This is a genomic window from Pseudomonas paraeruginosa PA7 (assembly GCF_000017205.1).
Taxonomy (GTDB): domain Bacteria; phylum Pseudomonadota; class Gammaproteobacteria; order Pseudomonadales; family Pseudomonadaceae; genus Pseudomonas; species Pseudomonas paraeruginosa.
Window position 1 is genome coordinate 5683866 of record NC_009656.1, and the last position, 904474, is coordinate 6588339.

Annotated in this window: 794 protein-coding genes, 7 tRNA genes, 3 rRNA genes, 1 other RNA gene, 14 pseudogenes and 1 riboswitch (1 of these 820 running past the window's edge); of the genes and pseudogenes, 359 read left to right on the top strand and 460 right to left on the bottom strand. The window is 66.6% G+C overall.

The genetic code is table 11. The features are described from left to right. Positions 1 to 449, top strand: the 3' portion of a protein-coding gene (locus tag PSPA7_RS26340) for a glycine cleavage system protein H (RefSeq protein ID WP_012077524.1). The gene continues 19 nt to the left of window position 1, outside the view; 449 of the gene's 468 nt are visible here — the last part of the coding sequence; its start codon lies off the left edge, out of view; its stop codon occupies positions 447 to 449. Positions 450 to 605: 156 nt separating this feature from the next. After that, positions 606 to 737: pseudogene (locus PSPA7_RS33080) on the top strand (GrpB family protein); the annotation flags it as partial. Between the two features lie 206 nt (positions 738 to 943). Here the strand turns inward: PSPA7_RS33080 and PSPA7_RS26350 are convergent. Further along, positions 944 to 1477 (bottom strand): hypothetical protein, encoded by a 534-nt coding sequence (locus PSPA7_RS26350; RefSeq protein WP_033997439.1) that lies wholly within the window; start codon positions 1475 to 1477, stop codon positions 944 to 946. Between the two features lie 2 nt (positions 1478 to 1479). Further along, a complete protein-coding gene (locus PSPA7_RS26355; RefSeq protein WP_079262256.1) occupies positions 1480 to 1848 on the bottom strand; it encodes a hypothetical protein in 369 nt (122 codons plus the stop codon). Between the two features lie 274 nt (positions 1849 to 2122). Between PSPA7_RS26355 and PSPA7_RS26360 the strand changes: the two are divergent. From PSPA7_RS26360 to PSPA7_RS26370, 3 genes and pseudogenes are all read left to right on the top strand, one after another. Next, a pseudogene (locus tag PSPA7_RS26360) lies at positions 2123 to 2753 on the top strand (carbon-nitrogen hydrolase family protein). Between the two features lie 58 nt (positions 2754 to 2811). Then, entirely contained in the window at positions 2812 to 3048 is a 237-nt protein-coding gene (locus PSPA7_RS26365) for a type II toxin-antitoxin system ParD family antitoxin (RefSeq protein WP_033997442.1), read from the top strand. Beyond that, a complete protein-coding gene (locus PSPA7_RS26370) occupies positions 3045 to 3380 on the top strand; it encodes a type II toxin-antitoxin system RelE/ParE family toxin (RefSeq protein ID WP_003157405.1) in 336 nt (111 codons plus the stop codon). The genes PSPA7_RS26365 and PSPA7_RS26370 overlap by 4 nt, the downstream gene beginning before the upstream one ends. 81 nt (positions 3381 to 3461) lie before the next feature. On the opposite strand, the gene PSPA7_RS26375 is transcribed toward PSPA7_RS26370, so the two are convergent. The 8 genes and pseudogenes from PSPA7_RS26375 to PSPA7_RS32765 form a co-directional block, all read right to left on the bottom strand. Further along, positions 3462 to 3557, bottom strand: a tRNA-Sec gene (locus PSPA7_RS26375). 208 nt (positions 3558 to 3765) lie between these two features. Further along, positions 3766 to 5691, bottom strand: a complete 1926-nt coding sequence (gene selB / locus PSPA7_RS26380; RefSeq protein ID WP_012077529.1) for a selenocysteine-specific translation elongation factor — start codon at positions 5689 to 5691, stop codon at positions 3766 to 3768. Further along, complete coding sequence (gene selA, locus PSPA7_RS26385) at positions 5688 to 7094, bottom strand: L-seryl-tRNA(Sec) selenium transferase (RefSeq protein WP_012077530.1); 1407 nt, start codon at positions 7092 to 7094, stop codon at positions 5688 to 5690. The genes selB and selA overlap by 4 nt, the downstream gene beginning before the upstream one ends. Positions 7095 to 7173: 79 nt before the next feature. After that, positions 7174 to 8103 (bottom strand): formate dehydrogenase accessory protein FdhE, encoded by a 930-nt coding sequence (gene fdhE / locus PSPA7_RS26390; protein ID WP_012077531.1) that lies wholly within the window; start codon positions 8101 to 8103, stop codon positions 7174 to 7176. 132 nt (positions 8104 to 8235) lie between these two features. Continuing rightward, positions 8236 to 8862, bottom strand: a complete 627-nt coding sequence (locus tag PSPA7_RS26395; protein WP_003155443.1) for a formate dehydrogenase subunit gamma — start codon at positions 8860 to 8862, stop codon at positions 8236 to 8238. A gap of 71 nt (positions 8863 to 8933) precedes the next feature. Then, a complete protein-coding gene (gene fdxH, locus PSPA7_RS26400) occupies positions 8934 to 9863 on the bottom strand; it encodes a formate dehydrogenase subunit beta (protein WP_003155442.1) in 930 nt (309 codons plus the stop codon). 8 nt (positions 9864 to 9871) lie between these two features. Continuing rightward, on the bottom strand, positions 9872 to 12952 hold the full coding sequence (gene fdnG, locus PSPA7_RS26405; RefSeq protein ID WP_079262212.1) for a formate dehydrogenase-N subunit alpha: 3081 nt from the start codon (positions 12950 to 12952) through the stop codon (positions 9872 to 9874). Between the two features lie 306 nt (positions 12953 to 13258). Next, a pseudogene (locus PSPA7_RS32765) lies at positions 13259 to 13336 on the bottom strand (hypothetical protein); the annotation flags it as partial. Between the two features lie 299 nt (positions 13337 to 13635). Between PSPA7_RS32765 and PSPA7_RS26415 the strand changes: the two are divergent. The 4 genes and pseudogenes from PSPA7_RS26415 (at position 13636) to PSPA7_RS26430 (ending at position 17440) form a co-directional block, all read left to right on the top strand. Beyond that, complete coding sequence (locus tag PSPA7_RS26415) at positions 13636 to 15681, top strand: NADPH-dependent 2,4-dienoyl-CoA reductase (RefSeq protein ID WP_012077534.1); 2046 nt, start codon at positions 13636 to 13638, stop codon at positions 15679 to 15681. A gap of 207 nt (positions 15682 to 15888) precedes the next feature. Next, positions 15889 to 16338 (top strand): DMT family transporter, encoded by a 450-nt coding sequence (locus tag PSPA7_RS26420; protein WP_012077535.1) that lies wholly within the window; start codon positions 15889 to 15891, stop codon positions 16336 to 16338. Between the two features lie 189 nt (positions 16339 to 16527). After that, positions 16528 to 16931 (top strand): annotated as a pseudogene (locus tag PSPA7_RS26425) (hypothetical protein); the annotation flags it as partial. 116 nt (positions 16932 to 17047) lie between these two features. Continuing rightward, positions 17048 to 17440, top strand: coding sequence for a YkgJ family cysteine cluster protein (locus tag PSPA7_RS26430; protein ID WP_012077537.1), 393 nt, complete (start codon positions 17048 to 17050; stop codon positions 17438 to 17440). A 2-nt stretch (positions 17441 to 17442) separates the two neighbouring features. Here the strand turns inward: PSPA7_RS26430 and PSPA7_RS26435 are convergent, their stop codons facing one another. The 3 genes from PSPA7_RS26435 to PSPA7_RS26445 are packed head-to-tail and all read right to left on the bottom strand — an operon-like array spanning position 17443 to position 20209. Beyond that, a complete protein-coding gene (locus tag PSPA7_RS26435; protein ID WP_012077538.1) occupies positions 17443 to 18879 on the bottom strand; it encodes an ArnT family glycosyltransferase in 1437 nt (478 codons plus the stop codon). Next, positions 18876 to 19850 (bottom strand): glycosyltransferase family 2 protein, encoded by a 975-nt coding sequence (locus PSPA7_RS26440; protein WP_012077539.1) that lies wholly within the window; start codon positions 19848 to 19850, stop codon positions 18876 to 18878. Before PSPA7_RS26440 ends, PSPA7_RS26435 begins: the two co-directional genes overlap by 4 nt. Next, a complete protein-coding gene (locus tag PSPA7_RS26445) occupies positions 19847 to 20209 on the bottom strand; it encodes a GtrA family protein (protein WP_012077540.1) in 363 nt (120 codons plus the stop codon). The genes PSPA7_RS26440 and PSPA7_RS26445 overlap by 4 nt, the downstream gene beginning before the upstream one ends. Positions 20210 to 20433: 224 nt before the next feature. On the opposite strand from PSPA7_RS26445, the gene PSPA7_RS26450 reads away from it, so the two are divergent. After that, a complete protein-coding gene (locus PSPA7_RS26450) occupies positions 20434 to 21795 on the top strand; it encodes an MATE family efflux transporter (protein ID WP_012077541.1) in 1362 nt (453 codons plus the stop codon). Here the strand turns inward: PSPA7_RS26450 and PSPA7_RS26455 are convergent. From PSPA7_RS26455 to PSPA7_RS26485, 7 genes are all read right to left on the bottom strand, one after another. Next, positions 21729 to 22139: a Mur ligase family protein gene (locus tag PSPA7_RS26455; protein ID WP_049792054.1), complete on the bottom strand. Its 411-nt coding sequence runs from the start codon at positions 22137 to 22139 to the stop codon at positions 21729 to 21731. The genes PSPA7_RS26450 and PSPA7_RS26455 overlap by 67 nt on opposite strands. Then, the gene (locus PSPA7_RS26460) at positions 22127 to 23794 is read right to left on the bottom strand and encodes a Na/Pi cotransporter family protein (protein ID WP_012077542.1); all 1668 of its coding nucleotides are present in this window, start codon (positions 23792 to 23794) and stop codon (positions 22127 to 22129) included. The genes PSPA7_RS26455 and PSPA7_RS26460 overlap by 13 nt, the downstream gene beginning before the upstream one ends. A gap of 41 nt (positions 23795 to 23835) precedes the next feature. Continuing rightward, positions 23836 to 24045 (bottom strand): hypothetical protein, encoded by a 210-nt coding sequence (locus tag PSPA7_RS26465; protein ID WP_012077543.1) that lies wholly within the window; start codon positions 24043 to 24045, stop codon positions 23836 to 23838. Positions 24046 to 24095: 50 nt separating this feature from the next. After that, the gene (locus PSPA7_RS26470) at positions 24096 to 24872 is read right to left on the bottom strand and encodes a PA4824 family protein (RefSeq protein ID WP_012077544.1); all 777 of its coding nucleotides are present in this window, start codon (positions 24870 to 24872) and stop codon (positions 24096 to 24098) included. 64 nt (positions 24873 to 24936) lie between these two features. After that, positions 24937 to 27648, bottom strand: coding sequence for a magnesium-translocating P-type ATPase (gene mgtA / locus PSPA7_RS26475; protein ID WP_003151512.1), 2712 nt, complete (start codon positions 27646 to 27648; stop codon positions 24937 to 24939). Between the two features lie 230 nt (positions 27649 to 27878). Beyond that, a complete protein-coding gene (locus PSPA7_RS26480; RefSeq protein ID WP_012077545.1) occupies positions 27879 to 28097 on the bottom strand; it encodes a hypothetical protein in 219 nt (72 codons plus the stop codon). A gap of 330 nt (positions 28098 to 28427) precedes the next feature. Next, complete coding sequence (locus tag PSPA7_RS26485) at positions 28428 to 29267, bottom strand: arylamine N-acetyltransferase family protein (protein WP_003151515.1); 840 nt, start codon at positions 29265 to 29267, stop codon at positions 28428 to 28430. Positions 29268 to 29391: 124 nt separating this feature from the next. Between PSPA7_RS26485 and PSPA7_RS26490 the strand changes: the two genes are divergently transcribed. Beyond that, positions 29392 to 29847, top strand: coding sequence for a DUF2214 family protein (locus PSPA7_RS26490; RefSeq protein ID WP_012077546.1), 456 nt, complete (start codon positions 29392 to 29394; stop codon positions 29845 to 29847). Between the two features lie 4 nt (positions 29848 to 29851). Here the strand turns inward: PSPA7_RS26490 and PSPA7_RS33085 are convergent. Beyond that, a pseudogene (locus PSPA7_RS33085) lies at positions 29852 to 29956 on the bottom strand (hypothetical protein); the annotation flags it as partial. A gap of 241 nt (positions 29957 to 30197) precedes the next feature. Here PSPA7_RS33085 and PSPA7_RS26500 point away from each other — a divergent pair. Together PSPA7_RS26500 and PSPA7_RS26505 are read left to right on the top strand one after the other, a co-directional pair. Further along, on the top strand, positions 30198 to 30737 hold the full coding sequence (locus PSPA7_RS26500; RefSeq protein WP_012077548.1) for a PaaI family thioesterase: 540 nt from the start codon (positions 30198 to 30200) through the stop codon (positions 30735 to 30737). A 68-nt stretch (positions 30738 to 30805) separates the two neighbouring features. Next, the gene (locus tag PSPA7_RS26505; RefSeq protein ID WP_012077549.1) at positions 30806 to 31378 is read left to right on the top strand and encodes a TetR/AcrR family transcriptional regulator; all 573 of its coding nucleotides are present in this window, start codon (positions 30806 to 30808) and stop codon (positions 31376 to 31378) included. Positions 31379 to 31490: 112 nt separating this feature from the next. On the opposite strand, the gene PSPA7_RS26510 is transcribed toward PSPA7_RS26505, so the two are convergent. Next, complete coding sequence (locus PSPA7_RS26510) at positions 31491 to 32288, bottom strand: SDR family NAD(P)-dependent oxidoreductase (protein WP_012077550.1); 798 nt, start codon at positions 32286 to 32288, stop codon at positions 31491 to 31493. A gap of 220 nt (positions 32289 to 32508) precedes the next feature. Here PSPA7_RS26510 and trhA point away from each other — a divergent pair, with 220 nt between their 5' ends. Then, positions 32509 to 33126 (top strand): PAQR family membrane homeostasis protein TrhA, encoded by a 618-nt coding sequence (trhA, locus tag PSPA7_RS26515; protein WP_003151528.1) that lies wholly within the window; start codon positions 32509 to 32511, stop codon positions 33124 to 33126. A 44-nt stretch (positions 33127 to 33170) separates the two neighbouring features. Here trhA and cntI read toward each other — a convergent pair whose 3' ends face one another. The 4 genes from cntI to cntO are packed head-to-tail and all read right to left on the bottom strand — an operon-like array spanning position 33171 to position 38248. Next, positions 33171 to 34025: a pseudopaline transport inner membrane protein CntI gene (gene cntI / locus PSPA7_RS26520; RefSeq protein WP_012077551.1), complete on the bottom strand. Its 855-nt coding sequence runs from the start codon at positions 34023 to 34025 to the stop codon at positions 33171 to 33173. Further along, complete coding sequence (locus PSPA7_RS26525) at positions 34007 to 35308, bottom strand: opine metallophore biosynthesis dehydrogenase (RefSeq protein WP_012077552.1); 1302 nt, start codon at positions 35306 to 35308, stop codon at positions 34007 to 34009. Before PSPA7_RS26525 ends, cntI begins: the two co-directional genes overlap by 19 nt. Next, positions 35305 to 36096 (bottom strand): pseudopaline biosynthesis protein CntL, encoded by a 792-nt coding sequence (gene cntL / locus PSPA7_RS26530; RefSeq protein ID WP_012077553.1) that lies wholly within the window; start codon positions 36094 to 36096, stop codon positions 35305 to 35307. The genes PSPA7_RS26525 and cntL overlap by 4 nt, the downstream gene beginning before the upstream one ends. Before the next feature lie 28 nt (positions 36097 to 36124). Next, the gene (cntO, locus tag PSPA7_RS26535) at positions 36125 to 38248 is read right to left on the bottom strand and encodes a pseudopaline transport outer membrane protein CntO (protein ID WP_041025423.1); all 2124 of its coding nucleotides are present in this window, start codon (positions 38246 to 38248) and stop codon (positions 36125 to 36127) included. Between the two features lie 140 nt (positions 38249 to 38388). Here cntO and PSPA7_RS26540 point away from each other — a divergent pair, with 140 nt between their 5' ends. Continuing rightward, positions 38389 to 39543: an acetyltransferase domain-containing protein gene (locus PSPA7_RS26540; RefSeq protein ID WP_003157492.1), complete on the top strand. Its 1155-nt coding sequence runs from the start codon at positions 38389 to 38391 to the stop codon at positions 39541 to 39543. A gap of 141 nt (positions 39544 to 39684) precedes the next feature. Here PSPA7_RS26540 and PSPA7_RS32565 read toward each other — a convergent pair whose 3' ends face one another. From PSPA7_RS32565 to PSPA7_RS26560, 5 genes are all read right to left on the bottom strand, one after another. Further along, a complete protein-coding gene (locus PSPA7_RS32565; RefSeq protein ID WP_003157493.1) occupies positions 39685 to 39855 on the bottom strand; it encodes a hypothetical protein in 171 nt (56 codons plus the stop codon). A 222-nt stretch (positions 39856 to 40077) separates the two neighbouring features. Then, the gene (gene speA, locus PSPA7_RS26545) at positions 40078 to 41988 is read right to left on the bottom strand and encodes an arginine decarboxylase (protein ID WP_012077555.1); all 1911 of its coding nucleotides are present in this window, start codon (positions 41986 to 41988) and stop codon (positions 40078 to 40080) included. A gap of 248 nt (positions 41989 to 42236) precedes the next feature. Further along, positions 42237 to 42608, bottom strand: a complete 372-nt coding sequence (locus PSPA7_RS26550; protein WP_003157496.1) for a translation initiation factor Sui1 — start codon at positions 42606 to 42608, stop codon at positions 42237 to 42239. A 204-nt stretch (positions 42609 to 42812) separates the two neighbouring features. Continuing rightward, positions 42813 to 43349 (bottom strand): NUDIX hydrolase, encoded by a 537-nt coding sequence (locus PSPA7_RS26555; RefSeq protein ID WP_012077556.1) that lies wholly within the window; start codon positions 43347 to 43349, stop codon positions 42813 to 42815. Positions 43350 to 43352: 3 nt separating this feature from the next. Then, positions 43353 to 44423, bottom strand: a complete 1071-nt coding sequence (locus PSPA7_RS26560) for a DUF2333 family protein (protein WP_003157498.1) — start codon at positions 44421 to 44423, stop codon at positions 43353 to 43355. A gap of 351 nt (positions 44424 to 44774) precedes the next feature. Here PSPA7_RS26560 and gcbA point away from each other — a divergent pair, with 351 nt between their 5' ends. From gcbA to ureC, 26 genes are all read left to right on the top strand, one after another. Continuing rightward, entirely contained in the window at positions 44775 to 46403 is a 1629-nt protein-coding gene (gene gcbA, locus PSPA7_RS26565; RefSeq protein WP_012077557.1) for a diguanylate cyclase GcbA, read from the top strand. A gap of 77 nt (positions 46404 to 46480) precedes the next feature. Continuing rightward, on the top strand, positions 46481 to 48454 hold the full coding sequence (gene ctpL / locus PSPA7_RS33120) for a methyl-accepting chemotaxis protein CtpL (protein ID WP_012077558.1): 1974 nt from the start codon (positions 46481 to 46483) through the stop codon (positions 48452 to 48454). Positions 48455 to 48613: 159 nt separating this feature from the next. After that, a complete protein-coding gene (locus PSPA7_RS26575) occupies positions 48614 to 50389 on the top strand; it encodes a protein-disulfide reductase DsbD (RefSeq protein ID WP_012077559.1) in 1776 nt (591 codons plus the stop codon). A gap of 143 nt (positions 50390 to 50532) precedes the next feature. Beyond that, positions 50533 to 50976, top strand: coding sequence for a type II 3-dehydroquinate dehydratase (gene aroQ / locus PSPA7_RS26580; protein WP_003095385.1), 444 nt, complete (start codon positions 50533 to 50535; stop codon positions 50974 to 50976). 23 nt (positions 50977 to 50999) lie between these two features. After that, complete coding sequence (accB, locus tag PSPA7_RS26585; protein WP_003110495.1) at positions 51000 to 51470, top strand: acetyl-CoA carboxylase biotin carboxyl carrier protein; 471 nt, start codon at positions 51000 to 51002, stop codon at positions 51468 to 51470. A 17-nt stretch (positions 51471 to 51487) separates the two neighbouring features. Beyond that, positions 51488 to 52837, top strand: a complete 1350-nt coding sequence (gene accC, locus PSPA7_RS26590) for an acetyl-CoA carboxylase biotin carboxylase subunit (RefSeq protein ID WP_003095391.1) — start codon at positions 51488 to 51490, stop codon at positions 52835 to 52837. Positions 52838 to 52947: 110 nt separating this feature from the next. After that, on the top strand, positions 52948 to 53814 hold the full coding sequence (locus PSPA7_RS26595; RefSeq protein ID WP_012077560.1) for an EI24 domain-containing protein: 867 nt from the start codon (positions 52948 to 52950) through the stop codon (positions 53812 to 53814). A gap of 80 nt (positions 53815 to 53894) precedes the next feature. After that, positions 53895 to 54779 carry a 50S ribosomal protein L11 methyltransferase gene (gene prmA, locus PSPA7_RS26600; RefSeq protein ID WP_012077561.1) on the top strand — a complete coding sequence of 295 codons (885 nt, stop codon included), beginning with the start codon at positions 53895 to 53897 and terminating at the stop codon, positions 54777 to 54779. 95 nt (positions 54780 to 54874) lie between these two features. After that, positions 54875 to 56140: a DUF3426 domain-containing protein gene (locus PSPA7_RS26605; protein ID WP_012077562.1), complete on the top strand. Its 1266-nt coding sequence runs from the start codon at positions 54875 to 54877 to the stop codon at positions 56138 to 56140. Between the two features lie 203 nt (positions 56141 to 56343). Next, complete coding sequence (gene dusB, locus PSPA7_RS26610; RefSeq protein ID WP_003155438.1) at positions 56344 to 57342, top strand: tRNA dihydrouridine synthase DusB; 999 nt, start codon at positions 56344 to 56346, stop codon at positions 57340 to 57342. After that, positions 57339 to 57662, top strand: a complete 324-nt coding sequence (fis, locus tag PSPA7_RS26615) for a DNA-binding transcriptional regulator Fis (protein ID WP_003121116.1) — start codon at positions 57339 to 57341, stop codon at positions 57660 to 57662. The genes dusB and fis overlap by 4 nt, the downstream gene beginning before the upstream one ends. A 78-nt stretch (positions 57663 to 57740) precedes the next feature. Then, positions 57741 to 59348, top strand: coding sequence for a bifunctional phosphoribosylaminoimidazolecarboxamide formyltransferase/IMP cyclohydrolase (gene purH / locus PSPA7_RS26620; protein ID WP_012077563.1), 1608 nt, complete (start codon positions 57741 to 57743; stop codon positions 59346 to 59348). A 103-nt stretch (positions 59349 to 59451) separates the two neighbouring features. Then, entirely contained in the window at positions 59452 to 60741 is a 1290-nt protein-coding gene (gene purD, locus PSPA7_RS26625) for a phosphoribosylamine--glycine ligase (RefSeq protein WP_003155437.1), read from the top strand. Between the two features lie 92 nt (positions 60742 to 60833). After that, positions 60834 to 63662, top strand: a complete 2829-nt coding sequence (retS, locus tag PSPA7_RS26630; RefSeq protein ID WP_033997462.1) for a hybrid sensor histidine kinase/response regulator RetS — start codon at positions 60834 to 60836, stop codon at positions 63660 to 63662. A gap of 244 nt (positions 63663 to 63906) precedes the next feature. After that, complete coding sequence (gene tspR / locus PSPA7_RS26635) at positions 63907 to 64500, top strand: type III secretion system genes modulator TspR (RefSeq protein WP_003095417.1); 594 nt, start codon at positions 63907 to 63909, stop codon at positions 64498 to 64500. 426 nt (positions 64501 to 64926) lie between these two features. Further along, a complete protein-coding gene (gene urtA / locus PSPA7_RS26640; protein ID WP_012077565.1) occupies positions 64927 to 66192 on the top strand; it encodes an urea ABC transporter substrate-binding protein in 1266 nt (421 codons plus the stop codon). A gap of 146 nt (positions 66193 to 66338) precedes the next feature. After that, complete coding sequence (gene urtB / locus PSPA7_RS26645; protein ID WP_012077567.1) at positions 66339 to 67928, top strand: urea ABC transporter permease subunit UrtB; 1590 nt, start codon at positions 66339 to 66341, stop codon at positions 67926 to 67928. Next, on the top strand, positions 67925 to 69004 hold the full coding sequence (gene urtC / locus PSPA7_RS26650) for an urea ABC transporter permease subunit UrtC (RefSeq protein ID WP_012077568.1): 1080 nt from the start codon (positions 67925 to 67927) through the stop codon (positions 69002 to 69004). Before urtB ends, urtC begins: the two co-directional genes overlap by 4 nt. Next, a complete protein-coding gene (gene urtD / locus PSPA7_RS26655; RefSeq protein WP_012077569.1) occupies positions 69001 to 69858 on the top strand; it encodes an urea ABC transporter ATP-binding protein UrtD in 858 nt (285 codons plus the stop codon). Before urtC ends, urtD begins: the two co-directional genes overlap by 4 nt. A 136-nt stretch (positions 69859 to 69994) precedes the next feature. Next, positions 69995 to 70693, top strand: a complete 699-nt coding sequence (gene urtE, locus PSPA7_RS26660; RefSeq protein WP_012077570.1) for an urea ABC transporter ATP-binding subunit UrtE — start codon at positions 69995 to 69997, stop codon at positions 70691 to 70693. A gap of 83 nt (positions 70694 to 70776) precedes the next feature. Beyond that, positions 70777 to 71229 carry a GNAT family N-acetyltransferase gene (locus tag PSPA7_RS26665; RefSeq protein WP_012077571.1) on the top strand — a complete coding sequence of 151 codons (453 nt, stop codon included), beginning with the start codon at positions 70777 to 70779 and terminating at the stop codon, positions 71227 to 71229. Positions 71230 to 71237: 8 nt separating this feature from the next. Beyond that, positions 71238 to 72080 (top strand): urease accessory protein UreD, encoded by an 843-nt coding sequence (locus PSPA7_RS26670; RefSeq protein ID WP_003116109.1) that lies wholly within the window; start codon positions 71238 to 71240, stop codon positions 72078 to 72080. Between the two features lies 1 nt (position 72081). After that, entirely contained in the window at positions 72082 to 72384 is a 303-nt protein-coding gene (locus PSPA7_RS26675) for an urease subunit gamma (protein WP_003095443.1), read from the top strand. Positions 72385 to 72392: 8 nt separating this feature from the next. Further along, a complete protein-coding gene (locus PSPA7_RS26680; RefSeq protein ID WP_003157482.1) occupies positions 72393 to 72911 on the top strand; it encodes an L-methionine sulfoximine N-acetyltransferase in 519 nt (172 codons plus the stop codon). Between the two features lie 16 nt (positions 72912 to 72927). Next, a complete protein-coding gene (locus PSPA7_RS26685) occupies positions 72928 to 73233 on the top strand; it encodes an urease subunit beta (RefSeq protein WP_003157481.1) in 306 nt (101 codons plus the stop codon). A 68-nt stretch (positions 73234 to 73301) separates the two neighbouring features. Continuing rightward, positions 73302 to 75002: an urease subunit alpha gene (gene ureC, locus PSPA7_RS26690; protein ID WP_012077572.1), complete on the top strand. Its 1701-nt coding sequence runs from the start codon at positions 73302 to 73304 to the stop codon at positions 75000 to 75002. Positions 75003 to 75033: 31 nt separating this feature from the next. On the opposite strand, the gene PSPA7_RS26695 is transcribed toward ureC, so the two are convergent. Beyond that, positions 75034 to 75300: a DksA/TraR family C4-type zinc finger protein gene (locus PSPA7_RS26695; RefSeq protein ID WP_003095462.1), complete on the bottom strand. Its 267-nt coding sequence runs from the start codon at positions 75298 to 75300 to the stop codon at positions 75034 to 75036. Positions 75301 to 75430: 130 nt separating this feature from the next. Here PSPA7_RS26695 and PSPA7_RS26700 point away from each other — a divergent pair, with 130 nt between their 5' ends. Further along, a complete protein-coding gene (locus tag PSPA7_RS26700) occupies positions 75431 to 76045 on the top strand; it encodes a hypothetical protein (RefSeq protein WP_012077573.1) in 615 nt (204 codons plus the stop codon). Between the two features lie 99 nt (positions 76046 to 76144). Beyond that, positions 76145 to 76891, top strand: coding sequence for a hypothetical protein (locus PSPA7_RS26705; protein ID WP_012077575.1), 747 nt, complete (start codon positions 76145 to 76147; stop codon positions 76889 to 76891). A gap of 6 nt (positions 76892 to 76897) precedes the next feature. Here PSPA7_RS26705 and PSPA7_RS26710 read toward each other — a convergent pair whose 3' ends face one another. Then, a complete protein-coding gene (locus PSPA7_RS26710) occupies positions 76898 to 77761 on the bottom strand; it encodes an oxaloacetate decarboxylase (RefSeq protein WP_024915259.1) in 864 nt (287 codons plus the stop codon). Between the two features lie 206 nt (positions 77762 to 77967). Here PSPA7_RS26710 and PSPA7_RS26715 point away from each other — a divergent pair, with 206 nt between their 5' ends. Beyond that, positions 77968 to 79233, top strand: a complete 1266-nt coding sequence (locus PSPA7_RS26715) for an Hsp70 family protein (RefSeq protein ID WP_012077577.1) — start codon at positions 77968 to 77970, stop codon at positions 79231 to 79233. Positions 79234 to 79392: 159 nt separating this feature from the next. Here PSPA7_RS26715 and PSPA7_RS33095 read toward each other — a convergent pair whose 3' ends face one another. Both PSPA7_RS33095 and PSPA7_RS33100 read right to left on the bottom strand, forming a co-directional pair. Further along, positions 79393 to 79662, bottom strand: a complete 270-nt coding sequence (locus PSPA7_RS33095; protein ID WP_374119463.1) for a PsiF family protein — start codon at positions 79660 to 79662, stop codon at positions 79393 to 79395. After that, positions 79657 to 79809, bottom strand: a pseudogene (locus PSPA7_RS33100) (PsiF family protein); the annotation flags it as partial. The pseudogene PSPA7_RS33100 and the gene PSPA7_RS33095, both read right to left, overlap by 6 nt. A 154-nt stretch (positions 79810 to 79963) precedes the next feature. On the opposite strand from PSPA7_RS33100, the gene PSPA7_RS26725 reads away from it, so the two are divergent. Beyond that, positions 79964 to 80503, top strand: a complete 540-nt coding sequence (locus PSPA7_RS26725) for an MOSC domain-containing protein (RefSeq protein WP_012077578.1) — start codon at positions 79964 to 79966, stop codon at positions 80501 to 80503. An 88-nt stretch (positions 80504 to 80591) separates the two neighbouring features. Continuing rightward, a complete protein-coding gene (osmE, locus tag PSPA7_RS26730) occupies positions 80592 to 80936 on the top strand; it encodes an osmotically-inducible lipoprotein OsmE (protein WP_003153500.1) in 345 nt (114 codons plus the stop codon). A 39-nt stretch (positions 80937 to 80975) separates the two neighbouring features. Here the strand turns inward: osmE and PSPA7_RS26735 are convergent, their stop codons facing one another. After that, complete coding sequence (locus PSPA7_RS26735) at positions 80976 to 81383, bottom strand: Rho termination factor N-terminal domain-containing protein (RefSeq protein ID WP_012077579.1); 408 nt, start codon at positions 81381 to 81383, stop codon at positions 80976 to 80978. Between the two features lie 147 nt (positions 81384 to 81530). Here PSPA7_RS26735 and PSPA7_RS26740 point away from each other — a divergent pair, with 147 nt between their 5' ends. Then, positions 81531 to 82343: a MerR family transcriptional regulator gene (locus tag PSPA7_RS26740; protein WP_012077580.1), complete on the top strand. Its 813-nt coding sequence runs from the start codon at positions 81531 to 81533 to the stop codon at positions 82341 to 82343. Between the two features lies 1 nt (position 82344). Here the strand turns inward: PSPA7_RS26740 and PSPA7_RS26745 are convergent, their stop codons facing one another. Then, positions 82345 to 84414 carry an AsmA family protein gene (locus PSPA7_RS26745; protein WP_012077581.1) on the bottom strand — a complete coding sequence of 690 codons (2070 nt, stop codon included), beginning with the start codon at positions 84412 to 84414 and terminating at the stop codon, positions 82345 to 82347. Positions 84415 to 84711: 297 nt separating this feature from the next. Here PSPA7_RS26745 and PSPA7_RS26750 point away from each other — a divergent pair, with 297 nt between their 5' ends. Then, a complete protein-coding gene (locus tag PSPA7_RS26750; RefSeq protein WP_012077582.1) occupies positions 84712 to 85245 on the top strand; it encodes a ferritin-like domain-containing protein in 534 nt (177 codons plus the stop codon). A gap of 278 nt (positions 85246 to 85523) precedes the next feature. After that, positions 85524 to 85865 carry a hypothetical protein gene (locus tag PSPA7_RS26755; protein ID WP_012077583.1) on the top strand — a complete coding sequence of 114 codons (342 nt, stop codon included), beginning with the start codon at positions 85524 to 85526 and terminating at the stop codon, positions 85863 to 85865. A gap of 71 nt (positions 85866 to 85936) precedes the next feature. Here the strand turns inward: PSPA7_RS26755 and PSPA7_RS26760 are convergent, their stop codons facing one another. From PSPA7_RS26760 to PSPA7_RS26770, 3 genes are read right to left on the bottom strand one after another with little or no spacing between them, the layout of a single operon-like run. Then, positions 85937 to 86704: a molybdopterin-binding protein gene (locus tag PSPA7_RS26760; protein WP_012077584.1), complete on the bottom strand. Its 768-nt coding sequence runs from the start codon at positions 86702 to 86704 to the stop codon at positions 85937 to 85939. Then, positions 86701 to 87315 carry a cytochrome b/b6 domain-containing protein gene (locus PSPA7_RS26765; RefSeq protein WP_012077585.1) on the bottom strand — a complete coding sequence of 205 codons (615 nt, stop codon included), beginning with the start codon at positions 87313 to 87315 and terminating at the stop codon, positions 86701 to 86703. The genes PSPA7_RS26760 and PSPA7_RS26765 overlap by 4 nt, the downstream gene beginning before the upstream one ends. A gap of 53 nt (positions 87316 to 87368) precedes the next feature. Next, a complete protein-coding gene (locus PSPA7_RS26770; protein WP_012077586.1) occupies positions 87369 to 87992 on the bottom strand; it encodes a DUF5666 domain-containing protein in 624 nt (207 codons plus the stop codon). A gap of 139 nt (positions 87993 to 88131) precedes the next feature. Here PSPA7_RS26770 and PSPA7_RS26775 point away from each other — a divergent pair, with 139 nt between their 5' ends. Together PSPA7_RS26775 and PSPA7_RS26780 are read left to right on the top strand one after the other, a co-directional pair. Next, entirely contained in the window at positions 88132 to 88821 is a 690-nt protein-coding gene (locus PSPA7_RS26775; protein ID WP_012077587.1) for a heavy metal response regulator transcription factor, read from the top strand. Further along, complete coding sequence (locus PSPA7_RS26780) at positions 88800 to 90191, top strand: heavy metal sensor histidine kinase (protein WP_012077588.1); 1392 nt, start codon at positions 88800 to 88802, stop codon at positions 90189 to 90191. Before PSPA7_RS26775 ends, PSPA7_RS26780 begins: the two co-directional genes overlap by 22 nt. On the opposite strand, the gene PSPA7_RS26785 is transcribed toward PSPA7_RS26780, so the two are convergent. The 3 genes from PSPA7_RS26785 to PSPA7_RS26795 all read right to left on the bottom strand — a co-directional run bounded on the left by PSPA7_RS26785 (position 90182) and on the right by PSPA7_RS26795 (position 93927). Then, complete coding sequence (locus PSPA7_RS26785; protein ID WP_012077589.1) at positions 90182 to 91498, bottom strand: MFS transporter; 1317 nt, start codon at positions 91496 to 91498, stop codon at positions 90182 to 90184. The two genes, PSPA7_RS26780 and PSPA7_RS26785, sit on opposite strands and share 10 nt — an antisense overlap. A gap of 219 nt (positions 91499 to 91717) precedes the next feature. After that, complete coding sequence (gene desB, locus PSPA7_RS26790) at positions 91718 to 92830, bottom strand: fatty acid desaturase DesB (protein WP_074197195.1); 1113 nt, start codon at positions 92828 to 92830, stop codon at positions 91718 to 91720. After that, the gene (locus PSPA7_RS26795) at positions 92827 to 93927 is read right to left on the bottom strand and encodes a ferredoxin reductase (RefSeq protein ID WP_041025424.1); all 1101 of its coding nucleotides are present in this window, start codon (positions 93925 to 93927) and stop codon (positions 92827 to 92829) included. The genes desB and PSPA7_RS26795 overlap by 4 nt, the downstream gene beginning before the upstream one ends. 158 nt (positions 93928 to 94085) lie before the next feature. On the opposite strand from PSPA7_RS26795, the gene desT reads away from it, so the two are divergent. The 5 genes from desT to PSPA7_RS26820 all read left to right on the top strand — a co-directional run bounded on the left by desT (position 94086) and on the right by PSPA7_RS26820 (position 97343). Continuing rightward, on the top strand, positions 94086 to 94715 hold the full coding sequence (gene desT / locus PSPA7_RS26800; protein ID WP_012077593.1) for a TetR family transcriptional regulator DesT: 630 nt from the start codon (positions 94086 to 94088) through the stop codon (positions 94713 to 94715). A gap of 229 nt (positions 94716 to 94944) precedes the next feature. Then, positions 94945 to 95448, top strand: coding sequence for an urease accessory protein UreE (ureE, locus tag PSPA7_RS26805; RefSeq protein WP_012077594.1), 504 nt, complete (start codon positions 94945 to 94947; stop codon positions 95446 to 95448). Next, the gene (locus PSPA7_RS26810; RefSeq protein ID WP_003157213.1) at positions 95445 to 96116 is read left to right on the top strand and encodes an urease accessory protein UreF; all 672 of its coding nucleotides are present in this window, start codon (positions 95445 to 95447) and stop codon (positions 96114 to 96116) included. The genes ureE and PSPA7_RS26810 overlap by 4 nt, the downstream gene beginning before the upstream one ends. A gap of 10 nt (positions 96117 to 96126) precedes the next feature. Next, complete coding sequence (gene ureG, locus PSPA7_RS26815) at positions 96127 to 96741, top strand: urease accessory protein UreG (protein WP_003157212.1); 615 nt, start codon at positions 96127 to 96129, stop codon at positions 96739 to 96741. Between the two features lie 29 nt (positions 96742 to 96770). Continuing rightward, on the top strand, positions 96771 to 97343 hold the full coding sequence (locus PSPA7_RS26820; protein ID WP_012077595.1) for a HupE/UreJ family protein: 573 nt from the start codon (positions 96771 to 96773) through the stop codon (positions 97341 to 97343). Positions 97344 to 97358: 15 nt separating this feature from the next. On the opposite strand, the gene PSPA7_RS26825 is transcribed toward PSPA7_RS26820, so the two are convergent. Both PSPA7_RS26825 and PSPA7_RS26830 read right to left on the bottom strand, forming a co-directional pair. Further along, a complete protein-coding gene (locus tag PSPA7_RS26825) occupies positions 97359 to 98381 on the bottom strand; it encodes a FecR domain-containing protein (RefSeq protein WP_012077596.1) in 1023 nt (340 codons plus the stop codon). Next, positions 98374 to 98910: a sigma-70 family RNA polymerase sigma factor gene (locus PSPA7_RS26830; RefSeq protein WP_012077597.1), complete on the bottom strand. Its 537-nt coding sequence runs from the start codon at positions 98908 to 98910 to the stop codon at positions 98374 to 98376. Before PSPA7_RS26830 ends, PSPA7_RS26825 begins: the two co-directional genes overlap by 8 nt. A gap of 198 nt (positions 98911 to 99108) precedes the next feature. Between PSPA7_RS26830 and PSPA7_RS26835 the strand changes: the two genes are divergently transcribed. Beyond that, positions 99109 to 102048, top strand: a complete 2940-nt coding sequence (locus PSPA7_RS26835) for a TonB-dependent receptor (RefSeq protein WP_281517823.1) — start codon at positions 99109 to 99111, stop codon at positions 102046 to 102048. 164 nt (positions 102049 to 102212) lie between these two features. Here PSPA7_RS26835 and PSPA7_RS26840 read toward each other — a convergent pair whose 3' ends face one another. The 4 genes from PSPA7_RS26840 to mdlC form a co-directional block, all read right to left on the bottom strand. Then, the gene (locus PSPA7_RS26840) at positions 102213 to 103466 is read right to left on the bottom strand and encodes an OprD family porin (RefSeq protein WP_012077599.1); all 1254 of its coding nucleotides are present in this window, start codon (positions 103464 to 103466) and stop codon (positions 102213 to 102215) included. A 107-nt stretch (positions 103467 to 103573) separates the two neighbouring features. Then, the gene (locus tag PSPA7_RS26845) at positions 103574 to 105043 is read right to left on the bottom strand and encodes an aldehyde dehydrogenase family protein (protein WP_012077600.1); all 1470 of its coding nucleotides are present in this window, start codon (positions 105041 to 105043) and stop codon (positions 103574 to 103576) included. A 22-nt stretch (positions 105044 to 105065) separates the two neighbouring features. Further along, on the bottom strand, positions 105066 to 106406 hold the full coding sequence (locus tag PSPA7_RS26850; RefSeq protein WP_012077601.1) for an MFS transporter: 1341 nt from the start codon (positions 106404 to 106406) through the stop codon (positions 105066 to 105068). Positions 106407 to 106491: 85 nt separating this feature from the next. After that, on the bottom strand, positions 106492 to 108078 hold the full coding sequence (gene mdlC, locus PSPA7_RS26855; protein WP_033997518.1) for a benzoylformate decarboxylase: 1587 nt from the start codon (positions 108076 to 108078) through the stop codon (positions 106492 to 106494). A 100-nt stretch (positions 108079 to 108178) separates the two neighbouring features. On the opposite strand from mdlC, the gene PSPA7_RS26860 reads away from it, so the two are divergent. Then, on the top strand, positions 108179 to 109075 hold the full coding sequence (locus PSPA7_RS26860) for a LysR family transcriptional regulator (protein WP_012077603.1): 897 nt from the start codon (positions 108179 to 108181) through the stop codon (positions 109073 to 109075). A gap of 14 nt (positions 109076 to 109089) precedes the next feature. Here PSPA7_RS26860 and PSPA7_RS26865 read toward each other — a convergent pair whose 3' ends face one another. Further along, positions 109090 to 110421, bottom strand: coding sequence for an MFS transporter (locus PSPA7_RS26865; RefSeq protein WP_033997488.1), 1332 nt, complete (start codon positions 110419 to 110421; stop codon positions 109090 to 109092). A gap of 378 nt (positions 110422 to 110799) precedes the next feature. Between PSPA7_RS26865 and PSPA7_RS26870 the strand changes: the two genes are divergently transcribed. Together PSPA7_RS26870 and PSPA7_RS26875 are read left to right on the top strand one after the other, a co-directional pair. Next, positions 110800 to 111855, top strand: coding sequence for a Rieske 2Fe-2S domain-containing protein (locus PSPA7_RS26870; RefSeq protein WP_012077606.1), 1056 nt, complete (start codon positions 110800 to 110802; stop codon positions 111853 to 111855). Between the two features lie 14 nt (positions 111856 to 111869). Continuing rightward, the gene (locus PSPA7_RS26875; RefSeq protein WP_012077607.1) at positions 111870 to 112823 is read left to right on the top strand and encodes a PDR/VanB family oxidoreductase; all 954 of its coding nucleotides are present in this window, start codon (positions 111870 to 111872) and stop codon (positions 112821 to 112823) included. Here the strand turns inward: PSPA7_RS26875 and PSPA7_RS26880 are convergent. From PSPA7_RS26880 to PSPA7_RS26910, 7 genes are all read right to left on the bottom strand, one after another. Continuing rightward, positions 112820 to 113533, bottom strand: coding sequence for a GntR family transcriptional regulator (locus PSPA7_RS26880; RefSeq protein WP_012077608.1), 714 nt, complete (start codon positions 113531 to 113533; stop codon positions 112820 to 112822). The two genes, PSPA7_RS26875 and PSPA7_RS26880, sit on opposite strands and share 4 nt — an antisense overlap. A 62-nt stretch (positions 113534 to 113595) precedes the next feature. Next, positions 113596 to 114357: an SDR family oxidoreductase gene (locus PSPA7_RS26885; protein ID WP_003150750.1), complete on the bottom strand. Its 762-nt coding sequence runs from the start codon at positions 114355 to 114357 to the stop codon at positions 113596 to 113598. A gap of 391 nt (positions 114358 to 114748) precedes the next feature. Next, the gene (locus PSPA7_RS26890; protein WP_012077611.1) at positions 114749 to 115465 is read right to left on the bottom strand and encodes an ABC transporter ATP-binding protein; all 717 of its coding nucleotides are present in this window, start codon (positions 115463 to 115465) and stop codon (positions 114749 to 114751) included. After that, positions 115462 to 116334, bottom strand: a complete 873-nt coding sequence (locus PSPA7_RS26895) for an ATP-binding cassette domain-containing protein (protein WP_012077612.1) — start codon at positions 116332 to 116334, stop codon at positions 115462 to 115464. The genes PSPA7_RS26890 and PSPA7_RS26895 overlap by 4 nt, the downstream gene beginning before the upstream one ends. Next, complete coding sequence (livM, locus tag PSPA7_RS26900) at positions 116331 to 117608, bottom strand: high-affinity branched-chain amino acid ABC transporter permease LivM (protein WP_012077613.1); 1278 nt, start codon at positions 117606 to 117608, stop codon at positions 116331 to 116333. Before livM ends, PSPA7_RS26895 begins: the two co-directional genes overlap by 4 nt. 10 nt (positions 117609 to 117618) lie before the next feature. Further along, positions 117619 to 118533 carry an ABC transporter permease subunit gene (locus PSPA7_RS26905; RefSeq protein WP_012077614.1) on the bottom strand — a complete coding sequence of 305 codons (915 nt, stop codon included), beginning with the start codon at positions 118531 to 118533 and terminating at the stop codon, positions 117619 to 117621. 234 nt (positions 118534 to 118767) lie between these two features. Continuing rightward, positions 118768 to 119892: a branched-chain amino acid ABC transporter substrate-binding protein gene (locus PSPA7_RS26910; RefSeq protein ID WP_041025425.1), complete on the bottom strand. Its 1125-nt coding sequence runs from the start codon at positions 119890 to 119892 to the stop codon at positions 118768 to 118770. A gap of 618 nt (positions 119893 to 120510) precedes the next feature. On the opposite strand from PSPA7_RS26910, the gene PSPA7_RS26915 reads away from it, so the two are divergent. Next, positions 120511 to 121440: a LysR substrate-binding domain-containing protein gene (locus tag PSPA7_RS26915; protein ID WP_003156792.1), complete on the top strand. Its 930-nt coding sequence runs from the start codon at positions 120511 to 120513 to the stop codon at positions 121438 to 121440. Here PSPA7_RS26915 and PSPA7_RS26920 read toward each other — a convergent pair. From PSPA7_RS26920 to PSPA7_RS26930, 3 genes are read right to left on the bottom strand one after another with little or no spacing between them, the layout of a single operon-like run. Beyond that, positions 121404 to 121739 carry an immunity protein Imm33 domain-containing protein gene (locus PSPA7_RS26920; protein ID WP_012077617.1) on the bottom strand — a complete coding sequence of 112 codons (336 nt, stop codon included), beginning with the start codon at positions 121737 to 121739 and terminating at the stop codon, positions 121404 to 121406. The genes PSPA7_RS26915 and PSPA7_RS26920 overlap by 37 nt on opposite strands. Then, positions 121739 to 122434: an NUDIX domain-containing protein gene (locus PSPA7_RS26925; RefSeq protein ID WP_003156794.1), complete on the bottom strand. Its 696-nt coding sequence runs from the start codon at positions 122432 to 122434 to the stop codon at positions 121739 to 121741. Before PSPA7_RS26925 ends, PSPA7_RS26920 begins: the two co-directional genes overlap by 1 nt. Before the next feature lie 12 nt (positions 122435 to 122446). Continuing rightward, entirely contained in the window at positions 122447 to 123049 is a 603-nt protein-coding gene (locus PSPA7_RS26930) for an adenylyltransferase/cytidyltransferase family protein (protein WP_012077618.1), read from the bottom strand. 109 nt (positions 123050 to 123158) lie between these two features. On the opposite strand from PSPA7_RS26930, the gene PSPA7_RS26935 reads away from it, so the two are divergent. The 4 genes from PSPA7_RS26935 to choE all read left to right on the top strand — a co-directional run bounded on the left by PSPA7_RS26935 (position 123159) and on the right by choE (position 126934). Next, on the top strand, positions 123159 to 123818 hold the full coding sequence (locus tag PSPA7_RS26935; protein ID WP_003156796.1) for a nicotinamidase: 660 nt from the start codon (positions 123159 to 123161) through the stop codon (positions 123816 to 123818). Between the two features lie 2 nt (positions 123819 to 123820). After that, the gene (gene pncB / locus PSPA7_RS26940; protein ID WP_003156797.1) at positions 123821 to 125020 is read left to right on the top strand and encodes a nicotinate phosphoribosyltransferase; all 1200 of its coding nucleotides are present in this window, start codon (positions 123821 to 123823) and stop codon (positions 125018 to 125020) included. Between the two features lie 28 nt (positions 125021 to 125048). Further along, a complete protein-coding gene (nadE, locus tag PSPA7_RS26945; protein ID WP_012077619.1) occupies positions 125049 to 125876 on the top strand; it encodes an NAD(+) synthase in 828 nt (275 codons plus the stop codon). Positions 125877 to 126010: 134 nt separating this feature from the next. Further along, positions 126011 to 126934, top strand: coding sequence for a cholinesterase ChoE (choE, locus tag PSPA7_RS26950; protein ID WP_003156800.1), 924 nt, complete (start codon positions 126011 to 126013; stop codon positions 126932 to 126934). Between the two features lie 67 nt (positions 126935 to 127001). Here choE and azu read toward each other — a convergent pair whose 3' ends face one another. Beyond that, positions 127002 to 127448, bottom strand: coding sequence for an azurin (gene azu / locus PSPA7_RS26955; RefSeq protein WP_012077620.1), 447 nt, complete (start codon positions 127446 to 127448; stop codon positions 127002 to 127004). 274 nt (positions 127449 to 127722) lie between these two features. Here azu and PSPA7_RS26960 point away from each other — a divergent pair, with 274 nt between their 5' ends. Next, positions 127723 to 128310 (top strand): cytokinin riboside 5'-monophosphate phosphoribohydrolase, encoded by a 588-nt coding sequence (locus PSPA7_RS26960; protein WP_012077621.1) that lies wholly within the window; start codon positions 127723 to 127725, stop codon positions 128308 to 128310. 12 nt (positions 128311 to 128322) lie between these two features. On the opposite strand, the gene PSPA7_RS26965 is transcribed toward PSPA7_RS26960, so the two are convergent. From PSPA7_RS26965 to PSPA7_RS26985, 5 genes are all read right to left on the bottom strand, one after another. After that, entirely contained in the window at positions 128323 to 129018 is a 696-nt protein-coding gene (locus PSPA7_RS26965; protein WP_012077622.1) for a peptidoglycan DD-metalloendopeptidase family protein, read from the bottom strand. A gap of 194 nt (positions 129019 to 129212) precedes the next feature. Beyond that, positions 129213 to 130064 carry a mechanosensitive ion channel family protein gene (locus PSPA7_RS26970; protein ID WP_012077623.1) on the bottom strand — a complete coding sequence of 284 codons (852 nt, stop codon included), beginning with the start codon at positions 130062 to 130064 and terminating at the stop codon, positions 129213 to 129215. A 249-nt stretch (positions 130065 to 130313) separates the two neighbouring features. Then, positions 130314 to 131249: a transglutaminase family protein gene (locus PSPA7_RS26975; RefSeq protein ID WP_012077624.1), complete on the bottom strand. Its 936-nt coding sequence runs from the start codon at positions 131247 to 131249 to the stop codon at positions 130314 to 130316. After that, positions 131249 to 133747, bottom strand: a complete 2499-nt coding sequence (locus tag PSPA7_RS26980; RefSeq protein WP_012077625.1) for a circularly permuted type 2 ATP-grasp protein — start codon at positions 133745 to 133747, stop codon at positions 131249 to 131251. Before PSPA7_RS26980 ends, PSPA7_RS26975 begins: the two co-directional genes overlap by 1 nt. A 252-nt stretch (positions 133748 to 133999) precedes the next feature. Continuing rightward, positions 134000 to 136243 (bottom strand): YgiQ family radical SAM protein, encoded by a 2244-nt coding sequence (locus PSPA7_RS26985; RefSeq protein WP_003157450.1) that lies wholly within the window; start codon positions 136241 to 136243, stop codon positions 134000 to 134002. Between the two features lie 208 nt (positions 136244 to 136451). On the opposite strand from PSPA7_RS26985, the gene PSPA7_RS26990 reads away from it, so the two are divergent. Next, positions 136452 to 138341, top strand: coding sequence for a diguanylate cyclase (locus PSPA7_RS26990; protein ID WP_012077627.1), 1890 nt, complete (start codon positions 136452 to 136454; stop codon positions 138339 to 138341). Here the strand turns inward: PSPA7_RS26990 and alr (PSPA7_RS26995) are convergent, their stop codons facing one another. The 8 genes from alr (PSPA7_RS26995) to rnr all read right to left on the bottom strand — a co-directional run bounded on the left by alr (PSPA7_RS26995) (position 138342) and on the right by rnr (position 146741). Then, positions 138342 to 139418 (bottom strand): alanine racemase, encoded by a 1077-nt coding sequence (gene alr / locus PSPA7_RS26995; protein ID WP_012077628.1) that lies wholly within the window; start codon positions 139416 to 139418, stop codon positions 138342 to 138344. A 68-nt stretch (positions 139419 to 139486) separates the two neighbouring features. Continuing rightward, positions 139487 to 140881, bottom strand: a complete 1395-nt coding sequence (gene dnaB / locus PSPA7_RS27000) for a replicative DNA helicase (protein ID WP_003100012.1) — start codon at positions 140879 to 140881, stop codon at positions 139487 to 139489. Positions 140882 to 141009: 128 nt separating this feature from the next. Further along, entirely contained in the window at positions 141010 to 141456 is a 447-nt protein-coding gene (gene rplI, locus PSPA7_RS27005) for a 50S ribosomal protein L9 (RefSeq protein ID WP_003095627.1), read from the bottom strand. Positions 141457 to 141477: 21 nt separating this feature from the next. Continuing rightward, positions 141478 to 142347, bottom strand: a complete 870-nt coding sequence (locus tag PSPA7_RS27010) for a hypothetical protein (RefSeq protein WP_003156453.1) — start codon at positions 142345 to 142347, stop codon at positions 141478 to 141480. A gap of 36 nt (positions 142348 to 142383) precedes the next feature. After that, positions 142384 to 142614 (bottom strand): 30S ribosomal protein S18, encoded by a 231-nt coding sequence (gene rpsR / locus PSPA7_RS27015; RefSeq protein ID WP_003095634.1) that lies wholly within the window; start codon positions 142612 to 142614, stop codon positions 142384 to 142386. 29 nt (positions 142615 to 142643) lie between these two features. After that, a complete protein-coding gene (rpsF, locus tag PSPA7_RS27020) occupies positions 142644 to 143063 on the bottom strand; it encodes a 30S ribosomal protein S6 (protein ID WP_003095636.1) in 420 nt (139 codons plus the stop codon). 214 nt (positions 143064 to 143277) lie between these two features. Further along, positions 143278 to 144024, bottom strand: a complete 747-nt coding sequence (rlmB, locus tag PSPA7_RS27025) for a 23S rRNA (guanosine(2251)-2'-O)-methyltransferase RlmB (RefSeq protein ID WP_003156454.1) — start codon at positions 144022 to 144024, stop codon at positions 143278 to 143280. Next, the gene (gene rnr, locus PSPA7_RS27030) at positions 144021 to 146741 is read right to left on the bottom strand and encodes a ribonuclease R (protein ID WP_012077629.1); all 2721 of its coding nucleotides are present in this window, start codon (positions 146739 to 146741) and stop codon (positions 144021 to 144023) included. The genes rlmB and rnr overlap by 4 nt, the downstream gene beginning before the upstream one ends. 204 nt (positions 146742 to 146945) lie before the next feature. Here rnr and PSPA7_RS27035 point away from each other — a divergent pair. Both PSPA7_RS27035 and PSPA7_RS27040 read left to right on the top strand, forming a co-directional pair. Beyond that, positions 146946 to 147032, top strand: a tRNA-Leu gene (locus tag PSPA7_RS27035). A 129-nt stretch (positions 147033 to 147161) separates the two neighbouring features. Further along, positions 147162 to 147248: transfer RNA gene (locus PSPA7_RS27040), tRNA-Leu, on the top strand. Between the two features lie 153 nt (positions 147249 to 147401). Here PSPA7_RS27040 and PSPA7_RS27045 read toward each other — a convergent pair. The 12 genes from PSPA7_RS27045 to PSPA7_RS27100 all read right to left on the bottom strand — a co-directional run bounded on the left by PSPA7_RS27045 (position 147402) and on the right by PSPA7_RS27100 (position 160406). After that, the gene (locus tag PSPA7_RS27045) at positions 147402 to 148694 is read right to left on the bottom strand and encodes an adenylosuccinate synthase (RefSeq protein ID WP_012077630.1); all 1293 of its coding nucleotides are present in this window, start codon (positions 148692 to 148694) and stop codon (positions 147402 to 147404) included. A 52-nt stretch (positions 148695 to 148746) separates the two neighbouring features. After that, positions 148747 to 149931, bottom strand: a complete 1185-nt coding sequence (locus tag PSPA7_RS27050) for an ATP phosphoribosyltransferase regulatory subunit (RefSeq protein WP_012077631.1) — start codon at positions 149929 to 149931, stop codon at positions 148747 to 148749. 34 nt (positions 149932 to 149965) lie between these two features. Continuing rightward, the gene (locus tag PSPA7_RS27055; RefSeq protein ID WP_003156457.1) at positions 149966 to 150151 is read right to left on the bottom strand and encodes a DUF2065 domain-containing protein; all 186 of its coding nucleotides are present in this window, start codon (positions 150149 to 150151) and stop codon (positions 149966 to 149968) included. Between the two features lie 95 nt (positions 150152 to 150246). Continuing rightward, on the bottom strand, positions 150247 to 151116 hold the full coding sequence (gene hflC, locus PSPA7_RS27060; protein WP_012077632.1) for a protease modulator HflC: 870 nt from the start codon (positions 151114 to 151116) through the stop codon (positions 150247 to 150249). Then, the gene (gene hflK / locus PSPA7_RS27065; RefSeq protein ID WP_012077633.1) at positions 151116 to 152315 is read right to left on the bottom strand and encodes an FtsH protease activity modulator HflK; all 1200 of its coding nucleotides are present in this window, start codon (positions 152313 to 152315) and stop codon (positions 151116 to 151118) included. Before hflK ends, hflC begins: the two co-directional genes overlap by 1 nt. Positions 152316 to 152409: 94 nt before the next feature. Continuing rightward, positions 152410 to 153711 (bottom strand): ribosome rescue GTPase HflX, encoded by a 1302-nt coding sequence (gene hflX / locus PSPA7_RS27070; RefSeq protein ID WP_012077634.1) that lies wholly within the window; start codon positions 153709 to 153711, stop codon positions 152410 to 152412. Between the two features lie 12 nt (positions 153712 to 153723). After that, the gene (hfq, locus tag PSPA7_RS27075; RefSeq protein WP_003095657.1) at positions 153724 to 153972 is read right to left on the bottom strand and encodes an RNA chaperone Hfq; all 249 of its coding nucleotides are present in this window, start codon (positions 153970 to 153972) and stop codon (positions 153724 to 153726) included. A 105-nt stretch (positions 153973 to 154077) separates the two neighbouring features. Next, positions 154078 to 155049 carry a tRNA (adenosine(37)-N6)-dimethylallyltransferase MiaA gene (gene miaA, locus PSPA7_RS27080; RefSeq protein ID WP_012077635.1) on the bottom strand — a complete coding sequence of 324 codons (972 nt, stop codon included), beginning with the start codon at positions 155047 to 155049 and terminating at the stop codon, positions 154078 to 154080. A 56-nt stretch (positions 155050 to 155105) separates the two neighbouring features. Beyond that, complete coding sequence (mutL, locus tag PSPA7_RS27085) at positions 155106 to 157007, bottom strand: DNA mismatch repair endonuclease MutL (RefSeq protein ID WP_012077636.1); 1902 nt, start codon at positions 157005 to 157007, stop codon at positions 155106 to 155108. Next, on the bottom strand, positions 157007 to 158434 hold the full coding sequence (gene amiB, locus PSPA7_RS27090; RefSeq protein ID WP_003123571.1) for an N-acetylmuramoyl-L-alanine amidase AmiB: 1428 nt from the start codon (positions 158432 to 158434) through the stop codon (positions 157007 to 157009). The genes mutL and amiB overlap by 1 nt, the downstream gene beginning before the upstream one ends. 8 nt (positions 158435 to 158442) lie before the next feature. After that, positions 158443 to 158910 carry a tRNA (adenosine(37)-N6)-threonylcarbamoyltransferase complex ATPase subunit type 1 TsaE gene (tsaE, locus tag PSPA7_RS27095; protein WP_012077638.1) on the bottom strand — a complete coding sequence of 156 codons (468 nt, stop codon included), beginning with the start codon at positions 158908 to 158910 and terminating at the stop codon, positions 158443 to 158445. Further along, positions 158898 to 160406 carry a bifunctional ADP-dependent NAD(P)H-hydrate dehydratase/NAD(P)H-hydrate epimerase gene (locus tag PSPA7_RS27100; RefSeq protein ID WP_012077639.1) on the bottom strand — a complete coding sequence of 503 codons (1509 nt, stop codon included), beginning with the start codon at positions 160404 to 160406 and terminating at the stop codon, positions 158898 to 158900. Before PSPA7_RS27100 ends, tsaE begins: the two co-directional genes overlap by 13 nt. An 82-nt stretch (positions 160407 to 160488) precedes the next feature. Here PSPA7_RS27100 and queG point away from each other — a divergent pair, with 82 nt between their 5' ends. Beyond that, positions 160489 to 161574 (top strand): tRNA epoxyqueuosine(34) reductase QueG, encoded by a 1086-nt coding sequence (queG, locus tag PSPA7_RS27105; protein WP_012077640.1) that lies wholly within the window; start codon positions 160489 to 160491, stop codon positions 161572 to 161574. 33 nt (positions 161575 to 161607) lie between these two features. On the opposite strand, the gene orn is transcribed toward queG, so the two are convergent. Beyond that, entirely contained in the window at positions 161608 to 162150 is a 543-nt protein-coding gene (orn, locus tag PSPA7_RS27110; RefSeq protein ID WP_003157127.1) for an oligoribonuclease, read from the bottom strand. 112 nt (positions 162151 to 162262) lie between these two features. On the opposite strand from orn, the gene rsgA reads away from it, so the two are divergent. Then, positions 162263 to 163282, top strand: coding sequence for a small ribosomal subunit biogenesis GTPase RsgA (rsgA, locus tag PSPA7_RS27115; protein ID WP_033997502.1), 1020 nt, complete (start codon positions 162263 to 162265; stop codon positions 163280 to 163282). A 4-nt stretch (positions 163283 to 163286) separates the two neighbouring features. On the opposite strand, the gene motB is transcribed toward rsgA, so the two are convergent. Together motB and motA are read right to left on the bottom strand one after the other, a co-directional pair. Further along, on the bottom strand, positions 163287 to 164315 hold the full coding sequence (gene motB / locus PSPA7_RS27120; RefSeq protein ID WP_012077641.1) for a flagellar motor protein MotB: 1029 nt from the start codon (positions 164313 to 164315) through the stop codon (positions 163287 to 163289). 19 nt (positions 164316 to 164334) lie between these two features. Further along, complete coding sequence (motA, locus tag PSPA7_RS27125) at positions 164335 to 165186, bottom strand: flagellar motor stator protein MotA (protein WP_012077642.1); 852 nt, start codon at positions 165184 to 165186, stop codon at positions 164335 to 164337. A 140-nt stretch (positions 165187 to 165326) separates the two neighbouring features. Between motA and PSPA7_RS27130 the strand changes: the two genes are divergently transcribed. The 5 genes from PSPA7_RS27130 (at position 165327) to fimX (ending at position 172880) form a co-directional block, all read left to right on the top strand. Continuing rightward, positions 165327 to 166838, top strand: a complete 1512-nt coding sequence (locus PSPA7_RS27130; protein WP_012077643.1) for an HDOD domain-containing protein — start codon at positions 165327 to 165329, stop codon at positions 166836 to 166838. 73 nt (positions 166839 to 166911) lie between these two features. After that, positions 166912 to 167727 carry a thiosulfate sulfurtransferase gene (gene rhdA, locus PSPA7_RS27135; protein WP_012077644.1) on the top strand — a complete coding sequence of 272 codons (816 nt, stop codon included), beginning with the start codon at positions 166912 to 166914 and terminating at the stop codon, positions 167725 to 167727. A 3-nt stretch (positions 167728 to 167730) separates the two neighbouring features. After that, on the top strand, positions 167731 to 168600 hold the full coding sequence (asd, locus tag PSPA7_RS27140) for an archaetidylserine decarboxylase (RefSeq protein ID WP_012077645.1): 870 nt from the start codon (positions 167731 to 167733) through the stop codon (positions 168598 to 168600). 316 nt (positions 168601 to 168916) lie between these two features. Next, positions 168917 to 170740: a cyclic-di-GMP receptor FimW gene (gene fimW / locus PSPA7_RS27145; RefSeq protein WP_012077646.1), complete on the top strand. Its 1824-nt coding sequence runs from the start codon at positions 168917 to 168919 to the stop codon at positions 170738 to 170740. Positions 170741 to 170804: 64 nt separating this feature from the next. Beyond that, a complete protein-coding gene (gene fimX, locus PSPA7_RS27150) occupies positions 170805 to 172880 on the top strand; it encodes a cyclic di-GMP-binding protein FimX (protein WP_012077647.1) in 2076 nt (691 codons plus the stop codon). Positions 172881 to 172967: 87 nt separating this feature from the next. On the opposite strand, the gene serB is transcribed toward fimX, so the two are convergent. Beyond that, positions 172968 to 174182: a phosphoserine phosphatase SerB gene (gene serB / locus PSPA7_RS27155; RefSeq protein ID WP_012077648.1), complete on the bottom strand. Its 1215-nt coding sequence runs from the start codon at positions 174180 to 174182 to the stop codon at positions 172968 to 172970. Positions 174183 to 174401: 219 nt separating this feature from the next. Here serB and PSPA7_RS27160 point away from each other — a divergent pair, with 219 nt between their 5' ends. Together PSPA7_RS27160 and PSPA7_RS27165 are read left to right on the top strand one after the other, a co-directional pair. Next, positions 174402 to 175943, top strand: coding sequence for an AhpA/YtjB family protein (locus PSPA7_RS27160; protein ID WP_012077649.1), 1542 nt, complete (start codon positions 174402 to 174404; stop codon positions 175941 to 175943). Then, entirely contained in the window at positions 175940 to 176479 is a 540-nt protein-coding gene (locus tag PSPA7_RS27165) for a metal-dependent hydrolase (RefSeq protein ID WP_012077650.1), read from the top strand. The genes PSPA7_RS27160 and PSPA7_RS27165 overlap by 4 nt, the downstream gene beginning before the upstream one ends. A gap of 54 nt (positions 176480 to 176533) precedes the next feature. On the opposite strand, the gene PSPA7_RS27170 is transcribed toward PSPA7_RS27165, so the two are convergent. From PSPA7_RS27170 to PSPA7_RS27210, 9 genes are all read right to left on the bottom strand, one after another. Further along, positions 176534 to 177244: a PqiC family protein gene (locus PSPA7_RS27170; protein ID WP_003151477.1), complete on the bottom strand. Its 711-nt coding sequence runs from the start codon at positions 177242 to 177244 to the stop codon at positions 176534 to 176536. A gap of 291 nt (positions 177245 to 177535) precedes the next feature. Further along, positions 177536 to 179800 carry a DNA topoisomerase IV subunit A gene (gene parC, locus PSPA7_RS27175; RefSeq protein WP_012077651.1) on the bottom strand — a complete coding sequence of 755 codons (2265 nt, stop codon included), beginning with the start codon at positions 179798 to 179800 and terminating at the stop codon, positions 177536 to 177538. 7 nt (positions 179801 to 179807) lie between these two features. Further along, a complete protein-coding gene (locus tag PSPA7_RS27180) occupies positions 179808 to 180332 on the bottom strand; it encodes a retropepsin-like aspartic protease family protein (protein WP_003151479.1) in 525 nt (174 codons plus the stop codon). Further along, positions 180329 to 181339, bottom strand: a complete 1011-nt coding sequence (locus PSPA7_RS27185) for an esterase-like activity of phytase family protein (protein WP_012077653.1) — start codon at positions 181337 to 181339, stop codon at positions 180329 to 180331. Before PSPA7_RS27185 ends, PSPA7_RS27180 begins: the two co-directional genes overlap by 4 nt. Beyond that, positions 181339 to 183228, bottom strand: coding sequence for a DNA topoisomerase IV subunit B (gene parE, locus PSPA7_RS27190; RefSeq protein WP_012077654.1), 1890 nt, complete (start codon positions 183226 to 183228; stop codon positions 181339 to 181341). Before parE ends, PSPA7_RS27185 begins: the two co-directional genes overlap by 1 nt. 11 nt (positions 183229 to 183239) lie before the next feature. Next, positions 183240 to 183860: a YqiA/YcfP family alpha/beta fold hydrolase gene (locus tag PSPA7_RS27195; RefSeq protein WP_012077655.1), complete on the bottom strand. Its 621-nt coding sequence runs from the start codon at positions 183858 to 183860 to the stop codon at positions 183240 to 183242. A gap of 104 nt (positions 183861 to 183964) precedes the next feature. Next, the gene (cpdA, locus tag PSPA7_RS27200; protein WP_003151486.1) at positions 183965 to 184783 is read right to left on the bottom strand and encodes a 3',5'-cyclic-AMP phosphodiesterase; all 819 of its coding nucleotides are present in this window, start codon (positions 184781 to 184783) and stop codon (positions 183965 to 183967) included. Positions 184784 to 184937: 154 nt separating this feature from the next. Next, on the bottom strand, positions 184938 to 185396 hold the full coding sequence (locus PSPA7_RS27205) for a DUF1249 domain-containing protein (RefSeq protein WP_012077656.1): 459 nt from the start codon (positions 185394 to 185396) through the stop codon (positions 184938 to 184940). Continuing rightward, complete coding sequence (locus tag PSPA7_RS27210; protein WP_003095694.1) at positions 185387 to 186004, bottom strand: NUDIX domain-containing protein; 618 nt, start codon at positions 186002 to 186004, stop codon at positions 185387 to 185389. Before PSPA7_RS27210 ends, PSPA7_RS27205 begins: the two co-directional genes overlap by 10 nt. A gap of 242 nt (positions 186005 to 186246) precedes the next feature. Here PSPA7_RS27210 and PSPA7_RS27215 point away from each other — a divergent pair, with 242 nt between their 5' ends. Then, positions 186247 to 186993, top strand: coding sequence for an RsiV family protein (locus tag PSPA7_RS27215; RefSeq protein WP_003151488.1), 747 nt, complete (start codon positions 186247 to 186249; stop codon positions 186991 to 186993). Between the two features lie 73 nt (positions 186994 to 187066). Here PSPA7_RS27215 and thiC read toward each other — a convergent pair whose 3' ends face one another. Continuing rightward, positions 187067 to 188950: a phosphomethylpyrimidine synthase ThiC gene (thiC, locus tag PSPA7_RS27220; RefSeq protein WP_012077657.1), complete on the bottom strand. Its 1884-nt coding sequence runs from the start codon at positions 188948 to 188950 to the stop codon at positions 187067 to 187069. Positions 188951 to 189039: 89 nt separating this feature from the next. Continuing rightward, positions 189040 to 189176, bottom strand: a riboswitch (TPP riboswitch). A gap of 217 nt (positions 189177 to 189393) precedes the next feature. Here thiC and opmH point away from each other — a divergent pair. Then, on the top strand, positions 189394 to 190839 hold the full coding sequence (gene opmH / locus PSPA7_RS27225) for an efflux transporter outer membrane subunit OpmH (RefSeq protein WP_012077659.1): 1446 nt from the start codon (positions 189394 to 189396) through the stop codon (positions 190837 to 190839). A gap of 410 nt (positions 190840 to 191249) precedes the next feature. On the opposite strand, the gene PSPA7_RS32255 is transcribed toward opmH, so the two are convergent. Then, entirely contained in the window at positions 191250 to 191435 is a 186-nt protein-coding gene (locus PSPA7_RS32255) for a hypothetical protein (RefSeq protein WP_126593888.1), read from the bottom strand. 142 nt (positions 191436 to 191577) lie between these two features. Here PSPA7_RS32255 and PSPA7_RS27230 point away from each other — a divergent pair, with 142 nt between their 5' ends. Continuing rightward, on the top strand, positions 191578 to 194553 hold the full coding sequence (locus PSPA7_RS27230) for a two-partner secretion domain-containing protein (RefSeq protein WP_012077661.1): 2976 nt from the start codon (positions 191578 to 191580) through the stop codon (positions 194551 to 194553). 49 nt (positions 194554 to 194602) lie between these two features. Here the strand turns inward: PSPA7_RS27230 and PSPA7_RS27235 are convergent, their stop codons facing one another. From PSPA7_RS27235 to PSPA7_RS27290, 12 genes are all read right to left on the bottom strand, one after another. Next, positions 194603 to 195319: an NAD(P)H-dependent oxidoreductase gene (locus tag PSPA7_RS27235; RefSeq protein WP_012077662.1), complete on the bottom strand. Its 717-nt coding sequence runs from the start codon at positions 195317 to 195319 to the stop codon at positions 194603 to 194605. A gap of 50 nt (positions 195320 to 195369) precedes the next feature. Further along, positions 195370 to 196551, bottom strand: coding sequence for an arginine--pyruvate transaminase AruH (aruH, locus tag PSPA7_RS27240; protein WP_012077663.1), 1182 nt, complete (start codon positions 196549 to 196551; stop codon positions 195370 to 195372). Positions 196552 to 196573: 22 nt separating this feature from the next. Further along, complete coding sequence (locus tag PSPA7_RS27245; protein WP_079262214.1) at positions 196574 to 198253, bottom strand: 5-guanidino-2-oxopentanoate decarboxylase; 1680 nt, start codon at positions 198251 to 198253, stop codon at positions 196574 to 196576. A gap of 42 nt (positions 198254 to 198295) precedes the next feature. Continuing rightward, positions 198296 to 200386, bottom strand: coding sequence for an acetate--CoA ligase family protein (locus PSPA7_RS27250; protein WP_012077665.1), 2091 nt, complete (start codon positions 200384 to 200386; stop codon positions 198296 to 198298). A gap of 65 nt (positions 200387 to 200451) precedes the next feature. Next, positions 200452 to 201612 (bottom strand): acyl-CoA dehydrogenase family protein, encoded by a 1161-nt coding sequence (locus PSPA7_RS27255; protein WP_012077666.1) that lies wholly within the window; start codon positions 201610 to 201612, stop codon positions 200452 to 200454. A gap of 20 nt (positions 201613 to 201632) precedes the next feature. Next, complete coding sequence (locus tag PSPA7_RS27260) at positions 201633 to 202424, bottom strand: enoyl-CoA hydratase/isomerase family protein (RefSeq protein WP_012077667.1); 792 nt, start codon at positions 202422 to 202424, stop codon at positions 201633 to 201635. 258 nt (positions 202425 to 202682) lie between these two features. Beyond that, complete coding sequence (locus tag PSPA7_RS27265; protein ID WP_012077668.1) at positions 202683 to 204095, bottom strand: amino acid permease; 1413 nt, start codon at positions 204093 to 204095, stop codon at positions 202683 to 202685. A gap of 183 nt (positions 204096 to 204278) precedes the next feature. Continuing rightward, the gene (locus tag PSPA7_RS27270) at positions 204279 to 206531 is read right to left on the bottom strand and encodes an ATP-binding protein (RefSeq protein WP_012077669.1); all 2253 of its coding nucleotides are present in this window, start codon (positions 206529 to 206531) and stop codon (positions 204279 to 204281) included. Continuing rightward, positions 206528 to 207304: a substrate-binding periplasmic protein gene (locus PSPA7_RS27275; protein WP_012077670.1), complete on the bottom strand. Its 777-nt coding sequence runs from the start codon at positions 207302 to 207304 to the stop codon at positions 206528 to 206530. The genes PSPA7_RS27270 and PSPA7_RS27275 overlap by 4 nt, the downstream gene beginning before the upstream one ends. Positions 207305 to 207307: 3 nt before the next feature. Continuing rightward, the gene (aruR, locus tag PSPA7_RS27280) at positions 207308 to 208042 is read right to left on the bottom strand and encodes a two-component system response regulator AruR (RefSeq protein ID WP_079262215.1); all 735 of its coding nucleotides are present in this window, start codon (positions 208040 to 208042) and stop codon (positions 207308 to 207310) included. A 117-nt stretch (positions 208043 to 208159) separates the two neighbouring features. Beyond that, the gene (locus PSPA7_RS27285; protein WP_012077672.1) at positions 208160 to 208807 is read right to left on the bottom strand and encodes a TetR family transcriptional regulator C-terminal domain-containing protein; all 648 of its coding nucleotides are present in this window, start codon (positions 208805 to 208807) and stop codon (positions 208160 to 208162) included. Positions 208808 to 208883: 76 nt separating this feature from the next. Further along, positions 208884 to 209975: an ABC transporter substrate-binding protein gene (locus PSPA7_RS27290; protein ID WP_012077673.1), complete on the bottom strand. Its 1092-nt coding sequence runs from the start codon at positions 209973 to 209975 to the stop codon at positions 208884 to 208886. 176 nt (positions 209976 to 210151) lie between these two features. On the opposite strand from PSPA7_RS27290, the gene PSPA7_RS27295 reads away from it, so the two are divergent. Together PSPA7_RS27295 and PSPA7_RS27300 are read left to right on the top strand one after the other, a co-directional pair. Continuing rightward, positions 210152 to 212098: an oxidoreductase gene (locus PSPA7_RS27295; protein ID WP_012077675.1), complete on the top strand. Its 1947-nt coding sequence runs from the start codon at positions 210152 to 210154 to the stop codon at positions 212096 to 212098. A gap of 77 nt (positions 212099 to 212175) precedes the next feature. After that, a complete protein-coding gene (locus PSPA7_RS27300; protein ID WP_003155522.1) occupies positions 212176 to 212775 on the top strand; it encodes a helix-turn-helix domain-containing protein in 600 nt (199 codons plus the stop codon). Positions 212776 to 212827: 52 nt separating this feature from the next. On the opposite strand, the gene waaA is transcribed toward PSPA7_RS27300, so the two are convergent. Further along, a complete protein-coding gene (waaA, locus tag PSPA7_RS27305) occupies positions 212828 to 214105 on the bottom strand; it encodes a lipid IV(A) 3-deoxy-D-manno-octulosonic acid transferase (RefSeq protein WP_012077676.1) in 1278 nt (425 codons plus the stop codon). Between the two features lie 36 nt (positions 214106 to 214141). Next, positions 214142 to 215026: a LysR family transcriptional regulator gene (locus tag PSPA7_RS27310; protein WP_012077677.1), complete on the bottom strand. Its 885-nt coding sequence runs from the start codon at positions 215024 to 215026 to the stop codon at positions 214142 to 214144. 84 nt (positions 215027 to 215110) lie between these two features. Between PSPA7_RS27310 and PSPA7_RS27315 the strand changes: the two genes are divergently transcribed. The 4 genes from PSPA7_RS27315 (at position 215111) to PSPA7_RS27330 (ending at position 218575) form a co-directional block, all read left to right on the top strand. After that, the gene (locus tag PSPA7_RS27315) at positions 215111 to 215443 is read left to right on the top strand and encodes a DMT family transporter (RefSeq protein WP_012077678.1); all 333 of its coding nucleotides are present in this window, start codon (positions 215111 to 215113) and stop codon (positions 215441 to 215443) included. 60 nt (positions 215444 to 215503) lie between these two features. Continuing rightward, positions 215504 to 216679 carry an NAD(P)/FAD-dependent oxidoreductase gene (locus PSPA7_RS27320; RefSeq protein ID WP_012077679.1) on the top strand — a complete coding sequence of 392 codons (1176 nt, stop codon included), beginning with the start codon at positions 215504 to 215506 and terminating at the stop codon, positions 216677 to 216679. After that, entirely contained in the window at positions 216676 to 217488 is an 813-nt protein-coding gene (locus PSPA7_RS27325; protein ID WP_012077680.1) for an aldo/keto reductase, read from the top strand. Before PSPA7_RS27320 ends, PSPA7_RS27325 begins: the two co-directional genes overlap by 4 nt. Positions 217489 to 217657: 169 nt before the next feature. Next, positions 217658 to 218575, top strand: a complete 918-nt coding sequence (locus PSPA7_RS27330) for a hypothetical protein (RefSeq protein WP_012077681.1) — start codon at positions 217658 to 217660, stop codon at positions 218573 to 218575. Between the two features lie 27 nt (positions 218576 to 218602). Here PSPA7_RS27330 and PSPA7_RS27335 read toward each other — a convergent pair whose 3' ends face one another. The 4 genes from PSPA7_RS27335 to msbA all read right to left on the bottom strand — a co-directional run bounded on the left by PSPA7_RS27335 (position 218603) and on the right by msbA (position 224556). After that, the gene (locus PSPA7_RS27335) at positions 218603 to 219811 is read right to left on the bottom strand and encodes an acyl-CoA dehydrogenase family protein (RefSeq protein ID WP_012077682.1); all 1209 of its coding nucleotides are present in this window, start codon (positions 219809 to 219811) and stop codon (positions 218603 to 218605) included. A 48-nt stretch (positions 219812 to 219859) separates the two neighbouring features. Beyond that, positions 219860 to 221149 (bottom strand): acyl-CoA dehydrogenase family protein, encoded by a 1290-nt coding sequence (locus PSPA7_RS27340; RefSeq protein WP_012077683.1) that lies wholly within the window; start codon positions 221147 to 221149, stop codon positions 219860 to 219862. Positions 221150 to 221276: 127 nt separating this feature from the next. After that, positions 221277 to 222701: a bifunctional D-glycero-beta-D-manno-heptose-7-phosphate kinase/D-glycero-beta-D-manno-heptose 1-phosphate adenylyltransferase HldE gene (gene hldE, locus PSPA7_RS27345; RefSeq protein ID WP_003156834.1), complete on the bottom strand. Its 1425-nt coding sequence runs from the start codon at positions 222699 to 222701 to the stop codon at positions 221277 to 221279. Positions 222702 to 222744: 43 nt separating this feature from the next. Beyond that, positions 222745 to 224556 (bottom strand): lipid A export permease/ATP-binding protein MsbA, encoded by a 1812-nt coding sequence (gene msbA, locus PSPA7_RS27350; protein WP_012077684.1) that lies wholly within the window; start codon positions 224554 to 224556, stop codon positions 222745 to 222747. A gap of 107 nt (positions 224557 to 224663) precedes the next feature. On the opposite strand from msbA, the gene PSPA7_RS27355 reads away from it, so the two are divergent. After that, positions 224664 to 225314 (top strand): BUD32 family EKC/KEOPS complex subunit, encoded by a 651-nt coding sequence (locus PSPA7_RS27355; protein WP_012077685.1) that lies wholly within the window; start codon positions 224664 to 224666, stop codon positions 225312 to 225314. A 7-nt stretch (positions 225315 to 225321) separates the two neighbouring features. After that, on the top strand, positions 225322 to 226515 hold the full coding sequence (locus tag PSPA7_RS27360) for an O-antigen ligase family protein (RefSeq protein ID WP_012077686.1): 1194 nt from the start codon (positions 225322 to 225324) through the stop codon (positions 226513 to 226515). Positions 226516 to 226539: 24 nt separating this feature from the next. On the opposite strand, the gene wapR is transcribed toward PSPA7_RS27360, so the two are convergent. The 15 genes from wapR to glnE all read right to left on the bottom strand — a co-directional run bounded on the left by wapR (position 226540) and on the right by glnE (position 244886). Further along, positions 226540 to 227424, bottom strand: a complete 885-nt coding sequence (wapR, locus tag PSPA7_RS27365) for an alpha-1,3-rhamnosyltransferase (RefSeq protein ID WP_003157001.1) — start codon at positions 227422 to 227424, stop codon at positions 226540 to 226542. Positions 227425 to 227586: 162 nt separating this feature from the next. Further along, entirely contained in the window at positions 227587 to 228543 is a 957-nt protein-coding gene (locus PSPA7_RS27370) for a glycosyltransferase family protein (RefSeq protein WP_041025535.1), read from the bottom strand. A 72-nt stretch (positions 228544 to 228615) separates the two neighbouring features. After that, positions 228616 to 230037 (bottom strand): PIG-L deacetylase family protein, encoded by a 1422-nt coding sequence (locus PSPA7_RS27375; protein ID WP_012077688.1) that lies wholly within the window; start codon positions 230035 to 230037, stop codon positions 228616 to 228618. A gap of 3 nt (positions 230038 to 230040) precedes the next feature. Beyond that, positions 230041 to 230937: an antimicrobial resistance protein Mig-14 gene (locus PSPA7_RS27380; protein ID WP_012077689.1), complete on the bottom strand. Its 897-nt coding sequence runs from the start codon at positions 230935 to 230937 to the stop codon at positions 230041 to 230043. Then, entirely contained in the window at positions 230931 to 232067 is a 1137-nt protein-coding gene (locus PSPA7_RS27385; protein ID WP_003157005.1) for a glycosyltransferase, read from the bottom strand. Before PSPA7_RS27385 ends, PSPA7_RS27380 begins: the two co-directional genes overlap by 7 nt. Continuing rightward, positions 232051 to 233808 carry a carbamoyltransferase family protein gene (locus PSPA7_RS27390; RefSeq protein WP_003157006.1) on the bottom strand — a complete coding sequence of 586 codons (1758 nt, stop codon included), beginning with the start codon at positions 233806 to 233808 and terminating at the stop codon, positions 232051 to 232053. The genes PSPA7_RS27385 and PSPA7_RS27390 overlap by 17 nt, the downstream gene beginning before the upstream one ends. A gap of 104 nt (positions 233809 to 233912) precedes the next feature. Beyond that, positions 233913 to 235391 carry a lipopolysaccharide kinase InaA family protein gene (locus PSPA7_RS27395; RefSeq protein ID WP_012077690.1) on the bottom strand — a complete coding sequence of 493 codons (1479 nt, stop codon included), beginning with the start codon at positions 235389 to 235391 and terminating at the stop codon, positions 233913 to 233915. Continuing rightward, a complete protein-coding gene (locus tag PSPA7_RS27400) occupies positions 235388 to 236146 on the bottom strand; it encodes a lipopolysaccharide kinase InaA family protein (protein ID WP_012077691.1) in 759 nt (252 codons plus the stop codon). Before PSPA7_RS27400 ends, PSPA7_RS27395 begins: the two co-directional genes overlap by 4 nt. Beyond that, on the bottom strand, positions 236143 to 236877 hold the full coding sequence (locus tag PSPA7_RS27405; protein WP_003156990.1) for a lipopolysaccharide kinase InaA family protein: 735 nt from the start codon (positions 236875 to 236877) through the stop codon (positions 236143 to 236145). The genes PSPA7_RS27400 and PSPA7_RS27405 overlap by 4 nt, the downstream gene beginning before the upstream one ends. Then, positions 236877 to 237683: a lipopolysaccharide core heptose(I) kinase RfaP gene (gene rfaP, locus PSPA7_RS27410; protein ID WP_012077692.1), complete on the bottom strand. Its 807-nt coding sequence runs from the start codon at positions 237681 to 237683 to the stop codon at positions 236877 to 236879. The genes PSPA7_RS27405 and rfaP overlap by 1 nt, the downstream gene beginning before the upstream one ends. Beyond that, positions 237680 to 238801, bottom strand: coding sequence for a glycosyltransferase family 4 protein (locus tag PSPA7_RS27415; RefSeq protein WP_012077693.1), 1122 nt, complete (start codon positions 238799 to 238801; stop codon positions 237680 to 237682). The genes rfaP and PSPA7_RS27415 overlap by 4 nt, the downstream gene beginning before the upstream one ends. After that, complete coding sequence (gene waaC, locus PSPA7_RS27420) at positions 238798 to 239865, bottom strand: lipopolysaccharide heptosyltransferase I (protein ID WP_012077694.1); 1068 nt, start codon at positions 239863 to 239865, stop codon at positions 238798 to 238800. The genes PSPA7_RS27415 and waaC overlap by 4 nt, the downstream gene beginning before the upstream one ends. Further along, a complete protein-coding gene (gene waaF, locus PSPA7_RS27425) occupies positions 239862 to 240899 on the bottom strand; it encodes a lipopolysaccharide heptosyltransferase II (RefSeq protein ID WP_012077695.1) in 1038 nt (345 codons plus the stop codon). Before waaF ends, waaC begins: the two co-directional genes overlap by 4 nt. Before the next feature lie 59 nt (positions 240900 to 240958). Continuing rightward, complete coding sequence (gene ilvE, locus PSPA7_RS27430; protein WP_003156995.1) at positions 240959 to 241882, bottom strand: branched-chain-amino-acid transaminase; 924 nt, start codon at positions 241880 to 241882, stop codon at positions 240959 to 240961. Positions 241883 to 241937: 55 nt separating this feature from the next. Beyond that, positions 241938 to 244886, bottom strand: coding sequence for a bifunctional [glutamate--ammonia ligase]-adenylyl-L-tyrosine phosphorylase/[glutamate--ammonia-ligase] adenylyltransferase (gene glnE, locus PSPA7_RS27435; RefSeq protein WP_012077696.1), 2949 nt, complete (start codon positions 244884 to 244886; stop codon positions 241938 to 241940). Positions 244887 to 245167: 281 nt separating this feature from the next. On the opposite strand from glnE, the gene aceE reads away from it, so the two are divergent. From aceE to msrA, 4 genes are all read left to right on the top strand, one after another. Beyond that, a complete protein-coding gene (aceE, locus tag PSPA7_RS27440; RefSeq protein ID WP_033999948.1) occupies positions 245168 to 247816 on the top strand; it encodes a pyruvate dehydrogenase (acetyl-transferring), homodimeric type in 2649 nt (882 codons plus the stop codon). A gap of 144 nt (positions 247817 to 247960) precedes the next feature. Further along, on the top strand, positions 247961 to 249604 hold the full coding sequence (gene aceF / locus PSPA7_RS27445) for a dihydrolipoyllysine-residue acetyltransferase (protein WP_012077699.1): 1644 nt from the start codon (positions 247961 to 247963) through the stop codon (positions 249602 to 249604). 426 nt (positions 249605 to 250030) lie between these two features. Further along, complete coding sequence (gene dipA / locus PSPA7_RS27450; protein WP_003156619.1) at positions 250031 to 252730, top strand: phosphodiesterase DipA; 2700 nt, start codon at positions 250031 to 250033, stop codon at positions 252728 to 252730. Between the two features lie 90 nt (positions 252731 to 252820). After that, positions 252821 to 253468 carry a peptide-methionine (S)-S-oxide reductase MsrA gene (gene msrA / locus PSPA7_RS27455; protein WP_003156617.1) on the top strand — a complete coding sequence of 216 codons (648 nt, stop codon included), beginning with the start codon at positions 252821 to 252823 and terminating at the stop codon, positions 253466 to 253468. A gap of 3 nt (positions 253469 to 253471) precedes the next feature. Here msrA and PSPA7_RS27460 read toward each other — a convergent pair whose 3' ends face one another. Beyond that, on the bottom strand, positions 253472 to 254308 hold the full coding sequence (locus PSPA7_RS27460; RefSeq protein ID WP_012077701.1) for a 23S rRNA (adenine(2030)-N(6))-methyltransferase RlmJ: 837 nt from the start codon (positions 254306 to 254308) through the stop codon (positions 253472 to 253474). Positions 254309 to 254587: 279 nt separating this feature from the next. Here PSPA7_RS27460 and PSPA7_RS27465 point away from each other — a divergent pair, with 279 nt between their 5' ends. From PSPA7_RS27465 to uspO, 8 genes are all read left to right on the top strand, one after another. Continuing rightward, positions 254588 to 256390 carry an acyl-CoA dehydrogenase gene (locus PSPA7_RS27465; RefSeq protein ID WP_012077702.1) on the top strand — a complete coding sequence of 601 codons (1803 nt, stop codon included), beginning with the start codon at positions 254588 to 254590 and terminating at the stop codon, positions 256388 to 256390. A gap of 290 nt (positions 256391 to 256680) precedes the next feature. Further along, entirely contained in the window at positions 256681 to 258423 is a 1743-nt protein-coding gene (locus PSPA7_RS27470) for a potassium/proton antiporter (protein ID WP_012077703.1), read from the top strand. A gap of 91 nt (positions 258424 to 258514) precedes the next feature. Beyond that, positions 258515 to 261871, top strand: a complete 3357-nt coding sequence (gene mscK, locus PSPA7_RS27475) for a mechanosensitive channel MscK (protein WP_012077704.1) — start codon at positions 258515 to 258517, stop codon at positions 261869 to 261871. A 66-nt stretch (positions 261872 to 261937) separates the two neighbouring features. Further along, a complete protein-coding gene (selO, locus tag PSPA7_RS27480; protein ID WP_012077705.1) occupies positions 261938 to 263398 on the top strand; it encodes a protein adenylyltransferase SelO in 1461 nt (486 codons plus the stop codon). A 132-nt stretch (positions 263399 to 263530) separates the two neighbouring features. Then, complete coding sequence (locus tag PSPA7_RS27485; RefSeq protein ID WP_012077706.1) at positions 263531 to 264505, top strand: sulfite exporter TauE/SafE family protein; 975 nt, start codon at positions 263531 to 263533, stop codon at positions 264503 to 264505. A gap of 136 nt (positions 264506 to 264641) precedes the next feature. Beyond that, positions 264642 to 265919: a bifunctional O-acetylhomoserine aminocarboxypropyltransferase/cysteine synthase gene (locus tag PSPA7_RS27490; RefSeq protein ID WP_012077707.1), complete on the top strand. Its 1278-nt coding sequence runs from the start codon at positions 264642 to 264644 to the stop codon at positions 265917 to 265919. 92 nt (positions 265920 to 266011) lie between these two features. After that, positions 266012 to 266464: a YiiD C-terminal domain-containing protein gene (locus tag PSPA7_RS27495; RefSeq protein WP_003156614.1), complete on the top strand. Its 453-nt coding sequence runs from the start codon at positions 266012 to 266014 to the stop codon at positions 266462 to 266464. A gap of 112 nt (positions 266465 to 266576) precedes the next feature. Next, positions 266577 to 267392, top strand: a complete 816-nt coding sequence (gene uspO, locus PSPA7_RS27500; RefSeq protein ID WP_012077708.1) for a universal stress protein UspO — start codon at positions 266577 to 266579, stop codon at positions 267390 to 267392. A gap of 21 nt (positions 267393 to 267413) precedes the next feature. Here the strand turns inward: uspO and PSPA7_RS27505 are convergent, their stop codons facing one another. Together PSPA7_RS27505 and PSPA7_RS27510 are read right to left on the bottom strand one after the other, a co-directional pair. Next, positions 267414 to 268181, bottom strand: coding sequence for a ParA family protein (locus PSPA7_RS27505; protein WP_012077709.1), 768 nt, complete (start codon positions 268179 to 268181; stop codon positions 267414 to 267416). A 90-nt stretch (positions 268182 to 268271) separates the two neighbouring features. Further along, positions 268272 to 269177 (bottom strand): LysR family transcriptional regulator, encoded by a 906-nt coding sequence (locus PSPA7_RS27510; RefSeq protein ID WP_012077710.1) that lies wholly within the window; start codon positions 269175 to 269177, stop codon positions 268272 to 268274. 172 nt (positions 269178 to 269349) lie between these two features. On the opposite strand from PSPA7_RS27510, the gene PSPA7_RS27515 reads away from it, so the two are divergent. Beyond that, entirely contained in the window at positions 269350 to 270666 is a 1317-nt protein-coding gene (locus tag PSPA7_RS27515; protein ID WP_012077711.1) for an MFS transporter, read from the top strand. 28 nt (positions 270667 to 270694) lie between these two features. Here the strand turns inward: PSPA7_RS27515 and PSPA7_RS27520 are convergent, their stop codons facing one another. After that, complete coding sequence (locus PSPA7_RS27520; protein WP_012077712.1) at positions 270695 to 271624, bottom strand: oxidoreductase; 930 nt, start codon at positions 271622 to 271624, stop codon at positions 270695 to 270697. 111 nt (positions 271625 to 271735) lie between these two features. On the opposite strand from PSPA7_RS27520, the gene PSPA7_RS27525 reads away from it, so the two are divergent. Together PSPA7_RS27525 and PSPA7_RS27530 are read left to right on the top strand one after the other, a co-directional pair. After that, positions 271736 to 272761, top strand: coding sequence for an AraC family transcriptional regulator (locus tag PSPA7_RS27525; RefSeq protein ID WP_012077713.1), 1026 nt, complete (start codon positions 271736 to 271738; stop codon positions 272759 to 272761). A gap of 181 nt (positions 272762 to 272942) precedes the next feature. Next, complete coding sequence (locus PSPA7_RS27530; protein ID WP_012077714.1) at positions 272943 to 273422, top strand: PA5033 family protein; 480 nt, start codon at positions 272943 to 272945, stop codon at positions 273420 to 273422. A gap of 120 nt (positions 273423 to 273542) precedes the next feature. On the opposite strand, the gene hemE is transcribed toward PSPA7_RS27530, so the two are convergent. From hemE to pilM, 11 genes are all read right to left on the bottom strand, one after another. After that, entirely contained in the window at positions 273543 to 274610 is a 1068-nt protein-coding gene (hemE, locus tag PSPA7_RS27535) for a uroporphyrinogen decarboxylase (protein ID WP_012077715.1), read from the bottom strand. 176 nt (positions 274611 to 274786) lie between these two features. After that, the gene (locus PSPA7_RS27540) at positions 274787 to 276220 is read right to left on the bottom strand and encodes a glutamate synthase small subunit GltD family protein (protein WP_012077716.1); all 1434 of its coding nucleotides are present in this window, start codon (positions 276218 to 276220) and stop codon (positions 274787 to 274789) included. Positions 276221 to 276248: 28 nt separating this feature from the next. Next, on the bottom strand, positions 276249 to 280694 hold the full coding sequence (gltB, locus tag PSPA7_RS27545) for a glutamate synthase large subunit (RefSeq protein WP_012077717.1): 4446 nt from the start codon (positions 280692 to 280694) through the stop codon (positions 276249 to 276251). Between the two features lie 225 nt (positions 280695 to 280919). Continuing rightward, positions 280920 to 282566: an AAA family ATPase gene (locus PSPA7_RS27550; RefSeq protein ID WP_012077718.1), complete on the bottom strand. Its 1647-nt coding sequence runs from the start codon at positions 282564 to 282566 to the stop codon at positions 280920 to 280922. Positions 282567 to 282572: 6 nt separating this feature from the next. Beyond that, positions 282573 to 283679, bottom strand: a complete 1107-nt coding sequence (gene aroB / locus PSPA7_RS27555) for a 3-dehydroquinate synthase (RefSeq protein ID WP_012077719.1) — start codon at positions 283677 to 283679, stop codon at positions 282573 to 282575. Between the two features lie 49 nt (positions 283680 to 283728). Next, positions 283729 to 284247 (bottom strand): shikimate kinase AroK, encoded by a 519-nt coding sequence (gene aroK / locus PSPA7_RS27560; RefSeq protein WP_003148769.1) that lies wholly within the window; start codon positions 284245 to 284247, stop codon positions 283729 to 283731. 11 nt (positions 284248 to 284258) lie between these two features. Next, the gene (gene pilQ / locus PSPA7_RS27565; RefSeq protein ID WP_012077720.1) at positions 284259 to 286403 is read right to left on the bottom strand and encodes a type 4a pilus secretin PilQ; all 2145 of its coding nucleotides are present in this window, start codon (positions 286401 to 286403) and stop codon (positions 284259 to 284261) included. Positions 286404 to 286456: 53 nt separating this feature from the next. Next, a complete protein-coding gene (pilP, locus tag PSPA7_RS27570) occupies positions 286457 to 286978 on the bottom strand; it encodes a type 4a pilus biogenesis lipoprotein PilP (RefSeq protein ID WP_012077721.1) in 522 nt (173 codons plus the stop codon). Continuing rightward, on the bottom strand, positions 286975 to 287598 hold the full coding sequence (gene pilO, locus PSPA7_RS27575; protein WP_003148775.1) for a type 4a pilus biogenesis protein PilO: 624 nt from the start codon (positions 287596 to 287598) through the stop codon (positions 286975 to 286977). Before pilO ends, pilP begins: the two co-directional genes overlap by 4 nt. Beyond that, complete coding sequence (gene pilN, locus PSPA7_RS27580) at positions 287595 to 288191, bottom strand: type 4a pilus biogenesis protein PilN (protein WP_003148777.1); 597 nt, start codon at positions 288189 to 288191, stop codon at positions 287595 to 287597. Before pilN ends, pilO begins: the two co-directional genes overlap by 4 nt. Beyond that, positions 288191 to 289255, bottom strand: coding sequence for a type IV pilus assembly protein PilM (gene pilM / locus PSPA7_RS27585; protein WP_003110888.1), 1065 nt, complete (start codon positions 289253 to 289255; stop codon positions 288191 to 288193). Before pilM ends, pilN begins: the two co-directional genes overlap by 1 nt. A 184-nt stretch (positions 289256 to 289439) precedes the next feature. Here pilM and PSPA7_RS27590 point away from each other — a divergent pair, with 184 nt between their 5' ends. Beyond that, positions 289440 to 291911 carry a penicillin-binding protein 1A gene (locus PSPA7_RS27590; RefSeq protein WP_012077723.1) on the top strand — a complete coding sequence of 824 codons (2472 nt, stop codon included), beginning with the start codon at positions 289440 to 289442 and terminating at the stop codon, positions 291909 to 291911. A gap of 104 nt (positions 291912 to 292015) precedes the next feature. Here PSPA7_RS27590 and PSPA7_RS27595 read toward each other — a convergent pair whose 3' ends face one another. The 4 genes from PSPA7_RS27595 to rpmE all read right to left on the bottom strand — a co-directional run bounded on the left by PSPA7_RS27595 (position 292016) and on the right by rpmE (position 295865). Then, positions 292016 to 293284: a malic enzyme gene (locus tag PSPA7_RS27595; RefSeq protein ID WP_012077724.1), complete on the bottom strand. Its 1269-nt coding sequence runs from the start codon at positions 293282 to 293284 to the stop codon at positions 292016 to 292018. 102 nt (positions 293285 to 293386) lie between these two features. Then, the gene (locus tag PSPA7_RS27600) at positions 293387 to 294826 is read right to left on the bottom strand and encodes a M48 family metalloprotease (protein ID WP_012077725.1); all 1440 of its coding nucleotides are present in this window, start codon (positions 294824 to 294826) and stop codon (positions 293387 to 293389) included. Beyond that, positions 294823 to 295575, bottom strand: coding sequence for a thermonuclease family protein (locus tag PSPA7_RS27605; RefSeq protein WP_439795064.1), 753 nt, complete (start codon positions 295573 to 295575; stop codon positions 294823 to 294825). Before PSPA7_RS27605 ends, PSPA7_RS27600 begins: the two co-directional genes overlap by 4 nt. Positions 295576 to 295649: 74 nt before the next feature. After that, a complete protein-coding gene (rpmE, locus tag PSPA7_RS27610; RefSeq protein WP_003148783.1) occupies positions 295650 to 295865 on the bottom strand; it encodes a 50S ribosomal protein L31 in 216 nt (71 codons plus the stop codon). Positions 295866 to 296040: 175 nt separating this feature from the next. Here rpmE and PSPA7_RS27615 point away from each other — a divergent pair, with 175 nt between their 5' ends. The 10 genes from PSPA7_RS27615 to PSPA7_RS27660 all read left to right on the top strand — a co-directional run bounded on the left by PSPA7_RS27615 (position 296041) and on the right by PSPA7_RS27660 (position 309241). Beyond that, the gene (locus tag PSPA7_RS27615; RefSeq protein ID WP_012077726.1) at positions 296041 to 298260 is read left to right on the top strand and encodes a primosomal protein N'; all 2220 of its coding nucleotides are present in this window, start codon (positions 296041 to 296043) and stop codon (positions 298258 to 298260) included. 249 nt (positions 298261 to 298509) lie between these two features. Then, positions 298510 to 300273 (top strand): arginine--tRNA ligase, encoded by a 1764-nt coding sequence (argS, locus tag PSPA7_RS27620; RefSeq protein ID WP_003156914.1) that lies wholly within the window; start codon positions 298510 to 298512, stop codon positions 300271 to 300273. Positions 300274 to 300307: 34 nt separating this feature from the next. Continuing rightward, positions 300308 to 301000, top strand: coding sequence for an SPOR domain-containing protein (locus tag PSPA7_RS27625; protein WP_012077727.1), 693 nt, complete (start codon positions 300308 to 300310; stop codon positions 300998 to 301000). A gap of 120 nt (positions 301001 to 301120) precedes the next feature. Beyond that, positions 301121 to 301654 carry an ATP-dependent protease subunit HslV gene (hslV, locus tag PSPA7_RS27630; RefSeq protein ID WP_003095852.1) on the top strand — a complete coding sequence of 178 codons (534 nt, stop codon included), beginning with the start codon at positions 301121 to 301123 and terminating at the stop codon, positions 301652 to 301654. 28 nt (positions 301655 to 301682) lie between these two features. Then, positions 301683 to 303026 (top strand): ATP-dependent protease ATPase subunit HslU, encoded by a 1344-nt coding sequence (gene hslU, locus PSPA7_RS27635; RefSeq protein ID WP_012077729.1) that lies wholly within the window; start codon positions 301683 to 301685, stop codon positions 303024 to 303026. Positions 303027 to 303123: 97 nt separating this feature from the next. Next, positions 303124 to 303495, top strand: coding sequence for a gamma-butyrobetaine hydroxylase family protein (locus PSPA7_RS27640; RefSeq protein ID WP_012077730.1), 372 nt, complete (start codon positions 303124 to 303126; stop codon positions 303493 to 303495). 414 nt (positions 303496 to 303909) lie between these two features. Beyond that, positions 303910 to 305589 (top strand): class II poly(R)-hydroxyalkanoic acid synthase, encoded by a 1680-nt coding sequence (gene phaC, locus PSPA7_RS27645; RefSeq protein WP_012077732.1) that lies wholly within the window; start codon positions 303910 to 303912, stop codon positions 305587 to 305589. A gap of 146 nt (positions 305590 to 305735) precedes the next feature. Next, the gene (gene phaZ / locus PSPA7_RS27650) at positions 305736 to 306593 is read left to right on the top strand and encodes a poly(3-hydroxyalkanoate) depolymerase (RefSeq protein WP_003158070.1); all 858 of its coding nucleotides are present in this window, start codon (positions 305736 to 305738) and stop codon (positions 306591 to 306593) included. 306 nt (positions 306594 to 306899) lie between these two features. Beyond that, the gene (phaC, locus tag PSPA7_RS27655; RefSeq protein WP_041025428.1) at positions 306900 to 308582 is read left to right on the top strand and encodes a class II poly(R)-hydroxyalkanoic acid synthase; all 1683 of its coding nucleotides are present in this window, start codon (positions 306900 to 306902) and stop codon (positions 308580 to 308582) included. 41 nt (positions 308583 to 308623) lie between these two features. Further along, positions 308624 to 309241: a TetR/AcrR family transcriptional regulator gene (locus PSPA7_RS27660; RefSeq protein ID WP_012077735.1), complete on the top strand. Its 618-nt coding sequence runs from the start codon at positions 308624 to 308626 to the stop codon at positions 309239 to 309241. A gap of 43 nt (positions 309242 to 309284) precedes the next feature. On the opposite strand, the gene PSPA7_RS27665 is transcribed toward PSPA7_RS27660, so the two are convergent. From PSPA7_RS27665 to PSPA7_RS27675, 3 genes are all read right to left on the bottom strand, one after another. Further along, positions 309285 to 310253 carry a phasin family protein gene (locus PSPA7_RS27665; RefSeq protein WP_012077736.1) on the bottom strand — a complete coding sequence of 323 codons (969 nt, stop codon included), beginning with the start codon at positions 310251 to 310253 and terminating at the stop codon, positions 309285 to 309287. Positions 310254 to 310263: 10 nt separating this feature from the next. Continuing rightward, positions 310264 to 310680, bottom strand: coding sequence for a phasin family protein (locus PSPA7_RS27670; protein ID WP_003155126.1), 417 nt, complete (start codon positions 310678 to 310680; stop codon positions 310264 to 310266). Between the two features lie 142 nt (positions 310681 to 310822). Continuing rightward, positions 310823 to 311098: a polyhydroxyalkanoic acid system family protein gene (locus PSPA7_RS27675; RefSeq protein ID WP_003095874.1), complete on the bottom strand. Its 276-nt coding sequence runs from the start codon at positions 311096 to 311098 to the stop codon at positions 310823 to 310825. Positions 311099 to 311233: 135 nt separating this feature from the next. Here PSPA7_RS27675 and ubiE point away from each other — a divergent pair, with 135 nt between their 5' ends. The 11 genes from ubiE to PSPA7_RS27730 all read left to right on the top strand — a co-directional run bounded on the left by ubiE (position 311234) and on the right by PSPA7_RS27730 (position 320000). Beyond that, entirely contained in the window at positions 311234 to 312004 is a 771-nt protein-coding gene (gene ubiE / locus PSPA7_RS27680) for a bifunctional demethylmenaquinone methyltransferase/2-methoxy-6-polyprenyl-1,4-benzoquinol methylase UbiE (RefSeq protein WP_003155129.1), read from the top strand. A 14-nt stretch (positions 312005 to 312018) separates the two neighbouring features. Continuing rightward, positions 312019 to 312645, top strand: a complete 627-nt coding sequence (locus PSPA7_RS27685) for a ubiquinone biosynthesis accessory factor UbiJ (protein WP_012077737.1) — start codon at positions 312019 to 312021, stop codon at positions 312643 to 312645. Next, entirely contained in the window at positions 312642 to 314243 is a 1602-nt protein-coding gene (ubiB, locus tag PSPA7_RS27690) for a ubiquinone biosynthesis regulatory protein kinase UbiB (RefSeq protein WP_003155133.1), read from the top strand. The genes PSPA7_RS27685 and ubiB overlap by 4 nt, the downstream gene beginning before the upstream one ends. An 82-nt stretch (positions 314244 to 314325) precedes the next feature. Further along, positions 314326 to 314730, top strand: coding sequence for a phosphoribosyl-AMP cyclohydrolase (gene hisI, locus PSPA7_RS27695; protein WP_003155134.1), 405 nt, complete (start codon positions 314326 to 314328; stop codon positions 314728 to 314730). Beyond that, on the top strand, positions 314723 to 315058 hold the full coding sequence (locus PSPA7_RS27700) for a phosphoribosyl-ATP diphosphatase (protein ID WP_003155136.1): 336 nt from the start codon (positions 314723 to 314725) through the stop codon (positions 315056 to 315058). The genes hisI and PSPA7_RS27700 overlap by 8 nt, the downstream gene beginning before the upstream one ends. A 25-nt stretch (positions 315059 to 315083) precedes the next feature. After that, positions 315084 to 315332: a twin-arginine translocase TatA/TatE family subunit gene (locus PSPA7_RS27705; protein ID WP_003155137.1), complete on the top strand. Its 249-nt coding sequence runs from the start codon at positions 315084 to 315086 to the stop codon at positions 315330 to 315332. Between the two features lie 13 nt (positions 315333 to 315345). Then, positions 315346 to 315771: a Sec-independent protein translocase protein TatB gene (gene tatB / locus PSPA7_RS27710; protein ID WP_012077738.1), complete on the top strand. Its 426-nt coding sequence runs from the start codon at positions 315346 to 315348 to the stop codon at positions 315769 to 315771. Continuing rightward, positions 315768 to 316571, top strand: a complete 804-nt coding sequence (tatC, locus tag PSPA7_RS27715; RefSeq protein WP_012077739.1) for a twin-arginine translocase subunit TatC — start codon at positions 315768 to 315770, stop codon at positions 316569 to 316571. Before tatB ends, tatC begins: the two co-directional genes overlap by 4 nt. Beyond that, positions 316568 to 317275, top strand: coding sequence for a 16S rRNA (uracil(1498)-N(3))-methyltransferase (locus PSPA7_RS27720; protein ID WP_003153863.1), 708 nt, complete (start codon positions 316568 to 316570; stop codon positions 317273 to 317275). The genes tatC and PSPA7_RS27720 overlap by 4 nt, the downstream gene beginning before the upstream one ends. Positions 317276 to 317485: 210 nt before the next feature. Then, on the top strand, positions 317486 to 319429 hold the full coding sequence (gene mcpK, locus PSPA7_RS27725; RefSeq protein WP_012077740.1) for a methyl-accepting chemotaxis protein McpK: 1944 nt from the start codon (positions 317486 to 317488) through the stop codon (positions 319427 to 319429). Positions 319430 to 319538: 109 nt separating this feature from the next. Beyond that, entirely contained in the window at positions 319539 to 320000 is a 462-nt protein-coding gene (locus tag PSPA7_RS27730; RefSeq protein ID WP_003153864.1) for a UPF0158 family protein, read from the top strand. Between the two features lie 7 nt (positions 320001 to 320007). On the opposite strand, the gene PSPA7_RS27735 is transcribed toward PSPA7_RS27730, so the two are convergent. The 7 genes from PSPA7_RS27735 to pip all read right to left on the bottom strand — a co-directional run bounded on the left by PSPA7_RS27735 (position 320008) and on the right by pip (position 328820). After that, the gene (locus PSPA7_RS27735) at positions 320008 to 320742 is read right to left on the bottom strand and encodes an amino acid ABC transporter ATP-binding protein (RefSeq protein ID WP_012077741.1); all 735 of its coding nucleotides are present in this window, start codon (positions 320740 to 320742) and stop codon (positions 320008 to 320010) included. Next, complete coding sequence (locus PSPA7_RS27740; RefSeq protein ID WP_003153865.1) at positions 320735 to 321697, bottom strand: amino acid ABC transporter permease; 963 nt, start codon at positions 321695 to 321697, stop codon at positions 320735 to 320737. The genes PSPA7_RS27735 and PSPA7_RS27740 overlap by 8 nt, the downstream gene beginning before the upstream one ends. A gap of 65 nt (positions 321698 to 321762) precedes the next feature. Then, entirely contained in the window at positions 321763 to 322563 is an 801-nt protein-coding gene (locus tag PSPA7_RS27745) for a transporter substrate-binding domain-containing protein (RefSeq protein ID WP_012077742.1), read from the bottom strand. A gap of 240 nt (positions 322564 to 322803) precedes the next feature. Continuing rightward, the gene (mdoH, locus tag PSPA7_RS27750; RefSeq protein ID WP_012077743.1) at positions 322804 to 325386 is read right to left on the bottom strand and encodes a glucans biosynthesis glucosyltransferase MdoH; all 2583 of its coding nucleotides are present in this window, start codon (positions 325384 to 325386) and stop codon (positions 322804 to 322806) included. Next, positions 325379 to 326956 carry a glucan biosynthesis protein G gene (locus PSPA7_RS27755; RefSeq protein ID WP_012077744.1) on the bottom strand — a complete coding sequence of 526 codons (1578 nt, stop codon included), beginning with the start codon at positions 326954 to 326956 and terminating at the stop codon, positions 325379 to 325381. Before PSPA7_RS27755 ends, mdoH begins: the two co-directional genes overlap by 8 nt. 458 nt (positions 326957 to 327414) lie before the next feature. Then, positions 327415 to 327852, bottom strand: coding sequence for a D-aminoacyl-tRNA deacylase (gene dtd, locus PSPA7_RS27760; RefSeq protein WP_012077745.1), 438 nt, complete (start codon positions 327850 to 327852; stop codon positions 327415 to 327417). Next, positions 327849 to 328820 (bottom strand): prolyl aminopeptidase, encoded by a 972-nt coding sequence (gene pip / locus PSPA7_RS27765; RefSeq protein ID WP_012077746.1) that lies wholly within the window; start codon positions 328818 to 328820, stop codon positions 327849 to 327851. Before pip ends, dtd begins: the two co-directional genes overlap by 4 nt. 182 nt (positions 328821 to 329002) lie before the next feature. On the opposite strand from pip, the gene PSPA7_RS27770 reads away from it, so the two are divergent. After that, positions 329003 to 329479: an NUDIX domain-containing protein gene (locus tag PSPA7_RS27770; RefSeq protein ID WP_012077747.1), complete on the top strand. Its 477-nt coding sequence runs from the start codon at positions 329003 to 329005 to the stop codon at positions 329477 to 329479. A gap of 4 nt (positions 329480 to 329483) precedes the next feature. Here PSPA7_RS27770 and PSPA7_RS27775 read toward each other — a convergent pair whose 3' ends face one another. Genes PSPA7_RS27775 through PSPA7_RS27785 form a run of 3 tightly spaced genes read right to left on the bottom strand, consistent with a single transcriptional unit; the run spans position 329484 to position 332051 of the window. Further along, positions 329484 to 330383 (bottom strand): transporter substrate-binding domain-containing protein, encoded by a 900-nt coding sequence (locus PSPA7_RS27775; RefSeq protein ID WP_012077748.1) that lies wholly within the window; start codon positions 330381 to 330383, stop codon positions 329484 to 329486. 42 nt (positions 330384 to 330425) lie between these two features. After that, on the bottom strand, positions 330426 to 330776 hold the full coding sequence (locus tag PSPA7_RS27780; RefSeq protein WP_003153869.1) for a RidA family protein: 351 nt from the start codon (positions 330774 to 330776) through the stop codon (positions 330426 to 330428). 24 nt (positions 330777 to 330800) lie between these two features. Then, positions 330801 to 332051 carry a D-amino acid dehydrogenase gene (locus PSPA7_RS27785; protein WP_012077749.1) on the bottom strand — a complete coding sequence of 417 codons (1251 nt, stop codon included), beginning with the start codon at positions 332049 to 332051 and terminating at the stop codon, positions 330801 to 330803. A 64-nt stretch (positions 332052 to 332115) separates the two neighbouring features. Here PSPA7_RS27785 and PSPA7_RS27790 point away from each other — a divergent pair, with 64 nt between their 5' ends. Then, positions 332116 to 333081: a LysR family transcriptional regulator gene (locus PSPA7_RS27790; RefSeq protein ID WP_079262216.1), complete on the top strand. Its 966-nt coding sequence runs from the start codon at positions 332116 to 332118 to the stop codon at positions 333079 to 333081. On the opposite strand, the gene hutG is transcribed toward PSPA7_RS27790, so the two are convergent. From hutG to hutC, 14 genes are all read right to left on the bottom strand, one after another. Further along, the gene (hutG, locus tag PSPA7_RS27795; protein WP_012077751.1) at positions 333072 to 333872 is read right to left on the bottom strand and encodes an N-formylglutamate deformylase; all 801 of its coding nucleotides are present in this window, start codon (positions 333870 to 333872) and stop codon (positions 333072 to 333074) included. The two genes, PSPA7_RS27790 and hutG, sit on opposite strands and share 10 nt — an antisense overlap. Then, entirely contained in the window at positions 333865 to 335073 is a 1209-nt protein-coding gene (gene hutI / locus PSPA7_RS27800) for an imidazolonepropionase (RefSeq protein ID WP_012077752.1), read from the bottom strand. Before hutI ends, hutG begins: the two co-directional genes overlap by 8 nt. Then, a complete protein-coding gene (locus tag PSPA7_RS27805) occupies positions 335070 to 336602 on the bottom strand; it encodes an HAL/PAL/TAL family ammonia-lyase (RefSeq protein WP_012077753.1) in 1533 nt (510 codons plus the stop codon). Before PSPA7_RS27805 ends, hutI begins: the two co-directional genes overlap by 4 nt. Next, entirely contained in the window at positions 336599 to 337429 is an 831-nt protein-coding gene (locus PSPA7_RS27810; protein ID WP_012077754.1) for a quaternary amine ABC transporter ATP-binding protein, read from the bottom strand. The genes PSPA7_RS27805 and PSPA7_RS27810 overlap by 4 nt, the downstream gene beginning before the upstream one ends. Beyond that, on the bottom strand, positions 337426 to 338277 hold the full coding sequence (locus PSPA7_RS27815) for an ABC transporter permease (protein WP_012077755.1): 852 nt from the start codon (positions 338275 to 338277) through the stop codon (positions 337426 to 337428). The genes PSPA7_RS27810 and PSPA7_RS27815 overlap by 4 nt, the downstream gene beginning before the upstream one ends. Positions 338278 to 338301: 24 nt before the next feature. Further along, positions 338302 to 339270 (bottom strand): ABC transporter substrate-binding protein, encoded by a 969-nt coding sequence (locus PSPA7_RS27820; RefSeq protein ID WP_012077756.1) that lies wholly within the window; start codon positions 339268 to 339270, stop codon positions 338302 to 338304. 207 nt (positions 339271 to 339477) lie between these two features. After that, positions 339478 to 341007 carry a histidine ammonia-lyase gene (hutH, locus tag PSPA7_RS27825; RefSeq protein ID WP_041025429.1) on the bottom strand — a complete coding sequence of 510 codons (1530 nt, stop codon included), beginning with the start codon at positions 341005 to 341007 and terminating at the stop codon, positions 339478 to 339480. Positions 341008 to 341106: 99 nt separating this feature from the next. Beyond that, entirely contained in the window at positions 341107 to 342543 is a 1437-nt protein-coding gene (locus PSPA7_RS27830) for a purine-cytosine permease family protein (RefSeq protein ID WP_003151657.1), read from the bottom strand. Between the two features lie 140 nt (positions 342544 to 342683). Further along, complete coding sequence (gene hutU, locus PSPA7_RS27835; protein ID WP_012077758.1) at positions 342684 to 344363, bottom strand: urocanate hydratase; 1680 nt, start codon at positions 344361 to 344363, stop codon at positions 342684 to 342686. A gap of 323 nt (positions 344364 to 344686) precedes the next feature. Continuing rightward, positions 344687 to 345709, bottom strand: coding sequence for a phosphate/phosphite/phosphonate ABC transporter substrate-binding protein (locus PSPA7_RS27840; RefSeq protein ID WP_012077759.1), 1023 nt, complete (start codon positions 345707 to 345709; stop codon positions 344687 to 344689). Positions 345710 to 345721: 12 nt separating this feature from the next. Then, positions 345722 to 345904 carry a fatty acid desaturase domain-containing protein gene (locus PSPA7_RS33105; RefSeq protein WP_012077760.1) on the bottom strand — a complete coding sequence of 61 codons (183 nt, stop codon included), beginning with the start codon at positions 345902 to 345904 and terminating at the stop codon, positions 345722 to 345724. Positions 345905 to 345992: 88 nt separating this feature from the next. After that, complete coding sequence (locus PSPA7_RS27850) at positions 345993 to 347015, bottom strand: ABC transporter substrate-binding protein (RefSeq protein ID WP_041025430.1); 1023 nt, start codon at positions 347013 to 347015, stop codon at positions 345993 to 345995. Between the two features lie 141 nt (positions 347016 to 347156). After that, complete coding sequence (locus tag PSPA7_RS27855; protein ID WP_012077762.1) at positions 347157 to 347747, bottom strand: HutD/Ves family protein; 591 nt, start codon at positions 347745 to 347747, stop codon at positions 347157 to 347159. Continuing rightward, complete coding sequence (hutC, locus tag PSPA7_RS27860; protein ID WP_012077763.1) at positions 347744 to 348496, bottom strand: histidine utilization transcriptional repressor HutC; 753 nt, start codon at positions 348494 to 348496, stop codon at positions 347744 to 347746. Before hutC ends, PSPA7_RS27855 begins: the two co-directional genes overlap by 4 nt. Positions 348497 to 348596: 100 nt before the next feature. On the opposite strand from hutC, the gene PSPA7_RS27865 reads away from it, so the two are divergent. Then, a complete protein-coding gene (locus PSPA7_RS27865) occupies positions 348597 to 349958 on the top strand; it encodes a formimidoylglutamate deiminase (RefSeq protein WP_041025431.1) in 1362 nt (453 codons plus the stop codon). A gap of 146 nt (positions 349959 to 350104) precedes the next feature. Here the strand turns inward: PSPA7_RS27865 and PSPA7_RS27870 are convergent, their stop codons facing one another. From PSPA7_RS27870 to PSPA7_RS27910, 9 genes are all read right to left on the bottom strand, one after another. Then, entirely contained in the window at positions 350105 to 350674 is a 570-nt protein-coding gene (locus PSPA7_RS27870) for a lipocalin family protein (protein WP_033999910.1), read from the bottom strand. Continuing rightward, positions 350671 to 350928, bottom strand: a complete 258-nt coding sequence (gene bamE, locus PSPA7_RS27875; RefSeq protein WP_003151642.1) for an outer membrane protein assembly factor BamE domain-containing protein — start codon at positions 350926 to 350928, stop codon at positions 350671 to 350673. Before bamE ends, PSPA7_RS27870 begins: the two co-directional genes overlap by 4 nt. A gap of 71 nt (positions 350929 to 350999) precedes the next feature. Next, the gene (locus PSPA7_RS27880; RefSeq protein ID WP_003151639.1) at positions 351000 to 351602 is read right to left on the bottom strand and encodes a DUF924 family protein; all 603 of its coding nucleotides are present in this window, start codon (positions 351600 to 351602) and stop codon (positions 351000 to 351002) included. A gap of 4 nt (positions 351603 to 351606) precedes the next feature. Continuing rightward, on the bottom strand, positions 351607 to 352617 hold the full coding sequence (locus PSPA7_RS27885) for a class 1 fructose-bisphosphatase (RefSeq protein ID WP_012077766.1): 1011 nt from the start codon (positions 352615 to 352617) through the stop codon (positions 351607 to 351609). Between the two features lie 139 nt (positions 352618 to 352756). Further along, on the bottom strand, positions 352757 to 353287 hold the full coding sequence (gene gloA / locus PSPA7_RS27890; RefSeq protein ID WP_012077767.1) for a lactoylglutathione lyase: 531 nt from the start codon (positions 353285 to 353287) through the stop codon (positions 352757 to 352759). 155 nt (positions 353288 to 353442) lie between these two features. Then, positions 353443 to 355383 (bottom strand): esterase EstA, encoded by a 1941-nt coding sequence (gene estA / locus PSPA7_RS27895; RefSeq protein WP_012077768.1) that lies wholly within the window; start codon positions 355381 to 355383, stop codon positions 353443 to 353445. A 101-nt stretch (positions 355384 to 355484) separates the two neighbouring features. Next, positions 355485 to 356879: a DUF3999 domain-containing protein gene (locus PSPA7_RS27900; protein WP_012077769.1), complete on the bottom strand. Its 1395-nt coding sequence runs from the start codon at positions 356877 to 356879 to the stop codon at positions 355485 to 355487. Then, a complete protein-coding gene (locus tag PSPA7_RS27905) occupies positions 356876 to 360478 on the bottom strand; it encodes a DUF2339 domain-containing protein (RefSeq protein ID WP_012077770.1) in 3603 nt (1200 codons plus the stop codon). Before PSPA7_RS27905 ends, PSPA7_RS27900 begins: the two co-directional genes overlap by 4 nt. Before the next feature lie 139 nt (positions 360479 to 360617). Further along, the gene (locus tag PSPA7_RS27910) at positions 360618 to 361202 is read right to left on the bottom strand and encodes an SAM-dependent methyltransferase (protein WP_012077771.1); all 585 of its coding nucleotides are present in this window, start codon (positions 361200 to 361202) and stop codon (positions 360618 to 360620) included. Between the two features lie 83 nt (positions 361203 to 361285). Between PSPA7_RS27910 and PSPA7_RS27915 the strand changes: the two genes are divergently transcribed. Next, entirely contained in the window at positions 361286 to 361711 is a 426-nt protein-coding gene (locus PSPA7_RS27915; protein ID WP_003157575.1) for a helix-turn-helix domain-containing protein, read from the top strand. Positions 361712 to 361794: 83 nt separating this feature from the next. Here PSPA7_RS27915 and typA read toward each other — a convergent pair whose 3' ends face one another. Both typA and thiI read right to left on the bottom strand, forming a co-directional pair. After that, a complete protein-coding gene (gene typA, locus PSPA7_RS27920; protein WP_003154709.1) occupies positions 361795 to 363612 on the bottom strand; it encodes a translational GTPase TypA in 1818 nt (605 codons plus the stop codon). Between the two features lie 217 nt (positions 363613 to 363829). Beyond that, a complete protein-coding gene (thiI, locus tag PSPA7_RS27925; protein WP_012077772.1) occupies positions 363830 to 365284 on the bottom strand; it encodes a tRNA uracil 4-sulfurtransferase ThiI in 1455 nt (484 codons plus the stop codon). Between the two features lie 336 nt (positions 365285 to 365620). Here thiI and glnA point away from each other — a divergent pair, with 336 nt between their 5' ends. Then, entirely contained in the window at positions 365621 to 367030 is a 1410-nt protein-coding gene (gene glnA / locus PSPA7_RS27930; protein ID WP_003096016.1) for a glutamate--ammonia ligase, read from the top strand. A 116-nt stretch (positions 367031 to 367146) separates the two neighbouring features. After that, entirely contained in the window at positions 367147 to 367272 is a 126-nt protein-coding gene (locus tag PSPA7_RS32860) for a hypothetical protein (RefSeq protein ID WP_012077774.1), read from the top strand. Here PSPA7_RS32860 and PSPA7_RS27935 read toward each other — a convergent pair. Then, positions 367269 to 369476: a mechanosensitive ion channel family protein gene (locus PSPA7_RS27935; protein ID WP_012077775.1), complete on the bottom strand. Its 2208-nt coding sequence runs from the start codon at positions 369474 to 369476 to the stop codon at positions 367269 to 367271. The two genes, PSPA7_RS32860 and PSPA7_RS27935, sit on opposite strands and share 4 nt — an antisense overlap. A 284-nt stretch (positions 369477 to 369760) precedes the next feature. On the opposite strand from PSPA7_RS27935, the gene PSPA7_RS27940 reads away from it, so the two are divergent. From PSPA7_RS27940 to ntrC, 4 genes are all read left to right on the top strand, one after another. After that, a complete protein-coding gene (locus PSPA7_RS27940) occupies positions 369761 to 370282 on the top strand; it encodes a DUF4124 domain-containing protein (RefSeq protein ID WP_012077776.1) in 522 nt (173 codons plus the stop codon). Further along, positions 370279 to 370851, top strand: coding sequence for a DUF4124 domain-containing protein (locus PSPA7_RS27945; protein WP_012077777.1), 573 nt, complete (start codon positions 370279 to 370281; stop codon positions 370849 to 370851). Before PSPA7_RS27940 ends, PSPA7_RS27945 begins: the two co-directional genes overlap by 4 nt. A 270-nt stretch (positions 370852 to 371121) precedes the next feature. Continuing rightward, entirely contained in the window at positions 371122 to 372198 is a 1077-nt protein-coding gene (ntrB, locus tag PSPA7_RS27950) for a two-component system sensor histidine kinase NtrB (protein WP_003155555.1), read from the top strand. 2 nt (positions 372199 to 372200) lie between these two features. After that, the gene (ntrC, locus tag PSPA7_RS27955; RefSeq protein ID WP_012077778.1) at positions 372201 to 373631 is read left to right on the top strand and encodes a two-component system response regulator NtrC; all 1431 of its coding nucleotides are present in this window, start codon (positions 372201 to 372203) and stop codon (positions 373629 to 373631) included. A 645-nt stretch (positions 373632 to 374276) separates the two neighbouring features. Here ntrC and PSPA7_RS27960 read toward each other — a convergent pair. Beyond that, complete coding sequence (locus PSPA7_RS27960) at positions 374277 to 374744, bottom strand: hypothetical protein (RefSeq protein WP_012077779.1); 468 nt, start codon at positions 374742 to 374744, stop codon at positions 374277 to 374279. On the opposite strand from PSPA7_RS27960, the gene trmL reads away from it, so the two are divergent. Next, positions 374743 to 375204 (top strand): tRNA (uridine(34)/cytosine(34)/5-carboxymethylaminomethyluridine(34)-2'-O)-methyltransferase TrmL, encoded by a 462-nt coding sequence (gene trmL / locus PSPA7_RS27965; protein ID WP_003155552.1) that lies wholly within the window; start codon positions 374743 to 374745, stop codon positions 375202 to 375204. The genes PSPA7_RS27960 and trmL overlap by 2 nt on opposite strands. A gap of 62 nt (positions 375205 to 375266) precedes the next feature. Here the strand turns inward: trmL and secB are convergent, their stop codons facing one another. From secB to PSPA7_RS27980, 3 genes are read right to left on the bottom strand one after another with little or no spacing between them, the layout of a single operon-like run. Further along, a complete protein-coding gene (gene secB, locus PSPA7_RS27970; protein ID WP_003096050.1) occupies positions 375267 to 375758 on the bottom strand; it encodes a protein-export chaperone SecB in 492 nt (163 codons plus the stop codon). A gap of 36 nt (positions 375759 to 375794) precedes the next feature. Then, positions 375795 to 376049 (bottom strand): glutaredoxin 3, encoded by a 255-nt coding sequence (grxC, locus tag PSPA7_RS27975; protein ID WP_003155550.1) that lies wholly within the window; start codon positions 376047 to 376049, stop codon positions 375795 to 375797. Position 376050: 1 nt separating this feature from the next. Beyond that, positions 376051 to 376470, bottom strand: coding sequence for a rhodanese-like domain-containing protein (locus tag PSPA7_RS27980; protein WP_003096058.1), 420 nt, complete (start codon positions 376468 to 376470; stop codon positions 376051 to 376053). A 325-nt stretch (positions 376471 to 376795) separates the two neighbouring features. Here PSPA7_RS27980 and gpmI point away from each other — a divergent pair, with 325 nt between their 5' ends. The 6 genes and pseudogenes from gpmI (at position 376796) to PSPA7_RS28010 (ending at position 384478) form a co-directional block, all read left to right on the top strand. Beyond that, on the top strand, positions 376796 to 378343 hold the full coding sequence (gpmI, locus tag PSPA7_RS27985; RefSeq protein WP_003155548.1) for a 2,3-bisphosphoglycerate-independent phosphoglycerate mutase: 1548 nt from the start codon (positions 376796 to 376798) through the stop codon (positions 378341 to 378343). A 216-nt stretch (positions 378344 to 378559) separates the two neighbouring features. Beyond that, a complete protein-coding gene (locus tag PSPA7_RS27990; protein WP_012077780.1) occupies positions 378560 to 379378 on the top strand; it encodes a CPBP family intramembrane glutamic endopeptidase in 819 nt (272 codons plus the stop codon). Between the two features lie 149 nt (positions 379379 to 379527). Beyond that, positions 379528 to 380814, top strand: a pseudogene (locus PSPA7_RS27995) (murein hydrolase activator EnvC family protein). Between the two features lie 28 nt (positions 380815 to 380842). Next, on the top strand, positions 380843 to 382153 hold the full coding sequence (gene cptA / locus PSPA7_RS28000; protein ID WP_012077782.1) for a proteolytic complex protein CptA: 1311 nt from the start codon (positions 380843 to 380845) through the stop codon (positions 382151 to 382153). Next, on the top strand, positions 382153 to 382929 hold the full coding sequence (locus PSPA7_RS28005) for a divergent polysaccharide deacetylase family protein (RefSeq protein WP_012077783.1): 777 nt from the start codon (positions 382153 to 382155) through the stop codon (positions 382927 to 382929). Before cptA ends, PSPA7_RS28005 begins: the two co-directional genes overlap by 1 nt. A 67-nt stretch (positions 382930 to 382996) precedes the next feature. Next, positions 382997 to 384478: a hypothetical protein gene (locus tag PSPA7_RS28010; protein WP_034079726.1), complete on the top strand. Its 1482-nt coding sequence runs from the start codon at positions 382997 to 382999 to the stop codon at positions 384476 to 384478. 39 nt (positions 384479 to 384517) lie between these two features. Here PSPA7_RS28010 and PSPA7_RS28015 read toward each other — a convergent pair whose 3' ends face one another. From PSPA7_RS28015 to hisB, 8 genes are all read right to left on the bottom strand, one after another. Next, positions 384518 to 385273 carry a substrate-binding periplasmic protein gene (locus tag PSPA7_RS28015; protein ID WP_003096075.1) on the bottom strand — a complete coding sequence of 252 codons (756 nt, stop codon included), beginning with the start codon at positions 385271 to 385273 and terminating at the stop codon, positions 384518 to 384520. Between the two features lie 150 nt (positions 385274 to 385423). Continuing rightward, positions 385424 to 386176 (bottom strand): substrate-binding periplasmic protein, encoded by a 753-nt coding sequence (locus tag PSPA7_RS28020; RefSeq protein ID WP_012077785.1) that lies wholly within the window; start codon positions 386174 to 386176, stop codon positions 385424 to 385426. 89 nt (positions 386177 to 386265) lie between these two features. Further along, on the bottom strand, positions 386266 to 387012 hold the full coding sequence (locus tag PSPA7_RS28025; RefSeq protein WP_003150583.1) for a substrate-binding periplasmic protein: 747 nt from the start codon (positions 387010 to 387012) through the stop codon (positions 386266 to 386268). A gap of 171 nt (positions 387013 to 387183) precedes the next feature. Next, a complete protein-coding gene (hisF, locus tag PSPA7_RS28030; protein ID WP_012077786.1) occupies positions 387184 to 387954 on the bottom strand; it encodes an imidazole glycerol phosphate synthase subunit HisF in 771 nt (256 codons plus the stop codon). A 10-nt stretch (positions 387955 to 387964) separates the two neighbouring features. Then, positions 387965 to 388702: a 1-(5-phosphoribosyl)-5-[(5-phosphoribosylamino)methylideneamino]imidazole-4-carboxamide isomerase gene (gene hisA, locus PSPA7_RS28035; protein WP_003106336.1), complete on the bottom strand. Its 738-nt coding sequence runs from the start codon at positions 388700 to 388702 to the stop codon at positions 387965 to 387967. A gap of 48 nt (positions 388703 to 388750) precedes the next feature. Further along, the gene (locus PSPA7_RS28040) at positions 388751 to 389011 is read right to left on the bottom strand and encodes a DUF2164 domain-containing protein (protein ID WP_003150581.1); all 261 of its coding nucleotides are present in this window, start codon (positions 389009 to 389011) and stop codon (positions 388751 to 388753) included. Between the two features lie 3 nt (positions 389012 to 389014). Continuing rightward, a complete protein-coding gene (gene hisH, locus PSPA7_RS28045; protein ID WP_012077787.1) occupies positions 389015 to 389653 on the bottom strand; it encodes an imidazole glycerol phosphate synthase subunit HisH in 639 nt (212 codons plus the stop codon). Further along, positions 389653 to 390246 (bottom strand): imidazoleglycerol-phosphate dehydratase HisB, encoded by a 594-nt coding sequence (gene hisB / locus PSPA7_RS28050; RefSeq protein WP_003096088.1) that lies wholly within the window; start codon positions 390244 to 390246, stop codon positions 389653 to 389655. Before hisB ends, hisH begins: the two co-directional genes overlap by 1 nt. Before the next feature lie 160 nt (positions 390247 to 390406). On the opposite strand from hisB, the gene PSPA7_RS28055 reads away from it, so the two are divergent. The 8 genes from PSPA7_RS28055 (at position 390407) to PSPA7_RS28090 (ending at position 397216) form a co-directional block, all read left to right on the top strand. Next, positions 390407 to 390805, top strand: a complete 399-nt coding sequence (locus PSPA7_RS28055) for an acetyl-CoA sensor PanZ family protein (RefSeq protein WP_012077788.1) — start codon at positions 390407 to 390409, stop codon at positions 390803 to 390805. A gap of 36 nt (positions 390806 to 390841) precedes the next feature. After that, positions 390842 to 391078 (top strand): hypothetical protein, encoded by a 237-nt coding sequence (locus PSPA7_RS28060; protein WP_012077789.1) that lies wholly within the window; start codon positions 390842 to 390844, stop codon positions 391076 to 391078. Then, a complete protein-coding gene (locus PSPA7_RS28065; RefSeq protein ID WP_012077790.1) occupies positions 391075 to 392181 on the top strand; it encodes an NAD(P)/FAD-dependent oxidoreductase in 1107 nt (368 codons plus the stop codon). The genes PSPA7_RS28060 and PSPA7_RS28065 overlap by 4 nt, the downstream gene beginning before the upstream one ends. A gap of 105 nt (positions 392182 to 392286) precedes the next feature. Further along, complete coding sequence (locus tag PSPA7_RS28070; RefSeq protein WP_012077791.1) at positions 392287 to 394539, top strand: AsmA family protein; 2253 nt, start codon at positions 392287 to 392289, stop codon at positions 394537 to 394539. Continuing rightward, positions 394536 to 395603: an A/G-specific adenine glycosylase gene (mutY, locus tag PSPA7_RS28075; RefSeq protein WP_003152859.1), complete on the top strand. Its 1068-nt coding sequence runs from the start codon at positions 394536 to 394538 to the stop codon at positions 395601 to 395603. The genes PSPA7_RS28070 and mutY overlap by 4 nt, the downstream gene beginning before the upstream one ends. 42 nt (positions 395604 to 395645) lie before the next feature. After that, positions 395646 to 395918 (top strand): oxidative damage protection protein, encoded by a 273-nt coding sequence (locus tag PSPA7_RS28080; RefSeq protein WP_003096100.1) that lies wholly within the window; start codon positions 395646 to 395648, stop codon positions 395916 to 395918. Between the two features lie 26 nt (positions 395919 to 395944). Then, positions 395945 to 397027 carry an oxidoreductase gene (locus PSPA7_RS28085; RefSeq protein WP_012077792.1) on the top strand — a complete coding sequence of 361 codons (1083 nt, stop codon included), beginning with the start codon at positions 395945 to 395947 and terminating at the stop codon, positions 397025 to 397027. Positions 397028 to 397140: 113 nt separating this feature from the next. Next, positions 397141 to 397216 (top strand) — tRNA-Phe (locus PSPA7_RS28090). Between the two features lie 56 nt (positions 397217 to 397272). Here the strand turns inward: PSPA7_RS28090 and PSPA7_RS28095 are convergent. Beyond that, positions 397273 to 398010 (bottom strand): SDR family NAD(P)-dependent oxidoreductase, encoded by a 738-nt coding sequence (locus tag PSPA7_RS28095; protein WP_003152844.1) that lies wholly within the window; start codon positions 398008 to 398010, stop codon positions 397273 to 397275. Between the two features lie 158 nt (positions 398011 to 398168). Between PSPA7_RS28095 and PSPA7_RS28100 the strand changes: the two genes are divergently transcribed. From PSPA7_RS28100 to fabY, 25 genes and pseudogenes are all read left to right on the top strand, one after another. After that, positions 398169 to 398858, top strand: a complete 690-nt coding sequence (locus PSPA7_RS28100) for a DUF502 domain-containing protein (protein WP_012077793.1) — start codon at positions 398169 to 398171, stop codon at positions 398856 to 398858. Positions 398859 to 399106: 248 nt separating this feature from the next. After that, positions 399107 to 399880: an ABC transporter ATP-binding protein gene (locus PSPA7_RS28105; protein WP_012077794.1), complete on the top strand. Its 774-nt coding sequence runs from the start codon at positions 399107 to 399109 to the stop codon at positions 399878 to 399880. Positions 399881 to 399894: 14 nt separating this feature from the next. After that, positions 399895 to 400647: an ABC transporter substrate-binding protein gene (locus PSPA7_RS28110; RefSeq protein ID WP_003096156.1), complete on the top strand. Its 753-nt coding sequence runs from the start codon at positions 399895 to 399897 to the stop codon at positions 400645 to 400647. A 61-nt stretch (positions 400648 to 400708) separates the two neighbouring features. After that, positions 400709 to 401404: an ABC transporter permease gene (locus PSPA7_RS28115; protein WP_003110597.1), complete on the top strand. Its 696-nt coding sequence runs from the start codon at positions 400709 to 400711 to the stop codon at positions 401402 to 401404. Beyond that, the gene (locus tag PSPA7_RS28120; RefSeq protein WP_003152840.1) at positions 401401 to 402093 is read left to right on the top strand and encodes an ABC transporter permease; all 693 of its coding nucleotides are present in this window, start codon (positions 401401 to 401403) and stop codon (positions 402091 to 402093) included. Before PSPA7_RS28115 ends, PSPA7_RS28120 begins: the two co-directional genes overlap by 4 nt. Before the next feature lie 68 nt (positions 402094 to 402161). Then, positions 402162 to 403382: a methyltransferase gene (locus PSPA7_RS28125; protein WP_012077795.1), complete on the top strand. Its 1221-nt coding sequence runs from the start codon at positions 402162 to 402164 to the stop codon at positions 403380 to 403382. A gap of 400 nt (positions 403383 to 403782) precedes the next feature. Further along, entirely contained in the window at positions 403783 to 404253 is a 471-nt protein-coding gene (locus tag PSPA7_RS28130; protein ID WP_003152836.1) for a MarR family winged helix-turn-helix transcriptional regulator, read from the top strand. Between the two features lie 3 nt (positions 404254 to 404256). Continuing rightward, on the top strand, positions 404257 to 405729 hold the full coding sequence (locus PSPA7_RS28135) for an efflux transporter outer membrane subunit (protein ID WP_012077796.1): 1473 nt from the start codon (positions 404257 to 404259) through the stop codon (positions 405727 to 405729). A 14-nt stretch (positions 405730 to 405743) separates the two neighbouring features. Beyond that, complete coding sequence (locus PSPA7_RS28140; protein WP_033999894.1) at positions 405744 to 406928, top strand: HlyD family secretion protein; 1185 nt, start codon at positions 405744 to 405746, stop codon at positions 406926 to 406928. A 10-nt stretch (positions 406929 to 406938) separates the two neighbouring features. Further along, the gene (locus PSPA7_RS28145; protein ID WP_012077798.1) at positions 406939 to 408468 is read left to right on the top strand and encodes a DHA2 family efflux MFS transporter permease subunit; all 1530 of its coding nucleotides are present in this window, start codon (positions 406939 to 406941) and stop codon (positions 408466 to 408468) included. A gap of 73 nt (positions 408469 to 408541) precedes the next feature. Next, positions 408542 to 408617: transfer RNA gene (locus PSPA7_RS28150), tRNA-Thr, on the top strand. A 234-nt stretch (positions 408618 to 408851) separates the two neighbouring features. Continuing rightward, positions 408852 to 409910 carry a dTDP-glucose 4,6-dehydratase gene (gene rfbB, locus PSPA7_RS28155; protein ID WP_012077799.1) on the top strand — a complete coding sequence of 353 codons (1059 nt, stop codon included), beginning with the start codon at positions 408852 to 408854 and terminating at the stop codon, positions 409908 to 409910. Continuing rightward, positions 409907 to 410815 (top strand): dTDP-4-dehydrorhamnose reductase, encoded by a 909-nt coding sequence (rfbD, locus tag PSPA7_RS28160; protein ID WP_012077800.1) that lies wholly within the window; start codon positions 409907 to 409909, stop codon positions 410813 to 410815. The genes rfbB and rfbD overlap by 4 nt, the downstream gene beginning before the upstream one ends. Then, positions 410812 to 411693, top strand: a complete 882-nt coding sequence (gene rfbA / locus PSPA7_RS28165) for a glucose-1-phosphate thymidylyltransferase RfbA (RefSeq protein ID WP_003153915.1) — start codon at positions 410812 to 410814, stop codon at positions 411691 to 411693. Before rfbD ends, rfbA begins: the two co-directional genes overlap by 4 nt. Then, positions 411693 to 412238, top strand: coding sequence for a dTDP-4-dehydrorhamnose 3,5-epimerase (gene rfbC, locus PSPA7_RS28170; protein WP_003153917.1), 546 nt, complete (start codon positions 411693 to 411695; stop codon positions 412236 to 412238). Before rfbA ends, rfbC begins: the two co-directional genes overlap by 1 nt. A 61-nt stretch (positions 412239 to 412299) precedes the next feature. Further along, positions 412300 to 414139, top strand: a pseudogene (dctB, locus tag PSPA7_RS28175) (two-component system sensor histidine kinase DctB). Continuing rightward, positions 414136 to 415524 (top strand): two-component system response regulator DctD, encoded by a 1389-nt coding sequence (gene dctD, locus PSPA7_RS28180; protein WP_012077802.1) that lies wholly within the window; start codon positions 414136 to 414138, stop codon positions 415522 to 415524. Before dctB ends, dctD begins: the two are co-directional and overlap by 4 nt. Before the next feature lie 240 nt (positions 415525 to 415764). Continuing rightward, complete coding sequence (gene dctP, locus PSPA7_RS28185; RefSeq protein WP_012077803.1) at positions 415765 to 416760, top strand: C4-dicarboxylate TRAP substrate-binding protein DctP; 996 nt, start codon at positions 415765 to 415767, stop codon at positions 416758 to 416760. An 18-nt stretch (positions 416761 to 416778) separates the two neighbouring features. Further along, positions 416779 to 417411: a C4-dicarboxylate TRAP transporter small permease protein DctQ gene (gene dctQ / locus PSPA7_RS28190; RefSeq protein ID WP_003105527.1), complete on the top strand. Its 633-nt coding sequence runs from the start codon at positions 416779 to 416781 to the stop codon at positions 417409 to 417411. Continuing rightward, positions 417408 to 418691: a C4-dicarboxylate TRAP transporter large permease protein DctM gene (gene dctM, locus PSPA7_RS28195; RefSeq protein ID WP_012077804.1), complete on the top strand. Its 1284-nt coding sequence runs from the start codon at positions 417408 to 417410 to the stop codon at positions 418689 to 418691. The genes dctQ and dctM overlap by 4 nt, the downstream gene beginning before the upstream one ends. 785 nt (positions 418692 to 419476) lie before the next feature. Continuing rightward, the gene (gene arcD, locus PSPA7_RS28200; RefSeq protein WP_012077806.1) at positions 419477 to 420925 is read left to right on the top strand and encodes an arginine-ornithine antiporter; all 1449 of its coding nucleotides are present in this window, start codon (positions 419477 to 419479) and stop codon (positions 420923 to 420925) included. Positions 420926 to 420946: 21 nt separating this feature from the next. Then, entirely contained in the window at positions 420947 to 422203 is a 1257-nt protein-coding gene (gene arcA / locus PSPA7_RS28205) for an arginine deiminase (RefSeq protein WP_003156390.1), read from the top strand. Positions 422204 to 422282: 79 nt separating this feature from the next. Continuing rightward, complete coding sequence (locus tag PSPA7_RS28210; protein WP_012077807.1) at positions 422283 to 423293, top strand: ornithine carbamoyltransferase; 1011 nt, start codon at positions 422283 to 422285, stop codon at positions 423291 to 423293. A 61-nt stretch (positions 423294 to 423354) separates the two neighbouring features. Beyond that, positions 423355 to 424287, top strand: coding sequence for a carbamate kinase (arcC, locus tag PSPA7_RS28215; RefSeq protein ID WP_012077808.1), 933 nt, complete (start codon positions 423355 to 423357; stop codon positions 424285 to 424287). Positions 424288 to 424743: 456 nt separating this feature from the next. Further along, the gene (fabY, locus tag PSPA7_RS28220) at positions 424744 to 426648 is read left to right on the top strand and encodes a beta-ketoacyl-ACP synthase FabY (RefSeq protein WP_012077809.1); all 1905 of its coding nucleotides are present in this window, start codon (positions 424744 to 424746) and stop codon (positions 426646 to 426648) included. Positions 426649 to 426694: 46 nt separating this feature from the next. Here the strand turns inward: fabY and cysQ are convergent, their stop codons facing one another. Both cysQ and nudE read right to left on the bottom strand, forming a co-directional pair. Continuing rightward, positions 426695 to 427516, bottom strand: a complete 822-nt coding sequence (cysQ, locus tag PSPA7_RS28225) for a 3'(2'),5'-bisphosphate nucleotidase CysQ (RefSeq protein ID WP_041025432.1) — start codon at positions 427514 to 427516, stop codon at positions 426695 to 426697. Next, positions 427513 to 428079, bottom strand: coding sequence for an ADP compounds hydrolase NudE (nudE, locus tag PSPA7_RS28230; protein WP_003096206.1), 567 nt, complete (start codon positions 428077 to 428079; stop codon positions 427513 to 427515). Before nudE ends, cysQ begins: the two co-directional genes overlap by 4 nt. Before the next feature lie 125 nt (positions 428080 to 428204). On the opposite strand from nudE, the gene yrfG reads away from it, so the two are divergent. Continuing rightward, positions 428205 to 428870: a GMP/IMP nucleotidase gene (gene yrfG / locus PSPA7_RS28235; protein ID WP_012077811.1), complete on the top strand. Its 666-nt coding sequence runs from the start codon at positions 428205 to 428207 to the stop codon at positions 428868 to 428870. A gap of 79 nt (positions 428871 to 428949) precedes the next feature. Here the strand turns inward: yrfG and lysM are convergent, their stop codons facing one another. Then, positions 428950 to 429387 carry a peptidoglycan-binding protein LysM gene (gene lysM / locus PSPA7_RS28240; protein WP_003156384.1) on the bottom strand — a complete coding sequence of 146 codons (438 nt, stop codon included), beginning with the start codon at positions 429385 to 429387 and terminating at the stop codon, positions 428950 to 428952. Between the two features lie 174 nt (positions 429388 to 429561). Here lysM and PSPA7_RS28245 point away from each other — a divergent pair, with 174 nt between their 5' ends. The 6 genes from PSPA7_RS28245 (at position 429562) to PSPA7_RS31690 (ending at position 436376) form a co-directional block, all read left to right on the top strand. After that, a complete protein-coding gene (locus PSPA7_RS28245) occupies positions 429562 to 430482 on the top strand; it encodes a LysR family transcriptional regulator (RefSeq protein ID WP_003156381.1) in 921 nt (306 codons plus the stop codon). Between the two features lie 58 nt (positions 430483 to 430540). Further along, complete coding sequence (fdhD, locus tag PSPA7_RS28250) at positions 430541 to 431380, top strand: formate dehydrogenase accessory sulfurtransferase FdhD (protein ID WP_012077812.1); 840 nt, start codon at positions 430541 to 430543, stop codon at positions 431378 to 431380. 7 nt (positions 431381 to 431387) lie between these two features. After that, positions 431388 to 433709: an FdhF/YdeP family oxidoreductase gene (locus PSPA7_RS28255; protein WP_012077813.1), complete on the top strand. Its 2322-nt coding sequence runs from the start codon at positions 431388 to 431390 to the stop codon at positions 433707 to 433709. Between the two features lie 309 nt (positions 433710 to 434018). Then, on the top strand, positions 434019 to 434534 hold the full coding sequence (locus PSPA7_RS28260; RefSeq protein ID WP_012077814.1) for a YMGG-like glycine zipper-containing protein: 516 nt from the start codon (positions 434019 to 434021) through the stop codon (positions 434532 to 434534). A 98-nt stretch (positions 434535 to 434632) separates the two neighbouring features. After that, positions 434633 to 435040: a YMGG-like glycine zipper-containing protein gene (locus PSPA7_RS28265; protein WP_012077815.1), complete on the top strand. Its 408-nt coding sequence runs from the start codon at positions 434633 to 434635 to the stop codon at positions 435038 to 435040. Between the two features lie 116 nt (positions 435041 to 435156). Next, positions 435157 to 436376 (top strand): IS3-like element ISPa57 family transposase gene (locus PSPA7_RS31690; RefSeq protein ID WP_086008397.1). Its coding sequence is split into 2 segments (ribosomal slippage): positions 435157 to 435505 and positions 435505 to 436376, totalling 1221 coding nucleotides; the frame shifts between segments, so codons are not numbered across the junction. Between the two features lie 58 nt (positions 436377 to 436434). Here the strand turns inward: PSPA7_RS31690 and PSPA7_RS28280 are convergent. Further along, positions 436435 to 436656, bottom strand: coding sequence for a carbon storage regulator (locus PSPA7_RS28280; protein WP_003157066.1), 222 nt, complete (start codon positions 436654 to 436656; stop codon positions 436435 to 436437). A gap of 224 nt (positions 436657 to 436880) precedes the next feature. On the opposite strand from PSPA7_RS28280, the gene PSPA7_RS28285 reads away from it, so the two are divergent. Next, on the top strand, positions 436881 to 437438 hold the full coding sequence (locus PSPA7_RS28285; RefSeq protein WP_003157065.1) for a chorismate mutase: 558 nt from the start codon (positions 436881 to 436883) through the stop codon (positions 437436 to 437438). Here the strand turns inward: PSPA7_RS28285 and PSPA7_RS28290 are convergent. The 4 genes from PSPA7_RS28290 to PSPA7_RS28305 are packed head-to-tail and all read right to left on the bottom strand — an operon-like array spanning position 437420 to position 442103. Beyond that, positions 437420 to 437863 carry an acyl-CoA thioesterase gene (locus PSPA7_RS28290; protein WP_012077817.1) on the bottom strand — a complete coding sequence of 148 codons (444 nt, stop codon included), beginning with the start codon at positions 437861 to 437863 and terminating at the stop codon, positions 437420 to 437422. The two genes, PSPA7_RS28285 and PSPA7_RS28290, sit on opposite strands and share 19 nt — an antisense overlap. 22 nt (positions 437864 to 437885) lie before the next feature. Further along, positions 437886 to 439049, bottom strand: coding sequence for an iron-containing alcohol dehydrogenase (locus tag PSPA7_RS28295; protein ID WP_012077818.1), 1164 nt, complete (start codon positions 439047 to 439049; stop codon positions 437886 to 437888). Between the two features lie 26 nt (positions 439050 to 439075). Next, positions 439076 to 440866: an acyl-CoA dehydrogenase C-terminal domain-containing protein gene (locus PSPA7_RS28300; RefSeq protein ID WP_012077819.1), complete on the bottom strand. Its 1791-nt coding sequence runs from the start codon at positions 440864 to 440866 to the stop codon at positions 439076 to 439078. A 1-nt stretch (position 440867) separates the two neighbouring features. Next, complete coding sequence (locus tag PSPA7_RS28305) at positions 440868 to 442103, bottom strand: 3-hydroxyacyl-CoA dehydrogenase (protein WP_012077820.1); 1236 nt, start codon at positions 442101 to 442103, stop codon at positions 440868 to 440870. A gap of 142 nt (positions 442104 to 442245) precedes the next feature. Between PSPA7_RS28305 and PSPA7_RS28310 the strand changes: the two genes are divergently transcribed. Then, positions 442246 to 443154 (top strand): LysR family transcriptional regulator, encoded by a 909-nt coding sequence (locus PSPA7_RS28310; RefSeq protein WP_012077821.1) that lies wholly within the window; start codon positions 442246 to 442248, stop codon positions 443152 to 443154. A 16-nt stretch (positions 443155 to 443170) separates the two neighbouring features. On the opposite strand, the gene PSPA7_RS28315 is transcribed toward PSPA7_RS28310, so the two are convergent. Beyond that, a complete protein-coding gene (locus PSPA7_RS28315) occupies positions 443171 to 443773 on the bottom strand; it encodes a nitroreductase family protein (RefSeq protein ID WP_012077822.1) in 603 nt (200 codons plus the stop codon). Between the two features lie 311 nt (positions 443774 to 444084). Here PSPA7_RS28315 and PSPA7_RS28320 point away from each other — a divergent pair, with 311 nt between their 5' ends. After that, positions 444085 to 444435 (top strand): fimbrial protein, encoded by a 351-nt coding sequence (locus PSPA7_RS28320; RefSeq protein WP_012077823.1) that lies wholly within the window; start codon positions 444085 to 444087, stop codon positions 444433 to 444435. A gap of 56 nt (positions 444436 to 444491) precedes the next feature. Here the strand turns inward: PSPA7_RS28320 and PSPA7_RS28325 are convergent, their stop codons facing one another. Continuing rightward, complete coding sequence (locus tag PSPA7_RS28325) at positions 444492 to 446033, bottom strand: phosphoenolpyruvate carboxykinase (RefSeq protein ID WP_012077824.1); 1542 nt, start codon at positions 446031 to 446033, stop codon at positions 444492 to 444494. 115 nt (positions 446034 to 446148) lie between these two features. Beyond that, positions 446149 to 447042: an Hsp33 family molecular chaperone HslO gene (gene hslO / locus PSPA7_RS28330; RefSeq protein ID WP_012077826.1), complete on the bottom strand. Its 894-nt coding sequence runs from the start codon at positions 447040 to 447042 to the stop codon at positions 446149 to 446151. Between the two features lie 112 nt (positions 447043 to 447154). Here hslO and PSPA7_RS28335 point away from each other — a divergent pair, with 112 nt between their 5' ends. After that, positions 447155 to 447958, top strand: coding sequence for a phosphatase PAP2 family protein (locus PSPA7_RS28335; protein ID WP_012077827.1), 804 nt, complete (start codon positions 447155 to 447157; stop codon positions 447956 to 447958). 46 nt (positions 447959 to 448004) lie between these two features. Here PSPA7_RS28335 and PSPA7_RS28340 read toward each other — a convergent pair whose 3' ends face one another. Then, entirely contained in the window at positions 448005 to 448400 is a 396-nt protein-coding gene (locus PSPA7_RS28340; RefSeq protein WP_003151002.1) for an Hsp15 family ribosome-associated heat shock protein, read from the bottom strand. 140 nt (positions 448401 to 448540) lie between these two features. On the opposite strand from PSPA7_RS28340, the gene rimB reads away from it, so the two are divergent. From rimB to PSPA7_RS28355, 3 genes are all read left to right on the top strand, one after another. Continuing rightward, positions 448541 to 449041, top strand: a complete 501-nt coding sequence (gene rimB / locus PSPA7_RS28345; protein ID WP_003151001.1) for a retropepsin-like aspartic endopeptidase RimB — start codon at positions 448541 to 448543, stop codon at positions 449039 to 449041. A gap of 131 nt (positions 449042 to 449172) precedes the next feature. Next, entirely contained in the window at positions 449173 to 450078 is a 906-nt protein-coding gene (gene rimK, locus PSPA7_RS28350; protein WP_003096254.1) for a 30S ribosomal protein S6--L-glutamate ligase, read from the top strand. Positions 450079 to 450353: 275 nt separating this feature from the next. Beyond that, positions 450354 to 451277, top strand: a complete 924-nt coding sequence (locus PSPA7_RS28355; protein ID WP_003150999.1) for an LD-carboxypeptidase — start codon at positions 450354 to 450356, stop codon at positions 451275 to 451277. 79 nt (positions 451278 to 451356) lie between these two features. On the opposite strand, the gene amgS is transcribed toward PSPA7_RS28355, so the two are convergent. Beyond that, the gene (gene amgS, locus PSPA7_RS28360; RefSeq protein WP_003150998.1) at positions 451357 to 452676 is read right to left on the bottom strand and encodes a two-component system sensor histidine kinase AmgS; all 1320 of its coding nucleotides are present in this window, start codon (positions 452674 to 452676) and stop codon (positions 451357 to 451359) included. Positions 452677 to 452770: 94 nt separating this feature from the next. Then, a complete protein-coding gene (amgR, locus tag PSPA7_RS28365) occupies positions 452771 to 453514 on the bottom strand; it encodes a two-component system response regulator AmgR (RefSeq protein WP_003096259.1) in 744 nt (247 codons plus the stop codon). 188 nt (positions 453515 to 453702) lie between these two features. On the opposite strand from amgR, the gene PSPA7_RS28370 reads away from it, so the two are divergent. From PSPA7_RS28370 to gshA, 3 genes are all read left to right on the top strand, one after another. Further along, positions 453703 to 456042 carry a Tex family protein gene (locus tag PSPA7_RS28370; protein ID WP_012077828.1) on the top strand — a complete coding sequence of 780 codons (2340 nt, stop codon included), beginning with the start codon at positions 453703 to 453705 and terminating at the stop codon, positions 456040 to 456042. A 38-nt stretch (positions 456043 to 456080) separates the two neighbouring features. After that, the gene (locus PSPA7_RS28375) at positions 456081 to 456443 is read left to right on the top strand and encodes a PaaI family thioesterase (protein ID WP_371106862.1); all 363 of its coding nucleotides are present in this window, start codon (positions 456081 to 456083) and stop codon (positions 456441 to 456443) included. Positions 456444 to 456649: 206 nt separating this feature from the next. After that, positions 456650 to 458233, top strand: a complete 1584-nt coding sequence (gene gshA, locus PSPA7_RS28380) for a glutamate--cysteine ligase (RefSeq protein WP_012077830.1) — start codon at positions 456650 to 456652, stop codon at positions 458231 to 458233. A 39-nt stretch (positions 458234 to 458272) separates the two neighbouring features. Here gshA and argA read toward each other — a convergent pair whose 3' ends face one another. Continuing rightward, entirely contained in the window at positions 458273 to 459571 is a 1299-nt protein-coding gene (argA, locus tag PSPA7_RS28385; protein WP_012077831.1) for an amino-acid N-acetyltransferase, read from the bottom strand. Between the two features lie 336 nt (positions 459572 to 459907). Between argA and PSPA7_RS28390 the strand changes: the two genes are divergently transcribed. Then, positions 459908 to 460606: a MarC family NAAT transporter gene (locus PSPA7_RS28390; RefSeq protein WP_012077832.1), complete on the top strand. Its 699-nt coding sequence runs from the start codon at positions 459908 to 459910 to the stop codon at positions 460604 to 460606. On the opposite strand, the gene argE (PSPA7_RS28395) is transcribed toward PSPA7_RS28390, so the two are convergent. The 3 genes from argE (PSPA7_RS28395) to PSPA7_RS28405 form a co-directional block, all read right to left on the bottom strand. Continuing rightward, positions 460582 to 461733, bottom strand: coding sequence for an acetylornithine deacetylase (gene argE, locus PSPA7_RS28395; RefSeq protein ID WP_012077833.1), 1152 nt, complete (start codon positions 461731 to 461733; stop codon positions 460582 to 460584). The two genes, PSPA7_RS28390 and argE (PSPA7_RS28395), sit on opposite strands and share 25 nt — an antisense overlap. 80 nt (positions 461734 to 461813) lie before the next feature. Continuing rightward, a complete protein-coding gene (locus PSPA7_RS28400; RefSeq protein ID WP_012077834.1) occupies positions 461814 to 463082 on the bottom strand; it encodes an inorganic phosphate transporter in 1269 nt (422 codons plus the stop codon). 46 nt (positions 463083 to 463128) lie between these two features. Beyond that, entirely contained in the window at positions 463129 to 463806 is a 678-nt protein-coding gene (locus PSPA7_RS28405) for a TIGR00153 family protein (protein ID WP_003151324.1), read from the bottom strand. A 113-nt stretch (positions 463807 to 463919) separates the two neighbouring features. Between PSPA7_RS28405 and PSPA7_RS28410 the strand changes: the two genes are divergently transcribed. From PSPA7_RS28410 to PSPA7_RS28425, 4 genes are all read left to right on the top strand, one after another. After that, positions 463920 to 465284, top strand: a complete 1365-nt coding sequence (locus PSPA7_RS28410) for a CYTH domain-containing protein (RefSeq protein WP_012077835.1) — start codon at positions 463920 to 463922, stop codon at positions 465282 to 465284. A 37-nt stretch (positions 465285 to 465321) separates the two neighbouring features. Continuing rightward, positions 465322 to 467106 carry a type IV pilus assembly ATPase TfpB gene (gene tfpB, locus PSPA7_RS28415; RefSeq protein WP_012077836.1) on the top strand — a complete coding sequence of 595 codons (1785 nt, stop codon included), beginning with the start codon at positions 465322 to 465324 and terminating at the stop codon, positions 467104 to 467106. 206 nt (positions 467107 to 467312) lie between these two features. Further along, positions 467313 to 467783 carry an NfeD family protein gene (locus PSPA7_RS28420; RefSeq protein ID WP_012077837.1) on the top strand — a complete coding sequence of 157 codons (471 nt, stop codon included), beginning with the start codon at positions 467313 to 467315 and terminating at the stop codon, positions 467781 to 467783. A 109-nt stretch (positions 467784 to 467892) separates the two neighbouring features. Then, a complete protein-coding gene (locus PSPA7_RS28425; protein WP_012077838.1) occupies positions 467893 to 468222 on the top strand; it encodes a DUF2388 domain-containing protein in 330 nt (109 codons plus the stop codon). A 32-nt stretch (positions 468223 to 468254) separates the two neighbouring features. Here the strand turns inward: PSPA7_RS28425 and gcvP are convergent, their stop codons facing one another. The 5 genes from gcvP to PSPA7_RS28450 form a co-directional block, all read right to left on the bottom strand. Then, positions 468255 to 471131, bottom strand: a complete 2877-nt coding sequence (gene gcvP, locus PSPA7_RS28430; RefSeq protein WP_041025433.1) for an aminomethyl-transferring glycine dehydrogenase — start codon at positions 471129 to 471131, stop codon at positions 468255 to 468257. A gap of 174 nt (positions 471132 to 471305) precedes the next feature. After that, positions 471306 to 471695, bottom strand: coding sequence for a glycine cleavage system protein GcvH (gene gcvH, locus PSPA7_RS28435; RefSeq protein WP_034079797.1), 390 nt, complete (start codon positions 471693 to 471695; stop codon positions 471306 to 471308). Between the two features lie 46 nt (positions 471696 to 471741). Further along, complete coding sequence (gene gcvT / locus PSPA7_RS28440; protein WP_004368437.1) at positions 471742 to 472824, bottom strand: glycine cleavage system aminomethyltransferase GcvT; 1083 nt, start codon at positions 472822 to 472824, stop codon at positions 471742 to 471744. Between the two features lie 141 nt (positions 472825 to 472965). After that, positions 472966 to 474594, bottom strand: a complete 1629-nt coding sequence (locus PSPA7_RS28445) for an ABC transporter permease (RefSeq protein ID WP_012077841.1) — start codon at positions 474592 to 474594, stop codon at positions 472966 to 472968. A gap of 67 nt (positions 474595 to 474661) precedes the next feature. Beyond that, positions 474662 to 475660 carry an extracellular solute-binding protein gene (locus PSPA7_RS28450; protein ID WP_012077842.1) on the bottom strand — a complete coding sequence of 333 codons (999 nt, stop codon included), beginning with the start codon at positions 475658 to 475660 and terminating at the stop codon, positions 474662 to 474664. Between the two features lie 493 nt (positions 475661 to 476153). On the opposite strand from PSPA7_RS28450, the gene PSPA7_RS28460 reads away from it, so the two are divergent. Then, positions 476154 to 476975: a hypothetical protein gene (locus PSPA7_RS28460; protein WP_012077843.1), complete on the top strand. Its 822-nt coding sequence runs from the start codon at positions 476154 to 476156 to the stop codon at positions 476973 to 476975. Positions 476976 to 477000: 25 nt separating this feature from the next. Here PSPA7_RS28460 and PSPA7_RS28465 read toward each other — a convergent pair whose 3' ends face one another. The 5 genes from PSPA7_RS28465 to PSPA7_RS28485 are packed head-to-tail and all read right to left on the bottom strand — an operon-like array spanning position 477001 to position 481822. Continuing rightward, positions 477001 to 478218, bottom strand: coding sequence for a 2-octaprenyl-3-methyl-6-methoxy-1,4-benzoquinol hydroxylase (locus tag PSPA7_RS28465; protein ID WP_033997578.1), 1218 nt, complete (start codon positions 478216 to 478218; stop codon positions 477001 to 477003). A gap of 26 nt (positions 478219 to 478244) precedes the next feature. Continuing rightward, positions 478245 to 478727 carry a hotdog fold domain-containing protein gene (locus PSPA7_RS28470; protein ID WP_012077845.1) on the bottom strand — a complete coding sequence of 161 codons (483 nt, stop codon included), beginning with the start codon at positions 478725 to 478727 and terminating at the stop codon, positions 478245 to 478247. A 4-nt stretch (positions 478728 to 478731) separates the two neighbouring features. Beyond that, positions 478732 to 479916 (bottom strand): 2-octaprenyl-6-methoxyphenyl hydroxylase, encoded by a 1185-nt coding sequence (ubiH, locus tag PSPA7_RS28475; RefSeq protein ID WP_012077846.1) that lies wholly within the window; start codon positions 479914 to 479916, stop codon positions 478732 to 478734. Between the two features lie 7 nt (positions 479917 to 479923). After that, on the bottom strand, positions 479924 to 481258 hold the full coding sequence (pepP, locus tag PSPA7_RS28480; RefSeq protein ID WP_003158101.1) for a Xaa-Pro aminopeptidase: 1335 nt from the start codon (positions 481256 to 481258) through the stop codon (positions 479924 to 479926). A 9-nt stretch (positions 481259 to 481267) separates the two neighbouring features. Beyond that, on the bottom strand, positions 481268 to 481822 hold the full coding sequence (locus PSPA7_RS28485; protein WP_012077847.1) for a YecA/YgfB family protein: 555 nt from the start codon (positions 481820 to 481822) through the stop codon (positions 481268 to 481270). Between the two features lie 187 nt (positions 481823 to 482009). Here PSPA7_RS28485 and PSPA7_RS28490 point away from each other — a divergent pair, with 187 nt between their 5' ends. The 5 genes from PSPA7_RS28490 (at position 482010) to PSPA7_RS28505 (ending at position 484188) form a co-directional block, all read left to right on the top strand. Next, positions 482010 to 482219 carry a TIGR02449 family protein gene (locus tag PSPA7_RS28490; protein WP_003096314.1) on the top strand — a complete coding sequence of 70 codons (210 nt, stop codon included), beginning with the start codon at positions 482010 to 482012 and terminating at the stop codon, positions 482217 to 482219. Beyond that, positions 482216 to 482530, top strand: a complete 315-nt coding sequence (locus PSPA7_RS28495; RefSeq protein ID WP_003150162.1) for a cell division protein ZapA — start codon at positions 482216 to 482218, stop codon at positions 482528 to 482530. The genes PSPA7_RS28490 and PSPA7_RS28495 overlap by 4 nt, the downstream gene beginning before the upstream one ends. 33 nt (positions 482531 to 482563) lie before the next feature. Then, positions 482564 to 482742, top strand: a non-coding RNA gene (gene ssrS / locus PSPA7_RS31705) — 6S RNA. 9 nt (positions 482743 to 482751) lie between these two features. Continuing rightward, the gene (locus PSPA7_RS28500; RefSeq protein ID WP_003150164.1) at positions 482752 to 483363 is read left to right on the top strand and encodes a 5-formyltetrahydrofolate cyclo-ligase; all 612 of its coding nucleotides are present in this window, start codon (positions 482752 to 482754) and stop codon (positions 483361 to 483363) included. 366 nt (positions 483364 to 483729) lie between these two features. Then, positions 483730 to 484188 carry an EVE domain-containing protein gene (locus tag PSPA7_RS28505; protein ID WP_012077848.1) on the top strand — a complete coding sequence of 153 codons (459 nt, stop codon included), beginning with the start codon at positions 483730 to 483732 and terminating at the stop codon, positions 484186 to 484188. A 9-nt stretch (positions 484189 to 484197) separates the two neighbouring features. On the opposite strand, the gene PSPA7_RS28510 is transcribed toward PSPA7_RS28505, so the two are convergent. From PSPA7_RS28510 to PSPA7_RS28525, 4 genes are all read right to left on the bottom strand, one after another. Beyond that, the gene (locus PSPA7_RS28510; RefSeq protein WP_003150166.1) at positions 484198 to 485322 is read right to left on the bottom strand and encodes an ABC transporter permease; all 1125 of its coding nucleotides are present in this window, start codon (positions 485320 to 485322) and stop codon (positions 484198 to 484200) included. 3 nt (positions 485323 to 485325) lie between these two features. Next, positions 485326 to 488076 (bottom strand): ribosome-associated ATPase/putative transporter RbbA, encoded by a 2751-nt coding sequence (rbbA, locus tag PSPA7_RS28515; protein ID WP_012077849.1) that lies wholly within the window; start codon positions 488074 to 488076, stop codon positions 485326 to 485328. Next, positions 488073 to 489146, bottom strand: coding sequence for an HlyD family secretion protein (locus tag PSPA7_RS28520; RefSeq protein WP_034079783.1), 1074 nt, complete (start codon positions 489144 to 489146; stop codon positions 488073 to 488075). The genes rbbA and PSPA7_RS28520 overlap by 4 nt, the downstream gene beginning before the upstream one ends. A 206-nt stretch (positions 489147 to 489352) precedes the next feature. After that, on the bottom strand, positions 489353 to 489772 hold the full coding sequence (locus PSPA7_RS28525) for a flagellar basal body-associated protein FliL (RefSeq protein WP_003150170.1): 420 nt from the start codon (positions 489770 to 489772) through the stop codon (positions 489353 to 489355). Between the two features lie 153 nt (positions 489773 to 489925). Between PSPA7_RS28525 and PSPA7_RS28530 the strand changes: the two genes are divergently transcribed. Both PSPA7_RS28530 and glpT read left to right on the top strand, forming a co-directional pair. After that, on the top strand, positions 489926 to 490903 hold the full coding sequence (locus PSPA7_RS28530) for an NADPH:quinone oxidoreductase family protein (protein ID WP_012077851.1): 978 nt from the start codon (positions 489926 to 489928) through the stop codon (positions 490901 to 490903). A 249-nt stretch (positions 490904 to 491152) separates the two neighbouring features. Next, positions 491153 to 492499, top strand: a complete 1347-nt coding sequence (gene glpT / locus PSPA7_RS28535) for a glycerol-3-phosphate transporter (RefSeq protein ID WP_012077852.1) — start codon at positions 491153 to 491155, stop codon at positions 492497 to 492499. A gap of 35 nt (positions 492500 to 492534) precedes the next feature. Here the strand turns inward: glpT and PSPA7_RS28540 are convergent, their stop codons facing one another. The 5 genes from PSPA7_RS28540 to trxA form a co-directional block, all read right to left on the bottom strand. Beyond that, positions 492535 to 493503: a CDP-6-deoxy-delta-3,4-glucoseen reductase gene (locus tag PSPA7_RS28540; protein ID WP_003150174.1), complete on the bottom strand. Its 969-nt coding sequence runs from the start codon at positions 493501 to 493503 to the stop codon at positions 492535 to 492537. Then, a complete protein-coding gene (ubiD, locus tag PSPA7_RS28545; RefSeq protein WP_003150175.1) occupies positions 493503 to 494969 on the bottom strand; it encodes a 4-hydroxy-3-polyprenylbenzoate decarboxylase in 1467 nt (488 codons plus the stop codon). The genes PSPA7_RS28540 and ubiD overlap by 1 nt, the downstream gene beginning before the upstream one ends. A gap of 78 nt (positions 494970 to 495047) precedes the next feature. Then, positions 495048 to 497036, bottom strand: coding sequence for an acyltransferase family protein (locus PSPA7_RS28550; protein ID WP_012077853.1), 1989 nt, complete (start codon positions 497034 to 497036; stop codon positions 495048 to 495050). A 70-nt stretch (positions 497037 to 497106) separates the two neighbouring features. After that, positions 497107 to 498366: a transcription termination factor Rho gene (gene rho / locus PSPA7_RS28555; protein ID WP_003096334.1), complete on the bottom strand. Its 1260-nt coding sequence runs from the start codon at positions 498364 to 498366 to the stop codon at positions 497107 to 497109. A gap of 242 nt (positions 498367 to 498608) precedes the next feature. Beyond that, complete coding sequence (gene trxA, locus PSPA7_RS28560; protein WP_003150179.1) at positions 498609 to 498935, bottom strand: thioredoxin TrxA; 327 nt, start codon at positions 498933 to 498935, stop codon at positions 498609 to 498611. 199 nt (positions 498936 to 499134) lie between these two features. Between trxA and ppx the strand changes: the two genes are divergently transcribed. Further along, positions 499135 to 500640: an exopolyphosphatase gene (gene ppx / locus PSPA7_RS28565; RefSeq protein WP_003150181.1), complete on the top strand. Its 1506-nt coding sequence runs from the start codon at positions 499135 to 499137 to the stop codon at positions 500638 to 500640. On the opposite strand, the gene ppk1 is transcribed toward ppx, so the two are convergent. Together ppk1 and hemB are read right to left on the bottom strand one after the other, a co-directional pair. Next, positions 500627 to 502837 (bottom strand): polyphosphate kinase 1, encoded by a 2211-nt coding sequence (gene ppk1 / locus PSPA7_RS28570; protein ID WP_012077855.1) that lies wholly within the window; start codon positions 502835 to 502837, stop codon positions 500627 to 500629. The two genes, ppx and ppk1, sit on opposite strands and share 14 nt — an antisense overlap. Positions 502838 to 502854: 17 nt before the next feature. Then, positions 502855 to 503868 (bottom strand): porphobilinogen synthase, encoded by a 1014-nt coding sequence (hemB, locus tag PSPA7_RS28575; protein WP_012077856.1) that lies wholly within the window; start codon positions 503866 to 503868, stop codon positions 502855 to 502857. Between the two features lie 243 nt (positions 503869 to 504111). Between hemB and PSPA7_RS28580 the strand changes: the two genes are divergently transcribed. The 3 genes from PSPA7_RS28580 to PSPA7_RS28590 all read left to right on the top strand — a co-directional run bounded on the left by PSPA7_RS28580 (position 504112) and on the right by PSPA7_RS28590 (position 506106). Further along, entirely contained in the window at positions 504112 to 504702 is a 591-nt protein-coding gene (locus PSPA7_RS28580; protein ID WP_012077858.1) for a DedA family protein, read from the top strand. A 167-nt stretch (positions 504703 to 504869) separates the two neighbouring features. After that, on the top strand, positions 504870 to 505538 hold the full coding sequence (gene elbB, locus PSPA7_RS28585; protein ID WP_012077859.1) for an isoprenoid biosynthesis glyoxalase ElbB: 669 nt from the start codon (positions 504870 to 504872) through the stop codon (positions 505536 to 505538). 94 nt (positions 505539 to 505632) lie between these two features. Beyond that, entirely contained in the window at positions 505633 to 506106 is a 474-nt protein-coding gene (locus PSPA7_RS28590) for a thioesterase family protein (protein ID WP_012077860.1), read from the top strand. Here the strand turns inward: PSPA7_RS28590 and PSPA7_RS28595 are convergent. The 6 genes from PSPA7_RS28595 to PSPA7_RS28620 all read right to left on the bottom strand — a co-directional run bounded on the left by PSPA7_RS28595 (position 506091) and on the right by PSPA7_RS28620 (position 512747). Then, positions 506091 to 506573: a YaiI/YqxD family protein gene (locus PSPA7_RS28595; RefSeq protein ID WP_003150187.1), complete on the bottom strand. Its 483-nt coding sequence runs from the start codon at positions 506571 to 506573 to the stop codon at positions 506091 to 506093. The genes PSPA7_RS28590 and PSPA7_RS28595 overlap by 16 nt on opposite strands. Before the next feature lie 66 nt (positions 506574 to 506639). After that, on the bottom strand, positions 506640 to 508541 hold the full coding sequence (locus tag PSPA7_RS28600) for a cytochrome c/FTR1 family iron permease (RefSeq protein ID WP_041025539.1): 1902 nt from the start codon (positions 508539 to 508541) through the stop codon (positions 506640 to 506642). A 106-nt stretch (positions 508542 to 508647) separates the two neighbouring features. Then, entirely contained in the window at positions 508648 to 509277 is a 630-nt protein-coding gene (locus PSPA7_RS28605) for a LysE family transporter (RefSeq protein ID WP_003150189.1), read from the bottom strand. A 210-nt stretch (positions 509278 to 509487) separates the two neighbouring features. Continuing rightward, complete coding sequence (locus PSPA7_RS28610) at positions 509488 to 510246, bottom strand: TerC family protein (protein WP_012077862.1); 759 nt, start codon at positions 510244 to 510246, stop codon at positions 509488 to 509490. 6 nt (positions 510247 to 510252) lie between these two features. Next, on the bottom strand, positions 510253 to 510831 hold the full coding sequence (locus PSPA7_RS28615; protein WP_012077863.1) for a mechanosensitive ion channel family protein: 579 nt from the start codon (positions 510829 to 510831) through the stop codon (positions 510253 to 510255). Beyond that, the gene (locus tag PSPA7_RS28620; protein ID WP_012077864.1) at positions 510831 to 512747 is read right to left on the bottom strand and encodes an ATP-binding cassette domain-containing protein; all 1917 of its coding nucleotides are present in this window, start codon (positions 512745 to 512747) and stop codon (positions 510831 to 510833) included. The genes PSPA7_RS28615 and PSPA7_RS28620 overlap by 1 nt, the downstream gene beginning before the upstream one ends. Positions 512748 to 512792: 45 nt before the next feature. On the opposite strand from PSPA7_RS28620, the gene PSPA7_RS28625 reads away from it, so the two are divergent. Next, positions 512793 to 513272 carry a TIGR02444 family protein gene (locus tag PSPA7_RS28625; protein ID WP_012077865.1) on the top strand — a complete coding sequence of 160 codons (480 nt, stop codon included), beginning with the start codon at positions 512793 to 512795 and terminating at the stop codon, positions 513270 to 513272. On the opposite strand, the gene PSPA7_RS28630 is transcribed toward PSPA7_RS28625, so the two are convergent. Continuing rightward, entirely contained in the window at positions 513269 to 514375 is a 1107-nt protein-coding gene (locus tag PSPA7_RS28630) for an AlgP family protein (protein ID WP_012077866.1), read from the bottom strand. The two genes, PSPA7_RS28625 and PSPA7_RS28630, sit on opposite strands and share 4 nt — an antisense overlap. Before the next feature lie 125 nt (positions 514376 to 514500). On the opposite strand from PSPA7_RS28630, the gene PSPA7_RS28635 reads away from it, so the two are divergent. Further along, positions 514501 to 515130, top strand: coding sequence for an FKBP-type peptidyl-prolyl cis-trans isomerase (locus PSPA7_RS28635; RefSeq protein ID WP_012077867.1), 630 nt, complete (start codon positions 514501 to 514503; stop codon positions 515128 to 515130). Between the two features lie 59 nt (positions 515131 to 515189). Here the strand turns inward: PSPA7_RS28635 and PSPA7_RS28640 are convergent, their stop codons facing one another. From PSPA7_RS28640 to algZ, 8 genes are all read right to left on the bottom strand, one after another. Next, positions 515190 to 515672, bottom strand: coding sequence for an Rsd/AlgQ family anti-sigma factor (locus PSPA7_RS28640; RefSeq protein ID WP_003154610.1), 483 nt, complete (start codon positions 515670 to 515672; stop codon positions 515190 to 515192). Positions 515673 to 515934: 262 nt separating this feature from the next. Next, positions 515935 to 516426 (bottom strand): disulfide bond formation protein B, encoded by a 492-nt coding sequence (locus tag PSPA7_RS28645; RefSeq protein WP_012077868.1) that lies wholly within the window; start codon positions 516424 to 516426, stop codon positions 515935 to 515937. Positions 516427 to 516603: 177 nt separating this feature from the next. Further along, positions 516604 to 517842 carry a heme biosynthesis protein HemY gene (locus PSPA7_RS28650; protein WP_003154606.1) on the bottom strand — a complete coding sequence of 413 codons (1239 nt, stop codon included), beginning with the start codon at positions 517840 to 517842 and terminating at the stop codon, positions 516604 to 516606. After that, a complete protein-coding gene (locus tag PSPA7_RS28655) occupies positions 517839 to 518966 on the bottom strand; it encodes a uroporphyrinogen-III C-methyltransferase (RefSeq protein WP_003154603.1) in 1128 nt (375 codons plus the stop codon). Before PSPA7_RS28655 ends, PSPA7_RS28650 begins: the two co-directional genes overlap by 4 nt. A gap of 26 nt (positions 518967 to 518992) precedes the next feature. Then, complete coding sequence (locus tag PSPA7_RS28660) at positions 518993 to 519748, bottom strand: uroporphyrinogen-III synthase (protein ID WP_003154602.1); 756 nt, start codon at positions 519746 to 519748, stop codon at positions 518993 to 518995. Next, a complete protein-coding gene (gene hemC / locus PSPA7_RS28665; RefSeq protein WP_012077869.1) occupies positions 519745 to 520686 on the bottom strand; it encodes a hydroxymethylbilane synthase in 942 nt (313 codons plus the stop codon). The genes PSPA7_RS28660 and hemC overlap by 4 nt, the downstream gene beginning before the upstream one ends. A gap of 108 nt (positions 520687 to 520794) precedes the next feature. Continuing rightward, on the bottom strand, positions 520795 to 521541 hold the full coding sequence (gene algR / locus PSPA7_RS28670; RefSeq protein WP_003157680.1) for an alginate biosynthesis regulator AlgR: 747 nt from the start codon (positions 521539 to 521541) through the stop codon (positions 520795 to 520797). Between the two features lie 4 nt (positions 521542 to 521545). Next, positions 521546 to 522622 (bottom strand): alginate biosynthesis two-component system sensor histidine kinase AlgZ, encoded by a 1077-nt coding sequence (algZ, locus tag PSPA7_RS28675; protein ID WP_012077870.1) that lies wholly within the window; start codon positions 522620 to 522622, stop codon positions 521546 to 521548. Between the two features lie 224 nt (positions 522623 to 522846). On the opposite strand from algZ, the gene argH reads away from it, so the two are divergent. Beyond that, on the top strand, positions 522847 to 524241 hold the full coding sequence (argH, locus tag PSPA7_RS28680; protein WP_012077871.1) for an argininosuccinate lyase: 1395 nt from the start codon (positions 522847 to 522849) through the stop codon (positions 524239 to 524241). A gap of 39 nt (positions 524242 to 524280) precedes the next feature. Here argH and PSPA7_RS28685 read toward each other — a convergent pair whose 3' ends face one another. Beyond that, positions 524281 to 525261, bottom strand: coding sequence for a magnesium transporter CorA family protein (locus tag PSPA7_RS28685; protein ID WP_012077872.1), 981 nt, complete (start codon positions 525259 to 525261; stop codon positions 524281 to 524283). A 101-nt stretch (positions 525262 to 525362) separates the two neighbouring features. Here PSPA7_RS28685 and PSPA7_RS28690 point away from each other — a divergent pair, with 101 nt between their 5' ends. The 5 genes from PSPA7_RS28690 (at position 525363) to PSPA7_RS28710 (ending at position 530518) form a co-directional block, all read left to right on the top strand. Beyond that, a complete protein-coding gene (locus PSPA7_RS28690) occupies positions 525363 to 525638 on the top strand; it encodes a hypothetical protein (RefSeq protein WP_012077873.1) in 276 nt (91 codons plus the stop codon). A gap of 131 nt (positions 525639 to 525769) precedes the next feature. Next, the gene (locus tag PSPA7_RS28695; RefSeq protein WP_003157674.1) at positions 525770 to 526537 is read left to right on the top strand and encodes a substrate-binding periplasmic protein; all 768 of its coding nucleotides are present in this window, start codon (positions 525770 to 525772) and stop codon (positions 526535 to 526537) included. Between the two features lie 42 nt (positions 526538 to 526579). Next, on the top strand, positions 526580 to 526816 hold the full coding sequence (locus tag PSPA7_RS28700) for a TIGR02647 family protein (protein WP_012077874.1): 237 nt from the start codon (positions 526580 to 526582) through the stop codon (positions 526814 to 526816). Between the two features lie 109 nt (positions 526817 to 526925). Continuing rightward, positions 526926 to 529760 carry a class I adenylate cyclase gene (locus PSPA7_RS28705; RefSeq protein ID WP_012077875.1) on the top strand — a complete coding sequence of 945 codons (2835 nt, stop codon included), beginning with the start codon at positions 526926 to 526928 and terminating at the stop codon, positions 529758 to 529760. A 41-nt stretch (positions 529761 to 529801) separates the two neighbouring features. Continuing rightward, the gene (locus tag PSPA7_RS28710; RefSeq protein WP_012077876.1) at positions 529802 to 530518 is read left to right on the top strand and encodes a glycine-rich domain-containing protein; all 717 of its coding nucleotides are present in this window, start codon (positions 529802 to 529804) and stop codon (positions 530516 to 530518) included. A gap of 43 nt (positions 530519 to 530561) precedes the next feature. Here the strand turns inward: PSPA7_RS28710 and rnk are convergent, their stop codons facing one another. The 3 genes from rnk to cyaY form a co-directional block, all read right to left on the bottom strand. Further along, complete coding sequence (gene rnk, locus PSPA7_RS28715; protein WP_012077877.1) at positions 530562 to 530966, bottom strand: nucleoside diphosphate kinase regulator; 405 nt, start codon at positions 530964 to 530966, stop codon at positions 530562 to 530564. Between the two features lie 135 nt (positions 530967 to 531101). Continuing rightward, on the bottom strand, positions 531102 to 531308 hold the full coding sequence (locus PSPA7_RS31710) for a DUF1289 domain-containing protein (protein WP_023443218.1): 207 nt from the start codon (positions 531306 to 531308) through the stop codon (positions 531102 to 531104). Then, the gene (gene cyaY, locus PSPA7_RS28720; RefSeq protein ID WP_041025434.1) at positions 531286 to 531621 is read right to left on the bottom strand and encodes an iron donor protein CyaY; all 336 of its coding nucleotides are present in this window, start codon (positions 531619 to 531621) and stop codon (positions 531286 to 531288) included. Before cyaY ends, PSPA7_RS31710 begins: the two co-directional genes overlap by 23 nt. 253 nt (positions 531622 to 531874) lie before the next feature. Here cyaY and lptM point away from each other — a divergent pair, with 253 nt between their 5' ends. The 6 genes from lptM to PSPA7_RS28750 are packed head-to-tail and all read left to right on the top strand — an operon-like array spanning position 531875 to position 536471. Further along, positions 531875 to 532015: an LPS translocon maturation chaperone LptM gene (gene lptM, locus PSPA7_RS28725; RefSeq protein WP_003096430.1), complete on the top strand. Its 141-nt coding sequence runs from the start codon at positions 531875 to 531877 to the stop codon at positions 532013 to 532015. Between the two features lie 10 nt (positions 532016 to 532025). Beyond that, a complete protein-coding gene (lysA, locus tag PSPA7_RS28730) occupies positions 532026 to 533273 on the top strand; it encodes a diaminopimelate decarboxylase (protein ID WP_012077879.1) in 1248 nt (415 codons plus the stop codon). A gap of 9 nt (positions 533274 to 533282) precedes the next feature. Next, positions 533283 to 534113 carry a diaminopimelate epimerase gene (gene dapF / locus PSPA7_RS28735; protein WP_003098223.1) on the top strand — a complete coding sequence of 277 codons (831 nt, stop codon included), beginning with the start codon at positions 533283 to 533285 and terminating at the stop codon, positions 534111 to 534113. A gap of 30 nt (positions 534114 to 534143) precedes the next feature. Further along, positions 534144 to 534845 (top strand): DUF484 family protein, encoded by a 702-nt coding sequence (locus PSPA7_RS28740; protein WP_012077880.1) that lies wholly within the window; start codon positions 534144 to 534146, stop codon positions 534843 to 534845. 19 nt (positions 534846 to 534864) lie between these two features. After that, positions 534865 to 535776 (top strand): tyrosine recombinase XerC, encoded by a 912-nt coding sequence (gene xerC, locus PSPA7_RS28745; RefSeq protein WP_003156043.1) that lies wholly within the window; start codon positions 534865 to 534867, stop codon positions 535774 to 535776. After that, the gene (locus tag PSPA7_RS28750) at positions 535773 to 536471 is read left to right on the top strand and encodes an HAD family hydrolase (RefSeq protein WP_012077881.1); all 699 of its coding nucleotides are present in this window, start codon (positions 535773 to 535775) and stop codon (positions 536469 to 536471) included. The genes xerC and PSPA7_RS28750 overlap by 4 nt, the downstream gene beginning before the upstream one ends. A 77-nt stretch (positions 536472 to 536548) precedes the next feature. Here the strand turns inward: PSPA7_RS28750 and PSPA7_RS28755 are convergent, their stop codons facing one another. Continuing rightward, positions 536549 to 537718: an MFS transporter gene (locus PSPA7_RS28755; protein ID WP_012077882.1), complete on the bottom strand. Its 1170-nt coding sequence runs from the start codon at positions 537716 to 537718 to the stop codon at positions 536549 to 536551. A gap of 139 nt (positions 537719 to 537857) precedes the next feature. Between PSPA7_RS28755 and PSPA7_RS28760 the strand changes: the two genes are divergently transcribed. Beyond that, entirely contained in the window at positions 537858 to 539243 is a 1386-nt protein-coding gene (locus tag PSPA7_RS28760; protein ID WP_012077883.1) for an aminotransferase-like domain-containing protein, read from the top strand. Between the two features lie 63 nt (positions 539244 to 539306). Here PSPA7_RS28760 and sutA read toward each other — a convergent pair whose 3' ends face one another. The 4 genes from sutA to glnK form a co-directional block, all read right to left on the bottom strand. Continuing rightward, positions 539307 to 539624, bottom strand: coding sequence for a transcriptional regulator SutA (gene sutA / locus PSPA7_RS28765; protein ID WP_003156037.1), 318 nt, complete (start codon positions 539622 to 539624; stop codon positions 539307 to 539309). 77 nt (positions 539625 to 539701) lie between these two features. Beyond that, positions 539702 to 540127, bottom strand: coding sequence for a secondary thiamine-phosphate synthase enzyme YjbQ (locus tag PSPA7_RS28770; protein WP_003156034.1), 426 nt, complete (start codon positions 540125 to 540127; stop codon positions 539702 to 539704). A gap of 228 nt (positions 540128 to 540355) precedes the next feature. After that, complete coding sequence (locus PSPA7_RS28775) at positions 540356 to 541684, bottom strand: ammonium transporter (RefSeq protein ID WP_012077884.1); 1329 nt, start codon at positions 541682 to 541684, stop codon at positions 540356 to 540358. A gap of 40 nt (positions 541685 to 541724) precedes the next feature. Then, positions 541725 to 542063: a P-II family nitrogen regulator gene (gene glnK, locus PSPA7_RS28780; RefSeq protein WP_003096476.1), complete on the bottom strand. Its 339-nt coding sequence runs from the start codon at positions 542061 to 542063 to the stop codon at positions 541725 to 541727. Positions 542064 to 542502: 439 nt separating this feature from the next. Here glnK and PSPA7_RS28785 point away from each other — a divergent pair, with 439 nt between their 5' ends. Together PSPA7_RS28785 and PSPA7_RS28790 are read left to right on the top strand one after the other, a co-directional pair. Beyond that, positions 542503 to 542763 (top strand): accessory factor UbiK family protein, encoded by a 261-nt coding sequence (locus PSPA7_RS28785; protein ID WP_012077885.1) that lies wholly within the window; start codon positions 542503 to 542505, stop codon positions 542761 to 542763. A 43-nt stretch (positions 542764 to 542806) separates the two neighbouring features. Beyond that, a pseudogene (locus PSPA7_RS28790) lies at positions 542807 to 543877 on the top strand (YifB family Mg chelatase-like AAA ATPase); the annotation flags it as partial. Between the two features lie 399 nt (positions 543878 to 544276). Here the strand turns inward: PSPA7_RS28790 and PSPA7_RS28795 are convergent. The 3 genes from PSPA7_RS28795 to PSPA7_RS28810 form a co-directional block, all read right to left on the bottom strand. Continuing rightward, positions 544277 to 544534, bottom strand: a complete 258-nt coding sequence (locus PSPA7_RS28795) for a hypothetical protein (RefSeq protein WP_019485048.1) — start codon at positions 544532 to 544534, stop codon at positions 544277 to 544279. 305 nt (positions 544535 to 544839) lie between these two features. Beyond that, positions 544840 to 545996 (bottom strand): IS3 family transposase gene (locus PSPA7_RS28800; RefSeq protein ID WP_370858740.1). Its coding sequence is split into 2 segments (ribosomal slippage): positions 544840 to 545733 and positions 545736 to 545996, totalling 1155 coding nucleotides; the frame shifts between segments, so codons are not numbered across the junction. Positions 545997 to 546026: 30 nt separating this feature from the next. Beyond that, positions 546027 to 547180 (bottom strand): IS3 family transposase gene (locus PSPA7_RS28810; protein ID WP_086008398.1). Its coding sequence is split into 2 segments (ribosomal slippage): positions 546027 to 546925 and positions 546925 to 547180, totalling 1155 coding nucleotides; the frame shifts between segments, so codons are not numbered across the junction. 173 nt (positions 547181 to 547353) lie between these two features. Between PSPA7_RS28810 and PSPA7_RS28820 the strand changes: the two genes are divergently transcribed. Continuing rightward, positions 547354 to 548580, top strand: a complete 1227-nt coding sequence (locus PSPA7_RS28820; protein ID WP_010794468.1) for an IS256-like element ISPa1328 family transposase — start codon at positions 547354 to 547356, stop codon at positions 548578 to 548580. 37 nt (positions 548581 to 548617) lie between these two features. Here PSPA7_RS28820 and PSPA7_RS28825 read toward each other — a convergent pair whose 3' ends face one another. The 11 genes from PSPA7_RS28825 to PSPA7_RS28875 all read right to left on the bottom strand — a co-directional run bounded on the left by PSPA7_RS28825 (position 548618) and on the right by PSPA7_RS28875 (position 565869). After that, positions 548618 to 551659 (bottom strand): DEAD/DEAH box helicase, encoded by a 3042-nt coding sequence (locus PSPA7_RS28825; RefSeq protein ID WP_021263740.1) that lies wholly within the window; start codon positions 551657 to 551659, stop codon positions 548618 to 548620. After that, a complete protein-coding gene (locus PSPA7_RS28830) occupies positions 551660 to 553672 on the bottom strand; it encodes an EH signature domain-containing protein (protein ID WP_023096322.1) in 2013 nt (670 codons plus the stop codon). Next, positions 553669 to 554433, bottom strand: coding sequence for an OmpA/MotB family protein (locus PSPA7_RS28835; protein WP_012077892.1), 765 nt, complete (start codon positions 554431 to 554433; stop codon positions 553669 to 553671). Before PSPA7_RS28835 ends, PSPA7_RS28830 begins: the two co-directional genes overlap by 4 nt. Beyond that, positions 554433 to 556559 carry an anti-phage ZorAB system protein ZorA gene (gene zorA, locus PSPA7_RS28840; RefSeq protein ID WP_012077893.1) on the bottom strand — a complete coding sequence of 709 codons (2127 nt, stop codon included), beginning with the start codon at positions 556557 to 556559 and terminating at the stop codon, positions 554433 to 554435. The genes PSPA7_RS28835 and zorA overlap by 1 nt, the downstream gene beginning before the upstream one ends. Before the next feature lie 52 nt (positions 556560 to 556611). Beyond that, complete coding sequence (locus PSPA7_RS28845) at positions 556612 to 557688, bottom strand: endonuclease NucS domain-containing protein (protein ID WP_012077894.1); 1077 nt, start codon at positions 557686 to 557688, stop codon at positions 556612 to 556614. A gap of 17 nt (positions 557689 to 557705) precedes the next feature. Further along, a complete protein-coding gene (locus PSPA7_RS28850) occupies positions 557706 to 559349 on the bottom strand; it encodes a restriction endonuclease subunit S (RefSeq protein ID WP_012077895.1) in 1644 nt (547 codons plus the stop codon). Further along, positions 559346 to 560815 carry a type I restriction-modification system subunit M gene (locus PSPA7_RS28855; protein WP_012077896.1) on the bottom strand — a complete coding sequence of 490 codons (1470 nt, stop codon included), beginning with the start codon at positions 560813 to 560815 and terminating at the stop codon, positions 559346 to 559348. The genes PSPA7_RS28850 and PSPA7_RS28855 overlap by 4 nt, the downstream gene beginning before the upstream one ends. Positions 560816 to 560817: 2 nt before the next feature. Further along, positions 560818 to 562137: an HNH endonuclease gene (locus tag PSPA7_RS28860; RefSeq protein ID WP_223865783.1), complete on the bottom strand. Its 1320-nt coding sequence runs from the start codon at positions 562135 to 562137 to the stop codon at positions 560818 to 560820. Positions 562138 to 562175: 38 nt separating this feature from the next. Continuing rightward, complete coding sequence (gene hsdR, locus PSPA7_RS28865) at positions 562176 to 564542, bottom strand: EcoAI/FtnUII family type I restriction enzme subunit R (RefSeq protein WP_012077898.1); 2367 nt, start codon at positions 564540 to 564542, stop codon at positions 562176 to 562178. 392 nt (positions 564543 to 564934) lie between these two features. Further along, positions 564935 to 565582: a hypothetical protein gene (locus tag PSPA7_RS28870; protein WP_012077900.1), complete on the bottom strand. Its 648-nt coding sequence runs from the start codon at positions 565580 to 565582 to the stop codon at positions 564935 to 564937. 65 nt (positions 565583 to 565647) lie between these two features. After that, on the bottom strand, positions 565648 to 565869 hold the full coding sequence (locus PSPA7_RS28875; RefSeq protein ID WP_223696373.1) for a hypothetical protein: 222 nt from the start codon (positions 565867 to 565869) through the stop codon (positions 565648 to 565650). A 196-nt stretch (positions 565870 to 566065) separates the two neighbouring features. On the opposite strand from PSPA7_RS28875, the gene PSPA7_RS32780 reads away from it, so the two are divergent. From PSPA7_RS32780 to PSPA7_RS32570, 8 genes and pseudogenes are all read left to right on the top strand, one after another. Next, positions 566066 to 566908: a plasmid pRiA4b ORF-3 family protein gene (locus PSPA7_RS32780; RefSeq protein WP_012077902.1), complete on the top strand. Its 843-nt coding sequence runs from the start codon at positions 566066 to 566068 to the stop codon at positions 566906 to 566908. A 741-nt stretch (positions 566909 to 567649) separates the two neighbouring features. After that, entirely contained in the window at positions 567650 to 568666 is a 1017-nt protein-coding gene (locus tag PSPA7_RS28885) for a helix-turn-helix transcriptional regulator (RefSeq protein WP_012077903.1), read from the top strand. A 58-nt stretch (positions 568667 to 568724) separates the two neighbouring features. Further along, positions 568725 to 570437 (top strand): dynamin family protein, encoded by a 1713-nt coding sequence (locus tag PSPA7_RS28890; RefSeq protein WP_012077904.1) that lies wholly within the window; start codon positions 568725 to 568727, stop codon positions 570435 to 570437. Positions 570438 to 570450: 13 nt separating this feature from the next. Further along, a complete protein-coding gene (locus PSPA7_RS28895) occupies positions 570451 to 572694 on the top strand; it encodes a dynamin family protein (protein ID WP_012077905.1) in 2244 nt (747 codons plus the stop codon). Continuing rightward, on the top strand, positions 572691 to 574781 hold the full coding sequence (locus PSPA7_RS28900; RefSeq protein ID WP_012077906.1) for a dynamin family protein: 2091 nt from the start codon (positions 572691 to 572693) through the stop codon (positions 574779 to 574781). The genes PSPA7_RS28895 and PSPA7_RS28900 overlap by 4 nt, the downstream gene beginning before the upstream one ends. A 737-nt stretch (positions 574782 to 575518) precedes the next feature. Further along, a pseudogene (locus PSPA7_RS28905) lies at positions 575519 to 575755 on the top strand (YfjT/YkfB family phage-associated protein); the annotation flags it as partial. Further along, positions 575691 to 576506 carry a UvrD-helicase domain-containing protein gene (locus PSPA7_RS32280; RefSeq protein ID WP_160328552.1) on the top strand — a complete coding sequence of 272 codons (816 nt, stop codon included), beginning with the start codon at positions 575691 to 575693 and terminating at the stop codon, positions 576504 to 576506. The pseudogene PSPA7_RS28905 and the gene PSPA7_RS32280, both read left to right, overlap by 65 nt. Before the next feature lie 73 nt (positions 576507 to 576579). Beyond that, positions 576580 to 577122: a hypothetical protein gene (locus PSPA7_RS32570; RefSeq protein ID WP_153565776.1), complete on the top strand. Its 543-nt coding sequence runs from the start codon at positions 576580 to 576582 to the stop codon at positions 577120 to 577122. 463 nt (positions 577123 to 577585) lie between these two features. Here the strand turns inward: PSPA7_RS32570 and PSPA7_RS31735 are convergent, their stop codons facing one another. From PSPA7_RS31735 to PSPA7_RS28920, 4 genes are all read right to left on the bottom strand, one after another. Next, complete coding sequence (locus PSPA7_RS31735; RefSeq protein WP_169311248.1) at positions 577586 to 578740, bottom strand: tyrosine-type recombinase/integrase; 1155 nt, start codon at positions 578738 to 578740, stop codon at positions 577586 to 577588. A gap of 215 nt (positions 578741 to 578955) precedes the next feature. Next, positions 578956 to 579465: a hypothetical protein gene (locus tag PSPA7_RS32285; RefSeq protein WP_124083333.1), complete on the bottom strand. Its 510-nt coding sequence runs from the start codon at positions 579463 to 579465 to the stop codon at positions 578956 to 578958. Then, positions 579449 to 581413, bottom strand: coding sequence for a site-specific integrase (locus PSPA7_RS31740; protein ID WP_010794470.1), 1965 nt, complete (start codon positions 581411 to 581413; stop codon positions 579449 to 579451). The genes PSPA7_RS32285 and PSPA7_RS31740 overlap by 17 nt, the downstream gene beginning before the upstream one ends. Then, positions 581413 to 583509: a hypothetical protein gene (locus PSPA7_RS28920; RefSeq protein WP_012077911.1), complete on the bottom strand. Its 2097-nt coding sequence runs from the start codon at positions 583507 to 583509 to the stop codon at positions 581413 to 581415. Before PSPA7_RS28920 ends, PSPA7_RS31740 begins: the two co-directional genes overlap by 1 nt. Before the next feature lie 85 nt (positions 583510 to 583594). Between PSPA7_RS28920 and PSPA7_RS28925 the strand changes: the two are divergent. Together PSPA7_RS28925 and betT are read left to right on the top strand one after the other, a co-directional pair. Next, positions 583595 to 584059, top strand: a pseudogene (locus PSPA7_RS28925) (magnesium chelatase subunit ChlI family protein); the annotation flags it as partial. Positions 584060 to 584184: 125 nt separating this feature from the next. Beyond that, complete coding sequence (betT, locus tag PSPA7_RS28930; RefSeq protein WP_012077913.1) at positions 584185 to 586170, top strand: choline BCCT transporter BetT; 1986 nt, start codon at positions 584185 to 584187, stop codon at positions 586168 to 586170. 43 nt (positions 586171 to 586213) lie between these two features. Here betT and PSPA7_RS28935 read toward each other — a convergent pair whose 3' ends face one another. Further along, positions 586214 to 587263 (bottom strand): HAD family hydrolase, encoded by a 1050-nt coding sequence (locus PSPA7_RS28935; protein WP_003152384.1) that lies wholly within the window; start codon positions 587261 to 587263, stop codon positions 586214 to 586216. A 412-nt stretch (positions 587264 to 587675) separates the two neighbouring features. Between PSPA7_RS28935 and PSPA7_RS32290 the strand changes: the two genes are divergently transcribed. After that, the gene (locus PSPA7_RS32290; protein ID WP_374214370.1) at positions 587676 to 588623 is read left to right on the top strand and encodes a fimbrial protein; all 948 of its coding nucleotides are present in this window, start codon (positions 587676 to 587678) and stop codon (positions 588621 to 588623) included. Here PSPA7_RS32290 and PSPA7_RS28945 read toward each other — a convergent pair. Next, a complete protein-coding gene (locus PSPA7_RS28945; protein WP_012077914.1) occupies positions 588571 to 589551 on the bottom strand; it encodes a LysR substrate-binding domain-containing protein in 981 nt (326 codons plus the stop codon). The genes PSPA7_RS32290 and PSPA7_RS28945 overlap by 53 nt on opposite strands. A 146-nt stretch (positions 589552 to 589697) precedes the next feature. Between PSPA7_RS28945 and PSPA7_RS28950 the strand changes: the two genes are divergently transcribed. Further along, on the top strand, positions 589698 to 591086 hold the full coding sequence (locus PSPA7_RS28950) for a NorM family multidrug efflux MATE transporter (RefSeq protein WP_012077916.1): 1389 nt from the start codon (positions 589698 to 589700) through the stop codon (positions 591084 to 591086). Here the strand turns inward: PSPA7_RS28950 and PSPA7_RS28955 are convergent. Beyond that, positions 591076 to 592749 carry a putative bifunctional diguanylate cyclase/phosphodiesterase gene (locus tag PSPA7_RS28955; protein ID WP_033997355.1) on the bottom strand — a complete coding sequence of 558 codons (1674 nt, stop codon included), beginning with the start codon at positions 592747 to 592749 and terminating at the stop codon, positions 591076 to 591078. The genes PSPA7_RS28950 and PSPA7_RS28955 overlap by 11 nt on opposite strands. Positions 592750 to 592936: 187 nt before the next feature. Between PSPA7_RS28955 and rep the strand changes: the two genes are divergently transcribed. The 3 genes from rep (at position 592937) to PSPA7_RS28970 (ending at position 597534) form a co-directional block, all read left to right on the top strand. Next, the gene (gene rep, locus PSPA7_RS28960) at positions 592937 to 594946 is read left to right on the top strand and encodes a DNA helicase Rep (protein WP_003155692.1); all 2010 of its coding nucleotides are present in this window, start codon (positions 592937 to 592939) and stop codon (positions 594944 to 594946) included. A 133-nt stretch (positions 594947 to 595079) separates the two neighbouring features. Then, the gene (locus tag PSPA7_RS28965) at positions 595080 to 596798 is read left to right on the top strand and encodes a thiamine pyrophosphate-dependent enzyme (protein WP_003155690.1); all 1719 of its coding nucleotides are present in this window, start codon (positions 595080 to 595082) and stop codon (positions 596796 to 596798) included. A gap of 163 nt (positions 596799 to 596961) precedes the next feature. Next, entirely contained in the window at positions 596962 to 597534 is a 573-nt protein-coding gene (locus tag PSPA7_RS28970; RefSeq protein WP_012077919.1) for a xanthine phosphoribosyltransferase, read from the top strand. Between the two features lie 7 nt (positions 597535 to 597541). Here PSPA7_RS28970 and PSPA7_RS28975 read toward each other — a convergent pair whose 3' ends face one another. From PSPA7_RS28975 to PSPA7_RS29015, 9 genes are all read right to left on the bottom strand, one after another. Further along, positions 597542 to 599401, bottom strand: a complete 1860-nt coding sequence (locus PSPA7_RS28975; protein ID WP_079262258.1) for an acetyl-CoA hydrolase/transferase C-terminal domain-containing protein — start codon at positions 599399 to 599401, stop codon at positions 597542 to 597544. Positions 599402 to 599609: 208 nt separating this feature from the next. Further along, on the bottom strand, positions 599610 to 600038 hold the full coding sequence (locus PSPA7_RS28980; RefSeq protein WP_003096511.1) for a c-type cytochrome: 429 nt from the start codon (positions 600036 to 600038) through the stop codon (positions 599610 to 599612). A 203-nt stretch (positions 600039 to 600241) separates the two neighbouring features. After that, the gene (locus PSPA7_RS28985; RefSeq protein ID WP_003155686.1) at positions 600242 to 600790 is read right to left on the bottom strand and encodes a cupin domain-containing protein; all 549 of its coding nucleotides are present in this window, start codon (positions 600788 to 600790) and stop codon (positions 600242 to 600244) included. Between the two features lie 150 nt (positions 600791 to 600940). Beyond that, on the bottom strand, positions 600941 to 602014 hold the full coding sequence (gene alr / locus PSPA7_RS28990) for an alanine racemase (RefSeq protein WP_041025435.1): 1074 nt from the start codon (positions 602012 to 602014) through the stop codon (positions 600941 to 600943). Between the two features lie 90 nt (positions 602015 to 602104). Beyond that, positions 602105 to 602458 carry a RidA family protein gene (locus PSPA7_RS28995; protein ID WP_003098273.1) on the bottom strand — a complete coding sequence of 118 codons (354 nt, stop codon included), beginning with the start codon at positions 602456 to 602458 and terminating at the stop codon, positions 602105 to 602107. Beyond that, positions 602433 to 603731, bottom strand: coding sequence for a D-amino acid dehydrogenase (gene dadA / locus PSPA7_RS29000; protein ID WP_012077922.1), 1299 nt, complete (start codon positions 603729 to 603731; stop codon positions 602433 to 602435). The genes PSPA7_RS28995 and dadA overlap by 26 nt, the downstream gene beginning before the upstream one ends. A gap of 356 nt (positions 603732 to 604087) precedes the next feature. Continuing rightward, a complete protein-coding gene (locus PSPA7_RS29005; protein ID WP_003096521.1) occupies positions 604088 to 604432 on the bottom strand; it encodes a YdbL family probable chaperone protein in 345 nt (114 codons plus the stop codon). Between the two features lie 12 nt (positions 604433 to 604444). Continuing rightward, positions 604445 to 604636, bottom strand: coding sequence for a YnbE family lipoprotein (locus PSPA7_RS29010; RefSeq protein WP_003096523.1), 192 nt, complete (start codon positions 604634 to 604636; stop codon positions 604445 to 604447). A gap of 19 nt (positions 604637 to 604655) precedes the next feature. Further along, a complete protein-coding gene (locus tag PSPA7_RS29015; protein WP_041025436.1) occupies positions 604656 to 607223 on the bottom strand; it encodes an intermembrane phospholipid transport YdbH family protein in 2568 nt (855 codons plus the stop codon). A gap of 153 nt (positions 607224 to 607376) precedes the next feature. Here PSPA7_RS29015 and dadR point away from each other — a divergent pair, with 153 nt between their 5' ends. From dadR to PSPA7_RS29030, 3 genes are all read left to right on the top strand, one after another. Next, entirely contained in the window at positions 607377 to 607865 is a 489-nt protein-coding gene (dadR, locus tag PSPA7_RS29020) for a transcriptional regulator DadR (protein WP_003096535.1), read from the top strand. 177 nt (positions 607866 to 608042) lie between these two features. Beyond that, entirely contained in the window at positions 608043 to 609362 is a 1320-nt protein-coding gene (locus PSPA7_RS29025) for an NAD(P)/FAD-dependent oxidoreductase (RefSeq protein ID WP_012077925.1), read from the top strand. Between the two features lie 115 nt (positions 609363 to 609477). After that, on the top strand, positions 609478 to 611037 hold the full coding sequence (locus PSPA7_RS29030; RefSeq protein ID WP_041025437.1) for a phospholipase D family protein: 1560 nt from the start codon (positions 609478 to 609480) through the stop codon (positions 611035 to 611037). 3 nt (positions 611038 to 611040) lie between these two features. Here PSPA7_RS29030 and PSPA7_RS29035 read toward each other — a convergent pair whose 3' ends face one another. Together PSPA7_RS29035 and PSPA7_RS29040 are read right to left on the bottom strand one after the other, a co-directional pair. Then, the gene (locus tag PSPA7_RS29035; RefSeq protein WP_012077927.1) at positions 611041 to 612204 is read right to left on the bottom strand and encodes an MFS transporter; all 1164 of its coding nucleotides are present in this window, start codon (positions 612202 to 612204) and stop codon (positions 611041 to 611043) included. Between the two features lie 146 nt (positions 612205 to 612350). Continuing rightward, complete coding sequence (locus tag PSPA7_RS29040) at positions 612351 to 613844, bottom strand: aldehyde dehydrogenase (RefSeq protein ID WP_012077928.1); 1494 nt, start codon at positions 613842 to 613844, stop codon at positions 612351 to 612353. A 228-nt stretch (positions 613845 to 614072) separates the two neighbouring features. Here PSPA7_RS29040 and aptA point away from each other — a divergent pair, with 228 nt between their 5' ends. Together aptA and PSPA7_RS29050 are read left to right on the top strand one after the other, a co-directional pair. Continuing rightward, positions 614073 to 615407 (top strand): omega-aminotransferase AptA, encoded by a 1335-nt coding sequence (gene aptA / locus PSPA7_RS29045; RefSeq protein ID WP_012077930.1) that lies wholly within the window; start codon positions 614073 to 614075, stop codon positions 615405 to 615407. Between the two features lie 78 nt (positions 615408 to 615485). Beyond that, entirely contained in the window at positions 615486 to 615848 is a 363-nt protein-coding gene (locus PSPA7_RS29050) for a cupin domain-containing protein (protein ID WP_012077931.1), read from the top strand. Between the two features lie 144 nt (positions 615849 to 615992). On the opposite strand, the gene rpmG is transcribed toward PSPA7_RS29050, so the two are convergent. Together rpmG and rpmB are read right to left on the bottom strand one after the other, a co-directional pair. Beyond that, a complete protein-coding gene (gene rpmG / locus PSPA7_RS29055) occupies positions 615993 to 616148 on the bottom strand; it encodes a 50S ribosomal protein L33 (RefSeq protein ID WP_003096555.1) in 156 nt (51 codons plus the stop codon). Positions 616149 to 616159: 11 nt separating this feature from the next. Next, positions 616160 to 616396 (bottom strand): 50S ribosomal protein L28, encoded by a 237-nt coding sequence (rpmB, locus tag PSPA7_RS29060; protein WP_003096556.1) that lies wholly within the window; start codon positions 616394 to 616396, stop codon positions 616160 to 616162. Positions 616397 to 616751: 355 nt separating this feature from the next. On the opposite strand from rpmB, the gene PSPA7_RS29065 reads away from it, so the two are divergent. Both PSPA7_RS29065 and PSPA7_RS32575 read left to right on the top strand, forming a co-directional pair. Continuing rightward, positions 616752 to 618332 (top strand): ABC transporter substrate-binding protein, encoded by a 1581-nt coding sequence (locus PSPA7_RS29065; RefSeq protein WP_012077932.1) that lies wholly within the window; start codon positions 616752 to 616754, stop codon positions 618330 to 618332. A 25-nt stretch (positions 618333 to 618357) separates the two neighbouring features. Further along, complete coding sequence (locus PSPA7_RS32575; RefSeq protein ID WP_003156474.1) at positions 618358 to 618621, top strand: hypothetical protein; 264 nt, start codon at positions 618358 to 618360, stop codon at positions 618619 to 618621. Between the two features lie 47 nt (positions 618622 to 618668). Here the strand turns inward: PSPA7_RS32575 and radC are convergent, their stop codons facing one another. Continuing rightward, complete coding sequence (gene radC, locus PSPA7_RS29070) at positions 618669 to 619343, bottom strand: RadC family protein (protein WP_012077933.1); 675 nt, start codon at positions 619341 to 619343, stop codon at positions 618669 to 618671. Positions 619344 to 619482: 139 nt separating this feature from the next. Between radC and coaBC the strand changes: the two genes are divergently transcribed. The 4 genes from coaBC to argB are packed head-to-tail and all read left to right on the top strand — an operon-like array spanning position 619483 to position 624719. Continuing rightward, on the top strand, positions 619483 to 620691 hold the full coding sequence (coaBC, locus tag PSPA7_RS29075) for a bifunctional phosphopantothenoylcysteine decarboxylase/phosphopantothenate--cysteine ligase CoaBC (RefSeq protein WP_012077934.1): 1209 nt from the start codon (positions 619483 to 619485) through the stop codon (positions 620689 to 620691). Positions 620692 to 620698: 7 nt separating this feature from the next. After that, a complete protein-coding gene (gene dut / locus PSPA7_RS29080; RefSeq protein ID WP_003156469.1) occupies positions 620699 to 621154 on the top strand; it encodes a dUTP diphosphatase in 456 nt (151 codons plus the stop codon). A gap of 36 nt (positions 621155 to 621190) precedes the next feature. Next, positions 621191 to 623797 carry a phosphomannomutase/phosphoglucomutase gene (locus PSPA7_RS29085; protein WP_012077935.1) on the top strand — a complete coding sequence of 869 codons (2607 nt, stop codon included), beginning with the start codon at positions 621191 to 621193 and terminating at the stop codon, positions 623795 to 623797. Positions 623798 to 623813: 16 nt separating this feature from the next. Then, the gene (argB, locus tag PSPA7_RS29090) at positions 623814 to 624719 is read left to right on the top strand and encodes an acetylglutamate kinase (RefSeq protein WP_003157944.1); all 906 of its coding nucleotides are present in this window, start codon (positions 623814 to 623816) and stop codon (positions 624717 to 624719) included. Between the two features lie 46 nt (positions 624720 to 624765). Here argB and sphR read toward each other — a convergent pair whose 3' ends face one another. Next, positions 624766 to 625836, bottom strand: coding sequence for an AraC family transcriptional regulator SphR (gene sphR / locus PSPA7_RS29095; protein WP_003157943.1), 1071 nt, complete (start codon positions 625834 to 625836; stop codon positions 624766 to 624768). A 225-nt stretch (positions 625837 to 626061) separates the two neighbouring features. Here sphR and PSPA7_RS29100 point away from each other — a divergent pair, with 225 nt between their 5' ends. Next, positions 626062 to 627012 (top strand): SphA family protein, encoded by a 951-nt coding sequence (locus tag PSPA7_RS29100; RefSeq protein ID WP_012077936.1) that lies wholly within the window; start codon positions 626062 to 626064, stop codon positions 627010 to 627012. Between the two features lie 72 nt (positions 627013 to 627084). Here the strand turns inward: PSPA7_RS29100 and PSPA7_RS29105 are convergent, their stop codons facing one another. The 3 genes from PSPA7_RS29105 to PSPA7_RS29115 form a co-directional block, all read right to left on the bottom strand. Continuing rightward, the gene (locus PSPA7_RS29105) at positions 627085 to 628293 is read right to left on the bottom strand and encodes a DSD1 family PLP-dependent enzyme (RefSeq protein ID WP_074197295.1); all 1209 of its coding nucleotides are present in this window, start codon (positions 628291 to 628293) and stop codon (positions 627085 to 627087) included. Positions 628294 to 628375: 82 nt separating this feature from the next. Continuing rightward, positions 628376 to 629704 (bottom strand): D-arabinono-1,4-lactone oxidase, encoded by a 1329-nt coding sequence (locus PSPA7_RS29110; RefSeq protein ID WP_074197294.1) that lies wholly within the window; start codon positions 629702 to 629704, stop codon positions 628376 to 628378. A 77-nt stretch (positions 629705 to 629781) separates the two neighbouring features. Next, positions 629782 to 630165, bottom strand: coding sequence for a c-type cytochrome (locus PSPA7_RS29115; RefSeq protein WP_012077939.1), 384 nt, complete (start codon positions 630163 to 630165; stop codon positions 629782 to 629784). Between the two features lie 172 nt (positions 630166 to 630337). Here PSPA7_RS29115 and PSPA7_RS29120 point away from each other — a divergent pair, with 172 nt between their 5' ends. After that, positions 630338 to 630802 (top strand): acyl-CoA thioesterase, encoded by a 465-nt coding sequence (locus PSPA7_RS29120; RefSeq protein WP_012077940.1) that lies wholly within the window; start codon positions 630338 to 630340, stop codon positions 630800 to 630802. Here the strand turns inward: PSPA7_RS29120 and PSPA7_RS29125 are convergent. Together PSPA7_RS29125 and pyrE are read right to left on the bottom strand one after the other, a co-directional pair. Next, entirely contained in the window at positions 630782 to 631399 is a 618-nt protein-coding gene (locus PSPA7_RS29125) for a hypothetical protein (protein ID WP_003150729.1), read from the bottom strand. The genes PSPA7_RS29120 and PSPA7_RS29125 overlap by 21 nt on opposite strands. Positions 631400 to 631419: 20 nt before the next feature. Then, positions 631420 to 632061 carry an orotate phosphoribosyltransferase gene (gene pyrE, locus PSPA7_RS29130; protein WP_012077941.1) on the bottom strand — a complete coding sequence of 214 codons (642 nt, stop codon included), beginning with the start codon at positions 632059 to 632061 and terminating at the stop codon, positions 631420 to 631422. A gap of 80 nt (positions 632062 to 632141) precedes the next feature. Between pyrE and crc the strand changes: the two genes are divergently transcribed. Further along, positions 632142 to 632921 (top strand): catabolite repression control protein Crc, encoded by a 780-nt coding sequence (gene crc / locus PSPA7_RS29135; protein ID WP_003150731.1) that lies wholly within the window; start codon positions 632142 to 632144, stop codon positions 632919 to 632921. Positions 632922 to 632981: 60 nt separating this feature from the next. On the opposite strand, the gene PSPA7_RS29140 is transcribed toward crc, so the two are convergent. Beyond that, complete coding sequence (locus tag PSPA7_RS29140) at positions 632982 to 633353, bottom strand: DUF4870 domain-containing protein (protein ID WP_003150732.1); 372 nt, start codon at positions 633351 to 633353, stop codon at positions 632982 to 632984. Between the two features lie 44 nt (positions 633354 to 633397). Then, a complete protein-coding gene (gene rph, locus PSPA7_RS29145) occupies positions 633398 to 634117 on the bottom strand; it encodes a ribonuclease PH (protein WP_012077942.1) in 720 nt (239 codons plus the stop codon). A 182-nt stretch (positions 634118 to 634299) separates the two neighbouring features. Between rph and PSPA7_RS29150 the strand changes: the two genes are divergently transcribed. The 6 genes from PSPA7_RS29150 to PSPA7_RS29175 all read left to right on the top strand — a co-directional run bounded on the left by PSPA7_RS29150 (position 634300) and on the right by PSPA7_RS29175 (position 639585). Next, positions 634300 to 635163: a YicC/YloC family endoribonuclease gene (locus PSPA7_RS29150; RefSeq protein ID WP_003150734.1), complete on the top strand. Its 864-nt coding sequence runs from the start codon at positions 634300 to 634302 to the stop codon at positions 635161 to 635163. 58 nt (positions 635164 to 635221) lie between these two features. Beyond that, entirely contained in the window at positions 635222 to 635833 is a 612-nt protein-coding gene (gene gmk / locus PSPA7_RS29155; RefSeq protein WP_003150735.1) for a guanylate kinase, read from the top strand. 88 nt (positions 635834 to 635921) lie between these two features. Next, positions 635922 to 636188, top strand: a complete 267-nt coding sequence (gene rpoZ, locus PSPA7_RS29160) for a DNA-directed RNA polymerase subunit omega (protein ID WP_003096602.1) — start codon at positions 635922 to 635924, stop codon at positions 636186 to 636188. A 65-nt stretch (positions 636189 to 636253) separates the two neighbouring features. Next, positions 636254 to 638359 carry a bifunctional GTP diphosphokinase/guanosine-3',5'-bis pyrophosphate 3'-pyrophosphohydrolase gene (gene spoT, locus PSPA7_RS29165; RefSeq protein WP_003096603.1) on the top strand — a complete coding sequence of 702 codons (2106 nt, stop codon included), beginning with the start codon at positions 636254 to 636256 and terminating at the stop codon, positions 638357 to 638359. Between the two features lie 61 nt (positions 638360 to 638420). Beyond that, positions 638421 to 638801 (top strand): deaminase RidA, encoded by a 381-nt coding sequence (gene ridA / locus PSPA7_RS29170; RefSeq protein WP_003150736.1) that lies wholly within the window; start codon positions 638421 to 638423, stop codon positions 638799 to 638801. A 55-nt stretch (positions 638802 to 638856) separates the two neighbouring features. After that, entirely contained in the window at positions 638857 to 639585 is a 729-nt protein-coding gene (locus tag PSPA7_RS29175) for a hypothetical protein (protein ID WP_012077943.1), read from the top strand. Positions 639586 to 639591: 6 nt separating this feature from the next. Here the strand turns inward: PSPA7_RS29175 and PSPA7_RS29180 are convergent, their stop codons facing one another. The 3 genes from PSPA7_RS29180 to PSPA7_RS29190 all read right to left on the bottom strand — a co-directional run bounded on the left by PSPA7_RS29180 (position 639592) and on the right by PSPA7_RS29190 (position 641929). Beyond that, positions 639592 to 640212 (bottom strand): LysE family translocator, encoded by a 621-nt coding sequence (locus PSPA7_RS29180; RefSeq protein WP_012077944.1) that lies wholly within the window; start codon positions 640210 to 640212, stop codon positions 639592 to 639594. A gap of 65 nt (positions 640213 to 640277) precedes the next feature. Beyond that, on the bottom strand, positions 640278 to 641078 hold the full coding sequence (locus tag PSPA7_RS29185) for an AraC family transcriptional regulator (RefSeq protein ID WP_012077945.1): 801 nt from the start codon (positions 641076 to 641078) through the stop codon (positions 640278 to 640280). Next, positions 641078 to 641929 carry an NAD-dependent epimerase/dehydratase family protein gene (locus tag PSPA7_RS29190; RefSeq protein WP_012077946.1) on the bottom strand — a complete coding sequence of 284 codons (852 nt, stop codon included), beginning with the start codon at positions 641927 to 641929 and terminating at the stop codon, positions 641078 to 641080. Before PSPA7_RS29190 ends, PSPA7_RS29185 begins: the two co-directional genes overlap by 1 nt. A 137-nt stretch (positions 641930 to 642066) precedes the next feature. On the opposite strand from PSPA7_RS29190, the gene oxyR reads away from it, so the two are divergent. From oxyR to PSPA7_RS29205, 3 genes are all read left to right on the top strand, one after another. Next, positions 642067 to 642999, top strand: a complete 933-nt coding sequence (gene oxyR / locus PSPA7_RS29195; RefSeq protein WP_012077948.1) for an oxidative stress transcriptional regulator OxyR — start codon at positions 642067 to 642069, stop codon at positions 642997 to 642999. Further along, on the top strand, positions 642996 to 645071 hold the full coding sequence (gene recG, locus PSPA7_RS29200; protein WP_012077949.1) for an ATP-dependent DNA helicase RecG: 2076 nt from the start codon (positions 642996 to 642998) through the stop codon (positions 645069 to 645071). The genes oxyR and recG overlap by 4 nt, the downstream gene beginning before the upstream one ends. 89 nt (positions 645072 to 645160) lie before the next feature. Continuing rightward, complete coding sequence (locus PSPA7_RS29205; protein WP_012077950.1) at positions 645161 to 646570, top strand: HDOD domain-containing protein; 1410 nt, start codon at positions 645161 to 645163, stop codon at positions 646568 to 646570. 72 nt (positions 646571 to 646642) lie between these two features. Here PSPA7_RS29205 and PSPA7_RS29210 read toward each other — a convergent pair whose 3' ends face one another. The 9 genes from PSPA7_RS29210 to glcD all read right to left on the bottom strand — a co-directional run bounded on the left by PSPA7_RS29210 (position 646643) and on the right by glcD (position 653730). Beyond that, a complete protein-coding gene (locus tag PSPA7_RS29210; RefSeq protein WP_003153182.1) occupies positions 646643 to 647035 on the bottom strand; it encodes a hypothetical protein in 393 nt (130 codons plus the stop codon). A 134-nt stretch (positions 647036 to 647169) separates the two neighbouring features. Then, positions 647170 to 647442, bottom strand: a complete 273-nt coding sequence (locus tag PSPA7_RS29215; protein ID WP_012077951.1) for an HU family DNA-binding protein — start codon at positions 647440 to 647442, stop codon at positions 647170 to 647172. A 201-nt stretch (positions 647443 to 647643) separates the two neighbouring features. Further along, a complete protein-coding gene (alkT, locus tag PSPA7_RS29220; RefSeq protein ID WP_003153180.1) occupies positions 647644 to 648798 on the bottom strand; it encodes a rubredoxin-NAD(+) reductase AlkT in 1155 nt (384 codons plus the stop codon). 51 nt (positions 648799 to 648849) lie between these two features. After that, the gene (locus PSPA7_RS29225; protein ID WP_003098329.1) at positions 648850 to 649017 is read right to left on the bottom strand and encodes a rubredoxin; all 168 of its coding nucleotides are present in this window, start codon (positions 649015 to 649017) and stop codon (positions 648850 to 648852) included. Positions 649018 to 649201: 184 nt separating this feature from the next. Then, positions 649202 to 649369, bottom strand: a complete 168-nt coding sequence (locus PSPA7_RS29230) for a rubredoxin (protein ID WP_003098330.1) — start codon at positions 649367 to 649369, stop codon at positions 649202 to 649204. A 140-nt stretch (positions 649370 to 649509) separates the two neighbouring features. Next, complete coding sequence (locus PSPA7_RS29235) at positions 649510 to 649911, bottom strand: heme-binding protein (RefSeq protein WP_012077952.1); 402 nt, start codon at positions 649909 to 649911, stop codon at positions 649510 to 649512. Positions 649912 to 649915: 4 nt separating this feature from the next. Then, positions 649916 to 651142, bottom strand: a complete 1227-nt coding sequence (gene glcF / locus PSPA7_RS29240) for a glycolate oxidase subunit GlcF (RefSeq protein WP_012077953.1) — start codon at positions 651140 to 651142, stop codon at positions 649916 to 649918. A 9-nt stretch (positions 651143 to 651151) separates the two neighbouring features. Then, positions 651152 to 652231, bottom strand: a complete 1080-nt coding sequence (glcE, locus tag PSPA7_RS29245; protein ID WP_012077954.1) for a glycolate oxidase subunit GlcE — start codon at positions 652229 to 652231, stop codon at positions 651152 to 651154. Beyond that, positions 652231 to 653730, bottom strand: coding sequence for a glycolate oxidase subunit GlcD (gene glcD / locus PSPA7_RS29250; RefSeq protein WP_012077955.1), 1500 nt, complete (start codon positions 653728 to 653730; stop codon positions 652231 to 652233). Before glcD ends, glcE begins: the two co-directional genes overlap by 1 nt. 205 nt (positions 653731 to 653935) lie before the next feature. Between glcD and glcC the strand changes: the two genes are divergently transcribed. The 3 genes from glcC to ubiA all read left to right on the top strand — a co-directional run bounded on the left by glcC (position 653936) and on the right by ubiA (position 656224). Then, positions 653936 to 654691, top strand: a complete 756-nt coding sequence (glcC, locus tag PSPA7_RS29255) for a transcriptional regulator GlcC (protein WP_003154433.1) — start codon at positions 653936 to 653938, stop codon at positions 654689 to 654691. 79 nt (positions 654692 to 654770) lie between these two features. After that, on the top strand, positions 654771 to 655307 hold the full coding sequence (locus tag PSPA7_RS29260) for a chorismate lyase (RefSeq protein WP_012077956.1): 537 nt from the start codon (positions 654771 to 654773) through the stop codon (positions 655305 to 655307). 26 nt (positions 655308 to 655333) lie between these two features. Next, the gene (gene ubiA / locus PSPA7_RS29265) at positions 655334 to 656224 is read left to right on the top strand and encodes a 4-hydroxybenzoate octaprenyltransferase (RefSeq protein ID WP_012077957.1); all 891 of its coding nucleotides are present in this window, start codon (positions 655334 to 655336) and stop codon (positions 656222 to 656224) included. A gap of 23 nt (positions 656225 to 656247) precedes the next feature. Here ubiA and PSPA7_RS29270 read toward each other — a convergent pair whose 3' ends face one another. Continuing rightward, positions 656248 to 656631: a COG4315 family predicted lipoprotein gene (locus PSPA7_RS29270; protein WP_003096652.1), complete on the bottom strand. Its 384-nt coding sequence runs from the start codon at positions 656629 to 656631 to the stop codon at positions 656248 to 656250. Positions 656632 to 656806: 175 nt separating this feature from the next. Here PSPA7_RS29270 and phoB point away from each other — a divergent pair, with 175 nt between their 5' ends. The 3 genes from phoB (at position 656807) to PSPA7_RS29285 (ending at position 660346) form a co-directional block, all read left to right on the top strand. Next, positions 656807 to 657496: a phosphate regulon transcriptional regulator PhoB gene (gene phoB, locus PSPA7_RS29275; protein ID WP_003096653.1), complete on the top strand. Its 690-nt coding sequence runs from the start codon at positions 656807 to 656809 to the stop codon at positions 657494 to 657496. 75 nt (positions 657497 to 657571) lie between these two features. Then, positions 657572 to 658903, top strand: coding sequence for a phosphate regulon sensor histidine kinase PhoR (gene phoR, locus PSPA7_RS29280; protein WP_041025438.1), 1332 nt, complete (start codon positions 657572 to 657574; stop codon positions 658901 to 658903). A gap of 102 nt (positions 658904 to 659005) precedes the next feature. Next, positions 659006 to 660346, top strand: coding sequence for a hemolysin family protein (locus PSPA7_RS29285; RefSeq protein WP_012077961.1), 1341 nt, complete (start codon positions 659006 to 659008; stop codon positions 660344 to 660346). Positions 660347 to 660379: 33 nt separating this feature from the next. On the opposite strand, the gene PSPA7_RS29290 is transcribed toward PSPA7_RS29285, so the two are convergent. The 13 genes from PSPA7_RS29290 to PSPA7_RS29350 form a co-directional block, all read right to left on the bottom strand. Further along, positions 660380 to 661279: a peptidoglycan DD-metalloendopeptidase family protein gene (locus PSPA7_RS29290; protein ID WP_012077962.1), complete on the bottom strand. Its 900-nt coding sequence runs from the start codon at positions 661277 to 661279 to the stop codon at positions 660380 to 660382. Positions 661280 to 661394: 115 nt separating this feature from the next. After that, a complete protein-coding gene (locus PSPA7_RS29295) occupies positions 661395 to 662297 on the bottom strand; it encodes a response regulator (RefSeq protein WP_012077963.1) in 903 nt (300 codons plus the stop codon). Positions 662298 to 662414: 117 nt separating this feature from the next. Further along, positions 662415 to 663143 carry a phosphate signaling complex protein PhoU gene (phoU, locus tag PSPA7_RS29300; RefSeq protein ID WP_003156748.1) on the bottom strand — a complete coding sequence of 243 codons (729 nt, stop codon included), beginning with the start codon at positions 663141 to 663143 and terminating at the stop codon, positions 662415 to 662417. 94 nt (positions 663144 to 663237) lie between these two features. Next, positions 663238 to 664071 carry a phosphate ABC transporter ATP-binding protein PstB gene (pstB, locus tag PSPA7_RS29305; RefSeq protein WP_012077964.1) on the bottom strand — a complete coding sequence of 278 codons (834 nt, stop codon included), beginning with the start codon at positions 664069 to 664071 and terminating at the stop codon, positions 663238 to 663240. 15 nt (positions 664072 to 664086) lie between these two features. Beyond that, positions 664087 to 665763 (bottom strand): phosphate ABC transporter permease PstA, encoded by a 1677-nt coding sequence (pstA, locus tag PSPA7_RS29310; protein WP_012077965.1) that lies wholly within the window; start codon positions 665761 to 665763, stop codon positions 664087 to 664089. A 19-nt stretch (positions 665764 to 665782) separates the two neighbouring features. Further along, entirely contained in the window at positions 665783 to 667816 is a 2034-nt protein-coding gene (locus PSPA7_RS29315) for an ABC transporter permease subunit (RefSeq protein ID WP_079262259.1), read from the bottom strand. A 419-nt stretch (positions 667817 to 668235) separates the two neighbouring features. Continuing rightward, entirely contained in the window at positions 668236 to 669207 is a 972-nt protein-coding gene (pstS, locus tag PSPA7_RS29320; RefSeq protein WP_012077967.1) for a phosphate ABC transporter substrate-binding protein PstS, read from the bottom strand. Between the two features lie 404 nt (positions 669208 to 669611). After that, positions 669612 to 669727, bottom strand: a 5S ribosomal RNA gene (gene rrf / locus PSPA7_RS29325). A 143-nt stretch (positions 669728 to 669870) separates the two neighbouring features. Further along, a 23S ribosomal RNA gene (locus PSPA7_RS29330) occupies positions 669871 to 672761 on the bottom strand. 224 nt (positions 672762 to 672985) lie between these two features. Beyond that, a tRNA-Ala gene (locus tag PSPA7_RS29335) sits at positions 672986 to 673061 on the bottom strand. Positions 673062 to 673089: 28 nt separating this feature from the next. Beyond that, positions 673090 to 673166, bottom strand: a tRNA-Ile gene (locus PSPA7_RS29340). A gap of 64 nt (positions 673167 to 673230) precedes the next feature. Continuing rightward, positions 673231 to 674766 (bottom strand): 16S ribosomal RNA (locus PSPA7_RS29345). The 16S, 23S and 5S rRNA genes sit together here with 2 tRNA genes alongside, the layout of an rRNA operon. 550 nt (positions 674767 to 675316) lie before the next feature. Continuing rightward, on the bottom strand, positions 675317 to 676633 hold the full coding sequence (locus PSPA7_RS29350; protein ID WP_003149666.1) for an MFS transporter: 1317 nt from the start codon (positions 676631 to 676633) through the stop codon (positions 675317 to 675319). Between the two features lie 287 nt (positions 676634 to 676920). On the opposite strand from PSPA7_RS29350, the gene PSPA7_RS29355 reads away from it, so the two are divergent. Next, positions 676921 to 677325 carry an acyl-CoA thioesterase gene (locus PSPA7_RS29355; protein ID WP_003096677.1) on the top strand — a complete coding sequence of 135 codons (405 nt, stop codon included), beginning with the start codon at positions 676921 to 676923 and terminating at the stop codon, positions 677323 to 677325. 45 nt (positions 677326 to 677370) lie between these two features. On the opposite strand, the gene betA is transcribed toward PSPA7_RS29355, so the two are convergent. The 3 genes from betA to betI form a co-directional block, all read right to left on the bottom strand. Further along, a complete protein-coding gene (gene betA / locus PSPA7_RS29360; protein WP_012077968.1) occupies positions 677371 to 679056 on the bottom strand; it encodes a choline dehydrogenase in 1686 nt (561 codons plus the stop codon). A gap of 135 nt (positions 679057 to 679191) precedes the next feature. Then, positions 679192 to 680664, bottom strand: coding sequence for a betaine-aldehyde dehydrogenase (betB, locus tag PSPA7_RS29365; protein WP_012077969.1), 1473 nt, complete (start codon positions 680662 to 680664; stop codon positions 679192 to 679194). Between the two features lie 60 nt (positions 680665 to 680724). Beyond that, positions 680725 to 681318: a transcriptional regulator BetI gene (gene betI / locus PSPA7_RS29370; protein WP_003096684.1), complete on the bottom strand. Its 594-nt coding sequence runs from the start codon at positions 681316 to 681318 to the stop codon at positions 680725 to 680727. 332 nt (positions 681319 to 681650) lie between these two features. On the opposite strand from betI, the gene PSPA7_RS29375 reads away from it, so the two are divergent. Further along, a complete protein-coding gene (locus tag PSPA7_RS29375) occupies positions 681651 to 683201 on the top strand; it encodes a BCCT family transporter (protein WP_041025439.1) in 1551 nt (516 codons plus the stop codon). A 209-nt stretch (positions 683202 to 683410) separates the two neighbouring features. On the opposite strand, the gene choV is transcribed toward PSPA7_RS29375, so the two are convergent. Genes choV through PSPA7_RS29390 form a run of 3 tightly spaced genes read right to left on the bottom strand, consistent with a single transcriptional unit; the run spans position 683411 to position 686412 of the window. Further along, positions 683411 to 684589, bottom strand: coding sequence for a choline ABC transporter ATP-binding protein (gene choV / locus PSPA7_RS29380; RefSeq protein WP_003149671.1), 1179 nt, complete (start codon positions 684587 to 684589; stop codon positions 683411 to 683413). A 3-nt stretch (positions 684590 to 684592) separates the two neighbouring features. Then, complete coding sequence (gene choW, locus PSPA7_RS29385) at positions 684593 to 685432, bottom strand: choline ABC transporter permease subunit (RefSeq protein WP_012077971.1); 840 nt, start codon at positions 685430 to 685432, stop codon at positions 684593 to 684595. Between the two features lie 41 nt (positions 685433 to 685473). Next, positions 685474 to 686412, bottom strand: coding sequence for a choline ABC transporter substrate-binding protein (locus PSPA7_RS29390; protein WP_012077972.1), 939 nt, complete (start codon positions 686410 to 686412; stop codon positions 685474 to 685476). Between the two features lie 463 nt (positions 686413 to 686875). Here PSPA7_RS29390 and PSPA7_RS29395 point away from each other — a divergent pair, with 463 nt between their 5' ends. Beyond that, positions 686876 to 688252, top strand: coding sequence for an L-serine ammonia-lyase (locus PSPA7_RS29395; RefSeq protein WP_033998040.1), 1377 nt, complete (start codon positions 686876 to 686878; stop codon positions 688250 to 688252). Positions 688253 to 688666: 414 nt separating this feature from the next. Beyond that, a complete protein-coding gene (gene gbdR, locus PSPA7_RS29400) occupies positions 688667 to 689770 on the top strand; it encodes a choline metabolism transcriptional regulator GbdR (protein ID WP_012077975.1) in 1104 nt (367 codons plus the stop codon). Between the two features lie 52 nt (positions 689771 to 689822). Here the strand turns inward: gbdR and PSPA7_RS29405 are convergent, their stop codons facing one another. After that, positions 689823 to 690071 carry a hypothetical protein gene (locus PSPA7_RS29405; RefSeq protein ID WP_003149675.1) on the bottom strand — a complete coding sequence of 83 codons (249 nt, stop codon included), beginning with the start codon at positions 690069 to 690071 and terminating at the stop codon, positions 689823 to 689825. 272 nt (positions 690072 to 690343) lie between these two features. Then, positions 690344 to 691234: a LysR family transcriptional regulator gene (locus PSPA7_RS29410; protein WP_003149677.1), complete on the bottom strand. Its 891-nt coding sequence runs from the start codon at positions 691232 to 691234 to the stop codon at positions 690344 to 690346. Between the two features lie 107 nt (positions 691235 to 691341). Between PSPA7_RS29410 and PSPA7_RS29415 the strand changes: the two genes are divergently transcribed. Beyond that, positions 691342 to 692409, top strand: coding sequence for a YeiH family protein (locus PSPA7_RS29415; RefSeq protein WP_012077976.1), 1068 nt, complete (start codon positions 691342 to 691344; stop codon positions 692407 to 692409). Here PSPA7_RS29415 and PSPA7_RS29420 read toward each other — a convergent pair. The 5 genes from PSPA7_RS29420 to PSPA7_RS29440 all read right to left on the bottom strand — a co-directional run bounded on the left by PSPA7_RS29420 (position 692353) and on the right by PSPA7_RS29440 (position 696794). After that, on the bottom strand, positions 692353 to 693348 hold the full coding sequence (locus PSPA7_RS29420; RefSeq protein ID WP_012077977.1) for an acylcarnitine hydrolase: 996 nt from the start codon (positions 693346 to 693348) through the stop codon (positions 692353 to 692355). The two genes, PSPA7_RS29415 and PSPA7_RS29420, sit on opposite strands and share 57 nt — an antisense overlap. A gap of 5 nt (positions 693349 to 693353) precedes the next feature. Then, complete coding sequence (locus tag PSPA7_RS29425; RefSeq protein WP_012077978.1) at positions 693354 to 693833, bottom strand: thioesterase family protein; 480 nt, start codon at positions 693831 to 693833, stop codon at positions 693354 to 693356. 50 nt (positions 693834 to 693883) lie between these two features. Then, the gene (locus PSPA7_RS29430) at positions 693884 to 694849 is read right to left on the bottom strand and encodes an L-carnitine dehydrogenase (RefSeq protein ID WP_012077979.1); all 966 of its coding nucleotides are present in this window, start codon (positions 694847 to 694849) and stop codon (positions 693884 to 693886) included. 49 nt (positions 694850 to 694898) lie between these two features. Then, positions 694899 to 695783 carry a 3-dehydrocarnitine:acetyl-CoA trimethylamine transferase CdhC gene (gene cdhC, locus PSPA7_RS29435; protein ID WP_003153458.1) on the bottom strand — a complete coding sequence of 295 codons (885 nt, stop codon included), beginning with the start codon at positions 695781 to 695783 and terminating at the stop codon, positions 694899 to 694901. A 72-nt stretch (positions 695784 to 695855) separates the two neighbouring features. Then, positions 695856 to 696794: a choline ABC transporter substrate-binding protein gene (locus PSPA7_RS29440; protein ID WP_012077980.1), complete on the bottom strand. Its 939-nt coding sequence runs from the start codon at positions 696792 to 696794 to the stop codon at positions 695856 to 695858. Positions 696795 to 697004: 210 nt separating this feature from the next. Between PSPA7_RS29440 and cdhR the strand changes: the two genes are divergently transcribed. After that, positions 697005 to 698015: an HTH-type transcriptional regulator CdhR gene (gene cdhR, locus PSPA7_RS29445; protein ID WP_012077981.1), complete on the top strand. Its 1011-nt coding sequence runs from the start codon at positions 697005 to 697007 to the stop codon at positions 698013 to 698015. Here cdhR and argE (PSPA7_RS29450) read toward each other — a convergent pair. From argE (PSPA7_RS29450) to cls, 5 genes are all read right to left on the bottom strand, one after another. Beyond that, complete coding sequence (gene argE, locus PSPA7_RS29450) at positions 697945 to 699099, bottom strand: acetylornithine deacetylase (RefSeq protein ID WP_012077982.1); 1155 nt, start codon at positions 699097 to 699099, stop codon at positions 697945 to 697947. The genes cdhR and argE (PSPA7_RS29450) overlap by 71 nt on opposite strands. A 59-nt stretch (positions 699100 to 699158) precedes the next feature. Continuing rightward, positions 699159 to 699833 carry a DUF1028 domain-containing protein gene (locus PSPA7_RS29455; protein WP_003153462.1) on the bottom strand — a complete coding sequence of 225 codons (675 nt, stop codon included), beginning with the start codon at positions 699831 to 699833 and terminating at the stop codon, positions 699159 to 699161. Between the two features lie 13 nt (positions 699834 to 699846). Then, positions 699847 to 700269 (bottom strand): RidA family protein, encoded by a 423-nt coding sequence (locus PSPA7_RS29460; RefSeq protein WP_003096732.1) that lies wholly within the window; start codon positions 700267 to 700269, stop codon positions 699847 to 699849. Beyond that, positions 700269 to 701621 carry a flavin-containing monooxygenase gene (locus tag PSPA7_RS29465; protein WP_003153465.1) on the bottom strand — a complete coding sequence of 451 codons (1353 nt, stop codon included), beginning with the start codon at positions 701619 to 701621 and terminating at the stop codon, positions 700269 to 700271. The genes PSPA7_RS29460 and PSPA7_RS29465 overlap by 1 nt, the downstream gene beginning before the upstream one ends. Positions 701622 to 701835: 214 nt before the next feature. Continuing rightward, positions 701836 to 703308, bottom strand: a complete 1473-nt coding sequence (gene cls / locus PSPA7_RS29470; protein WP_074197382.1) for a cardiolipin synthase — start codon at positions 703306 to 703308, stop codon at positions 701836 to 701838. Positions 703309 to 703461: 153 nt separating this feature from the next. On the opposite strand from cls, the gene PSPA7_RS29475 reads away from it, so the two are divergent. From PSPA7_RS29475 to PSPA7_RS29535, 13 genes are all read left to right on the top strand, one after another. Then, positions 703462 to 703932: a nuclear transport factor 2 family protein gene (locus PSPA7_RS29475; protein ID WP_003096740.1), complete on the top strand. Its 471-nt coding sequence runs from the start codon at positions 703462 to 703464 to the stop codon at positions 703930 to 703932. A 221-nt stretch (positions 703933 to 704153) separates the two neighbouring features. Further along, the gene (locus PSPA7_RS29480) at positions 704154 to 705131 is read left to right on the top strand and encodes a dipeptidase (protein WP_041025440.1); all 978 of its coding nucleotides are present in this window, start codon (positions 704154 to 704156) and stop codon (positions 705129 to 705131) included. Positions 705132 to 705257: 126 nt separating this feature from the next. Then, a complete protein-coding gene (locus PSPA7_RS29485; protein WP_003107282.1) occupies positions 705258 to 705788 on the top strand; it encodes a DUF5943 domain-containing protein in 531 nt (176 codons plus the stop codon). Between the two features lie 15 nt (positions 705789 to 705803). Next, positions 705804 to 707864, top strand: coding sequence for a dimethylglycine demethylation protein DgcA (gene dgcA / locus PSPA7_RS29490; RefSeq protein ID WP_012077986.1), 2061 nt, complete (start codon positions 705804 to 705806; stop codon positions 707862 to 707864). Positions 707865 to 707967: 103 nt separating this feature from the next. Then, positions 707968 to 709944, top strand: coding sequence for a dimethylglycine demethylation protein DgcB (gene dgcB / locus PSPA7_RS29495; RefSeq protein ID WP_012077987.1), 1977 nt, complete (start codon positions 707968 to 707970; stop codon positions 709942 to 709944). 118 nt (positions 709945 to 710062) lie between these two features. Then, positions 710063 to 711295 (top strand): electron transfer flavoprotein subunit alpha, encoded by a 1233-nt coding sequence (gene etfA, locus PSPA7_RS29500; RefSeq protein ID WP_012077988.1) that lies wholly within the window; start codon positions 710063 to 710065, stop codon positions 711293 to 711295. Positions 711296 to 711330: 35 nt separating this feature from the next. After that, a complete protein-coding gene (gene etfB / locus PSPA7_RS29505; RefSeq protein ID WP_012077989.1) occupies positions 711331 to 712104 on the top strand; it encodes an electron transfer flavoprotein subunit beta in 774 nt (257 codons plus the stop codon). A gap of 124 nt (positions 712105 to 712228) precedes the next feature. After that, a complete protein-coding gene (locus PSPA7_RS29510) occupies positions 712229 to 712798 on the top strand; it encodes a hypothetical protein (RefSeq protein ID WP_003151861.1) in 570 nt (189 codons plus the stop codon). Positions 712799 to 712805: 7 nt separating this feature from the next. After that, positions 712806 to 713012: a helix-turn-helix domain-containing protein gene (locus PSPA7_RS29515; RefSeq protein ID WP_003096753.1), complete on the top strand. Its 207-nt coding sequence runs from the start codon at positions 712806 to 712808 to the stop codon at positions 713010 to 713012. Positions 713013 to 713043: 31 nt separating this feature from the next. Then, complete coding sequence (locus tag PSPA7_RS29520) at positions 713044 to 713448, top strand: Aq_678 family protein (protein ID WP_034082434.1); 405 nt, start codon at positions 713044 to 713046, stop codon at positions 713446 to 713448. Between the two features lie 26 nt (positions 713449 to 713474). Next, positions 713475 to 713708 carry a hypothetical protein gene (locus tag PSPA7_RS29525; protein ID WP_012077991.1) on the top strand — a complete coding sequence of 78 codons (234 nt, stop codon included), beginning with the start codon at positions 713475 to 713477 and terminating at the stop codon, positions 713706 to 713708. A gap of 95 nt (positions 713709 to 713803) precedes the next feature. Continuing rightward, positions 713804 to 714037: a hypothetical protein gene (locus tag PSPA7_RS29530; protein ID WP_003105710.1), complete on the top strand. Its 234-nt coding sequence runs from the start codon at positions 713804 to 713806 to the stop codon at positions 714035 to 714037. Continuing rightward, the gene (locus tag PSPA7_RS29535; RefSeq protein ID WP_003151858.1) at positions 714034 to 714324 is read left to right on the top strand and encodes a cell division protein ZapA; all 291 of its coding nucleotides are present in this window, start codon (positions 714034 to 714036) and stop codon (positions 714322 to 714324) included. The genes PSPA7_RS29530 and PSPA7_RS29535 overlap by 4 nt, the downstream gene beginning before the upstream one ends. On the opposite strand, the gene PSPA7_RS29540 is transcribed toward PSPA7_RS29535, so the two are convergent. The 3 genes from PSPA7_RS29540 to gbca all read right to left on the bottom strand — a co-directional run bounded on the left by PSPA7_RS29540 (position 714321) and on the right by gbca (position 716688). Continuing rightward, complete coding sequence (locus PSPA7_RS29540; RefSeq protein WP_012077993.1) at positions 714321 to 714497, bottom strand: hypothetical protein; 177 nt, start codon at positions 714495 to 714497, stop codon at positions 714321 to 714323. The two genes, PSPA7_RS29535 and PSPA7_RS29540, sit on opposite strands and share 4 nt — an antisense overlap. A 4-nt stretch (positions 714498 to 714501) precedes the next feature. Then, on the bottom strand, positions 714502 to 715062 hold the full coding sequence (locus PSPA7_RS29545) for an HdeD family acid-resistance protein (protein WP_012077994.1): 561 nt from the start codon (positions 715060 to 715062) through the stop codon (positions 714502 to 714504). A 336-nt stretch (positions 715063 to 715398) separates the two neighbouring features. Beyond that, the gene (gbca, locus tag PSPA7_RS29550; protein WP_012077995.1) at positions 715399 to 716688 is read right to left on the bottom strand and encodes a glycine betaine monooxygenase oxygenase subunit; all 1290 of its coding nucleotides are present in this window, start codon (positions 716686 to 716688) and stop codon (positions 715399 to 715401) included. 423 nt (positions 716689 to 717111) lie between these two features. On the opposite strand from gbca, the gene gbcB reads away from it, so the two are divergent. After that, on the top strand, positions 717112 to 718212 hold the full coding sequence (gbcB, locus tag PSPA7_RS29555) for a glycine betaine monooxygenase reductase subunit (RefSeq protein WP_003096769.1): 1101 nt from the start codon (positions 717112 to 717114) through the stop codon (positions 718210 to 718212). Here the strand turns inward: gbcB and PSPA7_RS29560 are convergent. The 3 genes from PSPA7_RS29560 to PSPA7_RS29570 all read right to left on the bottom strand — a co-directional run bounded on the left by PSPA7_RS29560 (position 718206) and on the right by PSPA7_RS29570 (position 723802). Next, positions 718206 to 720635 carry a hypothetical protein gene (locus tag PSPA7_RS29560; protein ID WP_012077997.1) on the bottom strand — a complete coding sequence of 810 codons (2430 nt, stop codon included), beginning with the start codon at positions 720633 to 720635 and terminating at the stop codon, positions 718206 to 718208. The two genes, gbcB and PSPA7_RS29560, sit on opposite strands and share 7 nt — an antisense overlap. Before the next feature lie 1401 nt (positions 720636 to 722036). After that, positions 722037 to 723077 (bottom strand): threonine aldolase family protein, encoded by a 1041-nt coding sequence (locus PSPA7_RS29565; protein ID WP_003157629.1) that lies wholly within the window; start codon positions 723075 to 723077, stop codon positions 722037 to 722039. A gap of 83 nt (positions 723078 to 723160) precedes the next feature. Next, on the bottom strand, positions 723161 to 723802 hold the full coding sequence (locus tag PSPA7_RS29570; protein ID WP_003157630.1) for a hypothetical protein: 642 nt from the start codon (positions 723800 to 723802) through the stop codon (positions 723161 to 723163). Between the two features lie 215 nt (positions 723803 to 724017). Between PSPA7_RS29570 and glyA the strand changes: the two genes are divergently transcribed. The 8 genes from glyA (at position 724018) to PSPA7_RS29610 (ending at position 734114) form a co-directional block, all read left to right on the top strand. After that, on the top strand, positions 724018 to 725271 hold the full coding sequence (gene glyA, locus PSPA7_RS29575) for a serine hydroxymethyltransferase (RefSeq protein WP_012077998.1): 1254 nt from the start codon (positions 724018 to 724020) through the stop codon (positions 725269 to 725271). 85 nt (positions 725272 to 725356) lie between these two features. Continuing rightward, a complete protein-coding gene (locus PSPA7_RS29580) occupies positions 725357 to 726607 on the top strand; it encodes a sarcosine oxidase subunit beta (protein ID WP_012077999.1) in 1251 nt (416 codons plus the stop codon). Between the two features lie 93 nt (positions 726608 to 726700). After that, positions 726701 to 727021: a sarcosine oxidase subunit delta gene (locus tag PSPA7_RS29585; protein ID WP_012078000.1), complete on the top strand. Its 321-nt coding sequence runs from the start codon at positions 726701 to 726703 to the stop codon at positions 727019 to 727021. Then, positions 727018 to 730035: a sarcosine oxidase subunit alpha gene (locus PSPA7_RS29590; protein WP_012078001.1), complete on the top strand. Its 3018-nt coding sequence runs from the start codon at positions 727018 to 727020 to the stop codon at positions 730033 to 730035. Before PSPA7_RS29585 ends, PSPA7_RS29590 begins: the two co-directional genes overlap by 4 nt. A gap of 93 nt (positions 730036 to 730128) precedes the next feature. Further along, on the top strand, positions 730129 to 730764 hold the full coding sequence (soxG, locus tag PSPA7_RS29595) for a sarcosine oxidase subunit gamma (protein WP_003096784.1): 636 nt from the start codon (positions 730129 to 730131) through the stop codon (positions 730762 to 730764). Between the two features lie 49 nt (positions 730765 to 730813). After that, positions 730814 to 731671: a formyltetrahydrofolate deformylase gene (locus PSPA7_RS29600; RefSeq protein ID WP_003157890.1), complete on the top strand. Its 858-nt coding sequence runs from the start codon at positions 730814 to 730816 to the stop codon at positions 731669 to 731671. A gap of 203 nt (positions 731672 to 731874) precedes the next feature. After that, entirely contained in the window at positions 731875 to 733074 is a 1200-nt protein-coding gene (gene fdhA, locus PSPA7_RS29605) for a formaldehyde dehydrogenase, glutathione-independent (RefSeq protein WP_012078002.1), read from the top strand. 83 nt (positions 733075 to 733157) lie between these two features. After that, positions 733158 to 734114 (top strand): D-hexose-6-phosphate mutarotase, encoded by a 957-nt coding sequence (locus PSPA7_RS29610; RefSeq protein WP_079262217.1) that lies wholly within the window; start codon positions 733158 to 733160, stop codon positions 734112 to 734114. Between the two features lie 68 nt (positions 734115 to 734182). On the opposite strand, the gene PSPA7_RS29615 is transcribed toward PSPA7_RS29610, so the two are convergent. From PSPA7_RS29615 to purE, 4 genes are all read right to left on the bottom strand, one after another. Next, a complete protein-coding gene (locus PSPA7_RS29615; protein WP_003150606.1) occupies positions 734183 to 734731 on the bottom strand; it encodes a DUF3299 domain-containing protein in 549 nt (182 codons plus the stop codon). A 61-nt stretch (positions 734732 to 734792) separates the two neighbouring features. Continuing rightward, positions 734793 to 735038: a GlsB/YeaQ/YmgE family stress response membrane protein gene (locus PSPA7_RS29620; protein ID WP_003150607.1), complete on the bottom strand. Its 246-nt coding sequence runs from the start codon at positions 735036 to 735038 to the stop codon at positions 734793 to 734795. A 114-nt stretch (positions 735039 to 735152) separates the two neighbouring features. Next, a complete protein-coding gene (locus tag PSPA7_RS29625; RefSeq protein WP_012078004.1) occupies positions 735153 to 736235 on the bottom strand; it encodes a 5-(carboxyamino)imidazole ribonucleotide synthase in 1083 nt (360 codons plus the stop codon). 30 nt (positions 736236 to 736265) lie between these two features. Continuing rightward, complete coding sequence (purE, locus tag PSPA7_RS29630; RefSeq protein ID WP_003106314.1) at positions 736266 to 736757, bottom strand: 5-(carboxyamino)imidazole ribonucleotide mutase; 492 nt, start codon at positions 736755 to 736757, stop codon at positions 736266 to 736268. A 347-nt stretch (positions 736758 to 737104) separates the two neighbouring features. Here purE and adhP point away from each other — a divergent pair, with 347 nt between their 5' ends. Further along, a complete protein-coding gene (adhP, locus tag PSPA7_RS29635) occupies positions 737105 to 738133 on the top strand; it encodes an alcohol dehydrogenase AdhP (RefSeq protein WP_003150609.1) in 1029 nt (342 codons plus the stop codon). A 36-nt stretch (positions 738134 to 738169) separates the two neighbouring features. Here adhP and PSPA7_RS29640 read toward each other — a convergent pair whose 3' ends face one another. After that, positions 738170 to 739078 (bottom strand): LysR substrate-binding domain-containing protein, encoded by a 909-nt coding sequence (locus PSPA7_RS29640; RefSeq protein ID WP_003096819.1) that lies wholly within the window; start codon positions 739076 to 739078, stop codon positions 738170 to 738172. Positions 739079 to 739253: 175 nt separating this feature from the next. Here PSPA7_RS29640 and aspA point away from each other — a divergent pair, with 175 nt between their 5' ends. Then, positions 739254 to 740678, top strand: coding sequence for an aspartate ammonia-lyase (gene aspA / locus PSPA7_RS29645; RefSeq protein ID WP_003150612.1), 1425 nt, complete (start codon positions 739254 to 739256; stop codon positions 740676 to 740678). Positions 740679 to 741041: 363 nt separating this feature from the next. Here aspA and PSPA7_RS29650 read toward each other — a convergent pair whose 3' ends face one another. Continuing rightward, positions 741042 to 742256, bottom strand: a complete 1215-nt coding sequence (locus PSPA7_RS29650) for a YeeE/YedE family protein (RefSeq protein ID WP_012078005.1) — start codon at positions 742254 to 742256, stop codon at positions 741042 to 741044. Positions 742257 to 742292: 36 nt separating this feature from the next. Next, positions 742293 to 743768 (bottom strand): MocR-like pyridoxine biosynthesis transcription factor PdxR, encoded by a 1476-nt coding sequence (gene pdxR, locus PSPA7_RS29655; protein ID WP_012078006.1) that lies wholly within the window; start codon positions 743766 to 743768, stop codon positions 742293 to 742295. Between the two features lie 127 nt (positions 743769 to 743895). On the opposite strand from pdxR, the gene PSPA7_RS29660 reads away from it, so the two are divergent. After that, positions 743896 to 744345, top strand: a complete 450-nt coding sequence (locus PSPA7_RS29660; protein WP_003154068.1) for a GNAT family N-acetyltransferase — start codon at positions 743896 to 743898, stop codon at positions 744343 to 744345. An 8-nt stretch (positions 744346 to 744353) separates the two neighbouring features. After that, the gene (locus PSPA7_RS29665) at positions 744354 to 745028 is read left to right on the top strand and encodes a GNAT family N-acetyltransferase (protein WP_012078007.1); all 675 of its coding nucleotides are present in this window, start codon (positions 744354 to 744356) and stop codon (positions 745026 to 745028) included. A gap of 25 nt (positions 745029 to 745053) precedes the next feature. On the opposite strand, the gene mtr is transcribed toward PSPA7_RS29665, so the two are convergent. The 3 genes from mtr to PSPA7_RS29680 form a co-directional block, all read right to left on the bottom strand. Then, a complete protein-coding gene (mtr, locus tag PSPA7_RS29670; protein ID WP_034080676.1) occupies positions 745054 to 746304 on the bottom strand; it encodes a tryptophan permease in 1251 nt (416 codons plus the stop codon). Between the two features lie 207 nt (positions 746305 to 746511). Further along, positions 746512 to 748335, bottom strand: coding sequence for a sodium-extruding oxaloacetate decarboxylase subunit alpha (gene oadA, locus PSPA7_RS29675; RefSeq protein ID WP_003105555.1), 1824 nt, complete (start codon positions 748333 to 748335; stop codon positions 746512 to 746514). A gap of 15 nt (positions 748336 to 748350) precedes the next feature. Beyond that, a complete protein-coding gene (locus PSPA7_RS29680; protein WP_012078009.1) occupies positions 748351 to 749766 on the bottom strand; it encodes an acetyl-CoA carboxylase biotin carboxylase subunit in 1416 nt (471 codons plus the stop codon). Positions 749767 to 749979: 213 nt separating this feature from the next. Here PSPA7_RS29680 and pycR point away from each other — a divergent pair, with 213 nt between their 5' ends. Further along, positions 749980 to 750915, top strand: coding sequence for a LysR family transcriptional regulator PycR (gene pycR / locus PSPA7_RS29685; RefSeq protein WP_033996991.1), 936 nt, complete (start codon positions 749980 to 749982; stop codon positions 750913 to 750915). On the opposite strand, the gene PSPA7_RS29690 is transcribed toward pycR, so the two are convergent. After that, a complete protein-coding gene (locus PSPA7_RS29690; RefSeq protein WP_003105559.1) occupies positions 750869 to 751084 on the bottom strand; it encodes a PA3496 family putative envelope integrity protein in 216 nt (71 codons plus the stop codon). The two genes, pycR and PSPA7_RS29690, sit on opposite strands and share 47 nt — an antisense overlap. Positions 751085 to 751190: 106 nt before the next feature. Continuing rightward, on the bottom strand, positions 751191 to 752072 hold the full coding sequence (hexR, locus tag PSPA7_RS29695) for a transcriptional regulator HexR (RefSeq protein ID WP_003154080.1): 882 nt from the start codon (positions 752070 to 752072) through the stop codon (positions 751191 to 751193). Between the two features lie 85 nt (positions 752073 to 752157). On the opposite strand from hexR, the gene zwf reads away from it, so the two are divergent. Together zwf and trhP are read left to right on the top strand one after the other, a co-directional pair. Continuing rightward, positions 752158 to 753624, top strand: a complete 1467-nt coding sequence (gene zwf / locus PSPA7_RS29700; RefSeq protein WP_003154081.1) for a glucose-6-phosphate dehydrogenase — start codon at positions 752158 to 752160, stop codon at positions 753622 to 753624. An 80-nt stretch (positions 753625 to 753704) separates the two neighbouring features. Continuing rightward, positions 753705 to 755099, top strand: a complete 1395-nt coding sequence (gene trhP, locus PSPA7_RS29705) for a prephenate-dependent tRNA uridine(34) hydroxylase TrhP (protein WP_012078011.1) — start codon at positions 753705 to 753707, stop codon at positions 755097 to 755099. Here the strand turns inward: trhP and PSPA7_RS29710 are convergent. Genes PSPA7_RS29710 through PSPA7_RS29720 form a run of 3 tightly spaced genes read right to left on the bottom strand, consistent with a single transcriptional unit; the run spans position 755093 to position 760930 of the window. Beyond that, positions 755093 to 755818: a DUF3142 domain-containing protein gene (locus PSPA7_RS29710; RefSeq protein WP_034080678.1), complete on the bottom strand. Its 726-nt coding sequence runs from the start codon at positions 755816 to 755818 to the stop codon at positions 755093 to 755095. The genes trhP and PSPA7_RS29710 overlap by 7 nt on opposite strands. Continuing rightward, complete coding sequence (locus tag PSPA7_RS29715) at positions 755815 to 758016, bottom strand: PA5441 family protein (protein WP_012078013.1); 2202 nt, start codon at positions 758014 to 758016, stop codon at positions 755815 to 755817. Before PSPA7_RS29715 ends, PSPA7_RS29710 begins: the two co-directional genes overlap by 4 nt. Positions 758017 to 758074: 58 nt before the next feature. Next, positions 758075 to 760930, bottom strand: coding sequence for a putative bifunctional diguanylate cyclase/phosphodiesterase (locus PSPA7_RS29720; RefSeq protein WP_012078014.1), 2856 nt, complete (start codon positions 760928 to 760930; stop codon positions 758075 to 758077). Positions 760931 to 761107: 177 nt separating this feature from the next. Between PSPA7_RS29720 and uvrD the strand changes: the two genes are divergently transcribed. The 4 genes from uvrD to PSPA7_RS29740 all read left to right on the top strand — a co-directional run bounded on the left by uvrD (position 761108) and on the right by PSPA7_RS29740 (position 765932). Further along, positions 761108 to 763294, top strand: a complete 2187-nt coding sequence (uvrD, locus tag PSPA7_RS29725) for a DNA helicase II (protein WP_012078015.1) — start codon at positions 761108 to 761110, stop codon at positions 763292 to 763294. 37 nt (positions 763295 to 763331) lie between these two features. After that, entirely contained in the window at positions 763332 to 763760 is a 429-nt protein-coding gene (locus PSPA7_RS29730; protein ID WP_003152537.1) for an EamA family transporter, read from the top strand. 97 nt (positions 763761 to 763857) lie between these two features. Continuing rightward, positions 763858 to 765351, top strand: coding sequence for a succinyl-CoA:acetate CoA-transferase ScpC (gene scpC / locus PSPA7_RS29735; protein WP_012078016.1), 1494 nt, complete (start codon positions 763858 to 763860; stop codon positions 765349 to 765351). Between the two features lie 377 nt (positions 765352 to 765728). Beyond that, positions 765729 to 765932, top strand: coding sequence for a DUF1127 domain-containing protein (locus PSPA7_RS29740; protein WP_003096877.1), 204 nt, complete (start codon positions 765729 to 765731; stop codon positions 765930 to 765932). A 55-nt stretch (positions 765933 to 765987) separates the two neighbouring features. Here PSPA7_RS29740 and wbpZ read toward each other — a convergent pair whose 3' ends face one another. From wbpZ to PSPA7_RS29790, 10 genes are all read right to left on the bottom strand, one after another. Further along, the gene (gene wbpZ, locus PSPA7_RS29745) at positions 765988 to 767133 is read right to left on the bottom strand and encodes a D-rhamnosyltransferase WbpZ (protein ID WP_003152539.1); all 1146 of its coding nucleotides are present in this window, start codon (positions 767131 to 767133) and stop codon (positions 765988 to 765990) included. Then, positions 767134 to 768261: a glycosyltransferase family 4 protein gene (locus PSPA7_RS29750; protein WP_012078017.1), complete on the bottom strand. Its 1128-nt coding sequence runs from the start codon at positions 768259 to 768261 to the stop codon at positions 767134 to 767136. Beyond that, entirely contained in the window at positions 768245 to 769627 is a 1383-nt protein-coding gene (locus PSPA7_RS29755) for a glycosyltransferase family 4 protein (protein ID WP_012078018.1), read from the bottom strand. The genes PSPA7_RS29750 and PSPA7_RS29755 overlap by 17 nt, the downstream gene beginning before the upstream one ends. Next, on the bottom strand, positions 769624 to 770889 hold the full coding sequence (locus PSPA7_RS29760; RefSeq protein WP_012078019.1) for an ABC transporter ATP-binding protein: 1266 nt from the start codon (positions 770887 to 770889) through the stop codon (positions 769624 to 769626). The genes PSPA7_RS29755 and PSPA7_RS29760 overlap by 4 nt, the downstream gene beginning before the upstream one ends. Further along, positions 770889 to 771686, bottom strand: coding sequence for an ABC transporter permease (locus PSPA7_RS29765; RefSeq protein WP_012078020.1), 798 nt, complete (start codon positions 771684 to 771686; stop codon positions 770889 to 770891). The genes PSPA7_RS29760 and PSPA7_RS29765 overlap by 1 nt, the downstream gene beginning before the upstream one ends. Continuing rightward, complete coding sequence (locus PSPA7_RS29770) at positions 771686 to 773125, bottom strand: mannose-1-phosphate guanylyltransferase/mannose-6-phosphate isomerase (protein WP_012078021.1); 1440 nt, start codon at positions 773123 to 773125, stop codon at positions 771686 to 771688. Before PSPA7_RS29770 ends, PSPA7_RS29765 begins: the two co-directional genes overlap by 1 nt. 3 nt (positions 773126 to 773128) lie before the next feature. Next, a complete protein-coding gene (gmd, locus tag PSPA7_RS29775; protein ID WP_012078022.1) occupies positions 773129 to 774100 on the bottom strand; it encodes a GDP-mannose 4,6-dehydratase in 972 nt (323 codons plus the stop codon). Then, on the bottom strand, positions 774097 to 775008 hold the full coding sequence (locus tag PSPA7_RS29780) for a GDP-mannose 4,6-dehydratase (RefSeq protein ID WP_012078023.1): 912 nt from the start codon (positions 775006 to 775008) through the stop codon (positions 774097 to 774099). Before PSPA7_RS29780 ends, gmd begins: the two co-directional genes overlap by 4 nt. Before the next feature lie 178 nt (positions 775009 to 775186). Next, on the bottom strand, positions 775187 to 775606 hold the full coding sequence (locus tag PSPA7_RS29785; RefSeq protein WP_003152549.1) for a divergent PAP2 family protein: 420 nt from the start codon (positions 775604 to 775606) through the stop codon (positions 775187 to 775189). A gap of 1 nt (position 775607) precedes the next feature. Continuing rightward, a complete protein-coding gene (locus PSPA7_RS29790) occupies positions 775608 to 776393 on the bottom strand; it encodes a decaprenyl-phosphate phosphoribosyltransferase (RefSeq protein ID WP_003152550.1) in 786 nt (261 codons plus the stop codon). Positions 776394 to 776527: 134 nt separating this feature from the next. On the opposite strand from PSPA7_RS29790, the gene PSPA7_RS29795 reads away from it, so the two are divergent. The 5 genes from PSPA7_RS29795 to PSPA7_RS29815 are packed head-to-tail and all read left to right on the top strand — an operon-like array spanning position 776528 to position 781808. Beyond that, entirely contained in the window at positions 776528 to 776929 is a 402-nt protein-coding gene (locus PSPA7_RS29795) for a GtrA family protein (RefSeq protein WP_003152552.1), read from the top strand. Further along, positions 776929 to 778230, top strand: a complete 1302-nt coding sequence (locus tag PSPA7_RS29800) for an FAD-binding protein (RefSeq protein WP_012078025.1) — start codon at positions 776929 to 776931, stop codon at positions 778228 to 778230. The genes PSPA7_RS29795 and PSPA7_RS29800 overlap by 1 nt, the downstream gene beginning before the upstream one ends. Positions 778231 to 778234: 4 nt before the next feature. After that, entirely contained in the window at positions 778235 to 778972 is a 738-nt protein-coding gene (locus PSPA7_RS29805; protein WP_012078026.1) for an SDR family oxidoreductase, read from the top strand. A gap of 40 nt (positions 778973 to 779012) precedes the next feature. After that, a complete protein-coding gene (locus PSPA7_RS29810) occupies positions 779013 to 780692 on the top strand; it encodes a glycosyltransferase family 39 protein (protein WP_012078027.1) in 1680 nt (559 codons plus the stop codon). A gap of 57 nt (positions 780693 to 780749) precedes the next feature. Next, positions 780750 to 781808: an acyltransferase family protein gene (locus tag PSPA7_RS29815; protein ID WP_012078028.1), complete on the top strand. Its 1059-nt coding sequence runs from the start codon at positions 780750 to 780752 to the stop codon at positions 781806 to 781808. On the opposite strand, the gene PSPA7_RS29820 is transcribed toward PSPA7_RS29815, so the two are convergent. Genes PSPA7_RS29820 through PSPA7_RS29850 form a run of 7 tightly spaced genes read right to left on the bottom strand, consistent with a single transcriptional unit; the run spans position 781752 to position 790649 of the window. Further along, positions 781752 to 783380 carry a DUF8728 domain-containing protein gene (locus PSPA7_RS29820; RefSeq protein WP_041025441.1) on the bottom strand — a complete coding sequence of 543 codons (1629 nt, stop codon included), beginning with the start codon at positions 783378 to 783380 and terminating at the stop codon, positions 781752 to 781754. The two genes, PSPA7_RS29815 and PSPA7_RS29820, sit on opposite strands and share 57 nt — an antisense overlap. Continuing rightward, complete coding sequence (locus PSPA7_RS29825) at positions 783377 to 784783, bottom strand: glycosyltransferase family protein (RefSeq protein WP_138009466.1); 1407 nt, start codon at positions 784781 to 784783, stop codon at positions 783377 to 783379. Before PSPA7_RS29825 ends, PSPA7_RS29820 begins: the two co-directional genes overlap by 4 nt. Before the next feature lie 41 nt (positions 784784 to 784824). Beyond that, the gene (locus PSPA7_RS29830; RefSeq protein ID WP_003152561.1) at positions 784825 to 785655 is read right to left on the bottom strand and encodes a class I SAM-dependent methyltransferase; all 831 of its coding nucleotides are present in this window, start codon (positions 785653 to 785655) and stop codon (positions 784825 to 784827) included. A gap of 8 nt (positions 785656 to 785663) precedes the next feature. Then, a complete protein-coding gene (locus tag PSPA7_RS29835) occupies positions 785664 to 786821 on the bottom strand; it encodes an acyltransferase family protein (RefSeq protein ID WP_003152563.1) in 1158 nt (385 codons plus the stop codon). Continuing rightward, positions 786818 to 787708, bottom strand: coding sequence for a class I SAM-dependent methyltransferase (locus tag PSPA7_RS29840; protein WP_049792059.1), 891 nt, complete (start codon positions 787706 to 787708; stop codon positions 786818 to 786820). Before PSPA7_RS29840 ends, PSPA7_RS29835 begins: the two co-directional genes overlap by 4 nt. Next, the gene (locus PSPA7_RS29845) at positions 787705 to 789195 is read right to left on the bottom strand and encodes a glycosyltransferase (RefSeq protein ID WP_033996968.1); all 1491 of its coding nucleotides are present in this window, start codon (positions 789193 to 789195) and stop codon (positions 787705 to 787707) included. Before PSPA7_RS29845 ends, PSPA7_RS29840 begins: the two co-directional genes overlap by 4 nt. Then, positions 789195 to 790649, bottom strand: coding sequence for a glycosyltransferase family protein (locus PSPA7_RS29850; RefSeq protein ID WP_003152569.1), 1455 nt, complete (start codon positions 790647 to 790649; stop codon positions 789195 to 789197). Before PSPA7_RS29850 ends, PSPA7_RS29845 begins: the two co-directional genes overlap by 1 nt. A gap of 348 nt (positions 790650 to 790997) precedes the next feature. Here PSPA7_RS29850 and PSPA7_RS30495 point away from each other — a divergent pair, with 348 nt between their 5' ends. The 5 genes from PSPA7_RS30495 (at position 790998) to PSPA7_RS29870 (ending at position 794339) form a co-directional block, all read left to right on the top strand. Next, entirely contained in the window at positions 790998 to 791189 is a 192-nt protein-coding gene (locus PSPA7_RS30495) for a DUF1127 domain-containing protein (protein ID WP_012078032.1), read from the top strand. Between the two features lie 95 nt (positions 791190 to 791284). Beyond that, a complete protein-coding gene (locus PSPA7_RS29855) occupies positions 791285 to 791602 on the top strand; it encodes a DUF2388 domain-containing protein (RefSeq protein ID WP_003096907.1) in 318 nt (105 codons plus the stop codon). Between the two features lie 124 nt (positions 791603 to 791726). Continuing rightward, positions 791727 to 792020 carry a DUF2388 domain-containing protein gene (locus tag PSPA7_RS29860; RefSeq protein WP_034000262.1) on the top strand — a complete coding sequence of 98 codons (294 nt, stop codon included), beginning with the start codon at positions 791727 to 791729 and terminating at the stop codon, positions 792018 to 792020. Positions 792021 to 792063: 43 nt separating this feature from the next. Beyond that, positions 792064 to 792384 carry a DUF2388 domain-containing protein gene (locus tag PSPA7_RS29865; RefSeq protein WP_003152574.1) on the top strand — a complete coding sequence of 107 codons (321 nt, stop codon included), beginning with the start codon at positions 792064 to 792066 and terminating at the stop codon, positions 792382 to 792384. Next, entirely contained in the window at positions 792381 to 794339 is a 1959-nt protein-coding gene (locus PSPA7_RS29870) for a DUF7844 domain-containing protein (RefSeq protein ID WP_012078035.1), read from the top strand. The genes PSPA7_RS29865 and PSPA7_RS29870 overlap by 4 nt, the downstream gene beginning before the upstream one ends. A gap of 106 nt (positions 794340 to 794445) precedes the next feature. Here the strand turns inward: PSPA7_RS29870 and PSPA7_RS29875 are convergent, their stop codons facing one another. Then, positions 794446 to 794865 carry a GFA family protein gene (locus PSPA7_RS29875; RefSeq protein ID WP_012078036.1) on the bottom strand — a complete coding sequence of 140 codons (420 nt, stop codon included), beginning with the start codon at positions 794863 to 794865 and terminating at the stop codon, positions 794446 to 794448. Between the two features lie 68 nt (positions 794866 to 794933). On the opposite strand from PSPA7_RS29875, the gene PSPA7_RS29880 reads away from it, so the two are divergent. The 4 genes from PSPA7_RS29880 to PSPA7_RS29895 all read left to right on the top strand — a co-directional run bounded on the left by PSPA7_RS29880 (position 794934) and on the right by PSPA7_RS29895 (position 798601). Continuing rightward, entirely contained in the window at positions 794934 to 795878 is a 945-nt protein-coding gene (locus PSPA7_RS29880; RefSeq protein WP_074197252.1) for an AEC family transporter, read from the top strand. Then, entirely contained in the window at positions 795875 to 796237 is a 363-nt protein-coding gene (locus PSPA7_RS29885; RefSeq protein WP_012078038.1) for a DUF2388 domain-containing protein, read from the top strand. The genes PSPA7_RS29880 and PSPA7_RS29885 overlap by 4 nt, the downstream gene beginning before the upstream one ends. 274 nt (positions 796238 to 796511) lie before the next feature. Continuing rightward, positions 796512 to 797816: a CitMHS family transporter gene (locus PSPA7_RS29890; RefSeq protein ID WP_012078039.1), complete on the top strand. Its 1305-nt coding sequence runs from the start codon at positions 796512 to 796514 to the stop codon at positions 797814 to 797816. A gap of 20 nt (positions 797817 to 797836) precedes the next feature. Continuing rightward, on the top strand, positions 797837 to 798601 hold the full coding sequence (locus PSPA7_RS29895; RefSeq protein WP_003151049.1) for a TerC family protein: 765 nt from the start codon (positions 797837 to 797839) through the stop codon (positions 798599 to 798601). A gap of 5 nt (positions 798602 to 798606) precedes the next feature. On the opposite strand, the pseudogene PSPA7_RS31775 reads toward PSPA7_RS29895, so the two are convergent. From PSPA7_RS31775 to PSPA7_RS29905, 3 genes and pseudogenes are all read right to left on the bottom strand, one after another. Next, positions 798607 to 798863 (bottom strand): annotated as a pseudogene (locus tag PSPA7_RS31775) (hypothetical protein). Further along, entirely contained in the window at positions 798860 to 799999 is a 1140-nt protein-coding gene (locus PSPA7_RS29900) for an RNA ligase RtcB family protein (RefSeq protein WP_012078040.1), read from the bottom strand. Before PSPA7_RS29900 ends, PSPA7_RS31775 begins: the two are co-directional and overlap by 4 nt. Before the next feature lie 365 nt (positions 800000 to 800364). Then, on the bottom strand, positions 800365 to 801165 hold the full coding sequence (locus PSPA7_RS29905) for a transporter substrate-binding domain-containing protein (protein ID WP_074197253.1): 801 nt from the start codon (positions 801163 to 801165) through the stop codon (positions 800365 to 800367). A gap of 375 nt (positions 801166 to 801540) precedes the next feature. Between PSPA7_RS29905 and PSPA7_RS29910 the strand changes: the two genes are divergently transcribed. Both PSPA7_RS29910 and PSPA7_RS29915 read left to right on the top strand, forming a co-directional pair. Beyond that, positions 801541 to 803289, top strand: coding sequence for a Na/Pi cotransporter family protein (locus PSPA7_RS29910; protein ID WP_003151046.1), 1749 nt, complete (start codon positions 801541 to 801543; stop codon positions 803287 to 803289). A 68-nt stretch (positions 803290 to 803357) separates the two neighbouring features. Further along, complete coding sequence (locus tag PSPA7_RS29915) at positions 803358 to 804731, top strand: M16 family metallopeptidase (protein WP_012078042.1); 1374 nt, start codon at positions 803358 to 803360, stop codon at positions 804729 to 804731. 5 nt (positions 804732 to 804736) lie between these two features. Here the strand turns inward: PSPA7_RS29915 and PSPA7_RS29920 are convergent, their stop codons facing one another. The 3 genes from PSPA7_RS29920 to PSPA7_RS31790 form a co-directional block, all read right to left on the bottom strand. Next, positions 804737 to 805297 (bottom strand): GNAT family N-acetyltransferase, encoded by a 561-nt coding sequence (locus PSPA7_RS29920; protein WP_003096934.1) that lies wholly within the window; start codon positions 805295 to 805297, stop codon positions 804737 to 804739. A gap of 138 nt (positions 805298 to 805435) precedes the next feature. Continuing rightward, complete coding sequence (locus PSPA7_RS29925) at positions 805436 to 806725, bottom strand: MFS transporter (protein WP_003151041.1); 1290 nt, start codon at positions 806723 to 806725, stop codon at positions 805436 to 805438. 211 nt (positions 806726 to 806936) lie between these two features. After that, positions 806937 to 807857: a fimbrial protein gene (locus tag PSPA7_RS31790; protein WP_012078043.1), complete on the bottom strand. Its 921-nt coding sequence runs from the start codon at positions 807855 to 807857 to the stop codon at positions 806937 to 806939. Positions 807858 to 808163: 306 nt separating this feature from the next. Between PSPA7_RS31790 and PSPA7_RS29935 the strand changes: the two genes are divergently transcribed. Next, the gene (locus PSPA7_RS29935; protein WP_034000261.1) at positions 808164 to 809204 is read left to right on the top strand and encodes a DUF5924 family protein; all 1041 of its coding nucleotides are present in this window, start codon (positions 808164 to 808166) and stop codon (positions 809202 to 809204) included. 18 nt (positions 809205 to 809222) lie between these two features. On the opposite strand, the gene PSPA7_RS29940 is transcribed toward PSPA7_RS29935, so the two are convergent. The 4 genes from PSPA7_RS29940 to PSPA7_RS29960 form a co-directional block, all read right to left on the bottom strand. Next, positions 809223 to 810452, bottom strand: coding sequence for a spore maturation protein (locus PSPA7_RS29940; RefSeq protein WP_003156901.1), 1230 nt, complete (start codon positions 810450 to 810452; stop codon positions 809223 to 809225). Positions 810453 to 810555: 103 nt separating this feature from the next. Continuing rightward, positions 810556 to 811890: a glutamate/aspartate:proton symporter GltP gene (gene gltP, locus PSPA7_RS29945; RefSeq protein ID WP_003156903.1), complete on the bottom strand. Its 1335-nt coding sequence runs from the start codon at positions 811888 to 811890 to the stop codon at positions 810556 to 810558. A gap of 711 nt (positions 811891 to 812601) precedes the next feature. After that, positions 812602 to 813069: an inhibitor of vertebrate lysozyme family protein gene (locus PSPA7_RS29955; RefSeq protein ID WP_003156905.1), complete on the bottom strand. Its 468-nt coding sequence runs from the start codon at positions 813067 to 813069 to the stop codon at positions 812602 to 812604. A gap of 21 nt (positions 813070 to 813090) precedes the next feature. Continuing rightward, complete coding sequence (locus PSPA7_RS29960; protein ID WP_003096961.1) at positions 813091 to 813252, bottom strand: DUF1328 domain-containing protein; 162 nt, start codon at positions 813250 to 813252, stop codon at positions 813091 to 813093. Between the two features lie 452 nt (positions 813253 to 813704). Between PSPA7_RS29960 and algB the strand changes: the two genes are divergently transcribed. Both algB and PSPA7_RS29970 read left to right on the top strand, forming a co-directional pair. After that, positions 813705 to 815054, top strand: a complete 1350-nt coding sequence (gene algB / locus PSPA7_RS29965) for a sigma-54-dependent response regulator transcription factor AlgB (RefSeq protein ID WP_003156906.1) — start codon at positions 813705 to 813707, stop codon at positions 815052 to 815054. Continuing rightward, entirely contained in the window at positions 815051 to 816838 is a 1788-nt protein-coding gene (locus PSPA7_RS29970) for a KinB sensor domain-containing domain (RefSeq protein ID WP_012078047.1), read from the top strand. Before algB ends, PSPA7_RS29970 begins: the two co-directional genes overlap by 4 nt. 31 nt (positions 816839 to 816869) lie before the next feature. Here PSPA7_RS29970 and ampDh2 read toward each other — a convergent pair whose 3' ends face one another. From ampDh2 to PSPA7_RS30005, 7 genes are all read right to left on the bottom strand, one after another. Then, positions 816870 to 817649 carry an N-acetylmuramoyl-L-alanine amidase AmpDh2 gene (ampDh2, locus tag PSPA7_RS29975; protein ID WP_012078048.1) on the bottom strand — a complete coding sequence of 260 codons (780 nt, stop codon included), beginning with the start codon at positions 817647 to 817649 and terminating at the stop codon, positions 816870 to 816872. 28 nt (positions 817650 to 817677) lie between these two features. Further along, complete coding sequence (locus PSPA7_RS29980) at positions 817678 to 818271, bottom strand: MarC family protein (RefSeq protein ID WP_012078049.1); 594 nt, start codon at positions 818269 to 818271, stop codon at positions 817678 to 817680. Positions 818272 to 818370: 99 nt separating this feature from the next. Beyond that, entirely contained in the window at positions 818371 to 820377 is a 2007-nt protein-coding gene (locus tag PSPA7_RS29985; protein ID WP_012078050.1) for a GGDEF domain-containing protein, read from the bottom strand. Continuing rightward, entirely contained in the window at positions 820374 to 821252 is an 879-nt protein-coding gene (locus PSPA7_RS29990) for an endonuclease/exonuclease/phosphatase family protein (protein ID WP_003155459.1), read from the bottom strand. The genes PSPA7_RS29985 and PSPA7_RS29990 overlap by 4 nt, the downstream gene beginning before the upstream one ends. A 15-nt stretch (positions 821253 to 821267) precedes the next feature. Beyond that, a complete protein-coding gene (gene dsbA / locus PSPA7_RS29995) occupies positions 821268 to 821903 on the bottom strand; it encodes a thiol:disulfide interchange protein DsbA (protein WP_012078052.1) in 636 nt (211 codons plus the stop codon). 155 nt (positions 821904 to 822058) lie between these two features. Beyond that, entirely contained in the window at positions 822059 to 822664 is a 606-nt protein-coding gene (locus PSPA7_RS30000) for a c-type cytochrome (RefSeq protein WP_003102831.1), read from the bottom strand. A 45-nt stretch (positions 822665 to 822709) separates the two neighbouring features. Beyond that, positions 822710 to 823003, bottom strand: coding sequence for a c-type cytochrome (locus PSPA7_RS30005; protein WP_012078053.1), 294 nt, complete (start codon positions 823001 to 823003; stop codon positions 822710 to 822712). 184 nt (positions 823004 to 823187) lie between these two features. Between PSPA7_RS30005 and yihA the strand changes: the two genes are divergently transcribed. Continuing rightward, positions 823188 to 823835: a ribosome biogenesis GTP-binding protein YihA/YsxC gene (yihA, locus tag PSPA7_RS30010; protein WP_012078054.1), complete on the top strand. Its 648-nt coding sequence runs from the start codon at positions 823188 to 823190 to the stop codon at positions 823833 to 823835. Positions 823836 to 824098: 263 nt separating this feature from the next. Here yihA and polA read toward each other — a convergent pair whose 3' ends face one another. Continuing rightward, the gene (gene polA / locus PSPA7_RS30015; RefSeq protein WP_034000256.1) at positions 824099 to 826840 is read right to left on the bottom strand and encodes a DNA polymerase I; all 2742 of its coding nucleotides are present in this window, start codon (positions 826838 to 826840) and stop codon (positions 824099 to 824101) included. Positions 826841 to 826917: 77 nt separating this feature from the next. Here polA and PSPA7_RS30020 point away from each other — a divergent pair, with 77 nt between their 5' ends. Then, complete coding sequence (locus PSPA7_RS30020; RefSeq protein ID WP_003155462.1) at positions 826918 to 827208, top strand: DUF2782 domain-containing protein; 291 nt, start codon at positions 826918 to 826920, stop codon at positions 827206 to 827208. A gap of 33 nt (positions 827209 to 827241) precedes the next feature. After that, on the top strand, positions 827242 to 828192 hold the full coding sequence (locus PSPA7_RS30025) for a homoserine kinase (RefSeq protein WP_012078058.1): 951 nt from the start codon (positions 827242 to 827244) through the stop codon (positions 828190 to 828192). Positions 828193 to 828916: 724 nt separating this feature from the next. Here the strand turns inward: PSPA7_RS30025 and PSPA7_RS30030 are convergent. The 3 genes from PSPA7_RS30030 to PSPA7_RS30040 all read right to left on the bottom strand — a co-directional run bounded on the left by PSPA7_RS30030 (position 828917) and on the right by PSPA7_RS30040 (position 832860). Continuing rightward, on the bottom strand, positions 828917 to 829606 hold the full coding sequence (locus PSPA7_RS30030) for a TSCPD domain-containing protein (protein WP_012078059.1): 690 nt from the start codon (positions 829604 to 829606) through the stop codon (positions 828917 to 828919). Positions 829607 to 829622: 16 nt separating this feature from the next. Beyond that, entirely contained in the window at positions 829623 to 831827 is a 2205-nt protein-coding gene (locus PSPA7_RS30035; protein WP_079262219.1) for an adenosylcobalamin-dependent ribonucleoside-diphosphate reductase, read from the bottom strand. Between the two features lie 109 nt (positions 831828 to 831936). Continuing rightward, positions 831937 to 832860, bottom strand: a complete 924-nt coding sequence (locus PSPA7_RS30040) for a zinc ABC transporter substrate-binding protein ZnuA (RefSeq protein WP_012078061.1) — start codon at positions 832858 to 832860, stop codon at positions 831937 to 831939. 70 nt (positions 832861 to 832930) lie between these two features. Here PSPA7_RS30040 and zur point away from each other — a divergent pair, with 70 nt between their 5' ends. The 12 genes and pseudogenes from zur to PSPA7_RS30100 all read left to right on the top strand — a co-directional run bounded on the left by zur (position 832931) and on the right by PSPA7_RS30100 (position 843792). Beyond that, on the top strand, positions 832931 to 833434 hold the full coding sequence (zur, locus tag PSPA7_RS30045; protein ID WP_012078062.1) for a zinc uptake transcriptional repressor Zur: 504 nt from the start codon (positions 832931 to 832933) through the stop codon (positions 833432 to 833434). Continuing rightward, the gene (gene znuC, locus PSPA7_RS30050) at positions 833434 to 834243 is read left to right on the top strand and encodes a zinc ABC transporter ATP-binding protein ZnuC (protein ID WP_012078063.1); all 810 of its coding nucleotides are present in this window, start codon (positions 833434 to 833436) and stop codon (positions 834241 to 834243) included. Before zur ends, znuC begins: the two co-directional genes overlap by 1 nt. Next, a complete protein-coding gene (gene znuB, locus PSPA7_RS30055) occupies positions 834236 to 835024 on the top strand; it encodes a zinc ABC transporter permease subunit ZnuB (protein ID WP_003155417.1) in 789 nt (262 codons plus the stop codon). Before znuC ends, znuB begins: the two co-directional genes overlap by 8 nt. 41 nt (positions 835025 to 835065) lie before the next feature. Continuing rightward, positions 835066 to 835853 (top strand): annotated as a pseudogene (locus tag PSPA7_RS30060) (PA5502 family lipoprotein). A 194-nt stretch (positions 835854 to 836047) separates the two neighbouring features. Then, a complete protein-coding gene (locus tag PSPA7_RS30065) occupies positions 836048 to 837055 on the top strand; it encodes a methionine ABC transporter ATP-binding protein (RefSeq protein ID WP_012078065.1) in 1008 nt (335 codons plus the stop codon). Continuing rightward, a complete protein-coding gene (locus tag PSPA7_RS30070; RefSeq protein ID WP_003097004.1) occupies positions 837055 to 837732 on the top strand; it encodes a methionine ABC transporter permease in 678 nt (225 codons plus the stop codon). Before PSPA7_RS30065 ends, PSPA7_RS30070 begins: the two co-directional genes overlap by 1 nt. 76 nt (positions 837733 to 837808) lie before the next feature. Further along, a complete protein-coding gene (locus PSPA7_RS30075; RefSeq protein WP_003155419.1) occupies positions 837809 to 838591 on the top strand; it encodes a MetQ/NlpA family ABC transporter substrate-binding protein in 783 nt (260 codons plus the stop codon). Between the two features lie 170 nt (positions 838592 to 838761). Beyond that, complete coding sequence (qapR, locus tag PSPA7_RS30080) at positions 838762 to 839619, top strand: transcriptional repressor QapR (protein WP_012078066.1); 858 nt, start codon at positions 838762 to 838764, stop codon at positions 839617 to 839619. Between the two features lie 4 nt (positions 839620 to 839623). Further along, positions 839624 to 840277: a cysteine hydrolase family protein gene (locus PSPA7_RS30085; protein WP_003155422.1), complete on the top strand. Its 654-nt coding sequence runs from the start codon at positions 839624 to 839626 to the stop codon at positions 840275 to 840277. After that, positions 840274 to 841605, top strand: coding sequence for a glutamine synthetase family protein (locus PSPA7_RS30090; RefSeq protein ID WP_012078067.1), 1332 nt, complete (start codon positions 840274 to 840276; stop codon positions 841603 to 841605). Before PSPA7_RS30085 ends, PSPA7_RS30090 begins: the two co-directional genes overlap by 4 nt. A 67-nt stretch (positions 841606 to 841672) precedes the next feature. Then, complete coding sequence (locus PSPA7_RS30095; protein WP_079262260.1) at positions 841673 to 842341, top strand: N-formylglutamate amidohydrolase; 669 nt, start codon at positions 841673 to 841675, stop codon at positions 842339 to 842341. Positions 842342 to 842442: 101 nt separating this feature from the next. Continuing rightward, positions 842443 to 843792, top strand: coding sequence for an APC family permease (locus PSPA7_RS30100; protein ID WP_012078069.1), 1350 nt, complete (start codon positions 842443 to 842445; stop codon positions 843790 to 843792). A 68-nt stretch (positions 843793 to 843860) separates the two neighbouring features. Here PSPA7_RS30100 and PSPA7_RS30105 read toward each other — a convergent pair whose 3' ends face one another. The 3 genes from PSPA7_RS30105 to mifS form a co-directional block, all read right to left on the bottom strand. Continuing rightward, positions 843861 to 844931, bottom strand: coding sequence for a YadA family autotransporter adhesin (locus PSPA7_RS30105; RefSeq protein WP_012078070.1), 1071 nt, complete (start codon positions 844929 to 844931; stop codon positions 843861 to 843863). 312 nt (positions 844932 to 845243) lie between these two features. Continuing rightward, the gene (mifR, locus tag PSPA7_RS30110) at positions 845244 to 846587 is read right to left on the bottom strand and encodes a two-component system response regulator MifR (protein ID WP_003155426.1); all 1344 of its coding nucleotides are present in this window, start codon (positions 846585 to 846587) and stop codon (positions 845244 to 845246) included. Next, complete coding sequence (gene mifS, locus PSPA7_RS30115; protein WP_033997680.1) at positions 846584 to 848350, bottom strand: two-component system sensor histidine kinase MifS; 1767 nt, start codon at positions 848348 to 848350, stop codon at positions 846584 to 846586. The genes mifR and mifS overlap by 4 nt, the downstream gene beginning before the upstream one ends. Before the next feature lie 81 nt (positions 848351 to 848431). On the opposite strand from mifS, the gene PSPA7_RS30120 reads away from it, so the two are divergent. Beyond that, positions 848432 to 849310: an alpha/beta fold hydrolase gene (locus tag PSPA7_RS30120; protein ID WP_012078072.1), complete on the top strand. Its 879-nt coding sequence runs from the start codon at positions 848432 to 848434 to the stop codon at positions 849308 to 849310. 71 nt (positions 849311 to 849381) lie between these two features. After that, a complete protein-coding gene (blaOXA, locus tag PSPA7_RS30125; protein WP_012078073.1) occupies positions 849382 to 850170 on the top strand; it encodes an OXA-50-var family class D beta-lactamase in 789 nt (262 codons plus the stop codon). A 4-nt stretch (positions 850171 to 850174) separates the two neighbouring features. Here the strand turns inward: blaOXA and PSPA7_RS30130 are convergent, their stop codons facing one another. After that, a complete protein-coding gene (locus PSPA7_RS30130; protein WP_023443396.1) occupies positions 850175 to 850675 on the bottom strand; it encodes a DUF3301 domain-containing protein in 501 nt (166 codons plus the stop codon). Between the two features lie 32 nt (positions 850676 to 850707). Here PSPA7_RS30130 and pdxY point away from each other — a divergent pair, with 32 nt between their 5' ends. Next, complete coding sequence (gene pdxY, locus PSPA7_RS30135) at positions 850708 to 851574, top strand: pyridoxal kinase PdxY (protein ID WP_012078075.1); 867 nt, start codon at positions 850708 to 850710, stop codon at positions 851572 to 851574. A gap of 157 nt (positions 851575 to 851731) precedes the next feature. Here pdxY and ybaL read toward each other — a convergent pair whose 3' ends face one another. Both ybaL and PSPA7_RS30145 read right to left on the bottom strand, forming a co-directional pair. Beyond that, positions 851732 to 853438, bottom strand: coding sequence for a YbaL family putative K(+) efflux transporter (ybaL, locus tag PSPA7_RS30140; protein ID WP_012078076.1), 1707 nt, complete (start codon positions 853436 to 853438; stop codon positions 851732 to 851734). Positions 853439 to 853805: 367 nt separating this feature from the next. Further along, entirely contained in the window at positions 853806 to 854288 is a 483-nt protein-coding gene (locus PSPA7_RS30145) for an acyl-CoA thioesterase (protein ID WP_012078077.1), read from the bottom strand. A gap of 160 nt (positions 854289 to 854448) precedes the next feature. Here PSPA7_RS30145 and PSPA7_RS30150 point away from each other — a divergent pair, with 160 nt between their 5' ends. Next, positions 854449 to 855192, top strand: a complete 744-nt coding sequence (locus PSPA7_RS30150) for a hypothetical protein (protein WP_012078078.1) — start codon at positions 854449 to 854451, stop codon at positions 855190 to 855192. A 46-nt stretch (positions 855193 to 855238) separates the two neighbouring features. Here PSPA7_RS30150 and PSPA7_RS30155 read toward each other — a convergent pair whose 3' ends face one another. The 3 genes from PSPA7_RS30155 to PSPA7_RS30165 form a co-directional block, all read right to left on the bottom strand. Continuing rightward, the gene (locus PSPA7_RS30155) at positions 855239 to 855997 is read right to left on the bottom strand and encodes an SDR family NAD(P)-dependent oxidoreductase (RefSeq protein ID WP_003097046.1); all 759 of its coding nucleotides are present in this window, start codon (positions 855995 to 855997) and stop codon (positions 855239 to 855241) included. A 91-nt stretch (positions 855998 to 856088) separates the two neighbouring features. Then, on the bottom strand, positions 856089 to 857456 hold the full coding sequence (locus tag PSPA7_RS30160) for a glutamine synthetase family protein (protein ID WP_012078079.1): 1368 nt from the start codon (positions 857454 to 857456) through the stop codon (positions 856089 to 856091). A 1-nt stretch (position 857457) separates the two neighbouring features. Then, positions 857458 to 858852: an aspartate aminotransferase family protein gene (locus PSPA7_RS30165; protein WP_012078080.1), complete on the bottom strand. Its 1395-nt coding sequence runs from the start codon at positions 858850 to 858852 to the stop codon at positions 857458 to 857460. A 115-nt stretch (positions 858853 to 858967) separates the two neighbouring features. Between PSPA7_RS30165 and PSPA7_RS30170 the strand changes: the two genes are divergently transcribed. After that, positions 858968 to 859750, top strand: a complete 783-nt coding sequence (locus tag PSPA7_RS30170; RefSeq protein ID WP_012078081.1) for an SDR family NAD(P)-dependent oxidoreductase — start codon at positions 858968 to 858970, stop codon at positions 859748 to 859750. A gap of 66 nt (positions 859751 to 859816) precedes the next feature. After that, on the top strand, positions 859817 to 860497 hold the full coding sequence (locus tag PSPA7_RS30175; RefSeq protein ID WP_003153988.1) for a GntR family transcriptional regulator: 681 nt from the start codon (positions 859817 to 859819) through the stop codon (positions 860495 to 860497). Between the two features lie 20 nt (positions 860498 to 860517). Here PSPA7_RS30175 and PSPA7_RS30180 read toward each other — a convergent pair whose 3' ends face one another. The 3 genes from PSPA7_RS30180 to PSPA7_RS30190 form a co-directional block, all read right to left on the bottom strand. Next, on the bottom strand, positions 860518 to 860730 hold the full coding sequence (locus PSPA7_RS30180; RefSeq protein ID WP_003097061.1) for a YgdI/YgdR family lipoprotein: 213 nt from the start codon (positions 860728 to 860730) through the stop codon (positions 860518 to 860520). Between the two features lie 216 nt (positions 860731 to 860946). Continuing rightward, the gene (locus tag PSPA7_RS30185) at positions 860947 to 861348 is read right to left on the bottom strand and encodes an SMI1/KNR4 family protein (RefSeq protein WP_003153986.1); all 402 of its coding nucleotides are present in this window, start codon (positions 861346 to 861348) and stop codon (positions 860947 to 860949) included. A 197-nt stretch (positions 861349 to 861545) separates the two neighbouring features. Then, entirely contained in the window at positions 861546 to 862391 is an 846-nt protein-coding gene (locus tag PSPA7_RS30190) for a Tim44 domain-containing protein (RefSeq protein WP_012078082.1), read from the bottom strand. Between the two features lie 350 nt (positions 862392 to 862741). Here PSPA7_RS30190 and PSPA7_RS30195 point away from each other — a divergent pair, with 350 nt between their 5' ends. After that, entirely contained in the window at positions 862742 to 864499 is a 1758-nt protein-coding gene (locus PSPA7_RS30195; RefSeq protein WP_012078083.1) for a cation:proton antiporter, read from the top strand. Between the two features lie 344 nt (positions 864500 to 864843). Next, positions 864844 to 866151, top strand: coding sequence for an MFS transporter (locus PSPA7_RS30200; protein WP_003157487.1), 1308 nt, complete (start codon positions 864844 to 864846; stop codon positions 866149 to 866151). Positions 866152 to 866519: 368 nt separating this feature from the next. Here the strand turns inward: PSPA7_RS30200 and tonB1 are convergent, their stop codons facing one another. Both tonB1 and PSPA7_RS30210 read right to left on the bottom strand, forming a co-directional pair. Further along, complete coding sequence (gene tonB1 / locus PSPA7_RS30205) at positions 866520 to 867545, bottom strand: energy transducer TonB1 (RefSeq protein WP_033997689.1); 1026 nt, start codon at positions 867543 to 867545, stop codon at positions 866520 to 866522. Between the two features lie 92 nt (positions 867546 to 867637). Then, positions 867638 to 868606 carry a CobW family GTP-binding protein gene (locus tag PSPA7_RS30210; protein WP_012078086.1) on the bottom strand — a complete coding sequence of 323 codons (969 nt, stop codon included), beginning with the start codon at positions 868604 to 868606 and terminating at the stop codon, positions 867638 to 867640. Between the two features lie 104 nt (positions 868607 to 868710). Here PSPA7_RS30210 and PSPA7_RS30215 point away from each other — a divergent pair, with 104 nt between their 5' ends. Continuing rightward, a complete protein-coding gene (locus PSPA7_RS30215) occupies positions 868711 to 869079 on the top strand; it encodes a hypothetical protein (protein WP_012078087.1) in 369 nt (122 codons plus the stop codon). Between the two features lie 149 nt (positions 869080 to 869228). On the opposite strand, the gene PSPA7_RS30220 is transcribed toward PSPA7_RS30215, so the two are convergent. From PSPA7_RS30220 to dksA, 3 genes are read right to left on the bottom strand one after another with little or no spacing between them, the layout of a single operon-like run. Beyond that, the gene (locus tag PSPA7_RS30220) at positions 869229 to 869870 is read right to left on the bottom strand and encodes a DUF1826 domain-containing protein (protein ID WP_003151577.1); all 642 of its coding nucleotides are present in this window, start codon (positions 869868 to 869870) and stop codon (positions 869229 to 869231) included. After that, positions 869867 to 871069: a zinc metallochaperone GTPase ZigA gene (gene zigA, locus PSPA7_RS30225; RefSeq protein WP_012078088.1), complete on the bottom strand. Its 1203-nt coding sequence runs from the start codon at positions 871067 to 871069 to the stop codon at positions 869867 to 869869. Before zigA ends, PSPA7_RS30220 begins: the two co-directional genes overlap by 4 nt. Before the next feature lie 14 nt (positions 871070 to 871083). Further along, on the bottom strand, positions 871084 to 871488 hold the full coding sequence (gene dksA, locus PSPA7_RS30230) for an RNA polymerase-binding protein DksA (RefSeq protein ID WP_003151580.1): 405 nt from the start codon (positions 871486 to 871488) through the stop codon (positions 871084 to 871086). Between the two features lie 115 nt (positions 871489 to 871603). Between dksA and PSPA7_RS30235 the strand changes: the two genes are divergently transcribed. Next, positions 871604 to 872026 (top strand): hypothetical protein, encoded by a 423-nt coding sequence (locus PSPA7_RS30235; RefSeq protein WP_012078089.1) that lies wholly within the window; start codon positions 871604 to 871606, stop codon positions 872024 to 872026. On the opposite strand, the gene PSPA7_RS30240 is transcribed toward PSPA7_RS30235, so the two are convergent. Next, entirely contained in the window at positions 872004 to 873197 is a 1194-nt protein-coding gene (locus PSPA7_RS30240) for an N-acetylmuramoyl-L-alanine amidase (RefSeq protein ID WP_012078090.1), read from the bottom strand. The genes PSPA7_RS30235 and PSPA7_RS30240 overlap by 23 nt on opposite strands. 99 nt (positions 873198 to 873296) lie before the next feature. Between PSPA7_RS30240 and folE2 the strand changes: the two genes are divergently transcribed. From folE2 to PSPA7_RS30255, 3 genes are read left to right on the top strand one after another with little or no spacing between them, the layout of a single operon-like run. Then, the gene (folE2, locus tag PSPA7_RS30245; protein ID WP_003151584.1) at positions 873297 to 874193 is read left to right on the top strand and encodes a GTP cyclohydrolase FolE2; all 897 of its coding nucleotides are present in this window, start codon (positions 873297 to 873299) and stop codon (positions 874191 to 874193) included. Then, positions 874190 to 874750, top strand: coding sequence for a gamma carbonic anhydrase family protein (locus tag PSPA7_RS30250; RefSeq protein ID WP_003151585.1), 561 nt, complete (start codon positions 874190 to 874192; stop codon positions 874748 to 874750). The genes folE2 and PSPA7_RS30250 overlap by 4 nt, the downstream gene beginning before the upstream one ends. 2 nt (positions 874751 to 874752) lie before the next feature. Next, complete coding sequence (locus PSPA7_RS30255) at positions 874753 to 876090, top strand: dihydroorotase (RefSeq protein WP_012078091.1); 1338 nt, start codon at positions 874753 to 874755, stop codon at positions 876088 to 876090. A gap of 61 nt (positions 876091 to 876151) precedes the next feature. On the opposite strand, the gene PSPA7_RS30260 is transcribed toward PSPA7_RS30255, so the two are convergent. The 5 genes from PSPA7_RS30260 to cfaB all read right to left on the bottom strand — a co-directional run bounded on the left by PSPA7_RS30260 (position 876152) and on the right by cfaB (position 882298). After that, entirely contained in the window at positions 876152 to 877396 is a 1245-nt protein-coding gene (locus PSPA7_RS30260) for a serine hydrolase domain-containing protein (protein ID WP_003151587.1), read from the bottom strand. A 100-nt stretch (positions 877397 to 877496) separates the two neighbouring features. Next, the gene (locus tag PSPA7_RS30265) at positions 877497 to 877895 is read right to left on the bottom strand and encodes a DUF1850 domain-containing protein (RefSeq protein WP_003151589.1); all 399 of its coding nucleotides are present in this window, start codon (positions 877893 to 877895) and stop codon (positions 877497 to 877499) included. Further along, on the bottom strand, positions 877892 to 879916 hold the full coding sequence (locus PSPA7_RS30270; RefSeq protein ID WP_012078092.1) for a TRAP transporter permease: 2025 nt from the start codon (positions 879914 to 879916) through the stop codon (positions 877892 to 877894). Before PSPA7_RS30270 ends, PSPA7_RS30265 begins: the two co-directional genes overlap by 4 nt. 75 nt (positions 879917 to 879991) lie before the next feature. Next, positions 879992 to 880951, bottom strand: coding sequence for a TAXI family TRAP transporter solute-binding subunit (locus tag PSPA7_RS30275; protein ID WP_003151593.1), 960 nt, complete (start codon positions 880949 to 880951; stop codon positions 879992 to 879994). A 162-nt stretch (positions 880952 to 881113) separates the two neighbouring features. Beyond that, entirely contained in the window at positions 881114 to 882298 is a 1185-nt protein-coding gene (cfaB, locus tag PSPA7_RS30280) for a C17 cyclopropane fatty acid synthase CfaB (protein ID WP_003151594.1), read from the bottom strand. A 238-nt stretch (positions 882299 to 882536) separates the two neighbouring features. Between cfaB and PSPA7_RS30285 the strand changes: the two genes are divergently transcribed. After that, positions 882537 to 883160 carry an HAD-IB family phosphatase gene (locus PSPA7_RS30285; RefSeq protein ID WP_003151596.1) on the top strand — a complete coding sequence of 208 codons (624 nt, stop codon included), beginning with the start codon at positions 882537 to 882539 and terminating at the stop codon, positions 883158 to 883160. 64 nt (positions 883161 to 883224) lie between these two features. On the opposite strand, the gene glmS is transcribed toward PSPA7_RS30285, so the two are convergent. From glmS to rpmH, 22 genes and pseudogenes are all read right to left on the bottom strand, one after another. Beyond that, positions 883225 to 885060 (bottom strand): glutamine--fructose-6-phosphate transaminase (isomerizing), encoded by a 1836-nt coding sequence (gene glmS, locus PSPA7_RS30290; RefSeq protein ID WP_012078093.1) that lies wholly within the window; start codon positions 885058 to 885060, stop codon positions 883225 to 883227. Positions 885061 to 885075: 15 nt separating this feature from the next. Next, positions 885076 to 885849 (bottom strand): DeoR/GlpR family DNA-binding transcription regulator, encoded by a 774-nt coding sequence (locus PSPA7_RS30295; RefSeq protein ID WP_003458389.1) that lies wholly within the window; start codon positions 885847 to 885849, stop codon positions 885076 to 885078. Positions 885850 to 885916: 67 nt separating this feature from the next. After that, a pseudogene (locus PSPA7_RS30300) lies at positions 885917 to 886426 on the bottom strand (M23 family metallopeptidase). Between the two features lie 13 nt (positions 886427 to 886439). After that, positions 886440 to 887804: a bifunctional UDP-N-acetylglucosamine diphosphorylase/glucosamine-1-phosphate N-acetyltransferase GlmU gene (gene glmU / locus PSPA7_RS30305; protein ID WP_012078096.1), complete on the bottom strand. Its 1365-nt coding sequence runs from the start codon at positions 887802 to 887804 to the stop codon at positions 886440 to 886442. 120 nt (positions 887805 to 887924) lie between these two features. Then, complete coding sequence (locus PSPA7_RS30310) at positions 887925 to 888350, bottom strand: F0F1 ATP synthase subunit epsilon (protein WP_003097128.1); 426 nt, start codon at positions 888348 to 888350, stop codon at positions 887925 to 887927. A 41-nt stretch (positions 888351 to 888391) separates the two neighbouring features. Then, the gene (gene atpD, locus PSPA7_RS30315) at positions 888392 to 889768 is read right to left on the bottom strand and encodes a F0F1 ATP synthase subunit beta (protein ID WP_003097130.1); all 1377 of its coding nucleotides are present in this window, start codon (positions 889766 to 889768) and stop codon (positions 888392 to 888394) included. Positions 889769 to 889798: 30 nt separating this feature from the next. Beyond that, entirely contained in the window at positions 889799 to 890659 is an 861-nt protein-coding gene (atpG, locus tag PSPA7_RS30320) for a F0F1 ATP synthase subunit gamma (RefSeq protein ID WP_003097132.1), read from the bottom strand. A gap of 50 nt (positions 890660 to 890709) precedes the next feature. Then, entirely contained in the window at positions 890710 to 892254 is a 1545-nt protein-coding gene (atpA, locus tag PSPA7_RS30325; RefSeq protein ID WP_003097134.1) for a F0F1 ATP synthase subunit alpha, read from the bottom strand. An 18-nt stretch (positions 892255 to 892272) separates the two neighbouring features. Further along, complete coding sequence (locus tag PSPA7_RS30330) at positions 892273 to 892809, bottom strand: F0F1 ATP synthase subunit delta (protein ID WP_003097135.1); 537 nt, start codon at positions 892807 to 892809, stop codon at positions 892273 to 892275. A gap of 12 nt (positions 892810 to 892821) precedes the next feature. Continuing rightward, entirely contained in the window at positions 892822 to 893292 is a 471-nt protein-coding gene (locus PSPA7_RS30335; RefSeq protein WP_012078097.1) for a F0F1 ATP synthase subunit B, read from the bottom strand. A 57-nt stretch (positions 893293 to 893349) separates the two neighbouring features. After that, the gene (gene atpE, locus PSPA7_RS30340; protein WP_003097235.1) at positions 893350 to 893607 is read right to left on the bottom strand and encodes a F0F1 ATP synthase subunit C; all 258 of its coding nucleotides are present in this window, start codon (positions 893605 to 893607) and stop codon (positions 893350 to 893352) included. Between the two features lie 49 nt (positions 893608 to 893656). After that, positions 893657 to 894526 (bottom strand): F0F1 ATP synthase subunit A, encoded by an 870-nt coding sequence (gene atpB, locus PSPA7_RS30345; protein ID WP_003100237.1) that lies wholly within the window; start codon positions 894524 to 894526, stop codon positions 893657 to 893659. 16 nt (positions 894527 to 894542) lie between these two features. Next, complete coding sequence (locus tag PSPA7_RS30350) at positions 894543 to 894923, bottom strand: F0F1 ATP synthase subunit I (RefSeq protein ID WP_012078098.1); 381 nt, start codon at positions 894921 to 894923, stop codon at positions 894543 to 894545. A gap of 163 nt (positions 894924 to 895086) precedes the next feature. Beyond that, positions 895087 to 895959, bottom strand: a complete 873-nt coding sequence (locus PSPA7_RS30355; protein ID WP_012078099.1) for a ParB/RepB/Spo0J family partition protein — start codon at positions 895957 to 895959, stop codon at positions 895087 to 895089. Between the two features lie 9 nt (positions 895960 to 895968). After that, positions 895969 to 896757, bottom strand: coding sequence for a chromosome partitioning protein Soj (gene soj, locus PSPA7_RS30360; RefSeq protein ID WP_003151614.1), 789 nt, complete (start codon positions 896755 to 896757; stop codon positions 895969 to 895971). Positions 896758 to 896776: 19 nt separating this feature from the next. After that, positions 896777 to 897421 carry a 16S rRNA (guanine(527)-N(7))-methyltransferase RsmG gene (gene rsmG, locus PSPA7_RS30365; RefSeq protein ID WP_012078100.1) on the bottom strand — a complete coding sequence of 215 codons (645 nt, stop codon included), beginning with the start codon at positions 897419 to 897421 and terminating at the stop codon, positions 896777 to 896779. Then, positions 897421 to 899313, bottom strand: a complete 1893-nt coding sequence (gene mnmG / locus PSPA7_RS30370) for a tRNA uridine-5-carboxymethylaminomethyl(34) synthesis enzyme MnmG (protein ID WP_041025442.1) — start codon at positions 899311 to 899313, stop codon at positions 897421 to 897423. Before mnmG ends, rsmG begins: the two co-directional genes overlap by 1 nt. 498 nt (positions 899314 to 899811) lie before the next feature. Beyond that, on the bottom strand, positions 899812 to 900411 hold the full coding sequence (locus PSPA7_RS32300; RefSeq protein ID WP_138009467.1) for a hypothetical protein: 600 nt from the start codon (positions 900409 to 900411) through the stop codon (positions 899812 to 899814). Between the two features lie 48 nt (positions 900412 to 900459). Continuing rightward, positions 900460 to 901827 carry a tRNA uridine-5-carboxymethylaminomethyl(34) synthesis GTPase MnmE gene (mnmE, locus tag PSPA7_RS30375; protein WP_003151621.1) on the bottom strand — a complete coding sequence of 456 codons (1368 nt, stop codon included), beginning with the start codon at positions 901825 to 901827 and terminating at the stop codon, positions 900460 to 900462. Between the two features lie 69 nt (positions 901828 to 901896). Continuing rightward, a complete protein-coding gene (gene yidC / locus PSPA7_RS30380; protein WP_003151622.1) occupies positions 901897 to 903633 on the bottom strand; it encodes a membrane protein insertase YidC in 1737 nt (578 codons plus the stop codon). 240 nt (positions 903634 to 903873) lie between these two features. Beyond that, the gene (gene rnpA, locus PSPA7_RS30385) at positions 903874 to 904281 is read right to left on the bottom strand and encodes a ribonuclease P protein component (protein ID WP_003151623.1); all 408 of its coding nucleotides are present in this window, start codon (positions 904279 to 904281) and stop codon (positions 903874 to 903876) included. 14 nt (positions 904282 to 904295) lie between these two features. Beyond that, positions 904296 to 904430, bottom strand: a complete 135-nt coding sequence (gene rpmH, locus PSPA7_RS30390; RefSeq protein ID WP_003100258.1) for a 50S ribosomal protein L34 — start codon at positions 904428 to 904430, stop codon at positions 904296 to 904298. Positions 904431 to 904474 lie beyond the last annotated feature (44 nt).

Consider the following 904474-nt stretch of genomic DNA (forward strand, 5'->3'; position numbering starts at 1 on the left):
GCCTGGAATTCCCCGACGGGCTGTTCTACGCCCCGGACTACAACCTGTGGCTGCGCGAGGAGACCGACGGCAACCTGACCCTCGGCCTGAGCGCCTACGGCTGCGCGCTGTACGGCGAGATCTTCGCCTTCACCCCCAAGCGCGACGGCTGGCACATCGAGCGCGACCGCAGCTTCGGCGTGGTCGAATTCGCCAAGGCCGCCTCCTCGGCCCGCAGCCCGCTGGCCGGGACGCTGGTGGCGAGCAACGCGGCGGTGGTCAAGCGCCCGGCGCTGATCAACCGGGATTGCTACGGCGAGGGCTGGATGGTGCGGCTGCAACCGGACGACTGGGCTTCGGCGAAGGGCACGTTTCTCCAGGGAGAGGCGGCGCGGGAGGCATTCGCGGAGCGGATGCGGCTGGATGGGTTCGATCCGCAGCATCCGGGGGTGCAGGCGCTGGATTTCTGAGATTCCCCGGGCTTACTCGCACTCTGCATGATCGGCGGATAACGTCGCTGGCGTTATTCGCCCCACCCCAGGTTCCCATCATCTCCAATCTCCCGAATCTCTCCGGAGCCCGCCATGCCCCCACCCCAACCGCCCCGCTTCGACGGCCAACGCTGGAGCAACGCCGACGACGCCCGCCTCTATGCCGAAACCAAGCATGCCTTGGCCCGCCGCCACCCGACCGACCGCGAGGCCTACACCCGTGGCAAGGACGAAGTCGTCGCACGGATTCTCGGCCGGGCGCTGGCGCCAAACGACACCGTCGCTAACGGTGGTCGCGAAGGAAGCACGATTCAGGGCGCGAGGGGCTGATATCGCCTTGATGAATCTTTCCGACAATACCCCCGGCGATTTCCCCGCGGCTCACGCCCGGGGAGAACCTCCACCGTTGTGCTCCATCCCGAGCTTCATGCCGAATTCATGGCTGCCGGCCCGGTCGCGAACCGGCAGCCCGCTCACTCGCGGAATTGCAGTCCGATACGGGCTCGGCAGGCGCGTCTCTCCAGACTGCCTTCCTTGAAAGCGCCGCAGGCGCGATCCTTCAAAGGCAGCGCCTGCTCGACCACGCTCACCCGCACCCTGTTCGCGGGTTGCCGCCGCTCGGCGGGTCGCGGCGCCTGGCGCAGGCTGAGCAGGTTGTCGGCCCCGCGTGGCTGGTAATTGCCATCGTTGTATACGGTCTGGCGCATGGCGGGAGCGGCGCTTTCCTCGATGGCCTGCGGCAGGGTGCTGGTGTTGCGCCGCGCCACCTCCTCGACGATCCTGTCCCCGTCCTTTCTCACGGCCGGGTCTTCGTCCCGCAGCGCCGGCCGGTTGCCATCCTCGGCCACCAGCGGGCTGGCGCCCGCCCGGAACAACGCCCCCGCCGCCAGCAGCGCCGCCAGGGTGATGCCGCCACCAATCGCCGCGAATACCAGCCAGCCGGCGCCCACCCCTTGCCGGGAAGCGCGCCCGAGACGTGCCGGCGCGTCGCTGCGATCCGCCCGCATGCTCAGTAGAGCCCGGTGGCGCTGCCCGGCTCGAACAACGGCACCTGGTTGGCCAGGATCATGTTGTAGCTGAGCATGAACGGCACCCCGCCGTCGCCTTCGACGATCTGGCTGACCCAGCCGATGGGGTTGTTGAACAGCGATTCGTCGGGGCTGAGCACGCCGACGGCGGCGCTGTCCGGGTCGCCGTCCCAGGTCACGTCGCTCCAGTGCCAGCCGAGGCCACGCACATACTGCGCCCCGAGCAGCGCGCCGAGGGCGAAGACCGCCTCGTCGTCGAGGCTGCGCCCCTGCTCCCTCGCATCGCGCACGTAGTCGGTGACGGCGGCGACGATCTGCGCCGGCGTCTCGTCCGCGGCGACGCCGAGCAAGGCGAGCCCCTGTGTCTGCAAGTCCGCCAGTTGCTGTTGCAGGTCCGTTGAAAGCGGATTGATCTCGGCCATCCCTGTTCTCCCGAGGCAAGCGTGCGCACCCGTCCGTCGGGCGCGCCATGAAGCGCGTTATCTTACGGCTTCGCGCCGGCAAAAGCGCCCATCCCATGGCACCTGGCGGAACCGCCGAGCCAAACGCAGCGCAGTCGCCTCTTCCCGGTCACGCCGCCTTGGGCTCTACTGGCGACTCTACGCCCCTGCCCGAGACAGCCCCATGTCACTGATTGCCGCCGCCCAGAGCCGCGCCCACCCCGCCGACCTGCCGCGCAACCTGGTCGACCACCTGCGCCTGCTGGTGTTTCCCGAACTGTCGCTCACCGGCTACGAACCCACCGCTGCCGCTGCGCTCGCCGAAGCACGCCAAGCCGCTGATCGCCGCCCTGGTCCTCGGCGCCGACGGCAGCCTCGGCGTCTATGCCAAGCAGCACCTGCACCCGGGCGAAGAGCGCCATTTTTCAGCCGGCGAAGGCGGCCCACTGCTGGAGATCGACGGCCTGCCGGTGGCGCTCGCGGTATGTGCCGACTTCAGCCAGCCCAGCCACCCGGCCCACGCCGCCCGTGCCGGCGCTCGCCTCTACATCGCCAGCGCGCTGATCGGAGAAAACGGCTACCCGGCCGACTCGGCCCTGCTCGCCGGTCATGCCCGCGAGCACGGAATGGGCGTGCTGCTGGCCAACCATGGCGGGCCGACGGGTGGCTGGAAGGCGGCGGGCAGGAGTGCGTTCTGGAATGAGCGGGGGGACCTGCTCGGGGAGGTGCCAAGGACGGGGGATGCGCTACTTCTGCTGGAACGGGCCGAGAGAGGCCGGCTCGATCGTGGCTACGAGAGATCCTCTGATGGCTGAACACGGGAAAGTGCTAATATTTTCTGGCAAATTTTGCCATTCCAGAGAGACTGGTCCCATGAGCACGATGAACATTTCCCTGCCGGATACGCTCAAGAGCTTCGTCGATGAGCAGGTCAGCCAGCGTGGTTACGGCACCAGCAGCGAGTACGTGCGCGAGCTGATTCGCAAGGATCAGGACCGTCAGCGTCTGCGGGGCCTGCTGATCGCCGGCGCCGAGTCGATGCCTGCGGCGCCTGCCGACGATGACTATTTCGAATCGCTCCGCACACGGGTGCATAAGGCCCGTGGATGAAGGCCAAGCCAGTCATTCCGCGAGTACTCGCCAATCAGGATGTTGAAGCGGCCGTCGATTACTACCTGAGCGAAGACGCCGAACAGGCCGCTCCGGGTTTTGTCGGCGCCCTGGAAAAGGCATACGCCCATATCGCCCGTCACCCTGGCAGCGGCTCGTCCCGCTATGCCCATGAGCTGGATTTGCCGGGACTGCTTTGCTGGCCACTCAAGCGCTATCCCCACCTGGTGTTCTACGTCGAACGCGACGACCACATCGACGTATGGCGTGTCCTGCACGGCATGAACGACATCCCTTCCTGGATGCAGGCTGGTGAGGGCGTATCGCACTGAAAGTCTTTCGACACCGGCATCGAGCCGCCGTCCCGGACTGAGCCGGAAGCCTGGAGCCACGCCGGCTGTGGACAGGGGATATGGCGGAAGGCAGTGGGAGTCGAACCCACCCAGGAACGGCTGCCGTCCCCCACCGGATTTGAAGTCCGGCCACGCCACCGGGCGTGATTGCCTTCCTCTTTGATTTGCAAGAAGTTTTCTTCGAGGCGGGAGCTTATCAGGCCTGCGTCCGAAGAAGAAATGCCAGACGTCATGGAAGCCGCCTGCGGCGTCGGGCGAGCAGAGCGTAGCCCACCCGGCGTGCGCTTCACAGGCATTTCGGGGAAAGCCCGCCGTCGCGCTGCCCGCCGGCAAGCCAGGGACAGCGCGACGGCGGGCCCTCGCATCAGGACGTGGACCCACCGAGCAACTGTTCGGCCAGCGCCGAGCCCTCACGTAGGCGGCGGTCATTGCCGATGCGGCGGGTCAGGCCGATGCGGTCGAAATGCTCGAGGATCTGGATGCTGCGCTTGCGGCCGATACCCAGGCGGTCGCGGAACTCCGCCGGACGGATCAGCCCGGACGGGTCGCGCACCTGCAGAGCGATCCCGGCCAACTGGCGCAGGGTGGCCTCCGGGTAAAACAGGTCGCGCACCACCTGCTGCACCTGGCCCAGGCGCGCCAGCTTGCGCAACAGGTGGCGCATGGCGGCTTCGTCCTGGCCCAGCTCGCGAGCCAGGTCGCGGACCCAGGGCGGGTCGTAGCGGCCGGCTTCGAGCAATGGCCAGAGGCGCGCGCGCAACTGTTCCTCGCTGTCGCTCAGGCGTACCTCGTGGCCGGGCAGGTGCAGCCAGGGGCCGCTGCTGTGCACGTCGCCGCCGGCCAGGGCGGCCTCCAGCAGGGCGATGAACACCGGCCGCTCGAGCTGCGGCAGGGCATAGCGGCGCAGGCGGTCGCGGTCTGGGCCGAGTTCGTCCGGCAATTCCTCATGGAAGCGCCGCAGGCCGGCGAGCAGTCGCTCGACCAGGGCGAACCAGCGCTCGCCGGCGAACAGCCGCGGGCCGAGGCGGGTCTGTACCTCGACCATCTCCTCCGGCAGCCGCCAGTGCTCGCGCGGGCGGTTGAACAGTTGCACCAGGCGTTGCGGATCGAGGCCGTTCTCGGCGGCGCCGAGCAGGGTCGGCAGCGCCTCCTCCAGGCTGTCCTGGCGCAGCGCCTGGAGTTGCGCCAGACGCGCCGGGGTTCGCCGGTTGCGCGCCGGCGCGGCGCTGTCGAGCACCCGTCCGCCGCCGAGGGTGCGCTGCGCCGACTGGTCGCGCAGCACCAGGCGATCGCCGTGCAGGGCCTGGATCGGCGCGTTCAGCACCAGTTGGGCGAAGGCGCGATGGCCAGGTTCCAGTTGCTCGCCCTCGAGCAGGGCCAGGCGCCCGGTGACGTCCTGGGTCCCCAGGTGCAGGTGCACCGGGGTCCAGTGGGTGAAGTCGCGGAGTTCGTCGGGGAGCAGGCGAAAGTCGATGTCGACCCGCGTGGTCGGCGCGTGCAGCGCTGCCTGCAGCAGCCAGTCGCCGCGCTGGACCTGCTCCAGCGCGAGGCGCTCGCCGGCGATGTTCAGGGCCACGCGCTGGCCGGCCCAGGCCTGTTGCGCGGGCCGGTTCTGCGCGTGCAGGCCGCGCACCCGCACCGGCCGCCCGGCGTTGCCGAGGAGCAGTTCATCGCCCACCGCGACCTGTCCGGAGAAGGCCGTGCCGGTGACCACGATGCCGCTGCCGGCGACGCTGAAGGCCCGGTCCACCGCCAGCCGGAAATACCCTTCGCGGCCGCGCTCGCGGACTTCGCCGGCAAGCCCGCGCAGAGCCTCGCGCAACGCCGCCACGCCCTCACCGCTGCTGCTGGAGAGCGGAAAGATCGGCGAGCGCGCCAGCGGTCCGGAGGCCAGCAGGTGCTCGACCTGGATCTGCACCTGCTGCACCCGCTGCGGCTCGACCCGGTCGATCTTGGTCAGCGCCACCAGTGCCCGGCGGATACCGAGCAGCTCGACAATCGACAGATGCTCGCGGGTCTGCGGCATCAGGCCGTCGTCGGCGGCCACCACCAGCAGCACGCAATCGATGCCGCTGGCGCCGGCCAGCATGTTGTGGACGAAGCGCTCGTGGCCGGGCACGTCGATGAAACCGGTGGGGCTGCCATCGCCGAGGTCGGCGTACAAATAGCCGAGGTCGATGGTGATGCCGCGCTGGCGCTCGGCCGGACGGCGGTCGCCTTCGATCCCGGTGAGGGCGCGCAGCAGCGAGGTCTTGCCGTGGTCGATATGCCCGGCGGTGCCGACGATCACGACAGTTCGCCCCGCAGCCGCGGCAACTGGGCGCGGAACGCAGGCTCGTCGTCGAGCTGGCGCAGGTCGAGCCAGAGGGCGTCGTCGTCGAGCCGGCCGATCACCGGCAGCGGCAGGCCGCGCAGGGCTTCCTCGAGGTTGCGCAGGGTGCGTCCGCGCAGGCGCCTGGGCTGCCTCGGACGCAGGCACAGCGCGGCGCTGGCCAGCCGCGCCACCGGCTGCGCGCCGCTGCCGATCATGCCCAGGGCGTCGACCACGGCGACCTCCCAGTCCTCGCCGAGCGCTTCGGCCAGCGCCGGCGCCAGCCGCTCGGCCTGGGCGCGGATCTCGACCGCCGGACGGCTGAGCAGGCGCAGGGTGGTCAGGCGTTCGGCGAGGCGATCGGGATCGCGGTACAGGCCGAGCACCGCCTCGAGGGCGGCGAGGGTCAGCTTGTCGACGCGCAGGGCGCGCTTGAGCGGGTTCTTCTTGATCCGTCCGACCAGTTCGCGGTTGCCGAGGATCAGCCCGGCCTGGGGCCCGCCGAGCAATTTGTCGCCGCTGAAGGTGACGATGTCGGCGCCGTCGGCCAGGGCTTCCTGCACCGTCGGTTCCTTGGGCAGGCCCCAGCGGGTCAGGTCCACCAGGGTGCCGCTGCCGAGATCTTCCAGCAGCGGCAGGCCGTGGCCATGGGCGATGGCCGCCAGTTGCGCGGTGGGCACGCTGGCGGTGAAGCCCTGGACGCTGTAGTTGCTGGTGTGTACGCGCATCAGCAGGCCGCTGCGCGGGCCGATGGCGGCTTCGTAGTCCCGGGCGTGGGTGCGGTTGGTGGTGCCCACCTCGTGCAGGCGCACGCCGGCGCGGGTCATGATGTCGGGAATGCGGAAGGCGCCGCCGATCTCGATCAGCTCGCCGCGCGAGATGATCCCTTCCTTGCGCGCCCCCAGGCTGTTCAGCGCCAGCAGCACCGCCGCGGCGTTGTTGTTGACCACGGTGACCGCCTCGGCGCCGGTGAGCTCGCGGATCAGTCCGGTGATCAGGTCGTCGCGGTCGCCACGCTTGCCGCTGGCCAGGTCGAACTCCAGGTTCAGCGGGTAGCGCGCGGCGAGGGTGATCGCCTCGATGGCCTCTTCCGGCAACAGGGCCCGGCCGAGGTTGGTATGCAACACCGTGCCGGTCAGGTTGAACACCCGCCGCACGCGGCTGGCATGCTGCGCGGCGAGGCGTTCACCGGCACGGCCGGCGAGCACCGCCTCGCTCAGCTCGATCGCGGCGAGGGCGCCCTGGCGAGCCGGCTCGCGCAGTTCGTCGAGCAGGTCGCGGAGGGTCGCCAGCAGCGCCTCGCGGCCGTAGCGCTGGTGCAGGGGAGCGGCCGCCGCGCTACGCAGCAGGCGGTCGACCGAAGGCAAGCGAACGGAACTCATGGAGAAACCTTATCCACAGGGAAGGGGCCACCGACACGCCCATCATAGACGCGTCGGCGCGGGCCCGCAGCGCCTTCGGCTATTCGCCGCCGGGGGCCAGCAGAAGGTTGGGCGAACGCCGCAGGTAGCCATCCTCGGCCAGGCGCATGTCCAGCGCCAGGCTGGCCAGGTCGTCGGCGAGAGCATCGGCGTGACGGTCGAATTCCAGGTAGAACTGCTTCAGGTAGCCCTGGCAACCGGGGCAGGTCTCGGCGCGCAGCACGGCCTTTTCCGCCGGCTGCCCGTCATGCTCCAGGGACAGGTAGGCCAGGTGCTTGCTTTCCTCGCAGTGGCTGCACTTGATCCGCACGTAGTGCCATTCGCAGGCGCACAGCGAGCAGCTCAGGTAGCGCAGGCCGGTTTCCTTGCCGCCCTGGCGGATCATCCCGGCCATCGGTGGCGAGCCGCAGGCGGGGCACAGGGTCCGGCTCTCGGTCTCGACCACCGCGCCCTCCTCCAGCCCCAGCAGCCAGTGGCTCCAGGCTACCTGCAGGGCGGCGCCGAGGAACGGCACCAGGGCCGCCGGCAGGAGGTCGAACTGACCGCTGAGCAGGGCGATGGCCCAGGCCTTGCGCTGGCCTTCGTCGGCTTCGCGCAATTGTTCGAGTGCCGCGCCGACGGCGGCGTTGGCCGGCGCCGGGTAGCCCGCGAGCAGGGCATCCAGCCAGGGCAGCCAGGCGCCTTCGCGCACCAGCAGGTCATAGGCCAGCGGCGGCATGCCGTGCTCGCGACTCTTGCGCAGGCGCTCGGGATCGAGCGGGGCCAGCGCCGGCGGGTTGTCCAGCAGCGCCTGCTGGAGCTGGCAGAGACCGGCGACCAGGCGCAGGTAGTCGCCCATCGGGTGCCCATCGGCCAGTTGCAGCAGGCGCTCGCCACGGCGGGCGAACAGGTCGCGCGACGGCTGGTGCAGGTGCGGGGGAATGTTGGCGGCGGCTTCGATCTGCCCCGGTTGAAGAATGGTGCGTGACACGGGAACTCCTCGGGTCTGCGCCGGCGGGCCGATGGGCCACGCCGCAACGATCGGGCGCCCGGAGGGGCGCGGAATGAATGCAAAGGCCCCATCGCTGGGGCCTCCGGTCGGGCGATGGCGACACTATACGCGTCAGTGCTCCTCGCCCTTGCCGACTTCCTTCAGCCAGCCGTTGTGGTGCTTGCGCGCCCAGGCGCGGCTGACCTTGCCGTAGAGCATCGCGCCCATCGAGCCCTTGACCCAGATGCCGGCATAGATGTGCACGATGATGCTGGCGATCAGGACGAAGGCGGCGAAGGCGTGCAGCAGCGCCGACAGGCGGATCGCCTCGATGCCGAACCAGGCGCTGAAGTACTGGCGCCAGATCACGATGCCGGTGACCAGCAGGGTCAGCATGCTCAGCAGCAGCACCCAGAACAGCAGTTTCTGCCCGGCGTTGTAGCGGCCGACTTCCGGGAGGTTCTCCTCGCGGTTGCTGACCACGTCGCGCCACTGCCTGAGCCACTGGATATCGCTCTTCTGCACCCGGTTGTGATGGGCGAAGCGCACCACCAGGCCGAGAAAGAAGACGAACATCGCCAGCCCCAGGAAGGGGTGCAGGATACGCGTCCAGGGCCCGCCGCCGAACAGGTTGGTCAGCCAGAACAGCGCCGGGTGGAACAACGCCAGACCGGACAGCCCGGCCATGAAGAACAGGATCGCCACGGCCCAGTGGTTGCTGCGCTCGTTGGCGTTGTAGCGCTGGATTTCATTTTTCATTTCCGACTCCTCGAGAGCGCCGCCGCTGCCGCCGGGTCGCGGAGGACCGGCGGCAGCGCCCGCGCGCAGGCTCAACGACGCTCGTGCGGGTCAAAGGTGTGTACCGACGGATCGACCTGGTGCACCGGTGCCTCGGCTTGCCCGTGGTCTTCCTCGTCGTCCGCGCGGTTGGGGCCGACGCGCACGTAGTGGAAGAACCCGGCGAGCACCGTGGCACCCATGGCCAGCAGCGCCAGCGGCTTGGTCACGCCCTTCCACAGGCTGACCATCGGACTGACGCTCGGCTGCTCGGCGAGGCCGGCGTAGAGCGACGGCTTGTCGGCATGGTGCAGCACGTACATCACGTGGGTGCCGCCCACCCCTTCCGGGTCGTACAGGCCGGCGTTCTCGTAGCCGCGACTCTTCAGGTCGACGATGCGCTCGGCGGCGTGCTCCTTCATGTCCTCCTTGCTGCCGAAGACGATGGCGCCGGTCGGGCAGGTCTTCACGCAGGCCGGCTCCATGCCCACCGAGACGCGGTCGGAACACAGGCTGCACTTGTAGGCCTTGTGGTCCTTCTGCGAGATCCGTGGGATGTCGAACGGGCAACCGGTGATGCAGTAGCCGCAGCCGATGCACTTGTCCTGGTTGAAGTCGACGATGCCGTTGGCGTACTTCACGATCGCCCCCGGGCTCGGGCAGGCCTTCAGGCAGCCCGGCTCGGCGCAGTGCATGCAGCCGTCCTTGCGGATCAGCCACTCGAGGTTGCCGGCCTCGTTCTCGTGCTCGGTGAAGCGCATCACCGTCCACGAGTCGGCCGTCAGGTCCTGCGGGTTGTCGTAGGTGCCGTGGTTGTGGCCGACCTCGTCGCGCAGCTCGTTCCATTCCGAGCAGGCGACCTGGCAGGCCTTGCAGCCGATGCACTTGGACACGTCGATCAGTTTCGCCACTTCCTGCTGGTTCCGCACCGAGGGCATCGGCGTGGTGGTTGCGGAGCGGGCGTGGATGTCCTGACTACTCATGTTTCACCTCACGCCTTTTCCACGTTGACCAGGAACGACTTGAACTCCGGCGTCTGGGTGTTCCCGTCGCCCACGAAGGGGGTCAGGGTGTTGGCCAGGAAGCCGTTGCGCGCCATGCCGGCGAAGCCCCAGTGGATCGGGATGCCGACGTGGTGCACGGTCTTGCCGTCCACCTGCAGCGGGCGGATGCGCTTGGTCACCACCGCCACCGCCTTGATGTAGCCGCGGTTGGAGGAGACCTTGACCTTGTCGCCGGCATTGATGCCCAGCTCCTTGGCCAGCGCCTCGCCGATCTCGACGAACTGCTCGGGCTGGGTGATCGCGTTCAGCCGGCAGTGCTTGGTCCAGTAGTGGAAGTGCTCGGTGAGCCGGTAGGTGGTCGCCGCGTAGGGGAACTCGTCGGCCGTGCCGAACAGCTCCATGTCGTTCTTGAACACCCGCGCCGCCGGGTTGCTGATCGCCTTGCGGTTGTCGCGGTGCAGGGGGTTCACCCCGATCGGCGTCTCGAACGGCTCGTAGTGCTCGGGGAACGGGCCTTCGGCCATCTTGTCGACGGCGAACAGGCGGGCCACCCCTTCGGGGTTCATGATGAACGGGTTCATCCCGGCTTCCGGCGGTACGTCGGCCTTGTAGTCGGGCACGTCGGTGCCGCCCCAGGACTTGCCGTTCCACCACACCAGGCGCTTCTTCTCCGGGTCCCACGGCTTGCCGCTGAGGTCGGCCGAGGCGCGGTTGTAGAGGATCCGCCGGTTCGCCGGCCAGGCCCAGGCCCAGCCGAGGGTCTGGCCCATGCCGTAGGGGTCGCTGTTGTCGCGGCGCCCCATCTGGTTGCCCTGCTGGGTCCAGGAGCCGGCGAAGATCCAGCAGCCGCTCGCCGTGCTGCCGTCGTCGCGCAGCAGGGCGAAGCCCGGCAACTGCTCGCCGGCCTTGGCCAGGATCATGCCGTTGGCCGGGTCGACCAGGTCGCTCAGGGCCTTGCCGTTGAATTCCCGGGCCAGTTCGTCCGGGCCCGGCTCGTCGGGCTTGAGGTAGGACCAGTCGAGGCCGAGGATCGGGTCGGGGAAGGCCCCGCCGTCCTTGCGGTACATCTCGCGCAGGCGGTGGAACAGCCCGGCCATGATGGCGATGTCCGGCCGCGCCTGGCCCGGCGGCTCGGCACCCTTCCAGTGCCACTGCAACCAGCGACCGCTGTTGACGATCGAGCCATCCTCCTCGGCGAAGCAGGAGGTGGGCAGGCGGAACACGGTGGTCTTGATGCTGGCGGTGTCGACGTCGTTGTACTCGCCGACGTTGCGCCAGAACTCCGAGGTCTCGGTCACCAGCGGGTCCATCACCACCATCCACTTCAGGCGCGCCAGCGCGGCGCCGACCTTGGCCTTGTTGGGGAACGAGGCGATGGGGTTGAAACCCTGACAGAAGTAACCGTTGACCTTGCCCTGGTACATCATGTCGAAGTAGCGCAGCACGTCGTAGCCGGCGCCCGGCATGTCGAGCTTGGGCAGCCAGTCGTAGCACCAGTTGTTTTCCCTGGTCGCCGACTTGCCGAACCAGGCCTTCATCAGGCTGACGTGGAACTTGCCGTAGTTCTGCCAGTAGGACAGCTGTCCCGGGCGCAGCGGCTTGGCCGTGCGCTTGGCGATGTAGGCGTCGTAGTCCTGCTCGGCGTCCATCGCCAGGGTCAGGTAGCCCGGCAGCGAGTTGGACAGCAGGCCGAGGTCAGTCAGGCCCTGGATGTTGGAGTGGCCGCGCAGGGCGTTCATGCCGCCGCCGGGCATGCCGATGTTGCCCAGCAGCAACTGGACCATCGCGCCGGTGCGGATCATCTGCGCGCCCACCGAGTGCTGGGTCCAGCCCAGGGCGTACATGATGGTCATGACCTTGCCCGGCTTGGAGGTCTCGGCGATTTCCGCCCAGACCTTGAGCATCATGTCCTTCGGCGTACCGCAGATGTTGCTCACCACGTCCGGGGTGTAGCGGCTGTAGTGCTGCTTGAGCAGGTTGAACACGCAGCGCGGGTGGGTCAGGGTCGGGTCGACCTTGGCATAGCCGTCCTCACCGATCTCGTAGCCCCAGGAGGACTTGTCCGGATAGGTCCGCTTCTCGGCGTCGTAGCCGTTGAACAGGCCGTCCTCGAAGCTGAAGCCTTCCTTCACGATGAACGAGACGTCGGTGTAGTTGCGCACGTATTCATGCTGGATCTTGTCGTTTTCCAGCAGGTAGTTGATCAGGCCGCCGAGGAAGGCGATGTCGGTGCCGGTCCGGATCGGCGCGTAGTAGTCGGCGACCGAGGCGGAACGGGTGAAACGCGGATCGACCACCAGCAGCCGCGCCTTGTTGTGCGCCTTGGCTTCGGTGACCCATTTGAATCCGCACGGGTGGGCTTCGGCGGCGTTGCCGCCCATGATCAGCACCAGATCGGCATTCTTGATGTCGGTCCAGTGGTTGGTCATGGCTCCACGGCCAAACGTCGGGGCAAGACTTGCCACCGTCGGGCCGTGTCAGACACGCGCCTGGTTGTCGAATCCCAGGATGCCGAGGGAACGCATCACCTTGTGGGTGATGTAGCCGGCCTCGTTGGACGAGGCGGACGCGGCGAGGAAGCCGGTGGTCAACCAGCGGTTGACGGTCTGGCCCTGCTCGTTCTTCTCGACGAAGTTGGCGTCGCGGTCTTCCTTCATCAGCTTGGCGATGCGCTCGAGGGCTTCGTCCCACTCGATGCGCTTCCACTCGCTGGAGCCGGCCTCGCGGACTTCCGGATATTTCAGGCGGTTCGGGCTGTGGATGTAGTCCAGCAGGCCGGCGCCTTTCGGGCAGAGAGTGCCGCGATTGACCGGATGGTCGGCGTCGCCCTCGATATGGATGATGTTCTGCGCGACGTTCTTGGCGCCGTCGCCCTGGCTGTACATGATCAGGCCGCAGCCGACCGAACAGTAGGTACAGGTGTTGCGGGTCTCGACCGTGTGCGCCAGCTTGAAGTGGCGGACCTGGTCGGCGAAGGCCTCGGTGGGGGCCATTCCGAGCGCCGCAAGGCTCGATCCTCCAAGGCCTATACCGCAGACCTTGAAGAATTGCCGACGGTTCATATCCATCGTGCATCTCCTGCATCAGGCAAAGGACACCCGGGACATGGCCGGATGTCTCTGGTTGAAAGATAGCCAGCCTGGCGGCGTATGCCAGCCGGGCACGACTATGGGGCAGCGAACCCTACACGAACGCTGGGTTTTTCTGCCTTGACCAGAGTCATTACACGGCGGGGCAAACCTTGTCCAGCAAGGAATCCCGAATTGGGACGGGTCCGAAGGACGCGACGCGCGGGAGACGCAAGCGATATCACTGCGCCATTATACTAATGGCTAGTGCCGGGCTGCCGTCGCAGGGGCGGCCCGAGCATGGGGTCAGAGCCCGATATTCCTAAGACGATTCGCGTGCTGCCGGTAGACCTGGGTCGGGTTGCTCTCGAACAGGCTGACCCTCTTGTTCATTCTCGACACTCCACTGGCATTGCACGGTCAGCTTGGCAAGAGCGCCACAGCGACGCCGAACGGCAGGTTGCCAGCACGTACCGAGGCGTCGAGCCGATCTTGAGTCGAGGGGCGTGCGTCCCCCATTACGCGGCGTAACAGCGGCCGCCGGGCGACGGCTCGGCATATCGCCCGCAAGCCTTCCGATATCTGCCTTGACCGAATTGCCCGTGGGTCGTGGCAACCCGGCCGCATCCGCGTCGGCCGCATCTTTTTTATGGTGAAAAGGCCCAGGCCACCGGACCCATGCCATGCGCACCCCTTACCCGCCGCTGTCCCCCGCTCCCTACCCGCACCTGCTGGCGCCGCTCGACCTGGGTTTCACCCGCCTGCGCAACCGCGTGGTGATGGGCTCGATGCACACCGGGCTGGAGGATCGCCTGTGGGACTTCGGCAAGCTCGCCGCCTACTACCGCGAGCGCGCCCGCGGCGGTGTCGGGCTGATCGTCAGCGGCGGCTTCGCGCCCTGCCGCGAAGGCTGGCTGCTACCCTTCGGCAGCAGCCTGACCAGCGCCCTGGAGGTGCCGGCCCACCGCCGCCTGACCCAGGCGGTACACGCAGAAGGCGGCAAGATCCTGCTGCAGATCCTCCACGCCGGGCGCTACGGCTACCACCCGATGGCGGTCTCGGCCTCGCCGATCAAGTCGCCGATCAGTTGGTTCACCCCCCGCGAACTCACCGAGCGCGGCATCCGCAGGACCATCCGCGCCTTCGTCCGCTGCGCCCGGCTGGCCAAGGCCGCCGCCTACGACGGGGTGGAGGTGATGGGCAGCGAGGGCTACCTGCTCAACCAGTTCCTCTGCCCGCGTACCAACCGCCGCGACGACTCCTGGGGCGGCCCGCTGGAAAACCGCATGCGCCTGGCGCTGGAAATCGTCCGCGGCATCCGCCGGATCGTTGGCGAGCGCTTCATCCTCAGCTACCGCCTGTCGCTGCTCGACCTGGTCGAGGGCGGCAATACCTGGGAGGAGGTCCGGCGCATCGCCCTGGCCCTCGAGGAGGCCGGCATCACCCTGCTCAACACCGGCATCGGCTGGCACGAGTCGCGCGTGCCGACCATCGTCACCTCGGTACCGCGCGCAGCCTTCGCCGAGGTCAGCGCGCGGCTGCGCCACGAACTGAAGGTGCCGGTGATCGCCAGCAACCGGATCAATACCCCGGAGGTCGCCGAGGCGCTGCTCGCCGAAGGCAAGGCCGACCTGGTGTCGATGGCTCGCCCGTTGCTGGCCGACCCGCAGTTCGTGGCCAAGGCCGGCGCCGGCCGGGCTGGGGAAATCAACACCTGCATCGCCTGCAACCAGGCCTGCCTCGACCATGCCTTCGCCAACCGCCGCGCCACCTGCCTGGTCAATCCGCGCGCGGCCTTCGAGACCGAACTGCGCTACCGCAAGGCGCGCACGCAGAAGCGCGTCGCGGTGATCGGCGCCGGCCCCGCCGGGCTCTCCGCCGCCTGCGTGGCGGCCGAGCGCGGGCATCGGGTCAGCCTGTTCGAGGCTACCGGGGAGATCGGCGGGCAGTTCAACCTGGCCAGGCGGATCCCCGGCAAGGAGGAGTTCGACGAGACCCTGCGCTACTTCCGCGTGCGCCTGGAGCGCCTCGGCATCGACCTGCGCCTGGGCCACCGGGTGCGCCAGGGCGAGCTGGATGGCCAGTTCGACGAGGTGGTGGTGGCCACCGGCATCCAGCCACGCCGGCCGCGCATCGACGGCATCGGCGGGCCATCCGTGCTCAGCTACGTGGACGTGCTGCGTGGCGCGCCGGTGGGTGAACGGGTCGCCATCGTCGGCGCCGGCGGCATCGGCTTCGACGTCGCCGCCTTCCTCGTCGCCACGCCCAGCGACGGCCAGCCGCGGGCGCTCGGCGAATGGCTCGCGGAGTGGGGCGTGGACCTCGACAACAGCCAGCCCGGCGGCCTCCGCGAACCCGCTCCGACGCGGCCGGTGCGCCAGGTCTGGCTGCTCCAGCGCAAGCCCGGCGCGCCCGGCGCGCAGCTCGGCAAGACCAGCGGCTGGGTACACCGCGCGCACCTCAGGCACAACGCCGTACGCATGCTCGGCGGGGTGGAGTACCTGAAGATCGACGAACGCGGCCTGTTGATCCGCGTCGACGGCGAGGAACGCTGGCTGGAGGTGGACAACGTGGTGATCTGCGCCGGCCAGGAGCCGCTGCGCGAGTTGCAGATCAGCCAGGCGGCGGAAAGCCTGCGCTTCCACCTGATCGGCGGGGCGCGGGTGGCAGGGGAACTGGATGCCAAGCGGGCGATTCGCGAGGGGGCCATGCTGGCGGCGCGCTTGTAGGCGGCTGATGGCGGTGACGCTATTGCGGCCGAGGGGCGGATAGCCGCGCGCGGTCAGCCGCCGGACGGGACCCGATGGGCGCGCGCTGCTCCCGCGTTTTCCTCCGCCGCCCGCGCCTGGTGCATACTGTGCGCCCCCCCGTACCACTCCGGCCCGTCCCCCGCCCCGCGCGGGGCGCGCTCGCCGTCATCGTTCCAGGAGCCTTCCATGCCCACTCCACCCTGGTGGCTGTTCGTCCTGCCCCTGCTCGCCGGCGCCTGCCTGCCGCTGCAGGCGGGGATCAACGGCCAGTTGGCCAAGCAGGTATCCAGCGTGCTCGCCGCGGCGCTGATCTCGTTCTTCGTCGGCACCCTCGGGCTGCTCGCCCTGACCCTCTCGCAGCGCGAGTTCCCCGGCCTGGCGGCGCTGCGCGGGCTGAGCTGGTGGCACTGGTGCGGCGGCTTCCTCGGCATGTTCTTCATCTTCATCGCCGCCTTCGCCGCGCCGCGCATCGGCGCGCTGATGTTCATGGTGCTGGTGCTCGCCGGCCAGCTGGGCATGGCCATGAGCCTCGACCACTTCGGCTGGGCCGGCTTTCGCGAGGCGCCGGTCAGCGCGCTGAAGCTGGGCGGGCTGGCGCTGATCGGCGCCGGCATCTGGATGATCCGCAAGGGCTGAGCTGGCTTGTTACGCTTGCGCCGGCAGACCTATAGTGGGCGCCGGCGTTCTCCACGCCTCCCGTCCGCGGAAAGGGCTGCGCCCAGGCGATCCACCCCACGCATCGCGCATGCGACTCCCAGGCCTGATGGCGGACAAGGCCGCACAGGAGATCGCATGACCCTTTCCCGTCCCCTCGGCGACGGCCGGATCAACCTCGAACAGCAACGCAAGCGCGCCAAGGAGCTGTTGCGCCAGTGGCGCCGCGAGCCGGCCAGCCGTACCTGGCCCCCGGGACAGGAGCCGCGCCTGGAGCTGGTCGAGATCGATCGGGTGCCGGGCGTCGAGCACTTCGTCGGCATCGGCCAGCTGGCGCCGGAACTGCTCGCCTGGCTGTGGACCCATCGCCGTCCGCTGGACGCCGAGGCCCTGGCGCTGGCCCGCGCGGCCTGGGACGCCTATCGCGCCCCGTCGCCGCAGCGCTGGGTGCGGCACTGCGTCGACAACTGCGCGAGCTGCCGGCCCTGCGCGACGGCCTGTCGCTGAGCGAGCGCCTGATCCTGGAAATCGTCCGCGACGGCGACCAGCCGAGCGCCGGCCAGGTATTCGCCGAACGGGACCGCCCGGTCTGGCGGGACGCGCCCCGACACTGACGCTCATCGCCCGGACGAGCGCAACGGGCGCGCAGCCACTATCATTGCGCGCCCTTTTTTCCCGCCTCCGACCGCCGATGAAGAAGATCCCGCTCGCCGCCGCCGACCCCGACCGCCTGGACACCTGGGTGAAATACCGCGAGGGCCTGTGCGGCGGCTGCAACGCGACCTGTTGCACGCTGCCGGTGGAGGTGCGTATCGACGACCTGATCCGCATGCGGCTGGTCGACGAGTTCGAACGCGAGGAACCGGCCAAGCGCATCGCCAGGCGCCTGGAAAAGGACGGGGTGATCGAGCACTTCAACCACAAGCGCGAGATCTTCACCCTCACCCGCATGGCCAACGGCGACTGCCTGTACCTCGATCGCCAGACCCGCCTGTGCACCATCTACGCGCGCCGCCCGGACACCTGCCGCAATCACCCGCGCATCGGCCCGCGCCCCGGCCACTGCGCCTATCGGCCGAAGTAGCTTCAGCCTGGCGGCACCACGCCCCGGCAGAGCTGGTACTGCCCCACCGGCGGCCGGCAGTGCAGGCGCTGGCGCAGGTCCTCCGGCAAGGCGGCGAACGAGCGCGAGCGGATCGCCAGCAGCGCGTCGCGGCGCAGCCAGCCGGCCAGTTCGTCGTCCGCCGCCCGTTGTGCTCTTCCGCCGCTGTAGAACGACGCCGAATACGGTCGCTTCGGCCAGAACACCAGCGGCCGCTCGCGCCAGCCGGTATCGCTGGCCAGCAGCGCGGCGGTGGACTTCTGCTCGGCGCGCCCGCCCAGCAGCAGGGAGCCGAGGAACAGCGCGAACAGCAGCGGCGTCAGCGCCAGGCAGGCCAGCCAGCCACGACGCAGCCAGGCGCTGCGCGCCAGCGGCGCGCGCAGCAGGTCGGCGGCGAGCAGCGCCAGGGCCGGCAGGCCGGGCAGCACGTAGGTCCAGAGGACATTGCCGGCGAAAGTGAAGAACAGGCACGGCATCAGTCCCCAGAACAGCCAGTAGCGGCGCCGCGACAGGCGTTGCCCGTCGATCTCCGCGCGCTGGCGCCAGCCCAGCCAGAGCAGCAGCGGCAGCCACAGGCTCCAGGGAAACGCCGCGGCCAACAGGAACAGCCAGACGCTGCCGTAGGGATAGGCGTGCGCATTGCCGTAGCGGTCGCCGTCCCAGCCGGCGGTGACGAAACGCTGCCAGTGCTCGCCGAGCAGGAAGTAATCGAGGAAGCCCGGCGTCTTCAGCTCGGCGAGGAGGTACCAGGGCAACGCCACCAGCAGCATCAGCAGGCTCCCGCGAATCCACGGCAGCCCCTGCCACAGGGCCCGCCAGCGCCATTCCAGCAAGGCCCACAGGCCGATCGGCAGGCCGGCCAGGATCAGCGTCAGCGGACCTTTCGCCAGCAGTCCCAGGCCGAGGCCGAGGAACATCAGCCAGCCCTCGCGACGGCGGATCCCCGCCGCGCCATGCAGGCCCAGCCAGAAACCGCGCATGGCCAGGACCAGCGCCAGGGCCAGGGCCATGTCGGTCATCACCGCACCGGAGGCGACGAAGAACAGCGCCGAGCTGCCCAGCAACACACAGGCGATGCCCGCCAGGCGCCGGTCGTCGCGCGCCAGCCAGTCCCATACCAGCCATAGCACCAGCATGCCGAGCAGCCAGTGCGGCAGGCGGCTGGCGAATTCGTTGGCGCCGAACAGCGCCTGGCCGCCGGCGCTGAGCCAGAAAGCCAGTGGCGGCTTGCCCCAGAACGGCACGCCGACGTCGTACCAGGGGGTGATCCAGTCGCCCAGTTCGGCCATCTTCCGCGCCACCTCGCCGTAGCGGGCCTCGGTGGTGTCCATCAGCGGATAGCTGCCCAGGCTCAGCAGGCGGATGACGAGCGCCAGGCCGAGCAGGCTCCAGGCCAGCGGCCAGCCGCGCAGCGCCCTCACGAATGCGCCCCGCCGACCTGCGCCGGCAGGTAGCGGTCGATCAGGTACAGCGGGCGGCGCCGCGCTTCCATGGTCATCCGCCCGAGGTACTCGCTGCACACGCCGATGGCCAGCAGTTGCAGGCCGCCGATCAGGAACAGCGCGGCGATCACCGGCCAGTGCTCGTGGATCTCCGGCTGGCCGAAGATCCCGGCGAGCAGAGTCGCCAGCGCCGCCAGCAGGCTGAGCAGGCCGAGGTAGCCGGCGACCTTCAGCGGCGCGGTGGAAAAGCCGGTGATGCCTTCCAGGGCGAAGTTCCACAGCCGCCAGTAGCGCCACTTGCTGTGGCCGGCGGCGCGGGCGGCGCGGCTGTAGACGATGTCGACCTGGCGGAAGCCGACCCAGGCGAACAGTCCCTTCATGAAGCGGTTGCCCTCCGGCAGCTCGCAGAGGGCGTCGACCACCCGCCGGTCGAGCAGGCGGAAGTCGCCGACGTCACGCGGGATCGGCACCTCGCTGAGGCGGTTGATCACTCGGTAGAAGGCGCTCGCCGAGGCGCGCTTCAACCAGCTTTCGCCGGCCCGGCTGCGGCGTCGCATGTTGACCATTTCGGCGCCGCCGATCCAGGCGTCGAGCATCTGCGGGATCAGTTCCGGCGGATCCTGCAGGTCGGCGTCGATGACGATCACCGCGGCGCCACGCGACAGCTTGAGGCCGGCGCTCATCGCCTGCTCCTTGCCGAAATTGCGGGTGAAGCGCGCCACCCCCACCCGCCGGTCGGCGCCCTGTAGCTGGGCGAGGATCGCCGCGCTGCGGTCGCTGCTGCCATCGTCGACATAGAGCACCTCGTAGTCGTCGCCGAGGCTCGCCAGGGCGGCGCTGAGGCGCTGGTGGAACGCCGGCAGCACCGCCTCCTCGTTGTACACCGGCACCACCACGCTGAGCAGGCAGGGGGCCTCGAGCTTCGTCGTCAGGGAAGGTTCGATCATCATGAGAAGGTCCAGAGTCGGTGGAGGTGATAGGTCGCCAGCAGCAGCGCGCCGGTGGCGGCGAGCTGCGCCAGGCGGTAGTCGAGCCCGGCGAGATCGCCGAGCAGCCACACCAGGGCGGCGCTGCCGAGCACCGAGAACAGGCTGACCAGGAGGAAGCGCGGCAGCGAGCGGAGTAGCGGGCCGCGCTGGCGGAAGGTCCGCCAGCGGTGCCCGAGGTAGGCCGCCAGCGCTCCACAGGCGGCGCCCGCGCTGGCAGCCGGGGCGGCGCCGACGGCGAAGCCTTCGACCAGCAGGGTCAGCACCAGGTAGTGGATGGCGGTGGCACAGGCACCGACCGAGACGAAACGTCCCAGGAGCATGCGCAGCTTCCTCTCGAAACAGCGAACGCCGGCATTCTAGGGAGTCGCGCGAAGCCCCGCGGTTAGCGCTGCGCAAGGTTCCTGACAGGATTTCGCAGGGTTTGCCGCATTGCCCGCGCAAGCCGCTCCGGACAAGGCCGGCGGGTCTGTTACCGGATATGAAAGGCGCTTGCCGCACGCGACCGCGCGCATCGCTATACTGCCCGGCCGATCCGGAGGACCCCATGAGCCTGTTGCGCGACGCCTGGCGGCACGCCCCCACCCACCACAAGGTCTGGGCGCTGGCCGGGCCGATGATCCTGTCGAACGTTTCCGTCCCCCTGGTGCACCTGGTGGACAGCACGGTGGTCGGCCACCTGCCGCACGCCTACCAGCTCGGCGCGGTAGCCGTGGGCGGCAGCCTGTATACCCTGATGGTCGGCGTGCTCGGCTTCCTGCGCATGGGTACCACCGGTTTCGCCGCCCAGGCCGCCGGCCGCGACGACGGCGGGGCGCTGCGCCTGATCCTCGCCCAGGGCCTGGGCATGGCGCTGCTCCTGGCCCTGCTGCTCGGCGCGCTGGCGCTGCCGCTGAGCGGCTGGGCGCTGCAACTGATGCAGCCTTCCGCCGAGCTGACCGGCGAGGCCCGGGCCTTCTTCCATACCCGCCTGCTCGGCCTGCCGGCGGCGCTGGCCAGCTACGCGCTGGTCGGCTGGTTCCTCGGCACGCAGAACGCGCGGGCGCCGCTGGCGATCCTGCTGGGCACCAACCTGACCAACATCGTGCTGGTGCTCTGGTTCGTCCATGGCCTCGACTGGGGCGTGCAGGGCGCGGCGCGCGCCTCGGTACTGGCGGAATGGAGCGGCGCCCTGCTCGGCCTGGCCCTGGCCCGCCGCGACCTGGCCCGCCGTCCCGGACAGGCGCAGTGGCAACGGCTGCGCCACTGGTTGTCCTGGCTGCCGCTGCTGATGGTCAATCGCGATATCTTCATCCGCAGCCTGGCCCTGCAACTGGTGTTCTTCCTCCTCACCGTGCAGGGCGCCCGGCTCGGCGATGCCACGGTGGCGGCCAACGCCCTGCTGCTCAATGGCCTGCTGCTCACCTCCTACGCCCTCGACGGACTCGCCCATGCGGTGGAGGCACTGTGCGGCCACGCCATCGGCGCGCGCGACCGCGCCGCCCTGCGCCGCGCGCTGGTGGTGGCCGGCGGCTGGTCGCTGCTGGCGAGCCTGGCCTTCGCCGCCCTGTTCGCCCTGTTCGGCCACCTGTTCGTCGACCTGCAGAGCGACATCGCCGGGGTCCGCCAGGTCGCCTACGCCTACCTGCCGTACCTGGCCTGCCTGCCGCTGCTGGGGATGTGGAGCTACCTGCTCGACGGCCTGTTCATCGGCGCCACCCGCGCCCACGAGATGCGCAACGCGATGCTCGTCGCGGTGGCCGCCAGCCTGCCGCTCGGCTGGCTGCTACAAGGGCTGGGCAACCACGGCCTGTGGCTGGCGTTTCTCACCTTCATGCTGCTGCGCGGGCTGGTCCTGGCCGCCTACGGCTGGCGCCTGACCCGCCGCGACGGCTGGTTCGCCGCCCAGCGCGCCGGCAGCGGACTGTAGGCGAGCATCAGCGGGATACCGGCGGCGTGGGCGGCATGCACCATTTCGTTGGCCAGGCGTCCGCCGGGAAACACCAGTACCAGGTCCGGAGCGAAGTCGCCCAGGACCGCCTCGGCGTGACCGCGCAAGACTTCCTCGCCGCCACTGCGCTCCGGATAGTCGTAGGCGCGCGCCTGCGCTCCGCGCTCGCGGCACCAGTGCGCGGCGGCGTCCAGCAGCCCGCTGCCGGCATGCAGCAGATGACCGAGCAGCGCCACCGGCTGCAGCTCGTGGCAGCGCTCGAGCGCCAGGCGCAGGCGCCCGGCCTCCTTGAAGTGACGTCCCGCGCAGATCAGGAGGCGCATGCCGAACCCTCCTCCGGCCGGATCCCGCCGAACGCTTCGGTCATCGGGTCGATGCCGCTGCGTTCGAGCAGCGGGTAGGCCAGCGCGGTGATGTGATGATGGATGCGCCGGTAGTCGCGGAGCATGCGCTGGAACACATCGCCGGACTCAACCCAGGCGCCACGGTCGTCACGCAGGCGGCGAAAGCGCTCGCGGCTGGCATCGGCCTCCAGCCGTTGCAGCAGTTTCTTGCGCGCTACCAGGCGCAGCGCGGCTTCCAGGTCTTCGCGAAGGAACGCGCTGATCGCCAGGTGCAGGCTCTCGTCGAGCGCCGCCCGCAGCGGCAGCAACTGGCCCAGCTCGAACTCGCCGGCGGCCCGGCTGCGCCCGGCCCAGCGCATCGCCAGGGGCATCAGGCTGTTGGCGACGAGGTCGCCGATGTGCTCGATGTTGATCGCGAACAGGAGGATTTCCTGGGCGCGATCGGCGTCGCCTTCGCTCAGGCCGTCCTGGCCGATGTCCGCCAGGTAGGCGCGGATCGCCGCGCTCAACTGGTCGAGGGCCTGGTCCTGGCGCCGCACCTCCGCCGCCACCTTCGCCTCCGGCCGTTGCAGCAGGCCGCTGGCGGCGCGCAGCATCAGGCTGGCCATGTCGGCCAGGCGCAAGACCTCGCGGGTAGCGTTGGCCAGGCCGATGTTGGCGACCGCCAGGCCGGCCTCGTCGAGGTAGTGCGGCATTCCTGGATCGGCTGGCTGCGCCTCCTCCGGCAGCAGGCGCGCCAGCAGCGCCGCCAGCGGCCCGGTGAAGCCGATCGCGAGCAAGGCCAGGGCCAGGTTGAAGGCGCTGTGGAACCAGACCACCGCGCCGCCGCCGAGGCCGGCGGCCAGGTGCCCCAGTGGACCCAGCCAGGGCAGCGCCAACAGGCAACCGAGCAGGCGCACCAGCAGGTTGCCCAGCGGCAGGCGCCGCGCCACCCGGCTGCCGGCGACGCCCAGCGCCGGCAGCGCGCCGCCGAGGTTGGCGCCAAGCACCAGGGCCAGGGCGATGGGTGGCGAGACCAGCCCGGCATGGGCCAGGGAGGCCACCAGCAGCACCACCGCGACGCTGGAATGACAGGCCCAGGTCAGCAGCGCGGCGAGCAGCAGGGCGATCAGCGGATCGCCTTCCAGGCCACGGACCACCGCGGCGAAAGCCGGCGACGCTTCGATCTGCTGCAAGGACTGGCCGAGCAGCGCCAGGGCCAGGAGCATCAGGCCGAGGCCGATCAGGCACTGGCCGAGGCTTTCCAGGCGCGGGCCATCGCCCAGGCGGAACAGCAGCAGGCCGAGCAGCAGGACCAGCGGCGCCAGCAGCGAGGTGTCGAAACTCAGCAGTTGCACCACCAGGGTGGTGCCGACGTTGGCGCCGAGCATCACCGCCAGCGCCGGCGCCAGGCCCAGCGTACCGCTGGCGGTGAAGGATGCGGCCATCAGGCTGGTGGCGGTGCTGCTCTGCAGCAGGCCGGTGATGCCGAGCCCGGCGAACAGGGCCAGCCAGCGGTTGCCCAGGTGGCGGCCGAGCCAGTTGCGCAGGGCGGTGCCGAAGCCGCGCAGCACGCCACTGGAGACCATGTGCGTACCCCACAGCAGCAGAGCCACGGCGCCGGCCAGGTTGATCAGGAGGATGGTTCCCTGCATGGCGGAACTCCGGTTCGGAATGGATCGTGGATGGAACGGGCTCATTCGCCCAGCGCCAGCCTGAGCGAGGCGCGATTGAGCGCGCTCGAGCAGTCCAGCAGGCACTTCACCTCGAGCTGGCTCAGCCGGCCGCTGGCGTAGGCGCGCACGCTGATCACCATCAGCAGGTGCGCGGCCTTCGCCAGGAACCGCACCGCCAGGCCGCATAGGACGCGACGCGGCATCCCCAGGGTTTTGCGCACAGCGTTCATGGCAGGCACCTCGGTGGCAGCGAGCGCCCCGGACGGAGCGCTCCCCGGGTTCAGAAACGCAAGGTCGCCCCCGACACCAGCCAGCGTTCGCGCTCGCCGCGCAGGTGAGCGCCGAGCAGCAGGTCGAGGTCCAGCCGCTGGCCCAGGTGCCAGCGCGGCCCGGCCTGCCAGCCGCTGTCGCCGGCCGACTCGCCGAAGCGCTCGGCGATCAGGGTCAACGGTTCGCCGAGCGCGTACTCCAGGCCGACGCCCCAGTTCCAGCGGTGCTGGCGGGCGCCCTCGGCGTAGGCATGGCCGAGGCCGGCCGAGGCATTCAGGCGCAGGGCGGTGGTCGGCTGGTAGCTCAACGGCAGGCTGAAGCCGGCGCCCTCGAAGGCGTGCCGGCGATCCAGGTAGACATCCGCCGTCAGTGCCAGGGCCAGCGCCAGGCCGAGTTCCTCGCGGGCCAGCAGCGGCGTCTTCAGTTCGGGACTCAGGCGACGCTGCCGCTGGCCGGCGTCGCCCTCGCCCACCAGCGCCGCGCCGAGTTGCAGCGACGGCAGGGCGGAGAAGGTGCAGGCCGGCGCCAGCACCGACTGGTAGCGGTTGGCGTGGCGGCGCTCACGCTGGTGCCAGGTGTCCAGGTTGCATTCGCCGACGGGATTGATCTCGCCATCGTCGACCCGGTAGGCGCCGCCCGCGGCGCGGGCTTCGGACAACAGGGCCAGCAGCAGGACCGCGGCGAGCGCGCCGGCGAGGAAGCCCAGGCGCCAGCGCAGGGCCCGCCGCAGCGGAGCCGGCAGCGGTTCGAACAGGGGCGCCCGTGGGCGCCGTGGGTGCAAGGTCATGAGGCGACTCTCCATACGTGGGTCAGGGGATGGCCGAGAGGCCGGGCGAAGCCCGGCCGATCGCTTAGAACCACTGGCCGAAGCGGCGGATGTAGAGCGTCTTCATGGTCTGCGCGGTGACGCAGTAGCAGAGCAGCGTACCCACCAGCCAGGGGAAGTATTCCCACGGCAGCGGTTGCAGGCCGACCATCGCGCCCAGCGGCGAGAACGGCACGTAGATGCCCAGCGCCATCACCAGGCCGGTCATCAGCATCACCGGCAGCGCCGCGGTGCTCTGGATGAAGGGGATCTTCTGGGTGCGCAGCATGTGCACCACCAGGGTCTGCGAGAGCAGGCCCTCGATGAACCAGCCGGACTGGAACAGCGACTGCATTTCCGGACTGTTGGCGGCGAACACGAACCACATCAGCGCGTAGGTGGTGATGTCGAAGATCGACGAGGTCGGACCGATCCAGACCATGAAGCGGCCGATGTTCTTCGCGTCCCACTTGCGCGGCCTGGCGAGGAATTCCTTGTCCATCTTGTCCCACGGCAGCGACAGCTGGGAGATGTCGTACATCAGGTTCTGCAGCAGCAGGTGGATCGCCAGCATCGGCAGGAAGGGAATGAAGGCGCTGGCGACCAGTACCGAGAACACGTTGCCGAAGTTGGAACTGGCGGTCATGTTCAGGTACTTCATGATGTTGCCGAAGGTCTCGCGGCCCTTGATGACGCCTTCCTCCAGTACCATCAGGCTCTTTTCCAGGAGGATGATGTCGGCCGATTCCTTGGCGATGTCGGTGCCGCTGTCCACCGAGATGCCGACGTCGGCGTCGCGCAGCGCCGGGGCATCGTTGATGCCGTCGCCGAGGAAGCCGACGGTGTGGCCGTTGGCCTGCAGCGCCTTGAGCACCCGCGACTTCTGCAGCGGCGTCAGCTTGGCGAACACCGTGCGCTCCTCGGCCAGGCGTTGCAGGCTGGCGTCGTCCAGCAGGTCGATATCGCGGCCGAGCAGCGGCTCACCTACTTCCAGGCCGACCTCGCGGCAGATCTTCGCGCTGACCACCGGGTTGTCGCCGGTCAGCACCTTCACCGCCACGCCGTTCTCGCGCAGCGCGGCGATGGCCGGGCCGGCGGTCTCCTTCGGCGGATCGAGGAAGGTCAGCAGGCCGGCGATCACCAGCTCGCGCTCGTCGCCGGCGCCGTACTGGGCCTGGGATTGCGTGCGCGACAGGCTGCGGGTACCCAGCAGCAGCACGCGGAAGCCGTCGCGGTTGTATTCCTCGGCCAGCGCCAGCAAGGCGCGGCGGCGTTCGTCGTCGAGCGGCAGGTCGACGCCATCCTGGTGCACCCGGGTGGCGATCTCGAGCATCTCCTCGACCGCCCCCTTGCACACCAGCAGGTGCTCGCCGCCGTTGCCCTCGAGGATCACCGAGAGACGCCGGCGGACGAAGTCGAACGGCAGCTCGTCGACCTTGCGCCAGGCGTCCTGCGGGGTGAAGCGCGGATTCTGCTCGACGAAGTTCACCACCGCGCGGTCCATCAGGTTCTTCATCCCGGACTGGTGGAAGCTGTTCAGCCAGGCCAGTTGCAGGACCCGGTCGCAGCGCCGGCCGGCGACGTCGACATGGTGCTCGAGGATGATCCGGTCCTGGGTCAGGGTGCCGGTCTTGTCGGTGCAGAGCACGTCCATCGCGCCGAAGTTCTGGATCGCGTTGAGGCGCTTGACCACCACCTTGCGCCGCGACATCGCCACCGCGCCCTTGGCCAGGTTGGCGCTGACGATCATCGGCAGCATCTCCGGAGTCAGGCCCACGGCCACCGCCAGGGCGAACATGAACGCCTCGGCCCAGTCGCCCTTGGTGAAACCGTTGATCAGCAGCACGATCGGCACCATCACCAGCATGAAGCGGATCAGCAGCCAGCTGACGCTGTTCACCCCGCGGTCGAAGGCGGTCTGCGCCCGCGAACCGACGATGGAGCGGGCCAGCGAGCCGAAGTAGGTGCGCGCGCCGGTGGCGACCACCACCGCGGTGGCCGTGCCGCTGACCACGTTGGTGCCCATGAAGCAGATGTTCGGTAGCTCGAGCAGGTCCTGCTGGTCGGCGGCCATGCGGTTGGCGGACTTCTCGCGGACCGCGCCGAGGGTGTCGTACTTCTCCACCGGCAACGCCTCGCCGGTGAGCACGGCCTGGCTGATGAACAGGTCGCGCGACTCGATCAGGCGAATATCGGCGGGGATCATGTCGCCGGCGGACAGGCGCACGATGTCGCCGACCACCAGCTCGCCCATGGGGATTTCCCGCAGCTCGCCACGCATGCCGCGCTCGTCGCGGCGCAGCACGGTGGCGGTGGTCCGCACCATGGCCTTGAGCGCCTCGGCGGCCTTGCCCGAACGGTACTCCTGCCAGAAGCGCATCAGGCCGCTGACCAGGACCATGCAGAGGACGATGATGACGCCGGTGAGATCGGTTTCCTCACCGTCCTGCAGCGGCAGCCAGAAGTCGGTGAAGAAGCTGATCGCGGAGAGCGTCATCAGCACGTAGATGAAGGGGTTGTTGAACGCTTGCAGCAGTTGCACCAGCACGTGCGGCGGGCGGTCATGGGCCACTTCGTTGGGGCCGTCGGCATGCAGCCGGGCGGCGGCCTCGGCCTGGTCGAGGCCGTCCTGGCGGCCGCGGACGTTGGAGAGGGTGGTTTCCAGGCTGTTCTGCGCCTCGCGGGCGGCGCGCATGGACAGTCGGTCGTTGCGGCGCTCGGTATCGAGCTGGGTATTGCGTTGGGTCGCTACGCTCATGACTCGGGTCTCCTGTCGCGAGCAGCGCGACGGCGACACGAGTCGGTTGCCGGTCAGGTGACGGGCAACGGCGTGCCGGGTCGCGATGTTCGCGATCGGTGGAAATAAGGTTCGGCTGGTCCGGATGAGGCCCACTGCGCGCGGCCGCTCAGGCGGCACGCAGCAGGCCGACTTGGTGGTTCGTCCATGGCAGGCTCCTTGTGCGAAAGGTTCGGAGGATGGGGAAAGCGTCAGCCGCGTAGCGGGCGGCGGGCGCTCCCGGGGGTCTCGTCGACCTGCGTCTCCAGGCGGCGGCATTCCAGGCGACCGCCGGCCGGGCTGACACGCCAGGCGAGGGTCGCGGGAAGACCATGGGCTGGAGGAACGGCGCCGGGGGACTGGGCGGCGCGCACGCGCATCCTCGCCACGAAGGCGGATACGCCGGGGGAAACCGAATTATCGAAGTTCATGACTCACCTGTGCCCGACGAGCCGGACACGGGTGAGAAGCAGTGGGTCAGCCCAGGATGCCGCTCAACCGACCGACCCGTTGCGGGTTCCGTCGTACATTGGTTTGGGTCCTCGCACCAGCCGGCGTTTGCATGGCCGGGCGACGACTACTGGGAATACTGTCCATGGCTCTCTTCGTAGGGGGAAAGAAAGTGCCCGGTTCTGCGGGCGGGGCTTTTATAGACCTCTCGTCAGGCGAGGTCAACCGAAAAAGCCGTTTCGTTCAGGCTTCTGTTGAACATCGGAAAATTCCTGCAAGAGACCGGCTGAAATCGCCGGCCCAGCCCTTCCTCAGGCAGCGATCAGCCCGGCCAGTCGCCGCGCCAACGCCGGTACGTCGCGCAGCGGATCGAGGCGCAGGCGGAAACGGGTCTGCAGGATGTCCAGCAGTTCGTCGACGTCGCTTACCTGGCGCTGCAGCGTCTCGCCATCGCCGGCGCGCTGGCCGAACAGCCCGTCGGCCAGGGTCAGGCGCAGGTCGCCCTCGCTTATGGCGGCCTTCAGGCCCTGGCGGAACACACTATGCGGATGGGTCGAGGTGTACCAGTTGCGCGGGATGTAATCGAGCCACAGCTGCGCGCGCAGGTCGAAGCGGTACAGCGGCAGCCAGCCGTGGCGGCCACGTACGGCGCTTTCGTAAAGGCCGGCGTGCGGATCGAGCAGGCGCACGCAGTGGGCCTGGCCGGGATCGCCCTGGTCGCCCGGCAATGGCAGCGCCCGCGGCGGGTTGGCCGAGCCGAAGCCGACGTCGACCAGGAATTCGCCCTCGGCCAGGTAGACACGCAGCATCAGGTGCGATTGCTGGGTCAGCGGCGCGTCCTCCGGCAGGCCCCAGCGCACCCGCGCCACCAGCAGCTCGAGACGATAGTCGAGGGCCAGCAACAGGCGCGCGAACAGCGAGTTGAGTTCGAAGCAGTAGCCGCCGCGGCTGCCCTCGACGACCTTGGCGAAGACCCGGTCGGCATCGATCTCGATCGGCCGCTCGAGCAGCACGTCGAGGTTCTCGAAGGCGACCCGGCGCAGGTGCGCATCGATCAGCCGGTCGAGGTTCGCCAGGCTCGGCGGACCGGGATCGTCGACAGCGAGGTGGTTCAGGTAGGCGCGGGTCTGGTCGGACGTCAGCGGGGTCATGGCGGGCTCCGGGAAAGTGGCCAGGTCGATTCTAGACGCATTCCCGGGCGACGCCGGAAGCATCGCCGGGCGCGACGCCACGGGTTCTGCTTGACTGTGCCCATCCCACCCGAGGAACGCCGCCATGGCCCAGGCAATCGCCGCCTACCTGCACTATCTGTCGATCTTCCTGCTGTTCGCCCTGCTGGTCCTGCAGCATCGCCTGCTGCGCCTGCCGCTGGATCTGGAGCGCGCCCGCAGCCTGGCCGCCATCGACCGCGGCTACGGCCTCTGCGCGCTGGCGGTGCTGGCCAGCGGCCTGGCGCGGGTGCTGTGGTACGGCAAGGGCGTCGACTATTACCTGCACAACGGCGTGTTCCACGCCAAGGTCGGGCTGTTCGTCCTCGCCGCCCTGGTCTCGCTGCTGCCGACCGTGACCTTCCTCGGCTGGCGCGGCGCCTTGAAGGCCGGCGAAGTGCCGGTCGTGGCACCGGCCCAGGGCCGCCGGGTGGTACTGGCGGTACGCCTGCAACTGCTGTTGCTGCTGGTCATCCCGCTGCTGGCCTCGCTGATGGCGCGCGGCATCGGCCTGCGTGGCTGAGGCTTCAGCGCTGCATGGCCCGTTCGCGCACGTCCAGCGCCGCCTGGCGCAACGCCTCGGAGCGGGTCGGGTACGGACGGCAGGTCAGCGCCAGGCCCGGTTGGCCGGCCCGGCTGGCGGCGTTGTAGCCGCCGGGCCCGGCACCGATCACGATCACGATCACGTCATAGCGTTGCATCATCCTGCTCCTCGGCTCTGCCGCCGCGCGCCCTCCCCGAAGCGCCGCCACAGCGGTGTGCGGGAGGCCGGGAGAGACCACGACGGCGATTGTATTTCGCTCGTCATGCAAAGCTTATATGATGACCGTAATTTTTCTGCACGCCCTTCCCAGAGACGACAGGAGCGACACCATGGACCAGCCCAACCGCGAAGACCGCCTGCATGCCTGGCTCGCCATCGAGCGCGACACCCGTGCCCGCCTGGGCGCCAGCGGCACCCTGAGCCTGCGGCAGGTCGCCGCGCTCACCCCGCGCGAATTCTTCGACCGCATCGGCAACGGCGAACTGCCCTGCCCACCCTATGGCGAACTGATCGACTTCGTGCCCATCGAGTGGGCCGATGGCTACTTCCTCTTCCAGGGCACCCCGGACCGCCGCCACTACAACCCGCTGGGCAGCGTGCACGGTGGCTACGCCGCATCGCTGCTGGATTCCTGCATGGGCTGCGCGGTGCATACCCGGCTCCAGGCCGGACAGGGCTATACCACCACCGATCTGCGCGTCAGCTACCTGCGCGCGCTGACCGACAAGGTCGGCCCGGTGCGCGCCGAGGGCCGGGTAGTGCACGTGGGACGCTCGACGGCGGTGGCCGAGGGTCGCCTCTACGACGTCGACGACCGCCTCTACGCCGTCGGCTCGACCACCTGCCTGATCCTGCAGATGCCCGCCTGAACGCCTGCGTGGCCAGGGATGGCCCCGGGCGGTAAGATGACGGGCAGCATCCCAAGGTAGCGAAAGCCATGCGTTATCCCGAAGACCACAAGCAGAAGACCCGCCAGCGCATCGTCGAGGAAGCCGCCCGCCTGTTCCGCCAGGACGGCGTCGGCGCCACCGGCCTGCAACCGCTGATGAAGGCCCTGGGCCTGACCCATGGCGGCTTCTACGCGCACTTCAAGTCCAAGGACGACCTGGTGGAAACCGCCCTGCAGCACGCCGCCGCCCAGCTCAAGGAGGCGACCGCCCCGCTGGCCGACAGCGAGCGGCCGCTGGCGGCGCTGATCGGGCTGTACCTGTCGCCGCGCCATCGCGACGACCCCGGTGCCGGCTGTCCCTTGCCGACCCTGTCGGCGGAACTCGGCCAGCGCGGTACGCCGAGCCCGACCAGCGATGCGATAGTCCGCGATCGGCTGGAACTGATCGAGTCCGCCCTGCCGGGAGAAGACGCCGGCGAGCGCAGCGTGCTGCTGCTCGCGGCGCTGGTAGGTGCGCTGCAGCTGTCGCGCAGCGTACAGGACGAGGCGCTGTCGCAACGCATCCTCGCGGCGACCCGCAGGAAGCTGCTGGAACAGGTGGAAAGCGGCAACGGCGGATAGCGCCGCCGGTATCATTCGCCCTCTCGATGCAAGCGGCAGCAACCGGGCTTGCCCACGCCCGGCCGTTCTCCCCTCTCGTCAAAGTGCGACAGGCCGCTGCGGCACCTGCCACTCAGCCCAGGTAGCGCTCCGCCGGCCGCCGCCGCGACAGGTTCGGCCCGAGCTTCGCCCGCGCGCTCATCAGCGCCTGCCAGTCCGCCGCGTCCGGCAGCGACGGGATGGTCACCGCTTCGCCCCGGTCGAAGCCGACCAGCGCCGCGTCCACCAGGTCCCCGACCTCCATCACCATCTCCGCGGGAATGCCGGCGGTTCCGCTCCCGCTGCGCTCCCAGATCTCCGTGCGGGTGACGCCGGGCAACACCGCCTGGACGTACACCCCGCTACCGGCTAGCTCATGCTGCAGGGACTGGCTCAGGCCCAGCACGTAGGCCTTGGTGGCGCTGTAGACGGCGTTGAACAGCTCCGGCGCCAGCGCCACCACCGAGCCGAGGTTGACGATCGCGCCGCCGCCACGGCGGGCGAAACCGTCCGCGGCGCCAGCCGCCAGGCGGGTCAGGGCGACCACGTTGAGGGCGATCATCCGTTCCACCCGGGCCATGTCGGCATCCGCCAGCGAACCGTTCATCGCCACCCCGGCGTTATTCACCAGCAGGCGGATCGAGGCATCCTCACGCAGGCGTCGCTCCACGCGCAGCACCTCGTCGCGTTCGGTGAGGTCCGCCCGCAGGATCTCCACCCTGACCCCATGCGTCGCGCGCAGGCGCTCGGCGAGATCTTCCAGGCGCAGCTGGTCGCGCGCCACCAGCAGCAGGTCGTGGCCGCGACGCGCCAGGCGTTCGGCATAGGTCGCGCCGATCCCGGAGGAGGCGCCGGTGATCAGGGCGACGCCCTGGCCGATCTTCTCGTTCATCAAGTTAGTCTCCGTTGGGGCGATATGCCGCGACAGGCTGGCGCGGAAGTATGACAAATATAATATTATGATCGACATATTTTTCGTCAAGCGTTCCCGTCTCGGTCAGGCCCGGGGAACCTTCATACAGCCGTCACGGAAAATGCCAATAAAAGGTCGGGACACTCCGGCCCCCACTTGCCCTAAGATGGTTTCGCTCATCGCGGGAGGATCATGCGTCATGTATCACGGTGAAAGACTCAACGCCTGGACCCACCTGGTCGGTGCGGTCGCCGCCTGCTCCGGCGCCGTCTGGCTGACGGTCCTGGCAAGCCTCAACGGCAGTCCGTGGAAGATCGTCGGCGTCAGCGTCTACGGCGTCACCCTGACCCTGCTCTACAGCATTTCCACCGCCTACCACAGCGTGCGCGGGCGGGCGAAGGTGGTGATGCGCAAGCTCGACCACCTGTCGATCTACCTGCTGATCGCCGGCACCTATACCCCGTTCTGCCTGGTCACCCTGCGCGGCCCCTGGGGCTGGACCCTGTTCGGCATCGTCTGGGGCCTGGCGCTGCTCGGCATGCTCCAGGAGATCAAGCCGCGCTCCGAGGCGCGGGTATTGTCGGTGGTGATCTACGCGGTGATGGGCTGGATCGTGCTGATCGCGGTGAAACCGCTGCTCGCCGCCCTCGGCAGCGCCGGCTTCACCTGGCTGGCGGCCGGCGGCGTGCTCTACACCGTGGGCATCGTCTTCTACGCCTACGATCACCGCTTCCGCCACTGGCACGGTATCTGGCACCTGTTCGTGATCGCCGGCAGCCTGCTGCATTTCGTGGCGATCTGGCGCTACGTGCTCTAGATCGCGCCCAACACGTTCCCGTGCGCGGCAGGCGCCCCCGGCAATCAGCCCTTCTTCACCCGCGACAGGGCGATACAGGCCACCACGATCAGCACGCCGCCGGCGATGGTCAGCCCGTCCGGCACTTCACTCCAGAACAGCCAGCCCCAGCCGGCGTTGAAGACGATGCCGATGTAGCGAGTCACCGCGACGATAGTTGCGCTTTCATGGCTGAAAGCGCGGGTGAGGAACACCTGGCCGAGCAGCGAGACCACCCCGATGGCCAGCAGCAGTCCCCACTCGCGCAACGTCGCCGGCACCACGAAGTCGTTCCACATCAGCGGGATCGCCACCAGGGTCGCCACTGCCAGGAAGTAGAAGACGATTTCGTAGGTATGGTGGCGGGCGCTCAGTTGCCGGATCGCCACCGAGGCGCCGGCGGCGAACACCGCGCTGAGCAAGCCGATCGCCGCGTACACCGAATAGCTGGAATAGCTGAACGGCTTGACGATCATCAATGCGCCGAGCACCACTACCAGCAGCAGTCCATAGACTGCCGGCGGAATCCGCTCGCCGAGGAACAGCGCGGAGAACAGGATGACGAAGAACGGCGACATATGCGCCAGGATGCTCGCATCCGCCAGCGGGATGTGGGCGATGGCGTAGAAATAGCAGACCAGGTAGAGCGCCCCCATCACCCCGCGCACCAGCAGCATTGGCACACCCTGGCGCGACAGGCTCACGCCGGCCTGGCGCATCAGCAGGTAGATCAGCAGTGTGCCGATGGCACTGCGGAAGAACACGATCTCGGCGGCCGGCAGGGTGGCGCTGGCTTCCTTGACCAACGCGTTCATCACGCTGAAGGTGAAGGAGGCCAGCACCGCCAGCAACACCCCACTCTTCAGCAGGTCGAGCACCATTGGCGGTAGATGGCGTCCGCCGCCGGACGGCTGTCGATCGGATACAGGCTTGGATGGCACTGGCTCGCTCCTTGGCAATCGATGAATCGGGACACGGCGTTCTCGTAGCTCGCCAGCAGGCTGCGCGCCTGCGGCATGGCCAGGTCGAAGTGGGCGGCCAGCGCGACGATCAGCGCCAGCTTGCGGTAGTCCTCCAGCGGCACCCGCGGGAGCCGCCAGAGTCCCGCTTCGTCGCGGTAGACGCGGCGGAACGGCACGGCGGAAAAGTCGAAGTGGCGACCCTGCTCGTCGGCCGGCGAAAAAGGATCGACCAGCAATGCCGCGTAGCGCACGAACAGCAGGTATTCCTGGCGCTGCGCGTCGGACTCGACGAAGCCATCGATGGCCGCGCGCGGCAGCATCGTCTCGTGCACCGGGTAGTTGTCGTCGTTGAGGAACCGCAGCAGGTTCAGCGGCTCGGCGCCCATCCGCCGCAACAGTTCGCTCAGTTCGCACCAAAGGCGCCGCATGGCGCCGATGGCCGCCGGGGTGATCGGGCCTTCCGGATAGAGCTTGTACATGAAGCCCGGCGGTCCCTGCCGGGAGAACACCCGTTCGAGGGCGAACTCGCCGAGGAACAACGGGCTGTGTACATAGGTGGTGATGTTGCGGCCCTCCGCCGCTTCCGGGGACGCCAGGGGCACCACCTCCACCCCGCTACCGCCCAGGACCCGCCGCCAGGTCTCCCGGGCCGGGCAGCGCTGCCGGCTGGAGCCCAGGTAGACCCTGCGCTTGAGCGCCTTGGTCAGGGCCCGCAGCGGCTGTGTCTCGTCGATCACCTTGGTCGCCGCGTAATAGCTGGACAGGCTCAGCACGGTCGCCTGGCACCCCGCCGGCAGGGCGCTGCGCACCAACAGGTTGGCGCCGATGAAGGCCGACATCAGCACCAGCGCGCGGACCCGCCCGAGTCGCTCCCAAGGCAGTTGCCGGACCACCTCCAGGTAGCTGTCGGCCGGCACGCAGAACACCAGGGTCTGCCATTCGTCCTGCAGTTCGTCGGGCCGCTGGTAGAAGGCGTCCAGCGCCACGTTGCCGGACAGCCCGCGGAGTTGCCCCTGCCCTTCCAGTTGCAGGCAGGCGCCGCGCGCCAGGGCCGCGGCGATCCGCTGGCTGCGCTGGCCGGGATGGTTCAGCGCGGCCAGGCGGCCGACGCCATGCCGGCGCAGGTCCAGCGCGACCTGGATCGCCACCGCGCCCAGACCGACCAACAGGACATTACCCAGGCTCCCATCATCGGCGTTCATCGACCGGACTTCTCCAGGATCAGGGTGTCGTACAGCGGCTGGCTGACCCGCTCCGCGCAAACCCGCCAGCCCTCGAGCTCGGCCGGTTCCACCGGGTAGTTGAACAGACCCTTGATGCCGCTGCCGTGACGCAACAGTACCTTGGCGTCGGCGCGCATGACCTGGCGGATCTGCGCCAGTACCGCGCTTTTCTGCTGCACCAGCGAAGCGATCAGGAAATGCGTGGCATCGCGGGAAAACGCCAGTTCCGCCGGCGGCAGCGAGGAAAACTGCATGCGGGCCTCCAGCCCCTGGCAGCGCGCGATCTCGCGGGCACACCCCAGGGCCTCCTCGTCGATGTCCAGGCAGCACAAATGCGCGCCGACCTCGCGCGCCAGCACCAGGGCCGACGTCGGCAGGGCCCCCGAGCCGACGAACAGGACCCGTGCATCGGCATCTATCCCGGCGCTGTCGAGTTCGCCGCGGATGGATTCCAGCAGGCCGCCCAGGTAGCGGCCCATCTCGCCGGGTTCATGCAGCGCGCCCTGGCAAAGGTGCTTCTCCAGTTCGCACAGGGCCTGCACCGCCGCGTCGCGCAGGCGCAGGCCGAGCGCCTGCAATGCAGGATCGTCCGAATCGGCCTGCCACTGCGCCCGGCTGCAATCCTCCCCGATCAGTCCGCTGAGGCGGTCGAGCTTGCGCCTGAGGATCTCGTAGCAGCCACAGCATTCGCGGGCATAGCCGGTGAGCAGGCGGATCTCGCACTCCAGTTCGCGGAGGGTTTCCAGCAACGGTGGGCGTCCTTGCATGGCGAGGCTTCCTGGCAGCGGAAAAGGGTCAGTAGTTCAGGGTCAGGCTCATGGACAGGTTGCGCGGCTCGCCGGGGGCGACCCAGACGTTGTTGTAGGAACGTTCGTAGTAGCGGCGATCGAAGATGTTGTTGAAGTTCACCCCGAGGGTGGCATTGCTCGCCAGCGGATAGTGCGCGAGCAGGTCGACGGTGGTGTAGGCCGGCAGTTCGAAGCCGCCGTTGCTGTCCCCGGCGCGCTCGCCGACGTAGTTGACCGCCGCGCCGGCGTCGGCACCGCGCAGCCAGCCGTCGGGGAATTCGTAGACGCCCATCAGGCTGCCGCTGTGCTTCGGCACGTTGAGCAGGCGGCTGCCGCGGGCGAGGTTCTCGTCCTTGGTCACCTCGGCGTCGATGTAGGCGTAGGCGCCGATCAGCCGCACCTGGTCGGTGAGCTGGCCGCTGAACTGCAGATCGAAACCCTGGCTGCGCGCCTCGCCGGCGGTCTGCTGGTAGCCGGGGTTGTCCGGATCGGCGGTGAGCACGTTCTTCTTTTTCAGGTGGAACGCGGCAAGGGTCATGCCCAGCCGGCCGTCGAGCAGGTCGAGCTTCACTCCCGCCTCGTAGCCGCGGCCCTCCTCCGGGTCGAAGGCCTTGCCGGCCACATCGGTGCCGCCGTTGGGCTTGAACGACTTCGAGGCGTTGGCGAACAGGCCGATTTCCGCGGTCGCCTGGTACAGCACGCCGATGCGCGGGGTGGTGGCACGCTGGGTCTGCTGCGAGCTGGTGTCGCGGAAGTTGCCGTTGTTGAGGCGGGTAGCGTTCATGTCCTGGCGGTAGCGGTCGAAGCGCACGCCGAGCAGGCCGCGCCACTTCTCGCTGAACTCGATCTGGTCCTGCAGGTTGAGGGCCATCGCGTCGACCTCCTCGTGGTTGCGGTCGTCGCGGCCGAACGGCGGCTTCGGCTGGCCGTAGACCGGCCGGCGGATGTCGATGGCATAGGGGTTGCGCGAGGGGATGCTGCGCAGGATCAGCTCGTCGTTGTGGTAGCGCTCGTACTCCAGGCCCATCAGCAACTGGTGGCGGATCGAGCCGGTATGGAGGTCGCCGAGCAGGTCGAGCTGGGTGATGCTGTCGTGCCACTCGAAGTCGCGGTAGCGGTACTCGCGGCGCAGGGTATAGCCGTCGGCGGCGAGGCTGGAGTTCTCCGAGGCGTAGCCGTCCAGGTGGCCATGCTTGTAGTGGCTGGCCAGGCGCAGGCTCCATTGCTCGTTGAAGTGGTGGCGCAGGGTGGCCTGGAGGGTTTCGTTGTCGTTGTCGATCTTGCCATCGTCCGGTTCGCCGAAGAAGCGCGAGCGCGGCAGGCTGCCCAGGTGGTTGTGCGGCGCCACCGTGCCACGGTCGAAGACCTGGCGATTGCGCACCACCTCGGCCTCCACCAGCAGCGAGGTATCCGGATTCAACTGCCAGCTGAACGACGGCGCCACCAGCACGCGCTGACCTTCGGCATGGTCGCGGAAGCCCTTGCTGTCCTCCACCGCCAGGTTCATCCGGTAGAGCAGGTCGCCCTCGTCGTCCAGCGGCGTGTTCAGGTCCAGGGTCGAGCGATAGCGGTCCCAGCTGCCGGCGCTGGCATGGAAACGGGCGAAGCGCTCGGCCTGTGGCTTCTTGGTCACCAGGTTCACCGTGCCGCCGGGGTCGCCGCGTCCGTAGAGGCTGGAGGCCGGTCCCTTGAGGATTTCGACGCGCTCGATGGTGGCGCTGTCCGGCGCGTTCATGTAGCCACGGTTGGCACTGAAACCGTCGCGGTAGAACTCCGAGGTGGTGAAGCCACGGACGTTGTACTCGAACATCGTCAGGCCGCCGAAGTTGTTCTGCCGCGACACCCCGCCCGCGAAGTCCAGCGCCCGTTCGATGCGGCTGCTGTCGAGGTCGTCGAGCACCTGGCGCGGCACTACACTGATGGCCTGCGGGATGTCCTCGATACGGGTGTCGGTACGCGTGGCGCTGGCCGAGCGATTGGCCCGGTAGCCCTGCACCGGGCCCTCCGCGCGCTCTGCCTCGGCGGTGACCGTGAGGACTTCCAGCTCCGCGGGGCTTTCGGTTTCCGCCCAGAGCGCCGGACTGCTGCAACCGAGGCCGACACCGAGGACAAGCGACACACTGACTCTCATGGGAAATCGCACCAGAAAAGAAATGATATACTATAACGCTATCAGCTAGATTATCCTGTCGCAATACAATGACCGCTTCCAACCCGCCGCTCTTCAACGGCTTGTGACGCCCATCCACCCTTGCCGCAGCCAGCCCCGCCATGCCCAACGCCTTTTCGCCCTCCGGCCGCCTGCACAGCATCGACGCCCTGCGCGGCCTGGTAATGCTGTTCATGCTGCTCGACCATGTCCGCGAGACTTTCTTCCTGCATCGCCAGGTCGGTGACCCCATGGACGTCGCCAGCACCGAGCCGGCGTTGTTCCTCAGCCGCACCCTGGCGCACCTGTGCGCGCCGGTATTCGTCTTCCTCACTGGCCTGTCGGCATTCCTCTACGGCGAGAAACACCAGGGACGCCAGGCGGTCTCGGCATTCCTGTTCAAGCGCGGATTGTTCCTGGTCGCGCTGGAACTGACGCTGGTGAACTTCGCCTGGACCTTCCAGTTGCCGCCGACGGTGATCTACCTCCAGGTAATCTGGGCGATCGGCCTGAGCATGCTCGCCCTGGCCGCCCTGCTCTGGCTGCCGCGCCCGATGCTGGCTGGGCTCGGCGTGCTGCTGGTGGCCGGGCACAACCTGCTCGACCCCATCCACTTCGCGCCCGGCTCTTCCTGGCACCTGCCCTGGGCGGTGCTCCACGACCGTGGCTGGATCGAAGCCGGCGACGCCCTGCGCCTGCGCACTTCCTATCCCCTGCTGCCATGGATCGGGGTGATCGCCCTGGGCTACGCCGCCGGCCCCTGGTTCGCCAGCGCCACGCCTGCCGCCAGCCGGCGCCGCTACCTGCTGGCGAGCGGCGCCGGCCTGCTGCTCGGCTTCCTCCTGCTGCGCCTGCTCAACGGCTACGGGGAACAGCCCTGGACTCTCGGGGAAACGGCCGTCACCACCCTGATGGGCTTCTTCAACATCACCAAGTATCCGCCGTCGCTGCTCTTCCTCGCCCTCACCCTGGGCACCGGCCTGCTGCTCCTGGCCCGGTTCGAGCGTCTGGACCGGCAAGGGCCCGGCAAGGTGCTGACGGTCTTCGGCGCGGCGCCGATGTTCTTCTACCTGCTGCATCTCTACGTGCTGAAGCTGCTCTATCTGCTGGCGCTGGGCATCTGGGGCGCCAACCAGGGCGCCTACTTCGGCTTTTCCTCGGTGGCGGCGCTCTGGCTCTGCAGCGTCCTGCTGGCAGGGGCGCTGTACCCGGCGGTGCGCTGGTTCGCCGGCGTGAAGGCGCGACGGCGGGATATCGCCTGGTTGAAGTACTTCTGAGGCGCGAGGCAGCCAGGAGGATTTCGGAGAGCCCCGTGCGGAAAGCTGCCCACACCCCTCTCCCGCAAGCGGGAGAGGGGTGGAGCGGAGTCACCGGGAAATCCCCCTCAGCGCGCTTCGCGCCAAGGCGGCCGCAGCGCCTCAGGCGTACTGGATCAGGCTCCAGACAACCGCTTTGCCGTTGTGCGGCGGCATGGTGTTGCCGCGGGCGATCGGCGCGGTGGTCGACGGTGTATCGCCGGAGCGCCAAACGCCGCTTTCCGGGCATTTCTCGCCGGTCTTTGCCTTGGTGCCGAGTGGAACTTTGCTCATGTTCGCTTTCCTTGTAGGGACGCCAGGACGATCTGGCTCCCGGATACTGAGCAAATTCCCGGCGGCATGCCGCTGGGCGAAGCAGGAAATGGAGGGTTACGGAGGTTTCCCACACAACCAGCAGAATCCTACTAGCCCCACCTGGAACGAAATGGCCGGCGGGAGCATCGCGCGCCCGCCGGCCACCGTTTCGTTCGCTCCCGTCGCGGACGGGCTACCCGCTCAGGACAGGTAGGCCGAACGGGTAAGCCCGAGGCGCAACGCATCCAGGTACTGGTTGCGCTCGCGGGCGGTGAGCTTGGCCCCGGCGACCTTGTCGCGATAGAGGGTCATCAGCTCCTCCGGTGACAGGTGCACGTAACGCAGCATGTCCTCGATGGTGTCGTGGGTCTCGATGCCGGCGTGGTAGACGCCGCCGTCGGCGCGCTGGTAGACGTTCACCGAGTCGGTGTCGCCGAACAGGTTGTGCATGTCGCCGAGGATCTCCTGGTAGGCGCCGACCAGGAACACCCCGATCAGGTAGTCCTCGCCCTCCTTCACCTCGTGCACCGGCAGGCTGGTCTCGATGCTCTGCTCGTCGACGTACTGGGTGATCTTGCCGTCGGAGTCGCAGGTCAGGTCCTGCAGTACCGCGCGCCGATCCGGCTCCTCGCCCAGACGATGCAGGGGCAGGATCGGCAGCACCTGGCCGATGGCCCAGGTGTCCGGCAGGCTCTGGAATACCGAGAAGTTGCAGATGTACTTGTCGGCGAGCTTGTCGTTGAGTTCGTCGAGCACCTGCCGGTGGGAGCGCTGGCGGGCCTTGAGCTGGTTATGCAGGCGCCGGCAGATAGCGAAGTAGCACTGCTCGGCGAGCGCCTTCTGGGCCAGGCTGATCTTGCCGTCGGCATACTGCGCGGCGGCGTCGCCGATGTAGTGTGTGGCGCGCCAGTAGGTCTCGGTGACCATCTCGGCATCGGTCGGGCCGAGCAGTTCGGCCAGCCAGCGGACGATCTCCGGCTGCTCGTCGAGCCCGGCGATCTTCGGCACATCGTCGATATGCCGCTCGACGTCGGTAACCTGGGTGATCAGCACCGCGTGGTGCGCGGTCAGCGCGCGGCCACTCTCGGAGAAGATGTGCGGATGCGGCAGGCCCTGGGCATCGCAGAACTCCTTGAGCATGCCCACCACCACGCCGGCATAGTCGTCGATGTCGTAGTTGATCGAACTGGCATTGCGCGAGTGGGTGCCGTCGTAGTCCACGCCGAGGCCGCCGCCGACATCGATGTGGTCGACCGGCAGGCCGAGCGCGCGCAGCTCGCCATAATAGCGGATGGCTTCCTTGAAGCCGTGCTGGTAGTCGGCCAGGTTGGCGATCTGCGAGCCCATGTGGAAGTGCAGCAGGCGCACGCCCTGGTCGAGACCGGCCTTGCGGAAGCGCTCGACCACCGACAGCAATTGCGCGGCGGAGAGGCCGAACTTGGCCTTCTCGCCACCGGTATCGGCCCACTTCGACGAAGCCAGCGAGGACAGCCGCACGCGCAGGCCGACCTGGGGCTGCACGCCGACGGTGGCGGCCTCCTCGATCACCAGCTGCACCTCGGACTCCTTCTCGATCACGATGAACACGTTGTGCCCGAGCTTCTGCCCCATCAGCGCCAGCCTGATGAACTCGCGGTCCTTGTAGCCGTTGCAGACGATGGTGCCGCCCTTCGGCGCCAGCGCCAGTACCGCCATCAGCTCCGGCTTGGAACCGGCTTCCAGGCCGATGGAGACGTTCTCGGTGGCGATGATGTTCTCCACCACCGCTTCCTGCTGGTTGACCTTGATCGGATACAGCGCGGTGTAGCGGCTCTGGTACTCCAGGCGCTGGATGTTCGCGTCGAAGGCGCCGGTGAGCTTGCGCACGCGGTCCTGCAGGATATCCGGGAAGCGCACCAGCAGCGGCAGGCTCAGGCCCGCCTCGCGCAACTGGCCGACCAGCTCGTAGAGATCGATGGGCGTCGAATCGGCCCCCTGCGGACGCACTTCGACGTTGCCGCCATCGTTGATGGCGAAATAACCCGCCCCCCAGTGGCGGATGCCGTATACGCCGCGGCTGTCGGCCACGGTCCAGTTGCTGCCATCGTCTTTGCGAGTCCGTCGGGCGGCCATGCGCGGTGATCTCCTCAATGTCGGGGTCGGCGGGCGCCGGGATCTCCGGACGGCCCTGGGCCGGCGCGCCTGTGGTGGAGGCTAGCCGGGGGATGTGACGTTGCCGTGTTGACCGCCACACTGGGCGGTAGTTTAGGAAAGCCGAGGAAATCCGCTCGGGCGGGTATCCGCGGTCTCCCATCTAGGGAAAGGGCTGGCGCGGCATCGACGATGCCGGACCTGCCCGCTCTCTGCAGGGGAGAACGCGGTCAGCCGCCGGATTTCTTCGCCTTGAAGCCGCGCTTGAGGAGTTCGTCGATCAGCAGGTCGACATGCTCGCCCTGGATTTCCACCACGCCGTCCTTGAGGCTGCCGCCGGTGCCGCAGCGTCGCTTCAGCGCGCTGGCCAGTTCCTTCAGCGCGTCGCCGGCGAGCGGCAGGCCACTGATGGTGGTCACCGTCTTGCCGCCGCGGCCCTTGGTCTCGCGGCGCACGCGCGCGATCCCGTCGCCGACAGGCGCTACGGCCTGCCCGCAGATGCAGGCGTCTTTGGGCTGCTGGCAGTCCGGGCAATGCCGGCCGCCATCCGTGGAATACACCAGCCCGCCGAGGGCGGACAGGGACGAAGCTTTCTTGACCACCGGGCGTTTCCCCCAGAATGGCCTCGACGGGCCAGGTCAACAACGATGGCCGGCGGGAGCCGACCGCGACGCCCCACTCAGGCAGGGGCTGCGCAGGGGCGGTATGGGGACCGCCCCGAAAAGGTCGCGCAATTTAGCAGCATTGCGGGCAAATGCTAAGAGCGAAAATGCGCCATTGATCGGTGAAATGGCGACATCGCCGGCTCAGGCATCCAGGTACAGGCGCAACGCGCGCAGGGAGTCGGGGCAGTACGGCAGGCTGCGCGCCTCTTCCAGCGCCCGTTCGGGGCGGATGAAACGGGCTTCGGAGATTTCCTCGGGTTGCAGGCGCAAGGGTGCGTCGGAAACCGCGGAATAGACCACGCACCAGAGGCGGTTGCCCGGTTCGTCGAAGAGGAAGCGGCCGTGCTCGCGCAGGGGCACGTCGCGGATGCCCAGTTCTTCCTCCAGTTCGCGCGCGGCGGACTCTGCGTAGGCCTCGCCGGCCTGCACCATGCCGCCGGCGGCGAGATCCCAGTGGCCGGGATAGACCGCCTTGCTCAGGGTCCGGCGCTGCACGCACAGCTCGCCGGCGGAGTTGAACAGCAGGATGAAGGTGCCGCGGCCGATCAGTCCGCGCGTGCGCAGTTCGGCGCGCGGCAGGCTGCCGAGCGGGCGGTCCTGCTCGTCGACCCAGGCGATGAGTTCGGCGTCGGAGGCGGCCCGGTGGGCCACCTCCTCGGCACTGATCGGCGCGGCCATCGGTCAGCCCTGGGAGAGCAGCTGGCGCAGGTCGATCACCGCGGCGTTGGCGCGGGAAATGTAGTTGGCCATCACCAGCGAGTGGTTGGCCAGGATGCCGTAGCCGCTGCCATTCAGCACCATCGGGCTCCACAGCGGCTCCTGCGCCGCCTCCAGTTCGCGGATGATCTGCCGCACGCTGACCGTGGCGTTCTTCTTCGCCAGCACGTCGGCGAAGTCGACCTCGATGGCGCGCAGCAGGTGCGACAGCGCCCAGGCCTGGCCACGGGCCTCGTAGAAGACGTTGTCGATCTGCAGCCAGGGAGTTTCCTGGACCACCTCCTCGACCTTCGGCGCCTCGCCCGGCTGTACCTCGTCGGGGTTCTTGATGTTGGTGTTCAGCTTGACCCGGCCGACGCTCGCCGACAGTCGCTGGGAGAGAGAGCCCAGGCGGGTGGCGACGTCGCCCAGCCAGTTGTTCAGGTTGTCGGCGCGCGCGTAGAACTGCGCGTTCGGCTGGTTCGGGTCGGACAGCCGGGCCAGGTAGCGGTCCAGCGACTTGATGCCTTCCTGGTACTCCGACTCGGACGCCGGCAGCGCCCAGCTCTTGTTGTCGAAGTTGAAGCGCGGCTCGGCGCGGGCCAGGTCGGCGTCCTCGGTGGACTGCGACTGCGAGCGGGCGAAGTCCTTGCGCAGGGCGCGGCTGATGTCGCGGACCTGGACCAGCACGCCGTATTCCCAGCTGGGCATGTTGTCCATCCAGATGCCCGGCGGGAAGATGTCGTTGGAGATGTAGCCGCCCGGCTTGGTCAGCAGGGTGTCGACCACTTCCTTGAGGGTCTCCACCGTGGTGTAGCCGGTGACCATCTGCCGGCCGGCGCGCTCGGCGGCGGCCTGGGCGTCCTGCTGCACGGGGAACAGGTCGGGTTCCTGGCTCCAGTACCAGCCGACCAGCATCGCCACCAGCAGGTAGACGCCCAGCAGGCCTCCTACCACGCGCACCAGCCAGGGGCCGCCGAAGTAGGTACGTACATCATCCACGGAATTGTCCACGCGATCGCGCATGGTCCCACGACGCTTCTTCCAGTCCAGCATGGCAAGGGTCCTTAAAACAGCTCGATAGATGGGGGATTGGACCATGGCGAACGCGTTCCGTGCCAAGCGCCAACCCTTCCAGGACGCCGAAACCTCGGCGTCGTCGGCTTTCAGCGTAGTGGAAGCCGGTTTTGTGCCGGAATGCTCAGTGAGAATTTTCCGAAACAGGCATAAGCATGCCGTAGTCCGTCGCACAAAGGCACCCACCAACAGGTGGGGATGACATTTGGAAAAGAAAAGGCTCCTCTCGTCAGCCGCCCAACGGCCGCTGGCTTTCATGGCGATAGGTGATAGCATAGAGCTATCATTCGCAGCGACGCTCTGCCGCGAAGACCACGAAAGAAGCGCGTCATGATGACCGAGCACGATGACCCGACCCTGGACCGCCTGAAGCACCACTTCGCCCAGCGAGTGATCCATCAGGCCCGGCAGGTTCTGGAGGTCTGGCAACGCCTGACCCGCGCGGAGTGGAACAGCGACGGGATGGAAGAACTTTCCGATGCCACCCTGCGCCTGCGGCGCTACGCCGAACGCTTCGAGCAGGCCGAGCATGCCCAGCTGGCCGGCGCCATCGACCGTACTCTGGACATGGTGGAAGCCAACCGCGGCCGACTCTCCAGCGAGTCGATCAGCGAACTCAACCAATTGATGCAGCGTCTGTCGCGCACCGGCCTGCGACATGGCGACCAGCTCGAGCACACCGTCCTGCCGCCGCTGCGCAAGCCGGTCTACCTGGCCCTGAAGGATCGCGAGCGCGCCGGACGCCTGGCCCAGCAACTGGAGTTCTTCGGCCTGCAGGCACTGACCTGCGAGACCGCCGAAGGCTTCCGCGGCAGCATGCGCGAGCGCTACCCGGCGGCGATCGTCATGGAAGTCGACTTCGCCGGCCCCGCCATGGGCCTGCAACTGGCCAGCGAAGCCCAGGCCGGTCTCGAACACAAGCTGCCGGTGCTGTTCTTCAGCGACAGCGAGACCGACACCCCCACCCGCCTGGCCGCGGCCCGCGCCGGCGGCCAGGAGTTCTTCACCGGAACCCTGGACGCCTCCAGCGTGCTGGAAAAGATCGAGACCCTCAGCCGCCTGAGCTTCTACGAGCCGTACCGGGTGCTGATCGTCGACGACTCCCGGGCCCAGGCGCTGCACACCGAGATGATCCTCAACAGCGCCGGGATCATCACCCGCGCGCTCACCGAGCCGCTGTCGGTGATGGCCGAGCTGAGCGAGTTCCAGCCCGACCTGATCATCCTCGACATGTACATGCCCGAATGCCTGGGCACCGAACTGGCCAAGGTGATCCGCCAGCACGAGCGCCACGTCAGCGTGCCGATCATCTACCTGTCCGCCGAGGACGACCTGGACAAGCAACTGGACGCCATGAGCGAAGGCGGCGACGACTTCCTCACCAAGCCGATCCGCCCGCGCCACCTGATCGCCACCGTGCGCACCCGCGCCAGCCGCGCGCGCAGCCTCAAGGCGCGGATGGTGCGCGACAGCCTGACCGGCCTGTACAACCACACCCATACCCTGCAACTGCTCGAGGATGCCCGCCTGCGCGCGCGCCGCGATGGCCGTCCGCTGAGCTTCGCGATGCTCGACATCGACCACTTCAAGCAGGTCAACGACCGTTTCGGCCATCCCATGGGCGACCGGGTGATCAAGGGCCTGGCGCTGTTCCTCAAGCAACGCCTGCGCAAGACCGACCACATCGGCCGTTACGGCGGCGAGGAGTTCGCCGTGGTCCTCCCGGACACCGACCTGGACGCCGCGCGCCTGGTGCTCGACGAGATTCGCCAGCGCTTCGCCGAGATCCACTACCCGGCGCAACCGGCCGACCTGCGCTGCACCTTCAGTTGCGGCATCGCCGAGCTGACCCCGGACCTCGATATCAAGAGCATGGCCAAGCAGGCCGACGAGGCGCTGTACCGGGCCAAGCACGGCGGGCGCAACCGGATCGAGGTGTACCGTTCCCGAGCCGGCTAATGGCTCTTTGTCATTACGCGGTAACCGAACGGAAATAACCTGCGGTCTCGCCGTTCCGTTGTCGGACGAGACCCGTCATGCGCCTCAAGCAACTCACCAACCTCAACACTCTGCTCCTGCTCACCGTCTGCCTCGCCCTGGGAATCACCCTGTGGTGGTCGCAGCGCGCCATGGAGCGTCCGTTCCAGCTGCTCGATCGCTACCTGGAGCTGTCGCAGCGCTTCGACGAACAGGTCGCGCGCAACATCCGCCAATACCTCGGCAGCGGCGACGCCGTGCGCCAGCAGGCGGCGCTGCAAGCTCTGGATCACCTCGAAGAGGCCCTGCCGCAGCTGCCTCCGGAACTGGCGCGGACCCTCGCGCCGAGCCTCGCGGACCTGCGCGGGTTCAGCGCCGGCGAGCTGCTCGCCGCCGGCAAGCTCGCCGGCGACCCGCAGGGCCTGTTGCTGCAGGCCGAGCGCGACCTGGCCGGCAACCTGGAGCAATGGTCCGCTTACCTGGAGGCCGCGGCGGATCAACCCCGGGCCGGCGCCTATCGCCCGCCGCTGCTGCTCGCCAGCCTGCACCTGACCCGCCTCAGCCTGGCCCGCGCCAAGCTGGTGGAAAGCGCCAACCCGGCGCTGGCCGGCGACGTCGAGCGCGAGCTGGCCAGCCTGCGCGGGCAGGCCGGGCGGATCGACGCCCTGCCGCTGCTCGGCGTGCTCGACGAGCAGCGCTCGGCCAGCGACGACTTCGCCGCCATGATGGGGCTGGCCGGCGACACCGAGGCCGGCGCCGGCAATGCCGAAGACCGCGGCGTGACCCTGCGACGCGAACTCGCCAGCCTGCTGCAGCGCTATCCGGACGAGCTGCGCCGCACCCGCGACCTGATCGAACGGCGCCAGCAACTGTCCGCCGACACCGGTTCCAGGCTCGATGCGGTGCGCCAGGCCCTGGCCACCCTGGAACCGCAGGTGCGCGGCGAGCGCCAGCGCCTGCAAGGCCAGGTGCGCCTGATCCAGGGTGGGATGATCGTGCTGATCCTGCTCATCGCCCTCGCCATCGACAGCCTGCAACGGCGCCTGGCACGGGTGCTCGGGCAACTGGTGCCGGCGCTCTCGGCCTGGGCCGACGGCGACTTCTCGCGGCCCATCGCCCTGCGTACCCGCACCGAAGACCTGCGCAACCTGGAAGACTCGCTGAACCGCCTGCGCAGCTTCCTTGCCGAGCTGGTCGGCGCGATCCACCGCCGCGCCGAACAGGTCGCCGGCAGCAGCCAGACCCTGGCCGAGGTCAGCAGCGGCCTGCACGCCGGAGTCGAGCGCCAGGCCGGCGATACCGGGCAGATCCGCGACGCCCTCGGCGACATGGAGGCGGCGATCCAGCAGGTTGCCGGCGATGCCAGCCAGACCGCCGACGCCAGCCGCAGCGCCGGCCAGGCGGTGGAACACGGCCAGCGGGTGATCGGCCAGAGCCTGGGCGGCCTGCGCGAGCTGGTCGACGAGGTGCAGGGCAACGCCCAGTCGATCGAACGCCTGGCCGAGGAGTCGGCGACCATCGGCAGCGTGCTGACGGTGATCCGCTCGATCGCCGAACAGACCAACCTGCTCGCCCTCAATGCCGCCATCGAGGCCGCCCGCGCCGGCGACCAGGGCCGCGGCTTCGCCGTGGTCGCCGAGGAAGTCCGCTCGCTGGCCCAGCGCACCGCCGGCGCCACCGAGGAGATCCAGCAGCTCATCGGCCGCCTGCAGCAGGCCGCGCGGCAGTCGGTGGAGGCCATGCGCAGCCAGGTCGAGCACGCCGAACGCACCGCCGAACAGGCTGGCGCGGCGGAGGGCGCGCTGGACGAAGTGGTCGCCGCGATCCACACCATCGGCGTGATGGCCGAACGCATCGCCGAAGGCTCGACCCAGCAGAGCCAGGCGGTCGGCGAGATTCGCTCGCACAGCGAACGCATCCACGCCCTGGGCGGGGAAAACCTGCGCCTGATCGGCCACAGCCGCGAACAGGGCGAGCAACTGCGGCAACTGGGCGGCGACCTGCGCACCACGGTGCAGGCCTTCCGCCTGTGAGCCTGCGGCGACGTGCCGCAAGGCGCCGGCGGAACCGCTTCCCGGCGAACCGGTCGGATTCGGTTCAGCGGAACCGGGGCAGGACCTGATCAGCCGCACGGGGCTCGATCGGGCCCGGCTTTCCGCTATCATTCCGGCTTTTGATCCGACGAGATATCCATGCGCCGCCTGCTGACCCTGATCCTCCTGCTGGTCGCCCTGCCCGCCGGCGCGGGCCTGTTCGATAGCCGCCCCTCCGCAACCCTTGGCGGCAGTGTCGATGGCGGCGACTTCCTCAAGGTCGACCAGGCTTTCAAGCCCAGCGTCGAGCGCAGCGACGCGCAGCACGTGCTGCTGCGCTTCGTCAACGCCGAGGGCTACTACCTCTACCGCCACCGCTTCCAGTTCAAGGTCGAGCCAGCCCAGGTCAGCCTCGGCCAGGTGCGGTTGCCGGCGGGCAAGCAGCACCACGACGAGTACTTCGGCGATACCGAGGTCTACTACGACATCGTCGACCTGGAGATTCCCCTGAGCAACCCGGCCCGGCAGCCCTATACCCTGGTGGTGACCTACCAGGGCTGCGCCGACAAGGGTCTCTGCTATCCCCCGGAAACCAGGCGCTTCGATATCGACGGCGGCGCCGCGACGCCAGCCCCGGACGACGCGGCCAGCAAGGGCCCGCTCGAGCACAAGGGCAAGCGCAGCCTGCTGTTCTTCTTCCTCGCCGGCCTGACCCTGACCTTCACCCCCTGCGTGCTGCCGATGCTGCCGATCCTCTCCGGAGTGGTCCTGCGCGGCCGCCCGGGCGGCGGTCGCGGCTTCGTCCTGTCGCTCGCCTACGTGCTGCCGATGGCGCTCTGCTTCGCCCTGCTCGGCGCGCTGATGGGCATGTTCGGCGCCAGCCTCAACCTCCAGGCGCAGTTGCAGTCGCCCTGGGTGCTGGTGCCGTTCGCGGCGTTCTTCGCGCTGTTCGCCGTGGCCATGTTCGGCTTCTTCGAGCTGCGCCTGCCCGGCTTCATCCGCGAGCCGCTCGACCGCCTGGCCGGCGATGCGCGCGGCGGCTCGATCCTCGGCGCCGCGACCCTCGGCGTGCTTTCCAGCCTGCTGGTCTCGCCCTGCGTCTCCGCCCCGCTGGCCGCCTCGCTGCTCTATATCAGCGCCAGCGGCGATGCCTGGGGGGGCGGTCTGCAACTGTTCGCCCTCGGCCTGGGCATGGGTACGCCGCTGGTGGTGTTCGGCGCCGGCGGCGGCGCCCTGCTGCCCAAGAGCGGAGCCTGGATGAACGGCGTGCGCAACGCCTTCGGCGTGCTGTTGCTGGCGGTCGCCGTGTGGCTGCTGGAGCGGGTGGTGTCCGGCCCGGTGGCGCTGATGCTCTGGGGCATGCTCGCCGGCGGCGCCGGCCTGGCCCTGGGCGCCCTCGAATTCACCCCGAAAAGCGCCGGACGCCGCCTGCTGCAACTGCTCGGCCTGATGTTCCTGACCTACGCGGTGGCCGCCTGGGTCGGCGCCCTGCAGGGCGAGTCGGATCCGATCCACCCGCTGGGTCGCTCGGTGCCGTCGATCCACGCCGGGCCGCCGAGCACGCCCGGCGAGTGGCGAAACCTGACCACCCCGGCGCAGCTGGACGCCGCCCTGGCCGAGGCGCGCCAGGCCGGCAAGCCGGTGCTGCTGGACTGGTACGCGGACTGGTGCATCAGTTGCAAGGTCATCGAGCGCCAGGTCCTCACCGATCCCGCGGTGCAGGCACAACTGCCGGCCTATCGCCTGCTGCGCTTCGACATCACCGAAAGCAACCCGGCCCAGCGCAGCCTGCTGGACCGCTACAACCTGTTCGGGCCGCCGGCGATCCTGTTCTTCGCCCCCGGCGGTGACGAATGGAGCGACTTGCGCGTCATCGGAGAGATCGAGGCCGCCGGGCTCGCCGAACGGCTGCGCCGGGCCGCTACCCGGCAGTGACATGCGCTGACACACTTCTGCCGCAATTACCGGTCAACATGCGGCGATCTACTGCAATCTAACAGTGACTGGACAGTCATAAGGAAATTCCGGCATAGTGCCCGCTTGCCGTTTGCAGCCTGTACAGGACAATCAACAAGACAATGGCGACCCTCCTCGTATTGCACGGGCCGAACCTGAACCTGCTGGGTACCCGCGAGCCCGGCACCTACGGTTCGACCACCCTCGGGCAGATCAACCAGGACCTCGAGCGCCGCGCCCGCGAAGCCGGCCATCACCTGCTGCATCTGCAAAGCAACGCCGAATACGAACTGATCGACCGGATCCACGCCGCGCGCGACGAAGGCGTGGACTTCATCATCATCAATCCGGCGGCATTCACCCATACCAGCGTCGCGTTACGTGACGCGCTGCTTGCGGTGAGCATCCCATTCATCGAAGTGCACCTGTCGAACGTGCACAAACGTGAACCTTTCCGGCATCACTCCTACTTCTCCGACGTGGCGGTAGGGGTGATCTGCGGTCTCGGCGCCACAGGCTACCGCCTGGCCCTGGAATCCGCCCTTGAACAACTTCAACGCCCCTGACCTCACTGGGAGTGCTAGCGCTAATGGACATTCGTAAAGTCAAGAAACTGATCGAGCTGCTGGAAGAGTCCGGTATCGACGAGCTGGAAATCCGCGAAGGCGAAGAGTCGGTACGCATCAGCCGTCACAGCAAGACCGCCGCCCAGCCGGTGTACGCACAGGCGCCGGCCTTCGCCGCACCGGTCGCCGCGCCGGCACCGGCAGCCGCCGCTCCGGCCGCCGCGGCCGCGGAAAGCGCCCCGGCCGCGCCGAAGCTGAACGGCAACGTGGTTCGCTCGCCGATGGTTGGCACCTTCTACCGCGCCGCCTCGCCGACCTCGGCCAACTTCGTCGAAGTCGGCCAGAGCGTGAAGAAAGGCGACATCCTGTGCATCGTCGAAGCCATGAAGATGATGAACCACATCGAAGCCGAAGTAAGCGGCACCATCGAGTCGATCCTGGTGGAGAACGGCCAGCCGGTTGAGTTCGACCAGCCGCTGTTCACCATCGTCTAAGCCGCGGGGAACCTGCGATGTTGGAAAAAGTGCTGATCGCCAACCGCGGCGAAATCGCCTTGCGCATCCTTCGCGCATGCAAGGAGCTGGGGATCAAGACGGTGGCGGTACACTCCACCGCCGACCGCGAGCTGATGCACCTGTCGCTCGCCGACGAGTCGGTGTGCATCGGCCCGGCCCCGGCCACCCAGTCGTACCTGCAGATCCCGGCGATCATCGCCGCGGCCGAGGTCACCGGCGCCACCGCGATCCACCCCGGCTACGGCTTCCTCGCCGAGAACGCCGACTTCGCCGAGCAGATCGAACGCTCCGGCTTCACCTTCGTCGGCCCGACCGCCGAGGTGATCCGCCTGATGGGCGACAAGGTCTCGGCCAAGGACGCCATGAAGCGCGCCGGCGTACCCACCGTGCCGGGCTCCGACGGCCCGCTGCCGGAAGATGAAGAGACCGCCCTGGCGATCGCCCGCGAGGTCGGCTACCCGGTGATCATCAAGGCCGCCGGCGGCGGCGGCGGGCGCGGCATGCGCGTGGTCTACGACGAATCCGAGCTGATCAAGTCGGCCAAGCTGACCCGCACCGAGGCCGGCGCGGCGTTCGGCAACCCGATGGTCTACCTGGAGAAGTTCCTGACCAACCCGCGCCACGTGGAAGTCCAGGTGCTTTCCGACGGCCAGGGCAACGCCATCCACCTCGGCGACCGCGACTGTTCCCTGCAGCGCCGCCACCAGAAGGTGATCGAAGAGGCGCCGGCCCCCGGCATCGACGAGAAGGCCCGCCAGGAAGTCTTCGCCCGCTGCGTCCAGGCCTGCATCGAGATCGGCTACCGCGGCGCCGGCACCTTCGAGTTCCTCTACGAGAACGGCCGCTTCTACTTCATCGAGATGAACACTCGCGTGCAGGTGGAGCACCCGGTATCGGAGATGGTCACCGGTGTCGACATCGTCAAGGAGATGCTGCGCATCGCCTCCGGCGAGAAGCTCTCGATCCGCCAGGAGGACGTTGTCATCCGCGGCCATGCGCTGGAATGCCGGATCAACGCCGAAGATCCGAAGACCTTCATGCCCAGCCCGGGCAAGGTCAAGCACTTCCATGCCCCGGGCGGCAACGGCGTGCGCGTCGACTCGCACCTCTACAGCGGCTACAGCGTGCCGCCGAACTACGACTCGCTGGTCGGCAAGGTCATCACCTACGGTGCCGACCGCGACGAGGCGCTGGCGCGGATGCGCAATGCCCTGGACGAACTGATCGTCGACGGCATCAAGACCAACACCGAACTGCACAAGGACCTGGTGCGCGACGCCGCCTTCTGCAAGGGCGGGGTGAACATCCATTACCTGGAGAAGAAACTGGGTATGGACAAGCACTGATCCGTCAGTCGCTGCGCACAAGGGCTGCCTCCGGGCGGCCCTTGTCGTTTCCGCCTGCCGGCCGCCCCAACGGTGCTATCCTCGTGGCCCCTCCACCACCGGACTCCTGCATGGAACGCATCCGCCGCTGGTACCGCCAAACGCTGGCCGCCGCGACCGAGGCCGCGACCTGCTTCGCCCTGGGTTTCAGGGAAAGCCTGCAACCCGCCGCCCTCTTCCGCTCCGCGGGCCTGTGCATACTCGTCAGCTTGCTGTGCACCTGGCTGTTCGTGCATTTCTTCGAGCCGATCATCCGCTTCTGCGGCTGGGCCGCGCTGTACACGGCGTTCAGCGTGGCCAACTTCGCCCTGATCCCCAGCGGCTCGCTGATCGAGGCCGGCAGCGGCGGCCCGTACTTCGACCCGCTGGCGGCCTTCAACGGCCTGGCGGGACTGGCGCAACTGGCGTTCTATTTCGTCGGCTATGCCGCGCTGTTCTTCGTCGCCCTGTATGCCGCCAGCATCGTCTTCGGCATCCGCCTGGGCCTGCGCATCGGCCTGCTCGGACAACTGAAGGAGCAGGTCCGCCAACGCTACCCGCGACTGGCACCTGCCTCCGGCGAAAGGATCTCGCTGTGGCGTGCCGCCGGCTTCCGCCTGGCGCCCTGGCTGGGCGTTTCCGGATCGATCCTGGTCGGCCTGCTGGTTCCGCTCTACAACGGTGTACTCCTGCTACTGGCGCTGGCCTACCTGAACATCCGCTTCCTGCTGCCCGCCACGCTGGCCGGGCTGGCCGATGCCGGCGAGCAGCTCGCCGTGCTTCGTGCTCGCCGCGGCAGCCTGTTGCTGTTCGGCCTGCTGATACTGCTCCTGGCGCTGGTGCCGCTGCTCAACCTGCTGCTGCCGGCGGTGCTCGGCGGCGGTACCTGCCACCTGGCCAATCGCGGCCTGGCGCAACTGCGCGGCGAGGCCACGGCAGAGAGTGGCAGCGCCGGCTAGCCTCAAGTAAGCTTGCGCGGTGGAAAACGGGTCGCCCCTGGGCGGCCCGTTTCGTTTACAGCCGCAACAGAGGTCGCCCCATGCCCTGGTTACAAGTTCGCCTGGCCATCACCCCGGAACAGGCCGAAACCTACGAAGACGCCCTACTCGAAGTCGGTGCCGTCTCCGTGACCTTCATGGACGCCGAAGACCAGCCGATCTTCGAGCCGGACCTGGGCACCACCCCGCTGTGGTCGCGCACCCACCTGCTGGCGCTGTTCGAAGCGGACACCGACGAGACCGCCCTGCTCGCCCACCTCGCCTTGCTTACCGGCGGCGAACTGCCCGAGCACCATATCGAGGAAATCGCCGACCAGGACTGGGAACGCAGCTGGATGGACAACTTCCAGCCGATGCGTTTCGGCCGCCGCCTGTGGATCGTGCCGAGCTGGCACGCCGCCCCGGAGCCGGACGCGGTCAACCTGCTGCTCGATCCGGGCCTGGCCTTCGGCACCGGCACCCACCCGACCACCGCGCTGTGCCTGGAATGGCTCGACGGCCAGGAACTGGCCGGCCGGCAGGTGCTCGACTTCGGCTGCGGCTCGGGAATCCTCGCCATCGCCGCGCTGCTGCTCGGCGCCGAACGGGCGGTCGGCACCGACATCGACCCGCAGGCCCTGGAAGCCTCGCGCGACAATGCCTCGCGCAACGGCATCGAGCCCGCGCGGTTCCCTGTCTACCTGCCGGCGGACCTGCCGCGGCAGCAGGCCGACGTGCTGGTCGCCAATATCCTCGCCGGCCCGCTGGTTTCCCTCGCCCCGCAACTGACCGGCCTGGTCCGTCCCGGCGGCCTGCTGGCACTGTCCGGCATCCTCGCCGAGCAGGCCGAGGAGGTACGCGAGGCCTACTCCGCACACTTCGATCTCGACCCGACTGCCGAACGCGAGGGCTGGCTCCGCATCAGCGGCCGCCGCCGCGCCGATTGATGGCGCGCCGCCAGCCACCACTGATCCCGCCCCACTGCCTTCGTGCAAGAAGCTTGGGGTAGACTAGTCGCCGGATTTTCCCTACGGATCGCCGCATGAGCGAAAGCGTCATCACCCAATGTCCCCATTGCAGCACCAGTTTCCGCGTCAGCGACGCGCAACTGGGCGCCGCCAATGGCGCGGTCCGCTGCGGCACCTGCCTGAAAGTCTTCAACGCCCTGCAGCACCAGGTGGGCGGAGCGCCGCGCGCCAGTGCGCCAGCGCCATCTCCGGCGCAGCCCGCGGTGGCGCCACCCGCCCCGTCCGCCACCACGCCGACGCCAGCCCCGGCTTCGCGCCCGCGCGACGAAACCCTGTGGATCCATGACGACCTCGACCTGGACAGCCTCAACCTCGACGAGGAACTGGCCAAGCTCGACGAATTCGAGCTGGACCAGGAGTTCTCCAGCATCGAGAAAGCCCCGCGCCCGGCGGAAAGCCTGCTGGCGCGACGGGACGACGAGCGCGACCCACATGACGAGCGCTGGGCCGAGGCGTTGCTCGCCGAAGCCGAGCCGCGCCAGGCCACGCGCGGCAATCCGCGCCAGGAACCGAGCCTGGGCGAGCCACTGGCGGAGGAGCGCGTCTCCTTCGTGCCCTTGCGCCGCGCCGAGGATCCGCCGGAACTCCGTCTCGGCCCGGATGACGAAGATGACGAGCCGAGCCTCGGCAAGCGCCGCAACGGCCTGAGCGCGGTCGATGAAGACGACGAGGAAAGCGCCGAGGAACAACCTGCTCCGTTCCCGGGCGCCGCCCGCAAGGCGGACGAGGCGCCGGTCGAGAGTCTCGACCAGTTGCGCGACGAACCGCTGCAACTGGCCTGGGAAAAGCCCAGGCGCCAGTGGCCGCGCCGCCTCGGCTGGTTGCTGCTGATCCTGCTGGCGCTCGGCGGCCTCGCCGCGCAGTACGTCGCCTACCACTTCGACGAACTGGCGCGGCAGGACGCGTACCGTCCCTGGTTCGCCCAGTTCTGTCCGGAAATCGGCTGCACCCTTCCCTCCAAGGTCGACGTGGAGCAGATCAGGAGCAGCAACCTGGTGGTCCGCAGCCACCCCGAGTTCAGCGGCGCGCTGGTGGTCGACGCGATCATCTACAACCGCGCCAGCTTCTCGCAGCCCTTCCCTCTGCTGGAACTGCGCTTCGCCGATCTCAACGGCCACCTGATCGCCAACCGCCGCTTCAAGCCCGGCGAGTACCTGGGCGGCGAGCTGGCCGGCCGCACGGAGATGCCGCCGCAGGTCCCGATCCACGTGTCGCTGGACATCCTCGATCCAGGACCGAAGGCGGTGAACTACAGCCTGAGCTTTCATTCTCCGGAGTGACCGGAAACGCGCTTGCGGTCGCCGACGGAGCGCGCCGGCCAACCGCTCGCGAAGGGCGCCGGACGCAAGTGCCGCTCGTCTTCCAACTGTAAGAACTAAGGAAGCGGCTGTTCAGAATTTATCCAAAACAGCCTTTATCCGGTCATCCAGAGCGGGTATCATGCCCTCCCTTTTTTCGCAGCACCGCAAGACAGGGAAGCCCCATGTCGGTGGTACGCATCGGCCCATATACACTGCCCAACAGACTGATCCTCGCGCCGATGGCCGGGGTGACCGATCGTCCGTTCCGTCAGCTTTGCCGTCGCCTTGGCGCCGGGATGGTGGTATCGGAGATGGTGACCAGCGACGTCCGCCTGTGGAACAGCCGCAAGTCGCGCCTGCGCCTGATCCACGATGGCGAGGACGAGCCGCGCTCGGTGCAGATCGCCGGCGGCGATCCGGCGATGCTGGCCGAGGCGGCGCAACGCAATGTGGAACTCGGTGCGCAGATCATCGACATCAACATGGGCTGCCCGGCGAAGAAGGTATGCAACAAGGCAGCGGGGTCCGCCCTGCTGCGGGACGAGGCGCTGGTCGCCGAAATCCTCGATGCCGTGGTCAGGGCGGTCGACGTACCGGTCACCCTGAAGATCCGGACCGGCTGGGACCGGGACAACCGTAACGGCGTCACCGTCGCGAGGCTCGCCGAACAGGCGGGGATCCAGGCTCTTGCGGTGCATGGCCGGACCCGCGCCGACCTGTACACCGGGGAGGCGGAGTACGAGACCATCGCGGCGATCAAGCAGGCCGTGTCGATACCGGTGTTCGCCAATGGCGACATCGATTCGCCGGAGAAGGCCAGGAAAGTCATCGAGCAGACCGGGGTGGACGCCCTGCTGATCGGTCGGGCCGCCCAGGGGAGACCGTGGATTTTCCGCGAGATCGACCATTACCTGCGGACCGGCGAACACCTGCCGGCGGCGCCGCTTCCCGAAGTGGAGAGTATCCTGCTCGAACACCTCGCGGAGCTGCACCTTTTTTATGGGGAAGAAATGGGTGTGCGGATCGCCCGCAAGCATGTGGGGTGGTATCTCGCGACTCTGCCGGGCGCAAGGGAATTCCGCGCCCAGTTCAATCGTTTGCAGGACACGGATGCGCAGTGCGCCAGCGTCAGGCAGTTCTTCGCCGAGCGCCAGAACAACGGAACAGGGGTGGCCGCATGACAACGATGACGACCGAGACTTTAGTGAGTGGAACAACGCCCGTGAGCGACAACGCCAACCTGAAACAGCACCTCACCACGCCGACGCAAGAAGGGCAGACCCTGCGCGACAGCGTGGAGAAGGCATTGCACAACTATTTCGCCCACCTCGAGGGGCAGCCGGTCACGGACGTGTACAACATGGTGCTCTGCGAAGTCGAAGCGCCGCTGCTGGAAACCGTCATGAACCACGTCAAGGGGAACCAGACCAAGGCCTCCGAGCTGCTCGGCCTGAACCGCGGGACCCTGCGCAAGAAACTCAAGCAATACGACCTTCTTTAAGAGCGGCGGCGGGCTCCGGCCAAGGGCGCGCGCCCGGCCGGCACCCGCGGCCGCAAGCCAGCCCTCAGGACCCTTGCAATGACCGACCAAACCACCCGCCTGCCCATCCGCCGCGCGCTGATCAGCGTTTCCGACAAGACCGGCGTCGTCGACTTCGCCCGTGAGCTGGTCGCCCTCGGCGTGGAAATCCTCTCCACCGGCGGCACCTACAAGCTGCTCCGGGACAACGGCATCGCCGCCGTGGAAGTGGCCGACTACACCGGCTTCCCGGAAATGATGGACGGTCGGGTGAAGACCCTGCACCCGAAGGTGCATGGCGGCATCCTCGGTCGCCGCGACCTCGACGGCGCGGTCATGGAGCAGCACGGCATCAAGCCGATCGACCTGGTGGCGGTCAACCTGTATCCCTTCGAGGCCACGGTGGCCAGGCCCGACTGCGACCTGCCGAGCGCCATCGAGAACATCGACATCGGCGGGCCGACCATGGTCCGTTCGGCGGCGAAGAACCACAAGGACGTCGCCATCGTGGTCAACGCCGGCGACTACGCCGCCGTGGTCGAGGCCCTCAAGGCCGGCGGCCTGACCTACGCCCAGCGTTTCGACCTGGCCCTCAAGGCGTTCGAGCACACCTCCGCCTACGACGGCATGATCGCCAACTACCTGGGCACCATCGACCAGACCCGCGACACCCTCGGCACCGCCGACCGCGGCGCCTTCCCGCGCACCTTCAACAGCCAGTTCGTCAAGGCCCAGGAAATGCGCTACGGCGAGAACCCGCACCAGAGCGCGGCCTTCTACGTCGAGGCGAAGAAGGGCGAGGCCAGCGTCTCCACCGCCATCCAGTTGCAGGGCAAGGAACTGTCGTTCAACAACGTCGCCGACACCGACGCCGCCCTGGAATGCGTGAAGAGCTTCCTCAAGCCGGCCTGCGTGATCGTCAAGCATGCCAACCCCTGCGGCGTCGCCGTGGTGCCGGAAGACGAAGGCGGCATCCGCAAGGCCTACGACCTCGCCTACGCCACCGATAGCGAATCGGCGTTCGGCGGCATCATCGCCTTCAACCGCGAGCTGGACGGCGAAACCGCCAGGGCCATCGTCGAGCGCCAGTTCGTCGAGGTGATCATCGCGCCGAAGATTTCCGCCGCCGCTCGCGAGGTGGTCGCCGCCAAGGCCAACGTACGCCTGCTCGAATGCGGCGAATGGCCAGCCGAGCGCGCCCCGGGCTGGGACTTCAAGCGGGTCAACGGCGGCCTGCTGGTACAGAGTCGCGACATCGGCATGATCAAGGCCGAGGACCTGAAGATCGTCACTCGCCGCGCCCCTACCGAGCAGGAGATCCACGACCTGATCTTCGCCTGGAAGGTGGCCAAGTTCGTCAAGTCCAACGCCATCGTCTACGCCAGGAACCGCCAGACCGTCGGCGTCGGCGCCGGCCAGATGAGCAGGGTCAACTCCGCTCGCATCGCCGCGATCAAGGCCGAGCACGCCGGCCTGGAAGTGAAAGGCGCGGTGATGGCTTCCGACGCCTTCTTCCCGTTCCGCGACGGCATCGACAACGCGGCCAAGGCCGGCATCACCGCGGTGATCCAGCCGGGCGGCTCGATGCGCGACAACGAAGTGATCGCGGCGGCCGACGAGGCGGATATCGCGATGGTGTTCACTGGCATGCGCCATTTCCGCCATTGAGTATCACGGCGGCTGAGCGCGACGCGGTCAGCCGCCCTACCCACGAATTTCACGCAGGGCGGATAACGCGGCGCGTTATCCGCCGTTGCGCCAGGAGAATCCCATGAACGTACTCATCATCGGCAGCGGCGGTCGCGAACATGCCCTGGCCTGGAAGGTCGCCCAGGACCCGCGCGTGGCCAAGGTCTTCGTCGCCCCGGGCAACGCCGGCACCGCCACCGAGGCCAAGTGCGAGAACGTCGCCATCGACGTGCTGGCCCTGGAGCAACTGGCCGACTTCGCCGCGAAGAACGTCCAGCTGACCATCGTCGGTCCCGAGGCGCCGCTGGTGGCGGGCGTGGTCGACCTGTTCCGCGAGCGCGGCCTGGATATCTTCGGCCCGACCGCCGGCGCCGCCCAGCTGGAAGGTTCCAAGGCCTTCACCAAGGACTTCCTCGCCCGCCACCGGATCCCCACCGCCGCCTATCGCAACTTCACCGAGGTCGAGCCGGCCCTGGCCTACCTGCGCGAGCAGGGCGCGCCCATCGTCATCAAGGCCGATGGCCTGGCCGCGGGCAAGGGCGTGATCGTCGCCATGAGCCTGGACGAAGCTGAAGCCGCCGTGCGCGACATGCTCGCCGGCAATGCCTTCGGCGACGCCGGTTCGCGCGTGGTGATCGAAGAGTTCCTCGACGGCGAGGAAGCCAGCTTCATCGTCATGGTCGACGGCAAGAACGTGCTGCCGATGGCCACCAGCCAGGACCACAAGCGTGTCGGCGACGGCGACAGCGGGCCGAACACCGGCGGCATGGGCGCCTACTCGCCGGCACCGGTGGTCACCGCCGAGGTCCACCAGCGGGTGCTGGACGAAGTGATCTATCCGACCGTGCGCGGCATGGCCGAGGAAGGCAACGTCTATACCGGCTTCCTTTATGCCGGCCTGATGATCGACAGGAACGGCGCGCCCAAGGTCATCGAATTCAACTGCCGCTTCGGCGATCCGGAAACCCAGCCGATCATGGTCCGCCTGGAGTCCTCCCTGGTCCTGCTGGTCGAGGCCGCCCTGGCCAAGGCGCTGGACAAGGTCGAGGCGACCTGGGACCCGCGTCCGACCGTAGGCGTGGTACTGGCCGCCGGCGGCTATCCGGGCGACTACGCCAAAGGCGAGGTCATCGAAGGCCTGGCCGAGGCCGCCGCGCTGGACGGCAAGGTGTTCCACGCCGGCACCGCGCTGAAGGATGGCCAGGTGGTCACCTCCGGCGGCCGCGTGCTCTGTGCCACCGCCATCGGCGAGAGCGTGTCCGCCGCCCAGCAGCAGGCCTATCGCCTGGCCGGGAAGATCCGCTGGAACGGCTGCTTCTACCGCAAGGACATCGGCTACCGTGCCATCGCCCGCGAGCGCGGCGAGTCCTGACCGGACCCGAGGCCGCGGCGCTTGCGCGGCCTATGCCGTTGCCACGGCCACTTGGCTATAATCCGGCCATTCACCTTCGAAGGGACTTCGCCGTGGTACGGCTTCGGATCGCCATAGGACTACTCGTCAGCTGCCTGCTGCTTCTGCTCGGTCCGATCTCGCCGGCGGTCGCGGACGACTCCGGCGTTTCCAGCGTTCCCCTGCAAACCACCGCCACTACCCCCAGCGCCAACCAGAACTGGCGCGTGCTGCGCGACGAGAGCGCGCAGTTGCGGATCGCCGACGTGTTGCAGCGCAAGGAACAGTTCCGTCCGCTGGCCAAGCGCTCCTTCATCTTCCCCGCCAGCACCCAGGCGGTCTGGCTGCAGGTGCAACTGCCCGAACAGAAGGCGCCGAGCTGGCTGTGGATCTTCGCCCCGCGCGTGCAGTACCTGGACTACTACCTGGTGCAGGACGGCCAGCTGGTCCGCGACCAGCACACCGGCGAGTCGCGACCGTTCCAGGAACGCCCGCTGCCGTCGCGCTCCTACCTGTTCTCGCTGCCGGTCGACGGCAAGCCGATGACCCTGTACGTGCGGATGACCTCCAACCATCCGCTGATGGCCTGGTTCGACCAGATCGACGAAGCCGGCCTGGTCGGCCTGGAGAAGCCGGCCTACGCCTTCGGCATGCTGCTCGGCGGCATGCTCCTGCTGCTGATGTACAACCTGATCCGCTTCGCCTACTCGCGCAGCGCCAGCAGCCTGTGGCTGGCGGCTGTGCACGCGGCGCTGGCGGTCTGCGCCGCGGCCAACCTGGGGCTGGTGGCGTTCTGGCTGCCGGGACTCAGGTTCAACCAGTCGCTGACCGCCGACCTCGGTGCCCTCGGCGCCGCGGTGAGCCTGCTGTGGTTCGCCTGCAGCTTCTTCCGCGGCACCGCGGAAAGCCGCCTGAACCGTCTGCTGCAAGGCGAGGCGCTGCTGATCCTGGCGGTCGGCGCGATCATCGCCTTCACCCAGCAACTCTGGTTCAGCTGGCTGATCTACCTGCTGGTGATCCTCAGTTCGCTCAGCGTCCCACTGGTCGCGGCCTGGCACTGGTATCGCGGCTACCAGCCGGCGCGCCTGATCGTCGCCGGGATGATCGTGTTCAACGCCGGCTTCATGGTGTTCCTGCCGGTACTGTTCGGTACCAGGCAACTCGATCCGGGCTGGCTGGTGCTCGGCGTGTTCAGCTTCGCCACCCTCGCCGGGCTGGTCCTGAGCGTCTCGCTCACCGAACGCCAGCGGCTGATCCAGCAGCTCAACCTGCAACAGCGCACCAGCGAGGCGGCGCACACCGCGGAATTGCAGACCAAGGCCGAGTTCCTGGCCAAGATCAGCCACGAGATCCGCACGCCCATGAACGGCGTGCTGGGGATGACCGAACTGCTCCTCGGCACGCCGTTGTCGGCCAAGCAGCGCGACTACGTGCAGACCATCCACAGCGCCGGCAACGAGTTGCTCACGCTGATCAACGAGATCCTCGACATCTCCAAGCTGGAGTCCGGGCAGATCGAGCTGGACGAAGTGCAGTTCGACCTCAACGCGCTGATCGAGGACTGCCTGGATATCTTCCGGGTCAAGGCCGAGCAGCAGCGCATCGAGCTGATCAGCTTCACCCAGCCGCAGGTGCCGCGGGTCATCGGCGGCGATCCGACGCGCCTGCGCCAGGTGGTCCTGAGCCTGCTGGACAACGCGTTCAAGCAGACCGAGGAAGGCGAGATCCTGCTGGTGGTGGCCCTCGACGAGCAGAGCGGGGCGCCGCGCCTGCGCATCGCCGTGCAGGACAGCGGCCACCCGTTCGACGCCAAGGAACGCGAGGCGCTGCTCACCGCCGAGCTGCACAGCGGCGACTTCCTTTCCGCCAGCAAGCTCGGCAGTCACCTCGGCCTGATCATCGCCCGCCAGCTGGTGCGGCTGATGGGTGGGGAGTTCGGCATCCAGTCCGGCAGCAGCCAGGGCACCACCCTGTCGCTGACCCTGCCGCTCGATCCGCAGCAACTGGAGAACCCCACCGCCGACCTCGACGGCCCGTTGCAGGGCGCGCGGCTGCTGGTGGTGGACGACAACGAGACCTGCCGCAAGGTGCTCCTGCAGCAGTGCAGCGGCTGGGGCCTGAACGTCAGCGCGGTGTCCTCGGGCAAGGAGGCGCTGGCCCAGTTGCGCACCAAGGCGCACCTGCGCGAGTACTTCGACGTGGTCCTGCTCGACCAGGACATGCCCGGCATGACCGGCATGCAACTGGCGGCGAAGATCAAGGAAGACCCCAACCTCAACCACGACATCCTGCTGATCATGCTCACCGGGATCAGCAACGCGCCAAGCAAGATCATCGCCCGCAACGCCGGGATCAAGCGCATCCTGGCCAAGCCGGTGGCCGGCTATACGCTCAAGGCGACCCTCGCCGACGAACTCGCCCAGCGCGGCGTCAGCGGCGTCACCAACTACCTCCACCCGGCCAAGGAAGCGCAGGCGCCGAGCCTGCCGAGCGACTTCCGGATCCTCGTCGCCGAGGACAACAGCATCTCCACCAAGGTCATCCGCGGCATGCTGAACAAGCTCAACCTGCAGCCGGACACCGCCAGCAACGGCCAGGAGGCGCTCGCCGCGATGAAGGCCACCCAGTACGACCTGGTGCTGATGGACTGCGAGATGCCGGTGCTCGACGGCTTCTCCGCCACCGAGCAGCTACGCGCCTGGGAAGCCCACGAACAGCGCCCGCATACCCCGGTGGTGGCGCTCACCGCACACATCCTCAGCGAGCACAAGGAGCGCGCGCGACTGGTCGGCATGGACGGGCACATGGCCAAGCCGGTGGAACTGTCGCAACTGCGCGAGCTGATCGCCTACTGGGTCGGCGAACGCGACCGCCGCCGCCAGGGCGACGCCCTGCCCTCCTGAGGGCAGCGACGTACTCCGGCGCTGCACCCGGCCTCCGCCACGGCGGATAACCGCACGCGGTCATTCGCCCTGTACCCAGGCGGCGCCCGACTCCCGTAGGGCGCATGACGCCGACGGCGTTGTCCGCCGACACGCGGGCTCGTTGTCACCTGCCACGCGAACCGGCATATTGCCAACCCGCCGGACATCGCGCCGGCCCGTCGCACGCTATGCTCATGCCCAACCCCGGACCGGAAGCGCCTCCATGCATTTGCTGTTCAGCGTCTACCTGAAGATGCTGGTGCTCTATAGCCCCTTCTTCGTGCTGTCCTGCTTCATCAGCCTCAGCCGCGGCTTCGGCCCGCGCGACCGCAAGCGCATGGCCTGGCGCGTGGCCTTGGCGGCGCTGATCGCCAGCGTCGCGCTGTACCTGTTCGGCCGCTACATCTTCATCCTCTTCGGCATCACCGCCGACGCCTTCCGCATCGGCGCCGGCAGCGTGCTGTTCATCTCCGCCCTGGGCATGGCCCAGGGTCGCGCGGCGGTGCAGAGCGACAACGTGCAGCAGGACGTGACCATCGTCCCGCTGACCATTCCCCTCACCGTCGGCCCCGGCACCATCGGCGCGCTGCTGGTGATGGGCGTCGGCCAGGGCTGGGAGGCCAAGCTGATCTCCCTGGTGGCGATCTTCCTCGCCTGCCTGACCCTCGGCACCACGCTGTACCTTTCCGACCGCATCGAGCGCCTGCTCGGCGACCAGGGGCTACAGATCGTCAGCCGTCTGATGGGTCTGTTCGTCTGCGCGCTGGCGGCACAGATCATCGTCACCGGCCTGAAGGGCTCGCTGTTCCCCGGCTGAGCGCACCAGCCTGAGGCGGACGCCCTGGATGCCGTACCCGGATGCACCGCGATGGTGCCCGAGCGGAACGGCGGCGATCCCCAGGACGCGCCGCCGGCCGTAGGGAGGGACGTCAGCGCGAGGCCTTCCCATCCGGCACCCACGAGCGCTTCTTCGTGGATATCCGGCGAAAACCTGTTGAAAACGCAGCCTGCCCCGGCATGGCCAGGTCTCCTCGGCATGTTCCACCGGCGCCTCGCGACGCCGTTTCGCCGCCCGATGCCGGCCAGCGCCAAGAAGAGGCACAGCCTTTGCTCTGGAGCCTCAGCGAAGAGATCCAGGCCGCAGTGCGCACCCCGCCGTCCCCAGGGACGGATGCCCCGACGACAAGCACGACGCCTCCTGAAAACTGCCGCCCCGACCGCTGGTGAATGGAGAACAACACCAATGAAACGTCGCAGTCTGCTCAAGGCCTTCACGCTGTCCGCGTCCATCGCTTCCATGGGCCTGTCCTGGTCGATCCAGGCCGCCGAAACCATCAAGGTCGGCATCCTCCACTCGTTGTCCGGGACCATGGCGATCTCCGAGACCTCGCTGAAGGACATGGCCCTGATGACCATCGACGAGATCAACGCCAAGGGCGGGGTCAACGGCAAGAAGCTCGAAGCGGTGGTGGTCGACCCGGCGTCGAACTGGCCGCTGTTCGCCGAGAAGGCCCGCCAGTTGCTGACCCAGGACAAGGTCGCGGTGGTCTTCGGTTGCTGGACCTCGGTGTCACGCAAATCCGTATTGCCGGTGTTCGAGGAACTCAACGGGCTGCTGTTCTACCCGGTGCAGTACGAGGGCGAGGAACTTTCGCCGAACGTCTTCTATACCGGCGCGGCGCCGAACCAGCAGGCGATCCCGGCGGTGGAGTACCTGATGAGCGAGGACGGCGGCGGCGCCAGGCGCTTCTTCCTGCTCGGCACCGACTATGTCTACCCACGCACCACCAACAAGATCCTGCGCGCCTTCCTGCACAGCAAGGGCGTGGCCGACAAGGACATCCAGGAGGTCTACACGCCGTTCGGCCACAGCGACTACCAGACCATCGTCGCCGACATCAAGAAGTTCGCCGCCGGCGGCAAGACCGCGGTGGTCTCCACCGTCAACGGCGACTCCAACGTGCCGTTCTACAAGGAACTGGCCAACCAGGGCCTGGAAGCCACCGAGGTGCCGGTGGTGGCCTTCTCCGTGGGCGAGGAAGAACTGCGCGGCATCGACACCAAGCCGCTGGTCGGCAACCTGGCGGCGTGGAACTACTTCGAGTCGGTGAGCAATCCGGTCAACGAGAAGTTCGTCGCCGACTGGAAAGCCTACGCCAAGGCGAAGAACCTGCCGAACTACGCCACCGCGGTGACCAACGACCCGATGGAGGCCACCTACGTCGGCATCCACATGTGGGCGCAGGCGGTACAGAAGGCTGGCAGCACCGAGGTCGACAAGGTCCGCGCGGCCATGGCCGGGCAGAGCTTCAAGGCGCCGTCGGGCTACACCCTGGTGATGGACAAGAGCAACCACCACCTGCACAAGCCGGTGATGATCGGCGAGATCCAGGACGACGGTCAGTTCGAGGTGGTCTGGAAGACCCCCGAGCCGCTCCGCGCGCAACCCTGGAGCCCGTTCATTCCGGGCAACGAGAAGAAGCCGGACTACGCGGCGAAGAGCGACTGAGTTCTGCCGTGAAAAACCCTGTCCCCCTGGCCAGGCGCTGCCCTGCACGGAACGGGGACGCCCCGGTCACGCGCCGGACAGCCCCCTCTCCCTTCAGGGCGAGGGGCACCGACCGGCCACACCGCACGTCGTCCAGGAACTCCAGCATGCCCCTTGCCCACCTCACCCGCCTGCTCCAGACCTGTGCCCTGGCCCTGGCCAGCCTCCTCGCCGCGCCGGCGCAGGCCGGCCCGGCCCAGGACTTCGCCGCCGCCGACAACGGCGCCCGCGCCCGCCTCCTCGAACACTGGGCGGCGACGCCCGACGCGGAACGCCTGGCCTTTCTCGAAGCGCTGCGCCACAACCGCGTGGCGCTGGACAGCCACCAGCAGCCCTTCCTCCTCGGCGCCAACCAGCGTTTCCAGGCCGCCGAGGGCGATGCCCCGCCGGACGGCGAGCCGAAGCCGCTGCGCCTGAACAACCGCCTGCGCGGCCTGCTCAACACCGCCCTGGCCAGCCACCAGTTGGTGGCCAACGACGTGCCGCAGCGTCTGGCCGCCGCGCAGCAGTTGCAAAAGACCGCCAGGGCCGCGCAGCGGCCGCTGCTCGAAGCGCGCCTGCGGATCGAGAGCGACGCCGGCGTGAAGGAGGCCCTCGGCCTGGCCCTGGCCAACCTGCAATTGAACGATCCCGACCCGGCCTTGCGCCTTTCCGCCGTGCGCCTGCTCGGCGAGTCCGGCGACCCGCTGGCGCGGACCCGTCTGGAAAACCTGCTCGACCCGGCCGTCGAGCCCGAGGAAGGCGTGCGCGTCGCCGCCGCCACCAGCCTGGCCCAGGTCAAGCGCCGGCTGCTGGTCGGCGACCTGCTCGGCCAGGCCTTCAGCGGCCTGTCGCTGGGCTCGATCCTGCTGCTCGCGGCGCTCGGCCTGGCGATCACCTACGGCCTGCTCGGGGTGATCAACATGGCCCATGGCGAAATGCTCATGCTCGGCGCCTACTCCACCTACGTCGTGCAACTGCTGCTCCAGCGCCTGGCGCCGGAATGGCTGGCGCTCTACCCGCTGCTGGCGCTGCCGGTGGCATTCTGCGTCAGCGCCGCCATCGGCATGGCCCTGGAACGCACGGTGATCCGCCATCTCTACGGCCGACCGCTGGAAACCCTGCTCGCCACCTGGGGCATCAGCCTGGTGCTGATCCAGCTGGTGCGAGTGCTGTTCGGCGCGCAGAACGTCGAGGTGGCCAACCCGGCCTGGCTGTCCGGCGGCATCCAGGTGCTGCCGAACCTGGTGCTGCCGTGGAACCGCATCGTCATCATCGGCTTCGCCCTGTTCGTCCTGCTCCTCACCTGGCTGCTGCTGAACCGCACGCGGCTCGGCCTGAACGTCCGCGCGGTGACCCAGAACCGCAACATGGCGGCCTGCTGCGGGGTGCCCACCGGGCGCGTGGACATGCTCGCCTTCGGTCTCGGCTCGGGCATCGCCGGGCTCGGCGGGGTGGCCCTGTCGCAGGTCGGCAACGTCGGCCCGGACCTCGGCCAGGGCTACATCATCGACTCCTTCCTGGTGGTGGTGCTCGGCGGTGTCGGCCAACTCGCCGGCAGCGTCCTCGCCGCCTTCGGCCTGGGCGTGGCGAACAAGGTCCTCGAACCGCAGATCGGCGCGGTACTGGGCAAGATCCTGATCCTCGCGCTGATCATCCTGTTCATTCAGAAACGCCCGCAGGGGTTGTTCGCCCTGAAAGGGAGGGTCATCGATTGAACCAGCCACTCACCGTCAGCCTCGCCCGCAAGGCCGGCGTCCGCGTCACCGGCATCGCGCTCGGCGCGGCCTTCGCCGTGCTGCTGGCGATGCCGCTGCTGCACCTGCTGCCGGCGGACAGCGCGCTGCATGTCTCCGCCTACAGCCTGACCCTGACCGGCAAGATCCTCTGCTACGCCATCGTCGCGCTGGCCCTCGACCTGGTCTGGGGCTACGCCGGCCTGCTGTCCCTCGGCCACGGGCTGTTCTTCGCCCTCGGCGGCTACGCCATGGGCATGTACCTGATGCGCCAGGCCGCCGGCGACAGCCTTCCGGCATTCATGAGCTTCCTTTCCTGGAACGAACTGCCCTGGTACTGGGCCGGCACCCAGCACTTCCTCTGGGCGCTGTGCCTGGTGGTGCTGGTGCCCGGCGCGCTGGCCTTCGTCTTCGGCTACTTCGCCTTCCGTTCGCGGATCCGCGGCGTGTACTTCTCGATCATGACCCAGGCCCTGACCTTCGCCGGCATGCTGCTGTTCTTCCGCAACGAGACCGGTTTCGGCGGCAACAACGGCTTCACCGATTTCCGCAGCATCCTCGGCTTCCCGATCACCGCGCCGGGCACCCGCGCCGCGCTGTTCCTCGCCACCGTCGCGCTGCTCGCGGCCAGCCTGCTGCTCGGCTGGCGCCTGGCGCGAAGCAAGTTCGGCCGGGTCCTCACCGCGCTGCGCGACGCCGAGAACCGCCTGATGTTCTGCGGCTACGACCCGCGCGGCTACAAGCTCTTCGTCTGGACCCTGAGCGCGGTGCTCTGCGGCCTCGCCGGCGCGCTGTTCGTGCCGCAGGTGGGGATCGTCAACCCCAGCGAGATGTCGCCGACCAACTCCATCGAGGCCGCCGTCTGGGTCGCCCTCGGCGGGCGCGGCACCCTGCTCGGGCCGCTGCTCGGCGCCGGCGTGGTGAACGGCGCGAAGAGCTGGTTCACCGTGGCCTTCCCGGAATACTGGCTGTTCTTCCTCGGCGCGCTGTTCATCTTCGTCACCCTGTACCTGCCGCGCGGCCTGCTCGGCCTGCTGCGCAAGGAGAAGGAGCAATGAGAGCCACACCGCACCTGATGCTCGAACCGGCCTTCCACCCCGGTCTTGATACCGCCGGCAGCGGCCGCGACGCCATCGGCCTGGGCGCCGCCACCAGCGGCCGGCTGGACGCGCGCCACGGCACCATCCTCAGCCTGGAAGACATCAACGTCAGCTTCGACGGCTTCAAGGCCCTGCGCGACCTGACCCTGTACATCGGCGTCGGCGAGTTGCGCTGCATCATCGGCCCCAACGGCGCCGGCAAGACCACCCTGATGGACGTGATCACCGGCAAGACCCGTCCGCAGAGCGGCACCGCGTATTTCGGCGACACCCTCGACCTGACCCGCATGAGCGAGGTGCAGATCGCCCAGGCCGGGATCGGCCGCAAGTTCCAGAAGCCCACGGTGTTCGAGGCCCTGAGCGTGTTCGAGAACCTCGAACTGGCGCAGAAGGCCGACAAGTCGGTGTGGGCCAGCCTGCGCGCGCGGCTCGACGGCGCGCAGAAGGAACGCATCGAGGAGGTGCTCGCCACCATCCGCCTGCTGGAGTCGCGGCGGCGCCCGGCGGGGTTGCTGTCCCATGGCCAGAAGCAGTTCCTCGAGATCGGCATGCTGCTGGTGCAGGAACCGCAGTTGCTGCTGCTCGACGAACCGGTCGCGGGCATGACCGACGCCGAGACCGAATTCACCGCCGAGCTGTTCAAGTCCCTGGCGCGCAAGCACTCGCTGATGGTGGTGGAGCACGACATGGGTTTCGTCGGCAGCATCGCCGACCATGTCACCGTGCTGCACCAGGGCCACGTGCTGGCCGAAGGCTCGCTGGCGGAGGTACAGGCCGACGAACAGGTGATCGAGGTCTACCTCGGTCGCTGACGCCAGCCATCCGCTCGGCGGGTAGCGCCTGCCAAGTGGCGCCCGTCGCGTAGGGCGAATGACCGCTCGCGGTTATCCGCCGAGCCAGGTTGGGAATCGCAGTGAAGAACCATCACGGGACAAATGGAAGAGAACCATGCTGCAAGTCGACAAGCTCCACCAGTACTACGGCGGTAGCCATATCCTCCGCGGCCTGAGCTTCGAGGCGAAGGTCGGCGAGGTGACCTGCCTGCTCGGCCGCAACGGGGTGGGCAAGACCACCCTGTTGCGCTGCCTGATGGGCCTGGTCCCGGCCCGCGAGGGCCAGGTCGCCTGGGAAGGTCGTTCGCTCAGCGGTCTCAGGCCGCACCAGCGGGTCCGCGCCGGGATCGCCTACGTGCCGCAGGGACGGGAAATCTTCCCCCGGCTGACGGTGGAAGAGAACCTGCTGATGGGGCTGTCCTGCTTCAGCGCCAGGGACGCCCGGGCCGTGCCGGACTTCATCTACGAGCTGTTCCCGGTCCTGCGCGAAATGAAGCGACGGCGCGGTGGCGACCTCTCCGGCGGCCAGCAGCAGCAACTGGCGATCGGCCGCGCCCTGGCCAGCCAGCCGCGCCTGCTGATCCTCGACGAACCCACCGAAGGCATCCAGCCTTCGGTGATCAAGGAGATCGGCACGGTGGTCCGCAGCCTGGCGGCGCGCGGCGACATGGCGATCCTGCTGGTCGAGCAGTTCTACGACTTCGCCGCCGAACTGGCCGACCAATACCTGGTGATGGCGCGCGGCGAGATCGTCCAGCAGGGCCGCGGTCGCGACATGGAGAACGAGGGCGTGCGCGGGCTGGTGGCGATTTGAACGGGCTGGGACACACTGCCGCTGGCGCAACCGGGGCCTGCGCTGGCAATCTCTATGCCCTCGTCTTTCCGCAGGAGGTCGAAATGACCGTCACTCTGCGCCCGGCCGTCCAGGCCGACGCGGGCTTCGCCGCGCTCTGCGTCGCCGCCGCCTATGCCCCATGGATCGCGGTGATCGGCCGCAAGCCCTGGCCGATGACCCAGGACTACCACCAGGTGATCGCCAGCGACCGGGTCTTCATCGCCGAGCACGGCGGCCAGCCGGTCGGCCTGCTGGTGACCCGGGAAACCGCCGATGGCTTCCTCGTCGACAACCTCGCCGTGCTTCCCGAGTGCAAGGGCCGGGGCATCGGCCGGCAGTTGCTGGAGCACGCCGAGCGCGACGCGGCGAGCCTCGGCTACCGCTCGCTGTACCTCTACACCAACGAGCGGATGACGGAAAACATCGCGCTCTACGCCAGGGCCGGCTACCTCGAATACGAACGCCGCCAGGAAGAGGGATTCCGCCGCGTGTTCATGCGCAAGGCCCTGGCCTGACCCGACCGATGACCGCCGCCCTCCCCGACCTGAGCTTCCACCCCGCCTGGCACGCCCAACTGGAGCTGGCCTACGCCCGCGCCGGCGACGCCACCCGCCCGGTGACGCGGCGCCACGCCGGACCGCTGCGGGTGCAGAAGCACCTCTACGCCGAAGGCCCGGAAGTCTGCCAGCACATCCTCGTGCATCCGCCCGGCGGCATCGCCGGCGGCGACAGCCTGGCCTTCGACGTGCGCCTCGGCGAACGCGCCTGGGCCCAGCTCACCAGCCCCGGCGCGGCCAAGTGGTACCGCGCCGCCTGCCCGTCGCGGCAGACCCTGGAGATCCACCTGGAGCCCGGCGCCACCCTGGAATGGCTGCCGCAGGAAAGCATCGTCTTCGCCGGCGCCCAGGCCGAACTGGAAACCCGTATCCAGCTGCGCGGCGACGCCCGCCTGTTCTACTGGGACATGGTCGCGCTCGGCCGCCCGGCCAGCGGCGAGCGCTTCGCCAGCGGCCACTTCGTCGCGGCCCTGGACATCCGTCGCGACGACCGCCTGCTCTGGCACGAGCGCCAGCGCATCGACGGCGGCGACCGCCTGCTCGACTCGCCGATCGGCCTCGCCGGGCATCCGGTGCTGGCGACCCTGGTCGCCAGCGGCGAGATCGACACCGACCTGCTGCAACGCTGCCGCGCGCTCCCCTGCGCCGGCCGCGGCAACCTCAGCCAGTTGCCCGGCGGCCTGCTGGTGGCGCGCTGCCTGGCCGACGAGGCGCTGCACGCGCGAGCCTGGCTGATCGAACTCTGGCGCCTGCTGCGGCCGGCGCTGCTCGGCCGCGAGGCCGTTCCCCCACGCATCTGGAGTACCTGAGATGGACTTGTCCCCCCGCGAGAAAGACAAGCTGCTGATCTTCACCGCCGGCCTGCTCGCCGAGCGCCGGCTGGCGCGTGGTCTCAAGCTGAACTACCCGGAGGCGGTGGCGCTGATCTCCGCCGCCCTGCTGGAAGGCGCGCGCGACGGCCGCAGCGTCGCCGAGCTGATGCACTACGGCACCACCCTGCTGAGCCGCGAACAGGTGATGGAGGGCGTGCCGGAGATGATCCCGGACATCCAGGTGGAGGCCACCTTCCCCGACGGCACCAAGCTGGTGACCGTCCACCAGCCCATCGCCTGAGGCCGGCCATGAGCGCTTCGATCCGCGACGCCGGCGTCGCCGACCTGCCCGGCATCCTCGCCATCTACAACGACGCCGTGGGCAATACCACGGCGATCTGGAACGAAACCCCGGTGGACCTGGCCAACCGCCAGGCCTGGTTCGACGCCCGTGCCCGCCAGGGCTACCCGATCCTGGTGGCGAGCGACGCCGCCGGCGAAGTGCTCGGCTACGCCTCCTACGGCGACTGGCGGCCCTTCGAGGGCTTCCGCGGTACCGTCGAGCACTCCGTCTACGTGCGCGACGACCAGCGCGGCAAAGGCCTCGGCGTGCAACTGCTGCAGGCGCTGATCGAACGTGCGCGGGCCCAGGGCCTGCACGTCATGGTGGCCGCCATCGAAAGCGGCAATGCCGCCTCGATCGGCCTGCACCGGCGCCTCGGCTTCGAGATCAGCGGGCAGATGCCGCAGGTGGGCCAGAAGTTCGGCCGCTGGCTCGACCTGACCTTCATGCAACTGAACCTCGACCCGACGCGCAGCGCGCCCTGAGCCCCAAGGAGCCCCCATGATCCCCGGTGAATACGACATCCAGCCCGGCGATATCGAACTCAACGCCGGCCGCCGCACCCTCGCCCTGAGCGTGGCGAACACCGGCGACCGGCCGATCCAGGTCGGCTCGCACTACCACTTCTTCGAGGTCAACGACGCCCTCGCCTTCGACCGTCCGGCCACCCGTGGCATGCGCCTGAACATCGCCGCCGGCACCGCGGTGCGCTTCGAACCGGGGCAGAGCCGCGAGGTGGAGCTGGTGGAGCTGGCCGGCGAGCGGCGGGTCTACGGCTTCGCCGGGCGGGTGATGGGCGACCTCTAGGCCCCGTTCCCGACTGGCCAGGTCCGAGGAAAGACAGCGAACACCGACGATCGCCAAAGGAGCGTTCGATGAAAATCAGCAGACAAGCCTACGCCGACATGTTCGGCCCCACCGTCGGCGACCGCGTGCGCCTGGCCGACACCGACCTGTGGCTCGAGGTGGAACGGGACTTCACCGTCTATGGCGAGGAAGTGAAGTTCGGCGGCGGCAAGGTCATCCGCGACGGCATGGGCCAGAGCCAGCTGGGCGCGGCGCAGGTGGTCGACACGGTGATCACCAATGCGCTGATCCTCGACCACTGGGGCGTGGTCAAGGCCGACGTCGGTCTCAAGGACGGGCGCATCCAGGCCATCGGCAAGGCCGGCAACCCGGACATCCAGCCCGGGGTGAACATCGCCATCGGCGCCGGCACCGAGGTGATCGCCGGCGAGGGCATGATCCTCACCGCCGGCGGCATCGACACGCACATCCACTTCATCTGCCCGCAGCAGATCGAAGAGGCGCTGATGAGCGGGGTCACCACCATGATCGGCGGCGGCACCGGCCCCGCCGCCGGGACCAACGCCACCACCTGCACCTCCGGCCCCTGGCACATGGCGCGGATGCTCCAGGCCGCCGACGCCTTCCCGATGAACATCGGCTTCACCGGCAAGGGCAACGCCAGCCTGCCGCTGCCGCTGGAGGAGCAGGTGCTCGCCGGCGCCATCGGCCTTAAGCTGCACGAGGACTGGGGCAGCACCCCGGCGGCGATCGACAACTGCCTGGAAGTCGCCGAGCGCCACGACATCCAGGTGGCGATCCACACCGACACCCTCAACGAATCCGGCTTCGTCGAGACCACCCTCGGCGCCTTCAAGGGCCGCACCATCCACACCTACCACACCGAGGGCGCCGGCGGCGGCCACGCGCCGGACATCATCAAGGCCTGCGGCTTCGCCAACGTGCTGCCCAGCTCGACCAACCCGACACGGCCGTTCACCCGCAATACCATCGACGAGCACCTGGACATGCTGATGGTCTGCCACCACCTCGACCCGGCCATCGCCGAGGACGTGGCCTTCGCCGAGTCGCGCATCCGCCGCGAGACCATCGCCGCCGAGGACATCCTCCACGACCTCGGCGCGTTCAGCATGATCAGCTCCGACAGCCAGGCCATGGGCCGGGTCGGCGAAGTGATCACGCGCACCTGGCAGACCGCCGACAAGATGAAGCGCCAGCGCGGCCGCCTCGACGGCGACGGTGCGCGCAACGACAACTTCCGCGCCAGGCGCTACATCGCCAAGTACACCATCAACCCGGCGATCACCCACGGCATCAGCCATGAAGTGGGCTCCGTCGAAGCCGGCAAGTGGGCCGACCTGGTGCTCTGGCGCCCGGCCTTCTTCGGCGTCAAGCCGAGCCTGATCCTCAAGGGTGGGGCCATCGCCGCCAGCCTGATGGGCGACATCAACGGCTCGATCCCCACGCCGCAGCCGGTGCACTACCGGCCGATGTTCGCCAGCTACGCCGGCAGCCGCCACGCCACCAGCCTGACCTTCGTCAGCCAGGCTGCCTTCGCCGCCGGCGTACCGGAGCAACTCGGCCTGCGCAAGGCCATCGGCGTGGTCAGGGGCTGTCGCGGCGTGCAGAAGACCGACCTGATCCACAACGGCTACCTGCCGACCATCGAGGTCGACGCACAGAACTACCAGGTACGCGCCGACGGCCAGTTGCTCTGGTGCGAACCGGCCGACGTGCTGCCGATGGCGCAGCGTTATTTCCTGTTCTGAAGGGTAGAGAGGGAGGCGAGAGACACAGCCTTCAGCGCAACTGGCTGTCCTTGCTGCCGCGGCGGTTGTAGCCGCTGAACTTCGCCTGTTCCCTGTCGTGCTCGGCCTGGCAGTTGACGCACAGGCGCACGCCGGGGATCGCCCGGCGCCGCGCCTCGGGGATCGCCGCGTCGCACTCTTCGCAATGGGTCAGGCTCTCGCCGCGGGGCAACTGGCTGCGCGCGCGGGCGATGGCGTCCTCGATCGTGCTGTCGATCTGTTCCTGCACCGCACCGTCGTTCGCCCACCCGCTGGCCATGACTGACTCCTCTGGCTGAAACCCTGGAACTTCCAGATATGGGCGTTCGCCCGCGGCTTTGCAAGGGCGGCGCGACCATCGGCCTGGCGTGGCGTGGCACAATCGCCGGCCAAGCCTGAAGGTACGCCGCATGATGGGACCGTTCCGCCGCCTCGCCCGCCTGATCGACCAGGGCCGCCAGCTCGACGCCGCGCTCGCCAGCGATCCGTTCGCCCTGCCGGCGCCGGAGACGCGCCATAGCGTCCAGCAACTGCACGGCCTGTATCCGCGCCGTCATCCCGGTCTCTACGCACCGGTATTCGGCAGCCTGGCGCTGCTGCTCGGCGCCGCGCCGCTGGGCCTGGCCGCGCTGCGCCTGGCATTGCCGGAGACTCCTTTGCGGCCGCTGGGCTGGCTTTCCGCCCTGCCGCTGCTGGCGGCCTGGCTGTGGCTGGTCGCCCTGCTCTCCCGCGGCGCCAGCCTCGGCCCGCGCCTGGCGCGCGATGCCAGCTTGCTGCTGGTCGGCGCCGGGCTCCTGCTGCGCCTGGCCAGCGGCGAGACGTCGGGCCTGGTGGCGCTCGGCGGCGGCGCCTGTGCCTGGCTGCTGTTCAACAGCCGGGCGATGCAGCGCTACATGGAACTGGCCTACGCCCAACGCCTGTACCGCGCCCAGGCGGCCAACCGCCCCGGCTCGGCGCAGCGGCGCCTGGCCAACCAGGCCGCCTACCGCGAACGCAAGCGGCGCGAGCGCTCCGGACGAGCCTGAGGCAGACTGTCGCCTGCGACCTTCTGCGCATTGGCTGGCCGGCGTGCCGGCGCGTAGGGTAGCGCCTTCTCCATCCTCGGCCTCAAGGACGACCCGGACATGAAGATCGACTCAGCCTCCAGCTCTCCGAGCCTGGCCCAGCGGCAGATGATGACCCGCACTCCCGACCAGGCTTTCCAGCGCGACTTCCAGGCCGCCTACGCGCGCCTCGCGGTCGCCGCCGAAGGCAGCGCGGAGCAGGCCGGGGCGCTGGCCGACACCCTCGGCGCCACCCAGCAGGAATACAGCCGGCTGCGCGGCGTCAGCCTGGAAGACCAGTTGCGCTTCGCCCATGTGCTCAACCGCGCCTGTGAAAACGGCGCGCAACTGGACGCCCGTGGCTTCCTCGCCCGCCTGGGCACCGACGACCTGCAGGCGCTGCAGCGCAACCTGGGCCTGGCCGAGCCGATCCGGGTCGAGGCGCTGAGCGAGGAAGGCGCGCGCAACCTGCTGTTGCCCGAAGGCTACAGCGTCGACCTGGACGGCGACGGCATCACCGAGGTGGGCGCCGCGAAGATCCGCCACTTCCCGCCGCGCGATGCACCGCAGGCCTTCCTCGACCAGTGGCTGGCGCTCACCGCCGGCATGGACGGCGCCGCCTATTCGAACGCCCGCGACGGGTTGCAATGGGCCTTCGACATCCGCGCCATGGCCGGCCAGCCCCTGGCCACCGACCAGTTGGCCAGCTACCGCACGGCGGTGGGCGACTACCTGGGCATGCTCGCCGAGCACCGCCACGCCCTGGTTCCCGGCCAGTACGAGCGCGACCTGCCGCTGTACCAGGCGCTGCGCCAGCGCCTGGCCTGAGGTCGCCTACTCCTTGACTTCCATGTAGTCGCGGGCCCAGGCCTGGTACTCCTCGGGGAAGGTGTACTTCTTCGACAGCTCCGAGGCGGTCAGGTCCGAGGCGACCGCGCCGCGCTCCTCGCGCAGGCAGTCGTAGGTCGCCTTGATCGCGGCGAAATAGGCGGCGTGGCCGTTGACCACGATGCGCACGCCGAGCCGCGCCAGGCGGGCGTCGTCACGCAGTTGCGGATTGCCGTAGGTGACCAGCATCAGCGGGATGTGCAGGTGCTCGGCGATCGCCTCGAGGTGGGCGAAGTCGCGCACGCCGACCAGGCAGATGCCGTCGGCGCCGGCTTCCTGGTAGGCCAGGGTGCGCTGGATCACCGCGTCGACGTCGATCAGTTCGGCATTGGTCCGGGCGATGATGGTCAACGCCGGGTCGACCCTCGCCTCCAGGGCCGCACGGATCTTGCCGACGCCTTCCTCGACGCAGATCAGGTCGGTGGACTTGCGCCCGAACTGGGCCGGCAGCAGGGTGTCCTCGATGGTCAGCGCGGCGATCCCGGCGCGCTCCAGCTCGACCACCGTGCGCATTACGTTCAGCGCGTTGCCGTAGCCGTGGTCGGCGTCGGCGATCACCGGCAGGCGCGCCACCCGGCCGATGCGGGTGGCCTGCTCGACGAACTCGCTGAGGGTGATCAGGGCGAAGTCCGGCGCCGCCAGGACCTGCAGGGAAGCCACCGAACCGCCGAGGATGCCGCACTCGAAGCCGAGGTCGGCGGCGATGCGCGCCGACATGGGGTCGAACACGGAAGCGGTGTGGTAGCAACGGGAGGAGTCCAACAGCGCGCGAAACATCGCACGCAACTCATGGTGTGAGGCTCTATGCATGACGAAATCCAGGACAACACGGCAAGACGGAGTGGGAAAGCAGCGCCAACATAGCACCATGCGCAGGCCCCTTGGCAAATCCGTATACAAAGGTCGGGGCCGCCCGCACGGGCGTGCCAGGAGGTTTTCGCCGATCGCCGGCGGTGAAATCCGCGACGCTCTCGCATACACTGCGCGGCCGTTTTTTTCCCGGACCGTTTCGCGCCATGAACCCGAGCACCGCCGCCCGCGCCCTGGGCATCGATTTTGGCACCTCCAACTCCACCGTCGGCTGGTGGCGGCCGGGTGTCGAACCGCTGATCGAGCTGGAGGACGGCAAGATCACCCTGCCCTCGGTGGTGTTCTTCAACGTCGAGGAACGCCGCCCGGTCTACGGCCGCCAGGCGCTCGGCGAGTACCTGGAGGGCTACGAGGGACGGCTGATGCGCTCGCTGAAGAGCCTGCTGGGCTCCAAGCTGCTGAAGAGCGAGACCACCGTGCTCGGCAGCGCCCTGCCGTTCAAGGACCTGCTCGGCCTGTTCATCGGCCAGCTCAAGGCGCGCGGCGAAGCCGCCGCCGGGCAGGCCTTCGACGCGGTGGTGCTGGGGCGCCCGGTGTTCTTCGTCGACGACGACGCGGACGCCGACCGCGAGGCCCAGGACACCCTGGTGCAAGTGGCCAACAAGCTCGGCTTCAAGGAGGTTTCCTTCCAGTACGAGCCGATCGCCGCGGCCTTCGACTACGAGCGCGGCATCCAGCGCGAGGAACTGGTGCTGATCGTCGACATCGGCGGCGGCACCTCGGACTTTTCCCTGGTGCGCCTGGCGCCGGAGCGGCGCAACCTGGCCGAGCGCCAGGACGACATCCTGGCCACCGGCGGCGTGCACATCGGCGGTACCGACTTCGACAAGCAGCTCAGCCTGGAAGGCGTGATGCCGCTGTTCGGCTACGGCAGCCGGATGAAGAGCGACGCCTTCATGCCCACCAGCTACCACCTGAACCTGGCCACCTGGCACACCATCAACGCGGTGTACGCGCAGAAGTCGCAATTGGCGCTGAAGAACATGCGCTACGACATCGTCGACAGCACCGGCATCGACCGCCTCTTCAGGCTCATCGAAGAACGCGCCGGGCACTGGCTGGCGATGCAGGTGGAAGACAGCAAGATCCGCCTGACCGAAACCGAGCGCCTGCACCTCTCGCTGGAGCGCATCGAGGCCGGGCTCGGCGTGGAGCTGACCCGTGGGCTGTTCGAGAACGCCGTCGACGGACTGCTGGAGCGCGTGCGCAACAGCGTCGCGCAACTGCTGGCCTCGGCCGGGGTCGTCCCGGACCGGGTCGACACGGTGTTCTTCACCGGCGGTTCGAGCGGCATTCCGGCGCTGCGCCGGAGCGTCTCGGCGATGCTGCCCAACGCCCGTCATGTCGAGGGCAACCTGTTCGGCAGCATCGGCAGCGGCCTGGCCATCGAGGCGAAGAAGCGCTACGGCTGAGCCGCCCTGGCCGCGCCCCTGCCCTAGGGTCACACCGGGCCCGCCATGGCGGATAACCGCGAGCGGTTATTCACGCCAAGACCACGCAACATCAGTCCGTAGGGCGGATAACGCCACTGGCGTTATCCGCCGCCACACCGAGCCCGACGAGGGCGGGGCTCACTTCTTCAGGCAGGTGCTCATGAACGCCTTGCGTTCGTCACCCTTGAGCGCCTTGGCGGTGGCGTCGGCGTTGCAGGTCTTCATCTTCTCCTGCTGGGTCGCCGCCTTGGCGCCGCCGCCAGCCTTCAGGCAACTGCTCATGAACGCCTTGCGCTCGTCGCCCTTGAGCGACTTAGCGCTGGCGTCAGCGTTGCAGCTCTTCATCTTCTCCTGCTGCGCGGTGGCCTTGCCGCCGGCAGGCGCGCCGGCCTTCAGGCAGCCGCTCATGAACGCCTTGCGCTCATCGCCCTTGAGCGCCTTGCTGGTGGCTTCGGCGTTGCAGGCGGTCATCTTTTCCTGCTGCGCGGTGGCAGCGAAACCATGGGCCGAGACGGCCATGGCCAATACGAACATCGGGATACGCAGGATATTCATCGAACTCTCCTTGAAGGGCTGCACGTTCGCATGCAGGTGCGCTGAAGTCTAGCGACTGCGGCGGGCTTTGCAGGGGCTGGGAACGCGTCCTGTGCGCTTGCGACAAGCGTCATGTTTCGCAGCTAGACTGACGCCTCGCACGAGGAGGAGTTCCATGCAGCAGGTCATCGCGGTGAGTCTTTGCGCCACCCACGCGTTCAGCAAGCAGGGGCGTCCCGCCATCCGTCTGCTGAAGGGCCTCGGCGTCGAGGGCGACGCCCACAGCGGCGTCACCGTGAAGCATCGCTCGCGGGTGCGGCAGGACCCGACCCAACCCAACCTGCGCCAGGTCCACCTGATCCACGCGGAATTGCACGACGAGTTGCGCGCCGGCGGCTTCGCCATCGCCCCCGGAACGCTGGGCGAGAACATCACCACCCGCGGCATCGATCTGCTCGCCCTGCCCACCGGTACCCGCCTGCGCCTGGGGGAAAGCGCCGTAGTCGAGCTGACCGGCCTGCGCAACCCCTGCGCGCAACTGGACAACTACCAGCCCGGCCTGACCGCCGCCGTGCTCGGCCGCGACGAACAGGGCAACCTGCTGCGCAAGGCCGGGGTGATGGCGACCGTCCTGGAGGGCGGCGAGGTGCGCCCCGGCGACGCCATCCACGTCGAACTGCCGCCCCCGCCGCACCGGCCGCTGGACAGGGTCTGAGGCGATGCGCGGCAATTCCCGGCGAACTCTGCGCGAGGGACCGCGCTCCAATGTTGGCAAGCACCGCTCAACCACAAGGAGTCACAGCATGTACAAGCAGTCACTGGCGGCACTGTTCGTGATGGCAACCCTGGCCGGCTGCGCGTCGACCAAGGTCCAGAACCCGGTCAACTACATCACCTTCCGCGACGAACCGCTGGTCAAGAACGTCGAGAAGGGCATGAGCCAGCAGGAAGTCCTGCGCATCGGCGGCACGCCGTCGGGCACCCAGAAGCGCCTGATGAAGCCGGGCAGCTGCAACAGCTACATCCTCAACCGGGACGGCCAGCAGCAACCCTTCTACGTGAGCTTCGACGGCAGCGGCAAGGTCGACGGCTCTGGCTTCATGACCTGCTCCGAGCTGGACCGCCACGAACGCGACGCGCGCCCCTGACACGACGCCCCGCTTCCCCGGGAAGCGGGGCGCCTGCCTTCAGGCCCTCGACAGGGCCTCGATCAGTTCGGCCTTGCGCATCCGCGAGCGACCACGGATGTCGCGCTTGCGCGCCAGCTGCATCAGCTCGTCGCGGGTCATCTCGCTCACCGCGGTGCTGCCCTGGCGTTTGCCACGGCTCGCCGAACCGCGATTGGCCGGGTGTCCGGAGCGAGTCTGCGCCGCGCGGTGAGCCGAGTCCTTGCGTTCGGCGCGCTTGGCCGTCTCGCTCTTGGCGCGGCCGGAGCCACCCTTGCGCTCGCCACCGCCGGACTGCTTGTTGACCGTCGCCCAGGCGCGCGCCTCGGCCTCCGACTCGCTGACGCCCTTGGCCTTGTAGCTGTCCTCGATATGCTCGGCCTTGCGCTTCTGCTTGTCGCTGTACTTGCTCTTGTCGCCACGGGGCATGGGAAGTCTCCCTTTGCGATGGGTTCATCGCTTGGGACCGGGACGCGACGGCCGACGTTCAGTCAAAATGACCCGACGGCGCAAACCCCTTGACCTTGCCCCGGGGACAATCCTTAGTCTGCCGCTATCCCGCTGCAGGAACCGGCAATGCACACCATCGGCCAACTGGCGCGAATCTTCGAAGTCTCTACCAGGACCCTGCGCCACCACGATGCGCTCGGCCTGTTCGTCCCCGCGCGAATCGGTGCCGACAACGGCTATCGCTACTACCGGCCGGAACAGATCGGGCAGCTCTCGCGCACCCTCGCCGTGCGCCGGCTCGACGTACCGCTGGAAGCCATCGACCGGTCGAAACGCGGCGGCGCGCTGGACGATCCCGAGCGGCTGCGGCACTCCCTGCTGCGGCAGCAGGACAACCTGCGCGAGGAACTCAGCGCCCGCCAGCGTCTGCTGGCGGAACTCGACCGCACCCTGGCGACATTCGCCCATTGGAGGATCCGCAGCATGCACTCACGAATCGTCGAACGTCCCGCCTTCAGCGTGGTGGGCATGGAATACATCGGCAACGCCCAGGACGACAGCATCGGCCAGCTCTGGGAGCGTTTCATCCCGCGCGAGCACGAGATCGCCGGCAAGCACGATCCCGACGTCTCCTACGGCATCTGCGCGCAGCGGCCCAACGGCGAGTTCCACTATGTCGCCGGCTTCGAGGTGCAGGAAGGCTGGCCGGTGCCCGACGGCATGGTGCGCTTCGTGGTGCCGGCGCAGAAGTACGCGGTGTTCACCCACAAGGGCACGGCGCCGCAGATCGCCGAGAGCTTCCAGGCGATCTACAGCCACCTGCTCGCCGAGCGTGGCCTGGAACCCAAGGCGGGGGTCGACTTCGAACACTACGACCAGCGTTTCCGCGGACCGCTGGATCCGAATTCGCAAGTCGACCTGTATATCCCCATCTACTGACTCAACGCTTGCCGGCCGGCGCCTTGGCCGGCTGGCGCATGCGCTGCAGCAACGCGGTGCACTGGTTGTCGTCGCTCTTGCTCGGCGCCACCAACGCCAGCAGGCTGGCCGCCGGCCCCACCGCCACGCCGAGCGCGATCATTCCCGCGCCGCGTGCCACCAGCGGCCCGGCGTGGACCCCGGCGTCGGGCCTGGCGAAGGTGCCGCGCACGTAAAGCGGCGAGCGCAGCGAGAAGATCCGTAGGCCCTTGCTGTGCGGAGTGACATCGAGGTCGAGCTGCTCGTTGGCGAAATTCACCGTGCCATCGACGTTGACCAGCGCGTTCTCGGTATCGAAGACGAACAGCCGGCTGTTCATCAGGCCCTTCTGCAGGCCGAAGTCGGCGGCAGCGCAGTTGATCTTCACCTCGTCGTCGCCGAACAGCCTGGTCACCAGGTAGTTGCCGACGTTGAGGCCGGCGATTTCGGTGAGGCCCTTGCTGATCGCGCCGTCGTTGATCAGCATCTTCAATTCGCCATCGGCGCCGCCGAGGATCTTCGCCACCGAGTTGCCGCTGCCGCTGAGACTGGCGTCGCCGTTCAGCTCGCCGAAGCTGGTCTGCATCGGCGCGAAGCCGGGGAACAGCTGTTTCAGCTTGAAGCCGCGCGCGCTCATCCTCACCCGGCTTTGCATCGGCTGCTTGCCGCCATCCAGGCGGATGTCCGACTCCAGCCTGCCGCCGGCCACGCCGAAGCGCAGCGGCTCCAGGCGCAGCAGGCCGTCGTTGAGCACCAGGTGGGTGTAGAGGTCGCTGATCGGCAGCTTGTCGCTGTGGACGATGCGCTTGCCGGTGAATTCCACGTCGGCGTCCATGTCGCGCCAGCGCTCGGTGCGGAACTCTTCCACCGGCAGCACCCTGTCGCCCGGCTGGCGGGCGGTCTGCCCGCGCTTCTGCTTCTCGGCATTGCTGTCGGCGCCGATCAGCGGGCCGAGGTCGGCGAAGCGCAGTTGCTCGGAGGTCAGCTTGCCGGACAGCTTCGGCCTCGGCTGGCGAGCGACGAAGGTCAGGCTGCCGTGCAGGTCGCTGGCGCCGACCTTGCCGTTGAAGTTCTCGTAGCGGAACAGCGCGCCGCCCTCCTCCTTGAGCCGCGCCAGCAGATGGCCGTCGGTGGAGTAGGCCGGGGTGTCCGGCAGGGTGATGCCGGTCAGCGGATACAGGTTGGCCATGCTGGTGCCGGACAGTTTCAGGCGCAGGTCGAGGGCGCCGAGGTTGAGCGGATCGGTCAGGGTACCGACCACCGCGGCACGGGTGCTGCCGGCACTGACCTCGGCCTGTAGCGGGAAGGGCTTGCTCGCGTCCTGCAACGCCAGCATCCCGCCGACCTTGCCCGCGCCGGACAGCGCCTGGCCCTTGTAGGTGCCCTTGACCTTCCAGCCGAACACGTAGTCCTGGGCGTTCGCCGCATCGCCACGGGCCAGCGCCTTGCCGGCCAGCTGACCGAACGGCACCGGCTTGCCGAGCGGGTCGACCAGCACTTCCAGGCGGGTCTTCAATCGCTGGTCGTCGAGGCTGACGCTACCCTTGTCAAAGCCGATCTCACGGATGTCCAGTTGCCAGGCGGACGGCTCGTCGCTGTCGCTGGCGGGCAGGTCGAAATCCCAGTTGGCGCGGCCGTCGGCCAGACGCAGGAGGTCGGCGCGTGGCTGGGTCAGCTTGATCTGCGGAATGCGGATGGTCTGCCAGAGCAATGGCAGCGGCGCCAGGCGGAATTCGATGCGCTCCAGGCTGGCGAACTCGCTCGCCCTGGTCTTGCCCGCCGTCCAGTCCGGGTTGCCGAGGGTGATGTCCTCGGCGCTGAAGCGCGGCCAGGGAACCCAGGCGCGCCAGCCTTCCTCGCCCTCCTCGCGACGCCAGGCCACGGCCAGATTGCCGTTGATGGCGAACGGGCGGTTCAGCGCCGCCGAGACCTTTTCGTTGAGGGTGGGCTTGATCAGGTTCCAGTCGAAGGTGGCGATGAACACCACCAACGCCGCCAGCAGCAGGAGCAGGCTGGCGAGGGTCCAGGTCAGGATCTTTCGGCCGCGCGTCATGCACAACTCCTTTTCGCCGCGTCGGTTGTCGGGCAGGCGCGGCAGCGCGCCTCGCTCAGCCCGTCAGTGTGCAGGCTGGCCCATGGACTCGCCAGCGCGAATGCGCCGGCCCGTTCCGTTAGGACCGGCGAAACGCCGGCATTGCTCCCCGACGCGCACATTTCAGGCAAAAGGCCAGTTCGGCGCAGGGACGATAAAACTTTTTCGACCGCGCGGGACTCACACCCTAGGTAAGCAGAAAAAGCCGACCGCAGAGCCGGCCCTCTTTTCACCGGATCAGCCTCAAGGAGAAAACCGATGACCATCGTTCAACTGACGGACGTCCAGACCCTTCGCGACCGTGCCCGCAAGAACATCCAGGAAGGCGCGGTGACCGAAGGCTATTCGGCCGATCGCCAGACCGTCCTGCGCCTGCTCAACGAAGCGCTCGCCACCGAGCTGGTCTGCTTCCTGCGCTACAAGCGCCATTACTTCATGGCCACCGGCCTGAAGGCCAGCATCGCCGCCGCCGAGTTTCTCGAGCACGCCAACCAGGAAATGCAGCACGCCGACCAGTTGGCCGAGCGCATCATGCAGCTGGGCGGCGAGCCGGACTTCAATCCGCGCGGCCTGGAGGAGCGTTCCCACGCCGAATACGTGGAAGGCAAGACCCTGAAGGACATGGTCACCGAGAACCTGATCGCCGAGCGCATCGCCATCGACAGCTATCGCGAGATCATCACCTACCTCGGCAACGACGATCCCACTACCCGGCGCATCTTCGAAGAAATCCTGGCCCAGGAAGAAGAGCACGCGGACGACATGGCCGACATCCTCGACGACCTTGCCTGACAGCCCGTTCCAGGGCCCACCCGAGAGCCGACGCGCACCGCGTCGGCTTTCTTTTGCGGCAAATAGATTCAATTAATAGATGAAATAGAGAAAAGCTTCAGCTGCATCGAGGCTCGCCTGAAAAATCGCAATATAGCCACGAAACCCTTATATAGAGCGGTTGGAACAACAATCATCGGGATCGATAGGCATTATCATCGAGCTTCGTTTTCCAATCGATTTATCCGAACTGAAAATGACTCCAACGAAACGCACACCACCCACTTGGAGTCACCCCCATGAAAGGTTCCCTGATCCTCGGCCTCACCCTCGCCGCCCTGACCACCAATGCCGCCTTCGCCGCCGACGGCGCCAGCCGCACCGTCGACCGCCTGCACCAGGACATGACCAGCGTCGAGCTGCGCATCGCTGGCAACGGCAGCGAGCGGACCATCGACCGCCTGCACAAGGACATGAGCCAGGCCGAAGCCCGCCTGGCCGACAACGGCAGCGAACAGACCATCGATCGCCTGCACAAGGACATGAGCCAGGCCGAAGCGCGCCTGGCCGACAACGGCAGCGAACGGACCGTCGACCGCCTGCATCGCAGCATGAGCCGTTTCGACCTGCGCACCGCCTGATCGCCCGCGACGCCGCAAGGCGCGAGAAAAGCCCGGCTCGATGCCGGGCTTTCTTATGGCCCGCTCCCCACTCACACCCCGCTGAACCAGTTGTAGCCCTGGTCCTCCCAGTAGCCGCCGGGATTGCTGTTGCTGACGAAGATTTCCACCACGTGCTTGGCGTTCTTGAAGCCGAGCTTGGTGGGAATCCGCAGGCGCAGCGGGTAGCCGTTCTCCTCCGGCAGCGCCTGCCCGGACATCTCCAGCGCCAGCAGGGTCTGCGGATGCAGCGCGCTGGGCATGTCGAGGCTGGAGTAGTAGCGGTCGGCGCACTTGAAGCCGACGTACTTCGCCGAGGTGTCGGCGCCGACCAGCTCCAGGAAGGTGCGCAGCGGCACTCCGCTCCACTGGCCGATCGCGCTCCAGCCCTCGATGCAGATCAGTTGCGTGACCTGGCTGGCCTGCGGCAGCCGGCGCAGTCGTTCCAGGCTCCAGGGGCGCTTGTCGCGGACCCGCCCGGAAACCTGCAGGCGGTATTCCGGCAGGTCGATCTCCGGCACGTTGTAGGCCGGGTAGAACGCGTTGAAGGGGAACGGCGAGACCACCTGCGACGGATCGAAGGTCGGCGCCAGCCGCGTACGGCTGAACAGCCAGGCCTGGACCCGGTCGTTCCAGCGCGACATGGCCCAGAGTACCTTGTCGACCGAATCGCCGTCCTGCAGCCGGCACCCCGAGAGCATCGCCAGGGCGCCCAGGGACAGGCCACCGCGCAACAGCAGGCGGCGTTGCAGGTCGACCATTTGCCGCTCGCTGGACGGGTCGATCGCGATCCTCGCGTGCTTCTTCTCCGGCCCCTTCATCCTTCGCTCCTCCGTCCGCGCCGCCACTCGCGGCCAATGATCATCGGCACCAGGGTGCGCGGCACCAGCAGCACCAGCAGCAGGTGCACGACGACGAACCCGACGACCCCGGCCATGGCCAGGAAATGCACCCAGCGCGCCCCCTGGAAGCCACCGAACAACACGGTCAGCCCATGCAGCTGCACCGGTTTCCAGATCGCCAGCCCGGACAGCACCAGCAGCGCACCGAGCGCCAGGGCTAGCCAGTACAGCAGGCGCTGTACCGCGTTGTAGCGGCCCGGCTCATGGAGCAGGCGCAAGCCGACGGCAAGGCGCAGGTCGCGCCAGACGCCAGCCGCGCTCAAAGGCAGGAAGTCGCGACGAAAATGCCCGCTGGACAGTCCGTAGGCGAGGTAGCACAGGCCGTTGCCGAGCAGCAGCCACATGGCGGCGAAATGCCAGGCGATGGAACCGCCGAGCCAGCCGCCGAGGGTGGCCCAGGCGGGAAAACGGAAATCCAGCAGCGGCGAAGCGTTGTAGATGCCCCAGCCGCTGCCGATCAGGCAGGCCATGGCATAGGCATTGAGCCAGTGGCAGAGCCTCACCGGCCAGGCGTGCAACGCACGGTTCATGGTCTTTCTCCCAGGAAACCCGGCCGGGACGGACGCGCCGTCCCGGCGAAACCTCACATCGGCGGGGTCACGCCGTCCTTGCCGACCGAGATGGCCAGGGCGGTGAGGCTGCCGTCGGCGCCCTTCTGCGGGAACAGCACGACCTTGGCCCCAGGCTCGAGCAGGCTGCGCTCGCCCGGTTCGAGACTGACGATCGGTACGTCGTCCGGCACCACCACGGTCTTCTCGCCATCGCCGTATTTCACGGTCATGCGCCGGCCCTGGCTGACCACCAGGTTGCCGACCGTACCGTTGGTCATGGTCGAGGCGCTGCCATCGGCGTTCTCCCAGGGCCGGTGGCCTTCGCCGCTGCCACGCAGGCTGGGGGCGAACACGTGCACCTCGAGGGCCTTGAGGGTGCCGTCGGGCTGCGGCACGGCGGCGGTACCTATGAAGCTGCCGGGTTGGATGTCCTCCGGTTTCGCCAGCGACACGGCGCGGATCGCGGTCTTGTCGGTGAGTTTCACCGTCAGTTGCTGGCCGTTGCGCGCCTTCACTTGCAGGTGCTCGGCGGCAGCCTGCTGGATGGTGCCGCGCAGCGGCTGCGCCATGCCCGCCGGCGGTTGCGCGGCGAAGCTGGCGGCGCTGGCCAGGAGCAGGCCGAAGAGCAGCGCGGGGGAAGCCTTGAGTCGAAGCATCGGTCGATCCTCGGTGGGGAATTGAGCCTCGATGGTCGCCCCGGCGGCGGTACCCGGAGATGACCTGCGCATGACAAAAATGTCACCGAATCCGCGCCGCGCGCTGGCTAGAATGGCGGCGAACGAAGGGGGACGAGACATGCGCATCCTGGTGGTCGAAGACGACGCGAAGACCGGCGAATACCTGAAGAAGGGCCTCGGCGAGTCGGGCTATGCGGTCGACTGGTCGCGGCACGGCGCCGACGGCCTCTACCTGGCGCTGGAGAACCGCTACGACCTGGTGGTCCTCGACGTGATGCTGCCCGGCCTGGACGGCTGGCAGATCATGGAGGTGCTGCGCAAGAAGCACGACGTGCCGGTGCTCTTCCTCACCGCCCGCGACCAGTTGCAGGACCGCATCCGTGGCCTCGAGCTGGGTGCCGACGACTACCTGGTGAAACCCTTCTCCTTCACCGAACTGCTGCTGCGCATCCGCACCCTGCTGCGCCGCGGCGTGGTACGCGAGGCCGAGCAGGTGCAGCTCGCCGACCTGCACCTGGACGTGCTGCGGCGCAAGGTCAGCCGCCAGGGCCAGCTGATCGCCCTGACCAACAAGGAGTTCGCCCTCCTGCACCTGCTGATGCGCCGCGAGGGCGAGGTGCTGTCGCGCACCCTGATCGCCTCGGAGGTCTGGGACATGAATTTCGACAGCGATACCAACGTCGTCGACGTGGCGATCAAGCGCCTGCGCGCCAAGGTCGACAATCCCTTCCCGAACAAGCTGATCCATACCGTGCGCGGCATCGGCTACGTCTGCGAGGAGCGCCCGTGCCCGCCCGCCGCTCCCTGACCCTCTACGCGGCGCTGCTGTTCGCCGCGGTGGCGGCGCTGGTGGTCAGCGCGGTCGGCTTCTACCTGTACCGCTCGGTGGAAGAGGCGATGCTGCGCCGCAGCGACGTGATGGTCGCCGGCCGGGTCGAGCACTTCCGCAACCTGCTGCGCGACAACCTCACCCTGGCCGAGCTGAAGGCGCGCCCGCGGCTGTTCGAGAACATGCTCGGCAACGAGCAGGACATCCTGCTCCTCGGCCAGCCCGGCGAGGCGCCGATCGTCGCGGTCAACCCGCGCCACGAACGCCTGCCATCGCTACGGCTGGTCGCCGCCGGCCAAGCGTTGAACCCGTCCGCCGTGCACGCCGCGCTGACCCACGACGGCATCCCGATGCGCGTGCTCGCCGCCGAGGTCCTGGTCGGCGGCCGCGAGCCGTTGCAGATCACCGCCGCGCACCTGCTGCTGGGCGAGACGCGGATGCTCGCCCAGTACCGCGAGCGGGTCATCGCCGCCGTGCTGCTGGCGTTCCTCGGCACCGCCCTGCTCGGCTGGCTGGTCCTGCGCCACGGCCTGCGCCCGCTGCGCACGCTGGCGGCGAAGGCGGCGGAGATCCATCCGACCAGCCTGGACACCCGCCTCGACGTCGCCGCCGCGCCCGCCGAGTTGCAGCAGGTGGCGCAGTCGTTCAACGCCATGCTCGAACGCCTCGACGACGGCTACCAGCGCCTGCAGCAGTTCTCCGCCGACCTCGCCCACGAGATCCGCACGCCCATCGGCTCGCTGCTGGGCCACGGCCAGGTGGCTCTGCGCCAGCCGCGCAGCAACGAGGAGTACCAGGCGCTGATCGCCTCCAACCAGGAAGAGCTGGAGCGCATCTCGCGGATGGTCGAGAGCATCCTCTTCCTCGCCCGCGCCGACGACGTGCGGGCGGCGGTGCAACGCAGCCGCCTGGACCTGGGTGAAGAGCTGCGCCGCCAGGCGGAGTATTTCGAAGGGCTGGCCGAGGAGCGTGGGCTGAGCCTCGACGTCCGGGTCAACGGCCATTTGCGCGCCGACCCGCAACTGTTCCGCCGGGCGCTGAGCAACCTGCTGGCCAACGCGATCCGCTACGCCAGCGCCGACAGCCTGATCGAAGTGCGCGGCCTGCGCCGGCCGGGGGAATTCCTGCTGAGCGTGGAGAACGCTTGCGACATGCTGCCGGCCGAACCGCTGTCGCGCCTGTTCGACCGTTTCTACCGTGGCGACGCCGCGCGCAGCGACGCCCAGTCCAGCGGACTCGGCCTGGCCATCGTCCAGGCGATCATGCGCCTGCACGGCGGCCGCGCCGAAGCGAGCGCACCGGCGCCGGGACGCATCCGCTTCGACCTGGCGTTCCCGGCTCAGGACTGAGCGGGCTTCTCGCCGGCGTCCGGCTCGCCGTCGGAGCGGCCGATGTTCGCCGGTGCCTCCACCACCAGTTCCTCCGGCACCTCCTCGACGCGCGGGTCGAGGGTCGCGGCCATCGGGCTGACCGTGTCCGGCATCGCCACGTGCTGCAACGGCGCCTCGTCGACCCGGTGGACCCCGGTGACGCGCTTGGGCTGCACCCAGAACACCAGCACCACCGCGTAGCCGGACACCAGCATGTAGAACAGCCCAGGGCCGAAGTGGCGCATCAGCGCGCCGGCCACCAGCGGGCCGATGCAGGCGCCGACCCCGTAGGTGGTCAGCAGCATCGCCGACAGCGCGACCCGGCGCGGCTGCTCGACGTGGTCGTTGGCCAGCGCCACCGCCAGCGGATAGAGGGTGAACAGCAGCATGCCGGTGACGAAGCCGTTGGCCAGCAGCAGCCCGTACGGCAGTTCCACCAGGCCCCACATGGGAATCGAGGCCAGGCACAGCAGTACCGCGTTGCCGCGGATCAGCCAGCTGCGGTCGAGGCGGTCGGAAAGCCAGCCCAGCGGCCATTGCGCGCAGAAGCCGGCGACGATGCACATGCCGACGAAGAAACTCGATTGCGAGGCGTCCAGGCCGTTGCGGTTGGCGTAGACCGGCGCCAGGCCGTAGAAGGCGCCGACCATCAGGCCGGCGATGAAGATCGTGCCCAGCGCCTGCGGCACGCGCTGCCAGAAGAAACGCACTTCCAGCGGCGCGGCGACCAGCTTGGCCGGGTGCACGCGACGGGTCATGGCCAGCGGGATCAGGCACGAGGCGAAGCAGATGGCGACCAGCAGAAGCGGCTTGTAGTCGAGGGTCGGGCTCAGCGCCAGCAGGCCCTGGCCGAGCACCAGGCCGAGGTCGACGGCGACCATGTAGCCGGCGAACACCTTGCCGCGCTGGTGACTCTCGGCCTGCTCGTTGAGCCAGCTTTCGATCACCATGTACTGGTTCATCATCACCGCGCCGGTGATGAAGCGCAGCAGCAGCCAGACCTCCAGCTGGTCGACCAGGGCATGCAACAGCACGGTCACGGTGGCGATCCCGGCGCAGGCCACGTAGGAGCGGATATGACCGAAGCTGGCGATCAGCTTGTGTCCGAATTTTCCACCGCAGACCAGGCCGAAGTAGTAGGACGCCATCAGCCCGCCGACCCACAGGTCGCCTGCGCCTTCCTGGGTCAGGCGCAGGCCGATGTAGGTGGTGAACAGGCCGGAGCCGGCCAGCATGAGCAGGGTGGCGGTGTAGAGCGCGGGAAAGGTGACGAGCGGGCTGAACATGACGGTTCCTGAACGGACGGGCCCCACGGCCGGCATCCGCCGAGCATTGATAGGTTCGGGAAGAATCGACGCTGCTGGCCGATCGCGGGCGCAGGCCGCCTTGCGTTCGGCGAGACTCCGACGCCGCGCGGCGGCGGCAAGCCACGTCGCGACGCACAGGGCGGCATTATCCCCGCTCCGGAGCGGCCCCGCCACGGGCGCCGTGGGCGTTCCGTCGGTTCAGCCGCGTCCGGCCGCGAGCGACTCGCGCGGTGGCAACCGATATACCCAGATGCGCCGCAAGACAGTGAGGAATTGCCGTCCCAGGCGTCCGCTGTTGTAGGTCTGCCCGTAGCGCCGGGCGATTTCGCGGACCTCGCGGGACAGCGCGGCGTAGCGACGCGCCGGCAGGTCCGGGTAGAGGTGGTGCTCGATCTGGTGGCTGAGGTTGCCGGTCAGGATGTGGAACAGCGGCCCGCCCTCCAGGTTGCTGGAGCCGCGCAGCTGGCGCAGGTACCAGTGGCCACGGGTCTCTCCCTCCAGCACCGAGGGCGGGAAGACCACCGCCTTCTCGGTGAAGTGGCCGCAGAAGATCACCGTGAAGGTCCACAGGTTGCGCAGCACGTTGGCCAGCAGGTTGCCGACGAACACCGCGCCGAAGCCGCCGGCGAACAGGCCGAGAAGCGGGAACAGCAGGTAGTCCCTGGTCCACTGGCGACCCAGCTTGGCACGCAGGCGGCGTAGCAGCGGCAAGAGTTCGGCCTTGTCCAGGCGCCCCTTGGCGTACTGGTCCAGGCGCAGATGCTGGATCGCCACCGCGTACTGGAACAGCAGCGCCTGCAACGTCACCCACAGCGGTTGCCAGCGGTAGAACGGCTTCCAGCGCTGTTCCGGGAACAGCCGCACGATCCCGTAGCCGACGTCGTCGTCCTTGCCCAGCACGTTGGTGTAGGTGTGGTGGATATGGTTGTGGGTGTGCCGCCAGAAGTCGGACGGCCCGGCGATGTCCCACTCGTAGGCGCGGCCGGCGAATTCCGGATCGTTCATCCAGTCGTACTGGCCGTGCATGACGTTGTGGCCCAGCTCCATGTTCTCGAGGATCTTGCCCAGGCCGAGGAGCAGGCTGCCGAGCAGCCAGGTCGGCGGCAGCCAGCCGAACATCAGCAGCGCCCTGCCGCTCCAGCAGCAGAAGCGCACCGCCGCACGGACCCGGCGGATGTAGCGCGCGTCGTCCGCGCCGAGATCGGCCAGGGTACGCTGGCGCAGGGCGTCGAGTTCGGCGCCGAAGGCCGCCAGTTGTTCCGGGGTCAGTTCGCGGTCGTCGCGCATCGCAGGGCTCGCAGGTCGGTTCACAGGTCCAGCGCCAGGTCGCCGTGGGCGGCGCTGACGCAGAGGCGGATAGGCTGGCCGGGCTCGCTGCACAGCGCGCCGCTGCGCAGGTCACGCACGCAGCCGCTGAGCAGGACGCAGGTGCAACTGGCACAGATGCCCTGGCGGCAACCGTGGGCCGGGCGCAGGCCGTGGGCCTCGGCCTGTTCCAGCAGGCTGGCGGCGCTATCGCCGGAGACTTCCCGCTGCGACCGGGCGAAGCGCAGGCGCACTTCGCGCGGCGCCTCCCCGCTGCGCCAGCGCGGGACGCTGAAGGATTCCGTCTGCAAGCCGGCGAAGCGTGCCCCCAGTTGCTCGCCCACCGCCTCGACGAAGTCTGCCGGCCCGCAGGCCAGGGCCTGGCTGCGCGCCAGGTCGGCCGGCCAGCCCTCAAGATGGTCGGCCTGGAAATGTCCCGCGAGGCAGCCGGCGGCCGGCGAACCGCGGGTCAGGCTCCAGCGCAACTCCAGGTTCGGGTGACGCGCCGCCAGCGCCTCCAGCTCGCCGAGCCAGGCGCGCTGGCCGGGATGACGGACGTAGTGCAGCCACAGCACGGGACCGCGATAGCCGTTCTCCAGCGCCTCGCGGAGCAGGCCGAGCAGGGGCGTCAGGCCGCTGCCAGCGGCCAGCAGGCAGACCGCCTCGGCCTGCATCGGCCAATGCAGATCGCCTTGCGCGGGCTGCAACTCGACACGCTGGCCGACTTCCAGGTGCTCGCACAACCAGGGCGAGAGCGCCCCGTCCGGGTGACGCCTGACGGCGATTTCCAGGCGCTCGCCGACCACCCGGGTCAGGCTGTAGCTGCGCCCGACCCGCACCCCGTCGCGCTCCGCCAGCAGCTGGATGTGCTGGCCCGGCCGCGCCGGCGGCCAGCCGGGGGCGGTACGCAGGGTCAGGGCGAGCATGTCGTCGGCCACCCAGTAGCGCGCCTCGACCCGCGCATAGTGGCGGTTCAGCGACGCCAGCGGATGGGCGTGACGCAGCAGGCCGTCGACATCGGCCTCGCGCAGCCAGCCATGGGCGGCGAGACGGCGCAGGGGGGCGAGCAAGGGGGTCAGGAGAGCGAGGGGAAGCAAGGCCATCGAGAATATTTCAGTGAACGATCGTTCACAAAACTTTGCCCGTTCCGCGCAATCGAGTCAACAAGCGTTCACTGATGTATCCTTCGACCGCTGCCGTCCCCGGTTCGACCGGGTCGCAGAGCTTTTGCTACAGTCGCCGGTCCGCCAAAGGAAGCCGTATGTCCTCACCCCGCGCCGAACAGAAACAGCAGACCCGCCACGCGCTGATGAGCGCCGCGCGCCACCTTATGGAAAGCGGGCGCGGTTTCGGCAGCCTCAGCCTGCGCGAAGTGACGCGCGCCGCCGGGATCGTCCCGGCCGGCTTCTACCGGCACTTCAGCGACATGGACCAGCTCGGCCTGGCGCTGGTCGCCGAGGTCGACGAGACCTTCCGCGCCACCCTGCGCGCGGTGCGCCACAACGAGTTCGAACTGGGCGGGCTGATCGACGCTTCGGTGCGTATCTTCCTCGACGCGGTCGGCGCCAACCGTTCCCAGTTCCTCTTCCTCGCCCGCGAGCAGTACGGCGGCTCGCTGCCGATCCGCCAGGCCATCGCCAGCCTGCGCCAGCGCATCACCGACGACCTGGCCGCCGACCTGGCGCTGCTGAACAAGATGCCGCACCTCGACGGCGCGGCCCTCGACGTGTTCGCCGACCTGGTGGTGAAGACCGTCTTCGCCACCCTTCCGGAGCTGATCGACCCACCCGCCGCCGATCTGCCGCCGCACCTGATGCCGGCCGCGAAGATCACCCACCAGCTGCGTTTCATCATGATCGGCGGCAAGCACTGGCACGGTCTACCCGGCTGACCCCGCACCTCCCCAGCGGACCTCCGGCTCGGCGTTTGTCCGCGGACTAGACGCGCGCGCACCTTTCCGGTGCGGCAAAAAAGTCGTTGCGCACCAACCTGGCGCGCTGCAATATTTTGTTACATCCCTATGGCCCCGTTTTCCCGGTACAGGCGTCCCGCATCGACCTGGCAAGGCCCTTGCTGGTGCTTGTTGTGATCCCTTTCCTGTCGCATTGCGGAAACTGCCCATGCTGGTCATCCACCAACGCCTGCCCGCCCGCTCGCCCCGCTGGGACGAAGAACTCCACCTGACCTACGAGGCGCGCAGCAAGAGCCGCCTGCGCTGCTTCGCGGCGAGCGGCGAGGAGGTCGGCCTGTTCCTCGAGCGCGGCCTGCCGCCGCTGGCCGACGGCGATTGCCTGGAAGCCCGCGACGGCCGCGTGGTGCGCGTGTTCGCCCGGGCCGAGGAACTGCTTCACGTGACCTGCGCCAGCCCGCTGGAGCTGACCCGCGCCGCCTATCACCTGGGCAACCGCCACGTCGCGCTGCAGGTCGGCGAGGGCTGGCTGCGCCTGCTCGACGACTACGTGCTCAAGGCCATGCTCGAACAGCTCGGCGCCTCGGTGAACGCCATTCAGGCACCGTTCCAGCCGGAGCATGGCGCCTACGGCGGCGGCCATCATCATTCGCACCACGGCGAGGCGGAATTCAACTACGCCCCGCGCCTGCACCAGTTCGGCGTGCGCCGGTGAACAGCATCTGGGCGCGCCTGCGCCTGGCCAGCTCGCAGTTGCCGATCGGCGGCTACAGCTATTCCCAGGGCCTGGAGGCGGCCCTCGACAATGGCTGGGTGCGCGACGCCGAGAGCGCGCGGACCTGGCTGGTCGACCAGTTGCAACTGAACCTGGCGCGCTTCGAGGCACCGCTGCTGGCCGGCCTCCTGCGTGCCGCGCTGGCCGGTGACTGGGCCGCCTGCGATGCGGCCAGCGAACGCCATCGGGCCAGCCGCGAGACCCGCGAGCTGGCCCAGGAAAGCCGGCAGATGGGCTTTTCCCTGCAACAGTTGCTGGAAGCCCTGCCCGAACTCGACGACGCCGGCCGCGCCTGGCTGGCGCGCCAGGATCCACCCAATCTCGCCGCCGCCTGGGCGATGGCCGCGCGCGCCTGGCGCCTGGACGCCGAGGAGGCGCTCAGCGCCTGGTTCTGGAACTGGCTGGAGAACCAATTGGCGGTGCTGATGAAAACCCTGCCGCTCGGCCAGCTGGCCGCGCAGAAACTTGCTTCCAGCCTGCTGCCGGACCTCGACCGCGCCTGCGCCGAGGCCCTGCGGCGGCCTGCCGTCGAGGGCAGCGCCGCGTTCGGCCTGGCGCTGGCCAGCATGACCCACGAAACCCAGTACAGCCGTCTGTTCCGTTCCTAGGAGAAACCCCATGACATCCCAACCCCTGCGTGTCGGCATCGGCGGTCCGGTGGGCTCCGGCAAGACCGCCCTGACCCTGGCCCTGTGCCGCGAACTGCGCGAGCGCTACAACCTCGCGGTGGTCACCAACGACATCTACACCCAGGAGGACGCGCAGTTCCTGGTGCGCAACGAGGCCCTCGCCCCCGAGCGGATCATCGGCGTGGAGACCGGCGGCTGCCCGCACACGGCGATCCGCGAGGACGCCTCGATCAACCTGGAGGCGGTGGACCAGCTCAACCGGCGCTTCCCCGGCCTGGAGCTGATCCTGGTGGAGTCCGGCGGCGACAACCTGTCGGCCACCTTCAGCCCCGAACTGTCCGACCTGACCCTCTACGTGATCGACGTTTCCGCCGGCGACAAGATCCCGCGCAAAGGCGGCCCCGGTATCTGCAAGTCGGACCTGCTGGTGATCAACAAGATCGACCTGGCGCCCCTGGTCGGCGCCTCCCTCGAGGTGATGGACGAGGACGCCCGGCGCATGCGCGGCGACAAGCCGTTCGTGTTCAGCAACCAGAAGACCGGCCAGGGCCTGGCCGAAATCATCGCCTTCATCGAGCGCCAGGGCCTGCTGACCGCCGCCTGACGCCGCCTCGCCACGACAAGGAACCGCCCATGAAACTGCCCAAGCTGCTCGCCACCCTCGCCCTGCTCGCCGCGCCAGCGCTGGCCTTCGCCCACCCTGGCCACGGCGAACACGGCCTGGTCGCCGGCCTCGCCCATCCGCTCACCGGCCTCGACCACCTGCTGGCGATGTTCGCCGTCGGCCTCTGGGCCGCCCAGCAACAGGGGGCCGCGCGCCTCGCCCTGCCCTGCACTTTCGTCGGCACCATGCTGGTCGGCGGCCTGCTCGGCTTCGAGGGCCTGCAACTGCCGTTCATGGAAACCGGCATCGCCGCCTCGGTGCTCGCCCTCGGCCTCTGCGTGGCGCTCGCCGTGCGCCCGCCGCTGCCGCTGGCAATGGCCGCCACCGCGCTGTTCGCCCTGGCCCACGGGGTCGCCCACGGCCTGGAGCTGCCGGACCTTTCCAGCCCCTGGCTGTACGCGCTCGGTTTCGTCGCCGCCACCGCCGCGCTGCACGCCGCCGGCTACGCGCTGGTGCGTCTGCTGCCGCAGGCGGCGGCGCCGCTGGTGCGTCTCGCCGGGCTGGCCTCGGCCGGCGCCGGGGTCTGGTTGCTGGCCGGCTGAACCGGCGCTCCCGCCTCAGCGCCTGATCAGCACCCGTCGGCCTTGGTGCACGAGGCGCAGGCCATGGGTCTGCGCCAGCATCGCCAGGGCCAGCGGCAGGTCGTCGACGGGAAAGGTGCCGGAGACCCGAAGCGGGCCCAGCGACGGCTCGCACTCGATGCTCTCGCTCCCGTAGCGCATCAGTTCTCCCGCCCACTGCCGCAACGGCATCTCGTCGGCCACCAGCAGGCCCTGGCGCCAGGCCAGCGCCGCCTCGCCGGCGGACTCGACGGCGCCGATCCGCTGGCGATCGAAGCGCACCCGCTGACCGGCCTCGATCACCCGGCCATCCGCCGCGCTCGCTGCGTCCTCGGGACGTACCTGGACCGCGCCTTCGTACACCGCCAGCACTGTCTCCGTGCCCTCGCGCCGTACGCTGAAGGCAGTACCCAGCGCGCGCATCAGGCCCTGTTCGGTGCGCACCAGGAACGGCCGCGGCGGCTCGCGCCGGTCCGCCGCGGTGCGGAGGTAGATCTCCCCGCGATACAGGCGCAGCAGGCGCTGGCCAGCGTCGTAGCGCAGGTCCAGCGCGCTGTCGGTATTCATCTCGACCTGGCTGCCGTCCTCCAGCGTCAGGTGGCGCCGCTCGCCGACGGCGGTGAGGTGGTCGGCGCCGAAGCCGTCGCGCCAGAACTGGGCGCGCCAGCCCCACCAGGCCAGCGGCGCACCGCCGATGAACAGGGCCAGGCCGCGCAACACGGCGCGCCGGCCGCTCCCGCCCGGCCGCTCCAGGGTGCGCCGTGCCAGTGCCGGCGGCAGGCTGCCGATATTCGCCAGCAGCCGCTCGGCGCGCCGCCAGGCACGCTGATGCTCGGCACTGCGCAGGCGCCAGGACTCCAGCTCGGCCTGTTGCGCCGGGGCCAGCGGTCCCTCCTGCATCAGCAGCAGCCAGGAGGCCGCCTCCCCGAGCACCTGCGGGGCGATCGCCTCGGCGGCCGGCGGGCCGGCGAAGCCCGTTTCGTCGAGTCGCTGCGCGCGTGCGGCGGTGGCGTCAGTCATCGGGCATCAAGCTCAGGCAGGTCAGGAAGCCCTGGTGGATGTATTTCTTCACCGTCGGCAGCGCCACGTCCAGCGCCTCGGCGATGTCCTTCTGCCTCATGCCGTCCAGGGTCGCCATCAGGAATGCCTGTTTCACCCGCGGGCGCAGGGTGTCGAGCAGCGCGTCGATCTCGTGCAGGGTCTCGACGATCACGCTCTGCTGCTCCGGCGACGGCTGCAACGGCTCGGGCAGCGTGGCCAGGGCCTCGAGCCAGGCGAGTTCCAGCGACTGGCGGCGTCGCCAGCTGACCAGCACGCAGGTGGCGATGCGCGTCAGGTAGGCGCGTGGCTGGCGGATCGCCTCGCGCTGCGCGGCGTCGTGGCTGGCGAGGATGCGCAGGAAGGTGTCCTGGGCCAGGTCGTCCGCCACCTCGCGGCCCCAGGAACGTAGCCGGTAGGCCAGCCAGCCGCGCAGCCAGGCGTGGTTTTCGAGGTACAGCGTGGCGACGCTGCCGCGGTCAGCGGAAAGACAGGGGCTCGGTGCATTCATCGATGAGGAGTCGGATCGGGCTGGGCTCAAGTGCAAATGAAAACTATTATCACTAATTTGCCACGCACCACAATGCCAATCCCGCGAGGGGTTGGCGGATGCGAAAAGTTTCTCCGGGAATATCCCTTTTTCGATCTCGTGCGACAGAGGGGGTGAGAGCCCGCGAATGACGGGCAGCCATCCAGCGAGCGAAGAAGCATGTCCCGAACACCTCGTTTCCCCCGCCCGTCGCGTCCCCGGACGCGCCTCTCCCCGATCACCCTGGCCCTGCGTTGCGCGTTATGCGCCCTGGCCGCGGCCGGCACCGGCCTGGCGGGCGCAGCCCCGGCGCAGGACACCAGCCAGGTGGCGCCCAGCGGTACCCGCCTGGACGACCCGACAGCACGCCACTACCGGATTCCGGCCGGTCCCCTGGGCGCCTCCCTCGGCGCCTTCGCCAGCCGTTCCGGGCTGTTGCTGTCGTTCGATCCCGAGCTGACCCGCGGCCGCAACGCGCCGGCGCTGGACGGACGCTACACGGTCCTCGAAGGCTTGCAGCGAGTGCTGTCGCAGACCGACCTGCAGGTCATGGCGGGCTCGACCGGCGCCTACCTGCTGGTCGCGCCACGCAGGTCCGGGGAGGCGCCGGCCGAACTGTCGCCGGTGGTGGTCTCGGCCGCCGAGCTGGCCGACCCGCAGAAGGACACCTACAGTGCGCCGCGCTCCTCGGTGCACCTCTCCAGCGAAGACATCGACCGCTTCGGCCGGGTCTCGGTGGGCGACCTGCTCAAGGGCGTGCCCGGCGTCCAGGTCGGCGACAGCCGCAACGGCGGCGCGCTGGACGTGAACATCCGCGGCATCCAGGGACAGAGCCGGGTGGCGGTGCGGGTCGACGGCGCGGAACAGGCGCTGGACGTCTACCGCGGCTACGCCGGCACCCAGCAACGCAGCTACATCGATCCCGACCTGATCAGCAGCGTGACCATCAACAAGGGACCTTCGAACAAATCGGGGGCGATCGGCGGCACGGTGGACATGCAGACCCTCGGCGTCGACGACATCCTGGTGGACGGCAAGGACATCGGCGTGCGCTTCACCGGCGACGTCTGGAACAACGGCGTCGCGCCGCAGCGCCGCAGCGCCAGCTCGAAGGACGAGGACCTCGGTGCCACGCCGCACGACGACCGCGGCAGCCTGTTCGGTTCGCAGGCGCAATCCGGCAGCGCCGCGTTCGCCTACCGCAACGAACGCCTGGACCTGGTCGCCGCCTACGCCCACCGCAACCAGGGCAACTATTTCTCCGGCAGGAAGGGCCAGGACCGCTACCGCGTCTACGACCACCGCGGCAGAGAGGAAAACAGCGTGGCGACGGTCTACGAGGCCGGCGAGGAAGTGCTCAACTCCTCGTCGGAGACAGAATCGTACCTGCTCAAGGCGACCTGGCGGATCGCCGACGAGCACCGCCTCGACCTCGGCTATCGCCGCTACGACGGACGCAACGGGGAGATCATGCCGTCGGACATCTTCCGCCTCGGCACCGCGGGCATCTACCAGTACCCGCTGAGCGAAGTGAAGATCGACACCTACACCGCGCGCTACCACTACCTGCCCGAGGGCAATCCCCTGCTGGACCTGAACGCCGGCCTGTGGCTGACCGAGGCGAAGACCGACACCCTGACCTCGGTGCTGGCGCCGCGCTCGCAGGCCTATCGCCCCGACCGCAACTGGACCCGCCAGGACAACCGGCGCATCGGCGGCGACCTGAACAACGTCGCGCGCCTGGCGACCGACTATGGCGACTTCAAGCTCGACCTGGGCGGCTCGTTCCAGTTCGAGGACCTCCAGCCGCAGAAAAGCGTGGTCACCACCCTTCACGATATCAACGCCCAGCGCACCCTGCGCGACGGTTCGCGGCAGGAGTACAGCCTCAACGGCAAGCTGGAGTACAAGCCGGTCGAGCGCCTGACCCTGTGGGGCGGCGGCCGCTACAGCCACTTCCGCAGCAAGGACAACGGCATCTCCGCCACGGCGCGGCGCGAGGATCGCGACGTGCGCTTCATCACGGTGAGCAGGCCCGACTACTACGGCTCGATGATGTGGTTTCCCGACCAGAACGGCGAGTACACCGATGCCACCGACCCACGCCTGCACAACGGCATCGTCACCGACAACACCAACAATCCGTTCGAAGGCATTCCCTTCGACGAGATCGGCCCGGCCGAGGTGACGGTCCATCCCTCGGCGGTCACCAACGTGGTCACCGGCTACGACTACGCCGGCAAGCGCAGCAGCAGCGGCGGCGGCTTCGCGCCGGCCTTCGGGATCAACTTCGAGCTGGCCCCGGACACCTTCGTCTACGCCAGCTACACCCAGGGCCTGCGCCTGCCGTCGCTGTTCGAGACCAGCCGCGGCACCCTGCAGGTCGAGCCGGGCAAGGACCTCAAGCCCGAGCGTTCGCGCAGCTGGGAGATCGGCGTCAGCGCATTGCGCGAAGGCCTGCTGGCAGAACGCGACTCGGCGGCGCTCAAGCTGGCTTACTTCAACAACACCATCAGGAACTACATCACCCGCTACTACGACCCGAGCCCCGGCCTGATGGGCCTGATGACCTTCAGCAATACCGACAGCTACCGTACCAGCGGCCTGGAACTGCAGTCGCACTACGACGCGGGTCGGCTGTTCAGCGACCTGTCGGCGACCTACTACCTGAAGACCGAGACCTGCGACGCGGCATTCGCCGCCAGGCTGCGCGCCAGCGCGAACCAGTACCGGCACACCGAGAATACGCCGGACTGCACGCCAGGCAGCTTCATGGGTTCCTACACCAACACGCAGAACCCGCCACGCTTCTCGGCCAACCTGCTCGCCGGCCTGCGCTTCTTCGACGAGACCCTGACCCTGGGCGGGCGCATGACCTATACCTCGGGCCCCACCGCGACGGTGGACAAGCCCTGGCAGACCGGCGCCACCACCCCGCAGATCGAGTACCGCTCGGTGCAGCTGTTCGACCTGTTCCTCAACTACAAGCTGTTCGAGCACACCGAGCTGAACGCCTCGCTGCAGAACCTCACCGACCGCTACTACCTGGACCCGCTGGCGCAGAGCTTCATGCCCGCGCCGGGGCGCACCCTGCGGGTGGGGATGCGGGCGAAGTTCTGAGTCCCGCCCTCCCCCTCAGGAGTTGTCGGAGGAGCGCCGCGACAGCGTGCGCCAGCGCCGCTCCGGTAGGGCGAATAACCGCCCAGCGGTTATCCGCCGAAGCACCGGGCCACCCGCTGCCCTGCCCTCCGGGGCCGTCCGGAGGAGCGACGCGACAGCCTGCGTCACCACGACAACGGATAGCTCACCACCACCCGCGTCTGGTCGAAGTCGCTGTTGAAGCTGCGCCGGTTGCTGGCGTGGTTGAGCCGCACGTTGAGGCGCGCCAGCGGGCCGCTCTGCACGGTGTAGCCGAGCTCGACATCGCGTTCCCATTCCTTGCCACCGCTACCGACCCTGGTGGTGGCATTCGAGCCATGGCCGTAGCGGACCATGCCGATCAGGCCGGGCCAACCGAGGCCGACGAAGTCGTAGTCGTAGCGAACCTGCCAGGAGCGTTCGTCGGCATTGGTGAAGTTGCCGTTGAACATGTCGTTGCCCATGCTCCGCCCGCTGCTGCCGTAGACCGACTGCCAGCCACTGTCGCCGCCGACCTTCTGCAGGCCGAGGTAGAAGGTGTGCAGGCCGATACCGGCGGAAAACAGACCGTAGAGGGTGTGGCTGTCGATCTCGCCGGCGCGCGCGGCGCCGTCGTCGCGGTCGACGAACAGGCCGAGGTTGGCGCCCAGGGTCCAGTCGCCGACGCGCTGTTTGTGCAGCAGGTTGGCGTAGCTCTGCCGGTAGATGTCTTCCAGTTGCCCATGCCACAGCCCGACCTGGGTACGTTCCCGGTTGAAGCGGTACTCGGCGCCGGCGTAGTTGAAACCGTCCGAGTTCTGCGTCGGCGCGCTCCAGGCCGACAGGTCCTGCATGTCCGCCGAATTGCGCAGGCTCACCGCGTCGAAGCGTCCGGCCTGCAGGGCCAGGCCCGGCAGCTCGCGGGAAACCACGGCGAAGCCGCGGAATGTCTGCGGCAGCAGGCGGCCGTCGTCGTAGCGCAGCAGCGGAATGTCCGGGAGCATCTCGCCGATCTTCAGCTCGCTGGCCGAGACCCGCAGCTTGGCGGCCAGGCCGACGCGGCCGTAGTTGTCCGCCGCGCGGCCGTCGTCGTGCAACGGCAGCAGTTCGGAGTTGCTGGTGCCGCGTCCGCTGTTCAGCTTCACGCCGAACAGGCCGATGGCGTCCAGGCCGACGCCGACGGTGCCGGGCGTGTAGCCGGAGCTGAACTTGAGGATGAAGCCTTGCGCCCATTCGTCCACCAGGCTCTTGCCGGCGTCGTGGTCGCGGAAATCGCGATTGAAGTAGTAGTTGCGCAGGACCAGGTCGGTCTTCGCATCCTCCAGGAAGCCGCCCTCGGCGGCTTGCGCGGCAAGACAGGCGAGCATGGGCAGGACCGCCCCTGCGCTGCGCGGGACTGCGGTTTTACGACGGATTTTCATTGTTATTGTGCTCCGTTTTTCAGGGACGACCGGGCCCCGGCAGCCTCTGCGGGCCACCTGGCGGCGACGGTCGGGTCAGCGGCGGGGCGCGAGCCCCGCCGCCAGGGTCAGAACGGGTACTGGCGCGGCGCGTGCTGCACGCTGATCCAGTGGTCGGTGGTGAACTCCTCGATGGCCCAGTCGCCGTTGAAGCGACCGAGCCCGGAGTTCTTCTCGCCGCCGAACGGCGCGTTGGCCTCGTCGTTCACCGGGATGTCGTTGACGTGGGTCATCCCCGCGCGAACCTGGCGGGCGAAGCGCACCGCGCGCTCCAGGTCGCGACTGAACACCGCGCTGGACAGCCCGTATTCGCTGGCATTGGCCAGCTCCAGCGCATGCGCCTCGTCGCGCGCGCGGAGCAGGCCGACCAACGGGCCGAAGATCTCGTCACGGGCGATCTCCATGTCGGCGGTGACCTCGCCGTACACATGCGGTGCCAGCAATTGGCCGTCGACGCCCCCCTCGTACAGCGGCTTGGCGCCTTCCTGGCGGGCCAGGCGGATCTTTTCCAGCAGGCCTTCGAGCTGGCGCGCGTTGACGATCGGCCCGACCGCGGTATCGGCGCGCTGCGGATCGCCGACCCGGAGGCCCTTGACCCGCTCGACGAAGCGCGCAGCGAAGGCGTCGTAGAGACTGTCCTCGACGATGATGCGGTTGATCGCCATGCAGATCTGCCCCTGGTGCAGGAACTTGCCGAACACCGCGGCGTTCACCGCCTGCTCCAGGTCGGCGTCGCCGAGCACCACGAACGGGCTGTTGCCGCCCAGCTCCAGCGCCACGTGCTTGAGATGCGCGCCGCCGCTGGCGATGCGGCCGATGTTGCGGCCCACCGGGGTCGAGCCGGTGAAGGTCACCAGGCCCGGCACCGGGTGCTCGACGAAGGCGTCGCCGATCTCGCTGCCGGGACCGACCACCACGCTGAACAGCCCGGCCGGCAGCCCGGCTTCCTCGAAGATCCGCGCCAGCAGCAGGCCGCCACAGACCGGCGTGTCGCTGGCCGGCTTGACCACCACCGCGTTGCCCAGCGCCAGGGCCGGGGCGATGGAACGCTGGGTCAGGTGCAGCGGGAAGTTCCACGGACTGATCACGCCGACCACGCCGATCGCGCTGCGGTAGACCCGGCTTTCCTTGCCCGCCACGTCGGAGTCGACGATGCGCCCGTGCACCCGCGCCGGGAACGATGCCGACTCCAGGCTGATGGCACGCGCCGCGCCCCATTCGATCTCGGCCTTCAGGCGGGTGCTGCCGGACTCGCGGATGATCCAGTCGACGATCTCCTCACGGCGCCGGTCGAACACCTCCACCACCTTGTACAGCACCGCCGCGCGTGCCGAGGGCCCGAGCGCGGCCCAGGCCGGCTGGACCTCGGCGGCCTTGGCGTAGGCGGCATCGAGGTCGTCGCGGTCGGCCTGCTCGATTTCCAGCAGCAGGCTGGCGTCGTACGGGTTGCTCACCTTCAACCGCCGGCCGGCCCGGCCATGGCGCCATTCGCCGGCCAAGGGCTGAAGACCGAGGTCGGTATAACGGGAATCGCTCATCGCTCTTCTCCTCTTTCGAAAATCACAGGGGTTTCTTCGCCGCCGCATCGACAGGCGCTTGCGCCGTCACGCGCGGCCGCAGGTGGATGCAGGCGATCGCCAGCGCGCCGACCACGCCGGGCACGGCGAAAGCCAGGAAGTTCTGCTGGAACGGCAGTTCCAGTGCCAGCAGGCTGCCACCGAGCAGTGGCCCGGCGATGGCGCCGAGGCGGCCGACCCCGGCGGCCCAGCCGACCCCGGTGGAGCGCACCCAGGCCGGGTAGAACTGCGCGGCGTAGGCGTGGATCACCGCCAGGGTGCCGATGGTGGTGGCGCCGGCCACCACCAGCAGGGTATTGAGCAACCAGGGTCCGGGGCGCAGGCCGAGGGCCGCGAGCGACGCCGCGGCCAGGGCGAAGAACAGCACCAGGGTGCGGCCGGCGCCGAGACGGTCGGCCAGCCAGCCGCCGAACAGCGCGCCGAGGGTGGCACCGATGTTGAGGGTGACCAGGAACGCCAGGCTCGAGCCCAGGGCATAGCCGCCGCCGGCCATCAGTTTCGGCAGCCAGGTGTTGAGCCCGTAGCTCATCAGCATGCACATGGCGAATGCCAGCCACAGCAGCAGGGTGCCGAGCGCCTGGCGGCCGTCGAACAACTGGGCGACCCGTCCGCGCGCGCGCTCCGGCGCGGCGCCGACCGGCAGTTGGGTACCGGGCCGGTAGGCGGGATCGACCCTGAGCAGCAGCGCGTCCAGTTCGGCGCGCCGCCCCTTGAGTTCGAGGAACGCCGCCGACTCCGGCAGCCAGCGCAGCATCAGCGGCACCGCCAGCACCGGCAGCACCGCCACGTAGAACACCGACTGCCAGCCCCAGGCCGGAATCATCACGATCGCCAGCAGCGCCGAAAGCACCGCGCCGACCGAGTAGAACGCCGACATCACCGTGACCAGGGTACTGCGCCGGCCGGCCGGGGCGAACTCGCTGATCAGGTTGATCGCGCTGGGCACCAGCGCGCCGAGCGCCAGGCCGGTGAAGAAGCGACCGGCGCCCAACTCCAGCGGGTCGCGGGCGTGGCCGGTTAGGAAGGCGGCGAGGCTCGCCAGCAGGGTGGTGGCGATCACCAGGCGGCGCCGGCCGAAGCGGTCGGCCAGCGGCGCCAGCAGGGTACCGCCGAAGAGCATGCCGAACAGCGCGCAACTGCCCAGGGTGCCGGCCTGCACCGGGCTGAGTTGCCACTCCTGCATCAGCCGCGGCACCACCGAGCCGTAGATGACCATGTCGTAGCCGTCGAACAGCATGATGAAACACCCCCAGCCGAGGATCAGCCAGTGAGTACGGTTAAAGCGGGCAGCATCGATCACCGCCGCAGCGGATTGCCTGTTCATACCAACCTCTCTTGTTCTTGTTATCGGCGCACGCGGGCGTCTGGTCGGCACCGCCCACTCTGGCACGGGGCGGTGCCGTGGAACATCAGGGTTCGATGGTTTGCGTCGGCACCTCGATCAAAACCGGGCGATCAGCGGCCAGGGCTTGCTTCAAGGCGCTTTCCAGTTCTTCGCGGGTGGCCGCGTGGAGCGCCTCCACGCCATAGCCGCGGGCGATCGCGCAGAAGTCCAGTCCCGGCACGTCGAGCCCCGGTGCATCGGGCACCTCGAGCACCCCGGCGAACCAGCGCAGGGCGCCGTAGGTGCCGTTCTTGAGGATGATGAAGACCGCCGGCACACGGTATTGCGCGGCGCTCCAGAGTGCGGTGATGCCGTAGTTGGCCGAACCGTCGCCGATGATCCCGATCACCTGCCGCCGCGGCTGCGCCAGTTGCGCGCCGACCGCCGCCGGCAGGCCGAAGCCGAGGCCGCCGGCGGCCGGGAAGAAGTAGCTGCCCGGCTCGCGCATCTCCACTCGCTGCCAGAAAGCGGTCACGGTGGAGGTGGATTCCTTGACGAAGATGGCGTCGCGCGGGGCCAGCGCATCGATCACGTCGAACACCGTCTCCGGACGCAGCGGTCCGCCCTCCTCGGCCAGCGCCGGCGGGCGCGGCAGCGCCTCGGGCAGCGGCCGCGCACTGGGACGGACCTGTTCGAGCAGGGCCTCGAGGCTCAGGCCGATGTCGCCGACCAGCGCGTCGCCCATCGGTGCCCGCGCGGCCTCGCCAGGATCGCAGGTGATCTGCACCAGCTCGGCGCCGGCCGGCAGGTAGTCGCCGGGGGCGAACTGGTGGTAGCGGAATACCGGCGCGCCGACGACCAGGATCAGGTCATGGCCGTCGAGCAGCCGGCTGATCCCGGCGATGGCCGCCGGCAGTACGCCACGGAAGCACGGGTGGCGGGTGGGGAACGGGCAGCGCGAAGCCGAGGGCGCGACCCAGGCCGGCATCCGCAGCTTTTCCGCCAGTTGCACGGCCAGGCCATTGGCGTTCGCCCCGTCGACGTCCGGGCCGAGCACCAGCACCGGGTTGCGCGAGCGCGACAGACGCTCGCCAAGCTCGGCCAGCAACGCCGGGGCCGGCAGCGCGGCGCCACTGACCTGGCGCGCGGCCAGGTGCTCGACGCCGGCCGGCGCCGGCTGCGCCCAGTCGTCGTAGGGAATCGACAGGTACACCGGCGCACGCGGCGGCAGGCTGGCGATCTGGATCGCCTGGCTGAGCGCGCGCGGCACGTCCTGGGCACAGGCCGGTTCGTGGCTCCACTTCACCAGCGGCTTGGGCAGTTGGCCGGCCTCGACGTTGGCGAGCATCGCCTCGACCCCGATCATCGAGCGCACCTGCTGTCCGGCGCTGATCACCAGCGGGCTGTGCGAATACCAGGCGTTGGTCAGCGCGCCCATGCCGTTGCCGGTGCCGGCCGCCGCGTGCAGGTTGACGAACGCCGGGCGGCCGCTGGCCAGCGCGAAGCCGTCGGCCATGCCGACCACCGCGCCCTCGTGCAGGCCGAGGATGTAGCGGAAGTCCTCGGGGAAGTCCCTGAGGAACGGCAGTTCGTTCGAGCCGGGATTGCCGAAGACGGTGGTCAGGCCGTGGCGGCGGAGGATCTCGTAGGAGGCGGAATGGACGGTTTTCATGCAGGCCTTCAAGGTCGTTTCCTGGATTTGCGCTACTGTTGCAGCCGCTCGATAATCAATCAAATCGATACTCTTTCTATAAAAAATAGAAGTGATCTATATGAGCCCGATCGACCTCAACCTGGTCCGCACTTTCGTCACGCTCTACGAGGCCGGCAGCGTGACCCTCGCCGCCGAGCGCCTGTTCGTCACCCAGCCGTCGGTGAGCTACGCCCTGGCGCGCCTGCGCGAACTGTTCGACGACGCACTGTTCACCCGCACCCGCGACGGCATCCAGCCGACCTTCGTCGCCGAGCAGCTGTACGGCACCTTCCGCGAGTCGCTGACGCGCATCGAGGGGGCGGTGCAGAGCATGCGCCACTTCGATCCGGCGACCACCGAGCGCCGCTTCCGCATCGCCCTCACCGACCTCGGCGAAGTCGGCTTCCTGTCGCTGATCCTCGAACGCCTGACCCGCGACGCACCGTTCGCCGAGGTGGAGGTGCTGCCGTTGCAGGTGGACGAGGTCGGCGCCTGGCTGAGCAGCGCCAAGGTCGACGCCGCGATCTGCCGCCAGCCGGTGCCCGGCGCGCGCAGCCAGCGGGTCCTGCACGAACGCTACGTGTGCCTGCTCAGCGACCGCCACCCGCGGATCGGCGACTGCCTGAGCCTGGAGCAGTACCTGGCCGAACGGCACATCGTGGTGACCCGCACCTCCGGCCACGGCATCGCCGAGGACGTGCTCAAGGCCATGCAGGTGCAGCGCCGCATCAGCCTGCGGGTACCGCACTTCTCGGTGCTGCCGAAGATCATCCCGGGCACCGAGCTGCTGACCATCCTGCCGGCGCAGATCGCCCACCGCTTCGTCGCCGAGGGCGGCATGCGCATGCTCGACCTGCCCTTCGACCTGCCGCCGTTCGACGTCTCCCTGCACTGGCACGAGAGCAGCGAACGCTCGGCGGCGCTGAACTGGTTCCGCACCACCATCGCCGAGGCGATCATCGCCGCCCAGCGCTGACGCCACGACGCACCTCATGTCGTCTCCCCGAGTGCCGCCGGCCGCCGGCGCCGGGCGTCGAGCAACGGCAGCAGCGCGGCGGCGCCGACGAACACCGCGGCGAACACGCCGTAGAGGGCCAGCGGCCGCCAGCCGCCATCGAGGAGCACACCGGCCGCCAGCGGCGAGAGGATCGCCCCGCCGCGACCGACGCCGATCGCCCAGCCGACCCCGGTGGCGCGCACCGAGGCCCCGTAGCGGGTCGGCGCCAGGGCATAGAGGCCGGCCACGCAGGCGTTGGCGCAAAGACCGATCAGCAGCCCCAGCGCCAGGGCTGCGCCAGGCAGCCCGGCGCTCAGCGAGAACGCCGCCAGCAGGCCCGCAGTGAGCAGCATGAACAGCGCCAGCACCCGTTCCAGGCGGAAGCGCGCGGCGAGCCCGCCGAGCAGCGCGGCGCCGAAGATCCCGCCGATGCTCAGCAGGGTGCCGCCGGTGATGCCCTGGGCGCTGGACAGGCCGGCGGCGACCAGCAGCTTCGGGGTCCAGCTCATGACGAAGTAGAAGCCGAACATCACCAGGAAGAACAGCGCCCAGAGCAGCAGGGTGGTACGCCCCTGCGCCACGCCGAACAGGCCGGCCAGGCGGCTGCCGCGCCGCGCCTGGCGCTCGCTCGCGGGCGCCAGTTCGGCGAGCTCGGCACGGCCCAGGCGCCGCGCCAGCGCATTGACCCGCTGCAGCGCGCGGCGTGGCCGGCGGGCGAGGAGGAAGTCCAGCGACTCCGGCAGGCACAGGCAGACCAGCGGGATCACCGCCAGGGTCAGGCCGCCGCCGAAGGCGAACACCGAGCGCCAGCCCCAGGCGTCGATCAGCCCCACCGCGAGCAGCCCGCCGAGGGTCGCGCCCAGGGCATAGCCGGTGGATTGCAGGCTGACCGCCAGGCCGCGCCAGCGGCGCGAGGCGTACTCGCTGGCGATCACGTTGCTGCTGGCGAGGATGCCGCCGATGCCCAGTCCGGTCAGCCCGCGCAACGACGCCAGTTGCCAGGCCGCCTGGCTCAGCGCCGAGGCGAGCATGCCCAGGCCCGACAGCGCCAGGCAGGCGAGGATCAGCGGGCGGCGCCCCCAGCGGTCGGCCCAGGGCGCGATGAACAGCGAGCCGGCGGCCATGCCGAAGAGGCCGGCGCTGAGCAGCAGGCCGAGTTCGGTGCCGCCGAGGCTCCATTCGCTGGCCACCGACGAGGCGGTGAAAGCCATCACCAGCACGTCGAAGCCATCGATCAGGTTGAGCACGACGCAGACAGCCACCGCCAGCCACTGGAAGGGCCGCATCGGTTCGTCGTCGAGGACGCGGCGCAGGTCCTGGTTCATGGACGGCCCTCCCCGATCGGAGAGGAGGGAAGGCACGGCAGGCGGAAGCCAGACGCGGGAATGCAGGAATCCATCATCGGGAAAGCCCTTTTCTTGTTGTTGTACGCACGGCAAGCGCAGGCACCCTGGCACCGTTGCGGCGATCGGGCAATACAATTGGATCCATTGACAAGGCAAAAAGCAGGATCACCAGCACCTATCCAGCCTTCTGCACTGGCTAGGAGGGGCTCTGAAACGCGAAGAAGCACCCGTTCTTTCACGTAAAACTTTTATGTTCGGCTATCGAACAGATTATTTTTTGTACAGAAGCAATTGACTTGGAATAATTCACTCGCAAATCATTGGATCCAATACAAGAACAACCAAGAGGATCCGACGATGTTTCCGAAGAACGCCTGGTACGTGGCCTGCACCCCCGACGAACTGGTCGGAAAACCGCTCGGCCGGCGCATCTGCGACGAGCCGATGGTCTTCTACCGCGGCGAGGAGGGCCGGGTGGTGGCCCTCGAGGACTTCTGCCCGCACCGGGGCGCGCCGCTATCGCTGGGCTTCGTCGAGGACGGCGTGCTGGTCTGCGGCTACCACGGCCTGGCGATGGGCGAGGATGGCCGCACCCGTTCGATGCCGGGCCAGCGAGTCCGCGGTTTTCCCTGCATCCGCCACTTCCCGGTGGTGGAGCGGCACGGCTTCGTCTGGGTCTGGCCGGGCGACGCCGGGCATGCCGACGCCACGCTGATCCCTCGCCTGGAATGGGCGGAGAGTCCCGACTGGGCCTATGGCGGCGGGCTGTACCACATCCACTGCGACTACCGCCTGATGATCGACAACCTGATGGACCTGACCCACGAGACCTACGTGCATGCATCCAGCATCGGCCAGAAGGAAATCGACGAGGCCGCGCCGAGCACCCGGGTGGAGGGCGACGAGGTGATCACCTCCCGCCACATGGAGAACGTCATGGCCCCGCCGTTCTGGCGCATGGCCCTGCGCGGCAACGGCCTGGCCGACGACGTGCCGGTGGACCGCTGGCAGATCTGCCGCTTCACGCCACCCAGCCACGTGCTGATCGAGGTCGGCGTGGCCCACGCCGGCCACGGCGGCTACCGGGCGCCGGCACAGCGCAAGGCGGCGAGCATCGTGGTCGACTTCATCACCCCGGAGAGCGCTACCTCGATCTGGTACTTCTGGGGCATGGCGCGCAACTTCCAGGCCCACGACCAGGCGCTTACCGCGAGCATCCGCGAAGGCCAGGGGAAAATCTTCGGCGAAGACCTGGAAATGCTCGAAAGCCAGCAGCGCAACCTGCTGCGCCACCCACGCCGCGACCTGCTGAAACTGAACATCGACGCCGGTGGCGTGCAGGCCCGGCGCATCATCGAGCGACTGCTGGCGGATGAACGCCAGGCCGCCGCCCCTGACCGTGCCCAGGCCTGACGGGAGCCTTCGCCATGATCGAGGTCATCGTCGGCGCCATCCGCCTGGAGGCGCAGGATATCCACAGCTTCGAACTGTTCCGGGCCGACGGGGCGACACTGCCATCCTTCGAGCCGGGCGCGCACATCGACCTGCACCTGCCCAACGGCCTGGTCCGCCAGTACTCCCTCTGCGGGCCGGCCGAGCGGCCGCGCCACTACCGCATCGCCGTGCTGCGCTGCCGCGACTCGCGCGGCGGCTCGGCCGCGGTGCACGCCGAACTGCGGGTCGGCCAGCGGCTGCGCATCGGCGAGCCGCGCAACCTGTTCCCGCTGTCCACCGAGCCCGCACCGCGCCTGCTGTTTGCCGGCGGCATCGGCATCACTCCGCTGCTGGCGATGGCCGAACGCCTGGCCGGCGACGGTGCCGATTTCCAGCTGCACTACTGCGCGCATTCCGCCGAGCGGGCGGCCTTCGTCGACTACCTCGGCCACTGCGCCTTCGCCGACCGCGTGCACTGCCATTTCGACCATGGCGACAGCGCCCGCCGCGCCGACCCGCGCGTCCTGCTCGCGGCCAGTCCGCGCGACACCCAGCTGTACCTCTGCGGTCCGGCGGGCTTCATGCGCTGGATCGAAAGCGCCGCCCGCGACCTGGGCTGGGAGGAACACCGGCTGCACCGCGAACACTTCACCGCCGCGCCACAGGAGGCCGCCGCCGACACGCCCTTCGAGCTAGAGCTGGCAAGCAGTGGCGCGCTGATCCGGGTGGCGGCCGGGCAGACCGCGCTGGCGGCACTGCGCGAAGCCGGGGTGGAACTGCCGGCCTCCTGCGAGCAAGGCATCTGCGGCACCTGCCTGACCCGTGTGCTGGACGGCGAGCCAGACCACCGCGACCTCTACCTCAGCGATGAGGAGCAGGCCGCCAACGACTGCTTCACGCCCTGCTGCTCGCGTGCGCGCAGCCCACGGCTGCTGCTGGATCTCTAGTTCGCAGAGGTGTCGCCGTGGAGCACGGTGACGCCCTGTCGCGCCGGATCGAAGTAGTCGGCGTAACGCAGGGTGGCATTGGCGTGTTCGCGCATGATCGCCTCGGCGCGCGCGCCCTGGCCGTTGACCAGGGCGTCGACCGCGGCGTGGTGTTGCAGATGGGCGAAGTTGAAGCGGCGGAACTCCTGCTCGAGGTTGTCGCGGTCCACCGCCAGCGCGCTCACCGAGGCGAATGGCAGGTGGTCGTTGCGTGCCAGCGCCGCGGCGATCGCCGGGTTGCCGCTGGCCTCGACGACGGTGCGATGGAAGCGCATGTTCATCGCGTGATAGCGCTCCAGTTCCTCCAGCAGCACGTGGCCCTTGGCGAACAGTCGGTCGCCCTCGGCCAGGCATTCTTCCAGGATCGCCCGCGTCTCGGCGGACAAGCCGCGCTCGGCCGCCTGGCGCGCCGCCAGTCCTTCCAGCACGCCGCGCACCTCGACCGCGCCGGCGATGTCCTCACGGGTCATCGCGCGTACCGTGTAGCCGCGCCCGCTCTTGCACAACAACCCCTCCTGCTCCAGCGTGCGCAGGGCGATGCGCACCGGCATGCGCGACACCTGCAGGCGTTCGGCGGTGGGGATCTCGACGATGCGCTCGCCGGCGGCGAGCTCGCCGGAAGCGATCAGCTTGCGCAGCTCGGCCAGTACCCTTTGGCCCGGTTTGCTCATGGATTCAGCTACTCGATCGGGACGACCGGGGCATGATAGCGCGCCCCGGCCACCCTCGCCGGTCAGCTTTCGCGGTGGATGGCGAAGCCGGCCCAGGACTGGCTCACCGGCATGATCTCCAGGCTGTTGATGTTCAGGTGGGCGGGCTGGTTCATGATCCAGAAGATGGTCTCGGCGATGTCCTCCGGCTGGATCGGCCGCGCCCCGGCGTAGGTCTTGTCGTAACGCGCCTGGTCGCCGCCGAAGCGGACCAGGGAGAACTCGCTTTCGCACAGCCCCGGCTCCAGGTTGGTCACGCGCACCCCGGTGCCCTGCAGGTCGCAGCGCAGGTTCAGCGAGAACTGCTCGACGAAGGCCTTGGTGCCGCCGTATACGTGGCTGCCCGGGTAGGGCCAGCGGCCGGCCACCGAGCCGAGGTTGACGATGCTCGCCCCGGCGCCGTGGGCGATCAGCCGTGGCAGCAGCAGGCGGGTGCTGTAGAGCAGGCCCTTGATGTTGGTATCGACCATGGTGTCCCAGTCGTCCAGGTCGCAGGACTGCGCCGGGTCGGTGCCCAGCGCCAGGCCGGCGTTGTTGATCAGGCCGCGCAGGCGGGCGAACTCTTCCGGCAGGCTGTCCACGGCCGCGTGCATCGCCGCGCGGTCGCGTACGTCCAGGGTCAGCGGCAGCACCCGGGTCTGCGCCGACAGCTCGGCGGCCAGCGCCTGCAGGCGTTCCTCGCGACGGCCGGTGAGCACCAGCGACCAGCCGGCCTCGGCGAAACGACGGGCGCAGGCTTCGCCGAAGCCTGAGGTGGCGCCGGTGATGAACAGGGTGGACGACATGGGGCATCTCCTCGTACGGGGTGGAAAAACGGTATCCGGGGATTCTAGAGGCTCGCGGCGCGCCATTGCCCATACAGTTGCAGGCGACTTCACCCGCCCCTGGCCAGGAGCTGAACAGCGCGGCGCAACTCGCGCCGGACCTGCGCTACAGCGAATGACCAGCGACCTGTCCACAGGACATTGCACGGTTTTCCTGAACAACTGTGGCAGCGCGCTGGCGATGGGCCTGGGGACAAGTCGTCCCGACGAAGCGCTGGACAGTTTCTGATCGATAGCCCGCAAGGCTCGCCAGACCGGGCTCCTGGCGATTCTTGCCCACCTTGTCCACAGGGCCTCGCACAGAAATCCTGAACAACCCCGGGCGGCGTTATCCACAGCCCGGGCGTCCGCCTCAATGCCCGCCGAGATAGGCGTTGCGCACCTCCTGGTTGCCCAGCAGCTCCTCGCCGCTGCCGCTCATGCGGATCTCCCCGGTGACCATCACGTAGGCGCGGTCGGAGAGCTTCAGCGCATGGTTGGCGTTCTGCTCGACGAGGAAGAGGGTCATGCCGCTGCTGGCCAGCTCGCGCAGGGTCTGGAAGATCTGCTTGACCACAATCGGCGCCAGGCCCAGGGACGGCTCGTCGAGCAGCAGCAGCTTCGGCCGGCTCATCAGCGCGCGGGCGATGGCGAGCATCTGCTGCTCGCCGCCGGACATGGTCATGGCGCGCTGGTTGCGCCGCTCTTTCAGGCGCGGGAACAGCTCGAACATGCGCTGCATGTCCGCCTCGGCGTGGTCCATGCCGATGGGGATGGTGCCCATCAGCAGGTTTTCCTCGACGCTCATGTCGGGGAACACCCGGCGTCCTTCCGGCGCTTGCGCGATGCCATTGGCCGCCACGTAGTGCGCCGACTTCTGGCGGATGTCCTGGCCGCGGTAGAGGATCTGCCCGGCCGCCGCGCGCGGCTGGCCGAAGATCGACATCAACAGCGTCGACTTGCCCGCGCCGTTGGCGCCGATCAGGCTCACCGTCTCGCCCTCGTCGACTCGCAGCGAAACCTTCCTCAGCGCCTGGATCGGCCCGTAGAACACGTCCACTTCACGGAATTCCAGCAACGCCGCGCTCATGACAGCTCCTCTTCGTCGGCACCGAGATAGGCGGCGATCACCTTCTCGTCATGGCGGATCTGTTCGGGGTCGCCACGGGCGATCACGTCGCCGTGGTCGAGCACGATGATGTGGTCGGAGATGTTCATCACCATGCCCATGTCATGCTCGATCAGCAGCACGGTGATCCCGTGGTGGTCGCGCAGGTAGCGGACGATGTTGCTCAGGGCGTGGGTCTCGGCCGGGTTGAGGCCGGCGGCCGGTTCGTCCAGGCAGATGATTTCCGGCCGTGTGCACATGGCCCGGGCGATCTCCAGGCGCCGCTGCTGGCCGTAGGACATTTCGCCGGCCAGGCGGTTGGCGCAGTCCACCAGGTCGACCACTTCCAGCCAGTAGAACGCGTGGTCCAGCGCCTCGCTCTCGGCGCGGCGATAGCCGGGAGTGTCGAGGATGCCGGCGAGCAGGTTGCGGTTGACGAACATGTGCTGCGCCACCAGCAGGTTCTCCACCACCGACATGTCCTTGAACAGGCGGATGTTCTGGAAGGTCCGCGCCAGCCCGGCGCGGTTCACCAGGTGGGTGCCGCCGAACATCTTGTAGTAGAGACGGCTGCCCAGTTGCGGCGGCTTGACGAAGTCGTCCAGCTGGAACGGCTCGCCGAGCACCTGGATGACGTCCGTGGTGCGCCCCTGGGTGTTGAGCAGGATGTTGCCGCCGGTGGCCTTGTAGAAGCCGGTGAGGCAGTTGAACACGGTGGTCTTGCCGGCGCCGTTGGGGCCGATCAGCGCGGTGATCGAACCGCGCTCGACGTCGAGGTTGACGTCGTTGAGCGCCTTGATGCCGCCGAAGTGCATCATCAGGTGCTCGACGCTGAGGATTTTGTCGCTCATGGCGCCACCCCCTTGCGCGGGGCGAAGCCCACCCGGCTGATGCGGATCAGCCCGCGCGGCCGCCAGATCATCATCACCACCATGAGGATCCCGAGCAGCAGCACGCGGATGTCGGCGAAGCTGCGCAGCAGCTCCGGCGCCACGGTGAGGACGAAGGCGGCGATCACCACCCCGACCGTCGAGCCCATGCCGCCGAGCACGACGATGGCGAGGATCAGCGCCGACTCGAAGAAGTTGAACGAGGACGGGTTGACGAAGCCCTGGTAGCTGGCGAAGAACACCCCGGCCAGCCCCGCGGTGGAAGCGCCGAGCATGAACGCCGAGAGTTTCACCAGCACATGGTTGAGGCCCATCGCGCGGCAGGCGATCTCGTCCTCGCGCAGCGCCTCCCAGGCGCGCCCGACCGGCATCCGGGTCAGCCGGTGCTTGATGTAGAGCACCAGCAGCACGACCAGGAACAGCACCACGTAGATGAACAGGAACTTCATGTTGGGGTTGTAGGCGATGCCGAGGAACTCGTGGATCGGCACCCCGCCGTCCTTGGCCCGGCGGCCGAACTCCAGGCCGAGGAAGGTCGGCGCCGGCGCCGGCATGCCGTTCGGCCCGCCGGTGAAGGACAGCCAGTTGTTCAGCACCAGGCGGATGATCTCGCCGAAGCCCAGGGTGACGATCGCCAGGTAGTCGCCGTGCATGCGCAGCACCGGGAAGCCGAGGATCGCCCCGGCCACCGCTGCGCCCAGCGCGGCCAGCGGCAGCACGCTCCAGAAGCCCAGGCCGAGGTACTGGTAGCCCAGCGCCAGGCCATAGGCGCCAATGGCGTAGAAGGCCACGTAGCCGAGGTCGAGCAGCCCGGCGAGGCCGACCACGATGTTCAGGCCCAGGCCCAGCAGCACGTAGATCAGGCCGAGGATGACCACCGCCAGCAGGTACTTGCTGGCGAAGAACGGGAAGATCACCGCGGCCACCAGGATCAGCGGCACGATCCAGCGCAGCCGGGTCTTGTAGCCCGGCGGCAGGACGTGGACGCCGCTGCCGGCCCCCTCGAAGCGCTCCAGCACGGCGCGCCCGCCGCGGGTCTGCAGGTAGAGGCTGAGCAGGAAGCGCCCGCCCATGACGATCGCGATGATCCAGGCGACCCGCTCGAAATGCAGGTTGAAGCCGTAGCCGTCGAGGACCACGCCGACGATGGGGCCGAACACCACCAGGGCGATCAGCCCGGAGAGCACGGCATCGAGGACGCACTGCTTGAGATCGATGGAAGTCTCGTTGCTCATCGTCGTCCCCTTACACCTTGGCGATCTGCGGGCGGCCGAGCAGGCCCTGGGGACGGAAGATCAGGATCAGCACCAGCAACGAGAAGGCGAACACGTCCTTGTAGTCGGTGTTGACCATCCCCGAGAACTGCGCCTCGGCCACTCCCAGCACCAGGCCGCCGAGCATCGCCCCGGGCAGCGAGCCGATGCCGCCGAGCACCGCCGCGGTGAACGCCTTGATGCCGATGATGAAGCCGGCGTAGAAGTCGAAGGTGCCGTAGTTCATGGTGATCAGCATCCCGGCCAGGGCGGCCATCGCCGCGCCGATGACGAACACGTAGGAGATCACCCGGTCGGTGTTGATCCCCAGGATCGAGGCCATCTTGCGGTCCTGCTGGGTCGCCCGGCACATGCGCCCGAGCCTGGTGCAGCGGATCACGTAGGTGAGTACCGCCATGCCGATCAGCGAGGCGACCAGGATGAACAACTTGGTGTAGGTGAGCTGGACGAAGCCGTCGCCGACGTGGAACTTCAGGGCCCCGTCGAGCAGGGTCGGGATCCCCTGCTGGCGCGGGCCCTGGGCCACCTGCACGTAGTTCTGCAGGATCAGCGACATGCCGATCGCCGAGATCAGCGGCGCCAGGCGCGTGGAGTTGCGCAGCGGCTTGTAGGCGATGCGTTCGATCACCCAGCCGTAGGTGCAGGTCACCAGCACGGTGAACAGCAGGGTGCCGAGGATCAGCAGCGGGAAGTTCTGCAGGCCGAAGAAGGCCAGCAGGGCAAGGGCGATGGCCGAGAGGTAGGCGGAGATCATGTACACCTCGCCATGGGCGAAGTTGATCATGCCGATGATGCCGTAGACCATGGTGTAGCCGATGGCGATGAGGCCGTAGACCGAGCCGAGGGTCAGCCCGTTGATCATTTGCTGGAGGAAGATGCCGTCCATTTTTCAGTCTCTTCAGGGCGAATCGCGACGGCCTTTGTAAGGCGCGCCGGCGCTCACCGGTGAAAGCGGACGGGTGCTACTGAAACGGCCCCGGATCGCGGGGCTCCAGACCGACCACACGCAGACGTCTTCGGCGAATCCGCACTACGGCGGCAAGCACGGGCGAGCACTTCAGCAGCTCCCGGACTTACCCATGCGCCGGGCTTGTGCCCGGCGCATGGCGGTCGAGCGCGATCAGGGCAACTGGTGATACTTGCCCTTGTCGTCCCACTCGTAGACCACGTAGTCGGAGACTTTCAGGTCGCCCTTCTTGTCCCACTCCTTCTTGCCCATCACGGTCTGCACCGGATGCGACTTCAGCCACTCGGCGGCCTTGGCCGGATCGTTGGCGCCGGCACCCTTGAAGGCCGCCGCCAGGGACTGGATCGAGGCATAGGAGTAGAGGGTGTAGCCTTCCGGCTCGAAACCGCCGGCACGGAACTTCTCCACCACCGCCTTGCCGTCGGGGATCAGCCGCGGGTCGGCGCCGAAGGTCATCAGCACGCCCTTGACGTACTGCGGACCGCCGGCGGTGGTCGCCAGTTCGTCGGTGACCACGCCGTCGTCGGACATGAACCTGGCGGTCAGTCCCTGTTCACGCATCTGCCGTACCAGCGGACCGGCTTCCGGATGCAGGCCGCCGAAGTAGACGACCTCGGCACCGGAGGCGCGGATCTTGGTGACCAGCGCGTTGAAGTCCTTCTCGCCGCGGGTCAGGCCCTCGTAGAGAACCTCTTTCACGCCGAGCTTGTTCAGTTGCGCCCTGGTGGCGTCCGCCAGGCCCTGGCCATAGGTGTCCTTGTCGTGGATCACCGCGACCTTCTTGGCCTTGAGCACCTTGACGATATAGTCGCCGGCGACCACGCCCTGCTGGTCGTCGCGGCCGCACATGCGGAACATCCCGGAGAGTCCGCGCTCGGTGACCTGCGGGTTGGTGGAACCGGGGGTGATGGCGATGATCCCGGCCTCGTCGTAGACCTCGGATGCGGGGATGGTCGAAGAAGAGCAGAAATGGCCGACCACGGCGATGGCCTTGTCCTGGTCGACCAGGCGGTTGGCGACGGCCACGGCCTGCTTCGGTTCGCAGGCGTCGTCGGCCTTGACCAGCTTGATCTTCTCGCCGTTGATCCCACCCGCCGCGTTGATGTCTTCCGCCGCCTGGGACGCGCCGCGCCAGTATTGCTCGCCGAAGGAGGCGTTGGCGCCGGTATGCGGTCCGGCCACGCCGATCACCACGTCGGCCAGCGCATGCGTGGAAAGACCCATCACGGAAGATACCGCTAGAGCCAGGATGCCTTTTCTGAACAGCTTCTTGGACATGGGGTGTTGCTCCTGAAAATGATGTTGGCGCTCGTAACTACGATGTTGTTGTTGTGTTTCGCTCAACAGGCAGAGCAAGCGGCGTGCCATTCGTTTTTTTCCTGAGTGGCCGGCCACAAGAACTTTAGCCCTCCTTTCCGTTTTTATCTTTGTTATTGGAAATCAGTCATTTAATTGCTTCCGCGGCATTTCTTCCTGGAAGCTGGAGCCCAGGCATCGCGCCACCTGTGCCGCCCCTAGGAATAACTCTACAACGATATTAACGCGGTTAGGAACTGCACAGCACTGGTGCATCCGGCGCACTAATCGAGGTCCTCTTTTTTCATTAACATGCAGGCCAGAGCGGTTTTTCAAATTAATATGAACATGAACTTCCAGGCATTCTGTACCCGATGGAAAGAGTCGGTCCGGATACGACGCGAACATATCCGTGCGCGACAGCTTTTTTTTTCAAAGGCCCTGTGATGGATTGGCCATGGGCGGGCGACGGCTCTATCGCGAGTCTCGCCGGGCAGTAATAAGCGCCGCTGGCGCCTCTCGCAAGCGACCTTTCCTCCCCTGGTCATTCCGTTTATTCATATAGCGCCCCGTCCGCACCCGCCGCGCCAGGAACCCGCCATGCTGAACAAACGCCGCCTGCCGTCGATGACCGCCCTGCAATGCTTCGAAGCGGTGGCCAGGCACCTGAGCTTCACCCGCGCCGCCGAGGAGCTGAGCCTGACCCAGAGCGCCATGAGCAAGCAGGTCGCCCAGCTCGAGGAGCAGTTGCAGCACGCCCTGTTCCGCCGGGTGCGCAAGCGCCTGCAACTGACCCCGGCCGGCGAGCTGTACCTGGCCGAGGTACGGCGCATCCTGCAGCAGGTCGAACTGTCCACCCGCTTCCTGCTCTCCTACGGCGGCGAGACCGAAGTGCTGCGGGTGGCGACCCCGCCGACCTTCGGCGCGCGCTGGCTGATCCCGCAACTGAACGGCTGGCGCCACCGCCACCCGAACATACACCTCGACCTGCGCCAGGAACTGGAGCCCGACGACCTGCGCCAGGGCCATTGCGACCTGGCGTTCTTCTTCGGTCCCGGCACCCTGCCCGGAGCCGAATGCATCCGCCTGTTCGGCGAGGAACTGGTGGCGGTCTGCGCGCCCGCCCTGCTGCCAGCCGGCGGGCTGGACGAGCCGACCCAACTGGCCGGGCTGGTGCTGCTGCAGAACGCCAGTCGCGCGGAAGCCTGGCACGACTGGTTCGCCAGCCTCGGACGGAACTGCCAGGGCTGCTACCACGGGCCGCGCTTCGACACCTTCTACATGTGCATCCGCGCCGCCCAGGCCGGCTGCGGGGTGGCTCTGCTGCCACGCTTCCTGGTCGAGGAGGAACTCGCCGAAGGCAAGCTGGCGATCGCCTGGCCGCACGCCCTGCCCAGCCAGGAGGCCTACTACCTGGCCTATCCCGAGCATGCCGCGGAAGTGCCCAAGGTGCGCCATTTCGTCGAATGGATGCGGGAGCGCCTGGGCCTGCCTCAGGCCGACGCCGGCTCCAGCCAGACATCTTCGTAGCCGTCCCCGTCGATGAGGAAGCGCGCGCCCGGCGGCAGGTACAGGTAATCGAGCACTTCTGGCAGCAGCTCGGCGAGATGGGCGGCATGCACTGGCTGGTAGAAGTCCTCGGCTTCGGAGTACTCGCCGGCATGGATGAACCAACTGACATTGCCACCTTCCGGCAGCTCGATACGGCTGCCGTGCAGCGGCGAATCTCCCAACGTTCGCAGGGCCAGCGCCAGCATCGGCTCTGGCGCCCGCGGTTCCAGGCCATGGCGACGGCAGACTTCCAGCTGGCGGTCGGAAGGAACCCCCATCAGGACGCCAGCAGGCTGCGGTCGAAAACGAAGGCGCCGCCCGGCTTCGGGGTGAAATGCAGGACGTGTTGCGGGCGCCCCATGGGTGGACGCTGGCGCTCGCCGGTGTCCTCGACCCAGCCAGCTTCCTTCATCCGCTCCAGGCGGCCGCGCAGGCTGGAATGCTGGACTTCCTGGCCGATGGCGCACTCGAAGGCCTTCAGCGCCTCGGCCACGGTGAAGCGCGGCGCCAGCAGGAACAGCGGCAGGGCACTGTATACCGATTTGCTCGCCAGGCGCTCGCAGGCCTGCTGCACCAGTTGGAGATGGTCGAACGGCAGGGCGAAGCGTTCGCTGCGCACCTCGCGCAGCGGCACGAAGTCGAGGTCGTCGTCCTCCACCCGGGTGTCCGGGCCGACCAGCACCAGGTAGAACACGCTCAGCGACCAGCCGCGCGGGTCGCGCACGGCGTTGCCGACCGTGGCCACCTGCTCGATGTAGGCCGGCTCCAGCCGCGCCTTGTCGCGCAGGGCGCGCACCGCCGCGTCGTCGAGGCTGTGGTCGGCGCTGCGACCGTTCACCAGCACGCCGGGCAGTGCCCACTGCCCGGCGAAAGGCGCCTGGGCACGGCGGATCAGCAACAGCTCCAGTCCGTGCCCGGGGTTGAGGCGCAACGCCACGATATCCACGCTGGCCAATACTTCCGCTGAACTCATCCTCACTCCTCCTCACACCGCCCGGCGCGCGACGCCATAGCAGTGCAATTCATCCTTCACCTCCGGCAGGCACCAGGCCTCCGGGATTTCCAGTCCTTCGCGCAGACGCTGGCGGATCATCGAGCTGTGCAGCGCCAGCCGCTCCTCCGCCACCAGCCGGCCGAAGCGCCAGCACAATTCGGCGGCGCGTTCGAAGCGCGGCAGCTCCGCCTCGTTATCGGCGCCGATCAGCAGGGCGATCCGCGGCGACGCCAAGCCACTGCGCGCGGCCAGGGCCTCCAGCAGATCGATGCTGTAGACCGCCGGACGATCGGGCATCAATCCTGCTTCGATCGGCTCGCAGTACACCCGCCGCGGATCGATGCGCCGGGCCAGCCGCGCCAGCCAGCGGCAACGCTGCTCGAAGTCGCTCATGCGCTTGCCGAAGGCGTGCCGGTGGCTCGGCACCAGGGCGACCCGCTCGGCGCAGAGCAACGCCCGGCGGATCACCGACTCATGGCCGGGGTGCGGCGGGTCGAACGCCCCACCGTAGACCGCGAGGGCGAAGTCGGGGGCGCGTCCGCCGCTCATCCCGGCAGGCAGTCGGCGAATCCGGGAACTTATTTCATCACGCATAGAAAATACCTTCCACTGCGAAATTTTGTAGTACAAGTGCTTGACGACTTATTTCACGTGATGAATTATGTACCCACATTCAGCCCCAACCCGTCAAGCGGAGGCTTCCATGAATCGTCCCAGCAAGATCGCCAGCTTCGATGTCGACGCCCAGAAAGGCTTCACCCCGCTGTGCCCGGACGAACTGCCGGTGCCCGGCGGCGACGCCATCGGCGCCGCCCTCAACCTGTTGGCCAGCCGTGCCGCGCTGCGCCTGGGCAGCAAGGACGCGCACAGCCCGAAGGCTGCCTGGGTAGTGGAAAGCGCCGCGCAGATGCTGCGGCCGCTGGCCTATCCGGACGCAGACCTGACCTGGGTCGCCCACTGCGTGCCGGGTACGCCGGGCTTCGAGCTGCTCGACGAGCTGCCGCGGCCGATCGACTACGACTTCTTCGTCTGGAAGGGCGTGGAGCCGGACCTGCATCCCTACGGCGCCTGCTACCACGATCTGGCGGAACGGCGCAGCACCGGGGTCATCGAATACCTGAGGCAGAATGGCGTGAGCCATGTGCTGGTGGGCGGCCTGGCGCTGGACTACTGCGTGAAGAACACCGCCCTGCAACTGCGCCGCGCCGGTTTCGAGGTGCTGCTCTACCTGCCCGCCTGCCGGGCCATCGCCGAGGACACCGCGCAGCGGGCCTGCGACGAGATGCGCGACGCCGGGGTGATCCTCTGCGCCGACCTGGAACGACTGGATAGCGCCCTCGCCGGCGCCGACAAGGAGAAGTGAACATGGCCGAAAGCGTCTTCGCCGAGCGCATCGTGCAGAACCTGCTCGATACCGATTTCTACAAGCTGACCATGATGCAGGCGGTGCTGCACAACTACCCCAACGCCGAAGTGGAGTGGGAATTCCGCTGCCGCAACGCCGAGGACCTGCGTCCGTACCTGGCGGAGATCCGCTACCAGATCGAGCGCCTCGCCGAGGTCGAGGTGACCGCCGACCAACTCGCCTTCCTCGAGCGTATCCCGTTCATGAAGCCGGATTTCATCCGCTTCCTCAGCCTGTTCCGCTTCAACCTGCGCTACGTGCACACCGCCATCGAGGACGGCCAGCTGGCGATCCGCCTGCGCGGCCCATGGCTGCACGTGATCCTCTTCGAAGTGCCGCTGCTGGCCATCGTCAGCGAGGTGCGCAACCGCTATCGCTACCGCGAGGTGGTCCTGGAGCAGGTCGGCGAGCAGCTTTATCGCAAGCTCGACTGGCTCTCCGCCCAGGCCAGCAGCGAGGAACTGGCGGAGTTCCAGCTTGCCGACTTCGGCACCCGCCGGCGCTTCTCCTACCGTACCCAGGAGGAGGTCGTGCATATCCTCAAGCGCGACTTTCCCGGCCGCTTCGTCGGCACCAGCAACGTGCACCTGGCCCGCGAGTACGATCTCAAGCCGATCGGCACCATGGCCCACGAATGGCTGATGGCCCACCAGCAGCTCGGTCCGCGGCTGGTCGACAGCCAGGAAGCCGCGCTGGACTGCTGGGTCCGCGAATACCGCGGGCAGCTCGGCATCGCCCTGACCGACTGCATCACCATGGACGCCTTCCTCGCCGACTTCGACCTGTACTTCGCCAAGCTCTTCGACGGCCTGCGCCACGATTCGGGCGACCCGCTGGCCTGGGCGGAGAAGGCCATCGCCCACTACCGCCGGCTGGGTATCGACCCGCTGAGCAAGACCCTGGTGTTCTCCGACGGGCTGGACCTGCCCAAGGCGTTGCAGCTGTTCCGCGCGCTACGTGGCAAGATCAACGTCAGCTTCGGCATCGGCACCAACCTGACCTGCGATATTCCCGGGATCGAGCCGATGAACATCGTCCTGAAGATGACGGCCTGCAACGGCCACCCGGTGGCGAAGATCTCCGACGCCCCGGGCAAGACCCAATGCCGCGACGAGAACTTCGTCGCCTACCTCCGCCACGTCTTCAACGTGCCGGGGTAACCTCTTCGAACCTAAAGGGAGCACGAACATGCAACAGATCCAACGCGACATCGCCCAGGCCCTGCAGGTCCAGCCGCCGTTCCGGACGGAGGCCGACGTGCAGGCGCAGATCGCCCGGCGCATCGCCTTCATCCAGCAGTGCCTGAAGGACTCCGGGCTGAAGACCCTGGTGCTGGGGATCAGCGGCGGCGTCGACTCGCTCACCGCCGGCCTGCTGGCCCAGCGCGCCGTCGAGCAACTGCGTGAGCAGAGCGGCGACCAGGCCTACCGTTTCATCGCCGTGCGCCTGCCCTACCAGGTGCAGCAGGACGAGGCCGACGCCCAGGCTTCGCTGGCGACCATCCGCGCCGACGAAGAGCAGACCGTCAACATCGGTCCTTCGGTAAAGGCCCTGGCGGAACAGCTGGAAGCCCTGGAAGGCCTCGAGCCGGCGAAGAGCGACTTCGTCATCGGCAATATCAAGGCGCGCATCCGCATGGTCGCCCAGTACGCCATCGCCGGCGCCCGTGGCGGCCTGGTGATCGGCACCGACCATGCCGCCGAGGCGGTCATGGGGTTCTTCACCAAGTTCGGCGACGGCGCCTGCGACCTGGCTCCGCTCAGCGGCCTGGCCAAGCATCAGGTGCGCGCCCTCGCCCGCGCCCTCGGCGCGCCGGAGAACCTGGTGGAGAAGATCCCCACCGCCGACCTCGAGGACCTGCGCCCCGGCCATCCGGACGAGGCCTCGCACGGCGTCACCTATGCCGAGATCGACGCTTTCCTGCACGGCCAGCCGCTGCGCGAGGAGGCCGCGCGGGTGATCATCGATACCTACCACAAGACCCAGCACAAGCGCGAGCTGCCGAAGGCGCCCTGAACCTCTCGGCCCGCGCGGCAACGCCCGTCGTCGACGGGCCTTGTCGCGGGCGGGAATGCGCCTGTCGCAAACAGGTCTTCAAGTCCTCGCGACGGCGCGCTAGAAGGAGACTGTAATCCCCGCGAAGGCCCGCCATGCGCCCCAGAATTCCTGCCCTGCTCCTCGGCCTCGTGCTGGCCGGCCAGGCCCACGGACACACCTCCCCGTTGCTCGACCCGGTGCGGCAGATCCACGCCTTCGGCGACAGCTATTCGGATAACGGCGAAAGCCAGCGGCTGACTCGCGAGATGCTCGCCAAGGGCGTCGCCGGCGCCCAGGCGTTACCCGGCGAAGTCTACTGGCAGGGCCGCTGGAGCAACGGCCCGACCGCCGTCGAGGTGCTCGCCCGCCAGCTCGGCGCGCAGTTGGCCGACCATGCGGTGGGCGGCGCCAAGAGCGGAGCGGACAACTACTACGGCTGGATGAGCGCCTACCGCCATACCGGCCTCGCCGGCCAGGTCGACGCCTACCTCGCCACCCTGGAGGGCAAGCCGGCCGACGGCCAGGCGCTGCATTTCATCTTCATTTCCGCCAACGACTTCTTCGAGCACGAGGATTTCGCCGGCGAGCAGCCCCTGGAACAACTGGCCGGCAGCAGCGTGGCGAACATCCGCGCCGCCGTGCAGCGCCTTGGCGACGCCGGCGCACGGCGCTTCCTGGTGGTCAGTTCGACAGACCTGAGCGTGGTTCCGGCGGTGGTCGCCGGCAACCGGGTGGAACGGGCGCAGCGCTACCTGCAGGCGGTCAACGCCAGTCTGCCGATCCAGCTCGCCGCCCTGCGCAAGACCCGCGGCCTGGAGCTGAGCTGGTTCGACCACCAGACCTTCAGCAGCCACCTGCGGCGCAACGCGGCGCGCTACGGCCTGGTGGAGCTGGACGCGCCCTGCCAGCCGACCCTGCCACGGGTCCGCCCGGCCTGCGCCAATCCCGACCAGTACTACTTCTGGGACGAATGGCACCCGACACGGCGCGTACACCAACTGGCCGGCGAGGCGATGGCGGCGCGCTACGCCCGCTGAGCCTGGCGCGAGGCCCATGAAAAAGCCCGGCAGCGGCCGGGCTTTTTCGTGCGGCGATCGCGCGCGATCACTTCAGGGTCAGGGTGCCCTTCATCAGCGCGGAGTGGCCCGGGAAGGTGCAGAAGAACATGTACTGTTCGCCTTCCTTCAGCTTGGAGACGTCGAAGGTCACGGAGTCTTTCTCGCCCGAGCCGATCAGCTTGGTGTGGGCGATGATGCGGCCGTCGTCGGGCTTCAGGTAGTCCTTGTCCAGGCCGGAGGCCATGCCGTCGGTGACCACGCCCTGCATGTCGGCGGCGGTGCTCAGTACCCAGTTGTGGCCCATGACGTTCTTCGGCAGGTTGCCGGGGTGGGACAGGTTGACGGTGAACTGCTTGCAGCTCTTGTCGATGGTGATCGCGTTGGTGTTGAACTGCATCTGGTCGTTACCCTGGATGTCCACCGAGCACTCGGCAGCCAGCAGCGGCGCACTGAGCAGGGACAGCAGGGATACCGCAGCGAGTTTACGTAGCATGGAGCAGCCTCCTAGGCAGGTTGGGCGATGAATCCTGAAAGAGCAGACTGCCCGATCGGGCGCCGAGTTCCACTGATTCAGGTCAAACCCGAACCGGACGTGGCGGGGCATCGAGCGGGATCTGCCCGGCGTTTACTACGGGGAACCCCAGTTTTAGCACAGAAGTGCCGCTTCGCGCCTGCGACGCAACGTCCGGCAACGCTTCGGACGGCTTGGTCGAAGCGAGCCGAGCCGCTACCCTGTGCGCCTTTTTCACCCCCGACAGGAGTCGAACATGACCTTGCGTTCCGTCTGCGTATTCTGTGGCGCCAGCCCCGGCGCCTCCCCGGTCTACCAGGAAGCTGCCGTGGCCCTCGGCAGGCACCTGGCCGAGCGCGGCCTGACCCTGGTCTACGGCGGCGGCGCGGTCGGCCTGATGGGCACCGTGGCGGACGCCGCATTGGCCGCCGGCGGCGAGGTGATCGGGATCATCCCGCAGAGCCTGCAGGAAGCCGAGATCGGCCACAAGGGCCTGACCCGCCTGGAAGTGGTGGACGGCATGCACGCGCGCAAGGCGCGCATGGCCGAGCTGGCCGATGCCTTCGTCGCCCTGCCCGGCGGGCTCGGCACCCTGGAAGAGCTGTTCGAGGTCTGGACCTGGGGCCAGCTGGGCTACCACGCCAAGCCGCTGGGCCTGCTCGAAGTCAACGGCTTCTACGACCCGCTGCTGGCCTTCCTCGACCACCTGGTCGACGAACGCTTCGTCCGCGCCGAACACCGCGGCATGCTGCAGCGCGGCGCCAGCCCGGAGGCGCTGCTCGACGCCCTCGCCGCCTGGACGCCGAGCGTGGCGCCGAAGTGGGTCGACCGCACCCCGCTGTAATCCACTCCCCGCTCAGGACGGCGGCAGCAGGCTCAGCGGGTCGAGCGGCCGGCCGTTCTGGCGGATCTCGAAGTACAACTGCACCCGGTCGGCATCCGAGGAGCCGGCCTCGGCGATCTTCTGGCCCTTGCTGACCATCTGTCCCTCCTTCACCAGCAAGCGGCTGTTGTGCGCGTAGGTGCTGGTGTACGAGGTACCGTGCTGGATGATCACCAGGTTGCCGTAGCCGCGCATGTTGTTCACCGCGAACACCACCTTGCCGGCCAGCGAGGCCTGCACCGGCTGGCCCAGGGTGCCGGCGATGCGGATGCCCTTGTTGAGCTTGTCGGAACTGGAGAAGCGGCGGATCACCGGCCCCTTCATCGGCCACTGCCAGCCGCGCAGGGTCACCGACGGCGGCGGAGGCGGCGGCTTGCGCGCACGGGCGCTCGACGAGGAGCGGCGGCTGGCGACGTAGGTCGACTTGCGCCCGTCGAAGCGCACCACCTGGCCGACCTTCACCGCGTAGGGCGGGCGGATGCCGTTGGCGCGCGCCAGGTCCTTGTAGTTCCAGCCATGGCGGGTGGCGATCGAGTAGAGGGTATCGCCGCGCTTGACGCGGTATTCGCCGCGCACGACCTTCGGCACCGACGCTCCCGGAGCGGAAGCCTTGGAGCTGCACGCGGATACCGCCAGCAGGACGGCGATCAAGAGCAATCTGAAAAACACACGGAATCCTTTTTCCGATGGAACCCGGCCGGCGGCGGCGACGGTTGCAGGCCCGCACTATACCCGTTCGCCGGCCAGCCCGTTGGACCCGTCGCCGTCCCGTTCGCTCCCGCCCGACCTCGCCCGGCGGCGGCCACCAAACGAAGACGCCCCGCGAAGCGGGGCGTCTTCTCGACTCGATCCGCGACCGCGCGTCAGGCCCCGCCAGCCTGCTGCACGATCACCGTCTGCGCCGGCATCGGCGCCGGGAAGTCCGCGCCAAGGGCGTCCTTGATCACCTTGTTGGTGTCGAAGTAGACCTGCCAGTAATGGTCGTTGTGGCAGTACGGACGCACCGCCAGCACCGGTCCGACCAGGTTGAACTCGAGGATCTCCACGTCCACCGGCGGCTCGCCGAGCACGTTGGGAATCGCCGCGACACGCTGCCTGAGCAGGGCGATGGCCGCCTGGTAGTCGGCGGCGCCGGAGAGCTGCGCCTTCAGTTCGACCCGGCGGAACGGGTTGTGGGTGAAGTTCTGGATGTTGTCGCTGAAGATCTTGTTGTTGCCGACCATGGTCAGCACGTTGTCCGGGGTGTTGATCGCGGTGGTGAACAGGCCGATCTCCTTGACCGTGCCGGTCACCCCGCCGGCGGTGATGAAATCGCCGACCTTGAACGGCCGCAGGACGATGATGAAGCCGCCGGCCGCCAGGTTCGCCAGCAATCCCGACCAGGCCATGCCGATGGCCAGGCCGACCGCCGCGATCAACGCCGCCAGGCTGGTGGTCTGGATGCCGAAGAAACCGAGGATGCCCACCACCAGGAGGATGTTCAGGGTCACCGTGATGAACGAGCCGACGTAGCGCAGCACGGTCGGGTCGACCTTCTGTCGCTCCAGGGACTTCTGCACCATGCCGACGGCGAAGCCGATCAGCCAGCGGCCGATCACCCAGAAGGCGATGGCCGCGAGAATCTTGATGCCGAAGGCGAAGGCGTACTGGGACACCGTCGCCCAGAGCGCGTTGATCTTCTCGGTACCTACGTTGACGATCGTCGTGTCATCCATATCGCTCACCCTGCGCAAGGAAGGAGTCTGGCTCCGTACGAGAACCGCCCCTGACCCGGAACCGCCTGTTCCGGCCCCTGGCCCGACAACGTCCGTAGCGGATCCTGGAAAAGCTAGCACGCCGCCGCGAATTTGCCGGAGCACCGCTTCGTTGTCCCCAAACGGCGTGGGCGAGGCTGTGGACAAGCTGGGAGAAAAACGCCGCGGCCCCCGATTGGCTGGGCCTGGCGAGGACTGCTCGGTTCTTGATCAGCGGCCGCCTTCCGCCACCGGCAACACGGTCACCCGCACCTCCGGATCGTGGCTGCCGCCGCCGAGGATCACCCCGCGCAAGGGCGACACATCGGAGAAGTCGCGGCCCCAGGCCAGGGTGATGTGCTCCCGGTCGGGGAGGATGTTGTTGGTCGGGTCGAAGTCCACCCAGCCGTTGCGCGGGCAGTACAGCGAAACCCAGGCGTGCGAGGCATCGGCGCCGATCAGGCGCGGCTGCCCGGGCGGCGGCCGGGTCAGCAGGTAGCCGCTGACGTAGCGCGCCGCCAGGCCACGCGAACGCAGGCAGGCGAGCATCAGGTGGGCGAAGTCCTGGCAGACTCCGCGGCGGCGCTCCAGCACCTCGCTCAAGGGCGTCGCCACCTGGGTCGCCTGGGCGTCGAAGGCGAACTCGCGGAAGATCTTCTCCATCAGCGCCGCCGTCGCCACCAGCAGCGGCCGGCCAGGCGGGAAGCAGGCGGCGGCGAACTCGGCGAACGGCCCCTGGCGGCGGACATAGGGCGAATCGACCCGGTAACGGCAGGCATCCAGTTCGGCGGCATCCAGCGGCCGCCCGGAAAATGCCAGTCCGGCGGCGACCGCGTCCCAGGCCGGCGACGCCGCCAGTTGCGCCGGCGCGTGGGCGAACACCTCGACCTGCAGGCGCGCGCTGACCCGCAACTCCTCGTGCGGCCGCTCGAAGGCCAGCCGGCTCAGCGGATTGCCGAACGCATCCTCGCCATCCTCGCGCCGGCTCGGCCCCGGCTCGACCAGCAAGGCGCGCTCATGGCAGCGCTGCCAGGCGCAGTCGCGCGGCCACAGGTGCGCCAGTTGCCACGACAGCGACACCGGCGCCGCGTAGCGGTAGTGGGTGTCGTGCAGCACCTGGTAGCGGGCGCCACGGAACGGAACGGAGCGAAGGGCGGGAGCGGACATCAGGTGGATACCGTTCTCTGGCTGACGTCGTCGACATGGGCGAAATGGCGCAAGCCTAGCCGATCCGAGACCTGCCCGGCGCTGCCGGCGATCTCGCGCAGCAGCCGCGCCAGCCCGGCGAGCACCTCGTCGAGCCCGGCCGCGCCGAACAGCGGGCTTTCCAGGGTCGCCAGGTCGAAGCCGCGCAGGCGTTCGCCGAGGGCCTTCAGTTCGCGCTCGCGCGGCGCGCCGAACTCCTGGTGCAGGTGTTCCAGGGAGCGCTCCAGGGCCTGTAGCTGGAAGCGCAGCGAGTGCGGGTTCTGCTCGTGCAGCAGGAGCAGGTCGAGCACCGGGATCAATTGTGGCGAGGCCAGGTAGCGCGAGCGGTAGGTGATGCCGCTGTTGCCCAGTTCCAGCAATCCGTCCAGCGCGCCCGGGTCCCAGGCGGTGCCGGCGTCGAGGAAGGCGGCGATGCTCTCGGCGAAGAAGCGCACGCGTTCGATGCGCCGGCCGATCATCAGGAAACGCCAGCCATCATCGCGGGTCATGTCGTCGAGGGCGAAGCCGGACAGCGCGGCCAGGGACATCAGCAGCCGGTCGAGGAAATCCAGCGCCTCGCCGAGATCGGTGCGCGCCGGGTCGAGCGCCAGAGCATCGCGCTGCAGCGCCAGCAGCGCCAGCCAGTTCTCCCCCGACAGGCGCCCGCGCACCTGCGCCGCCGCCCCGTGCAGGCGGCGCAGGTTGGCGCACAGGCTGGCCGCCCAGTGCTCGTCGAGCAATGCCCGCAGCAGGCGCCGTTCCAGCGCCGCGGGCGCATCGGGCAGCAGACCGATGTCGGCGGCCAGGGCCAGGGCGCTGCGCAGCGCCTCGTCGTCGCCGTCGGCATCCACGTAGCGCGACAGCACCACCCGCAGTAGCCGTGCGTGGTCGTCGCAGCGCTCGGCATAGCGACCGAACCAGAACAGGTTTTCCACTACCCGCGACGGCAGGTACGGGTCTTCGCGTACCAGGTCGCGCACACCGAGCGAACGTGGCCGCAAGGGCTCGCCACCGACCGGGCGCTCGGCGAGCACCCAGGTGTCCTTGCTGGCGCCGCCGCGCTGCATCGACACCACTTCGGCATCCGCCGCGGAAGCCACCCGGGTCAGCCCGCCGGGCATCACCCAGTAGCGCCCGTCGCTGGCGGCGACGGCGAACACGCGCATACCGATCGCCCGCGCCTGCAGAGCGCCGTCGGCGCCGTCGTCGCGCCACACCGGCGCCAGGGACAGCTGCGCCAGGCGCTGCGCCACGTAGGCCTGCGGCTGCTCGCGCAGGCGCTCGTCGAGCGCGGCCAGGCCGGCGGCATCGAGGGCGTGGCCGAACAGCGGCTCGAACCGCTGGCCGGGAAAGGCCGGCTTGATCACCAGCCCAGGCAGTTCCGCGCTTATCGCGTCCAGCGCCTGCGGCTCGCCGCACCAGCGGGTAGCGACCGACGGCAGCGCCAACTCCTCGCCGAGCAAGCGGCGGCTCGCCGCCGGCAGGAAACCGAGCAGGCCGGGCGATTCCAGCACCCCGCTGCCCAGCGCATTGGCCATCAGCACCCGTCCCTGGCGCACCGCCTCGAGCAGGCCTGGAATACCCAGGGCGGAATCGTTGCGCAGCTCCAGCGGATCGCAGAAGTCGTCGTCGAGGCGGCGCAGTACCGCGTGCACGCGCTTGAGGCCACCGAGGGTCTTCAGGTAGAGGGTGGCGTCGCGCACCGTCAGGTCGTGCCCCTCGACCAGCGGGAACCCGAGCTGGCGCGCCAGGTACAGGTGTTCGAAATAGGTTTCGTTGAAGCGCCCAGGGGTCAGCAGCACCACCAGCGGCGTCTCGCCGTCGCTGGCGGCCTGGCTGGCGAGGGTTTCCTGCAGGGTGCGGAAGTACCCGGCCAGGTACTGCACGCGCAGGTCGCGGTACAGTTCCGGCAGGGCCCGCGAGACGATCTGCCGGTTCTCCAGCGCATAGCCGGCGCCGGACGGCGCCTGGGTACGGTCGGCGAGCACCTGCCAGCGGCCATCGGCATCGCGCACCAGATCGACGGCATAGCTGTGCAGGAAGATCCCGCCGGGCGGCTGGATGCCTACTGCCGGCCAGAGGAAGTTCGGATGGCCGTAGACCAGCTCGCTGGGCAGCAGCCCCTCGGCGAGCAGGCGCTGCTCGCCGTACAGGTCGGCCAGCAACGCGTTGAGCAGCCGTGCCCGTTGCGCCACGCCGGCGGCGAGCGGCTGCCACTCGGCGGCCGACAGCAGGTTCGGCAGCAGGTCTAGCTCCCAGGGCCGGTCGGTGCCCTTGGGATCGGCGTAGACGTTATAGGTGACCCCGTTTTCCTGGATCTGCCGCTCGACCAGCGCCTGGCGCTGGCGCAACTGCGCCGGGCCGCTGCGCTCCAGTTGGCGGAACAGGCGCTGCCAGTGTGGACGCACGCCGCCCTGGCGATCGAGCAGTTCGTGGTAGGCCGTGTCGCGTGACGGAGGGTGGGCGGGCAGCTCGGGCATCGCGGGCTCGCGGGGCTGGGTTTGCGGTCACTGTAGCGGACTCGGCGGCACGCCGCCGGAGCAAAGCGACGAGGCGTCGCCAGGGGCGGTAGCACAGCCTCCGCAAAGGACCGGGGCAGTTCCCGTGGCGCAAGACTTGTGCCAGAGCCAGCGGCCGCGCCCGGCACGCGCTCCGGCCCCGGTTGCGCACCGGCAGGGTGCGCTCATGCGGGTCGCGCGCCCCTCTACGGGGCGCCCCGCCGCCACGCCGAATCAGCGCGGGATGTTCGGCTGGCGCGGTTTCTTCCTGCCCTTGGCGAAGGCCGCCGCCTTGTTCTGCTGGCCCTTGCTCCACGGTTTGCCGCCGTCGCTGGCGCGTGGCGGCAGGCCGGTGTGCTGGGTCAGCAGCTTGCCGGTCTTCTTGCTGCCGGCCGGCGTGGAATTCTTCCGCCGCGCGCTCTGGTACTCGCCGGTGTCCGGCTGGTAGGTCGGCACCAGGTGCTGCTTGCCGTTGCCGATCAGGTCGGCGCGGCCCATGCGCTCCAGCGCCTCGCGCAACAGCGGCCAGCCCTTCGGATCGTGGTAGCGCAGGAAGGCCTTGTGCAGGCGGCGCTGCTGGTCGCTCTTGACGATGGTCACGCCATCGCTCTTGTAGGTGACCTTGCGCAGCGGGTTCTTGCCCGAATGGTACATCGCGGTGGCGGTGGCCATCGGCGACGGATAGAACGCCTGTACCTGGTCGGCGCGGAAACCGTTGCGCTTGAGCCAGAGCGCCAGGTTCATCATGTCCTCGTCGGTGGTCCCCGGATGCGCGGCGATGAAGTACGGGATCAGGTACTGCTCCTTGCCCGCCTCCTTCGAGAACTTCTCGAACATCTGCTTGAAGCGATCGTAGGTGCCGATCCCCGGCTTCATCATCTTGTCCAGCGGACCGCGCTCGGTGTGCTCCGGGGCGATCTTCAGGTAGCCGCCGACATGGTGGGTGACCAGTTCGCGGACGTACTCCGGCGACTCCACCGCGAGGTCGTAGCGCAGGCCGGAGGCGATCAGGATCTTCTTCACCCCCGGCAGCGCGCGGGCCTTGCGGTACAGCTCGATCAGCGAGCTGTGGTCGGTGTCGAGGTTCTCGCAGATGCCGGGGAACACGCAGGACGGCTTGCGGCAATGCTTCTCGATGTCCGCACTCTTGCAGGCGATGCGGTACATGTTAGCGGTCGGCCCGCCGAGGTCGGAGACCACCCCGGTGAAGCCGGGCACCTTGTCGCGCATCTCCTCGATCTCGCGGATGATCGACTCGTGCGAACGGTTCTGGATGATCCGTCCCTCGTGCTCGGTGATCGAGCAGAAGGTGCAGCCGCCGAAGCAGCCGCGCATGATGTTCACCGAGAAGCGGATCATCTCGTAGGCGGGGATCTTCGCCTTGCCGTAGGCCGGGTGCGGCACGCGCGCGTAGGGCATGCCGAACACGTAGTCCATTTCCTCGGTGCTCATCGGGATGGGCGGCGGGTTGAACCAGACGTCCACCTCGCCGTGCTTCTGCACCAGGGCGCGGGCGTTGCCCGGGTTGGTTTCCAGGTGCAGCACGCGGTTGGCGTGGGCATAGAGCACCGGGTCGTTGCGTACCTTCTCGAACGACGGCAGGCGGATCACGGTCTTCTCCCGGGTCAGCCTGGGATTCGGCAGCAACTGCACGACCTTGGCTTCCTGCGGGTCCTCCACCGCGCCCTTTTCCTGCTCGATGGCGCAGGCGGCGGTGTCCTGGGTGTTCACGTAGGGATTGATGATCTTGTCGACCTTGCCCGGCCGGTCGATCCGCGTGGAATCGAGCTCGAACCAGCCTTCCGGGGTATCGCGACGGACGAAGGCGGTACCGCGCACGTCGCTGATCGCGCTTACCGGCTCGCCCTGGGCCAGGCGCTGGGCGATCTCCACCACGGCGCGCTCGGCATTGCCGTAGAGCAGGATGTCGGCGGTGGCGTCCATCAGGATCGAGCGGCGCACCTTGTCCTGCCAGTAGTCGTAGTGGGCGATCCGCCGCAACGACGCCTCGATGCCGCCGAGGATCACCGGCACATGGCTGTAGGCTTCCTTGCAACGCTGGCTGTAGACCAGGCTGGCGCGGTCCGGGCGCTTGCCGGCCAGGCCGCCGGGGGTATAGGCGTCGTCGGAGCGGATCTTCTTGTCCGCGGTGTAGCGGTTGATCATCGAGTCCATGTTGCCGGCCGCGACCCCGAAGAACAGGTTCGGCTCGCCGAGCTTCATGAAGTCGTCCTTCGACTGCCAGTCCGGCTGGGCAATGATGCCGACGCGGAAACCCTGGGCTTCCAGCAGGCGGCCGATGATGGCCATGCCGAAGGACGGGTGGTCGACGTAGGCGTCGCCGGTGACGATGATGATGTCGCAGGAATCCCAGCCGAGCTGATCCATCTCTTCCCGGCTCATCGGCAGGAAGGGCGCCGGACCGAAACACTCGGCCCAGTACTTGGGATAGTCGAACAACGGCTTGGCGGCTTGCATCACGGGCACCGGGTATCTCTAGGAATGGGGAGCGCAAAAACGCGGGCGCGGAATATAGCACAAAAAATGAGCAATTCCGACGTTTTCACTAGGTATTGCCTGTCGTCGGGCGGCTCGTGGAAATGCCATCATTTAGCCATCTAACTTCTATACTGCGATCACTGTCATCTCACCCGGCCTCGACGACAGGCCCCCCGGGAGAGTCATCGTGCGCCACCCCCTTGCCCTGATCGCGGTCCTCTTCCTGTTGCTGGCGGGCGCCACGTCCGGCGCCGCGTCCGGACCGCCCGGCGGCGCCTGGCTGAACGGCTCGCTGGCACTGCTCGAGGACCCCGACGGCAGCCTGCAGGTGGACGACCTCGAACAGCCGGAGCGGGCCGAGCGCTTCGTCGCCGCCCAGGGGCGAACCAGCGTGGGCCTCAGCCGCAGCGTGTGGTGGCTGCGCCTGGACCTGCCGCCGCGCGAGGCGGTGCCCGGAGGCTGGTGGCTGGAAGTCGCCAGCTCCAGCCTGCTGGACCTGCGCCTGTACCTGCCCGACGGCCAGGGCGGCTACCGCGAGCGGCGCAGCGGCGACGCCGTGCCCTTCGCCGAGGGCCGCGACCATGCCTATCGCCACCCCCTGTTTCGCCTGCCCGCCGACGATGGCCCGCTGCGCGTCTACCTGCGCAGCCACGACCCCGGTGGCAATGCCTTTCCGTTGCGGCTCTGGAGCCACGACGAGCTGCTGGAATACCGCAGCCAGGGCAACCTGCTGTTCGGCATGGCCTACGGGCTGATCCTCGCCCTGCTGTTGTACAACCTGTTCCTTTTCAGCAGCCTGCGCGACCGCGCCTGTTTCTGGTACGTGCTGACCGGGGCCAGCGCGCTACTGCTGACCCTGAGCATCAGCGGCCACGGCTTCGAATACTTCTGGCCCGAACATGCGCTGCCCTGGTGGCTGAACCGTCTGACGCTGCTGGCGTTCTGGGGCATCTGCGTGATCCGCTTCAGCCAGAACCTGCTGCAGAGCCGCCAGCACGCCCGCCGGGCCCATCATCTGCTGAACGCCTGCTGCCTGCTGTTCCTCGTCTGCCTGGCACTCAACGCCGGCGGCTGGCGCTGGCAGGCCGGCGGGATGCTGGCGGCGACCCTGCTGGCGAACCTGCCGATCGCCATCGGCCTGGCCCTGCAACGCTGGCGCCAGGGCTCTGCCACCGCACGCCTGTACCTGCTCGGCTTCGGCCTGGTGCTGGGCAGCGTCAGCCTGGAGGTGATGCGCGCCACCGCACTCGTCCAGCCGACCTCGGCCAACGCCATGGTGTTCCCGCTGGCGCTGACCCTGGAGGCCTTGCTGTTCTCCCTCGCGCTCGCCTCGCGGATCCAGGACCTGAAGCAGGAAAGGGCCCAGGCCCTGGAGCAGGCCGACCAGGAGAAGAACGCCCGCCTGGCCCTGCTGCACAGCGCCCAGCGCGACCTGGCGCGCGCCGTGGAGGTGCGCACCAACGAGCTGAGCGAAGCCAACCGCCTGCTGCAGATGCGTGAAGCGCAACTGCAGTATGCCGCCCTGCACGACCCGCTGACCGGCCTCGGCAACCGCCGCCAACTGCTGGAGTTCGCCGAGCGCGCACTGGAAGACGCCCGTCGCCACGGCGACAGCATGGCGCTGCTGCTGATCGACCTGGACCACTTCAAGCCGATCAACGATACCCACGGCCACGACGCCGGTGATTTCGTCCTGCAGAGCGTGGCCCAGCGCCTGCGCCAGTGCGTGCGCGCCGATGACTGCGTGGCGCGCCTGGGCGGCGACGAATTCGCCGTGTTCATCGGCGGCTCGAACGCCGAACAGCACGCCCGCGAAATCGCCGAGCGGCTGTTGCGCGAGCTGGCGAAACCGGTGGAGTTCGCCAAGCAGTGGCTGGTGATCACACCGAGCATCGGCGTCGCCCTGTTTCCCGGCGACGCCCTGCAGTTCGGCAAACTCTACAAGGCCGCCGACCAGGCGCTGTACCGGGTCAAGGGCGCCGGCCGGGCCGGCTACGCGATGGCCGCCGACGCGCAGCGCGAGACGGCGCCGGCACTGCCCTGGCCGTCCGCCCTGGCGCCGGACCGGAGTTCCTGATCAATGGGCGTAGCGCCGCGGCACCCGCGCGGTGACCTTGCTCAGCAGCTCATAGCCGATGCTGCCGCAGGCGCACGCCACCTCGTCCACCGCCAGTTGCGCGCCCCATAGCTCCACCGGATCGCCGACGCGGACGTCCGGCAGGCCGCCGAGATCGACCGTCAGCATGTCCATCGATACCCGGCCGGCCAACCGCGTGCGTCGTCCGCCGACCAGCACCGGGGTGCCGGCTGGTGCGTTGCGCGGGTAGCCGTCGGCGTAGCCGCAGCTGACCGTGCCGATCCGAGTCGGGCGTTCGGCGACCCAGCCGGCGCCGTAGCCGACGCTCTCGCCCGCCGCCACCTCGCGCACCGAGATCAGACGCGCGGTCAGGCTCATCGCCGGCTTCAAGCCCAGCTCGGCGGCGCTCAGGTCGGCGAAGGGGGTCGCGCCGTAGAGCATGATCCCCGGCCTCAGCCAGTCCATGTGCGCGGCCGGGATGGTCAGCACCGCCGCCGAATTGGCCAGGCTGCGCTGGTCGAAATCCAGGTCGAGCAGGCCGAGGAAGCACTCCACCTGCTGCTCGGTGAGCGGATGGTTGCGCTCGTCGGCGCAGGCGAAGTGGCTGATCAGGTTCAGCTCGCGCACGCCGGGATGGTTGCGCAGGCGCGCATGCCACGCGCGCAGCGCGGCGGGGTCGAAGCCCAGGCGGTGCATGCCGGAGTCGAGCTTGAGCCAGACGTTGAGCGGTGTATCCAGTCCGGCGGCGAGGAACGCTTCGCCCTGCTCGAGCCCCTGGATCACCAGGTCCAGCCGCAACTGGCCGGCGAGGGCGTATTCGCTCGCCTCGAAACAGCCTTCCAGCAGCAGGATCCGCGCGTCGGCGTGCAGGGCGCGGACCTCGGCAGCCTCCTCCAGGCAAGCCACGGCGAAACCGTCGGCCTCGTCGTGCAGCGCCGTCACCACTTCACGCGCACCGTGGCCATAGGCGTTCGCCTTGACCACCGCGAACGCCTGGCGCTGCGGCGCGCAGCGCTTGGCCAGGTTGTAGTTGTGGCGGATCGCGGAAAGGTCGACGGTGGCAACGAGGGGACGCATGGTCTCGGGTCCTGCAAATGAAACGGGCGCCTATGGTAAGGCGCCCGCCGGGCAAGACCCAAGCCGGGTCATTCGTCTTCGAAGTTGTACATGCCGGCGGCGAGGTTCTCGAAGCGCGTGTACTTGCCGATGAAGGCCAGCCGCACGGTGCCGATCGGGCCGTTACGCTGCTTGCCGATGATGATTTCGGCGACGCCCTTGAACTCGGTCTCCGGGTGATACACCTCGTCGCGGTAGACGAACATGATCACGTCGGCGTCCTGCTCGATCGCACCGGATTCGCGCAGGTCGGAGTTCACCGGGCGTTTGTTGGGCCGCTGCTCCAGGGAGCGGTTGAGCTGCGACAGGGCGATCACCGGGCAATTGAATTCCTTCGCCAGGGCCTTCAGCGAGCGGGAAATCTCGGAAATCTCGTTGGTCCGGTTGTCGCCGCTGGAGCCGGGGATCTGCATCAGTTGCAGGTAGTCGATCATGATCAGCGCCAGGTCGCCGTGCTCGCGCACCAGGCGACGGGTCCGCGCGCGCATTTCCGAGGGGCTGATGCCGGCGGTGTCGTCGATGAACAGCTTCTTGTCGTTGAGCAGGTTGATCGCCGAGGTCAGGCGCGGCCAATCCTCGTCGTCGAGCTTGCCGGAACGCACCTTGGTCTGATCGATACGCCCGAGCGACGAGAGCATACGCATCACGATCGAGTCGGAGGGCATCTCCAGGGAGTACACCAGCACGGCCTTGTCGGTGCGCATCACCGCGTTCTCGACCAGGTTCATGGCGAAGGTGGTCTTGCCCATCGACGGACGCCCGGCGACGATGATCAGGTCGGCCGGCTGCAGGCCGCTGGTCTTCTCGTCGAGGTCGGTGAAACCGGTGGACACCCCGGTCAGCGCCTCGGTGGTGTTGAACAGGTAGTCGATGCGGTCGATGGTCTTGACCAGGATATCGCTGATCCCTACCGGCCCGCCGGTCTTCGGTCGCGCTTCGGCGATCTCGAAGATCTTCCGCTCGGCCTCGTCGAGGATCTCGTTGGCGCCGCGACCTTCCGGGTGGAAGGCGCTGTCGGCGATCTCGTTGCTGATGCCGATCAGTTGGCGCAGGGTGGCGCGCTCGCGGATGATCTGCGCGTAGGCCTTGATGTTGGCGACCGACGGAATGTTCTTCGCCAGTTCGCCGAGATAGGCCAGGCCGCCGACCTGGGCCAGTTGTCCTTCCTTCTCCAACTGCTCGGAGAGGGTCACCACGTCGATCGGCTGGTTGGCCTCGGCCAGCTTGTAGATGGCGCGGAAGATCAGGCGATGGTCATGGCGGTAGAAATCGCCGTCGGACACCGAGTCCGACACACGTTCCCAGGCGTTGTTGTCCAGCATCAGGCCACCCAGCACGGCCTGCTCGGCCTCGATCGAGTGCGGCGGCACCTTCAGGGCTGTGGTTTCCAGGTCGTATTGCTCGGGGCTGGTGATCTCGTTCATAGACTCGACGCAAGAAAAAGGAACAGCGGAAAAAACAACGGGCACGGTGCCGTTGCCGGTACCGTGCCCGATGTTAGCGGACTGCCGCGGACACGCATATGCCCGCCCAGCCCTACCGATCGGATCGCTTACTCAGCGACGATGATCAGCTTCAGAGTGGTTTCCACGTCGGTGTGCAGGTGCACGGCGACGTCGAACTCACCGGTGTTGCGCAGCGCGCCGTTGGGCAGGCGAACTTCGGCTTTTTCCAGCGGGTAACCGGCAGCGGAAACGGCTTCGGCGATGTCGCGGGTGCCGATCGAACCGAACAGCTTGCCTTCGTCGCCAGCGTGGGCGCCGAGGGTTACCACCAGCTCGGAGAGCTGGGCAGCACGGGCTTCGGCAGCGGCCTTCTTCTCGGCGGCAGCCTTTTCCAGCTCGGCGCGGCGGGCTTCGAACGCAGCGACGTTCTCGGCGGTGGCGACGGTGGCCTTGCCCTGCGGCAGCAGGAAGTTACGGGCGTAGCCGCCCTTGATGTTCACCTTGTCGCCCAGGTTGCCCAGGTTGGCGACTTTTTCCAGCAGGATGACTTCCATTTGAGTCTTACCTCTTAACTTTTAACCTTCACCGTTCGTGGAGCCCTGGCGCCGGGCCAGGCGTCCACGAAAATCAAACAGACTGTCGACAACCGCCAAAAGACAGATCAGGTTCCCCAGCAGCAATACAGCCAGGTACAGGCCCACCAGCCAGCCACCCGCCAGGCGCTTCAGGGCGATCAGGCCATGCCCGAGCGCCACGCCGGCGATGATCAGCGGCACGCTGCACAACGGACCGAGCGCCGCGGCCTGCACTTCCAGCGCCGGGACCACGACGGCCCCCAGCAGCAGGATCACGGCAACCGCCGGCGCCAGCCGCAGACTCCGGAATTCGCGGCCGAAGCCACCCGGGTTGTACAGCGAGGCCTGCCAGTACCGCGCCAGCATCAGGCAGAGCAGGCAGGTCACCTGCAGCGAGGACGCCATGACCCCGGTCAGGGTCGGCACCAGCGCCACCTGCAACTTTTCCAGCTCTTCGCCCGACAGCTGGGACTCCCCGCGAAGCTGGGTCAGGACCTTGGAGACTTCCGTCGCCAGGACGCCGATCAGCTCGCTGGAGGTATGCCCCAGCACCAGCGCGAATACCACGCCAACTGCAACACTGCCCAGCAGCACATGGCTCCAGGACATGCTGGCGCGCAGGATCTGCGCCAGCGTCAGGGTTCCGAGCAGGACCAGAAGGATGCTCGGATCGCCCAGGTACCACCAGAACATCGCCGGTAGCACCGCCCAGGCCAGGACGCCGAAGGCGTCGCCGAATCCGCGCCGCAGCAGCACCAGGCTACCGGCGGCGGCACTCAGCCAGAACAACAGTGGAACAACCGCGGAGCCTGCCACGGCGAGCGTGGCCTGCATGCGGCCGCGCATGGTGAACTCAGCCAGTGCGCGCATGCGATCTATCCCTTACCAGCGTCCGACTGCCCGATCTCAACGGCCGTGGCTGTCGGTGTAAGGAAGCAGGGCCAGGTAGCGGGCGCGCTTGATAGCGGTCGCCAGCTGACGCTGGTACTTGGCCTTGGTGCCGGTGATACGGCTCGGAACGATCTTGCCGGTTTCGGAAACGTAGGCCTTCAGGGTGTTGAGATCCTTGTAATCGATCTCTTTCACGCCTTCGGCGGTGAAGCGGCAGAACTTACGACGACGGAAGAAACGTGCCATGTGATTGGCTCCTCAATACTGGTCCGGAATTACTCGTCAGCGTTATCGCTATCGCTGTTGTCGTCGCCATCGGCGCCTTCAGCGTTATCGTTCGGACGCTCACGACGCTCGCGACGCTCGTTGCGGCTTTCTTCAGCCTTGAGCATCTCGGACTGCTCGGTGACAGCTTCGTCGCGACGCATGACCAGGTTACGGATCACGGCGTCGTTGTAACGGAAGTTGTCTTCCAGCTCAGCCAGGGCCTTGGCGCTGCACTCGACGTTCATCAGAACGTAGTGGGCCTTGTGCACGTTGTTGATGGCGTAGGCCAGCTGACGGCGGCCCCAGTCTTCCAGGCGGTGGATCTTGCCGCCGTCTTCTTCGATGGCCTTGGTGTAACGCTCGACCATGCCACCGACTTGTTCGCTCTGGTCCGGGTGAACCAGGAACACGATTTCGTAATGACGCATAAATGCTCCTTACGGGTTGCAGCCTGCCGCGGAACGGTCAGGCAAGGAGTGAATGTTTTCTTGGCTTGCCTGGCGGAGAGGCGAACGAACGCCTGCCCACGCGGCAAGGGGCGACATTCTAGAGAAGGGCAACCGGCGAAGCAAGGAAGATTGGCGAATATTTGTACAGCACCGGGAATGCAGCGGGACCGTCGCGCGACGGCCCCGTCCTCGCTCAATCCAGCGGGGTGCGCTGGCGAAGGATCTCGAACAGGCAGACGCCGGTGGCGACCGAGACATTCAGGCTGCTGACGCTGCCGGCCATCGGCAACCTGGCGAGGAAGTCGCAATGCTCGCGGGTCAGGCGGCGCATGCCCTTGCCTTCCGCGCCCATCACCAGCACGGTCGGTCCCTTGAGGTCGAGCTGGTAGAGGGTCTTGTCCGCCTCGCCGGCGGTGCCGACCACCCACAGGCCGCGCTGCTGGAGCTTTTCCAGGGTGCGCGCAAGGTTGGTCACCGCCACCAGCGGGATCACCTCGGCGGCGCCGCAAGCGACCTTGCGCACGGTGGCGTTGAGGGTCGCCGACTTATCCTTCGGCACGATCACCGCCAGCACTCCCGCCGCATCGGCGGTGCGCAGGCAGGCGCCGAGGTTGTGCGGGTCGGTGACGCCGTCCAGGGCCAGCAACAGCGGCGCGCCTTCGGCCCGCTCGAGCAGTTCCTCGAGCATGTTCTCGCCCCAGACCTGGCTCGGACTGACCTCCGCGACCACCCCCTGGTGGACGCCTTCCGCCCACTCGTCGAGTTCACGCCGGTCGCGCTGCCCTACCGGGATACGGAACCCGGCGGCCAACTCGGTGAGCACCTGGACCCGCGGATCGTGGCGGCCCTCGGCCAGCCACAGCTGCTTGACCCGCTTCGGGTGGTGACGCAACAACGCTTCCACGGCGTGCACGCCGTAGACCTTTTCCCACTGACTCATGACTTGGCCTTACGTTTGCGTGCCCCGGTCGCTGCCGGAGCGCTATCGGCCTTCGGCTTGGAAGGCCCCTTGCGATGCTTGGTCGGTTTCCCCGGCTTGGCGGCAGCAGGCTTGCCGCCCCTGGCCTTGCCCTTGGCGTTCTTGCCGGCCGGGGCGGCCTTGCCCTTCTTCCCACCCTTGTCCTTGCCGCCGCTGTCGCCGACACGCGCCTCGGCGAGCAGAGCCTTCTTCACTTCGCGACTCTTGCGTACGTCGGTGTTGCCGAGCATCTCCGCGGCCTGGGCCAGCAGTTCCGGCGCCACCGGCGGCAGCGCCTGCACCTTGCCGGCCTTGCGTCGCGGCACCACCGCGGCGTCAGGACTGGCCAGCGCAGGCTCCAGGTCGACCTCGGGCACGGAGGCACCCTTGCGCCCCTTCGGCGCCTTGCCGGCATTCGCCGACTTGTCGCCATTGCGCTTCTTGCGTCCGATCGGCGCGCTCAGCACGTTCCCGGCCAGCTCGAAATCGATCTTCCGTTCGTCCAGGTCGACCCGCGCCACTACCACTTCCGTGGTGTCGCCGAGACGGAAGCTGCGCCCGGTGCGTTCACCGCTGAGGCGATGGTGCACGGCGTCGAAATGATAGTAGTCGCCGGGCAACGCGGTCACATGCACCAGACCTTCGACGAAGATATCGGTCAGCTCGACGAACAGGCCGAAACCGGTGACGGCGGTGATTACGCCAGGGAAGGTCTCGCCGACCCGCTCGCGCATGTATTCGCATTTCAGCCAGTTGGTCACGTCGCGGGTCGCCTCGTCGGCACGCCGCTCGGTCATCGAGCACTGCTCGCCCAACTGGTCCAGGCGCAATTCGTCGTACGGATAGATGCGCGCCTTGGGCATGCTTGCCGCACCGGCCCGCTGCACGTGCGGAGTCTCCACCTTGGAGCGGATCACGCTGCGGATCGCGCGGTGCACCAGCAGGTCGGGGTAGCGCCGGATCGGCGAGGTGAAGTGGGTGTAGGCGTCATAGTTGAGGCCGAAGTGGCCATTGTTGTCCGGGCTGTACATCGCCTGGCTGAGCGAACGCAGCATGACCGTCTGGATCAGGCGGAAGTCGGCGCGGTCGCGGATCTTCTCCAGCAATTCCTGGTAGTCGCCCGGGGTCGGCGCGGCCTTGCCGCGACCCAGGCTGAGCCCCAGCTCACCGAGGAACTGGCGCAGGTTGTTGAGTTTCTCCTGGGGCGGGCCGTCGTGCACCCGGTACAGCGACGGAATGCCGTGCTTCTGCAGGAAGCGCGCGGTCGCCACGTTGGCGCAGAGCATGCATTCCTCGATCAGACGGTGCGCGTCGTTGCGCTGGGTCGGGCGGATTTCCGAGATCTTCCGGTCGGCGCCGAAGACGATGCGGGTCTCCTGGGTCTCGAAATCGATCGCGCCGCGCACGTGACGACCGGCCAGCAGGGCCTTGTACAGCGCGTAGAGTTGCTGCAGATGCGGCACCACCCCGGGCAACTGCTGGCGCAGGTTCTCGGCCTCGACGCTGTCGGGACGCTCGAGCAACTGGCTGACCTTGGTGTAGGTCAGGCGCGCATGGGAGTGGATCACCGCTTCGTAGAACTGGTAGCCGGTGAGCTTGCCGGCCTTGGACAGGGTCATCTCGCAGACCATGGCCAGGCGGTCGACCAGCGGATTCAGCGAGCAGAGGCCGTTGGACAGCACTTCCGGCAGCATCGGGATCACCCGCTCGGGGAAGTACACCGAGTTGCCGCGCCTGGCCGCCTCCTCGTCCAGCGCCGAGCCGACCTTCACATAATGCGAGACGTCGGCGATCGCCACGAACAGGCGCCAGCCGCCGCCACGCCTGGACTCGGCGTACACGGCGTCGTCGAAGTCGCGGGCGTCCTCGCCATCGATGGTGACGAACGGCACCTGACGCAGGTCGATGCGCTTCTGCTTGTCCTTCTCCGCCACTTCCGGCTTGAGCCTGGCCGCTTCCTTCTCCACCGCGGCCGGCCACACGTGCGGAATGTCGTAGCTGCGCAGGGCGACCTCGATTTCCATGCCCGGCGCCATGTAGTCGCCGAGCACCTCGACAATCTCGCCCTGAGCCTGGCGATGGATGCTCGGCCACTGCTCGATGCGCACCTGGACGAACTGGTTGTGCCTGGCCTTGCCAGTCTTGCCCGGCGGGATCAGGACTTCCTGCTGGATCTTCGGATTGTCCGCGACCACCACGCCGATGCCGCTTTCCTCGAAGTAGCGGCCGACCACGATCTCGTGGGCACGCTCGATCACCTCGACCAACTGGCCTTCGCGGCGGCCGCGGCGATCGTGGCCGGACACCCGGGCCAGGGCACGGTCGCCGTCGAACACCAGACGCATCTGGGTCGGGCTGAGGAACAGGTCGTCGCTGCCATCGTCGGGAATGAGGAAGCCGAAGCCGTCACGGTGCCCGCTGATGCGGCCGCGGATCAGGTCCAGCTTGTCCACCGGCGCATAGGCACCGCGACGTGTATAGATAAGCTGCCCGTCGCGTTCCATGGCACGCAGGCGTCGACGCAGGGCTTCTTCCGGCTCCTCGCCGGCGAGCCCGAACTCGTCGAGTAGCTGGGAACGGGTCGCCGGGGCGCCTCGCTCGGCCAGATGAGCCAGGATCAGTTCCCGGCTGGGAATGGGGTTTTCGTACTTTTCCGCTTCGCGAGCGGCCTCGGGATCGAGGTTTTGCCAATCGGCCATTAGAGGTAGGTCACCTTTTCTTCTTTAGCGTTCGCTGCCATTGCTCTATTGAAGCGCGAAAACGCTTCGTCGGTCAGCTTCGGCAGCAGAATAATTTTTATCGCATCAGGGGTTTACAAGCACAATGCGTACTCGTATAGTTCGCGCCCACAACGTTGCTGAGACGTTGTAACACGGAAACGATGAGCGATCATCGACTCCAGTGCCCAGGTGGCGGAATTGGTAGACGCACTAGGTTCAGGTCCTAGCGGTGGCAACACCGTGGAAGTTCGAGTCTTCTCCTGGGCACCATATTTCAGACAAAGCCAGACATTAGACTGCCTTTGTTTCAGCAGTTCAGCCACTACCAGGCATTGAAACTGCAGCAAGGTTTGCAACATCCAAGTCGATGAGCGATCATCGCACAATGCTGAAAAGCATGCCCAGGTGGCGGAATTGGTAGACGCACTAGGTTCAGGTCCTAGCGGTGGCAACACCGTGGAAGTTCGAGTCTTCTCCTGGGCACCATCTTCAAGACAAACAGCCGAGCATCGCTCGGCTTTTTGTTGTCCGCGCTTTCCCCCTTCGAAGCACACCTCTCCTCCACTCGCCGCTGCGCCGCCCCGGAAATGAAAACGGGCTGCATGCGCAGCCCGTTCCGTCATCGTCCCGCTATCCGCCTCAGGCGAACGGATGGCGCAGGATGATGGTTTCGTTGCGGTCCGGACCGGTGGAGATGATATCGATCGGCGCACCCACCAGCTCTTCCACGCGCTTGATGTAGGCGCGGGCGTTGGCCGGCAACTCTTCCAGGGTCTTCGCTCCCACGGTCGACTCGCTCCAGCCGGGCATTTCCTCGTAGACCGGCTGCAGGCCGATGTAGCTGTCGGCATCGGTCGGCGCTTCCAGCACGTCGCCATCGGCATTCCTGTAGCCGACGCACAGCCGCACCACGTCCAGGCCATCGAGCACGTCGAGCTTGGTCAGGCACAGGCCGGAAATGCTGTTGATCTCGATGGCGCGACGCAGGATCACGGCGTCGAACCAGCCGCAGCGGCGAGCGCGACCGGTGGTGGCGCCGAACTCGTGGCCGCGCTTGGCCAGATAGGCGCCGACGTCGTCGAACAGCTCGGTCGGGAACGGACCGGAACCGACACGGGTGGTGTAGGCCTTGGTGATTCCCAGCACGTAGTCCAGGTACAGCGGGCCGAAGCCGGAACCGGTGGCGGTGCCGCCGGCGGTGGTGTTGGAGCTGGTCACATAGGGATAGGTGCCGTGGTCGATGTCCAGCAGCGATCCCTGGGCGCCTTCGAACATGATGTCCTTGCCGTGCTTGCGCAGGTCGTGCAGGGTCGCGGCGACATCGGCCATCATCGGCTTGAGCAGCTCGGCATATTCCATCGCCTCGTCCAGAGTCTTCTGGAAGTCGATGGCCGGCTCCTTGTAATAGTGCTGAAGGACGAAGTTGTGGTAGTCCAGCAGCTCGCCCAGCTTGGCGGCGAAGCGCTCGCGATGGAACAGGTCGCCGACGCGCAGGCCACGGCGCGCCACCTTGTCCTCGTAGGCCGGGCCGATGCCGCGACCGGTGGTGCCGATCTTGGCTTCGCCGCGGGCCTTCTCGCGCGCCTGATCGAGAGCGACGTGGTAGGACAGGATCAACGGGCAGGACGGACTGATGCGCAGGCGTTCGCGCACCGGCACGCCCTTCTCTTCCAGCTTGGTGATTTCGCGCAGCAGCGCATCGGGCGCCAGCACCACGCCATTGCCGATCAGGCACTGCACGCCTTCGCGCAGGATGCCCGATGGAATCAGGTGCAGGACGGTTTTCTCGCCATCGATCACCAGGGTGTGGCCAGCGTTGTGACCACCCTGGTAGCGAACTACGGCAGCCGCCTGCTCGGTGAGCAGGTCGACGATCTTGCCCTTGCCCTCATCACCCCACTGGGTGCCCAGGACTACGACATTCTTACCCATAACACTTGTCCCCATCGTGGAAGTTCGATGCCGGCCGCGGCCGGCGGAAATCTCAGGACGCCAGCGGCGCCACCTGCCAATTGCCATCGCGCAGCGCCAGCTGCCGGTCGCAGCCCGCCTCGCGCGCAGAAGCCGCATCCTGCCCGGGCAGTGCCTGGACGACACGCTGCCCGTCGCGGCGCAGTCGCTGCACCGCCTGCCAGAGGCCGGCCCCTTCGGCCGGCGCCCAGATACCCGACACTGCCTGGTCCAGCCGGGCCTGGCCGAGAGTGACCAGGTTTTTCAAATCGGTGGAAAAACCGGTTGCCGGTCGGGCACGCCCGAAGTCGGCACCGATATCGTCATAGCGACCGCCCTGGGCGATGGACTGGCCAACGCCGGGCACGAAGGCCGCGAACACTACCCCGGTGTGATAGTGATAGCCGCGCAGTTCGCCGAGGTCGAAATACAGCGGCAAGCCCGGGAAGCGTGCGGCCAGCGAGTCGGCGATCTCGATCAGCTCGTTCAGTGCCACCTGCACCTCGGTTGGCGCCGCAGCCAGGCGCACACGCCCCTGCTCGAGCGCGTCGCGCCCACCACACAGTTCGGCCAGCGCGCGCAGCATGTCGCGCAGCTCGCCCGGCAGGCTCGCGGTCAAGGCCTCGACCTCGTCCACCGCCTTGCGCTGCAAGGCGTCGAACAGCTGCTGCTCGACCTCGCCGGAAAGCCCGGCCGCGCGGGCCAGGCCACGGTAGATGCCGACGTGGCCGAGATCCATGTGTACATCCGGCACTTCCGCCATCTCGAGCATGTCCAGCATCAGGCTGATCACCTCGACATCGCTGGCCGGACTGGCGTCGCCGTACAGTTCGGCGCCCAACTGGATCGGGCTGCGCGAGGTGGACAGCGCGCGCGGTTGCGCATGCAGCACGCTGCCGGCATAGCACAGCCGGCTCGGCCCCTCGCGACGCAGGCTGTGCGCGTCCATCCGCGCCACCTGCGGCGTGATGTCGGCGCGGAACCCCATGAGCCGGCCGGACGCCGGGTCGGTCACTTTGAAGGTGCGCAGGTCGAGGTCCTGTCCCGCGCCCGTGAGCAGTGACTCCAGGTATTCGATATGCGGGGTCACGACGAACTCGTAACCCCAGCGGTGGAACAGATCCAGCACCTGACGGCGGGCTGCTTCGATGCGCGCCGCCTCCGGGGGCAGCACCTCTTCGATCCCATCTGGCAGCAGCCAGCGGTCTACCGTTGCCATTTCGCCTCTCCCCTTTCAGCCGGGCGGCACATCATCAGTGAATCCAGTAAAGAAGCAGGGTGCCGAGCAGCATGCTGCCCAGCCCCACGAGACGCAGATGACGGTCGCTCAACCGGCCGATGCCGGAGACCGCCTCGCGCCACTGCCGCGGACACAGGAACGGCAGGATGCCTTCCAGCACCAGTACCAGACAAAACGCGATGCCGAATTCCTGCCACATGATTCTCGCGGACGCAAAAAAGCCGGGATTTCCCGGCTGGCTCATCATAACACGATTTCTCCGACGGGCGCTGCCGCCCGCCGGAGAACCGCGGATTACTTGTTGGCCTTGTTCAGGTAGCGGAAGAACTCGCTGCTCGGATCGAGCACCAGCACGTCGCGCTTCTCGGCGAAGCTCTCGCGATAGGCCTTCAGGCTCCGGTAGAACGCGTAGAACTCCGGATCCTGGTTGTAGGCCTTGGCGTAGATCGCGGCAGCCTTGGAGTCCCCGTCACCGCGGGTCTCTTCCGACTCGCGATAGGCCTCGGCGACGATCACCCGGCGCTGGCGGTCGGCGTCGGCGCGAATGCCTTCGGCCAGTTCGCGACCCTTGGCACGGTGCTCGCGGGCCTCGCGCTCACGCTCGGTGCTCATCCGCTCGAAGACGCTGCGGTTGACTTCCTTCGGCAGGTCGATGGCCTTGACCCGCACGTCGATCACCTCGATACCCAGCTCCTTCTGCGCCATGCGATTCAGCGACGCGGTGATGTCGCCCATCAGCGCATCGCGCTCGCCGGACACCACTTCGTGCAGGGTACGCTTGCCGAACTGGTCGCGCAGGCCCGCCTCCAGGCGCCGCGACAGACGCTCGTCGGCGATCTGCTTGAGACCCGAGGTCGCGGTGTAGAAGCGCTCGGCGTCCGCCACCCGCCACTTGGCATAGGCATCAACCATCACCGCCTTCTTCTCCAGGGTCAGGAAGCGCTGGGTCGGGGCGTCCAGGGTCAGCAGGCGGGCATCGAACTTGCGCACCTGGTTGACGTACGGGATCTTGAAATGCAGGCCCGGCTTGACGTCGGACTCGACCACCCGGCCGAAGCGCAGCATGACCGCGCGCTCGGTCTGCTGGACCACGTAGACGCTGTTCCACAGCACGATGGCGGCGACGACACCGACGATCAGAGCGATCAAAGACTTGTTGCCCATCAGCGGCTCTCCCTCGTACGCGCGTCTTGCTGGCGCAGGTCGTTGACGATCCGCGAACCCAGGTCCGAAGCGCTGGCGCTGCCACCACCGGTGGAGGCGCCGGCACCCGCTGCGGGAGCGGCGTTACGACCATCGATCATCTTGTCCAGCGGCAGGTAGAGCAGGTTGTTCTGCCCCTGCTGGCCGGTCACCAGCACCTTGCTGGTCTGGCTGAAGACTTCCTGCATGGTATCCAGGTACAGGCGCTCGCGCGTCACTTCCGGCGCCTTGCGGTACTCGACCAGCAGCTTGGAGAAGCGGTCCGCCTCACCCTGGGCGCGGGAGATCACTTCGTCGCGGTAGCCGTTGGCCTCCTCGATGATGCGCTGCGCCTGGCCGCGCGCTTCCGGCACCACGCCGTTGGCATAGGCCTCGGCCTGGTTCTTCTCGCGCTGCTCGTCCTCGCGGGCGCGGATCACGTCGTCGAACGCTTCCTGCACCTCGCGCGGAGCCTGGGCGCTCTGGATGTTCACCTGGGTCACGGTGATACCGGTCTTGTAGGTATCCAGGAAGCGCTGCAGGCGCTCGCGCACCTCGGTCGCCATCTGCTCGCGGCCTTCGGTGAGGATCCGGTCCATGGTGGTGGAGCCGGCGACATGCCGCAGCGCGCTCTCGGTCGCCTGCTGCAGGCTGACCTCGGGCTGGTCGACGTTGAGCACGAAGTCCTGCAGGTTGCTGATCTTGTACTGCACGGTCAGCGGCACCTCGACGATGTTCTCGTCCTCGGTGAGCATCTGCCCCTGCTTGCTGTACGCACGCTCGCGGGTGACGTTCTCCTGGAAGCGCTTGTCGATCGGCGGGAAGTAGAAGTTCAGGCCGGGACCGACCGTCTCGTAGTACTTGCCGAAGCGCAGGATGACCGCCTGCTCCTGCTCGTCCACCACATAGATGGCGTTGTACAGCCAGAGCACGGCGAGGATCGCCAGGCCGATGCCGAACAGGCCCAGGCCACCGCCCTTGCCGCCGGAACCGGAGCCGGAGCCGTTGCCACTGCGTTTTTTTCCACCGAACAGCCCGTTCAGGCTGTCCTGAAGCTTGCGGAAAGCCTCATCCAGGTCGGGCGGCCCCTTGCGGTCACCACCGCCGCCACCACCGCGGCGGCCTCCCCACGGGTCTCGATCGTTGTTGTTCGAGTTGTCACCCGGCTCGTTCCAAGCCATAGCGCTCTCCATCTAGTAACGCGAAACGCGCCTGCGGCGCGGCCACCCATGCTACCGAATGCCCTGCCCGCTGCCAAAAGCAGCGATACGGGCTTTATTGCAAAGTGTGTTGCGCAACGAACTCCGCCGGCTGCCAACCTGCGCGGCTCGCCAGGCGATTCAACTCGGCCCGCGGCAGGCGCACCTGCAGCAGGGTACAACCTTCCTCATCGTGCGCCTCGGACTGCACCGCGCCCAGCTCGAACAGCTGGGCGCGCAGGCGCCCGAGCCGCTGGGGCAGGCGCAAGGTACCGACGAACAGGTCCTCGCCGAGCAGCTCGGCGATGGCCTGACGCAGCAGGTCGAGGCCTTCGCCGGTCTGCGCCGACAGCCAGACGCGCACCGGCTTGCCGGCATCGTCGCGCTGGATGTGCGGTTCGACCGAGGGTAGCAGGTCGACCTTGTTATAGACCTCGAGCATCGGCAGTTCGTTGGCGCCGATCTCGCCGAGCACCGCCAGCACCTGCTCGATCTGCGCGTCCCGCTCGGGCTCGTGGGCATCGATCACGTGCAGGAGGAGGTCGGCATTGCTCGATTCCTCCAGCGTAGCGCGGAAGGCCTCCACCAGCTTGTGCGGCAGGTGGCGGATGAAACCCACCGTGTCGGCCAGCACCACCGGCCCGAGGTCGTCCAGCTGCAGGCGACGCAGGGTCGGGTCGAGGGTGGCGAACAACTGGTTGGCGGCGTACACCTCGGACGAGGTGAGCGCATTGAACAGGGTCGACTTGCCGGCGTTGGTATAGCCGACCAGCGATACCGCCGGGATGTCCGCACGCTTGCGCCCACGGCGGGCCTGCTCGCGCTGGCTGCGGACCTTCTCCAGGCGCTGCTTGATCTGGCGGATGCGCACGCGCAACAGGCGCCGGTCGGTCTCCAGCTGGGTTTCACCCGGTCCGCGCAGGCCGATACCGCCCTTCTGCCGTTCGAGGTGGGTCCAGCCGCGGACCAGCCGCGTGCTCATGTGCTCCAGCTGCGCCAGTTCCACCTGCAACTTGCCTTCGTGGGTCCGCGCGCGCTGGGCGAAGATATCGAGGATCAGCCCGGTCCGGTCGAGCACGCGACATTCGAACGCACGCTCGAGATTGCGCTCCTGGCTGGGCGTCAGGGTGTGGTTGAAAATCACCAGCTCGACGTTCTCGGCCTTGACCAGGTCGTGCAGTTCCTCGACCTTGCCACTGCCGATGAGATACTTGGCGCTCGGCTGATGGCGGGACACGCTGACGAATGCCACCGTTTCCGCGCCGGCCGAACGCACCAGTTCCTGGAACTCCTGCGGATCTTCGCGCGCCTCGGGGTTCTGCCCTTCCAGATGCACCAGAACAGCCTGTTCCCCACCACCTGGGCGCTCAAAGAACAAAGCGGACTCCCGTCAAGCGTTGCCCGGCTCGGCCGGCTGGTCGCCGCTCGGCAGACGCACCGGACGGCTCGGTACCACGGTGGAGATCGCGTGTTTGTAAACCATCTGGCTGACGGTGTTCTTCAGCAGGATGACAAACTGGTCGAACGACTCGATCTGGCCCTGCAGCTTGATGCCGTTGACCAGATAGATGGAAACCGGAACGCGTTCTTTCCGCAGGGTATTGAGGTAAGGGTCTTGTAGCGAATGCCCTTTTGACATGTGCCGCACTCCTTTAAGGATCGTAGTTTGAGTAGTCGAATAGGGTGACTTGGCGCCGTCCAAACCTCCGGACTCGCTCCGGAAACAGACGGACAAATTAAGGTCTCAGGCCAATATGGAGACCGTTTTCAGGTATTTCAAGGCACGCGGCAGATTGTCACCTGCTAGGCTGTCCATCCAGTGTAGATGGCTCCAGCTTCGCAGCCAGGTGAACTGGCGCTTGGCCAACTGGCGGGTTGCGATGATGCCGCGCTCGGTCATTTCAGCGTAGGACAGCTTGCCGTCCAGGTAATCCCACACCTGACGGTAACCCACGGCTCTAATAGACGGTAATCCTGCATGCAAGTCACTTCTGGCATGCAGTGCTTCGACCTCGGCGATGAAACCCTGTTCCAGCATCTGGCGAAAACGCTGCGCAATCCGCGCGTGCAACACCTGGCGCTGCTCGGGAGCAATCGCCAGCTGGGCGACAGTATACGGCAATTGATTCCTGCCTGACGCGTCAAAATCCGCCTTTTCAGCGCTTTGCCGGCGACGCAGTTCGCTCATCGACACGCCGCCGACGCGATAGACCTCCAGCGCCCGCATCAGCCGTTGCGGATCGTTGGGATGGATTCGCGCGGCCGACTCCGGGTCGACCTCGGCGAGTTGCCGATGCAGCGCCTCCCAGCCTTCGGCCCGGGCCTCGGCCTCGAGCGCGGCGCGCACCTCGGGATCGGCACCGGGCATGTCGGCCAGGCCTTCGAGCAACGCCTTGTAATAGAGCATGGTGCCCCCCACCAGCAGGGGAATCCTGCCGCGCGCGGTGGCCTCGGCCATCGCCGCCAGGGCGTCGGCGCGGAATTCGGCGGCCGAATAGCTCTCGGCCGGGTCGCGGATATCGATCAGGCGGTGCGGATAGCGCGCCAGCAACTCCCGGGAAGGCTTGGCCGTACCGATATCCATGCCGCGGTAGATCAGCGCCGAGTCGACGCTGATCAGCTCGCAGGGCAGCGCATCGGCCAGCGCCATCGCCAGGTCGGTCTTGCCGGCGGCGGTCGGCCCCATGAGGAAGATGGCGGGAGGCAGGGAAGGCATCGGAAAGCTCTTGGACAAAGCGCATAGCTTCGGGCTTTGCGCCCGAAGCCGCAAGCTCAGCGGCCGCGCAGGAAGAGCTTGTCCAGTTCGTCCAGGCCCAGTTGGGTCCAGGTCGGACGCCCATGGTTGCACTGGCCGCTGCGCTCGGTGATTTCCATGTCGCGCAGCAGGGCGTTCATTTCCGGCAACGTCAGGCGCCGATTGGCACGGACCGCTCCGTGGCAGGCCATGGTCCCGAGCAGTTCGTTCAGATGCGCCTGGATACGGTCGCTGGTGCCGTACTCCAGCAGGTCGGCGATGACGTCGCGTACCAGTTGGGTCGCCTCCGCCTGCTTGAGCAGCGCCGGGATCTGTCGGATCGCCAGGGTTTCCGGGCCCAATCGCTGCAACTCGAAGCCCAGGCGCTGGAACCAGCCGGAGTGCTCCTCGGCGCAATCCGCCTCGCGCTCGCTGACCGCGATCGACTCCGGCACCAGCAGCGGCTGACCACGCAAGCCTTCGCTGGCCATCGCCACCTTGAGGCGCTCGTAGGTGATCCGCTCGTGGGCCGCGTGCATGTCCACCAGCACCAGGCCGTGGGCGTTCTCGGCGAGGATGTAGATGCCCTTGAGTTGCGCCAGGGCGTAACCCAGCGGGGGGATGTCCTGGGCGCTTTCGGGCAGCGCGGCCGGCGCCTCGCCGGCGGGCAGCGGCGCGAAGTAGGCCTTGTAGGCGCCGCCGGCCTCGGCCAGCGAGGGCGGCGCCTCCGGCCGGGTGTAGGCGGAATAGCCGGAGGAAGCGCCGGACGAGGATGCACCGCCGCTCCAACCCACCCGCGCCGCCGGGCTCTCCAGCACACTTTCGGCCAGGCGCATCTCGCCCTGCGGGCCGAATTCGCCGGCGGCGGCACCGGTCGGACGCGGCTCGGTCAGGCTGGTCGCCCCGGGCGGCGCGAGCTGGTCGTCGGGGCGAACCTCGCCCAGCGCGCGATGCAGGGTGCCATAGAGGAAGTCATGGACCATCCGGCTGTCGCGGAAGCGCACTTCGTGCTTGGTCGGATGCACGTTGACGTCGACCACCGCCGGATCGACCTCGAAGAACAGCACGAAGGTCGGGTGCCGGCCGTTGTACAGCACGTCGCGATAGGCCTGGCGCACCGCGTGGGCGACCAGCTTGTCGCGCACCATGCGCCCGTTCACATAGAAATACTGCAGATCCGGTTGGCTGCGGGAGAAGGTCGGCAAGCCGACCCAGCCCCACAGGTGCAGGCCATTGCGCTCGACCTCGATCGGCAACGCCTGCTCGAGGAACGCCTGGCCGCACACCGCGCCGACCCGGCGCGCGCGGGCCAGCTCGTCGCGCGCCTCGTGCAGGGCGAAGATGGTCTTGCCGTTGTGGCGCAGGTGGAAAGCCACGTCGAAACGGGCCAGCGCCAGGCGCTTGATGACTTCCTGCAGATGGTCGAACTCGGTCTTCTCCGCACGCAGGAACTTGCGCCGCGCCGGGGTGTTGAAGAACAGGTCGCGAACCTCGACGCTGGTTCCCACCGGGTGCGCCGCCGGCTGCACTCGCGGCTGCATGTCACGGCCCTCGGTCTCCACCTGCCAGGCTTCGCCGGCGTCGGCGGTGCGCGAGGTCATGGTCAGGCGCGCCACCGAGCTGATCGAGGCCAGCGCCTCGCCGCGGAAGCCGAGGCTCATCACCCGCTCCAGGTCTTCCAGCTCGCGGATCTTGCTGGTGGCGTGGCGAGCCAGGGCCAGCGGCAGGTCATCGGCGGGGATGCCGCGACCGTCGTCGCGCACCCGCAGCAGCTTGACGCCACCCTGCTCGACTTCCACGTCGATACGCCGGGCGCCGGCATCGAGGCTGTTCTCCAGCAGTTCCTTGGCCACCGAGGCGGGACGCTCGACCACCTCACCGGCGGCGATCTGGTTCGCCAGCCGCGGACTGAGCAGCTGGATACGCGGCGCTTCGCTCATCACTGGGCCGCCAGGGCGGTGCTCGGGATGGACAGGGCCTGGCCGACTTTCAGGTTGTCGCTGGACAGGCTGTTGCTGCTGCGCAGCGCGGCCATGCTCACTTCATAGCGCTGGGCGATCATCGCCAGGGTCTCTCCGGGCCGCACCACGTGCTCGCGCGGCCCCATCGACAGCTTGCCCTGGGCGCGCAACGAGGCGATGTAGGTGCCGGGCGGCGGGCTCTGCTGGAAGTACTGGCGGATGCCGCTGGTGATCGAACGCGCCAGGGCCTGCTGGTGACTGGCGCTGGCCAGCTTGCGCGACTCGTTGACGTTCGAGATGAAGCCGGTTTCCACCAGGATCGAGGGAATGTCCGGCGATTTCAGCACCATGAATCCGGCCTGCTCCACCCGCCGCTTGTGCAGCGAGGTGATGCGTCCGACATTGGTCAGCACCTTGTGCCCGACATCCAGGCTCGACGACAGGGTCGCGGTCATCGACAAGTCGAGCAGCACGCCGGCGAGCATCTGGTCCTTGTCGCCGAGGCTGACGCTGCCGTCGCCGCCGATCAGGTCGGAACGGTTTTCGCTGTCGGCCAGCCAGCGCGCGGTTTCCGAGGTGGCGCCGCGGTCGGACAGGGCGAACACCGAGGCGCCGAAGGCGCTGCGGCTCGGCGCGGCGTCGGCATGGATCGAGACGAACAGGTCGGCGCCCTTCTTGCGGGCGATCTCGGTGCGCTTGCGCAGCGGGATGAAGTAGTCGCCGGTGCGGGTCAGTTCGGCACGGTAGCCGCGCACCTGGTTGATCTGTCGCTGCAACTCGCGGGCGATCGACAGGGTGATGTTCTTCTCGTGCAGGCCGCCCGGGCCGAGGGCGCCGGGGTCCTCGCCGCCGTGCCCGGCGTCGATGGCGATGACGATGTCGCGGGTGCCACCCTTGGTCGGCAGCGGCAGCTTGGCCACCGGTTGGGTCGGTGTCACCGGGGTGACCGGCACGCTCGGGGTCGGTGTCGCCGGCACGTCCGGGGTCAGGTCGGCGCCCTGGTCATAGAGATCGACCACCAGGCGGTTGCCATACTGCTGGTTGGGTGGCAGGACGAAGCTCTTCGGGGTGACCTGGGCGGACAGGTCGAGGACCATGCGCAGGTCGTTCGGCGTGCGCTGGGCCGAGCGCACCGCGGTGATCGGGGTGTTGCCGAGCTTGAGGCCGTTGAGCTGGGTCGCCAGTTGGGCGCCGCTGACGTCGATGACGATACGGTTGGGCGCGGCCAGGGTGAACAGGCTGTGCTGCACCGGGCCGGAGAGATCGAAGACCAGACGGGTGTTATCCGGAGCGCGCCAGATCCGCACGCTCTTGATTTGCGCGGCGGCCAGAACCTCGCCGACCTGACAGGCCAGCAGAATCATCACCCCAGTCAACAACGTCCGCAGACGCAAGCCCCAACCCATCGTTTTTCTCATGCTCCCATGGTCAGGGTGGCACACCAGGCTTCGCCCCGCGCACCATGCGGTACCAGGCGCAGTGTCCGTCCACCCGCTTGGGCAGTAATGGTAATGTCCAGATCAGCGGTTGGCAAAACGCCCGCGCCGCGCTCGGGCCACTCGATCAGGCAGAGCGCGCTGCCATCGAAATAGTCGCGGATGCCGAAGAACTCCAGTTCCTCCGGATCGGCGAGCCGGTACAGGTCGAAATGGTAGGCGCGCAGCTCGCCGATTTCGTAGGGCTCGACCAGGGTGAAGGTCGGGCTTTTCACCGAGCCGGCATGGCCGAGGCCGCGCAGGATGCCGCGCGAGAGGGTGGTCTTGCCGGCGCCGAGGTCGCCGTGCAGGTAGATGACCCCCTGCCCGCCGCTGGCCCGGGCGATGCGCCCGCCCAGTTCGACCATCGCGTCTTCCCCTTCGGCGGACAGGATCACTTCAGACACGGACTGCACTCCTCGAGCAACTGACGAACGGTAGGTACGAGATCGGTCGCCACCAGCCCGCGACCCTGGGCGCCCAGCCGCTCACCGGCGGCTGCGTGTAGCCAGACCGCCAGGCAGGCCGCGTCGAACGCCGCCATGCCCTGGGCCAGCAAGGCACCGATGACACCCGACAGTACGTCGCCCAGGCCGGCTCCGGCCATCGCCGGGTGCCCCCGGGAACAGACGGCGAGACGACCGCCGGGCGAGGCGACCAGGCTGCCGGCGCCCTTGAGTACCACCACCGCCTGATAGCGACGCGCCAATTCCAGCGCCGCAGCCGGGCGATCCGCCTGCACCTGCGCGGTCGTGCGGCGCAACAGGCGCGCGGCCTCGCCGGGATGCGGCGTCAGGATCCACGCCTGCGGCCCTGCTCCGACCGGTTCCAGGGCCAACAGGTTCAACGCGTCGGCATCCCAGACCTGCGGCAATGGCCGCCCCCGGGCGGCGCTCAGCAGGCTGCGCCCCCAGGCCCTCTGGCCGAGCCCGGGACCGAGCACCAGCACGCTGGCGCGTTCGGCGAGAGCCAGCAACTGGCTCGCCGAAGCCACGCCATGGGCCATGACCTCGGGGCAACGGCCCAGCAGCGCCGGTACGTGTTCGACGCGGGTCGCCGCCGAGACCAGGCCGGCGCCGCAGCGCAGGGCGCTTTCCGCGGCCAGCAGCACCGCTCCGCCCATCCCGGCGTCGCCGCCGGCCACCAGCAGATGGCCGAAGAGCCCCTTGTGGGCGGTCCGCGGCCGCGCCGCCAACCTTGGCAGGTCGCGGTGCGCCAGGCGCCGCGCCAGGGGCGGGAGCGTCGCGACCGCGGCGGCGTCGCCGCCCAGGTCGTCGAATACCAGTTCACCGACCCGTTCCGGCGCCTCGCCGGTGAACAGCCCGAGCTTCAGCGCGACGAAAGTCACCGTCAGGTCCGCCCGGATCGCCTCCCCCAATACCGCGCCGGTGTCGGCGCTCAGGCCGGAAGGGATGTCCACCGCCAGGACCGGCAGGCCGGCGGCGTTGGCCAGGCGGATCGCCTGGGCGAAAGGTTCGCGGACCGCGCCGGCCAGGCCGGTGCCGAGCATGGCGTCGACCAGCACGCCCTCGAGTTCGGCGCATTCGCTCCACGGTTGCACCGCGACGCCGGCATCCAGGGCCGTGGCATGGGCCTGCGCGGCATCGCCGGAGAGACGATCCGCCGCCGCGACCGCCAGCACCCGCACGCGCCAGCCGGCGCGCTGCGCCAGCGCCGCGACCAGGTAGCCGTCGCCGGCATTGTTGCCATGCCCGGCGAGCACGGTCAGCGCCCCGGCCTCCGGCCAGCGCCGGCGCAATGCGCGCCAGGCGGCATGGGCCGCGCGCTGCATGAGTTCGAAGCCCGGTGTCCCGGCGGCGATCAGGCGCGCATCGAGGTCGCGCACCTGGGCGGCGGAATAGAGGGCGAGTGGCAGGTCGTCGTGCTGGAAGGTCATGGTCATCGGATCGATTCGGCGTCGGACGCGCAGTCTGGCAGAATTATACCTGTACCCATTCGCTTTCCCTCGTCTTCATCGAATCGCCATGACTCCCCAGCCGCTGGCCGACCGCCTTTCCCCGCCGGACCCGCTCCGCCTCGCCCAGTCCATCAAGGACTGGGGCCGCGAGCTGGGCTTCCAGCAGGTCGGCATCGGCGATGTCGACCTGGGCGAGCACGAAGGGCACCTGCAGCGCTGGCTGGAAGCGGGCTACCACGGCGAAATGGACTACATGGCGGCGCACGGCAGCAAGCGCTCGCGTCCGGCCGAGCTGGTCCCCGGCACCCTGCGGGTGATTTCCCTGCGCATGGACTACCTGCCCGGCGACACACGCATGGCGCAGGTCCTGGCGGCCCCGGAAAAAGCCTACGTATCGCGCTACGCACTCGGCCGCGACTACCACAAGCTGATCCGCAAGCGCCTGCAGCAACTGGCCGAGCGCATCCAGGGCGAGATCGGCCCGTTCGGTTTCCGCGCCTTCGTCGACAGCGCGCCGGTGCTGGAAAAGGCCATCGCCGAGCAGGCCGGGCTCGGTTGGATCGGCAAGAACACCCTGGTGCTCAACCGCAAGGCCGGTAGCTACTTCTTCCTCGGCGAGCTGTTCGTCGACGTGCCGCTACCGGTCGATCCGGCGATGGCCAGCGAACACTGCGGGCGCTGCTCCGCGTGCCTGGACATCTGCCCGACCGCCGCCTTCGTCGGCCCCTACCGGCTGGACGCGCGGCGCTGCATTTCCTACCTCACCATCGAGTACAAGGGTGCGATCCCGCTGGAGCTGCGGCCGCTGATCGGCAACCGGGTATTCGGCTGCGACGACTGCCAGATCGTCTGCCCGTGGAACCGCTTCGCCCGTCCCACCGGGCAGGGCGACTTCCAGCCGCGCCACAGCCTGGACAATGCCGGTCTTGCCGAACTGTTCCTCTGGAGCGAAGAGGAGTTCCTCGGCCGCACCGAGGGTTCTCCGCTGCGCCGCGCCGGCTACGAGCGCTGGCTGCGCAACCTGGCGGTGGGGCTGGGCAACGCGCCCTCGACCATCCCGGTGCTGGAAGCGCTGAAGGCGCGCCGCGAGCATCCTTCGGAACTGGTCCGCGAGCACGTGGAATGGGCGCTGAGGCGCCACGGGGAAACCTAGCCCGGCCGGCGCCTGCCGCCCGGACAGGGCGGATCAGAGCTTGATGAAGTGGTCGCGGTAGTGGCGCAGTTCGGCGATCGACTCGCGGATATCGTCCAGCGCCAGGTGGGTGTTGCCCTTCTTGAAGCTTTCGCGGACCTGCGGCGCCCAGCGCGCGGCCAGTTCCTTGAGGGTCGAGACGTCGAGGTTGCGGTAGTGGAAATAGCCTTCCAGCCTGGGCATGTGCCTATAGAGGAAGCGGCGGTCCTGGCAGATGCTGTTGCCGCAGATCGGCGAACTGCGCTTGGGCACCCACTGCTCGAGGAAGGCCAGGGTCTGCGCCTCGGCCTCGGCCATGCTCACGGTGCTTTCCCGGACCCGCTGGGTGAGCCCGGACTGGCCGTGCTGGCGGGTATTCCACTCGTCCATGCCGGCGAGGACTTCCTCCGGCTGGTGGATGGCGATCACCGGGCCTTCGGCCAGGGTGTTGAGGTCACTGTCGGTGACGATGGTGGCCATCTCGATGATGACGTCCCGGTCCGGATCGAGGCCGGTCATCTCCAGGTCGATCCAGATAAGGTTCTGCGGGTTCTGCATGGGGGAGTCGCTCCAGTCGCTATGCCGTGCATTCTAGCGTGGAACGCCGCCGCGCGAATGGTGGCGTCGCGCCCATGCTAAACTCGCCGCCGATTTTTCTTGCGGACGCATCATGGCCAGACGCCACTTGACCCGCCGGCAGAGCTGGCGCATCGAAAAGATCCAGGAAGAACGCGCGGCCCGGGCGGCGCGCCGCGAGTCGCGCGCGGTCGAGGAGCTGGAAGGTGGCGACCTGGGGCCGGAGCAGACCGGCCAGGTGATCGCCCACTTCGGGGTGCAGGTCGAGGTCGAGTCGACCGACGGCCAGGTCTCGCGCTGCCACCTGCGGGCCAACCTGCCGGCGCTGGTGACGGGCGACCAGGTGGTCTGGCGCGCCGGCAACCAGGGCATCGGCGTGATCGTCGCGCAACTGCCGCGGCGCTCGGAGCTGTGCCGACCGGACATGCGCGGCCTGCTCAAGCCGGTGGCGGCCAATGTCGACCGGATAGTCATCGTCTTCGCCCCACGCCCCGAGCCCCACGCCAACCTGATCGATCGCTACCTGATCGCTGCCGAACATGCCGGCATCCAGCCGCTGCTGCTCCTGAACAAGGCCGACCTGGTCGACGAGAGCAATGCAGAAGACATCGATGCGTTGCTGAATGTCTACCGCACCCTGGGTTATCCGCTGATCGAAGTCTCGGCCTTCAACGGCCTGGCCATGGACGAACTGCGCGGCGCTCTCGACGGCCACGTCAGCGTCTTCGTCGGACAGTCCGGGGTCGGCAAGTCGTCGCTGGTGAATGCCTTGCTGCCGGGCGTCGACACCCGCGTCGGCGATCTCTCCACGGTGACCGGCAAGGGTACCCACACCACCACCACCGCGCGCCTGTTCCATTTTCCCGGCGGCGGCGACCTGATCGACTCGCCCGGCATCCGTGAGTTCGGCCTGGGCCACGTGTCGCGCGACGATGTCGAGGCCGGCTTCATCGAATTCCGCGAATTGCTCGGGCATTGCCGCTTCCGCGACTGCAAGCACGACCGTGAACCGGGATGCGCCCTGCTCCAGGCCCTGGAAGACGGCCGCATCATGCCGCAACGGATGGCCAGCTACCGGCACATTCTGGCGAGCATGCCGGAAGCGGACTACTGAAGATTCAATTGCCCCTGATCTGATCCAGCTTCAGGCTGCCGCCATCGTCGAACAGGTTGAGCTTCTTCTGCACCTCGTCCGCCGGCAGCGGCGGCTGGGCGCCCGTCGCCGGCGCGCCGGCCGGAGGCGCCGGCTGCTCGGCTGGAGCCGCCGCGGGTGCGCCGGTTTCGCCTTCGATGGCCTTCTGTGCCTTGCGGGTCAGGACCACGATATCGATCCGCCGGTTGACCGGGTTCAACGGGTCCTTGTCGTCGAACAGTCGCGCCGAGGCGTAGCCGACCACCTGGGATATCTGCGTCTCTGGATAACCACCGGCTACCAGCGCGCGGCGCGCGGCGTTGGCGCGGTTGGCCGACAGCTCCCAGTTGCCGAAGTCGCCGTTGCCGGCGTAGGGCTTGGCATCGGTGTGGCCGCTGATGCTGATCTTGTTCGGCACCTGGCGGATGGTCTCGGCCATCGCCAGCAGGATGTCCTCGAAATACGGCTGCAGGCGCGCGCTGCCGAGATCGAACATCGGCCGGTTGGCGGCGTCGACGATCTGGATGCGCAGGCCGTCGCGGGTGATCTCGAAGTGGATCTGGTCCTTGAAGTCCTTGAGCATCGGATTTTCGTCGACCTTGTTCTGCAACTCCTGCAGCAACAGCGCCAGGCGCTCGCGCTCCACCTGCTCGGCCAGGCTCTCGGCCTGGTCGGCGTTGACCTGGTGGTCCTGCTCGGGACTGATCCGGCTTTCGTTGGAGTCGGGCTGGGCCTGGACCTGCGGGTTGAGGGTCTTGTCCGGCGCCGGCGTCGGCGTGCCACCGAGGTCGATGACGTAGGGACTGGCGCTTTCGCTGAAGCCGATGGGGTCCTGGAAGTAGCCGGAGATCGCCTTCTTCTGCTCCGGCGTGGCCGACGACAGCAGCCAGAGCACCAGGAAGAACGCCATCATCGCCGTGGCGAAGTCGGCGAAGGCGATCTTCCACGAGCCGCCGTGGTGGCCGGCGGCATAGCGCTTGACGCGCTTGACGATGATCGGCTGGTTGTTGTCCATCTATCGACTATGCCTCCACTCAGCGGCCGCGCACGGCCTGCTCGAGTTCGGCGAAGGTCGGCCGATGGCCGGGCAGCAGTACCTTGCGGCCGAACTCGACGGCCAGCGACGGCGGCATGCCGGATGCGGAGGCGACCAGGCAGGCCTTGATCGCCTCGAACAGGTTCAGCTCCTCCTTGGCGTCGTGCTCGAGGGCGCCGGCCAGCGGGCCGACGAAGCCATAGGCGGCGAGGATGCCGAGGAAGGTCCCGACCAGCGCGGCGGCGACATGGTGGCCGATCTCCGCCTGGCTGCCCTCGCCGAGCAGCGCCATGGTGATCACGATGCCCAGCACCGCGGCGACGATGCCGAAGCCCGGCAGGGCGTCGGCGACCTTGGTCACCGCATGGGACGGGTGCTCGAGGTCCTCCTTGAGGCTCGACAGCTCCATGTCGAACAGGCCTTCCAGCTCGTGCGGCGCCATGTTCCCGGAGGACATGATGCGCAGGTAGTCGCAGACGTAGGCGGTCATCCGCTCGTCCTTGAGCACCCCCGGGTACTTGCTGAAGATCGGGCTGGCGGAGGGGTCCTCGATATCCGCCTCGATCGCCATCATGCCCTCGCGCCGGCTCTTGTTGAGGATCTCGTAGAGCATGCCCAGCACTTCCAGGTAGAAGGTCTGGGTGAAGCGATGGCCGAACATCTTCGGCGCTTTCTTCAGCACCACCATGAAGGTGTTGCCGGGGTTGGCCTGGAGGAAGGCCCCGAGGGCCGCGCCACCGATGATCAGGACCTCGAAGGGCTGGATGATGGCGCCGATCTTGCCACCGGAGAGCAGATAGCCTCCGAGGACGCTGGCGAAAACGACGATGATGCCGATGATTTTTGACATGAGGACCGGACGTACGAAATGAACAGGATAAGGAGGGGGACTGCTAGGCTCCCTCTTGTTATCGGTAGCTAGCCGCAAGACTATAGTCCGAATACTCGAAAAGCCAGTTCGCCGCCTCGCCGAGACCGAGCCCGACACCCATGACAGACCGCCTCGCCGCCTGGCTCGAAGAACTCGACCGGCAACCCCTGCCGATCCCCGCCAGCCAGTACGCCAGCCTGCATGCCGCGCTGAGCGACAGCCGCCGTTCGCTGCGCGATATCGCCGACCAGTTGCAGGGCAGCCCGACCCTGGCGCTGTCCATCCTGCGCGAGGCCAACCGCGCCGAAAGCGCCCGCGACAATCCGGCGGAAAGCCTGGAGGTCGCCCTCAGTCGCCTGGGACTGGCGCGCGCGAGCCAACTTCTGAAGACCCTGCCGAGCATCCAGGATGCCGACATGCCCCGCGTCCTCGCACAGATGCTGCTGATCAGCCAGCACGCCATGCAACAGGCCAGCGGCCTGTTCGGCGCGCGCCTGGCCCGACTCTGGCAGGAAATCCACTGGGGCAGCCTGCTGACCATGGCGCCGGTCTGGGCCCTGGCCAACGCCCGACCGCAACTGCTGGAGCAGTGGCAGCAGCGCGTGCTGGTACAGGGCGAACCGACCTTGCGGGTGGAGCGCGAACTGCTCGGCATGCGCCTGCTGCCGATCTGCCTGGCGCTGGCCGAGCGCTGGCGGTTGCCGCAGTGGGTGATCCAGGGCTATCGCCTGCTGGCCTGCGACCGGCGCCTGCTGGTCCGGGCCCTGCGCATCGCCCGCGACCACCAGTCGCCCCTGCTCCAGCAACAGCAACTCGATGCCCAGCCCGATCTCGCCCGCTGGCTGACCCAGCCGGCCAACTGCACTCTCCTCGCCAACGGCCTGGCCATCGCCGCGCACCAGAGCTGGGACGGGCCGCACATGCTGCGCTGGCAGCGCCTGACCGGCCTTTACCTGGGCCAGCCGCTGACCGAAGTCCAGCAGCAGGTGCACATGCTCGCCGCGCAGAGCGCGCGCCTGCACGCCCGGCCGCCGCTGTGGCATCCGGCGGTGGCCTTGATCTGGCCCTGGCAGACGCGCCGCTGGCGGGCCGAGGCGGCACCGCCGCCGCCGCCCTCGGCGGAAGCCCTGGCCGAATGGCGCAGGCACTGCGCCGAGCTGCTGCGCGAACCGAGTCCCTTCAGCAACATGGTGCAGTTCACCGCCTGCGCCCGCGATGCGCTGCGCGCCTGCGGCCTGCAACGGGTGATGCTGCTGGTCGCCGACCGTACCCAGATGCATCTGCAGGCGCAGCAGACCTCCGGCCTCGAACCCGGCCAGGAGAAATTGCAACTGGAGATTGCCGGCAGCCCGCTGCTGCAGAAGCTGTTCCAGCAACCGGCCCTGCTGCGCATCGGCCCGAACAACCAGGATCAATTGCTGCCGGCCCTCCCCGAGCCGCTGCGCCAGCGGTTCCCCGGTCCACACCTGCTGCTGCGCTCGCTGGGCAACGGTACGCGGGTGGTGATGCTGCTCCTCGCCGACCTCGCCGGCCAGCCATTCAGCGACCTTCACGCCCAGGCCTTCGCCAAGACCGCCCAATGCACCGAGCGCGCGGTCCAGCAGTTCGGCCGCCAGCGTCGGACGGAATGAACGGCCAGCCCGGCGCACTGGACAGGCACGCTTTCCGTTAAACTGCTGCCCTTTCCAACCCGGGGGTACTCGCATGTCCGTCTTCTCCGACCTGCCATTGGTGATCGAGCCCAGCGATCTCGAGGCGCGCCTGGGCGCGCCCGAGCTGATCCTGGTCGACCTGACCAGTGCCACCCGCTACGCCGAAGGGCACATCCCCGGCGCGCGTTTCGTCGATCCCAAACGCACCCAGTGGGGACAACCCCCGGCACCCGGCCTGCTGCCGGCCAAGGCCGACCTGGAAGCCCTGTTCGGCGAACTGGGCCACCGCCCGCAGGCGACCTACGTGGTCTACGACGACGAAGGCGGCGGCTGGGCCGGCCGTTTCATCTGGCTGCTCGACGTGATCGGCCACCACCGCTACCACTATCTCAACGGTGGCCTGCCGGCCTGGCTCGCCGAGACCCGGGCGCTCGACCGCGAGGTCCCGGCGCCTGCCGGCGGCCCGCTGCCGCTGACGTTGCACGACGAGCCCACCGCCACCCGCGAATACCTGCAAAGCCGCCTCGGCGCCGCCGACCTGGCGGTATGGGATGCTCGCAACCCCAGCGAATACGCCGGCACCAAGGTGCTCGCAGCAAAGGCCGGGCACGTGCCCGGCGCGATCAATTTCGAATGGACCGCCGGCATGGACCCGGCTCGCGCCCTGCGCATCCGCACGGATATCGCCGAGGTCCTGGAGGACCTCGGCATCACGCCGGACAAGGAAGTGATCACCCACTGCCAGACCCATCATCGCTCCGGCTTCACCTATCTGGTCGCCAAGGCCCTGGGCTACCCGCGGGTCAAAGGCTACGCCGGCTCCTGGTCGGAATGGGGCAACCACCCCGATACCCCTGTAGAGGTTTGAGGAATGTCGTTCAAAGATCGCCTGTTCATCTGCTGCCAATACCTGCTGCCGCACCATCTGCTGTCCCGGTTGGTCGGCTTCGCCGCCGACTGCCGTGCGACCTGGTTCAAGGACCGCCTGATCGCCTGGTTCGCCCGGCGCTACCAGGTCGACATGCGCGAGGCGCAGGTCGAGGACCTGCAGGCCTATGAACACTTCAACGCGTTCTTCACCCGCGCCCTGAAGGACGGCGCCCGCCCGCCGGCCCAGGAGCCCGGCGCGGTGCTCTGCCCGGCGGATGGAGCGATCAGCCAGCTCGGCCCGATCGAGCACGGGCGGATCTTCCAGGCCAAGGGCCACAGCTACAGCCTGGCCGAACTGCTCGGCGGCGATGCCGAACTGGCCGCGCCGTTCATGGGCGGCGACTTCGCCACCGTCTACCTGTCGCCGCGCGACTACCACCGCGTGCACATGCCGCTGGCCGGCACTCTGCGCGAGATGGTCTACGTGCCCGGGCGGCTGTTCTCGGTGAACCGGACCACCGCGGAAAACGTCCCCGAGCTGTTCGCCCGCAACGAACGGGTGGTCTGCCTGTTCGACACCGAGCGCGGACCGATGGCCGTGGTGCTGGTCGGCGCGATGATCGTTGCCTCCATCGAGACCGTCTGGGCCGGCCTGGTCACGCCGCCGAAGCGCGAGCTGAAGACCTTCCGCTACGACGAGGCCGCACGCGCGCCGATCCACCTGGAGAAAGGCGCCGAACTGGGCCGCTTCAAGCTCGGCTCCACCGCCATCGTCCTGTTCGGCCCGCAACAGGTCGCCTTCGCGCAAGGCCTCGGCGCAGCCACCCCGGTGCGCATGGGCGAATGCCTGGCGCTGCCGAAACAGGCCTGAGCCCCCGGGACCGGGCCCGGCAGGGTTCCGTCCCGCATCTTCCCCGCCGGGCGTTACCGGCGGGACCGCGTCGTCCGAGAAGCTGCGAGTCCGTTTCTATACTGCTAGAGTTCGGAAAAGTCCTAGGCGGGACCGGTTCGCCGGCCCGATGTCCAGGAAAGCGGACTGCCGCACAGTTCCTCGCCTGGCCACGACGTTGAATCAGCTCCCCGTGTTAAGAAAGCAGGGGCGCAGCCGCGGCGATCGGATGTCCGGCACCTCTCCGGGGCGTCGTGCCCTGCGGAGCCTTTCAAGTAGCGGAGCCGTCTAACCCCCCATGGAAAACCAGAGCCCCCACCTCTCGTTGCGCGTCCCCACTCCGACGCAGCAGAACCTGAGCTTCTGCGACGCCACCCCGAAGGACATCAGGTACTGGCTGGCGCACCTGCCCAAGGCCAACCTCGGGGAAACCGCGCGCCAGCTCTACCAGGGCCTGATCGAACTCAACCAGTTGGTGCTGCCCGCCGAGGCACGCCTGCAACTGCTCGAACTGTTCCGTCCGGAAGTTCATTTCGTCTGCTCCCACCTGGAGCGGCACTTCCTCAACCAGGCCATCGTCCTCGACGAGCGCCCACGCAAGATCGCCAATCTCTGCCAGGCGCTGCAGAACCACCTGGCCATCGGCTACAAGCTGATCGTCGTGCAGGAAGCGCCGCGCAACAACCGCGAGCGCGCGCAACTGCTGGCGGTCGGTATCCAGCGGGCAATCCGCAGCCTGTGCGGGCCGCTGGTCCGCGCCAACCAGCTGTACTGCCCGGTGCCCGAAGGGCTGTGGCTGGAATTGCACCAGCTCTACCAACTGGCCAGCCAGCGCGGCGTGCACCGCCTCGCCGTGCGCGACGAACTGGCCAAGCACACCCGCGGCCTGAGCGTCGAACAGGCCTACCTGATTCCGCTGCTGCTGGGCTGCGCGCGCTGCAACCAGATGCGCCAGAACAATATCGCCCGGCTCGCCGAAGTCCTCGAGCCGTGGAGCCAGTTGCTATCGATACAGGCTGCGGCGCTACCCGGCTCGCTGTTCGTCGCCGTGCCGCAGATCGACGGCCCGCCACGCTACCGCTCGCTGTACCCGGAGAACCCGCAGGCCAACGCACTGGGCATCGACCCCCAACCCCTGGTCGACCTGATCCGCGAATACCTGCTGCTGCCCGAGGCCGAACGCGCGAAGGCGCGCCTGCCGTTGATCGAAGGGGTCACCGTGGACCTCCTCCAGCATCTTTCCTCGGCCTGGGGCGACATCGCCGAGCGCACCTTCCAGCGTACCCAGGGACAGGGCCAGCTGACCCTGTGCATCGGCATGAGCGCCCTGCACTACTTCCTCGCCGGACGCCGGCCGTTCAACGAGGTCCTGCAGATCCAGGAGGCGCCCGAGGCGCCTCGCTTCAAGGCCGAGGTCCAGGACGCCTGGGCCGGCGCCTTCGATGCGCAGAAGGTCACCGACTGGCAGCCCGGCATGCCGCTGGAGGAAATCGAATATCGCCCGCACCAGTCGCCCCGCGGTGGGCAACCCGGGCACCCGCAGGCCCACGCACAGGCCGACGCCACCGAGGACTACCCGACCTACGCCCTGCCCATCGTCAACCACAGTCCCGGCGGTTATTGCCTGAGCTGGCCGAAGGAGGTGCCCGCCCAACTGCAGGCCGGCGAACTGGTCGGCCTCCAGGACCTCCCCGGCCAGGCCTGGAGCATCGCGGTGGTGCGCTGGATCCGCCAGGTGCGCAACGGCGGCACGCAGATGGGCATCGAGATGATCGCCCCGGCGGCCCAGCCCTGCGGCCTGCAACTGCTGCGCAAGACCGAGCAGAGCAGCCACTACCTGCGCGCCCTGCTGCTGCCCGCGATCGCCGCGATCTCGCGGCCGGCGACGGTGATCACCCCGCGCCTGCCGTTCCAGGAAGGCAGCCGGGTACAGATCAATCTGCACGGCGAGGAGCGCCGCGCACTGCTCAACCGCCGACAGACCTCGACCGGCAGCTTCAGCCAGTTCGAATACCGCTCGGCGGAACCGGTGAACACCCCGAGCGATAAGCCGGTCACAGCGCCGGTGGCCCAGCCGCACGCGGGGGAGGAAGATTTTGACTCGCTCTGGAAGTCTCTGTAGATTGCCCCGACACCTCCATTCGTCGTCTTTTCGCGCCCGCCCGGACGCGGACTGAGCCCTTTCCATGGCCATCGAAAAGAAAACCATCCGCCTGCTGATTCTGGAAGACTCGCAGAACGAAGCCGAACGCCTGGTCAGTCTGTTCCGCAATGCCGGCCACGCGACCCGCGTACATCGACTGACATCCCCCGAGGACCTCGCCGAAACCCTCCAGCAGAGCTGGGATCTGCTGATCGCCGCACCGGACAGCGAATGCCTCGACCCCGGCGAGGCGCTCGCCACCCTGCGCCGCCAGTCGCGCGACATCCCGTTCATCCAGCTGGTCGCCGACAACGGCTCCGACGCCATCACCGAGGCGCTGATGCTCGGCGCCCAGGACGCCCTGCCGCAAGGCGAGGACGAGCGCCTGGTGCTGGTCGCCAACCGCGAACTCGCCGGCCTCGCCGAGCGCCGCGCGCGACGGGCCGCCGAACTCGCCCTGCGCGAAGCGGAGAAACGCTGCCAGCTGCTGCTCGACAGCTCGGTCGACGCCATCACCTACGTCCACGACGGCATGCACATCTACGCCAACCGCTCCTACATGGCGCTGTTCGGCTACGAGGACGCCGAGGAGCTGGAGGGCCTGCCGGTGATCGACCTGATCGCCTCCTGCGACCAGGGCGCCTTCAAGGACTTCCTCAAGGGCTACCAGAACGACCAGCGCCAGACCGAGCTGGTCTGCACCGGGGTCAAGCTCGACGGCCAGGAGTTCAAGGCGCGCATCAGCCTGTCCGCCGCCACCTACGACGGCGAACCCTGCATCCAGGTGGTGATCCGCAGCGAAGTCGACAACGCCGAACTGGAAGAGAAGCTCCGCGAAGTCAGCAGCCAGGATCCGGTCACCGGGCTCTACAACCGCAGCCATTTCCTCGACCTGCTGGACGGTGCCGTGCAGCAGGCCGTCACCGCGCGCAAGCCGTCGACCCTGGCCTACATCCACCTCAACGGCTACCCCTCGCTGCAGGCCGACCACGGTCTTTCCGGCATCGACCTGCTGCTCGGCCAACTGGCCGGCCTGATGCGCGAGCAGTTCGGCGAGGAAGCCGACCTGGCGCGCTTCGGCGACTCGATCTTCGCCGCCCTGTTCAAGGGCAGGACGCCCGAGCAGGCGCAACCGGCCCTGCAACGGCTGCTGAAGAAGGTCGAGAACCACCTGTTCGAGCTGAACGGCCGCAGCGCCCAGGCGACCCTCAGCATCGGCGTCGCCGGTTTCGACGAGAAGACCGCCAAGGCCCAGGACCTGATGAACCGCGCGCACCGCTGCGCCGACGAGGCGGCGCGCAAGGGCGGTTCGCAGATCAAGCAGTACAACCCGGCGGAAGAACTCGCCGCCGCCGCCCAACGCGGCGACGTCATCGCGATTCTCCAGCAGGCGCTGGACACCAACAGCTTCCGCCTGCTGTTCCAGCCGATCATCAGCCTGCGCGGCGACAGCCACGAGAACTACGAGGTGCTCCTGCGCCTGCTCAATCCACAGGGCCAGGAAGTGCCACCGGCGGAATTCCTGCATGCCGCCAAGGAAGCCGGGCTGGCGGAGAAGATCGACCGTTGGGTGATCCTCAACTCGATCAAGCTGCTCGCCGAGCATCGCGCCAAGGGGCACCAGACCAAGCTGTTCGTCCATCTCTCCAGCGCCAGTCTGCAAGACCCCGGCCTGCTGCCCTGGCTCGGGGTGGCGCTGAAGGCCGCGCGCCTGCCGCCGGAGTCGCTGGTGTTCCAGATCAGCGAGGCCGACGCCACCAGCTACCTGAAGCAGGCCAAGCAGCTGACCCAGGGCCTGGCCACCCTGCAGTGCCAGGCGGCGATCAGCCAGTTCGGCTGCTCGCTGAACCCGTTCAACGCGCTGAAGCACCTGACGGTGCAGTTCATCAAGATCGACGGCTCGTTCGTCCAGGACCTCAACCAGGCGGAGAACCAGGACATCCTCAAGGGCCTGATCGCCGACCTGCACGAACAGGAAAAGCTCAGCATCGTACCCTTCGTCGAAAGCGCCAGCGTCCTCGCCACCCTGTGGCAGGCCGGCGCCACCTATATCCAGGGCTACTACCTGCAGGGGCCGAGCCAGGCGATGGACTACGACTTCTCCTCGGGAGACGAATGAAGAACGGGCGCCCAAGGCGCCCGTTGCTTTTTCCGCTCTACCGACCTGGCTCGTGGCTGCCGGGCCGCCAAGAGGTGCCCGCCGGCCTCAGGCCCGCCCTTCGCGGTCGCGGTAGCCGAGCAGGTAGAGGATGCCGTCCAGGCCCAGGGTGGAGATCGCCTGCTTCGCCGACTGCTTGACCAGCGGCTTGGCGCGGAAGGCCACGCCCAGGCCGGCCAGGCCGAGCATCGGCAGGTCGTTGGCGCCGTCGCCCACGGCGATGGTCTGCTCCAGGCTCAGCCCCTCCTTCGCCGCCAGTTCGCGCAGCAGGTTGGCCTTGCGCTGGGCGTCGACGATCGGCTCGACCGCCACCCCGGTGACCTTGCCGTCGACGATTTGCAGCTCGTTGGCGAACACGTAGTCGATGCCCAGCTGCGCCTGCAACTGGCGGGCGAAATAGGTGAAGCCGCCGGACAGGATCGCGGTCTTGTAGCCCAGGCGCTTGAGCTCGGCGAACAGCGTCTGCGCCCCCTCGGTCAGGCGCAGCGAGGCGCCGATCTCCGCCAGCACGTCCTCCGACAGCCCCTGCAGCAGTGCCAGGCGCTCCTTGAAGCTGGCGCGGAAGTCCAGCTCGCCGCGCATCGCCCGCTCGGTGATCGCCGCGACCTTCTCGCCGACACCCGCGGCCTTGGCCAGCTCATCGATGACTTCCGCCTCGATCAGCGTCGAGTCCATGTCGAACACCGCCAGCCGGCGGTTGCGCCGGAACACGCTGTCCTGCTGGAAGGCGATGTCGACGTTCAGCTCCTGGGCGACGCTGAGGAACTCCGCGCGCAGGGCCGCCGGATCGGCCGGTTCGCCACGCACGGAAAACTCGATGCAGCCCTTGCCCTGGTCGGCGGGAGTGTCCAGCGGCATGCGGCCGGAGAGGCGATCGATATGGTCGATGTTCAGCGCATATTTGGCGGTGATCGAACTGACCCGCTGCAACTGCTCGGCGGTCACCCGCCGGGTCAGCAGGGTCACGATGTGCCGCGCCTTGCCCTGGCCCTCGACCCACTGCCGGTAGTCCTCTTCCGAGACCGGGGTGAAACGCACCTGCTGGTCCAGCTTGTAGGCGGTGAACAGCACGTCCTTGAGAACCGAGGAGCCGGCCTCGGTATCCGGGATCTCCACCAGGATGCCGAACGACAGGGTGTCGTGGATCACCGCCTGGCCGATGTCGAGGATATTCACCCCACCCTGGGCCAGCACGCCGGTGATGGTCGCGGTGAGGCCGGGGCGATCTTCCCCGGTGATGTTGATCAGGACAATTTCGCGCAAGGCGTACGCTCCGCCAGGTAAAAGACGCCATTCTACCCGCTTTCCCACACAGCCGAGAGCAACCGGCGTCGGCATTTGCCGCCACCATCGGTCGGAACCGCCGGGAAAACCCGCGAAACCGCCGCGCGGCGGCCTGGAAAGCGCGTCAACGGCCCTTTGCCCCCAAGGGGGCGCTGGTTATACTGCGCGATACCTCTATTTCAGAAGACCGAGCCCCCTGTGACCCGGCCCACGTCCGTCAAGCCCGACAATTTCTTTCTCCTGCTGTATCGCGCCTTGCGCCAGCGCCGTGTCCCGATCGCCCTGCGGCTCGCCAGCCACAGCCTGATTCTGGTGGCCCTGGCCCTGCTCATTTATGCCTGGGTCATGGGCATGCAGTTCCGCCAGGCCATGCAGCAGCAGGCCGACGCCCTGGGCCAGAGCCTGATCACCCAGACCGCCGCCTCCGCCACCGAGCTGCTGGTCTCCAACGACATCCTCAGTCTCAACGTGCTGCTCAACAACCTGGTGAAGAACCCGCTGGTGGCCCACGCGGCGATCTACAGCGTCGACCAACGCATCCTCGCCGAGGCCGGCAGCCGTCCGAAGCAGAGCCTGCTGGGTGCCACCGAAGGACTCTACTCGACACCGATCACCTTCCAGGAAGTGATCGCCGGGCACCTGCGCATCAGCCTGGACATGCAGCAGTTCCAGCAACCGATGATGATCAGCCTGCAGAGCATGGGACTGATCAGCCTGATCCTGCTGATCCTCGCGCTGTATTTCAGCCTGCGCCTGGGCCGGCAGATTTCCACGCCCTTGTTGCAATTGCGGGTCTGGCTGCGCGATCCGGACAACCCGGCGCCCGGCGCCGAGCTGCAGAACGAGCTGGGCGATCTGGCCCGCGACCTGGAAGAGCGCCTGGTGCCGGAAAAACCACCGGCGCCGGAGCCGGAAGAAGCGCCGCTGCCGCAGAACTTCGACGACATCCTGCTGGAGGACGACGAGGCCGACCTGCGCAGCCGCAAGGTCGAGGCCTCGGCCTTCGAGGAAGACGACATCCCGCTGGGCGACGGCCTGCTCGACGACAGCAAGCCGGTGGAGTTCACCTCTATCGACGAAGACCCGCTGGACCAGGACGCCTTCGATGAAACCGACGACGCAAGCGCCGGACAGCCCGCCGCGACGCCGAGCGCCCCGCGCGAGCCGCAGCGTAGCGCCGTGCTGGCGATCCAGCTCGGCGCCCAGGAACAGTTGCGCCGCCTGCCGCGCAGCCGCCTGGTGGACCTGCTGCAACGTTATCGCGATTGCCTGGAGCAGGCCGCCCGCCAGTACAAGGGCAGCCTGCACACCCTCAGCGACGGCGGCAGCCTGATCCTCTTCCACAGCCGCGACAACCGCGCCGACTACCTGACCAACGCGCTCTGCTGCGGCGAGCTGATGCGCGCCCTCGGCCATGCCCTGCAGATCGAGGTCGCCGACAGCGGCATCACCCTGCAACTGCAGTTGGGCCTGAGCCTCGGCGAGGATCTCAGCGAACTGAGCCAGGCCGACCTGCTGCTCAACGAGACCGTGCAGAACGCCCTCGCCCTCAACCAGCACAGCCGCAACCTGCTGCTGGTGGAGCGCAGCATCGCCGACGACGCCGTGCTCCGCGAACGAGCGCGTATCCGCGCCATCGCCAGCCCTGAAGGCGCCTGCTGCGTGGAGCGCCTGCTCGAGCCCTACCCGTCGATGCTCGAGCGCCAGCTGGCGCGCATGCACGACCGCGTCCGTCCGTGACCACCCTGATCACCCACCCGCTGCCGGTCCTGGCAGTGGGGCTGGCGCTCGGCAGCCGGGCGATTCCAGCGCGCCTGTTGCTGGCCGGCATGCTCGCCGCCTGCCTGCCGGACTTCGACGTGGTCGCCTTCAAGCTCGGCATCGCCTACCACGACGCCTTCGGCCACCGCGGCTTCAGTCACTCGCTGCTGTTCGCCGCGCTCCTCGGCATGTTCGCCGCTCTTGCCTGCCGGCCGCTGCACAGCGGCCCGCTGAAGGCCGGCCTGTGGGTAGCCCTGGCCACCGCCTCGCACAGCCTGCTGGACGCGATGACCAACGGCGGCCTGGGCGTCGCCTGGTTCTGGCCGTGGAGCGATAGTCGCTACTTCATGCCCTTCCATCCGATCGCCGTGTCGCCCATCGGCCTGTCGCGCTTCCTCAGCGAACGCGGATTGCTGGTACTGCAATCGGAGGCGCGCTGGGTCTGGCTGCCATGCCTGGGCGTGGCGCTCGCCGGGGCAGGCCTGCGTGCCTTGTTGCGACGCCGCCCGGACTGACGAAACGAAAAAGCCCCGCTTCGGCGGGGCTCTTTTCTGGTCGGCTATCGACAATCAGAACCGATAGACCTCGGCATCGGTGCGAATCGGCACCACCAGCGGCATTTTCGGACCTTCCTCTTCCTTGGCCTTCGGCTTGGCCGCCGGCTTGCGCGCGGTCGCCGGCGGCGGCGCCTCGGCGGCCACGGCGATCGGCTTGACGTCCTTGGCCAACTGCGCCGCCAGGCGCTTGAGCAGGTCGCTCTGGGCACGGATCTGGTCGCCGATGCTGCCCTGGTGCTGCTCCTCCTCATGGAACACCCGGCTGTCCTTCAGGTCGCCCTTCTGGTCCAGCAGGCGCCAGCGCGCCTCGATCACCGCTGGCTGCTTGGGGCCGGAGTCGAGCCGGCTGATGGTCAGCATCACCTGCACCTGCGGGGTGAAGCCGGGCTTCTCCGGGAACAGCGCCAGGCGGCTGCTGCCCAGCTCGCTGGACATCTGCCGCAGCAGTTGCTGGCTGACATTGGTCTCCAGGTTGCCCGCCCAGCGCGCCTCGGTGGACAGGCTGAGAATGCCGTCGGCCTGGCGCTGCACCATCACATCGCGCTTGAGATAGTCAGCCAGTTGTACCGGGCCGAGCAGGACAGCCGCACCGCCATCCTTTTTCGGAACCGCGGCGGCACCGACGTCCAGCTGGTAGAGCTGGGCCGGCGGATTGACCGCACAACCCGCCAGCCCGAGCAGGCTGACGAGGGAAAGACATGCGAAGACGCGCCACGCGCTCATCGAGAACCACCGTATTTCGCCGAAGTTCGGCACTACTGATGCAAGACTTGAATTCTACTGGCCACCCGCCATCGGAAACGGCGACCGAAGGGGCGTATCATCCCTTAACCAGCGCCATAGCTCCAGAGGCAGAGCGTATTCCGAAACCGGTTTCGGACCACCTGCCTCAGGGGAAAACCTGGCGAAACCGGCCAGGAGGATGACATTTTCCCGCCGAGGCGGCCTCGGAAGAGGCCGCTTTCACCGTCCCTTGCGGGCATGCGGGAAATCGGAAGCCGGTAACGGCTCGTTTCAATCCTGCGACGGAATGTCCACCAGCAGGCTGTCGACACGCTGGAATCCACGCGGCAGCTTGTTACCCCTGCGGCCGCGCTCCCCCTTGTAGTGCTCCAGGTCATCGCCCTTGAGCGAAAGGGTACGCTTTCCGGCCTGCAGGACCAACGTCGCCCCGGCTGGCAGAACTGCCAGGTCGGTGAGGTACTCCTCGCGGCTGGCCACCCGTTCGCCAGGGATGCCGATGATCTTGTTGCCCTTGCCCTTGCCTAGCTGGGGCAGGTCCGAGACCTTGAACAATAGCAGACGCCCCTCCGTCGTCACGGCCGCCAGCCAATCCTGTTCCACGTCGCGCACCGGACGCGGGGCCACCACGGCGGCGCCGTTGGGCAGGCTGAGCAGGGCCTTGCCGGCCTTGTTCTTGGCCTGCAGGTCCTCGCCCTTGACCACGAAGCCATAGCCGGCGTCGGAGGCGATCACGTACAGCGCATCGTCGTCCGGCAGCAGCACGCATTCGAAGCTGGCCCCCGGCGGCGGCGTCAGGCGTCCGCTGAGCGGCTCGCCCTGACCACGCGCGGACGGCAGGCTGTGGGCCGGCAGCGAGTAGCTGCGCCCGGTGGAGTCGATGAATACCGCATACTGGTTCGAGCGTCCCGGCGCGGCGGCCTTGAAACCGTCGCCGGCCTTGTAGGAGAGACCGGCAGCGTCGATGTCGTGGCCCTTGGCGCAACGCACCCAGCCTTTTTCCGAGAGCACCACGGTCACCGGTTCGGTGGGCATCAGCTCGGTTTCCGACAGCGCGCGGGCCTCGGCGCGGGCGACGATCGGCGAACGGCGGTCGTCGCCGTAGGTCTCGGCGTCCTTGATCAGTTCCTCGCGCACCAGCTTCTTCAGCTTGGCCTCGCTGCCGAGCAGGGTCTGCAGGCGCTTCTGCTCCTTCAGCAACTCTTCCTGCTCGCCGCGGATCTTCATCTCTTCCAGGCGCGCCAACTGGCGCAGGCGGGTGTCGAGGATGTAGTCGGCCTGCACCTCGCTGAGTTCGAAGCGCTCCATCAGCACCGCCTTGGGCTGGTCCTCGGTGCGGATGATGTGGATCACCTCGTCGAGGTTGAGGAAGGCGATCAGCAAGCCATCCAGCAGATGCAGGCGGCGCTCGACCTTGTCCAGGCGGAACTGCAAGCGTCGACGCACGGTGCCGATGCGGTACTGCAGCCACTCCGAGAGCAACTGGCGCAGGTCCTTGACCTGCGGCTTGCCGTCGAGACCGATGATGTTCAGGTTGACCCGGTAGGTGGTCTCCAGGTCGGTGGTGGCGAACAGGTGGGTCATCAGCTCCTCGACATCGACCCGGTTCGAACGCGGGATGATGACGATGCGGGTCGGGTTCTCGTGATCCGACTCGTCGCGCAGGTCGGCCACCATCGGCAGCTTCTTCGCCTGCATCTGCCCGGCGATCTGTTCCAGCACCTTGGAACCGGACACCTGGTGCGGCAGGGCATGGATGACGATGTCGCCGTCCTCGACGCGGTACACTGCGCGCATGCGCACCGAACCGCGGCCGGTCTCGTAGACCTTCTGCAGGTCGGCGCGCGGGGTGATGATCTCGGCTTCGGTGGGGAAGTCCGGGCCCGGCACGTGTTCGCACAACTCGGCGACCGTCGCGCCCGGCTGGTCGAGCAGGCGCACGCAGGCCGACGCGACTTCCCGCAGGTTGTGCGGCGGCACGTCGGTGGCCATGCCCACGGCGATCCCGGTGGTGCCGTTGAGCAGCAGGTTGGGCAGGCGCGCCGGCAGCACGGCCGGCTCGTCGAGGGTGCCGTCGAAGTTCGGCACCCAGTCCACCGTGCCCTGTCCCAGTTCGCTGAGCAGTACCTCGGAGTAGCGCGACAGGCGCGCCTCGGTGTAGCGCATCGCGGCGAACGACTTCGGATCGTCCGGCGCGCCCCAGTTGCCCTGGCCGTCCACCAGCGGATAGCGGTAGGAGAACGGCTGCGCCATCAGCACCATGGCCTCGTAGCAGGCCAAATCGCCATGCGGGTGGAACTTGCCGAGCACGTCGCCGACGGTGCGCGCCGACTTCTTGTGCTTGGAGTCGGCGTCCAGACCCAGTTCGCTCATGGCGTAGACGATGCGCCGCTGCACCGGCTTCAGCCCGTCGCCGATGTGCGGCAGGGCGCGGTCCATGATCACGTACATGGAGTAGTTCAGATAGGCCTGTTCGGTGAACTCGGCCAACGACCGGCGTTCGACCCCTTCCAGGCTCAGATCGAGGGATTCGCTCATGCGTGCCTCACGGAGAAATGTTTTGGCGCAGCACCAGGGTGCCGTCGCGCTGGGTGAATTCGAGTTGTTTCAGGGCGCTCATGCCGAGCAGCACCTCATCGCCGTCCATGCCCGGCACGATCAGCGCCGCGACCCCGGACAGGCGGATATCGCCGAGTTGCAGCCGGTCCAGCCGTGTGCGCCAGCCCGTCGCGCGGCCGTTGGCCGTGCTCAGGGTGATCGGCGCGCCGCGCTCGAGCGCGAGTCGTTCCGCCAGGGCTTGTGGCACCGCCACCTGGGTCGCCCCGGTATCGAGCAGGAAGGTCACGGCCTCGCCGTTGACCTGCCCGTTCAACAGGTAATGGCCCTGGCGGCTGCTGGCCAGGCGCAGCTCGACGTAACCGTCGCCATGGATCGACTGCGGCGCCTGGTTCGGGTTGCGCTGGCGGTCTTCCCAGAGCCCGAAATAGCGCGTCGCCAACGCCAGCCCGGCGATCCAGGCCAGCACCAGCATGATCCGTCCCAGCCGCTGGCCGGGCGCGCCTTGCCTCACTTGTCGCCCAACCAGCCGCCGGCGGGCGCGGCGAAGCGCAGGACGAACGGCCGCACATCGCCATCGGCGCGCGCGTGGTCGCCATTGTCGATGCCCAGCCAGGCGCCCTTGTCATCCAGGGCCAGGGCTTCGGCCACCCCGTAGGGCAGTTCGTAGCGACGCTCGGGCGCCAGCACTGCCGAGGCGAACGACCAGCAGCGCTCGACCCTGGCCTGGGCCGGGTCGCGACGGCAGATCTGGTGCGCCAGGCGCTCCAGGGTGAACAGCTTGCCCTGATAGAAGGCCAGGTCGGAAAAATCCTTCGGCAACTTGCGCTCACTGCCCAGTTCCGGCGGCGGGTCGATCCTGCCGCCCTCGGCGAGCAGCACGCAGCTCCCCTCGCAGCGCCAGGCGCTGTTGTTCCGGTGGGCCACCAGCAGGCCACGGCGCTCGCGCTCGGCAGCCAGCCACAGGCGCTTGCCGTCAGGGTCGATGGCGATGCCTTCGAACAGGGCGTTGAAGTTCATCAGCATGCCGCTGGCGCGCGCCTGGGTCAGCAGGCCAGGCGGCAGGCGCAGCCAGTTCGGCGCGCCGCTGACCGGCAGTTGCAGGACCGCGGCGTGCGCCTCGCTGACCAGGTAGCGGTTGCCGGCAGCGTCGCAGGCGATGCCCTCGAAGTCGAGGTTGCCGCCGCGCACCAGGCCGCTGAGCCAGACCCGCGTGCTCATGCCCCAGGGCAGGCCGCTGCCCGGCGGCGTCGGGGCGATGAAGTGCTCGGCCTCGGCCTGCCAGGGCTGGTTGGAGCCCTCGGGCGACGGCTGCAGGCGATACAGGCGATCGTCGTCGCGGTCGGAGACGGTCCACAGCGCATTGCCGCACCAGGCCAACCCGGACAGGTTGCCGCCGCGCATGCCCTCCACGGCGTGCTCGGAAATGAAGCTCAGCGCCGCCGGCACCGGCGGCGCTACCGGCTCGGCCGCCTGGGCCAGGCCGCCACACAGGCCGAGGACAGCCAGAAAGCGGCGCATCAGACCAGCACCTCGGCCAGGTTGCCCTTGCTTTCCAGCCACGACTTGCGGTCGCCGGCGCGCTTCTTGGCCAGCAGCATGTCCATGATCTCCAGGGTACCGGTGGCGTCCTCCAGGGTGAGCTGGACCAGCCGCCGGGTATTCGGATCCATGGTGGTCTCGCGCAGTTGCAACGGATTCATTTCGCCAAGGCCCTTGAAGCGGGTGACCTGCGGCTTGCCGCGCTTCTTCTCGGCGGCCAGGCGCTCGAGGATGCCGTCGCGCTCGGCTTCGTCGAGGGCGTAGTAGATGTCCTTGCCCAGGTCGATGCGGTACAGCGGCGGCATCGCCACGTAGACATGGCCGGCTTCCACCAACGGGCGGAAATGGCGGACGAACAGCGCGCAGAGCAGCGTGGCGATGTGCAGGCCGTCGGAGTCGGCATCGGCGAGGATGCAGATCTTGCCGTAGCGCAGCTGGGCCAGGTCGCTGGCACCCGGATCGACGCCGATGGCCACCGCGATGTCGTGGACCTCCTGGCTGGCGAGCACTTCGCCGCCATCGACTTCCCAGGTGTTCAGGATCTTCCCGCGCAGCGGCATGATCGCCTGGAACTCCTTGTCCCGCGCCTGCTTCGCCGAGCCGCCGGCGGAGTCGCCCTCGACCAGGAACAGTTCCGCGCGCATCGGTTCCTGTCCGGCGCAGTCGGCCAGTTTGCCGGGCAGCGCCGGCCCCTGGGTGATCTTCTTGCGCTCGACCTTCTTGCCCGCCTTGAGGCGCCGGCCGGCGTTGCTGATCGCCAGTTCCGCCAATTGCAGGCCGATCTCGGCGTGCTCGTTGAGCCACAGGCTGAAGGCATCCTTCACCACGCCCGAGACGAACGCCGCCGCCTCGCGGGACGACAGGCGTTCCTTGGTCTGCCCGGAGAACTGCGGCTCCTGCATCTTCATCGAGAGCACGAAGGCGATCCGTTCCCAGACGTCCTCGGGCGCCAGCTTGACCCCGCGCGGCAGCAGGTTGCGGAACTCGCAGAACTCGCGCATGGCGTCGAGCAGGCCCTGGCGCAGGCCGTTCACGTGGGTGCCGCCCTGGGCCGTGGGAATCAGGTTGACGTAGCTTTCCTGCACCGACTCGCCGCCCTCGGGCAGCCACAGCAGGGCCCAGCTCACCGCCTCCTTGGAACCCTCGAGGTTGCCGCAGAAGGGTTCGTCGGGCAGGCGCGGCAGTTCGGCGACCGCGTCGGTCAGGTAGGAGCGCAGGCCGTCCTCGAAGTGCCACTCGACGCGCTCGCCGGTGTTCTTGTCCTCGAACACCACGCTCAGGCCCGGGCACAGCACCGCCTTGGCCTTGAGCACATGCTTGAGGCGGCTGACCGAGAACTTCGCCGAATCGAAATACTTGGGATCCGGCCAGAAATGCACGCTGGTACCGGTATTGCGCCTGCCGACCGTGCCGATGACTTCCAGGTCGGTGTCCTTGAAGCCGTCGGCGAAGGTCATGCGGTATTCGTTGGCGTCACGCTTGACGCGCACCTCGACCCGGGTCGAGAGCGCGTTCACCACCGAGATGCCGACCCCGTGCAGGCCGCCGGAGAACTGGTAGTTCTTGTTCGAGAACTTGCCGCCGGCGTGCAGCTTGGTAAGGATCAGCTCGACGCCCGGCACGCCCTCTTCCGGATGGATGTCCACCGGCATGCCGCGGCCATCGTCGATGACCTCCAGCGAGTTGTCCTGGTGCAGGATCACCTGCACGCTCTTGGCGTGGCCGGCCAGGGCTTCGTCGACGCTGTTGTCGATGACTTCCTGGGCCAGGTGGTTGGGACGGGTGGTGTCGGTGTACATCCCCGGGCGCTTGCGCACCGGGTCGAGGCCGGAGAGGACTTCGATGGCGTCTGCGTTGTAGGTAGCCATGGGGTCTCTATTCAGTCAAAAGTCGAAAAATCGGTATCGCGCCACAGCGCCGACGGATAGCCGGCGAACGCCAGCAGCGCCGGCAGGTGCCGGGCGAAGCCCTGGAAGCCGTGGTCGCCGCCGGCCTGGATGCGCAGCGCGCAGGCCCGGTAGAAAGCCTGCGCGGCGCGGTAGTCAAGGGTTTCGTCAGCGGTCTGCAGCCACACCTGGTAGCGCTCGGGGTGTTGCAATTGCGTGACCTCCAGCTCGGCCAGGGCCGCCACGTGGTCCTCGGTGAGCTCCCAGGTCTCGCCGCTGTAGTGATTGGTCTGCGGCCCCAGGTAACCGTCGAAGGAGCGGTGCGGGAGGACCGCCGGGTTGACCAGGATCGCCGCCAGGCCGTGGCGCTCCGCCAGGTGGGTCGCATAGTAGCCACCCAGGGAGCTGCCGACCAGCACCGGCCTGCCGAGTTCGGCGATGGCCCGCTCCAACTGGGCGATCGCCTGCCGCGGATGATGGTGCAGGCCCGGAACGCGCAGGCCGCCGGCCAGGCCCAGGTGACCGAAGACCGCCTGCAACTGGCGCGCCTTGTGCGACTCGGGCGAACTGTTGAAGCCGTGGATATACAGCAGGGATGGACGGGGCGCGGTCATCGGGAACGGGCTAATGGGCTTCGACTCGGAAGGGGAAAGCCGAACGGTACCAGCTTCCAGGCGTCATCTTCCAGCCTGTGCGCCGATCGGCAGCGGCGCGCCCGTCAGTAGCCGGCGGTGTCGTAGTCCACCTCGAAAGCGATGTCGTCGACCCGCGAGATCCCGGTTTCCAGGCGCCCGTCGGCATGCAGACGCAGCCAGCGATAGCCCGGCGCCTGGCGGTCGAGGGTGAAGTCACTGCTACCCGGGGCGAACTGCACGCAGGTGGACGGCGAGGCCAACAGGCGCAGGGGGCCGCGCTGGCGGTCGAACTCCTGGTGGATGTGCCCCCACAGCAGGCAACGCACCTGCGGATAGGGCGCCAGCAGGTCGAACAGCGCCTGCGGGTTGCGCAGGCCGATGGGATCCATCCAGTCGCTGCCGATCGGCACCGGATGGTGGTGGAAGGAGACCAGCAGGAAACGTTCTCCGGCGCTGTCGATGGCGCGCCGCAGCAGCTCCAGCTGGTCCTCCTCGAGATAGCCCGGCACCGCGCCGGGAATGCTCGAATCGAGCAGCACCACGCGCCAGTTGCCGACATCGACGACCTGTTCCAGCAGGTCGCTGCCCGCGGTGGCCTGCTGCATCGGCTCGCGTTCGTCGTGGTTGCCGGCGAACCAGCGCAACGGCGCGGCGAGCGGCGCGCTCAAGCGACGGAAGCGTGCGTAGGAGTCGAGACTGCCGTCCTGGGAGACGTCGCCGGTGGCGAGGATCAGGTCGATGCTCGGCTGCTCCCGGGCGACCCGCTCGACCACCTTCTCCAGGCTGTAGGCGGTATCCATGCCGAGCAGGCGCGCGCCGTCCTCGGCGAACAGGTGGCTGTCCGAGAGCTGCACCAGCAGTACGGAGGCGTCGGTATCGGGAGTGTTCGAATGGCGTGACAAGGGGCCGTCTCCTGAAGGCGAGGCGTCCGCGGTGAATGGGGGTGATTATGGTGACCGGCGAAAGAGGCGGCAAACCCGGAAAGCGGAACAGATCACAGTTGCGAGGACTACTTTTGGCTTGATGTCATTCAACTGGCCTTTTGCCTTCAGCCGCTCAACGCTGGGCCACCGGCTCCATTTCGTGGCCGCAGGCCAGGCAGTGGGCGAGCCATTCGCCAAGGAACAGGTTGAGCTGGTTCTTCTCGTCCGGCTGGTGCATCGCCTGGTTCGGGTAGGGATAGATCGCCATTAGCCGGCGCGCCTGCTCGGCACCGATCACCTCGGCCATCCGCGCATCGTGGTAGACCCGTACCTCCAGGCGCGGCGCCGGCAGCCAGGGCAGCCCCAGCTCCTGGCGCACCTGCAGGGTGGTGGTGTACGGGCAGGCCTCGGTCACCTCCAGCGCCAGCACGCCGATCAGCCGCTCCCCCTCGCTCAGCGCCACGCGGCGCGAGGCCCGGGTCTCGCGCATGTCCGGGAGCAGGCGCATGAGCCGCGCGTAGTTGGCCTCGCAGGTCGCCTGCAGGCCGGCCAGGTCGACCCGGTAGCGCTCGCGCAGCAGGCTCAGGCCCATAGCCCACGCACCTCGGCCCGGTTCAGGGCCAGCCACTGCAGGGCGATGATGCTCGCCGCGTTGTTGATCCGCCCGTCGCGCACGGCCTGCAGCGCGTCCTCCAGCGGCCAGACGTGGACGCGGATGTCCTCGCCCTCTTCCGGCAGGCCATGCACCCCGCCGACGCCCTCGCTGTCGCAGCGGCCGACGAACAGGTGCACCACCTCGTCGGTGCCACCCGGCGACGGCAGGTACTGGGTGATCGGCCAGAGCGCGCCGAGGGTCAGCCCGGCCTCCTCCATCGCCTCGCGATGGGCGACCTCCTCCGGTTGCTCGTCCTTGTCGATCAGGCCGGCGACCAGCTCCAGCAGCCAGGGATTGGCGAGCTTCTGCATCGCCCCGACGCGGAACTGCTCGATCAGCACCACGCAGTCACGCTGCGGATCGTAGGGCAGCACGCAGACCGCGTCGTGGCGGACAAACAGTTCCCGGCTGATTTCCCGGCCCATGCTGCCGTCGAACTGGCGATGGCGCAGGCGCAGGCGATCCAGGCGATAGAAGCCACGGAAGCATTCCTCGCGCTGGACGAGCTCGACGTCACCGGGGGCGGGTTTGAAGGTTTCGGACATCCTCGACTCACTTCACTCGGGTCTGTGGGTTTCGCGCCATCCTATCGCGGCCCGGCGCAGGGCGCAGCCACTTTCAGGACAGCTCGGGAAAACTTCGCGGCGCTCGCCGCACGGGCGTGTTTCCCGGGCGCGGCTAGGCCATACTTGGGGTTTGCGCGGGCCGAACTCAAGCGCGGCGCCAGGGTCGAAACGGACTGGCCGACGCCTCGGACCCGCCCTTTCATCGCCGCAAAAGGAATCCCATGCGCCTTCTGAAATTCGCCGCCCTCGGCAGCCTGGTCGTTCTGCTGAGCGCCTGCCAGAGCTTCTTCAAGCCCGGCCTCGACGATCCGCTGCCCAGCGAACGCCTCGCCAGCGAGCACCTGAAGCCCGGTTGCCAGGGCGAACAGTGCCCGTTGGTAAACATCGATACCCTGAAGTTCCCCGACGAGCCGCAACTGGATCCGATCATCGAGCGCGCCCTGCTGGAAATGACCCGGGAGAACAACGAAACGCCGCTGCCGGCATCGCTGGCGGCCTACGAGCGGCAGTTCCTGGACAGCGCCGAACCGGGCTGGAGCAGCTACCTGCAAGCCAAGGTGCGCGAACAACATGACGGTCTGGTGATCATCGAGCTTTCCAGCTACCTGTTCACCGGCGGCGCCCACGGCATGCCGGGGCGTGGCTTCATCAACTACGACCGCCGCCAGCACAAGGTGCTGGGCCTGCAGGACATGCTGGTTCCCGGCCAGGAAGAAGCCTTCTGGAAGCAGGCCGAGCTGGCCCACAAGGCCTGGCTGCTGGCCAACAAGCTCGACCAGGACGCCGACTTCCAGAAGACCTGGCCGTTCCAGCGCACCCCGCACGTGGCACTGACCTTCGGCGCGGTGACGCTGAAGTACGACGCCTATTCCATCGCGCCGTATTCCTACGCCCACCCCGAACTGAAGATCCCGTATCCGCGCCTGAACGGCATCGTCAAGCCGAACCTGTTCCCCGGCCGCGGCTGAACGCTTCCGGGCGTCAACGAAAAAGCCCCTCGCCGCGCACGGCGAGGGGCCTGGTGGGCCTGCGCGACGCGGCCTACACCTGCTTGTAGATCACCGAACCTTCATCCTTGAAGCGCGCCGCCTGCTCCTGGAAGCCGGCCTCGATGGCCTTGCTCTCGTCGGACAGGCCGTTCTCCTTGGCGTAGTCGCGGACTTCCTGGGTGATCTTCATCGAGCAGAACTTCGGTCCGCACATGGAGCAGAAGTGCGCGACCTTGGCCGAGTCCTTCGGCAGCGTCTCGTCATGGAACGCCCGCGCGGTGTCCGGGTCCAGGCCGAGGTTGAACTGGTCTTCCCAGCGGAACTCGAAGCGCGCCTTGGACAGCGCATTGTCGCGGATCTGCGCGCCCGGGTGGCCCTTGGCGAGGTCGGCGGCGTGGGCGGCGATCTTGTAGGTGATGATCCCGGTCTTCACGTCATCCTTGTTCGGCAGGCCCAGGTGCTCCTTGGGCGTGACGTAGCAGAGCATGGCGCAGCCGAACCAGCCGATCATCGCCGCGCCGATGCCCGAGGTGATGTGGTCGTAGCCGGGAGCGATGTCGGTGGTCAGCGGACCGAGGGTGTAGAACGGCGCCTCGTCGCAGCACTCCAGCTGCTTGTCCATGTTTTCCTTGATCAGTTGCATCGGCACGTGGCCGGGGCCTTCGATCATCACCTGCACGTCGTGCTTCCAGGCGATCTTGGTCAGCTCGCCGAGGGTCTCCAGCTCACCGAACTGGGCGGCGTCGTTGGCGTCGGCCACCGAGCCCGGGCGCAGGCCATCGCCCAGCGAGAAGCTGACGTCGTAGGCCTTCATGATTTCGCAGATCTCTTCGAAATGCGTGTAGAGGAAGTTTTCCTTGTGGTGCGCCAGGCACCACTTGGCCATGATCGAGCCGCCGCGGGAAACGATGCCGGTGACCCGCTTGGCGGTCAGCGGCACATAGCGCAGCAGCACGCCGGCGTGGATGGTGAAGTAGTCGACGCCCTGCTCGGCCTGTTCGATCAGGGTGTCGCGGAAGATTTCCCAGGTCAGGTCCTCGGCGACGCCATTGACCTTTTCCAGCGCCTGGTAGATCGGTACGGTGCCGATCGGTACCGGGCTGTTGCGCAGGATCCACTCGCGGGTTTCATGGATGTGCTTGCCGGTGGACAGGTCCATCACCGTGTCAGCGCCCCAGCGGATGCCCCAGGTGAGCTTCTCCACTTCTTCCTCGATCGACGAGCCCAGCGCGCTGTTGCCGATGTTGCCGTTGATCTTCACCAGAAAATTGCGGCCGATGATCATCGGCTCAAGCTCGGTGTGGTTGATGTTCGCCGGAATGATCGCGCGGCCGCGGGCGACTTCCTCGCGGACGAACTCGGGGGTGATTTCCTTCGGGATATTGGCGCCGAAGCTGTGCCCCGGGTGCTGCTGGTCGAGCAGGCCGGCGGCCCGGGCTTCCTGCAGCTTCATGTTCTCGCGGATGGCGATGTATTCCATCTCCGGGGTGATGATGCCTTTCTTCGCGTAATGCATCTGCGAGACGTTGGCGCCCGGCTTGGCCCGGCGCGGCGTGCGCACGTGGGCGAAGCGCAGCGCATCGAGGCTGGCGTCGGCCAGGCGCGCCTGGCCGAACTCGGAAGTCAGGCCGGGGAGGATCTCGGTGTCGCCGCGCTCGTCGATCCAGCGCGAACGCACGTCAGGCAGGCCCTTACGCAGGTCGATGCGGACCTCCGGGTCGGTATACGGACCGGAGGTGTCATAGACGAACACCGGCGGGTTCTTTTCGCCGCCGAAGGCGGTGGGGGTGTCGGCGAGGGAGATTTCCCGCACCGGGACGCGTATGTCCGGGCGCGAGCCGGTCAGGTAGACCTTGCGCGAGTTCGGGAAAGGCTGCGTCGACTGGCGGTCGAGCTGCTCAAGGCGGGTGATGTTGTTCTTCTGCGTTGCGCTCATCGATGGCTCTCCTGGGTGATTGTCGGGAGAACCTGGCACGCGGGGCCACCGGGACTGGTGGCGAGAAGGACGCGCCGGCAAGGCAGGCATGGCGCGGACATCTTGTTCCCTACGCGGGTTGCTGCGGTCCGCGCGAGGCGGAACCGGACGCTAGCCCGATCAGGTTCAACGGGATCCGGAACTATCCGATCTCAGCCCCTCGTATAGGGCACCCCGACAAGAACCCTGGCAGTCTAATCAAGACCGGTGGGATTCGCCAACGGAAAACGCCCGCGCCGACCGGCAGTCGTCGACGCACTCGCCAGGGTGGCCGCAGATACCCCCACGATCGCCGGAACATCGCTCCGGACTGGCTCTTCGATCAGTTGCCGCACGGCTGCCTTGACCGCCACCGATGGCGACCTTAGCCTTGCCCCACCTCGCATCTTTTCCAGGACGAACGAATGCTGCGCAGACTCTCCCTGGCGGCCGCCGTGGCCGCTGCGACCGGTGTCGCCTGGGCCGCCCAGCCGACCCCGCTGCCGACCAAGACCGACCTGATCAGCGTCTACAAGGAAGCCGTCGACAACAACGCCGACCTCGCCGCCGCCCAGGCCGACTACCTGGCGCGCAAGGAAGTGGTGCCCCAGGCCCGCGCCGGCCTGCTGCCGCAACTCGGTGCCGGCGGCCGCATCGGTGACTCGCGGATCGCTCTCGACGAGCCCGCAGCAACGGTCAAGCGCAGCAGCCATGTAGTCCAGGCCAGCCTCAGCCAGCCGCTGTTCCGCGCCGACCGCTGGTTCCAGTGGCAAGCCGCCAAGGAAACCAGCGACCAGGCCCGGCTGGAATTCTCCGCGACCCAGCAGGACCTGATCCTGCGCAGCGCCGAGACCTACTTCACGGTGCTCCGCGCCCAGGACAACCTGGCCACCAGCAAGGCCGAGGAAGCCGCCTTCAAGCGCCAACTGGACCAGGCCAACGAGCGCTTCGACGTGGGCCTTTCCGACAAGACCGACGTGCTCGAGGCCCAGGCCAGCTACGACACCGCCCGCGCCAACCGGCTGATCGCCGAACAGCGAGTGGACGATGCCTTCCAGGCCCTGGTGACCCTGACCAACCGCGACTACAGCGCCATCGAGGGCATGCGCCACACCCTGCCGGTGGTGCCGCCGGCGCCGAACGACGCCAAGGCCTGGGTCGATACCGCAGTGCAGCAGAACCTGCGCCTGCTGGCCAGCAACTACGCGGTCAACGCCGCCGAGGAAACCCTCCGCCAGCGCAAGGCCGGGCACCTGCCGACCCTCGACGCCGTGGCCCAGTACCAGAAGGGCGACAACGACGCCCTCGGCTTCGCCAACAGCGCGGCCAACCCGCTGGTGCACTACGGCAAGGATGTCGAGGAGCGTACTATCGGCCTGGAGCTGAACATCCCGATCTATACCGGTGGGCTGACTTCCTCCCAGGTCCGCGAGTCCTACCAGCGCCTCAACCAGAGCGAGCAGTCCCGCGAAGGCCAGCGCCGCCAGGTGGTGCAGGACACCCGCAACCTGCACCGCGCGGTGAATACCGACGTCGAGCAGGTCCAGGCGCGGCGCCAGGCGATCATCTCCAACCAGAGTTCGCTGGAAGCCACCGAGATCGGCTACCAGGTCGGCACCCGCAACATCGTCGACGTGCTCAACGCCCAGCGCCAGCTGTACGCCGCCGTGCGCGACTACAACAACAGCCGCTACGACTACATCCTCGATACCCTGCGCCTGAAGCAGGCGGCCGGCACCCTCAGCCCGGCCGACCTGGAGGCGCTCAGCGCCTATCTGAAGCAGGACTACGATCCGGACAAGGACTTCCTCCCGCCAGACCTGGCCAAGGCCGCCGCCGAGCAGTTGCAGGCCCAGCCGCGGGTCCGCTGACCTCCCTTCCCCCCAGCGCCGCCTCCGACCATCCGGGCCGGAGGCGGATGCATCCAGCAGCCAGCCGGCATTCCCGCCTCCATTTCACCGCGATACGTTCCGCCATCGACGAGCGCTCGGACAACCTGGCGAATGGACCAGGACACTCGCCGTCCCGATAAAGCCAATCCATACAATCAATCTTGCTCAAAACAAATTAAAACAACTAAAAAAATCCGAATATCCAATAAGAAACTTCAGAAATAATTATCCCCCTGCCAGTCCGACACTCCACGCATGAAAGAATATGCTCGATAGCCCAGCCGGGCTCATCTCCCGACGGCGTATTTACGGCTGACCGCCAGCGCCGCGGGGGCCGCCGGCAGCCAAAAGCCATTCTCCGCATCGAATAGAACGAATACGAAAGGACTTCAGAAAGTATTAGCGACCCCTTTAGGAAAATCCGACAAACAGGCAAGTAATCTCCCTTTCACCTGCGCACGCATTGTTATCCAACGCGCACCTGCCAAATACTCCCAAGATATAAATCTTCCAGAAAAGCCAAAAAACAAAATGAATACCGGAGCCTGATTTTCAGTTCCTGCGTATTTGCTCATTCAAAAATTTCCAGAAAGAACTTCGTTCAGGGATCCCCTGTTCGGGTAACCGGCACGAAACGCTGGCAATGACTGTCGGCATCGCCGGAACTCAACCGTCCCGCTGCGGGCAACGGGACCTAACCATATGTAAGGAGCCAACATGAACAAGACCTACGCGCTGGTCTGGAACCAGGCCACGGGATGCTGGAACGTCGCCAGCGAAGGCACCCGCCGGCGCGGCAAGAGCGGCCGCGGCACCCTGCTGGCGGTCGCCGGCGCCTCGCTGCTGAGCCTGCTCGGCCTGCCCGAGGCCTTCGCCCTGCCCAGCGATGGCAAGGTCATCCATGGCGAGGCCGGCCTTCACACCTCCACCGACGGCAAGCACCTGGCCATCGACCAGCAGAGCCAGAAACTGATCACTCAGTGGAACGGCTTCGATATCGCCGGCGATGAAAGCGTCCGCTTCAACCAGCCCAACAGCACCGCCGTCGCCCTCAACCGTGTGGTCGGCACCAACGGCAGCCAGATCCTCGGCAAGCTCGACGCCAACGGCAAGGTGTTCCTGGTCAACCCCAACGGGGTGGTGTTCGGCAAGACCGCCCAGGTCAACGTCGGCGGCCTGGTCGCCAGCACCCTGGACATCTCCGACAAGGACTTCCTCGACGGCAACTACCGCTTCAGCGGCAAGTCCACCGCCCAGGTGAGCAACGCCGGCCGCCTCAACGCCAGCGAAGGCGGCAGCGTCGCCCTGCTCGGCGCGCGGGTCGACAACAGCGGCGTGATCCAGGCCCGCCTGGGCAGCGTCGCCCTCGGCGCCGGCGAGGACGTCAGGCTCAACTTCGACGGCAACGGCCTGCTCAACCTGCAGGTGAACGCCGGCGCGGTCGACGCCCTGGCGCACAACGGCGGCCTGCTCAAGGCCGACGGCGGCCAGGTGCTGATGACCGCGCGCAGCGCCGACAGCCTGCTCAAGACCGTGGTCAGCAACCAGGGCGTGATCGAGGCGAAAACCCTGCAGAATCGAGACGGCCGCATCGTCCTCGACGCCGGCAACGGCACCCTCCAGGTCGCCGGCCGCCAGGACGCCAGCGCCAGCGGCCAGGGCAATGGCGGAGTGGTGGAAAACCGCGGCGCCAAGGTTGAAGTGCACCAGTACGCCAAGGTCGATACCCGTTCCAAGCAAGGCCAGACCGGTACCTGGAAGATCGCCGCGAACAACCTGGAAGTCGCCAGCAGCGTGCTGCGCGACGCCGCAACGCTGAAGGCCAGCACCCTGGCGGACAACCTGGAAACCACCAGCATCGAACTGGCCAGCACCCAGGGCGACCTCAAGGTCGACGCACCGCTGTCCTGGAACAGCGGCAACAAGCTGGGCCTGAGCGCCGAGCGCGGCAACGTCGAGGTGAACGGCAACCTGCGCGCCAGCGGCGACCAGGCCGAACTGGCGCTGAACGCGCGCGACCAGGTACGCCTGAACGCCGACCTGTCCCTCACCGGGCGCAACGCCAGGCTGGAGCTGAACAGCGGCAAAGGCCACAAGCTCGCCGACGGCGTGCGCGTGACCCTTTCCGGCGCCGGTGCCGGCTACCGTGCCAACGGCGAGGATTACCGGGTGATCCAGAACCTCGCGCAGCTGCGCGAGGTCGAAAACGACCTGAATGGCCGCTATGTCCTCGGCACCCGTATCGACGGCGGCCAGACCCGCTTCGAAACCCTCGGCAGCCGTTCGAACCGCGCCTTCTCCGGCACCTTCGACGGCCTGGGCAACAGCATCGCCAACCTGGCGCTATACAGCAACGGCAACTGGGTGGGGTTGTTCAACCTGAACACCGGGCGCCTCGCCAACCTCACCCTCGAAAGCATCGGCGCCAGCGTGGCACATCCCGCCAACATGGAGGCAGGCAGCCTGGCCGCGCTCAACCTGGGGCACATCGACAATGTACGGATTCGCAACGGCCAGGTCAGCGGCGCCGCACAGCGCAACCTACTCGGTGGCCTCGTCGCGCGGAACTACGGCAGCATTGCCAACAGCACCTTCCAGGGACGCATCAACGGCAGCCGCAACACCTACGCGATGGGTGGGCTGGCCGGCTACAACGGCAGCCAGGCCCTGATCGCAGCCAGCTCGGCCGACATGGTGCTGGGCGGCCAACCGGCAGAAGCGAGCGCCGGCGCGCTGGTGGGCGTCAACGCCGGTGGCCGTCTCCTCGACAGCCATGCGCGCGGCAGCATCGACCTGGCCGGCGACCGGCTGAACATCGGCGGACTGGTCGGCCACAACCAGGGCGGCTTGCTGCGCGACCTCGAATCCTCAGTGAACGTTACCGCGCGCGGACGCGACGGCCTGCTGGGCGGGCTGGTCGGTCTGAACGAACAAGGCACTCTGGAACACGGCTCGGCCAGCGGCAATGTCAGCGGCTACGGCAGCCAGGCGATCGGTGGCCTGGTCGGCAGGAACCTGAAGGGTACCCTGCGCAACAGTTCCGCCAGCGGCAAGGTGAACGACCTGATCAGCACCCAGGTGGGCGGGCTGGTCGGACACAACCGCGACGGCAACCTCGACTCGGTATCGGCCTCCGGCAACGTCAGCGGCGGTGTGCGAGCCATGATCGGCGGACTGGTCGGGCTCAACCAGGGCGGCAGGCTCAGCGCCATCTCGGCCACCGGCAACGTCAGCGGCCTTGGTGCGGGCAACGTCGGCGGACTGATCGGAGAAAGCCAGGACGCCCTGATCGTCGGCGCCCTGGCGCAGGGCAAGGTCTCGGGTGGCGCGCAGAGTTCGACGGGCGGGCTGATCGGTCGCCACGCCAGCGGCCGGGTGGAGCAGGCGACAGCCCACGGCGATGTCGCGACCGGCCCCGGCGGCATTGCCGGCGGGCTGATCGGCTGGAGTGGCGGAGAGGTCGTCGCCACCTCCGCCTCCGGCGACGTTTCCAGCGACCACGGCATGGTCCTCGGCGGGCTGGTGGGCTGGAACCAGGGCTCTGTGAGTCACTCGTCCGCCAGCGGCAAGGTCGATACCGACGTCAGCATCCATGGCGGCCTGATCGGCCTGAACCTCGGCCAGCAGCACGCCAACAGCACCGAGGGCGAAGCGGCGAAGACCCGCCTGCTGGGCTACAACGCACAACGCTGAAGCCCCTGTAACGAGCGCCCCGCCATGGACCTCCATGGCGGGGCGTTTTTCATGTCGATGGAACAGGCAGCAACGGACGGAGCCGCTCGTCGAACTGCTCCAGGCGCGGAAAGACCAGCGGAACATCGTCCTCCAGGCGCGCCAGGCGGGCGCGATAGGCGGCCAGGAACGCCCCGCGCGCCTCGTCGCTGATGTAAGGCACGTGCCAGGCGACGAAGGGCGCCAGCACCTGCATGCCGACATAGGCCAGGGTGCCGCGCAGGAGCGGCCGCAGCATGTCCTCCAGCGGCCCGTGGATGGCGCCCTCGCCGAACATGTGCTGGCGCCCGCCCAGGGTCAGGCTGACCAGCGCCTTCTTGCCGGCCAGGCCACCCTGGTCGTAGAAGCGCTTGCCGCCGTAGCAGACCCCGGAGACCAGCACGCGGTCGAACCAGCCCTTGAGGATCGCCGGCACCGAGAACCAGTAGAGCGGGAAGTTGAGGATCAGCAGGTCGGCCCACAGCAGCTTGTCCAGCTCGGCCTGGATGTCGGCGGCCAGGCTCTGGCGCTTGACGCTCTCGCGCTGCTCCAGGGCGTACACCAGGTAGTCGGGATCGGCGCGTTCGGCGAAGTCGGCGGCACTGGCCACCGGGTTCCAGTTCATCGCGTAGAGGTCCGAGACCTGCACCGCGTGGCCCTGGCCTGCCAGGGTCTCGCATGCCTGGTCACAGAGCGCGCGGGTGAAGGATTGCGGTTCGTTGTGGGCGTGGACGATCAGTACGTTCATCGTGGTTTCCGAATCGTGGTGATCGGCCGCATCGCTCGCGGCCGAGGGTTTCAGGCCTGGCCGAGCGACTCGGCGGCGCACAGCGCGATGCGCCGGCAGGCTTCGCGCAGCGGTTCGGCACCAAGCACCAGGCCGAGACGGATATGCCCGGCGGCGCTCGGGCCGAAGGCTTCGCCGGCGAGCACCGAGACGCCATGGCGGTCCAGCAGGCGGTCGGCGAAGGCCTGGGCGGAAAGTCCGGTGGGGCGGATATCGACCATCACGAACATGCCGCCGTCCGGGCACAACGGACGCAGGCCGGGGCTGTCGGCCAGGCATTCGAGCACCAGGTCGCGGCGGCGGCGGTAGGCCTCGCGCATCACCTCCAACTCCGGCAGCGGCGCTTCCAGCGCGGTGCAGGCGGCATCCTGGATGAACGCCGGCGAGCCATAGAGCATGCACAGGGCGAGGTTCTCCAGGTGCGCGCAGAGCGCCGCGGGGCCGACCACCCAGCCGACCCGCCAACCGGTCATCGCATGGGACTTCGACAGGCTGTTCAGGGTCGCGGTGCGCTCGGCCATCCCCGGCAGGCTGGCCGGACTGACGTGCTCGCCGTCGAACAGCAGTTCGCTGTAGACCTCGTCGGAGATCATCCACAGGTCATGAGCCCTGCACAGCTCGGCCAGGGCTTCCCAGGTGGCCCGCGGCAGGCTGGCGCCGGACGGGTTGTGCGGGCTGTTCAGCGCCATCGCGCGCGTGCGCGGGGTGATCAGTGCGGCGACCTCCCCGGCCTGCACGCGGAAGCCATTCTCGGAGCGCACCGGCACCGGCACCACCCGCGCGCCACAGGCGCCGAACACCGCTTCGTAGGTGACGTACATCGGCTCGGCGACTATCACCTCGTCGCCCGGATCCAGCAGGCACTGCACCACCGCGTACAGCGCGCACTGGGCGCCGGCCAGCACCACCACCTGCTCCGCGTCCACCGCCTGGCCGCTACGCCGACGGTGGCGCTCGGCGATGCGCTGGCGCAGGGCGCGCTTGCCGCGCACCTCGGCGTAGTGGGTGTGGCCGGCCAGCAGGCTGTCGATGGCCGACCGGACGATGGGCGCCGGGGTGTCGAAGTCGGGGTCGCCGACCGACAGCAGGAGGATGTCCTCGCCCTGCTCGACCCGCGCCAGCGCGCGATAGTGGATGTTCCAGGCAGCGGCGCCGTCGCCGGCGATACGTTGGGTGAGGTCGGAATAGCGCATGGATGCTCTCCTTGTCCGGCGGTCAGCGCGCGCAGGCGTGCCGCAGTTCGATCAGGGTCACGCCAGGATGCTCGAAGCCGGCCCGCAGGTCCCGCTCCAGTTCGTCCAGGTCCTGCGGCTGGCGCACCGCGCAGCCGTAGGCGCGGCCCAGCAGGGCGAAATCGGGGTTGCGCGGCAGCACGCCGATCGGCTCGATGTCCAGGCCGAGCATATCGTCGCGGATCTGGCCGAGCGCGTCGTTGTTCCACAGTAGCACCACCAGCGGACTGTCCAGTTCCTCGCTGGCGGTGGCCAGTTCCTGCGCGGTGTAGAGGAAGCCGCCATCGCCGACCAGCACCAGGCCCGGGCGCTGCGGGGCGCCGAGCTTGGCGCCGATGCCGGCCGGCAGGCCGTAGCCGAGGGTGCCGTAGCCGGTGGGATGCAGCCAGCTGCGCGGCGCTCGGCTGGCGAACGCGTAGTTGCCGGTATAGGCCAGCTGGGTCATGTCGGTGCTGACGAAAGCATCGGCCGGCAGCGCAGCGGCGATCCGGTCGAGGATCGCCTGGTGCAGCGCCTGTAGCGGCGCGTGTGCCGCGCGGATCTCCGTGCGCAGGCGCGCCACCCTCGCGGCGGCCGGCGCGCCGTCGCGGGCCTCCTGCGGCAGGCGCGCCAGCAGCGCCTCCAGGGTCTGCCGGGCGTCGCCCTTGAGCGCCACGGCAGAGGGATAGAAGTCGTTGAACTTGCGCGGGTCGATATCGACGCGGATCAGTTCGCCGGACAGCGGCAGGCGTTCGCGCCAGAAGTCGGTGTCGGCCATCTCGGTGCCCACCGCCAGCACCAGGTCGGCCTCGGCGATCATCTCCCAGCCCGGCGCCACGCACAGGCTGGCCCCCGCGTTGAGCGGAGCGTCCGGGGGCAGCAGGCCCTTGCCGGCGACGCTGGTGAACAGCGGCGCGGCCAGGCGCTCGCTCAGCGCGGCAAGCGCCTCGGCGGCCGCCAGCGCGCCGCCGCCGGCGATGAGCATCGGTCGCCGGGCCGCAGCCAGGCGCTCCGCCGCCGCCCGCAATGCCTCGGTGCACGGCACGCCACGACCAGGGCGGCGCGCCACGGCAGCGCTCCAGTCATGGGCCACCGGCGCGGCGAGCACGTCGAGCGGGATCGAGATATGCACCGGGCGCGGACGCTCGCTGTCGAACACCGCGTAGGCCCGGGCGATCAGTTCGGGCAGCTGTTCCGGGCTCAAGGCCAGGGCGGAGAACGCAGTGATCGGCGCGGTCATGGCACGCTGGTCCTGGGTCTCGTGCAGGCAGCCCCAGCCCTTGCCCAGGCTGGCGCTGTGGTTGACGCTGGAGATCACCAGCAGCGGCACCGAGTCGGCGTAGGCCTGGCCGATGGCGGTGGCGACGTTGGTCACGCCCGGCCCGGTGATGACGAAGCACACTCCCGGCTTGCCGCTGACCCGCGCATAGCCGTCGGCCATGAAGCCGGCGCCCTGCTCGTGGCGGGTCAGCACGTGGCGGATGCCGCTGCCCGGAAGTCCGCGGTACAGCTCGAGGGTATGCACGCCGGGAATGCCGAAAACGGTATCCACGCCGTAGTTGGCCAGCAAGCGGACCAGGGCCTGGCCGGCGGTGAGGGTCTTCTGGGGTTGCATGGGCAATATCCTCGTCCAGTTCGGCGACCATCGGAGTCGCCGTTCGCGCCGCAGCGCTCTTGCTCCCACTCCCACAAGCGGGAGGGGGAGCCGTCGTGTCCCCCCGGGCCTTCAGCCATTGGCCAGCCGGATCAACGCATCCACCGCCAGCGCTCCCTCGGCATCCGCCAGCAACGGGTTGACGTCCAGCTCCAGCAGGCGCTCGGCATGTTCGCAGGCGAATTCGGCGACCGCACGGATCGCCGCCACCAGGGACTCCATGCATACCGCCGGGCGACCGCGGAAGCCGCTGAGCAACGGCGCGCTGCGCAGGCTCAGCAGGGCATCGCGGATCGCCGCGTCGGTGGTCGGCAGGAGCAGGCTGCGACTGTCGCGCAGCAGCTCCACGAGTATCCCGCCGGCACCGATCACCAATGCCAGGCCGAAGCCCTCCTCGCGCTTGACCCCGACGATCAGCTCGGCCAGCGGCGCGCCAGCCATGCGCTCCAGCAACACGCGCTCGAAGACCAGTTGCGGCGCGTGCCGGGCCAGGCTTTCGCGCATGTCGAACAATGCCGCCTCCAACGCCGCCTCGTTGCGCAGGCCGAGCGCCACGCCGCCGGCCTCGGTCTTGTGCGGCAGTGCGGCGCTGACCGCCTTGAGCACCAGCGGGAAGCCGAGGTCGAGGGCCGCTTCGCGGGCCTGGCCGGGGGTGCTCAGCACCCCCTGGGGCAGCGGCAGGCCGAAGGGTTTCAACGCCTGCTTGGATTGCCACTCGTCGAGCAGGTAGCCATCGCTCGCCAGCGGCCCTGGGCAGATCGGCACCAACGCCGCCTCACCGCGCTCCAGCAGCGCCACACGGCGCTGGCGGTAGCGGGCGATCCGTCCCCAGGCGGCGAGACCATCCTCGACGCCCTGCAGCGCAGCGACGCCCTCGCCGTGCAACAGTTCGCGGGCCCGGGCCGGCAGCAGTTCCGGGAACGCCGAGGCGATGAAGCCGATCTTGCCGTGGCGCTTCAGCGCGGCGCAGTAGCGTTGCAGAAGCAGGTCGCACTGCGGCCGCTCGCCGGTTTCCTCGCCCGGATAGTCGAGCACCAGCAGGGCGGCGTCGGCAGGGCTGCGCAAAGCGCTGTCGAGCATTTCCTCCAGGGCCGCGGCATCGCCCCAGATGGCGGTGGTGAAGTCCAGCGGGTTGGCGATGTTGGCGTAGTCGGGCAGCACCCCGGCCAGTTCGTCGCGCTGTCCGGCATCGAAAGACGGCAATGCCAGGCCGTTGCGCTCGGCGTAATCGGCGATCAACCCGGCGTCGCCGCCGGAGCAGGCCAGCGCGACCAGGCTCGGCCCGCCAGGCAGGTGGCCGCAGGCGGCGGCCTTGAGGGTTTCGACGAAGCTCACCGGGCCGCTCACGCGGATTACCCCGAGGCGCTCGAACAGGCTGTCGTAGAGCGCGTCGGAACCGGCCAGGGAACTGGTGTGGCTGAGCGCGAGGGCTGCACCGATCTCCGACACCCCGGTCTTCAGGGCGATCACCGGCACGCCTTTCTGCAACGCCTTATAGGCCGCGCGGGCGAACCCCGGGACGTTCTTCAGCCCTTCCAGATGCAGGCCGATGGCAGTCACCCGCGGCTCGTCGAGCAGCACATCCATCAGCTCGGCGATGCCCAGCTGCGCCTGGTTGCCCACCGATGCCATATAGGCCACCGGCAGCGAACGGTCGCTCATCGACAGGTTGTAGGCGAAGTTGCCGCTCTGCGTCAGCACCGCGACGCCCCGCTCCACCTGCCGACCGCCATGTGCCACCGGCCATAGCGCGGCGCCGTGCAGGTAGTCGAGCAGGCCGTAGCAGTTCGGGCCGAGCAGCGCCATTTCGCCGGCGGCGGCCAGCAGCCGACATTGCACGGCCAGACCCTGTTCGCCGGTTTCGGCGAAGCCGGAGGCATAGCAGATCGCCCCGCCGGCACCTTTGGCGGCGAGCGCGGCGACCGCGTCGAGGGTCAGTTCGCGGTTGGTGGCGACGAACGCCGCGTCCGGGCCGCACGGCAGGTCGGCGACGCTGGCCACGCAGGGTACGCCTTCGAGTTCGGCGTGCTGCGGATTGACCAGCCACAACTGGCCGGCGAAACCGCTTTCGGCACAGCGTTTCAGGGCACGCGCCATGCCACGGCCGCCGATGAAGGCGAGATGCCTGGGTGCCAGCAGGCGCTTGAGGTTTTCACGATTCATGTCGGTTCTCGATTCGGAACATGGCAGCCTTCCCCTCTCCCCTGGAGGAGACGGGAGCCAGGACTTCAACGCAGCAACGGCCGTAGCAGTTCGCGGGAAACGATGTGCCGCTGGATTTCCGAAGTGCCCTCCCAGATCCGCTCGATCCGCGCGTTGCGCCAGATGCGCTCGACCGGTCCTTCATCCATCAGGCCCATGCCGCCGAAGATCTGCACCGCTTCGTCGGCGACCTTGCCGAGGGTCTCGCTGGCGAACAGCTTGGCCATGCCGGCCTCGCCGTCGGTCATGGTGCCCTGGTCCATCTTCCAGGCGGTGTGCAGGGTCATCAGCTCGGCGGCACGGATCTGCGTGGCCATGTCGGCGAGCTTGAAGGAAACGCCCTGGTAGCTGCCGATCGGCTGGCCGAACTGCTTGCGCTCGGCCGCCCAGCGCAGCGACAGGTCGAGCGCGCGCTGGGCCTGGCCGACGCAGTTGGCGGCGACCATCACCCGTCCGGCGGTGAGCCAGGCGTTGGCCACTTCCCAGCCCTTGCCGACCTCGCCGAGTACCTTGGAGGCCGGCACCCGGCAATCGTCGAAGAAGATCTCGTAGGTGTGGTAGCCACGGTTGCTCACGCATTTCGGTCCGCGCCGCACGGTCATCCCGGGCGTGCCCTTGTCCACCAGGAAGGCGGTCACCGCGTTGCGCTTGCGACCGTTGTGCTCGTAGCTGTCGGTGACGGCGAAGACGATGGCGAAGTCGGCGTGCCCGGCGTGGCTGATGAAGTGCTTGCTGCCGTTGATCACGAAGGCGTCGCCGTCGCGCACCGCACGGGTCTTGATCGAATTGGCGTCGGAGCCGGCGCCCGGCTCGGTGAGGGCGAAGCAGTCGGTCTTTTCGCCCTGCACGCAGGGCAACAGGTAGTCGCCGAGCTGTTCCCCGGTGCAGGCCATGAGGATCTTCGAGGGCCGCGCGACGAATACGTGGAGGGCCCAGGAGACCTTCGACAGCTCGCGTTCGACCAGCGCCTGGGACAGGTAGTCGAGGCCGCCGCCGCCCACTTCTTCGGGCATGTTGAAGGCATAGAAACCGGCGGCGAGGGCCTTGCCGCGAATCTGCGCGGCCAGCTCCGGCGACACCGCGTCGGCGCGGTCGACATCGTCCTCGTGGGGCAGCAGTTCCTTCTCGACGAAGCTGCGCACCGCCTCGACCAGCATGTCCTGTTCCTGGGTCAGCCTGAAATCCATGGGAATCACCTGCTCGGCGCCTAGCGCCCGCTGAATTGAGGGGAACGTTTCTCGGCCACGGCGCGCAGCGCCTCGGCGGCATCCTCGCTGCGCCCGCAGAGCAGCCCGGCGGCCTGCTCGGCCCGCAACTGCTCGGCCAGCGAGCGCCCGGCGCCGTCGCGCAGCAGGCGCTTGGTCTGGGCGAAGGCGAAGGTCGGGCCGCTGGCGAGACGCGCGGCGAAGGCGCCGACCGTCTCAACCAGGCGCTCGTCGGCGACCACCTCGCCGACCAGTCCGGCGCCCAGGGCGCGCTCCGCGCTCCAGGCTTCGTCGAGGAACAGCAGGCGCTTGGCCGCCTCGCTGCCGAGCAGCCGTGGCAGATGCCAACTGGCGCCGGCGTCCGGGCAGTAGGCCATGCCGGTGTAGCCGGCCTTGAAGCGCGCCGAGGCGGCGGCGATGCGGAAATCGCAGCACAGCGCCAGGTCCATGCCAGCGCCCACGGCGCTGCCGTTGACGGCGGCGACGGTGGGTTTGTCGAGGGCGTGCAGGCGACCCATCAGGGTGTGGGCGGCCTCGGTCCAGCCATAGCTTTCCAGCTCGCCACGGGCCTCGGCCGCCGCCCATTCGGCGAGATCGGCCCCGGCGCAGAAACTGCGTCCGCTGCCGCTGAGGACCACAGCGCGCACTGCCGGGTCGCGCTCACAGGCATCGAGTCGGAGGTGCAGGGCCTCCAGGGTGGGGATATCCAGTGCATTGCGCTGTTGCGGACGGTTCAGGACGAGCCAGGCGATCCCGGCTTCGACCCGCGTCTGCAATGGGGAAAGGTCAGTCATGCGGCCCTCGTTCTTATTGTTGGTTGATGGCGATCACGGCTTTCAGGCAATACTAAACACTCGTTCAACAAGACCACAATCCACCCATTCGGGTGTATGTAACGGCCCTGCGGCAGGCGCAAAGCCACACGCCATGCGATCCGCCGAAAAGCGGCGGAGGCCCGCGCGAGCCGGCTGTTACAACTTCGAACAAACCAACCAGGCGAAAACGAAAACGCCCGCCGGATGCGGCGGGCGTCGGGACCTGCGAATGGCCGTTCAGCCGGCCCGTCCCAGGGCGGGGTCGCCCAGTCCCTGCGGCTGCCGGCGACGAACCACGTAATAGGCCAGGTAGCAGGCGGCGATGAAGCCGAAGCCCCAGTACAAGGATGGCCGCTGGGTGGGATCGAGGGCGAGGAAGACGAACAGCGAGCAGCACACGGCGATACAGGCCAACGGCACCAGCGGGAACAGCGGCGCGGCATATTTCAGCTCGGCGACCGTGCCGCCGCCGGCCATGTGCTCGCGGCGGAAGCGGTATTGGGCGTAGGCGATGACGATCCAGGTGACGGTGCCGGACATCCCGCTCACCGCCATCAGCACCATGAACAGGGTGTCGGCGGCGACCACGCTGGTCAGCAACGAGAGCAGGGCGAAGCACAAGGTGATCAGCAGCGCGTAGAGCGGTACGCCGCGCGCGCTGAGCTTCGACAGGCCGCGCGGGGCCATGCCGTTCCTGGACATCGCCCAGAGGATCCGCGTCGAGGCGTACAGGCCGGAGTTACCTACCGAGAGGATGGCGGTGAGGATGACGAAGTTCATCAGGTCCGCCGCGTAGGGAATCCCGACCATGTCGAAGACCTGCACGAACGGGCTTTCCACCAGCCCGGCCTGTTGCCAGGGAATGATGGCGGAAAGCACGACGATGGCCAGCACATAGAAGATCAGTACGCGGAACACCACGTTGCGCACCGCCCGCGGGATGCTCTTCTCCGGTCGCTCGGTCTCGCCGGCGGCGACGCCCATGATCTCGCAACCCTGGAAGGCATAGACCACCGTCATCATCACCGCGAACACCGCCGACAGCCCGTTGGGGAACAGCCGCTCGCCGACCAGGTTGGAGAACATCGGCGCCGGCGCACCGCTCTTCAGTTCGATACCGCCGAAGATCACCAGCCCCCCGACCACGATGAACACCAGGATCGCCGCCACCTTGATCCCGGCGAACCAGTACTCGGCCTCGCCGAAGGCGCGGGTCGCCAGGGCATTGAGGGAGAACAGCACGACCACGAAGAAACCCGACCATAGCCACACGGGCACCTCCGGAAACCAGCGGGTCATGAGCATCCCGGCCGCGGTGAATTCCAGGCCTACCGTGGAGGCCCAGCTCATCCAGTAGACCCAGCCGATCATGAAGCCGGTCGCCGGGCCGATGAAGCGCGTCGCGTGGGCCTGGAACGAACCGGAGACCGGCATCTGCACCGACAGCTCGCCGAGGCAGACCATCACCAGGTACATCAGCACCCCGGCCACCAGGTAGGCCAGCACCGCGCCGGCCGGGCCGCCCTGGTTGATGGTCACGCCGGAGCCCATGAACAGCCCGGTGCCGATCACCCCGCCGAGGGACAGCATGAAGATGTGGCGGCTCGCCAAGGCCCGGGTGAGTTGCAGTCTTTCCTTGCCTTCAGCCATGGCGCACCTCCGGATGAGAGTACGCGCAGGGGTCTTCGAGATGGCTCATTATTCTTGTCTCCACTCTGTCAGAGGCCGTGTCTTGCGCACGGATGAGCGGATTATTGGCGGCGGATGTAAGACGCCGTTGAACGCGCGGATCGAAGATGTAAAAAGCTGTAAGGAAGTTGTTCGCCGCGCCGCTCAACCGGCCGCTGCGTCGGCTTCGCCGAGGAAGCCGGCGCGGCGCAGGGCCTCGGCGCCGTCGCGGCGCAGGCGGCCCAGGCGTGCGCCCCAGGCCCGCGGGTCGACCCCGGCCGCGCCCAGGGCCTCGCGCTCCAGCTCGCCCAGGCCGGCGCCGAGCGCCACCAGGCCCATGGAGTGGCAGCTTCCGGACAGGCGATGGGCGATGTTCACCGCCTCGGCCAGGTCCGCCTGGTCCAGGGCTTCGGCCAGCAGCGGCAACTGCTCGTCCAGGCTTCCCAGCAGGTTGCCCAGCAGTCCGGCGAGCTTGTGCCGCCCCAGCAGGCGGCGGTGGGTCTCGAGCATTTGCCGGTCCAGCGCGGCGTCCGCCGCAAGCGCAGGCACGCTGGTGCCGACCTCGCCCAGCGCGCGGCGCAGCTCGTCCATCCGCAGGGGCTTGCCGAGCACGCCCTGCATGCCCGCGGCGAAGTACCGACGCACCATGTCCGGCTGGATGCTGGCGGTGAAGGCGAAGATCGGTGTGACGCGGTTCAGGCCGTCGAGTTGTCGGCGAATCCCGGCGCAAAGCTCGAGGCCAGCCATCCCCGGCAGGTGCATGTCCAGCAGGATCAGGTCGAAGCGCCGCTGCCGGCACAGCGCCAGGGCCGGCCCCGCGTCCTCGGCCAGCATCACCCGGTGGCCGTCCCGCTCGAGCAGGCCCTGGGCCACCTCGCGGTTGAGCGCCACGTCCTCCACCAGCAGCACCTCCAGCGCGGACACCGATGCCGCCGGCGGCGTCGCGCCGGGCAAGCTCGCCAGCGCCAGCTCGATCTCGAACCAGAAGGTGCTGCCCTGGCCGACCTGACTCTCCACGCCGATCCGCCCGCCCAGCGCTTCCACCAGCCGCTTGCTGATCGCCAGGCCCAGGCCGGTTCCGCCGTAACGGCGGGTCACGGCGTCGCCGCCCTGGGTGAAGCGCTCGAAGATGCGCTCGTGCATTTCCTCGGGAATGCCGATTCCATCGTCCGCGACGCTCAGCCGCAGTCGCTCGCCTCCTGCGTTGCGCGCCAGCCGCTCGACGCGAACGCGCACCTCGCCGGCCTCGGTGAACTTCACCGCGTTGCCCAGCAGGTTGGTCAACACCTGGCGCAGGAACTGCTCGGCGCCGCGATGGCCGTCATGAACCTGCGGGTCCAGCCACAGGTCCAGCCGCGTGGCGTTCTCCCGCGCCCGCGGTTCGAGCAGGGTGAGGACGTCCTCGAGCAGGCTCCGCAGGGAGAAATCCACCGCTTCCGGCGCATCCGGCGCTTCCTCCAGCCGGGCGAAGTGGAGGACCTCGTTGAGGATCGCCAACAGTCCCTCCCCCGCTGTCGCCAGTGCCCGCAGGCGCTGGCGGTCACGCTCGCCGAGCGATGCCTCGCGCAGCAGCTCGGCCATACCCAGGATGCCGTTCAGCGGGGTACGGATCTCATGGCTCATGGTCGCGAGGAAACGGCTCTTGGCGCGGTCGGCGGCTTCCGCCTGGTCCTTCGCCCGGCGCAGGCTGGCGGTGCGTCGCTCGACCTGTCGGCGCAACTCGTCGCGGTCAGCATCGCGCCGGCGGCGATCGGTGCGCAGGGCCTGGCGCATGTCTTCCAGGGCGGCGGCGACGGCGTCGATCTCGTCGCGTTCGCGGTCCGCCTTGTCCAGTCGCAGCGGTTGTTGCAGGTCGCCTTCGGCGATATGCCCGGCGAACTCGGACATGCGCCACAGGTGCCGGGTGACCAGGCTGTGGAACAGCCAACTGAGAGCCACCGCCAGGCCGCAAAGGAAACTGCCCATCCACAAGAGGCTGGCCAGGCCGCCGGAGGCCAGCCGGCGATAGACCGCCGCCAGGTCGATGGCGATCTCCAGCTCGCCCAGTTGCCGACGCTCGCCCCCCGGCGGCTGGTAGCTCAAGGGAAAGCGCTCGACCCGCAGCATGCCGCGTGGACGCTGGTCGCCCTGCAACAGGTTGAAGTCGGCGCTTTGCAGGCTGACACGGGCGATGTCGGGGAAATCCCCGAGGCCGCGCAACTGCACGTTCAACTGCTCCTGGTTGAGATCCCACAGGCTGCGCTCGAAGCTGGCCAGGTAGCCGCTGCGGATCAGTTCCAGGCGCGCCTCGATCTCGCGCATTTCACGGCGGTATTCGAAGAACAGCTGCACGGCGCCGGCGAGGACGGTGAAACACAGGCTGAACAGCAGCACCCGCCACAACAGGCGCCGCGCCAACACTCCGCCGCGGCCGCTCACCAGGCCTCCGCGCGGTTGCCGGCGAGGCGCCGATAATCGCGCACGCTGTCGTCCAGCCAACGCTGGATGCTGCCGTCGTCGCGATAGCCACGCAGGGCCCGGTCGATCTCGTCCATCTTCGCCGCCAGCGGCGAGTGCCGCGAGACCGCCACCCGCAGGTAGTCCACCGTCAGCGGTTCAGGCAGCGCACGGATGTTCTCGCCGCCGGCCAGGCGCTCGGCGAACAGCGTGCCGGTGCGGCGTTCGTGGGCGATGTAGTCGATGCGCTGGCGCACCAGCTTGCCGAAGTTCTGTCGGCTGTCGGAGACCCATTCGACGTTGCCGTGGCGGCCGACGAAGCGGTCGAAATCCGCCCCGTAGCTTTCGCCGAACAACAACCCGCCGCGATAGCCGGCGAGGTCGCCGAGGGAACGGATGCGCACCGGCCGCTGGCGGTTGTAGAAGATCGCCACGTCCTCGCGCAACACCGGCTCGGCGGAAAACGCCAGGTCGCGATCGCGCGCGGGCGTGCGGTAGGCCAGTACCAGGTCGACCCGTCCGGCGGCGGCGTCCAGCAGGCAGCGCCGCCAGTTGCCCAGTACCACCACCTCGACCCGGTAGCCCAGCGCGCCGAACAGCCGCTTCACCAGCTCCGGCGCCAACCCCCGTACCTGCTGGCCGTCGCTCCAGGAGATCGGCGGGTATACCGGATAGTCGCAATAGCGGATGGTCTCCGCAGCCTGTGCCATGCCGCCCAGCAGCCATCCGCAGAGTGCCAGCCAGCGGGCCTGCATGGCTCAGGCGTCGCTGGCCGCGGCGGTGAACAGGTAGCCGGCGCCGTGGATGGTGATGATCAGTTGCGGTTCGGCCGGGTCGTCGCGCAGCTTGCGGCGCAGGCGGCCGACCAGCACGTCGATGGATCGATCGCTGGGCAGCCACTCGCGGTTGCGGATCTGGTCCATCAACTGGTCGCGGCTCAGGGTATGCCCGCTGTTGCGCAGGAAGGCGCCGAGCAATTGGAATTCGCCGTGGGTGAGCAGCGTCTCGTTGCCCGCGTGGTCGATCAGGCGGCGCCGGTCGGTGTCCAGCAGCCAGTCGCCGAACTGCCTGAGGGCCTGCCGGGCGGGGCCGGCGCTGGCCTGGGCATGGCGCACCCGGCGGATCAGGTTCTTCGCCCGCGATACCAGTTCGCGCGGGTTCAGCGGCTTGATCACATAGTCGTCGGCACCGCACTCCAGGCCGACGATGCGATCGATCTCGTCGTTGCGCCCGGTGATCAGGATGATCCCCACCTCGGAGCGCACCCGCAGCTCGCGGGTCAGGGTCAGGCCGTCCTTGCCGGGCAGGCGGATGTCCAGCAGCACCAGTTCGACCGGCTGGCCGAGATGGGCGCACTCGGCAAGGCAGGCTTCCGCCTGCTCGGCGTTGCCGGCGCAGAGGACGTCATAGCCCTCCTCGCCGAGATAGGCCTGGAGAAGCTCACGAATCACCGGGTCGTCGTCGACCACCAATACGCGCGGAACCATCGCCATCACCTTGCGCCTCCGGCGGGCCGGGGCGTTTCTTGTTCTGGGTTGTCGGACGGTGGGCGGAAGGGGCCGGGGCGCCTTCCGCTGCCAGCAGCAGCCTATCCACTACTGAACGGACGATCAACAAGCTTCCGTCGCACGCCGGAAGCGGCGATGGGCGCCCGCCTCCAGGCCATCCACCCAGGCCTCGCAGATCTGCACGCCCTGCCGCGGCGTGAAGGTCGCGGGATTCAGCCCAGACTCCAGCCACAGCCCGTCGAGCAGGGCGCTGAGGCTGATGGCCGCCAGTTCCGCGTCGAAGTCCGCCCAGCCATCCTCCTCCGCCAGTTGCCGCAGCACGCCGACCAGCAGCGCCCGGTACTCGCCATAGGAGTGGTCGTGGACCCGCCCGATCGCTTCGATGCTGCCCACCGCGCCCCAGAACGCCAGCCAGGCGTCGAGCAATTGCGGATCGAGCAACTCGGCGGAGAAGGATGCCTCGAAGAACGCCGAGAGCCGCGGGCGGGCGCCGCCCGGTGCGGCGTCGATGGCACCGCGGAGCAGGCGCATGACGCGTCCGGTGACCGCCAGGTAGGCCTCGGCCACCAGCGCGTCCTTGCCATCGTAGTGGTGATTGATCAGGCCCACCGATACCCCGGCCTCGGCGCAGATCTTGCGCACCGAGGCGCCCTGGAAGCCATGCCGCTTCAGGCAGGCCAGGGTCGCCTCGATCAGCAGCGCCTTGCGCTGCTCTGGCTCCAGACGGGAAAAGCGCACTTCCTGGTTCATCCTTTCGCGGCTCCTGCTCGTCGCCCGCGACCACCGGCGGGCAGCCCCGATGATCGCAGGTTACGTGGCGCCCGTCTCACTGGCTGGCCCAGGCGTTGAAACGCTCCTCCAGCTCTTCGCCGTGCTCGACCCAGAATTCGTCGTCCATCGCCAGGCCCTGCTCCAGGTTCGCTGGCGCGGTCGGCACCCAGCTCGCCAGGCGCGCAGGCAGGCGCTGGGCGGCCTGGCGATTGGTCGGCCCGTAGGGAATGTTCTCGACGTAGCGCACCTGGGCCTCCGGGGAATTGGCGAAGGCGATGAAGCGGCGCGCCTCGGCGACCCGTTTCGAGCCCTTGACCACCGCCCAGTAATCCATGCCGTACAGGCTGCCCGGCCACACCAGCGCCAGGTTACGCCCCGCGCGGTGGGCGTCGGCGATGCGCCCGGTGTAGGTGGAGGTCATCACCACGTCGCCTGCGGCCAGCCACTGTGTCGGCTGCGCTCCCGCCTCCCACCACTGGATGTAGGGCTTGAGCTGGCCCAGCTTGGCGAAGGCACGCTCGACCCCGGCGCGGGTCGCCAGCGTCGGGTAGACCTGCTCGCGCGGTACGCCGTCGGCGAGCAGGGCGAATTCCAGGTTGTAGATCGCCCGCTTGCGCAGGCCACGCTTGCCGGGGAAACGCTGCACGTCCCAGAAGTCGGCCCAGGAGGCCGGCGGCTGTTTCAGCCGGTCGGCGTCGTAGCCGATCGCCACGCCCCAGACCAGGGCGGCCGAGCCGCAATCCTGGGCGGCATTGGCGATCAAGCGCTCCTCGCCGCCGATGGCCGCCCAGTCCAGGCGCTCGAACAGGCCGTCGTCGCAACCGCGCGCCAGGTCCGGCCCCTCGACCTGGACCAGGTCCCAGTCGGCGTGGCCGGTGTCGGCCATCACCTTGATCCGGGCCATTTCGCCGTTGTACTCGCTTTGCACCAGGGGAATCCCGGTCTGCTGCGTGAACGGCTGGAAGAACGCCACCTCCTGGGCCTTCTGTCCGGCGCCGCCGTAGCCGACCACCACCAGCCCGTCGGCGGCGCGTAGCGGCGCCACGGCAGCGAGCGACAGCAGGACGGCGCCGAGCAGGACGCGGCAACCGCCGATGGAATGCGAACGAACGCTGGCGGCAGGGCGCAACGCAGGGGAACGGTTCATATGTGCGTCTCCTCTTTGTTCTTGTTGTGGAGTGGATCGCAGCGAGCCACCGGGAGGCAGCCACGGAACAGAAACTAGCCAGTCGATTTTAAAAAAACAAGTTGATTTTTTACTGATGGTAAATTCATATCCTGTTTCTGAAGCGCGCCGCCATAACGACAAGAAGGACGCCAGCCGTGAATTTCCCGCACCTGTTCAGTCCCCTGGAAATCCGGGGCAAACGCCTGAAGAACCGCATCATGTCGAGCGGCCACGACACCTCGATGCCCACCGACAACCGGGTCAACGACCAACTGGTCGCCTACCACCAGGCCCGCGCCCGCGGCGGCGCCGGGCTGATCGTGATGCAGGTGGCGGGCGTGCACGACAGCGCGCGCTACACCTCGCACGTACTGATGGCCACCGACGACGCCTGCATTCCCGGCTACCGGCGGGTCGCCGAGGCCTGCCACGCCGAAGGCTGCCTGGTGCTGTCGCAGGTCTTCCATCCAGGGCGCGAGATCATGGAGTCCGCCGACGGCCTGCTGGCGGTGGCCTATTCCGCCTCGGCCTCGCCCAACGAACGCTTCCGGGTGATGCCCCGCGAACTCGACCAGCCGCTGATCGACGAGATCGTCGCCGGCTACGCCGCCGCCGCGCGCCGCCTGCACCAGGCGGGACTGGACGGGGTGGAGGTGGTTGCCAGCCATGGCTATCTGCCGGCGCAATTCATCAACCCGCGGGTGAACCGCCGCACGGACGGCTACAACGGCGACCTCGACGCCCGCCTGCGTTTCCTCCGCGAGGTGCTGGCGGCGGTACGCGCGGCCACCGCCGAGGACTTCATCGTCGGCCTGCGCCTGTCCGCCGACGAGCGCGACCCCGAGGGTCTCAGCGAAAGCGAGTCGCTGCAGGCGGCCGAGGCGGTCCAGGGCGAGCTGGACTACCTGCACATCGTCGCCGGTACCTCGGCATCCCTCGGCGGCGCCATCCACATCGTGCCGCCGATGGCCATCGAGCCGGCCTACCTGGCCCGCGAAGCCGGTACCTTCAAGGCGCGCCTGGCGATCCCGCTGTTCGTCACCGGGCGCATCAACCAGCCGCAGGAGGCCGAGGCGATCCTCGCCCGGGGCCAGGCCGACGTCTGCGGCATGACCCGCGCGCTGATCTGCGACCCGCAGATGCCGAACAAGGCCGGGGCCGGGCGCAGCGACGACGTGCGCGCCTGCATCGCCTGCAACCAGGCCTGCATCGGACATTTCCACCGTGGCTATCCGATCTCCTGCATCCAGCACCCGGAAACCGGCCGCGAGCTGACCTACGCAACGCCCAATCCGGCCGCGCGGCGCAAGCGCGTGCTGGTCGCCGGCGGCGGTCCGGCCGGGATGAAGGCGGCGGCGGTGGCGGCACAGCGCGGCCATGAGGTAGTGCTCTGCGAGGCCGGTGCTCAACTCGGCGGCCAGGTCAACCTGGCGCAACTGCTGCCGCGTCGTGCCGAATTCGGCGGAGCTTCCACCAACCTGCAGCGGGAGATGCAACTGGCCGGCGTAGAGGTGCGCCGCAACACCCCGGTCGACCGCGCGCTGGTGGAACGCGAGCGGCCGGACCTGGTGATCGTCGCCACCGGCGCCGAACCCTATTGGCCGCCTTTCGAGCGTGGCGGCGAGCTGCAGGTGGTGGATGCCTGGCAGGTCCTGCGCGGCGAGGTACGGGCCGGTCGCTCGGTGCTGGTCACCGACTGGCGGGGCGACTGGATCGGTCCCGGTATCGCGGAAAAGCTGGTACGCGAGGGCCACCAGGTGCGCCTGGCGGTGAATGGCACCCATTGCGGCGAGAGCCTGCCGCTGTACGTGCGCGACCAGTTGGCCGGCGAGCTGCACCGCCTGGGTATCCCGGTCACGCCCTATGCCCGCCTGTACGGCTGCGACGACGCCACGGTGTACATGCAGCACAGCGCCAGTGGCGCGGCGATGCTGTTCGAGGAGGTCGATACCCTGGTGCTGTGCCACGGCCACCAGCCGGTGGATAGCCTGGCCGATAGCCTGGCAGGCCTGGCGGAGGTGGTGCGAATCGGCGATTGCCTGGCGCCACGCACCGCCGAGGAAGCGATCTACGAGGGGCTCAGGGCCGCCTGGAGCATCTGAGCGGCTTCGCCGGAGCGCCCTCGACGGGTCCCGGCCCAGCCCCTAGAATGCCGCAAACGCAGCCAGGACCCCGCCGCATGCCCCGCCCGTCAACGCCGGACGCCACCGACACGCCGCGCAGCGAAACGCATTTCCTCGGCACCCGCATCCGCGGCCTGCGCAAGCGCCGCGGCCTGACCCTCGCCGCACTGGCGGCGCAGAGCGAGCTCACCGCCGGCTACATCAGCCAGTTGGAACGCAACCTGGCGTACCCGTCGATTCCGGCGCTGTTCAACATCGCCCGCAGCCTGGGCGTGACCATCCAGTGGTTCTTCGCCAGCGAGGCCGCGGTGGACCCGGCGGACGCCGGCTACGTGGTACGGCGCAACACGCGCATGAGCGTGCATTACGAAGACGGCATCATCGACGAACTGCTCAGCCCGCAGCCCAGCCGCCAGTTGGAGATCCTCCATTCGCGCTTCCCGCCGGGCACCTACAGCCAGCAGAGCTACAGCCACGAAGGCGAAGAGGCCGGCTACATCCTCAGCGGGGTCTTTGAACTCTGGGTCGGCGAGCGCCACTTCCAACTGCGCGAGGGCGACAGTTTCAGCTACGCCAGCCAGGAACCGCACCGCTACGGCAATCCGGGCGAGAGCGATGCCGTGGTGCTCTGGGTGATCACTCCGCCGACGTTTTGAAACGCCCTGGCGGGACGCTATGCGATACGCGCAAGGCCGTACGGGGCGAACGCTAACCGGCGCGCCCGAGCAACCGCGCCAGCCCTGCCAGCAGCCGCTCCAGGGCGCCCTGGTTGGCACGCAGCACGCGCTCCCCGGCAGCCGCCATGGCTGCCGCGTCCTCCGGCTGCGCCCACAGGCGCGCCACCCCGTCGGCCAACTGCGGGGCATCGGCCACCTCGGCCAATGCCCCGGCATCGCGCAATTGCGTGGCGATATCGAGGAAGTTGAACAGGTGCGGGCCGCTGAACACCGGCTTGCCCAGGGCGGCCGGTTCCAGCAGGTTGTGCCCGCCGTTGGGCACCAGGCTGCCGCCGACGAAGGCGATGTCGGCCAGGGCGTAGAGGAACAGCAGCTCGCCCATGGTGTCGCCGAGCAGCACCTGGGTCGCGCGTTCCACCGGCTCGCCGCCGGAGCGCCGGACCGTCGCGAAGCCTTCGCGGCGGCATAGCTCGTGGACGCCGGCGAAGCGTTCCGGATGGCGCGGCACCAGGATCAGCAGCGCGTCGGGACGCGTTTCCAGCAGGCGTCGGTGAGCCGCCAGGACGATCTCGTCCTCGCCGGCGTGGGTACTGGCGGCGATCCACAGCGGACGCGCCGTCGCGCCCCACTCGGCGCGCAGCGCGGCGGCGGCGGCCGGCAACTGCGGGTCGATGCGCAGGTCGAACTTGATCGAACCGGTCACGCTGACGCATTCCGGACGTGCGCCGAGGCTACGGAAGCGCTCGGCCTCGGCCTCGGTCTGCACGGCGATCCAGGACAGCTCGGCGAGCATCGGCCGGGTCAGCCCGGCGAAGCGCGCGTAGCCGCGCGCCGAACGCTCGGACAGGCGCGCGTTGGCCAGCGCCACCGGGATCCCGCGCACCGCGCAGGCGTGGATGTGGTTAGGCCACAGCTCGGTTTCCATGATCACCGCCAGGCGCGGCCGTATCCGGTCGAGGAAACGTGCCGCCGCCCACGGCAGGTCGTAGGGCAGGTAGCAGTGCCGGACCTGTTCGCCGAACAATGCGCGGATGCGCTCCGAGCCGGTCGGGGTCATGCAGGTGACGGTGACCGGCAGCTGCGGATGGCGCTCCAGCAGCGCCCGCACCATCGGCGCGGCGGCGATGCTCTCGCCCACCGAGACGGCGTGCACCCAGATGCCGCCGGGCGGCACCTCGGGCAAGGACAGGGAAAAACGCTCGCCGATGCGCTTGGCGTAGGCCGGCGCCTGGCGCGCGCGCCACCACAGGCGCAACGCCACCAGCGGCAAGCCGAGGTGGAACAGCAGGGTATAGAGGGTACGGTTCATGGGCGCGCAGCTTAGCAAAAACTGCCGCCGCCCGGCTCAGCCGATGGCGCGCAGGTGGCGGGTGAAGGCTTCGCCGAGCCAGGCCGCCGCCGGGCCGAGCACCTCGTTGCGCCGCCAGACCAGCTCGACCACCAGTGGCGGCGGCGTCCAGTCGCTGGTCAGCTCGATCATCAGCCGGTCGTAGGTGGGGTACTGCACCACGTGCCGCGGCAGCCAGGCCCAGCCGAGGTTGCGCATCAGCAGCTCGGCCATGGAATAGAAGCTGTCCAGCCGCCAGACCTGCGGGCTGATCTGCTCGCCGCCCGGATAGTCGCTCTGCTGGGGCACGATCAAAAGTTGCCGGTGCTGTGCCAGCTCGCGCCGGCTGACCCGGGGCAGCCCGGCCAGCGGATGGCCGGCGCCGCACACGGTTACCATCTCGACGCTGCCGAGGCGCCGCCGCTCCAGTGACTCGGGCATGCGCTCGTGGTGGAACAGCAGGCCGAGGTCGGCCTGCTCCTCGAGCAAACGTCGGGTCACGTCGCCCTGGCCGCCGCTGGCCACCTGTACCTCCAGCCTGGGAAAGCGCTGCGCCAGCGCTTCCAGGCTGTCCAGCACCGGCTGGTAGGGCATTGCCTCGTCCTGGGCCAGGCGCAGCCGCGGTTCCTCACCGCGCGCCAGCCCCAGCGCGCGCCCCTGCAGGCGCTCGCACTGGCGCAACACCTCGCGCGCCTCCGCCAGCAGCACCCGGCCCTCGTCGGTCAGGCGCGGCTGGCGTCCGCTGCTGCGTTCGAACAGGGTGACGCCGAGGTCCGCCTCCAGCAGCGCGATGCCGTTGCTCACCGCCGACTGCACCCGCTTCAGTTCGCGGGCGGCGGCAGAGAACGACTGGCGCTCGGCGACGCTGACGAACAGGCGGATCTGCTCCAGGCTCCAGTGCATGACCTATCTCCAATCCAGATAGGTAACGACTTTATCCCATCCGCCGGCTCCCTAGAATGGCCACAGTTTCCGGAGGGCCTCGCCATGACCACCTATCTCTACCTCGCCATCGCCATTGCCGCCGAAGTGGTCGCCACCACCTCGCTGAAAGCCGTCTCCGGCCTCAGCAAACCGCTGCCGCTGCTGCTGGTGGTGGGCGGCTACGTGGTCGCCTTCAGCATGCTGGTACTGGTCATGCGTACCCTGCCGGTAGGGGTGGTCTACGCCATCTGGTCGGGGATGGGCATCGTTCTGGTCAGCCTGGTTGCGATGTTCGTCTACGGCCAGCGCCTGGACCCGGCCGCCCTGCTCGGCATCGGCCTGATCATCGCCGGCGTGCTGGTGATCCAGCTGTTTTCCCGCGCTTCGGGCCACTGAACGACCGTCGCGGGCGCAGGTTGTATACTGCGCCCTTTCCGTTTCCGATAAGGCAGCCCCATGCCCCAAGCCCTTTCCACCGACATCCTCATCGTTGGCGGCGGTATCGCCGGCCTCTGGCTGAACGCCCGCCTGCGCCGGGCCGGCTACGCCACCGTACTGGTGGAAAGCGCCAGTCTCGGCGGCGGGCAGAGCGTGAAGTCGCAGGGGATCATCCACGGCGGTGCCAAGTACGCTCTGCATGGCGCCCTGACCGGCGCCTCGGAAGCCATCGCCGACATGCCGCGGCGCTGGCGCGCCTGTCTCGGCGATGACGGCGAACTCGACCTGCGGGGCGTGCGCCTGCTTTCCGAGGCGCACTACCTGTGGTCGCCGGGTGGCCTGGCCGGCAGCCTGACCAGCTTCTTCGCCAGCAAGGCGGTGCGCAGCCGGGTCGAGCAGGCCAAGGGCGACGATTTGCCGCCGGCATTGCGCGACAAGGGGTTCAAGGGCAAGGCCTACCGCCTCACGGAAATCGTCTTCGACGTCCCCGACCTGATTCGCCGCCTGGCGGAACTGGCCGGCGACAGCCTGCTCGCCGGCCAGCGCATCGAAGCGCTGCGCGAAGGCGAGGAGCTGGCCGGCTTGCGCGTCGACGGCCGTGAGATCCGTGCCCAGCGCGTGGTGCTCAGCGCCGGTGCCGGCAACGAGGCGCTGCTCCGCGAACTGGGCCTGGAACAACCGGCCATGCAGCGGCGGCCGCTGCACATGGTGATGGTCAAGGCGAAGACCCTGAAGCCGCTCTACGCCCACTGCCTGGGCGCAGGGCCGAAGCCACGGATCACCGTGACCACCCATCCGACCCGCGATGGCCAGGCGGTCTGGTACCTCGGCGGCGATATCGCCGAAGCCGATGGCGTGGCCCGCGACGAAGCCGCGCAGATCGCCGAGGCGCGGCGCGAGCTGGCAAAGCTGCTGCCCTGGATCGACCTCGGCCAGGCGCGGTGGGCGACTCTGCGGGTGGATCGCGCCGAGCCGGCGCAGTCCAACCTGTTGCGCCCGGACAACGCCTTCCTCGCCGAACAGGGACGCCTGCTGGTCGGCTGGCCGACCAAGCTGGCGCTGGCCCCTGACTTCGCCGACCGGGTCTGCGCCCGCCTGGAAGAAGACGGCATCCGCCCCAGCGAACATGCCGCGCTGCCGGAACTGCCGCGTCCGCCGCTCGCCGAGCCGGCCTGGGAGGTTGCCTTCCAATGATCAAGGATACCCTCCACCACCTGCACCGCGCGCTGGGCGACACCGGCCTGACGGTCTCGCCGCTGGGCCTGGGCACCGTCAAGTTCGGTCGCGACCAGGGCGTGAAGTACCCTTCCGGCTTCACCATCCCCGACGACCGCGAAGCCGCCGACCTGCTGGCCCTGGCCCGCGAGCTCGGCATCAACCTGATCGACACCGCGCCAGCCTACGGGCGCAGCGAGGAGCGCCTCGGCCCGCTGTTGCGCGGCCAGCGCGAGCACTGGGTGATCGTCAGCAAGGTCGGCGAGGAATTCGTCGACGGCCGGTCGCACTTCGATTTCTCCGCCGCGCATACCCGGCGCTCCGTCGAACGCAGCCTGAAACGCCTGGAGACCGATCACATCGAGCTGGTGCTGGTGCATTCCGACGGCAACGACCTGGATATCCTGGAGAACAGCGAGGTCTACCCGACCCTCGCCGCGCTCAAGCGCGAGGGCCTGATCGGCGCCTACGGGCTGTCCGGCAAGACCGTAGAGGGCGGCCTGGAGGCCCTGCGCGAGGGCGACTGCGCGATGGTCACCTACAACCTCGCCGAACGTGCCGAATTGCCGGTCATCGACTACGCCGCCGCCCACGCCAAGGGCATCCTGGTGAAGAAGGCGCTGGCCAGCGGGCATGCCTGCCTGGACGCCGGCCAGGACCCGGTGCGCGCCAGCTTCGAACTGGTGTTCGGCCAGCCCGGCGTCGGCGCGGCCATCGTCGGTACCATCAACCCGCTGCACCTGGCCCATAATGTCGCGATGGCCGCGCAAGCCCTGAAAAAGACCTGAGCGATACATCGGCTGCAACAACCGCGGGTTGACACTCGCGGTGCATTCCGTTGCCATGTTCCTCCCGAACGAGCCGAACCCTGCCTGCCGCCCTCACCTTCCGGTGGCCGGTGCATCGAACGAGAGCCTCCGTCCCGCCCCGGCGCGATGACCCGAGAAGGAGTCCCGTATGCCCCGAATGCTCGCCCGCAAGGACCCGTCCGCCTTCAAGACCCTGCCGCTGCTGGTGGAGGCCACCCCGGACGGCCTGGTCTACCAGGCCCTCGGCCTGCCACTGAACTTCCAGCAGATGCTCGGGCGCCGCCGGCGAATCGAGGTCGCCGACCCGCAGCGCTTCGTCGCCGAGCTGGCCAATCTCGGCGTCTCCGTGCGCCTGACCCTGAACTGGCAGGGCCGCGACTACTGGGTGCTGGTCCGCCAGCGCCGCCTGGATCGCGGCGATACCGTGCTCAAGCTGATCTCCGGCTACGTGCCGGCACACGAATTGAACCTGCCGTTGCTCACGGCGATCCAGGAGGTCGCCGAGGAGTGCCTGGTGGAGACCGCCGGCGGCTGGCTCGGCGGGCGCTTCGGCGATACCTGGCTGCCGACGCCCTACCAGGGCTCGCTGCGCTACCGGGAGAACAGCCACTTCGTCCTCACCCCGCTGTCCGGCGCCGCCCGCCCGGTGCAAGCCGGCAGCCTGCGCCTGCTGGAACGCCCCCGGGCCTACGTGCACCTGCCCACGGCCTCGCTGCAACTGGTCTATGACATGCGCCTGGAACTGCCGCGCGATGCGCGCGAGCCGAGCCTCTACCATGTCGACGAGCGGCTCGAGAGCGGTCCGTTGGTGGCGCGCCTGGATCGCCGCCGCCCGGACCTGTACCTGTTGCCGCTGGCGCAGGGCCGCCCCAGCGGCGAGCTGTTCACCCTGCGCAAGGGCCAGCTGCGCCCGGCGGGCACGCGCGGGCTGTGGCTGGCCGAGAGCTTCGCCGTACAGGACGGCTGGCTGGTGCGCGAGGAGCGCATCCGCTTCCGCGACTGGCTGGCGCTGTGGCCCTCGGACGACGGCGACCAGGGCGGCGCGCGTGACCGCGCCAGCGCCTGAGGCCACGCCAGGCCGCCCGGCCCGGACCTACTTCAGCTGGCTGGACGACTTGCCCAGCAGGCGCCGGGCGACGATCAGCAGTTGGATCTGCTGGGTGCCTTCGAAGATATCGAGGATCTTCGAGTCCCGCGCCCACTTCTCCAGCAGCTCCTCCTCGGCGTAGCCGAGGGCCCCGGCCAGCTCCACGCACTTCAGGGTGATCTCGTTGGCCACCCGCCCGGCCTTGGCCTTGGCGATGGACGCCTCCTTCGAGTTGGGCAGCTTGTTGTCGGCCATCCACGCCGCCTTCAGGGTCAGCAGGCGCGCCGCCTCCCATTCCGCCTCCAGCCGATAGAGGGTCGCCTCGGCGTGGCTGACGACGAGCAGCGGCTTCCTGTAATCGAACTTGCAGCCGGCCTTCTTCAGTAATTCGCGGGTCCGGTCCAGCGCCGCCTTGGCCACCCCGACGGCCATCCCGGCCACCAGCGGGCGGGTATTGTCGAAGGTCTCCATGACCCCGGCGAAACCCTTCTGCACGTCGACCTCGGCGTTGCCCAGCAGGTTCGCAGCCGGCACCCGGCAATCATTGAAACTGATCGAAGCGGTATCCGAAGCCTTGATCCCGAGCTTCTTCTCCAGGCGGGTGACGGTCATCCCCGGCGTGCCCTTCTCGACCACGAAGGACTTGATCGCCGCCCGCCCCAGGCTACGGTCCAGGGTGGCCCAGACCACCACCGCGTCGGCCCGCTCGCCGGAAGTGACGAAGATCTTCTCGCCATTCAGCACATAGTGGTCGCCATCCTGGGTCGCGGTGGTGCGGATCGCCGCCGAGTCCGAGCCGCAACCCGGCTCGGTGATCGCCATCGCCGCCCAGGTACCGCCGAAGCGCTGCAACTGCTCCTCGTTGGCCACCGCGGCGATCGCCGCGTTGCCCAGGCCCTGGCGCGGCATGGCCAGGAGCAGGCCGACGTCGCCCCAGCACAGCTCCATCACGCCGAGCAGCGCCGACAGGTTGCCGCCGTTCTTGATGCCTTCCTCTACCTGCCTGCCGGCGCGCTTGCTCGCCGAGGTCGCGCCGACCGCCTCGGGCGAGCCGCTGTTCATGCCATCCAGCAGGGCGGCGAGCAGGTCCAGCTCCTTCGGGTAGGCGTGCTCGGCCTTGTCGTACTTGCGCGAGATCGGCCGGAAGTAGTTCTCCGCCACCTGATGCGCCTGGTTGGCCAGGCTGCGGAATTTCTTCGGGGTTTCCAGGTACATGTCGGTTCCTCGTTCACTCGCCGCGGCGGGCCGCGCGCTCGCTCGGGTTCACAGGTGCAGGCCGCCGGCCATCAGCGCCACTGCGCGCAGGTCGCGGTACCAGCGTTCGGCCGGATGTTCCTTGGTGAAGCCGTGGCCACCGAGCAGTTGCACGGCGTCGGTGCCGATCTTCATCGCCTTCTCGGCACAGAGCAGGCGCGCCAGGTAGGCCTCGCGATGGAACGCCTGGCCGCGCTCGGCCAGGGCGCAGGCGCGCCAGACCATCAGGCGCATGGCATCCAGCTCGATGGCGATGTCGGCGACCATGAAGGCCACGCCCTGGCGATGGCTGATCGGCTCGCCGAAAGCCTCGCGCTCGTTGCAGTAGGCGATCACGTAGTCCAGCGCCGCCTGCCCGGTGCCCAGCGCCAGGGCGCACCAGGCCAGGGCCGCGTGGTCGAGGAAAGCCTGGTAGTCGAAATGCTCGGCGGCCAGACGGTTGCCCGCCGGCACCTTGACGCTTTTCAGGCGCAACCGGGCGGTGCCGCCTGCCTTCAAGCCCATCGCCGGTTCGGCACGCCGCTCGACTCCCTTGGCCGAAGCCTCCACCAGGAACAGCGCGGGGCCGTCATCGGTGTTCGCCGCAACGATCAGGCGGCTGGCCTCCAGGCCCCGCAGGACCAGGCATTTCTCCCCGGAAACGAGGTAGTGGCTGCCCTTGCGCCGGGCACGGGTGGCCGGCTTGCGCGGATCGAACAACAGGCTCGGCTCGTTGACCGCGATGGCGGTGAGCGGCGCGCCCTCCTCGCTGACGAACGCCAGCAGCCACTGCGCCTGCTGTGACGGACTGCCCCAGCGGCGGATGCAGTTGGCTGCCGACAGTGGCACCAGCAGCGCCGCCGCCAGCGACAGGTCGCCCTTGGCCAGGGCCTCGGCGATCAGCGCGGTGGTCACGGTGGTGCGCTCGCCGGCCATGCCGCCGTGCACCTCGCCCACGCCGTAGTGGGTCAGGCCCAGCTCCAACGCCTGGTTGAGCAGCTCCGCCGGCAGGCTGGCCTCGGCGTCCGCGTCATGAGCCAGCGGACGCAGCACCTCCAGGGCGAAGCCTTCGAGCATGTCCACCAGCATCTGCTGGTCATCGGAGAAAGACAGGTCGAACAATCCGTCCGGATCGGCCTTGCGCGGCCCCTTCGTCTGCTTCGCCGAGCGCTCGCTGGCCAGGCGGAAACCGGTGCGGCTGCCGCTGTAGAGCAGTTTCTCGAAGGGTTTGCGGAGATTGAAACGGTCCGGCCAGTCGGCCTGGGCGACGCGGTTCAGTACAGCCAGGGCACGGCCCTGTACATCGGTGCTCATGGGCATCTTGCTCCACGCAGGATGGGATGCCCGGATCATGCGCCGCCGCATGGGCAGCGCCTATGACCGTCTCGCCGAAGGGAGTTGTCAGGCCAGCCAGTCATCCGCCAGGGGCGACCGGCCGGGGAAAGGCTCAGCCTTTCTGGCGGATCTTCTCGACGATGGCGGTGGTCGAGCTGTTCTCCACCAGGCCGAGCACCCGTACCTCGCCGCCGTAGGCCTTGACGATCTGCGCGCCGACCACCTGCTCGACGCCGTAGTCGCCGCCCTTGACCAGCACGTCCGGGCGGACCTGCTCGAGCAGGCGCTCGGGGGTGTCCTCGGCAAAACTCACCACCCAGTCCACCGCGCCAAGCCCGGCGAGCACCGCCATGCGCCGGTCCACCGAGTTGATCGGCCGGCCGGCGCCCTTCAGACGGGTGACCGAGGCGTCGTCGTTGACCCCGACGATCAGGCGGTCGCCCTGGGCGCGCGCCTGTTCGAGGTAGGTCACGTGGCCGGCATGAAGAATGTCGAAGCAGCCATTGGTGAAGACGATCTTCTCGCCGTGGGCGCGGGCGTCCTCGATCGCCAGCAGCAATTGCTCCAGGCCCAGCACGCCACGCTCGGAACCCTGCTCGCGCTGCACCGCGCGACGCAGTTCGGGCGCGCTGATCGCCGCGGTACCGAGCTTGCCGACCACGATGCCGGCGGCCAGGTTGGCCAGGCCCACCGCGGACGGCAGCTCCTCGCCGGCGGCAAGCGCCGCGGCGAGGGTGGAAATCACCGTATCGCCGGCACCGGTGACGTCGAACACTTCCCGCGCCCGCGCCGGCAGGTGCAGGGCCGGCTGGCCATGGCGGAGCAGGGTCATGCCATGCTCGCCGCGAGTCACCAGCAACGCGCCGAGCTCCAGCTCGCTCATCAGCGCCTGGCCCTTGGCGACCAGCTCGGCCTCGTCGGCGCAGCGGCCGACGATGGTCTCGAATTCGGACAGGTTCGGGGTGATCAGGCTGGCACCGCGATAGATGGCGAAGTCCTTGCCCTTGGGATCGGCCAATACCGGGATATTGCGAGCCCGGGCCGCCTGGATCAGCACCTGGTGGTTCTGCAGCGCGCCCTTGCCGTAATCGGACAGCACCAGCACCTTGACCTGGTCGAGCAGCGCCTCGACGTCCAGCGCCAGGGCCGCAGCGTCGGTTCGGAACGGTTCTTCGAAATCCACCCGCAGCAATTGCTGGTGACGGCTCATGACCCTCAGCTTGACGATGGTCGGCTGGCTGTCGATGCGCTGGAAACGCGCGTCCACGCCGGCGGCCTTGAGGCTGTTGGCCAGGCTGTCGGCAGCCTCGTCGCGGCCGGTGACGCCGACCAGCAAGGCCTGGGCGCCCAGCGCGGCGATGTTCAGCGCGACGTTGGCGGCGCCGCCGGGACGGTCCTCGTGCTGTTCGACGCGGACCACCGGCACCGGCGCCTCCGGCGAGATGCGCGAAGTCGCGCCATGCCAGTAGCGGTCGAGCATCACATCACCGACCACCAATACCGGGGCCTGGTCGAAACGGGGCATGGACAACTTCATGGGAACTCCAGAAAACAACCTCTCGGGGCAGACGCCCAGTTTATCAGCCGACAGGCGCCGGCGCCTGCTCATCCAGTCCCATCGCGTGCAGCCGCGCATAGTGGCCGTTCTGCGCCAGCAGCTCGGCGTGGCTGCCACGCTCGACGATATGCCCCTGGTCCATCACCAGGATCAGGTCGGCCTTCTCGATGGTCGACAGGCGGTGAGCGATCACCAGGGTGGTGCGTCCTTTCATCACCTCGTCCAGCGCCGCCTGGATGTGCCGCTCCGATTCGGTGTCCAGCGCCGAGGTGGCCTCGTCGAGGATCAGCAGCGGTGCGTCCTTGAGCAGCGCCCGGGCGATCGCCAGGCGCTGGCGCTGGCCGCCGGAGAGCAGCACGCCGTTCTCGCCGACCTCGGTATCGAAGCCCTGCGGCAGGTTGTCGATGAACTCCTTGGCGTTCGCCGCCTTCGCTGCCCGCTCGATCTGCTCGCGCGGCGCGCCGGCGAGGTCGCCATAGGCGATGTTGTTGGCCACGCTGTCGTTGAACAGGGTGACCTGCTGCGTCACCAGGGCGATGTGGCGACGCAGGTTGCGCAGACGATAATCCTCGATCTCGACGCCATCCAGGAGAATCTGCCCCTCATTGTGCTGATAAAAGCGCGGAACCAGATTCGCCAGGGTCGACTTGCCGCTACCGGAGCGGCCGACCAGCGCGATCATCTGCCCGGGCTCGGCGACGAAGCTGATGTCGTCCAGCACCTGCTTGTCGGTGCCCGGGTAGCGGAAGCTCAGGTTGCGTACCTCCAGGCGCCCGCCGACCCGCTCCTTCTCCACGGTGCCCCGGTCTTCCTCGGGGACTTCGTCCAGTTGCTCGAAGATGCTTTCCGCGCCGGCGACGCCGCGCTGCACGGTCGAACTGACCTCGGAAAGCTGGCGGATCGGCTTGGGCAGCAAGCCAGCCGCGGTGATATAGGCGACCAGGTCGCCCGCCGAGGCATCGCCACGCAACCACAGCACCAGGAACATCAGCACCGCCATGGCGACATAGATCACCAGTTGCAGCATCGGCGTGTAGACCGCGCCGGTCTTGGTCATCCGCAATTGCTTGTCGGTGTTGCTCTGGCTGGCGTCGAGGAAGCGCTTTTCCTCGTAGGCCTCGCCGCCGAAGCTGCGCACCACGCGGTAGCCCTGGATGGTTTCCGAAGCGACGTGGGTGACGTCGCCCATCGCCACCTGGATCTTCTTGCTCTGCTTGCGGAACTTGCGGCTGGCAGTGGTCACCATCACCGCGATCAGCGGCAGGATCGCCAGCATCACCAGGGTCAGCTTCCAGTTCATCCACAGCAGGTAGAGGAACAGGAAGACCACGGTCAGGCCTTCGCGGATCACTACCTTGATCGCCTCGGTGGCGGCGCCGGTGACCATGGTCACGTTGAAGGTGATGCGCGAGATCAGGTGGCCGGAGTTGTGCGTATCGAAATAGCGGTTCGGCAGCACCAATAGCTTGTTGAACAGCGCCACCCGCAGGTCGTGCACCAGGCCGAGGGAGACCTTGGCCAGGAAGAAGTTGCCGAGGAACGAACCCAGGCCCTGCCAGGCGGCGATCAGGATGATCAGCAGCGGCACCGCGTAGACCAGGTGCAGGTCGCGCAGCCAGGGCCATTCCACGTTCGGAAACAAAGCCGCGTCAGGATTGGACAGGCCGTCGACGAAATACTTGAGAATGCCCGCCAGCATCGGCTGGGTCGAGGCGAAGATCAGGAAACCGACGATGCTGAGTAGGAACATTCCGATGTAGGGCTTCACGTAGCCCAACAGGCGGAAATAGATCTTGAGACTGGAAGGTCCGGGATTCTGAGGACTATCGCTCATGGTTTCTTACATGCTGAAAAGGTCCCGGAGTGTAGCACAGGACGTCCATCACTCCGCCCGGGGGGCGTGTTGGGGTAAGATGGCGGGCCGTTCGTTCAGGAGCTCGCATGCGAGTCATAGACTACCCCTCCTACTTGCAGTTGCGTGACAACGCAGAAGTGCTGGAAGCCGATGGTCATGGGGACAAGGTACTGCGTCTGCGCGACGGGACCTTCCTCAAGCTGTTTCGCCGCAAGCGACTGATTTCCTCCGCAGCCCTGTTCCCCTACGCGGAACGCTTCGCCCGCAACGCCAGCGAGCTGGCACGGCGCGACATCGTCTGTCCGAAGGTGCTGGACGTCCTGCGGATCCCGCAGATCCAGCGCGACGCGGTGCATTACGAACCACTGCCGGGGCAGACCCTCCGGCAAGTGGATCGCAACGACCCCGCGCACGGCGACGAAGTACGCACCCAACTGGGCGAGCTGATCGCCACGCTGCACGCCAGGGGCGTGTATTTCCGCTCGCTGCACCTGGGCAACGTGGTGCGTACCCCGGAAGGCCGCATGGGCCTGATCGACATCGCCGACCTGCGGGTCCAGCGCAGCGCCCTCGGTGCCACCCAGCGCATCCGCAACTTCAAGCACCTGCTGCGCTACGAGCAGGATCGAACCTGGTTCCTCGACGACAGCGAGCACCTGGTGCTCAAGGCCTACCTGCGCAGCAGCCAGTTCCACTGGACACTCGAGCAGCTACTCAAGCAACTGCAACTGGATTGAGCAAGGAATGTTCGCAATCACCCGACTGGCCCGCCTTCGCCACCCCACCAGCCATGCGCTTAGCCACTGGATCCTGCCCCTCGGCTGGCTGGCCCTGCTCACGGGTATGTTCTGGATCGGCGACCGCTCCGACTACCACCGCCTCTTCTATATCCTGCTGGCGGCGCCGACGCTGCTGTACGTGATACTGCAACCACGACTGCTTCGCCCGCTGGCCGGCTCGCCGCTGTTCATCGCCTTCCTCGCCTTCAGCGGCTACATGATGCTCAGCCTCTCCTGGTCGACCCCCGAGAACTCCACCGGCTCGTTGCTCAAGCGCCCTCTGTATATCGCTCTCCTGTTCTTCTGCGCCGCCATCCTGGCGCTCGAGGCTCCCCGGCGCCTCAGGACCGCGACCTGGCTGGCGGCCGTGGGAGCGCTCGTCTCGGCCGTTGTAACCCTGCTTCAGTATCACTGGGACGCCAGTCCGCTACGTCTTACCGGCTATGGCGCCCTCTACAATCCATTGCTGAGCGCTCATGTCTATGGCGCGTTCACAGCCCTGTGGCTGGTCTACTGGATGCAGTCTCGCCACGTCCTGGCGCCCTTGCCACTGCTTTCGCTGGCAGTTCTCGGCGGCCTTCTCGTGGCTACCGGCTCGCGGACCCCCCTGGTCGGACTCGCAGCCAGCCTGGTCTGGCTGGTCCTGGCCGGAGACAGGAAAAAAAGCCTCATCGCCCTCGCACTGGCCGTCGCCGGAGCGTTATTGGCCTATGTTCTGTATCCGGAGGCGATCATCCAGAGGGGAGCCTCCTTCCGCCCGGAAATCTGGGCCGACGCCCTGCGCCAGATCGGCGAGCATCCGTGGCTCGGGCACGGATACGATCACCCGATGCGCATCGCCCTGAGCAACGGCATGCTGCTCGCCGATCCGCACAACATCGAGTTGGGCGTGCTGTTCGCCGGCGGGATCATCGGTCTCCTGCTGTGGCTGGCAATCTACGCCCTGGCCTTCGCCTTCGCCTGGAAGAACCGGCAATCTCCCGCCGTTCTGCTGGCTTCGACCTGGCTGGTGTTCGGCCTGGCTTCCGGCCTCACGGAGGGCAACGCCTTCCTGCCCCGCCCCAAGGAGCACTGGTTCCTGATCTGGATTCCATTGGCCCTGCTGTACGCCCTGTGGGTGCAGAAAAGCGCCCGCGACAAAAACGAAACCGCCTCCTGAGGAGGCGGTCCGGGTTCATCCGAGCTAGGAGAAGAACAGCCGCGCGATGCCGCGGAAGGTCTTTTCGTTCCAGTACTTCAACGGCAAGCCGGAAAGCAGCTCCCGGGCCAGCACCTTGTCCCGGTTCGAGCACTTGAGGAACATCGAGTTGCGGAAACGCATGATCACCTGCTCGTAGTCGGGGTGATCGCTGAACTGACTGTAGGTCTTGAATACGTTGTCCACCATGAAACGCACGTTCTTGTACGTATTGGTGGGATGCTTGCGGTACTGGGCCAGGACTTCGCCGAGAATATCGATGACATAGCCGGCCCTGGTCACCGCCAGCTCGATGTAGACGTCCTCCAGGCGGATGTCCGGATCGAAGCCGCCGGCCTTCTCCAGGGCTTCCCGGCGGAACATCAGGGTAGGCGCCATGGGTCCCGGCTTGCGATCGAGGAACAGGTCGTCGAAGTCGAGGCGGCGGAACGGCAGGTCGCGCTTGCGCTGCTCCTTTCCCGGCATGACCCGGCCATTGGAGTCGATGATCTCGATATTGCCCGCGCAGATGCCCACCTCGGGCTTGCCATGCAGGTGCGCCACCTGTTTTTCCAGGCGTTGCGGCAACATGATGTCGTCCGAGCCGAAAGGCACGATGAGATCGCCCCGGGCCCTGGCGATCGCTTCGTTGAGCGTTCTCGACAGCCCCTGGTTCTGCTGGACCCTGAGATCGAAGCCGTACTTCGCCTGGAGGCCGCGCAGGAGTTCGACGCTGCCATCGCTGGAGCCATCGTCCACCACCAGCAGCTCCACGTTGGAGTACGTCTGCGCAGCCACGCTGGCGATGCTCGCTTCGATGTACTTTTCGTGGTTATAGGAAGCGATGATCACGGAAACCAATGGCTGCGAGCCATCATCGACGAGCGCCATAATCTACAACCTTAATTGTCCTTCACGTCCCCACACAAAGCGCCAGACATCCATGAGCGATCCTGCGATCTTCATCGGTCTTTCACCTCCCCCCAGCCCGCGAAAAACAAGCTGAACAATAGCAAACACGCCTGAAGCCCCGGCTCTTCGCGGCCGCTGTCTTCAGGTAAAAATACGCCGCCAGGTACTCTCCAGCCACCCGGGGTTCTCCGCTGCACGCAACGCGGGACGCATGGCCTCGACGATACTCTGACCGACAGCGGCGAAGCTGAATCGTTCGATGGCCAAAGCCTGGCCGCTTCGTGCGATCCGCTCGGCAAGGGCCGTATCCAGGCGCAATATCGCGAGCTTTTCCTGGATGTCCGCCACCGAGCGGTACAGCACGATATTCTCCATGTCCCGGAAACCCAGGGCCTCGTTTTCCCGCTCGCCCTGGTCGAAAGCCAGCAGCACGCAGCCGCAGGCCATCGCCTCGAAGTTCTTGATCATGTATTCGCCCATGCCGACGTCGGCACTGACGAAGAAGCGGATGCGATTGAGCGTCCGCAGGTATTCCTCGCCGGACCTGGTCTTGGTCACCAGAAGGTTCTCCACCTTGCCCAGTTCGTCGAGCAAGGCCTTGCGTCCACTGTAGGCCACGCTGCCGGTGCTGCCGACGAAGGCCAGCTCGATATCGCGCTCGAGCTCCAGGTCATGCAGCAGGGTCTGGTCGTAGCCCTTGGGCACGAACACGGCGTCGAAGCCCTCCTCGCGCAGGCGCTCGCTGACGGTATGGCCGGAACTGATCACCCGCGCCCAGGGCAGGCGCCGGTAATGGGCGCTGAACTTGCCGGTGTACTTGCAGGGAATGTAGTTCTGGTAGGCGTCGTGTTCGAGGATCACCAGGTTGGGCACGCTGCGGATGAAACGGACCTGGCGCATTTCCTTCTTGAAGCGCAGGAAGAACAGGATCCGGTCGTAGCGCGAGACGTCCACATGCTTGCGAAAATACCCGCGCAGGTCGGCCTGCTCTTCGCTGCTCAGCCAACGGGTGTCGCATTCGCAGTGGGCGGCGATGCCGTCGTACAGGCGGTCCAGGATCGCACGCTGCTCTTTCTGCACCAGAAACAGAACTTTCATCAGACCTTCATCCTCACGGCCGCCACGCGACAGCATGGCGGCTCGAACATACCTGGCCGTACGACCGAAGCATCATGCATCACCATCCAGTGACTCCACCCAGAACAGTTCCTGCCGCCGCACCGCCTTGCGCATGAACTCGTCCTCGCCATAGGCCGGCCAGCGGCGCCCGGCGAGCCAGCCTTGCAGGCGCCGACGCAGGCGACGCTTGAACGGTGGGCGGGGCTGCAGGTCGTGCATCATGCCCAGCGCCATGGCCTTGTCCACCTGGCGCGCCGGCTCCAGCGGCAGCGTCCAGGGCAGCAGCGGCGGACACTCTTCGGTCAGCGGCGGCAGGCTGACGCCCATGTGCGCATCGCCCATCGGCCAGCGATCGTTGTCATGCAGGTGGTTGGCATAGTGCAGCAGCGTCCGCGGTTGCCAGTCCAGGCCCTGCAGCGCCTCGCGCACGGCCTGCTGGGCGCGCACATGGTCCGGATGCGGGTCGAAATGCGGATGCGGCAGGACGATGACCTCGGGTCGCGCCAGCAGGATAAGTTCGCGCAGGTCGGCCAGCAGGTTGCGCCAGGTGGACAGACCGTCGGCATCGCTGGCCAGGCGCAGGCGATTGAACTGGCGGAACGGGCGGGTATCGCTCAGGCCGGCCTCGCGCGAAGGCACCACGGCCTCCGGCTCGGCCTGCATCGCCGGCAGTTGCAGGCAGAAATAGCCCAGTTGCACGCAACGCTCGGCGGGCACGCCGCCCCAGGCCGGTACGGCCTGGCTGTCCCAGGCGCGCAGGCGGCCCTTGAGTCGCGCCGCGGCGACCCCGTCCAGCCCCATGCGCCGGAAGTGTTCGGTCTCGATCTCGCCGGCGGTCAGGGTCACGATCCAGGCCTCGCGGGCCTGGCTGTACAGGCCGAAGGCGGCCAGTTCGGCATCGTCGGCGTGCGGTGCGATGACCATCACCCGCCGCGCGCGGTAGTCGGGATGCCGCGCGCGCCACAGGCTCGGCTCGCCGAGCAGCCGGCAATGCCGGCCGCGCAGGCGTATCCGGCCTGCGGCCAGTGCTTCGGCCAGTCCCGTCAGGTTCAGGTAGCGCAGGCCGTTCACGCCACGCTCGAAAGCCTGCGCATCGACCTGCGCGCCACCCTCGATCAGCACCGCCGGCTCGAGAAAACGTCCCAGCCAGCCGGCACGCACGGCAATGCCGAGCAACAGCGTATCGTCCGCACGCAGCTCGCCATCCACCTGTAGCCTGCCGCCGTCCAGCGCGCGCACCGGCAGGGCCTCGACCCGCTCATCGAAACGGTAGCGATAGTCCTCGCCAGGCGAATAGAACAGGTGATCGGCGAACCAGGCCTCATGGGCGATCCACAGGCACGGCAGGAGAACCGGCAGCAACCAGGGGCTGACCAGAACGCCGACGGCCAGCGCCACCAGCATCGCCAGCAGCAGGCCGATCCGCTTGTTGCGCCGATGACGCTTGAGCAATTGCTGTTTGCGCGCGCTCATGGGTCAGACCTGGAAGACCGGCGAAGGATGGCACCAGCGATCCTTGTACTCGCGGTCGGCGCGGCCGAACGAGTAACGCAACGGCTTGCCCAGCGCCCGCGCCTCTTCCCAGGCGGCCTGGGTGTTCAGGTAGCTGAGCACGCTGCCAGGGCTGAACTCGCGGGTCTGCGGATCGACGCCGCCGTTGATGTACTCGACGCTGAGCCAACCCGGCGCTTCGACGCGGTAGAGCACCTGGACCGCGATCGGCCGGTCGTCGAGCAGCAGCACCGAGCCACGCAACAGGTCGCGCAGGCGCTCGAAGACCTCGGCCATGCGCGCCGCGCCGGTGGCCGGGAAGCCCCAGCGACGCTGGAACAGCTCGAGGTAGATGGCGGCGAACTCGGCCGGGGTGAAGCTGTCGGCCTGACGCACCTGGCCGCCGGCCTCTTCCACCAGGCGCACTTCGCGGCGCTGGTTGTAGCGGAATTTCTTGGAGAAATCCTCCGGCGCGCGGGCGAACGCCAGTTGCTCGGCCTGCGCACGCAAGGTGACGATGTTTCGCTCGTGCAGCGCCGACAGGTAGCGACCGGCGTGGCGCAACGCGACGCGGGCCTCGGCGGCTACCGGCAGGATCAGCTCGGCGTTGCCCAGGTCATACAGGCCCTTCTTCCCGCGACGCTTGAGCACCTCCTTGGACAGCGCCAGGTGGCGTCCCCAGGTCGGGATCGCCGCGCACAGTTCGCCAGCGCTTTCCCAGCCCAGGTAGCGCACCGGGATCCCAGCCAGTTCGGCGAGCTGCTCGACCACCCGCGGATGGGTCGCCACGCTGCCACCGAAACGCTGCCATGCCTGGGCGTAGGTCGAGGCGTCCACTTCGCGCCAACCGCGTTCGCGGAAGACGCGCAACCGGTTCAGCATGCAGACTCCGAAGCGAAGCCGGCGATCATCGGCAGGCGCCAGAATTCACGACGCACCGCGGCGTCGGAGAAGCGCGTCTCCAGCCGCTCGAGCATCAGCCGCGCACAGGCTTCGCGCTGCCGGCGGTCGAGCGCCGCGAGATGGGTCAGGCCTTCGCCCAGGGCCGTCTCGTCGCCCAGCGGGAAGAGGATACCGACGCCTTCCACCACTTCGCGGGCGCCGCCGCAGGCGGTGGCGATCAACGGCACGCCGGCGACCATGGCCTCCAGCAGGACCATGCCGAACGGCTCGTGGTCGGAACTCAGGGCGAAGACATCGAACGCCTTGAAATAGCGCCGGGCCTCTTCGACCTGGCCGAGGAACAGTACGCGCTCGCCGATCCCCAGCTCGCAGGCGAGGTCCTTGAGCCGGTCTTCCAGGCGACCGCTGCCGAGAATCGCCAGCAGGCTGTTCTGCGGCAGGCGCGGCAGCGCGGCGGCGAAGCCACGCAGCAGGGTGGCCTGGTCCTTGTCCGGATGCAGGCGGCCGACATTGCCGACCACCCAGGCCTCGTCGGGCAGGCGCAGTTGCCGGCGCGCGCTCAGGCGCTCGACCTGCTCGGCCTGCAGCGCGGCGACGTCGATGCGGTTGTGGAGCGTCTCGATCCGCTCCGCCGGCCATTTCGGCAGGCAGCGACGGATGTCGTCACGCACCGCGTCGGATACCGCCAGCAGGCTCAGGCGCTTGCTCAGCAGGCCGGCGAAGACCCGCCTGGACAGGCGCTGGTAGTCGCCGAAGGCGTGGTGCACACCGACGATCGGCAGGCGGGTGGCCAGGCTGGCGACCCAGATAGGCTTGAAACGATGGGCGATGCAGAAACGAAAATCGCGCGAGCGGGCGATCTCGCGCAGGTCGCGGATCGCCTTCAGCTTGAGGCCGCGGATGTCCTTCGAGCCATACTCGAGGAACAGCACCTCGTCGGAGGCGCAGCGGGCCGCCACCTCCGGGTCGGAGCGACCGGTGAGAAACACCGTGGTGACCTTGTACGGGGTCCCGGCGAACAGGCTGGCGTACTGACGGGCACAGTCGAGGAACGGCCCGTCGTAGCCGTGACAGAACTGCAGGACGCGTGGTTCAGCCGACCGAGTCATACCAGTCCACGCCCTCCTTCACGACCAGGATGTCTTCCATGATCAGGTACTGCAGGTCCGAGCCGAAGAACATGTTCAGGGCATCGGTCGGCGAGCAGATCATCGGCTCGCCACGGCGGTTCAGCGAGGTGTTCAGGGCCACGCCGTTGCCGGTGAGGTTTTCCAGCTCCTTCATCAGGTCGTAGTAGCGCGGGTTGAAGTCGCGCTTCAGCACCTGGGCACGGGAGGTGCCGTCCTCGTGCACCACTTCCGGCACGCGGTCCTTCCACTCTTCGTTGACCTCGAAGGTGAAGGTCATGAACGGCGCCGGATGGTCGATCTTGAACATCTGCGGGCCGACGGTATCCAGCATCGACGGGCAGAACGGCCGCCAGCGCTCGCGGAACTTGATCTGCGCGTTGATCCGGTCGGCCACGCCCGGCACGCTCGGACAGCCGAGGATCGAACGGCCGCCAAGGGCGCGCGGACCGAACTCCATGCGTCCCTGGAACCAGGCCACCGGGTTGCCGTCGGCGAGGATCCTGCCGATGCGCCGGCTGCGGTTGTCGATCTTCATCCATTGCGGCCGAGCCTCGTGGCGGGCGCAGGCGGCGATGACGTCCTCGTTGGAGTACTCCGGGCCGAGGTAGACATGCTCCATCTTCTCCACCGGAACGCCGCGCTGGTGCGACACATAGGCCGCCGCGCCGACCGCGGTGCCGGCGTCGCTGGCCGCCGGCTGAACGAACAGTTCCTTCACCTCGGGACGGGAAATGATCTTCTGGTTCAGCTTGACGTTCAGCGCGCAACCGCCGGCGAAGGCGACCTTGCCGGTCTCGCGGATGATGTCGCCGAGGTAGTAGTCCATCATTTCCAGCGCCAGCTTCTCGAACAGCGCCTGGATGCTGGCGGCGTAGTGGATGTAGGGGTCGTCGGCGATGTCGCCTTCGCGCTTGGGTCCCAGCCACTCGATCAGCTTGGGCGAGAAGTAGTAGCCCTTGCCTTTCTCCTTGTAGCGACGGAAGCCGATGACGTTGGCATAGTCGGTGTTGATCACCAGTTCGCCGTTCTCGAACTTGGCGAGACGGGAGAAATCGTACTTGCTGGCGTCGCCATAGGGAGCCATGCCCATGACCTTGAACTCGCCGTCGAGCATGTCGAAGCCGAGGTACTCGGTGATCGCTCCGTACAGGCCGCCCAGCGAGTCCGGATCGTAGAACTCCTTGATCTTGTGGATCCGGCCGTTCTCGCCCCAGCCGAAGAAGGTGGTGGCGTACTCGCCCTTGCCGTCGATGCCGAGGATCGCCGTCTTTTCCTTGAACCCGGAGCAATGGTAGGCGCTGGAGGCGTGTGCCAGGTGGTGCTCGACCGGCTGGATCTTGATTTTCTTCAGATCGAAGCCGAGTTGCTGCAGGCACCACTCGATGCGCTTGTAGTAGCGCTTGTAGCGACGGTTGCCGAGCAGGATCGCGTCCAGGGCACGGTCCGGTGCGTAGGCGTAACGCCTCGCATAGTGCCAGCGGGCCTTCTCCATGATGCTGATGGGAGCGAAGGGTATCGCCACCACGTCGACATCGGCCGGCTTGATCCCGGCCTGTTCCAGGCAGAACTTCGCCGATTCGTAGGGCATGCGGTTCTTCGCGTGCTTGTCGCGCACGAAGCGCTCTTCCTCGACGGCCGCGACCAGCTTGCCGTCGATGTACAGGGCGGCGGACGGGTCATGGCTTACGGCGCCAGACAGGCCTAGGACGGTCAATGCCACGGTAGAACCTCTTCAAAGCAGCTCGCGATTGCGGAGTGGGACCGGCAACCGCGGCTTTCGTTTAACTCGTCGACCGCCGCGAACGGTGGTCGTTGCTTGTTGCGTCACGTCCCGACGTCGTCGCCGGGACGGGGAATCCGTTGCTCCAGCAGCCGGTGGAGGCCGCTGTCCTGTGGCCAGTTGCGCAGGAAGCGCGCGCGATCGCGGGCGTACGCCCGGGCGAAACCCGCCTGGCTGCGGTGCTTCTGCATCGCGTCCAGGTCGATCAGCGCCCATTCGCCGCCATCCTCCCGGGCCTGCCAGAACAGATTGTGCCCCTTCAGGTCGCCATGGCTGATGCGCTCACGGATCAGCGTCGAAAACAGCCGATCCAGCGCCGCCAGCTCGGCCTCCGGAGGCGAACCTGCGCCCTCGGGCATATCCAGGAAAGGCTTAAAACGAGCAATTATATCCTGACCGCCAAGATAATCGGTAATCAGGTAGGCGCGCCCGCGCAGCCAGCACCAGCGCCGTTCGAGCATCGCCAGCGGCCGCGCGGTGGCGATGCCGAGGAACTCCAGGCGATTGCCTTCGCGCCAGGACGCCCAGGCCCGGCTGGGCCGCCAGAAACGCTTCAGCCAATGGCCGAGGCCCTTGATGTTGTAACGCTTGATGACCAGGGTGCGGCCATTTGCCTCGACCCGGGCGACAGTCGCCGCGCCACCGTCCTTGTAGACGTGGCCGCTGGCGATCAGCCGGTCGGCGTCTTCCAGCAGCGGCGCCAGCGCCTCGGCTTCCGCGCGGCGGGCGGCGAACAGGCGGAACGGACCGCGCGCGACGCTGAACAGGCTGCAGTCGCGACCGACCTTCTTCAGCAGGTCGCGTAGCCGCCAGCGGCGTACCCTGGCGATTTCCTTCTGCAAGGCTTCCAGCGGCAGCGCGTGTTCGCCGTTGGCCAGCAGGTAGTGCACCAGCAGTTCCTCCAGGTACGGATCGAGCATCGCCGGCAACTGGGCGAAGAACACCCCGAGGTTCTCCAGCACCTTCTGGCGCGACAGCGGCTGCCCGGGCGTCTCGGCGCGCACGCCGCCGCCATCGATGAGGTACAGGCGGCCGGCGTGGCGCAACAGGTTGTCCAGGTGCAGGTCGTCCTGCCAGAGGCCCTTTGCATGCAGCTCGCCAATGGCTGCCAGGGCTTCGCCGAGCACCGCTTGCTGGGCATCGCCCAGCGGCGCCTGGGCCTCCACCGCACGCCAGGCGTCACCGAGGCTCTGCGCCGCGTCGAGGTAGTCGAACAGCAGCCAGCCGCCCTCGCTCTGCTGCAGCCCGTCGGCCAGCAGCGCCGGGGTGGTCAGCCCCTGGGCCGCGAGCAGACGCGCCCCTTCCAGTTCGCGCTGGAAATGCCGTGCGGCCTTGCCGCCCACCAGCAGCTTGGCCAGCACCTTGCGCCCACGCCATTCGCCGGCACCGACGTAGCGCTGCCCGGGCAGCACCCGCAGCAGACTGTCCAGGCGCAGTTCGGCAGCGCCAGCGCCATCCGCCAGGGTCACCCGCAATGGCAGTTGCGGGTGGCGCCCGGCGGCTTGCAGTTCGGCCAGTCTCATCGGCGCGACTCCTTGCGCCGACGGCGCTGGTCGAGAAGGCGATACCACTGCTCGACCTCGGCCGAGTCGAGGGGTTCGTCGACATAGGCGGAGATGAATTCGTGCACGTCCGCTTCGCTCCAGTCCGGGGCACGGCGCAGCATCGGCTCCAGGTCCTTGACCTGGTCGCGGCGGCCGAACCAGATCGGGCGGGTCTTCTCCAGGTCGATCAGGCAGGCCTCGAAGACACCATCGGCCCCCTCGCGGAGGAATACATGCTTGGGATAGAAGCAACCATGCATCTGTCCGGCGGCGTGCAGCTGGCGCGCCAGCCTGCCAACCGCCCGGAGGATCGCCCGGCGTCGCTCTTCGGCCAGGTCGTGCCAGGACGCCAGCCAGGTGTCCAGGTCCTGCCAGCCATCCAGGGCGCGGGTCAGGAGGATCGCCTGGCGTTCGCCGCCGACCGCCTGCTGGGCGAAGAATGCCGCCTGCAGCGCCGGAATGCGCAGCGCACGGTAGCGCTCGATGTTGCGGAACTCGCGGGCGAAGGTCGGCTCACCCAACGGATGGCGCAGGCTGCGGGTCAGGTGGTTGCTCTGGCGCTTCAGGTAATAGGCGCAGTCACCCAGCTCAAGCCGATAGACGCTGCTCCAGCCGCCCCGCTCGGTGTTCGGTTCGTCCACGGCGTCCAGCTGCAAGGCCCACAGGGCGTCGAAGCTGTCCAGACGGTTGCGCTGGAGCAGGTCGTGATCCTGCGCGGCAATGAAAACGCTCATTCGCGCCCCTCGAAGAAAGCCACTACCTGGCGAATGCGTTTCTTGTCGGATTCGTTCAGGTGCCGGCGACGGCGATATTGCAGGTAGAAGCGCAGGCGCTGGGTGCGCGACAGGTGGTACTTGGCCACCTTGTCCAGGCAGGCCAGGTCCTTGGTGATCCGGTAGCGCAGCATGAACCCCCACCAGAACGCGCCATTCGGACAATCGATGAAGTACACCAGGGGCTGCCCATCCACCAGCAGGTTGCGCCACTTCAGGTCGTTGTGGGTGAAGTGCTGGTCGTGCATCAGGCGGGTCGCCCTGGCGATCTGCCGGCTGACGCCGTCCACCCAGCGCGGGTCCTTCAGCCGCGGGTCCTGGTTGCAGGCCAGCACCGACAGGTCCTCGGTGCCCGGCAGCTCGCGGGTGATCATCGCCCCGCGCTGAAAGGCCCCGGCCTTGCGCTCGAGCCCCCAGGCGACCACTTCGGCCGTCGGGATGCCCCATTTCTCGAAACGCCTGAGGTTCTGCCACTCGGCCTTGATCCGCGGCCGCGCCAGGTAGCGACGCAGGCCCTTGCCGGCGCTGCGGTAGCGCTTGACGTAGTAGCGCACGCCATCGCGCTCGATGCGGATGACTTCGGACAACGGGTCGCGGGTCAGGCGCTCGCCCTCCAGGGCGAAAACGCTGTCGAGGCTGCCGAAATCGGCGGCCAGGTGCCGGTAATCGGGTTCGAGGGTCCACCCCGCCATCAGAGCAGGTCTCCGTAACGCTGCTTGCGTTCGTAGAGTTTTTCCGCCTTGCGTTCCAACCAGGCCAGCAGGCCGGCTTCGTCGCGCAGTATCTCGCGCAGCGGCCGGCGGAAGTAGGTGCGCAGGAAGCGTAGCTTGTCGCGACGCGTCAGTCCGATATCCAGCGCGGAGAAATACAATGCCGCCAGATCCTTGTTGCGCCAGCGTTTCGGCGTGGCGTCGCGGGTCTGGGCGCGGTGCAGGTCGATCACCGAGAGGCGGAAATCGTCGGCCGTCACCGGCTTGTCGGTGTGCAACAGGAAATGACAGATGTAGCAATCGCGATGGTTCACCCCGGCGCGATGCATGTCCCCGACCATCCGTGCCACCGCCTCCACCAGCGCGCGCTTGAGCCGCGGCGCCGGCGGTCGTTCGCGCCAGTCCTGGGTGAAGATCTCGAGGTCGGTGGTCGGCGCCAGTTCCTCGGTGACGATGAAGGAATGCTGCCGCGCTGGATCGCCGCCGCGCTCACCGTAGGCGACCGCGGTCATGGTCGCCACGCCGGCCCGGTGCAGGCGCTGGATCGCCTGCCACTCCTGGCGCGCGCCGAGCACGGGGAGCTTGGCGGTGAGCAGGTTCTTGGCGATCTCGCCCCAGCCGATGCCGCGATGGATCTTGACGAAGTAGCCACGTCCGTCGACCTCGGTACGCAGGGTGCGGCGTCCCTCCAGCTCGCGGTAGACCTTGCCCTGCAAGGCCTCCACCGCCTCGAACGGATCGCGCCCGGCCCACAGGCCCTTGAAGGGCTCCTGCAGCACCAGTCTCATGGGGCCTCCCCGAGGATCAGGTCGGCGGCGCGCTGCGGCATGCTGTAGAGATCGGCGCTATCGGCATAGGCCAGACCGTTGCGCGCCCAGGCGGCGCGCGCCGGGGCGTCCTCGAGCATTTCCGCGAGCGTGCGGTTGAGCACATCCTGTTCGAACGGCCCCGGCACCACCCGCCCGGCGTCGGCCTCGGCGATGTAATGGGCATAGCCGCAGACGTCGGTCACCAGCACCGGCAGGCCGGAAACCAGGGCCTCCAGCAGTACGGTGCCGGTGTTCTCGTTGTAGGCCGGGTGGATCAACAGGTCGGCGCCGAGCAGGAAACGCGGGATGTCGCTGCGGCCCTTGAGGATCTGCACCTGGTCGTTGAGACCGAGGGCGGCGATCTGCAACAGGAACGGCTTGGGGTCGTCCTGACCGATGGCGATCAGCCGGGTGCGTTTGCGCAGCGCCTTGGGCAGCGCGGCGAGGGCCTTGAGGCTGCGATCCAGGCCCTTGGTCTTGAAACCGGAACCGATCTGCACCAGCAACAGGTCGTCGTCCTCCAGGCCGAACTCGCGACGGAATTCCGCGCGCACCTCCGCCGCGTTGGCCGGCGCCCGGCGATCCTGGCTGATTCCCGGCGGCAACAGATGGAAACGCTCGGCCTGGGTGCCGTAGTGCTTGACGAAAAGCGGCTGCTGCACCTCGGAGATCATCAGGATCTCGGTCTTCGAGGCCGGGTCGAACACCGCCTGCTCGTAGCCGGCGAAATGACGGTAGCGGCCCCACTGGCGATACAGCGGGTTGCGCAGGGTCTGGGCCTTCTCCTCGAAGCAGGCGTCGGCGGCGTAGTAGACGTCGAGCCCGGGCATCTTGTTGAAGCCGACCACCCGCTGCACCGGGCGCTTCGCCAGGTCGGCGGCGACCCAGGCGGTGAACTTCTCGTTGCGCCGATGGTTGAAGAGCGAGCGGACGGGCACCACCAGCACCTCGAAGCCGTCCGGCACGTCGCCTTCCCAGATCAGGGTATAGACGCGAATGTCGTGCCCGCGCCGCTGGCATTCCAGGGCGATGCGCATGAAGTCGCGCTGCAGGCCGCCGAACGGGAAGTATTTGTAGAGTATGAATGCCAGGGTCATCGGAGCATCTCCGGGGCCAGCAGCATGGCTTCCAGCTGGGTGGCCACGCGCTGGGGATTCAGCCGGGTGAAGCACAGCGGCTGTTCACGCTTGAGGTCGAACAGTTTGCGGTCCTCTTCGGTGGGCTGGTAGGTACAGGTCTTCTTCAGGCACGGCGCGCAAGGGAAGTCGCTACCCAGGTGGACCTGGGAACGCCCGTAGGCACCGGTGAAACCCGGGTTGGTCGGGCCGAACAGCGACAACGTCGGCACGTCCAGCGCCGCCGCCAGGTGGCCGAGCCCGGTATCCACCGCCACGCAGGCACGCGCGCCGGCAAGCACCTTGGCCATGCCGGCCAACGATAATCTGGGGAGCACCGCGGCATTTTCCAACCCTGCGGCCAGCCGTTCAGCCCGCTCCCGCTCGGCGGCGCTGCCCCAGGGCAGGCGCACCGACCAGCCGCGCTCGCACATGCGCTCGGCCAGTTCGCGCCAGTAGGCTTCCGGCCAGTGCTTGGTGGCCCAGGTGGTGCCATGCAGGAACACCAGATAGGGCGCGCCGGCATCGGCGTCGGCCAGTTGCTCGCGATCCAGGCCGTAGTCGCCGACCGAATCGGGCAGGGGATAATCCAGCGCCTGGGCGAACAACTGGCGGGTACGCTCCACCGCGTGCTGCCCCCAGGCCACCGGGTAGACACGCCGATAGAAGCGGCTGGCCAGCGGTTCGCGCGCCGAATCGCGATCGAGGCCGGCGACCGGGGCCCTGCCCGCGTAGCGGGTCAGCCAGGCACTTTTCAGCAGGCCCTGGGCATCGATCACCAGATCGTAGTCGACTTCCTCAAGACGCTGCTTGAAGCGCCGCCATTCGCCGTTGCGCAGGGTCTGCCAGAGGTTCTTGCGCCAACGCCGGATGGCCACCGGGATCACCCGCGCCACCGCCGGATGCCAGGCGGGAATCTCGGCGAAGCCTTCCTCCACCACCCAGTCGAACTGGATGCCGGGAAGCGCCCGGGCGGCGTCGGTAAGCGCCGGCAGGGTATGGATCACGTCGCCGAGGGACGAAGTCTTGACCAGCAGCACCCTCATCCGGCGACCTCTGCCGGATCGCCGACCAGCCGGTCCAGGGCTTGCAATACCAGGCTAGCCGGCAGTTCGCGGAGGCAATTGTAGTGGCCGAAGCGACAGGTGCGCTCGAAGCAGGGGCTGCACTCGAGACCGAGGCGGACGATCTCCACCCGGTCCGCCAGCGGCGGGGTGAACTGCGGCGAGGTGGAGCCGTAGACGCCCACCAGCGGGCGGTCCAGGGCGGCCGCCACGTGCATCAGGCCGGAATCGTTGGACACCACCGCGCCGGCGCAGGACATCAGGTCGATGGCCTCGGCCAGCGAAGTCTCCCCGGCAAGATTGAAGGACTCCTCGCGCAATCCCGGGATCAGGCGCTGGCGAATCTCCTCGCCACCGGGATGGTCGTTCTTCGAGCCGAACAGCCAGACCTGCCAGCCGGCACGGATCTTCGCCTCGGCGACCGCGGCGTAGTGTTCCGCCGGCCAGCGCTTGGCCTCGCCGAACTCGGCACCGGGACACAGCGCCAGCACCGGGCGATCCAGGCTCAGGGCGAACTTGTCGAGCGCCGCCTGGCGACTGCCGTCATCGATCCGCAGGCGCGGCCGCGGATAGGGTTTCGGTAACTCGACGCCAGGCTCGAAGGCCAGCGCCATGAAGCGTTCGATCATCAGCGGGTAGCGCTGCTTGTCGAGCTTGCGGATGTCATTGAGCAGCCCGTAGCGCATCTCGCCGCGCCAGCCGGTGCGCTTCGGTATCCCGGCGAACCAGGGCACCAGCGCCGACTTCAGCGAGTTGGGCAGCAGGATCGCCTGCTCGTACTGACCGCGCAGGCCGCGCCCGATCCGGCGCCGGGTGGCGACGTCCATCACGCCGTGGCCGAGCGGGAAGCTCAGGGCCTGGCGCACCTCGGGCATGCGCTCGAGGATCGGCCGGCTCCACTCGGGCGCCAGCACGTCGATCAGGCACTCGGGATGCCGCTGGCGCAGACACTGGAACAGGGTCTGCGCCATCACCATGTCCCCCACCCAGGAGGGACCTACGATCAGAATTCTCATTCAGGCTCCGGAAATGATCAGGGAGGCTTTCGCCTCCCTGTCACACCCTTCTTCGGTGCTTACTTGACCAGGGTACGCCACTCGGCGTGGGCCTCGGTCTTGCCGCTGACCAGGTCGAAATAGGCTTTCTGCAGCTTCTCGGTGACCGGGCCACGGCGGCCGGCGCCGATCTTGCGACCGTCCACCTCGCGGATCGGCGTGACTTCCGCGGCGGTGCCGGTGAAGAAGGCCTCGTCGGCGATGTAGACCTCGTCGCGGGTGATGCGCTTCTCGACCAGTTTAAAGCCGTGCTCGGCGGCCAGGGTCAGGATAGTGTTACGAGTGATGCCGTTCAGGCAGGCAGTGACTTCCGGGGTGTAGATCACGCCGTCCTTGATGATGAAGATGTTCTCGCCGGAGCCTTCGGCCACGTAGCCTTCCGGATCGAGCATCATGGCCTCGTCGGCGCCGCCGGAGATCGCTTCCTGCAGGGCCAGCATCGAGTTGATGTAGGCGCCGTTGGACTTGGCGCGGGTCATCGAGATGTTGACGTGGTGGCGGGTGAAGGAACTGGTGCGCACCTTGATGCCTTGCTGCAGGGCTTCCTCGCCCATGTAGGCGCCCCAACTCCAGGCGGCGATGATCACATGGACCTTCAGGCCGCTGGCGCGCAGGCCCATGCCTTCGCTTCCGTAGAACACCATCGGGCGGATGTAGGCGCTTTCCAGGTCGTTCTCGCGCACGGCGGCGCGGGTCGCCTCGTTGATCTCGTCGCGGCTGTACGGGATCTGCATGTTCATGATGTGCGCCGAATCGAACAGCCGGTCGGTGTGCGCCTGCAGGCGGAAGATCGCCGTGCCCTGCGGGGTGTCGTAGGCACGCACGCCCTCGAACACACCCATTCCATAGTGCAGGGTATGGGTCAGCACGTGCGTGGTCGCGTCGCGCCACTGCACCAGTTCACCGTCATACCAGATCACGCCATCACGATCGGCCATCGACATAGTTGCCAGCTCCTTCAGATATTCGTTACGTACTTGCGTTACGTGCCTGAGCGGATCAGCCGAGCCGCAGCCCGCGCCAGATCCTGATCACTTCTCGCCGCTCCGTCTGGAAGTGCTCGCCGCTCACGACCCCGGCCTCCTTCTGCAGTGCCAGGCGGTGTGCGGCTGCGCGATAGGCCTTGTAGGCCTCCTGCAGGAGACGGACGTCCTCGCTGGCGATCAGGCCAGCCCGTTCCAGTCCTTCCAGAATGCGGATGTTGTCGGTGAATTCGAGCAGCGCCGGGTGTTCTCCGGACCAAGCTAGAACCGCATATTGCACCATAAATTCGATATCGACGATACCACCGGCGTCGTGCTTGAGATCGAAGGCTGCCGAGGCCTCGAAGGCATTCGAGGCAGTGCCGGCGGCGGTCGCGCGGGTGCCCAGGTTGTCGCGCATCTTGGCGCGCATCTCGCTGACTTCGGTACGCAACGCGTCGAGATCGCGCGGCCGCGCCAGCACCTCGGCGCGCACCGTCTCGAAGGCCGCCTGCACGCGCCGGCAGCCGGCCAGCACGCGGGCGCGGACCAGCGCCTGGTGCTCCCAGGTCCAGGCTTCCTGCTCCTGGTAACGCTGGAACGCTCCCAGCGAACTCACCAGCAGGCCGGCCGCGCCGCTCGGACGCAGGCGCATGTCGACCTCGTAGAGAGTACCGGACGGGGTCTGCGCGGTGAGGAAGTGAATGATCTTCTGCCCCAAGCGGGTGAAGAATTGCGCGCCATCGATGGACCTGGCGCCATCGGTCTCGCACTGGGGGTCGCCATCATGGATGAACACCAGGTCGAGGTCCGAGCCGTGGCCGAACTCCAGCCCGCCGACCTTGCCGTAGCCGACGATGACGAAATCCGGATCGCACGGCGTGCCGTCGGCGCGCAGCGGCCGGCCGTGGCGCTGCACCAGTTGCCGCCAGGCCAGCTCGAGGACCTCGACGAGGATCGCCTCGGCCAGCCAGGTCAGGTAGTCGCTGACCTTCATCAACGGCAGCGTGCCGGCGATCTCCGAGGCCGCCACCCGCAGGCCGTGGGCCAGCTTGAAGTGGCGGAGGGTCTCCATCTGCTGCTCGAGGTCGTCCTCGGGAATCCGCATCAGCCGTTCGCGCAGCTCGGCGGCCAGCTCGGCGGCCTGCGGAGGACGGAACAGGCGCCCCTCGTTGAGCAGCTCGTCGAGCAGGATCGGGAACCGCGCGATCTGCTCGGCGACCATCGGACTGGCCGCGCACAGCGTCAGCAGACGCTCCAGCGCGCCGGGATTCTCGGTCAGCAGCACCAGGTAGGCGGAACGCCGCGCCACCGCCTCCACCAGCGGCAGAACCCGTTCCAGCACCAGGTCCGGCTGGGGATTTTCCACGGTCATCGCCAGCAGGCGCGGAACGAAGGCATCCAGGCGCTCCCGGCCGAGACGCTGCATGGCCCGCACCTGCGGACCATGACGGAGGTCGCTCAGGCGCTTCCAGGCCGCCGCGGCATCGACGAATCCGGCGTCGGCCAGTTGCCGACCGGCCGCCTCCTCGTCCAGCGCCTCTTGCCATAGCGGAATCCACTCGGCCCCGACGCCACCGCAGTCGGCCTCGCCGCTCTCGTCCTCGTCCGGGTCGGCGATCACCTGGCGGAAATGCCAGTCGATGCGCTCCCGCCAGTGGCTCAGGCGCTCGTGGAATGCGGCCCAGCTGGCGAAACCCATGATGAAGGCGACGCGGATGCGGTCGTATTCGTCGCTGGGCAGCATCTGCGTCTGGCGGTCGGCCAGTGCCTGGATGGCATGCTCGGCGTAGCGCAGGAACTCGTAGCCGCCGCGCAGTTCCTCGACCACCGCCGGCGGCAGGTAGCCCTGCCCCTCCAGGGTCGCCAGCACTTTCAGCAGCGGCCGCTGTTGCAGGCTCAGGTCGCGTCCGCCATGGATCAGCTGGAAGGCCTGGGCGATGAATTCCACTTCGCGGATGCCGCCCTCGCCCAGCTTTATGTTTTCCGACATGCCCTTGCGCCGCACCTCCTGCTGGATCAGCTGCTTCATGGTGCGCAGCGCCTCGATGGCGGAAAAGTCCAGGTAGCGCCGGTAGACGAACGGCCGCAGCATGCCGAGCAGTTGCTCGCCGGCCTGCCGGTCGCCGCCGACCACCCGCGCCTTGATCATCGCGTAGCGTTCCCAGTCGCGCCCCTGGTCCTGGTAGTACTGTTCCAGCGCGGCGAAGCTGTAGACCAGCGGCCCGCTGGAGCCGTAGGGGCGCAGGCGCATGTCGACGCGGAAGACGAAGCCGTCGACGGTGATCGCGTCCAGCGCCTTGATCAGCTTCTGCCCCAGGCGGGTGAAGAACTCCTGGTTGTCCAGCGAACGCTTCGCCCCCTCGGTCTCGCCGCCCTCCGGGTACCCGAAGATCAGGTCGATGTCCGACGACAGGTTGAGCTCTACCGCGCCCAGCTTGCCCATGCCGAGGATCACCATCCGCTGCGCCTCGCCGGAGCGCCGGCCGATCGGCGTGCCGAACTGCTCGCACTGGCGCCGATGGAGCCACTCGCAGGCCAGGTCGATGCAGGCGTCGGCCAGGGCCGACAGGTCGCGACAGGTTTCCGCCAGCGCCGCGCGGCGGGTCAGGTCGCGCCAGATGATGCGCACCTGCTGGCGGGTGCGGAAACGCCGCAGGCGACGACCGAGCTCGTCCTCGTCGGCGCAATCCTCCAGCCGCGCCTGCAACTGGCCGCGCAGTTCGCCGGGCGCCAGCGGGTTCTCCAGCTCGCCGCGCTCGGCCAGCTCCAGCAGCATCGCCGGGTCGCGCACCGTCTGCTCGGCGACGAAATCACTGGCCGCGGCCACTCGCCGATAGTCCTCCAGGCGCTGCGCGGGCCAGGCGTCGAGACGGGCCGGAGCGGCTTCATCGAGGGTGGCGACGGCGTTACGAAGGGCATTCCCGGCGCGTTCGGCGGCGGGCAGCAGGGTGGCCGGCAGATTCACCGGCGAAGGCAGGCTCATGGTCTATCCTGTTTGGGCTTCCGACCGAAGACCACAGGCTCGACGCACAACGTCGGAAAGGCTCTACAGCGGGCCTTATAGCCTGACAGCGACAATCGAAATGTAGTTTTACTACTAAAAATTGTATCCAGAGGGCTGTTTCTCAGACTGATCTGTAGTAAAACTACAAGTCGCCGGGTACACCCCCGGAGAACATCCAAGAATTAGCTGCGGTCGCCCACGAGGCCGGCCGCTCACCTATGGCATCCGATTCTGGAAGCCTTTCCGCCCTGGAGCAAGCCATGCAAGACCTCGATCCCGTCGAAACCCAGGAATGGCTGGACGCCCTGGAGTCCGTACTCGACCGCGAAGGTGAAGACCGCGCTCATTACCTGATGACCCGCATGGGCGAGCTGGCCAGCCGTAGCGGCACCCAGCTGCCCTACGCGATCACCACGCCCTACCGCAACACCATTCCGGTAACCCACGAAGCACGCATGCCCGGCGACCTGTTCATGGAACGCCGGATCCGCTCCCTGGTACGCTGGAACGCCCTGGCGATGGTGATGCGGGCGAACAAGCACGACCCGGACCTGGGCGGCCACATCTCCACCTTCGCCTCCTCGGCGACCCTCTACGACATCGGCTTCAACTATTTCTTCCAGGCCCCCACCGACGAACACGGCGGCGACCTGGTGTTCTTCCAGGGCCACGCCTCCCCCGGCGTCTACGCCCGCGCCTTCCTCGAAGGCCGTATCAGCGAGGAACAACTGGAGAACTTCCGCCAGGAAGTGGACGGCAACGGCCTCTCCTCCTACCCGCACCCCTGGCTGATGCCGGACTTCTGGCAGTTCCCCACCGTGTCCATGGGCCTTGGCCCGATCCAGGCGATCTACCAGGCACGCTTCATGAAGTACCTGGAAAGCCGTGGCTTCATCCCCGCCGGCAAGCAGAAGGTCTGGTGCTTCATGGGTGACGGCGAGTGCGATGAGCCGGAATCCCTCGGCGCGATCTCCCTGGCTGGCCGCGAGAAACTGGACAACCTGATCTTCGTCATCAACTGCAACCTGCAGCGCCTCGACGGCCCGGTACGCGGCAACGGCAAGATCATCCAGGAGCTGGAAGGCGTGTTCCGCGGCGCCGAGTGGAACGTCAACAAGGTCATCTGGGGCCGTTTCTGGGACCCGCTGTTCGCCAAGGACACCGCCGGCCTGCTGCAGCAGCGCATGGACGAGGTCATCGACGGCGAATATCAGAACTACAAGGCGAAAGATGGCGCCTACGTGCGCGAGCACTTCTTCGGCGCGCGTCCGGAACTGCTGGAAATGGTCAAGGACCTTTCCGACGAGGAAATCTGGAAGCTCAACCGCGGCGGCCACGACCCCTACAAGGTCTATGCGGCCTACCACCAGGCGGTCAACCACAAGGGCCAGCCGACCGTCATCCTGGCCAAGACCATCAAGGGCTACGGCACCGGCAGCGGCGAAGCGAAGAACATCGCGCACAACGTGAAGAAGGTCGACGTCGACAGCCTGCGCGCGTTCCGCGACAAGTTCGACATCCCGGTCAAGGATGCCGACCTGGAGAACCTGCCGTTCTACAAGCCTGAAGAAGGCAGCGCCGAAGCCAAGTACCTGGCCGAGCGCCGCGCCGCGCTGGGCGGCTTCATGCCGGTGCGCCGGCAGAAGAGCATGAGCGTGCCGGTTCCGCCGCTGGAGACCCTGAAGGCCATGCTCGATGGCTCCGGCGATCGCGAGATCTCCACCACCATGGCCTTCGTGCGGATCATCTCGCAACTGGTCAAGGACAAGGAACTCGGCCCGCGCATCGTCCCGATCGTGCCGGACGAGGCCCGTACCTTCGGCATGGAAGGCATGTTCCGCCAGCTCGGTATCTACTCCTCGGTCGGCCAGCTCTACGAGCCGGTGGACAAGGACCAGGTGATGTTCTATCGCGAGGACAAGAAAGGCCAGATCCTCGAGGAAGGCATCAACGAGGCCGGCGCCATGTCCAGCTGGATCGCCGCCGGGACCTCCTACAGCACCCACAACCAGCCGATGCTGCCGTTCTACATCTTCTATTCGATGTTCGGCTTCCAGCGCATCGGCGACCTGGCCTGGGCCGCCGGCGACAGCCGCGCGCACGGCTTCCTGGTCGGCGGCACCGCCGGGCGCACCACGCTGAACGGCGAAGGCCTGCAGCACGAGGACGGCCACAGCCACCTGCTGGCCTCGACCATCCCGAACTGCCGCACCTACGATCCGACCTACGCCTACGAACTGGCGGTGATCATCCGCGAAGGTTCGCGGCAGATGATCGAAGAGCAGCAGGACATCTTCTACTACATCACCGTGATGAACGAGAACTATGTCCAGCCGGCCATGCCCAAGGGCGCCGAGGAAGGCATCATCAAGGGCATGTACCTCCTCGAGGAGGACAAGAAGGAAGCCGCTCACCACGTGCAACTGCTGGGCTCCGGCACCATCCTGCGCGAAGTCGAGGAAGCGGCCAAGCTGCTGCGCAACGACTTCGGCATCGGCGCCGACGTCTGGAGCGTGCCGAGCTTCAACGAGCTGCGTCGCGACGGCCTCGCCGTCGAGCGCTGGAACCGCCTGCACCCGGGCCAGAAGCCGAAGCAGAGCTACGTCGAGGAGTGCCTGGGCGGCCGTCGCGGCCCGGTGATCGCCTCCACCGACTACATGAAGCTCTACGCCGAGCAGATCCGCCAGTGGGTTCCCTCCAAGGAGTACAAGGTGCTCGGCACCGACGGCTTCGGCCGCAGCGACAGCCGCAAGAAGCTGCGCAACTTCTTCGAGGTGGATCGTCACTGGGTGGTGCTGGCCGCGCTCGAGGCGCTGGCCGATCGCGGCGACATCGAGCCGAAAGTGGTGGCCGAGGCCATCGCCAAGTACGGTATCGATCCGGAGAAGCGCAACCCGCTGGATTGCTAATTCGCTCCATACTCCCCTCGGCAGCGAGGGGTTTCGAGCACGCCGGCGCCGCCAACGGGCAGCGCCGGCTCACAACGAACCAAGGACCAAAAGTCTTTGTTTTGCGCGCCGCACAGCGGTGGTGGCACGTAAAAGGAGAGGAATGTGAGCGAACTCATTCGCGTACCCGACATCGGCAACGGTGAGGGTGAAGTCATCGAGCTGCTGGTCAAGCCCGGCGACAAGGTCGAGGCCGACCAGAGCCTGCTGACCCTGGAATCCGACAAGGCCAGCATGGAAATCCCCAGTCCCAAGGCCGGGGTAGTGAAAAGCATCAAGGCGAAGGTCGGCGACACCTTGAAGGAAGGTGACGAGATCCTCGAGCTGGAAGTGGAAGGCGGCGAACAGCCTGCCGAAGCCAAGGCCGAGGCAGCGCCCGCCCAACCGGAAGCGCCGAAAGCCGAAGCACCTGCTCCCGCCCCGAGCGAAAGCAAGCCGGCCGCCCCCGCCGCGGCCAGCGTCCAGGACATCAACGTCCCGGACATCGGCTCGGCCGGCAAGGCCAACGTCATCGAGGTGATGGTCAAGGCCGGCGACACGGTCGAGGCCGACCAGTCGCTGATCACCCTGGAGTCCGACAAGGCCAGCATGGAAATCCCCTCGCCGGCCCCCGGTGTGGTGGAAAGCGTGACGATCAAGGTCGGTGACGAAGTCGGTACCGGCGACCTGATCCTCAAGCTCAAGGTCGAAGGCGCCGCTCCGGCAGCCGAAGAGAAGCCGGCGGCCGCTCCGGCCCAGGCCGCGGCACCCGCCGCCGAGCAGAAGCCCGCCACGGCGGCCCCCGCGCCGGCCAAGGCCGATGCCGCGGCCCCGGTCGGCGCGCCCAGCCGCGACGGCGCCAAGGTGCATGCCGGCCCGGCCGTGCGCATGCTGGCCCGCGAGTTCGGCGTCGAGCTGAGCGAAGTGAAGGCCAGCGGTCCGAAAGGCCGCATCCTCAAGGAAGACGTCCAGGTCTTCGTCAAGGAGCAGCTGCAGCGCGCCAAGTCCGGCGGCGCGGGAGCCACCGGCGGTGCCGGCATCCCGCCGATCCCGGAAGTCGACTTCAGCAAGTTCGGCGAAGTGGAAGAAGTGGCGATGACCCGCCTGATGCAGGTCGGCGCCGCCAACCTGCACCGCAGTTGGCTGAACGTGCCGCACGTGACCCAGTTCGACCAGTCGGACATCACCGACATGGAAGCCTTCCGCGTCGCCCAGAAAGCCGCGGCGGAGAAGGCCGGGGTCAAGCTGACCGTGCTGCCGATCCTGCTCAAGGCCTGTGCCCACCTGCTCAGGGAACTGCCGGACTTCAACAGTTCGCTGGCCCCCAGCGGCAAGGCGCTGATCCGCAAGAAATACGTGCACATCGGCTTCGCCGTGGACACCCCGGACGGCCTGCTGGTCCCGGTGATCCGCGACGTCGACCGGAAGAGCCTCCTGCAGTTGGCCGCCGAGGCCGCCGAGCTGGCCGACAAGGCCCGCAACAAGAAGCTCTCCGCCGATGCCATGCAGGGCGCCTGCTTCACCATTTCCAGCCTCGGCCATATTGGCGGCACCGGCTTCACGCCGATCGTCAACGCGCCGGAAGTGGCGATCCTCGGTGTGTCCAAGGCGACCATGCAGCCGGTGTGGGACGGCAAGGCCTTCCAGCCGCGCCTGATGCTGCCGCTGTCGCTGTCCTACGATCACCGGGTGATCAACGGCGCCGCCGCGGCGCGCTTCACCAAGCGCCTGGGCGAGCTGCTGGCGGACATCCGCACCCTGCTCCTGTAATACCTGCGCCGCTCCCGAGGGAGCGGCCAGCCCCTCTCGCGAGCAAGCCACGCTCGTCTCTCGGCCCCACCGGATGGTGGGGCTTTTTTTTGTCCACCCGGGCCTCGGCGCGATCCCCGCCTCCCTCTCGCCATCCAGGCGCAAGCCCGCCCCGCCACCAGGCGTCCCGCGCCAGGCACGGCGAGCGGCAGGCAGGCGACGAAAGATTCCGCGCCCAGCGCCAACCCTACGAAAAACAAGGCTTTTCCGGGAACCCGGCAATCCTCCGACCGTCCGGCGGTTTTTTCCGGCGAACGCTTAACTTGGGGCCTGCCGGGCCGATACAGAGTTACTTGTCAGACCAATCGGCATCATGCACCCTTTGCCAGCACCCCATCGAAACGGGTCGAGGCCTCCCCCTCGCTCAGTACCTGGAATCAGCCTCGCATGAAAAGTCATCCCGATGCCGCCAGCCGTTCGGCGGCCGAGGTTGTCACGCAGCTCCCCGTGCCATCGCGGCTCGGGCTGCTGCGTTTCGAGCGGCTGAACGAGCCGAGCTGGGCCCTGCTGTTCCTCGATCCCGCCTGCGAGCGCCAGCTCGGCCTGCCGGCGACCACGCTCTGCGCCCTGCTCGATGCGCCCTACGCCAGCCTGATGGAGCCCCAGGCCCGCCACCACCTGCACGAGCGGATCCAGCAGCAACTGGTGCAACGCCCCTACTACCAGGTGGGCTACAAGCTGCACACGCCCAACGGCGTGCTGCACGTGCTGGAATTCGGCGAACCGTTCAAGCAGCACGGCCGCCAGTTGCTGCACGGCTACCTGATGGTCGACGAACGACCGGCGCTCGCCGAGCACAGCGACGACCTGCTCGACCTGGAGTCGCAGAACCTGCGCCTGAAGGCCTCCCTGGATCTCTACCAGCGTTCCCAGGACGACCACCTGCAGCACCTGTTGCGCTCGCGCACCCAGCAGAACCTGATCGTCCGCCTGGCCCGCCACCGCTACCTGTCCAGCGACCCGCTGCTGGAAGCCGCGCAACTGATCACCCAGGCCGCCTGCGAAGCCTACGGTACGGCGCGGGCCGGCATCTGGCGGTTGCACGACGACCAGCGCCTGGAAGCGGTGACCGTCTACCGCCGCGACCTCGACCAGTACGAGAAGCCCCAGGGCATCGACGCCAGCCGCTATCCCGCCTACCTCGAGGCGGTCAACGGCGGACGCGCCATCGACGCCCATAACGCGCAGCGCGATCCGCGCACCCAGGAACTCTACAAGGACTACCTGAAGCCGCTGGGGATCAACGCCCTGCTCGACGCCACCATCCGCATCGGCGGCGAAGTGGTCGGCGTACTCTGCCTGGAACATGCCGGCGAGAACCGCATGTGGCAGAGCGACGAGATCGCTTTCGCCGGCGAGCTCGCCGACCAGTACGCGCAGGTCCTGATGAACCACGAGCGGCGCAATGTCTCCAGCGCCCTGCACCTGTTCCAGCGCGCGGTGGAACAGAGCGCCAGCGCCTTCCTGCTGATCGACCGCGACGGCGTGGTGGAATACGTCAACCCCAGCTTCACCTCGATCACCCAGTACAGCGCCGACGAAGTACGCAATCGCCGCCTGTCCGAGCTGCCGGCGCTGGAGAACCTCAGCGAACTGCTGTTCGACGCGCGCTCGGCGCTGACCCAGCAGAACAGCTGGCAGGGCGAGTTCCGCAGCCGACGCAAGAACCACGAGCCGTACTGGGGCCAGCTGTCGCTGTCGAAGGTCTACGACGACCTCGGCGAGCTGACCCACTACATCGGCATCTACGAAGACATCACGCAGAACAAGCTGGCCCAGCAGCACATCGAGAAACTCGCCTACCGCGACAACCTCACCGGCCTGGCCAACCGGCACTACTTCATCGGCGCCCTCGAGGAGCGCCTGGAAAGCAGTGGCGACCGTCCGCTCAGCCTGCTGCTGGTGGACATCGACAATTTCAAGCGGATCAACGACAGCCTCGGCCACCAGACCGGCGACAAGCTGCTGGTCAGCCTGGCCCGACGCCTGCGCAGCTGCCTCGGCGACGGCGCCACCCTGGCGCGCTTCGCCAGCAACGAATTCGCCGTGCTGCTCGACGACACCGCGGTGGAAAAGGGCGAAAGCATCGCCGCGCAGGTCCTGCACATGCTCGACAAGCCGCTGTTCGTCGACAACCAGCTGATCAACATCACCGGCTCCATCGGCCTGGCCAGCGCCCCGCAGCACGGCTGCGACCCGCAGACCCTGATGAAGTACGCCGGCCTCGCGCTGCACAAGGCCAAGGCCAACGGCAAGCACCAGGTCCAGGTGTTCACCGAGGCGCTGACCGCCGAGGCCAGCTACAAGCTGTTCGTCGAGAGCAACCTGCGCCGCGCCCTGACGCAGAACGAACTGGCGGTGCACTACCAGCCCAAGCTGTGCCTGCGCAGCGGCCAGTTGCTCGGCCTGGAAGCCCTGCTGCGCTGGCAGCATCCGGAAAAAGGCATGATCCGCCCGGACCGCTTCATCAGCGTGGCCGAGGAAACCGGGCTGATCGTGCCGATCGGCAAGTGGGTGATCCGCGAAGCCTGCCGCCAGGCCCGCGAGCTGGCCGAGGCCGGGCTGGGCGAGCTGCAGATCGCCATCAACCTGTCGCCCAAGCAGTTCACCGACCCGGACCTGGTCGGCTCGATCGCGGCGATCCTCCACGAAGAGAACATCCCGGCCAGCCAACTGGAGCTGGAGCTCACCGAAAGCCTGCTGCTGGACGCCACCGACGATACCCGCCAGCAACTCGAGCGCCTGAAGAGCCTGGGCCTGACCCTGGCGATGGACGACTTCGGCACCGGCTACTCGTCGCTGAGCTACCTGAAGAAATTCCCCATCGACGTGATCAAGATCGACCGCAGCTTCATCAAGGACATCCCCGACAGCCAGGACGACATGGAAATCACCTCGGCGGTGATCGCCATGGCTCACAACCTCAAGCTCAAGGTGGTCGCCGAGGGAGTCGAGAGCGCCGAGCAACTGGCCTTCCTCCGGCGCAACCGCTGCGACATCGGCCAGGGCTACCTGTTCGACCGGCCGATCCCCAGCGACCTGCTCAACACCAGCCTGCTGCGCTATCCCTGCCGTACCCTGCACTGATCGCCGAAGCCTCCCCCGCTGTCGCGGAAAGGCTGTACTCTCTCCTCATCCGCGAGTCATTCGCCTACCCCCGAGCAGGAGACGAGAGCCATGGTTCTGCGTTCTGAAATCCTCACCAAGAAAAGCGAACTGCCCACCCCGGAGCAGGCCCTGCCGGGCCGTGAAAGCGCCATGCCGCTGCCCGAGGCGCACTTCGTCAACGGCCGCCCGCTGACCGCGCCGTTCCCCGCCGGGATGCAGCAGGTGCTGTTCGGCATGGGCTGCTTCTGGGGTGCCGAGCGCCGCCTGTGGCAGCAGCCGGGGGTCTGGGTGACCGCGGTGGGCTATGCCGGCGGCTACACGCCGAACCCGACCTACGACGAGGTCTGCTCCGGCCTGACCGGCCACAGCGAGGTCGTGCTGGTGGTCTACAACCCGCAGGAGACCAGCTTCGAACAACTGCTGAAGGTGTTCTGGGAAGCCCACGACCCGACCCAGGGCATGCGCCAGGGCGGCGACATCGGCACCCAGTACCGCTCGGTGATCTACACCTTCGACGCCGCCCAGAAGGCCGCGGCCATGGCCAGCCGGGAAAGCTTCCAGGCCGAACTGGCGAAGGCCGGCTACGACCGCATCACCACCGAGATCGCCGACGTGCCGCCGTTCTATTACGCCGAGGCCTACCACCAGCAGTACCTGGCGAAGAACCCCAACGGCTACTGCGGCCTGGGCGGCACCGGAGTGTGCCTGCCGGCCTGACGGCTATTCGGCCACCAGCCAGTCGAGACGCCAGCCACCCTGGCTCTGCGCCATGGCCTCGGCCAGCCAGGGCAGCAGGTCGCGCAGTTCGTCCTCCAGCGGCCACGGCGGATTGACGATGGCCAGCCCGGAGCCATTGAAGCGCTCGGCGGCGTCGATCGGATGCACGTGCAGCTCGGCACGCAGCAGCTTCGGCGCTGCGCTGCGTTCCAGGGCCTGGTAGAAACGCTTGAGCTGGCGCTCGTCCTTGATCGGATACCAGATCACCACCACCGTCTGGCGCATCCGCCCGATCGCCTCGTCGAGCGCGGCGACACAACGCTGCAGTTCGTCGGCCTGTTCGAAGGGCGGGTCGATCAGCAGCACCGCGCGCTTCTCCGGCGCCGGCAGGAACGCCCGCGGCAGCAGCCAGCCGTCGCCCTGGTGCACGGCGACCCGCCGCTCACCGGCCATGTTGGCCTTGAGCAGGCGGCCGTCCTCGGGATGCAGTTCGTTGAGCAGCACGCGGTCCTGGGCGCGGGTCAGGCGCCGCGCCAGTTCCGGCGAGCCCGGGTAGTAGCGCAGGGAACCGTCCGGATTCAGATGGCGGACCACGTCCAGGTAATCATCCAGCTGCTCGGGCAGGCCTTCGCGCTCCCACAGGCGGGCGATGCCCTGCTGCCACTCGCCGGTGCGGCTGGCCTCGTCACCCTGCAGGTCGTAGAGACCGACCCCGGAGTGGCTGTCCAGGTAGGCGTACGGCGTGTCCTTGCGCCCGAGCAGGGCGAAGATCCGCGCCAGCACCAGGTGCTTGAAGACATCGGCATGGTTGCCGGCGTGGTAGGCGTGACGGTAGTTCATGATGACTGCTCCTTGGGCGCCGCCATTGCCGGCGATCTCCGGCGGATACGCGCCGACAACGCGTCGGCGCAGGCCCCCGCCGGCAGGCGGGGCGCGGATTCTACCAGCCTCGCCAAGGCTTCGGCAGCGGCCGCGCCGTCGCAGGTTTGGCGCCTGTATCACGCATATCGATGTTGGTTGGCGACCTTCATTCACCAGCCTAGACTGCCCCGGCATATTCGCGCCGCGCGGCGCCGATGGTCCGCGCAGCCGCCCACGATTCCCTTCGCCGAGGTCGCCATGTCCGAAACCCTGCTCAGTTCCCGCAACCTGGCGTTCGAGCTGTATGAAGTCCTCGATGCCGAAGCCCTGACCCAGCGCCCGCGCTTCGCCGAACATAGCCGCGAAACCTTCGACGCCGCGCTCGGCACCGCGCGGAGCCTGGCGGAAAAGCTGTTCGCCCCGCACAACCGCAAGGGCGACGAACACGAGCCGCTCTATGAGAATGGCTCAGCCACGCTGATTCCGGAAGTGAAGCCGGCGGTGGATGCCTTCCTCGACGCCGGCTTCCTCAACGCCACCCGCAGCTTCGAGCAAGGCGGCATGCAGTTGCCGACCCTGCTGTCGCAGGCCTGCTTCGCCCACTTCCAGGCGGCCAACGTCGGTAGCTCGGCCTATCCGTTCCTGACCATGGGCGCCGCCAACCTGATCGAGAGCTTCGGCAGCGAGGAGCAGAAGCAGCGCTTCCTGCAACCGATGATCGAGGGCCGCTTCTTCGGCACCATGGCCCTCACCGAACCGCACGCCGGCTCCTCCCTCTCCGACATCCGCACCCGCGCCGAAGCGGCCGCCGACGGCAGCTATCGGATCAGGGGCAACAAGATCTTCATCTCCGGCGGCGACCACCCGCTGTCCGAGAACATCGTACACATGGTCCTGGCCAAGCTGCCGGACGCTCCGCCCGGGGTGAAAGGCATCTCGCTGTTCATCGTGCCGAAGTTCCTGGTCAACGCCGACGGCAGCCTCGGACCGCGCAACGATGTGATCCTCGCCGGCCTGTTCCACAAGATGGGCTATCGCGGCACCACCTCCACCGCGCTGAACTTCGGCGACAACGGCGCCTGCGTCGGCTACCTGGTGGGCAAGCCGCACCAGGGCCTGGCCTACATGTTCCAGATGATGAACGAGGCGCGCATCGGCGTCGGCATGGGCGCGGTGATGCTCGGCTACGCCGGCTACCTCTACTCCCTCGAATACGCCCGCGAACGCCCGCAGGGTCGCCTGCCGGACGGCAAGGATCCATCCGCGCCACAGGTTCCGATCATCCGCCATGCCGACGTGCGACGCATGCTGCTGGCCCAGAAGACCTACGTCGAAGGCGCCTTCGACCTGGGCCTGTACGCCGCGCGCCTGTTCGACGACAGCCAGACCCTGGAGGACGACGAACAGCGCCGCCAGGCCCACGAACTGCTCGACCTGTTGACGCCGATCGTCAAGTCCTGGCCCTCGGAGTTCTGCCTGAAAGCCAACGAGCTGGCGATCCAGATCCTCGGCGGCCACGGCTACACCCGCGAATACCCGGTGGAACAGTACTACCGCGACAACCGCCTGAACCCGATCCACGAAGGCACCCACGGCATCCAGTCGCTCGACCTGCTGGGGCGGAAGGTCGGGCAGAACAACGGCGCCGGCCTGCGCCAGCTGACGCGCCTGATCCAGGACGCCTGCCGGCGCGCCGAAGCCCATCCGTCCCTGGCCGCCCTGCGCCAGCCGCTGGAACGGCTGGTGGCGCGGCTGTCCGAGGTGACCCTGGCGCTGCTCGGCGACCTGATGCAGGGCCAGGTCAACCAGGGCCTGGCCAACTCGGCGCTGTACCTGAAGGTGTTCGGCCATGCGGTGATCGGCTGGCGCTGGCTGGAGCAGGCGATCCGCGCCGAGGAAGGGCTGGCCCGCGGCGACTCCGCCGACACCGGTTTCTACCGCGGCAAATTGCAGGCCGCGCGCTACTTCCTGACCTGGGAAGTGCCCGGCTGCCACCACGAACTGGCGCTGCTGGAAGCCCGCGACGATGTCTGTTCGAGCATGCAGGAAGACTGGTTCTGAGCCTGCCTGCCCTTTCCCGCCCCGGTCACGTCCGGGGCTTTTTTATGCGCGCCGCGCTTTCCAGCGCCCGCCATCGGGAAGGGTCCGGCGGCGAAACACGAGCGAGCCGCCACGACAACGCCGAAGCCGCGGAATTCCTTTGAAAAAACCGCCGGCACCTCTTTGCAGCCCGCCAAATTCGCAGGTTAGAATCACTTGGCATGCGGCCTGCATCCTGTCTACGTAATTCCCCTACGTAAAACCGACCCGTAGCGTCGCCTTCCCCCTGTCTCGCCGCGAGGAGGCCGACCTTGGACGCCGTCACCGTCAACAATTTCTTCCTGATCGGGGCGGTGCTGGTCGGCATGAGCATCCTGGTCAGCTCGCTGTCCTCCCGCCTGGGCATCCCGATCCTGGTGATCTTCCTCGCCGTCGGCATGATCGCCGGCAACGACGGGGTCGGCGGCATCGTCTTCGACAACTATCCGATGGCCTACCTGGTGGGCAACCTGGCGCTCGCCGTGATCCTCCTCGACGGCGGCCTGCGCACCCGCGTCTCCAGCTTCCGCGTGGCGCTGTGGCCGGCGCTGTCGCTGGCGACCCTGGGCGTGCTGGTCACCACCGGCCTGACCGGCATCGCCGCCGCCTGGCTGTTCGACCTGCACTGGATGGAAGGCCTGCTGATCGGCGCCATCGTCGGCTCCACCGACGCCGCGGCGGTGTTTTCCCTGCTCGGCGGCAAGGGCCTCAACGAACGGGTCACGGCAACCCTGGAGATCGAGTCGGGGAGCAACGACCCGATGGCGGTGTTCCTCACCGTGACCCTGATCGAAATGCTCGCCAGCGGCCAGACCGGCCTCAGCTGGGGCTTCGTCCTGCACCTGCTGCAGCAGTTCGGCCTCGGCGCGCTGCTCGGTCTAGGCGGCGGCTGGCTGCTGCTGCAACTGATCAACCGCATGCACCTGGCCGGCGGGCTCTACCCGCTGCTGGTGATCAGCGGCGGCCTGCTGGTATTCGCCCTGGCCAACGCCGTCGGCGGCAGCGGCATCCTGGCCATCTACCTGTGTGGCCTGCTGCTGGGCAACCGGCCGATCCGCAGTCGCCATGGCATCCTGCACATGCTCGACGGCATGGCCTGGCTGGCGCAGATCGGCATGTTCCTGGTCCTCGGCCTGCTGGTCACGCCCCACGACTTGTGGCCGATCGCCCTGCCGGCGCTGGCCCTGGCGCTATGGATGATCCTGGTGGCGCGGCCGCTGTCGGTGCTGATCGGGCTGATCCCGTTCCGCGCCTTCCACGACCGCGAGAAAGCCTTCATCGCCTGGGTCGGCCTGCGCGGCGCGGTGCCGATCATCCTCGCGGTGTTCCCGCTGATGGCCGGCCTGCCGAACGCCCAGCTGTTCTTCAACGTGGCCTTCTTCATCGTCCTGGTCTCGCTGCTGGTACAGGGCACCAGCCTGCCCTGGGCGGCGAAGCTGCTGCGGGTGGTGGTGCCACCGGACCCGGCGCCGATTTCCCGGGCCGGCCTGGAGATCCACCCGACCAGCGAGTGGGAACTGTTCGTCTATCACCTGAACAAGGAAAAGTGGTGCATCGGCGCCGCCCTGCGCGAGCTGAAGATGCCCGAGGGTACCCGGATCGCCGCGCTGTTCCGCGGCACCCAGCTGCTCCACCCGTCGGGCAGCACCATCCTCGAGGCCGACGACATTCTCTGCGTGATCGGCCACGAGCATGACCTGCCGGCCCTCGGCAAGCTGTTCAGCCAGGCCCCCGATCGCGGCCTCGGCGCGCGTTTCTTCGGCGACTTCGTGCTGGAAGGCGACGCCCAGCTGTCGGCGGTCGCATCCCTCTATGGCCTGAAGCTCGACGGCGTCGACGGCGAACAGCCGCTGGGCCGCTTCATCGCCCACGAGATCGGCGGCGAGGCGGTGATCGGCGACCAGGTGGAATGGAACGGCCTGACCTGGACCGTCGCCGCCCTGGAAGGCAACCGCATCCGCAAGGTCGGTGTGAAATTCCCGGAAGGTCGCGCGGGCCCGGGACTTTTCCTCTGATCTCCTGTCGAATACCCGCTTCGGGGCGTCTTGCGGCGCCCCGGGGCCGCCACTAACCTGCACTCACCCTTCTTCGAGTCCGTTCTCGACCATGCCTGCCCTCCGCCTCCTGATCGCCACCGTTTTCCTGAGCCTCTGCCTCGCTGGCCTGCCCGCCTTCGCCCAGGGCGAGCCGCCCTCGGCCGAGGAGGTCCAGCAGAGCCTCGACAAGCTGGCCGAGCGCAAGCTCGCCGAAGCCGACCAGAAGGTCGCCAAGGCCAGCCTCGAACAGACCCTCAAGTTCCTCGCCGCGCGCGACGAAGCGCTCCAGAGCCTGGAGGACCTGAAGAAGCGCCTGAGCGACGCGCCGCGCCAGATCGAGGACAACCAGCGCGAACTGGAGCGCCTGAAGAAAACCCGCGAGCGTCCGGTGAGCGAGCGCTACAGTGGCGAGAGCGCGACCCGCCTGGAAATGCTGCTCAACGAGCGCACCACCCAGCAAGCCGAATGGCAGAAGGCGCTGGGCGAGGCGAACAGCCTGTCGATCACCGCCGAGACCCGCCCGGAGCGGGCCCAGGCCGGGATCAGCAGCATGCAGGCGCGGATCCTGGAGATCGGCTCGCTGCTCAAGGCCAGCAAGGAAAGCGGCAAGGCGATCAACGCCGACCGCCGTGGCGAGCTGCTCGCCGAGCAGGCCGCGCTGGGCGTGCAGAGCCAGCTGCTGCGCCAGGAGCTGGCCGGCAACAACCTGCTGCAGGATCTCGGCAAGAGCCAGCACGACCTGCTCACCGAAAAAATCTCCCGCCTGGAAAAGGAAACCCTCGACCTGCAGGCGCTGATCAGCGAGAAGCGCCGCGAGCAGTCGGAAAAGACCGTCGCCGAGCTGTCCAAGGAAGGCGCCCAGGGCGCCGGCACCGACAGCCTGCTGAGCCAGGAGAACGCCAAGAACCTGCGTCTCTCCGACTACCTGCTGCGCGCCACCGACCGCCTCAACGTGCTCACCCGGCGCAACCTCGAGACCAGGCAGCAACTGGACAACCTGACCCAGTCCAACCAGGCCCTCGAGGAACAGATCAACGTGCTGCGCGGCAGCCTGCTGCTGTCGCGCATCCTCTACAAGCAGAAGCAGGCGCTGCCGAAGATCAAGGCCGACCAGAGCCTGGCCGACGAGATCGCCGACCTGCGCCTCGGCCAGTTCGAGCTGAACCAGGAGCGCGACAAGCTGGCCAACCCGCAGCAGTACCTCGACGACCTGCTCGCCCGGCAACCCAGCGAGCAGGTGACACCGGAGCTGCGCCAGGATCTCGATACCCTGCTGGCGACCCGCTCCGAGCTGCTCGAACGCCTCAACCACGAACTCAACGCGCTGCTCAACGAAGCCATCACCCTGCAACTGAACCAGAAGCAGCTGCTGTCCACCAGCGAGACCCTGCGCACCACCCTCGACGAGCAGATGTTCTGGATCCCCAGCAATCAGCCGCTGGACCTCTCCTGGTTCAAGATGACTCCGAGCCTGCTGAAGGCGCAGCTCACCGAGATTCCCTGGGGCTCCGGCGTGCGCGAGCTGGGCGAGGGCCTGGTCGACCGCCCGCTGCTGTTCCTGCCGCTAGTCCTGCTGATCGCCGCGCTGCTGTGGAAGCGCCGCTACCTGTACGACAAGCTGGCGGAGCTGAACGACGACATCGGTCACTTCAAGCGCGACAGCCAGTTGCACACCCCGCTGGCGATCCTGATCACCATCCTCCTGGCGCTGCCCGGCACCCTGACCTTCGCCGTCGCCGGCCTGGCCCTGCTGCTCGACGCCCGCGGGCAGAACGCCACCCTCGGCAGCGCCCTGCTGGAAATGGCCCAGGTCTGGCTGTTGTTCTATACCGCGCACCGCATCCTCACCCCGGGCGGCATCGCCGAGCGGCATTTCCACTGGAGCCGCGAACAGGTCGGTTTCCTCGACAGGCAGCTGGTCCGCCTCGGCGTGGTGGTGCTGGCGCTGGTCGGCGTGGTGACGGTGGCCGAGCACCAGCCGGCGAGCCTGGCCGACGACGTCATCGGCATCGCCGTGGTTCTCCTCGGCTACGCGGCCATGGCCTGGCTGCTCAGCCGCCTGCTGTTCAGCAGCCCGGGCGAGGAACGCCCGTCGCTGATCAAGATGCTGGTCGGCATGCTCTTCACCGCGTTGCCCCTGGCGCTCTTCGTCGCGGTCTGCTTCGGCTACTATTACACCTCGCTGAAGCTCACCGACCGTCTCATCGACACCCTCTACCTGCTGATGCTCTGGTTCGTCATCGAGGCCGCCTTCGTCCGCGGCCTGAGCGTGGCGGCCCGGCGCCTGGCCTATGCGCGGGCGCTGGCGAAGCGGCAGCACGCGGCGAAGGAAGGCGCCGACGGCGAAACCAACGTCGAGGAGCCGACCCTCGGCATCGAGCAGATCAACCAGCAATCGCTGCGGCTGATCCGCCTGGCCCTGCTGATCGGCTTCATCGTCTGCCTGTACTGGGTCTGGGCCGACCTGATCAGCGTGATCTCCTACCTCGACAACGTCACCCTCTACCAGTACACCGCTGGTACCGGTGAGACGGCCACCAGCGTGCCGATCAGCCTGCGCGACTTCCTCGCCGCGCTGGCCATCGCGGTGGTCACGGTAGCCCTGGCGCGCAACCTGCCCGGCCTGCTCGAGGTGCTGGTGCTGCAGCGCCTGACCCTGGCCCAGGGCAGCGCCTACGCCACTACCACGCTGCTTTCCTATGCCATCAGCGGCATCGGCATCGTCAGCGCTCTGTCCACCCTGGGGGTCAGCTGGGACAAGCTGCAATGGCTGGTGGCGGCGCTCTCGGTGGGCCTCGGCTTCGGCCTGCAGGCGATCTTCTCCAACTTCGTTTCCGGCCTGATCATCCTCTTCGAGCGCCCGGTGCGGATCGGCGACGTGGTGACCATCGGCAACCTGTCCGGCACGGTCAGCCGGATCCGCATCCGCGCCACCACCATCACCGACTTCGACCGCAAGGAAATCATCGTCCCGAACCAGACCTTCATCACCGGGCAACTGGTGAACTGGTCGCTGAGCGACACCGTGACCCGGGTCACCATCAAGATCGGCCTGGCCTACGAGACCGACCTGCCGCTGGCGCGCAAGCTGATGATGCAGGCGGTCAAGGAAAACCCACGGGTGCTGCGCGATCCGGAACCGTTGCTGTACTTCCTGACCATCAGCGCCAGTACCTTCGACTACGAGCTGCGCTTCCACGTGCGCGAGCTGGGCGACCGCAACCCGTCCACCGACGAGATCCTGACGAAGATCGCCACCAGCTTCCGCGAACACAGGATCGACATGGCCTTCAACCAGGTCGACGTGTTCGTCAAGAACCTCCAGGGTCAGCAGGTCCAGTTGTTCGTCGGCGAGCCGCAGCACAGCGGCGCCGGCAATCCGCCCGCGCTCAAGGGCCAGGACGGCCCCGCCGAACCGACCCGCTGAGCCGGCGGGCCTGGACGCCCTCCGGCAAATCCCAGCACAATGCTCGGGAATTGCCGGAGGCCTCTCTTGAAATCACTCGACGACCTCGACTTCGACAACCGTTTCGCCCGCCTGGGCGACGCCTTCTCCACCGAAGTCCTGCCCGACCCCATCGCCGAGCCGCGCCTGGTGGTGGCCAGCCCGGCCGCCCTGGCGCTGCTCGACCTGCCCGCGGAGGCCAGCGACGAGCCGGTGTTCGCCGAACTGTTCGGCGGGCACAAGCTGTGGTCGGAAGCCGAACCGCGAGCGATGGTGTATTCCGGCCACCAGTTCGGCTCCTACAACCCACGTCTGGGCGACGGCCGTGGCCTGCTGCTCGGCGAAGTGCTCAACCAGGCCGGCGAACACTGGGACCTGCACCTCAAGGGTGCCGGCCAGACGCCCTATTCGCGGATGGGCGACGGACGCGCCGTGCTGCGCTCGTCGATCCGCGAGTTCCTCGCTTCCGAGGCCCTGCCGGCGCTGGGCATTCCCAGCAGCCGGGCGGCCTGCGTGATCGGTTCGAGCACGCCGGTCTGGCGCGAGAAAAAGGAAAGCGCGGCGATGCTCCTGCGCCTGGCGCCCAGCCACGTGCGCTTCGGCCACTTCGAGTACTTCTACTACACCCGCCAGCACGACCAGTTGAAACAGCTGGCGGCGTTCGTCCTGGAACACCACTTCGCCGACTGCGGCGCAGCCGAGCGGCCGTACGCGGCGATGTTCCGCCAGGTCGTCGAGCGCAACGCCGAACTCATCGCCCGCTGGCAGGCCTACGGCTTCTGCCATGGGGTGATGAACACCGACAACATGTCGATCCTCGGCATTACCTTCGACTACGGGCCCTACGCCTTCCTCGACGACTTCGACGCCAACCACATCTGCAACCACTCCGACGATAGCGGCCGCTACTCCTTCAGCAACCAGGTGCCGATCGCCCATTGGAACCTGGCCGCCCTGGCCCAGGCGCTGACGCCACTGGTGGAAGTGGACGAACTGCGCGCCAGCCTCGAGCTGTTCCTGCCCCTCTACCAGGCCCACTATCTCGACCTGATGCGCCGGCGTCTGGGCCTGGGCGTCGCCGTGGAGAACGACCAGGCCCTGGTCCAGGAACTGTTGCAGCGCATGCAGGGCAGCGCCGTGGATTACTCGCTGTTCTTCCGCCGCCTCGGCGAAGATGCCCCGGAGCAGGCGCTGGCCCGCCTGCGCGACGACTTCGTCGACCGCGAAGCCTTCGACCGCTGGGGCGAGGCCTATCGCCGCCGCGTCGAGGCAGAAGGCGGCGAACAGGCCGCGCGGCGCCAGCGCATGCACGCGGTGAATCCGCTCTACGTGCTGCGCAACTATCTGGCGCAACAGGCCATCGAAGCGGCGGAACAGGGCGATTACACGGAAGTCCGCCTGCTGCACCGGTTACTGGCTCGCCCCTTCGAGGAACAACCGGGCATGGAGCGCTTCACCCGCCGTCCGCCGGACTGGGGGCGGCATCTGGAGATAAGCTGTTCTTCCTGAGGGGCGGCGCTACAGGCAAAAACGGAATAAACACCTGCGGAAAACTTCTTAGACGCACTAAGAAAAGCCGATTATCTTCGCGGCCAGTCTTATTCCAGCCTGTTCTACCACCCCTGTCAGGCGCCGTGCCGCATGAAGATACGCGACCTCGATCTCAGCCAGAGTTCGATCAACACCGAACACCAGGCTCTGGGTCTGCCGCCCGTCGAAGATTTCGTCACCCACCCGGACGACCATCCGGTGCTGCGCGCCGCCATGTGGGCGGCGGTACTGATCCTGGTCGGCCTGCTCGGTTTCCTGGCCTGGCGCCTGTTCTTCGACAACGGCGGCACCAGCGGCTTCGAGATCATCGAGAACGCCCTCACCAGCCGCAGCTTCTGGAGCGCAGTGGCGGTCGGCTTCTTCGCCCAGGTGATCGACGGCGCGCTGGGCATGGCCTACGGCATCACCGCCACCACCTTCCTGCTCAGCGCCGGAGCCACGCCCGCCGCGGCCAGCGCCAGCGTGCACATCGCCGAAGTGTTCACCACCGGCTTTTCCGGGATTTCCCACGTCAAGCTCGGCAACGTCAACAAGTCACTCTTCCTGCGCCTGCTGCTGCCGGGAATGATCGGCGCCGTGCTCGGCGCCGTGCTGATCACCCGCTTCGACGGCCACCAGCTCAAGCCCTTCATCTCCGCCTACCTGCTGCTGATGGGCCTGTACATCCTGAGCAAGGCCTATCGCCAGGTGATCAAGCGCCGGGCACCGCGCCACGTGGCCAAGCTGGCGCTGTTCGGCGGCTTCGTCGATGCCGCTGGCGGTGGCGGCTGGGGCCCGGTGGTCACCAGCAGCCTGATCGGCTCGGGCAGCGACCCGCGCACCACCATCGGCTCGGTGAACTTCGCCGAGTTCTTCCTGACCATCGCCAGCGCCACCTCCTTCATCCTCCTCGCCGGCCAGCCGGACACCTGGAAGATGGTCGCCGGGCTGGTCTTCGGCGGCCTGTTCGCCGCGCCGTTCGCCGCCCTGCTGTGCAAGAGGCTGTCACCGCGCACCCTGCTGGTCATCGTCGGCACCCTGATCACCCTGATCAGCGCCTACAACATCTACATCGGCCTGCGCTGAAACCGACGCCGCCGCTCAGGCATAAGCGGCGAACACAACGGTCTAACCAGGCGCGCTTTTCCTTGCCCAGGCGCATTGACCCGCCCGGCGCGCTTTCCCATGCTGCGTCCTTCCAATCTGCCCGAAGGAACGCTGCATGAAACTGGAGACCCTGGCCGTCCACGCCGGCTACAGCCCCGACCCGACCACCCGCGCGGTGGCGGTGCCGATCTACCAGACCACCTCCTACGCCTTCGACGACACCCAGCACGGTGCCGACCTGTTCGACCTGAAGGTGCCGGGCAACATCTACACGCGGATCATGAACCCGACCAACGACGTACTGGAACAGCGCGTCGCGGCGCTGGAAGGCGGGGTCGGGGCACTGGCGGTGGCGTCGGGGATGGCCGCCATCACCTACGCGATCCAGACCATCGCCGAGGCCAGCGACAACATCGTCTCGGTGGCCAAGCTCTATGGCGGCACCTACAACCTGCTGGCCCATACCCTGCCGCGCATCGGTATCCAGGCGCGCTTCGCCGCCCACGACGACATCGCCGCCCTGGAGGCACTGATCGACGAGCGGACCAAGGCGGTGTTCTGCGAGACCATCGGCAACCCGGCGGGCAACATCATCGACCTGCGGGCCCTGGCCGACGCCGCGCACCGCCACGGCGTACCGCTGATCGTCGACAACACGGTAGCCACCCCGGTACTTTGCCGGCCGTTCGAACACGGCGCCGACGTCGTCGTGCATTCGCTGACCAAGTACATGGGCGGCCACGGCACCAGCATCGGCGGGATGGTGGTCGACTCCGGCAAGTTCGACTGGGCGGCGCACAAGGCGCGCTTCCCATTGCTGAACAGCCCCGACCCGTCCTACCACGGCGTCACCTACACCGAGGCCTTCGGCCCCGCCGCCTTCATCGGCCGCTGCCGGGTGGTACCGCTGCGCAACATGGGTGCGGCGCTCTCGCCATTCAACGCTTTCCTCATCCTGCAGGGCCTGGAGACCCTGGCGCTGCGCATGGAACGCCACTGCGACAACGCCCTCGCCGTGGCCCGCTACCTGCAGCAGCATCCGCAGGTGGCCTGGGTGAAATACGCCGGCCTTCCCGACAACCCCGAGCATGCCCTGGCCCAGCGCTACCTGGGAGGCCGCCCGGCGGCGATCCTGTCCTTCGGCATCCAGGGCGGCAGTGCCGCCGGCGCGCGCTTCATCGACACGCTGAAGCTGGTGCTGCGGCTGGTCAACATCGGCGACGCCAAGTCCCTCGCCTGCCACCCGGCGAGCACCACCCACCGCCAGCTGAACGCCGAGGAACTGGCGCGCGCCGGGGTCTCCGACGACATGGTGCGGCTGTCGATCGGCATCGAGCACATCGACGACATCCTCGCCGACCTCGACCAGGCCCTGGCCGCGGCCGCGCGCTGAGCGAATCGGTCAGTCCGGGCGAGCGTTCAGGTCCTTGCCCGGCCTGGCCGTCCGGCTAGGCTGGGTGGCACCACCACCCCCAGGAGCCCGCCATGCCGCTGCCCACGGAACTCGCCCGACACCTCACCGAGGAAAAGATCGCCTTCGTCCAGCGCAGCGGACTCAAGGCCGAAGCGCTGGAACCCGGCTACGTGCGCCTGCTCATGCCGGCTTCCGGCAACGAGAACCATATCGGCAGCATGTACGCCGGGGCGCTCTTCACCCTCGCCGAAATCCCCGGCGGCGCACTGTTCCTGACCAGCTTCGACAGCGCCCGCTTCTATCCCGTAGTCAAGGAGATGACCCTGCGCTTCCGCCGCCCGGCCAAGGGCGACATCCGCGTCGAGGCGCGCCTGGACGCCGAGCGCATCCGCCAGTTGGAAGCCGAGGCCGGCGAGCGCGGCAAGGCCGAATACAGCCTGGAGCTGCAACTCACCGACGAGCAGGGCGAGGTGGTCGCGGAAAGCGCCGCGCTGTACCAGCTGCGCAGCCACGCGAAGCCCTGACTGGCAGATTTCGCAGGGTCCGGCGAACGTTTTCTCTGCCGTGGATCAAGGTCCGCCCGGGGCCGCGGCGCGACAGTGGGGAGGCCAGCGTAGCCATCCCATGGAGTCCGCCATGATCCGCCACCTCCTGGTCGCCCACGACCTCACCCCGGAAGCCGACGTCGCCCTCGCCCGCGCCGCCCAGTTGGCCCGCCAGCACGACGCGCGGGTCAGCCTGCTGCACGTGTACGATCCGGGCCTTTCGGCGGAGGCGGTGAAGACCGTCGGCACCATGCTGCAGTTCAAGCGCCAGGAAGCCGGCCTCGACGAGGACTGCGCGATCCATCTGTTCAGGGGCCAGCCGATCGACGGCATCCTGCAGCAGACCCGGGCGCTCGAACCGGACCTGCTGTTGATGGGCGCGCACCACCAGAAGACCTTCGAACGCTTCGCCAACACCACGCTCGACCAGGTGGCGCGGCGCAGCCGGGTGCCGGTGCTGCTCGCCGTACGCGAGGCGGACCAACCCTACCGCCAGGCGCTCAGCGCCCTGGACTTTTCCCAGTGCGCCTGTACCGCGCTGCGCCAGGCCTACCGCCTGCTGCCGGTGGAAGCCGACCTGCACGCCCTGCACGTCTTCGAGTCCCCCGACGACGGCGTGCTCGGCCTGCCCAGGCAGAATGCCGCGCACCTGGCCACCCAGGCCGGGCTGATCGAACAGTTGCTGAGCGACGAGCAGGAGCGCCTGCCGGGCGTCGGGCCGCAGCTGAGCCACGAAGTGGTTCCCGGCGTGCTGCCGTACAGCCTGGACGCCGCATTGAAGCAGCGCCAGCCGGAGCTGCTCGCCCTCGGCCGGCACAGCCGCAACGCGCTGATGCAGGCGCTGCTCGGCAACCTGGCGCAGCGTTACCTGCGCCAGCCGAGCTGCGACGTCCTGGTTACCTCGTAGAAGCGCTGCCGGAGAGGCTGCTCAGCTTTCGAGCAGCCCGTGCAACTCGACGAACTGCTGGGTCAACTTGTGCCGCGGTTCGAGGAAGATCAGCGGGGTGCAAGCCTGGTGCGACTCGCGCATCTTCACCGAACTCATCAGGTACACCGGCAGCACCGGCAGTTCCTCCGCCACCAGCTCGTCGAGCAGTTGCTGCGGCAGGCTGGCACGCGGCTGGAACTGGTTGACCACGATGCCCTCGACCTGCAGGTCTTCGTTGTGGTCGTCACGCAGTTCCTCGATCTCCTGGAGAAGGCCATACAGCGCCTGGCGGGAGAAACTGTCGCAATCGAAGGGAATCAGGCAACGATCGGCAGCGATCAGCGCAGATACCGTATAGAAATTCAGGGCCGGCGGGGTGTCCAGGTAGATCCGCTCGTAGTCATCGTCCAGTTCGTCCAGCAATTTGCGCAGCTTGTTGATCTTGTGCTTCGACTCCAGCTTCGGCTGCAGGTCGGCCAGTTCGGGGCTGGCGGTGACGATGTGCAGGTTGTCGAACGGCGTCTCGTGGATGTCGACCCTGCCCTTCTTGCTGAAGGGCCCGGAAGACAAGGTCTGCTTGAAGAAGTCGGCGATCCCCACCGGCAGGTCCTCGCCGGTCAGCCCGGTCAGGTAATGCGTGGAGTTGGCCTGGGCGTCCAGGTCCACCAGCAGGGTGCGGTAGCCCTCCGCCGCGCTGACCGCCGCCAGGTTGCAGGCGATGCTGGACTTGCCTACCCCGCCTTTCTGATTGAACACCACGCGCCGCATGGGAAATCTCCGTGAGCCGAGCCTGATCCCGGATGATAGGCAAAGCCGCGGGCAAGCGCGAGCGCCGTCTCGGTCCTGACGTAGAGCGGTTCAGCGCCGGTGCAGGCTGGCCGCCTCGCGGGTCACCAGATCGATGAAGGAGAGCGCCAGCGGCGAGCCCTCGTTCTGCCGGCGGACCAGCCATACCGCAGTCGTCGCCTCGGGATCGCCCAGGGTGCGGTAGACCACGCCATCGACCCGGGTGCGGCGGAAAGACGCCGGCAGGATCGACACCCCCAGCCCGGCCGAGACCAGGCCGATGATGGTCATCGCCTCGCTGGCCTCCTGGGCGATGCGCGGGCTGAAGCCGGCCTGGCGGGTCAGGGCGATGACCTGGTCGTAGAGCCCGGTGCCGTAGCTGCGCGGGAAGAACACGAAAGGCTCCTCGGCCAGCGCGGCGATCGCCAGGCCATCCTCGCTGCCGGCCGCCAGCGGATGATCGGCGCGTAGCACCGCCACCAGCGGCTCGCGGAACAGCTCCACCGAGTGCACCGTGTCCGGCAGCGCCAGCGGGCGGATCACCCCGACCTGCAGGCTTTCCTCGAGCAACGCCCTGAGCACCTGGCGGCTGCTCATTTCCTGCAAGTCGAGGTGCACCTCCGGATAGGCCTTGCGGAAAGCGTGGATGCTGCTGGGAATGGTCGAGGTGAACGGCGCCGAGGAGGTGAAGCCGATCTTCAGTTCGCCCAGTTCGCCCAGGTGCGCGCGGCGCGCCAGCAGTACCGCCTTGTCCACCTGCGCCAGCACCTGGCGCGACTCGTCGAGGAACAGCCGGCCGGCGTCGGTGAGTTCGACGCGGCGGTTGGTGCGCTCGAACAGGCGCGCGCCGATCTCTTCCTCCAGGGCCTGGATCTGCTGGCTCAGGGGTGGCTGGGAAATGCCCAGGCGCTCGGCGGCGCGGCCGAAGTGCAGTTCCTCGGCGACGGCGATGAAATAGCGCAGGTGTCTGAGTTCCATGCGAGCCCCGAACAAGTCTTTTTACGTATCAATCGTGTCGATCAATATATTGGAAATCATATAACCCTATCTATATCCTTTGTCACATAACCTCCAACAACGACCCCTTGTCCCTGAATCCAGGTGGCGCGGCCTCGTTGTGCCTGCTCGCCGCCATACCCAGAGGTACCCCGTGAGCAACCCGCAAGTCCGGCCCCAGGCCGAAGAAGAACCCGCGTTAATCGAGGCGGCCCGCGAAGCAGCCAACGAGGTGCTGGAAGCCGCCACCGAAGTCGAACGCCATATCGAAAAAGGCACCCCGCAGTTCATGCGCACCTCACTGGCGCTGTTCTCCGGCGGTTTCGCCACCTTTGCCCTGCTCTACTGCATCCAGCCGATGATGCCGGTGCTGTCCAAGGCATTTTCCATCAGCGCCGCGGAAAGCAGCCTGGCGTTGTCCGTGGCCACCGCCATGCTCGCCCTCGGCCTGCTAGTCACCGGACCGATCTCCGATGCGATCGGCCGCAAGCCGGTAATGGTCGTCTCGCTGCTGGCCGCCGCGCTGTTCACCCTCGGCAGCGCGGTGATGCCCACCTGGCATGGCGTGCTGCTGATGCGCGCGCTGGTCGGCCTGTCCCTGAGCGGCCTGGCCGCGGTGGCGATGACCTATCTGAGCGAGGAGATCCATCCGCAGCACATCGGCCTGTCGATGGGCCTGTACATCGGTGGCAACGCCATCGGCGGGATGAGCGGGCGGCTGATCAGCGGCGTGCTGGTCGATTTCATCTCCTGGCATGCTGCGCTGGCGGTCCTCGGTGGCCTGGCCCTGGTCGCCGCGCTGGTGTTCTGGCGCGTTCTGCCCGAATCGAAGCACTTCCGGCCGGCGCCGCTGAAACCGGCGACCCTGCTCAACGGCTACCGCCTGCACTTCCGCGATGCCGGCCTGCCCTGGCTGTTCCTGATCGGCTTCCTGTTGATGGGCAGCTTCGTCACCCTGTTCAACTACATCGGCTACCGCCTGCTGGCCGAGCCCTACCACATGAGCCAGGCGGTGGTCGGCGTACTCTCGGTGGTGTATCTGTCGGGCATCTACAGCTCGGCCTGGGTCGGCTCGCTGGCCGACAAGCTGGGCCGGCGCAAGGTGCTCTGGGCGGTGATCCTGCTGATGCTCGGCGGCCTCCTGCTGACCCTGTTCGAACCGATCCCGCTGATGCTGGCCGGCCTGCTGCTGTTCACCTTCGGCTTCTTCGGCGCGCACTCGGTGGCGAGCAGCTGGATCGGCCGTCGCGCCCAGCGCGCCAAGGGCCAGGCGTCGTCGCTGTACCTGTTCAGCTACTACGTCGGCTCGAGCCTGGCCGGCACCCTTGGCGGGGTGTTCTGGCACTACTACGGCTGGAACGGCATCGGCCTGTTCGTCGGCTCGCTGCTGGTGCTCGCCGTGCTGGTCTCGCTGCACCTGGCGCGGTTGCCGGCACTACCGGGCAATACCCTGGCGCAGCCCGCTCACTGAAGCCCGAGGCGCCGGTCTCCCGGCGCCTTCACTCCGACCAGAAGCGCACCCCGGTCAGCTCTTCCGATATCGTCCACAGCCTCGCGGCCAAGCCCAGGTCGCGCGCATTCCGCGGAATCCGCGCCTCCGCCGGATAACCGCGGGTTTCCAGCCAGCGATCCGGGCCGACATAGGCGCCGCCGTACCAGCGCTGCCCGGTCAGTGCGGAAAGTGCCGGCAGCGCTCCCATTTCCGCCGATTGCGCGAATGCTACATTGGCCACCTTCATCGTCCAGCGTCCCAAGCGCGACCCCGACATGGCCGGCGCCGCGTACTGCAGGTTGGTCGCTGCATAGCCCGGATGCGCCGCCAGGCTCTGCAGAAGCACGGCCCGCTGGCCGGCACGGCGCTGCAACTCCAGGCTGAACAGCAGATTGGCCTGCTTGCTGTGGCAGTAGGCGAGATAGCGGTTGTAGCCGCGCTCGGCGTTGAGGTCATCGAGCGGCAGCCGGCCGAACTGGTTGAAGCCGCTGGTCATGCCTACCACCCGGGGCCGTGGAGCGGCCAGCAAGGACTCCAGCAGCAGGCCCGTGAGGGCGAAATGGCCGAGGTGATTGGTGCCCATCTGCATCTCGAAACCGTCGCGGGTGCGTCGCAGAGGCAGGAACATCACCCCGGCGTTGTTGAACAGCAGATCGAGGCGTTCGTGGCGCTGGCGGAAATCGGCAGCGCAGGCCCGTATCGAGGCGAGGTCGGCCAGGTCGAGATCAGCCAACTCCAGGCTGGCTTCGGGATACTCGTCGAGGATCGCCCGCCGTGCCCGCTCCGCCTGTTCGCGATTGCGGCAGGCCATCACCACGGTCGCGCCCTTGCCGGCCAGCGTGCGCGCCGCCTGCCAGCCCAGACCGCTGTTGGCGCCGGTGACCAGCGCCAGGCGTCCAGTCAGTTGCGGAATGTTGCGTCGTGCCCAGGGATGCATCGCTCGTTCTCCGGTTGGCTGCGTTGCCGGACAGTATCGCGGCGCCAGCCAATGCAGCGGCAGAGGCACTCGCGCCAGACTGTCGATCATTTCGGGCCAGGACACGCCAGCATGAGCCGCCGCACTGAATCCGGCGCACCGACCATCACCGCCGCCTACCCGCGCCTGCTGCTCGGCCTGCTGGAAGAACGCGGCCTGGACGGACGCGCGCTGCTGAGGGAAATCGGCCTGTCGAGGCTGCGTCTAGAAGAGCCGGAGGCACGCGTCACGTCGCACCAGTACCAGGCGATAGCCGCCGCGGCGCTCGCAGTGAGCGACGACCCCGGCCTCGGCGCACAACTGGCCCTGCGCACGCCTCCCACCGCCCACGGTAGCCTGGGCTACGCGATGATGGCCTCGGCAACCCTGGGCGACGCGCTGCGCCTGGCGCTGCGCTATATGCCACTGTTGCAGAACAATATCGAACTGCGCCTGTTGCGCGAGGAACGCCTACTGATGCTGCGTCTGCTGCCCGGCCCGGCCTTGCCGGCGGAGCTGCACCGTTTCTTCAGCGAAGCCATGCTGATCGGCCTGTACCGCTCGGGCGCCTGGCTGCTCGGCGATGCACTGCCGGCCGCCACCCTGGACTTCGACTTCCCCGCCCCACCAGTGCCGCCGCTGCCGAACTGCCGCTACGGCCAGACACATGCTCAACTGAGCTTTCCCGCCGCGCAGCTCGAGCGCCCCCTGCCGATGGCCGATCCGGCGGCCGTGCGCCGCGCCTGCGAACACTGCGAGCGCGAGTTGGCGCTGCTGGCCGCCAGCCGCCGGGATATCTGTACGCGCGTGCGGCTGGAACTGGAACGCCAGGAGCCACGCTTACCCAACCTGGAGGAAGTGGCCGCACGCCTGCACCTATCCGGACGTTCCCTCAAGCGCCATCTGCGCGGCGCCGGCACCAGCTTCCGCGAGCTGCTCGCCGAGACCCGCCAGCGCCAGGCCCTGCGCCTGCTGCAACGCCCTGAGGTGCCGCTACAGCGCATCGCCCTGCACCTCGGCTACAGCGACCCGACGAACTTCACCCGCGCCTTCAAGCGCTGGACCGGCGAGCCCCCGAGCAGCGCGCGCGAACGCATGCGCCAGGCGCCCGGCGAATGAATGCCAAGCGCTCCTTCGCCCTCAGCTTGAGCGGTACAGCCGCTGGTCTATGCTGCTGCGGCTGGCGATCCGCCAGCCTCGACAACCGACATGAAAGGGACTTTATGAAAGCAGCGCTCAAGCGCGCCTGCTCGGCACGGCGCTGTTCTCTCTGTACGCTTCCACCGCCCACGCCGCCGGCGTGCTGGTCGGCACCTGGGATCTGCGTGGCAACGGCCAGCTCGCCGCCGCCTACCACGACGGCGCCAACCTGCAGGTGGTGGAAGGCGGCAGCACCCGCAACTACAGCTTCGGCAACGTGGTGTGGTCGGTCTTCGGCGCCACCGATACCGACGGCCAGCCCGGCGCGGAGATCATCGGCCGCACCAGCACCGGCATCTACGTGATCAGCAACGCCAGTTCCCGCAAGGAACACAGCATCGGCGCCAGCGCCTGGGCACTCCATGGCGGCACCACGGACACCGACGGCAAGCCGGGCAACGAGCTGATCGTGGTGATGCAGGGCAAGGTGCGGGTCATCCACCACGCCAGCGGCGACGTCAACTACAGCATCGATTCGGTGGCCGACATGGATAACCAGCCGGGCGCGGAAATCCTCGTGCGCGACGCCAATGGCAAGCTGTTCGTATTCAACGACCGCACCGGCAAGGTAAGCAGCTGAGCCGGGCGGTTTGCGCAGGGCGGATACGCCGCCGGCGCGCCCCCGCCAACCAACGCGCCGGAGGGCCGTCGGCCCGCGCATGAAAAAGGGGAGCCTCGGCTCCCCTTCTTTCGTTCCAGCTCAGCCGTGGTACTGCGCCGACAGCTCGTGCACCGCCTCGAAGAAAGCACCGGCATGGGCCGGGTCGACTTCCGGGGTGATACCGTGGCCAAGGTTGAATACATGCCCCGTGCCCTTGCCGTAGGCCGCCAGGATCCGCGCGACTTCGGCGCGGATCGCCGCCGGGTTGGCATAGAGCACCGAGGGATCCATGTTGCCCTGCAGGGCCACCCGCTCGCCGACGCGCGCACGGGCGCTGCCGATGTCGCAGGTCCAGTCCAGGCCCAGCGCCTCGGCGCCGACCTCGGCCATCGACTCCAGCCACAGGCCGCCTCCCTTGGTGAAGAGGATCACCGGCACCCGGCGTCCGTCGTGCTCGCGGATCAATCCATCGACGATCTGGCGCATGTAGGCCAGGGAGAACTCCTGGTAGGCCGCCGCCGACAGGCTGCCGCCCCACGAGTCGAAGATCTGCACGGCCTGGGCGCCGGCGCGGATCTGCCCGTTGAGGTAGCTGGTCACCGATTGCGCCAGCTTGTCCAGCAGCGCGTGCATGGCTCGCGGATTGTCGTAGAGCATCGCCTTGGACTTGCGGAAGTCCTTGCTCGAGCCGCCCTCGACCATGTAGGTGGCGAGGGTCCAGGGGCTGCCGGAGAAGCCGATCAGCGGTACGCGGCCGTTCAGCTCGCGGCGGATGGTGCGCACGGCGTCCATCACATAGCCCAGGTCCTTTTCCGGATCGGGGACCGGCAGCGCCTCGATGTCGGCCAGCGACGAGACCACCTTGCGGAAGCGCGGGCCTTCGCCGGTCTCGAAGTACAGGCCCTGGCCCATGGCATCGGGAATGGTCAGGATGTCGGAGAAGAGGATCGCGGCGTCCAGCTGCGGGTAACGGTCCAGCGGCTGCAGGGTCACTTCGCAGGCCAGCTCCGGGTTCATGCACAGGCTCATGAAATCACCGGCCCTGGCACGGGTGGCACGGTATTCCGGCAGGTAACGACCGGCCTGGCGCATCATCCAGACGGGGGTGACATCGACGGGCTGCTTGAGCAGGGCGCGGAGGAAGCGGTCGTTCTTCAGGGCAGTCATAACGGCATCCGATCAAAGGCTGCTGGCTTCACGCGGGCGCGTGCGGAAGGGGCTTATCCACAGGCCGGCGGGCGAAAAGGGCCGCTATTGTCGCAAAGCACAAAACAAAAGGCACGGCGGGGGCCGTGCCTTTTGTCTATCGCGGTGATTTGTCGCAGCGCTCACCGTGCCGCGATTCAGACGCCCAGGTAGTCGAGGATGCCTTCGGCCGCGGTACGTCCTTCGAAGATCGCCGTCACCACCAGGTCGGAACCACGGACCATGTCGCCACCGGCGAAGATCTTCGGGTTGCTGGTCTGGTGCTTGAACTGCGCCTGCGCCGGAGCCACCACGCGGCCCTGGCTGTCGGTGGCGATCTCGAACCGCTCGAACCACGGCGCCGGACTCGGCCGGAAGCCGAAGGCGATCAGCACGGCTTCCGCCGGGATGATCTCCTCGGAACCGGGGATCGGCTCGGGGCTGCGGCGGCCGCGGGCGTCCGGCTCGCCGAGACGGGTCTCGACCACCTTCACGCCTTCCACCCGGTCCTCGCCGACGATGGCGATGGGCTGGCGGTTGAAGAGGAACTTCACGCCCTCTTCCTTGGCGTTCTTCACTTCCTTGCGCGAGCCCGGCATGTTTTCTTCGTCACGGCGATAGGCACAGGTCACCGACTTGGCGCCCTGGCGGATCGAAGTGCGGTTGCAGTCCATCGCGGTATCGCCGCCGCCCAGGACCACCACGCGCTTGCCCTTCATGTCGACGAAGTCCTCGGCCGACTTCTCGAAGCCGAGGTTGCGGTTCACGTTGGCGATCAGGAAGTCCAGGGCGTCGTGCACGCCTGGCAGGTCCTCGCCGGGGAAACCGCCCTTCATGTAGGTGTAGGTGCCCATGCCCATGAACACGGCGTCGAACTCGTCGAGCAGTTGTTCCATGGTCACGTCCCTGCCGATCTCGGTGTTCAGGCGGAACTCGATGCCCATGCCGGTGAACACCTCGCGGCGACGGCTGAGGACATGCTTCTCCAGCTTGAATTCGGGAATGCCGAAGGTCAGCAGGCCGCCGATCTCCGGGTTGCGGTCGAACACCACCGGGGTCACGCCGTTGCGCACCAGCACGTCGGCGCAGCCGAGGCCGGCCGGGCCGGCGCCGATCACCGCGACGCGCCTGCCGGTCGGCTTGACCTTGGACAGGTCCGGGCGCCAACCCATGGCGAAGGCGGTATCGGTGATGTACTTCTCCACCGAGCCGATGGTCACCGCGCCAAAGCCGTCGTTGAGGGTGCAGGCGCCCTCGCAGAGGCGGTCCTGCGGGCAGACCCGGCCGCAGACTTCCGGCAGGGTGTTGGTCTGGTGCGACAGCTCGGCGGCGGCCAGGATGTTGCCTTCGGAGACCAGCTTCAGCCAGTTCGGGATGAAGTTGTGCACCGGGCACTTCCACTCGCAGTACGGGTTGCCGCAGCCCAGGCAACGGTGCGCCTGGTCGGCGGCCTGCTGCGGCTTGAACAGGTCGTGGATCTCCACGAACTCGCGCTTGCGCTGGCGCAGCAGCTTCTTCTTCGGGTCCTTGCGCCCGACTTCGATGAACTGGAAGTCGTTGTTCAGGCGGTCGGAATTCAGACGTTCAGACATATCGAAACCTCATCACAACTTCGGGCGCTTATTGCGGGTTGGCACGGGTGCTGGTCAGCAGCGAACCGAGGCTGGCCGCCTTCGGTTTCACCAGCCAGAACCGACGCAGGTAGTCATCCAGGTTTTCCAGGATGTTCGCGCCCCACTCGCTTGCCGTTTCGTTCACGTACTCGACCAGGACCTTGCGCAGGTGGCTGCGATAGGCCTCCATCGCCTCGCCGCTGATCCGCTGGATTTCCACCAGCTCGTGGTTCACGCGGTCGACGAAAGTGTTGTCCATGTCGAGGACGTAGGCGAAGCCCCCGGTCATGCCGGAGCCGAAGTTGTAGCCGGTCTTGCCCAGCACGCAGACGAAACCGCCGGTCATGTATTCGCAGCAGTGGTCGCCGGTGCCTTCCACCACCGCATGGGAACCGGAGTTGCGCACGGCGAAGCGCTCGCCGGCGGTTCCGGCGGCGAACAGCTTGCCGCCGGTGGCGCCGTACAGGCAGGTGTTGCCGACGATGGCCGACTCCTGGGTCCTGAACGGACTTCCCTTGGGCGGGGTGATCACCAGCTTGCCGCCGGTCATGCCCTTGCCCACATAGTCGTTGGCGTCGCCTTCCAGGTACAGGTGCAGGCCACCGGCATTCCACACGCCGAAGCTCTGTCCCGCGGTGCCCTTGAAGCGAAACACCACCGGCGCCTTGGCCATGCCCTGGTTGCCGTGCAGGCGGGCGATCTCGCCGGATACCCGCGCGCCAATGGAGCGGTCGCAGTTGCAGATGTCCAGCTCGTACTCGCCGCCGCTCAGGCCCTCGATGGCGGCCTTCGACAGCTCGACCATCTTCTCGGCCAGCAGGCCCTGGTCGAACGGCGGGTTTTTCTCCACCTCGCAGAACTGCGGCTTGTCGGCCGGGATCAGGTCACTGCCCAGCAACGGAGCGAGATCCAGGTTACGCTGCTTGTCGGTCTCACCGGGGAGGATCTGCAGCAGGTCGGTGCGGCCGATCAGTTCGCCCAGGCTGCGCACGCCGAGGCGCGCCAGCCACTCGCGGGTTTCCGTGGCGATGAAGGTGAAGAAGTTGATCACCATCGCGGTGGTGCCGATGAAGTGGTCCTTGCGCAGCTTGTCGTTCTGCGTCGCCACGCCGGTGGCGCAGTTGTTCAGGTGGCAGATGCGCAGGTACTTGCAGCCCAGGGCGATCATCGGCGCGGTGCCGAAGCCGAAGCTCTCGGCGCCGAGTATGGCCGCCTTGATCACGTCCAGGCCGGTCTTCAGGCCGCCATCGGTCTGCACCCGGACCTTGCCGCGCAGGTCGTTGCCGCGCAGGGTCTGGTGGGTTTCCGCCAGGCCCAGTTCCCAGGGCGAGCCGGCGTACTTGATCGAGGTGATCGGCGAGGCGCCGGTACCGCCGTCGTAGCCGGAGATGGTGATCAGGTCCGCATAGGCCTTGGCCACGCCGGCGGCGATGGTACCGACGCCCGGCTCGGACACCAGCTTCACCGATACCAGCGCCTGCGGGTTGACCTGCTTGAGGTCGAAGATCAGCTGCGCCAGGTCTTCGATGGAGTAGATGTCATGGTGCGGCGGCGGCGAGATCAGCGTCACGCCGGGCACCGCATAGCGCAGGCGGGCGATCAGGCCGTTGACCTTGCCGCCCGGCAGCTGGCCGCCCTCGCCGGGCTTGGCACCCTGGGCCACCTTGATCTGCAGGACCTCTGCGTTGACCAGGTATTCCGGAGTCACGCCGAAGCGGCCGGTAGCCACCTGCTTGATCTTCGAGCTCTTCAGCGTGCCGTAGCGCGCCGGGTCCTCGCCGCCCTCGCCGGAGTTGGAGCGACCGCCCAGGGTGTTCATCGCCTCGGCCAGCGCCTCGTGGGCCTCCGGCGACAGCGCGCCGAGGGAAATCCCGGCGGCGTCGAAGCGCTTGAAGATCGCTTCCAGCGGCTCCACCTCGTCGAGCGCCAGCGGCTGCGCGGCGCTCTTCACCTGCAACAGGTCGCGGATCATCGATACCGGACGCTGGTCCACCAGCGCGGTGTATTCCTTGAACTTCTCGTAATCGCCCTGCTGCACGGCAGCTTGCAGGGTATTCACCACGTCCGGGTTGTAGGCATGGTATTCGCCGCCATAGACGAACTTCAGCAGGCCGCCCTGCTGGATCGGCTTGCGGTTGCTCCAAGCCTCAGCGGCCAGCAGTTTCTGCTCGTTCTCGATATCGACGAAGCGCGCGCCCTGGATGCGGCTGGCGACGCCGGTGAAGCACAGGCTGGTGACCTCGTCGGACAGGCCGACCGCCTCGAACAACTGGGCCCCACGGTAGGACGCTACCGTGGAAATCCCCATCTTCGAGAGGATCTTCATCAGGCCCTTGGAGATACCCTTGCGGTAGTACTTGAACACCTCGTAGAGGTCGCCCAGCACCTCACCGGTGCGGATCAGGTCGGCCAGCACCTCGTAGGCGAGGAACGGATAGACCGCCGAGGCACCGAAGCCGATCAGCACGGCGAAATGATGCGGATCGCGGGCGGTGGCGGTTTCCACCAGGATGTTGGAATCGCAGCGCAGCCCGGTCTGCACCAGGCGATGGTGCACCGCGCCGACGGCCAGGGCCGCGTGCACCGGCAGCTTGCCGGGAGCGATATGGCGGTCGCTGAGGATCAGCAGCACCTTGCCGCCGCGCACGGCTTCCTCGGCCTGGTCGGCGATGTTGCGCACCGCGGCTTCCAGGCCCATCGACTCGTCGTAGTTGAGGTCGATGAAATGGCGGTCGAAGCCCGGGCGCTCCAGGGTCATGATGGTCCGCCACTTCGCCGGCGAGATCACCGGGGTGGTGAGGATCGCCTGGTTGGCGTGGTGCGGGGCTTCCTCGAAGATGTTCTGCTCGACGCCCAGGCAGGTTTCCAGGGACATCACGATGGCTTCGCGCAGAGGGTCGATCGGCGGGTTGGTGACCTGGGCGAACTGCTGGCGGAAGTAGTCGTATGGCGAGCGGATGCGCCGGGAGAGGATCGCCATCGGCGTATCGTCGCCCATCGAGCCCACCGCTTCCTGGCCCTGCTCGCCGAGGGGACGCAGCACCTGGTCACGCTCCTCGAAGGTGACCTGGAACATCTTCATGAATTGCTTGAGCTGGTCGGCGTCGTAACTGGCCACGCCATGGTCGTCGTCCAGGGTCGCCTGGATGCGCAGGGCGTTCTGCCGCAGCCATTGCTTGTAGGGATGGCGCGACTTCAGGCGGTTGTCGATGTCGTCGCTGTGCAGGACCTGGCCGGTCTCGGTGTCCACCGCGAGGATCTGCCCCGGGCCGACCCGGCCCTTGGCGATGACGTCCTCGGCCTTGTAGTCCCAGACGCCGATTTCCGAGGCCAGGGTGATGTAGCCGTTCTTCGTGGTGACCCAGCGCGACGGACGCAGGCCATTGCGGTCGAGCAGGCAGACGGCATAGCGGCCGTCGGTCAGCACGACGCCGGCGGGGCCGTCCCAGGGCTCCATGTGCAGCGAGTTGTACTCGTAGAACGCGCGCAGGTCGGCGTCCATGGTCTCGACGTTCTGCCAGGCCGGCGGGATGATCATGCGCAGGCCGCGGAACAGGTCCATGCCGCCGGTGACCATCAGTTCGAGCATGTTGTCCATGCTCGAGGAGTCGGAGCCGACGCGGTTCACCAACGGACCGAGTTCTTCCAGGTCGGGGATCAGTTCGTTGGTGAACTTGGTCCGCCGCGCCTGGGCCCAGTTGCGGTTGCCGGTGATGGTATTGATCTCGCCGTTGTGGGCGAGGAAGCGGAACGGCTGCGCCAGCGGCCATTTCGGCAGGGTGTTGGTGGAGAAGCGCTGGTGGAATACGCAGATCGCGGTCTGCAGGCGCTCGTCGCCAAGGTCCGGATAGAAGGCGGCCAGGTCGGCCGGCATCATCAGGCCCTTATAGATGATGGTCTTGTGCGAGAAGCTGCAGATGTAGTGGTCGCTGTCGGCGGCGTTGGCCACAGACGAGCGGCGCCGTGCGCTGAACAGCTTGATGGCGAAGTCCTGGTCGCTCAGGCCGGCGCCGCCGATGAACACCTGCTCGATCTGCGGCAGGCGCTCCAGCGCCAGGCGGCCGAGGACGCTGGTATCGATCGGCACCTTGCGCCAGCCGACCAGCTCCAGGCCGGCGGCGACGATCTCGCGATTCATGTTCTCGCGTGCCGCCTCGGCTTTCACCGGGTCCTGGTTGAAGAACACCATGCCCACCGCGTATTGCTCGGGCAGGTCGACAGAAAAGGCTTCCCTGGCGACGGCGCGCAAGAACAGGTCGGGCTTCTGGATCAGCAGCCCGCAGCCGTCCCCGGTCTTGCCATCGGCATTGATCCCACCGCGGTGGGTCATGCAGGTCAGTGCTTCGATTGCGGTTTGCAGAAGTTGATGGCTCGGCTCGCCCTGCATATGGGCGATCAGGCCAAATCCGCAGTTATCCTTGAACGTTTCAGGATGGTACAGACCTGCTTTCATAAGGAACTCTCACCGGCAAAACTTTTTTAGTCATCTACTTCGCCCGTCACCCGCTCATGCGGCGAGTTTTCGACAGGCAAAGGGAGGCCATTGTACATAGGTGCACAAGGCCTCACAAATTTTGCGGCGGAAAAATGAAATTCAATGTCGCCAAAATGAAAGACGAAACCCACCAGTCATGCTAACGACTGGCGAGTTTCGTCGAGAGGCGACGGCAGGTCGGGGTCAATGCGCCTGGCCGATCTCCTGCTGGATGCTGGCGAAGGTACGCGGCCACGGCTTGCCGGCCTGCACCTTGGACGGCAGTTTTTTCACTGCGGCCAGGGCGGCGGCACGGTTCGGGAAGCTGCCATAGGTGACGACGTAGAAAGGCTTGCCTTGCAGGGTTTTCTTGAAGTAGCGGAAATCGCCGCCGCCCTGCTGGCGAATGAACGCCTGGGCGTTGGCTTCGGAGCCGGTACCGAGGATCTGCAGGGCGAAGTTACCACCAGATTGGCTGCGATACCACTGGCTGCCCGCACCGCCACCGCTGGCCGGCTTGGCGGCCGGAGCCGGGGCCGGTTTCGCCGCGGCGGTGGTGGTCGGCTTGCTGGCGGCCGGCTTGGCCGGGGCGGGGGCCGGGGTCGGCTTGCTGACCGGGGCGCTGGCCACCGGCGCGGCGGGAGCCGGGGTTGGAACCGGAGCCGGAGTCGCCACCGGTTCGGCCGGCGCCGGCGGAACCGGATGCATCGGGGTCACGCCATTGTTGGCCAGCGGCGTCACCGGCGGCGCCGTGCTGGACACGGTAGGCGGCACGACGGCGGAGGGCAGGCCGCCCTCGTCATCGCCCCCCTGCCCGGCGGCCTGGGCCAGCGGCTCGCGAATCACCGGCTGCGACTCGCCGACCAGCGGTAGCGGCAGGGGCTGGCTGGAACCGTTGAATTCCACGGCCGGACCGCTGCCCGGCTGCTGGGCCTGGGCCGGCGCGGAGCCGTTCATCGACAATTCGGTAGAGGCGTTCTGCGGCGCCTCCGGCTTGCTCTTGCCTTGCATGAACCAGGCGGCGATCACGCCGATGGCCACGACCGCAAGAATCACCAGATGCTTCTTCGGCAAGTTGAAAGACCCTCCGGTTGCCTTGCGCGCTGCGCCACGGTTGGCCAGCATCGCTTCGATCAGGGCATCGCGGGCGACCTGGTTGATCGCTCCCGGCCAACCTTCCGACTGCTCGTGGATATCCACCAGCAGATCGTTGGAAATCAGCTCGATGCCCTGCCCCGCGCCTTCCAGGCGTTGGGCCAGGTAGTCGCGGGTTTCCTCTTCGCTGTACGGCTGCAACTCGATGGCGTGGAAACGTTCCTCGCCCTCGGAGAACACCTCCAGGCGCGGCAACAGCGACGGCTCGCCGAACAGGAACACATGCAGGCGTCCTTCATTGGTACCGGAGGCCAGCAGCAACAGCACTTCCAGCGCGCTGTCCTGGAGTTGCTCGGCATCGTCCACCATCAGATAGACGTCCTGGCCGGTGATCGCCAGTTGCGCGACCTTGGTCAGGATCGCTTCCAGGCTCGCCTGGTTGATGCTCAGGCCCTGGGCCACCTGGCGCAGCAGGGAGGTTTCGTCGGCGGCGGTGCGCGCCGAGATGACCACGCTGAGCACCGCGTCCTTGTTGGTGCTGGCCACCAGAGCCTGGCGCAGCAGAGTCTTGCCGCTGCCCAGGGGGCCGGTCACCAGCAGCAGGAGCTGGCTGTAGCGGGCCAGGTGATGCAACTGGCCAAGCACCGGCTTGCGCTGCGCCGGGAAGAACTTGAAGCCCGGCACGCGTGGCGCGAACGGGTCGTGGCTGAACTGGTAGTGGCCCAGGAAGGCCTCATCGGCATGCAAGCTGGTCATGGGACCTCATTCATCTCCAAGCTGGTCGGCCAAGGCCCGATAGTCGGTGCGCAGGGTCGCGTCCAAGATCTCACGGGGAAAATCGCCGGTAACCACGGCGTTCCCCAGTCCTTGCAGCAAAACCAGACGCAGTCGGCCATCGAGCACTTTCTTGTCGACAGCCATGTGTTCCATAAAATCTTCCGCCGTCATATCGGCCGGCGGCACCACGGGCAAGCCGGCTCGGCGCAACAGGCGGATACCGCGGTCGCGCTCGGCGGCACTCAGCCAGCCCAACCGATGCGACATCTCGAGTGCCATCACGGTTCCCGCCCCCACCGCTTCGCCGTGCAGCCAGACGCCATAGCCCTGCTGGGTCTCGATCGCGTGGCCGAACGTATGACCGAGGTTGAGCGTGGCGCGCACCCCCGACTCGCGCTCGTCGGCGCCCACCACGCGGGCCTTCGCCGCGCAGGAGCGCTCGATGGCTTCGGTGACCGCCGCGGGCTCCAGCGCCAGCAGGGCATCCATGTGCTCCTCCAGCCAGGTGATGAACGGCTCGTCGCAGATAAAACCGTACTTGATCACTTCCGCCAGGCCCGCGGACAGCTCGCGAGCCGGCAGGGTCTTCAGTGACGCCGTGTCGATCACCACCGCCTGCGGCTGGTAGAACGCGCCGATCATGTTCTTGCCCAGTGGATGGTTGATTCCGGTCTTGCCGCCCACCGAGGAGTCGACCTGGGACAGCAGGGTGGTCGGCACCTGGATGAAGTTGACGCCGCGCTGGTAGCAGGCCGCGGCGAACCCGGCCATGTCGCCGATGACCCCGCCGCCGAGGGCGATCAGGGTGGTCTTGCGGTCATGCCGGTCCTGCAGCAGGGCATCGAAGATCGATTGCAGGGTTTCCCACTGCTTGTAGGCCTCGCCGTCGGGCAGCACCACCCGAGTGACCTCGCGGCCCTCCAGCGCCCCGAGCAGGGTTTCGAGGTAAAGCGGCGCGACCGTTTCGTTGCTGATCACCGCGACCCGCCGGCCGACGATGTGCGGTGCGAACCACTGGGCGTCGCCCAGCAGGTTTTCACCGATGTAGATGGGATAGCTACGCTCGCCTAGATCGACGTTGAGTGTGCGCATGAGGCCCCCAGACAGGAAAGGGCGATAGGATAACGCAATTCGCCGCGCCTCAGCGGGGCGGCAACTTGCGCAGGCGTTCGAGAATTTCCTGGACCACCAGGCGTGGCGGCCGCTCGTCGGTCTCCACCACCACATCGGCGATTTCACGGTAGAGCGGGTCGCGCAGGTCCATGAGATCGCGCAGGATCTGCCCCGGGTTCGGCTTCTGCAGCAGGGGCCGGTTGCGGTCCCTGGCCGTCCGCGCGATCTGGTGCTCGACCGAGGCATGCAGGTAGACCACCCGTCCGCCGGCTCGCAGAATCTGGCGATTACCGTCGCGCATCACCGCGCCGCCGCCGGTGGCGATGACCATTCCGTCGGTGGCGCAGAGTTCACTGAGCATCGCCTGCTCGCGCTCGCGGAAACCGGCCTCGCCCTCGACATCGAAGATCCATGGGATATTCGCGCCGCAACGCTGTTCGATCTCCTTGTCGGAGTCCTTGAACGCGAGATGCAGCTCCTTGGCGAGCAGGCGCCCGATGGTGCTCTTTCCAGCACCCATCGGGCCGACGAGGATCAGGTTGACCACGTTGTTCGATATCAGCGACCGATTGCGATGGCCTGATTATTCATGATCCGCGGTGCCAGGAAAACCAGAAGTTCGTTTTTCCTGTCGACCACCGTGTCACGCCGGAACAGGCGGCCCAGGTAGGGCAGGTCGCCGAGGAACGGCACCTTGTCCACCGCCTTGGTCTGCTCGTTGCTGAACACCCCGCCGATGACGATGGTTTCGCCATCGTTGACCAGGATCTTGGCGTTGACCTCGTTCTTGTTGATCGGCGGTACGCCATTCAGCATGTTCTGGTAGTCCGGCGCATCCTTGGTGACCTTGACCTCGACGATGATCCGGTTGTCCGGCGTGATCTGCGGGGTCACTTCGAGGGACAGCGCAGCCTCCTTGAAGGAGGTACTGGTGGCGCCGCTGGAGCTGGCCTCCTGATAGGGAACCTCGGAGCCTTTGAGGATCTTCGCGGTTTCCTTGTCGGAAGTGACCACCTTCGGCTGAGAAATGATTTCACCGTTGCCGGTCTTTTCCATCGCCGACAATTGCAGGTCGAGGATGATGTTGTCGGTGATGAAGCCGATGCCGATCCCGGAAGTGGCATCCTTCGCGCCAATATCGACGAACGGCGACGGCGACTTGTTGGTGCCCACGGTGGGGAAGCTACAGTTGCCGGCGATGGGACCGCAGTTCAGGCCTTCCTCGTCCTTGATCCCCATGTTGCCGTCCTTGCCGTAGGCATTCCAGTTGCCCTTGTGGTAGGCACCGCCCCAGCGCACGCCGAGGCTCTTGTCGTAGCCGACGTTGGCTTCGACGATGCGCGCCTCGATCATCACCTGGCGTACCGGGATGTCCAGTTGCGAAACGATCCGCCGCAGCTCATCCAGGCGATCTTGCGGCTGGTAGGCGATGATGCTGTTGGTGCGGTCGTCCACTGTGATCGAGCCGCGCCCGCCTTCCTTGCCTTCCGCACCGCCCTCGCTGGTCACCGACTGGAACAGCTTGGCGATGTCCGCCGCCTTGGCGTAGTTCACCTGGATCAGCTCGCGACGCAGCGGCGCCAGTTCGGCGATCTGCTTCTGCGCTTCCAGCTCCTGACGCTCGCGTGCGGCGATCTCGTCGGCCGGTGCCACCAGCAGCACGTTGCCGAGCTTGCGCTTGTCCAGGCCCTTGGTCTTGAGCACGAGGTCCAGCGCCTGGTCCCACGGCACATTCTGCAGGCGCAAGGTGATGTTGCCCTGCACGGTATCCGAGGCCACCAGGTTCAGATCGGTGAAGTCGGCGATCAATTGCAGCACCGACCGCACGTCGATGTCCTGGAAGTTCAGCGACAGCTTCTCGCCGGTGTAGGCGAAGTTGTCCTTCTTGCGCCGCTCGGCGTCGTCCGCGGTCATCGGCTTGATGCTGACGGTCAGGCGATTGTCGGTCTGGTAGACCAGGTAGTCGTAGAGCCCGCTCGGCTCGATGGTGATGCTGGTACGGTCGGATTGCGCACTGGCGTTGATGAACTGCACCGGGGTGGCGAAGTCCTTGACGTCCAGGCGAACCCGCAGCGCGTCGGGCAGCTGGGTCTTGGCGAAGTCCAGGCGGATCTTGCCGCCCTGTTCCTGGATATCCGGGCTCAGCGTCGGGTCGGAGAGGTCGATGACCACGTTGCCCTCGCCCTTCTCGCCGCGTTGGAAGTCGATATTGCGGATCGCGCGGCCCGCCGGCACATACGGCTTGGGCTTGATCGGCTGGGCGTAGCTGGCCGGAGCCGGGCTCGCCTTGACCGGAGCGGCGGAAGCGACGCTGGCGCCGGCCGGCGAATTGCCGACCACTACGAACAGGTTGTTGCCCTCCACCCGGGTGGTGTAGGACGACAGCGTGGTCAGGTTGATGATCAACCGTGTGCGGTCCTTCGCCTCGACCACCGTGACGCTGCGTGTATTGCCCACGCTCAGTTCGCGGTTCTTGGTGCCGAGCTTGTTCTGCACCCCCGGCAGGTCGAGGGCGATCCGCGCCGGCTGCTCGATGGTATAGCCACGCGGCGTGGCGACGGGCTGGTCGAACTGCAGCTTGAGCTCGACCCGGTCTCCCGGCAGCGCCGCCACGTCGAGTTTCTCCAGGTCCGCGGCGAGCAAGGCCGGCGCGAACATGGCGGCCAGCAAAGCGATCCCGAGGCGCGAGAGGCCACTGTTCATCGTCCGACTCCGTTGTACAGACTGCTGTTGGTTATGCATGTTTTTCCCCGCCCTCAGGAGCGTTCCTTGAGAGTCAGGCTGCGCGGACGCTCCAGCCAGTTCCCCTCTCCGTCAGGAACGATTTCGATCACGTCTATTTTTCCTTCGCTGATGCCGACGACCTTGCCGTCGTTGCGCCCCAGGTAGTCCCCGACCCTCACCCGGTGCACGCCACCCGCCCCCTTCACCAGGGCGAAGGTGCCCTGGGCATTGGACAGGGTGCCGACCATCTCGAAGGTTTCGATGTTGAAGCCTTCCAGGAACTGCTTGACCCGCGTCTCGTCGGGCTTGATCACCTTGTTGCCCTTCTGCCGCACCGTCAGGTCGATCTTCACCGGCGGCTGGAACGGACTGCGCAGCGATGCGGCGCTATAGGTAAAGGCCTCGTACGGCTGGAACTTCGGCAACGGCTCGATGGTGCCCTTGGGACGCGCCCGTACCTCGTCCATGTAGGTCTGCAGGTCGGCGAAGTCGGAGCCGCCGCATCCGGCCAGGCTGGCGAGCAGCAGGCTGCTCATGATCAGACGGGCTCTCATTTCTTCAGCCCCTTGTCGTTGTAGCGGTAGGTCTTGGCCAGGATGCTCATGCGCAGCTTGGACGTACTGCCGGGCTCGACCGGCTTGATCTCGAAGTCATGCAGGGTGACGATCCGCGGCAGACTGGAGACGCCGCTGACAAAGGTCGCCAGGTCGTGATAGCCACCGACCACGCTGATCTGGATCGGCAGCTCGATGTAGAACTGCTGGGTGACCTCGGGGAGCAGCTTGATCTCCTCGAACTCCAGCCCGCTGCCCAGTCCGGTGCGAGTGATGTCCTCGAGCAGGCCGGGCACCTCGGTGTCGCTGGGCAGTTGCCGCAGCAAGGCGCCGAAGGACTCTTCCATCTCCTTCATCTGCGCCTTGTAGGCTTCCAGGTTCGCGGCCTGGAAGGCCTTGGTGGAGAACTGCTGCTTGAGCGTCTCCTCCTCCGCGGCCTGCTGCTCCAGCTGCGCCTGCATGTCGCTCAGGTGGAAGTTGTAGCCCAGCGCAAGCACCGCCGCGGTCAGCAGCACGCAGACGATGACCTTGACCGCCGCCGGCCAGGAACCGATGTTGTTCAGGTCGAGATCGTTGATGTCGATCTTGCGCAGACTTTCCAGGGAACTGGCCAGACTCATTTCTTGGCTCCTTGCGCAACCCCATTCTTGGCCTTGGCATCCTGCTCGCCCGGCTGCGTCTGCTGCACGGTCAACTGGAACACGTTGGCCTGGTCCACCGCCCCCTGGGTCACCGCCTTGACCTCGTTCAGGGTCGGCGCGGTCAGCCATTCGGACGCGTCCATGTTGCGCATCAGGTTGGAGACACGGTTGTTGGACTCGGCCGCGCCGGCGATGGCGATATTCCTGCCGGTCATCTTCAGGTCGGTGAAATACACGCCGTCGGGCAGCGTGCGCACGAGCTGGTCGAACACCCGGCCGATGATCGGGCGGTTGCCCTGCAGGTCCTGGATGATCTTCATCCGCTCGAGCAACTGCTGGCGGCGCGACTTCAGCTCGCTGATCTCCTTGATCCGCGCGTCCAGCACGACGATTTCCTTGCGCAGGAAGTCGTTGCGTGCATTCTGGTTCTCGATGGCGGCGGTGAAGTACTGGTCGCCGAGGAACACCAGGGCCGCCGAGGCCACCAGCACGCCACCGAGGATCACCAGGAACTGCTGCTTGCGCTGCTCGCGCAGCTCTTCGCGCCAGGGTAGAAGGTTGATCCGTGCCATCAGTCGAAACTCCTCAACGCCAGGCCGCAGGCGATCATCAACGCCGGCGCGTCGCTGGCCAGGGCACCGGCGTTCACCTTGCCGTTCAGCGCCATGTCGGCGAACGGGTTGGCGACCAGGGTCGGGGTGCCGATCTTCTGCTGGATCAGCCGGTCGAGGTCCTGGATCGACGCCGTGCCGCCCGCCAGGACGATGTAGTCGACGTCATTGAACTGGCCGGCGGCGAAGAAGAACTGCAGCGAACGGGAAACCTGCTGGACCACGGCGTCCTTGAACGGACGCAGGACTTCGCTGTCGTAGTCATCCGGAAGACCACCCTGCTTCTTGGCGAGACCGGCTTCCTCCACCGAAAGCCCGTAGCGCCGCTGGATCTCCTCGGTGAGCTGGCGTCCGCCGAACAACTGCTCGCGGGTATAGATGGTGCGGCCGTTGTGCAGGACGCTGAGCGTGGTCATGGTCGCGCCGATGTCCACCACCGCCACGGTCAACTGGTCGGTGTCGGCACCCAGCTGGCTGCTCAGCAGCGCATAGGAACGCTCCAGCGCGTAGGCCTCGACGTCGACCACCTTGGCGGTCAGGCCGGCCAGCGCCAGGGCCGCTTCGCGCACCTCGACGTTCTCTTTCCGACAGGCGGCCAGGAGCACGTCCACGCGCTCGGGATTGCGCGCGGAAAGACCCTGGACCTCGAAGTCGATGGCGACCTCCTCCAGCGGATAGGGGATGTACTGGTCGGCCTCGATCTTCAGCTGGTTTTCCAGTTCGTCCTCGGAAAGCCCAGCCTCCATCTCGATCGTCTTGGTGATCACCGCCGAACCGGCGACGGCCACCACGGCCGATTTCAGGTTGGTTTTCGCCTTGACCAGCACCCGTGACAACGCCTGGCCGACCCCTTCCAGCTCGACGATGTTCTTTTCCACGACTGCGTTCGGCGGAAGCGGCTCGACGGCATAGGCCTCCACTTTGTAGCGGCCTCCGGAGCGGCTCAACTCAAGGAGCTTTACCGAGGTCGAGCTGATGTCGATCCCCAGTAAGGTATTCGCTTTCTTTTTTATGAGCCCTAGCACGACCAATTCCCTATTAGCGTTCAATACTTACGAACGATTCTTCTTTTTTCACATTAGATACCAGAGCTGAAGGCCAGGCAAATGGCTAGGTCACAGAAAAATTGCTTATAATGTGAACAGCTTTTGCCTTTTTCCTGTCCTATTCGCTTAACTCTTTCTTTTTCCTGGAAATCCGAATCTACCCATGCGCCTGCTGAAGTTCCTGTGGTGGACTTGCGTCACCCTGATTTGTGGAGTGCTGCTCAGTTTCAGCGGCGCCTATCTCTATCTGAGTCCCAGCCTGCCCTCGGTGGAGGCTCTGCGTAACGTCCAGCTGCAGATCCCCCTCAAGGTCTACAGCGAGGACGGCAAGCTGATCTCCGAGTTCGGCGAGATGCGCCGGACCCCGATCCGCTTCGCCGACATCCCGCAGGACTTCATCCATGCCCTGCTGTCCGCCGAGGACGACAATTTCGCCAACCATTATGGCGTCGATGTGAAAAGCCTAATGCGCGCCGCCGCGCAATTATTGAAAAGCGGTCACATCCAGACTGGCGGCAGCACCATCACCATGCAGGTGGCGAAGAACTACTTCCTTACCAATGAAAGAAGCTTCTCGCGAAAGATCAATGAAATCCTCCTGGCCCTGCAGATCGAGCGGCAGCTGACCAAGGACGAGATCCTCGAGCTCTACGTCAACAAGATCTACCTGGGCAACCGCGCCTATGGCATCGAGGCTGCCGCACAGGTCTATTACGGCAAGCCGATCAAAGACTTGAGCCTGGCCGAGATGGCGATGATCGCCGGTCTGCCGAAGGCGCCCTCGCGCTACAACCCGCTGGTCAACCCGACCCGCAGCACGGAGCGGCGCGACTGGATCCTCGAGCGCATGCTCAAGCTCGGCTTCATCGACCAGCAGCGTTACCAGGCCGCCATCGATGAGCCGATCAACGCCTCCTACCACGTGCAGACCCCCGAGCTGAACGCGCCCTACATTGCCGAAATGGCCCGCGCCGAGATGGTCGGCCGCTATGGCAGCGAGGCCTACACCGAGGGCTACAAGGTCATCACCACGGTGCGCAGCGACCTGCAGAACGCCGCCAGCCAGTCGGTCCGCGACGGCCTCATCGACTATGACCAGCGCCACGGCTACCGCGGCCCGGAAACCCGCCTGCCGGGCCAGACGCGCGACGCCTGGCTCAAGCATCTCGGCCAGCAGCGCAGCATCGGCGGCCTGGAACCGGCGATCGTCACCCAGGTGGAAAAGAGCGGGATCATGGTGATGACCCGCGACGGCAAGGAAGAAGCCGTGACCTGGGACAGCATGAAGTGGGCGCGCCCCTTCCTCAGCAACAACAGCATGGGGCCGTTGCCGCGCCAACCCGCCGACGTGGCCCAGGCCGGCGACCAGGTCCGCGTGCAGCGCCAGGAAGACGGCACCCTGCGCTTCGTGCAGATCCCCGCCGCGCAGAGCGCGCTGATCTCCCTCGACCCGCAGGACGGCGCGATCCGCTCGCTGGTCGGCGGCTTCTCCTTCGAGCAGAGCAACTACAACCGCGCGATCCAGGCCAAGCGCCAGCCGGGCTCCAGTTTCAAGCCGTTCATCTACAGCGCTGCCCTGGACAACGGCTTCACCGCCGCCAGCCTGGTCAACGACGCGCCCATCGTGTTCGTCGACGAGTACCTGGACAAGGTCTGGCGACCGAAGAACGACACCAACACCTTCCTCGGCCCGATCCCGCTGCGCGAAGCCTTGTACAAGTCCCGCAACATGGTCTCGATCCGCGTCCTGCAGGGCGTGGGCATCGAGCGGGCGATCAGCTACATCACCAAGTTCGGCTTCCAGCGCGACGAACTGCCGCGCAACTTCTCCCTGGCCCTGGGCACCGCGACGGTGACGCCGATGGAGATCGCCGGCGCCTGGAGCGTGTTCGCCAACGGCGGCTACAAGGTCAATCCGTACGTCATCGAACGCATCGAAAGCCGCGATGGCCAGGTGCTGTACCAGGCCAACCCGCCCCGCGTGCCGGTGGAGGAACAGGCCGCTGCGCAGGATACGGAAGACGCCGGCAATCCTGGCGAGCCGGAGGCTCCGGAGAGCGCCGAAGGCGAGGGTTCGATCGAAGCCCAGCAGGTCGCCGCCAACGCCCGGACCACCTTCGAGCCGACCCCGGCGGAGCGGATCATCGACGCCCGCACCGCCTACATCATGACCAGCATGCTGCAGGACGTGATCAAGCGCGGCACCGGGCGCCGCGCCCTGGCGCTGAAGCGCACCGACCTGGCCGGCAAGACGGGCACCACCAACGACTCCAAGGACGGCTGGTTCTCCGGCTACAACTCCGACTACGTGACCAGCGTCTGGGTCGGCTTCGACCAGCCGGAGACCCTGGGTCGCCGCGAGTACGGCGGCACCGTCGCGCTGCCGATCTGGATCAGGTACATGGGCTTCGCCCTCAAGGACAAGCCGATGCACACCATGGCCGAGCCGCCAGGCATCGTCAGCCTGCGCATCGACCCGGTCACCGGCCGCTCTGCCGCGCCGGGCACACCCGGCGCCTATTTCGAGATGTTCAAGAACGAAGACACCCCGCCCTCGGTCAACGAACTGCCGCCGGGCAGCTTCCCCGGCAGCCCGCTGCCGGACGACGAAGGCGCACCGATCGACCTGTTCTGAACCGGCGCCTGCGCTTCGTTGGCGACGACGGAGCGCGAGGCGCAGGCAAAAAGAAACCCCGCCAAGGCGGGGTTTCTTTTTATCCGGCTTATCCGACGGCTCGATCAGCCGTTGAAGACATCATCCACCGATTTCAGCGGATAGTTCTTCGGATACGGCAGGGTCGCCACGCCGGTCTCGATGGCAGCCTTGGCCACGGCATCGGACACCACGCTGATCAGGCGCTTGTCCATCGGCTTCGGAATGATGTACTCGCGGCCGAATTCCAGCCTGTCCACGCCATAGGCGGCGCAGACGTCCTCCGGCACCGGCTGCTTGGCCAGGTCGCGCAGGGCCAGGGCGGCGGCGATCTTCATCTCTTCGTTGATGCGCGTGGCACGTACGTCCAGGGCACCACGGAAGATGAAGGGGAAACCGAGCACGTTGTTGACCTGGTTCGGATAGTCGGAACGACCGGTAGCCATGATCACGTCGTTGCGGGTGGCATGGGCCAGTTCCGGCTTGATCTCCGGGTCCGGGTTGGAGCAGGCGAACACGATCGGGTTCGGCGCCATGCGCTTGAGGTCTTCCGGCTCCAGCAGGTTGGCGCCGGACAGGCCGACGAACACGTCGGCGCCATCCAGGGCGTCGGCCAGGGTGCGCTTGTCGGTCTCGGTGGCGAACACCGACTTGTACTGGTTCAGGTCGTCGCGGCCGGCGTGGATCACGCCCTTGCGGTCGATCATGTAGATGTTCTCGACCTTGGCGCCCATGCTCACCAGCAGCTTCATGCAGGAGATGGCGGCGGCGCCGGCGCCGAGGCAGACGATCTTCGCGTCTTCCAGCTTCTTGCCGGCCAGCTCCAGCGCGTTGAGCATGCCCGCCGCGGTAACGATGGCGGTGCCGTGCTGGTCATCGTGGAACACCGGGATGTCGCACTGCTCGATCAGCGCGCGCTCGATCTCGAAGCACTCGGGAGCCTTGATGTCCTCGAGGTTGATGCCGCCGAAGGTGATGGAGATGCGCTTGACGGTATCGATGAAGGCCTGCGGGCTTTCGGCGTCGACCTCGATGTCGAACACGTCGATGCCGGCGAAGCGCTTGAACAGCACACCCTTGCCTTCCATCACCGGCTTGGAGGCCAGCGGGCCCAGGTTACCCAGGCCGAGAATCGCGGTGCCGTCGGAGATCACTGCCACCAGGTTGCCCTTGCCGGTGTACTGGTAGGCCAGCTCGGCATCGCGGGCGATTTCACGCACCGGCTCGGCGACACCCGGGCTGTAGGCCAGGGACAGGTCCCGGGCGGTAGCGGTGGGTTTGGTCAGCTCGACACTCAGTTTTCCCGGACGGGGTTGTGCGTGATATTCGAGGGCAGCGGTTTTAAGATCGGACATTTGGGCACTTCCGCTTTATTGCTTGTTGGACAGACGGGGCGACCGAGCATACGCAAGAAGACGACGCCCCACAAGATCGTCAGGACCCGGCTGTCAAGACCTCTAGCGTACGACTTTAAGCCAATCGCCCGGACGGGGTTCACCGCTCGGATAAAGGTCATTCAGCAGACGCAGGCGAGCCACGGAGTCACTCAATGACCCCTCGCCACCAGCCGCCAATCGCTCCAGCGTCTGCCCCGCCTTGACCTGCACCAGGTGCAGGCGTCGCGGCTGCGCCAGGGCCCGCTCCTTGTCGCGCAGCGGACGGAAGCTGCGGATCACGCCGAGGAAGCGGTCGTCCTGGGTCTCCAGGGAACCGACCTTGACCACGCCGACGAACAGGTAGGCCCGGTCGCCCTGGTAGATCACCGCCACCCGCCGCGCCGGGTTGCCTGGCACCACCGCCGTGTAGCCGTTCAGCCCGGCCTGCTGCAGCGACTCTTCCCGGGCCAGCCGTTGCCCGGCGTTCTTGCGCAGGAACTCCGCGGGCGTCAGGCGGGCATCATGGGGCACCAGCTTCATGCCGATGAACGACTGCTCGTCCGCCGGATAGCCGAGCAGGGCGCTCGGCTGGTTGAGGATCTTCCAGCCCGCCGGATAGCTCAGGGTGAAGTCCAGCTCGGCATGGTAGAAATTCTGCCCGCGACGCACCCCGGCCGCGGCCGAGTCGCCGAAGGGCAGGCCCTCCAGGTGGCGGAGGAACACGTCGCGGCCGACTTCCTGCTGTCCGTTGGCCAGTTGCCGCGCCGGACCGACCACCTGCTGCAGGCGCCGGTCATTGTCCGGGTGGGTGTCGAACAGGCCGTGGTAACCGCCGGCCTGCACCGCCTGGCCATTGCGCGCCGCCTCCGCGCGGGCGAAGTCTTCCTGGTTCTTCAGCACCCGCACCACCTGGATCATCGCCGTCGGATCGTAGCCGGCGCGGGCCAGGTACTGGGCTCCCAGCCCATCGGCCTCCAGCTCCATGTCACGGCCATAGCCGCGGACGAAGGCGGTGCCGAGCACGTTCGCCAGGTCGCCGGCGGCACCGACGCCGGTACCGATCGCCACCGCCTGGCCGAGGATGTTCCAGGCGCTGGCCTGGCTCTGCTGGCGCACGCTGTGACGCGCCGTGACGTGGCCGACCTCGTGGCCGAGCACCGCGGCCAGCTCGGCCTCGGAGCCGAGGTAGGCGATCAGTCCGCGATGGATATAGATGTAGCCGCCCGGCAGGGCGAAGGCGTTGATGTCCGGCGAGTCGATGACGGTGAAGTGGTACTGCAGGTTGCTGCGATGGCTGCTGCGCGCGACCCGCTCGCCGACCCTCTGCACGTAGGCCTGGAGTTTTTCGTCATTGTAGCGGGGGAACTGCTTGAGGATTTCCTGGTTGTAGCGGGCGCCCATGCCGAGCTCCTGCTGCTCGCTCATCATCACGAAGTCGCTCTTGCCGGTGGCCGGGTTCACCGCGCAACCGCCCAGCGTCGCGACTCCCAGCACCAGCATCAGGAGCCAGACGATCCTCATGGAAGCCACTCCAGCATCGCCGGGTCGGTCACCGACAACTGCCAGCGCGCCTTGCCGGCCGGCACCGCGCCCCGCCGGGAACGGTCGACAACCCAGCCACGCACTTCCAGAGAACGCCCCGCCATCTGCATCACCCGCTTCGCATCGAATGCCTTGAGCACCTTCGGCTCGATCCGCAGGACCAGCGGACCGTCCATTTCCAGCCAGATGCCACCCCGGTTGCGCTCGACCTCGAGCACCCGTCCGCGAACCACGGCGAAACCGCTCTGCGACAGTTGCTCCGCCGACAGCACCGGCGAACGCTTCCACACTCCCAGATTAGCCGATCGCGCGGCACGTTCAGCGGCTTGCTGACAGGCCGTCAGCTCGGTGTTCGGCGCCACCGCCACCAGATAGCCGAGGCCTTCGCCGAGCAGGCGTGCCTCGAGATTGCCGCCACTGGCGTCGAACAGGTGCGCCAGGGTCCGGCCGTAGTGATCGCGGGCCTGACGCCCCGGCTGCAGGCCGAGACGCCCGCCGCCGGCCGTCACCAGCGCCTGCAGGCGCTGCTTCGCGGCTTCGGCGTAAGGTTCGGTGGTACGGCCGTTGTGCGCCAGTTCAGGCGCGTTGATGCCGATCAGCCGCACACTCCGGCCGTCGCGCAGGCGCACGGTGTCACCGTCCACCACCCGCGCCACCTCGACGCTCTGCAAGGTCCCGGTGGGACGGCAGGCCTCCGCCGCGCCGGCGGCGACAGAAATCACGGACATGAAAAAGGCGCCCACCAGGGACGCCTTTCTCGGTACAGCGACAAGAAGCATTGCGCGCGTTCGCGGCAAGCGGCTTACTTGGTGGCGCCGAATACGCCGAAACGCTGCTTGAAGCGGTCGATACGGCCGCCGGTGTCCAGCACCTTCTGCTTGCCGGTGTAGAACGGGTGGCATTCGGAGCACACGTCCAGGTGGATCGGCTTGCACAGGGTGGAACGGGTCTTGATGACGTTACCGCAGCTGCAGGTAGCTTCGATAGCTTCGTAAGCCGGATGGATGTCCGCTTTCATGATTTGATCCTCGGGGCGTTGTGTGCCGCCACCCAGCGCTTTTACCGGGCACCGCACGTAATTAAGGGCGTGGATCATACCAGACCGTTTCATCTATGCAAGCGACCCCGCCCGCCGGTCGTCTGCTAACATCGCCGGCCCGGTCCTCGTTTCCTTCATCCCCGGAAGCCGCTGAGTGTCAGACCTGATCCTACGCCTCGCCCTGCCTTCGCCCCTCCGACGCCTGTTCGACTATCGGGCGCCACGCGGGATTCCACGCAGCGCCCTGCAACCGGGGATACGCCTGCTGGTGCCGTTCGGGCGCCGCGAGATGATTGGCGTTCTGATAGAGGTGACGGACCGTTCCGAAGTGCCGGAGGACAAGCTCAAGCCGGCGCTCAGGGTGCTCGACGCCAAGCCGCCGATGCCCGCCCACCTGCTCGAGCTATGCCGCTGGACCGCCCAGTACTACCAGCACAGCCTCGGCGACAGCCTGTCCTGGGCGCTGCCCAACCTGCTGCGCCAGGGCGAGCCGGCCGAGGCCCGCCAGCAGCGTTTCTGGCACGCCGTCGAGCAATCCAGCCTCGACGACCCGCGCCTGGCCCGCGCGCCGCGCCAGCGTCAGGCCCTGGCGATTCTCAAGCAGCATCCGCACGGGGTTTCCCATGAGTTGCTGAACCAGCTGGAGATAAACAAGGACAGCCTCGACCTGCTCAAGGAAAAAGGCCTGGTCGAACTGGAGGTGCGGCGCCACAACACCCCGCCGCGCGAAGGCGGCTGGCTGGCCCAGGCGGAGCTGCCGCTGAACCCCGAGCAGCGCGCCGCCTTCGAGGCGGTCCGCGCCAGCCACGGCAGCTTCCACTGCTTCCTTCTGGCTGGCGTCACCGGCAGCGGCAAGACCGAGGTCTATCTGCAACTGATCCGCGAGACCCTGGCCGCCGGCCGCCAGGCGCTGGTACTGATTCCCGAGATCAACCTCGGCCCGCAGACCCTGGCCCGCTTCGAGCGGCGCTTCAACGCGCGCATCGCCCTGCTGCACTCGGCCCTGACCGACCGCGAGCGCCTCGACGCCTGGCTCGCCGCACGGGATGGCGAGGCCGATATCGTCATCGGCACCCGCTCGGCGCTGTTCACTCCGCTGAAGCGTCCGGGACTGATCATCGTCGACGAGGAACACGACGCCTCCTATAAACAGCAGGACGGCCTGCGCTACCACGCCCGCGACCTGGCGCTGGTGCGCGCGCGCCTGGAGAACGTGCCGATCCTACTCGGCTCGGCCACTCCCGCCCTGGAAAGCCTGCACAACGCCCAGGCCGGCCGCTACGGCCTGCTGCGCCTGACCCAGCGCGCCGGCGGTGCCCAACCGCCGAAGTTCATTCGCCTCGACGTGAAGAGCATGCCGCTCGACGCCGGGCTTTCCCGGCCCCTGCAACAGGCCATCGGCGACACCCTGGCGGCCGGCCAGCAGGTGCTGGTGTTCCTCAACCGCCGCGGTTTCGCCCCGACCCTGCTGTGCCACGACTGCGGCTGGATCAGCCAGTGTCCGCGCTGCGACGCGCGGATGACCGTGCACCAGGGCAGCGGTGAGCTGCGCTGCCACCACTGCGACCATCGCCAGCGCCCACCGATGAACTGTCCGCAATGCGGCAAGCTCGACCTGCGCCCGGTGGGCGCCGGTACCGAGCGCGCCGAGGAGCGCCTGCGGATTCTATTCCCGCATCATCCGGTGCTGCGCATCGACCGCGACAGCACCTCGCGCAAGCACGCCATGCGCGACCTCTTCGCTACCATCAACAGCGGCGAGCCATGCATCCTGGTCGGCACCCAGATGCTCGCCAAGGGTCATCACTTCCCGCGGGTCACCCTGGTGGCGATCCTCGACGCCGATGGCGGCCTGTTCTCCGCCGACTTCCGCGCCAGCGAACGCATGGCCCAGCAGATCGTCCAGGTCGCCGGCCGCGCGGGGCGCGCCGAGGAACCCGGGCGGGTACTGATCCAGACCCACCTGGCCGACCACCCGCTGCTGGTCCAGCTCACCGAAGACGGCTACTTCGCCTTCGCCGAGCAGGCCCTCAGCGAGCGCCGCGCCGCCGGCCTGCCGCCCTTCGCCCACCTCGCCCTGCTGCGCGCCGAGGCGCACAAGCCGGGCCAGGCGGAAGCCTTCCTCGACAGCGCCTGCGGCGCCGCCGAGCAACTGCTGGAGCAGATCGGCGGTCCGGAGGTGGAACTGCTCGGACCGGTGCCGGCGCCCATGGAGCGGCGCGCCGGCAAGCACCGCGCGCAGTTGCTGCTGCAGTGCATGAGCCGGGCGCCGTTGCACCGCCTGCTGGCGCCCTGGCTGCAAGCCCTCGAACAGCTACCCGGCGGACGCCAGGTACGCTGGTCGCTGGACGTGGATCCGATCGACCTTTTCTGATGGGCGTCCAGGAAGACACCCCACTTGACAGGGGTCAGGCGGAACCAGCGACGCCAGGCGCAAACTGTCGGCTGATCGCTGCAACGGTTGGCAACATCTGTCCACCCACGGATAATGCGCGGTTCTGAGCCTCGACCGGCCACCCTGCGCACCCCGCGGGGACTGAACTCCGGAGCGCCGCATCCGCCGGCCCTTCCACTGCCTGACCGTCGCGCGCCGCCCCCTCTGCCCGCGAGCACGGAGAGAACGATGAAAGACACGATTCGCCAGCTGATCCAGCAAGCCCTCGACCAACTGACCGCGGACGGCACCCTGCCCGCCGGCCTGACCCCGGACATCCAGGTGGAGAACACCAAGGACCGCAGCCACGGCGATTTCGCCAGCAACATCGCGATGATGCTGGCCAAGCCGGCCGGCATGAAACCGCGCGACCTGGCGACCAGGCTGGTCGAGGCGCTGCCCGCCCACGAGCAGTTGGCCAAGGTGGAAATCGCCGGCCCCGGCTTCCTCAACTTCTTCCAGGACCACATCTGGCTCGCCGCCAGCCTCGACCGCGCCCTCGCCGACGAGCGTCTCGGCGTGCGCAAGGCCGGCCCGGCGCAACGCGTGGTGATCGACCTGTCCTCGCCGAACCTGGCCAAGGAGATGCATGTCGGCCACCTGCGCTCGACCATCATCGGCGACGCCGTCGCGCGCGTCCTCGAGTTCCTCGGCGACACGGTGATCAGGCAGAACCACGTCGGCGACTGGGGCACCCAGTTCGGCATGCTGCTCGCCTACCTGGAAGAGCAACCGGTGGACGCCCAGGCCGAGCTGCACGACCTGGAGGTCTTCTACCGCGCGGCGAAGAAACGCTTCGACGAGTCTCCCGAGTTCGCCGACCGCGCCCGCGAACTGGTGGTCAGGCTGCAGGCCGGCGACCCCGACTGCCTGCGCCTGTGGACGCGCTTCAACGAGATTTCCCTGTCGCACTGCCAGAAGGTCTACGACCGTCTCGGCGTGAAGCTGAGCATGGCCGACGTCAAGGGCGAGAGCGCCTACAACGACGACCTCGCCCAAGTAGTCGCCGACCTGACCGCCAAAGGCCTGCTCACCGAAGACAACGGCGCGCTGTGCGTCTTCCTCGAGGAGTTCAGGAACGCCGAGGGCAATCCGCTCCCGGTGATCGTGCAGAAAGCCGGTGGCGGCTACCTCTATGCCACCACCGACCTGGCCGCCATGCGTTATCGGCACAACGTGCTGCACGCCGACCGCGCGCTGTACTTCGTCGACCAGCGCCAGGCCCTGCATTTCCAGCAGGTATTCGAAGTGGCGCGGCGCGCCGGCTTCGTCCCGGCCGACATGGAGCTGGAGCACATGGGCTTCGGCACCATGAACGGCGCTGACGGGCGTCCGTTCAAGACCCGCGACGGCGGTACGGTGAAGCTGATCGACCTGCTGGAAGAAGCCGAGAGCCGCGCCTATGCCCTGGTCAAGGAACGCAACGAGCAGCGCGTCGAGCGCGGCGAGGAGCCGTTCGACGAGGCCCAGCTGCGCGAGATCGGCCGGGTGGTGGGTATCGACTCGGTGAAATACGCCGACCTGTCCAAGCACCGCACCAGCGACTACAGCTTCAACTTCGAACTGATGCTCAGCTTCGAAGGCAACACCGCGCCCTACCTGCTCTACGCCTGCACCCGCGTGGCCAGTGTGTTCCGCAAGCTCGGCCAGGGCCGCGAGCAACTGGGCGGCAGGATCGTCCTCGAGCAGCCCCAGGAGCTGGCCCTGGCCGCACAACTGGCGCAATTCGGCGACCTGCTCAACAACGTCGCGCTCAAGGGCGTGCCGCACCTGCTTTGCGCCTACCTGTACGAACTGGCCGGACTGTTCTCCAGCTTCTACGAGCACTGCCCGATCCTCACCGCCGAGGACCCGGCGCAGAAGGACAGCCGCCTGCGTCTCGCCGCGCTGACCGGCCGCACCCTGGAACAGGGCCTGGAGTTGCTCGGTCTGAAGACCCTGGAACGCATGTAATCGAACCCGCCCGAACAGGAGTCCGGGAACCCCCATGGCAAAGAAGAAACCCGCCCCCAAGCGCGGCGCCAGCCGCTACCAGGCGCCCGCCGCGAAGAACGGCGTTCCCGGCTGGGTCTGGCTGGTCGCCGGACTGGCCATCGGCGGCTTCATCATGTTCCTGATGAAGCTCGAACCCGGGCGCAAGGACGTCCAGCGCGAACGCCCGGATGCCCAGCGCCCGGCCACCGTGCAGGGCAAGCAGCCGCAGCAGCAGAACGCCCAGGCCCAGCAACCGGCGCAGACGCCGGCCCAGGCCAAGCCGAAGTACGAGTTCTATACCTTGCTGCCGGAGTCCGAAGTCGTGGTGCCGCCCGAAGCGGTACCGGAAAAGGCCCCTCCGCCGCCCACCCCCGCCGAACTGGCCAAGGCCGACGAAGCGCGGGCCAAGGCCGCCCTCGCCGGCCAGGTGCCGCCGCCGCTGCCCAAGGCGGTGGTCGCCGCCAGCACCCAGTTCTTCCTGCAGGCCGGCTCGTTCCGCAAGCAGTCCGACGCCGACCGCGTGCGCGCGCAGATCATCCTGCTCGGGCAGTCGGTGAACGTCGAGGCCGGCAACGTCCGCGACGAGACCTGGTACCGGGTGATGGTCGGCCCCTTCAACAGCCGCGACCAGTTGTCCCAGGCGCAGAAGACGCTGTCCTCCAACGGTTTCAGCAACCTCCTGTTACAGCAACGCAAGGCCCGCTGAACGCGGGCCCCGCGCCGGGCGTCCCGACGCACGGCGCGGGGCGCGGTTGAAAAGCCGCGGATCGCCCCTATATCTCCCAGCATTCCGGGCATCCGGCCCCGCAGTGTGGAGATCTCCCCCTTGACCACCATCGTATCTGTCCGCCGCAACGGCAAAGTCGTCATGGGCGGCGACGGCCAGGTTTCCCTGGGCAACACCGTGATGAAAGGCAACGCCAAGAAGGTCCGGCGCCTCTACCACGGTCAGGTCCTGGCCGGCTTCGCCGGTGCCACCGCCGATGCCTTCACTCTGTTCGAACGCTTCGAGCAGCAACTGGAGAAACACCAGGGGCACCTGGTCCGCGCCGCCGTCGAGCTGGCCAAGGACTGGCGCACCGACCGCTCCCTGAGCCGTCTCGAAGCCATGCTGGCGGTCGCCAACAAGGACGCCTCGCTGATCATCACCGGCAACGGCGATGTGGTCGAACCCGAACACGGCCTGATCGCCATGGGCTCCGGCGGCGGCTTCGCCCAGGCCGCGGCCCTGGCCCTGCTGCAGCACAACGCCGAGCTGAGCGCTCGGGAAGTCGCCGAGACCGCGCTGAACATCGCCGGCTCGATCTGCGTCTTCACCAACCAGAACCTGACCATCGAGGAGCTGGACAGCGCCGTCTGAGGCGCGCGTCCCCCGCTGGAGTAAACGAATGTCCATGACGCCCCGCGAGATCGTCCACGAACTCAACCGCCACATCATCGGCCAGGACGACGCCAAGCGCGCCGTCGCCATCGCCCTGCGCAACCGCTGGCGGCGCATGCAGCTGCCGGCCGAGCTGCGCGCCGAGGTGACGCCGAAGAACATCCTCATGATCGGCCCCACCGGCGTCGGCAAGACCGAGATCGCCCGGCGCCTGGCGCGCCTGGCGAACGCGCCGTTCATCAAGGTCGAGGCGACCAAGTTCACCGAGGTCGGCTACGTCGGCCGCGACGTCGAGTCGATCATCCGCGATCTCGCCGACGCCGCGGTGAAGATGCTCCGCGAGCAGGAGATCCAGAAGGTCAAGTACCGCGCCGAGGACGCCGCCGAGGAGCGCATCCTCGACGCCCTGCTGCCCGCCGCGCGTCCCGCCATGGGCTTCGGCGACGAGCCGGCGCGCGAGGACAGCAACACCCGCCAGCTGTTCCGCAAGCGCCTGCGCGAAGGCCAGCTGGACGACAAGGAAATCGACATCGAGGTGGCCGACAATCCGGCCGGCGTCGAGATCATGGCTCCGCCCGGCATGGAGGAGATGACCAACCAGCTGCAGAACCTGTTCTCCGGCATGAGCAAGGGCAAGAAGAAGACCCGCAAGCTGAAGGTCGCCGATGCCCTGAAGATGATCCGCGACGAGGAGGCGGCACGCCTGGTCAACGAGGAAGAGCTCAAGGCCCGCGCCCTGGAAGCGGTGGAGCAGCACGGCATCGTCTTCATCGACGAGATCGACAAGATCGCCAAGCGCGCCAACGCCGGCGGCGCCGACGTCTCCCGCGAGGGCGTGCAGCGCGACCTGCTGCCGCTGATCGAGGGCTGCACGGTGAACACCAAGCTGGGCATGGTCAAGACCGACCATATCCTGTTCATCGCCTCCGGCGCCTTCCACCTGAGCAAACCGAGCGACCTGGTCCCGGAACTGCAGGGCCGCCTGCCGATCCGCGTGGAACTCAAGGCCCTCAGCCCGAACGACTTCGAGCGGATCCTCACCGAGCCGCACGCCTCGCTCACCGAGCAGTACCGCGAGTTGCTCAAGACCGAGGGCCTGGGCATCGAGTTCGCCGAGGACGGTATCAAGCGTCTCGCCGAGATCGCCTGGCAGGTCAACGAGAAGACCGAGAACATCGGTGCCCGGCGCCTGCATACGCTGCTCGAGCGACTGCTGGAAGAGGTGTCGTTCAGCGCCGCCGACCTGGCCAGCGAGCACAGCGACAAGCCGATCCGGATCGACGCCGGCTACGTCAACAGCCACCTGGGCGAACTGGCCGAGGACGAGGACCTGTCCCGCTATATCCTCTGACCGCCGTTCACCGCCGCCACGGCCCGCCCGTGGCGGCGGGCCGGCTTGCCCCGAAGCGGGGTATCCTTGTGCTCCGCCCTTCCGCGAGTCCGATGCGATGCGTATCCCTTCCGCCATCCAGTTGCACAAAGCCTCGAAGAAACTGACCCTGCGCTACGGCGAGGAGAGCTATGACCTGCCCGCCGAGTTCCTTCGCGTGCACTCGCCCTCCGCCGAGGTCCAGGGCCACGGCAACCCGGTGCTGCAGTACGGCAAGCTGAACGTCGCCCTGGTCGGCGTCGAGCCGGCTGGCCAGTACGCGTTGAAACTGAGCTTCGACGACGGTCACGACAGCGGTCTGTTCACCTGGGACTATCTCTATGAACTGGCGACCCGCAGGGATCAGCTGTGGGCCGAGTACCTGGTCGAGCTGGCCAGCGCCGGCAAATCCCGCGACCCCGACGAGTCGGTGGTCAAGCTGATGCTCTGAAACGTGGCGCCGCGTGCCCTCCCGGGGTACACGCGCCGACGGATTTTCCCCGCTGCCCCGTACGAGGGCACGTCATTTGCAACATTCGCCCCGCAGACTGCCAGACCAGACATCCGGTCGGCGCGCTCGCCAGGGCGAATGACCTATCCTGCGCGACAGCGACGCTCTAGTCCGCAGGTTGGCTCCCCGCCCGCCCGGACGCTCCGGTCACCGCCGCTTCTGCCAGCTTGCACGCCAGCGGAAACTCGCGTAACCAAGACGGTGCAGCCCCCTTGTCCGGGTCCTTCCCTGGCGTGTGTCCGCCCCGTCCTGAGTCGTGCGGGTGGGCTGGTAGTCGAGCAGTAGCCGGCCGGACAGCCCGTCCGCCGGCTTCGTTGCGGTCCCTGTTTCGCCTCGAACAATGGAGCGTTGCCGATGAGTCAGAAGAACAATAACGAGCTTCCCAAGCAAGCTGCGGAGAACACCCTCAACCTGAACCCGGTGATCGGCATCCGCGGCAAGGACCTGCTCACTTCCGCGCGCATGGTCCTGCTCCAGGCCGTCCGCCAGCCACTGCACAGCGCCAGGCACGTGGCGCACTTCAGCCTGGAACTGAAGAACGTGCTGCTTGGCCAGTCGGAGCTGCGCCCCGCCGACGACGACCGGCGCTTCTCCGATCCGGCCTGGAGCCAGAACCCGTTGTACAAGCGCTACATGCAGACCTACCTGGCCTGGCGCAAGGAACTGCAGAGCTGGATCAGCCACAGCGACCTGTCGCCGCAGGACGTGAGCCGCGGCCAGTTCGTCATCAACCTGCTGACCGAGGCGATGTCGCCGACCAACAGCCTGAGCAACCCGGCGGCGGTCAAGCGCTTCTTCGAGACCGGCGGCAAGAGCCTGCTGGACGGTCTCGGACACCTGGCCAAGGACCTGGTGAACAACGGCGGCATGCCCAGCCAGGTGGACATGGACGCCTTCGAGGTGGGCAAGAACCTCGCCACCAGCGAAGGCGCGGTGGTGTTCCGCAACGACGTGCTGGAACTGATCCAGTACCGCCCGATCACCGAATCGGTGCACGAGCGGCCGCTGCTGGTGGTGCCGCCGCAGATCAACAAGTTCTACGTCTTCGACCTGTCGCCGGACAAGAGCCTGGCGCGCTTCTGCCTGCGCAACGGCGTGCAGACCTTCATCGTCAGCTGGCGCAACCCGACCAAGTCGCAGCGCGAGTGGGGCCTGACCACCTACATCGAGGCGCTCAAGGAGGCCATCGAGGTGGTCCTGTCGATCACCGGCAGCAAGGACCTCAACCTGCTCGGCGCCTGTTCCGGCGGGATTACCACCGCGACCCTGGTCGGCCACTACGTGGCCAGCGGCGAGAAGAAAGTCAACGCCTTCACCCAACTGGTCAGTGTGCTCGACTTCGAGCTCAATACCCAGGTCGCCCTGTTCGCCGACGAGAAGACCCTCGAGGCCGCCAAGCGCCGCTCCTACCAGTCCGGCGTGCTGGAGGGCAAGGACATGGCCAAGGTATTCGCCTGGATGCGCCCGAACGACCTGATCTGGAACTACTGGGTCAACAACTACCTGCTCGGCAACCAGCCGCCGGCGTTCGATATCCTCTACTGGAACAACGACACCACACGCCTGCCCGCCGCGCTGCACGGCGAATTCGTCGAGCTGTTCAAGAGCAACCCGCTGAACCGCCCCGGCGCCCTGGAAGTGTCCGGCACGCCCATCGATCTCAGGCAGGTGACCTGCGATTTCTACTGCGTCGCCGGTCTGAACGATCACATCACCCCCTGGGAGTCATGCTACAAGTCGGCCAGGCTGCTGGGCGGCAAGTGCGAGTTCATTCTCTCCAACAGCGGCCACATCCAGAGCATCCTCAACCCACCGGGCAACCCCAAGGCGCGCTTCATGACCAACCCGGAACTGCCGGCCGAGCCCAAGGCCTGGCTGGAGCAAGCCGGCAAGCATGCCGACTCCTGGTGGCTGCACTGGCAGCAGTGGCTGGCCGAGCGCTCCGGCAAGACCCGCAAGGCGCCCGCCGGCCTCGGCAACAAGACCTATCCCGCCGGCGAAGCCGCGCCCGGCACCTACGTGCACGAACGATGAACAGCGACCGCCCCGAATCGCCGCGGGAGCCCGCGGCCTCCGCCGACGAAGCCCCGGCAGCGCCTCCGGCGCGGCCCCGCGCCGCGCGCAAGCCGGCCAGGCCTCGCGCCGCCGAGAGCGCGGCGCCGCCGCCAAGGACCCCTAGCATGCCCCAGCCCTTCGTCTTCCGGACCATCGACCTGGACGGCCAGACCATCCGCACCGCGGTGCGTCCGGGCAAGGAAGGCACCACTCCGCTGCTGATCTTCAACGGCATCGGTGCCAACCTGGAACTGGTCTTTCCCTTCGTCCAGGCCCTCGACCCGGAGCTGGAGGTGATCGCCTTCGACGTCCCCGGCGTCGGCGGCTCATCGACGCCCAGCGTGCCCTACCGCTTTCCCGGCCTGGCCAAGCTGGCGGCGCGGATGCTCGACTACCTGGACTATGGTCAGGTCAACGCGATCGGCGTGTCCTGGGGCGGCGCGCTGGCCCAGCAGTTCGCCCACGACTACCCGGAGCGCTGCAAGAAACTGATTCTCGCCGCCACTTCGGCTGGCGCGGTGATGGTGCCGGGCAAGCCGAAGGTACTGATGCGCATGGCCAGCCCGCGGCGCTACATCCAGCCATCCTACGGCGTGCACATCGCCCCGGACATCTACGGCGGCGCCTTCCGCCGCGATCCCAGGCTGGCCATGGCGCATGCCAGCAAGGTTCGCTCGTCGGGCAAGCTGGGCTACTACTGGCAACTGTTCGCCGGGCTCGGCTGGACCAGCATCCACTGGCTGCACCGGATCCGCCAGCCGACCCTGGTGCTGGCCGGCGACGACGACCCGATCATCCCGCTGATCAACATGCGTGTACTGGCTTGGCGCATTCCCAACGCCGAACTGCACGTGATCGACGACGGCCACCTGTTCCTGGTGACCCGCGCCGAATCGGTGGCGCCGATCATCATGAAATTCCTCGCCGAGGAGCGCCGCCGCGCCGTCATGCACCCTCGCCCGTTCCTGCCCAAGACCGGCTGAACTGCTGCACGGGCAACACCAGGGCAGCAGACACTGCTTCGTCATGGTGCAGGTGCATAGTCAATGTTCCGCAACGGCGCATGGCGCCTGGCTTCGCCGCGACGGCGCGGGCTCTGCGACGCCCGTCCCGGCGTTGTGGTACAGGGCTTGCTGCCCCAGCTTCGGGCGGCATCCTCCCTGTTCAGGGAGGTGCGCGGTTCTGTCCCGGGTGAAACGGAATCCACAGGCTATAACTGAGTATTCCGAGCCAGGGCGCGCTGGCGTCCGAGGCATCCATGACGGTGGTCCTACGACGGAGTGTGGTCCATGCGAGAAAAGCAGGATACGGGCAGTGTGCCGGTGCCCGCCGAGTTCATGAACGCGCAAAGCGCCATCGTCGGCCTGCGCGGCAAAGACCTGCTGACTACGGTCCGCAGCCTGGCGGTCCACGGCCTGCGTCAGCCGCTGCACAGCGCGCGGCACCTGGTCGCCTTCGGCGGCCAGCTGGGCAAGGTGCTGCTGGGCGACACCCTGCACCAGCCGAACCCGCAGGACGCCCGCTTCCAGGACCCTTCCTGGCGTCTGAATCCCTTCTACCGGCGCACCCTGCAGGCCTACCTGGCCTGGCAGAAGCAACTGCTCGCCTGGATCGACGAGAGCAACCTGGATTGCGACGACCGCGCCCGCGCGCGCTTCCTCGTGGCCCTGCTGTCCGACGCTGTCGCGCCGAGCAACAGCCTGATCAATCCGCTGGCGCTGAAGGAGCTGTTCAACACAGGCGGGATCAGCCTGCTCAACGGCGTGCGCCATCTGCTCGAGGACCTGCTGCACAACGGCGGCATGCCCAGCCAGGTGAACAGGACCGCCTTCGAGATCGGCCGCAACCTGGCCACCACCCAAGGCGCGGTGGTGTACCGCAGCGAGGTGCTGGAGCTGATCCAGTACAAGCCGCTGGGCGAGCGCCGCTACGCCAGGCCACTGCTGATCGTGCCGCCGCAGATCAACAAGTACTACATCTTCGACCTCTCGCCGGAAAAGAGCTTCATCCAGTACGCCCTGAAGAACAACCTTCAGGTCTTCGTCGTCAGTTGGCGCAACCCCGACGCGCAGCACCGCGAATGGGGTCTTAGCACCTATGTCGAGGCCCTCGACCAGGCCATCGAGGCCTGCCGCGAGATCACCGGCAGCCGCAGCGTGAACCTGGCCGGCGCCTGCGCCGGCGGGCTCACCGTGGCCGCCCTGCTCGGCCACCTGCAGGTGCGCCGGCAACTGCGCAAGGTCGCTAGCGCCACCTACCTGGTCAGCCTGCTCGACAGCCAGGTGGAAAGCCCGGCGATGCTCTTCGCCGACGAGCAGACCCTGGAGAACAGCAAGCGCCGCTCCTACCAGCACGGTGTGCTGGACGGCCGCGACATGGCCAGGGTGTTCGCCTGGATGCGCCCCAACGATCTGATCTGGAACTACTGGGTCAACAACTATCTGCTCGGCAAGCAGCCGCCGGCGTTCGACATCCTCTACTGGAACAACGACAACACGCGCCTGCCCGCAGCCTTCCACGGGGAGCTGCTGGACCTGTTCAAGCACAACCCGCTGACCCGCCCGGGCGCCCTCGAAGTCGGCGGTACCCCGGTCGACCTGGGCAAGGTGGCGATCGACAGCTTCCACGTCGCCGGCATCACCGACCACATCACGCCCTGGGACGCGGTCTACCGCTCGGCCCTGCTGCTCGGTGGCGAGCGGCGTTTCATCCTGTCCAACAGCGGGCACATCCAGAGCATCCTCAACCCACCCGGCAACCCCAAGGCCTGCTACTTCCAGAATGACAAGCTGAGCAGCGACCCGCGCGCCTGGTACTACGACGCCAAGCGCGAGGAAGGCAGCTGGTGGCCGGTCTGGCTCGGCTGGCTGCAGGAGCGCTCGGGCGAGCTGGGCGAGCCCGGCTTCAACCTCGGCAGCGCTGCCCATCCGGTCCTGGAAGCCGCTCCCGGCACCTACGTCCACATACGCTGAAAGCTCCCGGGCCGGGCCGCACGAACCCGGAAGAAGCACGGATGAAGACACGCGACCGTATCCTCGAATGCGCGCTGCTGCTGTTCAACGAGCAGGGCGAACCCAACGTCTCGACCCTGGAGATCGCCAACGAACTGGGCATCAGCCCGGGCAATCTCTACTACCACTTCCACGGCAAGGAGCCGCTGGTGCTGGCGCTGTTCGAGCGCTTCCAGGCGGAGCTGGCGCCGCTGCTCGATCCACCCGAGGAAGTGCGACTGGGCGCGGAGGATTACTGGCTGTTCCTGCACCTGATCGTCGAGCGTCTCGCCCACTACCGCTTCCTGTTCCAGGACCTGTCCAACCTGACCGGACGCCTGCCCCGCCTGGCCCGCGGCACCCGGACCTGGCTCGGCGCCCTGAAGCGAACCCTGGCCACCCTGCTGGCCCGGCTCAAGGCCGATCGCCAGTTGCACAGCGATGCGCCGGCGCTCGACCAACTGGTCGAGCAGATCACCCTGACCCTGCTGTTCTCCCTGGACTACCAGCGAGTACTGGGCGACAAGGGCGAGGTACGCACGGTGGTCTACCAGATCATGATGCTGGTCGCTCCGCACCTGCGTAGCGAGGCCCGGCGCTCGGCGGAAAGCCTGGCGCAACGATACCTGGGGCCGGAATGAAAAACGCCCGGCGGGTGCCGGGCGTGTGCGTTGCTGCCAGGACTCAGTTCTGGCCGCTCGGCGTCGTCGGAGCGCTCGCTGCCGGAGTGCTGGCAGTGGGGGCGGCGGCCGGCGCTGCGGGAGCGCTCGAGGAGGAGGCAGCTGGAGTGGCCGGTTTCGCCGCGGCGGGCTTGGCGGCCGGCTTCTTCGCCGCAGGCTTTTTCGCAGCCGGCTTGGCGGCCGGCTTGGCGGCCGGTTTCGTCGCCGGCTTGGCGGCGCTCGCAGCGGCTGGCTTGGCGGCCGGCTTCGCAGCCGGTTTCGCTGCGGCTTTCGCCGCCGGCTTGGCGGCAGGCTTCGCTGCGGGCTTGGCCGCTGCAGTCTTCGCTGCCGGCTTGGCCGCCGCGGTCTTCGCTGCCGGCTTGGCTGCAGTCTTCGCCGCCGGCTTGGCCGCGGTTTTCGCCGCGGGCTTGGCGGTGGCTTTCGCCACAGGCTTGGCCGCGGGTTTTACCGCCGGCTTGGCAGCCGCGGTTTTCGCCGCAGGCTTGGCGGCCGCCGTTTTCGTTGCTGGCTTGGCCGCCGGTTTCGCCGCTGGCTTGGCCGCTGCCTTGGCCGCCGGCTTGACGCTGACGCCGGTGAGCTTCTCGATCTGCCTGGTCAGCGTATCGACCTTGCTGTGCAGGTCCTTCACCTCGTTGCGGCTCGGAACGCCGAGACGCGAGATGGCGCTGTTCAGACGCTTGTCGAAGGCTTCCTCGAGCTCGCTCCACTTGCCGAGCGCACGGTCCCGAACCTCGTCGACCTTGCTCTTCGCAGAGCGGGCGGACGCCTTCGCCGCGCCGACCTGCGCGTCCACATCGGACTTCGCTTCTTTTTCAGCCTTCTCGCCGTCTTTCACCAAGGTCTCGAACAGCTTGCTGCCGTCCTTGCTGACCTTCGAGTAGGCCCCCAGACCAGCCAGCCAGATCTGCCGCGAGTATTTCTCGATCTCGCCGATCCAACTGGACTCTTTTTCGCTCTTCTTCTTGCCAGCCATCCTGCTCTCCTTATTGGGTTCTCGCGACACGCTCGAGCACTGCGCTCAGCTCATCCAGCTTAGCAGAGAGTGCTTCGACATCGTTCCGGGAAGGTATGCCTATCCGGTTCAACGTGCTGGCGACACGGCCGTCGAATGCCTGCTCGATCCTGTCGAGCTGGTCTTCGACTTTTCCCTTCACCGAAGAGAGGCCGGTCTTGACACTGTCATTGGCCGAATCGACCTGACTTGTGACCAGCGATTTGCCTTTTTTCTCCAGGGCTTCGCCAGCTTTCACCAATTCCTTGAAGTAGTCGCTGCCTTCGGCCCCCAGCCGGGAATACGCGCCCAGCCCGGCGAGCCAGATCTGGCGGGCGTAGTGGCGGATCTCGGAGAGCAGGGAAAAGGGTGCGGGGACGGTCTTTTTCTTCAGGGCAATCTTGGCCATGGGGCACCTCACGCGCGTTGGGTCGAAGAAACCGCAGGCGCCGCCGGAACGCTGGCAGCGTGAGAGCAAGGTATCGGGGAAAATTAGAAACCGCATACTAAGCGGAAGATGGGCGCCGCCAGGACGACGACGCCCGGAGGGATCAGGCCAGCGCCTTGTCCAGGGCCTTCTCGATCTCGCCCTTGAGCAGGCCGCTCATGGCCGAGAGCATCAGGCCGAGCTTGACGTCCACCGCGACCTTGTCCGCCCCCACCGCGATCCTGCCGTCGACGCCGCTGCGCTTGAAGGTCAGCTCGTCGCCCTGCCATTCGCACTGCACGCCGTGCTCCTTCGCCAGACGTTCGGCCAGTTTCTCCGCCTTGGCCCGTGCGGCGTCCAGCCCCAGGCTGTGCGGACGTTCGATGTGGATACGCGACATGGATCGACTCCTGATTGCAGATCGCAAAACTATACGCGGCCAGACAAAACACCGCACCCGCGCCGTCGGACGGCGGCACAGCACTTTCCCCACATCCTGTTAGAATGCCCGGCATTCTTTCCAGGTGAGAACGTCATGAACGATCCCCGCAAAGGCGCCGACGCCGAGCCCACCACCCACTTCGGCTACCAGAACGTTCCGGAAAGCCAGAAGGCGAAGAAGGTCGCCGAGGTCTTCCACTCGGTGGCGGCCAAGTACGACCTGATGAACGACCTGATGTCCGGCGGCATCCATCGCCTGTGGAAGCGCTTCACCATCGAACTCTCCGGCGTACGCAGCGGCAACCGCGTGCTCGACATCGCCGGCGGCACCGGCGACCTGACCCGGCAGTTCTCGCGCCTGGTCGGCCCGAGCGGCGAGGTGGTGCTGGCCGACATCAACGCCTCGATGCTCAAGGTCGGCCGCGACAAGCTGCTCGACAAGGGCGTCTCCGGCAACGTCAGCTTCGTCCAGGCGGACGCCGAGAAGCTGCCCTTCCCGGACAACCACTTCGACTGCGTGACCATCGCCTTCGGCCTGCGCAACGTCACCCACAAGGACGAAGCGATCCGCTCCATGCTGCGCGTGCTCAAGCCCGGCGGCCGCCTGCTGGTGCTGGAGTTCTCCAAGCCGAGCAGCAGCCTGCTGTCCAAGGCCTACGACGCCTATTCGTTCAGCCTGCTGCCACTGATGGGCAAGCTGGTCACCAACGACGCCGAGAGCTACCGCTACCTGGCCGAGTCGATCCGCATGCACCCCGACCAGGAAACCCTCAAGGCGATGATGGTGGAAGCCGGCTTCGACCGCGTGACCTACCACAACATGACCGGCGGCATCGTCGCCCTGCATCGCGGTATCAAGCCTTAACCGGGGGCGCGCCGATGAGCTCGCTGCTGATCCAGGCCGTGCTGGCCGCCGCCGAAACCGGCATCAATCGCGTCCTGCGCCTCGACGGGACGGCGCTGCCGCGCCTGCGCCGGCTGGCCGGCAAGGTCATCGAGGTCGACTGCCTGAGCCCGCCGCTGCGGGTCTTCATCCTGCCCGCCGGCGACGGCCTGCATTTCGCCGCGCACCACGAGGCCGAGGTCGACTGCACCCTGCGCGCCCCGGCCGGCAACCTCCTGCACCTGGCCCTGGCGCGCGACAAGACCCGCGTCCTGCACAGCCCGGAAGTCAGCATGGACGGCGACAGCGCGGCCCTGCTGGAACTGGCCGGCATCCTGCAGAGCCTGGAGCTGGACTGGGAGTACGAACTGTCGCGCTGGCTCGGCCCGCTCGCCACCCAGGTGCTCGGCAGCAGCCTGCGCGACGCTTCGCGCTGGAGCGCGCAGAGCCTGCACAGCCTGCGCCTGAACCTGGCCGACTATCTTGCCGAGGAAAGCCGCACGCTGGTCGGCCAGCACGAAGCCGAAGCCCGCTTCGCCGAACTGGACCAGCTGAAGCTGGCCCTCGATCGTCTCGACGCGCGCGTCGAGCGCCTCAGCCAAAAGACCAAGCCCGACGCATGAAGCTCCTCGCTTTCCGCCGCCTGCTGCGCATCCAGCGCGTCGTCGTCCGCTACCGCCTGGACGACCTGATCCTCGAACTGCCGATGCTGCCCTGGTGGCTGCGCCTGCTCGGCGCCGCCCTGCCCTGGCGCTGGCTGCCACGGCGCAAGCTGGAACTGACCCGCGGCGCGCGGCTGCGCCTGGCGCTACAGGACCTCGGGCCGATCTTCATCAAGTTCGGGCAGATTCTCTCGACCCGCCGCGACCTGCTGCCCGACGACATCGCCAACGAACTGGCCTGGCTGCAGGACAAGGTGCCGCCGTTCCCGCCGGAGCTGGCGGTCAAGCGCATCGAGGAGCAGCTCGGCGCGAAGATCGAGCAGGTCTTCGCCCGCTTCGAACGCGAGCCGCTGGCCTCCGCCTCGGTGGCGCAGGTCCATGCCGCGCGCCTGAAGAGCGGCGAGGAAGTGGTGGTGAAGGTGATCCGGCCAAACCTGGAACCGGTGATCCGCTCCGACATCGCCTGGCTGTTCATCCTCGCCCGCCTCGCCGAGCGGGTCTCCAGCGAGGCGCGGCGCCTGCACCCGGTGGAGGTGGTCAGCGACTACGAGAAGACCATCGTCGACGAACTCGACCTGCTCCGCGAGGCGGCCAACGCCTCGCAGCTGCGACGCAACTTCGAAGGCTCCCCGCTGCTCTACGTGCCGCAGGTCTACTGGGACTGGTGCCGGCCCAAGGTGCTGGTGATGGAGCGCATCTACGGCATCCCGGTGACCGACCTGGAAACCCTGCGCGACCAGCGCACCGACTTCAAGGCACTGGCCGAGCGCGGCGTGGAGATCTTCTTCACCCAGGTGTTCCGCGACAGCTTCTTCCATGCCGACATGCACCCCGGCAACATCTTCGTCAGCACCCGCGCGCCCTGGAGCCCGCAATACATCGCGGTGGACTGCGGCATCGTCGGCAGCCTCACCGACGAGGACCAGGACTACCTGGCGCGCAACCTGATCGCCTTCTTCAAGCGCGACTACCGCAAGGTCGCCCAACTGCATATCGACTCCGGCTGGGTCCCGGCGGAAACCAAGGTCAACGACTTCGAGGCGGCGATCCGTACCGTCTGCGAACCGATCTTCGAGAAGCCGCTGAAGGACATCTCCTTCGGCCAGGTCCTGCTGCGCCTGTTCCAGACCGCGCGCCGCTTCAACATGGAGATCCAGCCGCAACTGGTGCTGCTGCAGAAGACCCTGCTGAACATCGAAGGCCTCGGCCGCCAGCTGTATCCGGAACTCGACCTGTGGGCCACCGCCCAGCCGTTCCTGGAGCGCTGGATGCGCGAACGGGTCAGCCCGAAACAGCTGCTGCGCAACTTCCAGCAACAGGTCGAGCAGGTGCCGCACCTGTCGCAGATGGCCCGCGACACCCTCGAACGCCTGTCACAACCGCACGCCCACAATGCGCCGCCACCGGAGTGGAAAAGCTCCCGGCACGACTGGCTCGGACGCCTGGTCGGCGCGGTGCTGCTGGTCGGCGCCGCCGAGGTCGGCCTCGGCCAGCAGCTGGAAGCCTGGCCGGCCTGGGTGATGCTGGCCGGCGGGGTGTTCCTGATCCTGCGCCGATAGCCAGTCGCGTCCACGGCTGGCACACTACCCCTATTTCCGCCGGAAACGCGGGCAACGCACCGGCAACGAACGTGGAAAGACCATGAAAGACTGGCTGGATGAGATTCACTGGAACGCCGACGGCCTGGTCCCGGCGATCGCCCAGGATCACGAGACCGGGCGCGTGCTGATGATGGCCTGGATGAACCGCGAGGCGCTGGCCCTGACCGCCAGCGAGAACCGGGCGATCTACTGGTCGCGCTCGCGTGGCAAGCTGTGGCGCAAGGGCGAAGAGTCCGGACACGTGCAGAAGCTCCATGAGCTGCGCCTGGATTGCGATGCCGATGTGGTCATCCTGATGGTCGAGCAGGTCGGCGGGATCGCCTGCCATACCGGCCGGGAAAGCTGCTTCTACCGGGTCTACGAGAATGGCGACTGGAAGGTCGTCGATCCGGTGCTGAAGGACCCGGACGCCATCTACGAACACGCAGGACACCAGCATGAGTGACACCCTGACCCGCCTGGCGGCGGTGCTCGAGGAGCGCAGGAACGCCGCGCCCGACAGCTCCTACGTGGCCAGCCTGTACCACAAGGGACTGAACAAGATCCTGGAGAAGGTCGGCGAGGAGTCGGTGGAAACCATCATCGCCGCCAAGGACGCCGCCGCCAGCGGCGACTGCCAGGAGCTGATCTACGAAACCGCCGACCTCTGGTTCCACTCGCTGGTGATGCTCTCGGCCCTCGGCCAGCATCCGCAAGCCGTGCTGGACGAACTGGAGCGCCGCTTCGGCCTTTCCGGCCACGCCGAGAAAGCCGCCCGCCAACCATCGGCCTGAACCCTACACATACGAGGAATACGACATGGGCATTTTTGACTGGAAACACTGGATCGTCATTCTGATCGTGGTGGTGCTGGTGTTCGGCACCAAGCGCCTGAAGAACCTCGGCTCCGATGTCGGCGAGGCGATCAAGGGCTTCCGCAAGGCGGTGAACACCGAGGAAGACGACAAGAAGGAGCAGCCCGCCGCCCAGCCGGCACAGCCGCTGAACCAGCCGCACACCATCGACGCCCAGGCCCAGAAGGTCGAAGAGCCGGCGCGCAAGGACTGACGGGTAGCCATCGATGTTCGGAATCAGCTTCAGCGAACTGCTGCTGGTCGGGCTGATCGCCCTGCTGGTGCTCGGCCCCGAGCGCCTGCCCGGCGCCGCGCGTACCGCCGGCCTGTGGATCGGCCGCCTGAAGCGCAGTTTCAATACCATCAAGCAGGAAGTGGAACGGGAAATCGGCGCCGACGAGATTCGTCGGCAACTGCACAACGAGCACATCCTCTCGATGGAGCGCGAAGCGCAGAAGCTGCTGGCGCCGTTGACCGGCCAGAATCCGCCGCAGGAAAACCCTCCGCCAGCCAACGACAGCCCGGCGCCTGGCGTGCCTACGCCGCCAGCGGCCAGCACGCCTGCGCCTCCGCCCGCGGACGCAGCGGCGACGCCGCCGGCCGCCCCTGCCCCCATTTCCTCGCAACCGCCCGAGACGCCGCGTAATCCATGAGCGCCGAAAAACCCGAACAGCCCGAGCACGACCAGGAAATGCCGCTGGTCTCGCACCTGACCGAACTGCGCACCCGCCTGCTGCGCAGCGTGGCGGCGATCTTCCTGATCTTCGCCGGCCTGTTCTATTTCTCGCAGAAGATCTACACCCTGGTCTCCGAGCCGCTGCGCCGCTTCCTCCCGGAAGGCACCAGCATGATCGCCACCGACGTCGCCTCGCCGTTCCTCGCGCCGTTCAAGCTGACCATGGTGGTGGCGCTGTTCCTGGCGATGCCGGTGATCCTCGCGCAGGTCTGGGGCTTCATCGCCCCCGGCCTGTACAAGCACGAGAAGCGCGTGGCGCTGCCGCTACTGGTGTCCAGCATCATCCTGTTCTACGCCGGGATGGCCTTCGCCTACTTCCTGGTGTTCCCGATGATCTTCCACTTCTTCGCCAGCGTGACCCCCGAGGGCGTGGCGATGATGACGGACATCAACAGCTACCTGGACTTCGTCCTGACCCTGTTCTTCGCCTTCGGCGTCGCCTTCGAGATCCCGGTGGCCACCGTGCTGCTGATCTGGATCGGGGTGGTCGACGTCGAGTACCTGAAGAAGATCCGTCCGTACGTGATCATCGGCTGCTTCGTGGTCGGCATGGTCCTGACCCCGCCGGACATCTTCTCCCAGACCATGCTCGCGGTGCCGATGTGGCTGCTGTTCGAGATCGGCCTGCTGTTCGGCCGCCTGGTACGCAAGCGCGGCGAGCATCCGGACGACCAACCGGCCAGCGACGGCGACCAGCCCCCGGCCACCCGCCAGTGAACCTGCTGCTGCTCGACGATGCCGACTTCGTCTCGGCGGATCGCGCGGTCCTGCACGATCGCCGCCTCAGGCACCTGCACGAAGTGCACCGCGCCGAGAACGGCGACACCCTACGGGTCGGTCGCCTCGGCGGCTGGATGGGTGAAGGCCGCCTGCTGCAGCTCGATGCCCGCGAGGCGACCCTGGAGGTACGCTTCGACCAGCCGCCGCCGGCCAAGCTGCCGATCACCCTGCTGCTGGCCTTGCCGCGACCGAAGATGCTCCGCCGGGTGTTGCAGACCATCGCCGCGATGGGCGTACCGAAGCTGGTGCTGCTGAACAGCTACCGCGTGGAAAAGAGCTTCTGGCAGACCCCCTTCCTCGACCCGCCGGCGATCCGCGAGAACCTGGTCCTCGGCCTGGAGCAGGCCCGCGATACGGTGCTGCCGGAAATCATCGTCGAGAAGCGCTTCAAGCCCTTCGTCGAAGACCGCCTGCCGGCCCTGGCCGCCGGCAGCCTAGGCCTGGTCGGCCATCCCGGCCCCTGGCCGGCCTGTCCGCGCGCGGTGGAGAAGCCGGTGACCCTGGCGATCGGCCCGGAGGGCGGCTGGATTCCCTACGAGGTCGACAAGCTGCGCGAGGCCGGGCTGCATCCGGTGCAGCTCGGCGAACGCATCCTGCGCGTGGAAACCGCGGTCACCGCCCTGCTCGCCCGGCTGTTCTGAAGCGCCTCTGGCAAAAAAACTGAAGGTTTTTCCTACACGGCCGACAACCTCTGTCGCGCAGGGCTCCGCACGACAACCATAAACCTCGCCCGCCGGCCATGTACCGGTCCCTCCGCGCCCATCCACAGGGCGCGCGCCGCTGAGCCATTACCTGTCCGCCACGCCATGGGGCTGCCACCCCAGGGTGTCGCACTGCCTGGAGTAATGACGATGTACGATTGGTGGGTTCTCCAACTGGCCAAGCTGAGCGTCAGCCGCAAGCTGATGCTCGGTTTCGGTGTCCTCCTCGCGCTGCTTCTGCTGGTGGTGGTCAGCAGCAACCGCACCCTCACGCACCAGACCGCGCTGAGCGAGCAGCTCGCCGAGGTGGCCACGCTCATGGAACAGGCCCAGCAGGCCGAGCAGGCGCACCTGGCGTTCGACGCCGGCAGCGACCCGCGCGAGGCCGAGCGGCTGCGCCGGATACTCACCGGCATGCTCGAGCGCCTGCGGCAACTGCGCGACAGCGAACTCGACCCGGCCGCCCTGGCCCGTGAGGCCGAGGCGATCGAGGCCTACCGCGGGGCCTTCGACGACCTCGCCGCCGCCGACCAGCAGCGCAGCGCCGCCCGCGGTGTGCTGGTGGGCAGCGCGCAACAGGCGCTGGACAGCTTCGCCCGCCTGGAAGAACTGATGGACGCCAGCCTCGCGCAACAGGCCGGCGATCCGCAGGCGCTGCAACGCAGCCGCGCGGTAGCCGACCTGCACCAACAACTGCTCATGGTGCGCTACCAGGTGCGTGGCTATGTCTTCGAGCGCAGCGACAAGGCCGAGCAGGCCGCGTTCGCCGCGTTCGACGCACTGCGCCAGGCCGGCACGGCGCTACACGGACAGTTGCCGGAGGAGGCCGGTGCGGCGCTGGAACAGGCCATGCGCAGCCTCCAGGACTACCGTGGCGGCATCGAGCAGTTCCGCGCCGGCGTCGCTCGCACGCGCCAGGCGCAGCAGGCGATGCAGAGCAGCACCCAGGATATGGCCCGGGCCGGCCAGACCCTCACCGAAGCCGGTCGCCAATTGCGCGAAAGCACCGCCAGCCGCGACCGCGCCAGCCTCTGGCTGATCGCCGCGCTGGCCCTGGCCTTCGGCTGCGTCGCCGGCTGGGCGATCAACCGGCAGATCGTCCGGCCGCTGGACGAAGCCCTCGCGCTGGCCGAGGCCATCGCCGCCGGCGACCTCGGCAAGCGTCCGCAGAATCCCCTGACCCTCCAGCGTCGCGACGAACTGGGCCAGTTGCAGCGGGTCATGCAGCGCATGGGCGACAGCTTGCGCGAACTGGTCGGGCAGATCGGCGACGGTGTCGGCCAACTGGCCAGCTCCGCCGAGGAACTCTCGGCGGTCACCGAGCAGGCCCGAGCCGGGGTCAACAGCCAGAAGGTCGAGACCGACCAGGTCGCCACCGCCATGCACGAGATGACCGCCACCGTGCAAGACGTCGCGCGCAACGCCGAACTGGCTTCCCAGGCCGCTCGCCAGGCCGACGAAGAGGCGCGCCAGGGCGACGCGGTGGTCGACCAGGCGGTGACCCGCATCGAACGCCTGGCCACCGAGATGGACGGCTCCAGCGAAGCCATGGCGCGCCTGAGGAACGACAGCGAACAGATCGGCAGCGTCCTCGACGTGATCAAGTCGGTGGCCGAGCAGACCAACCTGCTGGCGCTCAACGCCGCCATCGAGGCGGCCCGCGCCGGCGAGGCCGGACGCGGCTTCGCCGTGGTCGCCGACGAGGTGCGCGGCCTGGCCCAGCGCACCCAGCACTCCACCGCCGAGATCGAGGGCCTGATCCAGCGTCTCCAGCAGGGCGCCGGCGAGGCCGCCGATCGCCTGGAGAACAGCCGCTCGCTCACCGCCAGCACGGTGGAGCTGGCGCGCCGCGCCGGCGTCGCGCTGGACAGCATCACCCGCACCGTCTCCGATATCCAGAACATGAACCTGCAGATCGCCACGGCCGCCGAGCAGCAGAGCACGGTGGCCGAGGAGATCAACCGCAGTGTGCTCAACGTGCGCGACGTCGCCGAGCAGTCGGCCGCCGCCAGCGAGCAGACCGCCGCCGCCAGCGGCGAGCTGGCACGCCTGGGTACGCGGCTGCAGGCGCAGGTGGGGCGCTTCCGCCTGTAACATCCCGAGAGGATCCTTTCTGCGACCGCAGCCCCTCCCGTCCATCGAAAGCGGACAGGAGGGGCGCCTTTGCGTAGGATCAGGCTTTCGCCTTTTGGGAGATGACGCCATGCGCCCGATGACCATCGATATCGACGAACTGGCCTTCGCCCTGGATACCCCGGGAATCGACCACTACCTCGACCTGTACAGCGGCAAGGTGCTGCTGATCTCCGCCGAAGCCCCCGACCCGGAACTCGAGGCGCTGCTGGAAAACGAGCCGGAGCGTCTGCTGCTGATCGATCCGCTGAGCACCACCCAGTCACTGGGATTGATGCAGGACTTCCTGCGCGAAGTGGAGGAACCGCACGCCTACGCGACCCTGGCCAACGCGCTGCAGAGCCGCAAGCCGTTCAAGGCCTTCAAGCATTCGCTGATGGAATATCCGGAGCTGCTGCAGGACTGGTATCGCTACCAGGGCGAGCGCCTGCGCGAATGGGCGCTGGACTGGCTGGAGGACAACGATATCCAGCCGGCCGCGCGACAGAGCCAGACGTCGCTCCTGTCGCCGCCGGGCAAGCCGTTCGCCTAGCGCGGCGCTAGAGGACCTGGCGGAGGAAGGCCTGGGCCCGCGGGTCCTGCGGGTTGTCGAAGAACTGCGCAGGCGGCGCGTCCTCCAGCAGCTTGCCGTGGTCGAAGAACAGCACGCGGTCGGCCACCTCGCGGGCAAAGCCCATTTCGTGGGTCACGCAGACCATGGTCATGCCTTCGACGGCGAGAGTCTTCATCACGTCGAGCACCTCGCCGACCATTTCCGGATCGAGCGCCGAGGTCGGTTCGTCGAACAGCATCACCTTGGGATCCATGCACAGCGCGCGGGCGATCGCCACCCGCTGCTGCTGGCCGCCGGACAGGCGCGAGGGATATTCGTCGGCCTTCTGCCCGATGCCGACCTTGGCCAGCAGCGCCCGCGCCTTCGCCTCGCGCTCGGCCTTGCCACGCTTGCGCACCACGCGCTGGGCCAGGCAGAGGTTCTCCAGCACGGTCATGTGCGGGAACAGGTTGAAATGCTGGAAGACCATCCCGACTTCGCGGCGGTAGGCGTTGATATCGGTCTTCGGGTCGGCGAGGTCGACGCCGTCGATGCTCACCGAACCCTCGTCGAATTCCTCCAGGCCGTTCAGGCAGCGCAGGAAAGTCGACTTGCCCGAGCCGGACGGGCCGATCACCACCAGCACCTCGCCCCTGGCCACGCGCGTGCTCACGTCGTCCACCGCGCGCACCACCTGGCCGCGGGTATCGAAGACCTTCAGCAGGTTGCGTACTTCAATCACTTTGTCCGAGCCTCCGCTCCAGTCGGGATGCCATGTGCGAAAGGGGCAGGTTCAACAGCAGGTACAGCGCGGCGACGCAGAACCAGATCTCGAAGGTGGAGAACGAGGTGGTGATCGCCTCGCGGCCGCTCTTGGTCAGTTCGGTGATGGCGATCACCGAGACCAGCGAGGTGTCCTTGACCAGGCTGATGAACTGCCCGGCCAGCGGCGGCAGCACGCGTTTGAAGGCCTGCGGCAGGATCACGTGGCGCATCGACTGGCTGGCGTTGAGGCCCAGGGAACGGGCAGCCTCGTTCTGCCCGCGGGCGATGGACTGCACGCCGGCGCGAATGATCTCGGCCACGTAGGCGCCGGTGAACAGCGCCAGCGCGGCGACCCCGGCGAACTCGCGGGACAGGTCGAGCACCGTGCCGATGAAGAAATAGAAGATGAAGATCTGCACCAGCAGCGGCGTGCCGCGCACCAGTTCGACGTAGATCGTCGACAGGTCGTGCAGTGTCGGGTTCTTCGACAGCCGGCAGAGCCCGGCGACCAGGCCGATCGCCAGGCCGATCGCGCCGGACACCAGCGACAGCCAGAGGGTGGTCCAAAGGCCCCATAGCAGCGGACCGGCGGCCCAGTGGCGGGTCACCCCGACCACGTCGCCCTCGGCCACGTCGTCGCCCTCGGCGAACTGCAGGCTGTCCGCCGCAACGGTCAGGACCTGCTGCTCGCCGCTGTCGCCGAGCAGCGTGACGCGCGCGTCCCTGCCCTGCTCCTGGATGCCATCGACCCGGCCGATTTCGCTGGCCCGCAGCGGCTCCTCGGCCTGGTAGGCGAAGTACTGCGGGACGCGGTTCCAGCGCCATTCATAGGAAATCAGCGAGGTGGAGAACCACAGGGCCCAGGCCAGGGCCAGCAGGATCAACCCGGTCAGCAGATGCCAGGGCCAGACGGAACGTTTCTTCTTGGTCACGGAAACTCTCTCGAACGATGGAATGCGCAGGTACGACGGCCCCCTTCGCGGGGGCCGTCAGCGGTTCATTCCATTTCCTTCAGCCACTCGGTGTTCTTGAACCACTTGTCGTGGATGCGCTGATAGGTGCCGTCTTCGCGGATCTGATGGAGGAAGTTGTTGATGAAGTTGATGCTGTCGTAGTCGCCTTTCTTCAGGCCGAAGGCCAGCGGCTCGTAGGTGAACGGCTGGTCGAGATAGACCAGCTTGCCGGCGCCGAACTTGCTCACCGCCACCACGTTGTAGGGCGAGTCGTAGATGAAGGCGTCGGCCTTGCCGTTGACCACGTCCATCACCGCTTCCGGCTCGTTGTCGAAGCCGTGGTACTTGGCCTTGCTGATCAGCTTGCGGGCGACGATCTCGCCGGTGGTGCCGATTTTCGAGGTGATGCTGTACTGCGGGTCGTTCAGGTCCTTGTAGGACTTGATCTTGCCTTCCAGCTCCTTGCGCACCAGCAGGGTCTGGCCGACCACGATGAAGGGCTCGGAGAAGTTCAGGCGCAGGTTGCGCTCCTGGGTCAGGGTCATGCCCGAGCCGATCATGTCGAACTTGCCGGTCAGCAGCGCCGGGATGATCCCGTCGTAGCTGGTGGAAACCAGCTCCAGCTTGACGCCCATGGACTTGGCCATGGCCTTGAGCAGGTCGACCTCGAAGCCGATGATCTGGCCACGCTTGTTGGTCATCTCGAACGGCATGTAGGTCGGGTCCATGCCGACCCGCAGGGTGCCGCGCTTGACCGCGTCCTCCACCGCGCCGGCCGCCTGGGCCGAAGCCACGCCCAGCAGGGCGCAGACGCCCAGAACCAATGAAGCAAGATACTTTTTCATTCCCCACTCCCCAGCAGTCTTGGAAACACAGTCGTCGAACGGATGCTCTCGTCGTGTCGCCGTCCCGGGCGGGCGCAACAGGCCCTGACCGGCTGCGCGAAAAGGCGGCCGATGGTACCTCGGCTGGCGAACGATACGAGACTTTCTGGATTGCCGGCGCAGGGTAACAGCAGCGCCGCGCGGGGAAAACAGGCAAGAAACAGACCATGCCCCCGGCGGCGCTCCACCGGGGGCATGGGATCAGGACTGGGCGGCGGGCAGCAGGCCGGCGTCGCCGGGCACTACCTGGGCCAGCGGTACGCTGGCCGCGTGGGGGTCGTCCGCCTCGGCCTTGCGCCAGCGGCCGAGCCAATCGTCGCGGTTCTCTTCCCAGACCTGCGCATGCAGGCGCGAAAGTGCTACCGGGTCACTCAACAGGGCCAGGCGCGTGGCACCGTCGAGCTGTTCCGGGCCCTTCTCGATGGCCTTGCCGATACGCTCGCCGCGCACCGTCTCGATGGCTTGCGCACGGTTGTGGCGAGCCGTGCCCATGGCACAGGCCAGGGCGTTGAGCAACGGATCGACGGCGGCCTTGAGGAAGCCGTCCTTGAGCGCATGCCAGCGGTTCTCGTAGGTGTACTCGTCGGTCGCGCGCAGCTCGCGCGGGGTGTCGTACTCCTCGGGAATCAGGAACAACTTTTCGTCGCGGGCGCGCAGGCCCAGCTTGACCCGGCTGGAAATCACCGACACGGGGATCGACAGCATCAGCGAGCCGACGATCGGCGACAGCCACCACAGGAAGCGCGGGTTGAGCCAGGCCACCAGCAGGGTCCAGGCAAGGCCCAGCAGGGTCTGCATGCCATGCCGGCGGATCGCCTCGCTCCAGGGGGTGGCGTCGTCGTCGCGCTGCGGCGAGTTCCACTGCACCGACCAGCCGAGGAAAGCGGCGAGCACGAAGCGGGTATGGAAGAGCATCCGCACCGGCGCCAGCAGCACCGAGAAGAACATCTCCAGGAGCATGCTCAGGGTCACCCGGATCACCCCGCCGAACCCCTTGGCGCCCTTGGCCCAGATCAGCATCACGCTGAGCAGCTTGGGCAGGAACAGCAGGGTCAGGGTGGTGGAGAACAGCGCGATGGCCTTCTCCGGGTGCCACTGCGGCCAGATCGGGAACAGCTGCCGCGGTTCCAGGAAGTACTGCGGCTCCATCAGCTGATGCACCGCCAGCAGCGCGGTGGAAAGCACGAGGAAGAAGAACCACAGCGGCGCCGACAGGTAGGACATCACCCCGGTGAGGAACACCGCGCGGTGCACCGGGTGCATGCCCTTGACCAGGAACAGGCGGAAGTTCATCAGGTTGCCGTGGCACCAGCGGCGGTCGCGCTTGAGTTCGTCGAGCAGGTTCGGCGGCAGTTCTTCGTAGCTGCCGTCGAGGTCGTAGGCGATCCACACGCCCCAGCCGGCACGGCGCATCAACGCGGCCTCGACGAAGTCGTGGGAAAGGATCGCGCCGGCGAACGAGCCCTTGCCCGGCAACGGCGCCAGGGCGCAATGGTCGATGAAGGGCTGCATGCGGATGATCGCGTTGTGCCCCCAGTAGTGCGACTCGCCGAGCTGCCAGAAATGCAGGCCGGCAGTGAACAGCGGGCCGTAGACGCGGGTGGCGAACTGCTGCATGCGCGCATACAGGGTGTCCATGCCGGACGCCTTCGGCGCGGTCTGGATGATCCCCGCCTCAGGATTGGCCTCCATCAGCCGCACCAGCTTGGCCAGGCAGTCGCCGCTCATCACGCTGTCGGCGTCCATCACCACCATGTAGCGGTAGTCGCCGCCCCAGCGCCGGCAGAAGTCGTCGATGTTGCCGCTCTTGCGCTTCACCCGGCGCCGCCGGCGACGGTAGAAGATCTTGCCGAAGCCCCTGGTCTCGCGGCACAGCTCGAGCCAGGCCTGCTGCTCGGCGACGGCGATATCGGGATCGTTGGTGTCGCTGAGGACGAAGAAGTCGAAGCGCTCCATCTCGCCGGTGGCGGCCATCGACTCGACGGTCGCCCGCAGGCCGGCGAACACCCGCGGCACGTCTTCGTTGCAGATCGGCATGACGATCGCCGTGCGCGCGTCGGCGGCGATCGGCTCGCTGCCGGCGCTGCTGCCGGAAATCCGGTAGCGGTCGCGCCCGGTGAGCAGCTCCCAGAAGCCCATCAGGGCGGTCCAGAAGCCGGCCGAGACCCAGCAGAAGAGGATCGCGAAGAGCGCCAGGATGCCGAACTGGATGACGTAGGGCAGGACCTGCTGGACGGTGTCCAGGAGACTCTGCCGGGTAAGTTCCTCCAGGTCGACGAAGGCCCAGCCCTGGTACGGCAGGATACCTTTCATGTAGTAGGTGGCGACCGAGGTCTGCGCCAGCATCAGCAGCAGCAGGATGAACCGGCGCAGCGAGCCGACCCGCTGCCAGCGCGCGCGCGGCAGGGCGCGCTTGGGCTTGGGCGGGTTGCTGCGGCCGGTCAGCCGACGCCAGCCACGCACCAGGATGTTGGTGCGCCAGGGCTCGGGGATCACCTTGGTGCGGCGGATCGGCGGGGAAATCTTGAGGAAGGTGCGGCCCTGGGCGTCGACGCCGAACATCTCGGCGTCGTCCAGTTCGGGGCTGCCCAGTTGCAGGCGGGCGCGTACCGAAGCCAGGGCGGGATCGCCCCCGGCTTCGCTGGCGGCACCTTCTCCCGCCAGGCGAGCATGCAGCTCGGAGAAGGAAGCGGACTCGCCGAGCCGGGCCCGCTCCTCTTCCGCCAGGGGAAGATGAGCGAGGTAGTCGGCCAGCGGCGCTTTCGGGGTAGATGGGTTATTCATCGGCAGGCAGCTGATAGCTCCAGGTTTCGCTCAGTGGCTTCTGCGCCTCGTCGACCAGCGCCGCGCGCATTTCCACCGGCTTTTTCGGATCCTTGACCTTGATCCGCAGCGTCAGGCGCCAGCCTTTCAGGACCGGGTTGTAACGCAGGCTGTTCTCCACCACTTCGGCGTTGCTGTCGGTGCTGACCTGGGTGGTCACCGGCGCATCCGGCGCCAGGTCCTTCAGGGCCGGCCCTTCGAAGTCGACGACCAGGGCGGTGCTGCCGTCCTGCTGGCGGATCAGGTTCTTCTGCTTCACGTCGCCGACCGAGCGCATGGTCTGCTTGACCCAGGAGGACTTCGGGTCGTGCAGCTCGTCTTCATCCATGGTCCAGTGCAGGCGATAGGCGAAGTCCAGCGGCTTTCCGACCTCGGGCTGGGTCTCGGGGTTCCAGAACGCGACGATATTGTCGTTGGTTTCGTCCGGGGTCGGGATCTCCACCAGTTCCACGGTGCCCTTGCCCCAGTCGCCCTTCGGCTCGATCCAGGCGCTCGGGCGCAGGTCGTAGCGGTCGTCCAGGTCTTCGTAGCGGGAGAACTCGCGGCCGCGCTGGAGCAGGCCGAAGCCTTTCGGGTTCTCGACGCTGAAGGTGCTCACCGACAGGTGCTTCGGATTGTTCAGCGGACGCCACAGCCACTCGCCGTTGCCGGCATGGATCTGCAGGCCGCTGGAGTCATGCAGCTCGGGACGGAAGTTGTGCTGCTCGGACGGCTGGTTGGAGCCGAACAGGTACATGCTGGTCAGCGGCGCCAGGCCCAGCTTGCTGACTTTCTCGCGGAGGAACACGCGGGCCTGCACATCCATCACCGCGTCCTTGCCCGGACGCAGGACGAAGCGGTAGGCGCCGGTGGCGCGCGGCGAGTCGAGCAGGGCATAGATCACCAGTTGCTTGTCCTGCGCCTTCGGCCGCTCGATCCAGAACTCGCGGAAGCGCGGGAACTCCTCGCCGGACGGCAATGCGGTGTCGATCGCCAGGCCGCGCGCGGACAGGCCGTAGACCTGGCCCTTGCCGACCACGCGGAAATAGCTCGCGCCGAGGAAGGTGGCGATCTCGTCCTGCTTGTCGGCCTGGTTGATCGGGTAGAGCACGCGGAAGCCGGCGTAGCCAAGGTCCTTGGTGGCATTCTCGTCGAACTTCAGCGATCCGAAATCGAACTTGGTGCGATCGTATTTGATCGGCTTGACCGTGGTGGCGGTCACCTCGTTGATCTTCACTGGCGTGTCGAAGTGCATGCCCTGGTGATAGAAGCTCAGCTTGAACGGCGTCTTCAGCTTGCCCCAGTAGGCGCGTTCGTTGATGAAGCGGATCTGCTGGTAATCGGCGAACTTCATTTCGCTGAATTCCGATGGCAGGTTGCTGGTCGGCGCGGAATACTTGTCGCCAGCCAGGTCCTTGGCCTTGCTCGCCACGTCATCGATGCTGAATGCCCATACCGGGGCGGCGACGAACGCCAGCGCGGTCGAGCCGGCCAGCAACAAGGTGCGCACGCGGGCGCGGAAATCGGTGTTTGAAACGGAACGGAAAATCACGAGGCCCCCTCGTCCGTGAACATGAATTACTGAAGACGCCCTGACCGTTCAGGGGTCTCCCTCGGCACCTGGGTGCCGGTCGAACATGGTTTCGCCACATTCGCTGCCAAACCCGATAGATAGCCAGATTTGGCGCGATCTGACAAAAGAATGCCTGTTTCCAGTCATTCGCGTTACGTGCACCGGGCCTGGAAAACCTGGAAGCATGCCGCTCGTCGGCTAGCGACTCCAGAGGTTCCGACCCTGCCCGGGCGGAATGATTCCCGTCCTTTGGGTTGCAGGCCGCCCCGCCTCGCATCGGGATGCCAGGCGGCCTGTCCTGTACAGCATGAAATCGGCGTGCGGATGATGCACCGGGGATGTGACAAAAGGCCATGTATCTGTCACAAAAATTAACCCTTCCGGCGCTGCCGACCCTCCCTGCAACGCAGCGGGAAACTTCCCGCGAATCCCCCCGCTCAGCACTCCAGCAGGAAGGTCACCGGGCCATCATTGACCAGGTGCACCTGCATGTCGGCGCCGAAGCGACCGGTCGCCACCTGCGGATGCGCTACGCGCGCCAGCTTCACCAGGTGCTCGAACACCGCCTCGCCCTGCGCCGGCGGCGCCGCGCTGGAAAAGCTCGGGCGCAATCCACTGCGGGTATTCGCCGCCAGGGTGAACTGCGAGACCAGCAGCAGTCCGCCCTGTACGTCCGCCAGCGAGCGATTCATCTTGCCCTCGGCGTCGCCGAACACCCGGTAGTTGAGCAGCTTGTGCAGCATCTTCGCCGCGCAGCGCTCGCCGTCCTCCGGCTCCACCCCGACCAGCACCAGCAGGCCGCGATCGATGGAACCGACTATCTCCCCGCCGACCTCCACCCGCGCCGCGCCGACGCGCTGCAGCAACGCCTTCATTCGGCCTCCGGCGGCAGGTCGAGCAGACGCCGGCCAATCTCGTTGGTGGCGCGCACCAGCGCGTCGACGATGCCCGGCTCGCTGGCTGTGTGGCCGGCATCGCGGATGATTTGCAGCTCGCTGTTCGGCCAGGCCTGATGCAGGGCCCAGGCATTGTCCAGCGGGCAGATGGCGTCGTAGCGGCCATGCACGATCACGCCAGGCAGGTGGGCGATGCGGTGCATGTCGTCGAGCAACTGGTTGGGCCTGAGGAAGCCCTGGTTGACGAAGAAGTGGTTCTCGATACGCGCGATCGACAGCGCCCTGCCCGGTTCGGTGAAGCGGTCCACCACCAGCGGGTTTGGACGCAGCGTCGCGGTGCGGCCCTCCCAGGTCGACCAGGCCTTGGCCGCGTGCATCTGGGCGATCTGGTCGCTGCCGGTGAGGCGCTTGTGGAAGGCCGCCAGCAGGTCGCCGCGCTCCTCCGGCGGGATCGGCGCGATGTAGTCCTCCCAGTAATCGGGGAACAGGCGGCTGGCGCCTTCCTGGTAGAACCAGTGGATGTCCTGCGCGCGGCAGAGGAAGATGCCGCGCAGGATCAGCGCATGGACCCGCTCGGGATGGGTCTGCGCATAGGCCAGCGACAGGGTCGAGCCCCAGGAACCGCCGAACAGCACCCACTTCTCGATCCCCAGGTGCTCGCGCAGGCGCTCCATGTCCGCCACCAGGTCCCAGGTGCTGTTGTTCTCGAGGCTGGCGTGCGGTGTGGAACGCCCGCAGCCGCGCTGGTCGAAGGTCACGATGCGATAGAGATTGGGATCGAAGAAGCGTCGCGACAGGGCATCGCAACCGGAGCCGGGACCGCCATGGACGAAGACCACCGGCAATCCGTCCGGCGAACCGCTTTCGTCGGCATACAGCACATGCGGTTCGTCGACGGCCAGCTCGTGGCGGGCGTAGGGTTTAATTTCCGGATACAGAACTAGCATGATGCGCTCCCGAGGCGATGTGTTCGGCCCCCGGCGCAAACGTCGACAGCGGGGCCCGTCCTTTGCTCTGCCGCGCATGATACTTCGGCGCCGGAAAAAAAACCGAGCGGCTTTGGTCTCCGCCGCGCGAAGATGGCAAACGATCAATCCAGACAATGGCGCATCGCGCCGGGAGGGCGAACATGGGCGAGGCCCTGCGACACCGCATCCGCGCCGCCGGCCTGCTGGTGGTGGAGCAGCGAATCCTGCTGGTGCGCCACGAGGTCGGCGGCGACATCTACTGGATTCCGCCCGGCGGCGGCTTCGAGTCGGAACGCGACGAGTCGACGAAGGACACCGTCAGACGCGAGTTCCTCGAGGAAACCGGCCTGCGGGTGGACGTCGGCCCGCTGGTCTACGTCCGCGAGTTCGCCGAACCCGCCGCCGGGCGCTTCCACATGGAGCTGTTCTACCGCATCGACGACTGGCGCGGCGAACCGACCCTGGCCAACCTGAAGGGCCTGGGCGGCGACGAGTTCGATATCCGCGAGGTCGGCTGGATCGCCCGCGACGAGCTGCCTGGCCTGCCCTCCTTCTATCCGGCCGAACTGGCCGACGACGTCTGGTCGCGCCTGGAGGCAGCGACGCCGTCGATCCGCCACCTCGGCCTGCAACGCTAGACGCTCACTGCACCGGATCGCTGGTGGGCTTCTCGAGGATCGCCTTCAACTCGCTGGTCATGGGGAACTCCAGGTTCAGCCCCTTGGGCGGGATCGGCTGCTGGAACCAGCGTTGGTAGATGCCCTGGATCTCGCCCGAACGGTACAGCCCGGCCAGGGTCTCGTTGACCAGGGCGAGGAACTGCGGGTCGTCCTTGCGCACCATGCAACTGTAGATTTCCCGCGACTGCGGCTCGCCGACCACCACCCAGTCGTGCGGCTGGCGCGCCTTGGCGCGTTCGCCATAAAGCAGCGCATCGTCCATGTAGAAGGCCACCGCGCGACCCGATTGCAGCATCTGGAAGGCTTCGCCGTGGTCCTTGGCGCTGACCACGTTCATCCCCAGCTTGTGCTCGGCGTTGTAGTTCTTCAGGTAGCGCTCGTTGGTGGTGCCGGCGGTGGTCACCACGTTCCGGCCCTTGAGATCGTCGAAGTGGGCGATGCCGCTGTCCTTGCGGGTCAGCAACTGGCCCTTGACGTAGATGAAGCCGTAGGAGAACGCCACCTGCTTCTGCCGCTCGGCGGTGACCCCGGTGGAGCCGCATTCCAGGTCGACGGTGCCGTTCTGCACCAGCGGGATGCGGGTCTGCGAGGTGACCAGGTTGTACTTCACCCTGAGCTCCGGCTTGCCGAGGGTGGCCTTCAGCCGCTCCACCACCTTGCCGGCCAGGTCCACCGAATAGCCCATGGGCCGGCCGCTGTTGTCGCCAAGGTAGGAAAAGGGCACCGAGGCATCGCGATAACCCAGGGTTATCGTGCCGTTGTCGGCGACCTTCTTCAGGGTGCCGCTGAGTTCCTCGGCCTGAGCGGCGCCGATGGCGAGCGACAGGGAGAATGCGAGAGTGCTGGATACAAGGGTTTTCATCGGAGGTTCTGCCTCTTTTTTCTTATGGCTATGGAAAGGAAGTCAGCCCCTGGCCGCCACCACGGTGATCTCCACCAGCACCGACGGACGCGCCAGCTCCGCCTGCACGGTGGTCCGGCTAGGCGCCTGGCCGGTCGGCAACCACTGGGTCCAGACCTCGTTCAGGGCGGCGAAATCGCGGGCGATGTCCTTCAGGTAGATGGTCGCGCTGAGGATACGCTCCTTGCGCGACCCGGCCTCGGCCAGCAGCGCGTCGATCTTCGCCAGTACCTCGCGGGTCTGGCCGTGGATGTCCTCGGCCTGGTCCGGTACCTGGCCGGAAAGAAACACCAGGGCCTCGAAGCAGACCGCGGCGGACAGGCGGTCGTTGGTGGCGATACGGGTCGGTTGCATGGGAATGCTCCAGGTCGGGGGAAGTCAGCCGGCCAGCGCGCCGCGCGGCAGCAGGCCGGTGGTGTCGATGCTCGGCGTGCGTCGACCGATCTGTTCGGCCAGCAGGCGCCCGCTGCCGCAGGCCAGGGTGAAGCCGAGCGCGCCGTGGCCGAGGTTGAGCCAGAGATTGCGGTAGCCGCCGTTGCCCACCAGCGGCACGCCGGTGGGTGTGGCCGGACGCATGCCGGCCCACTCGGCGGCGGCATCGAAGTCACCGCCCAGCGGGAAGGTGTCCCGCGCCTGCTGGCGCAGCAGCGCCAGGCGGGCGGGTTCGAGAGCGGGATCGAAGCCGACGATGTCGACCATCGCGGCGATCCGCAGCCGCTCGCCGATCCGCGCATAGACGATCTTGCGGTCGTAGTCGGTGATGCTGGTCTCCGGCGCCCGGTGCTGCGCGCCGATCGGCAAGGTCAGGCTGTAGCCCTTGAGCGGGTACAGCGGCAGGCGCAGACCCGGCAGCATCAACTCGGCGCTGCGGTAGCCGGCGGCCAGTACCACATGCTCGGCCTCGATGAGATCGCCGCCGACCTCGACGCCACGCACCGCCCTGCCCGCCTCGGCGATCTTCGTCACCCGGCGGCCATACAGCAGCCGGCAACGTCCGGAAGCCTGCAGGCGCTCGACAAGTCGCACGCAGAAGGCGTGGCAGTCGGCGACCTCCTCGTCCGGCGTATGGATGGCACCGACCAGCGGCACCTCGGCCAGGGCCGGCTCCAGCGCGCGGCACTCGGCGGCGGACAGGACGAACTGGGCGGCGGGATCGGCCAGGCCCTGGCGCGCGTGCTCGAAGCTCGCCGAGCGACGGAATGCCACCAGCTTGCCGTTGCGCCGCCAGTCGAAGCCGACGAGGCCGTCGTCCTCGCGCCAGACCTGCAGGGTGCGCTGGCTGAACAACGCCAGGCGCAGCAGGTGCGCGGCATTGCGCCGGTTCAGCGAACCGCGGCAGGCCGCGAGGAAGCCCAGCAGCCAGCGCCACTGCGCCGGATCGAAGCGCGGCCGCAGGCGCAGCGGCGCGTCGTCGCGCAGCAGCCAGCCGAGCGCCTGGATCGGTACGCCGCTATCGGCCAGCGGCGCCACGTAGCGATAGGACAGTTGGCCGCCGTTGGCGTAGCTGGTCTCCAGGCCACCCCGCTCGCGCGCCTCCACCAGGGTCACCTCGAATCCTTCGCGAACCAGGGCGTAGGCCGTGGCCAGGCCGACGACGCCGGCGCCGATGATGCAAACCCGCTGAACCATGACAGTCGCTATCCAGGTGATATCCAGGGCTTCGACGATAGGCGCGGATGACAGCGACAGGACAATGAATAAAGATGGCCAGGGTATAAGTTCAGGTTATGGGTCCGCGCCAATGAAGCTCCGCCACATCGAAGTGTTCCAGGCGATCCGCCAGGCCGGCTCGGTCAGCGGCGCCGCGCAGTTGCTGCACGTATCGCAGCCAGCGGTGAGCAAGGTCCTGCAGCACGCCGAGCAACAGCTGGGCTTCCCGCTGTTCCTGCGGGTGCGCGGCAAGCTGCTGGCGACCCCGGAAGCACTGGAGCTGGAGCGCGAGGTGGCCAAGCTCAGCGACAGCCTGCAGGCGGTGCGGCGCCTGGCACAGAACCTGCGGCGCCAGCCGGACCACAACCTGCGCATCGGCGCCACCCCGGCCCTGGCGCTGTCATTGCTGCCGCGGGCGATCGGCGAGTGGAGCGCGCGCTATCCGCAAAGCGCCTGCGAACTGGCCACCCTGCATTCGCGCGAACTGGTACAGGGCCTGCTGATGCGCGAGCTGGACCTGGCCCTGAGCCTGAAGCAGCCGGACCATCCCGGCCTGCGCGGCGAAGCCATAGCCAGCGGCGTTCTGGTGGCCCTGGCACCCCATGAGCACTGGCCCGAAGCGGAGCGGCAGCAACCGTTGAGCCTGGCCGGGCTGGCCGGCGCGCCGCTGATCGGGCTGTCCACCGCCGACCCGCTGTTCGCCCGCCTGGAAGATTACCTCAGTGCCGTGGAGCCGCCGCCACAAGTGAAGATCGCCGTGCAGACCTACGCCCTCGCCCGCGCCCTGGTGGAAGCCGGCGCCGGCCTGGCGCTGGTCGACCCCTTCACCGCCCTCGGCGCCGACCCGCGCAGCACTGCGATCCGTCCGCTGAGCCCGGCCTTCCCGGTCACCCTCTACGCCATCACCCGCGCCGACGAAACCCCGCCGCACACCCTCGCCCCGCTGCTGCGGATGCTCGCCTGCCAGGCCGAGGAGCGCCTGCGGGCGGTGCCGGCGATTCAGGCGTAGCGTTCGCGGCCCCAGGCCAGCAGGGTTTCCAGCAACGCGCGGATGACCGTGCGGGTCGGTTCGGCAAGGTCGGCACGGTAGGCGAACGGCACCCGCTCATCCATGTAGGTGCACTGCGCCAGCTCCAGCTGGATGGCATGGACATGCTGCTCCGGCTGGCCGTAGTGGCGGGTGATGTGGCCGCCCTTGAAACGTCCGTTGAGCACATGGCTGTAGCCGTCGGCGGCGGCGCAGACCGCTTCCAGGCGTGCCGCCAGCTCGGGATCGCAACTGGCGCCGGCGTTGGTGCCGAGGTTGAAGTCCGGCAGCCGGCCGTCGAACAGGTGCGGCACGTGCGAGCGGATCGAATGGGCGTCCCACAGCAGGGCGTAGCCGAACTCGGCCTTCAGCCGCGCCAGCTCCTCGGCGATGGTCCGGTGGTAGGGCGTCCACACTTCGGCCAGGTAGCGCATGCGCTCCTCCGTCGACGGCGCCATGCCGTCGCGGTAGAGCGGCTGGCCGTCGAACAGGATGTCCGGGTATAGGCCGGTGGTGGCGGTGCTGTACAGCGGCTTGTCGTCGGAAGGACGGTTGAGATCGACCACATAGCGCGAATAGTGGGCAGCCAGGGTGCTGGCACCCAGTTCCTCGGCGAAATCGTAGAGCCGGGGAATGTGCCAGTCGGTATCGGCCAGCGCCCGCGCCTCCTCCACCAGGCCGGCGTCCACCGCCGGAGTCAGGCGCGTGCCGGGGTGCGGCATGCTGATCAGCAGCGGCACGCGGCCGCGCGTGAAACTCAGGACTTCATCCACGGTATACCTCCTCGGCGTGGCGAATGACACGTTTCGGCAGATCGCCGCCCAACCAGTAGGCCAGCTCCGCCGGGCGCTCGATCTCCCAGGCGACGAAATCGGCCAGCTTGCCGGCCTCCAGGCTGCCGTGGCTAGCCTCCAGGCCCAACGCCCGGGCGGCGTGCAGGGTGACGCCGGCCAGCGCTTCCTCCGGCGTCAGGCGGAACAGGGTACAGGCCATGTTCAGCATCAGGCGCAGCGACAGCGCCGGCGAAGTGCCGGGATTGAGGTCACTGGCCACGGCCATGGCCACGCCGTGCCGGCGCAGGGCGTCGATCGGCGGCAACCGGGTCTCGCGCAGCAGGTAGAAGGCGCCCGGCAGCAGCACCGCGACGGTGCCCGCCGCACCCATGGCGCGGGCATCCTCCTCGGTCATGTACTCCAGGTGGTCGGCCGACAGCGCCTGGTAGCGCGCCGCCAGGCTGGAGCCATGCAGCGATGACAGCTGCTCGGCGTGCAGCTTCACCGGCAGGCCCAGCTCGCGGGCGGCGATGAATACCCGCTCGACCTGCGCCGGGGAGAACGCCAGGTGCTCGCAGAAGGCGTCCACCGCATCCACCAGGCCTTCCTTCGCCAGCGCGGGCAGAATCGTCGTGCAGACATGCCCGATGTAGTCGTCGGCGCGTCCGGCATATTCCGGAGGCAAGGCATGGGCGGCGAGGCAGGTGCTGCGCACGGTCGCCGGCAGTTGCTCGCCGAGGCGGCGGATGACCCGCAGCATCTTGGCCTCGCTGGCCAGGTCGAGGCCGTAGCCGGACTTGATCTCCAGCGCCGTCACGCCATCGCGCAGCAAGGGGTCCAGGCGCTTGCGCGCGCTGGCCAGCAACTCTTCCTCGCTGGCCTCGCGGGTGGCGCGCACGGTGCTGGCGATGCCGCCTCCGGCGGTGGCGATCTCGGCGTAGCTGACGCCCTCCAGGCGCTGCTCGAACTCGCCACTGCGGTTGCCGCCGAACACCGCGTGGGTGTGGCAGTCGATCAGCCCCGGCGTCAGCCAGGCGCCGCCGAGGTCGATGCGCTCGGCGTAGTCGCCGGGCGGCAGTTCGGCGCGCGGGCCGATCCAGTGGATCAGCGGACCGTCGGTGACCAGGACGGCGTCCTCGACGATCGAGTACTTGCCGTTCCTGAGGGTGGCGGCATGGCAATGCTGCCAGAGTCGTTTCATTGCAGGTCTCCTATGCTCGCGGCCACCCGGGCGAGGCTGCTCTGCTCGCCGAGGATGGCCGCCGCGCTGGCGATGTCGGGGGCCAGCCAGCGGTCGGTGTCGTACGCGGGCACGCGCTCGCGCAGGATGCCCCAGGCCGCCGCGGTGCCCTGGCCGCGGCGCTGCGGGGCGAGGAACTCGAAGGCCTGGGCGGCCAGCAGGTACTCGATGGCGAGGATCCGCCGGAGGTTCTCCAGGGCCCTGCCGAGCTTGAGCGCGGCGCTGGTGCCGAGGCTCAGGTGGTCTTCCTGGAGGCCCGAGGTGACGAAGTTGTCGACCACCGCCGGTTGCGCCAGCTGGCGGTTCTCGCCGGCCAGGGAGGCGGCGACGTACTGGGTGATCATCATCCCCGAGTTGACCCCCGGCTTGCCCACCAGGAAGGCCGGCAGGCCGCTGACCAGCGGGTTGACCAGGCGATCCACGCGGCGCTCGGCGACCCCGCCCAGCTCGGCCACGGCGATCGCCAGCAGGTCGGCGGCCATCGCCACCGACTCGCCGTGGGGGTTGGCCTGCGACACCACCCGGTAGGCTTGCGGCGTGCCCAGCAGCAGCGGATTGTCGGTGGCCGAGTTGAGTTCGGTCTCGACCTGCCGCGCCGCGTGGGCCAGCTGGTCGCGGCAGGCGCCGTGGATCTGCGGGATCGAACGGATGCTCAGGGCGTCCTGGGTACGGATGCCGCGGGCGCTTTCCAGCACCTCGCTGCCGGCCAGCAGGGCGCGCAGGTTGGCGCCGACCCGCTGCATCCCGGGATGCGGCTTGAGGGCGATGATCTCGGCGTCGAACGCCGCCAGTTGCCCGCGCAGGGCCTCGAAGCTCATCGCCCCGATCACGTCGGCCCACTGCGCCAGGCGCTGCGCGTCGTCCAGCGCCAGGCAGGCGAGACCGGTCATGCACGGCGTGCCGTTGACCAGGCACAGCCCGTCCTTGGCGCCCAGGCGCACCGTCGACAGGCCCTCCGCCGCCAGCGCCGCGGCGGCCGGCACCACCTCGCCACGGTAGCTGACCTCGCCGACGCCGAGCAGGGCGATGCCGATGTGCGCCATGTGGGTCAGGTAGCCCACCGAGCCCTGCGCCGGCACCCGCGGCGTGATGCCGTGGTTGAGCAGCGCCAGCAGCGCTTCCACCAGCGAACGGTCGAGCCCCGACTTGCCCTGGCTGTAGTTGGCGATGGCGGCGCAGATGATCGCCCGGGTCTGCTCGTCGCGCAGCGGCTCGCCGACCCCGCAGGCGTGGCTGAGCAAGGTATTGCGCGACAGCTCGGCGAGCTGCTCGCCCTCCAGCAGGACGTTGCACAGCGCGCCCAGGCCAGTGCTGATACCGTAGGCGCGCTCGCCGCTGGCGACTATGCGCCGGACGATGGCGCGGGCGTTGTCGATCCGCGCCCAGGCCTCCGCCGAGAGTTCCAGGCGCGCGCCATGCCGCGCCACCGCGACCACCTCCTGCCAGCGCAGAGGCCGGTCGCCGAACACCACGCTCGCTACGCCGCTCATAGGTTCGCCACCCGGCGCTGGACGAAGCGGTCGACGTAGTCGTCGGCCGGCTGGTGGAGAATTTCCCGTGGCGTGCCGACCTGGATCAGCTGGCCATCCTTGAGGATCGCGATGCGGTTGCCGATGCGCACCGCCTCGTCGAGGTCGTGGGTAATGAAGACGATGGTCTTGTGCAGGGTCTTCTGCAGCTCCAGCAACTGGTCCTGCATGTCGGCGCGGATCAGCGGATCGAGGGCGCTGAAGGCCTCGTCCATGAGGATGATCTCGGTGTCCGCGGCCAGCGCGCGAGCCAGGCCGACGCGCTGGCGCATGCCGCCGGACAACTGGTGCGGGTAGGACTTCTCGTAGCCCTTCAGGCCCACCGTGGCGATCCAGTGCAGGGCCCGCTCGTGGCACTGCGCCCGGCTTTCGCCGCGAACCTTCAGGCCGTAGGCGACATTGTCGAGCACGCTCCTGTGCGGCAGCAGGCCGAAACTCTGGAACACCATGCTGATCTTGCGCCGGCGGAATTGCCGGAGGGCTTCCATGTCGTAGCGCAGGATGTCCTCGCCATCCATCAGGATCTCGCCGCTGGTGGGGTCGATCAGGCGGTTGAAGTGGCGCACCAGGGTCGACTTGCCGGAACCCGAAAGGCCCATGATCACGAAGATCTCGCCAGCACCGATGGACAGCGACAGATCGTTGACGCCGACCACGCAGCCGGTCTGCGCCAGCACCTCGGCCTTGCTGCGCCCCTGGCGGATCAGCGCCAGGGCGGCGTCGGCGCGCGGGCCGAAGATCTTGAACACGTTCTTCACTTCGATCTTGTTCATCTGCGCCCCGCTCATTTGCTCGCCTCGTGCCGGGAACGGCCGTAGGCCTGGGTGATGCGGTCGATCACCACCGCGAGGATGACGATCGCCAGGCCGGCCTCCAGGCCCTTGCCCACGTTCAGCGTCTGGATTCCCACCAGGACATCTTCACCGAGGCCGCGCGCGCCGATCATCGAGGCGATCACCACCATCGACAGGGCCATCATGGTGGTCTGGTTAATCCCCGCCATGATGCTCGGCAGGGCCAGCGGCAGCTGCACGCCGAACAACTGCTGCCAGCGGTTGGCGCCGAAGGCGTTGACCGCCTCCATCACCTCGTTGTCGACCTGGCGGATGCCCAGGTCGGTGAGACGGATCAGCGGCGGCGCGGCGTAGATCACGGTGGCGAAGATCGCCGGCACCTTGCCCAGGCCGAACAGCATCAGCACCGGGATCAGGTACACGAAGCTGGGCATGGTCTGCATGATGTCCAGCAGCGGCATCAGCACCGCGCGCAGGCGGTTGCTGCGCGCGGCGAGGATACCCAGGGGGATGCCGATCAGCACCGAGATGAAGGTCGCCACCAGCATCAGCGCGAGGGTCTGCATCAGCTTGTCCCAGAGGCCCACGGCGCCGACCAGGAACAGCAGCCCGGTGATCACCAGGGTCGGCAGCAGGCGCCGGGTGGCATGCCAGGCGATCGCCGCGACGATCGCCAGCAGCAGCCACCAGGGCGTGGCGCGGAGCAGGCCTTCGAGATTGACGATGGCCCAGAGGAGAGTGTCGGAGATCTTGCGGAACAGGTCGCCGTAGTTGGTCACCAGGGCGTCGACCCAGCCGTTGACCCAGTCGGCGATGGAAAATGTCAGGCGTTCGGGAAACATGGTCTGCTCTCGTCGGTCGTGGAATCAGAGTGCCGCTTCGATCTTCTTCGCCGCGTCCGCGTCGACCCAGGCATGCCAGACCTCGGGGTGCTTCTCGAGGAATTCGCGCGCCAGCCGCGCCGCGTCGATCCGCTCCTTGGCCATCCGTGCCAGGTTGGCGTTCAGCAGGTCGATCGGCAGGTTGACCTTCTCCAGCACCGCCACCAGCTCCGGCGCCTGGTCGTGGAAGGTCCGCGACAGGCCGACCTGGATGCGGATGCTCTTGTCGACGCCGGGCTTTTCCTCCAGCCGCACCAGGTCGGCGCGGCCCATCAGGGGCGTCGGCGACCAGTAGTAGAAGAGGATCGGTTCACCGCGCCGATAGCTCGACAGCACCGCGGCATCCAGCGCCGGGCCGGTGCCGGGGCGGAAGTTGGTGAACTTGCCCTCGAGGCCGTAGCCTTTCAGCATCTCGCTGTTCTCCAGCTCGCAGGTCCAGCCGGCCGGGCAATTGTAGAAGCGTCCCTTGTCCGGCTCCTCCTGGTCGCGGAAGACCTCGGCGTACTGCGCCAGGTCGGCGATCGAGCGCAGGTTCGGCGCCCTGGCCTCGAGCTTGCGCTGCGGATCGCCCTCGATCACGTAGCGCGGCACGTACCAGCCCTCCACCGCGCCGACGATGGGTGCGCCGACGCCGACCACCTTGCCGGCGGCCGCAGCCTTGTTCCACGCGTCGCTGCGGCCGATCCACTCCTCGGCGAAGACCTGGATGTCGTTGGTGCTCAGCGCCTGCTCCATGGTGATCGAGTTGCCCGGCAGGCTGTCGGTGGCGCAGCCGTAGCCCTTGGCCAGGACGAACTGCATCAGCTCGGTGAGCAGCGTCCCGCTTTCCCAGTTGAGCCCGGCGAACTTCACCGCCTTGCCGGACTCGCACCAACCCTCGGCCTGGGCGCCCGCCGAGGCGGCGAGCAGGCCGAGGGCACAGAAAACACTCAACATCGACTTCTTGTATCGCATGGTTGGACGCTCCGGATGTGCGATTGGGCAAAGGCAGTTGGAAAACCTGCGGGCCGCGGGCGGCCCTGATCGTTGTTATTGGACGGCGAGCGCAGGCGCCGCTGTTTCCATTGCAGCCCTCCCTGGGCATCTGCGGGCGCCCCGCTCTCGCGAGCGCCCAACAGGCATGGCATGCCTCCTTTTTCCATGGATACGGGTCGTGAACGCCTACAGGCTCGGCAACAGCCGGGCCGGCAGCAGCGCGTTCAGGCAGCCGCTGGCCAGGAGCTGGCTGGCGGCCTCGATGTCGGGGGCGAAGAAACGGTCCTCCTGGTAGTACGGTACCTTGGCCCGCAGCAGGCCACGGGCCTGCTCCAGCTTCGGCGAACTCTTCAGGCCTTCACGGAAATCCAGGCCCTGGCAGGCACCCAGCCATTCCACGGCGAGTATCCCGCGGACGTTCTCGGCCATCGCCCAGAGCCGCTTGCCGGCGTTGGGCGCCATCGATACGTGGTCTTCCTGGTTGGCCGAGGTCGGCAGGCTGTCGACGCTGGCCGGGTGGGCCAGGGCCTTGTTGTCGCTGGCCAGGGCGGCGGCGGTGACCTGGGCGATCATGAAGCCGGAGTTGACCCCGCCATTGGCCACCAGGAACGGCGGCAGCTGCGACATGTGCATGTCCATCATCAGCGAGATGCGCCGCTCGGACAGCGAACCGATCTCGGCCAGGGCCAGGGCCAGGTTGTCGGCGGCCATCGCCACCGGCTCGGCATGGAAGTTGCCGCCGGAAACCACGTCGCCCTCGGCGGCGAACACCAGCGGGTTGTCGGACACCGCGTTGGCCTCGATCTCCAGCACCTCGGCGGCCTGGCGCATCTGCGTGAGGCAGGCGCCCATCACCTGCGGCTGGCAACGCAGCGAGTAAGGGTCCTGGACCTTGTCGCACTTCTCGTGGGAACGCGCCACCTCGCTGCTGGCGGTGAGCAGGTCGCGGTAGGCCGCAGCCACGTCGATCTGGCCGCGCTGGCCGCGCGCCGCGTGGATACGCGCGTCGAACGGCGCCCGCGAGCCGAGCATCGCCTCGACGCTGAGGCCGCCGCAGACGGTGGCGGCGGCGAACAGGTCCTCGGCCTCGAACAGGCCGCGCAGGGCGTAGGCGGTGGAGACCTGGGTGCCGTTGAGCAGGGCCAGGCCTTCCTTGGCCGCCAGGGTCAGCGGCTCCAGTCCGGCCAGCGCCAGCGCCTCTCTTGCCGGCAACCACTCGCCGCGATGGCGCGCCTTGCTTTCACCGATCAGCAGCAGGGACATGTGCGCCAGCGGCGCCAGGTCGCCGGAGGCGCCCACCGAGCCTTTCAGCGGGATGTGCGGGTAGACCTCGGCGTTGAGCAGCGCGATCAGCGCGTCGATGACCTTGCGACGAATGCCGGAGAAGCCGCGTGCCAGGCTGTTCACCTTGAGTAGCATGACCAGCCGCACCATGGCGTCGTCCAGCGCCTCGCCGACCCCGGCGGCATGGGAAAGGACGATGGAACGCTGCAACTTCTCCAGGTCGGCCGGGGAGATCCGGGTCGAGGCCAGCAGCCCGAAGCCGGTGTTGATGCCATAGGCGGTGCGGCCTTCGGCGATGATGTTCTCGACGCAGGCCACGCTGGCGGCGATCGGCGCCTCGGCGCTGGCGTCCAGGCTCAGGTGCAGCGGAGCGAGGTAGGCTTGACGCAGTTCGGCCAGGGTCAGTTGGCCGGGTTTCAGGTGCAGGCTCATCGAGGGTCTCCTTGGCCGTTCGCTGCCGGCGGCTTCGCTATCCATTCACGGTGTTTCCGGGAACCGGAGGCGCCGCTCGCGCGCCTCCGGCAATGCGCTTCAGGCCCCCCGCTCGGCGAAGGCGCCGGGGTCCTGCGGCAGGACCATCCGTGCGGGCGCCTGGCGCGAGGCCTTGCGGCGGGCCACCAGATAGTAGAGGACGGCCGGGACCACCAGGCCGATGATCCAGGAAATGTCCACCCCACCGAGGTGTTCGACCATCGGCCCGGTATACAGCTTGGTCGCCAGGAACGGCATCTGCACCAGCACGCCGAGGGTATAGACGGCGATGCCCGGTACGTTCCAGCGGCCGTAGCGACCGTTGGGGTCGGCCAGGGCCGGCACGTCGTAGCGCTCGCGGGTGATGAAGTAGTAGTCGACCAGGTTCACCGCGCTCCACGGGGTGAAGAAGGTCAGCAGGAACAGGATGAAGGACTTGAACGCCGCCAGGAACGAATGCTGGCCGAGCAGCGCGATGACCGTGGAGGCGCCGACGATCGCGAGGACGAAGAACAGGCGCTGCAGACGCGTGATCTCCAGTTGGCCGCGCACGCTGCTGATGATGGTGGCGATGCACATGAAGCTGCCGTAGGAGTTCAGCGTGGAGATGGTCACCTTGCCGAAGGCGATGCTGAAGTAGAGCAGCGCGGCGATCGTCCCGCTGCTGCCCAGGCCGACGATATAGGCCACTTCGCGCCCGGCGAACTGGCCGTTGGCCATGGCCGCCGCGAGCACTCCGAGCACCATCGAGGCCTGGGCGCCGAGCACCGAGCCGAGGCCGACGGCGAGGAAGGTCTTCCAGCCCGAGGTGGATGCCGGCAGGTAGCGCGAATAGTCGGCCACGTAGGGGCCGAAGGCGATCTGCCAGGACGCCGACAGCGACACCGCGAGGAGGAACGAGGCCCAGCTGAAATGGCGGATGGCGAGCAGTTCGCCGATGTCGCCGAGCAGCAACACGCGGCTGAACAGGTAGACGAAGGCGATGATGCCGAGGACGCTGGCGATCCGCCCGATGATGTGGATGACGCGGTAGCCGAGCACCGTAACCAGGACGATGAAGGCGGCGAAGATGAGGATCCCGGCGCTGTCACCGAGTCCGGTCATCTGGCCGATCGCCTGCCCGGAAAGTACCGTGCCGGTGGCGGTGAAGCCCAGGTACATCAGGCATACCAGGGCGATCGGGATGCAGGCGCCGTAGACGCCGAACTGCACCCGGCTGGAAATCATCTGCGGCAGCCCCAGCCGCGGCCCCTGCGCGGCGTGCAGGGCCATCACGGCGCCGCCGAGGACCTGCCCGAGGAGCAGGCCGACCAGCGACCAGAACACATCGCCGCCGAGCACCACGGCGAGGGCGCCGGTGACGATGGCGGTGATCTGCAGGTTGGCCCCCAGCCAGAGGGTGAACTGGCTGTAGAGGCGACCGTGGCGCTCGTTCGCCGGGATATAGTCGATCGAGCGCCGTTCGATCAGAGGCTTGCTGTCGCTGCCCTGGGTCATGCTGCTGTACTCCGCTGCGGCTCGCTCGCCGCCATTCTTGTTGTCGCCCGGACCGGGCAGTAAGCGGCCACCGCCACGTCCCCGCCGACGTGAGGCCGTATCCGGCGGCTTCCCGGCGTTGCCGGAAGCCGCCGGCGCCGTCAGCGCTTGCCGGTGATCATCGGCAGGTTCAGGCCCTGTTCCCTGGCGCAGTCGATGGCGATCGGGTAGCCCGCGTCGGCGTGGCGCATGACCCCGGTGCCCGGATCGTTGGTCAGCACCCGGGCGATGCGCGCGGCGGCTGCATCGGTGCCGTCGCAGACGATCACCATGCCCGAGTGCTGGGAGAAGCCCATGCCGACCCCGCCGCCGTGGTGCAGCGAGACCCAGGTGGCGCCGCTGGCGGTGTTCAGCAGGGCGTTGAGCAGCGGCCAGTCGGAGACGGCGTCGGAGCCGTCCTGCATGGCCTCGGTTTCGCGGTTCGGGCTGGACACCGAGCCGGAATCGAGGTGGTCGCGGCCGATCACGATCGGTGCCGACAGTTCGCCGCTGCGTACCATCTCGTTGAAGGCCAGGCCGAGCTTGGCGCGCAGGCCCAGGCCGACCCAGCAGATGCGCGCCGGCAGGCCCTGGAAGCTGATGCGCTCGCGAGCCATGTCCAGCCAGCGGTGCAGGTGGGCGTCATCGGGAATCAGTTCCTTGACCTTGGCGTCGGTCTTGTAGATGTCCTGCGGATCGCCCGACAGCGCGGCCCAGCGGAACGGGCCGATACCACGGCAGAACAGCGGGCGGATGTAGGCCGGGACGAAGCCGGGGAAGTCGAAGGCATTGGCCACCCCCTCTTCCTTGGCCATCTGGCGGATGTTGTTGCCGTAGTCGAAGGTCGGGATGCCCAGCTTCTGGAATGCCAGCATGGCCTGCACATGCACGGCCATGGAGCGCTTGGCCGCCTTGACCACGCCGGCCGGGTCGGTCTGCGCGCGGTCACGGTATTGCTCCCAGGTCCAGCCGGCCGGCAGGTAGCCATTGAGCGGGTCGTGGGCGCTGGTCTGGTCGGTGACCATGTCCGGACGCACGCCGCGCCGCACCAGCTCCGGAAGGATCTCGGCGGCATTGCCCAGCAGGGCGATGGAGATCGCCTTGCCTTCGGCGGTGTACCTGGCGATGCGCGCCAGGGCGTCGTCGAGGTCCTTGGCCTGTTCGTCGACGTAGCGGCTGCGCAGGCGGAAATCGATACGGCTCTGCTGGCATTCGATGTTCAGCGAGCAGGCTCCGGCCAGTGTCGCCGCCAACGGCTGGGCGCCGCCCATGCCGCCGAGGCCGGCGGTGAGCACCCAGCGGCCCGCGAGGTTGCCGTCGTAATGCTGGCGACCGGCCTCGACGAAGGTTTCGTAGGTGCCCTGGACGATGCCCTGGCTGCCGATGTAGATCCACGAGCCGGCGGTCATCTGGCCGTACATCGCCAGGCCCCTGGCATCCAGTTCGTTGAAGTGTTCCCAGGTCGCCCAGTGCGGCACCAGGTTGGAGTTGGCGATCAGCACGCGCGGCGCGTCGGCATGGGTCTTGAACACCCCGACCGGCTTGCCGGACTGCACCAGCAGGGTCTCGTCGTCGTTCAGTTGCCTGAGGGTCTCGACGATCCTGTCGTAGCACTCCCAGTTGCGCGCGGCGCGGCCGATGCCGCCGTACACCACCAGTTCCTTGGGATTCTCGGCCACCTCTGGGTCGAGGTTGTTCATCAGCATGCGCAGCGGCGCTTCGGTCAGCCAGCTCTTGGCGGTCAGCGTGTTGCCGCGCGGGGCGCGGATTTCGATGTCGCGGAATTTGCTCGGGGTGGTCACGGCAGGCTCCTGGGGGCGTAGCGTTGAACGGCTGGCGCCCATGCGGACGCCTGAATTCGGGTGGAAGCAGAGGTTGCGGCGGGCTCACCTGACACATCTATGCTTGTACATACAAGTATAAGCAAAGGCAGGGCCAAGTCCGCCGCTGGGCACCTGCCGAACGCTCTCCAGCATCCCGCAGATCAGGAGCAAGCCATTGATTAAAATGATATTTTTTAAAATCGAGAAATGGCGATGATCCTAGGCGGCGAGCGCGCCGAACGATCGCGCACATTCTCCTGGCAGGTATCCACGCCCCCGAATGGGGCATTCGGTAACACCGCTCAGCGCAAATGTGGGTAGCCCCAGCCCTCTGCCTGCCGCTCGTAGTCGAGGAGGATCCGATAATATTCCTCGCCAGCCGGGAGGAAGGATTTCAGCGCCAGGGTCCGGGCCAGTTCCGGGCAGTCGACCAGGGTCAGGTTCAGCGCCTCGAACAGCTCGCGGCGTTGCGTCGCGCTCCAGCGTAGCGAAGTGATCAGCGGCAGGGCCGGGCTCGGCGCGCTGCGTCCGAGCACGCGCAGCCCGGCCAGGCGTTCCGGGGCGTGACGTTGCAGGTAGGCGAAGGTCAGCGCGTCCACCGAGGTCAGCTCGGCCTCCCCCGCCGCGACCATGGCCAGGCTGCGCACGTGACCGCCACTGATCCGCACCTCGGCGAAGAACGCGGCATCGCGTCCCAGCGGCGCCAGCGCGTGGCGCAGCAGGTTCATGCCACTGTTGGAATCGTGCCCGTTCAGCGCCAGGCGGGTGTCGCGGAACTCGTCGAGACGCCGCCGCGCCTCGCCCTCGGCGGCGACGAACAGGCTGCAATGTTCACCCGGCGCGCAGTCCGCCAGGTCGTAGCTGGGCACCGCGAGCACCGCTACCTGGCCCTGCAACTGGGTCACCAGCGGATAGCCGCAGGCCTGCGCGAACAGCAGGTTCGGCTGCCGCCACTGCACCGCCAGCTCGGCGGCGGCCGGCGCGCAACGGCGTACGCCCAGGCGCCGGCAGACTTCGTCGATGAAACCGCGACCGGCCTGCCTGACGCAGTCCGGCTCGACATACATGTCCAGCGCCGCCACCACCGGGGTATCGATCATCGTCTGCTCCACCTGCCGCCAGTGCTCGGGATGCGCCGGCGCATCCACCGGCCGCCAACCGTGGCGCCGCCATAGACGACCATAGCCGGGCAGGAGGAAATCGCCACTGCGCCGGCTCGGCGGCCGGCCGGCGTTCGTGAACGAACGCCGCATGCCCAGGCCGAGCGCCGGATAGGCGACGCCCAGCAGGTACAGCCAGAGCCTGGCCAGCAGCGGCGCGTGCACGTCCCGGATAGGTCAGTCGGTCATCGAGGTGGTGGCGCAGGTGGCCGTCGCGATACAGCGGGCAGGGATACCAGCCGCCAGGGACAGGTAGCCGGGCAGCGCGTTGAATGCCGGCCAGCGAGTCGGATGGCCATGGATCAGCTCATGCTGCAACGACATATGGAGGCAAGCGAACGGCGCCAGGTCCGGCAGCACCGCCCAGCGCCTGGAGCCTGCCTAGCAGGCGAAGCACCCGGGTACGCTGACGCCCGCTCAGGTAATGCGCCACGACGTCCTCCGGCGCTTACTTCAGGGAGGCATCGAGACGGGCGGCAACCTCCGCCGGCATCCAGCGGCTCCATATCTCGCGGTGCTCGCTGAGAAACCGTGCGCGCACCTCGCCGACATCGTGGTGATGCTGCGCCATGTCGGCGAGCAGGGCGTTGAACAGCGGCAGGGGAATCTCGACCCGGCGGAACAGCTCGACCAGCGCCGGCGCCTTGTCATGGAAATCGCGGGAAACGCCGATGGTGATCTTCGCCGGCAAGGAGCGGGAGCCGATGGGATCCGGATTCTTCGGATCGGACAGGGTCGCCCAGGCCTTTGCGCTGAACGGCGGCTCTTCCAGCTGTACCAGCTTGTAGCGGCCCATCAGCGGGGTCGGCGACCAATAGTAGAAAAGCACCGGCTCGCCTCGGCGGAATGCCGCGCTGATCGCCGCGTCCAGCGCCGGCCCGGTGCCGGTGCGGAAATTCGTGTAGCTGTCCTGCAGCTTGTAGGCCTTGAGCTTCTGGCTGTTGACGATCTCGCAGGTCCAGCCGGTCGGACAATTGTAGAAGCGCCCCTTGCCGGGCTCCTCGGGATCGCGGAACAGCTCCTTGTAGCGCGGCAGGTCGGCGACCGACTTCAACTCCGGCGCCTTCGCCTCGATGCCTCGCTGCGGGTCGCCCTCGACCAGATATTCCGGCACCCACCAACCCTCGGTGGCACCCTTCACCGTCTCGCCGACGGAAAACACCTCGCCCGCCTCCTCCGCCGCGCGCCATACCGGGCTGCGCCCGGCCCACTGCTCGCCGGTGACCTGGATGTCGTTCTGGCGCAGGGCGCTCTCCATGGTCACGGTGTTGCCCGGCAGCGCGTCGGTCTCGCAGCCGTAGCCTTTTTCCAGCACGTAGCGCAGCAGGTCGGTGGTGAACATGCCGCTTTCCCAGTTGAGCCCGGCAAACACCACTTTGCCCGGATACGGGCACTGCGCCCCGGCGGCGGCCTGGCTGGCGAGGCTGGCGCCCAAGGCGAGGACGGCGAGGAACTGGCGAAGCGGGGGCATGCGGGTCTCCCGGTTGGAGTAGGACGGCATGCGGAACCATATAGACATTAGAAATACTGGATCAATAACGTTTCATTCCTTGGATAGACAAAAGCGCCTACCCTTTCGGTGTAGACGCTTTTTCCTCGCATCGCCGGAGAATTACCGCGCTTCGAGCTCCACCGCACAGACCCAGGCCGCCTCGTGCGCCGCCAGGCGCCAGTGCTGCAAGCCCTCGAGCCCTTCGGCCTGCAGGCAGTCGTGGACGCCCAGCCGGCCACAGGACTGGCCTTGCAGGGAAACCGCGACCTCGCCCTGCTGGGCGAACAGCAACACGGTGCTCGCCGAGCCGTGCCAGTCCAGAGCCTCCTCCACCCGCAGCCATTGCAGGCGCGCCCGGTAGCGCTGCGGGGAGTAGATCAGGTTGAAGTCGCGGATAGCCCCATCGAGCAGGGTGCAGTGCACCTCGCTGTCGCCGGAGAAAGCGAAGGGCTGGCGCTCGCGCAGCGCCGGTGTGTCCGCCCCATCCACCCGCAGGCGCATGCCGCCGCCCTGCAGCACGCTGATGATCCGCTGGTAGCCGGCGAAACGGGAGAAACCACCGGATTCGCCGACATCGGCGATCGACAGGCGCCAGCCGAAGCCGTCCAGGCCGTCACCGCCGTCGCGGGCGATCTCCTCGGTGGAACCGGCGCCGTTCTTCCACGGCATTCTCGGGTAGTCGACGGCGCGCAGGATGCGGAATTCGCTCATGAGGTGAAGCGTCCTTCCAGACGGTGGCGGGAACCCGGGTGCAGCAGCCGCGCGGCGGTCACCGCGACACGCCCGGACCAGGTGCGGCGGCGGATCAGCAGGCACGGCTCGCCGCGTTCGATCTGCAGCAGCTTGCATTCCGCCGGCTCGGCGAGGATCGCCTCGACCACATGCTCGCCCTCGGTGAGCGGCGCCACCTGGGTCAGGTAGGCATAGGGCGTTTGCCGGGTGAAATCCTGCCTGAGGTAGTCCGGCGCCACCGCGGCGTTCACGTAGCGGTCCTCGATCTGCACCGGGATGTCGTTTTCGTAATGCACGATCAGCGAGTGGAACACCCGCTGGCCTTCGCGCACGTCCAGCGCCAGGGCGCGCTCGGGGCCGGCGACCTCCTCGCCGAGGGTGATCACCTGGCAACGATGGCGATGCCCGCGGGCGGCGATCTCGTCGGCGATGTTGTGCACCTCGAACAGCGCCGACTGGCCCTTGGGCTCGGCGACGAAGGTACCGACACCCTGCATGCGCACCAGCAGGCCGTCGCTGGTCAGCTCGCGCAGGGCGCGATTGATGGTCATCCGACTGAAGCCGAGCTGGCTGACCAGTTCGCTCTCGGACGGCACCCGGTGGTGCGGCGGCCAGGCGCCCGACTGGATCTGGCTGACGATCATCTGCTTGACCCGCGCGTAGAGCGGCGCCGGCACCTCGCCGAGTTGCGAGGCCAGCGGGGATCGATCGGAAGAAGAGGACGTCACGGAGAGACTCCTTGTCGAGGCGTCGATGAAGTGAGTTTACGCACCGCCTGATCGTCTGTATATGTATATACAAATAAAACAGACCGCGTGTGAGCTGATTATGTCCGCTATTTTCGCTGAACGTGCGTTGCTGCCGGAAGGCTGGGCGCGAAATGTCCGTTTCGAGATTTCCGCGGACGGAGTCCTCGCCGCCATTCATCCCGACGCCAGTGCCGACGGCGCCGAACACCTCGGCGGCGCCGTGCTGCCGGGCATGCCCAACCTCCATTCGCATGCGTTCCAGCGCGCCATGGCCGGGCTCGCCGAGGTCGCCGGCAATCCCAACGACAGTTTCTGGACCTGGCGCGAGCTGATGTACCGGATGGTCGGCCGGCTCTCGCCCGAGCAGATCGAGGTCATCGCCCGCCAGCTCTACATCGAGATGCTCAAGGCCGGCTACACGTCGGTGGCGGAATTCCATTACGTCCACCACGACCTCGACGGCCGTCCCTACGCCGATCCCGCCGAATTGTCCCTGCGCATCTCCCGTGCCGCCAGCACCGCCGGCATCGGCCTGACCCTGCTTCCCGTGCTCTACAGCCACGCGGGCTTCGGCGGCCAGCCGGCCAGCGAGGGCCAGCGGCGCTTCCTCAACGACAGCGAGGCCTACCTGGAATTGCTCCAGCGCCTGCGCGCGCCGCTGGGAGCGGCGGGCCAATCCCTGGGCCTGTGCTTCCACTCCCTGCGCGCGGTGACCCCGCAACAGATCGCCACGGTCCTGGACGCCGGCCACGACGACCTGCCGGTCCACATCCATATCGCCGAACAGCAGAAGGAAGTCGACGACTGCCTGGCCTGGAGCGGATGCCGGCCATTGCAATGGCTGTACGAGAACGTCGCGGTCGACCAGCGCTGGTGCCTGGTCCATGCGACCCACGCCGATCCCGAAGAGGTCGCGGCGATGGCGCGCAGCGGCGCGGTGGCCGGCCTGTGCCTGAGCACCGAGGCCAACCTCGGCGACGGTATCTTCCCGGCGACGGACTTCCTCGCCCAGGGCGGACGCCTGGGCATCGGCTCCGACAGCCATGTCTCGCTCAGCGTGGTCGAGGAACTGCGCTGGCTGGAATACGGCCAGCGCCTGCGCGACCGGAAGCGCAACCGGCTCTATCGCGCCGACCAGCCGAACATCGGCCGCACCCTCTACGACGCGGCCCTGGCTGGCGGCGCCCAGGCCCTCGGCCAGCCGATCGGCGGCCTCGCCGTGGGCCGCCGCGCCGACCTGCTGGTCCTTGACGGCAACGACCCCTACCTGGCCAGCGCCGAAGGCGACGCCCTGCTCAACCGCTGGCTGTTCGCCGGCGGCGACCGCCAGGTGCGCGACGTGATGGTGGCCGGCAGATGGACCGTGCGTGACGGCCGGCATGCCGGGGAAGAACGCAGCGCACGGGCGTTCGCCCAGATGCTGGGGGAACTGCTCGGTTGACCCCTGCGCAGCGGCGAGTGACCGCGTTGCGGTATCCGCCCTACTCGTTCGAACGAGCCGTCGGGCGCTAAACGCCGAGACATCCCAAGCCATCCGCCAGCCGTGGACGGCGCTGGAAAGAAAAAACGCCCCGGCGGGGCGTTCCTTCATTGGCTCCGCTTCACCTGGCCGTCAGGTACCCGCCAGATCAGTTCGTCCACCGCGTAACCGCGGCTACGCGCCTCTGCCAGCAGCCGCTCGCGGGTCTGCCGCGAGACCTGCGGGGTGCGCGACAGCAGCCACAGGTATTCGCGGTTCGGATTGCCCACCAGCGCGGTGCGGTAATCGTCGTCCACCGCCAGCACCCAGTAGTCGCCGCGCGCCACGTTGGGGAAGAGATTGGCGAACCAGTTGTCGAAGCGCACCCACAGCTTGTCGGTGCGGCCCGGCTGCTGGGCGACCGCCCGGCCCTCAACCTGCTCCCACTCGCCATCCTGGGTCAGGCAGCGGTTGATCACCTGGATGCTCTGGTCGTCCTGCAGGCGGTAATGCGCTTCCGATTGCGCGCAGTTGCGCTGGAAGAACATGGGCAAGCGCGCCAGCTCGTACCAGGTGCCCTGGTAGCGCTGCAGGTCGACCTGCTCGGTGGCCGGCGGACTCTTCGGCGAACCCGCGCAACCGACCAGCAGCAAGCCCAGCCACAGGGTGCAGAGCACCCGGACGGGGAGACCGATCACTTGAGGCCCTGGCCGGAGAACAGCAGCGCCTTGTCGGCGGCGTACTGCACGCTGATGAAGGCCTTCTCGTCGCCCCAGGTGCAGCTGGACATGCCCAGCGCGCCGGAGCACTCGGTGGGCTTGCCGAGGATCGCCTCGACCTCGGCCTTGCTCATGCCGGCCTTGAGCTTGGAATAGTTTTCCTGGTTGATCTTGCTGCAGCCGGCCAGGACGACGCAGAAGGCGGCCACGGCCAGGGTACGGAACGACGCCATGAGGAACTCCTTGTTCGGGGGGAAGCGCTGCCTACAGCTTGGCACACGCGGGGAAATCCGGAGCCTTGGAGTCAGAAACGCGAACCGGGTTCCCTGAGGAACGCCGTCTCCTCTTCGCTCGAAGGCCGGCCGAGAATGGCGTTGCGATGGGGAAAACGGCCGAAGCGGGCGATCACCGCATGGTGCCGTTCGGCGTAGTCGCAGAAGCTGTCGAACGGCTCGCGCGCCGTGCCGCCGACCTGCTCGCGCAGTTCGCGGAAGCAGGTCACCGCCCGCTCCTGGCTGGGCAGGTCCTCGGCGTGCTCCAGCACCAGGTAGACGAACACCCGGCGGATCGGCGGCAACTGGCGGTCAAGGCCCTTTTCCATGCCTTCGCGCACCAGGCGCTGGGCACGGGCGTCGCCCGCGTAGGCGCGAGGGGTATCGCGGTAGACCATGCGCGGTAGCTGGTCGAGCAGCAGGATCAGCGCCAGCCAGCCGTCGGCCTTGGCCGTCCATTCCTGCAGGCCGCCGTCCAGCGCCTGGTTCACCAGCTCGCCGAAGCGGCCGCCGGCGTCGGCGTCCTGGCAGACGTTCTTGCCGAACCACAGGCCGTTGCGCTGGGCAACCACCTCGGCGGCGTCGCTGGAGGCGCCGAACCACCAGTCGAGCAGGGTCTGCCAGGGCGCGCTCATCGGCTTACTCCTTGTGGTAGCCGGTGATGCGCTCGACTTCCTGCTTCGAGCCGAGGAACACCGCGACGCGCTGGTGCAGGTTCTCCGGCTTGATGTCGAGGATGCGCTGGGTGCCGTTGGTGGCGGCGCCGCCGGCCTGCTCGATGATGAAGGACATCGGGTTGGCCTCGTACATCAGGCGCAGCTTGCCGGGCTTCTCCGGCTCGCGGGCGTCGCGCGGATACATGAAGACGCCGCCGCGGGTCAGGATGCGGTGTACGTCGGCGACCATCGAGGCGATCCAGCGCATGTTGTAGTTCTTGCCCAGCGGGCCTTCCTTGCCGGCCAGCAGTTCTTCGACGTAGCGTTTCACCGGCGCCTCCCAGTGGCGCTGGTTGGACATGTTGATGGCGAACTCGGCGGTGCTTTCCGGCACGCTGATGTTGTCGTGGGTGAGGACGAAGCTGCCCAGCTCGCGGTCCAGGGTGAAACCCTTGACGCCGTTGCCGAGGGTCAGCATCAGCATGGTCTGCGGGCCGTAGATGGCGTAGCCGGCGGCGACCTGGGTGGTGCCCGGCTGGAGGAAGGCTTCCTCGCGCAGGGTATCGTTCTGGTTCAGGTATTCGTTGGGGCAGCGCAGCACCGAGAAGATGGTGCCGACCGAGACATTGACGTCGATGTTGCTGGAGCCGTCCAGCGGGTCGAAGACCAGCAGGTAGGCGCCTTTCGGGTAGCGCCCCGGGATCTGGTAGGGGTGGTCCATCTCCTCCGAGGCCATGCCAGCCAGATTGCCGGCCCATTCGTTGGCTTCCAGCAGGATCTCGTTGGACATCACGTCCAGCTTCTTCTGCACCTCGCCCTGCACGTTCTCGGTGCCCATGCTGCCGAGCACGCCGCCCAGCGCGCCCTTGGACACCGCATGGCTGATTTCCTTGCAGGCACGCGCCACGACCTCGATGAGGAAGCGCAGGTCGGCCGGGGTATTGTGGCTGCGGGTCTGCTCGATCAGATAGCGGCTCAGGGTAACGCGGGACATGGATGGCTCCGGAGAGAGGAAAAAACCCGCGCAGTTTAACGCGGAATTGGCGGCCACGCTTGACTCCGCGCAACCGCCGGTTGGAGATCGGCGGCGGCGGCGCGGTTCATTTCCGCGGCGCGCAACCGATCGACGGTCGTCAGCCGCGCCCCATCTCGCCGTTCAGGCTGGCCTGGACGATTTCCACCCAATAGCCGTCGGGATCGCTGATGAAGGCGACGTTCTTCATGCCTCGGTCCAGCGGCTTGACGAAGTTCACCCCCAGCGTCTCGAAACGCTCGCAGGCCGCCACCAGGTCCGGCACCGAGAAGCAGATGTGCCCGAACCCGCGCGGGTCCTGGTTGCCGTTGTGGTACTGGCTGTCGTCGCTCTCGCTGCCCCAGTTGTGGGTCAGCTCGAGGACCGACTGGCGGCCGAAGGTATAGCGCTGGCGTTCGTCCACCGCGTCGGGTACCTCTTCGCCACGGGTCATGGCGAGGAAATACAGGGAGAAGCGGCCTTCCTCGAAGTCGAGGCGGCGCAACAGGCGCATGCCCAGCACCCGCGAGTAGAAGTCGAGCGAGCGCTTCGGGTCCTTGACCCGCAGCATGGTGTGGTTGAACACGTATTCCTGGGTGACGGCATCCGGCTCCATGCAGATGCCGGGCTGTACTTCGGTGTTGAAACTCATCGGGCGATTCCCTCGAACGAAACGGAGCGGCAGTGTATGGCGGACCGCCGGGCAGCGAGTAACAGCGGGGTACTACTCTCTTGATGCCGGCACGCGCCGATCGTTCCGTCGGCGGGAATGTGGCCGGCGCCGCCCGGACGCCGGCCACGAGGTCCTCAGAAATCCAGGCTCAGCGCCAGGCTGACGCTCTGCTGGGTATCGTCCTCGCCCTTGCGCCAGTTGTAGCCGCCGCGCAGCGACAACTCCGGCGCCAGCTTCTGGCTGAAGCCCAGGGAGACACGGTTGAGGTGATCCTGCGGGGTGTAGCCTTCGAGGGTGAAGCGATTGCCCGGCAGGCTGTTGAGGGACATGGTCAGGTCCTGGGTGTCGTCCTCGTACTCGCGCTCGTGGGCGTACTCGGCGAACAGCTGGGTATCGCTGCCGAACGCGTACTTGCCTTGCAGGCCGGCCCCCAGGCGCTTCGAGCTGCGTTTCTGCTCGTCGTAGTCGAGCGCGGTGGCGCTGGCGCCCTTCTCGGAATAGCCGTCGACCTCGACCCGCGCATAGTCGGCGCTGACGAACGGCGACAGGTGCCAGGGACTGTCGGCCTGCTGGGCGATGTCGTAGCCCAGGCGCGCGCTGAACGCCCACAGGTGGCCATAGGTGTCGCCTTTCTCGCTGCGTTCTCCGCCACCCAGGGCGAACGTGCGCTTCAGGTCGTCGTAGTCGAGGTAGCCGCCGGTCAGCGCCGCGTCAGCCCACCAGCGGTTTTCCTGGTATTGCACGAAGGCGCTGGCCATGTAGCTGTTCATCCGGTACTCGGAATCCCTGGCGCCGGCTTCCAGCTTCTGCCGGTAGAAGCCGGCGGCGACCCCGGCGCGCCAGGCCTCGTCGATCCGGTAGCTGCCGCCGAGGGTCAGGTTGTAGCCGTTGCCGTCGCCGCTGGCGGCGCTGTTCTGGGAGTCGAAGTCCAGGCGCTGGCCACCGCCGCCGACGAAGCCACGCCACTGGCCGACGTTCTGCCAGTTCTCCCAGTCCGCCTGCCACTGGCTGCGCAATTCGTCCTGGTAGGCACGCAGGGTGCCGTGGGCCATTTCCGGCAGCAGGGTCAGTTCCCAGGGCGCCGACAGCAGCGAATAGGTGTAGTCGGCGATCAGCCGCTGGCCGGTGATGGTCGGGTGCACGCTGTCGTTGAACAGCAATTTGCTCGGGTCGGGCGTGCTGCCGTTGATCCCGTAGGTCGGGTTCATGGTGCAGCCGTTGCCGCTGAAACAGGTGCCGATCAGGTTCTGCTCGGCGGCCAGGCCGAAGGAAGCCGGGTTGGCCATGCCTTCCTTGAGCAGCAGCGGGATGTTCAACGGAATGACGTTGGCGCCGGCCTGGCTCAACTGGGCGGTCAGCTCGGCGTTGAACGTGCCGCTGAGTTGGCTGGCGAAAGGCTGCAAGGGACCACCGAAGGTAGCCGGGGTCAGGCCCAGGTCGGGCAGCAGCCAGACCACGATGTAGCGCGCGCCGGCCTGCTGCAGGGCCTGCACGCTATCCACCAGGCGGCCGGCGGCCTGTTGCGCCTGGACGTCGTTGAGGATGCGTCCCTGGAGGAAGTCGTTGCCGCCGCCGGTGATGTAGTAGAGCGCATTCGGATCGGCGCCCAGGCCCTGGCGGGCGCGGTCCACCAGGTAGCCGTCGCGGCTGCGCAGGAGGGTATTGTCGCGTTCGATCAGCGAGCCGTCGGTCGCGGTGATCGAGTCGTAGATCTGGTCGGTACGGTAGCCGCCCACCGCCCAGTTGTTGCCGTCGGCGATGCCCTGCTGGGCGTTGACCGGCGAGGTCGAGGCAGCCAGGTCGCCCGGGGCGATGCCGAGCTGATTGCCGAGCAGCATGGGCGCGGTCGGTCCGAAGATCTCGCCGCTGCCGTTCTGGTAGGTCGGTCCCACCCGGTTGGTGAAGCGCGAAGTGCTTCCGGCCGGACCGCCGGGATCGGGAAACTGCCCGGCATCGCTGAGGCTGTCGCCGAACACCACCAGGGTCGAATAGGGCGAGGGGGCAGCCTGCAGGGCGGTGGACAGCGAAGCCAGCAGGCAGGCCGCCGCCAGTGGCTTGAGCGCCATTCTGATCATTCTCTTACTCCGTGATTTGTTTTTATTGTCAGGACGCCGCGAGCGCCCGGGGCGCCCGTCGTAAAGCCCTCGTCAGCCGAACAGCATAGCCCGGGGCGGGCTCATGAGCGGTTCGGCGGCGAGCGCAGCAGGCTCATTGCCATTATTACCAGCAGACCGACCCCGAGCAGAAGTACCGCCCACAGGCCGATCTTCTTCCAGTCGGTTCCCGCCTCCGGTACGGCTACCGGCGCAGCGACCTCCAGCGCGGCGGCCAGGCTGGCGCTACCCAGGGTGCCACGCTTGCTCTCGGTGTAGCCGGGAATCAGCACGCCGAGCGGCAGCGCGGCCGACTGCGCGGCGGCCTTGCCGTACGCCAGGCGGTACGGAGGACTGCCGCGCACCAGGAATACCAGTTCACTGGCCGGCAGGCCGACGCTCAGGCCCGGTGCCGCCGCACCAAGGCCGGTGCCGCGCGGATCCACGCGCAGACGCAGTTCGCGCACCGGCCAGCCCGGCAGCTCCAGCTCGTTTTCCTGCACGCTCCGACCATCGATCGGCAGACGGTACAGAACGCCACGTGCAAGAGAGTTCCAGGCAATCTCCCGGCGTGACGATGCCTTCTCCGCGTGCCCCCGGCCGGACAGCTCCACCGGCGCGATGGTATGGGCCTGCGCCTGCTCCAGGGACACCCGCACCCGCTGCACCGGCAGCGCCAGCGGCAATTGCCAGCGGTACTCGCCGTCCTTCTCCTGGCGCCCGGGCAGCGGCTCGGACCAGAGCATCGGGGCCGGCTCGGTGGTCCGGGTGCTGCCGTGCACGCGCGCGCTCCTGAGCTCCACCGCGGTCGCGTCGGCGGGCCACAAAAGACGCAGGTAGCGGGCCTGCCGAGCGGGCAGCCGGACCTCGCTGACGTCGATGCGCTCGCCATTGAAGGTCAGCCGGGCGATCTGCCCGTCGCCCCAGGCTTGCCAGCGCTCGAGATCGTCGCTGGCTTCCACGGAGAAGCGCTGGAAGCCCTCCTCCGGGCTGTTCCAGTCCAGTTGCAGGCGCTCCAGGGGAAACTTCACCGCACTCGCGTCGACCAGCCAGCCGCGCAGGGTCTCGCCTGCCGGCTCCGTGCTGGCCGGCAGCACTTCGACGATGGTGCCGCTGGTATTGCGCTGCACCCGCAGATTCGGTTGCGCCGCATCGCTGGCCGATGAGCCGCGCAAGGGGAACAGGCGTACCTCGGCCTGGTGCGGCGTGCTGGCCTGTCGCTCGCTGCCGGCCACCAGGGCGTAGGGCAGGGCCGCTCCCTCGCCGTCGAAGACGCGCAGGTCGCGCAGGTCGGCGTGGGCCGCCGCCAACTGCACGCTCATCGGCACGCTCAGGCGGTACCAGGGGCCCTCGCCTTGCAGGGCCAGCGGCACCAGGTGGCTGAAGTCCTCCGGCGCTTCCTTCGCCGAAGACGGTCCGGCAAGCCAGGCGCCCAGCAGGAACAGGCTGGCGGTTCGATACAGGATGGAGCGCGTCATGGCTGCTCGGCCTCCGCTGCAACCTCGGCGCGACGCGGAGGCAAGGGTGAGAAATAGCCGACGATCAGCAGCAGGACGCCGACGCCGATGAAGGAAATGATCCGCTCCAGGCTGCCGCTGTTGCCCAGCTCGACGAAGAACAGCTTGATCACCACCACGCCGACCAGCGCCGCGCCGACCATCCACAGGTCGCGCCGGCCGAGACGGGTACCGGCGATGGTCAGGCCCAGGGCGCAGAGCGTCCAGACCAGCGACAGCCCCGCCTGCACCAGCATCGACGCGGCCAGCGCGTCGGTCTGGAACGGCACGTCGCCCAGGTGGTGCGCGGCGCGGCACACCGCCAGGGTCAGCAGGGCGAACAGCGAGGCGCCGGCCAGCGCCTGGCGCCCCAGGCGCACGCTGGCATTGCCGTCGACGAGCGGGGCCAGGCTGGCGTCGCTCCAGCGGTAGAGGGCGAACAGCACGATCAGCAGCCCCAGCTCCAGCGGGTTGGCCAGCGGCAGGTAAGGCAGCGGCTCGGCGGCACCATCGCTGAACAGGTTGGCGCTCCAGAACCAGCCGAGCAGCAACAGCGCCACCGGCGCAGCGGCGAGCAGCCGATATTCCTGCGGGAAGTCGCGCAGCGGCCAGGGCAGGCTCCGCCCGCCGGCCACCAGCAGCAGGTAGGCGCTCGGCACCAGCGCCCAGCCCAGCCAACGCCAGGCGTTGTACTGTTCGGCGAGCAGGGCGAACAGGTAGCGCAGCTCCAGCGCCAGCACCCCGAGCAACAGCCAGCAGCCGAGCACGTGGGCGGCGCCCAGCGCGCGCCTCGGCAACAGCGGGGCGAGACGTCGCAGCGACAGCAAGTGCGTGGCGAACAGCAGCGGCCAGGCCAGCCAGCCGAATTCACCGAACGGCTGGTAATCGAAGCGCCAGACGCTCGCCAGGGCCAACAGCGCCACCGGGACCAGCGCCAGGCATAGCAGGGCCAGCTCGCGCCAGCGCTCGCGCAGCGCCAGCAGCATCCACGACGCCACTGTCGCCGAGGCCACCAGCAGCAGCGCATGCTCGCGCAGGCCAGCAGGCACGAAGCGGGTGGTCTCGCACAGCGCGGTCAGCGTCCACCAGCCCGCGCCCCAGAGCAGCAGCAGGTGCGACAGCTCGGCCAGGCCGATGGTACCGATCCCCAGCGCCCGCTCGTGCTCGCCGGCGCGGCGCAGCCGCCAGGCGCCGACCAGCGCCGCCAGGGCCAGCACTGCCGGCGTCCAGAACCCGGAATGAGCCAGGGGCCGCAGGCCGTCTCCGCTCAGCGAGCCGAGCAGCGACGGGCCGGCGAGGAGGAATGCCAGGCCGCCCACCACCTGCAAGGCGAGGCCGAAGTAGAAGCTCAGGCGCTGGCGCAGCACCAGGCTCAGCCAGATGATCAGCAGCCCGCTACCGGCCCATACTGCGCTGGCGCTGCGCCAGGGCAGGACGAACAGCACCGCCAGGTTGACGAACGCCAGGCCGGCCAGCAGCACCAGGCTCAGGCCCATGAGCAGCCGACTGTCGTCCCTCACCAGCGGGTCGCGCGCCGCCAGCAGCATGCCGCCGATCAGCGCCAGGCCGATCAGCGAGGCGGTCATCAAGCCGCGCCAGCCCGAGTCGAATACCCCGCCCTGGCCATCGCCGCCCTGCAAATGCAGGAGGAATAGCGCACCGCCCAGCAATTGCACGGCGAAGGCGCAGAACAGGAAGGTGCGCGAGCCCAGGCGCAGGCCGGCGAACAAGCTCGCCAGGCCGGCCACGGCCCAGGCGATGGCGGTGTCGTCGACGGCCAGGCAGAGCGGTGCGACCAGATAGAGGAAGGCCAGGCCGGCGGCCGCCAGCAACGGCTGGCAGGCAGGCTCCCAGTCGGCCAGCGCTTTCGCCGGCGCGCGACGCAGCTGCCAGAAGCTGAACAGCGCCGCCGCGCCGAGCATCAGCGCGCCCAGCGGCGAGCCCTCCAGCAGCGTCGTCTCGCCCGGTCGCAAGCCATTCAGGTAGGCCAGCGCCGCACCGCCCTGCAGCAGCAGGGCGAAGATCCGTGCCAGGCGGCGGCGCTGGAGCAGGCCGAGCCAGTAGATGCCGGCGCCCTCGACGGCCCAGGCAGCCGAGGTCCAGCGCGCGTCCAGGCCGAGCGGAATGGCCAGGGTACCGAAGACCACCCCCAGCGCCAGGCACACCTCCACCAGCAGGCTGGTACGCGCGGCAGACGCATGCCCCCGCAGCACACGCGCCAGCACCAGGTAGAACAGGCCCAGCGCCAGGGCGCTGAAAGCCATGCCGAACCCGATGTGGCCGATCACCGCGCATTGCAGGCCGAACCCCACCAGCGGCGGGCCGAACAGTACCGTGGCATCGATGTAGTCGGCCTGTCGCGCCGACCAGCGCAGCAGTTCGCCGCGCTCCTCGGGCGCCTGGGCGGCTTCCAGCAGCTTGCGCCGGGCGAAGAGCAGGCCGATGCCGACGTACATCAGGAAGAACAGCAGCAGGAACGGCTCGGTGCTGGCGAACAGCCCTGGCGTGTAGGAACGCAGGCCCCAGGCGAAGCCGATGCCGAAAGTGCCGACGAAGCCGACCAGGTTGAGCAGGCGCCAGGCGCGGAACCAGGCGATGGCGAATATCCCGGCGTTGAGCAGGGCGAAGTAGCTGAACAGCGCCACATGGTTGCCGCTGCCGGTGGAGGTCAGGATCGGCGCGGCGAAGCCGCCGAGCGCCGCCACCACCGCCAGGCCCATGGCGTTCTGCAGCACGGCGAGGATCGCCGAGCAGATCGTCACCACCACCAGCAGGACCAGCGCCGCGCCGGGCGAGATCAGCGGATGCAGGCGCATCGCGGCGAAGATCGTCAGGTACAGCACCGCGATACCGGTGCCTTGCAGGAGCAGGCCGTAGGCGGCGCGCCGCTCGCGCAGCCACCAGCCGACGCCGAGCAGCGCCAGCGCCGCCAGGGCCACCCCGGCGTAGCGGTATTCCACCGGCACCACCACCCGTTCCGAGGCATAGCGCAGGAGAAAGGCCAGGCCGATGAACAACAGCACCACACCGATGCGCAATACCGTATTGCCGCCGAACAGCCAGCCCTTGGCCGCGGCGAAGCCACGTTCGACCAGCGAGGGTTCGCGTGGAACCGCTGTTGGGGCGCGGCGGGGCGCCGGCTGGTCCTCCGGCTGGAACGCCGGCTGTCTCTCGACGGGCTGGACGGGTTCCAGGGGACCAGGCGGAGGCGGCGCAGCCTCGACGGCCGGCAGCTCGATCTCCCAGTCCAGCGGCGGCGCAACCTCGGCGGGAGGCGCGGGAGGCGTGTCTGCGAGCGGCTGGTCGATGCCGGCGGCCGGCGCGGAAACGCTTTCCGGAACGTCCTGCGCCGGGCGCTCCACGCGCAGCAGGCGCTCGTGGATGACCTCGGTGCCGCGCTCGAAGCGTTCGGCGAACTCGCTCATCTGCTTGCGCAGGCGCTCGTTCTGTTGCGCCAGGTTCTGCAGCGAGAAAGCCTGTCCCAGGGCCAGGCCGGAAAGGCCGCCGAGGATGGCGCCGACCAGCGAATCCCCGGCGAAGCCGCCGAGGATCAGGCCTACCAGCATGAAAATCCATTGCATGCGTCGAATCCTTGATCAATTAGGTACCACGATCCACTGATACCTGGCCTGGCCATCCTGCCAGGCCGGAACCCGCGCCGGGAGTATACAGCCCGCATTCCCGACATTCGACGCATTCCGACGCCCGCCCCGTGGCGAGCTACCTCTTCCTGGCGATGAACTGGACCACACAGGCCGCGCCGGTGTGGAAACGACCCTCGACCACCTCGCGCTCGATCTCCCGCGCCAGCAGCACCTCGCAATTCGGCAGCTCCGCCTCCAGCGCCGCGCGGCTCACCAGCATGTCGACATCCGCCGGGCCGCCGGTGCCGCGACCGAGTTGCTCCGGCCGATAGGCCTCCAGCAGGAAGATACCGCCCGGCCGCAGCGCACGTTCCAGCAGGCGGTTGAGTCTGCCGCGCAACCGACCGGGCAGGTGCGCGAAGATCGACACCACCGCGCCGAACGCCGCTGCCGGCGGTTCGTAGTCCGCCAGGTCGACCACCAGGGTGTCGATCGACACGCCTTTCGCCTCGGCCAGCCGGCGCGCCTTGGCCAGGCCGACGGCGGAACCGTCCACACCAAGCACCTCCAGGCCCAGCGAAGCGAGGAACACCGCGTTGCGCCCCTCGCCCTCGGCGACGCTCAGCACCGGCCCGGCCAGCCGCTGCGCATGCTCTTTCAGGAAAGCGTTGGGTTCGGTTCCGTAGACATACTCTTCGGCGGCATAGCGTTCGTCCCACATGAGGTTCACCTCGTCTGTATTTCGTCACGGCCCAGGTGCCGAAACGCTAGTCTTCCACTTCAAGTCGACTTGAGGTCAAGGGCATGCGGCAACTGGACATAGGCGAGGTCGCGCGGCGTTCCGGGGTACCGGCCTCGACCCTGCGTTACTACGAGGAAAGGGGGCTGATCGCCTCCAGCGGCCGCCACGGCCTGCGCCGGCGCTTCGATGCAGGTGTACTGGAGCGCCTGGCGCTGATTGGGCTGGGCCGCGCCGCGGGGTTGTCGCTGGACGAGATCGCCGGCATGAGCGCAGCCGACGGTACGTTGCGGATCGACCGCGAGACGCTGGCGGCCAAGGCCGACGAACTGGACCGGACGATCCGCCGCCTCACCGCCATGCGCGACGGCCTGCGGCATGCCGCGGGCTGCCCGGCACGCGAGCACATGGCCTGCCCGACGTTCCGCCGCCTGCTGCGGGCGGCTGCCGCGGGAGCCATCAAGCCACGCCGGAAAGTCCCCGGCGCATAGCAAAACGGCCGGCAGGCCGGGCACCCCTGCCCCGCCTGCCGGCCGCGAGGCGCGCCGTTGCGGCGCGCCGGTACGGCAACGGTTTAGACCTTGCTGCGCTCGTAGCGCTTGCGATCGTTCTCGTTGAGCAGTTTCTTGCGCAGGCGGATCGACTTCGGCGTCACTTCCACCAGCTCGTCTTCGTCGATGAACTCCAGGGCCTGCTCGAGGGTGAACTTCAGCGCCGGGGTCAGCTGGATGGTCTCGTCCTTGCCGGAAGCGCGCATGTTGTCGAGCTTCTTGGCCTTGGTCGGGTTGATCACCAGGTCGTTGTCGCGGCTGTGGATGCCGGCCAGCTGGCCTTCGTAGACTTCGTCGCCCGGGGAGAGGAACAGCTTGCCGCGGTCCTGCAGGGTTTCCAGGGAGTAGGTCAGCGCGGTACCGGTAGCCATGGAGACCAGCACGCCGTTCTGGCGGTGGGCGACGTCGCCGGCCTTGACCGGACCGTAGTGGTCGAAGGTCGAGGTCAGGATGCCGGTGCCCGAGGTCATGGTCAGGAAGGCGTTGCGGAAACCGATCAGGCCACGGGCCGGGATCACGTATTCCAGGCGCAGGCGACCCTTGCCGTCGGGGATCATGTTGGTCATGTCGCCCTTGCGCAGGCCCATCTGCTCCATCACCGGGCCCTGGTGCTGCTCCTCGATGTCGATGGAGACGTTCTCGTAGGGTTCCTGCTTCACGCCGTCCTTCTCGATGATCACCACTTCCGGGCGGCCCACGGCCAGCTCGAAGCCTTCGCGGCGCATGGTCTCGATCAGAACCGACAGGTGCAGCTCGCCGCGGCCGGAAACCTTGAACTTCTCCGGGCTGTCGCCCTGCTCGACGCGCAGCGCCACGTTGTGCAGCAGCTCCTTCTCCAGGCGCTCCTTGATGTTGCGGCTGGTGACGAACTTGCCTTCGCGGCCGGCGAACGGCGAGTCGTTGACCTGGAAGGTCATGCTCACGGTCGGCTGGTCGACGGTCAGCGGCGGCAGCGCCTCGACGTTCTGCGGGTCGCACAGGGTGTCGGAGATGAACAGCTCCTCCATGCCGCTGACGCAGACGATGTCGCCGGCTTCCGCCTCGGCCACCTCGACGCGCTGCAGGCCATGGTGGCCCATGATCTTCAGGATGCGGCCGTTGCGCTTGCTGCCGTCGTCGCTGATCGCTACCACCGGGGTGTTGGACTTGACCTTGCCGCGGGTGATGCGACCGATACCGATCACGCCGAGGAAGCTGTTGTAGTCCAGCTGCGAGATCTGCATCTGGAACGAACCCTCGGTGTCCACCACCGGGGCCGGGACGTGGTCGATGATCGCCTGGAACAGCGCGTCCATGTTGTCGTCCATCTTCTCGTGGTCGAGGCCGGCGATGCCGTTCAGGGCGCTGGCGTAGACGATCGGGAAGTCGAGTTGCTCGTCGGTGGCGCCGAGGTTGTCGAACAGGTCGAAGATCTGGTCGATGACCCAGTCCGGACGCGCGCCCGGACGGTCGATCTTGTTCACCACCACGATCGGACGCAGGCCGGCCTTGAACGCCTTCTGGGTCACGAAGCGGGTCTGCGGCATGGGGCCGTCCTGGGCGTCGACCACCAGCAGCACGGAGTCGACCATCGACATCACGCGCTCCACCTCGCCGCCGAAGTCGGCGTGGCCGGGGGTATCGACGATGTTGATGTTGTAGCCGTTCCACTTGATCGCGGTGTTCTTCGCCAGGATGGTGATGCCACGCTCTTTTTCCTGGTCGTTGGAGTCCATCACCCGCTCGCTTTCCGCTTCCTTGCGGTCGAGGGTGCCGGACAGCTTCAGCAGCTTGTCCACCAGGGTGGTCTTGCCATGGTCGACGTGGGCGATGATGGCGATGTTGCGCAGATTTTCGATCACAAGTCTTGTCTCGTTTGACGCCCGAAGCGCGGCTTCGCGGCGGTGGTGGGGGTCGGACAGGGCGGCGTCCGACACGACATGCTTCTTCAATTAAGGGGCGGGCAGCGGGCGGACGCTGCCCCGGTCCGGCCGGCGCGCCGAAGGGCGGGCATCGGCCTAGGCGGCGGACGTGTCGGGAGGACGGTGGCGGATGCTGCCGCCGAACAAGCCCGGCTGCTTAAGCCGGACGATAAACACGCACATTGGTGTGCCCCTCGTTGAGCAGGTGATGGGCATGCAGGCGGCTCATCACCCCTTTGTCGCAATACAGGAGGTACTGGCGGTTCGCGTCCAGTTCCTTGAAGCGGCTGTTGATCGCGTAGAACGGCAGCGCCTGGACTTCGACGCCTTCCAGCGCCAGGGGTTCGTCCTCCTGGGCGTCAGGATGGCGGATGTCGATGACAATCTGACCGGGCAGCACCTCGGCCACCTCTTCCACCGAAAGGTCCTGGCCGAGTTCGTCGATGACCCGGTCGACGGTGCGCTGGGTGGCGCGCTCCAGGGCGCGCTCGAGCACCGCCATGTCGAACTTCGATTCCTCGTGCTCGACGCGGTAGGGCTTGGCCTGGGTGGTCGGGTTCACCGAGATCACCCCGCAGTATTCCGGCATGTGCCGGGCGAACTCGGCGGTGCCGATCTGCCGGGCGGTGTCGATGATGTCCTGCTTGTGGCTGACGATCAGCGGACGCAACACCAGGGTATCGGTGACCCGGTCGATCACCGAGAGATTCGGCAGGGTCTGGCTGGACACCTGGGAGATCGCCTCGCCGGTCACCAGCGCGTCCAGCTCCAGGCGCTCGGCCACGCGGCTGGCGGCGCGCAGCATCATGCGCTTGAGGGTCACGCCCATGTAGCTGTCGTCGACCTTGGTGAGGATCTCGCCGACCACTTCCTCGAACGGCACGCTGACGAACAGCACGCGCTGCGAGCGGCCGTATTTCTCCCACAGGTAGTGGGCGACTTCCATCACCCCGAGTTCGTGGGCGCGGCCGCCGAGGTTGAAGAACACGAAGTGGCTGATCATCCCGCGGCGCATCATCTGGTAGGCCGCCACGGTCGAGTCGAAGCCGCCGGACATCAGCACCAGCACCTGCTCCAGCGCGCCCAGCGGATAGCCGCCCAGGCCCGGATGCTGGCGATGGATGACGAACAGGCGGTCGAGGCGGATTTCCATCCGCACCTCGACTTCCGGCTGCTTCAGGTCGATCCCGGCGGCCCCGCATTCGCGGCGCAGGCCGCTGCCGACGTAGCGCTCCACCTCCATCGAGGTGAACGCGTGCTTGCCGGCGCGCTTGCAGCGCACGGCGAACATCTTGCCGGCCAGCTGGTCGCCGAAGTGCGCCTTGCACTTGGCGAGGATGTCGTCGAAATCGCCCAGCGGATACTCGTGGACCTCGAGGAAATGACCGATGCCCGGGGTGCAGGTCAGGCGCTCGATCATCTCGCGCCGGACCCTGGCGTCGACCACGGCGGTCTCCACCTCGAGGTTGTCCCACTCGCCCTCGACCTTCAGTTCCGGATCCAGGTCGCGCAGCACCGCGCGGATGTTCTTCGCCAGTTGCCGGATGAAGCGCTTGCGCACCGGCCGGCTCTTGATGGTGATTTCCTGGAAGGTCTTGACGATGAGTTTCATGCGGGGACGCGAACGCGCGGGGCGACGGAAAAAAAGGGGCGAAATTATATCCGAAATTGCTCATGTATTGAGCAGAAATATGCGTAGTTATTTTCAGTGCACCAAAATGGAATGATGCACCAACATGGAGCACCATAACGGTGCAGGCGAAACCCGCAGAGCCGTGCAAAAGCAGGTCCGACCCCGCCAACCATGAGGCTCTGCCCGTTTCCGTGCACTGGCACGCAACTTGCTCACTTGTGAGGCAGGTTGCCCTGGCGGAGTATTCCGGCCGGCATCACCCGATACTGGGGCACAGATAAAAGCTCCCAGCTCTAATCCCTCCTGGAGGACAGCATGTCGTACAAGTCGCACCAACTGATCAAAGACCATGACGTGAAGTGGGTAGACCTGCGCTTCACCGATACCAAGGGCAAGCAGCAACACGTCACCATGCCGGCTCGCGACGCGCTGGACGATGAGTTCTTCGAAGCCGGCAAGATGTTCGACGGCTCCTCCATCGCCGGCTGGAAAGGCATCGAAGCCTCCGACATGATCCTGATGCCGGACGACAGCACCGCCGTCCTCGATCCGTTCACCGAAGAGCCGACCCTGATCCTGGTCTGCGACATCATCGAGCCGAGCACCATGCAGGGCTACGAGCGCGACCCGCGCAACATCGCCAAGCGCGCCGAGGAGTACCTGAAGTCCACCGGCATCGGCGACACCGTGTTCGTCGGCCCGGAACCGGAGTTCTTCATCTTCGACGAAGTGAAGTTCAAGTCCGACATCTCCGGCTCGATGTTCAAGATCTTCTCCGAGCAGGCTTCCTGGAACACCGACGCCGACATCGAGTCCGGCAACAAGGGCCATCGCCCGGGCGTGAAGGGCGGCTACTTCCCGGTACCGCCGGTCGACCACGACCATGAAATCCGCACCGCCATGTGCAACGCCCTGGAGGAAATGGGCCTGGTGGTCGAAGTCCACCACCACGAAGTGGCCACCGCCGGCCAGAACGAGATCGGCGTGAAGTTCAACACCCTGGTCGCCAAGGCCGACGAAGTGCAGACCCTGAAGTACTGCGTGCACAACGTCGCCGACGCCTACGGCAAGACCGTGACCTTCATGCCGAAGCCGCTGTACGGCGACAACGGCTCGGGCATGCACGTGCACATGTCGATCTCCAAGGACGGCAAGAACACCTTCGCCGGCGAAGGCTATGCCGGCCTGTCCGAGACCGCCCTGTACTTCATCGGCGGCATCATCAAGCACGGCAAGGCCCTGAACGGCTTCACCAACCCCTCGACCAACTCCTACAAGCGCCTGGTCCCGGGCTTCGAAGCCCCGGTGATGCTGGCCTACTCGGCGCGCAACCGCTCCGCCTCGATCCGCATCCCGTACGTCTCCAGCCCGAAGGCCCGCCGTATCGAAGCGCGCTTCCCGGACCCGGCAGCCAACCCCTACCTGGCCTTCGCCGCGCTGCTGATGGCCGGCCTGGACGGCATCCAGAACAAGATCCACCCCGGCGATGCCGCCGACAAGAACCTGTACGACCTGCCGCCGGAAGAGGCGAAGGAAATCCCGCAGGTTTGCGGCAGCCTGAAAGAGGCGCTGGAAGAACTCGACAAGGGCCGCGCGTTCCTGACCAAGGGCGGCGTGTTCACCGACGAGTTCATCGATGCCTATATCGAGCTGAAGAGCGAAGAAGAGATCAAGGTGCGCACCTTCGTGCACCCGCTGGAATACGACCTGTACTACAGCGTCTGACCCACCGTTTCCTATAACAACGAGTCACCCTCTTGAGGCCTCCTTCGGGAGGCCTTTTTTATGGGCCACCGCATTTAGACTTGCCGCGTTCCCCGCCCCGAGGACGAGGACCGTCCATGCGTCACTCGCTCTGGCTCCTGCTCGCCGCCGTCCTCAGCCTGCCCGCCCAGGCCGGCACCGAATACCGCGACATCCACGACCGAGGCCTGCGTCGCATCCGCCGGATCACCCTGCAGCGCTAGATGCCGCCGTCCGCCGGCGCGCCCTGCTCGTCCGGCTCCGCGGACCTCGCCCTGGGCGCCCGGCTCAACTGCACGTTGAGGCGCGGCATCGACAATTCCAGGCCGGCCTGGTCGAGGCGCCGGCGCAGGCGCAGGTTGAACGCCCGCTGGACTTCCCACTGCTTGATCGGCGCGGTCTTGAAACGGAAGCGCAGGACCGCCTGGCCGTTGTCGAAGCTCTCCACGCCCTGCAATTCCATCGGCGACCACAGGTTGCGGTAGACCGCCGGGTCGCTGCGCAGCTCCATCGCCACCTCGCGCACCAGCGCCACCGCATCGTCGATCGGCATGCTCGCCGGCACCGGCCAGCGGAACATCGCGTAGCCGAACTGGCGCGAGTAGTTCTTGATGCTCTTGATCTCGCTGAACGGGATGGTATGCACCACGCCGTCCAGGTCGCGCAGGCGCACGGTGCGGATGGTCAGGCCCTCGACCGTGCCCAGGTGGCCGCCGACGTCGACGTAGTCGTCGATCGACAGCGAGTCCTCGATGATGATGAACAGGCCGGTGATCAGGTCGGCCACCAGCGACTGCGCGCCGAAGCCGATGGCCAGGCCGATCACGCCGGCACCGGCCAGCAGCGGGGTGACGTTCATGCCCATGTTGGCCAGGGCGACGATCAGGGCGATCACCGCGATGGTGGCGAACAGCACGTTGCGGATCAGCGGCAGCATGGTCAGCGCGCGAGTGTTCGGCCGGCTCTTGCCGCCCAGGCCGAGGCTGTGCTGGATCGCGGTGTCGGCGAGGATCCAGATCAGCCAGGCGACCAGCAGGGTGGTGCCGAAACTGACCACCTTCATGCTGATCTGCTCGCCGTCGCCCTCCGCATAGCGGATCAGCGACATGCCCCAGACACGCAGGGAAACCTCGATGAAGAACAGCACCACGAAGATGTGCAGCAGGGTATAGCCGAAGCTCTGCAACTGCTCGATATACGGCGCGCTGCGCCGCGGGCCGGCGCCGACCCGGCCGGAGCGTCGGCGGATCAGCCCGATCACGGTCATCGCCACCACCGCCAGCAGCGCGCAGACCAGCGCCCGACGCAGGGCCGAACTGCTGTCGCCGGCGGAAACGAAGGTGGCGAACAGGGAAATCCCCACCAGCACCAGCACCGGCACGAACCACAGCGAACCGACCAACTGCACCAGGTCATGCAGGCTGCGGCGCTTGAGGCGACGTTCCAGCGGCTGGTTGCGGATCAGGTGAGCGATCGGCCGGCGGAAGCGCATCACGAACAGCGCGGTGAACAGTGCCGCGCTGGCGTTGGCCAGGGTGCTCAGGCAGACCGAGGTGTGTTCGCCGAGCCCGGCGATCAGCCGCGGATCGTGAGCCACCTCGCCCAGCGCGGCGAGGCTGCCGATCAGCCACAGCGGACGGAACGCCTGGCGCCGCAGGATATCCAGGGCGCGCTGGCGATGCGGGCCGCTGAGCAGCGAGAGGGAGATCACGCACAGCGCGGAGAACAGCGTGCCACAGACCAGCACATAGGCCATGACCATCGCCAGGGTCTTGCTCAACGAGTCCGGTAGCACCACCGACAGGTACAGGGTGATGAAGAACGCCACCAGCCAGGGCCCCAGCTTGCGCAGGGCGAACAGCAGCAGGTCGCGGGTCTTCGGATGCTGCGGCAGCTCGGCGGACAAGCCGAAGCGCGCGCGCATCCGGCGGCTGAGCCAGAGCAGCGCGCTGGCCAGGCAGGCCCAGAGCAGGATCACCACCGAGAAGTCGAAGACCATCGCCGGCAGGTCGCGCCAGCTGGGGAAGCGCTCCTCCAGCTCGGCGCGCGCCAGCTGGAACTGGTTGCCCCACAGCGCCACCGGGCTGTTCGCGCCCTGGAACTGCTTTTCCAGGCTGGTCAGGGTATCGCCGATCAGGCCCAGCACCCCGCCTTCGCTTTCCTTACCCTTCTTGGTGACGTCGCGCAGCTGTTTCAGCTTTTTCAACAGATCGGCGCGCTGCCTGTCGTTCTCCAGGGTCTGGATCACCTGGTTCAGCGATTGCTCCAACTGCGCATCGCTGACCTTGTCGCCACCGGAGGAACTGCCCGCCAGCGGGTTCGGCAGCGCCGCCGCGCCGGGCGGCGAATAGAACAGGGCGAGGCAGAGACACAGCAGCATGCCGGCCAGGGCGCGGGAGCGAAGGGAGAACAGGGTGATGATCGGCACGAGAAAGGCAGTCCCCAGTGAGAAAGCGAAACAGCCGCATCATACAAGCCGCGAGCCCGCCGTTTCGAACGGGTCCGCCGGCCGGCGGCGCAGGCACAGACACTCTGGCGCAACGAGGGTTCGTCCACCAGCGCCGGCTGAGACGAACCTGGCCGCAGCCGAAGGCACAGCGACCGCCAACGTGCCCCAGCGCACACCTTCGAATACCCGCATGCCGCACAATGCACGGCTTGCCAGCGCGCCGATGCGGTGCAACGCTTGGCAGGTTCACCCGGAGACCGTCCATGCGCCTGATCATCAGTTGCCTGCTCCTGGCCGCCGCCCTGCCGGCCGGGGCGCAGATCTACCAATACACCGACGCCAACGGCAACAAGGTGTTCACCAACCAGCCGCCGGACGGCGTGCAGGCGCAGACCGTGGAACTGCAGCCGACCAATACCGTGGGCATCGACACGCCGGCCAAGGCCCCGGCCGACGCAACGCCCGTCGGCGACGAGGCCTCCGCCGCCTACGAGATTCTCGCCCTCAGCGACCTGCCCACGGAAGAGGCGCTGCGCGCCAACAACGGCACCTTCAACGTCAGCGTCAGCATCCGCCCGGCCCTGCGCAGCGGGCACCAGCTGCAACTGGTGCTGGACGGCAAGCCCTACGGCACGCCGAGCAGCGGTACGCGCTTCACCCTGCATGAGATCGACCGCGGCGACCACAGCCTGGCGGTACAGGTGCTCAACGGCGAGCAGGTGCTGCAGGCCAGCCCGCCGGTCAGCTTCACCGTGCAGCGCGTGCACCTGGGGAAGAAGCGGTGATCCCGCGCCTTCTCGCCGCCGTCCTGCTGTGCCTGGCCTGCGCCGCGCAGGCGGGGGTCTATACCTACATCGACGCCGAGGGCAACCGCGTCTACACCGACCAGCCGCCCAGCGGGCGCAAGGCCCAGCGCGTCGAGCTGGAGCCGAGCAACAGCGTGGCGCCGCCGGGCATCCGCTATCGCCCGCCCGCGGCGCCGATCGAGGTGAAGCCGCCAGCCTACCAGTTGCTGCGTATCCTCTTCCCCGAGCCGGACGCGACCCTGCGCGAGAACAGCGGCGACGTCATCGTCACCGTCACCAGCGAGCCGGCGCTGCTGCCCGGCCATCGCTATCGCCTGCTGCTCGACGGCAAGCCTGCCGGGACGCCGGGACGCAGCCCGGTGTTCCCGTTGAAGAACCTCGATCGCGGCACCCACCAGGTCGCAGTGGAAATCATCGATGCCGACGGCATGACCGTGGAAAGCACGCCGAGCCAGCCGTTCCACCTGCACCGGGTGAGCATCGCTGCCCAGCCCCTGCAGGAGTTCGATACGCCGCTGGTCAGTGCGGTACAGCCGGCCGCACGCTAGCCGAACTTTCCCTGCCCGCATCGCCGTGGGCAGGATTTTCCGGTTTTTTCCCAGGCTCTCCTGGCGAAAACGCCGCTTGCCACGCCAATGCACCAGATTGGTGCGAATACCCGCACCACTTTCTATACTGTCCCCATTTCGGGTCACCGCTGGTCGCCGAAAACCCTCCCGGCGCACCTCTAGCCAGCGCCTCGGCAGAAAAAACGCGCCTTTTCGGCGCCTGGTTTGCTTTTTGCATTTTCCTGCCCAACCTTGGAACAGCTGCCCGCCATGCCGACCGATACCCTGCACCGACTGCTGCTCGACAACCTGACCACCGCGGTGATCCTGCTCGATGGCGAGCTGCGCCTGGAGTACATGAACCCGGCGGCGGAGATGCTCCTCGCCGTCAGCGGCCAGCGCAGCCACGGGCAATTCATCAGCGAGCTGTTCACCGAGTCGCCGGAAGCCCTGAACTCGCTGCGCCAGGCAGTGGAACAGGCGCACCCGTTCACCAAGCGCGAAGCCACCCTGACCTCGATCAGCGGGATCAGCATCACGGTGGACTATGCGGTGACCCCGATCCTCAACCGCAACGAGACCCTGCTGCTGCTCGAAGTCCATCCGCGCGACCGGCTGATGCGGATCACCCGCGAAGAGGCGCAGTTGTCCAAGCAGGAGACCACCAAGCTGCTGGTGCGCGGCCTGGCCCACGAGATCAAGAACCCGCTCGGCGGCATCCGCGGCGCGGCGCAGTTGTTGTCCCGGGAACTGCCGGAAGAATCGCTGAAGGACTACACCAACGTCATCATCGAGGAAGCCGACCGACTGCGGAACCTGGTCGACCGCATGCTCGGCTCGAACAAACTGCCGAACCTGGCGCCGACCAATATCCACGAGGTGCTGGAACGGGTCAGCAGCCTGGTGGAGGCGGAAAGCCAGGGCAGCATCACCCTGGTCCGCGACTACGACCCGAGCATCCCCGACCTGCTGCTCGACCGCGAGCAAATGATCCAGGCCGTGCTCAACATGGTACGCAACGCCATGCAGGCGATCGCCGGGCAGAACGACCTGCGCCTGGGTCGCATCACCCTGCGCAGCCGCACCCTGCGCCAGTTCACCATCGGCCACACGCGGCACCGCTTGGTGTGCAAGGTGGAGATCATCGACAACGGCCCGGGCATTCCCGCCGAGCTCCAGGAAACCATCTTCTACCCCATGGTCAGCGGCCGCCCGGACGGTACCGGACTCGGCCTGGCCATCGCCCAGAACATCATCAGCCAGCACCAGGGGCTGATTGAATGCGAGAGCCACCCCGGCCATACCGTGTTCAGTCTGTTCCTGCCCCTGGAACAAGGAGTGCATTGACCATGAGCCGATCAGAGACCGTCTGGATCGTCGACGACGACCGCTCCATCCGCTGGGTACTGGAAAAAGCCCTGCAGCAGGAAGGCATGACCACGCTCAGCTTCGACAGCGCCGACAGTGTCATCGGCCGCCTCGGCCGGCAGCAGCCGGACGTGATCATCTCCGACATCCGCATGCCCGGCGCCAGCGGCCTCGACCTGCTGGCACAGATCCGCGAGCTGCATCCGCGCCTGCCGGTGATCATCATGACCGCGCATTCCGACCTGGACAGCGCGGTGGCGTCCTACCAGGGCGGCGCCTTCGAGTACCTGCCCAAGCCGTTCGACGTCGACGAGGCGGTCTCGCTGGTCAAGCGCGCCAACCAGCACGCCCAGGAGCAGCAGGGCCTGGAGCTGCCGGCGAACCAGGCGCGCACGCCGGAGATCATCGGCGAGGCGCCGGCGATGCAGGAGGTGTTCCGCGCCATCGGCCGCCTCAGCCACTCCAACATCACCGTGCTGATCAACGGCGAGTCAGGTACCGGCAAGGAACTGGTCGCCCATGCCCTGCACCGCCACAGTCCGCGGGCGGCATCGCCGTTCATCGCGCTGAACATGGCGGCGATCCCCAAGGACCTGATGGAATCCGAGCTGTTCGGCCACGAGAAGGGGGCCTTCACCGGGGCCGCCGCCCAGCGCCGCGGGCGCTTCGAGCAGGCTGACGGCGGCACCCTGTTCCTCGACGAGATCGGCGACATGCCGGCGGACACCCAGACCCGCCTGCTGCGGGTGCTGGCCGATGGCGAGTTCTACCGGGTCGGCGGGCACACCCCGGTGAAGGTCGACGTGCGGATCATCGCCGCCACCCACCAGAACCTGGAAAGCCTGGTGCGCGACGGCAAGTTCCGCGAGGACCTGTTCCATCGCCTGAACGTGATCCGCATCCACATCCCGCGCCTGGCCGACCGCCGCGAGGACATCCCGGCGCTGGCCCGGCACTTCCTCAGCCGCGCCGCCCAGGAGCTGGCGGTGGAACCCAAACTGCTGAAGCCGGAGACCGAGGACTACCTGAAGAACCTCGGCTGGCCGGGCAACGTCCGCCAGTTGGAGAACACCTGCCGCTGGATAACCGTCATGGCCTCCGGCCGCGAGGTGCACATCGACGACCTGCCGCCGGAGCTGCTCACCCAGCCGCAGGACAGCACCCCGGCGGCGAACTGGGAGCAGGCCCTGCGCCAGTGGGCCGACCAGGCCCTGGCGCGCGGCCAGTCGAACCTGCTGGACAGCGCCGTGCCAGCCTTCGAACGGATCATGATCGAGACCGCCCTCAAGCACACCGCCGGGCGCCGCCGCGATGCCGCCGTGCTGCTCGGCTGGGGCCGCAATACCCTGACCCGCAAGATCAAGGAACTGGGGATGAACGTCGATGGAGCCGACGACGAAGGCGACGACTGAAGCGCCACTGCTCCCATGAGCGAGCAACGGGGCCTTCGGGCCCCGTTTTTCATGGCCCGTCGCGCCGCCCTGCCAAGCGAGACGCCGCCCCGGCCTCGGCACCGTACCCGCCCGGCACCGCCCGCCGAACCGTGGCGCAGGCCAATATCCGCCGGTTCGGCGGGGCTGCGGTCCTTGCCCGGATTTTGGGCAGCGTGCACCAGCAGGCGACAAATCGGCAGGAATCGCTGGCGGAAAAGCCCGCTCCGTCATTTTTCCGCAATCAACTTCCCACAATCCCCTGGGATACCGCCAAGCCCTTGATCCACGGGCTTCCAGAGACTTTAATCACCAGCTCGCCCACAGACTTATCCACAGAACCCCCAGGCAAGCCAGCACGCCGCCAGCCCCCCTTCAAAATTGGCACAGCCCCTGCATTGAAGCAGACAACGACGATTTCGGGGGCCTCGGTACAGGCAGGCTGGGGAATCCCCCCTTTTACACCCGGCGGCAGGCGCAGCATCCGCGCGCAACCGCCACACCCGTTTCGGGGACCTCGGTACAGGCAGGCTGAGAACTCCCCTCTTTTATCCCGGCGGCACCGCGATCCGCGCTCCGCCCTCCCGTTTGGGGACCTCGGTACAGGCAGGCTGAGAATTCCCCCTTTTATTCCCGGCCGTCGAGCCCCTGCAGTTCGACGGCCAGGCGCCAGCCCCCCCTGCTCTCCGACCATTGCCAGCGCCCCTCCAGGGGGCGGGTCGAGACCAGGCTCAGCAGCAGCATCTTCCCCTCTTCGCGGATACGCCAACGCAGCGGCTGGCCCTGCCAGCGCCCGTCGCCCTGCTGCGTCACGCCGCGGGCGGCGATACGCAAGGTCAGGGCACCCTCCACCCGCGCCGCCGTGATCGCGGCCTGGCGGTCGAAGCGTAGGAGCAGGCCTTCATCACTCTGCTCCACCGCCAGCAATTGCGGCACAGCCTCAGGCAGCGAGCCGGGGCCGAACAGCCTGCCCAGCATCAGCCCGAACAACAGCCCGAGCAACACCAGCGCGCCCCAGACTTTCCAGCGCTGGCGCCGCAGATCGTAGGTGACGGCGGTAGAATGCCGCCCGTTATCTGCTCCGGAGCCCTGCATGTTCCATGTAATCCTGTTTCAACCGGAGATTCCTCCGAATACCGGCAACATTATCAGGCTCTGCGCCAACGCCGGCTGCAGCCTGCACCTGATCGAGCCGCTCGGCTTCGAACTGGACGACAAGCGCCTGCGCCGCGCCGGCCTGGACTACCACGAGTACGCCAGCGTGCGCCGCTACCCGGACTTGCAGGACTGCCTGGAAGCCCTCGGCCAGCCGCGCCTGTTCGCCTTCACCACCAAGGGATCGCGGGCCTTCCACGAAGTGGCCTACCAGCGCGGCGACGCCTTCCTCTTCGGCCCGGAAAGCCGCGGCCTGCCGGAAGAGGTGCGTAACGCCCTGCCGGCCGAACGACGCCTGCGCCTGCCGATGCGCGAAGGCTGCCGCAGTCTGAACCTGTCCAACACGGTGGCGGTGACCGTCTACGAAGCCTGGCGCCAACTCGGCTTCGCCACGGCCTGAGGAGCCGGACGGCAGGCATGAAAAAGCCCGCGCGAGGCGGGCTTCCTGGCAAAGCGCGAGGCTTATTGCACCGACGGCGTCGGGATTTCGCCAGACGCTTGCATGCGGGCGATTTCCTGGGCGTACAGGGCATCGAAGTTCACCGGCGACAGCATCAGCGCCGGGAACGAACCGCGCACCACCAGGTTGTCCAGGGCTTCGCGGGCGTACGGGAAGAGGATGTTCGGGCAGAACGCGCCGAGGGTGTGGCTCATGCTCGACGGATCGAGGTTCTTGATCAGGAAGATACCGGCCTGCTGCACTTCGGCGATGAAGGCGGTGGTGTCCTCGCCATTCTTCACGGTCACCGATACGGTCAGGACCACCTCGTAGAAATCGCCGTCCAGCTGCTTCTGGCGGGTGTTCAGGTCCAGGCTGATGGACGGGTTCCATTCCTGGCGGAAGATTTCCGGGGACTTCGGCGATTCGAACGACAGGTCGCGCAGGTAGATGCGCTGCAGGGAGAACTGGGGTTGCTGTTCGTCGGCAGCGCCGTTGGTAGCTTGCTCGGTCATTTTCGGGCCTTCCCTTGGGTCAATTCATGAATGGTTTCAGGCAGACAGCAGCGCGTCCAGCTTGCCGGCGCGCTCCAGTGCATGAAGGTCGTCGCAACCGCCGACATGGGTCTCGCCGATCCAGATCTGCGGCACGGTGCTCGATCCCGCCTTGCGTGCCAGCTCGGCGCGCAGCTCGGGCTTGCCGTCGCAGGCGATCTCCTGGAAGTCCACGCCCTTGCGCTGCAGCAGCTGCTTGGCGCGGATGCAGTAGGGACACCAGGCGGTGGTGTAGATCACGACGGGCGGCATGTCACTTCACCAGCGGCAGGTTGTCGCCGCGCCAGCTGCCGATCCCGCCGGACAGCTTGGCGGCGTTGAAGCCGGCCTTCTTGAGGACGCCGCCCCAGGTGCCGGAATGCTGGCCCATGGCGTCGACCAGGATGATGGTCTTGCCCTTGTACTTCTCCAGCTCGGTCATGCGGCTGTTCAGCTTGTCGGCCGGGATGTTCAGCGCGTCGACGATATGTCCGCTGGCGAACTCCTTGGCCGGGCGGATATCCAGGACCACCGCCTGGTCGGCGTTGACCAGCGCGGTCAGCTCGCGGGTCGACAGGCTCTTGCCGCCCTTGCGCAGTTCGTGCAGCAACAGCAGGACCAGCAGAACCAGCAGCGCCGCGACCAGCAGGTAGTGGTTGGTGGCGAACTCGATCAGACGGGAAACGAATTGCATGGTGACGGATATCCAGGGCGTAAAAAATGCCGGCCAGTATACAGACCGCGCCGGCCAGGGGGGAACCCGCCGACCGGTGCCCCGCTCGGCTCCAGGAAATGGCGTCGCAGGAAACTTCACGGTTAGAATGCCGGTCCTTTTCTGTGAAGCTGGCCAGACCCAGCCTGGGTGCGGCTCGAGCGGGACGAGGACGGCGAAGAGAGTGGCGAACGCGTGCGAATCGGCGTGATCGCTTTAATCAATCAGCCTCTTCCTACGTCCTAAACGACAATGTTCCCACTGAACTTGGTCAGTTTCTGAACCCCGCGGAAATAGAGCCGGACATATGACTGCCACGCCCAAACCCCTGGTCCTGATCATCCTGGACGGCTTCGGCCACAGCGAAAGCCCCGACTACAACGCCATCTACGCCGCGAAGAAGCCGGTCTGGGACCGCCTCCTGGCGACCCAGCCGCACGGACTGATCTCCGGCTCCGGGATGGATGTCGGCCTGCCCGACGGGCAGATGGGCAACTCCGAGGTCGGCCACATGAACCTCGGCGCCGGCCGCGTGGTGTACCAGGACTTCACTCGCGTCACCAAGGCCATCCGTGACGGCGAATTCTTCGACAACCCGGTGATCGCCAGCGCGGTCGACAAGGCCGTGGCCGCCGACAAGGCGGTGCACATCCTCGGCCTGCTCTCCCCGGGCGGCGTGCACAGCCATGAAGACCACCTGGTGGCGATGGCGCAGATGGCCGCCAGGCGCGGCGCCGGCAAGATCTACCTGCACGCCTTCCTCGATGGCCGCGATACCCCGCCGAAAAGCGCCCAGCCCTCGCTGGAGCGCCTCGACGCCACCTTCGCCGGGCTCGGCAAGGGTCGCATCGCCTCGATCATCGGCCGCTATTTCGCGATGGACCGCGACAACCGCTGGGACCGCGTCCAGGCCGCCTACGAGCTGATCGTCGACGGCAAGGCCGAGTTCACCGCCGACTCCTCGGTGGCCGCCCTCGAGGCCGCCTACGCCCGCGGCGAGAGCGACGAGTTCGTCAAGGCCACCGCGGTGGTCCCGGCCGGCGCCGAAGCGGTGCGGGTCGAGGACGGCGACGCGGTGATCTTCATGAACTTCCGCGCCGACCGCGCCCGCGAGCTGAGCCGCGCCTTCGTCGAGCCGGCGTTCGGGGAATTCCCCCGCCAGCGCGCGGCGCAGCTGGCCGGCTTCGTCATGCTGACCCAGTACGCGGCGAGCATCCCGGCGCCCTGCGCCTTCCCGCCGGAGCCGCTGACCAACGTCCTCGGCGAATACCTGGCCAAGCACGGCAAGACCCAACTGCGCATCGCCGAGACCGAGAAGTACGCCCACGTGACCTTCTTCTTCTCCGGGGGCCGCGAGGAACCCTACGAAGGCGAGGAGCGCATCCTGATTCCCTCGCCGAAGGTCGCCACCTACGACCTGCAACCGGAGATGAGCGCGCCGGAAGTCACCGACCGTATCGTCGAGGCCATCGAGCAGCAGCGCTACGACGTGATCGTGGTCAACTACGCCAACGGCGACATGGTCGGCCACACCGGCGTCTTCGAGGCCGCGGTCAAGGCCGTGGAGTGCCTGGACACCTGCATGGGTCGTATCGTCGAGGCACTGGACAAGGTCGGCGGCGAAGCCCTGATCACCGCCGACCACGGCAACGTCGAGCAGATGGAGGACGAGTCCACCGGCCAGGCGCACACCGCGCACACCTGCGAACCGGTGCCCTTCGTCTACGTCGGCAAGCGCAAGCTGAGCATCCGCGAAGGCGGCGTGCTGGCCGACGTGGCGCCGACCATGCTGACCCTGATGGGGCTGGAGCAGCCGGCGGAAATGACCGGTCGCAGCATCGTCATCCTCGACTGATTCCCTCGTAGGGCCATCGGCGGATAATGCCTGCGACGACATTCGTCTCGCAGGCGGGCGCTGCCGATCGGCCGACAGACTTGACCACCGGCATCGAGGCCTGTGCCGCGGTTTTCATTTGCAGCATCTTCTTCCGAACCCTCCGCAGGGCCGCCGAGGCCCGTGCTAGCCTTGCCCGCGCTGTCTTTTCCATCTGCCCTACAAGGATTTCCGCCGATGTGGTTCCTCCTCGCCACCTCGCTCCTCGCCCTGTCCTTCCAGCGCCTGCTGGCCCTCGCCTTGCTGCTCGCGACCTGCTGCCTCGCCCTCTACGACGGGGTTCTCGCTCCGCCTGCCGTCGCCGCCCTGGCGGCACTGGGCGTCCTCGCCCTGTTGCGCCGGCGCCTGGCGGTACGCCGCGCCTGGGCCGTGGGCCTGGAACTGCTGCTGGTCGCCGGCGCGGTGGGCCTGTTCCTGCACCTGCTGCCCGGCTTCGCCAACCCCAGGGTGCTGGACAAGGCGGTGCTCGGCCCGCAGAGCCTGCCGTTCACCATGTATTTCAACTTCGACAAGGCACTGGTGCCGTTCCTGCTGCTGGCCTGCCTGCCGAGCCTGTTCCGCGACGAAGCCCGCGCTCCCGGCTGCCCCTGGCACTGGCTGCTGCTCGTGGCGGCGGTGCCGGCGCTGCTTCTGCTGGCTGTCGGCGTCGGCCTGCTGCGGCCGGAACTCCACGCGCCGGCCTGGCTCTGGCAGTTCGTCCTGGCCAACCTGTTCTTCGTTTCCCTCGCCGAGGAAGCGCTGTTCCGCGGCTACCTGCAGCAACGCCTGGGCCAATGGCTGGGTCCCTGGCCCGCCCTGGCGCTGGCCTCGGCGCTGTTCGGCCTGGCGCACTTCGCCGGCGGCCCGCTGCTGATGCTGTTCGCCGGCCTCGCCGGGCTGATCTACGGGTTGGCCTGGCTATGGAGCGGGCGCCTGTGGGTAGCGACGCTGTTCCACTTCGGCCTCAACCTGACGCACCTGCTGCTGTTCACCTATCCCCTCTACAGTCCCGCCTGATGCTCGCGACCTTCGCCCGTCCGGACATCCACCAGCGCCATCCGGCCGAAATAAGCGCAAGCTCCCCACGGCCCGCGGTGCGGGGCGTTTTTTTTAATGGCGGCCACGGGCATACTAGGCCGGTCCAATTCCCAGGTGCCCGCCACCCCATGCTCCGCCTCCTTCCTCTCCTGCTCTCCCTCGCCTGCCTCGCTCCGGCCTTCGCCGACGAGCGCGCGGACACCCAACGCCAGCTGGAACAGACGCAGAAGGACATCGGCGAGCTGAAGAAGCTGCTGGACGGCATCCAGCAGGAAAAGAGCGGCGTGCAGAAGCAGCTGAAGTCCACCGAGACCGAGATGGGCGACCTGGAAAAGCAGATCAGGGCCCTGCAGGACGAGCTGGACAAGAGCGAAGCCGAGCTGAAACGGCTGGATGGGGAGAAAAAAAAACTCCAGGACGCGCGCATTGAGCAACAGCGCCTCCTCGCCATCCAGGCCCGCGCGGCCTACCAGAGCGGACGCGAGGAATACCTGAAGCTGCTGCTGAACCAGGAACACCCGGAAAAGTTCAGCCGCACCCTCACCTACTACGACTACATCAACAAGGCCCGCCTCGAACAGCTCGCCAGCTTCAACGAAACCCTCCGCCAGCTGGCCAACGTCGAGCAGGACATCTCTGCGCAGAAAGCCGAACAGCTGAGCAAGCAGGGCGAGCTGGACAGCCGCCGCGAGGCGCTGGCGGCGACCCGCAAGGAGCGCCAGCAGGCCCTGGCCAAGCTGAACAACGACTACCGCGAGCGCGACCAGAAGCTCAGGTCCCGCCAGCAGGACCAGGCCGAGCTGGCCAAGGTGCTGCGAACCATCTAGGAAACCCTCGCCCGCCAGGCCCGCGAAGCCGCCGCCGCGGCGGAGCGCGAGCGCCAGCGCGCGCTGGCCGCCGAACGCGAGCGGGCGCGCCAGCAGCAGGCCGCCCCCGGGCGCGTCACCAGCCCACCGCGCGAACCCGCGCCGGGCCCGCTGGTCTCAAGCACTGGCGCGGTCTATGGCGGCGCCTTCGGCTCGGCCCGCGGCAAGTTGCCGTGGCCGGTGAATGGCCGCGTCGTGGCGCGCTTCGGCAGCCAGCGCGGCGACGATCCGCGGGCGAAATGGGACGGCGTACTGATTTCGGCGAGCGCCGGCAGCACCGTCCGCGCCGTGCATGGCGGACGCGTGGTGTTCGCCGACTGGTTGCGCGGAGCCGGCCTGTTGGTCATTCTCGACCACGGTGGCGGCTACCTCAGCCTTTATGGCCATAATCAGAGCCTGCTGAAAGACGCCGGCGACACCGTGAAGGCCGGCGACCCGATCGCCACCGTTGGAACCAGCGGCGGCCAGAGCAGTCCGGCCGTATACTTCGCCATTCGCCATCAGGGCCGCCCGGCGGACCCTACCACCTGGTGCCGCGCGCAGGGATAGGCGCCGAACTCGTGATTAGGAGTTGAACATGCTGCATTGCTTCCGTCCCACCACCCTGGCGCTGGCCCTGCTGCTCGGCGCGGGCGCGGCCCAGGCTGCCGACGCCCCGGCCGACGCCGCGCCACTGGCCAACGGTAGCAGTGCCCCGCTGCCCCTCGACGAGCTGCGCACCTTCGCCGAGGTTCTCGACCGGGTGAAGGCCGCCTACGTCGAGCCGGTGGACGACAAGACCCTGCTGGAGAACGCCATCAAGGGCATGCTCAGCAACCTCGACCCGCACTCCGCCTACCTCGGCCCGGAGGATTTCGCCGAGTTGCAGGAAAGCACCAGCGGCGAGTTCGGCGGCCTGGGCATCGAGGTCGGCAGCGAAGACGGCTTCATCAAGGTGGTCTCGCCGATCGACGACACCCCGGCGGCCCGCGCCGGCATCCAGCCCGGCGACCTTATCGTGCAGATCGACGGCAAGCCGACCAAGGGCCAGTCGATGACCGAGGCGGTCGACAGCATGCGCGGCAAGGCCGGCTCGCCGATCACCCTGACCATCGTCCGCGACGGCGGCCGGCCGTTCGACGTCGAGCTCAAGCGCGCCATCATCAAGGTCAAGAGCGTCAAGAGCCAGGTCCTCGAACCCGGCTACGCCTACCTGCGCATCACCCAGTTCCAGGTCAACACCGGCGAGGAAGTGGTCAAGGCGCTGAACCAGTTGCGCAAGGACAACAAGGGCCGCCTCAAGGGCCTGGTCCTGGACCTGCGCAACAACCCCGGCGGCGTCCTGCAATCCGCCGTGGAAGTGGCAGACGCCTTCCTCACCAAGGGCCTGATCGTCTATACCAAGGGCCGCATCGCCAACTCCGAGCTGCGCTTCAGCGCCGACCCGGCCGACCCCAGCGACAAGGTGCCACTGGTGGTGCTGATCAACGGCGGCAGCGCCTCGGCGGCGGAAATCGTCGCCGGTGCCCTGCAGGACCAGAAGCGCGCGATCCTGATGGGCACCGACAGCTTCGGCAAGGGCTCGGTGCAGACCGTGCTGCCGCTGAACAACGACCGCGCCCTGAAGCTCACCACCGCGCTCTACTACACCCCCAACGGGCGCTCCATCCAGGCCCAGGGCATCGTCCCGGACATCGAGGTCGGACGCGCCAAGGTGACCCAGGAGCGGAGCAGCTTCGAGGGCTTCAAGGAAGCCGACCTGCAGGGCCACCTGGCCAACGGCAACGGCGGCGCCGACCGACCGACCGGCAAGCGCGCGGCGCCCGCCGCCCGCCCGCAGGACTCCGACTACCAGCTCGGCCAGGCCCTGAGCCTGCTGAAGGGGCTGAGCGTCACTCGCGGCAACTGATGTCGAGGTTCCGTGTCGCCCTGCTGGGCCTGTGCCTGCTGCTCTCCAGCCAGGCCCAGGCCCGCCAGGAGTCCGCCCCCTACCAGCGCCCGCCGCTGTTGACCGTGGTCATCGACGACCTCGGGCAGAACCTGGCGCGCGACCGCCGGGTCCTCGACCTGCCCTCCGGCGTAACCCTGGCGATCATCCCGGAAACCCCGCACGCCGCCGAACTGGCGCGCGAAGCGCACCAGCGCGGGCGCACGGTGATCCTGCACATGCCGATGGACCCGGCCGGTGGCCCTTACGCCTGGCGCCCGGAACTGACCCAGGAGGAGCGCGCCCGCAGGCTCGACGCGGCGCTGGCCAAGGTGCCGTTCGTGCAGGGCCTGAACAACCATGAAGGCAGCCGCATGACCGCGGTGCGCCCGGCGATGGCCTGGCTCGCCGAGGAACTGCAACGACGCGGCCTGTACCTGGTCGACAGCCGCACCAGCGCCGCCACCGTGGCCGCCAGCGAGGCGCAGCGGATCGGCCTGGCGAGCGTCTCGCGCGATGTGTTCCTCGACAACGAAGCCACTCCGGAAGCGGTCTCCGCACAACTGCAGGCCGGCGTCGCCCTGGCCCGCAGGCAGGGTTCGGCGCTGCTCATCGGCCACCCGCACAAGGCCACCCTCGACGTGCTGGCGCGGGAGCTGCCGAAGCTGCGCGCCCAGGGCATCGAGCTGGTACCGCCGCAGATGCTCATCGGCGAACGCGGCAACCGCAACGTCAACCCACGCCAGGCGCCACACTGAAGCTGGTTTACCGGCGTCGCGGCAGCGGTTAAGGTGACGTCCTCGTCATTCCTGCACGGACGCACCGATGGCCCGCACTTCCCCTCCCATGCCTCTGCTCGCCGCCGCCCTGCTGGCCGTTGGCGCGATTCCCCTCGGTTTCATCTGGATCCTGACCAGTGCCAAGTTCGAGATAGGCGGCGCCAGCCCCGGTGAGAGCAGCGTCGGCAAGGTCGAGAACATCGACCAGCGCGCCATGGAGCAATTCTGCACCGGCGTGCGGGCGACGCCCGCCGGCACCTGGCTGGTGGGCCGGCGCGAAATCGGCCGCGACGAGCAGGCACTGCCCGCGGGCGTCATCGACCTGGACCTGGTGGCGGCCGCCCAGCCCAGGGAAGAAGAATCCGAACCCCACCTTTTCAACTTCCTCAACGGCATGCTGCTATCCGGCGGCGATCCGGAGACCACCTATGTCTCGCGCCTGGGTGCCGACGGCGTGTTCCACGAAGTGGCGCGGCTCGGCGAGACCGCCTGCCTGGAAGTCACGCCGGACGGTTCCAGCGTCTTCCTGCTCACCGGCCTGCGGAGCCCGGCCAAGGACAACGGTCAGCGCGAGCAGACAGTGGTGCTGCGCAGCGACGACCAGGGCAAGAGCTGGCGCCGGCTCGAGCAAGGCTTCATGGCCGAGGCGAATCGACTGGGCTGGGCTCTCGCGCCGCGTTTCCACGGCAAGGACGAAGTCTGGGTCTGGGGTGATTTCGAATACGGCGGTGCCGATGGCGGCCGGGAACCCGGCCAGCCGAGCGGGCTGTTCTATTCGCCCGACCGCGGCGCCAGCGTCGAGTCGATCGCCACCTCCGCGCCGCTGCTGGTAGACCTCGCCTACGCCCGCGAGTTGGCGCCGAACGGCGTCAACTGGGGCGACTACAACGGCAAGCACGGGCAGATCAAGGCGCACGTCGCGCAACTGGACGCGCAGCGTGCCGCCATCTGGGTAAGCCAGACTTTCCTCTATGGCCCACCCGAGGGGCGCTACCTGACCACCCCGGTATTGGTCACCACCCAGGCCGAACTGCGCCGCGAGGGCGGACGCTGGCAGATGGGCGCGATCCGGCGCACCGACGGCGTGGCCGTCGAGCGCCTGGAACAGAACGCGGACGGTCGGGTGATCGCGGTGCTCGACCGCCCGGACGAATCGCGCTCGCTGATCGCCGAGCTCGATCGCGATGCGCTCGAATGGAAGATCACCGGCAAGCTGCCCAGCCCGTTCTGGCCCTTGCCGTCCAGTTCCGGGCTACGCGAGTTCTACGCAGGCAGGAATGTGCTGCTGGCCAACACCATGAGCCACTACGAAGTGCCGCTGTGGCTGTATCCCGACGAGGAGCCGGCGAGCGTCTCCGCCGACGCGGTGTACTACTCGGACGACTGGGGTGCGTCCTGGCGCCGCCTGGACATCGCCGGCTACCTCGGCGTGCTCGGCTTCGACGGGACGCACGACCGGGTGTTCTGGGCCCGCGGCAACTGGTACGACAGCCGCGACCTCGGCGTCCAGGCCTACGACCTGGACTGAGCGCCCCTCGCCACACCGGTGGAGGGGCGCCCGCCAGGCTCAGAGGTAGTTGGCGACGGCTTCGTCGACGAAGCCTTCCTGGCGCATCTGCTCCAGGGCCTTCTGCAGGCGCTCCACCACCTCGTCCGGGGTGTCCTTGTTCAACGCCAGGTAGAGCTTGGCCTCGTTGAAACGCAGCACCGTCTGCAGGCCGGACACGCCTTCCTGCTTGGCCAGGTAGCGACCGACCGGATCGGTGGTGGCCCACAGGTCGATCTGCCCGCCGGTAAGCTTCTTCACGTTCTCCTGGTCGCGCAGGGCGTTGATCACCGGGATGCCCTGGGCTTCCAGGTGCTGGCTGACCGCGTCGTTCTTGTAGGCGCCGAGCTTGTAGCGGGCGGCGTCCTTGAGATTCTTCACGGCGATCTTGCTGCCAGCCGGCGCCAGCAACACCCAACTGGTGTCGGCCAGCGGACCGACCCACTTGAACTGCGGCACCCGCTCGGGGGTGTAGGTCATGGAGAACAGCCCATAGCCGGGCTTGTCCAGGGTCAACCGGTACAGGCGGTCCCAGGGGAAGCGCAGGCTCAGGGAATAGCCGATGCCGGCACGCCTGAACATCTCCCGGACGATGTCGGCACTGATGCCGTCGATGCCGTCGTCGCGGGCGAAGTTCTTGTCGTCCACCGCCATGTTGAAGGGCGGGAAGTTCTCGGTCAGCAGCACCACCTTGTAGTCGGCGGGCAATTCGGCACGGGCCGCGGAGGCCCCCAGCAACACCCCCAGGATAAGGGTCTGGATCAGGACTTTCAGCATGGTCACACCGCTCGCTTGGTTATCGTTATTGGCTAGCGGCATCCCTGCGTCGGGACGAAATACCCAGCTCGTCGGCCTTCCTTGGCATTGCCGGCGAAGCCGGCAAAGGCGTTTCCCCGGCCGGCTCCCCAGGCGGCCGACCGGAGCGAATCAGAGGTAGCTGTTGAGGATGTCCTCGACGAAGCCTTCCTTGCGCATGCCGTCCAAGGCTGCCTGGAGCTTCTGCACCACGTCGTCGGGAGTCTCGCGGTTGAGCGCCAGGTACAGCTGGTCGCTGTTGAAGCGCAGCACCGTCTTCAGGCCGGTGACGCCTTCCTGCTTGGCCAGGTAGCGCCCGGCGGGATCGCCGCTGGCCCAGAGATCGATCTGGCCCTTGACCAGCTTCTGCGCGTTTTCCTGGTCGCGTAGCGCCAGGTCGGCCTCGAAACCGTTCTTGCCGAGGAACTCGGCGATGGCGTCGCCCTTGTAGGCGCCGATCCGGTATTTCTTCGCCTCGTCCAGGCTGCCCAGGGTGACCGGGCTGTCGCCCTTGGCCAGCAACACCCAGTCGTCCGGGCCGATCGGACCGACCCACTTGAACTTGTCCTCGCGCTCGGCCAGGCGGGCGGTGACGAACACCCCGTAGCCGGGCTTCTCCAGCGCCAGCTTGTAGATGCGGTCCCAGGGGAAGCGGAGGGTCAGGCTGTACTTGATGCCGGCACGCTTGAACATCTCGCGGACGATATCCACGGCGATGCCGTCGATGTTGTCTTCCTGGGCGAAGTTCTTGCCGTTGATCGCCATGTTGTACGGCGGGAAGTTCTCCGTGAGCAGCACCATGCTGTAGTCGGGATCGGTTTCGGCGCGCGCGCCGCCGGCCAGCAGCAGGGTTGCGAGCAGCGCGAAGAGCAGGCGTCTTTTCATTGTTCTCATCCTGTCGGGAGCCTGGAGCGAGGCAGGATAACCAGCGCCGCGCCGCCAGGCCAGCCTTTTGCCAGCATCGCCGGCGGGCGTCAGTAGCGCTCGCGGATCTGCTTCAGCAAGCCTTCGCTGCGCAGCGCGTCGACCGCCGTCTGCAACTTCTGCACCAGCTCGTCCGGGGTTTCCCTGTTCAGCGCCAGGAACAGCTCGGCGGTGTGGAAACGCTGGACCACCTTCACCTCCTTGAGGCCCTCGCGCTGGGCGACGTAGCGCCCGCTCGGATCGGCGGTGACCCAGAGATCGATCTGCCCGCTGGCCAGCTTGTCGACGTTCTCGTTGTCGCGCAGCGCCAGCTGCACCTGCAGGCCGCGATCGACCAGATGCTGGCTGATGGCGTCGTTCTTGTAGCCGCCGATGCGATAGCGCGCGGCGTCTTCCAGGCTGTTCAGGTGGATCGTGCTGTCGCCACGGGCCATCAGTACCCAGTCGTTGACCGCCAGCGGGCCGACCCACTTGAACTTGTCCTCGCGCTCCGGCGTGCGGGCGGTGGAGAACACGCCATAGCCGGGCTCGCTCAGCGCCTGCTGGTAGACACGGTCCCAGGGGAAACGCAGGATCAGTTGGCACTCGATCTGCGCGCGCTCGCAGGCGGCGCGCACGGTATCGGTGCTGATGCCACTGATGCCATCGTCCTTGGCGTAGTTGCCGCCGTTCACCGCCATGTTGAACGGCACCAGGTTCTCGGTCAGCAGGACCAGGGTTTCGGCGCGCGCCAGGGCGCTAGCGCAAAGCAGGGCCAGGCTGCCGACGCAGCCGAGAGCCAGACGGAAGATGGACATGGAGGACTCCCTGTCGGTCGCAATGTTTGTCGTTATGGCAGGGCATCGGCGCTCTAGCGGCACCTGATGCGGGGGGCGTGACTGTACCTGAAAGAAAGCCGCGCGAGTGTCGACTCGCGCTCAGGAATGGCTAGCCGATCATCGGCCCTGTGCGCCGCGGCGCAGCGCGCCTCAGCGCACCACGATACCGCGGCTGGCCAGGTAGGCCTTGGCTTCGGGCACCGTGTACTCGCCAAAGTGGAAGATGCTCGCCGCGAGCACCGCGTCGGCCTTGCCCTCGAGGATGCCGGCGGCCAGGTGCTCCAGGTTGCCGACGCCGCCGGAGGCGATCACCGGCACGTTCACCGCCTCGCTGATGGCGCGGGTCACGCCGAGGTCGTAGCCGCTCTTCACGCCGTCCTGGTCCATGCTGGTCAGGAGGATCTCGCCGGCGCCCAGGTCTTCCATCTTCTTCGCCCAGAGCACCGCGTCCAGCCCGGTGGGCTTGCGTCCGCCATGGGTGAAGATTTCCCAGCGCGGCGCCTCGCCCGGCGCGGAGACCTTCTTCGCATCGATGGCGACGACTATGCACTGCGAGCCGAAGCGCTCGGCGGCCTCGCCGACGAACTCCGGGTTGAACACCGCGGCGGTGTTGATCGAGACCTTGTCCGCGCCGGCGTTGAGCAGGTTGCGGATGTCCTGCACGCTGCGCACGCCGCCACCGACGGTCAGCGGGATGAACACCTGGCTGGCCATGCGCTCGACGGTATGCAGGGTGGTGTCGCGCCCGTCGACGCTGGCGGTGATGTCGAGGAAGGTGATCTCGTCGGCGCCCTGCTCGTCGTAGCGCCGGGCGATCTCCACCGGGTCGCCGGCGTCGCGGATGTTCTCGAACTTGACGCCCTTGACCACGCGGCCGTTGTCCACGTCGAGGCAGGGGATGATGCGTTTTGCCAGTGCCATACGGATCGCCTCAGGCCTTGAAGTTGTCGCACAGCGCCTGGGCTTCGGCCACGTCCAGGGTGCCTTCGTAGATCGCCCGGCCGGTGATGGCGCCGATGATCCCCGGGGTGCGGGCATCCAGCAGCTTCTGGATGTCGCCGAGGTTGTGGATGCCGCCGGAGGCGATCACCGGGATCCGCGTGGCGTTGGCCAGCGCCGCGGTGGCCTCGACGTTGCAGCCCTGCATCATGCCGTCCTTGGAGATATCCGTGTAGACGATGGCGGATACCCCGTCGGCCTCGAAGCGGCGCGCCAGGTCGATCACCTGGACTTCGCTGACCTCGGCCCAGCCGTCGGTGGCGACGAAACCGTCCTTGGCGTCCAGGCCGACGATGACCTTGCCCGGGAAGGCGCGGCAGGCCTCGCCGACGAACTCGGGCTGCTTGACCGCCTTGGTGCCGATGATGACGTAGCTGACGCCGGCGCGGACATAGTGCTCGATGGTCTCCAGCGAGCGGATGCCGCCGCCGATCTGGATCGGCAGGTCCGGGTAGCGACGGGCGATGGCGGTGACCACCTCGCCGTTGACCGGCTTGCCTTCGAAGGCGCCGTTCAGGTCCACCAGGTGCAGGCGACGGCAACCGCCATCGACCCATTTGGCGGCCATCGCCACCGGATCGTCGGAGAAGACCGTGGCGTCTTCCATCAGGCCCTGGCGCAGGCGCACGCAGGCGCCGTCTTTCAAGTCGATCGCGGGAATGATCAGCATCGGTGAACCCTGTTCAAGTCTCTGTTCGGTGGACGGACGCGCGGAAACTCAGCTCTTTTCCAGCGCCCAGACGTCGCTCTCGATGCTTTCGAACCGTTCCTTCAGGTACGACTGCACGTCGAGGATCGCCTTGTTGTAGAAGTGCGGGGCGAACTCGCGGGCGAAGAAGTCGAGCAGTTCCTCGGCCTCGAAGGAGCCCAGCTCCAGTTCGAAGCGGTCCTCCATGAAGCGCTTGATCGCCAGCACCGCGTCCTGGGTCTGCGCGGCGTCCAGCTGGAGGATCGGCGTCTTGCTCTTCGCCCTGGCCATGGCCTACCAGCGCCCGTCCCAGGCCACGAAGTTCTGCAGCAGTTGCAGGCCGTGGGCATGGCTCTTTTCCGGGTGGAACTGCACGGCGAAACGCGAGCCCTCGGCCAGCGCGGCGGCGAAATCGACGCCGTAGTGCCCATGCCCCACCACCTGGCGCGGATTGCCGGCCTCGATGTAGTAGCTGTGCACGAAGTAGAAGCGCGCCTGGTCGGGAATCTCGTGCCACAGCGGGTGTTCCACCGCCTGGCTCACCTGGTTCCAGCCCATGTGCGGCACCTTCAGGTGCTCGCCGGCTTCGCGCAGGTCCTTGCCGAAGAAACGCACCTGGCCGGGGAACAGACCGATGCAGTCGACCCCGTCGTTTTCCTCGCTGCGCTCCAGCAATGCCTGCATGCCGACGCAGATGCCGAGGAACGGGCGGTCCTGGCTGACCTCGCGGACCAGGGCGTCGAAGCCCAGGCGGCGGATCTCGGCCATGCAATCGCGGATCGCGCCGACCCCGGGGAACACCACCCGGTCGGCCTCGCGGATCACCGCCGCGTCGCTGCTCACCAGCACCCGGCCGGCGCCGACGTGCTCGAGCGCCTTGGCCACCGAGTGCAGGTTGCCCATGCCGTAGTCGATCACGGCTACCGTCTGCATCACAGGCACCCTTTGGTCGACGGCATCTGCCCGGCCATCCGCTCGTCCAGCTCGATGGCCATGCGCAGCGCGCGGCCGAAGGCCTTGAACACGGTCTCGATCTGGTGGTGGGTGTTGTGCCCGCGCAGGTTGTCGATGTGCAGGGTCACCTGGGCGTGGTTGACGAAGCCCTGGAAGAATTCCATGAACAGGTCGACGTCGAAGCCGCCGACGCTGGCACGGGTAAAGGGTACGTGCATCTGCAGGCCGGGCCGCCCGGAGAAGTCGATGACCACCCGCGACAGCGCCTCATCGAGCGGCACGTAGGCGTGGCCGTAGCGGCGGATGCCCTTCTTGTCGCCGATGGCCTTGGCGAAGGCCTGGCCGAGGGTGATGCCGATGTCCTCGACGGTGTGGTGATCGTCGATATGCAGGTCGCCCTTGCACTCGATGTCCAGGTCGATCAGGCCGTGGCGGGCGATCTGGTCCATCATGTGGTCGAGGAAGGGAACCCCGGTATCGAACCGGGCCTTGCCGGTCCCATCCAGGTCGATGGAGACCTTGATCTGGGTCTCCAGGGTGTCGCGCGCGACGGATGCCTTGCGTTCGGCCATCACCAGCTCCACAGCTAACACTGCACGTAATTATAAGAGGGCCAGCATTATAGGCAGGCCCGGGCTGGCGCTGCCAGCCGCGACCGTCGGCGCGAATCGCCCCACGGGCGGCGGGCCAGGCCTTACACTGCGCTCCTTCCATCCCGCCGCGGAGAGCCGCATGCCCGTGATCGTCGAAACCCTCGCCCAACCCAGCGCCCAGGATCGCCTGGACCTGGCGAAGATCTACGCCGACGCGCCGCACTGGCTGTTCGCCCCGCATGCCGACGCCGCCGCGCTGGTCGAAGCCGGGCTGGCCGCCGGCGAGCTGATCGCCGGCCGCTTCAACGACCGCCTGCTCGGCGCCGCCCTGCTGCGCCGCGATGCCGACGCCTGGCGCCTGTCGCATCTCTGCGTGCGCGGCATCACCCGCGGCCGCGGGGTCGGCCGACGCCTCCTCGACGAAGCCCGGCGCCTGGCCGGTGAAGCCGGCAAGCCGCTGCGCCTGGCCGCCCCGGACGGCCACCTGGAATCCCGCGCCCTCGCCGCGCGTCACGGGCTGCCGCTGGACAGCCTCTGATATGCTCGGCGGCGGTCCCCGCCAAGGAGTTCCGCCATGTCCTTTTCCGCCGCCGAACGCGCCGCCCTGCTCGCCCTCAAGGGTGTCGGCCCGACCGTGCTGCAACGCCTGGAACAGATGGGCCTGGACAGCTTCGCCCGGCTGCGCGACAGCGACGCCGCGAGCATCCTCGCCGGCGGCGCGGCGCTGACCGGCTCCAGTTGCTGGAAGAACAGCCCGCAGGCGCGCGCCGCCATCGACGCGGTCCTGCAGCGCGCGGTCAGCGACGCATGAACGATATCGACGTACTGGTGATCGGCGCCGGAGTCCTCGGCCTGGCCTGCGCCGCGCGCCTGGCCGAAGCCGGCCACGGTGTACTGGTGGCGGAGCGCGAACGCCTGGCCGGCAGCCACACCTCCAGCCGCAACTCCGAAGTCATCCACGCGGGCCTCTATTACCCACCCGGCTCGCTCAAGGCCGAACTCTGCGTCGAGGGCCGCGAACGCCTGTATGTCTGGTGCGCGCGCCACGGCGTCGGCCACCGGCGCATCGGCAAGCTGCTGGTGGCGGTGGCGGACGGCGAGCGGGAAAAGCTCCAGGCCCTGCATGACAATGCCCGTGCCTGCGGGGTCGACGACCTGTCGCCATTGGACGGCGCCGGTCTGCGTGGACTGGAACCGCAGGTCCGTGGCGTAGCCGCGCTGTTCTCGCCGAGCACCGGGATCATCGACAGCCATGCCTTCCTGCAGTCCCTGCAGGCCGCCGCCGAGCGCCGAGGCGCACAGCTGGCGCTGGACACCCGGGTCGACTGCCTGGAGCGTCGCGACGGCGGCTGGCACGCCGAAGGCCGGAGCGTCGGCGAACCCTTCCAGTTGCGCGCGGGATGGGTGATCAATGCCGGCGGCCTGTTCGCCCAGGAACTGGCGCAACGCACCGAAGGCCTCGACCCAGCCCTGGTGCCCACCCTGCACCTGTGCCGGGGCCGCTACTTCTCCTACAGCGGCCGCTCGCCGTTCCGCCACCTGGTCTACCCGATGCCCGAGGCTCGCACCGCCGGCCTCGGCATCCACGCCACCCTCGACCTCGGCGGCCAGCTGCGCTTCGGTCCCGACGTCGATTACCTCGAGCGGGTCGACTACCGCGTCGACGAATCCCTGCGCCAGCCCTTCGCCCAGGCCATCTCGCGCTATTTCCCCGGCCTCGACCCACGCCGCCTGGTGGCCGGCTACGCCGGTATCCGGCCCAAGCTCGGCGGGCCCGGGGAACCCGCCGCCGACTTCGTCCTCCAAACCCCTGCCGAGCACGGCCTGCCCGGCCTGGTCAACCTGTTCGGCATCGAGTCGCCGGGCCTCACCGCCAGCCTGGCGCTCGCCGAGCGGGTCGCGCGGGCGCTCTGACGCGGTTTTTTCGTTTCGCTTCGAAGGAATCCAGGGTCGGCCTGCGAAAACGCCGTTGTTATACTCGCCCGCACATTCATCGCCGCCAGCACAAAGGATTCGTCCATGAAAGCATTCGGCAAGGTCCTGGGGCTGTTCCTCCTGGGGCTCTTACTGCTCGTCGTGGCCCTGGGCTTCGCCCTGACCCACCTGTTCGATCCCAATGACTACAAGGACGAAATCCGCCAGATCGCCCGCGACAAGGCCAACCTGGAGCTGGACCTGAAGGGCGACATCGGCTGGAGCCTGTTCCCCTGGCTGGGCCTGGAGCTGCACGACACCAGCATCGCCAGCGTCGCCACGCCGACCAGGCCGTTCGCCGACCTGCAGATGCTCGGCCTGTCGGTGCGGGTCCTGCCGCTGCTGCGCAAGGATGTGCAGATGAGCGCGATCCGCGTCGAAGGCCTGAGCCTGGACCTGGTCCGCGACAAGCAGGGCAAGGGCAACTGGGAAAACATCGGCAAGCCGGCCCAGCCCCAGGCCCCGGCCGCTCCTTCCGCCACCCCGCCGGCAGCGGACGGCAAGGGCGCCCAGGCGCAGGCACCGGAGCAGGCGCCGCAGAACGACAGCCCGCGCCCCCCGATCAAGCTCGACATCGACAGCCTCAATGTCAACAACGCCCGCGTCACCTACACCGACGAAGCCAGCGGCAAGCAGTACAACGTCGAGGGCATCGAGCTGAGCACCGGCGCGATACGCGAAGGCAGCAGCATTGCGCTGAAGCTCAACGCCTACCTGGGCACCAACCAGCCGGTGATGCGGGCCAAGACCGAACTGACCGGCAACCTGCGCTTCGACACCGCGCTCAAGCGCTACCAATTGGAAGACGCCAGGCTCTCCGGCGAGGCCTCGGGCGAGCCGCTGCAGGGCAAGACCGTCACCTTCTCCGCCCAGGGCCAGCTGCTGCTCGACCAGTCGGCGCAGATCGCCGAGTGGAACGGCCTGAAGCTGAGCGTCAACCAGTTGCGCGCACTCGGCGAACTCAAGGCCCGCGAGCTGGACAAGGACGCCAAGTTCAGCGGCGGCCTGTCGATCGCGCCGATGAACCTGCGCGAGTTCCTCGCCGGCATCGGTGTGACCCTGCCGGCCATGGCCGATGCCAACACCCTCGGCAAGTTCGAGCTGAACACCCGCCTGGCCGGCAGCCGCAACAGCCTGAATCTCGAAGACCTCAAGCTGGGTCTGGACGACACCGCCTTCAGCGGCCGCTTCGGTATCGCCGATTTCGCCAGGCAATCGCTGCGCGCCCAGCTCAAGGCCGACAAGCTCGACCTCGACCGCTACCTGCCGGCCAAGGCCAAGCGAGCCCAGGATGCCGCCAGCGCCACGCGCAAGGCGGAAGTCGACGCCACCGTGGCCAGTGCCGCCCAGGGCAACACGCCGCTACCGGAGAAACCGACCAGGCAGGCCTGGAGCGACGCGCCGCTGCTGCCCATGGCGACCCTGCGCAAGCTCGACCTGGACGTGGCGCTGAACGTCGGCCGGCTGACCGTCGAGAAGCTGCCGATCGACGACGCCAGCCTGAAGCTGCGTGGCCAGGGCGGCGTGATCAGCCTCGACGACATGCGCGGCGGGCTGTACAACGGCCGCTTCAACGCCAAGGCCAACCTCGACGTACGCCAGGACAGCGCCGTGCTGACCGCCACCAAGCACATCGCCAACGTGCCGGTGGAGCGTCTGCTCGAAGCCCAGGGCAAGAAACCTCCGGTGAAGGGACTGCTCGACCTCGACGCCGACATCCGCACGAGCGGCAACAGCGAGAAGTCCTGGATCGACCATCTCAACGGCAGCGCGCGTTTCAGCCTGATCAACGGCGTACTGCCCGACGCCAACCTGGAGCAGCAGCTCTGCCAGGGCATCGCTACCCTCAACCGCAAGGCTCTCGCCGGTAGCCACGGCGGCAAGGACACGCCTTTCCGCGAGCTCAAGGGCAGCCTGAACTTCACCAACGGCGTGGCCAGCAACCCTGACCTGAAGGCGGCCATTCCAGGCCTGGCGGTGAGCGGCCACGGCGATATCGACCTGCGCGTGCTGGGCATGGACTATCGCATCGGCGTGGAGATCCAGGGCGATAAGAGCGACATGCCGGACCCGGCCTGCCAGGTCAACCAGCGCTACGCCGGCATCGAATGGCCGCTGCTCTGCCGCGGCCCGCTGGAACTCGGCGCCAAGGCCTGCCGCCTGGACAGGGAAGGCCTGGGCAAGGTCGCCGCGAAACTGGCCGGCAATCGCCTCAACGAAAAACTCGAAGAGAAGCTCGGCGACAAGATCAGTCCCGAGCTGAAAGACGCACTCAAAGGGCTGTTCAACCGCAAATGACACCTGAAGGCTTCAACGGCGCGGTCCTCGACTGGTACGACCGCCACGGTCGCAAGGACCTGCCCTGGCAGCAGGACATCACCCCCTACCGGGTGTGGGTCTCGGAGATCATGCTGCAACAGACCCAGGTCAGCACCGTGCTCGGCTACTTCGACCGCTTCATGGAGGCCCTGCCCGACGTCCAGGCGCTGGCCGCGGCGGCCGAGGACGAAGTCCTGCACCTGTGGACCGGGCTCGGCTACTACAGCCGTGCGCGCAACCTGCACAAGACCGCGCGGATCGTGGTCGAGCGGCATGCCGGGGAATTCCCCCGCGACGTCGAGCAGCTCGCCGAGCTGCCCGGCATCGGCCGCTCCACCGCCGGCGCCATCGCCAGCCTGTCGATGGGCCTGCGCGCGCCGATCCTCGACGGCAACGTCAAGCGCGTGCTGGCGCGCTACCTGGCGCAGGACGGCTATCCCGGCGAGCCGAAGGTGGCCCGGGCGCTGTGGGAGGCCGCCGAGCGCTTCACCCCGCACGCACGGGTCAACCACTACACCCAGGCGATGATGGACCTCGGCGCCACTCTCTGTACGCGCAGCAAGCCCAGTTGCCTGCTTTGCCCGCTGCTGGCCGGCTGCCGCGCGCACCTGCTCGGCCGCGAGACCGACTACCCGCAGCCCAAGCCGCGCAAGGCCCTGCCGCAAAAACGCACGCTGATGCCGATCCTGGCCAATCGCGAGGGCGCCATCCTGCTCTACCGGCGGCCGTCCAGCGGACTCTGGGGCGGGCTCTGGAGCCTACCCGAGCTGGACGACCTCGACGACCTCGCGCCACTCGCCGCCCGGCATTCGCTGGCCCTTGGCGAGCGCCGCGAACTGAGCGGCCTGACCCATACCTTCAGTCATTTCCAGCTGGCCATCGAGCCCTGGCTGGTGGCGGTGGAAGCCGCTCCGCCCGCCGTGGCCGAGGCCGACTGGCTCTGGTATAACCTCGCCACCCCGCCGCGCCTGGGCCTCGCCGCTCCGGTGAAGAAACTGCTCAAGCGCGCAGAACAGGAACTCGGACGCGGCACGGCCGCGTGAATGCCGGGCCCGCGGCCCGGCGGCAACTGCAGGAGAACGACCATGAGCCGCACCGTGATGTGCCGCAAGTACCACGAAGAGCTGCCCGGCCTCGACCGCCCGCCGTATCCGGGCGCCAAGGGCGAGGACATCTACAACAACGTGTCGCGCAAGGCCTGGGACGAGTGGCAGAAGCACCAGACCATGCTGATCAACGAGCGTCGCCTGAACATGATGAACGCCGAGGATCGCAAGTTCCTCCAGCAGGAGATGGACAAGTTCCTCTCCGGAGAGGACTACGCCAAGGCCGACGGCTACGTGCCGCCATCCGCCTGACCCCACCCCGCCCAACGGAGGCCGCCATGACCCCACCCCTCTCTGGCCCGCCTCCGATCCGCACCGCGCTGATCGGCTACGGCTTCGCCGGCAAGACCTTCCACGCCCCGCTGATCCGCGCGGTGCCTGCGCTGCGCCTGGAGCGCGTGGTCTCGCACGACGCCGGGCGGGTGCACGCCGACCTGCCCGAAGCCCGGGTCAGCGCCGATCCGGATGAAGCCATCGAGGCCGTCGACATCGACCTGGTGGTCATCGCCTCGCCCAACGCCACCCACGCCGACCTCGCCGAACGGGCCTTGCGCGCCGGCAAGCACGTGGTGGTGGACAAGCCGTTCACCGTCACCCTGGCCGAAGCCCGGCGCCTCGCCGACCTCGCCCGCGAGCGGCCTGGGCAGATGCTCTCGGTGTTCCAGAACCGCCGCTTCGACAGCGACTTCCTCGCCGTGGAGGCCGCCTTGCAGGCCGGCAGCATCGGCCCGGTACGCTACTTCGAATCGGCCATCGAGCGCTTCCGCCCGCAGGTCCGCGACCGCTGGCGCGAACACGACCTGCCCGGCTCCGGGCTGTGGTTCGACCTCGGCCCGCACCTGCTCGACCAGGCGCTGTGCCTGTTCGGCGTACCGCAGCGGGTGCACGGCCACCTGCGCCGGCTGCGCGAGGGCGCGCTGACCGACGACTGGTTCGAGGTCCTGCTCGACTATCCGCACTGCCAGGTGGCGCTGCGCGCCAGCATGCTCGCCGCCAATCCGGCGCCACGCTTCAATGTGCACGGCGACCACGGCAGCCTGCTCAAGGCCGGCGCCGACATCCAGGAAGCGCAGTTGCTCCAGGGCCTGTGCCCCGGCTCCGCCGGCTGGGGCCGCGATCCCGACCTGCTGCAGCACATCGACGGCCAGGGCCTGCGCCAGTCGCTGGTCACCCCGGCCGGCGACCAGAGCCGCTACTACCAGGCGCTGGCCGCCGCCATCCGCGGCCAGTCGGACAACCCGGTGTCGGCGGAACAGGCCTGCGCGCTGATGGCCCTGCTGGAGTTGGCACGACGCTCCGCCGAGGAAGGCCGGGGCCTGCCGGTGGAACTGCGCGACGAGGAACGCCAGGCCTGGAACTGAGGCCCGGCAGTCCGGCGGAAACCGCGAGGGGATCGTAAGGCGTTAAAAAACAAAAAAAATTTCTTCGCCGGTGTTGACACTGCCGCGCTAAACCCGTTTAATTGCGCCCCGTTGCCCAGGTAGCTCAGTTGGTAGAGCAGGGGATTGAAAATCCCCGTGTCGGCGGTTCGATTCCGTCCCTGGGCACCATGAACACGACGAAAAGGCTCACCTCCGGGTGGGCCTTTTTGCTTTCCGCCGTTCGCCTAGACGTGCTGCCCGCCGTTGACGTGGATTTCCGCGCCGTTCACGTAGGACGCGCCGCTGGTGCAGAGGAAGTAGATCAGCGAGGCGATCTCCTCCGGCCGGCCGAGGCGGTGCAGCGGGATGCTGCGCTCGACGATCTCCTCGGTGCCCGGCGAGAGGATCGAGGTGTCGATCTCCCCCGGCGCGATGGCGTTCACCCGCACCCCATGCGGGCCGAAGTCGTGGGCCATCTCGCGGGTCAGCGCGGACAACGCCGCCTTGGAAGTGGCGTAGGCCACCCCGGCGAACGGATGCACCTTCGAGCCGGCGATGGAGGTCACGTTGATCACCGTTCCCTGCGCCGCCTTCAGCTCGGCGAACAGGCCGCGCGCCAGCAGCGCGGTGGAGAACAGGTTGACGTTGAACACCCGCAGCCAGGTGGCGTAGTCGGTCTCCAGCACGCCGAGGCGTTCGCCGCCTTCGCCCTTGGGCGAGATGCCGGCGTTGTCCACCAGCGCGTGCAGCCGGCCGTCGCCGAGCTTGTCGCGGATCAGTTCCAGGCTGGCCTCGACGCCGGGAATGTCCTCCAGGTCCAGGTGGATGTGGTTCTCCTCGCCGTCCGCCCAGGGACATTCGCTGGCCCAGCTCTGCCGCGACGCGGTGAACACCCGCCAGCCCGCGGCGTTGAAGTACTTCACCGTGGCATGCCCGATACCGCGGCTCGCCCCGGTCAGCAACAGGGTCTTTCTCTCCGCCATACACCCTCCGTGAAGACCTGCAGGAATGAACGCGATTCGCACAGCCTACAAGGAATGACGAATCGCCGCGGCGGATCTTTCGCCCATCCCGGCGAACGGCCGAGCGCGAGCCAGGCGGTGCCGATAGACTAGGCGGACCTTGCCCGGACACCCGACCGATGCTGAAGAGAAGCTTCAACTCCCTGCTCACCACCTGGCTCGCCGGCCTGCTGCTGATGCTCCCGCTGGTACTCACCGTGGCCTTGCTGGCCTGGGTGGTCAGCCTGCTGAACCGTTTCGTCGGTCCTTCCAGCCTGATCGGCCGCGGCTTCGCCGCCATCGGCCAGCCATTGGCCGGCGATTCACCGCTGGCCTACCTGCTCGGCACCGCGCTGCTGCTGGTAGCCATCTACCTGCTCGGCCTCGGCGTGCAGCTCGGCCTGAAGCGACCGCTGGCCCACCTCTTCGACCTGACCCTGCGGCGCACCCCGCTGATCGGCAACCTGTACAACCTGGCCGACCGCTTCGTCGGCCTGCTGGACAAGAAGCAGGACGCCGACATCGCCGCGATGAGCCCGGTGTGGTGTTTCTTCGGCGGCGACGGCGCCGCCGTGCTGGCGCTGATGCCCAACCCCGAGCCGGTGGAGCTGGACGGCCGCGCGCACTATGCGATCCTGGTGCCGACCGCGCCGATCCCGGTGGGCGGCGGCCTGCTCTACGTTCCTGTGGAATGGGTGAAACCGGCACAGATCGGCATGGACACCTTCACCAGCATCTACGTGTCGATGGGCATCACCCCGCCGCCGCCACGGGCCGCGGCCAAGGTCCTGGGCGGAGCGGACGGGGAAGAGCCAGCGGCGCGCACCTAGGCCGCGCGACGCGCCCGCGAACGGGGCAGCCCGCAACGTCCGGGCTCCGCTTCAGGTCAGGCTTCCCTGGGAGTTTCCGACGAAAGCCGACAGTTTTGTTCCTACGCGACAGCGCACTGCAGCGATGTGACAAGATGCCGCCAACCCCGCTCCAGAGGCACGTCGCCTGCTTGGCTCCGGTTGAAACGCTGTGCTAGCTTGCCTTCGCCAGGAAGGCCCTTCCAATCCGAATAACAAGAGGAAAATCCATGGCCGAGGCCACCCCCGCACTGGAAATCCGTAACCTGCACAAGCGCTACGGCGACCTCGAAGTGCTCAAGGGCATCTCCCTCACCGCCCGCGACGGCGACGTGATCTCCATCCTCGGATCGTCCGGCTCGGGCAAGTCCACCTTCCTGCGCTGCATCAACCTGCTGGAGAACCCGCACCAGGGCCAGATCCTGGTCTCCGGCGAAGAGCTGCGCCTGAAGAAGAGCAAGAACGGCGACCTGGTCGCCGCCGACAGCCAGCAGATCAACCGGCTGCGCAGCGAGCTCGGTTTCGTCTTCCAGAATTTCAACCTGTGGCCGCACATGAGCATCCTCGACAACGTGATCGAGGCGCCGCGCCGCGTGCTGGGCAAGAGCAAGGCCGAGGCGATCGAGATCGCCGAGGGCCTGCTGGCCAAGGTCGGCATCGCCGACAAGCGCCACAGCTATCCGGCGCAGCTTTCCGGCGGCCAGCAGCAGCGCGCGGCCATCGCCCGGACCCTGGCCATGCAGCCCAAGGTGATCCTGTTCGACGAGCCCACCTCGGCGCTCGATCCGGAAATGGTACAGGAAGTGCTTAACGTGATCCGTGCGCTCGCCGAAGAGGGCCGGACCATGCTGCTGGTCACCCACGAAATGAGCTTCGCCCGCCAGGTTTCCAGCGAGGTGGTATTCCTCCACCAGGGCCTGGTAGAAGAGCAGGGAACGCCGCAACAGGTTTTCGAAACCCCCCAGTCGGCGCGCTGCAAACAGTTCATGTCCAGCCACCGCTAACGGAGCAACACCGCATGAAGAACTATAAGAAGATCCTGCTGGCCGCCGCTGCAACCCTGGCCTTCGCCCTCGACGCCAGCGCCGCCGACAAGCTGCGCATCGGCACCGAAGGCGCCTACCCGCCCTTCAACGGCATCGACGCCAGCGGCCAGGCGGTCGGCTTCGACCTCGACATCGGCAAGGCGCTGTGCGCCAAGATGAAGACCGAGTGCGAGGTGGTGACCTCCGACTGGGACGGCATCATCCCGGCGCTGAACGCCAAGAAGTTCGACTTCATCGTCGCGTCCATGTCGATCACCGACGAGCGCAAGCAGGCGGTCGACTTCACCGATCCCTACTACACCAACAAGCTGCAGTTCGTCGCACCGAAGAGCGTCGACTTCAAGACCGACAAGGACTCCCTGAAGGGCAAGGTGATCGGCGCCCAGCGCGCCACCATCGCCGGCACCTGGCTGGAAGACAACATGGCCGACGTGGTCACCATCAAGCTCTACGACACCCAGGAGAACGCCTACCTCGACCTCTCCTCGGGGCGCCTGGACGGCGTGCTGGCCGACAAGTTCGTGCAGTACGACTGGCTGAAGAGCGACGCCGGCAAGGAGTTCGAGTTCAAGGGCGAACCGGTGTTCGACAACGACAAGATCGGCATCGCCGTGCGCAAGGGCGACCCGCTGCGCGAGAAGCTCAACGCCGCGCTGAAGGAAATCGTCGCCGACGGTACCTACAAGAAGATCAACGACAAGTACTTCCCCTTCAGCATCTATTGATGCCAAGCCAGGCCAGCGCCGGGCGCGTCCCGGCGCCGGCCGCCTTCAGGCCTGACTTCTCATGATTCTCGACCTGCATGGGTTCGGCGACCAGTTGCTCGCCGGTACCTGGATGACCCTCAAGCTGTCGCTGGCGGCGGTCTGCGTGGGGCTGCTGCTCGGCCTCCTCGGCGCCATCGCGAAGACTTCGAAGTACGCCGCCCTGCGTTTCCTCGGCGGCACCTACACCACCATCGTCCGTGGCGTGCCGGAAACGCTCTGGGTACTGATGATCTATTTCGGCACGGTGAGCGGCCTGAACGCCCTCGGCGACCTTTTCGGCAAGCCGGACCTGGCGCTCTCACCGTTCGCCGCCGGCACCCTGGCCCTCGGCCTGTGCTTCGGCGCCTACGCCACCGAGGTGTTCCGCGGCGCGCTGTTGTCCATTCCGCGCGGCCATCGCGAGGCCGGCCAGGCGCTCGGCCTGTCGCCCGGACGGATCTTCTGGCGCATCGTCCTGCCGCAGATCTGGCGGGTCGCCCTGCCCGGCCTGGGCAACCTGTACCTGATCCTGCTGAAGGACACCGCGCTGGTCTCCCTGATCACCCTCGACGAGATCATGCGCAAGGCGCAGGTCGCCTCCAACGCGACCAAGGAACCCTTCACCTTCTACATGACCGCGGCCGCCATCTACCTGAGCCTCACGGTCGTCATCATGGTCGCCCTGCACTTCCTCGAACGTCGCGCCGGCCGTGGTTTCGTGAGGAACGAGCTATGAGCGAGTGGGAGCTGATCCTCAAGTGGATGCCGAAGATGCTCCAGGGCGCGGCGCTGACCCTGGAGCTGCTGGCGATCGCGGTGGTCGCAGGGCTCGCCCTGGCCCTGCCGCTGGGCATCGCCCGCGCCTCGCGACACTGGTACGTGCGCGCGCTGCCGTACGCCTATATTTTCTTCTTCCGTGGCACGCCGCTGCTGTTGCAGCTGTTCATCGTCTACTACGGCCTGGCGCAGTTCGAGGAAGTGCGCAAGAGTGCCTTCTGGCCCTACCTGCGCGATCCGTACTGGTGCGCGCTGCTGACCATGACCCTGCACACCGCAGCCTACATCGCCGAGATCCTTCGCGGCGCGATCCATTCGGTGCCGGTCGGCGAGGTGGAGGCCGCCCGCGCCCTCGGCATGTCGCGGCGCCAGGCGCTCTGGCACATCATCCTGCCGCGCGCGGTACGCATCGGCCTGCCGGCCTACAGCAACGAAGTGATCCTGATGCTCAAGGCCAGCGCGGTGGTCTACACCGTGACCCTGTTCGACATCATGGGCATGGCCCGCACCATCATCGCCCGCACCTACGAATCGATGCTGTTCTTCTGCCTGGCCGGCGCGCTGTACCTGGTGATCACCATCGTGCTGACGCGGATCTTCCGCCTGATCGAACGCTGGTTGCGGGTCGACGCCACCCAGGGCCGCTGAGCGGGCGCTTTCCGATGCCCGCGGGGCGGCTATAATCGCCGCCCCGTTTTGCCGCCACCGCTCGCATCGTGTCCGAAACTCTTTCCTTCCTCAGTGGCGACGCCCTGTCGCAGCGCTTCCTCGCGCTGGATGCGTTCCTGCTCGAACACCAGCGGCTCTGGCGGCCCCGGCCGTTCAGCGAAACGACCCTGGCGTGGGAAGCCGAACACGCCGAGCTGGCGTCATGGCTGCGCGGGCGCAGCCTCGAACAGGCCGATGCCGAGCACAACCAGCCCACCCGCCTGGCCGCACCCGCCCCTTATCCGCAACTCGCCGCCCGGGCCGCGGCGCTGGGCGCGGTCGGCGAACTGCCTTTGGCGGAGCGCCCGCAGGCACCGAACCGCTTCAATGTCGACGTACCGGGACGCAAGTGGCAGCAGATCGGCCTGTTCGCCGGGCGTCTGCGGTTCGCCCGGCCAGCCGCCCACTGGCTCGACTGGTGCTCCGGCAAGGGCCATCTCGGCCGCCTGCTGGCCCACACCGGGCAGCCGCTGACCTGCCTCGAGCACGACCCGGCGCTGGTCGCCGACGGGCAACGCCTGAGTGACCGCCTGGGTCTCTCCGCCCATCATCTCCGGCAGGACGTGCTCGCCGCCGATTGCGCCGAACGCCTGCTTCCCGAACATACGCCGGTGGCCCTGCACGCCTGCGGCGAACTGCACCTGCGCCTGCTGCGCCTGGCCAGCCAGGCCGGCTGTCGCCAACTGGCGGTGGCGCCATGCTGCTACAACCGCATTCCGGGGCCTTTCTACCAGCCGCTGTCGCAAGCGGCAGGCCGATCGCCGCTCGCGCTATCGCTCGACGACCTGCGCCTGCCCCTCAGCGAGACCGTCACCGCCAGCCAGCGGGTACGTCGTCAGCGCGACCAGTCGATGGCCCGGCGCCTGGGCTTCGACCTGTTGCAACGCGAACTGCGCGGGATCGACGAGTACCTCAGCGTGCCTTCCCTTCCGCTGGCCTGGCTGGCACGTCCATACGCCGACTACTGCCGCGAAATCGCCCTTCTCAAGGGGCTTCCCGAGCCGGCGGCACGCGACTGGCAGGCGCTGGAGGCGGCCGGCTGGCGGCGCCTGGCTGTGGTTCGCAACCTGGAACTGGTGCGCGCCCTGTTCCGTCGCCCGCTGGAACTCTGGCTGCTGCTGGACCGCTGCCTGTACCTGGTCGAGCAGGGCTACGCCGTTCGCCTGGGCGAGTTCTGTCCGTCTTCCCTGTCTCCGCGCAACCTGCTGATCCTTGCGGAACGCAGCTGACACGGCGTTTCAGGTGTTTACCCACACAACCTGTGGATAAGTCTGGTGACAAGTTATGGGAAACATCTGCCGGGAGGCCCGTATCCAGGCACGGACAATGCTGTTCAAAAAATGAACAGAAAAAAGAAAATCCATATAAAACAATAGTTTGATAACAAGCGAAATAACCGGAGCGGCTCTTAGAGCATTTCCTTCCTATTCCTTGCCCGCTTGTGCATAAGCCTGGCTTTCCGGTTAATTCGAAAGTGGACTCCAGCATCGGCAATAGTTGCAAAACGGCATCGGATAACGTTCGAAGGAACGGATTGTTCTTTTATTGCAACAGCTGACCTCTTGTTAATCGCTGCCTAGGCAGTATTATTTTGAAACACTTTACTGCCCAGACAGCGATCTCTCCCCCATGGGTCACTACAGCGCTTCCGATTTTCCCTTCAAGGGCTCCATTGGCCAGCTCATCGGCGTCAGCGCCGCGACCAAGGACCGCATCCTCGAGAAGCACCTCGCCGCGCTGGACATCACCGCCGCGCAGTTCAAGGTGCTGATCTTCGTCGGTCTGAACCGCGCCAACAGCCCGGTCGAATTGTGCCGCGAGCTGTCGCTGGACAGCGGCTCGATGACCCGCATGCTGGCGCGCCTGGAAAAGAAGGGCCTGCTCCTGCGCGGTCGCTGCCCCGAGGACCGCCGTTGCGTGCGCCTGGAACTCAGCGAAGCCGGGCGGCGCGTGCAGGAGCAGCTTCCGCAGATCGCCTCGGCGGCGATGAACGAGCTGGTCGCCTGCCTGAGCACGGAAGAATTGCAGACGCTGACCCATCTGCTGACCAAGGTTCTGCTACACGCCGGCTGCCCTCGGGCCAGCCTGCAGGAGTCCTGATCCATGCCGCTCCCCCTTTTCCATCCCTGGCCACAGCGGCTGGCCCTGGCCTCGGCGATCCTCCTGGCCGCCGGCTGCGTCACTTCCGAAGGCCTGGAGCCGAACGCCCGTCTGCAACAGGCTGGCGCCCTCCAGGCAGGCAGAAGCCTGGACGGCGTAGCCCTGTCGCCAGCGGCCTGGCCGCGCCAGGACTGGTGGACCGGGCTCGGCGACCGCCAGCTCGACCAGTTGATCGCCGAGGCCCTGCAAGGCACGCCGGACCTGCAGATTGCCGAGGCCCGCGCGCGCCAGGCAGCGGCAACGGCCCAGGCGCAAGATGCCGCGCGCCAGCCGACGCTGGACGCCAAGGCCAGCTATTCCGGAGCCCGCGCGCCGACCAGCGTCGCCCCAGCACCGCTCGGCGGGCGCTACTCGGCGATCAAGTACCTGTCGCTCGGCTTCAACTACGACTTCGACCTCTGGGGCGGCGAACGCGCCGCCTGGGAAGCCGCCCTCGGCCGGGCCAATGCGGCACAGGTCGACAGCCAGGCCGCGCGCATCGGCCTGTCGGCAAGCATCGCCCGCGCCTACAGCGATCTCGACCATGCCTTCACCGTGCGCGATCTCGCCGAGGAAGAACTGAAGCGCTCGCAGCGCATGACCGAACTGAGCCAGAAACGCATGAGCGCCGGGCTCGACAGCAAGGTCCAGCTGCAACAGACGCAGACCCAGCTGGCCACCGCCCGCCAGCAGCTCAGCGCCGCCGAGCAGGACATCGCCAGCGCCCGCATCGCCCTCGCCATGCTGCTGGGCAAGGGGCCCGATCGCGGTCTCGAACTGCAGCGGCCGCAACCGCTGAACCCGGCCAGCCTGAGTCTGCCCGCGGTACTCCCGGCGGAGCTGCTCGGCCGCCGCGCCGACATCGTCGCCGCGCGCTGGCGGGTCGAGGCGGCAAGCCGCGACATCGACTCGGCGAAGACCGAGTTCTATCCCAACCTCAATCTCGGCGCGATGGCCGGCCTCGCCGCTCTGCACACCAGCGACGTGTTGCAGGCGCCGAGCCGCTTCTTCCAAGTGGCGCCGGCGATCTCCCTGCCGATCTTCGACGGTGGCCGCCGCCGCGCCAACCTGGCCGGACGCGACGCCGACTACGACCTGGCCGTCGGCCAGTACAACAAGACCCTGGTCCAGGCCCTCGGCGAGGTCAGCGACGACCTCGGCAAGTTGCGCTCCCTCGGGCAGCAGGTGGTCGACCAGCGCCAGGCCCGCGATATCGCCAGGTCCAACTTCGACCTGGCCATGCGTCGCTACGGCGAAGGCGTCGGCAGCTACCTCGACGCCCTCAGCGTGCAACAGCAACTGCTGGTCGCCGAACGCCAGTTGGCCAGCCTGCAGAGCCAGCAGATCGATCTCTCCGTCCAGCTGGTCCAGGCCCTGGGCGGCGGCTTCCAACCCGACTCCCGCTCCGCCGCGCTCGCCAACGCGCCGACCGAATGAACGAGGCACCCACCATGACGACCGCCAACAGCGAAACCCCGGCCGGCAACCCGAAGCGCAAGCGCTGGCTGCTGATCCTGCTCGCCGTGATCATCCTCGGCACCCTGGCCAGCGTGGCCTGGGAATTCTTCTATGGGCGCTGGCACGAGGACACCGACGACGCCTACATCAACGGCAACGTGGTACAGATCACGCCGCAGATCGTCGGCACCGTGGTCAGCATCGGCGCCGACGACGGCGACCTGGTGCGCAAGGGCCAGGAGTTGGTGCGCTTCGATCCCAGCGACGCCGACATCGCCCTGCAACGCGCCGAGGCCAACCTGGCCCATACCGTGCGCCAGGTACGCGGCCTGTTCAGCAACGTCGACGGCTATCGCGCCGAGGTCGCCACCCGCAAGGTCGCGCTGGCCAAGGCCGAGGCCGACTACAGGCGGCGCAAGAACCTCGCCGACGACGGCGCCATTTCCCAGGAAGAACTGGCCCATGCCCGCGACGCCCTGGACAGCGCGAAAGCCTCGCTGACCAGCTCGGAACAGCAGTTGAACACCAACCGCGCGTTGGTCGACGACACCCAGATCACCTCCCACCCGGACGTCAAGGCCGCCGCCGCGCAACTGCGCCAGGCCTACCTGGACGATGCCCGCTCGACCATCGTCGCGCCGGTCACCGGCTACGTCGCCAAGCGCAGCGTGCAGGTCGGCCAGCGCGTGCAACCGGGCAATGCGCTGATGGCGGTGGTCCCGCTGGAGCAGATCTGGATCGACGCCAACTTCAAGGAAACCCAGCTCAAGCACATGCGTATCGGCCAGCCGGTGGAGATCCGCTCCGACCTCTACGGCAGCGACGTGCGCTACAGCGGCACCGTCGACAGCCTCGGCGTGGGCACCGGCAGCGCGTTCTCCCTGCTGCCGGCGCAGAACGCCACCGGCAACTGGATCAAGATCGTCCAGCGGGTGCCGGTGCGCATCCATATCGATCCGGAAGAATTGCAGAAGCATCCGCTGCGCATCGGCCTGTCGATGGACGTCAAGGTCGACCTGCATGACCAGAGCGGCCCGGCCCTGGCCCAGCAGCCACCGCGCGAAGCGCTGTTCTCCACCGATGTCTACCAGCAGCAACTGGCCTCCGCCGACAAGCTGATCGAACGCCTGATCGAAGCCAACCTCGCCGAAGACCACGGCAAGACCGCCCAGCGTTGAGCCAGCCAGCATGAGCGAAAGCAGCAGCTTCTCCCCGCCCAGCCTGGTGATGGCGACCATCGGCCTGTCCCTGGCGACTTTCATGCAGGTGCTCGACACCACCATCGCCAACGTCGCCCTGCCGACCATCTCCGGCAACCTCGGGGTGAGCTCGGAACAGGGCACCTGGGTGATCACCTCGTTCGCCGTGAGCAACGCCATCGCCCTGCCGCTGACCGGCTGGCTGGCCCGGCGGGTCGGCGAGGTGCGCCTGTTCATCGCCGCCGCGCTGCTGTTCGTACTCGCCTCGTTCCTCTGCGGCATCGCCCAGTCGATGCCCTCCTTGGTCGGCTTCCGCGCCCTGCAGGGATTCGTCGCCGGGCCGCTGTATCCGATCACCCAGACCCTGCTGATCTCCATCTACCCACCGGCGAAACGCGGCATGGCGCTGGCCCTGCTGGCGATGGTCACGGTGGTGGCGCCGATCGCCGGGCCGATCCTCGGTGGTTGGATCACCGACGACTACAGCTGGCCGTGGATCTTCTTCATCAACGTGCCGGTCGGCCTGTTCGCCGCCTTCGTCGTCTACCAGCAACTGAAGGCGCGCCCGGTGGTGATCAGGAAGGCGCCGATGGACTACGTCGGCCTGATCGCCCTGGTGATCGGCGTCGGCGCCCTGCAGGTCGTCCTCGACAAGGGCAACGACCTGGACTGGTTCGAGTCGAACTTCATCGTCGGCGGCGCGCTGATCGCGGCGATCGCCCTGGCCTTCTTCGTCATCTGGGAATTCACTGACCGCCATCCGATCGTCAACCTGCGCCTGTTCGCCCACCGCAACTTCGCCGCCGGCACCCTGGCTCTGGTGCTGGGCTATGCCGCGTTCTTCGGCATCAACCTGCTGCTTCCGCAATGGCTACAGACCCAGATGGGTTACACCGCCACCTGGGCCGGGCTGGCCGCCGCGCCAATCGGCATCCTGCCGGTGTTCCTCTCGCCGCTGGTCGGCCGCTACGCCAACCATTTCGACCTGCGCATGCTCGCCGGCCTGTCGTTCCTGGCGATGGCGATCACCTGCTTCATGCGCGCCAATTTCACCACCGAGGTCGACTACCAGCACATCGCCATCGTGCAGTTGATCATGGGGCTCGGCGTGGCGTTCTTCTTCATGCCGATCCTGAGCATCCTGCTTTCCGACCTGCCGCCGGACCAGATCGCCGATGGCTCCGGCCTGGCCACCTTCCTGCGCACCCTCGGCGGCAGCTTCGCCGCCTCGCTGACCACCTGGATCTGGAACCGCCGCGCCATCCAGCACCACGCCTACCTGAGCGAGAACATCAGCCTCTACGACCCGGCCACCCACGAAACCCTCGCCCAACTCGGCGGCAACACCCAGACGAACGCGGCGCTGCTCGACCGGATGGTGCAGAGCCAGGCCTACATGATGTCCACCATCGACTACTTCACCATGCTCGGCTGGCTGTTCCTCGCCCTGCTGGTGATCATCTGGCTGGCCCGCCCGCCGTTCGGCGCCAAGCCCGGCGCAGCCGCCTCCGGGCATTGAGGACGAACGGCATTCAGGCAGGAAAATCAGTGGTTTACTCCTGGCGGCGGCTGGCTATAATGTCGCCCTCTTCGCCGGTATAGCTCAGCTGGTAGAGCAACTGACTTGTAATCAGTAGGTCCCGGGTTCGACTCCTGGTGCCGGCACCATGAATCCCCGAAAGCCCCGCCTCGCGCGGGGCTTTTTTGTTTTATCCTCCTAGCTGCCGCCCGATGATGGCACTTCGCATAGAATGCCGGGTCATATGCACCTACCAGATCTGGGGTTGGCAGGAACGCCACTTTTCCCGTACTAATCGTCGTCTTCACGATCGATTGGTACACCTTGGCGGGACGTGCCGAAGCAGCCCTACGGACAACCACTGCTTGAACAAGGTATGACTCATGACGATTCTCGTGACCGGCAGCGCCGGCTTCATCGGCGCCAATTTCGTGCTCGACTGGCTGGCCCTGCATGACGAGCCGGTGGTCAGCCTCGACAAGCTCACCTACGCCGGCAACCGGCAGAACCTCGCCAGCCTCGACGGCGACGCCCGGCATACCTTCGTCGCCGGCGATATCGGCGATAGCCAGTTGGTAGCCCGCCTGCTCGCCGAGCACCAGCCGCGGGCGATCCTCAACTTCGCCGCGGAATCCCATGTGGACCGCTCGATCCACGGCCCCGAGGACTTCATCCAGACCAACATCGTCGGCACCTTCCGCCTGCTGGAAGAAGTGCGCGCCTACTGGGGCGCGCTGGAGCCGGAAGCGAAGGCGGCATTCCGCTTCCTCCATGTTTCCACCGACGAAGTCTATGGCTCGCTGGCACCGAGCGACCCGGCCTTCACCGAGAACAACCGCTACGAGCCGAACAGCCCCTACTCGGCGTCAAAGGCGGCCTCCGACCACCTGGTGCGGGCCTACCACCACACCTATGGGCTGCCGGTGCTGACCACCAACTGCTCGAACAATTACGGCCCCTACCACTTCCCGGAAAAGCTCATCCCACTGGTGATCCACAACGCCCTGGCCGGCAAGCCGCTGCCGATCTACGGCGACGGCCAGCAGATCCGCGACTGGCTCTACGTCAAGGACCATTGCAGCGCCATCCGCCGGGTCCTGGAAGCCGGCCAGTTGGGCGAGACCTACAACGTCGGCGGCTGGAACGAAAAGGCCAACCTCGACGTGGTCGAGACCCTCTGCGCCATCCTCGACCAGGAGCAACCGCGCGCCGATGGCCACAGCTATCGCGAGCAGATCACCTTCGTCAAGGATCGCCCGGGCCACGATCGCCGCTACGCCATCGATGCCACGCGCCTGGAGCGCGAGCTGGGCTGGAAGCCGGCGGAAACCTTCGAGACCGGCATCCGCAAGACCGTGCGCTGGTATCTGGACAACCAGGACTGGGTGGCCAACGTGACCAGCGGTGCCTACCGCGAGTGGGTGGGTAAGCAGTACGCATGAACCGGATCCTCCTCCTCGGCGCCAACGGCCAGGTCGGCTGGGAGCTGCAGCGCGCCCTGGCGCCGCTGGGCGAACTGCTGGTCTGCGACCGCCGGCGCGCCGACCTCGCCGACCCCGAAGGCCTGGCGCGACTGGTTCGCGCCGAGCGGCCGCAGTTCATCGTCAACGCCGGTGCCTATACCGCAGTGGACAAGGCCGAGAGCGATGCCGACAACGCCCGCCTGATCAATGCCCGCGCCGTCGCGGTGCTGGCCGAGGAGGCCGCGGCCTGCGGCGCCTGGCTGGTGCATTACTCCACCGACTACGTGTTCGACGGCGCGGGCAGCGCGCCCTTCGCCGAGGACGCGCCGACCGGCCCGCTCAGCGTCTATGGACAGACCAAGCTGGAAGGCGAGCAGGCCATCCGCGCCAGTGGTTGCCGCCACCTGATCTTCCGCACCAGCTGGGTCTACGCCGCGCGCGGCGGGAATTTCGCCAGGACCATGCTGCGCCTGGCCGGGCAACGCGACGAACTCAAGGTCGTGGCCGACCAGTTCGGCGCACCGACCAGCGCCGAACTGATCGCCGACGTCACCGCCCAGGCCCTGCAGCGCCTGCGCTGGGACGCCGATCTGGCGACGCGGGCCAGCGGCACCTACCACCTGGTCGCCAGCGGCGAGACCTCCTGGCACCTCTATGCGCGCTTCGTCATCGAGCAGGCGCTGGAGCGGGGCTGGGAATTGAAGACGGAGCCGCAGCGGGTCCTGCCCATCACCACCGCCGACTACCCGGTACCGGCGAAACGTCCGGCCAACTCGCGCCTGGACAACCGCAAGCTGCAACAGGTCTTCGGCCTGGTGCTGCCCGACTGGCGCTACCATGCCGGACGCATGATCCAGGAACTGAGCGAACAGGGACCACTATGAAACGCAAGGGCATCATCCTCGCCGGGGGCTCGGGCACCCGCCTGCACCCGGCCACGCTGGCCATCTCCAAGCAACTGCTGCCGGTGTACGACAAGCCGATGATCTACTACCCGCTCAGTACCCTGATGCTGGCGGGCATCCGCGAGATCCTGATCATCTCCACTCCGCAGGACACCCCGCGCTTCCAGCAATTGCTGGGCGACGGCGCCCACTGGGGCCTGGACCTGCAATACGCCGTGCAACCCTCGCCGGACGGCCTGGCCCAGGCTTTCCTGATCGGCGAATCGTTCATCGGCGACGACCTTTGCGCGCTGGTCCTGGGCGACAACCTGTATTACGGCCACGACTTCCACGAACTGCTCGGCAGCGCGTCGCAGCGCGAGAGCGGCGCCAGCGTCTTCGCCTACCACGTGCTGGACCCGGAGCGCTACGGCGTGGTCGAGTTCGACCAGGGCGGCAAGGCCATCAGCCTGGAAGAGAAACCGCTCAAGCCGAAATCGAATTACGCGGTCACCGGCCTGTACTTCTACGACCAGCAGGTGGTGGACATCGCCAAGGGCCTGAAACCTTCGCCGCGCGGCGAGCTGGAGATCACCGACGTCAACCGCGCCTACCTGGAGCGTGGCCAGCTCAGCGTGGAGATCATGGGCCGCGGCTACGCCTGGCTGGATACCGGCACCCACGACTCGCTGCTCGAGGCCGGCCAGTTCATCGCCACCCTGGAAAATCGCCAGGGCCTCAAGGTGGCCTGCCCGGAAGAGATCGCCTACCGGCAGAAGTGGATCGACGCCGCGCAACTGGAAAAACTCGCCGCGCCGCTGGCCAAGAATGGCTACGGCCAATACCTGAAGCGACTGCTGACCGAGACCGTGTACTGATGAAAGCGACCCGCCTGGCGATTCCCGACGTGATCCTCTTCGAACCCAGGGTGTTCGGCGACGACCGCGGCTTCTTCTTCGAAAGCTACAACCAGCGCGCGTTCGAGGAAGCCTGCGGCCATCCGGTCAGCTTCGTCCAGGACAACCATTCGCGCTCGGCCCGTGGTGTCCTCCGCGGCCTGCACTACCAGATCCAGCAGGCCCAGGGAAAGCTGGTGCGCGCCACCCTCGGCGAGGTGTTCGACGTGGCCGTCGACCTGCGGCGCGGCTCGCCGACCTTCGGCCAGTGGGTCGGCGAGCGGCTGAGCGCGGAGAACAAGCGGCAGATGTGGATCCCGGCCGGCTTCGCGCACGGTTTCGTGGTGCTCAGCGAATACGCCGAGTTCCTCTACAAGACCACCGACTTCTGGGCGCCGGAATACGAGCGCAGCATCGTCTGGAACGACCCCGACCTGAAGATCGACTGGCCGCTGCGGGAAGCCCCGCTGCTCTCCGAGAAGGACCGCCAGGCCAAGGCCTTCGCCGAGGCCGACTACTTCCCCTGAACGCCTACGGGCGATCGGGCTCGCCGCAAGGCGTGGTAATTTAGGGGCATTCCCGCCCGGGATGCCCCGGATAATCCGCAGCCACGGCAGGTTCGTTGCTCTTGAAAGCCTATTTCCATCGCTGGCGCTCGCTGGTCATCCTCGCCCTGCTCCTCGCCCCGCTGCTCTGGCCGCTGCAGTATTTCGCCGAGCGCTACTACAGCGAGCAACTGGCCGAGCAGAACCGCCAGACCCTCGACCTCTACGTCGCCAACCTGCTCGGCACCCTGCGCCGCTACGAGGAACTGCCCCAGATCCTCGGCGGCCTGCCGGTACTCCGCCAGGCCCTGCAACAGCCTGGCGACCCGCTGCTGCAGAAGATCGCCAACGAGGCGCTGGCCGATATCCGCCGGCGCACCGGCGCCGACGTGATCTACCTGCTGCAACCGGACGGCACCACCCAGGTCGCCTCCAACTGGGCCCAGGCGGACAGCTTCGTGCACCGCAACTTCGCCTTCCGCCCCTACTACCGCGAAGCCATGCAGGGTCGCCTGGCGCGCTTCTTCGGCCTGGGCACCACCTCAATCAAGCGCGGCTACTACTTCGCCAGCGCGGTGAAGGAAGGCTCGCGGATCATCGGCGTGCTGGTGGTGAAGGTCGATCTCGAACACATCGAACGGCTCTGGGGCAATTCGCCGGAGCAACTGCTGGTGATCGACAACTACGGCGTGGTGATCCTCTCCTCACGCGAGGACTGGCGCTTCCACGCCAGCCGGCCGCTGAGCGAGGCGGAGCGCGACGAGATCCACGCCAACATCCCCTATCCCGTGCAGGACCCCAAGCCCCTGCACCTGCAGCGCAGCGCCTGGCTGAGCCAGAGCCAGACGCTGCCGGAGACCGGCTGGACGGTGAGCATCTACGCGCCGCGCACGCTGATCGAGCGACCGGTGCGCAGCGTCCTGCTGATCGGCGGCGCGACCCTCCTCGCCCTGCTCCTGCTGCTCACCCTGCTGACCCTCAGCCGCCGTCACTACCTCGACCGCATCGCCCTCGAGGCCGAAGCCAAGCGCCAGCTGGAGGAACGCGTACTGGAGCGCACCCGTGAGCTGGAGAACGCCAACGCGCAACTGCAGCAGGAAGTCCACGAACGCGAGCAGGCCCAGCGCGAGCTGATGCGCGCCCAGGACGAAGTGGTCCAGGCCGGCAAGCTGACCGCCCTGGGCACCATGTCGGCGAGCATCAGTCACGAGCTGAACCAACCGCTGGCGGCGATCCGCAGCTACGCCGACAACGCCCGGGTGCTGCTCGACCACCAGCGCACCGAGGACGCCCGCGGCAACCTCGAACAGATCAGCGACCTCACCACCCGCATGGCCTCGATCATCGCCCACCTCAAGGCCTATGCCCGCGGCGCACGGCGCGCGCCGGAGAACGTACAACTGCAGCCGGCGATCGAGGACGCCCTGTCGATGGTCGCCAGCCGGCGGCGGGCGATGAACGTCGAGCTGCTGCGCGACGTGCCGGACGCCCCGTTGTGGGTCCAGGCCGGCGAGACGCGGCTGCGACAGATCCTCGGCAACCTGCTCACCAACGCTCTCGACGCGCTCGCCGAGAAGGCTCCGCCGCGGCGCCTATGGGTAATCGCCAGCCAGGATGCGCACGGCGTGACCCTGACCCTGCGCGACAACGGGCCAGGCTTCTCCGAAGAGGCCCTGGCCCACGCCCACGAACCCTTCTTCACCACCAAGACCACCGCGAAAGGGCTCGGCCTCGGCCTGGCCATCTGCGATAACCTATTGCGCGCCCTCGGTGGCCGCCTGGAAATGGGCAACCATCTCGAGGGCGGCGCCGTGGTGCGCCTGCACTTGCTGCCGGGAACCCCCGGCGTCGCCGCCATGCCCCAGGAGGAAACCCGCGCATGAGTCCCTTCGCGCCATTCGATGCCCAGACCCAGGTCCTGCTGATCGACGACGATCCGCACCTGCGCCAGGCCCTGCGCCAGACGCTCGACCTCGCCGGGCTCAAGGCCGCGACCCTGGACGACGCGCGCCAGCTGGACACCGCGCAGTGCAAGGACTGGCCCGGGGTGGTGGTCAGCGACATCCGCATGCCCGGGGTGGACGGCATGGAGCTGCTCGGGCAACTGCACGAACAGGACGCCGACCTGCCGGTGATCCTCATCACCGGCCACGGCGATGTGCCGCTGGCGGTCCAGGCCATGCGCGGCGGCGCCTACGACTTCCTGGAAAAGCCCTTCCCCAGCGACGCCCTGCTCGACAGCGTGCGCCGTGCCCTGGAAGTACGCCGCCTGGTCCTGGAGAACCGCACCCTGCGCCTGGCCCTGGCCGAGCGCCATGAACTGCACGGCCGCCTGATCGGCAAGTCGGCCGGCATGCAGCGCCTGCGCGAACAGGTCGGCTCGCTGGCGGCGATCCAGGCCGACGTGCTGATCCTCGGCGAGACCGGCGCCGGCAAGGAAGTGGTGGCACGCGCCCTGCACGACCTGTCGAGCCGCCGTGACGGTCCGTTCGTCGCGATCAACGCCGGCGCCCTTGCCGAGTCGGTGGTGGAAAGCGAGCTGTTCGGCCACGAGGCCGGCGCCTTCACCGGCGCGCAGAAACGCCGCATCGGCAAGTTCGAGTACGCCAACGGCGGCACCCTGTTCCTCGACGAGATCGAGAGCATGAGCCTGGACGTGCAGGTCAAGCTGCTGCGCCTGTTGCAGGAGCGGGTGGTCGAGCGACTCGGCTCGAACCAGCTGATTCCGCTGGACATCCGCATCATCGCCGCGACCAAGGAGGACCTGCGCCAGGCCGCCGACCAGGGACGCTTCCGCGCCGACCTCTATTACCGTCTCAACGTCGCCAGCCTGCGCATTCCGCCGCTGCGCGAGCGCGGCGAGGACATCCCGCTGCTGTTCCGCCACTTCGCCGAAGCCGGCGCCATGCGCCATGGCCTGCCCCCGCGCGAGCTGGACGCCGGGCAATCGGCGCGGCTGCTGGCCTACGACTGGCCGGGCAACGTGCGCGAGCTGCAGAACGCCGCCGAACGCTTCGCCCTCGGTCTCGGCCTTAGCCTGGATGACGGCGCGCTGCCCGACGCCGCCGACGAGCCGCACAACCTCAGCGCCAAGGTCGAGGCCTTCGAGCGCTCGCTGATCGCCGCCGAGCTGGAACGCCCGCACAATTCGCTGCGCAGCGTCGCCGAGGCCCTCGGCATTCCGCGCAAGACGCTGCACGACAAGCTGCGCAAGCACGGCCTGCCATTCAACACGCCTGGCGAGAATCCGCCAGAGGATGGCGACTGAATGGCGGAATATCGCCACCCGTTCGCCTTTCGCTCCGCGATATCGACCCTCCATGGCACCGCACGGCTGGCACAAGGCTTGCTCCCCGCTTCTTGAAGCGTTCCAACAAGCAGAAGACCAGGCGCTTTTCTCCACTCGCGCAGCAACTGCCGCTGCGCTGCCTAGACTTCCCTTGTTCGGTTACGCCGAGAGGGCATCCGTCCTCTCCATAAAGACAGACAAGAACAAAGAGGAAGTCTCATGCTCAAGCACACCGCGAAGGCGCTCGTCTGCGCACTTTCCCTGACCGTCGCCGGAATCGTCCAGGCGGCCGACCCGATCGTCATCAAGTTCTCCCACGTCGTCGCCGAGCACACGCCCAAGGGCCAGGGCGCGCTGCTGTTCAAGAAACTGGTGGAGGAACGCCTGCCGGGCAAGGTCAGGGTGGAGGTCTACCCGAACTCGTCGCTGTTCGGCGATGGCAAGGAAATGGAAGCCCTGCTGCTGGGCGACGTGCAGATCATCGCGCCGTCGCTGGCCAAGTTCGAGCAGTACACCAAGAAACTGCAGATCTTCGACCTGCCGTTCCTGTTCGACAACATCCAGGCGGTGGATCGCTTCCAGCAGAGCCCGCAGGGCAAGGAGCTGCTGACTTCGATGCAGGACAAGGGCATCACCGGCCTCGGCTACTGGCACAACGGGATGAAACAGCTGTCCGCCAACAAGCCGCTGCGCGAGCCGAAGGATGCTCGCGGCCTGAAGTTCCGCGTGCAGGCCTCCAAGGTGCTCGAGGAACAGTTCAAGGCGGTGCGCGCCAACCCGCGCAAGATGAGCTTCGCCGAGGTCTACCAGGGCCTGCAGACCGGCGTGGTCAACGGCACCGAGAACCCCTGGTCGAACATCTACTCGCAGAAGATGCACGAGGTGCAGAAATACATCACCGAATCCGACCACGGCGTGCTGGACTACATGGTGATCACCAACACCAAGTTCTGGAACGGCCTGCCGGAAGACGTGCGCGGCGTGCTGGCCAAGACCATGGACGAGGTCACCGTGGAGGTGAACAAGCAGGCCGAGGCGCTCAACCAGGGTGACAAGCAGCGCATCGTCGAGGCCAAGACCAGCGAGATCATCGAACTCACTCCCGAACAGCGGGCCGAATGGCGCAAGGCCATGCAGCCGGTGTGGAAGAAGTTCGAAGGCGAGATCGGCGCCGACCTGATCAAGGCCGCCGAAGCCGCCAACCAGGCCCAATAAGAAGAAGAGGGAAAGCCCATGCACGCGCTCGCGCGCGTCTGGGCGCGCCTGGAGGAAGGCCTGATCGCCTTCCTCCTCGCCGCCATGACGCTGGTTACCTTCGTTTATGTAGTCCTCAATAACCTCTATACGCTGCTCTACGATCTCGCCGACCTCTGGGAGGGCGGCAACGAGACGCTGCTCGCCATCGGCGATGGGGTCCTCACCCTGGCCCAAGAGATGACCTGGAGCAACGCCCTGACCAAGGCGCTGTTCGCCTGGCTGATCTTCCTCGGCATCGCCTACGGCGTACGCACCGCCGGGCACCTCGGCGTGGACGTACTGGTGAAGCTGGCTTCGCGACCGGTACAGCGAGTGCTCGGCGTGATCGCCTGCCTGGCCTGCCTCGGCTACGCCGGCCTGCTCTGCGTGGCCAGCTACGACTGGGTGAAGACCCTGTTCATCGCCGGCATCGGCGCCGAGGACCTCGATCACTTCGGCATCCGCCAATGGCACATCGGCCTGATCGTGCCGGTGGGCTTCGCCCTGGTGTTCATCCGCTTCGCCGAGATCCTCGTGCGCATCCTGCGCAACCGTCAGACCGGCCTGGGCCTGGCCGACGAGGCCGCCGACGCGCTGAAGCTGACCGAGCACGAGGAGCCGAAAGCATGACCATCCTGTTCCTCTTCCTGCTGCTGTTCCTGCTGATGTTCATCGGCGTGCCGATCGCCGTCTCCCTGGGGCTTTCCGGCGCGCTGACGATCCTGCTGTTCAGTCCCGACTCGGTGCGCTCGCTGGCGATCAAGCTGTTCGAGACCTCCGAGCACTACACCCTACTGGCGATCCCGTTCTTCCTGCTGTCCGGCGCGTTCATGACCACCGGGGGCGTGGCGCGGCGCCTGATCGACTTCGCCAACGCCTGCGTCGGACACATACGTGGCGGCCTGGCGATCGCCGCGGTGCTCGCCTGCATGCTGTTCGCCGCGCTGTCCGGCTCGTCGCCGGCGACGGTGGCGGCGGTCGGTTCGATCGCCATCGCCGGCATGGTCCGCTCGGGTTATCCACAGGCGTTCGGCGCCGGCATCGTCTGCAACGCCGGCACCCTCGGCATCCTCATCCCGCCATCGATCGTCATGGTGGTCTACGCCGCGGCGACCGAGACCTCGGTCGGCAAGCTGTTCATGGCCGGCGTGGTTCCCGGCCTACTGCTGGGCCTGATCCTGATGGTGGTGATCTACATCGTCGCGCGAGTGAAGAAGCTTCCGGCGATGCCGCGGGTCACCCTGCGCGAGTGGCTGGCCAGCGCACGCAAGGCGCTGTGGGGCCTGTTGCTGATGGTGATCATCCTCGGCGGCATCTATTCCGGCGCCTTCACCCCCACCGAGGCCGCCGCGGTCGCCGCGGTCTACTCGGCCTTCGTCGCGTTGTTCGTGTACAAGGACATGCGCCTGAAAGAATGCCCCAAGGTGCTGCTGGAGTCCGGCAAGCTGACCATCATGCTGATGTTCATCATCGCCAACGCCATGCTCTTCGCCCATGTACTGACCACCGAACAGATCCCCCAGAGCATCGCCGCCTGGGTCACCGACCTGGGATTATCACCCTGGATGTTCCTGCTGGTGGTGAACATCGTGCTGCTGATCGCGGGCAACTTCATGGAGCCTTCGGCGATCATCCTGATCCTGGCGCCGATCTTCTTCCCCATCGCCATGGAACTGGGTATCGACCCGATCCACCTGGGGATCATCATGGTGGTGAACATGGAGATCGGCCTGATCACCCCGCCAGTCGGCCTCAACCTGTTCGTCACCTCGGCGGTCACCGGCATGCCGCTGGGCGCGACCATCCGCGCGGCGCTGCCGTGGCTGATGATCCTGCTGCTGTTCCTGATCATCGTCACCTACATCCCGGCGGTGTCCATGGCCCTGCCGAACTGGCTGGGAATGAGCTGATATGCACGAGGCTCGGCGGAAACCCCCGCCGAGCCGACGGACTTTCGGCAGAAATCCGCTCACGTAGAAGGCGAAACCCCCATCGACCGGGCTCGCGCACGCTGGCACGCCGCTTGCTCCACGACTTCCAGTGCTTCGGCACCGGCTTTCGGTTCGCCCCGGCGAGCCGCGTCTTCCGGCCACGAACCGGTGACGGCCCCTCCCCTCGTGCCGACGTGCGCCAGCATGCGCGGCGGGCGACCGGCGACCCCGGTCACCCCGCGGGCGTCCATACCCTGGAAACCGCATGAAAAAGCCCGGCTCAGGCCGGGCTTTTTCATATCTCCCCTTGTGCTTTTTCGTTCTTTGGTAAGTCCGGAAAATTATTTTTACTTATAAATAAAAAAAACCACCCTCGAACAATTGCAACAAAACCGGGGCACGTCGCCGGAGCTACCTGCGAAAACCGTCAACAAGACGACGAAAGGCTTTGCGAAAGTCAGAATACCGTCTCGCCAGATTCATTGACCGGCATCAAAGATCCGCCGAAATCCGCGGCTTATAGCCCGACTTCGAACAATTTCAAGTTTTCCCCCGGGTCAATTCGGACGCTTTTCGCTATCTCATGAAAAAACTGCCTATGGCAGGCACGCATTAGATTCCTCTTCTATCTTTCCTTTCCACCGACTTACAGGAATGCGTCATCAAATTACTTTGAGTAGGAAGCTATTGACGTAGATCAGCATTCAACAATAGCCGCTGCCGCCTAATGACTTCACTCTCAATTCCTATAGGGAGATTCTGAAATGTCCCAAGAAGCCAGCCAAAAACTCCGACTAGGAGCGCTAACGGCTCTGGTTGTCGGATCGATGATCGGAGGAGGCATCTTCTCCCTCCCGCAGAACATGGCGGCCAGCGCCGACGTCGGCGCCGTGCTGATCGGATGGGCGATCACCGCCGTCGGCATGCTCACCCTCGCTTTCGTCTTCCAGACCCTCGCCAACCGCAAGCCCGAACTCGATGGCGGGGTCTACGCCTACGCCAAGGCCGGCTTCGGCGACTACATGGGTTTCTCCTCGGCCTGGGGCTACTGGATCAGTGCCTGGCTGGGCAACGTCGGCTACTTCGTCCTGCTGTTCAGCACCCTCGGCTACTTCTTCCCGATCTTTGGCAAGGGTGACACCGTCGCCGCCATCGTCTGCGCCTCGGTGCTGCTCTGGGCCCTGCACTTCCTGGTGCTGCGCGGGATCAAGGAGGCGGCGTTCATCAACACCGTCACCACCGTGGCCAAAGTCGTGCCGCTGTTCCTGTTCATCCTGATCTGCCTGTTCGCCTTCAAGCTGGACATCTTCACCGCCGACATCTGGGGCAAGAGCAACCCGGACCTGGGCAGCGTGATGAACCAGGTACGCAACATGATGCTGGTCACCGTCTGGGTGTTCATCGGCATCGAGGGCGCGAGCATCTTCTCCTCCCGCGCGGAAAAACGCTCCGACGTCGGCAAGGCCACCGTGATCGGCTTCATCACCGTCCTGCTCCTGCTGGTGCTGGTGAACGTGCTGTCGATGGGTGTGATGACCCAGCCGGAACTGGCCAAGCTGCAGAACCCGTCGATGGCGCTGGTGCTGGAGCATATCGTCGGCCACTGGGGCGCAGTGCTGATCAGCGTCGGCCTGCTGGTCTCCCTGCTGGGCGCGCTGCTCTCCTGGGTGCTGCTGTGCGCCGAGATCATGTTCGCCGCCGCCAAGGACCACACCATGCCGGAGTTCCTGCGCCGCGAGAACGCCAACCAGGTGCCGGCCAACGCCCTGTGGCTGACCAACATCTGCGTACAGGTATTCCTGGTGGTGGTGTTCTTCACCTCGGGCGACCCGGACGGCATGGACCCGTACACCAAGATGCTGCTCCTGGCCACCTCGATGATCCTGATCCCGTACTTCTGGTCCGCCGCCTATGGCCTGCTGCTGACACTGAAAGGCGAAACCTACGAGAACGACTCCCGCGAACGCGGCAAGGACCTGGTCATCGCCGGCATCGCCGTGGCCTACGCGGTCTGGCTGCTCTACGCCGGGGGCCTGAAGTACCTGCTGCTGTCCGCCCTGCTGTATGCGCCCGGCGCGATCCTCTTCGCCAAGGCCAAGCACGAGGTCGGCCAGCCGATCTTCACCGGTATCGAAAAACTGATCTTCGCCGCAGTCGTCATTGGCGCCCTGGTGGCTGCCTACGGCCTCTACGACGGTTTCCTCACCCTCTGATTACTCCACTGGAGACGTGAAATGAGCACGGAAAAAACCAAACTTGGCGTCCACTCCGAAGCCGGCAAACTGCGCAAAGTGATGGTCTGCTCGCCCGGCCTCGCCCACCAGCGCCTGACCCCGAGCAACTGCGACGAGTTGCTGTTCGACGACGTGATCTGGGTGAACCAGGCCAAGCGCGACCACTTCGACTTCGTCACCAAGATGCGCGAACGCGGCATCGACGTCCTCGAGATGCACAACCTGCTGACCGAGACCATCCAGAACCCGGAAGCGCTGAAGTGGATCCTCGATCGCAAGATCACCGCCGACAGCGTAGGCCTGGGCCTGACCAGCGAGCTGCGTTCCTGGCTGGAAAGCCTGGAGCCGCGCAAGCTGGCCGAGTACCTGATCGGCGGCGTGGCCGCTGACGACCTGCCCGCCAGCGAAGGCGCCAACATCCTCAAGATGTACCGCGAGTACCTGGGCCACTCCAGCTTCCTGCTGCCGCCGCTGCCGAACACCCAGTTCACCCGCGACACCACCTGCTGGATCTATGGCGGCGTGACCCTGAACCCGATGTACTGGCCGGCGCGACGCCAGGAAACCCTGCTGACCACCGCCATCTACAAGTTCCACCCCGAGTTCGCCAACGCCGAATTCGAGATCTGGTACGGCGACCCGGACAAGGACCACGGCTCCTCGACCCTGGAAGGCGGCGACGTGATGCCGATCGGCAACGGCGTGGTCCTGATCGGCATGGGCGAGCGCTCCTCGCGTCAGGCCATCGGCCAGGTAGCCCAGTCGCTGTTCGCCAAGGGCGCCGCCGAGCGGGTGATCGTCGCCGGCCTGCCGAAGTCGCGCGCGGCGATGCACCTGGACACCGTGTTCAGCTTCTGCGACCGCGACCTGGTCACGGTCTTCCCGGAAGTGGTCAAGGAAATCGTGCCCTTCAGCCTGCGCCCCGATGCGAGCAGCCCCTACGGCATGAGCATCCGTCGCGAGGAAAAGACCTTCCTCGAAGTGGTCGCCGAATCCCTCGGCCTGAAGAAACTGCGCGTGGTCGAGACCGGCGGCAACAGCTTCGCCGCCGAGCGCGAGCAATGGGACGACGGCAACAACGTGGTCTGCCTGGAGCCGGGCGTGGTGGTCGGCTATGACCGCAACACCTACACCAACACCCTGCTGCGCAAGGCCGGCGTCGAGGTCATCACCATCAGCGCCAGCGAACTGGGCCGCGGCCGCGGCGGCGGCCACTGCATGACCTGCCCGATCATCCGCGACCCGATCGACTACTGACAGACAATCCTCTCTCGAGCTCAACGGCGGCGTTCCCAGGAGGGGCGCCGCCCACCGACTTCCCACAAGGAGATCAATCATGGCTTTCAACATGCACAACCGTAACCTGCTCAGCCTGATGCACCACAGCACCCGCGAGCTGCGTTACCTGCTCGACCTCTCCCGCGACCTGAAGCGCGCCAAGTACACCGGCACCGAGCAGCAGCACCTGCAACGCAAGAACATCGCCCTGATCTTCGAGAAAACCTCCACCCGCACCCGCTGCGCCTTCGAGGTGGCGGCGTATGACCAGGGCGCCAACGTCACTTACATCGACCCGAACTCCTCGCAGATCGGCCACAAGGAGAGCATGAAGGACACCGCGCGGGTCCTCGGCCGGATGTACGACGCCATCGAGTACCGCGGCTTCAAGCAGGAGATCGTCGAGGAATTGGCGAAATACGCCGGCGTACCGGTGTTCAACGGCCTGACCGACGAATACCACCCGACCCAGATGCTCGCCGACGTGCTGACCATGCGCGAGCACAGCGACAAGCCGCTGCACGACATCAGCTACGCCTACCTGGGCGACGCGCGCAACAACATGGGCAACTCCCTGCTGCTGATCGGCGCCAAGCTCGGCATGGACGTACGCATCGCCGCGCCGAAGGCGCTCTGGCCGCACGACGAGTTCGTCGCCCAATGCAAGAAGTTCGCCGAGGAAAGCGGCGCCAAGCTGACTCTCACCGAAGATCCGAAGGAAGCCGTGAAGGGCGTGGACTTCGTCCACACCGACGTCTGGGTGTCGATGGGCGAGCCGGTGGAAGCCTGGGGCGAGCGGATCAAGGAGCTGCTGCCCTACCAGATCAACATGGAGATCATGAAGGCCACCGGCAACCCGCGGGCCAAGTTCATGCACTGCCTGCCGGCGTTCCACAACAGCGAGACCAAGGTCGGCAAGCAGATCGCCGAGCAGTATCCGAACCTGGCCAACGGCATCGAGGTGACCGAGGACGTCTTCGAGTCGCCCTACAACATCGCCTTCGAACAGGCCGAGAACCGCATGCACACCATCAAGGCGATCCTCGTCTCGACCCTCGCCGACATCTGACCGCGCTCCTGCGCCCCGGCCCACGCGGCCGGGGCGCAGCCGCCTTCCGGAGGTAACCGATATGCGTATCGTCGTCGCATTGGGCGGTAATGCCCTGCTACGCCGTGGCGAACCCATGACCGCGGACAACCAGCGGGAAAACGTGCGGATCGCCGCCGAACAGATCGCCAAGGTGGCGCCCGGCAACGAGCTGGTGATCGCCCACGGCAACGGCCCCCAGGTCGGCCTGCTGGCCCTCCAGGGCGCCGCCTACGACAAGGTCTCGCCCTACCCGCTGGACGTCCTCGGCGCGGAAACCGAGGGCATGATCGGCTACATGATCGAACAGGAGATGGGCAACCTGCTGCCGTTCGAAGTGCCGTTCGCCACCATCCTCACCCAGGTCGAGGTGGACGGTAAGGATCCGGCGTTCCAGAACCCGACCAAGCCAATCGGCCCGGTCTATTCGAAGGAGGAGGCCGAACGCCTGGCCGCCGAGAAGGGCTGGAGCATCGCCCCGGATGGCGACAAGTTCCGCCGCGTGGTACCCAGCCCGCGGCCGAAGCGGATCTTCGAGATCCGTCCGGTGAAATGGCTGCTGGAGAAAGGCACCATCGTCATCTGCGCTGGCGGCGGCGGCATCCCGACCATGTACGACGAGGCCGGGAAGAAGCTCAGCGGCGTCGAGGCGGTGATCGACAAGGACCTCTGCTCCTCGCTGCTGGCCCAGGAGCTGGTGGCCGACATCCTGATCATCGCCACCGATGTCGACGCGGCCTACATCGACTGGGGCAAGCCGACCCAGAAGGCCATCGCCCAGGCCCACCCGGACGAACTGGAACGCCTCGGCTTCGCCGCCGGCTCCATGGGACCGAAGGTCCAGGCGGCCATCGAGTTCGCCCGCGCCACCGGCAAGGACGCGGTGATCGGTTCGCTCGCCGATATCGTCGCGATCACCGAAGGCAAGGCCGGCACCCGGGTCAGCACGCGCAAGGCGGGCATCGAGTACCGCTGAAATCTCCCCAGGGGCCGCTTCGCGGCCCTTCTTCATTCCCGCCGACCGGCCGGCGAGCGCAGGGCGAATGGCGCCAGGCGCTATCGGCCGCCTTTCTGCGCGCCACGGCGGCGGCCTCTTCCACGCGAACTCCCGCTTCCGCGAAGCGATGCTCCCAACGCCCCCGCGCCACCTCCGCCAATCGTCCGGCCATGGCCGCCAATCTCCCCGCGGCAGACCGCCAGCACTTGTGGAACGTCCACGCAACGCGGTATTCAGTAGGAAAATACGTGACTCGATGGTCATGATTCACGTCAGCATAGTCACCCTGATCATTTCAACGGCCACTGGCTCGTGCCTGGGCCCGTGAAGCTCGCCTCGCCGACGGGAAAGGCCGCCATCGCCGCCACGCGCTTCCCGCTCCGGACCAGGCAGCAGCCCGGCACGCGAACGACTATTCGAAGGAGTTTCTGAGTGATGTCTCGACTACCGGTCATTGTTGGTTTCGGTGGCTACAACGCAGCAGGCCGTAGTTCCTTCCACCACGGCTTCCGGCGCATGGTCATCGAATCGATGGACCCGCAGGCGCGCCAGGAAACCCTAGCCGGCCTGGCGGTCATGATGAAACTGGTCAAGGCCGAAGGCGGCCGCTACCTGGCCGAAGACGGCACGCCGCTGTCCCCGGAAGACATCGAGCGGCGCTACGCCGAACGGATCTTCGCCTCGACCCTGGTACGGCGCATCGAACCGCAGTACCTCGACCCGGATGCCGTGCACTGGCACAAGGTCCTCGAGGCGACCCCGGCCGAAGGCCAGGCGCTGACCTTCAAGGCCTCGCCCAAGCAGCTCCCGGAACCGCTGCCGGGCAACTGGTCGGTGACTCCCGCCGCCGACGGCGAAGTACTGGTCAGCATCCACGAACGTTGCGAATTCAAGGTCGACAGCTACCGCCCGCTGACGGTCAAGTCCGCCGGCCAGTTGCCCACCGGCTTCGAGCCGGGCGAACTGTACAACTCGCGCTTCCATCCGCGCGGCCTGCAGATGTCGGTGGTCGCCGCGACCGACGCGATCCGTTCCACCGGCATCGACTGGCAGACCATCGTCGACAACGTCCAGCCCGACGAGATCGCGGTATTCTCCGGCAGCATCATGAGCCAGCTCGACGACAACGGCTTCGGCGGCCTGATGCAGTCCCGCCTGAAGGGCCACCGGGTCTCGGCCAAGCAACTGCCGCTGGGCTTCAACAGCATGCCCACCGATTTCATCAATGCCTACGTGCTCGGCAGCGTCGGCATGACCGGCAGCATCACCGGCGCCTGCGCCACCTTCCTCTACAACCTGCAGAAGGGTATCGACGTCATCACCAGCGGCCAGGCCCGGGTGGTCATCGTCGGCAACAGCGAGGCGCCGATCCTGCCGGAGTGCATCGAGGGCTACAGCGCCATGGGCGCGCTGGCCACCGAGGAAGGCCTGCGCCTGATCGAAGGCCGCGACGAGGTGGACTTCCGCCGCGCCAGCCGGCCATTCGGCGAGAACTGCGGCTTCACCCTGGCCGAGTCCAGCCAGTACGTGGTGCTGATGGACGACGAGCTGGCCCTGCGCCTGGGCGCCGACATCCATGGCGCGGTGACCGACGTGTTCATCAACGCCGACGGTTTCAAGAAATCCATCTCCGCCCCCGGCCCGGGCAACTACCTGACGGTAGCCAAGGCGGTGGCCAGCGCGGTGCAGATCGTCGGCCTGGACACCGTGCGCCACGCCAGCTTCGTCCACGCCCACGGCTCCAGCACGCCGGCCAACCGGGTCACCGAATCGGAAATCCTCGACCGCGTGGCCAGCGCCTTCGGCATCGACGGCTGGCCGGTCACCGCGGTAAAGGCCTACGTCGGCCACTCCCTGGCCACCGCCAGCGCCGACCAGTTGATCTCCGCCCTGGGCACCTTCAAGTACGGCATCCTTCCGGGAATCAAGACCATCGACAAGGTCGCCGACGACGTCCACCAGCAGCGCCTGAGCATCTCCAATCGCGACGTACGCCAGGACAAGCCGCTGGAGGTGTGCTTCATCAACTCCAAGGGCTTCGGCGGCAACAACGCCAGCGGCGTGGTGCTGTCGCCGCGGATCGCCGAGAAGATGCTGCGCAGGCGCCATGGCGAGGCGGCTTTCGCCGCCTATGTCGAGAAGCGCGAGCAGACCCGCGGCGCCGCCCGCGCCTACGACCAGCGCGCGCTGCAGGGCGACCTGGAGATCATCTACAACTTCGGCCAGGACCTGATCGACGAGCAGGCCATCGAGGTCAGCGCCGAGCAGGTGACCGTGCCCGGCTTCAGCCAGCCGCTGGTATACAAGAAGGACGCGCGTTTCAGCGACATGCTCGACTGAGCGCTGCCACAAGCGAAAAGGCCCGGCTAGACCGGGCCTTTTCGTTTCAGTCCAGCGCGCGCGCCAGTTGGATCAGCTCGCTGCGCCACTCGGCGGCGCGCGGCAGGGCCAGGAAGGAGCCGTTGAGGTAGTCCTCGCGCGGCTCGTAGGTAAATGGCGCGCCATGCAGGTCGAGCACCTCGCCGCCGGCGCCCTCCAACACACCCTGGGCGGCGGCCGTGTCCCATTGCGAGGTTGGCGTCAGGCGCGGGTAGCAGTCGGCGGCGCCCTCGGCCAGCAGGCAGAACTTCAGCGAACTGCCGATGCTGGCCCGCCGCAGGTCGCCGAAGCGCTCGCCCAAGCCATCCAGCAGGCGCTCCTGGGCCGGGCTGCCGTGGCGCTTGCTGGCCACCACGGTGAAGGCTTCCTCGGGCTCCAGGCGCACGCTGATCGGTTGCGCGCGGCCATCGGCCTCCTCGCGCCAGGCACCGAGCCCGGCGCCACCGTAGTAGCAACGCCCGCTCACCGGCACGCCGACCAGGCCGAACAGCACCCGGCCATCCTCGACCAGGGCCACGTTGACGGTGAACTCCTCGCTGCCGGAGATGAACTCCTTGGTGCCGTCCAGCGGGTCCACCAGCCACCAGCGCCGCCAGTGCCCGCGCTCGCTCAGCGGTATCTCGCAATCCTCTTCGGAAAGCACCGGTATGTCCGGCGCCAGCGCCCGCAATCCCGCCTCCAATATATGGTGCGCGGCCAGGTCGGCGGCGGTCACCGGCGACTCGTCGGCCTTCGAGCGCACCGCCACGTCGGCGCGCCAGTGCGGCAGGATCGCCTCGCCGGCGCGCCGCACCAGCGCCACCAATTCGCCCCAGGGCACCGGCCTCATGCCTGGTACTCGCCGCGCTGGGTGAGCAGGTCGCGCACCAGGTACAGCGCGGCCAGGGCGCGGCCTTCGCTGAACTGGGCGTGCTGGGCCAGGCTCGACAGTTCGCGCAGGCTGATGCGGTCGACGCCCATCGGCTCCGGCTCGTCGCCCGGCAGGCGCTCCTCGTAGAGGTCGCGCGCTAGCACCACCTGGATGCGCTGGCTCATGTAGCCCGGCGACAGCGACAGTTCGGTGATGTGCTCCAGTTGCCGGGCACCGTAGCCCGCTTCCTCCTTGAGCTCGCGGTTGGCCGCCGCGAGGATGTCCTCGCCCGGCTCGACCAGGCCCTTGGGCAGAGACAGCTGGTATTCGTCGACCCCTGCGCAATATTCCTCCACCAGCACCGCGTGCTCGGCATCGAGCATTGCCACCACCATCACCGCACCGTAGCCCTGGCCCTTGCCGACCAGGCGCTCGTAGGTACGCTCGACACCATTGCTGAAGCGCAGTTGCAGCTCCTCGACGGCGAACAGTCGGCTCTTCGCGACGATCTCGCTGGCGAGTACGGTGGGTTTCTGACGCATGTGGATAACTCCTTGGCGAAGCCGGCGGGTTATCATACCCCGGCTTTTCCGATTATCCCTGTCGGAGATCGATGGCAAGCGACAGATTTCCCCATCGATCGCGACGAACCGCGACAAGAGCCGCCATGCCCATCCTGCCCTGGTCCGCCATCGACACCGTGCTGCTCGACATGGACGGCACCCTGCTCGACCTGCATTTCGACAACCACTTCTGGCTGGAACACCTGCCCAGACGCTACGCCGAACGCAACGGCCTGAGTCGCGCCGAAGCCGACGCCGTGCTCGAGCCGCTGTTCCGCGAGCACGCCGGCCAGCTCAACTGGTACTGCCTGGATTTCTGGAGCCGGGAACTGGACCTGTCGATCCGCGAACTCAAGCACGAGGTGGCGCACCTGATCTCGCTGCGCCCGCATGCCGATACCTTCCTCGCCACCCTGCGCCAGGCCGGCAAGCGCGTGGCGCTGATCACCAACGCGCACCGCGACTCGCTGTCGCTGAAACTGGAACGGATCGAACTGGCGCCCTATTTCGACCGACTGATCAGCTCCCACGACTACGGCTACCCGAAGGAGGACGCGCGCTTCTGGAACGCCCTGCAGGCCGATTTCGGCTTCGACGCGCAGCGCAGCCTGTTCATCGACGACAGCCTGCCGATCCTGCGCAGCGCCCGCGCCTACGGCGTCGCCCACCTGCTGGCGGTACGCCACCCGGATAGCCGTGGCCAGCCCAGGGACACCGAGGAGTTCGCCGCCCAGGAGGATTACCGGCGCTTGCTCGAAGGACTGCTGTAGGGATATCGGCACGGATCGCACTGCGCAACATCGAAATGAAAACCCCGCCACGCGGGCGGGGTCGGGAAAGGCGCCGCGATCAGTCGGGGATACGCAGGACCTGGCCGGGATAGATCTTGTCCGGATGGCTGAGCATCGGCTTGTTGGCCTCGAATATCTTCATGTAGGCGTTGGCATTGCCGTATTCGGCCTTGGCGATGGCGCTCAGGGTGTCGCCTTTCTTCACGGTGACGAAGCGCGCTTCCGGAGCGGCCTGGGTCACGGTGATCTTGTCTTCCACCGAGGAGACGCCGGCGACGTTGCCCAGCGCCAGCAATATCTTCTCTTTCTCTTCCTGGGTGGCCACCTCGCCCGAGGCGATGACCTTGTCGCCTTCCACCGAAACCTGGATGTTCGGGTTGCCCAGGCCGACCTTGGCGACGTGCTCCTTCAGCGACTCGGCCGCCTGTGCCTCATGCCCCGTCAGCGTATCCCACAGCTTTTCACCGGCTTCCTTCACGAACGCGAAAATACCCATCTTTGGTTCTCCCTTTACGGTTACGGTTGCAAGCGGCCGGCGCAATCCCGATCCGCGACTAGCCAAGTCTAGACTGCAAAATCCGGTGAAATATCCCCAAGGCCGCTCCGCCGTTCCGAAACACTGCGTCCATTCGCGTTAAGATTCCGCGACAACCCCTCCCTGGAAGCGCCGATGGACATCAAGCAGCTGAAATTCCTCTGCGCCCTCGACGAAACCCGCCATTTCGGCCAGGCCGCCGCGCGCTGCCATGTCACCCAGCCGACCCTGTCCATGCGCCTGCGCAACCTGGAAGAAGAACTCGGCCTGGAGCTGGTGCGCCGCAGCCAGCGCTTCGAAGGCTTCACCGAGGCCGGCGACCGCGTGCTGGCCTGGGCCCGCAGCCTGCTGGCGGCCCAGGAGGGCCTGTACGCCGAGGCCGCCGCCTGCCGTGGACAACTGGTCGGCACCCTGCGCCTGGGCGTGGTGCCGCTGGCCAGCTTCGACCCGCTGCGCCTGGTCCAGCACATGGCCGGGCGTCATCCGGAGCTGCGCTTCCAGCTGTATTCCCTGAGTTCTGAAAAGGTCCTCGAAGGCCTGGCGCGTAACCAGTTCGACCTCGGCGTCTCCTATCTGGACCGCCTGGACCGCAGCCACTTCGAGGGCGTCGAGCTGGCGGAGACACGCATGGGCCTGCTCCATCATCCCCGGCACTTCCCGCTCGACAGCCCGGTGCTGAACTGGGAAAACCTGGCCGGCCTGCCACTGGGGCTGCTCTCGGCGGGCATGCACTTCCGCCAGTCGATCGACCACAACTTCCGCAGCCGCGGCCTGAGCCCTGTCGCGCGCCTGGAAACCGACTCGGTACAGCAACTGTTGCAGGCGGTGCAGCGCGGCTTGTGCTGCGCGATCATGCCGCTGGGCAGCGAAGTCGACGTCGAGTTGCGCCTGATCCCCATCGAGGACGCCCATACCCTGGCCCCGCTCGGCCTGATCATCCGCAGCGGCCAGCCGCGCTCGGCCCTGGCCGAGGCATGCTTCGAGGAGGCGCGCGCCTGGCTGTCTCCCGACAACATGATAGACACTGTCGATCACGGTATCGGCACAACCGATTAGACGCTGCTCCGCGACAGGCCTAGGCTGGTCCGACACCTAGAACGATAGGGCCCAGCCCATGCCTTGCCAGCCTGCCTGCCCGGTATCCGCGGATACCTGGGCGCCTTCCGCCGTTCCCGACGATTACCGCTACGCCGACCTGCACCTGCCGCAGCGGGTCGGCCAGGCCTCCCTTGCCGCCGAATGTGCCTTGGCGATCAGCTACAACGGCCTGAACCAGGCGGTGATGATGGCCTCGCCCGAGGATATCGAGGATTTCGTCCGCGGTTTCAGCCTCAGCAGCGGCTTCGTGGAGTCCATCGACGACATCTATGAAATCCGCGTCAGCGGCCAGGGCGACTCCCTCCAAGCCGAGGTCGAGATCAGCAGCCGCGCGTTCTGGCATCTCAAGCGCCAACGCCGCCAGCTGGCCGGAACCTCCGGCTGCGGCCTGTGCGGCGTGGAAGCCCTGGAACAGGCCTTGCCGCAGCTGCCGGCGCGGACGCCGCGGGCGCTACCGCCGGCAGCCCACCTCGCCGGGCTGCGCCAGCGCATCGAACAGGCCCAGCGACTGGCGCGCAACAGCGGCGCGCTGCACGCCGCGCTGTACTTCGACGGCCATGGCGACCTGCGCCTGTGCCGCGAGGACATCGGCCGGCACAACGCACTCGACAAGCTGATCGGCGCCCTGCACCACCAGGGCCTGGACGCCGCCAGCGGCTTCGCGGTGGTCACCAGCCGCTGCAGCCTGGAACTCATCCACAAGGCCGTGCGTGCCGGGATCGGCACGCTGGTCAGTCTCTCGGCGCCCACCGGCCTTACCGTGCAATGGGCGCGGCGCCATCACCTGAACCTGGTCCACCAGCCCCACCATAGCGCCCCGCGGGTCTACAGCCCGGCGCCGGCCGTCACCGAGTGAGCCCGTCATGAGCCTGCAACCCCTCCAACCCCGCTACAAGCCCTACGCCGGTGCCGCCGCCGGCTGGGGCGCGCTGCGCAGCGTGGCGCACTTCTGGCTGGACAGCAAACAGCCGTTCAAGAACCTCCGCGCCCTGCTCAAGACCAACCAGAACGGCGGCTTCGACTGCCCCGGCTGCGCCTGGGGCGACTCGCCGGAAGACGGCCGGGTGAAGTTCTGCGAGAACGGCGCCAAGGCGGTCAACTGGGAGGCCACCAAGCGCCGGGTGGACGCGGCGTTCTTCGCCCGCTACAGCGTCAGCGCCCTGCGCGAACAGAGCGACTACTGGCTGGAGTACCAGGGCCGCCTCACCGGTCCGATGCGCTACGACCCGGCCAGCGATCACTACCAACCGATCACCTGGGACGCCGCCTTCACCCTGGTCGCCGAACACCTGAACCGCCTGGAAAGCCCCGATCAGGCCGAGTTCTACACCTCCGGGCGGGCCAGCAACGAAGCGGCCTACCTCTACCAGCTGTTCGTCCGCGCCTTCGGCAGCAACAACTTCCCCGACTGTTCGAACATGTGCCACGAGGCCAGCGGGGTGGCCCTGGGCCGTAGCATCGGGGTCGGCAAGGGCACCGTGACCTTCGACGACTTCGAGCACGCCGACGCGATCTTCATCCTCGGCCAGAACCCCGGCACCAACCACCCGCGCATGCTCGAGCCGCTGCGCGAGGCGGTGAAGCGTGGCGCCCAGGTGGTCTGTTTCAACCCGCTCAAGGAGCGCGGCCTGGAGCGCTTCCAGCATCCGCAGAATGCGCTGGAGATGCTGACCAACGGCTCCTCGCCGCTGAACACCGCGTTCTTCCGCCCGGCCTTGGGCGGCGACATGGCGGCGATCCGCGGGATCGCCAAGTTTCTCCTCGCCTGGGAACGCGAAGCCCAGGCCGAGGGTGGCGAGGCGGTGTTCGACCACGCCTTCATCGCCGAACACACCGATGGCGTCGAGGCCTACCTGGCCGAGCTGGATGCCACGCCCTGGGAGCACCTGGAGCGCCAGTCCGGCCTCAGCCTGGAGGAAATCGAGCAGGCCGCGCGGATGTACCGCCGGGCGCAGAGGGTGATCGTCTGCTGGGCGATGGGCATCACCCAGCACCATCACTCGGTGGCGATCATCCAGGAAATCGTCAACCTGCAGCTTCTGCGCGGCAACCTCGGCCGCCCCGGCGCGGGACTCTGCCCGGTACGCGGCCACAGCAACGTGCAGGGTGACCGCACCATGGGTATCAACGAGCGGCCGCCGGCGGCGCTGCTCGACGCGCTGGAGCGACGCTTCGGCTTCAAGGTGCCGCGCCACCACGGGCATAACGCCGTCGAGGCGATCGCCGCGATGCTCGCCGGCAAGGCGAAGGTCTTCATCGGCCTGGGCGGCAATTTCGCCCAGGCCACCCCGGACAGCCCGCGTACCCACGCGGCCCTGGCCTCCTGCGAACTGACCGTGCACATCAGCACCAAGCTCAACCGCAGCCACCTGACCACCGGGCGCGACGCGCTGATCCTGCCCTGCCTGGGGCGTACCGACATCGACCGCCAGGTCGAAGGCCCGCAGGCGGTCACGGTGGAAGACTCGTTCAGCATGATCCACGCGTCCTACGGACAACTGGAGCCCCTGTCGCAGCAGATGCGCTCGGAACCGGCGATCATCGCCGGCATCGCCAAGGCGACCCTGGGCAACCATCCGGTGGACTGGGACGCGTTGATCGCCAACTACGAGCGCATCCGCGAGCTGATCGCCGACACCATCCCCGGTTTCGCCGACTTCAATCGCCGCGTCCGGCATCCCGGCGGCTTCTACCTGGGCAACGCCGCTGGCGAGCGACGCTGGAACACCGCCAGCGGCAAGGCCAACTTCGTCGCCAATCCGCTGCCGCGGGACCTGCTGCCGGCGCAAGTGCGCGACAGCGGTCGCGAACCCGACCTGATCCTGCAGACGCTGCGCTCCCACGACCAGTACAACACCACCATCTACGGCCTGGACGATCGCTATCGCGGGGTAAAGGGCCAGCGCGAGGTGGTGTTCGCCAACGAGGCGGATATCCGCCGCCTGGGCTACCAGCCCGGCGACAAGATCGACCTGGTCTCGCTGTGGAGCGACGGCGTCGAGCGCCGGGTACGCCGCTTCACCCTGCTCGCTTTCGACATCCCGGCCGGCCAGGCAGCCGCCTACTACCCGGAAACCAATCCCCTGGTGCCGCTGGAAAGCGTCGGCGTCGGCAGCCATACGCCGACTTCGAAGTTCATCGCGGTACGCCTGGAAAAGGCCACGGGCGACGGGCGCATTATCTGAAGCCCACGAAAAACGCCGCCTCCTGCAAGAGGAGGCGGCGTCTTAAGGAAAAAGTCGATGAAAGGCCTTGAAGGCAGGTCGCTCGTCGGCGTTAGAATGGCCAGCATCCCGCCAGCAAAAATACCGATTTCGGCCCTGAAATCGCGTTTCGCATTCGGTCTACGACCGCCGCCACTGAAGAAAGTTCCCCATAAAAAACAAGCACTTGGAATATTTCGAATTTGCTCTACCAATCGTCGGCTGGTGCTTGTCAGCGATGGGGGCCAACCCCAGCATCGCAGCCGTCATCCCCACAGAGAGAAACTCTCTATGAAGTATTCCTCGATACTCCTGTTGTCCCTGAGTCTGGTCGGTGGCACCGCCTTCGCAGGCGACGACACCCGCGCGGCCATCGGCGGCGCCTTGGGCGGGGTGTTGGGTTCGGTCGTCGGCGATGCGGTCGGCGGCAGCACCGGCGCCGCGATCGGTAGCGGCATCGGTGGCGCTGCGGGCGGCGCGGTCGGCGCCGGACGCGGCAACAAGACCGAAGCGGCGATCGGCGGCGGCCTCGGCGCCGCGGGCGGCAACGTCATCGGCCGGCAGATCGGCGGCAGCACCGGCGGCCTGATCGGCGCAGCCCTGGGCGGCGCCGGTGGCGGCGCGCTGGGCAACCATTATGGCGACGGCAACCGCCGCTACGACGACGATGACGACTACCGCGACCGTCGCTACTACCGCCGCGCCGGCTATCGCGACGGCTACTACCGCCACGACAACGGCCATCACTATGGCCAGTACAAGAAGTGGAAGCGCCACAAGCATCATCGTCGCTACTACGACGACTGATCCTCGCCGCTCCATCCAGCACAAAGGCCGGGCCACCAGGTCCGGCCTTTGTGCGAACGACCGTATTTCATTCCCGATTGATCGATGAGGCACGCACGATGCGTAAATCTCTCCTGGTAATCGCGCTCGCCCTGCTGAGCGCACAAACCGCGCTTGCCGGCGACTCCACCAAGACCGCCGTCGGCGGCGGCGTGGGCGGCGCCCTGGGCAACGTGGTCGGTGGCGCCATCGGTGGCAGCACCGGCGCGGCGATTGGCGCCGGCCTGGGCGGCGCCGCAGGCGGTGCGATGACCGCCAAGGACGGACGCAAGACCGAGGCCGCCCTCGGCGGTGGCCTGGGCGCAGCTGGTGGTTCGGTGATCGGCGACAAGCTCGGCGGCAGCACCGGCTCGGCGATCGGCGCCGGCCTGGGCGGCGCGGCGGGCGGGGCGGTCGGCAACAACCTGGGCAAGGACAACGACGACGGTCATCGCGGAAAGAAACACCGCAAGCACAAGCATCGTTGATCCCGGCGTTCGCCGGACGCCGAAGAAAAAGCCTCGCGACTGCGAGGCTTTTTCGTTTCTACTGTCCCGTCCTGAATAAGGTTTACACCTCCCATGCCGATTTTCCGGAGAGCTAGATGGAGCAAGGTGTAAAGCGCACACAGCGAGATTACTCACTGTCTTTTAAATTGGCCGTCGTTGATCAGATCGAAAAAGGCGAACTGACCTACAAGCAGGCCCAGGTGCGGTATGGCATCCAGGGCCGGTCGACGGTTCTGGTATGGTTGCGCAAGCATGGTCGGCAGGATTGGAGCCAAGGGGCGTCGATTCGAGCCGAGAGGAGTTGCGCGATGTCTGACCCCAAAACGCTCACTCCAGAGCAGCGGATCAAGGAGCTTGAGCAGCAGCTTGAGTTGATGAGCCAGAAGGCTCAGTTCTTCGAGACCGTCGTTGATGTCCTGAAAAATGATTACGGTGTATCGGTCGTAAAAAAGCGATCCGGCAAGTCCTCTCGCAAGGTCAAGTCGCAGGACTGAGCATTGCTAGGGCTTGTCAGTTTCTTGGCATGAGCCGACAGGCTTACTACAAGCGCAATCGAGCTGCTGATAGCAAAGCACGCCAGGCAGATCGGGTTGTCGAATTTGTTCAACAAGTCCGGATGCGTCAGCCACGACTAGGCACGCGAAAGCTGCACTATCTGCTGCATTGCCAACCTGATAGGCAGCTCCAAGTTGGCCGAGACCGACTATTTCAGGTCCTGGGAGAGCGCCGTTTGCTGGTGTTGCCCAAGCGGGCGTATCACAAGACAACACAAAGCTTTCATCGCTTCTACCGCCATCCGAACCTACTCAAGCCAGGCCCGAGCCAGGTTGTCCCGTCAGGACCGGAGCACGTTTGGGTGGCGGACATTACTTACTTGCCAGCCAGTAGTGGCCCGCTGTACCTAAGCCTGGTAACGGATGCGTATTCCAGAAAAATTGTTGGCCACCATGTGCATGAAAGCCTGCATGCCGAGTCAGTTGCACAAGCCTTTAGGCAGGCCCTACGCAAACGGCAGCGTCGCCAGTCACTGGTCCATCACTCGGATCGCGGTATTCAATATTGCTCGGCACTGTATCAGTCACTGCATGCACGGCATGGCGTCCAGTGCTCGATGACTGACGGATATGACTGCTACCAGAACGCGCTAGCTGAGCGCATCAACGGAATCCTCAAAACAGAGCTGCTGCTGAGTAGCCCTGAAAATCTGGAGCAGGCAAGGAAGATGGTTGCTGAAGCCGTGCAGATCTACAACACAGAGCGGCCTCACATGGCCCTGAAAAACAAAACGCCCGAGACGGTACATCGGGCGTTTTGAGGCATATCGGCCTACCTGAGCAGGTGTAAACCTATTTCAGGACTAGACATACCGTTCGTCAGCCTTTCGGCGGCGGCGACGCCTTCAGTTCGTCGCGAACGATCAGGACGCCTCGCGGCGCCTCGATCCCGACCCGAGCCTGATTACCGATGATGTCGGTGACCAGGATCCGGATACCGCCTTCGCGCAATTGCCGAATCAGTTCCTCCGCCGGGTAGTCGGCCTTGAGGGACAGGGTGATGCCTTCGCCTTCTCGGCGGGAGAGTATCAGGAAACCCATGTTCCGCGTCCTTGCCAGTCGTAGCAGGGGCAAACCGGCCCCTTTGGTGAATGAAATGGTGTGGAGGGATGGTCACAGAACATTGTCCCAGCGTCGAGACTGCAAACGTTCAATCAGAAATGTCCCATCCCCAGCTTCCCTATCGCCTCCCCACGCTGCCTGGATTGTCGCACCGGGCCCGCTTTGCTAGCGTGCCCGATATCAATCCAGCCAGAGATTTCCACATGCGCCCGTCGTTCGCCAGCTGGGGCCTGCTAGCCGCCCTGCTCCTGCCCGGCCCGCTGCTCCAGGCCCAGCCGCTGTCCCCGGCCCTGCAGCAATTGCTCAGCCTGAGCAGCCAGCGTTTGCAACTAGCCGATCAGGTAGCCCTGAGCAAGGCGCAGTCGGGCAAGGCGGTGCAGGACAGCCCGCGCGAGGAGCAGCAGCTGCAGATGCTCGCCGGTCAGGCCGCTGGCCATGGGGTCGACGCGGAGCAGGTGCGCCTGCTGTTCGCCGCGCAGATCGAGGCGAACAAGCTGGTCCAGTATCGCCTGCTCAGCCGGCCGCTGCCCGGGGCGGGCCAGGTGATCGACCTGGAGCCCATCCGCGAGCGCCTCAACCAGCTCAACCTGGAACTGTTGCAGGGCTATGCGCCGGCGCTCGCCGAACTGCGCGGCGACGATTGCCGGCCGCGACTCGACCAGGCGCTGCAGCGGCAGATTCGCGAAGACCGCCTGGACGACCTGCACGCCATCGCCCTGTCACGGGCGGCGGGCGACATCTGTCACTGGGCCTCGCCCTGAAGCACGGCCAGCGCTTCCCGTAGCCGCAGGGGGATGGCCTGCGGGCGACTGCCGTGGCGTTCGACGAAGACGTGGACGAAACGCCCGGCCGCGCGGGCCTCCCGCTCCCCTTCGAGAAACAGTGCCAGTTCGTAGTGCACGGAACTGTTGCCCAGCCGCGCCACCCGCAGGCCCATCTCGATGCGCTGGGGAAAGGCCACCGGGGCGAAGTAGTCGCAACTGGAGCTGACCACCAGGCCGATCACCTCGCCGCCATGGATATCCAGGCCGCCGCGCTCGATCAGGTAGGTATTCACCGCCGTATCGAAGAAGGCGTAGTAGGTCACATTGTTCACGTGGCCGTAGATGTCGTTGTCGTGCCAGCGCGTGGTGATCGGCTGGAAGTGGCGGTACTGCTCGCGCAGCGGTCGCCCGGGAGTCGTCATGCCCATTCCTCGCTGAAGGGGCTCAATAGGCCGCGCGGTAGATCGCCAGGGCATCCGCCTCGCCGACCTCACGCGGGTTGTTGACCAGCAGGCGCTGCTGGAGCATCGCGTCGGCGGCCAGGCGTGGCAGCGCCGCCTCCTCCACCCCGGCGTCGCGCAGCCGGCTCGGAAGCCCGCTGCGCGGGCCGAGCCGGGCCAGCTCGTCGATCAGTTGCGCGGTCAGCGCATCGCGATCACCCGGGCGCAAGCGTTCGCCCAGCAACAGCGGCGCCAGTTCGGCATAGAGTTCGCTGGCGGCGGGCGCGTTGAAGCGGATCACCTCCGGCAGCACCAGCGCGTTGCTCAGGCCGTGGGGGATATGGAAGTGTCCGCCCAGTGGATAGGCCAGGGCGTGCACCGCCGCCACCGGCGCATTGGCGAAGGCCTGGCCGGCCAGGCAGGCGCCCAGCAGCATGGCCTGGCGTGCCTCGCGGTCACCGCCGGCGCGGACCGCCCGGTCCAGATTGGCCGCCAGCAGGCGCAGCGCTTCCCGCGCCAGCAGGTCGGAGAGCGGGTTCTTCTTCAGCCTGCTGGTATAGCTCTCGATCGCATGCACCATCGCGTCGATACCGGTCGCCGCGGTGACCGCCGGCGGCAAGCCGAGGGTCAGGTCGGCGTCGAGCAGCGCCAGGTCGGGCAGCAGGTAGGGCGAGACCACGCCCATCTTGGTGGTCTCGCCAGTGGTGACGATGGCGATCGGCGTCACCTCGGAGCCGGTGCCGGCGGTGGTCGGCACCTGGATCAGCGGCAGGCGCGGCCCGCGCGCGTTGCCTACCCCGAACACGTCGCCCAGGCCCTGCCGCGCCTGGGGGTGGGCGAGCAACGCGACCAGCTTGGCGACGTCCATCGAACTGCCGCCGCCGAAACCGACCACCAGCTCGGCGTCCAGTGCCCGCGCCCGCTCGAGCGCGGCCTCGACCACCGCCTCGGGCGGATCGGCGAGGACCTGGCCGTAGACCTCGACGGCCAGCCCCAGGCGCGCAAAGCCGGGCAGCACGGCATCCAGCAGGCCGAGCCGGATGATCCCCGGGTCGGTCACGATCAACACGCGGCGCGCGCGGCGCTCCTGGCAGAGCTCCGCCAGGCGGACGGCGGAGCCGGCTTCGCAGAGTATCTGCGCGGTGGTGGCGAAACTGAAAGGCTGCATATCGATCTCCCCGGGCGTGGCGCCCATCAGAACGAGAAGTGCTCCTCGGGCAGGGCCATCAGGCACTCGGCGCCGCCGAGCAGCGCCTCGCGGTGCATGCTCGCGCGCGGCAGGATGCGCCGCAGGTAGAAGTCGGCGCCGCGCAGCTTGGCGCGGTAGAAGTCGCCTTCGGCGGAGCCAGTGTCCAGGGCCTCCTGCGCACGCGCCGCGGCCTGCAGCCAGAGCGCCGCCAGCAGCACGTAGGCGCTGTACTGGAGGAAGTCCACCGAAGTGGCGCCGATTTCCTGGGGATCGCGAGCGCAGGCCTCGAGCACCTGGCCGGTGAGCTGCCGCCACTCCTCCAGGCGTTGCAGCACCGGCTCAGCCAGCGGTGCCAGCGCAGCACGCCCTTGCAGCGCCTCGCTGGCCGCCGCCAGTTCGCCCTGCAGGGCCAGCAATTCGCCGCCCTGATCGCCGAGCAGCTTGCGGTGGACCAGATCGAGCGCCTGGATGCCATTGGTGCCTTCGTATATCTGGGTGATGCGACTGTCGCGCATCAATTGCTCCATGCCCCATTCGCGGATGAAACCGTGACCGCCATAGACCTGTACGCCGAGGCTGGCGACTTCCTGGCCGACATCGGTAAGGAAGGCCTTGACGATGGGGATCAGCAGCGCTGCACGGCGCGTCGCCGCGCGCCGGCCGTCGGCATCCGGATGGCCGTGTTCCAGGTCTAGCTGGCGTGCGCAGCAGGCCGCCAGCATGCGGCAGCCTTCGACCAGGGTCTTCTGGGTCAGCAGCATGCGCCGCACGTCGGGGTGCACGATGATCGGGTCGGCGACCTTGTCCGGTGCCTGCGGGCCGACCAGGGCGCGCGACTGCAGGCGCTCGCGGGCGTAGCCGAGGGCACCCTGGAAGGCCCGTTCGGCGATGCCCAGGCCCTGCAGGCCGACCTGGAAGCGCGCGTCGTTCATCATCGTGAACATGCAGGCCAGGCCCTGGTTCGCCTGGCCCAGCAGCCAGCCCCTGGCGCCGTCGAAGTTCATCACGCAGGTGGAGGCGCCCTTGATCCCCATCTTGTGCTCGATGGCGCCGCAGCCCAGGCTGTTGCGCTCGCCCAGGGAGCCGTCGGGACGGGCGATGAACTTCGGCACCAGGAACAGGCTGATGCCCTTCACCCCCGCCGGCGCGTCCGGCAGGCGCGCCAGCACCAGGTGGACGATGTTCTCGGTGAGGTCCTGCTCGCCACCGCTGATGAAGATCTTGCTGCCGCTGATCGCGTAGCTGCCGTCGGCGCGGGGCTCGGCGCGGGTGCGCAGCAGGGCCAGGTCGGTGCCGGCCTGGGGTTCGGTCAGGCACATGGTGCCGGCCCATTCGCCGCTCACCAGCTTGCCCAGGTAGTCGCGCCGCAGCGCCTCGTCGCCGTGCTTGTAGAGGGCCAGCACAGCGCCCTCGGTGAGGCCCGAGTAGACACGAAAGGACAGGCTGGCGGCCATCAGCATCTCGTGGAAGCAGGCCGAAACCATCTGCGGGAAGCCCTGGCCGCCGTATTCGGTGGGCCCGGTCATGCTCGCCCAGCCGTTCTCGCTGTACTGCCGGTAGGCCTCGCGGAAGCCGGTCGGGGTGCTCACCACGCCGTCCTTCAGCTTCGCGCCTTCCTCGTCGCTGTTGCGGTTGAGCGGCGCCACCACCTGGCTGGTGTAGCGCGCGCCCTCCTCGAGCACGCCGTCGATCAGCTCGCGATCGATGCCGTTGCCCAGCAATTCGCAGTGCGCGCCGACATCGAACAGTTCGTGGAGCACGAAGCGCATGTCGCGCAGCGGAGCCTGGTAACTCATTTCAGCGTGCCTCCCGCAGGTCGGCGAAAGCCCGGCCCTCGCCGGCCAGGCGTTCGATCAGGGCCGCCGGCTTCCAGCGCGCGCCATGGCGCTGCTCGAGGAAACGCAGGCGTTGCAGCAGCCCGGCCGCGCCGAGGCGGTCGGCCCAGGCCATCGGGCCGCCCTCCGCGGCGGGGAAGCCGTAGCCGTTCAGGTACACGGTATCGATATCGGCGCTGCTGGCGGCGATGCCCTCGTCGAGGATCTTCGCCCCTTCGTTGACCAGCGCCAGCAGGCAGCGCTCGAGAATCTCGGCGGCGGCGAATTCGCGCCGCGCGTAACCCAGCCCCTCGGCGATCCGCACCACAAGGGCGTCCACCTCGGGATCGTGCTCGGCCTGGCGACTGCCCGGTGCGTAGCGGTAATAGCCGGCGCCGCTCTTCTGGCCGAAGCGGCCCATCTCGCAGAGACGGTTGTCCACCTGTACCGCCGGTTGGTCCTGGCCGACTCCGGCCAGCTCGCGGGCGCGCCATTCGAGGTCGATGCCGACCACGTCGTACATGCGGAACGGCCCCATGGCGAAGCTGAACTCCTGCAGAACCTGGTCCACCTGATGCGGCAGGGCGCCTTCCAGCAGCATCAGGCGGGCCTCGGTGGCGTAGGGCTCGAGCATGCGGTTGCCGATGAAGCCATGGCAGTTGCCGGCCACCACGCTGACCTTGCCCATCCGCTCGCCGAGCGTCAGGGCGGCGTCCAGTACCGCCGGGGCGGTTTTCGCGCCGCGCACGATCTCCAGCAGCTTCATGATGTGCGCCGGGCTGAAGAAGTGCAGGCCGAGCACCTGGCCAGGGCGGCCGGTGACCGCGGCGATGGCGTCGATGTCCAGGTAGGAGGTGTTGCTGGCCAGTACCGCGGACGGCTTCAGCGCCGCATCCAGTTCGCGGAAGATCGACTGCTTGAGTTCGAGATTCTCGTAGACCGCCTCGATCACCAGGTCCGCCTCGCGCATCGCGGCGAGGTGCTGCACCGGCGTGATCCGTGCGCGACGCACGGCCGCCTCGTCCTCGTCGATGCGTCCCTGGCGCACATTGTGCGCGTAGGTATCGGCCACGGCGCCGAGCGCCTGGTTGAGCATCTGCGGGTTGCTGTCCAGCCAGAGCACGTCGAGCCCGGCGTTGGCCAGGCAGATGACGATGCCGCGGCCCATGGTACCGGCGCCGATCACTGCGGCCTGGCGGAAGGAGAAACTCTGGCTCATGGTCTTGTCCTCATTATGGCGAGCGCAGGAGAAACGCCGGACGAAACCTGAGGCAGTCCAGCCGCACAAAAAGCGACCACTACCTTAGGGGAAGGTCGTATTATTTTTGAAATTTAGTCTTGTGATATCTGGAATTCAGCCAGTGAATATCCAAACCTTCGATCTCAACCTGCTGCGCGTGCTCGACGCCCTGCTGCGCGAGCGTAACGTCTCGCGCGCCGCGGAGCGCCTGGCGCTGAGCCAGCCGGCGGTGAGCAACGCGCTGAACCGCCTGCGCGAACTGCTCGACGATCCGCTGCTGGTCCGCGCCGGTCGGACCATGCAACCAACACCTCGGGCGCTGGCACTGGAAGCACCGATCCGCGCGGCGCTGCGGCAGATCGAACAGAGCCTGGGCGATGGCGAAGGCTTCGATCCGGGGCGCAGCCGGCAACGCTTCACCGTGGCGGTGACCGACTACGTCGAGCTGATCTGCATGCCGAGCCTGATGCGCCGCCTGAGCGAACGCGCCCCGGGAATCTCCATCGCCATCCAGCACCTGGCCCCGAGCCTGCCGGCCGAAGCCCTGGACAAGGGCGAACTGGACCTGGTGCTCGGCCGCTTCGAAGGTATCCCGGCACGCTTCCAGCGCCGCCACTGGGCCAGCGAGACGCTACGGCTGATCGCCCGGCGCGGGCATCCGCTGCTGCCGCAGCCCCCCGACCTGGCCACCTTCCTGGAATTGCAGCACCTGTGGGTCCACGGCGGGCAGACCAAGGGCATGGTCGACCAATGGCTGGGCAGCCAGGGACTCAAGCGGCAGGTCGTCTACACCACGCCGAATTACCTGCAGGCGGCGCATATCGCCGCCTACAGCGACCTGGTCGGGGTGCTGCCACGCCAGTTGGCGCATCACTTCGAACGCCTGCTGCCGCTGCAAACGTTCGACCTGCCGTTCGATCTCGGGCCCTTCCACCTCGAGCTGGTCTACCTGGCCCAGCGTGAACGCGACATCGCCCTGCAATGGCTGGTGGAGCAGATCCGCCAGGTCAGTGCCAGCGGTCCCGGCTAGCCGCGCGTCCCCACTCTCAGAAGCGGTCGCGGACGACCAGCTCTTCCCGCGGCAGCTTGCCGGTGCGCGGCCAAGGCTCCACGGCCTTCCTGCCGACCGCCACCATCAGGCCGATCACATGGTTGTCCGGCAGGTTGATCAGCCGGGCCACGGCGTCGAAATCGAAGCCATCCATCGGACACGAGTCCAGCCCCTGGCCGCGAGCGACCAGCATCAGGGTCTGCGCCAGCAGGCCGCAGCTGCGCATGGCCTCGTCGCGCTGCACCTGGGGCTTGCCGCGGTAATAGGTTTCGATGGCCCCGGCCATGAAGGCCTGCACGGCCTCCGGAGCGCCATCCCAGACCCGCTGGGCATTGCGCTCCCAGCTGTCGAGCCGGGCGCAGACCACCACCAGCATTGCCGCATCGGTGACCTGTGCCTGGTTCCAGGCCACTTCGCGCAACTGTGCACGCAGTTGCGGGTCGCTGACCTCGACCAGCCGCACGTGCTGCAGGTTGAAGGCGGAAGGGGCATGCAGGGCCAGGTCCAGGAGATGGTCCTTCTCTTCGCGGCTCAAGCTGAAGGAAGGGTCGTAACCCTTGATGGCACGGCGGCTACGGACGGCTTCTTCGATATGCATGGGCTAGATCCACTACGGGGGGAAACAGAGCGCCGGACGAGAGGCCGGCGAAGGAGAGCCACGATACATCCGGCGCGGGGTGGAGCAAAGGGTGGTCCGGCCTAGGACATTCACGATAAGGCGGACCACTCCTCGAATAATCCGACGATCACCCACAGCAGCTGCTTACAGAATCAATCCTAAGATTATTCCTAGGAGGGAATTTTCTTTAGGAATTGTCCTATATTCCACTCCAATGCCAGCCACTGGAAGAGGGCCCCTTCCAGCCGTGCCAGGCAGAAAAAGGATGTATTCACCTAGGAGTCAAGGTCATGAACAGGATGGGCCGACTGGCTTTGTTCAGTCTTCTTGTAGGAATTTCCAGTAATCTTTTCGCCGACAGCATCAGTGGGGTCATCTACTTCACGGGTGCCATCGTCGAGCCGCCGTGCTCGATGAACGCCTCGCAGCAGGGCGAGTCGCGAGGTAGCTTCCGCCTCAGCGGTTGCCCCATGCATGCGCGTACCGCTGACGTCAGCATCCGCTCCATGCGCACCGGCGAGGTGCGCAGCCTGCAGCCCAGCGACCTGAGCCTGGGCGGCCGGGATTTCTCGGCGCGCTACGACCTGGCCGCCAGTTACCGCCGTCCGGGCAGCTACCTGGTGACTGTCAGCTATCCCTGATGAACGGCCATGAAAAAACCGCCCGAAGGCGGTTTTTTCATGGCCTACGAAACAGCTTACAACTGCGGACCCGCGGCCTTGATCGCGTCGGAGACCTCGAACTTCTTGAAGTTCTCGATGAACTGCCTGGCCAGGCCCTTCGCCGCCTCGTCGTAGGCAGCCTTGTCGGCCCAGGTGTTGCGCGGGTTGAGCAGGTTGGTCTCGACGCCCGGAACGGCCTTCGGCACGTCCAGGTTGATGATGTCCAGGTGCTCGGTTTCCGCATCGACCAGCGCGCCGCTCTGGATCGCGGCGATCACGCCACGGGTGGTCGGGATGTTGAAGCGCTTGCCGACGCCGTAGCCGCCGCCGGTCCAGCCGGTGTTGACCAGGTAGACCTTCGAGCCGAAAGCCTTGATGCGCTTGATCAGCAGCTCGGCGTAGACACCGGCCGGACGCGGGAAGAACGGGGCACCGAAGCAGGTGGAGAAGGTCGACTTGATGCCGCCGCCGGAACCCATCTCGGTGGAACCGACCAGCGCGGTGTAGCCGGACAGGAAGTGATAGGCCGCCTGCTCGTTGTTCAGGATCGACACTGGCGGCAGCACGCCGGTCAGGTCGCAGGTCAGGAAGATCACCGCGTTGGGCTCGCCGCCGAGGTTCTTCTCGGAACGCTTCTCGACGTGCTCCAGCGGGTAGGCGGCGCGGCTGTTCTGGGTCAGGCTGTCGTCGGCGTAGTCGGGTACGCGCTCCTCGTCGAGGACCACGTTTTCCAGCACGGCGCCGAACTTGATGGCCTTCCAGATGACCGGCTCGTTCTTCTCGGACAGGTCGATGCACTTGGCGTAGCAACCGCCCTCGACGTTGAACACCACGCCCTCGCCCCAGCCGTGCTCGTCGTCGCCGATCAGGTAACGGCTCTCATCGGCCGACAGGGTGGTCTTGCCGGTGCCGGACAGGCCGAAGAACAGGGTCACGTCGCCCGCTTCGCCGATGTTGGCGGCGCAGTGCATCGGCAGCACGTCGCGCTCGGGCAGCAGGAAGTTCTGCACGGAGAACATGGCTTTCTTCATCTCGCCGGCATAGCGCATGCCTGCGATCAGCACTTTCTTCTGGGCGAAATTGAGGATCACGCAACCGTCGGAATTGGTGCCGTCGCGCTCGGGCACGCACTCGAAGTTGGCGACATTGAGGACCTGCCACTCGTCCTTGCCGGCCGGATTGTACTGCTCCGGCTCGATGAACAGGCAACGGCCGAAGAGGTTCTGCCAGGCGGTGGCGGTGGTCATCTTGACCGGCAGGTAGTAAGCCTCGGCGGCCCCTACATGAACATGGGAGACGAAATGGTCCTGGGCGTTGTTGAAGGCTTCCACGCGGGCCCACAGCGCATCGAACTTGTCGGCCGGGAACGGGCGGTTGATGTTGCCCCAGGCGATGGCATCCTTGGTGCTCGGCTCTTCGACGATGAAACGGTCGACCGGCGAACGGCCGGTGCGATGGCCGGTGCGAACGACCAGCGAGCCGTTGGCGGCCAGTTCGCCTTCACCGCGGCGAATGGCTTCTTCTACCAGTTGGGCGGCGCTGATATCGGTGTACACGGCGTTGTTGGCTTGCGTCATGTGGTTCCCCGTCGGCCAGAGGCCGAGTCCTCCAAACTTCGTAGCGCTTCAAAAAAATCACTACAGGAAAAAAGTTGCGGGATTATGCCAGAAAAGCCCGCTGGATGAAAAACCGTCAGTGGCGTGTCGCGGAGGGCCCCTGGCTGCCTGCGCCGGCGAACAACTGGGCGACATCGGAGGCATCGAACAGGTAGCGCTGGTTGCAGAACTGGCAGTCGATGGTGATCGCCCCCTCCTCTTCCTCGAGCAGCCGCTCGCAGTCGGCCTGCCCGAGACTGACCAGGGCGTTGGCCGAACGTTCCCGCGAGCAACTGCAATGGAAGACCAGCGGTTGCGGCTCGAACAGGCGCACGGTTTCCTCGTGGTAAAGGCGGTGCAGGACGGTCTCGTTGTCCAGCGCCAGCAGCTCCTCGGCGGTCAGGGTGTCGGCCAGGGTGGTCAGGTGCTGCCAGCTGGCCTCGCGGGCCTCGGGATCCTTCAGGCGGTCGGCGGGCAACTGCTGCAACAGCAGGCCACGGGCGCGGCGACCATCGGCATTGAGCCAGAAGCGGGTCGGCAGCTGTTCCGAACTGGCGAAGTAGTTGGACAGGCATTCCGCCAGGTTCACCCCTTCCAGGGCGACGATGCCCTGGTAGCGCTGCCCCTTGACCGGGTCCACGGTAAGGGTCAGCACGCCTTCGGGCATCAGTTCCTGCATGCCGGCGCCGGCGCCGATGGCCTCCGCCGAATAGCGGGCAAGGCCGCGCACCTGACGGTCGCTGGAGCATTCCACCATCAATAGCGGCACCGCGCCGCTGGAACGCGCCTGCAACACCAGCAGGCCGTCGAACTTGAGCGTGCCACAGAGCAGCGAGGCCGCTGCGAGCATCTCCCCGAGCAATTGCGCGACCGGTTCCGGATAGGGATGCTTGGCCAGGACTTCGCTGTAGCTACGCTCGAGGTCGACCATTTCACCGCGCACGTCGGTATCGTCGAAAAGGAAACGCTGGCTCTGATCTGAATGGGACATGCGGGACACAACGCTACGAATGAGGGAATGACAAGTGAGTGACAAAGGCCTATAAAAGCGCGCTTCGTGACAGTCGTACGCCGACCCGGCGCCGATAGGGGGAAACGATTCTATGGATAATGCCTCTCCGTTCCAAGCGGCCTGGCAATGGCGCAAGTTCGCCACCTGTCATCTTCTGGCGCTCCTGCTGCTGGTCCTGTGGCTCTGGGGCCCCACCCGCGAACTGATGAACGGCTTCGATTTCTGGCTGTTCGACAGACTCAACGGCTCCCTCGCCCTCAACGAAACCTGGCTGAAGCTCTGGGGCCTGCTCAGCACCCGGCCGTTCGACGCGGTGGTCGGGGTGATCCTGCTCTGCCTGCTGGTCCGCGGCGACTGGCTGGTGCCGGCCAGCCAGGTGCGGCGACTGACCTTCGGCTTCATCGTGACCCTGCTGATCCTCGTGGTGATCCGCGTGCTCTACGCCAAGCTCGCCCACCACCTGCACTGGCAGCACGCCAGCCTGTCGATGCTGATGGACAACGCCATCCACCTCAGCGACCACTTCCCTGACTGGGAGCGCGTGTGGGAAATCAAGGACCGCTCCAAGCGCAGCTTCCCCGGCGACCACGCTTCTGTGCTGCTGATCTGGGCGCTGTTCATGTCGCTGTTCGCCCGCCGCGCCGGCCAGCTCCTGCTGGTCTGGACCCTGGCCGTGCTGTTCATGCTGCCGCGCCTGGTGGCCGGCGCCCACTGGGGCCAGGACGACTACATCGGCGGCCTGCAGATGGCCCTGCTGGCCCTCGCCTGGGGTTGCTACACGCCGCTGGCGGCCACGGCCAGCGCCTGGCTGGTGCGAACCACCGAGCCGCTGTTCCGTCTGCTGGCGAAACTGCCGCTGATCGGCCGCCTGAGCGCGATCCGCGACTCCGCCTGAGTCTTCGCCGGTCTCCCCTCCCGGGCAAAGGCCGGCGCCCTTCAGGTCATTCCTGGCCGCCGCGCAGCTGATGAATCTGCCGCCGCTGTTTCTTGGTCGGCCGCCCATCGGTCTGCACGCCCAGCGCCCCAGCCTTGCGCAGCGCCGCCGCCTGTTCGCGCCGCTCCAGGCTCGCCGGGGTTTCCTCATAGAGCGCCTGGGCTTCCGGCGCGCCACGGCGGACTACGGAAAGCGCGCGGATCACCACGGTCCGTTCGTCGAAGCCCGTACGAATGGTCAGCTCCTCCCCCGGCCGGGGCTCCTTGCTCGGCTTGCAGCGCTCGCCGCCGCAATGCACCTTGCCGCCCTCTATCGCGGCCTTGGCCAGCGCCCGGGTCTTGAAGAACCGCGCCGCCCAGAGCCACTTGTCCAGGCGCACCTTGTCGTCGTCTTTCTCGCTCACTGCCGTTACCCGTCTCCATTGCGCCGTTGTCTCGCGGCTGTCACAGACAGCCGCTAGGTTCGTCTCGGCAACCGCGGGGCCGTCTGGCGGCCGCCCATAGCCCTGCTAGAATGCCGGCAAAACGCCTGGAATGCCTACCCGTGAAGACATTCGACCAGCTTTCCGTCATCGGTCTGCGCGAGTGGATCGCCTTTCCCGAACTGGGCATGGTCGGGCTGCGTGCGAAGATCGACACTGGCGCCAGCACCTCCAGCCTGCATGCCTCGGACATCGTTCCCTTCGAGCGCGACGGCGAGAAGTGGGTACGCTTCACCGCCCACCTCGGCACCCTGGTGCAGCGCCGGCACCGTTGCGAAGCGCCGATGGTCGCGCGCAAGACCATCCGCAGCTCCAACGGCCAGGCCCAGACCCGCTACGTGATTCGCACCACCCTGGCGCTGGGCGACCGCATGTGGCCGGTGGAATTCACCCTGGCCTGCCGCAAGTCCATGCGCTACCGCGTGCTGCTCGGCTCCAAGGCGCTGATCGCCGGGCAACTGGTGGTCAATCCGGCCCTGGCCTATGTCCAGGACCGCCCCGAGTCGCCAGCGGCGCTACCCGCCGTGAACGGTATCAACCTGCTCGACGGGAGTCCGGCTTGAGCCATTCCCGGAGCGCGCCTGTCAAACCTCCAATCCTTTTCGAAACGGCAGGCCCCGCGCTTGCCGCAACGACCACCCTCATCCTCGCCGTCGCTGTCCGCCAGCCGGTCCAAACCATCCACAGGTGCTGAATGAAAATCGCCGTGCTGTCGCGCAACCCCCGGCTCTACTCGACCCGCCGTCTGGTGGAAGCCGGGCGGGAGCGCGGTCATGAAATGGTGGTCATCGATACGCTGCGCGCCTACATGAACATCGCCAGCCACAAGCCGCAGATCCACTACCGGGGGCAGCCGCTGGAAGGCTTCGACGCGGTGATCCCGCGGATCGGCGCCTCGGTGACCTTCTATGGCTGCGCGGTGCTGCGCCAGTTCGAGATGATGGGGGTGTTCCCGCTCAACGAGTCGGTCGCCATCGCCCGCTCGCGAGACAAGTTGCGCTCGCTGCAACTACTCTCGCGCAAGGGCATCGGCCTGCCGGTGACCGGCTTCGCCCACTCCCCGGACGACGTCCCGGACCTGATCGAGATGGTTGGTGGCGCACCGCTGGTAATCAAGCTGCTGGAAGGCACCCAGGGCATCGGCGTGGTCCTCTGCGAAACCGAGAAGGCCGCCGAGTCGGTGCTCGAGGCATTCATGGGACTCAAGCACAACATCATGGTCCAGGAGTATATAAAGGAAGCCGGCGGCGCCGACATCCGCTGCTTCGTGGTCGGCGACAAGGTCATCGCCTCGATGAAGCGCCAGGCAGCGCCCGGCGAGTTCCGCTCCAACCTGCACCGCGGCGGCAGCGCCAGCCTGATCAAGATCACCCCGGAAGAACGCATGACCGCCATCCGCGCCGCGCGCGTAATGGGCCTGAACGTCGCCGGGGTGGATATCCTGCGCTCCAACCACGGCCCGCTGGTGATGGAGGTGAATTCCTCGCCGGGCCTGGAAGGCATCGAGTCCACCACCGGCAAGGATATCGCCGGAATCATCATCCAGTACCTGGAAAAGAACGGCGGCCCCCACCTGGCCAGAACGAAGGGAAAGGGGTGAGCCGGGCTTTCGCAACGCATCGCGTTGCGCCGGCGAACGACCGGCCACGGATGGCCGGGCCGGGGGTTCCGACCGGCACGATGTCCCGACAGGAGGTCAGCCCCGATCCAGCGCAAAGCACCACGTCGTCCCGGCGAACGAGCAGCAGCCAGCCTCGACAGAACGCCCACGCCACGCTTGAATGAAGCACCGCCGCAACCGATGCCGGAAACCCCGCCGAACCCTTGGCTCTTCCGGCACTCGAATCCTTTCCTGACGCTTCACGGAACCGCCGCATGACTTCTCGTCCCTCCTCCGACCAGACCTGGCAGCCCATCGACGGCCGGGTGGCGCTGATCGCGCCGGCCTCGGCCATCGCTACCGACGTGCTGGAGGCGACCCTGCGCCAACTGGAAGTGCACGGCGTGGACTACCACCTCGGCCGCCACGTCGAAGCGCGCTACCGCTACCTCGCCGGCACCATGGAGCAACGCCTGGAGGACCTGCACAACGCCTTCGACATGCCGGATGTCACGGCGGTCTGGTGCCTGCGCGGCGGCTACGGCTGCGGCCAGTTGCTGCCGGGACTGGACTGGGGCCGCCTGCAGGCCGCCTCGCCACGGCCGCTGATCGGTTTCTCCGACATCTCGGTGCTGCTCAGCGCCTTCCACCGCCACGGCCTACCGGCGATCCACGGCCCGGTGGCCACCGGCCTCGGCCTGTCGCCGCTGAGCGCTCCGCGCGAGCAGCAGGAGCGCCTGGCCTCGCTGGCCTCGGTCAGCCGCCTGCTGGCCGACCGCGACCACGAATTGCCGGTGCAACATCTCGGCGGGCACCAGCGACGGGTCGAAGGCGCGCTGATCGGCGGCAACCTCACGGCCCTGGCCAGCATGGCCGGCACCCTTGGCGGCCTGCACGCCCCGGCGGGCTCGATCCTGGTCCTGGAAGACGTAGGCGAACCCTACTACCGCCTGGAGCGCAGCCTCTGGCAATTGCTCGAAAGCATCGATGCACGCCAGCTCGGCGCGATCTGCCTGGGCTCGTTCACCGATTGCCCGCGCAAGGAAGTCGCCCACAGCCTGGAGCGGATCTTCGGCGAATACGCCGCCGCCATCGAGGTGCCGCTCTACCACCACCTGCCCAGCGGGCATGGAGCACAGAACCGGGCCTGGCCTTACGGGAAGACCGCGGTGCTCGAGGGAAACCGGTTGCGCTGGTAGGGACGGAGGGCGCTCCCCCTCTGCGCAAGCGCGAGAGAGGGCGGGAACTGCCGCTGGAGCGGCGGCATCCCATCGGGTATCAGGCCGCGCCGCGCGGCAGCAGCAACCCCAGCGGCAGGCAGACCCGCGCCTCCAGGCCACCGCCATCGCGGTTGCGCAGTTCGACGCTGCCGCCGTGCTGGGCGGCGATGCGCTTGACGATCGCCAGGCCGAGGCCGGTGCCCTTGCCGCCGCGCGCCTTGTCGCCGCGAATGAAGGGATTGAAGATGCTGTCCACCTCGGCCGGATCGATGCCCTGTCCACGGTCGAGCACGCTCAGCACCACGTAGGGCGCCGCGCTTTCGCCGGCCACGTAGCTGGCCACTTCCACCGAGCCGCCGCCGTGGTTCAGGGCGTTGTCGATCAGGTTGGCCAGCAGGCGCTTCATCGACACCCGCCGCAACGGCATGGCCGGCACCGGTTGCAGGGCCATGCGCACCTGCTCGCGGGTCTGGTTGAAGGGGGCCACCACCTCGCGCACCAGGTCGGTCAGGTCGCCTTCCTCGACCGGTTCGTCACGGCCGTCGCGGATGAAGGCGAGGAACTGGTCGAGGATCGCGTCCATGTCCTCGATGTCGCGGACCATGTCCTCGACCATCTCCCGCTCGCTTTCCGGCAGCAGCTCCAGCGACAGGCGCAGGCGCGTCAGCGGCGTGCGCAGGTCATGGGAAACGCCGGCCAGCATCAGCTCGCGCTCGCGTCCGCCCTGTTCGATGTCCTCGGCCATCTGGTTGAAGGCGCGGTATACCTCGGCCATCTCGCTCGGCGTCTCCGGCCCCAGCGGCAGGCGCACGCTGCGGCCCTGGCCGAACTGGCGGGCGGCGACCACCAGGCGCTTGAGCGGCTGGCTGAGCTGGCGGACGAAGATCCAGGCGGCGGCGGTGGACAGCAGGCCGATGCCGAGGAACCAGCCGAGCACGCTCCAGATCCGCTGGCCACGCAGTGGATGCGGGTACAGCGGTACCGCCAGCCAGCCTTCGCCGAGGTTCGGCGCGCGCACCCAGAGCTGCGAGGGCTGGTGGATGCGCAGGCGGGTCTGGGTTTCCGGGCCCAGCTCCATCTGCATCTGTCGCTGGAAGATCTCGGTGTACGGCCAGTGCTGCTCGCCGGGCTGGTCGGCGCTGCTCGGCACCCAGCGCAGTCCGGAGGCCTTGGCGATCGCCGCGCGCGACTCCTCGTCGGCGGCCCAGAACGCGCGGATGGTCAGCGCCGCGCCGTGGCTGTACTGGCGGTCGACGATCACGTCCTCGTTCATCAGCAGGTAGACCAGGGTCAGCGCCTTGGAGAACAGCACCACGATCAGCACCAGCCAGAGGGTGCGGGCGAAGAAGCTTTGCGGGAACCAGAGCGGCGTTTTCATCGATCGGACCGGTTGCGCGCCGGCGGACGGGGCCGACGCCTGTTGCGGGTAAGACGACGCGGCCGGTGCATCGCTGCACCGGCCGCGCGGAGGCTCAGGCCTTGCGCGCGTTGCCGTCCGGGACGAACACGTAGCCGACGCCCCAGACCGTCTGGATATAGCGCGGCTTGGACGGATCCGGCTCGATCAGCCGGCGCAGGCGCGAGATCTGCACGTCGATGGAACGCTCCAGGGCGTCCCATTCGCGACCACGGGCCAGGTTCATCAGCTTGTCCCGGGTCAGCGGTTCGCGAGCGTGTTGCACCAGTGCCTTGAGCACGGCGAACTCGCCGGTGGTCAGCATGTGCACCTCGTCGCCCTTCTTCAGCTCGCGGGTGGCGAGGAACAGCTGGTAGTCGCCGAAGGTCACCACTTCGTCGGCCCCGGCGGGGGCGCCCGGCACCAGCGGCGCCTGGCGGCGCAGCACGGCCTTGATCCGCGCCAGCAGCTCGCGCGGGTTGAACGGCTTGGCCAGGTAGTCGTCGGCGCCCAGTTCCAGGCCCTGGATGCGGCTGCCCTCGTCACCCTTGGCGGTGAGCATGATGATCGGCACCTGGTTGTTCTGCTCGCGCAGGCGGCGGCAGGCGGTGAGGCCGTCCTCGCCGGGAAGCATCAGGTCGAGGACCACCAGTTGGAACAGTTCGCGGGACAGCAGGCGATCCATCTGCTCGGTGTTCTCCACCGCGCGCACGCGGTAGCCCTGCTCGTCGAGGAAACGTTCGAGCAGGCGGCGCAGGCGGGCGTCGTCGTCGACGACGAGGATCTTTTCACCTTCGGCCAGGGCGGCAGGGTTCGACATAGAAACTCCCAGAATGAGTCAGACGGGCATTATCGCCCAGGTAGCGGCTGGGCCGGACTGTCCATTGTTAGCAGATTTTTCCCCGACCAGCCGCCCTCCAAGGCGAAACTTGGCGGGTATAATGCGGCGCTTTTGCGGCGGGGCGTTGTCTACACGGCCCGTTTTCGTTCGTTTTACCAGGTGGATCAATGGACAGCATCAACACCCGTATCGCCGAGGAGCTCTCCGCACTGCCCTCCGGCCGCGTTCAACCGCAGCAAGTCGCCGCTGCCGTCGCCCTGCTCGACGAGGGCTCCACCGTTCCCTTCATCGCCCGTTACCGCAAAGAGGTCACCGGCAGCCTCGACGATACCCAGTTGCGCATGCTGGAAGAGCGCCTGCGCTACCTGCGCGAACTGGAAGAACGCCGCGCCGCGATCCTGGCCAGCATCGAGGAACAGGGCAAGCTGACCCCCGAACTGGCCCGCGACATCAAGCTCGCCGACACCAAGACCCGCCTCGAGGACCTCTACCTGCCTTATAAGCAGAAGCGCCGCACCAAGGGCCAGATCGCCCTGGAAGCCGGCCTCGGCGAACTGGCCGACGCACTGTTCGACGACCCGACCCTGGTCCCGGAAAGCGAGGCCGCGCGCTTCGTCGATGCGGAGAAAGGCTTCGCCGATGTCAAGGCGGTCCTGGAAGGCGCCAAGTACATTCTCATGGAGCGCTTCGCCGAAGACGCCGCCCTGCTCGACAAGCTGCGCGTGTTCATGAAGAACGAAGCGACCCTGACCGCCCGCGTGGTGCCCGGCAAGGAACAGGAAGGCGCCAAGTTCAGCGACTACTTCGAACACGACGAGCCGCTGAAAAGCGCCCCCTCGCACCGCGCCCTGGCGATCTTCCGCGGACGCAACGAAGGCGTCCTCAGCGCCTCGCTGAAGGTCGGCGAGGAAGCGCCGGGCACCCTGCATCCATGCGAAGTCATGATCGCCGAGCGCTTCGGCCTGTCCAACCAGGGCCGCGCCGCCGACAAGTGGCTGGCGGAAGTGGTGCGCTGGACCTGGAAGGTCAAGCTCTACACCCACCTGGAAACCGACCTGTTCGGCGAACTCCGCGACGGCGCCGAGAACGAGGCGATCAGCGTCTTCGCGCGCAACCTGCATGACCTGCTGCTGGCCGCCCCGGCCGGCCCGCGCGCCACCCTCGGCCTGGACCCGGGCCTGCGCACCGGGGTCAAGGTCGCGGTGGTCGACGCCACCGGCAAGCTGCTGGACACCGCCACCGTCTACCCGCATGCGCCGAAGAACCAGTGGGACCAGACCCTCGCCGTGCTCGCCGCGCTGTGCGCCAAGCACCAGGTCGAGCTGATCGCCATCGGCAACGGCACCGCCAGCCGCGAGACCGACAAGCTGGCCGGCGAACTGATCAAGAAGTATCCGGGCATGAAGCTGACCAAGATCATGGTCAGCGAGGCCGGCGCATCGGTGTATTCCGCCTCCGAACTGGCGGCGAAGGAGTTCCCCGAGTTGGACGTGTCCCTGCGCGGCGCCGTGTCCATCGCCCGCCGCCTGCAGGACCCGCTGGCGGAGCTGGTGAAGATCGAGCCCAAGTCGATCGGTGTCGGCCAGTACCAGCACGACGTGTCCCAGCTGAAGCTGGCGCGTAGCCTGGACGCGGTGGTCGAGGACTGCGTGAACGCCGTCGGCGTCGACGTCAACACCGCCTCCGCCGCCCTGCTGGCACGCATCTCCGGCCTCAACTCGACGCTGGCGCAGAACATCGTCGCGCACCGCGACGCCAACGGCGCGTTCCGCACCCGCGACGAGCTGAAGAAGGTCAGCCGCCTGGGCGAGAAGACCTTCGAGCAGGCCGCCGGCTTCCTCCGCGTGATGAACGGCGACAACCCGCTGGACGCCTCGGCGGTGCACCCGGAAACCTACCCGCTGGTGCAGCGCATCGCCGCCGACACCGGGCGCGACATCCGCTCGCTGATCGGCGACTCGGCGTTCCTCAAGCGCCTCGAGCCGAAGAAGTTCACCGACGAGACCTTCGGCCTGCCGACCGTCACCGACATCCTCAAGGAACTCGACAAGCCCGGCCGCGACCCGCGTCCGGAGTTCAAGACCGCGGAGTTCCAGGAAGGCGTCGAGAGCCTCAAGGACCTCAAGCCGGGCATGGTCCTCGAGGGCGTGGTGACCAACGTCACCAACTTCGGCGCGTTCGTCGACATCGGTGTCCACCAGGACGGCCTGGTGCACATCTCGGCGCTGTCCGAGAAGTTCGTCAAGGATCCCTACGAGGTGGTCAAGGCCGGCGACATCGTCAAGGTCAAGGTCATGGAGGTGGACATCCCGCGCAACCGCGTCGGCCTGTCCATGCGCATGAGCGACACCCCCGGCGAGAAGGTCGAAGGCCAGCGCGGCGGGCGTCCCGCCGGCGGCGGCCAGCCACGCCAGGAGCGTGGCGCTTCGCGCGGGCAGAGCGCACCGCCGGCGAACAACGCCATGGCCGCGCTGTTCGCCAACGCCAGGCAACTGAAGAAGAAATGACGGAGCCGTCCATGAGCGAGATGCCCGCCCGCGAGCAGATGATCAGCGCCTTCAGCGAACTGGTCGGCCTGGACCCGGTAAGCCTCGGCGACGGCGTCGCCGAGGTGCGCCTGCCGATGGCCGGGCACCTGCGCAACCGCGGCGGGGTCATGCACGGCGGCGCGCTGTTCTCGCTAATGGACGTGACCATGGGCCTGGCCTGCTCCAGTTCCCATGGCTTCGACCGCCAGAGCGTCACCCTGGAGTGCAAGATCAACTACATCCGCGCCGTCGCCGACGGCGAGGTGCGCTGCATCGCCCGCGTGCTCCATGCCGGGCGCCGCAGCCTGGTGGTGGAAGCCGAGGTGCTGCAGGGCGACCGGCTGGTCGCGAAGGGACAAGGCACCTTCGCCCAGCTGTAAGCCGGCACGGCCGCCATGCGGCAGATTGGCGCGCGACGGCGATCCCGATCCGCGCCGACCGCCCGGCTCGACGGCTCCCCGCGGAGAGCGCGACGGTCGGCCGCGGACGAAGCGAAAACGCATTTACGTCCTCCCTCTTGTAGACCGCTCGGTCCACCCTCATATTGGGGCGACCGACCTGGGACGCGATCACAAGGAATCCCGACTTGAGCGATCTTCTTTCCCGCCGCCTGGCTCTGCTCGGCGCCGCAGCCAACCTGCCCCTGCTGACCGAGTGCCTGCACGGCATCGAGCGCGAATGCCTGCGCGTCGACAGCGACGGCAAGCTGGCGCTCACCCCCCATCCCCGCGCCCTGGGCTCGACCCTGACCCATCCGCAGATCACCACCGACTATTCCGAGGCGCTGCTGGAATTCATCACGCCCACGGAAACCGACGTCGCCGACACCCTGGGCGACCTCGAGCGCATCCATCGCTTCGCCAGTTCGCAGCTGGACGGCGAATACCTGTGGAGCCCGTCGATGCCCTGCGAGCTGCCGGACGAGGAGAGCATCCCGATCGCCCGCTACGGCAACTCGATGATCGGCCGCCTGAAGTACGTCTACCGCAAGGGCCTGGCGCTGCGCTACGGCAAGACCATGCAGTGCATCGCCGGCATCCACTACAACTTCTCCCTGCCGGAGAAGCTCTGGCCACTGCTGCGCCAGGCCGAGGGCAGCGAGCTGGCGGAGCGCGACTACCAGTCCGCCGCCTACATCGCCCTGATCCGCAACTTCCGTCGCTACAGCTGGCTGCTGATGTACCTGTTCGGCGCCTCGCCGGCGCTCGATGCCGGCTTCCTGCGCGGCCGCCCGAGCCAGCTGGAGCGCTTCGACGAGCACACCCTCTACTTGCCCTACGCCACCAGCCTGCGGATGAGCGACCTGGGCTACCAGAACAACGCCCAGGCCGGCCTGACGCCCTGCTACAACGACCTGCAGAGCTACATCGACAGCCTGCGCAAGGCGGTCAGCACGCCCTACCCGGCCTACGAGAAGATCGGCACCAAGCAGGACGGCGAATGGGTGCAGCTGAACACCAACGTCCTGCAGATCGAGAACGAGTACTACTCGAGCATCCGTCCCAAGCGCGTCACCTACACCGGCGAGCGTCCGGTGCAGGCCTTGGCCGCACGCGGCGTGCAGTACGTGGAAGTGCGCTGCCTGGACATCAATCCGTTCCTGCCGCTGGGCATCGACCTCGACGAGGCGCGCTTCCTGGACGCCTTCCTGCTGTTCTGCGCATTCAGCGACAGCCCGCTGCTGAACGGCGAATGCAGCGATGCCACCGACAACTTCCTGGCCGTGGTCAAGGAAGGCCGGCGGCCGGGCCTGCAATTGCGCCGCCGCGGCCAGCCGGTGGAACTGAAGGATTGGGCTAGCGAACTGCTCGAGCGGATCGCCGACACCGCCGCGCTGCTCGACCGCGCCCGTGGCGGCGAGGCGCACGCGGCGGCGCTGGCGGCGCAGCGGGCGAAGGTCGCCGATCCGGAGCTGACGCCCTCGGCGCAGGTGCTGAAGGTCATGCGCGAACGCGGCGAGAGCTTCGAGGCGTTCTCCCTGCGCCAGAGCCGCGAACATGCGGAGTATTTCCGCCAGCATCCGCTGGCCGCCGACGAGCAGGCACGCTTCGAGCAGATGGCCAGCGCCTCCCTGGCCGAACAGGCGGAGCTGGAACGCGACCAGGATGGCGATTTCGATACCTTCGTCGCCGCCTACCAGGCGAGCATCCTCGGCCTGATCAGCAACTGAGCGAGCCGGCGCGTCCCCTGCCAGGGACGCGCCGGCGGATCACAGGCTCTTCTCGAACACCTGCGAATTGCGCTGGAAGTTGTACAGCGAGGCGCGCGCCGCCGGTAGCCGTTCGACGCTGCTGGGCTGGAAGCCACGCTCGCGGAACCAGTGCGCGGTCCGCGTGGTGAGCACGAACAGGGTCTTCAGGCCGAGGCCGCGGGCGCGCTCCTCGATCCGCTCCAGCAGTTCGTCGCCGCGCCCACCGTGGCGGTACTCCGGGTTCACCGCCAGGCAGGCCAGCTCGCCCGCCTCCGAATCGGCGATCGGGTAGAGCGCGGCACAGGCGATGATCAGCCCTTCGCGCTCGACGATGCTGAACTGTTCGATCTCGCGTTCCAGCACCTCGCGGGATCGGCGCACCAGGATGCCCTGCTCTTCCAGCGGGCGGATCAGCTCGATCAGCCCGCCGACGTCCTCGATGCCCGCCTCGCGCAACTGCTCGAACTGCTCCTGGGCGACCAGGGTGCCGTTGCCGGTGCGGGTGAACAGCTCGCTGAGCAGCGCGCCGTCCTCGGTATAGCTGACGATATGGCTGCGCTTGACCCCGGCCCGGCAGGCCTGGGCCGCGGCGTCCAGCAGTTCGGCCTGGTAGCTGTTGCCGAGCCGCTGCAGGTGCGCCGGCACCTGTTGCGGGCGCAATTCGCGGACCAGCTTGCCGGAGGCGTCCAGCAGGCCCTGCTCGGCGCCGTAGAGAATCAGCTTTTCCGCCTCCAGGTCGATGGCCGCGCGCATGGCCACGTCCTCGCAGGCCAGGTTGAAGATTTCCCCGGTCGGCGAGTAGCCCAGCGGCGAGAGCAGGACAATGCTGCGCTCGTCGAGCAGGCGACCGATGCCCTTGCGGTCGATCCGCCGCACCTCGCCGGTGTGGTGATAGTCGACCCCTTCGACCACGCCGATCGGCCGCGCGGTGACCAGGTTGCCGCCGGCGACCCGCAGGCGCGCGCCCTGCATCGGCGAGGCGGCCATGTCCATCGACAGGCGCGCCTCGATGGCGATGCGCAGGCTGCCGACCGCGTCGATCACGCACTCCAGGGTCGGCGCATCGGTCACCCGCAGGTCGCGGTGGTAGCGCGGGGCCAGGCCGCGCGCGGCCAGGCGCGACTCGATCTGCGGGCGCGAGCCGTGCACCAGCACCAGGCGCGCGCCGAGGCTGTGCAGCAGGACCAGGTCGTGGACGATATTGCCGAAATTGGGATGCTCCACCCCTTCGCCGGGGAGCATGACCACGAAGGTCCGGTCCCGGTGCGAGTTGATGTAGGGCGAAGCGTGACGTAACCAGTTGACGTAGTCGGGCATGGTGGGAAGAGCCTGTCGTTTCGTGAGCGAGAGCAAAGCGTGAGCGGCCGGGACGGCCCGAAGGGCGCCGTTATCGTCGTCGCAGCAACATCGACAGGCTTCTCCTCACTTCCTGGTTAACGAGACGGATGGATCGCGCACGAGTTTAAACCCTGGGCGGCTCCGGAGCGGCGGGATACGACCATGGTAAGGGCCGCGCATCCGCAACGGACCGTTTTACCACTATTTCTGAAAAAAACTATCCGAAAACCCCTGGTTATCCCGTGCCAGGCTTTTTCGCTAGGCTGCCTCGTTCGCAGTGCCATCCGGCGCGCCCCACGCGAACGAGGAAAATCCATGAGCGAATACTTCCATCACGTCCTGGTCGGCCTGCTCGCCGTGCTGCCGGTGGCCAACCCGCTGACCAGCGTCTCGCTGCTGCTCGGTCTCGGCGGCGGCCTGCCACCGGCCGAGCGCAACCGGCAGATTCTCAAGGCCAGCCTCTACGTGGCCCTGATCATGCTCATCAGCTTCTACGGCGGCAGCCTGGTGATGCAGGTATTCGGCATCTCCATTCCCGGCCTGCGCATCGCCGGCGGGCTGATCGTCGCCTACATCGGCTTCACCATGCTGTTCCCCGCCTCCACGCCGGACGAGACCGAGGTCCAGCACGACCTGCTGTCGGACGAGGAGAAGATCACCCCGCACTTCCGCGACCTCTCCTTCGTCCCGCTGGCCCTGCCCGGCACCGCGGGGCCGGGAACCATCGCCCTGGTGGTCAGCTCGGCGTCGACCCTGCAATCCACCTACGGCAGCATTCCGCTGCCCATCCACCTGGCGGCGATCACCGTGACCCTGCTCACCGCGCTGGTCTTCTGGATCGCCCTGCGGAGCTCCGGACGGATCATGAGATTCCTCGGCGGATCCGGGATCGACGCCATCTCGCGGGTGGTCGGCTTCCTGCTGGTGGCGATGGGCGTGCAGTTCGTCATCAACGGCGGCTTCGAGCTGGTCGCCGGCCATGCCGCGCTTCAGGCGGCGGGGGTCAGGCAATAGTGGCGGATGAGCTGGCGCAGCACGCCGACCATCGGCTCGATGCGCGCCAGTTCCAGATGCTCGTCGGGCTGGTGGGCACAGGCGATGTCGCCGGCGCCGAGGACCAGGGTCTCGCTGCCCAGGCTCTGGAAATACGGCGCCTCGGTACCGAACGCCACGGCCTCGGCGCGGTGCCCGGTCAGGCGCTCGGCGACGCGCACCAGCTCGCTGTCCCGGTCCTGCTCGAACGGCGGCACGGCCGGGAACAGCGGCTGGTAGTCGATCGTCACCCGGTGCCGCTCGGCCAGCGGCCGCAGGCGCTGGCGGATCGCTTCGCGCAGCTGCTCGGGCTGCATGCCCGGTAGCGGGCGCAGGTCGAACTCCAGCGAACACTGGCCGCAGATGCGGTTGGGGTTGTCGCCGCCGTGGATGCAGCCGAGGTTCAGGGTCGGCTGTGGCACGCTGAACTGCGGGTTGTTCCAGGCCCGCTGCCACTCGCCACGCAAGGTCATCAGCTCGCCGATCGCCGCGTGCATGGCCTCCAGGGCGCTACGCCCGAGGTTCGGGTCGGAAGAATGGCCGCTCTGCCCGAGGATATCGATGCGCTCCATCATCACCCCCTTGTGCAGGCGGATCGGCCGCAGGCTGGTCGGTTCGCCGATCACCGTCGCCCGCCCCAGCGACCGCCCGCTTTCGGCGAGGGCGCGGGCGCCGGCCATCGAGCTTTCCTCGTCGCAGGTGGCGAGGATCATCAGCGGCTGGCGGAACGGCTGGTCGAGCAACGGCAGCAGGGCCTCGATGGCCAGCGGGAAGAAGCCCTTCATGTCGCAACTGCCGAGGCCGTACCAGCGGCCGTCGCGCTCGTCCAGGCGCAGCGGATCGCTGCTCCACAGCGCTTCGTCGTAGGGCACGGTGTCGGTATGCCCGGCCAGGACCAGGCCGCCAGGGCCGCTGCCGTAGCTGGCCAGCAGGTTGAACTTGCCCGGCGCGACCTCGAGCAGCTCGCAGCGCAAGCCCAGGTCGCCCAGCCAGGAGGCCAGCAGGTCGACCACCGGACGGTTGGTCTGGTCCAGGTCAGGCTGGGTGCAACTGACGGAAGACGCGGCGATCAGCGCGCCGAACTGGTCTTTCAGGGACGGCAACGGCATGGGACTCTCCACACGGGTCGAGCCCCATCATGGCCTATCGCGGCGGCGGATAAAACCTGCCCGCCCCGGCCTGCCGCCGCTCAGGCGCCGAACAGCGCGCGCAGGAGCAGGAAGAACAGGATCGCCAGCAGCGCGCCGGCCGGCAGGGTCACCACCCAGGACAGGAAGATCGAGCCGATCACCCGCAGGTTGAGGGCGCCGATACCGCGCGCCATGCCGATGCCGAGCACCGCGCCGACCAGAGTGTGGGTGGTGGATACCGGCAGACCGATGGCCGAGGCGCCGACCACGGTGGAAGCGGTCGCCAGTTCGGCGGCGAAGCCGCGGCTGGGCGTCAGCTCGGTGATTTCCCGGCCGATGGTGGCGATCACCCGGTAACCGTAGGTGGCCAGGCCGATGACGATGCCCACCGCGCCGAGCAGCAGCACCCAGGGCGGCACCGGCGAGCGGGCCACCAGCTCCAGGTCGCCGCCGGCCTGGACCACCGCGACGATCGCAGCCACCGGGCCGATGGCGTTGGCCACGTCGTTGGCGCCATGGGCGAAGGCCATGGAGCAGGCGGTGAAGATCATCAGCACGGCGAACACTCGCTCGACACTGGCGAAGCCGCCGCGCGAATCGCCACCGTCGACGGGCCGGATACGCCGCAGCAGGACGATGCCCAGGCCCGTCACCAGGCCGCCGACCAGCAGCGCCAGGCCCAGCGTCTGTGCGCCGGACAGGTCCAGGCCGACATGCTTCAGGCCCTTGCCGACGGTCATCAGGGCGACCATGAAACCGGCCAGGAACATGTACAGCGGCACGTAGCGCCGCGCGCTGCGGAACGGATCCTCGGCGTGCAGCACCAGCCACTGCACGCCGCGGAACAGGGCGAAGGCGAGCAGCCCGGAGAGCACCGGGGTCACCACCCAGCTGGCGACGATCGGCCCGATCGCCTCCCAGTGCACCGCCTGCACCGAGACGCCGACCGAGGCGAAACCGATGATCGCGCCGACGATCGAGTGAGTGGTCGACACCGGCCAGCCCTTGATGGTCGCCAGCATCAGCCAGACCCCGGCGGCCAGCAGCGCCGAGAGCATGCCGAAGATCAGCAGGTCGGGGGTCATGTACTGCGGGTCGACGATACCGCTCTTGATCGTCTCGGTCACCTCGCCGCCGGCGAAGTAGGCGCCGCAGAACTCGAAGACCATCGCCACCAGGATCGCCTGGCGGATGCTCAGCGCCCGCGAGCCCACCGAGGTGCCCATGGCGTTGGCGACGTCGTTGGCGCCGACGCCCCAGGCCATGAAGAAACCGAACAGGCAGGCCAGTACCAGGAAGACGAAGCCGTGGTCGGCGATCAGGGACATGGGCGGGAATCCGTGTGCGGGCAGAAGGCGTAAGGAAGACCGGCGCTCAACGCGCCAGCAATTGCTCCAGGCGGTTGCCGACCCGCTGGGCGCGGTCGGCGACGTCGCCGATCCATTCGATGACCTGGTAGAGGAACATCACGTCCACCGGCGGCAGCTCGCCCTCCAGGCGGAAGAGTTCGCGGCGCACCTCCACCTGGATGCGGTCGGTGTCATTCTCGATGGCTTCGAGTTCCTCCACCATGCTCTCCACCAGGCTGGTCTCGCGACCGCCGAAACCGGTCTCGAGCAGTTCGTTGAGCTCGTTGACCACCCGCAGCGCCTGGGCGCTGGCGTCCACCGAACGTTGCACGTAGGCGAGCATCTGTCCCTGCAGCGGCGGCGGGATGCGCATGCGCCGGCCGAGCATCAGCCCGGCGATGTCCTTGGCGCGGTTGGCGACTTTGTCCTGTACACTGAGCAGTTCCAACAGATCGGAGCGCGGCACCGGAAGGAACAGGCTCTTGGGCAGGTGCATCCGGACGTTCTTCTTCAGCCGATCGGCTTCCTGCTCCAGGCGCACCATGTCCTGCTGAACCTGTTCGACCTGCGCCCAGTCCTCGGCGATCACCGCGCGAAAGAACGGCAACAGGCCAGCCGCGCATTCATGGGCCTTGGCGATGTGCTGCTGCATCGGCCCGATCGGCGAGCGACCGAACAGACTGATGAACGGATTGGTCGGCATGCAGCGCCTCCCCCGGTGGAAATGTCGGAAAGTATAGGCGACCCACTCCACGCGCACTTGATCTGGAACACGTTCACCCGCGGACGCCTGGCGTCCCGAGCCGGATAACTCCCATGCAGAAAGAAACCGAAATCAAACTCCGCGTCAGCCGCGCCACCCTCCAAGCCCTGCAGGAGCACCCGTTGCTGAAGAAACGCAACAAGTCGGGCTGGGAGCGCCGCGAGCTGTACAACCAGTACTACGATACCCCCGGCCGCGAGCTGGCCCGGGCCAAGGTCGCCCTGCGCATGCGCCGCGACGGCGAGCAGTACATCCAGACCCTGAAGAGCCGCGGGCAGAGCGTGGCCGGGCTGTCCGAGCGCAACGAGTGGGACTGGTACCTGGAGAAGGACAGGCTCGACCTGAAGAAACTCGACGACAAGTGCTGGCCGGCGGCCCTCAAGGACCTCGACAAGAAGCAGCTCAAGCCGATCTTCAGCACCGACTTCGTGCGCCAGCGCGCCGAGATCGCCTGGGGCCGCGGCAAGGCCCGGGTGATTGTGGAGGCGGCCCTGGACCTGGGCAAGGTGGTCGCCGGCAAGGACGAAGAGGAAATCTGCGAACTGGAGCTGGAGCTGCGCCAGGGCGAAGCCGCCGCGCTGCTGGAGCTGGCCGCCGAACTGGCCGCCGACCTGCCGCTGATGCCCTGCGACATCAGCAAGGCCGAGCGCGGCTACCGCCTGTTCGACCCGAACAGCTACGAGGTCGACCCGCCAGCGCAGAAGCTGCTGGCGGAGACTCCGGTGGACGGCGCCTTCGCCGCCATCGCCTGGTACCTGCTCGGCAGCAGCCAGCGCCTCGCCGAGCAGTATCGCTTCAACGGCCACTGGCGCCTGCTCGAAGACTGGCTGCAGCAACTGCAGGACCTGCGCACCCTGCTCGGCAGCCTCGGCCAGGCGGTGCCGCGCGCCAGCAGTCGCGAACTGCGCGAAGCGCTGGACGCCCTCCTCGCCGACTGGGCGCCGCGCATCGAGCGCGGCCGCGACGACGAGACGCTGCGCCAGCAAGCGCCGCAACTGTTCCGCGCCGAACTCGACGAGACCCGCTGGGGCCTGTTCTCCCTGAATGCCTCGCGCTGGTTGCTGGCCAAGGCCTGGACCGAGTCGCGCAACGAACGCGGCAACCGCCAGGGCGCCGCCGCGCTGGGCAAATGGCTGCTGCGCAGCCTTGCCGAAGAAGCCCAGGCCACGCCGCTGGCGCGCGCCCACCAGCATCCCGAGCTGCTCCCCGACCAGGTGCCGCGCCTGCAGCGCATGCTTACCTGGTTGCGCCTGGCGCGCGGCGTGCTCGCCCTGCCGGAAGCCGACCGCCTGTACGGCGAACTGGCCAAGCTACTCGACCTGCTGCGACAGCCCGCCGACGCCGAGCGCCTGGCCGCCCGCGCCGCGCAGGCCCATACTGTGCTCACGCTCAAATCCTGGAAGGCGCTGATGAAATAAGCTTCGCCGCTACCGCCATCATCCCAAGGGAGTCCGCATGTCCGTGTTCGCCACCGCCGCCCAGGACCGTGTGCTGGACCTCGGCGACCTGCTCCGCGAGCTGGTCGCCCAGGGTCGGGTCGGGCAGGACCAGGCCGAACAGTGCCTGGCGATCCGCCGCAGCGCGGTGCGCAACCAGCAGCATCCGCTGGAGTTCCTCGCCGCGCAGCAGGTCGAGGATCTCAAGCGGCCCGGACGCAAGCTCGACCTGGAGACCCTGACCCAGTGGCTGGCCGAATACGCCGGCCAGCCCTACCTGCGCATCGACCCGCTGAAGATCGACGTCGCCGCGGTGACCCCGCTGATGTCCTACGCCTTCGCCCAGCGCCATGGCATCCTCGCCGTCGCGGTGAGCCCGGAGGAAGTCACCGTCGCCAGCGCCCAGCCCTTCGTACAGGGCTGGGAAAGCAACCTGGTGCACGTGCTCAAGCGGCCGATCAAGCGGGTGGTGGCCAATCCGGCGGACATCCAGCGCTATACCGTCGAGTTCTTCCGCCTGGCCCGCTCGGTCAGCGGCGCCACCTCGCCGGACCAGAAGATCAGCGGCGTCGGCAACTTCGAGCAGTTGCTCAACCTGGGCGCCGCCGACCAGGAGCCGGACGCCAACGACGCGCACATCGTCACCATCGTCGACTGGCTGTTCCAGTACGCCTTCCAGCAGCGCGCCAGCGATATCCACATCGAGCCGCGCCGCGAGCAGGGCACCGTGCGCTTCCGCATCGACGGCGTGCTGCACAACGTCTACCAGTTCCCGCCGCAGGTGACCATGGCGGTGGTCAGCCGCCTGAAGTCGCTGGGCCGGATGAACGTGGCGGAGAAGCGCAAGCCGCAGGACGGCCGGGTCAAGACCAAGACCCCGGACGGCGCGGAAGTCGAACTGCGCCTGTCGACCCTGCCCACCGCCTTCGGCGAGAAGATGGTGATGCGCATCTTCGATCCCGAAGTGCTGCTCAAGAGCTTCGACCAGCTCGGTTTCTCCGCCGACGACCTGCGCCGCTGGCAGAGCATGACGCGCCAGCCCAACGGCATCATCCTGGTCACCGGCCCCACCGGCTCGGGCAAGACCACCACGCTGTACACCACGCTCAAGCAACTGGCCACCGACGAGGTGAACGTCTGCACCATCGAGGACCCGATCGAGATGATCGAGCCGTCCTTCAACCAGATGCAGGTGCAGCACAACATCGACCTGACCTTCGCCAGCGGCGTGCGCGCCCTGCTGCGGCAGGACCCGGACATCATCATGGTCGGCGAGATCCGCGACCTGGAGACCGCCGAGATGGCGATCCAGGCCGCGCTCACCGGACACCTGGTGCTTTCCACCCTGCACACCAACGACTCGCCCACCGCCATCACCCGCCTGCTCGAACTGGGCGTGCCCTACTACCTGATCCGCGCCACCGTGCTCGGGGTCATGGCCCAGCGCCTGGTGCGCACGCTCTGCCCGCATTGCAAGGCACCGATGCAACTGGCCGACAGCGACTGGCACGAGCTGACCCGCCCCTGGAGCGCCCCGCCGCCCAGCGGCGCGCACCAGGCGGTGGGCTGCCTGGAATGCCGCGATACCGGCTACCGCGGACGCGCCGGCGTGTATGAAATCATGCTGCTCAGCGATAGCCTGAAGGAGCTGATCACCGCCGACACCGACCTGGTCGCCCTGCGCCGCCAGGCCTACAAGGAAGGCACCCGCAGCCTGCGCCTGTCCGGCGCGCAGAAGGTCGCCGCCGGACTCAGCACGCTGGAGGAAGTGCTGCGCGTGACCCCGCACAGCGAGCAGAAGTAGCGAGTCCCGTCGGCGGAGATCCGACGGTTGCACGGCACAGAGCCGGACGGGCCGACGCGGCCCACTGACAAGGATGTAGACGATGGCGATCGCTTCCCTCGTCGTCCCCGCGACGACGCTTCGGCACCCGGCCGCCCGGCCCATGCCCCACGGCGCAAGCGCCCCGCCCGGCGGCGTCGCGCCGCCGCGCAGCTGAGGGCCGGCCGATGGAACCCCTGCTGCAACTGGACTTCTGGGACTGGCTGGCGCTCGGCACGGTGCTCCTGCTCCTGGAAATCTTCGGCGCCGGCGGCTACCTGCTGCGGACCGGCCTGACCGCGGCCTGCGTCGGCGCGCTCAGCGCCTTCCTGCCGGGCCTGGCCTGGCCCTGGCAGGTTTTGCTGTTCGCCGGGCTCTCCGCCCTGACCGCCGGCGAGCAGTGGCGGCGCCGGCGCATGGCCGGCGGGTGCCGGGCAACCCCCGGGTTGCACCGGCGCGGCGACGACCTGCTCGGCCGCAGCTTCCCGCTGCACCGGGCCATCGTCGGCGGGCTCGGCGAACTGCGTGTCGAGGGCGCGCTCTGGCTGGTCAGCGGTCCCGACCTGCCGCGCGGCGCCCTGGTCCGCGTGACCGGCCAGGACGGCGCCCTGCTGCGCGTCGAACCGGCCGCCCCCGGAAACGCTACAGCTCCCGGCTGACGGGGGCTGCGCGGCAAGGAAAAACAGACCGAACGGTCACCCGCGGCGGAACTCGGGGCCGGGAAACGCGATCTGATGTAGCACGCAGCCCCCTATCAGGAGTTCCCCCATGCGTTCGCTCAAACTCGCCGCCGCCACCCTGGCCATCGCCGCCCTGCCGCTGGGCTCGGCCTCGGCCGATACCTTCTGGCGCAACATCATTTCCTCGGGCGCCACCACGGCCTCTACCTACCTGACCTTCCGCCACGATCACAAGCTGATCGTCGCCGCGCAGGACGATGCCGGCAGCTACCTCGCCAGCGACGGCGCGATCCGCGGTCCATACCTGGAAGCCGCGCTGCAGAAGCTGCGCAGCGACAACCCGGACCTGCAGGCCAGCGACATGGAACTGGCCAGCGCGATCCTCGCCGGCGGCGAGCAGTCCGCCATCCAGCAGTAAGCGCCCCGCCTCGCCTCCGCCCGGAGGCGAGGTCACTCGCGGTAGTCCTCCAGCGGCGCGCAGGCGCAGAACAGGTTGCGATCGCCGTAGACATTGTCCACCCGGTTCACCGCCGGCCAGTACTTGAACGCCCGCGTATGCGCGCTCGGGGTCACCGCCTCGGCGATCTCGTAGGGCCGCTGCCAGACCCCGGTGACGTCGGCCAGGGTATGCGGCGCCCGCTTCAGCGGGTTGTCCTCCGCTGGCCAGTCGCCGCTCTCCACCTTGCCGATCTCGGCCCTGATGCTCAGCATCGCCTCGACGAAACGATCCAGCTCCGCCTTCGACTCGCTCTCGGTCGGCTCCACCATCAGCGTGCCCGGCACCGGGAAGGACATGGTCGGGGCATGGAAGCCGTAGTCCATCAGGCGCTTGGCCACATCCTCCTCGGTGATCCCGGTCTGCGCCTTGAGTGGCCGCAGGTCGAGGATGCATTCGTGGGCGACGCGCTCGTTGCGCCCGCGATAGAGCACGGGGAAGGCGCCGTCCAGGCGGTTCGCCAGGTAGTTGGCGGAGAGGATCGCCACCTCGCTGGCGTCGGCCAACTGCGGGCCCATCATGGCGATGTACATCCAGCTGATCGGCAGGATGCTGGCGCTGCCCCAGGGCGCCGCGCTGACCGCATCGTTCAGCGGATCCGGCCCTTCGACGCGGATCACCGGGTGATTGGCGACGAACGGCGCCAGGTGCCGCTTCACCCCGATCGGCCCCATGCCCGGCCCACCGCCGCCGTGGGGAATGCAGAAGGTCTTGTGCAGGTTCATGTGCGAGACGTCGGCGCCGATATCCGCCGGCCGCGCCAGGCCGACCTGGGCATTGAGGTTGGCGCCGTCCATGTAGACCTGGCCGCCGTGGCGGTGGACCACTTCGCAGATCTCGCCGATGCCTTCCTCGTAGACGCCATGGGTCGAGGGGTAGGTGATCATCAGGCAGGACAGCCGCTCGCCCGCCTCGGCCGCCTTGAGGCGCAGGTCGTCGAGATCGACGTTGCCACGCACGTCGCACTCGACGATCTCCACCCGCATGCCGGCCATGATCGCCGAGGCCGGGTTGGTGCCATGCGCCGAGGCGGGGATCAGGCAGATGTCGCGCTGGCTGTCGCCACGGCTCTGGTGGTAGCGGCGGATCGCCAGGAGCCCGGCATATTCGCCCTGGGCCCCGGAGTTGGGCTGCATGCAGATCGCGTCGAAGCCGGTGATCGCCCGCAGCCAGGCTTCCAGTTCGTCGATCATCCGACGATAGCCCTCGGCCTGCTCGCGCGGCACGAAGGGATGCAGTTCGGCGAATTCCGGCCAGGTGATGGGGATCATCTCGCTGCTGGCGTTGAGCTTCATGGTGCAGGAGCCGAGCGGGATCATCGCCTGGTTCAGCGCCAGGTCCTTGCCTTCCAGCTGGCGCAGATAGCGGAGCATCTCGGTCTCGCTGTGATGGGCATTGAACACCGGATGCAGCAGGTAGGCCGAAGTGCGTTGCAGCACGGCGGGTATGCCGTCGGCCACCACGCCGGCATCCAGGCGCTCCACCTCCAGTCCGTGTCCAGCACCGAGGAAGATCTCGAACAGGCTCGCCAGGGTCGCCGCGTCACAGGTTTCGTCGAGGCTCAGCGCCAGCCGCCGGTCGTCGACCACGCGCAGGTTGACCCGCGCCGCCCGCGCCCGTTCGAGGATCGCCGGCTGCCGCTCGCCGACCTCGTAGGTCAGGGTGTCGAAGAAATACCGGTTGAGCCGCCGCAACCCCTTGCTCTCCAGTCCAGCCGCCAGCAGCGCGGCCAGGCGCTGGACGCGCTGGGCGATGCGTTTCAACTCCTGCGGCCCATGGTAGACGGCGTAGAGCGAGGCGATGTTGGCCAGCAGCACCTGGGCGGTGCAGATGTTCGAGTTGGCCTTTTCCCGGCGGATGTGCTGCTCGCGGGTCTGCAGGGCCATGCGCAGTGCCGGGTTGCCGCGCGCGTCGCGGGAGACACCGATGATCCGCCCCGGCATCGCCCGCTTGTACGCGTCACGGGTGGCGAAGAATGCCGCGTGGGGCCCGCCGTAGCCCATCGGCACGCCGAAGCGCTGGGCGCTGCCGAGCACCACGTCGGCGCCGAGCTCGCCCGGCGGGGTCAGCAGCAGCAGGGCGAGCAGGTCGCTGGCGACGCAGGCCAGCGCCTGCTGGCCGTGCAGCAGGTCGATCAGCGGGCGCAGGTCGCGGATCTCGCCGCGGCTGTCCGGGTACTGCAACAGGGCGCCGAACACGGCATGGGTGGCCAGGTTGTCCGGCTCGTCGATGACCAGCTCGAAGCCGAACGCCTCGGCGCGGGTGCGCAGTACCGAGACAGTCTGCGGATGGCAATGCGCGTCGACGAAGAAGCGGTTGCTCCTGGCCTTCGCCACCCGCCTGGCCAGGGCCATGGCCTCGGCGGCGGCGGTGGCTTCGTCGAGCAGCGAGGCGCTGGCCAGGTCGAGGCCGGTGAGGTCGATGGTCAACTGCTGGAAGTTCAGCAGCGCCTCCAGGCGGCCCTGGGCGATTTCCGGCTGGTAGGGCGTATAGGCGGTGTACCAGCCGGGATTCTCCAGCACATTGCGCAGGATCACCGGCGGCGTCACGGTGCCGTGGTAGCCCATGCCGATCAGGCTGGTCCAGCGCTGGTTGAGTTCGGCATAGCTGCGCAGGCGCGCCAGGGCGGCCTGTTCGTCGAGCGCGGCGGGCAGTTCCAGCGGGCGGTTGAGGCGGATCGCCGGCGGCACCGTCTGCACGATCAGCTCGGCGCGAGTGGAAACCCCGAGGAAATCCAGCATGGCCTGCTGCTCCGCCGGATCGGGGCCGAGATGGCGGCGCAGGAAGGCATCGGCGGGCTGGAGCTGGGCGAGGGACGGCGTCTGCGACATGGCTTCGCTCTCGTTGGGGGCGGCATCGCCCTGCCAGCGATCGTCGCCGAACGGATATCGAATGAGAAAACAGCGACGGCGAAAATCTGTTTTCACCGTTTCGAAAAGAACAAAGCCTCGAATCATCGAGGCCTTGTCCAAGGATAGCGGGTTTTGTCGCGGCTACGCGGCGGCTCAGCCTTCCGCGTCGACGGCGGCCTGGTAGGCGGCGGCGTCGAGCAGCTTGTCCAGCTCGGCCGGATTGCTCGGCTTGAGCTTGAAGAACCAGGACGCGTACGGGTCGTTGTTGACGTCTTCCGGGGTGTCGGCCAGGGCTTCGTTGATAGCGATGACTTCGCCGCCGATCGGCGAGTAGATGTCGGAGGCGGCCTTCACCGACTCGACCACGCCGGCTTCCTGGCCGGCGGCGAGGGTCTTGCCCAGCTCCGGCAGCTCGATGAAGACCACATCGCCAAGGGCTTCCTGGGCATGGTCGGAAATGCCCACGGTAACGCTGCCGTCGGCTTCCAGGCGAGCCCATTCGTGGCTCTGGGCGTAACGCAGTTCGGCGGGAATATTGCTCATCTTGTTTTCCTCGAAGTCGGAGGCGACGGCGGTCGCCATTGCCAGGTTAGATCAGGGGCTTGCCGTGACGCACGAAACTGGGCTGGACCACCCGTACCGGATACCACTTGCCGCGGATTTCCACCTCGGCGCGGTCGCCGGTGGCGGCCGGCACGCGGGCCAGCGCGATGGACTTGTTCAGGGTAGGCGAAAAGCTGCCGCTGGTGATCTCCCCCTCACCCACGCCAGCCACCCGCACCACCTGGTGGGCGCGCAGCACGCCACGCTCCTCCAGTACCAGGCCGACCAGCTTCGGTTGGTCGCCGGCGGCCTTCTGCGCTTCCAGCGCGCGGCGGCCGACGAAGCCCCGCGCAGCCGGCTCCCAGGCTACGGTCCAGGCCATGTTGGCGGCAAGCGGGGAAACGCTTTCGTCCATGTCCTGGCCGTAGAGGTTGAGTCCGGCCTCCAGGCGCAGCGTGTCGCGCGCGCCGAGTCCCGCCGGGGAGATCCCGGCGCCAACCAGTTCGTTGAGGAAGCCCGGTGCCTCGGCGGCCGGCAGCATGATTTCCAGGCCATCCTCGCCGGTGTAGCCGGTGCGGGCGAGGAACCAGTCACCCTCGGCGCGACCCTGGAACGGCTTGAGATCACGGATCAGCGCGGCGCGCGCCGGGGATACCAGTTCGGACGTGTGCATGCGCGCGTTGGGGCCCTGGATGGCGAGCATCGCCAGGTCGCCGCGCTCCTTCAGGTCGACCCTGAAGCCGGCGGCCTGCGCCTGCATCCAGGCGATGTCCTTGTCGCGTGTCGAGGCGTTGACCACCACCCGGTAGCCGTTATCGGTCAGGTAGACGATCAGGTCGTCGACCACCCCGCCCTCTTCGTTGAGCATCGCGCTGTAGAGCGCCTTGCCGGTCTCGCCGAGGCGCGCCACGTCGTTCGCCAGCAGGTGCTGCAGATAGGCCCTGGCCTGCTCGCCGGCAACGTCCACCACGGTCATGTGGGACACGTCGAAGACGCCGCAGTCACGTCGGACCTGATGATGCTCCTCGACCTGGGAACCGTAGTGCAGCGGCATGTCCCAACCGCCGAAGTCGACCATCTTGGCGCCGAGCGCGACGTGCAGCTCGTAAAGCGGGGTGCGCAATCCCATGGGTATTCTCCTTCCGGGCGTAGCGGGTGCCGTCGGCGGGAACCGCCGGCACGAAATCGCGCGCATTGTAGCCGCAAGCCCCGAGGCAGGACACCAGTGGCGCAAGCCAGGATCCTTCCATAGACCCTACGACCTGCATGGTTACTGGGCTCGGCGATCGGAGTGGTGGGCGGAGCGGCGAATCAACCCGACCACCGGTAGCAGGCCGACCAGCACCAGGGTCAGGGCCGGCAGCGAGGCGCGCGCCCATTCGCCCTCGCTGGTCATCTCGAAGATCCGCACGGCCAGGGTATCCCAGCCGAAGGGACGCATCAGCAGGGTCGCCGGCATCTCCTTGAGCACGTCGACGAAGACCAGCAGCGCGGCGCTCAACGAGGCCGGCAGCAGCAACGGCAGGTAGACCCGCAGGAACAGCAGCGGACCGCCCACGCCGAGGCTGCGCGAGGCTTCCGGCAACGACGGGCGGATCCGCGCCAGGCCGCTTTCCAGCGGCCCGTAGGCCACCGCCATGAAACGGATCAGATAGGCCAGCAGCAGGGCGAACAGACTGCCCAGCAGCAGTGGCTTGCCGGCGCCGCCGAGGACGGTGGAAAGCGGGATTACCCAGTGATTGTCCAGCCAACTGAAGGCCAGCATGATCGAAACCGCCAGGACCGAGCCCGGCAGCGCGTAACCGAGATTGCCCAGCCCTACCGCGCCGCGGATGCCGCGGGTCGGCGCCAGGCGCACGGCGAAGGCCAGCAGCAGGGCCACGGCGACCGTGGCCAGGGCGGCGCCGGCGCCCAGCGCCAGGGTGTGGCCGATCAGGTCCCAGTAGCGCTCGTCGAGATCGAAGCGGCCCTGGCGCCAGAACCAGACCGCCAGTTGCGCCACTGGAATGACGAAGGCGCAAAGGAATACCAGCCCACACCAGGCGCTCGCCGCCAGAGCCCTGGCACCGCGCAGGCGGTACAACGGCGCGCCGCGTGGCCGCTCGCTGGCGGCCCTGGCCTTGCCCCGCGTGCGGCGTTCGCCGAGCAGCACCAGGCATACCCCGAGCAACAGCAGGCTGGCCAGTTGGGCGGCGCTGGAAAGGCTGTAGAAGCCGTACCAGGTCTTGTAGATGGCGGTGGTGAAGGTGTCGAAGTTGAATACCGAGACCGCGCCGAAGTCGGCCAGGGTCTCCATCACCGCCAGCGCCAGGCCGGCGCCGATGGCCGGGCGCGCCATCGGCAGGGCGACCCGCAGGAACGCCTGCCACGGCGACAGGCCGAGCACCCGCGCCGCTTCCATCAGGCCCTTGCCCTGGGCGATGAAGGCGCTGCGCGCGAGCAGGTAGACGTAGGGATAGAACACCAGCACCAGGACCAGGATCACCCCGCCGGTGGAACGCACCCGCGGCAGCCGCAGGCCGCTGCCGAACCATTCGCGCAGCAGGCTCTGCACCGGCCCGGCGAAGTCCAGCAGGCCGACGAAGACGAACGCCAGCACATAGGCCGGGATCGCGAAGGGCAGCATCAGCGCCCAGTCCAGCCAGCGTCGCCCGGGGAACTCGCAGAGACTGGTGAGCCATGCCAGGCTGACGCCGAGCAGGGTCACGCCGACGCCGACGCCGAGCACCAGGGTCAGGGTGTTGCCGAGCAGGCGCGGCAACTGGGTATCCCACAGGTGGCTCCAGATTTCCCGGTCGATCTCCAGCCAGCTCAGCAGCAGCACGCTGAGCGGAAGCAGCACCAGTGCGGCAACGGTGAAGGTGATGGGGTACCAGCGGCGGGGAGCGGGATGGGCCACGAAATCCTCGGTGCGGAACGAACGACGCCCCGCTCGGACGAGCCGGGGCGCCGAGTATAGCCGGCGGTCAGTTCCAGCCGGCGCGGTCCATCATGCGAATCGCCTCGGCCTGGCGCTTGCCGGCGACTTCCACCGGGATGCTGTCGGCCTTGAAGCTGCCCCAACTGGCGACTTCGGCTGACGGCGCGACCTGCGGGTTGGCCGGGAATTCCTGGTTGATCCCGGCGAACAGCGCCTGGGCGTCGGGCCCGGTCATCCATTCCACCAGCGCCTTGGTCGCCTCGGGATGCGGTGCGTGGCGGGTCAGGCCGATGCCCGACAGGTTGACGTGGACGCCGCGGTCGGCCTGGTTCGGCCAGAACAGCTTGACCCGCAGGCTCGGGTTCTGCTTGTGCAGGCGCCCGTAGTAGTAGGTGTTGACGATGCCGACGTCGCACTGGCCGGCGTCCACCGCCTGGATCACCGCGTTGTCGTCGGCGAACACGTCGGTGGCCAGGTTGTTCACCCAGCCCTGGAGGATTTCCTCGGTCTTCTGCGCACCGTGGGTCTCGATCAGGGTCCCGGTCAGCGACTGGTTGTAGACCTTCTTCGCCGTGCGCAGGCACAGGCGGCCTTCCCATTGCTTGTCGGCGAGGGCCTCGTAGGTGCTCAGTTCTTCCGGCTTGACCCGCTCGGTGGAGTAGACGATGGTCCGCGCGCGCAGCGACAGGCCGGTCCAGCTGTCGGTGCTGGAGCGGTACTGCGGAGGAATGTTGCCTTCGATGGTGGCCGACTTGAACGGCTGCAGCAGGCCCATCTGCTCGGCCTGCCAGAGGTTGCCGGCGTCCACGGTGAGCAGCAGGTCGGCCGGGGTGTTCGCGCCTTCGGCCTTGATCCGCGCCATCAGCGGCGCTTCCTTGTCGGTGATGAACCTGACCTTCACGCCGGTCTTGCTGGTGTAGGCATCGAACACCGGCTTGATCAGCTCGTCGATGCGCGAGGAGTACACCACCACCTCGTCGGCGGCCTGGGCCAGGCCGGTGATGCCCAGGGCCAGGGCGGCGAGTAGAGCTTTGCTTGCCTGCATGAAGACAGCCTCGTCAGCGGAAACAGGCACGAATGATAAGAAATCTCGCTTGCGAATCCGTGCGGCTAAATGTGTCGGGGTATTTCGCCACGCATGGCGTTCAGGATACTCGCCGGGCTGACCCTGCTCGTCGCCTTCGCCATCCGCGCGTTGCTGCCTGCCAATTCTGGCAGGGAGGCGTCCATGGACGGGCAACGCCCTCTAGTATCCCGTGACCTGTTCCGGATTCCGCTGCTGTCATCGTACGCGGTGGGGTTCTGTGGCCTCTTTTCCCAGGTCGCCATGTTCATCCATATCGGCATCCATCTCAGCGGTCCGCCGTACGGCCTCGGCACCGCGCAGAACGACTCGGTCTACGCGGTGGTCCTCCTGGCGCTGCTGGCCACCCGCCGCGGCTGGGCCGTCGCCGCCACCGACCGCCGGCCCCTGCGGGCCACGCAAGTAAAGAAAGCAAGCCATCGCAAGAACAACAAGAACCGACAGGAGGTTAGCCATGAACCACGTCATCACACCCCACAGCCGGCTGCTCGGCGTCATCGAGCCGGTGCTCAACGACATGCCCGCCGGCACCCTGCGCCACGCGCTGTTCAAGGCCTTCTGGGACGAGGAGGGAGCGCTGCTGGACATCGAGGACGCCTTCGCCCGGGTCACCGCCCGGCGCCAGGCGGTCGGCCCGCTGCGCAAGTTCTTCGCCAGTTGGTCGAAGACCAACAACTCGGCGGCCAGCGTGTCCGGGCTGGCCAACCGCCTTACCCTGCTGGCCCGTTCGGAACAGGGCTCGACGGCGGCCGACCAGCTCTACCGCGCCTGCGGCAGCCTGCAGCGGATCACCGACGAAGACCTCGGCGCGCTCGGCAACACGGTACACGCCGATCTCTTCTATACCATGGCCACCACCCTGTGCGGCGACGACCAGTGGCTGCTGCGCGAGAACTGCCTGCCCTCGGCGCAGGCTTTCAAGGACTGGACCGACCGCCAGCGGCTGCGCGAGCGCGACCTGATGCAGGGCCTGCTGACCACTCTGGTACACGAGGTCTATACCCACGGCGAGGTGGAGTACATCCATCCGCTGTACAAGGAATGGTTCAGCCGCGACATGGGCGTGCCCGCCGAACGCGCCCGCGCCACCGTGGCCTGGGTCACGGTGCATACCGGCGGCACCGAGAGCGATCACTTCGCCCACGCCACCGCGGCGGTGAACGCCTTCGTCGAGGCGATGGAGATCGAGGTGGACGAAGACGCCGCGCGCAACCTGTTCGGTCTCTACCTGCGCAACAAGGCGCAGGTCATGCGCGACTGCGCGGCGCTGTTCTGAGAAGCGGAGCCTCTGCCGCGCGCCGTCAGACCCGCGCCAACGCTGGCAGATCGCCGCTCAGGCCAAGCGCCTGGCGAACGAACAGCGCCTTGGCCTCGTGATGGCCGTCGACCAGGCGCAGGCCGGCGTTGCGCAGCCAGCGCAGCGGCAGTTGGTCGGCCTGGAACAGCCGCTCGAAGCCCTCCATCGCCGTCATCATGCCCAGGTTGTGTGGCATCCGCCGTCGCTCGAAGCGGCTCAACACGCGCTCGTCGGCGAGGCGCTCGCCGCGCTCCAGCGCGTGCAGCAGGACCTCGGACAGCACCGCCGCGTCGAGAAACCCCAGGTTGACGCCCTGCCCGGCCAGCGGGTGAATGGTGTGCGCGGCGTCGCCGACCAGCGCCAGCCCTGGCTCCACATAGCGCTTGGCGTGACGCTGGCGCAACGGGATGCACAGGCGCCGGTCGGCCTGCAGGATGGCACCCAGGCGCTGTTCGAAGGCGTCGCCGAGGGCGGCGCGGAAGCCATCCTCGTCCAGCGCCATCAGGCGTTCTGCCTGCTCCGGGGTGGTCGACCAGACGATCGAACACCAATGTTCGTCGCCGCGGTCCGGCAGCGGCAGGAAGGCCAGCGGGCCGTCGTCGGTGAAGCGCTGCCAGGCGGTGGCTCGGTGCGCCTTCTCGCAGCGCACGCTGGTGACGATGGCGTGGTGCAGGTAGTCCCATTCGCGGGTGGCGCAGCCGGCCAGGCGGCGCACCGCCGAGTTGGCGCCGTCGGCAGCGACCACCAGCGGCGCGCGCAGCTGGCGACCGTCGGCCAGGGTCAGCAGCCAGTCGTCGCCGGAGTGGCGCATCTGCTCCAGGCGCGCGTTGGCCAGCAGGCCGGTGGTGGAATCGTGCAGGCGTTCCAGCAGGGCGTCCTGGACCACCCGGTTCTCGACGATATGGCCGAGCACCTCGGCATGCACGCTGGCGGCGCTGAAGCCGATCTGGCCGGTGCCGGAGCCGTCCCACACCTGCATCTCGCGATAGGGTTCGGCGCGGCGCGCGACGACGCCGTCCCAGGCGTGCAGGCGCTGGAGGATCCGCCGGCTGGCTTCGGACAACGCGCTGACCCTCGGCTCGTAGGGCGCTTCCGGCTCGAACGGCGCCACGTCGAGCGAGCCGCCATCCACCAGCAGCACCTCCAGGCCGCTGCCCTCCAGCGCCAGGGCCAGGGCGCTGCCGACCATGCCGGCGCCGACGATGACCAGATCCGCGTGCATATCCTCGTTCTCCACTGGAGGCCTCCTCAGGCCGCGTTCCGCACGCGCGGCTTGAGCCGCACGTACAGGGTTTTCTGCACCCGCGCCACCAGGGTGCCGGCATCGTCGCGCACCTCGGCGTGCAAGCGGGGCAGGTACTTCTCGCCGCCCGCGGTCCGTTCGCGGACCTCGTCGAGCAGCGCCTGGTCGATGCTGAAGTGCGCGTGCACCGGCCCCTTGCCCGGGCTGACGAATTCGATGTTGGCGGCCTTGTCCCAGACGATGTAGTCGGCGCCGAGGTTCTCCATCAGCATCAGCATGAAGAACGGATCGGTCATCGAGTAGAGGCTGCCGCCGAACTGGGTGCCCACGTAGTTGCGATTGAGCCGGTTCAGGCCCATGCGCACCCGCACCTCGCGGAAGTCGCTGGCGATATGGCGCACGCGAATGCCCGCCCCCAGGAAGGGCGGGTAGAGGTTCATGGCGAGGCGCAGCAGGCGGGCCTTGCGCGCCGACGACCAGACGGGCATGGCGCTACAGTGGCCGCGCGCCGAGGCCCATGGCCTGGCGGGCGAACCAGCGCTTGGCCGGCGGCAGCAGGTCGAGCCCGAGCAGGCCGAGGTTGCGCCCGGCGCCGAGCAGCGCGCGGTCGTTGGAGAACAGCCGGGTCACCCGGTCGGAGAAGCCGACGGTGAGCTGCTGGTCCAGGCGCTGCCCGTCGAGGTAGCGCTGCAGCACGGCGAAGTCGCCTAGCGGCGCGTCGTCGTGAAGCAGGGCATCGACCAGCGCCAGGGTGTCGCGCAGCGACAGGTTGAAACCCTGGCCGGCGATCGGGTGCAGGCTGTGCGCGGCGTTGCCCAGCACCACCAGGTGCGGGCGCACCTGCTCGCGGGCCTCGACCAGGTGCAAGGGGTAGCAGTGTCGTGCGCCGACCTGGCGGAAAGCGCCGAGGCGGTAGCCGAAGGCCGCCTGCAGCTCGCCGAGGAAGGCCGCGTCGTCGAGGCCGCGCAGGCGCTCGGCGTCCTTGCCGGGGCGGGTCCAGATCAGCGCGCAACGATTCTCCGGCAACGGCAGCAGGGCCATCGGCCCGCTCGGGGTGAAACGCTCGAAGGCCTGCCCGAGGTGCGCCTCGGAGGGCGATACGTTGGCGATCAGCGCGGTCTGCCGGTACGGCGTCTGCTCCACGGCGATGCCGAGTTGTTCGCGCAGCCCGGAACGGCCCCCATCGGCGAGGATCGCCAGCTCGCAATCGAGTTGCGTCTCGTCGTCGAGGGTAAGCCGGTAACCGCCCTCCCGGGCTTCCAGGGTCTTCACTTCGGCCGGGCAGTGCCAGCGCACCACCTCGGGGTCGAGCGCCTTCCACAGGCACTGGCCGAGCCAGGCGTTCTCCACCACGTAGCCCAGCGCCGGCACGCCTTCCTCGATGGCGGTCAGGCGGGTGGCGCCGAAGCGGCCGCGGTCGGAAACATGGATATGCAGGATCGGCTCGGCGCGCTCGGCGATCGCCGGCCACAGGCCGAGGCGCTCGTAGATCTGCCGGCTGCCATAGGACAGCGCCGAGGAACGGGCGTCGTAGCTGGGCTGGTAGGCATTGCCGGGCGCGAAGGGTTCGATCAGCACGATCGACCAGCCACGCTCGCGGGCGCCGGCCTGCAGGGCGAGGGCCAGCGACGCGCCGACCAGGCCGCCGCCGATGATCGCCAGGTTGGCCTTGCTCATGGTCACCTCAGGCCGCCTCGCTCTTCGCCGCGGCCATCAGCGCTTCGATCCCGGCGACGGTCTTGGGTACGCCGTTGGTCAGCACTTCGCAGCCATTGCGGGTGACCACCACGTCGTCCTCGATGCGTACGCCGATACCGCGCCATTTCTTCGCCACCGAGGTGTTGTCCGGGGCGATGTAGATGCCCGGCTCGACGGTCATCGCCATGCCCGGTTCGAGCACCCGCCATTCGCCGCCGACGCGGTACTCGCCGACGTCGTGCACGTCCATCCCCAGCCAATGGCCGGCGCGGTGCATGTAGAAGGCCTTGTAGGCCTCGCGGGCGATCAGCTCGTCGACGTCGCCCTGCAGCAGGCCCAGGCGCACCAGACCGGCGGTGATGACCCGCACGGTGGCCTCGTGGGCCTCGTTCCAGTGGCGGCCGGGGGCGATGAAGTCGAACGCCGCCATGTTGGCTTCCAGCACCAGTTCGTAGATCGCCTTCTGCTCGGGACTGAAGCGGCCATTGGCGGGGAAGGTGCGGGTGATGTCGCTGGCATAGCAGTCGATCTCGCAACCGGCGTCGATCAGGATCAGGTCGCCGTCCTTGATCGCCGCGTCGTTCTCGCGGTAGTGCAGGATGCAGGCGTTGCGCCCGGCGGCGACGATCGAGCCGTAGGCCGGCATCTTCGCCCCGCCCTTGCGGAACTCGTATTCCAGCTCGGCTTCCAGGTGGTACTCGAACAGCCCCGGCCGGCAGGCTTCCATCGCCCGGATGTGCGCCTGGGCCGAGACCTCGGCGGCATAGCGCATGACCTTCACTTCATTGGCGCTCTTGTACAGGCGCTGGTCGTGCAGCAGATGGTCGAGCGCGACGAACTCGTTCGGCGGCTGCGCGCCCTGGCGGGCCTTGGAGCGGATCACGTTGATCCAGTCCATCAGCCGGCGATCGAAGTCGGGGTTGGCGCCAAGGGCATAGTAGACCCGGTCGCGACCTTCGATCAGGCCGGGCAGGATGTCGTCGATGTCGCCGATGGGGAAGGCGTCGTCCGCGCCGTACTGGCTGATCGCGCCGTCCTGGCCGGCGCGCAGGCCGTCCCAGAGCTCACGCTCCGGATCCCGCTCGCGGCAGAACAGCACGTACTCGCCGTGGGCGCGGCCGGGAATCAGCGCCATCACCGCCTCCGGCTCGGGGAAGCCGGTGAGGTACTGGAAATCGCTGTCCTGGCGGTAGACGTGCTCGACGTCGCGGTTGCGGATATACATCGGCGCCGCCGGCAGGATGGCGATGCTGTTGGGTTCCATCTGCGCCATCAGCGCCTTGCGCCGACGGGCGTACTCCGACCTGGGGATACGGATCATGCAGAAACCTCAGTGCAGTGAAGGCTTGGGAGCGGGCTCCAGCGGCTTGCCGCATTCGGCGAACAGCAGCAGCGGAGCGACCCGCAGGTATTCCATGACTTCCATATAGTCCGTCTCGCCGTCCTCGCTGTCTTCCAGCTGGCCCTGGACCTGGGCGATGGCGGCCATGTCCTGCAGCACTTCCTCGGCCTCGCCGGTCAGGCTGCCCTCGCGGGCAGTCAGGCCGAAACCGGCGAGAAAACCCTGGCACCACTGGCCAAGCGCCTCGGTACGCTGGGCGAGCGGGGTCTCGTCGTCGGGCAGGAGCAGGACCACGGCGACCTCGCCGGCGGAAAAGTCCTGCCGCACCATGCCGAGCAGGCCGGACAGCGCGGCCTCGAGTCGCTCGCCCGGCGCGCCGCCGAGCAGCTCGGCGGCGGCGTGTTGCCAGGCGGCCTCGTCGAAGCCGGCGCCGGCGCAGACCCGGCCGAGCAGGTGGCCATGCAGTTCGGCCGGCGAGACCGGCAGGGCCGCCTCGGCGAGGAGGGAGGAAAAGGCGCTGTAGGCGGAATTCTGAGTGGACATCTGGGGACCCTGACGGCTGGGCGCCATTGGGGCGCTACACGTGAAATGAAGATGGTTATCCTAGCACCGCCCGGCCCGGCAAGACCATGCGACCGGTTGCCGGCGCGCCGCTCCGCCCGGGGCATTGGCCCCGACCGGGGGCGATCCTATATAGTTGTCCAATCACCCCATTCCCAAGCGAGAGCCCATGGAAGACGCCGATCTGCAACTGTTGACGGCCAAGTTCGACCAGCTGCTCCAGAAGCTGGAACAGCTCAAGGCGGAGAACCGGCTGCTGCGGGCGAACGAAAAGTCCTGGCGCGAAGAGCGCGCTCATCTGATCGAAAAGAACGAAATGGCGAGACACAAGGTCGAAGCGATGATTTTGCGTCTGAAAGCCTTGGAGCAGGACACATGAGCCAGTCGAATACCCTCACCGTGCAGATTCTCGACAAGGAATACTGCATCAATTGCCCCGACGACGAGCGCGCCAACCTGGAAAGCGCCGCCCGCTACCTGGACGGCAAGATGCGCGAGATCCGCTCCAGCGGCAAGGTCATCGGCGCCGACCGGGTCGCCGTGATGGCCGCCCTCAACATCACCCACGACCTGCTGCACCGCAAGGAGCGCCTGGACCAGGAAAGCAGCTCGACCCGCGAGCGCGTGCGCGAGCTGCTCGATCGCGTCGACCGCGCCCTGGCGAATCCGTCGGATGCCAGTGAAGCCTGACCCGGACCCGGCCAATTCGGGTATACTGGCCTCCGCTCCCTGGTGTGTTGGCCAGTCGGTGATGTCCCTGAGCCGATAACTGCAACAACGGAGGTTGCCAGTTGGGCCGGTGTGCATGTCCGCACGACGGAAAGCCTTAAGGTCTACTGCAACCGCCACCTTGAACTTTCGGGTTCAAGGGCTAACCCGACAGCGGCACGACCGGGGAGCTACCTTTCCACATGATCGAATCGCAAGACCTCAGCCGCCCGGCCCTGCGCCGCAAGCTCCGCCAGGCGCGCCGCGCGCTCTCCCCCCTGCAGCAACGCCTCGCCGCCCGCGCCCTCTACCGGCAACTGGCGCAGCATCCCCTTTTCCGCCGTGCCCGCCATATCGCCCTGTACCTGCCCAACGATGGCGAGATCGATCCGCGCCCGCTGCTGCGTGCGGCGCAGAAGCGCGGCAAGACCACCTACCTGCCGGTCCTCGCGCCCTGGCCGCGGACGCGCATGGTGTTCCAGCGGGTCGGCAGCGGCGAACGCTGGACCCGCAACCGCTTCCGCATCAGCGAACCGCTGGCCGACGCCGGCCGCCAGCGCAAGGCCTGGGCGCTGGACCTGGTCCTGCTGCCGCTGGTGGGGTTCGACGAACAGGGCGGGCGCCTGGGCATGGGCGGCGGCTTCTACGACCGCAGCCTGGCCTACCTGGCGAGGCGCAAAAAAGGTCACAAACCGACGCTTATCGGCCTGGCGCACGAATGCCAGAAAGTGGATCGACTGGCGCTGGCCAGTTGGGACATTCCCCTGGCGGGAACGGTGACCGATGCGGGCTGGTACGTGGCGGGGAAACGCTAGGAAGGAGGGAGAACCCTGGGTACCGCGTTCCATGCGATACCCGGCGAGTCTTACGGCTGTTGCGTCACCTGGGCGGGCGTACTGGCCTGTCGCTCCCAGAGGCTCTGGGTATAACCGGTGGTGACGACCCCAAGTCCGAAGATGATGACCAAAACCCACAGCAAGTCTGGCTTGCGCTTCATCGATTGCCTCCCCCTTCCAGGCAATTTTCGAGGCCGGTCCTTGCGATTATCTTATCGCCTGAGCACCCTGCCCCGCTGAAAAACGGCATTTTCCGATAAGCTGGAGTCATACGCAATTGCACCGGCGACCGGTGGTCACGCGCAGACGTTTCCTACGTACATCTACGAAAAAGGAGCAAAGTTCATGCCTGCCTACTGGCTGATGAAATCCGAGCCGGACGAACTCTCGATCCTCGACCTGAAACGTCTCGGAACCGCCCGCTGGGATGGCGTGCGCAACTACCAGGCACGCAATTTCATGCGCAGCATGAACCCTGGCGACCTGTTCTTCTTCTATCACTCCAGTTGCCCGCAGCCAGGCATCGCCGGCATCGCGCGCATCGAAGGCGAGGCCTATCCCGACCCCACCGCCCTGGATCCCGCCAGTCCCTACCACGACCCCAAGGCCAGCGCCGAGAAGAATCCCTGGAGCGCCCGTGACGTCAGCTTCGTCGAGGCCTTCGCCGAAGTCGTGCCGTTGGCCCGGCTGAAAGCCCAGGAGGCTCTCGCCAACCTGGCCCTGGTGCAGAAAGGCAGCCGCCTGTCGGTGATGCCGGTGAGCGCCGAGGAATGGCAGGCGATCCTCCCGCTGGGCAAGCGCTGAGACCATCGCTCAGGCCATCTGCGAGATGGTCCGGCGGAACCGCCAGAGCGCGCCGAAGAAGAATGCCGAGCCGATCGCCACGATGCCGGCGAACTGCGGCCAGACGATGTCGAAGCCGGCGCCGCGGAACAGGATCGCCTGGGCCAGGCTGACGAAGTGCGTGGTCGGCGCCGCCAGCATGATGTGCTGCACCAGTTCCGGCATGCTCTCTCGCGGCGTGGTGCCACCCGAGAGGATGTTCAGCGGCAGCAGCACGAGGATGGTCAGCAAGCCGAGCTGCGGCATCGAGCGCGCCACCGTGCCAAGGAAGATGCCCATGGAGGTGGTGGCGAACAGGTGCAGCCCGGCGCCGAGCAGGAACAGCCCCACCGAGCCGCTGATCGGCACGTCCAGCCAGCCGCGCACCACCCACTGCAGGGACAGCCCGGCCGCCACCAGCACCACCAGTCCCATCGACCAGACCTTGGCCATCATGATCTCGAAGGCCGACAGCGGCATCACCAGCAGGTGCTCGATGGTGCCGTGCTCGCGCTCGCGGATCAGCGCGGCGCCGGTGAGGATGATCGACAGCATGGTGATCTGGTTGATCACTTCCATCACCCCGCCGAACCAGGCCTGGGTCAGGTTCGGGTTGAACGCCATGCGCACCTCGATCTGCGCCGGCATGCTCGGCTCCGCCCGGTAGCGGCTGACGAACTCGCGTACCTCGGTGGCGACGATGTTCTGGATGTAGCCCGCGCCGGAAAACGCCTGCCCGGTCTGGGTGGCATCGACGTTGACCTGGATCGACGGCTTGCGCCCGGCCAGCACGTCACGCTGGAAATCCGGCGGGATATCCAGGGTGAAGGTATAGAGCCCGACGTCCATGCCGCGGTCCATCCCGGCATGGTCGATCATTTCCGGCGGGCGGAAGTACGGTGGCTGGAAGGCATTGACGATGCGTGACGAGAGTTGCGAGCGGTCCTCGTCGACCACCGCTATCGGCGCGTGGTGAAGAGTCTCCGGAATGCCGGTGGCGGAACTGTAGACGCCCAGGCTGAAGGCCCAGACGATCAGCGCCAGCATCGCATAGTCGCGACCGAGGCTGCGGAATTCCTTGATGCCCAGGTTGAAGATGTTGGCCAGGCTGCGCACTCCTCAGTCCTCCTGCTTTTTCAGGCAGGCCACGCTGAGCAGGGTCAGCACCACGATGGACGCGGCCAGCGGCAAGTAGTAGGTCCAGAGGTCGGGCAGGCCCAGCGACTTGGAGAAGGCACCGCGGCTGACCACCAGGAAATGCGAGGTCGGATAGAGCTTGCCGATCCAGGCCGCCGCGCCTTCCAGCGAGGATACCGGGTGGATCAGCCCGGAGAACTGGATCGCCGGGATCATTGTCGCGATGGCCACGCCGAACACCGCGGCGATCTGGCTGCGCATGAAGGTCGAGAGGAACAGGCCGAGGCCGGTGCTGGTGACCACATAGAGGAAGGCACCGATGGTCAACGCCAGGAAGCTGCCCTTGAGCGACACGCGGAATACCAGGATGGCCAGGACCAGCATCAGCAGGAAGTTGATCATGCCCATGGCGATGTAGGGCAGTTGCTTGCCGACCAGGAATTCCAGGCGCGTCACCGGGGTGACGTAGAGGTTGGTGATCGAACCCAATTCCTTTTCGCGCACCACGCCGAGGGCGGTGAGCATGGCCGGGATCATGATCAGCAGCAGCGGGATCACCGCCGGTACCATCGCCTTCAGGCTTTCCACGTCGGGGTTGTAGCGGTAGCGCACCTCGGTGCTGGCCGCCGCGCTGGTCTCGGCCCCGCCGGCCTGTCGCGAGAGGTCCGCCAGGTAGCTGGCGTGCAGGCCCTGCACGTAGCCGAGCACGGTGCTGGCGCGGGTCGGCATCGCTCCGTCGATCCACGCGCCGATGGCCGGATCGGAGCCACGCTTGAGATCGCGGCCGAAGTTCGGCGGGATCTCCACCGCCAGGCTCAGCTCGCCGCTGCGCAGGCGCCGGTCGAGGTCGGCCGGGTCGCGGATCGGAGCGTGTTCGACGAAATAGCGCGAGCCGGCGATGTTCAGCGCGTAGGCCTGGCTGGTGGTGGTCTGGTCGCGGTCGAGGACCGCCCAGGAAAGGTCCTCGACGTCCATGTTGATGCCGTAGCCGATGATGAACATCAGCAGCGCGGTGCCGAGCAGGGCCAGGGTCAGGCGGATCGGATCGCGGCGCAGTTCCATGGCTTCGCGGCGCGCGTAGCTGAACAGCCGCAGGGGGCTGAAGCGTTCACGTTGCGCCTGGCGCCCCTGGCCATCGCCGGGCTGCTGCGCGACAGCCGGCGCCTTGACCGGTTGCGCTGGCGCGGCGGCGCCGGCAGCTTCTTCCAGATAGGCGATGAAGGTCGCTTCCAGGGTCGGCAGGCCGCGCTGGCGCACCAGCTCGTCCGGGGTATCGCTGGCCAGCACCTTGCCGGCATGCATCAGCGAGATGCGATCGCAGCGCTGAGCCTCGTTCATGAAGTGAGTGGAAATGAAGATGGTCACCCCGTCGCGGCGCGACAGCTCGACCATCAGCTCCCAGAAGCCGTCGCGGGCCACCGGGTCGACCCCCGAAGTGGGTTCGTCGAGGATCAGGATCTCCGGCTTGTGGATCACCGCCACCGCCAGCGAGAGGCGCTGGCGAATCCCCAGCGGCAGGTCGTCGGGTAGTTCGTCGGCGACCTTCCCCAGGCCGAAGCGCCGCAACATCTCGTCGACCCGCGCCGGGATGCCGTCGGCCGGCAGGTGGAACAGCCGGGCGTGCAGCACCAGGTTCTGCCGCACGCTCAACTCGGCGTAGAGGGAAAAGGCCTGGGACATGTAGCCGACTCGCCGCCGGGTAGCCATGTCGCCGGCGTCCACCGGCTGGCCGAACAGCGCGCAGCTGCCCTCGCTGGCCGGCAGCAGGCCGGTGAGCATCTTCATGGTGGTGGACTTGCCGCAGCCGTTGGAACCGAGGAAGCCGAAGATCTCCCCGCGCTCGATGCGGAAGCTGACGTGATCGACCGCGACGAAGTCGCCGAAGCGACAGGTCAGGCCCTCGGCCTCGATGGCGATCCGCGGCGCGCCCTCGTTTTGCGGCCGCGGCGGGATCACCAGCTGGTGGTGGCCGGCGCGCTTGCTTTCCGGCAGCAGGGCGATGAACGCCGACTCGAGGTTCTGCGTCCCGGTGCGCTCGCGCAACTCCTGCGGCGTACCGGTGGCCAGGACCCTGCCCTCATCCATCGCCACCAGCCAGTCGAAGCGCTCGGCCTCTTCCATGTAGGCGGTGGCGACCAGCACGCTCATGCCCTCGCGGCCGGCGCGGATACGGCCGATCAGCTCCCAGAACTGGTTGCGCGACAACGGATCGACCCCGGTGGTCGGCTCGTCGAGGATCAGCAGGTCGGGATCGTGGATCAGCGCGCAGCACAGCCCGAGCTTCTGCTTCATGCCGCCGGACAGCTTGCCCGCCGGGCGCTCGGCGAACGGCGCCAAGCCGGTGCTCTGCAACAGGTCGGCGATGCGCCGCTCACGCTCGGCCTTGTCGTGGCCGAACAGGCGACCGAAGAAGTCGACGTTCTCGAACACCGACAGGGTCGGATAGAGGTTCTTGCCCAGTCCCTGAGGCATGTAGGCGATGCGCGGACAGACCGCCCGGCGATGGCGGCGGTCGCGCATGTCGCCGTCGAGCACGCGGATCTCGCCGTCCTGCATCTTCCGCGCGCCGGCCAGCAGCGCAAGCAGGCTGGACTTGCCGACACCGTCCGGACCGATCAGGCCGACCATGCGGTTGGCCGGGATCTCCAGGCTGACGTCATCCACCGCGCGCGTCTCGCCGTAGCGCAGCGAGACGCCCCCCAGGCTCGCCACGCTGCCGCCGCCGATGGTCATTGCGGAACCTTGATCTGCAGGTTGGCCGGCCATTCGGCCTCAGGATCCAGGCGCAGGTAGGCCATGCCGGGCACGCCGGTCTTGACGTAGGTGATGTACTTTTCCAGCAGCGCCGGATCGAGCCGCGCCTTGACCCGGAACATCAGCTTTTCCCGCTCGCTGGCGGTTTCCACCGTTTTCGGGGTGAACTGGGCGACGCTGGCGACGTAGGACACCTTGGCCGGGATCACGTAGTCCGGCACCGCGTCGATCACCAGGCGCACTTCCTGGCCCAGCTCGACCCTGCCGGCCTGCATGGATGGCAGGAAGAAAGTCATGTAGACGTCGGCCAGGTCGACCATGTTGAGCAGCTTGCCACCGGCCGGCAGCACTTCCCCGGGCTGCGCCACGCGATATTGCACGCGGCCGTTGCGCGGCGCCTTGAGCAGGCTGTCGTCGATATCCGCCTGCAACCGGGCGACGCTGGCCCTGGCCGCCTCGATGGCCGATTGCGCCTCGATCACCTGGGAACGCCCGGCCTCGATCGCCGCCTGCGCCGAGATCACCTGCGAGCGAGCCGCCGAGAGCGCCGCCTGGGCGCTCTGCAGGGTCGCCCGGTCATCGTCGAGCTGTTGCTGCGGCAGGGCGTTGCGCCTGACCAGCGCCTCGGTACGGGTGAAGCGCTTCTGCGCCGCGGTCAGTTCGGCCTGGCGCTGCGCCACCACCGCCTGGGCGGTACCCTTCTCGCTCTCGCGCTGGGCCACCAGCGAGGTCGCGGTGACCTTGGCGTTCTCCGCCTGGCGCACCTGGGCCTGGGCCTGGGCCAGCTGCGCCTCGAGCACCTGGGTGTCCATCCGCGCCACGACGTCCCCGGCCGTGACGAAGTCGCCCTCGTCGACCTCGATCTCGGCGACCCGCCCGGGAAGCTTGGCCGCCACGTCCACCTCGGTGGCCTCGATGCGTCCGTTGCCGCTGGCGAATCCGTCGCCCAGCCCGGTCGGCCGCGACACCTGCCACACCAGCAGGCCCACGCCGACCAGCGCCGCCGCGACCAGGACGCGGCTCAGCCACCGCTTGCTTTCCTGTTTCATCCCTTCTCCTCGCACGTCCAGCCAGCCACGGCGGCTGCGCTCCATGCTGGAAAGCGCGGCGGCCGCGAACTTCACTGGCTCGATTGTCCCTTTAGCGGAGCGCGCGAGTGTTGATGCACGTCAGACGCGCCCGACCGGACCTCACAGGAAAGCAGAACCCCCGGGGCTTCGCCTACGGGAGCGCGGGACAGAACGGATAGTTGACCTCAGGGCTGGACGATGAGGTTGTTGAACAGCAGGTCGGTCACCAGTGGCTTGCCCTCTTCCTGCTCGAGAGTCTGCCGGACCTGCTTCAGCGCCTCCTGGCGCAGGTTTTCCTTGGCCTCGACCGTACCCAGGGTCTGGTCGGTCTGCTGGGCGAACAGCATGATCAGCTGGTTGCGGATCAGCGGCTCATGGTGCTCGACCTTGGTCGCCGCGTCCTTGTCGGCCACCTGCAGGGCGATATCGGCCTTGTAGTATTGCAGGCGCGGTCCGCCGCCGTAGTTGCCGACCAGCGCCGGGGTCAGGTCGACGTAGACCGGCTTGTTCGCGCCCTCGCCTTCCGGCGCGGCCTCCTCGGCCGTGGCGAACGGCAGGAACAGGCTCAGGCACAGGGCCAGCGACAGGGCAATGGGGGTTCTCACGGGCGCATCTCCTCGACGAATGCCGCAAGCATAGCCAGACTCTCGGCCAGGCCCAAGTCCGGGATTTATGGGCGACCATCAGTTGCGGCGATGCTGATTGACCATGGGCGTCCCCCTCCTACACTGGCCGGACCGCAAACTGGAGCGTCCCCGATGAAAGCCGTCCTCTGCAAAGCCTTCGGCCCGGCCAGCAGCCTGGTCCTGGAAGAGATCGCCAGCCCGAGCCCGGCGAAGAACGAAATCCTCCTCGACGTGCATGCCGCCGGGGTCAACTTCCCCGACACCCTGATCATCGAAGGCAAGTACCAGTTCAAGCCGCCCTTCCCGTTCTCCCCGGGCGGCGAGGCCGCCGGGGTGGTTGCCGCGGTCGGCGAGAAGGTCACTCATGTGCAGCCCGGCGACCAGGTCATGGCACTGACCGGCTGGGGCAGCTTCGCCGAGCAGGTCAAGGTGCCCGCCTATAACGTCATGCCGATTCCCGAGGGCATGGACTTCGCCAGTGCCGCCGCCTTCGGCATGACCTACGGCACCTCGATGCACGCCCTGAAACAGCGTGCCAACCTGCAACCCGGCGAGACCCTGCTGGTGCTCGGTGCCTCCGGCGGAGTCGGCCTGGCGGCCGTGGAGATCGGCAAGGCCATGGGCGCCCGGGTGATCGCCGCCGCCAGTACCCCGGACAAGCTCGCCGTGGCCAAGGCCGCTGGCGCCGACGAACTGGTCAACTACAGCGAAGGCAACCTGCGCGAGCAGCTCAAGGCTTTGACCGGCGGCCAGGGCGTCGATGTGATCTACGATCCGGTGGGCGGCGAGCTGTTCGAGGAGGCCTTCCGCAGCATCGCCTGGAACGGCCGGATGCTGGTGGTCGGCTTCGCCAGCGGCAGCATCCCTTCGCTGCCGGCCAACCTGCCCCTGCTCAAGGGCGCCTCGCTGGTCGGTGTGTTCTGGGGCTCGTTCGCCCAACGCCAGCCGCAGGACAATGCCGACAATTTCCGTCAGTTGTTCGCCTGGCACGCCGAAGGCAGGCTCAAGCCACTGGTCTCGCAGCGATTCCCGCTGGAACGGGCCGGCGACGCCATCGACGCCCTCGGCCAGCGCAGGGCGGTCGGCAAGGTGGTGGTGGAGGTTCGCTGAGCCACGAAGGCAGCGAGTATTGCCTCCCGCCCCTGCGGAGAGAGGCATGGCGGGCCGAAGCGATACACCGGCCGAGGCCCACGCTGTCAGATGTTTTTCCCCTATGAAGGCCCCGGTTTCCGACCGGGGCTTTCTTATTTCCGACCAATGCACTCAACCTGTAACATTTCCGCTATTTTTTCATTTACGAAAAATGTAGTGTTCGCAACCGCGTAAAAAGGCGCGACACAACAACAAGCGGAGCTCGCGATGTTCGGAATCTTTCGTCCCGCGCCACACCAGGCGCCCCTGCCCGATGCCGAGGTGGACAGCACCTACCGGCGTCTGCGCTGGCAGATCTTCGCCGGCATCTTCATCGGCTACGCGGGTTACTACCTGCTGCGCAAGAACTTCTCCCTGGCCATGCCCTACCTCATCGAGGATGGCTACAGCCGTGGCCAGCTGGGCGTCGCGATGTCGGCCATCGCCATCGCCTACGGCCTGTCGAAATTCATCATGGGGCTGGTCTCGGACCGCTCCAACCCGCGGGTCTTCCTGCCGTTCGGGCTGCTGGTGTCGGCGGCGGTGATGTTCATTTTCGGATTCGCGCACTGGGCTACCTCCAGCGTCGCGATCATGTTCGTCCTGCTCTTCATCAACGGCTGGGCACAGGGCATGGGCTGGCCGCCGAGCGGACGGACCATGGTCCACTGGTGGTCGCAGAAGGAGCGCGGCGGCGTGGTCTCGGTGTGGAACGTCGCCCACAACGTCGGCGGCAGACTGATCGGTCCGCTGTTCCTGCTCGGCCTGGCGCTGTTCGGCGACTGGCGCTCGGCCTTCTACGTGCCGGCGATCGTCGCCGTGGGCGTAGCCGTGTTCGCCTATTTCGCCATGCGCGACACCCCGCAATCCTGTGGCCTGCCGCCAATCGAGAGGCACAAGGACGACTACCCCGAAGGCTACGACGAACACCACGAGCGCGAGCTGTCGACCAAGGAGATCTTCGTTACCTACGTGCTGCGCAACAAGCTGCTCTGGTACATCGCCCTGGCCAACGTTTTCGTCTACCTGCTGCGCTACGGCGTGCTCGACTGGGCCCCGACCTACCTGAAGGAAGCCAAGCACTTCAACGTCGACAAGTCGTCCTGGGCATACTTCTTCTACGAATGGGCGGGGATTCCCGGCACCCTGCTCTGCGGCTGGCTGTCGGACAAGCTGTTCAAGGGCAATCGCGGCGCCACCGGCGTGGTGTTCATGATCCTGGTGACCATCGGCACCCTGATCTACTGGCTGAACCCGGCCGGCAACCCGGCCATCGACATGGCCGCGCTGATCATGATCGGTTTCCTGATCTACGGTCCGGTGATGCTGATCGGCCTGCAGGCCCTGGAACTGGCGCCGAAGAAGGCGGCGGGCACCGCGGCCGGCTTCACCGGACTGTTCGGCTATCTCGGCGGCTCGGTGGCGGCCAACGCCCTGGTCGGCTACACGGTGGACCACTTCGGCTGGGACGGCGGTTTCAAGCTGCTGATCGGTGCCTGCCTGCTGGCTATCCTGTTCCTCTGCCTTACCCTGCGCAAACCGGCGGTCCAGGCCTTGCCGCAACAGGACGGCTGATGACGCGGCGGCTCCGGCGCCGGCCGGAGCCGCATTCAGTCGCGCGGCGCGTAGGCGAACACGTCGGCGCGCATCTGGTGCGCATCCATGCCTGCCTCGACCAGGGCGTCCAGGGTCGCGTAGACCATCGCCGGCGAGCCGCTGGCGTAGACGTGCAGGCTCGACAGGTCGGCGAAGTCCTCGCGCACCGCCTCGTGCAGCAACCCGCAACGTCCCTCCCAACCGCAGAGGTCGCTGACCACCCGGTGCAGGAACAGGTTCGGCAACCCTTCCCATTCCTTCCAGTGCGGCAGGCGATAGAAGTCCTCGGGCCGCCGCACGCCCCAGTAGAGATGCACCGGATGGGCGAAGCCGGCGGCGCGGCAATGCTCGATCAGGCTGTGCATCTGCGACATGCCGGTGCCGGCGGCGATCAGCACCAGCGGTCCATCGGGCAGTTCCGCCAGGTGCGCATCGCCGAATGGCAGCTGGACCCGCGCCAGGCGTTCGCGTTGCAACTGGGCGATCAGCGCGACGGCGCTGTCCTCCTTGGCCAGGACGTGCAATTCCAGGTCACGCCCGGCATGCGGCGCTGAGGCCAGGGAAAACGCCGCGCTATCGCCGCCGGCGCGCTCCAGCAGCAGGTACTGCCCCGCGTGGTAGCGCGGCGACTTGCCGGCCGGCGCACGCAGGCCGACCCGGTAGACATCGCCACCGGCCTCTTCGCAGAAGCTCACCTGGCAGGTCAGCTTGCGCAAAGGCAGCTCGCCCGGCGCCAGCACCCCGTCCCAATGCAGCACGCAATCTTCCAGCGGCTCGGCAAGGCAGGTGAAGAGTTCGCCGTGATCGCGTACCTCGCCGTCCTGACGAACCCGCCCCTCGACCAGCAGCGCCGCGCAGATATGGCAATTGCCATTGCGGCAACTCTGCGGGCAGTCGTAGCCGAGGCGCCGGGCACCATCGAGGATCCGTTCCCCCGGCAGCAGCTCGAGGCAGGCGCCGGAGGGTTGCAGGACGATACGCATCAGTCGATCCCGAGGCTCGACCAGAGCTCATCGATACGCCGGGTCACCGCTTCGTCCTTGACGATGGCGCGACCCCACTCGCGGCTGGTCTCGCCCGGCCACTTGTGGGTGGCGTCGAGTCCCATCTTCGAACCGAGGCCGGAGACCGGCGAGGCGAAATCGAGGTAGTCGATAGGCGTGTTGTCGATCATCACCGTGTCGCGCTTGGGGTCCATCCGCGTGGTAATGGCCCAGATCACGTCGTTCCAGTCGCGCGCGTCGATGTCGTCGTCGGTGACGATGACGAACTTGGTGTACATGAACTGCCGCAGGAACGACCAGACGCCGAGCATCACCCGCTTGGCGTGGCCCGGATACTGCTTCTTCATGGTCACCACGGCCATCCGGTAGGAACAACCTTCGGGCGGCAGGTAGAAATCGACGATTTCCGGGAACTGCTTCTGCAGGATCGGCACGAACACTTCGTTCAGCGCCACCCCGAGGATCGCCGGCTCGTCCGGCGGACGCCCGGTGTAGGTGCTGTGGTAGATCGGTTTCTGCCGGCGGGTGACGCGCTCGACGGTGAACACCGGGAAGCGATCGACCTCGTTGTAGTAGCCGGTATGGTCGCCATAGGGACCCTCGTCGGCCATCTCGCCGGGGTGGATCACCCCTTCGAGGACGATCTCGGCGCTGGCCGGCACCTGTAGGTCGCTGCCGCGGCACTTGACCAGTTCGGTACGGTGCCCGCGCAACAGGCCGGCGAAGGCGTATTCGGAAAGGGTGTCGGGCACCGGCGTCACCGCGCCGAGGATGGTCGCCGGATCGGCACCCAGCGCCACGGCGACCGGATACGGCTGGCCCGGATGCTTCTGGCACCACTCGCGATAGTCCAGCGCTCCGCCGCGATGGCTGAGCCAGCGCATGATCACCTTGTTGCGACCGATCACCTGCTGGCGGTAGATGCCCAGGTTCTGCCGCTCCTTGTTCGGCCCGCGGGTGACGGTCAGGCCCCAGGTGATCAGCGGCCCGACATCGCCCGGCCAGCAGGTCTGCACCGGCAGCCGGCCGAGGTCGACATCGTCGCCCTCCTCGACCACTTCCTGGCAGGGCGCGTCCTTCAGCACCTTCGGCGCCATGGACAGGACCTTGCGGTACATCGGCAGCTTGGCCCAGGCATCCTTGAACCCCTTTGGCGGCTCGGGTTCCTTGAGCTGCGCCAGCAGCGTGCCGATCTCGCGCAGCGCGCCGACATCCTCGGCGCCCATGCCCAGCGCCACCCGTTCCGGCGTGCCGAACAGGTTGCCGAGCACCGGCATGTCGAAGCCTGTCGGTTTCTCGAACAGCAATGCCGGGCCCTTGGCGCGCAACGTGCGGTCGCACACCTCGGTCATCTCGAGCACGGGGGAAATCGGCACCTGGATGCGCTTCAGCGCACCGCGCTGCTCCAGCTGGGCGATGAAATCGCGGAGATCCTTGAATGTCATTGGCCTAACCATTCACTGCAAGACCCCACATCCTACCTGCTCCCGGCCCATCCGGCAGCAGGCAAACGCGGCATTCGGTCAATGCTGGCTGGCGACGCGCGACGCGTCCAGGTCCTGGAACACCGGCTCGAACAACGGTGCGAGCGCGCGGGCGCCATGACCGGAGAGATGATTGTTGTCCATGTACAGCGACCAGCCACCACGTTCGGCGAAACAGTCCTGGCCGTCGCAGAGCACGCTCGCGGGATCGAGCACGCTGACCTTGGGGTTGCCCTCGGCCAGCGCGTCGAACAGCGCGCCGATGTAGGCGACGCGAGCGGCATGCTCGACGAACGGGAAGCGCGCCTGCCCGACGTCCTCCCCGCTCAGGCTCAGCCGCACCAGCCGCGCCGGCGCCTTGAACGGCAGCAGCGGGACATCCTTGACCAGCCAGACATGCGTCCCGGCGGCGTTCAGCCTGTCGATCATCCCGCTCAGGCGCTGGCGCAGCAGCGCCTCGGCGATCGAGCTGTCCGGCGCGTCGTCCGGCTCGCGCAGCATATGGCGCGCACCGTCCTGCGAGTCACCATAGATGTACATGTCCCAGCGTCCGGCGAGGATCACACCGACCGGCCGCTGTTTCTCGACGAAGTCGAGCATCTGCTGGTTGAAGCGCAGGCAATTGTCCTTTTCCCGCATGCCCAGCAGCGGCGGGCAGCCGGCCAGCGAAGCCTGCCATATCGGCAACCGGCGACCGGCCGCCACCTCATGCAACAGCGGACTCAAGGCCGCGGAATGACTGTCGCCCCAACTGATCAGCAACGGTCGCTCGGCGGACATCCGGGCCGGGAAGCGGCAAATCGTGTCCTGGCCGAGTGCCTGCTTGTCGAACATGCAGTCGGTCTGCCCATCCCGCCATTTGGACGCCTTGGCATAGCGCAGGGCCTGCTCCGAGAGACGCGACGGCACCCCGTCATGGTGCCGTACCAGTTGGCCGGCGACGCCCAGCAGCAGCAGGCCGCACAGCGCCGCGCCGAGCATCTGCCGGCGTCCGGCGAACAGCCTGCGCTCGCGGAACGGCGCCTCGACATAACGCAGCGACAGCGCCGCCAGCCCGATGCTCGCCAGCAGCAAGCCCAGCCGCATCGGCTGGCCCAGGGCATCCAGGGCGTGATACTGGGCAAAGACATAGACCGGCCAGTGCCAGAGGTACAGCGAATAGGAGATCAGGCCGAACCAGACCAGTGGCGGCAGCCCCAGCAGGCGCCGGGTCCAGGTCTCGCCGGCGCCGTTGGCCCAGATCAGCAGGGCGGTACCGAGCACAGGCGGCAACGCCGCGAGGCCGGGGAACGGAGTATGGCTGTCGTAGAGGAACACCGGCAGGAGGATCGCCGCCACCCCGAGGGACGCCGCCAGTTGCAGGCTCCACGGCGAGAAACGCCGTTGGCTAGCCGGCAGCAACGCCAGCGCGGCACCCACCAGCAGCTCCCAGGCGCGCATCGGCAGCAGGAAGAAGGCGCTGCTCGGGCGCTGGCCCAGGGCCCAGATACTGGCCGCCAGCGACAGCGACAGCACACCGAGGAGGATCGCCAGGCGCCAGCGCAGCAGGCGCCCGGAGATCGCCGCCAGCAGCAGCGGGAAGAGGATATAGAACTGCTCCTCCACCGACAGCGACCAGGTGTGCAGCAGCGGCTTGAATTCGGAGGCTGCATCGAAATAGCCATCCTGTTTCCAGAACAGGATGTTCGAGACGAACATCGTCTGGTAGCGCACCGAGCGCCCGAGTTCCTCGTAGTCCCGTGGCGCCATGAGGAACCAGCCGACCACCAGGCTCGCCGCCATCATCACGAACAGCGCGGGGAGGATGCGCCGCGCCCGCCGTGCCCAGAAATCGACGAAGCTGAACCGCCCGGCCTGCTGCTCGCGCCAGATGATCGAGGTGATCAGGTAGCCGGATATCACCAGGAACACGTCGACGCCGACGTAACCGCCGGAGATGCCACCCAGGCCGAAGTGGTAGAGAACCACCGGCAGGATGGCCAGCGCTCGCAATCCATCGATATCCCGTCGATAGGCAAGGCCCGACATTGACTTTCCTCCAGGCATGAAAAAAGGCGCTCCGGTCGACCGGAGCACCTTCGTCCAGTTCTCTCGAAGACTACTTCCGTTTCATCGAATCGAAGAACTCATCGTTGGTCTTGGTCTGCTTGAGCTTGTCGATGAGGAACTCGATGGCGGAAATCTCGTCCATCGGGTGCAGGATCTTGCGCAGGATCCACATCCGCTGCAGTTCGTCCTCGCTGGTCAGCAGTTCTTCGCGACGGGTACCGGAGCGGTTGATGTTGATGGCCGGGAACACACGCTTTTCGGCGATCTTGCGATCCAGCGGAAGCTCCATGTTACCGGTGCCCTTGAATTCCTCGTAGATCACCTCGTCCATCTTCGAGCCGGTTTCCACCAGCGCCGTGGCGAGAATCGTAAGAGAACCGCCTTCCTCGATGTTCCGCGCGGCGCCGAAGAAGCGCTTCGGCTTCTCCAGGGCATGGGCGTCGACACCGCCGGTGAGGACCTTGCCGGAACTCGGGATCACGGTGTTGTAGGCCCGCGCCAGGCGGGTGATGGAGTCGAGCAGGATGACCACGTCCTTCTTGTGCTCGACCAGGCGCTTGGCCTTCTCGATGACCATCTCGGCGACCTGCACGTGCCGGGTCGGCGGCTCGTCAAAGGTCGAGGCGACCACTTCGCCGCGCACGGTGCGCTGCATTTCGGTCACTTCCTCAGGGCGTTCGTCGATCAGCAGGACGATCAGGTGGCATTCGGGATTGTTGCGGGTGATGTTGCTGGCGATGTTCTGCAGCATGATGGTCTTGCCCGCCTTCGGCGGTGCCACGATCAGGCCACGCTGGCCCTTGCCGATCGGCGCGCAGAGGTCGATGACGCGGCCGGTCAGGTCTTCGGTGGAGCCGTTGCCGGCCTCCATCTTCATCCGCTCGTTGGGGAACAGCGGCGTGAGGTTCTCGAAGAGGATCTTGTTCTTCGCGTTCTCCGGGCGATCGAAGTTGATCGAATCGACCTTGAGCAGGGCGAAATAGCGCTCACCCTCTTTCGGCGGGCGAATCTTGCCGATGATGGTGTCGCCCGTGCGCAGGTTGAAGCGCCGGATCTGGCTCGGCGACACGTAGATGTCGTCGGGACCGGCCAGGTAGGAAGAGTCGGCGGAGCGCAGGAAGCCGAAGCCGTCCTGAAGAATCTCCAGCACGCCATCGCCGGAGATCTCTTCACCACTTTTCGCGTGCTTCTTCAGCAGGGCGAAGATGATGTCCTGCTTGCGCGAACGGGCCATGTTTTCCAGGCCCATGGCATCGGACATTTCCAGCAGTTCGGCAATCGGCTTTTGCTTGAGTTCGGTCAGATTCATAGGAAAGAGATAGGTACGCAGAAAGAGGAATTGGAGAAAGCGTCGAGCTTGGGAAAGCCGTGTCGCAAGGGGCGACAGGAGCGCTAGAAAGTTCGAGTAGGAAGTGCGTCCGGGACGGCATGCAGAAGGCGACGGAAAAAACGTCGCGAGCCCGAATTTAACACCGTGCCGGCGTGGCGTCTACAGGAATGCAAAAAAAGCCCCGCGGAACGCGGGGCTTTCCAGAGGGGCGCGGGCCCGACTCAGATATTGGCGTCGAGGAAAGCCGCCAGCTGCGACTTGGACAGCGCGCCGACCTTGGTCGCCTCGACATTGCCGCCCTTGAACAGCATCAGGGTGGGGATGCCGCGCACGCCGTACTTCGGCGGGGTGTCCTGGTTCTCGTCGATGTTCAGCTTGCAGACCTTCAGCTTGCCCTGGTAGTCCCTGGCGACCTCGTCCAGCACCGGCGCGATCATCTTGCACGGACCGCACCATTCGGCCCAGTAGTCCACCAGCACAGGACCGTCGGCCTTCAGCACGTCCTGCTCGAAGCTGGCATCAGTAACGTTGACGATATGTTCGCTCATGGAATCTCTCCGTAGTCGGACGCGAATTGAAACGCGAAAAGTGCCGACCATCATATCCCGCCTTGACCCTCGCCGAAAGGCACATCCGATTGAGAGTCTCTATCGTTGGTCGGGTGATTCCCGATTGATCGGCTGCCGCATTGGCGACCTTCGCCCTGTCGTGGCAGGATGGCGCAGTTTTCCAATGGACTTGCAAAGCATGCCGCAAAAACCTGCCGAGGCATTCCCGCTGATTGCCGCCCTGGACCTGGGTTCCAACAGCTTCCACCTCTGTCTGGCCAAGGCCAACATCCACGGCGAAGTCCGTATCCTCGAACGACTGGGAGAGAAGGTCCAACTCGCAGCCGGCCTCGACGAGGAGCGCAATCTCAGCGAAGAGGCCACCCAGCGCGGCCTCGACTGCCTGCGTCGCTTCGCCCAGTTCATCAGCGGCATGCCCCAGGGCGCGGTACGCGTGGTGGCCACCAACGCATTGCGCGAGGCGCGCAACCGCAGCGACTTCATCCGCCGCGCCGAAGAAGTCCTCGGCCATCCCGTGGAGGTCATCTCCGGACGCGAGGAGGCCCGCCTGATCTACCTCGGCGTCGCCAACAGCATGCCCGACAGCGGCGGCCGCCGACTGGTCAGCGACATCGGCGGCGGCAGCACCGAGTTCATCATCGGCCAGGGTTTCGAATCCGAGCTGCGGGAAAGTCTGCAGATGGGATGCGTCAGCTACACCCAGCGCTACTTCCGCGACGGCAAGATCACCCCGGCCCGCTATGCCCAGGCCTACACCGCCGCACGCCTGGAGCTGATGGGCATCGAGAACAGCCTGCGCCGCCTCGGCTGGCAGCAGGCGGTCGGCGCCTCCGGCACCATCCGCGCGGTGGCGCTGGCGATCAAGGCCGGCGGCCACGGCAACGGCGAGATCGGCCCGGACGGCCTGGCCTGGCTGAAGCGCAAGGTGCTCAAGCTCGGTGACGTGGAGAAGCTCGACCTGGAAGGCATCAAGCCTGACCGCCGGACCATCTTCCCGGCCGGACTGGCGATTCTCGAGGCGATCTTCGACGCCCTGGAGCTGGAACAGATGGTCCACTCCGAGGGTGCCCTGCGCGAAGGCGTGCTCTACGACCTGGTCGGCCGCCACCAGCACGAGGACGTGCGCGAGCGCACCATCAGCTCGCTGATGGAGCGCTACCACGTCGATCCGGAACAGGCCTCGCGGGTGGAAGCCAAGGCACTCAAGGTGCTCGGCGAAGTCAGCGACGCCTGGGGGCTGGACGACGACCTGCACCGCGACCTGTTGAGCTGGGGCGCACGGGTCCACGAGATCGGCCTGGACATCGCCCACTACCATTACCACAAGCACGGCGCCTACCTGATCGAGCACTCCGACCTCGCCGGCTTCTCCCGCCAGGACCAGCAGATGCTGGCGCTGCTGGTGCGCGGGCATCGCCGCAACATCCCGGCGGACAAGCTGGCGGAGTTCGCCGAGGAAGGCGACAAGCTGGTGCGCCTGTGCATCGTGCTGCGCTTCGCCATCCTGTTCCACCACATCCGTGGCACCCAGGAAATGCCTTCGGTGCAGCTCAAGGCCGAGCCGAAGAGCCTCTCGGTTACCTTCCCCGACGGTTGGCTGGAAGCCAACCCGCTGACCCAGGCCGACTTCGCCCAGGAAGCCGAATGGCTGAAGCGGGTCGGCTACACCCTCAACGTGCGGTAAGCACTGGCGCGGCCAGTTTCTCCAGCAGGGTCGCCTGGGTATTGCGGGGGTTCTGGTTGCCGGTGGGGCTGAGCCGCTGGTAGCTGCCGTCGGCCTGCAGCACCCAGGCCTGGGTATTGTCGGTCAGGTACGTTTCCAGTTCCTTCTTGACCCGCTGCACCAGCTTCTTGCCCTCTACCGGGAAGCAGGTCTCGACGCGCATGTCGAGGTTGCGCTCCATCCAGTCGGCGCTGGAGAGATAGAGCTTCTCGTCGCCGCCGTTGAGGAAGTAGTAGATGCGGCTGTGCTCGAGGAAGCGTCCGATGATCGAGCGCACGTGGATGTTGTGCGAGACCCCCGGAATGCCCGGCCGCAGGCAGCACATGCCGCGCACCACCAGTTCGATCTTGACCCCGGCCTGACTGGCCTTGTACAGCGCGCGGATGACTTTCGGGTCGGTCAGCGAGTTGACCTTGGCCATGATGTGCGCCGGCTGGCCGAGCGCGGCCTGGGCGGCCTCGCGGTTGATCATTTCCAGCAGGTTCTTCTTCAGGGTGAACGGCGCATGCAGCAGCTTCTTCATGCGCAGCGTCTTGCCCATCCCGATCAACTGGTTGAACAGCTTGTGCAGGTCCTCGCAGAGCGCCACGTCGGCGGTCAGCAGGCTGTAGTCGGTATACAGGCGGGCGTTGCCGGCGTGGTAGTTGCCGGTGCCCAGGTGCGCGTAGCGGCGCAGTTCGCCGTCCTCGCGACGGAGGATCAGCATCATCTTGGCGTGGGTCTTGAAGCCGACCACGCCGTAGATCACCACCGCGCCGGCCTGCTGCAGGCGGCTGGCCAGCTGCAGGTTGGACTCCTCGTCGAAGCGCGCGCGCAGTTCGATCACCGCGGTGACCTCCTTGCCGTTGCGCGCCGCCTCGACCAGGGCGTCGACGATCTCCGAGTTGGCGCCGCTGCGGTACAGGGTCTGCTTGATCGCCAGCACGTTCGGATCCTTGGCGGCCTGGCGCAGCAGGTCGATCACCGGGGTGAAGGATTCGAACGGGTGCATCAGCAGCACGTCCAGCTTGCTGAGCACGTTGAAGAGGTTTTCCTTCTTCTGCAGCAGACGCGGGATCGCCGGGGTGAAGGGCGGGTACTGCAGTTCCGGATGGCTTTCCAGGCCGGTGACGCTGAACAGGCGGGTCAGGTTGACCGGGCCGCTGACCTTGTACAGCTCGCTCTCGGACAGGCCGAACTGCTTGAGCAGGTAGTTGGTCAGGTTCTGCGGACAGGTGTCCACCACCTCCAGGCGCACCGCGTCGCCATAGCGCCGCGAGAACAGCTCGCCGCGCAGCGCGCGGGCCAGGTCCTCGACATCCTCGGTATCCACCGAGAGGTCGGCGTTGCGGGTCAGGCGGAACTGGTAGCAGCCCTTCACCTTCATGCCGGGGAACAGATCGTCGGCGTGGGCGTGGATCATCGAGGAGAGGAACACGTAGTTGTCGCCCTCGCCGCCAACCTCTTCCGGCAGCTTGATGATCCGCGGCAGCAGGCGCGGCGCCGGGATGATCGCCAGGCCGGAGTCGCGGCCGAAGGCGTCCATTCCCTCCAGCTCGACGATGAAGTTCAGGCTCTTGTTCACCAGCAGCGGGAACGGGTGGGTCGGATCGAGGCCGATCGGGGTGATGATCGGCGCGATCTCGTCGCGGAAGAAGCGCCGCACCCAGGTCTTGATCTTCAGCGTCCAGTGGCGCCGACGGATGAAGCGGATCTGGTGCTTGGCCAGTTCCGGCAGCAGGGTCTCGTTGAGGATCCGGTACTGCCGCGACACCTGCTCGTGGACCAGTTCGCTGATCCGCGCCAGGGCCTGGTGCGGCAGCAGGCCGTCGGCGCCGGCCTGCTCGCGGGCGAAGGTGATCTGCTTCTTCAGGCCGGCGATGCGGATCTCGAAGAATTCGTCGAGGTTGCTCGAGAAGATGAGGAGGAACTTCAACCGCTCCAGCAGCGGATAGGACTCGTCCAGCGCCTGCTCCAGCACGCGGATGTTGAACTGCAACTGGGAAAGCTCGCGATGAATGTACAGGCTGCTGTCATCCACGCTGGGTACCACCGCGGGTGGCGTTTCCACCGGGATCGTTTCGGCCATCTTCACTTCAACTGCGCTTTCCACGCTCGCCACCACGTTTTCGTCGGTGTCGAGGCGTTCGATCTCATCAAGTCCTTGCTGCGTATTCATTCATCTTCCCGAGGGGGTCAGCGCCCCCGTCTTAATTGTTCTGCGGCCTGCTTGGCGAAGTAGGTCAGGATGCCATCAGCGCCGGCACGTTTGAAGGCGGTCAGGGACTCGAGGATCACCGATTCGGCCAGCCAGCCGTTCTGGATGGCGCCCATGTGCATCGCGTACTCGCCACTGACCTGGTAGACAAAGGTCGGCGCGCGGAATTCATCCTTCACCCGGCGCACGATGTCGAGGTACGGCATGCCCGGCTTGACCATCACCATGTCGGCGCCTTCGGCCAGGTCGGCGGCCACTTCATGGAGGGCCTCGTCGCTGTTGGCCGGGTCCATCTGGTAGGTGGACTTGTTGCCCTTGCCGAGGTTCGAGGCCGAGCCGACCGCGTCGCGGAACGGACCGTAGTAGGCGCTGGCGTACTTGGCCGAGTAGGCCATGATCCGCACGTTGGTGTGCCCGGCGGACTCCAGGGCCTCGCGGATGGCGCCGATGCGGCCGTCCATCATGTCCGAGGGCGCGACCACCTGGGCGCCGGCCTCGGCGTGGGACAGCGCCTGGCGCACCAGCACGTCGACGCTGACGTCGTTGAGCACGTAGCCGTCGTCATCGAGGATGCCGTCCTGGCCATGGGTGGTGAACGGATCGAGCGCCACGTCGGTGATGATGCCCAGCTCCGGGAAGCGCTCGCGCAGGGCGCGGGTGGCGCGCTGGGCGATGCCCTCGGGGTTGTACGCCTCGGCGGCGTCCAGCGACTTCTTCTCCAGCGGGGTCACCGGGAACAGTGCCAGCGCGGGAATGCCCAGGGCCACCCACTCCTCCGCCTCGATCAGCAACTGGTCGATGGACAGGCGCTCGACGCCCGGCATCGACGGAATGCTTTCGCGCTGGTTGACGCCATCGAGGATGAACACCGGCAGGATCAGGTCGTCGACGGTAAGGACGTTCTCGCGGACCAGGCGGCGGGAAAAATCATCGCGGCGATTGCGGCGCAGACGGGTATAGGGGTAGGCGCGGTTGGCGGGAGTGAAGCTCACGGTGTACTCCAGGGCCCAGATAACGGGCACAGTGTGACAGTTATAGTCCCTGATTATGACGGATTGGTAACAAGCGATGACAGTGACCCAAGGTCGCGGCATCCTGCCGCACCGCCAATCATCGCAAAAAGCCAGCCATCAAGGCCATTCATTGCATGCTCGATGATCCAGGCCATGATGATCACGCTTTCCCCAGGCCTTCAACCGAGTTAGGCTGCGCGTTCATTTCGCTTCGCTGCCCCGATGATGCTTCAACAATTCCTGCAGGACTTCGGCTATTTCGCCCTTTTTCTCGGTACCTTCTTCGAGGGCGAAACCATTCTCGTCCTGGCCGGATTCCTCGCCTTCCGCGGCTACATGCAGCTGGATACGGTCATTCTCACCGCGTTCCTCGGCAGCTACGCCGGTGACCAGCTCTGGTACTTCCTGGGCCGCCGCCACGGCCGCCGCCTGCTGGCGCGCAAGCCGCGCTGGCAGAAGCTCGGCGACAAGGCTTTGGAACACGTACGCCGCCACCCGGACCTGTGGGTCCTGAGCTTCCGCTTCGTCTATGGCCTGCGCACGGTGATGCCGGTGGCCATCGGCCTGTCCGGCTACCCGCCGGCACGCTATCTCCTGCTCAATGGCATCGGCGCCATCGTCTGGGCCGCCGCGCTGGGCTCGGCGGCCTATTATTTCGGCAGCGTGCTGGAAGGCATGCTCGGCAACATCAAGAAATACGAACTGATGGTCCTCGGCGGACTGGTCGTCATCGGCCTGCTGCTCTGGTTGTGGCGACGTTTCAAGACGCCTCGCGGCAACGGCGCGAGCAGCGACACCGACAAATCCGAGTGAATTCCCGCCGCCGCGACTGAACAGCCGCCCCGCGCGCGTACTCCAATCTCCTGTACCCTCCGCTCCGGCTGGCCGCCGGGGCCGGTGGCTGGCTATGCTTGCGCGATCCAGTCCCCGGCCAGGCGGCCGCCCGGCCCGGTTCCTGCGTTCCCAAGGAGTAAGCCCTCATGCATAAGAAAGTTGCCGTCATCCTCTCCGGTTGTGGCGTCTACGATGGCACGGAAATCCACGAGAGCGTGATCACCCTGCTCCGCCTCAGCCAGCGCGGCGCCGAGGTGCAGTGCTTCGCGCCGAACATCGCCCAGCACCACGTGATCAACCACCTGACCGGCGAGGAAATGCCGGAAAGCCGCAACGTCTTGGTCGAGTCGGCGCGCATCGCCCGCGGCGAGATCAAGGACCTGCGCGAAGCCCGCGCCGAGGATTTCGACGCGCTGATCGTGCCCGGCGGCTTCGGCGCGGCGAAGAATCTCAGCGATTTCGCCATCGCCGGCGCGCAATGCCAGGTGCAGCCGGACGTGCTGGCCCTGGCCAGGGGCTTCGTCGACGCCGGCAAGCCGGTGGGCCTGATCTGCATCGCCCCGGCAATGGCGGCGAAGATCTACGGCGCCGGGGTGCAATGCACCATCGGCAACGATGCCGGCACCGCCGAGGCGCTGAAGCAGATGGGCGCCGAGCACCTCGACGCGCCGGTCGACGAGATCGTCGAGGACGCCGCGCGCAAGCTGGTGAGCACACCGGCCTACATGCTCGCGCAGTCGATCGCCGAGGCGGCCTCCGGCATCAACAAGCTGGTCGACCGGGTACTCGAACTGGTGGATCAGGGCAAGGCCTGATCGGCCAAGCACGAGGGCGGTCGCGCCACCGCCCTTTGCAAAACCGCGCCACTGCGCCAGCGTGCGTCTCATCCCCCCGGATCGAGACGCCGCGATGAGCGAAACGCCTTCCCACTCCTTGCCTGACGACGTCCACCAACTGGTGGCGGCTTTCTTCCAGCGCATTCCCTTCAACCGCCTGCTCGGCATCCACGTGGTGAGCCTCGGGCGCGAAAGGGTGGTCCTCGACCTGCCGATGAAGGACGAACTGATCGGCAACTTCGTCCAGGGCATTCTCCATGGCGGGGTGATCTCCAGCCTCCTCGACGTCACCGGCGGGGCGATGGCACTGATCGGCGCCCTCGAGCGACACCGCGAACTGCCCGGTCATGAGCGGATGGCGCGGCTGTCGAAGCTGGGCACCATCGACCTGCGCATCGACTATCTGCGTCCGGGACGCGGCCAGAGGTTCACCGCCCACGCGGTGCCGCTGCGCGCGGGCAACAAGGTGGCGGTGATACGTTCGGAACTGCACGCCGACGACGGTGCGCTGGTGGCCGTTGGTACCGGAACCTACTTGTGCGGCTGATTCGCGCGTAGGCCGGCTTCCCGCTGCAGGCGGGTGAGTAGGCGATCGAGGGCGTTGGCGAAGGCCTGGCGGTCGCGATCGCCATAGGGCGCCTGGCCACCGCCCATCTGCCCGAGGTCGCGCAGGTCGGCCATCAGGTTGCGCATGGCCAGCTTGTCGCCCATGTTCCGCGCATCGAACTCGCGACCACGCGGGTCGAGGGCGGCGACCTGCTTCTTGATCAGCCGGTCGGCCAGCGGCACGTCGCTGCAGATCACCAGGTCGCCGGGCTCGGCCTGCTCCACCAGGTAATCGTCGGCCGCGTCCATGCCGCTCTCCACCACCACCAGGCGCACGCAGGCGAACGGTGGCTTGACCTGCGGCTGGCCGGCGACCATCCAGACTTCCAGCTTGCGCTTGAGGGCGAACTTGCAGACCAGTTCCTTGGCCGCCTTGGGGCAGGCATCGGCATCGATCCAGATACGCATGAACGAACTTCCGTGGAAATGACGACGGCCAGTATCGCACCGGCCGTCGTCGTTGCGTGAACCGCCTCAGCCAGAGGCGTTGGCCGCCGCGCGGCGGCGCTCGGTGATCCGGCTGCGCCCGTAGAGCACGGCGATGGCCAGCAGCGCCAGGCCCTGGGCCGCCAGCGAATAGGCGTCGGCCTTGATCCCCAGCCAGTCGAAGTCGAAGAACGGCACGGGCCGCGTGCCGATCACCCCGGCTTCCTGCAAGGCGATCACGCCATGTCCGGCGAACACCACCGAGAGGGCGCAGAGCAACGCCGCGTTGATGGTGAAGAACAACCCCAGCGGCAGCTTCGCCGAGCCGCGCAGGATCACCCAGGCCAGGCCGACCAGCAGCACCACGGCGGTCGCCGCGCCAGCGATCACGGCGTCGTGCCCGGCCGGACCGGCCTGCAGCCAGAGGGTCTCGTAGAACAGGATGACCTCGAACAGCTCGCGGTAGACCGAGAAGAACGCCAGCACCGCGAAACCGAAGCGGCCGCCGCCGCCCACCAGGCTGCTGCGGATATAGTCCTGCCAGGCCGCCGCGTGCCGGCGGTCGTGCATCCAGACGCCGAGCCAGAGCACCATCACGCAGGCGAACAGCGAGGTGAAGCCCTCCATCAGCTCGCGCTGGGCGCCGCCGATGTTGATCACATAGGCGGCCAGCGCCCAGGTGGCGAAGCCGGCGACGAAGGCCAGGCCCCAGCCCACGTGCACACCGCGCACGGCGCTTTCCTGCCCGGTGTTGCGCAGGAAGGCGAGGATCGCGGCGAGCACCAGGATGGCCTCCACTCCTTCGCGCAACAGGATCAGCAGGGCGGAAAGGAAACTGATGGAGAAGCTCAGCGAGTCGCCGCCGAGTTGCTTGGCGGCCTCCGCCAGCTTGCCCTTGGCCAGCTCCAGCTGCTGCGCGACCCGGGCCTCCGGCAGGCCGTCGCGCAGCGCCTGGCGGTAGGCCATGAGTTGCTTCTCGGTGGAGCGACGCAGGTCGGCGTCGACGTTGTCCAGCGAACTTTCCACCAGCTCGAAGCCTTCCAGATAGGCCGCCACCGACAGGTCGTAGGCCTGGTCGCGGTCGCCTTCGCGATACACCGCGAAGCTCTTGTCCAGGGTCGCTGCGGTGTAGTCGATCAACTGTCCCGGACCACGCTGCTCCAGCGGCGGATGGGCACGCAGGGCGCGGAAGCTTTCGCCGGCGGCCTCGCCATCGTGCTCGGCGATCTCGGCCGGGGTCTGCGTGGCCAGGGTCGCCAGCGGGTAGGCATGGGCCTTGTCCGGCTGCGCGCTGCCGACGCTCAGCCCGGCCACGTAGCTGGCCAGGTCCCAGCGCTGGCGTTCGTCGAGCTGATCGGCGAAGGCCGGCATGTCGGTACCGGCCACACCCAGGCCGATGACGTTGCGCAGGTCGTAGAGGCTCAGGTGGTCGAGGCGGCTGCGCTCGGTAAGGTTCGCCGGCGGCGGCTCCAGGCCGATCCCGGCCGGGCCGTCGCCCTTGCCCGCGTCGCCATGGCAGATCGCGCACTGCTGGGCATAGATCGGCGCCGCGCGGCTCGGGTCGGGGGTGATCGCGGGAGTCTGCACCACCTGGTAGATGTCCGCCACGCGGGCTTCCAGGTTGCGCGCCTGGAGGGCCACGTCCTTGCCCGGCAGGCGCTGCTCGATGGCCTGGCGCAGGCTGGCGACGCCTTTCTCCAGGTCGGCGCGTTCGGGGCGCATCGGCAGGGTCAGGACCAGTGCCTGCAGGTTGCCGACGAACTCCACCTGTTCCTGGTACTCGCTGGGGTCGACGATCTTGCCGTCGCTCACCGTCGGCGGGTAGTCGGCCGCCAGGTAGCTCAACAGATGCAAGGCTTGGGAGGGATCGACGGCCGTGTCGGCAAAGGCTCCAAGGCTGAACACGCCGACCAGCGGCAGCAGCCAAAACAGGATTTTCGGAGGATGCATGGCGAAGACGAAGTGAGAATGGAAGAGATTAAATTGTCCCTTCGCCTTCCCGCCCATGCAAGAAATACTCTGTAACAATCACGCTCGCGCAGCCACGCCAGGCAGCTCAGAGCGGCGCGCGACGCACCGTCGCCAGCAAACCCGCGGCGCCGACGAACAGGCTGGCGAAGGTGCGATTCACCAGCTTCTGCTGGCGCGGCGAACGCAGCACGCGCAGGACCCGCGCGGCCAGGCCGGTATAGCCGGCCATGACGATCAGGTCGACGACGATCATGGTGCCGCCCATGATCAGGTACTGCGGCAGCAACGGCTGGTGCGGATCGATGAACTGCGGCAGCACGGCGAGCATGAAGATCACCGCCTTGGGGTTGCTGGCATTGACCAGGAAGCCGCGCAACACCAGGGTCAGCGGACGCCCCAGGGGCCGCTCGCCATCGGTGCTCAGGGCCTGCGGCGGCGCCTGCCACTGGCGCACCGCCAGGTATACCAGGTAGGCCACGCCGAACCACTTGATCAGGCTGAAGGCCAGCGCCGAGGTGGCCAGCAGCGCGCCGACGCCGGCGGCGACGATGGCGATCTGCAGGGCCAGGCCGACCTGCAGGCCCAGCGCGTTCCAATAGCCCCTGGCGAATCCGTATTGCAGGCCGCAGGACATCGAGGCGATGGCCCCGGCGCCGGGTGAAAGGCTGATCGCCCAGCAGGCAAGGAAAAAGGCGAACCAGGTACTGACGAGCATTGCACACCTCGGAAAGCGAACGCGGCTGACGGCGGAGACGAAAAGCCAGTGTGCACCAAGGCGGGGCGGGCGCACAGGCTTTCCGACAACGCGCCGCGTCCCGGCTTTGCGGATGCGTTCGAACGGACAGGAAAAAGCCCGGCAGTTGCCGGGCTTTTCCGCAGGTGCTCACTCGACCGGTGGGGCAGGAACCCCACCCTCCGGTCGAATTCAGTCCGGCGAGCCCTTGCGCAGCTTCACCGGCTCCTCGCCGCGCTTGCGCGCGAGGGCGCCGCGCAAGCGGATGTTCAGCGCCTCCACGGCCAGGGAGAAGGCCATGGCGAAGTAGACGTAGCCTTTTGGCACGTGCACCTCGAAGGACTCCGCCACCAGCACCGTGCCGACCACGATGAGGAACGACAGGGCGAGCATCTTCAGCGACGGGTGCTTCTCGATGAAGTCGCTGATGGTGCCGGCCGCCAGCATCATCACGCCGACCGAGATGACGATCGCCGCGACCATCACCGGTACGTTCTGTACCAGGCCGACGGCGGTGATCACCGAGTCCAGGGAGAAGATGATGTCGATGATCGCGATCTGGATGATGATGCCCATGAAGCCATGGGCCTTGCCGCCGCTCTTCTGCTCCTCTTCCGCACCTTCGAGGCTGTGGTAGATCTCCATGGTGCTCTTGAACAGCAGGAACAGGCCGCCGAAGAACAGGATCAGGTCGCGTCCGGAGATACCCTGGCCGAACAGGTGGAACAGGTCGGTGGTCAGGCGCATCACCCAGGTGATCGAGAGCAGCAGCAGGATCCGCGTGCCCATCGCCAGGGCCAGGCCGAAGAAGCGCGCCTTCGGTTGCTGGGCCGGCGGCAGGCGTCCGACAAGGATCGAGATGAAGATGATGTTGTCGATGCCGAGGACGATTTCCAGAGCGGTCAGGGTCAGGAACGCGACCCAGATTTCAGGATTGGCAAGCCATTCCATAGATGTTTATTTCCCGTTTCTTGTTGAAGTTGAAAAACCTGGCCCACGCCAGCGACGCACGGCTTTCTGGAAGAACAGGCTGTTGGGGACCTGCAGCAGCGGGCCCGGCGAGCCATCCTCGAGGGTTTCTTCCAGTGTCGTATACAACAGATTGATGGCGACCACGCGTCCGCTGACGCCCGGCTTGTCGGCGCTGTCGATCAGCTCCACGCGATCGCCGATGCGGAACGGCCCGACGGTGAAGATCAGCAGCGCGCAGAACAGGTTGGAGAGCACGCTCCAGATGGCGAAGAACGCCACCGCGGCCACCGCGGCGAAACCGGTCAGCGCGGTCCACAGCACTTCGGCGGACACGCCCAGGCGCTCCAGTACCATGATCAGCGCACTGACCATGATCAGCCAGCGCAGGCCGCCACGCAGCGGCAGGAGAAGTTCCGGCGGCACCGGATAGCGCTCGCCGATACGGGTGACGGTGCGCCGCACCAGGCGCTGGAGCAGCCAGGCGACCAGCAGGATGAGCAGGATCTGCAGCGCCACCACCAGTGGCCCGCTCCAGGTCTGCGTCAACACTTGCAGGTCTTCCATCACTCACTGGCCTCCAGTTCTTTCTGCAAGGCTTCGAGGGTTTCCAGCGCCTCCAGCCAACGTTCCTCCAGCTCGCCTTCTCGAGCCTTCAGGCCTGACTGCTCAGACAACAGGTCACGCAATTCGTCCTTTCTCGCCGCTTCATACAATGCGCTGTCGCCCAGCCGCGCCTCGAGGGCGGCGAGTTTCTCGTGCAGCGCGCCGAGTTCGCGCTCCAGCCTGTCGGCCTCGCGCTTGTGCGGCGCCAGTTGCTGGCGCAGCGCGGCGGCGGCCTGGCGCTGGGCGCGCCTGTCGGTGCGTTCGGCCGGCACGCTCGCCAGCGCTTCGGCCTGCGGCGCCTTGCGCGCGCGATAGTCGACCAGCCAGCGGGCGTAGTCGTCGAGGTCGCCGTCGAACGGCACCACGCGGCCGTCGGCGACCAGGAGGAACTCGTCGGTGGTGCTCTTGAGCAGGTGGCGATCGTGGGAAACCACCAGCACCGCCCCGGAAAATTCCTGCAGGGCCATGGTCAGGGCCAGGCGCATCTCCAGGTCGAGGTGGTTGGTCGGCTCGTCGAGCAGCAGCAGGTTGGGCTTCTGCCAGGCGATCAGCGCCAGCGCCAGGCGGGCCTTCTCGCCACCGGAAAAGTTCAGCACCGGCTCGTCTACCCGCGCGCCGCGGAAGTCGAAGCCGCCAAGGAAGTCCTTGAGGGTCTGCTCGCGCTCGCCGGGGGCGATACGCTGCAGATGCAGCAGCGGGCTGGCCTGCGGATCGAGCGAGTCGAGCTGGTGCTGGGCGAAGTAGCCGATCGCCAGGTTCTCGCCGCGCAGCAGGCATCCACCCAGTTCGGGCAGGTCGCCAGCCAGGGTCTTGATCAGGGTCGACTTGCCGGCGCCGTTGGGGCCGAGTAGACCGATGCGCGCGCCGGGCACCAGTTGCAACTTGACCTTCTCCAGCACCGGCTTGTCGCCATAGCCGAGGCGGCCGTCGCCGAGATCCAGCAGCGGCCGGGAAATCTTGTCCGACTCGCGGAAGCTGAAGTTGAACGGCGAATCGACGTGGGCCGGCGCCAGTTCCTCGAGGCGCTCCAGCGCCTTGATCCGGCTCTGCGCCTGGCGCGCCTTGGTGGCCTTGGCCTTGAAGCGGGCGATGAAGCTTTCCATGTGCGCGCGCTGCGCCTGCTGCTTCTCGTAGGCCTGCTGCTGTTGCGCCAGGCGCTCGGCACGGGTCCGCTCGAAGGCGGAATAGCCGCCCCGATAAAGAGTCAGCTTGCGGTTCTCGAGGTGCACCACGTGGTCCACCACCGCATCGAGGAAGTCGCGGTCGTGGGAAATCAGCACAAGGGTGCCCGGATAGCTCTTGAGCCAGTCCTCCAGCCAGAGGATCGCGTCGAGGTCGAGGTGGTTGGTCGGCTCGTCGAGCAACAGCAGGTCGGACGGGCACATCAGCGCCTGCGCCAGGTTCAGGCGCATCCGCCAGCCACCGGAGAAGTCGCCGACGCGGCGCTCCATCTGCTCGCTGCCGAAGCCCAGGCCGGCGAGCAGCTTTCGCGCCCGCGCATCGGCGGTATAGCCGTCGACGTTGTCCAGCTCGGTGTGCAGGCGTGCCTGGGCGGTGCCGTCGTGCGCCGCTTCTGCGGCGACCAGGGCCGTCTGGATTTCGCGCAGGCGGAGGTCACCGTCGAGCACATAGTCCACGGCCAGGCGCTCGAGGGTATCGACCTCCTGGCGCATGTGCGCGATGCGCCAGTCGGCAGGCAGCTGGCAATCGCCGGCGTCCTGGCCGAGCTGGCCACGCAGCAGGGCGAACAGGCTGGACTTGCCAGCGCCATTGGCCCCGATCAGGCCGGCCTTCTGGCCGGCATGCAGGGTCAGTTCGGCAGCTTCCAGGAGGCGTTGCGGCCCGCGCTGTAGCGTAAGATTGAGGAGTCGGATCATGGCGGCGGAGTTTATCAGTTTCGCCCCCGCAGAGCGTGAGGCTGTATGACTGGAGATGTCTGGAGATTCGCGGTGGACGTGTATGCCCGTCCGGGAGTGGAAGCGGCGTGCCTGGCGCTGCAGGAACAGGGAGCGGACGTCTGCCTGCTGCTGGTCGCCGCCTGGCTCGGCAGGCGTGGCGTGCGCTGCTCGAAAGAGCGTGCCCAGGCCCTGGAATCCGTCGCGCGCCCATGGCGCGAGACCGTCATCGAGCCGTTGCGCAGGCTGCGCAGCGCCTGGCGCGAAGCGGCCCTCCAGGATGCCTGCCTGGCAGGACTTCGCGAGGAAGTGAAAGCACAGGAGCTACGCGCGGAGCGGGAGCAGCTGCAGCGCCTGGCCGAATTGGCCATGGCCTGGCAGGACACACAGGAAACGGAACGCAAGGCCGACACCTGGCTGCAGGCCTGCAGCCAGGGCATCGACACCGAAGAAGGCCGCCGGGCCCTGCGGCTGCTGGGCTCGGCGGCTTCACAGACCGCGCCTTAGGAGGCGCTGGTCGGCGTGGCGCCATTGCTGCCCGCAGCCGGTGCTGCCGGAGCGGCAGGGCTGCTGGCGGGAGCGGCGGCCGGGGTAGCGACGGCGGGAGCGGTGGGTTTCGCGGCGGGAGCGGCGACCGGTTTCGCGGCAGGTTTCACCGCCGGCTTGGCGGCGGGCTTCGTGGCCGCGGTTTTCGCCGCCGGTTTCGCGGCAGGCTTCGCCGCGGGCTTGGCGACAGGCTTCGCGGCAGCGGTCTTCGCCGCCGGCCTGGCCGCCGGTTTCGCAGCGGGCTTCACCGCAGGCTTGGCGGCAGGCTTCGCGGCCGCGGTCTTCGCCGCCGGCTTGGCCGCCGGTTTCGCGGCAGGCTTCGCCGCGGGCTTGGCGGCAGGCTTCGCGGCAGCGGACTTCGCCGCCGGCTTGGCCACCGGTTTCGCGGCAGGCTTCGCCGCGGGCTTGGCGGCAGGCTTCGCGGCAGCGGTCTTCGCCACCGGCTTGGCCGCCGGTTTCGCGGCAGGCTTCGCCGCGGGCTTGGCGGCAGCGGTCTTCGCCGCCGGCTTGGCCACCGGTTTCGCGGCAGGCTTCGCCGCAAGCTTGGCGGCAGGCTTCGCGGCAGCGGTCTTCGCCGCCGGTTTCGCAGCGGGTTTCGCCGCGGACTTGGCGGCAGGCTTCGCGGCCGCCGCCTTCGCCGCCGGTTTCGCGACAGGCTTGGCCTTGCGGCTTTCCAGCGCCTTGCCGGCGGCTTCCTTCACCTTGCCGACGCCCTGCGCCAGCCTGAGGCTTTCCTGTACATCGCGCTTGAGGCCGACGATGTAGGTACGAGTGTCCGCCTGCCGCGCCTTCAGGGTATCCAGCGCCTCTTCCAGGTCGCTGATGGACTCACGCGCCTTGGCCTGGGCCTTGGTCTTGCCTGCCTTGGCCGCATCCTGCAGCTTGGTCCGCGCCTTGTGCAGCTTTTCCTGGGCTTTGCCACGTTGCTTTTCGAGTTTGGCCAGCAGTTTTTCCGAATCGACCAGCGCTTGTTTGCACGCACCTTCCAGGTGCTCGACAAGGCTATGGGAAAGTTGGTGCAGCAGGTGCAAGGGGGTGGTGACGGGCTTCTTGTTGGCCGACATGACGTGCCTCCAGGCGGACGTGGTTGCGCCCATACTAGACCCGCACAGCCCCTCTCGCCAACGGGTTCGATGCGCTACAAGCGGCGCCCGTCAGGTTGGCCCGCCGAATCGCCTGGAGAAACCGCATGCCGCACCGCCTCCTCATCGCCCTGCTGCTATTGCCGCTGCCGCTTTTCGCCGCCCCGCCCAGGGATGAGCTGGCCTATGCCGTAGGCGCTCGGCTGGGCACCCGACTGCTGCAGGAAATGCCCGGGCTGGAGCTTGCCGAGCTGCTCAGGGGACTGGAACGGGCCTATCGCGCAGAGGAGCTCGAACTGCCGCCCGAGCGTATCGAACGGCTGCTGGCGCAACAGGACAACTCCACGCCGGCGCGAGCGCCCACCACGCCCGTCGAAGCGCGCTTCCTGGCCAACGAAAAAGCCCGCTTCGGCGTCCGCGAACTGACCGGCGGCGTGCTCGTCAGCGAACTGCGCCGCGCCCAGGGCATGGGCATCGGCAGCGCAACCCAGGTACAGGTCCGCTATCGCGGCCTGCTTGCTGGCGGCCAGGTGTTCGATGAAAGCGAGCGAGCCGAGTGGTTCGCCCTGGACAGCGTGATCGAAGGATGGCGCACAGCGTTGCGGGCGATGCCCATCGGTGCGCGCTGGCGAGTGGTGATTCCCTCGGCGCAGGCCTATGGGCACGAAGGCGCCGGCGACCTGATCCCGGCAGACGCCCCGCTGGTCTTCGAGATCGAACTGCTGGGCGCCCGCTGAATACGAGAACGGCGCGCTCCATAGGGAAACGCGCCGTTCCGAGGAGGCAGGCCCTCGGCTCAGACCGGGACGGCCGAACCCTCCGCATCGCTCTGGCTGTGAGCGGTGTGCAGGACCTCGATGAGGCAGTCCTCCAGCTCGAAGCGTTCGTGCAACTGCTGCCGCAGGGACTTCAGCTCCGCGATCAGGCAGGCGCCTTCGCGGCAGTCGCCATTGTCGCAGCGATCATTGAAGTTGAGCGCGGACTCGGTGATGGCTTCCAGCCGGGGAAAGATCTGCTTGGCCAGTTCCAGACCGCGCTGGTCGCCGAAGGCCTTGCCTTCCGCGGTCAGTTGTTCGTAGACCTCGAAGTGTCCGGCGGATACGTAGTCCAGCAGCAACTGGCAGAAATGCTGGAGTTCTTCGGCGTTGGGCGCCGGCGCCTGAATACCGCTCAGGGCGTCGAAGGCCTGCACCAGTTGCTGGCGCTCATGCAGCCAGCGATCGATCAACTGGTGCACGCCCCCCCACCGCTCTTGGGCATTACGGCAGCTTTCGAGCATGTTGTCCTCGCTTCCCTCTTCGGACGTCCCGGAGAATCATCGTCCGCTCCGAGACGCATTGCTGACGCACTCTCTGCGCTCTGTGGAGAACACCTGTGCAAGGGGCGGACTCCGGCGCTACGGAAAGCCAGATTATGCCCCCGGGGTGACCCCTTCAAGACGCCCGTACAGAAAAATTCATACGGATGTTTGATCGGTATCCCGCATCCGCTCTGGTTTTCGCGAAATCGCCACGATCGACGCGGCGACGCGCAGGAGCCGCTCAGGCGCGGCGCAGGAACTGCATGATGGAGAAGCCGAGATAGGCGACGAAGGCCAGCAGGCTCCACTCCGGAAGACTCAGGGTGAACAGCGTCCAACTGACCTCGGCACAGTCGGCGGTGCCATGCAGAACCAGGCGGACGATCTCCTGGAACGGCAGCGCCTCCATCATGTAGTCAAGGCTCGGCAGGCAGGCCGGCAACTGCTCCAGCGGCACCGTCTGCAACCATACCTGACGGGCGGCGGTCGCACCGCCAAGGAGGGCGAGCAGGAATACCAGCACGGAATAGATGCGTCGTCCGCTCCGGGCCGGCCCATGGATCGCGCCGGCGAGGCAGACGAGGCCGATGAGGACCAGGAAGATCCGCTGCACGATGCATAGCGGGCAAGGTTCCAGGCCCACCGCGTGTTCCAGGTACAGCGCCCCGCCCATGAGGGCGACACAGGCCAGGAACGCGAGAAGGAAAAGCAGGCGGGGGCTGGCCAGGAGCATGGCGGTTCCACGGGATGGAGAAGAAAGGCCGCCTACGGTAGTGGAAAGCCTTCGCCCGTTTCAAGCCGCAAGACGGCCTTGCGGCGGTCCGCTCCGAGCCCTGCCCGACCCTCTGCGACAAGGTGCCACGGTCATCCGATGGTCCGTCGCGGGCGCCAGCGCCTGGCGCCCCTTCGCTCAGACCCCGGCCACCACCACCGGCAGGCCCGGCGTGCGACGATCGAGGAGGACCAGCCCTTCCTGGAACAGCTGGTTGCTGCGCTCGACTTCGCCCAGTTGCGCCAGCAGGCGCCCCAGCTCGGCGCAGGTCTCGGCGCTGCGCTGGAAGCTCAGGCTGGCTTCCAGATACTCCCGCGCCTTGCCCCAGAGTTTGTTGACCAGGCACAGGCGGCCCAGGGTCAGCAGCAGGCCGGGATCGTCCGGATGTTCCTTGAGCCAGCCTTCGGCAGCCTGCAACTGCTTGGCCGGATCACGCCCGCGCACCTGCCCGTAGAGCTGCACCAGGGTCGCGTCGAAACCCTGCTTGAGCGCATGGCGGAGCACCTCCTCGGCCTCCTCCTCGGCGCCCAGGCGCAGAAGCTGGGCGGCATAGCCGGCGACGACAGCAGGATCGCCGCGCAACGCCGACGGCACGTTCTGCCAGCGCTGGGTCAACGGCTGCAGCGCCGTCTCGCCTTCGTTCAGGCCGCGCTCGCCGGCCTCCTGCAAGGAGGCCACCCAGGCCCGGCGTTCCAGGTCGCGCAGTTCGGAATCCTTCAGCACGCGCTCCTTGCGCAGCTCCGGCAACAGCACGCAGAGTGCCTGCCAGTCGTGCTGGGTGACGTACAGTTGCTGTAGCAGGCGCAGCACGGTGCGGTGCTGGGGCTGCAGGCCGTGGAGCTCCTCGAGGGTATTGCGCGCCTGCGGGTAGTCGCCGCGATTGATCAACAGCTGCGCGCGGGTCAGGCCGACCAGCAACTGGGCGTCGGGCTCGCGCTCGCGAGCCCGGTTCAGCAGGTCGTCGGCCTCGTCGTAACGTTCGAGTTCGTTGGCGGCCCGTGCCGCGCCGAGGTAATGCATCAGCGGCCGCTCGCCCATCTCCGCCGCCCGCCGCAGATGGCGCAACGCCTGCGGCCAGTTGCCCTCGCCGAGATCGCGCAGGCCGCTGTGCTCGGCCATCTGCACGCGACGCCGGCGGTTGTAGCGCGACCAGGGGTTGACCACCCGCCCCGAGCTGCCGAGCAGGCGCAGGACCAGGCGCACCAGCACCACCAGCAGCCAGACCACCGCCAGCAGGGCGAGGAACGACCACAGGCTGGATTCGTAGCGGAAGCTCTTATAGGCGATCAGCACGTAGCCGGCCTGCTCGGAGATCGCCAGCCCCACCAGCGTGGCGACCAGCACCACCGCCAGGATCAGGAGGTAGACGCGTCTCATGGACGACCCTCCGCGGCCGGCGCCGCCTGCGGCTCGGGCGCCAGGTTGCCGGCGGCCTCACGGCGCGACACGTAGGCCTGCAAGGCACTCAGTGCCGGCGCGAGGTCAGGCGCCTGCACGGTGACCGGCTGCTTCGCCAGCTCGTCGATACGCAGCTTCAACGCGCGGCTGTCGGCCAGCTCCACGTTGAAATAGCCGTCCAGCACATCCTGGGCCTGTTTCAGCGCTTGCTGGTAGACCTCCTGCTTGCCGTTCAGCGCAGCCCACTGCGCCTGCTCCAGGGCCAGGCCGATGGTCAGGCGCACCTGCGCCAGCTGTTCACCGGCCAGCAGCGGACGAATGTCCTGGCCGGCGTTGAAGTCGATGCGAATGTAGCGCGAGATCTTCTCCCACCACAGCTCCCAGGTGCTGTTGCCGTCGCCCCAGGCAACGTTGCTGGCGCCGCCTTCGCCTTCCTTGAAGGTCGGGGTGAGCGGCTGCAACTGGTTGACCTGCTCGCGCAGCGCCGCCAGTTGCACGAAGAGGCCGGTGCGGTCCGGCTCCGGCAGCGCACGCAACGCTTCCAGGCTGGCGGCCAGCTTGGCACGGGCGGCGTAGGCGCCGGGATCGTTCTGCGCACGCAGGATGTCGTCGGCGCCCTGCACCAGTTCGGTGGCGCTGCCCACGTCCTGCAGCGCCGATAGGCGCAGGCTGGCCAGGCGCAGCAGATGCTCGGCCTCGGCCAGTCGCCATTGCTGGCGGCTCTGGCCGAGGACCTTCTTCAATTGTTCGCCGAGGTGCTGCTGGTCGCCTTGCAACTCCACCACCAGGCGCCGCCGCGCTTCCAGTTCGTCCGCCGTGGGCAGGGCGTCCAGGCGCGCCGCCAGTTGCTGGTTGCGCTGGGCCAGGGATTCGGTCTTGCCACGGGTGTCGTCCAGTTGCGCCAGCTGGTCGCGTTCCTTGCCCTGCAACTGCTGGACCTGCCAGAAGCTCCAGCCGCCCGCGCCGAGGCCCGCCAAACCCACCAGCAGGGCGAGCAGCGCCAGGCCGGTACCGGCGCCGGAACGCGTGGGTGCCGAAGGCGTGGGAGAAGGGGTGGAAGTGGAAGTTCGTGCGTCGTCTTGGGGAGTGACTGCTTCGCTCACAGGTCCATCCTTTGGTCAAGAAAGTTCTAGGCGGCGCTCGTCAGGGCCGCCAGCAAGGCCGGCGCGCTCGCGCCCCGGCAATCAATCACCCGTTGCGCACCCAGTTCGCGCGCCATTTCGGCGACTCGCGGGCTGGGCACGAACAGCGGCAACCGGCAGATCTCGGGCCAATCGGCTGCCGCCAACTGATACAGATTTTGCAAACCCTGTCCACTGCTGACCACCAGGCCGTTCAGGCGTTCCGCCCGCACCCTTGCCAGCGGCTCCCCGGGAGGATATTCCGGAGCCCGGCGCCGGTAGAGTGGCAGGTAGTCCACCTGCACGCCTTGGCCGCGCAGGCGCTCGGCGAGAAATTCTCGGCCACCTTCGCCGCGCATGATCAGCACTTTCGGATCATGCACGCGCAGGGAGTCCTGGAACGCCGACAGCGCCAGCAGCGCTTCGCTGTCGTCGCCTTGCTCAGGATAGGTTACGCAGAGGCCGTAGTCCTCGAGGATCGCCGCGGTCGCCGCGCCGACGCTGAACCAGGCCTGCTGCGGGGGTTGCGGCCAGTAGCGGTCGAGCCGCTCCAGGCCAAGGCGCGCGGCCGGCTTGCTGACCACCAGCACCGCGCAGTAGCGATCCAGGTCGAGCATCAGCGCGCGCTGCTCCGGCGTCTCTTCCAGCGGATCGATCGCCAGCAGCGGCAGGCTGCTGCAATGGACTCCCGCCTCGCCGAGGGTGGCGGCCAGCGCCGCGCATTCCTCTTCGGGCCGCGTCAGCAGGAGCCGCCAGGCGCTCACGGATGCCCAGCCTCGCCATAGACCGCTGCGAGGATCGCCTCGGCGCCCTGCGCCAGGAGGTCGTCGGCCACCTGTACGCCCAGCGCCTCGGCCTGCGCCAGGGGCGCCCGCCCTTCGGCCCGCAGCAACTGGCTGCCGTCAGGCTGGCCGACCAGGCCGCGCAGCCACAGTTGGTCACCCTCGCGAATCGCGTAGCAGGCGATCGGCACCTGGCAGCCACCGTTGAGGCGCTTGTTCAGCGCGCGCTCGGCAGTGACCCGCAGCGCCGTATCGGCGTGGTGCAGGGGCGCCAGCAGGGCGTGCAGGTCGGCGTCGGCGGTGCGGCACTCGATGCCGACCGCGCCCTGGCCACCGGCGGGCAGGCTGTCGTCGACGCTGATCGAGGAACGGATGCGCGACTCGAAGCCGAGGCGGATCAGGCCGGCGGCGGCGAGGATGATCGCGTCGTACTCGCCGGCATCCAGCTTGGCCAGGCGGGTGTTGACGTTGCCACGCAGGAAGCGGATCTGCAGGTCCGGCCGGCGCGCCAGCAGTTGCGCCTGGCGGCGCAGGCTGGAGGTGCCGACCACGCTGCCGGCGGGCAGTTGGTCGAGGCTCGCGTAGGTGTTCGAGACGAAGGCGTCACGCGGGTCTTCGCGCTCGCAGATGGTGTAGAGGCCAAGGCCTTCGGGGAAGTCCATCGGCACGTCCTTCATCGAGTGCACCGCGATGTCGGCGGCGCCCTCGAGCAGGGCGGTCTCCAGCTCCTTGACGAACAGGCCCTTGCCGCCGATCTTCGCCAGCGGCGCGTCGAGCAGCTTGTCGCCGCGACTGGTCATCGGCAGCAGGGTGACGGTCAGGTCGGGATGGGCCTGTTCCAGGCGCGCCTTGACGTATTCGGCCTGCCACAAGGCGAGGGCGCTCTGGCGGGTGGCGATGCGGATTTCGCGGGACGACATGGGATATTCCGTGCACAAGGATGCACGCATCATAACAGTTCGCGCCCGGGTGCGCGGGCGCTGGGCCCGATAGCCGCACCCCGGGCGCCGGCGAACCGCCAGCGCTCGTCAGAGCTGGTGCATCAGGCGCCTGACGCCGGCCACGTGCCGTCGGCTGACGGTCAGCGCATCGCCATCGAGTCCTTTCAGATAGAGCTGGAAATGCCCCAGCGGCGTACGCTGTAGGCGTTCGATCCGTTCGCGGGCGACCAGGGCGTTGCGGTGGATACGCACGAAGCGTTCGCCGAACTCGTCCTCCAGAGCCTTCAACGGCTCGTCCAGCAGCACTTCGCCCTGCGCATGGCGCAGGGTCACGTACTTGTGGTCGGCAATGAAGAAGATCACGTCCTCCAGGGGGATCAGTTCGATCCCCTTGCGGGTCCGCGCGCTGATGTGGCTGCGCGGTCCGCTGCCACCGGCGGCCGGAGGCTTGGTCAGCGCGGCCAGCTGCACGCGGTTCGGCCGCGAGGCCTTCTTCAGCGCTTCGGCCAGGTCCTCGCTGCGCACCGGCTTGACCAGATAGCCCACGGCGCTGACCTGGAAGGCTTCCAGGGCGAATTCGTCATGGGCCGTGCAGAAGATCACCGCGGGCGGGGCTTCCCGCTCGCAGAGTCTGGCCGCGACCTGGAGGCCGTCCAGACCGGGCATGCGGATATCCAGCAGGACGATATCGGGCTTGAGGCTGTCGATCAGCGTCAGCGCTTCTTCGCCATTGCTGGCCGAGGGCTCGAGGACGCGATAGCCGTCCAGTTGCCCTACCAATCGGGCCAGGCGCTCTCGCGCCAGAGGTTCGTCATCGACAATCAGGACATTCATAAGCTCAGGCTTCCTGCATGAGTCGCGCACATGGATAGCGTAGACAGGTGTAGTGCCGTCCGTCACGGCGCTCGACGCTGAGACTCGCTTTAGGCCCGAAAAGTGCCCCAAGTCGTGCATCGATATTGTGTAACGCCTGTCGCGTGCCTTTCGACGGCGGCGACTCGAGCGCCTCGTCGTAGGGGTTGCTCACACACAGCTGGAACACTCCTTCACGATAGACCGCCTCGACCTGCACCAGGCCACCTTCGACCCGCGGCTGGATGCCATAGATAAGCGCATTTTCCAGCAGCGGCTGCAAGGTCAGTTGGGGAATCGGCAGGTTGGCCGGCACCCCGTGCACCTGCCAGTCCAGTTGCAGGCGATCGCCAAGACGATACTGCTCAATGGAAAGATAGCGCCTCGCCAGCGCCAGTTCCTCCTCCCAGGTAACTAAAGTGCCGGGCCTGGCCAGGCTGGCCCTGAACAGGTCGGACAGGTCCAGCACCGCATGCTCGGCCTTGAGCGGGTCCAGCCCGATCAGGCTGGCGATGCTGTTCAGGCTGTTGAACAGGAAGTGCGGACGGATCCGCGCCTGCAGGGACTCCAGGCGCGCCTGCAACTCGGCCTGCTGCTGCCGGCGCCATTGGCTCTGCAGGTAAAAGTAGCGCAGCACCAGGGCCGACATGATCAGCGCGATCAGCGCATGCCGCAGATACAGGTTGACCTCGCCGGCACGACTCAGTTCACCACCCAACTGGTAGTGCTCGGCCACCGCGGTGCAGCCCAGGGTCAGGAGCACCACCAGCAGGCTGCAGGCGCCCCCCGCCAGTGCCACCGGCAAGCGCGCGAGCAACGGTCGCAAGCGGCAGAACAGCGCCGCCGAGAGCAGCACGATCCACTGCACGAACAGAGAGGCCAGGGCCAGGCGCACCCAGTTGAAGCTCGGCGTCATCGGCTCCGCCAGCACCAGCACCAGCACCAGCAGCTCCGCCAGCAGCACCAGGGTGAACAGGGCCTCGGCCTCGCAGAGCTCGGGAATGAAGAAATCGTCGTGGACGGCCGGCCGGGGCGAACGGCCGGGCTTGAGTCGGATAGGCATCGCCAGAGTTTCCGCAAGGCCCGTGACGCCCGCAAGACGGCCGCGGGCGTACGGGCGAAATAAAGTACCGAAATGCCATCTGCCGCAAAAAACCGCGAAACACCGCTCGCTCCGGCTTCGTCGACGCGCCGCCGGTTTTGCCTCCCGGCCTGCTATCATCGTCGCACTTTGCCCGTCACGCAGGCCGCGCGGCCTGTCCGTTTCTTGTTGCAGCGAGAGATACCATGAGCGTAGAGAAGACCAATCAGTCCTGGGGCGGCCGCTTCAGCGAGCCCGTCGACGCCTTCGTCGCCCGTTTCACCGCCTCCGTCGACTTCGACAAGCGTCTCTACCGCCACGACATCATGGGTTCCATCGCCCACGCCACGATGCTGGCCAAGGTCGGCGTGCTCAGCGACGCCGAGCGTGACGCCATCGTCGACGGCCTGCAGCAGATCCAGGCGGAAATCGAGGCGGGTAGCTTCGACTGGCGCGTCGACCTGGAAGACGTGCACATGAACATCGAGGCGCGCCTCACCGACCGCATCGGCGTCACCGGCAAGAAACTCCATACCGGCCGCTCGCGCAACGACCAGGTGGCGACCGACATCCGCCTCTGGCTGCGCGACGAGATCGATACCATCCTCGCCGAGATCACCCGCCTGCAACAGGGCCTGCTCGGCCTGGCCGAAGCGGAGGCCGATACCATCATGCCCGGCTTCACCCACCTGCAGACCGCCCAGCCGGTGACCTTCGGCCACCACCTGCTGGCCTGGTTCGAGATGCTCGGCCGCGACTACGAGCGCCTGGTCGACTGCCACAGGCGGGTCAACCGCATGCCGCTCGGCTCGGCCGCCCTGGCCGGCACCACCTATCCGATCCAGCGCGAGATCACCTGCCAGTTGCTCGGCTTCGAGGCCATCGGCGGCAACTCCCTGGACGGCGTTTCCGACCGCGACTTCGCCATCGAATTCTGCGCCGCCGCCAGCCTGGCGATGATGCACCTGTCGCGCTTCTCGGAAGAGCTGGTGCTGTGGACCAGCGCGCAGTTCCAGTTCATCGACCTGCCCGACCGCTTCTGCACCGGCTCCTCGATCATGCCGCAGAAGAAGAACCCCGACGTGCCGGAACTGGTGCGCGGCAAGTCCGGCCGGGTGTTCGGCGCCCTCACCGGCCTGCTGACCCTGATGAAAGGCCAGCCGCTGGCCTACAACAAGGACAACCAGGAAGACAAGGAGCCGCTGTTCGACGCCGCCGACACCCTGCGCGACAGCCTGCGCGCCTTCGCCGACATGGTCCCGGCGATCCGGCCGCGGCGCGAGGTCATGCGCGAGGCGGCGCGGCGCGGTTTCTCCACCGCCACCGACCTGGCCGACTACCTCGTGCGCAAGGGCCTGCCGTTCCGCGATTGCCACGAGATCGTCGGCCACGCGGTGAAATATGGCGTGGACAGCGGCAAGGACCTCGCCGAGATGAGCCTCGACGAACTGCGCCGCTTCAGCGAGCAGATCGACGCCGACGTCTTCGCCGTGCTGACCCTGGAAGGCTCGGTCAATGCCCGCGACCACATCGGCGGCACCGCGCCGAACCAGGTCCGCGCCGCCGTTGCCCGCGGCCGGCAATTGCTCGCCCAGCGCTGAGTCTCCCGGCGGCGCCGTCCGGCGCCGCCTCGCGGATCCTCAGAGCCAGTTCTTGAACTTGAACCACAGGTACGGAAGGATCGCCGACACCACCATCATCCCCAGCGCCATCGGATAGCCGATGGACCAGTCCAGCTCGGGCATGTCCTTGAAGTTCATGCCGTACACCGTGCCCACCAGGGTCGGTGGCAGGAACAGCACGGCGGCGATGGAGAACACCTTGATGATGCTGTTCTGCTCGATGTTGATCAGGCCCAGGGTGGCGTCGAGGAGGAAATTGATCTCGGTGGACATCTTCGCCAGGTACTCGTCGAGCGAGCGCACGTCGCGCTCCACGGTCTTCGCCAGGACCTTGGCCGGCTCGGAGAGCCAGCCATTGCAGCCCTGGCGGAAGTAGCTGTTCATCCGGTTGATGCTGAGCAGGCTGTCGTTGAGCTTGGACAGCAGCGAGCTGCTGCGCCCGAGGTGCTTGATGATCTGCTGCAGGTCGGTCTTCGGCTTGCGGGTCTGGGTGGTCGACTCGGCGAAGATTTCCCGCGACATGCTGCTCAGTTGCCCCTGCACCGCTTCCAGCACGTCGGCGATACGGTCCACCAGGCTGTCCATCATCAGGGCGAACAGCTGGGTGCTGCTGCGGTTGGCGTCGAGCTGGCGGATACAGCGGTTCTCGAACTCGCGGAACGAACGCAGGTCGGCGTAGCGCACGGTGATCAGCCACTTCTCGCTGAGGACGAAGGTGACTTCCTCGGTGTTCGGCCGGTGCTCGGTGATCCCGCCGACCACCGAGGTGGTCATGTAGAGGACGTTGCCGTCCTCGTAGAAGCGCGAGGAATCCTCGATCTCGGCCATTTCCTCGCGAGTCGGGATGTTCACCTGCAAGTGCGATTCGAGCAGGCGCTCCTCTTCGGGGGTCGGGTGCTGCAGGTCGATCCACAGGGTGCCTGGCGGCAGGCCCTGCTGGCTGTCGGCATGGGCGTGCCGCTCCAGGCGGTCGCCGGAAAGGACGTAATAGGTGATCATGTCGGGTATCGCTGCCCTCGCGGCCATCCATTGGCCAAGCAGGGTGGACAACTTCCCGCCGCCGCACAAGCGGTACTTTGCGCCAGAACGAGGAATGCCCGATGAGCGAACAGGACGACAATCAGGAAGACGGCTTCGCCGAGGAAAAGCTGATCCAGGCCATCGAGAACCAGATCGACAGCGAAAACCCACCGGCGGCGCGTGCCGTATTCAACAAGCTGACCCTGGTCGGCTACGAACGCGACGAGGCGCTGGGCATGATGGCCTATGTGCTGGCCCACGAGATCAACGCCATGCTCGCCGCCGACCGCGCCTTCGACAGCGCCGGTTACGAGCAGGCGCTGCGCGCCCTGCCGACGCTGCCGGACGACGAATGAGCGAGGCCGGCCCGCCCCATGCCGGCGAATATCCCTGGCATCCATGCGGTTTTGTTTCGCAAACGCCTGCCGCTCTGGTAGAAAGATGGCGCCCACTCTCCGTGCCACCTGCTTTCGCGGAGCGATACCGGATGCGATCCTGGTTCCAATTCCTTTCTGCCTGCCTGCTGCTGGCCGCTTGCGGCCGGGCGGCGGCCGTTCCGGCAGAACCCCTGGTGCTCGGCGCCGAAGATGACTGGTATCCCTATACCGCCTACAAGGATGGCCACATCCAGGGCATGAGCGCGGACATCGTGCGGGCCGCCTTCAAGGCCGCCGACACGCCGATTCAGCTCAACCCATACCCGTATTCACGCTGCATGAAGCTGGCCCTGAAAGGCCTGATCGCCGGTTGCTTCAACACCTCGCCGAACCCGCACATCCTTGCCGACTACCGCCTGCCGCGGCAGCCGCTGTTCCGCGCCGAAATCCAGCTCTGGGCGCGACGCGGCGCGGCGCAGCCGCCGGACCTGGAGCGGGCGCTGAGCGGCAGGAAGGTCGCGGTGACCCTCGGCTACGAATACGGCGACGGCTTCGATCGTCGCCACGACCTGGTGCGCATCCCGGTGCGCAAGGACTACTACGGCTTCCTCATGCTCCAGCGCGGCCGAGTCGACTATGCCCTGGCCTACCGCAGCACCGCCCGCCAGCTGTTCAGCGAGCATCCCGAGCTGGAGGACCAGTTCCAGCCGGTGGCCACGATCCATCGCCCGGAACTGTACCTGTCGTTCTCGCGCCGCCACCCGCAGGCCGAACACCTGCTCGAGCGCTTCGAGCTGGGCATGCAGCGCATCCTCGCCAACGGCGATTACCAGAAGATCCTCGATGGCTGGCGCCAGGCCACCGACGCTGTTCCCTAGTCCAACTACACTCACCGGTGCTCATCACCGCAAGGAGCCGACATGGCCTTCACCCCCGAGCTGATCGACGAACTGGAACTGCTGGCGCTCTCCAACCTGAACAACACCCAGGAAGGACTCAAGGTCCACCACACCGCCGACGGCAAGGCGATCGCCGCCGCCCGCCGGCTGCACGACAAGGGCCTGATCGACCAGCCCGACGGCGGCTACCTGACCAGCCTCGGACTGGACGCCGCGGAACAGGCGCAAGGCCTGCTGACCATCCTCAAGGGCGCCTGAGGCTAGCGCCCGCTCGTGGCCCGGCGCTCAAGCCGCCGCGCCACCGGGCGATACATAGGTATGTCGGGGGCCAGGCATGGCGTCTGGTCCCGCCCGTGCCCGGACGCCCATGAACCGACAGCCCGCCCTCAGCCTCGACCTCGACGACGGTATCGACCGCAAGGTCCTCGGCCAGCTGCGCCAACGCTTCCTGGCGATCACTGCCGGCCGCCTGGAGCGTGCCCGGCAGGCCCTGTCCGCTCGCCAGGAGCGGGTCCTGCGCCTGCTGCCGCTGCTGTTCCACATCAACCATCCGCTGCTGCCGGGCTACCTTTCGGCGACCGTGCCGGCTGGCCTGAGCGGCTTCGAGCCGGACCCACAGGCGCTCGCCGAAGCCCAGCGCCTGGCCCGTTCGTTCTGCTACAAGCCGCGACGACAGGACGCCGGACAGCAGCCGATCCATGGCCTGTTCCTGATGGGCAGCCTGGGCAGCCTGGCCCAGGAGGAACAGAGCGACCTCGATCTCTGGGTCTGCCACGCCGCCGACCTCGACGCCGCCGCACGCCGGGAACTGCGCCGCAAATGCGCCCTGATCGAGGACTGGGCCCGCGCCCAGGGCTGCGAGGCGCACTGCTTCCTGATCGACGTCGAACGCTTCGGCCGGGGCGAGGACGACGGCGGCAATACCCAGCACTTCCTGTTGCTCGACGAGTTCTACCGCAGCGCGATCTGGCTCGGCGGGCGCACCCCCTTGTGGTGGCTGGTGCCACCGGCCCATGAACAGCGCTACGACGAGTACTGCCGCGCCCTGCTCGGCAAGCGCTTCGTCCGCGCCGAAGAAGTTCTCGACCTTGGCCATCTCGCGCGGATTCCCGCGCGGGAGTTCATCGCCGCCGGGCTCTGGCAGTTGTCCAAGGCCATCGACTCGCCCTACAAATCGCTGCTCAAGCTGCTGCTCACCGAGGCCTACGCCAGCGAGCACCCGCGGGTCGGCTGCGTCGCCCTGCGCTTCAAGGAGCAGGTATTCGCCGGCCAGCTCGATCTCGACGCGCTGGATCCCTATGTCCTGGTCTACCGCCATCTCGAACGCTACCTGCAGGAACGACAGGCGCCTGAGCGCCTGGAACTGGTGCGACGCTGCCTGTACCTCAAGGTCGGACGCAAGCTCGGCGGTCGCCAGCGCCAGGCGCGACAGGACTGGCAATTGCAGTCGATGGAGCGCCTCGCCGCGGAATGGCAGTGGCAACCTCGACGCTTCGCCCTGCTCGACAGCCGCAGCCAATGGAAGATGCGCCAGGTACTGGAGGAGCGTCGCAGCGTGGTCAACGAGCTGACCTACAGCTATCGCCTGCTCTTCCAGTTCGCCCGTCGGCAGGGCGCCGACAGCGGCATCGACAGCCGCGACCTCGGCCTGCTCGGCCGGCGCCTGTATGCCGCCTTCGAGCGCAAGGCCGGCAAGGTGGAGCACATCAACCCGGGAATCGCGCCGGACCTGGGCGAAGATGTGCTGACGCTGGTTCAGCGCCCCGCCGGGAGCGACCACGCGCCACCACATTGGGCGATCTATCCCGGCGCCCTGAGCGTGCGCGAATGGCCCGACTACGCGCCGCTGCAACGCGCCGGCCGGCTGGTCGAACTGCTCGCCTGGTGCCATCGCAACGGCGTCATCGACAGTGCCACCCGCCTCTCCCTGCACCCGGGACAGAGCGACCTCGGCGAGCCCGAGCTGAGCAGCATCCTCGCCAGCCTGCGGCAGTTCCTGCCGCTGCCGCTGGCCTCCGTCGACGACGCCGAGCTGCTCCAGCCACGGCGATCGAAGAGGGTCCTGCTGCTGGTCAACGTCGGTATCGACCCGCTGCGCCACCACAGCCAGATGAACCTGCACATGGCCACCGGGCGGACCGACGTGCTCGGCTACGCCGGCGTGCGCGACAACCTGGTGCTGACCCTCGACCTGCTCGGCCTGAACAGCTGGAACGAGCTGACGGTGCGTCATTACGAAGGCCCCCAGGCACTGCCCGAATGTCTCGCCGACTTCCTCGACGCGGTGCGCGAGAAGCCCGGCGCGCCGCCGCGACCGCCCGATCTGGCGGTGCGCTGCTTCTGCCGCAACCGAGCCGAGGCCATCGCCCAGCGGGTCGAGGCGCTGTTCCGGGAAACCTACGGATTGCTGCTCGGCGGCCAGCCGAGCCGCTACCTGCTACAGGTCCGCCAGCACTACCACCTGCTGGAGCTGACCCCGGAGTCGGTCAGTCACGCCAGCCTGCCCGACCTGCCCAGCCTGCTCCAGCACCTGGGCCGCGAGCGCGGCGCCTACAGCGCCCTGAAGCTGGATCGCCACGCGCTGGAAGGCGAGGATCTCGGGCCGATCCTGTCCATGGGCCGCCCGGGCTGCATCCAGGTGTTCTACCGGCGCGATTTCGACAGCGCGGAAATCATCCTGCTGGACGAACGCAACTCGCTCTGGCGCCAGCGCCAGGCGCTGCGCGACGAACGCAGCCTGCTCGCGCCGTTGCAGCGCTTCCTGCAGTCGCTGCTCTACCGGCGCAGCGCCCTGTCGCTGGCGGGACCGACACCGGCAAGCCTGGACATCCACTATTACGAGGTGCTCGCCGGCGCTGGCGCGCTCGCGCGCATCGAACCCCGCGAGGCTCCCGAGGCCCCGGCCAGCCATCCGCTGTACGAGATCCAGGCCGTGCTGGAGCGCGGCGAACGCAAGCGCGTGCAGGTCACGCTGTACTGCGACCACCGCGAGTTCTCCGAACTGGAATACGGCGCCGGCCTGTACCGCACCGTGGCCCGGCATATCCTCGCGCACCGGGCACAGGCCGAGCCCTACCCCTGCTACCTGACCGACCTCGACCTGTCGCGGCTGTTCGCCGACGAACAGCCGCAGACGCTCCACTATCTGCGCTATAAAAGCGTCCTGGAAACGGCGCTGAACCAGGCGCTGCTGGAGCAATGACGCCCCGCCGCGCCAGGCGGGGCCCGACAGGGACGTAATCCATGGCTATCCTCGGCATCACCCTGCTGGCCGGCGCCGCGCTCGCCGGCGGCTATTTCTACCGTCGCGGCCTGGACCGCCGGCGCCTGCGTTTCATCCGGCAGCTGCGCCTGCCGCCACGGGTCGCCCAGGCGGTTCGCGAACGCTATCCGCACCTTGCCGAGGAACAGGTCCAGCGCGTCCTCCACGGCCTGCGCGAATACCTGCTGCTGTGTCGCCTGGCCGGCAAGCGGATGGTCGCGATGCCGTCCCAGGTGGTGGACGTCGCCTGGCACGAGCTGATCCTGCATACCCGCCTCTACCAGCAGGTCTGCCGCAAGGGACTCGGGCGCTTCCTCCACCATACGCCGGCCCAGGCGATGCGCAGCCCGCAGCAGGCACAGGAAGGCATCCAGCGCGCCTGGAAGCTGGCCTGCCGCCGCGAAGGGATCGACCCGCGGAATCCCGGCCGGCTTCCGTTGCTGTTCACCCTCGACACGGAACTGGCGATCGCCGACGGCTTCCGCTACGCGCTGAACTGCGCGCCCCGGCAGGAAGGCACGACACCGGTCTACTGCGCCAGCCACATCGGTTGCAGCAGCGCCGGATGCACCAGCGACAGTGGCAGTGCCTTCACTTCGGACGGACAGGATTCGCGCCACGGTTGCGGCGGCGACAGCGGTGGGGACAGCGGCAGCGGTTGTGGCGGCGGGGGATGCGGGGGCGGAGGCGGCGACTGAGAGTCGGGGTGCCCGTCGCCGGAGGGCGACGGGCGAAAACGGATCAGCGCGTGTAGTCGCCGGCGGCCTCGGGCTGGTATTCGATTTCCAGCAGGGTCAGCTTCAGCGTCTTGCCGCTCGGCGCCGGCCAGTCGATGGTCTGGCCGATGGTCAGGCCCAGCAGCGCGGTGCCGACCGGGGCGAGGATCGAGACCTTGCCTTCGCCGGCGACGTCCTCGGGGTAGACCAGGGTCAGGGTGTATTCCTTGCCGCTGCTTTCCTCGCGGCAGCGCACGGTGGAGTTCATGGTCACGACGCCCGGCGGAATCTCGTCATGCCCCACCACCTGGGCGCGCGACAGTTCGGCCTCCAGCGCCTCGGCGGCGGGTCCGAATTCGTCCAGGCCATCCAGCAGGCGCTCCAGGCGCTGCAGGTCCAGACGAGTGATGGTGATCGGCGGCGTGCTCATGATCGCAGGCGTGCTCCTTGGTCCGGTTCGGTTGATCGATGAAAAGCAGGAATCGCAAAAAAGCAAAAACCCCGCCCGAAGGCGGGGTTTTCCCGGACACTAACACAGTCGCAGGAATTAGCAACATCCCCCCTATCAGGAGAGACGGCCCGCCTGCGCTTGCCTTCGGGCGGCCTGCGTCCTGATTTGCCGGCGTCGCGAATCGTCGGCCTTGCCCCACTCGCGGATCTCCGCCAGGGAGCGCCCGCAGCCGACGCAGACGTCCGCGTCATCGAGGCAGCACAGGCGCCGGCAGGGCGAGGCCACGGCCGGCGGCGCCTCAGAGGCCGGGGAACTCGACATCCTCGCCCCCCTGCTCCAGGGTCGCCCGGTTGAGCAGGGCGCCCAGCGGCTCGCGGCTGGCGTCATGGCGCCAGAGGCCGCTGGTCTCGTCATAGTCGAAGTGGAAGCCTCCCGACTTCGCCGCCACCCACAGCTGGTACAGCGGCGCCTGGCGACTGAGGATCAGCTGCGAGCCGTTCTCGAAGCGCACGGTGAGCACCCCGCCGGCGTTCTCCAGGTCGAGGTCCAGGCCGCTGTCGTCGAAGGCGTCCTCAACCTGTTGCTGGACCGCGTCGACCAGGTCATGGAAGCGCACTTCATTCATCGTACTCATGCATTGCCTCGGCATTCGCTAACGGGAAAAAGGCGGGCGCCTACCTTCATCGCGCCCTATTCCGACCATTCTACGCTGGTATTGGCGTAGTCCGCGCTCTTTTGCCGCGAGCCTCGAGGAAACCCCGGGCACTCCTCTGCGCCGCGCCATGCCCCCCCACAGGCCCCGGCGCACCTGATCCGGCTCGCATAGGCAAGGCGCCGGGGGGTCGGTATACTCCGGAACAATTCACGTTTTCTACAAGGATTCCGTCATGAAGCGGCTGTTCCTGTCCTTCGTCGCGCTCGCCCTCCTCGCCGGCTCCATCGCCGCCTGCGGCCAGAAAGGCCCGCTGTACCTGCCGGACGACGAAAAAGCCAAGAAAGAACACAGCAAAGACCGCTACGGTTTCTGAGAGAGCGCCCATGGACACATTCAGTTACCGCGACGGCGAGCTGTTCGCGGAAGGGGTGGCGCTTTCCCGCATCGCCGAACGTTTCGGCACGCCCACCTACGTCTATTCCCGCGCGCACATCGAGGCGCAGTACCGCGCCTATGCCGACGCCCTCGCCGGCATGCCGCACCTGGTCTGCTTCGCGGTCAAGGCCAACTCCAACCTCGGGGTGCTGAATGTGCTGGCGCGCCTCGGCGCCGGTTTCGACATCGTCTCCCGCGGTGAGCTGGAGCGTGTCCTGGCGGCCGGCGGCGATCCGGCCAAGGTAGTGTTCTCCGGCGTCGGCAAGAGCCGCGACGACATGCGCCGCGCCCTGCAGGTCGGCGTGCACTGCTTCAACGTCGAGTCCAGCGAGGAGCTGGAGCGCCTGCAACGGGTGGCCGCGGAACTCGGCGTGAAAGCGCCGGTGTCGCTGCGGGTCAATCCGGACGTGGACGCCCAGACCCACCCCTATATCTCCACCGGCCTGAAAGAGAACAAGTTCGGCATCGCCATCGACGAGGCCGAGGCGATCTACGCCCGCGCCGCCGAGCTTGACCACCTGGAAGTGATCGGCGTCGACTGCCACATCGGCTCGCAATTGACCCAGCTGGCGCCCTTCCTCGACGCCCTCGAGCGCCTGCTCGGGCTGGTCGACCGCCTGGCCGCCAGGGGCATCGCCATCCGCCACCTGGACCTGGGCGGCGGCCTCGGCGTGCGCTACCGCGACGAACAGCCGCCGCTGGCTGGCGACTACATCCGCGCCATCCGCGAGCGCCTGCACGGCCGCGACCTTACCCTGGTGTTCGAGCCGGGCCGCTCGATCGTCGCCAACGCCGGCGTGCTGCTGACCCGCGTCGAGTACCTCAAGCACACCGGGCACAAGGACTTCGCCATCGTCGACGCGGCGATGAACGACCTGATCCGCCCGGCTCTCTACCAGGCCTGGATGGACGTGCAGGCGGTACGCCCGCGCGACGCCGCGCCGCGCCGCTACGACCTGGTCGGGCCGATCTGCGAGACTGGCGACTTCCTCGCCAAGGACCGCGAGCTGGCTCTCGCCGAGGGCGACCTGCTGGCGATTCGTTCCGCCGGCGCCTACGGCTTCGTCATGAGCTCGAACTACAACACCCGCGGCCGCGCCGCCGAGGTGCTGGTGGACGGCGAGCGAGCCCACGAGGTCCGTCGCCGCGAGACCGTCCCAGAGCTCTATGCCGGCGAAAGCCTGCTGCCGCAGTGAGGCCAGACCATGCTTTTGCGCTTCACCAAGATGCATGGGCTGGGCAATGACTTCATGGTCCTCGACCTGGTCAGCCAGCACGCCCATGTGCAACCCAAGCACGTCAAGCTCTGGGGCGACCGCAACACCGGGGTCGGCTTCGACCAGTTGCTGATCGTCGAAGCCCCGAGCAGCCCCGACGTCGACTTCCGCTACCGCATCTTCAATGCCGACGGCTCCGAAGTGGAACAGTGCGGCAACGGCGCGCGCTGCTTCGCCCGTTTCGTCCAGGACAAGCGCCTGACGGTGAAGAAGAGCATCCGCGTAGAAACCAAGGGCGGCATCATCGAGCTGAATATCCGCCCGGACGGCCAGGTCACGGTGGACATGGGTCCGCCGCGCCTGGCCCCGGCCGAGATACCGTTCCAGGCCGAGCGCGAAGCCTTGTCCTATGAGATAGAGGTGAATGGCCAGCGCGTCGAACTGGCCGCGGTATCCATGGGCAATCCCCATGGCGTGCTGCGCGTCGAGAATGTCGACAGCGCACCGGTACACAGCCTCGGTCCGCAACTGGAAGTCCATCCGCGCTTCCCGAAGAAGGCCAACATCGGCTTCCTCCAGGTGCTCGATCCGCACCATGCGCGCCTGCGCGTCTGGGAACGCGGCGTCGGCGAGACCCAGGCCTGCGGCACCGGCGCCTGCGCCGCGGCGGTCGCCGGGATCCGCCAGGGCTGGCTGCAATCGCCGGTACAGATCGATCTCCCCGGGGGACGCCTGCACATCGAGTGGGCAGGCCCCGGCCAGCCCGTTATGATGACCGGACCCGCCGTCCGCGTGTACGAAGGCCAGGTCCGCCTGTAAGGGCCACGGCCCGCCAGAACCGAGACGCTTATGACCGAGAAAAGCCAGGAACCGACAGCAGCGCTGGACGCCGAGCAGGTGGCCGCCTACCTGAGCCAGCATCCGGAGTTCTTCGTCGAGCACGACGAACTGATCCCCGAGCTGCGCATCCCGCACCAGCCCGGCGACGCCGTGTCGCTGGTGGAGCGCCAGGTGCGCCTGCTGCGCGAGCGCAACATCGAGATGCGCCACCGGCTCTCGCAACTGATGGACGTGGCCCGCGAGAACGACCGGCTGTTCGACAAGACCCGCCGCCTGGTCCTCGACCTGCTCGACGCGACCAGCCTGGAAGACGTGGTCAGCACCGTCGAGGACAGCCTGCGCCACGAGTTCCAGGTGCCCTACGTGAGCCTGATCCTGTTCAGCGACAGCAGCGTCTCGGTGGGCCGCTCGGTGAGCAGCGCGGAGGCGCACCAGGCCATCGGCGGCCTGCTCTCCGGCGGCAAGACCGTCTGCGGCGTGCTGCGCCCGCACGAACTGGCGTTCCTGTTCGGCGAGAACGACCGCGACGAGATCGGCTCCGCAGCGGTGGTGTCCCTGAGCTTCCAGGGCCTGCACGGCGTGCTCGCCATCGGCAGCCCCGATCCGCAGCACTACAAGAGCTCCCTCGGCACCCTGTTCCTCGGCTACGTCGCCGAGGTCCTCGCCCGCGTCCTGCCGCGCTTCTCCTCGCCGCTGCGCTCGGTCCGCTGAGCGCGGCGGGCGGTCCGAGATGCGCGCCGACCTGGATGCCTTCCTCGAACACCTGCGTAGCGAGCGCCAGGTTTCCGCGCACACTCTCGACGGCTACCAGCGCGACCTGCTGAAGATCCTCGCCCTCGCCGAAAAGGCCGGGCTTACCGACTGGAACGCCCTCGACACCCGCACCCTGCGCACCTTCGTCGCCCGCCTGCACCAGCAGGGCCAGTCCAGCCGCAGCCTGGCACGGCTGCTCTCGGCGACGCGCGGCTTCTACCAGTACCTGCTGCGCGAAGGGCGCTGCCGGCACGATCCGGCCAACGGCCTCAGCGCGCCGAAGAGCCCGCGCAAGCTGCCCAGGACCCTCGACGCCGACCGCGCCCTGCAACTGCTCGACGGCGCCGTCGAGGACGACTTCATCGCCCGCCGCGACCAGGCCCTGCTGGAGCTGTTCTATTCGTCCGGGCTGCGCCTGTCGGAGCTGGTCGGGCTCGACCTCGAATGGCTGGATCTCAAGGAAGGCCTGGTGCGCGTCCGCGGCAAGGGCAACAAGGTCCGCGAACTTCCGGTCGGCAAGGCCGCGCGCCAGGCACTCGAAGCCTGGCTGCCGCTGCGCGCCCAGGCCACTCCGGAAGACGGCGCGGTGTTCATCGGCCGCGGCGGCAAGCGCCTGACACCCCGGGCAGTCCAGCTGCGGGTACGCCAGGCCGGCGTCCGCGAGCTTGGCCAGCACCTGCATCCGCACATGCTGCGGCACTCCTTCGCCAGCCACCTGCTGGAGTCGTCCGGCGACCTGCGCGCCGTGCAGGAACTGCTCGGCCACGCCGATATCGCCACCACGCAGATCTATACCCATCTGGACTTCCAGCACCTGGCCTCGGTCTACGACCGCGCCCACCCCCGCGCCAAGCGCAAGGGCAACGCCGACGGAGGCAACGACCCATGAGCAGCCTGCGACTGATCACCTTCGACCTGGACGATACCCTCTGGGACGTCGCCCCGGTGATGAACAATGCCGAGGCCCTGCTCCGCGAGTGGCTGGCGAGCAATGCGGCGCGCCTGGGCCCGGTGCCCATCGAGCACCTTTGGGCGATCCGTACCCGCCTGCTGGACCGCGAGCCGATGCTCCGCCACCGGCTCAGCGAGCTGCGCCGGCGCATCCTCTTGCATGCCCTGCTCGACGCCGGTTATCCACAGGCGGAAGCCGAGAGCCTGGCCGAGGCCGGCTTCCAAGTATTCCTCGAAGCGCGCCATCGGGTCACCCTGTTTCCCGAGGTGCACCCGACCCTGGAACTGCTCGCCAACCGCTTCACCCTTGGCGTGCTCACCAATGGCAATGCCGACGTGCGCCGGCTGGGCCTGGCCGACTACTTCCAGTTCGCCCTCTGCGCGGAGGAGCTGGGCGTGGGCAAGCCCGATCCGACGCCGTTCCGCGAGGCCCTCAAGCGCGCCGGCGTCGAGGCCTCGGCGGCGCTGCACATCGGCGATCATCCCAGCGACGACATCGCCGGCGCCCGACGCGCCGGCATGCGCGCGATCTGGTTCAACCCGGCCGGCAAGCCCTGGGCCGGAGAGGTAGAGCCGAGCGCGGAAATCCGCAGCCTCGCCGAGTTGCCCGCGTTGCTTGGCCGCCTGCAATGAAGCCGGGCTGCGTCGGCGCCCGGCCAGGAATGCGGAAACGCCCTGAAGAAGCCATGCTGGCCGCCTCGAGCGTCGCCCTAGGAATGGCAAGCGCCGGCCTTGACGCCCCCTGTACCGCGTGAGATGGAGAGCGCCACCAGGACGGCACCTACCGCCAGCAGCGCACCGAAAAGCAGCAGCGCCGTCGAGGCGCCGAAACGGTCGGCGACCAGCCCGGTGAAGATCACCGGCAGGCTGAAGCCGAGGTAGGCCAGCAGGAAATAGCCGGCATTGGCCCGCGGCTTCTCCGCGCCGGCCAGGGCGTTCACCGCCGACAGCCCGCCCAGGTAGGTGAAGCCATAGCAGGAACTGCTCGCACCCAGCGCGCCGAACAGCACCGCCGCCAGCGAGCCGTGGCTCGCGCCCCAGGCAAGCAGCGCGTAGCTCAGCGGCAGGATCACCAGCCCCAGACAGGTTGCCCGGGCCGGCGGCATGCGCCGCGCCAGCGGCTGGAACAGCAGGCCGCAGCTGATCACGGTGAAGGTCGAGAATCCGGACCAGCGCGCCAGCCCGTGCGCCGCCAGCACCGAGGGCAGGACGGCGATGACCAGGCCGACGGTGGCCCAGGCCAGCAGGATCGAGAGGCTGTATGGCAGGCTGCCGGCGGGGAAGTACGGCAGCCGCAGCATCGGCGTATTGCGCGCGAGCGGAGCGTTGTCCGGCAGGCTCGCCAGCGCCAACAGGGCGACGCAGGCCAGCCCCAGTTGCACCCAGAAGCTGCCGGGCACCAGGGTTTCCTGGAACAGCAGGAACAGGCTGGTCAGCGCCGCGCCGATACCGAAGCCCAGCGAGGTGCTGGCGGTCACCCAGTTGGCCGAGGTACGGCTGTCCTCGCCGGCCATCAGCTCGCTCATGTAGACGGTGCCGGTGGCCGAGGCCAGGGCGGTGCCCACGCCCAGCAGAAGACGTGCCACGCCGAGCATCTCCAGGCGCGGCCAGAGCATAGTCACCACGGTGGCGGCCATCGACAGCAACAGCGCGACGATGATCAGCGGCTTGCGCCCGACCCGCTCGGACAGTCCGCCGAGCACCAGCAGCACCGGCAGCACGCCAAGCACATAGCCGGAAAAGGCCGTGGCGGTAGCCGCCGCGCCATAGCCGGAAAGCTGCGCGTAGGCGCTGTACAACGGTGCCTGCAGGTTCACCGCGAAAGTGATCAGGCACAGGCCGAAGGCCAGGCGCGTGGCGTGGCGGCGGGTATCGCTCATGCATTCCTCCGTTCCGGTATCGAGTCGCCCCTGGAGGGGCGCCCCGACTATCCGCTCCGGCGTCCTCACGGAACAAGGAACAGCCCTCCGTGTTTTGTGCTTAACTGTTCGCCCAAAAAGACCGAACAGTGAGCCAGGCATGCAACTCAGGATCGATCGCGAGGCCAGCGCGCCACTGGTGCAGCAGATCGTCGAAGGAGTCAGCGGCTGGATGCGCGGCAATCGTGTCCGCGCCGGCACGCGGGTCCCGTCGATCCGCCAGTTGGCCCGGGAAAACCGCCTGAGCCAGTCCAGCGTGATCGAAGCCTACGACCGCCTGGTCGCCCTGGGGTTGCTGGAATCGCGCCACGGTTCGGGCTTCTTCGTCGCCGAGGCGCCCGCGGCCAACGCCGAACTCGACAGCGAGTGGCAGGAAGGCGGGGAAAGCGCCTGGGGCCAGTTCAGCGGCGCCTCGACGCAGCTCAAGCTCGGCTGCGGCTGGGTCCCGGACAGCTGGCGGGAAGTCGACCAGCTGAGCTACGCGATCCGCCAGGTCACCCGCAGCGAACTGGCCGGGCTGTTCGACTACAGCACCCCGCTGGGCCTGCCGACGTTACGCCAGCACATCCAGAAACGCCTGCGCCTGATCGACATCCATGTCCACCAGGACCAGATCCTCACCACCACCGGCGCCAGCCACGCCCTCGACCTGCTGGTGCGGACCCTGCTCGAGCCCGGCGACGTGGTGGTGGTGGAGAATCCCGGCTACTACAACCTGTTCAACCTGCTGAAATTCCATGGCGTGAAGATGCTCGGCGTGCCCCGCGGCCGGAACGGCCCGGACATCGCCGCCCTGGAAGCGATCCTCCAGGCGCACAGGCCGAAGTTCCTGTTCATCAACAGCATGTACCACAACCCCACCGGCACCAGTCTCAGCCCCCCGGTAGCCCACCGGGTGCTGCAGCTGGCCGAGATGCACGACTTCCACATCATCGAGGACGACATCTACGCCGACTTCCAGAACGGCCCCGGCACCCGCCTGGCGACCCTCGACTCGCTGCGCCGGGTGATCTACCTGGCGAGTTTCTCCAAGACCCTCAGCTGCTCGCTGCGGGTCGGCTACCTGGTCGCCAGCCCCGAGCTGATCCGGCGCCTGGCCGACGTGAAGATGTACACCAGCATCGGCAGCCAGCGCTTCGCCGAATGCGTGGTCTGCGCCATGCTCGCCAATGGCAGCTACCGCAAGCTGGTGCAGCGCCTGCGCCAGCGCCTGACCAGGCACATGGCGGCCGCCCTACGGGTGCTGGAGGACAATGGCTGGGAAGTGTTCGCCGAACCGGTCGGCGGGATGTTCGTCTGGGCCCGCATCGGCGAGCGCGGTTTCGCCGAGCTGCAGGCGCAGGCAACGCGGCTGGGCGTGCTGCTGTCGCCGGGTAGCGCCTTCAGCCCGGAAGGCGAGGAAAGCAACTGGCTGCGGATCAATATCGCCTATGCCGGCGACCCACGTGCCCTGGCGTTCTTCGAGGCGTTCCACAAGCGGGCCTAGGCGACGGACATGAAAAAGCCCGCCATCCCCGAAGGGAGGCGGGCCTTTCCAGGTGACGCGAAATCAGATGGGGCGGCTGCCGTACTTGCTGTCCGGCTTCTTCGGCGGATCGGCCACCACGTTGGGTTCGATCTCCTGCACCTTTCCACCACGGGAAAGGAATTCCTCCATCGCCTTGGCGAGGGCGTCGCGCTCTTTCTGCTTGGCTTCCACCGAGGGCAGTTCCTCTTCCACCGCGGCGGCCTTGGCCTTCTTGCCGGGGGCGGGGGCCTCGTCGTCGCCGCTGCTGTCCGCCTCGCCGTCGTCGGCCGCGGCCAGCTCTTCGCCGTCGTCCTCGTCAGCGCCGTCCAGCTCGTCCTGTTCCAGTTCTTCTTCGCTCATGGTCAACCTCTCGGTGCTGCAAAAGCAGGTTAGTTATAGCCCAGCCGCGCGTTTTGATGAGCGCCGCCGGAAAAAATTCATACTGACTCGCCCTGCCAGGTGGCGAGCACGCGTCGCGCCCCGCCCCTGTCCCGGTGTTCACCGAGATAGATACCCTGCCAGGTGCCCAGCGCCAACTCTCCCGCGCGTACAGGGAGGGTCAGTTGGCAGCCCAGCAGGCTGGCCTTGAAATGCGCCGGAAGGTCATCCGGACCTTCGTCGTTGTGTTCATAGCCGACTTCGCCCCGCGGCGCCAGGCGCTCGAAGAAGCGCTCGAAATCCCGGCGCACGGCGGGGTCGGCATTTTCATTCAGGGTCAGTGAAGCCGACGTATGTTGCAAAAGCAGATGCAGCAGGCCGATCCGGCAGCGGCGCAGCTCCGGCAGGGCGCCGAGGATTTCCTCGGTGACCAGGTGAAAGCCCCGTGGACGTGGGCGCAAGGTGATCAGGGTCTGCTGCCACATGCTGCTGTTCCAAATCGGCTCCGGTCCGTCGCGCCGCGCATTCTAGCGCGGCATTTGAAAAAGCAAAGAGCGTAAGAGCGAGACCTGTGAAAAGCGGTGGTTCCGCAACCTCCCGGGAGGTCGCGCAAGCGTGCTGGCAGAGGGCCTGGAGGATGACCTGGACTTTCGTCGCGAGGCGCGCGGGGAGCGCTGGAGGGGCGCCCGGCGGCATGCCGGGCGCCAGGGGGATCAGAGGTTGTAGCCGCGCTCGTTGTGCAGCGACAGGTCGAGGCCGACCGCCTCTTCTTCCTCGGTGACGCGCAGGCCCATGACCAGGTCCAGCACCTTGAGGATGACGAAGGTCACCACCGCGGTGTAGACCACGGTGAAGGCCACGCCCTTGAACTGCACGAAGAACTGCGCGCCGATGTCTTCCACGCTGCCGAAGCCGCCCAGCGACGGCGCCGCGAAGATCCCGGTGAGCAACGCACCGACGATGCCGCCGACCGCATGCACGCCGAAGGCGTCGAGGGAATCGTCGTACTTCAGCGCACGCTTGAGACTGGTGGCGGCAAAGAAGCAGATCACCCCGGAGGCCAGGCCGATGACCAGCGCGCCCATCGGGCCGGCGGTGCCGGCGGCCGGAGTGATGGCCACCAGGCCGGCGACCACCCCGGAGGCGATGCCCAGGGCGCTCGGCTTGCCGTGGGTGATCCACTCGGCGAACATCCAGGCCAGCGCCGCCGCGGCGGTGGCGATCTGGGTCACCAGCATGGCCATCCCGGCGGTGCCGTTGGCGGCAGCGGCGGAACCGGCATTGAAGCCGAACCAGCCGATCCACAGCATGGCCGCGCCGACCAGGGTGTAGCCGAGGTTGTGCGGCGCCATCGGAGTGGTCGGGTAGCCCTTGCGCTTGCCCAGCACCAGGCAGGCGACCAGGCCTGCGATACCGGCGTTGATGTGCACCACGGTGCCGCCGGCGAAGTCCAGCACGCCCCAATCCCACATCAGGGCGCCGTCGCCGCTCCAGACCATGTGCGCGATCGGCGCGTAGACCACGGTGAACCAGACCGCCATGAAGATCAGCATCGCCGAGAACTTCATGCGCTCGGCGAAGGCACCGACGATCAGCGCCGGGGTGATGATCGCGAAGGTCAGCTGGAAGGTGATGAACACGCTTTCCGGGAACAGCGCGCTGGCGGAAGTCAGGCCGGTGGTGGTCAGGCCGCTGAGGAACGCCTTGTCCAGCCCGCCGACGAAGGAGTTGAAATTGAGAACGCCCTTTTCCATCCCGGCGGTGTCGAACGCCAGGCTGTAGCCGTAGACCACCCAGAGGATGGTGATCAGGCCGGTGATGGCGAAACACTGCATCATGATCGACAGCACGTTCTTCGCTCGCACCATGCCGCCATAGAACAGCGCCAGGCCGGGAATGGTCATGAGCAGGACGAGCGCAGTGGAGATCAGCATCCAGGCGGTGTCGCCACTGTTCAGGACGGGCTCCTCGGCGGCCAGGGCAACGCCCGGCAAAGCGAGGGACAATAGGGCTCCTAGCCCTGCGATCTTGCGCAGAGTCATGTTGGTATTCTCCTGGGGCTTTTTGGGGGTTCGGTTGGGCTTAGATCGCGTCGGTATCGGTTTCGCCGGTACGGATGCGGATGGCCTGTTCCAGGTTCACCACGAAGATCTTGCCGTCACCGATCTTGCCGGTGTTGGCCGCCTTGGTGATCGCCTCGATGACGCGGTCCAGCTGGTCGTCGGCGATCGCCACGTCGATCTTCACCTTGGGCAGGAAGTCGACCACGTACTCGGCGCCGCGATACAGTTCGGTGTGGCCCTTCTGCCGGCCGAAACCCTTGACCTCGGTCACCGTGATGCCCTGCACACCGATCTCGGACAACGACTCGCGGACGTCGTCCAACTTGAACGGCTTGATGATGGCAGTGACTAGCTTCATGAAACTCTCTCCCGTGTTTGGTGGACTCGCCCCAGGAAAACGAACCCGAGGACAGTCTAAGCGCAGTGTCTGGCTTTGTAACGCGCCGGTCCCTCTGGGAAGCACGATCGGAGGCCTCCGCCCCGACCTGGCCCTGTTGCGGCCGTTCGATGCCGCGACCCGCCGGCCTCCCGCAACCGCCTCATCTGCCGCACCGGTACTGCTTCAGTGCACGCCTCATCCGGGCCAAAGCAGAAAGCTTGCCAGCTCCGGCAAATCCGCCGATTTTCAAGCCCTTAGCGGTAAACCCAGGTGTCACGCGGCTTGCCGGCCCGCAGGCAGCGCACCAAATCGGCGCAGTGCCGCTCCGACGGTTGCGCAAAAAGTGTGCAACCGCCCTTCCGCGAGCCACTCCGACATCGTGCTAGACTGCCGCCCACTCGTTACCGGAACCCTCGCCATGCTGCCGCCCAAAGCCGTCTTCGAAGCCCTCAGCCAACAAGCCAGCCGCCTGTTCGCCGGCGAATCGCCGTTGCCCAGGGCCGAGCTGGAGTCGCAGTTCCGCGCCCTGATGCAGAGCGCCTTCGGCAAGCTCGACCTGGTCAGCCGCGAGGAATTCGACAGCCAGATGCTGGTCCTCGCCCGCACCCGCGCGCGCCTGGAAGCCCTGGAGGCCAAGGTGGCGGAACTCGAAAGCAAGCTGACGCCGCCCGCCGACTGATCCGCCAACTTCCTGCGAGCGGCGTGAGATCAAGGAGCGATCCATGTCCCTGGCGATTGTCCATAGCCGAGCCCAGGTCGGCGTCGAAGCACCCTGCGTCAGCGTCGAGGCGCACCTGGCCAACGGCCTGCCCTCGCTGACCCTGGTCGGCCTGCCGGAGACCGCGGTACGCGAGAGCAAGGACCGCGTGCGCAGCGCCCTGCTCAACGCCGGCTTCGACTTTCCCGCCCGGCGTATCACCCTCAACCTCGCCCCCGCCGACCTGCCCAAGGACGGCGGCCGCTTCGACCTGGCCATCGCCCTCGGCATCCTCTCCGCCAGCGGCCAGTTGCCCGGCGCCGCCCTCGCTGGCCTGGAGTGCCTTGGCGAGCTGGCCCTGTCCGGCGCGATCCGACCGGTACGGGGCGTATTGCCGGCCGCGATGGCGGCGCGCGACGCAAGACGAGTTCTGGTGGTGCCGAAGGAAAATGCCGAAGAAGCCAGCCTGGCCAGCGGCCTGACGGTGTACGCGGTCGAGCACCTGCTGGAGGTCGCCGGGCACCTCTCCGGCCAGTCGCCGCTGTCGCCCTACCAGGCGCGCGGCCTGCTCCGCGAACCGTGCCCCTATCCCGACCTGGCCGAGGTACAGGGCCAGGCAACGGCCAAGCGCGCCCTGCTGGTTGCCGCCGCCGGCGCGCACAATCTCCTGTTCAGCGGCCCGCCGGGCACCGGCAAGACGCTCCTGGCCAGCCGCCTGCCCGGCCTGCTGCCGACGCTCGGCGAGGACGAGGCACTGGAGGTCGCGGCGATCCATTCGGTGGCCAGTCACGTCCCGCTCAGCCACTGGCCGCAGCGGCCGTTCCGCCAGCCACACCACTCCGCCTCGGCACCGGCGCTGGTCGGCGGCGGCAGCCGCCCGCAGCCGGGCGAGATCACCCTGGCGCACCAGGGCGTGCTGTTCCTCGACGAACTGCCGGAGTTCGACCGCAAGGTCCTGGAAGTGCTGCGCGAGCCGCTGGAAAGCGGCGAGATCGTCATCGCCAGGGCCAACGGCCGGGTGCGCTTCCCCGCGCGCTTTCAACTGGTGGCGGCTTTTGTGGGAGAAACTGCTGATCAGGGATTTAGAAGCCAATGCTAGCTTCCCGCTCGCATGCTCGCGTCTGAGAAAAGACAGGTCAGTCGCACTGTTATCGAAGTACTTTGGCCCTGTCACGTCGGATCAGTGATTCGCAGGTTCGCATGCTGGCTGCGAAATAGCGTTGCGAAACAATCCTCATGCTCCTCTCCGTGGAGCAGGAGATGGTCACACCATCTGGATCAAGCAGAACCCTACTAGCCCCGTGAACGAGCCCCTTGAAACACAGGACACCGTTTCCTTAGTCGATGCTATGAGCAGTCGACCAGCCCGGCTCGATGGATTGAGCATATGCTGAAAGTGGAAAACATGGGGCGCCGACGGCACTATTCTGGGGGCCCCTCGCTTGCTTTTGGACAATACCGAGCACTGTCACCGAGAGACGTTAAGACGTGGAGGCTAGGCGCTGATACTTACCCGCCGAACCTGGATAGCATGGCCAACGCTCACCTTGCGGCGGGGCTTGGCGTTACCCACGACAATCGCGGATCCGTCGGCTTTGGTTTCAACGAGATAGTTGCCCTGCACCTTCATGACGGTATGCCCGGCTGCGAGCGCTCGCAGATAGGCCGCGTGAGTCGCATCTGCGGCGACTGCTGGAATCTCGTCTTCAAGATTCCGAATCTCGCGTTTGGTAAGGCGCTTTTTTCTTTGCATACGCTTCTCACGAGAGGAAGCTGGGCGCATCGGTACCGCTCTAGGGCAATGCTACCCACCGCTCACCAGATTCCGGTAGAACCAACCATCACATCTTCATTCCACCAACAACTCGAACGGTGATGTGCTGTGCACGGGGCATTGACTCCTCATGCGAGCCTAACCTTGTTTAAGGTAAAGAACGACGTCCACTATTTTCTGCATCCGGCACGCGACCTGTATGTAGTGGTCAACCCATCCCGGACAGTGGGTTAAGTTTTTCTTCGGCCACCGCATGGTCTGTCCCGGAACTGGTGGACAGGTAGTTAAGAGTTACTGCTCGCATAGCGCCGCTCAAACTCCATCGGGCTGAGATAGCCCAGCGTCGAGTGGCGACGACGGTGATTGTAAAAGCGGATGTAGTCGAACAGGTCGGTTTTCGCCTCCTGGTAGCTGGCATAGCGCGTCAGGTACACCCGCTCGGCCTTCAGCGAACGGAAAAAGCTCTCCATAGCCGCGTTATCCCAGCAGTTCCCTGGTCGCGAATGGCTGGGCACGATGCGATGTCGCCGAAGCAAGGCTTGGTAGTCGTACGCGCAGTATTGGCTGCCGCGATCCGAGTGCAGCAGGACCTCCGCCTGTGGCTGTCGGCGTGCCACGGCCATCTCCAGCGCGGCGTGCACCAGGGCTTGCTGCATGCGGTGGTGCATCGCCCAACCGACCACGGCGCGTGAATAGAGATCGAGCACAACGGCCAGATACAGCCAGCCTTGCGCAGTCCGCACGTAGGTCATGTCCGAGACCCAGTGCCGGTTGGCTCGATCCGAGACGAACTGGCGATCCAGGTGATTCGGCGCAATCGGTAGATCGTGGCGGCTACTGGAAACCAGCCGCCAGCGCTTGCGTGAACGAACACGCAGGCCGGCTTCGCGCATCAATCGAGCAACCCGATGCCGCCCGCACGCCTGCCCCATGGCCGTCAGTTCAGCCTTGATGCGGCGATGACCATAGATCCCATTCACCTCGTGGTGGATGGTTCGGATCTCCTTGCTCAGACGCCGATTCGCCATCTCTCTCACCGAAGGTGGTCGCTGTTGCCAGGCATAGAAACCGCTGCGCGACACCTGCAACAACCGGCACATCGGTGCTACGGGGTAACGACCAGCCAACGCCTCGATGGCGCGAAACTTCACTTCGTGGGCTGCGAGAAGATGGCGAGCGCCTTTTTTAAAACATCGCGCTCCATGGTGACCTGGGCCAGTTGCTGGCGCAGGCGACGAAGCTCCGCGCTCTCGCCACGCTGCTTGCCGTTGCCCGGAAAGGCATCGTCACCTTGCTGCTCGTACTGGCGCTTCCATTTGCCCAACAGGCTTTCAGCGATGCCGAGCGTCTCGGCTACATGACGAAGCGGCGTGCCGGCAAATACCTGGTCTACTGCCTCGCGTTTGAAGGATTCGGGAAAACGTCGTCTGGTCTGGGTCATGAACACTCCTTGCGGTGGACATTATCCACCTTAAGTCAGTGTCCACTCAGCCCGGGACAGACCAGCAGGCGGTAGCCCATCGTTGAATTGATGCGGCCTGATCCAGTTGTAGCGGTGCATCAGGTAATGACTGATGTCCCGTTGGGCCTCCTGAGCTGTCAGGTAACCGGTCGGTGGAATCCACTCCGATTTCAAACTGCGGAACAATCGCTCCATCGGCGAGTTATCCCAGCAGTTGCCCCGGCGGCTCATGCTCTGTTCCATCCGATATCGCCACAACCGTTGCCGAAACAGGCGGCTAGCGTATTGGCTGCCCTGATCGGAATGAAACAGTACCTGCTGCGGTTTGCCACGCTGTTCGTAGGCCATGTCCAGCGCCTTGATCACCAACTCAGCATCCGGCTTGGCAGAAATCGCCCAGCCGACTACTCGTCTTGTATGCAGATCCAACACCGCCGCTAAGTAATGCCAGCGACCTTGTGCCCAGATGTAGGTGATGTCGCCGCACCACACCTGATTGGGGCGCTCAGTGGTGAACTCGCGGTTCAGCCGGTTCGGGATATCTGGTCGCTCAACCGTAGCCTGCTTGTATGCGTGCGAGCCTGGCTGCTTGCTGACCAAGCCCAACTCACGCATCAACCGACGCACACGAAAACGGCCAATGCTGACGCCATCCTCACGCAGCATACCCAGAATGCTGCGACTGCCAGCCGATCCTCGACTCTGGTTGAACAGCTGATTGACCTGACTGCGCAGGGCAACCCGGCGTGCATCAACACGGCAGCGTCGAAGCCGATGGGCGTAGTAGCAAGACCGCACCACGCCGAAGGCTGAACAGACCACTTCCACCGACTCCCGCTCACTTAACTGGTCTATCAGCGCGTACGATTGAACTCGTCCGACATCAAGAGAGCGGTAGCCTTTTTTAGGATCGCTTTCTCCCGTTCCAGTCGGTCGATCCTGGCTTCCAGCTCCTGGATTTTCTGCTGTTCGGGCGTCAGTGCTTTGCTCTTCGGGGTAACGCCCACGCGCTCCTCTTGAAGCTGTTTTACCCATCGGCGCAGGGCCGACTCAACCACTCCCAGTGAACGAGCTGCTTCGATATGGCTGTAGCCCTGATCGAGCACCAGGCAGGCGGCCTCTCGTTTGAACTCGGGCGTAAAGGAACGACGTTGCTTGGTCATCAGACACCTCTCTATGGCGAGCATTCTCGCCCTAAATGGGTGTCCGGAATCAGTAGACCACTACATTTGGCTGGTTGAGCCAAGCTGCGGCGTCGAGCCAGCATAAGGGAGGGTGTCCGAAATTTTGTGTAACCGGCTCATGAGCGACACTGTCGCTGAGAACTGGAGACACCATGAACAAGACGCCCCACACCATTACCGACGAACTGCTGGATCAGCTTCTGGCCAATTATCAGAAGCCTGAAGACTTGATCGGTACCGACGGCATCCTCAAGCAACTGACCAAGAAGTTGGTCGAGCGTGCGCTGGATGCCGAGCTGACCCACCACCTGGGCCACAACAAGCATCAGCCTGTCAGCAATTGGATGGGCAACACCCGCAACGGTTTCAGCAAGAAGAAACTCAAGGGCGAGTTCGGTGAACTGCCCATCGAGGTACCGCGCGACCGGCATGGCACCTTCGATCCGCAGATCATCGAGAAGCACCAGACCCGCTGGACGGGCTTCGACGACAAGATCCTTTCGCTGTATGCCCGCGGCATGACGGTGCGCGAGATCCAGGCGCACTTGCAGGAAATGTACGGTGCCGAGGTGTCACCCAGCCTGATCTCCTCGGTGACCGACGCGGTGGCCGATGAGGTCAAGGCCTGGCAGTCGCGCCCGCTCGATACGGTGTATCCCATCGTCTACCTCGACTGCATCCACAGCAAGGTGCGCGAGGGCGCCGTGCGGGTGAAGGCGGTCTATCTGGCGCTGGGTATCAACCTGGCCGGCGAGAAGGAAATCCTCGGCCTGTGGATCGCCCAGAACGAGGGCGCCAAGTTCTGGTTGCAGGTGGTGACCGAACTGCGCAACCGTGGCGTTCAGGACATCTTCGTCGCCTGCGTGGATGGCTTGAAGGGCTTCCCCGAGGCCATCGAGGCGGTGTTCCCGCGCACCAGCGTGCAGCTGTGCATCGTGCACATGGTCAGGCACAGCCTGAACTACGTGTCCTGGAAGCGGCGGGCGGAGGTCGCCGCCGACCTGAAGCGGATTTACCAGTCCAGCACCGCTGACGAGGCCGAACTGCGCCTCGGTGAATTCGAGGCCAAGTGGGATGACGACTACCTGCCGATTGGCCAGTCCTGGCGACGCAACTGGGCCAGGATCACGCCGTTCTTCGACTTCCCGCCGGAGATCCGAAAGGTGATCTACACCACCAACGCCATCGAATCGGTGAACATGAGCCTGCGCAAGATTACCAAGAACCGCGGCTCGTTCCCCAGTGACGAGGCGCTGCTGAAACTCTTCTACCTGGCGCTACGCAACATCAGCAAGAAATGGACGATGCCGATCCGTGACTGGAAGGCGGCGCTGACTCGCTTTACGATCAGCTACGAAGACCGCCTGCCGCAGCAGTAACCCTAACCCCGGTTACACAAAATTCTGCACACCCTCATCAGAGCCCCATCGATTGAATCATCTCACTTTCACTAACCGCCTCTGGTGTCACTACCGCGTCTTTAAGCATCAGCTTTCCGCGCAATAAGCGGTCAAGGTGTACATCGAAGGAATCAAACTGGGGGTGAGTGACGGCAGGCAGATGGATGAACACGGGCTTGGTTTGGCCGATCCGGTAAACCCGATCAGACGCTTGCGCTTCTTTAGCCGGGTTCCAATGACGCTCTAAATGCACCACATGGTTGGCCCCAATCACCGTCAAACCGACACCAGCGGCTACTGGCGACATGATCAGGATGTTGAAGCCACTTTTCGCTTCAAACTCGGCAATTAGCTTCTTGCGCGTCATATCCTCGGCGCGAGTCGCCACAGCCTGGGTGTCACCATTGATCACCGCTACATTCAGGTCATAGATCTGATCCAGCCAGAGCTTGAGGACTCGTTGCAGGCGCTTGGTCATCATGAACAGGATGACCTTTTCACCCTTGCTACGGATCTCATCGAGTAACTGCAGCAGCACCGCCAGCTTGCCGGACTCCATCATCAGTTGTCGCGCGTGCTTGCCATCCTCGCAGTACAGCGCCGACTCATTCTCCAGCCGTGGGTGCAGGGAAATGGAGCGAAGCTGAGTCAAAGCCGCCAGTGCGGTACCACGCATATCCTCAGCGCTTGCACGACGAGCCCGATAGCTGTCGAGGACTTCGTCGTAGGCCTGCAACTGGATGCCTTTCATCACCACACCCAACTGCGCTGCATACCGTTGCAGGCCATGATCGGCTTGCTCGACACCACTGAGAATAGTCTTGGCTGGTAGGCCTTTGAGCTGATCTTCTTTAACCCGCCGCAACATGAATATGCCTACAGCACGCCGCAGCTGCTCGCCCAAACGCGCCCGTACCTCATCACGCTCTTCATCGCTTGCAGCCAGAATTGGCTTGATCCAGGTATCGCGGAAGCTTTCCCAGCCACCAAGTAAGCCAGGCTGCACCGTATGCATCAGGCACCAGAAATCGCCCAGGCTATTTTCTACCGGTGTGCCAGTCGCCAACAGTTTGAAATCCGCCTTGAGCCCTTTAGCGGCAATAGTCTGCAGTGCATTGGGATTCTTGATGTTCTGCGCCTCGTCGAAGATGACCATGCCCCAGTCGATTCGGCACAGGGAGAACTGATAATCACGCAGGGTCTGATAGGTCGTGAGCACTAAGCGACGGTCCATGTCCAGACGATGCACGCCTGCTTCCGGCCCCACATGCAGTGCATAGCGAATGCTCTGCTCATCCATCATGCCGCTGCTGTCATCAATCATCGACGCCAACTGCACCGATTCACGCTCAGCACCTTTGACGCGATAGTCACGCAGACTCCGCCCCGACTGCAGCACCACCACATCGCGGAACGGGATGCTGGCGAAGGTCTTACCGACTTCATCCTCCCAGTTTTCCAGCAGACTCAGTGGCGCCACCACCAGAACCGGCTTCTGCGGCTTGTCAGCCGCGCGCTGACTGGCCAGATACTCCCCGACTGCGACCAGCGACATGTATGTCTTGCCGAGACCCATGTCATCTGCAAGCAAACCACCCTGCAGGCGATAGAGATCATCAGTTTCATCCTGCAACGCTGCGCCCATCAGCTTCAGCATCCACTCGATCCCCTCACGCTGATGAGGGAACGGCTCCCGGGCATAGGCCGACCAATCTGGCACCACCAGCGGCTTCGCAGCAGCAGCCTTACGCAACAGCGCAGAATTAATCTCGTCGGCATCCTTCAGAATGACCCCGACTTTCTCCTTGTCCTCCCCAGGGAGAACACCCTCCTCGCTGTGCGGCTCGCTATCGCTCACATGAGCCATGTTCTGGCGAGCCCTGGCCAGCTCTTGCTGAACAGTCGGCGCGTCAGAGATATCGATCACCTCGCCAGCAAACGACAGACTCGTCGCGCCCTGTTCATTAGCCGCCTGCAGTACCTCCTCGAAGCGCTGCAAATCCTCAGGAGACTGAATCAGCTTGCTCAGGATCGCTGCAGGTGCCGGGCGCTTATCAAGCGCAAACCAGTCATTCTTGGTTGCATCCAGGACACCGAAATCCATGTGCTGAAGTTTGCCTATACCCGCAACCCGGGCAGAAAAGCCCACCTCAAGATTGACCAGCGCAGCATCGAGAAACGCCGTTGGCGTGGCAATAAACTCGTTGACCTGATCAGCCGGGATACGTTTGTTGGCCAGCACATTGCGGATGCCATCCATCCGCGCCTGATCCAGCAGCAACACACGATTGTCGATGCGCAGCACACCACCATCGGCGGTCATATCCAACTGCGACCAGCGTTTTTCCAGCTGGTCAGCACTGGAGCCATCCCCAAGGCTCGGGCAGAGTTGGAGGCTGCCATCTGGTAAACGCGTAGCGATAACTCCGATGTTCTGAGGCACCACCACATCTAGCCGCTCAAAGTGGCTAAGATCAATACGCATCCCGCTGCGCGCAGCGGTCTGCAGCTCGGCCATCAGGCGCAGATTAGCCGCCTCTCCTCGCTGTTCTGGGCCTAAAGACTCATGCAGTTCCCAAGCCTGCAACCCCATAATTTCAGCCGGCGTCAGCCAATAGCACTCACTGCTGGTCAGGTACAGATAGGGGCCTTTGCGACTGAAGCTGGCAGGGCCGTCTGGCATTTCCAGCGTGATCGCCACACGAAAACCACTGTTGCCCGTGCGCCCACTGATTGAGGTTAGAAAGTGCCCTGGCAAGCGTCTCGGCAAACGCAAGATTTCCGCCTGCTCAAGATCCATCCCCGCAATATCTTCGGCACCGATGTGAAAACCGTTGGCCGTGTTTTCGGCAATCCCTTGCTCAACCAGCATGTTGAGCACGATCAGCTGAATCTTTTCTAAAGCACTGCCCTGCCCGGTTTGCAGCGCCTTGAAGGCCGGCAAGGGCAGGTAGAAATTCAAGCCATTGGAATCAGGCTGAGACTGAAAGCCTTGCTGAGTACTGAGCGCCCCGTCTCGCTCACCAATCAGCGACCGAAAAATATCCATCAAGCTCATTTATTCAGCCCTGTCCTGTTCATCCAACGCCTCAAGCGCGAGACGTGCCGCCTCATTCACCGTCCAGCCGAACTGCTCATCACGCGTGCACATGTCCTTCAACGGGCCATACAAAATCTGATTGATTTCACGCGAGTCCACACCGAAAACATTCGCTGCATATCGGACTTTGTCACCGGGGTTGTCCACGAAGTAGCGCAGTATCTTCAGTGCAGAGGGTTTCAAGCCTGTCAATAATCCTTCACCTACCAGAGACGGACGTGCCGTTGCAGGAGCAGCCGCATCAGGTGAACTGACGGAGTGCGACACTACCGGATCATGCTGCTGGTTGCTTCGCCGTACTGTGGCCGCCTCTTCTCTAGGAATAGCTCTGGAGTCCCTCGCAATCATCTCTGCAGGCTTACGCCCCTGAGGCGCTGACATCGTTGTCGCGCCAGTCTTGCCAACACGTGAACGCGCCGGCTCTGCGGGAAAATCTGTCTGACTTGGAGGCGGCACGGGTGTTCGCTTGGCATTGACCACAGGCATACCAAATTTACGAAGGTAAGGCTGGTAGTCACTGCGATTGAGCAACTGCTCGATATCTAGAGCGATGCCGTTATCAGCCAGGAAGCTGAATACCCGGTTCTGCCAGGAAAGAGGGGGGTGATGCGTGAAGGCATCATAGGGCAACTCAGGATACAGTCGCTTGTAGGCCTTAGGAACAGCCGTAGTCAGATCGGAATGACTGAAGCTGGAGCGCTCGTAGGAACGCAAAGCCTCTCCCGGCGCGGCGAGATAGACCCAGATTTTAAAACTGTGGGAACCCTCGACCAGATGAAAGTCTCCGCAATCGAGATAGATGACCGCCTTGTCATTCATCTGCCCGTCCATGCTGGCAAAACTGGTTTGCACATCTTTACCGAGAATGCGCTTTACCGAATGCTGTGCCCGCCCGCCAAGCAGCAAGCGGGTATTGCGGATCAGTTTGAGCTTAAACAGCCCCTCTAGGAACTGCTTGCGTGCAGGGAACATGCGCTGCAGATCGTCGTTCTGCGTTTCGATTCCAAACTGTTCCACCGCCTGCAAAAACAGCCGCAAATCTTCCTTGGACAACCAGCCCCGAACCTTCTGCACCCGCTCCTCACCGAGGAACTGCCACCACTCGCGGTAATTGGGGGAGTTACGTGAGATCCGCGGATCCCCCGCCAGATTCAGAATAAAGTTCTGCCAGACCTCACCCGGCTCCTGTCCAGCACGATCGATCAGAATCTCCAGCGCAACATGGCCGATACGACGCTCGCCCTCGTACGGAGCCTTGGACACAGCGGGCTTCTGCAGCTCATCCAGCACGGGGTCGTACTCACCGGGCGCAAGCCCTCGTAGGGTTTCCAGGTAGAAGTGGGCCCGGCAGATATCGCCATAACGCCCGTCATCAAAGCCCTGCAATCCCATGACCTCAAAGGTCTCGCCCAGCTCATGGCCACTGTCGCGTACCCGCTCAACCAGTTGGACTGGCCCGTCAGGCGGCAACAACCAATGAGCATCACGCTTGAGCGTTACCAGCGGATCAGCCTGGGGGCCACTTACTTTGGGTTCGGGCAGTAAATGCAGTTGCTGGAGCAAAATCTGCTCAAGCTGCTTACGCAGCCCATCGTGCTCATCCAGCTTGTCGAAGCGACGAAAGTAGAACTGAGCCAACTGCTGTAAGGTGATACGCGTCAGCCTCGGCTGCTGAGCATCGACCAGCACCGAAAGCAGACGCGAACTAAGCAAACGCCTACCCATGGTCTCGTCGTTGAGCCACAACCAGGTCAACGCACGCGCAGTAAGACGACGTTTTAGCAGCTCAGGCAGGCCGTCAAAACGCCCTGTACTCGCCATGTCACGCAATCGTGCCAACATGGCTTCAAAGGCGTCACTCTTGCCACTTGCGGCCTTCATTCGAGCGACCTTTTCGACCAGCACCGTCCATCGCTCCCGCACCACGGGCGCCCATTCAGCGACCGGCATGTGAACAGGAGGCAGCTTCACGGCTTGAGCTCCTCCAGACGCTCACGAACCTGCTCGTACTGAGCGCTGTCGGGACGACGAATGGTGAAACGGATATCGATGCGTCGATTGCGCTTGAAGTCGTCCTCAGTCTGCTGGTCAACCAACACGGGGCGGGTTTCGCCGTAACCGCTGACCGAGAACAGCGGCTTACCATCCTTGTTCTTCAGCCTTGCCAGTTGCTCATCGGGGGACAGCGCGCTCCCCCAGAACTGCCAGAGAGAAATGGCACGAAAGGTCGACAGCCCCCAGTTGCCTTTGCCCATAAAGCCCTGGAGCGGACGATTGTCCGTATGCCCCTCGATGAAGATCGTATCGAGGAACTCGACTCGATCCTCTCGCGAGATCACCTCATTGATGACCTTACCAATCTCCAGCGCACGCGCCTGATAGGCGGCATGAATGTCATAGGCACCTGTGTCGAAACCCAGCAGATCGTTGGGAATACTCAGGACCGTATGGTTCTCGCTCACCTCGACCTTGATGCCGCGTTTGCGCAGGGCCTCCACGGCCTCATCAAGAATGGTGCGGCGCACCTGCTCTGCTTTCTTCAGCTCGACCAGCTCTTGCTCAAACTGCACCTGGCGCTCTTTCAACTCCTTCTGAATTTCCATCAACTGCAGGATCAGAATCACCGAAGCCAGGATGAAGATCACCAATAGCGCCGACATGATGTCTGAGAATGACATCCAGTAAGGGTTCTCTTCGTCGACGCTCACTTCCTTGGATTTACCCAGGCGCATCAGCGTGCCTCCAGTTCATCCAGAATACTGCTCATGTTCTGCACGACGCGGTGCATCTGATCGGCATACTTCAGCGATACCTCATTCCACTGGTTCATTCGCTCATCAGTCTGCACACGCACCTCGCCGGCATAACTGCGCAGCCATTCCTCGGCTTGCTTCTCTACCGCCTCGACCTGCTCACGCAACTTTTCTCCCAGCGCGGTGAATTCATGGCGCACACTAGAGAGAAATTCCTGCTGAGCGGATTTCATCTCGCCAAAGCCGTTACGCGCCTCGCCGGCTGCTTGCTCAAAGCGCTGGGCACCCTCCAGCAAGGTGGCCTGCAGCTGCGCCAAGGTAGCGGCCTGGCTTTGCAACTGCGTCGCGAGCTCGGCGTTCTGCTGGCCAGCTCTTTCAATACTATGACTAACCGCCTCAAGCCGTTGGCCCAAGGAATCAGCGGCCTGACGCAGATTCGCGGACAACAGCCCAAGCTGATTCGCACTGCTGTCCATATGCTTGCTGCTCTGCGCAGTTGCGTCCGAGACCTGCTTGAGCTGGCCCAGCAACTGTTGATGCTGATCCGCCATTAGGCGGCTTTGCTGCTGGGTCGCCTGCACAGCGCTGGCCAGACCGGAGAGCAGCTCCTGTTGATGGGTCGACACCTGATCGAGCTGCTCCTGGAAGCGCTGTTGGCGTGCCTGCTCACGCTGCTCTGCCGCGCCCATTTGCGAATCGAGCTGGGTGTTGAGGTTCATCATCAAACGAGAGAACACCTTCTCCAGATTGCTGTGGCGCTCGTTGCCCGCCTCAGCCATCGCTTGCATCTGCTCGCGGGTTGAGCTGGAAAATTGCTCCAACATTGCCGTCTGGCTGCTGCTAGCCTGGCCAAGCAGGCGCTCGAACAGCACCTGGCGCTCCTCGTCGCGCTGCTGGGCGGTACCCAACTGGGTCTGCAACTGGTTCGTCAGCCCCGACATCAACTCAGCAAAGCGTTGCTCCATCTGTGCCTGGCGCTCTTCGGCAGAACCACTGATGCGCTGCAGCTGCGTCTCGAAGGCCGCACTCTGTTGCTGAGCCACTTCCATCTGTCGACCCTGCTGTTCATTCAGGCTGCTGAACAGTTGGTTCAAGCGCTCACTCATGCCACTGACGGCAGCGTTCACGTCAGCCGCCGCCTGCTGCATCTGCAAGCCCTGCTCACGGCCCACAGAGGTCATGCCGTCCATGAAATTACCCACCAGCTTTTCCAGCACCTGCGTGGACTGCTGGCTGGTGGTGCTGACCAGGGTCTGAATGGCTGGCGCCATTATGTTGTTCAGGGCATCGGTCAGCGCCGTCTGCATCGCTTCGCTCATGCCATTGAGCGTTTCCTGCAGACGATCGCCAATACGCTCGTGCAGCTCCTGCAGCGCTTCCTTGCTCTCCTTGCCGTACTCGGCGATATGCACCAGCGACTGCTCGGCGGGGATGCGTGGGTAGAGGAAGTCGATATCGTGCTGCAGCTGTTGGATCTGGCCCAGCGCTGAACGCTCGAACATCTTTTCGACAAAGTTCAGTAATAGGCTGAAGAACACCCCCCATACCGACGTCATGAAAGCTACGGCAGCACCGGAAATCAGCTTGTTGATGCCGCCCTTGAGTGCCTCGATCTCATCCGAGGTGCCGACCAATCCTTCCAGCCCCACCGTCAGGCCCACGAATGTGCCGAGCACACCGATAGCCACCAAGAAGCTCGGTGCAGCAGCCAGCAAGCGGCTAGCTGTCAGGCCGGGAGCCAAGGTTCTGGCATTGAAGAAATGCTCGGCATCCAGCGTATTGAACAGATGCTTCTGATCGGACGACAGCACCAGACTTTCGTCGAACTCACGCCACAGCATGCCGACATTGGGCGCATCCAAACCCTGCGCCTTTTGCATGGTTTCGCGCCTGCTCAGTGCCAGGGTTTCCTTGCTTTGCCCTTCAAGCAAAGAACGCAGGGCACGCAGCCGGGTACGAAAACGGCGGAAGTGCACAAACAGGAAGTAAAGCGACAAGCCGAAAATCAGTGCCGTCGCAGACCAAAACCAGGCACTGATGCCGTTGGGATTGGCACTGAACATATGGGCGAAGTCGGGGATCAGGTGTTTCAGCAGATCCATCATGGCAAAGCTTCCAATCACTGCATCGGTTACGGAATAAATCTCAACGAAGCATTCAGAGCGCGAAGCGCTCCTTCAAGCGTTCCACCGTCCACCGCCATTTCGGCGTAGTCGGGCGGCAGATGGTGTTCTGGTTGCCGAACAGGCCGACTTCCTTCACCGCCTCGTTCAGCGGCAGGCTGTGCAGCCACTGCACCGGCACGAAGTATTCGCAGCGCTCGGGGTCGTCGACGAACTCGCGGTGGTAGTCCGCTTGCAGCACATCCAGCGCTGGGCGTTCCTCGCCGTTGTGCAGCAGGCAGAAGTCCCTGGCGGGGGTAGCGTGGCCGGTGACCTTGGCCACACCGACGTAACCGGCGCCGGGCACGTTGACCCATACGCGGTCGCCGGGGGCGAGCATCTTCAGGCTGTTGCTGTACCAGCTGCCGCCACCGCCGCAGATGAAACCGAAGTGCCGCGCCTCGGCCCAGTCGCGCGTACTGCTATGGCCGAACGAGCCATAGAACTCGCCGTTCCAGGGCTCCGCCGGCATGCCGGGCTTGCTGGCACTGCTGGCCTGGGGCGCCTCGGTTGGGTCGAGCAGCCAGGCGCGGCTGATCAGTTGTTGTTCGCCCAACTGGAATACCTGGAAGCACAGCACGTTGATGGCGATGTCGCGCTCGCTCAGGTAGCCGACGATGCGCTCGCTGCTGGCATCCAGCTCGGCGGCGACGATGACGATCTGGTGGCTCTGGTTCAGCGCCTCGGCCTCCAACGGCGCGCCAAAGCGTGCCTGGAAGTCCGCCGCCAGGTCGGCACCCGGCTTGAAGCGCTGGTAGATGGCCTCGATATCGTTGGTCTGTAAGCGCTCGACCCACACCGCATAGTCCAGCGCCTGCGCCACCACCTCGCGCGGGGTACGCTCACGCTTGAGTTCGATCAGCACCAGCGAGGCATCCGGCGCCAGCGCCAGCAGGTCGATGCGCCCGCCCTGGCCGGTGCTTTCCTGGCGGCCGATCAGCAGCCAGTCCTCGGAGAGTAGCGCCGGGGCGCTGACGATCATGTCCTCGAGAAACTGCTCGCTGGCCAGCACGGCATTTTTCAGCGGCGCGGGCTGCGCGCCGACTGTCCAGATCTGGGTGCGAATGGGCATCCCTGCGCTCCTGTTGCTTAGGCCACGGCCTGCTCGACCAACGCACTGGCCAGATGCTCGTGCACCTGCCGTGCCTGGTTAAGGCGGGCTTTGAGTTGGTCGCAGAGGGCCATCAGTTGATCGACTTTGGCGACTATGCGGTGTTGTTCGGCTTCAGGAGGCAATAGCAAAACAATGCTATTCATCTTCGCCTGATTCATTTTGGGCTGAGCGGTACCAGTCACATAAGGCTTCAAGTCAATGGCGTTGAAGTAAAGCTGGACGTACAACAGCAGCGCTTCGCTCACTCCATCTAATACGTGAGCGTGGTTATTAACCCAGTACTTTCCGCGTGCCATGAAAGCGATTGGTGTGCTGCGATTGATTAGATTTGCTCCGTCCTCACCAACCAGCAGAAGAGGCTTATCGAACAAATACCCGTCAATTTTGTCGATAACCCCGGAAGCACCGTAGTAGTCGTATGTTTTCGCTCGCCCTTCACGTTCAGCTTGAGAAACAGGAATCCGCTCCCCATCCCGACAAATCGTTACCTCTCCAACTGTTGAGAGAGACCAACCAGCAGGCACAGTTACCTCGGTATCTGAGGCACGATAATCAGTTGCTGTCTTTACTTTTCGCACACGGCCCTGCGAGGCTGCCTGCTCCTTTGCATCGGCAATCCGCTTAAGCAACTCACTGGCCGGTTCATCGTTAGGATCTTGCGGCACCAGCTTGCCCATCACCGCCAGTTGCAGCAGGGTTTGCTTGAGGGCGTCGATGCTGGATTCGGTGGTGAACAGGGTATGGAAGTGCTCGGCCAGGCGCTGCCAGCTTTGCGCAAAATCTGCGGCATCGCTGGCCTGCGTCAGGCTGCCCAGCAGCGCTTGCACCAGTTGGGCATGGGCGCTGTCGGCATCGGCCTGACGGGCTTCCAGCCGGTCGCACAGGGCCATCAGCTCATCGACTTTGGCGACGATGCGGTGTTGTTCGGCGAGCGGCGGTAACGGAATTAGCCCGCTGAAAAACTGACCGTCATTGATCGCTGGGTAAGCGATACCCATCTGAACAGACTCAACGTATCTAACAAAAACAGGGCTTCTCAAATAACAGAGAAAATACCTCGCAGGCATCTCTAGGTAGGGATGGATGATCGCGAACGCAGTGCTGGCAATTGGTTCCTGCTCGTATGCCTCTTCAATGACAGCAACATTAAGAAGGTACGGTCGAATGGTTGAGTAAATTACCGTTCCTGGCCTAACCACTTTCCGGGCTCGCGATGGCGCGTCCTCAGCCATAAGAACCTGGGGTGCGCTAATCCTACCAGCAGCATTATCAACAGCCCCAACGTCGATATACGTGAATGCTTTGTCTGGGGTTTTCTGCCCCCAATCGTGGCCAACAGCGGCTACGCGAACCCACTCCCAGTTGGTAGGTACGTCAAACGGTTTCTCTTCTGCGCCAATCTCCGCCAGCGGCTTCTGCTTCCTAACTTTCCCCTCAGAGACCAGTCGCGCCTTTTCCTCGGCAATCCGCTTAAGTAGCTCACTGGCCGGCTCATCATTCGGATCTTGCGGCACCAGCTTGCCGCGCACCGCCAGCTCCAGAATCAGCTCACGTAGCTTTTTGGTGCCATTGGGTGCTCCCGCCAGCAGTGGCAGGTTATCGGTGAGCAACGCCGTCATACCTGGCGCTCCAAAGCCTCGGCCAGCATAGCCTTAAGCTGGGCGCGCAACTCGCCGATCTCGCCTTGCAGTTGCGCGTAGTTACGCAACAGCTCCTCCGGATCGTGGCTGATCTGCTCGCCCACATGCGGGTTCTTACAGTCCAGGTTCCAGTTGCGCGCCCTCAGCTCGTCGAGGCTGACCTTCCAGGCGAACTCGTTTTCCACCCGCGCGGCAAAGCCATCGGCCTCGCTGCCCCACCAGGCTTCCTCGACCGCGAACTCCTCGATGCGCATGGGCTTGGTCTTGGAGTAGCTCTTGTAGCCGGCCGGGTACTGGTGCTCGTAGAACCACACCTCCTTGGTCGGCGAGCCCTTGGTAAAGAACAGCAGGTTGGTCTTGATGCCGGTGTAGGGGTTGAACACGCCGTTGGGCAGGCGAACGATGGTGTGCAGGTTGCACTCGGTGAGTAGCTTTTCCTTGATGCGGCTCTTGATGCCTTCGCCGAACAGGAAGCCATCCGGCAGGACCACGGCGGCGCGGCCACCGTCCTTGAGCAGGTGCATGATCAGCACCAGGAACAAATCGGCGGTTTCCCGGGTGCGGAAGGCGGCGGGGAAGTTGGTTTCGATACCATCTTCCTCCATGCCGCCGAACGGCGGGTTGGCGACGATGCAGTCGACCCGCTCGCCCGGCCCCCAGCTGATCAGCGGGCGGCTCAGGGTGTTGTCGTGTTTGATCTGGCTGGGCACCTCGATGCCGTGCAGGATCATGTTGGTGGTGGCCAGCAGGTGCGGCAGCGGCTTTTTCTCAACGCCGAAGATGCTGGCCTGCAGTACGCGCTCGTCCTCGGCAGTTTTCACATAGCGGCTGCGCTTGTGCTCGATGGTGCAGGTAAGGAAGCCGCCAGTGCCGCAGGCCGGGTCCATGACCTTCTCGTCCAGCTTGGGGTCGACCATGCGCACCATAAATTCGGTGACCGGGCGCGGCGTGTAGAACTCACCGGCGTTGCCGGCATTCTGCAGGTCGCGCAGCAACTGCTCGTACATGTCGCCGAAGGCATGACGCTCTTGCGCCTTGTTGAAGTCCACGCCCTCCTGGATCTTGTTGATCACCTGGCGGATAAGCTGGCCGGATTTCATGTAGTTGTAGGCATCCTCGAATACGCCACGCACCACGTAGGCGGCTGGAGTGGTGCTGTATTCGTGGAGGTTCTGCAGCTGCGGGAACAGGTTGTTGTCGATGAAGTTCTTCAGCTCGTCACCAGTAATGCCTTCCGGGTCGGCCGCCCAGGTGCGCCAGCGGCAGCTTTCCGGAATCGGCGAGCGATAGGCGTCATCCAGCAGTTCCCACTCCTGCTCGCGGTCATCGAAGATCTTGAGGAACAGCATCCACACGAGCTGGCCGATGCGCTGGGCGTCGCCGTCGACGCCGACATCCTTGCGCATGATGTCCTGGATGGATTTGATGGTGCTGCTGATGGACATGCTTACTTCCTAAACAGGTGTTCACGGTGCCAGGCCAGATAGGGGCGGTGACGCGGCTCGATCTGGCGCAGGCGAAGTTCGGGGGTGATGTTGAGCGCACGGGCGCTGTCGGGGTCGAGATCCTCACCTATCAGAATCTGCCCCTGGTCGTCGAAACTGATCAGGCCCTGATCGAAGGCAAGATCGAGGTTGGGTGTGAGCAGCAGGCCATTGAATGGATCGAGCCGCTCGGCTGGGCTGGCAGCGCGCCAGGGTTTGATATGCGAGGCGCGCAGCAGCTCCGGTACGCTGCAATCGGTCACCGCACAGCCACCCCAGTAGGCCAACAGATCATCGCGATAACCACTCTGACCGACGCGGGCCTTGATCAGGGCGTCACGCTCGGTGTCGGTTACTGCCTGGTCTTGCAAGCCACAGTCATTCGGCAAGAGCACGTTGGTATGGCTGGGCTCCTGAGTCGCGGTATCTGACGCCTTACCCAGAAGATGCGCCAATAACTGCTCCAGGGCGGCGACATGCCGAAAGCCAAGATCCAAGCCATAGGCGATATCCGTAGCCCCACCATTGCGGCGCTTGGGAAAGCCCCGCAGGTTGCTGTTGTGGTAGTAACGCCCATCGCTGCGCTCAACACCGCTGATGGCTAGCAGCTCAGGTAGCTGGCTTTCGTAATCCGGATGCAATACCAACGGTGTCTTTGGCCGTGCTTGAGCGCTGGTGCTTTGTTTGACGAATAACGGCTGAGGCAGCAACGGATGTTCCATACGCAGCACTTTCAGGCCTGATTGCACGGGTCTAGTGAACCCCTGGCGCTCTAGCGTCATCACCAGTTGCTGAATTGTCAGCGAGTCACCGCCCACATCTGTGGTCGCACCCTCGTCCCAATTCATAGGCTCACTCTCAGCCCAACCCAGTTGCTGCAGCGCCTCGACGAGCTCGGGGTACATATGAGCTCGGCTGTGAGACGTACCTGGATCGTCATCAAAACTGGCAAGGACGTACACCAGAAAGCTCGGACGCGGGACGCCCAGGGCATCAGCCAACTTTCCGGCCAAAAGGCCGTACTGCAAATTTGCAGCGCTGTAACCCGGGAACCCCACCAAAGCAGCGAGTTCGGACATGGTGATTGCGTGGCCCGGAGCCTGGGCATGCCCGATGAGCATGCGCCGCTGCTTCTCAGTGATTACGGGCGCCAAGCTCTGCAATGCCTGCCGGTATTCGTCAGTGCTTACCGGCCTGATAGCCCGAGCAGGCGTAACTGTCGGTGCGCTGTCCATGGCTGAGGCCAGGAAAGTACGCCACTGCCCCTTGTCCTTAAGCTCCATACTCGGTCCTTAAAACACACGGATGAGCCGGCCGCCTATCAGGATGCATAGAGCTCACTCTCCAACTCCTGAATCGCCTGCTGATAACCAGGCTTACCGCCAAACGCCCTGACCAACTCAACTGGCGCACCGATCTGGCTGAAAGGATCGAGCTGGAGAATCTTTATGTCTTCGATGTGCTCGATGCCGGTGTCGGCGTACTTGTCCAACAAGGCCTCCAGCACCTGGCGGGCGGCGCCGGAGTATTTGGCGAAGTAGTTGCGTTTTTTCACCTGTTCGGCGCGCTCCTTGCGGGTCAGCGGCGGTTGGTCGAAGGCGATATGGCAGATCAGGTCGAAGGGGTCGAGCGGCTGGCCGCGCTTGGCCTGTACTTCCTCGTCCAGGGCTTCCCACATCACACCTTGAGCGGCGAGCTCGTCGATGATGGCCTTCTTCTGCTCGGCATCCGTCCAGCGGCGCAGGAAGTCATCCAGCGAGGCAAACTGCTTTTTCACGCAGCTGCGGGTGTAGTCGCGCAGCGATTCGGTGATCAGCTTGCCGTCCGGCCCGTAGTACTGCACGCGCTCTGCAATAACGTGGATCGGCACGTTGTCGATCACGTACTTGATACGCTTTTTGCCCTCTTCGCCGCCATCGGTTTCGTCGCCCTCGGGCAGCCAATCGCCACCGTCGACGATGCCTTCCTCATCCGCCAGAGGACTATCTGGCGGCACGGGCGAGTCATCGCCTTCAGGGCTGTAGATCACCACGGGTTCGCCATCGAAGGCTGGATCGGCGAACAGCTCGGTGGCTTTCTTGAAGTCCATGATGGTGAACCAGAACTTGCCGTAGTCCTCGTTGATGCGCGTGCCGCGCCCGATGATCTGCTTGAACTCGGTCATCGACTTGATGTGCTGGTCGAGCACCACGAGCTTGCAGGTCTGGGCATCGACGCCAGTGGTCATCAGCTTGCTGGTGGTGGCGATGACCGGATAGCGCGCTTCCGGGTTGATGAAGTTGTCCAGCTCGGCCTTGCCTTCCTGGTCGTCGCCGGTGATGCGCATGACGTACTTGCGATTCTCAGCGATGCGCTCAGGATTGAGGTTGACCAGGGCCTGGCGCATGCGCTCGGCGTGGTTGATGTCATCGCAGAAGATGATGGTCTTCTGGAACGGGTCGGTGGCCTTGAGGAACTCGGTGACCTTCTGCGCCACCATCTGGGTACGCGCTTCGATGACCAAATGGCGGTCCATATCCTTGAGGTCGTAGATGCGGTCCTCGATCAGCTCGCCGTTCTTGTCGAGCATGCCCTTGGGAGGGCGCCAGCCCTGCAGGTCCTTGTCGAAATCGATGCGCACCACTTTATAGGGGGCGAGGAAGCCGTCCTCGATGCCTTGCTTCAAGGTGTAGCTGTACACCGGCTCACCGAAATAGGTGATGCTGGAAACGTCCTTGGTTTCCTTTGGCGTGGCGGTCAGGCCGACGTGAGTGGCGCTGGAAAAATATTCGAGGATCTCGCGCCAGGCGGAATCTTCCGCAGCGCTGCCACGGTGGCATTCGTCAATCACCACCAGATCAAAGAAATCCGGGGAGAACTGCTTGTAGACGTTCTTTTCTTCTTCAGAGCCAGTTACTGCCTGGTAGAGCGACAGGTAGATCTCGTAGGACTTCTCGATCTGGCGCTTGGCGATCTTGGTCATCGCCTGGCCGAAGGGCTTGAAGTCGTTGTTCTTGGTCTGGTCGACCAGAATATTGCGATCGGCAAGGAAGAGGATGCGTTTCTTCTGCTTCGACTTCCACAGCCGCCAGATGATCTGAAACGCGGTGTAGGTCTTGCCGGTGCCGGTGGCCATCACCAGCAGCACGCGATCCTGGCCACGTGCTACGGCCTCAACCGTGCGGTTGATGGCATTCATCTGGTAGTAGCGCGGCATGCGCCCGGAACCGTCGTCGTAGTAAGGCGCCTCGATCTTTTGCCGAGCGGCGCCATCCAGGCCTTTCCATTGGCAATACCGCTGCCAGAGCTCGTCCGGGCTGGGAAACTGGTCGAGCCCTAGCTCGGTTTCAACCTGCGTGCCGGTGCCGCTGCGATCATGGAACAGAAAGCCATCGCCATTGCTGGAAAACACGAACGGCACGTCGAGCGCTTCGGCATAGCCGAGGGCCTGTTGCATGCCGGAGCCGAGCGAGTGCTTGTTGTCCTTCGCCTCGATGACGGCAATGGGCAGGTTCTGCTGGTGATAGAGGATGTAGTCAGCTCGACGCGACTCGCCACGGCTGTGCATTTTGCCGCGCACGATAATGCGTCCCTTGGTGAAGCTGACTTCCTCACGTACCTGCTTATGCAAATCCCAGCCAGCGTTACCAATGGCAGGGGAAATGAATTTGCTGCAGATATCACGCTCGGAAAGCGATTTCTTGTCCATGCTCCGGCCTTAAACGAAACCAATGCGCATGCTCAAATCATGAGCATCAGGTGATCGAACCAGATGGCAGTGATAGGCGTCGGAGGACTTCAAAACGTATGCAACCGTTATAAATGACCTTCCTTGAGGTACTTCGGCCTGCCCTGGTGCGATGCCCGTCACAATATCCATCTGCCACTACCGGATAAAGATTAAAAGCAATATGCCAACCACCGAGCTGACTCACATCAGCAGCTGAAATACTCAGTTCCCCTAATGCAATCTGTCGCGCAGGCACCCTTACGGGAAATGCTCCTGTAGATCACATCTGCAGGCTGTTCCTTCACGCGAGGTTCCGTTTCGGCAAGATGGCACACCGCATCCGCCATGTTTCAACTTACCAGCATCACGGCTCATGCCAGGCTCTCCAGCCATGGGCGAACGATCACCTTGCGCTCATCCAGACTGAGTGTGGCCACCCCGTCTTTTACCAATGCCTTCCTGTCCCCCGTATGTGGGTTGGTAACGTAAGTGCCGATGCTCGGTAGCGTATTCGGGTTTGCACTCCAACGCAGGTTGAATGCCGCCAGCCTGGGAAACCAGAACTGACTGGCGTATGGCAGGTTGTCGTGAATCCACCAGGCCAACGGCGTCCAGTCCTTGCGCTCCTCATACCAGGGCAGCAATGCCGGCACCACGATGCAGGCAGTCGCGCCCAGATGCCCTTCAGGGTCCGGATAATCCCATATGTGCTCCGCGTAGTTTTTTTCGTTGGCGGCACAGCTGTACTGGTTGTTGTTCTCGGCCCCTTTAGCGTTGACTGCCGGAGCCCTGTAAGCCGAGCGAATGACGATCCGCCCAAAGCGCTCCTGAAGTGGCTCCAACAGCTGTTCGCAAAGCCCTCGCCCGGCTTCAATGGCGCGATCCGGATAATCCGGAATGTTGGGGATGCCCTCGATCTGGCTGATTTCCGAGTAGAGGAAATCGCGCATGAAAAAGTGCTTGGATAGCCGGACGCGCCCCAGCTCTTCTAGGGCCTGTACCGATGATGGCTTATTCATCCTAATGTGCTCCGCTGCGACTCAATATCCATTGCTTCCGGTAAATCAACGCTACCTGTAGATCATCAGCTGTCGTGCCGCATCTGCATAGCTTGCCCCTGAGCAAACTCAAGCTGACGCTTCAACTGCTCGACATGCGCCCTTTCGGCTCGCAGGCCGGCCGTCAGCTCACGTATTTCGTCCTCTTGCTGATGCACCCGCATCTGAAGGTACTCCAGCTTGGTCTGTGAGGCATGCAAGTTGGCACGTGCTTCGCGCTGCTTAAGAATCTGCCAGTACAGTGCCACTCCAGCACCGTGGACAAGCAGCAAGCAAACACCTATGACAAGCCACGATAACCCAAGTCCAAACACGCTTCGCTCTCCCTTGCTGGCCCGCCATGTTACGGCGAACTTGAATGACAGCACCACGATATGTAGCTTTAAGCGACGCATCTAGAGTGTTTACCTGTACAGGTAAAGTTTTCGAGCAGGTGGAGAGGCCATGAAACGCAAACAAGAAATCGAATCGGTGCGCAGGGATCTGGCACTGCGTTACCGCTTGATCGAAACCGTAGTCTGGTGGGAAGGCCGGCTGACCACGAACCACCTGATGCAGAGCTTTGGCATCAGCCGGCAGCAGGCGTCGAAGGACATCAATTCATACATCACCGACTACGCGCCGAAGAACCTGGAATACGACAAGCATTTGAAGGGGTATGTACCGAGCCGCCACTTCAAGCCACTGTTCATTGACGACAGCGCCAGCGCCTACCTGCATCTGCTCAGTCAAAATTACGAGCGGGCACCGCATATCGACGGGCTGGCCTTGGCCTATGCCCACACCGAAGTACTGGGCGTACCAGATCGCTCAGTTCGCCCAGAAGTGTTGCGCCCTCTGCTCAAAGCTTGTCGAGAAGGGTTGCGACTGGAATGCGAGTATGTGTCCTTCACCACGCCGGAAGTTGAAACTCGCTTGATTGCCCCGCACATCCATCGCTACCTGCCGCTGGATGCCGAGCTGATGTACATGTACGACGATGCGCTGGATGACCGTAAGAGCAAACTGCGCCGCGTACTCAAGGAGGCGGACCGGCTGCGCTATCTCTACGACTTCGGCGACAGCTGGCAGCACGTGATTGCCGTGGAGAGCATCGAGCCCTGCGACTTCACCGGCACCTGGTGTGAGGTACTCGATGGAGCCCGCGCCTGCCCGCCGGAAGATGTGGGTGGCGTGCCGGGTTACCTGGACTTCCTGGCTTCAGGCGGCAGCTTTGATCCCGAGCTGTTTGACCGACGCGCCGCCAACGCGGCGGTGCAGCGGATCTGCAATAACTTCTGGGGCTGAGGCCAGCGCTGCCAAGCGCGGCTAGCGTTTAATTCGCAGCACCGCCATAGGCCAGCTTGGCCAGCCCGATCAGTGCGGGCAGCACCAGCGCCAGCGGCAAAAGATCGCTAAGGGTGTTCATGCTGATTCTTCTTTTTATGTGTACGAACGATCTCGCACATAACCAGCATGCTTAATGAGCAAAAGCTATTGCAATAGGAAAATCAATTATTTTTGTATAACGAAGATTGAATGAACGTCAAGGCAGACAGCCTTGTCCTGAGCGGACAGCGGTTCGTTGATTGAAGACGAAACCCAACGAGCAATTGGGACAACGGCTTCAATCGGCTATGGATTCAACAAGAGCGACACGTGCTTGGTTCGCGGCAGACCGCAGTGTTTCAGCGAGATAGCGCGACAGGATTTGTCGCTACGGCTGGGTATTGTCTTCTGCAAACGCCACGCAAAAGGAGACTCGGCGAATGAGAGCAGCACTGCCCCACTGCTGCCACCACTGTGAATGGCAGCAGACGTTGATCCTCAACAATGGGGAGGGCGAGGGCTTCGATCACTGCCCTTGGTGTCGCTCGCCTGGCCCGCTTATTCAAAGGGCAACCCGCCTAAAGTCTCTAGCAGCCAGTACCGCCCGGCCGGGCAGCGTTGCTTATCGCCAGCATGGCAAATTGCCACCGAAAGGGTTAGATTCGCCACATAAGTGGCGTCAACAAAGCGCCCCCATTTCGATACGACAGGGAAGTAACTATGTCCGAAGCTAAGGACACTCTCCTAAGGCTTATCGCCCTGCTGCGCCTTATCCCGCGAGCACCTGGCCGTATAGCGACCACGACCCTGCTGGAAAAGCTCAAGGAAGATGGTTTCTCGGTGAGCCTGCGCACAGTTCAGCGCGACCTTGACCGACTCTCTATTCCGTTCGCCTTACAACGTGACGAGAGCTCCCCGTCATTTCGCTGGAGCCTGTCGGAGAATGCGCCTATCGATTTGTCGGCCATGGATACTCCCACGGCACTGGCGCTCTACCTCGCGGAAAGCCACCTGCAGACACTGCTCCCTCAGAGTGTGCTGGATCAACTCGGCCCCCAATTCCGCATGGCCCGCGACTACATAGACAATTTGGAAAACAATGGTCTGGCGCGCTGGGCGCACAAAGTTCGGGCGATCCCCAACGGCAAGTCCCTGCAACCCGCGCAGATCGCCCCATGCGTCTGGGATCAAACTTCCACTGCCCTGCTGGAGCGTAAACAGTTGCAGATCAGCTACCTAAGTCGTAGCAAGAGCGAACTGAAGCAACTGCTGATTCACCCCGCTGGCTTAGTTTCCCGCCACGCCATCAGCTACCTAATCGGCAGCGTCGAGGGATACGACGACCTTCGCCAATTCGCCCTGCACCGCATTCACCAGGCCGAGTGCCTGGAAGCCCCAGCCCAAGTCCGTGACGACTTCGAGATCGAGCGCTACATTCGCCAGGATCTCAACACAGATACGCCCATTGAGCAGGTGGAGCTGGTTGCCGACGTATCACCGCCGATCGCCTGGCTGCTCGGCGAGACGCCATTGAGCAGTAAGCAAAGTCTGAAGCCGCTACCCGATAGCGACTGGCAACGGCTGTGCGCAGTAGTACCAGATGATCGTGAAACGCTGTGGTGGGTGTTTGGGCTGGGGGAGAATGTGAAGGTGTTGGAGCCGAAGAACTGGGTACAGGTAATCAGAGAAAAAGCGGCCGCATTGGAGGCCTTATATACAGAGATAGAGCTTCCCTGAAGCTACAGATCTACTTCTCAGCTCGTATAAGAGCTATTTCTATTAAAGGATTACTAGCATGCTTGAAAGTCAAAAAGAGTTCGCCACTTATTTGAGAAAAATGGCGAGCCTGCTTAACGGGCAACCATTCTCATACGATCAAACATTGCTTGAAAAAGTGATGGAAACCGAGTTGGTGGTACCAGTGGTCGGGGCCTTCAGCGCCGGCAAGAGCTCGCTGTTGAATGCATTGATGGGCAAGGACATCCTGCCCGTGGGCATCGCTCCGGAAACCGAGCTGGCGACCGAGCTGCGCTATTCCTCCGAACCCTATCTGCTGGCAATAAAGCCGGACGGAGAACAAGAACGCCTGCCTATCGACGCCCTGGGTACGATCAACCGGCGTTCCAGCGAGTTTTCCCACCTGCGTCTGTACCTCAACAGCGAAGCATTGAAAGCCCTTGCACCGCTGGTTCTGGTCGACATGCCTGGGTTCGGTTCGTCGTTGGAAAACCACAACAAGGCAATTGCCTACTACCTACCTCGTGGCGTGCACTTCGTTGTCCTGACCAGCGTCGAGGATGGCAACATCACCCAATCGATGTTGCGCAAGCTCGACGAACTGAAAACCTACAACACTGACTTTACCTTCATGCTGAGCAAGTGCAACCTGCGCGCCCCCGATCAGGTGGAAGAAGTCCAAGCGTATGTCGACGACCAGTTGGGCGTGTATTTCGGCAACCAGTGCCGCAGCATCACCCTCGGCAACCGTGGCGGTGAAGAACTGAGCCGTGCTCTGGCTACCTTGCAGCCCGATGCCCTCTTCTCGCGCCTGTTTATCGACATCCTCAAGGATCAGAGTTTCGACCTACTGGCGCAGATCAACCTGGCACTGAGCGTGCTGAAAAAGGACAAGACCGAAAGCGAGCAGGCCACACGCGCGCTCGAACAGGCCCTGGCCCAACTGCTGGAACAACGCAAGGATGTCGAGTCGGATCTGAAGGAGCGCTATTCGGGGAAAATGCTTGATCGCACCCTGCGCAGCTTGGACAACGCGCTCAATGAATCGGTGGAAGAGCTGGCTGCCCTCGGCAACGGGAAAAACCCAAGTGCGCTCTCCAACGCCCTCTCCGAAATCATCCGTGGCAGCCTCGCCAACACCATCAAGTCTGAAGTCCAAGACATATCCACCAGCATGGTCGACCGGATTGCCGGCAACCTCGGCTCCGCCAGTAGCCAGATGGCTGTGCTGGATATCGGTGGCAACTGGAACTACGAGCTGGCCGGAAAGGTCAAGCTGTCGCTGGAGCGCACCACTGAAATGCTCAGCGATTGGTCGGCGCGCTTGAGCAACCACGCCAGCGAAAAGACTGACAAGGATGGAAACGTCGCACTCTATCGCAGCCTGTCGACGGTGCTTGCGGTTACCACCAGCGTGGTCAACCCACTAGTGGAACTGGCCATAATCTTCCTTCCCGAGATCATCAGGATGTTCAACAGCCCCGGCAACGAGCGCGAGAAACTTCGCCAGAAGCTGACCGCCGAGGTTTTCCCCAACATCAAGGCAGAACTGCGTGGAAAGATACCGGCGATCATCGACGAACAGCTCAATGCCATGCTGAAGAAAATCGGCGACGGCTTTGAAGAACAGATCACCCGGCAAAAACAGGTGATCGACTCGATCACCCAGGAAAAGCTCGAGCGTGAAGCAGAAATTGGTGAAAAGACCGCCAATTTGGAACACCTCGCCAGCGCACTGAAAGCCGCTGCCAACGAACACCTGTACCGCTAGGGCCAACGGCGTCATGAACTATCAGAGACTCGTTGCCTTCAGCGAGGGCCTGCACGATCTGGCAAACAGCAACCAGGACCTGCTCGCCCAGGAAATCGCCCAGTTCAGGCGGATGAACGGCATCGACGAGCCGCACCAGCTCGCCCAGGCCTGTCAGGACCTTCAGAATGAAAACCGACTGATGAACATCGGCATCGTCGGTAGAGTCAAGGCCGGCAAATCGTCCTTGCTCAATGCGCTGGTCTTCGATGGCGAGCCGATCCTGCCCAAGGCCGCTACCCCCATGACCGCCGCGCTCACCACCATTACCTGGGGAGAAGTGTTCCAGGCCAAGGTGGAGTTCTACGGTCCCGACGACATCAATTCGATCCGGTTCAAGGCCAGCCAGTTCGAAACAAGGCTGGCTGCGCGCAAGCTCGAATGCCTGGACGAACTGGTCAAGCGTCGTGGCAGCCAGACCAGTGGCGCGCCGATAGACATGCAGCAACTCACGCTCATGGCCGAAAAGCGGGCACTCAGTGAGCTGCAACGCGAGGAGGGGCTGTTCGCGGCACACGATCAGTTCCAACGCATGGAGAAATCTGGCCTCGACGCGTCCACCCTGAAAGCACACAGCGAAATCCAGGCCAGCACTCCCCAGGATCTGGCCGAGCGCTTGCATGACTACGTCGGTGCTAATGGGCGGTTCATGCCGTTCACCAAGACCGTACATGTGGCGATGCCACTCGAAGCGCTGCGAGATATCTGCATCATCGACACTCCCGGGATGAACGACCCGGTGCAGTCGCGCGAAGAGCGTACGGTCGAGCTGCTTAAGATCTGCGATGTGGTATTCATCGTCAGTCCGGCCGGCCAGTTCCTCAATGAGCAGGACCTCGAAGTCATGGGCCGCATCACACAGAAGGAAGGTGTTCAGGAGCTGGTGCTCGTCGCCAGCCAGATTGACACGCAGTTGTACGGCAGCGAAAAGCGCACACGCCTGAGCGATGCGGTTGACGCCATTCGCCAGCAATTGTCGATCCGTGCGCAAAGCGCTCTGACCAACCTCAAGCTGAGCAGCCCGGAAGTCGGTGCGGTATTCGACAACCTGATCGCCTCAGTGCACCGCAACCTGCTGCACAGTTCCGGTTTGTGCCACAGCCTCAACCGACGTTTCGATCTGCCCGAGCGCTGGGACTCCAACGAACGAGTGACGTGGGAAAACCTTAGCACCGACTATCCGGATTACTTCACCCGCGATAACCGCGAACTGTCGTTGCGCAGCCTGGACAACCTGGCGAACATCGAGGAGATCAAGAGAGTCCTGGCCAAGGTTCGCGAGAAAAAAGCCGAGATTACTAGCAAGACGATCACCAGCATGCTGGAGCGCAAGCAGAAAAACCTGGAAGCGTTCAAGGCCCTGATCATCAACCTGGCGCGCAACCAGGTTATGCAAATCCGCAATGCCGATACCCAGCAATTGGATGAGCAGATGACCTTGCTGGAATCGAAAAGACTGGAGCTATCGCTGGAGCTGGATGTCAGCTTCAAGTACGCCATTGCGGATTACCGGCACAAGTTGCGCGACAACATGCGAAAGAAGGCCGCCGAGCTGCTGCACGAAACCGAAACCGGCATCGAGCAGGCGCAACACTCCTATAGCGAAACCATCACCGTCCAAAAATCAGGATTTGGTAACTGGCTTGCACGAAAAATCTGGGGAGGAGGAAGCGAGGAAAGAACGGTCGTTCGCACCAAAGTCATCAGTAGCCAGGTGGTCGGCAACATCAACGCTTTCATGAACGAAGTTCAGGATGAGCTGGATATCAAAGTTGAGAACTCCCATCGCTGGCTGGATCAGGAACTTGGGAAAATTCTTACGCCCAAAATCCGCGAGGTACTCCAGAAGGACACCAATGCACAAATGATCAGGCAGGCGATCACATCGACCATTAACGCTCTTCCAGAGCCTGACTTTGCGCTGAACATCCCATTGCCCGACAACCTGAAAAGCCGGGGTACGCTGAAAGGCTACGAAGCCGAACAATTCAAGGACGACGCAGACGACTTCATCGGTTCGTTGGGCACCAAGATCAAGAGCAAGATCAGCGCATTCATCAAGGAAGTGGAGACAAACACACCGCCCACCATTTCCGACGCCTTCGTCGACGAAATCCAGCGCCGGATCAATCAGCTCAAGGAGCAAGTCGACAACGCCGAGCAAACCATCGACAGACTCGAGCGCCTGGCACGCAAGGCCGAAGGAATTAACCTGTGACCACGCCACCACGCCTCGATGAACAGGCATTGCCGACGCTCAAGGCGCTCTCCCGTTTCTGGCAGTTCAAACGCAAGAAGCTGGCCGCAGACCTGCTGGGCTATCTAAACGACGCCCAGCAACAAATGGACGAGCTGTACGCCGCCAATCAGCAGGTCAGTGCCCAGCGTGCGCTGCAGCAAGACGAAATTGCGCAGCTGCAGTCACGCAGTAACTCGCTTGCCGAGCAGTTGCAAGCTGAAAGCGTCAGGCTGGCTTCCACAGCCAAAGCGCTTGACCTGGAAAAGAGTAAGCTGCACGAGGCTTTGCAAGCACTGGCCCAAGCCAATACCCAGTTCCACGATGCGAGACTGCGCGAATCCCAAGCCCTCACCCGCATCGCTGAGCTTGAGCAACAGCTGACAGATCAGCAAACGCAGCTCAGCGAAAAAGCACAGTTCATAGACGAGCTTCAGCAGACTCTGACCGAAGTACGGCAACAGCTTGACGCGCTGCGCCTCTACAAGCGCCAACTGACCGAGCAATGCACCGATCAGGCCACGCAGATCCAAACGCTGGAGGTGCGCAGCCAGGAGCTCGCCTCGCAGTTGCAGGTGGAACAGGCCAACACTGCGATACTGGAAGAACGCAAGAGCCAGGCGCTGGCACAGATAACTGAACTCGAAGCATTTCTGGAGGATAACCGCAACCAGCTGTTATCCAAGGAGCAGAGCGTCTGCCTGCTGGAAAGCATGACCGAGCAGCTCAAGGCCTCACACCAGCATCTGGAGAACAACTACGCCGACATTAACAAACAGCACCTGTCCCTTATCGAAAAGTTTTCTCTGGTAAGTAGAGTGCTGGCCCAGCAACCACCCAGCAATCCCGGACTGGAGCGCTTCGCCGAGCTGATCAACAATGACTACATGGACTTTGCCAACCGCGAGTCATCATTGGCCGATGAAGCCCAAGCGGTACTCAAGATGCAGGCGATTCTTGCCGAGATGCACATGCTCAACAATTTCCCGAGCATCGCCGGCAAGACCATCCTCAGCATTGCCGGTGGCTTCAGCAGTGGAAAATCGGCCTTCGTCAACAGCTTCATCAAAGACCCGAGTGTCGAGCTGGCGACGGGGATCAACCCGGTAACTGTGATACCCAGCTACGTGGTGTGTTCCGAGGAAACCCAGATAAAGGGCTATTCCTACAATGGCGGCGCCCTAGATCTGGAACCGTCGCTGTATGCCTCCATGAGCCACGAGTACGTCCAGGCCTTCGGCTTCGATCTGCGGCGCATTCTACCGTTCATCAGCGTCAAGGTGCCGATGGATCCGGACCTGTTCGGCAATCTGTGCATCATCGACACGCCGGGCTACAACCCGGGCAACTCGTTAGGAGCGCAAGCCTCGGATCGTGTTACCGCTGCGTCACTGATCAACCAGGCCTCAGCGATGATCTGGGTCATCGGTCTCGACCCGGCAGGTACCATCGATCAATCCGATATCGAATTCATTCAGTCCTCACCATTTCGCGATGAGTCGCTCTACATCGTGTTGAACAAGGCTGATGTGAAATCTGAAGAAGATATCCGGCAGATCATCAATCAGGTGGCCTTGGATCTGGAATTTGCGGGTATCGACTATGCAGGCATAAGCGCCTACTCCTCCACCCGCCGCAGGACTTACCCCAGCAGCGGCATCAGCCTCGATCAGTTCCTGCGTTCGATCAACCACAAGGTGGACGTGGTTGATAAGGTGAATCGCAAAATCAATGCAGTGTTCGATTCCTACAAAAAGGCCATCGAGGCCGACATCGCGGAGCTGGAAAAACGCCAGGACGAGTTCAATGCGTTCAAGCTCGATGCTCTGGAGATAGGAGGCACTGAGCTCTTTGACCGGATAGACAAAGCATTTCCTCTATCGAAACAGATACTTGATACATCAGTGCAGAAAAAACTGGAGCAGGAATGTGAAAACCTGCGTCGCGCACTCAAGATCGCAGCTCAAAAAGCCTTGCTGGTCCAAGAGCCTTATAGCGAAACCATCAGCGCTAAAATAACGGGAATTGACAACTGGTTAGGGTTAGCCAAGCGACTATGGGGCGGTTGAAAAACACACCGAGCAACGCTGCCGTGTTACCGCCCGTCAAAGCCAGTTGGGCAGCACGCGTGCAACTGGCGAAGCGGAATTTCCAAGTGCTTTCGTCGATCTTAGTGCTCTGATGATCCCAGAAGTTCTGGAACACGTACGGGGTATCCAAATGCACTCGAATGCTGCCGGAAGAACCCTGCCAGACCAACGCATCGATGCGCTTACCCTCGCGCAGAGAGCAGAGCCTTCAAGAAAAGCCTTGATGATCTCTTGCTCAGACAGCCGCTGGAGTTAGTCGATCTCGGCCGCCTGCTCAGCGCGGTCAAGCCAGCTTAGGGCACGATGGTCATACAGCCCCAGATCGGGCTGTTGGGCAGCCCCTAGCGCTGACGTTGCTTCAATGGCTCACTCCTTGAATGAGCTCCGCCCCCAACAGAGCATCACCGTATCGCAGTATCGCGACACAATCTGTCGCGCTACGCAGGCACAGTCTCTTCAAGCACAACGGAGAGACCATACATGCCAATACCACCCCCGCCGCACACCACCATATGCCCAAACTGCGGCTGGCAGCGCACCAGCATTCCAGCCAGCGACGTCCTCCGACTGAATGTCGATTGGTTCTGCCGCTGCCCCCACTGCCAGCATACCGAGTTGGAGTCACGCCCGGCCAGCCGCGCGGAAATCATGCGAGAGCGGCTGGCACAGTTCTTTCGCTAGCCACGGACCAGAACTACATGACAGGGAAAATCATCATGCACAAAACCAAAATGCTGCTGCTCTGCAGCCTGCTTACCTGCACCAGCGCCCAGGCCGGCACCTATGAATGGACGCCCGGCTGGGGTATGGGCGTCAGTGAACATCTGGTGGACGACGGTAACGGCAACGAGTTGATCATCTCCTGCCCGGACTACGAGGAAGATGGCTATGTCCGCGCCTACGCCAGCATCGGTGGCCGGCAGTACAGCTCCGAAGAGGGCAGCGGCTTCGACGGAGAAGGGTGAGAAGGCAACAGCCAAGTGGCTCGAGTGGCAGGTCGAGAGGGAGCGACTTTTCGCGGAAGAGGGCCAAATCTGTTTCGACCTGTTTGCTCCTAAATCCAGTGAGCTACTGGGAAGGTGTCAGATGCTCCGGGAGCTGGTCGCAGACACTCATCCTGTAGTCATTGTTGATGAAGCCCAAGATACTGGGGATGCGGCTTGGAGCTGTATTGAGAAGCTGGCAGGCCTCTGCCAGATCATCTGCTTGGCTGATCTTGATCAGCAGATTTTTGACCACCTGGAGGGCGTTGGTCCGGAGCGAATCGAGCATATCAAAGATGCCTTAGATCCCGTTTTTGTAGACCTGGGCTCCGACAATAACCGCAGCCCAGGCACTGAAATCGCTGTTTTCGGCAATGACATCTTGGAGAAAACACCGAGAAGAGCCCCATATGCCGGAGTTGGTCGCATTTTGTATGACTCCAGACAGGAGCCGGTCCAGTGGATGCGTATGGCGCTTGGTCGATTTTTCGTTAGTGCTAAAGCTAACGGTCTGGAATTGGAAAACATCGCGATCCTTGCAACCACTGGCCGCGGTGTCGCCAAAATCTCTGCCGCTTTGAACGGTGGGGCGAAGCCTATTCCTCATAAGGTGTTGTTCGACGAAAGAGAGCAAAGTTATAGCTCAGGGCAAGCGCGGCAGTGTACAGAAGGAGCTAGAGACCTCCCCCGGTTTATCGCCTGCCCGCTTGCAACTGATTAATACTCGAACAATCGTCGACCCCGCCTTGCCTCGCACAGAGCAACATACACAGAGCATTGGTCGGCAGGACACTATGGGCAACACAGCACGCAGAGAAGGACGGCGCGCTGCAAATAGTATTCGCCCGATTTGCCGTGCATTTTTGCGCTTTCCCTACGATCGGCACCTCTCGCTCGAGGTCCCCGGCGTTGCTCCAAATACGTATCAAACGGCCTTCAAGAAACTTCGTTCGGATGGGTTGGGGCAGTTCGCTCAAGCGCGTGTGTTCTATGGAGAGCTGGCATGGTCTCAGGCCGTAGAGTCGTCCGAATACCTGACCATTTCGCTCAATGCGGGAGAGTGGAAAGATGAAAAGCTTACGCCCTACCAAGTGATCGTCCACTGGTTAGAATGGTCAGCGGTTGCACGCGGCCGGCTCAAGAATGAGCTGGAAGTAGCCCGAAAGGAGGGGATGGAAGCCAAAAAAGCGAAGCAGGCATCTCGCAGCTTTCTCTTCTTCATTGGCAATCAAGACGCAAAAAAACCTGCACTGTTCCATGTGCAGGACCATAGGCTTATTTGCACCTTACACGACGAACTCGTGTTCCCCGCATATTCGCGGACGGCGCGGAGGTAAGCTCACACCTCAGACGGAGCTTGACCTGGCAGGTGTTCTTAGCGGTTTTCTTTCCACAGGAAAGATCCGCAGTGCCAAGCGCCAGTTGATTGTCAGCGAAGTTCAACGGATCTCAGAGTTTCGGCAACAACTATAATTCACGGGTGCCCCGTCGGTGGACTGGCTACATCTGCGTGGCCTGTTGGCATCCTCCACCGCGGAAGCCTTGAGGCAAGTAGCAACGGATGCCCGCTACTTACGACTTCTTCATCAAGGTTGGTACTGCGCACCCACCTGGGCAACCTGTGGCGTGCCCAAGTGGGTACAAGGGGCTGAAGAAGCGGTCCGCAGCGCCTTGATGCAGGAGCATTTCGCTGCTGCTCAGAAGGACTGAAGCGGTCATAAAGCGAGCTCAGTAACAACAGAAAGAATCAGGTTATTGTGACCACTTGCAAATAAGAAAGCCGAAACGACGCAGGCAAGACTATCCATGTCGAGACTGAGCGGCGGAGCTACGAAGGGAATGGGCCACCACACTTGGCAACTCATAACTCTTCGTTCTTAGTTGCGAAACAGCCTCTCTCACAATTAAAAGTGACTCTGCTAGAGCCCTATTTTCACTACTCTTCGCTTCACCCATCAAAGCTTCAATAACACTTAACGCCTCGTCTGCGACGTTTGCGGAATCCTTGTACTCAGCCTCAAGCTCTTCGTATGCCCAATCTACATAGCGCCACATGCTATCAAGCGAAGAGTGACCACTGAGACTCGCAATTTTTGAGAGAACAGTAGTAAGTGCCTCAACGCCAATTGAACCCCGGCGGCTCAAAGATCGAAGCCTAGCCATGACCTGCAATGTAATATATCGGTGCCTAAGCATGTGAGCAGATATCCGCTCAGTAAGACCCGCCTCTGCCCGGAGATCACAAAACAACTGTGACACTGTTGAGGGCGCCATCTTGAACCCCTCTCTGGTGCAAAACAGCCAGCCCTGATCTTTGAAACCAATCTTCCTCCTATTTAATCTCCTAACCTGAATAGAGCGAGTAACATCGATATACTCCAAGAGCATTCTGAACGTTTCGTCTGAGATAGGTATTAATCTGTAAGGATTGCCTTTTCTTTTAGATGTCCTTACGGGCAGTTTTCGGTCAGCAGATGCCCCTACAACATCCGAAACTCGGATCCAAGTTAGCTCTTCTCTGCGTATGCCCGTATCTGCAAGGAGAACAAGCATACATCGATCACGGCTGCGACGAAAATTAGTTTTGGCAGCCCATTCACAAGAATCCAGCAGAGCGGATACGATATTAGAAGAAATAGGGCGAACTGTACGAGGAATGCTTGCAGGCACCATCGCATGATGCTGGGTTCGAACCCTTACAACACCTTGCTTACTCTTCAACGAACGCAAAGAAATTGTTACTTGAGCCCCCTGCCCTAATGAACCCACTAGACGCCTTCCAACCAACAAAGTTTGATACCACTCTAAGAACGATATAACCCGCAACAAGATTCTATTTATGTGGTTCCCAGAGGATTTTTTGCGATTAACTAACCAGTCTGAAAATGAAACCAGCACATCATCACACACGTCCTCAATCACCACCTTAGACTCAAATAAAAAACGTACAAACAAGGATAGCTCCGATGCATAAGTGTTAATTGTGGAAATAGCGCTATTTGAGCGCCTAAGATGAAGGAAATAAACATTAAGCTGCCAACAGATACAACCATCTGGCCAATACATCACCCTCATTTCGGGGGCCGCCCATCGCTCCGACCTCCTAAACTTATCATATCCAGGCAAATAAAATTCTTTAGAGGAAGTGCGCCAAAGCCGACCAACTGAAGTCATTTCACAACCTTAATGTGCGGATTTTTCTCATATCGCCGATAATGCCGCTGTAACTCAGACTCTGCTATATCTGACCGCAACGATAATCTCTTCAGCCGTTCAAGCAGATCCAAGTATCTAGCGCTCATGTCTAGCGCAGCATCTACCGCTAACTGAGAACTTAACCTCCAAGCATCAACATCATCAGAAGGCTTTTTTCGAATCAGCTTTCGGGTATCACCAATGACCAAAGCAGCATCACGTAGAAGCTGGGAGAGTCCACCTTCATACAGCCCATTCACATATTTTCGTAACGTTTTATGACTTAAAGGGGTAATTCCAAGAGACTCATCATCCCAAGCAGCTAGTTTTGAAACAGAGATGAAAGCTGATAACTCACTCTTAGAAGGGGAAGGAGATGTTCTAATTCTGTCAAACTCAGAGATTCTACAAGCAGCACTCCTAGCGGCAGCTTCAGATAGCACTTTGATGCTTGGTGCAATTTGGCCTTTACCAAGTCGAGGCATCGGCACCCTCCCTAACTGAAATTGCTACCGTATACCTCTTTCTTTTTCCAACATTAATCTGAATCGGGGTAGCGGTGTATACACCTTTTTCCGACAGTAACTCTAGGTAATCTCTTAACTCATCCTCATGCATGACGTTGATTTTTTCAGTGCCGAAATGCTTAACAAGGATATTCCTGAGTTGCTGCACGCCATGAGATTGATCATCTGAGCAAACTGCAGAAGTAGCCAAAGCAGCTTCGGATGCACTGAGTTCTTTTCCTGTTAAGCTTTCTTTAATGTAGCGCCAGGTTTCCCCAACATCTTCATGCCCCATAAACCAAGAAAGCGCCGGCAAGGAATTCTCCAATCCTCCGAAGTGAAAAAATGTCACAGCAAAATAGCGGCGAAGTTGGTGTGGGAGCACCACCCATCGTTCTCCCGAGTTATCAACCAGTTTTAGGAACTCACTAAGTTCCTTTAGAAAAACATAAGCATCAGCCACACTTAGTGGATAGGCACCTCTGACGTTAACTTTAAAAAACGCCTGCGACTTAAATAAAACATCACTTGAAGGCACTATGATTTGCCAAAGTTCTTTTAGCGCATTCAAAGATAATAAACACTCATAAACAAGGCGCGGAACCGGCTTTTCCATCGGTTCACGAATATTATCAAACCCAGTTTTCCTCAGTAAAACAGAAAGATAGAATCTACCGTCAACCTCATAGCTAGCGCTTCCATCCAGATCAACCAGCTCACTTCTGCGACAACTAGTCAGGACACCGATCAAGCAGAAGCAGACAGCCGTATGAAGCCTCAACAAGAAAATCGAGAATGGAAACTGAGTTCTAATTTTTGCCTCAGAGATAAGAGGATCCACCTGCATTCGTCTGTAAACATCAAAAGCAGAGACCAGTCCATCTGGTATCGGAACAGTTTCTTCTGATATGGATAACGCCGTAAATACTGAAACATTCGACTCATTCATTATCGATCGTGAAAGAGGAATAATTTCATTGCAGTAATAGCTGAGCACCGGATACGTATCAATCATCCATTTGCCGCAACCGAACATAAGTCTTCTTCCCGTAGAAAGAGGCAAAGTTCTTGTTCTACCGTTTCCTCCGATGCGGAAAGGCCGCACAATATCCGATATTAAGTAAGGATTACCTATCTCTACATGCGATTGAATAGGCAGAGAGGATAGCAGCTCACAGAAATTAACCATCCAATTTGACAGAGCAGTTGTGGCTCTTGATACCCCGCTCTCGCTGGACTTACCTCCAGCCTCACAATCAAACCCATGCGTCAAGTATCTTCTGAACTCGGTAGATTGAGATAACCGCTTGTAGTCAACCCCCAAAGCAGCCGCAGCGAAGCGCAGATTTAGATTACCGTCACCATCCAGTGCTCCTAGTTTTCCCAGATGCTCGGAAAGTGGTATTGGCTCAATTCCATCCTTGGAATTTGATAGATAATCTTCCCAGCGTTGTATGAAAGCCGCTGTTCCACTAACACCTCCTACCTCTGCCGCTCCAAGAAACTCAACTACGTCATCCACCCCAAAAATAGAAAAACCCTCTTCAGAAAACTTGTCTCCATATCGAACAGCAAGAAACTCAGCTAGCCACAACAGATATAGATGAAAGTGAAGAATGCCTCTTAACGATCTAGCGACTTTAAGAGCTCCATCATAGGCGCACACCACTATCATTTTTGCCTGTTCCAAAGGAACCGCATAAACAGGGCTTGTGAAGCTTCCGCTTGGCAAAAGCCTGTCCCAATTTAGACGAACGCCACCTTTAAGGGTGCCGTCTACATTCCGAACAACCACCCCTGAGTCTACGATCCATGTAGAACTTTCCAACTCATTAAGAAGCCATGCAGGTCTGTATATATGATTTATTTTTCTAGTTGTTCGCTCAAAAAAGTCAATGACCCCGATCGGTAATTTGTGTCGACTCATCACCCCACCTCTGGTAGGACAACCATAGCCGACATCGCTTCTTTCTTCAAAAGCGCCTTCTTAACAAGATTACTTAAATCGCTCATTGACAACGGAAGAGGTGCCATAACTGCGTCAATGAAGTCCATCCAAAATTTTGGCGTGACTCCAGTAAGACTGTCTGGCCTATTTAGGAAGGTTGGGGTTGCTTTGTCGAGAGCATCCCGATAAAGCATTGCAACCGCAAGCGCTTCAGGATCATTAGATATGACGAGCCTGGACAAGGTGGCAATATCAATGGTTATCTTTTCGGATGTTTCCCTTCTTTGCGCTTCCAACTCACTTTCAAACAAATAATTATCGATGGACTTAAGAAACTCATGTAATTGCTCCACTGTTCTAAAGTCCGATATCTTCAGCATTTCGCTTTCTTCATTCATCGCTGAAGTAATTAGTAGATTCTGATGCCTACGGATCTGCCGCTCAAAAATTGCACGCTGCAGCGCAAGCGGAATATAATTATTAATAGTGGTTCTAATGTGCTTGTGGCCAAATGCTTTAGCTGTAGCAACCAAGTCGCCATCCGTATTAAGATATGTTGCCACACCCACATTGACACGAATTGCCTTAAAGTTGATCTTATCTCTCCACGGCATGAGTACCGGGTGTCTATCTACAAATGAACACGCCCTTGTACTAAACTCTTCCTTACCTGTCGAACGCCAAATTGGATTCATATAAAGCGCTCCTACCAACGCCTTCTCAGAAAAGGACTTCAAGTCATAGTTCAAAGAGCTTATTCCCACCCAAAGGTTTGAGGCCTCCTCGTTTCGCCCCTGCTTTCTCAACTCTTCCCGGATAGGGGCAGTCCACTCCATTACTTTCGAAATAACGTCTCTCGCCAAGTCACTCAATACTTCTGATTTCTGCTCCCTAGCTCTCGGCTTTTTAACCGTAAGGCGCAAATTATTTCCATCAGCAGACGACAGGAGGATTGCGAATCCATCCGCATCTTCAATTTTAGCTCTGTACAATGAAGTCGAATTGAACCTTGGGTGCTCTATCATTATCAAGAGCATGCAAACTGCCGCAGCCTCGCTATTCATTAATCCTAAATACGGGATGAGCTTATTCTTTCCGTATCTAGCAACATATTGCCAATGAGAATTTCCGCTGTTCGATACCGGCCTTCTGTCACTCGACTTGAATTTTCGATGAGGCTTAGGGATCCCCCCCATCTCATGATGAACAACAGAAAGTAGGTTTCCAAGCAAGTTAGGATGTCCACCGTCTGCCTCAAAGTAATGGCGCCTAGTGGAAAAATCAAAATACCTCATAAGCCAAGGGTTCTCTTTCATATCCGTCAGATAACCACAGCCGGTATTCTTTATCAGCGCATCTCCCTCTGCCTGTTTCGATTTTAGTAGATTAAAGTCTTCTAGCGCGCACGACTTAATTGTATCCAGCACACGATTTATTCTAGCAGTGTACTCGGTCAGGTACTTTTCATCAGAAGCAGTTAGAGATATTGACTCAAAAAGATCGTCATTGTATGAGTTCTTATCCGGTCTAAATGATTTTGGTACCGAAACAACCGCGGCACCATCAACCACTGATTGCCTTTCAGTTATTATTTCTGATTTTCCTGGAGCTCGAACGTATGCACCTATAGTGATCTTTGGGATAACTTCTGCAACTACTAGAACCTCAATTAGCCTTACGAAAGACATCCACTTATTTGAGGTCGTTATGAGGGCCAACCCTTTTTCTGTCTCATCGGTATAAAAGCTTCTCCGAAGCTCAGATAGTTGAAGTTTGAAGTTATTCGCATCTGTGTCCTTAGGTTTTTTCCAGCCTCTCTTTCTATGCATCATTGCCCAATACTGGAGAATACGCCGTATAGCGTATGTAGGGGCCGCACTTGTGTAGCGTCTAGAGAAGCGCGAAATGCCTTTCAAAAAGTCTTCTGCATCCTCACCCAACCAATCAGTCAGGAAGTCAAAGCTGACGACCGTACATCCTGACTGGCGGCCATCGTTCCTGACCTTCAGTTCTAGCCCAGACTTCTTTTTCCCTGATGAAGCTTTTCCCTTGGTGGAGCGTGCGTGCCTAGCCATTTTTGCTCTCTAGCAGCTGAGTTTCGGGCGCATGCTCCACGACGGTTCTATTTCCCTCAACAGGGCTTGCTAACAAAAGCTCCAGATGAACCCCTGTCCCTGCGGCTACCTCGGCGATCCCAGCGGCCGCTGCCGCTGCACCCCGGAGCAGGTCCAGCGCTATCGCGGCAAGCTCTCCGGACCGCTGCTCGAGCGCATCGACCTGCACGTCAGCGTGCTCCGCGAAAGCACCAGCCTGCAGCCGGGCCGCGGCGAAACCACCACCCGCGAGGTCAGCGAGCGGGTCGGCGCCGCACGGCAACGGCAACTGGCCCGCCAGGGCTGTGCCAACGCCCACCTCGACCTGCTGGGCATGCACCGCAACTGTGCGCTCGCCGAAGCGGACCGTCGCTGGCTGGAGGCTGCCGGAGAGCGCCTGGAACTTTCCTTGCGCGCCTTGCATCGCATACTCAAGGTAGCCCGGACGCTGGCCGATCTGGACGAAAGGCAGCACATCGAGCGCCAGCACCTCGCGGAAGCCCTGCAATACCGGCCGTCAGCGTCAGGTTGAGGCCCTGGCAATTCATCAAAACTATCGATCCTGTCCGCTCGAATCAGATTAGCTATCAGAATGTGTTAGGCTGTTTCGTCTTCCGCCTTCGGCGGGCAATCCGATCACAAGGAGAGCTAGCGTATATGGAGACACCCACCGCACCCCGGAGCACCCTGAACCCTCCGGTTTTCTTTACCTCCGCCGCCCTGATCCTGGCCCTGGTGCTGTTCACCGTCCTGCTCCAGGAAGAAGCGCAATCGCTGTTCAACCACGTCCAGCAGTGGATCATCACCAACGCCAGCTGGTTCTACGTCCTCGCCGTGGCGCTGATCCTGATCAGCGTGGTGTTCCTCGCCGTGAGTCGCTACGGCGACATCAAGCTCGGCCCCGATCACAGCCGGCCCGACTACCGCAACACCACCTGGTTCGCCATGCTGTTTTCCGCCGGCATGGGCATCGGCCTGATGTTCTTCGGCGTCGCCGAGCCGGTGATGCACTTCACCACGCCGCCGGTGGGCGAGCCGAACACCGTGCAGGCGGCGAAGGAAGCGATGAAGCTGACCTTCTTCCACTGGGGCCTGCATGCCTGGGCGATCTACGCCATCGTCGCGCTGATCCTGGCCTTCTTCAGCTACCGCCACGGCCTGCCGCTGACCCTGCGCTCGGCGCTCTACCCGTTGATCGGCGAACGTATCTACGGCCCCATCGGCCATGCGGTGGATATCTTCGCGATCATCGGCACCGTGTTCGGCGTCGCCACCTCCCTCGGCTACGGCGTGCTGCAGATCAACAGCGGTTTCCACCACCTGTTCGGCTGGCCGGTGAACCAGACCGTGCAGATCGCGCTGATCGCCGCCACCTGCGGCCTCGCCACCCTCTCGGTGGCCAGCGGCCTGGACCGCGGCATCCGTATCCTTTCCGAGCTGAACCTGAGCCTGGCGGTGGTATTGCTGCTGTTCGTGCTGGTCCTCGGGCCCACCGTGTTCCTCCTGCAGACCTACGTGCAGAACACCGGCGCCTACCTGTCGGACATCGTCAACAAGACCTTCAACCTGTACGCCTACGAGCCCACCGACTGGATCGGCGGCTGGACCCTGCTGTACTGGGGCTGGTGGCTGTCCTGGTCGCCCTTCGTCGGCCTGTTCATCGCGCGCATCTCGCGCGGCCGGACGATCCGCGAGTTCGTCTGCGGCGTGCTGTTCGTTCCCGCCGGCTTCACCCTGCTGTGGATGACCGTGTTCGGCGACACCGCGATCCACATGATCCTCCAGGATGGCTTCACCCAGCTCGCCGAGGTGGTCAACCAGGACAGTTCGCTGGCGCTGTTCGCCTTCCTCGAGCATTTCCCGCTGGGCAGCGTCATCTCGATGATCGCGGTGCTGATGGTGGTGGTGTTCTTCGTCACCTCGGCCGACTCCGGCGCCCTGGTGGTGGACATGCTGGCCTCCAGCGGCAAGGACCACTCGCCGCTCTGGCAGCGGATATTCTGGTCGGTGCTGATGGGCGTGGTGGCCATCGCCCTGCTGCTCGCCGACGGCCTCAAGGCCCTGCAGACCGCCACCATCGCCAGCGCCCTGCCGTTCTCCATCGTGCTCCTGGCGTCGATCTGGGGGCTGTTCAAGGCCCTGCACCTGGACGCCACCAAGCGCGGCATCCGCTACCAGGCGCTGACCTTCTCCCGTCCCACCACGCGCGGCGCCGCGGGCGAGACGGACGGTTGGCAGCGGCGCCTGCGCAACATCGCCATGTTCCCGCGGCGCAGCCACGTCAACCGCTTCATTTCCGAAGTGGCGCGACCGGCCTGCGAAGACGTCGCCAGCGAACTGCGCAAGCAGGGCTACGAAGTCCAGGTGCAGGATGGCGAGGACGGCCGGGTGCGCCTGGAAGTCAGCCACGGTGGCGAGGTCGACTTCATCTACGAGGTCCGTCCGCGCGCCTTCACCACGCCGAGCTTCGTGATGCGCGATACCGAGGACAGCAGCGAGGCGCGCAAGTACTTCCGCGCCGAGGTCCACCTGCAGGAGGGCGGCCAGGACTACGACATCATGGGCTGGAGCCGCGACGGCGTGATCGGCGACATCCTCGACCAGTACGAGCGGCACATGCACTTCCTGCACGTGGTGCGCTGAATGGGGGAGGCCGGCGGCGCTCGCCGGCCGCCGCTCTACAGGTCTACTGGATCTGTTCCGGGGCGACGACCACCCAGTTCTTGTCCGCCGTCACCGGCAGGCCGGCCCTGGCCTGGGCGGCGGAATGCTCTCTGATCATGCCGTCTAGCTGGTCCATGTACCTGGCCTTGCGGTTGATCCACAGGTGCACGCCGTTTTCCGCGGTACCGTTGAACAGCATGTAGCCGTCGCTGTCCGGTGTATCCCCGGCAACCAGGATCGGCCGCTTCCAGCGGTCGATGTAGGTGAGGATGGCCGCCTGCTTGCCGGCCATCCAGGTCGCCGGGGTCCACAGGTAAGGGGTGACCTCGAGGTCGAGGTTGGCCTTCGGATCGTACTTGCCTTCGGCGATCTGCTTGCGCGCGGTGGTCAGTTCGCCGGTCTTGCGGTTCTTCAGTAGGGTGGTGACGCCGATGACGTTTTCCGGCTTGAGGTTGTAGCCGTACTTCGGGTCGGCCGCGACCATCCGCACCAGTTCCTCGTGGGCGGCGCTGATCACATAGACCTCGATGCCGTTCTCCATCAGCTTGTTGTACAGCTCGCGCTGGCCACTGAACACGCGTGGCGGCTGGACATCGAGCCGCGCCAGCTTGTCGCCGTCGTAGTAGGTGGCCGGGATCGGCTTGCCATGGGCCATCAGTTCGTCGACGTAGCCTTTCAGCTCGCGCAGGGTGAAACCGGAGAACACCTGGGCGACCCAGGGATAGCAGACCATGTCGTCGATCTCGCAGAGCCGGTAGTAGTAGCTGAACAGGCTCTCCTTGTGCCCGGCCCGGTCCTTGAACGGGATCAGCTTCAGCGACGGGTCGAGCCTGTCGCGGGTCAGCACGCCCTTCATCTCCAGGTAGGGCAGCAGCGACTCCTCCAGGTCGTAGCGGTAGCTGGTGTTGTCCATGTCGAACACGGCGTAGGCGCCCTTGTTCGCGTTGGCCTCGATCAGTGCGTTCAGTTGCCTGGCGGCGGGCGCCGGCCAGTGCTCCAGTTCGGTGGCGCAAGCCTGGCTGGCGACACCGACGAGCGCCAGCGCGGCGAGTATTCCCTTGGCGAAGGTCATGGCGGGTCCCTATGGGCGATGAAAGGATAGGCTCCGCCGCCCGCACTCCCGGCGGACGGCGAGCAACGACCCTAGCGCAGGCGGGCGGATCGTGCAGCGACGGCGGCGACTCGGGGCGTCGTGTTCGCGCCAAGCAATGTTCCGGGACGACATTCCGGAGACAGACGCTCCCGACAGACATCAACAGCTTTTAAGTAAGAAAAATCCCACATGAATTAGGAAATATCTCAGAGCGACATAGGAACAGCCTGATTGAGGCGAAAAAGCGCGCTCTTTAGATTCCCTTACCGAATCTCGAGTCATAGTGAATAGCTCCATGAAACAACCTCCAAGTACAGTCCCTTGGCTCGGCCGAATTACCCTGGCCGCCCTGGTATCAGGCTGGGCCGGGCAGGCTCTGGGAATCTGTCCCATGCTGCAGGGCCCCGGCCCGACGGATCCGTCATATATACGAGCCCTGCCTGCCACCACTGCCCTCAAGGCCGTTCCGATCGGCGGAGTATTGGCGTCCCATGAATTCCTATCCACGACCCAGGCCATTTGGAGATGTCCTCCGGGAGAAACCATGACCTTCGGCATGGGCCCTCTCACCACCAGTCTCAAGCCGATAGACTCGGCCCAGGGCCTCTATGAAAGCGGGGTCAAGGGTGTCGGCATTCGCATCCGCTTCAAGCCCAGGTGGGGCGGTTCAGTCTGGTCCGCATATATGGTCCCCCCCTTCGAATACAGGACCACGGCCTCGCTGAACGACGCCGAGTTTCCCCACATAACGCTAGTGGAGTTCATCCGTACCGGAATGGAAGTCGGCCGCGGCGCCATTCCTCCGTTCGATGTGACCACCAGTCACTTCCGCAGCGACAACGCCGGCCGTGTCAACGTTGCCATCCTCGGCACTCAGTTGAAGACCACGCTGACCCAGAACATCTATTTCACCAGTTGCCACAATCCCTCCTCCGACCCCACCGTCGACATGGGCCATCCTTACGCCGCCCTGGTCAAGCAGGGGCAGGTGGAAGAACACACGTTCTCGCTGACCATCCGTTGCGAGGGCATGAACTCCACCACCAAGCCGCCGGTGAAGATCTACTTCGAAGGCAACGCCGTGCGCGACGGCCTGCTGCGCCTGAGCGGCGACGGCCAGGCGGGCGTGGCCCGGGGGGTAGGCATCGAGTTGAAGAATGACAGGGGCGTGGCCCTGCCCTTCGCCAAGGAGCGGGCGTTGCCGCTGGCCTGGCGGGACAGCGCGCCCGATGCCGAGATCTACGGCTTCGCCGGCAAGGCGAAGTACGTTGCGACCGAGAGCGAGATCAAGGCGGGCAAGGCCGACGCCGTCCTGACCTACGTGCTGGAATACAACTGACCGCCAGGTCCCGGTCGAGCAGTTCCACCACCGGCAGACGCATCGCCGCCACCTCCGCGCGAAGGAAATCGCGCAACCGCTGGAAACGCTCCTGCCCGCTGCGCGCCCGTGGCCACACCATGTGGTAGCTCTCGCCGCTGGCCACCGCGGTCGGCCAGGGCAGGCCGATGCGGCCCAGGGCGACGTCCTCGGCCACCATCACCAGGTCGCCGATGGAAACCCCGTAGCCGCGCGCGGCGGCGACGATGCCCAGTTCCAGGGTATCGAACACCTGGCCGCCCTTGAGCGACACCTCGTCCTCCAGCCCGGTTCGTTGCAGCCAGCGCCGCCAGTCGCGGCGATCCGGCGTGGGATGCAGCAACTCGCTGTGGCGCAGGCGCTGGAGGGTCCAGGGTTCGACGGCCTCGGCGGGATCGCAGACCGGCACCAGCCACTCGGCGAACAGCGGCGCCGTTTCCCATTCCGCGCTGAACTGGCCGCTACCCAGCAATACCGCGCAGTCGAAGGGCTCGTGCTGGAAGTCCACCGTATCCACATCCATCCAGGCGCTGGTGAGCTGCACCTCGATATCCGGATTGAGATGGCGGAAGCGACTCAGCCGCGGCAGCAGCCAGCGCATGGTCAGGGTCGAGGGCGCCTTCAGGCGCAGGGTGGCATCGTCCACGCGCAGGGCGGTGCAGGCCCGCTCCAGCGCGCCGAAACCGTCGCTCAGTCCCGGCAACAGCAGCCGCGCCGGCTCGGTCGGGAAGAGTTGGCGTCCGCGACGTTCGAACAGGAGGCAGCCGAAATGCTCCTCCAGGGTGCGGATATGCCGGCTCACCGCGCTCTGGGTGATCGCCAGCTCCTCGGCGGCGCGGGTGAAGGAGGCATGCCGGGCGGCGGCCTCGAAGGCACGCAGGGCATACAGCGGCGGCAGGCGACGAGACATGCGGCAACCTTTATCCATGAGTTCGACTCATGGCTGGCATCTGTTTTTTCCTTTTGCGCAGGACGGCCAGCCACACCGAGAATGGCCGTATTCTCCCTGCCGACGGGTAGCGCCGGCAACCCTCTTGACCTGATTCGTACTCATCCATGTCACCACTTTCGCTCGTCGAACTGAAAGCCATCCTGCGCCTGGCCGGGCCGCTGATCGCCGCCCAGTTGGCCTACGTCGCCATGGTCTTCACCGATACCGTGATGATGGGCAGGCTCGGCCCCGACGCGCTGGCCGCCGGCGGCCTGGGCGCGGTCAGCTATGCCTTCGTCTCGACCTTCTGCGTCGGCGTGGTGGCGGCGGTCGGCAACCTGGCGGCGATCCGCCAGGGCAGCGCCGATCCCGCCGGCGTCGCGGCGGTCACCCGTGCCGGCCTCTGGGTCGGTGCCACGCTGGCCCTGGCTGCCGGCCTGCTGCTGTGGAACCTGGGGCCGCTGCTGCTGGCCTTCGGCCAGGCGCCACAGGCGGTGGACGGCGCCATGCAGTTCCTGCGCAGCCTGGTCTTCGCCCTGCCCGGCTACATGGCCTTCATGGTCCTGCGCGGCTTCACCGGCGCCATCGACCGCGCCGGACCGGTGATGGCGATCAGCGTGCTCGGCGCGCTGGCCAACCTGGCCCTCAATCATTCCTTCATCGAAGGCCTGTTCGGCCTGCCGCGCCTGGGCCTGGGCGGCATCGGCCTGGTCACCGCCCTGGTCATGAACGGCATGCCGCTGCTGCTGGCCCTGTACATCCGCCGGCAACCGGCCTACGCCGCCTATCCGTTGCTGCGCGGGCTGGGACGCCCGCAGCGGGCGACGATCGCGGAGATCCTCCGCCTGGGCCTGCCCATCGGCGGTACCTACGCGGTCGAGTCGGGGATGTTCACCGTCGCCACCCTGTGCATGGGCATCCTCGGCAACCACGCCCTGGCCGCGCACCAGATCGCCATCCAGGCGGTGTATGTGGCCTTCATGGTCCCGGTGGGGCTGTCCTACGCCACCACCTACCGCATCGGCCAGCACTTCGGCGCCGGCCGCCTGCTCGAGGCGCGCCGTGCCGGGCGCGTCGGCATCGGTTTCGGCGCGCTGTGCATGCTGGGCTTCGCCGGGGTGTTCTGGTGGATGCCGGAGACCATCATCGGCCTGTTCCTCGACCATGCCGACCCGGTCAACCGCGAGGTGACCGCGATGGCCGTCTCGCTGCTGGCGATCGCCGCCTGGTTCGAGTTGTTCGACGGCACCCAGAACATCGCCATGGGTGCGATCCGCGGTCTCAAGGACGCCCGCACCACTTTCCTGGTCGGCCTGGCATGCTACTGGCTGGTCGGCGTGCCGCTGGCCTGCCTGCTGGCGTTTACCGCCGGCTGGGGCCCCCAGGGCGTCTGGTGGGGACTGGCCGGCGGACTGGCCTGCGCGGCCATCGGCCTGACCCTGGCCTTCGAATGGAAGACCGCGCGCCTGCTGCCCGGGACCTCCGCACAGGAGGCGACGGCGCTCAACTGCTGAGCGGCATCTCGCGGCCCGGCCGCTCGCCGGGCTCGAGGAAGCGTGCCAGCTCGGCCAGCGGCAGCGGCCGGCTGATCCAGTAGCCCTGCACCTGGTCGCAGCCGAAGTCACGCAGTTGCTCCTGCTGGCGCAGGGTCTCCACGCCCTCGGCGACCACCTCCAGGTTGAGGTTGTGCGCCAGGTTGATCATTGCCCGCACCAACTGGAAGTTCTCCGCGCGCAGGTCCATGCCACCGACGAAGCTGCGGTCGATCTTCAGCAGGGTGATCGGCAGGCTGTTGAGATGGACGAAAGAGGAGAAACCGGTGCCGAAGTCGTCCAGCGAAAAGCGCACGCCCAGCCGGCCGAGCGCCTGCATGGTCTGCAGGACCTGGTCGCTGCGGCGCATCACGGCGGTCTCGGTCAGTTCGAATTCGAGCCAGCGCGCGTCCACGCCGTGCTCCTCGATCAGCCGTTGCAGGGTCGGCAGCAGCTGGCTGTCCTGAAACTGGCGGAACGACAGGTTCACCGCCATGTGCAATGGCGCCAGGCCGCGGCCATTGAGCCACTGCATGTCGCGCAGGGCGCGGGCGATGACCCAGTAGCCGAGCGGCACGATCAGCCCGCTCTCCTCGGCCAGCGGCACGAAATCGCTGGGCGTGAGCAGGCCGCGCTCGCCGTGGCGCCAGCGTACCAGCGCTTCCAGGCCGACGATGCGCCCGCTGTCCAGGCACAGGCGCGGTTGGTAATGCAGCTCCAGCTCGTCGCGGCGCAGGGCGCGGCGCAGTTCGGCCTCGAGGTCGGCGAGGCTGCGCACGCCGCGATTGATCCGCTCGTCGAAGACATGGAAAGTGCAGCCCTGGCGGCTCTTGGCCTGCTGCATGGCGATGTGCGCGTGCCACATCAGCGGGTCGGCGCCCTCGTCGGCGCGGGCGTGGGCAAGCCCCAGGCTGCAGCCCAGAAGGATGCTTTCGCCGTCGACCCAATAGGGCTCACCGAGGCACTCGACGATCCGTTCGGCGATCCGCTCGGCACGCTGCGGATCGCGACGGGTGTCCAGCAGCAGGGCGAACTCGTCGCTGCCCAGGCGCGCCAGGCGGTCGCCGTTCTCCATGAAGCCACGCAGGCGGTTGACCACCTGCAGGATCAGGCGGTCGCCACCCTGGTGGCCAAGGGCGTCGTTGACATGGCGGAAGTTGTCCAGGTCGAGGTGGCCGAGCACCAGGCCACGCCCGTCGAATTCGCTCAGGCGCGCCGCGAGCAGGGTCTGGAAGCCCTGGCGGTTGGCGATGCCGGTCAGCGGGTCCTGTTCGGCGAGCAGTTGCAGGGTCGCCTGCAGGCCCATGCGCTCGCGGGCGTAGCGCAGGCAGCGGCGCAGGCCGTCTTCGGAGAGTTGCTCGGCGGCCAGCCAGTCGACCACGCCGGCCGGCGCCTGCGTCGGCTCGCGTGGCAGCAGCAGGATCACCGGCCAGGGGCAGGGAATGCCCAGCGGCAGGCAGGCGGGGGTGGCCAGCAGCAGGCCCTGGGGCTCGGCGGCGAACAGGGTCGCGGCGCCCTCCCAGGTGCTGACGACACTCAGCGAAAAGGCAGGCCCCAACGCTCTCAGGCGTTCACCTAGCAGTGGCGCCCAATCTGGCGTATCCGCCAGAAGGAGCAGGCGCAAGGGTTCTGCGGGCGCTGACAAGCAACCTCCAAAAGTTTAAGAATCTTCGTAAAGAACGAACGGCATCATCCTAATGCGGTAGGGAATCTACAGCAAAATGGCATGGACGATCTCGGGATCGGTCACAGCTTGCACGCTAATTCTCCCCGATGCCAGCCAGCCTGTTAGAATACGCGCCCGCTTCGACCCTCTCTTCCGGCCCGCTCCTATGTCCCGACTCAATCCCCGGCAGCAAGAAGCCGTGAACTACGTCGGCGGTCCCCTGCTGGTCCTGGCTGGCGCCGGCTCCGGCAAGACCAGCGTGATCACCCGCAAGATCGCCTACCTCGTCCAGCAGTGCGGCATCCGCGCCCAGTACATCGTCGCGGTGACCTTCACCAACAAGGCCGCGCGGGAAATGAAGGAGCGCGTCGGCAGCCTGCTGCGCGGCGGCGAAGGCAGGGGCCTGACCGTCTCGACCTTCCACAACCTCGGCCTGAACATCATCCGCAAGGAGCATGAGCGGCTCGGCTACAAGCCCGGCTTCTCGATCTTCGACGAGTCGGACATCAAGGCGCTGCTGACCGACATCATGCAGAAGGAGTATTCCGGGGACGACGGCGTCGACGAGATCAAGAACTACATCGGCGCCTGGAAGAACGACCTGATCCTTCCCGAGGAAGCGCTGGAAAAAGCGCGCAACCCCAGGGAGCAGACCGCAGCGATCGTCTACCTGCACTACCAGCGCACCCTGCGCGCCTACAACGCGGTGGACTTCGACGACCTGATCCTGCAACCGGTGAAGCTGTTCCAGGAACACCCGGACATTCTCCAGAAATGGCAGAACAGGGTGCGCTACATGCTGGTGGACGAATACCAGGACACCAACGCCAGCCAGTACCTGCTGGTCAAGCTGCTGGTGAAGGACCGCGCGCAGTTCACCGTGGTCGGCGACGACGACCAGTCGATCTACGCCTGGCGTGGCGCGCGTCCGGAAAACCTGATGCAGCTGAAGGAAGACTTCCCCTCGCTCAAGGTGGTCATGCTGGAGCAGAACTACCGCTCCACCAGCCGCATCCTCAAGTGCGCGAACGTCCTCATCGCCAACAACCCGCACGTGTTCGAGAAGCAGCTGTGGAGCGAGATGGGCCACGGCGACCCGATCCGGGTGATCCGCTGCCGCAACGAGGACGCCGAGGCCGAGCGCATCGCCATGGAAATCCTCACCCTGCACCTGCGCACCGAGCGGCCCTACAGCGAGTTCGCCATCCTCTACCGGGGCAACCACCAGGCCAAGCTGATGGAGCTGAAGCTCCAGCACCACCAGATTCCCTACCGGCTGTCCGGCGGCACCAGCTTCTTCGGCCGCCAGGAAGTGAAGGACCTGATGTCCTACTTCCGCCTGCTGGTGAACCCCGACGACGACAACGCCTTCCTCCGGGTGATCAACGTGCCGCGCCGGGAAATCGGTTCGGCGACCCTGGAGAAACTCGGCAACTACGCCACCCAGCGCAACATCTCGATGTACGCCGCCTGCGACGAGATGGGCCTGGCCGAGCACCTCGACAGCCGCTTCCACGAACGCCTGCAGCGCTTCAAGCGCTGGATGGACGGGATCCGCCGGCAGTGCGCGGAGAACGAACCCATCGCCGTGCTGCGCAGCATGGTGATGGACATCGACTACGAGAACTGGCTGCGGCAGAACGCCTCCAGCGACAAGGTCGCCGAATTCCGCATGAGCAACGTCTGGTTCCTCATCGAGGCACTGAAGAACACCCTCGAGCGCGACGAGGAAGGCGACATGACCATCGAGCAGGCCATCGCCAAGCTGGTCCTGCGCGACATGCTGGAGCGCCAGCAGGAAGAAGAGGAAGGTGCCGAGGGCGTGCAGATGATGACCCTGCATGCTTCGAAGGGGCTGGAATTCCCCTACGTGTTCATCATGGGCATGGAGGAAGAGATCCTGCCCCACCGCTCCAGCATCGAGGCCGACACGGTGGAGGAAGAGCGCCGCCTGGCCTACGTCGGCATCACCCGCGCGCGACAGAACCTGGCGATGACCTTCGCCGCCAAGCGCAAGCAGTACGGCGAGATCATCGACTGCTCGCCGAGCCGCTTCCTCGACGAGCTGCCCCCCGAAGACCTCGAATGGGAAGGCCTGGAAGACGCCCCGCAGGAGGTCAAGGCGGCCAAGGGCAACGCCGCCCTCGCCGACATCCGCGCCATGCTCAAGCGCTGAGCCCGCCGCACCTCGACTGTCTCGATTTTCACAAAAGTGTCTTGCCCGATGCCTGGCCTCGGGCGAGGAACTTTTGCCGCTCCGCTCGCGACCAAAATTAGCTAGCTAACGAATTCCATTCGAGGACAGCTTCATGTCGAGCAAGAAAGTCGCCGAGATCGTCGTGGAAACCCTGGAAGCCGCCGGCATCCGCCATTGCTATGGCATCGTCGGAGACACTCTCAACCATGTCACCGACGCCATCCATCGCAGCCAGATCCAGTGGGTGCATGTCCGCCACGAGGAAGCCGCGGCCTTCGCCGCCGGCGCCGAGTCCTATGTCAGCGGTCGCCTGACCGCCTGCGCCGGCTCCTGCGGACCAGGCAGCCTGCACTTCATCAACGGCGTCTACGAGGCCCAGCGCAACCGCGCGCCGATGGTGCTGATCGCCAGCCAGATCGTCACCCCGCAGCTGGGCATGGAGTTCCCCCAGGAAGTCGACTTCAAGGCGATCTATTCCAGTTGCTCGGTGTTCTGCGAACAGGTGCACAGCCCGGAGCAGGCGCGCCGGGTGGTAGCCCTGGCCTGCCAGGCGGCGCTCAACCGGCGCGGCGTGGCGGTAGTGATCCTGCCAGCGGACATCAGCCAGGCCACGGTGAAGGACGATCCGCCGTTCTCGGTGCACTTCCCGCAACCGGTGCTGCGCCCCAGCGACGCCGAACTGCAGGACGTCGCCCGGCTGCTCGCCCACGGCAAGAAGATCGGCATCTACGCCGGCTCCGGCTGCCAGGGCGCCCACGACCTGCTGGTGGCCCTCGCCGACCGGCTCAAGGCGCCCATCGCGCACACTTCGCGGGCCAAGGACTTCGTCGAGTACGACAACCCCTTCAACATGGGCATGACCGGCATGCTCGGGATCGAGTCGGGCTTCCACATGATGACCGAGTGCGACACCCTGCTGTTGCTCGGCGCCGACTTCGCCTGGGCGCAGTTCTACCCGCAGAAGGCCACCCTGATCCAGGTCGACCGCGACGGCAGCCACCTCGGCCGGCGCCATCCCATCGACCTCGGCGTGGTCGGCGACGTGATCCCCACCCTCGAGGCGCTCCTGCCGCTGCTCGAAGCCCGCCAGGAACGCGACTTCCTCGACGAATGCCTGAAGCACCGCGAACGCTCGCTGCAGACCCTGGAGAAAGAGGAGCAACCCGGCAAGGGCGAGCTGATCCATCCGCAGCACCTGGTCGCCCTGCTCGACCAGCACGCTGACGACGATGCGCTGTTCACCGCCGACGGCGGCTCGGCGATGGTCTGGCTGCTGCGTCACATCCACAGCAACGGCAAGCGCCGCACCCTCACCAGCCTGGTCCACGGCACCATGGCCAACGCCATGCCCCAGGCGCTGGGATTGAAGAAGGCCTACCCCGAGCGCCAGGTGATCTCGATCTCCGGCGATGGCGGCCTGGCCATGCTGCTCGGCGACCTGCTCACGGCCATCCAGGAGAAGCTGCCGATCAAGGTGGTGGTGCTGAACAACGCCTCGCTGAACTTCGTCGAGCTGGAGCAGAAGGTCGAGGGCCTGCTGGACAACTACACCGACCTGCTCAACCCGGACTTCGCCCGTCTCGCCGAGGTGATCGGCTTCCACGGGCGCAAGGTGACCCGCTGCGAGGATCTCGAGGCGGCGGTCCGCGACTTCCTCGCCCAGCCCGGTCCGGCGTTGCTGGACGTGCATACCAACCCTGCGGAACTGGTGATGCCGCCGAAGATCGAGTTCGGCCAGGTCGCCGATACCGCCCTGTACGCCGCCAAGGCCGTGCTCAGCGGGCGCTTCAAGGACGTCGAGACGCTGCTTGTGAACAATCTGCTGAAGTGAGCCGGCAAAGGCGCGGCCCGTCCGCCACGGGGCCGCGCCGGGTTCGGGCGGATTCCTGACCATTCGATCATGTTCGCTCGTCCGAGAGGACGTCGCGCGCGGCGCCGGCTGACGGTACAATGCCGCGCTTCATCAGCGACAGCCGCTTCGCAGGAAGCCACCCGTGGACACTCTCAAAGACAAAATCCGTTCGGAAGGCATCGTCCTTTCCGAGCACGTACTCAAGGTCGACGCCTTTCTCAACCACCAGATCGACCCGCAGTTGATGCAGCAGGTCGGTCACGCGTTCGCCACGCGCTTCCGCGACCAGGGCATCACCAAGATCGTCACCATCGAGGCTTCCGGCATCGCCCCGGCGGTCATGGCCGGCCTGGAGCTGGGCGTGCCGGTGATCTTCGCCCGCAAGTACCAGTCGCTGACCCTGAAGGACAACCTGTACATCTCCAAGGTGTTCTCCTTCACCAAGCAGACCGAGAGCACCATCGCCATCTCGGCCAAGCACCTGAACGCCCACGACCACGTGCTGGTGATCGACGACTTCCTCGCCAACGGCCATGCCGCCAAGGCGCTGATCGACCTGATCGGCCAGGCCGGCGCGAGCATCGCCGGGCTCGGCATCGTCATCGAGAAATCCTTCCAGGATGGCCGCGCCCTGCTGGAAAGCGAAGGCTACCGGGTCGAGTCCCTGGCCCGGGTGAAATCGCTGGCCGGCGGCCAGGTCGAGTTCCTCGACTGAGCGCCACTCAGCCCCGCTCTTCCTGGCTGGCTCGCAGGCCGGCCAGCAGCAGGCGCTGGTAGAGTTCCTCGCGAAGCCCCTGCGGATCGTCCAGGTCCATGCGCCGCAGATGCGCCGGGTAGGCTTCTGGCTCCGGCGCATCGAGAGTGGCCTTGCCCAGTTCGAGGATCTCGCTCAGCTTCAGCTTGCGCTTGAGCCAACCCAGCGCCCGCAGCAGGTCCTGCTCGACCTCGTCGAAATCGCTGCCCAGGGGAAACTCCGGCAGCGCCGCTGCGTGGGCCTGGTGCAAGGCCTGCAGGCGCTCCGGGGTATTGTTGCGATAGCGTTCGGGCAGGACGAAATCCTTCGGCAGCTTGCCGGCCGCCTGGGCCTGCTCGGCCAGCGCCTGCTGGAAGCGCGAGTCGGCGATGGCCAGCAGCGCGGCGATCACTTCCGCGTCATTCTTGCCGCGCAGGTCGGCGATCCCATACTCGGTCACCACCATGTCGCGCAGGTGCCGCGGGATGGTGGTGTGGGCGTACTGCCAGACGATGTTCGAACTGACTTCCCCGCCGGATTCGCGCCAGCTGCGCAGCATCAGGATCGAACGTGCGCCCTCCAGCTCGTGGGCCTGGGCGACGAAGTTGTACTGGCCACCGACGCCACTGAGCACCCGGCCGTCCTCCAGCTGGTCGGCGACCCCGGCGCCGAGCAGGGTCACGGTGAAGGCGCTGTTGATGAAGCGCGCGTCGCGCCGCTGCAGGCGCTTCAGCTCTTCCTGGCGGTACAGGTTGTTGACGAAGCCGATGCCGGTCATGCCGATCCCGGCGCGCTCTTCCAGCGACATCTCGCGCAGGCGCTGGTAGAACGCCAGGGGGCCGAGGAAGAAGCCGCCGTGCAGCCACACCCCGCCCTCCTCCGGCGCCTCGCCGCGCTCGGCGGCACGCTGTCGCGCTTCGTCGGGGTAGACCCGGCGGCCCAACACGCCAGCCTCTGCCAGCGCCAGCAGACCCGGCACGAACATCTCGCTGCAACCGTAGAGTCCCCGGCGGAACGGCTCCAGGCCACCGTCGCGCTCGACCGTCTCGGCCCAGCGCGCACGCACACCCAACTCGTCGATCAACGCCCGGTAGGTGGCATTGTCGCGCTGGCGCAGCAGCAGCGCGGCGGTCAGCGCGTCGCCCATCGAACCGATGCCGACCTGCAGGGTGCCGCCGTCGCGCACCAGGGCGCTGGCATGCAGGCCGATGCAGTGATCCTGCAGGTTGACCGGCATGTTCGGCGTAGAGAACAGCCGGCTGCGTTCCGCCGGCGCGTCGAGCAGCAGGTCGAAGGTCGATTCGTCGACCTCGGCGTCGCCCGGCAGGTAGGGCAGGTCATCGTGGACCACGCCGATGGCGACGATGGCCTCGCCGGCGGCGCGACGCTTCTCCAGCATCGGCAGCAGGTCCAGGGTGATGTCCGGATTGCAGGCCAGGCTCAGCTTGCCCGGTCGTTCGGGATGCCGCGCCACCAGCTGGGCCACGGCGTTGACGCCCTTGGCGTTGATATCGCGGGCGACGTGGCTGTAGTTGCAACTGATGTAGTGCTGCTGCGCCGGCGCGCTGTCCAGCAGGCTGCCGGGCTGCAGGTAGAACTCCTCGACGCGGATGTTCGCCGGCAGTTCGTCGCGGCGCAGGGCGTGCAGGTAGTCCAGCTCCGGGTAGTCGGCGAAGACCCGTTCGGCGAACGGTTCGAGGAAGCGCCGCTGCAGGTCGCCACCGGCGGCGGGACGCCCCAGGGAAAGCGCCGTGTATAGCGTGAGCTGGCGTTCCGGCAAGGTGCGCAGGCGTTGGTAGAGCGCATTGACCAGCCGGTTGGGCTTGCCCAGCCCGAGGGGCAGGCCCAGGCGGATCGGCCCCTCGATGGTCTGCAGCAGGTGATCGACCGCGGCGTCGATGGAACAGGTTCGGGTCAAGACGTTGCCCTCCGGCGAATGGGTAGCCGGAAGTTTGGACCCTGTTTGCCGGCGGGATGCTCCGCCAGCGAAAAAAAACCGCCCCGCGGATACGAAAAAGCCGCCGGAAGGCGGCTTTTCAACACAGGCTTCGGCGCGTTTACAGGCCGGACATGTGCTTGATCGCGGCCTTCAGCTCGTCGTCCGAGCAGTCGGCGCAGGTGCCTTTCGGCGGCATGGCGTTGATACCGGAAATCGCCTTGGCCAGCAGGCCGTCGAGACCACCCTGTTCCTTCGCGCGCTTGCCCCACTCGGCCTTGTCGCCGACTTTCGGCGCGCCCAGCAGGCCGGTGCCGTGGCAGGTGTTGCAGGTCTTGCCGACGATGTCTTCGCCGGAACGCGCGCCGCCGCCACCGGCAGCCGCCGCGACGGCGCCGACGCCTTCGCATTCCTTGCCTTGTACGCAGACCTTGCCTACCGGCTCGAGGCGCTTGGCGATCGCATCGTCAGTGGTCGTAGCCTGAGCGCTTACAGCCCACAGGGCCAACACGGCAGCTTGGGCCGCCAGCATTTTTTTAATCAGGTTCACCCTTACACCCTCATCGTGGCTTATCACACCCGGGCACGATACCGATCACTGCGGGCCGCGCGGGCGGGCGCAAGTATAACGGCAAAGAAAGCCCGGCAGAAACAATTGCACACCCTCGCAAAGCCTTGCGGCATTAGGTCGCAGCCCCGCATGCCCCTTGTCGGCCGGTGCCCTTGTGGCCCGGCGGGATCTTGTGCTTCAGGTCAGAAATTTGCGGGCGTGGTGGCGCTGATCAAGCGTGCCGGCACGTCGTAGGGATTGCGAAAACGGTGCGGCTTGTTGCTTTCGAAATAGTAGCTGTCGCCGCGCTCTAGCACATAGGTCTCGCTGCCGACGATCAGCTCCAGGCGCCCGTCGACCAGCACGCCGGCCTCCTCGCCCTCGTGGTTGAGCATTTCCTCGCCGGTGTCGGAGCCCGGCGGGTAGGTTTCGTCGAGGAAGGCGATCGCCCGGCTGGGGTGCGCCTTGCCCACCAGGCGCATGGACACCGCGCCGCTGGAAATGTCGATCAGTTCGTCTGCCTTGTAGACAACCTGCGTATGGCTGTCCTGCTCCAGGTCCAGGGAGAAGAACTCCACCAGGGACATGGGGATACCGCCCAGCACCTTCTTCAGCGAACTGATGGAAGGACTCACGCTGTTTTTCTCGATCATCGAGATAGTGCTGTTGGTGACACCCGCCCGTTTGGCGAGTTCGCGCTGGGAAAGACCTTTGAGTTTTCGGATGGTTTGCAGACGAGCACCGACGTCCAAGGGTGGAGTCCTCCTTATTCTTCTGGCAGGCAAGGCAAAACGGGGCCGCACACGGCTGGCGACCCCAAGTCGGCCGTATCATGGCAACACTGTTCAGTATTTACAACAGATCGGTCGACATGCCTGCGCAAAGAATTCGGAAAGTTTTTCTCAAGCCCCGGAATAGACGCGCGGCACTCTTTTCAGGTTGCACAGCAGCTGGTAGGGAATGCTGCCGAACTGCGCCGCCAGGGCGCCCACCGGGACGTTCGGCCCCCACAATTCGACCCGGCTGCCCAGCCCGGCCTGTGGATGGTCGGTAAGGTCGACGGTGAGCATGTCCATCGACACCCGGCCGACCAGGCGCCCCGGCTTGCCGTCGATGAACACCAGGGTGCCGTCCGGCGCGTGGCGCGGATAACCGTCGGCATAGCCCATCGCGACCACGCCGATGCGCTGGCTGCGCTCGGTGCTGTAGCGCGCGCCGTAGCCGACCGGTTCGCCGGCCGGCAGCTCGCGGACGCTGATCACCTTCGATTCCAGGGTCATCACCGGGCGCAGGCGGTCGGCCAGCGGATGTGCACGCTCGAACGGCGTGGCTCCGTAGAGCAGGATACCCGGACGTACCCAGTCGCTGGGCACCTTCGGCCAACCGAGCACGGCCGGCGAGTTGCGCAGGCTGATCTCGCCTTCCAGGCCCTGGCTCGCGGCCGCGAAGGCGGCGAGCTGTTCATCGGTGCGCGGGCAATCCAGTTCGTCGGCGCGGGAGAAGTGGCTCATCATCACGATCTTCGCCACCTTGCCGCTGGCCCGCAGGCGCTCGTGGGCGGCGCGGAAGTCCTCGGGGAAGAAGCCGACGCGGTGCATGCCCGAATCCATCTTCAGCCAGACGGTCAGCAGCCGCGCCAGGCTGGCGCGCTCGATCGCCTCCAGTTGCCAGGCGGCATGCACCACGCACCAGAAATCATGGGCGACGATCAATTCTAGTTCGGCGGCCTCGAAGAACCCTTCCAGCAGCAGAATCGGCTCGCGGATGCCGGCCGCGCGCAACTCCAGGGCTTCCTCGATGCAGGCCACGGCGAAGCCATCCGCCTCCCCGGCCAGCGCTTCGGCACAGCGCACCGCGCCATGCCCGTAGGCGTCCGCCTTGATCACCGCGAGCGCGCGGGCGCCGGTGGCCTCGCGGGCCAGGCGATAGTTGTGACGAAGGGCTTGCAGGTCGATCAGGGCACGGGCGGGGCGCATGGCGACGGGTCTCTCTTCAGCGCGGTGCGGCATCGCGCACCTTTCATCAGGCGAAAAAAAGCCCGGCTCTCCGGCCGGGCCATACAAAACTCAGGGCAGCGCAGCGACCACCGACATCTCCACCAGGATCTCCGGCTCGCAGAGCTTGGCTTCGACGGTGGCGCGCGCCGGCGCGACGCCGCGCGGCAGCCATTGGTCCCAGACGCGGTTCATGCCTTCGAAGTCGGCGTCGATGTCCTTCAGGTAGATGGTCACCGAGAGGATCCGGGTCTTGTCGGTGCCTGCCTCTTCCAGCAGCCGCTCGATGGCCGCCAGGGTCTCGCGGGTCTGCTGTTCGACGCCGGCGGACATGTCCTCGCCCACCTGGCCCGCCAGGTAGACGGTGCCGTTGTGGACGACGATCTGGCTCATACGCTCGTTAGTGTGCTGGCGCTGGATGGGCATTCTTGGCGTTCTCCGGGGAATTGCTGTAGCGGGAAATATCCAGGCCTTCGGTGCTGATCTGCGGGCGCTTCTTCGCCATCAGGTCGGCCAGGTAGCGACCCGACCCGCAGGCCATGGTCCAACCCAGGGTGCCGTGGCCGGTATTGAGGAACAGGTTGCGGTAGCGGGTGGCGCCGACGATCGGGGTGCCATCCGGGGTCGCCGGGCGCAGGCCGGTCCAGAAGGTCGCCTGGCCGATATCGCCGCCCTCGGGATAGAGGTCGGTGGTGATCATTTCCAGGGTCTCGCGGCGGCGCGGGTTCAGCGACAGGTCGAAGCCGGCGATCTCCGCCATGCCGCCGACGCGGATGCGCTGGTCGAAGCGGGTGATCGCCACCTTGTAGGTCTCGTCGAGGATGGTCGAGGTCGGCGCCATCTCCGGGTTGGTGATCGGCACGGTCAGCGAGTAACCCTTCAACGGATAGACCGGAGCCTTGATGCCCAGCGGCTTGAGCAGCTGCGGCGAGTAGCTGCCCAGCGCCAGCACGTAGTGGTCGGCGGTGAGCAATTCGCCATTGACCAGCACGCCATTGATGCGGTCGCCAGCGAAGTCCAGGCGCTCGATGTTCTGGCCGAAGCGGAACTCCACGCCCAGGCCCTTGGCCATTTCCGCCAGGCGGGTGGTGAACAGCTGGCAGTCGCCGGTCTGGTCGTTGGGCAGGCGCAGGGCGCCGACCAGCTTGTCGGCGACCTTGGCCAGGGCCGGCTCGACGCGGGCGATGCCGTCGCGGTCGAGAACCTCGTAGGGCACGCCGGAGCGTTCGAGCACGGCGATGTCCTTGCCGGCGGCGTCGAGTTGCGCCTGGGTGCGGAACAGCTGGGTGGTGCCGAGGGTGCGGCCCTCATAGGCGATGCCGGTCTCGGCGCGCAGTTCGTCGAGGCAGTCGCGGCTGTACTCGGACAGGCGGACCATGCGCTCCTTGTTCACCGCGTAGCGTTCGGCGGTGCAGTTGCGCAGCATCTGCAGCATCCAGGCGTACTGGCTGGGATCGGAGGTGAGCTTGATGGCCAGCGGCGCGTGCTTTTCCAGCAGCCACTTCATGGCCTTCAGCGGGATGCCGGGGGCGGCCCAGGGCGAAGCGTAGCCGGGGGACACCTGGCCGGCGTTGGCGAAGCTGGTTTCCAGCGCGGGACCGTCCTGACGGTCGACCACCACCACCTCGAACCCGGCACGGGCCAGGTAATACGCACTGGCGGTACCGATGACACCGCTGCCAAGGACCAGAACTCGCATTGTCGCCTCCCACGTCGCGGAAGAACCGCGGACGTTTGTTATTTTGAGCGTGTAGATACGCGCAGTATAGGAAGAGGCGAGCAGAAATAATCACCGATTTTAGGAGGATACTCAGGTAAAAAACCGGACAAGGAGGGGTTTTACCGAGGCGCATCCACCATAAAATCGGAAAAATACCGCATATTTAAATGAAAGCCTTCAGGCCTGGAGCGGCTTTTTCGGGAAAGCCTGCCGCAGAAACCCTGGAAAACGACAGGAGTCCCTGGGGGAACCGCTCGCGGCAGGGAAAATCCCGCGGACGCCGCCCGGCCTTTGCGACCGGAGCAGCGTTCCAGAGCGCTCGCGGAGCCTCCGCGCTATTTCTTCACCCATTTTCCGCCAACCTGGACGTACTGCCCGGCAGGGGTTTTCTCCATCGCCTTCTTGCCGGCCATGGCCTCCACGTCGGCCAGCGAAGCGCCGCTGCTGTTGGCCACCTTCTGGTATTCGGCGCGGCGCGCGGCATTGATCTGCGCGGCGATGTCCGCCGCCTGGCCGCTGTTGCTGACCACGCCAAGGTAACCGTCCGCCTGCTCGCCGACCAGGCCCTGGGCCTTGGCGCCGCCAAGGGCCGACATGGCCTGGCCGAGGTCCATCGCCATGGCGGAAAGGCTGATGCCGAGGGCCAGCAGGGCGATACCGAGTTTGCTACGGGTTGTCATGGATCCGCTCCTTTAGAACAGGCCGCTGTTCTCGTTGATGATGCCGTCCAGAGCCTTATCGACCTTGATGTAGATCTCGTGCTCGATTTTCACGTTGAGATTGATGTTGATCGGCTCGCTGGGAGCCGCCAGCTGCACGGTGGGCGTGCAGGCCATCGTCAGGCTGCCCAGCAGCAGGACAGCGAATAAAGCACACAGGCGCATCGGGGTTCTCCTGAGTGGCTCATGGCGCCGAAGCCTTGCGTTTCTGCATGCGCTCCTGCACACGTTGGCGAATGGTTTCGCTGACCCGGTCGCTCAGTTGCAGGCTGGTCAGCAATGCCGGGATATCCTCTTCCAGGTTGACGTTGAGGTTGACCGGACGCCCCTTCTCCAGGTCCGGGTTGCTACCCTGCAAACGCAGGCCGAGCAGCAGCTTGCCGTTCTCATGATAATCGACGCTGCTTTGCAGCACGTCATAGTGGAAGTCGTCGAGGGCGTCGGCGACCAGTTTCATCCCCGGGTTGCTGCGCCCCAGTGCCTCGATCTTCGCCGAGCGGAAGCGCAGGAAGCCAGGCTCGCGGGCCTTGACCTGGCCACTGGCGACGCTCGGTTTCCAGCGGTTGAGCATCAACGGCAGCTCGCCGTCCAGGGTGCCCTCGCCGGCCAGTCCCTCCGCCGGATAGACCCGGAAAATCTCGCCGAGTTGTATACCCTGCAGGCGCAGGGCGAATTTCTGCTCGGCCTGACCCAGGCGGATGCTTCCCGCGGGGACCGACGCCTGCCCGCCGAACAGGCCGCTCTGCAACGTCTGCCAGCTCAAACGGCCGCTGCCCGGCGCGGAAAGCGGGGCCTCATAGCGCCCGCGGAAACTCACCGGTCCCAGCGGCAGGCCGGGATTGGCCTCGGCCAGGCTCAGGCCGGGGCTGTCCAGGCTCAACCGGGCGCCGCGCAGGCGCAAGGCCAGGCTGCCGCCCAGGCCCTTCAGCTCGCTGCGGTCGTAGATGCCGTCGAGGCCTTTCAGGGTCAGGTCCAGGTCGAGGGACGAGGCGCCCGCCGCATCGAGCTTCCAGCCGGCCGTGGCGATCGCGCGCCCATTGCCCAGTTCGAGCAGCCCCGGCCAGTCGGCGAGGGTCGCGGCCAGGGGATTGCCGGTACGGAAGAACACCTCGGCCAGCCTGGCGGAGAGGGCCAGGGGCGTCTTCGCGTCGCGCTGCAGCTGGATGTCCGCCGCCAGCCCCGCGCCATTGCTCAGCCGTCCCTTCAGGCTGGTGCGCTCGAGGGTGGTATCGAACGGCCCCTTGAAGGTCCAGGCCAACGGCTTGAGGTTGGCCTGGCGCAGTTGTCCAACCTGCGCCTGCAGCGGCCCGGCGACGTGCAGCGCCAGCGGCTGGTAGGCGAGTTCGAGAGCGGTCCCGGCGAGGTCGAGGCGGGGCTGGCCAAGGTGCAGCGTCGACGGCTCGGCCAGGGACACCGCCTGCAACCGCGCGCCCTTGCCGAAGGAGAGGTTGGCGCGCTGCCCGTCCAGCCGGCCCTCCAGGGGAATCTCCGCGACCAGTCGCTCGGCTTTCCAGCCCTGGTATTGCAGGCGCGGCACATCCACCTGCAAGCGGCCCTCCACCAGCCTGGCGGCCCAGGGCGAGATGCCCAGCAGGTCGACACGTGTCTCCAGCTTCAGCGTACTCGCGCCTTCGCTGGCAAGCGCCAGGCGCAGCGCCGTGACGCTATCCGCATCGCGCTCCAGCGGTTCGCTGCGCACGCCCAGCGCGCTCGGCCGCAGCTCGGCCGGCAGCGCCCGCAACCAGTCGCCGTGCAGTTGGCTCAGGCGCAAGTCGCTGCGCAACTGGCGTGGCAGCCAGGCGCCGCCGTCGCCATCCAGCTGGACTTGCAGTTCGCCCTGTACATTGCCCAGCCCGGGCAGCGGCCAGGCCTGCGGAGCCTGCACCTGCAGCGCCGCCGAGCCACCGCCGTCGAGCACCCGGCGAGGCTCCAGCCAGTCGCTGCCAGGCGCCAGGCGGATCGTCCAGTCCGCCTGCAGGCGCAGGGCCTGCGGTGCGTCGGGCAGGCGCTGCGCCTCCGGCAGCCAGCGATTGAGCCAGGCCACCAGGCCACGGGTGTCCGGCAGACCGGGCGCCTCCAGGCGTCCCTGCCAGAGGCCGTCGCCGTCGGCTGGCGCGAGCTGGCTATCCAGCGTCAGCAGCGCCTGCCGGTCGAGTTGCGCGCGCCCCCGCAGGCGCCAGCCGGCAGGCTCCTCGAAGAGCTGGGCGTCAAGCTGGGCCTGCTGTGCCTCCTGTTGCAGGCGCAGCTGCGCGGCCAGCGGAAACAGCGCTCCCGGCGGGCGGCCGATGTCCAGCCCGCCTTGCTGCTCGCAGCGGCCGGCGGGACAAGGCAGGTCGAGATGGAAGCGTTCGAGGTGGATCTGTTCCGGCAGCCAGGCGAGGGTTTCGCGCAGGGACGTCCAGTCCAGCGCAGCCGAATCATCGTCGGAACTCGCGGCGGCCGGTTGCCAGGCGAGCGCCACTTGCTCCACGCGCAGGCCGGGTAGGCGCGGGCGCCAACCCGACAGCCCGGGCCAGCGCAGCAGCGCGTGTTCCACGTCCAGTCGCAGGCTGGCGCCATCCGCGCCGCGCCGCTCCAGCGCCAGCCGTCGCAGCCCGATGCCTTCGGCGGACAGGCCCAGGCCTTGCCACTCCAGGCGCTCGACACCCTGCTCGCGCAGCAGGCTGCGCCAGGCATGCCAGCCATAGCCGAACGCCAGCAGCAACAGCGCTGCAACTACCAACAGCAACGTCGTCCTTCTGCGCAAACGCATGTCCTACCTCTGTCCGTTGCCGACCCGGGGAAGGGTGGCGGGGCCCTCGCGCAAGATCAAGGCGTTTTCCCCAGCCAGTGTTTTTCCCTGCTTTCAACGTTATATTGGCGGAAAATTTCCGGATTTTCCGAGCCAGACGGGGAGCCTCCATCCATGCGTACCCAGCATCAGAGCAAGCGCGAGCTGGACAAGATCGACCGCAACATCCTCCGCATCCTGCAGGAGGAAGGGCGCATTTCCTTCACCGAGCTGGGCGAACGCGTCGGCCTTTCGACCACCCCCTGCACCGAGCGTGTGCGCCGCCTGGAGCGCGAAGGCCTGATCATGGGCTACCACGCCCGGCTCAACCCACAGCACCTGAAGGCCAGCCTGCTGGTGTTCGTCGAGATCAGCCTGGACTACAAGTCCGGCGATACCTTCGAAGAGTTTCGCCGGGCGGTGCTCAAGCTACCGCACGTGCTGGAGTGCCACCTGGTGTCCGGCCACTTCGACTACCTGGTCAAGGCGCGCATCTCGGAAATGGCTTCCTACCGCAAGCTGCTCGGCGACATCCTGCTGAAACTGCCGCACGTTCGCGAGTCGAAGAGCTATATCGTCATGGAAGAGGTCAAGGAGTCGCTCGACCTACCGGTTCCGGATTGACCCGCGACGCTTTCCGGGAGTCCGCCAGGACTCCCGGCATAGACGGGAAACACCGTCGTTTCCGCACACGATCCCGGCAACACCTCGCAGTTTTTTCCTTTTTCGCCCTTGGCGAGCGCCTCGACTGACGTTTATGCTCCGTCAAATTTTCCAAACATAATAATCAGGATTCCGCACATGAACGCCCGCGTTCACCAGCCGGTGCATAGCGCCCAACACGCCCCCTCCTACTACGCCGCCACGCTCAACCGACGCATCGAGTGCCCTCCCCTGGCCGGCGAAGAGCAGGCCGACGTGTGCGTCGTCGGCGGCGGCTTCTCGGGGGTGAATACAGCACTGGAACTGGCCCAGCGCGGCTTCTCCGTGGTCCTGCTGGAAGCGCACCGGATCGGCTGGGGCGCCAGCGGGCGCAATGGCGGCCAGTTGATCCGTGGCGTCGGCCATGACGTCGAGCAGTTCCTTCCGGTAATCGGCGCCGACGGCGTGAAGGCACTCAAGCTGATGGGGCTGGAGGCGGTGGAGATCGTCCGTCGCCGGGTCGAGCAGTACGCCATCGATTGCGACCTGCGCTGGGGCTATTGCGACCTGGCGAACAAGCCCGGCGACTACCAGGGCTTCCGCGAGGACATGGAAGAGCTCCAGGGCCTCGGCTACCGCCATGAGATGCGTCTGGTCCCGGCCGCGGAGATGCGCAGCGTGGTCGGCTCCGACCGCTACGTCGGCGGCCTGGTCGACATGGGCTCCGGCCACCTGCACCCGCTCAACCTGGTGCTCGGCGAAGCCGCCGCGGCGCAGGCACTGGGCGTGCGCCTGCATGAACAGTCGCCGGTGACGCGCATCGACTACGGCCCGGAAGTCCAGGTGCACACCGCCACCGGCAGGGTGCGGGCGAAGACCCTGGTGCTGGGCTGCAACGCCTACATGAACGACCTCAACCCGCTGCTCGGCGGCAAGGTGCTACCGGCCGGCAGCTACGTGATCGCCACCGAACCGCTGGACGAGGCGCTGGCGCGCCAGCTGCTGCCGCAGAACATGGCGGTCTGCGACCAGCGCGTGGCCCTCGACTACTACCGCCTTTCCGCCGACAACCGCCTGCTGTTCGGTGGCGCCTGCCATTACTCGGGACGCGACCCCAACGACATCGCCGCCTACATGCGGCCGAAGATGCTGGAAGTATTCCCGCAACTGGCGAACGTCCGCATCGACTACCAGTGGGGCGGCATGATCGGCATCGGCGCCAACCGCCTGCCGCAGATCGGCCGCCTGCCGGGGCAACCCAACGTGTACTTCGCCCAGGCCTATTCCGGACACGGGGTGAACGCCACGCACCTGGCCGGGCAGTTGCTCGCCGAGGCCATCAGTGGCCAGCACAGCGACGGCTTCGATCTGTTCGCCAGGGTGCCGCACATCACCTTCCCCGGCGGCAAGCTGCTGCGCTCGCCGCTGCTGGCGCTGGGCATGGCCTGGTACCGGCTGAAGGAAAAACTCGGGAGCTGAACCCGCCCGAGGCTCGGTGGATTCTGAAAAAATCAGGCGGCGCATCGCTCTTCCGGGGAAAACTCCTAGAATTCGCACCACCGGTAACGACCGGACGACCGAGCTTCCACGGGAGATGTCCTTGCTGCGCCGATTACTCCTGCTGGCCTTCCTGGCTCTCGCCGGCTGTGCCAGCGCACCCCCGCCGCAACCGTCGTCGGCACTGCCCGCCGAGGGTACCTGGCTGGCCAGGCAGGCCGCGATCCAGGGCCGCGACCACCCCGGCCAGTCGGGCTTCCACCTGCTCGGCGCCAGCGAGGACGCCTTCGTCGCCCGTGCCGCGCTGATCCGCGCGGCACAGCGCAGCCTGGACATCCAGTACTACATCGTCCACGACGGGCTGACCACCCGGGCCCTCGCCTACGAGTTGCTGAAAGCCGCCGACCGCGGCGTGCGGGTGCGCATCCTGATCGACGACACCGCCAGCGACGGCTGGGACTACGAGATCGGCGTACTCTCCGCCCACCCGAACATCCAGGTGCGCCTGTTCAATCCGCTGCACCTGGGCCGCGCCACCGGCATCACGCGCGGCGTCGGCCGGCTGTTCAATCTTTCCCAGCAGCACCGGCGCATGCACAACAAACTGTGGCTGGCCGACGGCACGGCGGCCATCGTCGGCGGCCGCAACCTCGGCGACGAGTATTTCAACGCCAAGCCGGAGATGAATTTCACCGACCTCGACCTGCTCGGCGTCGGCCCGATCGCCAACCAGCTCTCGCACAGCTTCGACCAGTACTGGAACAGCGCCATCAGCCGGCCGATCGAGGACTTCCTCTGGCGCGCGCCCTATCCCGGCGAGCTGGACTCGGCGCGGCGCGGCCTGCAGCGCTACCTGCGCAAGGAGTCGGTCAAGGAGTCGGGCTACATCCGCCACCTGTTCGACCGCGCCGACCAGCCCCGCCTGGGCAACTGGCTGGAGAACCTGACCTGGGCGCGCGCCGAGGCGATCTGGGACGCGCCGCTGAAGGTGCTCAGCCGCGGCGAACCCGACCCGCACCTGCTGCTCAGCCCGCACCTGGCGGGCCTGTTCCAGGGTGTGCAAAAGGAACTGATCCTGGTTTCGGCCTACTTCGTCCCGGCCAGGGAGGGGCTCGGCTATCTCACCGGCAAGGCCGACAGCGGCGTGCGCGTGCGCCTGCTGACCAACTCCCTGGAAGCCACCGACGTACCGGCCGTGCACGCCGGCTACGCGCCCTACCGGATGGCATTGCTGGAGCATGGGGTGAAGCTGTATGAACTGCGCGCCAAACCCGACCAGCCACTGAGCGGCGCGCCCTGGCGGCTGCACGCGTCGAGCAGCGCCAGCCTGCACAGCAAGGCGATGGTCTTCGACCGGCGCAAGGTGTTCATCGGTTCGTTCAACTTCGATCCGCGCTCGATACTGTGGAATACCGAGGTCGGGGTCATCGTCGACAGTCCGCTGCTGGCCGAACAGGTTCGCCGGCTGGCGCTGGACGGCATGGCGCCCAGCGTCAGCTACCAGGTGCGGATCGACCGCAGCGGCAGCCGGCCGAAGCTGGTCTGGGTCGACGAGCGTGACGGACGGACCCAGGTCCTGCGGCATGAGCCGGGCAGCCTGTGGCGACGGCTGAATGCCTGGGTCGCGGAAATGATCGGGCTGGAGAAGATGCTCTGAGGATCACTCCGACGCTTCCAGCCCGCTCGCTCCATCCTCCGCCGGGATCGCCCCGCGCAGCCGCACCAGCACCACGAAGCCCGCCGCGCCCAGCGCCATCATCAACGGCAGGGCGTGACCGCTGATCCACTGGCTGGCGGCGCCGGTGGCCAGCGGTCCGAGCAGGCAGCCGATCCCCCATAGCTGGGCGACATGGGCATTGGCACGGACCAGGGCATCGTCGCGGTAGCGTTCGCCGATCAGGATCAGCGCCAGGGTGAACAACCCGCCGGCGCTGGCGCCGAACAGCACCAGCAACGGCCAGATCAACGGCGTGTGCAGCAGCAGCGGGATCGCCAGGCTGCTGAGCAGCAACACCAGGCCGCAGCCGCCGAACAGGCCGCTGCGCGAGACACGGTCGGCGAGCCAGCCGATCGGCAGTTGCAGCAGGGCGTCGCCCACCACCACGGTGCTGACCATGGCCAGCGCCACCGCTTGCGCAAAGCCCTGGCGCAAGCCGTAGACCGGCAGCAGGGTGAGGATCATCGCCTCGAAGGCGGCGAACAGCACCACCGCCCAGGCGATCGCCGGCAAACCCCGGCAGAAGGCCCACAGGCCACGCCCGGAGGCGCTGTGCGGATCGACCCTGGGCGCCCCGCCGCGCCCCAGCAGCAACAGCGAGCCGCCGACCAGCAGGCACACACCGAACCAGAAGCCGCGGTCGTCGGCGGTGCCGATGAAGGTCAGCAGCACCGGGCCGGACAGTTGGCTCAGGGCGTAACCGGTGCCGTACAGCGCGACCAGCCGGCCGCGCCACTTCTCCACCGCCAGCTGGTTGATCCAGCTTTCCCCGAGGATGAACACCACGGTGAGCTGCACGCCGATCAGCAGGCGCAACAACAGCCATACGGGATAGCTCTGTAGCAGCGCCAGCAGGCCGATGGAGGCTGCGCCGGTGAGCAGGCACAGTTGCATCAGCCGTGGCGTGCCGACGCGCGCGGCGAGGCGCCCGGCGATCATCGCGCCGAGCAGCACCCCCAGCGCCGGTGTGCTGGCCATCACGCCGATGGCGAAACTGCCGTAGCCCCAGCCCTCCAGGCGCAACGAGACCAGCGGCATGGTCAGGCCAAGGGCGAGGCCGATGCTGATGACTGCGGAACAGACGGCGAAATAGCTTCCCCAACGCATTGCGATTCTCCCGTTGGCACCCCGGAAGCCTTGCCGGGGCGAGCGGATATATCCGGCGCACGAAGCACAGCGGCCGGGCTTCCAGAAGGAAACCCGGCCGCGGGTGTGGCTCGAGGGAGCCGGCCCGGAAGGGCCGACCCAGGCGATCAGAGCTTGATCCAGGTCGCCTTCAGCTCGGTGTACTTGTCGAAGGCGTGCAGCGACTTGTCGCGACCGTTGCCCGACTGCTTGAAGCCGCCGAACGGAGCGGTCATGTCGCCCCCGTCGTACTGGTTGACCCAGACGCTGCCGGCGCGCAGGGCCTTGGCGGTCAGGTGCGCCTTGGACAGGTTGCTGGTCCAGACCGCCGCCGCCAGCCCGTAGGGCGTGTCGTTGGCGATGCGCACGGCTTCCTCGGCATCCTCGAACTCGATCACCGAGAGCACCGGGCCGAAGATTTCCTCGCGGGCGATCTTCATCGCATTGGTCACGCCGTCGAAGATGGTCGGCTCGACGTAGGTGCCGCCGGTTTCCTCCAGGGTCCGCTTGCCGCCGGCGACCAGCTTGGCGCCGTCGTTGTGACCGGCCTCGATGTAGGACAGCACGGTGTTCATCTGCTGGGTGTCCACCAGCGCGCCGACGTTGGTTTCCGGATCTAGCGGGTTGCCCGGCTTCCAGCCCTTGAGGGCTTCGATCACCAGGGGCAGGAATTTGTCCTTGATGGAGCGCTCCACCAGCAGGCGCGAACCGGCGGTGCAGACTTCGCCCTGGTTGAAGGCGATGGCGCCGGCAGCGGCTTCGGCGGCGGCCTTCAGGTCCGGGGCGTCGGCGAAGACGATGTTCGGGCTCTTGCCGCCGGCCTCCAGCCAGACGCGCTTCATGTTCGACTCGCCGGCATAGACCATCAGTTGCTTGGCGATCTTGGTCGAACCGGTGAACACCAGGGTGTCGACATCCATGTGCAATGCCAGCGCCTTGCCTACCGTGTGGCCATAGCCCGGCAGCACGTTGAACACGCCTTTCGGAATACCGGCCTCGACGGCCAGCTGGGCGATGCGGATGGCGGTCAGCGGCGACTTCTCGGAGGGCTTGAGGATCACCGAGTTGCCGGTGGCCAGGGCCGGGCCGAGTTTCCAGCAGGACATCAGCAGCGGGAAGTTCCACGGCACGATGGCGGCGACCACGCCGACCGGCTCGCGGGTCACCAGACCCAGCTCGGCATGGGGAGTGGCGGCGACCTCGTCGTAGATCTTGTCGATCGCCTCGGCGCTCCAGCGCAGGCTGTTGGCGGCGCTGGCGACGTCGATGTGCAGCGAGTCGCTGATCGGCTTGCCCATGTCCAGGGTTTCCAGCAGGGCCAGCTCTTCGGCGTTCTCCAGCAGCAGGTCGGCGAAGCGGATCATCGTCTGCTTGCGCTTGGCCGGAGCCAGGCGCGACCAGGCGCCGGAATCGAAGGCATTGCGGGCGACCTTGACCGCCTGTTCGGCATCGGCCAGGTCGCAACTGGCGACCTTGGCGAGGAAGCGACCGTCCACCGGGCTGAGGCAATCGAAGGTCTCGCCGGAGGCGGCGTCGCTGTATTCGCCGTTGACGAAGGCGCGGCCTTCGATCTTCAGGTCTTTGGCGCGGGCTTCCCAGTCGGCGCGGGTCAGGGTGGTCATGACAACGTGTCCTCTTATTGGTGTTCTGGGCGCCTGGGAGACAGGCGCGCTGTCAGATTCTGCAAGGCGGGCGCGCGGCCCGTGGTGTCCGCCACCCTAAACCAGAGCAGCGCCTGTTTTCAATATATTTGACAGGAACCCCTCTGGATCCCTTGTCACGTTCATTATTTTAAACATAGACTCGCCCGGACCAGCGTCTTCATCCCTCGCGTGCAACCTGGGTGGCCTATGACAATGAATAACGAGCCGCAGTCGAGCAGCCTCGACAACTTCTGGATGCCCTTCACCGCCAACCGCCAGTTCAAGGCGCGGCCGCGCCTGCTGGAAAGCGCCGAAGGCATCCACTACATCGCCCAGGGCGGGCGCCGTATCCTCGACGGCACCGCCGGCCTCTGGTGCTGCAACGCCGGCCACGGCCGGCGCGAGATCAGCAAGGCGGTGGCCCGGCAAATCGCCAGCCTCGACTACGCCCCGCCGTTCCAGATGGGCCACCCGCTGCCCTTCGAACTCGCCGCGCGACTGGCGGAAATCGCCCCGCAAGGACTGAACAAGGTGTTCTTCACCAACTCCGGCTCGGAGTCGGCGGACACCGCGCTGAAGGTCGCCCTCGCCTACCAGCGCGCCATCGGCCAGGGTACCCGCACCCGCCTGATCGGCCGCGAGCTGGGCTACCACGGGGTAGGCTTCGGCGGCCTGTCGGTGGGCGGCATGGTCAACAACCGCAAGGCCTTCTCCGCCAACCTGCTGCCAGGGGTCGACCACCTGCCGCATACCCTCGATGTCACCCGCAACGCCTTCACCGTCGGCCTGCCCGAGCATGGCGCGGAAAAGGCCGAGGAGCTGGAGCGCCTGGTGACCCTGCATGGCGCCGAGAACATCGCCGCGGTGATCGTCGAGCCGATGTCCGGTTCGGCCGGCGTAGTGCTGCCGCCCAAGGGCTACCTGCAGCGACTGCGCGAGATCACCCGCAAGCACGGCATCCTGCTGATCTTCGACGAAGTGATCACCGGCTTCGGCCGCGTCGGCGAAGCTTTCGCCGCGCAGCGCTGGGGCGTGACCCCGGACATCCTCACCTGCGCCAAGGGCCTGACCAACGGCAGCATCCCGATGGGCGCTGTGTTCGTCGACGAGAAGATCCACGAAGCCTTCATGCAGGGCCCGCAGGGCGCCATCGAGTTCTTCCATGGCTACACCTATTCCGGCCACCCGGTGGCCTGCGCCGCCGCCCTGGCGACCCTGGACATCTACCGCCGCGACAACCTGTTCCAGCAAGCCGTGGAACTGGAAGGCTACTGGCAGGACGCCCTGTTCAGCCTGCGCGAACTGCCCAACGTGACCGACATCCGCGCCGTCGGCCTGGTCGGCGGCGTGCAGCTGGCGCCGCACGCGGACGCGCCGGGCAAGCGCGGCTACGAAGTCTTCGAGCGCTGCTTCTGGGAGCACGACCTGATGGTCCGGGTGACCGGCGACATCATCGCCATGTCGCCGCCGCTGATCATCGACAGGGCCCACATCGACCAGATCGTCGAGCGCCTGGCCCAGGCCATCCGCGCCAGCGCCTGACCCCCGGCGGGCGGCCCGGCGCCGTCCCGCCAGCACCTGGCCAGAACCTGGCCAGAACCACAAGAACCGAGAGTCAGCATGAACATCGAACAGATCGTCGACTTCGCCCAGGCCAACAGCGCCCCGGAACACTACAGCCCGGCGCCGGAAAAGGTCCTCAAGGGCGACCCGAAACAGAGCGTGCGCAACCACTACGGCAGCCCCTGCGGGCAGTTCAACGCCGGCATCTGGGAGGGTGCCGTCGGCCAGTGGACGGTGAACTACACCGAGCACGAATACTGCGAGATCCTCCAGGGCGTCTCGGTGCTGCGCGACCGCCACGGCAACGCCAAGACCGTGCGCGCCGGCGACCGCTTCGTGATCCCCGCCGGCTTCCAGGGCACCTGGGAGGTGCTCGAGGCCTGTCGCAAGGTCTACGTGATCTTCGAAGCCAAGGCCTGAGCCCCGGCTTCATCCCCCCGAATGCTTGTTACCCTTGCCCGCCGCCTGGCGGGCTTTTTTATGCGCCGGCCGCGGAGCGCCCGCATTCGCGCGGAAATGAAAAAGCCCGCCGGGAGGCGGGCTTTTCGCAAGGTGCCGGATCAATTACTTGATCTTGGCTTCCTTGTAGATCACGTGCTGACGAACGACCGGATCGTACTTCTTGATCTCGATCTTCTCAGGCTTGGTACGCTTGTTCTTGTCGGTGGTGTAGAAGTGGCCGGTACCGGCGCTGGACACCAGACGAATCAATTCACGCATGATTCAGCTCCTTAGAATTTTTCGCCGCGGGCACGCAGGTCAGCCAGGACGGCCTCGATGCCACGCTTGTCGATGATACGCATGCCCTTGGCGGAAACGCGCAGACGCACGAAGCGCTTCTCGGACTCGACCCAGAAACGGTGGTGCTGCAGGTTCGGCAGGAAACGGCGGCGGGTTTTGTTGTGTGCGTGGGAAATGTTATTCCCGGTAACCGGACCCTTACCGGTTACTTGACAGACTCTAGACATGCCTCAGCCCTCTATAACCTCATGCCCAACCCGGCATGGGTTGGCTGCTTTAACTCAAGTTCGATACTCAGTTTCACCGGGGTCTTACCCGCTGCATCCCGACGAAGGAGAGCGTGGCCCCAGAAAAGAGCGCAGCTTTATATCAGAAAGGCGCCCCGCGCCGCAAGGGTGAGCACCCCATGGCGCGGCCCAGCCCGCCTCGGTGCGGGGTCCGCACCGGTGCCGTTCGTCGCCTTGCCTCGTTGTCGCTGCCCGCCGCATGGTCTAGGGTAGCGACTCAAGGCCGCCAACGGCCTTGCATGACTGCGCCCAACCGCTGCGGATGGGCATGTTAACCGTTCGAATGGAGCCCGTCATGCGCCTCGCCGCGTTCTCCCTGTTCCTCGCCCCCTTGCTGTTCGCCCAACCCGCCGCCGCAGCGGCCCTGAGCGTGTGCACCGAAGCCAGCCCGGAAGGCTTCGACGTGGTCCAGTACAACTCGCTGACCACCACCAACGCCTCGGCCGACGTGCTGATGAACCGCCTGGTCGAGTTCGACGCCGGCAAGGGCGCGGTGGTGCCGTCGCTGGCCGAACGCTGGACGGTGTCCGACGACGGCCTGAACTACCGCTTCGACCTGCGCCAGGACGTGCGCTTCCACCGCACCGGCTACTTCAAGCCGAGCCGCGCGCTGAACGCCGACGACGTGGTATTCAGCTTCCAGCGCATGCTCGACCCGGCCGATCCCTGGCACAAGGTGGCGCAGAACGGCTTCCCGCACGCCCAGTCGATGCAGTTGCCGCAGTTGATCAAGCGAGTGGAGAAAAGCGGCGACCATCAGGTGCTGTTCGTCCTCGACCACCCCGACGCGACCTTCCTGCCGATGCTGAGCATGGGCTTCGCCTCCATCTATTCGGCGGAGTACGCCGACCAGTTGATGAAGGCCGGAACCCCGGAGAAGCTCAACGCCCAGCCGATCGGCAGCGGCCCGTTCGTGTTCAAGCGCTTCCAGAAGGACGCGGTGGTGCGCTACGCCGCCAATCCCGAGTACTTCGCCGGCAAGCCGGCGGTCGACGCGCTGATCTTCGCCATCACCCCGGACGCCAACGTGCGGCTGCAGAAGCTGCGCCGCGGCGAATGCCAGATCGCCCTGTCGCCGAAGCCGCTGGACGTTGAGAGCGCGCGCAAGGACGCCAGCCTGAAGGTCGAGCAGACGCCGGCCTTCATGACCGCCTTCGTCGCCCTCAATACCCAGCATCCGCCACTGGACGATCCCGAGGTGCGCCAGGCGATCAACCTCGCCTTCGACCGCGCCAGCTACCTGCAGGCGGTATTCGAGGGCAGCGCCAGCGCCGCCACCGGCATCTATCCGCCGAACACCTGGGGCTATGCCAGGGATATTCTCGCCTACCCGCACGACCCCGAACAGGCGCGCAAGCTGCTGGCTGGCAAGCAGCTTGCCGAGCTGAACATCTGGACCCGCCCTTCCGGCAGCCTGCTCAACCCCAACCCGAGCCTCGGCGCGCAACTGCTCCAGTCCGACCTGGCCGAGGTCGGGATCAAGGCCAGCATCCGCGTGATCGAGTGGGGCGAGCTGATCCGCCGCGCCAAGAACGGCGAGCATGACCTGCTGTTCATGGGCTGGGCCGGCGACAACGGCGACCCGGACAACTTCCTCACTCCGCAATTCAGCTGCGCCAGCGTCAAGTCCGGGCTCAACTTCGCGCGCTATTGCGACCCCGGCCTGGACAAGCTGATTGCCGACGGCAAGGCCGCCAGCAGCCAGGAGCAACGCACCGGCCTGTACCACCAGGCGCAGAAACTGATCCACGAACAGGCGCTCTGGCTGCCCCTGGCCCACCCGACCGCCTTCGCCCTGACCCGCCAGGAGGTGCAGGGCTACCAGGTCAATCCGTTCGGTCGCCAGGATTTCTCTCGGGTCGCCGTGAAACGCTGAAGGCCACGCCCGGGAGAGCCCAGCGATGGATCTCGACCGTCTCTACCTGCCGCATTGGCAGTTCAGCGAACACCACCAGCGGCTGATCGACGCGCCGGCCGACGCACTGCTCGACGCGGTGGAAGACCTGCTGCGCTTCGACGACCCGCTGGTGCGCGCCCTCCTCGCGCTGCGCGAAGCGTCGGCGCTACCCTGTTGCACACGGAAACCCGGACGTTCTGTCCCGACCGCGCCAGCCGCCTGCGCTTCACTCCCTACTGGCTGGCGATCCGACCGGTCAGCGGGCTGATCCGCCGGCGCCTGCTGGCGGGCATCGCGCGGCGCCTTTTCTGAGCCTCACATCCAGCCGTATTCGGCCAGCGACAGGGGTTCGCCGTCGCCGATGATGAAGTGGTCGAGCACCCGCACATCGATCAGCGCCAGCGCTTCCTTGAGGCGCGCGGTCAGTTGGCGGTCGGCGAGACTCGGGCGGGCGTCGCCGGAAGGATGGTTGTGGGTGAGGATGAGCGCCGCCGCGTTGTGCGCCAGGGCGCGCTTGACCACCTGTCGCGGGTAGACGCTGGCGCCGTCGATGCTGCCCTGGAACAGCACCTCGAAGGCCAGGACACGGTGCCGGGTATCGAGGAACAGGCAGGCGAACACCTCATGCTGCTCATGGCGCAGGCGCGCCTTGAGGTAGTCGCGCACCGCCTGCGGGCTCTCCAGTACCGAGTCGCGGCGCAGGCGCTCGGCCAGATGGCGGCGGCCCATCTCCAGCACCGCCTGCAATTGCGCGTACTTCGCCACGCCGAGCCCGAGATGGCCACAGAACGCCGCCAGGTCGGACTCGAGCAGCGCTCGCAGGCTGCCGAACTCTCCCAGCAGGCGCCGCGCCAGCTCCACCGCGCTGCAACCGGTGACCCCGGTGCGCAGGAAGATCGCCAGCAGTTCGGCATCGGACAGGGTCGCCGCGCCCTGCTCCAGAAGCTTCTCCCGAGGCCGTTCGGCCTCGGGCCAATCGCGGATGCTCATTCGCTTTCCCCATCGAGCCCGCCCGCTGTTCCCGTGCGGACGCTGTGCTATCTTAGCCCATCCTTTTTGCGCGGCAGACGACCTGGGGAGGCGCGTCTGCCGACGCGCATGTCATCCATTTCCTTATTAAGGCAGGCCTATGCAGCGGCTCTATCGGAAACGCATCGTCCTCGGCGTGGGCGGCGGCATTGCCGCCTACAAGAGCGCCGAACTGGTCCGCCGCCTGCGCGACCAGGGCGCTGAAGTCCGAGTGGTGATGACCCAGGGCGGCCGCGAGTTCATCACGCCCCTGACCCTCCAGGCGCTGTCCGGCCACCCGGTGCACACCGACCTGCTGGACCCGGCGGCGGAAGCCGCGATGGGCCACATCGAACTGGCCCGCTGGGCCGACCTGGTACTCATCGCCCCGGCCACCGCCGACCTCATGGCGCGCCTGGTCCAGGGCGTGGCCAACGACCTGCTGACCACCCTGGTGCTGGCCACCGATGCGCAGATCGCCCTGGCGCCGGCGATGAACCAGGCCATGTGGCGCGACACCGCGACCCAGGCCAACGCCGAACTGCTGCGCCAGCGCGGCTTCCACCTGTTCGGCCCGGCAGCGGGCAGCCAGGCCTGCGGCGACGTCGGCCTCGGCCGCATGCTCGAGGCCGACGAGCTGGCGCAGCGCGCCGCCGACTGTTTCCAGCACCAGACGCTGACCGGCGTGCATGTGCTGATCACCGCCGGGCCGACCCAGGAAAACATCGACCCGGTGCGCTACATCACCAACCACAGTTCCGGGAAGATGGGCTTCGCCCTCGCCGAAGCGGCGGTGGAGGCCGGCGCGCGGGTGACCCTGGTCACCGGCCCGGTACACCTGCCGACCCCCGACCGGGTGCAGCGCGTCGACGTGGTCAGCGCCCGCGACATGCTCGCCGCCTGCGAGGCGGCGATGCCCTGCGACCTGCTGATCGCCTCCGCGGCGGTCGCCGACTACCGTCCGGAAGTGGTCGCCGCGCACAAACTGAAGAAAGACCCTGCCAGCGGTGAGGGCTTGCTCTTGCAGCTGGTGCGCAATCCCGACATCCTCGCTACCCTCGCCCAGCGCGAGGATCGCCCCTTCAGCGTGGGCTTCGCCGCGGAAACCGAAAACCTGCTGGACTACGCTGCACGCAAGCTGAAGGACAAGAACCTCGACCTGATCGTCGCCAACGACGTGGCCAACCCCTCGATCGGCTTCAACAGCGACGAGAACGCGATCACGGTGATCGACCGCGACCTGCACCCGAGCAGCTTCGCCCAGACCAGCAAGGGCAAGATCGCTCGCCAGCTGATCGGGTTCATCGCCGACCGCCTCAACCAGAACTGAGTTACCGATGCACTCTCTCCAAGCCAAGATCCTCGACCCCCGCCTGGGCACCGACTTCCCGCTGCCGCAATACGCCACGCCGGGCTCCGCCGGACTGGACCTGCGCGCCATGCTCGAGGAGGACACCGTCCTCGGCCCGGGTCAGACCCTGCTGATCCCCACCGGCCTGTCCATCCACATCGCCGACCCGGGCCTCGCCGCCCTGGTCCTGCCGCGCTCCGGCCTGGGCCACAAGCACGGCATCGTGCTGGGCAACCTGGTCGGTCTGATCGATTCCGACTACCAGGGCGAGCTGATGGTGTCCTGCTGGAACCGCGGCGAGTCGCCATTCACCATCGCCGTTGGCGAGCGCATCGCGCAGTTGGTGCTGGTACCGGTGGTGCAGGCGCATTTCGAGCTGGTCGAGCAGTTCGACGAGAGCCAGCGCGGCGCCGGCGGCTTCGGTCATTCCGGCAGCCACTGATCCCGACCACAGGACGAGACGCCAAGGAGACGCGGCATGAAGCTTTTCCAGCGCACTGCCAAGGAAGGGAATGAGCTGGGCGACCTGCTCGAAGCGGAAAAGAAACCGCTCAAGGCGCCATCCGAACGTGCCGGCGGCAAGGACCTGCTGCCCGGCATCGGCGCCAGCCTGTTGGGCGTGGCGGCCGCCGGCGCGCTCCTGTGGTTCGGCGTCTTCGGCGGCGCCGGCGAGGCGCAGCAACGCCAGCTGGACGCCGCCTGGTCCGAAGGCCAGGCCGGCGCCTTGCGCCAGGCCTTGCAGCAACTCGCCGCCGACACCCGCGCTGCCGCGGCCAGCCCTCTCGCCCTCGAAGCCCTGCAGAGTGGCGACGCCGCCCGTATCGAGGCCGCCCAGCGCAGCCTGCTGGCCTGGGACGGCGTGGTCGATGCCCACCTGAACGCGCCGGGCCAGGCCGTCCAGGACAACGCCAGCCCCGCTCCGGTCAGCTTCGCCGCCCTGGACATCCTGCACCGGGTCGAAAGCGGCCAGAGCGTCGCCGCCGAAGCCTACAAGGTCGGCCAGCGCTGGCTGCTGTACAGCGCCGCGCCGGTGCGCGGCGCCGACCAGAGCCTGCAGGGCACGCTGCTGCTGGCGGTCGACCTGCAACGGCTGCTGCGCGCCCTGCCCCCCCTGCCGGACGATGCCGGCCAGGTGCAACTGGTCCAGCAGTTCTCCGGGGCGCCGGCCCAGGTGCTGCTGCAACGCGGTACGGCAGCGCCGGACCAGGGCGCACAGGCGCTGGACAGCGGCAACCCGAACTGGAAGCTGAACTACACCCCCGGCAGCACCGCGGCCAGCCAGGCCTCGCCGTTGCTGCTGGGGCTCGCGGCGCTGCTGGCGCTGCTCGGCGGCGTGCTCGGCGCCTACCTCACCCGTTCGTCGCTGTTGCGCCGCCTGCACCAGGATGTCCTGACCCTCGGTCAGTATCTTCAGGAACTCGGCGGGCAACGCACTGCCAAACCCCCTGTGCCCAGCCTGCCGGGCTTCGCCCCGCTGATCCAGGCACTGGCCCGCCAGCCGCGGCGCAAGCCGGAGCCGGCCAGCGCGCCCAGCCCTGCCAAGGCGGCGCCGGTCGCACCGGTGGCGGTGACGAAAGCGCCTCCTCGCGAGGAGCCGGCACTGGCAGATCCGTTGTTCCAGAACACCGACATTCTGGATATCGACATTCTCGATGAAGACCAGGACCTCCTGGGATTGGAGCAAACCCCCATCATGAGCACTGCAAAAGCCCCGACGCTGCCCGCCAGCATCTTCCGCGCCTACGACATCCGCGGCGTGGTAGGCGACACCCTCACCGCCGAGACCGCCTACTGGATCGGCCGCGCCATCGGCTCTGAAAGCCTCGCCCGCGGCGAGCCGTGCGTCGCCGTCGGCCGTGATGGCCGCCTGTCCGGTCCCGAACTGGTCGAGCGGCTGATCCAGGGCCTGGTGGACTGCGGTTGCCAGGTCAGCGACGTGGGCATGGTGCCGACACCGGTGCTGTACTACGCGGCCAACGTGCTCGAGGGCAAGTCCGGAGTGATGCTCACCGGCAGCCATAACCCGCCGGACTACAACGGCTTCAAGATCGTGGTGGCCGGCGAGACCCTGGCCAACGAGCAGATCCAGGCGCTGCGCGAACGCATCGAGAGCAACGACCTGGCGTCCGGGGTCGGCAGCGTCGAGCAGGTCGATATCCTGCCGCGCTACTTCAAGCAGATCCGCGACGACATCGCCATGGCCAAGCCGATGAAGGTGGTGGTCGACTGCGGCAATGGCGTCGCCGGGGTGATCGCCCCGCAATTGATCGAGGCCCTGGGCTGCAGCGTGATCCCGCTGTACTGCGAGGTCGACGGCAACTTCCCGAACCATCACCCGGACCCGGGCAAGCCGGAGAACCTGAAGGACCTGATCGCCAAGGTCAAGGCCGAGAACGCCGACCTGGGCCTGGCCTTCGACGGCGACGGCGACCGCGTCGGCGTGGTGACCAACACCGGCACCATCATCTACCCCGACCGCCTGCTGATGCTGTTCGCCAAGGACGTGGTCTCGCGCAACCCGGGCGCCGACATCATCTTCGACGTCAAGTGCACCCGTCGCCTGATCTCGCTGATCAGCGGCTACGGCGGCCGGCCGGTGATGTGGAAGACCGGTCACTCGCTGATCAAGAAGAAAATGAAGGAAACCGGCGCCCTGCTGGCCGGCGAGATGAGCGGCCACGTGTTCTTCAAGGAGCGCTGGTTCGGCTTCGACGACGGCATCTACAGTGCCGCCCGCCTGCTGGAGATCCTCAGCCAGGACCAGCGCGACAGCGAGCATGTGTTCTCGGCCTTCCCGAGCGACATTTCCACCCCGGAAATCAACATCACCGTCACCGAGGAGAGCAAGTTCGCCATCATCGAGGCGCTGCAACGCGATGCGCAGTGGGGCGAAGGCAACATCACCACCCTCGACGGCGTGCGGGTCGACTACCCCAAAGGCTGGGGCCTGGTCCGCGCCTCCAACACCACGCCGGTGCTGGTGCTGCGCTTCGAGGCGGATACCGAGGACGAGCTGGAGCGCATCAAGACCGTCTTCCGCAACCAACTGAAGGCAGTGGATTCCTCGCTGCCCGTGCCCTTCTGACATGTCGGAGCTCCCCATGACCCTGAGTCGCGATGACGCCGCCCAGGTTGCCAAGGTCCTTTCCGAGGCCCTGCCCTACATCCGCCGCTTCGTCGGCAAGACGCTGGTGATCAAGTACGGCGGCAACGCCATGGAAAGCGAGGAACTGAAGGCCGGCTTCGCCCGCGACGTGGTGCTGATGAAAGCGGTCGGCATCAATCCCGTGGTGGTGCATGGCGGCGGCCCGCAGATCGGCGACCTGCTCAAGCGCCTGTCGATCGAGAGCCACTTCATCGACGGCATGCGCGTCACCGACGCGGCGACCATGGACGTGGTGGAGATGGTCCTCGGCGGCCAGGTGAACAAGGACATCGTCAACCTGATCAACCGCCACGGCGGCAGCGCCATCGGCCTGACCGGCAAGGACGCCGAGCTGATCCGCGCGAAGAAGCTCACCGTGACCCGCCAGACCCCGGAGATGACCAAGCCGGAAATCATCGACATCGGCCATGTGGGCGAAGTCACCGGGGTCAACGTCGAGCTGCTGAACATGCTGGTCAAGGGCGACTTCATCCCGGTGATCGCGCCGATCGGCGTGGGCAGCAACGGCGAGTCCTACAATATCAACGCCGACCTGGTGGCCGGCAAGGTGGCTGAGGCGCTGAAGGCCGAGAAGCTGATGCTGCTGACCAACATCGCCGGCCTGATGGACAAGCAAGGCCAGGTGCTGACCGGGCTGTCCACCGAGCAGGTCAACGAGCTGATCGCCGACGGCACCATCTACGGCGGCATGCTGCCGAAGATCCGCTGCGCCCTGGAAGCGGTGCAGGGCGGGGTGACCAGCGCGCACATCATCGATGGCCGCGTGCCCAACGCCGTGCTGCTGGAAATCTTCACCGACAGCGGCGTCGGCACCCTGATCAGCAACCGCAAGCGGCACTGATCGCCCGGTCCTGGCGCGCTCCGGCGCGCCAGGACGGTGGCCCCCCTCAGCGTTGCGCGACCAGCGCGAACGCCTGCTCCAGCGGACTCGCACCCTCGCTGCGGAAGGTCGCCGGGCTCACCCCCGTCCAGCGCTTGAACGCGCGCCGGAAACTGCGGATGTCGCGGTACCCCACTTCCTCGGTGATACGTTCGATGGACATCCCGGGATTGCCCAACAGGCTCATCGCCCGCCCTCGCCGCACCTGCTCCAGCAATGCCTCGAAGGTCAGCCCGTGCTCGGCCAGCCGACGCCGCAGGGTGCGGCTGCTCATGTTCAGTTCGGCGGAAATCCTTTCGATCTGGCTGCCCAGGCTGAGGTCGCGGGCGATCGCCCGTTCCACCGCCTGGACCAGGTCGAGTTTCCGGTGCACCTGGGTGCTTTCCTGCTCGAGCAGGGCCAGCGCCTGGCGCAACGCCGGCAGGTTATGGTTGGGCAGGCGCATGTCCAGCCAGTGGCTGGCGATCGCCATGCGGTTATGCAGGCAGCCGAAGCGTACCTGGGGACCCAGCAGGCGCAGGTATTCGTCCACATAGGGCGGAGCGGCATGGATGAGTTCGATGCCCAGCGGTTCGAACCCCGGACTGACCAGGGCACGCCCATACACCAGCAGGCTGGCGAAGAACTCCTCGATGGCGAACACCTGTACGTCGCTGCTGGGCAGGTGGCATTCGACTTCGACGAAGAAAGTGTCGCCCTGCTGGTAGACGCTGGAAGTCACGATGCCGCCCGAACTGTGCTGGTAGCGCACACCGATGTCGAACGCGTCGCGCAAGGTCCGGCACAGCGACAGCACATGGCCCAGCAGGCCAAGGGTGCCGAGCACGTTCTGGTGGCCGACCCACAGCCCCAGCCCCCGCTCCGGCAGAGCCTGGAGGGCACGCTGGATCATGCTCACGGCCTGGCGGTAGGAGATGCGCTGGGTGGGGTCCTGCAGGTCTTCGACGGTGAAGCCCAGGCCCCGGCACAGCCGCGCGGGATCGACGCCATGGCCTTCGATCACCTCGGCCAGCGTCTGCAGCAGGAAAGTGGATACCTGGGCCAGTTCGTAGCGCGCGTCGGCGGCATTGTTGTGCATGGGCGAAATCCTGAGCCGGTCTCGGCTTCGTTCTTGTTCTGGCGGTGGATCGCGACATGGGATGAGCGTCCCATCATATAGCGTTCCGCGCAGATGTAACAAAGCATTGCGCAATGTCCGCAAATCCCCCCCTGGCTGACCGGCAATGCCCTGCCTCCGCGCCGCGATTGGGCTTATTCCTATGCCGTGCCCCGAGCATCGCCAGACAATAATAAGAGCCCGCCCATGAATCCGATCCGCCCCCACAGGCCCTTGCGCCTGTTCGCCTGCGCCACCCTCGCCCTCAGTTGCTGTGCCCACGCCACCGAAGGCGGCGTGGACAACATCGGGCCCGGAACCGACGGTTTCTTCACCCTGCCGCTGGACGTGAACAACCTCCCGGACCACATGTTCGCCTTCAACCTCTACTACAACCACTACGAAGCCCGGAAGCTGAACATCAGTTCCTTCGGCGGCAAGGTCGCCGACGTGAAGATCAGCTCCGATGCGATCATCCCCCGCCTGGACTACCTGAGCCCGCTACGGATCTTCGGCGGCCGCCTCGGCGGCTACATCGCCCAACCCTACATTCGCCAGCGGGTGGCCGTGTTCGGCCTGAGCGACGAGCGGGAAAGCCAGGGCGACGTCACCCTCGCGCCGATCATCCTCTGGGACGGGGGCAAGGACCTGACCCTGGCCGCCGCCGTGGAGATCACCATCCCCACCGGCAAGTACGACGCCGACCGCCTGGCCAACACCAGCAACAACTTCTATACCTACAAGCCACTGTTCTCCTTCACCTGGTTGCCCAGCGAGCGCAGCGAGCTGTCGCTGAAGGCCACCTACAGTTTCAACATGGAGAACCACGACACCGACTACCGCTCGGGGCAGATCTTCCACTTCGACTACTCGGCCAGCTACCGGGTGACCGACAACCTGCGCCTGGGCCTGAACGGCTACTACCTGAAGCAGACCACCGACGACAAGCAGAACGGCGACACCGTGCGGGTCTTCGGTTTCGGCGAGGAAGTCGACGACGGCGTGCGCGGCCAGGTCTTCGCCATCGGCCCGGCCGTGCACCTGACCTTCCTCAAGTACGCCAGCGCGGAAATCCGCTGGGCCAAGGAGTTCGACGTGGAAAACCGCCCCGAAGGCGACATGCTGTGGGCCAAGCTGACCATCCCGTTCGAACTCTGAGACGCCGGAACGCAGCGGCGGCCCGCTATCCGCGGGCTGCCGCCATCGTCGAGGAAAAGTGCCAGGCGTGCCCTAGGCGTAAACCGGCCAGCGCTCGACGATCCGCCCGCCGCGCAGCGCCAGCAGGTCGCCGAACTGTAGCAGCACCGACTCGCTCTGGGTCGGCCGCAGGAAGACCTGGTCGTCCACCGCCAGGCCCACCGCCGGCGAGCCATTGACCATCTCCTGGTTCGAGCTGCGCCCGTAGATGCCGTTGCTGCGCAACCCCGCGGGCGAGGCGAAGTCGGCCATCCAGTTGCCGCCGTAGATGAAGAAGGTGCCGCGCTGGTTCGGGTCCCACCAGGAAAACAGCCGCGACTTGCCGTCCAGCGCCGGGATCTGCACCGCGCCGGTGCTCTTGAGGACCGGCGTGGCGATGTAGGCGGCCGGCACGTGCTCGGCCAGGGACGGCAGGTCGTAGTGGCTCGGCTTGAGCATGGCGGTGCCCACCGAGACCTCGCTGCTCAGCGACTCGTTCTCGTGCATGCGATAGCTGGGGCTGCCGGCGGTATTCAGGGTCAGTTGCGGCGTCCACAGCGCGGCGAAACGCTGGCGGGCGAAGTCGACATGGCCCTGGTAGAGCGCCATGACCCTGGCGAACAGTTCCTCGGGCGAGCCGAGGATGCCCGGCACGCCCATCCCGACGAAGGGGTCGTAGCCCATGAAGCCGGCGAACTCCAGGTGCTGCGGATGCGCCGCGATCAGCGCCAGCAATTCGCCCAGCCCGGCCTGGTCGGCCACTCCGCCACGGTGCAGGCCGACATCCAGCTCGATGTTGATGCGCATCCGCGTGCCCAGCCCCTGGGCCAGCGCCAGGTACTGCCGCAGGCGCTGCGGCGTGTCGACCAGCCATTGCAGTTGCCGGGCCGGATCGAACGAGCCCTTGTGCTCGCGGTAGAACAGCTCCGCCGAACGCACCGGCAGCGGCTTGCCCAGCAGGATGTCGGCATCCGGGAAGACGACCGCGTCATGGTTGAGGAACGGCTGGTGGAAGGACATCAGCCGGCGCGTCCCGGCACGCTTGCCGATGTATTCCAGCAGGCCCGGCGCGGGCAGCGATTTCTCCACCAGGCGCAACTGCTTGCCGCCACGACGGACCGAGCGCATCACCACGTCGATGTTGTGGTCCAGCCGGTCGAGGTCGATGAGCATTACCGGGCACATCGGCCCGTTGGCCTTCAGCTCGCGGTTCAGCGCGCGGAAATAGTCGTCGTACGGCCCGCCGCGGTCGGCGGGGCGCAGCCAGGCGGCGGTACCGGCCAGCAGCGCGCCGGCACCGAGGCCGGCGAACATGAACTTGCGTCGATTCACGGCGTCGCTCCTTTCAGGTCACGCCCAGGATGGAAGAGAGGTGCGCATTGAGAAACTTGCCGTCCGGGTCCAGCGCCTGGCGCACCTCGGCGAACTCCCGCCAGCGCGGGTAGAGCGTCTGCAACTGGCGCGCGTTGAGGCCATGCAGCTTGCCCCAGTGCGGTCGCCCGGCGTACTTCCAGAAGATCGGCTCCACCGCGGCGAAGAAGTTGTGATGGTCCATGCTGTAGTGCTGGTGCACGGAAATGGAACAGCTGTCGCGGCCCTCGAACATGCTCAGGGGGATGTCGTCGGCCTTCACGTAGCGGTACTCGATGGGGAACCAGGTACGCAGGTCCTTGCCGCGGATCAGCGCGAGGATCTCGCGCAGGCAGGCCGGGCCGTGCTCGGCGGGCACCGAATACTCCATCTCGTTGAAGCGCACGTTGCGCACATTGGCGTAGACCGCGTAGGAGTCGTCGACCCGCTCGTCGAAACGGGCGAAATGGCGCAGGCTGTTGAGCAGGGTGCGGCGGGTCTCGGGGAAGTCGCTGACGTACTTGTCGAGCCCCTCGATGAGGCTGACGAACTGGTTGCCGCCCTCCTCCTCCGGGTCCGGCGGCGGGGTCTTCGGCTCCTCGGTCTCGTTGAGGGCGATCGACAGGGCATAGTCGGAATGGGTGACCACCAGCATCTCCCAATGCTGGTTCTCGCGGGTGTTCTTCTCCACGTCCTCCAGCAGCTCCTCGGTCCTGGCGATCCACTGCCGCTCGCGCAGGCGATAGGCCGCGCGGTTCTGCAGGCGCACCCGGGTCACCACGCCCAGCGCGCCGAGGGAGACCCGCGCGGCGTCGAACACCTCGGGGTGGCGCGCGGCGTCGCAGTCGAACACCTCGCCGCTGGCGCTGACCAGCTGCAGGCCGCGGACCTGGGCGGAATAGGAACCGAAGCCGACCCCGGTGCCGTGGGTCGAGGTGGCGATGGCGCCGGCCAGGGTCTGGTAGTCGATATCGGCCATGTTCACCAGCGCCTGGCCGATCTCCTTGAGCGGCGCGCCCATCTGCGACATCGGCGTACCGCCGCCGAACTCGGCCTGCAGGGTGTCGCCGTCGTGACCGAGCAGGCCGCTGAAGTAGGCCAGGGACAGCAGGGTGCCATCGGTCGGCACCAGCGCGCTGAAGGAGTGGCCGGAACCCACGGGGCGGATTTTCCCGGGAGCCTCGCGGATCACCCGGAGCAGTTCGTCGAGGTCCTTCGGCGCTTCCCGCGCAAGGGGCAGGCAGCTTTGCGCGCCGGACCAGTTGCGCCAGGGAATCAGGCGCGGCGCCCGAAGCAGTTCGGCCAACGCGGGATTGCCCGCCAGGGCGGCGAAGGCGCCGAGCGCCCCCGCCCGCTGCAGGAGCTGGCGTCGTGACAGGTGGCTTGGCATGCCGGTACCTCTTATCGGTCTTGTGCGGCGGACATGAATTCGATCAACGCGCGGAACTGCTCTTCCGAGCACTGCATGCACATGCCCATGGGCGGCATGCCCTTGTAGCCGTTGATGCTGTGGTCCAGCAGGGTGTCCATGCCCTGCGCCAGGCGCGGCGCCCAGGCCGCGGCGGCGCCGGTCAGCGGCGCGCCGGAAGCCGGATCGGCGTGGCAGAGCTTGCAACTGGCGGAATAGACCTGCGCCAGCGCGGCGTCGGCGGGGACACGCTGGACGTCGGCGGCCGGAGGCGGCTCCGCCGAATCCCCGCAGGCGGCCAGCGCCAGGCACAACGGCAGCAGCCCCAGGTGGCGCAGGCGTGGAAGACTCGACCCGGGGCGGGACGTGGACGGCATGGTGTTCCTCTCTCGTGGCGCAGCGCGTGCGTTGCTGTCGGGCAACAGTAAGGCGGCGGCGGGTGGAGGATGAGGGCAATGCGGGCCAGCGACGGGGGGTTCTGCGGCCAGCCCTTTTCCACAGGCCGGCGGCGGTCTAGAGTCGAGGTTCCAGCGGCGCCGAGGAACCGGCATGAGCGACACGATACAGAGGCGGCACTTCACCTTCTTCCATGCCCTGCGGGTCCGCTGGGCGGAAGTCGATCCCCAGGGAATCGTCTTCAACGGCAACTACCTGACCTATCTCGACGTCGCCATCACCGAGTACTACCGCCAGCTCGGCATGACCTACCCGGCCGACCTGCTGCGCGGCGGCGGCGACCTGTTCGCGCTGAAGAGCTCCCTGGAGTACCGCGCGCCGGCGCATTTCGACGACTGGCTGGAGATCGGCACCCGGGTGGCGCGGCTGGGGCGCAGCAGCCTGGTCTTCGAGCTGGGCATCTGGCGCGACGAGCAGTTGCTGACCATCGGCGAGCTGGTCTACGTCCATGCGGATGCGCGCGAGCGACGGAGCCGGCCCCTGCCGGACTGGCTGCGCGAGAAGATCAGGGTGTTCGAGCGGCAGGCCCCAGAGGAATCAGGGGCTCGTACCGAGTAGCTGGGACAGCCGCGCGCGGTCGGCGGCATAGGTCTTTTCCGCGTCCTGGCGAGCTTTCTGGAAGCGATCGAGCTCGCCTTGCAGGCGCGCTTCCTCCTGCCTGAGGTCATCCAGCTGGTCCACCAGGCCCTGCGCCACCGGACGGCCGGCGCGCTCCTGGCTGGCCGCCTGGCCCTGCAGGTTGGCCTGTTGCAGCTTGAGCGACTGGAGGTTGCCGCGCGCCACGCTGCTCAATCCATCCAGTTCGGCCAGCCGGCGCTCACGGGCGCGGTCGACGTCCTCGACGCTGGAGTAAAGGCGCAGCAACTGCGCATCGGAACTGGCCTGGGCCTGGGCCGCCTTGCGCTGCCGCAGCTCCTCGGCGGTCGGCGCCGGCGGTACGGTGCGGATCACCCGGCCCTGGTCGTTGAGCACCTGGTAGCCCTTGCCGATGTACTGCGGCGGCACACCCTGGCGGTCGAGCACCACCACGCCCTTGTCGTTGACGTAGCGGTACAGCTCCACCGCCCCGCCCGGCGCCGCCTGGACGCCGAAGGAAAGCCCCTGGAGCGCCAGCCCCAGGGCCACCAGACAACGCACTACATCCTGTCCGACCATGCCAGTCCCTTGTGAAAGGTTCAGATACCGTATTGGGCGCGATAGGCCTCTACCGCCGGCAGATGCTTCTTCAGTTCAGCATCTCCGGCAAGATATTCCAGCACCTGCTCCAGGGACACGATGCTCACCACCGGCATGCCGAAGTCGCGCTCGACTTCCTGGATCGCCGACAGTTCGCCCTTGCCGCGCTCCTGGCGGTTCAGCGCGATCAGCACGCCCGCCGCCCTGGCGCCCTGGGCGTCGATGATCTGCATCACTTCGCGGATCGCGGTGCCGGCGGTAATCACGTCGTCGATGATCAGCACCCGGCCGCTCAGCGGCGCGCCGACCAGCGTGCCGCCTTCGCCGTGGTCCTTGGCTTCCTTGCGGTTGAAGCACCAGGGCAGGTCGCGCCGGTGCTGCTCGGCGAGGGCCACCGCGGTGGTGGCGGCCAGGGGAATGCCCTTGTAGGCCGGGCCGAACAGCACGTCGAAGTCGATACCGCTGTCGATCACCGCCTCGGCGTAGAAGCGCCCCAGGCGGGCCAGCGCCAGGCCGCTGTCGAACAGGCCGGCATTGAAGAAATAGGGGCTGGTGCGCCCGGACTTGAGGGTGAACTCACCGAAGCGCAGAACCCCGCGCTCGATGGCGAAACGAATGAAATCGCGCTGATACGCCTGCATGAATGACACCAAGCCGCATGAATTTAGCTAAACCGTTTGAGCTCGGGTATCATACACGCACGTGATTTTGGGGGCCATTTATGCGGATCATCAGTGTGAACGTGAATGGTATTCAGGCTGCGGCCGAGCGCGGTTTGCTCAGTTGGCTGCAAGCACAGAATGCCGACGTGATCTGCTTGCAGGACACCCGAGCCTCCGCCTTCGATCTGGATGACCCGTCCTTCCAACTGGACGGCTACTTCCTTTATGCCTGCGATGCCGAGCTACCCGAACAGGGCGGTGTCGCACTCTACAGCCGTTTGCAGCCCAAAGCTGTGATCAGCGGCTTAGGTTTCGAAACGGCCGATCGTTACGGGCGCTACCTGCAAGCCGACTTCGACAAGGTGAGTATCGCCACCCTGCTGCTGCCTTCCGGGCAGAGCGGAGACGAGAGCTTGAACCAGAAATTCAAGTTCATGGACGATTTCACCCATTACTTGAGCAAGCAGCGCCGCAAGCGCCGCGAATACATCTACTGCGGCTCGCTGTACGTCGCCCACCAGAAGCTCGACGTGAAGAACTGGCGCGAGTGCCAGCAGATGCCGGGCTTCCTCGCGCCCGAACGCGCCTGGCTGGACGAAGTGTTCGGCAACCTCGGCTATGCCGACGCCCTGCGCGAAGTCAGCCGCGAAGGCGACCAGTTCAGCTGGTGGCCGGACAGCGAACAGGCCGAGATGCTCAACCTCGGCTGGCGCTTCGACTACCAGGTGCTGACCCCCGGTCTGCGCCGCTTCGTGCGCAACGCCAAGCTGCCGCGCCAGCCGCGCTTCTCCCAGCATGCGCCGCTGATCGTCGACTACGACTGGCAGCTGAGCATCTGAGGCTCGCTCCAGGTACGAAAAAGCCGGCGCATGCGCCGGCTTTTCTATTTTCCGTGCAGCCTACTTGATCAGCCGCAGGCAGAACGGATAGCGATAGGCCTTGCCTTCGTTGGCCTTGATTCCGGCGATGATGGTCAGCACCAGCGCCGCCAGGCAGACCAGGCCGAGCAGGAAGAAACCGATCACCACCAGCATCAGCAGGAAGCTGACGAACATCGCCAGCGCCACGGTGATCTGGAAGTTCAGCGCTTCCTTGCCCTGGGCGTCGACGAACGGATCGCTCTCGCGCTTGAGTTGCCAGACGATCAGCGGCCCGAGCAGGCTGCCGAAGGGAAACACCAGGCCGATGAACGCCGCGAAATGGCAGAACATCGCCCATTGCCGGGCTTCCTGGCCGGGGCTCGCAGCGACCTCTTCGGATACCTCGTTCATGTTGCGCTCCTTCTTCAAGGGCCCGGCGGGCGCCGGGCGTCCGCTCATTCGGCCAGCGCGGCGCGCTGGAGTTCGAACAGCTCCTGCATGCCCTGCTGGGCCAGTTCGAGCATGGCGTTCAGCTCGGCGGGACGGAACGGCGCGCCTTCGGCGGTGCCCTGCACCTCGATGAAGCCGCCGGAATCGGTCATCACCACGTTCAGGTCGGTTTCCGCGGCGGAGTCCTCCAGGTAGTCCAGGTCGAGTACCGGCACGCCCTGGTAGATGCCCACGGAGACCGCGGCGACCATCTGCTTGAGCGGGTTGCCCTTGAGCGCGCCGCGCTTCTTCAGCACCGCCAGGGCATCGATCAGCGCCACGGTGGCGCCGGTGATCGAGGCGGTGCGGGTGCCGCCGTCGGCCTGGATCACGTCGCAGTCGATGTACAGGGTATTCTCGCCGAGCTTGCTCAGGTCCAGCGCCGCGCGCAGGGAGCGACCGATCAGGCGCTGGATTTCCAGAGTGCGGCCGCCCTGCTTGCCGCGACTGGCCTCGCGCTGGTTACGTTCACCGGTCGAGCGCGGCAGCATGCCGTACTCGGCGGTCAGCCAACCCTGGCCCTGGCCCTTGAGGAAACGCGGCACCCCGGACTCGGCGCTGACGGTGCAGATCACCTTGGTATCGCCGAACTCGACCAGCACCGAACCCTCGGCGTGCTTGGTGTAATGGCGGGTGATGCGGATCGGGCGCAGCTGGTCGGCGGCACGGCCACTGGGACGATTCATCGTGGTTATCCTGTACTGAGAAAGCGGAATTGGCCGCCATTATAGAGGCCTGCCCTGGCTCTCAACCACCGTCGGCGTGCGGGCCCCGCCGGACGTGGGTTACAATGCCCGGCTCGAATCACGGCGGGCCGCACGCGGCCGGCGCCGGACGCACTCCCCCACACGACTATCGAGGTAGACCCATGGTGCACAGCATGACCGCCTTCGCCCGCGTCGAGCAGGCCGGTACCCACGGCACCCTGAGCTGGGAGTTGCGCTCGGTCAACCACCGCTACCTGGAGCCGCACCTGCGCCTGCCCGACGCCTTCCGCGACCTCGAGGGTGCCGTGCGCGAAGCGCTGCGCCAGGGCCTGTCGCGCGGCAAGGTGGAATGCACCCTGCGCTTCGCCGAGGAGACCGCCGGCAAGAGCCTGCAGGTCGACCAGGAGCGCGCCCGCCAACTGGTCGCCGCCGCCGAAGGCGTAGCCGCCCTGATCCGCCAGCCGGCGCCGCTCGATCCTCTCGCCGTGCTGGCCTGGCCCGGCGTACTGGTGGCCGACTCGGCCGATCCGCAGGCGCTCAACGCCGCCGCCCTGGAAGCCTTCGGCCAGGCCCTGGAGCAACTCAAGGCCGGCCGCTCGCGCGAAGGCCAGGAGCTGGCGAAGCTGCTCAACGATCGGCTCGACGCGATGCTGGTGGAAGTCGGCAACCTGCGCGAACTGGTGCCGACCATGCTGGCCAACCAGCGGCAGAAGATCCTCGACCGCTTCGCCGAACTCAAGGCCGAACTCGATCCGCAGCGCCTGGAGCAGGAACTGGTCCTGCTGGCGCAGAAGAGCGATGTCGCCGAGGAGCTCGACCGCCTCACCACCCACGTCGGCGAGGTCCGCCGGGTCCTCAAGGCCGGCGGCGCCGCCGGCCGCCGCCTGGACTTCCTGATGCAGGAACTCAACCGCGAAGCCAACACTCTAGGCTCCAAGGCCTTCGACCCGCGCTCGACCCAGGCCGCGGTCAACCTCAAGGTCCTGATCGAGCAGATGCGCGAGCAGGTGCAGAACATCGAATGACCGGCGGGCGCCTGCGCCCGATCTTTTTCCAACCCTCACGAAGCACCAGGAACATCCCATGTCCGGCACCCTGTACATCGTTTCCGCTCCCTCCGGCGCCGGCAAGACCAGCCTGGTGAAGGCCCTGCTCGACGCCGCCCCCGAGGTCCGCGTCTCCGTCTCCCACACCACCCGCGGCATGCGCCCGGGCGAGGTGGACGGGGTCAACTACCACTTCACCCGCCGCGAGGAGTTCCTCGAGATGCTCGAGCGCAACGAGTTCCTCGAGCACGCCGAAGTCTTCGGCAACCTCTACGGCACCTCGCAGCGCTGGGTCGAGAAGACCCTCGCCGAAGGCCTCGACCTGATCCTCGAGATCGACTGGCAGGGCGCCCAGCAGGTACGCCGGCTGATGCCCGAGGCCCAGTCGATCTTCATCCTCCCGCCGAGCCAGGAAGCCCTGCGCCAGCGCCTGACCAACCGCGGCCAGGACAGCGACGAGGTGATCGAGCGGCGCATGCGCGAAGCCGTCAGCGAAATGAGCCACTACGTGGAGTACGATCACCTGGTGATCAACGACGATTTCGCCCACGCCCTGGACGACCTGAAGGCGATCTTCCGCGCCCGCCAGTTGCGCCAGGACGCCCAGCAGCAACGCCACGCCGAACTGCTCGGTCGTCTGCTCGCCTAAATCGGCTCTTCCATAAAGATTGGCGATTTTTTAGACTATTCAGTCCGCCCGGCAAACGTCGGGCTCACTTTTCGTTACGAGGAACACCATGGCCCGCGTCACCGTTGAAGACTGCCTGGACAACGTCGATAACCGTTTCGAGCTGGTCATGCTCGCCACCAAGCGCGCCCGTCAGCTGGCTACCGGCGGCAAGGAGCCGAAAGTGGCCTGGGAAAACGACAAGCCGACCGTCGTCGCCCTGCGCGAGATCGCTTCCGGCCTGGTCGATGAGAACGTCGTCCAGCAGGAAGACATCGTCGAGGACGAACCGCTGTTCGCCGCGTTCGACGACGAGGCCAACACCGAGGCCCTGTAAGCCATGGCCTCGGCTCGACGTCGCCTGCGAGCGCCGCAACCCGCCTACGGGCAGGGGGTGAACCCTTGCCGGGCATAGACGCCTTCGCCGACAGACTGTCGAGCTACCTAGGGCCGGACCAGGTCAACCTGGTCCGCCGCGCCTACTACTACGCCGAGCAGGCCCACGACGGGCAGCGCCGCCGCAGCGGCGAGCCGTACGTGACCCACCCGCTGGCGGTCTCCAATATCCTCGCCGACATGCACATGGACCATCAGAGCCTGATGGCCGCGATGCTGCACGACGTGATCGAGGACACCGGCATCGCCAAGGAAGCGCTCACCGCGCAGTTCGGCGAGACCGTCTCGGAACTGGTCGACGGGGTCAGCAAGCTGACCCAGATGAACTTCGAGACCAAGGCCGAGGCCCAGGCCGAGAACTTCCAGAAGATGGCCATGGCCATGGCCCGCGACATCCGCGTGATCCTGGTCAAGCTGGCCGACCGCCTGCACAACATGCGCACCCTCGAGGTGCTGTCCGGCGAAAAGCGCCGGCGCATCGCCAAGGAAACCCTGGAAATCTACGCGCCCATCGCCAACCGCCTGGGCATGCACACCATGCGCGTGGAGTTCGAGGACCTCGGTTTCAAGGCCATGCACCCGATGCGCGCCGAGCGCATCCGCCAGGCGGTGAAGAAGGCCCGCGGCAACCGCCGCGAGATCGTCGGCAAGATCCAGGAGTCGCTGGTCAACTGCCTCGCCCGCGAAGGCATGGAAGGCCAGGTGATCGGCCGCGAGAAGCACCTCTACAGCATCTACCAGAAGATGCGCGGCAAGCGTAAGGCGTTCAACGAGATCATGGACGTCTACGCCTTCCGCATCATCGTCGACAAGGTCGATACCTGCTACCGCGTGCTGGGCGCCGTGCACAGCCTGTACAAGCCGTTCCCCGGGCGCTTCAAGGACTACATCGCGATTCCCAAGGCCAACGGCTACCAGTCGCTGCATACCACCCTGTTCGGCATGCACGGGGTGCCCATCGAGATCCAGATCCGCACCCGCGAGATGGAGGAGATGGCCAACCACGGGATCGCCGCGCACTGGCTGTACAAATCCAACGACGAGACGCCCAAGGGCACCCACGCCCGCGCCCGACAGTGGGTGAAGGGCGTGCTGGAGCTGCAGCAGCGCGCCGGCAACTCGCTGGAATTCATCGAGAACGTGAAGATCGACCTGTTCCCGGACGAGGTCTACGTATTCACGCCCAAGGGCCGCATCATGGAACTGCCCAAGGGTTCCACCGCGGTCGACTTCGCCTACGCGGTGCATACCGACGTCGGCAACAGCTGCATCGCCTGCCGCATCAACCGCCGCCTGGCGCCGCTCTCCGAGCCGCTGCAGAGCGGCCAGACGGTGGAAATCGTCACCGCCCCGGGCGCCCGGCCGAATCCGGCCTGGCTGAGCTTCGTGGTCACCGGCAAGGCGCGCACCCATATCCGCCACGCGCTCAAGCTGCAACGCCGCTCCGAGTCGATCAACCTCGGCGAGCGCCTGCTGAACAAGACCCTCACCGGCTTCGACAGCCACCTCGAGAAGATCCCCCAGGAACGCATCCAGGCCGTGCTCGCCGAGTACCGCATGGAAGTCTTCGAAGACCTGCTGGAAGAGATCGGCCTGGGCAACCGCATGGCCTACGTGGTCGCCCGCCGCCTGCTGTCCAGCGAAGGAGAGGAAGCGCCGAGCGCCGAGGGTCCGCTGGCGATCCGCGGCACCGAAGGCCTGGTCCTGAGCTACGCCAAGTGCTGCACGCCGATTCCCGGCGACCCGATCGTCGGCCATCTGTCCGCCGGCAAGGGCATGGTGGTGCACCTGGAAAGCTGCAAGAACATCAGCGAAGTCCGCCACAACCCGGAAAAATGCATCCAGCTCAGCTGGGCCAAGGATGTCACCGGCGAATTCAACGTCGAACTGCGCGTCGAGCTGGAGCACCAGCGCGGTCTGATCGCCCTGCTCGCCACCAGCGTCAACGCGGCCGACGGCAACATCGAGAAGATCAGCATGGACGAGCGCGACGGCCGCATCAGCGTCGTACAACTGGTCGTCAGCGTGCACGATCGCGTCCACCTGGCCCGCGTCATCAAGAAGCTGCGCGCCCTCAAGGGAGTGATCCGGATCACCCGCCTGCGCAGCTGACCCGCTTTTTCCTGTGTCATCCGGCGCCCCCGCGCCCACTCGATTTCAGCAAGGAGTTCCCATGACCAAGACCGTTATCCACACCGACAACGCCCCGGCCGCCATCGGCACCTATTCCCAGGCCATCAAGGCCGGCAACACCGTCTACGTATCCGGGCAGATCCCGCTGGACCCGAAGACCATGGAACTGGTGGAAGGCTTCGAGGCGCAGACCGTCCAGGTGTTCGAGAACCTCAAGGCGGTGATCGAGGCTTCCGGCGGCTACCTGCACGATGTCGCCAAGCTGAACATCTTCCTCACCGACCTGTCGCACTTCGCCAAGGTCAACGAGATCATGGGCCGCTACTTCACCCAGCCCTACCCGGCGCGCGCCGCCATCGGCGTGGCCGCCCTGCCCAAGGGCGCACAGGTGGAAATGGACGCCATCGTCGTCCTCGAGTAAGCCGGTTGTTCGCGACGGGGCCCCAGGGCCCCGTCGCCCTGCATGGAGTAGCACGATGCGCCGCGTGATTTTCCTCGCCGCAGCCGCCCTGCTGGCCGGTTGCGCCGGCACGTCCGATCCGTCCGGCACCTGGATCAACCAGGCCGCCATCGACGCCGCCAGCAAGGACGGCAAGCTGCGCGAGGCCCTGCTCGCCTATGGTCCCAACCTGGAGTGGAAGCTCGACGGCAAGGCAGGCGAAGCCACCTTCAGCAACGGTTTCGAACTCGGCGAAGGGACCCTGAGCAAGAGCGATGACGAACACTGGAAGGTTGCCTTCTATGGCGACGACAACCAGGAGAGCCTCGCAGTGGACGGCAAGGAACTGATCCAGCAGGCCAGCGCCAACGGCCCGGAACAGCGTTTCCGCCGTCTCGACCCGCAACCCACGGCCAACAGCCCTGCCGGCAGCGGTTTCGAACGAGCCTTGTACGGCAGCTACCTGAAGGGCAGTTGGAAGATCCGCGAAGGCCAGGGCCAGGGCGGCAAGGTCGAGTTCCAGGCCAACGGCCTGGTCAGCGGTCTTCCCGGCGCCGAACGCTACGCGCTGTGCCTGGCCGGCGATTGCGCGGCGATGAGCGGCGACAACGACAGCATCTGGCTGCAACAAGGCAACCGCGGCCGCGAACTGCTGTTCAGCCTGGACGACGACGAGCTGCAACTGTTCGAGGCGGTCAACACCGCCGGCGCCAACGAGATGCCCAGCTACGTGCCGGGCAAGCGCGTCTGGCTGCTGGAGCGCTGATTCCTCTCAGAGGGCGGCCAGCACCAGCCAGCCGCCCAGCGCCAGCAGCAGGACGCCACAGAGTCGGTCCAGCGCGCCTACCCGCCGCTGCAACCAGCCGCGCCAGCGCGGCCTGTCCAGCAGGCGCACCAGCGCCATGTCCCAGCACAGCACCACCAGGCTCATCCACGCCAGGCACAGGGCCAGCGCCCAGCCCGGCAGGCTGAAGCGCGCCAGCACGCCGAACAGCCCGGCGTAGAAGATCGGCAGCTTGGGATTCAGGCTGCTCGCCAGCAGGCCGTCGCGCAGCCCGCGCAGATAGCCGCCGCTGGACGGGAGGTCGCGCTGCGCCGGAATTTCCAGTCGCCTGTGCGCCAGCAGCGCCTGGCCCGCCAGCCAGAGGAAGTACAGACCGCCGAGCGCCTGCAGCCAGCGCAAGGCGCTGTGCGCCGGGTCCGGCACGCTGGCCAGCAGGCCGAGCACCAGCAGCATGCTCAGGAGATTGGCCAGGGCGATGCCGGCGGCCACCCCGTCGGCCTGGCGCCGGCCACGCAGCAGGGCGGCGCGCACCAGCAGGAAAAAGTCCGGTCCCGGCGACAGCAGGGCGGCGAAATGGGCACTGGCGACAAGGACGAACGCGGCGAACATGAAGGCCCCTCGAACGTGGAGGCCTCCAGTCTGTGCGGTGCGGCGGGCGCCGTATTGGAAAAAACTCAGGTCTTGGCGCTGCGCCGGAACTGCCCCGGAGTGACCCCGGTGAAACGCCGGAAGGTCGTGGAGAAGTGCGCCTGGTCGTAGAAGCCGAGGTGCTGGGCGAGTTCCGCCAGCGGCCGTTCTTCCAGCAACAGGCGCTTGGCCTGGCGCACCCGGCATTGCAGCTGGTAGGTATGCGGCGGCACGCCGTAGGCACGCCGGAAAGCCTCGATCAGGTGACGCGGGTGGCGCTGCAGCAACTGCGCCAGCTGGTCCAGTCCGAGCGCCTCGCTGGCATGCGCCTCCAGGTAATCGCGCAGGCGCGCGGTGGTCCCGCCGTCACGCGGCGCCGCGACCGCCGGGCGCATGCCGCCGTGGCGCACGAAGACCTGTTCGAGCAAGGCCAGCAGGCGGCTTTCCAGCGCCAATGCGTCGCTGCGCTGGAAATCCTCGGCCAGCCGCGCCATACCAGCCGCCACGCTGCCGTCGTCGGCCGGGTTCAATTCGCCGAAGCCGCGCGGCAACTGTTTGCGGCCGAGCAGGCCGAGCAGGCGCGCTTCCTCGACATAGAGCATCCGGTAGACCAGCCGCTCGGATTCGGCGTGCCCGGTATGCGGCTCTTCCGGATTCATCAGCGACAGGGTGCCGGCCGGCAGCGCGTGGCGCCGCCCGCGGCACTGGTAGCCGCCGACGCCGTGAAGGATCGAGCCGATGGCGAAGGCCGAATGGCTGTGGCGGCCGAACGCCTGGCCGGAGAAGTCCGCATGGAACAGCTCCACGCCGGGCAGCCAGGGGCGCGCCAGCAGCCGGTTGGCGGCCATCAGGCGTCCCCGAGCACCGCCGCGTAGCCCTCGCGGTAGCTGGGATAGCGCGGCACCCAGCCGAGCGCGCGGGCACGACGGTTGCTGCAACGCTTGCTGCCGGCGCGGCGTACCGAATGCTCGTCGGCCCATTGGCTGACGCCCAGGCGCTGGCGCAGGTAGTCGACCACCTCGTGCATCGCCACCGGCGCGTCGTCGACACCGATGTAGCAGTCTTCCAGCGCTTCGCCACGGGCGTCGGCGCGCAGCAGGAAGGCCAGCAGTCCCGCGGCATCGTCGGCATGGATGCGGTTGGCATAGAGCGGCGGCTCGCTGACCACCCGGTAACCCTGGCGCACCTGGTTGAGCAGCCATTCCCGGCCCGGCCCGTAGATGCCGGCCAGGCGCACGCGGCTAGCCGGTATCCCGCTGTCCAGCGCGACCCGCTCGGCGTCGAGCATGATCCGTCCGGAATAGGCCTGGGAAAGCGCCGGCGAGTCCTCGTCGATCCAGCTGCCGTCGGCCTGGGCGTAAACCCCGGTGCTGGAGACGAACAGCAGGCGCCTGGGCCGCTGGCCGTGGGCCTGCAACCAGCCCAGCACATGGCGCAGGCCATCGACGTAGGCGGCACGGTAGCCAGCCTCGTCATGCTGACTGGCGGCGGCGCTGTATACCAGGTAGTCGAGCGGCTCGCCCGGCCACTGCGCGGGGCACTCCGGAGCCTGCAGATCGCCGGCCACCGGCAGGACCCCCTGCGGCAAGGCGTCCACCGAGCGACGCAGGCCATGCACCCGCCAGCCATCGGCCAGCAGCGCCTCGCCGAGGCGCCCACCGACATCGCCACAACCGGCGATCATCACTGTTTGCGACATGAAGCCGTCTCCTTCCTACAACAAGGCGGCCAGTGTAGGCGTCGAATCGTCTGCAATGCACGCCCGATCATGCGCCCGAAGGTTGGTTCGCGGCGGTGCAGCCGCTATGCTTGGCCGATCTTAACGGATGAGCCGCCATGACCCTCACCGAACTGCGCTACATCGTCACCCTCGCCCAGGAACAACACTTCGGCCGCGCCGCCGAGCGTTGCCACGTCAGCCAGCCGACCCTCTCGGTCGGCGTGAAGAAGCTCGAGGACGAGCTGGGGGTGCTGATCTTCGAGCGCAGCAAGAGCGCCGTGCGCCTGACGCCAGTGGGCGAAGGCATCGTCGCCCAGGCGCAGAAGGTCCTCGAACAGGCCCAGGGCATCCGCGAGCTGGCCCAGGCCGGCAAGAACCAGCTGGCCGCGCCGTTGAAGGTCGGCGCCATCTACACCATCGGCCCGTACCTGTTCCCGCACCTGATTCCACAGCTGCACCGGGTCGCGCCGCAGATGCCGCTGTACATCGAGGAGAATTTCACCCACATCCTCCGCGACAAGCTGCGCACCGGCGAACTCGACGCGATCATCATCGCCCTGCCGTTCCAGGAAGCCGACGTCCTGACCAAGCCGCTGTTCGACGAGCCTTTCTATGTGCTGATGCCGGCCGACCATCCCTGGACCGCCAAGGCCAGCATCGATTCCGAGCTGCTCAACGACAAGAGCCTGCTCCTGCTCGGCGAGGGCCACTGCTTCCGCGACCAGGTGCTGGAGGCCTGCCCGACCGTGCGCAAGGGCGACGAGAACAAGCACACCACGGTGGAGTCCTCCTCGCTGGAAACCATCCGCCACATGGTCGCCTCCGGCCTCGGCGTGTCGGTCCTGCCGTTCTCCGCGGTGGACAGCCACCACTACGCCCCGGGCGTCATCGAGGTCCGCCCGTTCAGCGCGCCGGTGCCGTTCCGCACCGTCGCCATCGCCTGGCGCGCCAGCTTCCCGCGGCCGCGCGCCATCGAGGTGCTGGCCGACTCGATCCGCCTGTGCTCGGTGGCCCGTCCGCAAACCCAGGAACAACCGCAACTCGCATGACCGAGCTGTCCAGGGTCCCGGTCACCGCGCTCAAGGGCGTAGGCGCCGCGCTGGCGGAAAAACTCGCTCGCGTGGGCCTGGAAACCCTGCAGGACATCCTCTTCCACCTGCCCCTGCGCTACCAGGACCGTACCCGCGTCACCGCCATCGGCGCCCTGCGCCCGGGGGCCGACGCGGTGGTCGAGGGCGTGGTGGCCAGCGCCGACGTGGTGATGGGGCGCCGGCGCAGCCTGCTGGTGCGCCTGCAGGACGGCAGCGGCACTCTCAGCCTGCGCTTCTACCACTTCAGCCAGGCGCAGAAGGACGGCCTCAAGCGCGGTACCCACCTGCGCTGCTACGGCGAAGTCCGTCCGGGTGCCTCCGGCCTGGAAATCTACCATCCGGAATACCGCGCGCTGAACGGCGACGAGCCGATCCCGGTGGAGCAGACCCTGACGCCGATCTACCCGACCACCGAGGGCCTCACCCAGCAGCGCCTGCGCCAGCTCAGCCAGCAGGCCCTGGCCCTGCTCGGCCCCAGCAGCCTGCCCGACTGGCTGCCGGCGGAACTGGCCCGCGACTACCAGCTCGGCCCGCTCGACCAGGCGATCCGCTACCTGCACCGGCCGCCGCCGGACGCCGATATCGAGGAGCTCGCCGAAGGCCGGCACTGGGCGCAGCTGCGCCTGGCCTTCGAAGAGTTGCTGACCCACCAGTTGTCCTTGCAACGCCTGCGCGAAGCCGTGCGCTCGCAGGCGGCCCCGCGCCTGCCGCCGGCCCGTCGGCTGCCGCAGCAGTTCCTCGCCAATCTCGGCTTCCAGCCAACCGGCGCGCAACGCCGGGTCGGCGCCGAGATCGCCTACGATCTGGCCCAGGACGAGCCGATGCTGCGCCTGGTGCAAGGCGACGTCGGCGCCGGCAAGACCGTGGTCGCCGCCCTCGCTGCCCTGCAAGCCATCGAGGCCGGCTACCAGGTGGCGCTGATGGCGCCGACCGAGATCCTCGCCGAGCAGCACTTCGTCAACTTCGGCAAGTGGCTGCAACCGCTGGGCATCGAGGTCGCCTGGCTGGCCGGCAAGCTCAAGGGCAAGGCCCGCGCGGCGGCACTGGAACGCATCGGCGACGGCGCGCCGATGGTGGTCGGCACCCACGCGCTGTTCCAGGACGAAGTGAAATTCAAGCGCCTGGCCCTGGCGATCATCGACGAACAGCACCGCTTCGGCGTGCAACAGCGCCTGGCCCTGCGCCAGAAGGGCGTGGACGGCCGGCTCTGCCCGCACCAGTTGATCATGACCGCGACACCGATCCCGCGAACCTTGGCGATGAGCGCCTACGCCGACCTGGACACCTCGATCCTCGACGAGCTGCCGCCCGGCCGTACACCGGTGAATACCGTGCTGGTCGCCGACAGCCGCCGCATCGAGGTGATCGAGCGGGTCCGCGCGGCCTGCCGCGAAGGGCGCCAGGCCTACTGGGTATGCACCCTGATCGAAGAATCCGAGGAGCTGACCTGCCAGGCCGCCGAGACCACCTACGAAGAACTGTCCTCGGCGCTGGGCGAACTGCGTGTCGGCCTGATCCACGGACGCATGAAGCCGGCGGACAAGGCGGTGGTGATGGAGGCCTTCAAGGAAGGCATGTTGCAACTGCTGGTGGCGACCACGGTGATCGAAGTCGGCGTCGACGTGCCCAACGCCAGCCTGATGATCATCGAGAATCCCGAGCGTCTCGGCCTGGCCCAGCTGCACCAGCTGCGCGGCCGGGTCGGCCGGGGCAGCGCCGCCAGCCACTGCGTGCTGCTCTACCATCCCCCCCTGTCGCAGATCGGCCGCGAGCGGCTGGGCATCATGCGCGAGACCAGCGACGGCTTCCTCATCGCCGAGAAGGACCTGGAGCTGCGCGGCCCCGGCGAAATGCTCGGCACCCGCCAGACCGGCCTGTTGCAGTTCAAGGTCGCCGACCTGATGCGCGACGCCGATCTCCTGCCGGCAGTGCGCGACGCCGCCCAGTCGCTGCTGGCGCACTGGCCGCAGCACGTCAGCCCGCTGCTCGAGCGCTGGCTGCGGCATGGCCAGCAATACGGCCAAGTGTGATCTATTTCGCTCTCGCCGGTCGGCGTAGGTCTCAGTCTTAAGGCAGCTCTGGTTATACTGACGGAAAATCCAGATCTCATGGTCTCGTCATGACAGAAGCCGCCCTGGCCTCCGCCGATGCTCCGCACGCCCCTCAGGTCATCCTCCAGCTGCTCGCCAAGCTCGGCATCACCTGCCGTGAAGTGGCCGACAGCACGGACCTGCCGGCAGCCCGCCGGGTCCAGGCGGTGCTGCTGGACGACGCCGTCGGCACCCTGCTGGTGCTGTTCCCGCAGAGCCAGCTGCTGGATCTCGCCCGGCTCACCGAGCTGACCGGCCGCAAGCTGCTGGCGATCAAGCCCGAGCGCCTGGAGCGGATGCTCGGCAAGCATGAGTTGCACCGCCTGCCGGCGCTGCCGCCCTTGACCAGTTCGCCCTGCCTCTACGACGAGCGCCTGCTGCAGGAACCGCGCCTGCTGATCGAGTCCGGCCAGCCAGGCATCCTCCTGGAAATCGCCAGCAATGATTTCCGCAGCCTGCTGGCCAAGGCCAGCGCCGCACGCTTTGGCGAACCGCTGGAGAACATCAGCCTGAACCTGGATCGTCCGGACGACGATCGCGCGGAGATCAGCCAGGCGGTACAGGCCTTCACCGCCCGACGCATCCAGCAACGCCTGGAGCAGACCATCGAGATTCCCCCGCTACCGCAGACGGCACAGAAGATCATCAAGCTGCGGGTCGATCCCAACGCCAGTGTCGACGACATCACCGGCCTGGTCGAGACCGACCCGGCGCTGGCCGCCCAGGTGGTCAGCTGGGCCGCCTCGCCCTACTACGCCGCGCCGGGCAAGATCCGCTCGGTGGAGGACGCGATCGTCCGCGTGCTCGGCTTCGACCTGGTGATCAACCTGGCCCTCGGCCTGGCCCTGGGCAAGACCCTCACCCTGCCCAAGGACCAGCCGCAACAGGCCACGCCCTACTGGCAGCAGGCGATCTACACCGCAGCGGTGATCGAGGGCCTGACCCGCGCCATGCCGCGCGAGTTGCGCCCGGAGTCCGGCCTGAGCTACCTGGGCGGGCTGCTGCACAACTTCGGCTACCTGGTCCTGGCGCATGTCTTCCCGCCACACTTTTCACTGATCTGCCGGCACCTGGAAGTCAACCCGCATCTCGGTCACGCCTACATCGAGCAGCACCTGCTGGGAATCACCCGTGAGCAGATCGGTGCCTGGCTGATGCGCGTATGGGATATGCCGGACGACCTCTACTGCGCCCTGCGCTTCCAGCAGGACCCCGGCTACACCGGGCCGAACGCGGTCTACGCCAACCTGATCTGCCTGGCAAGCCGGCTGCTGCGCAACCAGGGTATTGGCGATGGCCCACAGGAAGCGATTCCGACGGGCCTGTACGAACGCCTGGGGATCACCCGGGAAAAGGCCGAGGACGCGGTGCGGAAGGTGCTGGAAGCCGAAGCCGCCCTGCGCGAACTGGCGGCGCAGTTCAATCGCCTGCCGGGATGACCGGGTAGTCCATCGCGTAATGCACTACCGCCGGTCCACGGGCGTGGCTCGGAGAAGATTCGAAAGCCGCCATCAGGCGGCTTTCTTTTCCGGCGCCTTCTTCTTGGGCTTGAGGTATTTCACCAGGCCCTGGAACCAGATCACCAGCGCCGGATTGCCCTGGATCTGGATGTCCTTGTTCTGGATGCCCTGCATGAACGCCAACTGCGGGTTCTTCGAGGTCATGGCGGCGAAACCGTAGGCTCCGTCCTTGAATCCCAGGGAAAACGCCGGTTGCGGATGGCTACCGCGCTTGCTGGTCACGCGCAGGTCCCGCACCACGTAGTGACGCGCCACCTTGCCATCGAGGGTGTGCAGCTGGAATACCAGGTCCTTGCCTTCGAGCTGTTTCTGGAAGGCGGGGTTGTCGCGGCTGGCCTTGCCCATCAGGCGGCCGAGCATCCACAGGAGAAGACGAAATTTCATGCGCGCGTCTCGATATCCGGGAAATGAGCGGCGCATTGTAGCTGTTCGAGCGAAGGACTACAGCTGTCCTTTCGATGAGCGCGGGAGGGTCTTCGGTGAAGCCCGGAGCCGCTCTGACTCCGGGCTCCCGGCGATCAGTTGACCGCGTCGCGCAGGGCCTTGCCGGGCTTGAAGGCGACGGTGTTGCTGGCCTTGATCTTCACCGGCTGGCCGGTCTGCGGGTTCTTCCCCGTGCTGGCCCCGCGATGGCGTTGCAGGAAGGTGCCGAAACCGACCAGGGTCACGCTGTCCTTGCGGTTCAGCGCGCCGGTGATTTCATCCAACAGGGCGTTGAGAACGCGATTGGCCTGTTCCTTGGTGAGATCGGCCTTTTCGGCGATAGCGGCGGCTAGTTCTGGTTTACGCATAGTTGCCTCTTTGACGGTTTGTTGTTTTTGTGTCCGTGCTGTCTTCCCAGCAGCGCTCAAAGGCACCGCAGTCCACCGGAACCATAGGCTCTAGACTGCGGTAGACGCGAAGGAGGATGGCATGCTCCCGAGGACTGCGCCAGTATCGTCGGACAATTTTGCCGCATGTCTCGACGGCAGGATGGCCAGGACAGGAGGCAGTTACGCCATAAGACCGGGTAACTCCTTGTTCAGGGACAGTTTTTCGTTCACCGCCGTCCCGGTCAGGGCGTAGCCGATGACTCGACCGGCGGTATCCCGGCAGAGGACCTTGAGGTCCGTCCCAGAGCCTTCCACTAGCCATTGGCCATCCATTCCACGCGGCGGCGGCGATACCACCAGCGGGCAGGCCGGGGTCTTCACCGTCACCGGCATCGGGCCGTAGCTGACCTGGCTGGGGTTGCCCGCCAGGGTCTGCGCCAGCGCCCGCGCGCAGGCCATCAGCGGCATCACGTAGAGCAGGTTGAGGCCATCCACCTCGGCGCAATCGCCCAGCGCATAGATATTGGCGTGGGAGGTGCGCAGGGAGCGGTCGACAACGATCCCGCGGTTGACCGCCAGCCCCGCGGCAAACGCCAGTTCGGTGCGCGGACGCAGGCCGACCGCGGAAACCACCAGGTCGCAGGGAATCACTTCGCCGTCGGAGAGATGGGCTTCCAGGCCATCCCCGGCCCTCCTCAGGCTGGCCAGCACCGGCCCCAGGTGGAAGCGCACGCCGAGGCTTTCCAGGCCCGCCTGCACGGCCCTGGCCGCGGCCGGGTGGAGCAGGCCCGGCATGACCTGCTCGCAAGGCGCCACCACGTCGAGCTGGTAGCCGCCGCTGGAGAGGTCGTTGGCGAACTCGCAGCCGATCAGCCCGGCGCCAAGCAGCAGCACCCGGCGCTTGCCGGCGGCCGCCTGGCGGAAGCGCGCGTAGTCCTCCAGGTCGTTGATCGGGTAGAGCGCGTCCTGGGCATCACCCTCGACCGGCACCCGGATCGGCTCAGCGCCCCAGGCCAGGACCAGGTCGCGATAGCGCACCTCTTCCTCGCCGATCCAGATCCGCTGGTGCCCCGGGTCGATGCCGGTGACCCGGGTATGGGTCAGGATCCGCGCATTGAGTTGCTCGGCCATGGCGCCCGGCTCGGCCATGGCCAGGCCATCGGCGTCCTTGTTCTTCGAGAAACCGGTGGAGAGCATCGGTTTGGAATAGGAGCGTCCATCGTCGGCGGTGATCATCAGCAGCGGCGTCTCGCTGTCCAGCTTGCGCCACTCGCGGGCCAGGTTGTAGCCCGCCAGGCCGGTTCCAATGATTACCAGGGGCGCACGCTCGCTCATTTCCGTTCCTCTGTGATTGCCGGCGCCGGGCGCCGCTTCTGTGGATTTCGCTCAGGCGATCTCGATCATCTCGAAATCGATCTTGCCGACACCGCAGTCCGGGCAGACCCAGTCCGCCGGGATGTCCTCCCAGCGGGTTCCCGCCGGAATGCCTTCTTCGGGCAGGCCCAGGGCTTCGTCGTAGATGAAGCCGCAGACCACGCATTGCCACTTGCGCATCGCCACCCTCCTCGTTCGTCGAACCTAGCTCAGCGTCGCTCGCCGGCCAACGGCGGGGCTGCCGGGCCACCCCGGCAGGACAGTCAATGACCGGACCCAGAACTCAAGGATAACCGCTGCGCGGCCGCTGGCCAGACATGAAAAAAGGCGGCCGGGGCCGCCTTCTCCGCCGGCGAGCCGGGGCTCAGCCGATTTCGATCATCTCGAAGTCCAGCTTGCCGACGCCGCAGTCGGGGCAAAGCCAGTCCTCAGGCACATCTTCCCAGCGCGTTCCCGCCTCGATGCCTTCTTCCGGCCAGCCTTTGGCCTCGTCATAGATCAGTCCACACACCACGCATTGCCACTTCTTCATTGTTTACCTCGGGCGGGTTACCACGGTTCAGCGCCGGCAACCTATAACAAATCCACCCTGTCCGCCAACCTGCCCGAACGGCAAGCCCACGCCGAAAGGCCCAACCAAAGATGGGTGGTGCCCGCCGGTCGCCTCACACCTCACAGGCCCTCGGCGCCGGCCCGCGCCACCCGGGCATCCTCTTCGGCGCGTACGCCGGAGACGCCGACCGCTCCCACGACCTCGCCATCCAACAGGATCGGCACGCCGCCTTCCAGGGTGGCCTGCAGCAGCGGTACCGAGAGAAAGGCGCTGCGTCCGCCGTTGATCATTTCCTCGTAGCGCTTCGTTTCCCGGCGTCCGAGGGCGGCGCTGCGGGCCTTTTCCGTGGCGATGTAGGCGCCGATCGGCGCGCAGCCGTCGAGGCGCTCCAGGGCCAGCGGATGGCCGCCGTCGTCGACCACCGCGATACTCACCGCCCAGCCCTGGCGCAGGGCCTCCTCGCGGGCGGCGGCAAGGATACGGGTGACGTCCTCGCGGCCGAGTACCGGCTTGCTGCGCATGGTTTCACTCTCCTCCGGGCAAGGCCTGGTCGAGCAACTCGATCCAGTGGCGTACCGGGGTCCGCCCGGCGCCGTCGAGATGCACCTGGCAACCGACGTTGGCCGTGGCGATGACATCCGGCGCGCCGCTTTCCAGGGCGTCCAGGCGGTTGTCGCGCAGACGCCGGGACAGCGCCGGCTGGGTCAGCGAGTAGGTGCCGGCGGAGCCGCAGCAGAGATGACCGTCGGGCACTTCGGCGAGATGAAAGCCCAGTCGCCGCAGCACCGATTCCACGGCCCCGCCCAGTCGTTGCGCGTGCTGCAGTGTGCATGGGCAGTGGAATGCCAGGCGCTGGTCACAGCGCAGGCCGAGGGACTCCAGCGGCTCGTCGCGAAGCACTTCCACCAGGTCGCGGGCAGCGGCGGCGACCTCGCGCGCCCTGGCCGCGTATCGCGGGTCGTCGCGCAGCAGGTAGGCGTAGTCCTTGACGAAGGCGCCGCAGCCGCTGGCGGTCTGCACGATGGCCTCGGCGCCCTCGCGCAGCAATGGCCACCAGGCGTCGATGTTGCGCCGCGCGCGCTGGCGGCCGCGTTCCTGCGCATCCAGGTGGAAATCCACGGCGCCGCAGCAACCGGCCGCGACGGCCGGCGTCACGCTGATGCCCAGGCGGTCGAGGACGCGCGCGGCGGCGGCGTTGGTGTTCGGCGACAGCGCCGGCTGCACGCAACCTTCGAGCAGCAGCACGCGCCGCGCATGCCGCGGCCGCGGTCGTTTTCCTGGTGCCGCGATCCGGCGTGGCAACTTGCTCTGCACGGGCTCCGGCAGAACCGGCCGCACACCCCCGGCGACGGCCGCCAGCGCGCCGAACAGCGCCGGCCGCGGCGCCAGCAGGCGCAGCCCGCCGCGCAGCAGGCGCTGGCCGAAGCTGCGCGGCAGGCGCTCGGCCAGGAGGTCGCGGCCGATATCCAGCAGCTTGTGGTACTCCACCCCGGACGGGCAGGTGGTTTCGCAGTTGCGACAGCTCAGGCAGCGATCGAGATGCAGCCGGGTGCGCTCGCTGGCCTCGTCGCGCTCGAGGAACTGCTTGACCAGGTAGATCCGCCCGCGCGGACCGTCGAGTTCATCGCCCAGCTCCTGGTAGGTCGGGCAGGTGGCGTTGCAGAAGCCGCAGTGCACGCAGCTGCGCAGGATGCGCTCGGCTTCGGCGGCCTCGGCGCGTTGCCGGGCGGATTCGCACAGGTTGGTTTGCATCGCGTCTCCTCAGAGTTCGGCGTACATCCGCCCGGGATTGAAGATGCCTTGCGGGTCGAGCTGGCGCTTCAGCGCCCGGTGCAGGCCGAGCAAAGCCGGCGGCAACGGCTGGAACGGCGCGTCGACGTGGCCGGCGCGGTAGCAGGTGGCGTGGCCGCCATGGGCGGCGGCCCACTCGCGGATGTCCGCGGCCGGCGCGTCGCTCTTCAGCCAGCGCAGCGCCCCGCCCCAGTCCAGCAACTGGCGGCCGGGCAGCGGCGACTCCGGTGCCAGCGCCGGCAGCGACAGGCGCCAGAGCGGTCGCGGGTCGGCGAAGAACGGCAGGCGCTGCTCGCGCAGGTCGGCCCAGAAGCCGTCATCGAGCGCTTCGCCACCGAGGCGCTCGCGCGCCGAGCGTACCGAGCCCTCGCCGCCCTCCAGGCGCAGGCGCAAGCCCTCGCCGTCGTGGCAGGCCGCGCTGATCGGCATTGGCTGCCTTCCCCACTCCGCCAGCTTGCGCAACGCCGCCGCCACCGGCAGGTCCAGGCTCAGACTGGCCTGGCGGCGCGGCATGGGCAGCACCTTGAAGGACACTTCGGTGACCACCCCGAGGCAACCGAAGCTGCCCGCCAGCAGGCGCGACAGGTCGTAGCCGGCGACATTCTTCATCACCTCGCCGCCGAAGCGCAGGTGGGTGCCCAGGCCACTGATCAGCCGCGTGCCGAGGACGAAATCGCGTACCGCTCCCGCCCAGGGCCGGCGCGGTCCGGACAGGCCGCTGGCGAGCACCCCGCCGACCGTCGCCCGGCCGCCGAACCCCGGCGCCTCGCAGGCAAGCATCTGCCCGCCGCGCGCCAGCACGGCCTGTAGCTCGTCCAGCGGCGTACCGGCACGGGCGGTGATCACCAGTTCGCAGGGATCGTAGGCGACGATCCCGCGGTGTTCGGCGAGGGCCAGCGGTTCACCGGCAACCGGCCTGCCGAGAAATGCCTTGCTGTCGCCGCCGACGATGCGCAGCGGCGCGCACCGCGCCAGGGCATCGCGGACCTGCTCGAGCAGCGCGCCGGCATGGTCGGCACCAGCGTCCGGATCGAAATACGGCTGGCTCATCAGAAACGCTCCAGTTCGGGGAACGGCAGTCGACCGTGGTGGACGTGCATGGCGCCGAACTCGGCGCAGCGATGCAGGGTGGGCACGTTCTTGCCGGGATTGAGCAGCCCGGCCGGGTCGAACGCCGCCTTCACGGCGTGGAACAGGGTCAGCTCGTCGGCATTGAACTGAGCGCACATCTGGTTGATCTTCTCGCGGCCGACGCCATGTTCGCCGGTGATGCTGCCGCCTACCGCCACGCACAGCTCGAGGATCCTGCCGCCCAGCGCCTCGGCGCGCTCCAGCTCGCCCGGCAGGTTGGCGTCGAAGAGGATCAACGGGTGCATGTTGCCGTCGCCGGCATGGAATACGTTGGCCACCCGCAGGCCGTATTCGCGCGAAAGCTCGGCGATGCCGTGCAGCACCCGCGGCAGCTCGCGGCGCGGGATGCTGCCGTCCATGCAGTAGTAGTCGGGGGAAATCCGCCCCACCGCCGGAAAGGCATTCTTGCGCCCGGCCCAGAAGCGCTGGCGCTCGGCCTCGTCATGGGCCTGGCGCACCGAGGTGGCGCCGGCCGCCTGGAACAGCTCGCGGACCCGTTCGCAATCCTCGTGCACGTCGGCTTCCACTCCGTCCAGTTCGCAGAGCAGGATCGCCGCCGCGTCGACCGGGTAGCCGGCATGGATGAAGTCCTCGGCGGCGCGGATCGACAGGTTGTCCATCATCTCCAGGCCAGCCGGGACGATGCCGGCGCCGATCAGGTCGGCCACCGCCCGCCCTGCGCTTTCCACATCGTCGAAGCTGGCCAGCAGCACCTTGGCCAGCGGCGGCCGCGGCAACAGCCTGACGGTGACCTCCACCACCACGCCAAGCAGCCCTTCGGAGCCGGTGAACAGCGCCAGCAGATCGAAGCCGGCGCTGTCCAGGGCGGCGGAACCCAGGCTCAGGCGCTCGCCCTCCAGGGTCACGATGTCCACCTGCAACAGGTTGTGCACGGTCAGGCCATACTTCAGGCAATGCACGCCGCCTGCGTTCTCCGCGACGTTGCCGCCGATGGAGCAGGCGATCTGCGAGGATGGGTCCGGTGCGTAGTACAGGCCGTGGGGGGCAGCGGCCTGGGAGATCGCCAGGTTGCGCACGCCAGGCTGGACCCGGGCGAAACGCCCCAGCGGGTCGATCTCGAGGATCCGCCGGAAACGCGCCATCACCAGCAGCACGCCGTTCTCCAGCGGCAGCGCGCCGCCGGACAGGCCGGTGCCGGCACCGCGCGCCACCACCGGCACCTTCAGCCGACGGCAGAGGGCGAGCAGGCCCTGGACCTGTTCGATACGTTCCGGCAATGCCACCAGCAACGGCGTGCAGCGATACGCCGAGAGACCGTCGCACTCGTAGGGACGCAGGTCTTCCGCGGCGTGCAGCAGCTCGAGGTCGGGCAGGCGGAGGCGCAATTCGGCCAGCAGGGCATCCCTGTCCACCTGCGGCAACGGACCGTCCAGACGCTCGTCGTAGAGGATGTTCATGGCGGCTGTCCTTGTTGTGGTTGTCGGCGGGATCAGCAAGCGTCCACAGCCTGTACCGCGCGGACGGCCGGGGTCCAGCAGGCATCGAACTGGTCCTACCAGTTTCGCCGGGAACCATGGGCGCGAAGCGCATGGTAGAAAGCCCACCAGCTTCTATAGTGAGTAACGACAGCCAACTGGTCCTACCAGTGCAACGGGAGCTTCCATGCAGAAACAGCGGGTGGCCGACCAGGTCGCCGAACGTATCGAGCGGCTGATCGTCGACGGCGTGCTCAAGGTCGGCCAGGCGCTGCCCTCGGAGCGGCGCCTGGTGGCCAAGCTCGGCTGCTCGCGCTCGGCCCTGCGCGAGGGCCTGCGGGTGCTGCGCGGACGCGGCATCATCGATACCGAGCATGGCCGTGGGTCGTTCGTCGCCGACCTCGACCGCAACGCCGATGCCAGCCCGCTGATGCACCTGTTCGGCTCCCAGCCGCGCACCCTCTACGACCTGCTCGAAGTCCGCGCCCTGCTGGAGGGCGAGGCGGCCCGCCTGGCGGCGCTGCGCGGCACCGAGGCGGACTTCGTCCTGCTCGCCCGGCGCTACGACGAGATGCTCGCCAGCCACGACGAAACCCAGCCGGTCGATCCCCGCGAGCACGCCCGCCGCGACCATGCGTTCCACCGTGCGATCAGCGAGGCATCGCACAATCCAGTGCTGGTGCATACCCTGCAATCGCTGAACGAATTGATGTTGAGCACGGTGTTCGCCTCGGTGAACAACCTCTATCACCGGCCATCGCAGAAGCGCCAGATCGACCGCCAGCACGCGCGCCTCTACGCGGCCCTCCGCGAGCGCCAGCCAGAGCAGGCGCAACGGGCGGCGCGCGAACATATCCACAGCATCCGCGACAACCTGCGCGAGATCGAACAGGAGGAACAGCGCCTGGTTCGCGCCACCCTGCGCCTGAACGGCTGGGAATGACGCGCCGCCGCGTCGCAGGCCGGCCGCCGGGCGAACGTGCTACCCTCGCCGCCTTCTGCCGCCGTCTCGTAGTCCCGTCATGCCCAGCAACGCGCCCTGGCTCCGCGCCGACCAACTGTCCAGCGTTTCCCCCGCCGTCCTCGACTGGCTGTTCGACGAGGGCTCGCTGACCCGGCGCCTGACCGCTCTGGCCGACGGCGCGTTCCGCGTCGAGCCCCTGCTCGAAGGCTGGCAACTCCTGCGCGACGACGAGTGCCAGGGACTGGGCGTCGAGCCCGGCAGCACCGGCTGGGTACGCGAGGTCTACCTGCACGGCCACGACCGGCCCTGGGTGTTCGCCCGCAGCGTGGCGGCGCGCAGCGCGCTGGAAGGCTCGGGCTTCGACCTGGCGCTGCTCGGCACCCGCTCGCTGGGCGAGTTGCTGTTCAGCGACAGCGCCTTCGAGCGCGGCGCCATCGAGGTCTGCCGCTATCCGGCGGCCGGCCTGCCCGCCGAGGTCCGTGACGAAGGCCTGTGGGGCCGTCGTTCACGCTTCGCCCGCGGGGCGCTCGGGGTACTGGTGGCGGAAGTGTTCCTGCCGCGCCTGTGGGGCCAGGCGGGAATCGACGACGTATAATCCTCCGGTCGACTCCGGAGGTTCCCATGTTCGTCACCCTGATCAAGCCGCTGGCCCGCCTGCACCCCCGCGCCTGGGACTTCGTCCAACTGGTGCGCCTGGACCGGCCGATCGGCATCTACCTGCTGCTCTGGCCGACCCTGTGGTCGCTGTGGATCGCCGCCGGCGGCGTGCCGGAACTGAAGAACCTGCTGATCTTCGTCCTCGGCGTCACCCTGATGCGCGCCGCCGGCTGCGTGATCAACGATTTCGCCGACCGCGATTTCGACGGCCACGTCGCACGCACCAAGGCGCGCCCGCTGGCCACCGGCAAGATCAGCGTGCGCGAGGCCTGGATCACCTTCACCATCCTGGTCGCGCTGAGCTTCGGCCTGGTCCTGCTGACCAACGCGCCGACCATCTGGCTGTCGTTCGGCGCGGTGGCGGTGGCCTCGCTCTACCCCTTCATGAAGCGCTACACCTATTACCCGCAGGTGGTACTGGGCGCCGCCTACTCCTGGGGCATCCTGATGGCCTTCACCGCCGAGCGCGGCGAACTGCCGGCCAGCGCCTGGCTGCTGTTCCTGGCCAACGTGTTGTGGACGGTGGCCTACGACTCCTACTACGCGATGACCGACCGCGAGGACGACCTGAAGATCGGCATCAAGTCCACCGCGATCCTCTTCGGCGACGCCGACCGCCTGATCATCGGCAGCCTGCAGGGCCTGACCCTGCTCCTGCTGGCGCTGGCCGGCAACCGCTTCGAGCTGGGCGCCTGCTTCTACCTCGGCCTGGTCGTGGCGGCGGCCTGCTTCGCCTGGGAAGCCTGGTCGACCCGCGACCGCGACCCGCAGGCCTGCTTCCGCGCCTTCCTGCACAACCACTGGGCGGGGCTGGCGATCTTCCTCGGCACGGTCGCCGACTACGCGCTGCGTTGAGCGGCGCGCAGGCCGGCGACCGTCTAGTCCATGTCCGGCTGGGCGACGTGCCAGGCGCCCATCTTGCCGTCGCCGTTCTTGTCGCCAGGCTTCTTGTCCTGGATGAAGGTATAAAGGGGCTTGCCGTAGTAGGCCCACTGCTGGGTGCCGTCCTCGCGGGCGACCAGGCTCCAGTCGCCGCTGGCCTGCGCGCCTTGGGCCGCCGCCAGCGGCGGCCAGTTCTTCGCGCACTGCCCGGAACAGGCGGATTGGCCTTCGCTGTCCTTGTCGTAGGTATAGAGCGTCATGCCCTTGCCATCGACCAGCACGCCGTCCTTCTCGGTGGCCGGCGCCACCGTTTCCTGGGCCAGCGCGGCGAACGCCGGCAGGGCAAGCGCCAGACCCAGCGCCAGGTGGATTCTGTTCATCGCGTCTCTCCTGTAGCTTCAGGTGGAGCCTCAGCCGCCCGCGAGAGGCGGCAGCGGGACCTGTTGAGCATAGTCCGGCTGCGGGCGGTCGGCGGAAACTACGCCGTTGTGTCACATACCTGACACAATTTCGTTATCTAATGCGGCGCAAGACAGATCGACCCGAGGCAAGACCATGGTTGGCAAGACAATCCTCATCGTTGATGACGAAGCACCGATTCGCGAGATGATCGCCGTGGCCCTGGAGATGGCCGGCTACGAGTGTCTGGAAGCGGAAAACACCCAGCAGGCGCACGCGGTGATCGTCGACCGCAAGCCGGACCTGATCCTGCTCGACTGGATGCTCCCCGGCACCTCCGGCATCGAGCTGGCGCGGCGCCTGAAGCGCGACGAGCTGACCGTCGACATCCCGATCATCATGCTCACCGCCAAGGGCGAGGAAGACAACAAGATCCAGGGCCTGGAGGTCGGCGCCGACGACTACATCACCAAGCCGTTCTCGCCGCGCGAGCTGGTCGCCCGCCTGAAGGCCGTGCTGCGCCGCACCGGCCCGGGCGACAGCGAGGCGCCGATCGAGGTCGGCGGGCTGTTGCTGGACCCGATCAGCCACCGCGTGACCATCGACGGCAAGCCGGCCGAGATGGGCCCCACCGAGTACCGCCTGCTGCAGTTCTTCATGACTCACCAGGAACGCGCCTATACCCGCGGCCAACTGCTCGACCAGGTCTGGGGCGGCAACGTCTACGTCGAGGAGCGCACCGTAGACGTGCATATCCGTCGCCTGCGCAAGGCGCTGGGCGAGGTCTACGAAAATCTGGTTCAGACTGTCCGCGGGACCGGCTATCGTTTCTCCACCAAGAGCTGACCCCGCTCCCGGCCGCCGCCCCGCGGCCGGAGCCGTTACCCCTGGTCGGTCCGTGACGGACCGCCGCTGGACAGGATGCAATCCGTCGTGAACCAAGACTGGCGTGGAGCGCTGATCCGCCACCTGCTTCTCGTGCTGGCCGCCAGCCTCGTGCTCGGCGTGGCCAGCGGCCATTACGGCTGGGCCCTGGCCCTCGGCCTGGGCCTCTACCTCGGCTGGACCCTCTGGCAACTGCTGCGCCTGCACCAGTGGCTGCGCAACCACCAGCCCGACGAGCCGCCACCGGACAGCTACGGGCTGTGGGGCGAAGTCTTCGACAACATCTACCACCTGCAACGTCGCAACCAGCGCGCCCGCGGGCGCCTGCAGGCGGTGATCGACCGCATCCAGGAATCCACCGCGGCCCTGCGCGACGCGGTGATCATGCTCGACAGCGACGGCAACCTGGAATGGTGGAACCTCGCCGCGGAAAACCTGCTCGGCCTGAAGACCCCGCAGGACGGCGGCCAGCCGGTGAGCAACCTGATCCGCCATCCGCGCTTCAAGGAATACTTCGACCAGGAGGACTACCGCGAGCCGCTGGAAATCCCCTCGCCGATCAACGAACGCCTGCGCCTGCAGTTCCACATCACCCTCTACGGCAACCGCGAGCACCTGATGCTGGTCCGCGACGTCACCCGGGTCCACCAACTGGAGCAGATGCGCAAGGACTTCGTCGCCAACGTTTCCCACGAGCTGCGCACGCCGCTGACGGTGATCGCCGGCTACCTGGAGACCCTCCTGGACAACGTCGAGGACGTCAACCCGCGCTGGCTGCGCGCCCTGCAGCAGATGCAGCAGCAGGCCGGGCGCATGCAGAACCTGCTCAACGACCTGCTCCTGCTGGCCAAGCTGGAAGCCACCGACTACCCCGGCGACAACAAGCCGGTGGCGGTGGATGCCCTCCTCGCCAGCATCCGCAACGACGCCCAGGCCCTCTCCGCCGGGCGCAACCACCGCATCAGCCTCGATGCCGCGCCCGCGGTGCAGCTCAAGGGCAGCGAGGCGGAGCTGCGCAGCGCTTTCTCCAACCTGGTGTTCAACGCGGTGAAGTACACCCCCGACGAGGGCGAGATCCGCATCCGCTGGTGGGCCGACGAACAGGGCGCGCACCTGTCGGTGCAGGACACCGGTATCGGCGTCGACCCCAAGCACCTGCCACGCCTGACCGAACGCTTCTACCGGGTCGATTCCAGCCGCGCCTCGAACACCGGTGGCACCGGTCTCGGCCTGGCCATCGTCAAGCATGTGCTGATCCGCCACCGCGCGCGCCTGGAAATCAGCAGCGTGCCCGGCAAGGGCAGCACCTTCACCTGCCATTTCGCTCCGGCGCAGGTCGCCGAACGCGAGCGCAGGGCTCTGGAGTGACCGCATTCCGCGCCGCCACGGGCGGACGCGGGCGCGGCCAAGACTTGCAAGCGACGGCACAGCCCCTCATTCTTAAGGGCCTTTTGGCTACCGCACACCCTCATGGACCCTTCTCCTAGTACCAGCATCGCCACCTATTTCGCCGATGCCGGCCTGATCCTCTTCGCGCTTTTCCTCGTCCTGCTCAACGGCTTCTTCGTCGCCGCCGAGTTCGCCATGGTCAAGCTCCGCGCCACCCGCGTGGAAACCATCGCCAAGCAGCACGGCTGGCGCGGCGCCATCCTGCGCAAGGTACACAACCAGCTGGACGCCTACCTGTCCGCCTGCCAGCTGGGCATCACCCTGGCCTCCCTGGGCTTGGGCTGGGTCGGCGAGCCGGCCTTCGCCGAACTCCTCGAGCCGCTGCTGGCGATGCTCGGCGTGCATTCCGAGGAGCTGATCCGCGGGATCTCCTTCTTCACCGCGTTCTTCATCATTTCCTACCTGCACATCGTGGTCGGCGAGCTGGCGCCCAAGTCCTGGGCGATCCGCAAGCCGGAGCTGCTGTCGCTGTGGACGGCGGTGCCGCTGTACCTCTTCTACTGGCTGATGTATCCGGCGATCTGGCTGCTCAACGCCAGCGCCAACGCCATCCTCAAGATCGCCGGCCAGGGCGAGCCCGGCCCGCACCACGAGCACCACTACAGCCGCGACGAGCTGAAGCTGATCCTCCACTCCAGCCGCGCGCAGGATCCCAGCGACCAGGGCATGCGCGTGCTGGCCTCGGCGGTGGAGCTGGGCGAGCTGGAGGTGGTCGACTGGGCCAACTCCCGCGAGGACCTGGTCTACCTCGAGCATGACGCGCCGCTGGCGGACATCCTCGCGGTGATCCGTCGCCACAAGTACAGCCGCTACCCGGTCTGGGACAGCCACAAGGGCGAGTTCATCGGCCTGCTGCACATCAAGGACCTGCTGCTGGCGCTGTCCGCGCTGGACAGCCTGCCGGAGACCTTCGACCTCGACGAACTGGTGCGCCCGCTGGAGATCGTCACCAAGCACACCCCGCTGTCGCGCCTGCTGGAGCAGTTCCGCAAGGGCGGCGCGCACTTCGCCGTGGTGGAAGAGGCCGACCACAAGGTGGTCGGCTTCCTGACCATGGAGGACGTGCTGGAGGTGCTGGTCGGCGACATCCAGGACGAACACCGCAAGACCGAGCGCGGCATCCTCGCCTATCAGCCGGGCAAGCTGCTGGTGCGCGGGGATACGCCGCTGTTCAAGCTCGAACGCCTGCTCGGCATCGACCTCGACCACGTCGAGGCGGACACCCTCGCCGGGCTGGTCTACGACACCCTGAAGCGGGTCCCGGAGGAAGAGGAAGTCCTCGACACCGAAGGCCTGCGGATCATCGTGAAGAAGATGCGCGGTCCGAAGATCGTCCTGGCCAAGGTGGTCAAGCTCGGCTGAAACGAGCCGGCGCTGCCACGGCGCCGGCGTTTCTCACGGCTCGCGGACGATGGCGAAGTTCGGCAGGCTGTCGACCGGCTGGGCGAAGTCGTAGGGAATCGATTCCAGCGCCAGGCCGACGTTGCGCTGGATCACGAAGTGCAGGTGCGGCCCGCTGCTGTTGCCGGTGTTGCCGGAGCGCGCCAGCGGCGTGCCGACCTGGACCCGCTGGCCCTCGGCGACCAGCACCGAATGGCGCATCAGGTGCAGGTAGACGCCCATGGTGCCGTCGTCGTGGAGGATGCGCACGAAGTTGCCCGAGGGATTGTTGCCGCGTCCGCTCTGGTTGTTCTCGATCTTCACCACGGTGCCGCCGCGGGCGGCGATGATCGGCGTGCCCTCGGGCATGGCGATGTCCATCGCGTAGCGGCCCTTGGGGGTGAAGTGGCTGTACTTGCCATTGGCGCCCTGGGACAGGCGGAACGGCCCGCCGCGCCAGGGCAGCGGATAGCGGTAGAGCAACGGCTGCTGGCGCGGGTCGCCGAGCGCGTAGCGCAGCTTCGGCGTGTAGCTCATCGGCTTGCCGGCCTTGCGCGGCGCCAGGGTCGCCAGGCGCACCTGGCTGCGCGCCGGGACCACCCAGCGGATCGGCCCGTCGGGCACCCCGACGGCATTGCGCGGGTTGCGGATGCGCAGCTCGACTTCGACCGGCGCGTAGAGATCGTTGCGCACCTGCAGGGTCTCGCCGCCGGCGTGCTTCTTCGTCTCCAGCTTCACTTCCCGTTCCAGGCGCTCGACCATCCGGTCGCGGAAGACGAACACCTGCGCTCCGGCCACGGCGCGATCGGAGTAGGTCACCACGCCGTTGGCGTCGGTGTACTTGTAGATGGTCAGGGCCGCGGCGGGAGCCGCCGCGGCGAACAGGCCACAGAGGAGAAGAAGGCGCCCTAGCATGACTGCACGGATCGTGTCGTTCTGGTTATCCCGAATCGGCAAGACTAGCAGCGCTTCATTGCCGGAGCGAGACGCCAGCGAGCGGGCTGTGAACGGATCGTCGGGAAAATGCCGTTCAGGCGCCGGGAACGTAGTGCTTCTGGGAGCTTCCGCGAGCGATCAGGCGCGACAGGTAGTCGAGCTTCTGCGGGTCGCGATCGACGAAACGCAGGGTCAGCAGCAGCCAGTCGCTGTCCGGTTTCGGCTCCAGCGCGGCGATGGCGTGCAGGTAACCGTTGAGACGCGCCACGTCGCTGTTCTCCTCGAGGTCCAGCACCGCGCTTTCCAGCACCTGCGGCAGCGGGTCGGCACGCTTCACCACCAGTTGCGCTTCCTTCAGGCTGACCGCCTTGATCACGCAGGGCATGCTGCTCTGTGGCAGGCGCAACTGCGCCTGGCCCAGCGGATTGCCGCTGGCGGCGGGACGCGCGCTGGCCGCGGGAGCGGCGGCCGGCTTCGGCATGGCGGGCGGCTTCGCCGGTGACGCGGCGGGCCTGATGACCTCCGCGCGACCGCCGGTCAGCGCCGCCAGCGAATCGTTGGCCATGCCGCTGGCGATCTCCCGGCGCGGCGCATGGGCGGCCAGGGCTTCCAGCTTGCCGCTGCGGCTGAGGGCCTTCCTGATCTTGGCCACCAGCTGGTCGTTGGAGAATGGCTTGCCGATGTAGTCGGAGACCCCGGCCTGGATCGCCTGGACCACGTTTTCCTTGTCGCCGCGGCTGGTGACCATGATGAACGGGGTGGTCTTGAGGTTTTCCTGGGCGCGGCACCAGGTCAGCAGTTCGAGGCCGGACATCTCCGGCATCTCCCAGTCGCAAAGGATCAGGTCGACGGCCTGCCGACTGAGCAGTTGCTGGGCCTTGCGGCCGTTCACCGCCTCTTCGATATGGAGGCCGGGGAAATTGTCGCGCAGCCCTTTCTTCATCAGATCTCGGATGAAGGGGGCGTCATCCACCACTAGCGCGCTGACTTTGCTCATCGACTTCTCCTGGACAGGTTCGCCTAGGATAGCCTTCCCTGCTGGCAGGATGCCAAGCCTTGCTGCGGTGGCGCGAAGAAACAAGGCTCCAGATCAAGGAGCCTTGCCGATGGAGGGTCATTCGCCGCGGTTGTTCTCGACCTCTTCCTTCATCCGGGTCAGGCCGATGTGGCGGACGTCGGTGCCACGCACCAGGTAGATCACCAGCTCGGCGATGTTGCGCGCATGGTCGCCGATGCGCTCCAGCGAGCGCAGGGCCCAGATGACGTTGAGCACGCGGGAGATCGCCCGCGGGTCCTCCATCATGTAGGTGACCAGCTCGCGCAGGGCGGTCTTGTACTCGCGGTCGACGGTCTTGTCGTACTGCGCCACGGACAGCGCCAGGTCGGCGTCGAAGCGGGCGAAGGCGTCCAGCGCCTCCTGGACCATCCTCTGCACCTGGGTGCCGATGTGGCGCACCTCGACGTAGCCACGCGGCGACTCGCCTTCCTCGCACAGCTGGATGGCGCGGCGGGCGATCTTGGAAGCCTCGTCGCCGATGCGCTCGAGGTCGATCACCGACTTCGAGATGCTGATGATCAGGCGCAGGTCGGAAGCCGCCGGCTGGCGGCGGGCGAGGATACGCACGCACTCCTCGTCGATGTTGCGCTCCATCTGGTTGATCTGGTCGTCGATCTCGCGGACCTGCTGGGCGAGGCCGGAATCGGCGTCGATCAGCGCGTTGACCGCGTCGTTGACCTGCTTCTCCACCAGCCCGCCCATGGCCAGGAGGTGGCTGCGCACGTCCTCCAGCTCGGCGTTGAACTGCTGGGAGATGTGATGGGTGAGACTGTCTTTGTTGATCATGTGGGGAATCCTTCTGGAACCGCTGCGACCGGTGGCATCTACTGGCTACGGAAAGGGCCGGAGGCCGCGGACTCGCCGCGCCTCCGGGGAATCGCTAGCCGTAGCGGCCGGTGATGTAGTCTTCGGTCTGCTTCTTCGCCGGGTTGGTGAACAGCGTATCGGTGTCGCCGAACTCGATCAGCTTGCCCATGTACATGAACGCCGTGTAGTCGGAAACCCGCGCGGCCTGCTGCATGTTGTGGGTGACGATGACGATGGTGAACTTCGACTTCAGCTCGTAGATCAGTTCCTCGATCTTCAGCGTGGAGATCGGGTCCAGCGCCGAGCAGGGTTCGTCGAGCAGCAATACCTCCGGCTCCACCGCGATGGTCCGGGCGATCACCAGGCGCTGTTGCTGGCCGCCGGAGAGGCCGAGGGCCGACTCGTGCAGGCGGTCCTTCACCTCCTCCCACAGGGCGGCGCCTTTCAGAGCCCATTCGACGGCCTCGTCGAGCACGCGCTTCTTGTTGATGCCCTGGATACGCAGGCCGTAGACCACGTTCTCATAGATGCTCTTGGGGAACGGGTTGGGCTTCTGGAACACCATGCCGACGCGGCGGCGCAGCTCGGCGACATCGACGCCCTTGGCGAAGATGTTGTGGCCATCGAGGCGGATCTCGCCTTCGACGCGGCAGCCGTCCACCAGGTCGTTCATCCGGTTGAAGCAGCGCAGCAGGGTCGACTTGCCGCAACCGGACGGGCCGATGAAAGCGGTCACGCGCTGCTTCGGTATGTTCATCCGGACATCGAACAGGGCCTGCTTGGCGCCGTAGAACAGGTTCAGCCCGGGCACTTCCAGTTCGACGCTTTCGGAAGCCAGGTCGAGGCTCTGGCGGTCGCGTCCGAGTGCATCGAAGTTGATGCCGTGGCTGGCGGTCTCGTGTTGCATGGGAAGCTCCCTCAATCAGTTTTCCAGGGCCTTGTACTTCTCGCGCAGGCGATTGCGGATCGCGATGGCGGAGAAGTTCAGCAGGGCGATCACCACGACCAGCAGCAACGCCGTAGCGTATACCAGCGGCCGTGCGGCCTCGACGTTGGGGCTCTGGAAACCGACGTCGTAGATATGGAAACCGAGGTGCATGATCTTCTGGTCGAGATGCACGTACGGATAGTTACCGTCGACCGGCAGCGACGGCGCCAGTTTCACCACGCCGACCAGCATCAGCGGCGCCACTTCGCCGGCGGCGCGGGCCACGGCGAGGATCAGGCCGGTCATCATCGCCGGGCTGGCCATCGGCAGGACGATCTTCCACAGCGTCTCGGCCTTGGTCGCGCCGAGCGCTAGGGAACCTTCGCGGACTGCGCGGGGAATCCGCGCCAGGCCTTCCTCGGTGGCGACGATCACCACCGGCACGGCGAGGATCGCCAGGGTCAGCGAGGCCCAGAACAGCCCGGGGGTGCCGAAGGTCGGCGCGGGCAGCGCCTCGGGGAAGAACAGACGGTCGATGGAGCCGCCCAGCACGTAGACGAAGAAGCCCAGGCCGAACACGCCATAGACGATCGCCGGGACGCCGGCGAGGTTGTTCACGGCGATGCGGATCACCCGGGTCAGCGGCCCCTGCTTGGCGTATTCGCGCAGGTAGACCGCGGCGATCACGCCGAACGGGGTGACGATCAGGGCCATCACCAGGGTCATCATCACGGTGCCGAAGATCGCCGGGAAGATACCGCCCTCGGTGTTCGCCTCGCGCGGGTCGTCGCTGAGGAACTCCCAGAGCTTCTTGAAGTAGAAGACGAACTTGGTGCCGAAGCTCATGGCGTTGGGCTGGTAGGCGTGGACCAGCTTGCCGAGGGTGATCTCGCTCTCGCGGCCGCTGGCATCGCGCATCATCACGCTGTCGCGATTGAACTCCTGGTGCAGGCCGTTGAGCTGTTCCTCCAGCACCTTGTAGCGCGCCTGCAACTCGCTGCGCCCGGCGGCCAGGTCGGCCTGGGCGGCGGCGTCCAGCTTGCCGTCCAGCTGAAGCTTGCGCTCCTCCAGGCGCAGGCGCTCGAGGCCATGGTTGATGGCACCGATATCGCCTTTCTCCAGCTTGTAGAGCTTGGCGTACAGGTCATCCACGCGCTGCATGCGCTTCTGCAGTTCGGCTACCGCGGCGTCGCCTTCGGCGACCACCTGGCCGTTCTCCTTGACGCTCAGCAGGTAGCCGTAGAAGTTGCCCCACTCGCGGCGTTCGAGAACCATCAGCGCTTCGGGGCGCTTGATGTCCTGCAGCCACTCGCCGACCACCCAGGAGAAATCGCTGCCGTAGAGCTCGCGGTTGCCCAGCTTGAGCAGTTCGCGGGTCATGAACTCGGGGCCGGCCTCCGGCACCGGCATGCCGGCGCTGCGCAGCCGCGCACGCGGCACTTCCTCGGCCTGGACCACTTCGCCGATCACGGTCTTGGCGGCTTCGCCGGGGATCTGGTAGGTCGCCTCGATGACGTTCGCCGGCCAGAAGTGACCGAGGCCGCGCACCGCGATCACCGCCAGCAGGCCGATGGTCATGATCACCGCGATGGCCACCGCGCCGGCGTTCAGCCACACCCAGGGCGAGCCGCTGCCGAACCAGGCTTTGACGGTTTCCTGTTTCTGTTTCACAGAGCTATACCTCCGCCGCTTACAACGACGCGTATTTCTTGCGCAGACGCTGACGGATCAGCTCTGCCAGGGTGTTCATCACGAAGGTGAACGTCAGCAGTACCAGCGCCGAGAGGAACAGCACGCGGTAGTGGCTGCCGCCGACCTCCGACTCGGGCATTTCCACCGCGACGTTGGCCGCCAGGGTGCGCATGCCTTCGAAGATGTTCAGTTCCATCACCGGGGTATTGCCGGTCGCCATCAGCACGATCATGGTCTCGCCGACGGCGCGCCCCATGCCGATCATCAGCGCCGAGAAGATGCCCGGGCTGGCGGTCAGGATCACCACGCGGGTCAGCGTCTGCCAGGGCGTGGCGCCGAGTGCCAGGGAGCCATAGGTGAGGCTGCGCGGCACGCTGAAGATGGCATCCTCGGCGATCGAGAAGATGTTCGGGATCACCGCGAAGCCCATCGCCAGGCCGACGATCAGGGCGTTGCGCTGGTCGTAGGTAATGCCCAGGTCGTGGCTCAGCCACAGGCGCATGTCCCCGCCGAAGAAGGTGGTCTCCAGATGCGGGCTCAGCCACAGGGCGAAGGCGCCGACGGCGATGACCACCGGGATCAGCAGCGCGGCTTCCCAGCCGGCCGGCAGGCTCAGGCGGATACGCTCGGGCAGGCGGCTCCAGAGCAGGCCGGCGAGGAGGATGCCCAGCGGCGTCAGCAACAGCAGGCTGAACACGCCCGGCAGATGGCCTTCGACATAGGGCGCCAGGAACAGGCCGGCGAAGAAGCCGAGGATCACCGTCGGCAGCGCTTCCATCAGCTCGATCACCGGCTTGACCTTGCGGCGCATCGCCGGGGCCATGAAATAGGCGGTGTAGACAGCGGCGGCGATGGCCAGCGGAGCGGCCAGGATCATCGCGTAGAAGGCCGCCTTGAGGGTGCCGAAGGTCAGCGGCGAGAGGCTCAGCTTGGGTTCGAAGTCGGTGGTCGCGGCGGTGGACTGCCAGACATAGGCCGGCTTGTCGTAGCTCTCGTACCAGACCTTGCCCCACAGTGCGCTCCAGGAGATTTCCGGGTGCGGGTTGTCCAGGGTGAAGCGGTGGAGCTTGCCGCCCTGTTCCAGCAGCAGGCGGTTGGCCCTTGGCGACAGGCTGATCACGCCGGAGGAGTCGGCCACCGGCTGGACCAGCAGGGTACGGTGCGCGGTGCTGTGGAAGACGCCGAGGTTGCCCTTCTCGTCCAGCGCGATGAAGCCCTTGCGCCGCTGCTCCGGAGCGATCGCGCTGATCGGCGCGCCGTCCAGCTTGAAGTCGCGGACATGCGACAGGCGCGGCTCGCCGTCGGTATCGCGGGCCATGAACCACTGGGCGATGCCGCCCTTGGAGTCGCCCACCAGCAGCGAGATGCCGCCGAGCAGCTGGGTGCTCGCGGTCACGGCGGCGCCGGGATCTTCCAGCAGCTTGTAGCGGCCGTTCAACTGGCGGCTGTGCAGGTCGAACACGTCGGCGGTGGCGCGTCCGTTGATCACGTACAGCCACTGCTTGCGCGGATCGAGGTAGATGGCCTTGACCGGCTCGGCGATCTGCGGGAGTTCGATGCGCTCCTGGTCGAGGGTGCTCTCGCCGGTCAGCATGTTCTCCTCGCGGGTCATGCTCAGCAACAGCAGTTGCCTGTCGACGGAACCGGCCAGCAGCAGGCTGTCGTCGCCGGCATTGATGCTCACGTGATCAAGCGGACGGGCCTGGGGATCCAGGCTGATCGGGGTTTCGCCATAGGGGAAGGCGATCTCCGGGGTGATGGTCTTCTTGTTGTCCGGGTAGGTGACCTTGTAGGTGTGCTGGAACACCAGCACCTGGCCGTTGGACAGGCCCAGGGCGACCGTCGGGCTGCCCGGCTGGTCCTGGGCGATCGAACGGATTTCGCTGCCCGCCGGCAGCGGCAGCGCGACGCGCTTCAGCTCGACGCCGGTCTTGGCGTTGAAGAAAAGGATCTCGCCCTGGCTGCCGACACGCATGGCCACCTGGTTCTGCTCTTCGATGCTGAGCAACAGGGGCGCCTGGGCCTGCTGCATCCAGGCCGGGGTCAGTGCTTCACGGGTCTCCAGGTCGGCGCCGCGGAAGAGCGGAAGCACGACGTAGGCCAGGTAGAAGAAGATCAGGGTGATAGCCGCCAGCACGGCGAGGCCGCCGACCAGCACGTACCAGCGGGTCAGGCGGTCCTTGAGGGCACGGAGGCGGCGCTTGCGTTGCAGGGCTGGCGTATTGAAGTCAATCCGCTCGGGAGCAAGGGAGGAATTCATCGGGGAGTTGGCCATGTCGTTCATGGGGTGACACCCTAAAGGCTCTGTATGACAGACAGATGACAGCAACATGACGCAACAAAGCCCGCCAGCAGAGCCTCGCTGGCGGGAAAGGCCGGCGGGTCGTGGCGCCCCCCGGCAGAGCCTTCATGTCTGGACGGCCACACGGGCCGCCCTTTCAAGTCACCGGATTACAGGCCCAGTTCCTTGATCGCCTTCTCGGCCACCTTGGCCGGCAGCGGGATATAGCCATCCTTGACCACGACCTGCTGGCCGGTCTTGGACAGGACCAGCTTGAGGAATTGAGCCTCCAGCGGATCCAGCGGCTTGTTCGGCGCCTTGTTCACGTAGACGTAGAGGAAGCGCGACAGCGGGTAGGTGCCGTTCAGGGCGTTCTGCTCGTTGTCCTCGACGAAGGCGGCGCCTTCCTTCTTGGCCAGGGCGACGGTCTTCACGCTGGCGGTCTTGTAGCCGATACCGGAGTAGCCGATGCCGTTCAGCGACTGGCTGACCGACTGCACCACGGAAGCCGAACCCGGCTGCTCGTTGACGTTCGGACGGAAGTCACCTTTGCACAGGGCTTCTTCCTTGAAGTAGCCATAGGTGCCGGAAACCGAGTTACGACCGAACAGCTGCACCGGCTTCTTCGCCCAGTCGCCGGTCAGGCCCAGGTCGCCCCAGGTCTTCACGTCCTGCTTGCTGCCGCACAGGCGGGTCGCGGAGAAGATCGCATCGACCTGCTGCATGGTCAGGCCTTTGATCGGGTTGTCCTTGTGCACGAAAATCGCCAGGGCATCGACGGCGACCGGGACGGCGGTCGGCTTGTAGCCGTACTTCTGCTCGAAGGCCTGCAACTCGACGTCCTTCATCTTGCGGCTCATCGGGCCCAGGTTGGAGGTGCCTTCGGTCAGGGCCGGCGGCGCGGTGGAGGAACCGGCAGCCTGGATCTGGATGTTCACGTTCGGATAGAGGCGCTTGTACTCCTCGGCCCACATGGTCATCAGGTTGGCCAGAGTGTCGGAGCCGACGCTCGACAGGTTGCCCGACACACCGCTGGCTTTCTGATATTCCGGCAGCGCCGGGTCGATCGCGGCTACCGCGGAAGCGGCGCCTACGCCTGCGGCGACGAACGTCAGGGCCGCCATCAAACGCTTGAGTTTCATGCCTTGCTCCTTGGACAGGATGGGGTTGGATGGAACGGGGGCCAGTATCGTCAGGCCGCATGAAGACTCTATGAAAGGAATATGACAGTTGGATGAAATGCCATCAGCTTTCCGAGATTTTTACGCAAGCCTTGGGAGAAGCCCCACCTCACTCCTGAAAGCCAGGAAAAACAGGGGTTGCAGCCTTTCAGGTAGGGGCCGGGGAGGCTCTCTGGGCGTGTTTTCGCTTCGTCTGGGGGGGAGATAGCCGTCCATCCGTTTCATGCAGGATGGGTAGATTCCAGGGCAATTGTGACAGCCGCCGCCGGCATCCACGGTCGAGAAAAGAAACGAGAAAGCGCGCTTTTTTCCGCGCGCCAAAGCAAAACCCCCGGCCATTGCTGGCCAGGGGTTTTGGGATAGGAGCTTGACGATGACCTACTCTCACATGGGGAGACCCCACACTACCATCGGCGATGCGTCGTTTCACTTCTGAGTTCGGGAAGGGATCAGGTGGTTCCAACGCTCTATGATCGTCAAGCAATTCGGTTGGATATCCGTTTGCTTGTGCTTACGTCTATCCGGATTCAGGTATGTGATTTCAAGGTGTTTGCGGTTCATGCGAACTTTCGGTTCGTCGACTTCACCCTACAACACACAATCGTCAGATTGTTTGGGTGTTATATGGTCAAGCCTCACGGGCAATTAGTACTGGTTAGCTCAACGCCTCACAACGCTTACACACCCAGCCTATCAACGTCGTAGTCTTCGACGGCCCTTCAGGGGAATCAAGTTCCCAGTGAGATCTCATCTTGAGGCAAGTTTCCCGCTTAGATGCTTTCAGCGGTTATCTTTTCCGAACATAGCTACCCGGCAATGCCACTGGCGTGACAACCGGAACACCAGAGGTTCGTCCACTCCGGTCCTCTCGTACTAGGAGCAGCCCCTCTCAAATCTCAAACGTCCACGGCAGATAGGGACCGAACTGTCTCACGACGTTCTAAACCCAGCTCGCGTACCACTTTAAATGGCGAACAGCCATACCCTTGGGACCGGCTTCAGCCCCAGGATGTGATGAGCCGACATCGAGGTGCCAAACACCGCCGTCGATATGAACTCTTGGGCGGTATCAGCCTGTTATCCCCGGAGTACCTTTTATCCGTTGAGCGATGGCCCTTCCATACAGAACCACCGGATCACTAAGACCTACTTTCGTACCTGCTCGACGTGTCTGTCTCGCAGTCAAGCGCGCTTTTGCCTTTATACTCTGCGACCGATTTCCGACCGGTCTGAGCGCACCTTCGTACTCCTCCGTTACTCTTTAGGAGGAGACCGCCCCAGTCAAACTGCCCACCATACACTGTCCTCGATCCGGATCACGGACCAGAGTTAGAACCTCAAGCATGCCAGGGTGGTATTTCAAGGATGGCTCCACGCGAACTGGCGTCCACGCTTCAAAGCCTCCCACCTATCCTACACAAGCAGGCTCAAAGTCCAGTGCAAAGCTACAGTAAAGGTTCACGGGGTCTTTCCGTCTAGCCGCGGATACACTGCATCTTCACAGCGATTTCAATTTCACTGAGTCTCGGGTGGAGACAGCGCCGCCATCGTTACGCCATTCGTGCAGGTCGGAACTTACCCGACAAGGAATTTCGCTACCTTAGGACCGTTATAGTTACGGCCGCCGTTTACCGGGGCTTCGATCAAGAGCTTCGCTTGCGCTAACCCCATCAATTAACCTTCCGGCACCGGGCAGGCGTCACACCCTATACGTCCACTTTCGTGTTTGCAGAGTGCTGTGTTTTTAATAAACAGTCGCAGCGGCCTGGTATCTTCGACCAGCCAGAGCTTACGGAGTAAATCCTTCACCCTAGCCGGCGCACCTTCTCCCGAAGTTACGGTGCCATTTTGCCTAGTTCCTTCACCCGAGTTCTCTCAAGCGCCTTGGTATTCTCTACCCGACCACCTGTGTCGGTTTGGGGTACGGTTCCTGGTTACCTGAAGCTTAGAAGCTTTTCTTGGAAGCATGGCATCAACCACTTCGTCATCTAAAAGACGACTCGTCATCAGCTCTCGGCCTTGAAACCCCGGATTTACCTAAGATTTCAGCCTACCACCTTAAACTTGGACAACCAACGCCAAGCTGGCCTAGCCTTCTCCGTCCCTCCATCGCAGTAACCAGAAGTACAGGAATATTAACCTGTTTCCCATCGACTACGCTTTTCAGCCTCGCCTTAGGAACCGACTAACCCTGCGTCGATTAACGTTGCGCAGGAACCCTTGGTCTTTCGGCGTGGGTGTTTTTCACACCCATTGTCGTTACTCATGTCAGCATTCGCACTTCTGATACCTCCAGCAAGCTTCTCAACTCACCTTCACAGGCTTACAGAACGCTCCTCTACCGCGTCACTTACGTGACACCCGCAGCTTCGGTGTGTGGTTTGAGCCCCGTTACATCTTCCGCGCAGGCCGACTCGACTAGTGAGCTATTACGCTTTCTTTAAAGGATGGCTGCTTCTAAGCCAACCTCCTAGCTGTCTAAGCCTTCCCACATCGTTTACCACTTAACCACAACTTTGGGACCTTAGCTGGCGGTCTGGGTTGTTTCCCTTTTCACGACGGACGTTAGCACCCGCCGTGTGTCTCCCATGCTCGGCACTTCTGGGTATTCGGAGTTTGCATCGGTTTGGTAAGTCGGGATGACCCCCTAGCCGAAACAGTGCTCTACCCCCCAGAGTGATACATGAGGCGCTACCTAAATAGCTTTCGAGGAGAACCAGCTATCTCCGAGCTTGATTAGCCTTTCACTCCGATCCACAAGTCATCCCCTACCTTTTCAACGGGAGTGGGTTCGGTCCTCCAGTCAGTGTTACCTAACCTTCAACCTGCTCATGGATAGATCGCCCGGTTTCGGGTCTATACCCAGCGACTAAACGCCCTATTAAGACTCGCTTTCGCTACGCCTACCCTATTCGGTTAAGCTCGCCACTGAATATAAGTCGCTGACCCATTATACAAAAGGTACGCAGTCACCTAACAAGTAGGCTCCCACTGCTTGTACGCATACGGTTTCAGGTTCTATTTCACTCCCCTCTCCGGGGTTCTTTTCGCCTTTCCCTCACGGTACTGGTTCACTATCGGTCAGTCAGTAGTATTTAGCCTTGGAGGATGGTCCCCCCATGTTCAGACAAAGTTTCTCGTGCTCCGTCCTACTCGATTTCACTTCAAAGATCCTTTCGCGTACGGGGCTATCACCCACTATGGCCGCACTTTCCAGAGCGTTCCGCTAAAATCAATGAAGCTTAAGGGCTAATCCCCGTTCGCTCGCCACTACTAAGGGAATCTCGGTTGATTTCTTTTCCTCAGGGTACTTAGATGTTTCAGTTCCCCTGGTTCGCCTCTTGCACCTATGGATTCAGTACAAGATACCTAGGTTATCCTAGGTGGGTTCCCCCATTCAGAGATCTCCGGATCAAAGTCTGTTTGCCGACTCCCCGAAGCTTATCGCAGGCTACCACGTCTTTCATCGCCTCTGACTGCCAAGGCATCCACCGTATGCGCTTCTTCACTTGACCATATAACCCCAAGCAATCTGGTTATACTGTGAAGACGACATTCGCCGAAAATTCGCGCTTGAACTCGCAAATTTTACCTTGACTTGAATGATCACCAGTGAAAGAGATCATTCAGTCTTACTTCTATCACATACCCGAATTTTTAAAGAACAGTTCTGGTGCAAAGACCAGAAATCAATGTTCATTCACGAACATTCATTTCTGAGCTTTCGACGATTGTTAGATGGTGGAGCCAAGGAGGATCGAACTCCTGACCTCCTGCGTGCAAAGCAGGCGCTCTCCCAGCTGAGCTATGGCCCCGTATCGGATCACGCAGCACACCAACAATTGGTGGGTCTGGGCAGATTCGAACTGCCGACCTCACCCTTATCAGGGGTGCGCTCTAACCAACTGAGCTACAGACCCAATCGTCTAACCAGTGAATCAAGCAATTCGTGTGGGAGCTTATGAAGAAGCTGGGATCTTCGATTAAGGAGGTGATCCAGCCGCAGGTTCCCCTACGGCTACCTTGTTACGACTTCACCCCAGTCATGAATCACTCCGTGGTAACCGTCCCCCTTGCGGTTAGACTAGCTACTTCTGGAGCAACCCACTCCCATGGTGTGACGGGCGGTGTGTACAAGGCCCGGGAACGTATTCACCGTGACATTCTGATTCACGATTACTAGCGATTCCGACTTCACGCAGTCGAGTTGCAGACTGCGATCCGGACTACGATCGGTTTTATGGGATTAGCTCCACCTCGCGGCTTGGCAACCCTTTGTACCGACCATTGTAGCACGTGTGTAGCCCTGGCCGTAAGGGCCATGATGACTTGACGTCATCCCCACCTTCCTCCGGTTTGTCACCGGCAGTCTCCTTAGAGTGCCCACCCGAGGTGCTGGTAACTAAGGACAAGGGTTGCGCTCGTTACGGGACTTAACCCAACATCTCACGACACGAGCTGACGACAGCCATGCAGCACCTGTGTCTGAGTTCCCGAAGGCACCAATCCATCTCTGGAAAGTTCTCAGCATGTCAAGGCCAGGTAAGGTTCTTCGCGTTGCTTCGAATTAAACCACATGCTCCACCGCTTGTGCGGGCCCCCGTCAATTCATTTGAGTTTTAACCTTGCGGCCGTACTCCCCAGGCGGTCGACTTATCGCGTTAGCTGCGCCACTAAGATCTCAAGGATCCCAACGGCTAGTCGACATCGTTTACGGCATGGACTACCAGGGTATCTAATCCTGTTTGCTCCCCACGCTTTCGCACCTCAGTGTCAGTATCAGCCCAGGTGGTCGCCTTCGCCACTGGTGTTCCTTCCTATATCTACGCATTTCACCGCTACACAGGAAATTCCACCACCCTCTACCGTACTCTAGCTCAGTAGTTTTGGATGCAGTTCCCAGGTTGAGCCCGGGGATTTCACATCCAACTTGCTGAACCACCTACGCGCGCTTTACGCCCAGTAATTCCGATTAACGCTTGCACCCTTCGTATTACCGCGGCTGCTGGCACGAAGTTAGCCGGTGCTTATTCTGTTGGTAACGTCAAAACAGCAAGGTATTAACTTACTGCCCTTCCTCCCAACTTAAAGTGCTTTACAATCCGAAGACCTTCTTCACACACGCGGCATGGCTGGATCAGGCTTTCGCCCATTGTCCAATATTCCCCACTGCTGCCTCCCGTAGGAGTCTGGACCGTGTCTCAGTTCCAGTGTGACTGATCATCCTCTCAGACCAGTTACGGATCGTCGCCTTGGTAGGCCTTTACCCCACCAACTAGCTAATCCGACCTAGGCTCATCTGATAGCGTGAGGTCCGAAGATCCCCCACTTTCTCCCTCAGGACGTATGCGGTATTAGCGCCCGTTTCCGGACGTTATCCCCCACTACCAGGCAGATTCCTAGGCATTACTCACCCGTCCGCCGCTGAATCCAGGAGCAAGCTCCCTTCATCCGCTCGACTTGCATGTGTTAGGCCTGCCGCCAGCGTTCAATCTGAGCCATGATCAAACTCTTCAGTTCAATACTGCTTGGGTTTTGAGAAAACCCTAAACTTGGCTCAGCAATCGCAATTAACTCTTGTGAATTCACAGAGTTACTTGTGTTGCTGATAATCTTGCGATCACCAGTCTTACATCACAAGCACCCACACGAATTGCTTGATTCGACTTGTTAAAGAGCAGTTGGTCAAGGCTTTCGTCTCAACCGAGGCCGCGCATTCTACAGCAACCTCTCGTTCCGTCAAGCGTTATTTTCGAAAATTTTCTTTTCTACTCAACCGCTTGCGCCGACCTTCAAACCATCTTCCGATCAGCGGGAGGCGCATTCTACAGCGTTCAAACTCGCTGTCAAGCACCTCGGCGAAGCTTCGTTCCGAATCCCTTCCGGGACCGAACCGCTGCGGCGAACAACCTGCCGGAGCGCTTCACCACCCCTGGGAGAGAATCCGTAAACCCTTGATTTTCAAGTATTTACTCTTCGTCGCTGCCGGGAGTGGTGCGCATTATAGGGACATAAAAACTGCCGTCAACGATTATTTCCAAAATAATTCAAATAATTGGAAAAGCCGCTTTCAGCCCAGCGAAACCGCCTCGCCAGCCGGCTTTTTCTGCGCCAGCAGATAGAGCCCCACGAGGAAGCCGACCAGGCACAGGGTCACCACATAATAAGCCGGCCCCATCGGGCTCTGCTTGAGCAGCAGGGCAACGGCCATCGGTGTCAGCCCGCCGAAGATGGCGTAGGCCAGATTGTAGGAAAAGGACAGGCCGGAGAAACGCACCACCGGCGGAAACGCGTTGACCATGACGTAGGGTACGGCGCCGACGATGCCGACGAAGAAGCCGGTCAGTGCATATAGAGGAAAGAGCCAGTCCGGGTGCGCCTTCAGGTTGCCATAGAAACTCCAGGACACCAGCGCCAGCAGCACGCTGCCGGTGACGAAGGTCAGCCCGGCACCGAAGCGGTCGGCCATGCGCCCGGCGACGATGCAGCCGACGGTCAGGCAGACGATCGCCAGGCTGTTGGCCTTCAGCGCCGTGGCGGCGTCGAAGCCGTACACGCTCTGGAGCACGGTGGGGGTCATCAGGATGACCACCACGATCGCCGCCGATAGCACCCAGGTCAACAGCATCGACACCAGCACCGCTCCCCGATGGTCGCGGACCACCGCCTTCAACGGCACCTCCTCGGCCAGCGCCTTGCGCTGCTGCAGTTCGGCGAATACCGGCGTCTCGTGCAGCCAGCGGCGCAGATAGACCGAGAACAGGCCGAACACCCCGCCGAGCAGGAAGGGTATCCGCCAGGCGTAGCCCTGTACTTCTTCGGCGCTATAGAGGCTGTTGATCGCGGTGGCCACCAGCGAGCCCAGCAGGATGCCCGCGGTCAGCCCCGACGTCAGGGTCCCGCAGGCGTAGCCGACATGCCGCGCCGGTACATGCTCGGCGACGAACACCCAGGCGCCCGGCACCTCGCCACCGATGGCGGCACCCTGGACCACCCGCAGCAGGAGCAGCGCCAGCGGCGCCCAGATGCCGATCTGCGCGTAGGTCGGCAACAACCCCATGATCAGGGTCGGCACCGCCATCATGAAGATGCTCAGGGTGAACATGCGCTTGCGCCCGAGCAGGTCGCCGAAGTGGGCCATGATCACGCCGCCCAGCGGCCGCGCCAGGTAGCCGGCAGCGAACAGGCCGAAGGTTTGCAACTGACGCAACCATTCCGGCATGTCCGCCGGGAAGAACAGCTTGCCGACCACGGTGGCGAAGAACACGAAGATGATGAAGTCGTAGAACTCCAGCGCTCCGCCCAGGGCGGAGAGGGACAGGGTCTTGTAGTCGCTGCGGGTCAATGGACGCTGGGCCGGCGCCTCGGGAGCATTCGCGGATGGCATGTCGGGATTGTTCTCTTTATTCGTTCAGCAAGCATGAGCGGGGTTCGACCGGCAGGCGTGTCGACCTGCGACCCGGGGACGCAGGAGCGAAACCATAGCAAATCGAAGAATGTCCACACAGCCGGTCGAAGAGAGAACCGGGCGGTCGTCGGCCGCCCTACTCCTCTATATAATGCCCGGGCGCCTCTGAAAGCTGTCCCAAGACCTTGCACCGGCAGGCGTTTTGGGAGAGTTTTCCCCTAAACCGCGCTTGAACAAGAAATCCGGGGGGCACGAGGCCCTTACCTATGATCGAGCTTGAACAAGAAGACCCCATTCCCCAGGGAGACCTGGCCTTGCAGATTACCGCGCTGCCGCGCGAAACCAACGGTTTCGGCGATATCTACGGCGGTTGGCTGGTATCCCAGATGGACCTGGCGGGAACCGCCATGGCCAGCAAGATCGCCGGCGGCCGTATCGCCACCGTCGCCATCGACCGCATGGCCTTCATGGTGCCGGTCGCGGTCGGTGCCCAGCTTTCCTTCTATACCCAGACCCTGGAAGTCGGTCGCAGCTCGATCCGCATGCTGGTCGAGGTGTGGAGCGACGACCCGCTGTCCAGCGAATGGCGCAAGGTCACCGAGGCGGTGTTCGTGTTCGTCGCCATCGATGGCAGCGGGCGCACCCGCCCGGTCCCGCCACGCCGGGGCTAGAAGCAGGAACGCCGGCTATCGCCGGCGTTCCTGTTTGCGCATCCCTCAGGCCCGCACGGGCTTGCCGCGGACCGGTGCGTCCCCGGCCACGTAATACTTCGCCGTGCTGCGCGGCAGTGGTTGGCGACCGCGGATCCGGTCGGCGATCTTCTCGGCCATCATGATGGTGGTGGCGTTGAGGTTGCCGGTGATGATCAGCGGCATGATCGACGCATCCACCACTCGCAGCCCTTCCATGCCATGGACCCGTCCCTGGCCATCGACCACCGCCATGTCGTCGCTGCCCATCTTGCACGAGCAGGATGGGTGGAAAGCGGTCTCCGCATGGTTGCGGATGAACTCGTCGAGTTCGGCGTCCGACTGCACGTTCACGCCCGGGCTCAATTCGCGGCCACGATAGGGATCCAGCGCCGGCTGGTTCATGATCTCGCGGGTCAGCCGAATGCCGTCGCGGAACTCCTGCCAGTCCTGCTCGTGGGACATGTAGTTGAACAGGATGCTCGGATGCTGGCGCGGGTCCCTGGACTTCAGGTGGATGCGCCCGCGGCTCGGCGAGCGCATCGAGCCCATGTGCGCCTGGAAGCCATGCTCCTGCACGCCCTTGCTGCCGTTGTAGTTGATCGCCACCGGGAGGAAATGGAATTGGATGTTCGGCCATTCGAACGCCTCGCGGGTACGGATGAAGCCGCCGGCCTCGAACTGGTTGCTGGCGCCGAGACCCTTGCCGAGGAACAGCCACTGGGCGCCGATGGCCGGCTGGTTCCACCATTTGGTCGCCGGGTAGATCGACACCGGCTGCTTGCAGGCGTATTGCAGGTAGAGTTCCAGGTGATCCTGCAGGTTGGCGCCAACGCCAGGCAGGTCATGCACCACCGGGATGTCCAGGTCGCGCAGCAGGGCCGCCGGGCCGACGCCGGAGCGTTGCAGCAATTGCGGCGAGGCGATCGCGCCGCTGCATACCAGCACTTCGCGACGGGCGTGGGCGGTGACCGGATTGTCGCCGTTGCCGACCAGGTAGGAGACGCCAATGGCGCGCTTGCCGCTGAACAGGATGCGGTCGCTCAGCGCGTGGGTGACGATGGTCAGGTTGGGCCGGCCGCGGGCCTGGTCCAGGTAGCCGCGCCCGGTGGCAGCGCGACGGCCCTCCGGGGTCACGGTGCGGTCCATGGGCCCGAAGCCTTCCTGCTGGTAGCCGTTGAGGTCTTCGGTTCGCGGATAGCCGGCCTGCACGCCGGCCTCGACCATCGCATGGAACAGCGGGTTGTTGCCGGCCTTCGGCGTGGTCACGCTGACCGGGCCGTCGCCGCCATGGTAGTCGTTGGGACCGATGTCGCGGGTTTCCGCCTTGCGGAAGTACGGCAGGCAGTCGAGGTAGCTCCAGTCCTCCAGGCCCGGCTCCTTGGCCCAGCCGTCGAAGTCCAGGGCATTGCCGCGGATGTAGCACATGCCGTTGATCAGCGAGGAGCCGCCCAGGCCCTTGCCGCGGCCGCACTCCATGCGACGGTTGTTCATGTAGGGCTCGGGGTCGGTCTCGTAGGCCCAGTTGTAGCGCCGCCCCTGCAGCGGGAAGGCCAGGGCCGCCGGCATCTGGGTGCGGAAATCGAAGCGGTAGTCGGGACCGCCGGCCTCGAGCAGCAGGACGCTGACGTCAGCGTCTTCGGTGAGGCGGGTAGCGAGTACGTTACCGGCGGAGCCGGCTCCGATGATGATGTAGTCGAATTCCTGGGACATGCAGGCCTTCCTCTTTTCTCGGCATGACACCGGCCGCGACGCTGGCGCGCCGGTGTCTGGAAGTTCGGAATGGCCGGTGTCAGGGAGCGTTGCCTGGGACCGGCCTGGTTAGGGGTTCGAGCGCTGCGTCGAGGCTCAGAACACCGAGGCGTAGTCGCCCAGCTCCACTTGCACGGACTTGATGCGAGTGTAGTGAGCCAGGGTGGTCAGGCCGTTCTCGCGACCGACACCGGATTGCTTGTAACCGCCGACCGGCATTTCCGCCGGCGACTCGCCCCAGGTATTGATCCAGCAGATGCCGGCTTCCAGGCGATGGATGGCGCGGTGGGCGCGGGCCAGGTCCTGGGTCACGACGCCGGCGGCGAGGCCGTACTCGGTGTCGTTGGCGCGGCGGATCGCCTCGTCCTCGTCGTCGTAGACCAGAATGCTCATCACCGGTCCGAAGATTTCCTCGCGGACGATGGTCATGTCGTCGCTGCAATCGGTGAACACGGTCGGCGCGACGTAGGCGCCATTGCCGAACGCCCCCTCGGTCACCCGTTCGCCGCCGCACAGCAGGCGAGCCTTCTGCGCCTTGCCGGACTCGATGTAGCCGAGCACGCTTTCCATGTGCGGGAAGCTGACCAGCGGGCCGAAGTTGGTGTTCTCGTCCTGCGGATCGCCAAGACGGATGCGCTGCACGCGCTCCAGTACCTTGGCTTCGAAGCGGGCCTGCTGGGAACGGTGGATGAATACCCGGGTGCCGTTGGTGCAGACCTGGCCGGAGCTGAAGAAGTTGGCCATGACGGCGATGTCGGCGGCGCGGTCGAGGTCGGCGTCGGGGAAGATGATCAGCGGGGACTTTCCGCCCAGTTCCATGGTCACTTCCTTCAGCGACGAGCTGGAGGCGCTGGCCATGACCTTCTTGCCGGTGGAGGTGCCGCCGGTGAAGGAGATCTTCTCGATCAGCGGGTGCTCGGTCAGCCACTGGCCGACTTCGCGTCCGCTGCCGGTGAGCACGTTGAACACGCCGTCCGGCACGCCGGCCTCGGTGTAGATCTCGGCCAGCTTGAGGGCGGTCAGCGGGGTGACCTCGCTGGGCTTGAAGATCATCGCGTTGCCGGCAGCGAGGGCCGGGGCTGATTTCCACAGGGCGATCTGCACCGGGTAGTTCCAGGCGCCGATGCCGGCGACCACACCCAGCGGCTCGCGGCGGGTGTAGACGAAACTGGTTTCGCGCAGCGGAATCTGCTCGCCTTCGATGGCCGGGACCAGGCCCGCGTAGTACTCGAGCACGTCGGCGCCGGTGACGATGTCCACCGCGCGGGTTTCCGCCAGCGGCTTGCCGGTATCCAGGGTTTCCAGGGCGGCCAGTTCGTCGTTGCGCTCGCGGAGGAGGTCGACGGCGCGACGGAGGATGCGCGAGCGTTGCATGGCGGTCATCGCCGCCCAGACCTTCTGCCCTTCGACGGCGCTCTGCACGGCCCGCTCGACGTCTTCCCTGGAAGCCCGCTGGACCTTGGCGAGCACTTCGCCATTGGCCGGGTTGATGGTCTCGAAGGTGGCGCCACTGCTGGCCTCCACGTAGCGACCGCCAATGTAGAGCTTCTGTTCTTCGAATCGGGCCATGTTGCAGTCCTCTCTTATCGGTATCGCAGGCGCAAGGCGGCGCCGCGGGGGTTTTCGTCCCTACCCCGACTGTTTTGCCAACTGCTGGTCGAGGTAGTCGTAAGCGATGTTCAGGGCCTCGTCGGTGTCGAAGGCGTCGCCGGTCAGCGCGCCACGCAACCACAGGCCGTCGATCAGGGCCGCCAGGCCGCGTGCCGCGGCGCGGGCGTCGTCCGCCGAAAGCTGGCGGCGGAACTGGTAGCACAGGTTCGAATACAGGCGATGGTCGTTGACCCGCTGCAATCGACGCAGTGCCGGCTGGTGCATGCTGGTCGCCCAGAACGCCAGCCAGGTCTTCATTGCCGGACCATTGACCTGGCTGTCGTCGAAGTTGCCTTCGACGATCGCTCGCAGGTGCGCCCTCGGACTGTCGTCGTAGAGCGCCGCGCGGCGTTCGCGCACGGCCTTGCTCAAGGCGCTGAGCAGGTGCCGCATGGTCGCTTCCAGCAAGCCGTTCTTGTCCTGGAAGTAGTGGCTGATGATGCCGTTGGAAACACCCGCCAGGCGGGCTATCAGGGCGATGCTGGCGTCTCCCATGCCGACCTGATCGACCGCCTCCAGGGTGGCGTGAATCAGTTGCGAGCGGCGGATGGGCTGCATACCGACCTTGGGCATTGCTATCTCCTCTCGTCGATGGGTGCGTGCGGGCACCGACCGACGTCATTGGTGGCCAGTCTATTTTGTTTTTATTGAACGTTCAATCAACTAAGAATAAGCTCGGCGTCCATGAGCGGCTCCCAGCCTGCGTGCAACCTGGCCCGCGCCGTTCATCACCTCGTCGCCGAAGTCCGCCAAGGATCGCAGAATCCGGGCTTCAAGTGGGGTGGCAATGCTGTGTCTGTAGTCCGCGGCCATAAGCCGCCATGCTTTCACTGCCATGGGGTCATCCTCCAATGAGTACTGCTTCGCCAATAAAAACAAACGAGCAGGTACGTCTGAACCCGATCGTGTTCTTCGGCTCGACCGCACTGATCCTGGTTCTGACCGCCGCCCTCATCCTCTATCCCGATAGCGCCGGAGCCTTGCTCGGCCGCATCCAGGCGTGGCTGTCGCACAGCTTCGGCTGGTACTACATGCTGGCCATCGGTGCCTACCTGTTCTTCGTGGTCTGGATCGCCTTCTCGCGCTTCGGCACCCTCAAGCTCGGCGAGGACCACGAGAAGCCGGACTTCAGCTACGGCGCCTGGGCCGGCATGCTGTTCTCCTCCGGGATCGGCATCTCGCTGCTCTACTTCGCCGCCTCCGAGCCGATCGACCACCTCTACCACCCACCCGAAGGCGTTCCCGGCAGCCCTCAGGCGGCGCGCCAGGCGCTGCAACTGACCTTCCTCCACTGGGGCCTGCACGGCTGGGCGATCTATGCCCTGGTCGGCCTCGCCGTCGGTTACTTCGCCTACCGCCATCGCCAGCCGCTGGCGTTGCGCTCGGCGCTCTATCCGATCCTCGGCGAACGCTGGGTGAAAGGTGCCGCGGGCCACGCGGTGGATTGCTTCGGTATCTTCGTCACCCTCCTCGGGCTGGTGACCAACCTGGGCATCGGCGCCCTGCAGGTGTCGTCCGGTCTCGAGTACCTCACCGGCATCCCGCACAGCAAGGGCACCCTGCTGGCGGTGATCCTGGTGATGAGCCTGGTCGCCACCCTGGCGGCGGTGTCCGGCATCGAGAAAGGCATCCGCCGGCTGTCCAACCTGAACATCGTGCTGTTCAGCTCGCTGCTGGTGTTCGTGCTGGTCTGCGGTTCGACCCTGGAACTGCTCAACGGCTTCGTGCAGAACCTCGGCGACTATCTCGACGGCCTGGTGCTGAAGACCTTCGACCTCTACGTCTACACCGGCGCCGGCGCTGGCAAGAGCGAGGAATGGCTGGGCCTGTGGACCCTGTTCTACTGGGCCTGGTGGATTTCCTGGGCGCCCTTCGTCGGCATGTTCATCGCCCGCATCTCCCGGGGCCGCAGCGTACGCGAACTGGTCTGCGGGGTACTGCTGATCCCGCTGGGCTTCACCCTGGCCTGGCTGTCGGTATTCGGCAACAGCGCCCTGGATCTGGTGATGAACCACGGCGCGACCGACCTCGGCAAGGCCGCGCTGGAGCAGCCGTCTATGTCGATCTACCTGCTGCTGGAACACTATCCGCTGTCGAAGATCGTCATCGGCCTGTCGATCTTCGTCGGCTTCGTGCTGTTCCTCACCCCGGCGGATTCCGGCTCGGTGATGCTGGCCAATCTCTCGCGCAGCGGCGGCGAGTTGGACGAGGACGCGCCGAACTGGCTGCGTATCCTCTGGTCGGCCGTCGTCACGCTAGTCACCATCGGCCTGCTGTTCGCCGGCAACTTCACGGCGATGCAGACCGTCGTGGTGCTCGCCGGCCTGCCGTTCTCGGCGGTGCTGATCCTGTTCATGTTCGGCCTGCACAAGGCCATGCGCGCCGACTACGAGGCCCAGGTCGGCGACCGCCGCACCTACCAGCCGGTGCCGGCGCCAACCCAGCCGCAGACCTGAAGTCCGGCGCCGCTCGGGCGCCCTCTCCAGTCAGGTGCGTACTCGGCCCGGCGTTTCGCCGGGCCTTTCTTTCGTGCCTCCCGGTCGCCCGGCGCATGCCGGAGGAAGCGCGCGAAAGGAATAGCAGACGGAAAAAGCGCGGAGGATAAACGCGAATGCCCGGCAGCGCCGGGCATTCGAAGCGGCCCCGGAGGGGGCCGTGGCGGGAATCAGCCGAGGTTCTTGCCCAGCAGTGCGTGATACAGCTCGCTGTCGCCGAGCACCCCGACCACCCTGTCCTGCTCCTGCAGGACCAGCTTGTGGCCGGTCTGGTAGCGGATCTGCAAGGCATCGCGCATGCGGATGCTGACATCCACCAGGGTCGGTTCGCGGCGCAGCTTCTCCACCGGGTCGCCCTGGCGCCAGCGTTGCAGGTCGATGACGTTGCCGCCCTGGCGCGCGCCCTTGAGCACGTCGCCTTCGCTCAGGCCGATCCAGCAGTCGCGGCCCTGGTCGAAGCAGATCTCGTCGTTCTGCCGGATGCACTGGTCGAGGCCACGCATCAGGCTCTGCCCGCACAGCACGTTGAGCGGGTTGGTATGGGCGACGAAGGTACGCACGTAGTCGTCCGCCGGGCTCAGCACGATCTCTTCCGGCCTGCCGTGCTGGATGATCCGGCCGTCCTTCATGATCGCGATGCGGGTGCCGATCTTCAGCGCCTCGTCGAGGTCGTGGCTGACGAACACGATGGTCTTGTGCAGTTGCCGTTGCAGCACCAGCAGTTCATCCTGCAATTGCTGGCGGATCAGCGGGTCGAGGGCGGAGAAGGGTTCATCCATCAGCAGGATGTCGCCGTCCATCGCCAGCGCGCGGGCCAGGCCGACGCGCTGCTGCATGCCGCCGGAGAGCGAGTCGGGACGCTTGTCGCGCCACTGCGAGAGGCCGACCAGCTCGAGCTTCTCGTCGATCAGTTTCTTCCGCTCGGCGGCCGGGCGGCCCTGCATCTCCAGGCCGAAACCGACGTTCTCGGCCACCGTCAGCCAGGGCATCAGGGCGAACTTCTGGAACACCATGGCGATGCGCTTGGTGCGCATCGCCTTGAGGGTCGCCGGCGAGCAGTTGGCGATGTCCACCTGCGAACCTTCGTGCTCGATCAGCAGCTTGCCGCGGCTGACCTTGTTCAGGCCGTTGATGCAGCGCAGCAGGCTCGACTTGCCGGAGCCGGAAAGCCCCATCAGCACGCAGATCTCGCCGCGGTTGACGTCCAGGCAGGCGTCCTCGACGCCGAGCACCTGGCCGGTGCGCTTGAGGATCTCGGCGCGGCCGAGGCCCTGGTCGAGGAGCTTCAGGGCTTCCTTGGTGTGGGTGCCGAAGATGACGTCCACGTGGTCGAATCGGATCGCGGTCATGGCTTATTTCCCCTTCACGGCGCGCTGCTTGCACACCCGGTCGAGCAGGATGGCGAGCAGGACGATGGCCAGGCCGGCTTCGAAGCCGAGGGAGATGTCGGCGGTGTTCAGCGCGTTCACCACCGGCTTGCCGAGGCCATCGGCGCCGACCAGCGCGGCGATCACCACCATCGACAGGGAGAGCATGATGCATTGGGTGATGCCGGCGGCGATGCTCGGCATCGCATGCGGCAGCTCGATGCGCGTCAGCAGTTGCCAGCGCGAGCAGCCGAAGGCCTTGCCGGCGTCGAGCAACTCCGCCGGCACGTCCTGGATACCCAGGCAGGTCAGGCGGATCGGCGCGGCGACGGCGAAGATCACCGTGGAGATCAGCCCCGGCACCACGCCGAGGCCGAACAGGGTCAGGGTCGGGATCAGGTAGACGAAGGTCGGCACCGTCTGCATCAGGTCCAGCAGCGGCCGCAGCGCGGTGTAGAACCACGGCTTGTGCGCGGCGACGATCCCCAGCGGCACGCCGACGGCGATGCACACCAAGGTGGCGAATATCACCTGGGCGAGGGTTTCCATGGTCTCCTGCCAGTAGCCCAGGTTGAGGATCAGCAGCAGCGAGGCCAGGGCGAACACGGTCAGCCCCCAGCTGCGCTGGATGACGTGCACCAGCCCCACCAGCAGGGCGATCAGCACCAGCGGGTTGAACCAGAGCAGTCCGTTGGTGACGCCGTGGATGAGAAATTCCAGGGTGTCGGAAACCTTGTCGAAGAACGATGCGCCATGCAGGGTCAGCCAGTCGACGAAACCGGCGATCTGCTCTCCCAGCGGGAGCTTGTGATCAGTCAGGAACATAATCAGGGTCCATCAAGAGCGGGAAATGAACGACCGGTCGCCTACTTGGCGAAGGCCAGCTTGGCCGCAGCCGCGGCAGGCTGCCCGTCGCGCGTGGTGACGCCGGCCAGCCAGGCATCGAGCTGTTCCGGGTGGTCCTTCAACCAGGCCTTAGCGGCTTCCTCGGGTTTCTTGTTGTCGTTGAGTACGGCATCCATCAGCTTGTTCTCCATCTCGAGGGTGAAGCTGAGGTTCTTCAACAGCCGGCCGACGTTGGCGCATTCCTGGGCGTAGCCCTTGCGCACGTTGGTGTAGATGGTCGCGCCGCCATAGTTGGGGCCGAAGAAGTCGTCGCCGCCTTCCAGGTACTTCATCTGGAAGCGCGTATTCATCGGATGCGGCTCCCAGCCGAGGAACACCACCCACTGGTTGCGCCGGATCGCCCGCTGCACCTGCGAGAGCATGCCCGCCTCGCTCGATTCCACCAGCTTGAACCTGCCCAGCTCGAAGGCGTTCTTGTCGATCATGCTCTGGGCGACGCGGTTGCCATCGTTACCCGGCTCGATCCCGTAGATCTTGTTGCCCAGCTTGTCGGAGAACTTCGCGATATCGGCGAAGCTGCGCAGGCCGCCGTCGTAGACGTACTGGGGAACCGCCAGGGTGTACTTGGCGCCCTCCAGATTGGCGCGCAGCGTCTCGACCGTGCCTTTCTCGGCGTACTGCTTGATGTCGTTGGTCATGGTGGGCATCCAGTTGCCCAGGAACACATCGAGGTCGTTGTTGGCCAGGGAGCGGTAGGTCACCGGCACCGAGAGCAGATTGACCCTGGTCTTGTAGCCGAGGGACTCGAGGACCTGGCGGGTGACGGCGGTGGTCACGGTGATGTCGGTCCAGCCGACATCGGCGAAACGCACCGACCCACAGGATTCGGGCTCCGCGGCCTGGGCTGCCAGCGGTGCGCATAAAGACACGACCAGCAGCCAAGACTTGCAACCTTTCATAGCGAACTCCTCTGCAGGGTAAGGCGCCGGCGCTGCCCCGGAAGGCGCGGCGGTCTGTCTGTAGCGGGCCGACCGGTTGCGGCCCTCAGCGGGCAATTCGTGAACGATCATGAAACAGGACGCATCCGTCGCCTACCGGGTGGGTCGCAACCAGTGCAGGCGGGGTCGCATTCAGTACCCGCTGTGTCGCATTCAATCATAGTGGCCTTTGCCGGCGACCGGCGGATGCCGTTTTCAGAGCGGCGCGAGCCCGTTCGCATTTCGCCACCGCGCAGGTGCAGACGCCCGGCGGCCACGGAGGTTCCCCGCTCCATGCGCGAACGCGGCGCTTTTGGACATGGCCGGGTCGGTGGCGGATGCGGCCCGCCCCGGGGAAAGCCCGATGATGCGCAGGAAACGCGGGCGGAGGAACCGCCACCCCCACTACGCAGGCAAGGATGCCGCGGTATTCCCGGAGGCCGGCATGGCTATCAGTGTGTTCGACCTTTTCAAGATCGGTATCGGCCCGTCCAGTTCGCACACCGTCGGCCCGATGCGCGCCGCCGCGCTGTTCACCGCCGCCCTGCGCCAACGCCAGGCGCTGCCGGCGGTACGCCGCCTCGAGGTGCGCCTGTACGGCTCGCTGTCTGCCACCGGCGTCGGCCACGGCACCGATCGCGCGGTGATCATGGGCCTGATGGGCGAATGGCCGGACCGCATCGACCCGACGCAGATCGCCCCGCGCATGGCCGCCCTGCTCGACAGCGGCCTGCTGCAACTGGACGGGAGCTTCCCGGTAGCGTTCGACTGGGTGCGCGACATGCGCCTGCTCGACGAGAACCTGCCCTACCACCCCAACGCCATGACCCTGGTCGCCTACGGCGAACAGGGCGAACTGCACCAGGAAACCTACTACTCGGTCGGTGGCGGCTTCGTGGTCGACGCCGGGCAGGCCGCCTCCGGCCAGCTCGACCAGGACCACACGGTGCTGCCCTACGACTTCTCCAGCGCCGAGGAACTGTTGCTGCTGTGCAAGCGGCACAACCTGCGGGTATCCGAGCTGATGCTGGCCAACGAACGCACCTGGCGCAGCGAGACCGACATCCGCGAAGGCCTGCGGCGCATCTGGCAGGCGATGCGCGACTGCGTCGACAACGGCTTGCGCAACGAAGGCATCCTCCCCGGCGGGCTCAACGTGCAGCGTCGCGCCGCACGCCTGCACCGCAACCTGCAGGAGATCGGCAAGCCCAACGTGATCGGCTCGACCCTCAGCGCCATGGAATGGGTCAACCTGTTCGCCCTGGCGGTGAACGAGGAGAACGCCGCCGGCGGGCGCATGGTCACCGCGCCGACCAACGGCGCGGCGGGGATCATCCCGGCGGTGCTGCACTACTACATGAAGTTCAATCCCGACGCCCGGGACCACGACGTCGTCGACTATCTGCTGGCCGCCGCCGCGGTGGGCATCCTGTGCAAGAAGAACGCCTCGATCTCCGGCGCCGAGGTCGGCTGCCAGGGCGAGGTCGGCTCGGCCTGCGCGATGGCCGCCGCCGGCCTGGCGGAAGTCCTCGGCGCCACCCCGGCACAGGTCGAGAACGCCGCCGAGATCGGCCTGGAGCACAACCTCGGGCTGACCTGCGACCCGGTCGGCGGGCTGGTCCAGGTGCCCTGCATCGAGCGCAACGCGATCGCCGCGGTGAAGGCCATCAATGCGGCGCAGATGGCCTTGCGCGGCGACGGCCAGCATTTCATCTCGCTGGACAAGGTGATCCGCACAATGCGCGACACCGGCGCCGACATGCACGACAAATACAAGGAAACCTCGCGCGGAGGCCTGGCGGTCAACGCCATCGAATGCTGAACCGGAATTGCTCACGAAACGATCAAGGCGCCACTTTTTGGCGCATATGACGCGTGACCGGGCGGTCGCCATCCGGCACACTCCGGCGTAACGGATCGCCGCCCATCGTTACCTTTGTCGCCAGGGCCGCTCCCCCGCCCCCTCGCCGGGCGCCGCCCTGGTGCTACCGAAATGCTCAAGCGCGCGACGCGCGCCAATCGTCTCCGTTGCCGCCATTCCGCCAGGTCCGATGGAAAATCCCGAGCTAAAGCCTTCGGACTTTTTTAATTGAACGCCCAATCAACATAGGCATGGCATTTGCCTTGCTCTGGTAACAAGCAACGGCACGGCGTGGCCCAGGCCAGCCGGCAATACCAACAATCATAAAAGAGCCTCCGATCGAGGCCTGCTTGCTCAGCGTGAGGAGATGCACCTATGACCACGTACGCGCCCGGAGTCCCACCACAGAACCGAAATCCGCAGTCCATCGGCTTCCTGCTGCTGGACAATTTCACCCTCATCTCCCTGGCATCGGCAGTGGAGCCGCTGCGCATGGCCAACCAGCTCTCGGGGCGCGAACTCTACCGCTGGCACACGCTGAGCCTGGACGGCCGCCAGGTCTGGGCCAGCGACGGTCTGCAGATCACCCCCGACGCCGGTACCGACAACGCCCCGGCGATGGATTGCGTGATCGTCTGCGGCGGCGTCGGCATCCAGCGCAGCGTCACCCGCGAGCACGTCACCTTCCTCCAGGCCCAGGCCCGCCAGGGCCGGCGCCTCGGCGCGGTGTGCACCGGCAGTTGGGCGCTGGCCCGCGCCGGTCTGCTCGACGGCTACGATTGCAGCGTGCACTGGGAATGCCTGGCGGCGATGCAGGAAGCCTTCCCGCGGGTAGCCATGAGTACCCGTCTGTTCTCGATAGACCGCAACCGCTTCACCTCCTCCGGCGGCACCGCGCCGATGGACATGATGCTGCACCTGATCGGCCGCGAGCATGGCCGCGAGCTGTCGGCGGCGATCTCCGAGATGTTCATCTACGAGCGCATCCGCAACGAGCAGGACCACCAGCGCGTGCCGCTCAAGCACATGCTCGGCACCAACCAGCCGAAGTTGCAGGAGATCGTCGCGCTGATGGAGGCCAACCTGGAGGAACCTATCGACCTCGACGAACTGGCGGTCTACGTCAACGTCTCGCGTCGCCAGCTCGAGCGGCTGTTCCAGAAGTACCTGCACTGCTCGCCGTCGCGCTACTACCTGAAGCTGCGCCTGATCCGCGCCCGCCAGTTGCTCAAGCAGACCTCCATGTCGATCATCGAGGTGGCCTCGGTCTGCGGCTTCGTCTCCACCCCGCACTTCTCCAAGTGCTATCGCGAGTACTTCGGCATCCCGCCGCGCGACGAGCGCCAGGGCCAGCCGCTGGGCCAGCCGGTGGTGCTGATGCCGATCCCGCAGGACCTGGCGCTGATGCCCAACTCCTCGGCGCTGTCGGCCCTGAGCCAGGCGCAAGGGGAATCGACCTTCGCCAGCGTGAGGATCTGAGCGACCCGGCGCGCCCCTGCCCGCTCCCGTGAGGGGAGCGGGCAGCGTCTCTTCAGCCGCGCGGCACCAGCGCCGGCAGCAATTGCCGGGAGATCGCCTCGCGCACTGCCGGCAGCAGCGTGGCGGGGCCGCCGAGCATGTCCTCCACCAGCCGTCGCAGCGCCTGTGCGCGCTCCGGGCTGAGGCCGCGCACGGCGTATTCGCAGGCCTGCTCCGGAGTCGCGTCCGGCGGCACGCTGAAGCCCAGCGCCTGCAGGCGTTCGCGGAAATCGTCCTGGTCGATCAGATCGGCGTGCATCATCGCGGCAGCTCCTTCGATGGGGATTGCCGTCGATTCTGCTGAGCGCGCGCCGCTCCCGGCAAGGGGGCTGTCCCGCCTGGGCATGGGCAGGTCGTTTTCGGCTAATCCAGTGCTCGCCGACACCGCCACAATCCTCCCCAGCGACCTCCGAGGCAGCTCACGGCTTGCGGAAGACGCCAGGCTCACACTGAGGGCCGTTCCTGGCTCCTTTTTCATCCCCCTTCGCGCGTCGGGCGCGACAGGGGGATTTTTTTGTGCCGGCGCGCCGCCCCTCAGGCCGCGAGACCGGCCCGGCAGTGCTCCCAGAAACGCTCGAAACCCGGCGAGAGGAACTTGTCGCGCTGGCGCAGCATGTAGAAGCGCCGGCGCAGCGGTGGCAGGCTGCTGCGCAGCTCGACCAGCGCGCCGGAGGCCAGCTGTTCCTCGACCACCCAGCGCGACAGGCAACTGATGCCCAGCCCGGCGGCGACGCTGTGCTTGATCGCCTCGGAGCTGCCCAGGTCGAGGCTGTCTTCCAGGTAGTGCAGGTGGCCCAGCAGGGCATGGCTGACTTCCTCGCGCGTCCCTGAGCCCGGCTCGCGCAGCAGCCAGCGCGCCCGGCGCAGGGCCTCGCGGGAAACCTGGGTGCGCGCGGCCAGCGGATGACCGGGCGCCGCCACCACGATCAGGCTGTCCTCGAGCCAGGGCTCCACCCGCAGGCCGGGCTCGTGGCAGGGACCTTCGATGAGGCCGATGTCCGCGGCGAAGGTCACCACGTCGTGCACCGCCGAACCGGTGTTGCCGATGCTGGCGTCGACCCTCACGCCCGGTTGCTCGCGTTCGAAGGACGCCAGCAGGCGTGGCAGCACGTAGTTGCCGATGGTGCTGCTGGCCGCCACCGTCAGGCTCGCCTGGGGCGCCGCGGAAGCCGCGAACTGCTGCTCCAGTTGCGCCACGCCGTCGAGCAGGCGCAACGCCTGGGGCAGGAAGCGGCGGCCGACCTCATTGAGTTGCAGGCGCTTGCCGACCCGGTCGAACAGGCGCGTGGAAAGCTGCGACTCCAGCTCGTTGAGCGCGGCGCTGGTGGCCGACTGCGACAGCGAGATGGATTCCGCCGCCGCCGTGGTGCTGCCGCTGCGAGCTACCGCGCAGAAGATCTGGAGCTGACGAAAACTGAGGGCCATGGGAGGATCTACCTGTTTTTCAGGTATTTAATACAGAAACTATTCGTTTCACAAATCCATTGCCGCTCCCTAACCTGCGTCCCGTGACCTCACCTGAGGAGCGAAGGATGCACACCCTCCCCGTCAAGACCGCTACCAGACCCCTGGCCCAGGTCCAGAAACTCATCCCCGGCCTGCTGCTCAGCGCCGCCCTGGCCGGCGCGGCGATCCTCCTGGGTCGTTCGCAATGGTTGCAGCACAACGGCATCAGCGCGCTGACCCTGGCCATCGTGCTCGGCATCGTCGCCGGCAACACCCTGTACCCTCGGATCGCCGCCGGCAGCGCCGCCGGCGTCGGCTTCTCGAAGCAGATCCTGCTGCGCGCCGGGATCATCCTCTACGGCCTGCGCCTGACCTTCCAGGACATCGCCGGCGTCGGATTGCACGGCGTGCTGCTGGACGCCCTGATGCTCGCCAGCACCTTCGGCCTGGCGTGCCTGCTCGGCACCCGGCTGTTCGGCCTGGACCGCACCACCACCCTGCTGATCGGCGCCGGCAGCTCGATCTGCGGCGCCGCCGCGGTAATGGCCACCGAGCCGGTGGTGCGCGGCCGCGCCGAACAGGTCGCGGTGGCGGTCTCCACCGTGGTGGTGTTCGGCACCCTGGGCATCTTCCTCTACCCGGCGCTGTTCCAGCTCGACCAGGACTGGGGGCTGCTACCGCGCGACCCTGGCACCTGGGGCGTGTATATCGGCGCCACGGTGCACGAGGTGGCCCAGGTGGTCGCCGCGGGTCGCTCGATCGGCATCGAGGCAGCGGATACCGCGGTGATCGCCAAGATGGTCCGGGTGATGATGCTGGCGCCCTTCCTGATCCTGCTCTCGGCCTGGCTGGCACGCGACAAGGCACACCGCCGGCAGCACAGCGGCGCGGCGAAGATCACCATTCCCTGGTTCGCCGTCGGCTTCGTGCTGGTCGCCGGGCTCAACTCGCTGGTCAGCCTGCCGCCGGCGCTGGTCAGCCACGTCAACGACCTCGACACCTTCCTCCTGGCCATGGCGATGGCCGGCCTCGGCCTCGGCACGCACCTCTCGGCGATCCGCCGCGCCGGCCTCAAGCCATTGCTGCTGGCCGCCCTGCTATTCGCCTGGCTGGTGCTCGGCGGTGGAATCCTCACCCGCCTGGCGCTCGCCTGAACCCGCCGCCAGGAAACCCTGCACGGCCCGCCGCAAGGCCTCGTGCAGGGCCTCCACCTCGTCGATGCCGTGGCCGCGCAGGCAGCCATGGACCAGTCCGCTTCCCGGATAGAACCCTGCCTCGCCACCCGCCGCCCGTAGCGCTGCGCCATAGCGCTCGCCATCGTCGCGCAGCGGATCGAATTCGGCGACCGCCACGAAGGCCGGCGGCAGGCCAGTGAAATCGGCGGCCTCCAGGGGCAGCGCCAGCGGCTGTCGGTGCAGCGCCGCCAGCGGCAGGTAGGCGTCCAGGCACGCCTGCACATCGCCGAGGCCGAGCAACGGGGCGTCGACGCAGTCGATCCGCGAGGGCGATGGCGCGGCCGACAGCAAGGGATAGAGCAATATCTGCGCGGCCGGCGACGGCGCGCCGCCATCGCGCAGGGCCAGGCACAGGGCCGCCGCCAGGTTGCCGCCGGCGCTGTCGCCGGCCACCAGCAGGCGGCGTGGGTCCAGCGCTTCGTCCAGCTCGCCCAGGCTCAGCGCCTGCCAGGCGCGCAGGCAGTCCTGCAAGGCCGCCGGGAACGGATGCTCCGGCGCCAGCCGGTAATCCACCGCCAGCACCAGCAGGCCGAGGCGCGCCGCCAGGTCGGCGCAGATGAAATCGTGTGAATCGAGGCCGCCGAGCATCCAGCCGCCACCGTGCAGGTAGAGCAGCGCCGGCCAGCCGCCGGGCGGTGCCGGGCGCTCGGGGCGATAGCGGCGCACGCGCACCGGCGGCGCAGCCGGCAAGCAGGAGTCGACCACCAGCAAACCGGCCGGGCGCGGCGGCGCGAACGCCTTGCACATCCGCGCGTAGGCCGCGCGTTGCGCATCCAGGCGCGGACTGTCGCTGGCGAACGCCCGGCTGCGCTCGACGAAGCGCCACATCGCCGGAGACAGCGGATACTTCGCGGCCATCGCGCTCAGCGCACCGGCGGCAGGCCGATCACCCGGCCGACGCCTTCCGGCACGGGAAGCACGCGATGCGCCTCGGCGAGCGCCTCGACCCGCGCCAGCACCTCGCCTTCGAACGGCACCGAGCGCGGGCCATCGAGGCTGACATGGAGCAGCATCTGCTCGCTCAGCGCCAGCGCCTGCCCGCTGCCAGGCAGATACAGGGCATGGTGGACATGCAGGCGCTTGCGGTCGTGGCCGAGCAGTTGCGTGCGTACCTCGACCCTGGCGCCCTCCTTCACCTCATGGAGGAAGTTCAGGTGGCATTCCAGGGTGAACAGCGAATGTCCGCTGGCCTCGCGGTTCTGGCTGTCCAGGCCGATATGCGCCATCAGCGCGTCGGTGGCGTAGCTGAACACCAGCAGGTAGAAGGCATCGCGCAAGTGGCCGTTGTAGTCCACCCACTCGGGCAGGACCGACGTTTCGTAGGTCGTCAGGGCTTGGCTCATGGCGGGCTCCGTGGTTGCGCTCCGCCCGGCGGGGCGGAAGACGCGTCAGGTCATTCGGCGAAGGCGAAGCCGTGCCGGGCCTTGGTTTCCCTGATCGCCCCGAGCACCGCCAGCAGGCAGTCGTCGCGGTAGCGTTCGAGTTCGGCGATGCTGCGCGCGCCCTGCTGCCCGGCGGTACCCTCCACCACCCGGTCGATCAGGGCTTCGGTGAGTTCCGGCGCCGGCAGGTAGGTCCAGGGCAGTTGCAGCGCCGGCCCGAACTGCGCCATGAAGTGGCGCATGCCGGCGTTGCCGCCGGCCAGGGTGTAGGTCAGGAAAGTGCCCATGAACGACCAGCGCAGGCCGGCGCCGAAGCGGATCGCATCGTCGATCTCGCCGGTCGTGGCCACGCCGTCGTTGACCAGGTGCAACGCCTCGCGCCAGAGCGCCTCGAGCAGGCGGTCGGCGATGAAGCCGGGCACTTCCTTGCGTACGTGCAGCGGACGCATGCCCAGCGATTCGTAGACCCGCATCGCCGCCCGCACGGCCTCGGCAGCGGTGCGTTCGCCACCGACCACCTCCACCAGCGGCAGCAGGTAGACTGGGTTGAACGGGTGGCCGACCAGGCAGCGCTCTGGGTGGCTCGCCTCGGCGTAGAACTCGCTGGGCAGCAGGCCCGAGGTGGACGAGCCGATCAGCACGTCGGGCCGCGCCGCAGCGCTGATCCGGGCGTGCAGGTCGAGCTTCAGGTCGAGCCGCTCGGGGGCGCTCTCCTGGACGAAATCGGCGTCGCCCACGCATTCCTCGATGCTGGCGACGAAGCGCAGGCGCTCCTGCGCCGCACCGGGCGCCAGGCCCTGCTTGCGCAAGGCCGGCCAGGCGTTGGCGACGCGCGCGCGCAACGCCGCTTCAGCGCCCGGCGCCGGATCCCAGGCGACGACGTCGAGGCCATGGGCCAGGGCGCGGGCGATCCAGCCGCTGCCGATGACGCCGCTGCCGAGGGCGGCGAAGGTCTTGATCTCGGTGACGAAGGACATGGACATCTCCAGAAGTTGTTCCCGCCCCCGGCGGGGCGGGGGAAAGAAATCAGCGCGGTTTCAGGTTCATCCTGCGGCGCCCTTCCGCCGGGCTCAGGGCGCGCCCGCCGAGGCGCTCGATGATCTCGATGGCGCGCTCCACCAGGCTGCCGTTGCTCGCCGGCACGCCCTTGTCCAGCCAGATGTTGTCCTCCAGGCCGACCCGCACGTTGCCGCCCAGCAACATGGCCTGGGCGACCATCGGCATCTGCGTACGGCCGATGCCGAAGCCGGCCCAGGTCGCCCCCGGCGGCAGGTTGTCGGCCATCGCCTTCATGGTCGTGGTATCGGCCGGCGCGCCCCAGGGAATGCCCAGGCAGATCTGGAACAGCGGGTCCTCCAGCAACCCTTCCTTGAGCATCTGCTTGGCGAACCAGAGGTGGCCGGTATCGAAGATTTCCAGCTCGGCCTTGACCCCCAGTTCGGTGATGCGCCGGGCGCCGGCGCGCAACTGGGCCGGGGTGGAGACATAGATGTAGTCACCGTCGCCGAAGTTGAGGGTGCCGCAGTCCAGGGTGCAGATTTCCGGCAGCAGCTCCTCGACGTGCTTCAGCCGCTCCAGCGGGCCGACCAGGTCGGTGCCGGCGCCGAACTCCAGGGGCTGCTCGCCCTTGCCGATCTCCAGGTCGCCGCCCATGCCGGCGGTGAGGTTGATGATCACGTCGGTGTCGCTCTCGCGGATCCGCTCGACCACTTCGCGGTACAGCGCCACGTCGCGGCTGGGCTTGCCGGTGGCGGGATCACGGACGTGGCAGTGGGCGACGGTGGCGCCGGCCCTGGCCGCCTCGATGGCGGCCTCGGCAATCTGCTTGGGGGTGACCGGGATCGCCGGATGCCGGCCGACGGTATCGCCGGCGCCGGTCACCGCGCAGGTGACGATGACTTCATGGTTCACGGTGGTAGCTCCCTGTATTCGGGGTGTACGAAGCCCCGCCCGGTCGCGCCGGGCGGAGCGGATAGGTGCGGGTTACTTCAGCGAGGCCTGGAGCGCGGCCAGGCCATCCTTGCCGTCGAAGGTGCTCACGCCCTCCAGCCAGGCCTTCAGTGGCTCGGGGTTGGCCTTCAGCCACTGGCGCGCGGCGTCGAGGGGCTGGGTGCGCTCGAGGATTGGCGCCATCACCTGGCTGACCTGGGCGCTGCTGAAACGCAGGTTGCGCAACAGCCGGGCGACATTGCCACACTGCGCCTGGTAGCCGGCGGCGGTCATGGTGGAGACGGTGGCCGCGCCTTCGTCGGGACCGAACACATCCTCGCTGCCGGTGAGGTAGGTCATGTCGATCTGCAGGTTCATCGGATGCGGCTTCCAGCCGAAGAACACCACCCACTGCTTGCGCTTGATCGCCCGCTTCACCGCCGTGAGCATCCCGGCCTCGCTGGATTCCACCAGTTGGAAGCCCTTCAGGCCGAAACGGTTGTCGTCGATCATCTTCCGGGTGATGCGGTTCGAGCCGCTGCCCGGCTCGATGGCGTAGATGCGGCCGCCAAGCTTGTCCTTGAAACGGGCGATGTCGGCGAAGGTCTTCAGCCCGCCCTCGGCGACGTAGCGCGGCACCGCATAGGTGGACTGCGCGTCGGCCAGGGTCGGCGGTTCGATCACTTCGATCCGGCCTTTGTCCAGGTAAGGCCTGGCGACCGGTTGCATGGTCGGTTGCCAGTAGCCGAGGAACAGGTCCAGCTGCTTGTCGGCCAGGCCGGCCAGGACGATCTGTTGCGAGGCGCTGGTCTGCTTCACCTGGTAGCCCAGGCCATCGAGCAAGGCTTCGGCCACGGCGCTGCTGGCGACCACGTCGGTCCAGTTCACCGTGCCCAGGCGCACCGTGCGGCACTGCTCGGGTTCGGCGGCCAGGGCGGCGCCACTGGCCAGGATCAGCAGGGCGCAGCCCAGCTGGCGAATCGTCGTCTTCATCGGTCTCCCCTCGTGCGGCTATTGGTTGTTTTTCTGCGAGGTCGGTGCCGGCCCCTCCCGGGGCTGGTCCTGGCGACCAAGGTACGCAGGCGGCGCCGCGGCGAAACGCACTGCGGCGACCAGCTCTTGCACTGCAGCGACCTGACCATTGCCAAGCGCGGCAGGCCTGCGCTACACACAGGCTGCGCAACCTCGACCATGGAGCTCCCCATGTCCCAGGACTTCTGGTTCCTCCTGCTGCCCGGCTTCTCGGTAATGGGCTTCGTTTCCGCCGTGGAGCCATTGCGAGTGGCCAACCGCTTCCACGCCGACCTCTACCGCTGGCACGTGCTCAGCGCCGACGGCGGTCCGGTGCTGGCCAGCAATGGCATGTCGGTGAACAGCGACGGCGCGCTGGAGCCGCTGAAGAAAGGCGACCTGCTGTTCGTGGTGGCCGGTTTCGAGCCGCTGCGGGCGGTCACCCCGGCACTGGTGCAGTGGCTGCGCAAGCTCGATCGCAACGGCGTGACCCTCGGTGGCATCGATACCGGCAGCGTGGTGCTGGCCGAGGCCGGGCTGCTCGACGGGCGCCGCGCGACCCTGCACTGGGAAGCCATCGACGCCTTCCAGGAGTCCTACCCGCAACTGAACGTGACCCAGGAGCTGTTCGAGATCGACGGGCCGCGCATCACCTCGGCCGGCGGCACCGCCTCCATCGACCTGATGCTCGACCTGATCGCCCAGGCCCACGGCCCGCAGCTGGCGGTGCAGGTTTCCGAGCAGTTCGTGCTCGGCCGCATCCGCCCGCGCCAGGACCACCAGCGCCTGCAGGTGGCGACCCGCTATGGGGTGAGCAACCGCAAGCTGGTGCAGGTGATCGGCGAGATGGAGCGGCATACCGAGCCGCCACTGACCACCCTGGAGCTGGCCGAGCGCATCCAGGTCACCCGCCGCCAGCTGGAACGGCTGTTCCGCGTGCACCTGGACGACACGCCCTCGAACTTCTACCTCGGCCTGCGCCTGGACAAGGCCCGCCAGTTGCTGCGCCAGACCGACCTCAGCGTGCTACAGGTGAGCCTGGCCTGCGGCTTCGAGTCGCCGTCGTACTTCTCCCGCAGCTACCGCGCGCGCTTCGCCGCCAGTCCCAGCCAGGATCGCGCGGTGCTGCCGCTCAAGGCTCCCGCAGCCACGCCGCCAGGCGCGCCAGCAGGGCATCGCACGCCTCGAGCTGAGCGAGGCTGACGAACTCGTCCGGCTTGTGGCCCTGGTCCATGCTGCCGGGACCGCAGATCACCGCCGGGATACCGGCCTGGTGGAACAGCCCACCCTCGGTGCCGAAGGCCACGGTGGAGAAATCCGTCGAACCGCTGAGCAGGCCGATCAGCTCCGCCGCCTGGCTGTCGTCTGCGGTGAGCAGGCCGGGATAGGCCGATAGCGGCGTGAAGCGAATGTCGGTGCCTTGCTGCACGGCGCGCATTTGCGGCAGCAGTTCGCTTTCAGCGTAGTCGCGGAGCTCCTCGGCGACCTGTCGCGGGTCGTCCGCCGGCAGCGCGCGGATCTCGAAGTCGAAGCGGCATTCGGCGGGCACGATGTTCAGCGCGCGACCGCCCTGGATCAGCCCGGTCTGCACCGTCGAGCAGGGCGGATCGAAACGCCGGTCGTGGCGCTCCGGCGCCGCCAGGCGTGCGCCGATCTCGCCGAGGCGGCCGATCAGCCGCGCGGCGTATTCGATGGCATTCACCCCCTGCGGCGCGTAGGCCGAATGGCAGGCCGCGCCGTGCACCTCGCAGCGCATGGCCAGCTTACCCTTGTGGCCGAGCACCGGCTTCAGCTCGGTGGGCTCGCCGATGATGCACAGCAACGGCTTGTGCGGACGCCGCTCCAGCGCCGCGAGCAGCGAACGGACGCCCAGGCAGCCGACTTCCTCGTCGTAGGAGAACGCCAGGTGCACCGGCAGGCGCAGCGGCGCGGCGAGGAACGCCGGGACGGCCGCCAGCACGCAGGCCAGGTAGCCCTTCATGTCCGCCGTGCCACGCCCGTAGAGGCGGCCGTCGCGCTCGCTGAGCCGGAACGGCGGCACGCTCCAGGCCTGGCCGTCCGCCGGTACCACGTCGGTATGCCCGGAAAGGCAGACGCCGCCACGGTCGCTGGGGCCGATGGTGGCGTAGAGATTGGCCTTGCGGCCCTCGGCGTCGAAGAACAGTTCGCTGTCGACGCCGAAACCCGCCAGGTAGTCGCGGACGTAGTCGATCAGCGCCAGGTTGGACTCGCGGCTGACGGTGTCGAACGCCACCAGGTCGGCGAGGATGTCGCGGCTGCCAGGCATGTCGGACTCCAGTGGCGCACCGTCCGCGGCGCGCCGTCGTAGGAAAGGGAACGGCGGCCTCACTCGTCGCCGGGCACGCCGTAGCTCGGCGCACGGGTCGGGTCGAGGGCGCGGGTCACATAGTCCTGCATCTGCGGCTTGTAGGCGAGCCACAGTCGCTCGAGCTGGCCGATGGGGTCGTGCTCGGCCCAGTCGACGCGCAGGTCGACCACCGGCCAGAGCAGGTCGCCGACCACCGACAGCGCCGCCGAATGCACCGGCCCGGCCTCTCCGCCAGCGGCCAGCGCGGCCCCCATCGCCGCCAGCAGGCGCTCGGCGAGCAGGCCTTCGGCGTTCTCGAAGGCATCCACCATCGCCTCGATCACCGCCGGCGCGGCCAGCAGGTTGCCGGCCGCCACGCATTGCTCGCCAGCCAGCGCGTGGTGCACGCCGAGCGCCTCGCGGCCGGTGAACAACGCGGTGCGGCCGTGCTGGTCGATCACCGTGACCTGGCGGTACTGGCCATAGCCGTTGCTGCTCAGCGCCTGGTCCAGCGCTTCGCCAGGGGCCAGGCCCTGGTCGAGGCGGTCGAGGATCTGCGGGCCGAGCGCCGGCAGGGTGATGTTCTGCGTGGCCACCGCGCCGGTGCCGGCGCGCAGCCAGGGACAACGGGCGCCGACGGCGATGCTCGACGAGCTGATGGCGATGCCCAACTGGCCGGTTTCGGCGCAGCGGCCGACGATGGAAAAGGTCATGGCGCGCGCCTCCTCATTGCTGCCAGTCGTCGGGAATCACCGCGATCACGTCGATCTCCATCAGCCACTGCGGCTGGCCGAGGGCCGAGACCACCAGCCCGGTGGAAATCGGGAACACCCCTTTGAGCCACTTGCCGACTTCGCGATAGACCGGCTCGCGGTAGCGCGGGTCGATCAGGTAGGTAGTGGTCTTGACGATGTGCGAGAGGTCGCTGCCGGCTTCTTCCAGCAATTGTTTGACGTTCTTCATCGCCTGCTCGGCCTGGGCGCGCGGGTCGCCGAGGCCGACCAGGTTGCCGTCGAAGTCGGTGCCGACCTGGCCGCGCACGTACACCGTGTTGCCGGCGCGCACGGCCTGGCAGAGGTCGTTGTCCAGGGACTGGTTGGGATAGGTGTCCTTGGTGTTGAACATGCGTATGCGGGTGTGGGTAGGCATCAGCTGACTTCCTGCAGGCTGGTTTGCGGGGCGGGCGCGGCGCGTTCCGGTTGCTGGCGTTGCGCGGCGGCGTGGTAGTCGAGGTACTTGCGCTGGATGGCGATGTGGTCGGCGACGTGGCGAGCGTCGTGCCAGACGCCCCAGATGAACGAGGAGCCGCGCCGCGACAGCCAGGGCAGGCCGATGAAGTACACGCCGGGTTCGCTGGACACGCCGCGCTGGTGGCGCGGCTTGCCGTTCGGGTCGAAGGCGTCGACCTGCAGCCAGCCGAAATCGACGGCATAGCCGGTGGCCCAGATGATGCTGCCCACCCCGGCCGCGGCCAGGTCCAGCTCGAGGATCGGATCGGTCACGCACGCCGGATCGGGCAGCCGGCGGCGCGCCTCGGGCTCTTCCGGCAGGTCGAGGCCGTTGCGGGCGACATAGGCGTCGGCGGCGTCGAGCAGCGCCAGGTAGTTCTCGTCGCCGCGCGCCAGGTTCTCCGCCAGGTCCGGCTGGAAGGTGGCGACGCCGTCGGCGAAGGACCTGGTCAGTCCGACCAGGGTCACGCCCTGCTGTGCCAGGGCGCGGAAGTCAACGGTATGTCCGCCGCGGGCACCGCTCACGGCGATGGTCACGTGCTCGCGGCCGGGCTTGGCGACTTCCGCGTCCCATTCGCCGAGCACCCCCAGCCACCAGCAGAAATCGCGACCACGGTAGGAACGCGGCGGGCGGTCATGGGCGCCCACCGAGAGGTAGACCTGGCGTCCGGCACGTTGCAGCTCGTCGGCGATCTGGACCCCCGACGAACCGGCGCCGACCACCAGTACCGCGCCTTCGGGCAACTGCCGCGGGTTATGGTAGTGGGCCGAGTGGATCTGCCGGATACGCTCGTCGCGCGGCGCGATCGGCGGGATCACCGGACGCTGGAACGGGCCGGTGGCGGCGACCACCCGGTTGGCCTCGATGGTCCCGGCGGAGGTTTCCACGGTGAAGCCGGGGCGGCCGACATTGCGCACCACCTTCGTCACCTCGACGCCGGTACGGATCGGCGCGGCGATCCGCTTCGCGTAGGCCTCGAAATAGGCGGCCACCTGGTCCTTGCCGGGGAAGCCGTCGGGATCGCTGTCGAATTCCATTCCCGGGAAGCGATCGTGCCAGGCCGGGCCGTTGGCCACCAGCGAATCCCAGCGCCCGCTGCGCCAGGCCTCGGCGATGCGGTTGCGCTCCAGGACCAGGTGCGGCACGCCGAGACGGCCCAGGTGTTCGCTCATCGCCACGCCGGCCTGGCCGGCGCCGACGACGAGGGTGTCGGTCTTTTCCACGGTCCCGCCCGTGCCCTGGGGCAAGGCGGTGCGATTCAGGTCGGTCATGGCTCGGTTCCTCGGACTCTGGTCGTTCTTGTTCTGCGGTTGCGTGATGGCCGCATTCTGTTCAGAGCCGGGGAATAGCGAAATTATGATTTTTGTAGTCGCTGGCTAGGGAAAAGCTGCACGCCCGCGCATTCGGCGGGCGGCAGAGACGACGCGGCGGCGCGCGGAACCTGTTGACGGCAGTTTCCGTTGCGCAGCGGTCGTGGGCAGGTCCTCAGAGGATCGGCGAGACCAGTCGCGCCACGCGCATCCCCAGTTGCTGCAGGCGGCGTACGCTGCGGCGGTCTTCCGGAGTGAATTCGAGCGACTCGGCGAAGTCCGCTTCGAGCATCGCCTCCACCTCGCCGGCGAAGGCCTCGTCGACGGTCACCACCATCACCTCGAAATTCAGCCGGAACGAACGGTTGTCCAGGTTGGCGCTGCCGACGGCGGCGGTATCGCGGTCCACCAGCACCACCTTCTGGTGGAGGAAGCCGGGCTGGTAGCGGAACACCTTGACCCCGGCACGGATCGCCTCCAGCGCGTAGAGGCTGGAGGCGGCATACACCGTGCGGTGGTCCGCGCGCGAGGGTATCAGCAGGCGCACGTCGACGCCGCGCAGCACCGCCAGGCGCAGGGCGGCCATCACCGCTTCGTCGGGAACGAAATACGGCGAGGTGATCCAGACCCGCTCGTGGGCGGCGTTGATCATCTCGACGAAGAACAGCGAGCAGGTTTCCTGGGCATCCGCCGGGCCGCTGGCGACCACCTGGCAGAGCACGCCCTCGCTGTCGTACTGCGGCGGCAGGATCAGCGGCGGCAGGCTGTGGGTCGCCCAGTACCAGTCCTCGGCGAAGCTTTCCTGCAGGCAGGCCACCGCCGGTCCGCGCAGTTCCAGGTGGGTATCGCGCCAGGGCGCCAGCGGCGGCTTCTCGCCGAGGTACTCGACACCGACGTTGTGCCCGCCGACGAAACCGCATTCGCCGTCCACCACCACGACCTTGCGGTGGTTGCGGAAATTCACCTGGAAGCGGTTGAGCATGCCGCTGCCGGTGCTGAAGCCGTGCACCTGCACGCCGCCCTGGCGCAGCCGCTCGACATAGCGGTGCGGCAGCGCGTGGCTGCCGATGGCGTCATAGAGGAAGAACACTTCCACGCCGTTGGCCGCGCGCTCCAGCAGCAATTGCTGGAGGCGCTGGCCGAGAGCGTCGTCGCGGACGATGAAGAACTGCACCAGGATCACCTGGCGGGCGGCGGAGATCGCCTTGAACATCGCCTCGAAGCTGGCCTCGCCGTTGACCAGCAGGCGCACCCGGTTGTTCGCCAGGGTCGGCGTGCGGGTCATCCGCACCAGCGCCTTGAGCCCCTTGTAGCCGCTGACCTGGCGGGCCGCCAGGGCCTCCTCGACCCAGGGACGCCAGTCCAGCTCGGCGGCCGCCAGGTGCATCTCGCGGTTGGCCTGGCGCCGCGCCTCGATGTAGGCGTCGAAACGGCTGCGACCGAACACCAGGTACGGCAGCAGGGTCAGGTACGGCATGAATACCAACGAGGTGGCCCAGGCGATCGCGCCCTGGGCGGTGCGCACGGTGAGCACGGCATGGATGGCGGCGACGAAGCCGAGTACCTGGATACCGACCAGCAGCAGGCCGAGGTAGGTGGTGGAGGTCATTGCGCGAGGTCGATCCTTGTCCACTCCGGTGGCGGCCATCATAGCCCTCTCCGGGGTAGGTCTGGCCAGCCTGGCAAACAGCCAGGGGGCGAGGCGGGATTGGCAGGATCCGTGGGATCGACGTCATTCGGCCGCGCTCGCCCTGCCCTACGCTGTTCCCATCGAAAACCACCGCAGACCGAGGAGCCCGCCATGAGCGACGTCCGTCCCCCGCTTCCCCCCTTCACCGCCGAAACCGCCGCGCAGAAGGTCCGCGCCGCCGAGGACGGCTGGAACAGCCGCGACCCGCAGCGCGTCTCGCTGGCCTACAGCCCCGACAGCGTCTGGCGCAATCGCTCGACCTTCGTCCGCGGCCGCGAGCGGATCGTCGAATTCCTCAGCGGCAAGTGGCAGCGCGAGCAGGAGTACCGGCTGATCAAGGAACTCTGGGCGTTTACCGGCAACCGCATCGCCGTGCGCTTCGCCTATGAATGGCACGACGACTCGGGCAACTGGTTCCGCTCCTACGGCAACGAGAACTGGGCGTTCGACGAGCAGGGTTTGATGTACGAACGTCACGCCAGCATCAACGACCTGCCGATCCGCGAGGACCAGCGGCTGTTCCGCTGGCCGCTGGGGCGCCGCCCGGACGACCATCCGTCGCTCGGCGAGCTCGGCCTCTGAACCCGCACCGGCAGGGGCGCGTTCGCTCCCCGTTGCCGGTCCCGGGCGGCCAGCGCCTGTTCCATCCGCGACATCGCCCTCCGTCGTTGCGGTCGCACGCTTGACGCTTTCGGCACGACCCTGGTCGTTTTCGGGCCGGGTCGCGCCGGGCCCCGACGATATGCTGCCCCCAAAGCGTCGGCACAAGTCCCGGCGCGCCCAGCCTGAAAGGGGTATGCCAGATGAGCCCAGCCGAATTGCACGCCGACAGCATCGTCATCGACGGTCTGATCATCGCCAAGTGGAACCGCGAACTGTTCGAGGACATGCGCAAGGGCGGCCTGACCGCCGCCAATTGCACCGTATCGGTATGGGAAGGCTTCCAGGCGACGGTGAACAATATCGTCGCCAGCAACAAGCTGATCCGCGACAACAGCGACCTGGTGATCCCGGTGCGCAGCACCGCGGACATCCGCAAGGCCAAGGAGCAGGGCAAGACCGGCATCCTCTACGGCTTCCAGAATGCCCACGCATTCGAGGACCAGCTCGGCTACGTCGAGGTGTTCAAGCAGCTCGGCGTGGGCATCGTGCAGATGTGCTACAACACCCAGAACCTGGTCGGCACCGGCTGCTACGAGCGTGACGGCGGGCTCTCCGGCTTCGGTCGGGAGATCGTCGCGGAGATGAACCGGGTCGGCATCATGTGCGACCTCTCCCACGTCGGCAGCAAGACTTCCGAAGAAGTCATCCTCGAATCGAAGAAGCCGGTCTGCTACTCCCACTGCCTGCCGTCCGGTCTCAAGGAACACCCGCGCAACAAGTCCGACGAGGAGCTGAAGTTCATCGCCGACCATGGCGGCTTCGTCGGTGTGACCATGTTCGCGCCGTTCCTCAGGAAAGGCATCGACTCGACCATCGACGACTACGCCGAGGCCATCGAGTACGTGATGAACATCGTCGGCGAGGACGCCATCGGCATCGGCACCGATTTCACCCAGGGCCACGGCCACGACTTCTTCGAGTGGCTGACCCACGACAAGGGCTACGCCCGGCGTCTGACCAACTTCGGCAAGATCGTCAACCCGCTGGGCATCCGCACCGTCGGCGAATTCCCCAACCTCACCGAGACCCTGCTCGAGCGCGGCATGCCCGAGCGCTTGGTGCGCAAGGTGATGGGCGAGAACTGGGTAAGGGTCCTGCAGGACGTCTGGGGCGAGTGACTCCCGGCCCACTCCCGACTCGTCGCCTCTTCCTCAAGGGAGGGGCATTGCATCGCACCCATCTTCCCTCTCCCCGCCTCTCTCCCTGAAGGGAGAGAGGGAGTCAAAAGAATCGGAGCTTACACCATGGCCAAACACGCCCCCCAACTGCCCATCGAGGTCGACAGCGAGACCGGCGTCTGGACCACCGACGCCCTGCCGATGCTCTACGTGCCGCGGCATTTCTTCGTCAACAACCACATGGGCATCGAGGAAGTGCTGGGCGCCGACGCCTACGCCGAGATCCTCTACAAGGCCGGCTACAAGTCCGCCTGGCACTGGTGCGAGAAGGAAGCCGAATGCCACGGCCTGGAAGGCGTGGCGGTGTTCGAGCACTACATGAAGCGCCTGTCCCAGCGCGGCTGGGGCCTGTTCGAGATCGAGCGGATCAACCTCGAGGAAGGCACCGCCGAGGTCCGCCTGCGGCACTCCGCCTTCGTCTACGTCTACGGCAAGGTCAACCGCAAGGTCGACTACATGTTCACCGGCTGGTTCGCCGGCGCCATGGACCAGATCCTCGCCGCCCGCGGCAGCAGCCTGCGCACCGTGGCCGAACAGGTCTACAGCGGCGCCGAGGACGGTCACGAAGACGGCCTGTTCGTCGTCAAACCCCTGTAAGCCGAGGAAAGGGTCATGGCCTTCGAAGCAATGTTCCAGCCGATCCAGATCGGCAAGCTGACCATCCGCAACCGCGTGCTCTCCACCGCCCACGCCGAGGTCTACGCCACCGACGGCGGGATGACCACCGAGCGCTACGTGAAGTACTACGAGGAAAAGGCCAAGGGCGGCATCGGCCTGGCCATCTGTGGCGGCTCCTCGGTGGTCGCCATCGACAGCCCGCAGCAGTGGTGGAGTTCGGTGAACCTGTCCACCGACCGGATCATCCCGCACTTCCAGAACCTGGCGGACGCCATGCACAAGCACGGCGCCAAGATCATGATCCAGATTACCCACATGGGGCGCCGTTCGCGCTGGGACGGCTACCACTGGCCGACCCTGATGTCGCCGTCGGGTATCCGCGAGCCGGTGCACCGCGCCACCTGCAAGACCATCGAGGTGGAGGAGATCTGGCGGGTCATCGGCAACTACGCGCAGGCCGCCCGCCGCGCCAAGGAAGGCGGCCTGGACGGCGTCGAGCTGTCCGCCGTGCACCAGCACATGATCGACCAGTTCTGGAGTCCACGGGTCAACAAGCGTACCGACGAATGGGGTGGCAGCTTCGAGGGGCGGATGAAGTTCGGCCTCGAGGTGCTCAAGGCAGTGCGCGCCGAGGTCGGCGAGGACTTCTGCGTCGGCATGCGCATCTGCGGCGACGAATTCCACCCGGACGGCCTGTCCCACGAGGACATGAAGCAGATCGCCAAGTACTACAGCGATACCGGCATGCTCGACTTCATTGGCGTGGTCGGCTCCGGCTGCGATACCCACAACACCCTGGCCAACGTCATCCCCAACATGACCTTCCCGCCGGAGCCGTTCCTGCACCTGGCGGCCGGCATCAAGGAAGTGGTCGATGTGCCGGTGCTGCACGCGCAGAACATCAAGGACCCGAACCAGGCCACGCGCATCCTCGAAGGCGGCTACGTGGACATGGTCGGCATGACCCGCGCGCACATCGCCGACCCGCACCTGATCGCCAAGATCAAGATGGGCCAGGTCGACCAGATCAAGCAGTGCGTCGGCGCCAACTACTGCATCGACCGCCAGTACCAGGGCCTGGACGTGCTGTGCATCCAGAACGCCGCGACCTCCCGCGAATACATGGGCGTGCCGCACATCATCGAGAAATCCACCGGGCCGAAGCGCAAGGTGGTGGTGGTCGGCGGCGGGCCGGCCGGGATGGAGGCTGCCCGCGTGGCGGCCGAACGTGGCCACGACGTGACCCTGTTCGAGAAGAAGGACCAGCTCGGCGGCCAGATCACCACCGCCGCCAGGGCGCCGCAGCGCGACCAGATCGCCGGCATCACCCGTTGGTACCAACTGGAGCTGGCGCGCCTGGGCATCGACCTGCGCCTGGGCACCGCGGCCGACCCCGAGACCATCCTCGACCTGCGCCCGGACGTGGTGGTGCTGGCCAACGGCGGACATCCGTTCCTCGAGCAGAACGAACACTGGGGCGCCGCCGAAGGCCTGGTGGTGAGCAGCTGGGACGTGCTCGACGGCACGGTCGAGCCGGGCAAGAACGTGCTGGTCTACGACACCATCTGCGAGTTCAGCGGCATGTCGGTGGCGGACTTCCTCGCCGACAAGGGCGCCCAGGTGGAGATCGTCACCGACGACATCAAGCCGGGCGTGGCCATCGGCGGCACCACCTTCCCCACCTACTACCGCAGCATGTACCCCAGGGAAGTGATCATGACCGGCGACCTGATGCTGGAGAAGGTCTACCGCGAGGGCGACAGGCTGGTGGCGGTGCTGGAGAACGAATACACCGGCGCGCGGGAAGAGCGGGTGGTCGACCAGGTGGTGGTGGAAAACGGCGTGCGCCCCGACGAGAGCCTCTACTACGCGCTCAAGCAGGGCTCGCGGAACAAGGGCCAGATCGACGTCGAGGCGCTGTTCGCGATCCAGCCGCAGCCCTGCCTCAGCCAGTCCGGAGAAGGCTACCTGCTGTTCCGCATCGGCGACTGCGTGGCCCAGCGCAACACCCATGCGGCGATCTATGACGCGCTGCGCTTGTGCAAGGATTTCTAAGACACGCCTCGTGGCTTCCGACCGGCACGGCCGGCCCTCCTCTCCCGCAAGCGGGATAGGGGGCCGATCCAGCGCCGCCTGACGTCCCGCAGGGAGACCAGAAATGCTCGACACCCTCCTCCCCCTCCTGCTCTTCGCCGCCCTGGCACTTGCCGTGCTTGGCGCCGCGAAGCGCTTCCTCATGTGGCGCCGCGGCCGACCCTCCAGGGTCGACTGGATCGGCGGCCTCATGCAGATGCCGCGTCGCTACCTGGTGGACCTGCACCATGTGGTCGAGCGCGACAGGTACATGTCCAGGACGCACGTGGCCACCGCCGGCGGCTTCGTCCTGGCAGCGCTGCTGGCGATCCTGGTGCACGGCTTCGGCCTGCACGACCGCATCCTCGGCTTCGCCCTGCTGGCGGCCACGGCGCTGATGTTCGTCGGCGCGCTGTTCGTCGCCCGCCGCCGCCTCGACCCGCCGTCGCGGCTGTCGAAGGGGCCCTGGATGCGCCTGCCGAAGAGCCTGCTGGCGTTCGCCGCGAGCTTCTTCCTCGCCACCCTGCCGGTGGCCGGGATCCTGCCGGAAGGCTTCGGCGGCTGGTTCCTCGCCGGCCTCCTTGCCATTGGCGTGGCCTGGGGTGTGTCCGAGCTGTTCCTCGGCATGACCTGGGGCGGGCCGATGAAGCACGCCTTCGCCGGTGCCCTGCACCTGGCCTGGCACCGCCGCGCCGAACGGTTCTCCAGAAAAGATGGGCGCGGCGGCCGCTCCACCGGCCTCAAGGCGCTCGACCTGGCCGATCCGCAGGCGCCGCTGGGGGTGGAAAAGCCTACCGACTTCACCTGGAACCAACTGCTCGGTTTCGACGCCTGCGTGCAGTGCGGCAAGTGCGAGGCGATGTGCCCGGCGTTCGCCGCCGGCCAGCCGCTGAACCCGAAGAAGCTGATCCAGGACATGGTCATCGGCCTGGCCGGCGGCAACGACGCGAAATTCGCCGGCAGCCCCTATCCAGGCAAACCGCTGGGCGAACATGGCGGCGGCCCGCACCAGCCGATCGTCGCGCTGGACGGCAAGGCCCTGGTCGACGCCGACACCCTGTGGTCCTGCACCACCTGCCGCGCCTGCGTCGAGGAATGCCCGATGATGATCGAGCACGTCGACGCCATCGTCGACATGCGCCGCCACCTGACCCTGGAGAAAGGTGCCACGCCGAACAAGGGCGCCGAGGTGCTGGACAACCTGATCGCCACCGACAATCCCGGCGGCTTCGCTCCCGGCGGCCGGCTGAACTGGGCGGCGGACCTGAACCTGCCGCTGATGAGCGAGAAGAAATCCGTCGACGTGCTGTTCTGGGTCGGCGACGGCGCCTTCGACATGCGCAACCAGCGCACCCTGCGCGCCTTCGTGAAGATCCTCAAGGCGGCGCGAGTGGACTTCGCCGTGCTCGGCCTGGAGGAGCGCGACAGCGGCGACGTGGCGCGCCGCCTGGGCGACGAGGCGACCTTCCAGAACCTGGCCAGGCGCAACATCGCGACCCTGGCGCGATACCGCTTCGCCCGCATCGTCAGCTGCGACCCGCACAGCTTCCATGTGCTGAGGAACGAATACGGCGCCCTCGGCGGCGACTACCAGGTGCTGCACCACAGCACCTTCATCGACGAACTGCTGCGCGCCGGCACGCTGCGACTGGGCCGCAGCAAGGCCGGCAGCGTCACCTACCACGACCCCTGCTACCTCGGCCGCTACAACGGCGAGTACGAGGCGCCGCGCAACGTGCTGCGCGCACTCGGCATCGAGGTCAAGGAAATGCAACGCTCCGGCTTCCGCTCGCGCTGCTGCGGCGGTGGCGGCGGCGCGCCGATCACCGACATCCCCGGCAAGCAGCGGATCCCCGACATGCGCATGGCCGACATCCGCGAGACCGGCGCCGAGCTGGTGGCCGTCGGCTGCCCGCAATGCACCGCGATGCTCGAGGGCGTAGTGGCGCCGCGACCGGAGATCAAGGACATCGCCGAGCTGGTGGCGGAAGCGCTGATAGAGCAGGCGGAAGCGCCGGCAAAAAAGCCGGTGCGGCGTGAAGCCGTGGCGGAGGTGCATTGATGAGAGTGTCGAGCTTCGCATCAGGTCCGCTGCTGACCGGGGCAGCACGGATAGTGGCCTCTCCCTCCAGGGAGAGGACCGGGGAAGAGGGTAGCCGCAGCCACAGGAAGCATTCCGCATGAACGACATCGTCCGCCGCGACCCACGCGCCGAATGGATCGCCCGCAACCGCCTGCATCCGCTGCATGCGGCCATGCAGTCCGCCCAGGGCGGCGAAGCGCGCTGGATGGGCCCCAACGGCGTGCTCCGCAAGAACCCGCACGCCGTCGGCTTCGTCGGGCCCAACGGCATCCGCCGCATCGATCGCTCCGGCTGCCAGCAGGGCGGCGGCGCGCGCCGCGCCAGCGTAGCGCAGGAAGCGCAGTTGCCGCTGCATGTGATCGAGCAACCGGCATTCCTCGTCGCGGTGGTCCCGGACCTGGTCGGCGGTCGCCTCACCAGCCACGACAAGGATCTCCTCGGCCTGGCCCGCAAGCTCGCCGGCAGCGACGGCGCGGTGCTCGCCGTGGTGTTCGGCGAACACAAGGAAAGCGCCTTCGACAGTGCCGGCGTCGATCGCCTGCTGCACCTTGCCGGCGACCAGTACGACGGCTACGCGCCCGAGCAACGGGTTCTGGCGTTGCGCAACCTGGAAAACCAGTTCGTCCCGCGTCACTGGCTGTTCCCGGACAGCCGCAGCGGCGGCGGCGAACTGGGCCGGCGCCTGGCCGCCGCCCTCGGCGAACGACCGGCCACGCGCGTCTGGCAGGTCGAGGAGGGTCGCTGCATCGGCCGCGCCGGCGCCGGCCGCGAGGACATCCAGCGCGCCCTGCCGCGCCTGCTGCTGGCCGCGGCGGAATGCGCCGAGCCGGTCAGCGAGACCCGCCATGAGGTTCGCGAACTGCACATGGCCGAGCAGGTGGCGCGCAACCTGCCACGCATCGAGGACCTCGGCCCGGTGGCCGTGGACCCGGCGCGGATTCCCATGGCCGAGGCCGAGTTCATCCTCTCCGGCGGCAACGGCGTGCAGGACTGGGCACTGTTCCACCAGGCCGCCGCCGCCCTCGGCGCCACCGAGGGCGCCTCGCGGGTGGCGGTGGATGACGGGCACATGCCGCGCAACCGCCAGGTCGGCGCCACCGGTACCTGGGTCACCGCGCGGGTCTACCTGGCGGTGGGCATCTCCGGGGCGATCCAGCACCTGCAGGGCATAGGCGCCTGCGACAAGGTAGTGGCGGTGAACCGCGACGCCGGCTGCGACATGATCAAGCGCGCCGATCTCTCGGTGATCGGCGACTCGACGGAAATCCTCCGCGCGCTGGTCCGCCTGGCCGAGGCACACCGCAACGGCGCCGCACGCGATGCGGCCTGAATCCGCTTCCACGTACCTTGCATCGGTATCGAACCATGACTGAGCTGAACATCGTCGCGCTGGTCTCCATCGGCGCCCACCCCGCCTCCGGACGCCCGCGCCGCGCCGAACAGGACGCCCGCGCGGTGGAGCTCGGCCTGCGCCTGAGCGGCCCGCGCCTGCAGGTGCTGCACGCCGGCGACCCGCACGCCGAGGCGCTGCGCGGCTATCTCGGAATGGGCCTGGAACGCTTGTCCGTGCTGGAACAGCCGGCCGGCGCCGACGCCCTGCCCGCACTGGCCGAGCACCTGCGCGACTCCCGCGCGCAACTGGTGCTCACCGGCAGCCAGGCGGAAACCGGGGAAGGCTCCGGGATGCTGCCCTTCCTCCTCGCCGAGCGCCTGGGCTGGCCACTGGTGGTCGGCCTGGCCGAGGTCGAGAAGGTCGAAGACGGCAGCGCCCAGGTCCTCCAGGCCCTGCCTCGCGGCCAGCGACGCCGCCTGCGGGTACGCCTGCCGTTCGTCGCCAGTGTCGACAATGCCGCGCCGGCGGCCCGGCAGAGCGCCTTCGGCCCGGCCCGGCGTGGCGAGATCGAGGCCCATGAGGTGGAGGTGGTCGACGACCCGCTGCTCGCCGAAGACAGCCTGCAACCGGCCCGGCCGCGACCGAAGCGGCTCAAGGTGATCAGGGCGAAGACCGGCGCCGAGCGGATGAAAGCCGCCACCGCCAAGGCCTCCGGCGGTACCGGGCAGGTACTCAAGGATCTTTCGGCGGAATCCGGTGCCGAAGCCATCTTCAAGCTCCTGCGCGAGGAAGGCGTGATCCGCTGAAGCGGGCCAGGATGCACTGTGCTCCAGATCACAAGTTATGACGCGGTGACGATAAATTATTGTATTACGATAATTTATTCCCTAGTTTCGCCATCCAGACGCGAAACACACAGGGGAACCCGGCATGACGCTATCCACGCATCTCAGCAACCACAAGCTCTACCTGCTCGGCATGCTCTGCGCCATCCTGGCCTGGGGCATGGCCTGCATCGAACTCGGGGCGAACACTCATCTCTGGCTCTCCGGTCTCAGCGAACAGGGTTACCTGCAGGCCTGGAGTGATGAAATGCCGCGCCTGGCCAGCGACGGCTTCGTCCTGTCCTGGAGCAGCCGGGCGCTGCTGATGCTGCTGGACTACCTGCCAACCCTCCTGTCCGCGTTCGGCCTGGCGCTCACCGGCCTGTTCTTTCGCCGCCTGGCCAAGGGCGAACGCTGGTCGCAGCGCAACGCCAGGACCCTGGTGCACATCGGTCTGCTGTCCATCCTGGCACTCTTGCTCCAGCCATTTATCAATACGCTGCAAGGTCTTGTACTATCTCTCGACCTGCCCGACGGCGAGCGTGTCCTGAGCGTTTCGATCGGACTCACTTCCGAAGCGGCCTACGAGTTCCTCAAGGCGATCTTTCTCTGCTCGTTCGGCCTGATGATGAGCGAAGCCAGGAAACTGGACGAAGAAGTAAGAGCCTTCATATGACGACCCCATGATCATCATCCGACTAGACGTCATCCTGGCGAAGAACAAGGTCCGCTCCAAGGAGCTGGCGGAAGCCATCGGTATCACCGAACAGAACCTGTCCCTGCTGAAGAACGGCAAGGTCAAGGGCATCCGCCTCGACACCCTGGAGAAGATCTGCGCCTTCCTGGACTGCCAGCCGGGCGACATCCTGGAATACGTCGCGGACGACTGATCCCCGCTCCACCCTTTCCCAGCAAGAAACCATGAACAGACACCTGAATCTCTCAGGCGCTGCGCTCGCGCTCGCCCTGCTGACGGGCTGCGGCCCCTCCGTGCGCTACCAGTACGTGATGCCGCCGAGCGAGGCGGGACGCACCTGCGTCGCCCAGTGCCGCACGCAACAGAGCCAGTGCGAAAGCCTCGCGCGCCTGGAATGGCAGAACGAGAACCGCCTGCGCGAGGCGGAGCGGCGCAGCTACCACTATTGCAGCCAGGGCAAGAGCAAGAAGCAAGCGCGCAAGGAATGCCTGGCGCCGGGCTACTCCTCCGCTTTCGGCTACGGCGGCTACAACAGCTTCAGCGCCTTCAACTGCAGTTCGGACTACGACCGCTGCTTCACCGACATCTGCGGCGGCACCATCCGCCGCATCGTCGAACGACCGCAATGACCCCGACGCTTCCACGGAGCCTCAGCATGACCCGACGCCTCTTCCGCTTCCTGCCGTTCTTCCTCCTGGGCGGCTGCGCGCAAGGCTACCCCGCCTTTTCCAGCATCCTCCCGGACGTGCGCATCACCGGCGACGAGCGCAGCTACCTCGAGCGCGCCGAAGACTGCCTGAAGCGGCGCAGCTGCCCGCCGGCCACCGATCGCGATCCCTTCGTCGCAGATCCCGGCCATTACTCGCTGGGCGGCACCTTCCACTGGTGAATGCGTGCGCCGAAGCCAGGCAACCGACCACCGACCTGGCTTCGGCAGGCGCTTTTCTTTATCCTGCGCGCCCTTTGAACGACTGGGACGAGATCATGCTGGAGAATACCCTGGAACGCCTGGAAACCCTGGTAGCCGAACTGCTGCAACAGAACCAGGCCCTGCGCGACAGCCACGACCAGCTTCAGCAGCAGCTGCGCCAGGCCACCGAGGAAAACGAAACCCTGCAACTCTCCATGCTCGAGCAGGAAGAGAAGCAGAGCGGCACCCAGGCCCGCCTGGAAGCCCTGGTCGAGCGCCTCAGCGCGCAGCAACCGGTTAGCGCATGAGCCGCGACGGCGTCCAGGTCCTGTCGATCCTCGGCCGGGACTATTCGATCCGCGTGCCGGCCGGCGAGGAACGCGTCCTCGCGGACGCCGCCGCCTTGCTGCAGGCGGAAGTGGACGCCAACAAGCGCAAGTTTCCCTACGTCACCAGCAACGAACTGGTGGTGCTCTCCGCGCTCAATCTCTGCGCCCGCCAGCTTGGCGCGAACGACGGCGAGTCGCCGCGCCTGCGGGCGGTGGAGCAGCGCCTGGAGGCGCTGGTCGAGCGGATCGCCGGGACATCGAGCTAGTCGCGCGCCTGCGGGCTCGCCCAGTGCAGTTGCCGATGCCCGCGCGCCCGGCAGTCCCTGACCAGCGCGCAGGCCTCGTCACGCGTCAGGTCGCGGCGCACGACGCAGGCATTGCCGTTGTCGTCCTGGCGCCACAGGCACCAGCGCGTTTCCTCCGCCGGCTTCGCCGCCACCGCGTCAGGCCTTCAGGGTCGAAGTCTTGCGCAGGCGCAGCGCCAGCATGACCAGCAGCACGCCGAAGAACACCGCGTAGGCGCCGATCACCCAGACCACCGCCAGCGCCCCGGCGCCGGGGTTGGCGATCATCAGCACACCGAACAGCACCGAGATGGCGCCAGAGAGGATCATCCACCACTCGTTCCGGATCGACTTGCGCAGGCGGATCGCCGCGACGATCTGGAAGATACCCATCGCCAGCGCCCAGCCGGCGATGATCAGGAGCAGGCCGATGGCCGTCAGTTGCGGCCAGAAGAACGCCACCAGGCCGGCCGCGACGCCGATCACCCCGACCAGCGCCAGCGGCCAGTTGAACTGGCCGGCGCTGCGCATGCTGAACGCGGCGCCCAGGGCGAACACCCCGTCCACCAGCGCGTAGGCGCCCCAGAACAGCACCAGCACGGTCAGCGCCAGGGCCGGCGAGAGCAGGGTCAGGACGCCGAACACCAGCGCCGCCACGCCACGCAGGGCCACCAGCTTCCAGTGCCGGCCCAGTTCGGCCCACAGGGGATTGTTTTCCACGCTTGCCTCCAGAGGCCGCCCTTGAGCGGCCCGTTCAGGTTGAGTCCTTTCCACCTTAGTCCTTTTGCCGGGGGACTGTCAGGGGCCGGGTGCGCGAGGGAGGCTCGCTGGCAACACGGCGCAGGGCGGCGGATAGCCGCCCTGCGCCAGGGGAAGGCCTTGCATGGCACGGGCCGGTTCAGGGACGGGACTTCCCCGCCAACCGCTGGCGCCGCCAGCAGGCGAACAGGTTCCAGGCCAGCAGCAGGCTGACGAAGGCGGAGCTGAAGTAGAACAGCAGGTTGTCCATGACCTTTCCTCCGAAGCGGCGCCCCGCCAGGGGGCGCCTCGTCCGGCTCAGCTGCCGGCGACCTTGCGCACGTGGGCGGACTCCTCGCCGAGGTTGTTCAGCATGCGCTCGCTGTACCAGTCGAGGAAGTTGATCACGCCGAACTCGTAGGTCTTCGAGTATGGACCCGGCTGGTAGGCGTCGGAGTTGATCCCGCGCTGGTTCTCCTCGGCCAGGCGACGGTCCTGGTCGTTGGTCGCGTCCCATACCTCGCGCAGGCGCGCCACGTCGTAGTCGACGCCCTCCACCGCGTCCTTGTGCACCAGCCACTTGGTGGTGACCACGGTTTCCTGGGCGCTGATCGGCCATACGGTGAAGACGATCAGGTGGTCGCCCATGCAGTGGTTCCAGGAGTGCGGCAGGTGCAGGATGCGCATCGAGCCGAGGTCGGGGTTCTTGATCCGGCCCATGAGCTTCCTGCTGCCCTGCTTGCCGTCCATGGTCATCGACACCGTGCCGTCCAGCAGCGGCATGCGCACGATGCGGTTGCGCAGGCCGAAGCTGGCATGGGCGTACGGGATCTTCTCGGCTTCCCAGGCGCTGGTGCAGGCCGCCACCTGGTCCTTGAACGCCTGGCTGGCGCGCGGGTCGGTGACGTCGTCCCACTCCAGCAGGGTCTTCAGCAGTTCCGGATGTGAGCCGTTGCAGTGGTAGCACTCGCGGTTGTTCTCGATCACCAGCTTCCAGTTGGCGGCTTCGCGGATGGTGGTCTGCACCGCTACCTTGGCGTTCTCCATGTCGTACGGCTCCATGTAGTGCTCGAGCGTCGCCAGGAAGTCGTCGATGGCCGGCGGGTTCTCCGCCAGGCTGATGAAGATGTAGCCGCCGGCGGTCTTCACCTGGATCGGCTTCAGGCCGTACTCCTTCATGTCGAAGTCGGCGCCCATCTCGGTACCGGCGAACAGCAGGCGGCCATCCAGCTCGTAGGTCCACTGGTGGTAGGGGCAGACCAGCTTGGCCACCTTGCCCTTCTCGCTCACGCACAGGCGCGAGCCGCGGTGCCGGCAGACGTTGTGGAAGGCATGCACCTGACCCTCGGCGCCACGGATCACCAGCACCGGGTTCTTGCCGATCTGCAGGGTGAGGAAATTGCCCTTGGCGGGAATCTCGCAGGTCATGCCGGCGATCAGCCATTCCTTGTGGAAGATCTCCTGCATGTCGATCTCGAACAGGCGCTGGTCGCAGTAGAACGGCTGTGGCAGGGAGAAGCTGTGGTCGCGGCTGCGCAGCATGTCGGCGGTGGCCTTGCGGGCCGCTTCCAGGGGATCGCCGAGACTCAGGGTGGAAGTGACGTCCATCGGTAACTCCTCATGCCGCCCCCGCGCGGGTGGCGGCGGAAAAAGTGGCTGGTACGGTTGCTACGCAAGGTGGCGTTCACAGCCTTCCTCATCCCGGCGCGGGTCCGGAATCCCGCCCTGCCGATGGACGGGTCCCGCCGTGGCGGGAATGAAGGTCAGTCGCTCTACACGTCCGGGTCTTACCCTCCCGGGGTTCATGCAAACCCTCGTCTCGGCTGGTCTGGAGTGTGGGCCGGCGCCCGACGACGACCTTATCCATGGGCGACATGACCGCATCCGTTTCCGACGCTGCGGGCCGCGCCCCAGCGGGCAGGTCGCGATAAGCATGTAAATGTCGCTGGCAGGTAAATGAGCGCCCCCGGCGATGCGCACAATCCGCCCCATCAGGCCGTCGTCCGGCCCCGTGCGCGCGGAGAGATCACCATGTCGAGCAACTTCCTCAATCCGGTCACCACCCAGACCTGGGCCAACGGCCGGCACCTCGTGCGCTGCGTCAAGGTCATCCAGGAAACCTGGGACGTGCGCACCTTCTGCTTCATGGCCGACCAGCCGATCCTGTTTTTCTTCAAGCCGGGTCAGTTCGTCACCCTGGAGCTGGAGATCGACGGCGAGCCGGTGATGCGCTCCTACACCATCTCCAGCTCGCCCTCGGTGCCCTACAGCTTCTCCATCACCATCAAGCGGGTGCCGGGCGGACGGGTCTCCAACTGGCTGCACGACAATCTCAAGGAAGGCCAGGAGCTGCCGGTGCACGGCCCGGTCGGCCTGTTCAACGCCATCGACTTCCCGGCCGACAAGGTGCTGTTCCTCTCCGGCGGGGTCGGCATCACCCCGGTGATGTCCATGGCGCGCTGGTTCTTCGACACCAACGCCAACGTCGACATGGTCTTCGTCCACAGCGCCCGTTCGCCGAAAGACATCATCTACCACCGCGAGCTGGAACACATGGCCTCGCGGATCGACAACTTCAGCCTGCACATCATCTGCGAGCGCCACGGCCTCGGCGAAGCCTGGGCCGGCTACCGTGGCTACCTGAACCTGCGCATGCTGGAGCTGATCGCCCCGGACTTCCTCGAACGGGAGATCTTCTGCTGCGGCCCGACGCCCTACATGAGCGCGGTGAAGCACCTGCTGCAGGGCCACGGCTACGACATGAGCCGCTACCACGAGGAAGCCTTCGGGCCGACCCCGCCGGAGGTCCGCGCCGACGTCAGGGAACTGGCCGCCGAAGCCGCCGAGGCGCCGGAGGTACCGGTGGCCGACCAGCACCAGGTGGAATTCACCGCCACCGGCAAGAGCATCCGCGTCAGCCCCGGGGAAACCGTGCACGCCGCCGCCGCCAAGCTCGGCCTGCACATTCCGAAGGCCTGCGGGATGGGCATCTGCGGCACCTGCAAGGTAATGAAGACCGCCGGCGAGGTGGAGATGGAGCACAATGGCGGGATCACCGACGAGGATGTCGCCGAGGGCTACATCCTCTCCTGTTGCAGCGTGCCCAAGGGCGACGTGGTCATCGACTACTGAGGGCGCGCGGGAAACGCCAGGCGCTCCCAGTAGCGCCGCCGCGGCAACTCCTCGGCCGGCAGCCAGCGTCCGCCACAGCCCCGCAGCGACTCGGCGGGCGCCTCCAGCAGGTCATCCAGGGCCAGCACGTAGCGCCCCGTCCCCGCACTGCGGAAGCACAGGTCGACGTCGAAGCTGTCGAAGCACGGGTACTCGCCGAGGTCGTCGCGGTAGCGGCGCAACGTGCGCTCGCGCACGTCGAGCAGCAGCAGGCGCCACTGGTCTTGCTCCAGGTCGCTTTCCGCGTAGCGCTGGACGTGCCGGGTCAGCGCCAGGTAGCGACCGTCAGCCGACCAGATCATCGGCGCCGCCAGGTTGGCCACGCCGATGCCCGATGCGGTCAGCAGGTAGCCATCGCGGCTGAAGCCGGCGCGCACGTCCTCGTCGCGGTGCATGCCCTCGTAATGGAAGCCGAAGCCCCAGGCGGCGTCCTTCGCGCCCACCGCCGGCAGGATGAAGTCGCCGTCGCTCCAGGGCCGCGGCGGCGCATCCAGCCAGCGCGTAGCGGGAAGCAGCCGCCAGGCGGAACCGTCGAAGGCGACGCGCGCCTGTTCGTAGTAATGCCGCCAGTCGTCGTGGAAGCGACCGAACGCGTGCCATGCGCCTGGCTCGGGCAGCCCTTCGTCGAAGCGCCGCAGCAACCCGGGGTCGCCCTCTCCCGGCCCGTTCGGCGGCTGGTAGGCGTTGCGCCCGAGCAGGTGGACAAGATGCACCTGGCCATCGATGAAACCTTGCAGGTGTAGATCGGCCAGCGGCTCGTCGAGCCACTCCAGGCACCGCTCCCGGCTGTCGATTATGGCCAGGCGCCGCGGCAGGGTCGGCGCCTCGGCGAAGGCCACCAGGGCCAGGTAGCGACCGCAATCGGACACGCGGTGGTCGAGCGTCCACTCGCCATCCAGGCGCCAGTCGCCCAGGCGCAAGGCATAGGCGCCGCGCTCCGCCTCCCGGTCGTCGCGCAACCACTCCCAGGTGGCCCGGCTGCCATCGGCCAGCGGCGCGCTGCGCAACCGGCAGCCCGGCCTGCCGGCCGCGCCATCCAGGGGCAGCAGCAGGTCCAGGCGCGGCATGTCGGCCTCGCGCCAGCGCGGCCGGTCGTCCGCATCGCGCCCCTCCAGAAGGTAGAGGCTGGAATGGCTGTACGAGCCCAGCGTGCCATAGCGCTCGTAGGTCAGGCAGGGTTGCGCCAGGTCCAGGCCGCAACGCAGCCAGCCATCCTCCAGCCCGAGCAGTTCGGGCCCGCCGGCATGCGGCTCGGCGGACAACGCCGACCACGGCTCGCCCAGCGCCCGCAGACCGCCCTCCTCCCGCCACAGCCAATAGGCGTCATGCCCCAGCGGCTCGCGCGCAGCCTGTAGCGCCAGCGTCCGACCGTCATCGCTCCAGGCCAGTGGCGGCGCTTCCCGGGACGGATAGAGGCCGCTGGCCTCGCCGTTTATCCACAGCTCGCCGCGGTTGGCGCGCAGCGGCGCGAAAGGATCCTCCAGGGCCAGGAGGCTGGCCGGCAACCAGGGGCGGATTTCCAGCGAGGGTCCGCCAAGCGGGGTCGGTAACGGTTGCGCTCGCAGATCCCTACTCCAGCGCTGCCATTCGCTCTCGGGCAGCCAGAGGTCGCCGATGGCAACGAAGGCCTCGGCCTCGCTGCCGGCCTTGAGCATCTGTAGCTCGAGGCGCTGCGGTGCGTTGGACGTCAGCGGACTGTGCCGGCCGATCACCTCGCGCTCGGTGACGCTGTCCAGCTCCCAGAAGTTGTCCACGGCACAGCGGTAGAGCAAGCGCTCCTGCCGGTCGAAGATCGCCAGGCCCCAGGCGCCTCGGCTCGGTATCGGCGAAACGAAGTGGCGGCCATCGCTGGAAAAGCGTGCCGAAGGATTGCAGTCGGGGATGAAGCAGCCGTCGGGCATCAGGTAGTGGCATACCAGCGGGCCGCCCATGGCGATCTCGCCGCCGTCGAACAGGCGGATCGCCTCGCCCTCGGGGGTCCGCTCGGGCGCTTCGCCGCCCCAGGCGCTACCTCCCGCCGGCAGCGGTACGTCCAGCGCTCGCGGAGCCTGGCGCTCCAGGCGCAGGCCGCGCTCGAAACGGATCTGCAACAGCACGCCGCCGATCACCGCCAGCAAGCCACCGCCCAGTCCCAGCCAGAAGCCCGGCAGTGCCTGGCCCAGGGCGATGCCGCCACCCAGAACCCAGAAGAACAGCGCCTGTTGCAGACGATACGGCACCTTGCCGCGCCAACGATCCGTGGCCCACTCGGCGCCCAGCAGCAGCACCCAACCCAGCGCTACCAGCGGCAACGGAAGGAGGACGCCAAGGGCCACCAGCACGGCGATCCAGGCGATCTCGCCGAGGCCTTCGAGCAACAAGCGGCCGAGCGGCTTGTCTGACATCCGATCATCCATGATCCATCCCACTTTCCTGGCAAAAGCCAAGGGTAATCAAGGCTCCGGCCAACCACCAGAGCCATCGCGAAGCTGTCCTTCTCATACTTGAAAACACCAGGGGTGCGAAGGTTGTCCACATTCGGCCTGGAATTCCATACAGGTATTCCTTCGCCGCCTGGAGGTTCTCGAAATCTTCATTCAAGTAGTTGAAATAAAAGGTAAATTATAAAAATTCAAGTGGGTTTCAGGGGCTGGGCACGAAGCCCTTCACGGTCTCCGGGAAGCCCTTTCGAGAGCGAGTTGATCACAGACTTATCCACAAGTTGTGCAATCCATTGCCCTGCGGGTTCAGGATCGACATACCGACAATGCCCCACTCTCCGAGGCGCGAGGACTCCGCGAGCCCATCCGGCTTCCCTTCCCGGTAAATCGCGCTTCGCCGCCCGTTCGGGCTGGCCGCGTGCTCCTGCTCATTTAACGATCAATCCGCCAGGGGCCCCGCCGTACGGCCCCCCCAGGCGTGAACGAACAACTTTTCCACAGGGCTTTACACTTTCCTTGGGGAAAATCAAAAAAATATTCACAGCATGGAGAAAAACCTCTGCCTTTTCTGGCAATCCAGCTCTTCCCACGCGCGCCGATCATTTGTTGACCAATCCAGCGCAGACCTGTCTTTATGCGGTTTTCGGCGCTATCCATACAGGTTGTCCACAAGGCTTTCCAGGCCTTTTGTGAGCAACCCCAAGCTTATGCACATGCTCCCTAAAGTAAGCCGGCAGCCTGTTGACGGAGATTCCGCTCAATTCTTGACCAACAGCCTGGAAGGCGCGAAAACTCTGGCTCCCAGCATTCTATAAACAGGCTCTTCACACCGACCTCAACAGGAATTGGGGGAAATTCCCTTCGGCGATTACATCCGCTGTCCCGCGACATCGGAGCGGGAGAATTTTGTCTTTTCCCTCAAGCCATTACGTCCGCTCAGGATATTTTCGGCATTTACCCCGCGTCGGTGCTTTCTTTTCTGTCCACAGGCTTGCAGGAGCCCCCGGGGACAATACCCGTCATCGTTTCGTCAGCGCTTTTCACCTGAACCGTCATCGTCCTTTCACAAACGGCTGTTTTCGCTCAAAAACCGACCAGCCTCCGAAGAGCCCGGCGGGGCGCTGCCCGGAAGCGACTGCAAACACGTTATTCACATTCGGCTCCACAGTGTTTGTGGATTGGCCAGGTTCTCGCGCCTCGGGAGTGGAGCCGCGTGGATAAAGGCTTTCGGCGCCTCCGGCGGAGACAGGAAGGGCGTACCCGGGGGTACTTTTGCATAGCTCCCGAACAGTTAGTTCACAGAGTTATCCACAGGATATGAGGAACAGCGGCCGCCCCGCGTCACGGAGGCGGCCGAGAGCGGGCTCAGGCGGCCATCACCAGGCGAATGTCCCGCGCCAGTTCGCGGACCCGCTCGATATCGGTATCCCAGGAACACATGAAGCGCGCACCGCCCTCGCCAATGAAGGTGTAGAAGCGCCAACCGCGCGCGCGCAGGGCTTCGATCGCCGGCTCGGAAAGCTGCAGGAACACGCCGTTGGCTTCCACCGGGAACATCAGGCTCACCCCGGGTACATCGGCCACCAGCTCGGCCAGCAGCCGCGCGCAACAATTGGCGTGATCGGCGTAGCGCAACCAGGCATCGTCCTGCAGTACGCCGACCCAGGGCGCGGCGAGGAAGCGCATCTTCGAGGCCAGTTGGCCAGCCTGCTTGCAGCGGTAGTCGAAATCCTCGGCCAGGTCGCGGTTGAAGAACAGGATCGCCTCACCCACCGCCATGCCATTCTTGGTGCCGCCGAAGCAGAGCACGTCGACCCCGGCCTTCCAGCTCAGCTCCGCCGGCGAGCAGCCGAGGAAGGCGCAGGCGTTGGAGAAACGCGCGCCGTCCATGTGCAGGTGCAGGCCGAGCTCCTTGCAGGTGGCGCTGATCGCCTTCAGCTCGTCCGGGCGGTACACCGTACCGACCTCGGTGGCCTGGGTGAGCGTCACCACGCGTGGCTTCGGATAGTGGATGTCCTGGCGCTTGAGGGCGATATCGCGGATCGACGCCGGGGTCAGCTTGCCGACCTCGGTCTGCGCCAGCAGCAGCTTGGAGCCGTTGGAGAAGAACTCCGGCGCGCCGCACTCGTCGGTCTCGACGTGCGCGGTCTCGGAGCAGATCACGCTGTGGTAGCTCTGGCACAGCGCAGCCAGGGCCAGGGAGTTGGCGGCGGTGCCGTTGAAGGCGAAGAACACTTCGCAATCGGTCTCGAACAACTGGCGGAAATAGTCCGAAGCGCGCGCGGTCCACTGGTCGTCGCCATAGGCGCGTTCGTGGCCGCGGTTGGCTTCGGCCATCGCCGCCCAGGCTTCGGGGCAGATGCCGGAATAGTTGTCGCTGGCGAACTGTTGGGTGTGATCGGTCATGTGGGCCTCGGATGGAACGGTTGCCGAGCCCTTGTGGGGCTCCGTGCGGTGGCGCCGGCACCGGTACGTGCCGACACAGTCTGTCAGGGTAGCTTGGTCAGCTTCATCTGCTCGACGAACGGCACCAGTACCTGGCGCATCGCCGTGGCGCTGCCGCCATTGGGCGTGTCGCGGGTGCTGAGGGTCAGTACGTAGCGGTTCTTGATCACTCCGCTGAGGGTCGAGACGCCTTCCTCGCCCTTGGCCGGGACCATCACTCCCAGCGGGTCGCCCATCCGCGTGGTATCGATCAGCGGCAGGTAGTCCTCGCCGCCGAAGCGCTCGGCGGTACCGTTCTTCAGCGCGGTCTCGCGGGTCTTGTGAAGCAGGGTCAGGTTGGTCTGGGTCATCTCGCGCAGCTTGTCCTGCGCCGCCCTGTAGGCCACCACGTCGCCCTCGGTCGGCGGCGCCGGCAGGCCGGTGTCGGTGAGGACGATCTCCAGGCGCTTGCTGCCGTCGGCGGCGCCGAAGACCACGGTGGCGTCGTTGTACCCACACTGGCGGGAGAGGAAGTCGTAGCCGAACAGTGGCTTGCCGGCCGGCGGCAAGGCCACTTCGAGTTCATGGCCGGTGCAGGAGTCGGCCGGCAACGCAGGCGCGGCGGCCTGCTTTTCGTCGCCGCCCCCGCACCCTTGCAGGGATGCGCCGAGCAGCACGGCGGAAAGGAAGATCAGCGGGCGTTTCATGGTGTTCTCGCAGGACGAAGAGCACGCAGTTTAGCGCCAGCCCGGGGCGTTCCGCATCGGTTGCCGATTCCCGCCGGCATGTCGCAAACGCACCTCCCCGTGGCGTGCATAGGCATCTGGGCCGGCAGGGCCGGTCATACCATCGCTGGCAAAGGGACCGCGTGTCCCGTTGCAGCCATTCCGGCGCGGTTCCGGCGCCGCAGGGAGACCCAGCGATGTTCAGCAAGCATGACCAGATCCGCGGCTACGACGACGAGCTGCTCGCCGCGATGGACGCCGAAGAGGCCCGCCAGGAAGACCATCTCGAACTGATCGCCTCGGAGAACTACACCAGCAGGCGGGTCATGCAGGCGCAGGGCAGCGGCCTGACCAACAAGTATGCCGAGGGCTATCCGGGCAAGCGCTACTACGGCGGCTGCGAACACGTCGACAAGGTCGAGCAGCTGGCCATCGACCGCGCCAGGCAACTGTTCGGCGCCGACTACGCCAACGTCCAGCCGCACTCCGGCTCCTCGGCCAACGCCGCGGTGTACCTGGCGCTGCTCAACGCCGGCGACACCATCCTGGGCATGAGCCTGGCCCATGGCGGTCATCTCACCCACGGCGCCAAGGTGTCCTCCTCCGGCAAGCTGTACAACGCCGTGCAGTACGGCCTGGACACCGCCACCGGGCTGATCGACTACGACGAAGTCGAGCGCCTGGCCGTGGAGCATAAGCCGAAGATGATCGTCGCCGGCTTCTCCGCCTACTCCAAGACCCTCGACTTCCCGCGCTTCCGCGCCATCGCCGACAAGGTCGGCGCGCTGCTGTTCGTCGACATGGCCCACGTCGCCGGGCTGGTCGCCGCCGGCCTCTACCCGAACCCGATCCCCTTCGCCGACGTGGTCACCACCACCACCCACAAGACCCTGCGCGGCCCGCGCGGCGGCCTGATCCTGGCGCGCGCCAACGAAGAGATCGAGAAGAAGCTCAACTCCGCGGTATTCCCCGGCGCCCAGGGCGGTCCGCTGATGCACGTGATCGCGGCCAAGGCGGTGTGCTTCAAGGAAGCGCTGGAACCGGGCTTCAAGGACTACCAGGCGCAGGTGATCCGTAACGCCCGGGCGATGGCCGAGGTATTCATCGGGCGCGGCTACGACGTGGTTTCCGGCGGCACCGACAACCACCTGATGCTGATCAGCCTGGTGCGCCAGGGCCTGACCGGCAAGGAAGCCGACGCCGCCCTCGGCCGAGTCGGCATCACGGTGAACAAGAACGCCGTGCCGAACGATCCACAGAGCCCGTTCGTCACCTCCGGCATCCGCATCGGCACCCCGGCCATCACCACCCGCGGGCTGCAGGAAGCGCAGAGCCGCGAACTGGCCGGCTGGATCTGCGACATCCTCGACCACCTCGGCGATGCCGACGTGGAAGCCAAGGTCGCCACCCAGGTCGCCGGTCTCTGCGCGGACTTCCCGGTCTACCGCTGAGCCCCCCGAAGACGGTCGGGGAGCCCGACGCGCCCCGGCCCAACCCTCTCCGCGGGAGAGGGAGCAACAGTTCAGGAGCATCCACATGCAACGCTACTCCGGCTTCGGCCTGTTAAAGCATTCACTGAGCCATCACGAGAACTGGCAACGCATGTGGCGCACGCCCACGCCGAAGCCGGTCTACGACGTGGTCATCGTCGGCGGCGGCGGGCACGGCCTGGCCACCGCCTACTACCTGGCCAAGGAACACGGCATCAGCAACGTGGCGGTGGTCGAGAAAGGCTGGCTGGGCGGCGGCAACACCGCGCGCAACACTACCATCGTGCGTTCCAACTATCTGTGGGACGAGTCCGCGCTGCTCTACGAGCACGCGATGAAGCTGTGGGAGGGCCTGTCCCAGGACCTCAACTACAACGTGATGTTCTCCCAGCGCGGGGTCTACAACCTCTGCCATACCCTCCAGGACATGCGCGACGGCGAGCGCCGGGTCAGCGCCAACCGCCTCAACGGCGTCGACGGCGAACTGTTGAACGCGCAGCAGGTGGCGGAGGAGATTCCCTATCTGGATTGCAGCAAGAACACCCGCTACCCGATCCTGGGCGCGACCATCCAGCGTCGCGGCGGCGTCGCCCGCCATGACGCGGTGGCCTGGGGCTTCGCCCGCGCCGCCGATGCCCTGGGCGTGGACCTGATCCAGCAGACCGAAGTCACCGGCTTCCGCAAGCAGGACGGCGCGGTGATCGGCGTCGAGACCAACCGCGGTTTCATCGGCGCGCGTCGTGTCGGGGTGGTCACCGCCGGCAACTCCGGGCACATGGCCAAGCTCGCCGGCTTCCGCCTGCCGCTGGAATCGCACCCGTTGCAGGCCCTGGTCTCCGAGCCGCTGAAGCCGATCATCGATAGCGTGATCATGTCCAACGCCGTGCATGGCTACATCAGCCAGTCGGACAAAGGCGACCTGGTCATCGGCGCCGGCATCGACGGCTACAACGGCTACGGCCAGCGCGGCTCTTACCCGGTGATCGAGCACACCCTGCAAGCCATCGTCGAGATGTTCCCGGTGCTCTCGCGGGTACGCATGAACCGCCAGTGGGGCGGCATCGTCGACACCACCCCGGACGCCTGCCCGATCATCGGCAAGACTCCGGTGCAGAACCTGTTCTTCAACTGCGGCTGGGGCACCGGCGGCTTCAAGGCCACTCCCGGCTCCGGCAACGTCTTCGCCGCCACCCTGGCCAAGGGCGAACCGCATCCGCTGGCCGCGCCCTTCTCCATCGAACGCTTCCACAGCGGTGCGCTGATCGACGAGCACGGCGCGGCGGCAGTGGCGCACTGACAAAAGCCGCCCGAAGGGCGAAATCCGCTGCCCCTCGCCCTTCAGGGAGAGGGTGCCGGTCAGCCGGCAAGAACAGTTTCCGGAGACTACAAAATGCTGCACATCTTCTGCCCCCACTGCGGGGAACTGCGTTCCGAAGAGGAATTCCACGCCAAGGGCCAGGCGCACATCCCGCGCCCGCTCGACCCGAACGCCTGCAGCGACGAGGAATGGGGCGACTACATGTTCTTCCGCGACAACCCGCGCGGCCTCCATCATGAGCTGTGGGTACACGCCGCCGGCTGCCGCAAGTACTTCAACGTCACCCGCCACACGGTGACCTACGAGATTCTCGAGACCTACCCGATCGGCGAGCAACCCGGCGTCGCCGCCGACGGTGAGAAGAAACCCGCCGTACAAGGGGAGCCGGCATGAGCCAGATCAATCGCCTGTCCAGCGGCGGCCGCATCGACCGCGAGCGCCCGCTGACCTTCAGCTTCAACGGCCAGCACTACCAGGGCTATGCCGGCGACAGCCTGGCCGCCGCGCTGCTGGCCAACGGCGTCGACATCGTCGGCCGCAGCTTCAAGTACTCGCGGGCGCGCGGCATCGTCGCCGCCGGTGCCGAGGAGCCCAACGCGATCCTGCAGATCGGCTCCCGCGAAGCCACCCAGATCCCCAACGTGCGCGCCACCCAGCAGGCCCTCTACGGCGGCCTGGTGGCCACCAGCACCAACGGCTGGCCGAACGTGCAGAACGACCTGATGGGAATCTTCGGCAAGGTCGGCGGCAAGCTGATGCCGCCCGGTTTCTACTACAAGACCTTCATGTACCCGCAGTCGATGTGGATGACCTACGAGAAGTACATCCGCAAGGCCGCCGGCCTGGGCCGCGCGCCGACCGAGGTCGATCCGGACAGCTACGACTGGATGAACCACCACTGCGACGTGCTGGTGGTCGGCGCCGGCCCGGCCGGCCTGGCCGCCGCCCTCGCCGCCGCTCGCAGCGGCGCGCGGGTGATCCTCGCCGACGAACAGGAAGAATTCGGCGGCAGCCTGCTGGACACCCGCGAGACCCTCGACGGCAAGCCCGCCGCCGAGTGGGTCGCGGACGCCGTGGCCGAGCTGCGAGGCCTGCCGGAAGTCATCCTGCTGCCGCGCTCCACGGTCAACGGCTACCACGACCACAACTTCCTCACCATCCACGAGCGACGCACCGACCACCTCGGCGAGGTCGCCCCGCTCGGCCAGGTTCGCCAGCGCGTGCACCGCGTGCGCGCCAAGCGCGTGGTGCTGGCCGCCGGCGCCCATGAGCGGCCGCTGGTCTACGGCAACAACGACCTGCCCGGCAACATGCTCGCCGGCGCGGTTTCCACCTATGTACGGCGCTACGGCGTGGCTCCGGGCAGGAAACTGGTGCTGGCCACCAACAACGACTACGCCTACCGCGTCGCCCTCGACTGGCAGGAAGCCGGCCTGCACGTGGTGGCCATCGCCGACGCACGGGCCAATCCGCGCGGCGAGTGGGTCGAGGAAGCACGCCAACGCGGCATGCGGGTGATCACCGGCAGTTCGGTGATCGAGGCTCGCGGCGGCAAGCGGGTCAGCGGCGCCAAGGTCGCCCGGATCGACCTGCAGGCCATGCGCGCCAGCGGCGGCGAATGGCTGGACTGCGACCTGATCGCCAGCTCCGGCGGCTACAGCCCGGTCGTGCACCTGGCCTCGCACCTGGGCGGCAAGCCGCAATGGCGCGAGGAAATCCTCGCCTTCGTCCCCGGCGAAGGCCTGCAGAAGCGCATCTGCGCCGGCGCCGTGAACGGCGTGTTCGGGCTCGCCGAGGTACTCGCCGACGGCTACCAGGCCGGCGGCCGCGCCGCCCTCGACGCCGGCTACAAGACCGCCGCCGGCAGCCTGCCGAAGGTCCAGCCACGCCGCGAGGAAGCGCCCGTCGCGCTGTTCCAGGTGCCCCACGAGAAGCCCACGGCGCGCGCGCCGAAGCAGTTCGTCGATCCGCAGAACGACGTCACCGCCGCCGCCATCGAACTGGCCTGCCGCGAGGGCTTCGAGTCCATCGAGCACGTCAAGCGCTACACCGCGCTGGGCTTCGGCACCGACCAGGGCAAGCTGGGCAACATCAACGGCCTGGCGATCGCCGCGCGGGCCCAGGGCAAGAGCATCGCCGACACCGGCACCACCATGTTCCGCCCGAACTACACCCCGGTGACCTTCGGCGCCGTCGCCGGCCGCCACTGCGGGCACCTGTTCGAACCGGTGCGCTTCACCGCCCTGCACGCCTGGCACGTGAAGAACGGCGCCGAGTTCGAGGACGTCGGCCAGTGGAAGCGGCCGTGGTACTTCCCGCGCCGCGGCGAGGACATGCACGCCGCCGTGGCCCGCGAATGCCGCGCGGTGCGCGAGGCGGTCGGCCTGCTCGACGCCTCGACCCTGGGCAAGATCGACATCCAGGGCCCGGACGCGCGGGAGTTCCTCAATCGGGTCTACACCAACGCCTGGACCAAGCTCGACGTCGGCAAGGCGCGCTACGGCCTGATGTGCAAGGAAGACGGGATGGTCTTCGACGACGGCGTGACCGCCTGCCTGGCCGACAACCACTTCGTCATGACCACCACCACCGGCGGCGCCGCCCGCGTGCTGGAGTGGCTGGAGCTGTACCACCAGACCGAATGGCCGGAACTGAAGGTGTACTTCACCTCGGTCACCGACCACTACGCGACCCTCACCCTGTCCGGCCCGAACAGCCGCAAGCTGCTCGCCGAAGTCACCGACATCGACCTGGACAAGGACGCCTTCCCCTTCATGACCTGGAAGGAAGGCAAGGTCGCCGGGGTGCCGGCGCGGGTGTTCCGCATCTCCTTCACCGGCGAGCTGAGCTACGAGGTGAACGTCCAAGCCGACTACGCCATGGGCGTGCTCGAAGCGCTCGCCGAGCACGGCGCGAAGTACGGCCTGACGCCCTACGGCACCGAGACCATGCACGTCCTGCGCGCCGAGAAGGGCTTCATCATCGTCGGCCAGGACACCGATGCCTCGGTCACCCCGGACGATCTCAACATGGGCTGGGCGGTGGGCCGCAGCAAGCCGTTCTCCTGGATCGGCTGGCGCGGCATGAACCGCGCCGACTGCCTGCGCGAGGAGCGCAAGCAACTGGTCGGTCTCAAGCCGAGCAACCCGCAGGAGGTACTGCCCGAAGGCGCGCAGCTGGTGTTCGACACCCAGCAGGCGATCCCGATGAAGATGGTCGGCCACGTCACCTCCAGCTACATGAGCGCCAGCCTCGGCCACGGCTTCGCCCTGGCGGTGGTGAAGGGCGGCCTCAAGCGCATGGGCCAGAAGGTCTACGCGCCGCTGGCGGACGGCCGCTTCATCGAGGCGGAGATCTGTTCCTCGGTGTTCTACGACCCGAAAGGGGAACGGCAGAACGTGGATTGAGCGGAGAGGGGTTCGCCCCTCTTCCCGGCCCTCTCCCCGAAGGGAGAGGGCAGACAGGCTACCAGGGCGCGCGGCGCCCGAAGGTGAAAACGAATGAGCAAGGCAAACGTCTACCAGCAACGCCCCGAACCCGGCGTCCACGCCGAATCGCCGCTGCACCATGCCGAGCTGCACAAGCTCGCCGGCAAGACCGCCGCGAAGGCCGGTATCGTCCTGCGCGAGAAGAAGCTGCTCGGCCACCTGGTGCTGCGCGGCGACGCCGCCGACCCGGCCTTCGCCGCCGCCGTGCACCAGGCCCTCGGCCTGGAACTGCCGGTGGCCCTGACCCTGGTCGCCAGCGGCGAGACCTCGCTGCAATGGCTGGCCCCGGACGAATGGTTGCTGATCGTCCCCGGCGGCGAGGAATACGCCGTCGAACAGCGCCTGCGCCAGGCCCTGGGCGAGGAGCTGCACTACGCGGTGGTCAACGTCAGCGGCGGGCAGACGCTGCTCGAGCTGAGCGGAGCGAACGTCCGCGAACTGCTGATGAAATCCACCAGCTACGACGTGCATCCGAGCAACTTCCCGGTGGGCAAGGCGGTCGGCAGCATCTTCGCCAAGTCGCAATGCGTGATCCGCCATACCGGCGAGGACACCTGGGAGCTGGTCGTGCGCCGCAGCTTCGCCGACTACTTCTGGCTCTGGTTGCAGGACGCCAGCGCCGAATACGGCCTGCAGGTAGCGGCATGAGCAGCCTTCCCCTCTCCCCGAGAGGGGATACCGGACCCGGAGCCTCGCGATGAGCCGTACCCCCGACACCTGGATCCTCACCGCCGACAGTCCCAGCCTGCTGGGCACCGTCGACGTGGTAACGCGCTACCTCTTCGAGCAGCGCTGCTACGTCACCGAGCACCACTCGTTCGACGACCGCCTGGCGCAACGCTTCTTCATCCGCGTTGAGTTCCGCGCCGGCGAAGGCTTCGACGAAGCCTCCTTCCGCGCCGGACTGGCCGAACGGGTGGCGCCGTTCGGCATGCGTACCGAGCTGACCGCGCCGGGCTACCGCAGCCAGGTGGCGATCATGGTTTCCAAGGCCGACCACTGCCTGAACGACCTGCTTTACCGCCAGCGCATCGGCCAGTTGCCGATGGACGTGGTGGCGGTGATTTCCAATCATCCGGACCTGGAGCCGCTGGCGCGCTGGCACGGCATTCCCTACCACCACTTCCCGCTCGACCCGAACGACAAGCCGGCCCAGGAAGCCAGGGTCTGGCAGGTGCTCGAGGAGAGCGGCGCCGAACTGGTGATCCTCGCTCGCTACATGCAGGTGCTGTCGCCGGAACTGTGCCGGCGCCTGGACGGCTGGGCGATCAACATCCATCACTCGCTGCTGCCCGGCTTCAAGGGCGCCAAGCCGTACCACCAGGCCTACCAGAAGGGCGTGAAGCTGGTCGGCGCCACCGCCCACTACATCAACAACGACCTCGACGAAGGGCCGATCATCGCCCAGGGCGTCGAGACGGTCGACCACGCCCACTACCCCGAGGACCTGATCGCCAAGGGCCGCGACATCGAGTGCCTGACCCTGGCGCGGGCGGTGGGCTACCACATCGAGCGGAGGGTGTTTCTCAACGCCAATCGGACCGTGGTGCTGTAAGCGCGCCCTCTTCCAAACCCTCCCTGAAGGAGAAGGCCAGGAAGAGGAGCGCCCCGGACCGCCTCGCGATCCGAGCAACATCGACAGCCCGCCGGCTGCCAGCATTCTCCGGCCCTGTCGCGCAACAGACGACTTTCCAGTGCAAAGCCGCGCGGCCGTGGACGCCGCGCATTTGTACCCACAACGACAAAGAGGAAACGCGTATGTCTGGCAATCGTGGTGTGGTCTATCTCGGCCCGGGCAAGGTCGAGGTGCAGAACATTCCCTATCCGAAGATGCAGGACCCGCAGGGCCGGCAGATCGACCACGGGGTGATCCTGCGGGTGGTCTCCACCAACATCTGCGGCTCCGACCAGCACATGGTGCGCGGCCGCACCACCGCGCCGGAAGGCCTGGTGCTGGGCCACGAGATCACCGGCGAGGTGGTGGAGATCGGGCGTGGCGTGGAAACCATGAAGATCGGCGATCTGGTCTCGGTACCGTTCAACGTCGCCTGCGGCCATTGCCGCACCTGCAAGGAACAGCACACCGGCGTCTGCCTGACGGTCAATCCGGCGCGGGCCGGCGGCGCCTACGGCTACGTCGACATGGGTGGCTGGGTCGGCGGCCAGGCCGAATACGTGCTGGTGCCCTACGCCGACTTCAACCTGCTGAAACTGCCCAACCGCGAAGCGGCGATGGAGAAGATCCGCGACCTGACCTGCCTCTCGGACATCCTCCCCACCGGCTACCACGGCGCGGTCACCGCCGGCGTCGGTCCGGGCAGCACGGTCTACATCGCCGGCGCCGGTCCGGTCGGCCTGGCCGCGGCGGCCTCGGCACGCCTGCTCGGCGCGGCGGTGGTGATCGTCGGCGACGTCAACCCGACCCGCCTGGCCCACGCCAGGAAACAGGGCTTCGAGATCGCCGACCTGTCCAAGGACACTCCGCTGCACGAACAGATCGCCGCCCTGCTGGGCGAGCCGGAGGTCGACTGCGCGGTCGACGCGGTCGGTTTCGAGGCGCGCGGCCACGGCCATTCGGGCTCGCAGCAGGAAGCCCCGGCCACCGTGCTCAACTCGCTGATGGGCATCACCCGGGTCGCCGGCAAGATCGGCATCCCCGGCCTGTACGTCACCGAAGACCCGGGTGCGGTGGACGCGGCCGCCAAGCACGGCGCCCTGAGCATCCGCTTCGGCCTGGGCTGGGCCAAGTCGCACAGCTTCCATACCGGCCAGACCCCGGTGATGAAGTACAACCGCCAGCTGATGCAGGCGATCATGTGGGACCGGATCAAGATCGCCGACATCGTCGGGGTGGAAGTCATCACCCTCGACGATGCGCCGAAAGGCTACGGCGAGTTCGACGCCGGGGTGCCGAAGAAATTCGTCATCGACCCGCACAACCTGTTCCGCGCGGCCTGAACCACCGGCAACAACCGACGCGGCCCACGGGCCGCGTCGTCGTTGGCGCTATCCGGGGGAACTGCCGGCGATAAAATGGATCGGTGATACTGCTGCCATCCATTCGCGTCCCGGAGACCGCCATGAGCACCGATAGCCCGATCAACCGCGTCGAACAGGTACAGGTCGACGACCTGGCCTGCTGGCGCATCCACACCGCCCATGGCCAGGCGCTGATCGCCCAGCAGGGCGCGCAGCTGCTCAGCTACCAGCCCCACGAACAGCCGCCGCTGGTCTGGCTCAGCGACGAGGCCGGCTACCGCCGCGGGCAGTCGGTACGCGGCGGGGTTCCGGTGTGCTGGCCGTGGTTCGGTCCGCTGGAGCGCAACCCGCAGGAAGTCCGCGGCCAGGTGGAAGATGGCCTGAAGGCGCCCGCCCACGGGCTGGTCCGGGCGGTCGACTGGGAAATCGACGACATCGCCGAGGAGGACGGCGACCTCTGCGTCAGCTTCCGCCTCGACGCCCCCGACGGCCTCCCCGGCTGGCCGCACCCGGCGGCGCTGCGCATGCTGTTCCGCTTCGGCGAGCGGCTGACCCTGCGGCTGTCCACCGAGAACCTCGGCAGCAAGCCGCTGGTGCTCAGCCAGGCACTGCACACCTACTTCGCGGTCAGCGACAGCCGCGAGATCGCCATCGAGGGCCTGGAAGGCGCGCGCTACATCGAGACCCTGGAAAACTGGGAAGAACGCACCCAGCACGGCGCGGTACGGGTCAAGGGCGAACTGGACCGCATCTACCTCGGCCTCGAGCGCGACCTGCTGATCAAGGACCCGCGCTGGGAACGCAGCATCCACCTGCACGCCCTCGACTCGCGCTCGGCGGTGGTCTGGAACCCCTGGGTGGACAAGTCGCGGCGGCTCTCGCAATTCGCCGACGACGCCTGGCAGCAGATGCTCTGCATCGAGACCGGGCGGGTCTGGGACGACCTCATGCTGGTCGCACCCGGGCGCAGCGAAAGCTTTGGCGTGCAGATCTGGAGCGAGCCGCTGGAGCGGCCCTGAGCGGCTCGGCGGATGACGCCCGGGGCGGCCCGCGTCATCCGCCATGGGCCGTTGCGCAGGTGCCGGCCCTACAGGTCCGCTTCCTCCACCACCTTCACCCTGGCCTTGTCGATGGCATAGGCGGCATCGGCCAGGTCATTGCTCACCTGCTCGATCTTCAGCGTGCCGCTGACCCACAGCGGGGTGTAGATATCGGTCAGCTCCAGTCCCTGTGGATAACGCACCAGGACGATCTGGTTCGGCGGCGGCGGCGGCACGTGGATGCAGGCGCCCGGATAGGGCACCAGGAAGAATTCGGTGACGCGGCCCTTGGCATCGTTCTCCAGCGGCACCGGGTAGCCGCCGAGGCGGATCGCCTTGCCATCCAGGCCGGCGACGGTCCTGGCCGAATACATCACCGCCGGCATCTTCCGGTCCGACTGCTTCAGGCCACCCTTGCTGGTGAAGGTGCCGGCGGCCTCCGGGGTGTCGTGGACGATGTCGGGCATTTCTTCCAGCGCCTTGCGGTCGGCCGGCGGCATCAGTTCCAGCCAGTCGGTCTCGGGCAGTTCGGCGTGGGCCAGGGGTGAGGACAACAGGACGAGCAGCAACAGGCGGGCGAACGGGAAGCGGCGCATGATGGCGGGAATACCGGCGAAGTGAGGAAATGCCGGCCCCCGCGGGGGCCGGCCAGAGCCATCAATTCTTCTTGATCAGGCCGTAAATGACCAGCAGTACGACGGCGCCGACCACCGCGCCGATGAAACCGGCCGCCTGGCCGGCCTGGTAGAAGCCGACCGCCTGACCACCGTAGGTGGCCAGCAGCGAGCCGCCGATGCCGAGCAGGATGGTCATGATCCAGCCCATGCTGTCGTCACCTGGCTTCAGAAAGCGTGCAACGAGACCAACGATCAGTCCGACGATGATGGTTCCGATTAATCCCATGACAGTCCCTCCTTACGGGTGTATGCGCATGTATTGCGCCTGCCATGGGACAGTGTAGAAAAGCCTTGGGTTCAGTGCCGCCCGCCAACCCAAGGATGGGCGGGCGGCAATCGCTCACCCCTGGATCAGCGCCTCGACCTCGGCGATGCGCGCCTGCAGCGTCGCCCGGTCGGCGCAGCGCAGGGTGGCATGGCCGACCTTGCGGCCGTTCTTGAAGGCCTTGCCGTAGTGATGCAGGTGGCAGTCGTCGATGGCGACCACCTGGTCCACCGGCGGCACCGCGCCGATGAAGTTGAGCATCGCGCTCTCGCCGACCTTGGCGGTCGAGCCCAGCGGCAGGCCGGCGACGGCGCGCAGGTGGTTCTCGAACTGGCTGCACTCGGCGCCTTCGATGGTCCAGTGCCCGGAGTTGTGCACGCGCGGGGCGATCTCGTTGGCTTTCAGGCCGCCATCCACCTCGAAGAACTCGAAGGCCAGCACGCCGACGTAGTCGAGCCGGGCCAGCACGCGGCCGACGTAGTCCTCGGCCAGGCCCTGCAACGGATGCCCGCTGCTGGCCACGGAGAGTTTGAGGATGCCGCTGTCGTGGGTGTTGTGCACCAACGGGTAGAAACGCGTCTCGCCATCGCGGGCGCGCACCGCCACCAGCGAGACTTCCCCGCTGAACGGCACGAAGCCCTCGAGGATGCACGGCACGCTGCCCAGTTCGGCGAACGCGCCCTGCACGTCGGCCGGCTGGCGCAGGACCTTCTGGCCCTTGCCGTCGTAGCCCAGGGTGCGGGTCTTGAGCACCGCCGGCAGGCCAATGGCGGCCACGGCGGCGTCGAGGTCGGCCTGGGACTGGACGTCGGCGAAGTCCGGGGTGGGAATGCCGAGGTCCTTGAACATCGACTTCTCGAACCAGCGGTCGCGGGCGATGCGCAGCGACTCGGCGTTCGGGTAGACCGGCACGAACTGGGAGAGGAAGGCCACGGTTTCCGCCGGCACGCTCTCGAACTCGAAGGTCACCAGGTCGACCTCGTCGGCCAGTTGCCGCAGGTGCTCCTGGTCGCCGTAGTCGGCGCGGATGTGCTCGCCCAGGGAGGCCGCGCAGGCGTCCGGCGCCGGGTCGAGGAATGCGAAGTTCATGCCCAGCGGGGTTCCCGCCAGGGCCAGCATGCGGCCCAGCTGGCCGCCACCGATGACACCGATTTTCATGGTTCGAGCCTTACCTTCTCAGAGCCTGTCTCACGCATCGCGCGGGTCGGGATTGTCCAGCACGGTTTCGGTCTGGTTGGCGCGGAACTGCTTCAGCGCCTCGTGGTACTGCGGATGCTTGGCGCCGAGGATGCTCGCCGAGAGCAGCGCCGCGTTGACCGCGCCGGCCTTGCCGATGGCCAGGGTGGCGACCGGCACGCCGGCGGGCATCTGCACGATCGAAAGCAGTGAATCGACGCCCGACAGCATCGACGACTGCACCGGCACGCCGAGCACCGGCAGGTGGGTCTTGGCCGCGCACATGCCCGGCAGGTGGGCGGCGCCGCCGGCGCCGGCGATGATCACTTCGAGGCCGCGGCCTTCGGCTTCCTCGGCGTACTGGAAGAGCAGGTCCGGGGTGCGATGGGCGGAAACCACCTTCACTTCGTAGGGGATGCCCAGCTTGTCCAGCATGTCCGCGGTGTGACTGAGGGTGCTCCAGTCCGATTTGGAACCCATGATCACGCCAACCAGTGCGCTCATCGTCGTGCCTCTCTCAAATGCGCCGTCCGGCGCGTCAGAAACCAACAAGCCACGCTTCGTCGAGGGGCGTGGCTTGTACTGGGCCGAGCCGGCGGGCAGTGCCGGTTCGAAGGCGGCGCAGTATACCGCAAAGGCAGGCCGGGCGCGCGCCGGGGGCTACCGTCCGTCCCGTTTTTTCGCGCCGTGGCGGGAAACTTGCCGCAACTCAATGCGCGCCCGCCGCGACGGGCCAGACTGGTTGCGGCGGCCCGCCCCGAAGGAAACGCGGCCGCAGCGGTTCCGGAGCCTGCCGCGGTCCCCGTCATGGATACCGCGGCAGGCGCTCAGCCACGTCCAAGGAGATGACCATGACCCTGCCACAGACCATGAAAGCCGCGGTCGTGCACGCCTACGGCGCGCCGCTGCGGATCGAGGAAGTCAAGGTTCCGCTGCCCGGCCCCGGCCAGGTACTGGTGAAGATCGAAGCCTCCGGCGTCTGCCACACCGACCTGCATGCCGCCGAGGGCGACTGGCCGGTGAAGCCGCCGCTGCCGTTCATTCCCGGTCACGAAGGCGTCGGCTACGTCGCCGCGGTGGGCAACGGAGTGACCCGGGTGAAGGAAGGCGACCGGGTCGGCATCCCCTGGCTGTACACCGCCTGCGGCTGCTGCGAGCACTGCCTGACCGGCTGGGAGACCCTCTGCGAGGGCCAGCAGAACACCGGCTACTCGGTGAACGGCGGCTATGCCGAATACGTATTGGCCGATCCGAACTACGTCGGCCTGTTGCCGAAGAACGTCGAATTCGCCGAAATCGCGCCGATCCTCTGTGCCGGCGTCACCGTCTACAAGGGCCTCAAGCAAACCAACGCGCGCCCCGGCCAGTGGGTGGCGATCTCCGGCATCGGCGGCCTCGGCCACGTCGCCGTGCAGTACGCCCGGGCCATGGGCCTGCACGTCGCCGCCATCGACATCGACGACGCCAAGCTGGAGCTGGCGCGCAAGCTCGGTGCCAGCCTGACGGTCAACGCCCGGCAGGAAGACCCGGTCGAAACGCTCCAGCGCGACATCGGCGGCGCCCATGGCGTGCTGGTCACCGCGGTATCCAACAGCGCCTTCGGCCAGGCCATCGGCATGGCCCGCCGCGGCGGCACCATCGCCCTGGTCGGCCTGCCGCCGGGCGACTTCCCGACGCCGATCTTCGACGTGGTGCTCAAGGGCCTGCACATCGCCGGCTCCATCGTCGGCACCCGCGCGGACCTTCAGGAAGCCCTCGACTTCGCCGGCGAGGGCCTGGTCAAGGCGACCATCCACCCGGGCAAGCTGGACGACATCAACCAGATCCTCGACCAGATGCGCGCCGGGCAGATCGAGGGGCGCATCGTCCTCGAGATGTGACCCGCGGGGCGGTGCCCCGGCGCCGCCCTTGCCTGTCTACTCGACGCTGCCCAGCCCGCCTTCCAGCTTGCGCCAGAGCAGGCGGATCGCCGCCTTGCGCACCAGCGCGCAGCGGTACAGGCGGATTTCCTGCGGCACGAACCATTGCGGCCCGCCACAGATCGCCAGCTCGCCGCGCTCCAGTTCGTTGACCACGCTCAGCCGCGGCACCCAGGCCACGCCCATGCCTTGCAGCGCCATGCTCTTCAGGCTGTCGGCCATCGCCGTCTCGTAGACCGTGGTGTAGCGCAGGTTGCGCTGGCGCAGCAGCAGGTTGACCCCGCGGCCGAGGAAGGCGCTGGCGCTGTAGGCGAGCAGCGGCACGCTCTGGCCATTCTCCAGGTCGAACAGCGGCTGGCCCTCGGCATTCACCGCGCACACCGGCAGCATCTCGGTGCGCCCCAGGTGCAGCGAGGGGAAGATCTCCGGGTCCATCTGCAGCGCGGCGTCCGGATCGTAGAACGCCAGCATCAGGTCGCAGCTGCCCTCGCGCAGGGAATGCACCGCCTCGCCGACGTTGGTGGCGATCAGCCGGCTGGCGATGTTCAGCCCTTCGTTGCGCAGCCGCGCGATCCACTGCGGGAAGAAGCCCAGCGCCAGCGAGTGGGCGGCGGCGAACTGCAGCACCTCGCCTTGCCCGCCCTCCAGGTGATGCAGGTGGCGCACCACCTGGCCGAGCTGCTCGACCACGCTGCGCGCGGTGACCAGGAACAGCTGCCCGGCCTCGGTCAGCTCCACCGGCGTGCGCTGGCGGTTCACCAGGGTCAGGCCGAGGGCGTCCTCCAGGCTGCGGATGCGCCGGCTGAAGGCCGGCTGGGTGACGAAGCGCTTCTCCGCCGCCTGGGAAAAGCTGCGGGTGCCGGCCAGGGCGATGAAATCCTCCAGCCACTTCAGTTCGAGGTTCACGACGGGAAAGGCTCCGGTAATACGACGACACGTCCGTCATCATACCAGCGTCACATCCAACATTATGCCGTTTGTGCATGAGGCAGCGTTTAACAGCATTGGCCACGAAACCGTCACATCCTTAGTCTAGTGGGCATCGCGGCACTGGCCGTGTCCCTCTGAGACAAAACCCGTCATGTCCCCCGTTGCATCTTCCCGTATCGAGAAAGACCTGCTCGGCACCCTCGAAGTGCCCGCTGACGCCTACTACGGCATCCAGACCCTGCGCGCCGTGAACAACTTCCGCCTCTCCGGCGTGCCGCTGTCGCACTACCCGAAGCTGGTCGTTGCCCTGGCCATGGTCAAGCAGGCCGCCGCCGACGCCAACCGTCAGCTCGGCCATCTCCCGGAAGACAAGCACGCCGCCATCAGCGAGGCCTGCGCCCGCCTGATCCGCGGCGATTTCCACGAGCAGTTCGTGGTGGACATGATCCAGGGCGGCGCCGGCACCTCCACCAACATGAACGCGAACGAAGTGATCGCGAACATCGCGCTGGAAGCCATGGGCCACACCAAGGGTGAGTACAAGTACCTGCACCCGAACAACGACGTGAACATGGCGCAGTCGACCAACGACGCCTACCCGACCGCCATCCGCCTGGGCCTGCTGCTCGGCCACGACACCCTGCTGGCCAGCCTCGACAGCCTGATCCAGGCCTTCGCCGCCAAGGGCGTCGAATTCGCCGGCGTACTGAAGATGGGCCGCACCCAGCTGCAGGATGCCGTGCCGATGACCCTCGGCCAGGAATTCCACGCCTTCGCCACCACCCTCGGCGAAGACCTCGACCGCCTGCGTCGCCTGGCGCCGGAACTGCTCACCGAAGTGAACCTCGGCGGCACCGCCATCGGCACCGGCATCAACGCCGACCCCGGCTACCAGAAGCTCGCCGTCGAGCGCCTGGCCGCCATCAGCGGGCAGCCGCTGAAGCCGGCCGCCGACCTGATCGAAGCCACCTCCGACATGGGCGCCTTCGTGCTGTTCTCCGGCATGCTCAAGCGCACCGCGGTCAAGCTGTCGAAGATCTGCAACGACCTGCGCCTGCTCTCCAGCGGCCCGCGCACCGGCATCAACGAGATCAACCTGCCGCCGCGCCAGCCGGGCAGCTCGATCATGCCGGGCAAGGTCAACCCGGTGATCCCGGAAGCGGTCAACCAGGTCGCCTTCGAAGTGATCGGCAACGACCTCGCCCTGACCCTGGCGGCCGAAGGCGGCCAGTTGCAACTGAACGTGATGGAGCCGCTGATCGCCTACAAGATCTTCGACTCGATCCGCCTGCTGCAACGCGCCATGGACATGCTCCGCGAGCACTGCATCACCGGCATCACCGCCAACGTCGAGCGCTGCCATGAACTGGTCGAGCACAGCATCGGCCTGGTCACCGCGCTGAACCCGTACATCGGCTACGAGAACTCCACGCGGATCGCCAAGACCGCCCTGGAGACCGGCCGCGGCGTACTGGAACTGGTACGCGAGGAAAAGCTGCTGGACGAAGCCACCCTGGCCGACATCCTGCTGCCGGAAAACATGATCGCGCCGCGCCTGATTCCGCTGCGCGCCTGATCCGATACGAGATCGGGCGAGGCCAGGTCCGGCTTTCGACGCAGCCGGGCCGCAGCGCAGCCGATCGAAGAAGGCTCACCGGTAGAGGGGGAGTACTACCCCCTCGACCTTTAGGGATGGATACCCTTCATCCCTTCTTTTATACCCGGCGCCCCGGCCCAGCCGCGGCGCCACGCTCACCGGTCGAGAGGGATACCAACTTTCCCTCTCTACACTCTGAGGGACACGGCGGCCTGCGGTGTCCCTTCTTTTTTTCACCGCTCAAGACGGCCCGCAGATCTTCCCCGTTGCCGAGGTGTTGTGTGGCTGCGCTCACCTGTGGATAACGTCCGCGTCATACGTCCTACGAAGGCATATCCCCTCTCAACACCCCGTCAACCCCTGTTCCCGCCGCTCCCCCGGAAAGAAGTAAGGCCTCAACACCCGTACCCCGACGCTGTTGCCGGCAAACGCCGCCACCAACCACAACCAGCCATGCAGGCTGCCGGACGCGATCCCGCTGAAGTACGCGCCGATGTTGCAGCCATAGGCCAGCCGCGCGCCGTAGCCGAGCAGCAGCCCGCCGATCACCGCCGCCGCCAGCGAACGGCGCGGGATGTCCAGGTTCGGCGCGAAGCGCCCGGCCAGGCCGGCGGCGAGCAGCGCGCCGAGAACGATGCCGATGTCCATCACGCTGGTGATGTCTTGCCACAGCGGCGCGGCCAGCGCCTTGGCGTTCGCCGGCGTCTGCCAGAAGGCCCAGGCGCCGACGTCCAGGCCCACGCCCTGGGCGATCTTCGCGCCCCACAGGGCGAAGGCCGACGTGATGCCCCAGGGGCGTCCGGCGAGGTACAGGGTGAGGAAGTTGAGCAGCGCCAGCGCCAGCGCGCCCCAGAGCAGCGGCCAGGGGCCGCGGAGGAAGCGCCGCCAGCCGCGCCATTCGGCGCTCGGCGGGGTTTCCAGGGTGCCGTGGCGGGCCTTCTCCATGCGCACCGTGACCCCGGCGATACCGATGAACACCGCCAGGCTCAACATCAGCGCCGGTGCCAGGCCCAGTTCGGCGACCAGCGAGATCGGCGGCAGCGACGGCAGGGCGAACCACCAGCCGACATGCTGGGTGGCGATCAGCGAGCCGAGGATGAAGAACAGCAGGGTCACCAGCATCCGCGCGTTGCCGCCGCCGACGGTGAACAGGGTGCCGGAGGCGCAGCCGCCGCCCAGTTGCATGCCGATGCCGAAAATGAAGGCGCCGACGATCACCGAAGTGCCGACCGGCGAGACGAAACCGCTCACCGGCTGGCCGAACAGGCTGCCCGCCGCCAGCGCCGGGAAGAACAGCAGCACCGCCACGGCCAGCATCACCATCTGCGCGCGCAGCCCGGCGCCGCGCCGTTCGCGGATGAATACCCGCCAGGCGGAGGTGAAGCCGAAGGCGGCGTGGTAGAGGGTCAGGCCAAGGGCGCCGCCGACGATGAAGAGGGTGGCCTGGCGCGCGCTGACCGCGTTGAACAGGAACAGCCCGCCGAGCACCAGCAGGGCGAAGGCGATCAGGGGGGCGGCGAGCTTGCGCTCGGGCGCGGCGGAAAGGGCGACACTCATGGCTGCTCCTGGGCGAGAGGGTGATCCGGGGGCATTCTAGTCAGTCGCGGCAACGGGTCCAACTAGGGCCTGCCGCCGCCAGGCCTGGCGCAACGCCCGCAGCGCCTCGTCGATACGCGCTTCGGGCACTGCCGCGAAGCCCAGCACCAGGCCCGCGCGGTGGTCTGGCGCAACGCCGGAGTCATCCATCCAGTAGTCGCTCAAGGCGCTGATTTCCACCCCGACGGCTGCCGCCGCGGCGATCAGGGCCCGCTCCCGCGCCAGGCTGTCGACCCGCACGCACAGGTGCAGCCCCGCCTCCACCGCCGGCAACGGCTGGCAGCCCGGCACCTCTGGCCAGCCCCGCAGCAAGGCGTCGCGGCGGGCGCGGGCAGCGCGGCGCATGCGGCGGACATGGCGCTGGAAATGCCCCTCGGCGATGAAGTCGGCCATGACCCGCTGGGTGCCCACCTCCGAATGGCGTACCTCGATGGCCCGGCGCTGGCGGAAGCGCTCGACCAGCGCCGGCGGGACCACCAGGTAGCCCAGGCGCAGCGCCGGAAAGGTGATCTTGCAGAAGGTCCCGACGTAGAGCACCCGACCCTGTCGATCCAGCGCGGCCAGCGGCGCCAGTGGCGTACCGCTGTAGCGATACTCGCCGTCGTAGTCGTCCTCGACGATCCAGCCGTCGGCGCGCTCGGCCCATTCCAGCAGCTCCAGGCGCCGCGCCAGCGACAGGGTGACGCCGGTGGGGTACTGGTGCGAGGGGGTGACATAGGCCAGGCGGCAGCCGGCAACGCGCGCGAGCTGGTCGCTGCGCAGGCCCTCGGCGTCGATGTCGATCCCGCGGGGCAGCGCGCCGGCCGCGGCGAAGGCCAGGCGTGCCGCGCGGTAGCCGGGGTTCTCCACAGCCACCGGATCGCCGTTCTCGAGCAGCACCTCGGCGCACAGGCGGATGGCCTGCTGCGCGCCATGGGTGACGATCACCTGTTCCGCCTCGCAGCGCAGGCCGCGAGCGCTACGCAGATAGGCGGCGATCAGCTCGCGCAGGCGCGCCTCGCCGGCCGGATCGCCGTAGCCCAGGCAGTCCGCCGGCGGGTTGCGCCAGAAGCGCGCCTGTAGACGCGCCCAGGTGTCGAAGGGGAACAGGTCGAAGGCCGGCACGCCGACGCGGAACGCTCGCGGCGCGCCTTCCGGCGGCGGCGCCAGGGCCGCCGGGCCGCGCGGCGCGGAAGCGGTCGGAGCGACGGCGGCGGCCCTGCCTGGAATTTCCTGCAACTCGGCAACGTAGGTGCCGTCGCCAGTGCGTCCGTCGATATAACCCTCGGCGTGCAACTGTTCATAGGCCCGCACCACGGTGTTGCGCGAGACCTTCAGGGCCTGGGCCAGCTCACGGCTGGCGGGCATCCGCGTGCGGCTGCCGAGGCGGCCGTCGAGGATCCGTTCGCGCAGCGCGGCGTAGAGCTGGCGGGCCAGGCCCTGGGCGGGATCGAGGTGGATGCCGGCGGCGTCGAAGGGCAGTACGGTGGCCATGGCGGTCTCGGAGGGAAGAAAGCGCCAGTGTGGATTGGACCTGTGGAATTGACCAGCAATGGATCTTCTAGCGGACCATTTCCCGGCCTAGTCTGGAGACACCTTCATCCGGACATGGAACCGAGCCATGAGCACGTCCCCGCAGATTCGTCCCGTCGGCGCCGCCGACCATGCCGCCTGGCTACCGCTGTGGGAGGGCTACCAGCGCTTCTACAGGACCGAGATCGCCGCCGCCACCAGCGACGCCACCTGGCAGCGCTTCCTCGACGCCGACGAGCCGATGAACGCCGCCCTCGCCTGGCTCGACGGGCGCGCCGTGGGCCTGGTGCACTGGATCTACCACCGCTCCTGCTGGACCCTCGGCGACTATTGCTACCTGCAGGACCTGTTCGTCGCCGAGGGCCTGCGCGGCGAAGGCGTTGGGCGCCGGCTGATCGAGCACGTCTATGCCGAGGCCGGCGCCGCCGGCTGTTCACGGGTGCACTGGCTGACCCACGAGAGCAACAGCGACGCGATGAAGCTGTACGAGCGCATCGCCGACAAGTCCGGTTTCCTCCAGTACCGCAGGATTCTCTGAGGCCCACCATGCACGAACCCTTGAACTGGCGCCCCGTCGCCACTCCGCCCCACGCCCCGCTCGATGGCCGCTTCGTCAAGCTCGAACCGCTCGACCCGCAACGCCACGGCGACGACCTGTGGGACGCCCTGCAAGGACCTGACGCCGATCCCCTGCTGTGGGAATACCTGGCCTACGGCCCGTTCGCCGAGCGCGCGGCGTTCGACGCCTGGCTGGCCGGCCAGGCGGCCAGCCGCGACCCGCTGTTCTTCGCCGTGCGCGAGCGGCGCACGCAGCGCGCCGTCGGTCTGCTCAGCTATCTGCGGATCACGCCGAAGGATGGCGTCATCGAAATCGGCCATATCGCCTTCGGCGCGCCGATGCAGCGCACACCGGGGTCTACCGAGGCGGTCTACCTGCTCGCCGAACTCGCCCTCGGCCGCCTCGGCTACCGCCGCCTGGAGTGGAAGTGCAATGCCGGCAACGCCCGCTCGATGCGCGCCGCCGAACGCCTGGGCTTCACCTACGAAGGCACCTTCCGCCAGCACATGGTGGTCAAGCAGCGCAACCGCGACACCGCCTGGTTCTCCCTGCTCGACAGCGAATGGCCGGCGCGACGGGCGGCGTTCGAGCGCTGGCTCGATCCTTCCAACTTCGACGAGGAAGGCCGCCAGCGGCAAGCGCTGGCGGCGCTACGCCGCTAGTCCCCTGGCAGGCCCTGGCGGTCGCTCAACGGTACTCCGGCAGCCAGTGCAGGCTGGCCAGGATGTGCGCGACCGCGTTGGCCACGCCGAACAGCAGCACCAGCACGATCGCCGGCGTGCCGCCCCAGGCACGGAACAGCGGGCTGCCGAAGCGCTTGCGCGAAGCCCGCGCCATCAGCGCCGGGACGATCACCGCCCAGAACGCCGCGGCCAGACCGGCGAAACCGATGGCGTAGATGAAGCCGTTGGGGAACAACAGCCCGCCGATGGTCGGTGGGACGAAGGTCAGCAATGCGGTCTTGAAACGTCCGAAGTGGCTGTCGTCGAACTTGCACAGGTCGGCCAGGTAGTCGAACAGGCCGAGGGTCACGCCGAGGAAGGAGCTGGCCACCGCCAGGTTGGAGAAGGTGGTGAGCAACGCGTTCAGCGAATCCGACGCGGTGATCCGGTGCAGGTATTCCACCAGGGTGCCGACATTGCTGCCGCCGGCGATGATGCCCTTGAACTGCTCGCGGGGGATGGTGCCCAGGGTACTGGCCTGCCACAGCAGGTAGATGGCCAGGGCGATCAGGGTGCCGATCCACAGCGAACGGCTGATCCGCTGCGGGTCCTTGCCGTAGTACTTCATCAGGCTCGGCACGTTGCCGTGGTAGCCGAAGGAGGTCAGGCAGAACGGCAGGGTCGCCAGCAGGTAGGGCCAGTAGACCGCGTCCGGCTCGCCGCGGTTGAACAGGATCGCCGGCTGGATGCGCCCGAGCAGGCCGCTGATGGAGAGGCCGAAGGTAATGATCATGCCGCCGAGCATCAGCGTGGTGATGCGGTCCACCGCGCGGGTGCTCCACCACACCACCAGCGCCACCGCCAGGGCGAACAGCAGCCCGGCGAGCTTTTCCGGCAGGCTCACGCCGAGGCCGCTGGACAGGGTGTAGCCGATGATCGAGCCGCCGCCGGAGATATAGGCATAGGTGAGGATATAGAGGACGAAGGCGATGCTCAGCCCGTTGACCACGTTCCAGCCCTGGCCGAGCAGGTCGCGGGTGATGGTCGAGAAGCTCGAGCCCACCGGGTAGTTGAGGTTGGCCTCGAGGATCATCATCCCCGACAGCAGCATGCAGAACCAGGTGAGCAGGAACACCGCCACCGACCAGCCGAACCAGATGCCGGACATGGCGATGGGCAGGGAGAACATTCCGGCGCCGACGGCGGTGCCGGCGATGATCATCGAACCGCCGAGCAGCGAGGGCTGGCGGCTGGTTGTGGGGGGTAAAGAGGACACCTGGGCTTCCCGATAGTCAGCGCCTGCGGCGCGACGCGCCGTTGGGCAGAGGCGGCATTCTAGGCGGCGCGCGCGTTGGGCGCATCCTGGCAGGGTGGACAGCCGCCGATGTCCCGCCTCTTTGCACAGGCGCACGCGACGGGACGCCGGCATCGATAAAAAAAGGGGAGCATCATGCTCCCCAGGGACTTTAACCGTCTGTCGCGGTCAGCCCGCAATCTCGATCAGGATCTCGCCCGGGTTGACCCGGTCGCCCTTGGCCACGTGGATCGCCTTGACCGTACCGGCGATGCCGGCCTGGACCTCGGTCTCCATCTTCATCGCCTCGGTGATCAGCACCGCCTGGCCGGCCTTGACGCTGTCGCCTTCCTTCACCAGCACGTCGACGATGTTGCCCGGCATGGTGGTGCTGACGTGGCCCGGCTCGCTGGCGTGCTTGCGGCCGCTGGCGGAGCCGGCGACATATTCGTTGAGCGGCTCGAACACCACTTCTTCCGGCATGCCGTCGATGGACAGGTAGAAGTGCCGCTTGTTGTCGCTCTTCACGCCGACCCCGGTGATGTCGACGCGGTAGGTCTCGCCGTGCACGTCGATGACGAACTCGGTCGGGGTGCCTTCCGCGCCGGCGGCGGCGACGCCCTTGCCGGTGGGAATCGGCAGCAGCTCCTCGGGCTTCAGGGTGCCGGCCTCACGCTCTTCGAGGAACTTGCGCCCGATGTCCGGGAACATCGCGTAGGTGAGTACGTCTTCCTCGGACTTGGCCAGGTTGCCGATCTCGCTGCGCAGCTTGTTCAGCTCCGGCTTGATCAGGTCGGCCGGGCGCACGTCGATGACTTCCTCGCTGCCGATGGCCTGGCGCCGCAGTTGCTCGTTGACCTCGCCGGGGGCCTTGCCATAACGGCCCTGCAGGTACAGCTTCACTTCGTTGGTGATGGTCTTGTAGCGCTCGCCGGCGAGCACGTTGAAGAACGCCTGGGTGCCGACGATCTGCGAAGTCGGCGTCACCAGCGGCGGGAAACCGAGGTCGGCGCGGACCCGCGGGATTTCCTCGAGCACCTCGCCCATGCGGTTCAACGCGCCCTGCTCCTTGAGCTGGTTGGCCAGGTTGGAAATCATCCCGCCCGGCACCTGGTTGACCTGCACGCGGGTATCCACGCCGGTGAATTCGCTCTCGAACTGGTGGTACTTCTTGCGCACCGCGTGGAAGTACATGCCGATCTCCTGGATCAGCTCCAGGTCCAGGCCGGTGTCGTACGGGGTGCCGCGCAGCGCCGCGACCATCGACTCGGTGCCCGGGTGGCTGGTGCCCCAGGCCATGCTGGAGATCGCCGTGTCGATGCGGTCGGCACCGTTTTCCACGGCCTTGAGCTGGCACATGCTGGCGACGCCGGCGGTGTCGTGGGAATGCACCACCACGTCCAGCGGCAGGGCGTCCTTCAACGCCTTGACCAGGTCGCCGGTGGCGTAGGGGGTGAGCAGGCCGGCCATGTCCTTGATGGCGATGGAGTCGACGCCCATGTCGGCCATCGCCTTGCCCTGGGCGACGAAGGCCTCGATGGTGTGCACCGGGCTGGTGGTGTAGCAGATGGTGCCCTGGGCGTGCTTGCCGGCGGCCTTCACCGCCTCGATGGAGACGCGCAGGTTACGCACGTCGTTCATCGCGTCGAAGATGCGGAACACGTCGATGCCATTGACCGCCGCCTTGGCCACGAAGGCGCGCACCACATCGTCGCTGTAGTGGCGGTAGCCGAGCAGGTTCTGCCCGCGCAGGAGCATCTGCAGGCGGGTGTTGGGCAGCGCCGCCTTGAGCTTGCGCAGGCGCTCCCACGGGTCTTCCTTGAGGAAGCGCACGCAGGCGTCGAAGGTGGCGCCGCCCCAGACTTCCAGCGACCAGTAGCCGACGCGGTCGAGCTTGTCGCAGATCGGCAGCATGTCCTCGGTGCGCATGCGGGTCGCCAGCAGCGACTGGTGGGCATCGCGCAGGATGGTATCGGTGACGCCGGTCTTCTTCGCTTGGATGGTGTTGCTCATGTTCTGCTCCTTCCCTTACAGGCCGGCGTGGGCCGCGATGGCGGTGGCGATGGCGATGGCCAGGTGCGACGGGTTGCGCTTGATCGAGTACCGGGTCAGTTCCGGGTGGCTTTCGACGAAGCTGGTGTTGAACTGGCCGCTGCGGAATTCCGGGTTGCGGAGGATTTCCTGGTAGTACGGGGCGGTGGTCTTGACCCCCTGCACGCGCATGTCGTCGAGGGCACGCAGGCCGCGATCGAGGGCTTCTTCCCAGGTCAGCGCCCAGACGATCAGCTTCAGGCACATCGAGTCGTAGTACGGCGGGATGGTGTAGCCGGTGTAGATCGCCGTGTCGGTGCGCACGCCGGGACCGCCGGGAGCGTAGTAGCGGGTGATCTTGCCGAACGAGGGCAGGAAGTTGTTCTTCGGGTCCTCGGCGTTGATGCGGAATTGCAGGGCGTAGCCGCGGTGGATGATGTCGTCCTGCTTGACCGACAGCTCCAGCCCGGAAGCGATGCGGATCTGCTCGCGGACCACGTCGATGCCGGTGATCTCCTCGGTGATGGTGTGCTCCACCTGGACCCGGGTGTTCATCTCCATGAAGTACACCTCGCCGTCGGCGAGCAGGAACTCCACGGTGCCGGCGTTCTCGTAGCCCACCGCCTTGGCCGCGCGCACCGCCAGGTCGCCGATGTAGGCGCGCTGTTCGGGGGTGAGCTGCGGGCTCGGGGCGATCTCGATGAGCTTCTGGTTGCGACGCTGGATCGAGCAGTCGCGCTCGAACAGGTGCACGGTGTTGCCGAAGGAGTCGGCGAGGATCTGCGCCTCGATGTGCTTGGGATTGACGATGCACTTCTCGAGGAATACCTCGGCGCTGCCGAAGGCCTTGGTCGCCTCGGAGATCACCCGCGGGAACGCCTGCTCCAGCTCCTCGCGGCTGTTGCAGCGACGGATGCCGCGACCGCCACCGCCGGAGGTGGCCTTGAGCATCACCGGGTAGCCGATCCGCTCGGCTTCGCGCAGGGCCTCGGCGAGGTCGGCGACGTTGCCTTCGGTGCCGGGGGTGCAGGGCACGCCGGCGGCGATCATGCTGCGGCGGGCCTCGGTCTTGTCGCCCATGCGGCGGATCACTTGCGCCGACGGGCCGATGAACTTGATGCCGCGCTCCGCGCAGATTTCCGCCAGTTCGGCGTTTTCCGAGAGGAAGCCATAGCCGGGATGCAGGGCGTCGCAGCCGGTTTCCACCGCCAGGTTCACCAGGGCGCGCGGGTTGAGGTAGCCGGCCAGCGGGTCCGCGCCGATGCTGTGGGCTTCGTCGGCGCGCTTGACGTGCAGCGCGTGGCGATCGGCCTCGGAGTAGACGGCCACCGAGCGGATGCCCATCTCGGCGCAGGCGCGCACGATGCGAACGGCGATCTCGCCGCGGTTGGCGATCAGGATCTTCTTGATCACGGAGGTCTCCCTCTTCGGGGTTGGGAACCTGGTACGGTCGATCCGGATATTCCGGTCGCTGCATGACCGGCAGGCAGCTCCCGGTCGCGCTTTTACCCTACCCCCGTGAGGGTGATTAACAAAAATCAATAATTATTGGGATAGCCATTAGAAAAGCTTTATAGTCGCCCGACCGATCTCGGTCAGAGTGTGACTGGAATGCGTAAGTCGTTGATGCGTATGACATTACGGCAGCTTCAGGTTTTTCGTGCCGTATGCGAGAGCCGCTCCTACAGCCGGGCGGCGGAGGAAATGGCCCTGACCCAGCCGGCGGTCAGCCTGCAGATCCGCCAACTGGAAGAGCTGGTCGGCCAGCCGCTGTTCGAGTATGTCGGCAAGAAGCTCTACCTGACCGACGCCGCCGAAGCCCTGCTGAAGACCAGCACCGACCTGTTCCAGCGCCTGGAAAGCCTGGACATGCAGCTCTCGGACCTGAAGGGCTCGCTGCAGGGCCAGTTGCGCCTGGCGGTGGAGTCCAGCGCCAAGTACATCACCCCGCACCTGTTCAAGGCGTTCCAGAACCTGCATCCGGAAGTCAGCCTGAGCCTGACGGTGGTCAACCGCACCCAGGCGATCAAGCGCCTGGCCGACAACCGCGACGACCTGGTGATCATGTCCCTGGTACCGCAGGACATGGCCCTGGAGTTCCTGCCCTTCCTGAACAACCCGATCATCGCCGTGGCGCCGCCGGACCATCCGCTGTGCAACGCCGCGAAGCTGACCCTCAAGGACCTGGAACCCTTTCCGCTGCTGGTCCGCGAGCCGGGCTCGGGCACCCGCAAGGCCTGCGAGGAGTTCTTCCAGCAGCGTCGCGCGCACTTCTCGCAGATCCAGGAGATCGCCTCGCTGGAATCCCTGCGCGAAGGAGTGATCGCCGGCCTCGGCCTGGCCCTGCTGCCGCGCCACGCCGCGCACCAGGAACTGGCCAGCGGCCTGCTGCGCGAACTACCGGTGGAGGAATTGCCGCTCTATCGCAGCTGGTGCCTGGTACACGCCAAGGGCAAGCGCCTGAGCCCGGTGGCCCAGGCGTTCGTCGCCTTCGTGCGCGAGGAACGGGCGCTGATCAGCCAGCTCGCTGGGCGCTTCGCCGGCCCTGGCGGTTCGAACTGAGGTAGGCGGCGGCTACCAGCTCGGGGTAGTCGGCCAGCTCCTGGCGCAGGCGCAGTTCTTCGCAGTGGTCCTCGATCGCCCGGCGGAATTGCATGCGCCGCTGGTCTTCGAGCTTGCGGCGGGTTTTCGAATCCACGTGCTGGGCATTGGCATCGCTATGACGGGGCATCTCGCGTCTCCCATGGCCGACTGGCTGGAGTCGCGAGCATCGCGCAGCAATGTGACGGTTTGGCGGCAGGCCGGTGAAGACTGCGTTATGCCTTCCCGGCGGCGCCTCAGGACGGCTCGCCGCGCTCCTCCTGGTTCTTCATCACTTTCGGCGACAGGCGCAGGCTGCGCAGGCTGCGCTTGACGCTCTTGAGGTGGTTGACCAGGTCCGGGCCGCGGGCCATGGCCACGCCCATCGCCAGCACGTCGATCACTACCAGGTGGGCGATGCGCGAGGTCAACGGGGTGTAGATGTCGGTGTCCTCGTGCACGTCGATCGCCAGGTTGACCGTGGCCAGGTCGGCCAGCGGGGTCTGGCTCGGGCACAGGGTGATCAGCGTGGCGCCTGCCTCGCGGACCAGGTTGGCGGTGATCAGCAGGTCCTTCGAGCGGCCCGACTGGGAAATGCAGATGGCTACGTCGCTGGGCTTGAGGGTCACCGCCGACATCGCCTGCATGTGCGGGTCGGAGTAGGCCGCCGCCGACAGCAGCAGGCGGAAGAACTTGTGCTGGGCATCCGCGGCCACCGCGCCGGAAGCGCCGAAGCCGTAGAACTCCACGCGCTGGGCATGTGCGATGGCGGCGATGGCGCGCTCCAGGGCGTGGGTGTCCAGGTGCTCGCGGACTTCCATCAGGCTGTGCAGCGTGGTGTCGAAGATCTTCAGGCTGAAGTCGGCCACCGAGTCGCTTTCGTGGATCGAGAACTGGCCGAAGCTGGCGCCGGCCGCCAGGCTCTGCGCCAGCTTCAGCTTGAGGTCCTGGAAGCCGCTGCAGCCGATGGCGCGGCAGAAGCGCACGATGGTCGGCTCGCTGACCCCTACTCCATGGGCCAGTTCGGCCATGGAGCTATGCATGACCGACGCCGGATCGTTGAGAACGTGATCGGCGACCTTGAGCTCCGACTTGCGGAGCTGTTGGCGGGACTGGGCTATGTGCTGCAGCAGGTTCACAGGCTGGACTCGACTCTCTGTAGTAACCTTGTAGTTATACTACAAACAGTCAGCCACGCCCAGCCAACGCCGTCGGGAGCTTGCCTTGAGTACACCAGCCACTCCAACGTCCTGCGACATCCTGGTCTTCGGCGGTACCGGCGACCTGGCCCTGCACAAGCTGCTGCCGGCGCTCTACCGCCTGCATCGGGAAGATCGCCTGCCGGCCGATACGCGGATCTTCGCCCTCGCCCGCAGCGCACTGGACAACGCCGCTTTCCTCGCCCTCGCCGAGCGCAACGTCCGCGCGGTGGTCGCGCGCAGCGAGTTCGCCGCCGAACAATGGAAAGGTTTCGCCGCGCGCCTCGACTACCTGGCCATGGACGCCTCGCAGAGCGCCGACTTCGGCCGTCTCGCGCGGCACCTGAAGAGCAGCGAGGGCCGGGTGCTGGTGCACTACCTGGCAACCTCGCCGAGCCTGTTCGCGCCGATCGCGCAGAACCTCGCCATCGCCGGCCTCGCCGGGCCGCAGGCGCGCATCGTGCTGGAAAAACCGCTGGGCCATTCGCTGGACTCGGCGCGGACGATCAACCAGGCCATCGGGCGGGTGTTCGACGAGTCGCGGGTGTTCCGCATCGACCACTACCTGGGCAAGGAAACCGTGCAGAACCTGATGGCCCTGCGCTTCGCCAATGCGCTGTTCGAGCCGGTCTGGCGCGCGGCGCACATCGATCACGTGCAGATCAGCGTCAACGAGACCCTCGGCGTGGAGAACCGCGGCGGCTACTACGACCACGCCGGGGCGATGCGCGACATGGTGCAGAACCATCTGCTCCAGTTGCTCTGCCTGGTGGCGATGGAGGCGCCGGTACGTTTCGACGCCGAGGCGGTGCGCAACGAGAAGCTCAAGGTGCTGCAGGCGCTGAAGCCGATTTCCGGGCTCGACGTGCAGGACAAGACGGTACGCGGCCAGTACGCCGCCGGCAGGATCGGCGGACAGGAGGTGCCGGCGTACTACTTCGAGAAAAACGTCGACAACGACAGCGATACCGAGACCTTCGTCGCGCTCCAGGCCGAAGTGGAGAACTGGCGCTGGGCCGGGGTGCCGTTCTACCTGCGCACCGGCAAGCGCATGGCGCGCAAGTGCTCGGAGATCGTCATCCAGTTCAAGCCGGTGCCGCACAGCCTGATCGACGGCGGCGGCGGGCCGGCCAACCGCCTGTGGATAAGGTTGCAGCCGGAAGAGCGGATCAGCGTGCAACTGATGGCCAAGACCCCGGGCAAGGGCATGCAGCTGGAGCCGGTGGAGCTGGATCTCAACCTGGCCGAGGCTTTCAGCCGCAACAAGCGGCGCTGGGACGCCTACGAACGCCTGCTGCTGGACGTGATCGAGGGCGACTCGACGCTGTTCATGCGCCGCGACGAGGTAGAGGCCGCCTGGAGCTGGGTCGACCCGATCCTCGCCGGCTGGCGCGAGCACTACCAGAGCCCGCGGCCCTACCCGGCCGGCAGCAACGGCCCGGAACAGGCGCAACTGCTGCTGGAACTGCAGGGACGACGCTGGCTGGAATGACGCGGACATTGATCCGGCTCAGGATCGCCCGGCGCGCGCTCGGCTAGAGTCGCGCGCCCACGTCGTTGCGAGCCCGAACCATGACCGCCACCGCCCTCCGCCCCGAACTGCTGTGCCCCGCCGGCACCCTGAAAAGCATGCGCTATGCCTTCGCCTACGGCGCCGATGCCGTCTACGCCGGGCAGCCGCGCTACAGCCTGCGGGTACGCAACAACGATTTCGACCACGCCCAGCTGGCCGAAGGCATCGCCGAGGCCCACGCGCTCGGCAAGCGCTTCTACGTGGTGGTCAACATCGCCCCGCACAACGCCAAGCTGAAGACCTTCCTGCGCGACCTGGAGCCGGTGATCGCCATGGGCCCCGACGCGCTGATCATGTCCGATCCCGGCCTGATCATGCTGGTTCGCCAGCATTTCCCGCAGATGCCCATCCACCTGTCGGTGCAGGCCAACGCGGTGAACTGGGCCGCGGTGCAGTTCTGGCGGCAGCAGGGTCTGACCCGGGTGATCCTTTCCCGCGAGCTATCGCTGGAGGAGATCGAGGAAATCCGCCAGCAGGTCCCGGACATGGAGCTGGAAGTGTTCGTCCACGGCGCCTTGTGCATGGCCTATTCCGGGCGCTGCCTGCTGTCCGGCTACATCAACCGCCGCGACCCCAACCAGGGCACCTGCACCAATGCCTGCCGCTGGGAATACAAGGCGGTGGAGGGCCGCGAGGACGAGCTGGGCAACGTGGTGGCGCTGGAGCCGACCCTGGGACGCGGCGCGCCGACCGGCCAGGCATTCCTCCTGGAGGAAGGCAACCGTCCCGGCGAACCGATGGCCGCCTTCGAGGACGAACACGGCACCTACATCATGAACTCCAAGGATCTCCGCGCCGTGCAGCACGTCGAGCGGCTGGCGCGGATCGGCGTGCATTCGCTGAAGATCGAGGGCCGCACCAAGTCCCACTACTACGTGGCGCGCACCGCCCAGGTCTACCGCCAGGCGATCGACGACGCAGCGGCCGGCAGACCGTTCGACCGCGGCCTGATGGACACCCTGGAGTCCCTCGCCCACCGCGGCTACACCGAGGGCTTCCTGCGCCGCCACGTGCACGACGAGTACCAGAACTACCAGCACGGCCATTCGCTGTCCGAGCGCCAGCAGTTCGTCGGTGAGCTCACCGGCGAACGCCGCGACGGACTGGCCGAGGTGGAGGTGAAGAACCGCTTCCAGCGCGGCGACAGCGTCGAACTGATGACTCCGCGAGGCAACCTGGGCCTGCGCGTGGAGGACCTGCGCAACGCCGCCGGCGAAGCCATCGAGGTGGCGCCGGGCAATGGCCACGTGGTCTACCTGGCGCTGCCGGAAGGCCTGGACCTGCGCTACGCGCTACTGATGCGCGATCTCCAGCCCGGCCAGGACACCCGCCAGCCGCAGGCCGAACGCAGCGGCGGGTGTGCCGGCAAGGGCGCTTGCGGCTGCGCTCACTGAGGGTTGAGCAGGAACACCACGTAGCCCCTGAACCAGGGGCTCTTTTCCAGGTAGTCGGGGGCTTGCCAGTCGCCGCCCTGGACCAGGCCGATCCGGTACGGCAGTTGCAGGCGGCTGACCCGCGGCAGATAGGCGGCGTGGTTGGCAATGCTGTGGCGGCCCTGGTAGGTCTGCACCACCACTTCGTCGACCACGCCCTTGAGCCGGTTGATCGCCGCCGGCTCGGCGTTGCTGCCCCAGTCGAGCAGCCCGGTGATGCTCAGGCGGTACTCGCGAGGCAGGCGCCGGCGCAGGTCGCGGAGGAAATCGACGTACTCGTCGAGGTAGCGGGTACGTGCATCGAAGTCGATCTGGATGCCGACCACCGGGTTGCCGGCACGCTTCCAGCGCTGCACCTGGTTCAGCACGGCCTGGTAGATCTGCGGCGTCCAGCGCAGGGTATGGGCGCGATAGACCACCCAGACCTCGCCCCGCGCCAGGCGCGGCACCGAGATGCCCTGGGCGATCAGCCGCACGCCCTCGCCGGGGCGCCGGCGCGACTGGCTGATCTGCCCCTGCAGGATGTACAGCGTCTCGGCCCGCGCCAGCGCCGGCTGCGGCGCGACGCCGCTCCACAGCCAGAAGGCGTCGTAGTCCTCGGCGCGCACCGCGGCTTCGGCGGGCGGCAACAGCGGCAGGCCCAGCAGCAGGCCCGCCAACCAGGCTCGCCAGCGCCTCACCAGTAGTACTTCAGTTCCTTGGCCCAGGAGCTGTCGGCGTAGGTCGACTTGAGCGTACGGAACCATTGCTTGCGCTCGGCCTGCGGGATGTCCTGCTGGCCACAGGTGTTGTAGCCGGCCGGGGCGAAGCAGTTGATCGCGCGGAACAGCGCGTAGGCCTTGTCTTCGCGCGGTGCCTTGGCGTTGTCCATGACCTGGCGGTAGCCATCCAGCCGGGAGTACACCTCGCCCTTGAAACCGCTCGGGGTGCCGCCCAGCTCGCTGGCCTCGGGCTGGTCGTCCAGCGGCATGCCGTCGAGGCCGTTGCGCAGGATGAATTCGCCCAGGCAGTTCAGGCCCTTCGGGTCGTTGCCATCGGCGGCCAGCGCCGCGGCCGACTCGGCGATGGCCGGGCAAACGTAGCCGGACTCGGCCTTGTCGCCCTTCCAGCGGAACAGCTCCAGGCTGTTGCCGGCGCCGTAGACATAGCCGAGGCTGGTGCCCAGCCTGGTTTGCGACGGGGTTTCGCCGAGCAGCGCGAAGTCCTTGCCGAAGTCGGCGAAGCGGCTGCGGCGCAGGTCCTTGTAAAGGAGAGTGAACAGCGCGGTATCGCCCTCTTCCGCCGTCGCGCCCTGCCTGACCTGGCGGCGCAGCAGTTCGGCGTCGGCGACGTTGCGCAGGAGGATGCTGCGCAGCAGCGGCTCCTTGACTGGCGAGGCTTCGGCGAAGACCTTTTCCAGCTGGCCGCTGCGCTCGTAGTTGAGCGCCAGGGCCAACTGCAACTGGCCCTTCTGGTACGGCTGCGCGGCCTGCGGCAACAGTTCCAGCCAGAGCGACTCGGCGGCTTTCCAGTCCTTCTGCTGCTCCAGCGCCAGCCCGCGCAGGGTCTGCTGGCTGAAGCCGACGTAGTCGAGGCTGCCGACCTTTTGCGGCAGCGCTTCGAGGGTCTTCGCCGGGTCCTGGTCGACATAGAAGCGATAGGCCGCCTGCAGGTAGGCGAACAGTTCGGGATGCGCGGCGAAGCTGGCCTGCTGGGCCTGCAGCGTTTCCCAGTTGAAGTTGCGCGGGCTCGACGGATCGTGGGCACGCATCTGCACCAGGTCGGCCACCGCCAGCAGCAGCGGAGTCTGGATATCGCCGAGCTGGATACCGGTCAGGAGCTTATTGTCGACCTCCTGGACCAGGTCTTCCAGGGCCATGTTGCGCTGCCCTTGCTCGGCTTCGGCGAATTGCGCGGCATAGTCCTGGGCCAGCAGCTTCTGGTCGCCGGCCAACCAATGCACGCGCCGTTGCAAGCCCTTGGCCGAGGCGGTGTAGAGCCCCTTCGGATACGCCTGCAGGTAGGCATCGAGGGCGCTGCGGGTCTGTTCCAGGCGAGCCTTGTCGACATTCTGCAACTCGGGGAAGCCCATGTCGTCGAAGGCGTTCTGCTGGGCGGCGTTGAGCAGGGTGCGCGCCTGCAGGTACAGGGCGGTTTCCTTCAGCCAGGGCTGCGACACGTCCTGCAACGCCTTGAAGCCCTGTTCGGCTTCGTCGAAGCGGCCACTGTAGAAGTTGGCCGCAGCCTCCAGGTACGTGGCGAAGGCCTTGCCCTCGGCCGACTCGACGCCATGCGCGAGCACACCGCCCAGTTCCTCTTGTTCCCAGCCGCAGGCACCGAGCAGGTCCAGGCGGCTGTTGGCCAGGGCCCTGGTCTCCGCCTCGGCCAGCCCGGCGTCACGCACCTGGCGGAGGAACGCCAGCGCGCTGTCCTGGTCGTTGCTGCGGCAGCGGCTGCCCTCGCCCTCGAAGAATTCGGCGCCGGCGATCTTTTCCGGTAGCGCTTCGGCGCCCATCTGCCGGGCCAGTTCGGCCAGCGGCGAGGGAGCTGGCGCGGGCGGCGCTGTCTCGGCTTCGCTCGCCGCCGGCGGCGCGGGCGGCTGGCTGCCGTCGCCGGGCAGCAGGCGGAACAGGCCGAACGGCACCAGACCGTAGCCTTCGAGCTTCTCTTCCTCCGAGGGCGGCGCCTCTACCAGCCGCCAGTGGCCGGCGTCGGCCAGCAGCAGGCGCAGGTTGGCGCGGGTGTCATTGCCCGGGGCGAGGAACGGCAGGGTATCGCAGGCGCCGCCGCCGACCAGCGACCAATCGGGGTAGCAGGAGTCGTCGCTGCTGGCCTGGGCCAGCGGGGAGAGCCCGGCGCCCACCAGCAGGAGGGCGGGGAGAAGCGGCTTCGAGCGCATGAATCGTCCTTAATTCGCGGGAGTCGAAAAGGCTACAGCATACTCCGCCGGCGCGCATTCAACGAGCCTGGCGCAAACCTTCTTCCACCGCGTGGGCCGGTAGCGGCCGGCCGATCAGGTAGCCCTGCAACTCGTCGCAGCGCTGGGCCACCAGGAAGTCCCGCTGCTCCGTGGTTTCCACGCCTTCGGCGACCACTTTCAGGTCAAGGCTGTGGGCCATGGCGATGATCGCCCGGATGATCGCCGCGTCCTCGCCGTTCTGGGTCAGGTCGCGGACGAACGACTGGTCGATCTTCAGGTAGTCCAGCGGCAGGCGCTTCAGGTAGCTGAGCGAGGAGTAGCCGGTGCCGAAATCGTCGATCGACAGCTTCACGCCCATCTCGCGCAACTGGCGGAAGGTCGCCAGGACGCTGTCGAGGGCGTCCAGCCACTGGCTCTCGGTCAGTTCCAGCTCCAGTTGCGCCGCCGGCAGGCCGCTGTCGGCCAGCGCCGAGCGCACCACCTCGAGCAGGTCGCCCTGGCGCAGCTGGTGCACCGAGAGGTTAACCGAGACCCTCACGGACAGGCCGCGCGCGTTCCACTCGGCGGCCTGCAGGCAGGCCCGGCGCAGGACGAACTCGCCGATCTCGCCGATCAACCCGCACTCCTCGGCCAGGCCGACGAAGGTCGCCGGCGGGATCATGCCATCCTCCGGATGGTGCCAGCGCACCAGCGCCTCGGCCGAGTCCGGGCGGCCGCTGGCCAGGCACAGCTTGGGCTGGTAATGCACGTCCAGCTGGCCCTCCTCGATCGCCTTGCGCAGGCGGCTTTCCAGGCGCAGGCGTTCGAGGGTGCTGTCCTGCAGGTTGTCGCGGAAGAACTGGAAGGTGTTGCCGCCCAGCTGCTTGGCGTGTTGCATCGCCAGGTTCGCCTGGCTCATCAGCACGGAGATTTCCCGCGCCTGCTCGGAAAACAGGCTGATTCCCAGCGAGGCGCCGAGGATCAGCTCGTGGCCGAGCACGCTCACCGGCTGGCGCAACTGGGCCAGCAGGCGTTCGGCCAGGCGCGACAGGGCCGCGGCGCCGGTGCCGCCATCGAGGAGGATGGCGAACTCGTCGCCGGCCAGGCGCGCCAGGGTGTTCGCTTCCGGCGCGGTGCGCCGCAGGCGCCGGGCCATCTCCCTGAGCAACTGGTCGGCGACTTCATGGCCGAGGCTGTCGTTGAGCAGCTTGAAGCGGTCCAGGTCGATCAGCAGCAGGGCCAGCTCGCCCTCCTCCTGGCGCGCCCGCTGGGCCGCCTCGTGCAGGCGCTCGCGGAACAGCCGGCGGTTGGCCAGGCCGGTCAGCTCGTCGTAGTGCAGCAGGTGGCGCAGGCGCTCCTCCACATCGCGGCGAGCGCTGAGGTCGGTGAAGAAGCCGACGATGTGGGTCGCCTCGCCGTTGCCGTCGCGCAGCAGGTTGAGCTGCAACCATTGGGGATAAGGGTCGCCATTCTTCCGCGTATCCACCAGTTCGCCCTGCCACTGCCCGTGCTGGCGCAGCTCGGCGCGGATCTGCCGGTAGTGGCGCTGGGCCTCGGGAGTGTTCACCAGCAGGCTGGCGTTGCGCCCGACCACGTCCTCGCGGCGATAGCCGGTGATACGACTGAAGGCCTGGTTGACCGCCAGCAGGTTGTAGGCCGGATCGAGGATCACGATACTCTCGCTGGCCGCCTCGAACACTGTCGCGGCCAGTTGCTGCTGCTCTTCCAGGCGCTTGCGCGCGCTGATGTCGCTGCGCGTGCCGAGCATCCGCGTCACCCGTCCCCGCGGGTCGCGGGCCATGGCCCGGCCACGATCCTCCAGCCAGCGCCAGCCGCCCTCCCGGCCGCGCACGCGGTACTCCACCCGGTATAGCTCGCTGCGTCCCTTTAGATGTTCGGCGAGGGCGCGACGGATGCGCGGCAGGTCGCCGGGGTGGATGTTTTCGATCAGCCTGCGATAGTCCCCGGGACCGTCTCCGGCGTCGCTGAAGATCGCTTCGAGATGGGAATGCTGGACCCGGCCGCTCTCCAGGTCCCAGTCCCACAACCCCAGCTCGCTGGCCTCCAGGGCCATGGCCAGGCGCGCCTCGCTCTGGCTGAGCGCCTGGCTGGTCGCGCCAAGCTCCTCGGTGCGCGCCTCCACCCGGCGCTGCAACGCATCGCGGGCGGCGCGCAGCTCGCGTTCGACCAGGCGTCGCTGGCCGACCTCCTGGGCGAGCTTGCGGTTGAGCGCCTCGGCCTCGGCGTTGGCGCGCTCCAGGTGCAGGTTCAGCGCCTGGGTCTGGAAGCGTCGCAGCAGCGCGCCCTGCACCAGCCGGTGGATCTGCCCGGCGACCACCAGCAAGGCCACCAGCAGGATCAGGCCGAGCATGCCCCAGCCCTGCAGCAGGCTGTGCGGCTGCAGCAGCAGGAAGCCGATCGACGGCAACAGCCCCGGCAAGGCGAAGCTGAGGAAGGCCGGCAGGCTCACCGCATAGGCGACGCTGGCGGAAAGGATCGCCGCCGCCGCCAGGCCGAACACCAGCACCTGCTGGAGGAAGGCATCGGCCGGGACCAGCATGATCACCGCCAACGCCAGGGTCAGGCCCGAAGCGCCGGCGCCGAGCAGGAAAGTCCGTCGCCAGTGGCGGCTGGCCTGGCGACGGCTGTCGGCTCGCTGGAAGGCGGCGACTTGCAGCAGGCGCAGCACGGCGAGCAACACCAGCCAGACCAGCCAGCCGCCGAGCAGCCAACTGCTGACCTTGCCCCACACCAGGCAGGCGCTGGTCGCACCGCCGAGCAGCATGAGCAGGGTCGGCGTGCGCGAGCCGAGGTAGAGGAGCCGGGTACGCTCGATGGCGATTTCACGGGCATAGAGCCGCAGTACATCGGTGCTGCCGCCCGGCAGCGCCAAGGGCTCGACATGGAAGGTCATGGGCGCTTTGTTCTTGTAGTGGTCTGCCTCGAAGTGGCCGGAGCATAACCGAGCACGAGCGGGCTGCCCAAGGCCGGCAGGGAGCATTTTTCCGCAGCCGGGCCCGACGCTGCGCCGGCCCGCGCCGAATGGCGGCCCGGTTTGCCCGGTTTTTCCCCGCCCCGGTAGAATGCCGCGATGAACGACGACCTCTCCCTCCTGCTGAACTCCCTCAACGACCCGCAGCGCCAGGCCGTGGCCGCGCCGCTGGGCCGCCAACTGGTCCTCGCCGGCGCCGGCTCGGGCAAGACCCGCGTGCTGGTGCACCGGATCGCCTGGCTGATCCAGGTCGAGCACGCCTCGCCCTACAGCATCCTGTCGGTGACCTTCACCAACAAGGCGGCGGCGGAGATGCGCCACCGCATCGAGCAGTTGCTCGGGATCAATCCGGCGGGCATGTGGGTGGGCACCTTCCACGGCCTCGCCCACCGCCTGCTGCGCGCGCACTGGCGCGAGGCCGGGCTGAGCGAGAACTTCCAGATCCTCGACAGCGACGACCAGCAACGCCTGGTCAAGCGGGTGATCCGCGAACTCGGCCTCGACGAGCAGCGCTGGCCGGCGCGCCAGGCCCAGTGGTTCATCAACGGGCAGAAGGACGAAGGCCTGCGGCCGCAGCACATCCAGCCCGGCGGCGACCTGTTCCTCGCCACCATGCTGAAGATCTACGAAGCCTACGAGGCGGCCTGCGCCCGCGCCGGGGTGATCGACTTCTCCGAGCTGCTGCTGCGCGCCCTGGACCTCTGGCGCGACCATCCCGGCGTGCTCGAGCACTACCAGCGGCGCTTCCGCCATATCCTGGTGGACGAGTTCCAGGACACCAACGCCGTGCAGTACGCCTGGCTACGCATCCTCGCCAAGGGCGGCGACAGCCTGATGGTGGTCGGCGACGACGACCAGTCGATCTACGGCTGGCGTGGCGCGCGGATCGAGAACATCCAGCAGTTCAGCGACGACTTCGCCGACGCCGAGGTGATCCGCCTGGAGCAGAACTACCGCTCCACCGCGTCGATCCTCAAGGCCGCCAACGCCCTGATCGCCAACAACCAGGGACGCCTGGGCAAGGAGTTGTGGACCGACGGCGAGGACGGCGAGTCGCTGAGCCTGTACGCCGCGTTCAACGAGCACGACGAGGCGCGCTACGTGGTCGAGTCGATCGAGAGCGCACTGAAGGGCGGCCTGGCGCGCAGCGAGATCGCCATCCTCTACCGCTCCAACGCCCAGTCGCGGGTGCTGGAGGAAGCCCTGCTGCGGGAGAAGATTCCCTACCGCATCTACGGCGGCCAGCGCTTCTTCGAGCGTGCCGAGATCAAGAACGCCATGGCCTACCTGCGTCTGCTCGACGGCCGCGGCAACGACGCGGCGCTGGAGCGGGTGGTCAACGTGCCGGCACGCGGCATCGGCGAGAAGACGGTGGAGAGCATCCGCGAATTCGCCCGCGGCAACGACGTGTCGATGTGGGAGGCGATCCGCCTGATGATCGCCAACAAGGTCCTGCCCGGCCGCGCCGCCAGCGCCCTGACCGGCTTCGTCGAGCTGATCGAGAATCTTTCGGCGAAGGTCATGGACATGCCGCTGCACCTGATGACCCAGACGGTGATCGAGCAGTCCGGCCTGATCGGCTACCACAAGGAAGAAAAAGGCGAGAAAGGCCAGGCCCGGGTGGAGAACCTCGAGGAGCTGGTCAGCGCCGCCCGCGCCTTCGAGAACAGCGAGGAAGAGGAAGACCTCACCCCGCTGCAGGCCTTCCTCAGCCACGCCTCCCTGGAGGCCGGGGAAACCCAGGCCGACGCCCACGAGGACAGCGTCCAGCTGATGACCCTGCACAGCGCCAAGGGCCTGGAGTTCCCGCTGGTGTTCCTGGTCGGCATGGAGGAAGGGCTGTTCCCGCACAAGATGAGTCTGGAGGAGTCCGGCCGCCTGGAAGAGGAACGCCGCCTGGCCTACGTTGGCGTCACCCGCGCCATGCAGCGACTGGTCCTGACCTACGCGGAGACCCGTCGGCTCTACGGCAGCGAGACCTACAACAAGGTTTCGCGCTTCATCCGCGAGATCCCGCCCTCGCTGATCCAGGAAGTGCGTCTGTCCAATACCGTCAGTCGCCCTTACGGTGGCGCCTCGCGCAGCGCCGGCGGCAGCCTGTTCAGCGGCGCCGGGGTGCCGGAGACGCCCTTCTCCCTCGGCCAGCGGGTGCGCCACGCGCTGTTCGGCGAAGGGACTATCCTCAACTTCGAAGGCGCCGGCGCCCAGGCCCGGGTGCAGGTGAACTTCGAGAGCGAAGGCAGCAAGTGGCTGATGCTCGGCTACGCCAAGCTGGAAGCCCTGTAGCGGCGCAGCCCGTGGAGAAGGCCCGGAGGAGGACGACATGCTGGCATCCTGGGCCTTCTGGGCACTGCTTTCGGCGCTGTTCGCCGCGCTGACCGCGATCTTCGCCAAGATCGGCCTCGACCAGGTCGATTCGGACTTCGCCACCTTCATCCGCACCCTGGTGATCCTCGTCACCCTCGGCGGCATCCTCGCGGTCCTGGGCAAACTCCAGGCCCCGGGCAGCATCCCGCCGCGCAGCTGGCTGTTCCTGGCGCTTTCCGGGCTTGCCACCGGTGCGTCCTGGATCTGCTATTTCCGCGCCCTCAAGCTCGGCCCGGCGTCGCTGGTGGCGCCGCTGGACAAGTTCAGCGTGGTGCTGGTGGCAGTGCTCGGCGTGGCCTTCCTCGGCGAACGCCTGGACCTGCGCCAATGGCTCGGCGTAGGCCTGGTGACAGCGGGCGTGGTGGTCCTGGCAATCCGCCCATAAGCCCGCTGAATGGCGCTTCGACCTTGGTATAAAGGCGAAAAATCGCGGAAACCCTAGACTGGCGGCCTCCAATAATTCGTCGTCTGAGGTTCGTTCCATGTACCGTGATCGCGTGCGCCTGCCTTCCCTGCTCGACAAGGTGATGAGTGCGGCCGAAGCCGCCGACCTGATCCAGGACGGCATGACCGTCGGCATGAGCGGTTTCACCCGCGCCGGCGAGGCCAAGGCCGTACCCCAGGCGCTGGCCATGCGCGCCAGGGAACGTCCGCTGCGTATCAGCCTGATGACCGGCGCCAGCCTCGGCAACGACCTCGACAAGCAGCTCACCGAGGCCGGCGTGCTCGCCCGGCGCATGCCGTTCCAGGTCGACAGCACCCTGCGCAAGGCGATCAACGCCGGCGAAGTGATGTTCATCGACCAGCACCTCTCGGAAACCGTCGAGCAGTTGCGCAACCACCAGCTGAAGCTGCCGGACATCGCCGTCATCGAAGCCGCCGCGATCACCGAGCAGGGCCATATCGTGCCGACCACCTCGGTGGGCAACTCGGCGAGCTTCGCGATCTTCGCCAGGCAGGTGATCGTCGAGATCAACCTGGCCCACAGCACCAACCTGGAAGGCCTGCACGACATCTATATCCCGACCTACCGGCCGACCCGCACGCCGATCCCGCTGACCCGCGTCGACGACCGCATCGGCAGCACGGCGATCCCGATCCCGCCGGAGAAGATCGTCGCCATCGTCATCAACGACCAACCGGACTCGCCATCCACCGTGCTGCCGCCGGACGGCGAGACCCAGGCCATCGCCAACCACCTGATCGACTTCTTCAGGCGCGAGGTCGACGCCGGACGCATGGGCAACAGCCTCGGCCCGCTGCAAGCCGGTATCGGCAGCATCGCCAACGCGGTGATGTGCGGCCTGATCGAGTCGCCGTTCGAGAACCTGACCATGTACTCCGAAGTGCTGCAGGACTCGACCTTCGACCTGATCGACGCCGGCAAGCTGCGCTTCGCCTCGGGCAGCTCGATCACCCTGTCGCCGCGGCGCAACGCCGATGTGTTCGGCAACCTGGAGCGCTACAAGGACAAGCTGGTGCTGCGCCCGCAGGAAATCTCCAACCACCCCGAGGTGGTGCGTCGCCTGGGCATCATCGGCATCAATACGGCGCTGGAGTTCGACATCTACGGCAACGTCAACTCGACTCACGTCGGCGGCACGAAGATGATGAACGGCATCGGCGGCTCCGGCGACTTCGCCCGCAACGCGCACCTGGCGATCTTCGTCACCAAGTCGATCGCCAAGGGCGGCAACATTTCCAGCGTGGTGCCGATGGTCAGCCACGTCGACCACACCGAGCACGACGTCGACATCCTCGTCACCGAGCAGGGCCTCGCCGACCTGCGCGGCCTGGCGCCTCGCGAACGGGCCCGGGTGATCATCGAGAATTGTGTCCACCCGTCCTACCAGGCGCCGCTGCTGGATTACTTCGAGGCGGCCTGTGCGAAAGGCGGCCACACGCCGCATCTGTTGCGCGAGGCGCTGGCCTGGCACCTGAACCTGGAGGAACGCGGACACATGCTGGCCGGCTGAGGCTGAACCGTTTCATCCGCAACTATTTCCCGCGCCCGGGCGATTAATTCGCCCGGGCGTCTGGACAGAGCAGAAAAAACCACGTAAAAACATTTTTCGACGGCCTTTTCTCTTGCCGCCATCGCAACACGCCGACCCGGCCCTTCCGCTTTTCCTGCTGTAACACTTCGTTGTTTCTTTCGGTAACGCACCATGACGGTGCAGAGCGGTACAGTTACGCACCGAAACAACCCATACAGTTCGGAAACACACCCCGGTGATCCAACGCAATTCTCCGCAACTGTTCCTATTCTTGTTGACCTGTTAGTCAGATCATATTGCTCAGTTAATCACTGGCAACCTGACTACCCACCACAAGTGGGAAGGATCGACACATCATGGAACGTACCCTCGGTTCCAACACTTTCGACATCGCTCGCTCCAACCGCCGCAGCAGCAGCCTGCTGGGCACCATGAAACTGTGGCAGCGCCGCATCCAGAGCCGTCGCCAGCTGGCCCGCCTGGACTCCCGCCTGCTCGCCGATGCCGGCATCAGCGAAGCCCAGCGCTACGCCGAACTGAACAAGCCGTTCTGGCGCTAAGCGACACTGTTATGCCAAGGTTCAGGCCTGCCTGAACTGTACCGTAGGCCGCTCCTTACCGAGCGGCCTTCGCGCATGTGGAGGAAGCCTTTTCCTCCAAAATTTCGCGATACAGCTCGCTCCAGCGACGCCCCATTTCCTCGGCGGTGAACAGTTGCCGATAGCGGGCCTCCGCATTCCTGCCCATTTCCTCCGCCTGCTGCGGATGTTCCCATAGCCAGCGCATCGCCTCGCGAAACGCGGCCGGCTGGCTGGGCGGCACGACCAGGCCGGTCTCGCCATGGATATTGATGTAGCTGGTGCCGGTGCCGATCTCGCTGGAGATCATCGGCTTGCCGTACATCGCGCCCTCCAGCAGGGAGATGCCGAACGCTTCGGAACGCAGGTGCGACGGAAAGACCATGGCGTAGCTGAGTTGCAGCAGGGCGACCTTGTCCTCGTCGTCCACCCGGCCAAGAAAGTGTACGTTGCGCAGCCCCAGCGCCGCGGCCTGGGCATACAGCTCGGCCTGCAACGGCCCGGCACCGACGATCACCACCGGGTAATCGGTGCCCTGCAACGCATCCAGCAGAATATGCAGGCCCTTGTAGTAGCGCATCACCCCGACGAACAGGAAGAACCGCGGCCCGAGTTTCTCTCGCCAGTGCTCCAGACGCTGTGCCGCAGGCTTCGGGTAGCAAGCCTTGTCCAGGCCGTAGGTGATCACCCGGGTCTTTTCCCGGTACTGGCGGAGCACGTCGCTGGTGCTGAAGTAGTTGGGCGAGGCTGCGACGATACGATCCACGCTGTGGAGGAAACGACTCATCAGCGGCCGGTACAGTTTCAACAGGACGCGCTGGCGGATGATGTCCGAATGGTAGGTGACCACGCTCGGCTTGTTCATACCGGTGAGGAAATGCACCAGGTCCATGAACGGCCAGGGGAAGTGGTAGTTGACCACGTCCGCCTCCGCCGCCAGCTCGCGGAACTGCTTGAACACGCTCAGGGAAAAACCCGTGGAAGCGAGCTGCAGGTCGAGCCTGGCGCGATGCACCACATGTCCGCCGAAGGGCACGACAGGCGGATGCGGATCGCTGCTCAGGGTCAGAACATGATTATCTATCCCCCACGGCCCGCTGCTCTCGCAAAGCTGGAAGATCACCTGTTCGATCCCGCCTACCGTCTCGCTCAGGTAGGTCTTGTAGAAGTGCAGTACCCGCATTCAGCCCTCCACGGCACGACGATAGGCTGCAGCGGTGAGATTCGCGCAACGCTGCCAGGAAAACTGCTCCGCCCGTCGCAGGCCGGCTTCCCGGCAATGCTCCCAGTAGACGGTATCCTCGGTCATGCGGACCAGCATGTCAGATAGCCCATCGGCATCATCCGGGTCAATATAGCTGCCCGCCTCGCCGGCCACCTCGGGCATCGCCGAAAGCCGCGTGAGCAACACCGGCGTGCCGCTGGCCATGGCCTCCAGGACCGGCAGCCCGAAGCCCTCGTAGAGCGAGGGAAACACCAGCGCCCGCGCGCCCGCCAGCAGTTCGGCGACCCGCTCGTCCGGCAGGTAGCCGAGCAACCGCACGGTTCCGGAGGCCAGGGCCTGGCGCAACTCGTCGTTGAGCGAGCGGCTCTCCCAACCTGGCATGCCGACGATCATCAGCGGAAAACGCTGGCGGATCGCCGCCGGCAATTGCCCGTGGGCGCGCAGGGCCAGCGACAGGTTCTTGCGCGGCTCCAGGGTTCCCACGCAGAGGAAATACCCGCGCGGCACCAGACCATGCGTGCGCAAGGGCTCGCGCAGGGACTCCCGGTCCCGCGGGCGGAAGCGCGCGGCATGGCCGAGGGGCGCCACCACGAAGCGCTCGCGCGGCAGGCCGAAATACGCCTGCGCCTCGTCGGCGATCGCCTGCGAGTCGGTCAGGATCAACCGCGCCTTTTCCACCCCACGCGCCAACCGGCGTTCTATTTCGCGCAAGCGAGCGGCGGGTTGCGTCGCCGGATAGCGCAAATGAGTCAGGTCGTGCAGGGTCATCAGCAGCGGCCCGTCGAACTCCAGCGGCCACAGGCTGGGCTCGTGGTAGAGATCGACCGCTGGCCGGCCGCGCTCGAAGCGCCGCTGCTCCAGCCAGCGCCGTGCCCGGTAGGCGCCGGGCACGCTGCGCAGCCAGGGTGACAGGCGCGAGTAGCCGGGCAATGCCGCCGCCGGCAGGTCGCCACTCCAGCCCCAGCCATGGAACAGGGAAAACTCGAGGTCGGCATGGGCCTGCAGCGCACCCAGCAGCTCGACCAGGTAATGTCCGATGCCGGTCCGCGGCGCCTGGAGAATCCGCGCGTTAACCGCAATCCGCATGTACTGCCTCGCCTCGCGCCGACGCCTTGCCGAGGGCGAGCAGGATCCGCGCGATCAGTTGCCGACTCGCCTCGTGCCAGCCGATCCAGCGCCATTCGCCGACCGGTCGCTCGGCCGGGAACTCGCCCGTGGCCTCGAAGCGGGTGACCAGGCTCGCCAGGGTCTGCGGATCGGCGAGATCGAAGTAGGCCATGAATTCGCCACCGATCTCGCGGAACACCGGAATATCGCTGCCCATCGCCGGCAGGCCGCGCTGCATGGCCTCCACCAGCGGCAGGCCGAAGCCCTCCACGTAGGATGGAAAGACCAGCGACGCGGCGTGGGAATAGGCGTACTCCAGACTCTTGTCGGAGAGATCGTTGAACATGAACAGGCGTTTGCCCAGCTCCGCATGCTGCCGCACCCGCTCCACCAGCGCCTCGCACTTCCAGCCGATGCGTCCGGCGATGCACAGCCGCGCCTGCGAGCCCTGGGCCCAGGCGCGCTCGAAGGCATCCAGCAGATAACCGTGGTTCTTCCGCGGCTCGATGGTGCTGACCATCAGGAATACCGGCGCCTTGGCCTTGAACATGCGCAGCAGGTCGGGCTCGACGGCGGCGCCGTCCTCCACCAGGTCCAGCTCCGAGCCCAGGTGGAAATAGTCGAACCAGCGTTGCGCGACCTTCTCCGGGCCGATGCGCCGCAGCATCTCCGCGCGTACCTCGTCGCGGATGGTCTCGGAAATCGCGACGTAGCCGTCGGCGGTGGCCGCGATCCAGTCGAACCAGTGGTTGAACACCTTGACCAGGCCGGCATCGCAGAATTGCGGATGGGTCAGCGGGATCAGGTCGTAGATCACCGAGACGATGCCCACGCCCTCGCTCTTGAGGCGCTCCGCCAGCGGGAAGAAATCGGCGTGCCAGGAGGAGTCCAGCAAGACCAGCTGGTCGCCGGCCCGATGTTCGAGCGGGGTCGCGCGAACGGGTGCGGGCTGCTGCTTGCCGAGGATACGGTCGAGCAGGCGCAGCGGAACGCTGAGGAAAGCGAAGGCGAACAGTCGGCAAGCTATGTAGAGCAGGCGCCGGGCCCACGGTGAGGAACGGAACGGGCGGCGCTTCTCCAGGGTGCGCTGGCCCAGCCAGAAGTAGTTGGCGGCCCGCTCCAGCAGGATGCGCAGGCGTACCAGCGGCGAATGCGGACGCGGGTCCAGCGGCGCCAGGCTATGGACCTGGTACAGGGTGCCGTCGAGCATCGCTACCGGGATGCATTCCACCGTCTCGTCGGCTTCCGGCAACTCGCGGATGACGTTGCGCACCACCCGTTGAATACCGGAATTGACCTTGGGATGCTCGAACACATAGGTGCATTCGACCAGCAGACGCGTCATGGAGTGCTCTCCGCGGAGGTGGGGTCCAGCGCCGCCTCGGTGGAGCGGCTGACATGGGTTTCGGCGCCCAGCCAGGAGCAACCGACGAAGTCTTCCCGGCGGTTGTTGATGACATGGAAGACCAGGCCGTAGTCGCGCCATTCGAAGTTGCGGTCCAGGTGCGAGTCCAGCCGCGACAGGCTCAGCGCCACCGAATAGTGACCCTTGCCCAGGCGCATGTCGAAGGCGAAGCGGTAGGTGATGCGCTCGCCGGCCTTCAGGTCGGTGAGGGCCTTGTCCAGGCGGTGGGTATTGATCCCGTACATCGGCTGGCCGAGGCGGTCCTTGATCATGAAGCCGAGGATCAGCCGCTCGATGTCCTGGCGTACCTCCACCTCGACCTCCAGCGCCACCGGCTGGCCCACCTCGACCACCTCCAGCGCGCGCTGCCGCTGGTCGACCATCCGCACGTCGAGGATCGCCGCCTCACCGGTACCGGAGATCGTCCGCACCTGGCCGTCGGCGAGCATTTCCTGGCGCACGGTCTGCCCCTCGCGCTCGGCGAGCAGGGCGTTGTAGTAGTCCATCACCTCCTCCGGCCGCCCACGCATGGCCATCCGTCCCTGCTCCAGGAGAATCGCGGAGTCGCAGATGGACTGGATCGCCGAGCGGTCGTGGGAAACGATCAGCAGGGTGGTGCCGGCCTTGCGGAAGCTGCGGATGCGCTCGAAGCTCTTGTGCTGGAAATAGGCATCGCCAACCGACAGGGCCTCGTCGACGATCAGGATGTCCGGTCGCCGGGCAGTCGCCACGCTGAACGCCAGGCGCATCTGCATGCCGCTGGAGTAGGTGCGCACCGGCTGCTCGATGGCCTCGCCGATCTCGGCGAAGGCCTCGATCTCCGGCATCAGCGCCTGGATCTCCTCGACCTGCATGCCCAGCAGTTGCCCGGCCATGAAGACGTTCTGCCGGCCGGTGAAGTCCGGGTGGAAGCCCATGCCCAATTCGAGCAGCGCGGCGACCCGGCCGGCCACGCGGATCTCGCCGCAGGTCGGCTGGGTGGTGCCGGCGATCATCTTCAGCAGGGTGCTCTTGCCAGCGCCATTGACCCCGACGATGCCGACCGCTTCGCCAGGCTCGATGGTGAACTCGACGTCGCGCAGGATCCAGTGCAGGTGGTGGCGCGAAGGGCTGAAAGGCACCAGCCACTCGAACAGCCGGCTCCAGCGATTGGGATATTGCTTGTAGGCCTTGCCCAGGCCGGATACGCGTATCTGTCCCATCAGAGTTCATCCACCATTTCGCCGACCCGCTGGCGGAACAGGCGCAGGCCGAGCGCGCACAACAGCAGCGCCAGCAGGGTGATCGGCAGCAATGAAGGCCAGTCCGGCCATTGTCCATGGAGGAACAGCTGCTGGTAGCTGCGCATCAGCGCGGTCATCGGGTTGAGCTCGATCAGCGAGCGGATGCCTTCCGGCAGGATACCGATCGGATAGACGATCGGCGTCAGCCAGAACCAGAACTGCAGGCAGATGCCGAACAACTGGCCGACGTCGCGGAAGAACACGTTGAGCACCCCGAGGATCATCCCAAGTCCGGCGGCGAACAGCACCTGGATCGCCAGCAGCGGCACCAGCGCCAACAGCGCCGCCCCGGGCAGGCGCCCGCTGAGGGCGAGGAAGCCGAGGAACAGGACGAGGATGATGGCGAAGTTGACCGCGGCGTTGAGCAGCACGATGACCGGCAGGCAGATGCGCGGGAAGCTGATCTTCTTCAGCAGGTTGGCGTTCTCGATGAACATGCCCTGGCTGCGCAGGGTGATCTCGGCGAACAGGCCCCAGGTCAGCAGGCCGGCGCAGAGATAGACGCTATAGGCCAGGCCATCGTCGACGCCGGGCAGGCGCGCGCGCATCACCTGGGAGAAGATCACCGTGTAGACGACGATCATCGACAGTGGGTTGAGCACTGTCCACAGCGCGCCGAACAGCGAGCCGCGGTAGCGCGACTGGAACTCGCGCTTGACGCTGCCGAGCACGAATCCGCGATAGCCCCACAAGGAACGAGACAAGCCAAGAAGCATCAGACCACCCTGCCGTACTGGTCCTCGAAGCGGACGATATCGTCCTCTCCCAGGTATTCCCCACTCTGCACCTCGATCATCACCAGGTCGATGACCCCCGGGTTCTCCAGGCGATGCTGGTGGCCCGCGGGAATGTAGGTCGACTCGTTGCTGTTGACCAGCCGCGCGCCGTCGCCATTGGTGACCCGGGCCATGCCCTGCACCACGATCCAGTGCTCGCTGCGATGATGGTGCATCTGCAGCGACAGGCGCTCTCCCGGCTTGACCACGATGCGCTTGATCTTGAAGCGCGGCCCTTCCTCCAGAACGGTGTAGGTGCCCCAGGGACGGCTGACGGTGCGATGCAGCCGATAGGCCTCGTGCCGCTCGTCCTTCAGCCGCTGCACCACCCTGCGCACGTCCTGGACCCGGTCGGCGCGGGCGACCAGCAGCGCATCGGAAGTATCCACCACCACCAGGTCGTCGACCCCGACCGTGGCGACCAGACGCCCGTCGCTCTGCACGAAGGTGTTGCGGGTGTCGACGAACAGGGTGTCGCCGCTACCGCGATTGCCCTCGGCATCCGCGTCGAGCAGCGTGCCCATGGCGCCCCAGGAGCCGATGTCGCTCCAGTCGAAGCTCGCCGGCACCACCGCGACCCGCGCGGAGCGCTCCATCAGCGCGTAGTCGATGGAGATGTCCGGTAGCGCGGCGAAGGCTTCGCCCGCCAGTTCATGCTGGACCCCATCGGCCATCTGCACAGCCGCACTGGCGGCCAGGCAGGCCCTGGCCTGCTCCAGCAGGGCCGGCGCATGCTGCGCCAGCTCGTCGACCAGGGTCGCCGCCGTGAAGCAGAACATCCCGGAATTCCACAGGAAGTTGCCGCTTTCCAGGTAAACCCGGGCGGTCTGCTCGTCGGGCTTCTCGACGAAGCGGCGCACCCTGGCCGCGCCCCGCTCGTCCAGCCGCTCGCCCAGTTCGATGTAGCCGAAACCGGTTTCCGGCGCGCTCGGCACCACGCCGAAGGTGACCAGGTGGCCGGCGGCGGCGAGGCGCGTGGCATGTTCGACCGCCGCGCGGAAGGCCGCTTCGTCGCGAATCAGGTGATCGGCCGGCATCACCACCAGCACCGCCGCGTCGCCATGCTCGGCCTGCAGCGCCAGCGCCGCGACGGCGATCGCCGGGGCGGTGTTGCGCCCCGCCGGTTCGAGCAGGAAGTGTCCGCGCAGCCGGCCCAGGCGGGCTTCCTGGAACTGGTCCTTGCTCTGGAAGTAGTAGTCGCGGTTGGTCACCGTGACGATGTCGCCAGGTCCGGACAGGAGCCCGGCGGCGCGCCGGTAGGTCTTGCCCAGCAAGGTCTGGCCATCGGGCAGGCGCATGAACGGTTTCGGCTGACCTTCACGCGACACCGGCCAAAGGCGGGTGCCGGCGCCGCCGGAAAGCACCACGGGAATCAGCATGGCTCACTCCCGGTCTACGCGTCGCAGGTCCGCCTCGACCATCATCCGGATCAGCTCTTCCAGGCTGGTCCTGGGTTTCCAGCCGAGCACGCGCTGGGCCTTGGCCGGGTTGCCCAGGAGGACGTCGACCTCGGCGGGCCGGAAGAACGCCGGGTCGATCCTGAGGAAGTCGCGATAGTCCAGGCCCACGTGCTCGAAGGCGATCTGGCACATGTCGCGCACGGTGGTGGTGACGCCGGTGGCTACCACGTAGTCGTCGGCCTTTTCCTGCTGCAGCATCAGCCACATGGCTTCGACGTAGTCCCCGGCGGAGCCCCAGTCGCGCTTGGCGTCGACGTTGCCCAGGCGCAATTCCTGCTGCTTGCCGAGCTTGATGCGGGCCACGGCGTCGGTGACCTTGCGCGTGACGAACTCGATGCCGCGTAGCGGCGACTCATGGTTGAAGAGAATGCCGCTGGAAGCGTGCAGGCCGAAGCTTTCGCGGTAGTTGACGGTGATCCAGTGGCCATAGAGCTTGGCCACGCCATAGGGGCTGCGCGGGTAGAACGGCGTGTTCTCGTCCTGGCGCTCGGCCTGGATCAGGCCGAACATTTCGCTGGTGGAGGCCTGGTAGAAGCGCGTTTCCGGGCTGAACTGGCGGATCGCCTCGAGCAGGTGGGTCACCCCCAGGCCGTCGACGATGCCGGTGGTCACCGGCTGGTTCCAGGAGGCACCGACGAAGCTCTGCGCCGCCAGGTTGTAGACCTCCTGCGGCTGGGCCTTGATCACCGCGCGCTGCACCGAACAGGCGTCGGCCATGTCGCCGTCCTCGTACTGGATGTCGTCCTCGATCCCCAGTTCGCGCAGGCGCCAGCGCGTGTCGCTGCTGCGCCGCGCCACCAGGCCATGGACGCGATAGCCTTTTTCCAGCAGCAGCTTGGCCAGGTACGCTCCGTCCTGACCGGTGATCCCAGTTACCAGTGCATTTCTTGTCATTCTTCTCGTACCCGTGACTCCCAGTCGGACAGGATCGCCCGCAGGGATTGTTTTATGGTTATTTCAGGCTTCCACCCCGTGGCGTCGCGCAGGCGGGCATGACTGCCGCAGACCCGGCGCTGTTCCGCCCGGCGCATCCGGGCGGGATCCTGGACGATTTCCAGCTCGACCTGGGCGATATCCGCCAGCAGTTCGATCAGGTCGCGGATTTTCTGCTCCTGACCGGAACAGACGTTGTAGACGGCCCCCGGTTCCCCGTGGGAGAGCAGCCGCAGATAGGCTGACAGCACGTCCTGGACATCGAGGAAATCACGGCTGACGTCGATGTCCCCCACTTCCAGCCGATGAGCCTGCAGGCCTTGCTTCATCCGGGCGATCTGCCGCGCGGCGCTGGCGATCACGAAGCTGTCCTTCTGCCCCGGGCCGATGTGGTTGAACGGCCGCGCCACCAGCACCCGCCAGCCTTCGCTGATGCCCCACTGCAGGCACAGCGACTCGGCCGCCAGCTTGCTCACGGCATAGGGGTTGCGCGGGCGGGGCAGGAACTCTTCGTGGATCGGCAACGCCGCTTCGGGCACCTGGCCATAGACGTCGCCGGAGCTGATGTAGAGGAAGGTGCCGGCGAAACCGTTACGCTTCAGTGCCTGAAGAAGAGAAAGCGTCCCCAGAAAATTGACTTCGAAAGTCCGACGCGGATCGAGAAAGGAGTCCGGCACGAAGGTCTGCCCAGCGAGATGTATCACTGCGTCGGGCATTTCGCATCGCCAACTTTCCAGCGACTCGGGGACCGCCAGATCGAAGGCGGGATGAGGCAGAAGGGACCAAGGCAAATCGTGGCTTTCGATGCGCTGCCGCAGATGACGGCCCACGAATCCGTTCAGACCGGTCACCAGGAGGCTCTTTTTCAATTCGGCTACCTATCGGTCAATCTCCTGATGCTGGCTACTGCTATTGGCTGTTCAGGAGCAGGGATTCCAGGACATCGGGAGTCGTATTGTTATTTTTGAACAATCTGTGCCAAAAATGGGGTGAATTCAACTGTTGATACCATGACCGACCGGTTCTCGCCGGGCGGGCCGACACCACCTAGACGGGCAGCACGAGCACCACCAGCCAGGCCACCAGACTCCCCACCAGCAGGCCGGCGAGAATCTCCGTCCGACTGTGCCCCATGCGCTCACGCAATGCGCCCTTTTCACGGCTGTCGCGCAACTCGTTGATCGCCCGCGCCTGCAGTCCGATCTGCCGTCGCAGGCTGTTGGCATCGAGCACCACGATGAAGGCCAGCGTGACGGCCACGCCGAAAGCCGGATGGCCGATACCTTCCCGCAGAGCAATGAGAGCGGCCATGCTGCCGACGATGGCGCTGTGGTTGCTTGGCAGGCCACCATAACCGATAAGGCCGAAAGCCGGTTTTCCTGCCTTGAGGCTATTGATCACGAACTTGCAACTGCCAGCCACCAGCCAGGCCAGGAAAGGAGTGATCAGGTAGGAGTAATCCTTCATCTCAGTGCGGCCAGAGCGCATAGGCGCAGGCCAGCCCCCAGAGGACCACTGTCGCCAGAAGCTGCCAGTCGGACAACAGGGCATCGGTCGGCGACTCACCACCCTCCTTGGCCTCCACCACATACCAGTACCGGAACAAACCGAACAGCACGAGCGGAATGGTCACCACCAGTTCCTCTCGACTGGTGATCACGAACAGACTGTAGAACAGCAAAGCCCCGGTTGCAGACATTTCCGCATAACGATCAACCAACGCCAGCGAATAGTGCTGCAGGACTTCACGGCTCTGGCTGCCGTTCCTGGCCAGTTCCTGACGTCGCTTGACCGCAGCCAGATAGAGCGCCAGGCACAATGTGGTGACGAACATCCAGGAAGACACCGGTACCGCTAGCGCCACCGCCCCGGCATAGACACGCAATACGAACCCCAAGGCGATAGTGAAGATGTCCAGTACCGGCTGATGCTTCAGGAAGAAGGTGTAGGCCAGGTTCAACAGCAGGTACAGGCCGATCACCATGATCACCGGCGGACTGATCAGCAGGCCGCCGAGCAATGCAAGGTACAGGAGGGCCAGCAGATACTTCGCCTGCAGGGGCGACACCAGCCCCGAAGCGAGCGGGCGGGTAAGGGCCTTCTTCGGGTGCAGGCGATCACGCTCGATATCGTGCAGGTCGTTGACGATATAGGTAGCGGAGGACGCCAGGCAAAAGAGCAGAACCGCGGCCAGGGCATGAAGGACCGCGTCGACCTGCAGGAACTCGCCGGAAAAAAGCAGTGGCGCAACCACGAAAGCATTCTTGACCCACTGCCTGGGTCTCATTAGCGCCAATAGCCCCTTCAGCTGCGCTAGAGAGGAGCTCCGCTCTACGGTAGTATGCATGCCCACTTGGCCTCGGGTAGCTGGAACTGGAAGAGTTGGTGATGAAGCTGGCCCTGATCTACACGTTATTGGCGGCGATCGCAACAATCTGCAATATCGGGGCACAGGAGTTGAGCACTCGTCTGTATTTCGGCCCTTACGCCATGGCTCTCTCCATCATGATCGGCACTGCCGTTGGGCTGCTGGTCAAGTATGCGCTGGACAAGCGCTACATTTTCCGTTTCAAAGCCAACAACCTTTCCCACGACAGCCAGACCTTCCTGCTCTATGCGCTGATGGGTGTATTCACCACCGCGATATTCTGGGGGTTCGAATTCACCTTCGACCACCTCTTCGACAGCAAGGAAATGCGCTACCTGGGCGGGGTGATAGGCCTCGCCGTCGGCTACTTCGCCAAGTACAAGCTCGACCGGCGCTTCGTCTTCGGCATGGCGGATACCTGATGGAAGTCTTCGGCTGGGGACGCTATCCCCGCATCAACGCCACCCTCGTGTCGCCGCGTAGCGTGGACGAACTGCGCCGTCGCATCCAGCTATCCTCCGGGATCACCCTTCGCGGCCATGGGAAAAGCTACGGCGACAGCGCCCTTGGCGAATCGATCGCCGATAGCCGGAACCTCGATCACCTGCAATCGTTCGGAGAACCTACCGGCGTACTTCGTTGCGAAGCGGGCACCACCCTGGCCGACCTGGCCGCTACCTTCCTGCCACGCGGCTGGTTCCTTCCGGTAACCCCCGGCACCGCTCATATCTCCGTCGGCGGAGCCATCGCCAGCGACGTCCACGGCAAGAACCACCACCTGCATGGTTGCTTCAGCGAGTTCGTCGACTCCTTCCGCCTGCTGATGGCCGATGGCGACCTGCTGCACTGTTCGCGCAACGAGCACCCCGAGCTGTTCCACGCAACCTGCGGCGGCATGGGCCTTACCGGTGCGCTGGTCGACGTCACCCTGCGCTTGAGGCGCGTGCCCAGCGCCTGGATCGACCAGGTCACCTGCAAGGCGAACAATCTCGAGGAAGCCTTCGAGCTATTCGAGCAGCAGGCGGCTGCCACCTACTCGGTGGCCTGGATAGACTGCCTGGCGAATGGCGCCTCACTTGGCCGCTCGCTGCTGATGTTCGGCGAGCATTCTTCGCACGGCGGACTGGCACTGCCGCCCAGGCGCGCGCTTGCGGTTCCGCTGGAAATGCCATCGGCCCTGCTCAATCACTATTCGGTGCGCGTCTTCAACAGCCTGTATTTCCAGCGAATTCGCCAGCCCCGCGTGGAGCAGCGGGTCGACTACCGAAGCTTCTTCTATCCGCTGGACGGTATCGGCGACTGGAACAGGATGTACGGCCGCAACGGCTTCCTGCAATACCAGTTCGTCATTCCCGCCAGCGCCGGCCTGCCCGGCATGAGGCGTATCCTCGAACGTATAGCGGCCTCGGGCCGTGGTTCTTTCCTGGCGGTGCTCAAGGCTTTCGGTGAAGGTAACGAAAACCCGCTGTCGTTTCCGCAGAAGGGCTACACCCTGGCCCTGGACTTCAAGATGGATGCAAGCCTGTTGCCCCTGCTCGACGAGTTGGACCGCATGGTGCTCGATCATGGCGGACGACTGTATCTGGCCAAGGACGCGCGTATGAGCGAAGCCACCTTCAAACAGAGCTATCCCCGCTGGGAAAACTTCCAGGAAACCCGGGAACGCTACGGCGCCCTGGGCAAATTCACTTCCCTCCAGGCCCGCCGCCTGGGTCTGGACTGAATCGATGAAAAAGATCCTGATCGTCGGTGCCACCTCTGCCATTGCCGAAGCCACCGCCCGTCGCTTCGCCGCCCAAGGGGCCACACTGCTGCTCCTGGCCCGTGATCGCGAACGCCTGCAACTGCTGGCAACCGATCTGGAAGTACGCGGTGCTGCCGCGGTACATACCCTCGGCTTCGATGCGGCCACGAACAACGACTACCCGGTCCTGGTGCACTCCTGCATCGAGACCCTCGGCGGCCTCGACCAGGTGCTCATCGCCCACGGCACATTGAGCGACCAGAAAGCGTGCGAGCAGAGCGTCGATCTGACCTTGCGCGAACTGACCATCAACGCCTTCAGCGTGATCGCTCTGCTCACCGAGCTGGCCAAGCATTTCGAGGCCCAGAATTCCGGCTGCATCGCCGTGATCGGCTCGGTGGCCGGCGACCGCGGCCGCCAGTCGAACTATGTCTACGGTACCGCCAAGGGCGCGCTGAGCCTGTTCCTGCAGGGATTACGAAACCGGTTCGGCAAGAGCGGCGTGCAGGTTCTCACCATCAAGCCCGGATTCGTCGATACACCGATGACTGCGGCCTTTCCCAAGGGGCCATTGTGGGCAAGCCCGGAGAAGGTCGCCGCAGATATCGAGAAAGCGATCGCCAAAGGCCGCGATGTCCTCTATACACCAGGCTTCTGGCTTCCGATCATGGTCATCATACGGCTGCTGCCAGAACGTCTTTTCAAGAAGCTGAGCCTCTGAGCCAACGTCAACATCAGCCACAGAAGAACAAGAACACGCCATGGCCACCGGTTTTCTCGCGGATCGACAGCGCCTTCTATGGATCGTTGTCCTGTCCCTGCTGCTTCTGACCCTGGTAACCCAGCGCAACCACAATACAAATAGCGATCCTCGCGCCACTCTACTGGTCAGCCAGGCACTGGTTCAGCATGGCACGATCCAGCTCGACAGCCTGGGCGAGCCACTACTGCAAAGTTACGGGTACGTCATCCAGCAGAAGAACGGCCACTACTACCACTACTTTCCCCTCGGCAGCGCCCTGCTTGCCACTCCAGTCGTGGCAATCGCCAACGCCGCTGGAGTGGACATGCGCCAACACGAGCCCACCATGCAGATGATCATCGTGGCGCTCTGCGCTATCGGTATACTCCTGCTGCTCTATCGCACCGCCCGCCTCTATCTGGGACGTGACGCAAGCCTGGCGTTGACCGCCCTCGGCTGGTTCGGCAGCGCCTATGCCAGCACGCTCGGCACCGCGCTCTGGTCCCACGACCTGGCGGTGCTGTTCGCCAGCCTGGCCATCTATCTTGCGCTCAGGGAAAGACCGCTTACCGGCAAGTTCGCTCTGATCGGCGCGTCCCTGTTCCTGGCCTATCTCTGCCGACCGACCATGGCCCTGCTGGCTCCAGCCCTGCTCGCCTTTCTCATGACCAGGAGCTGGAAAACGGCGATCGCAGCCGCCCTGGTGCAAGGCGGGCTATTGATGCTTTTCGTGCTCTGGAGTTTCCATGAGTTCGGTCAACCGTTGCCGGACTATTACCTGCCCAAGCGCCTGGAAGGCACCCAGTTCGCGACTGCCCTCTACGGCAATCTGTTGAGCCCCGCCCGAGGACTGCTGGTCTACTCGCCATTCCTGCTGCTGCCGATCCTGTGCCTGCCCTTTTTGCTCTGGAAGCAAAAGAGAAACCTGCCGCTACTGATCCTCGCCCTGGGATGGCCCCTGCTGCACTACCTGACGGTTTCCCGCTTCCCCCATTGGTGGGCAGGCTGGTCGTATGGCTCCCGGCTGATGGTCGACGCGCTTCCCGGTCTACTGCTCGGCACTGCCGTCTGCCTGGCATCGCTGGAAAAATGGCGGCGGCCGGCCCTCGCCCTGTTCGCCGTCCTCGCCGCCTTCTCTATCTTCGTTAATAGCTATCAGGGTCTATACAATACCTATGCCCTGCAATGGAACGCCGCACCGAACATCGACGAGCATCCGCAACTCCTGTTCGACTGGAGCTATCCGCCGTTCCTCAACACCCAGCATCGCCAGCAGGAGCGGCTGGATCGCTTCCACCTGGCAGTCATGCCACCGCTGCAAGGCAAGGTACGAATCACCTATGATGAACCGAATGCCGGCTTCGACGGTTTTTCCGTGATCGAGAACGGTTTTCGCTGGACCGAAGGCACCGCGTCAACGTTGAGCTTCAAGCTGGAAAATGCCTCCACGCTGTCCGGCCGGCTTTCCCTGCAGGCAGGCTTCCTCGGCAGCCAGCGACTGGCCGTTTGCCTGAACGGCACCCTCGTTTTCGAAGGCGCCTATCAGGGCGGCGAACGTGACATCCGCATCCAGGTGCCAGCCGGCCTCTTGCATGACGGCCTGAACCGCCTCGATTTCGCACTTCCCGACGCCCATCCACCCGGTACGGCGGACACACGCATCCTTGGAATGGCATTCCACCTCCTAGCGGTGGACTGATGACATGGGCCGCTCGGCGCTAGCCGCACCGAACCTATCACCGGAAAAGAGGCTGAAATGCTCGGCATCACCCGCTTCATACTGGCGCTCCTGGTGCTGCTTTCACATGCCACCGGCAGCAACTTCCACTTCAATCCAGGAGTAGTCGCGGTCATTGTCTTCTACTTCACCAGCGGTTATCTGATGCAGCGCAGCTATCGCCGCTTCGTCAGCCACTCCACTACGCCAGTCCGCAGTTTCTATACCGATCGTTTTCTCAAGCTCTTTCCCCAGTACGGGCTGGTCGTACTGGCCAGTTTCGCCGCTATCGCCTGGCTCGGCCCGGCACAGCATGTGCTGTTCATGAACCAGCCGGCCAGCCTGGAAAAAGTATTGCTCAACCTGGCGTTGCTGCCGGCCAACTACGTCTTCGAACCATTGACGGTAGAAAGACTGCTGCCTCATCCCATCGTACCGCCGGCGTGGTCGCTGGCCGCAGAATTCCACTTCTATCTGCTTCTACCCACGATAGCGTTACTGCCGAGAAGGGCGTTTCTCGCCGTGCTCGCGGTGACGACCAGCATCCAGGTAACGGCGCTGTTCTTCGGCAGCGGCCCCTTCAACAGCGATAACTTCGGGTATCGGTTCATTTTTGGCGCGCTGACCTTCTTCCTCTTCGGCTATGCCCATGCCCGCCGCGAAGAGCCCGGCTATGCCTGGATCCCTCTCGCGCTCTGGCTTGTCTATGCCAGCCTGTTGCTGGTCGTGGCGCCAACGTTTGGATTGTTCAGCCACCCTTTCGTCATGGAGTTACTGCTGGGCGCCGTGCTGGCCTGGCCATTGCTGTCTGCCGCGCTAGGAGCCCGTCCTGACAACGTCTGGCTGAAGAAGGCTGACAACCTGCTCGGCCGGCTCGCCTATCCGATCTTCATCAGCCATTTCCTGGCATTCTTCTTTTGCGAAAAACTGCTCGGTTTCGACCAGGGCCAGCAAGGCGCGGCGATCCCCGCCAGCATTGCGCTGTCGCTGGGGATATCCTGGCTACTGTTGCGCCTGCAGACGTCGATCGATGCGTATCGCCTACGCAGGCGGGGCTTCGCCAGCATGGCCTCGGGGCGACTGGGCTCGGCGGCGTAGTTCAGGTTTGCGCAGATAGGTACCCAGGTCATCGTCCCAGTAGTATTCCTCCTGCAGGGCCGGTTGGTTCCATAGATCCCGCATCGCCGGTAGCGGGATCAGAATATTCGGGTCGTCCTTGCGTGGAATCATGATCACATCGGGCTTGCGTGCCAACGCGTAGGGAGCATCCGTACGGTGGTGGCCGGGCAGGATCAAGGTGTTCGGCAGCGTTCTCTCGCTCTTGGCTATATGCCGATCGGTGAGGCCAACCAGGTCGAGGATGCGCATGTCCCCGGCGAAATAACCCGGCTGGCCGATACCGATCGCCGCAACCAGGCGCACCGGTGGCTGGAGCCGAGCAAGGCGCTGCATCCACTGCCGCATATGCTCCGCAGTGAAGATGAACCTATGATTGCGAGCCTGGGCGCGCTTCGCCGAGTAAGGAAATTGCGCCGCATCCGTACTCTGCACGGCATTGACTAACAATCTCCCGGCACTTCCATCACCGATATACAAGGCGACCAGCATCGATGCCGGCAGCGTCGCCCCCAACAACCAGCCGAATATCCGCCGCTGTCGGGCAACATGGTAGACACCGGCGAGTGCCGCGACGACCAGTACCGGGAATACCGGCAACAGAAATCTTCCATGGGAAAACACATCGCCCCCCACGAGGAGAATGTACAGGCAGGTCGCCAGAAGATAGGCAACCCCCATTCGCACCTCCGGAAAACGCCTCCATCCCCATAGCGCGGGGAGCAAGAGAAGTCCCGCTCCATCTTTCAGGAAGCCATACAGATAGTCGAAGCCCCGGCTCAATGGAATGCCGCCCACCTTGGCATGGAAGGTATTGGGAACGTAATCGCCGTAATAATGGAGTCGGAACAGCAGGTGGCCGAGGAAATAGATGGCATAGGCCAGCACCGGCCCTGAGAGACGCAACACCCCCTTCAGGTCGCAAGGCCGACGCTGACGCACCCGCATCAGCCAGTCCCAGCCCAGCAGCACGCCGGCCAGCAGAGCCCCTTCGGGGCGGGTAAGGCTGGCGCAGATCGACCAGGCCGCGACCTGCCCCATGCGCCCGAGCGCATAGGCACGCAGGGCTGCCGTCACAGCCCAGGCGAACAGCGGTGTTTCCAGGCCGGACAGGCTCCAGCAGGCGAAGCTGTTGCTTGCCAGAATCAACAGCGGCGCCACGCCTGCCAACCAGTGGCCGCCGCGCGGCAGGACGAGCTGCGCATAGCGGTAGCTGGCCCACAGCAGCCCGAGCCCACAGAACAGCCCCAGCCAGTGCCCGGCCTGGGGTCCGTCCATGCCCAGCCACATCCCCGCGGCGACCATGAGAGTCCAGGACAGATTGGTATAGCCTTCCACCCACTCTCCAGCGTTGAACACCAGGCCATGGCCGTTCACCAGGTTCTGCGCATAGCGATAGGAGATGTAGGCATCATCCATCTGTTCGATCGGCTTCCAGCCTTCGAGGAGGAAGAGCAACAACGCCAAGGCGAGCAAGGCCGGTCCCAGCAGGCCGACCAGCACGCCCCCCAGGGCGGAGCGGCGACCGCCGCCGAGGTCCACGGCCTGCCTCATCTTTCACCCCCCGCGGGCAGAATGACACAGCCGGTATCGGCGCTCTTGCGAGGAAACCCATCCCAGTCGAAACGCGCGAGATAGGTGGGGAAAAGAGCGCTGTCGCAGAACACCCGGTAGTCGTTACGGCGTGGTGGCAGCACCTGGGTCACGCTGTGGCCGGGAATGCTCCAGCGCACGCCGGCCCTGGCCAGATCGGCGAAGAAGAAAGGCTCGACCCCCGAGTAACCAAAGGAGACGGTAGTCTCCGACGGCAGGGTCGCGATCCAGGCGCGAACCTTGGCGATTTCAGAGGGTGCCAGGAACGGCCGCTGAAGCAGCTCGGCGCGCGGCCACAAGGGTACGAAGACATCGCTTCTGCTCCAGCCATGCACCGCGAACGGCAGCAGGAGCAGGCATCCGACCAGCAGTGACAGCCCCTTGAAGAGCGGTCGCCGCGCCAACCCTGCAAAGCTCAGCAGCACGCTCAGCAATAGTAGCCAGAGTGCGAATACAAAGGCGAAGCCATACCACATGTTATGGCCATTCAGTGCCAACGCCATGAAGCCCGCGGCATACAGCGAAAGCATCGCTTCGCGGCAAAAACGCCGACGCCAGGCAAGTTGCAGGGCTGCCAGGGCCACCATCGCCCCCACCTGCAACCATCCCATCGGCCCATCCATGACCGCCCATCCCAGCTTGAAGTCGAACTGGAACTTCATGTCCTCGAGAAAGCCGCCGATGTGCCTGACGACAAATACGCCATAGGCCGCCAGCGCCAGGGTGGAAAGGCATAGCGCCAGCAGCTCGCCCGGGGTCAGCGTCAGGCTTTCGCGGCGAAGGATCTTCCAGCCGATCAGTGCCAGGTAGGGCAACAGCATGTAGACCGCGTTGAAGTGCACGGTGGCGCCAAACAGCACCAGGGCCAGCCCCAGCCCGGGGCGCTCGCGTAACATGGCCAGGAGGGAGGCGAGAAACAACAAGGCGTACAGCGCCTCCATCCGCGCCATGTTGGAGATCGCCAGCGAATAAGGAGAGACGAACGCCAGAGCCGTCAGGACCAGAGCCACCAGACGCATCCAGCCCTCCAGGCGCAGGCTCCTCAGGATGCCCAGGGCAACCCCGAAAGCGCCAAGATAGAGCAGGCAGGAAATCCAGCGTGACAGCTCGAAGCTATAGCCGAAAACCTTGTAGGCCGCAGCCAGCAGCAGCATGAAGCCTGGTGGCATCCACATCACCACCCGCTCGGTGTTCAAGCCGAAAACATAGAAGCTCCCCGTACGGCTGAGCTCGAATCCCTGGGAGATGAACGCCGCTTCGTCATTCCAGGGAATCGGAAACTCGAAGCCCATCGCCAGGCGAACGAACAACACGGCCGCCAGCACCGCGAGTACGCACCCCCACTCCTCCCGATCGAGCCTCACGAACCGCCAACATCCCTGCACAGCCTTCGTCCTCGTTCAGTTCAGAGTGGCTTACGGGCAATGATCGCCTGGCTCTTCGGCATGGCGCGGTCGAGAGCCTTCTTGATGCGTGGGCCGTCCTCCATCGACAACAGCATGTTCCAGGTCCGCGTCCAGCTCTCCAGCAAGGGATGCCAGGGCGGCGACAGTTCCTGCCTGCAGGCCCAGAACAGGAACCACCAGACCGACCAGTAGAACCCATACTGGGTACGCCGTTCGATCACCAGGCCGGCGGACTCCACCAAACGGGCGAAATCATCACGCTCGAACACCCGGATGTGGTTCGGATGCTCGAAATAAGCCGGCGGCGCCAACTCTTTCTGCACGCTTTCGCCAAGCGGATCGGGAACGGTAAGCAGGTACAGCGCGCCCGGTTTGCCGACACGCACCAGTTCACGCATGAACTGCGCAGGATCGGCCACGTGCTCGAGTACCTCCATCGCCACGACTTTGTTGACCCGCGCATCCTCCAACGGAATCGGATCACCGTCTGTCACCAGAGGAATGATGCCCCGCGCGGGCGAGCCCTGGAGAGCCTGTTCGACGGCAGCGACCTTGGCCGCATCGATATCCGCGAAGATCACCTCGGCTCCGCGCTGGGCGCAAAATTGCACGAAGGGTCCATCACCACAGCCGATGTCGAGGATCGAGTCTTCCGCCATGATCGGGAAACCCTCGAACAATTCGCCGCTCTCCTGCTGGAACCAGCCACTCAGATAGGCATCGGTCAGGGTGGACTGCTCCTCGACGGCCTCGTCAGCCGGTGCGGTCGGCACTTCGGATACGGATACGGGCTGAGGCCGCCCGGATATGCGCTTGAAGAACTCCAGCATTGCGACTCCTAGATACGCTCGGCCGGTAGCACGGCCATGGTTTCGGGCGTCCGACCCTGTATGAGAAGAATTCTGGACTGGCGGGCCCCGAAGCGACGAAACGGGCTTTCCACCCAGCGATAGTTAAGCTCGCTGAACATGAGGATCAGACCCACGGAAACCACCAGGTAAGGAAAGAAATATGCCGGTCCGACGTGTTCCTCTGGATACAGGCGATAAAACAGTTCGCGAGTGAAAAAGAACGCCGGCACATGTATGAGATAGATCGCGTAGGAACGATTGCCGATCCATATCAATAGCCTCTTCAACAAACCCGGCGGGCAGATCAGGTTCGCGTCGTAGGCCGCCATCCAGACCAGCCCGGCACAAAGCAGGGCAATCAGGCCCATGCTGAAGGACGGCACCGGCAGGCGACTCGCCAGCAGGGTCAGGCACAGCAGGGCGAGGACCAGCAACAGGCGGGAAAGATGCCGACCATGCAACCACGCAGGCACCCGTCCGGCAGTGAAACGCTCGTGAATCATCGCAATGAGGATTCCATAAGCCAGCGCATCGGTCCGCAGCATCATCAGCCACAACGACTGCAGGCGCGGCGCGAAGCATTGCAGGAAAATCAGCACCAGCACCACTGGCAGCACGTAGCGTCGCCCAAGCAAGGCCAGCAATGGGAACAGCAGGTAGAACTGCTCCTCCAGTGACAGGCTCCAGTAGACGAAACTGACACCGATTTCGCCTTCACCGAAGGTAAGGGCGAAGCGCACATTCGCCACTTGCAGCAATGCGGCCAGAGTGGCCTCAGCGTTGGCGCGCAGGCTGCCGAACACACCGCTCTGGTTGAACCCCCAGCACAATCCGAGGATCACCGCGAGCCACAGCCAGGCGGACGGCCAGAGGCGCCAGGCACGGCGGACCCAGAATGCCAGCAGGATGTACCAGGCCTGCCTGCGGCTTCCGCTGGCCTGCAGGCGTGGCAGCAAGTCGCGGGCGATGACGAACCCCGAAATGGCGAAGAACAGGTCCACGCCGAAAGAGCCGCCAATGAAGGTGTAGAACCATTCCAGCGCCGGGCTCGACCAACTGAAGAGGTTGCCCTGGGCGTGCTGCAGCACCACGAAAAGTACCGCTACGGCTCTCAGCACTTCGATATCGTCGATACGACGATTCATGAACGGCGACTCTCCGGCTTACGCGCCACAATCACCTGGCTCTTCGGCAGCAGGTCGTCCAGGGCCGCCTTCATCGGCGCCGACTCAGGCATCTTGAGCAATTGATGCCACAGCTTCGCCCAATCGTTGAGCAATGGCGGATACGGCGGCTGTACCACGTCGTGGGAGGCGCCCTCCAACTCGGCACCGGTTGCCCGCGCGCAAGTCCAGTAGATGCACATCCACAAGGTCCAGTAGAAACCGAAGGTCGACTGTTGGAGTACCTCCAATCCCGACTCCCTGACCAACCCGGCGAACTGCTCGCGCTCGAAAATGCGCACATGGTTCGGCGCCGAGAAGTAATAGGACGGTGCGAACCTTTTCTGCAGATGCTCGCCAGCCGCATCCGGCACGGCAAGCAGATAGAGAGCCCCTGGCTGCCCCACCCGGACCAGCTCGGCCAGCACCTGTGCCGGATCGTCCACGTGTTCGAGCATCTCCAGCGCGATAACGCGGGTCGCCAGGGCATCTTCCAGCGGTAGCGGGCAGCTATCGGAGACGATCCCCTGCGCATCCCGTGCCGGGGTCGACGCCACACGTTGGCGCAGGGCCTCGATCTTCTCCTCGACCACATCGGAGAAGATCACCCGGGCGCCGCGATTGGCGCAGAACAGGGTTGCCCCGCCAGCGCCGCAGCCGACATCCAGGACCACATCGTCCGCACTCACCGGAAAGCCCTTGAACAATTCGTCGGTCTCGCTCTGGTACCAGCCGCTCTGCACCGCGTCCACCAGACCGCAATCCCGCGAATCGACGTAATCCGGAGCATTCTCCGGAGCTTCGACGGGCCTTTCCCTCTCCAACGATTGCGGCCCTCGCCAGGCCTCCAACAGACGACGCAGGCTCATGCTTCCAGCGCCTCCCGCTCGAGAAAGGTCTCCAGCTTCCGCCGCGCGGCTTCGCGCGAGCAGTGTCCACGCATGCGCTCAATGGCATCGGCGGACATCCGTGCGTACAGTTCCGGCCGTTCGGCATAGCAGGTATAGGCGGCCCGATAGGCCGCCACCAACGACTGCCAGTCGACCTGGTGCCGCAGTGTGCGATAGGCCAGGCGCGGATCGTGCGGCCAAGCGGTAGCGTCCAGCCAGGAATCCACCACGAAGGCTACCCGCTCGTCGATATAGTCGGCCATCGCCGAATGCCGTGGCGCTACGGCGGGTTTTCCGCAGGAGAGAAACTCCATCAGCGGTAGGCACTGCCCCTCACCATGGGAGGCATTGACGACGAACGCCGTACCGCGGATCAACGACTCGAAGTCGTTTCCTTCGAGGAATCCCTGGAGCAGCACGACGCGACAACGGAACGCCGGCATCCGGGCCATGCACATCAGCATGTCGTTCATCGCGGACTGGTATTCATGATGGCCCAGTTTGAACAGCAGGGTAGCGTTCGGCTGGTCGCGGAACGCCGCGCAGAACGCCGTCAGCATATCGACCCAGTTCTTGCGCCCGTCGTAGGGGTTGAACAGCGCCGTGAACACGACACCGGAAAGCTGCAGACTATGCTCGGCCAGCTTCAGGACCGGCATCTCGGAGTTTTCCCCGCCAACCGGGGGCAGGCCTTGCGGTTCGACCGGGTTCTCCGGCTCGAGTCGCTTCTCCTGCCCGTCCGGCGCGGGCGCGGCAGGTTCTTTGCCGAGCAGGACCTGTCGATACCACTGCCCCAGATAATCCAGGGTGATCCTCAGTGGCGAGCGGGGATTGGGCGCGCTCGTTGACCCGGCGCTGGCGCCCCGGGCGGCGGTAACCGCCCGTTGGACAGCATCGATGCCCGGCATATAGGGCGCCAGAGACACGTCATGACTGTCGAGCACCACGCCTCGGGCGATCCGCAGGGGCCGGTGCTGGACTTGCCCAGCGGTCGCGGTGGAACGCAAGCCTTCGTACTTGTCCCAGACCGGTGCAGGGATCGAGAGCACTGGGAACTCCTGACCCAGCAGATCGCGCACAGCTCGGACGGTGAGCTCCGAATGGGTGATCGCCGCCCCGCAGCGCTTCAATACCACGGCCCAGTTCTGCTGCTCTTCTTCGAGCCATGGCTCGCTGGGAATCGAGTCGAACTCCCAGGCAAATACCGGGAAAGTTGGGCAACGCAGCTCCAGAGGCGTCTTGTGCGGCGGAGTGAACGAGAGAAACACACAGGACTCGCCATCCGAGATGGCCTGCTCGTATAACGCATCCACTTCCCGCCCAGGTGCTTCCACCACCACTACGTCGCCCAGCTCCCGAAGTACCGGAAGGAATTCCTTGAGCACGAAGTAGTAGCTGTAGTCGGGCAGTCCCAGGCTACGCGCGATGGTTGCTGCCGATATTTCCGAATGAACGAGGATTTTCATCACGCCAGACTCCGCAGCGAATCAACGGAACCGGGAGTCGTGCTCTCTGAACCGGCAATTCGCCCCAGGAAGTCCCCCAGGGCACCACTCACCTGCTCCACGGAACAGAACGCCTCCATCTCATGTCTGGCTCGCGACAGCATGGCGCGATAACGCTCCGGTTCCTCCTTCGCCATTGCATAGGCCTGGCGATAGGCCTCCATCAATGACTGCCAATCCAGGCGATGCCGGTGGGTCACCAGCATTCCGGTGGGATCGTGGGGCCAGCAGGTCGGCTCGGGGGCACAGGCCACCGGAAGCGCGATATCGTCGTTCAGGTAATCGGCCATGGCGGTATGCCGCGGCGCAATCGCCGGCCTGCCGGCGCAGAGGAACTCCATGAGGGGCAGGCACAGCCCTTCACCGCTGGAAGCGTTCACGTAGAACGTGGTAGCTGCCATCAGTTCGCGATACTGCGGATCCTCGAGAAAGCCATGGAGCACCAGCACGCGGCAAGCGAACGGAGCCAGACGGGAGAGCAGCGTGATCAACACTATCCGGTAGTATTCCAGGTCGTGGTGAGTCATCTTGACGATCAATGTGGCATCCGGAACGTCGCGGAACGCCCAGCAAAACGCGGTGATCAGGTCGACCCAGTTCTTGCGCCCGTCGGCCGGATTCAACACGGTGGTGAATACCACGCCGTCGACCTGCACATGCTGGATGGGCGCTGGTGGCGCGACGTTCGGTTCGGCGACGACGACAGGTTTCGCATAACACCCGCGAATCTCGTTCCACCAGGCCTCCGCCAACCGGCAGCTCAGCGCCCAGCGCGTATTGCGGGGCGGCGACGCCACCTGCTCTCCGGTGGGCTCCTCTGCTGGCGCCTCTTCTGCTTCTACGACCGGCGGCCGCCTGACCAGCCCATCGGCGCTCAGGCCCAGCAGCGGACTGTCGATAACCTGTCCGGCAAAGGAAAAGGCTCTTGCCGCCAGCGTCAATTCGCTCGGCTCGGAGTCGGCGAAGCGTGCCCAGACGGGCGCCGGCAATGCCAGCACCGGCAGCGGCGAAACCTCCCTGACCAACTGCGCGGCCTCGCGGCTGGTCACCACCGCGCCGGCGACTCTTTCGAACACATAGCGCCAGTCGTTGCGCGGTTCGCCCTCCCAGGCCACGTTCGGCAGACTGTCGAACTCCCAGGCGAACAGCGGCACAGTCGGGCAACGCAGCCCCAGCGGGGTCTGATGGGGAGGACTGAAGCTCAGGAACACCACCGGGTGCCCTTTGCTCGAATAATCGTCGAACAGGCGATCGACTTCCGCCGTGGACGCCACTTCGATCACCCGCCCCAAGGCATGTAGCGCCGGGAGGAATTCCTGTAGGAGGAAGAAGTAGCTGTATTCCGGCTTGCCAAGGGATGACAGGATGCTATCCCTACCGATCTTGGAGCCGATGAGAATGATCGTTTCCGCCATAAATCCGCGCAGGTACTGCTACCCCGTCCTTCTCTGCATTGTTATGTCGTTATTGTCGCAGCCGCCTGGCGCCCATCTGGAGACGGTGCTGCGGCGATTCAAAGATCGCGTCATCTTGCCGTGAAAAATGCGGAATAGCACCAGCTTTCACTTCATTCGCGAAAAACCCGAGCAAATAGGGAGCTAGCTGTCGATCAGGCGCAAATGTGGAACAGCTGCGAACTTCCCGAGCGGAACAGTCGGCGTACACAGCGGGCTGTTCCGCTGAAACGCCCGTGGCCTGTCCCTGCCCGTCACCCGACAACCCGCTCATGCTCCAACTCTCTCCCTGCGGATGAGGAACAGGCCATGGGATACTCTTCGCAAGCGCATCCGATATCATCCCCGACAACCTCGCACTGGCGCGATTGCCTGCTCAGATGGCGCCATAACGTCCGGTCCCGCCGGCTGCTGGCACAGATGAGCGAACACGACCTCGCCGACCTGGCGATCAGCCCGAGCGAACGCTACGTAGAGATTTCGAAACCTTTCTGGCGCTGAGCCGCTGGTGACGTGGCGCACAGTTGGTTAGTCTCAGCGTTGACACGGCCGCGTGGATGCGGCCGTCTACGCTGACTTCGTTCGGAGCAACTCACATGAAACGTCTGCGCCTGATCGGTGCCGCTGCCCTGCTCGCCTGCGCCTCCAGCGCCTTCGCCAGCAGCTTCGTGGTCACCACGGATACCCTGGTTCGCGCCACCGGCATGACTTCCAACGCCACTTCGGACATCACCAACTCGTTCCGCGACGACAAGATCGTCCTCGAAGCGCGCGACGACGCCGCCAGCTTCGTCGCCAGCCAGGGCGACATCCGCGGTTCGCACCTGGAGGCCGCGCTGCGCCACATCCGTGGCAAGCTGCCGAGCCTGGCGGCCAACGACATGCAACTGGCCCAGGCGATCCTCACCATCTGAGCCACCCGCCCCGCTGCCGCAGCCGCCCGGCTGCGGCGATGACCCGGTCGACCGGCCACACTGGCTCCGCGCCGCACATTCCGTTAGCCTTGGCGGCTGTTCCAGTCCTGTTCCGCACAACCCCATGCGTTGCCGATTCTCGTTGCTCTTCTGTTGCCTGCTGGCGCCCGCTGCGCACGCCTTCGATACCACGACGGCGTTCACGGCGAAGTCCCTTTACGTCACCAGCAAGCTGACCAGCACGCCGTTCGAGAACAAATTGTTACGCGATGCCCGGGTCGATGCGGCCAGCTTCGTCGCCAGCGATGGCAGCATTCGCGGTGCGCGCCTGGAAGCGGCGCTACGCTGGTTGCGTGTCGCGCACCCCGAGCTGGCGGCCAGCGATCAGGAACTGGCCGAAGCAATTCTTGCCCAATAGGCGATCACCACCGTCCCGGAGAACCTCCATGCGCCGTAGCTCCATGCGTCATAGCCCCCTGTTCGCCGCCCTGCTGCTGGCGCTCTGCGCCACCGCCGCGGAGGCCCGCTCGGTGGTCGCGACCAGCAACATCATCGTCCGCGCCCTGGACCGCAGCATCGACTTCACCTCGGACACCACCACCTCCGTGCGCGACATGAAAGTGGTCACCGAGGCGCGCGACGATGCCGCCAGTTTCGTCGCCAGCGACGGCGCCATCCGCGGCGCCCAGCTGGAAGCCGCGATGCGGACCCTGCGCAACCGTCTGCCGGAAGCCCGTGAAGCCTCCGACCAGGTCCTCGCCGAAGCCATCCTCGCCCTGTGAGGAAGGCCTGCGCCTGGCTGCTGGCGCTGGCCCTCTGCGGAGCCGGCAGCGCGACGGCGGCCCTGCGCCTGAAGCTCGACGCGCCTGGGCTGGACCCCGCGCAGCGCGAGGCCAGCCAGCGTCTGCTGGACGAAGCCGCGGACAAGCTGCCGCCGGCCTTCCGCGAGCGCCTGGACCGCGAGATCGCGGTCGAATGGCGCGACGACCTGCCCGCCAACGGCATGGGCCAGGCCCGTGGTCCTGAGCGCATCGCGCTGAACCGCAGGTACCTGGCCGATCTCACCGACGGCAGCGCCGCCAGCCGCCAGACCGGGCGCGTGCACGGCACCGAGCGGCGCGAGCTGTTGGCGACCCTGCTGCACGAGCTGACCCACGTCTACGATCGCGCGCGCCTGTGGTCGCCGGAGGAAAAACGCGAGATCCGCCGCTGCACGCGCCAGGAGGAAACCCTCGGTCGGATCGCCCAGCCCGGCGATTGCCGCGGGCAGGCCGGACGCCGCTTCACGCTCTCCGACGACCCGCGCCTGCTCGATCTCGCCGGCTGGCCGCAGCGCGCCGGCCAGCGCGGACGGCGCGAGGCGCACAACGGCTTCGTCCTGCGCAGCCCGGACGTCTACGAGCTGAGCAACCCGCGCGAGTTCGTCGCGGTGAACATGGAATATTTCCTCCTCGATCCCAGCTACGCCTGCCGCCGCCCGGCGCTCTACCGCTACTACCAGCAACGCTTCGGCTGGGCGCCGCAACACAGCGCCTGCGCGCAGAGCTTCGCCTACCTCAACGCCGGCCGCGACTTCGGCCAGCAGCCGCTGGGCCAGCTCGACCCCGAGCGGGTCTACGAGGTCGACTACCTGCTGGCCGAGGCCAACGACAACCTGGTCAGCCGCTGGGGCCACACCATGCTCCGCCTGGTGATCTGCGCCCCCGGCCGGCCGCGCGGGCCGGACTGCCGGCTGGACCTCGACCAGCACCTGGTGCTGTCCTACCGCGCCTTCGTCGGTGACCTGCAATTGTCCAGCTGGGACGGCCTGACCGGCGCCTATCCGTCACGCCTGTTCGTCCTGCCGCTGTCGCAGGTGATCGAGGAATACACCAAGGTCGAACTGCGCAGCCTCGCCTCGATCCCGCTGAAGCTGGACCGCGAGGAAGTCGCCAGCCTGGTCGAGCGCGCCGCGCAGAGCCACTGGAGCTACGATGGCCAGTATTACTTCATCTCCAACAACTGCGCGGTGGAAACCCTCAAGCTGCTGCGCAGCGGCATCCCCCGGCGCCCGCTGCAAAGCCTGGACAGCATTACGCCCTATGGCGTGCTCGAGATGCTGGAGAACCGCAAGCTGGCCGATCCCAGCGTGCTCGACGACCCCAAGGAGGCCCTGCGCCTGGGCTACCGCTTCGACTCCTTCCGCGACCGCTACCAGGCGATGTTCGACGTGCTCAAGCGGCGCCTGCACATCCCCCAGGACAAGGTCGAGGACTGGCTGGCGCTGCCGGCCAGGGAGCGCCAGCCCTGGTTCGCCAGGGCCGACCTGCGCGCCAGCGCGGCGCTGCTGCTGCTCGAGCAGGCCTCGCTGCGGCGCCAGCTGCTGCTCGCCCAGGACGAGTTGAAGCGCCTGTACCTCGGCCATCTGGACAATCCGGCCGGCGACCAGCGCCTGGAAGTGGCCGGCAAGACCTTCCAGCAGATCCTCGACGACAGTGGCTTCCTCAGCCGTCCGGCGGAACTCCTGGAGGGCGGCTACGGACTGCCGCAGGCCGCCGAGTGGAAGCATCTGGAAGAACAGACCCGCGAACGCCAGGCGCGCCTGCGCCGGCTCAGCGACGACCTCGACCGCGAGGTCCGTGCCCTGCTCGACCCCGAGCGGCGCGCCGAGCTGGAAGCCAACGAGGCCAATATCAAGGAGATCGGTGCGCACCTGCGCGAGCTGCACAAGGCGGCGGGCGGGCTGATGCTGCCCTGAGACCATCGCTTGCAGGACGCATGTCCCGAGCGATCTTCCAGCGCCTCGCGAACGGCGGATAACGCTCTGCGTTATTCACCCTACAGGTGTCACCTCCGGACTTCGCTCACGGGTCGTCCGCTGCGGCGATGAACTCCTCGTCCTCTTCGGGCAACTGTGGGTCAAGGTGTAGCCATGGCAGGCGGCTGCCGACCCAGATGTGCCGGTTGGCGGGGACGCGCTCGGGATGGTCGAGGCTGGCCACGGTGAAGTCCAGGGTATCGGCGCTGAGCCGAGTGAACAACGCCAGGTTGGCCCCGCAGCGCGGGCAGAAATAGCGCGTGCAACTGGCCGACGAGGCGTACTCCGCCGGTTCGCCCGCCAGCCAGCGGAACGCCGCGCGCGGCACCGTGGCCCAGGTGGTGACGATGCCGCCGGTGGTGCGCCGGCAGATCGAGCAATGGCAATGGGCGACGTCGTCCAGCGGCGCGGCGACGGCGTAGCGCAGGTGGCCGCAGTGGCAGCCGCCAGCATGGGTTTCGGACATGACGAATCCTCCGCACGGGAAGGTTCAGCATAAGCCGGACTTGCCCTGCGCCGCAGCCTCCTCGCAAGATGGGCGGATTCCACCATCCGGGGGTGCCCGTGACCGCTCTGCTCTACTCCCTCTGGCCGCTGTTCGCCCTCATCGTCGGCGGTTACGCCCTGCGCCGCTGGGACTTTCCCGGCGAAGCCTTCTGGCCTGCCGCCGAACGCCTGAACTACTTCATCCTGTTTCCCGCGCTGCTGTTCAGCAACCTGGCGACCGCGCCGCTGGACGACCCCGGCCTGGCCCGCCAGGCTCTGGCCGTACTGCTCGGGCTCGGCGTCGCCTGGCTCGCCCTGTTGCTCTGCAAGCGCTGGCGCGGCTGGGACGCCGGGCGCTTCGGCGCCATCGCCCAGGGTGTGCTGCGCTTCAACACCTACCTCGGCCTGGCCGCGGTCGGCAGCCTGTACGGCAAGCCGGGCCTGACCCTGGCCGCGCTGATGCTGGCGTTGATGGTGCCGACGGTGAACGTGATGTCGGTCTGGGCACTGACCGCCGAGCGCGGCATCAGCCTGCGCGGCTTGCTCCTGCCGATCCTGAAGAACCCGCTGATCCTCGCCTGCCTGGCCGGTGCCCTGGTCAACCTGGCCGGCGTCGGCCTGCCCGGCGGCAGCGACCGCCTGCTCAACCTGCTGGCGGTGGCCAGCCTGCCGCTGGGCCTGCTGTGCGTCGGCGCGGCGCTGAAACCCCAGGAACTCGGCGGCGAAGTCGCGGCCCTTGGCTGGAACTGCGCGGCGCGGCTGCTGGCGATGCCCCTGCTGGCCTTCGCCATCGCTCGCGGGCTGGGTCTGCCGAGCATGGAAAGCGCCGTGCTGGTGCTGTTCTTCGCCCTGCCGACGGCGCCCACCGCCTATGTGCTGACCCGCCAACTGGGCGGCGACGGCCACCTGATGGCGGGCATCATCACCTTGCAAACCCTGCTTGCCGGCGCCACCCTGGTCGGCGTACTTCTCGTGCTGCAAGGAAGCCCATGACGACAGGACGCGTCGCCGCCGCCCTCACTGCGCTCTGCCTGTTCTGCCAACCGACCTTCGGTTTCATCAAGGTGGTTCCCGAATTCGACGACGAACCCGGCGCCGCCACCTTCTTCTGGGCGGCCTTCACCACCGTCGGCCCGTTCATCGGCACCACCGTCAGCGCACAGGAGTCCGGTTCTGACGAAGGCGACAAGCTCGTCCAGGCGCGGGACGACGCCGCCAGCTTCGTCGCCAGCGACGGTGCGATCCGCGGCGCATACCTCCAGGCGGCCCTGCGGGTCCTGCGACTGTCCCCGGGAAACGCCGGGTACAGCGACCTGCAACTGGCCGCGGCGCTCCTCGCCTGGCAGCCCTGATCGGCCACATATCCGGAATTACCCGCACGTTTCCCGCCGTTATCCAGCGAAAGCTGCCTGAAAGCTTCCCGCCGTAGCATCCGCCCACCACCGGCAGAAGACCGGTCACGACGGCGCGTCCATGAGACGCCCGTTTACCCGTACAAAAACAACAATGGTGATTGCCATGCCCCGTTCCGCACATGCCCACAGCCGCACTCCGTCCGCGCGACGCCTACCGCACGCCGCCTGCTGATCGCACGCCGCCCGTCCGCCGTCTTCCCGGAGTGTTCCCATGCTGACCCTGCTCGCCTTCGCCATGGTGGCGACCTTCATGTTCCTGATCATGACCAAGCGCCTGTCCGCGCTGATCGCGCTGATCCTGGTCCCGATCGCCTTCGCCCTGCTCGGCGGTTTCGCCGCCGGCCTCGGCCCGATGATGCTCGACGGCATCCGTACCCTGGCGCCGACCGGGGTGATGCTGATGTTCGCCATCCTCTATTTCGCCATCATGATCGACTCCGGGCTGTTCGACCCGGCGGTGCGCAAGATCCTCCGGCTGGTCAAGGGCGACCCGCTGAAGGTCTCGCTGGGCACCGCGGCGCTGGCGATGATCGTCTCCCTCGACGGCGACGGCTCGACCACCTACATGATCTGCGTGGCCGCCGTGCTGCCGCTGTACAGCCGCCTGGGCATGAGCCCGCTGGTGATGGCCTGCCTGATCATGCTCTCCAGCGGCGTGCTCAACATGACCCCCTGGGGCGGCCCCACTGCCCGCGCGGCCAGTGCCCTGCACGTCGATCCGGCGGACATCTTCGTGCCGATGATCCCGGCGATGATCGCCGGGCTGCTGGCGATCTTCGCCATCGCCTGGATCTACGGCAAGCGCGAGCGCGCCCGCCTCGGCGAGCTGCACCTGCCCACCGACCACGAGGACCTGGCGGAGATCAGCGTATCGCAGTACCCGGAGGCGCGCCGGCCCAGGCTGCTGTGGTTCAACGCGCTCCTCACCGTGGTCCTGATGGCGACCCTGATCGCCGGCCTGCTGCCGATGCCGGTGCTGTTCATGATCGCCTTCGGCATCGCCATGATCGTCAACTACCCGTGCATCCAGGAACAGAAGAAGCGCATCGGCGCACACGCCGAGAACATCCTCGCGGTGGTCTCGCTGATCTTCGCCGCCGGGGTGTTCACCGGCATCCTCTCCGGCACCGGGATGGTCGACGCCATGTCCAAGAGCCTTCTGGCGGTGATCCCGCCGGCGCTGGGCCCATACCTGGCGACCATCACCGCGCTGGTGAGCATGCCGTTCACCTTCTTCATGTCCAACGACGCCTTCTACTACGGCGTCCTGCCGATCCTCACCCAGGCCGCCGCCGAATACGGCATCACCCCGGTGGAAATGGCCCGCGCCTCGATCGTCGGCCAGCCCGTGCACCTGCTCAGCCCGCTGGTGCCCTCCACCTACCTGCTGGTGGGGCTGGCCAAGATCGACTTCGGCGACCACCAGCGCTTCACCCTGAAATGGGCCGTGCTGGTGTGCCTGGCGATCCTCGCCATGGCCCTGCTGCTGGGCCTGTTCCCCCTTTTCAGTGACTGACCGAGACGAGTGACCGCTTCATGGAATGGCTGACCAGCCCGGAAATCTGGATTGCGTTCTTCACCCTGGCCGCCCTGGAGATCGTCCTCGGCATCGACAACATCATCATGATCTCGATCCTGGTCGGGCGCATGCCGAAGCACCTGCAGCCGCGCACCCGCTTCTTCGGCCTGGCCCTGGCGATGGTCACGCGGATCCTGCTGTTGCTGTCGATCACCTGGGTGATGCGCCTGACCGCCGACCTCTTCCACCTGTTCGGCCAGGGTATCTCCGGGCGCGACCTGATCCTGTTCTTCGGCGGACTGTTCCTGCTCTGGAAAAGCAGTTCGGAGATCTATCAGGGCCTGGAGGGCGAGGAAGAGAGCGGCGAGCAGCCGAAAGGCTCGGCGGGAGGCTTCATCGGCACCATCGTCCAGATCGCGATCATCGACATCGTGTTCTCCCTGGACTCGGTGATCACCGCCGTCGGCATGGTCTCCCACGTGCCGGTGATGGTCGCGGCGATCATCGTCGCGGTACTGGTGATGATGCTCTGCGCCGGCGCCATCAGCGACTTCATCGACAAGCATCCGTCGCTGAAGATGCTCGCCCTGTCGTTCCTCATCGTGGTCGGCACGGTGCTGATCGCCGAAGCCTTCGAGGTCCACGTACCCAAGGGCTACGTCTACTTCGCCATGGCCTTCTCCCTGGCCGTGGAGGCGCTGAACATCCGCATGCGCGGCGCCGCCGCGCGCAAGCGGGGCGAAGAGCCGGTGAAGCTGCGCCGCGAAGTGCTCGGTGACTGAGCCCTTCAGGCAGGCTCGAAGCGCTCGCCGCGAAATACCCTGCGAGCCTCGCCACGGCTGACCCGGGCATGTGCCTGGTGGCGCTCGGCGCGTAGCGCGTCGCTGGCACTGTTCGCTCGCTCCTCCAGACGCCGGCCATCTCCTCGAGCACCTCGACCGTGACGCCGGCCGCCGCCTCGACGCACAGCCGCTCGAACGCCTTCGCCACCGCCAGGCAGCATTCCGCCGGCCCCTGGGCTGCGGAGAGTTGCAGCAGGATCATCGGCAGCACTCCCCGCGGGTCTTGTAGGTCAGCACCGGCTTCAGGCGGGCGACCAGGCGCAGCAGGCCGGCCTCGAGCAACGCGCCGACCACCGAGTCGATGCCCTTGTAGGCTTCCGGCGCTTCCTCGTAGATCAACTGGCGGTCGCCGCAAATCACCCGGCTGCCCAGTCGCGTGCGACCCAACTGGTCGACGCTGAAGCGCGCCGACAGACGCTCGCGGCACTCGCCACGCTGCCACTTGCGCCCCGCGCCGTGGGCCAGGGAGAACAGGCTGAGCGCGCTCGGCAGCGGCTCCACCAGGTAGCTGTAGTCGCCGCGCGAGCCGGGAATCACCACCGCGCCCTGGTCGGCCGGAGTGGCACCCTTGCGCTGCAGCCAGCCGTGGACACCGTCGACCTGTGCCGCGGCCACCAGGTTGTGGTTGACGTCGAGCAGTTCCAGGCCGTCGCAGCGCAAGCGTTCGAGAATGCGCCGGGCGATCAGCTGGCGGTTGCCTTCGGCGAAGCGCAGCGCCTCGGCGTGGCGCGCCAGGTAGGCGGCGGCCTCCAGGCTGCCGTCGGGCAGCCCGGCATGGCCGCGCAGGCTGACGTGCTCCTGCAGGATTGCCTGGCCCAGGCCGCGCGAGCCGCTGTGCACCAGCAGTTGCAGGCGCCCGGCGTCGAGACCGAGGGCATGCAGGGCGGCCCGGTCGAACACCGTCTCGACCTGCTGCAGTTCGGCGAAGTGGTTGCCGCCGCCGATCGTGCCGAGCGCACGCCAGTGCTCGCGGGCCGGCAGCTCCAGGGCTTCGATGCAGTCGTGCCAGGAGTCGTCCAGCGGCAGGTCGAGGTTGCCCAGGCGTTTCTCCAGCTTGTCCGCCGACAATTTTCCGGGAACCAGCCCGGTTTCCCAAAGCGCCATGCCGCAGCCGATGTCGTTGCCGACCAGCGCCGGGTAGAAGCGGCCGGCGGAGAAGAACGCCGCGCCGACCGGGTAGCCGCGCCCGGGATGCAGGTCCGGCAGGCCGACGACCCGCTGCATGCCGTCCAGCGCGGCGGTGGTTTGCAGTTGCTGGATCGCCTTGCCCTCGATCCAGGTGCTGTCCGAGGCGATCAGCGTGACGCCCGCGGACAAAGGCTTGATGTAGTTGCCCATAATCCAATCCATGTGATTGAAACGGTAGATCCGGGGGGCAGACCGAAGCCGAGCGGGCACTCGCGGATGGGCGAAGGGCGTCTAACGGAAAGGTGAAAACCTGGGGAGCGGTGACCGCGGCAGCCGATGACCCCTCGCCGGAGACTTGCGCGGTGGCAAGGGCGGGAATCGTTCAGCGTTGCAGGGGGTCGAGCGGTAGGTTTCGGTGGCCGTTAGGCCAGGCGCAGCCTGCAAAGGGTAGAGAACTGAATCATCGATGTAACCTCCTTTGCGGTGCGTGAGCGGGAAATGAAAGGCGAATCCTAGGTGTTTCATTCCCGCTGCGCAACCCCCATCGGGGCCGCGCAGCGGAAACGCGGGGCGCGTCACTGACCGGAGAGCGCCTGCACGGCCCCCGGCATCTCGCTGTTCCAGCGCTGGTAGAGAGTGCGCAGCTCGCCGGATTCGGCCATCTGCCGCACCCGCGCGTCATAGACCTCGCGCAGCAGGCGTCCGCTGGCACTGTCGGCGAAGGTCATGAAGGACTCCTTGCCCGGTGGCAGTTGCGCGATGGGATAGGCATCCGCTGCCAGGCGCGCTTCGCTGCGCTGCACCTGCAGCTCGTCCGGCTCGTCGAGGAAGAAGTCCAGCTCGCCGGCCTGCAACTGCTCGGTGCAGCGCTCCGGGCGAATGCACTCGACCAGGGTGAAGTCGCGCTGCTCGAGCGGGATCAGGTTGTAGCTGTGGCGCCAGCCGACGCGCTTGCCGGTCAGGCTGGCGCGGCCGGAGAACGGCGTCTTCGCCGCATGCATCACGCCGTGGTACTCGATATCGATCGGCAGCTGGGCGTACAGCTTGCCTTCCACCCCCGGAATCTCGCCGGGCACGCCGTCGACCATCGAGCCCGCGGTCATCAGCTTGTTGGCCCGGTTCCAGGGCATGTTCATGAACTTCAGGTCGAGGCCATAGGGCGCGTAGACCTGTTTCAACAGGTCCCAGTACAGGCCGCTGCCGTCGGCGTTGGTGTAGCCTTCCCAGACCGGCGCGGCGAAGGTCGCCTTGCGAATGTGCGCCTGCTCCAGACTGTCGCCCAGCGCATCGGCCCGTGCCTCCGTCGCCGCTCCCAGCCCCAGCGCCAACACCGCTGCCGAGAGGCAGCCACTGATCCCCGCAAATCGCATCCGCACCACTCCTCTACATCCCTCTAGACCGGGGCTTTTTAAAGGCGCAAAGGATACCTTTCCTGTCGCCCAATTCCATGGCCTGTGGCGCAAACGTACGCATCGGGCGGACGCCCGGTCGCGGCGAAAAAATCCTCGCCGCTCCCCGGCGCGCACACTTAACTGGAGGGAAAGCGCCCCGGCGTTCAGGCCATCGGGACGAACTCCCGCGGGGGACATCGGTCCAAATATGACGTTCGTGTTACAAAATGCCTGAACGCTGTCGTTCCACCGTGGCCGTCGGCGCCCTCCGGGTCCGGGAAAGGACGCCGGGCACGGGTGCCTGCCGTACGGAACCTGGCGCGAGGTTGGCCATTCGTCGAAGTGCCAGGGGGCCACGCCATGCTGAAACTGCTCGACCTGCTCTCCGCCGTCGCCCTGCTGGTATGGGGCACGCATATCGTGCGCAGCGGTATTCTCCGGGTCTACGGTGCCGACCTGCGGCGCATCCTCAGTCGCAGCGTGGAAAGGCGCCCGCTGGCGTTCGCCGCCGGGATCGGCGTCACCGCCCTGGTGCAGAGCAGCAACGCCACCGCCCTGCTGGCCACCTCCTTCGTCGCCCAGGGCCTGATGGCGCTGGCCCCGGCGCTGGCGATCATGCTCGGTGCCGACGTCGGCACCGCCCTCATGGCGCGGGTGCTGACCCTCGACCTGTCCTGGCTGTCACCGTTGCTGATCTTCTTCGGCGTGATCTTCTTCCTCAGCCGCAAGCAGACCCGCCTTGGCCAGCTCGGCCGGGTGTTCATCGGCCTGGGCCTGATCATCCTGGCGTTGCAGCTGATCGTCGCCGCCGCCGAGCCGATGACCCAGGCCAAGGGCGTCAAGGTACTGTTCTCCAGCCTGACCGGCGACATCATGCTCGATGCGCTGACCGGCGCGCTGTTCGCCATGATTTCCTATTCCAGCCTCGCCGCCGTGCTGCTCACCGCGACCCTCGCCGCGTCCAAGGTGATCTCGCTGAAGGTCGCGCTGTGCCTGGTGGTCGGCGCCAACCTCGGCAGCGGCATCCTGGCCATGCTCAGCGCCACCGCGCAGAACGCCGCCGGACGCCGGGTGGCCCTCGGCAGCCTGCTGTTCAAGATCGCCGGTTGCCTGCTGGTGCTGCCGCTGGTGGGCCCGCTGGCGGACTGGATGGACCACTGGCAGTTCAGCACCGCCGAACTGGTGATCGCCTTCCACGTACTCTACAACGCCGCCCGCTGCCTGGCCTGCCTGCCGCTGACCAACGCCATGGCCAGCTTCTGCACCCGGGTGATGCCCGACCGCGCGCAGCCCGACGACGTCGCCCGGCCCCGCCACCTCGACCCCGCCGCCCTCGACACACCGAGCCTGGCGTTGGCCAACGCAGTGCGCGAGACCCTGCGCATGGGCGACATCGTCGAGCAGATGCTCAATGACCTGATGCAGATCATCCGCGGCGGCGACCCGCTGCTGGGCAAGAACATCCGCAAGCTCGACGATGATGTCGACGCCCTCTATACCGCGATCAAGCTGTACCTGGCGCGGATGCCGCGCGAGGACCTGTCGGAGCGCGACAGCCGGCGCTGGGCGGAAATCATCGAGCTGGCGATCAACCTGGAGCAGGCCGGGGATATCATCGAGCACATGCTCGCCGCCGTGCAGGACAAGAAGACCTCGCGCAGCCGCTCCTTCTCCGACACCGGCCTGGAGGAGATCGGCACCCTGTACCAGCAGTTGATCGCCAACCTGCGCCTGGGTCTCTCGGTGTTCCTCAATGGCGACCTCGACAGCGCCAAGCGCCTGCGCCGGGCCAAGCAGCGCTTCCGCCTGCAGGAGCGGCGCTATGCCCATGCCCACGTGGACCGCCTGCACCAGCAGGTGGTGCAGAGTATCGAGACCAGCTCCCTGCACCTGGACCTGATCAGCGACATGAAGCGCCTCAACTCGCTGTTCTGCGCCATCGCCTACGCCGTGCTGGACAATCCCGACGCGCCACACAGCGCCGCCGACGAGCGCAGCCGCGAGACGGACGACGACTGGGCCGACGAGGTCGACGACATGACCTCGTCGGCCCTGGCCGAACCGGCGCTCGCGAAGGAACCGGCGGAGCCGCGCCGCTCGCGACATTAGCCGTTCTGCGGGTAGGTTCGTCATGAAGCATCCGCTATTCTCGGTATTTTCGGTTCCAGGCCCGGCCCATGCGTTCGTTGTCCACCCTGCTGCTGTTCTGTCTGCTCTGCCCCTGGTCGTACGCCGACCAGCGCAGCGAGGTCGAAGCCTTTCAGCTGGAAAACGGCATGGGCGTGCTGCTCAAGCCCACCGAGCAGCGCCGGCACGTCTCGATCCGGCTGGTGGTGGGGGTCGGCTTCGCCGACTTCTCGTGCCGTGAAAAGCAGCTGCCGCACCTGCTCGAGCACCTGTTCTTCAGCGGCCTGGACGGCGGCGACGAGGCCGACCTGGAGGCCCGCATGCAAGCCCTGGGCGGCCAGTGGAACGCCTACACCAGCGAGGGCGACACCACCTTCGTCATCGAGGCGCCGGCCGCTACCCAGCGCCAGGTCCTTGACCTGCTGCTGGATACCATCACCCGCACCGAACTGGACGAACCGCGCATCGCCGCCGCCAAGCGGGTGATCGAGCGCGAGGGCGGCGGCCATTACTCGCACCTGCAACGTTGGCTCGACCGCGAGAACCTCGGCCGCGGCGCCATGGACCAGCTGGCGGTGGAGCTGGGCCTGGCCTGCTCCCAGCGCGCGCCGCTGGCGCCGCTCAGCGCCGAGCAGCTGGAGCGGTTGCGCAGCGACTGGTACGTGCCGGGCAACATGACCCTGATCATGGTCGGCGATCTCGACCCGCGCCTGCCGGCCTACCTGACCCGCACCTTCGGCGCCCTGCAGGACCAGGAGGTCCCCGAGCGTCGAGAGCTGCCAGCGGCCAACGGCCACGCCGAGGCCAGGCGCACCCTGCTCACCCGGCTGTTCGGCGAAGGCGCGATGCTGCACTGGATCTTCCCCGAGCCGGACGACGCCGACCCGGACGCCATGGTCCTGCTCCAGGCCTATATGAACGACGCGCTGTACGCCGACCTGCGCGTCCGTCGCGGACTCACCTACGGGCCGTCGACCGATCGCCAGGTGTTCGCCAACCAGGGCTTCTTCAGCCTCGACGCGGATGTCGAGCGCGGCGACTTGCCGGCCACCGAGGCCGCCCTGCGCGAACTGCTCGACGGCATCCGCCAGCATGGCCTGGACCCGGGGCGTTTCAAGCGGGTGCAATACGCCGAGCGCGCCAGGCTGGCCTGGAGCACCCAGGGCAACGCGGCGCTGGCTGACTATTACTGGGGCTCGCTGGCCGACTACGAGGAAGGCCATTTCCCCGACGAGGAGCGACGCCTGGCCAAGGTCCGGAAACAACAGGTGGACGCGCTGGCGCAACGGCTGTTCGACGGCGAGGGCTACCTGCGCATCGAAAAGCCGCTGTTCGACGACGACATGCTCTATCCGCTGCTGCTCGCCGCCGGCCTGCTGGCCAGCGGCCTGCTCTGGTTCGGCCTGCGCCGCCGGCGCGCCTGAGCGCGCTACAGGGCCAGGCGGTGGATGACCTGGGTCGAGTCGTCCGGATCGCGCTGGCCGACGAAGCCCAATGCGCAGCAGAGATCGCGCATCGCCCGGTTGGCCGCCGAATCCACCGAGTACATCTGGCGGAAGCCGTTGCGCCGCGCCACATCGATCAGGTGGCGCATCAGCACGGCGTCCAGCCCGAGGCCCTGGTAATCGTCGGCGATGGTCACCGCGCATTCGCACTGCCCTTCCTCGCAGCAGGCGGCGTAGCGGCTGATGCCGACCTCGCGCAGCTCGCCGTCCTCGTGCACCAGGGCGACGAAGGCCATGCTCTGCTGGTAGTCGATATCCATCAACTGGTCGAGCAGCGCCGGACTGGCTTCCTTGATCTCGCCGAGGAAGCGGAAGTGGCGGGTCGCCGGGGACAGCCGGTTGATGAACTGGCGTTCACGCTCCCGGTCCTCCTCGCGCAGGGGACGGATCAGCACGTGGCGGCCATCGTCGAGGGACTCGACCCAGTGGTCGCCCTCCACCGCCGCGAACGCAGAAGACCGGCTGGCATTTTGTACATTGGACATGATGCGATCTCCGTAAAAGAAAGTCGGTACGGCTACTGGCTTCCTGTCTACGCGGTTTGGCGCGACACCGGTTGATCGACATCAACGCCGTCGGCGCGGCTCCCGCGGGAGCCGACGCACGGCGTGCGACCGGATGCCTCAGGCGTTGGCCAGCTCGGCCTCGGCGATCTGCTTGCCGCGCCGGCGGAACAGCACCAGGGTGGCGAGCAGCCCGAGCAATGCCGCGCCGCTCAGCCAGATGCCCGGTGCCGCGCGGTTGTCCAGGACGTGGATCAGCCAGGTGCAGGCAGCCGGGGTGAAGCCACCGAAGGTCGCGGTGGCCAGGCTGTAGGCCAGGGAGAAGCCGGTGGTGCGCACCTCCGCCGGCATCACCTCGGTGAGCGCCACCACCATCGCGCCGTTGTAGCTGCTGTAGAGGAACGACAGCCACAGCTCGACGCCGAGCAGGCCGGCGAAACTCGGCTCGCTTACCAGCCAGGACAGCGCCGGGTAGGCGGTGAGCATCGCCAGGATGGACGCTCCCAGCAGCAGGGGCTTGCGCCCCACACGGTCGGAGAAGGCTCCCATCACCGGCAGCCAGATGAAGTTGGACAGGCCGATGCACATGGTCACCAGCAGGCTGTCGAGGTCCGACAGATGCAGTTCGTTCTTGCCGAAGGTCGGGGTATAGGCGGTGATCAGGTAGAACGACACGGTGGTCATCACCACCATCGCCATGCCGGCCAGGACCAGGCCGAGGTTCTGCCCGATCGAGCGCAGCACCTGCGGCAACGACGGCCGGTGGGTACGCGCCTCGAACTCCGGGGTCTCCTCCAGCGAGCGGCGGATGACGAACAGCGCCGGGACGATCAGGCAGCCGATGAGGAACGGCACGCGCCAACCCCACTCGCCCATGTCCTGCGGACTCAGCCACTGGTTGAGGAGCACGCCGAGCAGGCCGGCGAAGACCACCGCCACCTGCTGGCTGGCCGATTGCCAGCTGACGAAGAAGCCCTTGCGTCCGGGCGTGGCGATTTCTGACAGATAGACCGACACGCCGCCCAGCTCGACACCGGCGGAAAAGCCCTGCAGCAGGCGGCCGAACAGCACCAGCAGCGGCGCCGCCACGCCCAGCGTGGAATATCCGGGGACGAAGGCGATCAGCAGGGTGCCCATGGCCATCAGGCCGAGGGTGATGATCAGGCCCCGACGACGTCCGTGGCGATCGATGTAGGCGCCGAGGAGGATCGCCCCCAGCGGCCGCATCAGGAAGCCGGCGCCGAAGGTGGCGAGGGCCAGCATCAGGGAGGCGAACGGGTTGTCGCCGGGAAAGAAGGTCTTGGCGATGGCGGTGGCGTAGAAGCCATACACCATGAAGTCGTACATCTCGAGGAAGTTGCCACTGACCACACGGAAAATGGCGACGCCTTTGGATTTATTCGAGGCCATGGGACACACACTCAGGCAGACACGGGGAAGCGGTCCATGGCGGCGTCGATGGCCACGCAGGCGGGTACGTCATCCATCGACCGAGTTGTAACCATATGTGTAAAAACCTCGAGGAAACAACAGAAATCGGCTGGAAGGTGCCAGATAGAGGCCTTTTGAAAGCTGGCTGAAAGCTTCGGTACGCAATCCGGTGCACGGTGCCCCTCGCGATTCAGTTGTAGCTGAGGGTGAAGCTCAGGATCGCCTGCGCCTTGCCGGGAACGACCCGCTGGCCGGTCTGGATGTAGCGGGCCACCAGCGCCAGCAAGGTGTCGCCACTGGCGGCCACGCCCATGGCATGCGCCTGTCCCAACGGGATGGGTTGCCCGTTGGCCGCATCGAGGACCTGGATACCCACTCCGCTGGCGCTCGAAGTGCTGACCAGGTTGATAGTGCCCACGTAGCCGGTGTTCTGGAAAGTCTTGTCGAGAGTCAGGTTCATCCTGGCGCCCGGCGTGCAGTTGAGTTCGAGGGCGAACGCCCTGGCCCCCAGCGTGGTGCCCGGCCCCTTGAAACCACTGGCCTCGACCTGGCCAAGGTCGACGGTCTTGCCGCTGTTCTTCAACTCGCAGGAAGAGCCGACCACCTGGACCGGCGAAAAACTGAAGGTGAAGAGGTCCTTCTTGTAGAAGTCCCCCTGCAGCGAGACCGGACGTGTCATCACCTTGAAACTGGGAAAGCTGAAGGTCCCGCCGCTGACAGGCCCGGTCTTGATCAGCTTGAAGACCTGGGTGAAGGGATAGGTGCGCGAGCCCAGCAGATAGGGGAACGGTACCTCGAGGAGGGAACTCTCGTCGTTCAGCGAACCGACGCTCATGTTGTAGGTCACCGACTCATGATTCCTGGTACCCCAGTACAGGCCCACACCCGCCACCCCTGTCGGGTACACGGAATATCCCGGGGCGGAGAAAGACTGGATCGAAGGGTTGGAACCCCACTTGAAATACACCGCCTTGCTCCCGGTCGGGTAGTACAGGTTGGCGCACTCCATGGCGGTGGGAACTTCCCTGGTCGCCAGGACGGTACCTGCCGGCGCGTCGCGCTGCACCGTGATCGGTCCGGGAAATGCCACCTGCACGCTGGACGAGCCCACGGGTACGCAAACATCCATCAGCCCCGCGCGGGCGGACACGGGCAGAAGGGCGACGGCAAAAAGGGAACGTCTGGTGAGCTTGGATAGACAAGCACTCATGGAAGCAGTCAGCTCGGCAATTGGATATTTCCGATGCTCCTTGAACTCGAACGCTTATCTAATGGGATTTTTCCGAAAGAGATGTATGAAATTACTTATCTGCTTCTTTTCCCGACCCGCGCCAGTACCAAGCCCGCGTTCTGCGGTTCGCCGGCCCGACGCTACTGCCGTAGAATTTCCCTCTCTGTCAGGTAATTTCTTTCCACCATGTCTTCCCGTTTCCCTATGTCCTGGAAAGCCCGCCTGGAGCGACTGATCACCCTGGTCACCGGCCTGATGGCCCGCTATCCACGCACCATCGCCCTGTTCGGTTTCTGCTCGGGGGTGTTCAGCTTCATCATGGTCGACCGGCAGAAGGGCTTCGCCCAGGTCCTGGCGATCATCATGCTGGTCAGTTGGGTCTGGTTGATCCTCGAGAATCTGCTGCGGGAAACCTTCGCCCGCCGCTTCGGCTGGGAAATCCCGGCGCCGCTGCTGCGCTACGCCACCCAGCTGATCCACCAGGAAAGCCTGTTCTTCGTCCTGCCGTTCTTCCTCATCACCACCACCTGGAACAGCGGCCAGGCGCTGTTCACCGGCACGCTTGCAGCCGCCGCGCTGGTCTCCATCACCGACCCGCTCTACTACCGCTGGCTGGCCCAACGTCGCTGGGTGTTCCTCGCCTACCACACCCTGACCCTGTTCGCCGTGCTGCTGACCTCGTTGCCAATCCTGCTGCACCTGACCACGCCGGAAAGCTACCGGCTATCCCTGGGCATCGCGGTCGCGCTGTCCTTCCCCAGCCTGCTGGTGACCTTCCCGCTGCAGCACTGGTGGCGCGGCATCCTGTTGCTTGGCCTGACCCTGGCGGTGGGCCTGGCCGGCTGGTTCGGCCGCGCCTGGGTGCCGCCGGCGACCCTGTGGCTGACCGAAGTCGCGGTGAGCAGCCAGTTCGACGACCAGAACCGCACCCCGGGCGACAGCCTGGAGCAGGTCGGCGCCGCCCAGTTGCGCAGCCAGGGCCTGTTCGCCTACACCGCGATCAATGCGCCGCGCGGCCTCGACGAGCGCATCTATCACGTGTGGATGTTCAACGGCAAGGAATTCGACCGCATCGCCCTGGATATCCACGGCGGCCGCAAGGAGGGCTACCGGGCCTGGACCCACAAGCAGAACTTCCCCGGCGACCCGGTCGGCCACTGGCAGGTGAAGGTGCTCACCGAGGCCGGGCAGATGATCGGCAGCCTGCGCTTCGACGTCACCGAGTGACGCCGAAGCCTGGCGGCGTCAGGCGAAGAACCAGTAGCACACCGTGATCGAGGCGACGACCCCGGCCAGGTCCGCGGCCAGCGCGCAGCCCACCGCGTGGCGGGCGCGCTGCAGGCCGACCGAGCCGAAATAGACGGCGAGCACGTAGAAGGTGGTCTCGGTGCTGCCCTGCACGGTGGCGGCGACCAGCGCCGGGAAGCTGTCGACACCGTGGGTCTGCATGGTCTCGAGCAGCATCGCCCGCGCCGCACTGCCGGAAAACGGCTTGACCAGCGCGGTGGGCAGCGCCTCGACGAAGCGGCTGTCCCAGCCCATTCCCTCGACCACCCAGCGGACCCCGTCGAGCACCACTTCCAGCGCCCCCGAGGCACGTAGCACTCCGACCGCGCAGAGCATCGCCACCAGGTAGGGCAGCAGGTTCTTCGCGACATCGAAGCCTTCCTTGGCACCGTCCACGAAGCTCTCGTAGACCGGCACCTTCTTCAGCGCACCGACGACCAGGAACAGGATGATCAGGCTGAACAGCGTCAGGTTGCCCAGCAGCGAGGACAGTTGCGCCAGCGCGCTGGCCGAGAGGGTGCCGAGCAGCGCCATGAAGCCGGCCAGCAACAGCGCGCCGGGGACCAGGTAGGCCAGCACCACCGGGTCCCACAGGCGCAGGCGCTGCATCAGCGCCACCGACAGCAGGCCGGCCAGGGTCGAGGCGCTGGTGGCGAGGAGGATCGGCAGGAACACCAGGGTCGGGTCGGCCGCACCCTGCTGCGCGCGGTACATGAAGATGGTCACCGGCAGCAGGGTCAGCGACGAGGCGTTGAGCACCAGGAACAGGATCTGCGCGTTGCTCGCCGTGGTGCTGCTGGGATTGAGCTCCTGCAACGCCTTCATCGCCTTCAGGCCGATCGGCGTGGCGGCGTTGTCCAGGCCCAGCCCATTGGCGGCGAAGTTCAGGGTGATCAGGCCGATCGCCGGATGCCCCGGCGGGACTTCCGGCATCAGCCGGCGGAACAGCGGCCCCAGCAGCACCGCCAGGCGCTCCACCAGCCCGGCCTTCTCGGCGATGCGCAGGAAGCCGAGCCAGAGCGTCAGGGTGCCGAACAGCAGGACCATCACCTCGACTGCCAGCTTGGCCATGGCGAACAGGCTCTCCACCATTGCCGCGAACACCGTCGCGTCGCCACCGATCAACCAGCGCGCCAACGCGCTCGCCGCCGCCACCAGGAAAAAACCCAACCACAAGCCGTTCAGCATTCAGAATCCCCCGCGTTGCGCGGATGATAGCGGCGCAGGCGGTGCCGGCGCCAGAAACGACGAGGCCCCGGACGATGCCGGGGCCTGCTGGACAAAGTCCGTCTTACTCGATCGTGGCCTGCTTGCCCTTGGCCTCGCCGACCGCCTGACGCAGGTGCGGCAGCGAATCCCAGTAGCGCTGGCCCTTGGCCGCGTCGTACATGCCTTCCCACTTGGAGATCACCAGCACCGCGAGGGCGTTGCCGATCACGTTGAGGGCGGTGCGCGCCATGTCCATGATGCGGTCGACGCCGGCGATGAAGGCCAGGCCCTCCAGCGGGATGCCGACGCTGCCCAGGGTGGCGAGCAGCACCACGAATGACACGCCCGGTACGCCGGCGATGCCCTTGGAGGTCACCATCAGGGTCAGCACCAGCATGATCTGCTGGCCGATGGACAGGTCGATGCCATAGAGCTGGGCGATGAAGATCGCCGCGATGCTCTGGTACAGGGTCGAGCCGTCAAGGTTGAAGGAGTAGCCGGTAGGCACCACGAAGCTGCTGATCGCCTTCGGCGCGCCGTAGGCTTCCATCTTCTCGATGATGCGCGGCAACACGGTTTCCGAGCTGGCGGTGGAATAGGCCAGGACCAGGTCGTCCTTGAAGATGCGGATCAGGCGCATGATCGAGAAGCCGAACATCCGCGCGATCAGGCCCAGCACCACCAGGGCGAAGAAGGCGATGGCGACGTAGACCAGGATCACCAGCTTGGCCAGCGGCAGCAGCGAGGCGAAGCCGAAGTTGGCGACGGTCACCGCGATCAGGGCGAAGACGCCGATCGGGGCGTACTTCATGATCATGTGGGTGACCTTGAACATGGTTTCGGAGACGCCCTGGAACACCTTCACCAGCGGCTCGCGCAGGTCGTTGGGCAGGCTCGACAGGCCAAGGCCGAACATCACCGAGAAGAAGATGATCGGCAGCATCTCGCCACGGGCGATGGCGGCGAAGACGTTGGACGGGATCAGGTTGAGGATGGTCGCGATGAAGGCATGGTCATGCTGCACTTCCTGGGTGGTCTTCTGGTACTGGGAGATGTCCACGGTACCCAGGGTGCTCATGTCGATGCCGGTGCCGGGCTGGAACAGGTTGGCCAGCAGCAGGCCGACGACGATGGCGACGGTGGTGACGATCTCGAAGTAGATGATCGTCTTCAGGCCGATGCGGCCAAGCTTCTTCGCGTCGCCGACGCCGGCGATGCCGACCACCAGCGAGGAGATCACGATCGGGACCACGATCATCTTGATCAGGCGGATGAAGATGTCGCCGGCCGGTTGCAGCACGTTGGCGATCCACCAGGCCTTCTCGGCGCTGAAGTGGTTGAGCACTGCGCCTACGGCGATACCGAGTGCCAGACCGATCACGATCTGCCAGGCGAGGCTTAGCTTGGCTTTACCCATGTTTCGTCACCCTTAATTCTTGTGGAAGTCGGGAGTCGCTCCAGCGGGAGAGTCGCTCCCGACAGGCGAAAGGGCGCAATGATTCATGCGCTCCCCTACCCCGTCTAATGCCGTAAGTGACTGCCCCATGCCGAATCGGCATGAGAAATCACTAATGAAACGTCCGTCCCACAGGAAATTGCCCTTGATTTTCACTCAAGAACAGGGAGCGGAAGGCACTCCATGCCGGGCCTGGGGCCTGGTGTCCATCCTGGGAAGATGAAGCCCGCTCATCATGACTGCGATGGATGGTCGCGGGGACGCGGCGGAGTCGCCGAGGTGACACCCTCTGCTGTGGATAAGTGGCTTTCTGTGGATAACCGTATGGTGAAGTCCTTCCGGAGGGTGCTTCGGAATGCGCGGATGGACGATTGTAAAACGGCCTCGCCAGTCGTCGGCATTGATCGATATCAGGAAAGTACGCCGAGCATGCTCGCGGAGGTCGCCGCTCCGCCGGGCGGCGGAACGGCGTGCCCTTCTATATATAGAAGCGCGCCGGAAAGGAGCGACTCGTCGGTTCGCTCCCTTCCGGCGCGTTTTCACCTGGCCCGACCCCGAAGGAGGTACTCCCTGTACCCCTGGAGCCCGCCGGATCGACCTCATCCAGCGCACCCCGGTCCCCTGGCCATGCCCCGCTGCCAGCGGGGCGTTGTCACGCAAGCCCGACCCGTGTCAGTACCAGTTCGGATCGGCCTTGAGTTGTTCGTCGAGAATCTTCTGTACCGCGGGCTCCGGCTTGCCCAGCCAGCGGAAGCTGGCGTGCTTGCTCGGCGACTTGTCCTGCGGCAGGCCTTCGGGCACCTGCACGTAGAGTCCGTAGGCGTGGCTCTTGTCCCAGTCGAAGGCAACCAGCAGGCGCTGGCCCTTGCAGTCGGACTTCTCGCAGAGCCCGCCGACCAGATACTTGTCGCCCTGGTCGTCGACCGCGCGCATCGGTGTGGCGGTCCCCGAAAGGTTCATTACCCAGTCGGGCAGCCGGCTCTCGTCTTCCACCAGGTTCTGCCAGGCCTTGCGATACCCGGCGTCGGTGCTCTGCAGTTCGTTCAAACGGTATTCGCCATCCCTGTCGGCCGCCACCGCCAGCGAACTGGCGGCGGCGCCGAGCAGCAGTGCGTTCATCAGGTTGCGCATGAGTCGCATCGCTTTCTCCTCGGCGTCCGGCTAGCCGCGACGGCGTCCGAAGAAGAACGAGACCACGAAGAGCACCAGGAACAGGACGAAAAGGATCTTCGCGATTCCGGTGGCTGCACCCGCGATACCACCAAACCCGAGGACGGCGGCGATGATGGCGATGATCAGAAAGGTGATTGCCCAACTAAGCATGATGTTTTCTCCTGTGTGCCTTCGGAACTGTCGTACCGCCTCGGGAGATTGCCCGCGGGGTAGCGAACCGGCCTTTGTCCATTTCTCTGCAGGGAGACCGTACCTCCTCTTTGCACGCCTCATGCCAGCCTTTTCAAAAAATAAAAATTCTTTAAATTCAATTGGTTGAAAATACCTTTCGGTAGTCGATGCAGTTCATCCTGCACGACGACGCAAATTATTCCGGGCGTTTTGCACGACCGCCGCGGTACGCTGTCACATGCACAGGGAGCGGGCCAGGCGATGCCATCCGGCATGCGGCCCGAAAATCGAAAACCGGCGCGCCAGCGGCTTGCAGGTCGGCCCCGCCCGCTCCGGATGGGCGGCGTGGCGCTCTTGCAACTTGCACGGGCTTTCCACGGACTAACCCAGAGGCCGTATGGCAGCGAGTTCCCTGGAGGATAAAAGCAACGATGGAAACCACTTCCGAAAAGCAGGGGCGCATCCTGCTGGTCGATGACGAATCGGCAATCCTGCGCACTTTCCGTTACTGCCTGGAGGACGAGGGCTACAGCGTGGCCACCGCCAGCAGCGCGCCACAAGCGGAGGCCCTGCTGCAGCGCCAGGTCTTCGACCTGTGCTTCCTCGATCTGCGCCTGGGCGAGGACAACGGCCTCGACGTCCTCGCCCAGATGCGCGTCCAGGCGCCCTGGATGCGCGTGGTGATCGTCACCGCGCATTCGGCGGTGGATACCGCGGTCGACGCCATGCAGGCTGGCGCGGTGGACTACCTGGTCAAGCCCTGCAGCCCCGACCAACTGCGCCTGGCCGCCGCCAAGCAACTGGAGGTGCGCCAGCTTACCGCGCGCCTGGAAGCCTTGGAGGGCGAGATGCGCCGCCAGGGTGACGGCCTGGAGTCGCACAGTCCGGCCATGGCCGCGGTACTGGAAACCGCCCGCCAGGTGGCAGCGACCGACGCCAATATCCTCATCCTCGGCGAGTCCGGCTCCGGCAAGGGCGAGCTGGCGCGCGCCATCCATACCTGGAGCAAGCGCGCGAAGAAACCCCAGGTCACCATCAACTGCCCGTCGCTGACCGCCGAACTGATGGAAAGCGAACTGTTCGGCCACAGCCGCGGCGCCTTCACCGGGGCCACCGAAAGTACCCTGGGCCGGGTCAGCCAGGCCGACGGCGGCACCCTGTTCCTCGACGAGATCGGCGATTTCCCGCTGACCCTGCAACCCAAGCTGCTGCGTTTCATCCAGGACAAGGAATACGAACGCGTCGGCGACCCGGTGACCCGCCGCGCCGACGTGCGCATCCTCGCCGCGACCAACCGCGATCTCGGCGCGATGGTCGCCCAGGGCCAGTTCCGCGAGGACCTGCTCTACCGCCTCAATGTCATCGTCCTCAATCTGCCACCCCTGCGCGAACGCGCCGAGGACATCCTCGGCCTGGCCGAGCGTTTCCTCGCCCGCTTCGTCAAGGACTATGGCCGTCCCGCCCGAGGCTTCAGCGAGGCCGCCCGCGAGGCCATGCGGCAATATTCCTGGCCGGGCAACGTCCGCGAGCTGCGCAACGTGATCGAGCGCGCCAGCATCATCTGCAATCATGAGCTGGTGGATCTCGACCACCTCGGCTTCAGCGCCACGCAATCGGCCAGCAGCGCTCCGCGAGTCGGTGAATCGCTGAGCCTGGAAGACCTGGAGAAAGCCCATATAACGGCGGTGATGGCCTCCAGCGCCACCCTCGACCAGGCCGCCAAGACCCTCGGTATCGACGCCTCGACCCTGTACCGGAAGCGCAAGCAGTACGGCCTATGAACATGCCGTTGCCGATGAAACTCCGGACCCGGCTGTTCCTCAGCATTTCCGCGCTGATCACCGTCTCGCTGTTCGGCCTGCTGCTCGGGCTGTTCAGCGTGATGCAGCTCGGGCGGGCCCAGGAGCAACGGATGTCACACCACTACACGACCATCGAGGCCAGCCAGCAACTACGCCAGTTGCTTGGCGACCAGATGGTCATCCTGCTTCGCGAACACCCCGACGGCCAGGCCCTGGAACGTTCGCAGAACGACTTCCGCCGGGTTCTCGAACAGGGACGTTCGAATGCCGTGGACAGCGCGGAACAGGCCGCGCTGGATGGCATTCGCGACGCCTACCGGCAGTTGCAGGCGCAGACCCCGCCCCTGCTCGAAGCACCGCTGGACGACAGCGACGATTTCAGCGAAGCCTTCAACACCCTCCGCCTGCGCCTGCAGGACCTGCACCAACTGGCCCTCTCCGGCATCAGCGCCGCCGAGACCAACGCCCGCCATCGCGCCTACCTGGTCGCCGGCCTGCTCGGCCTGGTGGGCGTGGCCATCCTGCTGATCGGCTTCGTCACCGCCCACAGCATCGCCCGCCGCTTCGGCGCGCCGATCGAGACCCTGGCGCGCGCGGCGGACAAGATCGGCAAAGGCGACTTCGACGTGACCCTGCCGACGACCAACCTGGCCGAGGTCGGCCAACTGACCCGCCGCTTCGGCCTGATGGCCGAAGCCCTGCGGCAATACCGGCGGACCAGCGTCGAGGAAGTGCTGTCCGGCGAGCGGCGCCTGCAAGCGGTGCTCGACAGCATCGACGATGGCCTGGTGATCTTCGACAACCAGGGCCGTATCGAACACGCCAACCCAGTGGCGATCCGCCAGCTGTTCGTCAGCAACGACCCCCACGGCAAGCGGATCGACGAGATCCTCGGCGATGAAGGTCTGCGCGAGGCTGTGGAAAAGGCCCTGCAGGGCGAGGTCCAGGACGAGGCGATGCCCGACCTGGAAGTGGATGTCGCCGGCGAGTCGCGACTGCTGGCCTGGTCGCTGTATCCGGTTACCCACCCCGGCGGACACAGCGTCGGCGCGGTGCTGGTGGTGCGTGACGTCACCGAGCAGCGAGCCTTCGAGCGGGTCCGCAGCGAATTCGTCCTGCGCGCCTCGCATGAGCTGCGCACCCCGGTGACCGGCATGCAGATGGCCTTCAGCCTGCTCCGCGAACGCCTGGACTTCCCCGCCGAGTCGCGGGAAGCGGACCTGATCCAGACGGTGGACGAGGAAATGTCGCGGCTGGTCCTGTTGATCAACGACCTGCTGAACTTCTCGCGCTACCAGACCGGCATGCAGAAACTCGAGCTGACGACCTGCAACCTCGTCGACCTGCTCACCCAGGCGCAGCAACGCTTCGTGCCCAAGGGCGAGGCGCGCCGGGTTTCCCTGGAACTGGAACTGGGCGAGGAATTGCCGCACCTGCAGCTCGATCGCCTGCAGATAGAACGGGTAATCGACAACCTGCTGGAAAACGCCCTGCGCCACAGCAGCGAAAGCGGGCAGATCCACCTGCAGGCGCGGCGCCAGGGCGATCGCGTGCTGATCGCGGTGGAAGACAACGGCGAAGGCATCCCTTTCAGCCAGCAGGGCCGGATCTTCGAGCCGTTCGTCCAGGTCGGCCGCAAGAAAGGCGGCGCCGGACTGGGTCTGGCACTGTGCAAGGAGATCATCCAGCTGCACGGCGGGCGCATCGCGGTCCGCTCGCAGCCAGGCCAGGGGGCGCGCTTCTACATGCTGCTGCCGGTGTAGCGGGCGCTGCCGGCAGGCTTTTCCAGCGGCCTTAGGAAGCGGGAACCGCCAGCAGCAGCGCGGCGGTTTCCAGGTCCGGCTGGCCATCGAAGCGGGCCGGCCGGTACTTCATCTGGAAGGCGCCGATGACGTCGCGAGTATCCTGTTCCAGCACCCCGGTCTGCGGCACCAGGTAGCCGTGCCGCGCCAGCTGCTGCTGGAACCAGCGGACATCCGGCAACTGTCCGTTCAGCTCGGCCAGGCGGCGCGCCAGTTCGCCGGGCTTCGGCCAGGGCACCAGGCCGGCGTCGGCGAGGCGCTTCCAGGGGAACAGCGGGCCCGGATCGACCTTGCGCCCCGGCGCGATGTCGCTGTGCCCGATGATCCGGTCCGGGGTGATGCCATGGCGCTTGGCGATGTCCTTCAGCAGGGGGATCAGCGCCTGGATCTGCGCCTCGCTGAACGGATACCAGACCCGCCCCTGAGGAGTATCGCGATAGCCCTGGTTGACGATCTCGATGCCGATCGAGGTGGCGTTCAGCCAGGTCCGCCCCTGCCATTCGCTGACCCCGGCATGCCAGGCGCGACGGTTCTCGTCCACCAGGCGGTAGACGGTGGCCGGTTCGTCGTCGCCGATCAGATAGTGCGCGCTGACGCCGCCGTGGGTGAGGATGCCCAGCGAATGCGGCAGATCGGTGGAGGTGTAGTGCAGGACGATGAACTGGACACGGCTGTCCTGGTTCACCGAGGTGTAGTCGGTGTTCAGGCGCGGGCCGCTGGAGCAGCCGGCCAGCAGCGCCAGGGTGAAAACCAGGAAAATGAACGAACGCATGATGACTCCGAATGAATAGGCAGCGCCGTCAGGCGGCGATGTGCAACACGCTGCGCAGGTTGTCCAGCAGCATATCGACGCTGAGCATGATCAGCAGCATTCCGGCCAGGCGCTCGATGGCGGTCAGCCCGCGCGGGCCGAGGAAACGCTGGAGGAACGCCGCCTGCAGCAGGATCAGGGCGGTGGCGCCCCAGGCCAGGATCACCGCCAGGTAGAGTTCCCACAGCGGCCCGTCGAAGGTGGTACGCAGGGTGATCAGCATCGCCAGCGCCGAAGGGCCGGCCACCGCCGGCGTCGCCAGCGGCACCAGCAGCGGCTCGCCGTCGGGCACCTCGCCGAGCAGGCCCTGGGGAGACGGGAAGATCAGGCGCATGGCGATCACGAACAGGATGATCCCGCCGGCGATTCCGGTCGCCTCGCGGGACAGCCCGAGACCGCTGAGGATGTGCTCGCCGAGGGTGAGGAAGAGCAGCAGCAGGCCCAGGGCGAAGGCCAGCTCGCGGAACGCCACGCGCAGGCGGCGCCCGGGCGCGACGCCTTTCAGCGCGGCGAGGAACACGGCGATGTTGCCGAAGGGGTCGGTGACCAGAAAGATCAGGACGGCGACGCCGAACATATCCATGGCTGTTTCCAGAACGGTATGGCCTGCCATTCTACCGGGCGCGGGAGCGAACTGCAGGCGCAGCCGGCCTCGGGCGCCGGAATGTGCGCCGGTCGTGCTTCAGGCGACTTCCAGGCGGTCCCTGCCGGCGCGCTTGGCACGATACAGCGCCTGGTCGGCACGTTCGAACGCCGCCTCGCCAGCCTCGTTGCCGACGAAGGCGGTTATCCCCGCGGAACAGGTGATGCTCAGGGGCTCGCCCTTGAAGTGGAAGGGGCAGGCGGCGATCGCCGCGCGCAGCCGCTCGAGCAATTGCCGGCCGGCGTCCAGCGGCGTGGCCGGAAGCAGGACGACGAACTCCTCGCCACCGAAGCGGGCGATGAAATCGGCCTGGCGCAACCGTTTGCGCAACTCGCCGGCGATGATCTTCAACACCTTGTCACCGGCCAGGTGGCCAAAATCATCGTTGATCCGCTTGAAGTGGTCGATGTCCAGCACCGCCAGCAGCAGCTCGCCGCCGTCCCGGCGCCGGCGCGCCACTTCCTGCTCCAGGCGCTCGCTGAGCGCGGCACGGTTGGGCAGGCCGGTCAGCGGGTCGGTCAGGGCCTTCTGTCGCTGGTCCTCCAGGTGGGTGTGGAATGCCTTGGCATCCTGCTCCATGCTGTTGACCCGTTCCATCAGCGCCTGCAGGCGGCCGGAGACTTCCTGCTCGTGTTCGGCCTGTTCGCGCTGGTGTTCGTCCATGGAGGCGAGCAAGCCGTTGAGCCGGCTGTCCACCGCCAGCTTGAGGCTGTCCAGGTCGGTCGCCTGCTGCACGCTGGCCTGGAGGCCGCTGACCTGCTCGCGCAGTGTCTGGTCGAAGCCGCGCGCGTTGTCCAGCACGCCGGTGTAGCCGGCGTGGGCATCGCCCAGGTGGCCAAGGAAGCTTTCCAGGCGCTCGTTGAGCTGCCGCAGGTATTCCTCGAAGTCGCGCTGGCCGCTGTCGGCCAGGGACAGCACCAGCACCGCCAGGTCGTCCAGCACCGGCACCAGTTCGTACCAGTTCAGGCTGCCGTCTATGCGTACCCGCAGCGCCTCGGCCTGGGGCTGGTGGCTGCTCGGCAGGGACAGGCCGTCGAGCAGGCGCAGCAGGCTCGCCTCGATATGCGGCGCCACCGCGCTGTAGCCGGGTTCGGGCATCGGCGGGGGCAGCGCGTAGGTCTCGTCGGCCGTCGCCTCGGCGAGGTTGTCCACAGGCTCGCCCGGCTCTTCCGGCTCGATGTCCAGCTCCTGCTCCACCGAGGGCTCCCCGGGCGTTTCGCGGAAAACCAGGCCCCCTGGCAGGGGCAGGCTGTCCAGCCAGATCGGCCGCGGCTCTTCCAGCCGGATCTGGTTCGACTCGCCGCGCGCGGCCAGCGCGCCACGTCGCGCCGGAGGCGCCGCGGCGACGCTCTCCGGAGCTGTGGATAACCCTGCCGGGACGCTGGCCTCCACCTCGCCGCGCGGGCTACCGGCGCCGACCGGCAAAGGCTGAGCGACAGGCGCGGGCCCGGTGGTTGGCGCGACCGCCGACGCCATGGGTAGCGCTGGGTTCGCCCGCGCCACGGCGGTTTCCGCCTCCTTGCCGCCGAACAGGCGCTGCAGCAGACTCGGCCGGCTGTCGTCGCCGTCGCCGCCCTTGCGCTCGGCCAGGACCTGGCGCTGCAACCGGCTCAGTTCGCCGAGCAGGATGGGTATCTCGCGCGACTGCCAGGCACGCTCCTCGATATCGCGGGCGAACTGCTTGAGCGGCTTGCGCAGCTCCCGCGGCAGGTCGAGGGCCAGCAGTTGCTGGGCAAGCTCGCCGAGGGCGTCGATGTTCTGCTGGGTGCGTTGCTGGCGACGTTGCTCGGAGTCGAGCACGGCCTTCTCCAGGCGGGGAATCAGGCCGGCCAGGCCGGCGTCCATGTCGTCGCGGCGGATGATCTCGCGCAGCTCCTTCATGCACAGGTCGACCGCCTTGTCGCTGCCTTCGGCCGCCAGGCTGCTGCGCACCAGGCCGCGACGCAGCAGGTCGATGCGCGCATCCCAGCGGCGCTGCAGGCGCTCCTGCTGCTCGATGTTCTCCAGGTACTTGTCTTTCCAGCGCTGGGCGTCGTCGCGACTCATGAAGCGCTCCCGGCGCTGTCGCTCACGACCAGGGCCCTGTCGCGCAGGTTGTCCGGCAGACGGATCTCGACCGACACCGGCAGGTGGTCGGAGATCGGCTGGTCGAGCACATCGACCCGCTCCAGCGCGAGGTCGGAACTGAGCAGGATGTGGTCGAGGTTGCGTTGCGGCCGCCAGCTGGGGAAGGTCGCCTCGACCTGCGGCGCCATCAGGCCGAGATCGCGCAGCGGCGAGTTTTCCAGGAGATCGACGGCATGGGTGTTCATGTCGCCCATCAGCACCTGGTGGCGGTAGTCGCCGATCAGCTCGCGAATGTAGGCGAGCTGGCGGGTGCGGGTGCGGGCGCCGAGGGCCAGGTGCATCATCACCACCACCAGCGCGTCGGGCCCGTCGCCGAAACGCACGAAGATCGCGCCGCGCCCCGGCGGGCCGGGCAAGGGGTGGTCTTCCAGCAGGCTCGGCCGCCAGCGGCTGAGCAGGCCGTTGCTGTGCTGGGCGATGCGCCCGAGGTTGCGGTTGAGCTGCTGGTACCAGTAGGGGAAGGCGCCGAGCTGGGCCAGGTGCTCGACCTGGTTGACGTAGCCGGAACGCAGGCTGCCGCCGTCGGCTTCCTGGAGGGCGACCAGGTCGTAGTCGGCGAGCAGCTCGCCGATACGCTTGAGGTTGGTCGCGCGGCCCGCGTGGGGCAGCAGGTGCTGCCAGCCGCGGGTCAGGTAGTGGCGGTAGCGCTCGGTGCTGATGCCGACCTGGATATTGAAGCTCAGCAGGCGCAGACGGCCGTCGCCGGGCAACTCCCGCGAGTCGTCACAGGAGGGGTTCACTCGCGGGTCGCAGCTGCCTGCGACCCGAGGTTCACGCTGCCAGCGGCGCAACATGCCGGATCACCTTGCTTACTTCTTGGCCGCTGCGCGCTCTTTCTCGATCAGGTAGTCGGCCAGCTTGAGGGTTTCCTCCGGACCACCGGCGGAGCCGATGTCGAAGCGGTACTTGCCATTGACCACCATGGTCGGTACGCCGGTGACCTGGTAGGCCATCGCCAGCTTCTTGGCCTTTTCCATCTGGCCCTTGATGGCGAAGGAATTATAGGTGCTCAGGAACTTCTCCTTGTCCACGCCCTTGGCGGCCAGGAAGTCGGCCATTTCTTCCGGGGTGGCGAGCTTCTTGTGCTCCTTGTGGATCGCCTCGAACACGGCATTGTGCACGTCATGCTCGACGCCCATGCTTTCCAGGGTCAGGAACATCTGCCCATGGACGTTCCAGATACCGCCGAACAGGGCAGGCAGGCGGACGAAATGCACGTCGGCCGGCAGCTTCTCGCTCCATGGCACGATGGTCGGCTCGAACGCATAGCAATGCGGGCAGCCGTACCAGAACAGCTCCACCACTTCGATCTTGCCGGGCTGCGACACCGGCACCGGGCTGCTGAGTTCGGTGTATTCCTTGCCGGCGGTATATTCGTCGGCCTGGGCAGTCATGCCGAACAGGCTGACCATGGCCAGCATGGCGCTGAGAATCAGGTTACGCATCGTTCACTCCTAGGCGAGGTCTGTGCCGCTCTCCGGCCGGGTTTCGACCCGGACGACCGGTAACGGGTTCCGGCATTGTAGCGATGGCGGATGCAAAAAAGGGCAGCCGAGGCCACCCTTTTTCATACATCTTTTTTTGCCAGGCTACGCAGCGATCAGTGCAGACCCTGGATGTAGCTGGAAATCGCGGCGATGTCCTTGTTCGACAGCTTGGCGGCGATGGACTGCATGATCTTGGTGTCGCCGTCGTTGGTACGGGTGCCTTCGCGGAAGTCGGTCAGTTGCTTGGCCACGTAGGTCGCGTGCTGGCCGCCCAGGTGCGGGAAGCCGGCGGTGGCGATGCCGACGCCGCTCGGGGAATGGCAGCCGGTGCAGGCCGGCATGCCCTCGGCGATCTTGCCGCCGCGGAACAGCGCTTCACCCTGGGCCACCAGGTTCGGATCGGCCATGCCCACGCTCATCTTCTGGCTGGCGAAGTAGGCGGCGATGTCGGCCAGGTCCTGGTCGCTGAGGTTGGTCAGCAGGCCGGTCATTTCCAGCACGGTACGCTTGCCGTCCTTGATGTCATGCATCTGCTTGAGCAGGTAACGCTCGCCCTGGCCGGCCAGTTTCGGGAAGTTCGGCGCCGGGCTGTTGCCATCCGCACCGTGGCAGGCGCCGCATACCGCGGCTTTGGCCTGGCCCGCGGCGGCATCGCCAGCGGCATGGGCAAGGCCGGTCAGACCCAGGGTCAACAGCAGACTCACGAGAAGTTTGTTCATCAGCTAATCCAATTACGGCTAAGGGTGAAAGATAGTGGGCTTCGGCTACTTCTTCACCATCCACTGGATGGTTGCCTGGTAGTCTTCGGCACTGCAGTCGGTGCACAGGCCGCGCGGCGGCATGGCGTTGAATCCGTTGGTCACATGCTGGACCAGGGTCGGCATGCCCTTGGCCAGCCGCGGCTCCCAGGCGGCATGGTCGCCCTTTTTCGGCGCCGTCGGCAGCTGGCCGTCGTGACACGCGCCACAGGTCCGGTTGAACACTGCTTCCGGGTCCTGCGCCGCCTGCGCCGTAACGGCCGCCGCAACGACTGTCGCTGCGAGCAGCAGTTTCTTCATGATCGTCCTCATCAGGGGGAACGCCCGCGTTCTACCGCGCGGAAAAATGCTCTGTCCGTTCCCGCGCGCGCTCGACCCTGGGGGATAAAGCGCACACAAAATCCGCGGCATTATATACTTCCGATACCGAAACGGAAACGAAACAGCCCCCCGCGACACCGAGTCGCACCCCTGTGGATAACCCATGTCAGAGAAGAACCCCATCGTCGGCCTGTGCCAGAAGGCCAGCTTTCTCATCAGCGCCGCCCAGGTCGACCAGTGCCCACCCGACGAGGGCCTGGAAGTCGCTTTCGCCGGACGCTCCAACGCCGGCAAGTCGAGCGCGCTGAACACCCTCACCCACGCCAACCTGGCACGTACCTCGAAGACCCCCGGCCGCACCCAGTTGCTCAACTTCTTCAGCCTGGACGAGTCGCGGCGGCTGGTCGACCTGCCCGGCTACGGCTACGCCAAGGTGCCGATCCCGCTCAAGCAGCACTGGCAACGCCATCTGGAAGCCTATCTGAGCAGCCGCGAAAGCCTGGCCGGGGTGTTCCTGATGATGGACATCCGCCATCCGCTGACCGACTTCGACCGCCTCATGCTGGACTGGGCCCAGGCCAGCCAGTTGCCGATCCATGTGCTGATGACCAAGGCCGACAAGCTGGCCTTCGGCGCGGCGAAGAACGCCCTGCTCAAGGTGCGCCGCGAAGTCCAGCAGGGCTGGGGCGATGTCGCCAGCCTGCAGCTGTTCTCCGCGCCCAAGCGCCAGGGTGTCGACGAGGCGCAAATGGTCTTGGCGCAATGGCTGGGCTTGCTGGACGAGGACGAAGAGCCGGTCGGGGAAGCCTGAATTCCAGGCAAAAAAAACCCCGAGCTTCGTATGGGGAGGGGGAAGTTCGGGGTTCAAGTCCGGACCGCTAGGGCGGGGTCCAGGAATCTGCCAACACTAAACACTGCAAAGGAGCATCGAAGGGCTCAATCAGCCATTCGTGTGTTCTGACTGTCGGCAAAACGGGAAAGTTCAGCGCGCCGCGAAAAACTTTTCCACGGCATCCACCCCAGGCACTCCGGACCTGCTCGCAAGGCCCGCCATACGGGCCCCGCAACCGTTCATCAGTGGGCTTCGTCCCAGTTCGAACCGATGCCCGCCTCGACCACCAGCGGTACGTCCAGGGACGCCGCCCCGCTCATCAGCGGGCGAATCCCCTCGCGCACCTGCTCGACCAGGTCCTCGCGTACCTCCAGCACCAGTTCGTCGTGCACCTGGAGGATTACCCGGGCATCCAGGCCGCTTTCCCGCAGCCAGTTATCCACAGCGACCATGGCGCGCTTCATGATGTCCGCCGCAGTGCCCTGCATCGGCGCGTTGATCGCCGTCCGCTCCGCGGCCTTGCGCATGGCGCCGTTCTTCGAATGGATTTCCGGCAGGTACAGGCGGCGGCCGAACAGGGTCTCGACGAAGCCCTGCTCGGCGGCCTGCGCGCGGGTCCGCTCCATGTACGCCAGCACCCCGGGGTAGCGGGCGAAGTAGCGATCGATGTAGGCCTGGGCTTCCTTGCGCTCGACGCCGATCTGCTTGGCCAGGCCGAAGGCGCTCATGCCGTAGATCAGCCCGAAGTTGATCGCCTTGGCGCTGCGTCGCTGGTCGCCGCTGACGTCTTCCAGCGGCACGCCGAAGACTTCCGCCGCGGTGGCGCGGTGTACGTCCAGATCGTGGCGGAAGGCGTCCAGCAGGCCTTCGTCCTTGGCCAGGTGGGCCATGATCCGCAGTTCGATCTGCGAGTAGTCGGCCGCCAGCAGCTTGTAGCCCTGCGGCGCGATGAACGCCTGGCGGATGCGCCGGCCCTCGGCGGTGCGGATCGGGATGTTCTGCAGGTTCGGATCGCTCGACGACAACCGCCCGGTAGCCGCCACCGCCTGATGGTAGGAGGTATGGATGCGCCCGGTGCGCGGGTTGATCTGCTCCGGCAGGCGGTCGGTGTAGGTACTCTTGAGCTTGCTCATGGAGCGGTACTGCATGATCACCTTGGGCAGCTCGAAGTCCTGCTCGGCCAGTTCGGCGAGCACCGCCTCGGCGGTGGACGGCTGGCCGGTAGCGGTCTTGCTCAGCACCGGCAGGCCGAGCTTGTCGTAGAGGATCGCGCCAAGCTGCTTGGGCGAGCCGAGGTTGAACTCCTGCCCGGCCAGGTCATAGGCCTGGCGCTCCAGGGCGACCATCTTCTCGCCCAGCTCGCGGCTCTGGATGCCCAGCAGGTTGGCGTCGACCAGCGCGCCGTTGCGCTCGATCCGCGCCAGCACCGGCACCAGCGGCATCTCGATATCGGTCAGGACCCGGGCCAGGGAAGGAATGGCTTCCAGCTTCTGCCACAGGGCCTGGTGCAGGCGCAGGGTGACGTCGGCGTCCTCCGCGGCGTAGGGCCCGGCCTGTTCGATGGCGATCTGGTCGAAGGTCAGTTGCTTGGCGCCCTTGCCGGCGATGTCCTCGAAACGGATGGTGCTGTGGCCGAGGTACTTCAGGGCCAGGCTGTCCATGTCGTGGCGGGTGGCGGTGGAGTCCAGCACATAGGACTCGAGCATGGTGTCGTAGGCCACGCCCTGCATCGCGATGGGCGTGCTGGCATTGGCCAGGACATTGATGTCGTACTTGGCGTGCTGGCCGACCTTGAGCTTCTGCGGATCCTCCAGCAGCGGTTTCAACGCGCGCAGCACCGCGTCACGCTCCAGCTGGTCGGGAACACCCATGTAGCTGTGGGCCAGCGGCACGTAGGCGGCCTCGCCCTCCTTCACCGCGAAGGATACGCCGACCACCTGCGCCTGCTGGGCGTCGATGCTGGTGGTCTCGGTATCGAAGGCGATCAGCTCGGCCTGCTCGAGCTTCTTCAGCCAGGCGTCGAAACCGGCCTGGTCGAGCACCACGTCGTAGTCGACCTCGGCCTGGATCGGCGTCTCCGCCTCACCGCTCTCGCCGGCCTCCTTGGCCTCGCGCAGCAGGTCATCGAGCCAGTTCTTGAATTCCAGCTCGCGGTACAGGGCGATCAGCGCTTCGCGCTGCGGTTCGCCGGGATACAGCTGGTCGAGCTGCACGTCGAGTTCGACATCGGTCTTGATGGTCGCCAACTGGTAGGAAAGGAACGCCTGCTCGCGGTTCTCCTCCAGTTTCGCCGGCAGGCCCTTGGCGCCGCGGATCGGCAGTTCGGGTACCTTGTCCAGGCTCGCGTAGAGCACCTCCAGCCCGCCGCCGACGCCGGTCAGCAGGCCCAGCGCGGTCTTTTCGCCGACCCCGGGGACGCCGGGAATGTTATCGACCTTGTCGCCCATCAGGGCGAGGAAGTCGATGATCAGCTCGGGACCGACGCCGAATTTCTCTTTCACGCCATCCACGTCGAGGCGGCTACCGGTCATGGTGTTGACCAGCGTAATGTGCCCGTCGACCAGTTGCGCCATGTCCTTGTCGCCGGTGGAGATCACCACCGGGCGGTCGGCCGCGGCACTGCTGCGCGCCAGGGTGCCGATCACGTCGTCGGCCTCGACCCCTTCCACGCACAGCAGCGGCAGGCCGAGGGCGCGGACGCTGGCATGCAGCGGCTCGACCTGGACCCGCAGGTCGTCGGGCATCGATGGCCGGTTGGCCTTGTACTCGGCGAACAGTTCGTCGCGGAAGGTCGGGCCCTTGGCGTCGAAGACCACCGCGAACGGGCTGTCCGGATACTGCTTGCGCAGGCTCAGGAGCATGTTCAGCACGCCCTTCACCGCGCCGGTGGGCTTGCCGGTCGAGGTGGTCAGCGGCGGCAGGGCATGGAAGGCGCGGTACAGGTACGAGGAACCGTCCACCAGGACGAGGGGCGCTTGGCTCATGAGGGGAATCAACCTTTTCCGGAGACCAGGGCGTGTAGAATGAACCCTGGACGATTCGATAAAGGAGCAAGGTTACCATGCGTACGCTGAACCGCTTGATGCTCGCCGGACTGCTGGCGCTCGCCCCGCTCGTCGCGCTGGCGGCGGACGACGACGCGCCCTCCGGCGAGCCCGACGTAACCATCCGCCAGGAGGGCGACAAGACCATCCAGGAATACCGCGTGAATGGTTTCCTCTACGCCATCAAGGTGGTTCCCAAGCATGGCAAACCCTATTTCCTGGTCCGCGCCGACGGCAGCGATGGCAACTTCATCCGCTCCGACCAGCCGGACAAGCTGATTCCACAATGGGAGATCTTCAGCTGGTGATGTGCACTTCCAACCTGGCGAGGCCGCGCTGACATGTCGGTGTTCACCCCACTCGAACGTCCGACCTTGGAAGCCTTCCTCGCTCCCTACGAGCTGGGCCGCCTGCGGGACTTCCGCGGCATCGCCGAGGGTTCCGAGAACAGCAATTTCTTCGTCAGCCTGGAGCGCGGCGAGTTCGTCCTGACCCTGGTCGAGCGCGGCCCGGTGCAGGACCTGCCGTTCTTCATCGAACTGCTCGACGTGCTCCACGAGGACGGCCTACCGGTACCCTACGCCCTGCGCACCCGCGACGGCGAGGCCCTGCGCCGCCTCGAAGGCAAGCCGGCGCTGCTGCAGCCGCGCCTGGCCGGCCGCCACGAACGGCAGCCGAACGCCCATCACTGTCAGGAGGTCGGCGACCTGCTCGGCCACCTGCACGCCGCCACCCGCGAACGCATCATCGAGCGCCCCAGCGATCGCGGCCTGGCCTGGATGCTGGAGCAAGGCGCAAGCCTCGCCCCGCGCCTGGCGGAACCCGCCCAGGCCCTGCTCGCCCCGGCCCTGGCGGAAATCGCCGCGCTGCATGCCGAACGTCCGGCGCTGCCGCGCGCCAACCTGCACGCCGACCTGTTCCGCGACAACGTGCTGTTCGACGGCCCGCACCTGACCGGCCTGATCGACTTCTACAACGCCTGCTCCGGCTGGATGCTCTACGACCTGGCGATCGCTCTCAACGACTGGTGCTCCACCGCCGACGGCAGCCTGGACCCGGCCCGCGCCCGCGCCCTGCTCGCCGCCTACGCCAACCGCCGGCCGTTCACCGCGCTGGAAGCCGAGCACTGGCCGACCCTGCTGCGGGTCGCCTGCGTGCGTTTCTGGCTGTCGCGGCTGATCGCTGCCGAGGCGTTCGCCGGGCAGGACGTGCTGATCCATGATCCGACGGAATTCCAGATGCGTCTGGCACAACGGCAGAAGGTGGAGATTCATTTGCCGTTTGCGTTGTAGGACGGCAGCGGGGGAGCGTGCTGCACTCCCTCGCCCGCCTTTCGAAACGCATGCCCTTCAGCGTCCTGGGTGAGACCGAGTTGACATCCTGTCGAGGCTTCGTCGTTCAGCCAACCCCCGGCCCGGCCATCCTGGCCGGTCGTTCGCCTTTCAAAACGCATGCGATTTGGCGTCTTGGGTGAGGCCGAGCTGACATCCTGTCGAAGCTTCGTCGTCCAGCCCACCCCCGGCCCGGCCATCCTGGCCGGTCGTTCGCCTTTCAAAACGCATGCGGTTCGGCGTCTTGGGGTGAGGCCGAGCCGACATCCTGTCGAGGCTTCGTCGTCCAGCCCACCCCCGGCCCGGCCATCCTGGCCGGTCGTTCGCCTTTCAAAACGCATGCGGTTCGGCGTCTTGGGGTGAGGCCGAGCCGACATCCTGTCGAGGCTTCGTCGTTCAGCCAACCCCCGGCCCGGCCATCCTGGCCGGTCGTTCGCCCTTCAAAACGCATGCGGTTTGGCGTCTTGGGTGAGGCCGAGCCGACATCCTGTCGAGGCTTCGTCGTCCAGCCCGCCCCCGGCCCGGCCATCCTGGCCGGTCGTTCGCATTGAAAAACGCATGCGGTTCGGCGTCTTGGGGTGAGGCCGAGCCGACATCCTGTCGAGGCTTCGTCGTTCAGCCCACCCCCGGCCCGGCCATCCTGGCCGGTCGTTCGCATTGAAAAACGCATGCGTTTTTCAAGTGCTCACCCACATTTCGAGTGGCCGCAGTTGAGGCAGGTGGCGCAGCCGTCCATTTGTACCACCGCCATGGTGTTGCACTTGCCGCACAGTTGCGCGCCGGCGGGGAAGCCTTCGCCCGGCTCGACCTTGCTGGTGCCCTGGGCGGCCTCGTAGGCGGCGCGCTTTTCCGCGAGGAACAGGCGCTGTTCCTCGTCCAGCTCGGGGCCGCGCAACAGGCCGATGGCGGTCAGGTGGCGCTCCAGCACGCCGCCGATCTCGGCGACGATGGAAGGCATGTAGATGCCCCCCTTCTTCAGGTAGCCGCCGCGCGGGTCGAATACCGCCTTGAGCTCCTCGACGAGGAAGGTGCAATCACCCCCCTTGCGGAAAACCGCAGACATGATGCGGGTAAGTGCCACGATCCACTGGAAATGATCCATGTTCTTCGAGTTGATGAAGATCTCGAAGGGGCGCCGCTGCTCGTGCGCCGTGCCGGCATTGAGGACCATGTCGTTGATGGTCACGTAGAGCGCGTGCTCGAACAGCGGCGACTTGATCTTGTAGGTGGCGCCGATCAGGGTGTCCGGGCGCTCCAGGGTCTCGTCCATCTGCACCACCGACGCGGCTTCGGCAGCGGCGGCCAGGGCTTGTTCCTCGGCTTCGTTGACGACCTTGAAGCCCTTGATCTTCTGCGTGATCTTGACTGCTGACATATCGATTCCCCCGGCCTCAGTACTTGCCGTAATAGCCTTCTTTCAAGGCGTCGAAGAGGTTGGCGGCGGTGTGGATCTCGCCGTCGTACTCGACCTGCTCGTTGCCCTTGAACTCCACCACGCTGCCGTCCTCCAGCTCGAAGCGGTAGCGGGTCTTCTCCAGGTCGGACTCCTTGACCAGCACGCCCTGGAACGCCTCGGGATTGAAACGGAAGGTGGTGCAGCCCTTGAGTCCCTGGTGCCAGGCGTAGCGGTAGATGTCCTTGAAGTCCTCGAACGGGTAGTCGGTGGGCACGTTGGCGGTCTTGGAGATCGACGAATCGACCCACTTCTGCGCCGCCGCCTGGATGTCCACGTGCTGCGCCGGGGTGACACTGTCGGCGGTGATGAAGTAGTCCGGCAGGCGTCGCGCCGGGTCGTCGCTGTCCGGCAGGGCCTGGGCGTTGACCAGGGTCCGGTAGGCCAGCAGCTCGTAGCTGTAGACCTCGACCTTCTCCTTGGTCTTGCGGCCTTCGCGGATCAGGTTGCGCGAATAGTGGTGGGCGAAACTCGGCTCGATACCGTTGGAGGCGTTGTTGGCCAGGCTCAGGCTGATGGTCCCGGTCGGCGCGATGGAGCTGTGGTGGGTGAAGCGCGCGCCGGTTTCCGCCAACGCCTCGATCAGTTCCGGAGCATGTTCGGCGACCCGCTGCATGTAGCGCGAATACTTGGCGTGAAGCACGCTGCCACGGATACGGTCGCCGACCTTGTAGCCGTCGGCGGCCATTTCCGGACGCTTGCGAAGCATTTCCGCGGTGACTTCGTAGTCCTGCGCCAGGATCGGCGCCGGGCCCTTCTCCCTGGCCAGTTCCAGGGCCACTTCCCAGCCCACCAGGGCCATTTCCCGCGCCACTTCCTCGGTGAACACGCAGGCCTCGGGGCTGCCGTAGCGCAGCTTGAGCAGGGTCAGGGTCGAGCCCAGTCCGAGGAAACCCATGCCATGCCGGCGCTTGCCAAGGATTTCCTGGCGTTGCTGTTGCAGCGGCAGGCCGTTGATTTCCACCACGTTGTCGAGCATCCGGGTGAACACCCGCACCACTTCGCGGAAACGGTCCCAGTCGAAGCGCGCCTCGTCGCCGAACGGCTGCTCGACGAAGCAGGTGAGATTCACCGAGCCGAGCAGGCACGAGCCGTAGGGCGGCAGCGGCTGCTCGCCACAGGGGTTGGTGGCGCGGATCGCCTCGCACCACCAGTTGTTGTTCAGCTCGTTGACCCGGTCAATGAGGATGAAGCCGGGCTCGGCGTAGTCGTAGGTGGAGACCATGATCATGTCCCACAGGTGGCGGGCGCGGACCTGGCCGTAGACCTTGCAGGCGACCAGTCCGTCGGCGCGCTGGACGTAGTTGTCCTGGGTCGGCCATTCGCGCCAGACCACCGCGTTGGGGTCGTCGAGATCGATCTCGTCGCGCTCCTTCACGTGCACCGGGAACACCAGCGGCCAGTCGGCGTCCTGCTCCACCGCCTGCATGAACTGGTCGGTGATCAGCAGGCTCAGGTTGAACTGGCGCAAGCGCCCGTCCTCGCGCTTGGCGCGGATGAATTCGCGGACGTCCGGGTGGCTGACGTCGAAGGTGCCCATCTGCGCCCCGCGGCGGCCGCCGGCGGAGCTGACGGTGAAGCACATCTTGTCGTAGATGTCCATGAACGACAGCGGTCCGCTGGTGTATGCGCCGGCACCGGAAACGTAGGCGCCGCGCGGGCGCAGGGTGCTGAACTCATAGCCGATGCCGCAGCCGGCCTTGAGCGTCAGGCCGGCCTCGTGGACTTTCTCCAGGATGTCGTCCATGGAGTCCTGGATAGTCCCGGAGACCGTGCAGTTGATGGTCGAGGTGGCCGGCTTGTGCCCCAGCGCGCCGGCGTTGGAGATGATTCGCCCGGCCGGAATGGCGCCGTTGCGCAGGGCCCAGAGGAAGCGCCCGTACCAGTGTTCGCGGGAGGCCTTGTCCTCGACATCGGCGAGGGCCCGGGCGACGCGTTGCCAGGTACCGTCGACGCTGGCATCCACCGGCGTGCCGTCCTTGCTCTTGAGACGGTACTTCTTGTCCCAGATATCCTGCGACGCGTCCTGCAGGGCGATGGTCCCGCGTTCGGTGCGGGGACTGCGTGCGTCTGTCTTGGCCATCCGCTGATTAACCTCCCGATGGTTGTTGGGGTGTCCGAAGCCGGCCACCGTACGCAACATCTAGTTGTCCACACCTGACAGGAATCAATATCTTGTGTCAGGCACCAACAGACAACCTTAGTCATCGGGACGCCGCGCGCAAGAGGGCGCGGCCATCAGTCACGGGTTTTCAGAGCTTTTCCAGACAGCCGGCAAATTCGCCTGCCAGGTTGTTCAGGAGATTCTCGTAGCCGTTGGCATCCACCGCCACGTTCACGCCCAGGTCGTCCAGCTCGGCCAGGCGCACCGGCAGGCCCTCGCTGAGGGTATCGGCCAGGCGCGGGCGCAGCGGCGGCTCGCTGAACACGCAGGCCGGACCGGCGGCCTTCAGCTGGGCGCGCATGGCGGCGACATGGCGGGCGCCCGGCTGCACTTCCGCGGATACCGCGAACACCCCGGTATGGCGCAGGCCATAGGCTTCCTCGAAATAGTCGAAGGCCTCGTGGAAGACGAAGAACGGCTTGCCGGCGAGCTTGCCCAGGCGTTCGCGGAGTTTCTCGTCAAGCCCGCCGAGGCGCTCCTCGAAGGCCTTCAGGTTGGCCCGGTAGCGCCCGGCGTTGGCCGGGTCGACCTGGGCCAGGTCCTCGGCCATCCGCGCGGCGATGGTCCGGGCGTTGGCCGGCAACAGCCAGAGATGGGCGTCGAGCATGCCGGGGCGATGGTCATGATCGTGCTCGTCGTGCCCGGCGTGCTCCTCTTCCTCGAAATTGACGAACTTGCGCAGGTGCATCCCCGGCAGGTCCTGCACCGCCACGCTGCCGCCCTGGCGACCGGCGAGCACCTTGGGCAGGAAGTTCTCCAGGTCCGGGCCGACCCAGTAGAACAGTTGCGTCTCGCGCAGGCGCCGTACGTCGGAAGGACGCAGGGCGTACTGGTGCGGCGAGGCGCCCGGCGGCAGCAGCACGTCGGGCTGGCCGACGCCGTCCTGGATGGCCGCGGCGACCAGTTGCAGCGGTTTGATGCTGGTCAGCACGCTGACCTCGGCGCGCGCCGGCGAAGCCAGCAGGAACAGGGCGAAGCAGGCGGACAGCAGGGCAAGGGGGCGCAGGGACACGGCGGCACTCACATGAAAGGGTGGTAAGCGGGTAATATAATAACGTCTCTACCCTCGAGCGTCGCAGCCCATGTACAAGATTGCGCCCAAGACCCCGCTGGCCTGCCAGCCCCATGACCACAGCCAGTGCGTCAGCACCGCGCTGGCCGAGGCCGATGCGCTGTGCGCGCGCCTGGGCGTGCGCCTGACCGAATTGCGCCGGCGCGTGCTGGAGCTGGTCTGGCAGAGCCACAAGCCGCTGGGGGCCTATGACATCCTTGCGGTGCTCAGCGAAACCGATGGTCGTCGCGCCGCGCCGCCGACCGTCTACCGGGCCCTGGATTTCCTCCAGGAGAACGGCCTGGTGCACCGCATCGCCTCGCTCAACGCCTTCGTCGGCTGCAACAACCCGGAGCACAGCCACCAGGGCCAGTTCCTGATCTGCCGTGCCTGCCACACCGCCATCGAGCTGGAGCAACCGGACATCAGCCAGGCCATCGTCGCCGGCGCCACCAGCGTCGGCTTCGCCGTGGAAAGCCAGACCGTCGAGGTGGTCGGCCTCTGCGGCACCTGCCGGGACCGGAAGGACGCCTGATGGACAAGGCACTGGTGCGGCTGGCCCGGGTCGGCGTGTCCTTCAATGGCCAGGCGGTGCTGAGCGATGTCGACCTGGCCATCGAGCCCGGGCAGATCGTCACCCTGATCGGCCCCAACGGCGCCGGCAAGACCACCCTGGTACGCAGCGTGCTCGGCCTGCTCAAGCCGCACGTCGGCGAGGTCTGGCGACGGCCGAGGCTGACCATCGGCTACATGCCGCAGAAACTCCACGTCGACGCCACCCTGCCGCTCAGCGTGCTGCGCTTCCTGCGCCTGGTGCCCGGGGTGAGGCGCGAGCAGGCGCTGGCGGCGTTGCGCGAGGTCGGCGCAGCGCACGTGCTGGAGCGCCCGTTGCAGAGCATTTCCGGCGGCGAGTTGCAACGCGTGCTGCTGGCCCGCGCCCTGCTGCGCAAGCCCGAGCTGCTGGTGCTCGACGAGCCGGTGCAAGGCGTCGACGTCGCCGGGCAGGCCGAACTCTACCGGCTCATCGGCAAACTGCGCGACCGCTACGGCTGCGGCGTGCTGATGGTCTCCCACGACCTGCACCTGGTGATGAGCGCCACCGACCAGGTGGTCTGCCTGAACCGCCATGTATGCTGCTCCGGGCACCCCGAGCAGGTCAGCGGCGACCCGGCCTTCGTCGAGCTGTTCGGCCAGGACGCGCGCAGCCTGGCGATCTACCACCACCATCACGACCACGCCCACGACCTCCACGGCGAGGTGGTCAGGGCCGGCCCCGGCGCCTTGCCTCCAGGCACCCGTTTCACTCCTGTCCACAAGCACGGCCCCGATTGCAACCATGGCTGACTTCCTGCTCAACGCCCTCCTCGCCGGCCTCGCCTTGGCCCTGGTGGCCGGCCCCCTGGGCTCCTTCGTGGTCTGGCGGCGGATGGCCTATTTCGGCGACACCCTGTCCCACGCCGCCCTGCTCGGCGTGGCCCTGGGCTTTCTCCTCGACGTCAGCCCGACCCTGGCGGTAACCGTCGGCTGCGTGCTGCTCGCCGTGCTCCTGGTGACCCTGCAGCAGCGCCAGCCGCTGGCCGCCGACACCCTGCTGGGCATCCTCGCCCACAGCACCCTGTCGCTGGGCCTGGTGACCCTGAGCTTCATGAAGGAAGTGCGGGTCGACCTGATGGCCTACCTGTTCGGCGACCTGCTGGCGGTGAGCGCCACCGACCTGCTGTGGATAATCGCCGGCAGCGCGCTGGTCCTGGCGCTGATCTGCTTCCTCTGGCGGCCGCTGCTGGCGATCACCGTGCACGAGGAACTGGCGAAGGTGGAAGGCCTGCCGGTCGGCGCGATCCGCCTGGCGCTGATGCTGCTGATCGCCATCGTCATCGCCGTGGCGATGAAGATCGTCGGCGTGCTGCTGATCACCTCGCTGCTGATCATCCCCGCCGCCGCCGCCCAGCGTCACGCCCGCAGTCCCGAGCAGATGGCGATCGGCGCTAGCCTGCTGGGGCTGGTCGCGGTGTGCGCCGGGCTGGCCCTGTCCTGGTTCAAGGACACCCCTGCCGGGCCCTCGATCGTGGTCAGCGCCGCCGGCCTGTTCCTGCTGAGTTTTGTCCTGCCCCGCCGCACGGTGTAGAATCTGGCCATTTTTTGACCAAACGAGAATCCGCAGGAATGATGTCGCCCCTGTTTCGCCTGCTATCGGTCCTGGCCGCGGCGCTGCTGATCAGCGCCTGCCAGGGCAACGCGTCGTCGCAACCGGCGCCGCAGGTCGCGTCCCAGGCGCAGCCCGCCGATCCCTACGCCGAACTGCAACGGACCCTGGCCGCCGGCAGGCTCGAACAGGCTGAGCAACAATGGCTGGCCCTGCGCAGCGCCGCCGCAGGCGACGAGCGCGTCGAAGCGTTCCGCCGCCAGTTGGCCGAGGCCTACATGCAACGCGGCGAGACCGCCCTGCGCCAGGGCGACCTGAACACCGCCACCAGCGCCCTCGGCCACGCCCGCGGGCTGATGCCCAAGGCCCCGGCACTGACCGCCGGGCTGGACGGCGCGATCAACCGCGCCAAGGTCGACCCAGCCCGTGCCGAACAAGCCCGGCGCATGCAGGAGGCGGCCCGGCAGCAGATGCAGCAGATCATCCAGGCGCCGCCCGCCGGCGAGCTGAAGCCGCTCCCCGGCACGCCACGCCTGATCGACCCGCACGCGGCGAGCAGCGCGGTGCCGCTGCCGATGCTCGACGGCACCGGCCAGGCCGGCCTCGGCGGGGTGCTCGATGCGGTGGCTGCGGATGTCGTCGCCTATCGTTGCAAGGTACATATCGAAGTGCGCCGCGACAGCGATTACCCGCTGATTTCCGACCAGTTGCTGGTGCGGGTGAAAAACTCGCGCCCGATTTCGACCTGCAGCTCAGCCATGTCGTGCAAGCCGACAAGCCGACCCGGCTGATCCTCACGCCGCAGGCCTGAAGGCCGCCAGACCCGTCCCGGCGGGCAGCGGCGGTCTAGATGCTTATTCCTTTTCTATGTTTTTTCATCACCAACAAATATTAATAACGCATAAGAAAGCAGGGTAGAATGCTCGGTTTAGCTGACCACCTCCGCTTCCTGCCAAGCCCGTGCTCCAGCCGTAACCGCATCGCCGCACCCACAAGGTTCGCCCAGTGATCGAATTCCACGACGTCCACAAGACCTATCGCGTCGCCGGCCGGGAAATCCCCGCCCTGCAACCGACCCGCCTGAACATCCAGGCCGGGCAGATTTTCGGCCTGATCGGCCATTCCGGCGCCGGCAAGAGCACCCTGCTGCGCCTGATCAACCGCCTCGAGGAACCCAGCGGCGGGCGCATCCTGGTCGAAGGCGAGGACGTCACCGCCCTCGACGCCGAAGGCCTGCGCCGTTTCCGCCAGCGCGTCGGGATGATCTTCCAGCACTTCAACCTGCTGTCGTCGAAGACCGTCGCCGACAATATCGCGATGCCCCTGCGCCTGGCCGGCGGCCACAGCCGCGCCGAGATCGACGCACGGGTCGCGGAGCTGCTCGCGCGGGTCGGCCTGTCCGACCACGCGCGCAAGTACCCGGCACAGCTATCCGGCGGGCAGAAGCAGCGCGTCGGCATCGCCCGCGCCCTGGCCTGCCGGCCGAGCATCCTGCTCTGCGACGAGGCCACCAGCGCCCTCGATCCGCAGACCACCGCCTCGGTCCTGCAACTGCTGGCGGAAATCAACCGCGAACTGAAGCTGACCATCGTCCTCATCACCCACGAGATGGACGTGATCCGCCGCGTCTGCGACCAGGTCGCGGTCATGGACGGCGGCAGCATCGTCGAGCAGGGCGCTGTCGCCGATGTCTTCCTCCACCCGCAGCACCCGACCACCCGCCGCTTCGTCTTCGAGGCCGAACGGGTCGACGAAGACGAGCGCCACGACGACTTCGCCCACGTGCCGGGCCTGATCCTGCGCCTGACCTTCCGCGGCGAAGCCACCTACGCCCCGCTGCTGGGCACCGTGGCGCGGCAGACCGGGGTCGACTACAGCATCCTTTCCGGACGCATCGACCGGATCAAGGACACGCCCTACGGCCAGCTGACCCTGGCCCTGGTCGGCGGTGACCTGGAAGCCGCCATGAGCCAGTTGAACGCCGCTGACGTACATGTGGAGGTACTGCGCTGATGGACTTCTTCGAAACCATGAGCTTCGCCAACATCGACTGGTACGAAATCTGGCTGGCCAGCGTCGACACCTTCTGGATGCTCGGCGGTTCGCTGCTGTTCACGGTGGTCCTCGGCCTGCCCCTCGGCGTCCTGCTGTTTCTTACCGGGCCGCGGCAGATGTTCGAGCAGAAGGCGGTCTACACCCTGCTCTCGCTGGTGGTGAACATCCTCCGTTCGTTGCCGTTCATCATCCTGCTGATCGTGATGATCCCGCTGACCGTACTGATCACCGGCACCTCGCTGGGCGTCGCCGGAGCCATTCCGCCGCTGGTGGTAGGCGCCACGCCGTTCTTCGCGCGCCTGGTGGAAACCGCCCTGCGCGAGGTCGACAAGGGCATCATCGAGGCAACCCAGGCGATGGGCGCCAGCACCCGGCAGATCATCTGGAACGCCCTGCTGCCGGAAGCCCGGCCGGGCATCATCGCCGCCATCACCGTCACCGCTATCACCCTGGTCTCGTACACGGCGATGGCCGGCGTGGTCGGCGCCGGTGGGCTGGGCGACCTGGCGATCCGCTTCGGCTACCAGCGCTTCCAGACCGATGTGATGGTGGTCACCGTGGTGATGCTGCTGATCCTCGTCCAGATCCTGCAAACCGTGGGCGACAAGCTGGTGGTGCACTTCTCGCGCAAGTAAGCTTGCCGGCCAAGCCCAAAACCCTGAGCGCCGCGGTTATCCACAGCCGCCAGGAACACCTCGAAAGGAGTTGAAGATGAAAAAACTGCTTGCTGCTTTCTCCGCTGTCGCGGCGCTCGGCCTCGGCACCGCCCAGGCCGCCGAGACCCTCACCGTCGCCGCGACCCCGGTGCCGCACGCGGAGATCCTCGACGTGGTCAAGCCCCTGCTGGCCAAGGAAGGGGTGGAACTGAAGATCAAGGAATTCACCGACTACGTGCAGCCGAACGTGCAGGTCTCGGAAAAGCGCCTGGACGCCAACTTCTTCCAGCACCAGCCGTACCTCGACGAATTCAACAAGGCCAAGGGCACCGACCTGGTCGCCGTCACCGGCGTGCACATCGAGCCGCTGGGCGCCTACTCGAGCAAGTACAAGAAACTCGACGAACTGCCTTCCGGCGCCACCGTGGTGATCCCCAACGACGCCACCAACGGCGGCCGCGCCCTGCTCCTGCTGGACAAGGCCGGGGTGATCAAGCTCAAGGACAACAAGAGCATCACCGCCACGCCGAAGGACATCGTCGACAATCCGAAGAGCATCAAGATCCGCGAACTGGAAGCCGCGACCCTGCCGCGCGTGCTGACCCAGGTCGACCTGGCGCTGATCAACACCAACTACGCCCTGGAAGCCAAGCTGAACCCGACCAAGGACGCACTGGCCATCGAGGGCAGCGATTCGCCCTACGTGAACATCCTGGTGGCGCGCCCGGACAACAAGGACAGCGCCGCCATGCAGAAGCTGGCCAAGGCCCTGCACAGCGCCGAGGTGAAGCAATTCATCCAGGAGAAGTACAAAGGTGCGGTGGTGCCGGCCTTCTGAGCCACGCCGCGTAACCGCCCTGGGAAAAGCCCGGTCTTCGACCGGGCTTTTTCGTTTCCGCTCCCCTGCACCTGGAGTCTTCACGTGGATGTAGTGAAAAAAACATTCCTTCACATATTGAACAAAATGAAAAATTCACTACAAAATCGATCCTCCTTCGAGGACGCCCCATGCAAGAACTAAAACAACGCCTGGCTTCCCCGCCCACCGAACTGACGCCCGCCGAGCGCAAGGTGGTGCGCGCCTTGCTCGACGACTACCCGCGCCTCGGTCTCGGGCCGATGACGCGCCTGGCCCGGCACGCCGGGGTCAGCGACCCGACCATCATGCGCCTGGTGAAGAAGCTCGGTTTCGCCGGCTACGGCGACTTCCAGGAAGCCCTGCTGGCCGATGTCGACGATCGCCTGCGCTCGCCGCGCACCCTGCTCGCCGAACGCCGCGAGCGGATGGGCCGCGACGACACCTGGGCGCGCTACCTCGACCAGGCCGGCCAGAGCCTGCAGCAGACCCTCGGCCTGACCCGCCCCGACGACATCCAGCGCCTCGCCGACTGGCTGCTCGACAGCCGCCTGCGCGTGCATTGCCACGGCGGCCGCTTCAGCCGCTTCCTCGCCGGCTACCTGGTGACCCACCTGCGCCTGCTGCGCCCGCACTGCCGGTTGCTCGACGACGGCGCCCTGCTTCCCGACCAGCTCTACGACCTCGGCCGCCAGGACCTGCTGGTGCTGTTCGACTACCGCCGCTACCAGAGCCAGGCCCAACACGTCGCCCAGGCCGCCAAGGCCCGTGGCGCGCGGCTGGTGCTGTTCACCGACATCTACGCCTCGCCGCTGCGCGAACACGCCGACCTGATCGTCAGTTCGCCGGTGGAATCCGCCTCGCCCTTCGACTCGCTGGTGCCGGCCATGGCCCAGGTCGAGGCGCTGGTAGCGACCCTGGTGGCGCGCATGGGCGCGCCGCTCGACGAACGCCTGGAGGGCATCGACCAGCTCCGCGACGCGTTCAGCAGCCATCTCCTGGAGGAATGACCCGATGTTCAGCCTGCCCCACCATTCGCCCCGCGACCTGCCGTTCGGCCGCCGGCAGACCGCCATCCTGTTCGTCGACATGCAGCGCGCCTGGGTCGAGCCGGGGCGCGATCCACATGTCGACCCGCAGGCGGCCAGCTACTTCTACGAGCGCGTGCACAACCAGGTGATCCCCAACCAGCAGCGCCTGCTGCGGGCGATGCGCGCGGTGGACGAGAACGTCCTGCACACCATCATCGAGAGTCTCACCGCCGATGGTCGCGATCGCTCGCTGGACCACAAGCTGTCAGAAATGCACCTGCCCAAGGGCAGCCCGGATGCCCGCGTCATCGACGCCCTGGAGCCGAGCGCCAACGAGATCGTGCTGCCGAAGACTTCTTCCGGAGTGTTCAATTCCACCGCCATCGACTACGTGCTGCGCAACCTCGGCACCCGCCACCTGATCGTCTGCGGGGTGGTCACCGACCAGTGCGTGGACATGGCCGTGCGCGACGCCGCCGACCGCGGCTACCTGGTGACCCTGGTCGAGGATGCCTGCGCCACCCACACTCCCGAGCGCCACCAGGCCTGCCTGGAAGCGATCAAGGGCTACTGCTGGATCAGCGACACCGAGACCGTCCTGCAACGTATCGCCGCTCTCGGCCGGAGCAATCCGTGAACCGCCTGCAGCCGGTACGTCTGGTCAGCTTCGTCACCACCGACCTGGCCGGCATCACCCGTGGCCGCTCGCTGCCCCTGGCAACCCTGGAGGAGCAGTTGGCCAGCGGCTGCGGCTGGGTGCCGGCGAACAGCTCGCTGACCCCGCAGGACCTGATCGACGAAAGCAGCCCCTGGGGCAGCCACGGCGACCTGCGTCTGCTGCCCGATCCGAACAGCCGGGTGCGCGTCGAGCAGGGCCCCGACCCCCTGGCGCCGGCCCTCGACTACCTGCACGGCAACCTGGTGGAGACCGACGGCACGCCGTGGCCGGCCTGCCCGCGCAGCCTGCTGCGGGCCGAAGTGGAGCGCTACCGTGACTGCGGCCTGCAGATTACCGCCGCGTTCGAACACGAGTTCAGCCTGCTCGGGCTTCCTGGCGAACGCCCGGCGGCGGCCTTCTCCCTGCAGGCGCAGCGCGCCGCCGGGCAATTCCCCGGCTGGCTGGTGAGCGCTCTGGCCCAAGCCGGCACCGAACCGGAGATGTTCCTGCCCGAATACGGCCAGCGCCAGTACGAGGTGACCTGCCGCCCGACCCAGAGCGTGGCGGCAGCCGACCGTGCGGTGAACGTCCGCGAGGTGACCCGCGAGGTGGCCCGGCAGATGGGCCTGCGCACCTGCTTCGCGCCGCTGCCGGCGCCCGGCGCGGTGACCAACGGCGTGCACCTGCACCTGAGCCTGCAGCACACCGACGGCAGCCCGCTGCTGTACGAACCCGGCCGCCCCAACGACCTTTCCGAGCTCGGCGAGCACTGGGCCGCCGGGGTGCTCGCGCACCTGCCGGCACTGTGCGCGCTGACCGCGCCGACCGCCGCTTCCTACCTGCGCCTGAAACCCCACCACTGGAGCGCCGCCTATGCCTGCCTGGGCCTGCGCAACCGCGAGGCGGCGCTGCGTATCTGCCCGGTGGTCAGCGTCGGCGGCAAGCCGCTGGGCAAGCAGTACAACCTCGAATTCCGGCCGATGGACGCCAGCGCCTGTCCGCACCTGGCGATGGCCGCGGTACTCATCGCCGGCCGCCTGGGTATCGAGCAACGCCTGCCGCTGCGCGCCGTGGCCGACGTCGACCCGCACGGCCTCAGCGAGGAGGAGCGCCGCGAGCGTGGCATCCAGGCCCTGCCTGCGACTCTCGGCGAAGCCCTCGAACGCCTGCAGCGCGACGAGGCGCTGTGCGCCGAGCTGCCGAAGCCGCTGCTGGACACCTACATCGCCATGAAGCGCCACGAACTGGCGCTGACGGCGGGCCTTTCCGACGACGACCTGTGCCGCCACTATGCCGAGCTCTACTGACAACCCCGAACTCGGCATCTACCAATTGCCGCCCTTCCGCCTGCTCAATCCCGAGGGCCGCAGCCCGGTGGTGCTGGTCTGCGAGCACGCCAGCCGGCACATCCCACTGGAGTTGCAGCGCCTGGGCCTGGACGAGGCCGCCGCGCAAGAGCACATCGCCTGGGACATCGGCGCCCTGGCGCTGGCCGAACAGCTGTCCCGGCACCTCGACGCCCCCTTGCTGACGGCCGGCTACTCGCGCCTGCTGATCGACCTGAACCGGCCGCTGGAGGCCCCCGACAGCATCCCGCCACACAGCGAGATCTATCCGGTCCCCGGCAACCACGCACTATCCGAGGCGGTCCGCCGCTATCGGCAGGACTGCCTGTTCCATCCGTTCCACGATCGCCTGGCGCAACTGCTCGACCAGCGCCAGGCCGCCGGCCTGCCGACCCGCGTGGTCGGCGTGCACAGCTTTACCCCGGTCTACCACGGCAGACCCCGCCCGCTGGTTGCCGGGGTGCTTTATCGAAACGCCGGCGCCTATGCCGAACGCATCCTCGACGGCCTGCGCCGGCAGGGCCTGGAGGTCGCCGGCAACCAGCCATACGCCATAGACCCGGCGGAGGACACCACCGTCCCCGTGCACGGCGATGCGCGCGGCCTGGAGGCGGTTCTGCTGGAAATCCGCAACGATGGACTGCGTACGCCGGAAGCGGTACGCACCTGGGCCGAGCGGCTGCATCCCTGGCTCTGAGGCGATGACCGGCGCGACCGGTCGCCCATAACGAGAAAGAGGCCCGCCCCCAACGCGGCGCCGATAACGACAATACGCTGCCTTTTCCCGAGGAGCCCGTCATGGCCATCGAACAGTTCGGATACCGGCAACAGCTGCGCCGCAGCCTGTCCCTGAGCGACCTGATCATCTACGGGATGATCTTCATGATCCCCATCGCCCCGTTCGGGGTCTACGGCTGGGTCCACACCGACGCCCACGGCATGGTGCCGATGGCCTACCTGGTGGGCATGCTGGCGATGCTCTTCACCGCCCTCAGCTACGGGGCCATGGCCAAGGCGTTTCCCATTGCCGGCTCGGTGTATTCCTACGCGCAGCGCGGCATCCATCCCCATGTCGGTTTCCTCGCCGGCTGGGTGCTGCTGCTCGACTACCTGCTGATCCCACCGCTGCTCTACGTGTTCAGCGCGCTGGCGCTGAACCACCTGTTCCCGGCGATTCCCAAGCTGGCCTGGATGCTCCTGTTCCTGGTCTCGGCGACCCTGGTCAACCTGCGCGGCATCACCTTCGCCGCACGCGCCAACCTGTTGTTCCTGGTCGGCGAGCTGGTGGTCCTGGCGATCTTCCTGGTGGTCGGCTACCAGGCGCTGGAAGGCGGCCTGGGCAACGGCCGGCTGACCCTCGAACCGCTGTATCGCCCGGAGGCCTTCGACCTCGGCCTGGTGATGAAGGCTGCCTCGATCGCCGTGCTGTCGTTCCTCGGCTTCGACGCCATCTCCACCCTCGCCGAGGAGGTCAAGGGCGATCCCGCGCGGCAGATCGGCCGCGCCGCGCTGGTCGCACTGTTCGTCATGGGCGGCATCTTCATCTCACAGACCTGGCTGGCCACCGACCTGGCCGCCGGGATGACCTTCAGGTCGGCGGACACCGCCTTCTACGAGATCGCCGAAGCGGCCGGTGGCCAGTGGCTGTCGATGCTGACCGCGGTGGCCACCGCGCTGGCCTGGGGTGTCACCGTGTCGATCACCTCGCAGGCGGCGGTGTCGCGCCTGCTCTATTCGATGGCCCGCGATGGCAAGCTGCCGCGGGCACTGGCCAGGGTCCATCCACGCTACCAGACGCCGCACGTCAGCCTGTACCTGGTGGCGGTGCTGTCGCTGGCGATCGGCTGGGCCTTCCTCGACGCGCCGGACGTACTCACTTCGCTGGTGAACTTCGGCGCCCTCACCGGCTTCTGCCTGCTGCACCTGAGCGTGATCAACCATTACTTCCGCCGCCAGCGCTCCGGCCGCTGGCTACGCCACCTGCTGTTCCCGCTGGTGGGCCTGGCGATCATCGCCTACGTGCTGTACAGCATGAGCCTCGATGCGCAGTTGCTCGGCCTGGCCTGGATCGCCGTGGGGCTGGTCTATCTGGCGCTATTGCAGCGCGGAGGACGGCAGGCGTCGGTGGAACTGGCGAAGGATCTCTGAAGGAAGCCGGGGCAGGCCGCGCGACATCCACGCCCTCCCCCGGCCCGGCGGCCGGCAAGCCAGCCGCCTTACCAGTTGTAACCCACGCCCACCGCGGCGCCAGCATCGCCAGCGGTATTCATGTTGCCGCTGAGCCGGGTGCTCCACTTGCCGTCCTTGCTGATCGACGACAGGCCGAAGGCCAGCGCGGACTGGCCCCGATAGGTGGCCGCGCCAATCCCGGTGGAGGTACCGCCGGCCTGGTAGGGCGGTGGCAGCGCGGCCATCGCCATGGCGCCGGCGATACCCGCGCTCAGGTCGTCGTCGAGGTCCTCGATCTTCTTGTGCAGGCGGTTGAAGCGCTGGTCGGTGTAGTGCCGGGCATTCTCCTCGGTCACCCGCAGGCCTTCGTTCATCTGCCTCAGGTTCACCGCGTCGGTGCCCTGCGTGGCGTCGGCGACGTTGGTGATCTGCCGCTCATGCCCACGGCTACCGACCGACAGCGAGTTCGCGCGATCGGCGACCGAGCTGTCGCCGAGGGCGATGCTGTTGTTCGCCGTCGCCTTCGCATTGTTGCCCAGCGCGGTGCTGTCGTTGCCAGAAGCCTCGGCCGCGGAGCCCGCCGCCATCGAATTGGCGCCGCTCGCCTTGGGACCGGGGACCGGTCCGCGGGCGGGTGTATTCACCTGGACCATCCCGCTTCTGCCGTTCTCGAGATCGCTGGCGCGATCGCTGACCGTATCGATGCGGCCGTTCAACTGGTTCACGTTGTCGTCGATGTTCTTCTGCAGGCGTGTCTCGCTATCGACCACCTTCTGCTCGATGTCCGCCTTGTTGCCATCGATATTTTCCTGCAGGCGTCTTTCGCTGGCGTCGACCTTGCTGTCAACCCTGGCGACATCGCTGGCGACTTGGGAGATCTTGTTGTCGAGCGTCGTGGAAGCGCGATCGAGGCGATTGTTCAGGCTGCTCTCGACGGACCGCAGTTCGTCATTGGTCGTATACCCGGTCTCATCGGCGAAAGCGACACCGGACATGGATGAAAGCGCCGTAAGGGAAAAAGACAGCAGCAGATAACGCGAATTCCTGTTTTTCGAAGAGCGAACAATACCCTCGCTCCGTTCTTTCACGAATGGAACGTTCATATTCATGGAAAACATTGCAGGTTCCTATGGATCTGGAATAACCATGCCTTTTTCAAGGCGCATCAAACCCGTCCTGCATTCCGTTGGCAAAAGGCATACTGAAGTAGTCAGTTATATCCAGGGACGGGGATGCGAATGATAGTCCTTGAAAAACAATAAGTTGCTATCAATAAAAATTTAGGAACCTTCAAATATAAAATATGAAATTTATATTTTAAGTTTAGGAAATTTCTTATTTATATTTAAAAATCAATTTTGAAACAAAGTCTTTTGAAAAATCTTTCACCACGTTCTGGACACTGCATATGACGATGTACCGAAACGGTGTCAGGCCGAATCCTCACCAACGAAATCAGCACGACTGAGGCCATGCCGCGACATCTTTTCGTTGAGGGTTCGGCGCGGCAGTTGCAACAGCTCCATCACCGCCTTGATGTCGCCACGGCACTGGCCGAGCGCCTGGCGCAGGCATTCGGCCTCGAAGGCCTCCATGCGCTCGGCCAGTCCGCTGGAGAGGCTGCCCGCCTCGTCCGGCTCCTCGCGCTCCAGGCCGAGCACATGGCGTTCGGCGGCGTTGGCCAGTTCACGTACATTGCCCGGCCAGTCATGGGCCATCAGCCGCGCCAGCGCAGCCGGCGCGGCGGGCTGCGGTTCACGGCCGAGGCGCTGGCTGGCGACGCAGGCGAAGTGTTCGAAGAGCAGCGGGATGTCCTCGCGCCGCTCGCGGATCGGCGGCAGGCGCAGCTCGGCGACGTTCAGCCGGTACACCAGGTCTTCGCGGAAGCGCCCGGCGCGAGCCTCGGCCAGCAGGTCGGGCTTGGTCGCGGCGATCACCCGCAGGTCGACATGAATGCTCTGGTTCGAACCGAGCCGCTCCAGCTGCTGCTCCTGCAGCACCCGCAGCAGCTTGACCTGCTGCGCCAACGGCATGCTTTCGATCTCGTCGAGGAACAGCGTGCCGCCGTGGGCGTGCTCGAGCTTGCCGATGCGCTTGCCCTGGGCGCCGGTGAAGGCGCCGCTTTCATGGCCGAACAGCTCGCTTTCGAAGAGTTGTTCGGGAATAGCCGCGCAGTTCAGCGCCACGAACGGCTTGTCGGCGCGCGGGCCGAAGTCGTGCAGGCAGCGGGCGACCAGTTCCTTGCCGCTGCCGGTCTCGCCGCGGATCAGCACGTTCACCGGCGTCGGCGCCAGGGCCAGTACCTGGCGCCGCAAGGCCTCCATCGGCCTGGAGACGCCGAGCAGGCGCGCGTCGACTTGGTCCTTGAGGCTGGCCTGCTCCTTCAGACGCCGGTTCTCCAGCACCAGGCGGCGCTTCTCCAACGCCCGTCGCAGGCTGCCGAGCAGGCGCTCCGGGGTGAAGGGCTTCTCGATGAAGTCATAGGCGCCCTGGCGCATGGCTTCCACCGCCATCGGCACGTCGCCGTGACCGGTGACCATGATCACCGGCAGATCGCGATCGACCGCCTGCAGGCGAGCGAGCAATTGCAGGCCATCCAAGCCGGGCATGCGCACGTCGCTGACGACCACCCCAGCGAAAGACCGGTCCATCCCCGCCAGGCATTCCTCGGCACGCAGGCACAGGCGCACCTCGAAGCCGGACAGCTCCAGCCATTGCCGCACCGCCTCGCGGATCGTCGCTTCGTCGTCGACGAAGATCACCTGGTCACTCATGTCGTTACGCTCGTGTCATCGGAAGCCGCCGGCAGGATCAGGCTGAACACCGCTCCCGCCTCGCCGTTGGCGGCCTGCAGGCGGCCGCCGAGTTCGTGGACGATCCCATAGGATACCGCCAGGCCGAGGCCGAGTCCTTCTCCCACCGGTTTGGTGGTGAAGAACGGATCGAACACACTGCCCAGGTCCTCGGCGGGAATCCCGCCACCGTTGTCGGCCACGCTCAGCACCCAGTCGCCGCCGACCCGCTGCACGGCCAGGCGGATCCATGGCCGCTCCTGGCCGGCCACGGCATCCAGGGCGTTGCGCAGCAGGTTGACCAATACCTGTTCCAGGCGGATCGCATCGCCCATCACCCAGGCTGGCCAGACCAGCGCCTGCTCGATCTCCACCCGCTCGGCGCGAATCCGTGGCAGCAGCAGGTGTTGCGCCTGTTCCACCACGTGGCCCAGCTCGATACGCTCGCGCAAGCCGCCGGCACTCTTGCGGGCGAAGGTCTTCAGGTGGCCGGTGAGCGCGGCCATGCGCTCGAGCATCTCGTCGATGCGCAGCAAGGCCTGGCGTGCTTCGTCGTGGCGACCGGCGTCGAGCAGCAGGCGCAGGCTGGCCAGTTGCATGCGCTGGGCAGTGAGCGGCTGGTTGATCTCATGGGCCAGGGCCGCCGACATCTGTCCCAGTGCCGCCAGCTTGGCCGCCTGCACCAGACCGTCCTGGGCGGTGCGCAAATCGGCGGTACGCTGCTCGACCAGGCGCTCCAACTCCTCCCGGCTGCGCTGGCGCAGCCGGGCGATGCGCCAGCGCTGCTGCAGGAACAGGCCAAGGAACACCAGCGCCAGCCAGGTGCCGGCGGCGGCCAGACGCGCGGTGGCGACATCGTCCTGGATGCTCGCGGTATCGCGCAGCAGATGCAGGGTCCAGCCGTCGTTGGGCAGGTCGAGCGATTGCCAGAGATAGTCTTTCTCGCCATCGACGCTTTCCACCCGCGCCAACCGACTGTCTTCGCCATAGCTGCGCAGGGTCTGGTGGCGCAGGGGGGTCAGCGGCTGGCGGTCGTATTGCCGGGTCTCCGCCAGTTCGAAGCGGTCGACGGTATCCAGCGGCTCCAGTTCGCGATAGCGCCAGCCCTGGTGGTTGGCGAGGAACACGATGCCCTTGGCGTCGCTGGCCAGAACCAGATCGGGAGTCTGGTTCCACTGTCGTTCCAGGTCGGGGAATTCCAGCTTGACCACGATCGCGCCGAGAAAGGTACCGTCCCCGGCGCGCACCGCGTGCGACAGGAAGTAGCCAGGTATCCCGCTGATCACGCCGACCGCGTAGAAACGCCCCGAGCCCTGGGCGATGGTCTGGCGGAAATACGGGCGGAAACCGTAGTTGTGACCGACATAGCTGGTCGGCAGGTTCCAGTTGCTCGCCGCCACCGCCAGTCCGGTGCGGTCGAGCAGTTCCAGGGTCGAGGAGCGGGCGGCCTGGTTGATGCTTTCCAGCTTGAGGTTCAGGCGCTGCTGCAACTCGCCGTCGATCGGCCCGGCCAGCGCCGCGCGCAGGTCGGGATCCAGCGCCAGCACCGCCGGCAGGCTGCGGAAGCGCTCGATCAGGGTCTGCAACGAACCGGCGTAGAGGTCCAGTTGCTTGCGCACCTGCTCGCCCTCGGCGCGCAACGCCTGCTGGCGGGCCTGCCGGCCGGCCCATTCGATGGACAGCAGCAGGCCGCCGAGCAGCGGCAGCAACAGCAGGAACAGGCGCAACGGACGGGACACGGACATCGGCGGATCGAAACGGCAGCGGCAAGCGGCGACGATAGCACGACGCCCGGTTACACTGCGCGCCGTACGAGGAGTCCGCCCATGTCGCTATCCCCCTGGTCCCATCCCTGTTCGGCCGGCTTCACCCTGTGCGGCTGGCGCAGCGAACCGAGCGGCAAGCCGCTGCTGCATTTCCTCCACGGCAACGGTTTCTGTGGCCGCACCTACGAGCCGATGCTGCGTCTGCTGATGGAAGATTTCGATCTCTGGCTGTGCGACATCCAGGGCCACGGCGAAAGCGACCACGGCGGGCGCTTCCATGGCTGGAACCGCAACGCGGAAATGGCGGTGGAAGCCTTCGAGGCCGGGCGCGGCCGGTATGGCGATGTCCCGCGGCTGGCTTGCGGGCACAGCTTCGGCGGCGTCCTCAGCAGCCTCGTCCTGGCCCGTCATCCCGGGTTGTTCACCCGCGCCGTGCTGCTCGATCCGGTGCTGTTCACCCCGGCGATGATCGGTGTGATGGCGCTGTCCGAGACCCTCGGCCTGCAACTGCGCGGCAGCCTGGCGAAGAAGGCGCGCCTGCGCCGCAGCCAGTGGCCGGACCGCGCCGCGGCCTACGCCGGCCTGCGCGGCCGCGGCATCTTCAAGGGTTGGACCGACGAAGCGCTGTGGGCCTATGTGGAATATGCGCTGAAGGACAGCGACGACGGCGTCGAACTGAAGTGCCGGCCGAGCCGCGAGGCGGAAATCTTCAGTTCCTTCCCCCGGCGCCTGTGGCCGTCGCTGGGCAAGGTCGCCACGCCGACCCGGGTGCTGTACGGCGACCGCACCTATCCCTTCGTCGCCAGGTCGGTAGCGCGCTGGTGCTCGATCAACCCGCAGGTCAGCGCCCGCGCCGTGACCGGCGGCCACTGCTTCATGCAGGAAGATCCGGCCGATGCCGCTGCCCGCGTACGCGCCTTCCTCCTGCCCAATCCATGAACAGCTCTTCCGTGGGGAATCCTGAGCTCATCCGCCGGTCCCAGGAAGTTCCCACCATACAGGACCAAGCCATGCGCCTTCTCTTCTTCAGCGCCCTTCTCCTGCTCTTCGGACAGGCCCAGGCCAGCGAATGGAACGACAGCCAGGCAGTGGGCAAGCTATTCGAAGCCGCCGGGATGAAAGGTACCTTCGTTCTCTACGACGTGCAGCGGCAGGGTTATGACGGCCACGACCGAGCACGCGCGCAGACCCGCTTCGTCCCTGCCTCCACCTATAAGGTGGCGCACAGCCTGATCGGTTTATCCACAGGCGCGGTGAAGTCCGCCGACGAGGTCCTGCCCTATGGCGGCAAGCCCCAGCGCTTCAAGGCCTGGGAGCATGACATGAGCCTGCGCGAGGCGATCCGTGCATCCAACGTGCCGGTCTACCAGGAACTGGCGCGGCGCATCGGCCTGCAGCGTATGCGCGCCAACCTCGCCCGCATGGACTATGGAAATGGCGAGGTCGGGCAGGTTGTGGACAACTTCTGGCTGGTGGGGCCACTGGAGATCAGCGCGCTGGAGCAGACCCGTTTCCTCGCCCGGCTGGCACAGGGAGAACTGCCGTTTCCCGAGCAGGTGCAGGCCACCGTGCGCGACATGACCCTGATGGAACACGGCCCGGACTGGGAGCTGCACGGCAAGACCGGCTGGTGTTTCGATTGCACGCCGGAACTCGGCTGGTGGGTCGGCTGGGTGAAGCGCGACGAGCGCCTTTACACCTTCGCCCTGAACATCGACATGCCCGGCGGCGAGGCCGACATCGGCAAGCGCCTCGAACTGGGCAAGGCCGCTCTCAAGGCCTTGGGCGTGCTGCCCTAGGTCATCAGTCGCCGACCTTCTTCTGGCGGGACTGCCGCCATTCGTCGAGGCGGATCACCTCGGCGCTGTGCACCGGCGGATTGTCGGCCTCGGCGGCCGCCTCGAAGCGATGCGGCGCCAGTTCGATGGCGCCGAGGTGATAGCCGTACATGACGATGCGTCCGGCGTAGCGTTCCTCGCCACTGACGGTGAATTCGAAACCGAACTCGCGGCTCAGCCGCCATTGCCCGCGATGATCGCGGGCCAGACGCAGGCGTCGGCGCGCGACATTCTCGTCGAGCAGTTCCACGCCCTGCTTGGCGCAATGCTGCTTGGCCAGCAGCAGCGCCCGTTCGCGCACGCCATGGGCGCGCCACCACCAGGCTGCGGCGGCGCCCAACAGGAGCATGACGAAAAGGTTACCCAGGGTCACGAGCGGAATCCGGTGGAAGGGAAAAGCCAGCTTACCCGTTCTCCCGGCGAGCAGCGAGTGGGGGGTGTTTTCGCCATGTGATTTAGCCCCCATACTGCGCCGACTCAGCTGTAGGAAGTCGTCTCATGCCACGCACGCCCCACCTGCTCGCCATCCAGTCCCACGTCGTCTTCGGCCACGCCGGCAACGCCGCCGCGGTGTTTCCGATGCAGCGCATCGGGATCAACGTCTGGCCGTTGAACACGGTGCAGTTTTCCAACCATACCCAGTATGGCCGGTGGACCGGGCAGGTACTGCCGCCGGAGCAGATCCCGGCGCTGGTGGAAGGCATCGCCGGGATCGGCGAGCTGGGCAACTGCGACGCGGTGCTGTCCGGCTACCTCGGCAGCGCCGCCCAGGGCCGGGCGATCCTCGAGGTGGTAGGGCGAATCAAGCAGGCCAATCCGCGAGCGCTGTACCTCTGCGACCCGGTCATGGGCCACCCGGAGAAAGGCTGCATCGTGGCTCCGGAAGTCAGCGACTTCCTGCTGGAAGAAGCCGCCGCGGTCGCCGACTACCTGTGTCCCAACCAGTTGGAGCTGGATAGCTTCTGCGACCGCCAGCCGAACTCCCTCGCCGACTGCGTGGAAATGGCACGGAGCCTGCTGGCACGCGGTCCCAGGGCAATCCTGGTAAAGCACCTGAACTATCCGGGCAAGGCCGGCGACACCTTCGAGATGCTGCTGGTGGCCGCCGATCAGGTCTGGCACCTGCAACGCCCGCTGCTGGCCTTCCCGCGCCAGCCGGTAGGGGTCGGCGACCTGACCTCGGGCCTGTTCCTGTCGCGCCTGCTGCTCGGCGACGACCTGCGCAACGCCTTCGAATTCACCAGCGCCGCGGTCCATGAAGTGCTGCTGGAAACCCAGGCCCGCGGCAGCTACGAGCTGGAGCTGGTGCGGGCGCAGGACCGGATCGCCCATCCACGCGTACGCTTTGACGCGGTACGCCTGTGATCCTCTGAGCCGCCTGTGGGTAAGATTATCCACAGGCGGCTCAGAGGATGTATTTCTCCAGCATCAATCCAGCGCCGCCACTAGGGCGAAGGCCATGCCCAGACGCCGTTCGATCAGCGGCTTCAGCCGCGGCCCGGTCGCAGGCCGCCGCAGCACGTCAGGCGGACTGCGGCAGCGGCGCGTCGCTGCCCTGCTCGTCGTCGCGATCGAGGCCCAGGCGACGGACCATCCCGCAGGCGATTTCGCGCTCGCCCATGATCACCAGGTTGGCACCGTTCTGCTCCAGGTAGTCCACCTCGGCGTCGAAGTGCGCGCGGGCGACGATATCCAGAGGCGGATTCACCGCGCGGGCATGACTGGCGATCTGCCCGGCCTCGAAGCCGTTGGGAATGGCGATCAGCAACCAGCGCGCCTCGCCGATGTTGGCCAGTTCCAGCACGGCGGGGCTGGCGGCATTGCCGAGCACCACGCTGTAGCCCTGCTCGCGCAGCTCGTCGGCCTTGTCGCGCTTGTCCACCACCACCACGAATGGCGTCCCGGCGGTGCGCAGGCGCGCGCTGACCAGTCCGCCGACCCGGCCATGGCCGATCAGCACCGCGTGGTCGCGCTCGAGGATCGGCGGCGGCAGGTCCTGCGCCGGCATCTCGCGGACCCCACCCGCGGCCTCCGCCAGGCGCTGCTCCTTGCGCTGCTGCAGGCGGTCGATGGCGATGAACAGCAGCGGGTTGACCAGGATCGACAGGATCGCCCCGGCCAGCACCAGGTCGCGGCTCTGCTCCGGGACCAGTTCCAGGCCGATGCCCAGGCCGATGAGGATGAAGGAGAATTCGCCGATCTGCGCCAGGCTGGCGGCGATCACCAGCGCGGTGCTGTTCGGGTGGCCGAAGGCACGGACGATCAGGTAGGCGGCCAGGGACTTGCCGAAGACGATGACCAGGAAGGTGGCCAGCACGGTAAGCGGCTCCTGCAGCAGGATCATCGGATTGAACAGCATCCCCACCGAGACGAAGAACAGCACCGCGAAGGCGTCGCGCAACGGCAGCGAGTTCTCCGCCGCCTCGTGGCTGAGCTCGGATTCGTTGAGGATCATGCCGGCGAAGAACGCGCCGAGGGCGAAGGAGACCCCGAACAGCACCGCCGAACCGTAGGCGATGCCCAGGGCGATGGCCAGCACGGCCAGGGTGAAAAGTTCGCGCGAGCCGCTGGCGGCGATCTTCTCCAGCACCCAGGGCACCACCCGGCGCCCGCCGAGGATCATCAGGGCGACGAAGGCGGCGACCTTGCCCAGGGTAAGCAGCAGCGGCCAGAGCAGGCCGGCGCCGCCGGTGTCGCTCTTGCCGCCGAGGGTCCCGGCCAGCGCCGGCAGGAGCACCAGGGTGAGGACCATCGCCAGGTCCTCGACGATCAGCCAGCCGATGGCGATCCGTCCGCGTTTTGTATCCAGCAGCTGACGCTGCTCCAGGGCCCGCAGCAGGACCACGGTGCTGGCCACCGACAGGCTCAGGCCGAACACCAGGCCACCGCCGAAATTCCAGCCGAGCAGGCTCGCCAGGCCGATGCCGAGCAACGTGGCGACGCCGATCTGCACCAGCGCCCCGGGAATGGCGATAGCCTTCACGGATAGCAGGTCCTTGAGGGAGAAATGCAGGCCGACGCCGAACATCAGCAGGATCACCCCGAGTTCGGCGATTTCCTGCGACAGCGCCTGGTCGGCCACGTAACCGGGAGTGAACGGCCCGGCCAGGACGCCCGCCAGCAGATAGCCGACCAGCGGCGAAATGCGCAGGCGATTGGCCAGGGCCCCGAAGAGGAAGGCGAGGACAAACCCCGCGGCGAGTGTGGTGAGTAGCGGCGTGTGATGCATCGGGACTCCCGGGAGGGCGGGGAACATGTCTTCCGCGGCCAGCCCGGCGGACGACGACATTCGAAATGGATCGCGGGCCTGCGCCCGCGACGGCATGGCGGTAAGGCTTGCCGCCAACGGGGCCGCCCCCACGGCATTCGAGCAAGCCGAGGGAGGCTCTGGTTCCTGGAGAATCCGGCGCGGCCCCGAAAGGTTAACCCGTTGACGTTGCTGGACTTTTATCAGGCACGCCGGTTTTTTATCAAGAAATGACAGGAATTGGCGCCAGTGAACGCAAAATGCAGGCTTTTCTTATGAAAAGCTGCGAAAAGAGTCGAAAATAAAAAGATACCGCCGACGCGCCGGACCTTCCGGCATCGCTTCTCCATCAGCCCTCCTCGCGAATCGCCTGGTAACGCGCCTCCAGCTCGGCACGCAGTTGGCGACGCTGCTGGGCCTGGGCGAAGCGGCGCTTCTGCTCTGCGGTTTCCAGCTCCAGCGGGCGCACGACCACCGGCTTGCGCTCGTCATCCAGCGCCACCATGGTGAAGAAGCAACTGTTGGTGTGGCGCACGGACTGTTCGCGGATGTTCTCGGTGATCACCTTCACGCCGATTTCCATGGAGGTCCGCCCGGTGTAGTTGACCGAGGCGAGGAAGGTCACCAGTTCGCCGACGTGCACCGGCTCGCGGAAGATCACCTGGTCCACCGACAGGGTCACCACGTAGCGACCGGCGTAGCGGCTGGCGCAGGCGTAGGCGACTTCGTCGAGGTACTTGAGCAGGGTGCCGCCATGGACATTGCCGGAAAAATTGGCCATGTCCGGGGTCATCAGCACGGTCATCGACAGTTGGTTGTTTCCGGGTTGCATAGCGTTTTTTCTCTCATCAGGACGGGCGTGGACACCATAGACGCTAACGACTGTGGCAACGGCTACAAATTTTCAATCGTGATGATCGAATCCGCTCCGCTGCGGCAGGCCCGCATGGGCTTTTCTTCTAGACTGGCTTTTTTCCACGAGGAATCGCCCGATGTCCGTAGCCCGCCGCCTTCCTTCGCCGCTCCTGGCCGTCCTGGCCGCTCTCGCCGCCACCGTCGTCCAGGCCGAGGATACGCCCTGCGCGAGCCCCGCGGAATGCAACACGCGCGGCACCCAGGCTTATCAACAGGGACGTTATCCACAGGCGCTGGAAGCCTTCGAATGGCAACTGCGCCTGGCCGAACGCCAGCAACAGGGGGAGGCGGCGCAGGAGCAGGCGCTGAACAACCTGATGCTGGCCAACCTCAAGGCCGGCCATGCCGGCCACGCCCGCGCCTGGCTCGCTCTGGCGCTGGCGCGCGGCTACAGCGGTCCGGCCACCCGCTTCAATCTCGAACAGGTGGCCAGCCAGGTGGACTACCCGGCCCTCCAGGGTCTCGCCGGGCATTACCTGCGCTACGCCGGGCAGGCCGAATGGGAAAGCCTGAAGATCGAACCGGTGAAGGGCGGCTACCAGGCCAGCTTCGCCCTGATGCGCATCGGCAACCCGGAGAAGCTGATGGAGTACGGCCCCGCGGCGGTCGGCGAGTTGTCCGGACGGCTGGAAGGGAAAGGCGCGCTTTACCGCTTGCGCAGCGAGGGACTGGGCGCCGGCTGCAGCCTGCAGGTGCTGCAGGAGGGCATCGACCTGCGGGTGATCGAGAGCCTCGGCGGCGCTTGCCAGGGCTACGGCGGCATGGGTATAGCCGCCGCCGGTGGCTGGCTGAAGATCGCCAGCCAGGCCAAGGGCGGTTGAGACTTGTCCACAGGCCGCCCCGGCGGGGCGACCTGCGCAAAAGCCCTCAGCGCCCGGCGGAAAGACCGAAGTCCACCGCCAGGTCGGCGCCGGTGATCGCTTCGGCCTGCGGGCCGCAGAGATACCAGACCAGTTCGGCGACTTCTTCCGGGCGAATGAAGCGCGCTGCCTTCCCCTGTGGATAATCCTTCAGCAGCGCGCGCTTGTAGCCGTCCGGATTGCCCATGCCATAGCGCTCGGCCTGATAGTCGAGCATCGGCGTGGCGATGTCCGCCGGCGACACGGCGTTGACCCGGACGCCCTGCTCGGCCAGCTCCAGGGCCAGGGTCTTGCTCAGCATGGTCAGCGCCGCCTTGCTCGCGCAGTAGGCCGCCGAGCCACGGTAGGCCTGACGTCCGGAATCGCTGGAGATGTTGACGATGCTGCCCTGGTTCTCCTTGAGATAGGGAATCGCCGCCTGGCACATGTAGAACGAGGCCTTGAGGTTGACTCCCAGAACCAGGTCGAAGTCTTCCTCGGTGAAGTTTTCCACAGGTCCCTCGCGCCAGACGCCCGCGGCGTTCACCAGGGCGTCCAGGCGCCCAGTGCGGGCGAGGATCTTCGACATCAGGGTATGGCAGTTATCCGCGCTGCGCAGGTCGGCGACCCCGCTGGCATCCAACGGTACCTGCGCGTTCAGCGCGTGCAGGCCCTCCTTATCCACATCCGTGGCGGCGATGCGCCAATGACTCTGGGCGAAACGCTTGGCGATTGCCCGGCCCAAGCCGCCGGCTGCACCAGTGATAAGAACGACGGGCGTGCTCATCTGCTTTTCCTTACTCCTGTGCCACATGGGAAACACAGGGCGGCCAACCGGTCGCCCGCTTCAATGACTGACCGGCGATGCCGGCAGCCGTTCAGGCCTGGTTGAGATACCAGCGCCAGTCCTGTTCGCCGACCTCGCCCATGAAGGCGCGGTATTCGGCCTGCTTGATCGCCAGGTAGATCTTCAGGAACTTCTCGCCGAGCGCCTCGCGCGCCCAGGCCGAGCCCTCCAGGGCACGCAGCGCGGTCAGCCAGTCGCTGGGCAGCGCCTGCGTCGCTTGAGCGTAGCCGTTGCCGCTGACCGGCGCACCGGGATCGAGGCCTTCGCGGATCCCCCGGCGCACCGCCGCCAGCAGCGCCGCCGCCGCCAGGTAGGGGTTGGCGTCGGCGCCGCAGATGCGGTGCTCGATGTGCCGGCTGGGCGCCGGACCGCCCGGCACCCGCAATGACACGGTGCGGTTGTTGATTCCCCAGGTCGGCGCCAGCGGCGCATAGCTGTTGGCCTGGAAACGCCGGAAGGAGTTGGCGTTGGGACAGAACAGCGCCAGCGACTCCAGCAGGCAGGCCTTCATCCCGCCGATGGCCTGGCGCAGCAGCGGGGTGCCGGCCGGATCGTCGCTGGCGAACAGGTTGTTGCCCTGGCCGTCGGCCAGGCTGAGATGCAGGTGCAGCCCGCTGCCGGACAGATCGCCGAACGGCTTGGCCATGAAGCAGGCCTGCAGGCCATGCCGGTTCGCCACGCCCTTGACCAGGCGCTTGTAGCGCACCCCCTCGTCGATCGCCTGGAGTGCGTCGAAACGGTGCTGCAGGGTGATTTCCAGTTGCCCCGGCGCGTACTCCGAAATCGCCGTGCGCGCCGGCAGGCCCTGGACCTCGCAGGCCTCGTACAGGTCGTCGAGGAACGGCTGCAACTGCTCCAGCTCGTAGACACCGTAGACCTGGGTCGCCCGCGGTCGCTGGCCGTTCATCTGCAGGGCGGGCTGCGGCCGGCCATCGCTGCCGCGCTCGCGATCGAGCAGATAGAACTCGAGTTCCACCGCCATCACCGGGTGCAAGCCATCTTCCTGCAGGTTGTGGATAACCCGCTGGAGCACATGCCGCGGATCGCCTACCGCGGCCGGAAGTCCCTGCTCGGGATGCATGCTGACCTGCACCTGCCCGGTCGGCGTCTGCCGCCAGGGTTGCAGGGTCAGGCTGCCGGGCAGCGGATAGGTCCAGCAATCGGCGTCGCCCACGTCCCAGACCAGCCCGGTCTCCTCGACATCATCGCCATTGATGGTCAGGCCGAGGATGGTGCTCGGCAGCGGCCGGCCGCTCTCGTAGACCGCCAGCAGCTCGTCGCGGTGCAGCAGCTTGCCGCGCGGCACGCCGTTGGCGTCGATCAGGAACAGCTCGATGCTGCGCACCTCGGGGTGCGCGGCAAGGAATTCGCGGGCTTCCCGCGGATCGGCGAAGCGCATGTCAGGCCTCCCGCGCGCCAGGAATGGCCAGCAGTTCGGCGAGCGCCTGGTCGAGACATCCGATCAACCGGTCGACGTCTTCCTCGCGCGTCTCCGGGCAGCACAGGGTCATGTTGTGGAATGGCGTGATGAGGATGCCGCGATTGATCAGGTACAGGTGCAGGGCCATTTGCAGGCCGTCGTGGAAAGCCGCCTCGGCGGCCGCGCCATCGCGCGGCGACTGCGCGCAGAACTGGAATTCGCTGCGCGCGCCGAGTTCGGTCACCGACCAGGCCAGGCCGTGCTTGTGGATAATCCTGCGGAAGCCTTCGGCCAGGCGCGCCGCCAGCGGCAGCATGTGGGCATAGGCGGCGTCGGTCATCACCTCTTCCAGGTTGGCGCGCATGCAGCGCATCGCCAGGGCGTTGGCCGACAGGGTGGTGCCCATGCCGCTATGGCCATGGCCTTCGCTCTGTTCGCTGGCGCGGGCGCGGGCCAGTTGCATGGCGCTGGCCATCGCCGCGCTGCAACCGTAAACCGAGCAGGGCACGCCGCCGGCGATCGGCTTGCCGAGGGTGATGAAGTCCGGCTCCAGCTGCCAGGCGCGGGTGCAGCCACCAGGTCCGGTGGAGATGGTATGGGTCTCGTCGATGATCAGCAGCGTGCCATGCCGGCGGGTCAGTTCGCGCAGCTTCCGGTGGAAACCGGGCTGCGGCAGGACCATGCCGATGTTGGTCATCGCCGGCTCGCAGAGCACGGCGGCCACGTCTTCGCTGGCCAGCGCCCGCTCCAGGGCATCGAGGTCGTTGAACGGCACCGCGCGGCTGAACTGGGTGAGGTCATGGGCCTGGCCGAGCAGGCCGGAGCGATGCACGGTGCGGCCGTCGCGGCAGCGAACCAGGGTGTCGTCGACCGTGCCGTGATAGCAGCCGTCGAATACCAGTACCACCTTGCGACCGGTGATCGCCCGCGCCCAGCGCAGGACGAAACGGTTGGCGTCGGTGGCGGTGGTCGCCACCTGCCAGAACGGCAGGCCGAAGCGTTGCGCCAGCAGCTCGCCGGCGACGATGGCATCCTCCCCCGGGAGCATGGTGGTCAGGCCGTTCGCACCCTGCCCGGCGAGCGCCCGGGCGATCGGCGCCGGCGAATGGCCGAACATGCTGCCGGTATCGCCCAGGCAGAAGTCCACGTAGGCGTGGCCATCGACGTCATGGAAACGCGCGCCGCGGGCACGCTCCACGAACAATGGGCAAGGTGTCGACCAATCGCTCATCCAGTGCATCGGTACGCCATCGAACAGGGCGCGCCGGGCTCGCTCGGCGAGCGCGACGGACTGTGGATTCTGCGCAAGGAAACGTTGCTGCTCGCGGGCCATGAAGGTTTCCACGGCGGCTTCGGCGATGCCACTGGCGGTCATTTCGAACACCTCGTTTTTTATTTTGCACAACTTTCATTTGTGATCACAAAAAAGTCAATACAGAATTTGAAAGCATTGATAATCTGTCTTTCATGGCAATTTTGTGATCACAAAAATGAACGACTTTCCGAAGTGGAACGGCCAGGTGGCGCTCATCAGCGGCGCCGGCAGCGAACACGGCATCGGTTTCGCCATCGCCCGGCGACTGGCCCGCGAAGGCGTGCGCCTGCTGATCACCGCCAGCAGCGAGCGGATTCGGCAACGAGCGGAGGAACTGAGCGCCTGCGGGCACGAGGTGCGCGCCGCCGCCGCCGATCTGACCGACGAAGCCCAGGTGCGGGGCCTGCTGGACTGGGCCGAAGCCCAGTGGGGGCGGGTCGATATCCTGGTGAACAATGCCGGCATGGCCCAGTTGGGCAGTGCGGAACCCTTCAGCGCCGTGGAAGCGACCTCGCTGCGGGACTGGCAACTGTCCCTGTCGCGCAACCTGACCAGCGCTTTCCTGCTCACCCGCGGCCTGCTGCCGGGCATGCGCGAGCGCGGCTACGGGCGGATCGTCAATGTCGCCTCCACCACCGGGACCCGCGGCAGCAACCCGGGCGAAGCCGCGTATAGCGCGGCCAAGGCCGGATTGGTCGGCTGGAGCATGGGCCTGGCGCTGGAAGTGGCGAAGAGCGGCATCACGGTGAACAGTGTCGCGCCGGGCTGGATCGCCACCGGCTCGAGCACCGCCGAAGAACGCCTGGCCGCCCAGGCCGGGCCCGGCGGACGTGCCGGCCGGCCCGAGGAAGTCGCCGCCGCGGTGGCCTTCCTCGCCTCGCCCGAAGCCAGCTTCGTCAACGGCGAACTGCTGGTGGTGGACGGCGGCAACTGCCTGATCGAGAACAAACGGAGCTGAACATGCGCGATTGCAGCCTGACCCTTTCCCAGCTTCCGGCACCGCCCGTGAGAGGGAGCTGAACCGATGGTCGAAAACCTCCAGGAACGACTCTACCAACGACTGCGCGAAGCCCTGCTGGCCGGGCGTTTCCAGCCTGGAGAGCGGTTGAAGATCCGCGCTCTGGCGAACCAGTGGGGAACCAGCCCGATGCCGGTGCGCGCCGCCCTCCAGCGGCTGGTGGCCGAAGGCGCCCTGGAAGGCGAGGCACAACGTTCGCTGCGGGTCCCGCCAATGACCCGCGAGCGGTTCCTGCAGATTCTCCAGGTGCGCCTTTCTCTCGAAGGGCTGGCGGCCGAAAGCGCCAGCGGCCGGCTGGACGGGCAGGCGCTGGAAAGGCTCGGGGAATGTCTGCGGCGCATGGAAGGGGCGCTGCGCCAGCGCGAGGTGCAGGTCTACCTGGAAGCCAACAGCGAATTCCACCTGACGCTCTACCGCGCCTGCGGCAATCCGGTGCTGCTGCGCCTGATCGAGACGCTGTGGCTGCAGGTCGGGCCGTTCTTCAACCGGCTGTTCACCGAGGCCGACCTGTCGCTACGCCTGAACGATTTCCACGAAGACGCCCTGGAGGCCGTGCGCCGCGGCGACGGCCCGGCCGCGCGCGCGGCGATCGAGCAGGACCTGAGCTACTTCGGCCAGTACCTGCTGAACCTGCTGGAACTGGAGGCCCGTCCACGCAAGCGGCGGCGCGCCGGCGAGCACGCCTGACGACTTCCGCTACGGGGCAGCTACTGCGGACGAATGGTGCGCACGTTGTCCTTCTTGATCAGGATGGTGTCGCCGTTCAGCTGTTCGAACTCGTAGTAGTCATTGTATTTGTCGTAATCCGACTGGTCCTTCACCAGGACCTCGCTGCCGTCTTGCAGGGTGACCACCGCCTGGTTGGCGCAACCCGCCAGGCTGGTCAGCAGCAATGCAGCGAACAGAGCTTTGAACTTCATAGAATCTCCACACGGGGCAACGCACTTGCCTCATCCGGAGCGACAAGTGCGGAATTGCCCTTGTGACCGTGGCAAACGGGGGAAATTCCTTAGCGCAGCGGCGCTTTGTCGGAGGCGAAGCGGCCAGGCCGCCCCGCGGGTTCCAAAGTCAGCCCTGCAGCGCTTCGCCGGACCGCCGGAAGACCCGCGTGGCAGAGCCTTTCCAGCCGTTCCGGATCAGCTCTCCAGCCAGACGTCGCGGGCCCAGATCCATACCGAGTCCCAGCTTTCGTCGGTGAGGTCGCCGTCGGCCCAGAGCACCACCTCGCCATCCTCGGCAACGCAGTAGTAGCTGCCGTCGTCCTCGCAGAGCGGGATCAGTTCGCGCGGCACCCCCAGATCCCAGGCGGTGGCCGCTACCTCGGGCAGGTAGGTGTGCGAATGCGGATCGGTCACCGTCACCGGCTCCAGGCGGCCATAGACGACGTCGCTGACCAGCAGGAGAAACTCGCGGAATTCGGCGGGAATGCCGATCAGCAGCTCCTCCTCGATTTCCACCAGCAGTTCTTCTTCCGGCAGTTCCAGGGGCACCGGTACCGGCTCGTTGAGTTCACGCAGTTTTTCGATGACGTCTTCCACGACAGGCTCTCTCGCAACGGGGGGCGCGTTTTTTTATACAGTAGCCGCGCCCGACGCAAGAACAGCTCATGCGACTGGCCGTTGGCCATGGCGCCGGACGAATGGTCGGCCATGCCCGCCAGCGGGCATGAAAAACCCCCGGTCCCTGGCGGGAGCGGGGGTTTGCGCGGCCCCGAAGGGGCCGCAGGCGCGTCCGATCAGTTCTGCCGGATACCGGCCACCAGCCACGGCTGGTTCTCGCCCTGGGCACGCTCCATCCGCCAGCTTTCGCTGAAAGCCTCGCCCTGGTCGAAGCGCGAGGTCTTCGATACGCCGCTGAAGGTCAGGGTGGCGATGGTCTTGTCGGCCTGGTCGTCGACGCCGTCCAGCTGCACGGCCAGATTGTCGATGTAGGTGGACTGGTAGGCATCGCCGATCTCGGCGCGTTCCTGCTTCAGCCACTGCAGCATCTGCGGGGTGACGAACTCGGCGATCTTGTCCATCTCGTTGGCATCCCAGTGCTGCTGCAGGGACATGAAATGCTCGCGGGCGGCGCCGACGAAACGCTCTTCGTTGAACCAGCTCGGCGCGTTGATCACCGGGCTCGGCGCGGCAGCGGCGCCACCGAAGATCGGCGCCTGGGCCGGCATCTCGCGCTGCATCGGCGCGTGGCCGGCCATCGCCGGCTGGGCCTGGGCCTGCTGGCGCCGGCGCGCGGCGATGAAGCGGAAGGCGATGAAGGCCACCAGGGCGATCAACAGGATGTCGAGCATCTGGATGCCTTCGAAACCGTCACCCATGAACATCGAGGCGAGCAGGCCACCGGCGGCGATGCCGGCCAGCGGGCCGAGCCAGCGCGAGGCGCCACTGGCGGCAGCGGCGGGGCGCGCGGCGTTGGGAGCGGCAGCAGTGGCGTTCGGCGCGGTGGCCGGCTGCGCCTGGCGGGTCTGGTGGCTGGGCGCCGAGCCGAGGCTCTTGCCACCGCCGAAGCGCTTGGCATTGGCGTCCAGGCTGACGGTCAGCGCCAGGCAGAAGGCGAGGGCGATGCTGAGAACACGCTGCATTTTAGTCTTTCTCTCTTGGGGGAATCGACGCGCGCCATGTTGCGGCGGTACGGGCGGCAGGACCAGCCGGATTTTGTTTCGGGCTATTGCTCCCCGGCCATCGGTTTTTGCCGGCCATCTCTGGCTCGCGGTTCGGCGCAAGGGTACACCTTAGCTCCCGGGGACGACAGGCGCAGGTCCGGCTCGTCTGGCCAGCCGCCGGAAAAATACCGTGCGAAGCGACGCGGACACCTCTGTTACAGCTTTTTTCGGCCCGTCGCCCAGGCACTCGCCAATGCTAGTCTGCGGGTCTGCGAGGCCGTCCGGTCACGCGTCTGCCGAGCCCTTCCCATCGAGCGAGGACCGCCGCCATGCATGCCGTCGATTTCATCCAGGACCTCGCCGTGATCATGCTGGTGGCCGGCGTGGTCACCATTCTCTTCCACCGCCTGCGCCAACCGGTGGTCCTAGGCTACATCGTCGCCGGCTTCATCATCGGCCCGCACACTCCGCCCTTCGGGCTGATCCACGACGAAGACACGATCAAGACCCTGGCCGAGCTCGGGGTGATCTTCCTGATGTTCTGCCTGGGCCTGGAGTTCAGCCTGCGCAAGCTCTTCCAGGTCGGCGCCACGGCGTTCATCGCGGCGTTCCTGGAAATCGTCCTGATGATCTGGATCGGTTTCGAGATCGGCCGCTTCTTCGAGTGGAACACCATGGACTCGCTGTTCCTCGGCGCGATCCTGGCGATTTCCTCGACCACCATCATCGTCAAGGCGCTCGGCGACCTGAAGATGAAGAACGAGCGCTTCGCCCAGCTGATCTTCGGCGTGCTGATCGTCGAGGACATCCTCGGCATCGGCATCATCGCCCTGCTCTCGGGGATCGCCGTCAGCGGCTCGGTGGAGACCGGCGAGGTGTTCTCCACGGTCGGCAAGCTCAGCCTGTTCATGATCGTCGCGCTGGTCGTCGGCATCCTGCTGGTGCCGCGCCTGCTGGCCTACGTGGCGAAGTTCGAAAGCAACGAGATGCTGCTGGTCACCGTACTCGGCCTGTGCTTCGGCTTCTGCCTGCTGGTGGTGAAGCTCGAGTACAGCATGGTGCTGGGCGCCTTCCTGATCGGTGCGATCATGGCCGAATCACGCCAGCTGGCGCAGATCGAGCGCTTGATCGAGCCGGTTCGCGACATGTTCAGCGCCATCTTCTTCGTCGCCATCGGCCTGCTGATCGACCCGAGGATCCTCGTCGAGTACGCCTGGCCGATCGCCCTGATCACCGTCGCGGTGGTGCTCGGCAAGATGTTTTCCTGCGGCATGGGCGCATTCATCGCTGGCAACGACGGGCGCACCTCGCTGCGAGTCGGCATGGGCCTGTCGCAGATCGGCGAGTTCTCCTTCATCATCGCGGCGCTGGGCATGACCCTGAAGGTCACCAGCGACTTTCTCTATCCGGTGGCGGTGGCGGTCTCGGCCATCACCACCCTGCTCACTCCCTACCTGATCCGCGCCGCCGACCCGCTCTCGCAACACCTGGCCAACGCGATGCCGCAAGGCCTGGCACGGATCTTCGGCCACTATGGCGACTGGCTGCGCAGTATCCAGCCGCAGGGCGACCGGGCGGTGCTGGCGGCGATGATTCGGCGGATCCTGCTGCAGGTCGGGGTGAACCTGGCACTGGTGATCGCGATCTTCCTCGCCGGCGGCTACTTCGCCGATACGCTTTCCGCCTGGATGGGCCGGTGGATCGCCTACGACGGGCTGCACAAGGCATTGATCTGGGGTGGCGCACTGCTGGTTTCGCTGGCCTTCCTGATCGCCGCCTACCGCAAGCTCAAGGCGCTGTCGATGCTGCTGGCCGAGCTCGGGGTCAAGCCGGAGAAGGCCGGACGCCATACGGCGCGGGTACGCCGGGTGGTCTCCGAGGTAATCCCGCTGCTGTCGCTGGCCGGCATGATGGTGCTGCTGGCTGCGCTCAGCTCGAGCATCCTGCCGCCGGGCGAGTTGCTGGTCGTGGTGGTGCTGGTCGCCGGCCTGGTGATCGCGGTGCTCTGGCGCTGGCTGATCCGCGTGCATTCGCGGATGCAGATCGCCCTGATGGAAACCCTCGACCAGGAAAAGGGCAGCCACTGAGCCCGACAGGAATGTCCCGGTCCCGTTCGCAAGGCGAATCGTTATCCGCCGAGACCCCGCTGCGACGGCGGATAACCGCGGGGCGGTCGTTCGACCTGCGGAGCAGGGTCGAGACGGCCATTTTCTCCTGACTGATAGGCGGAATTCCGCTCATTCACCCTTCCGTTCGGCAGACTCCCGCTTGGCCGCTCCCTGCTTTCTTTCCTCCAGCCCAGTTACCACGGGGCTTTCCGCCGTTGGCACGGCACCTGCTATCGAGCCCTCCAATACGTCGCCCTCGCGATGTGCCGGTGTGCTGCGCCCTGATCAGCACATCCAAGACAACAACGAAAAGAGGAAACACGATGGAAAGCGCCAACGCCATTTCCGCGTCTGCCCAGCCACGCACCACCTCGCAACGCATCAAGTCGATCTTCAGCGGCTCCGTCGGCAACCTGGTCGAGTGGTACGACTGGTACGTCTACGCCGCCTTCTCGCTGTACTTCGCCAAGGCCTTCTTCCCCCAGGGCGACATGACCGCCCAACTGCTGAACACCGCCGCGATCTTCGCCGTGGGCTTCCTGATGCGCCCGATCGGCGGCTGGCTGATGGGCATCTACGCCGACCGCAAGGGCCGCAAGGCGGCGTTGCTGGCCTCGGTGCTGCTGATGTGCTTCGGCTCGCTGATCATCGCCCTGACCCCCAGCTACGAAACCATCGGCGTCGCGGCGCCGATCCTGCTGGTGGTCGCGCGCCTGCTGCAGGGCCTGTCGGTCGGCGGTGAATACGGCACCTCCGCCACCTACCTGAGCGAAATGGCGAACAAGGAGCAGCGCGGGTTCTTCTCCAGCTTCCAGTACGTGACCCTGATCTCCGGCCAGCTCATCGCCCTGGCGGTGCTGATCGTCCTGCAACAGACCCTGAGCGTCGAACAGCTGGAAAGCTGGGGCTGGCGCGTACCCTTCTTCATCGGCGCGCTGTGCGCGGTGGTGGCGATGTTCCTGCGTCGCGGCATGGAAGAGACCGAGTCCTTCTCGAAGAAGAAGGAAGAGCCGAAGGAAAGCCTGCTGCGCACCCTGCTGCGCCATCCCAAGGAAGTGCTGACCGTGGTCGGCCTGACCATGGGCGGTACCCTGGCCTTCTACACCTACACCACCTACATGCAGAAGTACCTGGTGAACACGGTGGGCATGAGCAAGACCGACTCGACCATGATCTCGGCGGCCACCCTGTTCCTCTTCATGCTGTTGCAACCCATCGTCGGCGCCCTCTCGGACAAGATCGGCCGGCGGCCGATCCTGATCGCCTTCGGCGTACTCGGCACCATCTTCACCTACCCGATCCTCAGCACCCTGCACAGCGTCGACAGCTGGTGGGGCGCGTTCTTCCTGATCATGGCGGCGCTGGTGATCGTCAGCGGCTACACCTCGATCAACGCGGTGGTGAAGGCCGAGCTGTTCCCCACCGAGATCCGCGCCCTGGGCGTCGGCCTGCCGTACGCCCTGACCGTGTCGATCTTCGGCGGCACCGCCGAATACGTCGCCCTATGGTTCAAGAGCATCGGCCTGGAGAGCGGCTTCTACTGGTACGTCACCGCCTGCATCGCCTGCTCGCTGCTGGTCTACGTGTTCATGAAGGACACCCGGAAGCACTCGAGGATCACCACCGATTGATCGAGCCTCGTGCTCATGGCCCGACACACTCCGGGCCTTTTTATCCACAGGACGGCGACCTTCAGGTCGCCGTCCTGCTTTTTTGGCGCGGCATCCTGGCCGGAACCGTAGGGCACGCGACGCCGACGGCGTAATCCGCCGGTACCCTGCGTTCCACGGCGGATAACCGCGAGCGGTTATGCGCCCTACGGCTCGTCATTCCGGCGGGACTGGCACGTAAACGCCGATCTCCTCGCGTTCCCACGGCGGAACAGCGCAAGGGGCCTGCCGTCCCAAGTCAGCGAAGCCCCCTGCGTGAGCTACCGGGAACCGCGGGCAAAAAAAACCGCGCTCGAAGGCGCGGCTCTTTTCGTTGTCGGTGTCCCGCCTCAGCGGCGCTTCTCGATCTTGAAGAAGAACATCTTGGTCGCCTGGCGGGCGACGATCTTGCCGCCGCTGACGCGTGGCTCGAAGCGCCACTTGGCCATGGCCTGGCGAACTTCGCGGTCGAACATGCGCGAGGGCACCGATTCCAGTACCTGGATGTCGTCGATGCGCCCATCGCTGGTGATGGTGAACAGCACCTTCACCCGCCCCTCGATGCCGCGCGCCTGGGCCATGCGCGGATAGACCGGCGGATCCATGCGCAGCGGCTTGATGTCGCTGTCGGTGAGGCTGCCGCTAGGCAGTCCGGCCGGGCCCTGGGAGCCGCTGGGAGCGGTCTGCGCGCCTGGCGTGCTCTGCCCGACCGTAGGTGCGGGCGGCGGCGGCGCGGCGCTGGACGGGCTCGGCTGGCTGGACGCCTCGGTGCTCGGTTCCGGTTCCGGCTTGGGTTCCGGCTTCGGCTTGGCCTTGGGAATGGCGTTTTCCACCGGCTTGGGCTTGGGTTTCGGCTTGGGCTTGGGTTTTTCCACCGGCTTGGGCTTGGGCGGCTCCGGCTTGGGTTCCTCGACCTTCGGCGGCGTCGGTTCCGGCGCGGCGGCCGGAGGCTGCGGGGTCGGCTCGGCCTTCTTCTCCAGCTGGACGAAATTCACCTGCATGGTCTTCGGCAGTTCGCCGTGGCCGAGGTTGAGTTCGGCCGGCGTCGGCATCACCCAGACCAGGGCACCGATGATCGCCACGTGCATCGCCACCGCCGCGCCGGAGGACAGCCACCAGCGCGATTTCGGCGGTTCGCCGGGAACGTCTTCCGGATCGCTGCCGTGGGCGTAGGGAATCAGCACTTCCTCGACCGCCACTTCCTCGTCGCGGCGCGCCCCGGAGCAGTCCACCACCCGCAGGTTGGGTTCGCCGCGCTGGGCGTTCACGCATGGCAGAGACGCGCTGTCGTCTCCCTGGGCGGGCGCGGTGGGATGGTCTTCGGCGAGCGCGGCCAGCGAAAAACGGTCAGGCGACCGTGAAGGCTGTGGCGACATGAGGGCGACCTGCGGAGAAGTGAAAGGTAAGGAAGTTGAGTCTTCTGATAATTATTATCATTCAGTAGCGTCCACAGGGCAACCACGGCGGCTCATTGCGCCACCATCCGGCATGCCAGGAACGCGCGTTCGAGCGCCTCTTCGTCGTGCCCGGGTTCGAGGATCAGCTCCAGACGATTATCTCGCCGCCACGAGGACTTGACCCAGTTATCCACAAGCGGCGCGGCATTCACCGCGTACCAGCCGTCCGCGCAGCGCAGCACCGCCTTGGCCCGCCGCAGTCCGGACAAACGGCGCAACCAGGCCTCCACCCCGGCCCGTTCGAAGCGTACCGACGGAGCCAGCCGCCAGCCGATGGCGAGCTGACCGTCCTGTTCGCGCACGGCACGCAACGGTCGGTCGGCGCACAGCAACAGGGGCAACTCCGCCGGCGCGTCCGGCAACGCCGCCCAGCGTGCTTCGCTGCGCGGCTGCGGCGCGCCGCCCGGGAGATCCGCCAACGCCAGCCGTCCGCCCACGCCCCAGCGCACCGGCACGGCAAGCAGACGCGCGGTCGCGGTCGCGCGTTGCGCCGCGTCGAGCGCTTCGGATTTGTTCAACAGCACCAGGCCGGCCACCGCCAGCGCCTGTTCCTGGGCCTCCGGCAGCGGCTTGCCGGCAGCCAGAGCGGCGGCATCCAGCACCAGCACCGGCGGCTGCAGCGCCAGCACCCCGGCCCAGGGCGCGGCCTGCAACTGTTTCCACAGCGCCAGCGGATGGCCCAGCCCGGAAGGCTCGATGAACAGCCGGTCCGGCCGCGCGCGGCGCAACAGCCGGCCGAGGCCGACCTGGAACGGCACGCCGTTGACGCAGCAGAGGCAACCACCCGCCACCTCGCCGATCGCCACGCCATCGGCTTGCGTGGCCAGCAGCGCGGCGTCCAGGCCGATCTCGCCGAATTCGTTGACCAGCACCGCCCAGCGCTCGCCGCCGGGCTTCTGGGCCAGCAAGGCGCGGATCAGGCTGGTCTTGCCGGCGCCCAGGGGGCCGCCGATCAGGTGGGTGGGTATCTCTCGAAGCATCTGCGCAACCGGGAATGAGAAAGCCTGTGGATTGATGGTGAGCCACGCCTGCGAGGGCGGAAGCCACGTGCTAGAGTCGCGTCCGTCCGTCCTGGAGTCCGCGCATGCGTCCGTTCCTGCTTTTCCTCTCCTGCCTGCCGGGCCTGGCCCTGGCCGAAGCCTGCATCGTCCACAGCCAGGCGAAGAACCTCGATGTGAAGGTCTGCCAGCAGAACCGCAATATCCCGGCCAAGCTGTTCCGCGAGGGTTTCTGCCAGCCGCAGCTGCCGGACCAGAAGGTCGACGTCTCCTTCGCCGAGGCCTGCCCCGCCGGTGCCTTCGGTGTCTGTCGCGACGCCAGGGTAGCCAACACGCCGTACCGGCAGGACATCTTCTACTACGGCGTGGCCAGCGACGCGCGCTACCTGGAACCGTTCTGCGCCAGCCAGAGCCAGGGGCGCTGGGAAGCCGCCGATCCGGCGAAACAGCCCTGAACGCGTCATCAGCCTGTCACAGCCGATGGGCTAAATGGGAGTCGGGTACCTCAGCACCCTTCGTCCCCATCCCCAAGGTAGGACGACTTTTTGGTGATAGGCCATCTGCGGATGGCCTTTTTTTATCCCTGGAAAATTTATCCACAGGCTCAGCCCAGCCAGTCCAGGGTCAGCAGCAGGCGCGGCGCCCCAGGCGCATGCCGTGGCGAGCGGTGCACCAGACCCGCGCCTTCGTTGCCCTCCCAGCGCTCGCCCTTGAGCAACGCGACATCACCTGTGGACAAGCTGTTTATATGCTGTGGTTCGACTTCTTCCGCCTGCGCCCCTCCTAGCAGCCGGCGATCCAGGCCGGACTCGTCCAGCCACTCGCTGGCCGCGCCCTGGTAGGTGGTGACCAGCCGCAACGGTACATGATCGACATGGAAGCGCGGACACATCGGCGTGTCCAGCGCCCGCAGGCGCAGGCCGATGCGCTGGGCGCCGGTCAGGCAGGCGAAGGCCTCCACCAGCCAGCCGAGGTCGTCGAGGAAGTCTGCCTGGCCAGGCAGATCCCGTATCCCCCGCAGCGCCTCCCAGGTCGGCAGGCGATCCTCGCGCATTCCCAGCGTCAGGCTCAGCGCCAGGGTCGGCTGGCTGCGTACCAGGACGGCGGCGAAGTCGCGCAGCGCCGGGCTCAGCCGCCGCGTCCAGACCGCCAGGTTGACCCCCTCGCGAAGCACCTCGGAGAGCACCTGGGGATCGTCGTCGAACACCTGGCGCGGCATCGGCCTGTGCTGCGGCAACGCGCTCATGCGGCATGCCCCCAGTCCTCGAAGGGGTCGTCCAGCGCCTGCCAGCCCGGTACGCCGAGATTCATCTCGGCATCGTCGAGCAGGCAGGCGTCGAGCGCCTCGCGCAACGCCGCGAAATCCAGGTTCTGGCCGATGAATACCAGTTCCTGGCGGCAATCGCCGACGCCCTCCTCCCAGTGACGCATGATCGCCCGCAGGTCCTCTTCGTCCTGTGGCCACTGCCCGGTCGGCACGAAGCGCCACCAGCGGCCCGCCAGGCCGTAGCGCATCAGGCCGCCGGCCTGCGACCAGCTGCCGGCCTCGCGTGGCCGGCTGGCGAGCCAGAAGAAGCCCTTGGAACGCAACAGCCGGCCCCGCTTCAGCGGGCTGTGCAGGAACGCATGGAAACGCGCCGGGTGGAACGGCCGGCGTGCCCGATAGGCCATGGAGGCGATGCCGTATTCCTCGGTTTCCGGCAGGTGCTCGCCGCGCAGTTCCTTCAGCCAGCCGGGCGCGGACGCGGCGCGGTCGAAGTCGAAGCGGCCGGTGTCGAGGATCTTCTCCAGCGGCACCCGCCCCATCGCCATCGGCAGGATCTCCGCCTCGGCGTTGAGCTGGCGGAGGATCGCCAGCAGTTCCTCGCGCTCGGCGCTGGAGATCAGGTCGATCTTGCTGACCAGGATCACGTCGGCGAACTCGACCTGGTCGATCAGCAGGTCGGTGATCGAGCGCTCGTCCTCGTCGCCGAGGGTTTCGCCGCGACTGGCCAGGCTGGCGGCTTCCTGGTAGTCGCGCAGGAAGTTCATCCCGTCGACCACCGTGACCATGGTGTCCAGCCGCGCCACGTCGGACAGGCTGCGGCCCAGCTCGTCGCGGAAGGTGAAGGTTTCCGCCACCGGCATCGGTTCGGAGATGCCGGTGGACTCGATCAGCAGGTAGTCGAAGCGGCCTTCCCGGGCGAGCCGGCCGACCTCTTCCAGCAGATCCTCGCGCAGGGTGCAGCAGATACAGCCGTTGCTCATCTCCACCAGGCGCTCTTCGGCGCGATTCAGGCTGACATCACGCTGGACTTCGCTGCCATCGATGTTGATCTCGCTCATATCGTTGACGATCACCGCCACCCGGCGGTTCTCGCGGTTCTTCAGCACATGGTTGAGCAGCGTGCTCTTGCCGGCGCCGAGGAAGCCGGACAGCACGGTGACGGGTAGGCGTTGGTTCACGGTTGGAAACCTCTTCAGTTAGGCCGCACGTGGCGTTCGCGCTTCTCCTGGCGCTCTTTCGCCTCGATGCAGAGGGTGGCGGTGGGACGCAGCAGCAGGCGGCGCAGGCCGATCGGCTCGCCGGTTTCCTCGCACCAGCCGTAGTCGCCGCGGGCCAGGCGTTCGAGCGCTTCGTCGATCTTGTCGAGCAGCTTCTTCTCCCGTTCCAGCAGGCGCAGTTGCCATTGCCGCTGCTCCTCGCGGGAAGCCAGGTCGGCTTCGTCGCTGGGTCGTTCGAGATCGCGCAGTTCGCCGAACTCACCGTCGATGCGCGCCTGCAGGTCCTGGCGCTGGCGCAGCAGCAGCTCGCGGAAGAAGGCCTGCTGGGCCTCGTCCATGTAGGCGGCGTCGGGTTGGGCAAGCAGTTCCTGTTCGGTCATGGGCTGAACCTGTAGATTTAAAATGTTATACTATAACAATATCCTTCTCAATCGATGGTCCACCAGTCGCCTTTGCGGCTAACCTGGCGCCTCGATTTCCTGCGGAAGATCACGGATGCCCAGTCTTACCCGGCTTCTCTGCCTCGCCTGCCTGTCGTTCGCCGCCTCGGCGCCGGCGCAGGGCTACCTGCCCGGCACCCGGCCGGCGGACTGCGCCTACCTGCGCAACGTGCTCGCCTGCATGGATCGCCTGGGCAACCACTACAGCGTCGCCACCGCCGGCAACCTCACCTGGCTGCGCGGCTACGACGCGGCGAGCGGACGGCGCTGGGCGCAGACCAATACCCGCTATGGGCGCCTGACCTTCTTCAGCGGCGTCGCCAGCGACGGCGAGATCTGGGTCGGCCTGAGCCGTAATATCGGCTGGACCAGCATCAGCCGGGTCAGCAGTTCCTCCGGCGCCCGACAGCGCCTGACCTGCGGCCGGGTCAGCGGCTGCAGCGAGGGGCCGGGGCCTAGCCGGTCTCCCGCGCCGTGATCGTCGCCAGGTAGCTGCCAGCGGGCGGTCGCTGGCGGAAGTAGCCCTGGACGCCGGCGAAGATCGCCTCGGCCAGGCGCTGGCGGTGGCGCGCGTCCATCAGCCGGCGGCAGTCACCGCGATTCGAGATGAATCCGGTCTCGACCAGGATCGAGGGGATGTCCGGCGACTTGAGCACGGCGAAACCGGCCTGCTCGACGCGCTTCTGGTGCAACGCGGTGACGTCCGACAACTGGCCGAGCACGCTATGGCCGAGGTCCAGGCTGCTGGCGATGGTCGAACTCAGGGCCATGTCGAGGATCACTCCGGCGAGTACCTTGTCCCGACCCTGCAACGGCAGGTTGCCGCTGCTGCCGATCAGATCCGCGCCGTTCTCGCGGTCGGCCATCCAGCGCGCCATGGTCGAACTGGCGCCATGCTCGGAAAGGGCGAACACCGAGGCCCCGGATGCGGTCAGGCGCGGCGCCGCGTCGGCGTGCACCGAGACGAACATGTCGGCGTTGTAGCGCCGCGCCACTTCCGGTCGCTTGCGCAGCGGGATGAACACATCGTCGTTGCGCACCAGGCGCGCCTTGAAGCCTTTCTCCCGGTCGATCCGCCGTGCCAGCAGGCGGGCGATGGCCAGGGCCACGTCCTTCTCCCGCTCGCCCTGGCTGCCGAGCGCGCCGGGGTCCTTGCCTCCATGGCCGGCGTCGACCACCACGAGGATGTCGCGGCCCTTCGGCGGTGCCGGGCTGGCCAGCGCCAGCAGGTGCTCGGGCGGCGTGGCCAGCGCCTGTGGATAAAGATCCAGGACCAGGCGATGCCCCTTGCCCGCCTGCGGCGCCAGGGCGAAGCTGTGCGGCCGTACCGCCTGGCGCAGGTCGAGGACGATGCGGGTCCCGCCACCGGCCAGTTGGCCGCTGCGGATGCCGCGCACGGGGCCGTCGAGGGGCAGCGCGGAAAGCACCGCCTGCAATTGCGTGTCGGGCAGGTCGAGGATCAGGCGTTCCGGAGCCTGCAGGGAAAAGGTCCGGTAGCGCGGCGGGCCGTCCAGGTCGAGCACCAGGCGCCAGCTTTCGGCGGAGTTCCAGGCCCGGGCCTGACCGATGCGCAGAGTGGCCCCGGCACCCAGGAAGGGCTGGATGGCCAGGCTGGCGAGCAGGGTTTGCAGCAGGCGGCGGCGCTTCATCGATGAAATACCCGATTGCAAGGGTCGGCATTAACTAATACGTTATATTATAACATTTAAGCCATTTCCAGGCCTTGCCTGCCCTTCTTCGAGCTTTCCATGAACGCCCTGACGCTTCCCGATATCGCCCGCCAGACCACACTTTCCACCCTGCCCCTGGACTGGGTCGGCATGCAGGGCATCGCCCTGCCCGTCCAGGTCGCCGGCCAGACCGTCGCCGCCGAGGCCGATGCCGGCGTCAGCCTGGACGACCCGCAGGCGCGCGGCATCCATATGTCGCGCCTGTACCTGGCCCTGGCCGGGCTGGAAGACGGCGAGCTCGACCTGCCGCGCCTGCGCGGCGTCCTGCAGCGCTTCCTCGACAGCCATGCCGACCTGTCGCGCCGCGCCTACCTGCGCCTGCGCCTGGCTCCGCTGCTGCGCCGTCCGGCGCTGGTCAGCCCGCTGAGCGGCTGGAAACGTTATCCACTGGTGCTGGACACCCGCCTGGAGAACGGTACCTTCCAGGCCGACCTGCATCTCGAACTGACCTACTCCTCCACCTGTCCCTGCTCGGCGGCGCTGGCGCGGCAGCTGATCCAGGAGCGCTTCGCCCAGGACTTCGCCGGCCAGCAGCCGGACCACGCCACCATCCTCGCCTGGCTCGGCAGCAGCGACGGCATCGTCGCCACCCCGCACAGCCAGCGCAGCAGCGCACAACTGCGGATCGGCCTGGCGGAAGACTGCGCGGGCCTGCCGCTGGAAGAACTGGCGGACCTCGGCGAGTGCGCCTTGGGCACAGCGGTGCAGACCGCGGTGAAGCGTGCCGACGAACAGGCCTTCGCCCTCGCCAACGGCCAGAACCTGATGTTCTGCGAGGACGCGGTGCGTCGCCTGCACCGCGCCCTGCGCGGTTATCCACAGGCACGGGAGTTTTCCGTCAGGGTGGTCCACGCGGAAAGCCTGCATGCCCACGACGCCGTCGCCGAGAGCCACTGGCAGCGAGGTGCCGCATGATCCGCAGGAATCCCTCCGGTGACCTGCCGGTGATCGATGAGTCGGCGTATGTCGACAAGACCGCGATCATCTGCGGCAAGGTGGTCATCCAGGCCAATGTGTTCGTCGGCCCCTACGCCGTGATCCGCGCCGACGAGGTCGACGCCGAGGGCGGCATGCAGCCGATCCTGATCGGCGCCAACTCGAACATCCAGGACGGCGTGGTGATCCATTCCAAGTCCGGTGCCGCGGTGACCATCGGCGAGCACACTTCGATCGCCCATCGCTCCATCGTCCATGGTCCCTGCGAGGTCGGCGACCGGGTCTTCATCGGCTTCAACAGCGTGCTGTTCAATTGCCGTATCGGCGATGGCTGCGTGGTCCGCCACAACGCGGTGGTCGATGGCTGCGACCTGCCACCGGGCTTCTACGTCCCGTCCACCGAACGTATCGGCCCGCGCACCGACCTGGCGAGCATGCCGCGGGTCAGCGTCTCGGCCAGCGAATTCTCGGAAGACGTGGCACGCACCAACGTCGATCTGGTACGCGGTTACAAGTCGCTGCAGAACGAGTTCTGAGCATGGGCAGCCTGCTGATCCGCAACGCCCGGATGATCAATGAGGGACAGGTGCGCGAAGGCGACCTGCTGGTACGCCAAGGCCGCATCGAACGCATCGCCGGCAGCCTCGAGGACTGCAGCGCCAGCCGGGAGATCGATGCCGCGGGCCGCTACCTGCTGCCGGGCATGATCGATGACCAGGTACACTTCCGCGAGCCCGGTTATCCACAGAAGGGCACGATCGCCAGCGAGTCACGCGCTGCGGTGGCCGGGGGCATCACCAGTTTCATGGACATGCCCAACACCCGCCCGGCGACCCTCACCCTCGAGGCACTGGCCGAGAAGAAGCGCCGCGCCGCCGCACACAGCATGGCCAACTACGCTTTCCACTTCGGCGTCAGCCGCGACAACCTGGACACCGTGGCCGCCCTCGATCCACGCGAAGTCGCCGCGGTGAAGGTATTCATGGGCGCCTCCACCGGCGACATGCTGGTGGACGACCTGCCGACCCTGGAACGGCTGTTCGCCAGCGTTCCCACTCTGCTGCTCAGCCATTGCGAAGACACGCCGCGGATCGAAACCAACCTGGCACGCTGGCGACAGCGCTTCGGCGACCGCATTCCGGCCGCCGCCCACCCGCGCATCCGCGACGCCGAGGCCTGCTACCGTTCCACCGCCCTGGCGGTGGAGCTGGCGCAGCGGCACGGCACGCTGTTGCACGTGCTGCACTTGTCCACAGCCCGGGAACTGGCCCTGTTCGAAGACAAGCCACTGTGCCAGAAGCGCATCACCGCGGAAGTCTGCGTCCACCACCTGCTGTTCGACGACGGCGACTACGCCCGCCTCGGCCACCTGCTCAAGTGCAACCCGGCGGTGAAGAGCCGCGAGGACCGCGACGCGTTGCGCCGGGCGCTGGCGGGTAACCGCCTGGACGTGATCGGCACCGATCACGCGCCACACACCTGGGCCGAGAAGCAGCAGGCTTATCCACAGGCTCCCGCCGGCCTGCCGCTGGTACAACATGCGTTGCCGGCCCTGCTCGAACTGGTCCGCGAAGGCTGGCTGAGCCTGCCGACGCTGGTGGCGAAGACCAGCCATCGCGTCGCCGAGCTGTTCGCCATCGCCGATCGCGGTTTCCTTCGCGAAGGCTACTGGGCCGACCTGGTGCTGGTCAGCGAACTCGAACGGCCGGAGGCGGCCAGCGCCATGCCGCTGCTGTCGCGCTGCAACTGGACGCCATTCCGCCATCGGGCCTTCCATCACCGGGTCGACACCACCGTGGTCTCGGGGCAGCTCGCCTGGCACGCGGGGCGACTGTGCGAGGACTGCCAGGGGTTGCCCCTGCGGTTTTCCCGCTGAAGAGATTCATCCACAGGGCGAGAATCGCAGACGTACGCACTTCCGATAGTTGTCCACAGGGCTAGCGCAGGGCCTTCACCGCCGCGCCGAGGAAGGCGTAGGTTTCCGCCTCGCGCTCGTCCATCTCCGGCTTCGGCCAGGCGCTCCAGACCACCGCCACGACCTGCTCCCGGCGATTGACATAGAGATACTGGCCGAAGATCCCCTGGGCCTCGAAGACCCCGCCGTCATGCCCGGGCAAGGCCCCGGCGCCCACCGGGAAGGTCCACCACTGGTAGCCGTAGCCGAGTGCGTATTCGCCGTCGTAGAGCTTGCCCGGCGCCAGGTGCGAGGCCGGCTCGACTCGGCTGGCACGTTCCACCCAGCCCTCGGGAAGGATGCGCTCGTCATCGATCACCCCATCCTCGAGGATGAACTGGCCGAAACGCCCGTAGTCGCGCAGGGTCGCGCTCAGGCCGCTGCTGCCGATCTCTTGCCCAGCCGGCGATTCCAGTTGCCAGAAGCCGTCGCTCTCCATGCCCAGCCGCGCCCAGATGCGCTCGGACAGGTAGTCGCTGACCGGGATGCGCGTCACCGCATGCACCAGTTCGCTCTGCAGGTGCGATTCGCCGGTACTGTAGGTGAAGTGGGTTCCCGCCGGGTACTGCCGCGGCAGGCTCGCCAGCAGGCGCAGGATGCCGCCGGGACGCTGGGCCAGCTGGGCGTCGAACATCTGCCGGCGATCGGACTTCGGGTCGCGGTAGGTCTCGTTCCAGCGCACTCCGGAACTCATCTGCAGGACCTGCTCGACCGTCACCCCCTGGTAGGCGGACCCGGCCAGCGCCGGCAGGTACTTGTCCACAGGCTGGTCGAGGGCCAGCAGGCCCTGCTGCACGGCGGCGCCGACCAGGGTCGAGGAGATCGACTTGACCACCGAGAACGAGGTCCAGCGCGTGCGCTCGTCGTTGCCCAGGCCATAGCGCTCCAGGACGACCTTGCCATCCTTGAGCACCAGCAGGCCACCGACACGGTTGCGCCGCATGAATTCGTCGACCCCGTATTCCTCCCCGCCGCTCCGGTAGCGCGGCGCTATGGTCGTCCCCGGCGGCAGCGGGCGAACCTTCGAGCCCTTGTGGATAACCCGGGTCGGATAGACCTTGTCCATGTTCCGGTAGGTACCCGGCTGGTACTCCGGGGTCAGCTCGTAGAGATCGGCGGCGCGGCCGATGCGCGGGTTTTCCACAGCCGGATCGGCACTGGCCGATGCGCTTGTGGAGACAAGCACCGCCAGCAGGGCGGGACGCAGGACGGATACAGGGTTTCGCATGGGCAGATGTCCTCGTGGCCGGAAGCGCCTCCGGCTTCGATGGTCTTGTGGATAAGTTATGTTCTGCGGGGCAGCAACCGGCAGGTTGTGCACAAAGGGGTCAGCCAGGCGCTCGCTTCGCCGGGCATGCCCAGAGTTCGACCGCCGGGCGCTCCGGGACCGGCGGCCCGATCCAGCGCGCCAGCGCATCGCAACGACCCTGCCGGCAGATCCGGTAGTCACCGGCTTCCGGCGCGCGACCCAGGCGCAGCGGCTGCAATGGCGGCAGCTCGCGCCGGTAGTGCCAGGCGCCGTCACGCAGCACGGCGCCCTCGGGAATCTCCATCCCCGCCCCGCTGCCCCGCACCCGGGCTTCCTCGAGGAACAGGCCGTCCGCGCTCAGGCGATAGTCCTCTTCCCAGAGCACCTTCTCCACCGTGTGCTGCCAGGCCAGGGTGAACGACTGCAGCGGCAGCGTCGCCCAGACGCTGCCGGCCATGCCCAGGCACAGTGCGATCACGCCACCGCCTCGCCCGCGCGCTGGCGCCAGAGATGCCAGCCGATCACCAGCCCGCCGAGGACGAAGCCCAGTTCGTCGCTGATCGGCAAGGCCAGGACCAGGCTCGCCCCCGCGGCGAACGCCAGCAGGCGTTCCCACCAGGCCAGCGGACCCTGCAGGTAGCCAATGGAAGCCATCCCCCACAGACCGATGGCCAGCACCGCCTTGCAGGCGACGTAGAGCGTCGCCCCCCAACCGCCTTCCTGCAGCATCAACGCCGGGGAATAGACCGCCATGAACGGCACCACGAACCCCGCCAGGGCGATGCGCACCGCCCAGAAGCTGATCTTCAATCCCCTCTCCTTGGCGATCGGCGCCGCCGCGAAACAGGCCAGCGCCACCGGCGGGGTGAGGTCGGCGAGGATGCCGAAGTAGAAGACGAACATGTGCGAGACGATCAGCGGCACCCCCAGTTCCAGCAGCGCCGGCGCGGCAATGGAGCTGGTGATGATGTAGTTGGGGATGGTCGGAATGCCCATTCCCAGGACCAGGCAGGTGACCATGGTCAGGACCAGCGACAGCAGCAGGTTTTCCCGCCCCAGGTCGAGCACGTAGCTGGCGAAGGTGGTGGCGATGCCGGTCAGCGAGATCACCCCGATGATGACTCCCACCAGGGTGCACGCGATGCCCACCGGGATCGCATGCCGCGCGCCCTCGGCGAGGGCGCGGACGCAGATGCGCAGGGTTTCCCGGCCCCCGCGGACGAACCAGCAGACCAGGGCCAGGGCCGCTATCACGACGAAGATCACCCCGATGCCGAGGCGGAAGAAGCCGGCGCAGAGCAACCCCAGCGCGACCCAGAAGGCGATGCGCAGGCCGAGCGAGGACACCCGCAGGATGATCGCCGAACCGAGGATGACGATGGCGGTCAGCGCCAGGCCGATGGTTCCGGAGAACAGCGGCGTGCGTCCGGAGAACAGCAACGCGATCAGTACCAGCAACGGAATCAGCAGGAACCAGCGTTCGCGCACGGCGCCCCAGGCGCTCGGGCACTGCTCGCGCGGCAGGCCCTTGAGGTCGGCCCGGCGGGCCTCCAGGTGGACCATCCAGTACACCGAGCCGAAATACAGGAGCGCAGGGATCAGCGCCGCCTTGGCGATCTCCACGTAGGGCACGTTGATGGTCTCGGCCATGATGAACGCCACCGCCCCCATCACCGGCGGCATCAGTTGGCTGCCCATGCTCGCGGTCGCCTCGACGCCGCCGGCGAACGCCGGCTTGTAGCCGAAGCGTTTCATCAACGGGATGGTGAACTGTCCGGTGGTGACCACGTTGGCCACCCCGGAGCCGGTGATGGTGCCCATCAGCGCCGAGGAAAACACCGAGACCTTGGCCGGCCCGCCGACCCGATGGCCGAACAGGCCCATGGCGAAATCGGTGAACAGGCGAATCATCCCCGCCTGTTCGAGAAAGGCGCCGAACAGGATGAACAGGTAGATATAGGTGGCCGACACGTAGGTTGGCGTGCCGTAGAGCCCCTCGGTGCCGAAAGACAGCTGGTTGACGATCTGGTCGAAACCGTAGCCGCGATGGGCCAGGTCGCCCGGCAGGTGTTCGCCGAACAGACCGTAGGCCAGGAACAGCGCGCAGATGATCGGCAAGGCGATGCCCATCACCCGTCGCGCCGCCTCGAAGACCAGCACGATCAGCACCACGCCGACGACCATGTCGGCCTGGGTCAGCTCTCCGGAGCGCTGGATCAGGTCGGCCTCGAATACCCACTGGTAGATCGCCGTACCCAGTCCGGCCAAGCCCAGCAGCCAGGCCAGCGGTTGCCAGGGGCGCCGTACGCCGGCAAGCGGATAGCTCAGGTAGACCACCAGCAACAGCAGGCCGACGTGCATCGCCCGCAGGACCTGGGTCGAAATCAGGGGAAAGGCCGCGGTGACGACCTGGAACACGGAAAAGGCCAGGGCCACGGCGAACAGCGTGCGCGGCCAGCTTTCCGCCTCGTTGTGCAGCCCGTTCTGATGATCGCTCATGCTTCGACTCCCAACAGCCGGAAACGCGGGAACCCCGGCCCGCCCTGCGGACCGGGGACTACGATGGGCCGGGCGTCACTGCGGCAGGACGCCCTTTTCCTTGTAGAAGCGCTCGGCGCCGGGGTGCAGCGGTATCGGCAGGTTCTTCGCCGCCTTGTCCAGGGCGATGTCCTTGGCCGCGGCATGGGCGGTGACCAGCCGCGGCAGGTTGTCGAACATCAGCCTGGTCATCTGGTAGGCCAGCTCGTCGCTGACCCCGGCGTGGCTGACCAGGATGTTGTCGATGGCCACCGTCGGCACGTCCTGCTCCTGGCCGTCGTAGGTACCGGCGGGAATGCTCGCGGCGTGATAGGCCGGACTGTCGATCTTCGCCACCACCTCCGCCGGAATCGCGACGAAGGTGATCGGCATGGTCGAGGCAAGGTCGCGGATGGCGGCCATGCCCAGACCGGAGGATTGCAGGGTGGCGTCGAGCTGGCGGTTCTTGATCAGCTCCACCGATTCGGCGTACGGGAGGTATTCCACCTTGCCCATGTCCTCGTAGCTCAGACCGGCGGCCTTGAAGATCGCCCGGGCGTTCAGCTCGGTGCCGCTCTTGGGTGCGCCCACCGAGATGCGCTTGCCTTTCAGGTCGGCCAGGGTCTTGATCCCCGAGGCCTGGCTGGCGACCACCTGGATATAGTTGGGGTAGGTATTGCCGATCGCCCGCAGCTTCTTCAGCGGCGCCTTGAAGCCGGCGTCGGCCACCCCGTTCCAGGCGTCGGCGACCGAATCGCCCAGCGCCAGCGCCAGCTCGCCGCGACCTGCCTGCAACAGGTTGAGGTTCTCGACCGAGGCCTTGGTGGCCTGCACCGAAGTCTTGGCGCCCGGGATGTCGTGCCCGTAGATCTGCGAGAGGCCGACCCCGATGGGGTAGTAGACCCCGCTGGTGCCGCCGGTGAGGATATTGATGAAGGTCGGCGCGGCGAAGACCGCAGTGCTGAAGGTTACCGTTGCGGCGAGCGTGAAAAGACCGAGGCGTCTGCTCAGCGACATGGGAAGTCTCCTGTTCTTATCGTTGTTGTCGCGCCGCCGCGGAAGCGTCCCGGCTTCCCTCGACCGCGCAGGACTCCGTGCAGACTAGACCGCGCCGCCGCGCAGGACAATCCGCATGCACCGAATGCGCGACCGGCTCCTCAAGGGAGCCGGTCGTCGCCATCAGGCATAGAGGTCGCGCCGCGACCAGGGCAACTCGTGGGAGCCGTCCTCGTGGGGCCGGTTGGCGAGGATCTGGTGCAGGTTGATCCAGCCGCGCTTGAAACCATAGGCGCACCCGGCGAGGTACAAGCGCCAGATCCGCAAGGTCTCTTCCGGCACCAGGCGGGCCGCCTCCTTCAGCTTCGCTTCCAGGTTGGCGCTCCAGAAGTCCAGGGTCCGCGCGTAATGCAGGCGCAGGCTTTCCACGTCGACCACTTCCAGGCCGGCTTCGCTCATCCGCGCCACCGCCAGCGACAGGTGTGGCAGCTCGCCGTGGGGGAAGACATAGCGGTCGATGAAATCGCCGGCGCCCTTGCCCACCGGACGCCCATCGGTATAGAGCGAGGTGATGCCATGGTTCATCACCAGGCCACCGGGGCGCACCGCGTCGTACAGTTGCTGGAAGTACAGGCCGAGGTTGGCGTGGCCGACGTGCTCGAACATGCCGACACTGACCACCTTGTCGAAGCGGCCATCGCGCGGCAGGTCGCGGTAGTCGAGCAGCTTCAGGGTGACCCGGTCTTCCAGGCCCTCGGCCCGGACCCGTTCCTGGCCCAGCGCCAGCTGTTCCTTGCTGAGGGTGATGCCGGTGACCTCGACGCCGAACTCGCGAGCGGCCAGGCGCGCCAGGCCGCCCCAGCCACAGCCGACATCCAGCAGCTTCTCGCCCGGTTGCAGGCGCAGCTTGCGACACAAGTGGCGAAGCTTGGCCAGTTGCGCGGTGGCGAGGTCTTCCCGGCCGGTTTCGAAATAGGCGCAGGAATAGACCATTTCCGGATCCAGCCAGAGCCGGTAGAAGTCGTTGGACAGGTCGTAGTGGTAATGGATGGCCTCGGCGTCGGTGGCCTTGTCATGACTCTCCCTGACCGGCGAGGCCTCGCCGTCGGGGTCGCCGAGCGCCTCGCTGAGGGCGTCGCCGATGCCGATCACCTGGCTGATCGGCCCCTCGATGTCGAGGCGCTTCTCGACGTAGGCCTTGCCCAGCGCGTCGAGGCTGGGGTGGGTGATCTCGGTGAGCAGCGTGGGGTCGCGGATGACCATGGTTACCTGTGGATCCGGCCCCAGATCGAACGCCTGAGCATCACCGATGCGGATCCGCAACGGCAGTTGCAGGGACAGCAACTCAGAGGGGAGCTGTGCAATCATGCCAAACCTCCTGGTCACAAGACGGGAACACTATAGTCCAGTACCTTGATAGAGTTTTGCTATCGACTACTTAGCCTCCTATCTATCGATGCAAAACAGCCGGGCACTCACTTCAGGTTAGCAGCCAGGGTGCCTGTGAATAATTGACAGTTTTGATATACAAACTTTCCCTCGCTGTAATAACGGAAAGACGCAGGCCAGGATGCCTTGGCAAGAAAGCGACATAAGGAAACGCCTGATGAATGACACCGGCCCGCTGGAAACCCGCGAGGTACGCTTCCTCTCCGTATTCGACTTCGACGGGACGCTCACCTACCGCGACAGCTTCGTTCCATTCCTGCGCTTCGCCTTCGGCAACCGGGTGTTCGTCCGCCGCATGCTGCGCATGGCCGCGCCCAGCCTGGCCTATCTCTGTCGGCGGATCGGCCGCGACGACCTGAAGGCGCGCCTGATCGCCACCTTCCTCACCGACGTGCCGGTGCAGGTGCTGGAAGAACGGGCGTTGGCCTACCAGAACCGCTTCTGGGAAACACTGATGCGTCCCCACGCATTGACCGCGGTGGCCGACCAGGTCAGCAGCGGCAGCACCGTGACCATCTGTTCCGCCTCGCCTTCGCTGGTGCTCAGGCCTTTCGCCGAAAAGCTCGGCGTGCACCTGATAGCCACCGAGCTGGAGGTGGTGGACGGCGTACTGACCGGCAGGATCGTCGGCCGCAACTGCCGGCGCGACGAAAAAGTCTGCCGACTGGAACGGCACTACGGTCCGCTGACCCAATACTCCCTGCGCGCCTGGGGCGATTCGCGCGGCGACACGGAATTGCTGGCGGCGGCGCTGGAACGCTTCTGGAAACCGTTTCGCTGAAGCGCCGGAAAAAGCCGATGCGCCGGCGCATGGCCGGCGACATGGGCTGGGAGAAGGCCGGCCGTTACTCGACGGTGACCGACTTGGCCAGGTTGCGCGGCTGGTCGACGTCGGTGCCCTTGAGCACGGCGACGTGATACGACAGCAGTTGCAGCGGAATGGTGTAGAGGATCGGCGAGAGCACGTCGCCGATGTGCGGCATGCCCACCACGTGGGTGCCCTCGCCGGCCTCGATGCCCGCGCCTTCGTCGGCGAAGACCACCAGTTCGCCGCCGCGGGCGCGGACTTCCTGGAGGTTCGACTTGAGCTTCTCCACCAGCTCGTTGTTCGGCGCCACGGTGACCACCGGCATGTCGCTGTCCACCAGCGCCAGCGGGCCATGCTTGAGCTCACCGGCCGGATAGGCTTCGGCATGGATATAGGAAATTTCCTTGAGCTTCAGCGCGCCTTCCAGGGCCACCGGGAACTGCGCTCCACGGCCGAGGAACAGGGTATGGTGCTTCTCGGCGAACAGCTCGGAAACCTTCTCCACCGTACGGTTCATCGCCAGCGCCTCGCCCAGCCGGGTCGGCAGGCGACGCAGCTCGTCCACCAGCTCGGCTTCGACGCCCTCGGCCAGGCGCTTCTGCACCTGGCCGATGCCCAGGGTCAGCAGCAGCAGGGCGACCAACTGGGTGGTGAAGGCCTTGGTCGAGGCCACGCCGATTTCCGGGCCGGCCTGGGTCAGCAGGGACAGGTCGGATTCGCGCACCAGCGAACTGGTGGCGACGTTGCAGATCGCCACGCTGGAGAGGAAGCCCAGTTCCTTGGCGTTGCGCAGGGCGGCCAGGGTGTCGGCGGTCTCGCCGGACTGGGAGATGGTGACGAACAGGCAATCCGGCTGCACCGCGACCTTGCGGTAGCGGAACTCGCTGGCGACTTCCACCTGGCAGGGAATCCCGGTCAGGCTTTCCAGCCAGTAACGGGCGACCATGCCGGCATGGTAGCTGGTGCCGCAGGCGACGATCTGCACGTTGCGGACCTTGGCGAACAGCTCCGCCGCCTGCGGGCCGAAGCTTTCCACCAGTACCTGGTTCTGCCCGAGGCGGCCTTCCAGGGTGCGCTGCACGACGCTGGGCTGCTCGTGGATCTCCTTGAGCATGAAGTGCCGATACTCGCCCTTGTCGGCGGCTTCGGCGCCTTCGTGGTACTGCACGGTCTCACGCTGCACGTCGTTGCCCTGGACATCCCACAGGCGCACGCTGTCGCGGCGGATCTCGGCGATATCGCCTTCCTCCAGGTAGATGAAGCGGTCGGTCACCTGGCGCAGCGCCAACTGGTCGGAAGCGAGGAAGTTCTCGCCAAGCCCGAGGCCGATCACCAGCGGGCTGCCGCTGCGGGCGGCGACGATGCGGTCCGGCTGCGCCGCGCTGATCACGGCCAGGCCATAGGCCCCGTGCAATTCCTTGACCGCTTCCTTCAGCGCCAGGGTCAGGTCGCCGATGGACTGCAGCTTGTGGTGCAACAGGTGGACGATGACCTCGGTGTCGGTCTGCGAGGTGAACACGTAGCCCAGGCCCTTGAGCCGCTCACGGAGAGGTTCGTGGTTCTCGATGATGCCGTTGTGCACCACCGCCAGTTCGTCGCTGGAGAAATGCGGGTGGGCGTTGCCTTCGGTTGGCGCGCCATGGGTCGCCCAGCGGGTATGGGCGATGCCCAGGCGGCCGAGCAGCGGCGTACCGGCCAGGCCTTCCTCCAGGCTGGCGACCTTGCCGACCCGGCGGCAGCGATGCAGCCGGCCTTCGTTGTCGAAGACCGCTACGCCGGCGCTGTCGTAGCCGCGATACTCGAGGCGCTTGAGGCCCTCGATGAGGATGGGGGTGATGTTACGCTCGGCGATCGCGCCTACGATTCCACACATGGGGTCTTTCTCCTTTCAGGCCTCGACCGGGGCGCAGATCAGCGTGACGCCCCGGGCGGTTATCTGTTCGCGCGCGGAAGGTTCCAGGCGCTCGTCGGTAATCAGGGTATGGATGCTGCTCCAGGGCAGTTCCTGGTTGGGAATGCGCCGGCCGACCTTGTCGGCCTCGGCCATCACGATCACCTCGCGGGCGACCTCGGCCATCACCCGGCTCAGGCCCAGCAGTTCGTTGAACGTGGTCGTCCCGCGTTCGAGATCGATGCCGTCGGCACCGATGAATAGTTGGTCGAAGTCATAGGAACGCAGCACCTGCTCGGCGACCTGGCCCTGGAACGACTCGGAATGCGGATCCCAGGTGCCGCCGGTCATCAGCAGCACCGGCTCGTGCTCCAGTTCGCGCAGGGCGTTGACCACGTTCAGCGAGTTGGTCATCACCACCAGGCCCGGCTTGTGCCCGAGTTCGGGGATCATCGCCGCGGTGGTGCTGCCACTGTCGATGATGATCCGCGCATGCTCGCGGATGCGCGCCGCGGCGGCGCGACCGATAGCCTGCTTGTAGGGCGAGACGGGCTGCGCAGCTTCACCGATCAGTTCCTGCGGCATCGGCACCGCTCCGCCGTAGCGCCGCAGCAGCAGGCCGTGGCTTTCCATGGCGGCGAGGTCCTTGCGGATGGTCACTTCCGACGTGGAAAAGCGCTTGGCGAGTGCGTCCACGCTGACCTCGCCCTGCTCGGAAAGCAGCGCGAGGATGGCATGGCGACGTTGCGGCGTATTACGTTTCGAGATCACTTAAGTTTCGTTTCGAAAGAAAAGTATGCGAATCAAAACTTATCCGGCGCTTCCCGTCAATGACTTTTCATCGGCTCGGCAATACCGTTTGGGATCGAGGTAGAACAGCTTCTTCCAACCCTGGGTGCTGTCGTCGGTCAGGCAGGGATAGGGCAGCAGCAAGGTGATGATCGCGTAGTGCAGGTGGGCCGGCTTGCCGCGCGCGATGCCGGTGGTGCCGAGCGTACCCAGGTGGAGCCGGCGAGGACCGGCTGGCCCGGTTAGACGCCGAGGCTATCGAGATGGGCGTAGTAATGCAGGCGCCACTTGGGTGCCAGCACCAGGACGAGCTTGCCGCCGAGGGCGAACTCCCCGCGATAGAGCACCTGGCCGTAGCTGGCGGAAGGTACTGGGTGCCGCTGCGGGCGAAGATGTCGATGCCCTTGTGCACTCCGGAGCGGCCTCTGGGCTCGAACCAGAGGGTTCGTGGATTCCAGTCGCGGGCATGGGCGCCTCCGACGGGTATCCACAGCCATTCGGGCAGCACCGCCCAGGCTATGAGCAGTGCCAGCACGATCGGTTTCGCAGGCTTAGGCATCCGTGCCGTTGCGTTACTTCCTGATCTTTTCCGGGCGTTTCCAGTTTTCCAGGTTCTTCTGCCGGGCGCGGCCGAAGGCCAGGTTCTTCGCCGGAACCTCATGGGTGATGGTGGAGCCGGCCGCGGTGGTCGCGCCATCGCCGATCTTCAGCGGCGCCACCAGCGAGTTGTTCGAGCCGATGAACACATCGTCGCCCAGCTCGGTGCGGAACTTGTTCGCGCCATCGTAGTTGCAGGTGATGGTGCCGGCGCCGATGTTGCAGTTGGCGCCCAGCTCGGCATCGCCCAGGTAGCTCAGGTGGCCAGCCTTGCTGCCCTCGCCCAGGCGGGCATTCTTCAGTTCGACGAAGTTGCCGACATGGGCCCGAGCGCCGAGCACGCTGCCCGGGCGCAGGCGGGCGAACGGACCGGCATCGCTGCCCTCGCCCAGCTCCGCGCCTTCCAGGTGGCTGTTGGCCTTGATCACCGCGCCACGCCGCAGGACGCTGTCGCGAATCACGCAGTTCGGCCCGATGCGTACGTCGTCCTCGATCACCACGCGGCCCTCGAGCACCACGTTGACGTCGATCAGCACGTCGCGGCCCACCGAGACCTCGCCACGCACGTCCAGGCGCTGCGGATCGAGCAGGGTCACGCCCTGGCGCATCAGCTCCTCCGCGCGCAGGCGCTGGTAGTGACGCTCCAGCTGGGCCTGTTGCATGCGGTCATTGACGCCCTGCACTTCCATCGCGTCCAGCGGCTGGGCGCTGGCCACCACCAGGCCGTCGCCGACCGCCATGGCGATCACGTCGGTCAGGTAGTACTCGCCCTGGGCATTGTCGTTGGACAGGCGGCCGAGCCAGTCGGCGAGGCGCTTGCCCGGCACCGCGAGGATGCCGGTGTTGATCTCGCCGATCTGACGCTGCGCCGGGGTCGCGTCCTTGTGCTCGACGATGGCCTGCACCGCGCCCTGGTCGTCACGAACGATGCGGCCGTAGCCGGTGGGGTCGAGCATGTCGACGGTGAGCAGCGACAACTGGTCCGGGGTGACTTGCGCCAGCAGGCGCTGCAAGGTGTCCAGCTGGATCAGCGGCACGTCGCCGTAGAGGATCAGCACCTGCTCCGCACTGAGGAACGGCAGGGCCTGGGCCACCGCGTGGCCGGTGCCGAGCTGTTCGGCCTGGAGCACGAAATTCAGGTCGTCGGCGGCCATCCGCTCACGCACCAGGTCCGCGCCGTGGCCGATCACCACGTGGATCCGTTCCGGCTGCAACTGGCGCGCGCAGTCGATGACATGGCCGAGCATCGGCTTTCCGGCGATGGGATGGAGGACCTTGGGCAGGGCCGAACGCATGCGGGTGCCCTGGCCGGCGGCGAGAATCACGATTTCAAGGGACATGGACTGGACTACCGTTCCTGGTGGTCACAGGCAAAACCTGTGAGTGAAGATGCAAAACGAAAAAAGGGTAGCCTACAGGCTACCCTTTTCCCTGACACCGCTAGAAGTACCGGCTGGAAATCAGCCGCCGAACTTCTTGCGCAGTTGCTGGACGGTGCGCAGCTGGGCTGCGGCTTCGGCCAGACGCGCGGCAGCGGCGCTGTAGTCGAACTCGGCACCCTTGCCCTGCAGCGCCTTTTCGGCGGCCTTCAGGGCTTCCTGGGCGGCCGCTTCGTCGAGGTCGCCGGCACGAACCACGGTGTCGGCGAGGACCTTGACCATGTTCGGCTGGACTTCGAGGAAACCGCCGGAGATGTAGTACACCTCCTGCTCGCCGCCCTGCTTGACCAGGCGGATGGGGCCCGGCTTCAGGTCGGTGATCAGCGGCGCGTGGCCCGGGGCGATACCCAGGTCACCCAGAGCGCCGTGCGCGATAACCATCTCGACCAGGCCGGAGAAGATCTCCGCCTCGGCGCTGACGATGTCGCAATGGACTGTTATGGCCATACGCTTGCCTCACATGAGCGCCCGTCGCCGGGCGCACAGGATTACAGTTTTTTGGCTTTCTCGACCGCTTCTTCGATACCGCCGACCATGTAGAACGCCTGCTCCGGCAGGTGATCGTAGTCGCCGTTGAGAATGCCCTTGAAGCCAGCGATGGTGTCCTTCAGGGAAACGTACTTGCCCGGCGAGCCGGTGAAGACTTCCGCAACGAAGAACGGCTGGGACAGGAAGCGCTGGATCTTACGAGCGCGCGCCACCAGCAGCTTGTCGGCTTCGGACAGTTCGTCCATGCCCAGGATCGCGATGATGTCCTTCAGCTCCTTGTAGCGCTGCAGAACATACTGGACGCCGCGAGCGGTGTCGTAGTGATCCTGGCCGATCACCAGCGGGTCGAGCTGGCGGGAGGTGGAGTCCAGCGGGTCGACCGCGGGGTAGATACCCAGCGAGGCGATGTCACGGGACAGTACGACGGTCGCATCCAGGTGGGCGAAGGTGGTCGCCGGGGACGGGTCGGTCAGGTCGTCCGCGGGAACGTATACGGCCTGGATCGAGGTGATCGAGCCTTTCTTGGTGGAGGTGATGCGCTCCTGCAGGACGCCCATCTCCTCGGCCAGGGTCGGCTGGTAACCCACCGCGGACGGCATACGGCCCAGCAGTGCGGACACTTCGGTACCGGCGAGGGTGTAACGGTAGATGTTGTCGATGAACAACAGTACGTCACGGCCTTCGTCACGGAACTTCTCGGCCATGGTCAGGCCGGTCAGTGCCACGCGCAGACGGTTGCCCGGCGGCTCGTTCATCTGGCCGTATACCAGGGCTACCTTGTCCAGTACGTTGGAATCCTTCATCTCGTGGTAGAAGTCGTTACCCTCACGAGTACGCTCGCCCACACCCGCGAACACGGAATAACCGCTGTGCTCGATGGCGATGTTACGGATCAGTTCCATCATGTTGACGGTCTTGCCCACGCCGGCGCCGCCGAACAGGCCTACCTTGCCGCCCTTGGCGAACGGGCAGACCAGGTCGATCACCTTGATGCCGGTCTCCAGCAGCTCGTTGCCGCCAGCCTGGTCGGCATAGGACGGAGCTTCGCGGTGGATGCCCCAGCGCTCTTCTTCGCCGATGGGACCGGCTTCGTCGATCGGGTTGCCCAGTACGTCCATGATCCGGCCCAGGGTCGCCTTACCGACCGGCACGGAGATGGCGGCACCAGTGCTGTCCACGTTCAGGCCACGCTTGAGGCCTTCGGTGGAACCCATCGCAATGGAACGAACCACGCCGTCGCCCAGCTGCTGCTGGACTTCCAGGGTGGTTTCGACGCCCTGAACCTTCAGGGCTTCATAGATGCTCGGCACGGCATCGCGCGGGAATTCCACGTCGATCACGGCGCCGATGATTTGAACGATACGTCCGCTACTCATGTCTGGTTCCTCTGAATTTTGAACCTGTTCTTACACCGCGGCAGCGCCGCCGACGATTTCCGAGATTTCCTGGGTGATCGCCGCCTGACGCGCCTTGTTGTAGATCAGCTGCAAATCGCTGATCAGCTCGCCGGCGTTGTCGGTAGCGTTCTTCATTGCAATCATCCGGGCCGCCTGCTCACAGGCGTTGTTCTCAACCACGGCCTGGTACACCTGGGATTCCACGTAACGCACCAGCAGCCCGTCGAGGAGCGACTTGGCGTCGGGTTCGTAGAGATAGTCCCAGTGGTGCTTCAGCTCCTGATCGTCATCGGCCACCAGCGGAATCAGCTGTTCCACGGTCGGCTTCTGGGTCATGGTGTTGACGAACTTGTTGGAGACCACGAACAGGCGATCGATACGGCCTTCGAGGTATGCGTCGAGCATCACCTTGACACTGCCGATCAGGTCGTTGATCGAAGGCTCTTCGCCGAGGTGGCTGATAGCCGCCACCACGTTGCCGCCGAAACTGCGGAAGAACGAAGCGCCCTTGCTACCGATCACGCAAAGGTCGATTTCCGCCCCTTGCTCACGGTAGCCGCTCATGTCCTTGACGAGGGACTTGAACAGGTTGATGTTCAGACCGCCGCACAGACCACGATCACTGCTCACCACGATGTAGCCGACGCGCTTGACTTCACGCTCGACCATGAACGGGTGGCGGTATTCCGGGTTGGCGTTGGCCAGATGGCCGATCACCTGGCGAATACGCTCCGCGTAGGGACGGCCGGCCGCCATGCGCATTTGTGCCTTGCGCATCTTGCTCACCGCCACTTTTTCCATGGCATTGGTGATCTTTTGCGTGCTTTTGATGCTCGCAATCTTGCTGCGAATCTCTTTTGCGCCTGCCATTTGACACCTATCGGGTTAGCAGGCGGGAGCCTCGCGGCTCCCGCTGCGGCTTACCAGGTTTGGGTGGCCTTGAACTTCTCGATGCCGGCCTTGATGCCCGCGTCGATTTCGTCGTTGAAGTCACCTTTCTCGTTGATCTTCGCCAGCAGAGCGGCGTGCTCGCGCTGGAAGTAGGAGATCAACGCCTGCTCGAAGCTACCGACCTTGGCGATTTCGACGTCCTGCAGGAAGCCACGCTCGGCGGCGTACAGGGACAGCGACATCTCGGCGATCGACATCGGCGCGTACTGCTTCTGCTTCATCAGCTCGGTAACGCGCTGACCATGCTCCAGCTGCTTGCGGGTCGCTTCGTCCAGGTCCGAGGCGAACTGGGCGAAGGCCGCCAGTTCACGGTACTGGGCCAGAGCGGTACGGATGCCGCCGGACAGCTTCTTGATGATCTTGGTCTGGGCCGCGCCACCTACACGGGATACCGAGATACCGGCGTTGACGGCCGGACGGATACCCGAGTTGAACATGGCGGATTCCAGGAAGATCTGGCCGTCGGTGATCGAGATCACGTTGGTCGGAACGAACGCGGAAACGTCGCCGGCCTGGGTCTCGATGATCGGCAGCGCGGTCAGCGAGCCGGTCTTGCCGGTCACGGCGCCGTTGGTGAACTTCTCGACATACTCTTCGGAAACGCGGGAAGCGCGCTCCAGCAGACGGCTGTGGAGATAGAACACGTCGCCCGGGTAGGCTTCGCGGCCCGGCGGACGGCGCAGCAGCAGGGAGATCTGGCGATAGGCCACGGCCTGCTTGGACAGGTCGTCGTAGACGATCAGGGCGTCTTCACCGCGATCGCGGAAGTATTCGCCCATGGTGCAACCGGAGTACGGCGCCAGGTATTGCAGGGCGGCGGACTCGGAAGCGCTGGCGGCGACCACGATGGTGTTGGCCAGGGCGCCGTTCTCTTCCAGCTTGCGTACGACGTTGGCGATAGTGGACTGCTTCTGGCCGATGGCCACGTAGACGCACTTAATGCCGCTGTCTTTCTGGTTGATGATGGCGTCGACCGCGAGGGCGGTCTTGCCGATCTGGCGGTCGCCGATGATCAGCTCGCGCTGGCCACGGCCTACCGGGATCATGGCGTCGACCGACTTGTAGCCGGTCTGTACCGGCTGGTCTACCGACTTACGCCAGATCACGCCCGGAGCGACCTTCTCGACCGCGTCGGTGGCCTTGGCGTCGATCGGACCCTTGCCGTCGATCGGGTTGCCCAGCGCGTCGACCACGCGACCCAGCAGTTCCGGACCGACCGGAACCTCCAGGATGCGGCCGGTGCACTTGGCGTTCATGCCTTCGGCGAGGCCCTGGTATTCACCCAGGACCACGGCACCCACGGAATCCTGCTCCAGGTTCAGCGCCATACCGTAGACGCCGCCCGGGAACTCGATCATCTCGCCGTACATGACGTCGGCCAGACCGTAGATGCGCACGATACCGTCGGACACGCTGACGATGGTGCCTTCGTTTCGTGCTTGGGAGGCGACGTCGAGTTTCTCGATGCGCCCCTTGATGATTTCACTAATTTCGGAAGGATTGAGTTGCTGCATGCCGCTGCCCCTTCAAACTCAAGATTTCAACGCTTCGGCCAGTTTCGCGAGCTTGCCGCGCACCGAGCCATCGATTACCAAGTCACCGGCGCGAATGATCACGCCGCCGATCAGGCTCGCGTCTTCCGACGCATGTAGCCGCACTTCGCGACTGAGCCGGGCGCTGAGAGCCTTGGCGAGTTTGTCCTGCTGTTCTTTGCTCAAGGTGAAGGCACTGGTGACTTCTACCTCGACCGACTTTTCCTGCTCGGCCTTCAACTGCTCGTACATCTCAGCGATGGTCGGCAGCAGTTCGAGCCGCTTGTTCTCAGCCACAGTCCGGACGAAGTTCTGGGCTGGTGCATTCAGCTTGTCGCCGCACACATCGATCAGGCTCTGAGCCTTGGCCGAAGAGGTCAGCTGAGGCTCTTTGAGCAGCTGGCGCACGGTGTCGTCCTGCGACACTGCGGCCAGCACACCCAGCGCAGCCGACCAATCGGCCAGTTGCTGATGAGCCTGGGCGTACTCGAAAGCCGCCTTTGCGTAGGGACGAGCCAACGTGGTCAGTTCTGCCATAGCGCCCTCGCTTTAGATCTCGGCTGCCAGTTTGGAAACCAGCTGCTCGTGCGCGTTTGCGTCGATCGAAGCACCCAGGATCTTCTCGGCGCCGGTGACGGCCAGGGTACCCACTTGGGCACGCAGGGCGTCCTTGACGCTGTTCAGTTCCTGTTCGATTTCCGCTTGGGCCTGGGCCTTCAGGCGTTCGCCTTCGGCACGGGCCTGGTCGCGGGCTTCATCGACGATCTGGTTAGCGCGTTTCTTCGCCTGCTCGACGATTTCGGCTGCCTGAGCCTTGGCTTCGCGCAGTTGCTGGCCCGCTTTCTCATGAGCCAGCTCCAGATCACGAGCCGCGCGGTTGGCAGCGTCCAGGCCGTCAGCGATCTTCTTCTGACGCTCTTGCAGAGCCGCGATGACCGGAGGCCACACGAACTTCATGCAGAACAGCACAAAGATGAAGAACGCAACGGACTGGCCAATCAGGGTTGCATTAATGTTCACGCCAACACCTCGCTCGTTCGTTGTCCGTCAAACACTCAAATCGGAAGATTCGAGTGATCAGCCGGCGATTTGACCAACGAAGGGATTCGCGAAGGTGAAGAACAGGGCGATACCCACACCGATCATGGTCACGGCGTCGAGCAGACCGGCGACGATGAACATTTTCACCTGCAGCATCGGAACCATTTCAGGCTGACGAGCTGCGCCTTCCAGGAACTTGCCACCCAGCAGACCGAAACCGATGGCGGTACCCAGGGCACCCAGGCCAATCAGCAGAGCAACGGCGATAGCAGTCAGTCCAACTACAGTTTCCATTTTTCCTCCCGACTTTTTGTCGTGTTGGTTAAAGGTTGAAGCGAATCGATTAATGGTTGTCTTCGTGCGCCATCGACAGGTAGACGATGGTCAGCATCATGAAGATGAAGGCCTGCAGGGTGATGATCAGGATGTGGAACACAGCCCACGCCCAGTTCAGGGCTACGCCCAGGGCACTCAGCAGGAACATTCCGCTACCGAACATGACGGCGATCAGAATGAAGATCAGTTCGCCGGCATACATGTTGCCGAACAGACGCAGCGCCAGCGAAACCGGCTTGGCGATCAGGGTCACGAACTCGAGCAGGAAGTTCACCGGGATCAGCAGGATCTGAACGACGATGTTCTTGCTGCTGAAGGGGTGCAGGGTCAGTTCACCGAGGAAGCCGCCGATGCCCTTGACCTTGATGCTGTAGAAGACGATCAGGGCGAACACCGAGATCGACAGGCCCAGGGTGGCGTTCGGGTCGGTGGTGGCCACCGCGCGGAAGAACAGGTGCTCGTCGCCGGTGATCTTCGCGGCCAGCATCGGCAGGTAGTCCACCGGTACCAGGTCGATCAGGTTGAGCAGGAAGATCCAGACGAACACGGTCAGGGCCAGGGGCGCGATCAACGGGTTGCGCCCGTGGAAGGTGTCCTTGACGCTGGTGTCGACGAACTCGACCATCACCTCGACGAAGTTCTGCAGTCCACCCGGCTGGCCGCTGGTGGCCTTCTTGGCCGCCAGGCGGAAGATGAACAGGAACACCACGCCGAGCAGTACCGACCAGCCCAGGGTGTCTACGTGGAATGCCCAGAAGCCCATTTCCTTGGCTTGCTCGGCGGTGTGGGCGAACCCCCAATCACCATTTGGCAGACGCCCGAAGGTCAGGTTCTGCAAGTGGTGCTGGATGTAACCCGAAGCGGTTTCTGCTGCCATGTTTGCCTCAATCGCTCTAAGGTCTTGTAAATGTTTTTCCCATCAGCAGGGGTGCGCACCAGCTGACCATCAGGGTCAGCAGATAGACGCCGAACAGGGCCGGCGCCATCAGTGGCTTCACACCTGCGAACGCCAGTGCGAACAGCACCGCCGTCAGAATCAGTTTCCCGGCCTCGCCCGCATAGAACGAACGAACGATTTCCCGGGCAGCCCGCGCTCCGCTGAAACGGAACGCCTTGTAGGCGAAATAACAATTCGGCAACCAGGCGATCATCCCTCCCAGCAACCCGGAATATCCGGCCACCGGTCCCCAAGACATCCACAGGGAGATCGCAGCAACAAGCACTACAACCAGTTGGACGAGCAGCAATCTGAATGCCGGCAGGCGACTTGGCATGCGGGACTCCATCGCGCTCTCAGTCTTCTGGCGTCGGCACTGCCAAATCAACGACTTGGCATAAAAAGTGCCCACAAAATAGCGCGCAGAGTATAGGGGGGGAGTCCCCCCTGTTCAACTGGCTGGTAGTGATTTCCGACTACCCGCTACAACCCAAAGTGTGTCAGCGGATGTGGGCGAGGACGCCCTGCAATTCATCCAGGGAACTGTAGCGGATGACCAGCTGACCCTTGCCCTTCTGACCATGGCGGATCTGCACCGAAGCGCCCAGGCGCTCGGCCAGGCGCTGTTCCAGGCGGGCGATGTCCGGATCGCTCTTGACCGGCCCGGCAGGTTTGCCCGGGGCATGCGACCACTGCCGAACCAGGGCCTCGGTCTGACGTACGGTCAGCCCATGTGCGACAACATGTCGCGCCCCTTCCACCTGCCGTTCCACCGGCAGACCGAGCAGCGCTCGGGCATGGCCCATCTCCAGGTCGCCATGGGAAAGCAGGGTCTTGATCTCGTCCGGCAAGCCGATCAGGCGCAGCAGGTTGGTGATGGTGGCGCGTGACTTGCCGACCGCTTCCGCGACCTGCTGCTGGGTCAGCTGGAACTCCTGCTGCAGGCGCTGCAGGGCGGCGGCTTCCTCGATCGGGTTGAGGTCCTCGCGCTGGATGTTCTCGATCAGCGCCATGGCGATGGCAGCCTCGTCCGGCACGTCGCGGACCAAGGCCGGGATCTTCTCCAGCCCGGCCTGCTGGCTGGCGCGCCAGCGGCGCTCACCGGCGATGATCTCGTAGCGGCCGTTGGCGATCGGCCGCACCACGATGGGCTGCATCACGCCCTGGGCCCTGATCGACTGCGCCAGCTCCTCCAGTGCCTGGGGATCCATGTCGCGCCGCGGCTGGTACTTGCCGCGCTGCATCAGGTCGAGAGGGATCTGCTGCAACTCGCGACGATCGGCCTGGACGGCCTCTTCCTGCAGTTTGGCGGGACTCGAGCCGCCCAGCAGGGCATCGAGCCCGCGTCCCAGTCCACGTTTCTTGGCTGCCATGCGGGTTCCTTATGCGGTTGCGGCGCGGCCTTTGGCGCGCTGGCGGCGGACCAGCTCGCCGGCCAGCGCCAGGTAGGCGATGGCGCCGCGGGATTGCTTGTCATAGACCAGCGCGGGCATGCCGAAGCTCGGCGCCTCGGCCAGGCGCACGTTGCGCGGGATGACGGTGGTGTAGAGGGTGTCGCCGAAATGCTCCTGCAATTGCGCGGAGACATCGTTGGTCAGGCTGATGCGCGGATCGTACATGGTCCGCAGCAGGCCCTCGATCTTCAGCGTCGGGTTGAGCAACTGGCCGATGCGCTGGATGCTGTTCATCAGGTCGGTCAGCCCCTCCAGCGCGTAGTATTCGCACTGCATGGGGATTATCACTCCGTCGGCGGCGGTCAGCGCGTTGACGGTGAGCATCGACAGAGACGGCGGACAGTCGATGAGGATGTAGTCGTAGTTCTCGCGGATCGGCGCCAGCGCGTTGCGCAGACGATTCTCCTTCATGTCCATTTCCAGCAGCACCACTTCCGCGGCGGTGAGGTCGCGGTTGGCCGGCAGCAACTGGTAGCCGCCGTGCTCGGAAAACTGCATGGCTTCGGCCAGGTTGCATTCACCGGTGAGCACGTCGTAGATGGAGTGTTCCAGGTTGTGCTTGTCGATGCCGCTGCCGGTGGTGGCGTTGCCCTGCGGATCCAGGTCCAGCAGCAGCACGCGACGCTTGGTCGCCACGAGGGAAGCCGCGAGGTTGATACAGGTCGTGGTCTTGCCGACGCCGCCTTTCTGGTTGGCGATCGCGAATACCTTAGCCATGGTTATCCCTGTTCCCCCCTCATGCTGTGCGCCGCAGTATCAGCAGATGCCGCTGACCTTGGCAACCGGGTACCGCCAGCGCGTGCTCGGCTTCGACCCGGAAATCCTCCGGGAGTGCCGCCAGCTCTTCGTTCGGATGCACGCCCTTCATCGCCAGCCAGCGGGTTTCCTGGCCACCGAGGTGGCGGGTCCAGTTGGCGAAGTCCTCCAGGCTGCTGAAAGCGCGGGAAACGATGCCATCGAAGGGGCTCTCGGGACGGAAGGCTTCCACCCGGCTGTGCACGACGTCGAGGTTGGCCAGCTTCAGCTCGAGCTTCACCTGGGTCAGGAAGCGGGTCTTCTTGCCGTTGCTGTCGAGCAGGGTCAGGCGCCTTTCCGGGAACAGGATGGCCAGCGGCACGCCGGGCATGCCCCCGCCGCTGCCGACGTCCAGCCAGTTATCCCCGGCCTCGGCGTGAGGCACGATGCTCAGGCTGTCGAGCAGGTGGCGCGAAACCATCTCGTCCGGGTCGCGTACGGCGGTCAGGTTGTAGGCCTTGTTCCATTTGATCAGCAAGGCCAGGTAGGCCAGCAACTGGTGTTTCTTCTCGGCGTCCAGGGCGACGCCGAGCTCGTCAGCACCACGCGCGAGTTCATCGGCGTGGTGTCGGGTTACCGCAGACATCAAGCGCTCTGCTCCAGTTGGCGGCCAGAGGCACGCTTCTTCAGGTGGATCAACAACAGCGAAATCGCAGCCGGCGTGACGCCAGGGATCCGCGAAGCCTGGCCGAGGGTTTCCGGACGGGCCTGGTTCAGCTTGTTCTGGATTTCCTTCGACAGGCCGGAAATCCCCAGGTAATCGATATCCACAGGCAGGCGAGTGTCTTCGCTGGCGCGCAGCCGGGCGATCTCCTCCTGTTGGCGGTCGATGTAGCCGGCGTACTTGGTGCGGATCTCCACCTGCTCGGCCACCTGCGGGTTATCCACAGCGTCGCCGGTGATCTCCACCAGGCTGGCGTAATCGATCTCCGGGCGGCTCAGCAGGTTGAGCAGGTTGTATTCATGGGTCAGCGGCGTACCGAAGCGCTCGGCAATGGCCTCGCCCTGCGGGGTATTCGGACGCACCCAGGTGCTCTTCAGCCGCTGTTCCTCGCGTTCGATGCCTTCGCGCTTGGCTTCGAAGGCAGCCCAGCGCCGGTCGTCGACCAGGCCCAGTTCGCGCCCCTTTTCGGTAAGACGCAGGTCGGCGTTGTCCTCGCGAAGGATCAGGCGGTACTCCGCCCGCGACGTGAACATGCGGTACGGCTCCTGGGTGCCGAGCGTGATCAGGTCGTCCACCAGCACGCCGATGTAGGCCTCGTCGCGACGCGGGCACCAGCTGTCCTTGCCCTGCGCACGCAATGCGGCGTTGGCGCCAGCCAGCAGGCCCTGGGCGCCGGCTTCCTCGTAACCGGTGGTGCCGTTGATCTGGCCGGCGAAGAACAGCCCGCCGATGACCTTGGTCTCCAGACTGTACTTCAGGTCGCGCGGGTCGAAGAAGTCGTATTCGATCGCATAGCCAGGGCGGACGATGTGGGCATTCTCCATGCCGCGGATGGAACGCACGATCTGCAGTTGCACGTCGAACGGCAGGGAGGTCGAGATGCCGTTGGGATACAGCTCGTGGGTGGTCAGGCCTTCGGGCTCGAGGAAGACCTGGTGGCTTTCCTTGTCGGCGAAGCGATGGATCTTGTCCTCGATCGAAGGGCAATAGCGCGGACCGATGCCTTCGATCACGCCGGAGTACATCGGCGAGCGATCGAGATTGGCGGCGATGATCTCGTGGGTCCGCGCGTTGGTGTGAGTGATCCAGCAACTGACCTGCTCGGGATGCTGTTCCTTCGAACCGAGGAAAGACATCACCGGGATCGGCGTGTCGCCCGGCTGCTCGGTCATCACCGAGAAGACCACGCTACGCCCGTCGATGCGTGGTGGCGTGCCGGTCTTCAGTCGGCCGACCCGCAACGGCAATTCGCGCAGGCGGCGGGCCAGGGCGATCGATGGCGGATCGCCTGCGCGGCCACCGGAGTAATTCTCCAGGCCGATGTGGATAAGTCCGCCGAGGAAGGTGCCGGTGGTGAGTACCACGTTGTCCGCATGAAAACGCAGGCCCATCTGGGTCACCACGCCGCGTACCTGGTCCTGCTCGACGATCAGGTCGTCGCAGGCCTGCTGGAATATCCACAGGTTCGGCTGGTTTTCCAGTGTATGGCGGATAGCGGCCTTATAGAGCACGCGATCGGCTTGTGCACGAGTGGCGCGCACTGCCGGCCCCTTGCGGCTGTTAAGGATGCGGAACTGGATACCGCCCTTGTCGGTGGCTTCGGCCATGGCCCCGCCGAGGGCATCGATTTCCTTGACCAGGTGGCTCTTGCCGATCCCACCGATGGCGGGGTTGCAGCTCATCTGCCCCAGGGTTTCCACATTGTGGGTCAGCAGCAGGGTTTTCACACCCATGCGCGCAGCCGCGAGTGCGGCTTCGGTGCCCGCATGGCCACCGCCGATCACGATTACGTCAAAACGGGTAGGGAAATCCACCACGCACCTCGGCCTGTTCAGAAGCAGGAATTCAGGAAAGCCGGACAGTATAAGGATTTAGCCGTCCTGAATGAAGACTCCTGAACAAAAAATAGCCAACTCTCGCGAGGTGGGCAAAACGGGTGCCCGGCCTTACAAAAAATAAAAGGAAAGGAATGTTTATATCTTTTTAGAGCTTGTGTTTATTACTTAGCTCGCCCTTTTCTGTTGATAACTCTCTAAAGCCCATGAAGGACGGGCGTCATGGAGAATGATAAGGCTGTCTCAAACCCATTCGGAGCCCTGTTGATAAGCATTTTTTAGCTGTGGATGGAATGTCCTGTTATCAACATGGAGGGTTATGCACAGAGCTGGAGCGGTTTTATCTACGGGCCTGTACCGGGGGTTTTCCACAGGTTTCAGGCGAGCGCGAGCGCTGCCGTCGGAGGGCACGAACGGCATGAAAAAGGGAAGGGAATCACTGGAACGGCTCAGTCGCCGGGCGCATCGAGGGAGAACTCATGCACTCGAAGCGGCGCCTGACGGACAGCACGATGTTCCGCTCCGAGTTTTCCCGCCCGGTTGGCGCAGCAGTATCCAGGCATGCAGCCCGACCTCGATGCTGTAGTGTTCCGGGCCGTAGCCTTCACCCTGCGAGGCTTCCCCGGTGCCAGGCGTTACCGGACAACGGCTCGCCAGACGGTCATAGCCTGGAGTGGATGGACCGCCTCCGTGCTCGTCGCGATTGACCAACTCGGCGGCCGGAAGGGCTGTGGAAAAGGCGCAAGGGCTTTTTCCAGGGGGAAACTCCGGATTCTCCTGCGCCGCCTTCCCGATGGCACGTTGCAGCTCGCCCATGGCGGCAACCGCTAGCGGCCGGTGTCTGGGGCGCGAGAAGTCGTCGATGCGTTCCAGACACTCGTGTACGCCATAGAAGCCGTTGCGTCGTTGCAGCCATTGCCGCTGGCCGACTGTGCATGAACCTCGCTCAGTCGGGCATCCAAGCGACGCAGGCAGATGGCTTCCGGAACCGAAGCGGCACGCCGCAATCCATGCCGGCGGCGTGGAGCCGGGCAAGAGCGACAATGAAAGGAAGAGTACGGAGAACGGATATTTCATCGGGCGATCCTTGCCCGGTTTTATCCACAGCCCGGCTTGAGCCGAGCCTCATTTGCCGATACAGAAACTCGAGAAGATCCGTCCCAGCAGATCGTCGGGAGTGAAGGCCCCGGTAATTTCGCCGAGGTGCTGCTGCGCCTGGCGCAAATCTTCGGCGAGCAACTCGCCAGCCCCGTTGTGGATAAGTTGCGCGTGACCATGTTCCAGTGCGTTTCCGGCCAGGCGCAGCGCTTCCAGGTGGCGGCGGCGTGCGCTGAAGCCGCTTTCCGCGGTCTGTTCGAAGCCCATGCAGGCCTTCAGGTGCTCGCGCAGCAGTTCCAGGCCGGCGTTGGTCCGCGCCGACAGGGTTATGGTCACATGGCCATCGGCGCTTTCCTCGAGACCGATGGCCTCTGTGGACAAATCCGCTTTGTTGCGGATCAGGGTAACCTTGCCCGGTTCCGGGCGCTGGTCGAGGAACTCCGGCCATAGGGAAAAAGGGTCCGCTGCTTCCGGGGCGGTGGCGTCCACCACCAGCAGCACGCGATCGGCTTCGCCGATGGCTTTCAGCGCACGTTCCACGCCGATCTTTTCCACATGATCCTCGGTATCGCGCAGGCCCGCGGTGTCCACTACATGCAGGGGCATGCCATCGATGTGGATATGTTCACGCAGTACATCCCGGGTGGTGCCGGCGATGTCGGTGACGATGGCCGCCTCGCGACCGGCCAGGGCATTCAGCAGGCTGGACTTGCCGGCGTTCGGGCGGCCGGCGATGACCACGGTCATGCCGTCGCGTAGCAAGGCGCCCTGGGAAGCTTCGCGCCGAACTGTGGATAATTCTGTGCGTACTTTTTCCAGAAGCCCCAGTACATGGCCATCGGCGAGGAAGTCGATTTCCTCCTCGGGGAAGTCGATGGCGGCTTCGACATAGATGCGCAGGGAGATCAGTTGCTCGGTCAGCGCATGCACCCGCCGCGAGAACTCGCCCTGCAAAGATCGCAGGGCGTTGCGCGCGGCTTGCTCCGAGCTGGCTTCGATCAGGTCGGCGATGGCCTCGGCCTGGGCCAGGTCCAGCTTGTCGTTGAGGAAGGCGCGCTCGCTGAATTCGCCCGGTCGCGCCTGGCGGGCGCCCAGTTCCAGACAACGCTGCACCAGCAGGTCGAGCACCACCGGGCCACCGTGGCCCTGCAGTTCGAGCACGTCTTCGCCGGTGAAGGAGTTAGGCCCGGGGAAATACAGCGACAGGCCTTCGTCGATCACCTGTCCGCCGCCATCGAGGAACGGGCCGTAGTGTGCGTGCCGGGGCTTCAATTCGCGGCCGCTGACTTCGACGGCGATCCGCCCGGCCAGCGGCCCGGAGACCCGGACGATACCCACGCCACCCCGGCCCGGGGCGGTAGCGATGGCGGCGATGGTTTCGGTAGCGGCTTGCATGTGGATATCTCCGGATAGCAAGACGCCCCACGAGGGGGCGTCTTGTTGTGGACAGTTTCGCGATAGACGTCAGGCGGTCTTCGCGGCTGCCTCGATCTTGCGGGTAATGTACCACTGCTGGGCGATCGACAAGACGTTGTTGACTACCCAGTACAGCACCAGACCGGCAGGGAACCAGAGGAAGAAGAAGGTGAAGATGATCGGCATCAGCTTCATCACCTTGGCCTGCATTGGGTCCGGCGGGGTCGGGTTGAGCATCTGCTGGATGAGCATGGTGCCGCCCATGACGATCGGCAGGATGAAGAACGGATCCTTCACCGACAGGTCGGTGATCCAGCCGAGCCACGGGGCCTGACGCATTTCCACGCTTTCCAGGAGCACCCAGTAGAGCGAGAGGAAGACCGGCATCTGCACCAGGATCGGCAGGCAGCCGCCCAGCGGATTGATCTTCTCCTTCTTGTACAGCTCCATCATCGCCTGGGACATCTTCTGCCGATCGTCGCCATGCTGTTCCTTGATTGCCTGCATCTTCGGCGACACCGCGCGCATGCGCGCCATCGAACGGTAGCTGGCGGCGGACAGCGGGAAGAAGGCCAGTTTGATCAGCACGGTGAGGGCGATGATCGACCAGCCCCAGTTGCCGATCAGGCTGTGGATATGTTGCAGCAGCCAGAAGATCGGCTGGGCGATGAACCACAGGAAACCGTAGTCGACGGTCAGTTCCAGGCCTGGAGAAAGCTCTTTCAGGTGCTTCTGGAGTTTCGGACCGGCATACAGGGTCAGGTCGGTTTCCACCTTGCCGCCCGCCGGCACGCTGAGGGTCGGGCCGGTGAAGCCGACGATGTAGTTGCCCTGGCCATCCTTGCGGGTCATGACCTGGTGCTGTTCGCCCTTGGTCGGGACCCAGGCGGTGACGAAGTAATGTTGCAGCCAGGCGACCCAGCCACCCTGGACGGACTCCTTGAACTGCTCCTTGTCCATGTCCTTGGTGGAGATCTTCTTGTACGGCGAATCCGGGGTCCAGACAGCGGCGCCGAGGTAGGTGGACACCCCGGTGGCGGTGGTCGAGGAAGGATCCGCACTGCCATCGCGCTTGAGCTGGGCGAACAGGTTGCCGCTCCAGGTCTTGCCGCTCTGGTTGTCGATCAGGTAGCTGACGCCGACCTGATAGGCGTTTTCATTGATGCACTCGATCTTCTTCTGGGCCTTTTCCTTGTCCGAGCAATCGGCTTTCAGGCCACGATGGAAGGTGAAGCGCTTGATGTAGTTGACGCCGTCGCGGCTGAAGCTGAGGTCGACCACCAGCTCGTTCTGGCCGTCGGCCAACTGGTAGCTGCCCTGCGCGCTGTGGAACAGCGGGCGTCCGGCGCTGCTGGCGTCCGGGCCGTCGGCGCCGGTCAGGCCGCTCTGCGCCAGGTAGGTGCGCTCGCGCCCGTTGTCGAACAGCGGGAACGGCACGTCCGGTCGATCGAGCCGGCGCGGATACTGGAGCAGGCCGAGCTGGACGATGTCGCCGCCGCGGGGGTCGATGGCCAGGTCGAGGACGTCGGTCTTCACCTGGATCAGCTTGTCGCTGACCGCAACCGGTTTGTCGGCGGCTTCGCTGCCGGCAGCGCCGCTCTGGGCGGTGGGCACGTCACTGCTGGTACCGGCGGCGGACGGAGTGTCCGGCAGGCCTTGCGTGGTGTTCATCGAAGCGCTGGCGGCGGGCAGCTCAGGCTGACCATAGTCCTTGTTCCACTGGAGGACCAGCAGGTAGGACACGACTGCAAGGGCGACGATGAGAATCGAGCGTTGAATGTCCATGGTTACTCGGCCATCGAGAAAGGGCGGGGCTTGAAGGAAACTGACAGTAGCAGATCGCGGCTACGGGAATGCCAGTGATGGAGCCGAGTGGAAGAAACCGCACTCGGGCGACCATCGCGTCGCGGGCCATGCAGGGCGATAGCCTGGAACGCTAGGGAAATACGGCTTGGCCGGGAACGACGGTACCGGGTCATCGAAGGAGGGATGACGCTGCTCGGATCGGGATGCGCGGGCATCGACCTATGCATGAGTACCGTCGGCCACGCCTGGGGCGTCAGCAGGGCTTTCCGTGCGAGGTCGGTTGCGCAACAGGCGTTTCCAGAGCTTGCCGAACTGCTGGTGCAGCTCCGGATTTTCCAGTTCGCCCAGGCCTTTGCGCGCGATCATCACGATATCCCAGCCAGCCAGGGCTTCCTGGTTGTGCCGGAACGATTCGCGAATCAGGCGTTTGAGGCGATTGCGCTGGACGGCGAGCTTGACGTTCTTCTTGCCGATCACCAGGCCGAGGCGGGGGTGATCCAGACCGTTCTCGCGAGCCAGCAGCAGGACGTGCTTGCCGGGGACCTTGCCGGTCGGAGAGTCGAAGACTGCGCTGAATTGCCGGGCTGTCAGTAGACGCTTGTCCCGGTCGAAGTCCCGACTCACCACCCGTACCGGATAAATCAGACGGTCAGACGCTTGCGGCCTTTGGCACGACGACGCGACAGAACCTGACGGCCGTTCTTGGTAGCCATGCGGGCACGGAAGCCGTGTACGCGAGCGCGCTTGAGGGTGCTGGGTTGGAAAGTACGTTTCATGATTCGGTACCTGGGTTGACGACTTGAGGTCGCAATGACCCCGT

Excerpts from the sequence above, each read along its gene's own strand:
- amiB (WP_003123571.1), bottom strand. The coding sequence starts at position 158,434 with ATGGGTTGGGGCTTGCGTCTGCGGACGTTGTTGACTGGGGTGATGATT.
- PSPA7_RS28040 (WP_003150581.1), bottom strand. The coding sequence starts at position 389,011 with ATGGCCAGGGCGAAGAGCAAGACGCCGATCCTCCAGCTGGACGCCGCG.
- PSPA7_RS29175 (WP_012077943.1), top strand. The coding sequence starts at position 638,857 with ATGCGCCGCGTGATTTTCCTCGCCGCAGCCGCCCTGCTGGCCGGTTGC.
- rph (WP_012077942.1), bottom strand. The coding sequence starts at position 634,117 with ATGAATCGTCCCAGTGGCCGTGCCGCCGACCAGCTGCGCCCGATCCGC.
- PSPA7_RS30200 (WP_003157487.1), top strand. The coding sequence starts at position 864,844 with ATGGAAAGCGCCAACGCCATTTCCGCGTCTGCCCAGCCACGCACCACC.
- trhA (WP_003151528.1), top strand. The coding sequence starts at position 32,509 with ATGTATCACGGTGAAAGACTCAACGCCTGGACCCACCTGGTCGGTGCG.
- purD (WP_003155437.1), top strand. The coding sequence starts at position 59,452 with ATGAACGTACTCATCATCGGCAGCGGCGGTCGCGAACATGCCCTGGCC.
- hemE (WP_012077715.1), bottom strand. The coding sequence starts at position 274,610 with ATGACTGCCCTGAAGAACGACCGCTTCCTCCGCGCCCTGCTCAAGCAG.
- PSPA7_RS28580 (WP_012077858.1), top strand. The coding sequence starts at position 504,112 with ATGATGCTTCAACAATTCCTGCAGGACTTCGGCTATTTCGCCCTTTTT.
- PSPA7_RS28495 (WP_003150162.1), top strand. The coding sequence starts at position 482,216 with ATGAGCCAGTCGAATACCCTCACCGTGCAGATTCTCGACAAGGAATAC.
- PSPA7_RS26540 (WP_003157492.1), top strand. The coding sequence starts at position 38,389 with ATGCCCAACGCCTTTTCGCCCTCCGGCCGCCTGCACAGCATCGACGCC.
- PSPA7_RS26480 (WP_012077545.1), bottom strand. The coding sequence starts at position 28,097 with ATGAACTTCGATAATTCGGTTTCCCCCGGCGTATCCGCCTTCGTGGCG.
- PSPA7_RS29035 (WP_012077927.1), bottom strand. The coding sequence starts at position 612,204 with ATGCGTTGGGGAAGCTATTTCGCCGTCTGTTCCGCAGTCATCAGCATC.
- PSPA7_RS28530 (WP_012077851.1), top strand. The coding sequence starts at position 489,926 with ATGAAAGCCGTCCTCTGCAAAGCCTTCGGCCCGGCCAGCAGCCTGGTC.
- PSPA7_RS30180 (WP_003097061.1), bottom strand. The coding sequence starts at position 860,730 with ATGAAGTTCAAAGCTCTGTTCGCTGCATTGCTGCTGACCAGCCTGGCG.
- PSPA7_RS26465 (WP_012077543.1), bottom strand. The coding sequence starts at position 24,045 with ATGAACGCTGTGCGCAAAACCCTGGGGATGCCGCGTCGCGTCCTATGC.
- PSPA7_RS28595 (WP_003150187.1), bottom strand. The coding sequence starts at position 506,573 with ATGCGTATCTGGATCGATGCCGATGCCTGCCCCAAGGCGGCCAAGGAA.
- glcC (WP_003154433.1), top strand. The coding sequence starts at position 653,936 with ATGCAGAAACAGCGGGTGGCCGACCAGGTCGCCGAACGTATCGAGCGG.
- rfaP (WP_012077692.1), bottom strand. The coding sequence starts at position 237,683 with ATGAGACTGGTGCTGCAGGAGCCCTTCAAGGGCCTGTGGGCCGGGCGC.
- PSPA7_RS27290 (WP_012077673.1), bottom strand. The coding sequence starts at position 209,975 with ATGAACCGTTCCCCTGCGTTGCGCCCTGCCGCCAGCGTTCGTTCGCAT.
- PSPA7_RS28620 (WP_012077864.1), bottom strand. The coding sequence starts at position 512,747 with ATGATCCGACTCCTCAATCTTACGCTACAGCGCGGGCCGCAACGCCTC.
- PSPA7_RS26680 (WP_003157482.1), top strand. The coding sequence starts at position 72,393 with ATGAGCGCTTCGATCCGCGACGCCGGCGTCGCCGACCTGCCCGGCATC.
- PSPA7_RS27705 (WP_003155137.1), top strand. The coding sequence starts at position 315,084 with ATGGGCATTTTTGACTGGAAACACTGGATCGTCATTCTGATCGTGGTG.
- PSPA7_RS26675 (WP_003095443.1), top strand. The coding sequence starts at position 72,082 with ATGGACTTGTCCCCCCGCGAGAAAGACAAGCTGCTGATCTTCACCGCC.
- choV (WP_003149671.1), bottom strand. The coding sequence starts at position 684,589 with ATGACCGCGATCCGATTCGACCACGTGGACGTCATCTTCGGCACCCAC.
- hutH (WP_041025429.1), bottom strand. The coding sequence starts at position 341,007 with ATGAGCCTGCACCTGAAACCCGGCCAACTGACCCTGGCCGAACTGCGT.
- PSPA7_RS30150 (WP_012078078.1), top strand. The coding sequence starts at position 854,449 with ATGTCCGTAGCCCGCCGCCTTCCTTCGCCGCTCCTGGCCGTCCTGGCC.
- PSPA7_RS29270 (WP_003096652.1), bottom strand. The coding sequence starts at position 656,631 with ATGAACAGAATCCACCTGGCGCTGGGTCTGGCGCTTGCCCTGCCGGCG.
- phoR (WP_041025438.1), top strand. The coding sequence starts at position 657,572 with ATGCAATCCGTCGTGAACCAAGACTGGCGTGGAGCGCTGATCCGCCAC.
- PSPA7_RS26760 (WP_012077584.1), bottom strand. The coding sequence starts at position 86,704 with ATGAAGGGGCCGGAGAAGAAGCACGCGAGGATCGCGATCGACCCGTCC.
- PSPA7_RS28855 (WP_012077896.1), bottom strand. The coding sequence starts at position 560,815 with ATGTCCATCAGCAGCACCATCAAATCCATCCAGGACATCATGCGCAAG.
- etfA (WP_012077988.1), top strand. The coding sequence starts at position 710,063 with ATGAACGACATCGTCCGCCGCGACCCACGCGCCGAATGGATCGCCCGC.
- PSPA7_RS28890 (WP_012077904.1), top strand. The coding sequence starts at position 568,725 with ATGCTTGAAAGTCAAAAAGAGTTCGCCACTTATTTGAGAAAAATGGCG.
- PSPA7_RS29760 (WP_012078019.1), bottom strand. The coding sequence starts at position 770,889 with ATGGGACAGATACGCGTATCCGGCCTGGGCAAGGCCTACAAGCAATAT.
- blaOXA (WP_012078073.1), top strand. The coding sequence starts at position 849,382 with ATGCGCCTTCTCTTCTTCAGCGCCCTTCTCCTGCTCTTCGGACAGGCC.
- cntL (WP_012077553.1), bottom strand. The coding sequence starts at position 36,096 with ATGCAAGGACGCCCACCGTTGCTGGAAACCCTCCGCGAACTGGAGTGC.
- PSPA7_RS27255 (WP_012077666.1), bottom strand. The coding sequence starts at position 201,612 with ATGGATTTCAGGCTGACCCAGGAACAGGACATGCTGGTCGAGGCGGTG.
- PSPA7_RS26840 (WP_012077599.1), bottom strand. The coding sequence starts at position 103,466 with ATGAAAATCCGTCGTAAAACCGCAGTCCCGCGCAGCGCAGGGGCGGTC.
- waaA (WP_012077676.1), bottom strand. The coding sequence starts at position 214,105 with ATGAACCGTACCCTCTATACCCTGCTGTTCCACCTCGGCTTGCCGCTG.
- alr (WP_041025435.1), bottom strand. The coding sequence starts at position 602,014 with ATGCGCCCCGCCCGTGCCCTGATCGACCTGCAAGCCCTTCGTCACAAC.
- PSPA7_RS27405 (WP_003156990.1), bottom strand. The coding sequence starts at position 236,877 with ATGGCGGGGTGGACCCTCGAACCCGATTACCGGCACCTGGCCGCCGAT.
- PSPA7_RS30130 (WP_023443396.1), bottom strand. The coding sequence starts at position 850,675 with ATGGGGGCTAAATCACATGGCGAAAACACCCCCCACTCGCTGCTCGCC.
- PSPA7_RS28760 (WP_012077883.1), top strand. The coding sequence starts at position 537,858 with ATGCAACTCAGGATCGATCGCGAGGCCAGCGCGCCACTGGTGCAGCAG.
- PSPA7_RS30235 (WP_012078089.1), top strand. The coding sequence starts at position 871,604 with ATGCCCAGTCTTACCCGGCTTCTCTGCCTCGCCTGCCTGTCGTTCGCC.
- PSPA7_RS28070 (WP_012077791.1), top strand. The coding sequence starts at position 392,287 with ATGAAAGCATTCGGCAAGGTCCTGGGGCTGTTCCTCCTGGGGCTCTTA.
- PSPA7_RS28835 (WP_012077892.1), bottom strand. The coding sequence starts at position 554,433 with ATGCGCCTGGGTAAATCCAAGGAAGTGAGCGTCGACGAAGAGAACCCT.
- PSPA7_RS27130 (WP_012077643.1), top strand. The coding sequence starts at position 165,327 with ATGACAGACCGCCTCGCCGCCTGGCTCGAAGAACTCGACCGGCAACCC.
- hsdR (WP_012077898.1), bottom strand. The coding sequence starts at position 564,542 with ATGGACAAGAAATCGCTTTCCGAGCGTGATATCTGCAGCAAATTCATT.
- PSPA7_RS28305 (WP_012077820.1), bottom strand. The coding sequence starts at position 442,103 with ATGAGCCAGAGTTTCTCCTTCCGCCAGGCCGCAGTGATCGGCGCCGGT.
- PSPA7_RS28130 (WP_003152836.1), top strand. The coding sequence starts at position 403,783 with ATGGGTCACTACAGCGCTTCCGATTTTCCCTTCAAGGGCTCCATTGGC.
- dsbA (WP_012078052.1), bottom strand. The coding sequence starts at position 821,903 with ATGCGTAACCTGATTCTCAGCGCCATGCTGGCCATGGTCAGCCTGTTC.
- PSPA7_RS29820 (WP_041025441.1), bottom strand. The coding sequence starts at position 783,380 with ATGAGGCAGGCCGTGGACCTCGGCGGCGGTCGCCGCTCCGCCCTGGGG.
- yidC (WP_003151622.1), bottom strand. The coding sequence starts at position 903,633 with ATGGACATTCAACGCTCGATTCTCATCGTCGCCCTTGCAGTCGTGTCC.
- PSPA7_RS28470 (WP_012077845.1), bottom strand. The coding sequence starts at position 478,727 with ATGCCCGTCTGGTCGTCGGCGCGCAAGGCCCGCCTGCTGCGCCTCGCC.
- PSPA7_RS27915 (WP_003157575.1), top strand. The coding sequence starts at position 361,286 with ATGCGGCAACTGGACATAGGCGAGGTCGCGCGGCGTTCCGGGGTACCG.
- rhdA (WP_012077644.1), top strand. The coding sequence starts at position 166,912 with ATGTCCGTCTTCTCCGACCTGCCATTGGTGATCGAGCCCAGCGATCTC.
- PSPA7_RS30210 (WP_012078086.1), bottom strand. The coding sequence starts at position 868,606 with ATGCTTCGAGAGATACCCACCCACCTGATCGGCGGCCCCCTGGGCGCC.
- PSPA7_RS26670 (WP_003116109.1), top strand. The coding sequence starts at position 71,238 with ATGACCGCCGCCCTCCCCGACCTGAGCTTCCACCCCGCCTGGCACGCC.
- PSPA7_RS27100 (WP_012077639.1), bottom strand. The coding sequence starts at position 160,406 with ATGACCATGACCTTCCAGCACGACGACCTGCCACTCGCCCTCTATTCC.
- zorA (WP_012077893.1), bottom strand. The coding sequence starts at position 556,559 with ATGATGGATCTGCTGAAACACCTGATCCCCGACTTCGCCCATATGTTC.
- PSPA7_RS29465 (WP_003153465.1), bottom strand. The coding sequence starts at position 701,621 with ATGACCGACCTGAATCGCACCGCCTTGCCCCAGGGCACGGGCGGGACC.
- PSPA7_RS28695 (WP_003157674.1), top strand. The coding sequence starts at position 525,770 with ATGCGATCCTGGTTCCAATTCCTTTCTGCCTGCCTGCTGCTGGCCGCT.
- PSPA7_RS26890 (WP_012077611.1), bottom strand. The coding sequence starts at position 115,465 with ATGAGCGCGGCGTTGCTGGAATTCCGTGAAGTGGACGTGTTCTACGGG.
- PSPA7_RS27250 (WP_012077665.1), bottom strand. The coding sequence starts at position 200,386 with ATGAATCGTGAAAACCTCAAGCGCCTGCTGGCACCCAGGCATCTCGCC.
- PSPA7_RS32285 (WP_124083333.1), bottom strand. The coding sequence starts at position 579,465 with ATGCCTCGACTTGGTAAAGGCCAAATTGCACCAAGCATCAAAGTGCTA.
- pilQ (WP_012077720.1), bottom strand. The coding sequence starts at position 286,403 with ATGAACAGTGGCCTCTCGCGCCTCGGGATCGCTTTGCTGGCCGCCATG.
- PSPA7_RS27380 (WP_012077689.1), bottom strand. The coding sequence starts at position 230,937 with ATGCTGAACCGGTTGCGCGTCTTCCGCGAACGCGGTTGGCGCGAAGTG.
- glcD (WP_012077955.1), bottom strand. The coding sequence starts at position 653,730 with ATGAACATCCTCTACGACGAGCGTCTGGACGGTCCGTTGCCGCAGGTG.
- PSPA7_RS27400 (WP_012077691.1), bottom strand. The coding sequence starts at position 236,146 with ATGAGCGTTTTCATTGCCGCGCAGGATCACGACCTGCTCCAGCGCAAC.
- PSPA7_RS26735 (WP_012077579.1), bottom strand. The coding sequence starts at position 81,383 with ATGCCCCGTGGCGACAAGAGCAAGTACAGCGACAAGCAGAAGCGCAAG.
- PSPA7_RS29015 (WP_041025436.1), bottom strand. The coding sequence starts at position 607,223 with ATGCGTTTGCGCAGAAGGACGACGTTGCTGTTGGTAGTTGCAGCGCTG.
- aroQ (WP_003095385.1), top strand. The coding sequence starts at position 50,533 with ATGGCGACCCTCCTCGTATTGCACGGGCCGAACCTGAACCTGCTGGGT.
- atpB (WP_003100237.1), bottom strand. The coding sequence starts at position 894,526 with ATGGCAGCAGAAACCGCTTCGGGTTACATCCAGCACCACTTGCAGAAC.
- glmS (WP_012078093.1), bottom strand. The coding sequence starts at position 885,060 with ATGTGTGGAATCGTAGGCGCGATCGCCGAGCGTAACATCACCCCCATC.
- opmH (WP_012077659.1), top strand. The coding sequence starts at position 189,394 with ATGCTGCGCAGACTCTCCCTGGCGGCCGCCGTGGCCGCTGCGACCGGT.
- PSPA7_RS30035 (WP_079262219.1), bottom strand. The coding sequence starts at position 831,827 with ATGTTGCGTACGGTGGCCGGCTTCGGACACCCCAACAACCATCGGGAG.
- PSPA7_RS28590 (WP_012077860.1), top strand. The coding sequence starts at position 505,633 with ATGAGCGAAACGCCTTCCCACTCCTTGCCTGACGACGTCCACCAACTG.
- PSPA7_RS29940 (WP_003156901.1), bottom strand. The coding sequence starts at position 810,452 with ATGCTGAACGGCTTGTGGTTGGGTTTTTTCCTGGTGGCGGCGGCGAGC.
- PSPA7_RS27665 (WP_012077736.1), bottom strand. The coding sequence starts at position 310,253 with ATGGCTGGCAAGAAGAAGAGCGAAAAAGAGTCCAGTTGGATCGGCGAG.
- PSPA7_RS27285 (WP_012077672.1), bottom strand. The coding sequence starts at position 208,807 with ATGAACCAGGAAGTGCGCTTTTCCCGTCTGGAGCCAGAGCAGCGCAAG.
- PSPA7_RS28630 (WP_012077866.1), bottom strand. The coding sequence starts at position 514,375 with ATGTCGGCCAACAAGAAGCCCGTCACCACCCCCTTGCACCTGCTGCAC.
- PSPA7_RS27510 (WP_012077710.1), bottom strand. The coding sequence starts at position 269,177 with ATGGAACTCAGACACCTGCGCTATTTCATCGCCGTCGCCGAGGAACTG.
- atpG (WP_003097132.1), bottom strand. The coding sequence starts at position 890,659 with ATGGCAGGCGCAAAAGAGATTCGCAGCAAGATTGCGAGCATCAAAAGC.
- secB (WP_003096050.1), bottom strand. The coding sequence starts at position 375,758 with ATGACCGAGCAAGCTACCAACGGCGCTGCCGACGAACAGCAACCCCAG.
- PSPA7_RS29065 (WP_012077932.1), top strand. The coding sequence starts at position 616,752 with ATGCGCCTCGCCGCGTTCTCCCTGTTCCTCGCCCCCTTGCTGTTCGCC.
- PSPA7_RS29990 (WP_003155459.1), bottom strand. The coding sequence starts at position 821,252 with ATGTTGCGCCGCTGGCAGCGTGAACCTCGGGTCGCAGGCAGCTGCGAC.
- aceE (WP_033999948.1), top strand. The coding sequence starts at position 245,168 with ATGCAAGACCTCGATCCCGTCGAAACCCAGGAATGGCTGGACGCCCTG.
- PSPA7_RS29565 (WP_003157629.1), bottom strand. The coding sequence starts at position 723,077 with ATGACCGATCACACCCAACAGTTCGCCAGCGACAACTATTCCGGCATC.
- PSPA7_RS28140 (WP_033999894.1), top strand. The coding sequence starts at position 405,744 with ATGACGACCGCCAACAGCGAAACCCCGGCCGGCAACCCGAAGCGCAAG.
- PSPA7_RS29150 (WP_003150734.1), top strand. The coding sequence starts at position 634,300 with ATGGTGCACAGCATGACCGCCTTCGCCCGCGTCGAGCAGGCCGGTACC.
- PSPA7_RS31710 (WP_023443218.1), bottom strand. The coding sequence starts at position 531,308 with ATGTCGAGTTCCCCGGCCTCTGAGGCGCCGCCGGCCGTGGCCTCGCCC.
- orn (WP_003157127.1), bottom strand. The coding sequence starts at position 162,150 with ATGCAGAACCCGCAGAACCTTATCTGGATCGACCTGGAGATGACCGGC.
- gcvP (WP_041025433.1), bottom strand. The coding sequence starts at position 471,131 with ATGTCGCAGACGCCGTCCCTCGCCCAGCTCCAGCCCGCCGATGCCTTC.
- gbcB (WP_003096769.1), top strand. The coding sequence starts at position 717,112 with ATGTCGAGCAACTTCCTCAATCCGGTCACCACCCAGACCTGGGCCAAC.
- PSPA7_RS29915 (WP_012078042.1), top strand. The coding sequence starts at position 803,358 with ATGCGTTCGTTGTCCACCCTGCTGCTGTTCTGTCTGCTCTGCCCCTGG.
- ureE (WP_012077594.1), top strand. The coding sequence starts at position 94,945 with ATGCTGGTCATCCACCAACGCCTGCCCGCCCGCTCGCCCCGCTGGGAC.
- PSPA7_RS27465 (WP_012077702.1), top strand. The coding sequence starts at position 254,588 with ATGTCCGAAACCCTGCTCAGTTCCCGCAACCTGGCGTTCGAGCTGTAT.
- waaC (WP_012077694.1), bottom strand. The coding sequence starts at position 239,865 with ATGAGGGTGCTGCTGGTCAAGACTTCGTCCCTCGGCGACGTGATCCAT.
- mcpK (WP_012077740.1), top strand. The coding sequence starts at position 317,486 with ATGTACGATTGGTGGGTTCTCCAACTGGCCAAGCTGAGCGTCAGCCGC.
- PSPA7_RS29765 (WP_012078020.1), bottom strand. The coding sequence starts at position 771,686 with ATGCTTCTTGGCTTGTCTCGTTCCTTGTGGGGCTATCGCGGATTCGTG.
- queG (WP_012077640.1), top strand. The coding sequence starts at position 160,489 with ATGACTCCCCAGCCGCTGGCCGACCGCCTTTCCCCGCCGGACCCGCTC.
- PSPA7_RS27375 (WP_012077688.1), bottom strand. The coding sequence starts at position 230,037 with ATGAGCGCGCGCAAACAGCAATTGCTCAAGCGTCATCGGCGCAACAAG.
- PSPA7_RS30005 (WP_012078053.1), bottom strand. The coding sequence starts at position 823,003 with ATGAAGAAACTGCTGCTCGCAGCGACAGTCGTTGCGGCGGCCGTTACG.
- PSPA7_RS27790 (WP_079262216.1), top strand. The coding sequence starts at position 332,116 with ATGAATAAAGATGGCCAGGGTATAAGTTCAGGTTATGGGTCCGCGCCA.
- pilN (WP_003148777.1), bottom strand. The coding sequence starts at position 288,191 with ATGGCACGGATCAACCTTCTACCCTGGCGCGAAGAGCTGCGCGAGCAG.
- PSPA7_RS26695 (WP_003095462.1), bottom strand. The coding sequence starts at position 75,300 with ATGGCCAGCGGGTGGGCGAACGACGGTGCGGTGCAGGAACAGATCGAC.
- dusB (WP_003155438.1), top strand. The coding sequence starts at position 56,344 with ATGTCGGTGGTACGCATCGGCCCATATACACTGCCCAACAGACTGATC.
- PSPA7_RS28950 (WP_012077916.1), top strand. The coding sequence starts at position 589,698 with ATGTCACCACTTTCGCTCGTCGAACTGAAAGCCATCCTGCGCCTGGCC.
- PSPA7_RS26785 (WP_012077589.1), bottom strand. The coding sequence starts at position 91,498 with ATGTTCAGCCCGCTCGTCACCTTTCCCGCGCTCTACACCGCCACCCTG.
- uvrD (WP_012078015.1), top strand. The coding sequence starts at position 761,108 with ATGAACGACGACCTCTCCCTCCTGCTGAACTCCCTCAACGACCCGCAG.
- parE (WP_012077654.1), bottom strand. The coding sequence starts at position 183,228 with ATGGCTACCTACAACGCAGACGCCATCGAAGTCCTCTCCGGCCTCGAC.
- livM (WP_012077613.1), bottom strand. The coding sequence starts at position 117,608 with ATGAGCAACGAGACTTCCATCGATCTCAAGCAGTGCGTCCTCGATGCC.
- adhP (WP_003150609.1), top strand. The coding sequence starts at position 737,105 with ATGACCCTGCCACAGACCATGAAAGCCGCGGTCGTGCACGCCTACGGC.
- sutA (WP_003156037.1), bottom strand. The coding sequence starts at position 539,624 with ATGAGCGAAGAAGAACTGGAACAGGACGAGCTGGACGGCGCTGACGAG.
- PSPA7_RS27850 (WP_041025430.1), bottom strand. The coding sequence starts at position 347,015 with ATGCCCCCGCTTCGCCAGTTCCTCGCCGTCCTCGCCTTGGGCGCCAGC.
- PSPA7_RS27605 (WP_439795064.1), bottom strand. The coding sequence starts at position 295,575 with ATGTCCGTGATTTCTGTCGCCGCCGGCGCGGCGGAGGCCTGCCGTCCC.
- PSPA7_RS29795 (WP_003152552.1), top strand. The coding sequence starts at position 776,528 with ATGAAGCTGGCCCTGATCTACACGTTATTGGCGGCGATCGCAACAATC.
- dadR (WP_003096535.1), top strand. The coding sequence starts at position 607,377 with ATGCGTACCCAGCATCAGAGCAAGCGCGAGCTGGACAAGATCGACCGC.
- fis (WP_003121116.1), top strand. The coding sequence starts at position 57,339 with ATGACAACGATGACGACCGAGACTTTAGTGAGTGGAACAACGCCCGTG.
- PSPA7_RS27595 (WP_012077724.1), bottom strand. The coding sequence starts at position 293,284 with ATGTCCGATCTTAAAACCGCTGCCCTCGAATATCACGCACAACCCCGT.
- PSPA7_RS27185 (WP_012077653.1), bottom strand. The coding sequence starts at position 181,339 with ATGCGCCGCTTTCTGGCTGTCCTCGGCCTGTGTGGCGGCCTGGCCCAG.
- glnA (WP_003096016.1), top strand. The coding sequence starts at position 365,621 with ATGTCGTACAAGTCGCACCAACTGATCAAAGACCATGACGTGAAGTGG.
- PSPA7_RS30025 (WP_012078058.1), top strand. The coding sequence starts at position 827,242 with ATGTCGGTGTTCACCCCACTCGAACGTCCGACCTTGGAAGCCTTCCTC.
- PSPA7_RS28280 (WP_003157066.1), bottom strand. The coding sequence starts at position 436,656 with ATGGGTTTCCTGATACTCTCCCGCCGAGAAGGCGAAGGCATCACCCTG.
- PSPA7_RS28615 (WP_012077863.1), bottom strand. The coding sequence starts at position 510,831 with ATGGAAGACCTGCAAGTGTTGACGCAGACCTGGAGCGGGCCACTGGTG.
- urtB (WP_012077567.1), top strand. The coding sequence starts at position 66,339 with ATGCCCCTTGCCCACCTCACCCGCCTGCTCCAGACCTGTGCCCTGGCC.
- PSPA7_RS26370 (WP_003157405.1), top strand. The coding sequence starts at position 3,045 with ATGAAGGCCAAGCCAGTCATTCCGCGAGTACTCGCCAATCAGGATGTT.
- pyrE (WP_012077941.1), bottom strand. The coding sequence starts at position 632,061 with ATGCAGGCGTATCAGCGCGATTTCATTCGTTTCGCCATCGAGCGCGGG.
- PSPA7_RS28095 (WP_003152844.1), bottom strand. The coding sequence starts at position 398,010 with ATGGCGGAGAGAAAGACCCTGTTGCTGACCGGGGCGAGCCGCGGTATC.
- betI (WP_003096684.1), bottom strand. The coding sequence starts at position 681,318 with ATGCCCAAGGTCGGTATGCAGCCCATCCGCCGCTCGCAACTGATTCAC.
- dctM (WP_012077804.1), top strand. The coding sequence starts at position 417,408 with ATGACCATCCTGTTCCTCTTCCTGCTGCTGTTCCTGCTGATGTTCATC.
- arcA (WP_003156390.1), top strand. The coding sequence starts at position 420,947 with ATGAGCACGGAAAAAACCAAACTTGGCGTCCACTCCGAAGCCGGCAAA.
- rpmH (WP_003100258.1), bottom strand. The coding sequence starts at position 904,430 with ATGAAACGTACTTTCCAACCCAGCACCCTCAAGCGCGCTCGCGTACAC.
- PSPA7_RS29625 (WP_012078004.1), bottom strand. The coding sequence starts at position 736,235 with ATGAAAATCGGTGTCATCGGTGGCGGCCAGCTGGGCCGCATGCTGGCC.
- PSPA7_RS28625 (WP_012077865.1), top strand. The coding sequence starts at position 512,793 with ATGACTGGAGATGTCTGGAGATTCGCGGTGGACGTGTATGCCCGTCCG.
- PSPA7_RS28850 (WP_012077895.1), bottom strand. The coding sequence starts at position 559,349 with ATGACGGCGTTGCTCACCGATAACCTGCCACTGCTGGCGGGAGCACCC.
- purH (WP_012077563.1), top strand. The coding sequence starts at position 57,741 with ATGACCGACCAAACCACCCGCCTGCCCATCCGCCGCGCGCTGATCAGC.
- trxA (WP_003150179.1), bottom strand. The coding sequence starts at position 498,935 with ATGAGCGAACATATCGTCAACGTTACTGATGCCAGCTTCGAGCAGGAC.
- rfbB (WP_012077799.1), top strand. The coding sequence starts at position 408,852 with ATGACGATTCTCGTGACCGGCAGCGCCGGCTTCATCGGCGCCAATTTC.
- PSPA7_RS29480 (WP_041025440.1), top strand. The coding sequence starts at position 704,154 with ATGAGCCCAGCCGAATTGCACGCCGACAGCATCGTCATCGACGGTCTG.
- wbpZ (WP_003152539.1), bottom strand. The coding sequence starts at position 767,133 with ATGCGGGTACTGCACTTCTACAAGACCTACCTGAGCGAGACGGTAGGC.
- PSPA7_RS29205 (WP_012077950.1), top strand. The coding sequence starts at position 645,161 with ATGACAGAAGCCGCCCTGGCCTCCGCCGATGCTCCGCACGCCCCTCAG.
- PSPA7_RS26595 (WP_012077560.1), top strand. The coding sequence starts at position 52,948 with ATGGAACGCATCCGCCGCTGGTACCGCCAAACGCTGGCCGCCGCGACC.
- PSPA7_RS27055 (WP_003156457.1), bottom strand. The coding sequence starts at position 150,151 with ATGTGGCAGGAATTCGGCATCGCGTTTTGTCTGGTACTGGTGCTGGAA.
- PSPA7_RS28265 (WP_012077815.1), top strand. The coding sequence starts at position 434,633 with ATGCGTAAATCTCTCCTGGTAATCGCGCTCGCCCTGCTGAGCGCACAA.
- PSPA7_RS29180 (WP_012077944.1), bottom strand. The coding sequence starts at position 640,212 with ATGTTCGCCGCGTTCGTCCTTGTCGCCAGTGCCCATTTCGCCGCCCTG.
- PSPA7_RS30355 (WP_012078099.1), bottom strand. The coding sequence starts at position 895,959 with ATGGCAGCCAAGAAACGTGGACTGGGACGCGGGCTCGATGCCCTGCTG.
- PSPA7_RS27485 (WP_012077706.1), top strand. The coding sequence starts at position 263,531 with ATGAAGATACGCGACCTCGATCTCAGCCAGAGTTCGATCAACACCGAA.
- lysA (WP_012077879.1), top strand. The coding sequence starts at position 532,026 with ATGGACACATTCAGTTACCGCGACGGCGAGCTGTTCGCGGAAGGGGTG.
- PSPA7_RS26865 (WP_033997488.1), bottom strand. The coding sequence starts at position 110,421 with ATGAACCAGGACCTGCGCCGCGTCCTCGACGACGAACCGATGCGGCCC.
- rlmB (WP_003156454.1), bottom strand. The coding sequence starts at position 144,024 with ATGAGTCAGTGGGAAAAGGTCTACGGCGTGCACGCCGTGGAAGCGTTG.
- hisI (WP_003155134.1), top strand. The coding sequence starts at position 314,326 with ATGAAAGACTGGCTGGATGAGATTCACTGGAACGCCGACGGCCTGGTC.
- ppx (WP_003150181.1), top strand. The coding sequence starts at position 499,135 with ATGCCGCAAAAACCTGCCGAGGCATTCCCGCTGATTGCCGCCCTGGAC.
- ubiE (WP_003155129.1), top strand. The coding sequence starts at position 311,234 with ATGAACGATCCCCGCAAAGGCGCCGACGCCGAGCCCACCACCCACTTC.
- dadA (WP_012077922.1), bottom strand. The coding sequence starts at position 603,731 with ATGCGAGTTCTGGTCCTTGGCAGCGGTGTCATCGGTACCGCCAGTGCG.
- PSPA7_RS26395 (WP_003155443.1), bottom strand. The coding sequence starts at position 8,862 with ATGAAAAATGAAATCCAGCGCTACAACGCCAACGAGCGCAGCAACCAC.
- ureC (WP_012077572.1), top strand. The coding sequence starts at position 73,302 with ATGAAAATCAGCAGACAAGCCTACGCCGACATGTTCGGCCCCACCGTC.
- PSPA7_RS27685 (WP_012077737.1), top strand. The coding sequence starts at position 312,019 with ATGAGCTCGCTGCTGATCCAGGCCGTGCTGGCCGCCGCCGAAACCGGC.
- PSPA7_RS28210 (WP_012077807.1), top strand. The coding sequence starts at position 422,283 with ATGGCTTTCAACATGCACAACCGTAACCTGCTCAGCCTGATGCACCAC.
- PSPA7_RS29315 (WP_079262259.1), bottom strand. The coding sequence starts at position 667,816 with ATGCAGCAGGCCCAGGCGCCCCTGTTGCTCAGCATCGAAGAGCAGAAC.
- PSPA7_RS26605 (WP_012077562.1), top strand. The coding sequence starts at position 54,875 with ATGAGCGAAAGCGTCATCACCCAATGTCCCCATTGCAGCACCAGTTTC.
- PSPA7_RS30155 (WP_003097046.1), bottom strand. The coding sequence starts at position 855,997 with ATGAGCACGCCCGTCGTTCTTATCACTGGTGCAGCCGGCGGCTTGGGC.
- PSPA7_RS28115 (WP_003110597.1), top strand. The coding sequence starts at position 400,709 with ATGATTCTCGACCTGCATGGGTTCGGCGACCAGTTGCTCGCCGGTACC.
- mdoH (WP_012077743.1), bottom strand. The coding sequence starts at position 325,386 with ATGAATAACCCATCTACCCCGAAAGCGCCGCTGGCCGACTACCTCGCT.
- PSPA7_RS29955 (WP_003156905.1), bottom strand. The coding sequence starts at position 813,069 with ATGCGACTCATGCGCAACCTGATGAACGCACTGCTGCTCGGCGCCGCC.
- PSPA7_RS28460 (WP_012077843.1), top strand. The coding sequence starts at position 476,154 with ATGAACCACGTCATCACACCCCACAGCCGGCTGCTCGGCGTCATCGAG.
- atpE (WP_003097235.1), bottom strand. The coding sequence starts at position 893,607 with ATGGAAACTGTAGTTGGACTGACTGCTATCGCCGTTGCTCTGCTGATT.
- PSPA7_RS29405 (WP_003149675.1), bottom strand. The coding sequence starts at position 690,071 with ATGATGCACGCCGATCTGATCGACCAGGACGATTTCCGCGAACGCCTG.
- folE2 (WP_003151584.1), top strand. The coding sequence starts at position 873,297 with ATGAACGCCCTGACGCTTCCCGATATCGCCCGCCAGACCACACTTTCC.
- PSPA7_RS30350 (WP_012078098.1), bottom strand. The coding sequence starts at position 894,923 with ATGCCAAGTCGCCTGCCGGCATTCAGATTGCTGCTCGTCCAACTGGTT.
- PSPA7_RS26935 (WP_003156796.1), top strand. The coding sequence starts at position 123,159 with ATGAATCGTCCCAGCAAGATCGCCAGCTTCGATGTCGACGCCCAGAAA.
- PSPA7_RS26500 (WP_012077548.1), top strand. The coding sequence starts at position 30,198 with ATGGACCAGCCCAACCGCGAAGACCGCCTGCATGCCTGGCTCGCCATC.
- PSPA7_RS30070 (WP_003097004.1), top strand. The coding sequence starts at position 837,055 with ATGGACTTCTTCGAAACCATGAGCTTCGCCAACATCGACTGGTACGAA.
- PSPA7_RS28005 (WP_012077783.1), top strand. The coding sequence starts at position 382,153 with ATGTCGAGGTTCCGTGTCGCCCTGCTGGGCCTGTGCCTGCTGCTCTCC.
- PSPA7_RS28285 (WP_003157065.1), top strand. The coding sequence starts at position 436,881 with ATGCGCCCGTCGTTCGCCAGCTGGGGCCTGCTAGCCGCCCTGCTCCTG.
- PSPA7_RS27675 (WP_003095874.1), bottom strand. The coding sequence starts at position 311,098 with ATGTCGCGTATCCACATCGAACGTCCGCACAGCCTGGGGCTGGACGCC.
- alkT (WP_003153180.1), bottom strand. The coding sequence starts at position 648,798 with ATGAGCGAGCGTGCGCCCCTGGTAATCATTGGAACCGGCCTGGCGGGC.
- PSPA7_RS27525 (WP_012077713.1), top strand. The coding sequence starts at position 271,736 with ATGAGCCGCCGCACTGAATCCGGCGCACCGACCATCACCGCCGCCTAC.
- PSPA7_RS29810 (WP_012078027.1), top strand. The coding sequence starts at position 779,013 with ATGGCCACCGGTTTTCTCGCGGATCGACAGCGCCTTCTATGGATCGTT.
- PSPA7_RS26830 (WP_012077597.1), bottom strand. The coding sequence starts at position 98,910 with ATGAATGCACCGAGCCCCTGTCTTTCCGCTGACCGCGGCAGCGTCGCC.
- PSPA7_RS26510 (WP_012077550.1), bottom strand. The coding sequence starts at position 32,288 with ATGAACGAGAAGATCGGCCAGGGCGTCGCCCTGATCACCGGCGCCTCC.
- PSPA7_RS29010 (WP_003096523.1), bottom strand. The coding sequence starts at position 604,636 with ATGCGCCTGTGTGCTTTATTCGCTGTCCTGCTGCTGGGCAGCCTGACG.
- hslO (WP_012077826.1), bottom strand. The coding sequence starts at position 447,042 with ATGTCCCATTCAGATCAGAGCCAGCGTTTCCTTTTCGACGATACCGAC.
- glcF (WP_012077953.1), bottom strand. The coding sequence starts at position 651,142 with ATGCAAACCAACCTGTGCGAATCCGCCCGGCAACGCGCCGAGGCCGCC.
- PSPA7_RS29580 (WP_012077999.1), top strand. The coding sequence starts at position 725,357 with ATGCAACGCTACTCCGGCTTCGGCCTGTTAAAGCATTCACTGAGCCAT.
- PSPA7_RS27010 (WP_003156453.1), bottom strand. The coding sequence starts at position 142,347 with ATGCGCGCACTGGCTGAGTTCACCATGCGCGGCCGCATGCAGGCCACG.
- thiC (WP_012077657.1), bottom strand. The coding sequence starts at position 188,950 with ATGAGCGCAACGCAGAAGAACAACATCACCCGCCTTGAGCAGCTCGAC.
- gltP (WP_003156903.1), bottom strand. The coding sequence starts at position 811,890 with ATGGGTAAAGCCAAGCTAAGCCTCGCCTGGCAGATCGTGATCGGTCTG.
- PSPA7_RS30190 (WP_012078082.1), bottom strand. The coding sequence starts at position 862,391 with ATGCAGCGTGTTCTCAGCATCGCCCTCGCCTTCTGCCTGGCGCTGACC.
- PSPA7_RS26910 (WP_041025425.1), bottom strand. The coding sequence starts at position 119,892 with ATGTCCAAGAAGCTGTTCAGAAAAGGCATCCTGGCTCTAGCGGTATCT.
- PSPA7_RS27880 (WP_003151639.1), bottom strand. The coding sequence starts at position 351,602 with ATGAGCGCGCCCTGGCAGACCCTGCTCGACTGGTGGTTCGGCGCCTCC.
- PSPA7_RS26715 (WP_012077577.1), top strand. The coding sequence starts at position 77,968 with ATGAACCCGAGCACCGCCGCCCGCGCCCTGGGCATCGATTTTGGCACC.
- PSPA7_RS27300 (WP_003155522.1), top strand. The coding sequence starts at position 212,176 with ATGCCCCGCCCGTCAACGCCGGACGCCACCGACACGCCGCGCAGCGAA.
- hemC (WP_012077869.1), bottom strand. The coding sequence starts at position 520,686 with ATGTCGTCCCGCGAAATCCGCATCGCCACCCGCCAGAGCGCCCTCGCC.
- dipA (WP_003156619.1), top strand. The coding sequence starts at position 250,031 with ATGAAAAGTCATCCCGATGCCGCCAGCCGTTCGGCGGCCGAGGTTGTC.
- PSPA7_RS26960 (WP_012077621.1), top strand. The coding sequence starts at position 127,723 with ATGACCTTGCGTTCCGTCTGCGTATTCTGTGGCGCCAGCCCCGGCGCC.
- accC (WP_003095391.1), top strand. The coding sequence starts at position 51,488 with ATGTTGGAAAAAGTGCTGATCGCCAACCGCGGCGAAATCGCCTTGCGC.
- PSPA7_RS29185 (WP_012077945.1), bottom strand. The coding sequence starts at position 641,078 with ATGGCCGCCAACCGGCTGCTGGCGCGCCCCTGGCTGCCCGGCGTGGAG.
- PSPA7_RS26725 (WP_012077578.1), top strand. The coding sequence starts at position 79,964 with ATGCAGCAGGTCATCGCGGTGAGTCTTTGCGCCACCCACGCGTTCAGC.
- PSPA7_RS29585 (WP_012078000.1), top strand. The coding sequence starts at position 726,701 with ATGCTGCACATCTTCTGCCCCCACTGCGGGGAACTGCGTTCCGAAGAG.
- aroB (WP_012077719.1), bottom strand. The coding sequence starts at position 283,679 with ATGCGCACACTCAACGTCGATCTAGGCGAGCGTAGCTATCCCATCTAC.
- PSPA7_RS28375 (WP_371106862.1), top strand. The coding sequence starts at position 456,081 with ATGATCAGCGCCTTCAGCGAACTGGTCGGCCTGGACCCGGTAAGCCTC.
- rep (WP_003155692.1), top strand. The coding sequence starts at position 592,937 with ATGTCCCGACTCAATCCCCGGCAGCAAGAAGCCGTGAACTACGTCGGC.
- PSPA7_RS32575 (WP_003156474.1), top strand. The coding sequence starts at position 618,358 with ATGGATCTCGACCGTCTCTACCTGCCGCATTGGCAGTTCAGCGAACAC.
- PSPA7_RS30175 (WP_003153988.1), top strand. The coding sequence starts at position 859,817 with ATGGTCGAAAACCTCCAGGAACGACTCTACCAACGACTGCGCGAAGCC.
- PSPA7_RS26845 (WP_012077600.1), bottom strand. The coding sequence starts at position 105,043 with ATGAGCGATTCCCGTTATACCGACCTCGGTCTTCAGCCCTTGGCCGGC.
- PSPA7_RS26450 (WP_012077541.1), top strand. The coding sequence starts at position 20,434 with ATGAGCCTGTTGCGCGACGCCTGGCGGCACGCCCCCACCCACCACAAG.
- pstS (WP_012077967.1), bottom strand. The coding sequence starts at position 669,207 with ATGAAACTCAAGCGTTTGATGGCGGCCCTGACGTTCGTCGCCGCAGGC.
- msrA (WP_003156617.1), top strand. The coding sequence starts at position 252,821 with ATGGTTCTGCGTTCTGAAATCCTCACCAAGAAAAGCGAACTGCCCACC.
- cls (WP_074197382.1), bottom strand. The coding sequence starts at position 703,308 with ATGGCCGCCACCGGAGTGGACAAGGATCGACCTCGCGCAATGACCTCC.
- PSPA7_RS26755 (WP_012077583.1), top strand. The coding sequence starts at position 85,524 with ATGAAAGGTTCCCTGATCCTCGGCCTCACCCTCGCCGCCCTGACCACC.
- PSPA7_RS28920 (WP_012077911.1), bottom strand. The coding sequence starts at position 583,509 with ATGGCTAGGCACGCACGCTCCACCAAGGGAAAAGCTTCATCAGGGAAA.
- PSPA7_RS28690 (WP_012077873.1), top strand. The coding sequence starts at position 525,363 with ATGAGCGAACAGGACGACAATCAGGAAGACGGCTTCGCCGAGGAAAAG.
- PSPA7_RS29875 (WP_012078036.1), bottom strand. The coding sequence starts at position 794,865 with ATGTCCGAAACCCATGCTGGCGGCTGCCACTGCGGCCACCTGCGCTAC.
- fdhA (WP_012078002.1), top strand. The coding sequence starts at position 731,875 with ATGTCTGGCAATCGTGGTGTGGTCTATCTCGGCCCGGGCAAGGTCGAG.
- algR (WP_003157680.1), bottom strand. The coding sequence starts at position 521,541 with ATGAATGTCCTGATTGTCGATGACGAACCTCTGGCGCGAGAGCGCCTG.
- PSPA7_RS26980 (WP_012077625.1), bottom strand. The coding sequence starts at position 133,747 with ATGCCCGAGCTGCCCGCCCACCCTCCGTCACGCGACACGGCCTACCAC.
- arcC (WP_012077808.1), top strand. The coding sequence starts at position 423,355 with ATGCGTATCGTCGTCGCATTGGGCGGTAATGCCCTGCTACGCCGTGGC.
- PSPA7_RS29850 (WP_003152569.1), bottom strand. The coding sequence starts at position 790,649 with ATGGCGGAAACGATCATTCTCATCGGCTCCAAGATCGGTAGGGATAGC.
- PSPA7_RS29865 (WP_003152574.1), top strand. The coding sequence starts at position 792,064 with ATGCGTCATAGCCCCCTGTTCGCCGCCCTGCTGCTGGCGCTCTGCGCC.
- PSPA7_RS27745 (WP_012077742.1), bottom strand. The coding sequence starts at position 322,563 with ATGAAAAAGTATCTTGCTTCATTGGTTCTGGGCGTCTGCGCCCTGCTG.
- hldE (WP_003156834.1), bottom strand. The coding sequence starts at position 222,701 with ATGAAGTTGTCCATGCCCCGTTTCGACCAGGCCCCGGTATTGGTGGTC.
- PSPA7_RS27905 (WP_012077770.1), bottom strand. The coding sequence starts at position 360,478 with ATGCAATGGATTTTCATGCTGGTAGGCCTGATCCTCGGCGGCTTCGCC.
- PSPA7_RS27320 (WP_012077679.1), top strand. The coding sequence starts at position 215,504 with ATGCCCCAAGCCCTTTCCACCGACATCCTCATCGTTGGCGGCGGTATC.
- PSPA7_RS29805 (WP_012078026.1), top strand. The coding sequence starts at position 778,235 with ATGAAAAAGATCCTGATCGTCGGTGCCACCTCTGCCATTGCCGAAGCC.
- PSPA7_RS29600 (WP_003157890.1), top strand. The coding sequence starts at position 730,814 with ATGAGCCGTACCCCCGACACCTGGATCCTCACCGCCGACAGTCCCAGC.
- pncB (WP_003156797.1), top strand. The coding sequence starts at position 123,821 with ATGGCCGAAAGCGTCTTCGCCGAGCGCATCGTGCAGAACCTGCTCGAT.
- PSPA7_RS29785 (WP_003152549.1), bottom strand. The coding sequence starts at position 775,606 with ATGAAGGATTACTCCTACCTGATCACTCCTTTCCTGGCCTGGCTGGTG.
- urtD (WP_012077569.1), top strand. The coding sequence starts at position 69,001 with ATGAGAGCCACACCGCACCTGATGCTCGAACCGGCCTTCCACCCCGGT.
- pilO (WP_003148775.1), bottom strand. The coding sequence starts at position 287,598 with ATGAGTCTGGCCAGTTCCCTGGAAAGTCTGCGCAAGATCGACATCAAC.
- PSPA7_RS30270 (WP_012078092.1), bottom strand. The coding sequence starts at position 879,916 with ATGAGCGATCATCAGAACGGGCTGCACAACGAGGCGGAAAGCTGGCCG.
- urtA (WP_012077565.1), top strand. The coding sequence starts at position 64,927 with ATGAAACGTCGCAGTCTGCTCAAGGCCTTCACGCTGTCCGCGTCCATC.
- rplI (WP_003095627.1), bottom strand. The coding sequence starts at position 141,456 with ATGGAAGTCATCCTGCTGGAAAAAGTCGCCAACCTGGGCAACCTGGGC.
- PSPA7_RS27820 (WP_012077756.1), bottom strand. The coding sequence starts at position 339,270 with ATGCGATACAAGAAGTCGATGTTGAGTGTTTTCTGTGCCCTCGGCCTG.
- PSPA7_RS27780 (WP_003153869.1), bottom strand. The coding sequence starts at position 330,776 with ATGCAACCGACCCGTATCGCCACCAACGACCGCCTGTCCGCCGCGGTC.
- PSPA7_RS26820 (WP_012077595.1), top strand. The coding sequence starts at position 96,771 with ATGAAACTGCCCAAGCTGCTCGCCACCCTCGCCCTGCTCGCCGCGCCA.
- urtE (WP_012077570.1), top strand. The coding sequence starts at position 69,995 with ATGCTGCAAGTCGACAAGCTCCACCAGTACTACGGCGGTAGCCATATC.
- PSPA7_RS28085 (WP_012077792.1), top strand. The coding sequence starts at position 395,945 with ATGACCCCACCCCTCTCTGGCCCGCCTCCGATCCGCACCGCGCTGATC.
- PSPA7_RS30240 (WP_012078090.1), bottom strand. The coding sequence starts at position 873,197 with ATGAAGCGCCGCCGCCTGCTGCAAACCCTGCTCGCCAGCCTGGCCATC.
- PSPA7_RS29050 (WP_012077931.1), top strand. The coding sequence starts at position 615,486 with ATGAACATCGAACAGATCGTCGACTTCGCCCAGGCCAACAGCGCCCCG.
- PSPA7_RS32570 (WP_153565776.1), top strand. The coding sequence starts at position 576,580 with ATGGGCAACACAGCACGCAGAGAAGGACGGCGCGCTGCAAATAGTATT.
- PSPA7_RS26430 (WP_012077537.1), top strand. The coding sequence starts at position 17,048 with ATGAAGAAGATCCCGCTCGCCGCCGCCGACCCCGACCGCCTGGACACC.
- PSPA7_RS29845 (WP_033996968.1), bottom strand. The coding sequence starts at position 789,195 with ATGAAAATCCTCGTTCATTCGGAAATATCGGCAGCAACCATCGCGCGT.
- rpmE (WP_003148783.1), bottom strand. The coding sequence starts at position 295,865 with ATGAAAGCGGACATCCATCCGGCTTACGAAGCTATCGAAGCTACCTGC.
- msbA (WP_012077684.1), bottom strand. The coding sequence starts at position 224,556 with ATGAGCGATAGTCCTCAGAATCCCGGACCTTCCAGTCTCAAGATCTAT.
- PSPA7_RS28860 (WP_223865783.1), bottom strand. The coding sequence starts at position 562,137 with ATGGAGCTTAAGGACAAGGGGCAGTGGCGTACTTTCCTGGCCTCAGCC.
- PSPA7_RS27590 (WP_012077723.1), top strand. The coding sequence starts at position 289,440 with ATGCGCCTGCTGAAGTTCCTGTGGTGGACTTGCGTCACCCTGATTTGT.
- PSPA7_RS30285 (WP_003151596.1), top strand. The coding sequence starts at position 882,537 with ATGAATGACACCGGCCCGCTGGAAACCCGCGAGGTACGCTTCCTCTCC.
- PSPA7_RS28785 (WP_012077885.1), top strand. The coding sequence starts at position 542,503 with ATGCTGCCGCCCAAAGCCGTCTTCGAAGCCCTCAGCCAACAAGCCAGC.
- PSPA7_RS27670 (WP_003155126.1), bottom strand. The coding sequence starts at position 310,680 with ATGGCCAAGATTGCCCTGAAGAAAAAGACCGTCCCCGCACCCTTTTCC.
- polA (WP_034000256.1), bottom strand. The coding sequence starts at position 826,840 with ATGAGCCAAGCGCCCCTCGTCCTGGTGGACGGTTCCTCGTACCTGTAC.
- PSPA7_RS29935 (WP_034000261.1), top strand. The coding sequence starts at position 808,164 with ATGTCTTCCCGTTTCCCTATGTCCTGGAAAGCCCGCCTGGAGCGACTG.
- PSPA7_RS28020 (WP_012077785.1), bottom strand. The coding sequence starts at position 386,176 with ATGAAAAGACGCCTGCTCTTCGCGCTGCTCGCAACCCTGCTGCTGGCC.
- glcE (WP_012077954.1), bottom strand. The coding sequence starts at position 652,231 with ATGAGCCAGCCGTATTTCGATCCGGACGCTGGTGCCGACCATGCCGGC.
- PSPA7_RS29115 (WP_012077939.1), bottom strand. The coding sequence starts at position 630,165 with ATGCCGTCCACGTCCCGCCCCGGGTCGAGTCTTCCACGCCTGCGCCAC.
- cfaB (WP_003151594.1), bottom strand. The coding sequence starts at position 882,298 with ATGATTGCACAGCTCCCCTCTGAGTTGCTGTCCCTGCAACTGCCGTTG.
- PSPA7_RS29960 (WP_003096961.1), bottom strand. The coding sequence starts at position 813,252 with ATGCTTAGTTGGGCAATCACCTTTCTGATCATCGCCATCATCGCCGCC.
- gbdR (WP_012077975.1), top strand. The coding sequence starts at position 688,667 with ATGACCACGTACGCGCCCGGAGTCCCACCACAGAACCGAAATCCGCAG.
- hisB (WP_003096088.1), bottom strand. The coding sequence starts at position 390,246 with ATGGCCGAACGCAAGGCATCCGTCGCGCGCGACACCCTGGAGACCCAG.
- PSPA7_RS26835 (WP_281517823.1), top strand. The coding sequence starts at position 99,109 with ATGTCCCGAACACCTCGTTTCCCCCGCCCGTCGCGTCCCCGGACGCGC.
- PSPA7_RS28315 (WP_012077822.1), bottom strand. The coding sequence starts at position 443,773 with ATGCATATCGAAGAAGCCGTCCGTAGCCGCCGTGCCATCAAGGGTTAC.
- gltB (WP_012077717.1), bottom strand. The coding sequence starts at position 280,694 with ATGAAAGCAGGTCTGTACCATCCTGAAACGTTCAAGGATAACTGCGGA.
- atpA (WP_003097134.1), bottom strand. The coding sequence starts at position 892,254 with ATGCAGCAACTCAATCCTTCCGAAATTAGTGAAATCATCAAGGGGCGC.
- amgR (WP_003096259.1), bottom strand. The coding sequence starts at position 453,514 with ATGTCGAACCCTGCCGCCCTGGCCGAAGGTGAAAAGATCCTCGTCGTC.
- rpmB (WP_003096556.1), bottom strand. The coding sequence starts at position 616,396 with ATGTCTAGAGTCTGTCAAGTAACCGGTAAGGGTCCGGTTACCGGGAAT.
- PSPA7_RS29925 (WP_003151041.1), bottom strand. The coding sequence starts at position 806,725 with ATGGCCTCGAATAAATCCAAAGGCGTCGCCATTTTCCGTGTGGTCAGT.
- PSPA7_RS26575 (WP_012077559.1), top strand. The coding sequence starts at position 48,614 with ATGCGCCGCCTGCTGACCCTGATCCTCCTGCTGGTCGCCCTGCCCGCC.
- mifS (WP_033997680.1), bottom strand. The coding sequence starts at position 848,350 with ATGTCCGTGTCCCGTCCGTTGCGCCTGTTCCTGCTGTTGCTGCCGCTG.
- PSPA7_RS30020 (WP_003155462.1), top strand. The coding sequence starts at position 826,918 with ATGCGTACGCTGAACCGCTTGATGCTCGCCGGACTGCTGGCGCTCGCC.
- PSPA7_RS29440 (WP_012077980.1), bottom strand. The coding sequence starts at position 696,794 with ATGAAGACGACGATTCGCCAGCTGGGCTGCGCCCTGCTGATCCTGGCC.
- PSPA7_RS28775 (WP_012077884.1), bottom strand. The coding sequence starts at position 541,684 with ATGACTCTGCGCAAGATCGCAGGGCTAGGAGCCCTATTGTCCCTCGCT.
- PSPA7_RS26885 (WP_003150750.1), bottom strand. The coding sequence starts at position 114,357 with ATGTCGTCCACCCTGTTCATCACCGGCGCCACCTCAGGCTTCGGCGAA.
- PSPA7_RS26350 (WP_033997439.1), bottom strand. The coding sequence starts at position 1,477 with ATGCGGGCGGATCGCAGCGACGCGCCGGCACGTCTCGGGCGCGCTTCC.
- PSPA7_RS28465 (WP_033997578.1), bottom strand. The coding sequence starts at position 478,218 with ATGCACGCGGATCTGGTCATCGTCGGCGCCGGCATGGTCGGCAGCGCC.
- PSPA7_RS29420 (WP_012077977.1), bottom strand. The coding sequence starts at position 693,348 with ATGGCCGCGAAGTATCCGCTGTCTCCGGCGATGTGGCGCTTCGTCGAG.
- hflC (WP_012077632.1), bottom strand. The coding sequence starts at position 151,116 with ATGGGCAACAAGTCTTTGATCGCTCTGATCGTCGGTGTCGTCGCCGCC.
- PSPA7_RS26745 (WP_012077581.1), bottom strand. The coding sequence starts at position 84,414 with ATGACGCGCGGCCGAAAGATCCTGACCTGGACCCTCGCCAGCCTGCTC.
- PSPA7_RS28320 (WP_012077823.1), top strand. The coding sequence starts at position 444,085 with ATGAACAGGATGGGCCGACTGGCTTTGTTCAGTCTTCTTGTAGGAATT.
- PSPA7_RS29570 (WP_003157630.1), bottom strand. The coding sequence starts at position 723,802 with ATGAAACGCCCGCTGATCTTCCTTTCCGCCGTGCTGCTCGGCGCATCC.
- PSPA7_RS26710 (WP_024915259.1), bottom strand. The coding sequence starts at position 77,761 with ATGCATAGAGCCTCACACCATGAGTTGCGTGCGATGTTTCGCGCGCTG.
- PSPA7_RS28300 (WP_012077819.1), bottom strand. The coding sequence starts at position 440,866 with ATGAGTTACCAGGCTCCGCTGCGCGACATGCGCTTCGTGCTCCACGAA.
- PSPA7_RS28740 (WP_012077880.1), top strand. The coding sequence starts at position 534,144 with ATGACCGAGAAAAGCCAGGAACCGACAGCAGCGCTGGACGCCGAGCAG.
- phaC (WP_041025428.1), top strand. The coding sequence starts at position 306,900 with ATGCGAGAAAAGCAGGATACGGGCAGTGTGCCGGTGCCCGCCGAGTTC.
- glyA (WP_012077998.1), top strand. The coding sequence starts at position 724,018 with ATGTTCAGCAAGCATGACCAGATCCGCGGCTACGACGACGAGCTGCTC.
- PSPA7_RS26440 (WP_012077539.1), bottom strand. The coding sequence starts at position 19,850 with ATGATGATCGAACCTTCCCTGACGACGAAGCTCGAGGCCCCCTGCCTG.
- PSPA7_RS28705 (WP_012077875.1), top strand. The coding sequence starts at position 526,926 with ATGAACCGACAGCCCGCCCTCAGCCTCGACCTCGACGACGGTATCGAC.
- ubiA (WP_012077957.1), top strand. The coding sequence starts at position 655,334 with ATGTTCGTCACCCTGATCAAGCCGCTGGCCCGCCTGCACCCCCGCGCC.
- PSPA7_RS29980 (WP_012078049.1), bottom strand. The coding sequence starts at position 818,271 with ATGGATATGTTCGGCGTCGCCGTCCTGATCTTTCTGGTCACCGACCCC.
- tonB1 (WP_033997689.1), bottom strand. The coding sequence starts at position 867,545 with ATGTCGCCACAGCCTTCACGGTCGCCTGACCGTTTTTCGCTGGCCGCG.
- cysQ (WP_041025432.1), bottom strand. The coding sequence starts at position 427,516 with ATGAGGCCGGTGCCCTGGGGCGAATTGGTGGCGCTGGTGCGGCGCGCC.
- rimK (WP_003096254.1), top strand. The coding sequence starts at position 449,173 with ATGAAAATCGCCGTGCTGTCGCGCAACCCCCGGCTCTACTCGACCCGC.
- PSPA7_RS28500 (WP_003150164.1), top strand. The coding sequence starts at position 482,752 with ATGATCGAATCGCAAGACCTCAGCCGCCCGGCCCTGCGCCGCAAGCTC.
- pycR (WP_033996991.1), top strand. The coding sequence starts at position 749,980 with ATGCGTATGACATTACGGCAGCTTCAGGTTTTTCGTGCCGTATGCGAG.
- hfq (WP_003095657.1), bottom strand. The coding sequence starts at position 153,972 with ATGTCAAAAGGGCATTCGCTACAAGACCCTTACCTCAATACCCTGCGG.
- PSPA7_RS28295 (WP_012077818.1), bottom strand. The coding sequence starts at position 439,049 with ATGCAGCCTTTCAGTTTCGCCACCACCGCGCAGATACTCTGCGAAGCC.
- PSPA7_RS28820 (WP_010794468.1), top strand. The coding sequence starts at position 547,354 with ATGAACAAGACGCCCCACACCATTACCGACGAACTGCTGGATCAGCTT.
- PSPA7_RS29525 (WP_012077991.1), top strand. The coding sequence starts at position 713,475 with ATGACCCGACGCCTCTTCCGCTTCCTGCCGTTCTTCCTCCTGGGCGGC.
- PSPA7_RS26870 (WP_012077606.1), top strand. The coding sequence starts at position 110,800 with ATGTTTCCGAAGAACGCCTGGTACGTGGCCTGCACCCCCGACGAACTG.
- PSPA7_RS27050 (WP_012077631.1), bottom strand. The coding sequence starts at position 149,931 with ATGGCAACGGTAGACCGCTGGCTGCTGCCAGATGGGATCGAAGAGGTG.
- PSPA7_RS28685 (WP_012077872.1), bottom strand. The coding sequence starts at position 525,261 with ATGATCACCTATTACGTCCTTTCCGGCGACCGCCTGGAGCGGCACGCC.
- PSPA7_RS29005 (WP_003096521.1), bottom strand. The coding sequence starts at position 604,432 with ATGACAACCCGTAGCAAACTCGGTATCGCCCTGCTGGCCCTCGGCATC.
- pdxY (WP_012078075.1), top strand. The coding sequence starts at position 850,708 with ATGCCACGCACGCCCCACCTGCTCGCCATCCAGTCCCACGTCGTCTTC.
- dksA (WP_003151580.1), bottom strand. The coding sequence starts at position 871,488 with ATGACCGAACAGGAACTGCTTGCCCAACCCGACGCCGCCTACATGGAC.
- PSPA7_RS29285 (WP_012077961.1), top strand. The coding sequence starts at position 659,006 with ATGGACCCTTCTCCTAGTACCAGCATCGCCACCTATTTCGCCGATGCC.
- purE (WP_003106314.1), bottom strand. The coding sequence starts at position 736,757 with ATGAGCGCACTGGTTGGCGTGATCATGGGTTCCAAATCGGACTGGAGC.
- PSPA7_RS27805 (WP_012077753.1), bottom strand. The coding sequence starts at position 336,602 with ATGAGCGGCGTAGCGAGCGTGGTGTTCGGCGACCGGCCTCTGCGCTGG.
- elbB (WP_012077859.1), top strand. The coding sequence starts at position 504,870 with ATGCATAAGAAAGTTGCCGTCATCCTCTCCGGTTGTGGCGTCTACGAT.
- xerC (WP_003156043.1), top strand. The coding sequence starts at position 534,865 with ATGCGCGCCGACCTGGATGCCTTCCTCGAACACCTGCGTAGCGAGCGC.
- hslU (WP_012077729.1), top strand. The coding sequence starts at position 301,683 with ATGTCCATGACGCCCCGCGAGATCGTCCACGAACTCAACCGCCACATC.
- PSPA7_RS28290 (WP_012077817.1), bottom strand. The coding sequence starts at position 437,863 with ATGACGACTCCCGGGCGACCGCTGCGCGAGCAGTACCGCCACTTCCAG.
- PSPA7_RS27600 (WP_012077725.1), bottom strand. The coding sequence starts at position 294,826 with ATGAGGATCGTCTGGCTCCTGATGCTGGTGCTGGGAGTCGCGACGCTG.
- PSPA7_RS28245 (WP_003156381.1), top strand. The coding sequence starts at position 429,562 with ATGGACATCAAGCAGCTGAAATTCCTCTGCGCCCTCGACGAAACCCGC.
- ridA (WP_003150736.1), top strand. The coding sequence starts at position 638,421 with ATGACCAAGACCGTTATCCACACCGACAACGCCCCGGCCGCCATCGGC.
- PSPA7_RS26700 (WP_012077573.1), top strand. The coding sequence starts at position 75,431 with ATGATGGGACCGTTCCGCCGCCTCGCCCGCCTGATCGACCAGGGCCGC.
- rpsR (WP_003095634.1), bottom strand. The coding sequence starts at position 142,614 with ATGGCACGTTTCTTCCGTCGTCGTAAGTTCTGCCGCTTCACCGCCGAA.
- PSPA7_RS30250 (WP_003151585.1), top strand. The coding sequence starts at position 874,190 with ATGATCCGCAGGAATCCCTCCGGTGACCTGCCGGTGATCGATGAGTCG.
- mgtA (WP_003151512.1), bottom strand. The coding sequence starts at position 27,648 with ATGAGCGTAGCGACCCAACGCAATACCCAGCTCGATACCGAGCGCCGC.
- PSPA7_RS30085 (WP_003155422.1), top strand. The coding sequence starts at position 839,624 with ATGTTCAGCCTGCCCCACCATTCGCCCCGCGACCTGCCGTTCGGCCGC.
- PSPA7_RS26895 (WP_012077612.1), bottom strand. The coding sequence starts at position 116,334 with ATGAGCGACAAAATCCTCAGCGTCGAGCACCTGATGATGCACTTCGGC.
- gcvH (WP_034079797.1), bottom strand. The coding sequence starts at position 471,695 with ATGAGCAATATTCCCGCCGAACTGCGTTACGCCCAGAGCCACGAATGG.
- PSPA7_RS28335 (WP_012077827.1), top strand. The coding sequence starts at position 447,155 with ATGGATAATGCCTCTCCGTTCCAAGCGGCCTGGCAATGGCGCAAGTTC.
- PSPA7_RS26555 (WP_012077556.1), bottom strand. The coding sequence starts at position 43,349 with ATGGCCGCGCCGATCAGTGCCGAGGAGGTGGCCCACCGGGCCGCCTCC.
- speA (WP_012077555.1), bottom strand. The coding sequence starts at position 41,988 with ATGGCCGCCCGACGGACTCGCAAAGACGATGGCAGCAACTGGACCGTG.
- hutI (WP_012077752.1), bottom strand. The coding sequence starts at position 335,073 with ATGAAACGACTCTGGCAGCATTGCCATGCCGCCACCCTCAGGAACGGC.
- grxC (WP_003155550.1), bottom strand. The coding sequence starts at position 376,049 with ATGCCGCCCGTCGTGATCTACACCACCGCCTGGTGTCCCTACTGCATC.
- PSPA7_RS27205 (WP_012077656.1), bottom strand. The coding sequence starts at position 185,396 with ATGGGCCTGAGCCTGCTGCGCGAGCGCTACCGGGTCGACCTGGCCGGC.
- PSPA7_RS27355 (WP_012077685.1), top strand. The coding sequence starts at position 224,664 with ATGCGAGTCATAGACTACCCCTCCTACTTGCAGTTGCGTGACAACGCA.
- PSPA7_RS29860 (WP_034000262.1), top strand. The coding sequence starts at position 791,727 with ATGCGTTGCCGATTCTCGTTGCTCTTCTGTTGCCTGCTGGCGCCCGCT.
- PSPA7_RS26685 (WP_003157481.1), top strand. The coding sequence starts at position 72,928 with ATGATCCCCGGTGAATACGACATCCAGCCCGGCGATATCGAACTCAAC.
- dctP (WP_012077803.1), top strand. The coding sequence starts at position 415,765 with ATGCTCAAGCACACCGCGAAGGCGCTCGTCTGCGCACTTTCCCTGACC.
- PSPA7_RS30075 (WP_003155419.1), top strand. The coding sequence starts at position 837,809 with ATGAAAAAACTGCTTGCTGCTTTCTCCGCTGTCGCGGCGCTCGGCCTC.
- PSPA7_RS30255 (WP_012078091.1), top strand. The coding sequence starts at position 874,753 with ATGGGCAGCCTGCTGATCCGCAACGCCCGGATGATCAATGAGGGACAG.
- PSPA7_RS28650 (WP_003154606.1), bottom strand. The coding sequence starts at position 517,842 with ATGAGACGCGTCTACCTCCTGATCCTGGCGGTGGTGCTGGTCGCCACG.
- PSPA7_RS28710 (WP_012077876.1), top strand. The coding sequence starts at position 529,802 with ATGGCTATCCTCGGCATCACCCTGCTGGCCGGCGCCGCGCTCGCCGGC.
- gmd (WP_012078022.1), bottom strand. The coding sequence starts at position 774,100 with ATGACAAGAAATGCACTGGTAACTGGGATCACCGGTCAGGACGGAGCG.
- PSPA7_RS27730 (WP_003153864.1), top strand. The coding sequence starts at position 319,539 with ATGCGCCCGATGACCATCGATATCGACGAACTGGCCTTCGCCCTGGAT.
- PSPA7_RS27415 (WP_012077693.1), bottom strand. The coding sequence starts at position 238,801 with ATGACCCTGGCATTCATACTCTACAAATACTTCCCGTTCGGCGGCCTG.
- PSPA7_RS28010 (WP_034079726.1), top strand. The coding sequence starts at position 382,997 with ATGGCCCGCACTTCCCCTCCCATGCCTCTGCTCGCCGCCGCCCTGCTG.
- nadE (WP_012077619.1), top strand. The coding sequence starts at position 125,049 with ATGCAACAGATCCAACGCGACATCGCCCAGGCCCTGCAGGTCCAGCCG.
- rsgA (WP_033997502.1), top strand. The coding sequence starts at position 162,263 with ATGGCCAGACGCCACTTGACCCGCCGGCAGAGCTGGCGCATCGAAAAG.
- PSPA7_RS30105 (WP_012078070.1), bottom strand. The coding sequence starts at position 844,931 with ATGTTTTCCATGAATATGAACGTTCCATTCGTGAAAGAACGGAGCGAG.
- mutL (WP_012077636.1), bottom strand. The coding sequence starts at position 157,007 with ATGAGCGAAGCGCCGCGTATCCAGCTGCTCAGTCCGCGGCTGGCGAAC.
- PSPA7_RS26445 (WP_012077540.1), bottom strand. The coding sequence starts at position 20,209 with ATGCTCCTGGGACGTTTCGTCTCGGTCGGTGCCTGTGCCACCGCCATC.
- PSPA7_RS28885 (WP_012077903.1), top strand. The coding sequence starts at position 567,650 with ATGTCCGAAGCTAAGGACACTCTCCTAAGGCTTATCGCCCTGCTGCGC.
- PSPA7_RS26850 (WP_012077601.1), bottom strand. The coding sequence starts at position 106,406 with ATGAACAGGCAATCCGCTGCGGCGGTGATCGATGCTGCCCGCTTTAAC.
- PSPA7_RS29235 (WP_012077952.1), bottom strand. The coding sequence starts at position 649,911 with ATGCGCAGCAAGCCGGTACTCGGCCGCGAGGACGTCACCCGTATCCTT.
- lysM (WP_003156384.1), bottom strand. The coding sequence starts at position 429,387 with ATGGGTATTTTCGCGTTCGTGAAGGAAGCCGGTGAAAAGCTGTGGGAT.
- motB (WP_012077641.1), bottom strand. The coding sequence starts at position 164,315 with ATGGACAACAACCAGCCGATCATCGTCAAGCGCGTCAAGCGCTATGCC.
- dgcB (WP_012077987.1), top strand. The coding sequence starts at position 707,968 with ATGCTCGACACCCTCCTCCCCCTCCTGCTCTTCGCCGCCCTGGCACTT.
- PSPA7_RS27830 (WP_003151657.1), bottom strand. The coding sequence starts at position 342,543 with ATGACCCAGGGCAGCGACAGCAAGCCTCTGATCGAACGGCGCTCGATC.
- PSPA7_RS28055 (WP_012077788.1), top strand. The coding sequence starts at position 390,407 with ATGCCCGTGATCGTCGAAACCCTCGCCCAACCCAGCGCCCAGGATCGC.
- lptM (WP_003096430.1), top strand. The coding sequence starts at position 531,875 with ATGAAGCGGCTGTTCCTGTCCTTCGTCGCGCTCGCCCTCCTCGCCGGC.
- aruR (WP_079262215.1), bottom strand. The coding sequence starts at position 208,042 with ATGGCGATGGTTCCGCGCGTATTGGTGGTCGACGACGACCCGGTGATT.
- PSPA7_RS29210 (WP_003153182.1), bottom strand. The coding sequence starts at position 647,035 with ATGAAATTTCGTCTTCTCCTGTGGATGCTCGGCCGCCTGATGGGCAAG.
- dctD (WP_012077802.1), top strand. The coding sequence starts at position 414,136 with ATGAGTCCCTTCGCGCCATTCGATGCCCAGACCCAGGTCCTGCTGATC.
- PSPA7_RS26875 (WP_012077607.1), top strand. The coding sequence starts at position 111,870 with ATGATCGAGGTCATCGTCGGCGCCATCCGCCTGGAGGCGCAGGATATC.
- PSPA7_RS32565 (WP_003157493.1), bottom strand. The coding sequence starts at position 39,855 with ATGAGCAAAGTTCCACTCGGCACCAAGGCAAAGACCGGCGAGAAATGC.
- znuC (WP_012078063.1), top strand. The coding sequence starts at position 833,434 with ATGGACAAGGCACTGGTGCGGCTGGCCCGGGTCGGCGTGTCCTTCAAT.
- dgcA (WP_012077986.1), top strand. The coding sequence starts at position 705,804 with ATGGCCTTCGAAGCAATGTTCCAGCCGATCCAGATCGGCAAGCTGACC.
- PSPA7_RS29855 (WP_003096907.1), top strand. The coding sequence starts at position 791,285 with ATGAAACGTCTGCGCCTGATCGGTGCCGCTGCCCTGCTCGCCTGCGCC.
- PSPA7_RS30310 (WP_003097128.1), bottom strand. The coding sequence starts at position 888,350 with ATGGCCATAACAGTCCATTGCGACATCGTCAGCGCCGAGGCGGAGATC.
- PSPA7_RS28145 (WP_012077798.1), top strand. The coding sequence starts at position 406,939 with ATGAGCGAAAGCAGCAGCTTCTCCCCGCCCAGCCTGGTGATGGCGACC.
- PSPA7_RS29665 (WP_012078007.1), top strand. The coding sequence starts at position 744,354 with ATGCACGAACCCTTGAACTGGCGCCCCGTCGCCACTCCGCCCCACGCC.
- PSPA7_RS28425 (WP_012077838.1), top strand. The coding sequence starts at position 467,893 with ATGCGTTCGCTCAAACTCGCCGCCGCCACCCTGGCCATCGCCGCCCTG.
- PSPA7_RS27505 (WP_012077709.1), bottom strand. The coding sequence starts at position 268,181 with ATGCGGCGCGTGGTGTTCAATCAGAAAGGCGGGGTAGGCAAGTCCAGC.
- ntrB (WP_003155555.1), top strand. The coding sequence starts at position 371,122 with ATGCCGACCGATACCCTGCACCGACTGCTGCTCGACAACCTGACCACC.
- PSPA7_RS29390 (WP_012077972.1), bottom strand. The coding sequence starts at position 686,412 with ATGAAAGGTTGCAAGTCTTGGCTGCTGGTCGTGTCTTTATGCGCACCG.
- rpsF (WP_003095636.1), bottom strand. The coding sequence starts at position 143,063 with ATGCGTCATTACGAAATCGTGTTCCTGGTTCACCCGGACCAGAGCGAA.
- PSPA7_RS28135 (WP_012077796.1), top strand. The coding sequence starts at position 404,257 with ATGCCGCTCCCCCTTTTCCATCCCTGGCCACAGCGGCTGGCCCTGGCC.
- PSPA7_RS27215 (WP_003151488.1), top strand. The coding sequence starts at position 186,247 with ATGCGCCTTCTGAAATTCGCCGCCCTCGGCAGCCTGGTCGTTCTGCTG.
- PSPA7_RS29430 (WP_012077979.1), bottom strand. The coding sequence starts at position 694,849 with ATGTCCTTCGTCACCGAGATCAAGACCTTCGCCGCCCTCGGCAGCGGC.
- PSPA7_RS26505 (WP_012077549.1), top strand. The coding sequence starts at position 30,806 with ATGCGTTATCCCGAAGACCACAAGCAGAAGACCCGCCAGCGCATCGTC.
- dapF (WP_003098223.1), top strand. The coding sequence starts at position 533,283 with ATGCTTTTGCGCTTCACCAAGATGCATGGGCTGGGCAATGACTTCATG.
- glnK (WP_003096476.1), bottom strand. The coding sequence starts at position 542,063 with ATGAAGCTAGTCACTGCCATCATCAAGCCGTTCAAGTTGGACGACGTC.
- PSPA7_RS27310 (WP_012077677.1), bottom strand. The coding sequence starts at position 215,026 with ATGCACTGGAGCCTGGAGCAGATCCGCCTGTTCGTCAGCGTCGCCGAG.
- PSPA7_RS29520 (WP_034082434.1), top strand. The coding sequence starts at position 713,044 with ATGAACAGACACCTGAATCTCTCAGGCGCTGCGCTCGCGCTCGCCCTG.
- argS (WP_003156914.1), top strand. The coding sequence starts at position 298,510 with ATGAAAGACACGATTCGCCAGCTGATCCAGCAAGCCCTCGACCAACTG.
- gcbA (WP_012077557.1), top strand. The coding sequence starts at position 44,775 with ATGATGACCGAGCACGATGACCCGACCCTGGACCGCCTGAAGCACCAC.
- rsmG (WP_012078100.1), bottom strand. The coding sequence starts at position 897,421 with ATGTCTGCGGTAACCCGACACCACGCCGATGAACTCGCGCGTGGTGCT.
- PSPA7_RS28635 (WP_012077867.1), top strand. The coding sequence starts at position 514,501 with ATGCCGCACCGCCTCCTCATCGCCCTGCTGCTATTGCCGCTGCCGCTT.
- choW (WP_012077971.1), bottom strand. The coding sequence starts at position 685,432 with ATGTTCCTGACTGATCACAAGCTCCCGCTGGGAGAGCAGATCGCCGGT.
- PSPA7_RS27815 (WP_012077755.1), bottom strand. The coding sequence starts at position 338,277 with ATGTTTCCCGAACGCCTGACATTTTCCATCGCCGACTGGGTCAACGGC.
- pstB (WP_012077964.1), bottom strand. The coding sequence starts at position 664,071 with ATGCAACACGAGACCGCCAGCCACGGCATCAACTTCGATGCACTCGGA.
- algB (WP_003156906.1), top strand. The coding sequence starts at position 813,705 with ATGGAAACCACTTCCGAAAAGCAGGGGCGCATCCTGCTGGTCGATGAC.
- PSPA7_RS30215 (WP_012078087.1), top strand. The coding sequence starts at position 868,711 with ATGCGTCCGTTCCTGCTTTTCCTCTCCTGCCTGCCGGGCCTGGCCCTG.
- PSPA7_RS27195 (WP_012077655.1), bottom strand. The coding sequence starts at position 183,860 with ATGACCGCGCCCCGTCCATCCCTGCTGTATATCCACGGCTTCAACAGT.
- PSPA7_RS27960 (WP_012077779.1), bottom strand. The coding sequence starts at position 374,744 with ATGCAGGGCTCCGGAGCAGATAACGGGCGGCATTCTACCGCCGTCACC.
- qapR (WP_012078066.1), top strand. The coding sequence starts at position 838,762 with ATGCAAGAACTAAAACAACGCCTGGCTTCCCCGCCCACCGAACTGACG.
- selA (WP_012077530.1), bottom strand. The coding sequence starts at position 7,094 with ATGAGTTCCGTTCGCTTGCCTTCGGTCGACCGCCTGCTGCGTAGCGCG.
- PSPA7_RS27785 (WP_012077749.1), bottom strand. The coding sequence starts at position 332,051 with ATGGTTCAGCGGGTTTGCATCATCGGCGCCGGCGTCGTCGGCCTGGCC.
- znuB (WP_003155417.1), top strand. The coding sequence starts at position 834,236 with ATGGCTGACTTCCTGCTCAACGCCCTCCTCGCCGGCCTCGCCTTGGCC.
- PSPA7_RS28700 (WP_012077874.1), top strand. The coding sequence starts at position 526,580 with ATGGCCTTCACCCCCGAGCTGATCGACGAACTGGAACTGCTGGCGCTC.
- PSPA7_RS26485 (WP_003151515.1), bottom strand. The coding sequence starts at position 29,267 with ATGACCCCGCTGACGTCCGACCAGACCCGCGCCTACCTGAACCACCTC.
- PSPA7_RS30330 (WP_003097135.1), bottom strand. The coding sequence starts at position 892,809 with ATGGCAGAACTGACCACGTTGGCTCGTCCCTACGCAAAGGCGGCTTTC.
- PSPA7_RS28410 (WP_012077835.1), top strand. The coding sequence starts at position 463,920 with ATGCAGAAAGAAACCGAAATCAAACTCCGCGTCAGCCGCGCCACCCTC.
- PSPA7_RS28255 (WP_012077813.1), top strand. The coding sequence starts at position 431,388 with ATGAGCCTGCAACCCCTCCAACCCCGCTACAAGCCCTACGCCGGTGCC.
- oadA (WP_003105555.1), bottom strand. The coding sequence starts at position 748,335 with ATGAGCAACACCATCCAAGCGAAGAAGACCGGCGTCACCGATACCATC.
- cdhR (WP_012077981.1), top strand. The coding sequence starts at position 697,005 with ATGTCCCAGGACTTCTGGTTCCTCCTGCTGCCCGGCTTCTCGGTAATG.
- PSPA7_RS26665 (WP_012077571.1), top strand. The coding sequence starts at position 70,777 with ATGACCGTCACTCTGCGCCCGGCCGTCCAGGCCGACGCGGGCTTCGCC.
- PSPA7_RS29730 (WP_003152537.1), top strand. The coding sequence starts at position 763,332 with ATGCTGGCATCCTGGGCCTTCTGGGCACTGCTTTCGGCGCTGTTCGCC.
- PSPA7_RS29215 (WP_012077951.1), bottom strand. The coding sequence starts at position 647,442 with ATGCGTAAACCAGAACTAGCCGCCGCTATCGCCGAAAAGGCCGATCTC.
- asd (WP_012077645.1), top strand. The coding sequence starts at position 167,731 with ATGTCGTTCAAAGATCGCCTGTTCATCTGCTGCCAATACCTGCTGCCG.
- phaZ (WP_003158070.1), top strand. The coding sequence starts at position 305,736 with ATGCCCCAGCCCTTCGTCTTCCGGACCATCGACCTGGACGGCCAGACC.
- PSPA7_RS28550 (WP_012077853.1), bottom strand. The coding sequence starts at position 497,036 with ATGTCGGGCCTTGCCTATCGACGGGATATCGATGGATTGCGAGCGCTG.
- PSPA7_RS28610 (WP_012077862.1), bottom strand. The coding sequence starts at position 510,246 with ATGGAATGGCTTGCCAATCCTGAAATCTGGGTCGCGTTCCTGACCCTG.
- azu (WP_012077620.1), bottom strand. The coding sequence starts at position 127,448 with ATGCTACGTAAACTCGCTGCGGTATCCCTGCTGTCCCTGCTCAGTGCG.
- PSPA7_RS29770 (WP_012078021.1), bottom strand. The coding sequence starts at position 773,125 with ATGCTGATTCCCGTGGTGCTTTCCGGCGGCGCCGGCACCCGCCTTTGG.
- PSPA7_RS27045 (WP_012077630.1), bottom strand. The coding sequence starts at position 148,694 with ATGGGTAAGAATGTCGTAGTCCTGGGCACCCAGTGGGGTGATGAGGGC.
- rfbA (WP_003153915.1), top strand. The coding sequence starts at position 410,812 with ATGAAACGCAAGGGCATCATCCTCGCCGGGGGCTCGGGCACCCGCCTG.
- glnE (WP_012077696.1), bottom strand. The coding sequence starts at position 244,886 with ATGAGCCTGCCTTCGCCGGTGAATCTGCCGGCCACCCTGCTGCCCGCC.
- PSPA7_RS28370 (WP_012077828.1), top strand. The coding sequence starts at position 453,703 with ATGGACAGCATCAACACCCGTATCGCCGAGGAGCTCTCCGCACTGCCC.
- PSPA7_RS28795 (WP_019485048.1), bottom strand. The coding sequence starts at position 544,534 with ATGCAAAGAAAAAAGCGCCTTACCAAACGCGAGATTCGGAATCTTGAA.
- pepP (WP_003158101.1), bottom strand. The coding sequence starts at position 481,258 with ATGATCCGTATCCCCAGGTCGGAGTACGCCCGTCGGCGCAAGGCGCTG.
- PSPA7_RS26490 (WP_012077546.1), top strand. The coding sequence starts at position 29,392 with ATGGCCCAGGCAATCGCCGCCTACCTGCACTATCTGTCGATCTTCCTG.
- PSPA7_RS28995 (WP_003098273.1), bottom strand. The coding sequence starts at position 602,458 with ATGCCCATCCAGCGCCAGCACACTAACGAGCGTATGAGCCAGATCGTC.
- rnk (WP_012077877.1), bottom strand. The coding sequence starts at position 530,966 with ATGAGCACGCCGCCGATCACCATCACTCGTCTGGACCTGCAGCGCCTG.
- ybaL (WP_012078076.1), bottom strand. The coding sequence starts at position 853,438 with ATGCATCACACGCCGCTACTCACCACACTCGCCGCGGGGTTTGTCCTC.
- PSPA7_RS28390 (WP_012077832.1), top strand. The coding sequence starts at position 459,908 with ATGAGCGAATACTTCCATCACGTCCTGGTCGGCCTGCTCGCCGTGCTG.
- glmU (WP_012078096.1), bottom strand. The coding sequence starts at position 887,804 with ATGTCCCTTGAAATCGTGATTCTCGCCGCCGGCCAGGGCACCCGCATG.
- PSPA7_RS28770 (WP_003156034.1), bottom strand. The coding sequence starts at position 540,127 with ATGTGGCAGCAGACCCTGATCACCTTGCGCCCACGTCCACGGGGCTTT.
- cptA (WP_012077782.1), top strand. The coding sequence starts at position 380,843 with ATGCTGCATTGCTTCCGTCCCACCACCCTGGCGCTGGCCCTGCTGCTC.
- PSPA7_RS28645 (WP_012077868.1), bottom strand. The coding sequence starts at position 516,426 with ATGCTCCTGGCCAGCCCCCGCCTGCTTTTCCTTCTCGCGTTCCTGGCC.
- fabY (WP_012077809.1), top strand. The coding sequence starts at position 424,744 with ATGTCTCGACTACCGGTCATTGTTGGTTTCGGTGGCTACAACGCAGCA.
- PSPA7_RS28750 (WP_012077881.1), top strand. The coding sequence starts at position 535,773 with ATGAGCAGCCTGCGACTGATCACCTTCGACCTGGACGATACCCTCTGG.
- PSPA7_RS26460 (WP_012077542.1), bottom strand. The coding sequence starts at position 23,794 with ATGCAGGGAACCATCCTCCTGATCAACCTGGCCGGCGCCGTGGCTCTG.
- betA (WP_012077968.1), bottom strand. The coding sequence starts at position 679,056 with ATGTCCCAGGAATTCGACTACATCATCATCGGAGCCGGCTCCGCCGGT.
- PSPA7_RS27230 (WP_012077661.1), top strand. The coding sequence starts at position 191,578 with ATGAACAAGACCTACGCGCTGGTCTGGAACCAGGCCACGGGATGCTGG.
- PSPA7_RS29560 (WP_012077997.1), bottom strand. The coding sequence starts at position 720,635 with ATGTCAGACAAGCCGCTCGGCCGCTTGTTGCTCGAAGGCCTCGGCGAG.
- PSPA7_RS29510 (WP_003151861.1), top strand. The coding sequence starts at position 712,229 with ATGACGCTATCCACGCATCTCAGCAACCACAAGCTCTACCTGCTCGGC.
- PSPA7_RS28355 (WP_003150999.1), top strand. The coding sequence starts at position 450,354 with ATGACTTCTCGTCCCTCCTCCGACCAGACCTGGCAGCCCATCGACGGC.
- PSPA7_RS29885 (WP_012078038.1), top strand. The coding sequence starts at position 795,875 with ATGACGACAGGACGCGTCGCCGCCGCCCTCACTGCGCTCTGCCTGTTC.
- PSPA7_RS29750 (WP_012078017.1), bottom strand. The coding sequence starts at position 768,261 with ATGCGGATTGCGGTTAACGCGCGGATTCTCCAGGCGCCGCGGACCGGC.
- PSPA7_RS29715 (WP_012078013.1), bottom strand. The coding sequence starts at position 758,016 with ATGCGCTCGAAGCCGCTTCTCCCCGCCCTCCTGCTGGTGGGCGCCGGG.
- PSPA7_RS29720 (WP_012078014.1), bottom strand. The coding sequence starts at position 760,930 with ATGACCTTCCATGTCGAGCCCTTGGCGCTGCCGGGCGGCAGCACCGAT.
- PSPA7_RS27940 (WP_012077776.1), top strand. The coding sequence starts at position 369,761 with ATGCGCCTGATCATCAGTTGCCTGCTCCTGGCCGCCGCCCTGCCGGCC.
- aptA (WP_012077930.1), top strand. The coding sequence starts at position 614,073 with ATGACAATGAATAACGAGCCGCAGTCGAGCAGCCTCGACAACTTCTGG.
- PSPA7_RS27700 (WP_003155136.1), top strand. The coding sequence starts at position 314,723 with ATGAGTGACACCCTGACCCGCCTGGCGGCGGTGCTCGAGGAGCGCAGG.
- PSPA7_RS27395 (WP_012077690.1), bottom strand. The coding sequence starts at position 235,391 with ATGAGACTGGCCGAACTGCAAGCCGCCGGGCGCCACCCGCAACTGCCA.
- PSPA7_RS29660 (WP_003154068.1), top strand. The coding sequence starts at position 743,896 with ATGAGCACGTCCCCGCAGATTCGTCCCGTCGGCGCCGCCGACCATGCC.
- tfpB (WP_012077836.1), top strand. The coding sequence starts at position 465,322 with ATGTCCGTGTTCGCCACCGCCGCCCAGGACCGTGTGCTGGACCTCGGC.
- trmL (WP_003155552.1), top strand. The coding sequence starts at position 374,743 with ATGTTCCATGTAATCCTGTTTCAACCGGAGATTCCTCCGAATACCGGC.
- argB (WP_003157944.1), top strand. The coding sequence starts at position 623,814 with ATGACCCTGAGTCGCGATGACGCCGCCCAGGTTGCCAAGGTCCTTTCC.
- rbbA (WP_012077849.1), bottom strand. The coding sequence starts at position 488,076 with ATGACCATCGGCGGCGGCAGCGTGGCGAGCCTGGGGGGCGTCTCGCTG.
- PSPA7_RS28845 (WP_012077894.1), bottom strand. The coding sequence starts at position 557,688 with ATGCCCATTCGCACCCAGATCTGGACAGTCGGCGCGCAGCCCGCGCCG.
- PSPA7_RS28485 (WP_012077847.1), bottom strand. The coding sequence starts at position 481,822 with ATGTCCACTCAGAATTCCGCCTACAGCGCCTTTTCCTCCCTCCTCGCC.
- PSPA7_RS29900 (WP_012078040.1), bottom strand. The coding sequence starts at position 799,999 with ATGGGCAACTACATCAAGCCTTTGTCCGCGGGCGTCACGCTGATCGCC.
- dut (WP_003156469.1), top strand. The coding sequence starts at position 620,699 with ATGCACTCTCTCCAAGCCAAGATCCTCGACCCCCGCCTGGGCACCGAC.
- PSPA7_RS26525 (WP_012077552.1), bottom strand. The coding sequence starts at position 35,308 with ATGAACGCCGATGATGGGAGCCTGGGTAATGTCCTGTTGGTCGGTCTG.
- PSPA7_RS28520 (WP_034079783.1), bottom strand. The coding sequence starts at position 489,146 with ATGAAACAGGAAAGCAAGCGGTGGCTGAGCCGCGTCCTGGTCGCGGCG.
- PSPA7_RS29120 (WP_012077940.1), top strand. The coding sequence starts at position 630,338 with ATGAGCGACACGATACAGAGGCGGCACTTCACCTTCTTCCATGCCCTG.
- PSPA7_RS29650 (WP_012078005.1), bottom strand. The coding sequence starts at position 742,256 with ATGAGTGTCGCCCTTTCCGCCGCGCCCGAGCGCAAGCTCGCCGCCCCC.
- PSPA7_RS29190 (WP_012077946.1), bottom strand. The coding sequence starts at position 641,929 with ATGTCGCAAACAGTGATGATCGCCGGTTGTGGCGATGTCGGTGGGCGC.
- PSPA7_RS27775 (WP_012077748.1), bottom strand. The coding sequence starts at position 330,383 with ATGAAAACCCTTGTATCCAGCACTCTCGCATTCTCCCTGTCGCTCGCC.
- PSPA7_RS26915 (WP_003156792.1), top strand. The coding sequence starts at position 120,511 with ATGCTGAACAAACGCCGCCTGCCGTCGATGACCGCCCTGCAATGCTTC.
- motA (WP_012077642.1), bottom strand. The coding sequence starts at position 165,186 with ATGTCAAAAATCATCGGCATCATCGTCGTTTTCGCCAGCGTCCTCGGA.
- PSPA7_RS27910 (WP_012077771.1), bottom strand. The coding sequence starts at position 361,202 with ATGTGGGACGAACGCTATGCCGCCGAAGAGTATGTCTACGGAACCGAA.
- recG (WP_012077949.1), top strand. The coding sequence starts at position 642,996 with ATGACCGAGCTGTCCAGGGTCCCGGTCACCGCGCTCAAGGGCGTAGGC.
- PSPA7_RS27770 (WP_012077747.1), top strand. The coding sequence starts at position 329,003 with ATGGGCGAGGCCCTGCGACACCGCATCCGCGCCGCCGGCCTGCTGGTG.
- aspA (WP_003150612.1), top strand. The coding sequence starts at position 739,254 with ATGTCCCCCGTTGCATCTTCCCGTATCGAGAAAGACCTGCTCGGCACC.
- ubiD (WP_003150175.1), bottom strand. The coding sequence starts at position 494,969 with ATGACATTCAAGGATCTCCGCGATTTCATCGCCCAGCTGGAGCAGCGC.
- PSPA7_RS29295 (WP_012077963.1), bottom strand. The coding sequence starts at position 662,297 with ATGAGCAAAGTCAGCGCGCTAGTGGTGGATGACGCCCCCTTCATCCGA.
- PSPA7_RS26795 (WP_041025424.1), bottom strand. The coding sequence starts at position 93,927 with ATGGCCTTGCTTCCCCTCGCTCTCCTGACCCCCTTGCTCGCCCCCCTG.
- dtd (WP_012077745.1), bottom strand. The coding sequence starts at position 327,852 with ATGAAGGCGTTGCTGCAGCGCGTCGGCGCGGCGCGGGTGGAGGTCGGC.
- PSPA7_RS27980 (WP_003096058.1), bottom strand. The coding sequence starts at position 376,470 with ATGCAATTCGTTTCCCGTCTGATCGAGTTCGCCACCAACCACTACCTG.
- PSPA7_RS29290 (WP_012077962.1), bottom strand. The coding sequence starts at position 661,279 with ATGCTAGGGCGCCTTCTTCTCCTCTGTGGCCTGTTCGCCGCGGCGGCT.
- parC (WP_012077651.1), bottom strand. The coding sequence starts at position 179,800 with ATGAGCGAATCCCTCGATCTGAGCCTGGAAGGGGTCGAACGCCGGTCG.
- PSPA7_RS28015 (WP_003096075.1), bottom strand. The coding sequence starts at position 385,273 with ATGCTGAAAGTCCTGATCCAGACCCTTATCCTGGGGGTGTTGCTGGGG.
- PSPA7_RS30495 (WP_012078032.1), top strand. The coding sequence starts at position 790,998 with ATGGGATACTCTTCGCAAGCGCATCCGATATCATCCCCGACAACCTCG.
- PSPA7_RS28965 (WP_003155690.1), top strand. The coding sequence starts at position 595,080 with ATGTCGAGCAAGAAAGTCGCCGAGATCGTCGTGGAAACCCTGGAAGCC.
- PSPA7_RS32255 (WP_126593888.1), bottom strand. The coding sequence starts at position 191,435 with ATGAGCAAATACGCAGGAACTGAAAATCAGGCTCCGGTATTCATTTTG.
- pdxR (WP_012078006.1), bottom strand. The coding sequence starts at position 743,768 with ATGGCCACCGTACTGCCCTTCGACGCCGCCGGCATCCACCTCGATCCC.
- PSPA7_RS27540 (WP_012077716.1), bottom strand. The coding sequence starts at position 276,220 with ATGTCTGAACGTCTGAATTCCGACCGCCTGAACAACGACTTCCAGTTC.
- argE (WP_012077982.1), bottom strand. The coding sequence starts at position 699,099 with ATGCCTGGCAGCCGCGACATCCTCGCCGACCTGGTGGCGTTCGACACC.
- PSPA7_RS26920 (WP_012077617.1), bottom strand. The coding sequence starts at position 121,739 with ATGGGGGTTCCTTCCGACCGCCAGCTGGAAGTCTGCCGTCGCCATGGC.
- PSPA7_RS27235 (WP_012077662.1), bottom strand. The coding sequence starts at position 195,319 with ATGAACGTACTGATCGTCCACGCCCACAACGAACCGCAATCCTTCACC.
- PSPA7_RS29260 (WP_012077956.1), top strand. The coding sequence starts at position 654,771 with ATGCCCAGCAACGCGCCCTGGCTCCGCGCCGACCAACTGTCCAGCGTT.
- PSPA7_RS26560 (WP_003157498.1), bottom strand. The coding sequence starts at position 44,423 with ATGCTGGACTGGAAGAAGCGTCGTGGGACCATGCGCGATCGCGTGGAC.
- PSPA7_RS28100 (WP_012077793.1), top strand. The coding sequence starts at position 398,169 with ATGCTGAAGAGAAGCTTCAACTCCCTGCTCACCACCTGGCTCGCCGGC.
- PSPA7_RS27275 (WP_012077670.1), bottom strand. The coding sequence starts at position 207,304 with ATGCAGGCCCGCTGGCTGGCACTCTGCGGATGGCTGCTGGGCGGCATG.
- PSPA7_RS27855 (WP_012077762.1), bottom strand. The coding sequence starts at position 347,747 with ATGAGCGAATTCCGCATCCTGCGCGCCGTCGACTACCCGAGAATGCCG.
- PSPA7_RS28505 (WP_012077848.1), top strand. The coding sequence starts at position 483,730 with ATGCCTGCCTACTGGCTGATGAAATCCGAGCCGGACGAACTCTCGATC.
- gbca (WP_012077995.1), bottom strand. The coding sequence starts at position 716,688 with ATGGACGTCACTTCCACCCTGAGTCTCGGCGATCCCCTGGAAGCGGCC.
- PSPA7_RS29690 (WP_003105559.1), bottom strand. The coding sequence starts at position 751,084 with ATGCCCCGTCATAGCGATGCCAATGCCCAGCACGTGGATTCGAAAACC.
- PSPA7_RS29620 (WP_003150607.1), bottom strand. The coding sequence starts at position 735,038 with ATGGGATTAATCGGAACCATCATCGTCGGACTGATCGTTGGTCTCGTT.
- hflK (WP_012077633.1), bottom strand. The coding sequence starts at position 152,315 with ATGGCTTGGAACGAGCCGGGTGACAACTCGAACAACAACGATCGAGAC.
- PSPA7_RS27360 (WP_012077686.1), top strand. The coding sequence starts at position 225,322 with ATGTTCGCAATCACCCGACTGGCCCGCCTTCGCCACCCCACCAGCCAT.
- PSPA7_RS28935 (WP_003152384.1), bottom strand. The coding sequence starts at position 587,263 with ATGACCTTCGCCAAGGGAATACTCGCCGCGCTGGCGCTCGTCGGTGTC.
- arcD (WP_012077806.1), top strand. The coding sequence starts at position 419,477 with ATGTCCCAAGAAGCCAGCCAAAAACTCCGACTAGGAGCGCTAACGGCT.
- PSPA7_RS29535 (WP_003151858.1), top strand. The coding sequence starts at position 714,034 with ATGAGCCGCGACGGCGTCCAGGTCCTGTCGATCCTCGGCCGGGACTAT.
- PSPA7_RS29100 (WP_012077936.1), top strand. The coding sequence starts at position 626,062 with ATGAATCCGATCCGCCCCCACAGGCCCTTGCGCCTGTTCGCCTGCGCC.
- PSPA7_RS28870 (WP_012077900.1), bottom strand. The coding sequence starts at position 565,582 with ATGAATAAGCCATCATCGGTACAGGCCCTAGAAGAGCTGGGGCGCGTC.
- PSPA7_RS28105 (WP_012077794.1), top strand. The coding sequence starts at position 399,107 with ATGGCCGAGGCCACCCCCGCACTGGAAATCCGTAACCTGCACAAGCGC.
- rpmG (WP_003096555.1), bottom strand. The coding sequence starts at position 616,148 with ATGCGTGAATTGATTCGTCTGGTGTCCAGCGCCGGTACCGGCCACTTC.
- PSPA7_RS29815 (WP_012078028.1), top strand. The coding sequence starts at position 780,750 with ATGCTCGGCATCACCCGCTTCATACTGGCGCTCCTGGTGCTGCTTTCA.
- cntO (WP_041025423.1), bottom strand. The coding sequence starts at position 38,248 with ATGAGAGTCAGTGTGTCGCTTGTCCTCGGTGTCGGCCTCGGTTGCAGC.
- PSPA7_RS29970 (WP_012078047.1), top strand. The coding sequence starts at position 815,051 with ATGAACATGCCGTTGCCGATGAAACTCCGGACCCGGCTGTTCCTCAGC.
- PSPA7_RS30170 (WP_012078081.1), top strand. The coding sequence starts at position 858,968 with ATGAACGACTTTCCGAAGTGGAACGGCCAGGTGGCGCTCATCAGCGGC.
- PSPA7_RS27335 (WP_012077682.1), bottom strand. The coding sequence starts at position 219,811 with ATGTACCTGGAAACCCCGAAGAAATTCCGCAGCCTGGCCAACCAGGCG.
- PSPA7_RS30220 (WP_003151577.1), bottom strand. The coding sequence starts at position 869,870 with ATGAGCGCGTTGCCGCAGCACAGGCCGATGCCGCGCCAGGTGTTCGAC.
- pilP (WP_012077721.1), bottom strand. The coding sequence starts at position 286,978 with ATGAGAGCCCGTCTGATCATGAGCAGCCTGCTGCTCGCCAGCCTGGCC.
- PSPA7_RS27490 (WP_012077707.1), top strand. The coding sequence starts at position 264,642 with ATGAAACTGGAGACCCTGGCCGTCCACGCCGGCTACAGCCCCGACCCG.
- prmA (WP_012077561.1), top strand. The coding sequence starts at position 53,895 with ATGCCCTGGTTACAAGTTCGCCTGGCCATCACCCCGGAACAGGCCGAA.
- crc (WP_003150731.1), top strand. The coding sequence starts at position 632,142 with ATGCGGATCATCAGTGTGAACGTGAATGGTATTCAGGCTGCGGCCGAG.
- PSPA7_RS29755 (WP_012078018.1), bottom strand. The coding sequence starts at position 769,627 with ATGACGCGTCTGCTGGTCGAATGCACCTATGTGTTCGAGCATCCCAAG.
- ppk1 (WP_012077855.1), bottom strand. The coding sequence starts at position 502,837 with ATGAATACGCAGCAAGGACTTGATGAGATCGAACGCCTCGACACCGAC.
- PSPA7_RS26775 (WP_012077587.1), top strand. The coding sequence starts at position 88,132 with ATGCGCATCCTGGTGGTCGAAGACGACGCGAAGACCGGCGAATACCTG.
- phoB (WP_003096653.1), top strand. The coding sequence starts at position 656,807 with ATGGTTGGCAAGACAATCCTCATCGTTGATGACGAAGCACCGATTCGC.
- PSPA7_RS26740 (WP_012077580.1), top strand. The coding sequence starts at position 81,531 with ATGCACACCATCGGCCAACTGGCGCGAATCTTCGAAGTCTCTACCAGG.
- rfbC (WP_003153917.1), top strand. The coding sequence starts at position 411,693 with ATGAAAGCGACCCGCCTGGCGATTCCCGACGTGATCCTCTTCGAACCC.
- PSPA7_RS28450 (WP_012077842.1), bottom strand. The coding sequence starts at position 475,660 with ATGCAGGCAAGCAAAGCTCTACTCGCCGCCCTGGCCCTGGGCATCACC.
- rho (WP_003096334.1), bottom strand. The coding sequence starts at position 498,366 with ATGAATCTGACCGAACTCAAGCAAAAGCCGATTGCCGAACTGCTGGAA.
- PSPA7_RS26420 (WP_012077535.1), top strand. The coding sequence starts at position 15,889 with ATGCCCACTCCACCCTGGTGGCTGTTCGTCCTGCCCCTGCTCGCCGGC.
- ubiH (WP_012077846.1), bottom strand. The coding sequence starts at position 479,916 with ATGAGCAAGGCCAACCTGGCGATCATCGGCGGCGGCCTGGTCGGCGCG.
- PSPA7_RS28605 (WP_003150189.1), bottom strand. The coding sequence starts at position 509,277 with ATGCTCGTCAGTACCTGGTTCGCCTTTTTCCTTGCCTGCTGGGCGATC.
- PSPA7_RS29230 (WP_003098330.1), bottom strand. The coding sequence starts at position 649,369 with ATGAAGAAGTGGCAATGCGTGGTGTGTGGACTGATCTATGACGAGGCC.
- PSPA7_RS26860 (WP_012077603.1), top strand. The coding sequence starts at position 108,179 with ATGAGCCCGATCGACCTCAACCTGGTCCGCACTTTCGTCACGCTCTAC.
- PSPA7_RS27900 (WP_012077769.1), bottom strand. The coding sequence starts at position 356,879 with ATGACGCGCTCCATCCTGTATCGAACCGCCAGCCTGTTCCTGCTGGGC.
- PSPA7_RS29910 (WP_003151046.1), top strand. The coding sequence starts at position 801,541 with ATGCTGAAACTGCTCGACCTGCTCTCCGCCGTCGCCCTGCTGGTATGG.
- PSPA7_RS29140 (WP_003150732.1), bottom strand. The coding sequence starts at position 633,353 with ATGAACGAGGTATCCGAAGAGGTCGCTGCGAGCCCCGGCCAGGAAGCC.
- gpmI (WP_003155548.1), top strand. The coding sequence starts at position 376,796 with ATGACTGCCACGCCCAAACCCCTGGTCCTGATCATCCTGGACGGCTTC.
- PSPA7_RS27990 (WP_012077780.1), top strand. The coding sequence starts at position 378,560 with ATGTGGTTCCTCCTCGCCACCTCGCTCCTCGCCCTGTCCTTCCAGCGC.
- PSPA7_RS29740 (WP_003096877.1), top strand. The coding sequence starts at position 765,729 with ATGGAACGTACCCTCGGTTCCAACACTTTCGACATCGCTCGCTCCAAC.
- bamE (WP_003151642.1), bottom strand. The coding sequence starts at position 350,928 with ATGGCGTCGTTCCGTACCCTGGCCGTGGCCGCCTTCTGCGTCGTCCTG.
- atpD (WP_003097130.1), bottom strand. The coding sequence starts at position 889,768 with ATGAGTAGCGGACGTATCGTTCAAATCATCGGCGCCGTGATCGACGTG.
- fdhD (WP_012077812.1), top strand. The coding sequence starts at position 430,541 with ATGCCTTGCCAGCCTGCCTGCCCGGTATCCGCGGATACCTGGGCGCCT.
- PSPA7_RS28110 (WP_003096156.1), top strand. The coding sequence starts at position 399,895 with ATGAAGAACTATAAGAAGATCCTGCTGGCCGCCGCTGCAACCCTGGCC.
- tatB (WP_012077738.1), top strand. The coding sequence starts at position 315,346 with ATGTTCGGAATCAGCTTCAGCGAACTGCTGCTGGTCGGGCTGATCGCC.
- PSPA7_RS28895 (WP_012077905.1), top strand. The coding sequence starts at position 570,451 with ATGAACTATCAGAGACTCGTTGCCTTCAGCGAGGGCCTGCACGATCTG.
- soj (WP_003151614.1), bottom strand. The coding sequence starts at position 896,757 with ATGGCTAAGGTATTCGCGATCGCCAACCAGAAAGGCGGCGTCGGCAAG.
- rpoZ (WP_003096602.1), top strand. The coding sequence starts at position 635,922 with ATGGCCCGCGTCACCGTTGAAGACTGCCTGGACAACGTCGATAACCGT.
- PSPA7_RS27810 (WP_012077754.1), bottom strand. The coding sequence starts at position 337,429 with ATGAGCGGGGCGCAGATGAACAAGATCGAAGTGAAGAACGTGTTCAAG.
- PSPA7_RS30120 (WP_012078072.1), top strand. The coding sequence starts at position 848,432 with ATGTCGCTATCCCCCTGGTCCCATCCCTGTTCGGCCGGCTTCACCCTG.
- PSPA7_RS30145 (WP_012078077.1), bottom strand. The coding sequence starts at position 854,288 with ATGCAACCCGGAAACAACCAACTGTCGATGACCGTGCTGATGACCCCG.
- PSPA7_RS29415 (WP_012077976.1), top strand. The coding sequence starts at position 691,342 with ATGCACACCCTCCCCGTCAAGACCGCTACCAGACCCCTGGCCCAGGTC.
- PSPA7_RS28065 (WP_012077790.1), top strand. The coding sequence starts at position 391,075 with ATGAACGATATCGACGTACTGGTGATCGGCGCCGGAGTCCTCGGCCTG.
- amgS (WP_003150998.1), bottom strand. The coding sequence starts at position 452,676 with ATGAAAACGCCGCTCTGGTTCCCGCAAAGCTTCTTCGCCCGCACCCTC.
- PSPA7_RS30030 (WP_012078059.1), bottom strand. The coding sequence starts at position 829,606 with ATGTCAGCAGTCAAGATCACGCAGAAGATCAAGGGCTTCAAGGTCGTC.
- PSPA7_RS29985 (WP_012078050.1), bottom strand. The coding sequence starts at position 820,377 with ATGAGTCGCGACGACGCCCAGCGCTGGAAAGACAAGTACCTGGAGAAC.
- ntrC (WP_012077778.1), top strand. The coding sequence starts at position 372,201 with ATGAGCCGATCAGAGACCGTCTGGATCGTCGACGACGACCGCTCCATC.
- oxyR (WP_012077948.1), top strand. The coding sequence starts at position 642,067 with ATGACCCTCACCGAACTGCGCTACATCGTCACCCTCGCCCAGGAACAA.
- PSPA7_RS29460 (WP_003096732.1), bottom strand. The coding sequence starts at position 700,269 with ATGCCTACCCACACCCGCATACGCATGTTCAACACCAAGGACACCTAT.
- PSPA7_RS27260 (WP_012077667.1), bottom strand. The coding sequence starts at position 202,424 with ATGACTGACCTTTCCCCATTGCAGACGCGGGTCGAAGCCGGGATCGCC.
- PSPA7_RS29530 (WP_003105710.1), top strand. The coding sequence starts at position 713,804 with ATGCTGGAGAATACCCTGGAACGCCTGGAAACCCTGGTAGCCGAACTG.
- PSPA7_RS26970 (WP_012077623.1), bottom strand. The coding sequence starts at position 130,064 with ATGGATGACACGACGATCGTCAACGTAGGTACCGAGAAGATCAACGCG.
- tspR (WP_003095417.1), top strand. The coding sequence starts at position 63,907 with ATGCATTTGCTGTTCAGCGTCTACCTGAAGATGCTGGTGCTCTATAGC.
- PSPA7_RS30260 (WP_003151587.1), bottom strand. The coding sequence starts at position 877,396 with ATGCGAAACCCTGTATCCGTCCTGCGTCCCGCCCTGCTGGCGGTGCTT.
- waaF (WP_012077695.1), bottom strand. The coding sequence starts at position 240,899 with ATGAGAATTCTGATCGTAGGTCCCTCCTGGGTGGGGGACATGGTGATG.
- PSPA7_RS26880 (WP_012077608.1), bottom strand. The coding sequence starts at position 113,533 with ATGAGCAAACCGGGCCAAAGGGTACTGGCCGAGCTGCGCAAGCTGATC.
- PSPA7_RS29515 (WP_003096753.1), top strand. The coding sequence starts at position 712,806 with ATGATCATCATCCGACTAGACGTCATCCTGGCGAAGAACAAGGTCCGC.
- estA (WP_012077768.1), bottom strand. The coding sequence starts at position 355,383 with ATGATCAGAATGGCGCTCAAGCCACTGGCGGCGGCCTGCCTGCTGGCT.
- PSPA7_RS27385 (WP_003157005.1), bottom strand. The coding sequence starts at position 232,067 with ATGACTCGGTCGGCTGAACCACGCGTCCTGCAGTTCTGTCACGGCTAC.
- PSPA7_RS33095 (WP_374119463.1), bottom strand. The coding sequence starts at position 79,662 with ATGAGCGGCTGCCTGAAGGCCGGCGCGCCTGCCGGCGGCAAGGCCACC.
- PSPA7_RS28755 (WP_012077882.1), bottom strand. The coding sequence starts at position 537,718 with ATGAGCGATACCCGCCGCCACGCCACGCGCCTGGCCTTCGGCCTGTGC.
- miaA (WP_012077635.1), bottom strand. The coding sequence starts at position 155,049 with ATGCCTTCCCTGCCTCCCGCCATCTTCCTCATGGGGCCGACCGCCGCC.
- PSPA7_RS29410 (WP_003149677.1), bottom strand. The coding sequence starts at position 691,234 with ATGGCCCTCAGTTTTCGTCAGCTCCAGATCTTCTGCGCGGTAGCTCGC.
- phoU (WP_003156748.1), bottom strand. The coding sequence starts at position 663,143 with ATGATCAACAAAGACAGTCTCACCCATCACATCTCCCAGCAGTTCAAC.
- PSPA7_RS26750 (WP_012077582.1), top strand. The coding sequence starts at position 84,712 with ATGACCATCGTTCAACTGACGGACGTCCAGACCCTTCGCGACCGTGCC.
- PSPA7_RS27315 (WP_012077678.1), top strand. The coding sequence starts at position 215,111 with ATGACCACCTATCTCTACCTCGCCATCGCCATTGCCGCCGAAGTGGTC.
- PSPA7_RS29590 (WP_012078001.1), top strand. The coding sequence starts at position 727,018 with ATGAGCCAGATCAATCGCCTGTCCAGCGGCGGCCGCATCGACCGCGAG.
- PSPA7_RS27340 (WP_012077683.1), bottom strand. The coding sequence starts at position 221,149 with ATGCCCATGAGCACCGATGTACAGGGCCGTGCCCTGGCTGTACTGAAC.
- PSPA7_RS27210 (WP_003095694.1), bottom strand. The coding sequence starts at position 186,004 with ATGTCCGAAACCTTCAAACCCGCCCCCGGTGACGTCGAGCTCGTCCAG.
- PSPA7_RS32300 (WP_138009467.1), bottom strand. The coding sequence starts at position 900,411 with ATGAAATATCCGTTCTCCGTACTCTTCCTTTCATTGTCGCTCTTGCCC.
- PSPA7_RS28260 (WP_012077814.1), top strand. The coding sequence starts at position 434,019 with ATGAAGTATTCCTCGATACTCCTGTTGTCCCTGAGTCTGGTCGGTGGC.
- PSPA7_RS28080 (WP_003096100.1), top strand. The coding sequence starts at position 395,646 with ATGAGCCGCACCGTGATGTGCCGCAAGTACCACGAAGAGCTGCCCGGC.
- PSPA7_RS28490 (WP_003096314.1), top strand. The coding sequence starts at position 482,010 with ATGGAAGACGCCGATCTGCAACTGTTGACGGCCAAGTTCGACCAGCTG.
- PSPA7_RS27495 (WP_003156614.1), top strand. The coding sequence starts at position 266,012 with ATGCCGCTGCCCACGGAACTCGCCCGACACCTCACCGAGGAAAAGATC.
- PSPA7_RS32780 (WP_012077902.1), top strand. The coding sequence starts at position 566,066 with ATGAAACGCAAACAAGAAATCGAATCGGTGCGCAGGGATCTGGCACTG.
- PSPA7_RS26765 (WP_012077585.1), bottom strand. The coding sequence starts at position 87,315 with ATGAACCGTGCGTTGCACGCCTGGCCGGTGAGGCTCTGCCACTGGCTC.
- PSPA7_RS28060 (WP_012077789.1), top strand. The coding sequence starts at position 390,842 with ATGTCCTTTTCCGCCGCCGAACGCGCCGCCCTGCTCGCCCTCAAGGGT.
- PSPA7_RS30000 (WP_003102831.1), bottom strand. The coding sequence starts at position 822,664 with ATGAACAAACTTCTCGTGAGTCTGCTGTTGACCCTGGGTCTGACCGGC.
- PSPA7_RS29920 (WP_003096934.1), bottom strand. The coding sequence starts at position 805,297 with ATGTCCAATGTACAAAATGCCAGCCGGTCTTCTGCGTTCGCGGCGGTG.
- PSPA7_RS29475 (WP_003096740.1), top strand. The coding sequence starts at position 703,462 with ATGAGCGACGTCCGTCCCCCGCTTCCCCCCTTCACCGCCGAAACCGCC.
- fimX (WP_012077647.1), top strand. The coding sequence starts at position 170,805 with ATGGCCATCGAAAAGAAAACCATCCGCCTGCTGATTCTGGAAGACTCG.
- choE (WP_003156800.1), top strand. The coding sequence starts at position 126,011 with ATGCGCCCCAGAATTCCTGCCCTGCTCCTCGGCCTCGTGCTGGCCGGC.
- PSPA7_RS29040 (WP_012077928.1), bottom strand. The coding sequence starts at position 613,844 with ATGACCACCCTGACCCGCGCCGACTGGGAAGCCCGCGCCAAAGACCTG.
- PSPA7_RS29890 (WP_012078039.1), top strand. The coding sequence starts at position 796,512 with ATGCTGACCCTGCTCGCCTTCGCCATGGTGGCGACCTTCATGTTCCTG.
- PSPA7_RS26975 (WP_012077624.1), bottom strand. The coding sequence starts at position 131,249 with ATGTCCGCTCCCGCCCTTCGCTCCGTTCCGTTCCGTGGCGCCCGCTAC.
- uspO (WP_012077708.1), top strand. The coding sequence starts at position 266,577 with ATGATCCGCCACCTCCTGGTCGCCCACGACCTCACCCCGGAAGCCGAC.
- PSPA7_RS29830 (WP_003152561.1), bottom strand. The coding sequence starts at position 785,655 with ATGCTGGAGTTCTTCAAGCGCATATCCGGGCGGCCTCAGCCCGTATCC.
- PSPA7_RS27640 (WP_012077730.1), top strand. The coding sequence starts at position 303,124 with ATGCGTATCCCTTCCGCCATCCAGTTGCACAAAGCCTCGAAGAAACTG.
- ilvE (WP_003156995.1), bottom strand. The coding sequence starts at position 241,882 with ATGTCGATGGCCGATCGTGATGGCGTGATCTGGTATGACGGTGAACTG.
- hisA (WP_003106336.1), bottom strand. The coding sequence starts at position 388,702 with ATGCTGATCATTCCCGCGATCGACTTGAAAGACGGCGCCTGCGTGCGC.
- PSPA7_RS27550 (WP_012077718.1), bottom strand. The coding sequence starts at position 282,566 with ATGACCAGCTTGCATGCCGATGAGGCCTTCCTGGGCCACTACCAGTTC.
- dnaB (WP_003100012.1), bottom strand. The coding sequence starts at position 140,881 with ATGAACGAGATCACCAGCCCCGAGCAATACGACCTGGAAACCACAGCC.
- yrfG (WP_012077811.1), top strand. The coding sequence starts at position 428,205 with ATGCCCATCCTGCCCTGGTCCGCCATCGACACCGTGCTGCTCGACATG.
- PSPA7_RS28825 (WP_021263740.1), bottom strand. The coding sequence starts at position 551,659 with ATGAGCTTGATGGATATTTTTCGGTCGCTGATTGGTGAGCGAGACGGG.
- coaBC (WP_012077934.1), top strand. The coding sequence starts at position 619,483 with ATGCAGCGGCTCTATCGGAAACGCATCGTCCTCGGCGTGGGCGGCGGC.
- PSPA7_RS28600 (WP_041025539.1), bottom strand. The coding sequence starts at position 508,541 with ATGCATCCTCCGAAAATCCTGTTTTGGCTGCTGCCGCTGGTCGGCGTG.
- soxG (WP_003096784.1), top strand. The coding sequence starts at position 730,129 with ATGAGCAAGGCAAACGTCTACCAGCAACGCCCCGAACCCGGCGTCCAC.
- PSPA7_RS29895 (WP_003151049.1), top strand. The coding sequence starts at position 797,837 with ATGGAATGGCTGACCAGCCCGGAAATCTGGATTGCGTTCTTCACCCTG.
- rfbD (WP_012077800.1), top strand. The coding sequence starts at position 409,907 with ATGAACCGGATCCTCCTCCTCGGCGCCAACGGCCAGGTCGGCTGGGAG.
- PSPA7_RS28640 (WP_003154610.1), bottom strand. The coding sequence starts at position 515,672 with ATGCTCGAAAGCTGCCGTAATGCCCAAGAGCGGTGGGGGGGCGTGCAC.
- mnmE (WP_003151621.1), bottom strand. The coding sequence starts at position 901,827 with ATGCAAGCCGCTACCGAAACCATCGCCGCCATCGCTACCGCCCCGGGC.
- trhP (WP_012078011.1), top strand. The coding sequence starts at position 753,705 with ATGACCGCCACCGCCCTCCGCCCCGAACTGCTGTGCCCCGCCGGCACC.
- PSPA7_RS28325 (WP_012077824.1), bottom strand. The coding sequence starts at position 446,033 with ATGACGCAAGCCAACAACGCCGTGTACACCGATATCAGCGCCGCCCAA.
- PSPA7_RS27885 (WP_012077766.1), bottom strand. The coding sequence starts at position 352,617 with ATGTCCCGCGTTACCCTGAGCCGCTATCTGATCGAGCAGACCCGCAGC.
- PSPA7_RS32860 (WP_012077774.1), top strand. The coding sequence starts at position 367,147 with ATGCGTCACTCGCTCTGGCTCCTGCTCGCCGCCGTCCTCAGCCTGCCC.
- PSPA7_RS27325 (WP_012077680.1), top strand. The coding sequence starts at position 216,676 with ATGATCAAGGATACCCTCCACCACCTGCACCGCGCGCTGGGCGACACC.
- PSPA7_RS27460 (WP_012077701.1), bottom strand. The coding sequence starts at position 254,308 with ATGAACTACCGTCACGCCTACCACGCCGGCAACCATGCCGATGTCTTC.
- PSPA7_RS27865 (WP_041025431.1), top strand. The coding sequence starts at position 348,597 with ATGTCCGCTATTTTCGCTGAACGTGCGTTGCTGCCGGAAGGCTGGGCG.
- mscK (WP_012077704.1), top strand. The coding sequence starts at position 258,515 with ATGCCTGCCCTCCGCCTCCTGATCGCCACCGTTTTCCTGAGCCTCTGC.
- PSPA7_RS31740 (WP_010794470.1), bottom strand. The coding sequence starts at position 581,413 with ATGAGTCGACACAAATTACCGATCGGGGTCATTGACTTTTTTGAGCGA.
- PSPA7_RS29085 (WP_012077935.1), top strand. The coding sequence starts at position 621,191 with ATGAAGCTTTTCCAGCGCACTGCCAAGGAAGGGAATGAGCTGGGCGAC.
- PSPA7_RS29355 (WP_003096677.1), top strand. The coding sequence starts at position 676,921 with ATGATCGAGCTTGAACAAGAAGACCCCATTCCCCAGGGAGACCTGGCC.
- accB (WP_003110495.1), top strand. The coding sequence starts at position 51,000 with ATGGACATTCGTAAAGTCAAGAAACTGATCGAGCTGCTGGAAGAGTCC.
- PSPA7_RS29615 (WP_003150606.1), bottom strand. The coding sequence starts at position 734,731 with ATGCGCCGCTTCCCGTTCGCCCGCCTGTTGCTGCTCGTCCTGTTGTCC.
- PSPA7_RS29125 (WP_003150729.1), bottom strand. The coding sequence starts at position 631,399 with ATGGTCGGACAGGATGTAGTGCGTTGTCTGGTGGCCCTGGGGCTGGCG.
- gloA (WP_012077767.1), bottom strand. The coding sequence starts at position 353,287 with ATGAGTTTCAACACCGAAGTACAGCCCGGCATCTGCATGGAGCCGGAT.
- cntI (WP_012077551.1), bottom strand. The coding sequence starts at position 34,025 with ATGGTGCTCGACCTGCTGAAGAGTGGGGTGTTGCTGGCGGTGCTGGCC.
- PSPA7_RS29350 (WP_003149666.1), bottom strand. The coding sequence starts at position 676,633 with ATGCCATCCGCGAATGCTCCCGAGGCGCCGGCCCAGCGTCCATTGACC.
- PSPA7_RS26415 (WP_012077534.1), top strand. The coding sequence starts at position 13,636 with ATGCGCACCCCTTACCCGCCGCTGTCCCCCGCTCCCTACCCGCACCTG.
- pip (WP_012077746.1), bottom strand. The coding sequence starts at position 328,820 with ATGCTAGTTCTGTATCCGGAAATTAAACCCTACGCCCGCCACGAGCTG.
- PSPA7_RS27660 (WP_012077735.1), top strand. The coding sequence starts at position 308,624 with ATGAAGACACGCGACCGTATCCTCGAATGCGCGCTGCTGCTGTTCAAC.
- PSPA7_RS29485 (WP_003107282.1), top strand. The coding sequence starts at position 705,258 with ATGGCCAAACACGCCCCCCAACTGCCCATCGAGGTCGACAGCGAGACC.
- PSPA7_RS30165 (WP_012078080.1), bottom strand. The coding sequence starts at position 858,852 with ATGACCGCCAGTGGCATCGCCGAAGCCGCCGTGGAAACCTTCATGGCC.
- PSPA7_RS26985 (WP_003157450.1), bottom strand. The coding sequence starts at position 136,243 with ATGCAAGCCGCCAAGCCGTTGTTCGACTATCCCAAGTACTGGGCCGAG.
- PSPA7_RS26825 (WP_012077596.1), bottom strand. The coding sequence starts at position 98,381 with ATGACTGACGCCACCGCCGCACGCGCGCAGCGACTCGACGAAACGGGC.
- PSPA7_RS29880 (WP_074197252.1), top strand. The coding sequence starts at position 794,934 with ATGGGCGGATTCCACCATCCGGGGGTGCCCGTGACCGCTCTGCTCTAC.
- zur (WP_012078062.1), top strand. The coding sequence starts at position 832,931 with ATGTACAAGATTGCGCCCAAGACCCCGCTGGCCTGCCAGCCCCATGAC.
- PSPA7_RS29840 (WP_049792059.1), bottom strand. The coding sequence starts at position 787,708 with ATGAGCCTGCGTCGTCTGTTGGAGGCCTGGCGAGGGCCGCAATCGTTG.
- mifR (WP_003155426.1), bottom strand. The coding sequence starts at position 846,587 with ATGAGTGACCAGGTGATCTTCGTCGACGACGAAGCGACGATCCGCGAG.
- PSPA7_RS32280 (WP_160328552.1), top strand. The coding sequence starts at position 575,691 with ATGTCCGCGCCTACGCCAGCATCGGTGGCCGGCAGTACAGCTCCGAAG.
- PSPA7_RS26930 (WP_012077618.1), bottom strand. The coding sequence starts at position 123,049 with ATGCGTGATGAAATAAGTTCCCGGATTCGCCGACTGCCTGCCGGGATG.
- PSPA7_RS30195 (WP_012078083.1), top strand. The coding sequence starts at position 862,742 with ATGCATGCCGTCGATTTCATCCAGGACCTCGCCGTGATCATGCTGGTG.
- cyaY (WP_041025434.1), bottom strand. The coding sequence starts at position 531,621 with ATGAGTACGATGAATGAAGTGCGCTTCCATGACCTGGTCGACGCGGTC.
- PSPA7_RS28400 (WP_012077834.1), bottom strand. The coding sequence starts at position 463,082 with ATGTCCCTGATCGCCGACCACGGCTTCGTCTTCCTGGTACTGGCCTGC.
- ampDh2 (WP_012078048.1), bottom strand. The coding sequence starts at position 817,649 with ATGCGTTCGTTCATTTTCCTGGTTTTCACCCTGGCGCTGCTGGCCGGC.
- PSPA7_RS27625 (WP_012077727.1), top strand. The coding sequence starts at position 300,308 with ATGGCAAAGAAGAAACCCGCCCCCAAGCGCGGCGCCAGCCGCTACCAG.
- PSPA7_RS26455 (WP_049792054.1), bottom strand. The coding sequence starts at position 22,139 with ATGCGCCTCCTGATCTGCGCGGGACGTCACTTCAAGGAGGCCGGGCGC.
- etfB (WP_012077989.1), top strand. The coding sequence starts at position 711,331 with ATGACTGAGCTGAACATCGTCGCGCTGGTCTCCATCGGCGCCCACCCC.
- tatC (WP_012077739.1), top strand. The coding sequence starts at position 315,768 with ATGAGCGCCGAAAAACCCGAACAGCCCGAGCACGACCAGGAAATGCCG.
- radC (WP_012077933.1), bottom strand. The coding sequence starts at position 619,343 with ATGAGCATCCGCGATTGGCCCGAGGCCGAACGGCCTCGGGAGAAGCTT.
- ubiB (WP_003155133.1), top strand. The coding sequence starts at position 312,642 with ATGAAGCTCCTCGCTTTCCGCCGCCTGCTGCGCATCCAGCGCGTCGTC.
- PSPA7_RS27330 (WP_012077681.1), top strand. The coding sequence starts at position 217,658 with ATGCCCCGAATGCTCGCCCGCAAGGACCCGTCCGCCTTCAAGACCCTG.
- osmE (WP_003153500.1), top strand. The coding sequence starts at position 80,592 with ATGTACAAGCAGTCACTGGCGGCACTGTTCGTGATGGCAACCCTGGCC.
- PSPA7_RS27170 (WP_003151477.1), bottom strand. The coding sequence starts at position 177,244 with ATGAGCGCGTGGCGCGTCTTCGCATGTCTTTCCCTCGTCAGCCTGCTC.
- glpT (WP_012077852.1), top strand. The coding sequence starts at position 491,153 with ATGTTCGGAATCTTTCGTCCCGCGCCACACCAGGCGCCCCTGCCCGAT.
- PSPA7_RS29025 (WP_012077925.1), top strand. The coding sequence starts at position 608,043 with ATGAACGCCCGCGTTCACCAGCCGGTGCATAGCGCCCAACACGCCCCC.
- aruH (WP_012077663.1), bottom strand. The coding sequence starts at position 196,551 with ATGCGCTATTCCGACCTCACCCAACGTATCGCCGGCGACGGCGCCGCT.
- ureG (WP_003157212.1), top strand. The coding sequence starts at position 96,127 with ATGACATCCCAACCCCTGCGTGTCGGCATCGGCGGTCCGGTGGGCTCC.
- nudE (WP_003096206.1), bottom strand. The coding sequence starts at position 428,079 with ATGCGTCAGAAACCCACCGTACTCGCCAGCGAGATCGTCGCGAAGAGC.
- rnr (WP_012077629.1), bottom strand. The coding sequence starts at position 146,741 with ATGGCCGATTGGCAAAACCTCGATCCCGAGGCCGCTCGCGAAGCGGAA.
- mutY (WP_003152859.1), top strand. The coding sequence starts at position 394,536 with ATGACACCTGAAGGCTTCAACGGCGCGGTCCTCGACTGGTACGACCGC.
- PSPA7_RS28405 (WP_003151324.1), bottom strand. The coding sequence starts at position 463,806 with ATGCCGACCAATCCGTTCATCAGTCTGTTCGGTCGCTCGCCGATCGGG.
- PSPA7_RS26705 (WP_012077575.1), top strand. The coding sequence starts at position 76,145 with ATGAAGATCGACTCAGCCTCCAGCTCTCCGAGCCTGGCCCAGCGGCAG.
- PSPA7_RS28025 (WP_003150583.1), bottom strand. The coding sequence starts at position 387,012 with ATGTCCATCTTCCGTCTGGCTCTCGGCTGCGTCGGCAGCCTGGCCCTG.
- gcvT (WP_004368437.1), bottom strand. The coding sequence starts at position 472,824 with ATGGGATTGCGCACCCCGCTTTACGAGCTGCACGTCGCGCTCGGCGCC.
- betT (WP_012077913.1), top strand. The coding sequence starts at position 584,185 with ATGGAGACACCCACCGCACCCCGGAGCACCCTGAACCCTCCGGTTTTC.
- dctQ (WP_003105527.1), top strand. The coding sequence starts at position 416,779 with ATGCACGCGCTCGCGCGCGTCTGGGCGCGCCTGGAGGAAGGCCTGATC.
- thiI (WP_012077772.1), bottom strand. The coding sequence starts at position 365,284 with ATGAAACTCATCGTCAAGACCTTCCAGGAAATCACCATCAAGAGCCGG.
- PSPA7_RS28120 (WP_003152840.1), top strand. The coding sequence starts at position 401,401 with ATGAGCGAGTGGGAGCTGATCCTCAAGTGGATGCCGAAGATGCTCCAG.
- PSPA7_RS27520 (WP_012077712.1), bottom strand. The coding sequence starts at position 271,624 with ATGCATCCCTGGGCACGACGCAACATTCCGCAACTGACTGGACGCCTG.
- PSPA7_RS28420 (WP_012077837.1), top strand. The coding sequence starts at position 467,313 with ATGGAACCCCTGCTGCAACTGGACTTCTGGGACTGGCTGGCGCTCGGC.
- gmk (WP_003150735.1), top strand. The coding sequence starts at position 635,222 with ATGTCCGGCACCCTGTACATCGTTTCCGCTCCCTCCGGCGCCGGCAAG.
- PSPA7_RS29225 (WP_003098329.1), bottom strand. The coding sequence starts at position 649,017 with ATGCGCAAGTGGCAATGCGTGGTCTGCGGCTTCATCTACGACGAAGCC.
- phaC (WP_012077732.1), top strand. The coding sequence starts at position 303,910 with ATGAGTCAGAAGAACAATAACGAGCTTCCCAAGCAAGCTGCGGAGAAC.
- argE (WP_012077833.1), bottom strand. The coding sequence starts at position 461,733 with ATGCCGTTGCCGTCCCTGAAAGACCAGTTCGGCGCGCTGATCGCCGCG.
- PSPA7_RS27265 (WP_012077668.1), bottom strand. The coding sequence starts at position 204,095 with ATGGCTGAAGGCAAGGAAAGACTGCAACTCACCCGGGCCTTGGCGAGC.
- PSPA7_RS29030 (WP_041025437.1), top strand. The coding sequence starts at position 609,478 with ATGTCCTTGCTGCGCCGATTACTCCTGCTGGCCTTCCTGGCTCTCGCC.
- fdxH (WP_003155442.1), bottom strand. The coding sequence starts at position 9,863 with ATGAGTAGTCAGGACATCCACGCCCGCTCCGCAACCACCACGCCGATG.
- PSPA7_RS29835 (WP_003152563.1), bottom strand. The coding sequence starts at position 786,821 with ATGAATCGTCGTATCGACGATATCGAAGTGCTGAGAGCCGTAGCGGTA.
- scpC (WP_012078016.1), top strand. The coding sequence starts at position 763,858 with ATGTACCGTGATCGCGTGCGCCTGCCTTCCCTGCTCGACAAGGTGATG.
- PSPA7_RS28945 (WP_012077914.1), bottom strand. The coding sequence starts at position 589,551 with ATGTCTCGTCGCCTGCCGCCGCTGTATGCCCTGCGTGCCTTCGAGGCC.
- PSPA7_RS29800 (WP_012078025.1), top strand. The coding sequence starts at position 776,929 with ATGGAAGTCTTCGGCTGGGGACGCTATCCCCGCATCAACGCCACCCTC.
- PSPA7_RS26770 (WP_012077586.1), bottom strand. The coding sequence starts at position 87,992 with ATGCTTCGACTCAAGGCTTCCCCCGCGCTGCTCTTCGGCCTGCTCCTG.
- PSPA7_RS26365 (WP_033997442.1), top strand. The coding sequence starts at position 2,812 with ATGAGCACGATGAACATTTCCCTGCCGGATACGCTCAAGAGCTTCGTC.
- PSPA7_RS26925 (WP_003156794.1), bottom strand. The coding sequence starts at position 122,434 with ATGAGTTCAGCGGAAGTATTGGCCAGCGTGGATATCGTGGCGTTGCGC.
- argH (WP_012077871.1), top strand. The coding sequence starts at position 522,847 with ATGAGCGTAGAGAAGACCAATCAGTCCTGGGGCGGCCGCTTCAGCGAG.
- mdlC (WP_033997518.1), bottom strand. The coding sequence starts at position 108,078 with ATGAAAACCGTCCATTCCGCCTCCTACGAGATCCTCCGCCGCCACGGC.
- PSPA7_RS29395 (WP_033998040.1), top strand. The coding sequence starts at position 686,876 with ATGGCTATCAGTGTGTTCGACCTTTTCAAGATCGGTATCGGCCCGTCC.
- PSPA7_RS30100 (WP_012078069.1), top strand. The coding sequence starts at position 842,443 with ATGGCCATCGAACAGTTCGGATACCGGCAACAGCTGCGCCGCAGCCTG.
- fimW (WP_012077646.1), top strand. The coding sequence starts at position 168,917 with ATGGAAAACCAGAGCCCCCACCTCTCGTTGCGCGTCCCCACTCCGACG.
- hisF (WP_012077786.1), bottom strand. The coding sequence starts at position 387,954 with ATGGCACTGGCAAAACGCATCATCCCCTGCCTCGACGTGGACAACGGC.
- sphR (WP_003157943.1), bottom strand. The coding sequence starts at position 625,836 with ATGCACAACAATGCCGCCGACGCGCGCTACGAACTGGCCCAGGTATCC.
- ctpL (WP_012077558.1), top strand. The coding sequence starts at position 46,481 with ATGCGCCTCAAGCAACTCACCAACCTCAACACTCTGCTCCTGCTCACC.
- PSPA7_RS26470 (WP_012077544.1), bottom strand. The coding sequence starts at position 24,872 with ATGACCTTGCACCCACGGCGCCCACGGGCGCCCCTGTTCGAACCGCTG.
- argA (WP_012077831.1), bottom strand. The coding sequence starts at position 459,571 with ATGCCCGACTACGTCAACTGGTTACGTCACGCTTCGCCCTACATCAAC.
- desT (WP_012077593.1), top strand. The coding sequence starts at position 94,086 with ATGTCCTCACCCCGCGCCGAACAGAAACAGCAGACCCGCCACGCGCTG.
- algZ (WP_012077870.1), bottom strand. The coding sequence starts at position 522,622 with ATGCCTATCCGACTCAAGCCCGGCCGTTCGCCCCGGCCGGCCGTCCAC.
- PSPA7_RS29425 (WP_012077978.1), bottom strand. The coding sequence starts at position 693,833 with ATGAGCCAAGCCCTGACGACCTACGAAACGTCGGTCCTGCCCGAGTGG.
- PSPA7_RS28540 (WP_003150174.1), bottom strand. The coding sequence starts at position 493,503 with ATGCGTATCGTCCTGCAACCCTCCGGCGCCTGCCTCGAGCTGCTGCCG.
- PSPA7_RS32290 (WP_374214370.1), top strand. The coding sequence starts at position 587,676 with ATGCTGCAGGGCCCCGGCCCGACGGATCCGTCATATATACGAGCCCTG.
- betB (WP_012077969.1), bottom strand. The coding sequence starts at position 680,664 with ATGGCCCGATTCGAAGAACAGAAGCTCTACATTGGCGGTCGCTACGTG.
- PSPA7_RS30160 (WP_012078079.1), bottom strand. The coding sequence starts at position 857,456 with ATGCGCTTCGCCGATCCGCGGGAAGCCCGCGAATTCCTTGCCGCGCAC.
- PSPA7_RS30275 (WP_003151593.1), bottom strand. The coding sequence starts at position 880,951 with ATGTCGCTGAGCAGACGCCTCGGTCTTTTCACGCTCGCCGCAACGGTA.
- PSPA7_RS27370 (WP_041025535.1), bottom strand. The coding sequence starts at position 228,543 with ATGAAAGTTCTGTTTCTGGTGCAGAAAGAGCAGCGTGCGATCCTGGAC.
- PSPA7_RS29455 (WP_003153462.1), bottom strand. The coding sequence starts at position 699,833 with ATGACCTTTTCCATCGTCGGCCGCTGCGCCGAAACCGGCCAGTTGGGC.
- wapR (WP_003157001.1), bottom strand. The coding sequence starts at position 227,424 with ATGGCGCTCGTCGATGATGGCTCGCAGCCATTGGTTTCCGTGATCATC.
- alr (WP_012077628.1), bottom strand. The coding sequence starts at position 139,418 with ATGCGTCCCCTCGTTGCCACCGTCGACCTTTCCGCGATCCGCCACAAC.
- hisH (WP_012077787.1), bottom strand. The coding sequence starts at position 389,653 with ATGCAGACGGTAGCCGTGATCGACTACGGCATGGGCAACCTGCACTCG.
- yihA (WP_012078054.1), top strand. The coding sequence starts at position 823,188 with ATGTCAGAGAAGAACCCCATCGTCGGCCTGTGCCAGAAGGCCAGCTTT.
- PSPA7_RS26905 (WP_012077614.1), bottom strand. The coding sequence starts at position 118,533 with ATGGACGGCATCTTCCTCCAGCAAATGATCAACGGGCTGACCCTCGGC.